We start from the raw sequence: 922,746 nt of genomic DNA, 5'->3' as shown, positions 1-922,746 counted from the left end.
GCCAAATCGCGACGTCATCAAAATCCTCCCACCAATAACCATCACTGATGACGAACTCAGTCATGCCATCACCATTCTCGAGAATGCACTACAGGAGCAAGCTAATGGCGACTGCCCAAATATCTAAAGCGCCAACCGTCGTACCTCTTGCGATCAGAGAACGAACCGGCTCTATCAGTACTGCGGAAATCATTTCAGTCTTGAAAGGTGAGGTCACGGGCCTGCACATTAAGCAAGGCTTCAGTGTCGAAGTAGCCGAGGAAATCACCGCAAACTTTCTTCGCAATCCTGGTCTTAAGGAACGAAAAGACGGCGTTCCCGGACAATATGTCGGCGCATCTCACTACAGGAAGAATGCAGCCAGCTATTTCGCACAGTCCGAAGATGCACGGCCGTTCATCGACGCCGTCTTTGGCAAGTTGATTGATCCGGTCCGTAGTTTGTTCGATGGGTTGAAGCGCGACCTTCGCAATCAGGGAATTGAATTGCAGTTGGCCCGTTCATCACACGGCCAAGCTAATGTTTGCCGCGCTCTCTGTTGGTCCGGTACTGGTATGTACGCCTTGGAGCCCCACGATGACGTGGCTCAAGTTCTATGTGCCGGGAGCGATTGTGAGCTTCCAGCAGTGGCTCACAACACCGTCGTGGCACTCAACTTCTATACTAGCATGCCCGAGGAAGGTGGTAATCTGCGGATCTGGGGCCACAAGCCAACGGTCTCTGAGCGAAAGTCTCAGGGCTTGGAGACGACAGGCTATCCCTATTCGACAGGCTATCTTGAAGCATTCCCTTGGCATGACTTCGAGCTCAAGACGGGAGACATCGCTCTGATCGATGGCGGTTTCATTCACGGCGTCACCCGGCAATCCGGCAACGGAAAGCGCCGCCTTCTGCTGAACTGCTTCTTCGGGTTTGCGCGGCCGGATCTTGTTCTGTGGTGGACCTGAAGCTAAACGCACGAACCGTGCGACCCCTCTGGCTACAGTTAAGGCGTTAACATGCTCGTCGCGGGAGAAGCGATTCTGTGACAGATGATCGCGCTGATTGAATGCCGGCGTCATTGATAATGGCGTAGCGCGTGGTCTGCAGTGTGGTGATGACAGGTTGCGGCGGTGATCGAAGCACCAAGGTTCGTGTCGATCCAATCGACGCTGAGAACGGAAGTGAAGGCAGGGACCCCGATCGTCTTTCGTTCGCATAGACGAGCGGGAGGCGGCGGTCGGACGCGAGGCGCTGAGGCTGGACCACGACGATGTGGCCACCGTGCGGGAATCGATGATGCGGTCTGCTACTGCGCCGGGTAGTTTTAGGTCCATCCAGAAAGCGACGATGATCGTGACGGAAGGCTTGCTTGATTTCCTCGATCGTACATGGCGGGCCGATAAAGAGTTACCAACTCGTCCCTTTGGCGCGCAACATCATCGACCGCACGCTCTAGTGCCATCGATCCCGCTGCCCACTAAAAGCGCTCTTGTGGATTATCAATGCTAGATAGGTGCCAATGCCGCTTCTTTAAATTGGACAATACGATGAGGACTCACCAGAGTAGGTAGTGTTTCGTCCCCCTTTGATGATGTACCAATCCGACGTAGAGGCTACGCAGCTCATAAAGACGTTTGAGTTAGCTTCCTTGGAGGCGAGCCTGGCCGATGGTTGTCTCCGTCACGCGCATGCTGGACGGACCTAAGCTGACTGCCGGTTTAGGTGATCGGCAGCTGCGTCAACTGTTAGGTGAAGATGTTTCGTCCGTCAGTAAATGTTTCTTTAGCCTCCTGAGCACGGTTTTAATAATGCCCTCTCTAAAAGTGACACAAACCCAGCTCCAAGAGCGCGTCGCGAATGTGCTGCGCGCGATCGAGGCACTGGAGTCCGAATATGAGACGATCACGATCGGACAGCTTGTTTCAAGGCGCGCTAGAACTCACAGCTCAACAATCGCAATCGACATCTTCGATCGCGGCGAGCGTGCGACTTACTCCGAGATGGACCGATGGTCGAACAAATATGCACAAGCGCTGCGTACACTCGGCGTACATAAGGGTGATCGCATTGGCGTGATGCTGCCCAACCGCATCGAATTCCCGCTTCTATGGTTCGCGATTGCGAAGCTAGGTGCGGTGATGGTCCCGATCAACATGCGCTACACGCCGAGGGAGATTGAATACGTTCTCAGCGATACACAGGCCAAGTTCGCCGTCATCGACGGGGCCGCATGGTCAGTGTTCTCGGTCATGGAGGCTTGGCCACGAGATCTCGCCAAGGAACGAGTAATTCTTATCGGACAACCTTCCCAAGGGACAGCCACGTCTCTCCAAGAATTGCTCGAGGGCGTCGACGATTCTCCGGTGGAGGAGGATATCCGCCCCGACGACCTGTTGAACATTCAATATACCTCGGGAACAACGGGCTTTCCGAAAGGCTGCATGTTGACACATGACTACTGGGGTATGTACTCTTATCAGGGGGTGTGTTGGGAGCGGCCGTACAAGAGATATCTTTCCGCACAGCCCTTCTTCTATGTCGATCCGCCAGCGCATCTTCTGAAGGCATATCGACAGGGCGGAACGCTCTTCCTAGCTCCGCAACTTAGCTCGACGCGCTTTGTCGGTTGGGTTAAGCGACACCGGATCGAGTGGTGCCAATTTCCCCAGCTGGTAGCGCGGGAGGCGGAGGCCGCCAACACAGACGGTACGACATGCCTGAAGCAGGTCCTGAATTGGGGCTGGAGTCCTGAGACCGTACGCCAGTTCCGGAACCGTTTTCGAGTGCGCACCGAGGAAGCGTACGGGATGACGGAAATCGGCTTCGGCACACGAATGACGAACTGGTTCGACGAGCTGGCTGACTCGAGTTCGGTGGGAATGCGCGCGCCCTTTCGCACGCTGCGGCTGATGAATGAGGATGGCAGCCCCACACCGATCGGCGACGTTGGCGAGCTGTGGGTGAGGGGACGCGGGATCTTCAAGGGCTATTGGAATAACCCGAACGCCAATGCAGCCTTGTTTGAAGGCGAATGGTTCAAGACCGGTGATCTGATGCGTTGCGATGAACTCGGTTTTCATTGGCTGGTGGGGCGCACAAAGGATATGATTCGCCGCTCGAGCGAGAACATCGCTGCACGCGAGTTAGAGGCGGTCATCCGCGAGATTCCTGAGATTACGGATGTGGCCGCTGTGCCCGTTAGCGATGCGAAGCGCGGCGAAGAGGTCAAGATTTACGTTGAATTCAGTGAAGGCGTCACGCCAGACAATCTGGCCGTGACGCGCATTCTCGAGCATGCTCGTGCACACCTCGCCGCGTTCAAGGTGCCGCGGTACATCGCCTTCACTCGGGCGCTTCCTAGGGCCACCACCAGCAATAAAGTGCTCAAACATGAGCTCATGTCCGTGAGCGATCCGCTTGCCGGCACCTACGACACTGAGGAGGGGCGCTGGCGCTGAAGCCGAAACGTTCTACCCAAGTTGGTGCGCGCGCTGTTTCTAGTTGATACTTCAAACGATCAAAGGAACACCATGACTACCACCGGCGATCCCGCCATGGGCTCGAGATCAGTGGTCGGAAAGTATCCAATTCGCGTCGCACTTGATGACGCGCGTAACGGGCGGCAACAGACGTTCGCGGATTAGCATACGCTCGCCGCCGCCAACTATCGCATAGCAGCCAAAACACTGATCGTTTAAAGCTGGCGATATCAACAGAGGAGTTCTTGATGTCTCGAAAGGTCATGGTCACGTGCGCAGTCACAGGTGGTAGTTCCGCGATCCTTGCGAAGCATCCAAACATTCCCAAGACGCCGGCACAAATTGCAGAGGCTGCACTGGAAGCAGCGAAAGCAGGGGCTGCGATTGTCCACATTCACGTCCGCGAGCCAGAAACCGGAGTCCCGTCAAACCGATTTGAGCTCTATGAACAGGTCGTCAAGAAGCTTCGGGACGCAGCGACCGACGTCATCGTCAACTTGACATGCGGAATGGATGGGAGCCTGACGCTTGCTTCCCTTGACCCAATAAATATAGGCAAGGCGACCACACTCAAAAATCCTATCGAGCGCTGTATTCACGCAATCAAACTTCAACCAGAGCTTGCGACCCTAGCAGGCCGTTGAAGAACTCAGCCGCGTTCGCAAACGAAGGCTGAATCGTCGCCATTGTGGATGTAGAAGTGGCTAACGAGCCTGCCCGCAGTGCCGATCATGGCCCATCCGCGACCACAGGACGGATCATTCTCGTCGTGCCTCTCCCATGAGAACTCGGCGCAGGCCGATCCGTCGCGGGTGCCGTAGCGAGCATCCAGGAAGCCCTTGAGAGCCCCAAACGCTATTTCGCCATCGGACTTGCCACGGAAGGTGAGATGCGCCTCTCCGACAAGATCGAGGAAGTCGCTGTCCCAGTTGTCCATTTCGACGATGCGCCAGCGGCCGGCAAAGGCCTTGGCAAAGCCGGGCACCTTGGCCATCAACCGGTCTCCGCGATCAACTTGGGCAGCCGCACCAGATTGTAGGCGGCCGCAGCGAAGGTAAAGGCCCATCCGACCCGATCACGGCCACGGAATCTGGTCTTCTCTTGCCCGGCGACCGTCTTGATCCAGCCGAATGCCTCCTCAATCCGCTTGCGGATGCGCTGGCTGACAGCATAACCGCCGTGCCGGGTCGTACGCCCGTCGATCGCAGAGCTACGGCCGCCGGTATTCTGCGCAACATGCGGCGTCACGTTCATCGAGCGCAGCTCGTTGACGAAGTCTTCTGCATCGTAGGCTTTGTCGGCACCAAGCGTGATCGCTGTCGGTCGATCGGCACGAGGCTCGATCATGTGCAGCGCGGCCACCCGTTCGGCATGCCCACCGGCCTGCGTCAGGCAGGCGTCGACCAGCAAGCCGTGGCGGTTCTCCATCAGCCCGTGCCCGATGAAGCACAGCTTCGTCTCCTTGCCTTTCCCCTTGCGGTAGAGCCTGGCCTCCGGATCGGTGGTCGAAGCATGGGTGTCGTTGGAGCGCTTCTGGCCATGGAAGTTCGCTTCAGCATTGCGCCCGCCGCCTTGGGCCGGCGGCTCGCCGGAGCTATCCTTCGGTTTGACGCTCTTCATCGAGGCCCAGGCCTCGATCAGCGTGCCGTCGACCGAGAAGTGATCGCTCGACAGAAGCTTCTTCACCCTGGGCTGCGCCAGCACCGCCGCCAGGAACTTCGCCGCGATGTCGCCTTCCAGCAGCCGGTCGCGGTTCTTCGAGAATACCGAATGGTCCCAGGCTGCATCGTCGACGCCGATTCCGACGAACCAGCGGAACAGCAAATCATATTCCAACCGCTCCATCAGAAGTCGCTCCGAGCGGATCGAATAAAACGCCTGCAACAGCATCGCCCGCAGCAGCTTCTCCGGCGGGATCGACGGCCGTCCAATCGGCGAATAAAGGGCGGCGAACTCGTGCTCCAGCGCCGCCAGCGCCTCGTTCACGATCGTCCGGATCCCTCGCAGCGGATGATCACGCCGCACCCTTGCTTCCAGGTCGACGTAGCTGAACAGCTCGCCCGTTCGATTGTCGCCGCCGCGCACGCACCATCTCCGAATCTCGTCGGAGCCAATGAATCATGATCCTCGGTCGGCGGCGACCGCCTTTTTTCAACAGCCTGCTAGATTGCGGCACCATGATTTTCGGAGAGAGCATGTATGTTGCGCGCATGTCCGATCTGCGAGAGATGGCGACGCTTATGCGAGAAGCGGGGGTCAAGCCTGAGCTCGAATGCTTCGAGCTGGGGCACATTGAAACCGCCAAGAACCTGATATCGGAGAGTAAAATTGATGCTCCCCCGCTTTTTCAATTCTGCCTCGGCACAGGGTATGGCGCTCCCGCTGTGCCAATTATTGTGCAAGCGATGCGAGAGATTTTGCCCTCAGGGGCCATCTGGGGTGGATTCGGCTGTGGTGCCGGCGAAATGCCTGCGGTCGCACAGCTGTTGACAATGGGCGGGCACGTTCGAGTTGGATTGGAAGACAACATCTATCTTCGACGTGGCGTGCTTGCATCCAACGCCCAACTCGTCGAGAATGCCGTTGGAATCATCGAGCGCATTGGCGCCAGCGTCGCCACACCGGCCGAGGCCCGTGAAATTCTCGGCGTTGTGAAACGCGGATAACCGTTGTCAGAGCAGGACACTAGGCCGTGCTGCAACGTCGACTCTTTTCTCATTGCTGACGAAGAAAAACTCAATTCGAAGGAGCTGTTTTGTTAAGCTGACTCGTCGATTGTGCATTTTTGGCGCAACGCCTTTTAGCCATATGTCATCTTTGTCAACTGCCCGTTCGGAATGTCGGCTCGGCATCGGGTAGGAGAGCCGTTTCCGCGCGAGGTTTACCCCCGAGCCTTCACCTGCCGCAAACGCTTGCCCGACAAGAAGGCCTGCCAGATCACGGTCGATCGGCTTACACTTGCCCCGTAGGCGGGGTGCAAGGCCGAACTCGACGAACGCCTGACGACCTTGCGCCGGCCGACTACTCGACATCAGGTGGCTCCGCGCTCACTTCGCCCCTAGCCTGTGATGGTCCGGCCGTGCTGCCGCCAAGCCAGCAGCGAATGCTGGCACGGGGGAACCGAAGACAAGGAGCGCGCCATGTCACAGAACCGTAAGCGCTGTTCCGCGGCCACCTACCGGAAGACGGGGTGATCTGCGAGTCTGCGGATCGGTTTGGACCGTTAGGCTTAGAATGGACACAGTGCATAGTGCTATCACGGTGCCGGTGCGACGGCTTGAGGTCTTCACCGGAACTGGCCGTCGGCGGGAGTGGAGCGACGAGGACAAGGCGCGGATCGTTGCGGAGATCGTGGCGAGTGGCGACTCGGTGTGTTCCGTGACCCAACGGCATGGATTGTCGCCGCAGCAGCTGTTTGGCTGGCGACGTCAGTTGCGAGAAGCCGCAGGCGGTCATTCCGAAGCTCACGAAGTACAGTTTGTGCCGGCGGTAGTGGACGCAGCGGTACCGACGCCGACTGCGGCGCAAAGCGGTGGGCAAGGCAGATAGCGGGATCATCGAGATCGAAGTCGACGGAATCACGATCCGGGCCGGTCGTGGTGAGGACCCGACGATGATTGCGTCGATCGTCCAGGCACTGAAGGCGAACCGGTGATTGGTCCGTCGGGTGCGGTCCGGGTGATGGTGGCGACCAAACCGGTAGACTTCCGCAAGGGGATGGAAGGGCTTGCGACCCTGGTGCGCGAGATCATGCGGGCAGACCCATTCTCGGGAGCTGTCTATGTGTTCCGGGCCAAGCAGGCGGATCGGATCAAGCTAGTGTTCTGGGACGGAACGGATCTGTGTCTCTTCACCAAAAGGCTCGAGGATGGGATCTTCCGCTGGCCGAAGGTCGAGGACGCCGTGATGCGTCTGTCGGCGGCGCAATTGTCTGCGCTGCTGGAAGGACTCGACTGGCGGCTTGTGCATGAGGCGCGGGAGACGCCGGCGCCAACGCAAGCGGGATAGTTGTTAGCGGCACTGCGGCGAAGTGAATCAAGAGCGTGGGACGTGTCGCCAGATGGCGGCGAATATGCTCTGAATTGGGTGTGAGTGACGCCCTGCCTGACGATCCTGAGACGCTGAAGCGATGCTGCTCGCCGAGCGGTGCGAGAGCGAGCGGCTGCGTCAGATCATCAAGGAATTGCAGCGGCATCGGTTTGGCCGGCGGGCAGAGACGCTGCCTGAAGATCAGATGCTGCTGGGCCTCGAAGACGTCGAGCAAGTCGCGGCGTACGGCGAGGCACAAGACGTCAGTGCACCTGAAGGCCGTGACGCGCGAACTCGCAAGCGTCGCGGCAACCGCGGCGCCCTGCCGGCGCACCTGCCGCGGATCGAGGTCATCGTCGACATTGAGGACAAGACCTGTCCCTGCTGCCAGGGCGAGTTACACCGGATCGACGAGGATAGAAGCGAGCGCCTGGACCTGGTCCCGGCGCAGTTCCGGATCCTCGCGACCCGGCGGCCCAAATATAGAGTCTTAAGGCGTCTGGCGAAGTTTGTAGGCGTCAAGGAAGGCAGCGAGGTGATCTTCCAGTTGGCGACGGGTCTCGTAGTGCTAGACGGTCGCCTCCTTAAGCGTGCGGTTCATTCTCTCGACCTGGCCGTTAGTCCAAGGGTCATTGGCTTTGGTCGGGCGATGTTCGATGCCATGTCCTAGGCTCGGTCGAAGGGGTGGCCGCGCCAGCTTGGGATGGCGCCATCGCGATTCTTGGGCAGGTCGACGAACTGGATACCGTTGTCGGTCAGCACAGTGTGGATTTGGCAAGGGACAGCTGCCGCCAACTCGTCGAGGAAAGCCCTGGCCGCAGCACCCGTGGCCTTTAACCACCAGCCGCGCAAAGGCATACTTGGTGGTCCGGTCCACTGCCACGAAGAGATAGAGTTTGCCTTCCTCGGTGCGAACCTCGGCGATGTCGATGTGGAACTAGCCAATGGTAGCGCTTGAAGGGTCGCCTGGCGGGCTTGTCGCCGGCGATCGGGTAGGCGGGCTGATCCCGTGGCGTTGCAGACAGCGGTGCAAGGACGAACGCGTGAGATGCGGGATCGTTGCCTGCAGTGCGTAGAGACAGTCATCGAGGCAGCAACACGTGCTTGCGGAGGGCGACGACCATCGCCTCTTCCGCGGTCGAGCGCACGGTCTTGGGGCCCATCGGCGCATCGTGGATGAAGGCGCGTTTACGCCACTTGGTGACCGTCTTCTGATTGAGGCCGTGCTGGGCGGCCAATTCTTTGAGCGAAGCTTTCGATCGCTGTATCGCCGGTCGGATGGCGTGCGTGGTCGTGGCGCTGCCATGGAGTATCTGGCCCATAGGTCCTCCCGGAATGAGGGATCAAATGGCTGATTCCCCCACACTCCGGGACCAGACATCTAGGCCGGTGGCTGCATGGGATCGGATCTCGCACGCACGGTGTAACGGCCGATCGAGGTCATTTGTAGGTTGAGACGTAGCCCGTTCTATGGAAGACTTCTTTATGGAAGACTTCGCATCCTCGCAACAAATGCAGAATTTCGGGAGCGCGAGGCCCTACATGGCGGAAATTCAGCTCTAAAGAGCTGTTACGAATGATGACGATACCGTCGTCCAGCTGTCGGATGGCAATTTGGTCTAGTAATCCTGAACCAGAAGTTCGCGATATTACGATGCTTGCGCTTGAGTATTGTAACGGCAGAAGCGCTCGATGGAAGCGAGGATATCATCGGCGGATTTGGTCCATTGGAATGGCTTGGGATCGGCATTGTGATAACTGATGAAGTCCATAATGTCGGCGCGCAGAGCCTGGACGCTGCGATAGATGCCGCGCCGGATCTTTTTGTCGGTGATGAGCGCGAAGAAGCGCTCGGCCTGATTGAGCCAAGACGAACTGGTCGGCGTGAGATGGACATGCCAGCGCGGCCGTTTGGCGAGCCAGTTGCGGATCAGCGGGGCCTGGTGCGTGGCGTAGTTGTCCATGGCGAGATGGACATCGAGACCGTGCGGGACGGCAGCCTCGATCTCGTCGAGGAACTTGCGAAATTCGGCGGCGCGGTGGCGGGCAAAGCATTTGCCGATGACCTTGCCCCGTCGCTAGTCGAGCACCGCGAAGAGCGAGGCCGTGCCGTGGCGCGTGTAGTCATGGCTGCGCCGCGCGGGCTGACCGGGGCGCATGGGCAACATGGGCTGGCTGCGGTCGAGCGCCTGAATTTGGGACTTCTCGTCCACACCCAGGACGACGGCATGCTGGGGCGGGGAGACGTAGAGGCTGACCACATCGCGCACCTTGGCCACGAAATCCGGGTCGGTCGAGAGCTTGAACGTCTCCATCCGATGAGGCTGCAAACCGAAGGCTCGCCAGATGCGCTGCACGCTTGAGACCGACAGGCCGCTTCCTTCGCCATGCCGCGCGAGCTCCAGTGGGTCGGATCCTTCGGGAGGCTTTCCAGGGTCCGTACGATGGTAGCTTCGATGCGCGCGTCATCGATCGTCCGCGGTGCTCCGGGCCTTGGCTCGTCGCGCAGGCCTTCCACGCGATCCTGCACAAAGCGCCGACGCCACTTGCCGACCGTGGTCTCGATCACACCGAGCTTCGCCGCCACCTCCTTGTTCTGGCTGCCTTCTGCACAGGCCAAAATGATCCGGGCGCTCAACGCCAGGGCTTGGGCCGTCTTGCGACGGCCGGCCAACGCCTTCAGCTCAGCTCGCTCCTCGTTGCTTTAGGATCAGGGATGCCAGTTCCGCCATCGAATGCTCCATCGCTGTGCCTCGAAAGACAATGGCACAGCGATGCGACTCTGACGCGAATCTAATGATGCGAATTTGTGACTCGGGACACTAGCCATCTTTGCGACGGGCGGTCGCGTCGCCGCGTTACTTCGGTGCCTGTCCTCGAATCTGGAGACGAAGTGAACGGAGAGGTTGAGTAGAATGAACATTGACATCGCAAAGCAAATTGCTCCTGTGGTCTTTTCTGACACTTACTTGGAAGCTAGACGCAAATTCTTGGCTTTGGTGCCTGCGGCGAAACCATACCTGTGCAGCACAAAAGGACCATCTGGTGAGGCTCTGTTCACCGATGCAGCATATTTCGGCAACCCAGATGCCAAGGGGCTCTTAGTCTTGGTTTCTGGTACGCATGGTCCCGAAGGCTATTGCGGGTCCGCGGCGCAACTTGTGTTTCTTCAGGCCGAATTCCACCAAAAGCTTCCGCGCTCGACTGCAGTGCTGTTCATCCATGCGCTAAATTGCCACGGTTTTGCTTGGGATCGCAGGACGACTGCCGAGGGGTGCGACCTCAATCGGAACTTCGTCGACTTTTCCAGGCCCGCGCCGCCCAATCCCGAGTATGAGGAGTTGGCAGATCATCTCGTTCCTTCAGACAGGACGAGGGAGGGGATGCGACGCGCAGAAGCTGCGATCGCAGCATATCGCGCGCAGCACGGCGAGCTTGGTTACAGATCAGCGAGAACGCGTGGTCAATACATTAGACCAGGTGGCCTGTTTTACGGCGGAACCGAGCCTACCGAAGCTAGGCGAGCGCTCGAGAAAATAGCCGACGATTTTGATGTAGCGGCACGCGACAAAGTCATCATCATCGACTACCACACCGGGCTCGGTCCCTACGGATACGGGGAGCTGCAATGCGAGCAGCCATCCGGAGTAAAGGGGTATGAGCGAGCAGCGAAAATCTTTGGCCCCTCCGTTACGTCGCCGGACCTGGGAACCTCGTCCTCGGTCATCTTGCACGGTACACAAGACGAATTTTGGCAGCGTGCCTTAGGGGACCGGCACACGTACGTTGCACTCGAATTTGGAACGTACACTAACCCAGCAATAGTGCGCGATGAACACTGGCTCTTCAAGCATCTACCGGAGGCGGCTGATTCCGAACTCGGTCGGCAGATCCGGAATGCCACCAAACTCCACTTTTATCCACAAAAGTCAGATTGGAAGGAGATGGTTGTTTGGAGAACGCACCTGGTGCATCGACAGGCGATCGAGGGACTTTCGTCTTGTGATTAGTCCGCTATCGAAGAGTCTCTCACTCCGAGGTACCGGTATTCCTCAGAGCAATTCCGCTCAATCATCTCATACGCGATTCCGCGGCCCTTTGTTGGCGAACACATCAGTGCAGCTGCGAAGCGCAACGTTTCGACGAACTATCGTTTCAGATGTCCGTTTTCGGCGCATGAACAAACCTAAGATAGCTGCACCGGTAGCTTAGGATCATGGCGGAAGGAGCATGTGATTGCCGGCAAATTGATCGGCTAAAACGATAGTAAACTAAAAGAAGCTTGCATATGACCACGATCGAGCCAATTCCTTTGACCGGTGCCCCGTGACCTCGCCCCCAAGTTTTATCCAATCCTGAGTTCGCTCTGGCTGGTGGATTTACCCGGATGGGCGGTGGTAGAGACGGAGCTGGTGCCGAGCCGTCGGCATAGTGCAGAGCCAGATCCCGTCACCGGTCGCAGGTAAAGGCGAACTCCGATGGTGTTTTCCATCCGAGTTGCGAGTGAAGTGTGAGCGCTTAGCCGCAACCCTATTGATGCTGGCTTGACGTTTTGCGGAACCGCCATGGCATGAGGTCGTCGATTTCGCTTTGGGGATGGCCGGGAATGATCGCCGTGAGCGTTTCGGCGATGTAGGCGACGGGTTGACGTCGTTGAGCTTACAGGTCGCCACGATGGATGCGAGCAAGGCCCAGTTTTCGGCTCCGACCTCATGACCGGCGAAGAGCGCGTTTTTTCTGGTCGAGCAGATTGGCCGGATCGCGTTTTCAACCGGATTGGTGTCGAGCTCGAGACGCCCGTGATCGAGCAAGCGCGTCAGCCCTGCCAATGATTGAGCGCGTAGCGGATGTCATCAGCGAGCGTCGAGCCGCTGGAGATCATCGACAGCTGTTTCTCGAATCACGGCTTCAACGCCTCGACGAGCGCAGCGAGTGTTTCTTGCGCGCGGCCAGCCTGATATCCGGCGATGAACCGCGTACCATGGCTTCGATGGCGTAGAGCTGTGCGACGTGCCAGACGGCGGCCTCGGCGATCGGCGATTTACTGTTGCGGGCCAATTTGACGAAACGCCAGCGCAAATGGCTCCAGCAATGTACGAGGTCCACGGCCCTTGCGGTCGGGCGACTTCGGTCAGCCGATCATTGCAGGAAGCATCCGTTGAAGCCGTCCAGGAACTGCTCAGCGAAGGCGCCGCTGCGACCGGGGGCATATCGGAACAGCACGATCGGCCGACTTGGGCCGCTATGGCCGCGATCGTCGGAGACGATCGCCCAGAAGTAGCCCTTCTTCGTTTGACCTCGCTCGGGATCGAGCACCGGCGCCGTGGTTTCATCCATGAACAGGCGATCCGCCGCTGCCAGATGACGGTGCATGTGGTCGGCAACGGGCTGCAGATGCGCGGCCTGACCAATTGCCCAGTCTCGCCCGATCAAGCCGGATCCCCTGGCGCGCATAGATCTCGGCCTGATGGTAAAACGGCGTATGGTCGCCAAACTTGGAGACGATCACCTGCGCAATCGCCGCTTCGGTCGGTAGTCCGCCAGGCACGACATGCTCCGGCGCGTGCGCTTGCACAACAGGGTCGGAGCAGCGGCGGCAGATGTATTTCGGGCGGCGCGTGACCAGCACGCGCCATTGTGCCGGGATCACTGTCTCCGCCGCCGGCGCCATGCGCAACTCGGCTCAGAGTCATTCTGCCGCACTTATCCAGCGACTTGTGGACGCCGCGCTTCCTCCGGGTGGACCCACCGCCAATCCAGGTCCTCGAACAGCGCGGCGAACATCGCCGGCGATATCCGCATCACGCCGTTCGCAATCATTGGCCAGACGAACTTGCAACCCTCGAGGCGTTTGTGCACCAGCACCAGGCCCGTTCGATCCCACACCAAAATCTTGATCCGGTCCGCCCGTTTCGATCGGAACACAAAGGCTGCACCGCTGAACGGATCGAGATCAAGCATCTCCTGCACCTTCGTAGCAAGCCCATCATGCCCACAGCGGAAGTCGACGGCCCGCGTCGCGATGTAAATCTTCAGCTCGGCGCCGGGGACAATCATCGTGACGCCCGCACCGCGCGGATCACTCGAGATAGCTGCTCCCCACTATCGCCGCGTCAGTCCGCACGACGACGTCGCCAATCGCAATCTCGGGCTTGACTGTCGGAACGTGACGCTCCTCAAACGGCCCCTTCACGACTACGGCGCGAACGGCGGCTGCGGAGCCTCGCAGGACGTAATTCGCCGCGCTGTCGGAAGCGTCGTCGCCAATCGTAAATTTGCCAGCGCGTCGCCCCGTGCTTGCGCGCCACCTCCGCCACCTGCGCCGGGCAGCAGACTTTCGGCGACGATCCGAGCCCGTTCGGCCCCTGAACGCACGCGACGCCCGGACGGCCCCTCAAGCACCTCAAGCCGGCTGACTGCTCCAGGCCCAACTGATGGGCTGTCCAAATGGGCGTCTTTTTCGCCGTCCAATCCCATCCCAAACCTCCGTTCAAGCCGGAGGCTTCTTCGCACATCTAATCCAACCCCGAAGCCAGGGTATCGGACAGCGAGGTGTTGGCCACCAACGCCAGGCACTCCCGCGTGCACTCGTCGACCACGGTCAGGATGCGGAAGCAGCGGCCATCGGTGAGCTGATCCGAGACGAAGTCGAGCGACCAGCGGTCATTCGGCGCTATCGGCACCACCATCGGCGCCCTGGTCCCGAGCGCCCGCTTGCGACTCCCACGGCGACGGTCCATGAGCCTCTCTGGCCGATAGAGCCGGAACGGCTTCTTCTGGTTGACTAGATAGCCCTCCAGCTTGAGCAGAACATGCAGGCGCCGATAGCCGAAGCGACGGCGCACCTCAGCGATCGCCCTCATGCGTTGGCGTGGGGCAGCATCATCCGCCCGGGTCGTCCGATATGTAATGGTCATGCGGCAATAGCGGCTTTACACGCCCGCCGTTCGCTCTCCTGTGGGCCTCCACGAGATGCGCGACAGCCTTCCGCTTCCCCGCGGGCGTCACCATTTCTTTCCCAGGAGGTCCTTCAAGGCCGCATTGTCCAGCATGGCATCGGCCAAAAGCCGCTTCAGCTGCGTGTTCTCGTCCTCCAGGTCCTCAGCCGCTTGGCCTCTGAGACTTCTATCCCGCCAAACCTGGCTTTCCATTTGTAGACGCTGGCGTCGGTGACGCCGTGCTTCCGGCGCAGATCGGCACCGACACGCCGGCATCGTGCTCCTTCAAAATCCGGATGATCTGCTCTTCCGTAAAAGTGGCTGCGCCTCATGCTCTGGTCCTCATATGGGCCAGAGCGAACTTCAGTCTGGGTTAAAGTCCAGGAGGGGGGCAAGGTCACCCGTTCCGGAAATCAGAGTACGAGCGGCGGCAGAAGAAGGTGCTTGAAGTCGTGGCGCGAGCCGATCTCGATGCACAGGTCTCCGCCCACGGTCATCTCCGGTATCTCAGCGGATTCGTTGGGAGGGCGCGCACTTCATGCCGTTTCCGTTGATCCTCGTGCCGGGAAGGGCCCGACATATGTAATCCGCGAATACGAGCTGAATGGCGTTCGTGCGGAAAGCTGCATCGACGACATCGTTGGTTATATCGGGTCAGCCAGACTTTGCCAAAAACGTGTGCCGATACTCTTGGGCGGCTGGGATTGGCCGGGAGCAAGGTGGGTTTTGAACTCGGCTGCTGAAACCTGAGTGCACTTCAGGCGCGCCTTCCGGATATGAAGGTCGTCGATGCGTCTGGTCTCATCGGTGATGGCCGTGAAGAACAAGTTAGAAATTAACGCAATGCGCGAGGCGATGGCGGTGGCCGATGTGGCCGTGCGCGCATTTCAACAGTCGCGGCGGGATGGAATCGCCGAAGCAGAGATGGCAGCGACCGTCAACGGTGAGGTCAGAAAAGCGTGCGGTGATGAAGTCAGACTGGTCTCAATCGGTTTCGCTGGCTCGTTATTCCTGAGCGCAATCCGACTTCGCGTTCGCCCTGTTTGGCCGTCCGAAAGCCGCTTCCCTTACCGGTCACTAAACCGACGAATCTGCCAAATTAGTGCTGGATAGGTGCGCCGGATACACGAAGAAAGAGTTGGCAGTGGCGCGCACGCGCCGCTCGCGGTCCTTTTCGTGAGCAACGCGGCGAGCGATTTGACAGCCAGACCTCTGCAGGTACGCGACAGTAAGCCCGCGACGCTGCGCGTGCTTGCTGCATCGGCAGCGAAGCTCAGTCGTCATGGCGCGCGCGCCAAGGACCTTCTACGACTTTTACCGACGGCGAGTAGGAATTGCTCCGTTCGATCCATCGAATGCCACGTAGCTATAACCGAGCACGCGAATTTCCGCCCGGCCTTCGATTTCGCAGATCCCTCGACGAAGCGACAAGAGATGTGATGCTGGAGAACCAAAAATTCACGTGCCCAGCCGGATCACCGGGCCCGTCAACGCATAGAAGCTCCGCATTATGCAGATCCGGCGCAGATTTTCGGCCATAATGCGCTCGACTTAGGGGCATTCGGATTCAAGGCTCGGGCATAGTTGCCAGACCAATCTGCGCGCCGTTATCGCGCCAGCCTGTTAGAAATCACTGGATTGCAAAGAAATGATTGTAACAAGCCAGCATACATGTTCGGTACGTCCGAGCATCTCACGCGAAAGGTGCTCGACAAGTCGGTCGTGGAGCTCCAGGGGAATGCGTCGCCGGCGGACGACATTTACGGCTACTTGGCGTAGGACGTTGAGCCGCTCAGCACGATCGGCTGCTTGAACTTTAGGATCTGGCATTCTGACTTAGTCGGCATCGGCTGTTTGCCGCGCTTGCGGCACATCGGGGCGGCGAGCAAATGCAAGGTGGCGTTGGTAGCGGCCTGGTAAGACGGCCCCGCGGCGAGCAATTCGTTCGGAATATCACTCTAACGGGCTTGATCAGAGAGTAGCTCTGCCGCAGAGGCTATTGGATTTCTACTATGTGCTCAGTTTGTCGCAAGCATGAATATAGCGCCACCACTGAACGGCTGGTCTGGATTAACGATCGCGACCCTGGGCGTGCTTTCCGAGGTGATGGTGGTGAGTGCGCGGAAGTTCACAATCATGCCCGCCCCTTCGGCAGATGGAAACAATCTGATCTCGGCCGTGTGGGCCCACAGTAATCGAACCCAAATTTGTCTGCTTTAAGATCCCCGCAGCTTGAGAGAGTAATGCACAATGACCATCAACATCAAAGACATTAGCGAAAAGGACAGAAGCAGTGTCCTGCATCCTTTCACACAGCTCAAGGATTTCGCGACCGGCAAGCTTGGTGAGCCTACGATCGTCGAAACTGGCAAGGGGATCCGCATCCAGGACGCGCACGGTAAATATCTCATCGATGGTTTTGCCGGCATGTACTGCGTCAATGTTGGTTATGGGCGTACCGAGGTGGCTGAAGCAATCTCTCGTCAGGCTCACCGTCTCGCCTACTATCACTGTTACGCCGCTCACACGACGGACGAACTCGCAATCCTCTCGGATCGTCTCGTTAAGATGGCGCCAGGAAAGATGAGTAAAGTGTTCTATGGCATGTCCGGGTCGGACGCCAATGAGACCCAGGCAAAGCTCGTCTGGTACTATAACAACCTTCGAGGCAAGCCGAACAAGAAGAAGATCATAGCGCGCGAGCGCGGCTATCACGGCTGCAGCGTCATTTCTGGCTCAATGACGAGTATGAGCTTTTATCACGACCACATGGATCTTCCGCTGCCGCAGGTGGTGCGCACCGGTGTTCCGCATCATTATTGGGGGGCGAACTCTGGTGAGAGCGAACGCGAATTCTCCGCCCGCCGTGCAGTTGAGCTTGATCAGCTCATCGAACGCCTTGGTCCAGACAACGTTGGAGCGTTCATCGCTGAGCCGGTGCTTGGCACGGGTGGTATCACGCCGCCTCCGGAAGGCTACTGGAAAGCCATCCAGGCCGTTCTTAAGAAGCACGACGTCCTGCTGATAGCCGACGAAGTAATCACCGGTTTCGGTCGAACTGGCTCAATGTTCGGTTCGCAGCTCTATGGAATCGAACCGGACCTGATCACGGTCGCCAAGGGCCTTACTTCCGGCTACTTCCCACTTTCTGCCGCGATCATCGGTGACGACGTCTATAAAGTGTTCGAAGGCTGCGCTGACAGGGTCGGCGCATTTTCGCACGGCTATACCTATTCGGGTCATCCAATCGGCGCCGCTACGGCAAATGCCGTTCTGGACATTGTCGCGAAAGAGAACCTTCCTGGAAATGCCCGCGAAGTCGGCGCCTATTTTCAAGCGCAGCTCAAGGAGAAATTCGCGCAGTTACCGATCGTCGGTGAAGTGCGCGGGGTTGGTCTGATGGGGGCTATCGAGTTTGTCGCCGATCGCCACAAAAAGAGGCGGTTCGATCCATCGCTCAAAGTCGGTACTCGCGTCTCCATGGCCGCCCGCGAGCGGGGCCTGATCGCCCGCCCCATGCCGCATGGCGATATTCTCGGCTTCGCACCGCCCCTCGTGACCACCAAGGCTGAAATCGACAAAATCGTTTTGATCACCGAGAGTGCCGTACGCTCCGTGATGGATGAGCTCGTCCGCGATGGGCAGCAGGTCTAACTTGGTAGCTGCAGGCTCTTCGGCCCACTATTTCGCAGAGCGCGACGTTTCCGCGTGACATCGTAGATTCCATGGGGCGGTGAGCGTGGCCTTTCCGATAGGTTTGGGTTTGTACACTCGAACCATCGGAGAAGTCAGATGCAAGCATCGACCACAGGCACGCCCACCGCCAGCCATTGTGGTACAATTTTTGTTGCGATCGAACTCAGTCAGAAGACGTGGCTTGTGACGCTGCACAGCCCGGGCTGGGATCGGATGTCGCGCCACAAGCTGCAAGGAGGCGATCACGCCGAACTGCTGGCTTTGATCGAACGGAGCCGCGCCCGGGTGGCGGAGAAGCTCGGATCGGTGCCGCGTGTGGTGAGCTGCTATGAAGCCGGCTATGACGGCTTTTGGCTGCACCGGCTGCTGGAGGCGGCCGGGATTTTGAACTTCCTGTTCGACCCCGCGAGCATTGCGGTGGAGCAGCGGGCACGGCGAGCAAAGACGGACCGGATCGACGGCGAGCTATTGCTGCGCACCCTGATGACCTATTTGCGGGGTGAGCCGCGGGTGGTCCGGATCGTGCGGGTGCCGCGCGTGGAAGCGGAGGATGCCCGGCGCGCCAGCCGCGAACGCGACCGGCTGGTCACCGAGCAGACCGCCCACAGCAACCGGATCAAGGCGTTGCTGCGTCTTCGGGGGATGGCGGTCGGCAATCCGCGGCGGCGCGACTGGCTGGCCTGGCGAGCGGCAGCGCGACTGGAAGGGCGAGGCGCTGCCGCCACATCTTCTGGCCGAGATCAAGCGCGAGCACGCCCGGCTGATGCTGGTGCGCGAGCAACTCGCGGCGCTGGAGCAGACCCGGGCTGCGGACACTTCTCCGGCGGTTCCGACGCCGATGGTCGAGCGACGGGATCAATTGCAGCGGCTCAAGGCGCTCGGCCCGGCGTTCACGGCAACGCTGGTGAACGAGCTGTTCAACAAGGACTTCCGCAACCGCCGCGAGGTCGCCAGCTATTGCGGCTTGACGCCCAGTCCCTGGAAGAGCGGCGGCACCGATCGCGAGCAAGGCATCAGCAAGGCCGGCAATCAGCGCGCCCGCCACAAGGCGATCGAACCTGGCCTGGCTCTGGCTTCGCCACCAGGGCGACAGCGCGCTCAGTCGCTGGTTTCGCACCCGCACCGCCGACGCCGGCAAGCGCGCCAAACGCATCGCCATCGTCGCGCTGGCGCGCAAGCTGATCGTGGCGTTGTGGCGCTACCTCACCACCGGCCTCGTTCCCGAGCAGGCAATGATCAAGGATAAAACCAACCACGTCCACCACGCGCCGCGGCTCCGCCGCGCTCCGTGCGGGATGGATGATGACCGTGCCATCCTAGACCTTAGGGGTAATCCTAGGAGAAGCGCCATGACGATTTCGCGGGCAGAGGTGATCATATCGGTCGAGCGGCGGCGTCGGTGGTCGCAAGATGAGAAGGAGCGGCTATTTGCGCTCGAGCCCGGAGCCACTGTTTCCGAGGTAGCTCGCATGGCCGGTCTTCATGTGAGCCAGCTGTTCAGGTGGCGCAAAGAGCTTGGGAAGCACGGTGATACGAGTACAGCGCCGTTAGTGCCGGTCGAAATTGGACCGTTTGTGCCGCCGCGGCATGTGGCCGAAGCGCCATTGACGACGGCGCGTTGAGGGAGGAGCCAGGGCATCATCGAGATTGATCGTAAGTGGCAAAGAAACCCCGTCTGGCGGAGGGATCGGCTATCGGCTGCTGAGTTTGTGAGCCGATGTGAGCTTCTATGTCTGCGCCTAGTTCTGGAACTAGAACTTTCCATGTGATCGAAGCGGTCGCCGACCATCTTGAGGGAGCGCCGCGGCAGCTTCGCCGACGCTGGTCGGACGAGTTTAAGGCGCAAGTTGTGACAGAGGCGCTGGAGCCTGGCGCGAGCGTATCGGCGATCGCCCGGCGGATCGGCATTCACCCGTCGCAGCTGTCCGCCTGGCGCCGCGATGCTCGGGCCGAGCAGCATTGTCGCTCGCGGCACTCGAGTTGCGGGGTTGTGGTGGCGTCTGTGGCAGGCGCGGTGATCGAAATTGCCATTGGCGAGGTGATCGTGCGCGCCGGCGTGGATGTCGACGAAGCGCACTTGGCAGCGGGTGATCCGGGCGGTCCGTTCGGCATGATTCCCTCCGGCGTGAAGGTGATGTCCTTCGGCTTGCAATATTGGCTCTGACTCACTTTTGATGCAGTTTGGGGGATGTCTGACGCTTTGATTGGGGAGAATCAGCGCCATGCAGCAGGCACTCCAGCGCTCCAATCTGGTGCCGAGTGGGTTTGTTGTAGAGAGTGCGTACTTCGAAGGTGATAAGGCCGTGATTGCGGTCCGGGCGTCGGGAAGTGTTGTCTGTGTCCATCGTGCGGAACGGTTTCTCGACGTGTCCATAGCCGGTATCGGCGACGCGTGACCGATCTGCCGCTCTCGGGGCGGATCGTCCAACTCCTGGTAATCGCCCGCCGCTTCCGCTGCGATGCCATCCTATGCAGGCGCCAGATCTTCATCGAGCGCTTCGTCGAAGGGGTACTGGCGCCATCGGCGCGACGGACGGCAAGACTGGCTCCATCGTCCATCATCTCGGTCTGGCGCTTGGCGGTCGACCGGCAGCAGGCTTTGCAAAGCGGCTAATGCTGCCAGTGAGCAAAGATTGGCTTCTTCGGGTAGTTCGGCGCCGCAGCCGTCCCCCAGCTGACCCGCTCAGGGTTATCGGTATTGATGACGCGTCGCAATCACCGATACGCCAGCATCGTCTGCAACCTGGAAAGGCACCGGGTGGTCACCCTGCTACCGGATCGTGAACCAGCTACCGCCCAAGCCTGGCTCTCTGCTCATCCCACGATCGCGATTGTCGCCCGCGATCGTGGTGGAGGATATGGCGAAGCCACGGCAAAAGCGCTGCCGCACGCGGTACAGGTCGCCGATCGTTGGCATCTGATGGAGAACGCCAGTCGGGCCTTCCTCGATGCCGTGCGCAAATCGATGCGCCAGATACGCATCGTCATCGGTGCGACCACGATCGATCACAAGCTGCTCACAGCCGCCGAGCGCTTCCAATATGAGGGCTATCTACGCCGCGAGGAGACTAACGCGGCTATCCTGGCTCTGTCGAAGAACGGCATACCTATCAAGCAGATCGTGCGTCAGACCGGCCATAGCAGGAAGCTGGTGCGACAGGTGGTCCGCGGAAACATCACGACGTCTTCCGAACCAGGCAAAGCTCGTTGGATCTGCACTTGCCATGGCTCGACGATCAATGGGCGCGTCCGGCTGCCGCAATGGAGCTGAACTTTGGCGCCGTTTAATAGCGCATGGCTTTCGTGGCTCGCTCCGCGTCATCAGCGAGTGGGCGACCCGCAGGCGAAGAGCCGAGAAACCGACGCGCAAACCCTTCAGCAGATCCCGTCGGCCAGGACGATCGCGCGTCTCATGACAATCGGGCGTGACTTGCTTACGAAAGGGGAGACGGTCACGGTCACGGCGATCGATCTGGCGCACCAACGTTGGTCGAGGCGCGCGAGATCATCGCTGAATTCCACTTGATGGTCCGGCGCAAGGTTGAGGTGGGACTTACCCCTGGATCGAGCGAGCCCGCGCAAGTCTTGTAGCTTCGTTCGCCAACGGCGTCGCCGAGGATGAGGCGGCAGTGCGGGCCGCTATCACTTCGCCCCGGTCCAACGGGCAGACTGAAGGTCAGATTACGCGCCTCAAGCTCGTTAGGCGTCAAATGTACGGTCGCGGGAAAATCGATCTGCTCCAAGCCAGACTAATCGGCGCAGAATAATCGGAACTGCACCAAAATTGCGTCAGAGCCCAATTTGAACGCCGATTGACAGAAAACGGCCTGTCGGTCTCAAGCGTGCAGCGCATCTGGCGAGCCTCGCCTACCGTGATCGGCTCTTCCCGCGCGATGCATCCAGATCTTCGAACAAGGAGGCGAACTGCGCCGACGATATCCGTGTTACACTCTCCCGTATTCGCGGCCGGCCAAAACTTAACTTAGCCCTTGATTAAGGCCTTCAGATTTGTTGTGGCGTCGCCAATCATTTGGCGAGTGGGTGAGCGGCCGCTTTCAATCAGGCGTTTCGCAATCATATAAGTTTTCGGATCGTTTATGACATCGGCAGCCAACAGCTTGTCACCCCCAAAATACCAATGAGACAAGGCTTGGTCCGATCCACCGCCTCGAACGACTATCACATCATGCTCGTGACCCAGCCCCACAATCTGTAAGCAAGTATCGTATTGATCAGACCAGAACCATGGACGTGCTACATACTCGCGGTCGGTCCCCATGATATTTTCGGCGACACACTCGGCCATCTCAATGGCATTCCCAACGCTTTCTAAGCGAACCTGCCGGCCCCCCATCGGGAAAGATGCACAATCCCCTGCCGCCCAGATCTTTGGATCAGACGTCCGGCACATGCTGTCCGTCACTATCCCGTTCGCAACTGCGAGGCCAGCCGCATTCGCCAACTCTGTGCGGGGAGTAATACCAACGCCAACCACAACGCAGTCAGCGGCAACTTCGCTGCCATCAGACAATAATACGCCCTCAACGGCATCTAGGCCACGAAATCGATCTGGCTTTACACCTTCGCGGACAATAACGCCGTTGGCTTGATGCAACTTGCGGATATAATCTGCGGTTGGATGCCCTGCGACGCGCTGCAATAACCTCGACGCAGCTTCGATGATGGTGACGTGCAGTCCACGCTGCGCTGCAGTGGCCGCAATCTCAAGACCTAGATACCCGCCGCCGATAATCGCGACCGACTGCGCCTTAGCAAAAGTTTGGAAAATGGAGTCTGCATCAATGAGATTTCGCAGGGTGAAGACACCAGAAAGTCCGCGCGTCATTTCAGCGGGCAGCTTGCGCGCTTCTGCTCCCGTTGCGAGCACAAGTGCATCATAGGGTGCGTCACCACCCTCGAAAAGCACGCGCTCGCGCGCACGATCAATTTCGAGAATCGGTTGATTGCTCCGGACTTGAATACCCTGCTGCTCATAGTACTCGCGAGATCTAAGTAGGAGGCTTGCAGCGCCGAATGCACCAGTCAAATATTTCTTTGACAAAGGAGGCCGGTCGTAAGGCAAGACGCCTTCGTCGCCGTAAAGGGCAATATTTCCAGAGAAATTTAGCTCTCGTAGTCGTCTAGCAACTGAAAACCCAGCGAGCCCCGCGCCTGCGATAACAACGTTATCCATATTTCAAGCCTGAATTATTCGCGCAGTCGCGCAATAGACGAAGGCAACTCTGCGGAGAATTGAATATCTCTGCGAAGATGAACAAGGAGTCAGATTCGGATGTAGATATGCCCATCCTCGACCTTCGTAGGATATATCTTGAGATTAACTGTGACGGGCGCAGATAGCGCCTTGCCGGTTGTAACGTCGAACCGCCCTTGATGTAGGGGGCACTCGATTACGGTCCCGATCACGAGCCCGTCCTCAAGGTGAGCAACTTCGTGGGTGCAAATGCCATCCGTGGCAAAAAAACCTTTGGGAGTGTTGTAGATCGCGTACCTTGCGCCATCATACTCGAACCCGAGGACATCTTCAGAGTCCACATCGTCAGTAGCACACACTCGTACCCAAGCGTCTTGCAATGGATTCCCTCCGGTTAGTGGGGGGCTGGCACTTCCAGAGCATCAGTCTCGATGCTCAAATGCCTGTTCCGCATAGCCTTATAAATGTCGATCGTTAGTGGAATGACGCCTCTAGGCTCGGGCAACCTGGTCTTGACCTCTGCATTCAGGGCCGGAAGTTTGTGAAATGGAACCGTCGGGGCAAAATGATGCTCAACATGATAAGACATGTTCCAGTAGTAGAGACCATAAAACCAGTTGTTCTTAATCGAACGCGTGGAGTGCGTCAGGTCAAGATCATCCTCGCCCATCTCAAAATGCTGGGTTGCCACAAAGCTCCTGCTAATGACATCGCCCACAATTTTCGGGATCACGTAAAACCAAACCACCAGCATCGACTGGAAATAAATCGACAATGCCGCGAGCGCAACCCAGACCGTGACGAAAACAATCGAATTACGACGCATTGGCCACAGCTCGCTCGCAGGAGTAAATCTTCGGGTTTTCTCCGAAAATTTCCCAAAAGCGTTCCGCACCGCGACAAACACAAACCGATATTCGATGCCCAAATACCAGCGGATGTACGTCCAAAGATCGACCTTTTGACGCACAGTGAATGACATCTGAGCGTCCTTTTCCCAGAACCAAGTGTAGGTGTGATGTTCGGCATGACTGTAACGCCGATACATCGGCTCTTGCCCGTATATAAGCGAAGAGAACCAGAAGACCACCTCGTTCAACCAACGAGTCTTAAAGGCGGTCCCGTGAGCGCATTCGTGGCTTGCCGAATAAGCAAATAGCGAGAGGGTCCCGCCGAACAGAATGATCGTCGGAATGACCCAGCGCGTACCCCACGACAGATAATAGAGCCATCCGTAGAGCGCGATAGACGAGACGCAAAGGAAAAGTTGAAGAAGCGGTCTCGCATCGCTTCGCCTCATTAGGCTCTTCATCTTCTTTTTTTCGATAATAACGCCGACCAGGCTAGGTGGCACCCAAGGCTCAGCTTTGAAAGCCGGCGCCGGAGCAGCTTCCGGGCTCTCGAACCCTTCAAGATCGCCGCTGGCACTAACGCCTTGCAGTCGGTTACTATCTGGAACCATCGTTTTGCCCTCGATGTAAGCGCTTTCATGGCATTGTTAGCGCAACCCTTGTTGATTAGCAAGAGAGATATCGGTAAAGATTCACCATGATCGCACCGCTGGGTGAAGACGAGACAGTGCCAACTTTGTCAGCCGTGGCAAAGCGTGTGGGCGTTTCGTCGGTGACTGTCAGTCGGGTGCTGCGAACGCCTGAGCGGGTAGCGCCTGAAACCCGCGTCAAAGTTGAACATGCGATGCGGGAACTGGGCTACGTGCCCAACCTAGTCGCGGGGTCACTAGCCAGCGCGCGAACCAGATCTGTTGGTGCTTTGGTGCCAACTATTGCCAACTCTACTTTTGCCGATACCGTTCAGGGCCTGACAGACGAGTTGGAGCCTCTTGGTTACTCGGTGATCCTTGCCGAATCCCGCTATGACGCAGCACGCGAGGATCGCATGCTTCTCGCTCTTTTGTCTCGGCGACCTGAAGCGATCATAATGGTGGGATCGCCGGTGACACAGTATGGCCAGCGGCTGCTGCGCCATGCGCGAATTCCCATCGTCGAAACTTGGGAATTGCCCGCAAGTCCTATCGATGCCGTAGTAGGATTTGACAATTACAAGGCCGGCCGTGCGGTTGCACGGCACCTCATCGCACAAGGGCGGCGGCGAATGGCGTTTATCGGAGGGAATGAGCGGAGAAGCACGCTTCGCTGGAGTGGTTTCCGTGACGAAATTTTGGCGAATGGGCTCCAAGAACCACGGCTCTTAATTCTTGAACGAAATGCGAGGGCTGGTGACGCCGCACATGCGAATTTGCCTGATGTCGATGCTGCCTTCGCCTCGAGCGATGCTTATGCCATTGGGTTCATGGCAGGTTTGCGCAAAGCTGGCCTTTTGCACGATGGCCCAGCGCACAAACAGCCCGTTGCCGTGATTGGACTCGGCAACCTTGAAATGGGACGACTGATCTCACCATCTCTTAGCACCATTAGTGTCCACGGTCACAAAATTGGGCGCACTGCTGCGGTGCTAACACTTGACCGCTCTGGCGAGCGTCGAGTCGACATTGGGTTCGAACTGGTACTCCGCGACAGCGGCTAGCGGACGTGGGCAAAACTGTTGGGACTTACCGTTCGCTTCCGCAGAGATGTCCGCGCCGCTACATCGCAGAATCCGTTCGGAGAAATTCTCTTGACCGGTACGCACAATTTGCACGCCCTCGACAGCTTAATAATCCCGGAATTTCGCGACGGCACGGGGGAGGAGTCGCGCATTTGAAGGGGGATTCGAAGAGAGATTGCTCTCGCACAAGACGAATCGAGCAACGCACGATTCAGCTTGACACTGGAATGACTTCGCTAACATGCACATGAAAGCGTAAACAGTCGCTGTTTCCACCGAGGCGAGGTGGCGGATTCGCAATCGCGCGCAAACTGAGCCCGCTGCTTGCCGGCGGACCTGGGCCACTCGTCCCTGCAGCACTGGCATGGTCTGGAAGCTGGTCGCTACGTGTTGGTAGTCCCAGACCCTCGACGAGAGCGTCACGATCGACCACACGTTTGACCGCGCAATGCCCGCGGCATCCACAACGGCATCGCGAGTGTAAAGTAATGACGCAGCAACTCCGCATCCTACAGTCGTTTTGGGCGATGGAGCGACGGCGGCCGGGTGAAGCGGAATGGCCACTGGAGGCGCAGCTTGCGATGATCCGCGACGCCGGCTTCGACGGCGCGGGCGTTCGGTTCATCGATCCGGTATTCATGCGGGAAGTCACCGAGTTCCTGCACGTCCATAACATGATCTGGCAGACGCAATGCTACCCAACCGATGTCGACGATCTGAAGCCGGTGCTGGAACTGGTGTCGCGCTATGGGGCCGATCACGTCAACCGGTGCGGATTCCGACGATGTCGCCCACCTCTTCGATTTGATCTCGCCCGGGGCGAGGCGTTCTGGCCGGTTGGTTCTCATGTATCGGGCAAGCCGCGTGGTCAATCTGGAATCGCGGCCCGGATCTGTTTTTCTTCTTCTGCGGTTGTTGTGGGCATGTGGGCAACGCCCTGGGCGTTGTCCAAGCGCAGCGGCATGTCCACAGCGCCACGGGCTCAGGCCTTTCGGGCGGATGGCAGGGTTCGACGCAAGCTTTCGCCGGAGAGATCGAAGCGCTCGTCGAGAATGAGATCGCAACGCGCTGGTCGCCGGGCCGATCGCGGCGGCGTCCTGGCGGATGCGCACGATGGTCCAGCTGGCATAGCGGCGATGGCTGGAGGCCATGTGCTCCGGCACGGTGGTGTGCTTGTGATTGCCGCTCATGCGCTGATGCGCGGCAATCCGCTCGCCCTTGTGGAAGATCTCGACAGTGCGGGCGGTGAACCGCATCTCGACCTCGGCACGAGCGAAGCGATGCGGAACGCTGTAGTAATGCTTCTCCACCTCGACGTGGTAGTCGAGGTTGACGCGCCGGATACGCCACTCCGCGAGCACGTGGGGCTCGCCGGCAACGGCTTGAGCGCCGGCCGGTCGACCTCCTCGAGCAACCGGCGGCGCGTCACGCCGAGCCGCCGGATCGGCCGCTCCTCGTTGAGCCTGGTGAGCAACTCGCCGATCGCCGCGTTGACCTCGGCGAGGCCGTAGAAGACACGGTGGCGCAGGCGGCCGAGCAGCCAGCGCTCGATGATGAGGACAGCCTGCTCGACCTTGGCCTTGTCAAAAGTCGTCGACTGCAGGTCATGCGGGTACGGCCCGGCAAAAGGTGCGGATCACGCATCCCTTCCATCCGCTTTGCGGTCGCAAGTTCGAGCTGATCTACCGGCGCCGTCATTGGGGCGAAGACCGGGTGGTCTATGAGGGCCAGAACGGTCGACTTTGCACGATCGCGAGCGCGTGGACCGATATCGATCCACCCGATGAGTTCCGGCTGATCGCTACGGACAGAGCAGCCTTTTGCGTGGCTGACCTGTTGGCGCTTTGTGACGCGCTGGACCGACTTGCCGAGAGCATAGGCGCCAGCGATGCGTAAATATAAATACGCCGCCTATGTAAAGATAATAATGCCATGCCGTCGACGCGGTACGGCGCATTACCTCGCGACTATTAGTGCAAAATCCTCATGTAGCGTCGGCTCTTCCATTGACACCCAACATACAGAGGCGTATTTATATTTACGTCAGATTGAGACCGAGCATGGCCACGGCGAAGAAGCGGGATCCGAAGAGCGAGGCGTTGGCGCAAGACGGCGTTCTCAATCCAAATCCGGAAGCAGTCCGCGACACCTCGTTCGTCAGCAACCCATTCTTCGATGCGAAGGACCTGGTGCAGGTGCGCTACGAGATGGTGCGACGCCACCAGGTCGACGGCGTTGCGATCAGCGAGGCCGCCGAGACATTCGGCGTCACACGGCCGACCTTCTACAAGGCGCAGAGCGCCCTGCAGACCGTCGGGCTTGCCGGCCTGTTGCCGAACCGGCGAGGCCCCAAAGGCGGCCACAAGGTCTCCGCCGAGGTCGTTGCGTTCGTCGCCGCTCTCAAAGCTGCAAGGCCCGAACTGACCACGTCGCACTGCCTCGATGCGATCGAGGCGCGATTCGGCGTCAAGGTGCACCGGCGCAGCCTGGAGCGGGCGCTGGCGCGCAAAAAAAAAACGACTCAACCCAGCCTGATTGTCGCGCCTGCGGACGCAACAGACAGCTACGAGAAGCTGCGCGCCGCCGCATTGCGTGCCGAGTTCACGGCCTGCCCGGGTCTCGCCATTCTTCGTCGACGGGGATTGGCAGCGTGGATCCGAGCACGCGGACAGGAGGTCGATGCCGAGGAGGCCTACCGCGACCATCGGCTCGCGCACTCGGCCCTGGACGATCCGTCGCCCGCAACAAGCGACGTCACGCGCCTCATCGCCGGCATCCTCGTCGCCATCGCAATGGAGCCCTTCCATGCCTGAGCTTAAAGTCATCTCAAGCGCGACGCCTACCTCTATGTCCGCCAATCGACCCTTCGCCAGGTCGCCGAGCACGGCGAGAGTACCCAGCGCTAATATGGGTTGCGGGACCGAGCAGTTGTGGCCGGCTGGCCGGCCGAACGCGTCCACGTCATCGATCGCGATCTCGGCAAGTCCGGATCAAGTATGACAGCACGCGACGGCTTCCAGCGACTGGTGAGCGAGGTGGCGCTCGGCAAGGCCGGTATCGTCATGGGACTGGAGGTCTCGCGCCTTGCGCGCAACTCGGGTGACTGGCACCGGCTCATCGAGCTTTGCGCATTGACGGCGACGCTCATCCTTGACGAAGACGGTATCTCCGATCCAGCCAACTTCAACGACCGCCTCCTGCTCTGGCCTCAAAGGTACGATGAGCGCGGCCGAGCTGCACATCCTCAAAGCGCGCATGCGTGGCGGTCAGCTCAACAAGGCCCGCCGCGGCGAGCTCGAGATGTGCCCTCCGGTCGGGTTGGTTTACCGGAACGATCGGATCATCGGCCTCGATCCCGACCTCCAGGTGCAGAACGCAATCCGTCTGGTGTTCGATACCTTCGAGCAGACCGGAAGTGCGATGCAGACAGTCCGCTTCCTCCGGGAGCAAGGTTTGCTGTTCCCACGCCGTCTCCGGACAGGGCCGAACAAGGGTGACCTCCTGTGGGCTGCGCCGCACCATGCGCGCGTCCTGCAGGTGCTCCACAATCCGCGCTACGCTGGCGCTTTTGCGTATGGCCGAACGTGCATACGGCACCGGCCCGATGGTGGCACCAGTGTCGTCAAGGTTGCCAGGGCCGATTGGCAGTTCGTCATGCCGGGAATGCACCAGGGCTACATCGACTGGGAGCGCTTCGAGGCCAACCAGCGGCGGCTCGCCGACAACGCTCTTGCCTTCGGTGGCGAGCGGCGGTCAGGGCCGGCGCGCGAGGGACCGGCGCTCCTCCAAGGTCGCGTAGTCTGTGGCCCGTGTGGCGAACGCATGGGTGTGCGCTACAGGCAGGAGCACGGCCGCATCGTCCCAACCTATCCGTGCCAGGCGAACGTAATACGCTGCGCGGGAGCGACCTGCCAAGCGGTTCCCGGGAAGATCGTCGATGCGGCGATCGCAGGCCTGATGATCGAGCTGATGACGCCGATGACGCTGGCCGTCACCCTTGAGGTGCAGCGCGAGCTTGAGGCGCGCGCCGCGGAGACCGACGCTGCGCGTCGCCAGCATGTCGAGCGGATGCGCTATGAAGCCGAGCTTGCGCGTCGACGCTACCTGAAGGTCGATCCCGACAACCGACTCGTCGCCGATTCGCTCGAGGCCGAATGGAACGACAAGCTGCGCCGTCATGCCGATGCCGCTGAAGACTACGAGCGCCGGAGCAAACAGCAGTCTGCGGCACTCAGCGCAGAAGCCCAACGACGCATCCTTGACCTCGCCGAGCAGCTTCCGCGAATCTGGCAAGATCCGCGAGTTGACTCCCGCGAGCGCAAGCGCATCGTGCGTCTGCTCATCGACGACGTAACCTTGATCAAGTCGCAAATGATCACGGCCCATGTCCGCCTGTCGGGCGGCGCCACGCGTACCTTGGTGCTCGACCGGCCGCTACCCATCGCCCAGATCCGCAAGTTCAAACCTGAACTCGTCGCCGAGGTTGATCGTCTTCTTGACGATCATTGCGATCGCGAGGTCGCCGAGATTCTCAATAATCACGGCTGGCGTACATGGGAGGCAAAGGCGTTCAATCTGAAGAAGGTTGCCTTCATTCGCGGCGCCTACAAACTCGCGAGCCGATATGAGCGGCTGCGTCGACGTGGTATGCTTACGACGCGCGAGATCGCCGCCAAATTCTGCGTCTCCGAGACAGCCGTACACACGTGGGGTCGCCAGGGGCTCATCATAAAATGCTATACCGACAGTCTGAACCGTGGCCTGTGGGAGGTCCCGCCGCATGACGATCCGCAAGGGCTGCGGTGGGCGCGGCGCCCGCTCGGCGCAGCTCACCGCCATCACCGCGCCATCAAAGGAATGAGGTGCAGTATGAAGCGCTCGCCTTGTCGCGCGGCTTGCGCGGCCGCGCCGGCAGGACGGCCGTGCCGCAATGCGCGGCCATCTCCGCATAGGTGCGATTGATCTGCGGGTCGTAGAGGCTCGCCTTGATGACTGCGACTTTGGTGTTGTCAGGCACCAAGAGCGCCGGGACGCCGCCGATCGCCGCGAAGGCGCCAACATGGGCGCTGATCTAGTCGGCGAGCCCCTGTGTCCACGTTGCCTGCGCATAGGTGAAGTTCGAGGCGCCAAGCACGGCGACGAAGACCTGCGCCGTTCTGCGCTCACCGGTGAGGCCGTCGACCACCACCGGCACGCCGTCGCCCGCGTATCGACGAACAATTTGTCGCCGGCCGCGTGCGCCTGGCGCATCGTCACCGACAGGCGTCCCTCCCAGGCGCGGTAAAGCTCGCAGAAGCGCGAGTACCGGTATCCGCCGGGCTCGGCGCCGATGTACTCCTCCCTCAGGATCGACAGCGTCATGTGCTTGCGCTTGAGCTCGCGGTGCACCGCCGCCCAGTCGGGCTCGGCGATGCGGCGATGACCCTGCCGGTTACCGTTGCCGGTCTTGGCGAATAGGCGGGCCTCCAGGGCCGCGTCCGTGAGTTCGTCGGGCAACGGCCAGCCCAGGCCTGCGGCCTCGAACCGCCGGATGGTCAACCGCACCGTCGGGGGCGCCGCGCCCATCCGCCGCGCAATCTCGCGGCTCGGCAGCCCAGCCGCCTTCATCCTGATCACATCGCGCACACGGCGCATCGCAAGCCTCTCCGTCGGCATCCAGGGTCCCCTTTCGCAAAGCCGAAAGGACGGACCCTATGGGAGCCAGAAGAGGCCTCGTCACCCGGGCGACATCATCCCGGAATGGCGGGCGAGATCGTCTCGGAATGGTGGGCGACATCCAGCGGAATCCGCACCCCTAACCAAAGGGATGAGTCTGCTCGGATGAAAAAGCTGCGCCTTAGGCGATAGCAAGCAGAATTTCGGCGATGCTAGCCAATATATCAGAGAAAAACGGCCTTAAGCTCCAATAGTATTCGCGCTCGCCGAAGCGGGTGATCGTCGGTCGAAGCTGAGAGTTCTGCCGACGCAACGCTTCTCGGGTTGTGTCGCCTTGAGCTAGTCAGATTTGAGGGGGTCGACATCAGCCAGGCACATTGGTCGGGCGGCGGTTGCCTAGTGGGAGCCGTCGATCTTTTTAACCAATGGTGCAACAGCACATCAATGCGGGCAAAAATGCTCTCTTGCGCAACTGCGCTGTTTGATGCCCGTGATGCGCCAAGTGCCTCGCACAGCCTAGCGCTGCTCGAGCCATTCAAACGATGCTTTTGTGGCAACGCCGCAATAATCGTCCTTATCATCAGCGAGAACCTGTTCTTAGGTACTATAAATCGCACATAGGTCTAGAAATGGGGCTGGCAACCATGAGCAATAGAAAGAAAACACCCGACCAGCTGCGTAGTGCGCGCTGGTTTGCACCTGACGACCTTCGCTCCTTCATCCACCGCTCGCGCGTGATGCAGATGGGTTATGCCCCAACGGAGTGGGGGGATCGGCCTATCATTGCAATCGTCAACACTTGGTCGGATGCGCAGCCCTGCCACACGCATTTCAAAAGCCGCGTTGAGGATGTCAAGCGCGGAGTGCTGATGGCCGGCGGCCTGCCGTTTGAGTTGCCGGCGCTGTCGCTATCGGAATCGCTGTTAAAGCCGACCACTATGCTCTATCGCAATATGCTCGCGATGGAGGTCGAGGAACTGTTGCGCAGCCATCCCATAGATGGCGTTGTCCTAATGGGCGGCTGCGACAAAACCACACCTGCGCTGCTACTGGGCGCCACCAGCATGAACATTCCCGCGATCTATCTGCCGGCCGGGCCAATGTTGCGCGGCAATTGGAAGGGCAGGACGCTCGGTTCGGGGTCTGACACCTGGAAATATTGGGACGAGCGGCGCGCCGGAAATATTTCCGACCGCGACTGGACTGACATGCAGGCCGGAATGGCCCGCAGCTATGGCACTTGTATGACCATGGGTACGGCGTCAACCATGACCGGTATCGCGGAGGCGATCGGAATGACCTTGCCTAGTGCATCCTCTATCCCCGCGGCGGACGCCAACCATATTCGCATGGCCTCTGAATGTGGCCGCCGTATTGTTGAGATGGTCTGGGAGGATCTGACGCCGCAACAGATCCAGAGCAGAAAGGCCTTCGAGAACGCGATCTCGGTCGCGATGGCGATGGGCTGCTCGACAAACGCCATCATCCATGTGATCGCGCAAGCGCGTCGAGCAGGCCACGATATCGGGCTCGATGATTTCGAGATGGCGAGCCGCAAAGTTCCTGTGATAGCCAATGTGCGGCCAAGCGGCGATGTCTATTTAATGGAGGACTTCTTCTATGCTGGCGGGCTACGTGCCCTAATGAACCGGATTAGAGAGCATCTCCATCTTGATTGCATCACGGTAACCGGCAAGACGGTCGGCGATAACATCGCAGGCTCGGAGGTCTATAATGATGATGTCATCCGCACAGTCGATAAGCCAATCTACAAGGAGGGCGCGCTGGCTGTACTCAAGGGTAATCTTGCGCCCGACGGCTGCGTCATCAAACCGTCCGCCTGCGATCCACGCTTCCTTAGGCACACTGGAACCGCACTGGTATTCGACGACTATCCATCCATGAAGAAAGCAATCGACGATCCCGATCTCGAGGTCACGGCCGACCATGTGCTGGTCCTGCGCAATGCGGGCCCGCAGGGCGGACCGGGCATGGCGGAGTGGGGCATGCTCCCGATTCCGACCAAGCTCGTCAAGCAAGGCGTGCGCGACATGGTGCGTATCTCGGATGCGCGTATGAGCGGCACGTCCTATGGAGCCTGCATTCTGCATGTCGCGCCGGAGTCCTATGTCGGTGGCCCTCTTGCTCTGGTACGGAATGGTGATCGCATATCGCTCGACGTGGCCGCGCGTACCATCAATCTCGATGTGCCGGAGACGGAGCTCGTAAAGCGCCGGGCCGAATGGAAACAACCGCAGCGTCGCTTCGAGCGCGGCTATGGCTGGATGTTTTCGCGCCATATCAAGCAGGCCAATGAAGGCTGCGATTTCGATTTTCTGGAGACCAGCTTTGGCGGGCCTGTCGGCGAGCCATCGACCTACTGAGAACGTCACGGGCGCGCCAAAGCATGGAGGCCGAAATTTCTACCCAACTTCTGCGATTGCACATTCCGGCCCATGCTAGGACATGTTGCTTTTGCAGATATCGGCGTTCCAGGGTCACGTTCTCTCGCTGGATTCCGGCCATTTCGCCAAGGGCTGGTCGGGATGGCCAAGACAACTCGTATTCAAGATCGAGTTCCTGACGCCCGATTTGTCGAGCCGTTGATCTAGTCATGCTTCGCCATGCTCTAGCGGGCGACAAAAAAATACATGATCAAATCGATCGTCACCTTGTTAACCTGAATGCGCGATAGGGAAGCAGAACATGAGAGGAAGGCAATGAGCGAGGCCCGGAAGATTGCAATCGTCACCGGTGCAGGCACTGGAATCGGACGCGCCGCGGCGCTATCGCTGATGAAGGTGGGCTTCACTGTGGCTCTGGCGGGCCGCCGGCTCGATAAGCTGCAGGAGACGAAAAAAATCGGGCAGGACAGCGGCGGCGAGAGCCTAGCCGTGGTAGCCGATCTGACTGATCCACGATCTATCGGCGCTTTGTTTGCCAAAGTAATCGAGACCTATGGTCGGCTCGACCTGCTCTTCAATAATGCCGGCCTCGGCGCACCCGCCGTGCCGTTTGAGGACCTGAGTCTCGCGCACTGGCAGCAAGTAGTGGACACCAACTTGACTGGGGCGTTCCTATGCTCGCAGCACGCCTTCCGCATTATGAAGGACCAGACCCCGCGCGGCGGACGCATCATCAACAACGGCTCGATTTCCGCGCATGCGCCGAAACCGTTTACCGCAGCCTATGCTGCGACCAAGCATGCCATGACCGGACTCACCAAGGCGACCAATCTCGACGGTCGCGCCTACGACATTGCAGTCGGACAGATCGATATCGGCAATGCGGCAACGCCAATGACCGAGCGCATGGGCGAAGGCTCACTGCAGCCAGACGGTCGCAGGATTGTCGAGCCACGGATGGACGTCAAGGCGGTCGATAATGCGATAGCCTACATGTCGATGCTACCGCTCGACGCCAACGTGCTGTTCATGACGGTAATGGCATCGAAAATGCCGTTCGTTGGACGGGGCTAGTCCCATTTTGCATTGGAGGTGCTGTATCGCCCGTGTAAAAGACCGCCCTGCTATGCCACCCCTGAACAGCCGGTGACTATCTGGCCGGTGCGCCGCAATCAAGTCGCCATAGCCGGCTGCCGTCGAGGTGCTCGATCGCAACTGCGGGGGCGGCGTCGAGGCTTGTCGAATGAGCGGAAAAACAGGTTCGCGTCCCTGGCCGTGTTCATACAGACATCCCCTAAGAGGGTGAAAGAGCCGGAGAAGTCCGGCTGTATTAAGCGAAAATGCTTCAGAAAAGCAACGGAGAGATCTTTCATGACAAAACACGAGAAACGCGTAGCCTGGGTGACGGGCGGTGGAAGCGGAATCGGCGAATCCGGCGCGGAGTTCCTGGCGGCGGATGGCTGGACGCTAGTGGTGTCCGGCCGCCGCCAAGAGGAATTGGATCGCGTGGTGGCCAACATCACCAAGAAGGGCGGCAAGGTTGAAGCAATTGCGCTTGATGTCAGTAACAAATACGACGTCAACACCGCCGCTGACGCAATCGTCGCGAAGCATGGCCGGATCGATCTTTTGGTCAACAACGCCGGCATGAACGTGACGAAGCGGAGCTGGGCTGATATGGATCCGGAAGGCTGGGACAAGGTGGTCGAGGTCAACCTCAACGGCGTACTCTATTGCATGCGCGCGGTATTGCCGACAATGCGCAAGCAGAAGGATGGCTGCATCATCAATGTCGCATCATGGGCGGGGCGTCACATCTCGAAAATGCCTGGGCCCGCCTACACGTCGACCAAGCATGCGGTGCTGGCGCTGACCCATTCCTTCAACATGGACGAATGCGCCAACGGCCTACGTGCCTGCTGCCTTTCACCAGGCGAGGTCGCCACGCCAATTTTGAAGTCGCGGCCGGTGGTGCCGAGTGAGTCCGAGCAGGCGAAAATGCTGCAGCCCGAGGATTGCGGCCGCACCATCGCCTTCGTCGCCAACATGCCCGCGCGCGTTTGCATGAACGAGATCCTAATCAGCCCGACGCATAACCGCGGCTTTATCCAGACACCGGCTAGCAGGGACTGAACACCTAGCCCGCATTTCTCACAGAGTTTAGCGCATCGGGGCTTAGAATCAGCGAAAGTTGTTTTGCAAGAAAGACTTCTTGATGATTCAAACCCCCGATGCAGACAGAGCGTATCCGGGATATGTTTGGATTTGAAGCCGTCGAAGGCCGCCAGATGATTGCGGCGTTTGACGGTGGTGCGATCACACCGAATGCGGGGGGGGGGGGGACGCGACGGATCGGGCGATCAGGATGGTGGATCGGCTGGCATCGTGCTTTGTCGATCGGCGATCCCCAGCGCAGGTCGAGCATTCAGTGGCGACGCTGGTTGGATAGCAGATATTCGTCATTGCGCTCGGCTACGAGGACCTCAACGACCATGAGACGCGGCGCCACGATCCATTGATGGCGATGCAGGCGGGGAAGCTTGAGGGGCGGCGCGCGGACTGCGCCGCAGTAGCCGGCAAGTCGACGTTGCACCGGCTGGAATTGTCGAAGCCGGAACCATCGCGCTATCACAAGATCAGCTATGATGCGGCGGCGGTAGACCGGCTATTCGTCGATCTGTTTCTCGATGTGCATCGGACGCGCCCCGCCAGGTCACCCTCGACCTCGAATGCCACCGATGATCCGTTGCATTGTGAGCAGGAAGGGCGCTTCTTTCATGGCTACTACAAGTCTTATTGTTACCTGCCGCTGTATATTTTTTGCGGGCGGCGCCTTCTTTGCGCCAAGCTGCGCCGGTCCAATATCGACGCTAGCGCGGGCTCGGTTGAAGAGGGTGTTTGCGCAGATCCGCGGGCTTGCCCAAGGTACGCATTCTGCTGCGGGCGGATTCGGGGTTCATGGTGCGAACAGAACGACGTCACTCGACTTGGCCAAGAATAGCAGGCGGATTGCCGAGATCGTGGCCGAGCTCGCCCGAGGCCGCCGAGGAAAACCGCCAGAGCGGTAGGCCAGCCCAGCGCTTCAAGGACTTCCAATACAGAACGCGCAAGAGCTGGAGCCGGCATCGTCGCGTCGTCGGCAAGGCCGAGTGGATGATCCCGTCCGTCGCCGAGAGTGAGAGCGCGACAAAGCCCCGGTGCAAGAAGAAATCTATCAGGTCGGCGATCGACCTGGCCATGTTGGAAGCCCGGGCCAATCGGCACTTCGTCGTCACCTCGCTTGCAGGCCGACCAGCATCAGGCCCGCGCGCTCTACGAGAAGCTCTATTGCGCCCGCGGCGAGATGGAAAATCGCATCAAGGAATGTCAGCTCGATCTGTTCGCCAGGACCTCCACCCGCACCATGCGCGCCAACCAGTTGCGGCTTTGGCTGTCCTCAATGGCCTATGTCCTGATCAGCGCGCTGCGCCGCACCGCCCTTGCCACGACCCGCTTCGCCGACGCCACATGCGGCACCATCCGCCTAAAGCTGTTCAAAATCGGCGCCTATGTCCGCATCGCCGTCCGCCGGATCAAGTTCTCGATGGCATCGGCGTTTCCCTATACCGACGTCTTTCGCTCCGCATGGGCCGCGCTCGACGGTGCGGCTCTCTGAACCCTCGGCCCACAGGAGAGTCTTATGATCCCCGAACAACCCGGCCAACCCGCCGCAGCGGGCGAGAAGTTATGCCCCGGCGCCAGTTGTGGTATCGCCGACGTCAACTTGCCGCAGCACTCGATCAAATGGCGTGAGAAATCCGGGCTAGCCGCCAACTTAATACATACAGCTGTTGCGGCACTTCGCTTCACAAGGTCACGCTCAAGAAAGAATGGACCTTTGGAGCAGGCATCCCGCTTCTCAAAAAGCCACAGAAGCCCGAGCTGCGTGGATTGCAACAAACATCGGGTGATCCTGACCACCTGCTACGCGGCAGGCTTGCGCATTTCGGAGGCCGTCCGCCTAAAGGCCACCGCCATCGACAGTGCCCGCATGGTTGTTCACGTCGAGCAGGGTAGGGGGCGCAAAGATCCGTACGTGATGCTGTCGCCAGTGCTGCTGGAGATCCTGCGTAGCTGCTGGATTGCCGTTCGCGCGAAGGAGTGGCTATTCCCAGGCATTCACGACGATCGGCCGATCACGAAGGACGCGGTAAAAGCAGCCTGCCAAACGGCGCATCGCTTGGCCGGTCTCTCCAAACCTGTCACGCCGCATCCGCTTCGGCGCGCATTCGCTGTAGATCTCCTCGGATCCGGCACCGACTTGCGGACCATTCAAGCTCCTTCTCGGTTATCGCAGCTTCGCTACCACTGCCAAGTACTTGCGCATCGCTACCAACAAGGTCTGCGCGACGTCCAGCCTCTCTCGACCTCTTGCTGCAGCCAGTTCCCGCAGAACAGCAGCCAACGCCGCCAAAACACTTCTGATTTTTGGACCGATGGCCCGCTCGGGGCGGGAAGTGGCGGACATATTCCGCCGCCACGGCGCAGTCTATCCTGAGAGCTGTGGTGCCTCGCTATGTAGTCGCCTGTGAACAAGCCTGTAAGCGATTGAGCGGGAGTCTGTTTTTGGGATTTGACGGCGTTTGAGATTGCAGGGATTTGAGGCTTGATGGCCGCAAACCTTGCAAATTCGTTTTGTGGATTCCTCTCCGCTGTGAACCGTGCTTCTGTGGTGCACCGGAGGGATGATGCGGCCGAAGAAGCACAAGACGACGGGATCGAACGATCTGTTCCGGGCACGGCTGGACCAGATCATCAACATGAAGCACGAGCTCGTTCTGCTTGCCGGCAAGATCGACTGGGACTGGATCGACGGCGAGATCGCCCCGCTCTACAGCGAGAACGGCAGGCCGGGGATCGAGACCCGCTTCATGATCGGGCTGCTGTTGCTCAAGCACATTTACGGGCTGTCCGATGAGGGGGTGTGCGAGCGCTGGGTGCACGATCCGTACTTCCAGTTCTTCACCGGCGAAGAGTTTTTCCGGCACGTTTTCCCGCACGAGCGCTCGGACCTGAGCCATTGGCGCAAGCGGCTCGGCGACAAGCTGGAGCAGTTGTTGGCCGAGAGCCTTCGGGTGGCGCACGAGACCGGTGCGTTACGCAGCCAGGACCTCAAGCGGGTCACGGTCGACACCACAGTGCAACCAAAGGCCATCAGCTTCCCGACCGACGCCAAACTGCTGCATGCAGCGATCCGGGGGCTGAACCGCCTGGCGAGGAAGCACGGGGTCAAGCTGCGGCAATCCTATTGTCGCGTGGCCAAAAGCGCGGCGATGATGGCGGGCCGTTACGCTCATGCCAAACAGTTCAACCGGCATCAGCGGCAGCTGCGTATCCTGCGCAGCCGGCTGGGGCGGATCATCCGCGACATCCGCCGCAAGATCGAGGGCGAGGCGACGCTGGAGGAGGCGTTCGCCCTCCCGCTTGGCCGGGCCTCGCAGATCCGCTCGCAGCAGCAGCGCCAGCGCGGTTTCAAGCTTTATTCTTTCCATGCCCCGGAGGTGGAGTGCATCGGCAAGGGCAAGGCCGCCGCACCTTATGAGTTCGGCGTAAAGGCCTCCATCGTCACCAACAATCGCCGCGCCCCCGGTGGCCTGTTCGTGCTGCATGCCAGGTCGCTGCCCGACAACCCTTACGACGGTCACACGTTGCGGGATGTTATGGACCGCACCGAGACACTCACCGGCTGTGCGATCGAGCGGGCCTACGTCGACAAGGGCTACCGCGGCCACGACGCGCAAAATCCCCGCCGCGTCTTCATCTCCGGCCAGAAGCGCGGTGTTTTCGGCGCCATCAAGCGTGAGCTGCGCCGCCGCTCCGCCATTGAGCCCATCATCGGACACCTCAAAGCCGAAGGACACCTCGGCCGGTGCTACCTCAAGGGCCGCGCCGGCGATGCCGCCAACGTCGTTCTCTCCGCCGTCGGACACAACCTCCGTCGCATCCTCGCCTGGTTCAGAGAACTTTTGCGCCTGTTGTTGGTCTCGCTCTGGCGCACGCTCAACTGTCCAGCTCAGCTCAATCCGGCTTCTTAACGGTCGACTATGTACCGCACAGCGTCGCGTCATGAGCGCGATCGAACTCTGTCGAACTGCGGCACTTGGTGTCATGTTGAGCGGTGCCATCGATGCGACCACCAACGTGTCTGCTACAACAGCTGCCGTGATCGCCACTGCCCAAAAATGCCAATCGCTAGTTCGCGCCCAGTGGTCAGAGGACCGTCGACCCGAGATTCTCGACACCCAGTATTTCCATGTGGTTTTCACCCTAACGCAGCCCATCGCCGCCATTGCCCTTCAAATGCGTATTTCGCAAAAACGGGACAGCGGTTTCGCTAACTGACGGACAGCAGTTTCGCTAAATCGCGGACAGCGTGGCGGCGCTGGCTTTTGGTTGCCTGGTTGTTGAAGTCAGTTGATATTCGTTTCGCTGTTTTCGACGTCGGTCAAGGGGCGCGCGGCTTTTTTCCTTCGCATGCTGTCGCCTTCGAGGGCGATACGGTGGGAGTTGTGGATGATCCGGTCGAGGATAGCATCTGCGATGGTTGGCTCGCCGATCATGTCGTGCCATTGGGCAACGGGCAGCTGAGCGGTAATCAAGGTCGATTTGCGCCTGTAGCGCTCTTCGAAGATTTCGAGGAGATCAAGGCGCTGCTGGTCATTGAGGGTGTGGGTGCCCCAATCGTCGAGGATGAGCAACTGGACACGTGCAAGCTTATCGATGAGGCGCGGGAAGCGACCATCGAGACGGGCCATGGCGAGGTCTTCGAACAAGCGCGGCATACGCAAATAAAGGACGGAATGATCGAGCCTGGCCGCCTGGCGTCCGAAGGCACATGCCAACCAGGTTTTGCCAGTCCCCGTCAGGCCGGTGATGATGAAGTTCTCATGGGCTTTCAGCCAGGCGCCTTGCGCCAGCTGCAGGGTGTTGCGCCGGTCAAGGCCGCGGCGGGAAGCGAAGTCGACGTCTTCGATACAGGCGTCGACGAAGCGCAGCTTGGCTGCGGCCAGCCGATTGGTCAGGCGCCGGTCGGCACGCATGGCGGCTTCGCGATCGAGCATCAGGCCGAGCCACTCATCCCGGCTGAGATCGGCGGCATTGTCCTGTTCGGCTAGTTGCCGGTAAGCGGCCGCCATTCCGGCAAGGCCGAGCGCCTGCATCTGCTCGAGGGTCGGGTGGGTCAGCATCGCGATGTTCCTTTCCTTCATTGATAATAGCCCCCACCACGGATGTTGGCGTGCGAGGGGGTGGCTTTGACGGGTGCGGCAGCAGGGCTCGCGCGGTCGAGCCCGGATTTGAGGATCGCGCTCACCGAGGAGTAGCTGATCGCGTTGATGACGAGTGCCCGCTCGCAGGCCGCTTCGAGCCGATCGCGCTCGTAGCGCCGTGCCAGGGCGATGATCCCCATGGCGGAGCGATAACCCTGCTCGGGATGCGGGCGCTCACGCATCATCCGCTCGACCAGAGTGGCGGTGTTGACGCCGATCCGCGCTGCCATCTTGATCAAGCTCGCCGGCGTCATATTGGCATAACGCTGATGGGCCTTGGGCATGTGCTCGTTCACGGTGACATGGCCGCTGCGCTGAGAGCGGCGCACATGGCTGGCAACACGCGTGTGATCCTGGAAGATCTCGACGGCTCGATAGGTGAGCCGGATGTCCACCCGACGGCCGATCAGCCGGTGCGGCACCGAGTAAAAGGTCTTGTCGACTTCGACGCGATAATCGGGGTGGACCTTCGCCGTTTTCCACTCGGCGTATTCGAACGGCTCGCCCGGCAGCGGCGTCAACGCAGCGCGCTCGATCTCCTCGAACAGCTGCCGGCGGGATTTGCCGATATGGCGCATCGGCCGATGGTTCAGCTCCTCCAGCAGACCGCCGATCGCAGTATTGAGATCGGTCAGGTTGAAGAACCGCCGATGGCGCAGCCGTGCCAGAATCCAGCGCTCAACAATCAGCACCGCGCCTTCAACCTTGCCCTTGTCGCGCGGCTTGCGGCTGCGGGTCGGCAAAATCGTCGTGTCGTAGTGCTCGGCCATGGCGGCAAAGGTTTGGTTGAGCGTCGGCTCGAACCACAACGCCTTGACGACCCCGGCCTTCAGATTGTCGCAGACGATCGCCTTGGGAACTCCGCCGAAGTACGACAAGGCTCGGGTCTGGCCTTCGATCCAATCTGGTAGTCGCTGACCGAAGCTCCCCATAGCGAAGGTCAGCGACGAGGCCCCGAGCACCGCGACAAATATCTGCGCCTGACGGATCTCGCCGGTTTGCGGATCGATCACCTCCACCGTCGGACCGGCATAGTCGGTCTGCATCACTGCACCCGCCGCGTGGCGATGACGGAAGGTCGGGTTCGCCCGGCGCCGATAGGCGTCGAACTTCTCGCAGAACCACGTGTAACCATAGCCGTCGGGATGCGCCGTCCGGTATTCCTGCCACAGCAGCGTCAGCGTCACGCCCTTGCGCTTGAGCTCCTGCGCCACCCGTGGCCACTCTGGCTCGCTCAAGTCCTGCGGGGGGCGCCCGACCCGCCGGAACAAGGCTCGCTGCAAGGCCGCCTCGCTCTCGTAAATCGGCGGCAGCGGCCAGCTCAAACCCGCTTCACGCGCTCGCAGCAGGTAGGTGGCAACCGAACTCTTGCTGATCTGCAGCCGTTCCGAGATCTCCCGAACCGACAGGTCCTGCTCGTACGTCAGCCTCAGGATCGATCGTAGGTCCTTCACAGTGGTTCGTTTCGCTTGCTTCCGTCTCGGCATTGCCCCTCTCAAACTCAGCTTGAGAGAGAACATTGCCTGAACGGCGCTCCCGAAAACCAACCTCCCGCAACTGTCCGCGATTTAGCGGAATCCCTGTCCCGGAATTACTGAAATCGCTGTCCGCGAATTAGCGAAATTGCTGTCCGGAAATTGCCGAAACACGCATTCAAAACAAGGAGATCGTCTACAACACTCTTTTCCGGACCGCGGGCAAGGCGTTGCGCGCCGGCTGGCGCCAAGCATCTGGGCGCTCAGATCGGATTCTTCGCGGTGCTTCACACTTGGGGCCAGGCACGTTTTCACTATCCGCATCTGCACTGCCTGGTCCGGGGCGGGTATTTCCATGGATGGCACGCGATGATTTCCGGTCGGCGAAAGTTCTTCCTGTTCTCGTGCCGGCGCGTCTGTTCCGTCGATTGTTTCTCGATATATCCGCAAGGCTTTGCCAGGCCGGGTACATCAATGCCCACGCCGCTACCGACCACAACACAAAGGACCAGCAACAAATTTGGCGTGGTGAGGTGCAGCCACTGGAGAGCAGTTAGCGCCGTCACGCCGCAAAGCACGATCAAGAGCCCAACCAGTGCCACAGGCGCCGATCATGCATGTCGGCAATGGGCCAGCGGGCAGCGCGATCAGCATCACTGTACGTTGTCGTCTGCACCAGCGCCTTGATGTCATCTCAGTCAATCGCCCAAGCCGCGCCCACCCCTCGGATCATGATACCGAGATTTGACAAGATGCTCGCTAGCCAGATACGCCGAAAGGCAGCATAGGGCAGCGGAGTGGTGATGCCGTTGACGTCTGGAGGTTAGGCTGACGACGCATGTCGGCTCATGCTTCGCTTCCAATGACTTGCTTATCGATCCGGACTAGAGATGGTTCGGCAAGCTATGCCCGTTGCAGCATCCTACACGAGATCTTTTCGAAATAGCGGCGCCATCCTTCGGTTAGCGCGATGGTGCTCCGCGTCTGGACAACTGTCGAGGTCGGTTTGATGCGGCATTTCCTACTCGACCATGATTTCGATTGTGAGATTGCTACTGCTCTATCCGTCAACAGACGACGGGATCGAACGATCTGTTCCGGGCACGGCTGGATCAGATCATCAACATGAAGCACGAACTGGTTCTGCTTGCCGACAAGATCGATTGGGACTGGATCGACGGAGAGATCGCCCCGCTCTACAGCGAGAATGGCAGACCGGGGATCGAGACCCGCTTCATGACGGGCTGTTGTTGCCCAGGCCATTTATGGACTGTCCGATGAGGGGGTCTGCGATCCGTACTTCCAGTTCTTCACCGGCGAAGAGTTTTTTCCCGCACGAGCGCTCGGACCTGAGCCATTGGCGCAAGCGGCTCGGCGACAAGCTGGAGCGGTTGTTGGCCGAGAGCCTTCGAGTGGCGCACGAGGCCGGTGCGTTGCTCAGCCAAGACCTCAACCGGGTCACGGTCGACGCCACAGTGCAGCCGAAGGCGATCAGCTTCCCGACCGACGCCAAACTGCTGCATGCAGCGATCCGGGGCTTGAACCGCCTGGCGAGGAAGCAGGGAGTCAGGCTGCGGCAATCCTACTCTCGCGTGGCCAAAGGCGCGGCGATGATGGAGGGCCGTTACGCTCATGCCAAACAATTCAAGCGGCAGCTGCGCAGCCGGCTGGGTCGGATCATCCGCGACATCCGCCGCAAGACCAAGGGCCAGCCAGCACTGGCGGAGACGTTCGCTCTGCCGCTAGAGAGCATGTTGTTTTTTCGCAATCCCAGCGGGAGCGATTTCTGATTCAAACTCCGTGCTGGAGAACGGGGGCCAGCATGGATGACGCGACCCTATTCAGAAGACCTTCGTGAACGGGCTCTGGCGCGAGCTGATGCAGGAGAGACAGTTCGTTCGATTGCAGAGGCGCTTCAGATCAGCCCGTCCTGTGTAACGAAGTGGAAGAATCTGAGACGGGAGACTGGGGGCGTTTCGCCCGGCAAGATCGGCGGTCACAAGAAGCCGGTTCTGTCCGGTGCCAATGCTGATTGGCTGCGCAAGCGCGTTCTCTCGGGACCATTCACTTTGCGGAAGCTGACACAGGAACTGGCGGCGCGCGGGATCAAGACCGATGTGCGGGCGGTGTGGACGTTTGTGCATGCCGAAGGGCTGAGCTTCAAAAAAAACGATCCTGCCAGTCGAACAAGATCGCCCCGACATCGCCCGTAAGCGGACACGCTGGAAGGCCCATCAAGGCAAGATTGACGCTTCACGCCTGATCTTTATCGACGAGACCTGGATCAAGACCAATATGGCGCCACTGCGCGGTTGGGGACCGAGTGGACAGCGGCTCCAAGCATCCGCGCCTTTCGGTCACTGGAAGACCATGACTTTCATCGCAACGCTGCGGCACGACTAGATCAGCGCACCTTGGGTCATCGACGGCCCCATCAATGGCGAACTCTTCACCCTCTATGTCGAGAAGGTGTTGGCCCCAACTCTGGCAAAAGGTGAGGTCGTCATCCTCGACAATCTTGGCAGTCACAAGGGCAAGTCCGCTCGCAATGCGTAGCGCACCTGCTCTTCCTGCCGCCCTACAGTCCCGATCTCAATCCGATCGAACAGGTCTTCGCCAAGCTCAAACATCTGATGCGAGCCGCAGAACCGCGCGATGTCGAGGCAACCTGGCGCAAGGTCGGCGAACTCCTCGACCTCTTTTCTGCACAAGAGTGCGCCAACTATCTCAAAAAAACTCAGGCTATGTTTCCGTATAAAAACAGCGTGCTCTCTAGCCGGGCCCCCCAGATCCGCTCGCCGCAGCAGCGCCAGCGCGGCTTCAAGCTTTATTCCTTCCATGCCCCGAAGGTAGAGCGCATAGGCAAGGGCAAGGCCTCCGCGCCTTACGAGTTCGGGGTGAAGGCCTCCATCGTCACCAACAATCGCCGGGCTCCCGGCGGCCCGTTCGTGCTGCACGCCAGGCCGCTGCCCGACAACCCGTACGACGGACACACCTTGCGGGACGTCCTTGACCGTACCGAGACACTCACCGGCTGTGCGATCGAGCGGGCTTATGTCGACAAGGGCTACCGCGGCCACGACGCGCAAAATCCCCTGCCGCGTCTTCATCTCCGGCCAGAAGCGCAGCGTCTTCGGCGCCATCAAGCGCGAGCTGCGCCATCGCTCCGCCATTGAGCCCTCATCGGACACCTCAAAGCCGAAGGACACCTCGGCCGGTGCTATCTTAAAGGCCGCCCCGGCGATGCTGCCAACGTCATCCTCTCAGCTGTCGGCCGCGATTTCCGCCGCATCCTCGCCTGGTTCAGAGAACTCTTGCGCCTGTTGCTGGTCTTGCTCTGGCGCACGCTCAACTGTCCAGCTCAGCTCAATTCGGCTTCTTAACGATCGACTAGAGGAACCTCGTATGAGGCCCTTGAAAGCTCGACTTCCTGCGCTTTCCATGGCCTTGTCAGAGCCGATGGGGCACGCAATTGCTTTGGCAACATAATGAAATACAAGCTCCGATTGAAAAACCTTCCAAATCGTTTTTCCGCTCTTTAGTATTGCCTTCGCGACATCGCTTCACATTGACTGTTATCCCGACAATGCATTGTTCGCGAAGCACTCGGGCATTGAAGAGAAATAGTTGATGTTCATGTTTGTGGAAGTTTCGGCGCAGCCTTGAAATCTGTCAACGGGAAAACTCGCTGGTTAGTCCGCTAGCACTGATATTGTCGCATACGGCGGCAATTGCCACAGCTTTGCCGGCTGAAATGTTAGCATCCCTGGCACGTATCAGAACTGTGGCCTTCTTAAGCCAGTGCGTGGACAAGCAGCGAAAGATGGCTGATCGGGATTCCCGAGATCGAGAAATTTGTGATCGCCCGCGCAGTCTGAACCATAGTAAGCCTCGTTCCGGACCTCCATTTCTCCTAGACTATCGACTTTGCGGCGTGCATTCATGCTCTCTCTTTGAACGGCGGTTAGCATCCTTGGAATTGAGCCCTTTGTCCTTCACCGGGCTACACAAGGTTTTGGAAGCCGCAACAGGCTTACGCTGACAACAACTTTGTGGTGCTGGTGATGGGTTTGCAAAGAAACTCGGAAAAAGGTCGGCGCGACATTCGTGTGTCTTAATCTCTTTGGAGAGCCGATCCGATAAGAGCCACTCATGCTAGCGCCGACAAGGAGACAGGCTAGAGGAGTCGCAATGAGGATTTTTTGCATTCTGCGCACTGAGGGACGAAATAGCGCGCAAAGGCATGGATCAGCGGGGTGAGAGACTGATCAATCTTCGGACGGAGCCTCAATTTGGAATGGCAAAGCCTGCCTTCACCCGATCCATTATGACCATCGTGTTGAAGCCCTTGATGTCCGGAAGGATCGTCGAGTGAACTGCTCATAATCGTTCATGGTACGTGCGGTAACGTATAGGACTAAGTCAGCGCCGTCCGTGACGTAAAATCCATTGACGACGTCAACCGATGTTTTGATGGCCTTCTTCAGCTTATCGATTATGTCTGCGCGCTCCTACTCCAAACTCACCAGCACAAGCGTTTGAATAGGTCTTCCTATAGCCCTGGGTGAGATGACCTGCCACTGAACTTTCATCCAGCGGCAGTCAGAGTCTCGGTGGTTTGTGCAGCGAGACCGAACTTTGGGCCACCCAGAACTAGAGTTTTGCGCCTTGGTCACGTTGGCGGGCTGGTTGCGCCGACGTGGTTTTGCAGCAAAATCGGCGGTCGATTGCCGATCGCCCCGTGGGGCCGTTCTTCATTGTAGTATCTGCGCCAATCCTCCACTTTTTGCTGGGCGTCCGCAAGGGACAGGAACCAGTGGGCGTTGAGGCATTCGGCCCGGAAGCGACCATTGAAGGCCTCGATGAATGCGTTGTCGGTTGGCTTGCCGGGCCGCGAGAAGTCCAGCGTGACGCCGCGCTGGTAAGCCCACAGATCAAGATCGCGCGACACGAACTCGCTGCCTTGATCGACCCGGATCGTTGCCGGGAAGACCACTTCCTTGCAGGCCCTTTCCAGCACCTCCGCGACGTCGCTGCCGCGGAAGGTGAACCGTGGCGCCAGCGTCGGCGAGAAGCGGGAGAAGGTATCGATGATCGTAAGCACGCGAAGCTTGTGTCCCGTCGCCAGCTGGTCATGGACGAAGTCCATTGCCCAGGTCTCGTTCGATCGTGTGGCCGGCCTGCGGTCATCGCGCAGCTTGGCCTTGACCCGGCGCTTGGGCGTCTTATTGCGCAATTGCAGGCCCAATTCGCGATAGATGCGGCGCGTCTTGTTTTGCCCATGGCGCCAGCCCTCGCGGCCGAGCAGGACGTGAACACGACGGTAGCCGTAGCGAATGCGGACATGACAGATCTCCTTGATCTTCTGTTCGAGGGCAGCCTGGCCGGAGCGACCGGGCTTGTAGTGATAGGTCGAGCGGTCAAACTCGAGAGCGTTACAGGCCCTGCGGATCGACACCTGCCACCCGCCACAGACCTCGTCGACCAGCTTGCGCTTCCGGCCAGGCTTCATAGCTATCGGCGGATCACATCCTGCAGCATCTCCTTGTCGAGCGACAGGTCCGCCACCAGCTTCTTCAGCTTGCCGTTCTCCTCCTCGAGCTGCTTCAGCCGTCGCATCTCCGTCGGCAGCAGCCCGTCGTATTTCTTCTTCCAGTTGAAGTAGGTCGCCTGGCTGATCCAGGCCTTGCGGCAGATCTCCGCCACCGCAACCGCGTCACTGCCCTGCTTCAGGATGAACTGAACCTCCTCCGAATGAGTGGACACCTGTAGTAGGCTCGGAGAGCCAGGAGGTCGAATGCAAGGTTGTGAACGTCGGTCATTCACGGAGGACTATAAGCGCCAAGCCGTTGAGCTCGTGATGTCGAGCGGTCGCTCGGTCCCGTCGGTGGCCAAGGAATTCGGTCTGCGCGATTCGGTGCTGCGACGCTGGGTAGACAAGGTCAGGAGCCGACATCGGCGGCGTGGCGCCCCACCACGCAGGCGACGCCGATGTCGGCGGACCAGGCTGCGGAGATCGCCCGGCTGCGCCAGGAGAACGAACGGCTACGCATGGAGCGCGACATTTTAAAAAAGTCGATCGCGATCTTTGCCGGAACCCGGACATGAGCTTCCGCTTCATCGAGGATCACCGCAACGTGTATCCGGTTCGTCTGATATGTGAGGTGCTCGAGGTCTCGCCGGCCGGCTATTACGCTTGGCGCACGCGACCGGTGAGCGAACGGACACAAGCCAATGCCACGCTGCTGGCTGAGGTCCGGCAGGTCTATCAGGACAGTGGCGGGCGCTATGGCAGTCGGCGAATCCATGCCGCTCTGACGTCGCAGGGACGCGGCACCAGCCGTGGCCGGATCGAGCGGATGATGCAGCGGCATGGCATCCGAGCCATCATGGCGCCACCACGCCGGGTTCGCACCACCGACAGCCGTCATGACCTGCCGATCGTACCGAACCTGATCATGCGCGACTTCACGGCGCCTGCTCCGAATCGGGTCTGGCTCGCCGACACTGCTGCCACGGATCTCTGCTTCGATGGCATAGACCGCCTGCAGGCGCTCGATCACTTCGCGCGCGAACGGCGACTGGGTCGTCTTATACACCTCGACGAATTTGCGGCGGGCGTGGGCGAGACAAAAGGCGAGTTGGATCGCGCCGCCATGATCGCGGGCGAGCGCTTTGTAGGCGGCATAACCGTCGACCTGCAGAATGCCGGAAAAGCCCATCAACTGTCTGGCGATCTCCGCCGTGCCGCGGCCGTCGGCGAACACGTAGGCCACCGCCGGCGGCGAGGGACCGCCCCATGGCCGGTCATCCATGGCATGCGCCCAGAACTGGCAGATGCGCGGGCGATGTCGTCCGGGATCGAGCACCGGCATCGGCGTCTCGTCGCAGAACAGGCGCGGCGCGGCCTGGATCGTGCGCAGCTGAAGCGCATAGAGGCTCCTGAGCCACCAGGCCGCACGCTTCACCCAGCCGGCAAGCGTCGCCCGGTCGAGATGGACACCCTGGCCGGCCAGAATTTGCACCTGTCGGTACAGCGGCAGATACCAGGCGAACTTCGAGACTACCACGTGGCTCACGAGTGCGGTCGAAGCCATGCCGCTCTCGATCAGGCGCGGCAGCACCTTCGCCTGGATCACACCATCGGTGCAGCGGCGGCAGCCGTACTTGGGACGGACCGTCCGCAGCACCCGCAGGATCGCCGGGATGATGTCCAGCACCTCGCTGACGTCCTCGCCGATCTTGTGAAGCTGGCCCTGGCAACACGGGCATGCGGTCGCCTCCGGCTCCAGCACATGCTCGCAGCGCGGCAGGTGCTTTGGAAGCGCGCCGATGTTGCGGCGCGCCTTCTTCCGCAGTGGCTTGCCGGGCGGCTTTGCCGCAGCTGCATCGTCGTTGGCAGCTGCAGGCGGCGTGACGTCGGTCTCAAGATCGCCAAGCTCAAGCGCGAGCTGCTCGGCCACGAGCGCGGCAAGCCGCTCCGAGCGCTTCCCGAAGATCATGTCCTTGAACGTTTGCATTGCTACGCGCAGCGTCTCGTTCTCAGCGTCAAGCGCGAGCACCATCTCGGTCAGAGCTGCCGGATCGGTCGGGAGAGTGTCGGGGCGAATCGCCATGACCAGACGATACATCCGTGCGACCCATGCTCCAGTGAAATCCTCACTTCTCAGCCGACAATGGCCGGCTGCTTCACAGGCTTGGGCGACACACGCGTCCACTTGAGCCCGTCGAGTAGCATCGCAAGCTGCGTCGCACTGAGATGCACAACGCCGTCGCGGATCGGCGGCCAGGTGAAACGCCCCTGGTGCAACCACTTCGTTACCAACACCATGCCGCTGCCGTCCCACGCCAGAAGCTTCACTCTGTCCATGCGCTTGCTGCGGAACACGAAGACGTCGCCGCAATATGGGTTCGCGCGCAGTGCTTCGCTCACCAGCGCCGACAGCGTATGCACCGACTTACGAAAGTCGACCGGCTGGGCCGCCAGCACCACCTTGAGGTCTGACCGTAGAGCAATCACCGGATCCCTCGAAGCGCCGATAGCACCACCGAAAGCGTCGCCAGTTCCACCCCCGGCTCGACCCGGATGCGCGCCCCGTTCACCTCGATCTCGACCACTCCACAGACCTTGGCCGGCGGCGTGGCAATCTCCACGGGCTTCGTCTGTACCGGCGAAATACACTCGGACTTGCCAACCCTCCCGCCATCGCTCTCGGCGCCAATTTGGATAGGCACGAAGTTCTGGGCTTTGCCGGCCAGCGCCGCCGCTACCTGGCGTCGCCACACCGTGAGCAGTCCGCGAGAAACGCCATTGCGCCGCGCCACCTCGGAGATGTTCGCCCCCTCCTCAAAGCTCTCTGCCGCGATCCGGGCCTTCTCCTCGCTCGTCCACCGTCGCCGCCGGCGCTCCCCAGTGATCACCTCAACGCGGCGATAAGAGTCACCTTCCTGCCTGGCATCAAGCATGGCATTTGCCATCGCGCCACCTCCACCGATCAGCTCTTGCCAGCCTATATCGCAGACAAGCTTCGTCACTGCGAGGTGAGGCCCTCATGCCGGTTACCTTCTTACTCCATTCCCGACCGCGGAAGGCTGGGTGTACCTGGCGGCTGTGATGGACCTCTTCAGCCGTAAGATCGTCGGCTGGGCCATGGGCGATCACATGCGCACGGAACTCGCCTCGTCGGCCCTGACGATGGCGATCCAACAGCAACGACCAGAAGCTGGATTGATCCATCACTCCGATCGCGGGGTGCAGTATGCCTCACACGCTTACCGCCAAGCCCTCACCACCGCCAGGATCACCGCATCAATGAGCCGCAAGGCCGACTGTTACGACAACGCCCCGATGGAGAGCTTCTTCCACACCCTCAAGACCGAGCTCGTCCATCATCGTGACTACCAGACCCGCGCCCAGGCAATGCGCGACGTCTTTGCCTATTATCGAGGGCTTCTACAACCGCACCCTGCTCCATTCCGCCATCGGATATGCCACTCCGATCGAGATGGAGCGAAAAGCAGCTTAACCCTGTCTACTTTTTTGGGGGAAGATCAAACGCCTTCTGGGCGTCCGAAAACCTCGAGGCCTTCATCGTCCTTAGCTCCTCCCAGCCCAGGAATCGATGCGAAAAACTCTAGCCAAAATGGTCCAGTTTGCCGGCCTCAGATCATGCTCAGGCCGGACTCTAACTCCATCTGGAGGAAATACTCAGGGGCAGGTCAGAGACGATTGAGACGTCGGCCTTGATAGTATCTTCCGAACGAAGCCTCTTTAACCCTCGTTGACACGCGGTAGCAAAAAGCTGGGCGAGTTCGCCGCTAACCTTGGAGGTTAGGCGGTTATCCTTTTGTACGGTCTCGAGAATGCGGGTGTCTATTCGATCGTATTGCGCGGTCATGCTCCAAGTGAATTCCGCCAAAAATGCCTACATATTGCAGGAAACTGTCCGAACGACCTAAAATGGGACGAAAATATGTTGTGTCACATTGATATCATGAATGCTTACGGAATTCATTGATCCGCGAGGATTTTCGTGGCTAGTCAAGCCGTTCGGCGCAAAAATCCGTTTCTGGTCGGTCTCGCTGTGAGACGTTTGCGGGAGGTTCGTCGCCGTGATTGTCGCCTGCAGGGCGGGCTCGTCGACAGTCACTTGGTTGCCGGCGAGCAAAGAGGCGCTGTAAGCAACAAGGCTGGGAAGAGATGGCCGCGGATTGCTCGCTGCAGTGCCGCCGGTATGCATCTCACAGTCGCGGCAACTGAACGATCGTTTGGCAAGCGAGAGCTATTGTTACCGCGAGGCGCGGGCGACCCGCGCGTCGTATTCCATCGATATCACGACGTTCCGTGCTTGCTGCACTTGTGAAGGTACGCAAATGGCTCCATCGCGATAGTCTCGCAGAGCTTCACGGTCAGCTAAATCTTGCTCAATTCGGAGAGATGAAAATGCCTGCTGAAGGGCCACGCCTTACCATTGTCCTCAACCTCCGTGACGCCGAATTGTATGCGCGACTTATAGCGGATCGCTTCCCCCAGGTTCGCACGATCGTCGCGCCACGCCCTGAGCAACTCGCGAACTGCATAAAGGAGGCAGATGCCCTCCTTGCTTCGAGCTTCCCCGTTGACTTGCTTGAGCAAGCGAAGAAAATGCGCTGGTTCCAGTGCACTAACGCCGGTGTCGATTCGATCCTGCCAATCCGCGAAAGGGTTAGGCACATCACCGTGACAAATGCGCGTGGCCTTCATGGCGAGATCATCGCTGACTTTGTGATGGCCGGCGTAACCATGCTGCATTGGGATTTCCGTAAGCTCCTGCGTGATCAGGCGGAGCGGAAATGGAGCCCGCGCTTTGTCGCGCCGTTGGCCGAGAAGACGCTCGGCGTCGTCGGGCTGGGCTCGATCGGGGGGACGATCGCCCGGCGCGCGAAGAGTGCGGGGATGACCGTTGTCGGCTCAAAGCGTGATGTCTCCGTGCCTGTCGATGGTGTTGACCGGCTATTCGCTTCCGATGCCCTTGAGAAATTGCTGCCGCTTTGCGATTTCGTCGTGCTGGCCGTGCCAGCGACGGCAACGACTATGGGGCTCATCGGCGCAACTGAGATCGCGCGAATGCGCCGCGATGCCTTTCTAATCAACATCGCCCGCGGCCAGATCGTCGTGGAGGCTGAACTGATCAAGGCGCTGGAGGCGGGCACGATCGCCGGTGCCTTGCTCGACGTATTCGAACGGGAGCCATTGCCGAAGGAAAGCTTGTTGTGGGACATGCCGAACGTTATTGCGACACCGCACATTTCGGGAAGTCCGACAAACTATACGGAGCGATTATTCTCAATTTTCGCCGATAACATTGAGCGCTTCCTAAGCGGGCGGGCGTTGACGAACGTCGTGGATCTGGGGCGTGGTTATTGACTGCGGCCCAACCGCCACGAATATGTTCTGGCCGCGTTCATCCATGAACTTCCGGACAGACTCGCCGCCCCCATTAACAGCCATTGGCGCGAATCGGGCGCGTTCGGAGGACTCGAGCAATCCCTGGAGGTTAAGAGTGTTGGGCTCTCGCAAAGCAAAGCTTGATCTCACACAGTATGAGACTAGGTCCTTTCAGAATCAGGTGCTGGAGATCAGTGTATGCACCGCGTTTGAATCAGCCGCACGCTCATTGAGCCGATCGCTACTGATGTGAGGCTCACCTGATGCTCCCGCAGTAAGCTCTCGTCCAACACCTAACTTGGCAGTTCGCAGCAAAGGTTACCTCGACCGTCGCCGGTCGACGGATGTTTGCCAGTGCTGCTCCGCGGAGCGGAGCCACCGCCCTGTTGCAGATTGTAATCTTGCGTCCGTTCTAAAATGACTGTCCGTGAGCGTGATAAGAGCTAGGAGGGTAGGCCGCGGAAAGGGTCCACTGCGGCGCCGGCTCGACGGGCCAGCGGTCGAGCAGCCGTGCTGCGATAGCTCGGCTTCAAGCGCGCTGGGCGCCCCCTCATTACGCAGAAGTTCTTCAATTCTTCGTCGATTTTCGAAGGCTTTGCGTTGTCCGCTGGTTACGTTGGTCGCCTCATGGCCTGCCCAGCGGGAGCTAAGCGTGAATTTGGGCGGTGAGGCCGCGTGGCTTTTGTGGGCCGGAATGACTTCGATGACATGAGCGAATCTGACACCGGCGACGATCTTCGGCGACTGATTTGTACGTTTCAATCGACGCCAGGTACTCTGCTTGAAGACCCTCTATGCCGACAACGAGCCCATGGTCCGAACCATCCGGTGCTGCACGGTGGCAAACACGCTCTCGATCGGATTGGTGGTCCGCAAATGGACCCAGTGCTCGGCAGGGAAGTCGTAGAACGCCAGCAGAACCTCCTGATCCTTGAGGAGGCAATCAGCAGTGCACGCCTATTTGGCACCGTATTTCTCGGCGAAGGTTTCAAGTGCAAGCTCCGCGGCGACCCGGCTCGGCGCCATCGAGATATCCTGCAGGGCTTTCTTCAGGCCACTCTGCACGGAGCTCGGGACCTTGTTGAGCACGTTGACGGTCTTGTGCTGCCAGCAGCGCTGCCGGCGCGTGCCGAGGAAGACTTCTCCAGCGCCTTCCAGAAGCCGAGAGCATCATCGCCGACCGCCAGCTCATGCGCAATCTGCAGTCCGCGCCGGCGAATGTCGATCAGAAGTTCGCGCCAGCTCTGGGCGCCTTCGCGCACGCCGACCTGAAAGCCGATCCCCGGGCGTCGCGCCGATCAAAACCAGTATGCACTCGCTGTGATTCTCCATGCGAGCCTGCAGAAACACGCCGTCGGCCCAGACGTAGACATAGCGCCGCGCCGACAGATCGCGATTCTGCGTTCAAATCTACCAGCTCAGCTGGAAGGCGCCGGCCTATCACCGGTGATGCAGACCTTGCACGATCCGCTCTATGCTGGCGCCTATGCATTTGGCCGAATCGCTCAAAAGACACGGATCTTGGACGGTCGCGCCCGTCATGGCCCACCGTGCTTTCAGGTCCACGAGAACCACTTGCGTGCGAAGGACATCAACGAAGCCCTCTTGGGATACTACTTCGGGCGGCGGAGCAATGCGGGAAAGTGGGTGATGATGGGTTGAGAGAGGCGGCGTGTCGAGACGGGTGTCGAGCCTGCCAGAACCTCTCAAGGAGAGCGATACGCCACGAACAAGACGACCAACATCTTGTCGTTTCGTCAGCCGTCCTAGGTTGATGATCCACTGACAGAAATTCTGCGCAGAGGCCGGGAGCTGCTCGCCAGGGCGGTTGAGATCGAACTGAAGGCGTTTCCGGAGACAACGGCGGAGCAGAAGCTGCCGGATGGCCGCGCCCGGATGGTCCGGTACGGCTATGGCCCTGCGCGCAAGATTGCCACCGACATCGGCGCGGTCGAGGTCGCCCACCCCAAAGTGAGAGACCGCGGCGCGACCGGGGCCGCTTTCTCTCGGCGATCCTGCCATTGTGGGCACGCCGGACGAAGAGCCTGGATACCTTGCTGTCGATCCTCTATCTGCGCGGCATCTCGACCGGTGATTTCCAGGAGGCGTTGTCAGCGTTGCTGGGCAAGCCGCACAAATTCAGAGCGCTGCCGGAGCCGAGCGACTAAGATCGTCGTCAGCACCTCACGACTAAGCCCACGCCGTTCCTCCGTGTAGATGCATTTTCAAATCCTTGCCATGTCGGAACGGGCAACTGTCCGTAGCGGGTGAAGATGTCGTGTTTTTTTAGCTCGTGATCTGTCGCCTTCGTTTTGGAGTTTTGGACGCACCCGGAAGGCGTGGACGGGTCCGCCGCGTTGTCATGCCATGGATAGGGTCGTCTGGTCAGTCCTGTGGGTCGGTTTCTTTGTTCGATTCGAAGGCCGTTTCTCCGTCCCGACCCGCGCTTTCTCGGCGGCGGCGCGCGCAGGAGCGGTCAAGGACGCGCGCTTGCGCGCCCGCCAGGGGCGGCTCCGAGCACGCTGCCAGGCTGAGGCGCGTCGGGGCTGATCTGCTGTCCGTCAGGCGCAAACCTCGCCAATCGATGCGGTCCAAGGAACACGCTGACGGTGCCATCGGGATACTCATGGAGGCGCACCACAGCCTTGACGAAGTGAGGCCTGAGCCGGCTCTGCGGCAGCTGCAGCCGCCGACCGTTCCATGCAACGGTATTATCGTTGGCGACGGTTCGCTCCTCGATCACGCACAGCGCCTCGCGCCAGGCCTCATGCCGATCGGCCACGAATGCCGTGCCTTCCTGTTCGGGCTTGATCGCAAACGCGGCGTTGTGCCCGGGGATGTAATGCGCCTTCAGCCACGCGTTGGCAGCCTCAACCGTCGTGATCCCGGCAAGCCGCAGCTCCTTCGGCAGCCGATCCTGCAAGGTGCCGAACACCCGCTCGGAACGCCCGCGCGCCTGCGGCGAATAGGCTGCGATATGCTCGATCCCAAGATGCGACAAAGCCCGTCCCACCTGGGTTTGTTGCGTCTTCGAGACCTTCTCGCCAGCTTTTGGGGTCAGGAAATAATGGCTGCCGCGGTCGGTGTAGAGCGCGCAGAACAGGCCATGCTCGCCAATCACTTCGCGCAAGGCCTGGAAGGTCGAGGCCGTTCCTTCTTCCTCGACCAGCACCATCGAGTAGATCTCGCTGGTCGCATCGTCCATCGTGACGATCAGGTCCCTCGCGGGCAGGCCTTCGATCCAAACGTGGCGCGATCCGTCCTGGTGCAGCAGCATGCCCCGAAGCGGCCGCCGCGGCCGCTTCTTGCGGTGCGCCGAACGCTTCGGAGCCTTCCGCACCAGCCCCGCCGCGTGCAGCGCCAGCTTCGTCACCGTATAGCCCAGCACATAGTCGTGCCGCTTTTGCATCTGCTCGTGGAAGTGCTTCACCGTGAAGTCCGCGTACTTGTCGCGGAACAGTCCCAGCATCCGAGTTCCAGTTCTTCCTCTGGAGCCAGCCGTGGCGATCGCCGTCCCATACGTCGGTCGACCAGCCCGTCGTCGCCCTCCGCCTCATAACGCTCCGCCCAGCGTTGGAAGGTTCGAACACTGATCCCGAGCAGCCTCCTGCGTCAGCTCCCTCGCCTGCGTCCGTTCCAGCAAATCCGAGAACCGCATCCGTCGTACACCCTCGTGAATGGATGCCGTGCCCATCGTGCCCCCTTTGTTCCGGGGCACCAAAAACACGACACTTCACGAGCTACAAACAGGCGACAGATCACGAGCTACTGACATGTCGGAACGGGCAACTTGAAACGTTCGTCCAAAAAGGGAATGCTACGGATATGCAATTGTCGCGCTTCGAAGACTGTATGCAGAATGTCGCGTGTTGGGCGGATCGGATCAAGGCGGTTTTGTGGGTCGGCAGCGGGCCGTGCCTGTTTGCCAAGACGCTTGAGGAAAAAAAAGTTCTGTTGGCCGGGGTTGCGCCTACTCGGGTGCAGCTGAACCATAAACCATACGCAGTTGCTCGCGCTGATCGCCGGGCTGGACTGGACAAAGGTGCGTCCGGTGGCTGTGAAGTGCTCGGACAACGGGGTGAACTGCTCATGATCGTCCATGGTCGCGCGGTTATGTTTAGGGCAAAGTCAGCGTCGCCGGTGACGTAGAATCCATTGACAACATCAGTTGGTGATTTGATGGCCTTCTTGAATCGATCGATTATATCCGCACGCTCCCGCTCCAAGCTCACCAGCACAAGCATCTGAAGAGGTCTTCCCTACCTCTCTTGGAGGCACGATCGTCGGCCTCGATGATGCCTTCCGAACGGAGCCGCTCAGTCATTGTTGAGACGCGGTAGCAGAGCCGTCATTTCGCCGATTGTTCTTTTGCACGATCTCAAGGATGTGGACGTCTGTTCGGTCATACTGCTGCATAATTGGCTCCAGGTGAACTGCAGCGCCAAATGCTTGGGTGATGCAGGAAATCCTCCGAACGACAGGAGATATGACGCAAACATGTTTGGAATGTCAGTATCCTGAATGCATGGACATTTCAACAAAGGGCCGCGTGGGACTTTGAGGTGGTCTTTCAAGCTATTCGGCAGCTGGTGCTCGCATCTTGGCGAGCGGCAACTCCGCTCGGGGGGGCTTCATGACGGCTGCCGTACTTGTCCTTGCGACCGACGACGTGCTGATCGCCAAGGAAGGGACACTCGGTCATGTCGTAGCTAAGAAGGAAATGCAACCTCGATCGGTCCGTGCGGCTCACGAACCTGCTTGAATACGGTATTGATGGTGGGCAATGCCCCGAAGTTCGCCGGTGCCCCGGGCGGATGGAGGCTGTTTGCGTCGTCCGTGAAGCCTCGAAGCGCGATCTCGCCGAGAACCTTGAGCCGGAATACGCCTGCGTTGCGACCACCGCAGCTTGAGAGAGTAATGCACAATGACCATCAACATCAAAGACATTAGCGAAAAGGACAGAAGCAGTGTCCTGCATCCTTTCACACAGCTCAAGGATTTCGCGACCGGCAAGCTTGGTGAGCCTACGATCGTCGAAACTGGCAAGGGGATCCGCATCCAGGACGCGCACGGTAAATATCTCATCGATGGTTTTGCCGGCATGTACTGCGTCAATGTTGGTTATGGGCGTACCGAGGTGGCTGAAGCAATCTCTCGTCAGGCTCACCGTCTCGCCTACTATCACTGTTACGCCGCTCACACGACGGACGAACTCGCAATCCTCTCGGATCGTCTCGTTAAGATGGCGCCAGGAAAGATGAGTAAAGTGTTCTATGGCATGTCCGGGTCGGACGCCAATGAGACCCAGGCAAAGCTCGTCTGGTACTATAACAACCTTCGAGGCAAGCCGAACAAGAAGAAGATCATAGCGCGCGAGCGCGGCTATCACGGCTGCAGCGTCATTTCTGGCTCAATGACGAGTATGAGCTTTTATCACGACCACATGGATCTTCCGCTGCCGCAGGTGGTGCGCACCGGTGTTCCGCATCATTATTGGGGGGCGAACTCTGGTGAGAGCGAACGCGAATTCTCCGCCCGCCGTGCAGTTGAGCTTGATCAGCTCATCGAACGCCTTGGTCCAGACAACGTTGGAGCGTTCATCGCTGAGCCGGTGCTTGGCACGGGTGGTATCACGCCGCCTCCGGAAGGCTACTGGAAAGCCATCCAGGCCGTTCTTAAGAAGCACGACGTCCTGCTGATAGCCGACGAAGTAATCACCGGTTTCGGTCGAACTGGCTCAATGTTCGGTTCGCAGCTCTATGGAATCGAACCGGACCTGATCACGGTCGCCAAGGGCCTTACTTCCGGCTACTTCCCACTTTCTGCCGCGATCATCGGTGACGACGTCTATAAAGTGTTCGAAGGCTGCGCTGACAGGGTCGGCGCATTTTCGCACGGCTATACCTATTCGGGTCATCCAATCGGCGCCGCTACGGCAAATGCCGTTCTGGACATTGTCGCGAAAGAGAACCTTCCTGGAAATGCCCGCGAAGTCGGCGCCTATTTTCAAGCGCAGCTCAAGGAGAAATTCGCGCAGTTACCGATCGTCGGTGAAGTGCGCGGGGTTGGTCTGATGGGGGCTATCGAGTTTGTCGCCGATCGCCACAAAAAGAGGCGGTTCGATCCATCGCTCAAAGTCGGTACTCGCGTCTCCATGGCCGCCCGCGAGCGGGGCCTGATCGCCCGCCCCATGCCGCATGGCGATATTCTCGGCTTCGCACCGCCCCTCGTGACCACCAAGGCTGAAATCGACAAAATCGTTTTGATCACCGAGAGTGCCGTACGCTCCGTGATGGATGAGCTCGTCCGCGATGGTGAGAAGATTTAAAGGATGAGCTTGACATTGCGTGAACAAATCAATGTCTCGGCGGCGGCAATCCGGCTAAACGTGATGGCTAGACCAAGTGCCGGGGCGGTCGCCCTGAACCTTATTCAAGAGCTAGCTTAGGCAAAGCGACCACTAATAGACAACATGAGGCACCAACGGCAATGCGGTGGCTATGTCCGAGAGCATGAACTACAAACTCTTTATCGACGGAGCGTGGCGCCCGGGCGGTAGCGGCAACGATCTTGCCATCATCAATCCTGCCACTGAGCAGGAATTCGGTCGCGTAGCCGTTGCGTCCGCGTCGGATCTCGATGATACTTTGAGATCTGCACAAAAAAGTCTGCTGCGATGGTCCAACACACCGGCCAATGAACGGGGTTCGCTTCTCGTGCGCGCGGCACGAATTCTGAAGCAAAAGATCGAGGCTGCAGCTGCGGCTCTTTCGAGAGAACAGGGCAAGACCTTAGCCGAAGCGACGGGCGAGTACGTGCGTGCTGTCGAAATGCTCGAATGGAACGGTCTTCATGCCGAGGAAGTATCGGCTCCGTTTCCGATAGACGAGAAAAGGATAATCGTACCGGAGGCGATTGGTGTAGTTGCTGGATTCGCGCCCTGGAACTATCCAGCCGTCCTCAACGCCCGGAAACTTGCCGCCCCTATCGCGGCCGGTTGCCCGGTAATCCTGAAAGCGGCAGAAGAAACCCCAAGCGCCGGGGTGTATATGATTGATGCCTTAAAGGAGGCGGGGATTCCGCCTGGGGTTGTGAGTCTGGTTTTCGGAAATCCTCCAATGATTTCCCGGCACCTGCTAGGATCGCCTGTTGTCCGTGCATTATCCTTCACTGGCTCTACGCCGGTTGGCAAGCAACTCGCGAAGATTGCCGCAAGCAATCTGCAGCGCTGCATTTTAGAACTCGGCGGCCACTCCCCTGTCGTTGTCTTTGAAGATACAGACATCTCCAAGGCGGTTTCCGCAATATCAGAATACAAGTTTGAATGCGCAGGTCAGAGCTGCAACGCTCCCAGTCGCATTTTAGTCGCGCGATCAATCTATGAGGAGTTTTTGGCAAGGCTTGTTCGGGCGGCAGAAAAGATCAGGGTTGGCCGGCCCGACGACCCTGAAACGGACATGGGACCAATGGCGAACGCAAGACGCATTGAAGCAATGGAACGCCTGACGAAGGATGCTGTCGATCGTGGAGCAAGGGTCGAAACCGGTGGCAAACGCATTAATCGGCCGGGCTTCTATTGGGCACCCACCATTCTAAGCAACGTCCACCCCGATTCCCAAGTGCTTCGTGAAGAACCGTTTGGACCGATCCTTACGGTTGCTCCGTTCAGCACGATCGACGAGGCAATTGAGGAAGCGAACGCGACGGAATATGGCCTCGCCTCCTATTTCTTTACTAACTCCCCTGAGGTTCAGAAGCGAATGATCCGCAGCCTTTCCGCGGGTGCTGTCAGCATCAATCACCTCAAGGGCGTGTCTGCGGATGCACCAAACGCTGGCATCAAGCAGAGCGGTTACGGTTACGAGGGGGGTGTTGAAGGGGCGAGGGTCTTCCAAAACCTGAAACTCGTTAACGCAACCAAGGCACTGGCTGTCAGACAAGGGTTAAGCCAATAATAAACTGTCGAAGGTGCGCCGTTCTCCGGAGCGGCGAAAGCGTAACAAACAGTCGCATCTATTCCTCAAGCAGAAAATGGCTCGCAAACTAAGATGCGTACCGGTTTGGTTGAGCGGAAGCTGAGGCTTGCCTAAATACTGCGGATGGATATTGGGCAGCTAAACTATTACATCGCAAAGAGCCCTCGAATTTGCGGGAGTCTTGAGATCAATGGCAGTCCAGATGGCAACAAAGCTTAGAGCAAACGCGCAATGAGAATCTTTCCTATGATAAGAGATGTTATTCTGGCTCCCGGAAATGGAAGCTTTTTCTACGACGATCAAGCTGCCATACGGGCCGGCGCCACTCATGATGGTTTTCGCTATCTAGGGTCGCCCCTGACGCCTGGTTTCACGACCATCCGTATGCCGTCACGTTCGCTCAGTATCGGCCTCGTCTTGTCGGACAATGTGATCGTATGGGGCGACATGATGAGCGTTCAATATTCCGGCGCAGGCGGCCGTGATCCAGTTTATCACGTCGACACGATCGAAACAGTCATTAGATCTGTGGTGATCCCGCGGCTTCTCGCTGCCGATGTTTCTAATTTCCTCAGCGCTTGTGATCGTGTCCTCGCACATCATGAGGGCAAGCGGCTCCCCCTCGCTATCGAATATGGTGTGAGCCAGGCTCTGCTTCGCGCTGCTGCGCATTCTGCCCGGACCACACTAGCCGAGGTGATCTGCTCGGAGTTTGCCTTACCATTGCCGGAGAAGCCAGTTCCGATCTACGCCCAAAGTGGCGATTCAAGAGAAATCAACGTCGATAAGATGATCCTCAAGTCTGTGGAGGTGCTTCCACATGGATTGATCAATTCGCGCGAAAAGTTCGGCGCTTCAGGCCAGACGTTTCGTAACTTCGTCAAATGGGTTGCCAAGCGCACGAGGGAAATCGGAGAACCCGGGTATCATCCCGTTCTGCATTTTGACGTTTACGGCTGGATTGGGCTCGAGATTGGTATGGACGCGCAAGAGATTGCCGAGTTCATCGTGCGGCTTGCGGATGACGTGCCCGGTTACCGGCTTCATATCGAATGCCCCGCGGACTTTGGGTCAACGGAGGCTCAGCTAGAGGAGTACGCCAAGATCGTCGCCCTTCTCGACCGGCGTGGCACAGACGCCCGGATTGTGGTGGACGAACGATGCAATACGCTTGATGAAATCGGGCTCTTCGCCAAAGCAAAGGCGGCTCATCTAATTCAGATTAAGATGCCCGACGTCGGTTCGATCGCCGACTCTGCCAGAGCTGTGTTGGTCTGCAAAGAAAATGGGGTCGGTGCATATGTCGGTGGGAGCTGTACCGAGACCGACTTATCGGCAAGGGCCGCGGTCAACATTGCAGTAGCTACGCAGGCTGACATGATGCTCGCAAAACCTGGGATGGGCGTCGATGAGGGCATCTCCATTGTCGGAAATGAGCAGAGTAGACTGCTTTCGATTCTCAAGCACCGACGTTCCCAGAATTCCCCTCCGAACGCCAGAGCAGCATCCGCATGAGAAAAGCACTCGACGGGATTACCGTCGTTGCTGTCGAGCAGTCAGTGGCAGCGCCTTACGCTTCTTCCCGCCTTGCCGATGCTGGTGCGCGTGTCATCAAAATTGAGCGCCCCCGACGGCGACTTCGCGCGAAAATACGACAAACTCGTTCAGGGCCAGAGCGCGTATTTTGTTTGGCTAAATCGCGGAAAAGAATCGGTCTGCCTCGACCTGACGGTCGAAGAAGACCGTGGCGTTCTAGGTGCGATGGTTGCCGGGGCCGATGTTTCAATTCAAAATCTAAAGCTTGGCTTCGGTTCTGCCGATCTTCGAAAGCGCTTTCCCCGCCTGATAACATGTGACATCTCCGGATTCGGTGATGGCGGTTCTCTGTCGCATTTGAAATCGTACGACCTGATCGTGCAAGCCGAGACTTGGCTTTGCTCCATCACCGGAACAGCGCATTGTCCGGAGCGGGTTGGCGTTTCTGTATGTGATATTTCAGCTGGAATGACCGCTCTCAACGCCATCCTGCAGGCTGAGCGCACCAGGAAAGGAACGTGTATTCAAATATCACTGTTTGATGCCATTGCCGATTGGATGACTGTTCCCCTTCTTCAGTTAGATTACGGCGGCTACTACACCGCGCGAGTGGGCGTGAATCACCCGTCTCTGGCGCCACATGGAGCATACTGCTGCGCGGACGGCAAAGACATTATCTTCTCCGTTCAAAACGACCGCGAATGGGTCAATTTCTGCACCAGATTCCTCAAGCGACCGGAATCCATTCGCCGGCCCGAGTTCGCCGCAACATGGAACGGATTCGCGATAGGGCTAGTTTAGATGAGATCGTCGTTGAGCAGTTTGCGCAAATCTCGAGCGACGAAGCGATGCACAAGCTGGAGGCCTCCGGGCTTGCATACGGACGGCTCAACCAGATAGAGGATCTGTCCCAGCACCTACATTTACGAAGGGTGCCAGTCTCTACGCCGGCGGGCGCTATTCACGTGATCGCGCCAGCCGCGATCTTTGATGAAGAAAAACCCCCTGCATTGCGACCTGTTCCCGCTCGTGGCGCCCATTCCGAGGGATTGCGAATGGAGTTTGGGAATTCGTCGCAGTCGCGGACGGTCGGTTACTCATCTTCGCGTCGGGTGAATGCAAACATAGATCGCATTACATCGGCCTGTGTCCCACCTCCAGTCAACACCTCAGGCGATTCATGGGCACCGCACGATTCTCTCTCCGCAATTTCAGTACTTCGCACGCTGTGGCGATGGTGCTGCTCTGCATTCCAATCGTCACCTCAGACGCAAGGATGCCCACGCGATGTCGTCCACACCGCCGGCGCGACATCGATATCGCAGAGTTCTGTGCGTCAAGTTCAACAAAATTGATCATGGGTCCGGCTGAGCCATCCCCTCGGAGCCAGCCGTCGCCCGCTTGCCCAAAAGCGTAGCGCTGGCGAGCGACGGCGGCCGAGGGGGGCGTGCATCGCCTTGGCGGGCCTGAGTATCGTCAGGCCGCCTGGAGTAACGCCTCCTTTTTGTGCTTCTTCAACAGATCCATGGTATGCATTCGACGTACGCCGTCTTGCGTGACGCGTGGTAATTTGTGGAACGTGTGACCTTATGTATGGTCCGGCCGTGCGTTGCGAGAAGATTCGTCGAATTGGTGGCAGCGGTCTTGCATCAATGTGTCCGGCCTCTTATTGAAGCGTTTGTGCTCCGGGCCATCATGGACATCTGCGCGTGCGTTCTGATTAGTCAACAGGCCTCGAACGGGCCATTAAGGTCACCAGTATCCGCACACGCTCGGAAGTCCTCCATTTTGTCTTGTCTTCTCGCAGATCTCGGCTGGAGACTGTTGATGCGGCTATGTCATCGCTTGCGCCTGATGTTGCGTCGTTCCTTTGTTCGGACCAAAGGTCCTTCGTCCCGGCCCGCAGAACGTCGATCGCGTCGCGCGCAGGGGCGGTCAAGGCCGGCCGTCGCTCTTGCTTACGGCTGACTGGACGTCGCCAGGCCGCGCCAAGCACGGGGCGATCGTTAGGCGGGTCGAGCGTCTGCATCGCCGATCCTGGTTATCTCGAAGACGCGTCCTTTGGCCAGCACAGCCCCGGCGATGTGGGCAAGTTTGTTGGCGAGCGCGATTGCGAGCACATTGTGGTGTGGCCGCTTCTTGGCGGCTTCGATCCAGGATGTGAACCCGTAACGTTCCCAGTTCTCCATCCTGACCAGCACGAATAGAACGCGCAAGTAGCGATTGCCACGCCTCGAGACTTTGCCAAGGATCGTTCGGTCTCCCGTCGAGATTTGTTTGGGCACCAGTCCAAGCCAGGCGCCGAAGTCGCGACCTTTGGAGAATACGTCTCCAGTGCCGATCGCGGCCACCATGGCGCTCGAAATAATCGACCCGATGCCAGGTACCGTCATCAGGCGCGAACATGCCTGATCTTGGCGGGCAATTGCTTCGATCTCTTCGGATAGGCCATTGATGCGCTGATCCAGCCGGCGCCAATCGACTGCTAACTCCCCGATGACACGCAACCTGCGTGGTGACAGGGCAGCCGCAGATGCAAGACCACGACACTGTGGCTTCGCTTAAAAGGCGCGGTCATCAGCAAGTGGTGCAAAAGTCCTGGGTTTACGGGGCAGGCGAGTATCCAGAAGGCGAGCGAAAGCGAATCTTCCGATGACGCGTCGAAAATTATTTAGACGTCGCCAAAATCACGGGCGCGTGCCATCCCTGAGATCAATCCGTGATCGAGATCGACGTCTCGACCCTAACCGGATCGGGTCGGCGCCTGCGTGGTAGCACTCGCTCCCATTATTGAGGCCATCCGGATCCATGTCATGAGCGCGGAACGCATCCACGCCGACGATAGTGTGCTGCAGAAGCGCACAGAAAGGATGATCGAGATGATCTGAAAATCTGTGTGCACAAGCTGTGGCAGCGATGAGGGTAGGCCCCCCGGAACCGACTTTCAGGAGTAGGTCTCAAATCACTTCAAGCGGCTTCGCTTAAGAAGGCGCGGTCGTGAGCGTTGAAGCTAACGGTCGCGGCCGTCCCCTACAAGATTTATACGGTGCTCACTGATCATGAGATCCGGTTCACCTTCCCGCCGCGCTATGCGGACGGCCGACGGCAAGATACGTGACGCATATCCGGTGGTGTTTAGTCCCGGTGTTTGCTGGAGCGGGTTGAGTTTGAATTGCTCTGGCTGGGAAGTCCGGCATTTGCAGATGTATTCGTAGGGTGTGAGGCCGTTCAGGATCTTCAGCCGCCGAGCGTATTTGTAGGCGGTGATGAAGTCGGCAAGGTGAGCTTCAAGCTGATCGTGTCGATCGTAATGGTAGCCTTGGACGGTCGCTTCCTTGATCGTGCGATCCATGAGCTCGACCCTGGCCGTTGGTCCAGGGATGCTTGATCTTGGTCAGCCGATGTACGATTCCTTTTTCTTGTCATCGAATACCGATGTGAAGTCGCTCGGGGATTCCGAGACGATGTCGCCCACCTTTCCGATTTGATCTCGCCCGGTGACGAGGCGTTCTGGCGGTAGCTTCTCTGGCATTTGGCGAGCCGCGTGGTCAACCTGGAATCGCGGCTTGAACTTCTTCTGCTTCTGTTGCGGTTGCTGTGGGCATGTGGGCAACGCCTGGCGTTGTCCAAGCGAAGCGGCATGTCCACAGCGTTACGGGCTCAGGTCTTTCGGGCGGATTGCCGAGTTCGGCGCAGGCTCTCGCGGTCGAGCCGATGGGCATTGTGGACGAGGCGATCGAGCACGGCGTCGGCATAGGTGGGATCTCCAATGAGCACATGCCACTGGTCCACGGGGAGCTGGCTGGTGACGATGGTGGAACGGTGACCGTAGCGATCTTCGAGGATTTCCAGGAGGTCATGACGGACGCCGGCATCGAGCGGCTCGAGCCCCCAATCATCGAGGATCAGCAGATCGACACGGCCGAGGCCGCGCAACAGGCGTGGATGGCGGCCGTCGCCGCGCGCGAGAGCGAGGTCATCGAACAGCCGCGGAACACGTTGATAGAGCACGGAGCGATTGTCGCGGCAGGCCTTGTGGCCGAGCGCCGAGGCGAGCCAGCTCTTGCCGACGCCGGCCGGGCCGCAGATCAGGAGATTGACGTGGTCGTCGATCCAGCGTCCCTCGACAAGCTTGGCAAACAGTGGGCGGTCGAGGCCGCGCGGGGTGCGGTAGTCAATGTCCTCGACGACGCCTGCTGGCGCAGCTTGGCGTAGCGCAGGCGAGTGGCGAGCCGTTTGTCGTGCCGCAGCGAGGCTTCACGTTCGAGCAGCAGAGCAAGCCATTCGGCGTGACCGAGGCTGCCAGCCTCACCGGCGGCTTCGATGTCGGCGAAGGCCTGGGCCATGCCGTGGAGGCCGAGGGCGTTGAGGCGGTCGAGGGTCGGATGGGTGAGCAAGGGATGGTCTCCTAATTGTAGTAGCGCGGTCCGCGGATGTTGGCATGCAGGATCGGCGCATCGTCCGCGGAGCGCTGGTGAGCAGGACGCCGATCGAGATTGTTGGCGAGGATTGAGCGAGCCATAGGTGCGCGCGCCGATGTCGATCGCCCGCGCAGCCGCGGCGTCCAGCCGTTCGCGCCCGTAGGACGCGGCGAGCCTGAGGATGCCGAGGCAGGCGCGGAAACCTTGTTCAGGGTGCGAGCGCTCGTCGAGAATGAGGTCGCACAATGCGCTGGTTGCCGGGCCGATCGCGGCGGCGTCCTGGCGGATACGCCCGATGGTCCAGCTGGCATAGCGGCGATGGCTGGAGGCCATGTGCTCCGGCACGGTGGTGTGCTTGTGATTGCCGCTCATGCGCTGATGCGCGGCAATCCGCTCGCCCTTGTGGAAGATCTCGACAGTGCGGGCGGTGAACCGCATCTCGACCTCGGCACGAGCGAAGCGATGCGGAACGCTGTAGTAATGCTTCTCCACCTCGACGTGGTAGTCGAGGTTGACGCGCCGGATACGCCACTCCGCGAGCACGTGGGGCTCGCCGGCAACGGCTTGAGCGCCGGCCGGTCGACCTCCTCGAGCAACCGGCGGCGCGTCACGCCGAGCCGCCGGATCGGCCGCTCCTCGTTGAGCCTGGTGAGCAACTCGCCGATCGCCGCGTTGACCTCGGCGAGGCCGTAGAAGACACGGTGGCGCAGGCGGCCGAGCAGCCAGCGCTCGATGATGAGGACAGCCTGCTCGACCTTGGCCTTGTCGCGCGGCTTGCGCGGCCGCGCCGGCAGGACGGCCGTGCCGTAATGCGCGGCCATCTCCGCATAGGTGCGATTGATCTGCGGGTCGTAGAGGCTCGCCTTGATGACTGCGACTTTGGTGTTGTCAGGCACCAAGAGCGCCGGGACGCCGCCGATCGCCGCGAAGGCGCCAACATGGGCGCTGATCTAGTCGGCGAGCCCCTGTGTCCACGTTGCCTGCGCATAGGTGAAGTTCGAGGCGCCAAGCACGGCGACGAAGACCTGCGCCGTTCTGTGCTCACCGGTGAGGCCGTCGACCACCACCGGCACGCCGTCGCCCGCGTAATCGACGAACAATTTGTCGCCGGCCGCGTGCGCCTGGCGCATCGTCACCGACAGGCGTCCCTCCCAGGCGCGGTAAAGCTCGCAGAAGCGCGAGTACCGGTATCCGCCGGGCTCGGCGCCGATGTACTCCTCCCTCAGGATCGACAGCGTCATGTGCTTGCGCTTGAGCTCGCGGTGCACCGCCGCCCAGTCGGGCTCGGCGATGCGGCGATGACCCTGCCGGTTACCGTTGCCGGTCTTGGCGAATAGGCGGGCCTCCAGGGCCGCGTCCGTGAGTTCGTCGGGCAACGGCCAGCCCAGGCCTGCGGCCTCGAACCGCCGGATGGTCAACCGCACCGTCGGGGGCGCCGCGCCCATCCGCCGCGCAATCTCGCGGCTCGGCAGCCCAGCCGCCTTCATCCTGATCACATCGCGCACACGGCGCATCGCAAGCCTCTCCGTCGGCATCCAGGGTCCCCTTTCGCAAAGCCGAAAGGACGGACCCTATGGGAGCCAGAAGAGGCCTCGTCACCCGGGCGACATCATCCCGGAATGGCGGGCGAGATCGTCTCGGAATGGTGGGCGACTTCAAATCGGAAAGGTGGGCGAGATCATCTCGGAATGCCGGGCGACATCGAGCGGAATCCGCATGAGCTGGCGGTCGGCGATGGTGCTCTCGGCTTCTGGAAGGCGCTGGAGAAGTCTTCCTCGGCACGCGCCGGCAGCGCTGCTGGCAGCACAAGACCGTCAACGTGCTCAACAAGGTCCCGAGCTCCGTGCAGAGTGGCCTGAAGAAAGCCCTGCAGGATATCTCGATGGCGCCGAGCCGGGTCGCCGCGGAGCTTGCACTCGAAACCTTCGCCGAGAAATACGGTGCCAAATAGGCGTGCACTGCTGATTGCCTCCTCAAGGATCAGGAGGTTCTGCTGGCGTTCTACGACTTCCCTGCCGAGCACTGGGTCCATTTGCGGACCACCAATCCGATCGAGAGCGTGTTTGCCACCGTGCAGCACCGGATGGTTCGGACCATGGGCTCGTTGTCGGCATAGAGGGTCTTCAAGCAGAGTACCTGGCGTCGATTGAAACGTACAAATCAGTCGCCGAAGATCGTCGCCGGTGTCAGATTCGCTCATGTCATCGAGGTCATTCCGGCCCACAAAAGCCACGCGGCCTCACCGCCCAAATTCACGCTTAGCTCGCCGATCTTAGACATGGGACTTCTCCGTGCGACGCCAAAGCTTCTCCAATATCATGTAGGGCGTCGACGGTGGCTTGCTACGAGGCGGGCCGAGGCTGGGCAGTCGGGCCCCGGGGCGGTTTCGATCATAGGCTGCTCGATGACTCACTCCACTGCTAGGATGAGCGAGCTTTTGTGGATCCCGCTTTCGTTCGCGCATCATTTATCAGTGGTCCCCGGCGGTAACTTCGATGACACAAATCTTCGCATTTGCCCGATTAGACGCAGAATTTCGGCTCACCGGCAGGCTACATTTGATGGAATCAGCTTTAGCAGCCCGATAATATTTTCGTGAAAGACAAAACCTCCTACGACTATGGGTCGCTGGGGTAACGCAAGTAGGGAAGGAATGCGCCAGTTGGTCAACCACATGCGGCTCATCCAGACGTGCTCCCGTAATCTCGACGGGGCGCGCGAGAAGTTGCAATCTGTCAAGAAAGAACATCGTGGTCTGGTGGCCAGCGGCACCACAGTAGCGCGCGGAGCGCCGGGGCCGGAGAGAGGGTCGATGCCCGGCGCGAACAATGCCTTTGTGAAGTTCTCCGACGTCCAGAAGACCTACGACGGCGAAACGCTGGTCGTTAAGAATCTCAACCTGGACGTCGCCCGAGGTGAGTTTTTGACCATGCTGGGGCCATCCGGCTCCGGCAAGACGACGACCCTCATGATGCTCGCCGGCTTCGAGGTGCCGACCCAGGGGCGAATACTTCTGGAGGGCCGCCCGATCGACAACATGCCTCCGCACAAGCGCGATATCGGCATGGTGTTCCAGAGTTACGCGCTTTTTCCGCATATGACCGTGGAGGAAAACCTCGCCTTCCCGCTCAAGGTGCGCAAGCTCGGCAGGACCGACATCGAGACCAGGATCAGGCGGGCGCTCGACGTGGTCCGGCTCGGCGCCTATGGCAAGCGCCGGCCCGCTCAGCTTTCAGGTGGTCAGCAACAGCGCGTCGCGCTTGCCCGCGCGCTCGTCTTCGATCCCAAGCTCGTACTGATGGACGAGCCGCTCGGCGCGCTGGACAAGCAGCTGCGCGAGCAGATGCAGCTCGAGATCAAGCATATCCACGAGGATCTCGGTGTCACTGTGGTCTACGTGACGCATGACCAGGGCGAGGCGCTAACGATGTCGGACCGCATAGCGGTGTTCAATGACGGAGTGATCCAGCAACTCGCCGGGCCCGCCGAGCTGTACGAGCGGCCACAGAACGCCTTCGTCGCCCAGTTCATCGGCGAGAACAACCGGCTGCACGGCAAGGTCGTGGCGATGAATGGCACGACCTGCATGATAGAAATTGCCGGTGCGGGCAATGTGCAGGCGCTGGCGATCAATGTCGAGGCGGTCGGCCGGCCGACCGTGATGTCGCTGCGGCCCGAGCGAGTACAGCTGAACCCTATGCCGGGCTTGCTGCCCAATGTCTTCGGTGCGCGTGTTATGGAGGTGATCTATCTGGGTGACCACGTGCGCACTCGCGTCTCAGTGTGCGGCCATGATGATTTTGTGATCAAGCTACCGAATTCGGAAGGTCTGGTGCAGCTCGAGCCGGGCGCATCGATCACCGTCGGATGGAAAATAGAGGATTGTCGGGCGCTCGACGCGTCTTGACGGTGACCTGGCTCTGCCGCGAGCAAGCTGGGTCTTCGGCAACGCCACCTCGATCCTGGAGGTGGCCTAGCAGGAGAGGGGTTGGACAATGAGAAAGCCATTGAGGATTGCGAGCGGCTTAGCTGTCATAGGCCTGGCGGTGGGTGCATTTGCGTCGGCGAAACTTGCCTTTGCGGACGATCGGCTGACGATTACCTCCTATGGCGGGGCCTACCAGTCGGCCCTGCGCAAGGCTATGTTAGAGCCCTTTTCGAAAGAGAGCGGGATTAAGATTACCGAGGACGAGTACAATGGCGAGTACGCCAAAATCCGCGCCATGGTTCAGTCCAATAGCGTGAGCTGGAACGTGGTCGACATGGCCCTCGATGCTGCGTTGGAACTGTGCGCCGACGGCTCGCTTGAGCCGATCGATTGGACGAAGCTCGGCCTCGACCGGGCCAAGTTCATAGGCGGGTATGCGTCGGATTGCGGGGTGCCGTATGCCATTTCTACGACGGTCTTCGCCTACGACAAGGAAAAACTTCCGAACGGCCCGAAGACGATCGCCGATTTTTTCGACCTCCAAAAGTTCCCGGGCAAGCGTGGAATGAAGAAGAGTTATCCCGACAAAGATCTCGAATGGGCACTGATCGCAGATGGCGTGCCCGTCAAGGAGGTCTACAAGGTCCTCACTACGTCCGAGGGGGTTGACCGCGCTTTCAGGAAGCTCGACACGATCAAAAAGGACGTCATCTGGTACCAATCATTGGCCCAGGCGGCGCAACTTCTCGCCGATGGTCAGGTCGTTATGACCATGTCCCCGTACACCCGCATCTACGACGCCGTCAATAACTCTGGCAAGCACTTCGAGACCGTGTGGGATGCCAACGTATGGGAGTTGGCTCTGCTAACGATTCCAAAGGGCAGTCCTCGGTTGGACGCCGCTTACAAGTTCCTCACATTCGCCGGCTCGCCCCAATCGCAAGCCGACTTAACGCGGTACACCCCCGTCGGGCCGCCCAATAAGGACTCAATCCCGCTCATTGACCCGGCGATGCTACCTTATCTCCCGACTGCGCCCCAAAATATGGCTAATGCTCTGCCGAAAGATGCCGCCTTCTGGGCGGACAAGGGCGCCGAGTTGAGCCAGCGTTTTACTGCCTGGCTCGCGAAGTAAGACAAGGAACGACGGGAGACCTTGTAACCTTGTATTCGCCTCGCCACTGAAAGGGAGTAGTCGATAGTGACGATGGCCGTCCAAATCTCCGACAGGCCCGACAGGATGGCGCTGCGGATTCAACTGCAGCGGGCCGAGCGCCGGCGCAAGCTGAGGGCCTTCGCCCTCGTCCTTCCGCTGTTGCTGTTCATTCTGATTGCCTTCATCTTGCCGATTGGCCGGATGATGTTCAACGCCGTTCACGATGAGACGCTTCTGCGCCTAATGCCGCAGACGATGGCAGCGCTCAGGGAATGGCACGGCAAGAATTTGCCCGAGGAGAGCGTCTATGCCGCTCTTGCCGCTGACCTCAAGCGGGCCTGGGTGCAGAAAACCACGGCGACGATCGGTAAGCGAATAAACTACGAGCTGCCCGGCGTCGGCAGCCAGGTCACGTCAAGTGCCCGAAAGGCAAGCACGCTTTCCGCCGGCCCCTATAAGGCGGCGCTAACAGAAGTGAGTCCGCTCTGGGCGCGACACGACGTCTGGAGCCTGCTGAAGCGCGGAAGCTCGGGCTATACAGCCTACTACCTGCTGCGTTCGGTCGACTATCAGTATGGCCCCGACAGCCAGATCGTCGCCTCACCGCCCGAGAACGCGATTTTCCGCGACATGTTCCTGCGCACGCTTGGTATCAGCGTCGCCGTGACCGCCGCGACACTGTTGCTGGGCTTCCCGGTAGCCTATCTCTTGGCGATATTGCCATCCAGGTACAGCAATCTGCTGATAATCATGGTCGTATTGCCGTTCTGGACTTCGCTGCTGGTGCGCACCACGGCTTGGGTCGTGCTTTTGCAGCAGCACGGCGTTGTCAATGACGTGCTGATGGCGCTGCATATACTATCACAGCCGGCGCAACTCATCTTCAATAGGGTCGGCACGCTGGTAGCCATGACCCATATCCAGCTGCCCTTTACTCTGCTTCCGATCTACAGCGTGATGAAGACAATTTCGCCCAGCCATGTCCGCGCCGCCCGATCGCTCGGCGCCGGGCCATTCTACGCTTTCTGGAAAGTCTACTTTCCTCAGACCCTGCCGGGGATCGCCGCCGGCTGCCTCCTGACGTTCATTTTGTGCCTAGGCTACTACATCACCCCAGCACTCGTCGGGGGGCCGAGCGACCAGATGGTCGGCTCCTTCGTCGCCCACTACGCGAACGTAGAACTCAACTGGGGCATGGCCTCGGCCCTCGGCGTCATCCTGCTCTTCGCGACCTTGCTGCTCTACTATGTCTTCAACAAACTTGTCGGCGTCGACCGGATCAAGATGGGATGAGAATGATGGCCGCACCCGCCTATGTCTCTCCGATGGAAAAGGGATGGTACTATCTTCATCGGCTGATCTGCGGGGCGGTGCTGCTGTTTCTGATGGCGCCGATCCTCGTGATCATCCCGCTCTCGTTCAATTCTGTGCCCTTCTTCACCTATCCGATGCCAGGGCTGTCGCTGCGATGGTATGAAGAGTTCTTCTTGACCAGCCGGTGGCAGGGCGCGCTGCACAACTCGATCGTCGTCGCGGTGTCGGTCACGCTACTGTCGACCGTGTTAGGCACGCTTGCAGCGCTCGGCCTCAGTCGTCCGAACTTCCCTTGGCGCACGGCGGTGATAAGCCTGCTGATCTCGCCGATGGTCGTCCCGGTCGTGATCACCGCGGTGGCGGTGTATTTCTTCTATGCCGATGTGGGCCTGCTCAACACCTACACGGGGCTGATCCTGGCGCACACGACGCTAGCCACGCCCTTTGTCGTCATCACCGTGACCGCCACCCTGAAGGGTTTCGACCAGTCGCTGACCCGTGCAGCTGCTGGACTTGGCGCGCCGCCGATCACTGTCTTCTTCAAGATCATCCTGCCGCTCATCCTGCCGGGCATGATCTCCGGTGCGCTCTTCGCCTTCATCACCTCCTTCGATGAAGTGGTGCTCGCCCTCTTCGTAGCGAGTGTCGAGCAGCGGACCTTGCCCAGGGTCATGTTTTCCGGCATTCGCGAGGAGATCAGTCCAACCATTATTGCCGCCGCCACAGTGCTGACCCTGTTCTCCGTCACAATGCTGACCACTGTCGAACTGCTGCGGCGGCGTTCGGAGCGCCTGCGAGGTATCCGTACCACGTGACGGATCCTGTCTTAGATTGAGAGTCGCAGAAGAATACCTCCGGGCCGAGTGAAAAGACGTAGGCTGGGCAGCGCCGTGGCGCCGAGGACGGTGCTGGGGAAACCGTCGATTCGAACCAGGAAGCAGAACGCTGCAACTATTAGTCTAAAGGGGGATGGGGTTAGGTTGAATCGATTGGGATTCCTAAATCAGTGAGTTTCTGATTCATCATGCTGGCTGGATTGGAGGCCAGCATGGATGGGCAAGCCTTATTCTCTGGATCTCCGTAAGCGTGTCGTGGCCGCGATCGAGCGCGGGATGTCCCGCAATCAGGCAGCCAGGCGGTTGGGGGTGGCGATCATCTGGATGCAGCGGGTTGAGGAGACCGGCAGCGTTGAGCCTGGTCAAATGGGCGGGCACAAGCCGACAGGCGGTTTCGGGAGACCACTCGGTCTGGCTGTCGCGGCGGATCAAGGGTGGCGATTTCACCATTCGCGGTCTCGTGGCCGAGCTTGCCGAGCGCGGCCTGAAGGTCGACTACCACTCGGTGTGGGACTTCGTGCATGCCGAGAAGCTCAGCTTCAAAAAAAAGCGTGGCGGCTGGCGAACGCGATCGATCCGAGGTCGCGCGGCGGCGAGCCCAGTGGACAAAATATCAAGGTCGCGTCGAAGCTGAACGGCAGGTCTTCATCGACGAGAGTGTGCTGCAGACAGCGGAAGGAGTTCAACATGAACTAGGTGGTGTGGACTCTAAGGATTCCCTTTTAGGCGCAAATCAGATTCAAGGCTGCTTTTGGGGAGGCCGCCTTGGGTGTGATGGACCGCTTGGTATTGAGCGACGCGACATGGGAGCGGATGGCGCCGCTGATCATCGGCCGGCCTGACCAGAAGGGTTCGACCGGACGGGACAACCGGATGTTTGTGGAGGGCGTACTTTGGATCGTGCGCACTGGCTCTCCCTGGCGTGATCTTCCGGAGGTGTTTGGAGATTGGAACAGCGTGTTTCGGCGCTTCAGTCGATGGAGCATCAAGGGGGTCTGGTGGCGCATATTCGAAGCGATGTCCGGTGATCCGGACTTCGAGTATCTGATCGTCGACTCCACCATCGTCCGGGCGCACCAGCACGCCGCTGGGGCGAAAAAAGGGGGTCTGAAGATCAGGCGATCGGTCGCTCGCGCGGTGGCCTGAGCACCAAGATACATATGGCCGTTCGCGGCCTGGGATGTCCCGTACGGTTCAAGCTCACCGCAGGTCAGAAGAGCGACGTACCGCAAGCCGCCGAATTGATCGAGGGATTACCTGCCCAGGTCGTCATGGCGGATACGGCTTATGACGCCGATCACTTGCGCCAGGCGATCGCTGCCAAAGGCGCGCTCGCCGTCATCCCCAACAACCCGTCACGTGCGCTCAAATATCCGCTGGACAAGCATCTCTATGCCCAGCGTCATCTCGTCGAATGCTGCTTCTCAAAACTCAAGCAGTTCCGCCGCGTCGCAACCCGCTTCGAAAAGACCGCCCGAAATTACCTGGCCGTCGTTACTCTCGCAGCCATCGTCTTATGGATGCGATAAATGTCCACACCACCTAAGACCGATGGTGAAGCTGCGGGAAAGATGGGGGCTGGCCCCCCGAGATCGGCTTTCAGGAGCGGGTCTCAATCCAGTCCGAGCTGCTGCGGTAAAGAGCCGTGGTGGTGAGCGTCGGATCAAAAGTTCGGATCAAACCGAGCAGGTGAGTGTCCGAAAGACGAACGAAAGTGAACCCTCCGAGGACGCGTCGTTATGAATCCAAGCGTCGTCAAAACCAGGACCGTCTCGTCATCCTGGGACAAGTCCGCCAGATGCCTGACGACCGGGCGGGCGGCGACCGGCGTAGAGGGGGCGTGAGTCGGACACAGGCTTTCGCGCGGAACTGCAGGAACCAGGCTCTTGATGCCAAGAGAGAAGCGCAAGCGGCGCCAACCGTGAGGCGAGAGTACCGATGCAAGAGACTGGGGCGGACCGATCCGTAGGAGCGTTGAGGGCCCTGTAATGGGGTCGGAGCAAAGGGATCGGGTCAGGTAGTCGTACTCTTGGACCAACTGGAAACAGGATGACTTCGAACGGTGCGACAAACAAGCCGTTCTCGATCGAGAAGCGGCGAGTGTACGAAACGTACAAGGCGGTCAAATCCAATCGCGGTGCGGCCGGAGTGGACGGACAGACCTTGGAGATGTTCGAGACAGATCTGGCAGGGAATCTCTACAAGATCTGGAATCGGATGTCGTCAGGGACCTACTTTCCACCTCCAGTGCGCGCCGTCGCTATTCCAAAGATGACGGGCGGCGAAAGGATTTTAGGTGTGCCCACTATCAGCGATCGGATCGCGCAGATGGTGGTCAAACAGATGATTGAGCCGGAACTGGAATCCATCTTCCTGCAGGACTCTTACGGATACAGGCCGGGAAAATCGGCTCTGGACGCCGTGGGCGTCACGCGTCAGCGGTGCTGGAAATATGATTGGGTCCTGGAGTTCGACATCAAAGGACTGTTTGACAATCTTCCGCATGGAGCATCGCAGCGACAGCCTGTCGGCAGCGCCCGAGCGAACCAGGAACGCCACAAGGCGGATCGATCAGTGTACTTTTGAGCAACCTCTACCTTCATTACGTTCTCGACCTCTGGTTCGAACGCGTGGTGAAGGGTCGGTTGCAGGGCGAAGCCCGACTGGTGCGCTATATCGACGACTTTGTGATCTGCTTCCAATATCGATCGGACGCCATCCGCGTACAGGAGGCCTTCCGTCTTCGGTTGGGGAAGTTCGGCCTCACTCTAGAGCCGACCAAGACCAAGTTGGTCGAGTTTGGTCGGTTCGCGCAAAGACACGCGGGCAAACGCGGCAGAAACCGCCCGGAAACAATCTACTTTCTGGGTCTGACGCTCTATTGCACGCGAAACCAAAAAGGCAACTTCAAGGTTGGGATGCGCACCGAGAAATCTCGGCTAAAGCGCAGCCTTATGTCTCTGCAGGAGCTGATGCGGCGAATACGGCATTACAAAATCAGTGACCAGGCCGGTGAAATCAACGTCGTCCTGCGCGGCCACTATGCCTATTACGGCGTCGCCGGAAATCTCCGGAGTCTCGTAAAAGTTTATCGGGCCGTGGAGCGTTACTGGCGCGGAATGCTGCGCAGCCGCAGCTGGGCAGGCGGCCACCTCACTTGGGACGCCTTCAACCAAATCAAAGAACGGACACCGTTGCTGAAGCCTAAGCTGCGCCTTCCTTATCGGGAGCTGCAGGCGCTTGCGGTGCTGTGAACCAACTGTCGAAGAGCGTCGGTGCGGGAAATCCGCACGCCACGTTCTGTGGGAACCGGGGGCGGGCGACCGCCTCCGGTGACCCGGTCGGGAGGCGGGCGACCGCCTCCCGCGACCCGGTGAGCGCTGGGAAACCAGCGTCCCTACCGCGACCGATCGGACACCCGTGGTGCTTGCGCAGCCACATTTTGAAGTGAGCCACCAGGCGCGGTTCGGCATGCCGCAATGCGGCGGCGGACTGGCAAACGCCAATTTCGGCGAGGTGCTGGCAAAAGAGTCTGGCACTGAAAATGGTGTGGTAGTTGCGACGCCTCCCATGGCGCGCGGACATCTACAAGTGCTGTTCCGCGCCGAGCCCGAGACGCTCGCCACCGTCGCCGCCGATTTCTGGCGACTGGGCGCGCAAATCGGTGTCACCGCGGTGCTCCATACTTGGGGTCAGCCCCTCCAGTACCATCCGCACATTCATTGCGTGGTGCCAGGCGGCGGCCTCTCGTTCGACGGCACGCGCTGGATCGCTTGCCGCCCCGGCTTCTTCCTGCCGGTGCGCGTGCTCTCGCGCCTGTTCGTCGCCTGGTCCTACAGAAACTGCAGAATGCGTTCGAGGTGGGCAAGCTAGGCTTTATCGCCGACCTCGTCGGTCTTGCCGAGCCTACGGCTTTCGCCACCGGGGTCGGCCAACTCAGACGCAGCGAATGGGTGTTCTATGCCAAGCCGCCGTTTGGTGGTCCCGAGTAGGTGTTGGCTTATCTCGGCCGCTACACCGCGAAGGCTTTGCGCTATTTGGAACGGCTTGACGCTCTACCTTGATGACGGGCGCATCGAGATGGACACGAATGCGATCGAGCGCGCGATGCGGCCGATCAAGCTCAATGCCAAGAACTCCCTTTTTGCCGATTGCGACCAGGGCGTCGAGAGTTGGGCAGTACTAGCTTCGTCAATCGAGACCTGTAAGCTCAATAGCGTTAGCGCCGAGCACTGGCTCTCCGACGTCCTCGCAAAGCTCGTCAGGCTGGCCTGCGGCGCGACTGGACGAACTGCTTCCCTGGGCGTCGACCTATGCGATTCATGCGCACGATCCGAGGCTGGCAGCATGAGCCTGAACACGACCGCCGTCCGGATCAAGGTCACCCTCAAGGACGTGAAACCGGAGGTGATGCGTCGCCTTGTCGTACCCGTCACCCTGCGCCTTGATCGGCTGCATCTGACGCTTCAGGCGGCGTTCGGCTGGACAAACGGCCACCTCTTCGAGTTCTTCGCTGGCGAGTCCATTGGGGGATTCCTGATCCCGACGGTGATTTTGGCCACCAGCTCATCGATGCCCGCAAGGCGCGCCTCTGCGACATCGTGCACAAGACTGGCGCCAAGACGATCCATTATCTCATGACTTCGGCGACAGCTGGGACCATGTGATCAAGCTCGAAAAATGGTTCGACAACACAACGACAGAGGATCTTCCCCTCTTACTCGAGGCCGGCCGTTGTCCTTTGGAAGATGCGGCGGTCCGCCAGGCTATGCCGAATACCTCGATGCCATCGGCGACGCCGCCCAGCCAGAGCACGAACATATGCGGCTAGTGGGGGCCCGAAACAGTTCGACCCAACGTCGTCGACCGAAAGGCGCTCGAGGCCACCGTCAACGCATTGTCCGAAATTTGGAAGCCACGCCGGCACAAGCTGCGATGAAAATAGGCGTCAAGCGCCAATCAAAAGGGCCGCTAAGCTACGCTTACGCTTCATCGAAGCCGGACGATCTTACATCGGACCGTGTAAGTGCCCTGGCGGCGCTGCAGGCCGAGCGTAAGGCATGGCTGCTCGAGCACGGAATGGTTCGAAAAGAGGGCCGGGCCTCGGCCTCCACAGGGGCCACGGCCAGGTCCTTATGTCCCGAAGGCACGGCTTGTCTCAGGAGAACCGGTTACTCAGTCGCCTGTGAACAAGCCTGTAAGCGATTGAGCGGGAGTCTGTTTTTGGGATTTGACGGCGTTTGAGATTGCAGGGATTTGAGGCTTGATGGCCGCAAACCTTGCAAATTCGTTTTGTGGATTCCTCTCCGCTGTGAACCGTGCTTCTGTGGTGCACCGGAGGGATGATGCGGCCGAAGAAGCACAAGACGACGGGATCGAACGATCTGTTCCGGGCACGGCTGGACCAGATCATCAACATGAAGCACGAGCTCGTTCTGCTTGCCGGCAAGATCGACTGGGACTGGATCGACGGCGAGATCGCCCCGCTCTACAGCGAGAACGGCAGGCCGGGGATCGAGACCCGCTTCATGATCGGGCTGCTGTTGCTCAAGCACATTTACGGGCTGTCCGATGAGGGGGTGTGCGAGCGCTGGGTGCACGATCCGTACTTCCAGTTCTTCACCGGCGAAGAGTTTTTCCGGCACGTTTTCCCGCACGAGCGCTCGGACCTGAGCCATTGGCGCAAGCGGCTCGGCGACAAGCTGGAGCAGTTGTTGGCCGAGAGCCTTCGGGTGGCGCACGAGACCGGTGCGTTACGCAGCCAGGACCTCAAGCGGGTCACGGTCGACACCACAGTGCAACCAAAGGCCATCAGCTTCCCGACCGACGCCAAACTGCTGCATGCAGCGATCCGGGGGCTGAACCGCCTGGCGAGGAAGCACGGGGTCAAGCTGCGGCAATCCTATTGTCGCGTGGCCAAAAGCGCGGCGATGATGGCGGGCCGTTACGCTCATGCCAAACAGTTCAACCGGCATCAGCGGCAGCTGCGTATCCTGCGCAGCCGGCTGGGGCGGATCATCCGCGACATCCGCCGCAAGATCGAGGGCGAGGCGACGCTGGAGGAGGCGTTCGCCCTCCCGCTTGGCCGGGCCTCGCAGATCCGCTCGCAGCAGCAGCGCCAGCGCGGTTTCAAGCTTTATTCTTTCCATGCCCCGGAGGTGGAGTGCATCGGCAAGGGCAAGGCCGCCGCACCTTATGAGTTCGGCGTAAAGGCCTCCATCGTCACCAACAATCGCCGCGCCCCCGGTGGCCTGTTCGTGCTGCATGCCAGGTCGCTGCCCGACAACCCTTACGACGGTCACACGTTGCGGGATGTTATGGACCGCACCGAGACACTCACCGGCTGTGCGATCGAGCGGGCCTACGTCGACAAGGGCTACCGCGGCCACGACGCGCAAAATCCCCGCCGCGTCTTCATCTCCGGCCAGAAGCGCGGTGTTTTCGGCGCCATCAAGCGTGAGCTGCGCCGCCGCTCCGCCATTGAGCCCATCATCGGACACCTCAAAGCCGAAGGACACCTCGGCCGGTGCTACCTCAAGGGCCGCGCCGGCGATGCCGCCAACGTCGTTCTCTCCGCCGTCGGACACAACCTCCGTCGCATCCTCGCCTGGTTCAGAGAACTTTTGCGCCTGTTGTTGGTCTCGCTCTGGCGCACGCTCAACTGTCCAGCTCAGCTCAATCCGGCTTCTTAACGGTCGACTACTCACGAAACAGCCGCGCTCACCGACTGGAGATGCCAGGAAGGAGCCCATCAAAGATACAACCTCAGTACCTCGAGCGCGGAGCTTACGTCTACATTCGCCAGTCCTCGATGCGCTAAGTCGTCAGTGAGTCGAGAGCACCGGAAATATGCGCGCCCAGATGGTGCTCGGCGCCCCAAGGCACGTCAGGTGCAACGTGGCGCAGGAGCTTTTCAGCGCCTAGTCGGCAGAGCGGCGTGGGGCGTTTCGGCATCGTGATGGGCGGATCGTGAGGAACGGTGCCGACTGGCATCGCTTGCTGGATATCTGCCCGTCCGGTTCGCGGACAAAAATGGTATGTTCGATCGATAAGCTTCAAGGACCGGTCCTGCCCGGCCTCGAGGGTACAATGAGCGAAGCTGAGTTGCACGGCAACGTGACGCTCAATCCCGGCTCAGAGATCGGGGAGACGATCGCCCTCTTTCCGACCTCTTGCGACTGGCGCATGTAATTGTCTACGGCTGATCTGCGTCACCGTATTCGCGTGGAGCAATGATTTTCGCCTTGATCAACTACCAACGTTAGCAATTGATCCCGTCGACACAAACGTGTCAGCTAATCCCACGATGAGTGTCGGGTCAGGAAAGTGACGTTTTAAGGAATTCGGGTATGCAACATCGACCAAGCTCGCTTGTCGTCAGCAGCCCTGATCGTGCATCGGCTCGCCTCGACCAGGAGTTCCATTTGCTGAGTTTTATCCGACTTGTCTTTCGTCATGGAGGCGCATGATGAGCTTTCCGGCGCGATCGCGGAGCGATCCGGTCTTACGGGAATCTAGGCATCGGGCCTACTCGTGCTCTCCCGGCCACCGCATTACGAGCGACGCTTCCCAGAGAGAGTTAGGTGATATCGGTGGGCGCAGAGTGGGCACTGGCCGTGCTGGTTGATCGTGACTCAGCAAGAAAGAGCCGGCCGTTTCACTCACATTGGCCGCCGTCCATTGTGCGCAACTTAGTGGGCGATGGAAAGCTAGTAGCTATGCGGCCGAATAAGCTTTCGGTGCCGACAGGGAACCGGGATTTAAGAAATTCGGCTCGGCACTTCTGTGGCCTACTGGAAAACACTGCACTAACTGAACTGGTTCGCGACGATAGTCCAATTCGCACGGAGGTGCTGCATGCGACGCAATGATGAAATGAAGCTGGGAGTATTCCTCTTTGACGCGGGATATCACGAGGGTGCATGGCGCGATCCGAACGTATTAGCGAACTGCGGAGTTGATATAGGCCATTATACTCATCTGGCGGCGCTTGCGGAGGGGGCGGCATTTCACTTCATATTTCTGGCTGATACCCCAAGCGTATCCGAATTAGACGATGCACATATAGCTCGTTCAAGCCGAAACGATGGGTTCGAACCAATCACGCTCTTGTCCGCGCTATCATCGAGAACACAACTTATCGGCCTTGTCGGAACGGCGACAACTACGTACAATCATCCTTATCATCTCGCACGCATGTTCGCCTCGCTTGATCACCTATCGGTGGGGCGTGCTGCCTGGAACATAGTCACGTCAACCCTTAAATTCGAAGCCCCAAATTTCGGTGAAAAGGAACTTCCAGATCATGACGCTCGCTATGTTCGAGCGAGAGAATTCGTAAAAGTCGTCAAGGGTCTTTGGGATACGTGGGAAGATGACGCTTTTATTCGCAACAAGCAAAGTGGTATTTTCGTTGACACTTCGAAGCTGCATTTGCTCGACCACCGAGGGGAACACTTAGCAGTCAGAGGCCCACTGAATGTCGCAAGGCCGCCACAAGGGTATCCCGTATTGGTTCAGGCTGGCGCATCCGATGCTGGAATAGCATTCGCTGCGGAAGTCGGCGAGGTCGTTTTCACCGCCGAACCTTCGTTGGAAAACGGTAAGCGATACTATGCGATTCTCAAGGAGAAAGCGCGCTCTCTTGGGCGGGAAGACGATCAGGTTCTGGTCATGCCGGGCATTGTCCCGATCGTTGGGAGGACTCAGCAAGAGGCGTCCGAAAAGCTTGAAAGGCTACGTTCGCATATGCACATCGACGTGCAAATTGCATTGGCCGATCGCGCGCTGGGTTCTGTTACCGAGCTACGTTCAATGAATCTGGACTCATTAGTACCCGAAGTATTACCGCAGACAAATTTCATGCGGAGTCGTCAGAGGCTGCTTCTCGACCAGGCGGCGCGTCAGAAATTCACCTGGAGACAACTGATCCGTTTTATATCGGACAGCAAAGGCCATCTTATGGTTGTCGGAACGCCGGACCAAGTTGCCAACGCGATGGTGGATACATTTGATCAACGTGCGGCTGATGGCTTCAATGTTCTCCCAGCGGCACTTCCTGGCGGACTGAAGGATTTTATTGATCTCATCGTTCCCGAATTGCGCCGACGAGGCAAATTCAGATCTGGATATTCCGGAAAAACGCTAAGAGAGAACCTCGGTCTCAAGCGGCCACTTAATCAGTTTACGCAGCAAGCGTAAACGATAAGTGCAAGCCGGACAGGCTGCGACCTGCTGAAGGTGCTGGAGGTGTAATCCGCTCTTCGGGAATTTCTCGGCCGGGTAGCGTTCGCAGTTCCTTAATGACGATCTGACGCAGCCGCTCGCTCCCGTGCCGCTCGGCCAGGGGCCGCTTGAGCGCCTCAGGATCATGGCTGTTCCGTGAAGAACCAGTGCGGCGGCCGGCTCAAGGGAGTTTTGATTTGGGACGGTTTCGAACGCGCAAAAGCTCTGCTAGCCATCGCAGAAGCAGGCCGAAGTTGAAGCATGATCAGTGGATGTTGGAGGCGGATTTGAAGAACGTCTTCGGGAGTCTCGACCATGATTGACTCCCCCGGTTTATCGAACATCGGGTGATCCGCGCCTGATCAGCTTCATCCGGCGCTCGGTTGAAAGCTGTTGTCTTGGAATACACAGCCATGTATCCGAGCGAACAAGGAAAGCCACAAGGCAGACCGATCAGTGTACTTTTGAGCAACCTCTACCTTTATTACGTTCTCGACCTCTTGTTCGACCGCGTGGTGAAGGGCCGACTGCGGGGCGAAGCCCGACTGGGTGCCTTATTTTGACGACTTTGTGATCTGCTTCCTATATCGATCGGATGCATTGTGAGTTGGCGCGTCTTCTGGATGACGATGCTCAGTCGCTCCTCGCCGAATGCCGTACCGCAAACGGCGCTGACGGATCCCGAAATCAGGCTTCTTGATCATTTGGTGAAAGACAGGGGTGGTGATTGCTCTCGACGAAGCACGCTCTCGCACTATGTCGTCAAGATCGCGCGGCTCGGAGGATATTTAGCCCGAGCCAACGATCCGCCTCCAGGAAATACCGTGATCTGGCGCGGACTATCGCGGCTGACCGACATCGAACTTGGAGCCGCAATCGAGGCAACAATTATGGGTAATTGAAAGCTCAGCTTGCCGCTTACGCTCTTCCGTCGACGCGCCGTCATCGTCAAAGGCGCTTCGGCCACTTCCCGCGGCGGCACGGACGGTCCAATCTCGACCGGCACGAACGGCGCTATACTCGCTTCACCGGTGCTTGCAAAGCTCTTTGCGCCACCGGAACAGCTGGCTCACATGAAGACCAGCCATGCGAGCCACCTCGGAGACACTGGCTCCGGGCTCGAGCGATGCTGCAACGAGCCGTTCCTTCTCATCTTGCGACCACCGACGCCGCCGCTCGACCGATGTGATCACCTCTGCCCGCGAAATCGTCATAGCGCTTCTCCTAGGACTGCAGCGCTCGCGTCCGTCAAACAAGGCGGCCCTCAAAGGAGGGATACCTAGTCGACCGTTAAGAAGCCGGATTGAGCTGAGCTGGACAGTTGAGCGTGCGCCAGAGCGAGACCAACAACAGGCGCAAAAGTTCTCTGAACCAGGCGAGGATGCGACGGAGGTTGTGTCCGACGGCGGAGAGAACGACGTTGGCGGCATCGCCGGCGCGGCCCTTGAGGTAGCACCGGCCGAGGTGTCCTTCGGCTTTGAGGTGTCCGATGATGGGCTCAATGGCGGAGCGGCGGCGCAGCTCACGCTTGATGGCGCCGAAAACACCGCGCTTCTGGCCGGAGATGAAGACGCGGCGGGGATTTTGCGCGTCGTGGCCGCGGTAGCCCTTGTCGACGTAGGCCCGCTCGATCGCACAGCCGGTGAGTGTCTCGGTGCGGTCCATAACATCCCGCAACGTGTGACCGTCGTAAGGGTTGTCGGGCAGCGACCTGGCATGCAGCACGAACAGGCCACCGGGGGCGCGGCGATTGTTGGTGACGATGGAGGCCTTTACGCCGAACTCATAAGGTGCGGCGGCCTTGCCCTTGCCGATGCACTCCACCTCCGGGGCATGGAAAGAATAAAGCTTGAAACCGCGCTGGCGCTGCTGCTGCGAGCGGATCTGCGAGGCCCGGCCAAGCGGGAGGGCGAACGCCTCCTCCAGCGTCGCCTCGCCCTCGATCTTGCGGCGGATGTCGCGGATGATCCGCCCCAGCCGGCTGCGCAGGATACGCAGCTGCCGCTGATGCCGGTTGAACTGTTTGGCATGAGCGTAACGGCCCGCCATCATCGCCGCGCTTTTGGCCACGCGACAATAGGATTGCCGCAGCTTGACCCCGTGCTTCCTCGCCAGGCGGTTCAGCCCCCGGATCGCTGCATGCAGCAGTTTGGCGTCGGTCGGGAAGCTGATGGCCTTTGGTTGCACTGTGGTGTCGACCGTGACCCGCTTGAGGTCCTGGCTGCGTAACGCACCGGTCTCGTGCGCCACCCGAAGGCTCTCGGCCAACAACTGCTCCAGCTTGTCGCCGAGCCGCTTGCGCCAATGGCTCAGGTCCGAGCGCTCGTGCGGGAAAACGTGCCGGAAAAACTCTTCGCCGGTGAAGAACTGGAAGTACGGATCGTGCACCCAGCGCTCGCACACCCCCTCATCGGACAGCCCGTAAATGTGCTTGAGCAACAGCAGCCCGATCATGAAGCGGGTCTCGATCCCCGGCCTGCCGTTCTCGCTGTAGAGCGGGGCGATCTCGCCGTCGATCCAGTCCCAGTCGATCTTGCCGGCAAGCAGAACGAGCTCGTGCTTCATGTTGATGATCTGGTCCAGCCGTGCCCGGAACAGATCGTTCGATCCCGTCGTCTTGTGCTTCTTCGGCCGCATCATCCCTCCGGTGCACCACAGAAGCACGGTTCACAGCGGAGAGGAATCCACAAAACGAATTTGCAAGGTTTGCGGCCATCAAGCCTCAAATCCCTGCAATCTCAAACGCCGTCAAATCCCAAAAACAGACTCCCGCTCAATCGCTTACAGGCTTGTTCACAGGCGACTACCTAGCGATCACGGCTTACGAATTTGTGCTCTTCGTGGGTAAGCATCATCGCTTCGTGCCTACAACGCGCCTAAATTCAATTTTTGCGATGCGAGCCGGCTATTCTTGGCGATCGAGGTTAGCCGCCTATTGAGATAATCAAGCGACTCCTCATCCAGCCCGCCAAACATGGTCGAGTGGAGGGCTTGTCTCTTATCCGACAGATTCGTGATTTCCGCCCGCGCCTTTTCTGTCAGCGAGATCTGCAGAAACCTTGCGTCATCAGGCGATGTTACGCGAGTCAGGAACCGCATGTTTTCGAGTTTTTTTGTCTGGTTAGTAACAAAGGCGGGGTGAATTCTTAGTTTGTTCGCAACTGCAATTCCCGAAACGCCGCGACCTTGGTCAAGTTCGTCAATGGCCATCAGGATTAACCACTGTGGTTCGGTCATTCCTAACAGCTCACCCCAAGTTTTGTGTATTGCCTCGAGTTGAGAGTGAATCTCGACAATGTTCCAGATGAAGTCCGTAACAGCTCTAATAGCTTGTTCTTTTTCGGCCATGCTGGTCTTTCCATCTCTTGCCCAACCACGGGCGCTTTCTCGTTAGCTAGATTGCACATATCCGTTTCGGACACTTCACCAACCTAGGCGTCTTCTGGATAAAATTAAGTTGTGCAATTAAAATTTATAATGTTTCCGGCCCGCTTTAGTATCCGCTCACCGCCTGAACTAATTGTGAAGCCTTTAGTAAGCTTTACCGATAACAAATCCGGGTGAGAAACCCCGCTTTTTCGCGGAAACAAACTCGAGTGTTGCCAAATTACGACATTTCGCAAGAAAAACACGCAATCAAAATGATTGATTGAAACAATTGATTGTGACAATTAAATTCTAGTCGACGGCGAGGGGGGCGCCTCGACGTGTTCCGTCGAGAACCCGCCCGTCGGCGAGCTAGTCGAGGCGGACCTTGGAAGGACGAAACGATATTTCCAGCTTGGAGGTTCATCAATGAAGCTGACAAAGATTCTTATCCTCTGCTCTGTGGCGATGTTTGCGGGGGGCGGGGCGCACTCGGCCGATCTTCCGATGAAGGCGAAACCTATCGAGTACGTAAAGGTGTGCTCGCTCTATGGCGCCGGATTCTACTACATCCCGGGCACCGAGACTTGCATCAAGCTTAGCGGTTATGCGCGAAACTGGATCACCGTGCGGTCAAATGTTATCGCTGGCACCGCCGACTTCGGTGCGGGTGGCGCGCAAAACCGCCTTAGCAACAACTATACGTGGCGAGCTCAGGCGAATCTGGGCATCGATACTCGCACTGCGACCGAGTATGGTCTGCTCCGCACCTACTTTTTGGCCGGCTACAGATGGACAACGGGGAGCTACAGCGGGCAAGGAAACGGGTCTACCGTTTACCAGTCAATCGGCGGCGCTCAGGCGCCGAACAACGCCAATCCGGGCGCTGTCGCTGGCGGTACGCTCGCTGTCTACTACGCCTTTATCCAGTTCGCTGGTTTCACAATCGGTAAGGCGCAATCGCAGTTCTCCCCGCCATGGGCCGACTATCCGGCCAACTGGTACGACGTGGTAGGCGGCAGCGGCTGGGACCCCGTGAACCAACTCACCTACACCGCCGATTTCGGCCAGGGCATCACGGCCTCCTTCTCGGCCCAGGATCAAGTCGTCAGCTACACAACCAACATCTGGAACGTGAGCGCTGCGTCGCCCGCCGGTATCGCCTCTGGTTCGTACGGTGCCAATGACATTGGCGGAACGCGCGCTCCAGACTTCATTGCCATGCTTCGTGTTGACCAGTCCTGGGGCCTCTTCCAAGCGTCGCTTGCCGCTCACGACAACCATTCGGCTTACTATGGTGCAACCGAGCTCACCGGTCATCCGGATGACAAATGGGGCTGGGCTGGTCTGCTGGCATTATCAATCAAGAATATCCCGACTGGCCCGGGCGACACAATCAATATGGCCGGCGTGTATACGAAAGGTGCAAGCCGTTATAACTTCAATAGCTATTTTGGCAGCACCTTCGCGATGTACGGCGGTACGAACTTGGCGGGTGTTTACCAGAGCATCGGAGTTGCCGGTCTTTCTGACTCAGTGTTCGTGACGGGCTCCGGCCAGGAGTTGACCACCACCTTCGGTTTTAACGGTGGCTACACTCACAACTGGAATCCGCACTGGGCCACCACCATCTACGGTGGATGGGCCGCTGTTCGTTACAACGGCACAGCCAAGGGCTACATCTGCAATGCTGTAGTCACAGGACTCGCTTTGTCGAACGGGGTCGCCGGCTGTAACCCAGACTTCAACTATTCGAGTGTCGGTACATACACCTCCTGGACCCCCGTCAAGGGCCTGACCTTCTTGGCCGAAATCAATTACACAATGCTGGACCAGAAGTACGCGAGCGGAAGCACCGTGACGCTGCCGCTGCAGTCGGGTATTGCAAAGCCAGGCGCTGCGTATGAGCTGAAGAATCAAAATAGCCTGACGATGCTGCTCCACGCTCAGCGCAACTGGTGACACGCTGCCAAACCAAAGCGAAAAGACTCGATCGCTAAATCTCGCCTGACCTCCAAAATGCCTCCGGCATGCCCGCCGGAGCGCTTTTTTTAGCTTCCAATCCATTTTTCGAGTATGTGAGCGTGGCGTCGCATAGTGTTTGACAAGTTGAGCCGCTCTTGGCCGTTGAGATCTGCCGCTCGTTCTCAGTCGCCACCAGTCAGGATGTGAACATTCCAGAGCCATCAATCAAGCAACACGCGCTGTTTCTTCTCAATGGCGCCGTCCGCAATATTGCCACCGAGCCGAACGGGCTCTGACCTGCCACTGCTTCCTCCGCAAGGAGTTAAATTCCAATCCGAAGGCGGACGGATAGGTGAACTGCCCGCAATTCATCCGTCAACAGGCGCGGGACGCGCTGGTAGAGGACGCAGCGATTGTCGCGGCAGGCCTTGTGGCCGAGCGCCGAGGCGGAGCCAGCTCTTGCCGACGACGGCCGGTCCGCAGATCAACAGGTTGGTTTGGTCGTCGATCCAGCGGCCTCGACAAGTTTGGCGAACAGCGCGCGGTCGAGCGGGATGTGGTAGTCGACGTCTTCAACATACGCCTGCTGGCGCAACTTTTGGCGTCGAGCAGGCGGGTGGCAAGCCGCTTGTTGTGGCGCAGCGAGGCTTCACGTTCGAGCAGCAGCGCGAGCCATTCGGCGTGGCCGAGACTCGCGGCCTCGCCGGTTGCTTCGATGTCGACGAAGGCCTTGGCCATGCCGTGGAGGCCGAGGGCGTTGAGGCGGTCGAGGGTCGGGTGGTGCGCAAGGGGTGGTCTCGTAATTGTAGTATCGTGGTCCGCGGATGTCGGCATGCAGGATCGGCGCGCCGCCCGCGGAGCGCTTGGGAGCGGGACGCCGATCGAGATTGTTGGCCAGGATCGATTTGACCGAACCGTAGGTGCACGCACCGATGTCGATTGCCGAGCGGCCGCGGCGCCAGCCGTTAGCGCGGATGCGCGGCGATCCGCTCGCCCTTGTCGAGGATCTCGACGATGCGGGCGGTAAGCCGCACCTCGACCTCGGCGCCCGCGAAGCGGTGCGGGACGCTGTAGCAATGCTTCTCCACCTCGACGTGGTAATCTGCTGACGCGGCGGATCCGCAACTCAGCATGCACTTAGGGGGCTTTCCGGCAAGGGTTTGAGCGCCGGCCGGTCGATCCTCCTCGAGCAGCCTGCGGCGGTCACGCCGCCGCCGGATCGGCCGCTCCTCATTCAGCCGCGTTAGCAGCGTACGCACACGACGAGGGCCGCCCGATTGACGCACTGCGCGCGGGTCTCGAGAGCGCTATGATGGCGTTGGGTGAAGATCAGGCGGCCCGCTGATCGGAGGGCTCTGCAGCCTGGCGCAGAAGCTTCCATTCCCAGGGCAGCAGTTCGTGCAGACGCGAAGTGGGAAGATCGGCGATACGGGTGAGGACGTCGGCAAGCCAGGCCTTTGGATCGACGTCATTGAGACGACACGTCGTGATCATCGTCAGCATGATGGCGGCACGGTTGGCCCCACGCTGGCTGCCGGCGAAGGTCCAGTTGCGCCGTCCCAAGGCGATGCCTCTCAATGCGCGTTCAGCGCAATTGTTGGTCAAGCAGATCCTGCCGTCGTCGAGGAAGCGGGCGAAGCCCTCCCAGCGCCTGAGCATGTAGTTGATCGGCTTCAGGACCTCGGACGAGCGCGAGAGGGTTTCGCGCTCGCGCAGCAGCCAGGCGTGCATGTCGTCGAGAAGCGGCTTGCTCTGTTCCTGGCGGACGGCGCGCCGGTCGTCAGCGTCACAGCCGTTGATGGCGCGCTCGATCTCGAACAACGCGTCCAGCCGCTTGACCGCCTCCAGTGCGATCGGGGAGACCGGTTTACCCTTCTTGCCCTCCCGAGCATTTTTCTCGATGTCAGCCAGCTCGAAGAAGCCTCGCCGGGCATGGGCAAAGCAATACGCCGGCGTAATTGGTAGTGTCTTCTTCTGCGGATCGAACAGCGGCTCGAAGCCGTTGTAGCAATCGGCTTGCAGGATGCCGGCGAAGGCGGCCAGATGCTTCTGGGGATGCTCGCCTCGTCGGTCACCCGAGGCGTAATAGACCGCCGCAGGCGGCGCAGGCCCGGCAAAGGGCCGATCATCCCGTACATACGTCCAGATCCGTCCGGTCGTGCACTTGCCCTTCGCCAGGATCCGGATGGTAGTGTCATCGCCATGAAGGCGCTCGGCAGCGAGCACATGGCGTTCGATCAGGTGGAAGAGCGGCATGACCGCGAAGGTCCCGTGGCCGACCTGGTCCGCCAGCGTCGACAACGACAGGTCGATCCTCTCGCTCTTGAAGCGCGCGCTTTGGCGGTTGAGCGGGATATGCATGCCGAACTGTGCGTCCAGCGAAGGCTGGCATGTTCAGCAGGAGTTAGTCCTGCCGGGGAAAAAGTTAGCTCCCCGTAGTGTGGATAGCAGAAAGGAGAGAAACCGAATTTCTGAAGCCTATCGACAAAGACTCCCTTGGGGAGCTCACGAGTCACCGGGCCGTATCAAAAGAGAACGCGCTGTGGCCTCGAAAATGCTCAGAACCGAAAGCCGAGCCCGCAGTTTAGGGGCGAAGGCAGCATGATCCGACGAATGCTAACTGATGCGACGGATCATTTCGGCGGGGTGAAAGCGACAGCACGGTGACAAGGACATGCAAAGCAACTGGAGAAGCCTTCCTCATCCCGGAGAGAAATCGCCGGAAGAAGGTAGGCCGTATAACCGGCGCCCCCGGGAAATCGGCCGAAGATGAGAAGGTGGCGGCCGGGTCCGCAGTAGCGCTGAAGCGGGGTAACACCCGTGGAGCGAAGGGACCCTGCCATTTGTGATGTCTCCAACGTAAGGAAGGCAAGGACGAGATGACAAAGGCGTCCATCGATTTGCAGGACCTGAGGCGGAGGCTATACGTCAAGGCGAAGGCTGAACCGTCTTGGCGTTTCTGGGGTCTATACGTCCACGTGTGTAAGATGGAGACGCTGCGCGCAGCGTATGAGATGGCGAAAGAAAACGACGGCGCTCCGGGAATAGACGGAGTGACGTTCGAAGCCATCGAAGCGCGAGGCGTGGAGTCGCTACTCGAACAATTACGGGACGAACTGATCGGGCGCAGCTATCAGCCACTCCCATCAAGGAAGCGGGAAATACCGAAGGACGGGGGCTCCAAGGTCCGCGTTCTGTCGCTTCCGGCTATTCGCGACAGAGTGGTGCAAGGCGCGCTCAAGCTCGTACTCGAACCTGTATTCGAGGCGGATTTCCAACCGGGATCGTTTGGATATCGGCCCAAGCGTACGGCACATGAAGCGATCAAGCGAGTTGCCCAGGCGGTAGCCGAGCGGAAGACGCGGATTCTCGACGTTGATTTGCGCGCCTATTTCGACAACATCCGGCACGATCGGATGCTAGAGAAGGTGGCTCTGCGAATCGACGACAAGGAAATTCTGCATCTGCTGCGGCTGATGCTGAAAGCATCTGGCAAGAAGGGGGTTCCACAGGGCGGGGTAATTTCACCCTTGCTCAGTAATCTCTACCTCAACGAGGTGGATAAGATGCTGGAGCGAGCGCGTGAGGTAACTCGTCGCGGCAAGTACACCAACGTCGAATATGCACGATTCGCTGACGATCTGGTGGTCTTGATCGACGCCCACAAGCGACATGACTGGCTGCTCGGTGCCATAGACAAGCGATTACGGGAAGAGTTCACCAAACTGCAGGTTGAAGTGAATGATGAGAAGAGCCGCATAGTCGATCTGGAACGAGGCGAGAGCTTGGGCTTTCTGGGATTCGACTTCCGCTACCTCCGCAGTCTGCGCGGAGTGATGCGGCCGTATTACACGCCCAAGCTCAAAAAGCGGACGGCGCTTCTGCGGGGGCTCAAGGAAGTGTTTCGCCGCCACCGGTCGCAACCGATTGGCCGGGTGATAAGCCTGATCAATCCGAAGCTCCGAGGGTGGGTAAACTACTTCGCGATGGGCGATTCCGGTAAATGTTTCGCCTACATCAGAAACTGGGTAGAGAAGAAGGTCAGACGCCATCTGGCGAAGGCTCGGAAACGAAAAGGCTTCGGCTGGAAGCAGTGGAGTAGGTCGTGGCTGTACGATACCTTGAAGCTGTTTAATGGCTACCGGGCGAGTACTGGCAAGGCGAAAGCCGCTCCAGCACGATAGGTCAAATAAGCCTTGGTGCGAAGCAAATGGGAGCGCGTAGTGCGGGAAATCCGCATGCTGCGTGCGATGTGGCGGGGGCTGGAAACGTGTGCGATCGAAAATTTGGTCGAGCGGCGCGCCAGTCCTCGACCCTACTGTCGAACAGGATGGTCGCCAGCAATTGTGGACCGATGAAGCCGCGCGGCGTGGCATGGAACGACTGATCGTCTCGCAATCGCGGCAGGTGAACTTCTCGCGTACCGTCTCTATGACCTTGAAGCGGCGCGGGATCTCCTCCAGCGTCTTGGTCACATCCTCGCCGATCTTCGCCAGCCGTGATCCACCGCAGCAGGCGCAGGTCGTTGGAGCTTCAACGACGCGCTCGTGTTCGATATCGTCCGGCCAAGGCTTGCGCACCGGCCGCTTACGCGTGAAGGGACGGACGTTCTGCGTCTTCGCCGCCGCCGCCTGAGCGGCAAGCTCATCCTCGCTCGCCGTGGTTACGAGTTCCTCGAGCTCCAACTCCAACTGCTCGAGCAGCCGTGCCGAGCGCTCGGATCGCTGCCCGTGCAGTTCGCGCTTGAGCTTCTCGATCCGCAGCTCAAGATGTGCGATCAGCGCTTCGTTGTCCGACAGCTCCGCCCGCGCACTGGCGGCATCCGCGACGGCGACATCGCGCTCAGCCTGCAACATCTCTCGCTCGGCCAGCAGCGCAAGGTAGGCGCTCGCGAGGTCAGAAAGAAGATCGTCCGGCTTCGATGTCATGAAGCCATTGAATCAGATCGAGCAGCAGATTCAAATCGTAAAAGCGGCTATCCGACCCGCGTCGGCCGATGGGTTTCTTGAGGGTTACGCCAATCGATTCCGGACAACAGGTAGCTCATCTGAGCCGGCGAGATCGTCACAGCTTCACCCGCAACCGATGGCCAGACGAACTTTCCTCTCTCGAGTCTCTTGGTGAACAGGCATGCTCCCTGGCCATCGTGCCAGATCACCTTCACAAGATCGCTTCGGCGACCCCCGAAGACGAACAGATGACCGCTGAGCGGGTCCTTGCGCAGCACCTCCTGCACCTGGAGTGCCAACGACGGAAAGCCTCGGCGCATGTCCGTGTAGCCTGTCGCGAGCCACACTCGCGCGCCCGTGGGAACTGGGATCATCGGCGGACCAAAGCATCGAGAACACGACGTAGCGCGTCTCCATCAACGTCGCCATCGACCCGGATGTGCCCGGTACCAAGATCAATCTCGATGATGCCGTGGCTCTTGCGTCGACGCGTCGTCGTCGTCAACGGCGCTTCGGCCACCTCCCGCAGTGGCGCGGACGACCCCAATCTCGACCGGAACAAACGGCGCTATGCTCGCTTCGCCGTGCCTGCAAAGCTCCTTGCGCCACCTGAACAGCTGGCTCACATGAAGCCCGGCCACGCGAGCCACCTCGGAAACATTGGCGCCGGGCTCCAGCGACGCTGCAACAAGCCGTTCCTTCTCATCTTGCGACCAGCGGCGCCGCCGCTCGAACGACGTGATCACCTCCGCCCTCGAAATCGTCATAGCGCTTCTCCTAGGATTACCCCTAGGACCTGCAGCGATCGCGTTCGTCAAACAAGGCGGCCCTCAACGGAGGGATACTTAGCAGCTCGCCGATCGCCGCGTTGACCTCGGCGAGGCTGTGGAAGGTGCGATGGCGCGGGCGACCGAGCAGCCAGCGCTCGACGACGAGCACGGCTTGCTCGACCTTGGCCTTATCGCGAGGCTTGCGCGGCCGCGCCGGCGGCGGTGCCGCATCGTGACCGACAGGCGGCCCTCCCAGGCGCGGTAGAGCTCGCAGAAGCGCGAGCGCCGGTACCCGCCGGGCTCGGCGGCAATGTACTCCTCCCACAGGATCGACAGCGTCATGTGCTTGCGCTTGAGCTCGCGGTGCACGGCTGCCCAGTCGGGCTCGGCGAGGCGCCGATGCCCGTGCTGGTTGCTGGTGCCGGACTTGGCGAACAGCCGCGCTTCCAAGACTGCGTCGATCATATCGTGCGGCAGCGGCTAAGTCAGGCCCGCGGCCTCGAACCGGCCGGATCGTCAGCCGCACCGACGAGGCGGCTGCTCCCACCGCCGCGCAATCTCGCGGCTCGGCAGCCCCGCAGGTTTTATCCTGATCACATCGCGCACAGACCGTCGCAAGCCTCTCCGTCGGCATCCAGGGTCTTCCTTCGCAACGCCGAAAGGGACGACCGTATGGGAGCCAAAAGAGGGCTCGTCACCCGGCCGACATCATCTCGGAATAGCGGGCGACATCGAGCGGAATCCGCATTTGCCTTCTCTGCCGCAGAAATAAATGCAGCACTTCTGGACCCTCAATTGCTTAGAATCCGCGATGGGCTCTGAAAATCGACGCCTCTCGGATTTGGGGGGGGAGAAGATCTTGTAAACAGCAGCTTTACACGGTATCTGGCCTGTGACAACGCCAACAAACGCGGGCTTTAGGGCGTCGTTAGTCATCACGCTGACCTTATGAGAATCCTCCGACGACAGCGGCAACGCTTGTCCTAAAACTCCCCCCGATTGAGGATCGTCATGTCTATGTATGAGCCAAAGACGGAACGCAGCCAATTCTCACAAGCGGAATGGGATCAACGGGTTGACATGGCAGCTGCCCATCGACTCGCCCATCTTCAGGGATTCTCCGAAGGAATATTCAATCACCTGACGGCGATAGTACCGGATCATCCCGATCAGTACTTGTGTTTGCCCTTCGGCATGCACTGGTCGGAGGCTACCGCGAGCTGCTTCCTCTCGGTCGATTTCAACAAGAGGGTCATCAAAGGGCGGGGTGAGGTGGAGCGGTCATCCTACGGCATCCACGTGCCGATCCATCGGATGCGGCCGGATGCTCCCTATGTCTTCCACATACATGCGCCCTACGCGAGCGCGCTCACTCGCTTAGAAGATTCGCGGCTATTGCCGATTGGGCAGACAGAAGCGAGCTTCATTCACGACATAGCGTATGATGTCAGATATTCGGGATTCGGGAGTACCCCGGGAGAAGGCGATCGGTTGGGCAAAGTTCTAGGCGGCAAATCGATCCTGTTCATGGGAAATCACGGCATCGTTGTGCTTGGCCGCACCGTGGGCGAAGCGTATGATCGCATGTACTATTTGGAGCGTGCATGCCAAACGCAGCTCTACGCGATGTGGACAGGAAAAAAGTTAAGGCCCATTTCAGACGAGATCGCCTTGAAAATGGGAGCTCCGCTAAACTACAAGGAGTTGAAATATGGTGGCCGTGCGCATTTCGATCTTCATTTTGATGCATTGAAGCGGCTACTCAGCGGCGAACCCAAAACTCGGTTCGACGAGTAAGTATTTAAGAACATAGCATGCTTTATCGAAGGGTGCGCATTGGGTCTTTACAATTGGTGCGAGCATCATATTGCAGGAACATTCCAGGGTACGGGAATGAGTAGCGAGGACTTCAGTCTGTTTGGTGACACGGCGGGCATCTCGTAGCAGGCTCGAATTTTTCGTGGCCGCCCCCAATGTGAGTACAACTCGTCTCTCTTATCCAACCGCATCGGGTCGTCGGCCGCGCCGGCCCAGACGTTTGCGACGCCGGTACGCATGAACCGCCGCTACGGATGGCAGAGGAGTACACAGTGCGGCTCGCGAATTTGTTGAGATAGCCGTGACAGAGGCTCGAGGGCAGGGCCACGAGGATCGCCAATTGCAGCATCAGTGGATACGACCATTCAAAGGAGAGAATTTAAATGCCAATTAAAGATCTGTCCTCGGTACCGATCCAGTTCCGTGAAAATCTGCCGAATGGCGGGCGAGGGTCGATCTTGCGGCGGCCCATTGGCTAGCAGTCTTGCACGATCTGAGTGAGGCATTTTCAACTACTTGACCATGGTGGTGGCCGGGCAAGTCTCGGTTCTTACTGATCCCATTCGGCATGCATTAGTCGGAGCCCACCGCCAGCTCGTTCCTGGAGGTGAGCTATGAGGTCACGACCTTGAGCGGCGAGGGTGACATGGAGCGCTGCTCGGTCTGCATCCACGCCGCCATTCGCCGCCTCAGTCCGAAGGCGGCTGTGATCTTCCATACCCACATGCCGTATGCCAACGCGCTCACCCGAGTCCAAAACCAGCGCATATTTCCGATCGGTCAGACTGAAGTTAGCATGATGGACAGAATCGCCGATGACGACCATTACCCAAGCTTCGCGCACGAGCCCGAGGAAGGCGGGCGCCTTGCGAAGCTTCTGCACGACAAATCAACTCTGTTCATGGCCAACCACGGCGTGCTGGTCACCGGCGAGACGGTAGGTGAGGCCTACGACCGGCTGTACTACTTAGAGCGTGCCTGTCAGGTGCAGGTGTACGCGACGTGAACACATCCAGCGAGCTCATTTCGACGCGATGGAGCGCAAGGGAGGCGCGGACTACAGGAGCTGAGACAGGTGCCCCTCCGATCGCAGAACTAGATGCCCCAATGGGGCTGCTCTGAGCAAGGGGTGATGATGGTGGTTGTCCCCGATAGATGATGAAAGGGGCACGACTTGAGTCAGCCCCAAGCATCTGGAGACGGAGGACAGCCGTGGAGAACTCTGCCGGAATTGACGTGTCATTGGAACTGTCGAGCGTATGCGTTGTGGATGCGCAGGTAAGATCCTGAAGAAAGCGAAGGTAGGAACCCGGCGCCTTAGTCGAATTTTTTGAGAGGCTTGGCTTTGCAGTAAAGCGGATCGGGCTGGAAGCGGGGCCGCTCTCGCAATGGCTGCATCCGAGCCTGAAAAGAGCAGGCTTCAAGACGGTTCTGCTCGAAACGCGGCATGTGAAGGCCACATTGTCAGCGATGACGGTGAAGACTGATCGCAAGGATGCGCGGGATGCACAGTTGATCCAGATGGATGGTTCCGGCCGGTATACGCAGAGTCGGTCGATGCGCAGGAGATCCGGGCCCTACTGATCGCATGCAAACAGCTTCTCGGGCGGCTGATCGACATGGAGTTGACTATCCGCGGGATTTTGCGTGGCTTTGGGCTGAAGGTTGGCTCGGTGACGCGGAAGAATTTCGAAAGGGGGATCCGAGAGTGTCAATCGGCGTTCAAATTCGCGCCCTCATCGGCGTCCAATATTGGCTCTGACTCACTTTTGATGCAGTTTGGGGGATGTCTGACGCTTTGATTGGGGAGAATCAGCGCCATGCAGCAGGCACTCCAGCGCTCCAATCTGGTGCCGAGTGGGTTTGTTGTAGAGAGTGCGTACTTCGAAGGTGATAAGGCCGTGATTGCGGTCCGGGCGTCGGGAAGTGTTGTCTGTGTCCATCGTGCGGAACGGTTTCTCGACGTGTCCATAGCCGGTATCGGCGACGCGTGACCGATCTGCCGCTCTCGGGGCGGATCGTCCAACTCCTGGTAATCGCCCGCCGCTTCCGCTGCGATGCCATCCTATGCAGGCGCCAGATCTTCATCGAGCGCTTCGTCGAAGGGGTACTGGCGCCATCGGCGCGACGGACGGCAAGACTGGCTCCATCGTCCATCATCTCGGTCTGGCGCTTGGCGGTCGACCGGCAGCAGGCTTTGCAAAGCGGCTAATGCTGCCAGTGAGCAAAGATTGGCTTCTTCGGGTAGTTCGGCGCCGCAGCCGTCCCCCAGCTGACCCGCTCAGGGTTATCGGTATTGATGACGCGTCGCAATCACCGATACGCCAGCATCGTCTGCAACCTGGAAAGGCACCGGGTGGTCACCCTGCTACCGGATCGTGAACCAGCTACCGCCCAAGCCTGGCTCTCTGCTCATCCCACGATCGCGATTGTCGCCCGCGATCGTGGTGGAGGATATGGCGAAGCCACGGCAAAAGCGCTGCCGCACGCGGTACAGGTCGCCGATCGTTGGCATCTGATGGAGAACGCCAGTCGGGCCTTCCTCGATGCCGTGCGCAAATCGATGCGCCAGATACGCATCGTCATCGGTGCGACCACGATCGATCACAAGCTGCTCACAGCCGCCGAGCGCTTCCAATATGAGGGCTATCTACGCCGCGAGGAGACTAACGCGGCTATCCTGGCTCTGTCGAAGAACGGCATACCTATCAAGCAGATCGTGCGTCAGACCGGCCATAGCAGGAAGCTGGTGCGACAGGTGGTCCGCGGAAACATCACGACGTCTTCCGAACCAGGCAAAGCTCGTTGGATCTGCACTTGCCATGGCTCGACGATCAATGGGCGCGTCCGGCTGCCGCAATGGAGCTGAACTTTGGCGCCGTTTAATAGCGCATGGCTTTCGTGGCTCGCTCCGCGTCATCAGCGAGTGGGCGACCCGCAGGCGAAGAGCCGAGAAACCGACGCGCAAACCCTTCAGCAGATCCCGTCGGCCAGGACGATCGCGCGTCTCATGACAATCGGGCGTGACTTGCTTACGAAAGGGGAGACGGTCACGGTCACGGCGATCGATCTGGCGCACCAACGTTGGTCGAGGCGCGCGAGATCATCGCTGAATTCCACTTGATGGTCCGGCGCAAGGTTGAGGTGGGACTTACCCCTGGATCGAGCGAGCCCGCGCAAGTCTTGTAGCTTCGTTCGCCAACGGCGTCGCCGAGGATGAGGCGGCAGTGCGGGCCGCTATCACTTCGCCCCGGTCCAACGGGCAGACTGAAGGTCAGATTACGCGCCTCAAGCTCGTTAGGCGTCAAATGTACGGTCGCGGGAAAATCGATCTGCTCCAAGCCAGACTAATCGGCGCAGAATAATCGGAACTGCACCAAAATTGCGTTAGGGCCAATATTGCCCCCTTCGCGCGGCGTGGTTTGGCGGTAGCGCTCGGCTCGTCGGAACTGGCCGGGATCGCGGAGACGAGCGCGGACTACGTGATCAACGTCGCGGTTTTGAATCGTCAGTTGTTATTGCCGGTCTTGACGATGTCGAAATGGTCGTCGATCGATCAAACAGCGCAGTTTCGTCTTATTCTAGCGTCATCGAACGCGCTGAGTCATTCGCCAAACACAAGATGGTAGTGACGATGACCGAGGCACATTGGTAGAGCTTGCCGACGAGATAGATCAGCCGCTGGCCGGCGGCCCGAGCAAAGAGTAAATATCTTTTCGTCAGGACGATGAAATCCATCCGGGGTCAGAAGTTCGGCAAGCCGCCCCTGGCCCTCCAGTGCGAGTCTCGATCTCGAGGCCGTTAACGACGTCGACTGGGTTGTAGAAGCGGTCCCCAGCACCAGATCAGATGCAGCTTTTCGCAAGGGAATGGCGACCGGCCGAACCGGTCGGCAGGCCATAGCGGCTTTCCCGGCCCCGGTCCCTGCCGAGTCTTACACGGCGAAGGCTTTAGCGGAATATGTTTTCGACTTTCTAGAGGGTGTCGTAGCCCGAGTTGAGGAGACGCACGTTAAAGTAGATTCATGTCCATCTTACGGCAAATCTACAATGCGCCCGTCAAGCGCGAAGTATGTTATCGCGCCAAAATCCGGTATCGATAAGCTTAGGCTGCGAACTCGCCGCCGGTGATATCGATCGTTGCACCGGTGATAAAACCCGCCATCGGCGAAGCCAGAAAGCCTGCGACGTAGGCCACCTCTTCGGCTGTTCCGAAACGGCCGACCGGAATACGACCAAGAGCGGTACGGTTGGCTGCGGCCTCGGGCGGTCCAGTCAGATCACTGAGAACACGCCCAGGTGCAATACAATTAACAGTAATGCCGTGTGGAGCGAGATCACGCGCAGCAGCCCGAGTTAATCCGACCAATCCTGCTTTCGATGCGGCATAGTGCGGACCGGCGATCATTGGCATGGCACGGCCTGCAAGCGAACTGACATTGATAACGCGTCCGAAGCCTCTTGCAATCATCGCCGGCGCCAATAGCCGTAAGAGAATGAAGGGGCCCTTGAGGTTGACGTCGATGACCCGCGCCCACTCCTCGAGGGACGTCTGCGATAGCCAGGGTGCATCCTGGTCCACGCGCTTGGGGGATATGCCTGCATTGTTCACCAAAATGGCAATCTCGCCCCAACGGGTCCGAATCCGATCAACAAATCCTCGCACCTCGTCGTCTCGCGTTACATCGACCGCCTCGGCATAGAGACGATTCGCCGGACAGCTTAGAATTTGAATTGCCCGTTCCACATGCTCCGCTCTAGTCGCCACAAAAGCGACTTGATAGCCGTCGGCCAAGAGCCGACGTGTGATCGCAAGCCCAATTCCTCGTGCCCCTCCGGTCACGAGTGCAATGTGTCGGTCGGCTTGGGCTCCGATCTTTTTCGATTGTAGCATTAGTTGTCAACCAGCAGCGTCATGGGATATCTGCTCCAGCGGCGGTTCAGCAAATTTCACAATTGGGCGGAATTCTTTCGGATGAGAATCTTGGAATAGGCGGCGTGGTGAGATGGCCGTTAGCCGATAGCAGTATTTGAGGTTGCAACTTATCCTCGTGAATCTTGTCGAGCATGCGCTTGTGCGCTTCTTTAAGAACGCGATAACGAATTCCTGAGGCTGGTTGTCTCCAGATGGCTAGTGATGTAACCTGGGCTAAGGACAACAGGTCCGCGCGGCGGAAGATCCGGCGACCAGAATGAGCTGGGACAGGACATCGCGCATTGGTATGGTAGCGAGCGTCCTCGCGCGCGCCCAAGCCCGCTTCAACAATCCGTAGATGCGTTGAAGGCCGACTGATGGATCGAGGATTGACACCCCACGGTCCTCGTTGTGCAACGGCAATAGTCGGACTAGGCCACCTCATGGAGATTAATTTCACTCAACAGCTGCTACCATCAAGGGATGGCTGACGCCATATGGGCCTTGGCAGTCGCGCTAGGTACTCTATCCAAGATGCAATCGCACAGTTGCTTTATGTCGCCGACCTCATGGTCGGCTGTAATGCACACACGAATCCCTGCTTTTCCCCGCGCAACAGTCGGAAAGAATGTAACTGAAGTATAGAACCCAGCGTTGAGAAGCTCTGCAGCGATCGCAATCGCCTTGGCTTCCGATCCGATGGAGATCATTCTGATCGGAAGTGAATTACCTTGCTCGGCGGTCGCCACACGACGGTCGAAGACCTGAATCCGTTGAGCCAACCGTCCTTGCCGATCCCTGAGCTCTACCGAGCGATGAATCTTGCACGAGCCAAGCGCGGCGCCAACCGCCGCCAAATTCGGAGCAACCGAAAACGCATACGGAATGGAGTAGCGTCGAAACAGAGCCTCCTGGTCGGCCGTTCCGAGCATCAATATGCCGCCTGATGCGCCGAATCCTTTGCCCAGCGAAGCCGCAATAATCGTGCGGTCATCCAGCACTTGTGGAAACTGAGATCGAGCAAATCCTTCGCCCTGGTGCCCAAACAACGATATACCGTGAGCATCGTCAATATACAGAAAGAGCCCATAACGTTCCTGAAGCTGCCGTAGTTCCTTGACCGGCGAGGTTCCTCCCATCGAGTAGACACCATCGCACACATAGACGACCACCGGATGTTCGCGGCACAAGCGTTCCAACGAGTCGATGTCGTTGTGCGCAATCGTTTCTACTCGCGTTTCATCAGCGACTACTGGCTTGTGATAGGCAAGAGAGACGTGCGCAATGCGATCGAACACGACGACCGGTTTGCTCCCGCCTGTCAATTGACCGGAAGCAAGGAGGGGCATCGCCCCGAGATTAGCGAGCATTACTGTGGAAAAGGCGATGACGCGCGCACAAAACATGTTCGACAAAGTTGCCTCAAGCTCTGCTAGAAGGTCGAAGTTGAGTCGCGTTCGTGCGCAGGACCAGTGCAATGAGCAATGTGCCTGAATGGCCTCTATCGCGCCTGCGACCACTACCGGATGGTTGTCCAGACCCAGGTAGGAGCATCGCACAAAATCAATCACTCGGGATCGCCCTTCAAACGAGCCGGTTCCTAGAGCAAAAGCGCGGCCCGTCGTGGAACGTCCGTGCACCGCCATGAGACCAGCCGAATGGGCCGCATCAAAATACTTCCGGCTCTCGTTGATGACGTAGCCCGTATTTCGAAACAGCCGCCTCGCCTGGCCAACACTGGAGAGTTCGCTTCGCGGTTGCATTTCATTCTCCATTACATCTGCCAAGCTGCAGTGCCGATTGCGTAAATGAGCAGACAGGCTGCTTGATGATGCCTGAACAATATACCGTCAGCCGATCAGGCCCTTGGTTCAAACCAACTAAGCCACCGTCCATGCCGCTTGTGCAGCTACCAAATCGAAGGGCCCGCAGTGCTGGAGAGCGGGTGTGCCGCCGATAGCGTGCCCGTTGTTTTCGTCAGGTGCGCACCTCGATCTCGCCCAGCATGTCTTGATGGCTATCAAGAAAACCTGCAAACACATCGACGATCATGTCGATGTCGCCGCGAACCATCGGCGTAGAGATTGAAGCGACAGCACCATGTGGAAGGATGATGCCGTTCGCCGCAAAAAAGGACGTAAGATGCTTCATTAGAGTTGCCCCAGCGGGAGCGGGTTGAGCCTCACGGTAGTCATTGGGAATTTGTGCCATCGGATGAATTCGAAAGAGTGAAGTGGCTCCGGTCACGCACAGCGGCGCTCGCCGGGTTGAGATGGCCTGGTCAATCCCACCTCTGACCATGTTGCCGAGCATCTCCAGATATGCAAAGGCCGCATGATCCAGATGCCGCATGGCAGAAAGCCCTGCTGTCATGGAGAGAGGATTGGCTGAAAATGTGCCGCCTTGCGGAAGAATCGGCCTGCCCGCTGACGCATCAAATGTTTTCATCACGTCCGCACGCCCACCGATTGCTCCAATAGGCAAACCGCCGCCAATGATCTTGCCCATCGTGAGGAGGTCCGGAATGAGCCCATAGCGAGCGGAAGCCCCTAGGAAACTCTGCCTGAGATTCAGCACTTCGTCAGCAATAACCAGAATGCCCATTTTACGGGCAGTTTCCTGAATCGCAGCAATGAATTCAGGCTTCGGCGCAATTAGACCGCCTCGGCTTGGCATTGGATCAAAGACAACGGCGGCAAGCTGATGCGCATGCAATGACAATAATCGGCGTACACCTTCAAAGTCATTGAAGCGGAGTACAACCACTTCATCGAGCACGCTTACCGGCGTCCCACGATAAACGGCCGTTGAGATGGGTGCGTTGGGATCACCCCAGTTATCCGGCGTCGCCGCCAGACTCACCTCCGCCCAGTCGTAGGCGCCGTGATAGGCGCCTTCGACCTTCGCGATTTTAGAACGTCCCGTGAAGGCCCGGGCAGCCTTGATTGCAAACAGTATGGCCTCAGTCCCTGTATTGACGAAGCGAACACGCTCAACCTGCGGAATCCGGCCGCAGAGTAGTTCGGCGAGCTCGATCTCGCTCTCCGTGGGATTCGCGAAGCAGCTGCCGCGCTCGAGTTGATGTGTTAAGGCTTCCACCACGGGCGCGAAGGAATGGCCATGGATCAACGTGGTGAAGTTGCAATTGAGATCGAGAAACCTGCGGCCATCGACATCAAACACATAGCTACCCGCTCCGCGATCGATATAGAGTGGGACCGGATCCCGCTCGATGGTTATTCGGGACGTGCCATCAGGAAAAACTAACTGCGCGCGAGCAAAGTTAGCTTTAGACTTCTGCCCAGCAGGCCCGTTTACATCCACATTAAAGCCTTTAAACCTCTTGCTCACGGCATCCATCGACCTAGTTGTTACTTCTGAAAGTGGCCGAGGCGCATGCCCGAAGGCTTCGCTCGGGAGCGCTTGCCATTCAGCGAGGGTACCCGTGGCAGCGAGCCGATCAGGGGACGCCCAAGCATGAAGGTGGGATAAAGGACTAACTAGGCGCCCTTACCCAAGTAACCTTCTCGACTATCCGAACACGCCTTCCCGCTGACAGACGCAACAACCGATTCGTGATTTCAGCATCGCTGCGGGACATCATCATGCCGCGGTGTGCGTCGCGGGACACTGCCGGCAATCTGGGCCGCACAGCATTGTTGGGTACGGGGAATCCATGCTGGCGAGAGCCTGAAAGTCAAATGAGGTTCGGTTCTGTTGTAAGATCAATAAGGGCCCTCAACTCCTCTCCGGTTAGCCAAACAAGCAAGTCGTCATCCAGAATATCTTCTTCGACCAGTTGTAACATCGAGCCGCCGAGTTCATGATGAGTATGCTCGTATTGAGCAAGAACGCCCTTATCCAGTGTCCAGCGCCCTGCAAGTCCACATATGAAGTCGGGAGCCCACATGGTAAAAGACAAGCCGCGTAGTAAGGCAGCCATTATCTTTGGCAGGCCCTTTCCTCTAAAGTCTTTACGCAACCAAAAATCCCCGTGATAGGCCACTTTCCCGCTAATTTTCTTCGCGCTAGGTGCCGTGCAAGTACAACGGTCCTGAGGATGCGCATGTTTGCTAGGATCAGCATAAAACGCCCTCAAGGATTGTAGATGTTCTGCAAGGTTGCTGTGGGAAAGGTCATAGAGTCGAGCAGCTTCTACGAGCGCGACCTCGTTATACTTGTCGATGCCCACCATCCAATATCCCTCGCCCAGTTTAATTGGCGAGCGATCTGGCCGAAAATTTGGATACGTTGGCTTCTTGGTTGGAAGAGACCGAGTGATCGAGACATACTTGTGGAAATCGAACCCCATTGAAAGCTTGATACCTTTTTGGATGGCAAGCTCGTCATACACGCTAAGGAAGCGTGAAACTTGCAACGGATTGACTACGCCTATCATTTCCGCACCTTCTGATGTGCTACATCTTAGCCTGTGCGCCGAGCCTGCCGTCTGACAGATACAGTGCTAAGAATAGATCGAGACACTACCTACTCAGGTGAGGACATGTTAAATGAAGAGGCCTTGACATATTCTAGAATCAAAGTGCTTTTGAGGAGTGGCGACGTGAGTGGGCTGCAGCTTCTGCAGATCATGATTTTGGGCCAATCGGACTAGAAGCTGGCCGTCTTCTATTTGTTGCGGGTCGTGCTCTGGTATCCGTTGGGTCTGGCGCAAACGTCTTGCTGAGCTTGCCGATCAAGATGACAACCGTTGTAGGGCACTACTATTCGAAGAGGTGCCCATTATTCACGATCGATTAGGCTACCTACCATGACCGCCAACCGGCTCAAGAGATCTTGCAGGTCTCGATTAGCGGTGCGCTGACTACGCAGCGTTCGGCGCCGCCGCCAGTACAGCAAACAGTGCGTGTTTTTGCAAGTGAGCTTGGTGCCACGGATCGACCGTGTCATTGTCGGTATCCCTCCGTTGAGGCTTACGATTGCCGACATTTTTTGAGGTGCAGTGAGCCGATAAACTTGAGTCGCCAGAATCGCTTGTGATTCTTTTGACCTGCCCCTGAGTATTTCCTCCAGAGTCCGGCCTGAGCAAGGACGGACAGATGAAGCGAGCAAGGTTCACGGAAGAGCAGATTATCGCAGTGTTGAATGAGCATAGGGCTGGGGCGACGACAGCTGACCTGGCTCGCAACACGGAGTCTCCGAAGCGACGATCTACAATTGGAAGGCCAAATTCGGCGGCATGGAAGCTTCCGAAGCCAAGCGGCTGAAGTCGCTCGAGGATGAGAACGCGAAGCTGAAGAAGCTTTTGGCCGAGCAGATGCTCGACGCGGCCGCCCTTCGCGAGCTTCTGTCAAAAAAATGGTAGGGCACGCCGCCAAGCGCGCCGCTGTGGCGCACCTGAAGGCCATGATGGGCCTGTCGGAGCGACGGGCCTGCACGATCGTCGACGCGGATCGGAGGATGGTCCGTTACCGATCTTGCCGCACTCCGGGATACGGATCTTCGTGCCCGGCTGCGCGACCTTGCTCACGAGCGCCGACGGTTCGGCTACCGTCGACTGTTCGTCCTGCTGCGACGGGAGGGCGAGCCATCAGGGATCAACCGCATTCACCGGATCTATCGGGAAGAAGGGCTGACGGTCCGCAAGCGTCGGGCTCGCCGCAAGGCCATGGGGTGCCGGGCACCGATCCTGGTGGAAGCAAAGCCGAATGCGCGCTGGTCGCTGGACTTCGTCCACGACCAGTTCGCCAATGGACGACGCTTCCGCATCCTCAACATCGTCGACGATGTCACCAAGGAATGTCTGGGCGCCATTCCTGACACATCGATCTCGGGCCGGCGTGTGGCGCGGGAACTGACGACGATGTCGCCCGCCGCGGCAAACCCGGCCTGATCGTCTCCGACAACGGCACCGAGCTCACCTGCAACGCCATGCTCGCCTGGTGCAAGGAAACCGGCATCGACTGGCACTTCATCGCACCGGGCAAACCGATGCAGAACGGCTTCGTCGAGAGCTTTAACGGCCGGATGCGCGACGAGCTCCTCAATGAGACGCTGTTCTTCGATCTCAACGACACCAGGACCAAACTCGCGGCATGGGTCGCCGACTACAATGGCGAGCGCCCTCATTCGTCGCTGCAATACCTCACGCCCGCGGCCTACGCCGCCACTCTCACCGCAACGGACGCTCGGCTGCGCAGCCCCGACCAGCTCCGCCGATCGTCCGTTGCTCCACCCGCGCCACTTGGCGTACAAACTGATCTGAGGCCGGCAAACTGGACCATTTTTGGCTAGAGCTTTGCGCGTCGATTCCCGGGCTGGGAGGAGCGAAGGACGATGAAGGCCTCGAGGTTTTCGGACGCCCAGAAGGCGTTCATCCTGAAGCAGGGCAGTGACGCGGTTGCGGTAGGCGGAGATCTGCCGCAAGGCCTGGATCAGCCAGGCGACCTACTTCAACTGGAAGAAGAAATACGACGGGCTGCTGCCGACGGAGATGCGACGGCTGAAGCAGCTCGAGGAGGAGAACGGCAAGCTGAAGAAGCTGGTGGCGGACCTGTCGCTCGACAAGGAGATGCTGCAGGATGTGATCCGCCGATAGCTATGAAGCCTGGCCGGAAGCAGCAAGCTGGTCGACGAGGTCTGTGGCGAGTGGCAGGTGTCGATCCGCAGGGCCTGTGACGCTCTCGAGTTTGACCGCTCGACCTGTCACTACAGCCCCGTCGCTCCGGCCAGGCTGCCCTCGAACAGAAGATCAAGGAGATCTGTCATGTCCGCATTCGCTACGGCTACCGTCGTGTTCACGTCCTGCTCCGCCACGAGGGCTGGCGCCATGGGCAAAACAAGACGCGCCGCATCTATCGCGAATTGGGCCTGCAATTGCGCAACAAGACGCCCAAGCGCCGGGTCAAGGCCAAGCTGCGCGATGACCGCAGGCCGGCCACACGATCGAACGAGACCTGGGCAATGGACTTCGTCCATGACCAGCTGGCGACGGTGCGTATTTCGCAAAAACGGGACAGTGGTTTCGCTAACTGACGGACAGCAGTTTCGCTAGCTAAATCGCGGACAGCGTGGCGGCGCTGGCTTTTGGTTGCCTGGTTGTTGAAGTCAGTTGGTATTCGTTTCGCTGTTTTCGACGTCGGTCAAGGGGCGCGCGGCTTTTTTCCTTCGCATGCTGTCGCCTTCGAGGGCGATACGGTGGGAGTTGTGGATGATCCGGTCGAGGATAGCATCTGCGATGGTTGGCTCGCCGATCATGTCGTGCCATTGGGCAACGGGCAGCTGAGCGGTAATCAAGGTCGATTTGCGCCTGTAGCGCTCTTCGAAGATTTCGAGGAGATCAAGGCGCTGCTGATCATTGAGGGTGTGGGTGCCCCAGTCGTCGAGGATGAGCAACTGGACCCGTGCGAGCTTGTCGATGAGGCGCGGGAAGCGACCATCGAGACGGGCCATGGCGAGGTCTTCGAACAAGCGCGGCATACGCAAATAAAGGACGGAATGATCGAGCCTGGCCGCCTGGCGTCCGAAGGCACATGTCAACCAGGTTTTGCCAGTCCCGGACGAGCACGCGACATAGTACCCAAGAACATCCGTTCGAAGTTGTCATTCAATATCGACATCATCCACGCGCTGGTGAGCGCGTCATTGCTTTGAGGCGCGTTATTCACGGGGCTCGCCATCACTTCGTGATCGAACAGCCCGACGGCTCTCGCGCCTTGCTGCCGGCATGGATGACTGAGAATTCCGCCGCGGCACTGCCGACGGTTGAAGTCCCTCGGCTTCCCCCGGATTCGTTGCGCGCACTTCGCGGCCTCGTTGATGCACAGCGCGTATCGTCGTCACCATCATCTGGAACGAGTCGGACGGTTGGAGGTGATGCTGGAACAGCAATGGCGACAGCTCGATCTGGCGGCGGTCACGGCAGCCACAGTCCAGCACCAGCGGCTCGATCCGCTGATTCGTTTGGAAGTCACAAGTCTGCTCAAACTTCTTCTCGACGAATGCAGCACCGCCCGCGCAAAGGTGACGGAGGCGGACAATGAATAAGATAACGTCTGATCATTTATCACGCAGCGCCTATGTCTATGTGCGGCAATCGACCCCGGACCAACTCGTCAATAATCCTGAGAGCCGTCGGCGTCAGTACGCGCTCGCAACTCGCGCACAGCTGCTTGGCTGGGAAAACGTCATCGTCATCGATGATGACCTTGGTCGCTCGGGGGGCGGCACAGCGCGTCCCGGCTTTGAGCGCTTGCTGACCGCGATCTGCACCGGAAGCGCCGGCGCTGTGCTGGCCGTCGAGGCTTCCCGCCTGGCCCGTAATGGCCGCGACTGGCACACACTTCTGGAGTTCTGCACGCTGGTGAACAGCCTGATCATTGATGAGGACGGCGTTTACGATCCAAAGCTCACCAATGACCGACTGCTGCTAGAGCATGTTGTTTTTTCGCAGAATCGGGATTCCCAGCGGGAGCGATTTCTGATTCAAACTCCGTGCTGGAGAACGGGGGCCAGCATGGATGACGCGACCCTATTCAGAAGACCTTCGTGAACGGGCTCTGGCGCGAGCTGATGCAGGAGAGACAGTTCGTTCGATTGCAGAGGCGCTTCAGATCAGCCCGTCCTGTGTAACGAAGTGGAAGAATCTGAGACGGGAGACTGGGGGCGTTTCGCCCGGCAAGATCGGCGGTCACAAGAAGCCGGTTCTGTCCGGTGCCAATGCTGATTGGCTGCGCAAGCGCGTTCTCTCGGGACCATTCACTTTGCGGAAGCTGACACAGGAACTGGCGGCGCGCGGGATCAAGACCGATGTGCGGGCGGTGTGGACGTTTGTGCATGCCGAAGGGCTGAGCTTCAAAAAAAACGATCCTGCCAGTCGAACAAGATCGCCCCGACATCGCCCGTAAGCGGACACGCTGGAAGGCCCATCAAGGCAAGATTGACGCTTCACGCCTGATCTTTATCGACGAGACCTGGCTGCGCGGTTGGGGACCGAGTGGACAGCGGCTCCAAGCATCCGCGCCTTTCGGTCACTGGAAGACCATGACTTTCATCGCAGCGCTGCGGCACGACTAGATCAGCGCACCTTGGGTCATCGACGGCCCCATCAATGGCGAACTCTTCACCCTCTATGTCGAGAAGGTGTTGGCCCCAACTCTGGCAAAAGGTGAGGTCGTCATCCTCGACAATCTTGGCAGTCACAAGGGCAAGTCCGCTCGCAATGCGATCCGCGCCACCGGAGCGCACCTGCTCTTCCTGCCGCCCTACAGTCCCGATCTCAATCCGATCGAACAGGTCTTCGCCAAGCTCAAACATCTGATGCGAGCCGCAGAACCGCGCGATGTCGAGGCAACCTGGCGCAAGGTCGGCGAACTCCTCGACCTCTTTTCTGCACAAGAGTGCGCCAACTATCTCAAAAACTCAGGCTATGTTTCCGTATAAAAACAGCGTGCTCTAGGTATGAAGGGGACGTTCAGCGAACTGGAACTAACGATCTTGCGCCAGCGCTCACAAGAAGCACTGCGCCTCAAGGCAGTACGTGGCGATCTTCACACGAGTGTGGCCGTCGGCTACGTGCGCAGCAGCGACGACAGGCTTGAGCTGGATCCGGACAGACGGGTGCGCGAGGCGCTCCATTTGGCGTTCCGTAAGTTTGCCGAGTTTGGCAGCGTGCGCCAGGTCGCGATTTGGTTATGCGATAACGGCATCAAGATGCCGATTGTCGTGTATGGTCCACGCGGCCGAATGGTGGAGTGGCGGCTGCCACGCTACAATACGATTCACCGGCTGCTGACCAATCCGATCTATGCTGGCGCTTACGTATTTGGTCGGACCGGCTCGCAGGTTCGAATCGAAGCCGGCCGCAAGCTGGTCACCCGTAATGTACGGCGAACGCAGAAAGACTGGGAAGTTCTGATTCGTGATCATCACGACGGCTACATCTCCTGGCAGGATTACGAGAACAATCAACGGAGCATCAACGGGAACGCTAACATGAAGGGCGCGATGGTGCCGGGATCGGTGCGCAATGGCGGTGGATTGCTGGTCGGCCTGTTGCGTTGTGGACGTTGCGGTCGCAAGCTCAAAGTGCAGCATAATGGGCTGCGAGGTGTTGCGCGCTACCTTTGCAACGATGCCAGCGTTAATCACGGAAGACGAACGAAGTGCATTGCGTTTGGCAATGTGCGAATCGATGCAGCTGTGTCGGCCGAGGTATTATCGGTGATTGCGCCTCTCGGCCTTGACGCTGCTCTGCAAGCAATCGCGCACCGCGAGCGCGCCGGCCGAGAGCGGCTGCAGCACATAGAGCTTGCGCTCGAGCAGGCACGCTATGAAGCGGCTCGCGCACACCGACAATATGATGCGGTTGATCCAGAAAACCGCCTGGTCGCTGGAGATATCGAGCGGCGGTGGAATGAACGGCTTGCGGAAGTGGCGCGCCTCGAAGATGATCTTCGCATTGCCCGCGACAAACAGCCGCCCACTCTAACCGACGCAGAACGCGCAGAGATTCTTGGACTAGGGACAGACGTGGAGCGCCTGTGGAGCCATCCGGCAGCCTCGGTTGCGACACGAAAGCGGATATTGAGAGCGGTTCTCGAAGAGATCATCGTCACCGTCGAGCCACGAATATTGCACCTAAAATTGCACTGGAAGGGGGGCGACCACGCTGCGCTCGAAGTTGTGAAGAACCGGGCCGGACAGCATCGGTGGAAGACCGATGCTTCAACTGAACAGCTGATCCGTGATCTGGCTCGTTTGCTGCCGGACGGGAGCATTGCGTCCGTTCTTAATCGGCTTGGCACACGCACGGCCAAAGGCAACACGTGGACCCAGCAACGCGTTTGCGTCTTCCGCAACGACCACAACATCCCTGTCTACCGAGATGGCGAACGCGCCGAGCGTGGAGAGCTGATCCTGCACGAGGCTGCAAGCCGTTTGGGTCTCAGCAAGATGACGGTGGTGCGACTAATCAAGGATGGTATCCTGCCGGCCAAACAGAGTTGCGTAGGCGCACCGTATGTGATCCGGGAGATTGACCTGAATCGGCAGGAAGTCCGTCATGCGGTGACCAATGGTCGCGCAGTATCACAAGATCCGCGGCAACGAAGCTTCGATTATCAATGACATAGCGAGATGTGCATCATGCCACCAGCCCGGTCAGGCCGGTGATGATGAAGTTCTCATGGGCTTTCAGCCAGGCGCCTTGCGCCAGCTGCAGGGTGTTGCGCCGGTCAAGGCCGCGGCGGGACGCGAAGTCGACGTCTTCGATACAGGCGTCGACGAAGCGCAGCTTGGCTGCGGCCAGCCGATTGGTCAGGCGCCGGTCGGCACGCATGGCGGCTTCGCGATCGAGCATCAGGCCGAGCCACTCGTCGCGGCTGAGATCGGCGGCATTGTCCTGTTCGGCCAATTGCCGGTAGGCGGCCGCCATTCCGGCAAGGCCGAGCGCCTGCATCTGCTCGAGGGTCGGGTGGGTCAGCATCGCGATGTTCCTTTCCTTCATTGATAATAGCCCCCACCACGGATGTTGGCGTGCGAGGGGGTGGCTTTGACGGAGGCGGCAGCAGGGCTCGCGCGGTCGAGCCCGGATTTGAGGATCGCGCTCACCGAGGAGTAGCTGATCGCGTTGATGACGAGTGCCCGCTCGCAGGCCGCTTCGAGCCGATCGCGCTCGTAGCGCCGCGCCAGGGCGATGATCCCCTGCTCGGGATGTGGGCGCTCACGCATCATCCGCTCGACCAGAGTGGCGGCGTTGACGCCGATCCGCGCTGCCATCTTGATCAAGCTCGCCGGCGTCATATTGGCATAACGCTGATGGGCCTTGGGCATGTGCTCGTTCACGGTGACATGGCCGCTGCGCTGAGAGCGGCGCACATGGCTGGCAACACGCGTGTGATCCTGGAAGATCTCGACGGCTCGATAGGTGAGCCGGATGTCCACCCGACGGCCGATCAGCCGGTGCGGCACCGAGTAAAAGGTCTTGTCGACTTCGACGCGATAATCGGGGTGGACCTTCGCCGTTTTCCACTCGGCGTATTCGAACGGCTCGCCCGGCAGCGGCGTCAACGCAGCGCGCTCGATCTCCTCGAACAGCTGCCGGCGGGATTTGCCGATATGGCGCATCGGCCGATGGTTCAACTCCTCCAGCAGACCGCCGATCGCAGTATTGAGATCGGTCAGGTTGAAGAAGCGCCGATGGCGCAGCCGTGCCAGGATCCAGCGCTCAACAATCAGCACCGCGCCTTCAACCTTGCCCTTGTCGCGCGGCTTGCGGCTGCGGGTCGGCAAAATCGTCGTGTCGTAGTGCTCGGCCATGGCGGCAAAGGTTTGGTTGAGCGTCGGCTCGAACCACAACGCCTTGACGACCCCGGCCTTCAGATTGTCGCAGACGATCGCCTTGGGAACTCCGCTCGGTCGAGCGTCGGCGCCGGTGGTCGCAGGATGAGAAAGAACGGCTTGTTGCAGCATCGCTCGAGCCCAGCGCCGGTGTTTCTGAGGCGGCTCGCATGGCCGGGCTTCATGTGAGCCAGTTGTTCAGGTGGCGCAAGGAGCTTTGCAGGGTAAGCGGCAAGGAGACCCGTCTGGCGCAGGGGGTGAGCGATCGGCTATCGGCTGCTGAGTTTGTGAGCCGATGTGAGCTTCTATGTCTGCGCCTAGTTCTGAAACTAGAACCTTCCATATGATCGAAGCGGTAGCCGAGCGTCTTGAGGGACCGCCGCGGCAGCTTCGCCGATGCTGGTCGGACGAGTTTAAGGCGCAAGTCGTGACAGAGGCGCTGGAGCCTGCGAGTGTCTCGGCGATCGCCCGGCGGATTGGCATTCACCCGTCGCAGCTGTTTGCCTGGCGCCCTGATGCTCGGGCGGAACGACATTATCGCGAGCGGCACTCGAGTTGCGGGGGTGAGGTGGCGTCTGTGGCAGGCGCGGTGATCGAAATTGCCATTGGCGAGGTGATCGTGCGTGCCGGCGTGGACGTCGACGAGACGCAGTTGCAGCGGGTGATCCGGGCGGTGCGTTCGGCATGATCCCGTCCGGCGTGAAGGTGTTCCTGGCCAGCCATGCCAGGGATGACCGAACCCTTGGCCGCGACGGTCCCCCGATGGTGGCTTGTCGCTTCGAAGACAGCCGCTCCGGCGAATGCGCGGTCCGGCACCTCAATGGTTATCGCGGCATCCTGCAGGTTGATGGATACGCCGCCTATAACAAGCTGGCGCGATCCGATCGCGGCAATGATGGCGTTACCTTGGCTGGCTGCTGGTCACACTGCAGACCGGTGATCACTCGACGCGACGATTGGAATCGCCTTCCTGTCTGGCATCAAGCATGGCATTTGCCATCGTTCCACTTCCACCGATCCGCTCGTGCCGGGCTGTATCGCGCGCTAGCCGAGGGATACCTAGGGGGGAGCCTCGCGTCGGTTATGCTTGTTCGTGAACTTTTTCCAGCCGTCGTTCAAATTGATAAGAAAGGAGCGCGACCCGCAAAACATACAGCCCCCGCGATCCACATCAGCGGCTGGTTGCCGAAACAAGAAGACCTGATGTCGTCCGCGCGCGCGTCAATGAGGTCTATGCCGGCCTGGATACGGTCGCCTTACTACGCGATGTCCGAACTGTGCAGGAGAGGCTAGCCAGTCTCCCCGACGCCTCTCCGGCAAGGCGGCCAATTATGGCGCCGCCGATTGAATAGTTTTTGCCGAGCTTGCGAACAGCTTCGAAAGAAGGAGCGGAACGTCCGACTAATTGCGAAACCGAAGGGAGAGCGACGACCCAGATCCGCTCGTCAAACCCACAAGATTGCAGAAAGGTTGCAAACAAGTGGTTATAATTTCGAAATCAAGCGTCACGCAGAGTCGGCCGCTCCCCTGCAGTGAGTCGATCACATATTGAAGGTCTAGCTGTTCGCCTTCCGCGGCGCTGTTTCGAATCGCTTATGCCGCACCTAGGCCGGACAAGATCTACCACGTCAGCCGGATCGTGGCAGCAGATCCTCGCTGACCGCGTATTGCTGCGCGGTCGCGTCGGCCACTCAGTCGTAGTCGTAGTACACGTAGAACCGCGCCTCGACACTTTCGCGGGGATTGGCATTGGGGTATGCGTAGCGACTGTCAAACGTCGCGTGCACGGACCTCGGTTTAGAATGCGCCTTGGAATCATAGCCCTTAAACAGAATGAACTCGTCCTGCGTCATTTCAGGAAAGTAGTACCAACGGTGAGAAGGACTATAGTGAGGAATCCAAACCCCAATAGTAGTGCCATACCTTCTCTGCGGCGCCTCGACAAGATCAGTATCTAAAATCGATGAGCCATCGCAGAATGCCAGAGGGAAATCCTGCGGAGGCGGCGAAAGAGCACGCCAAGCTTGAATGATCATCAATCGAGAATACGCTCGGTACTCAATCCCCCGCAGTTGGTTGTCATGCGCGGCAACCTGAGGGCCGGCGATCGGCGCGTAATCACAATGGGCAAATCCAGCTCCAAAGTTTCTTACTGAATGCTTGCCCGTCGGGCTGGCTCCTTCCGGTACCGCGCCGCCGCGAAAAGAGGACTTTCCACCGAGAGAGCGAATATTGACACCACCTAGGTCTGTAGTCGTGACCCACGATGCATTGAAATAGTCCTTGATGAACGGGACCATTTCCTCCAGATACTTCTTTTTGAAGATATCCGGCTCGCGCTCGTTTGCACAAGCCATCTTGTGCTGAATGAGAGCGAAGCCCTCCTCGTCGAGCGATAGCTCGTCTGCGATAGGACGCGCGTCGCGAATAGTAACATCGTGGTCGACAAAGGAAATGTCATACCCAGTTGGTGGAGCAACTGCCGGACGCTCGTCGGGTGAGCGTCGAGCAAAGCTCATTTGACCGTGCACGCACTCCAACTGATCGCGATTTACTCGGGCTGTCGATGACGATCGCGGCGCATTTTTCATGGTGCCTCCCTATACCTGCCAGCTCGTGTCGCCAAGCAAAATAGCGGGAGCTGAAGCCTAAAGACCGCAAAGAAGGGGGGTGATTGCAGGAATTCTGCAAAATCAGCTTTAGATTCTACCGATCGCGATGCGCTGTCACTGCCACATGTGCAGTCATGGTCGGGAGTTCCGCCAAAACTCCCTCACAAATTGCTGAGGCGGCACTGGAAGCTGCGAAAGCAGGGGCTGCAATGTCCAGATTCACGTCTGCGGCCAGAAACCGGAGCCTCATCGAACGGGTTTGAGCTCTACGAAAAGCTTATCAAGATGTTTCGGGGCGCGTCCACTGATGTCATCATAACTCGACCTGTGGAATGAAGGTACCCGGCTTGATTACCTTGATCCGATAACTATCGGCAAAGCGGCCTCACTCAGGAATCCTATGGGCCGCTGTATTTATGCAATTAGACTTTGCCCAGAGCTTGCCAGCCTGGATCGCTGAACAATGAACACTCGGGGAGAGCCTATATTTGCGCGCAGAAACTATTGACGAGGGGCGCACGCGCCATTGATTACCAAAGCACCTGGGAGCTCACGAGAAAGCCAATCGTTGCGGCGATCTCACGAACATCCGGCTGGCTGCGCCGCGCGGAAACATGCAATGACCTCGTCGCTACTGACGCTCATGGTGGCCGCCAGAATTTCCAGTTGACTACTCAACATCCCGGTATCCATCCAGCCCGGCGCGACCGTGTTCACAGTAAGGTCATGCTCCGCACGTTCCGATGCGGCAACGGACAAGACCGGTAACTCCATGCTTGCGGTGGTGTTTGCAGCCTTTCCGGGTGCCCTGCCGAAGCTCGCGGTGGATGCCGTAACCACAATGTGGCCTCTGGGGGACTTCGTCAAAGCCGACCACGCCGCGCTCGTGCGAAGAATGGCCCATCCAGCATCACAGCTCGAAGACGTTCTCATTCGGCGTTCGGAAATCCGATCGGTGCGACGAATTGACACATTCCACAAAGATATCGGACGTCCAGCGGCTGTAAGTACATGGCCGATCATGTCACGATTTCCGCCCGAGATGGAAAGGTCCGCACGGCGGACTCGGTCCCGGCTGTCTGCACAGAATTTCCGCGTCGGACGGGCAGCGAGGTACAGCAGGCTTGAATCCGGTGTGCTGCCGTCAAGGCCCGAATGTGGTCAGCGGCGGCCGTACAACGAAGTTTGAGCGGCAGTTGATGTAACCGACTGATGTTCTGAATTCATACTCAAGCACGATGCCGCTAACTTGGCGATTGATCGCAGAGCAGCATTTCGGATGGAGGCTTTTCTTCCTCGCGCAGAGATGCAGCGCTGCTATGGCCATAAACGCATAGATTCCACGATAAGCAACTAAAAATCAACGCAACTCGTAATGGGGGGGGCGATACGATCGCGCACAGAGCAGTTTTACAAGGTATGCGTTCTGTGACGTTACTGATCAGCATGGAACTTACTGGCGCGACAGTCCTGCGAACTGACTTTCAGAGAACCGTCAGGCAACAGCTACCAGCGCTCATCTTAGGGCTCCTCCCGGCACTAGCGATGGCCTTTGAAGAATTTCAATCGAGCGGGCTTCGTCATGTCTCTATATGAGATGAAGACGGAGCGTAGCTAACTCCCACAGCATGGGATCGACGTGTCAGCATGGCCGCTGCCCATCGAATTGCGCACCTGCATGTGTTCTTCGGGGGGGTATCTAACCACCTCACCGCGGACGCTACCGTTCACCTTGGCCGAGAGATAGATTTTGCAGTGAACTCCGCCACGAATGGCCCGGAGTGCGCCGACGCCGGCGCCGTTGGATGCTTGCGACGGCGGCGTGAGGATCACAGCATGTTTTCAAAAGGAGAGAATTCAATGCCAGCTAAAGATCTGAACTCGGTCCTCGCCACCGACGCAGGACCCCAAAAATCTGCCGAATGGCAGGCAAGGGTGGATCTCGCGGCCGCCCACCGTCTAGCCGTCATGCATGACATGAGTGAAGGCATCTTCAATCACTTGACCATGGTGGTGCCGGGCAAGTCCGACCGTTTCCTGCTGATCCCGTTCGGCATGCATTGGTCGGAGGCCACCGCCAGTTCGTTCCTGGAGGTGAGCTATGAGGGCAAGATCTTGAGCGGCGAGGGTGACATCGAGCGCAGTTCGGTTTGCATCCACGCGCCCATTCACCGTCTCAATCCCAAGGCGGCCGTGATCTTCCACACTCACATGCCGTATGCCAGCGCGCTCACCCGGCTCCAGGACCAACGCCTTTTGCCGATCGGCCAGACTGAAGTCTGCATGATGAATAAGATCGCCTACGACGACCGCTACCCGGGCTTCGTGCACGAGCCCGAGGAAGGCGAGCGCCTCGCGAAGCTGCTGCGTGACAAGTCCATCCTGTTCATGGCTAACCACGGCGTCCTAGTCACGGGCGAGACAGTCGGTGAGGCCTACGACCGGCTGTACTACCTTGAGCGCGCCTGCCAGGTACAGGTGTACGCGATGTGGACGCAGCGTGAACTGCACATGATCGATCCGGCAGTCGTCAAGCTGACCAACTCGCAACAGAGCGACAGCTACCTGATGAACAACCCCAAGCCGGCGCGAAAGTCCTGCGAGCTCCATTTCGACGCGCTCAAGCGCGTGCTCGAGCGCAAGGAAGGTGCGGACTACAGGAGCTGAGACAAGCGAAGAACGATATGCCAACCGGAGAGTTAAGGACGGTTTCGAGGAGAGCTGTTCGTGTGCTGGCAGGTGTTCGGAACGACCACGTTCACCTGGCCGGGACCGGTATGAATCGAGAGATTCACGGACCGTTTTGCGAGAGGCCGGGGGTGAAAATCCCCGCCCACTCACCCGGTGGTTACGACGTGGATGGTCCGGGATTAGGCGATGGATGGGGCATCATGCCTTGCTTGAGTCGAGGAGTTCCTCGCGCCGACGCTGCGCAAGAGCGGCCTCGTCTTGACAATCTGCGCACCCACAAGATCGACGGCATTCGCGAGGCGATTGAAGTGGTTGGCGGCCGAGCTCTGCTATCTGCTTGCCTACTCACCGGATCTCGACCCGATCCAAATGGGCATTCTCGAAGCTGAAATCCGCGGTACGGAAAGGCACGGCACGCGCCGTCAAGGCGGTGATGAAACTGATCGGCAAGCTCATCAGACATTGTGTCAGACCAGTGCGCCAACTACTTTCGACATGCCGGATACCAGAGCATGACCACATTAAGTGAAAAATGCTTTGGTCTACTAGCAGGCTGTTGAAAAAGGCGCTCGCCTGCGAGCGGCGACCATGATTCATTGGCTCCGACGAGATTCGGAGACGGTGCGTGCGCGGCGACGACAATCGGACGGGCGAGCTGTTCAGCTACGTCGATCTGGAAGCACGAGTGCGGCGTGATCATCCGCTGCGAGCGATCCGGACGATCGTGAACGAGGCGCTGGCGGCGCTGGAACGCGAGCTCGCCGCGCTTTATTCGCCGATTGGGCGGCCGTCGATTCCGCCGGAGAAGCTGCTGCGGGCGATGCTGTTGCAGGTGTTTTATTCGATCCGCTCGGAGCGGCTTCTGATGGAGCGGCTGGAATATGATTTGCTGTTCCGCTGGTTCGTCGGAATCGGCGTCGACGATGCAGCCTGGAACCATTCGGTGTTCTCGAAGAACCGCGACCGGCTGCTGGAAGGCGACATCGCGGCCAAGTTCCTCGCGGCGGTGCTGGCGCAGCCCAGGGTGAAGGGGCTTCTGTCGAGCGATCACTTCTCGGTCGACGGCACGCTGATCGAGGCCTGGGCCTCGATGAAGAGCGTCAAACCGAAGGATGGCTCCGGCGAGCCGCCGGCCCAAGGCGGCGGGCGCAATGCCGAAGCGGACTTCCACGGCCAGAAACGCTCCAACGACACCCATGCTTCGACCACCGATCCGGATGCCAGGCTGTACCGCAAGGGGAAAGGCAAGGAGACGAAGCTGTGCTTCATCGGGCATGGGCTGATGGAGAACCGCAACGGCCTGCTGGTCGACGCCTGCCTGACGCAGGCGAACGGGCATGCCGAACGGGTGGCCGCGATCACGCTTGGCGCCGACAAAGCCTACGATGCAGAAGACTTCGTCAACGAGCTGCGCTCGATGAACGTGACGCCGCATGTTACGCAGAACACCAGCGGCCGCAGCTCTGCGATCGACGGGCGTACGACACGGCACGGCGGTTATGCCGTCAGCCAGCGCATCCGCAAGCGGATCGAGGAGGCATTCGGCTGGATCAAGACGGTCGCCGGGCAAGAGAAGACCAGCTTCCGTGGCCGTGATCGGGTCGGATGGGCCTTTACCTTCGCTGCGGCCGCCTACAATCTGGTGCGGCTGCCCAAGTTGATCGCGGAGGCTGGCTGATGGCCAAGGTGCCCAGCTTCGCCAAGGCCTTTGCCGGCCACTGGCGCATCGTCGAAATGGACAACTGGGACAGCGACTTCGTCGACCTTGTCGAAGAGGCGCATCTCACCTTCGGCGGCAAGTCCGATGGCGAAATCGCCTTTTGGGGCTCTGAAGGGCTTCCTTGACGTGCGCTACGGCAGCCGCGACGGATCGGCCTGCGCCGAGTTCTCGTGGGAGGGGGCACGACGAGAATGATCCGTCCTGTGGTCGCGGATGGGCCATGATCGGCACCGCGGGCAGGCTCGTTGGCCACTTCTACACTCCACAATGGCGACGACTCAGCCTTCGTTTGCGAACGCGGCTGAGTTCTTCAACAGTCCCAAGTTTTGATGGTGCATTCTTGTCGCACGATTCGAAGGATGCGCTATGGGACAGGCTTTACACGGCTGCGCCACCACGACGGAGGCAGTCCGTCGAGCAATACAAAATAGTCAAGAGAGCCTGAGAGCACTCGCCAAGCGCTACGGGATCAACCAGAAGACTGTCGCAAAGTGGAAGCAGCGCTAGACCGTCGCAGATCGTGCGACAGACCTCAGAGCCTGACTGAAAAATGGGTGAGTGATCTCAGTGGGGTGTGATTCCATCGGATTTGCAAAGATTCGAGGGAGAGCACGATGCCCTGGACCAAGATCACTCGGGAGCAATATCGGCGGGACGATCTGCGTTATGCAAGCGATATGACCGATGCGGAGTGGGCGGTGATCAGACGCCTGTTGCCGCGAGCGAACCGGCGCGGCCGGCCGCGTAAGACGGAGCTGCGTCGTGTGATCGAAGCGATCCTCTATATCGTTTCGACCGGCTGCCAGTGGCGGGCGTTGCCGCAGGAGTTCCCGCCCTATTCGACGGTGCAGGGCTATTTTTATAGATGGCGGGATACAGGCCGGTGGCAGAGGATTGTCAGCGTGCTTGTCCGACGGGCGCGAAAAAAGCTTGGACGGACACCGAAGCCGACGGCAGCCGTGATCGACAGTCAAAGTGCGCCAACCACGCAAGCTGGCGGACCGCGCGGCTACGATGCAGGCAAGCGCATCTACGGCCGCAAGCGGCATATCGTGACGGATACCAATGGCCTCCTCCTTGGGGTTCATGTTCATCCGGCCAACGTTCAGGACTGCCATGGCGCCGTACCGCTGCTGAAGAACGTGCGGATGAACTTCCCCCGGCTGCGCCACGTCTTTGCCGACCGGATCTACCGCGGAAATCAACTCCTCGACGCGCTCTCAGACTGCGGTCCATGGACTGTCGAGATCGTCGAGCGGCCTCAAGGCGTCAAAGGCTTCCAGCTTCTGCCGAGGCGGTGGGTGGTTGAACGCACATTCGCTTGGTTCGGCAGATGCCGCCGCCTCGCCAAGGACTTCGAGGCGACGGTGGCAACCGAAGCTGCCTGGCTGCTGATTGCACACATCAGGCTCCTGACCCGCAGACTCGCGGCTGCAGCTAAGGTTGGGTGATTTATGAGTCAGACTCTCAGGATCTATCGGGACCAAGGCTGTCATTGTTGGCTAGCGTCCTTAGGTCACGACATCGTCGTTGGCGAGATGTTCGGCGACATACCCCGCATTAGCTAGCGAGAGCTTTGCAAAAGTTGGAGGCGTGGTGATCGAATCGACGATGGGCCGGCGGGTGTGCCTGGCGGCTCTCGGCGTCAGGCTGGGTGTAGATTCCATGGGGCGGTGAGCGTGGCCTTTCCGATAGGTTTGGGTTTGTACACTCGAACCATCGGAGAAGTCAGATGCAAGCATCGACCACAGGCACGCCCACCGCCAGCCATTGTGGTACAATTTTTGTTGCGATCGAACTCAGTCAGAAGACGTGGCTTGTGACGCTGCACAGCCCGGGCTGGGATCGGATGTCGCGCCACAAGCTGCAAGGAGGCGATCACGCCGAACTGCTGGCTTTGATCGAACGGAGCCGCGCCCGGGTGGCGGAGAAGCTCGGATCGGCGCCGCGTGTGGTGAGCTGCTATGAAGCCGGCTATGACGGCTTTTGGCTGCACCGGCTGCTGGAGGCGGCCGGGATTTTGAACTTCCTGTTCGACCCCGCGAGCATTGCGGTGGAGCAGCGGGCACGGCGAGCAAAGACGGACCGGATCGACGGCGAGCTATTGCTGCGCACCCTGATGGCCTATTTGCGGGGTGAGCCGCGGGTGGTCCGGATCGTGCGGGTGCCGCGCGTGGAAGCGGAGGATGCCCGGCGCGCCAGCCGCGAACGCGACCGGCTGGTCACCGAGCAGACCGCCCACAGCAACCGGATCAAGGCGTTGCTGCGTCTTCGGGGGATGGCGGTCGGCAATCCGCGGCGGCGCGACTGGCTGGCCTGGCGAGCGGCAGCGCGACTGGAAGGGCGAGGCGCTGCCGCCGCATCTTCTGGCCGAGATCAAGCGCGAGCACGCCCGGCTGATGCTGGTGTGTGAGCAACTCGCGGCGCTGGAGCAGACCCAGGCTGCGGACACTTCTCCGGCGGTTCCGACGCCGATGGTCGAGCGACGGGATCAATTGCAGCGGCTCAAGGCGCTCGGCCCGGCGTTCACGGCAACGCTGGTGAACGAGCTGTTCAACAAGGACTTCCGCAACCGCCGCGAGGTCGCCAGCTATTGCGGCTTGACGCCCAGTCCCTGGAAGAGCGGCGGCACCGATCGCGAGCAAGGCATCAGCAAGGCCGGCAATCAGCGCGCCCGCCACAAGGCGATCGAACCTGGCCTGGCTCTGGCTTCGCCACCAGGGCGACAGCGCGCTCAGTCGCTGGTTTCGCACCCGCACCGCCGACGCCGGCAAGCGCGCCAAACGCATCGCCATCGTCGCGCTGGCGCGCAAGCTGATCGTGGCGTTGTGGCGCTACCTCACCACCGGCCTCGTTCCCGAGCAGGCAATGATCAAGGATAAAACCAACCACGTCCACCACGCGCCGCGGCTCCGCCGCGCTCCGTGCGGGATGGATGATGACCGTGCCATCCTAGGGCTTCAACCGCCGTTTCGTAGATGGGTCTCATCCTCGCTAAGCTTCCTCGCCGCAAGCATGCGGAAGGTGGGTACGGATCAAACAATCCGACCGGATATGAGGTGATGCAGTGAACTGCAGCAATCTTCGGAAGCCAATCCCTGTTCGTTGCCCGGTCGTCGCGCTGCGCTACGCATGGCTCCGCGCGCCACCCTCTTGCCGTCAACCCCCAACCCGGACTTCTCGAAGAGGCTTGACTCACAAATCCCCATATGAGGATGGGCCACCGCTTGAGAATCATAGCGGCAAGCGCGAGCTAGATGCTGTTGCATTGCGGGCGAGACCCCGATAGCGAGGGCGGGCGAAGCGATAACTATTCTTCAGTACGCGAATATCGGCTCTATTGGCGCACGGACGCGGGAGATGAGCTTGTTACGGCGAACCATCCATCGATGCGTCTGATGCCAGCGATTGCCTCGCCGCGCGATCCCGTCGTGACTGCCGAGCTTTCTTAGTCTCTCCCGACGAATCTGGGTACGTAGGCTTTATCGTGCCGCGCGGCAAACAGGATGGAAGCGCGTATTGCCGCGTGTAGCGATGTTCCCGATAGACCTGTTGTTGCCTCATCTATGTTGCTCCCTAGTCAGGGAGCGAAGGAAGCCGGTCGCGCGGATGTCGCGCTCGGTCCTCGAGCGAGCGCTTGCAAAGCCAACAGACCGGTGATCGGGCGTCGTCAAGGCCGACAGCCGCCGACGGCAGTGGCGCAACGCGCCAGGCCTTGAGCACAGTCGATCACCGGTCTACTTCACACCGCCGTTCCTTCGTCAAGCAGCGGCGGGCATTCCGGTGATGTGTCGATCACGTCGGTTTGTGCTGCGTTTTTCCGGGATCTAAACAACAGTGCGCTTGCTTGCTCGCTGCGCCACGATTTGAGACGACGTGAAGAGTTGGGAGTACTTTGCTCGGGTAGACCCCGGGGCATTCTGCCTGACGCTTGGAGGAGTGCGCTGCCGGTTCGCCACGGCTCGGCCTCGAACCATTCGCGCAACTGTGGCGCAGCCTTGACGAGCGGATCAGGGCGTCGTCGCTCACGCTTCGGCTTCGCAATTGGCCTGTCGGTCGGGCGTCCCGCTCCTTCTTTCCATGCTATTCGCAAGCTCGACAAGAACTGTTCAATCGACGGCGCCGCAGTTGGATGGCTACTAGGCGGCGTCGGTGAGACTGGCCAACTGCGCGGCTTGGATATCGCGCAGTAAAGCGCACCGGATCCGGGCCGGCGAGGTGGGCACAGACGGCATCAGGTGTTCTTGCTTCGGCAACCAGCCGCTGATGCGGGGTCGCGGGGGACTGTACGTTTGTGAACCCGCGCTCCGTCGCGCTCCTTTCGTATCAATTTAAACGACGGCTGGAAACAGTTCACGAACAAGTGGGCCGAACGGTAAAGCCGAGCCAGCACAGCAGCCGCTTCGAGCCCCTCGAATCGACGGTGGCCGACCATTCGTCGGATCACCGCGCCGTTCTTCTGCTCGACAAAGGCCTGGTCGTTCTTGTGATCGGGGCGACAGCGCGTGAAGACGATACCAGCCTGTTCGCAATACACCTTCAAGGTCTTCATGAACACAGAGTCGTTGTCGGTGTCCAGAGCCAGGAACGCGCCATTTACGAAGTTCGGTCAGAACCGTGCTCAACAACCTCTGTTCGCGCACCACAAGTGGCGCGCATTCCGTCCAGCCGGTGGCGATGTCCGTGAGAACGAGCGTCTGGACGCGGCGCCACGATCCATTGATGGCGGTGCAGGCGGGGAAGCTTGAGGGGCGGCGCGCGGACTGCGCCGCAGTAGCCGGCAAGTCGACGTTGCACCGGCTGGAATTGTCGAAGCCGGAACCATCGCGCTATCACAAGATCAGCTATGATGCGGCGGCGGTAGACCGGCTATTCGTCGATCTGTTTCTCGATGTGCATCGGACGCGCCCCGCCAGGTCACCCTCGACCTCGAATGCCACCGATGATCCGTTGCATTGTGAGCAGGAAGGGCGCTTCTTTCATGGCTACTACAAGTCTTATTGTTACCTGCCGCTGTATATTTTTTGCGGGCGGCGCCTTCTTTGCGCCAAGCTGCGCCGGTCCAATATCGACGCTAGCGCGGGCTCGGTTGAAGAGGGTGTTTGCGCAGATCCGCGGGCTTGCCCAAGGTACGCATTCTGCTGCGGGCGGATTCGGGGTTCATGGTGCGAACAGAACGATGTCACTCGACTTGGCCAAGAATAGCAGGCGGATTGCCGAGATCGTGGCCGAGCTCGCCCGAGGCCGCCGAGGAAAACCGCCAGAGCGGTAGGCCAGCCCAGCGCTTCAAGGACTTCCAATACAGAACGCGCAAGAGCTGGAGCCGGCATCGTCGCGTCGTCGGCAAGGCCGAGTGGATGATCCCGTCCGTCGCCGAGAGTGATAGCGCGACAAAGCCCCGGTGCAAGAAGAAATCTATCAGGTCGGCGATCGACCTGGCCATGTTGGAAGCCCGGGCCAATCGGCACTTCGTCGTCACCTCGCTTGCAGGCCGACCAGCATCAGGCCCGCGCGCTCTACGAGAAGCTCTATTGCGCCCGCGGCGAGATGGAAAATCGCATCAAGGAATGTCAGCTCGATCTGTTCGCCAGGACCTCCACCCGCACCATGCGCGCCAACCAGTTGCGGCTTTGGCTGTCCTCAATGGCCTATGTCCTGATCAGCGCGCTGCGCCGCACCGCCCTTGCCACGACCCGCTTCGCCGACGCCACATGCGGCACCATCCGCCTAAAGCTGTTCAAAATCGGCGCCTATGTCCGCATCGCCGTCCGCCGGATCAAGTTCTCGATGGCATCGGCGTTTCCCTATACCGACGTCTTTCGCTCCGCATGGGCCGCGCTCGACGGTGCGGCTCTCTGAACCCTCGGCCCACAGGAGAGTCTTATGATCCCCGAACAACCCGGCCAACCCGCCGCAGCGGGCGAGAAGTTATGCCCCGGCGCCAGTTGTGGTATCGCCGACGTCAACTTGCCGCAGCACTCGATCAAATGGCGTGAGAAATCCGGGCTAAGGTGCTTCCAGCGGGCTAGGTTGCTTCCAGGCCTGCCGTCGACATCTGGAGGCGGCGGAATGCTTGGCAGAGGAACGGATCAGCGTCAATCAGCATGGCGCGCTTTAGGACAAATCCGGACTTCGCGATGCGCGGTGATGAACGCAAATGCCCGTTCTGCCGATCCGCTACTGCTCGCGGAAGTGCCACAATGTCGATGATCCGGTACCGGATCGCTGAGGGAGAAGCCCTGGAAAGCCTGAACGACAGTCGGTCAACTAAGGCCTCTAGAGTCTGACAGTCCATTCCATTGCTGCAGCAACAGCGCCATGAACAGCGCCAGCGAGGGGTAGCGGGAGCTCCCATCGAGCCGCTACGCAAGTCGCTCAGCAGACTATCCACGGCACCCCAGTCGACCAGTCCGACAACCTGCTGCAGCGCGGCGATGGCACGCCCTGCGTCACTCACCAAGCCATCAGTAAAGCGCCGATCTGTCGCTCCGCCATGATCCTCTCTCGCGAATTTCCGGAAAAGAGGATCATTTCGTCACTTGTGCAAAGCCCCCGACTAGCGTGACATTGGCACGGTGTTCCAAAATTACGCGCTCTTTGCGCATATAACCTCACCTTCCCAGCGCGCTAGGCAAGACCGAGATCGAGGCCAGAATCAAGCGGGCGGTCCGGCTTGGCGCCTATGGTAAGCGCCAGCAGCGCGTCGGGTGCAGCAGCTCGCCGAGCTGTACGAGCGGCCGCAGAATGCCTAGGTTGCGCAGTCCATCGGCGAGAACGACCAGCTCCATCGCAAGGTCTTGGCGATGAATGACGCAAGCTGCAGGATGGAAATTGCGGGCAACGTGCAGGCGCTGGCGATCAATGTGGAGGCGGTCGGCCAGCCAATCAAAATCGGTGTAGGACATCGCCCATTCTGCAGAATTCCTGCAATCATGAATTGGTATTCGCAGCCTTTAGCCTTCGAAGCTCCATTAGATTGTACTAGACGCGTGACACAGATCGGATGAATATGAGTTCGGTTCCGTCGAGAAGCTCGCAGCTTTCGGAAATGTCGGTGGCGGAGGAGCCGGCCGGCAGGTGGGCAGCAGTTTTGACTATCGCGGACTTGGCGCCCGGTGATATGGCCGCGGTCGCTGTGGGCGATCTGCGGATCGCAATCTACAACATCGAAGGCCAGTTCTTCGCCACAGAAAACGTCTGTACGCATGCGTTTGCGATCTTAACCGATGGATGGTTAGAGGGAAACATTATTGAATGTCCCTTACATGCGGGCCAGTTCGACGTGAGGACGGGGTGCGCTCTCGGCGATCCTGTTACCTGCAATCTAAGGGCTTTCAAAACTCGCGTCCGAGGTGACCGGCTCGAGATCTTTGTTCCGTAAACCTATCAAGTACGAAACCGTTCAATACGAGCGCTGGTGGCCAAATGGAATCGGAATGCATCGATTATATCGCGACTTTTTCAGACGGGCAGGATGTGCCGGATGTGGGTTGCATAGACTGCGACATTCACCCTACGGTACCGAACCTGAGCTCGCTCCTTCCGTACATGGACGAGCATTGGAAGAGGCAGGTCGTCGAGCGCGGAATGGACAGCACTAACCTAGACAGCTGCAGCTTTCCTCCCAGCGTTCCAGCATTATGCAGGCCAGACTGGCGCCCCCCAGATAGACGGGCGGGCTCACGGCCCGAAGACCTGATCAAGCATGGAGTTGCACCATTTGAGACGCGAGCGGCAATATTGAATCCGCTGTATGGAGTTCAAGCCATCCACGATGAAGGAATGGCAGTTGCATTTGCCAGAGCTCTAAATGAGTGGATTGCAAAAGAGTGGCTGCTGTATGACAAGCGTCTGCATGCTTCCATTGTCGTTACGCCTCAGAATCCTAGCGCGGCCGCTCAAGAGATCGAAAGGCTTGCTCCGAATGGTCGTTTTGTCCAAGTTCTAATGCTTGCCGCTACGGAATTGCCCCTTGGAAAACAATTCTATTGGCCAATCTATGAGGCGGCACACAAGCATAAATTGCCGATCGGGATTCATTGCGGTAGCAACTATAGACACGCGCCATCGTCTCTTGGGTGGCAATCATATTTCGTTGCCGAATACGTCGATCATCCCAATATTTTTCAATCACAAATACTGAGCATCATTGCTCACGGCGTATTTACGAAATTTCCGGAGCTGCGCTTCGTCTGTTCTGAAGCGGGCTTTCTCTGGCTCCCGAATTTCATGTGGCGCGCTCAGAAATATTGGCGGGGGCTCCGCTTTGAGACGCCATGGGTCGACAAGTCGCCGGCCGATATTATTCGCGATAATTTTCGTTTTACGCTCCAGCCGACCGATGCGCCACTAGCGCTCGGTGTCTTGGAACGAGTATTCGACCAATTCCACTCTGATGAGATGATTCTCTTTTCCACCGATTACCCACACTATCACTTCGATGGTATCCGAGCGTTGCCGGGAGGCATCTCGGCCAGCTTGGCTCAGAAAATCTGCGTCGACAATCCCTTGAAGACCTATCCTCGTCTGCGGGAGCTCCAGCGATGAATAAGCCACTCGAGCGGGGCGCATTCCAATCCACCAGAAAGACCCGGCAAAAGATTATCGATTGCGATATCCACCCGCGGTTACGGTCACACAAGGATTTGCACCCTTACCTGAGCCAGCAATGGAAAACGCATCTCGATAATTTCGGAATGCGTTATCGCCAACCTTGGGTTGACGCACCTAGATACCCGAAAGCGACGCCAGCCTTTTCCATGCGAGACGCTTGGCCGCCGGATGGCGGCGTACCGGGATCTTCACTGTCGTTCATGCAAGAGCAGTATCTGGATCCCTGCGGGGTCGAATATGGCATCCTGTTTCTGTTGCATCCATGGGGAATGAAGGACACGAACATGGATTTCGGAACGGCGCTGTGCAGTGCCGCCAACGACTGGCAACACAATGAATGGACGCGAAAGGATCGACGGCTAAAGGGGAGCTTGCTTGTTAATGGCGAGGATCCCCAAGGTTCAGTTGCGGAGCTTGAGCGTTGGGCTGGCAACAGCGACTTCGTTCAGCTCTCCCTCTCCAGTGGCGTCACAGAGCCACTCGGCCGCAGACGCTACTGGCCGATCTACGAAGCGGCTGTGCGACTTGGTTTGCCCTTGGGATTTCACAATAGTGGAGACGCGGCCGGCGGAGCGGGATGGCCTTCCTTCTATCAAGAATTTCAGCACTGGACTACCTTCGAACTCCGCGAGCTTCTAACCAGCTTCGTATTCGAGGGCGTTTTTGAGCGCTTTCCAACACTGAAAGTGGTGCTCGTTGAAGGTGGATTCGCGTGGATCAACGCTTGGTGTTGGCGCGCGGATCGTCAATGGATCCGCATGCGAGATGAAGTACCACATCTTAAGATGCTCCCCTCAGAATACGTGAAGCGGGCCGTCTACCTGACAACTCAGCCCATGGACGAGCCCGAGAGGGTGAATGATATCCATGACGTGATATCCTGGTTTGGTGAGGATCGGTTTCTGTTCGCGTCGGATTATCCACACTGGGATTGGGACGATCCTAGTCAAGCTTTCAAGTGCGCCCTCTCAGAAGCAGAGCGTCACCGAATCTACTTTGCAAATGCAGCCAAGGTGTACGGGCTGGAGCCGCGTGATGGCTAAGCATGTCGTCGCGGTCGTAACAGATATTCCGAGCGGTGGCCGGTTCGCGACAACTGTGCGGGGCCGCCCGATTGTTGTTTTCAATTTAGATGGGCAGTTTTTCGCACTGCTTGACCGATGTCCTCACTCGGGAGCGCGCCTAAGTCATGGATTACTTACAGGCTTGCTTCAATCGGACGCGCCAAACTGCTTTAAATATTCGCGCCTTGGCGAAATCATCAAATGTCCATGGCATGGTTGGGAGTTTGATATTCGCTCAGGTCAATCATATTGCAGCCCGGAGTCAGTGAAGACAAAGGCCTTCGAAGTCAAAGTTCAATCTGGCTCTGAGCTTAGCAAAGGGCCCTTTGTTGCAGAGACTTTTAGCGTTTCGGTTGAGAACAATTACGTTGTTGTAGCAATGTGATTGCGATTGGGGCAATCTGGCGATGCCCGTTGCATGCCTCGACGGTCCGGCAGACGATCGTTCAAACCCGCATCGTGCGCCAATAATCAGGAACAACTGGTTTTCGTGTCCTGGAAGGCGCGAGGCGATCCTGCGGGACATCAGGGCAATCTAATGCGGCGAGAACGCCGATATCGCGCTCACACGCCTTGAGAAATTCGACGCCGCATGGAGCAAGCGCTGTCCGGAGATCGGAGTGGTTTGGCAGCTTGGGATTGCGTGGCGGCGTTGACCTTGCCCACACTTCCAGTCCTGAGTTCTCGCCGGTCGTTTGGATTTGCCCGGTTGTGCGGGTGTGGGAGCGGCGGGAACCGGTGCGGAGCCTTCGGCATAGCGCAGCGCCAGATCCCGGCGTGGGTGCCAGGCTCTCCCCGGGGCACGACTTGGCAAAGCGTTATTGCGCCAGCTCGCTGATCCGCTGAGGCGTATTGGCCGCGATCAGAATGGAGCCTGCCGATTGTGCGGGCGATACCGAGACGACATAGCGTTCTCCATATGGTGGATATATGGACGCCGGCATATTACCAAGCCGCTCACGTTGGCGCAGATAGGAGCATTTTCCACATGATGTGGATCATCTGGTGTATCCAGCATGCCTAAAGTAGTTGGCACACATCTGCGGCGCAAACGACTTGACGAGTTTGCCGATGAGTTTGAGCAGGGCTTGGACCGTGCGGGTGGCGCCTTTGCGCAGCGCAGCTTTCAACCGGGAGAAGGCCTGTTCGATTGGATTGAGGTCGGGCGAGTAGGCCGGCAGATAACGCACGCGGGCGCCGACAGCCTCGATCGCCTCGCGGACACCGGCGATCTTGTGAGTGCGCAAGTTGTCCATGAAGACGATGTCGCCCTTGCGCAAGGTCGGCGCCAGGACTTGCTCGACATAAGCCAGGAACGAGGGCCCATCCATTGCACCGTCGATGACATAGGGCGCCGTGAGGCCATCGATGCGCAGCGCGGCGACAAGCGTCAGCGTCTTCCAGTGACCATGGGGCACGCCAGAGACGAGGCGCTCACCGCGAGGAGAGCGCCCATAGTGCCGGACCATCTTCGTCGTGACCGCAGTCTCGTCGATAAAGATGAGGCGCGGTGCACGCAGCTTGGGCTGCTCGGCTTTCAGCGCGGCACGCTCGGCAGCGACGTCAGGTCGATCCTGCTCGGCGGCGTGCAGTGTTTTTTTTTGAAGGTGATGCTGTGACGGTCGAAGAAACGCCAGATCGAACCGATGCCGGCCTTTTGCTTTCTCTGAGAGCGCAGACGCGCGCGGATCTCCTCGAGCGTCAGGTCCGGCTCCGCGGCGATCAGCTCGATCAGCCACTGCTTGTGCTGCTCCAACGGCGAGCGGCTGTGCCCGGTGCCGGGCTTGGCCTCAACGTTTCCGGTCTTCCTCCAACGATCCATCCATCGGATCGTAGTCGAAGCGCCGAGATTGAGAATGCGCGCAGCCTCACGTGCGCTTTCGCCGGACTCAACAAGCTCAACCGCACGCACCCTGAGGTCCTTGGAGTATCCCTTCGCCATCGCATGCCCCGCATGTTGTCGCGGGCAACACCGAATCTGATTTGCGTGCCCGTGGGAATCCCCTTTGACTGTTCCGATTCACCTCAACTGGAAACCGCTCTAGTCGCGCAGGGATGCGCACTCCGGCATCAGGTCGGAAGCTGCCGCGCGACAGGCAATAGGAATGAAGCTGGCGCAACGACGCGCATAGCTGACATCGGTCTTACGCCAAGGCACTTTCTTCGCGTTCACATCGTTCCATCCGACGCCTCCCGGCTCTTGAAACCTACCCAGCTGTCAATCAATTCGGACGAGGTTCAGGGCTCGGCACTACGCGCGCTCTGATTCCTCACGGCATCACGCTCCAACAATGAGGTTGCGCTCCGCGTCACTGCACAGGGGATTGACTGACTTTCACCTCGTACACACCAGCCTCAAGGAGACACGGTATGGTTCCGGGCTTCGTATAAAGGGTTAAATGATTATTTATACTCCCGTTCCGTCCACCACGGAAAAAAATCCGGCATGTCGACGGACACTTTGTTCTTGAACACCGCAGGCCGTTTCTCCAGGAACGCCATCACGCCCTCCTTGGCGTCGACGGAACGTCCGCGCGTATAAAAGCTGCGGCTGTCTATCTTGTGGGCTTCCATGGGATCGTCAGCGCCGAGCATGCGCCACATCATCTGCCGGATCAGCGCATTCGACACCGGGGCCGCCTTCTCGACGATATCGCGCGCCAGAGTGCGAGCCGTCGGCAACAATTGATTAGGCGGTACGACTTTGCTGACTAGCCTTCCCGCAAGCGCCTCTAGCGCCGGAAAGATGCGGCCCGTGTAGCACCACTCGAGTGCTTGCGCGATCCCTACGATGCGGGGCAAGAACCAGCTTGAGGCTTCCTCCGGCACAATGCCACGCTGAGAGAATACAAAACCGAAGAGCGCGGCTTCAGACGCAATGCGGATGTCCATCGCGAGTTGCATGGTCACTCCCATGCCGACAGCCGGCCCGTTCACGGCGGCGATAATGGGCTTTAGGCATTTGAATATCCGCAATGTGAGGTGACCGCCGCTCTCGCTGACGCTCAGATCGCTGTAATCCACCCTGCCATTGGGCAGTCGTTTCACCTGGCCGATCTTCGCGTCGGTATCAAAAGTATCGGCTCCCCGCGAAAGATCGGCGCCGGCGCAAAATGCGCGGCCTTCGCCAGTTACGATGATGGCGCGGACGTCGTCATCCTTATCGGCGCGACCGAAGGCGTCGATCAATTCGCGTTCCATGAGGACAGTACAAGCATTGAGCTTTTCCGGCCGGTTCAAGGTGATGGTGAGGATCTGCTCGGCAACCTCATATTTAATGGTCTCGTAGGCCATGGTATTTCCTTCCTTGGGATCAGATCACGCGCTCATTGTCAGTTTCGGTGCTTCGACTAAACATTCCAGAATTATTTAGCGTCTCATGATTGACCGCGGGTACACGCATCCCACCCGATCAATGGTCGCTGATTCGACAATCAATCTTTCTCAAGTGCTTTGCGTGTCGGAGTTTTAGGATTCCTGTCATTTGGCAAATCAAACCCCAGCGCCCATCGATGCTAGAGACTCAGTAGTTACTGCTTTGTTCTGATGGTCAGCCAGCACCGGAAGTCACTGACGCTTCAACTGCCCTCCGCTAACCTGTAGAGCCGGAACGCTCGACTGAACCGGAAACGTGAGACCGAATAGATGTTTGTTTCGAAGGCTTCGGAGACTGCATTTTACGTGGCCTGCTAATCAAGTCCGCCCGTGGTTGTCTCCTTGCAAGCGTTGACGAATGCTTCTCCAGCGCGCAAGCTGTGCAGAAGCGAACGGAATGGGCGTGTGTTCCAGAACGGCTGCAGCACTTACCTAAAAGCAGTGAACAATGAACCTGCCAGTGCTGGTAGTATTCTCTCAAGTCAGAGCTACGCGCATGCCAGTAGGCGCGTCATCCATCTCGGAAAATTGAGCGCTTTTCCAGTACTGCGCAGACCGGCTGAGTTTGAGTAGGTCCGGCCTATCAATTGCAGCTCATTCGCCAAAGCGTTCGCGGTCGCACATTGACTTCAGGGTAAGCGGCAAAGAGACCCTGTTAGGCGGAGTGGGCGAGCAATCGGCTACCGGCTGCAGAGTTTGCGAGCCGATTTGAGCTTCTATATCTGCGTCTAATCCTGGACTAGGATGCGGACTCGTTGAGGCGCAGCCATAGCCCGACGCGAGTTGAACGAAGGCAAGGTAGTTGGCGGCGAGCCTGTCGTAGCGCTTTGCCAACCGGGTGTGGAAGAACGCGTGGTCTTACCGTACATTGTTTTGATCCTGTTGCCGATCCAGAAGGCGAGCGTGGAGCGGTTCAGCGCTATTCCGTGCGTCGGCAGGCATCTGCGCCTGGCGGTAGAGAGGCAAATGCCAATGATACTTGGCGTCGATCACATGCGCGACCAGTCGCTCGGTGGGCAATCCTCCTCTGATCAATCGCTCGGGAGCGGCGTACTGGAGGACGACGCCGTGACAGAGCGGCAGGCCAGTTTGGGTCGGCGGATGACGATGGCGCGATACTGCGCCGGTACGACGTCCAACCTCTGGCTCTCATCGTGACCAATCTCAAAAAGTCGCCTGCGCAGGACGGGCAGCAAATTGCAGTTGGCATCAGTGTTTCAACGATGCGTGGCAAATGCTCCGGCAACTGTCCGCGATTGGCGCTGCGCTCGGCAGCTCTCTTCTCGCATTTTTTGGGATTGGCACGATCGTCGGCTGCATCAAGAGCCGCGACGGCCTGATCGATATCCTCCAGAACAAGCTGTAGCTGATCAGCGTCAAGCTTTTCCAAGGATCGACCGAACTGCGCTCAAGCTTGAGCACCGCTCGAGCCTGGCGCAGCGATCCAGAAGAGCCGCGGTAAAGACACGCAACTCGGCTGGATCGCTCGGCAGCTCATCAGGCAAATTACTCATTAGCACGAGTCTGCCATGCTTCGCGCCTCGATGCAGCGAAGATTTGTATCTTTACGCAAGCGCTTTCGGCTGCAGGATTCGGTGCGCGTGCATCCGCGTCCAATCCATGCCGGCCAGAAGCAAGGACAGCTGCGCGGCATTCATCCACATTACGCCAGCCACGATGGGAGGCCATTTGAAGCCGCAACCATCGACCCGCTTCCAATACATCACAAGGCCGCTGCCATCCCATAGGACAATCTTCACCCGGTCGGCGCGCTTCGCACGGAACACCACCGCCACGCCCTTGATCGGGTCATGGCCCAGCGTCTCCTTCGCCAAAAGCGCCAAGCCCTCCGCTCCTTTTCTGAAGTCCCCAGGCTGCGTTCGCCACGCGAGCGGCATCAGCATGAACGGTCCGTCGAAGCGCCAAGAATACATCACTCAACACAGCAAGGCCAGGCGTATCCCGCATCTCAGGCGTATCCCGCATCTCCACTCGTGCCCCCTGGAGCTCAACCGTCACAACGGCTGCTTCCGGCGACCCGGCGTGCTCTGCGGCCGCCGGTAGCGCCGATTCCGACACAACCGGCACGAACGACAGCGTGTCCGCCGAAGCCGGCAGCATCAACTGGCCCAAACGCGCCCGGCGCCGCCAGTCGTGCACCTGCTGAGGCCGGCACCCATGGTCGACGGGCGACATATGTGACAATCGCCCCCGGCAAGGCTTTCGGCGGCAATCTGTGCCTTTAGATCGTCCGGCCAGCGCTTTCGACCTGAGCCTGCGTACACTTCGATACGCGGTGACAACGGTCAACAACGTCGGAATCATTACCTTCAGCCGCTTGCCGCAGATCCGATCCGAGGCCTTCCACAGCGCCACCAACGCATCCCTGATTGTGGCACCATAGGTCGGCCTTCGCTGCCGCCGGGCCTCGGCGAAATTGCGACATGACTGGCAAGCGCCCGAACCGCGTGCTTGCGATGCCAGCCGGTCACCGCGCAAAGCTCGTCGAGAATGCGCCCCTTATCTGCGCGCCCTGCTGATCGATAGCGCGCTGCCACCGCCGCCGTGAGCTCGTGCCGTGCACCCATGCTGATCTGTCCTGCCATTGGCGAAACCTATCCGATTCGGTATCGTCGCCCCAATCCTGACGGTCAGTTCTCCGATAACATTCTTGATGAGGCGATGCGATCAGAGAGCTTGCCATGAAGAAGGACGCGTGGACCAATATCCCGCCGAAAAGCAATCGCAGCGATCTGCTTCAGCCCCTATCTCTACCGTGCTCGCGACTAGGAACGCCGGCGGGTCGGGTTTATTCGGCGGTGCGCCGTGAAGGGCCGATCCGGACGTTCAATGACTGGCACGATCCGCCGCCGGGGTTTTGCGAGGTCGACGTGGTGGCCCATGGCGGCACATCTGTAGCTGGCTCGTTCATTCAGACCGTGACGATGGTCGACGTCGCGACTGGTTGGACCGAGTGCATGCCGTTGGTGTGACGCAGCGAGGGCGGAGCGCGCACAGAGCCTGTTTCCCTGGCTCATTCGCGGCGCCGACAATGACAGCGCGTTCATGAACGACGTGGTAAGTGCCCTGGTGTCGCGCGCAAAGATCGAGGTGACACGCTCGCGCGCCTACAATGAAGATGATCAGGCTTTCGTCGAGCAGAAGAACGGCGCGGTCGTTCGACGACTCGTGGGTTACGGTCGCTTCGGTGGTGTCGAGACGACGCGCGTGCTTGAACGTTTGTATGCTGCATCTCGGCTGCACACCAACTTCTTCCAACCGTCCTTCAAGCTGAAGGACAAGCGACGCGAGGGCGCGAAGGTGATCAAGCGCTATCATGTTCCAGCCACGCCCTATAAACGAGCACTGGCGCATCCGAGGCTGAGCAAGGTCATCAAACGGCGTCTTCGAGAGCTTTATCGCACGCTCGATCCCGTGGCTCTGCTGGCCGAGATGAGAGACGCCTAGGCTGAGCTCGGCACGCGCGTCGACGCCCGATCGGGCAGGCTCGCGGCAGCAACAAGCCCACCGGCGCCGACAACGACCGCAGCAGCGTTCGCGAAGGGGTTCGGCAATGACGTGCATCTAGGGGAGCAGCGCATCATCCATCGGCGCATGCGCAAGCCATACAAAAGCGCATGAGAATGCCATCAATGCTCGATCCGCACCTCACCAATATCGAGCGCTGGCTGGCGGCCGAGCCTCGTCTGACCGCGCTGGCAATTCTCTGTCGCCTCGCTGAACAATGCCCCGAACAGTTCGGCCCGGCGCAGCACACCATCGTGCAGCGCTTGTTGCGATCCCTCAGACGCAAAGCAACCGAGACGATCGTCCCGCGCACGGCTGAGGGTGCGGCAACGGCCGGTGATTCCGGGACTGGAGCCGCCGCTGGTGTGATGGGCACTCCGCCACGTCCCCAGTCCCTCCGATCCTGCGAGCAATGATGCAACCTCGGACCGGCCGACAGTCGGGGCTACATCCGTCAAGCGAAAGTTGGGGGCCAATTTGAACGCCGGTTGACAGGCAGGGCGCGGTGGGGAATCCTCGTGTTATCAGCCGGCATTGCCGAGGCTCGCTCCCTAGACCGAGGCCAGCCCCAAGAGGAAACCACGGTCATGCGGTAGCCAACCCGCGCATGAGAGGTTGATCAACCGTCATCTTTGGTCTTACCTACTACCGTGGACACCTTCAAAGTCCAGCGCTCGTAATTAATCCAGCCCAGGTGCCGAGTATTGTGGTGCATCTGGCGCCGCTCGCCACCTATGAATGCCTTATCGGTGCCGCCGAGTTCAAAGATTGCGCATGAGCATGGCCGCCTCGAACTGAGGCTGCCCGCAATCAGCATTTCGCCGACAGTCCGATAAGGAAGATTGGCGGGCGCTTCCTCGCTATTAGCACGAACTCGCTGAACAGGGACGCCAGTCGGAAAACCTCGACGGCTTCAAGCTCGAGGCCGTGCCGATGATGTCCAAGGCGCGGGGGACCGCGCTCGCCGGCGGCGACGGCTTGTCGGATAAGGGAACAATCTGATGTTTGGCCGGACCGGCGTCCGGATGAGTCATTTGGCAGCAGCCCTCAGGGCTGGCCCTGGTCGAGGACGGATAGTGCGTCGTTCGTGAAGAACTGGCGCCGGCGCCCGGCTTAAGCGGTGTTTCGAGCCGGGACGGTCTCGAAGAAGGCTCGGATGATGACACGCAAGAGCTCTGCGAGCCATCGCAGCAGCAGGCCGAAGTTATAGCCGGCAGCGGCGAGAACAGCGTTGATGCGGTCGCCGAGGCGTCCCTTGAGATAATTTCTGTCCATGCGGTGCTCGGCCTTGACGTGGCCGATGACGGGCTCGACAGCCGCGCGACGCTTCATCTCGCGACGGATGGAAGCTGTGACGCGGCGGACCTGACCCGAGATCCAGACCCTGAACCGATGCGGGTGGTTGTGACCGCGATATCCTTTGTCGACGTGGATACCGCGAGCCTCCACCCCGGTGAGCTTCTCCATGTCGGCGATTACGGGACCGAGCGTGTGCCCATCGAAGGGATTGCCATGCAGCGCCTTGGCATGGAGCACGAACTGGCCGCCCTTCGGAGACGTCACAGGGGTGGCGATGCTGACCTTGCAGCCGAACTCGTAGGGCGCGCGGGCTTTACCCTTGCCGATGCACTCAATCTCCGGAGCATGTAACGCATAGACCTTCGGACCGCGCTGATGCTGATCCTGGCTGCGCACCTGCTGCGCTAAACCGAGCAAGGCCGAAGCGAGCTTCCAGCACCGTATCGCCATCAATCTTGCGGCGGATGTCGCGGATGATCCGGCCAAGCCGTGTCCGCAGGAACTTGAGCTGCCGCCGGGCGCGTTTGAACTGGTGGGCGTGGGTATAGCGGCCGGTCATGATGGCGGCGCGCTTGGCCAGGCGCAGATAGCTCTGGCGTAGCGGCACACGGTTGCGCTTGGCGAGCCCGACCAGCTTGATGATTGCTCGATGCAGGAGCCGCGCGTCGGTCGGATGCGCAACCGCCTTGGGCTGCACCGTGGTATCGACCACCACGCGCTTCAGGTCCTTCGGGCCGAGGGCGCCTGTCTTGTGCGCCACCGACAGACTTTCCTGGATTAGCGCAACGAACTGCTCCTCGCCGAGCCGCTGCCGCCAGCGCGTCATCGACGATCGATCGAACGGCAGACGGTGGCGGAAGCTCAGCTCGCCGCAGAAGTATTGGTAATAGGGCTTCTCGATCCAGCGAGCGCACAGCACCTCATCTGACAGGTTGTGCATGTGCTTCAAAATGAACAGGCCGGCGACTAGCCGCGTCGGCAAGCCCGGCTGTCCCGACCCTGCTTGGCACACCGAACTGAAGCGCTCATTCAGGATGTTCCAGTCGATCAGCGCTGCCAACCGCACCAGCGGATGACCCATGTCGATGATCTGATCAAGCGCCGGAAGCAACAGGTCTTTCTGGCGATCATCCCGCGGCTTGCTCATCGCATTCCCCAATGTCGACGACGCTGTCAGGGAATCACGAATCACCCAAAAGCAAAACCTAAAACGCAAGAAAGCGAGGTCCAATACCCCGCTTTCCTGCAAAATCGAATACTACATCAAGACCAATTCTGCTTATTTCTCAAGTCAATCCGCATTCTTCACGGACGACTAGGTGGTGTGGACATTTATCGCATCCATAAGACGATGGCTGCGAGAGTAACGACGGCCAGGTAATTTCGGGCGGTCTTTTCGAAGCGGGTTGCGACGCGGCGGAACTGCTTGAGTTTTGAGAAGCAGCATTCGACGAGATGACGCTGGGCATAGAGATGCTTGTCCAGCGGATATTTGAGCGCACGTGACGGGTTGTTGGGGATGACGGCGAGCGCGCCTTTGGCAGCGATCGCCTGGCGCAAGTGATCGGCGTCATAAGCCGTATCCGCCATGACGACCTGGGCAGGTAATCCCTCGATCAATTCGGCGGCTTGCGGTACGTCGCTCTTCTGACCTGCGGTGAGCTTGAACCGTACGGGACATCCCAGGCCGCGAACGGCCATATGTATCTTGGTGCTCAGGCCACCGCGCGAGCGACCGATCGCCTGATCTTCAGACCCCCTTTTTTCGCCCCAGCGGCGTGCTGGTGCGCCCGGACGATGGTGGAGTCGACGATCAGATACTCGAAGTCCGGATCACCGGACATCGCTTCGAATATGCGCCACCAGACCCCCTTGATGCTCCATCGACTGAAGCGCCGAAACACGCTGTTCCAGTCTCCAAACACCTCCGGAAGATCACGCCAGGGAGAGCCAGTGCGCACGATCCAAAGTACGCCCTCCACAAACATCCGGTTGTCCCGTCCGGTCGAACCCTTCTGGTCAGGCCGGCCGATGATCAGCGGCGCCATCCGCTCCCATGTCGCGTCGCTCAATACCAAGCGGTCCATCACACCCAAGGCGGCCTCCCCAAAAGCAGCCTTGAATCTGATTTGCGCCTAAAAGGGAATCCTTAGAGTCCACACCACCTAGTGCGTCCTTTTCACCCGGACCCGCGACCTTGTTCAGTCGAGTCGTGCGTCTACGAGGACGCCAGCGGATAGCGGCGCGTGTGAAATCACCGTTCGCTCGGACCTGCCGATCGAGGATAAGATCGCAGCTCAGGATTCGGTTCCGTTCTGCAATAGCGCTCGTGGATCACCTCGTTGATCTTGCCAAGGAGCAATATCTTGCCAAGGAGCAACACTTCGTGCTTGCGCGCCGAGCAGTCCCACGACCCAGCTATCGCAAAAGCGCTTCTGCATAGCCAATACAACATTCCTCCCCAGAGTGGGTAGTTGTCTCGATCCTTACAATCATTAATTTGCCGTAGGCTATAATCAGCGCATCAGGGCAGGAGACAGGGTAAAGAAAGGGCACTTAATCCATTGCACGTCTCCTACGTTCTTCGACTATATGATGAACGGCGCCGCCGAAAACGAAATCATCAAGCTCTCGAACACGAAGTCTCGATCATGCTGGCCTGACCGAAAATGTGTGCACCGCATCGTCCTACGTGGGCACCCGCCGTCCGCCACCGTGCGATTGAGAGACCCGTTCCGACGATCGATCTCCCCGTGATGATGGCGCGCTTGCTCAACGGTCGACTCCGTCACACGCATGCTGGACCGGCAGGCCAAGGTCTCGGAAATCGCCGCCGGGGCGTCGCCGGCTCCAGTTCGGCAGCGCTTCCTGGGGCCTATCCTGGCTACGATTGGCGCAGCGCGATCTCTCGGGCGGCAAGCGACGGACGCCACAAAACGTGCCCGGGAAACGGGGCTCGAGTCTCGGGAGATCTCAGAACGGACACTTGCAAGCCGCCGCCACGCAGGCTGGTTCGGTCAGCTCAGATTCTGTCTTTTACCTTCGATGCGCATCATCCAAAGATCCAGCGGCTTTGGTGTGGAAGCTTCTAATCCTTCCCGAGGAGCAGAACTTCACAACGGGGGTGTGCAACTTAAAGTAGCTGATTCCGCCGAACCTAATGTAACTTGGAGTAGCATCATGTTTGTTTCCCTCTCCCTTGCTGGCCGCCGAGCCATCGTCTCCGCAGCGACGTCCGGCATCGGGCGCGTTATTGCCGAGACGTTGGCGGGAACGGGGGCTCGGGTGGAAGTGTGCGGCGTGGATGAGGCGAAGATTGCAGAAATGAGACGATGTCATCCCGCGATTGGCGCGGTCTCTTGTGATCTTGCCCATGCGGCCGATACGGAGCAGTTCTTCGCCGGTGCGGTCGAGCGGCTCGGGGGGCTCGACATTCTCATCAACAATGCGGGTATTGCAGGTCCCATCGGACTCGCCGAATCCATGTCACTAGAGGCATGGAACCGCACGCTGGCGGTCAACCTGACGAGCCACTTCCTGCTCGCCCGTCTAGCCGCCCCTCTTATGCGGAAGGCGGGCGGCGGGGCGATCGTCAACATCTCCTCGACCGCAGGGCTAGAAGGAAACGCGCGGCGTTCGCCCTACAATGCCTCGAAATGGGGTGTCATCGGCCTCACCAAAAGCCTCGCGAAGGAGTTGGGCCCCTCCAAGATCCGCGTCAACGTCATCTGCCCCGGCTTCGTCGAGGGCGATCGTATGGAGCGCGTGATCGCCGAGACAGCGGCGCAGAAGGCAGTCAAGTCGGAAGAGGTCCGCGCCCGTTTGCTCGCGGCATCGTCTATGGGCACGTCGGTGCGACCGAACGACATCGCCGCCATGATCCTCTTCCTTGTGTCGGATGTTGGCATGCGGCTGTCAGGTCATGTCTTCGTGGTGGACGCCGACTCGATGTGAGGCGTCGCCCGAGTTAAATCTTAATATCACAGGCCTCAGTGGGCACTCGGGCGCTTAATGTGCGTCAATGGCGCTGGCGCGACCTTTGCTTGAGGCGCAACTACTCCGATTGTGGATCAAGTCCGCGTAGATCTGTAAGCAGGTGTGCTCCTTCTCTTGAACTAGTGTGCCGGTTCTTACCGTCAAACTCGTGCGTAAAGTCGCGCCACGTTTGGCATTTGGAGCTTAACATGGTGCCATGATCGAGCAAAGCTATAGGAGCAAACATATAGACATCGGACTTAGTCCCAATAATCCGGCTATAGCGGCAATGAAAGACGCGATGTCAATTGACTATCCAACGGTGCTCAAGCTCAAAACCGAAGCCGTTCCTTATTCGTGGAGTAATCGCGAGGTAATGCTATATGCGCTTGGCATCGGGATGGGGGCCGATCCTCTGAACGAAAGAGAGCTGCAATTTGTCAACGAGGCATTTGCAAAACCCAAGCCGCTGAAGGTGGTTCGGACCTTTGCTTCGGTCTATGTATGGGGGGCGCGACCTGGAGTCATCAATCTCAACCGCGTCATGCTCGTTGATGGCGAGCGCGACATCACGTTTCACAAACCGATGCCTGTCGCTGCCAGCGTTACCGCGGACACGCGTGTACGACAAGGGCAAAGCGAAAGGCGCGATAATTCAGAACGAAATCGTCGTCAAGGATTGCGACGGTGATAAGATCGCCACGATACTTTCTTCTCTCTTTGCAAGAGGCGATGGTGGTTTTGGTGGACCATCGAAAGGAATGCCCGAGCTGCACCGGATGCCCCGCCGAACGCCTGACAGCTCAGTCGATATTCCGGTCCAGTCCGACCAAGCGCTAATCTACCGTTTGTCGGGTGATCGGGGGATGTCCCGGGTTCTGTTGAATTTCTGAAGAGGTCGGCGTTGCCCACCTTGAGCCGGTAGGCTCGGGGTGCTGATTCCACAAAGGAGAGCAACGCCATGACGAGAGATATCACACCGGCTGGTTGGCCGGCGATCGGGGCTGTGGACGACGCGTTTGCGGAAGTGCGAGCGAGCTTCGATCGGTTCTGCCTTGCGGCAGGGATCGAGGCGCTCGGCACGATGATGGAGGCGGATGTCACGGCGGCCTGCGGGCCGCGCCACGGTCGCGACGCGGCGCGGCGGGCGCACCGTTGGGGCCGAACGCGGGGACGAATCGGTTTCCACGGCGGCAAGATCGAGGTCGAGCGTCCGCGGGTCCGGGGCGTGGACGGCCGCGAGGTCACGATCCCGAGCTGGGAAACGGCGGCGCAGGAGGATTGGCTCGGTCGCTGGGCGATGAACCTGATGCTGATCAATGTGTCGACGCGCCGGTTCGGCCGCGCTGTCCGGCTGCCCGAGGGTGACGTGCCGGCACCGCCCGGATCGGGGGTTTCGAAGTCGGCGGCCTCGCGGAGGTTCGTAGCGCTGTCGGCGGCGCGGCTGGCCGACTTCATGGCTACCGATCTGTCCGCGCTCGACCTTCTGGTGGTCCAAATCGACGGGCTGCATCTCGGCGACGATCTCGTGCTGGTCGCCGCGATCGGGGTTGACGGCGAAGGCAACAAGCATCCGCTGGCTCTGGTGGAAGGGGCGACCGAGAATGCCGCAACGGTTCAGGCCCTGCTGGACAACCTGGTCTCGCGCGGGCTCGCCCCGACGGTGCCAAGGCTGTTCATCGCCGACGGCGCGAAAGCGTTGTCGAAGGCGATCCGCCGCACCTTCGGTTCGGCCGCTGCGATCCAGCGCTGCCAGATCCACAAGGCGCGCAACATCATGGAACGCCTGCCGAAACAGCATCATGCGGCCACCCGTCGAGTGCTGCGCCAGGCCTGGGAGCTCGATGACGCCGACAAGGCTGAAAAATTGATCCGCAATCTCGCGCGTCGACTCGACCAGCAATGGCCCGGCGTCGCGGCCAGCATCCTCGAAGGCCTCGACGAAATCCTGACTGTCGTCCGGTTGAAGCTGCCGAAGGAACTTCGTCGATCGCTCGCCTGTACCAACATCGCCGAGAACATGATGGGCACCATTCGCCGCGTCACGCGCAACGTCAAACGCTGGCGGGATGCCGGTATGGCCTTGCGATGGGTCGCGGCCGGCATGATCGAGGCCAACAAGGGCTTTCGACGATTGAAGGCGCATAAGCAATTGTCGGTTCTGCGTGCGGCCCTTCAAGCTCACTACGATCGCATGACGATCAAGCCCGTTGCCCACGTCACGAGGGCCGCGTAACATTCATTCCGGCAGCGTCGGCCCGACGTAGTTCAACACCGATCGGGACATCCCCGGTGATCGAAATCCGTTGCATAGCGATCCGGAATTCGCTCGTCGCGCCGGTTTCTCCAAACCCATACTCCACGGCATGTGCACCTATGGACTGACCTGCAGGGCCGTGTTGCAGACGTATGCTGACTACGATCCTCTGCCTACCGTCGTCATCGCGCCCGCTTTTCTGCTCCGGTCTTCCCTGGTGAGACCATTACGGTCGATCTCTGGAAGGACGGCAGTTCGATTTCGTTCGAAGGTTCACCAGCGCAAAGTTACTGTCGCCAAAAACGGACAGAGCGTGCTAAGCTGAAGCTTCTCCATGTCCGCTCCGCCCGAACAACCTTATAGTGGCAAGATGGCATCATCATGTAGAACTTCCGTGGAACGATGCCGTGACCAACTGAGTGCACATTTTCCGGGACAATACCGGTGTGGTGTCGATGGCTCATCCGACCGATTAGGCGCTTTCGACGTTTAAGGCCATGCGTTGCTTTTTGGAGGTCGGTTTGTCGAATTTGGCCGTGCTGCTCGAGCGCCGCACCCTCAAGAGTGCCCGATCTCGCTGATGGAGGATACTGCCTCAAATCTAAATCTGCCATTAAACGCTAGGTTTATCGTCGATCTTGCAGTGATAGGCCCTTGGTACGAAACAGAAGGGGGCTTCGAAGAGCCCGAAGAAGTAGAATAATCCTGCAAATCAACCGCCTCTTGCAGGTGAGTTCCTTATTCATGGGACGACCGACAGGCGACAACGGACGGGCGAAGCAATTCGCTGAAGATCGTTCGATTCTCGGAGTGGGTTCTGTGGATCGTGCGCAAGGAACAGTTGAACTCCTTGGCCGCATGGAAATGACCCGAAGACGCAAACCACGTGGTTTGTGCCGCGCCGAATACCTGAGTGCCAAACAACTCATTGAACCGGCTCTCGACGCAATCTTTCTGGCGGATTCCTATGGTTATAGACCCGGCAAATCGGCTCTTGATGCCGTAGGCGTCACGCGCAAGCGTTGCTGGAAGTACGACTTGTCAGTGTCGGACTCCGGACATAAATGCTTTCTATCTATCACATGCTGACGATAGGTGCGTTTGCACTAACAACTTGATCTCGGACCCGGTCAAACCAGCAAGGGGATGTCACGGAACCGGAGGCTCGAACTCTACAGCAAAAGTCGATGGCCATTGCCAAACGACAGTCCGGTCGGCCAGCGTCTTGCGAACGCTACGTTGCGCAGGACGGGGCGATGTCAATTCGCAGCACCGGACTCACCAAATGATCCTGCAACGCGACATGTTGCGCGCAAACTGCGCGGCACAAGGATCACGAACGCGTGTGGTCTCGTGCTCAGCAGCGTCTGGTTTGGCGCGACCTGAAGCAGGAGGATTGGTATCGCATCGAGCAAGGCTCGCATAGCATTCGTATGGCACGCTAGTTGCTGAGGATAAAGGATCGTCACGAAATGACGATTGGAGTCCCGAGCAAGGAGTCAGCTGAGGATTCGTTTTCGTGCAAGACACAGCAGCATTGTTGAGTGCCGTCCACCAACTGGAGCTTGGCTGCGACCGCAGCGGCGAAAGATCGACGAAACAAAGACTCAAAGGGGCGATATCGCCATTCCGGGCCCGCTAAGGCTAATCCCGGAATATCGAAACGTTCGGGTTCGTGACTGTGCCATACCCAGGAATGAGGCCGAAAAACCAGAAGCACGTCAATGTCCAAAAGCTTGATCGATCTACTCGCCATCCTTGACCTCGAAACTATCGAAGTGAACCTGTTTCGCGGCAACAGCCCGAATACCAGTTCGCTACGTGTATTCGGCGGCCAAGTGATCGGGCAGGCGATGGTCGCGGCATCTCGAACAGTGGAAGGCCGGCTGCCGCATTCGCTGCATGGCTGTTTTATCCAGCCCAGCAACCCACAGGTGCCGATCATCTACCAAGTCGAACGGTTACGCGACGGCAAGAGCTATTCGACACGGCGAGTCAGCGCGATCCAGCATGGCAATGCGATCTTCTCCGTCATGGTGTCGTTCCATGCCGAGGAAGAGGGCGCCCTCGACCACCAGGACAAGATGACCCATGTGCCACCGCCGGAAAAACTCACGATGGAGGCGTTATCCAAGCACCCAGAGTTTCCCAAGATGCCGGAAATCATCCACCGCTATTACGAATCCGATCGGCCGATCGAGTTGCGCCCGGTCGAGGTCGGCCGATATGTTGGTCAGAGAATCGATGACGGCCGCATCCACATCTGGATCAAGACCGCTGCGAAGTTGCCCAATGATCCGGCGCTGCATATGTGCGCGCTGGCCTATGCGTCGGATTTCTCGTTGCTCGATGTGGTGATGGCACGCTATGGCGGCACGCTGTTCGACGGGCGCATGATATCGGCAAGCCTCGATCATGCAATGTGGTTTCACCGCCCGTTCCGCGCCGACGAATGGCTGCTTTACGCGCACGATTCGCCGAGCGCACAGCGTGGCCGTGGTTTTACGCGGGGAATGATCTTCAAATCCGACGGCACGCTGGTGGCATCCGTCGCCCAGGAGGGCTCTGTGCGCGAGCGACGTTGACCCTTCATGTGAGCACAAGTGCGATGACACTGAAGAACCCGCCGTCGCCAAATGTTGGGGGCGATACCATTGTCCTTTCATGTGCGGCTCAGCAGCGTCTGGTTTGGCGCGACCTGAAGCAGGAGGATTGGTATCGCATCGAGCAAGGCTCGCATAGCATTCGTATGGCACGCTAGTTGCTGAGGATAAAGGATCGTCACGAAATGACGATTGGAGTCCCGAGCAAGGAGTCAGCTGAGGATTCGTTTTCGTGCAAGACACAGCAGCATTGTTGAGTGCCGTCCACCAACTGGAGCTTGGCTGCGACCGCAGCGGCGAAAGATCGACGAAACAAAGACTCAAAGGGGCGATATCGCCATTCCGGGCCCGCTAAGGCTAATCCCGGAATATCGAAACGTTCGGGTTCGTGACTGTGCCATACCCAGGAATGAGGCCGAAAAACCAGAAGCACGTCAATGTCCAAAAGCTTGATCGATCTACTCGCCATCCTTGACCTCGAAACTATCGAAGTGAACCTGTTTCGCGGCAACAGCCCGAATACCAGTTCGCTACGTGTATTCGGCGGCCAAGTGATCGGGCAGGCGATGGTCGCGGCATCTCGAACAGTGGAAGGCCGGCTGCCGCATTCGCTGCATGGCTGTTTTATCCAGCCTGGCAACCCACAGGTGCCGATCATCTACCAAGTCGAACGGCTACGCGACGGCAAGAGCTATTCGACACGGCGAGTCAGCGCGATCCAGCATGGCAATGCGATCTTCTCCGTCATGGTGTCGTTCCATGCCGAGGAAGAGGGCGCCCTCGACCACCAGGACAAGATGACCCATGTGCCACCGCCGGAAAAACTCACGATGGAGGTGCCCAAGCCGCCGACGTCCTTCGAAACGCCGGAATTCATCCGTTGCTACTATGCGATCGAGTTGCGCCCGGTCGAGGTCGGCCGATATGTTGGTCAGAGAATCGACGACGGCCGCATTCACATCTGGATCAAGATCGCTGCGAAGCTGCCCAATGATCCGGCGCTGCATATGTGCGCGCTGGCCTATGCCTCCGATTGCTCTCTGCTGGATGCGGTAACGGCACGCTATGGCCACCCGCCGTTCGACAAGAAGATCATGACCGCAAGCCTCGATCATGCAATGTGGTTTCACCGCCCGTTCCGCGCCGACGAATGGCTGCTTTACGCGCACGATTCGCCGAGCGCACAGCGTGGCCGTGGTTTTACGCGGGGAATGATCTTCAAATCCGACGGCACGCTGGTGGCATCCGTCGCCCAGGAGGGCTCTGTGCGCGAGCGACATTGACCCTTCATGTGAGCACAAACGTCTCTCGCGATCGCGTCCACATTGAATTGCGCTCGCGGTGGCCGAAGCGTGAGGACGAGCCACGATGTAAATCCGTGCCGTCGCGGGAGGGAGCCTCTCGCGTCTGCAAACATTTCAACCGAGCTGTGGTGTCAATATTCGTCAGTCCCTAGCAAACTCGCATCGGTTGTCAGGGACAGGTGCCTGCCGCTAGAGGCGGCAGAGCGGGTTGATGGGTTAGGGCGGCGATGCGGGGCTGCAGCGCAGCAGCCCCGCATCGCGGTAAATTTGCTTCGAACTCGGCGGGCGGCTGTAAGCCCGGGCCGAGTGCAGTCGCTGGCGATTGTACACCTCCTCGATGAAGGCGATCGCATTTCTGGCATGCTGCGCATCTCGGTAGGCTGGGCCGTTGACCTCCTCTTGCTTGAGGGTCTTTGAAGCTCTCCGCTTTGGCATTGTCGTAGGGATTGCCGACCCGGCTCATGCTGGGAGTAATGTAGTGCTGCTGGAGGAGCTCGGTGTAGTCGCTGCAGGCGTATTGGATGCCGCGGTCGGAGTGGTGGATCAGGCTACCGGGCCTCGGTTAGCGCGCCGCCAGCGCCATCGAGAGCGCGGCGACCGCCAGACGCGCCTCCGGGTGCGTCTCCAAGGCCCAGCCGACCACGCGTCGACTGAAGGCATCGAGCACAATGGCGAGATAGGCGGACTCCTCCTGCAGACGGATGTAGGTGATGTCCACCCCATCAGGCACCATGCCGCGGGCCAGGTTCGACATCACCCGCCACGGGTGGCGCGAGTCCGTTGTCACGGGCACAAACGGCCGCTGCCGCAGGACAGCAGATTATCTTCTCGCACCGGCCGCAGCACGCGTTTGTGGTTCACCGCAAAGCCCTCACGGCGCAATTGCGCGGAGATCCGGCGATAGCCGTAATGCCTATAAGCAAGCGCCAGCCGCTGGATCGCGTCCCGCATGCTCGTCGCTTCGGCGCGGTGCTGCCCAATGCCGGTAATAGCCGGCCCGGCTAACCGGCTAACGCTAGCCGGCACGCACATCCATTCGATCGTCGGCTCGCCTTGCCGCAGGGGAGATCGTCATCGCTTGGATGACCGCGTAGAACCCGTCACGCCAGGTCCGCTGCTCGGCCGGCGTGCTTCCTTGACCCGCCGGAAGGCTTGCCGGAAAAAAATCCTTGGCGCTTGTAGCATTTGCCAATGATAAACCCCAAAGCGACATCGAGTGCAGCAAACGACTTGGTCGTACCATGCCACGTAGCTGTGCGTACGACGTTCCGGTACACCGGGCATCATTGGCAAGACCGGTTGCTCGCGATCGAGAGCCTGAATCCGGCTTTTCTCATCGATGCTGAGAACAAGCGCCTGGTTCGGTGGGATAGGTAAAGGCCTACGATATCGCGCACCTTATCGACGAACAGCGGATCGCTCGACAGCTTGAGGCTTTCGCTACGGTGCGGCTGCAAGCCGAACACCGTCCACATCTGGCGGATCGTGATGTGAGAAAAGCCAGTTTCCGCAGCCATCGAGCGGATCGACCAGTGCGTCGCGTCGGGTGGCGTCGTACGCAATGTCCGCTCGATTACCTCAGCAACCTGATCGTTGTTGATGGTTCGAGGGCGGCCAGGGCAAGCTTCGTCAAGCAGACCATCACAATGATCCTTCAAGAATCGGCGGCGCCACTTACCAAGGGTGTGTCATGGATGCGGAGTTCGGCAGCCACAGACTTGCTTGGCAAGCCATCTGCAAACCGCAAGATCGCACGGCACCGCTCAGATAGCGACCGAGCTACACGATGACGACGAACTTGCCCCTCAAAATATGCTCGCTCTCGCGGACTCAGCACCAACGGCTCGATCAGCCGCCCTCTACCACCTGCATTCGCCACAAGCGCTCTCCTCTACAGAGAATCGAGCCCATCACTAATGTGACAAGCTTACGTTCCAGATGACTGGCTTCTATTGTCCAAAGTCCCGTTCTGCCCGATCGCCCGACCTCATCCCGACCTGACGCTCAATCCTCCACAGGGATTACCATTGCCTCCGATCGATCATCGCGCTACGGGTCAATTAATGGTGCGGCGCAGCCGAATAGGATGGACTGCATGCACCGGCGTTCCTGCTGCGGACGATGCTTGCGCCCGCTGGTCTCTCTGATTTGGTAGCTGTTGACCAAGTAACCAATGATCTAGTTTATCTGAACAGGCCGCCGAAAACAGTTGCTCGCCAGATTTCTCTAGTCCAGTGCGGTCCGACGTCGCCAAGCGGCGCCCGCGCGCTAACTTACCCGTGCGTTCGCGGCGTATTCTCGGGGGAGATCAGCACTGAGAGTCAAATGCAACACTGAGAGTCAAATGCAACAGTGTCGACCTTAACTGCGGTCTGAGACTTGCGGAAGTGATCGCACAGCGGCCGATACCCATGACGAGAACTGTTCGGGACTAGTTGAGTGTCGGCGCAAGGACAGCCACTGATTAGAAGAATGGAGTCTTCGATGGGAGTTTTTTCGCATCTGCGGGTCGTCGAGATCGGTAGCTCGGCCGCAACCAGCTATTGCGCGCGCCTGTTCGCCGATTTTGGCGCCGACGTTCAGAAAGTCGAGCCACCAACTGGAGATCCACTTCGGCGCAGCGCGCCACTTACGCCCGGTGATCAGAGTGCCTGGTTCGCGTTCCTAAACTTCAACAAATCAAGCATCGTCATAGACGGCGACGGAGCCGATGCGGTCCGACGGCTGACGGCACTGATCGAGACGTGCGACATTCTGGTCGATGGACGGGACGTTGATCCTGCCGATTGCCCGTCCGTTGATATTAGTGCAATCCGGCAACGGCACTCCGGATTGGTCTACCTCGAAGCGAGTTGGTTTGGCCGCTCGGGGCCCTATGCGGGATTCGCTGCGACCGATTCGACGATCCGCGCGCTCGCTGGCCTCATCAAGCTAGCTGGTCCGGTCGAGGGCCCACCATCGTACTCACCGGATTTCCAGACGGGCATTATTGCCGGACTATGGGGCTTCATCGCCACAGCCGCTTCGGTGGTTGCGCGAGCGCGGGTAGGACGGTCGTGGTCACTCAGCATATTTGAAGCCTGCCTCGCGCTCAGCGAGTATCTCATGTTCGAGGCGTTTCAGCACGGCGACGTGATGCGGCGGATTGGGATTAACCGCTTCTGGCCGAACTTCCCCATCGGCATTTATCCAACCAAGAAAGGTTGGCTCGGCGTTACTACCGTCGCGCCGGCACAATGGCGCGCCTTCTGCGATATGCTCGACCTGCTCGAATTGCGTGATGATCCAGCTTTGATCCTCAACGAAGATCGTTTGCAACACATGGAGCGGATCGAGCGACAGTTTATCCCGAGGCTGAAGACGCGGACGGCGCAGCAGTGGTTTGCAGAAGGGCTAAAGCGCAAGATCCCAATCGTCCCGGTACCCGAAATATCCGATCTGCTCCAGGATGCGGAAAAGAAGGAGCGTGGCGCAATCGTGCCCGTCCTGCTTGGCGAAGAAGTGGGCTTGACGGCAGGATCCATGCAGCGGTTGACATTGACGCCGCCGCACCGGGGCGGAAGGGTACCGGCTCCTGGCGAGCAGCAGGCTTTCGCAAACAGCCGAAGACGCCAGACTGGCGCTGCGTCGGCGTCGTCTTGCAGTGTCGATGCCGGCGGGTTGCCATTACAAGGAATTCGCGTCATCGATTTCTCGATGGGATGGGCGGGTCCGCTGTGCACTCGCATGCTCGCTGATCTCGGTGCCGAGGTCATCAAGGTCGAGGCGATCCAGTACCCAGATTGGTGGCGCGGCCTTAACCGGCCCGCTGGTTTCGTGGCCGGCCGGATGTACGAGAAAGCGATACGCTTCTGCATGATGAACCGCAACAAGTATGGCATCACACTCGACTTGAAACGCACGCAAGGTCTAGATCTTGCCAAACGACTTTTGGCGGAAGCCGATATTGTTGTCGACAACTATTCGGTCGATGTGTTGCCGAAGCTTGGCCTCGGCTACGATGTGCTCAGGACGATTAATCCTCGACTCATCATGATGTCAATGTCAGCCTTTGGCACGAACAGCGTGCATCGCAATTGCCGGGCCTACGGCTCGACCCTAGAACAGGCCTCAGGGTTGCCGAGCGTGGTCGGAAACCCCGGCCAGACACCTGTGATGAGCCACATCGCATTTGGGGACGCCGTGGGCGGATTGAACGGCTGCGCAGCAGTTTTGGTCGCGCTGATTCATGCCCGCGCTACCGGGCAGGGGCAGTTCATTGACCTGGCGCAGATCGAATGCATGATGCCGTTTGCTGCGCCGTGGATCGTTGTCAATTCGATCTGCAGTACGCCGCCAGTTAGATACGGTAATCGACATCCGCAGTTCGTGCCGCACGGCTGCTTCCGCTGTGCGGGTGAGGACAACTGGATCCTGGTTGCCGTGACCGACGAGGACATGTGGCAGAGGCTCGCCGTCCTCATCGGGCGGCCGGACTGGGCTGCGAACGAATCGCTGAAATTTGCTAACGGGCGCCGCGACGTAGAGGACGAGATCGAAAGTGGCATCGAAGCCTGGACGCTTACCCGCGATGCGGATGAGGCGATGTCCGAGTTGCAGGCCGCGGGGGTTGCAGGTGGCGTAGCCCGCCTGCCAATTGACCTGCTCAATGATCGCCATCTCAGGTCGCGAGCGTTTCTGCAGGAAGTAGAACGCGCTTTCGTTGGCTTGCATCCGCAGCCCTCGATGCCAATCCGCGAGGGCGCCGAATCTTATGCGCTCCGCACACCGGCGCCGACGTTGGGACAACATAACGGACAGATCCTGTCAGGGGTTCTCGGGCTTTCTGACGCCGAGATTGCGCATTTGGGGAGGGAGGACATCATCGGAATGGCGATGATCTCGTAGGTGGAGCCCGCAAAAGGGAGAAGCCTTCGTCAGACTGACCAGCCAAGCAAAATCTAACAAACACTACGTGTTTAGTCGCGGCATTTGCTGGAGCGAGTCAAGTCTGAATCGTTCTGACTAGGAAGTCCAGCATTTGCAGAATATTCGTAGAGTTGAGACCCGTTAGCGTCGTCTGCCGCCGAGCGTGGTGGTAAGCTGTGGCGAAGTCAGCAAGCTAAGTTTGGGCTGATCGTGTCGATCCTCGTAGCCTTGGACAGTCGCTTCGTTGATCGTGCCGTTCGTGCACCAACTTGGCCATTGGTCTAGCTTAGAGGAAGGCGGAGGCTGCTGTCGTTCCCGTCTTCTTGACCAGCTGCACGAGAGCGAAATTGCCGGTGCGATCGATTGCAACGTAGAGATAGAGCTTGCCTTCTGAGGTGTGGAACTTATGAAAACAGCCAATCGCATAAGCGCTTGAACTTTTCTTCGATTGCTTGTCGCCTTCGATATCGGACAATCGGCTGACACCGCGTGCGGTGAAGACACCGAATAGGGGTGACCGCGCAAATGGGCATGGTACAGAGGCAAACGTCGTTGAAGCAGCCTATATCGTCGCCCGTGAACTACCTCTAAGCAATTCAGCGGGAGTCTGTTTTGGGAATTGGGAGCGTTTGAGATCATAGGGATTTGAGGCTTTGATCGCTGCAAACCTTGCAAATTCGTTCCGTGGATTCCCTTTCGCTTTGAGCCATGCTTCTGTGGAGCATCGGAAGGACGATGCGAAAGAAGCACAAGGCGACGAGATCGAACGATCTGTTCCGGGCACAGCTGGACCAGATCATCAACACGAGCTGGTTCTGCTTGCCGACAAGATCGATTGGCACTGGATCGACGGGGAGAGCGCCCCTCTCTACAGAGCGGCAGGTTAGGGATCGAGACCCGCTTCATGATCGGGCTATTGTTGCTCAAGCACGTTACGGGCTGTTCGATGAGGGGGGAAGTATGTGAGCGCCGGGTCCACGACCGGTACTTGCAGTTCTTCACAGGCGAAGAGTTTTTCCCAGCTCGCTTTCCCGCACGAGCGCTCGGATATAGGCGCGGAAGCATTCGCCTTGATCGGTCCGTCGAACAGGCAGGGGGGCCGCGAGGCGATCGTAACGCAGTGCGCCGAGGAAGGTCATCGTGCGCCAGTGGCCATGTGGTGCGAAGGGCGAGCTCCTATCGGTGCCCATCCGCGCAGCGGAGCCATGTTGGTCTTGATCCAGGTCTCATCGATGAAGACCAGACGCTGTGGATCAAGGCCGGCCTGCCACGATCGCCAACGCCGCCGCCGCCGGGCCACATCAACGCGGCCTCGTTCAAGAGCGAACAGCGTTTTTTGAACCGCAGCCCTCGCGGCGCATGAACAGCCACACCGCAATGTGCGACACGGCGACGCCACATGCCGCTAGTTCGTCCTTCAGCGCGTGCAGCGTCAAATGCGGGGTCTGCCTGATCCGCTCCTTAATGAAGTCGCCATGCGGATCCAACACAAACTTGCGCTGCCTGCCCATCCTCATATGGGGATTTGTGAGTCAAGCCTCTTCGAGAAGTCCGGGTTGGGGGTTGACGGCAAGAGGGTGGCGCGCGGAGCCATGCGTAGCGCAGCGCGACGACCGGGCAACGAACAGGGATTGGCTTCCGAAGATTGCTGCAGTTCACTGCATCACCTCATATCCGGTCGGATTGTTTGATCCGTACCCACCTTCCGCATGCTTGCGGCGAGGAAGCTTAGCGAGGATGAGACCCATCTACGAAACGGCGGTTGAAGCCCTAGGATGGCACGGTCATCATCCATCCCGCACGGAGCGCGGCGGAGCCGCGGCGCGTGGTGGACGTGGTTGGTTTTATCCTTGATCATTGCCTGCTCGGGAACGAGGCCGGTGGTGAGGTAGCGCCACAATGCCACGATCAGCTTGCGCGCCAGCGCGACGATGGCGATGCGTTTGGCGCGCTTGCCGGCGTCGGCGGTGCGGGTGCGAAACCAGCGACTGAGCGCGCTGTCGCCCTGGTGGCGAAGCCAGAGCCAGGCCAGGTTCGATCGCCTTGTGGCGGGCGCGCTGATTGCCGGCCTTGCTGATGCCTTGCTCGCGATCGGTGCCGCCGCTCTTCCAGGGACTGGGCGTCAAGCCGCAATAGCTGGCGACCTCGCGGCGGTTGCGGAAGTCCTTGTTGAACAGCTCGTTCACCAGCGTTGCCGTGAACGCCGGGCCGAGCGCCTTGAGCCGCTGCAATTGATCCCGTCGCTCGACCATCGGCGTCGGAACCGCCGGAGAAGTGTCCGCAGCCCGGGTCTGCTCCAGCGCCGCGAGTTGCTCACACACCAGCATCAGCCGGGCGTGCTCGCGCTTGATCTCGGCCAGAAGATGTGGCGGCAGCGCCTCGCCCTTCCAGTCGCGCTGCCGCTCGCCAGGCCAGCCAGTCGCGCCGCCGCGGATTGCCGACCGCCATCCCCCGAAGACGCAGCAACGCCTTGATCCGGTTGCTGTGGGCGGTCTGCTCGGTGACCAGCCGGTCGCGTTCGCGGCTGGCGCGCCGGGCATCCTCCGCTTCCACGCGCGGCACCCGCACGATCCGGACCACCCGCGGCTCACCCCGCAAATAGGTCATCAGGGTGCGCAGCAATAGCTCGCCGTCGATCCGGTCCGTCTTTGCTCGCCGTGCCCGCTGCTCCACCGCAATGCTCGCGGGGTCGAACAGGAAGTTCAAAATCCCGGCCGCCTCCAGCAGCCGGTGCAGCCAAAAGCCGTCATAGCCGGCTTCATAGCAGCTCACCACACGCGGCACCGATCCGAGCTTCTCCGCCACCCGGGCGCGGCTCCGTTCGATCAAAGCCAGCAGTTCGGCGTGATCGCCTCCTTGCAGCTTGTGGCGCGACATCCGATCCCAGCCCGGGCTGTGCAGCGTCACAAGCCACGTCTTCTGACTGAGTTCGATCGCAACAAAAATTGTACCACAATGGCTGGCGGTGGGCGTGCCTGTGGTCGATGCTTGCATCTGACTTCTCCGATGGTTCGAGTGTACAAACCCAAACCTATCGGAAAGGCCACGCTCACCGCCCCATGGAATCTATCTGGCTTGACAGAACCGGTCGCCCGATAACACTGCGATCACTTCACCACCGAGGAGACGGCAACGCCAAAACGCCGAGCGGCAACTCTCACCCTTCGATACCGCCGCGACAACCCGCTTCCGCAGATCGTTGGAAAGGGGTCTGACCATCGATGCTGGCCTCCAATCCAGCCAGCATCTTGAATCATATTCGCTGCTGAACCGGAATCACTCCAGATTCAGTAAATTCGTGAACCGCTCTAGTGTTCTCGACTCTCTTGACCATTTAGCATTTTTTGGCGAGCTGCTTCGTCGCGTAGCCGTGCAAAAAACCTGTCCAATAGCGCATCTTCGATTGACAAGAATGCACCGTCAAAGACACCGGCCGAGGCCACGCATCGAACGCAATTATCAGGAACTCAAGCAGGAGGTCGGGCTTAGTAGTTCCAATAGTCGATGGGCCGGTCGTTGAGTACGGCGTACCGGAGGTGCATACGATACGTTGGAATAGACGTTATGTTGCAACAGCACAACTTACTTAATTCGGTAGTTGAACCGTTTGATGTCCATTATTTACGATTGGCACGGTGATTGCTGGGGATGGCCCGGTAAACTTAAACTTGGAGTTCTCGCCATGATCAATAATGTCATTCCCCGTGCCGACATCGTTAAACGGGCAGCACGCATCGGCGCCGAAGTCAGGAACATCAGGCTGTCGGGCGATCTGCCCGACAGAACGATCGCTGCAATCAATAGCCTGCTACTCGAGCGCAAGGTCATTTTCTTCAGGAACCAGAGTCACCTCGACGACGCCGAGCAGGAGTGCTTTGCCCGTCGTTTGGGAAACCTTGTGCGGCATCCGACGATGCCCGTCATCGAAGGAACGGCATCGGTCCTAGAGTTTGATTCAGCTCGTGGCGCTCACCGGGCCGACATGTGGCACACCGATACAACGTACGTCGATGCATATCCCAAGATCATGGTGTTGCGCGGAGTTGTGATCCCATCATCGGGCGGCGATACGGTCTGGTCAAACACCGCGACCGCCTATCTTGACCTGCCTGTGCCGCTACAACGACTTGCTGACGAGCTCTGGGCCGTTCACAGCAACGACTACGACTACTTCGAAATGCTCCGGCCAAGCGAGGCCGACAAGAGATATCGCGACGAGGTCTACACCACAAAGGTTTATGAGACTGAGCATCCCGTCGTACGGGTACACCCGGAGACCGGCGAGCGGACGCTGGTGCTCGGCTATTTGGTGCGGCGCTTTGTTGATATCCCAAGGTATGACGCCCAAAAGCTGATCGATGTGTTCCAGTCACATATTATCGCGCCGGAAAATACAGTTCGCTGGAATTGGAAGGAGGGCGATGTCGCGATCTGGGACAATCGCGCGACGCAACACTATGCCGCCAACGATTACGGCGACCAGCATCGCGTCGTTCGTCGAGCTGCAATCAATGGCGACGTGCCAGTCAGCGTTGATGGCCGGTACAGCACGACGCGAATTAAGCCAACTAAGCAGCTTTCTGAGAAGGCGGTATAACGTCGGGCTAGTGCAGCTAATCCGACCTTTTTAGTAGTGTAGGCGTAAAAAACATCGTGAAGGTGGCGCAGGAGCTGTCTTTCTGTGGGTCCCGCGCGTTTCGTGTCGCTATGGATATCCGGCAACCGAGCGGGGATCGATATCAAGTTTCTTCCGCCACATGAGCCCTTCTCGGGTGCCGCCGCGCGGCAAGTATTCGCAACCGACCACGCCATCATAACCGATATGCTCCAGTGCATCGAACACGGCGCGGTAGTTGATCTCCCCTTCGTCTGGCTCGGCGCGCGAGGGTACGGCAGCAATCTGCACATGGCGGATGATCGGCTTGAGCTTCTTAAGCCGAGTGATGATGTCGCCCTCCATAATCTGCAAGTGAAAAATGTCGAACAGCAGCCCCACATTTGGGCGCTCAACCTCGCTGATCAGGTCTGCCGCCTGCTGCGAGCGCGTCAGGAAGTAGCTGGGCGCCAAGCGGGTGCTGAGGGGTTCAATGACTAGCGTTACGCCTTTCTCCGCCGCCTTATCGGCGCTTCGCCGCAGGTTGTGGACGAAAGTGCGGTGAGCATTCGCTGACACCGCCACCTTTCCCGCCATGCAATGGATCAGCGTCGCGCCAAGCGAGGACGTGTAGAGCAGCGCCTGATCGAAGGCCACCTCGAAGTCCCGCTCGCGCCCCGGCACGGCGCCAACTCCGAAGTCACCCGAGTATTGATTTCTGGACGCCGCATTGAGCATGACCATGGAAAGACCGGCTTGGCTCAGTCGCTCTTGCAGAACTTCGATCGAGTTCTCGTAAGGGCAATGGCACTCGACCAGTTTGAACCCCGCCTCCGCAGCGGCGGAAAAGCGATCTAGGAAGGGTAGCTCCTTGAACAGGAGCGAAATGTTGGCAGCCAAACGAAGCATGCTCTTGCCTAACTTTGCCGCGGTCGTTTACCGACGTGTGTACTGGGGGAGCCTCGCCCCTCGGAGCGCACACCAGCTCAGGCGAATATGACTGGAGCTCGCTCGTGCGCCGCCTCAAGCGGCGAACGATTACTGACTGTAAAGCGTCTCAATGCATAAAGACGGCGAAAAAAGCTTGCGGATTGAAGCAATTCTGCAAAATGTAGGGTATCCTGCGACCTCGATGCAATGAGCGACCACGCCTAAAACGCTATCCCGGCAAAGGATCTACCCACTGGAGCTCGCGCGGCATGGCGAAGGAAGCGGCCTGTCGGTCTCAAGCGTGCAGCGCATCTGGCGAGCCTTCGGTTTGCAGCCTCATCGGATGGAGACGTTCAAGCTCTCGACCGACCCGGATTTCGTGGCCAAGGTGCGCGATGTGGTCAGCCTCTACGTCTCCCCGCCCCAGCATGCCGTCGTCCTGGGTGTGGACGAGAAGTCCCAAATTCAGGCGCTCGACCGCAGCCAGCCCATGTTGCCCATGCGCCCCGGTCAGCCCCGCGCGGCGCAGCCATGACTACACGCACCACGGCACGGCCTCGCTCTTCGCGGTGCTCGACTAGCGACGGGGCAAGGTCATCGGCAAATGCTTTGCCCGCCACCGCGCCGCCGAATTTCGCAAGTTCCTCGACGAGATCGAGGCTGCCGTCCCGCACGGTCTCGATGTCCATCTCGTCATGGACAACTACGCCACGCACCAGGCCCCGCTGATCCACAACTGGCTCGCCAAACGGCCGCGCTGGCATGTCCATCTCACGCCGACCGGTTCGTCTTGGCTCAATCAGGTCGAGCGCTTCTTCGCGCTCATCACCGACAAAAAGATCCGGCGCGGCATCTATCGCAGCGTCCCGAGCTCTGCGCGCCGACATTATGGACTTCATCAGTCATCACAATGCCGATCCCAAGCCATTCCAATGGACCAAATCCGCCGATGATATCCTCGCTTCGAGCGCTTCTGCCGTTACAATACTCAAGCACAAGCATCGTGATTCTTGTTCAGGATACTAGGCGAGAATGTGCACGGGATCGCAGAACGGCCTCAGTTCAGAAGCCGATGCCCTATACTCCAGCTTGTTCGACTGCAGCGATAAGCGGCGCCCGTACACAGGCTATGTAGCGGGTAAGCGCCTCGACCAAGGCAGACCAAACCGTGCGTGCGGACGTAGGCTAGCAGGGGTCGTAAGCGATCGTCCTTTGCGGGTTAGGTTATCCTGCCCGGCTCGATCTTACAGGGTCGCCCCGTGTGGGAGGCCATCAGCACGAGCTATTGCCTGCGAGCACCAATTCCCGTTAGAGAGCCTTAAAGCTTGCCTGGCGCAGCAGAACAGATAAATCGCGTCGGGAAGTTCCCTAAATTATGTCCTTGAGCGCGGTCCCTCGCGGCGGGATCTGGATTTGGACAGCATCGATGTCGAGCGTGCGAAAGGTGGTTGGTAGTGGCTTCCCGAACCAGGCCACATCAGCATCAATGTTCGTACCATCGGCGATGACCTCGTCAAGCGTGATCGGGTCTCTTCATTAAGGCCGACAGACTGAAGGCGATCGAGGAAGTCGCCACTGTCCAAATGCAACTCCGTCGTATTGTGGTGGTTCACCTCCCATCGTACGATTCTCGCACAACAGTGCCCTTGTCCCGCGCCTCTAAGAGCCAGCTTCGCTGATCTCGACCCGCGAATAGTCTGGCGAGGGCTGGGATCATGTTACACCGCCGGACTTCTCGCGGGTCGCGTTGACCTGCATCTTGGCGTAGACCTGCATCAGGCCGACCTCGTTCGACAGCGTCACGAGCTTGAAGCCCATGTGGATCGCGCGCACCGCGCCTTCGGCGCCCGAGCAGTGGATGCCCGGGTTGAGGCCGCGTTTGCCGCACTCTTTGATGATCTTCTCGTAGATCTTGAGGATCTCCGGCTCATCGCGATCGAGCTTCGGCACCAGGCCGTAGGAGAAGCCGAGATCGGACGGGCCGATATAGACGCCATCGATGCCTTCGACATCGAGGATCGCTTCCATGTTCTCGACCGCGGTCTTGGTCTCCATCATCGGCAGCAGCACAATCTCGTCGTTGGCGGTCTGCTGATAGGTACCAGCCGAGCCGTACATGCCGGCGCGGATCGGGCCGTTGGAGCGCACGCCCTTCGGCGGATATTTGGCGTAGGAGACGAGGTTCTTGGCTTCCTGCGGCGTGTTGACCATCGGGCAGATCACGCCATAGGCGCCGCCGTCCAGCACCTTGCCGATGATGCCGGGCTCATTCCAGGGTACGCGGACCATCGGAGTGACCGGATGGGCGTGCATCGACTGGAAGCACTGCACCATCGATTGATAATCCTGCACACCGTGCTGCATGTCGACGGTGACGCTGTCGAAGCCGCATTGCGCGATCACTTCGGCCGAGAATCCCGAGGGGATCGCGAGCCACGCGTTCACTACCGCCTTGCGCGATGCCCAGACTTGCTTGACCTTGTTTGCCATTGATCACGTCTCCTTTTGTGTTTCTTGGAGCCTGTCGCAAGAGTGCTTCAGGGACTTCAGTACGCCCATAGATCAACGTTGAGGCAGTACATGCCAGCGAGGCCATCGATCAGATCTTTGGCTTGCGCATAACTGGCCTCGTATGGCTTCACCAGTTTCGATAGTCGTCGCTCACCAACCTTGCGAGCCGCAAAATCCCTGAGCTGCTTGAAAGGGTATAGGATGCCGCCTCTGTCCTTTTTCACTATTTCTAAATTGATGATCATTGTGCTTCAGTCTCGCAAGCTGCAAGATTTCGTAAAACAGACATGTTTGGCTCAAGACAGAGACTCGCTTCGAGTCCTAACGAAAAAGCTCTGGCAATTCATCTGCCCAACGCGCCGGCAAACTTCAGGGCGCTGAACCATGCCGTATGCAACCCGGCTCATGCGTTGTACGGATCGCCCCGGACATTGGTTAAAGTCACCAAGCAGCAAAACTCAGTTTCGAATCAGGAGCGAGATTGCCGTCTTGGCGACTACCTTTGCTGAATGCTCGGCTTTGGCGATCAGCGGTCCTCCGTCATGTTGACGCGGGCAGCTATTTGAGTTCCCTCCGAACGAAGTTACCTGAATTAGCTGTCGATCATCTTAAAAGACCTTCTCAAACTGCGTGCAACCCTTTGTTGAAAGACCCACGCATTCAGGATACTAATGTCGCAAATACATTTGCGTCGCATCTCCTGTCGTTTGGAAGATTTCCTGCATCGCACGGGCACTTGGCGCGGCAATTCACTTGGAGCTAACTATGCAGCAGTATGATCGAGCGGACGTCCGCATCCTTGAGATCGTGCAAAAGAACAACCGTCTAACGTCTGAGGTAATCGGCGAAATGGTGGGACTTTCTGCTACCGCATGTCAACGACGCCTCAAACGCCTACGTTCGGAAGGCATCATCGAGGCGGATGTCTCGATCGTTTCGCCCAGAGCGGTGGGAAGACCTCTTCAGATGCTTGTACTAGTGAGCCTGGAGCGGGAGCGAGCCGACATAATTGATCGATTCAAGAAGGCCATCAAATCGTCTGCTGAGGTCGTCAGTGGATTCTACGTCACCGGCGACGCCGACTTTGTCCTATATCTTACCGCGCGAACCATGGACGATTATGAGCAGTTCACTCGACGATTTTTCTATGAAAATCCAAATATCAGGGGCTTCAAGACAATGGTCGTAGTGGACCGCGTAAAGGTGGGGTTTGCCATGCCAATTCAGGATTCGCCTGAGGACTGACCAAAGTCTGATGTCGATGTCGGCGCGGCGCGCTTTTTCCTCGCTCGCTCACATAGAACGCTAAAAATCAGCGCTCTCGCTGCTGTACTCTGTGGTGCTGTTGCCAGTTGAGCTTGGACACTCATCTGACGAGCGGCTGAGAGTTAGCAGCCTTGCCTCAAGCGGCCGCAATTCAATTCCCTGCTCATCTGCACGACAGCAGTAATTTCGAGATCGAAACCATGGCTGAGCCAGAGGTGCACCGTCCGTGACCTCAATGAACACGGTCCAAAGCAATAGCGCTACTATGTTGATTAAATTTGTACGCAATGCGTGGGATGCTTGGTACTCGCTATCAAAGGGCGAAAGGCAGCAGCATCCCCCCGGTCGGGCGAAGCTCCCAATTGATAGCAGCCAGCTTTTGTCGGACGATCAAGCGATCGCGGCAAGGAATCTAGCCGCAATAGGCGAGGCGAGACTCCATGTGTCTGATCGGTCCGAGGACCAGAGCTCCAATGTCGATGGAATCACCGCGCCCCTCCGCTCTGTCTCCTTCCGCGTCATATGGCTGGCGAGCGTATTGTCTAATCTTGGCATCTTAATCCTCAGCGTCGGTGCTGCGTGGGCCATGACGGAGATGACGTCGTCGGCTGACAAGATCGCACTGGTGCAAACGGCTTTGTCATTACCGGTCGCGCTGCTCTCAATGCTCGCTGGGGCGATAGCTGACATGTACGACCGCCGCACCGTGATGCTTGTTACGCTCTCAGTCGCGCTTTGCGGCGGGACGGCTCTAACTGCTCTCGATTGGTTTGGTCTTACCACGCCGAGCCTGTTGCTCGCGCTTTGCTTCGTGATGGGTAGTGGTCTGGCATTGATGGGGCCGGCTTGGCAAGCTTCTATCGGCGAGCAGGTGCCAGCCGAGGCACTGCCGGCGGCAGTTGCACTTAATGGCATCAGTTTCAATATAGCCCGCAGCTTCGGGCCCGCGATCGGCGGTGTTGTGGTTGCGACTGCGGGCGTAATCGGAGCCTTTGCACTCAGCGCGTTGCTCCACCTGCCGCTGATGATGGCGCTGCTTTTCTGGAAGCGTGTGGCCGAGCCATCGCGACTACCTCGCGAACAGCTGAGGCGCGCCGTTGTCTCAGGCGTACGATATATCACCAATTCGCCCTCGATCAAGATCGTGCTGACCCGCACCATAGTAATCAGCGTGATCGGCGGCGCACTCATCGCTCTCATGCCGCTCGTCGCACGCGATCTCTTGCGGGGAGGCCCCCAAACCTATGGTATTATGCTCAGCGCCTTTGGCTTGGGCGCGGTATTTGGTGCGCTCAACATCACCGAGGTGCGCAAGCGCGTGAGTAGCGAGGCAGCGGTTCGCGCCTGCGGGGTTTCAATGGGCGTGGCGATTGCGGCGGTAGCGCTGAGCCGCGAGCCGGTCGTGACTGCCGCCGCGCTGGTCGCGGCAGGTGCCGTGTGGACGATAGCGTCGACGATACTCAACATTGGTGTGCAACTCTCGGCTCCGCGTTGGGTTGAGGGGCGGTCGGTTGCTGCTTATCAAGCCGCGCTCTCCGGCGGCATTGCTGTCGGCAGCTGGGGCTGGGGCCGTCTCACCGATGTTGTTGGCGTCGAGATGGCGCTGCTAGTTTCCGCTGCGCTGATATTAATCTCATCGCTACTTGGGCTCTGGCTACCCGTGCCGCCCATCGGCGCCCGCGGCGAGTCCGCCGAGATGCTGGCTGATCCCGAGGTGCGGCTCCCGATCGCCGACCGCAGCGGGCCGCTGGTGGTGGAGATCGAATATCGCGTCGCGCGTGAGAATGCGCGCGCCTTCCATAATGTGATGCTGGACGTACAGCTCTCCCGCCAGCGCAACGGAGCCTATGGCTGGTCCATTGCGCGCGACATCGCCGACCCAGAGGTGTGGATCGAACGCTACCACTGCCCGACATGGCTCGATTATTTGCGCCAGCGCAGCCGCTGGACGCAATCGGAGCTCGCGCTGGATCATCGAGCTGGGGCTTTCCACATCGGTCTTGAGCCGGTGCGCGCCCGCCGTATGCTGGAGCGACCGTTCGGATCGGTGCGCTGGAAGCAAGGCACGCTCAATCGCTGTTAATGGACGAGTGCTGGGTCGAGAGAACTCTAACGTTTCTGATTGAAAGCGGCGGTCGCCGCATACAAGTTGGTCAGCGAGATAGCACAGTTCGTCGGTAGGGTGGCACTTTATCCGGTCGTTGATTCATCGTAACCCGAGGCAACGTGGACGGATGGCTCGCCAAAACAAGGAGGCATAGATGCCAAGTGCCTAAGCACGTACAACTCCGACTACACCTACACTTTAACTGCATGAACCCTAGAAAGGGCTTCTCCGAAGGAGTGCCCAATTGGGACGACATTTCCTAAGGGATAACTGGGCTCGGGCCGCACGTGTTAGATCGGTGATAATGGCAGGCCTGGCTGCCGCCCATCTCTTGCAAGTTGGCCGGCACCGACAGAGATTGCTTCCTGCGCGCAAATGTGGATTTGGAATACAGCCGAGAACTGTTCTTGGAAGGTCAAACCGAAGTCAGCGTGGCGTTATTTTTCCTAGCTTAAGGTCAGCGGGACAGCCCGCGGCGTACTGGCTACGCGGCAATGAATTCGGCGTCCACCCATAAGTTCGATCAGCATGGGTGCTTGGGCACGACGTTTCCAAGCCGCTACCTTGCTCATTTGCGACGTTAACGACCACTGACACCTTTCGCATTCAGCTCTCGCTCCTCCGGGCACAAGGACCGCGCCAATGCGACGTCTGCCGCGAACACATCTTTCTTGACCTGTCGATCGTTGGTAGGCCTCCGAGTACAGACGCCCTGCGACGGGCTGGGCTGATGGTTGAGAACTGTACGTATGGACAGCCATACGATCAGTACGTTGAATCGACTGAAAGTGGTTGATACAGGCCGGCGGCGGCGTTGGTCTGAGGAAGAGAAGGCCCGTATTGTTTTGGAGACCTATCCGAGCCGCTTGGTTGCGGCGACAGCCCGGTGATACGACTTGTCGCGTTCCTCTATTGGTGACTTGGCGAAGAGCCCTCGCGGCGACGCGGACCAAATCCGACGCTGGCTTTGTCAGGGCAGTTGTGGCCGAGGGGGGCCCTCGGAGTCGGTGGTGGGGTCATCGGAGAGCGCGACCGCACATTCGACGGAGCGTCGGATCGAGATCCAGTGTCCTGAACCAGAAGTTCGCGATATTACGATGCTTGCGCTTGAGTATTGTAACGGCAGAAGCGCTCGATGGAAGCGAGGATATCATCGGCGGATTTGGTCCATTGGAATGGCTTGGGATCGGCATTGTGATAACTGATGAAGTCCATAATGTCGGCGCGCAGAGCCTGGACGCTGCGATAGATGCCGCGCCGGATCTTTTTGTCGGTGATGAGCGCGAAGAAGCGCTCGGCCTGATTGAGCCAAGACGAACTGGTCGGCGTGAGATGGACATGCCAGCGCGGCCGTTTGGCGAGCCAGTTGCGGATCAGCGGGGCCTGGTGCGTGGCGTAGTTGTCCATGGCGAGATGGACATCGAGACCGTGCGGGACGGCAGCCTCGATCTCGTCGAGGAACTTGCGAAATTCGGCGGCGCGGTGGCGGGCAAAGCATTTGCCGATGACCTTGCCCCGTCGCTAGTCGAGCACCGCGAAGAGCGAGGCCGTGCCGTGGCGCGTGTAGTCATGGCTGCGCCGCGCGGGCTGACCGGGGCGCATGGGCAACATGGGCTGGCTGCGGTCGAGCGCCTGAATTTGGGACTTCTCGTCCACACCCAGGACGACGGCATGCTGGGGCGGGGAGACGTAGAGGCTGACCACATCGCGCACCTGGGCCACGAAATCGTAAGCGTCGTTCTCAGGCCACGGCTTTAAGGGGTTGAGCGCGGTAGGCCCAGGGCAATAGCTGGTCGATGTCGCGGTTGGGATGCCCGTTGACGATCCTGGCCAGGACGTCGGTGAGATAGGCAAGCGGGTCGACGTCGTTGAGCTTGCAGGTCTCGACAAGAGAGGCGACGACAGCCCAGTGTTCGGCACCACCGTCGGATCCGGCAAACAGCGCGTTCTTGCGGCTGAGCTTGATACCGCGGATTGATCGTTCGACGGTGTTGTTGTCGAGCTCAATGCGGCCGTCATCGATGAAGCGCGTTAAGCCTTTCCAGCGCGAGAGGGCGTAGCGGATGGCCTCGGCGAGCTTGATCTTCTGGCTGATGAGAGCCAGCTTGGCGCGCAGCCAAACTTCGAAGGCATCGGCCAGTGGTCGGCTCTTCTGCTGCCGCACGAGGCGACGTTCCTCCGCGCTGCGGCCGCGAATCTCCTTCTCGATCGCGTAGAATGCGGCAATGTGTTTGAGCGCCTCGCTTGCGATCGGAGCGGGGCCGGCTGTCGCGAGTTCGTAGAAGTTGCGCCGCATGTGCACCCAGCTTGCGTCAGGACAAGTCCTGGAAACGAGGAAGAATGTGATCTGAAACCTTTCAACGTGTCCCAGAGGGTTCGACGCCCTCCCGGCAAAGGCGGAGCCCGCCAGCCGGAAGCGAGTCTTGCATGGGTGACGGCAACGTCACTCGTGAAGCGTAGACAGCGGGTACTGAAGCCCTGTGACCAGCCTCGAAATCACGGTCGTGCTGAAGCCTTCGTCGTGTTGGATCCGGGGGCAGCACTGGGAAAGCCGCTATGGCCAGGCTGACCGGTTCGGCCGGGGTCTCTGAGCAGGGCAAAGGTACGGGATGGGCCACCAGGAAACCTGAGAGGTCCCGTTTGTGCCCACATGGGAAAGCCGGCACGGAGCACCGGCCATAGCAACGCTCCAGGCCTGATGACCGACTTGGCGAGCATCGGGAGCGCGCACGCGAACACGAAAACACCAAGGCATGTGGAATCCCGAGGTGAAGACATAAGCCGACGGACGCGCGCGGCGGGAAGTCGTAGCGGCTTCGTAGTACCGAGGAAGGCGGGGAACTGGGCTCACCGGGACCCGCTCGAGGGAAGGGAGCCGCCACGCGTTAAGACCCATTGACGAGAAACACGGGAGGGAACGCTGAGTCCCACGAACCTGTCCACGAAACGACAATGGATAGCCGATCTGGCGAGGAAGAATCCCAAGCGGGTGCTGACCTCGCTGCATCACCTGATCGACCGTGAATGGATGCTCGAGGCCTATCGCCTGACGCGCAAGGATGGCGCGCCCGGTATCGACGGCATGATGGCGACGGACTATGAAGCGAACCTGGAGGCGAATCTTTGTGATCTCCTGGCGCGCATCAAATCCGGACGTTACATCGCGCCGCCGGTGCGACGGCACTACATCCCGAAGGCGGATGGGACCGAACGGCCACTCGGCATCCCGACATTGGAAGACAAGGTGGCACAGCGGGCGATTCTCCTGCTGCTGGAGCCGATCTACGAGACCGACTTCTTGTCGTGCTCGTATGGCTTCCGACCGGGACGATCGGCCCATGATGCCCTACACGCTCTGCGCAATGGGTTCATGGAGCAAGGGCTGCGTTGGGTGGTGGACGTCGATATCTCGAAATACTTCGACACCATCGACCACACGCACCTGCGCCGATTCCTCGATCAGCGAGTCGCGGACGGCATCGTCCGGAGGATGATTGATAAATGGCTGAAGGCGGGGGTGCTCGAAAAGGGCGTCCTGCGCCGCACGACTAGTGGAACGCCCCAAGGCGGCGTGATCTCGCCACTGCTAGCAAACATCTACCTGCATTATGTGCTGGATGAATGGTTCGAGCAGGTGGCGCGACCGCGGCTCAAGGGAGATGCCAACTGGTCCGATACGCTGATGACTGCGTATTTCGCAAAAACGGGACAGCGGTTTCGCTAACTGACGGACAGCAGTTTCGCTAAATCGCGGACAGCGTGGCGGCGCTGGCTTTTGGTTGCCTGGTTGTTGAAGTCAGTTGATATTCGTTTCGCTGTTTTCGACGTCGGTCAAGGGGCGCGCGGCTTTTTTCCTTCGCATGCTGTCGCCTTCGAGGGCGATACGGTGGGAGTTGTGGATGATCCGGTCGAGGATAACATCTGCGATGGTTGGCTCGCCGATCATGTCGTGCCATTGGGCAACGGGCAGCTGAGCGGTAATCAAGGTCGATTTGCGCCTGTAGCGCTCTTCGAAGATTTCGAGGAGATCAAGGCGCTGCTGGTCATTGAGGGTGTGGGTGCCCCAATCGTCGAGGATGAGCAACTGGACACGTGCAAGCTTATCGATGAGGCGCGGGAAGCGACCATCGAGACGGGCCATGGCGAGGTCTTCGAACAAGCGCGGCATACGCAAATAAAGGACGGAATGATCGAGCCTGGCCGCCTGGCGTCCGAAGGCACATGCCAACCAGGTTTTGCCAGTCCCCGTCAGGCCGGTGATGATGAAGTTCTCATGGGCTTTCAGCCAGGCGCCTTGCGCCAGCTGCAGGGTGTTGCGCCGGTCAAGGCCGCGGCGGGAAGCGAAGTCGACGTCTTCGATACAGGCGTCGACGAAGCGCAGCTTGGCTGCGGCCAGCCGATTGGTCAGGCGCCGGTCGGCACGCATGGCGGCTTCGCGATCGAGCATCAGGCCGAGCCACTCATCCCGGCTGAGATCGGCGGCATTGTCCTGTTCGGCTAGTTGCCGGTAAGCGGCCGCCATTCCGGCAAGGCCGAGCGCCTGCATCTGCTCGAGGGTCGGGTGGGTCAGCATCGCGATGTTCCTTTCCTTCATTGATAATAGCCCCCACCACGGATGTTGGCGTGCGAGGGGGTGGCTTTGACGGGTGCGGCAGCAGGGCTCGCGCGGTCGAGCCCGGATTTGAGGATCGCGCTCACCGAGGAGTAGCTGATCGCGTTGATGACGAGTGCCCGCTCGCAGGCCGCTTCGAGCCGATCGCGCTCGTAGCGCCGTGCCAGGGCGATGATCCCCATGGCGGAGCGATAACCCTGCTCGGGATGCGGGCGCTCACGCATCATCCGCTCGACCAGAGTGGCGGTGTTGACGCCGATCCGCGCTGCCATCTTGATCAAGCTCGCCGGCGTCATATTGGCATAACGCTGATGGGCCTTGGGCATGTGCTCGTTCACGGTGACATGGCCGCTGCGCTGAGAGCGGCGCACATGGCTGGCAACACGCGTGTGATCCTGGAAGATCTCGACGGCTCGATAGGTGAGCCGGATGTCCACCCGACGGCCGATCAGCCGGTGCGGCACCGAGTAAAAGGTCTTGTCGACTTCGACGCGATAATCGGGGTGGACCTTCGCCGTTTTCCACTCGGCGTATTCGAACGGCTCGCCCGGCAGCGGCGTCAACGCAGCGCGCTCGATCTCCTCGAACAGCTGCCGGCGGGATTTGCCGATATGGCGCATCGGCCGATGGTTCAGCTCCTCCAGCAGACCGCCGATCGCAGTATTGAGATCGGTCAGGTTGAAGAACCGCCGATGGCGCAGCCGTGCCAGAATCCAGCGCTCAACAATCAGCACCGCGCCTTCAACCTTGCCCTTGTCGCGCGGCTTGCGGCTGCGGGTCGGCAAAATCGTCGTGTCGTAGTGCTCGGCCATGGCGGCAAAGGTTTGGTTGAGCGTCGGCTCGAACCACAACGCCTTGACGACCCCGGCCTTCAGATTGTCGCAGACGATCGCCTTGGGAACTCCGCCGAAGTACGACAAGGCTCGGGTCTGGCCTTCGATCCAATCTGGTAGTCGCTGACCGAAGCTCCCCATAGCGAAGGTCAGCGACGAGGCCCCGAGCACCGCGACAAATATCTGCGCCTGACGGATCTCGCCGGTTTGCGGATCGATCACCTCCACCGTCGGACCGGCATAGTCGGTCTGCATCACTGCACCCGCCGCGTGGCGATGACGGAAGGTCGGGTTCGCCCGGCGCCGATAGGCGTCGAACTTCTCGCAGAACCACGTGTAACCATAGCCGTCGGGATGCGCCGTCCGGTATTCCTGCCACAGCAGCGTCAGCGTCACGCCCTTGCGCTTGAGCTCCTGCGCCACCCGTGGCCACTCTGGCTCGCTCAAGTCCTGCGGGGGGCGCCCGACCCGCCGGAACAAGGCTCGCTGCAAGGCCGCCTCGCTCTCGTAAATCGGCGGCAGCGGCCAGCTCAAACCCGCTTCACGCGCTCGCAGCAGGTAGGTGGCAACCGAACTCTTGCTGATCTGCAGCCGTTCCGAGATCTCCCGAACCGACAGGTCCTGCTCGTACGTCAGCCTCAGGATCGATCGTAGGTCCTTCACAGTGGTTCGTTTCGCTTGCTTCCGTCTCGGCATTGCCCCTCTCAAACTCAGCTTGAGAGAGAACATTGCCTGAACGGCGCTCCCGAAAACCAACCTCCCGCAACTGTCCGCGATTTAGCGGAATCCCTGTCCCGGAATTACTGAAATCGCTGTCCGCGAATTAGCGAAATTGCTGTCCGGAAATTGCCGAAACACGCACTGATGACGCGGTGATCGCCTTCGAGGACCGTCTGTCCGGCAAGCGATTGCTGAATGTGCTGGGTAAGCGGCTCAGTCGGTACGGGCTTCAACTCCATCCGATCAAGACCCGCTTCGTAGACTTCCGGTTTAAACGCCCCGGTGGGCGTCATCCCGCGACGGCGCGGACCACATTCAACTTCCTTGGCTTCACCCATGTATGGGGTCAATCGAGGAAGGGTAAGAATGTCGTCCGACAAATAACGGCAAAAGACCGTTATGCCCGCGCGCTGGCTTCCGTAACGGAATGGTGTCGGCTCAACCTGCATCGCCCGTTCCGGGAACAGCACGCGCACTTGTCGCGGGTTATCCGGGGGCACTGCGCCTACTACGGCATCTCCGGCAACGGCCGACGGATCAGATGGTATCACCACCAGCTCACGCGGATATGGAAGAAAATGGCTCGCGCGGCAGCAATCTGCCGTGGTCACGCTTCCGGGCCATGCTCGCGCGACATCCGCTGCCGACAGCCAAGATCGTCCACCAATATGCCGTCTCGTGAGCGAAGCTTACGCGTGAAGAACCGGATGCGGGTAATCCGCTCGTCCGGGTCTGTGAGGGGCGGGGATGGCAACATCCCCGCCTAAGCCAGATGCGCTGCACGCTTGAGACCGACAGGCCGCTTCCTTCGCCATGCCGCGCGAGCTCCAGTGGGTCGCATCCTTCGGGAGGCTTTCCAGGGTCCGTACGATGGTAGCTTCGATGCGCGCGTCATCGATCGTCCGCGGTGCTCCGGGCCTTGGCTCGTCGCGCAGGCCTTCCACGCGATCCTGCACAAAGCGCCGACGCCACTTGCCGACCGTGGTCTCGATCACACCGAGCTTCGCCGCCACCTCCTTGTTCTGGCTGCCTTCTGCACAGGCCAAAATGATCCGGGCGCTCAACGCCAGGGCTTGGGCCGTCTTGCGACGGCCGGCCAACGCCTTCAGCTCAGCTCGCTCCTCGTTGCTTTAGGATCAGGGATGCCAGTTCCGCCATCGAATGCTCCATCGCTGTGCCTCGAAAGACCGTCGCAGGCTGGCTCTCCCTAACTGGGAAGCCTGAGGTCTCTGAGCTTGGACGAACGAGGTTGCCGACCTACACCAGCGTGGCACGATGACCACAGAGTCTCCGACAGAACGGTTCAAGCCCGCACGATAACGACCCCTGCGGCCGATCGCTAGGAGGTTGGCATCCGAGGCCGCACCTGTGCGCGTTCCGACACTCGTAACCATCCGCTACGACGGATTGCAACCGTCCGTTCGGATCATCGCGATAGGTGCTATGATACCGTTAGGTGCATTTCTGATCGAAACGTTTTAGCTCGATGTCAAGATGTCAAGCGCGGCGGAGGCCGTCCATATTCGACCGGATGGTCCCCGCTGCGAGCGCCTCTCGGCTGACGCTTGCGCACAGGCGGGCTGCCGAGCTCGGATCCGATAAGCGTTGCGGAGATGCGATCGAAGACCAGTCACCGACAGTGCGCTCGCCAATAACCTTGCGCCAAGTTGTTACGGCGGGTTGTGCTGGTGATGAGGACGGAGTCGCGGTCATGGCGATCCTCGACGAACTCAATGAAATCGCGCTGCTGGCCGCAGAGAGGCGGCCAGGTATCACGATCGTCCAATAGAACCAGATTGACATTTACCCGGAACAGTCGATGGTACCAGTTGTCGCCGTGAGCAAATCAGCGAACAAGCGCCACACGCGCGCGTGGTAAATTGTGTCCCCCACCAAGCCTATGCGCTAGCACGCTGGACTAACCACGACTTGGTGGTTCCGCACGGCCGCTGATCAGCAAGCCTCCGCGGTGTTAGGCTATCTCGGCTAGTGGCTAATTGTTCGACAGCACCGTGTCGAGCCGGCGCGGCGTGCGGTAATCGACCCGAGTAGTACGACTTCCGATCTCGACGTTGTAGTCGAGCCCACCCTGCATTCCTTCGTTCGGCAAAGGCATAGCAAACGGCCCGTAATGACTTGAGCGCCGCGCAGCCATCGCCCTGCTTGTCACGGAGCTCAATAAGCCGTATCGCGCCATCTCGGCATAAGCCGCGCGCGCTGTATGTCGAGATCGGGCTACGTGCTAGCTAGTGTCCCGGGTCATAAGTTCGAATCATTAGATTCGCGTCAGCATCTTGCTCTTAGTCCCGGCGCGATATGGCGCGCAAGGCAACTGAGCCGGAAGCCTGAGCGGCATAGCCGACCAAGAGGTAGAAGTATCATCTAGCAGCCTTCCTCTGGACAGGCTACCGAACTCATGAACTTGCTTTTCAGGCCGTTGAACCTGCTCTCCCACGGTTCGGGAGAAAGCGAGCGCCGAACGCCAACCTTTTGATTAACTGGCATCGCTCAAGGCGAAAGTAGCGAACGATTCGGTGCGCTTAGTGACAATAGAGCGAAAAGTCCTATTCGGTTCATAACTGGCATTGGATCATCTTGCCCGTGTTCTTTATCGTACATTGATGACGCAGATGTCGCGAACCGACCAAGCGTTGTGGCCGTTCCAGCAGGGATGCTGGCAAATCTTCGTATTTCGCCCTCGCTAGGTAAGCGAACACTGCACTCGCCAAGTGGCACGCCGATTGCTGGGATGAGGAGCAAAGACCGCCTGGGTTAAACTGGAGCAGTCACATCTCAGGAAGTCACAGATGAGACTTGCCCGATCGATTCTGGTCAATCCTCTGCTTATGCCGTGTCGGTTGCCGCGAAGTTCGCCGTGGAGCGGCGCTCAGCGGAAAGTTTGGATGCGAGGCAGTGCGTTGGCGCGAGCGGACAGTTCTACAAACTAGATCACCCAGCCCTACCATCGCGGTGGAACTGATCATCGCTACGTACTATTGTGACACAACGCGAGGCGTAAAACGGAGGTAGACTCTATGAAACTCGCTTACGGATACAAAGCTCTTTGGGAGGTTGCCCAGAAAAATTATCCCGGTCAAACCGGGGTGGCCGGACTTCTCGATCAAAGAGGGATGTTTGACGCCATGAGCAGTGTCGTGAATGCTGACTATTCTGACCGCTTTGCAAAGCCAACCGCACGAGCATGGAGATGCTCCATTGATCCATGGAGTTTTCAGCACTCTGCGACGGTCAGGGGAGCCTTGGCACAAACGTACAAAGGGTTAGTAAATATTAAGAACCCTTTTGATCTGTCTCTGTATACGAGGCTAATTTGGGAAATTCAGCCGAGGACAATTCTAGAACTCGGTTCCTTTCAGGGCGGCAGCGGACTGTGGTTTGCTGATCAGATGTCGATGCTTTGCGAGAAACCTGGTGAAGTTCACTCCTTTGACTTGCACACGACACGCATCCATGCAAATGCAAAGCATCCACTTCTCACCTTTCATCAGATTGACCTTTCGGATGCAGAGGCCTTTGATAAAAGCCTGCTGATGAGATTACCTCATCCTTGGCTTGTGATCGACGACGCGCACGTACAAGTATTTTCGATATTTTCTTACCTAAGCGGCGTTCTTGTATCGGGGGATTACTATGTGATTGAAGATATCGTTTCACTGTTAAACAAGGAGGCTTTCGATGGCTTGCAAATGATCGAGCAAGCTGGCTTTTTAGTCGATACTTATTATACGGACGCGTTCGGGACCAACGTTACTTGTGCTCCGAATGCGTGGTTTCGAAAATCGTGAGCTTGCACCCATGGACATGAGTTTCCGGGCGCTCCTAGAGAAGGCCTCTGAATCCATGATAAAGCTGAGGCCGTTCAGCCGAGAAGTTCTGCACGGCAGCGCCACAGCGTTGCCATAGCTATGAACCTTGCGGGTCCGAGAGCTTGAGCGGTCGGAAAGATAGCCGCGTGCGTGCAGTCAGGACGGTTGGACATATTGCACCGACCGATGGCACGCAAACCTCAAAAAAAAAGCCTAAAAACGCGGCGTGAATCTCAAAGTTAACCGGTATGAGCTCCCACGTCTCCGTGATCAGCGCGCGCGAGCGTAACTGACCTGCCCCTGAGTATTTCCTCCAGATGGAGTTAGAGTCCGGCCTGAGCAAGGACGGATAGATGAAGCGAGCAAGGTTCACGGAAGAGCGTAAGCGTAGCTCTGAGGCCCATTTGATTGGCGCTTGACGTCTATTTTGAGCGCGTGGTGCGCCGGCGCGGCTTCCATATGTCGGACAACGCATTGACAGCGGCCTCAAGCGCCTTCCGGTCGACGACGTTGGGATCGAACTGCTCCGGGCCCCAGAGGCGCATATGTTCGTGCTCCGGATGGGTGGGGTCGCTGATGGCGTCGAGGTATTCAGCATAGCCTGGCGCACCGCCGACATCTTCCGGAGGACAACGGCCGGCGGCCTCGAGCAAGAACGGAAGTCCCTCCGTTGTCGTGTTGTCGAACCACTTTTCAAGCTTGATCACGTGATCCCAGCTGTCGCCGAAGTCGTAGAGATAATGGATCGTCTTCGCGCCGGTCTCCTGAACGATATTAGAGAGCCGCGTCTTGCGGGCATCGATGGGCTGAGGGCCAAAATCTCCATCGGGATCAGGTATACCCCAACGTCCTTCGCCGGCCAGGAACTCGAAGAGATGGCTGTTCGTCCAGCCAAACGCCGCCTGAAGCGTCAGATGCAGCCGATCAAGGCGCAGGGTGACGGGTACGACAAGGCGACGCATCACCTCCGGCTTCACATCCTTGAGGGTTACCTTGATCCGGACCGCGGTCGTGTTCAGGCTCATGCCGCCAGCCTCGGATCGTGTGTATGCATCGTATAGGTCGACGCCCAGGGAAGCAGTTCGTCCAGTCGCGCCGCAGGCCAACCATTGACGAGCTTGGCGAGAACGTCAGCGAGCCAGTGCTCGGCACTGACGCCATTGAGCTTACAGGTCTCAATGAGCGAAGCCAGCAATGCCCAATTCTCGGCACCTTCGTCGCAACCGGCAAAAAGGGAGTTCTTGGCATTGAGCTTGATTGGCCGCATCGCTCGCTCGACCGCATTGGTGTCCATCTCGATGCGCCCGTCATCAAGGTAGAACGTTAGGCCGTCCCAATGACGCAGCGCGTAACGCAGGGCCTTCGCCGTGTCGCTCTTCTGCGCAAGGTGAGCAAGCTTGGCCTCAAACCACTGCTTCAAGGCTGTAGCCAGAGGCCGGGCATGCGCTTGTCGCCCCGCGCGGCGCTCGTCCGCAGATCGGCCGCGGAGTGCCTTCTCGACCGCGTAAAGCAGGGCGATGCGCTCAAGGGCCTCGCGGGCAACCGGAGCTGGCGCCGGCGCAGCCTCCCGCTCGATCTTCACAAACTGGCGCCGCAGATGCGACCAGCAGAAGGCAAGCGTCCCGGACAGGGCGTCCGCACGCGTCTCTCGGGTCATGGTCTTGTAAGCCTGATAGCCGTCGCAGTGGATGATGCCGCGATAGCCCTCGAGCAGCCTCAAGCCATGAACGGCCCCACGGCCCGGTGCATAGGCGTAAACCACGCCAGGTGGATCAGGTCCGGCCCAGGGCCTGTCATCGCGTGACAGCGCCCAGAAGTAGCCGGTTTTGGTCCTGCCGCGCCCTGGATCCAGCACCGGCGCCGGGGTCTCATCGACACAGAGCTTCGAAGAGGCGAGCAGAAGCTGGCGCAGACGATGCCACAAGGGCTTCAATTCCTGGGCGGCGTAGCCGACCCAAAAGGCGAGCGTGGAACGGTCGATGGCGATACCGTGGGTCGCCAGCATCTGCGCCTGACGATAGAGCGGCAAATGCCAATGATACTTGGCGTCAATTACATGCGCGACGAGACGCTCGGTGGGCAGTCCCCCCTTGATCAATCGCTCGGGCGCAGCGTGCTGGAGGACGACGCCATGACAGGCGCGGCAGGCAAGCTTGGGCCGGCGGGTGACGATCACCCTGTATTGCACCGGAACGACGTCGAGCCTCTGGCTCTCATCGTGACCAATCTCAACGAGATCGCCTTTGCAGCACGGGCAGCAGGTTGCAGCCGGCATCAGCGTTTCGACAATGCGTGGCAAATGCTCCGGAAGCTGACCACGGTTGGCTCTGCGCTTGGCAGTTCTCTTCTCGCGGGCTCTGGGATTGGCGCGATCCTCAGCTGCTGCGAGAGCCGCGACGGCCTCTTCGATGTCCTCCAGAACAAGCTGTAGCTGATCAGCGTCCAGCTTTTCCGACGATCGACCGAACTGCGCATCCTTCGCAAGCTTGAGCAACCGCTCGAGCCTGGCGCAGCGATCCAGCAGAGCCGCGGCAAAGACACGCAGCTCGGCTGGATCGCTCGGCAGCTCATCAGGCAAATCACTCATTGGCCCAAGTCTGCCATGCTTCGCGCCCCGATGCAGCGAAGATTTTATGTCCTACGCAAGTGCTTTCGGCTGCGGGATTCGAGGCGCGTGCATCCGCGTCCAATCCATGCCGGCCAGAAGCGCGGACAGCTGGGCGGCATTCATCCGCATCACGCCGGCCACGATAGGAGGCCATTTGAAGCCGCTGCCATCGAGCCGCTTCCAATACATCACAAGGCCGCTGCCATCCCAGACGACAATCTTCACCCGATCGGCGCGCTTCGCACGGAACACCACCGCCACGCCCTTCATCGGGTCATGGCCCAGCGTCTCCTTCGCCAACAGCGCCAAGCCCTCCGCACCTTTTCTGAAGTCCACAGGTTGCGTCGCCACGTAAATCATGAGGCTCGCGGGCGGCGTCAGCATGAACGTGTCCGTCGAAGCGCCAAGAACACATCACTCAACACAGCAAGGCCAGGCGTCCCTCGCACCTCCACGCGTGCCCCCTGGAGTTCAACCGTCACAACGGCTGCTTCCGGCGACCCGGTGGGCTCTGCGGCCGCCGGTAGCGCCGATTCCGATACCACCGGCACGAACGACAGCGTGTCCGCCGAAGCCGGCAGCACCAACTGGCCCAAACGCGCCCGGCGCCGCCAGTCGTGCACCTGTTGGGGCCGGCACCCATGGCGACGCGCGACATCTGTGACAATCGCCCCCGGCTCAAGGCTTTCCGCGGCAATCTGTGCCTTCAAATCGTCCGGCCAGCGCTTTCGACCTGCGCCTGCGTACACTTCGATACGCGGTGACAACGGTCGTCTTATGTCGTCCGAATGGTCGTCCATTGTGAGCACCCTTGCAGAAGATGACTCTTCTAGCGGTCCTCTCAGGACTGAGTACAAAAATTCTCAAGGGCCTCAACGCCACGCTTACGGAAGAGCAGATTATCGCAGTGTTGAAGGCGGAGCGACGACAGCTGACCTGGCTCGCAAACACGGAGTCTCGGAGGCGACGATCTACAATTGGAAGGCCAAATTCGGCGGCATGGAAGCTTCCGAAGCCAAGCGGCTGAAGTCGCTGGAGGAGGAGAACGCGAAGCTGAAGAAGCTGCTGGCCGAGCAAATGCTCGATGCGGCGGCACTGCGCGAGCTTCTGTCAAAAAAATGGTAGGGCACGCCGCCAAGCGCGCCGCTGTGGCGCACCTGAAGGCCATGATGGGCCTGTCGGAGCGACGGGCCTGCACGATCGTCGACGCGGATCGGAGGATGGTCCGTTACCGATCTCGCCGCGCTGCGGATACGGAGCTTCGTGCCCGGCTGCGCGACCTTGCTCACGAGCGCCGACGGTTCGGCTACCGTCGACTGTTCGTCCTGCTGCGACGAGAGGGCGAGCCATCAGGGATCAACCGCATTCACCGGATCTATCGGGAAGAAGGGCTGACGGTCCGCAAGCGTCGGGCTCGCCGCAAGGCCATGGGGTGCCGGGCACCGATCCTGGTGGAAGCAAAGCCGAATGCGCGCTGGTCGCTGGACTTCGTCCACGACCAGTTCGCCAATGGACGACGCTTCCGCATCCTCAACATCGTCGACGATGTCACCAAGGAATGTCTGGGCGCCATTCCTGACACATCGATCTCGGGCCGGCGTGTGGCGCGGGAACTGACGACGATTGTCGCCCGCCGCGGCAAACCCGGCCTGATCGTCTCCGACAACGGCACCGAGCTCACCTGCAACGCCATGCTCGCCTGGTGCAAGGAAACCGGCATCGACTGGCACTTCATCGCACCGGGCAAACCGATGCAGAACGGCTTCGTCGAGAGCTTTAACCGCCGGATGCGCGACGAGCTCCTCAATGAGACGCTGTTCTTCGATCTCAACGACACCAGGACCAAACTCGCGGCATGGGTCGCCGACTACAATGGCGAGCGACCTCATTCCTCGCTGCAATACCTCACGCCCGCGGCCTACGCCGCCACTCTCACCGCAACGGACGCTCGGCTGCGCAACCCCGACCAGCTCCGCCGATCGTCCGTTGCTCCACCCGCGCCACTTGGCGTACAAACCACCGAGACTCTAACTGCCGCTGGATGAAAGTTCAGTGGCAGGTCATAACGGGTCGGCATCCAGTACTGGCGCATGGCCTCAACGAGTCCGGAATGTCAGTATCCGTGCGGTGAAGGCCGCCTTGCCGAGTGGAGGCGTGTTGTTGAGAACTGTCCTTGTGGACAGTGATAGGCGCAGTGCCAAAGTCGAACGGCTCGAAGTAGGGGACGCAGGCCGGCGGCGCTGGTCGGAGGATGAGAAGATCAAGATCGTCCTGGAGAACTTGCAGGCGCCGCGCCAGGTTGCGGCGACGGCGCGGCGATATGGCGTTTCGCGCTCATTGCTGCTCCGATGGCGACGGTCGTTTTGCCCCGAGCCGAAGGATGCCGCCCAGCAAACGGGCTTCGTACCGGCGATGGTGGTCGCGGAAACGGGGCCGACGCCTGGTCCAGCCGGCCGGCGGCGGCGCGATCGAGATCGAGTTTGCGGCCGGGGCTCGGATGCGGATCACGGGTTCGGTCGACGCGGCGACGCTGAAGGCCGCAGTCGCGGCACTGGCAGATGGACGGCCGAGGTGATCCACATTCCGCCCGCCGTACGGGTGCGGCCACACCGATATGCGCCGCGGCATGAGCTCGCTGGCCTTGCCGGTGCAGGAAGCCTTTAGGCGCGACCCGCACGGCGGCGACCTCTACGTGTTCCATGGCAAGAACGGCAAGCTCATCAAGATCCTTTGGTATGATGGGCTGGGCATGTCGCTCTATCCAAGCGGCTGGAGCGCGGCCGCTATCTCTGGCCGTCGTCGGCCACTGGCGTGGTGACAATCACCCCGGCCTAGCTTGCCTACTTGATTAGAGCATTGACTGGGTGCGCCGGGAGACCGGTGAAGACAGAGGTGAAGGTCCCTTACGATGAAGGAGTAGCAAGCCACATCGCCCCCGAGCCATGCGTGCGTGGCCGTGAGGCCATGAGCGAAGCGTTGACAGGGGTGCGCGTAGGCCAGCCATTGAACGACGAAAGACTTCCCATCCGGAGCGCTGATGCCTTCCAGTCGGCAGAAAGCAACATGACCCGTCGCGATAATGCAAGTGTCGGGCAGTTTCGCGTCGTCTATCCGCTTCGTTGAGCACCGAGTTGGCGACAAGAGGATCGCTGCCTTTTCCAGAAATGGTTGAAGGCGGGCGCGTTGGAAGACGGCCAAAAGATCGAGGTGAAGGCGGGAACGCCGCAGGGGGCGGTGATCTCACCGCGGCTTGCGAATATCTACCTCCACTATGTCTACGATCTTTGGCTCGACGCATGGCAAAAGCGGCGGGCGAGCGGCGACATGATTGTCGTGCGTTACGCCGATGACAGTGCGCCACGACGGCGAAGGAGGTGCTGTAGAGCACCTTTGAGCAGCCTTGCTGCACAGAAGATGGAGGCAGCCCCTCGAACTCGGGTTGCAGGATCAGGGTTCAAACTACCGGCTGGGGCTTCGGCCCATGGTCGAGGTGGTCGAGGCCGGAAAAGGCAGAGCAAGACTCTTTCAGGTAAGGATCGAAGAGACGAGCGCAAGCGAACCACCGATGAACTATCGAAAGCGTAGGGAAGAGTCAAAACCTAGGGGGCAGTCGTTATCTTGGGATCAGTTTGAGCGATGCCTGTTTACGGCTCAGGCGGCGTCCGGCAGGCGAGGTAGCGTTACCTGAACTCAGGCTTCTGTGCGGAACGTGGAAACCTGTATCGCGATGCCAAGGGAATGGTTCAAGTGGAAGCCCCACAAGAGTCTGAGTACCAATGTGCGATGCAGGGACGGAGCCGTGTGTAGTAGTGACGAAGAACTGTAATGGTGGCGGAGCGAAGGCATGGCACTGTCCCGCTTGATTGGAAGAACAACCGGAAACGGAGGACTCTTTTGGGTCAAGCAAAGCCGTATGACATCTCCAAGCCCTGGGATTGGGAGACGTACAAATGGGTTAAAGCAAATCGGGGCGCGGCCGGTCTTGCAGAGCAATCTGTACAAGCTCTGGAATCGAATGTCTTCGGACAGCTACTTTCCACCGCCGGTCAAGCGTGTGCAGATCGACAAGCGCGACGGCGGGAAGAGGCCGCTAGGAATTCCTACGGTGTAGGACCGCGTTGCTCAGCGGTCGTCAAAGGATATCTGGAGCCCGGATTTGGAGAGACACTTTCATCCAGACTCATTCGGATATCGACCCGGAAATTCGGCGCTCGATGCCGTTGGGGTTGCTCGCCAGCGATGCTGGCGGCATCCCTTCGTGCTCGTGGCGAATCTCTTTCTCCACTATGCGTTTTGACACGTGGATGCGAAGAAATCATCCGCAGCGTCCCGTTCGAGCGTTATGCCTGTCAATCGGCGTTCAAATTTGGCTCTGACTCACTTTTGATACAGTTTGGGGGATGTCTGACGCTTTGATTGGGGAGAATCAGCGCCATGCAGCACTCCAGCGCTCCAATCTGGTGCCGAGTGGGTTTGTTGTAGAGAGTGCGTACTTCGAAGGTGATAAGGCCGTGATTGCGGTCCGGGCGTCGGGAAGTGTTGTCTGTGTCCATCGTGCGGAACGGTTTCTCGACGTGTCCATAGCCGGTATCGGCGACGCGTGACCGATCTGCCGCTCTCGGGGCGGATCGTCCAACTCCTGGTAATCGCCCGCCGCTTCCGCTGCGATACGCACGTTCGCCACCTCGCGCTCCCACTCGGCGAGATGCGCCTCGACTGCCACCCAGCTCGCGAGGGAATGCCCCGCGATCGCGTTCTTCTGTAACCGGCATGAGGGCCTCACCTCGCAGTGACGAAGCTTGTCTGCGATATAGGCTGGCAAGAGCTGATCGGTGGAGGTGGCGCGATGGCAAATGCCATGCTTGATGCCAGGCAGGAAGGTGACTCTTATCGCCGCGTTGAGGTGATCACTGGGGAGCGCCGGCGGCGACGGTGGACGAGCGAGGAGAAGGCCCGGATCGCGGCAGAGAGCTTTGAGGAGGGGGCGAACATCTCCGAGGTGGCGCGGCGCAATGGCGTTTCTCGCGGACTGCTCACGGTGTGGCGACGCCAGGTAGCGGCGGCGCTGGCCGGCAAAGCCCAGAACTTCGTGCCTATCCAAATTGGCGCCGAGAGCGATGGCGGGAGGGTTGGCAAGTCCGAGTGTATTTCGCCGGTACAGACGAAGCCCGTGGAGATTGCCACGCCGCCGGCCAAGGTCTGTGGAGTGGTCGAGATCGAGGTGAACGGGGCGCGCATCCGGGTCGAGCCGGGGGTGGAACTGGCGACGCTTTCGGTGGTGCTATCGGCGCTTCGAGGGATCCGGTGATTGCTCTACGGTCAGACCTCAAGGTGGTGCTGGCGGCCCAGCCGGTCGACTTTCGTAAGTCGGTGCATACGCTGTCGGCGCTGGTGAGCGAAGCACTGCGCGCGAACCCATATTGCGGCGACGTCTTCGTGTTCCGCAGCAAGCGCATGGACAGAGTGAAGCTTCTGGCGTGGGACGGCAGCGGCATGGTGTTGGTAACGAAGTGGTTGCACCAGGGGCGTTTCACCTGGCCGCCGATCCGCGACGGCGTTGTGCATCTCAGTGCGACGCAGCTTGCGATGCTACTCGACGGGCTCAAGTGGACGCGTGTGTCGCCCAAGCCTGTGAAGCAGCCGGCCATTGTCGGCTGAGAAGTGAGGATTTCACTGGAGCATGGGTCGCACGGATGTATCGTCTGGTCATGGCGATTCGCCCCGACACTCTCCCGACCGATCCGGCAGCTCTGACCGAGATGGTGCTCGCGCTTGACGCTGAGAACGAGACGCTGCGCGTAGCAATGCAAACGTTCAAGGACATGATCTTCGGGAAGCGCTCGGAGCGGCTTGCCGCGCTCGTGGCCGAGCAGCTCGCGCTTGAGCTTGGCGATCTTGAGACCGACGTCACGCCGCCTGCAGCTGCCAACGACGATGCAGCTGCGGCAAAGCCGCCCGGCAAGCCACTGCGGAAGAAGGCGCGCCGCAACATCGGCGCGCTTCCAAAGCACCTGCCGCGCTGCGAGCATGTGCTGGAGCCGGAGGCGACCGCATGCCCGTGTTGCCAGGGCCAGCTTCACAAGATCGGCGAGGACGTCAGCGAGGTGCTGGACATCATCCCGGCGATCCTGCGGGTGCTGCGGACGGTCCGTCCCAAGTACGGCTGCCGCCGCTGCACCGATGGTGTGATCCAGGCGAAGGTGCTGCCGCGCCTGATCGAGAGCGGCATGGCTTCGACCGCACTCGTGAGCCACGTGGTAGTCTCGAAGTTCGCCTGGTATCTGCCGCTGTACCGACAGGTGCAAATTCTGGCCGGCCAGGGTGTCCATCTCGACCGGGCGACGCTTGCCGGCTGGGTGAAGCGTGCGGCCTGGTGGCTCAGGAGCCTCTATGCGCTTCAGCTGCGCACGATCCAGGCCGCGCCGCGCCTGTTCTGCGACGAGACGCCGATGCCGGTGCTCGATCCCGGACGACATCGCCCGCGCATCTGCCAGTTCTGGGCGCATGCCATGGATGACCGGCCATGGGGCGGTCCCTCGCCGCCGGCGGTGGCCTACGTGTTCGCCGACGGCCGCGGCACGGCGGAGATCGCCAGACAGTTGATGGGCTTTTCCGGCATTCTGCAGGTCGACGGTTATGCCGCCTACAAAGCGCTCGCCCGCGATCATGGCGGCGCGATCCAACTCGCCTTTTGTCTCGCCCACGCCCGCCGCAAATTCGTCGAGGTGTATAAGACGACCCAGTCGCCGTTCGCGCGCGAAGTGATCGAGCGCCTGCAGGCGGTCTATGCCATCGAAGCAGAGATCCGTGGCAGCAGTGCCGAGCAGCGGCTGGCCACCCGCGGCACCAGGTCCGCTCCATTGATGGAGGCGCTCAGGACGCGCCTGACCGCAATGGTCGGCCAGCTCTTCTCCCAATCGAAGCTGGCGGAGGCCATCAACTACGCACTCAATCACTGGGACGGGTTGACGCTGTTTCTCCGCGACGGCCGTGTCGAAGTTGACAGCAACACAGTCGAGCGTTCCATGCGCCCGATTGCGACGGGAAGACGCAACTCATTGTTCAGCGGCAGCGAAGGCGGCGCCGAGAGCTGGGCAATCCTGGCGTCGCTCGTGAACACGGCAAAACTCCATGAGCTCGACCCGCAGGCCTACCTGACCGATGTGCTGGAGCGCATCGTGTCCGGGCGAACCAAGAGTCATCAGCTGCACGAGCTGCTCGCCTGGAACTGGAAGGCGGCGCGCCGGCACACACCGCAGGCAGCGGCATGAGCCCACGTCGCCATAAGGCAGGATCGTCGATGGCGTCAGCCGCGATGTCGCTTGCGGAGCTCGAGCGATGGCTCCAGGATCGCGTCGATCGCCATCCTGCCGCCACCAGCATTCCCATGCTCGACGGCTATACCGCCGCGATCGTGGCCGGACCGGTGTCGATGAGCCCGCTCGATTGGATCTGCCCGCTGCTCGCGATCGATGCCGACGCTTTCAACCATGGCGGCACGCCGGAGTTCGCCGCGATCTCCGCCGTCGCGCTGCGCCACAACGACATCAGCAACACCCTCTCGACTGCCCCCGATCGGTTCGAGCCGATGCACCGGCGCGACCCCAGCGGCAACATCGATGCGCATCCCTGGTGCCAGGGTTTCTATGCCGCGATGCGGCTCAGACTGTCGGCGTGGGCGCCGTTGCTCGACGTCAACAACGTCAATCACGGCCTGCTGCTGCCCATCCTGCTGCATTGTCGCGACGATCAGGCCCGTCCGCTGCTCGGACCGCCACGAAACGGTCGCAAAACCGAGGATTTCCTCCGTAACGCCTACCTCGATATCCCAACCGTCGTCGAGGCGCTGCGCCAGCACTGGATGCCCATCCGCTACGCACGCGACCGCTAATCATCGCGGACGTGGGAGCTCATACCGGTTACGTTCTTCTTCACGTAGCTGACGCCATTCTCCATCTTGCCCTTCGTGCGCGCCCGATACGGCGCGCAGGTGCGAGCACGGAAGCCCCAATGCTTCGCGAACGCGATGAGCTTGTCGTTAAACTGAACCGACCGGCTCACCGCGTGTGGCGCACCACGAGCGCGCGTGGATTGTCCATCAGCACTTCCTCCGGCACGCCGCCGAAGGTCGTAAATGCACTCTCGAGCCAGGCGAACCAGTGCTCCTGCTTCTCGGCCCGGAACGCACGCACATGCAGCCGCCGCGAATGCCCGAGCGTCGCCACGAACACGAATGCTTTGATCTTCACCCCGCCGATCTCGGCCAGGCGCTCGCCGAAGTCGATGTGCAGCTGTCGCCCCGGGGGTGTCTCGAACCGCGTCGTCGCGAGCGCTTCTGCCTTCAGCGCCTGGCGATAGGGCTGTACCGCGCGTTGCAGCGTTCGCCGGCTGACTGTCACGCCTTTCTCGGCCAACAGGTCCTGGCGCACCACGTCCGCATTGCCGCGATGGCGAATGAACCTCTCGCGCAGCCAACCCTCAAGGCCGTCGAGCCGCTTCAGCCGCTCGGGCGACTTGAACGGCTTCACCCCGCCCGCCGCAATATAATCCTTCACCGTGTGATGGCTGCAGCCCAGCTGGCGCGCAATGCGCTTCAGCCCCCATCCGCACGCCCTCAGGCGCAACATCTCCGCCACGTCATCCGGCGTCTTCATCACCTGCCCCCGTGGATCACTCCACGACGAGCCTCTAGTGATTCGTTCCTGCTTCATTCGCTCTCTCCTCGGCTAAAGGAGGGGGCAATTCCTCGCGATGCCGAGGGGGCCAGTTTTTATATGGCGCGCGACAAATCGACGCTTTATTTCGAGTTACGCCGGATCAAAGCTTCCTCCTCCGGTGGGTTAGGACGCAAGTTCAAGCGCCCTGCGGCAACTCCCGACTAGGGACTGACTGTTCACAGGTGATCCATTTTGCGCCGGATCTATTTGTCCATTGGCAGCTTCTGCATACGAGGTTGAATGCTCGGAGCCGTATGAGCCGATAGGCTCACATACGGTTCTGGGAGCGGCAGGGTGAGATCCCCGCGCAACGCCTCGATAGCCGATAAACTGCCAAGCCCAGTGCTACGCTCCGGAATGCTACTGATCGCGTTGTCGACCACGCAGATTCCGTTGGGGCGGTCTAAGCGTCGCTGGTGAAGGAACAACGTGATGGCGACCGAGCTCCTTCATACCGATGATGCGACTATGAGGAAACGGGCCAGGAGGGGTGGGCGTCGCCTGTCTCGGCGTTTCTCTCGGTTCGACCGAATCTAAGTTGCACGCCCGGAGAGATTCCCGAACTATTTCAATTCACGTCAAGCGGAAAACGCTCCAGTGTTCGACTGAACACGTTCCTTTATCGCCTCAAAAAATCGCGCTGAGTCAACTAGCAATTCAAGTATTTGTTTTGACTGTCGAAGCATGCCACCATGAGAGTCAAACGGACGAACTCATCAACGTGCCTGCAGGAGTTTAGGATATGCGCCCACGCCACACCGTGTCGTCGCCGATAATCCTGGTCAATGGGCTGGCTCGTGCTATGCAGAAATCGTGCCCACCCAAAGCTGCTCCAGTAGCCGCCTCTTCGCGCATAATAGTCTCTCCGGCGCGTCTGCCAAGCGCGTCGGCGCTAAAACACTCTGGGCATCCGACGTCGCAGATCTCGTTTGCCAAGTCGCGACGAAGCGTTCACTTCATCAACTCACCGAGGTGGCATGGTCGCATAGTGAATCGAGTGTCTGTTCCACGACGGTGCCGGATTATTGGATTTCAAAAAATGCGCGCAGTCTGGCTAGCGAACGTCGTTCGTGCTCGTTGGATCGGCACCGGTCTCGGCCCGAGGTGGCCACATCGAATTCAGGTTCAGAGAGAGGGGGCGCGATGATTTCCGACAGGCTCCGATCGAAGGGCTCAATGCACGTCTGGCTTCCTGATTGTCGCACTAGCCAGCGTCCATCGCGGCCAAAGCGAGGCCCGGCAGCGAGTGGTGGTGGCAGAGAGTTAGTTGGAAAAGAGGTAGAATCGGTGCGGCGAGATTTGATGAAATTGCAACGCTTAGGTCAGAGCGATGCCTCAAGTCGGACTTGCCTCATTTGGCACGCGGTGCGCGAGGGTGATCCAATAGCAAGGGGGTACAATAGAACATGCAGCGCCATGATGAAATGAAACTGGGACTATTCCTCGTTCAGGCGGGATATCACGAAGGTGCATGGCGCGATCCGAGCGTACCAGTGAATGGCGGAGTTGACGTCGGCCACTATGCTCAACTAGCAGCACTGGCCGAACGTGCTGCATTTCACTTCGTATTTCTCGCGGATAGCCCAAGCGTAGCGGAACAAGAGCCTGCAAATATAGCTCGTGTGAGCCGAAACGATGGGTTTGAGCCAATAACGCTCTTATCGGCGCTTTCATCGAGAACACAAAAAATCGGGCTCGTCGCGACAGCGACGACGACGTACAATCAGCCCTACCACCTTGCACGCATGCTCGCTTCACTTGATCACCTCTCGCGCGGGCGAGCAGCTTGGAACATTGTCACCTCCGGATTTAAGTTTGAAGCCCCAAATTTTGGCGAAAAGGAACTTCCAGATCATGACACGCGCTATGCTCGAGCGCGAGAATTCGTGCATGTTGTCAAGGGTCTTTGGGACACCTGGGAAGACGATGCCTTCGTTCGGGACAAGAAAAGTGGAATTTACGCCGATACCGCGAAGCTGCATTTGATTAACCACCGAGGGAATTACTTATCAGTCCGAGGTCCGCTGAATATAGCGAGACCGCCGCAGGGGTATCCCGTGTTGGTCCAGGCTGGCGCCTCTGATGCCGGTGTACAGTTCGCTGCGGAATTCAGCGAGGTCGTGTTCACGGCCGAACCCTCTTTAGAGAATGGTAAACGACGCTATGCAAATCTCAAAGAGAAGGTGCGTGCACTAGGGCGAGAGGACAATCAGGTAGTAGTCATGCCGGGCATCATCCCAATTGTTGGGAGGACGAAGCAAGAAGCTTCCGATAAGCTTGAAAAGCTACAATCTTATACGTCCATGGACGTTCTAATTGGGATGGCCAATCGTTGGCTGGGGCTTGTTACCGACGTGCGTTCAATGAATCTTGACTCGTTGGTCCCAGAAACTTTGCCTCACACGAATTTGTTCCAGAGTCGTCAAAAGGTGCTGCTCGATCTGGCCGCTCGTCATAAGTTCACCTGGAGGCAATTGATCCGCTTAGTAGGAGACAGCCGCGGCCATCTAATGATTGTTGGAACTCCGGACGAAGTTGCCGGCGCCATGGTAGATACATTTGATCAGAAGGCGGCAGACGGATTCAATGTATTGCCGGCAACCGTTCCCGGTGAAATCCAGGACTTTGTCGATCTCGTCATTCCCGAATTGCGCCGACGAGGCAAGTTCAGGTCCAACTACTCCGGACAAACATTAAGAGAGAACCTTGGCCTCAAGCGGCCATTAAACAGGTTCACGCAGGCAAGTGTAGGTGTTCGTGGGTGAAAAAGTGCCTAGGCCATTGATCTGAATCTAAACATAATCTGGTACTGGCACTCAGTATCCTTATAGTTGGCAACTAGGATCGTGTCTTAATAACGGACCGTTATCGACGTTCAGCCGATATTTGGCCCGATTGTCTAATCTTGGCGCTTAGGAGGTTCGCACATCCGAGGATTTGTTACTGGCAACAGGCATCCTATTGGTGACCTGCCACTGAACTTTCATCCAGCGACAGTTAGAGTCTCGGTGGTTTTGCGGCGAGACCGAACTTTGGACCACCCAGAACTAGAGTTTTGCGCCTTGGTCACGTTGGCGGGCTGGTTGCGCCGACGTGGTTTTGCAGCAAAATCGGCGGTCGATTGCCGATCGCCCGTGGGGCCGTTCTTACAGAAGCTCGCGAAGGGCGGCCGCGTCGAGCATCTGCTCGGCCAAAAGCTTCTTCAGCTTCGCGTTCTCATCCTCGAGCGACTTCAGCCGCTTGGCTTCGGAAGCTTCCATGCCGCCGAATTTGGCCTTCCAATTGTAGATCGTCGCTTCGGAGACTCCGTGTTTGCGAGCCAGGTTAGCTGTCGCCGCCCCAGCCCCATATTCCTTCAACACTGCGATAATGTGCTCTTCCGTGAACCTTGCTCGCTTCATCTGTCTGTCCTTGCTCAGGCCGGACTCTAACTCCATCTGGAGGAAACACTCAGGGGCAGGTCAGTTCGCGTTCAGTTAGGTCGTTTGTACGTTGCGGTTCTTCGACGCCGGTCGTTAGGCAAGTCCCGAGCGCACTTATCGACTTCGATCAAAGATCCTTTCGCCTAGCTGGTTGCGCGCCATTGGCCCCCTTGGGGTGACGGATATATCAGGCAGCACTGAATGCTTCTTGCGAAGCCTTCTCGGGAAGCCTAAGCTGGCCACTTGGCACCGTCGAGAGAGGCGATCGCGACGTGTCGCTTAGCCGTTATGCCGAGCAAATGCGACGATAGCGGTGTCATGCAGATCGCGTTACAACGGTCGTGTCCGCATTGGTGGCGTTGCAGTGGTCGCCGACGATTAGCCGGTGGGGTCGGGTTACTGGCACCAACCTGATTCGAGGAACAACCGATGACCGATGAGATGATGAACCTCCGCACGCTCGTGGAGAAGACCCCTGATGCCGATCTGTTGCGCGAGATGATTGGCTTTGCTGCCCAGCGCCTGATGGAGCTGGAAGTGGAAGGCCAGACCGGGGCCGCCTACGGCGAGAAGAACCCCGAGCGTCTGGCCCAGCGCAACGGCTACCGCGACCGGACCTGGGAGACCCGCGCCGGCACGGTCGAACTGCGCATTTCCAAGCTGCGAAAGGGCTCCTACTTCCCGGGCTTTCTGGAGCCGCGCCGGATGGCCGAGCTCTCGCGGCACATGGGATAGGCGAGTTTCACGATCTCTTTGAGGGGATCGGCTTGTGTCTGTGCTTGACCATACACCTAAGTCGGACGTGACGGCGCGCCGGCTGGAAGTGGAACACCGGAGATGGGACGCCGTCGTTGCCTCTCCAAGGACGACAAAGCGCGGATCGTCGAGGAGACGCTGGTACCAGGCGCGGTCGTTTCCGAGATTGCCCGGCGACACGGGCCGACCCGTGTTCACCTGGCGCCGGCAAGCACGCCGGCAGCCGACGCCGATGGCTGGCGATCCGCCGTTTGTACCGGCGGTGGTAGACGCCGTGGTGCCGGCCGTGGCTGTTGGCATGAGCGCAAGACAGCGCGACGCAAGGCCAAGTCGAATGTCGGGGGCATCGAGATCGAAGCCGAAGCGTCACTATCCGGGTCGGCCGAGCCGCGGACGTGGCGATGATTGCGGCCATCGTCGTGCGCTGAAGGCAAGTCGGTGATCGGCCCGTCCGGAGCTGTCGGGTAATGGTGTCAACCAAGCCGGTCGACTTCCGCAAGGGAATGGAGGGCTTGCTATGTTGGTACGCGAGCACATGAAGGCCGATCCGTTCTCGGGTGCTGTTTATGTGTTCCGTGCCAAGCGGGCGGACCGGATCAAGCTGATCTTCTGCGATAGTACGGGTTTGTGCCTGTTCGCCAACTACGTGCATTCATACTACAGCTCCTTCAGCTTCAGTTGAGGGTCTTGGCACCATCGCAGTCTTGAAGGCGGCGGCTCGATCGACAAGACGATTCCATCGACTGCATTGCTTGCGCGGCGGGTTCGATGCGGGAATCTCGTAGAGGCAATAGTGCGCATTGTAGGCATGCCGGGTGACGAATCCATGTTCAGCCCACCTGGCGAGGGTCGTTTCGTGGATGTTGAGGCGCGCAGCCGCTTCTCGTTTTATCAGCATTCCGCGATCTCGCAGTCGGTCATAGCGCGAGCGCAGGCCGTACCGATGGACGAGATAGGCGACTAGCAAGGCTGTGAAGCGGGCATCGTGGCGGCCGCGCCGCGCTGATCCTCCCGGGCGATATCCTTGCTCGTTGAGGAGTTCGGCGATCTCCGAATAGATGTGTCCGAGTAGCTTGTCGATTAGTTCGACGATGCCGGACGGCGTCTTCACCTGCTGCGCGGAAGATTTTGGGCTCATCGTGGTGAGCGTTTGGATTTTACCGCCCTTGAAGCGGGCATGAATTTTGGTGGTGCCTTCCGCCGGCATTTTGACGAGGGTGACATCCTCAATGATGTGGGCGAGTAGCCGTTTGCGTTCACGGTCCGGCGTATCCGGATCTGCCCAAAGCTTACTGAAGTCGATCGTCATCGCGATCAGCCGCTCGCGAACGGCTTCATCGAGGATGAATTGATCTTGCTCTCGTGCGTGTTCTCGATCTTCGCGAGCTTTGGCCAACACGCGGAGCTTCTCGTTCCATTGGCCTTCAAGCGTGTCAGCGACGAGACGATTATTGGGGTCGACCAACATAAAGCGGATTGGTCAGCAGCCGGTGAATCGTATTGTAGCGTGGCGGCCGCCACTCCACCATTCGGCCGCGTGGACCATACACGACAATCGGCATCTTGATGCCGTTATCGCATAACCAAATCGCGACCTGGCGCACGCTGCCAAACTCGGCAAACTTACGGAACGCCAAATGGAGCGCCTCGCGCACCCGCCTGTCCGGATCCAGCTCAAGCCTGTCGTCGCTGCTGCGCACGTAGCCGACGGCCACACTCGTGTGAAGATCGCCACGTACTGCCTTGAGGCGCAGTGCTTCTTGTGAGCGCTGGCGCAAGATCGTTAGTTCCAGTTCGCTGAACGTCCCCTTCATACCTAGCAGCAGTCGGTCATTGGTGAGCTTTGGATCGTAAACGCCGTCCTCATCAATGATCAGGCTGTTCACCAGCGTGCAGAACTCCAGAAGTGTGTGCCAGTCGCGGCCATTACGGGCCAGGCGGGAAGCCTCGACGGCCAGCACAGCGCCGGCGCTTCCGGTGCAGATCGCGGTCAGCAAGCGCTCAAAGCCGGGACGCGCTGTGCCGCCCCCCGAGCGACCAAGGTCATCATCGATGACGATGACGTTTTCCCAGCCAAGCAGCTGTGCGCGAGTTGCGAGCGCGTACTGACGCCGACGGCTCTCAGGATTATTGACGAGTTGGTCCGGGGTCGATTGCCGCACATAGACATAGGCGCTGCGTGATAAATGATCAGACGTTATCTTATTCATTGTCCGCCTCCGTCACCTTTGCGCGGGCGGTGCTGCATTCGTCGAGAAGAAGTTTGAGCAGACTTGTGACTTCCAAACGAATCAGCGGATCGAGCCGCTGGTGCTGGACTGTGGCTGCCGTGACCGCCGCCAGATCGAGCTGTCGCCATTGCTGTTCCAGCATCACCTCCAACCGTCCGACTCGTTCCAGATGATGGTGACGACGATACGCGCTGTGCATCAACGAGGCCGCGAAGTGCGCGCAACGAATCCGGGGGAAGCCGAGGGACTTCAACCGTCGGCAGTGCCGCGGCGGAATTCTCAGTCATCCATGCCGGCAGCAAGGCGCGAGAGCCGTCGGGCTGTTCGATCACGAAGTGATGGCGAGCCCCGTGAATAACGCGCCTCAAAGCAATGACGCGCTCACCAGCGCGTGGATGATGTCGATATTGAATGACAACTTCGAACGGATGTTCTTGGGTACTATGTCGCGTGCTCGTCCGGGACTGGCAAAACCTGGTTGACATGTGCCTTCGGACGCCAGGCGGCCAGGCTCGATCATTCCGTCCTTTATTTGCGTATGCCGCGCTTGTTCGAAGACCTCGCCATGGCCCGTCTCGATGGTCGCTTCCCGCGCCTCATCGATAAGCTTGCACGTGCGCTGTCCGCGATTTAGCGAAACTGCTGTCCGTCAGTTAGCGAAACCGCTGTCCCGTTTTTGCGAAATACGCAGTCGCCGAAGCGATCTTGTGAAGGTGATCTGGTGCGGTGTGCTGCAGAGCATGAAGGAGGTGAATAGCTTTATGAGAGATGGAGGTTGGCCCTCCTGCATCGGCGTTCCAGGCGCAGGTGCAAAACCACGACACTGTGGCTTCGCTTAAAAGGCGCGGTCATCAGCAAGTGTTGCAAAAGTCCCGGGTTTACGGGGCAGGTGAGTATCCAGAAGGCAAGCGAAAGCGAATCTTCCGATGACGCGTCGAAAATTATTTAGACGTCGCCAAAATCAGGGGCGCGTGCCATCCCTGAGATCAATCCGTGAGGCGCTTGGATTACTGCGCGGATGGCGACCGGCGTTTAGGGGACGCGATCTGGATACAGGCTCTTGTAGAGAACTGCAGGAACCAGTCGTTGTGATGCCAAGGGAGAAGTTCAAGCGGCGCACACCGCGAGACGAGAGTACCGAAGCACGACACTGGGGCGGATTGGCTCGTAGTGTGCGCTGGGCAGCGCATGAGTCAGGAGGGTTCAAGTCCCTCCGGCGCTCGAATGAGGGGCGCCGTATCCAAAGGTGGGGGTAATGCCTCGCCGGCCAGCGGTGGAAGCCGGTGGAGGACAGGGTGTCCGGAGCGATCCGGAATCCGAAGGGTTTGAGGAGAAGTATCGGGCTGCAATCAATGGGGGCTACCCCGACGATGAACAGGTCGGCCAAAGATGGGGCAAGGTCGAGCCCGCACTATGGGGGCGAAGGCGTTACTCATTCACCCATCGAACCAAGGTGTTTGCTGACGGCACGATACGGAAGATTCATGCGTGACCCCAGGAGACCTGCATAGGTCCCGGCCCATCAAGCCGGGTAAGCAACCCTATAAGCGCAAGCGAAGTGGGAAAGCGAGGCTCATGCAGGAGTCGGAGAACGGAGTAGTACCTGAAGCGCGAGACGAACAACTCGCGTGACCGGAAACGGCGAACCGAGAGTGGTTCGGGGAAGGACGTTCGTGAACGGATCGAGCGAGGATGCATCGAGATGGATGAGAAAGGAGCGTGAAGATGGAAAGTTCCCTTTGTGAAAAACCCGAACGTCACGCTTCCAGGAGACTGTCCGATCATCTGGTGCTCGAAGGTCAGAAGCAGAAGGTCCACTCTCTGGTGGACAAAGTCTACTCACGCAAGAACTTGAAGCTTGCGTGGGAGCGCGTTCGCGCCAATCAGGGTGCAGGCGGCACAGATGGGGTGACGATCGGAGAATTTGAGGCCGAGCTGGATGCGAATCTGGAGCGGCTCCATCGCGAGCTCCGAGAGAGGACCTATCGGCCGCAAGCCGTGCGACGACTGGAGATCCAGAAAAGAGGGGCTCCCGGCAAGACAAGACCTCTCGGCATACCTTCGGTCTACGACCGGGTCTGCCAGCAGGCGCTGGTAAATCGCCTGGAGCCGATCTTTGAGAAGGTCTTTGATCCGAGCAGCTTTGGGTATCGCAAGGGTCGCAAGACCGCCGATGCCCTGGCCAAGATCTGGCGCGAAGTGGAGGCTGGAAACGAGTGGATCGTGGATGCGGACCTGAAAGACTACTTCGGGTCCGTGGATCACGAGAAACTCATGGCTCTCCTCGGAAAGCAAATCGCCGACAGCGGCGTGTTGAAGCTCATTCAACAGATGCTGAAGGCGGGCTACGAGGCAAAGGGTCAGCGGTTCGAGACTCCACGGGGGACCCCGCAAGGGGGCGTCATCCCGCCTTTGTTGAGCAATATCCTGCTGACTCCCTTTGACAAGGAGATGAGGCAAAAAGGGTACCGGCTCACACGCTGGGCGGACGACTGGGTTGTGACCTGTCGGACTCGAGCGGAGGCGGAACACGCCTTGGCGCGAGCAGGAAGGATTCTCGAAACGCTTGGTGTGACGCTCAACCGGGAGAAAACCCGGATCGTTCACATCGCACATGGCTTCGAGTTCCTGGGATTTAAAATCCAGCGTGGGAAAGCTCGATACAAGCTGACCCGCGACCGGATCAAATCCAAACTGAACCGGCAGAATCTCTATGCCATTCCCACACAGAAGTCGGTGGACCGATTCAAGGATCAGATCAGGGCCTTGACCATGAGGCGGATGCCTCTGCGTCTGGGCGAATTGATCGAGACGATCAACCCGATCATCCGAGGATGGGGAAACTACTACTGTCGCTCCCATGTCAGAAAGCGCTTCCATCAACTGGATGGTTGGATCGTCCGAAGGCTCTGGTCGCACCGCACCAAGCGGTGGCGGAACGCAGCCTGGAAGGAATATCCGACAAGACGGCTGCGCACGGAGTTCAAGCTGGTAGGGCTGGTCTCACTGATCCCTTCGCTTCAGGCCGCGAGAGCCCGTTCATGAAAGCTGGATGCGGGAAAACTGCACGTCCAGTTTGTGCGGCGGACGGAGGCCAGCGCGAGAGCAATCGAGCGCGCCTCCTCCGACCCGACAGTGATGAAGGTACTGTAATGGGACTGGAGCGAAGGGGCCGAGGCAACTGGTTCCGCCCGCATGCAACTGTGATGAGCAGGAGGACATGATGGGTGTAACCGAACGCAAGCAGTAGAATATCGACAAGCAAACAGTGATGAAGGCCTACCGATTGGTCAAAGCCAATGCGGGCTCAGCCGGCGTGGATAAGGTATCCTTGGAAGCTTTTGAGAAGGACTTGAAGGGCAACCTTTACAAGGTCTGGAATCGAATGTCTTCTGGCAGCTACTTTCCACCTGCCATTCGGGCTGTCTCCATTCCCAAGAAGAACGGCGGACAACGCATTCTAGGCGTGCCGACAGTAGCAGATCGCGTGGCGCAGACGGTCTTCAAGCTGCAGATTGAACAAGCACTCGAGGAAATCTTCCTTCCCGATTCCTACGGCTACCGGCCTGGAAAATCCGCGCTGGACGCCGTTGGCGTCACCCGGCAACGGTGCTGGAAGATGGACTGGGTGCTGGAAGTTCGACATCAAAGGCCTGTTCGACAATATCAGCCACGAGCTGCCATGAAGGCCGTCAGGAAGCATGTGCAAGACGAATGGGCTCTGCTCTACATCGAACGCTGGCTTATAGCGCCGATGCAAGGCAAAGATGGAGCGATCACCGCTCGAGACCGGGGCACACCCCAAGGCGGCGTGATCAGTCCTGTCCTTGCCAATTTGTTCTTGCATTATGCGTTCGATACATGGCTGGCGGCGGGACTTCCCGCGGTCGCCATCGTGTCGATACGCAGACGACGGGCTCGTTCATTGCCGAACCAAGGCTGAAGCGGAAGCCATCAAGGCGGCGCTGCAAGCAAGGTTTGAGGAATGCGAACTCGAAATGCATCCCGACAAGACCAAGATCGTCTACTGCAAAGACAGCAACCGCCCGGGTAGCCATGCCAGTCAGTCATTTGACTTTCTGGGATTTATCTTTCGACCGCGCAGGGCAAGAAATCATCAGAAGAAAGAAAAATTCTGTACGTTCTCGCCAGCGGCCAGCAGGGCGACGATGAAGTCTATGCGTATGACGATCCGGCAGCTCCGGCTCAGGCTTCGCTCGCAGACGGAAGTCGACGCAATCGCCTTGGAACTGAATCCCATCCTTCGTGGATGGATGCAGTACTACGGCAGATATGGGCGGTGAGAAATGCACAACCTGTATCGATACGTCGACGAATCTCTAAACCGCTGGGCGCGACGCAAATACAAAGGGCTGAAGAATGGAAAAGTCAGAGCCTCCACATGGCTCAGATTGATCCGCCGCCGCAGGCCGAAGCTGTTTGCTCATTGGGCGAGGTTGAGTTCTGCTTCGTTACTTGTTGAGAGCTGTATGACGTGAGAGCGTCACGTACGGTTCGGAGAGCGTTGCGCCTTGCAAGCGCGTTGAAGTCTGCCGTCTGCGATGACGGCCGCGGCAAAGCCTAGCGAGCAGCCGCGAACCGAGTCTTGCGTGGCGTCCGGTAACGGCCGTTGCGAAGCGTAGACAGGGAGGTTGTAGGCCGGAATGAAGTGAACGGGAAAATAGCCCCGAAATCGAACGTGATCGGAGTAGCCGACCCTGTCTCTCAAAGGGGAAGGCGGAACCGCGGGCCGCGACAACGCGAGCGGTCAGAGGTGCTCCCGGGGTTCGTACCGCCAGCATGCAATCAAAGGAAGCAGCGTGAACAAGGGAGATCCATCCGGTTCAAGCGCAAGCTTTGTAAGACCTGCCAAGCCGCTGAGGTGAGAAGGGTCTGACGACCGGGTGGAAGTCAGACTGACCGATAGTACTCCGAGGACGGGAGAGCCGGCCACATGGGGAAGCGGTCAGCGGTAGTTGGATTGTTCTTGGGCGACATGGGCTCCATTCAACGGGAGTCACGGCCTTCTATTCTAAGAGAAGATCAGCTGACCATGGAAACGAAACTTGAACAAATAGCAGTGAAAGCTCGACGCGAGCCAAATCTTCGCTTCACCTCGTTGGCCCATCACATCACGCGCGACCGAGTGCAAAAGAATCTATTACAGATTCCGAAGCGCTCCGCCGCCGGGGTGGACGGACAGACGGTGGAGGCGGCGAAGGAGAGCTTCGAGGACTGGATGGGGCCAATGCTCCAATCCATCCATCGCCAGGGATATCGGGCGCCGAACATTCGGCGGGTCTATATCCCCAAGCCCGGTAAGACGGAGAAGCGCCCCCTCGGGGTTCCAACTGTCTCCGACCGGGCGCTCCAGCGCAGCACGGCTGAGGTATTGTCCACCATCTACGAGCAGGACTTCTTGCCCTGCTCGTTCGGCGGCAGGCCGAAGCTCAGCGCCCATCATGCCTTGGCGACCCTCAATGAGGTCATCGCCGGCGGCATGATCAGCTGGGTGTTGGAGGCGGATTTGAAGAACTTCTTCGGGAGTCTCGATCATGATTGGGTCCTCCGGTTTGTCGAACATCGAGTCGGTGATCCGCGCCTGATCAGCTTGATCCGGCGCTGGTTGAAAGCGGGCGTCTTGGAAGACGGAGCGGTGCACCCGAGCGAACCAGGAACGCCACAAGGCGGATCGATCAGTGTACTTTTGAGCAACCTCTACCTTCATTACGTTCTCGACCTCTGGTTCGAACGCGTGGTGAAGGGTCGGTTGCAGGGCGAAGCCCGACTGGTGCGCTATATCGACGACTTTGTGATCTGCTTCCAATATCGATCGGACGCCATCCGCGTACAGGAGGCCTTCCGTCTTCGGTTGGGGAAGTTCGGCCTCACTCTAGAGCCGACCAAGACCAAGTTGGTCGAGTTTGGTCGGTTCGCGCAAAGACACGCGGGCAAACGCGGCAGAAACCGCCCGGAAACAATCTACTTTCTGGGTCTGACGCTCTATTGCACGCGAAACCAAAAAGGCAACTTCAAGGTTGGGATGCGCACCGAGAAATCTCGGCTAAAGCGCAGCCTTATGTCTCTGCAGGAGCTGATGCGGCGAATACGGCATTACAAAATCAGTGACCAGGCCGGTGAAATCAACGTCGTCCTGCGCGGCCACTATGCCTATTACGGCGTCGCCGGAAATCTCCGGAGTCTCGTAAAAGTTTATCGGGCCGTGGAGCGTTACTGGCGCGGAATGCTGCGCAGCCGCAGCTGGGCAGGCGGCCACCTCACTTGGGACGCCTTCAACCAAATCAAAGAACGGACACCGTTGCTGAAGCCTAAGCTGCGCCTTCCTTATCGGGAGCTGCAGGCGCTTGCGGTGCTGTGAACCAACTGTCGAAGAGCGTCGGTGCGGGAAATCCGCACGCGTCGGAGCAAGGTAGGCTGTATAACCGGCGACACCGGGAAAGCGGCCGAAGACGAGAGGGTGGCGGCCGGGTCCGCAGTAGCTGTGAAGCGGAGTAACCCCCGTGGAGCGAAGGGGCCCTGCCATTTGTGACGTCTCTAACGTAAGGAAGGCAAGGACGAGATGACAAAGGCGTCCATTGATTTGCAGGACCTGAGGAGGAGACTATACGTCAAGGCGAAGGCTGAACCGTCCTGGCGTTTCTGGGGTCTATACGTTCACGTCTGCAAAGTGGAAACGCTACGCGCGGCGTATGAGATGGCCAAAGAAAACGACGGCTGCGCGGCGGCGATCAGGGTGAGACTTCAGCGACAATCAAGGTGAGACTGCGCCGATGGGGGCGGACCGAAGGGAGGGCGTAGCCCGACCGGAGGACCGTCCCCATCGGCGTCGCGCGTTTTTGGACCCGTCTGGCGGCCGGGTGCGGCTGGTGCAAGCTGTTGATTCGTCTCGACAAGAGGGAATCGATGCCTTGCCTGGCCTCCACATCACCGACCACCAGATGAGGCTGTACATGACCTACCGACAGACACTGTCCCCCGAGGCCGCCGCGGCCAAGGCGGGGTTCTCGAAGGCAAGCGCGTATCGAATCGAGGGCGATTGTCGCCCGCCATCGCAGAAGAAGACGCCGAGGGGCCGGCGCCGGTCCGATCCGCTCGCGCAGTATTGGGAGGCCGAGATCGTTCCGATCCTGAAGGCTGCGCCCGGCATCCGCGTGATCGGCGTGCTGGACGAGCTGCGCCGACGGCATCATGACCTGAACCCGAACATCCGCCGCACGCTGGAGCGGCGCATCAACGCCTGGCGCGCGCTCAACGGCCCCGAACAGGACGTGATCTTCCGCCAGCAGCACGAGCCCGGCCGCCTGGGTCTGTCCGACTTCACCGACGTGAGCGCGCTCGGTATTACCATCGCGGGTGAGCCGCTCGGTCACCGGCTCTATCACTTCCGGTTGGCGTTCTCCGGCTTCGAGCATGCCCATGTCGTGCTCGGCGGCGAAAGCTTCGTCGCCCTGGCGGAGGGCTTGCAGAACGCGCTGTGGGCGCTTGGCGGCGTGCCGCGGGAGCATCGCAGCGACAGCCTGTCGGCAGCGTTCCGCAATCTGGCCGCCGACGCACGGGAGGATCTGACGCAGCGCTACGCCGGGCTGATGGGCCACTATGGCATGGCGCCAACGCGCAACAATGCGGGCATCGCACATGAGAACGGCTCGATCGAGAGCGCGCACGGCCATCTCAAGCGGGCACTGGAAGATGCGCTGTTGCTGCGGGGGACGCGCGACTTCGCCAGTCTCGATGCGTACCGGGCTTTTGTCGACGAGATTGTCGGCCGGCGCAACGCCAACCTCGCCAAGCCGATCGCGCTCGAGAAGGAGGCATTGGCGCCGCTGCCAAAAGGCCGCACGACCGACTTCGAGGAGAAAGTGATCCCGGTGACGTCGTCAGGCGGCTTCATCCTGCGGCGCGTGTTCTACACCGTGCCTTCAAGATTGATCGGCCATCGCCTGCGTGTGCGCATCTTCGACGACCGGCTCGAATGCTTCCTTGGCGTCACACCGGTCGTGACGCTGCGGCGCGGTCGGCCTGTGTCCGAGAGCCAGGGCGGTCATGTCGTGGATTACCGGCATGTCATCCATGCCCTGCGGCGCAAGCCGATGGCGCTCCTCAATCTCGTTTATCGCGACCAACTCTTCCCGCGTGCAGCTTACAAACGTCTGTTCGAGACCTTGCGGGAGCATGGTGATGACCGGCGCGCCTGCAAGGTGACGGTCGAGCTTCTGGCGCTGGCTCACGAGCGCGCCTGCGAAGCAGACCTCGCCGAGGCGATCGCGATGGATCTGGACGCCGGACAGTTACCCGATCTTGCCGCGCTGCGCGACCGCTTCCGGCCCGAGGCGGCCTCGATCCCGCGTGTCGCCGTCAAGCTGGCGCCGCTCGACGTCTACGATGAACTCGCCTCCGTCAGCGTCATGTCGGGCCGCTCGAACCTGGGAGAGGCAGCATGACCGGTATCGCTACCTCCGTCGATGCTGCCCGTGTCGAGCTGCTTCTCAATGAGCTCCGCCTGCCGGGCGTCAAGGCGATCTGGCCGAAGCTCGCCGCACAGTCGGACAAGGAAGGGTGGCCTGCCGCCCGCTTCCTCGCCGCCCTTGCCGAGCACGAGGCCGCCGATCGCACCCGCCGTCGGATCGAGCGACACATGGTGGAAGCGCGTTTGCCCGCCGGCAAGACGCTCGCAACCTTCGACTTCGAAAGCGTGCCGATGCTATCAAAGGCACAGGCGATGGCGCTCGCCGCCGGCGACGCCTGGTTGAAGGCCGGCGCCAATTTATCTTGTTCGGTCCACCGGGCGGCGGCAAGACCCATCTCGGCGCGGCGATCGGCCTGGCTCTCGTCGAGAACGGTTGGCGCGTTCTCTTCGCGCGAACCACTGATCTGGTGCAACGGTTGCAGGTCGCGCGGCGCGAGCTGGCGCTGGAGTCCGCGATCGCCAAACTCGATCGCTATGACCTCCTGATCCTCGACGACATCACATATGTGAGCAAGGATCAGGCGGAAACCAGTGTGTTGTTCGAGTTGATCGCCGCCCGCTACGAACGACGCTCGCTGCTGATCACGGCCAATCAGCCATTTGGCGAATGGGGGCGTATCTTCCCGGACCAAGCAATGACGTTGGCTGCCATCGATCGTTTGGTCCACCACGCCACGATCCTCGAGATGAACGTCGAAAGTTACCGTCGAAAAGTTGCCCTCGATCGCAAGCGCGGTCCAGGCCGGCCGCCTGTTCACACTACCCCAAACGAACTCGACAAGACTTTGATTGACGCTGGCAGCGCCGCTTGATTGTCGCGCAGCGTCAATCAACGCTTGCCAAGTCGACGGCCAGCGTCAATTATCTCCTGACTCGGCCGCCTCGTCTCATCTTGATTGACGGGCCGCTCTCATCCTGATTGTCGCGCTATAGACGGCGCTCCGGGAATAGACGGGGTGACCTTCGAGGCCATTGAAGCGCTAGGCGTAGACGCTCTGCTTGAGCAGTTGCGGGACGAACTGACCGGGCATACCTATCGGCCACTTCCGGCACGGAAACAGGAAATGCCGAAGGATGGGAATAAAGTTCGCATCCTCTCGATTCCGGCGGTCCGTGATCGGGTGGTTCAAGGTGCGCTCAAGCTCATACTCGAACCTGTCTTCGAGGCGGATTTCCAACCGGGATCGTTTGGGTATCGGCCTAAGCGGACAGCGCATGATGCGATCAAGCGAGTGACAGATGCAATAGCTCAAAGGAAGACGCGCGTTCTCGATTTTGATTTGCGAGCCTATTTCGACAACGTCCGGCATGACCGGCTATTGGCGAAGGTGGCGCAGCGGATCAACGACGCGGACGTCATGCATCTCCTAAGAGTTATGCTGAAAGCCGCTGGCAAGAAGGGAGTTCCGCAAGGCGGTGTGCTTTCGCCCTTGCTCAGTAATCTTTACCTCAACGAGGTTGACAAGATGCTGGAGCGAGCGCGAGAAGTCACACGGAGCGGCAAGTACATCAATGTCGAATACGCGCGTTTCGCGGACGATCTGGTGGTCTTGATCGACGCCCACAAACGTCATGACTGGCTGATTGGTGCTGCGACCAAGCGACTTCGAGAGGAGTTCGACAAGCTGCAGGTTGAAATCAATGATGAGAAGAGCCGCATAGTCGATCTAGGGCGAGGCAAGAGCTTCGGCTTTCTGGGTTTTGACTTTCGCTACATCCGCAGCTTGCGGGGAGCGGTGCGGCCGCACTACACGCCCAAGCTGAAGAAGCGAACGGCGTTACTGCGGGATCTGAAGGAAGTATTTCGTCGGCACCGATCGCAACCGATTGGCAGGGTCATCAACCTGATCAATCCGAAGCTCCGGGGCTGGGTGAACTACTTTTCGGCTGGACACTCTGGCAGGTGTTTCAGCTACATCAGAGATTGGGTGGAGAAAAAGGTCAGGCGCCATCTGGCGCGGGCACGGCAACGAAAGGGCTTCGGCTGGGAGCAGTGGAGTAAATCATGGCTGTACGATACCCTGAAGCTGTTCAACGACTACCGGGTAAAACACGGCTGACGAAAGCTGCCCAGCGTGATAGGTCCCATAAACCTTGATGCGAAGCGAATGGGGGCGCGTAGTGCGGGAAATCCGCATGCTGCGTGCGATGAGGCGGGGGCTGGAAACGTACACATCCAAGGCTCTTGGATGTGCGGCGCGCCAGTCCTCGACCCTACCGCAAGAAACCCAGCGTCCGACGCGGGTCGGATAGCCGTTTTGGTTTGAATCTGCCGCTTGTTCTGATTCAATGGCTTCATGATATCGAAGCCGGACGATCTTCCATTGGACCTTGCGAGTGCCCTGGCGGCGCTGCAGGCCGAGCGTGAGGCGCGGCTGCGAGCCGAGGCGGTGACTGCCAGTGTGCGGCGGAGCTGTCGGACAACGAGGCGCTGATCGCGCATCTTGAGCTGCGGATCGAGAAACTCAAGCGCGAACTGTACGGGCAGCGCTTCGAGCGCACGGCGCGGCTGATAAAACAATTGGAATTGGAGCTTGAAGAACTCGCCACCACGGCGAGCGAGGATGACTTGCCGCGCGGGCCGCCGCAGCGAAAACCCAGAGCGTGCGCGCCTTCACGCGCACGCGGCCGGTACGCAAGCCCTGGCCGGACGACATCGAACGTGAGCGCGTCGTTATCGAGCCCCCGAAGAACTGTGCCTGCTGCGGCGGATCGCGTTTAGCGAAGCTGGACGAGGATGTAACCGAGACGCTGGAGGAGATCCCGAGAGGCAGGTCTCGCGGCTGTGGTCGGCAACGGGCTGCAAATGGAAGCAGCGCGGCCTGACCAATTGCCCAGTGTCGCCCGATCAAGCCGGATCCCCTGGCGCGCATAGATCTCGGCCTGATGGTAAAACGGCGTATGGTCGCCAAACTTGGAGACGATCACCCGCGCAATCGCCGCTTCGGTCGGTAGTCCGCCAGGCACGACATGCTCCGGCGCGTGCGCTTGCACAACAGGGTCGGAGCCGCGGCGGCAGATGTATTTCGGGCGGCGCGTGACCAGCACGCGCCATTGTGCCGGGATCACGTCAAGGCGCTTGCTGACGTCCTCACCTACCTTCGTCATCGCGCCGCAGCCGCACGGACAGAACGTGCTTGCAGGCTCGAGGGTCCGCTCCACCCACGGCAAATGGGCAGGCAAGCAGCCCCGATTGCGATGACGGTCCCGATCCGATCAAGCACGCGATCGGCCCCTGATGACCGCCGCAGCCTTCTCCTGCGCCTCGTTCAGGACGCCTTGCGCGATCTCCACGTCTTCGAGCGGTAAATGATATTGATCTAGCCGCAGCTTCTTGGACTTCGCTCCGAACTTCTCTCGGCGTAGTTCCCCGAGAATGATCTCCAACCGGCGCCGCGCTTCTTCCAACGTTGCCAGCGCCGCTCGATGTTCTCTCAATGCTGCCTGCGTTTGCGCTAAAAGCGCCTTCAGGCGTTCATTCTCGTCGCGAAGCGTCGCGGTGCTCATGCACCATGTCGAGCACATCTCCGCCGCCCGGCGCCATGCGCAACTCGGCTCAGAGTCATTCTGCCGCACTTATCCAGCGACTTGTGGACGCCGCGCTTCCTCCGGGTGGACCCACCGCCAATCCAGGTCCTCGAACAGCGCGGCGAACATCGCCGGCGATATCCGCATCACGCCGTTCGCAATCATTGGCCAGACGAACTTGCAACCCTCGAGGCGTTTGTGCACCAGCACCAGGCCCGTTCGATCCCACACCAAAATCTTGATCCGGTCCGCCCGTTTCGATCGGAACACAAAGGCTGCACCGCTGAACGGATCGAGATCAAGCATCTCCTGCACCTTCGTAGCAAGCCCATCATGCCCACAGCGGAAGTCGACGGCCCGCGTCGCGATGTAAATCTTCAGCTCGGCGCCGGGGACAATCATCGTGACGCCCGCACCGCGCGGATCACTCGAGATAGCTGCTCCCCACTATCGCCGCGTCAGTCCGCACGACGACGTCGCCAATCGCAATCTCGGGCTTGACTGTCGGAACGTGACGCTCCTCAAACGGCCCCTTCACGACTACGGCGCGAACGGCGGCTGCGGAGCCTCGCAGGACGTAATTCGCCGCGCTGTCGGAAGCGTCGTCGCCAATCGTAAATTTGCCAGCGCGTCGCCCCGTGCTTGCGCGCCACCTCCGCCACCTGCGCCGGGCAGCAGACTTTCGGCGACGATCCGAGCCCGTTCGGCCCCTGAACGCACGCGACGCCCGGACGGCCCCTCAAGCACCTCAAGCCGGCTGACTGCTCCAGGCCCAACTGATGGGCTGTCCAAATGGGCGTCTTTTTCGCCGTCCAATCCCATCCCAAACCTCCGTTCAAGCCGGAGGCTTCTTCGCACATCTAATCCAACCCCGAAGCCAGGGTATCGGCTGAGCGCTTACGCTTCACCCACTACTGCGGGCGGACCAGAGATGGCCGGTTCATCGTTAAGCACAAGACGAAAGAGAAATGCCTGACGCGCAAGCTGGCGGCGTTGCGCCAGGAGCCTGGCGGCTCATGCACGCGCCACTGGCAACGCAGCACGGGTGGTTCGCCGCCGTTCTGCGTGGCCACTACGGCAGGCCGCACAATTATCCAGCGCTCAACGGCTTCTACCGCGATATGCGTCGGACCGGTTGCGTTGTCTGAGATGGCGCAGCCAGAAAAGTCGGCGCATGGGCTGGCCGGAGTTCGAGACCCTGCCGGCACGGCTCCGCCTGCCAACTCCACGCATCACTCGCACATGGGCGCAGGCGCGGGTATGACGCGGTTACTCTCGGGAAGAGCCGGATGCGGGAAAGCCGTCTGCCCGGATCTGAGGGCAAAGCCAAATGGCCGAGCTACTCGACCACCATCCCTACGTTACTCGACCACGATCCCTACAACTTTGTTTCGCAGTAGGATTGCATGCAGCCCTGGCATCCGCGCGTGCGCGGGCGTGCGACTTCGGTCCGATAAACTGGCAGCATATATCCGTTGAACGTTCGCCAACGGGGGGAAGGGGCCTGTCCTCAACAGTTAACAATTGCACGCGATCGACGAGTTTCCAGAGCACCAACAGCTTCGTTCATTTTGATTCATATGAGTTGCACCTGTGTGGACATGGCTTCGCCCCTGCGCGCGCTGCCGCCTTTATGCAGCGATACCCGACAAATACGCTACCATTGCGTGCCGCGGGTACTGGGCACTTGATCGGAATCTGCTGTAGCGATCGGCGCCTGGAGAGTGCCGCCTGCGAGATTGCAATTCCGAGAAAGGTCCATCAGTCAGCTCCTAAATCGCTCGGGAAAGAAGCCGTGCGCGGCGAAATCACCGACCGGTGAACGGCCGCTCGGTTGTTCACGCTTCAGCAACTCGGGTGGCAGGCGTGCGCCGTCGCCCCTGCGTCCAACAGCGATCGCAATCTCGACCGCAAAACTGTCAGGCACCCTGAGTATGGTGCGCGCTTTCTCCACGTCAAATCCGCTCATGCCGTGGGCCGCCCAACCCGCCGCCGTAGCCTGGTTGGCAAAGTTGACCCAGGCAGCGCCACTGTCGAGGGAATGCGTGCGCGAGAAAAGCGCATCAGTTTTTCCAGGTGGGGTGAAGTCCTTTCTTGACAGCAGATAGATTAGCGCTGCCGCGTGTCTCGCCCAACCCCGGTTAAACTCGATCAGGGGGCTAAGGAGGGCTTCGAATTCTGATTGGCCGCGAAAAGCGTAGAGAAAGCGCCATGGCTGGGAATTAAAGGCGGATGGCGACCACCGAGCTGCCTCGAAGAAGGTATTCAGAACTGCTTCCGGAATTTGGTCCTGAGCGAACCCGCGCGGTGACCAGCGATCGATGAATATCCGGTTCACCGGATGTTCGGGGGCACGGATTTTGGAGGCCGGCTCTTGAATGGTCACTTTCTTCTCCTTCCTGTCTTTTGACCGACGGCGGCGCTGGCGCGATGGACATGTCGCGGGCGTCTCGACCAAATCCGCCTCCTTCAGCGAGAAATCGACGTCTGTGCGTTCGGTTTCCCATGATGATCGTACACCCAAAGATGGATGGTCGCGTCAGCGCAATAGCGGCATTGCCGATCGTGAACGCACTAAAAAACATCAGCCTTCGAATTGTATCGCGACAGCTCGTGATGTTCAGTCATGATGATTGTTCGCGAACAGCTATAACTCTAATCTCCTTTCTCCATTGCGAATCTCCATTGCGTGTCAGTCTCCAAAGACTCCCACGATCTCTTATCGTCTTAACCCATCGGTTCTGAAGCGTCGCCACTTGCAAGGTGCGGCGCAGCAGGAAGTCTCGATCGTCAAAGGTACGGCAAAAGAAGCAGAAATCTACCCTACCAAACTCTGGAGGAAAGTGGAGGACTGCCCATCAGCATACGTGATAGGTCGATCCCGGCCGACCACTTACCGGTCGATTCCGGGCTTAGGATTTTCGGAGCCACGCGTTTGGGGCACAAGTAAGGTTGGTGCCAAACGCGTCGGTGTAATACGTATCGACTAAGAATCCTGATTGCTCCACCAACTGGAAGCCGTCGATAATCTCTTTATTTGCGTCTATCGGAACATCCTCAATCACATAATAGTCTCCTGACATTAGAAAGTGCCTCAGATAAGAGAATACTGAGAATACCTGAACGTGCGCGTCGTCGATCACAAGCCAAGGATGAGACAATCCCATCAGCAGGCTTCTGTCCAGAGTCTCAACTTCCAAAAGGTCTACCTGATGGAAGGTAAGAAGTGGATGCTTTGCGTCTTGATGGATACGGCTGATGTGCAAATCGAACGAGTGCACTTCACCTGGGTTCTCACAAAGTACCGACATCTGATCAGCGAACCAAAGTGCGCTACCACCCTGAAAGGAACCCAGTTCTATAATCGTCCGTGGTTGAAGCTCCCAAATAAGCCTCGTATATAGAGCCAGATCAAAAGGTGGCTTGATAGTTATTAGCCCTTTGTACGTCAAAGCTAAGGCGCCAACTGTTGTCGAGGAATTCGGAAAACTCCATGGGTAAATGGACGACCTCCATATTCGTTGCGATGGCCTTGCAAAGCGGTCGGAGTGGTCACCATTCACGATGCCGTCGATCGCATCGAATATTCCTCCCTGACCAAGAAGTCCGCTGGGATTAGTTTCATCGGGGTGATTCTTGCGACGGCCTTCCCAAAAGGCCTTGTATCCGGACGCGAGTTTCATGAGTCTGTCTCCGTACTGCGGCTGTCAATGTCTCGGCAAAGTACTATGGCCCGACTTGGCTGATCCGTGAGCTTGCGCCAACGGCTCAACACGGTTTGGTCTGCCTGAACACCCTGCAATCAACTTGGTCGGGCTCGTTGAAGTGCGAGGGCTCGCTAGATCAGGGTCGCAGGCTTCTGCAGTTGCGAACGTAGGTGGCGTCAGCATTGTATCGACCAGATCAACTGGCCCAACTCTCATCGGGAATACTGAACGGCACCGCTGCAACCGATTTAACCGCGGCGGCTCCTTGCTCCTCCCAAGCAATCGACATGCCACTCGCGAAATTAGTGCTCGGTTGCCTAACAGGGGTGAAACACGCATAGGCGTTCATCTGTTGGCTGGAGTGGGCGCGACGCATTCGTCGGTCCGCGACATTGGCGTCGTCAGCTCAACATAGATGGTACGATAAAGACGGACGGGCTAGTGTCCCGAGTCACAAGTTCGCAATCATAGATTCGCAGTAGATTCGCGTCGCTGTGCCAAGGATGGAGGCAAACAGCGGCGGAGTCTCCAATGGCGGTCCAGCAACTTGCCCCCCTGATATTGAGTGATGATGAGCGGGCTGAACTGACGTCGCTGACGATGCGGCGGAAGACGGCTCAGGCGCTGGCTCTGAGAGCCCGGATCGTGCTGACCTGTGCGGAAGGTGGTCAGAACACGGAAGTGGCGGTCAAGCTCGGGCTGGACCGGCAGACCGTAGGCAAGTGGCGGCGGCGCTTTATGGCACAGCGTGTGGCCGGGCTGCACGACGAGCCGCGTTCCGGCGCGCCGCGCACGATTGACGATGCCCGCATCGAAGCCGTGATCGTGAGGACGTTGGAGAGTTGCCCTGAGAACGCCACTCATTGGAGCTCCCGCGACATGGCCAAGACCAGCGGCCTATCGGTATCGACGGTCCAACGCATCTGGCGGGCCTTCGGGCTCCAGCCGCACCGGATGGAGACGTTCAAGCTCTCGACCGATCCGAACTTCATGGCCAAAGTGCGCGATGTCGTGGGCCTCTACGTCTCACCACCCGAGCACGCCATCGTTCTGTGTGTGGATGAGAAGTCCCAAATCCAGGCGCTGGACCGCAGCCAGCCGTTGCTGCCGATGCGTCCCGGCCAGGCGGCCCGAAGGAGCCATGACTACAAAAGGCATGGCACCACATCGTTGTTCGCCGCCCTCGATATTGCGACGGGACGGGTCATCGGCAAATGCTACGGGTCGCCACCGCACCGCCGAGTTCCGCAAGTTCCTTGACGAGATCGAGGCTGCCGTACCGCGCGAACTCGACGTCCATCTCGTCATGGACAATTACGTCACGCACAAGACCCCAATGATCCGGAGATGGCTCGCCAAAAGGCCGCGTTGGCACGTGCACCTGACCCCGACCAGTTCGTCATGGCTCAACCAAGTCGAGCGCTTCTTCGCGCTCCTCACCGATAAGAAGATCAGGCGCGGCGTCTATCGCAGCGTAGCCGCCCTCAGGGCGGACATCGCCTCGTTCATCGAACGACACAACGCCGATCCAAAACCGTTCCGATGGACCAAATCCGCCGATGATATCCTTGCTTCCATCGAGCGCTTCTGCCGTTACAATGCCCCGGCAAAACAAGCCCCGATGTTGCGAACTTCTGGTTCAGGACACTAGATCTCGGTCGCCTCTCGAGCCGACATCGGACGTGCCTTGACCATCCTGCTCGATGTTCTAACCGCTAGATAGGTAAACAACGCGTTCCGGGCCTTCCCCACACACAAGGTGATCAATTGACTTTCTTTACATCATGCACTTCGACACTGCCTCACCTGCCAAAGTCCGAAGGTCGCCCGCCCTATTTTGGGCGGTCACGATCAGCTGGAACTTCGCCGGGGTATCACGTCAAGCCGTGAGCTCGCTAACGAGCGGTGGCGCGTCGGTTACCCGAACGCGTCCGAGAGACGGATGAAAATGAACCTGCCGATGGACTGTCGTAACGTGGAAATTGTCGTCGAAACCGGAGGTGCCGTCCTTCTGCGATCAGTCCGCCGGAAGCCTGAAGACTGGGCGGCCGGCGACCGGCGTTGAGGGACGTGAATAGGATGCAGGCGCTGTGTGGAGCTGCAGGAACCAGTCGCTCCGATGGAAAGGGAGAAGCACAAGCGGAGAAGACCGCGAGGCGAGATTACCGGCGCGGAGCACTGGGACGGACCGATCCGTATTAGCGATGAAGGCCCGTAGTGGGGCTGGAGCGAAGGGATCGGATCAGGTGGGCTGGGCATCGTCGCAACTGACCACAGGAGGACGACGGTGAACCAGCCGGGCAAACCGTTCAACATCGACAAGAGAGAGGTGTACGAAGCATATCTGCAGGTGCAATCCAATGGTGTCGCAGCCGGTGTCGACGGAGTGACGTTTGAGCAGTTCGAGTCCAACCTGAAGGGAAGTCTCTATAAGATTTGGAATCGAATGAGCCTAGGCGCTTACTTCCCGCCGCCTGTTCGCACCGTCCCCATTCCGAAGAAGAGTGGAGGCTAAAGGATCCTCGGGGTTCGCACGTTGGCGGACCGCGTGCCACAGACGGTCGTTAAACAACTGATTGAGCAGGCTCTCGAGGCAATCGTTCTGGCGGATTCCTGCGGTTACAGGCCCGGAAAAGCGGCTCTCGATGCTGTAGGCGTCACGCGACAGCGTTGTTCGAAGTATGATTGGGTTCTAGAGTACGACATCAAAGGATTGTTCGACAATATCGACCACGAGCTCTTGCTACCGGCCATCTGGAAACATGTGACGTGTGCATGGGCGCTGCTCTACATCGAACGATGGCCGACAACGCCGATGGTGCAGGAGGATGGAACGATCGAGCGAAGCCGCGGCAACCCACAAGCGGGCTTGATGAGCCCGATCCTCGCCAACCTCTTCATGCACTATGGTGCGTCAGGCCAAGCCTGATGCTTCCAGCGGGTGAAATTCCTGTCCCGGCAAGGGGAAGAGCCGCCCAACCGGGAATCGAGCCTTGGGCTCATGGATGTAACGACATGAGCTAAGCGTAGGCAGAGCGACGCGCGGGCCGTAACGCAAGTGAAGCGGGGCAGCCTCGTAAAGATAAGAATCCGCAGGCCGACAGAGTCGTAGTGTCTGGAACGCAAATGTAGGTCACCGTCAAACGCGAGGTGGCTGTAGACTGCGGCGGGATCAGAGCGCACAGCACATTCGGAGGAGGAAGTATCAAGGCACCTGAGAGATCCACTCTTGTCTCGGTCGCAGCGGAAGCACGCCGAGTATGCCGGACGATATGGATCATTCCTGAGAAAGGCACACGCTGCAGTGGAAGTCGGATTCGGTGGTAGTACTCGAATCGCGGGAAAGCCGCGTACAGGGGAAGCAGCGAAGCAGATGAAGACTGGCCCAGGAAAACATTACCCGCACGCACAGAGGCAGGATTCTGATGTCAACGAAACCGGGTCAGATAGCGAAGAAAGCCAAACTGGACCGAGAGGTGCGATTCACTCGTTGGCCCACTTGCTCACACCGGCGTTCCTCAAGGAACTTTGCGAATCGCGCCGCCGGTTCGGCGGGTCGATAGAAGGGCCGGGCAAGGTCGGAACGCGACCATTGGGATTCCCACTGTCGCCGACAGGCTGCTGCAGCGGGCGGTCGCGCGCATTCTCGAGGCTGTGTTCGAAGCCGATTTCCTCGATTGCAGTTACGCTTTGACGAGGGCGAAACCCTGATCTGCCTTGTAGGCTTTGCGCCAGCATATCGTGACCAAGAAGAATTAGCAATGTGCTCGAGGCCGATCCGCAACTACTTCAGCCGTATTGATCATCAGTGGTTACGCCGAATGGTGGCTCACCGGATTGCCGACCCGACCATCCTTCAGCTGATATCAAAATGGCTGAAGGCCGGGGCACTGTAAGACGGGATCTTCCTTCCAGCCAGGGAAGGGACCCGCAAGGTGGGCCGATATCGCCTGTGCTCAGTAATCTGTACTTACACTTTACGCTCGATCTTGGTTTACGAAGAAATGCAAGCCCCTATGTCGATGCGAGGCACATCTGCTGACTTCGTGGGGTGCTTTCAGTTCTAAGGTGATGCGCAGAACTCCCAGCGCTAGTTGCGGGAGCGGTTCGCGCAGTTATCTGGAGCTGGCCGAGGACAAGAATCGGCTGATGCTCTTTGGACGTTTTGCTGCCACCATCCGGAGCAAGCACGGACAGAGACAATGTTACTTTCGCTTGACGGATGTAGCCCCGACTGTCGGCCGGTCCGAGGTTGCATCATTGCTCGCAGGATCGGAGGGACTGGGGACGTGGCGGAGTGCCCATCACACCAGCGGCGGCTCCAGTCCCGGAATCACCGGCCGTTGCCGCACCCTCAGCCGTGCGCGGGACGATCGTCTCGGTTGCTTTGCGTCTGAGGGATCGCAACAAGCGCTGCACGATGGTGTGCTGCGCCGGGCCGAACTGTTCGGGGCATTGTTCAGCGAGGCGACAGAGAATTGCCAGCGCGGTCAGACGAGGCTCGGCCGCCAGCCAGCGCTCGATATTGGTGAGGTGCGGATCGAGCATTGATGGCATTCTCATGCGCTTTTGTATGGCTTGCGCATGCGCCGATGGATGATGCGCTGCTCCCCTAGATGCACGTCATTGCCGAACCCCTTCGCGAACGCTGCTGCGGTCGTTGTCGGCGCCGGTGGGCTTGTTGCTGCCGCGAGCCTGCCCGATCGGGCGTCGACGCGCGTGCCGAGCTCAGCCTAGGCGTCTCTCATCTCGGCCAGCAGAGCCACGGGATCGAGCGTGCGATAAAGCTCTCGAAGACGCCGTTTGATGACCTTGCTCAGCCTCGGATGCGCCAGTGCTCGTTTATAGGGCGTGGCTGGAACATGATAGCGCTTGATCACCTTCGCGCCCTCGCGTCGCTTGTCCTTCAGCTTGAAGGACGGTTGGAAGAAGTTGGTGTGCAGCCGAGATGCAGCATACAAACGTTCAAGCACGCGCGTCGTCTCGACACCACCGAAGCGACCGTAACCCACGAGTCGTCGAACGACCGCGCCGTTCTTCTGCTCGACGAAAGCCTGATCATCTTCATTGTAGGCGCGCGAGCGTGTCACCTCGATCTTTGCGCGCGACACCAGGGCACTTACCACGTCGTTCATGAACGCGCTGTCATTGTCGGCGCCGCGAATGAGCCAGGGAAACAGGCTCTGTGCGCGCTCCGCCCTCGCGCGTCACACCAACGGCATGCACTCGGTCCAACCAGTCGCGACGTCGACCATCGTCACGGTCTGAATGAACGAGCCAGCTACAGATGTGCCGCCATGGGCCACCACGTCGACCTCGCAAAACCCCGGCGGCGGATCGTGCCAGTCATTGAACGTCCGGATCGGCCCTTCACGGCGCACCGCCGAATAAAACCCGACCCGCCGGCGGGTACCGACCGCCGCGGCGAGTTTGGTCTCGACCAGCAGGCGATCAATCGTGGCTGCGCTGACGCCGAGCAGCAGCGCTCGATCGGCCTCGTCGAGCTTGAGCCGGCCATGCCGCTCCAGCGAAGGCAACAACGTCGGAACCATTACCTTCAGCCGCTTGCCGCAGATCCGATCCGAGGCCTTCCACAGCGCCACCAGCGCATCCCTGATTGTGGCACCATAGGTCGGCCTTCGCTGCCGCCGTCCTCCGGCGAAATTGCGACATGACTGGCAAGCGCCCGAACCGCGTGCTTGCGATGCCAGCCAGTCACCGCGCAAAGCTCGTCGAGAATGCGCCTCTTATCTGCGCGCCCTGCTGATCGATAGCGCGCTGCCACCGCCACCGTGAGCTCGTGCCGTGCACCCATGCTGATCCGTCCTGCCATTGGCGAAACCTATCCGATTCGGTATCGTCGCCCCAATCCTGACGGTCAGTTCTCCGATAACATTCTCGATGAGGCAATGCGGGGGTCAATATTGCAAGCCGAATAACAGTCTGCACGAACTGCTGCCCTAGAAATGGAAGCTCCTGCGCCAAGCCGACAAGCCCGCCGGTCAGCAGGTCGCCTGACCTTCACGCAACGCTATCATAGAGCTCGCCGTGTACGCGCGCATGCGTCAATCGAGCGGTCTTCGTCGTGTGCGTACCGTGGTCCCGACCATTAACCGCTGCTCAGCACAGAAGCCGTCCAACGGGACTGAGGCCTAACTGCCAGGTGCCCGCAGCGTCCTTGCGGCGATTTCATTGGAAGAGCGCCGGTTTGCCAGCAGCTGGAAACGCAGGACGAGGAGTCCCGCGTGGACGGTCGTCCCGACTGACAAGCCAATCCAGATACCAACGACACCAAGGCCCATTTTCGCACTAAGCGCGTAACTCAGCGAGAATCCAATAGGCCAATAAGCGATACAGGCGAACAGAAGCGGCACCCACGTGTCCTTCAGCCCGCGCAGTCCGCCTGCCGCGATGCTATGTGCCGCATCAGTAATAAAAAACGTCGCGCCGATCAAGATCAACTTTGTAGCTAATCTGATCGTCGCCTGGGCATCACCATCCGAGTCGCCTAAAAAGAACTGGGCGATCGCAAAACGAGCAACGATCACGGCAAGCGTCAGTAACAAGGCGATCATGATACCGAGCAGCATCGCGGCGAGACCGGCCCGCCTGATGTGAATGCGGTCGTTGCGCCCCACTGCCTGGCCAACGCGCACGGCCGCCGCGGTGCCGATGGCGAACGATATCATGAACAGAATCATTGCGACGTGAGCTGCGATCTGATGAGCTGCGAGCGCGCTGGTGCTGATGAGGCCAGCTAGGAGTGCTACCGCCGAGAATAGGCCGTACGTGATCAGGGAGCCGACTGAAAGTGGTGCTCCGATCACGATCAGCTGCCGCATTGAGGGCCAGTCGAAACGCCAGAGACATACAAGTACGTGATAATCTCGCAGAGGGCGGCCCATTTTGACGAACCAAAAGCCGGCGAGACAGGTTCCCCAGTTCACCAGGGAGGTCGCAAGACCCGCCCCGAACAGTTCCAGTCGCGGCAGGCCGAGCTTCCCATAGATCAGCAAATAGACCAGCAGGGCGTTGACCGGCGTGGCCGCGAGCGTGATCCACAAGCCCGGCTCTGGCTGATTTACCGCGCCCATGAAAGTACGGATGGCATAAAACCAAAGGGCCGGCGCCGCGCCCCAGGCCAGTCCGAAGAGATATTGCTGGGCAAGTCGCGCCGTGTGCGGCTCCTGCTCGAGAGCGAGCAATATCTGCTCTCCGCGTAGTGCGAGCACAATGATCGGCAGCGAGAGCAGCACCGCCGACCAGAGTCCCATACGTAATGAGCGCCGTACCACAGTGAGATTAGCCGCGCCAAACCCCTGCGCCACTAACGGTGCAATCGCCGCCAGCAGGCCTACGCCAACGGCGAAAGTAACGAGATAGACCCTGCTAGCAAGCGCTGCTGCGGCGAGCGCCTCGGGGCCAATCCGTCCGATGAAGGCAAGGTCGATCGTCATTATGACGATCTGACCAACCTGCGTCAGAGCCATCGGTAACGCTAACTTCGCGGTTTCCCTGAGTTCGATAACCAGGTCATGAGCAGCCGGCCATTTCGTCAGTCCGTTCCCGGTATGCGATAGCCGCGTTGATTTCGTGATCTTGTCCATAAGAATCATGCTAGGCCGATCTCGGCCGGGTCGACCATAGAGGGCAAGCCTGCGCGAGCGCGGACCCACACGCACAGCAGCCACCCCTTAAGAAGTGAGAGAGATCGATCATCCACCGATGTAACTCCTCATATCAAGCCAACCTGAATGACAGACCGTTTCAAGGCTCATGCCAGCTCGGCGAGCTCTATCTTCAAAGACTAATTTCTCACTCGAGGGTCGCGGGCCCAACAGCATGTACTAAATGCGACAGTCGACTCTGTGCCACATACGGTGATGCGCGGAGTCGAAGCGAATTGTCCGAGTCCAGCGGCCGTTATCCTTTTGCAGGAGATAGCCTCGGCACGACCGCGTCGGAGTGGCTCAGGCGGCTTGCATTATCATCCGATGAAGCCCAGGCTACCGGTCTAGTCTCTCCACTGGACATGCTAGTCGCTGTGCGTATTTCAGCGTGCTCCGCAGCTGCCCGACTTCGGGCGATTCCGTGTGTGCGACCAAGTGGCTTTCGAGCCCTTTCATTTGGCACGGCACAGTGCCAGGGTTATGCGTGAGCACGTCACGGATTTGGGATCCCAGGCTAGCCCGCAAGCTGATCGACAACGATCGTGGATTCGCGCCAAGTGCCGGTCCTTGGTTGACGGAAACCGCGGTTTCGGGAATTTCGACAATGCCCGTCTGCTGGCTCGCAAACTTCGTGAGCGCGACGTTGCTTGTAATTGCACTTGAGGACAGCGATTTCCGAAGACAAATTCGCTCATTGCTATAGTCATTCTCCTCCGATGTCGATGAATTCTGTGGCCGCTTGCGCGCCGTGAAAGACACGGTTGCGAAGGATCTCGTTCTAGTAGCCGGGGTCAACACGTTAGTCGCCTGCCACTAAATGTACGAAGCGATCTCACGCGCTCACGGAAGCTAGAGCCAATGCGATCCTAATTCCACTCGCGAAGTAGCTCCGCAGATCAAATCCTTTCGTTCAAGCGCGCCTAGCGCAACAGGGTTACCTGTCGTGGTTATTCCGACGAAAAAAGCTACGAACGTCGAGCCATATATCGCAACACTCGAGATCTTTTTGAAATGACCTAAGCGGCAAGCTGATGCCGTCAGGTAGCGTGGTTCCATGGCATAAGAGCGTCAGTTTTGCTGCTCGGCCAGCCGTTGGCGATACACTGAAGTTGTTCGGGCAAACCAGGCGAACGGGTCGGCGTTGTTCATTTTCGCTGTCTGCAGCAATGTTGCGATAGTCGCCCAGATTGGTCCGCCGCCGTCGCTGCCAGCGAAGAGACTATTCTTTCTCGTAATTGTTTGTGGCCCGATGGCGCGTTCGACGATGTTGGAGTCGAGTTCGAGGCCGTCGGCCAGGAAGCGTCATTGGGGAGGTTGGGATCGGGCGGCGTCATTGGGCCTACCAGAGCACATTTTGCCCCTGTTCTCTTGCCCTTTCAGCTCACTGATTCACTTCGCCGCAGTGCTTTTACCCAACGATCTGCGGCGGCTTGACCGCCGCGGTCCGGACCCGCTTCCAGTCCATTCCATCGACCAGGGCCATCAACTGCGCAGCATTCAGCTGCACCCGATGATGTCCGATCCGCGGCCAGCAGAACCTCACCTTCTCAAGCCGTTTTAATAAATAGAGGCACACGCCGGAGCCATCCCACCACACGATCTTAATTCGGTCGGCCCTTTTGGCCCGGAACACATAAAGCGCACCGTCGAACGGATCTGAGTCGGCATCGCGCACCAGCGCGACAAGCCCATCGATCCCCTTGCGGGAGTCGACTGGATGGCTGGCCAGGAACACCTTCACGCCGGACGGGATCATGCCGAACGCACCGCCCGGATCACCCGCTGCAACTGCGTCTCGTCGACGTCCACGCCGGCACGCACGATCACCTCGCCAATGGCAATTTCGATCACCGCGCCTGCCACAGACGCCACCTCACCCCCGCAACTCGAGTGCCGCTCGCGATAATGTCGTTCCGCCCGAGCATCAGGGCGCCAGGCAAACAGCTGCGACGGGTGAATGCCAATCCGCCGGGCGATCGCCGAGACACTCGCAGGCTCCAGCGCCTCTGTCACGACTTGCGCCTTAAACTCGTCCGACCAGCATCGGCGAAGCTGCCGCGGCGGTCCCTCAAGACGCTCGGCTACCGCTTCGATCATATGGAAGGTTCTAGTTCCAGAACTAGGCGCAGACATAGAAGCTCACATCGGCTCACAAACTCAGCAGCCGATAGCCGATCGCTTACCCACTCCGCCAGACGGGGTCTCTTTGCCGTTTATGAACTGACTAGCTAGACTAGTTAGGGTTCGAACTCATTAAATTCGCTTGCGCCTACAATGCGATCCTGAGTTTTTTGCAAGGCTGGAATAGTGCGCAAGATTCTATTTTGGCTGAGCTACGAACAGTGAGCGCGTGAGAGCGAATCGAGTCCCATCTGTCGACGGATGAGCTTTCTACGTAACATCGAAGCCAGTGCGGTCCAACTGGAGATCGAGCTCAGTTGTCCACACCGACGCATCCCACAAACATCGAACGCTAGGACTTGGCTCGCAAGCCGGTCGAGGCACTTTCACTTCAGACCAGCCTACGTCTTCTTGATCAAACAGATCGAACGTTGTTCGCGCTCCTGATGTTTCATTCCGAGGGCTCATCGATTTTGCCGTGCCGGTCAAAACCGGTTTCGCTCGCGCCCACAAGCAAACTCACATGTCTTCATGTAGACGGCTACTCCGATTGCAATCTTCCATAACTCAGGAGACCTTATCGACGAATTCCAAGAGAGAATATTAGCTGTTCGGTCCGCGGTTCATGCCGATGGACTGCCAACGCGTGAGATTTGTGCTTTGCAGTACCGCCGGATTGACGCAGCTCACGGGCCACTTGCCCTGCAAGACCAGTGCCAATTCGAAGCCGACCCGACGCTTACGCGCCCCGTCGGATCGCGCAGAAGCGAAGGCGACGTGCGCCGTGAGGGTGACGTTGTCCATGTGCAGCAGCGGATTGTTCTGCGAGGGCGGCTCCTTCTCGAGCACATCAAGCGCCGCATGCGCGATCCAACCCTCCTGCAACGCTTTGATCAGCGACTCCTCGTTTACGGTCGCGCCACGGCCGGTGTTGATGAAGATGGCGTTCTTTTTCATCTGCCTGAAATGTTGCTCGGTAAGCATATGACGCAGTTCGGGACGAGCAGGGGCGTGCATCGAGACGAAATCCGATTGCGACAGCACCTCCGTGAGCGTTGCTGGTATCACGCCATGATTCGACATCAACGTCTCGTCGATGAAGGGATCATAGGCCGTCATGCGCAGCCCAAACGGAGCGGCGCGCAGTGCCACCGCGCGCGCAACTCGGCCGAAGGAAATAAAGCCGAGCATCTGTCCCATTAGGCGCGGGAGCTTAAGCAGCGCCGTTTGGCCTTCGCTCCAATAGCCTTCGCGCACCATCTTGTCCTGCTCGACAAGACGGCGTGAGCCCGCTAATAGCAAAGCCATCGAGTGATCGGCAACTTCCTCGATGAAGATGTCAGGAACGTTGGTTACGGGAATGCCGCGGGCGGTAGCGGCCTTCACGTCGACTCCGTCGACGCCAACGCTGCCGATTGTGATGACTTTGCAGTTCTCCAGCGCATCAATGATGCTTTTGGTGATCGGCATGCCCTTGGCATAGATGGCGTCCGCTGTCTTCGCTGCGGTGATGAATTCCGCCTCGTTGGCTGGGGCCTCGATGACCTCGGCTCCGATCGGCTTGAGCGCTTCCATCTCGTAATTGTAGCCGCCGCTTGAGACCGTGAAACTTGCGTCTTTAGGGGTCACTACACTGAACTTCGCCATCGCCTATTCCCGCCCGCCACTTTGACATTTTGCCGTGCGCGTCTATGCGCCTATGCATTTTCCAGAACGCCTCTTACTTGCCTGAGAACCGGACGCTACGATCCTACCAACATTAGTAGTCATTCGCTCGTCGAAGCCAAAAGCCGTTTTGAGGATACTAAGGCCGATCGCGTTCGAGCTGAACTCTTCGCTACTTGGCGTACAAACCGCCGAGGCTCTAACTGCCGCTGGATTGAAAACTCATGGCAGGTCAATTTGAGCTGAAGGCGCGGGTGGAGCAACGGACGATCGGCGGAGCTCGTCGGAGTTGCGCAGCCGATCGTCCGTTGCGATGGGGTGGGCGACATAAGCCGAAGAGGCTAGGTATTTCAGCGACGCGTGAGGCCGCCGAATGTTGTAGTCGGCACTCCAGTTGGCGATCTTGGCGCGGGTCTCGTCGAGATCGAAGAGCAGCGTCTCGTTCAGCAGTTCATCGCGCATCCTGCCAATTGAGCCTCTCGATGAATCTATTCTGCATCGGCTTTCGCAAAACGATGAAATGCCAGTCGGTGTCCTTGCTCCATGTGAGCACGGCATTTCGAACCTAAGAACATGCCAGTGAATCCATCAAGCAGCAATTGGCAGAAGAGAACTAAAGCGGGGCGGGGTTAGGTTGAATCGATTGGGATTCTCAAATCAGTGAGTTTCTGATTCATCATGCCGGCTGGATTGGAGGCCAGCATGGATGGGCAAGCCTTATTCTCTGGATCTCCGTAAGCGTGTCGTGGCCGCGATCGAGGGCGGGATGTCCCGCAATCAGGCGCCAAGCGGTTGGGGGGGGCGATCAGCACGGCGATCGGCTGGATGCCGCGGGTTGAGGATGACCTGCCACTGAACTTTCATCCAGCGGCAGTTAGAGTCTCGGTGGTTTGTGCAGCGAGACCGAACTTTGGACCACCCAGAACTAGAGTTTTGCGCCTTGGTCACGTTGGCGGGCTGGTTGCGCCGACGTGGTTTTGCAGCAAAATCAGCGGTCGATTGCCGATCGCCCCGTGGGGCCGTTCTTCATTGTAGTATCTGCGCCAATCCTCCACTTTTTGCTGGGCGTCCGCAAGGGACAGGAACCAGTGGGCGTTGAGGCATTCGGCCCGGAAGCAACCATTGAAGGCCTCGATGAATGCGTTGTCGGTTGGCTTGCCGGGCCGCGAGAAGTCCAGCGTGACGCCGCGCTGGTAAGCCCACAGATCAAGATCGCGCGACACGAACTCGCTGCCTTGATCGACCCGGATCTTGCCGGGAAGCCCACTTCCTTGCAGGCCCTTTCCAGCACCTCCGCGACGTCGCTGCCGCGAAAGGTGAACCGTGGCGCCAGGGTCGGCGAGAAGCGGGAGAAGGTATCGATGATCGTAAGCACGCGAAGCTTGTGTCCCGTCGCCAGCTGGTCATGGACGAAGTCCATTGCCCAGGTCTCGTTCGATCGTGTGGCCGGCCTGCGGTCATCGCGCAGCTTGGCCTTGACCCGGCGCTTGGGCGTCTTATTGCGCAATTGCAGGCCCAATTCGCGATAGATGCGGCGCGTCTTGTTTTGCCCATGGCGCCAGCCCTCGCGGCCGAGCAGGACGTGAACACGACGGTAGCCGTAGCGAATGCGGACATGACAGATCTCCTTGATCTTCTGTTCGAGGGCAGCCTGGCCGGAGCGACCGGGCTTGTAGTGATAGGTCGAGCGGTCAAACTCGAGAGCGTTACAGGCCCTGCGGATCGACACCTGCCACCCGCCACAGACCTCGTCGACCAGCTTGCGCTTCCGGCCAGGCTTCATAGCTATCGGCGGATCACATCCTGCAGCATCTCCTTGTCGAGCGACAGGTCCGCCACCAGCTTCTTCAGCTTGCCGTTCTCCTCCTCGAGCTGCTTCAGCCGTCGCATCTCCGTCGGCAGCAGCCCGTCGTATTTCTTCTTCCAGTTGAAGTAGGTCGCCTGGCTGATCCAGGCCTTGCGGCAGATCTCCGCCTACCGCAACCGCGTCACTGCCCTGCTTCAGGATGAACGCCTTCTGGGCGTCCGAAAACCTCGAGGCCTTCATCGTCCTTCGCTCCTCCCAGCCCGGGAATCGACGCGCAAAGCTCTAGCCAAAAATGGTCCAGTTTGCCGGCCTCAGATCAAGGAGACCGGCAGCGTTGAGCCTGGTCAAATGGGCGGGCATAAGCCTACAGGCGGTTTCGGGAGACCACTCGGTCTCTGGCTGTCGCAGCGGATCAAGGGTGGCGATTTCACCATAGGGGTTCACATTCATCTGCGGCAAATCACGCCAAGGGCGCTTCCAGCTTCAACGGAAGACCCGTAGCGACCGCATGCGAACCAAACTCCGCGAGATCAAGGAGGAGCTGAGGCGCCGAATGCACTGGCCGATCCCTGCACAGGGGAGATGGCTCAGGCAGGTCGTGACCGGCCACTTTGCGTACTTTGCTGTCCCGACGAATGGCCGAGCGCTCAATGCGTTTCGGTTCTATCTGACCGACCTCTGGAGGCGTACGCTTCGGCGGCGCAGTCAGCGGAACTGTCTGACCTGGGATCGCATAACGCAGATCACCGACGACTGGCTCCCCAAGGTTCGCATCCTTCATCCATGGCCGAAGCTGCGCTTCGCCGTCAAACACCCGAGGTAGGAGCCCGGTGCCTTAATTGGGCTCGCCGGGATCTGCGCGGGGGGCGCCCAGTGATGGGGGTCCCTACCGCGAACAGATTGTTGATTTTGCCGCGTTTTATAGGATTCCCGAATCAATTTTTCAATGATTCATGGGTGGTCGGCTCTGGAAGGGCTGACCATGGCGGGATGGGAAGACGAACTCGAACCTTGGCTGATGCCGTTCTTGGACCGGCTGGGTCATAAGACCCGGCAGCGGATGTGTCCTCTGTATGTTGCGGGATTGATCGGTCCGGGCGATCGCAAGAGCGTTCAGCCGATGGCGGAGCGCCTTGCCTCGGGCAACTACGACCAGTTGCCACCATTTCATTGCGGACGGTGTCTGGGACGCGACGCCGCTGGAGACGGAGCCGCTCAACCAGGCGGACCGACTTGTCGGCGGCAGGGATGCGATGCTGGTTATCGATGACACCTCACTGCCGAAGAAGGGTGAGCGATCGGTCGGTGTTGCGGCTCAATACGAGTCGGCTCTCGGTAAAACGGCAAATTGCCAAACGCTGGTGTCTTTAACGCTTGCGCGCGGCGAAGTGCCAGTGATGGTCACGTTACGTCTCTTTCTGCCAGACAGTTGGACAAGCGACGTATCTCGTTTGAAGCGCGCTCGCGTGCCGTCGAACATCGAACGGCACGGTCCAAGCCCGAGATTGCTCTAGCCGAGATTGACCGCGCGATGGCAGCCAACGTGCGCTTTGGATGTGTGCTGGCGGATGCAGGATACGGCCTCAGCGCACCGTTTCGACAAGGGCTAACAGAGCGCGGGCTGGCCTAGGCTGTCGGCATCCCTCGGCACCAGAAAGTGTATCCGGTCGATGTGAAGCTCATTTGGCCGATTACCAGCGTCCGCGGAAAACCACGAAAGCACCACGTGCCCGATATCTTATCGATTGCCGCAGAACAAATGCTCGCCAGCGCCAAATGGAAAGCCGTGAGTTGGCGTCGTGGGACGAAAGGTCGGCTGAAAGCCCAATTTGCTGCTCTCCGTGTCCGGACCGCCGACGGCCCTCCGCAGCGGATATGGGATAAAGGTCGGCAGCATTTCCCAGGCGACGAAGCCTGGCTCATTGGCGAGCAACGTGCGTCCGGGGAGAAGAAATACTATCTGGCCAATCTTCCGGCGGCGACGGATCTGCGCACGCTGGCCGCCACTTCAAGGCACGGTGGATTTGTGAGCAGGCGCATCAGCCGTTGAAGGAGGAACTTGGACTTGATCACTTCGAAGGGCGATCATGGCAAGGTCTTCATCGCCACGCCTTGATGACAATGATTGCCTACGCCTTCCTGCAACATCGTCGCCTCGCATACGCGGGGCGGAAAAAAAAGAATCAACGGGCCTCCGCCTCAGCCAACCATGCCAGCCGTACGTCACGCCATCGTCGATCTCATCCTTCGGCCGCCGTCTCAGCAGTGCCCATATTGCCGAAAGCAAATCCGTGAAAAACAGCGGCGAAAACACAATCTGCCAAAGTAGTGTTAGTCTAGATATCAGTCTTGATCTCAGACGTGCACCCGCTGCTCGGAAATTCTTCGGCATGCCAGCAGCACGTCAGCATCCATTGGAGTAGGCAGCGGCTGATCGCCATCCTCATGCGGACAGTGGCTGTCCACAAAGCCACCCATCCAATCGCGCGGCGATCGCCGAATCGAGCAGGCGGCGCCTTGCCATTCACTCATCGTCAAAAATGGTGCTCGGATATTGTTCGCCATCATCTCGACACGCCGGCCAACCAGCGTTCCGTTGGACCGCCCCATGCGCATCAGATTGTGAGAGCTTCTGCTCCAGCCATCCAAAGATGCACTCATCCGAAGATACGAAATTTTCGATTTCTTCCGCTGCGACCCGGACTATCGAGGGTACGGCCAGATCGATATCGACATGCTCCGCCGAGCAGTCAGCTTGAAGCTTGACCGCTTCCGACATGCTGACAAAACCGCGGCCACCAGCTACCACGAGTACTGGGCATTTCAACTGTCGTACCAAGCGTGAGCGAAGCCTCGACGCTACGCCCTCATCGTTTTCATCGGCAACATTTGCCATCCAGCCGACAGATGCCAGCATTCGCGCCCAGTTCCAAAGGCCGCCGTCGCAAACCGCCGCAGCTACGCGGCTATCGAAGGCCGTGAAATCAGTCGCTAGAGTAGCCGACAAGCCTTCTCCATAGACGCCAATTCGAGCGGCATCAACGTCGGATCGAGTTACAAGATAGTCCAAACAGCAGGACAGCAACATACCCGGTTTGACATCCGGCCGCCTTGCGACGTCATCGTGGCAGACAACCAGAGCTGACATGTCTCGGCCAACCACTACGGGTAACAGCCTGCCGAGCAGCGTTACTCCCCTTTCTTGTTCGTAGCCGATGCAAATGACTGCTGGCGCGCGTGAATCGTGATTGCCGGCAGGCAAATAATAGGCTTGTAAGCCCGCTTGGTCGCAGCAAGCAATTTCTACCCGCTCCACATTTTTCCGCAGAGACAGTCCGAACTTCTCTATGTTGACCTCCACTTTTGCAGAAATGTCGTCTCTTTTCGAATCGCCGTCACCAACGAGGCGCCTAGCAACTTCAAAGGCAGTTAAAGCACAAAGCCAAGCTTCGGTCGCCTCATCGAAGGCCATCTGCTTGATCTTCAGGTCAGCACGTAGGCACTGAGCATCTCCAATCTCTGTCCATCTTGTAACCCAGCTCTGCCGACGTGCCGAGTCGAAGGCGCAAATCTTTGCAGCTACATCGTCCAAGAACATCGCTACCCCTCGCCGCATTGACGCAAGATTGTCTCTCGCGTGAGCCCAATTAGTGCTCTGCATCTTCACAAGAATTCCCCAACCGTTTTCAGCTCACTGAGCGCGTAACGTTCACGGAAGAGACCGATCACCGTTTCGCGAGTTGCTAGCGCGCCTGTTCGTCGTTGTGAGTACGGACCGATGACGAGGCGAAGGCACCTGAAACGAGCTTGGAGCAACAGCATGTCTTTTCTTGAAGCGATTTGCATTCATCGATCTGCAAGACGCCGCGCATCTTGCGAATCAGCCCTTGCTCTTCGAATCGGGTCAACGTCTCTGTTACGTCGGCGCGGCGCAGTCCCAGCGCTGGGGAAAGGTAATCATGTGAAACTGGCAGCACACGGGCGTCAACAGCTTCGTTCGCAAGACATAGCCAGCTCGCAAGCCGTTGTTCACGATGGTGCCGAGCCCCGCATAATCCTGTCTGGACACACTGAAATGTCAGCGCTTGCTGCCTTGTTGGCTCTTGTAGAGCCATACGCTCTTTCAGGACAATTGGCTCAAGACACTCCCCTATTGCCGCAAGGTGTTGTACAGAAAGACGCGCCAATATTACATTCTTCACAAGGGGCCGCTTCGCAGGACGTACCATAAGAGGACGGTGAGACATCGGCCGTGTGCCGGGCGGCTGCTTGAGAGCTCCATCTGCGGATTTGCCAAGTGCTTCGAGGACGGCGGGTACGCGATCGGTCATGGTCCCTCTCTTGGCAGGACGCTTTTGCTAGCCTGCGCGCTGACCGCAACGAGAACATGATTTTGACCGTAGCAACATCTTCATCTTGATTTGATGCAACCAGCGCCGCATCGACGTTGAAATCCCGCGTCGGGAAGCCTACCTTCGACGAATTTCAGCCAATCCATACGAAGGCGAGTCCGCCGGCTCGGACTATAGGGCCATACGCGTACTTTCATAGCTTGTCGCTACCGTAACCGATGACGGCGCCCACAAGCATTTCCGGTAAGATCGGGGCCTATGTCGGTAGCGAACGGGCGGAGCCCGAATGGCGCTACATGCTATTCCCGTCGAGCCGCCTCGGCTGAAAATTGTCCATGCAGGAGGAGCAGCGTGACTTAAGCGAAGACACGTTGCAGCTTGACGACAAAGAGGGGCGCCTTCGGAGTTCATCGGTCTGTGGGGGCGCTTCCTTGGGCGCGTTTCGTCGATATGGTTCAATGTCGCATCGCCCCAAAATGGTGCGCCCTTCTCATAAGTGCTGACTGAGATGCTCAAGAGGGACACGAAGAGTCAGCCTCGATCGCCGGGGCGAGATGCCGGCATCCGTGCGATCAATCGCCCGAGGGAAGCTCAACTGGAACGGCAAAGCCGACCTTTACACGATCCAATATGACCATTGTCTTGAAGCCCTTGATGTCGCGATTTTCATAGAAGAAGCGCCGTGTGAACTGCTCGTACTCCTCCATGGTCGTCGCGGTAATGTACAGAACGAAGTCGGCATCACCCGTGACGTAGAAGCCGTTGACAACGTCGACTGATGACTTGATAGCTTTCTTAAACCTATCGATGATGTCGGCACTTTCCCGCTCCAACGTCACGAGCGCAAGCACTTGAATAGGTCTTCCGACCGCCTTCGGCGATACAATCGATATGTCCGCCTGGATGATACCTTCCGAGCGGAGCCTCTTCAACCGTCGTTGGCACGCGGTAGGAGAAAGTCCGGCCATCTCGCCAATTACATCTGAAGTCAGACGGTTATTCTTTTGCACGATCTCAAGAATGCGGGCATCTATCCGATCGTATTGCATGACCACCTCCAACCTGAGACGAATTTCACCGCGACATGACCGCTCAGCGCAGGAAATCCTCAGGAGAAAAATATGAGGAAATCGTCCGCGACAAAGCCCCCGCCTTACGGTTGGTCTTGTTGCATTGCAATATCCGAGCAAGTCGTGAGGACGGCGGCTTTCGGATTCTGCGGCGAACCAGGGGGCGAGCATCCACGTGGGCTGCTCGGATGTGGGGCGCACTTTCGTTGTCGACGAAATGTCAGCCAAGGCGAAGCCGAAGCCGAAGCACAACCAAGCACGCTGCGTTCCCTGCGATGACGGCATCTTGATTGGGTTCGGCTAGGTGTTGGCCAGCTGACAAGCGTGACGCTAAGCGCCTTTTTTGCCTCCGGGAGGCGAACCTTCAGCTCGACGTCGTCGTCCAGCTCGGTCACAGCTGAAAGAGCCTTCCCCAGCGACGCCTCGACCAACCATTGACGCAATTTCGATACGTCAGCGGGATTGCCGCTGGTCAGCTTCCGCTTCTTTGGTGTTCTCACTGGAAGATTGAACCGCTCCTTGGGCATGCCGTTCTCTGCAGCCTTGCACTTGCAGCTTGTCCGCACTTGGTCGCTCGCTCGAACTGCGAGTAGCTCGTCGTCGCTCTCGCCCGAACCGCTCCCGACTCTAAAACATAGCATGAGTTCCCCCGTTCCCTAATGATCACTGCAACCGCATCCGGACTTCGCAGCCCGGAATGTTGTTTTGGAACCGATACATCGGCGATGTTGCCGCGGTGCAGACAGCTCGCTTCGGCCAACTTCGGAACCGAAGCAAACAAAATTGAAACACCACGGGCTATTACTGAAATCGCCTTGGGCTAGCCAGCCGCTGCAGCTGCGGTGCAATCCAGACCGCTGACCGCCTAGTGTCGCGGCCCCTCCAGCGCGACGACCGCGAGCGCGCAGGCTGAAGCCTGCTCGTACCCTATTTTTGCTAAAGCCGCGAAGAGATGTCCCCGATAGCTCAACTTCTGAGCGAGGATGTTGCAATCAACACACAAATCAGTACGTAATGGACAAAGGCCGCGCATCTTCGGCCGACGTGCTTCAACTCCGTCGCAAGAGTATGCTTCGCACCGAGCAATCATTCGAGCTGCAATTTCGTTCGTTTGGCGTGTACTCGGGACGGTCCGAATTGTTTGCGTCTCCCGACAGAGCGCGTTTAGTCGGCGACCTCAGCGCTTTACCGTCCTAGCCAGTAAGAAGGTTTCATGTCATGGAGTGATCGCGCTATCAGCTGGGCGCACTCGACAGAGAGAAGGTCGCAAGCCGTGGCGCGTGATCGTCGAACCTTCGCCACGGCTGGCGCGGACCTCATCGGCCAGGAGCCTCGTCATCGTCGGCTAAGTCGCGCCGTGGAAGGCACGGGCAGGCGGTCCAAGCATCAAGACGATCCCGGGCTCGCGAGCTGACCCACTTGATGTATGCTTCGACACCGTTTCGGCGGAAGGATTGGCAGAGCTTGCAGGTCGCTGCTTCGACGCAGGAGCCTGCGACGGAACCTCGCGCTCGAGACCGTTTAGCGGCAATTTCGCCCAGCTCGCCGAATTGAAGCGGCAGCTTCGGATCCTGATTCATTGGGCGGTTGGAGCGGATCGAAATATTTTTCGGCTGCCGCTGCCACGGCGGTCTCGCGCGGTTCGCGCAATCTGTCATCGAGGCGTTCTTTCGGCCGTACCCTCTCTGTTCCATGGTGTGGACGTTGATTGAGAGTTTCCCGTCTCGGAGGACGTGCAGGAAATCTCGCACGCCCCGAGGACCGTACGAATTTCACGCTCCTGACTGCGAAACTCCGCCGAAAGCTCACTGAATTTTCCGCATCGGAGCGCAGGGAGCTGGAGCTCACCGCCCCCGCCCAGAATTGTCAATCTGGAGGCGCCGGCTCTGGCCCGGCTCGTCGACCGCATTCATCTCATGGCCTACGACTATCACGCGGGCTCGGTTTTCGCCAGCTTCAATGCTCGGCTGTTCGCCTGCGCCGGCGATCCAAGTCCGGATCTCAATGTCGATGCAAGCGTGAACGCTTTGATTAGGGCCGGCGTATCGCCGGAAGATCACGCTCGACGTAGCTCTACGGCCGAGCTGTTGGGAAAGCTCCGCAAGAGAATACGGGGCTGTTCCAAAAGGGGGAGATGGCGAGTGAGAAGTGGGGAGGGAGCGACGGCATCGATTGTCGGGATATCATTGCCCGGCGATCCGAAGAGCAGGCTTTCACTCGTATCCGAGCGATGAGGCCCAGGTGCCGTGGCTCTATGACGCTAAACCCCGCATATGGATCAGTTACGACGATCCGCTCTCTATCGCACGAAAGGCGATGTAGCGCCCACGGACTCGCCGAGATCATGATTTGGGACCTTCGCCGACGACCGTTCGCTGCTCGCGGCACTCCGCACACCTCCTGGGCGACACTCCGAATAGGAATGTGGTCATTATCACGTCATCTTTGAAGCACGTCATCCGTTCGCCCCCGACAAAATCAGCCGCGTGCGTCCGAATCCGTGAGATCAGAGCCACATCCGGTTGAAAACGGCATTCTCGGAAATCTGACAACCGGCAGCGTCATTCCAGAGGAATGCTGCCAGCAATACGTGTTTTCAGCCGTAAGTGCGACGTGCGCACATTATCCATCAGGTTGATCCCGAAGGGTTCCCTCGAAAGGCGTGGCCCAGACGCTATAGCGCCGGTCGATGATGGCGTTTCTTGCATATATCTACCCCACATATGAGCCGATGCGCGGCTGGCGCCACTCAAGCGATGATGCCCACGATCTGGAGGGCGACGTCGCTGCAGCGCCCCAGTCTTCCATTGCGTCGAGGCCATGTCCTCGGCGGCCTATGACGGCAACGCCCCGTGTGCCTCATCAACGCGATCAAGCCAACGTCTTCCTTCATGTCCGACGTGCCGACGCCTCATCCGCGGAAATCGCGCCGCAGTGAACCAATGCGGCCATTTGGCTGGGCGACTGGTCAGCTTCCCGAAAGCTCGACCTGCCAACCTGGCGAAGTAGAGATATCTCGGAGCGATCTGCGAACTGCATCAAGGAAAATATCGTCAAAAGGAGTTACAATATGGTTCGAATCCATGACACCCTCGACGCGGCAACATCGGGTCCCGGCACTACATCACAGGCCATTCAGCAAGAAGAGCCCATAGACCAGGCGACCTTTGACCTGCACCTGGACAAGATGCCGCTGGAGCAACAGGCCGCAGGAAGTCCCTCCGATCCTAGTATCTCGGATGAGATGGAGGATCGCTTCGATGCCGTCAATGAGCAACCTGATTTGAAGCTTGTGGTCATTTCGAACCGCGTTGCACCGTTCGACCCCAATAAACCTCAGACCGGCGGGCTTGCCGCGGCGCTCGAGCCGGTCGTCCAACGCTCCGGCGCGGTCTGGATTGGGTCATCCGAAAACCGCGGCGACGGGACCGAGCACCCCCTGCCACTTGTGAAGACCGGTGCAGGCGAGGTGGCCAGGCTCGATCTGCCGGCCAAGGATTATCCTGGCTACTATCGCGGCTTTTCCAATTCGACGTTGTGGCCGGCATTACACTCGCTGCCGGACCGGATGTCGGGCTCGGACGAGGATTATGAAAGCTATCGAAACATCAACGACTTTATTGCGCGTGCGGCCTTCGACGTCCGAGATCGCGACGCATTCTGGGTGCATGATTATCATTTGCTTCCGCTTGGGGCCGCCCTGCATGACCTTGGCATCGAGCGGCCGACCGGCTTTTTCCTCCATACGCCGTGGCCGGCGCCCGACATGATCGAGCGCGTGCCCAATCATCGCGAACTTATGAAGTCGATGCTGAAATACGATCTGCTCGGCTTTCAGACGAACCGGGACCTGAACAATTTTGCGGCCGGCCTTAGAACCCATTTCGGCCTGGAGAGCAAGGATGGCGTCGTGACCACGGAGCGCGGCCAGACGCGACTGCAAAAGTTTCCAATCGGCATCGATCCCAAGCAGTTCGCGGAGTATCTTGCGGCAGATCTTTCTCCGGCGGAGCAAGAAAAAGTCTCGTCACTCTTGCAAAACTTCGAGGGCGCCAAGTTCGCGATCGGCGTAGACCGGCTCGACTACACCAAGGGTATCGACAAACGGGTCGAAGGTTTCAATCAGCTTCTAAGGACCGAGCCGCACAGCATCTCGCTGTTGCAGATCGCGCCGTCCTCACGCGCCGACGTCGAAGAGTACCAGAAATATAAGGGGGATGTGGAGAGGGCAATCAATCACGTCAATAACGAGCATGGCACAGACGACTGGAGGCCGATCCTCTACACGAATGACTCGTTCAGCCAAGCTGCACTCGCGCGTCTTTACCGCGCTGCCAAGGTTGGTGTGGTGACACCGTTGCGCGACGGCATGAACCTGGTGGCGAAAGAATATGTTGCCGCACAAGATCCGCAGGATCCCGGCGTGCTGGTTCTATCCAAGTTTGCCGGTGCGGCGGAAGATTTTAACGAGAACGAGGCGCTGTTGGTGGATCCGAACCACCCTGAAGAGATCGCAGCCGCTATTTCGAAGGCCGCAAACATGCCGCTTGAGGAGCGCGTCACGCGCTGGCGGTCGATGATGGACAAAATCAAATCTTTTACCATTCACGACTGGTCGGCGGACAATGTTCGAGAGCTCGACAAAAGCCGGGTCACCATTCCGGCTGATCAGTTCCACCGTCTCGGTCTCGGCTGGACCAACGAGGCTCAAATGCCGCTGTTCCGAAGGCATGCCGAGGCGCTGGCCGCCTATAACGAGATCGACCCCGCGGAGGCCGCCTTGAAGGAGGCGGCCTTTGAAGACGAGAAGAAGGCCTATGAGGCGTTGGAGGCCCCACTGATACATACCCAGGACAGACTCTGGGATCTACCGGCGAACACAGCTCCGATTAGTGTTCGTCCCGAACAAGAGCCTGGCGCCGGGGAATATTGACCGGGCGAGCGGACAGCACGGCGGATGACCGCCTCTGTAGCAGGACAGAGGCACAATATAGACCTGGCGTCTGAGACGGTTCTTGCGAGCCGCGTAGCCGCCCGCAAGATGAGCGGAACGTCTCGGCAGACGATGCGCAGTCAGAAATTGGAGATTGCCATGCACACCGCCCTTTGCTTGATCGCGATCTGGCTGCTGATCAACGTGCTGTTCTTTGTCGCAATGACCCCCGTCGACAAATCTGTCCGCCGACCAGCCCGGAAGAACAAACCTCATATTTGGAGGTAAGCGTTACGACTGCGGGCGGGAACGTCGCGGAGTGTTCCGTTGCAGGCTGGTGAGATCCGATAATCCTGCTGCTGCCTGACCGCTCAGGACCGACAATGCCGACAATGCGCTGTCTGCTTTTAACCAATGTCGGCAAGCGGACATGGTCGTGCAGCCCTGGCGGCTGAAACTTGCGGCTCTTGAGGCGGCACGCAGCTTGCAATCGATGGTCCACGAGGCGGTAGCGCGAGCCGAGCCATGTCATGCGTTGCGTACTTTCCACATCTCCTGCTTGACGCGCCGAGCCAGTGTGGCCCTCGACCTCAGCTGGAGCAAGTCCATGAACACGCTAGTCCTCTCCGCAGCGCTGCTTTCGATTGCCTGCTTCACCTCCGCCGCGCTTTCACAGGAGCGAACGCCTATGGCAGCGTCTGATGATCCATTCCTCTGGCTCGAGGAGATCGAAGGGGCAGACGCATTGGCTTGGGCCCACGCCGAGAACGAGAAGACACTCGGCGTGCTCCAATCAGATCCCCGTTATCAACGTTTCTACGAGCAGGCGCTCACCATCTTGCAGGAAAAGGATCGAATTCCATACGTTTCCCTGGGACGTCGCGGGGCGGAGAATTTCTGGAAAGATGAGGACCATGTGCGCGGCATCTGGCGGCGCACTACGCTTGAGAGCTATCGTCGCCAAAACCCACAGTGGGAAACCATCCTTGACGTGGACGCCTTGGCGGTTGCCGAGAACAAGAACTGGATCTTTCAAGGCGCCAGCTGCCTTCCGCCTGACGAGCGCCTCTGCCTGATCAGCCTTTCCGACGGCGGCAAGGATGCCGCATCCATGCGCGAGTTCGACCGCGAGACAAAGAGCTTCGTTGCGGACGGCTTTTATCTTCCAGAGGGCAAGCAGAACGTCAGCTGGGTCGATCGTGACACCCTGCTTGTTGCACGGGACTGGGGCGAGGGCTCTTTGACGCAGGCCGGCTACCCCTTTGTGGTGAAGGAAGTTAAGCGGGGACAGCCGCTCAGCGAGGCGCGCGAGATCTTTCGGGGCGCGCCCACCGATGTTTCGGCGGGGCCCTTGGTACTCCGTGACAGCGAAGGTCATGTCCATGCGACCGGAGCCATCCGCGCGATCGGGTTTTTCGAGCATGAGTACGTGCTCTTCCGCCCCGATGGGTCCGTCAAGCTCAATCTGCCGAAGAAAGCAGAGATCGCAGGCCTCGTGAGCAATCGCCTGCTTGTGAAACTTGAAGAGGCCTGGACGCCGTCCGGTGATGTCAGCTTCAGTGCCGGCTCGCTGATTTCGTATGACCTGAACGAATGGAAACAGGATCCGCTGCGCGCCAAAGCCTCGCTTGTCTTCCAGCCTGGGCCGCGCCAGGCCCTGAGCGGGCTAAGCTTTACAAAGAACCTGTTGATCCTGACGATCCTGGATAACGTTCAAAGCAGAGCGTTCGTTTACAAGTACGATCAAGGAGCCTGGTCGGCGACGCCGATTCAGCTGCCGGAACATACCAATGTCAGCGTGACAGCCGCTTCCGACGAGGCGGACCACGCCATGTTCGCCGTCTCAAGCTATCTCAGGCCAACGTCGGTCTGGTATTTTGATGCCAAAACTCAAAGGCTTGAGGAATTAAAGACGACCCCCACCGCTTTTGATGCGTCCAACCATGTCGTAGAGCAGTTCGAGGCGACTTCGCGTGACGGCACGTCAATTCCCTATTCTCTGGTGCGACCGAAGAACGCAAGGTTTGACGGCGCCACTCCGACACTTCTTTATGGCTATGGCGGGTTCCAGGCTTCGCTTTTGCCCTCCTATCTCGGACCTGTGGGACGGCTCTGGCTGGAGCAGGGCAATGCCTATGTCGTTGCTAATCTGCGTGGGGGCGGCGAGTTTGGCCCGCAATGGCATCAAGCAGCCCAAGGGGCAACGAAGCAGACGACGTGGGATGATTTCATCGCCGTTGCCGAGGACCTGATCCGCCGCAAGATCACAAGCCCGTGGCGGCTCGGAGTGATAGGCGGCAGCCAGGGCGGGCTGCTCGTCGGCGCCGCAATTACCCAACGTCCCGAGCTCTTCAACGCGGCGATCATCCAGGTGCCGCTGTTTGACATGCTTCGATATACCAAATTGGGCGCAGGCGCCTCCTGGATCGGCGAGTACGGCGATCCCGCTTTTCCCGAGCAGCGCGCGTCGATCGAGGCCTACTCACCCTATCAGAAGCTGGTACCGGGCAAGACCTACCCCGCTCCTTTGATTCTCACCTCCACCAAGGACGATCGCGTGCATCCCGCGCACGGCCGCAAGGCCGCAGCAAAGCTCGCCGCGCTGGGCCAACTCTACTTCTACTACGAGAACATCGATGGGGGACACAGCGCCGCGGCCAATTTCATCGAAGTTGCGCGTCGACTGGCCCTTGAATACACCTATGCGTCGAGGCGGCTTTGTTCTGAGAAACCGACTGAATTCATCAAGCTGGAATGGGACGCAATACACTGAACAGCCAATCGACGGGCAAGACGCTACGGACTTAAGGGGCAACCGAAGCAGTTCCCACATCGCCATGGGTCTTTCGATCTGCCTCAACTTTTGGCTCGTCGTGCAATATGGCCGGCCAGGCGCCTCGCCGGCGAGTGTTGCTGAGGCAGACTGGCTCATGAATCGCGATTTCCAAACTTCAAGCTTCGTTCCAGCTTCTGGACAAATTGTGCCGCAATCAACGATGTATCCGAAATGGATATCTAAGCGAGCTGTACCTCGGGACGCAGATCCGACCGGGCAGGGAGCGGGGTCCGTCGAGTTCTCCGCATAGGCCGATACCGAGAGAGGTCTCAGTCATGCGCGGCCCCGGCAGTCAGTGATCGCGGTTGTCGTGCTGGAGGAAATCGGAGCACACAGCAAGGCTGCGCGACGGCTATCGAAGCTAGAGGCGGGAAAGAAAGATGCGCAAGTTACCGATCCTGAAAAGCCTTCATCTGTTTGAGGCGGTCAGCGAGTTTCCAAGCTTCTCAAGGGCGGCCGAGCGGCTCAACATGACGACCGGCGCGGTAAGCTATCAGATGCGCCTTCTTGAGGATTGGTTCGGCAGGAGACTATTCGTTCGCCACAGTTCGGGCGTGCGGCTGACATCCGACGGCGAACAGCTCAAGCGCAGCTGTGCGAGTGCGTTCACAATGCTCGAGAAAGGATGCTACGAGCTACGGCGCCATGCAGGACGTTCCGTGGTGATCGGGGGCTCAACCACGTTTTTGTCGCACGGTTTGTTGCCCCGTATCGGTCGGTTCCTCCAACTCTATCAGGACGTTGACCTTCTCTTTGAAACCGAAGTTGATCTTGACGCGCTCGCTGTTGGCGCGTTGGACGTATTGTTTCTCAGCGGCCGGCTGAAGTGGCCGCTTCCTATCCGCGAGGTGCACGCTTCAAATGAGATGATTGGCCCAGTCTGCGCGCCTGCCACGCTCGAGGCGATCAAGAACCCGAAAGATATTCGCTCTATCTCGCTGTTGCACGAGGCCGACAGGCTGGACGCCTGGAGCGAATGGGCCAGCGCAGGTGCAATATGCTTGCAGGGATCTCGCAAGGTCTTGTTCAATTCATTTTCCTTGGCGATGGAGGCGGCAAAAAGTGGACTGGGAGCCGCGATATCCTCGCAAATCCTGGTCAGAAGCAACCTTGAGAAAGGAGAGCTTGTCGCTCCATTTGGCTTCGTGCCGGTCAATCGCTCAATCTACATGTTCGTCAATGGGCACGCGCGAAATAACGCGGCTGTCAAACAGTTTGAGCGCTGGGCGCTGTCAGAAATAATGAGCCGGGACGATCAGCCATCGCCCTTCGAAGTCCCAACTCGGCAGATTGAGCAAGCCGCTTACTCGAAGCATCCCGATAGGCCCGTACTGGCATCAAGTCGTTGACGGCCATCATGGGGCCTACAAAGTGCGGACTGTTCCAGGGTAAGGCGCCGGAAATCCGTGGCGCGCGGCCAGAAGATGAAGGATTGCAAATGGTTCGTCGACATAGGCGCGGCCGTTCGCGACCTTCGCATTCTCTGGTAAAGAGCTTCCCTGCTCCAAAATGAGAACTGGCGCGGACTGATGATCCTGCCCAAGCCTCTCGATGAGCGCGGCTCGTGGCCTCGCCCAGCAAATCCGACGAACGTCGAGCCTCGCAGCGCAGCCTGGAAATGCGGACAGCAACCCGTCCAGCAGCAAGCAGTGCCAGCAATAGAATTGCTGTCCTGGCAGGGTCGGATCTGAAAACGGGCGCTCTAAAAGGAACAGCTGATCCCATGGCATGATGTAGACCCCTGATCTAGCGATCGCCAGGACTTGAAGTTTGAGAGTCCCTCGATCTGACCACGGCGAAGGTCGCAACCGCAAATGCTAGAAATGCGCTCCCCGCGCATAGGAGGACGACCATGGCGAAGGAAAGACGATCACCCAAAAGCGACAAAGCAATGCCATTTCCCGCAACGCCGCTATAGGTACAACATTGAAATAGCCCTGAAAGGCGACCGGCCCGGTCGGGAGCCACTGAAGACACCATGTGCGCGTGAGCGGCGGCCGCAAATATTTGGCCAAACCCAAGCATCGCGCTGCTGGACACGATTGTCATAGGCAGACCTGCGTCGAGTGACATCATTGCAAGGCACGCCGCAAGCAGCACTGCGGCCCCAGCGATGGTTGGCAAGGCGCCCAACAGCTCGAAGATCGGCTTGACGGCTAGCGCGCCCAGCAAGGCAAAAACGCCGTTCGTCATGACGATCGTCAGTAGCACGGTTTTATCGAGGACCCCGTCAGCTGTGGCACGTATCGCGGGATAGACATTGATGATGCCGGCGCCGAGATTGAGCAGAAAGACAGCAAGGAATGCGGGATAAAGTGGTGCCAAGTCCAGAATGGTGCCCGAAGGCCGCGCCTCAAGGACTGTCGGTGTCCTTCCGAGCTGCTGCTTGATGCCAAGGAGCACGATCAAGGACAGGATGATCGCCGATATGTTGAACGCCAAAACGCCGGGCAAGTGCAATTGATCGGACAGCATGGCACCTGCAAACATCCCCAAGAGGTACGTCAGCCAGTCGATATTGGCGATATTGCGCAGCACCGAGATCATGCCGTCTTCCGACGTAATACGACGGAAGAAGGAAACCTCTGCAGATAAGTAGACGGGCTGAACCAGGCTCAGGACGGCCATCGCGGCATAGCTCAGAAATGAATCGGCTTCGCCGGTGCCGAAGATGGCGAGCAGCGCGCATACGCGAACCGCATTGACGATCATCATGGCTGAGATCGGATCGCCTCTGTCGACCAGCGGCGACAGGAAGAGGCTCCCGAGCATGATAGGCGCAAAAGTGACCGCAATGCCTATACCCGCGGCGCTCATGCCGGATTGCAGAAGGCCGATCAGGATGCCGATTCGGAACGCCCAGCCGCCAATCTGGATGATCAAATGCGAGAGATAGACGAACTGCCGTGTGCTCGCCCCACTCATCGTTGACCCAGCTGATCGGGCGTCGTCGAGTGGATATCCCTTGACGCAAAGCCAAAGATGAATGGCATTGGTCTAGTTCGGCGACATCGGTGCGATGAGACCACAAGGGGACGACGAACCCTCTCGCAATAGGGCGGCTTGGCAAAAGACATCTCACCCACCTATCAACCTCCTCGCGGAGTTCGGTCATCGCCAGAAGATGCCGGCCGACGCGTTCCCCTTGCCGGTGAGCCTGACCTTCAGCGCTTGCCGCAACAACATTCGCTAGACCCCCGCCGAATCTTTGAGGTGCAGCACCCATGTCCTTAGCGATCCTGTCACGCGCCGCTCGGCTTTGACGGCAAGGAATGCCATGAGCCGCAAGCTCATGACTGGGCGGAAGACGCAGAAGCTTGGTCCCGCCGCGAAGCCAGGTCAGCCTGCAGATTTGTGCGGATGTGCTCACGAGTGAGGAGGTAGTCTGGGTCTCCCCCAATCTCGACAGCGACGGTGGCGTGGTTCAGCGATATATCTGGCCGGCCCTCGTTGAAGTACTCGATGGCGAGATTGTTGTGCGTGAGCGCATGTCGAGGGTTGAGTTCGAGGGCTCGAAGATAATGCGCGATGCTAACGCTCGCCCTACCGAGCTCGGAATAGGCAAGGCCGATATTGCTTTGTAAGTCGGCGTTTTTGGAATTGATCTCGGCTGCCGAAAGATAGGACTCCAGAGCAGCGTTCGGCCTATCTTGCCGCAGTAGGATGTTGCCCTTCTCGAAGTGAGCTCGCCATTCATTCGGCTTGATGACGAGTGTTCTGTCGAGATCGGCCAGGGCGCCCGCGGCATCTCCCATTCTGTTGCGAAGTGCGGCCCTGTTCAGATGAGCTTCGTAATAGGGTGGGCAAAGCTCGATGGCACGTGCATATGCCTCGAGAGCCTCAGCGTCCCTTCCGGCTACTTTCGAAAGCAGGTTCCCCAGGTCATTGTGATACTCCCCATAATAGGGATCGTAGGCGATGGCTTCACGCAACTGCTTCTCAGCCCGAGGAAGGTCGTTGATGAGTTCATAGACCTGACTGGTGTTGTAGATAAGAATGGATTGGTGAAGCTTGAAGCGCTTGTCGCCATACGCCTTAAGTATCTTGCCAAGGCCTTCGGCGCAAAGAGCGAGGGCTTCGTCGTACTTCTGCTGTTTGGCCTTGATGTAAGCGTAGGCGTTCTCTGCAAACACCTTGATGTAGTCGTACTTGTCGTGCCCCCGGAAATCCCGCTCGATGGTTTCCAGATTCCGTAACGCGTACTCTTCGGCCAGCGTGAGGTTGACCGGCTGCTGATAACGTCCATAGGTCATTGATTGGGCATAGAGAACCGTTGGCGTGTATCGGCTCTTCGGGAAGGTTTTATAGAACTCGTCCAAATAGGGAACCGACACCCGCCCGCAGCCGAGCGAATACAGCACAAAAGCCGCATTGATGAAGGCGGCGTTCACCGGAGCATCTCCCGAGCCGTAGGTGCGAAGCGCGGGATCGGCGAAAATTGCCCCGAAGTAGCCAAACCAGAGATCATACAGGCCGATGCTTTGGACAATCTGACTTGGTTCTGCAAGCAGTTCCAGACGCTTGTACTTGTCCCGTATCGATAGCGCATGAAGCATGACGAGCGGCGCCTCGCCCGCTAGATAGCGGTCTAGGCACGCGTGGTGCAGCTGCTCGTGCAGATAATCTGCGGTCGCTTGCTCGAAAGTTTCATAGTTTCGTTGCGCGATCAGATCAGGCGTCGTGCAGTTGGACTCGATGTACGATTTGAGAAGACTGTGCCGTTCCCCGGTATTGAGGCTGGCCAGGTAGAGGTCCATCGTCGCGATCGGGTCGAGATAGCCGACCAGCGGCAATCCGGCAGCTGCGCATTTGCTCAATGCCGCCGCAATCAGCGGATTGCCGCCACTTGCCTCGTAGATCTGCCGCTGTTTCTCCGCAGCGAGATCCTGATCCAGGAGCGGCCCGAGTTCCTGCGAGCTATATCTGCCGAAATGAACTTCGCTGGCCTCCGGAAAATAGAGGCGTTGTTCGTAGTCGATCAGGACAAACCGAAACAGCCGCGCATTGTCGTCCAGCCTGACGAGTAGTTTGATCAGATTCTTAGCCGAGCCGGACAGGGCCGCCGCCCGGTCGATGACGATGATGTGACGTTCGTGGAGCTGTTGGGCGCACTTGATCAGGAATTCGGCTAGTCCGACCAGGAGCTTGTTTTGATATTCATGATGATAAAACCGGGTACGCTCCTCCTTGTTCGAAGTATTGGTGAGATCCTTCGGCACGGTAAAGGCGTCGCTGTTGAGAAGAGGGAATAGCCGCTTCAAGGATTGTTGTGCCGCCTCAACCAGTTTTGGCTTATTCTCTTTGGCCCACCTCAGTTCGGCGTCGATGAGCGCTTGCAGCCCGGCAAGATAGCCGCCGGTCCGCCAGTCGCCGTCAGTAATAGAGAAGTTAGAATTGGAGCTCGCGAGTGCCGATTTGATCGTCGGCACCGGAGCCATGCCCGGTTCTACCTTCAAAATCGTAATCGGACTGAGCTCGACAGATGATGATATGGCTGGAAGCACGCGCTGCTGGATCAAATCGACCATTGTACTCTCCCGAACTGTCACAAAGGAGGGTGGTCGAAAGGACCACCCTCCAATGCCGCTATGCTCTGATCAGGTAGACGCATTCAAGGCATCATCGCACCAGCCTAGAGCGTACCCGTGTACGGAGTGGTGGTACGGATGGTGGTCTTGATCTCAGCGATCTTCTTTCTCATCACGTGTTCCTTTCCTTCTTTGGCACGCCAGACCCAAGCGAAAGCGCGGCCAGTCGTGCAGGGAAAGAATAGTGAATTGCTGCACCAATCCGCAGTGAGATTCCTTGTCAGCCGCTGTCAAAAAGATTGAACGCCCGGCTCGGATCGGCTGGGCTTGCCGACGCAAAGTTGCGCCCTTGTTTTCGAGATGCGTCCAGGTATCGCGATATCACGCGGCAGCCTTGGCGAGCTGGTGGCGCGATGTAAATGATCCTCGCCGCAAGGAATAACGAGGATGGAAACCTTGTGCGCTCCTGCACAGGACCTCCTAGCGGCTGTTGATGATAGCCTTCGCGCTCTCTCCCAAAGGACGTGACCTGGCGCATCGACCCGTTGTGAGGCTGCCAGTCACGAATGACAGCGCGTTGCTTTTGAACTCGAGTTTCATCGGGTACCTTGCGCCCGCCTTCTTGGCAGAGGGAGCAGATTGGCTTGCCACGCCCATTCAGGAAGCATTCCGGTGAGACAATGGCGCGGTTCAGACATGGCAGTCATTGGTCAGGGCCGTAGCTTGGGCCGGAGCCGGTCGGAATAGCGGCCTTTGATCCGAGCAGCCCTACCAGAATGCAGAGTTTCAGCGCTAGCCGGAGTCTCACTAAGCTGCACGAGCGCTCTGATAACCGATTTGAGCTTCCGAAGGAGTTTGGCTGATCGCATGGCACGCTCGCGCGATGCGATCAGTCGTTCTTGCCTTTAGCGTTCTCTCCAGCTGCCTGCCGTTGGTGCCATCGATCGCCAGGATTTGTACCCACCTCGCAAATGACGAGCGACATCGATGGTTAAGCAGATACCCGCGCTGACCGGTATCCGGTTTGTCGCGGCAGCAGCGGTGGCATTGTCTCACGGCGGCAGTCTGTTCCTGCAGGGACCCAGTCTCGGACTTGACATCAGCGTCGGGACACTCGGCCTGCTCGGTATGTCCATCTTCTTCACGCTGAGTGGTTTTGTCATTCAATATAACTATGGCAGCTCGATTGTGAGCAGCCCGCGGAAAGCGATCCCGGACTTTCTCGTGGCGCGCATAGCGCGAATCTATCCTCTGTTCGTTGTTCTGTTTCTGATCGAATTGCTGACCGGACCGATGGTCTGGCCATGGCTTCTCGGAACCAAGGCGTCGGCCGAAGGATTCTCTACGCACCTTGTACCGTTTCAACTCGGGATGGTTCAAAGCTGGTTTTTCGCAAATGTCGCCGGTGTCGCCCCCGTTTGGCAGTACGAAGAGGTCGGCATCGTCTCCTGGTCAGTGAGCACCGAATGGTTCTTCTATCTCGTTTTTCCGCTCGTTTGTCCTCTCCTTGCGCGGATCAGAACTGTGCCCGCCGTGGTTTTGTGCGCCATTGGAGCCGTCGCAATCGAGCTTGGCATCGACCTTGCCGTGCTCATGCTGCAGGGCCGCATCAACCTGTTTGCGCTTCATGCCTATGGAACGGAGGCGGCTCTGCCGAACTGGAAGAACACGCTCATCCTCTGGATCGTCTACTTTTCGCCGTTTTGCAGGGTGTGGGAGTTCATTCTTGGCTGTTGCTTGGCAAGGCTCCATGAAGTGTGGTCGGCGCAGGATTTCAGGCCGTCTCGCGCTCTGCTCGACATCGCGGCAGTTGTTGGCGTCTGTGCGATTGGTTGGGTGTTCTGGTTTACCGCCCACAAGCCGCCATTTGGCGCTTCCATGAGCCTGTTCGATATTGCACGCAACAATATCGCCCTGGCGGCCCCGGTTGCGCTCATCCTTGTCGCGGCGGCTCAGCCCAGCAGCACTGCAGGACTTCTGTTGTCAGCAAGGTGGCTTGTCTTTCTGGGGGAGGCCAGCTTTGCCCTCTATCTTATACACATCATCATCTTCCGGCGTTTTCCGGTGGTGCGTTGGGAAACCGCGAGCCAACTGCTTGGCCACCTCGGTGCGCTCGCTCTTGCTTTCGCCCTGGCGACGTGCGCCGCGATCCTGCTGCATTTCGGCTTTGAGGTACCGGCCCGCAGGCGAATTCGCGGTGCCTATCAGGCAGCCTCGGCGGAACAGCGCAGGCTCCTGGTGCGATTGGGAACCGTCGGCTTTGCCGCACTTGTCGGTGGGGCCGCCGCGTATGCACTGCGGGATGCGACCGGGAATGCCATCACGCAATCTGGTATTTCTGTTGTCTCCGGCACGTATGGCGGCAATTGCCGCTGGATGTCAGCGCGCGGCAACACCACGGATGCGCTTGCAGAAGCCTGTAATGGCAAGAGCGAGTGTACGTTTCGTACAGAGGCGACACGGATTGCTGATCCTGCGCCGGGCTGCGTAAGGGAATTTTCCGTCGCCTGGTTCTGCAAGGGAGATCGCAGCATTCGCTCCAGCTCGGCTCCGGAAGCGCATCCTACTTCGTCGGCTCTGCAACTATCATGTAACAAGGTGGCGCGCGATGATTAAGCCGCGGGCTGAACGCCCATCCGGTTCCCGCTTCCCTGAAGCGAGGTTCTGCGACGTCAGGGTCTTGCAGTCGGCCGCCGTACAAAAGAGGTGTGTGTGCGTGTCGGCACTTTGGTCATCGGGCAAAAGGCTGAGGGCGTGACGTCCGCAGCGGACGAGCGTCTTTTTGCCGCCCATCTTGATGGCCGCGAGACTCTTCGCTAGATCACGAACGTTCACTGATGGAGATGCCGCCGTGGCAATGGGTATTGTGAAGTGGTTCAATTCCAACAAAGGGTATGGCTTTATTCGGCCGGAGGACGGAAGTGCCGATGTCTTCGTGCACATCAGTGCCGTGGAAAAGGCCGGTTACACCACCCTCGAAGAGGGGGCTCGGGTCAGTTACGAGCTCAAGGCCGGGCGCTCGGGCAAGGCGTCAGCTGAGGATCTTCGGGTTGGCTGATTGACGTGCGCCTCCGGGCTGCCTTCTGCAACCTGTGATCTTGCCCCTGTCCGGCGATGCCTGGTGTCTGGTGCGCCGGGCGGTCCTTTACGACCGTCGCTTCCAACTGAGGCTTTGCCGCAAGCCCGTGGCAGGTTCAATCAAGGCACTGCTCGCCGGTGCCAAGCAGTTCCGGATTCTGCTCGCCTTGGTGCAGAGTGGACCTGACACAATATCCTCGGTGCCATGAATGGTCCGAACCGTACACTCCTGCCCAGCGGGCCAGGAGGTGTACGCCGCGCATGTCTCACAGCAACTTACTGCACCCGCCGACGCAAAGCTTGTGCTGTCGATTCTGAAGGAGCTCACCGAGGGGAATTTGTCCGTTATGGACGATACGAGCCTGCGGCGCTGACATCTTTGCCCGCGCGAGGACCGCTCGCGCATGAGCCGGCGAGCGATTTCAGGACGCCGGCGCGCTGGGTTAGCCAATATAGTTGAGGTTAACGGCGCCATGCTGTTGACGATGCGCCCCAAGCCTTGATCCATTGTAGGGGAACTGCACCACACAGCCCATCGGAGACACGGCAAGTGTCGTTCCAGCTGACCGTCCTGAAAGTGCTGGCCGGTCAGCCCACCGGGCGGGCCTCTGTTGCCGAAGTCCGACGCGCCGTGGAGATCTTGATGAACAGCGGCCGCGACTGGACCGATCGCATGAAGCGGTTGGCCGAACATGCGCCGGATCTGAATATCTTTTCGGCGAGGTTTGTCGTTCGTGACGCTCTCGGCTGGGAAATCACGCAGGAGGGCCGGCAATTCCTGTCTGCGCTCGAAAAGGCCGTCGCCGATCAAAGAGAGCTGCTTCGATCGACCATCGATCCCTCATTCAGCGAAGTCGTTGCGCAAGCGGTCACGGATGCAACAAATTCACTTATTGCTCCCCGCAGTCGCCATCCGAGCTCGCGGCGACGCCGCAGGAAAGGTCGATCTAGTCGACGGACAGCATGAAGCAGGGTTGCCTTAAATGGGACCCGCACCGGGGACGAGGCGGCGCGGCACTTAAGTTGGCAAAAATGCCATCGTCCTCGCGCAGCATCGATCAAATCTACATTTCCTCTTGATGGGCCCGGAACGATTGTCTTTTCCGGTCGGAGAAAGCCCTGCGCGTGAGCCGTTGCTAATGTCATGACAGATTTGGCCCCTGTCACGGCCGAGCCTGGAGGCATCAGAGGAGCGGAGCATTGAAGGGCGGTGTCCTCGCCGCTTCTGAGCGCTTCACGGTGGTCGTTCCGCCGAACAGGACCTGCTCGTGCAAAGTCGTCTGGCGGAAAGGACAAGGACGCCGTCCCGCTCGTTGCTGAATGAGGCGAGCGCTTGCTTCCCAACCACTTAGGAAAATATCTTGCAGTGTAACCTCGTTCATATGCAGTCCCGCTTCTCAACTGGCATTATCGGCGAGGCAATATCTGGTAGGATGTCATGGACGACGAGTTTTGTAGAGAGAGGGCGCGGACCGTGCGGGAACTTGCCGAGCAAGCTGACCCATTCATCAAGGTGCGCTTGTTGCGGCTGGCCGCCAATTACGAACGGCGCGTTGGTCAGCCAGAGAAATCAGCTCGAGATTGCGCTGACCGGCCGGTACGGAGGTCACCCATTCGCCCGTCCTAAATTGAGAGATGGCGCTTACGAGTCACCCCCGGGCCGCGATCTTTTTCCGTGATGCACTTGTGCCGATTCTCGCAGCTGACCGGCAATCTAAAGATGCCGGCGGGACAGCTCCGGCGGCTCGTCGAGGAGTTGAGAGCCCGGCCCGGTTAGCGCTGGTATGCCACCGCATCGCCCTGAACGCTCTGGCCTCACAACGTCGGTACCCAGCGCTGGCCCGCCGCCGCAGAATAATCGGCCCGCGCTCAGCGCATTGCGGCTTGCAATGACGCGCCGCAAAGACCGCAGCACCTTCAAACAATAACTCCATGCTGATAAACCGGGTCCTCACTCGTTCGCTCGACGCTGTCAAAGCACGAGCCCGACATATTAAGGGGCCGGCGCCCATTCTGGCGCCGGCGTCGATGCTGATGTTGTTGGTGATGAAGTAGGACAACACGCCTTCAATCTGGACTCCGCCGCCACCGTTGCCGCGTTGTTCAGCAAAAGTGGTCAAGTCGCGCAAGAGGTGATAGTCGCGCCCCTTGAAATCGGTCCACGGCAGGTACGCGACATCAGCGCTCACGCGCCAACGCTAGGTCAACATGATTTCGGCGCTCATGCCGATCCGGGGCGCATTCCATTGAGTATCCTCGCCGCCGATGACCCTGTTGTCACCCGAGCTAAGACATGAAGTAAGGGGATTTGCCATCTGCACGCATCCCCTCGAGTCCGAGCTCTGGCCGTAATAGGTCCAGCCTACAAATCCGCCGAACTTGTAGTCGGTACCGCGCAAGAAATCGTAACCGACGTCGGCCGTGTAATATGTGAACCTTCCATTTGCTTGCCCTGATACCGTGTTGACATACGAGCCGCCCCAATCTTCATCGTTCATGTTTCCTTTGTTGAACTGCCCGAGGCCAATATTGCTCTTCAGGAACACACCCCAGGGGCTCTCAAGGCGGCCGAATAACTCTCCCGAAAGTCCGTCCAGTCCGTGATAAGTGAGCCTCGATAAGAGCATGCTGGGATCTTGAGATCCGCCATGGGGCACTGCGTCCCATTGGAATCATCCCCGACTGAGCCAGAGCCGGGAGCCGCCTTCGAATGACCAGCCGGTCACGTAGGGAACGGGCGGCATGCTGACGGGTGCCTTCGCGTATGGCAACGTATCGGACCAGTGCGTCGCCTGCCGGTCGGCGTCGAAATGGTAGTTCAGACCAATCTTTCCGATGTGATAGTTGCTGGACAGATTGGTTGTGTTCGGCGGCAGAATTGCAGACGGGAACTGGACTGTCGCAGCGGTCGCGACACCTGGTCCGCCAAAAATGCAGATAGTCATACTCAACGTTCACCGACCATGCAGGCGTCAGGGCTCGCTCGACGCCGAGCCCGATGACGCCACCGAGGCGACCATAGTCGAAATGGGTTTTTTCCTGCGGCAAGCCGCCGCCTTCAAGGTTGTTGACGACGTCGCCTCGATTGTTTTGCCAGGCTACGCCCGCCTTGAGATAGGCAAGCGTATGCCCGAGTGCTCCAAAGGCGTAACCGACGCGACCGGTCCCGGTGGCAAAGAGACTCGGACCTGCCTTGCAGTTTGCGCTCACGACGAAGCCCGAAGGGGCAAGGCATGTATTTGTGCCCTCGGAGACAGCGCCGCTGACATCGAGCTCGATGCCGAACACCCAGCTGTTATTCTGCCAGTTGTAGCCGATCTGACCACCTGCAAGGAACGCCGGGGTATCGACGACGCCGCCATAAATTGATGGACCATACGGATTGCTAAAGGAGGTTCGACCGTACCCTCCGCCGACGTGTCCGCCAATATAGCCGCCCGACCAATTCCACACCGCCCTTGGCAGTGTCGCTTCTGACTGGTGCGCCTTGGCTACGCCGCTTGCGACGAGCGCAATTGTCATGGTCCCAAAAAGAAAAACTCCAGCTCGCATCAAAGATTGCCTTCTCTTTCCCGGGTCACGAGCCCGCTCATTAAGTATCGCCACACGACAAATCGTCGGAGTAGACCAGACAGGCGGTAACGCATGGCGAGGTCGTCCCGAAGATCACCGCACGACGATTGGTGATGATGACCCGACAAAGCAAAACCGCGCGCCAAACTGAATTCCCATGTCGCGTCAGCTTCCTGACAATGGTTTCAAGGCTGACATCGAAGCATCCGGATGAGACACGGGTCGCAGCAGCGCTTGTTGAAATCGCCATCCAAGGAGAAGCAGAGAGCACGAAGACGAACGCGCGGCGCTGAGCTTATTGCACGAGGATTTCCGGCGGCGCTCGGTCATGAAAGAGCAGGGCTAATTTGCTACTTGGCAAAGCTCAGCGATCCAAAGGCGAGGTCAGCATTAGTTCGGTCCGCCGGCTGCAGACCAGCTTCGCGAAGACGGCTCTCCTGGTGCCATTCGGTATCTCGTAGCCACCGCGAGGAAAGATCCGGCTCACGAGCAATGACCCTCGCTCCGCAGCAGCGTCGCACGAACGGTATGTCGCCCGCTGCGCGCGAATGTAGATGGCCAGAGCACGAAATCAGTATGGCCAGTGAGCGCAGATCGGTGAACTCGTATGGTTCATTGCGCGAGAAGTCGGAACTGGAAGCAGCACCATATTGTCGGTGGGCGGGTTCGGCCCGAACCGCACGCTGGTGCGCAACAAGCCAGCAGATGTGCGCATGCGTTGCCGCAAGTGATAACGATGCGCTGGCGGCTTGCTCGAACGCGATCCGAAGTCTGGCGAAGTGAGACGCTGGGCGAGCGCCACGGAAACAATACGTTCTCGCAAAGTGACGTGAAAGCGAAGCCGCCTTAGCGGGCGGAGCATCTGAGGCCGGATGGTTGTGCATCAACATACCTAAAGGAAGAATCTCTTTTAGAAGCAAGCTTCTAGTGATTTCCTAAGTTCGAGAGGGGTATGTGATTGGGGTCCGTTCCTCGTTACGGATCGTGATAAACCCGAGATGTCATGCAGCGGCCCGCTCGAGATGCTACGATCACGTTGTAGCACGGATCCGAATCCATCTATGTTGGTTACCATCCTGCTCAGAGGAGGGACATGTCACTTCGCTGCTTCGCTAAAGGAAGCGACCGTGAAGGTCGGGAAGCGACTAAATTTTTGCGATCCCGATCTCGGTGGCTTCAAGCGGATAAGATCTCGTTCGTTTGCATGAAACGAGGTTTGACCGGTCCCAACGGTTCAACTCCTCAACTGGATACAAGATGGCCTTGCCAACCTTGATGAATGATGGACCAATTCTATAAGACCGCCAGTTGCGCAGCGTACCCTCGCTGAGGCGGCCGGAGGACATTCGGGGAATTTCGAGGGGAATGCTTGCCCGGTATGTGGGTGGCGACGCTGAGATGGATCGGCGTTACGCTGAGAGTTCTCAGAGCACGTTCAGTCATCGATAGCTCTACATCATTCGCTCGAAATGCTCAAAAGCTAGGTGCTTCTTGCTTTGCGAGGGCTGGCTCGTTTGTCTGAAAGATCCCTGATCGTCGACGCACAACCAGGTTCGATCGATCGCAGCGATTGAGCTCCTCAACTAGATGGAGGGTCACTTTGCCGATCATCGATTTGGTCTGCGACTCCCAAGGCCCAAGCCGCCACAGTCTGTGGCGGCTCTTTCCATCGCCTTGTTCTTACCGAAGGCCGCCATCGCGGCTTTGACAAATGTGCGAATATCCTGGGCGGCACGGTGGTCGGCTGCCATTCGAAGCAATGTTTTGCGTTCCTCCGCTTCCGCCTTGAGGGCCTTCTCGCGCGCAAGTCGGGCTACCTCAGCGCATTGTTCGGCCAGCCTGTGCTCCATCTCGGCACGGCGTCGGCATGCGTGTTCATAGGCGGTGTGGGCGTTGGCCGGTACTGGACTTCACCGGCTACTGTTAGCTTCAGGACGATTTCTCTAAGCCGATCCTCGATGCGGCCGCTGTGATCATCTGTCCAGGAATCCCCGGTGGCTGAGATTTCCAGCCGCAGGATTTCGTAAGCTTCATGCGGTGTCTGCATTCGTCCGTTGGCCTGCGTCCTGGCCCTGGGGTGGTCAAGCGTGAACGAGATCTTCTGGCTGCCGACTGTCACACCGATATTGCGGGCCTGTTCGCCAAGCCAAGGCTGGTGGCCGGCCTTGATCAGAACAAGGAACAGGTTGTTCAAAATCCGCAGCCGTCTCCGTTCGAAAGGGTTATCGAAGAAGGGTTCGCTGTAACGGAGTTTGTACGGAGCATCGCTGGGTTTCAGACGATGCAACGCATCTTCGTCGAGCAGATGGCGGATCAAACTATGGGCCGATCCAAGGTCACGCATGAAACGGATCTTCCCGAGTGACTGGTCGACTCTGGCAGCAACAGCTTCGATAGATTCGGCGAACGTGGGTTCAGTCGGCCGCGGTGCGGCAAGTTCGGCCTCAGGATTGGGAGGCCACGGATACGAGCGCGGGCCGGTTCCGATCGTCACGACTGTCGCCATTCCTGGTGACCGTGGCGGCAGTTTCTGGCGGATGACCTTCTTGTCGGCGCGGAGCTTTGCCCAATAGCCTCGGTCCGGTACGGGAATGTCAGCCTTGGCACAGCACTTTTTCAGCCACACATCGGAGACACCCATGCGCTGAGCAATCGTGCGCACCGGCTCTGTCCAAACAAGATCGTAAAGTGCCTCACGGGAAATGGTAGTCAATCCAATCCTCTCGGTCGGTCCGACTCCACTGTACTCATTGAGTATTGCGAAGGCGCGACGCCTTCGGTCTTGCTTCGGTGTTCGATGGAGCGGATGGATGGATGGGGCGGTCAATGTATAGGTGTCGGAGTGCGAAAGCGGTGATGACGTGATGAACGGAAACGATGAAATTCCTGACAGTGCTTGCCTGGAGCTCCAGGAGGACAGCCTTGCCGTGGTCGAGCTGTCAGCTCGAGATAGCGCCATGTTTGTGGGTGCTCTCCTCGAACCGAATCGGTAAACGCGCGCACTTGCAGGACACCGTTCGTCGTTATCGCGAGATCAGGGGATATGAGGAGCGAGAGCTCTTGGGAGGGCTGCTATACGCTAAAGCGTATTTATAAGTTTTATACGCTAGAAGGTATGCATATTTTTATCCTCTAAGGCGTATATTGACATTTATCCTCTAGGGCGTATATAGCATGCCAGAGAGGTAATCCGTGGATCAGATCGCCCGAACGCCTAAGCAAATCGGAGATGCCATCCGCCGACAACGCCGCAAGCTTGGTCTGAACCAGACCAGCATCAAGGACAAGACAAAGCTACGGCAGGCAACGATCTCGGCCGTCGAGAATGGCGCGCCCGGGACTCAGCTCGGAACGCTTTGCGACATTCTCGCAGCGCTCGACCTGGAGTTCGTTATCCGTCCTAGGACAAAGGCAAAGCCGGCTGAGATCGAGGACATCTTTTGATGGCCCGCCCGCGGCGGCATATCCCGCTCAACGTCTTCTTGAACGGCCGTCTTGTCGGGCGCCTCAACAGGCAATCCAGCGGCGCAATCGACTTTCAGTACGATCCGTCCTGGCTTGCCTGGGAGCATGCGCTGCCCGTGTCGCTATCTCTGCCTCTGCGTGAGGACCGCTATATCGGTGCCCCTGTCGTCGCCGTCTTCGACAACCTCCTGCCCGACAGCACGCCCATCCGCCGCCGCATGGCGGAGCGAGTCCACGCTCAGGGCATAGACGCTTACGACCTACTCGCTGCTGTCGGACGGGACTGCGTCGGCGCATTGCAATTCTTGCCGGACGGCATCGAACCTGGCGCCGCCGGCGCTGTCGACGGCAAACCCGTTGACGACAAGGAAATCGCCCGGCTTCTCGGCGACCTTGCATCGGCCCCCCTTGGGCTTGGTGAGGACGAGGACTTTCGGATCTCGATCGCCGGCGCCCAGGAAAAGACCGCACTCCTGTTCTGGAAAGGGCGTTGGTACAAGCCGCTGGCGACTACGGCCACGACGCACATCCTCAAACCGCAGATTGGCCGACTGCCAAACGGCATCGATCTTTCCTACAGCGTCGAGAATGAGTTCTTCTGCCTCAAGCTGACAGCCGCTCTTGGACTTCCGAGCGCCGCCATCGCCATCGAGGAGTTTGAAGGCAACCGCGTGCTCGTGGTCGAGCGGTTCGACCGCCGCTGGACCGGTGACAATCGTCTCCTGCGTTTGCCCCAGGAGGATTGCTGCCAGGCCTGGTCCGTGCCGCCGTCCTTGAAATACGAATCCGATGGCGGGCCCGGCATTCCGGCTATTCTCAATCTGCTGAAGGGAAGCGATCAGCCGGAGGCAGATCAAACGACGTTTCTGAAGGCCGCAATTGCCTTCTGGCTGCTCGGTGCCACGGATGGTCACGCCAAGAATTTCAGCGTTTTTCTCTCTCCGGGCGGTCGCTTCCGCATGACCCCGCTCTACGATGTGATCTCAGCGCAGCCCAGCCTCGACGCAGGCCAGATCAACCGTAACAAGATGAAGCTGGCCATGGCGGTCGGCGACAGCCGCCACTACGTCGTCGACGGCGTCATGCCTCGCCATTTTGTTCAGACCGCCGCTAAGGCAGGGATTGGCGCGGGACTCGTGACCACGATCTTCGATGAGCTGCGTACGCAGGCGCCAGTAGCAGTCGAACAGGTCACCGCGTCGCTCCCGAAAGCATTTCCTGCCGAAGTCGCTGACAGCATCTGCAATGGGATCAAGGCTCGTCTGCGAAGGTTGGAGGAAGCGTGATGCCAAAGATCGATGTGCGACCAACTAATCGGAGCCGGGGGGGCATCTCTGCCTATTGCCACAATGGACCAGCAGGATTGATCATGGTCCGCCTCTTCGTCGCTGTTACGGACTGTTGATTTCCGTCGAGAAGTGACCCGGGATTTCCATTGATAGTTCTCGATGGAAAAATGCCCTCCGACTGGGTCACTTCTCTTATCAGTGGAAATCGACATCTTGGGACGATGTATTCTCCGACAGACCTCGTTTTCCTGAATGGGACCACCCATCCAACCGGCCAGCTCTCGTTGAGTTCGAGCAGGTGTATGTCTTCCGGGGCACCGCACCACGCCGCAGTTTCCGCGACACCAAGGTTCAGCGGCTGGAGTTATGGCCAGCGACATAGCTGTAGGCCTTGCAGTACTTGCTGCGGCGAAAACTGAAGAACGGCTCAGGCGGGAGGTAGAGCAGCGGAGGATTGAGGAAGAGCGTCGTCGTCGCGAACTCGCTGCGCGCGTCAAACATATTGAGGATCGCCGCACCAACGGACTGAGCGCGCTTCTCTCTCCGGACTTGATGAACTGGACCGACTACGTCGTCTCATCACCATGCTTACCGAAGAGGTTTCGGCCGAACCGAGCCCCAGATTGTTGGCGTTTCTGGCTTGAACCACAGAGCACTTGGCGCAGCGCGAGGCTCGCCTATCCCCGCGGGCGATCGAGGATCGTTTCGAGGCGGAGCGTCTATTTGGTGACGATGACGATCACGGCTTCACGCCCTCGCGGTGGTAGGTTGGCGAGAGCGAGGAAGTCTCGATAGGTTATCGATGGCGCGGCAAGCGAGGGCCTATGCTTTTGGCCGCAGGCGGGTCGCCTGGCGCTTTGTCGCGCCGCGGGACTGGCAGAGTTTGATGCAACGCGTAACATCGTCTCTCGATTTCTTCCTGCTGGGCCGGTGGAAGATCGGCCATGACTTCGTCGATCGTGCGAAGCATGCGGATTGCTTTCGTTGAAGTGCCGGGAGGTGGATACGAATTAGCCCGGCGACTTCTTGGGATCGGCAGCACGCGGATAAGTCCACTCTTCTTGAAATTGACCGTTGACTTTCTGGATCTTGACCGATCCTCCGTCCTTGCCGACAGCCTTCTCGAGGGCGCCGCCTTTGGTCGCAGGCTGGCAGCTTGCCGGGCGCCGTCTGGCGGACGAGCGACGGCGCCGCATTTGCCGCGGCCTTCCAGCGCCATTCGAAGCCGTCATGCGTCAGGCGGCCGAGGGGCTCGCCATGCCAGGCCACGATCCGCTCAAGCGCCGCCTTGTTCGCGGCGGGCTTGCCGACCGCCGAGCGTGTCGTCAGGTAGCGCTCGGCGCCCTCGCCCTCGCGATACCATCCGTTCTCGCGAGCCAAAGCCCAGAGCGCGTCCGCCGCCGCTTGTGGTGATCCAAACTCCTCGACCAGCCGCGCAGCCATGTCCGCGCGAAGCTCGTCGGTGATGGCGCTGGCGTGCTCGCTTCGGAGGCGGAAAGCTTCCAGGAACCGCTGGCGCGGCGACGACCCCTCGATCCTGATCTCGCCCTGATCGTCGCCTACGATTGCAGGCGCCGTCGATGGATGTGCCGGCGCCTCGTTCTGGACGATTTCGAGAGTACGAATCCGGTTGCGCTGATTGCGACGTCCGCTGAGGAAAAGCCGACCGTAAGAGGTCGGCCGCAGGAGTGCGGCTGAGGCGGACGAGAGATAAGCGGCCGGGTAGAGATAATGTGCGATGCGCACGGCGTGGGCCAAGACCGCCGTGTCGACATCGGCATTGGCCTGGGCATAGACCCCGCGGACGAGCTGAATTAGCTCGCCTGCCGACGCTTGGGCATGGGCGCGCCGCCTGTCAATGTTCTCACCGACCAGGAGGATCGTCACAGACTTCCCCGCATTTCAGATGCGCGAAAGTCAGACCACCCCGAACCGGTCGGTTCAGGCGACCAGCCGTGTCCGATAGGCCTCAAGCCGCGCAAATCGATCCTGCAGATGAGTGCGATAGTGGATCAGAAGATCGTCTGGACCGGCGAACTCGCCAAGCACCCTTTCCGTCTCGACCATCGCCTGATCGAAGGTGAGGCAGCCCGAACCGTCGCCTGTCATCTGATCTATCAAGTAGCGCTCGACCTCCAATCGAGCAGGCTCGGGGAGAACCGAGCGCGCTTCGAAATAGATCAACCGGAGCCCGAACCAGCGCAGTCGCTCGTCCTCCATACCCTGGACGATCACGAAGCGGTCCTCCCATCGCGCATCGTGGAACGCGGCAATGCGTGCCTCGTCAGCAGGGCCGGGAAAGCCGTTATAGATGCGCTCTTCGATGTGCGGAGACAAAGCGTAGGGCTCGCGTGCGGCCGTGTAAGCAGCCACAAGCCGCGCGCGCAGACCGGTGTCCGTCTTCATGCGACGGGCCTGGTCTTCGATGGCGCCGATCGAACCGCCATCCAGCATATGCTCGGGAGCGTCGTAGAACGCCGTCAGCGTGGGCGCGGCATTGATCCTGAAGCGACGGATCGGACTCGGCTTGTGCGTCAGATGAACTTGCAGTTCGAGGTCGCTCATCGCGGCAAGCCGGCCGATGTCTTCGTTGAGACTCAAGCAAAGCCGGCCATTGGCTTGATCGGATCCCTGCCGATGCAGACGAGTATGATAGGCTTGGCCGCCGAAAACCTCGGTCAACACGAAGCCGTCTTCGGCCTCAACGAAATCCGCGACGGCGGCCTTGTTTGAGAAGCGCACGAAGCGCTGCCACAACTCCGGAGACCTTTGATAGACCAATCGACACAGTTCGAGCGTCGCAAGCACATCGGACATCGCGTCGTGTGCCCGAGCGTGGGCGACGCCATTCGCCGCCGCCAGCTGTTGCAAGCGAAATGTCCGCCGCCCTTCTTCGCTGACCGGCACAACCAGCTGCGCAGGCGATACGGCATCGGCGGCTTCACCAGACTGAGCGCATCGGCACGGCAGTTGCGATGATTACTCGTCAGATACGCCGGATACAGGCACTGGAAGAGCGCGTGGCGCAGCATCTCCTCGTCGAAGCGGATGGAGTTGAAGCCGACGAAAACCGCCGGGCTCCAGGAAATCAGCGTCCGGCGGATATCTCCTACCATGGCGTAGTGCGACGGCAGGCTGGAATCGGTCAGCCACTCGATCGGCAAGGCGCCGGTGCGGCTGGACGATGTGCTGATCATTGCACGCTACAACGCGCAGGTTTTCGAGCTGCAAGAGCGCGTTCCTGGCGTTCGCATCGGCACGTAGACAAGTTTCAATGGCAAGAGGCGCCGATCGTCATCTACTCCATGACGTCGAGCCATTCCGATGCGCGGCGGGCATGGAGTTCCTACACAGTGCGAACCGGCTCAATGTTGCGACCTCTCAGGCCAAGTGTATTTTGCGTTATTGTCGCTTCGCCTCACTTGTTCGAAGCTGAATGTCGGACACCACGCCAGATACAGCTCGCCATGCTTCTGTCGTATTTGGAGCTGTCGACTCCGTTTTTTGTCCACGATCGAGCCTACGACCTTCCCGAGACTGCCGGCGACTTTAGGCCATTCCTCACGATTTAGACGTCGATTTAGCACCGTGAGTGGTTCTAAAGACCGTGCCTCCGCTGTCAGTCCTCAATCTGCTGGAACATATTCGCGAGACCGTTAAGCATCCGGACGATTTCCTTTGCCTTTGATTCACACAAGTTAATTGACTGGCTCCCGCTTAGATTCGATCATCCACCGGTTGGGCAGGTCGGCTTCATCAAGGACAGTTGTTGAGGCCCAGAGGAGCTGGCCCGATTACCGAAGCGGCGGCTCGGCAAGCAATGGAACGAGGAGGGCCTTAGCATCCTCCAAGAGTGCCGGGGTCGATTCTTGGAATACATCACAGGAATTAAATTAAAGCATAGGCCCATGCGCGGGCATACAGTTGTGCCAGCGACTATGTCCGGTACCATGCTTATGCGGTCCATTCGCGTGGTTGCCGCTAGGGGCAGCTCACGCGCGCCCGACAAAAAGCCTAAACTAGGCCCCAGCTGGACCCCCTCGCTGGGGCATTTTCTTTGGAAATTTAGAGCCCATCCCGGTAATTTATACGGGCGGTAGCAAGTGGAGCTTTGTACAATTCGCGTACCAGCGCAGCAACCCCATCGATAACCTTGCGGAGGTCAACTGATGGCTGGCCAAGTATACCTTCGAGGGGATGCCGAACGTGCCGCCCGGATCAGCCGCTGCAACTGCGCCTCGCCTACGTCCACGCCGGCGCGCACGATCCACCTCGCTACTAGCAATTTCGATCACCGCGCCTGACACAGATGCCACCACACTCGCGCAACTCGAGTGCCGGGAGCGACAATGCTGCTCGCCCAAGCATTGCAGCGCCACGCGAATAGCAGCGCCGGGTGAATGCCGATCCGCCGGGCAATCGCCGACACGCTCGCGCGAAGCTCCAGCGCCTCTGTCGCGACTTGCGGCCCTACGTCCGACCAGCGTCGGCGAAGCTGCCGCGGCGCTTTCTCAAGACGGTCGGCGACCGCTTCGATCATATGGAAGGTTCTAGTTCCAGAACTAAGGACGCAGACTAGAAGCTCACATCCGCTCACAAACTCAGCGGCCGATCGCCGATCGCTCACCCACTCCGCCAGACGGGGGCTCTTTGCCGCTTACGTTGTTTCTAAGAATTTGACGTCTTCATGGTCCGCTCGACCTCCTCGGCCAGTGTCCGGTGATGTGCCGCGAGCTTAGCGAACAAGGCCTTCTTCGCCGCGTTGGTCGCGAGCTTGCTGATTAGTTCGCACTCTTCCGCCTCGACACGAAGCTTCTCCAAATGCGCCTTCATGTCCTTCATTTGAGGTTCCCCCAATGATGGAGTTACTTGAAGAAGGGCGCCTGCCGCACGTCAATATCCTTAATCTTCCCCCGAAAAAATGTACAGGGTTAAGCTGCTTTTAGCTCCATCTCGATCGGGCTGATAAAGCCGACGGTGGAGTGACGACGAGTCCGAGTTGTAGAAGCCTCGATATAGGCAAGATATCCCGTGTGGCTTCTGCCCGTGTTGCATAGTGCCTGTGGTGGACGAGCTCCGTCTTGAGCGTTTGAAAGTAGCTCTCCATCGGAGCATTGTCATAGCAGTCGCCCTTGCGGCTCATCGACGCCCTGAGGCCGGCGGATTGCATCAGCTTGCGGTAGTGCGCCGAGGCACATTGAACGCTGCGGATCGGAATGGTGGATCAGGCCGGCACTTGGCCGCTGCGCCGAGATCGCCATCCGCAAGGCCGCCGCACGACATCAAATAAGATTCGCAAGGCGGTGGACATTCTCGTTGCCAAAGAGCAAATTGAGTAAGCCACTCAGAAAGCCAAGGGCGACATTGGTTGGGCCTCTTTTTAAAGCGAAAACCGGGTATCGCGACATCACCTCCGAAGGCCTGCTGCGCGCGATTCAGGGATTATTTCGCAAATAAACTTAGGTTGTCGCCGCAAATCTCGACGCCAGTTATGTTGCTCAAAAATCTGGAGAGCAACGACGCTCCCGCTTTCAAACCAAGGAGCGCGTCATGACGAAAAATCGAAATCGAGCGAAGCAAACAACATCACTCCAAGACCGCTTGGCTGCGTTTGCCAGTGAGCTGGCTCGCAGAGCGGCCACCATGCCGGCAGGTATTGAGCGGGACAGCCTGCTCAAGCGAGCTCGCACAGCGGAGATTGCCGCAGACATTGACGATTGGGTCTCCTCGGCGGGACTTCAACCGCCGACCCCATAGGGCTTGGAGTGTCTCCTCCTCCAAGTTCTCGAAGGGCCCCCTATCCGGCGGGGGCCCTTCCGCTTTAGGAACGAACGCCTTTTGCTCAGCATTCTAACAGCATGAGTGAGAGCGTACATGTTGTCGTTGAAAACGCGGTCCAGATCGCTTGGGAATTCCTTGAGCGCAGCGGCGAGATAACCAACGGCTACGAGACAAGCCAATTCCTCGTCATGACGGTCGGCAAAATGGCCTTGGCCGGCGAACGGCGTCAGCTTATGCTCGCCAACCGAGCGATTGACGCTTACCAAAAAAGCAAACCTAAGGCCGCATGAACCCGATGAACACGTTCGCCTCCAAAGTGCCTTGTCGCGTGCACAATGGCCCCAACGATCAGTTAATTGATTGGGAGCCGCTATATCATGATTATGGCGTCAAGCAGGAGGAGGGTGTCGTCGCCTGGGACGGGCTGCTCTGGGATGGCTATGCCGATTCCCTACCAGCATCCAGGCGGTCACTGAGCCGGCCTCATCTGCGGCATCCCTTGCTCGCGCTCGATCTCATCAGACCGAGAATGTGCATTGGGAAAAACGCGATATTGAAGCCAAAAAAGGCGAGCCAGAAGTTCCAGCGGCCGAGCCGCTCGCTCAGCATCCTTCCCCAGATCTTGGGAAACCAGTAGTAGACCGCTCCGATAAGTGGGAAAACGGCGCCGCCGATCAGAACATAATGGAAGTGAGCGACGACGAAGTAAGTGTCATGGACCTGGGTGTCGATCGGGACCGACGCCACCATGATGCCGGACAGGCCGCCAATCACGAAGATCACGATGAATCCGAGCACGAACAGCAGTGGCGTCCGATACACCGGGCGGCCATCCCACAACGTCGCGATCCAACAGAATATCTGCAGGCCGCTTGGCACGGCGATCAACATGCTTGACGCAGTGAAGAGACCGGCCCCGAGCTGGGGCAGTCCGGTCACGAATATGTGGTGAACCCAAAGCCCGAACGACAGAAATCCCGTTGCGATCAGAGAGAGAACGATCACGGGATAGCCGATTACGGGTCTGCGCGGGAAGGTGGCGAGAATCATCGACACCATGCCCGTTGCCGGAATGAAGATGATGTAGACCTCCGGATGCCCGAAGAACCAGAACAAATGCTGCCACAGCAGCACATTGCCACCTGAAGAGGGGTCATAGAAGTGGGTACTAACCAGGCGATCAAGTATGAGCGAGGTGGATGCGACCATGATCGATGGCATTGCAAACATTACCAGGACAGCGGTAATCAGCATCGCCCAAACGAACAGCGGGATACGGTCAAGCGTCATTCCGGGAGCGCGCTGCTTGAAGACCGTGACGATGAGCTCGACGGCAACGGCAAGCGCTGCGACTTCCGTGAAGGTGATCATCTGGGCCCAGACGTCCGCATGCTTGGTTGGGGTGAACTGCAGGCTGGAGAGGGGTATGTAGGCGAACCAGCCGACGTCGGGCCCGACGTTGAAGAAGAAGGAGATCCAAAGGAATAAGCCACCGAACAAGAACATCCAGTAGCTGAAGGCGTTGAGGCGCGGGAAAGCAATGTTGCGGGTGCCGATCATCAGCGGCACCAGGTAGACCGCGAAGGCTTCCATCACCGGAACGGCGAACAGGAACATCATCGTCGAGCCGTGCATCGTGAAGACCTGATTGTACAGATCTGGCGAAAGCAGACGCTGCTCGGCACCGGCCAGCTGGATACGCATCAGGATCGCGAGGACTCCGCCGAGGACCAGGAAGGCGAATGCCGTCACGATGTAGCGGCGTCCGATGATCTTGTGATCCACCGACATCAGCGCGCCGATCAGTCCCGATGGCGTCCGCCAGATGCTCTGCAGCCGCGCTGCAAGTTGCAGCCCGTGGAGGTTGTCGTCGCGTATTTCTCTTTGCTCGGCGGCCATGCTCACTTGAGCTGCTCCAGATACTGAATGATCGCGATCAGCTCTCCCGATTGCAGCGGCATTCTCGGCATTAGATTGCCGGGTTTGATGTGTTGCGGATCGGCAATCCAAGCTCCCAGCGTCGCCGCTGTTTGCGGCAACGTGCCGGCCGCAATCGTCGTTCGGCTTCCGACATGGGTGAGGTCAGGACCCAATTGGCCGCCTGCCAGGGTGCCGCGAACGGTGTGACATAGCGCGCATCCGCGGCTGCGAAACAGCTCTTCTCCCTGTTTGGCTAGCGCGTCAGTCGGGCTGGTTGCGCTCTGGTTTTCGTGTTCGCGCCAACGCTCGAATTCCTCGGGCCGGAGCGCGATTGCCGCAAACGCCATATGGGCGTGTTGCAAGCCGCAGAATTCCGCGCAATGGCCGCGATAGATGCCAGGATTCTTGGCTGTAAACTGAATTTCGTTGGTTTGCCCGGTGATCAGGTCCATCTTGCCGGTGAGGCTTGGAACCCAGAAGCTGTGGATGACGTCAGCGGATTCGAGCTTCACCTTGACCGGCTTGCCAACCGGAATGCGGATTTCATTTGCCGTGGCGAAGCTGTTATGCGGGCTGTCGGCCTCGTAGTGAACTTCCCACCACCATTGATGGCCGACCATCCTGAGCGTCAGGGCGTCCGGATCCCTAGCAAACAGCGTGCGCTGGCCGGCATAGCTCACGAAGGATAGGACGAGCACGATCAACGTGGTGGCAGCGCCAAGCCCGAGAATGATTTGCCCGGCTCGTGTCTCGAAAGGAATACGAAGTTCGAGCGGCGCGTCTACTGTGCGTATTCGGCGCAGCAGGCCAACACTGAGCACGACCACGACGCAGGTCCAGACGATCCCGGACACCGCAAGAAATACGATGAACGTGACGGATCTGCTCCGATTGAAGTGCATATTTCACTGATGGTGAGCAGCGATTTCGCGCGATCATGAGCGCCGAATTCAGACGATCGTGAGCAGCCCGCTCCGGCCGAGGCGGTGATAGAGTCAGCGTTCTGGCTGCGCGTCAAGGGTGATGGTTTTGGCGTTGCGTTTTCGCATGCTTTCGCCGGCCAGCTGGAGGCGGTGAGCGTTATGGACGAGGCGATCGAGGACGGCGTCGGCGTAGGTTGGGTCTCCGATAACTTCGTGCCATGTGTCCACAGGGAGTTGGCTAGTTACGATGGTGGAGGCGCGGCCATGGCGGTCCTCGAGGACTTCGAGTAGATCGCGCCGCTCGGCGGCGGTGAGCACCGACAATCCCCAATCGTCCAAAATCAGAAGCTGGGCGCGGCCAAGGGTTTTGAGCAGGCGGGCATAACGTCCATCGCCCCGCGCGAGCGCCAACGCTTCGAACAATCTTGGGACGCGATGATAGAGAACCGAGCGATTGTCGCGGCAGGCCTTGTGGCCGAGGGCACAGGCTAACCAACTTTTGCCCAATCCGGTCGCTCCGGTTATGAGCAAATTCTCGTGGCGATCGATCCAGTCGCCGCTGACGAGCTTGGCGAAGACGGCCCGGTCGATACCCCGCGGCGTGCGCAAATCGACGTCCTCCACGCAGGCATTCTGGCGGAGCGCGGCCAGCTTGAGGCGCGTGGTGAGCCGCCTGGTGTCGCGTTCCGCGGCTTCCCGGTCGACCAGCAGGCCGATGCGATCTTCGAACGGCAAGGCTTCGAGATCAGGTGATCGGCGCTGCTCCTCGAAGGCCTTGGCCATGCCGCTCAAGCCGAGCTCGATCAGGCGTTCGTGGGTGGGATGGTTGAGCATACAGGTCTCCTTGGCTTTAGTGGAAATAATCCCGGCCGCGGATGTTGCCGTGGCGCAGGGGTTGGGGTTCGGAGGGCTCGTCGAGAAAGGTGCGATCCAGGCCGTTCTGGAGGATGGAGCGGATCGAGGCGAGGGATCGAGCCTTGATCAGAATGCCGCGCCGGCAGGCCGCGTCGACGCGCTCGGCGCTGTAGCTTTTGGCCAGCGACAGAATGCCGAGGCAGGTGCGAAAGCCTTGCTCGGGATGCGGCCGGGCCGCGATCACGGCCTGGAAGAAGGCGGCGGTCGACGGACCGATCCGCTCGCCGGCGGCGATCACTCCGGCGGGCGTCCATTGGCCGTAGCGCCGATGGGCGCTGGGCATGTGGTCGGTGATGGTGGTGTGGCCCCGCCGGTTGGGCGCGCGAGCGTGGCTGGCGATCCTGCGGCCGTTGTGGAAGATCTCGACCGTCCTGTCGTCAATGCGCGCGTCGACGAGCTCACGGATGAGCCGATACGGCGTGGAATACCAGTGTCCGTCGATCTCGATATGATAGTCGGGGCCGACCCGACAGCGCTTCCAGTGCGCGAAAGCGTTCTTGGTTGCTCGGGCCGAACCTCCGGCTCCTACAATGGTTCCTATATGAGGACCGCTCGGCTTGTGGTCAGACTGGCCAACCCTTCGCTGCAACGACGATTGCTATATCCGCCGCAGCCAACAGCAGGAGCACGATCCGATCAGATGCCTGGTTTGGGGAAAGCCGCCCCTGGCGCCCCCCCCGAATGCCCATTGGCAACGATAGGCGAAACCGATGCCAACGGCGGACTGCCGAACAATTGCTCGGCCGTTTCGGCGGCAGTGCTTGGGAGCGGTGTGAGGCGTCGGCAATATTGCGACCATTCAGTTTCCGAGCCAGCCGGACTTCAATTGGCGGAATCCGCGGTCCGGGTTTTTGACTTGCTTCGCACCTCTCTAAACGATTTCTGACAGATCAAATGTCCCGCTCGGTCGTTCCGATCCTTGACCAAGGTCAAGGAATATTATCTTGGTAGAATGAATGAGGGACGGCATGAAAGCGTGGTATGATCCGCGATCACCGGCCAAGGCACAGTCCGCGGGCGCCGGTGGCCGAGAGACCGAGCGCGCTCCCGCCTGCATCAAGGACGGAGGCGCCGCCATGGTTGGTCCGCTTCGATCACCCTTTCACGATATGCAGCTTCGCCATCTGGAGCTGGCTGAAAGACATGTAGCTCAAGGCGAACGACGCATCGCTGAACAAGAGCAACGGATTGGAAGGATGGCCAACCGGGGCCAGAACGTAACGGACGCTAGAAAGATACTGGATAGCTTCAACGCAAGTCAGGCGCTGTTTGTTCAGCACCGAGACGAGATCCGCAAAGCACTCGGAGAGTAAGGCCAGTCCAGTCGGCGACTGTCTATATTACAAGTCTCGTTTCCTCCTTTGTGACAAGCGTCTTAGCTAGTGTCCTGAACCAGAAATTCGCGACACTACGATTGTTGTGCTTGAGTATTGTAACGGCAGAAGCGCTCGATGGAGGCGAGGATATCATCGGCGGCGCGCCGGATCTTCTTGTCGGTGATGAGGGCGAAGAAAGCGCTCGACCTGATTGAGCCAGGACGAACTGGTCGGCGTGAGATCGACATGCCAGCGCGGCCGTTTGGCGAGCCTGCTGCGGATCAGTGGGGCCTTGTGCGTGGCGTAGTTGTCCATGACGAGATGGACATCGAGACCGCACGGCACGGCAGCCTCGATCTCATCGAGGAACTTGCGAAACTCGGAGGCGCGATGGCGGGCAAAGCATTTGCCGATAACCTTGCCCGTTGCAATGTCGAGCGCCGCGAAGAGCGAGGTCGTGCCGTGGCGCGTGTAGTCATGGCTGCGCCGCGCCACCTGACCGGGGCGCATCGGCAGCATCGGCTGGCTGCGGTCGAGCCCTGGATTTTGGACTTCTCGTCTACACACAGGACGCGGCATGCTGGGGCGGGGAGACGTAGAGGCCGACCACATCGCGCACCTTGGCCACGAAATCCGGGGCGGTCGAGAGCTTGAACGTCTCGATCCGATGAGGCTGCAAACCGAAGGCTTGCCAGATGCGCTGCACGCTTGAGACCGACAGCCCACTTTCCTTTGCCATGCTGCACGAGCTCCAGTGGGTCGCATCCTTCGGAAGGCTTTCCAGGGTCTTTACGATGGTAGCTTCGATGCGCGCATCATCGATCGTCCGCGGGCTCCCGGCCTTGGCTCGTCGCGCAGGCCTTCCACGCGTTCCTGCACAAAGCGCCTGCGCCACTTGCCGACCGTGGTCTCGATCACACCGAGCTTCGCCGCCACCTCCTTGTTCTGGCTGCCCTCTGCACAGGCCAGAATGATCCGGGCCCGCAACGCCAGGGGCTTCGGCCGTCTTGCGGCGGCCTGCCAACGCCTTCAGCTCAGTCCGCTCCTTCTCGGTTAGGATCAGGGGTGCCAGCCGCGCCATCCAATGCTCCATCGCTGTTGCCCTGCAAAGCAATGCCACAGCGATGCGACTCTAACCCGAATCTAATGATGCGAACTTGTGACTCGGGACACTAGTGATGGGTCTGAGAAGCACCGGGCACGAACGGCGGTGCCCGTTTGTCCCTGGACCCGACTGGCGTCCAGGGCACCGGCACGCTGAATGGATGACCCACGCGGAAATGGAATTAGAACGTGATTTGGCGGTGTCAAGAACATCCATTCAAAAAAAGCACTGCGGATAATCGGCCTTTGCGCCGTTCAGGACAGCGCGTCCATCGCTGCAGCGCCGGATGCGTCAGGGCCTTTTTTCCATAGGAACGAAGCGCATCCACTGGCATTGATCGCCCTGTTCGGTGCCGCACCGCTACCGGCACCTAGACGCCCAGCTACAAACTTGGCCCCAGCTTTCACAGCTGGGGCCCTTTCCAACAGGTCACTGCCGGCCGTCAGTTTCCACTAGTTTTCCAGCTCTCTTCGGATCCGATCCCGGTGCTGAACGTGCAGAACCTGACACGAATAGAAGTTGTCCAGAAGCTTCCTCGCTTCCGCTAGATCATGCCCGTGATGGGCGAGGTGCTCGATCAATTCCTCTTGCTCGGCAATGTGTCGCTCGCCTTCGGCAATGTGCCGCTCGGCTTCCGCCAAGTGGCGAGCCTGCATTTCGCGGTGCGCTGTTTGAAGGTGGTCCGGCATGGTCGCGCTCCCTTCCTATGCAGGCGGGAGCACGATCGGTCTCTCAGCCACCGACGCCTACGGGCAGAGCCTCGGCCGGTGGTGCCGGGTTAATAATCCGGTTCGTTGTCGGTTGCAAAAATTTCGCTGGCTAGATCTTAGACTTCGGGTCCGCCAATTGGGCGGCTCGCTGTCATACGGGAGGGGACCTTGAACCTGGCTCGGCCCAAAAAGGTGTCGGGTACCGGATCGCTTAGCAGTTCGGCCGCCTTCACTATGGCCGCATAGACCCTCGCATTGGCGTCCGCGATCTCGAACGCCAGATCATGGGCCTCGATAGATGTGACGTTGGAGAAGGCCGGGCGAGGGAACTCGGTTCCGCCCGCCAGGCAGGCTCGGGCTATCGATATCGGAGCGAGGATCGCGATCCGCGGGCCCGCTTCGTGCCGGGGCGCCTTGGCCTCAGTACCGTCTCGCTGGGCCGCAAGCTGGTCGTGTGTCGGCTCAGTTCGGCGCCAGGAAGACTCGGAGTTAAGGCCTCGCGCCAGCAATCAACCGATGCTCATTCGATCCCGAAATCACGCTCGTTCGGAAGCGGAATCGGCTCATGGTGACTTCGTCCCAGAAACGTGTCGGGCTTGGGCAACCCCAGCGCAGCGTTGGCTCGGGCGAGGAGATCGTCCGCTGACCGGGCGCCGGAGGAGGCGCTGGAACGGATGCTTGCGCTGTACCGGGACAAGTACGCGGACTTCACGGTGAAGCACTTCCACGAGCAGATGCAAAAGCGGCACGACTATGTGCTGGGCTATACGGTGACGAAGCTGGCGCTGCACGCGGCGGGGCTGGTGCGGAAGGCTCCGAAGCGTTCGGCGCACCGCAAGAAGCGGCCGCGGCGGCCGCTTCGGGGCATGCTGCTGCACCAGGACGGATCGCGCCACGTTTGGATCGAAGGCCTGCCCGCGAGGGACCTGATCGTCACGATGGACGATGCGACCAGCGAGATCTACTCGATGGTGCTGGTCGAGGAAGAAGGAACGGCCTCGACCTTCCAGGCCTTGCGCGAAGTGATTGGCGAGCATGGCCTGTTCTGCGCGCTCTACACCGACCGCGGCAGCCATTATTTCCTGACCCCAAAAGCTGGCGAGAAGGTCTCGAAGACGCAACAAACCCAGGTGGGACGGGCTTTGTCGCATCTTGGGATCGAGCATATCGCAGCCTATTCGCCGCAGGCGCGCGGGCGCTCCGAGCGGGTGTTCGGCACCTTGCAGGATCGGCTGCCGAAGGAGCTGCGGCTTGCCGGGATCACGACGGTTGAGGCTGCCAACGCGTGGCTGAAGGCGCATTACATCCCCGGGCACAACGCCGCGTTTGCGATCAAGCCCGAACAGGAAGGCACGGCATTCGTGGCCGATCGGCATGAGGCCTGGCGCGAGGCGCTGTGCGTGATCGAGGAGCGAACCGTCGCCAACGACAATACCGTTGCATGGAACGGTCGGCGGCTGCAGCTGCCGCAGAGCCGGCTCAGGCCTCACTTCGTCAAGGCTGTGGTGCGCCTCCATGAGTATCCCGATGGCACCGTCAGCGTGTTCCTCGGACCGCATCGGTTGGCGATGTTTAGCGCCAACGGACAGCAGATCAGCCCCGACGCGCTTCAGCCTGGCAGCGTGCTCGGAGCCGTCAAGGACAAGCCCTGGCGGGCGCGCAAGCGCGCGTCCTTGACCGCTCCTGCGCGCGCCGCCGTCGAGAAGGCGCGGGTCGGGACGGAGAAACGGGCTTCAAATCGAACAAAGAAACCGACCCACGGGGCTGACCAGACCGCCCTATCCATGGCATGACAACGCGGCGGACCCGTCCACGCCTTCCGGCTCCCCTGCAAATCAGAAACGAAGGCGACAGATCACGAGCTACAAAAACACGACATCTTCACCCGCTACGGACAGGGCTTAGATGACCGGCCTCGCCGCTCGGCTCGGATCTAATGGGGCGTGGGCGCGGATATAGTCCCAATGATTTGCATGTCTTCTTTCCGCACGGTTACGCGGCGTCCTGTCTCGGCAGCGATCTTTCGGGCGGCTCGCATCGCGGAATCCTCGTCCGTCAGTTCGAGCAGGATGATGCTGCCTGTTCCCGAGAACGCGTCAGGGTTCAAGAGTTCGATGATGAACAATGGTCCCCCTCCGGACGATCATTTTCACCGCGCGTTTATAGCGGCCTTGACGCACCGCAATTGCGCAGGATCATCCGATCTCGCACGAATCTGGTTCGTCAGCGCCTGCGCTATGATCTCGGCTTGTTCCTTGGTCAGCTTCTCGGCAAAGGGGCCATCTTTCTTTATCTGGGCCGGTCCTTTGAGTTCGCTGTCGTAGACCATCCAGCCAATGCTTCTTTGCCGAACGAGGAACCGGCCTCGCATCGGGCGTCCAATAAATTCCATTGCAACCATCCACCTGTGAAACGCGAGTTCACCGATTGGCTTGCAGGATGGTGTGCTCCGCATTGAACTATGTGAATCGTTGCGATCAACTTTGGACAAGCACCGCTCGCGCTTTCCGCAGTGAACTGAAACGGCCCCAACCAGGGGGCCGCCAACCCGAGCGATACGGGTTTTCCTCCAGGCAGTCGGGGGCACCTTTGGCTGACCAGAAGCGCCAATTAGACGCTTGGCAATAGCTCCGTCGGATCGCGCCCCGGCAATCGACACAGCGAGCGCAAACGCCGCGGGCGCCACCGGGCACGTCGGACTTGGTCGTCGGGAAGCAAAAAGAAACGGCCCCAGTAAGGCATGCTGAGACCGCTGCTTTACTTCCGCCTCGCGGTTTATTTCTTCATGTGATCCTTCGACATCGAGCCACTCTTGTCCGTCGTGCCTTCCTTCAGTTTTGGGTCATTCTGGGTTGCGCCGGGATTCGCAGCGCTGGGGCTGCTGGACGCGCCTTGACCGGTGGTCGCCGCCGGTGAGTTTCCGCCGCCGCTACCACCGCCACTGCTGCCACCACCACCACCACCACCACCGCCCTGTGCGCTGGCTGCAGCAATTGAGCCGGCCATGAACGCAGTGACCAAGGCGAGTTTTGCGATTTTCATTTGATCGTTTCCTTCCTGTTTTTAATAGAACAGACTGGAAAACAGAACGCGTTTGAGATCGTTCCTCCTACTGCAGCGAAAAGGCCCCGACGCTGAGGAGACATACGTCGGGGCTTTCGGTCGGCGAATTGGGAAACGAGGTTCGCGCGTCAGCGACCTATTCCGGTTCCTTCGCCATAGAGTTCGCGCTCGCGCTGAATCTGCTCGCTGCTGAGTGGCTGCGCCGCAGGATCAAAGCCCTTCCATCCAGACCGCTGCCATGCCGCCGTGCGCTTGCTGATGTCGACTGACGACTGATCGAGCACAGCTTCTGCTCGGCCACGATCCTGTTCGTCGACACGTGCACAGACGAGCGTTCCGCCGCGACGCGCCCTCGGCATATTGCGAGGCTTCCTCTTCCGGAACGCCCGCTTGAGTCAAGGCGCCGATGACGCCGCCCGTTGCGGCGCCCGCGGCAGCACCGGCCGCGGTGGAGACGAGCCATCCGGCAGCGACGACCGGGCCGAGGCCAGGAATTGCGAGCAGGCCGAGGCCAGCGAGCAATCCTGCAGCTCCGCCCAGTCCTGCGCCGATGCCCGCACCTGCGCCTGCTCCTTCTGCTCGGTCGTCAACCCCGTCGCGGTCCCGATCAACTTTGCCATCCCGGCCGTGCCAGCCCTCCCCATTGTTTGCGATGACGCTGATATCGGAGGAGGGGACGCCGCTCTGCTCGAGTTGCTGGACGACACGCTCAGCGTCGCCATAGTTGTCATAGAGGCGAGAAATTGTAGTGGTCATGCTGGTCTTCCTTTCTAGTTCGCCGGGTTCACATTGCCCTGGAAGTCCAGGCTGACTTCGGTCTGCTTGCCTCCCTTGGTGGCCTTTCCTCTCCAGACGCCATTACCGTCCTTCTTGAGGTCGGAAACGCCGGAATAACCGGCAGCTTCGATCCGTGACTTCGCTTGTCCCTCGGTAAAGCTGTTTCGACCCGCCACGGGTTCGTTCGAGTTGTTTTCACCCGACCGATTGACGGCGCTATTGTTTGGCTCGCTCTGCGCCGGTGGCGTTTGCGCCGAGACAGGTGCTGAGCTCAGCAGAGCTGCCGTGGATATGATAGCAAAGACTCGCAACATCTTTTTGTCCTTTGGTTAGCTAATTGCCGAGGACAAATGAACGTCAATTCGATTGGTTGCTAAGTGCGTTACTCAACCGCAGGCAGGCTGGCTTCGTCGCTCGTGCCTTATCGCATGTTAATAGACCAGTTCTGATTGTCCCGCAGCAGTTGGGGGCCGCCGCAGGTTACGGTCGGTTTCTTGGGAAGCGAAGGCAAACAGCTCCTTGCCGGTTCGACTCATCTTGGGATTGACCGTTGGTCGTCCAAGCCAATCACTTATGTGAGCTGGCTCTGGCCACTTAGGACCCGGGCTGGCTACATGCTAAGCAATAGTCAACAGTATACGGCGATCACGATCACTATCTGAACGGGGAAGCAGTGAAGCGCAAGCTGACTGCCATGGGGCTCGTCGCGGATGCGGGCGTCAAGCAATCAAAGCGCCATCGCGTCCGTGACCGACGTTGTGATATCATGATCCTAATGACGAGCAGTACGGCGGCAGGAAGATAGATCTCAAAGGCCGGGAGAAGCCTAGGCGCGGGGATGCGGTCTGCGCATCGTCTAGTCGGTTGACTACCACCTAAGTCTAGGCCGGAGGGGCACCCGTTCGTGGAACTAGCAGGCTGTTGAAAAAAGGCGGTCGCCGCCGACCGAGGATCATGATTCATTGGCTCCGACGAGATTCGGAGATGGTGCGTGCGCGGCGGCGACAATCGAACGGGCGAGCTGTTCAGCTACGTCGACCTGGAAGCAAGGGTGCGGCGTGATCATCCGCTGCGAGGGATCCGGACGATCGTGAACGAGGCGCTGGCGGCGCTGGAGCACGAGTTCGCCGCCCTTTATTCGCCGATTGGACGGCCGTCGATCCCGCCGGAGAAGCTGCTGCGGGCGATGCTGTTGCAGGCGTTTTATTCGATCCGCTCGGAGCGGCTTCTGATGGAGCGGTTGGAATATGATTTGCTGTTCCGCTGGTTCGTCGGAATCGGAGTCGACGATGCAGCCTGGGACCATTCGGTATTCTCGAAGAACCGCGACCGGCTGCTGGAAGGCGACATCGCGGCGAAGTTCCTGGCGGCGGTGCTGGCGCAGCCCAGGGTGAAGAAGCTTCTGTCGAGCGATCACTTCTCGGTCGACGGCACGCTGATCGAGGCCTGGGCCTCGATGAAGAGCGTCAAACCGAAGGATAGCTCCGGCGAGCCGCCGGCCCAAGGCGGCGGGCGCAATGCTGAAGCGAACTTCCATGGCCAGAAGCGCTCCAACGACACCCATGCTTCGACCACCGATCCGGAGGCCAGGCTCTACCGCAAGGGGAAAGGCAAGGAGACGAAGCTGTGCTTCATCGGGCACGGGCTGATGGAGAACCGCCACGGCTTGCTGGTCGACGCCTGCCTGACGCAGGCCGGTGGGCATGCCGAACGGGTGGCCGCGCTGCACATGATCGAGCCTCGTGCCGATCGACCGACAGCGATCACGCTTGGTGCCGACAAAGCCTACGATGCAGAAGACTTCGTCAACGAGCTGCGCTCGATGAACGTGACGCCGCATGTTGCGCAGAATACCGGCGGCCGTAGCTCTGCGATCGACGGGCGTACGACCCGGCACGGCGGTTATGCTGTCAGCCAGCGCATCCGCAAGCGGATTGAGGAGGCATTCGGCTGGATCAAGACGGTCGCCGGGCAAGAGAAGACCAGATTCCGTGGCCGTGATCGGGTCGGATGGGCCTTTACCTTCGCTGCGGCCGCCTACAATCTGGTGCGGCTGCCCAAGTTGATCGCGGAGACCGGTTGATGGCCAAGGTGCCCGGCTTTGCCAAGGCCTTTGCCGGCCGCTGGCGCATCGTCGAAATGGACAACTGGGACAGCGACTTCCTCGATCTTGTCGGAGAGGCGCATCTCACCTTCCGTGGCAAGTCCGATGGCGAAATAGCGTTTGGGGCTCTCAAGGGCTTCCTGGATGCTCGCTACGGCACCCGCGACGGATCGGCCTGCGCCGAGTTCTCATGGGAGGGGCACGACGAGAATGATCCGTCCTGTGGTCGCGGATGGGCCATGATCGGCACTGCGGGCAGGCTCGTTGGCCACTTCTACATCCACAATGGCGACGATTCAGCCTTCGTTTGCGAACGCGGCTGAGTTCTTCAACGGCCTGCTAGAGCTTAGTCGGCCGCTTGGATAACCGATTTCTTCATCGTTCGAACGAAGAGCTCGACGATATCGGTGCAAGCCGTAGCCTCGTTGGCTCGGTATGGCGGCCACGCGCCAGGCTGCCAACCCGCGTCACCTTATTTGTTCGGCGCAGAGCGAATCTCTGCCGCCTTCGCGACGGACGGCTGAGCGTGATGGGGCTGAACTTCAGCGGGGCCGGCGCGTTGGAAAGGAATGTCACAGAAGCAAAGCGAACGACATCACCGTCGACTGTTCGCATCAATCGCAAACCAGGCCTCCCAAGCGGCCGGCCGGGCATCGACGTTTGTCCTGGCTTTCGCGGTAGTCGTCGTCTGGGCCGTTACTGGACCTCTGTTCAAGTTCTCCGATACGTGGCAGCTAGTCATCAACACCGGAACGACAATCGTGACCTTTCTGATGGTCTTCCTGATCCAGAACTCGCAGAACCGCGACAGTGCTGCTATTCAGGTGAAGCTGGACGAGCTAATACGGACGGGCATGGTGCAGAATAGTTTCGTCGGAATCGAGCATCTGAGCGCTGACGAGCTTGAGGATCTGCGCACGCGCTGCGAGGAACGCGCTAAGGTGGTCGCCGAAGACACTGCCGAGGGCAAGACAGGAGCGCGCAGGCCTCGCCGACGCCCAACCGATTAGTGGTTCCTCGCGGCCGGGGAGGCTACCATCCTGGGGGATACTCATGATGCGGAAACATCATTGCTTCAGACTGTTCCGGCAGCGCGCCCAGCGATGAGCCTGACTGCCACTTCCCCGGCATTAGAAAGATCCGGAAGCGTTTACCGGGATTGAACTGCATTCTCGAGCGCCGAATAAACATGTCGCAGTTGGGACACACAAAAAATGAATGGTGATTGGCTTGTCATGGGCTGCAATAGCCGAGCCGCATCATGCTTCTTCGGAGGATCAAGATTGGGTCCGCTGGGGCGTCCTGGCGATGGTGCCAGAGCTCAATGCTGTAGAACCTGCCAGGCTTCCGAGACGCCATCCCAGCTCCCTTCAGATCGGGCGCACTGTCCCGGCTATGACCGTCGGGCGGAGGGAGAGGTCCTTGAGAGCCTTCGAAGCGGCACCACGTCGCCATCAGCTCGGATCGCGACCATTGCTATCTCGAGTACATCGACCCTAAGCTTAGCAAGCTCATCGACGACGCCCTGGGATCCAGCTCGCCGACGATCACTCGGTCATGGGGCGTCCATCCCCAGATGGTGTCCAGACAAGAAGCGTGCGCAACGCACAATGGAGCAGGTGAAACATAGCGCCGTCTGTAACCTCGCAATTAGCTGCCGAAATTGACCACCACTGCAGCGGCTCACGCAATAGGAGCTAAGGTCAATGCCGGACGTTGAAGGGCTTATGGAGACCATGGAAGCCTATCTGCGTCGAAAGCATGAAGAGCTTCAGTTGCTGGACGCCTGTCTTGACCACTCCTTTGCGCCGCCAACTCCGAAGTCGATCAATGAAGCGATCGCACTCAAGTTCAAGCTCACGGCGGCCATCAGAGCTCAACACGATCTAACAGAGTGGACCACGACCGAAACCGCCTGGTCGCATCGCAAGAAATCTTTCGATAGCCCGTTCGACTTCCGGTACGACTACCAGCGCGCCGATCTCGACGTGGCTGGCCCGTCCTTTTATGATCTCGGCGAAGATATCGAATGGGAGACCGTCTACACGTCTTCTGGCATGGCCTCCATATCTGCCCTGCTTTTGGCGTCGTCGCACTTGTTCGATCGAGCGGATATCGTGTCGCTGCCAGGGACGTACGGAGAGACCCTGGAGTTCGTTGAAGCGTACGCTAGGCACCTGAAGAGCATCACGGCCGTAGAAGTTCTGGGCGCGCCCGCTTCAGGCGCGTCGCACCGCATCCTTCTTCTGGATTCCTGCGCATCGGCAAAGGATTTTGAAGCCTGTCTGCGCTCACCCTGGGCGCAATTCGACCTCTGCATCTTCGATAACAGTTGTCTCGCCGGTAGCTCCGGCAAGATCGCGCGCGCGTTACGGAAGGCCCGCAGGTGCGGAGTGCCCATGGCCATGATCCGAAGCCATACAAAGTTGGATTCGCTAGGCGTCGAGTATGGACGATTGGGCTCTACGACCTTCGTCCGCTCCGCGGAGGCCGATCTCTGGGCTCGATCGCCTCTCCGAAACCTGCCCGATGAGATGCGCAACGCAGTCAGGCTGCTCGGCGGCGCAGCGCTACCGGCCCACTTCCCGCCTTATGTCGGCAGCCCCGAATATCGGTCGCTGACCACGAGGAGAGTGGCTGCAATCATCCGCAACAGCCGCCGTACTGCTCACTTCTTCCGTCAGGCGCTTGGCGATCTGGTGAGGCAAACGAATTTCGCGCATGGCCTTTACGTGTTGCTCAAGTGCAGGCGGCCCTTGGACGAAGAAGAGGCAAGGCAAGCGGCGTCGGAGATGAGCAGGGATCTTGGCCTGGCCGGCTTTCCGATCCGTCATGCCGGAAGCTTCGGGTTCGACTTCGCTGCCACGGAATGGTTTCACGACATGACGACCGGGGCGTTCAGCGTCCGCATAGCCGTCCCGGACCTTCCCACCAAAGTATGGGACGAGCAAACCTGGGCGATAGCTCGGTGGTGGAACGAACACGACTGCCGAGCATGAAGCATGCGGGACACTTGCTCGCTCGCAATGTCGGCCCGATTAAAAAAGCCGCGCGAAATTTTCGCGAATTCGATATCTGGCCTGATCCATGAAGCTGTTGAGTCTGCCCGCCGACCCGAGGCCGCCTTACTGTCGCAGAGATATGCTTCCGTGGGAACTTCGCCTGCGGATGCAGAGGAAATACCCGTCGCTGCAGTTGGCGGCAACGCGCGGCAATGTATCGTTGCAGAGGAGTTCCGGTGCCTGGTTTTAGGTCCAGCCCGCTTTAGGAACCGGTTTGTGGAAGTTGCATTGTCGCTCAATATTGTTGAAGGAGGAATGCAATGCGAAAAATCGCTTTGGCCGCACTGACGGTCGCCGCGATTTCTGCCGCAACTGTTGCACCTGCGGAAGCGCGATGGCGGGGTGGCGGTTGGCACGGCGGATGGGGCCCGGGTATCGGTCTCGGACTTGCGGCTGGTGCACTGGCCTTTGGAGCCGCTGCAGCTTCGCCCTACTATTACGGTCCAGGCTATTATCCGGGCTACTATGGCTATTATGGCCCTCGGTATTATCGGCCCCGGGTTTATTACCGGCCCTACGCGTGGAGGGGGTATTATGGCCCGCGCTTTTACGGCGGATGGGGCAGCCCGTTCTACGCAGCCTGGTGATCACAAGAGACCGGAGCGGGCTTTTCACTTTGCTGGAGCGGCCGACGCCTCGTCGGTCGCTTGGCGTGCAGACCTTAGCCAGAACTCCGGCGCAGCGTCACCTGCGGATGTGGCAAGTCCTGGCGACTGACAGCATGAACCTTAACCTTTCTCAAATGACAGTCGCAGTGTGCTCGCCCTCGCCCGCAAGATCAGTCGAAGATAATCTTCGGTCGATCTTCAACGCCGACCGCCAAAGCGGTCGCGTCCCGAACACGTGTTTTGCTGGTGGACGCCTGAGTCCGAGAGAAGATGAACGTCGTGCGGAGCACACTACGTTCCATTTGCAAGCTGTCCCGGTATCTGCTCTGGCGGGGCTCATCATATCTTGTTTGTGACCGCGGTTTCGGCCGGTATGAAGCGGACTAGTCACCGCTCTAGATTCATCCATGTCTACGGCAACCTCATCTAGACCACAAAGTGCGGGGTCTTCTGCTTTCCGCCATCACGCAAATGTCTTTCAGGTCCTGCTCGGGCATCCGAACGGGCCTTTCTGGCGGCGCAAGCACGAGGGAGCTTGGACGATTCCGAAGGGCATCATCATGCCCGGCGAGTCACCGCTTTCTGCAGCCCGGCGCGAGTTCGCCGAGAAGCCGGACACGCGTCAAGCGGGCGGCTTATCTGTCTCGGGGCAAGATCGTTTACGTGTGGGCTGTGGCGGGTGATCCAGATTCCGCGGATATTCGCAGCAACACCTTCGAGATGGAATGGCCCCCGCCTTCAGGTAAGCTTCGTATTTATCTGGAGCTCGAACGAGCCGAGTGGCTCAACACTCCTGCCGCGCGCGTGAATATCCTTGGGGGACAGGCAATCTTCCTGCAGCGCCTGTCGGCGGTGCTCGACCCAAGGACTGAATGAGGTGCCCCGGCGAGGGGAGTCGATCGGGCGGAGGCCCGAGAAATCGTTGGTATTGAGCGGATCACGGTTATCCCTTCAGTCGGCTTGAGCCTGGAGGCTACCGGCCCAGGCAGTACGACCGGCCGGAGTGCTGCGATTGGATCCAAACGCGTCGGCTCGCGGTTGACCTGTCCTGAACCTTATTGAAAGGCTCGCTCCTATGGTCGAGCTGGCTGCCCCACCGCCGCAAAGAACGCCGGCCGCGCAAGGCGCGTCCTCGCCAATGCTCACGGCCGGCGGCATCGTCCTGGCCATCGGAGCCCTCTATCTCGGCCGCGAAATCTTCGTTCCTTTCGCTCTTGCCATTCTGCTCAGCTTCATTCTCACGCCCTTGGTTAATTGGCTAAGGCGCTGGAAAGTACCCCGTGTTGCAGCGGTACTCATCGCCGTTTCCATTGCCTTTATCGTGGTTGCAGGTGTTGCCTTGGTCGTGGGACGTCAACTGGTCCAGCTGGCTACCAACCTCCCCGATTATCAAACGACCATCACCGAGAAGATCCACTCGTTGCAAAGCTCTGCGCCAGGTGGGGGTATTGTCGACACAGTTACCACGACGATGCAGGATCTTGGCAGAGAGATCTCGGGGAATAAGAAAAAATCGGGGGCCGCGCCGTCCCGGCTTGGCACCGGCAGGGAGCATCAGGAGCCCGTCACCGTGCGTATGGAGCCGCCGCAGCCAAGACCGCTGGAGCTCATCCGCTCTGTCATAGGTCCGTTGCTGGCGCCCCTCGCTACGTCCGGGCTCGTCGTCATTTTTGTGATCTTCGTGCTGCTCGAGCGCGAAGACTTGCGCGATCGCTTTATTAAATTGGCAGGAGCCGGGGACCTTCAGAAGAGCACTCAGGCCATCAACGACGCCGCGGGCCGGCTCAGCCGTTATCTGTTGATGCAGCTCGTAGTTAACCTGAGTTACGGCGTGCCGATCGGCATTGCGCTCTACTTTGTCGGCGTACCGAACGCGATTCTCTGGGGACTACTTGCAGCGGTACTTCGATTCATTCCCTATCTCGGTCCTTTTCTGGCTGCTATATTCCCGGTGGCCTTGGCGATCGCCGTCGATCCCGGCTGGACGATGCTGTTTTGGGTGGTCGGCCTGTTCGTTACGGCTGAACTCATCAGTAACAATGTTATCGAGCCTTGGCTTTACGGCTCCAGCACAGGGTTGTCGTCACTTGCAATCATTATCGCCGCCATCTTCTGGACGATGCTGTGGGGACCTGTCGGGCTGTTCCTGGCGACACCTTTAACTGTCTGCCTTGTCGTCATTGGGCGCTATGTTCCGCAGTTGGAGTTCTTGGGCGTGCTTCTTGGCAGCGACCCTGTGCTCGCTCCAGAGGAGCAGCTCTACCAGCGATTATTGGCTGGCAACCTGGAGGAGGCGGTTGAGTTCGCCGAGAGCTATGTCGACGAGTGCTCCTCACGCGAGTTGTACGATAACGTAGGCATTCCAGCCCTTCGTTTGGCGGAGAACGATCGTCAGCGCAGCAGCATCGACACAAACTACCGGCGTCTTGTCGCGGATACCGCTATCTCCGTTGTGCAGGAGGTTGACGACCATATCCACGAGAAAGCGCATTTAAACGTAGACGCGGATCACGGGACGCAGCGACCATGCGTTCTCTGTCTCGCAGGACGCACGGAGCTTGATCATGCAGCGGCGGAGATGCTCGCGCAGGTACTTCACGAGCACAACATCGCCGCCAAGGTCTTGCCGCCGATCGTGGTCAGTCGGGAAGCATTGGGGCAGCTTGATCTCCAGGGGGTCGACGTGGTGTGCCTGTCCTACTTTCACCCGCAGCCACAGGTCTATGCCCGCTATATCTTTCGTCGCCTGCGCCGGCGGGCCCCCCATGTGAAGCTAGCCGTCTGCTGCTGGAATTTGATCGCCGGGACTGATCAGACGGAAGAGCTCAAGAACCAGATGGCGGCCCACGCCGTATTCGCCTCGCTCAAAGCCTGCACTGAGCAGGTCGAAGCATGGATAGGTCGCGCGCCAGCCCGCGGCGATACGCCTCAGGTCACGGCTGACGCCGAGCAGGCACAGCTTACCGCGCTGCGCAGCCTCCGCTTGGACAATTCAACACGTCAAGCCGTGGATGAGGTGTCCAGGAAGATTGCGCAGACCTTCGAGGTCCCGATCGCGCTGGTGTCATTTGTCGATGATATTCAGCCAACCATCGCTGACAGCCGCCTCCAGGACATTCAAGCAGCTCCGCAGGGCAATCACGAGGGCTCCCTCGACGCTCATGTGGTTGCTTCAGACGATGTGCTCGTTTCTGAGGATGTCAACGAGGATCCCCGCTTCGCCGATGATCCTCGTGTGCTGGAGAGAGGCATCCGCTTCTTCGCGGGGGCTCCGCTCAGAACTTCATCCGGCCACGTTGTAGGCTGCCTCAGCGTAATCGATACCAAGCCGAGAGAGTTCGCCGACCGAGATCGACAGCGCCTACAGGAGATGGCGAATCAATTGATGGTCAATATCCAGAGCGCCCGAGCGACGAAAGATGTCGCTTCGGCGATCTAACAAAACTGCATCCAGCCTCCTAAGCGGACGGAATGGTGCAAGAGCTGCAGTAAATGTCGGTCTCTTAGGAACAGAACCTGGTCGTCTGAGTTTGAGCTGTCGAACCCCACTAGGAGTCGTAATATGGGTCGCGGAATGCCATCCATGACTGCACTTCTCGGACTGCTCGCCATCGCTGGATATCAGAACCGCGAGAAGTTGGCCGAACCGATGAAGGCGCCCGGACCGAGCTCTTCGGAGCCTCCCGGTTCCCAACAGCCCCTTGGGGGCTACTTGGTCTGAGGGGCATGCTAAGCGGCGCTGGAGTCAGGAGGCTGCTTCAATGAGGAATGGCGAACTGCTGGAGAAGTGCAGCCAAACCCGCCCCGGCGATGCGGCTAATCCTGGATCAGCTCGAGGCCGAACAAGTAAATTCCGCCCGCGCAACTGCAGAAAGCAGTTAGTTCTGATGTGTTGACCAAGCTAGAGTAGGAAACCGGGCTCTCTCAAAAAGAAATACTCGCAAGGCTGTCGCGCGACCTACCCCGAGCAGTCGACAAGTATACGCTTGAGGGACGGGTACCCACTTCATAACCCTCATGTAAGAGGGGCGGAGAATGAGCATCATTTGGACTATCATCATCGGCTTTATTGCGGGGGTGATCGCGAAATTCATCATGCCAGGTGACAACGAACCCTCTGGATTCATCCTTACGACCATTCTCGGCATCGTCGGCGCCTTCGTTGCCACTTACCTCGGCCAGGCGCTGGGATGGTACCATCCCGGAGAGGGTGCCGGACTCATCGGCGCCGTGGTCGGTGCCATCATCGTGCTCTTTGTGTATGGTCTCTTCGCCGGACGACAACAGCGCACGAGTTGAATAGCGAGCTCGATTTGTCCGCGGCGTGGAGCGATCCTTCGCATCGTTTCATTTCGAATTTTTTAGTCCCGGAGAATTCACCGGATTATCGACCAGCCGCTGTTCGGCGTCACAATGGAATGCAGGACTGCTCCGGCGTTGCTCTCGGGGGGGACGGGTCGTTTTACAGGAACGGCCAGAACTCTAGCCGCTGCCGTGCCCAATAGCACTTGGATCCACTTGGCACCAATTTGACGAAACGGGGCTTAGATATGAACCAGCACCTGAAGCGCGCGAAACTCGAGTCTCCGCCCGCGGTTGAGCATTCATCAGCAGGTAGCATTCCCCATTTCGAATGACCATCGGTTTGATGATTCCGATGAGGAGGAGTTGCTGAATGACGATGGTGCTTGGCAGAAGGCCGTCATGACAGCTCGCGGTATCGAGTCCCAATTTCGACCTCGACAAGTCCAACCGTTGGTCGATCGTGATCAAGCGAGAGGAAGACCCAATCAGATTGACGTCGCCGCCAAGCGCATCGCCTCCCGTTCGAGCTAGGCGGCCGGCGGCAAGTGAAGATAAGTCGGATCGAATCCGGCCAGTTCTTCCAATTTATCGTGGTCCAGAATCCGGTAGTGTGGCCGCTCGACTTGCATGATACCCTGTTGCCGCAGTTCCTGCAGCGTGCGGTTGACGTGGACCGTCGAAAGTCCGAGACAATCTCCAAGATCGGATTGCGTAATAGGGAAGTTGAAATCACCGTCGCTCGTTCGACCGACAGCCCTCAATCGACGATGGATTTCGGCGAAAAGGTGGGCCATACGCTCGTCCGCGGACCTGCGGCCGACATTGACGATCCATTCCCTAAAAATCGCCGCGTCAATGAGCGTTTCGCGCCAAAGCGCACCTGTCACATTCGGGCGCTGCTTGCACAGGGCCTTGATCGCTTCATGAGGGATCAAGCCAAGCGTGCAGGGTGTCAGCGTCGTGAAATCGTGATCCATGACGTTGAGGTAGAGGCTCTGCAGATCCGGTATTTCGCCGGGAATGTGCAACGAGAGGACTTGCCGCTTGCCGTCCTGCGTGATTTTTGCACGGTACGCAAATCCTTCGGCGAGAAGGCAACATTCCTTTGGTCGGCTGCCATCGGCGACAATAATGTGCTGAGCCGGGACTTGGCGTTCCTGGATCGGAAGCTGCTGAAGTGACTGAATGTCATCGCTGTCGAGCCGGTTGGAGACAGTTAGCTTTGTGATCAGGCTGGTCGCGATGTTTGAAGCCATCGGCCGTTCTCCGCGCATTGGAGGAATTGTGCGTAGCGGCGGCGGTGAAATGCCTGCTTCGCCAGCGGATGATCGGGAGCACGACACTCTCAGCCACCGGCGCCCAATTGATAGTTGCCGATGATGCTTAGATAACAATTGGCGGGACCGCGATGTTCCTCGATAACTTCGCGGTCGCAGATTGCCGGTATTGCGATCCATGCCGCACTACGCTGGTATTTTTAGACTGCAATAAGCTGGGCGTGCTTTTGCATAGTTTAAGGGCCTCCCAAACGCGGAGTATCGCGATGGGGCGTCCTCACTTGCTTGTCGGCCTAAAAGAAACGGCCTCCGCGCGGGGCTGAGGCCGTTCTTCCATTTGGATCGTCCAAGTGCTGCTGGGGTTTGGTCGGCGCGGCAGGGCGGTGGGTACCTCGATTGGGGGGCTGTTTAGCCGCCGGATTGAGGCGCGAAAGCATCCACGTATTCGGCTATTCGCGTCGCCAGTCGCTCGTAGTGGATTGCTTATCGAAGGCTAGCGAGCTGATGGAATGGAAGCCGCCAATCCTGCACCAGCGTTACAAATAGCTATCGCAATTGCAGCGAGATGATCGGTGCTCATAGCGATGTCCTTGCATCGCCCATCAATTGGTCCCCGAGCGCGAGCTATTTCCTATCGGCGGTACCCGCCACTTTGCAAGATCAATGCGTCGGCTCTGGGCGTACTAGGTTCCTCATTCCATTCACGAAGACGGCTCGTCAGGATTTTAGCAGCCAATGAGACTGCCGCTCGCCGGTGAACAAGCCGGGCATGCCGGAGGTGCTATTAAGACCCGCTGTTGTGAAAATCAGCGCTCGCGCAACATAGCCAAAGGCGGCATCTGCCGTTTATTCAAAAACGCCGGCCGCGTCCCGATCAGTTGCGGGGGGACGCATTATGAGAGTGCCGGTTGCCGGATCCTTCCTAGCGCAGGGTGTGTAATGCGCAACCGCATCGACATCGGGGGATGGATTCTCACCGGGCTCAAATGCTGCTCGACCGTTTTCCCGAGTTGTAGCTGTGTCCCTCTCAATGAGCCGGAAGCCGCTTCAAGAGCCGGTCGGATTGACAGATCGCCTGTCTTGGGGATGCTTGTCGATGGTCCTCTTCGCGGCAGCGATCGCTTCCTGCGTACGCTGATAGGTCATCGTCCTGACGGTATGTCCGCCCCCGAGAGGCGTGATCTCGACCAGGAAACCGCCGCCAGGCTGCTCGATGATCACTAGTCGGTGCGCCGAATATTTGAGCTCGTCTGCCACGTTCGCGGTCCCAACCTGTTCCAGACAAACAGCTGCAGGGTTCTGACGTTCCAATAGCGCAATGGCGACTCGAGCAGCGTCACTGCTCCCCGATCATGGCTACGGCCCCACGATTACGCGTTTCTTTGCGCCGCCGTCGCTCGGGCTCGCTCCAGCGTCGCGGGGTAAATCAGCTGGCCGCTGAGTTTGACTTCGTAGAGGAGACTCCGGTCTCCGAGACAAGGGTAAATTACCAGCATTGACGTCCGGACGGGGGGCCATGATCGCGTTCGTAGCGGCCCGTGTAGACTTCGATCTCAGACATTGGCCTGATCCGCCTGGGCATAGCCGAGAGATGGATACTTGGTTTACGCGCCCCCGGCCGGCTGGGACCACCTTTCCAAGGGTCGGCAAGCAGGACTCGAATTTTCATGCCCGGAAGGTAGGTGTCAGGAGCCGGTTTTGCTAATCTCTGCCGGCTTGTTTGTCAGCCGCTCTGCTAAGATCTCCGCTTGTGGTCAGCTTCTCGGCGAAGGGCCATCTTTCCCTCTCTGTGCGGGGCCTTTCAACTTGCTGTCCTAGACTACCGGCCTCGCATCAGGCGCCCGACCAAATTCATTGCAATCACTACCTGTGAAATTAGCCCGCTGATTTGCTCGCCGGCCGCGGCAGCTGCCATTTCACTGTCAATCGATGCGATCACGTTCAGGGCTCTGGCGCCCCGGCCAATTGAAAGCGGCCCCAACCTGGGGGCCGCCAACCCGAATGATACGGGTTTTCCTCCAGCAGTCGGGGGGCGCCTGGACCGGCTGGGGGCCCTCAACCGACGCGCTGCCAAGCTGATTGTTCCTCGCCCGTCTGGCGCCTAGGAAAAAATCGGCTGGCCTCCATAAGCGCGTTTCACATGTGCTAATGACGCGGCGCCCGCATGATAGGAAAACTTATCTTCCAGCCTGGCGCTCATCGTCGGCCGTCGCTCGAATCCATGCGAAAATTGATCGCGGCTTCAGATTACATTTATCAGGATAGTTGCGTACTCATGAACGAGTATTTTGACTGCAGCAAACGCGCGCTAAACATCCTCTCCGAACTGCATGCTTCCGAAAAAGAGTTGGTGGGCAAGGGGGTCGTCTTGTCCGATGGGAAAGCCGGTACGATTGATCACGTCTTTCTAGATGACGTCCATGGGCTGCGCATTGCAATTGTGGGACATGAAGGTCGATGGCCAATAGCGATGGTCAAGCAATTGGAAGGGGATCTCTCAAGAAAGCCAAGCGACACAATAAAATTACGGCGCGCGATTCACGAAGGTTAACGACTCCGGTGCTGCACAATGCGACGATCGGCTTCCTGACGAGGAGCTTAAAACCATGGAACGCATGAATGGAGTAGAGCGGACATTTGCGTCGGTTACCGCGCTGAGCGCCTTGGTTCTCGTCGCTAGCCTGACCGCATATGCGTTTAGCTAGTGGAATCAGAAAAGTAGTGACATCCGAACAATAGGGCAGATAATTTTCATTTCGTATTGTTTCAGCCCTGGATGCGGATTCCGATGAGTCTCGCCCGGGTGTACCGATTTGATATCGCCCGGGCGCCAAGCGTTCTGGCTGTTTGGTTTCTGGCATCGGCGAAGCCGCGTGGTCAATCTCGAATCGCGGCTCGAAGGACTCGTTTTTTGCTGCTCCTGCTGTTGGCATGTGGGCAATGCCCTTCGCGTTGTCCAAGCGCGGCGGCATGTCCACAGCGCCACTGGCTCAGGCCATTCAGCCGGGCTTGCGGGTTCGCTGCAGGCTTTCGCCCTTGAGATCGATCCTGTGAGCATTGTGGACCAGCCGGTCGAGGACGGCATCAGCATAGGTTGGGTCGCCGATCAGCCGCGTGCTATTGATCGACGGGGAGCTGGCTGGTGACGATGGTGGAGCGGCGGCCGTAGCGGTCCTCGAGAATCTCCAGGAGGTCGTGGCGAGCCGCGGCGTCGAGCCGCTCCAGGCCCCAGTCGTCGAGGATGAGCAGATCGACACGGCCGAGTGCGCGCAGTAGACGCGGGTGGCGGCCGTCGCCGCACGCCAAGGCCAGATCACTGAATAGTCGCGGGACGCGCTGATAGAGCACGGAGCGATTGTCGCGGCAGGCTTTGTTGGCGAGCGCCGAAGCGAGCCAGCACTTGCCGACGCCGGACGGGCCACAGATCAAATGATTGGCGTGGTCGTCGATCCATTGGCCTTCGACCAGCATCGTCAAGAGGCTGCGGTCAAGGCCGCGCGGGGTACGATAAGGGATCGCTCATGAAGCGGGGATCACAGAGTGCAAGCGCGAACATACGACCCTTGTCGCAGCCGGCCGCCACTGTCTGGATGCCCTGGCGATTTAAGCCTCAGCCTCTTCGCGGAATTTCTCGATGGTGGGCATCGCAAGCCCTTCTCATATCGATAGATGCAGGCAATCATTGAACAAAATGCAACTACTTACCTTACCAGATTGCACCGGCAACACACCCTTGGTAAGCGAAAGCCAAATGCTCGCTTTCGCGAATCTTCAACTACCTGGCTTCTGCTATAGCGGCCGACACACAGAGCCAATTCGACGTCCTCGTTCCTGCCAATTATTGCAGTCGCATCAGTTCGCCAGATTAGGCATTGATGGCAGAGACATTCGTAAGTCCGTTCACCATCGCTGAAGTGACCAAAAAGGACGCTCGGCGGCGAAGCAGACTTGGCTAGCCTTAGCCAAGCCTCGTCAACGTTATGAGATTAGTCGCGGCTGTTCCGGACGCGAGAGCGGAAGTTGTACCGGCCGCACTCCATGAAAAGTAGCAAAGGCCGTTCGAGGAACTCAACCTCACACCCGATCTACAGGCTCGCTCCAGAGTGAGGGCGGCTCAGTGGCGACCTGTTTGTCGCGGCCTTGCTCTACAGACATGAGCGAAGCGAGGATGCGCGAAGCATGACATGAAGAGAGCTTCGGCGATTGAAAAAGATATCGTATTCGTGGAACGCCGCGCTAATGATGAGGACGAGTACCGGCGAAAGCTGAACGACAGGCTAGGTGGTCGGCAAGGCAGCCCGCTACTCGCTGAGCCCCTCGCGCCTGAGAAAGGCCTTGTTGATGGCGACCGCCGCTTTCGCGCCTTCGCCGAGGGCGGCCGCCACGAGCAGGACGTCGCGCGAGACGTCACCCGCGACATACACCCCCGGCACGCTGGTTTCTTCCGTGACCGGGTCGGTGATGACGCCGCCCTTTACGTCACGCTTGCAGCCAAGGTGCTCTGAAAGATGGGAGGCCTGGCGGCAGCCGGTCGAGAAAAACATGCCGGAGCACGCAAGCTGCGATCCGCTCTCGAAATTGATCTTTGCAAGAGCACCCTTCGCCCCCTCCAGCGATCGGATGCGATCCCTGCGCAATAGTATTCCGTGTCGCCTGAGCCGGTAGACGGCTTCCCCGCTGACTTCCGTGCCATCGCTGCAGCACACCACGTCCTTGACCCAGTGCGTCATCATTACGGCAAGATCCGCGCCCTTGTCCCCCTTGCCGTAGGCGGCGAGCCGTTTGCCGGCATATTCATAGCCGTCGCAATAGAGGCAGTGATGGACAGAAATGCCATAAAAGGCGTCGACGCCCACAAGCTGCGGGAGCTCGTCGATAAGCCCCGTCGCTAGGAGAACTTTTGCGGCAATGCCACTGGTCCCGTCGGCGCATACAAACCCGAATCCGCCGTCGGAAGGATCGACTTTCATGACCCGGCTCTGGCGGATCAAGACGGTCCCATGGCCGGCAAGCTCCTCCCGCGCATTCTGCAGGAATTGCTCGGGCGAGCGGCCGTTGGATCCGAGGAGCCCGTGAATCTCTTGCGAGGCGCGGTTGCGCTGCTGCTGATCGTCGCAGAGCAAAACGTTCCGCCGGCATCTTCCCAAGACTAAGGCGGCGCTTAATCCGGCGGGGCCGCCGCCGACCACAAGTACATCCACGTCCATTGGTGCAATTCCAGTTGGTCCGGGTACTTCCGGCAACAAGGAACCGTCACCGACCGTTCCTGCGTTACGTATTCCGGAAAGTAACTGCCCTCGCAAATCGTACAATAAAATCACCGGCTTTAGCGGCACGAGCGGAGGCGACTGCGGAGGGAGAAGCCGCGCGAAAGCAACATCGGGCGGGCCGAGAAGATGCGCAAGATCTGGCTGAAGATACGGGCGAGCGGTTCGAAGGCGTCGTTAAGTGCGACAAAGTTGCCCATATCGGGTGCTCGGGCTGGCGCTACTGGAAATGGCGAGACTCGTTCTACGCTTCCTGCCGCAGGCCTGCATTCGACACGATTGAGTTGATGCCTCATTTTACTCGTGGCCTACCCCCGCGAACGTGCAGGCAGGGCGCCGCCCGCCCGGGAGCAGAGAGTTTGTATATACGGTAAAGGGCTGCGAGCTCATCACGCACATTAAAGAGTTCAAGGGCGTGAAGACGCTTATCCGGGACTTCGGGAAGGCCGCCGATATTCTTGGCGATCGCATGGGGGGTTCCTCTTCCAGCTGCCGCCGAGCTTCCGCTACACCAAGTCCCGCTTAACTTCGATTGCAAGTCAGCTCGATCCCGCATGGCGCAGACGTGGTGGAGTTCCGGCACAAAGTGTCGGATTTCACAGCATGGCGGTCGCAGGCCCCTCCGTCGATCAATTGGACAGAGAAAGTACGATTGCCTACACGTTTCTCTTTCGGGCCAGGAACATCGAAAGCGTCATCATGTTGGATTCTGTGGAAGAGGAAGGGACAAATGCGACTGCGGCCGCGCGGTCAAGGGCGGCTGCACACGAGGGATTTCGACTATGCCAGACGCAACCACGCAGGCAGAACAAAAGGCAGAACACGCGGCCGGGCGGCAAAAGCAGGCAGGCGCAAGCCAGATCGAGCAGGTGGCTCAAGCCGTCCACGGCGCCGCCGACGAACTTCAACAGCAAATGCCCAAGGCCGCCGAATTTGCGCACGCGGCCGCTTCCCGCATCGAAGAGGGGGCGGGTGCGCTTCGCGAAAGCAGCCTACGGGACCTCAGCGGGACCTTTAACGACTTCGGACGGAAGGAACCGTTGGCAGTGTTTGGTGGCGCGGCGCTCGCCGGATTTGCGATCTCGCGGTTTCTGAAAAGTTCGGCGGACCCCTCACGGGGAGGAAATACGCCATGACCCCCACGCACTCACGTTCCGTCCCCGAAATCATCGGCGATCTATTCTCCCAGCTCACGGTCCTCTTGCGCAAGGAAGCGCAGCTCGCGCGCGCAGAGGTCTCGGAGAACATGGCCAGCATCGGCAGAGGCCTGGGCCTCATCGTCGGCGGCGCTGTGCTGCTGATACCTGCTCTCGTTATCCCGCTCCAGGCCGGCGTTGCGGCGCTCTCCGAGCGCTATGGCATGGCCTCCTACTGGTCAGCCCTGCTGGTGGGCGGGATCGCGCTGATACTCGGAATCATACTTCTTCTGGTCGGCATCAGCCGCCTTAGAATCGAAAACGTCGTGCCCCGCAAGACCGTCCACCAGCTCCAACGGGACGCCTCGGTGGCGAAGGAACAGGTGAGTCAGGATCATGAGCCACGCCGAGCAGCTTGACAAGAGGCCGAACAAACACGTGCGCAGATTGCCAGCACCCTGGATGAATTGCGCGCCTGCATGACGCCTGGGCATGTCCTAGATCAACTCGCAGACAGGGTGATCGACGGCGCCGGCGCGGCGTTCGCCCGCAACCTGAGAGACCAGGCCGTTCGCAATCCGATGCCGCTTGTCCTCATGGGAGCAAGCCTGGCATGGCTGATGCTGGGCGGCAGGTCGACCGATGGGCTCATGCGCCGCACGGAGGAGCGCCTTCGCGATGCCGTCAGCGATACTGCGGACAGCGTGCGTGATGCGGCCGGTAGGGCCGGCAAGTCGGCGGCTGAAAAAGGCACCGAATGGAGCGATAAGGCCTCTGCGGTCGGCAGCGACACTGCCGAGGGCCTGAGGTCGACTGCCGAGGACGCCAGGCGGGCGGCTTCACAGACAGGAGACCGGCTGCGCGATATGGCGGGCTCGATGACGGACGCCGCTCAACAGACCGCTTCCGAGACAGCCGAAGCAGTGCGGGACACGGCCGGGTCGGCGAAGGATTCCGTCCAACGTAGCGCTGCAGCCGGGTACGATGCAGTCGCGGACACAGCCCGGCGGACGGCATCTTCCATCACGGAATCAACCAAGGCCGCAGGGCAACGAACCCTGCAGACCGGCAGCACCTTCCTCGATTTCTGCCGTGAACAGCCGATGCTGCTGACCGGCCTGGGGATCGCCGTCGGAGCGCTGGTGGGCGCCTTGCTGCCGGCGACTGAAGCTGAAAATCGTCTCATGGGCGAGACCAGCGACCGCCTAAAGGACCGCGCCCAGGATCTGGCATCGGAGCAGGTCGAAGGCGCCAAGGAGATCGGCGAGCGCGCGCTCGATGCGGCGGCCGACGAGGCTTCTAAACAGGCAGAAGGCGCGGCCCAGGAAGCTAAGGCCGACGAGGCCACTCTGGTGCCGGGCTCAGAGACGTCCGAGCGTGAGACGCGAGGGCAGCCCTGGTCACCCGAAAATGCGCCACTCTGAGCGCAGCAGTCGCGGCAGGCCGCCTTTGTGGGCCGCCGATGGCTGAAATCTTATTGGTCCGCATCGCCAACGCGCGTGCACTGACGAGTTTGACCGACGTCTTGTGCGCCAAGCTGCCACCCATGCGCTAACGCTCGCGGGATCGCGGGGCGCTGCAGCGAGCGGTGTAATCACGCGCATGAAGGACTATCCGGCCAAAATCACGCTCGGCAAATGCGAGAAACAGGCGCAACTCGCATCATTGTTCTCTGCAAAGATTATCGGGGCTCCCACAATGTCCGGCTAGACGCAGCGATAGCACGACGGGATGCATCGTCCGATCTCGAGCCGCGGTTTAATTGCACGGCCTTGAAAGGCAGGGCTCGATCATTCGATCGGTTGACGTGCCACCCGAAATGGGCCCCAATGAGCCGGTAGACTGGGTTGGTGCACGTCGCCCGGCAATTACGCCGTAGTCAGTGCCCAAAGAACAACCACAGCAGGATGATCACAGGAATTGGCACGCCCAAAAGCCAAAGCAAAACGCCTCGTCCCATCTCGCTTCCCTCCCTTATTTAGTCACGCCAATGGCAACTCCGGAAGACGCGGCCATGTTCCTAGCCCACCGATCGCGACGTCCTTGCCGCCGCGCGACGCTATTGGACGGATAGCGGTAGTCATCCCAGGCCATGTTCTGGGGTGATTTGATGGGCTTCCTTACCGAGGGGGACTCGAAACCCCTGCGCATTCATCAGAGCCCTTCCGTATCGTCGGTCCCGGACAGGAACACTTTCAGGTACTGACGGCTTTCGATGCCGGCCACCACGCGCCTTTTTCCCGGGCCGCGTCCGATCGGTTCAACGTGGAAATCGCGACGAATTCCTCGCCAATGCCCCAGCGCGGGCGCAACTCGCACGGTTCAATACGATAAGGCAACTTTCGAGGACGAGAGCGAGAAGCTCGCAACGGCGTCAATGAAGCTCACGGAGGCAGCACTGCTGTCGGTGCCTTCCTCTTCTTCTCCCTGTTGTGCTCAAGCGGCCGGCTTACCGTTCGGTCAAGTCGATAGGGCGGGTGAGCAGGCAGCCTCTGCCGCTACGCCGCCCGGGACAAAGTTCGCCGTTTCCGCTTCAGATGACGGGTTATCTCGGCCAGCGTCATGGCGTTCAGGACCCGGTCCGCCGGTACGCCGCCTTTGCGAGCCATCTCGACGCCCCAGTGCATGTGGTCGAGCTCGCGGATCGAGTGCGCGTCCGGATTGATGCTCATCATGCAGCCGAACTCCAGCGCCGCCTGGTGCCATCGCCAGTCCAGGTCGAGACGCCACGGATGGGCGTTGATCTCGACGGCGACATCGTGTTTGGCGCAGGCGCGCAGCACCTTTTCGACGTCGATTTCGTAACCTGGCCGGCGCTGAAGCTGGCGGCCGGTCATATGCCCGATGATGGTGGTGTAGGGATTGCCGATGGCGCGCAGCAGGCGTTCCGTCTGTGCCTTTCTGTCCAGCTTGAAGCGGCCATGGATGCTGGCGACGATGAAATCGAAGCTGTCGAGCACATCGTCCGGATAGTCCAGCGACCCGTCGGCCAGGATGTCGGATTCGATGCCCTTCAGGATCCGCAAATCCTTGCCGAACTTGCTGTTAAGCCGGTCAGCCTCCCGATGCTGCTTCTTGATCTGCTCCACTGAGAGGCCGCCGGCGTAGTGCGCCGACTTCGAGTGGTCAGCGACGCCGAAATATTCGAAACCTCGCTTCAGCGTGGCTTTCGCCATCGTCTCGAGGGTCTCGGTTCCGTCGGAGGCCTCCGTGTGGCAATGCAGGATCCCTCGCAAGTCCTGATCGGTTACCAGCTTCGGCAGTTCTCCGTTCAAAGCACGCTCGATTTCGCCGCGTCCCTCGCGCAGTTCGGGCTCGATGAAGGGCAGCCCCAGCGCCCGATAGATTGCTTCCTCGCTCTCAGCGACCACGCTGCGTTGCTTGTGCAGCCCGTTCCGTTCAAGGCGCATTCCTTTCTCTTCCGCAAGCTGGCGAAGCTGCTCCAAATGGGCGGGCGAGCCTGTGGCGTGCAGCAGGACAGCCCCAAAGTGCCTGCGGTCGGCGAGGCGAACCTGCAGCCCCGTGGTGTCGACGAATTCCGGCTCCATGCCGCTGCTCGGTGCCTCCGCAACAATGGCCAGATCTCCGATTAGCTCGCAGCCGCGCCGAAAGTCGCCCGCAATGGTCAACCTCTTAAGTTCGGGGCGGGCTTTGCGGAGGGAATCCTGCGCATGTTCGAGTAGGAGGGCCGCGCGATGCAGGTGCAGCCGACCGTGGCCGCTCTTGGCGATCGACAGGTTCTGCAAGATCTTGGTCTGCAATGCCGCACCGAGCCCTTTGGCTCGCTTGATCCGGTCCTCCTTTGCGGCCTGCTCCAGCTCGGCAAGCGAGGTGATGCCCACGTCCCTGTAGAGCCGCAGCACCTTTTCGGGTCGAAGGCCGGGCACGCTTAAAAGTTCCAGGACACCGGCGGGGATGTCCTGCCGGAGCTTCTCCAGGCTCGGGTGCGTGCCGGTGCGGTGTAGCTTGGTTACGATGTCGGCGATGGCTTGGCCGACCCCAGGGATCTCGGTCAGCCTGTCCTCCTCGATGAGACGATCGATAGGGACGGCGAGCGCAGCCAGGCTGTCGGCTGCCCGGGAATAGGCTTTCGCGCGGTAGGGGTTATCGCCGCGCAGCGCGCTCCGCTGCGCGTACTCGCGCAGCAGCCTTGCGATCTCTTTCGTACTGGCCTTGGGCACCGTGCCTCCGAACAGCGTAGCGCGATTTCAACGGCTCGCTGGGAAGCAGGGTTCCGGAATATGAGCGGGAACGGCTGCATCGCCGCTGTTGAGCCATGGGCATAGGTCCAAGAGTTCTCGCCATGCTCCGAAGCGAATGATCTGCTGGTGAACTGTCCGAAGTGCGGTGCGACCGTCGGCCCCCATAAGGACATGCTCGCACGGCCCGAGATCATTTTAGATGTTGCAAGTGCGGCAGCGAGGTGACCGGGCGGTTCCCCCGTTCCGAGCCTGCCGTCTCGCGCCGGTCAGTCTGGACCTTGCCTGAGCATCACCGGTGGGAAGTGGAGGACGAGCCATGAAACCGATCCTGGCCGCAGTAGCTTTGTCCGGCCGCGCCTCGTTTTCGCCGGGGCGATGGCTTTCGACAAAGATGTGCCGCCCTTGAACACCAGATGCTCGCCGAGATCCGAAGGAGCTCGACCTTGATGTCTCCGGACAGCAGCAGCGCGACGATTGCTGGCCACGGCACCGGCGAAGGGGAGGGGCCGCGGGACTTCGGCTTGACACTGCACAGCAATCTGTCGGCGGCGAAAGGATGGAGATCGGACATCATTCGGCCCGGTGCGCCTAGCCGAGACCCACGAAGCGGGAAGGTGTCCTGCCAAGGCACGGATTTGCGTGAGCAAAGCGGGTCGCGCTCCGTGTCGGAATTCAAGGGACGGCCTATCGGAGTCTCTTGCTGAGGGGCCGCAGCGTGCCGCTGCGGGCTTACGAACGCGCGCGCCAATCACGTTCGATGCGGCGGTGACGGAACAGTATGCGCAGGCATTCGCCAAAGGCGAGGTCGACGACCCCGCCGCAATGCCTGCGTTCGCAGCGCTCGTTGGCGCGCGCGGAGGACCGCCTCGCCAGCTTCCACTTCGAGCGCCGTCGGGGCTCGGGCGCTGAGTGGCTCGCAATTTCAACCTGCCGCAGGGCTACTTCATCGAGCCGCAGGCGCAGCTCGTGTACCAGAACATTGACCTCTCCGGCGCGCAGGATGCCGCCGCCCAGATCCGCTTTGCCGATGTCGATTCGCTGGCGGCACGGGTGGGCGCGCGGTTCGGCCGGACATGGTCGCTGGACGACGAATGGGTCGGCGGTTTTGCCCGCACCATCACCGCATCGCTGCGGCCGAACGTCTGGCACGAGTTCCGCGGCAACCCGATGACCCAGTTCTCCTCCGACACCGGCTTCATCCCGTTCCGCTCTAGCCTCGGCGGCAGCTGGGGCGAGCTCAACGCCGGTATCAACGGCCAGATCAACAGCTTCACCACGCTGTTCGCCAACGCCTCCTACCAGCAGCGCTTCGAAGGCAACACCTACGCCTACGACGGAAAGCTCGGTATTCGCGTAAATTGGTAAATCCCGGGTCTGTGTCGGATCATCTCTGTGACGCCAAAGGAAGTTGTGTCGACAGGCACGCGAGCGTCTGGGTCATATCGAACGTGGGGATGGCAGAAGGACCAGTTGCGTCTGGACCATAAGACGAGCCAAAGGGTTCGCTTACGCTAGCGCGTCGCTTCGCGGCAGACCGAACTATGGCGCGTTCAACTCAGCGAAGGCTGGGCGCCGAACGCGCCAACACTCCGGCGGCTGACAGCTTGCGCGCTCTGTCCGAGCGCAAGCGAGAAGCAGCCCCGCCGCGATCCAGCGCCGCCGATTTCCACACCAGATTGTCAGCTTCAGACCCAATGTCGGGAAGCTGACCTGGCGATGCGGTACGACGCGTCAGAAATTGCTGTTTTCCAGACGGCATGCTGCTTGCACAGTCGAGGTGCGGGCGGCGCGACATAGTGCGTGCACGCTCGCAACACGAATTTCACAACTGTCGCCCAGTCGCAAGAACCTGCAAGCTCGCCCTGTGTGTGCCCGTCCGAGGATAAGACAATGAAAAAATCCGTTCTGCGCGCCTGGTTGCTCTCGATCATATGTCTGACAGTCGTGCAGCTCCACGGGCAGTCTGCTGCGACGCCGGCGGACGATCCGTTTCTCTGGCTCGATGAGTCCGAGGGGCCGCGCGCATTGGCCTGGGCGCAGGCCGAGAACGAAAAGACGCTCGGCTCGCCGCACTCGGATCCTCGCTATGATCGCTTTTACCGGGACGCGCTAACCATCCTCCAGGCAAAACACCGGATTCCGTACGTTTCGCTTGGACGACAAGATCTCGAAAATTTCTGGCAGGACGAGAGCCATGTGCGCGGCATCTGGCGGCGCGCCAGCCTTGAGAGTTATCGCGGGGAGGATCCCCGGTGGGAGACCATCCTGGACATTGATGCCCTCGCTGCCGCCGAGAAAAAGAATTGGGTCTACGAGGGGCGCAGCTGCTTCGGGCGCCGCTGCCTCATCCAACTTTCCGATGGCGGCAAGGGCGCCGTGTCCATACGCAAATTCGATCGTGACGCCAAAAGCTTTGTTACAGGTGGATTCGAGCTGCCAGAGGGCAAGCAGCATGTCAGCTGGCTCGATCGTGACACTGTCCTTGTTGCTAGTGATCGGGGCGAGGGGATCACGACCGAGGCCGGCTACGCTTTCGAGTTGAAGGAGCTCAAGCGCGCTCAGCCGCTCGATCAGGCGCGCGAAGTCTTTCGTGGCCAGCGCACCGATTTCGGAATCGTGCCAATGGTGCTTGGTGAAGGTCGGATCCATGTGACCGGCGGCGTCGCCCGTCGGATCAACGGCTTCGAGCGCCAGTATGTGCTGTTCGGTGCGGCGGGGCCGGTCGAGCTCGATCTGCCGAACAAGGCGGCGATCGTCGGCATCGCGAGTGGCCGCCTGCTTGTGAAACTGGACGAAGACTGGATGCGGACCGGCGAGACCAGCTTCAAGACCGGCCCAGTGATCTCGTATGACTGGGCCGAATGGAAGCAGGATCCGCTGCGGGCTAAACCATCTGTCGTTTTCCAGCCCAATTGCCGGCAGGCGCTCCGCGGATGTTCCCCCCGACCCGCTAGGAGCCGCACCTCAAGCCGGCCGTCGAGTGATGCGACGGCGCACACCCATGAACACAGTCATCGGTACGTTGGTTTTTGCGTCGGTCAATCAGGGCGATGCGTCGATCAGACCGCTGTCCTCCACTGTGCTTGATGTGCCGCCAACAGGCGGACACCGAAAGATCGCTCGATCCGGCAAACGCACTGACGGGAGTTGCTGCACCGAGCTGCAACTTGTCCGAATTGTTTGCACAACGCCATGCCCTTTCAGCCGGCTTCGCAGCTCGGGTGAGAAGAGTTTTTGCCATCGTCAGAGATAAGGCCTTTGATTTTGCATTTCCATTGAGATTGCGAGAAACAACGCCGACTATTTGCCGCCGAAGGCGCGGCACGCCTGTGTCGCCTTCACATCAAGTGGAGATCGTAAAGTGCAGCAAACCATTGGGCTGATCGGAGGGATGAGCTGGGAAAGCACGGCCATCTATTACAAGGAAATCAACGAAATCGTCCGTCAGCGCCGCGGCGGTCTCGCCTCGGCAGACATCTTGCTTCGCTCTGTTGACTTTGGCGATATCGTCGCTCTTCAGGAGGCGGGAGAATGGAGGCAAGCCGCTGCTTATCTGGCGAGGATCGCCCGACAGTTGGTCGATGCAGGCGCCGGCTGCATCCTGATCTGCACCAATACGATGCATGTGATTGCCGACATCGTTGCTGCCGAGTTGAGTGTGCCGCTCATCCACATCGTCGATGTGACCGCTGCGGCCCTGCTCGCCGCTTTCGTCAAGCGACCACTCTTGCTTGGGACGCGCTATACGATGGAGCAGCCGTTCTATTGTGATCGCCTGCGGCAGCGGTTCGACCTTTCGCCGGTCATACCGGCGGAGCACGAGCGCAGCCGGATCCACGCTGTCATTTTCAATGAGCTGTGCCGCGGCACGGTTTCTGATCACTCGCGCCAGGAAGTTATCGACATCATTGCGCGAGGTCGCGACCGAGGCGCCGACGCGCTCATCCTTGGCTGCACGGAGATTGGTCTTCTCATCGGCCCCGAACATACACAATTGCCGGTATTCGATTCAGCGAGGCTGCATGCCAGGGCGGCAGCTGATTTCGCCGAGGGCAGCGGTCGGCTCATGCCGCCTCCTTAAGTGCGCAGCGAACATAGCTGAGCGAAAGCACAATCACTCAGTAAGAGATCCCGTCGAAGAGGAGCGAAACGTGTGTGTCCTTAATTCCGCCAGCCGCAATGCTCTGGATTGCGTCAATCATGAAGAAGCTCGCATCAAAAAAGGATAAGCGCTCTTCGTCGAAGACAAGTCGCTGCTGATGATCGCGCTGTCGCTCGACGCGACGATGGTACAGTTCCACGTCGCGCGCACCGCTCGAACGCGCCAAGTAGAAAGCGTGAAGTCTTAGCCACCGGCAATGGTTGGATCTTCAACGATAAAGGTCAGCCGACACTGTCCGACCGGTTCTCCCTCGCAGACTTGCTCGCATCCGGCCATATCTTGTCAGTTTGTCAGATTGGCTTCATTGCCTTGCCAAATCCTTTCCGCTCGCTAGCCAGCTGAAACAGCCACTATCTCTTATCTGTGTGCGACCATGGCATGAGGTTCGCTCCAGTTCGCTGAGAGGCTGCGGTGCTGTATTCGTGCCGCGAGGCACAGTGAAGGAAGGAAACAACTTGCCAAATCTGCGATCGGAAACGCTTTGTCTGGCCGGCAACATCACCAGCAGCATTCTCGACCATACCAAGGCAGGCGGCGGCACCGCGAAGAAGAGGGAACATCAAGGTGGTACATGCACGCCGTCGACGCGGCTGCGGAATACCCTTACGCCGATATCTTTGTCTAGACGCCGGCGAGGGCTCGGGAGGCCTTTTGGGTGCAGCCGATGCTTCGGCAGTGCGCGGGAGCCGCGCTTGCCGGTCAGTACAACGACCTCCAGCTGCCGCAACAATGAATTTACCGTATCCGGCAATCGAACGCTATGATTGTGCGTAGCCTGCACGATGTTGAAGCGACCGATCACTTCGTCGATTGGGGCAATGGTACGAGCCACCGCCTTCTGACGGAGAAGGACGGCATGGGTTTTAGCGTCTGCCACACTGTGGTCCGCGCTAACACCGTTTCGCTTCTGCAATACCGCAATCATCTCGAAGCCTGCTACTGCATCGCCGGAGAGGGCGAGGTCGAGGACATGGACGGCAATGTCTTCTCCATTCGTTCGGGCGACCTGTATGTGCTTGACAAGCATGACAAGCATCTTCTGCGCGGGGGGCGGGACAAGGACCTGATCCTCGTCAGCATCTTCAACCCGCCCCTTAACGGAGCCGAGCGCCACAAGCTCAACGACCCGGCAGGCTCGACATATTGAGCAAGGCGAAGATCGACTGCATGACGCAGCATCTGCAAACTTTGTTACATGACGGCAAGGCCGATGCGGGACAGCCGGTCGGCCGCATCGACAATCTGTCGACCGACCAACGCACGTATCTACTGGAGGAGTTGAATCGGACGGAGGCGCCGTATCCGTCGGAGCTGCGCATCCATGAGCTGTTCGAGGCGCAGGTGCAAAAGGCACCGGAGGCGGTGGCGGTGGTCCATGAGAAGGAGAGATTGAGCTATGACGAACTCAATGCGCGGGCCAACCGGCTGGCGCATCATCTGATCGAGCTCGGGGTCAAGCCAGACCAGCCGGTGGCGATCTGCCTGGAACGCAGCGTGGCGATGGTGGTTGGTGTCTTGGCGATCCTGAAGGCGGGCGGTGCCTATCTGCCGCTGGATCCAGCTTATCCACCGGCGCGACTGCGGCAGATTGTCGGCGATGCAGCACCGCAACTGCTGCTTTGCGATGCCGCCGGTCGAACCGCATTGGGCGGCGAGGCACTCGCCGATGTCAGCGTGGTCGATCTGGAAACTGGCACCCGGGCCTGGTGCGAGCGGCCGCCCTCGGACCCTGACCCGCGCACGCTTGGGCTCACATCCCGCCATCTTGCCTATGTGATCTACACCTCAGGATCCACGGGAATCCCCAAGGGCGTCGAAATGTCCCACGGATCGCTTGTGAATTCGCTGGCGGGGTTTGGCACGTCAAAACTGCGTACACTTCAGTTCGCGACGTTGAACTTCGATGTGTCCTGCCAGGAACTATTCATTTGTTGGAAGGACGGCGGAGTACTTGTACTCCTGCGGGAAGAGACCCGGAGGCGCTTTTCCGACTTGCTGGAGTTTGTAGAGCGGGAGGCGATCGAGCGGCTTTTCCTCCCATTCGTGGCATTGAATCATCTTGCAGAAGTCTGAAGCACGCAGCGCGTGCAGCTACCCTCTTTAAGAGAGCTTTATACAGCCGGCGAACGATTAGGCCACTGCACTGCTTAAGGTTTTCTTCGAGGCACACCCGAACGCGAGATTGATCAATCAATTTGGGTCCACGGAAATCAGCGTCATTTCCGAGCACCACCTTGCAGCTGATCCGTCATGTTGGCCCGAGATGCCTCACATTGGGCGCCCAATCGCCAACACGCGGGTGTACTTGCTGGATGGCCATGGCGCGCTTGTGCCGTTTGGTGCGGTAGGCGAGCTTTACATTGGCGGGGCGGGGGTTGCGCGGGGCTATTTGAACGCCCTGAACTGACAGCCGAGCGGTTCATCGCCAGTCCCTTTGTCGAGGGTGATCGGCTGTACCGGACCGGCGACCTCGGGCATTATCTGCCGGACGGCAATCTTGAGTTTTTGGGCCGCAACGACGACCAGGTGAAGATCCGCGGCTACCGCATCGAGCCGGGCGAGATCGTAGCAAAGCTTTGCGAGCACGCCTTCGTGCGCGAGGCGGTGGTGGTGGCGCGCCAGAGCCGCGCCGGCGACAAGCATCTGATCGCCTATGTGGTCGGCGCGCCGGAGGCCGGTGAGGGCGATGGAGGCGGGCTTGCGGGCGCCTTGCGCGCGCACTTGAGTAGCCGGCTGCCGGACTACATGGTGCCGGCTGTCGTTCGTGCCGATCGCGGCGCTGCCGCTGACGCCGAACGGCAAGCTCGACCGCAACGCGCTGCCGGCGCCGGCCGATGAAGCCTATGCGCTGGCGGCCTATGAGCCGCCGCAGGGCGCGGTCGAGACGGCGCTGGCGCGGATCTGGGCCGAGCTTCTCGGTGTCGAGCGCATCGGGCGCCACGACCACTTCTTCGAACTTGGCGGCCACTCGCTGCTGGCCGTGCAGATGCTCAGTCGAGCATTAGAATTTGGGCTGAGCTTTAGCGCCGCCGACCTCTTCCAAACCCCTGTTCTCAAGGAATTTGCATCAAAGATTCATGTGGAGCCACGGCCCAGTAGCCCGGAGTAATTGACCTGCCCCTGAATATTACCTCCAGATGGAGTTAGAGTCCGGCCTGAGCAAGGACGGACAGATGAAGCGAGCAAGGTTCACGAAAGAGCAGATTATCTCAGTGTTGAAGGAGCGTGAGGCTGGAGCGACGACAACAGACCTGGCTCACAAACACGGGGATCTCCGAGGCGACGATCTACAATTGGAAGGCCAAGTTCGGCGGCATGGAAGTGTCCGAAGCCAAGCGGCTCAAGTCGCTCGAGGAAGAGAACGCGAAGCTGAAAGAAGGTACTGGTCGAGCAGATGCTCGACGCGGCAGCACTGCGCGAGTTTTTGTCAAAAACGGTAGGGCCGGCTACCAAGCGCGCCGCTGTGGCGCACCTGAAGGCCGTGATGGGCCTGTCGGAGCGACGGGCCTGCACGATCGTCGACGCGGATCGGAGGATGGTCCGTTACCGATCTTGCCGCCCTCCGGATACGGATCTTCGTGCCCGGCTGCGCGACCTTGCTCACGAGCGCCGACGGTTCGGCTACCGTCGACTGTTCGTCCTGCTGCGGCGGGAGGGCGAGCCATCAGGGATCAACCGCATTTACCGGATCTATCGGGAAGAAGGGCTGACGGTCCGCAAGCGGCGGGCTCGCCGCAAGGCCATGGGGTGCCGGGCACCGATCCTGGTGGAAGCAAAGCCGAATGCGCGCTGGTCGCTGGACTTCGTCCACGACCAGTTCGCCAATGGACGACGCTTCCGCATCCTCAACATCGTCGACGATGTCACCAAGGAATGTCTGGGCGCCATTCCTGACACATCGATCTCGGGCCGGCGTGTGGCGCGGGAACTGACGACGATTGTCGCTCGCCGCGGCAAACCCAGCCTGATCGTCTCCGACAACGGCACCGAGCTCACCTGCAACGCCATGCTCGCCTGGTGCAAGGAAACCGGCATCGACTGGCACTTCATCGCACCGGGCAAACCGATGCAGAACGGCTTCGTCGAGAGCTTTAACGGCCGGATGCGCGACGAGCTCCTCAATGAGACGCTGTTCTTCGATCTCAACGACACCAGGACCGAACTCGCGGCATGGGTCGCCGACTACAATGGCGAGCGACCTCATTCCTCGCTGCAATACCTCACGCCCGCGGCCTACGCCGCCACTCTCACCGCAACGGACGCTCGGCTGCGCAACCCCGACCAGCTCCGCCGATCGTCCGTTGCTCCACCCGCGCCACTTGGCGTACAAACCACCGAGACTCTAACTGCCGCTGGATGAAAGTTCAGTGGCAGGTCATAATTTCCGTTCGATCAACCGGATCGCAGCCACCGCTGTTCTTTGTCCCCAAAGGTTTTGGAGATTGTTCCTATGTCCTCGGTTTGGTGGCGGAAATGGATGTAGATTGCCCCGTCTACGCTCTGCCGTGGCCGCCCTTCAATGACGTTTATTCACGAACTCTTGAGGCGATGGCCGCAGAGGCGATCCTTGCGATTAAAGAGATCCAGCCACGGGGCCCATACCGCTTTGCTGGATACTCATCAGGTGCAATCCTGGCTTATGCAATTGTCGAGCGATTGCTGAGCATCGACGAAGTTGTATCATTTATGGCGTTCATCGATGTTAGTTCGCCTGCAGATTCTTCAAACGCTTCACAGATCAGTTTGGCTCGAGAATTTATTCTGGAGAGTTGCGGAATCTTGCGCGATGAATACGGCGAGGTTTTCGAAGGATACAAGGAGCAATGTTCCATTTCTGAGTTGCTCGAAAAGGCGCAGCAAAAGGAGTGTTACCTCCAGATCACGATCTCCACAGCGATGTTTCGGTGTATCAAAGGGCCGCGAGATTTCACCGGGCGCTACAATCGTGCCGAGTTCCGTCGCTCCCGATTGAGATACATCAGTTTATGGCAGTGAGCTTCTTGTCAGCCCTGGGTTACCACCTGACGAACAACTGCATCGCAAGGCACTCGCCAAACAAGGGTTGGGACTTATCATGCGGTATCGGCATTGCAACCACGCGACAATGGTGAGCAATCCAGAAAACCGGCAAGTTCTGGCTCGGGCCATTTCAAGGGCGCTCAGCGGGACTGTTAAATAGACAAGAACTTTCTCTCGAAAAAATTCTGAGTTCAAAGATCGGTCTCGAGCCCCAAATAACCCACAAGTCGGCAAGCGGCTCGGTGGGCCAGACTTCGGTCTCTCTGCAAAAGCTCCCGAGACTCTAACTCCCTCCGGATCATATTCAGGCGCAGGTCAGAAACGGTCCATATGTGGGCGGCCGCCGCCCCTCTGATCGACACTAAGATGTTCGAAAAGCTAGCGGGACCAAACAGTGGAGATTTTTACGATTGATCAACAGAACATCATGGTCGGCATCCGTCCGATAGAACGCTGCGACGAATGTACGCTTCCGAAGTCATGTCTATGGGACGCGCCGTTCCCAAAGTCCGCCGCGAAAGCGCTGCCGCAAGAGTAGCTGCCCGAACACTTCTTGAGCGATTGGGATTCCCACCAATGGCGATCTTGAAGACGCGCTCGGGTGTTCCGATCTGGCCAACCGGCGTGGTCGGATCTTTGGCGCACCACGATACAGTAGCAGCCGCCGCTATTGTAGGGACGAAAAGCATTGCAGCTCTCGGCGTCGACATTGAGCCTAATGAACCTCTGCCGGAAAACCTGATCGAATTGATTGCCACTCCTCATGAGCAGCGAATGTACGATCTACACACGCTCAAGCGGCGGGATCTCTTCGTTTTGAAAGAGGCGGTATATAAGGTGTGTTTTCCAATGGATGGCCAGTTTCTTGAGTTCCAGGACGTGGAAATTGATATCTTTGCGCGATCAGGACACGTGTCCAAGACAAATCGCACGTTTTCGTTCGAGTTATTTATTTCTAAGAATCTAATCGGGGTGGCGTATTCGCGGCCGAATGAAGTGGACAGCCCTCCAAGATCCAAGATCAGCAGTCACCCCCTAAAGCAATCGATACCCTAGCTCGTTCGCGCGTTCGTTGATCGGTCAGAGGGAAAACCGTGCGGCTGATGTTGTGCAAGGTAACGCAGGCGACTAGCCCTGGCTCCACTGTGTAGCCCTTCGCTCCGGCTTATCTTGGAAGTGTTGCTGGCCGTTGGGCAAAGTGCATCGCGCCCACGATGTTCGCATAACAAAAGTCGCCCGTCAGCACTTGAACCGCTGCTTTCTTTCCTTTAACGGGCGTGTTTTGCTCGCTCGTGCACTGCCGGATGAGCCGGCGACCTGGCGAGAAGCGCCTTGAAGCTCAAATCCGGAGCGTCGCTTTGAATTTGGTCAGAACTCTGTTGCGACGCGCATATAGATTCGCGCAGCCTCATCAGTCAAGCCCAAGCTCTGATTAAGTCACGGCAACAAATTGCCCGTGCAAGCACTGTCTTCTCGATAAATTTGCGGTTCACAACTTGCGGAAGGCAACGACAATTGCCTCTTCCGCAATCGAACGGACGGTCTTGTAACCCATCGGTGCATCGTGCACGAAGCCGCCTTTACGCTGCTTGGTGAGGTCTTCTGAGTGGGACCGTGGGCGAGCTTTCGACCGCTGTATCGCCGCTCTTGGCGTGCGTTGCCGTGCGCTGTCATAGAGTTTGGCCCACAGGTCCTCTCGCATGACGGATTAGAACCGACTGAATCTCCACGATCTGGGATCAGGCGTCGTCCGCCCTGTTCTCCCTCTCTTCGAGGCATCTGAGAGCGCGTTGGTATTCGAACTCGCACCACGCAAGCTCGAATGGTTCCATCAGTATCTCCATCCACGTCTCGGCGAAGGCCGCCATTCCCATAAAAAATAGAATTCGCGACCTCCTGATTAGCTATCAGTTGACGACGCCCGCGAAGACGAATGAGATCTCGCTGTGGCCAGTCGCACATGCAGCTAAGAGGATCGTGATCAGCGGCTCAATTGGACGTTGGTAAAGATTGGGCACCTCAAGGGGGGTGCGAAACGATACGAAAGTTTATGGCGATCGTTCGCCTGGCTCGCACATCAGGGGCGAGGACACACCCGGGTATGATACCCTCCCGCCGCCATCCCTCGCTGGCGTAAAGACGCTCGGCAGCAGAACCTGTGGTAGTGCTGAGCGTCAACAACGTCTTCCCTCCTTTCGTGCTAACTCGCTGACAGCCGCGAGCAGCCGGCGACCGATGCTGCGACGGCGTGCACTTCCTTCAACCAGGATTTTGACGACTCGAGCGCGATGCAATTGACGCGGCAGGTACCATGTGGGTTGTGCCAACAATCCGACCTGCACCATCTTCCGCAGCTACGCATCCATTGCAAACGACCGCGTCCGCGATGCTACGCCAATACGCCAGCGCACGTCGTCGAGTTAGCGGTGGCAGAAAGCTGAGCGACTGGCCGTGGCGACGCAGTCAATGAGGATGTCGGCGAGACGCTCCAAACGCTTATCCACTTCGTCGGCGCCGATGCGCCGTACCTGAATATCGCCCGTCATCTGATTTCGGACAGAGCGAGCCGATCGTCCCAGCTAGGTCGGACGGTAGGTTCCAACGCCACCGCAACAGCGAGTTTCCATCAGAGCGACATGCTCTTAAGTGCAATAGGTGGTCACGTGCCGTGTCGCCCAACCCGACCGTAGCCGTGCAAATGACTACAGAAGACTACTCGGTCAAGGCCGCAATGCTCAGCTGCCCGCTCGAAGAAGCGCCTGGACCGGAAGGCGCGCTCCGCATCACGAACCAAATTTAGCGCAGAGCTCCGCAGCACGAAACAAATTTAACGCGGAGATGAGATTTTTGTCGCGCGGGAACAGCCTCCGAGCGGACCTGATCCGCGAGTCGTGGTCCAGTCCAGATATCGTCTGGCCCTCTAGAATAAGCGCCTCGGAGAATCTGCGAAGGGCAGGGCGATGCTGGTCAAGGGCGGTCTCGCTGCGCCTATTGGCACGAGTCACCATTTCAATGAAACTTTCGTCGTCCTCTGAGGGGGCCTTGGGCGGAATCGCGCTGCGAGCAGCCGGCTCGCAGCAAACGCGAAGATTGCTCAACGGCGCCTTCATCGTTCGGTTATTAGAATTCGTTGACGTGAGCGATAGGATTGCTGATTGCGCGGATCAAACGCTTGACGTCGAAAGCGGAGAACATGCCCGCGATCGGCGACGTTCGGTAGATACTGCTTTTAATCATTCCGAGCCGCAGCATTATTAGTCGCGTCATCAATTCGGCGCCGGTCTTCAGACTGATGAGGACAGGTACCGGTGCTGGCTGGGAGCGCCGTCGCCAAGAACGGCTCAAACGCCTTTTGTCTCGCCGAACCCTCATGCTGCTGTTCCGAGGTGGCATGCTGCACCTGCGACCAAAATGTTACATTTGATGGGTCACAATTGTGCGGGTCCACGTTGCCTCACATCCAAGATCACCTAAGCAGACATCCTACCAGAGCAAGCTTTCGAAAAGCTGACGAAGCCGCAGCGTAGCTGCTGGCGCTCGGACGGAACGACATTGGCTCCGATCTATTCCGTCACGCCTACGTCATCGGCCTCCCGTCGGGGATGCTGTCGAGCCGAGCGCGCCGAAGTGACTTTGGATCATCGACATTTGGAGGTGAGCCGCACGAGGTCCTATCGGATGGTCAGCAGTCGCCAGCCTTCCGGCCCGGTAGCCTGTGGGGCGGGGCGCCTTAGCTTATCCTGTTCGCAGACCTACGGCGAGGCGCTGTGTGCCGCGAAGCCGATGCCAGACGATCGCGTAGTCGGACTCGATATCCGCAGAAAAATCTCTCTCCTTTATAAAGGCATCAGCAGATGAGTACGCCGCCGTCGAAGCAAGTTATTGGCATTGAGCTGATCGGCCGCACGGCTCGGCCGATCGCAAGGATGATGATACGATAAAGACGCTGCCGGATCGTCCTGACCGAGCTTACGGAGGAGCGCACGCTGGCGCTGCGCGACAAGCTGGCGACCACGCCTTCCATCGCCCTCCAATCGGCGCTGCACAAGTTCTGCCTCGACGTGTTCTCCTCGCATTCCTTCTACGGGACGGCGATGGAGGTCTTGTGCGGCGCCAGCTCACCGAGAGACCCAAGACTGTCTTGGCGACCACATCTGATACCGCTGGGCGTGTTATTCGCACCGACGAACATGGTCTGTTCGTCGAAATGCAGGCGAGCAATGACCTTGAAATCTGGCATCGCTTATCGCCGCACCTAATAATGATGCGCCGCGGCACTCCCGGACGTGATTTGAGGACTGGCGAAGTGAGACGCTAGGTGAGCACTACGGCGACATTACTCCCTCGCGCAAAGCGAGTTGGTAAAGATCGTGACAGCGAAGCCGTTTTACCGGCCTTAGCGGGTCGCTCGCCCGGCCCATGCGAGGTAATTGATTTCTCGCTGTCATTGCCGCGCAATCCTACCTGGGAAACAGTCCCGGCATCCAACGCGACGCGAGCCGCGCCGGGAAGGCGAGATGTAGCGGCGCCCGCGGACTTTCGGAGGTTAGAATTTCCGCTTCAAGGAGGGCCGATGTAACCCTGCGGGCGCTGCGCTCGCTTGTTTGCAGTAAAGCAGCGGCATCGCCGCGCGGAAGTTCACCACGGAAGAGGATCGCTTCCAAAATGGCTCCTGATTTTTGGGGCAGGCGGTCGGCCCGTGTTTCTTCTTCGGCCCAGATCAGGATGCGGTTGCGGAGATGATCGGATTGCACGAGCCCTTGCATGAAGGTGACCGGATCGATGCAGGTCTGCAGAAAGAAGATCGCGAATTCCGCCAATGCTTCTTCACTTAGCGTGCCGCGACCGTCCAGATCGTTGCGGCGCTGCATGTCACAGGCAGTAAGATGTTGCTTGTAGGTCGCCTCGTTGCGGGCAAGGCCGCGCGCGATGGACCAAAAGCCCTCGGTGTCGAGCGTTTCCCGCTGCATGGCATAGGACATGAGCCGCGCAACGCGGCCATTTCCATCCAGGAACGGGTGAATCCAAAGCAGGCGGTGGTGGGCGCAGGCCGAGGCGACGATTGCGTCGACTCCTCGAAGCGGGTGAGGAAGCGCGGCAGGGCGCCCGGGCTGACCGGCACATGGCGGCCCACCGCAACGTCGCGGTCGCGCAGCTTGCCAGCGACGACCTCGACACGTTCCTTGGTGTCCGGATTCTCGACCCAAAGCAGGTCTGTCGGGAGCAACTCGCAGAAGCGGCGATGGACTTCGATGATGCCGTCCTGCATCGTCGCGCGACCATTGAGGCCTCCCTCATCGATCCACTCCTGGACGGCGATATGGGCGATGGCTTCCTCTTGCAGGTCGCGTTTCTTGGGGTCGGCGCTGTAGTCGTGCTTGAGTGCGCGTTCTATATCGATCGGGTGAGTGTCGTGCCCCTCGATCAGGTTGCTATAGTAGCAATTCATCGAACGTACGAGCCTAGCCAGGGAGATCAGAACACCCCTGGGCAGGCTGTGCCTGAAAGCGGCCGACTTTGCCGCCAGTTCGACCGAGAGGTCGGCGAGCTGGGTTCGGCGTCCCGAGCTTTCGGAGACAAGCATCGGTTCCATCAGGCCGGTGCTTTCACCTCTGTCTGGGACCGCTGATTTGGCCGGTTCTTTGTCCGGTTTGTGAGTGCTCATTTTTGTAGCAATACCAGCAATTTAATGTCAACTACAGCTCTATCTTTGCCCTATTCATGGCCGGATAGATGTCCGCTAGGAGAATTCGAGAATTCGCATTCTCCGCAAATAATGCGACGAATAGCATCGCAATCGGTAGCAATGGAGTCTTCCGCCAGCAGTTGCTCTCCAACGCTGCGGCTTCGGCGATTCAGCGCTCTGCTGCCGTCGCCTTCATGAAGATGCGGCATCGGCAATCGGCAGGAGGCGCTCGGCGCGTCACCATTGCACGTGGCATAAATTCGGTAGTCGTCCGTCAAGCGGGGTCGAGGGCGACTGGGGTTGCGAAGGCGGGCCAAAGAGCGATCAGGATGAAGCGCAAGAGCTTCCTGAGCCAGGCGAGGATGCGGCGGAAGTTGTGGCCCATGGCTGAGAGGACGACGTTGGCGGCGTCTCCTGGGCGGCCCTTGAGGTAGCAGCGGCCGAGGTGACCTTCGGCCTTCAGGTGTCCGATGATGGGCTCGATGGCGGAGCGGCGGCGCAGCTCGCGCTTGATGACACCGAAGACGCCGCGCTTCTGGCCGGAGATGAAGACGCGACGGGGATCTTGCGCGTCGTGGCCGCGGTATCCCTTGTCGACATAGGCGCGCTCGATCGCACAGCCGGTGAGTGTCTCGGTGCGGTCGATGGCGTCCCGCAAGGTGTGACCGTCGTAGGGGTTATCGGGCAGCGCCTTGGCGTGCAGCACGAACAGGCCCCCAGGAGCACGGCGGTTGTTGGTGACGATGGAGGCCTTCACCCCGAACTCGTAAGGAGCGCTGGCCTTACCCTTGCCGATGCACTCCACCTCCGGAGCATGCAGGGGTGTCCGGGGAATGATTCACTGTGTCGCGGTGCATGCTCGGCAGGACCGAGGCAAATCGGTCTTTTCTGGTTGTCGAGACACAGAGGGCCGAGCATGCGATATCGCGGTAGCATTTTTGGAAGGCTGCTTGAACCGATCAATCGACGGCAGTTTCAGACGGTTGTGGATCGTCTGGACGGGGATGCCTACGACAAGTCGTTCAGGAGCTGGGATCATCTGGTGGCGCTGATCTATGCCCAGCTTAGCGGCAACAGCAGTCTGCGCGGGGTGGTGACTGGCTTCAACGCCAATTCGCAGCATCACTATCACTTGGGAACCGGCAAGCTGTCGCGCTCGACGTTGTCCGATGCCAATGCCCGCCGTCCGATCGGCATTTTCGCGCAAACCTTTGCGGCGCTGTCGGCGATGGCGCGTCGCCAGCTGCGGAGTGAAGGCATGGAGATGGTGCGTCTGATCGACGCCAGTCCGATCCCGCTCGGCAAGGTCTGCAGTTGGGCGACGTGGAACGGCCGCATCCGCGGCATGAAGCTGCATGTCGTCTACGACCCAAGGAGCGATGTCCCGACCTGCGTCGAGATGACGGCCGCGAACGTCAATGACATCGAGATCGGCCGACAGACCCCAATCCAGCCCGCCACCACCTATGTGTTTGACAAGGGCTATTGCCGTTTCGACTGGTGGCAGAAGATCAATGATAGCAAGGCTTTGTTCGTTACCCGGGCGAAGACGAGCATCCGTCTTCGCTCGCTCAGGCATCGCGCCATCCGCAAGCGTAACGGGGATGGCTTCGAAATCCTTGCCGATGACGAGGTGAAGCTCACCAGCAAGGGCGCAATCCTGCAATCGCAAAACAGTCCGCAACGACAAATGCGATTCTAGCTCAATTGCTTAGCCGATCTTCACGGACGACTCCATAGCGAGCCTCCACTGGACAAATGGTTCGCTACCCAGACGTCGAATTATGTTGCGTGAACAATGCCCACAGTGTTCACGCTCCCCGCAATTATCGCTCCTTGCACAACATAAATCTGGCCGCAACATAACGCGAATTGGACGAAGCCGCTCCGCGGCAGAACACTCGGCAAGAGTGGCCCATCGTCGGATGAAGGAATGCGGCTGAAGCAAGTGTAACTGCTTTGGCGTGCCATGGTGAGACGTAATTTGCAGCGTTCATAGGCTTGGCTTCGAGCAAGATGGCGTTGCTGCCCTCGGACAGTTTTCGTTTTTTTGCCAAGGAGCCTTCAATGACCCCGCTTCGGTTACGCATGATAAACGACATGCAGATCCGCAACTTGTCACCGTATACGCAGGATTCCTATCTGCTGCAGTTTTCGCAGTTCGCCCGCCATTTTGCGAAGTCGCCGGCTTTGCTTGGGCCGGAAGATGTCCGCGCCTACCAAGTCTATCTGACGAACGAGAAGAAGTTGGCGCCGAGTCGATCCACGTGACCGTCTCAGCGCTCCGTTTCTTGTACCGTATCACGCTCGGCTTCGAATGGGATTTCGACCTTATCATTCCGTGTCCAAAGGCGCCCAAGACGCTCGCCGTCATCCTCAGCCCCGAAGAGGTACTGCACTTCCTCGGCTGCGTGGAGAGCCTCAAGCATCAAGTGATCTTGACAACATGCTACGCCGCCGGTCTGCGCATTTCCGAAGCGGTACGCCTAAAGCCGGGGGCCATCGACCGACGGCGGATGGTGCTACGCGTCGATCAAGGCAAGGGGAAGAAGGACCGTTACGTCATGCTCTCGGCACGGTTGCTGGAGACACTGACCGACTATTGGCGCGCCGTCCGGCCGAGCACGTGGATGTTTCCCGGCGGTATCCCCAACGAGCCGATATCGACCAACGCGGTGCAGGACGCCTGCAGCAAGGCGCATCGGTTAGCGGGCCTTGCCAAGCCCGTGACACCGCATTCGCTGCGGCATGCCTTCGCCGTTCATCTACTCGAGGCCGGCACCGATCTTCGCACCATCCAGCTCTTGCTTGGCCATCGCAGCCTGTCCACAACCGCGCAATAGCTCCGGATAGCCACGAACAAAGTCTGCGCGGCGACCAGCCCGCTGGAGCTGCTGCCGCGCCCAATCCCTAAGGCACCACCACCGCCGCCTGAACCCTGTTGTCGTTCTTCCGACGTCAAACCTCCGGCGCTTCGCATTTTCGGCTACTTCGCTTCCCAGATCTCGCTTCCACCCAGTACTTTCGTGATAATGTCCGCTTTGGACTTGTCTCCAGTCCAGATCACGACGTTCACAAACAACGGCGCAGTGATTCAACACCCATAGCTGCAGCAGCGTGCCCGCGGCTTCGTCCAACACGTTTTTAGATTACCGGTGCCCCTCGCGAGTGCCCATGTTGGGTGCTGCGCGCCGCCAATCTAAAAACGCTCTCTAATATGTAATCGTGAACATATTTCGCGGTTCTGCGATTTATTCCGGGAGTTCGAGCGGCGTCTGTCTCCGACGATGCGACAGGACCATCCGGCCGGTGACAAGGTCTTTGTTGTTACTCCGGCAAGGAAATCATGATCGTCGATCGCGAAACCGGGGTTGTGCGCGACGCGGAAATCTTCGTCGCCGTGCTTGGCGCCTCAAATTATACTTACGCCGAGGCGACCTGGACGCAGACACTTCCGGACTGGATCGAGGCCCATGTCCGCATGTTCCGGTTCTTTGGCGGGGTGCCACGCCTAATCGTTCCCGACAATTTGAAGTCCGGCGTGCACAGGGCTTCGTTCTACGATCCTGAAATCAATCGCAGCTACGGGATGATGGCGAAACCCCGGGATAAGGCAAAAGTGGAAGCCGGGGTGCGTTTTGCCCAGACCTACATCCTGGGGCGGCTTCGCCGACAGACCTTCTTCTCGCTGGCCGAGGCGAACGCGGCCATCGCCGCCGCGCTGGACAGTCTGTCAGCTTTTCGAAAGCTAAGTATCTTAGGTGCTAGAGCATGCCACCGTGACTGAGTCTACTCAGTTTCGTAAGGAGGGTAAGATGGATCCTTTTGAGAGAAGACAAATTCAGCCCGGCGGCGGAGGCTTCTTCCGTTCTACATCTTCCAGACAAGAGGCCGAGCAAAGCGGACCGGAGGCGCAGTGGGACGCATTCCTGACAGGCTACGCAGCAAACTCCGGGGGCTCAGCCCATGCAGAGGACGTTGACCACGAGGTGCTTGAGAATTGGGCTACCGAATCGGAGACGGGCCCGCTTGAGAATCGGGAAGAAGCTGTAAGACGACTGAACGCTCGGGGTGAGGCCGCCAGACTGAATCTCGGAGCGTTGAGGCTTACTAGCCTACCTCCACTTCCGAACGCCATCGTCGTCCTGGATGTAGGCTTCAATCGGCTTACAAGTCTGCCGGATAGCCTCCCTCCTTCGCTCCAGCGTCTTGACCTTAGGGGCAATGAGCTGACCAGCCTGCCCGCGCTTCCGACCGAGCTCAGAGGTCTTGACGCGAGCTCCAACCGGCTGAGGAACTTGCCTGAGGTCCTACCTGCTGCGCTGCAGTTTCTCGACCTCAACTACAATCAATTGGTAGACCTGCCCGAGGTCCTCCCTGCTTCGCTCCGGCTTCTCTACGCCCGCAACAATCAGTTGACGAATCTGCCGGAGGTTCTTCCTGCCAGGCTCCGGTATCTCGACGTCGGCGAAAACGAACTAACGCGTTTGCCGGAGGCCCTCCCTGCTTCACTGGAGCTTCTCGACGCCAGCCAAAACCAGTTGACGAGCCTGCCCGAGGACCTGCTGACGCGGCTAGGCGCCAGTAGCAGGATATATGCGACTCAAAATCCGCTGCCCGAACAGGTGCTGACGAACCTGGATACAGTCCTAAGCGCCGAAGGCTATGTCGGTCCGACCGTCTACCTTCCACGCAATGACGTTAGTGAATGGTCCGGGACAGACGATGAAGAGGCCGATGCTCTCATTGAAACGGTCGCAGACTGGCTCCGGGGCAATCCACAGGACGGCGATCAAGAGGTCCTGGCGGTTTGGCAGAGCGTTGCTGAAGAGCCGGGCGCCCGGGAATACGCGCTCTTCCTTGGCAAACTGTTCGACTCCGTGAACGCTGAGAATGAAGAATTCCGGCAGTCGGTGGCCAATGATCTGCGGGGGGCAGCGAAAAACCCGCAATTGGTTACGCGCTACTTCCAACTGGCCCTGGACGCCAACCAGAGCTGCGAGGATCGCAGAACTTTGACCTGGAACGGCATGCAGACCGCACGCCTCATCGCAGACGTCGAGAACGGCGCCTATAACGACAAGGCTCGACTTCCCGATCTCGTCGATCTGGGCCGGGTCATGTTCCGCCTGGACGCGCTGGAGAGAATTGCGCGCGAGAAGGTTCAGTCGCTAGGCTCGGGCAACAACGTCGAAGGCATCGACGCCATTGAGGTCTTTCTTGCTTATCAAAACAAGCTACGCGAACGGCTGGGACTGCAGCACGTCGCGCCGGACATGCGCTTCTTTGAAGTCTCCGGCGTCACCGACGCTGACGTTGATTTCGCAGAGACATCCGTCCGGAACAGGGAGGCGGCGGAATTCGCCGATTATTTGGCGGTGGACTGGCAACCTTGGGACGACGTGGTGCGTCGCATCGCACCCGAAGACCACGCCATGGCGCAGGACCAGCTCATTGCTGCAATGGGGAACGAGTTCGACAGCCGACTTGAGCAACAGCTGGCCGACAGAGGCCTGACAGAGGCTGAAGCTGGCCTCGTCGAGGATGCCAAGCGGGAATTGGGTGCCGCAGTTCGTAAACAAATCGCCCGTGAGATCAAGGGCGCTCTAAGAGACAAGGTGCTCAATGATCGCGGCCTCACCCTCTGATGCCACCTTTGCTGCAGTAGGCGTACTGCAGTTTGCCTCTGCGTGCGGCCGGCGCCGAGAGAATTTGCGTGCGCAGCAAGTGCAACGGATCACCAATCTAGAAGCCGGCGCTGCTCGGCTCATGCGGGAGCTCCCTAAGGCGACGATGGAAGTCGACCAACTGGACCAGCATCCGAAGCGCGAAAGGCGGCGAGATCACTGTCGAAGTTCGCGGAAAGAGCCATTTGACTTGCGTCATCCTGCAGCACGCTGTGCCCGAGCGATTCAGCCGGAGTGAGTTTCTGGCTGACGGACCGCAGCGCTTGTCTTGCCTTGGCGCGGCCCCGGCAAGCGCCGCGGACCCCCGCACCTGCTCCACCGTTTGCAAGCACTAGCTGCAAACCGGACGCATGCTTGAGTTCCACCATCTGCTTGCCGATGTAAGGCTCACGCGAAAGACCGTACCTTAGATAAACCTCCCGAACAACGACCTGCGTCGTCCAACCGAGACGGTTGGCTGCCGCAACTCCGCTGGACACGATGGTTTCGCCGCTCCGAACCTGCTCAACCGCAGCTCTAACTCTCACGTCGCGCGCAGGAGTTTTCTTCGCTCGGTAAGACGCTACAGCTCGACGGCAGCCCGCTTTCCAAGATGCAAAAGACCCCCTCAGCAATCGCACGCCTTCCCGCAATTTCTTGGTGATTTCCAGGATTCGGGTGCTCAGAAGGACCATGGCACATACTCCATTCTCAAACACAGAACAACTTCTGACACCTAGCGCCAAGCATTCAGCTGCGATCTCCAAAGGCATCACGTGCTCGGCTGCCAGTGCCTTCTTCAGGGCGGCAACATTGCGAGGTGGTGAATCACAGATTTGAAGCGCTGGGCCTTCGCCAAAAAAAGCAATCTGCTCGATGTCGTACTCAATCCGCGCTTCTCAGTGACCAGCTCAGTTGTGGACACCGCGTGTCGATGCCTTCCCACATCTAGGCGAGCCAAAGAGCGGAATTGGTCGCCAGCTCATGTTCCGACGCCCCACAATTATCTCGCAGGAACATCGCGATTTAGCGCTGAACGTTGCCGATCAGAGGCGATTTGCAAATGCAAAGGACATGTTGTCGCAACATGCCCGCTTTCTGCTCGATGGCGAAAAGGCAAAAGTGATAGTCGCAAGCATAACCAAACAAGTAGCGCGCCTCGTGGTACGAGTTGTTCGCGCTGAAGCCGTTAGCGAAAAGGACGCCGAAATGATCAAGGCGCCTTCGTATACCCGCGCTTTCTGACTAAATAGTCTGACCGTTAATGAGCTCTCCTGAACGTGCAGCTGTCCATCACGTCGCTCTTCTCTCGTCATTCCATTGGAGGATCGCCATCGCTCCCTCTTCATCGTGAACGTAGCTTTCTCTTCTCTCCAGATGATTCCAATGGCAGCCAATCTTTGGCCACCCGGAAGAACACATTCAGCGACCATCTCGCGGCTTTCATCGTTTCGGCTGATCGATCCTTAACGTGCCGCCCCCATCGAAAGGAAGGGGCCGCGCACCGTTGAACAACTGATCCCAGACATCTGCACCGGCCGCTGATCGCAGCCGGCCTGCAATCTCATCGAATTTGCTGCGGTGTTGCAACCGATGCTGCCGTTGCTGGAAGCGGTCGTGCAGAGCGGCAAGCCCTTGCTTATGATCGCCGAAGACGTGGAAGGTGAGGCGCTTGCCACGCTTGTCGTGAACAGGCTGCGGGCCGGATTGAAGGTCGCGGCTGTCAAGGCATCAGGGTTGCCGCGCGGACAAGAATCTCCATTATTCACTACGCGCGGCAGTCGACCCTGGCACTATGTGCGGGTCATCTCCTGGTTTCAGCATGTCCGCCGAGCCGCCGGACTCAGTTGCCCTGTCGGCGAGCCTCGACCTCCACGGCTGCACGATATTCGCCACACAGCCGCGGTGCACCGGGTGATCGCATGGTATCGCTCCGGCCAGGAGGTGCAGCGACTACTTCCGCAACTCGCAACCTACCTTGGCCACATCGATAGCCGTTCAACCCAGCGCTATTTGCAGATGACGCCGGATCTCCTCCAGGCGGCCAGCGAGCGCTTTGCTCTGTACGCGATGGAGGCCGACCATGAAGGATAAGAGCCTGCTTGGTCCGTGGATCCGGCGGTTCTTGCTGGAACATCTGGTCGCCGAGCGCAATCTTTCCCACAACACCGAAGCCAGCTACCGCGACACGCTGACATTGTTGCTGCCGTTTGCCAGCAAGCAGGGAGGCTGCGCCATCGATCGCATGACGTGGAAGAGTTGACGCCGGAAGTCGTCCGCAAGTTCCTGGACCACCTGGAGCGCGATCGCCAGTGCAGCGAGGTTACCCGCAACCAACGGCTGGCGACCATCCATTCACTGGCGCGCTTTATCGGGACGCGTTCGCCGGTCCACTTGGCCTGGTGTTCCGAGATACGGGCAGTGCCGTTCAAGAAGACGGCCAAGACAGCGATCGGATACCTCGAAAAGGCCGAGATGGACGCGCTGCTAAACCAACTTGACCGACGCACGAGTCTTGGGGTGCGCGACCATGTTCTGCTGCTTTTCCTATACAACAGCGGTGCTCGCGCCGATGAGGCAGCAAAATTGACGGTCGGCAATCTCCAACTGGGGGCGTCCCCGTCAGTGCGGCTTCTCGGCAAGGGAAACAAGATCAGAATCTGTCCCTGTGGTCAACGACGGCAACCTCGTTGACTCGCCTTGTAGCCGACCGGAACAAAAGTGAAGGGGTCTTTCTCGGGCGGACGAACCAACCTTTGACGCGCTTCGGAATACACCGTCTCGTGACGCAATATGCCGCTATGGCGGGCGAAACGGTCCCGACGTTGGCGATGAAGCGCGTGAGCCCACATACGGTTCGGCACACAACGGCCGTGCAGGCTGCGCGCCGGCGTCGACATCAACACGATCCGTGCTTGGCTGGGCCACGTGTCATTAGACACCACGCACATCTATGTTGAAGTCGACCTGGAGATGAAAGCAGAGGCGTTAGACAGGGTCGATATCAGCAGCCTGAGGCCGCCGCCTCGACAACCCTCTCTCCCGTCGTTGATGGCCTTCTTGAAGGCCCTGTAGGCCGAAAGGTCACACTCTTACGTTGCGGAGCGAGCCGAGGAGAGTTGGCGAAATCCTTGGTTCGCTCAGCAGCGACAACATAAATCCGGCCGCAACATAACACGCATAGCTGAAGCTGTCGGAGTTTGCGTCGCAATACTCCTCCCACAACAGCATCAGCGTGACGTTCGGGCGCCGCAGCTCGCGATGCACAAGCGCCCAATCCCGATGCGGACGCTCGTCGTTGGGCCGATCGGAAGGCGGTGGAAATAGGCGGTTCTCGAGCCGGACGTCGTCATCCAGCTCCGGCGGCAAAGGCCAGGTCAGGCTGGCGCGGCGGGCTCGGTTCACGTACTTGCTGACCGTGCCCTTGGCCAGACCGAGGCTGCGGGCAACGGCGCGTTGCGACATGCCGACGCTAAAGTGCAGGCGTAGAACTTCGCGAATGTGGCGCATGGACAGTCTCTCTGTCGGCATCTCGATCCTCTGCGGTTTAGGCAAAAGACCGAGCTACCCCGGTTGCAGACTGTCAGCGGTGCGCACCTCCCCGTTGTCCCCGATCACGATCGCTGGAAATAGCGATCACGATCAGCTGGAAATGGTGATCACGATGCTCTGGAATTTTTAGGGTTGAGCTGGGTCGCGCTTGAGGATGCGCGACCCAGGCACGAGCGCGACGCAGCTCAAGCCGGGTTGAACGAAGCCGCGGGCCGGGAGCTCAAGCGGTTATGGGGATTGAGGGCGCCGCAGACGTGCGCGATCCGCGATCAGTTGGGGATGGGTAAATGCACAGATTGGTGCGCAGCCGAGTCGGCTCGGCCGGCTCGGTGTGCAATAAGAGCGGAATCGTGCTTGCAACGGCAATTGCAGCATGGCTGGGCGAGCACCGACCCGCTGTCGGCCAGAGCGTGGTAGCAGTGATATCGGCGAAAACTATCGTGCGCGATTGGGTTCATGAGGTGTCCGGCGTCAGATTACCCCGACGAGGTCCGGGAAGGATCTCGATAACGACCATGCGGCTTCCGCAACAGGGGCATGGCGGTCGTTCGGATGTGTCTGCGACTGCGCACGCAGGCTGCTGCTCGGGCGCCTGATCAGCAATCGAAGGTGGCGTTGCCGCAAGCAAGCGACGGATCAGCATGAGCTTGGCACGGCGATGCCCGTTAGCGAGAAATCCATAGTGGCGGATGCGCTGGAAACCATCGGGCAGGACGTGCAACAAGAACCGGCGTATGAACTCGTCGGCCGCGAGCGTCATCGACTTCATCCGTGCTCCGTCGCGATAGTCGCGCCAAGAGAAGGTGGCGCCGTCATTATCGACTGCGAGAAGCCGGTGATTGGAGATGGCAACGCGGTGCGTGTAGCGAGCCAAATAGGCTAGAACCTGCTTGGGGCCGGCGAAAGGTCGCTTGGCGTAGACCAGCCATTCGATGCGGCGCAGCGACGTAAGGACTGTATCGAACGCTGAATGATCGCTGAGGTGCTTCAGATTGCCGAAGAAACGCAGCTTGTCGGCACGATAAGCAGCCCTCAGCTTCTCCAGGAACAGCCGGTGGTAGAGACGCGACAGCACGCGCACCGGCAGAAAGAAGCCCGGTCGGCAGGCGATCCAGCGATCGCCGTGCGCCGACAGCCCGCCGCCCGGCACGATGCAGTGGACGTGCGGGTGATGGGTCAGCGTCTGGCCCCAGGTGTGCAGCACCATGATCGCACCGATCTCAGCGCCGAGGTACCGCTCGTCGGCCGCAATCGTCTTCAAAGTCTCAGCCGCTGCCTCGAACAGCATCGCGTAGACGGTCGCCTTGTTGTGATAGGCGATCGCCGCCACCGGCGCCGGCAGCGTGAACACCACATGGAAGTACTCGACCGGCAACAGGTCGGCAGCGCGGGCGCTGAGCCACTCGCGGGCTGCCGTACTCTGGCACTTCGGGCAATGACGGTCGCGGCAGCTATTGTAGGAGATCCGCTGGTGCCGGCAGTCGACACAGCACTCGACGTGACCACCGAGCGCGGCAGTCCGGCACGCTTCGATGGCGCCCATCACGCGCAGCTGGGATCGGCTGAGGTGCCCGGCGTGGGCGACGCGGAACGCGTCGCCGTGCTGGCGGAAGATGTCCGCCACCTCGAACGCCGGACGTGCGCCGGGCACCTACTCGGGCCGAGATCTCAATCGTGCGTCGAGATCGTCGAGCGGACTTCTGGCCCGTGCGATCAGATTGGTTGCGACTTGCGTGTAGCGCTCCGTCGATGACAATCGCGCATGGCCAAGAAGGACTTGGATGAGCCGGATATCAGTCCCGCGCTCGTAAAGGTGAGTAGCAAAGCTGTGCCGCAGAACATGTGCCGTCACCCGCTTATCGAGGCCGGCATGTTGCCGAGCTTTGCGGCAAGCCTCTTGCAGCGTGGCGACGCTCACCGGATCGTCCGGATTGCGCCCCGGAAACAGCCAATGGCGCGGTTTGGCCAGACACCAGTAGGATCGCAGGATGCTAAGCAGCCGCGGCGACAGCATCACGTAACGATCCTTGCCGCCCTTGCCGGCGGTGATCAGGATCAGCATGCGCTTGCTGTCGATCGCGCTGGGCTTCAGGCGGCTGACCTCGCCGACCCGTAGCCCGGCAGCGTAGGCCGTCACCAGCGCAACGCGGTCGCGCAGGGCCGGTACAGCCTCCAGGAAACGGGCGACTTCCTCCGCACTCAGCACCAGCGGTTGCTTGATCGGCTCGCGGGCCGAAATAATGTTCTCAATCGCCTCCTTGCGCCCGAGCGTCACCGCATAGAAAAAGCGCAACGCGCACGTCACTTGGTTGATGTGAGTCCACGACCGCTTCAACCCGATCAGGTGCAGTTGGTACGCGCGCACCTGCTCAAGGCCGAGCTTGTCAGGTGATCGGCCGAAGTGTCGGCTAAAGTTCGCAACCGCGTACACATAGGATTGCTGCGTCGACCGTGATAAGTTGCGCAGCGTCATATCCTCGATCATGCGGCGGCGCAGCGGGCTCGAACTCATCGTGGCCATGAGGCACTCCTGGATTAAGAGGAACGGACTTGCGGCCCAATCCTCTCAAACAGATGCCTCTCAGATAAATGGCCTCGCCCTCCCGCGGAGCGGGTTCGTTCAACACGCACTCATGGTAACGATTTGCCCGGCGTTCTGTGAAATCGGCGGCAATCTTATCGTCAATAAGAACAGCAACGGATTCGAAATTTTCCGAGAAGACCGCGAGCACGTCGGTTTCGCCCACTTCGCGCTGGATTTTGCAGAAACCGAAATTCGGCTTTTTCGCACCGGAAACCCTTGAGCCCGACTTTTCCACAAACCAGTCATCGAAGCCGTTACCGCTATAAAGTTCTTCGAGGATGAAGAGATCAAGGTCTCGTTCCTGCATCTGAATGAAGTCATGATATTCAGCAGCTCAGTGTTGAACGTTGCGCTCAAGAAGTACTTTTCGTTGCAGCACAATGCCCGCCATAGCTTGGGCGATATCAATGCCGTAGGGTTGAGTATGGTCCGCATGTTTGCGGGACGCTGCCGGCTTCTCTCTCACGCTGCGGTTAGGAAGAGCATTGCGTCCGTCAGGTTCCCGACAGCTATTTCTCCTAGCAAACCAGCGTAGGTTTCCAGTCGGCTGAAGTGGATCGCAATGGAACAACATCGGAGCAACCCCTGCTTGGGGAGCTTGGCGACGGCATGCTGGGCCCCATGACCCTGGTGCGCGGTTCAACCCGGCTGAACCCATAAATGCCCTCGATGTGCGGCTCAAGACCAGCATACGCCGGAGCCCCAACCTTCATCTTCGAAAGCGAGAGCGGATGGACTTCACCTCAACGAACCCGATGCGTCGACAATCGGACAACGTCGGCTCGCAAGACGCCTCTCTGGTCGACTCGGCGGCCTTTGAGCGCCAGCTGAGCGAGGTCACCAGATCGCCCGCTCGCAGGCCCATGCAGCTCCTCACCCATCAATCGGGTGGATCAGCATCTGATGCGCAATCCATCATGGACGTCAGCGGGCAACAATTCGCGACGGCATCGCAGGGAGTAAGCAGCGAGGCTGTGCCGGCTGCCTTGCCGCTGCAGCCGGCGCGCTCAAGCGGGGTTTTGATAGGGTGTGGCAAGCGGCCTGTTCATTCCGAAGATGTGCCCCTTATTCAGGAGGTTCGGGAGGCTCTCATCAAGGGCGGGGCCGCCGAACGGACCGCCAAGAGCAATGCGGGTCATCTTCTCAGCTTGGCTCGCTGGCTCTTCGAAAACAACAAGGGGCCGATTGCTGGTCGTCTTAATAACAGTACGCTGACCAACGATGTCAGCGAGTTCATCAGCAAGGGTGGTTCCAAGCGCGCGCCTAAGGCGCTGGATCATCTGCGGACGTCGCAGTCGGCGGGCGGGGCCGCGCCGATTGCGGGTGTCGCCGACCTCACTCTTTATCCGGAGGATGCGGCCCTTATTATAGAGTACAAAAATGACGCGGCGACGGACACCGCGAGGGTCTATGCGGGTGCTCTTCGCAGCTTCGGTCAATACCTGCGTGAAAGCTGCAAGGAGGGCATTGCTGCCCGACTTGGCGACCAGTCTCTCGATGGAGACGCTGAGGACTATAAGGCGACTGGTGGCAACCCGAAGATCGGCGCCGCGTTGGCTCATCTTCTAAGGTCGTCAACAGGCGTCCGAACAAGGGGGCATGGACGCCATATCGCTGCCGTCCCTGATCCCGAAGGCGCAATCTTCATCGAGCCTGGGCTCGTTGATGTCGCAGCTGCGCAGCGCAGCGCGTCGGAGGCTGCTGTTAACTGGCCAGAGATCCTCGCTGTGGAAGGTCATGAGCAGGATCTGCTTGCTGGCATGGTGGACGAGACCGACCCATCTTCGCCTATCGATCGACCTCCGCAAATTGGTGTAGCGACCTTGCAAGCGCAGCGTGCCGCACTGGCTCATCTCAAAGGGTCGGCGTGCGCCCGAGTGATCGAACTTAGGCATTACCTTAATCCCGTTCCTGCTCTCGAAGAGGCAGGTCTCATCGAGCCGAGCCACGCTGGGGACATCGCTGCGCAGCCTAGCGCATTGGAGGGATCTGCCAGCTGGTCAGAAGTCATTCGAGCGGGTAATCACGAGCAGGACCTGCCTGGTCGCATGATGGACGAAGCTGGCCCATCATCGCTTCCCGAGGCGCTTACGCAAATCGATGTATCGGCATCGGAGGCGCAACGGCCGACGCGGACGAGTGGACCCCCATACATCCCGCCTCCGCATGGCGACGACGGGGGAGCGATGCTCGATCCCTCGGCGCAGCCGCCAAGCCAATCAACTTGGGCGTTCGTCGGACGAAGCGGGGACCCCCTTTATTCGGAAGACGCGGCTCTCATCGAGACGGTGAGGCCGGCACTGATCAGGGCTGGCGCCGCCGATCGCACCGTGACGGATAACGTACGCTGTCTTCTCAGATGGGGCCGTTGGCTTGTTAAGCACGATAAGCCCGGGATTGCTGCGCGGATTCATGACAAGTCGCTCGACAAAGATGCCGAGGAGTTCAGGCAATGCGGGGAGCGGGCCGTGCTTACGGCGCTCAGGCATCTGCGTGCCTCCCAATCTGCTGTCGGAATTGTCCGCATTTCCAGCCGCGTCGACCTCAATCCTTACCCTCAAGACGCGGAGCTCATCAAAGCGTACAAGAAAGAAGCACGAACAGAGACCGCCAGGAGATATGCAACGGCTCTTATCGACTTCAGCCACTATCTGCGTGACAACAACAAGCCCGGCATTGCCGCGAGGCTCGGCCATGCAACGTTGGATGAAGATGCCAAACGTTACAAGGAGGCGGGCCTCGGTGGTCGCCAAAAAGCGAGTGCCGCACTTGCCCATCTGCTGGCGTCTCCGCCCGGCGTCCGAGCGATGGAAGTCCGACGCCATATTCCACCCATTTCTGACCTCCAAGAGTCATTTCTCGCGCAGCCGAGCCGCGTCGGGGATGTCTCTGCGGGGCACGACGTCTCGGAGGAGACTGCCAACTGGCCGGAAATCCTTGCCGCGCAAGATCCCGAGAATCCACCTTTGGCGACAATAGACGAACGAAGCTTCTCGCCGTCTCTTGAGACAACCGCACACCATTTCGACATAGCGAATTCCGGAGCGGGTGACTTGAGCTTGCCCCACGATCAGCAATGGACTTGGGACGGGGAGATGGATGCGCTCGACGGGAGCGCTCTGGTGCCAGTCGAGCGGGTGTTCTTCAATCATGAGCAGGACGCGCCCGATGCGAGGCCTGCGAAGAGGCAGAGGATTCTGGAAGATCGGCAACTAATAGCCGTTGAGCGACAGCCGAGCGAAGCGGGCAGTTCAGGGAGGCGCGTGCTAAGGCAGGTCTCGGCCGCTCGGAGCGTTGCGGCCGTGCCGGCCGACTCGCCTCCGTGGTCGGGTCAATCGAACAGGATTTTGGTAGGTCGCAGCAACAGCCCCGTTTATTCCGAGGATGCGTCGCTTGTTCTGGGACTTGAGAACGCCTTGATCAAAGCCGGAGCCTGCGAAAGCACCGCGAAGGGAAATGTAGGTAGTCTTCTCAGATTGGGGCGTTGGCTCGTCAAAAACAACAAGCCGGGAATCGCTGCTCGGCTTAATGACATGACTCTGGACCGCGATGTCGCGGCCTTTGACAACAGTCGGAAGCATATGGTCCTTACGGCGCTTGGTCATCTGCGCGCATCTCAGTCGGCAGGCGGAATCGCGCCGTTCGCAGGCCGCGTTGTCCTCAATCCGTATCCTGAGGACGCGGCCCTCATCAAGGAGTATAAAGCGACTGACCTTCGACCTAGCGCCGCAAACTATGCAAATTTTCTCGCCGATTTCAGTCATTACCTGCGCCAGAACTACAAGCCGGGAATTGCTGCCCGGCTAGGTCACGAGTCGCTCGTGAATGACGCCAGCTCTTATATGGCGGATGCCGACGGTCACAGGACGATCGGAACCGCATTGGACAATCTCCTAAGGTCGCCTGCGGGCACCCGAATGCTGGAACTCACGCGCAATAGTTCTCCTAATCCGGACGTCCAGGACGCGGCCCTGATCGAGTCGAGGCGCATTGGCAATGAAGAGGCGCAGCACAGCGGGCCGGAGGGCGGTATGACCTGGCCAGAAGTCCTTCCTGCAACCGGTCACGAGTGTGATCTGCCATTGGAAGAGATAGACGAACCCGGATCCTCGTCTTTTGAGCCAACCGCGCGCCACCAACAGGCACCAGGCTCCAACGAATCCGTTCGGTTGAACTGGCCTCGCGATAGCCAGCAGGCCGACCAATTGCCGGTTGAACTTGACGGAAACAACCTCCCGCCGGACGAAGAATTTCTCATCAACAATGAGCATGATGCGGGGTACGCATACAGCGTAATGCCGCCTCCTGGAGGCGATGAGGCGTTCCGGCGCGACCCGGCGCTGCAGGCGGATCAATCAGGTTGGGGTTTGCCAGGTCGTCGCGGCGAAGTTCTTTATTCTGAAGATCTACCCCTGATCCTGGGGCTCAAGGAGGCGCTTCTCAAGGGCAACGCCGCCGACAGCACTGCCAAAGCCAATGTAGATCGGCTTCTCAGCTTTGACCGCTGGTTGTTCAAGAACAACAAGCCCGGCATTGCTGCTCGACTTGACGATGGATCGCTCGACGATGATTCCGAGGAGTTCACAAGAAAGGGTGGTTCCACCAACGTACGCACGGCACTCGCTCATCTCCGAACCTCCCAGTCAATGGGTGGAATCGCACCGGTAAAAGGCCGGCCGGACCTGACAGCTTATCCCGAGGACACGGCACTCATCAAAGAGTACAAGAGCAAAGCTGCGACCACAGGGAATTCAAGCACTGCAACGACCTATGCAAGTCTTCTTACCGATTTCAGTCACTACCTGCGTGAGCACAACAAGCCAGCCATTGCTGCTCGGCTTTACGAAGAAGCGTGGAACGAAGACGACTCGCTGGATGAAGACGTCAAGCGCTACAAGGATGCCGGTGGTCACAGAGCGGTCGGCGCCGCACTCGACCATCTCCGTGATGGAGCGAGAGACCTCGTCCGTCCTCCGTTCCATCCCGAAGATATGTCCCTAATTTCAGAGCTTGAAGACGCTCTCGTCAAGGCGGGGTACCAGGAGATCACCGCGAAGACGAATTATGCTCGTCCTCTTCGCAGATTCAGCCGGTGGCTTTTTGCAAACAACAAGTCGGGAATTGCTGCCCGCCTCAGTGACAAGTCGCTGGACGAAGATGCCACCTCGTTCGACACGGGTCGGAAACGGCTCCTCCTCATGGCTCTCGATCGGCTCAGAGCCTGCCAGCAGACGGGCGGAGTGGCGCCGATCACAGGCTTGCCGAGGGCATGGGAAGCCGCTTGGCAGCAACGCGCGCCGCAGGGAGGCTTCAATTGGCCCAAAGTCCTCCCCCCGCTAGGCGATACTCCGGAGTCTTTGTTGGAGATGGCCGATGAAGTCGGTCCGTCGTCCCTTGAGCCATCCACGCGCCAAGAGCCTGCACTCGATTTTAGACAGTCTCGTCCGTTGAATGGAGGGCACGACGGCCAGTGGTCCGCGGATGAGTTGATGGATGAGCTTCACATCGGCGACCTCCCGCCGGGCGAGGAGCTCCTCTTCAACGACCAGCATGAGATCGAAGAGTTGAGGCCGGCCAAGAGCCAAAAGATGCTCGGCCATCCGCAAGGCCGCGCCGTCGAGCAGCAGTCGAACGAAGGCGCCAATTCAGAGGGCGGTGCGCCGACGACGAGCCTCGCTCATCAAATCACGCAGCGCGCATGGGCGGCGCACGGGCACGACTACGCGACGTACCGCGGCGACGCGAGCGCGCAGCACGGTAAGCAGGGGCGCGTGATCACTCGGCCGCCGATCCTTCCCGATGCTCACGGTCTGAATCAGCTGGAGATGATCGAAGGAAGCCCACCTTGGTCCGGAGTGGTCCCGCCGGCGCAACTCCAGGAGGCAGAACGGACAGGGCAGGAGACAGTCCGGTCAACGTCAACCTCATCGTCGCAGATGCCGTTCAACTTTGATTGGAGTATGTGGCCGGCCTCGGAAGCCGCGCCGTCCCTGTCTGTTCCGGCTCACGTGTCGTCTGGTTCGCACGGGGGGCGCGATAATGGTATCCCTCCAAGCGCGCCGTCCGATGCTCAGATCCGGCATTTGGATTCGACAGTCTCGTCCCAAGGCCGTACGGACTTCAGCTCGGAGCCTCGGGCTGGCTGACCCGCATCTCCCGGCACGTTAAACGTTGTGGAGTTGCACCGGGACAAGCCGAGTTCGCCACGGGGGAGACGGTTCGTCCCCCGTGACCGCTCAAGCCCGGCGAAGCCGTCGGCGGTGCGTGAACCTTTACCTTCACATAGTGTCGCTCGCTCCCGGTCCGGTTGCGATCGAAGACGCGTATACGTTTGCTCATTGCGCACCCACCACCAACAACATCGAAATCGTACTAGACCCGATGTTCGCCCCTGAGGTGACGGGCGGCCCGCCCCGCGGCAAGCTCCTATCGAGGGTTACGCCGGATGGTCCGGCGCCGAGCCGCAAGCATGGGCAGCGGGCCTGATGAACGATAGCATTTTCGTGGGCTGGATGTGCACAAGGCGACGATTTCGGTTGCGGTGGCCGAAGGGATGCGCGGCGGGGAAGTTCGTAACTTGGAGAGCATCCCCAATCGCGCCAATCAGATCGACAAGCTGGCGAAGAAGCTTGGCAAGGATGACCGGCAGGTAAGTTTTGCTACGAAGCCGGTCCCTGCGGATATGGCCTGCATCGACAACTGACGGGACTGGGGGCACAACTGCATCGTGGTGGCCCCCGATCCCGATGAAGGCCGGGATCGGGATAAAACCGACCGGCGCGACGCGGCGATGATGCCGAAGCGGCTGGGCGCCTTGCGGTCGGGAAAATTCTCGGCCGCATGCGTCATCCAACCCAGCCGAGATGCCGGAGAGGCGGGCTTCATTTCCCGTATAACTACCGCCGACACCGGAGTGGTTTCCGGCGAACCACACCTGCTGCAGCCAATCCGGATGCTTGATATCGCGCAAGGCCCGCCCCGCACATTCAGCTCGAGAGCGGGCCTTTGTCGGGCACTTGCTGCGCCGGTTGTCGGCATTGAGACTCAATGCCAGAAACCTGACACTACGCGCCACTAGAAAGTGCCAGCTGAGCCTGCGAATTCAGCTCGGCACGCGATTTGCTCTGTTCTTGGCATCATCACCAATCACAGTGTGATGGTCTTCGGGACGGACACGGTGCGCGTCGCTGTTCGCGTTTGGTCTGTTCCGACGGTTTGCTATGGCGATGACTTGGCGTTCGGTTGTGGACCGAGAAAATGCAGGGAAGCGTTGGATGCGGTCTAGAGTTCTTCCTTTGGGAGCCACAGTGAAACTGCGACCGGAAGTGTGCGACTGGTCCGGAGGCAATATTGGCGGACAAGTCGGTGGCGGGTACCTCGAGCCTCCTTCACCAATCCCTACGGTCAGTCGATCTATGGCGATGCCGACAGGTTCGATATCATGCGGCGGCACAACATGCACCTGTCGTTCGGCTAGGGGCGCATTTCTGCCTGAGCGGTGCGCTGGCGCGCCTGGAATTGCGATGCGTCTTCCTCGCGCCGCTCGTGCTGCTGGAGGATCTGTCGCTGACGATCGCCGCGAAGGACTTCGTCTACGGCGGCGTCTGCCGGTCACCTTCCGCCCTTCCATCGCTTAGAGAGTGAAGTCCACCATGTCTGAACCATCCCTGCCGACGCTGCCGATGTGGCGCGTCGATCACATCGCGCCCTCGCCCGAGATGTTGGCGCTGTGCGCCAACGGTCCGATCCACCGCGTGCGCTTCCCGTCCGGACACGAAGGCTGGTGGGTGACAGGCTATGACGAGGCTAAGGCGGTGCTGTCCGACGCGGCGTTCCGGCCCGCGGGAATGCCGCCGGTGGCATTCACCCCGGATTCGGTGATTCTCGGTTCGCCGGGTTGGCTGGTCTCGCACGAGGGCGACGAGCATGCCCGGTTACGCCGGATCGTGGCCCCGGCCTTCAGCAACCGCAGGCTGACGCTGCTGGCGCAGCAGGTCGAGGCGATCGCCGCGCAATTGTTCGAGACGCTGGCGGCGCAGCCCCAGCCCGCCGACCTGCGACGCCACCTCTCCTTTCCGCTTCCGGCCATGGTCATCAGCGCCCTGATTGGCGTCCTTTACGAGGATCACGCCTTTTTCGCCAACCTGTCCGACGAGGTGATGACGCACCAGCATGAAAGCGGCCCGCGCAGCGCGTCGCGCCTGGCTTGGGAGGAACTGCGCGCCTACATTCGCGGCAAGATGCGGGACAAGCGCCAGTATCCGGGCGACAACCTGCTGACGGATCTGCTCGCGGCGGTCGACCAAGGCAAGGCGAGCGAGGAAGAGGCTCTCGGCCTCGCGGCCGGCATGCTGGTGGCGGGACACGAGAGCACCGCTGCGCAGATCGAATTCGGCCTGCTGGCCATGTTCCGCCATCCGCAACAGCGCGAACGCCTGGTCGGCGATCCATCCCTGGTGGACAAGGCAGTGGAGGAAATCCTGCGCATGTACCCGCCAGGTGCCGGCTGGGACGGCATCATGCGCTATCCGAGGACCGATGTGACCATCGCGGGCGTGCATATTCCCGCGGAGAGCAAGGTACTGGTCGGCCTGCCGTCGACGTCGTTCGATCTGCGCCATTTCGACGACCCGGAAATCTTCGACATCGGACGCGACGAGCAGCCGCACCTGGCGTTCTCCTGCGGGCCGCACGCCTGCATCGGCGCGGCGCTGGCCAGGCTGGAACTCAAGGTGGTGTTCGGTTCGATCTTCCAGCGCTTTCCCGCGCTACGCCTGGCCGTGGCGCCCGAAGAACTGCGGTTGCGCAAGGAGATCATCACTGGCGGGTTCGAGGAGTTGCCGGTGCTCTGGTGATGCAGGGAGGCCGCCGGGGATCGCGATCTTGTTTCGCAATTGCCGGCGCGCCTGGCACGCGCCGGTCAGATCAGCCGGCCAACAGGTAATCAAGATGGACGTGCAAGAAACCACGGCAGCATGCCGCGACGCCTTTGCCGAACTGGCTTCGCCAGCGTGCATCCACGACCCGTATCCGTTCATGCGGTGGTTGCGCGAGCACGATCCAGTGCATCGCGCGGCGTCAGGCCTCTTTCTGTTGAGCTGCCATGCCGACATCTGCTGGGCGCTCGAGGCCACGGGCGATGCGTTTCGGGGACCGGCGCCGGGCGAACTGGCGCGCTATTTCCCGCGTGCCGCGACCAGCCTGTCGCTCAATCTGCTGGCGTCCACGCTGGCGATGAAGGACCCGCCGACCCATACGCGTCTGCGCAGGCTGATCTCGCGCGACTTCACCATCGGCCAGATCGACAAGCTGCGGCCGAGCATCGCGCGCATCGTCGCAGCGCGCCTGGACGGCGTGGCGCCCGCGCTGGAGCGCGGGGAGGCGGTGGACCTGCATCGGGAATTCGCGCTGGCCTTGCCCATGCTGGTCTTCGCCGGACTGTTCGGCATGCCCCAGGACGACGTGTTCGCCCTCTCCGCCAGCGTCGGCGCCATTCTGGAAGGCCTGAGCCCGCACGCCAGCGATCCCCAGCTGACCGCGGCGGACGCGGCCAGCGCCAAGGTGCAGGCCTACTTCGGTGATCTCATACAACGCAAGCGCACCGATCCCCGCCGCGACATCGTGTCGATGCTGGTCGGCGCACACGACGACGATGCCGACACATTGTCGGATGCGGAGCTCATCAGCATGCTGTGGGGCATGCTGCTGGGCGGGTTCGCCACCACTGCTGCGACCATCGACCATGCGATCCTGGCGATGCTGGCGTATCCCGAACAGCGGCACTGGCTGCAGAAAGACGCCGTGGGGGTGAAGGCCTTCGTCGAGGAAGTCCTGCGCTGCGATGCGCCCGCCATGTTCAGCTCCATTCCGCGTATCGCCCAGCATGACATCGAATTGCGCGGCGTGGTGATCCCGAAGAACGCGGATGTGCGCGTGCTGATCGCGTCCGGCAATCGCGACCCCGACGCCTTCCCCGATCCCGATCGCTTCGATCCCGCGCGGTTCTACGGTACCAGTCCAGGCATGTCGAGCGACGGGAAGATCATGCTGAGCTTCGGCCACGGCATTCACTTCTGTCTCGGTGCGCAACTGGCCCGGGTGCAGTTGGCCGAGAGCCTGCCGCGGATCCAGGCGCGCTTCCCCACGCTGGCATTGGCCGGGCAGCCGACCAGGGAGCCCTCCGCGTTCCTCAAGACGTTCCGCGCGCTGCCGGTGCGGCTGCATGCGCAGGCGGACTGAGATGCGCGTCGTGGTCGACCAGGATCTATGCGGAACCACCGGGCAGTGCGCACTGACGCTGCCGGGGACCTTTCGCCAGCGCGAACCGGACGGCGTGGCCGAAGTGTGCGTGACGACCGTCCCGCAGGCGCTGCACGCCGCCGTGCGGCTCGCGGCCAGCCAGTGCCCGGTCGCCGCCATTCGGCTCATCGAACGCGACGCTGGTGACGACGAGAGCGCCAACGCCGACCCTGCGCCTTCACAGGCGGAGGCCGAGCGGCATGCCGCGAAAGACCAACGCAATCCAGGGAGACACGATGGGACGGTTTGAAGGCAAGGTGGCCGTAGTGACCGGCGCCGGCGCCGGTATCGGCAAGGCGTGCGCCATCGCTATCGCGCGCGAGGGCGGCAGCGTGGTGGTAGCCGACATTGATGGCTCGGCGGCCATCGCCTGCACCGCAAAGATCGCGGCCGAAGCGGGCCACGCGCTGGCCTTCGCCATGGACATCGCCGATGCGCAGGCGGTGGCAGCGCTGTTCGCGACGGCGGAGCGGCACTTCGGTGGGGTCGACCTGCTGGTGAACAACGCGAGCGCCATGGATCTGACGCCGCGCGACCGCGCGATCCTCGACTTGGACCTGGCGGTTTGGGATCAGACCATGGCGACCAATCTTCGCGGCACGCTGCTCTGCTGCCGGCAGGCCGTCCCGCGGATGATCGCCCGTGGCGGTGGCGCGATTATCAACATGTCGTCGTGCCAGGGGCTTAGCGGTGACACCGCACTGACAGCCTACGCCGCGTCGAAAGCGGCGATGAACATGCTGTCGGCCTCGCTTGCTACCCAGTACGGTCATGCGCAGATCCGCTGCAACGCGGTTGCTCCGGGTCTCATCATGACCGATCGTCTCCTCGCCAAACTGGACGAGTGCACGCAATGGCATCTGCGCCAGCACCAGCTCCTGCCGCGCGTCGGCCGCCCCGACGACGTGGCCGCGCTGGTGGCGTTCCTGCTCTCCGACGATGCTGCGTTCATTACTGGCCAGGTCGTGTGCATCGACGGCGGCATGCTGGCGCATGTGCCGACGTACGCCGATGGGGGCAACAGCCGCGCCGCGCGGCCTTCCGGCAAGACAGCCGAAGCGGACGCGTCCCGGCGCTGCTGATGGACATGCTGCTCAACCCGCTGAACCGTCGGCATCGGCTGCGGCACGACATCCCGGTCGTGTCCGGCGCTTTCCCCATGATCGGGCATCTTCCCGCGATCGTCTGCAACCTGCCGCGCCTGCTGCGGCACGCGGAACGGACTCTGGGCAGCCACTTCTGGTTGGATTTCGGCCCTGTCGGACAGATGATGACCTGGTTGGATCCGGATGCGTTCGGACTGCTCCGGCACAAGGACGTGACCTCGGCGCTGATTGAAGAAATCGCGCCCGAACTGTTCCGCGGAACGTTGGTCGCACAGGACGGCGGCGCGCACCGGCAGGCACGCGATGCGATCCAGGCGGCGTTCCTGCCAACGGGACTGACCGAGGCCAGCATCGGCGACCTGTTAGCGCCCATCATCGAGGCGCGAGTGCAGGCGTGGCGCGACCGCGGCGAGGTAGCCATCCTACGCGAAACCGGCGACCTGATGCTCAAGCTCATCTTCAGCCTTATGGGTATCCCCACGCAGGAGCTGCCAGGATGGCATCGCAAGTACCAGCAACTGCTACAGTTGATCATAGCGCCCCCGCTCGACCTGCCCGGGCTGCCCTTGCGGCGCGGCCGCGCCGCCCGCGACTGGATCGACGCGCGGTTGCGCGAGTTCGTCCGCGCCGCGCGCGAACACGCCGCGCGCACCGGGTTGATCAACGACATGGTGAGCGCCTTTGATCGCAGCGACGATGTGCTCTCCGATGACGTCCTGGTTGCCAATATCCGCTTGCTGCTGCTTGGTGGTCACGACACCACCGCCTCGACGATGGCATGGATGGTGATCGAGCTGGCGCGGCAGCCTCTCGTGTGGGACGCCCTGGTCGAGGAGGCGCAACGTGTGGGCGCGGTACCGACCCGGCACGCCGACCTAGCGCAGTGTCCGGTCGCCGAGGCGCTGTTCCGCGAGACGCTGCGCCTGCATCCGCCGGCGCCGCTCCTGGTGCGCCGCGCACTGCGTGAATTGCGACTCGGCCAACGGCGCATTCCCGCGGGCACCGATCTGTGCATTCCGCTGCTGCATTTCTCGACCTCGGCGCGGCTGCACGAGGCGCCCGATCAGTTCCGCTTGGCGAGGTGGCTGCAACGCTCCGAGCCGATCCGGCCGACGGACATGCTGCAGTTCGGTACCGGCCCACACGTCTGCATGGGCTACCATTTGGCATGGCTGGAACTGGTGCAGTTCTCCATTGCCTTGGCGCTGACCATGCACAAGGCCGGAGTGCGGCCGCGGTTGCTGAGCGCCGTCGAAAAAGGCCGGCGCTACTACCCGACCGCACATCCGTCCATGACTAGCCGCATCGCATTCTCATGAGCTGGCGTTGCAGGACCCGGCAGCAGCGCCAGCGACGCGCGCATTACTGCAGCAGCGCGCTTCCGTGCGACGCCGGCAATACCGCCGCGGCTCGGCGTGGCTATCTCCTGTCAGGTACGCGGACATGAACAACAAGCAGACCGATTCCACGCTACAGGATCGCCGAGCTGGCGTTTCCGCCCTCGGCGCGTTGGACCCGCAGGCGCCCGGTGCATCCGGCAGACTGCTGCCGGAGATCTGGATGCAGGACGGCGCAAAGCGGGTCGAACAGGCGCTGGCCGGTCTTCTCTGCGCCGAAGACGACGGTGAGACCGAACTGATGGCGGCGATGCGCTACGCCACCTTGCAAGGCGGCAAGCGCATCCGCGCCTTGCTCTGTCTGGCTGCCGGCGAACTGGCCGACGCGCCGGCGCACGCGCTGGACGACATCGGTGCCGCCATCGAGATGATGCACGCCTGTACCCTGGTGCACGACGACCTGCCCGCGATGGACGATGACGTGCTTCGCCGCGGCCTTCCGACCGTGCACATCAAGTACGGCGAAGCCACTGCTATCCTGGTCGGTGATGCGCTGCAGGCGCACGCCTTCCTGACCCTGGCGAGTCTGGATGCGCCGCCCGACAAGCGCATCGCGCTCGTGCGCGAACTGGCGCAGGCCGTGTCCGCCGAGGGGGCCGCAGGCGGGCAGGCCATGGACCTGTCGCTCGTTGGAAAGCACGTCGCGCTGGACAGGGTCCTGGCGATGCACCGGATGAAGAGCGGAGCGCTGGTGCGCGCCTCCGTTCGCATGGGCGCGCTATGCGCCATAGCAGAGGATGCCGCCCACGCTGCGCTGTACCATGCGCTCGATCGCTACAGCGCCTGTTTCGGGCTGGCCTTGCAGGTGATCGATGACATTCTCGACGCGACAGCGGATATCGCGACGCTGGGCAAGACTCCTGGCAAGGATGCAGCGGCGCAGAAGCCGACCTGTGCGTCGATCATGGGGCTAAAGGCAGCGCGCCAGTTCGTACCGGACCTGTTGCGCGATGCCGGGGAGGCCATCGCCGCGCTGGGGCCGCGTTCGGAACGGCTAGCGCAAATGCTGCAGCGGGCCGATGCGTATCTGTTCAAGCACGCGCCATGCGCATAAGCGCCCGCTCGCATGGAGCGGCACCTTTGCCGCTGCGATCGGCCGGCGGCAGCGGTGCATGCTGCACCGTGTCTGAGTCCGAGATCGCTATTCTTCGCCAAGCACGGGCGTCCACGGAGGCGCTGTGCAAGCCTAGGCGGCCCTTTGGCTACGGGCCGCATCTGCCGGATCCTGGCTTTCGTCGACCGTCTGCAGAAGGAATATCCTGCGTGAACGCGCTGTCCGAACAGATCCTTTCCGAATTGCGCCACCTGCTGTGCGAGATGACCGATGGCGGCAGCGTCGGCCCGTCCGTCTACGACACGGCGCGAGCTCTGCAGTTCCACGGCAACGTCGCCTGTCGGCAGCACGCATACGCGTGGCTCATCGCGCAGCAACAGGGCGATGGCGGATGGGGAAGCGCGGACTTCCCGCTGTTCCGCCATGCGCCCACCTGGGCGGCGTTGCTGGCATTGCAGCGGGCCGATCATCTTCCCGGCGCTGCCGACGCAGTCCAGGCCGCGATCCGATTCCTCCAGCGCCAGCCCGATCCCTACGCGCATGCGGTGCCGGAAGATGCGCCGATCGGCGCGGAGCTGATCCTGCCGCAGTTATGCGACGAGGCCGCATCCTTGCCGGGCGGCGTGGCGTTTCCGCGCCACCCCGCTCTGTTGCCGTTGCGGCAAGCGCGCCTGGTCAAGCTTGGGGCAATGGCGAGGCTGCCGAGCGGCCATCCGTTGCTGCACTCCTGGGAAGCCTGGGGGAGGTCGCCGACCACCGCATGCCCGGATCAGGACGGCAGCATCGGCATCAGTCCGACAGCGACCGCCGCGTGGCGTGCGCACGCCGTGATACAGGGGAGCACGCCGCAGGTCGGGCGCGCCGACGCGTATCTGCAGGCGGCATCGCGGGCGACGCGCAGCGGCATCGAAGGTGTCGTTCCCAACGTCTGGCCGATCAATGTTTTCGAGCCATGCTGGTCGCTGTACACGCTGCATCTGGCTGGGCTGTTCGCGCATCCCGCGCTCGCCGAGGCTGTGCGCGTCATCGTCGCGCAGCTCGACGCCCGCCTGGACGCGCGCGGTCTGGGGCCGGCCCTGCACTTCGCGGCCGATGCGGACGACACCGCCGTTGCCTTGTGCGTCCTGCGCCTTGCAGGCCGCGACCCAGCCGTCGATGCGTTGCGCCATTTCGAAACCGGCGAGCTGTTCGTCACCTTCCCCGGCGAGCGCAATGCCTCGGTGTCGACCAACATCCATGCCCTGCACGCGTTGCGACTGTCGGGAAAGCCCGCCCTCGGCACCAGCGCCTACGTCGAAGCCAATCGCAACCGGCACGGTCTATGGGACAACGAAAAATGGCACGTTTCGTGGCTGTATCCCACCGCGCATGCGGCCGCTGCGCTGGCGCAAGGCAAGCCTTGGCGTGACGAGCGCGCGTTGGCGGCGCTGCTGCAGACGCAGCGCGACGATGGCGGCTGGGGCGCCGGTCGCGCGTCCACATTCGAGGAAACTGCCTACGCGTTGTTCGCGTTGTCCGTAATGGACGGGAGCGAAGAGCCGACAGGGCGCCGGCGCATCGCGCAGACGGTGGCGCGTGCGCTGGAGTGGATGCTCGCCCGCTATGCGGCGCGTGCATTGCCGCAGACGCCGCTTTGGATCGGCAAGGAACTGTATTGCCCCACCCGCGTCGTGCGCGTTGCCGAACTCGCCGGCTTGTTGCTGGCGCTTCGTTGGGGGCAGCGCGTCCTGACCGAGGAAGCAGGAGCGGCGCAATGATGAAGACAGCCCGCGCGCTGCAGCAGGTGCTGGAGTGGGGGCGTTCCCTGACCGCCTTCGCCGACGAGCATGCCGTGGAAGCGGTCAGGGGTGGCCAGTACATTTTGCAGCGCATCCAGGCGAACCTGCGCGACACCAGCGCCCGCACCGGCCGCGATCCGCAGGACGAAACGCTGATCGTGGCGTTCTATCGCGAACTGGCGCTGCTGTTCTGGCTCGACGATTGCAACGACCTTGGCCTGATCGCGCCGGAGCAGCTCGCCGCGGTAGAGCAGGCGCTGGGGCAGGGCGTGCCGTGCGCGCTCCCCGGATTCGAGGGCTGCGCCGTGCTGCGCGCTTCGCTGGCCGCGCTCGCCTACGATCCTCGCGACTATGCTCAACTTCTCGTCGATACCCGGCGCTACTGCGCGGCGCTGCGCGCCGGACACGCGCAGGCGGCAGGGGCGGAACGCTGGTCCTACGCCGAGTACCTGCACAACGGCATCGATTCGATCGCTTACGCGAACGTGTTCTGCTGCCTGTCGTTGCTTTGGGGGCTGGACATGGCCACCTTGCGCGCGCGTCCGGCGTTTCGCCAAGTCCTGCGGCTCATCTCCGTGATAGGGCGCTTGCAGAACGATCTGCACGGACGCGACAAGGACAGGTCGGCCGGCGAGGCCGACAACGCGGCGATCCTGCTGCTGCAGCGTTTTCCGGCTATGCCTGTGATGGAGTTCCTCAACGACGAACTGGCCGGCCATACGCGCATGCTGCACCGGGTGATGGCGGAAGAACGCTTTCCCGCGCCGTGGGGACCGTTGATCGAGGCCACGGCGGCCATCCGTGCGCAGTACTACCAGACTTCGACCAGACGCTACCGCAGCGACGCTGCGGGGGGAGGCCAGCGTGCACCTGCCTGAAACGCGCGGGAGGTGGCTGCGCGCTGCTGTCGCTCCGATCCGGCGCAACGCCGCAGTCCCGATGCGACGGATGGAGGCAGCATGAGCCGAGACCGCCCTGGAGCCGGCGCAAAGATGACCATCCGGACCTCATGCTGATCGGCGAACAGCGCCGGCCAGGTTCGCCTTCGGCTGATAGCACATCTGGTTCGGTGCTATCCTAGCGGCTCTGCACAGTGATTTTGACGGGTTGCGTCTGGCGGTCAGAGTAGCTCCGGCAGGTGTTTTGGATCAACGAGGACCTCGATACTGCGAGGGGTCCTTGGCTGCCGTCTGATGAGGCCCTCCCGTTCCAGCGTCAGCACCATCTGGTGAACCGAGGGCGGGCTAACGCGGAAGTATTCCCGCATGTCGGTTTCGGCCGGGGGTCTGCGGTGCAGGCGCGTGTAGAGGTGGATGAAGGCCAGGTACTGCCCCTGTGTGGGCGTGAAGGGTTTTGCCGAAGGACTCACGCCGGCCATCCGATTCAGTTGTTGGTGCGTGCCTCGAACACGGAGGCATGCCATGAATGTACGCTATCGGGTCGACCTCAGCCAAATCGAGCGCACGGAACTCAAGGCGCTGCTCAGCGGCGGCAAGCATGCGTCCCGTAAGCTCAAGCGCGCGCAGATTTTGCTGGCTGCCGACACCGGCGGCAGCGATGAGGAGATCGCGCGGAGCGTCGGCGTGGGCGGCTCGACCGTGTACCGGACCAAGCGCCGCTTCGTGGAAGGCAATCTGGAGCGGGCGCTGAGCGATGAGCCGCGGCCCGGAGCGGAGCGCAAACTCACGGTCAAGGAAGAAGCCTTGTTGGTGGCGACGGCCTGCGCCAGTCCGCCAGAAGGCCGGGCCCGCTGGACGCTTGAGCTGCTGGCAGGTGCGATGGTCAAGCTCACCGAACACAAGAGCCTGTCGCATGAGACGGTTCGGCGGCGCCTGGCCGAAAATGGCCTCAAGCCCTGGCGCAGGGACATGTGGTGCATTCCGCAGATCGACGGCGAATACGTCGCCCGTATGGAGGACGTGCTCGACCTCTACGCCGAGGCGCCAGATCCCAAGCGGCCGGTGGTGTGCTTCGACGAAAGCCCGGTGCAGCTCATCGGCGAGGCGCGTCAACCGATTCCGGCCGAGCCCGGCCAGCTCGAACGTTACGATTACGAGTACCGTCGCAACGGCACGGTCAATCTCTTCGTATTCCTCGACGTGCATCGTCCCTGGCGCAAGGTCAAAGTCACTGAGCGGCGCGCGGCTGAAGACTATGCCTCCTGCATGCGCGACCTCGTCGACATCCATTATCCCGACGCCGAGATCATCCGGGTCGTCCAGGATAATTTATCGACCCACTCCGCCGGCGCCCTGTATCAGGCCTTCCCGCCCGCCGAAGCCAGGCGGATTTTGCGGCGGCTCGAGTTCCACTACACGCCCAAGCACGCAAGCTGGCTCAACATGGTCGAGATCGAGATCGGCGTCCTGCGGGGCCAGTGCCTCAATCGCAGAATCGACGCCCCCAAGCGGTTGCGCCGCGAAATCGCCGCTTGGGAACGGAAGCGAAATGCCGCCCGCTCTCGCATCAAATGGATGTTCATAACAGACAAGGCCCGCACCAAAATGGGCCGCGCCTATCCCGCGACTTCCAAAGAGTCATAATCACTGTGCAGAGCCACTAGTTAGGACACTCGGAAGAACAAATTAGGACAACCCGGAAAACACCGGGCAGACGCGGTTCACGGAATCTGCAATTCCTACTGACATTTCATCACGGAATAATTTTGGAGAGTTCCATGCCGGCAGGATCATGGTCCGCTGAGGAAGAGCAAAAGCTGTTGCAGTTGATCCGGGAGACCGCGCTAACGCAGCGCGAGATCGCGCAGAAGATCGGCCGTACCGAAGCGGCCGTCGTGGCTCGGCTGACGATAATTAGAAGGCGGTCCACGGAGCTGAATTAGGACCGGGGACCTTGCGGAACCATTCGGGAAAAGTGGCATAGGCCTATGCAAGGTCCGGAGGTTGTCGCGGCAACTACTCACCGTACCATGTGGCGCGGTTCATTCGCGTGGTTGCCGCTAGGGGCGTTCAATCACGCCGCCACTCATGACGAGTGAGGTCGCTTAATCGCGACCTCCCTCAATCACAGTGAAGTTGCGCGTTACTAGGACAGGCCGGTTCGGCTCCAGCGGCAACACCGCATCCAGCAAATCCCCGATAGTCCACACGCGCTCAGCAATACCAAGCGCGACTGCTGGCGTAGTGCGCAACGCCTCATGTACGGCAGAGATTATAGTGAGCCACGTACAGTCTCACGGCTGCGGCATGGTGATCTAGTTTCTTTGAGAAGCCGTTGGTGACCCTCACAGAAAAACCGCCCCCATATTGAAAGAGGCCGCCAACTGAGGCGTCTCGATCTCACATGAATATTGCAAACGCAGCGATAGCAATTGGGCACAGTCCCAGCACCACAATGGTCGCCCTACAAAGTAGGTCATTTGGTCATGACACAACCCCTGCGTGGGGTTGAAGTCTAACTCCGGATATTCGGCAAACCAAAGTGCAGTTTGTGCCACGCTAGGAAATTTATCGCGCGCTAATTGGCCGCCAACCGAGGCGGCCTTTACTCTCCCAGTTCTCTGAGGATGCGGTCCCGGTGCTAAACGTGCAGTACCTGGCACGAGTAAAAGTTATCGAGCAGTTTCTTAGCTTCCTTCAGGTCGTGACCATGACCGGCGAGCCGCTCTATACGTTCCTCTTGCTCGGCAATGTGTCTCTCGCCTTGCGCAACGTGCCGTTCCGCTTGCTCCAAATGTTGAACCTGCATTTCGCGATGCGCTGATTGAAGGTGGTCGGGCATGGCCGCGCTCCATCACCTATGCAGGGGGGAGCGCTCTCAGTCTCTCAGCCACCGACGCCTACGGGCAGAGCCTCGGTCGGTGATAGCGATAGCGTATCACGTTCCGTTTCCCCTGGTTCGTTCTCCAAGATTAAATCCTGTAATCTGGATCAAAGGCCGGACATGGGCAGAACATCGATCGGGCGGCTTAGTAGTCCTACCGAGAACAACGGCCAAGCTACAGTTTCCGTCGCCTAATCCGAACTAGGACACTCTCAAATTCAATCTAGGACACCGGGACTTAAGTACGGACAGCACCTCCGGTTCGAACTCCGCCGCGCTTATTGTTGTAGAGTTTAGGGTATTATATACCTTAAATCATGCATTGAAATGCACTTTTCCTTGCGCGTTGTAATATCTGGGGTATAATATACCCTAAGGAGCGCACCGATGGTTGGACCGAAAGGGAAGGTTGAAAGGTTTCTATCTTCACATCCGGTCTTCACCCGGACCGAGTTCCGCGAAACCGTATCTCCCGGCCAGCCACTCTCGTCGTCCGACTCATTGCTTAAGTACCACGCCGCCTCAGGACGAATACGCCACGTCGCGCCAGGTGTGTATGCTTTCGTCCCGCCGCACCTGAATCCAGCGAACTTCCATCCCGACCGGATTTTGGTCGCATCGCGCATACGCGCCGATGGTGTCGTCGCGTACCACACCGCACTCGAACTGCACGGGCTCGCCTATTCGGAAAGGTCTCAGACCCAACTCCTCAGCGGAGGTCGCCCGGGCGAGATAAAAACGCTCGTTGGTCCCGTCAGGTTCGTCGCGCAACCCGCCTCGCTGCGCCGTCGCTCCGAGGAAATGTCTGGCACGATCACGATGGATCGCCGCGGTCTCGACGTTATCGCGACCGGCGTCGAGCGAACACTCGTCGACTGCATTGATCGCCCGGACCTGACCGGCGGCGTCGAGGAACTCGCAAACGCGCTCCACAGCGTCAAGGCGTTCGACGTTGGCAAATTCGCGAAGTTCGCGCTCGGTCGCGACAACCAGACGCTCGTCGGCGTGTGCGGTGCCTGGCTTGAGAGCCGGAAAGACGATCTCTTCGTCGACAAGCAGGTACTAGACGAACTGAAGCGTGCCGCCCCGCCGGCACCGCGGCCCGCGCTGGGAAGCGACGCCAAAGGCCATGCGATTGAAGCCTGGAACGTCGTCCTGCCTTCGGATTTCCTCAACCCGTCCTTCGAAGGGATGTCACCGGAGATGATGCCGTGATCTCGCTCGAACGCCTCGAAAAGATTGCCACCGATGTCTCGTTCCAACCGGCCTCGATCGAGCGCGTCATCCGGTTGATCGACGTGCTCCACCAGATCGCGAATGACCGCGAGCTCGGGAAGCTGCTCGCACTCAAAGGCGGCACCGCGCTCAACTTGTTCTATCTCGCACTCGACCGGCTTTCCGTCGACAACGATCTGAACTACGTCGGTGCCGCGGATAGAGAAGCCATGCTGCGGGATTCCAAGATCATCAACACGCGCCTTCCCGCGCTCCTGCAGAGCAAGGGTTACGAAATCGGCCGCGATCCTTCCGGTCAACACGCCGGCGGCAAGTGGCGCTTCAGGTACATCTCGGCCTATCGGCGGCCAGGCACGCTGGAAGTGGACGTGAACTATCTCTTCCGGACGCCGTTCTTCGGCTGGGAGAGGATGAATTCCGCAAAGCTTGGCGACTACGAAGCGAGGAATGTCGGCGTAGTCGACCTCCACGAAATCGCCGCCGGCAAGATCGTTGCCCTGGTGGCCCGGCGGGCTTCGCGCGATCTCTACGACGCCTGGAGGCTACTGCAGAGCGATAACATCGATTGGGCCCAAGTTAAGGTCGGAGCGCTTGCGATCGGCGCCGCATCCCGAGATCTGGATTGGCGCACGGTGTCGCTAAAGGACTACAAATACGATCTCAACGACCTGAACAACAAGCTGCTGTCCGTGGTCAAGAACGGCATGTTCGAGGCGGAGGGCAGCCCCAATAAGTGGTGCGACCGGATCCTAGCGGAATGTCAAGAAAGACTGGCGCCGCTCTTCAAGCACAATGACAGGGAGCTGGCCTTCCTCGACGCGCTCTACGACCGCGGAAGCATCGAAGTCGATACGCTTCCTGTAAACGACGATGTAAAAAAACGCATCGAAGCCTTTCCTGCGCTCCGTTGGAAAGCGCAACATGTCGCGCAGAACTTGGGCCGGAAGCCCGCCACCTGACCAACGAGTCGAGACGCGAACGTCACGTAAAGCCAGCAGCGTGTCCACTATGCGATAGAGGACATTCAACTCGGTCTCTGTTGGCAGTTCCGAACCGATCTGGTCCAAGGACGTGCAAGCGGATGCCGACATCCTCTGAGGGGCTGCCGATGAGGACGCCATCGCCCTCCTGCCGGAGCAAGGGATCCGTTTCCAAGTGGACGACCCGCGCGACTAAAATTCGTGTGCCGGCGGTCTGCGTTATGCGCGATCATTAAATGTCGAAACGTCGCGACGAGAAATTGCTGCGGCTCATATCGCTGCTGTATGCGTGATAAGCGATGCTCGTTCGGCGCCACTAATCGCCGAACGCCAACTATCAGTACCGCCCCGAGACCTAGCGTCTTATGTGATCTTGGACCTCAACGAATATCCTTTCGGCCGAATTCGAAAATATGAACATTTTCATCCTAAAACGAGCTCTTTCAACAATTGCTGAAATAATGACACGTCATGGAATCAGCACGATGGAATATTTTATGGTTGAGAGGTTCCGTTGGGCGCGGGCTTCCGTCTCGCTTCAACGTGCCCGCTATCAACGATCGCATCGCGATAGTGGTCAAATGGTTGATCGAGCCGGAACTGAAATCTATCTTCCTGCCGGACTCATAAGGTTGCAGGCTGGGAAAATCGGCTCTGGACGCCGTGGGCGTCACGTGTCAGCGGCGCTGGAACGCCTGAAAGAGCATACCTCTCGCAACGATCTCTCCGGCATCAGGCTTGTCAATTTGGTCGCCATGTTGCCCGCGCTCCTGATCGCGGCCATTGCTCGGCTTGCGGCGACCAACGATAGAGCGGGCGACGAATGCCACTTGGCACAAACCACGGCTCCGTCAGGTTCTCGAAAGCTTAAGTGACTGTGGACGTGAGGCAAGCGTGGACCCGCACGATCGTCACCTATCCAGTGTGGCAGCGTCTTCACCGGTACAACAAGACGTCTCGGGAGATCTGCGGCCGGAACAAGAGGTCTTTGAACGGCAATTGCAAGCGGCGGGATCGGCCGTTACGGCGATGCTCGACCGGCGGCCCGGCCGTAAACCTCCTCCCAACGTGTCTATCGAGGATCGCGACTACATTTACGCTGTCGTCAAGGGCACTGCCAAACGCCGGAACCTCTCATCGGAGACGGCCGAGAAATATACCCAGATGCTCTACAAGGCGGCGAATTATCTCGGGGAGCGCGGCCAGTCGCTCAAAGGGAGTGATGATGTTGCCTTGAACCACCTCTCCAGTTCGGTCTTCAAGACGAACAAGCATGTGGGTATTGCGTTGCGGGCCCTTCAAAAACATCGTGGCGGTTCATCTGCTAGCAGACGTGCCCCGGACGCCCCAGATGGTGCCATTGTTACTGGGCGCATACCTACTGCTTCGACCGAGGCTGACAGGCCGCTCATTGAAAGCATCATAGCGGATGGCATCAAGAGCAAGCATTGGGCTTCGACCACTGTCCAGCACCATGATTCGATTCTCCGAAAATTGTCGAACAGCCTTGGGACCCGAGACATGACGCTTGCTGGGACCAGTGATGGTGCGCTGTTCGATTACGTTCAGGAAGTTTTCCCTAAAAATTGGAAAAGAATGACTGCTTCGCTGGGGGTCGCTTCGTGAGTATCGGGAGGCGAATGCCTCAGGAGCTTCGGAGCAAGGGTCTTTGGCGGCAAGCGGGCTTCAACAGGCTGGGGGTGAGGCTAGTGCGCCGCCGACATTAGATGTCGTACCAGAGGAGCTTCGGCAGTGGTTGGATGATGAAGCAGACGAACCGCTTATCATGGCGGACAATCCAGAGCTTTTGCGGCGGCAACAGGAACTTCGCCAACTGATTGGAGATCAACGGTCTCCGCAGCCGATTGCCGGCGATCCGGACGAGCTGAATTTCGATCCTGAGGACTTCACTGGCCGCCCGGCGAAGCTGAGGCGACTGCTGAATGATGAATCAACGCACTCGCCGGTGTCCGCAAGCCGAGAGGAGCTTCAAAGATTGCATCAGGAGCTTCAGGATCGGCGCGACGATCAAATCACCAGCCGGCCCATCTTCATCGATCCATGGGAGTTCACTTTCGATCCGAAGCAGTTTCCTCCTGGCGAGCTTCGACGACTGCTGGAGGACGAACCGATCACGTCAGGGGCGGATCAGGTCAGCCGCCAATTGCCCCCTGTCCAGCTGAACTTAGAGGAGGTTATCTACGATCCCGAACAGTTCCCTCCAGGGGAGCTTTGGCAACTGCTGGATGATGAACCCGCGCAATTGGAGGCGGATCCGCTGGACAGCCAAGTGGTCGCCTCTATCGATCGAGGGGATTTCGCTTTCGATCCGGAGCCGTTTCCCTCATTGGAATTCCAACGCTTGCTCCGTGACGAACCTGCCGATTTGGAGGCTGATGATGTGCTGCGCCGGTTGCCAACCGATAGCTAGAGCACGATGAGAGCATGCTGCGGACGGCGACGTGTCAAGCAAACTATGTCAATGGAATCCGACAAGTTGTCCGTGTGTATTGGGAACGATGGTCGATTCCGACCTGAGGTCGATCCGTGGCCGAGATCTCTAGCGATCGACGAAGTTGTTACCGAACGAGTATACTGGGTTGATACTGTTGGTCGTCGAATATTCGCTTCACCCTCTGCACAAGCTTGGCCGCAACTTCCTTTCGTAGCCCCGGCCTTGCACAAATGACAGCCCTGAGATCAGGCAATGCTGGTAAGTAGTATTCTGGCGATTGAACTAAATCGTCCGGCACGCAGAACGTAGGCAATGCAGTCAAGCCCAAGCCAAGTCGCACGGCTGACAATCTCACCAAGTGGTCAGTGGTGTGAAGAACAATCCTGTAAGCGGATCCCATCCTATCCAGTGGACCGATCATCCAATCGTGGTCAGGAAGCGTTACGATCGGAATAGGAGTACCCGGACGGAGAACGAATTCGTGCGAGCGAACCCAGGTGGCCGGAAATGCCCGTTGTTCAAGGACAATTTTTGAAAGATCGGAATCTACGTCCGTAGCGAAAATGCAGGCTACGTCTATGTAGCCCTCGATCAAGCCCTTGCGGATCGTGCTGGAGTGATCCGCGCAAATGAAGAGATCCGAAAAGTCATCGCTGCCGGCTCGTTCTAAAAGTCCTTGAGCAAAGAAATTGCTGAGGCCAACCCGATGTACGGTAGCGTTGCCATGACCAGCGAGCCTTAACATCTGATCGTTGGCCTCGAGTATTATGCGGGCCTGTCGGAGGACGAGTTCGCCAAGGCTGGTGACGGTTGTGCCGTTGGGCGTTTTGACAAACAGTTGCCCGCCAATCAATCCTTGCAAGCGTTTTACTTGAGCGGTCACCGCAGGCTGACTAAGCCCGAGCTTGCTCGCGGCTTTGGTCAAGCTGCCCGTCTCAGAAATGGCTACAACGGTACGAATTGACTCAATTGGAAGGTTTAGCGCTCGTAGCATTATTCCGCACAAGAATCACGAACTTGCATTGGTTCTATCATTGTAGTCGCAATATCACACCGCAGCCAAAGCGCTATCCAAAATTCGGCCAGTGCGGCTAACGGTGCAAAAGATCATCCGTACAAAGCGTACAGACCTTAGGGGGGCCACCGCCGCACGGCAACGTGTCGTATCAGTTGCGCTCAGCGGTGGGCATCCGCTCGGTTCGTCGCACCTGAAAGCAACTTCTCTCTGAGCTGCTCGCTCGGAGGCATTCGATAAATTTTTGACCTGGCAACCAGTTTCATTGACGTCGATCACACCGCGCGCAATAGACAGTCTCGTGTTCCGGGTCCTAGCGACGGGGATTGCCTGAAATTATCTCTTTTAGAAGTGTTGCCGACAACGCTGTTCGATCTCGGACAAATGCAGTGCCGGGGCTCGGTTATTCAATCACGAGCATAGCCATTGAGCGGCCTGATTGCTTCGCGTTCCTTTCAGGGACCTGAGTTTTCCAGAGCTCACGGCGCCTCCTCCCTTGGTTTATTATTGGCCCTCGCTCACGAAGCGACACCTGACATGGTGCTTCGACTCTGCCTCGGTGCGTCAAGAGGTGCAGTCTTGCTGACAATAGTGAGGCCCACGCTCTCCTTTGCGGTCTTATAAATGTCATCTTGCGCGGGCCAGTGAGAGCAAGCGGCTGGCCGATCGGCCGACGCTCAACCCAGGTCAGACAATCACGCGAAGAGGCAAAGAGACGAGGTCGATGACAAAGCCTTTTCGTGAATGGGTCCTATTGTTCACCGTCGCCTTCATGGTTCTCTGCTCCGAAGCAGAAGCGCAAGATCGCCGCACCGTCACTGAGCCTGTTGCACCTCGCACGGTCTGTGACCGCCCGGTGCCGTCCGGCAAGAACGACACGGTCAGGCTGCAAGATGCCATCGACAATTGCCCCGCCGGTGCTGCGGTTTATCTGGGGCGTGGCGAGTTCCGGTCGGGCTCGCTCCAGATGAAATCGGGCGTGACCTTATGGATCGGACGCGGTGCAACGCTTTTCGCGATCCCCGAACCGGCTGCTTACGACAAGGGCCGCGGACAGTGTGGGCGGATCGGGGCTAAGGGCGACGGTTGCCGGCCGTTCATTAGTTTCTCCAAGACACGCGGCGGCGGCATCTATGGCGACGGCATCATCGATGGCCAGGGCGGTGCACCCATGGTCGGCAACGCTGAATCCTGGTGGCAACTGGCCCGCCGGGCGCAAGCCGAGGGTGGCAACCAAAACGCCCCGCGTTTGATCCAGATCGATCATGCGCAGGACATCACGGTGTCTGGCGTCACCTTGCGCAATGCGCCCAATTTTCATGTCGCGATGAACCGGGTCGAAGGTGCCACGTTCTGGGGCCTCACGATCGATGCACCGGCCGATGCCCGCAATACCGACGGCATCGACCCCGGCGCCAGCCAGGACGTGACCATCACCCGCAGCTTCATCCGCACCGGTGACGATAACGTGGCCATCAAGGCCGGCGACAATGGCCCCGCCCGCCACATCTCCGTGACTGACAATTATTTCGGCTGGGGGCACGGGATGTCGATCGGCAGCGAAGTGAATTCCGGTGCCAGCGACATCCTGGTGCGCAACCTGACCCTGGACGGAACGACATCTGGACTGCGCATCAAGAGCGATGTCAGTCGCGGCGGCCTGGTCGAGCGAGTGACTTATGAGAACGTATGTCTGCGGGGTAACCGATGGCCGGTCGCGTTCGACACGAAATACGATCCACGTGCCCAAGGCATGAGAATTCCGGTCTATCGCCAGATTGTTCTGCGCCATGTGCATGGCGAAAATGGTGCGCTGCTGATGCGTGGAGTCGACGATAGGCACGCCCTTGATGTGGTGCTCGAGGATGTTCGGTTTGCCGACACCGCTACCTGGCAGCTCGAGCATGCCAATGTGACGGCCGATCATTCTGACGTGTCGCCGCCTCTGCCCGGGCGAGCCACAGGACAGCTGTCGCGCGGATGGGAGGGATGTGCCAGAGCATTCCGCGACCGTATTGAGTAAGTGCATGCCGAACCTTTAGGCCGGTCAGATCTCCCTTTGATGCGGCTTTGAGTTCCTGGAATAAAAGGCTACGACGCTGACGCCTCATGGCGGACGACCGACGGGGTTTGGCGCGGTCGGACATTTCCGTTAGTCGCGCGCGAGTTCCGGATCGGTGAGGAAACGTATTGACCAGACTCAGCTGCCGTATCGCCGCGGCACTTTGTACCGACTGCATGGAGCGTGCAGCGCGCCAATGCGAGTTTCTGTGCTGTTCGCTGCGGTTCTGGCCGGATATGTCTGCATCTCGACGGCCCATGCTCAGCCACTTTTGGTCTCGCGTGCCGAGAGGGCGGCCTATCACTCCGTTCAAGCAGCCATCGACGCATTACCGGCCCAAGGCGGGGATATCCAAATCGCGCCCGGCATTTACCGCGAGAAGGTCAAGGTCTCTAAATCTGGCGTTCATATTAGGGGCTCCGGCAAGAGGCCGGACGATACGGTCATTGTGTATGGCGACGGGGCGATCAATGTCGGAGGAACCGCTCATTCTGCGACGCTGGACGCCTCCGGTGATGATTTCCGGCTCGATAATCTCACGATCCAAAACGACTACGCGCTGAATCCGGCCAATTCATCTTCGCAGGCGGTGGCGCTGTCGGTTACCGTAGACAGGGACGTTATCACCCGCGTCCGCCTGCTCGGTGCCCAGGACACCCTGTTTGCCAGCAAGGGGCCGAACGGCCGAATGTCGCGGCAATACTTCCGGAGCTGCTACATCGAGGGGCATGTCGATTTCATATTTGGGAATGCCAAGGCCTATTTCCGGCAGGTGAGTTACACGGCTTGGCCAATCAAGCGGTCGTGTATACCGCACAGAGCAAGGGCACGCCGGACGAGGACAGCGCCTATGTTTTCGACCATTGCAGGCTGACTGCCGATCCCGCCGCGGGCTATGTTGCGCTTGGCCGGCCTTGGCGCCCTTACGCTACAGTGATTTTCCTGTCGACGAAGATGGATGCACCGGTCATGGCGGAAGGCTGGCGCGAATGGACTCCGGGCCAAACCAATAAACTGAGGGCCGCCAACTATGCCGAATACAAATCTTCCGGCATCGGGGCCAATCCCGCAGGCCGTGAGCCTCACTCTCATCAACTGACCGATAGCGAAGCCGCGAAATGGTCGCTCGGCGCGTTCTTCGGAGATGCCACAGATTGGCTGTCCGGCTACCACCAAGATAGGACATAAAGACACGTTCTCGAAGAAGGCGTTTTGACGCCATGACGCCGTCCCAGCATGGACGACGGCGACGTAAGCTTTTGTTGGATTCGAGCGGACTATCCGCGGCGGCTGAACAGCAGGCAGGCTGCGATGCCACAGCAGGCAGGCTTTATGTTGCATCTTTCAGAAGAACCTACGCGATCGCGACTGCTTGGGGCGAGACGTTGATCTCGTCAGCTTTTCGAAAGCTTGCGGCCGCACAGATCGCGGATCTGATTGTCGCCGAAACTGCTGCCGCCTGACCGGAGTTCGAACTTCGGCCGGCTTGTGCAGGACCTCTACCATTGGAAGGAAAGCAGGATGGATCCAGTCGACCCATTCTTCGATTCAGGAGCCTGGATGGAGCAGTACGCCGCCCAACAGGAGCGGGCAGGGCAACGAAGGGGCAACGCAGGCCAGCAAGGCAACTTTGAGCGGCAGATGGCGGATTTGCAGCTCGATTCATCTGACGCGAGCTATGTACCCTCAGCTTCACAAGATCGGGCTCCTGCGAGAGGCGGTCGGGCGGTCCGGCGGGACGATTTCGGCGGCTCGATGCGGATACCACCGCATGCCGCTCTTAGGGACAGCGCGCTCGGCGGGACTCGCCGCATCGTCGACATTCCCCGTATTCAACTCGGAGCCTCGGCGCAACTGCCGCAGTTCAGTCTGCAGGATGATCTGTTCAGCAGTGCGCGCTGCTCTATGCCGGATTCGGAGTCCGCGGTTCAGGCCAAGAGTGGCAAAAGCCGCGGACTATGGTCGCGCTTCAAGTCGGGAGTGGGCAAAGCCCTCGGGGGGAGCAGCAGCGAAAAGTCGTCGCGTAAGGAGACGCAGCCTGAGGTCTTCTCAACGAAATTTCGAGTGGATCATGCCAGGCAGCCGGGCCGGGCTCGCGGAGGGCCAGTCCCTGCGGCGGACGAGACGCTCATAACGGATTTCAGAAACAGAGCGGCCGGCAACCTGAGCGATGGCACCATCAAGAATGCGGCAGCCGATCTGCGCCATTTGAGCGCGCGCCTGAGTGCGAACGGCAGGCCATCGATAGCCGATCGAATTCGCCGCGAATTGGAAAACGCGCAACTGGAAAATCCGGAGGTGGAAAACTATCAGCTGGAAGCTGAGCTTGATGCAGATGTGGAGACGTATGCAAATGACCGCGGCAGGCGCATCAAGGCGGCCTTGAAAAAGCTCCGGGAGGTCGGTGCCGGAAACACCTTGTTCGCCGACATCCGCCGTCTGGAACCTTATCCTGCGGACGCAACACTCATCCGCATGTGGGCCGCAGCGGAAAGGGCGACAGGCAGGGTCGAGCCGGAGACAGCCGATCGTCAGGCGCGTCGCCTTTCGAGGCTGAGTGACTGGCTGCGATCGCACCACAGGCCCGCGATGGCTGACCGGCTCTTCACCCCAGAGCTCGCACAGGACGTCGAGGCGTACAAGCAAGAAACCCAGGACAGTAAAATCAACCCCGATTTGCTCAGGCTTGGGCGCTACCAGCAAATCCTTGAGGCGAACAGGGCGCTCGGATTGGATCCTGAGGACGGTGGGCAGCCTGCTGGCGAAGGCGCTGCACACGCGCACTTGCCGCAGGAACTGCCGGCGACGCCTGCCACGCCGAGCGCGGGAGCTTGGGATTGGCTCGGCGAGCAGATCCACGGACCGAGCTCATCACTGCCAGCGCCGTACCACATTTCGCAGGCCGGTCCCTCGCAGCAGCGTCCCTTAATGCCAGCCTCCCCCAGCGGTGCTGCGTGGGATTGGACGAGCGAGCAGGCCCACGGACCAGCCTCATCGGCGCCTCGCTGGGCTCCACAGCCGGATCTACCGCTCGGGCTTCCTGCAACTCCAGCCAGCTTGAGCCAAGGCGCTTGGGATTGGCTCGGGCAACATATGCAAGAAGGTGGGTCACCGTCGTCCGTCAGGCCTCGGTCGTCAAACATCTACAGCGGTCTCAATCCCCTGATTGATCTGGATCCGCCTACACCGCATGACTTGCGTGACGATGCACGTTCAGTGCCGGCACCCGAATTTGGCGGAACGCCCTCGTTCGCTGGACCCTCGGGGGCCGTGCAGGGACTGCGGGACATTGGGGCCATCGTTGGGCCGGACTGGCGCCACGGCTCCCAGGCGGCTGAAGACGTCTTGGTTGACGTCCTGGGCAACATCAATCTGCTGCCAAACCAGTTCGGGCCAAGTCAGTTTATGATCAACGATGAGCGCTACTCGGCCACGTTCGGACCAGGAGGGCGCCGGGATGTCCGCCTGATCCATCACCCGCGCGCAAGCCAGCTAAACCAACCCGGGCCATCCGAGCTGCTCCATCAGCCCCCGCAGATGGTCGGAGCCAGTCAGCCTCGTGAAGGTGCGGTGGACCTTGGGTATCTGATCCGCGGCGGATGGGAGCATCGCGAACGGTTCCTTCCGCCCTACCTTGTGCGCGTCCTCGAGGGCCAGCGCATCATGCCGGAGGCCGGACGCCCGACCTATTTCGACATCCGCGGCGTGCCTTACCGGGGCGAGTTGGTCGAAAGCGAGGGGCGCCGGCGCGTTCGCATTCATCCTGAGCTTGGCTGAGGGACGTAGGTCGGCTGCAAATCTCAGGCCCGGGCGGGCTCTGCGCGCGCGTTCAACAGCACGGCCTATCATTGGAAGTAGGGAAGGGGCATGGCCGGAGCAGTCCAGCCGCCCCTTTCAGAATCAATCAAGCTCGGTGGATTTTGTGCTCCATCTCTCAGGCTTTCACAAATCGCCCGCCAATCAATCAGTCGCTCAATAAGCGCAACAGTTCGAACCTATTCGTGCTCGACGCCCACAGCGCGGAGCGCAGACGATCGCAATCGCAAAAAGAATGTGGGGGAGCTCGCCAACAATACGAGTTTGCCGACAGCCTATCCGCGATGGCCAAGCCGAACTTCTCTGAGAGACGTTGACATCCTTCATGCTCGGGCCGGGCGTTTGCCGCAATTAAGGGTCCTTGCAGTACGTTGCAATCAGCCAGCTATCCGAGCGCAGCCTCCAGTTGGCAATTGCCTCCACGACCATCGCTTGGATCGAACTCCCTGGAGCAAAGCCGCAGCGGCCAATGATTCATGCATCGCTAAATGTAACCCGATCGGCTGTGCCTGGCACGCCAGAGGAAAACGATCGCGATCTTGCCTTGGATTTCGCCAAGGGAGTGCTGATCGTGTTGGTGATCGTCGGTCACCTGATCCAATACATCCTTTACCGAGGTGAAGGCTTCTGGGATTCGCTATGCTTCAAATGGATCTACATGTTCCACATGCCTCTCTTTATGGCGATAAGTGGATACCTCTCTTGCCGCGCTCTGTTGCGAAAGTCGTTGACGCAATCCGTCGGCGATCGGGCGACGCAGCTCTTGCTGCCCATGCTGTTTTGGTACGCTCTCCGGAGATAGCAAAGGTTGCCGTGCTTCCCGGCGCACCTGACGCAACAGGCGAGATTCTGCTGTTTCTAAATGATGTCGCCGGCGCATACTGGTTTATCTGGGCAGCGTTCGTTTGTTTTCTTCTCGTAAAAATTCTTTCGATCTTCGATCGTTGCTCGCCCTTGACCCTATTCGTATCAGTCGTACTGGTCGTGCTTGCGCCTCTGACATTCTCCATATTTCATCTCATAAAGTACACTTACCCGTTCTTCTGCCTGGGCTTCTCAGCTGCGCAATCGAGAGACTGGTGGGCGAGCAACGCGATCTTACAGGCTGCTCTGGACCGTGACTCTGTCCATAGTGGCGCTGGTATGTTTTCTAGCTTGGCGCAAAGACACTTACGTCTACAACAATCTCGCCCTGGTCCAAGATATGCAGTCGGCGAAGAATGTGCTTCTGATGTTTTTCGGCTCTGCAGAGGCTTCGGCGCTCATGATTGAGTTTTTCCTCCAATGCGGGAGATTTGGCCGCTCAAACCCAGTGGTCCGCTTTATCGCCGTGGAAATAGGACAGAGCACACTAGGTGGTGTGGACATTTATCGCATCCATAAGACGATGGCTGCGAGAGTAACGACGGCCAGGTAATTTCGGGCGGTCTTTTCGAAGCGGGTTGCGACGCGGCGGAACTGCTTGAGTTTTGAGAAGCAGCATTCGACGAGATGACGCTGGGCATAGAGATGCTTGTCCAGCGGATATTTGAGCGCACGTGACGGGTTGTTGGGGATGACGGCGAGCGCGCCTTTGGCAGCGATCGCCTGGCGCAAGTGATCGGCGTCATAAGCCGTATCCGCCATGACGACCTGGGCAGGTAATCCCTCGATCAATTCGGCGGCTTGCGGTACGTCGCTCTTCTGACCTGCGGTGAGCTTGAACCGTACGGGACATCCCAGGCCGCGAACGGCCATATGTATCTTGGTGCTCAGGCCACCGCGCGAGCGACCGATCGCCTGATCTTCAGACCCCCTTTTTTCGCCCCAGCGGCGTGCTGGTGCGCCCGGACGATGGTGGAGTCGACGATCAGATACTCGAAGTCCGGATCACCGGTGTCGCGCGGCGATCAGGATGGAAGAGCGCGTCAATCAAGGTGAGAGAGTTTCGCCGGGCTCGTGACGTAGGGAGGGCGTAGCCCGACCGGAGTTACGAGCCCGGCGTCGGCGCGATCCGCGAGGGACCGCGCCGACTGGTGATCGCGGCCGGCAGGTTATGCAAGTGGTTCTTCCGCCAAGAGGAATCACTCGCTTGCCCGGCCGACACATCACAGATCACCAAATGAGGCTCTACATGAAGTACCGTCAGACCGATAGCCCGCCAGTGGCGGCGGCCAAGGCGTCATTCAGTGCGTCGACCGCCTATCGGATCGAGAGAGATCCCCGACTTCCATCGCAAAAGAAGGCTCCCCGCGGCCGGCGACGACCCGACCCGCTGAGCGACGTGTTCGATACCGAGATCGTCCCGATCCTGAAGGCGGCACCTGGCTTACGCCCGGTGGCGGTCTTCGAGGAGATGCTCCGACGTCATCCTGATCTCGGCACCGGTATCCGTCGTACCCTGGAACGTCGTATCCGTGCCTGGCGGGCGATCCACGGCGAGGAGCAGGAGGTGATCTTCCGCCAAACCCACGAGCCCGGCCAGCTCGGCCTCTCCGACTTCACCGACATGGGCGAGTTGGGTGTTACGATCGCGGACACGCCGCTGGATCATCGTCTGTATCACTTCCGTTTGGCCTATTGCGGGTTCGAGCACGCCCACGTCGTGCTTGGCGGCGAGAGCTTCGTTGCCCTGGCCGAAGGCCTGCAGAACGCTCTCTGGTCGCTCGGTGGGGCGCCGCGGGAGCATCGGACCGACAGCCTGTCGGCCGCATTCTGCAATCTCGATCGCGATGCACGGGACGATCTGACGCAGCGATACGAGGCCCTTTGTGCCCACTACGGCATGCGTCCCTCCCGCAACAATCGAGGCGTCGCCCACGAGAATGGCTCGATCGAAGGGCCCCACGGTCATCTCAAGCGAGCAATCGCGGACGCCTTGCTGCTGCGCGGAACTGTCGACTTCGACGATCTTGCTACCTATCGCGGCTTCATCGACGAGATCGTCAGCCGCCGCAACGCCCGCAACGCCAAGCGAATCGATAGCGAGCGCGTGGTGTTGCAGGAGCTGCCCGATCGCCGGACCTCGGACTACGAAGAGGTGATCGTCCGCGTGACGTCATCGGGCGGCTTCACCCTACGCAAGGTGTTCTACACGGTGCCATCGCGCCTGATCGGTCACCGGCTGCGGGCGCGGCTCTATGACGATCACCTCGACGTGTTCGTCGGTGGCACGCACCTCCTGACCTTGCCGCGCGGGCGACCGCATCCCAATGGCAAGTACGATCAGGTCGTCGATTATCGGCACGTGATCCATTCCCTGCGGCGCAAGCCAATGGCGCTTCTCAATCTGGTTTATCGAGACAGGCTGTTCCCGCGCGAGGGCTATCGGAGAACCTTCGACCGATTGCGCGAGCGCTGGCCGGACAAGAAGGCCTGCCGGATCATGGTCGATCTTCTCGCGCTCGCTCATGAGCGCGGCTGCGAGGCCGAACTCGCCGATCAGCTCACGGCCGATCTTGACGCCGGCCGACTGCCCGAACTCAACCGGCTGCGCGCTCACTTCGCTCCCGACCCCGCCCACCTGCCGAACGTCGTGGTGCAGCTCGCGCCGCTTGCCACCTACGAATGCCTCATCGGTACCGCCGAGATCGGAGGTGACGCATGAGCGTGGCCAACACCGTTGATACCGCGCGCCTCAATCTGTTGCTCAACGAGCTCCGGCTGCCAGCCATCAAGGTGCTGTGGGCGCAATTTGCCGAGCAATCCGACAAGGAAGGTTGGCCGGCGGCCCGCTTCCTCGCCACCGTTGCCGAGCACGAGATCGCCGAACGCGGTCGCCGGCGCACCGAGCGCCATCTCGTCGAGGCGCGGCTGCCAGCTGGGAAGACCTTCGACAGCTTCGACTTCGAGGCCGTGCCGATGATCTCGAAGGCGCAGGTGATGGCGCTCGCCGCCGGTGACAGCTGGCTGGGCAAGGGCGCTAATTTGCTCCTGTTCGGGCCGCCCGGCGGCGGCAAGAGCCACTTGGCGGCAGCTATCGGCCTGGCCCTCATCGAGAACGGATGGCGTGTCCTCTTCACCCGCACCACCGATCTCGTCCAGAAGCTTCAGGTGGCGCGGCGTGAGCTCAACCTCGAGGCGGCCGTCAGCCGCCTTGATCGCTTCGATCTCCTGATCCTCGATGATCTTGCCTACGTCACCAAGGACCAGGCCGAGACCAGCGTGCTGTTCGAACTCATCAGCGCACGCTACGAGCGCCGCTCGATGCTGATCACCGCCAATCAGCCCTTCGGCGAATGGAACAAGGTCTTCCCGGACCCCGCCATGACGCTCGCCGCCATCGATCGTCTCGTTCACCACGCCACCATCGTTGAGATGAACGTCGAGAGCTATCGCAGGCGCACCGCGCTCGAACGAAAACGCGGTCCGGGACGCCCGCCCTCGCACGCGACACCCAAAACTGTCGCTGATTGACGCTCCGCGACAATCAGAGCTCAACAAAACTCTTGCGCGCGACAATCTGCGCGGCAATCATCACTCCGCCGCGACACTGACTCGCCATCCAGATTGCCGCGCCTTCCCATCCAGATCGACGCGCTACACACCGGACATCGCTTCGAATATGCGCCACCAGACCCCCTTGATGCTCCATCGACTGAAGCGCCGAAACACGCTGTTCCAGTCTCCAAACACCTCCGGAAGATCACGCCAGGGAGAGCCAGTGCGCACGATCCAAAGTACGCCCTCCACAAACATCCGGTTGTCCCGTCCGGTCGAACCCTTCTGGTCAGGCCGGCCGATGATCAGCGGCGCCATCCGCTCCCATGTCGCGTCGCTCAATACCAAGCGGTCCATCACACCCAAGGCGGCCTCCCCAAAAGCAGCCTTGAATCTGATTTGCGCCTAAAAGGGAATCCTTAGAGTCCACACCACCTAGTGCTGTACTTGATTCAGGGGACGGTATTTCGTCTCATGGATTCGATGCAGTACGCAGAACCGTCAGATCTCACAACCAAGTTGGCTGAGGCGGGACTTCTTGGCGGAGCGATTATTCTCGTCTCGCTAGTGGTGCGCCGGTCAGCGCGCGACATTCCCTGTCTGTCTCAGTTCATTCTAGGAACTTCATCCCGCGCCCTCGCGGGTCAGGCCGCGCGCAAGCAAAGCTAGCCGACATCTGGTCACGATGCTCTTTAGTCGTTGGAGAGCCGACCTTCGGGTCGCTCCTTGCGACCTCCAGCCGGTGCGGTGACAGAAACGGCGCGTAATTTTGACGAATCAGGTTGTGCGCCGAATTAATGGCTTCCTCGACGAACTAGAAGAATATCAGCGTAGACACCAACAGATCTAACGCGTGCTCCGTTTGGGCCGTATGTGTGATGCTTGTCGGATTATGGATGTATGACAGTCCAAGGGTTGCATATATCCCTGGAGCGAGATGCGCGATGTATGTTCCTGTAATTGCAGTTGTATCGCGATGCGCAAGCTGTCCTTTCGCCAAGGCCGCATCCACTGCAACCTTGCTCCAGGCGGTGTTGCTCGCGACGAGACTAATCAGATCAGTAGGTCGGCTATCAAAAGGCCCCTTCGCATAAAGACGAAGCTCGTAATACCGGCTGATCCTATTGAGATCAGGCGGAGCTCCCATGATCGAGAATCCGCCATAGATGCCGCGAGATGGCGTCCCCTCAACGTCACTCTGCCAGAGCTGCCGGTCAGCGGCGATGTAATGAAAGTTATTCCCGCTCTGCCTTTGTTGATCCGGATCTGCTAAATTCTTGTAATGGCCGCTGTTGAAACCAACGCCCGCCCGCAGCCACGTGTCAGGTACGCCGGGAGCGGCCTTGCTCTTGTAGCCAAGTTCATCAACGAAAAGAATACCTGTGTTGGCCGTGCTCCAGTTCAGGCCGCTCGGATTCTCTGTTATCTCGGCATAAGAACCGTCTGGACTGATGGAGCGCTGCATGGAGACTTTGTTGTACAGGTGATCATCAAGATTGTACTTCAGGTTGACGGCGGGAGTCGGTGCGGCGTTGGTGCTCATTCCTGCTTGGAATAAGGCAAACATATTTGATCCTGAAATGCCTGCGAACAACGTGCCGGTGAACTCATTCGCATTTCGGAGATAGCCAAGTTTGAGTTCGAACTTCCTGTCGAGGAAGGTTTGATAATATGCGAGTGTATTCAATCCCACTCGATCCGGCCCCGGGCGCTTCCATGTCCAGTATTGCTGCTCGGCACCCACGACAATCTGGCCATCGGGAATGCCAAGCCGGCTGAGATCATAGGTGACGATCAGGAAGTTCGCCGTAGCAAACGTCGGATTCTGCCCCATGTAGAGCTGGTTCGCGATGCTGGTTCTCGCCGCATTCGGCAGCTGGTTATTTGCAAAGATGTTATGCGTCCAGCCGATATAGCCGATGCCAACGTCTGCCAGCGCGGATCTAACGCCGCTCTTGTCCTGATCAACCGTGTCGGCAGGGCCGGGTATGTTGAGCCAGATCCCTTTTTCTCGGAAAGTATCGAAGCGTGCGAAGGGATCGATCCTTTTTTGCGTTCGTGTCTGGGCGCTTCGATCGGAGCTGTCGCGCTTGATGAGAGGCAGGTTGGGAGCTGATGCCAGCGCGGAGGCACGAAGTTGAACTGGCTCATTGACCGTGCCGACCCGGAGTTTTGTGGCCATGTCGTGGGCTGTCGGCGCTTTCCTCCTGGCAACTTGTGCCGCAGCGTTGTTTTTGGCATCACGCTCGTCGGCAGTTTGTGCCAAGACAGGCATGCCAACCAGACAAGCCGCGAGCGAAAGTGCGGCGGTAAGGCGCCGCTGCGTCTCGCTTGATCGCAAGCTGCAGGCAAGTGCGGCCGTAGCCGAAGATGTTTGAGGCGTCGTCACCGCAATAAAGCAATCACCCACAGTGTACTTCGTGTCCTCTCTTGCGAGCCATGAACAGATTGAAAGCCGGCCTCAATGGCCAGAGCGGCGTCGAAGCGCTGGCCTCTGAGGCGCGGCACGACGCCGTACGGGCAGGAGGTTCGTAATCCCGGCGAGGTCACCTCTAATCTGTGCCCGCGAAAATCTTGTCTCAACGTCCATGATTGAGCCCTGGAGATCGGAGGGATCCGGTTTCGGGCTACTTTCGTGGCCGTGGGCAAACTGTTGGTGAGTCCGCCCGCTCCGTCGGCGCGGAAAATTTGGGATGCATTCCGAGTTCCTAGACCTGTGACGCACGGCGTTGGTGGGCCACGCTTGCCATCTGTCCGTCGTCTCCATCAACCTGCCAGAATTGGTAGTTGGCCATGTCCAATGCTTCCCGCTCCAATGGCGAGGTAGCTTGGGCGCCGGTTGGTGCGCCTTGAGCAGCGGTCGGCCATGAAGTTGCCGGTCTCGGCAGCACGGAAAGGCGAGAGGCAGACTTTGAAGGGAAATAGCGTCGGTTCACATCAACGGCCGGCAGGGTAAGAAAACCTGCAAGGTTCTCTTGAATGATGCGAAAATGCTGCACCATAACCGTGAAGAGGAGGACTATTTCTTACCGCTGGCCCTATGATGCAGGAACCCGCATCATCTGTTCGCTTTGCCTGGGACAAGATGAGCCGCTTCATCGGAGCAGCGAGTTTGCGAAGAATGACGTTGTCGGCGGCCGCGCTTTGCTGGGAGTCGTGACTTCAGCCATCTCTCGCGTCAAGGAAACAAGCCTGTCGAAACGGGGATAGTCGGGTAGGGGACAATGGAGATGATTGATCAGGCGGCCGCTTCCGATTTGCGGCCGCTATTATACGGCACGTCAAAACGCATTCGCTGGGGTTTGATGTTTCTGGTTGTCCTCGTCGGCTTGTGTTCAGCAGCAGCCCATTTTGGAGGGAGCCTCGCAAGGGTTGTCGAGACGCCGCCAGCCGGGTTCGCCGATTCGGCGGCGGGCCTATCACCGGAGGACAGGACATCCCTGACCGAGATACGTTGGGCGCAGCAGAAGGCGAGCGAGGATATTGCGGAACTCAGTCGCCTCATCGATGCTCAGCGGAAGGATCTTAAAGGGATCTTAGATCGCATCACGGTGCTGACTTCGCGGATTGAATCCTTGCAGATTCCAGCACCTGTCGCTTCCGATCCCTCCGTTATTTCTTCGTCGCCGGCACAAGCTGCTTCGAGTCCGGCCAAGAAGCACGTCGAGAGGTCCAAACCACAGGGGCCTGTTTCCGTCGGAGGTGCGCCAGTGATCGCTGGACAGAAGACGGGCGAGCCTTGACGCTCGCTGTCCCTGGCGCCCTGCGCGCGCAGCCGCTCGTCGGAGATCGCGGTCGCAATCATGGCCGAGATCACCGCGCAGCTGCGCTTGCCCCCCAAAGAAAAAGAAGAAGCGGCATGAAATTCGGTCCCGCCAGTCCAGCCGACGCGATTGCCTCGAGTTGCTGCGCGGAGCCAGCCACGTTTGGCGGCGGTGGGCTGCCCAGTCACGCTAATCCTGTCTTACCGAGCGAGCGTGCCGCCGACGCGTGAGGCATCAGGAATGCGGATAGGTCCTTGACCACGTCAGCGAGCGTGCCGGGTCGAAAAGCAACGTCTTCAACGAATGAATTCCGCTGCTGAATTTTCGTTGGGTCTTCCGCAAACGCAGTTGTCAGCGCATCCGGAGCACTTGGAGGAATTTCAGTCTTCCGTCGAGCGAATGTCGCGGTGATGGCTCGTGGGAGTTTGTCGTTCTTGAATTCGAAGTTGCGCGATAAAACCAAGACGTCATACAAGTCTTTCATGCGGCTATTGGCGCGACGCAACATAACCATCGCCTGAAAGTTCTCGGCGATAACCGTTTCGCGGGCGTAGGCCCGGAGATGTGGCGCCCGGAAGTCCAAGAGAACGGGCAGATCCATTTCCTGAAGACCCGGCTCAACGGAGTCGCCAAAGGCGATATCAATCACGATCCGAATTTTGGCGGTTTCGATCGTAGCGTTGGCTGTAATGCGCAGCCCGCCGCATTCGGTTTCTTCACGGATACGGTGGACCTTTACGCTGTTCGATTCAAAGACAACGCCATCATTAAGGGAGACCATGCAGATCTCCTGGAAGATGCGGACCATATCCTCTTGATCGTCTTTGCCAATGGCCAGAAAGTCCAGGTCTCTTGTCGGGCGTAGCGGATCTTCGAACCACTTCGTAAGCAGCATCTCTCCTTTCAGAATGAAACGGTCGCAGTGCTTGGTTTGACTCAGGCGATAAAGGAGTCGCTCGAGAACGTAATTGTTGAGCAGCAGATCGAATGGCTGACGACGCTCCTTTGAGAGGTTGAGCAACCGCGTCCGAACCGACGCGCGGTTGAGCAACCGCGTCCGAACCGACGCGCCCATGTTCTTGATCAGAGGTGTTGGCTTCTTAGGCATTGGTCGTCATAGCCTCAAGATACGGCTGAACGACCTTCCAGGTACCAGCTTCATTTGCGTACCGGGCGATCTCGGCAGGGGTCGCTTGGCGCTGTCGCAGGGCTTCTCTGAGGCCCTCGAGCGCGAGATTGAGGCCGGGACTCTTTCGATACCGCTTTCCGGCGCTCCGGCGATAACGAAATAGGTCGACTACTGTTTTGGCAGGAATGTAGACGCGTACCCGTACGCCTTCGATCTTGTGCTCTGTAATGCCAGAGGTCAGAACCTTCTCTCCGAAACGCACAAATTGGATGGTCGGGGTATCGGTTCGCGGCAGCCGATCCTTTGAGCCGATGGCCATCCAAACGAGCGATGGAATCGTATCAGTCAGTCCGTGAAACGCCAGCGCAGAGGTGAGGCAGATAACGCCTCTTGGGACGAGCTTGGCGGCCTCAGCCAGGACATGATGGGTGTCGAACGAGGCGTCTGGAAGCTGGTACAGTCCCCTGCTGAGCTGAAGGACGAGTCCCTTCTCCTTCATTCGGGATACGGTTGCCGCCGTAATGCCCGCCTTCTTAAATTCAGAAAGGCGAAGCATCCCCTGCTTCTTCAGTAGGGTTATGGCGCGATCCTGCTGGGTCTTAGGGAAGGATAGCATGCTAGTATTGTGATACAAAATGTCGGATTTGTCAATATTTTATCCGACGATTGGTATCGTAAACTAATCGCATTGTTCGCGCCTGCGGACTTTGGAGGCGCGAGCGGCTGATCTTCCCGCGGGCACGACTAGCAACAAAGAAACGGTGCCGCATTAGTCGGCGTGCGACCAAGTTTTCTCAATATCTCCGAGCCAGGGCAAAGATGCCTTAGACGCGGATCTTAAAGTTTCCACCAGCTGCCGTGGCGGCGCCAAGTACCTGTCGAGAGTTCGATTAGTCAGCAGATTCCCTTTATTTCGATCCGCATCTCTCGGTATTTGAACCGAATTTAAATCTTCCCTTTAAGCGTCTGCCTGCAGCGCTTCTTCCGGTCACTCGTTCGCGAGGAGCGCCACGCTTTGGATCTGCTCACATCCCTTGGCTTTGCTAATAGGGTGTGCGGTCGAGATGAGCATCGAATGCGGCAGCCACAGCGCGGATGACAAAACGGTGCTCCTGCTTGACGCGGATGAAACCGTCCTGGATCTCCACTATCCCGTCCTCAGTGAGCATTTCCAAGCGATCAGCTGAATCAAGAAAAGCGATCGGATCAAATCCGTGGGCTGCACACAGTGCCGGCACGTCGGCCTGCAAATCGCACATCAAGCGCTCGATGATTGCAGCCCGCAGCCGATCTTCCTCAGTGAGACAGTATCCTTTCGACATAGCCAGACGACCTGCTCTGATGTGCTGGTTATAGGAAGCAGTCACGACCTCGTTCTGGACGTAGCCGTCACGGAGACGCCCGATGGCTGACGGACCAAAGCCGATCACAGTTTTACAGGTATCGGCCGAATAGCCCAACGAGTTGCGGCGCAGCCGACCAGCTTTCTGGGCCAGCACTAGCTCGTCGTCTGGCAAGGCGAAATGGTCGAGCCCGATTTGGTGGTAGCCGGCGGAGACCAGCGTATCTGCCACGGCCGCGGCTTGCTCGGCTCGAGCAATATTGTCAGGCAGCGCCGCCTCATTGATCTGGCGCTGACGTTTCATATAGGAGGGAACGTGGGCGTAGCCGAAAACCGCGAGCCGGTCGGGCCGCATGGCCGCAGCCGTCCTCGCCGAGTCCACGCAGGACTGCACCGTCTGATGCGGCAGTCCGAAGAGCAGGTCGAAGTTGATGCGGCTTATTCCATGCTGGCGAAGGCTTTCGACTGCAGAAGCCGCCTGGGCCTCGCTTTGGAGCCGATTGACCGCCTTTTGGACCACGGGGTCAAAGCTTTGCACGCCGATGCTCGCGCGGTTCACGCCGGCCGCCCCCAAGGCTTCCGCCATCTCTGTCGTGAACGCGCGCGGGTCGATTTCGATGGCGATGGCAGCCGACTTACTGAAGGCAAAATAGCGACGTAGGAGTTCTATCAGAGCTAGAAAATCGACTGGCGCAATGCTGGTCGGTGTTCCGCCGCCGAAATGCACGTCGCGGACGGGCAGGGCGCGCGGCAGTTGGTCTGCAACCAAACGAATCTCCTCCCGTAGCGCCGCCAAATAATTGCGAATTGGCCGCTCGCTGCGAATAAGGCTCGTGGGAAAGCCGCAGTACCAGCAGATCGATTGGCAGAAAGGGACATGGAGATAGAGCGATACGGGTTCATCCGGCGGCAGCCGTCTCAACCAAGTCTCACAAGTCTCGGCGCCGATGGTCGTGGAGAAATCCGGTACAGTTGGGTAGACTGTGTACCAAGGCAGGCGAGCATCGCAATACTTGTTCAGGAGTGCGGTCTGCAAGGCTTCGTTCCCGTGCTCATACAGACCTGAAGCTGAACCATGCGCTCTGCTGTGTCTTTGCGTTATGTCAACTTGCTCAAACTTGGTCGCGACATCTCGATCACGTTCTCGATATCATTGCCAACTTATCAGGGACCGAGGTTGGCGTGAGAGACATCCACGTTTGGATGCTCGTGCGAAGGATGAACTTCTCACAAGCACATGGCCGATAGCCGCTAGTTCGACCAACCTGCGCGCAGGAACTTCGCAGGGACCATTCAGTGCAGTCGATGGGCCGAGCGGCTTGTCGCTCCTCTTCCCCGCGAGGGGGCACCTCTCGGATGAAATGCCGCGAGCAGGATGCGTCCGGCTGGCGATGCCATGGACAGTAAGTTGCTGTTGGATGGCGCCGACAAGTGCGAGATCATAGAACTTGACGCTACGTGAGATTCAAGTCCTTTGGAGCCGCGCATGAAACCATTTTAGACGCCACGTCAAAAGAATGGATGGGCCTCAATTCCGCCACGCTGGTTGTCTCATTGCCGCGAGCATCGTCACGGATGTACTGATGATGTTGGGGCGGGCCCGGCGCACTTCCAAGCCCGGCAAGTGCGTCGGGGCGCCTTGGTTCGGAGGCGTCCCGTCGCCGAGTACAAGCGGCTCTCCACAACCCGGTTTCGCGCGCCGGCGACCGCGAAGGAGAGCCCGGCTGGCTTCCTCACACCTGGACAACGTCCTACATATTTGCGCTGTGCTTCTGCACTTTCATTTCGTTTGTTTTTTGCGATCGCTTTAGCGGCTATCGATTCTTCGAGAGAGCCGCGCAATTGCATCAGTTGAATCTCGACCTGACCGGTGTGAAAACTAAGACGTGAGAGTTTCAAGCGCGCACCAATTGGATGCCGGCGATGAGCAGAACCGCCACGAGGATGAACCTTACGGTTGTCTGGCTCATCCATTTCAGGCCGATAACTGTTCCTGCCGCGGCACCCGCCAGTACGGCGATTGCATAAAGCCCGAAATCCGGCGCCGGAAATTGGCCGGTGAAAAGAACTCCGGCGAAGCCGAGAGCGGAGTTAGCCAGGATAAAAGGCGGCGACAGCGCGGCGGTCTGCTTAGGTGATGCCCAATTCAGTGCGATGAGCGTCGGGGCGAGAAACGCTCCGCCGCCTACGCCTGTCAGCCCGGAAACGAGGCCGATGACTGCTCCAATGCTCAAGGTTCCCCAGAGCCGAGTTTCGCAACCGCGTTCGGCGGTGCGTCCGTGCCGAACGATCATCACGACGCCTGCCAGAAGAAGGACAAACCCGGTCAGCGTCTTGTAAATGTGTTCCCCGAGCACCACGAGACCCCCGACAAGCGCCGTTGGCATCGATGAAAGCAGAAGCGGACGCAGCATTATCCAGTCAACTACTTTGTTGCGGTTGAAAACCCACGTAGAATATGTCGCGACCACAATGTTGAGACCAAGCGCCGTTGGGCGCATCTCTGTCGATGGCAGACCAGCAAAAGCCATCAGCGCCAGGAATGCAGTACCCCCCGCCTGACCAACGGTCGTATAGAGCAGTGAGATGATCGCCAGAAGCAGAGAAAACATCTCACCGATTCTCGGCGAAGCTCTTCGCCTTGGTTGCGACAGCCCCGCCAGGGCGAGGCGCAATTGTTTTTCCTGTCGGGACGTTTGCTTTGCAACCGAGTTTTAGTTGGAGTGCGCGCGACCGGACCTATAGCCAGTCACGATTGCCATGTGGCGATCGTCTCAATCAATCGTTAAGCCTTGTAGTTGACTGGGTAGCGCGAGACCTTGGTAGTTTCCGGTCGACGGACAAGGCCTCGTCGGACGGGCTATGCTCTCGGTCGTTCTTGACGTCAACCGTTGCATTCCGAGCCGCTGCACCTGCCAGGTCGTCATCTGACCTGCTTTTTCGTCATCTCTGATCGGCCACTCGCCGTGTTTTCCACCAGAATGTTGACGCTGGGCTGAGCGTATTGACGGGTTGAAGCCAAGAGCGTCTCGGAGCGGCTGCCGTGCGAGCTATATTTTCCTTGATGAGGTCAACTGGTGCCGGGGCTCGCGCAAATGGTCTGTCGGATGTCCTCCCGATGTCATGATTGCTTCAATGCGCGATAAGGAGAGCTGCCCACTCTTTCAAGTCATTGATTCCGCGGCCGGTTTCTGAAAACCAAATGTTGGTATGGCACTTGCTGGTCCCACACCAGGTCCTCTCCCGCCTTTGGAGATGCGCATGCAAAGTGTCCGCTGCGTCAAGCAGCTCTTGTGGCTTCGCGTATCTCCCGTTGCGCCCCTGACGCGGTTGCTATTTGTCCCTTCGATCTATTCGCGCCGACCCTACGCGACCAAGCCTCTCAGAGGCCGTCGGCTGATGCTAGCAAATTTCCTTTTGCGACGGCTGCTGCGTGTTGCTCATCGCCCGAACCCTCGACGTTGTGGACAGGCGAAGGACCAGCCAAGGAAAAGCGATGCCGACTCGCAAGACGGGGAGGAAAAATGATGCCGTTGTCTTCTGCGTCGGCGAGCAGTGCATCGACGGGGACGCCACGCAGGTCGAAGCGAGCACCCGCGAGCGGGGTTGCGTGCTCTAGCTCACCTGGCTCGCGAAGTTCAGCATCTAGGGTCTGCCCGAGCTCGCGCTCAAGCGGCAGCGAAGCCTCACTTGAGCTGGACATCGCTCTTGCACAATCGAATCGGATCTATGCTGATGTCGCAGCGGGCCGGCCTGGGTGGCTCGTACCGCCGACTGAATCGTTAGGAGAGCCGCCTGACCGACTTCAAGCCGTAGCGCGCGCACGCCCGCCAAACCAGAGCTCTTACTTTCCGTCCCTGGCGGCATCAGTAGGTCAATTGTGCCTCGCGAACGCAGACCATCAACATGGCCGTCCCCGCCGCGATCTTCAATCTCGGCAGCGCGTCGCCTGCGAGCCGGGTAGATCATATTGAATGAGGTGAACGCTACGGTGAGCGTCGTGCAGTTCGGCCTCGAACGAAGGATAGGCCGCACCTTAGCTGTTTGGCGGGGGACGATCACGTCATCGCAGTTGGTGTAGGGCATCGAATTCGGGATGACTCCTTCGGCAGCATGCGCTCCAGACTTTACAAAGAGCAAACCCAGGAATTCAGGGCATGGAATTGAACTTGGCTCTACCTGAAACAAGCGCAATTGGAAGCCGCGACACCGACCGGGATAGTCGTCCTGAGCCGCCCGCTATGGACCTGTTTAGCTTTACTGAATGCGCAAAACAGACGCATTCGCTCAGAGCGCTATTCGAGCTACTTGTCAGCTGCGCCACGGAGGAGGGCTTCAGTGAAGTTGCCTACGGCGCCCTCAACTTCGTCGAGCCCCTTCGCCTGGCGGAGTATCCACCCCCGACCGTGGCCGTGAAATGGCCGTCAGACTGGTGCGACCGGTACTTCAAACGCAAGTACCACACCATCGATCCGGTGGTCCGGCGGACGCCAATGCTTTCTAGGCCGTTTTTATGGGATCAACTGGCCGACCACTATCGACTTCAACCTGACGAGAGACGCGTACTGGACGAAGCCAGAGAGGCGGGCCTGAAGCATGGCATGAGCGTGCCGTTGTTTGGGCCGCTAGGCCGAGTATCTGTAGTGTCGTTTGCATCTCCGTCGGACGACGCTGATCCTCAGGATCGCATCGGTCATCTCAATGCATTGGCCTGGCACTTTCACACCGCGTATGGTGAGATCGCACGTCCCTGCAACGATGGCGGTGATAAAAAAGTGGCACTGTCGCAGCGGGAGATCAGCTGCATGCGATGGGTGGCGGAAGGAAAATCGTCATGGGAAATCGGGATGATCCTGGAAATCAGCGAGAATACAGTCAATTTTCATATCAAGAATGCGATGCGAAAGCTTGGCGCCACTAGCCGGATCCAAGCGATCGTTCTGGCAATACGCCTCAATGTTCTTTGAAATCCCAACTCGTTTGAGCAAGCACCGGCGGCTATCAGAATTGTTGTCGCAGCTTCCGGCAAGTCTAAAGCTGGACAATATTTATCGGAATTGCACGCACGACGCTAAGACCCAGCGTCAGATTATGAAGCTCGATAACCATCGAAGTGTCGGATCGTGACTTGGACCGCCAGGCCCGGAGTTCCAGTAACCAGGGGCCATCCGGCCGATGATCTGGCTCGGACTGCTCGAGTCGGACATCGCGAGGTATCGGCGGATGTGACACGAGCGCTTGAAGAAAGAACCCCGACCGACGGTCGGGGCTCACGATTTACCGCAAGCGCGTGGAGGTTGCTATCGACCAAACGCCGGGCCGAATTTGTAATTGAGCCGCGCTGTGACGAGATCGATGTCCTGGTGGACGCGATCACCGCCTACCGCTGTTGGAAAGGTTACGTTGCTGCCTTGCATGAACAAATGGTCATACTCGACGCCAGCCGACCAACTCGGAGTGAGGCTGACTTCGATCCCGGCACCGAGGGCGCCACCCCAACGCACATCGTTGTTTCTGGCAATTTCGGTCGCAGTAGCCACTGAGTTGACGTGATAAGTGTTGCTGGTCACTGCAGCACCGCCCTTGACGTAGAGCAGCACGGGGTCGAACGCATAGCCGACATGGCCGGTCATCAAGCCGAAAGCATCTGTCTTGGTGCCAATGATGTCTGCCGGGAAGGCGGTGCTGACATTGGAGCCGCTGAAGTCAGCCCAGTTGCCTTGACCTTCAATGCCGTAGACCGTTTTGAAGATCTGCCAGCGATAGCCGATCTGGCCGCCAACGGTAGCACCAGTCGAATTATGGCAACCCTCGGGAGTGATGCCGTTGAAGTCCCAGCAATTGTGGCTCGATCCCCAGCCGCCATTGATACCGATATAGTAGCCGGTCCAGTCGTTGATTGTGGCTACGACCGGCTGCGGTGCCGCCTTGATGTTGACGGGCTGCGCGGCGAAGTCCGCGCTGAATGCGGGAGCGGCCGCAGTGAGTGCGCCGATGCTTGCAGTCAGAACCAGCAAATTCTTCATTCGAGTGTCGTTCCTTTTGATGCCGCCCGGCGCGATGCGTCTTAACAAGATCATCGCGAATTGCTGTAACTGCAGCACCACATTGTTTCGGAAGAAATGAGTTAAATCGAACGCCGCGTCAGATTGTTGAGCGTGCAACCGTCGTAGTGCGTAGACCTGACCAGGATGCTCCGATCGGTGAGGCGCAAACAGCGAGAAGGCATTTGCGGACCAAGCAGTGCTGAATGAACTGAAAGCCACGAATCGCCCAGCGTCTCCCTTCTGCTGATGATGGCCTGCGATGCGATGCCGCCCGTCTGACGTGCCTAATCCGCATCACTCAGCTTCGAAGCGCAAGCTGCACACAACTTACAGGCGGATCGCTGTTCAAGCATTTCGTCGAAATTTAGGTCCTGCTGATAAAGCATTCCCGGGGACGACGAACTCATCTTGCTGTCGGCGGTCTACGATCATGGCCCGGCTGACTGGTATCGTAGCGTCAGGAGCTTTGTACCGGCAGCTTTAGTCGAGGGCGCGGTTCAGCGAAGCAGAATGGTCTGGAGGAGGACTTCGACCACGATATATTGAGATTGCTCACATGGCGCTTCGATGAAGGAGAGCTGTCACGTAGCCCATCGTTCCTATAGTGGTGGGAGCTACCCTACTGTTTGGTCGAAAATGCCAATTCTGCGCGCAAGTTGCGTATCGCCTCGTTTGCCAGATGCAAGGCATTCCGTTCACCGTTTCTTATCGAGCACTCCAGGGAGGCTCGCAAGCGACTATGAAGCACTGCCTTGTGATTGTGCGCCAGGAGCGGATCTTTCTCGACAAAGCGCCACGCCTTATCAAATGCGGTGCTTACGAGAACCTCTGGCGCCTGCACTTGCTCGGATGATATCTGAGCCATCTCAAACTCCTGCGATATCCTGAATACAAAGAAGTAATTTGTTCAAAACACCGAGCGCCCGTGATCTATCCAGCTGTCAAGAGGTCGGATCCGTAGGCGCGCTCGCCCGTGTCGAGCTGATCTCGGCGCTGCGAGCGAATTTATATAGATGCTTGTTGAAGCGCGGATGACCGAACGTGGTGGTGCGCGCTTCAATTCGAATGATTCTGAATCATTTGACGGCAAGTATGCGTTGTCGCGCGCTTCTCTGCTGATTACCGCATTGCCTGCTGTCAGTAGTGGCTCGAAGAAATCAGAAAATCGGTCCGGACCAAACGACGCTACAGTCGAAGCTGAGGAAAGACCGTTCACCGCATGCGCAACCTCGAGCTAAGAAGGGTCGAAGCCAAGTGCTGTCCGTTTGGTACATTACCCGTTTTGTACGATGTCATCTTCTAAGTGCGGGACGCATTCCGGACAGGATTTGTTCGCTTTGTGACATATGTCGGCGGCGTGGCCGTCGTTCTGCTGTTCAATCCCTGCGCGTAACCGATGGTTTGAAGTGTGCGTCTTGTGGAATGCAGTAGAGAAGTGGTGACGAGGTGCAGGGCAATTGTGATGATCTGGTTCGTGTCGCCCTGCAAGACGTCGTGGAGTGTAGATCGTGGGGTAAGGGTCAATGCCGCCGCAAAGTGAGTGCCAAACCATTGAGCCAAGCGTCAAACACTCGATCGGACGAGAAGGCCTTGCCCGCACGTCACCACATGCGTTGCGTTCATTCGCTATCCGCCGTCGGGTTGGCTGCGGCATACAGAATACATAGCCATGAAGTACTTGATACAGGAAAAGCCCAGTTGAGATCGAGGGGCAAACGGGTCCTCTCCCGCGCAAGATCGCTTAGTGCGACGGGATCGGTTCGAATCCGGTGGCAAACGGAAAAAGCAGTGGAGGCGACGCGCTCCGCGCGACGATACGTAAATTCAATCTGAGGCTTGCTGCGGTGCTGGGTACGTTAAACCGCAGCACGCCGTGCCCCAACTCTGATCAGACCCTGATCGCGCCGTCAACCGACGGAAAACTCGAAATAGAATCTCACTCCGCTGCACGGGAGAGAATCAGGGTGGCGATCTTCAACTGGTTGGCAGGGGTGCGCAGAGCCTCAGGTAAGGCCGCCACCGCTTGATCGAAAAGGCGTCCCAAAATTTGGAGGTCTTCTGGATGATAGACGCCGCGGTCTCGGAGTATCCGCGCCGCCTGCCCGTCGCCATTGCAGCCGCTGGCCCTCGCATCGGCGAGCTGACCGAGCGCTAGCTCCGCATTTATCATTTCGTTTGTGTGTGCATTGAGCAGTCTGACCGCCTCGAACCCGTTACCGTCCTCGCCGACGAGGGCGGCCACGATGTCAAGTTGCAGGTCGATGCGGTGCGTCAGGTCTTCTATGCGTGAATTGGAAGGATCAAGTTCCATGGTGTTGCTCCAGAGTAATGAAAAGCGCGCTAGGCAGAGTAAAGAGAATGCGTCGTTTGTCCCGTTAGCGGGGCTGCAGGCGCATGGCTAGAACGAGTTGCGGCTGCAGAAAGCTGTACCCTGCTGCAGTCGGTCGAGGGCGGTGCATAAAATGAGATGACCACGGTACAAGTTTGCAGGACGCGAGTGAGGGTTGCCGGCGACGAGCAGCACTGAGCCGGCGAGCCCAGTAAGGATCCCCCACGACGACGACTTAGGGGAGCGCGCAGTGATACTGTGTGGCCGGTCCTGCCACACACATCGACTGCCGTGCTTCGTCGTGGCCTGAGAAAATATGCCTTGCAAATCCGGCAGTCAGATCGCTGACGGCCCTGTATCGTCTGCGAGCCGTCACAGCGCCAGGTTGATCGCGCGGGCAGGAGGGTCGAGGCGATAGGTCCGGTTCGCCTTGGCTGCGAGAGCAGGTCGCCTATTGGAATTCTAGCCGGCGCACGCATGGACCCTAGCCAATAAGAGTTCGTGAGAGCTGATCTTCTCGGGCGCCTTTAGCATGATGACAATTAGGTTAGCGACTAAGCGGTAGGTTGCTCGCGTGACGTTGCGATCTGCCATCCAACCAAACGTGGGCGGCGCGTGCCGGGGTTTGCGGGCTAGGGAGGGATCGTTGGGGCAGACACGGGCGGGTGGAGTTGCCCTGCAACCATGCTCAAAGCAAAATGGTTCCATTGTCACACGTGGTTCGCGAAGGATGTTTTCCGGAAATCTGCGATCGACTATGGGACATTTGGTTAAAACCGGTAAAATCGAAAGTTTTGATGGGACGCATCCAACCGGCGGATAGCATACTCGATCGTGGCGGATCTGTTCTTCGATGACGCACAATGCCAACCGCATGCGAATCGAGCCGGCTTGTCATGCCGAGCCAGTTCACGTCACCTCGACGACACCGGCAGACCGGCCGCCATGGCGGGTGATCGATGCGACCGTGTCCTCATGGGTCTGCGGACCTCCTGCTGAGTAAGGCAGGAGATCTGAATTCGCCCGTTCTGCAGGACGGCCGATCATAGATAAACGTTGTCGCGCAGCTCCTTTGAGGTGGCAAGATCGGATAGTGATTGTCAGCCAAAGCCAGCGATGATTTCAGATCTGATTGTGGTTGCGGTGTATAGAGAAGCTTCCAACGGAAGGTTCCCGAAGGCAAGCTGGCAAAGTAGGTAGTTGGCACCTGCCTCCTCCATCTGGCTAAGAAGGAGTCGTCGGACGGAAGCTGGCGTTCCGACGACGCATAATTCGCTATCGAGCGCTGCATCGAAGGTCAGCGGTAGGGTGGGTGGCGTCGGAATGGCGTTCAGCTCGTAAACGAACTTGAAGCTCTCCAGCCATCGCTGGTAAGCCAATTCCGCCGCTACATGGGCATCTCGGTCAGACTGCGCGATCACGACCATGCGGAGCAAACCAAGAAACGGCTCCCGATCGTCCGTTGGCGCAATGCGCGCCCGCTGGGAGCGGAACGCATCCGTAATGTTTCGGACCGCTGAGGAGCGGCCCAGGCACGCCAGATTGGCGCCATTTGCAGCAGCCCACTCTGCCGACTCCGTCCGATTGCTCGTGATCCAGGTCGGCGGATGTGGATGCTGATGAGGCCTCATGGTCAAAGGTATTTCGCTCAGCTCAAAGAAGCGTCCGTGATAGGATAGCGTGTGCCCCTTCAGCGCGGCATTCAGGATTTCGCTGGCCTCCTCATAACGCTCTGGCGCCGCGTCCGCGCTGACGCCGAAATAGCCCCATTCAGTCGGCAGCGAACCGCGTCCGATGCCGAGCTCAAGTCTGCCGCCGCTCAATTGGTCAAGCATGCAGATCTCTTCGAATGCGCGCAAGGGATGATAGAGATTGAGCAACAGGACCAGCGGCCCAACGCGCAGTCTCTGAGTGCGCTGCGCGACGCTAGATAAAAAAAGATTTGGTGACGGCCCTCTAGCATGTGGTGTGCAATGGTGCTCGGCCAGATGATACGCGTAGAAGCCCAGGGAATCGCACACCTCCGCCAATTTGAGGCGATCTTCGTATTGTCGCGCGACATCGCGGCCGTCGTCGTCCAAATGGTCAAAGATTCCGCACGTTAGTTTTGAAGGAGGGCTGCTTTTCACTTGATCATCTCCGTTTTTGGACCAGGAGTCCTGGGTTGCCTGGTGCCGCGGCGCTCAAAGACGGCTTGCCCGGTATTTGACTGCTCTTGATCCGCTCATTGGGGTATGGTGGCTGGGCTAGCACGAGGTGATTGGGTCCCATGAGGATCTGCAGTCCTGATCACTACTTTGGCAGAAGCTCGCGGAGCGCCGCCACACCGAGCATGTGCTCGACCAGTAGCATCTTTAGCTTCGCGTTCTCCTCTTCCAGGGCGTTCAATCGCTTGGCCGCAGAAATGTCCATGCCGCCAAACTTGGCTTTCCAATTGTAGATCTCCGCTTCAGAGGTCCTGTGCCTGCGAGCTACGTCGGCCGCCTTCGCACCAGCCTCATGCTCCTTCAATATCGCGATAATCTGCTCTTCGGTGAATCTTGATCGCTTCATCTGTCCGCCCTTGTTGCGGCAAGAGTTGCTCGCCAGCTGGAGCAAATGCCCAATAAGAGGTCATCTGCCGCGCGCCAGGGCGAAACCTGGGTCGGAAGGTACTCCAGAAGGTTCGAGCTCAATGAAGTCTGCTGCAACTTCCCGTCTTTCAGGCCGGATAGGCCGAAGGTTGTCCTTGGCAAAGCGGAGCCCAAAGATGCAGACACCGATAGCTTGGCGGATCACACCGACGTTGAAAATATTCTGTATCGTGTAAATAGCGCCGATTTGTACGTGGCGCCGGGCGGCTTGGCGGCGGCTCGCCCCCAGGTAGATCCTTTCCTTGCAGAACAGCATTGCTGTGCAAGGGTAGCAACAAGCCTTCGACTAAGCCGGCGGATAGCGACAATGAGTTCTCATTGAAGACAAGTTTGGCGCGCGTCGCGTGGAGAGTGGGTTGGCTGGAACGCCAATTGGTCGTCTTGTGCGCAGTTCGCGGTGTTTCGCACGGCCCGGCAATGGCCATAGTTTGGAGCGCGCAAGTGCATTTGTCAGCATGTGCGCTCAATCGCGCAAATTGTCGCTGCAAATCGAATTTCATGGCTAAGTTCTGTGACTGAACCGCCATTCGCCTAGCCGCTGCAGAAGGCATGGAAGGATTATTTGAGAAAGATCCGGCGAACCAAAGGGGGCAAGCATCGAACTGATCGAGACTAGCTTGGCAAGGTCGAGTAGCAACGCTGAAGGTTGGCACGGGTACTATTTGTCTATCATCTGTCGTAACTCATCTGCCTGCGGATCGACGTCAGGCAGCTGTGCGAGAGCCGCAGCGAGCGCAAAAAATGCTCCGAAGGCCGCGAGTATAAGAGAGCACCCGAGTATCGCTGCACTAAGGTCGTCAGGGTGTCTCATCATCTGTGTCCTCGGGTGAATTGTGGGAGGCTACGCATCGCCCCGATCAGTTCTGCTCAACAGCTTCGACATGCCCGTCGCGCCACCGGTAAACGAGAAACCCAGGAGCCGCGTTGTCTCCCTTGGAATCAAACAGAACTGGGCCGACTACGGTATCGGTCGGGCGCGAACGAAGGGCGTCGGCGACCCGTCGAGCATCGAACGAGCCGGCCCGCTTCACCCCCTCTGCCCATGCTTGGACGGCTGCATAGGCGTAAAGCGTGTAGCCCTCGGCGGAGAGGTTGGCAGCTTTAAGTCTGGCCGTGATGCCGGCCGCGTTGGCATTCTTGGTGGGGTCGTCCATGAAGGTGAACAACGTGCCATTTCCGGCACTGCTGGTAATGGCCCAGAATTCAGAGGTCATCAGCGGATCGTTCGCCATGATGGTGAGGCCCGCACCCGCTTCTGACGCTTGGCGTACGATCAGTCCAACTTCGGTATGATATCCGCCGATATAGACGAGCCGCACCCCCCCGTTCTTCATCCTCGAGACCAGCGCAGCATAGTCCTTTTCACCCGCCACATAGCTTTGTCGAATGACGGTCTCACCTGACCTCTGAAGCTGTGCCGCGACCACGTCGGCAATGCCCTTGCCTGCCGTGCTCTTGTCATCGAGCACTGCGATTGTCTCGTTATGGTAGTTTTTGCGAATGTACTCTGCTGCAACGAGGCCCTGTTGGTCGTCGCGGCCGCAGATTCGAAATACCGTCTTAAGACCACGCTCCGTCAGCCTAGGATTTGTCGAACCAGGTGACATTTGAAGAATGCCCGCTTCGTCGTAGACGTCGGAGGCTGGAATCGACGAAGAAGAACAAAAATGACCAACGACCAGCCGCACGCGCTCTGCTGAAAGCTTGTTCGCCACTGCGACGGCTTGCTTGGGGTCACATGCGTCGTCGACGACAGTCAATATCAGCTTGCTATCTGGAAGTTGGCCCGATGCGTTCAATGCCTCGACGGCGGCAGCCGTGCCATCGCGCATTTGTGCGCCAAACGCAGCGCTGCTTCCGCTCATCGGACCAGCCACCGCAATATTGACGTCGGAGGCGCGCGTGGTCGAGGCAAGAGCGCTGAAAAGCAGCGCTGCACTTGCAGCCAAAGCGTGGCGCCTACCCAACATTGTAGAGCTCCAATGTTCACCTGAAGTGAGCCGCCTGCGTTGGCGGTCCGACTTGTCTCCGGACGTCGATGCGGTTGCTGAGCGAACTCGTGCACGTCAGCTCGGCCACACCGCAACCAGAGCTTACAATGTGACGTTACGTGCGGTTCAAGCGCTTTTTGAGGATGCGTCTGACCATGGCGGCGGCGGGAGGCTCGGGGGGGCCAGGCGGGAAGATCTGTTCGGTTGAGCCACGCACTCGGCCGTCGCGCCTCGAGCTGGTGTACGAGGCGTCAACGGCTCTCATCTAGATGGCCAAGACCAAGGGACAATTCCGCGCGTGCCTGGGCCATGCCGTCAGTACGGCTGATCTTCCAAGCCGGCAAGGGCGAGATCGAGATACTGCATGAGACTGGGATCCCAACCCGCCAGACTGCGCGGGGCGCTCAACCGCGCAAGGACCTTGAGGATCGTCGAAACGCGTGAATCAGCTCCGGCGATTTCGCCGATTAGCAACCGCGCTGCAACTGCGACAGCCTTTGCTCGCTCACCACAGGGATGTTCGCCTCTATCCATACAATCGCGCAGCTCGTCGCGAATCCGCCGCCACCGCTCGTCGCGCTCGGCGACCAGCTTACAGGTGCATCGCGAGGTTTGGTTACGCGTCTCAACCCGAGACATGGCTACCAAGGTGGCAGGCAGCTCGTCTACACTCACCTGGATCTCACTGTCCGTGGTCATGTCACGTAAACGATCTCGCAACAGGGTTGCTCGAGCGACTTGAAGTTCGATCCGCTCCAAATGTTTGCGTAGGAGATCAATCAGTGAAGTCGTGCCCTCCATAGCCTTCCGGATTTCGTGGAGGGAGAAGCCAAGCTCACGTAGCGCTCGAATCTGATGAACCCGTTGAACGCTTTCGCGATCGTACATCCGGTGACCGCCGTCAGTGCGTTCTGATGCGGCTAAGAGTCCCGTATGCTCATAATGATGCAGCGTGCGTACCGTCACTCCGGTCGCCTCTGCAAGTTCGCCAATGCGCCATCGACGCCTACGTGGTGTAGCTTTGCTCATGTTGTTCAATTTCAAAGCCTACAACCTGACGTCACGTGTGATTCAAGCTATTTCAAAGCTCTAGCTGGATCGTCTTCTATTCCAGCGTAAGAGATGGTGACTATCCTCAGAATGGCTGGCGATCAACCCTGAGGGGAAATGGTGATCAACAAGTTCATCAGGCGTGCCAGTCCAGACTCGCCGATCTCTGCACGCTCCAAGATGAGTTTGGCAACGGCTGTGCGATTTTCAGAAGTTCGCATCGATGGCGGTAACGCGGTGATTGCGCCGTCAAAGAGGCTTCCTAAGACAGAAAGTTCTTCCGGATCGAATACGCCTCTGTACTGTTCCAACGATCAGCTCCTTGTTGTCATTGCGCCAAGGCAGCGCACGTCGTCAAGACGTTTGGCCGCGGTAGGGCCAAAAGAAGTCAGACTGGCGACGCAAAGCGATGAAGGTGCGATGCACTTTAAGGTGATGCGACAAGGCAACACAGGTGCGCGGTGTTCTGCAGAATCGCACGAGCGAGTCCCGCCACCTCCGTAACGGATCGGTGTGAGGGCTGTGCGGCTCGGCGAAAGCGAATCGGCTGCGGCCGTGAGGAGCCCTACTAGCTCTGAGAGTGGACGGCGAGCTCCGAGCTGATCTTACTCATCTATATATGGCTGCTGGGCGAGGCAGTGTTGTGTAGGGCCTGGCTCAAGTGAGCATCAGCCGTGTGTTGCTTCGTCTCTGATGCGCGGCCCTCTAAAACCACGCGACAGGCGGCTTGAGCCGTCGCCCGCATGTCGATGGCGATCCTCAGGTGAGAGTCTCACAACAGCGTCGTGTTGGCGGCTGAGGCAGCGAAGCCGCGGGACGTTCATGAGCAAAGAATGAGCGTCGGTAGAGTAGTCTAAAATTCAGCTGTCGAAACATGCAGGCGGAGATTCGCGTAGCCTGCAAAGGGTCCTTACGATGGACGCGAGGCAGCTCTCGCCAAGCTTCTGTCAGTATCCGCTTGTCCCGAAGCGGAGATCATGGAGCACTCGTCAGGTACAGATGTCATGCGTGCCGCCTCCTGCAACAATATCTCTCGCATCCAGATGCTCTCCGGATCGCTATTGTGAAGGACTGGCCATTGGACCGCCTCGGTGAAGGAGGGGAATGACTGCGGAAGCTCGGCAATCCGAAGAGGCACCATCCTTTCGAAATGCTTAACGAGCCTGAATGGCATGGTCCCTATGCGGCTCGTGCCCTCCAGCATGGGCGGAATCGTGCCGTAGTTCTGCACGAGAACGTCGATGCGCCGGTTGAGGCCGCGATCGAGCAAAAAGCACTCCTCGATGGGAGGTTTGCGCGCAACTCCGACCTTAACCGCAACGTGGCTCATTGACATATATCGATCAAATGTAAGCCGTCGCTGCAGCTGCCCGTTCGTGCTGCAGCCCACACACACCAGCCTATCCTCGAACAGGGCTATCCGTGGGTGCGCGCTAGACATGAATAGTTCAGGCAGGATAACAAAATCAACCTCGCCACGCCGAAGAAGCTCATCGTGCTCATCCGTGAGCGCCACCAGTTCGAAGCTGACGGCGGGTGCCTCTCGTGCGACGCGCTCTACGACATGTCGGAAGAATACGACCGTTATGAAGTCAGAAAGACCGATCCTGAATCGCCGCGTCGATTGCGCCGGATTGAACGCGTCGCGAGCGATGATGGACAGTTGGATGTGCATCAGAGCCTCGCGAACGGGACCCGCCAGTCCTTCTGCGCGTGCGGTAGGGACAAGTTCCCGGCCCCTCATCGCAAACATCTCATCGCGAAAGTAGGAGCGCAGCCGAGCAACGGCTGCGCTCATGGCCGGCTGGCTGAGGTTGATCTTGCGTGCTGCTGCGGTAAGACTGCGCTCAGTCATAAGAGCATCGAGGGCAACGAGAAGATTCAGATCCAGGCCTTTGAAACGCATATCCAACTATCCGACGCGATCGTCTTTACAGTGCATACAATGAGCGGCAATGGCTGCATCTGAAGCGGCAGCACTGGCTCGCCCGAATCAACTTCGTTCCTCTGGCGCGATCGCGAAAAGAAAGCTCGCGGATCATCGCAGAATGTCCGGCAGGGCGACCGGGCTCCGACCTACCTCTGGACCCGTCGGGCGCCAACCTGATCGAGCTCCGTCGATCCTGGGCCACACTGGCAACTCGGCCCGGTCGAGTTGCCAGCCGAAGTGCCGTGCCTATCGCGTATATTCGTGAGTTCGCCCGATGCGACCCATCGACGTCCACCAGCGCAGCGTTAGTCAGGAGACGAAACTACAACCTGACGCAGTGTCGGATTCAAGCAGTTAAATTGGCCCCATCAAATATCATTGTATCCGAGGACGTGAGTCCTTCCGCGACGGTGCCGGATCGTGCCCGCAGGACAGGCGTAGTAAACAACATTTTGCGAGATCATTACGTGCGCGAGCCGGCAGTCCATTGCCGGCGCACGCGCGCATTTTGCAGCGTGGCTGTACGCGACGCTGAAATGAGACAGCCGGCCAGCCCGCCGATGATCGGGTAGGGGTTGTTCTACTGCCGGGGGGCGGCTTGTGGCGAAGCTAGCCGCGCCTGCGCGCTGTGGGTTCCCGATGCCCAGATGCCATGTTGGATGCCTCCTCCAGCAAGATCCGCCGCATCCAAATGCTCGCCGGATCGGTATTGTGGAATGCAGGCCACTGCACTGCCTCGGTGAATGAAGGCAGGGGAAGCGGTGGCTCCACGATCCGTAAGGGCATTCGCTTTTCGAAATGTCTGGCAAGACGTAACGGCATTGTCCCTATACGGCCCGTATCCAGCAATATGGGCGGAATAAGGCTGAAGCCCTGCACAACGACCTCGATCCGTCTTTTCAAGCCGTGCTCGAGCAAAAACCATTCTTCGAGGTTGGGCCTCAGCGCCCGTCCGAACTTGGCAGCAACGTGCCCCATAGAATTGTATTTCTCGAAAGTAAGTGGCCGCGATAGCTGCTTGTTCGTGCGGCATCCCACGCACACGAGGGTCTCATCGAATAGCGTCGCCTTCGGATGCGCACTCGACATGAACAGTTCCGGCAGAATGAGAAAGTCGACCTCGCCGCGGCGGAGCAACTCACCAGGCTCATCGGAAACTGGCAGCAATTCGAAGCGCACTGTAGGCGCCTCCTGCGCGATACGATCGACAATCCTCCGAAAAAACACGATTGTCATGAAATCAGAGAGAATGACTCTGAAGCGTCGGCTCGACTGAGCCGGGTCGAACGCTTCACGAGAGATGATCGAGAGTTGGATGTGCAGCAGGGCCTCGCGAACGGGGCCTGCAAGCCCCTCAGCGCCGGGCGTCGGGACGAGCTCGCGACCTCTCATCGTAAACAATTCATCGCGAAAGTAGCTGCGCAGCCGCGCGATCGCGGCGCTCATAGCGGGCTGGCTCAGATTAATGTTGCGCGCCGCCGCTGTGAGGTTGCGCTCGGTCATTAGAGCATCGAGCGCAACGAGAAGATTTAGATCAAGTCCCTTGAACCGCATTTGTGAGTCTATCCATCGTATGGATGTGTTCTATCGAAACAATCGATTTTACCAAATTGCGGAATGTTGGATAGCAAACATCAGTTTGGAAAATGAATTAGGCATACCACGATGGCTGCTGGTCGCACGCGAGCTCGAAGAAGAACTCCTGGACGTGCGAGTGGCCGCCGAATCGGCGTGAGCAGTGGGTGTTGCTGCCACATGCGAGTTGCGCCGTTTCCCTGTGCGACAAGCACGCGCTGCGATCGTAGGCAGGTCCCGCTAAACCTTCGTATGTGTGTTCCAACCCTTTCCATATCGGCGGTTTACCCGCGTACACTTGAGGGCCCGCTCAGCCTCACCTTAGTGTCGCGACCAATCGGCGTGCGCAGATTGCGGATGCCAAATAGTTGCGGCGGCTGACCAAATGGCGCGCCTATCCATCGCAGTACAAGGCGTGTCGAAGATGCATAGGACCGAACTTGATCTGGCGCCAGCTGGGCGCGCCATCGATGAGCTCTCCGCTCTCACCGCCACTGGCGCAGGGAAGTCCGCCATGAATATTGCCGCATCCAGGACTGCGGAAGCGCCTTCCGCGCGCACTCAAGTGCAGTGGAGCCGCCGCTGGGAAAACGAGCTGCAGCTCGCCGATCATACCGAGCTTGCCGACTTCTTCCGTAAGAGTTACGGGCCGACCGGTGCGTTCAATGCGCAGCCGTTCGAAGGCAATCGGAGTTGGGCCGGTGCAAGGCCTGAAGTCCGGATCATCGGTCACGACGCGCGCGGCGTTGCGGCTCATGTCGGTCTACTACGCCGCTTCATCAAGATAGATGGCATCGACCTTCTCGTGGCCGAACTTGGACTATATGCCGTGCGTCCCGATCTTGAGGGGCTTGGAATCAGCCACTCGATGCGCGTGATGTATCCTGTGCTGCATGAGTTAGGGGTGCCATTCGGTTTTGGCACGGTCCGGCCCGCGCTTGAGAAGCATTTTACCAGGCTGGTCGGAAGGCAGGGATTAGCAACCCTCATGTCTGGCGTTCGTGTCCGTTCCACCCAGCCAGATGTCTACCCCAATTTGTCGCCGATCCGCGTCGAAGACGTGCTCGTGGTGGTGTTCCCGGTTGGACGCTCAATCGGCGAGTGGCCGGCTGGAACGGTTATCGATCGGAACGGGCCCGAGCTGTGAACGAACTCATCCGCCAATCTGCTGCGCGGTGCGACTACGGTGGCGTCAACGGAAGTCGCTCGGTCTACTTGACCTTCGACGATGGGCCCAACCCATTCTGCACGCCATACGTCCTCGATTTGCTGACCCATCATCGGGTGCCGGCGACGTTCTTCGTTATCGGCACGTACGCGGCCGACCAGCCTGAACTCATTCGGCGAATGATCGCCGAAGGGCACGAAGTTGCAAACCACACGATGACGCATCCGGATCTGTCCAGATGCGAACCGGCGGAGGTACACAATGAGGTGCTCACGGCGAGCAGGGCCATTCGATTGGCATGTCCGCAGGCGTTGCCCAGGCACATGCGGGCCCCCTACGGCATATGGACCGAAGACGTGCTTGCTACGTCAGCCAAGGCAGGGCTCGCAGCTGTGCATTGGTCGGTCGATCCAAGAGATTGGTCGCGCCCCGGGGTCGATAGCATCGTGAACTCAGTGATGGCGGCCGTTCGCCCGGGTGCAATTGTGCTCCTGCACGACGGATATCCTCCGGATGAGGCGATATCGTGCACGGATGCCACATCGCGCGATCAGACGGTGAGGGCGCTGTCATATCTGATTCCGGCACTCCAGCTGCGCGGATTCGAAATCCATCCGCTTCCTCAACTTCACTGAAAAAATTGGCACCCAATGGACCTGCTCGCTACAACCAGCGCTGTCGCCGTTTCGTCTTATGCGCTGCTCTCGACCGTCTACAAGAGCGCGCAAGCGCTTTACGCTCAGCCGGCCAATACCTCGCAGCTGCACGACGATCTAGGACAAGCCGAGGTGGCTCTGCCCAGCGTAGATGTCATCGTGCCGTGTTTCAACGAGGATCCAGACACACTCTCTGAATGCCTCGCGTCGCTTGCAAGCCAAGACTACGCTGGAATGCTGCAGGTCCACGTGGTCGACGACGGATCCGCAAATCGCGACCTTGTGGCGCCTGTACATGCAATCTATGCGAACGATCCGAGGTTTCGCGTCATTTTGCTTGCCAAGAACGTCGGAAAGCGCAAGGCGCAGATTGCAGCGATACGCAACTCTTCCGGCGATCTGGTGCTCAACGTCGACTCGGATACGATACTTGCCCCTGACGTGGTAACGAAGCTTGTATTGAAGATGCAGCACCCCGAAGTCGGCGCGGCCATGGGCCAATTGGTGGCCAGCAATCGCAACGAAACCTGGCTGACCGAGCTGATCGATATGGAATACTGGCTGGCCTGCAACGAGGAGCGGGCGGCCCAAGCTCGATTCGGTGCGGTGATGTGCTGCTGTGGCCCATGTGCCATGTATCGGCGCTCGGCGCTCGCGATGCTGCTTGATCAATACGAAACGCAATTCTTCCGTGGAAAGCCAAGCGATTTCGGCGAGGATCGTCATCTAACGATCCTCATGCTCAAGGCTGGATTTCGAACCGAGTATGTTCCCGACGCGATCGCGGCTACCGTGGTGCCCGACAGCCTTGGGCCATATCTGCGACAGCAACTTCGTTGGGCCCGCAGTACCTTTCGGGACACGTTTCTGGCATTGCGTCTGCTCCCCGAGCTCGATGGCTATCTGACGCTAGATGTCGTCGGACAAAATCTCGGCCCCTTGCTTCTCGCCGTGTCGTCGCTGGCTGCACTCACACAGTTTGTCATCGCGGGGTCAGTGGCCTGGTGGACAGTACTGACGATTGCAGCAATGACGATGGTCCGTTGCAGCGTGGCGGCATTCCGTGCTCGCGATATGCGGTTTCTCGGCTTCTCGCTCCACACACCCATCAACATCTTTCTTTTGCTGCCGCTGAAGGCCTATGCGCTCTGTACATTGAGCAATAGCGACTGGCTGTCGCGCAAGGTCATCGTGACAAGCGAAGCAGAGAAGAAGGCTGCGGTCCCGCACACGACCGCCGCAATAGGCGCTGCAAGAAGCGGGGCGAGTTCCGGTGCAATTCGCAAGTCCGAGCGTCCGCACCTTCCATCGAGTGTGGCCGCGATCGAGATTTGCGGTCACGATCGATCGAGCGCCTACAAGTAGGTTGAAGGCCCATGACGCCGGACAACAACAACTACCAGCTACTGGAACGCGAGTTGGCTGTCGACGATCCATGGCGTCTCGATAGCAATTCGTTCGAGCAGGAGCGCTATGTGCAAATGCTCCGGATCTCGCGTTGCAACGGGGATGTTGCTCATGCACTCGAGGTCGGATGTGCCGCCGGCGCATTCACCGAAATGCTGGCGCCCCACTGCCAACAGCTCACCGTGGTGGATGTCATGCCACAGGCGATTGAGCGGGCGCGGCAACGGACCAAGAGATGGTCACATATCAGGTGGAGAACCTGCGACATTAAGCAGTTCTCGACTGCCGAGCGGTTCGATCTGATCGTCGTAGCCGAGGTTCTCTACTACCTCAAGGACGTCGTCGAGATGCACGCGGCCATCCGCAATCTGGCGGGTCTGCTTGCACCAAATGGCGCTCTGGTGTTCGGATCGGCACGTGATGCCACGTGTCGACGCTGGGGCCATGCTGCCGGCGCGGAAACGGTGATTGCTCTCTTCAAAGAGAGTCTGATCGAGGTCGAGCGTCTGCATTGCTACACTGAGTCGGTCAACGAAGACTGTTTGCTTGTCCTGTTCCGGAAGCCGACTAACTCGTCAGAACAACCAAATTTGGGTCATTAGGTCAGGGGTTCGTATGCGCATCTGCGGCATTAAGTTAACACACGATGGCGCAATTGCCGTCGTCGAGGACGGGCAGCTTGTCTTTTGCACCGAGCAAGAGAAGCGCGCCAACAGCCCACGCTACCAATCCGTCGATAACCTCGATGCAGTCGTGCTCGCATTGGCCGAACACGGCCTTGACCCTCGAGATATTGATCAGTTCGTCATCGATGGCTGGGATGGGGAGATTGAGTCGCAATTCCAGGTCCTGAGTGGGGCGGTTCCGATCGCGCTGAAAGGGGCGCCATATGTCGAGCGGCGTGCCGAGGGCCTTCTTGATTCCGTCGACGGCTACGGCCTGATCCTCGGTGGCAAGGTATTTCCCTATAAGAGTTACCCCCACGTGACGGGCCACGTCGCGTCGGCTTATAGCACCAGCCCCTTTGCCGGCGCCGGAAAACCCGCGTTTTGTCTGGTGTGGGATGGCTGTATTTTTCCACGTCTCTACTATGTCGAGCCGCGCGGTGCGCGGCTCATCGCGTGCCTGTTTCCGATGATCGGTCATGCTTATGCTGCCGCTGGCCTTCATTTCGGGCCTTACAGGCAGCCGAACCGCACCAATTGGGACTTGGGCATCGCCGGCAAGCTGATGGCCTATATCGCGCTTGGCTCTGTCGACGAATCCATCGTGACGGTGTTTCAGGACCTTTACGAAAAGCGCTTCGCGGCCGACACGGAGCAGGCGCGTCGCTATCGCGCCGATATCAATAATGCGGAGGCGTCGCTTGCGGCTGTGCACGAATTTTTTGAGGCGAGCGCGCCGCGCGTGACGGGCAAGCGTGCGGAGGACGTTCTGGCGTCGTTTCATGTGTTCCTGGAGCGTCTTCTTGTCCGGGAAATCGCGATGGTTCTGCTGCGGCACTCGTCGCTTCCGGGCGCGAGAAACCTGTGTGTCGCCGGGGGGTGTGGGCTCAATATCAAGTGGAATAGTGCGCTTCGCGCGACGGGATTGTTCGATGAGGTCTGGGTGCCGCCGTTTCCAAATGACAGCGGCTCGGCGATCGGCGCTGCCTGCGGTGCGATGGCAGCGAAAAATGGGTTCGGGCCACTCGAATGGTCAGTCTACAGCGGCCCGGCGCTACAGACCGGCGAGATTCAGTCGGAATGGGAGGCTGCGCCGTGCAGTCTACGAGAACTCGCGGCCATACTCGCCGACAACAAGCCCGTGATATTTCTCTCGGGACGCGCCGAGCTTGGGCCGCGCGCATTGGGTGGCAGAAGCATTCTTGCGGCAGCGACGTCGGCGACAATGAAAGATCATCTCAACGACATCAAGCGTCGCGAGCACTTCCGGCCGGTAGCGCCGATTTGCCTGGAGGATCGGGCGCCAGAGATCTTCAGCCCCGGCACGCCAGATCCTTATATGCTGTTCGATCACGAGACCCGGGCGGAATGGCGCGATAAGGTCCCCGCCGTCGTCCATCTGGATGGCTCCGCGCGGCTGCAGACGGTCGCCCGCAACTCTCCGCACAAAATCGCAGAGCTCCTCGTCGAATTTGAGCAGCTCACGGGCATTCCACTGCTTTGCAATACGAGTGCCAACCTGAACGGACGAGGATTCTTCCCGGATGCCGCCGCCGCCTGCCAATGGGGACGCGTCGAGCATGTGTGGTGCGACGGTCTGCTTTGGACCAAAACGCTCGTAGGAAAGACAACGTCGGCTGAACGGCTTCTGTCGGCCTAAGATGAACATGTCCACCGCGGCAATCGACCTTTCCGGCGTACGAAAGTCATTTGGCGGCAAGATCATTGTCGACGAACTGTCGTTCTCGGTTGCGCGCGGAGAATGCTTCGGCCTGCTCGGGCCGAATGGAGCCGGCAAGAGCACGATCGCGCGTATGCTCCTTGGTATGATCTCGCCGGATGCCGGCAAGATTACAGTGCTTGACGCGGCTGTGCCTGCGCGGGCTCGCGTCGCACGTATGCGCATCGGCGTAGTGCCGCAATTCGATAACCTTGAACTGGAGTTCACTGTACGAGAGAACCTGCGGATGTTCGGCCGTTACTTCGGCATGAGCGCCAGCGAGATCGAGGCGGTTGTACCTTCGCTGCTGGAGTTTGCGCGTCTTGAAAGCAAAGCGGACGTGCGCGTCGCTGCACTGTCAGGTGGCATGAAGCGGCGGCTCACGCTGGCGCGTGCTCTTATCAATGACCCGCATCTGCTCGTGATGGACGAGCCCACGACTGGTCTTGATCCGCACGCCCGTCACCTGATCTGGGAACGCCTGCGTGTCCTGCTTTCGCGCGGCAAGACGATCCTCTTGACTACTCACTTCATGGAAGAGGCGCAACGCCTGTGTAATCGGCTGTGCGTGCTCGAGAGTGGACGCATGATCGCCGAAGGAAAGCCGGAAGCCTTGATCGACGAGCATATCGGATGCGATGTGATCGAAATCTATGGCGGTGATCCGCATGAGCTCACTGAGTTGATCAGACCTTACGCGCGGAACATCGAAGTGAGTGGAGAGACGCTGTTCTGTTATGCACCATATCCGGAGCAGGTACGTGTGCAACTGCGCGGGCGAGCGGGCCTTCGCATTCTGCAGCGGCCGCCGAATCTCGAAGACGTGTTTTTGCGGCTAACCGGACGCGAGATGGAGAAATGAGAGATGGGTGAAAGTTTTGCCGCGCTGATGCCCGCTAACGCGTACAATTGGATCGCGGTATGGCGTCGAAACTTCCTGGCATGGAGGAAAGTCGCGCTTGCATCGGTTCTCGGCAACCTCGCAGATCCCATAACTAACCTGTTTGGCCTTGGCTTTGGTCTCGGGCTAATCGTGGGCCGCGTTGAGGGAACCTCGTACATCGCATTTTTGTCGGCGGGCATGGTCGCGACCAGCGCCATGACATCCGCGACCTTTGAAACCATGTATGCGACCTTTGCCCGGATGGGCGCCAATCGCACCTGGGAAGCAATCCTATCAACACAGCTCACGCTTGGCGATATTGTTCTGGGCGAATTGGTCTGGGCGGCCACTAAGTCCATTCTGGCCGGAACTGCAATCGGGATAGTCGCTGCCGTGCTGGGTTATGCTTCCTGGCCGTCCGTTTTGTATGTGATGCCGACGGTCGCCCTTACCGGCCTCGTCTTCGCCAGCCTGGCCATGGTCGTCATATCTCTTGCGCCAAGTTACGACTACTTCGTATTTTACCAGACGCTCATCATTACACCCATGGTGTTTCTGTGTGGTGCGGTCTTTCCGAACAGCCAGCTGCCGAGTTCCTTTCAGCACGTCGCGGGCTTGCTGCCGCTCGCACATTCGGTCGATCTCATTCGCCCAGCGATGCTTGAGCGCGCGGTCAGCGGCGGCGTTGCCGTCCATGTCGGTGCGCTTTGCATATACGCGGTGTTGCCCTTCTTTGTGTCGACAGCATTGTTTCGACGCCGCCTCCTGCGCTGACGAATTGACAGGCTCGCTGCACCGGTCCAGGCGGCGCGAAGGAGCCACCGGAATGGTCAATGATGATATCAAGCAGCTGTGCGTCGGTGCGGTCGATCAGTGCGCGACGCTCGGTACTCCAATAGAGTGGCCGGCGCGTGGGCGGAATTCGCCGTTGCCTTGGCTGTGTGCCTGGGCCGCTTGGATGGCGGATCGTGATAGTACAGGCGACGTAGGTGGAGCGGCGGTTGGCCTTCCTGAGATGATCAAAACGGAGAGCGCAATGTTGTGTCTGGGAGACAGGATCTGTGAAACCTCGCCCGAGCTGCCCCATAATTTCTCGCAGGGTGGCACTACGCTTCTCGCGCGGAGTAGCTGTGTGATCACTACGTCGAACAGCAGCACCTCAAGCGGGTCAAGCACTCCACCAGTTCTCAGATAATTAGGAGACAATAGGCATTCGGCTGAAAGCGGATATATCGGCGCAACCGTTCTGAACAGAGACAAGAGACAAAACGCTGAGAGCACCCGCTACGAGGATAGCGCTGCCATGAAGTTCTACCGACGCAAATCGCGAGCAGCGCAACTGCCGACCATAACATCGGCCAAGATCACATGTGAGGTGTTTCCGATGATATCTCTTGCTCAGGACGTAACGCAAATGCTTGATAGTGCGCAAAATGATCGCTTCGTTGTTTCTCGACGACGTACCGGGTTGGGCGACTGTCTGTGGTCGTTGGCAGCAGCTTGGCGTTTTGCGCAGCGGACCGGACGGAACCTGGTCATCGATTGGCGCGGGTCCTGTTATCTCGATCAACCATTCACCAACGCGTTTCCGGTTTTCTTCGAACCAGTTCAAGAGATTGGCGGTGTAAGGGTGATCTGCGACGACCAGATCAATGAGCGCTCATTTCCGGGGCCGTTCTTCCCGGCATGGTGGAATAGGCCGACCTTTGACTGCGTCTATCGGCCGGATGAGCAGATTTTCCGGGAACGCGACGAACTCGATCAACTGTTTCAAAGCGAGCAAGATTGCGATGCAAATACGGTCGTATGTGACGCCTGCTTGATGTGGCGCTGCGATGAGGAAGCCGAACGAGAGATCTTTCAGAGTATCAAGCCGCGATCCGAAGTGCGGACGCGGATCGATGCCATCTTCCGTGAGCACTTTGACCCGTACAGCGTGATCGGCATTCACGTCCGGCACGGCAACGGCGAAGATATTATGGGGCATGCGCCCTACTGGGCTGATCCGGAGCGCGCCTTGCGACAGGTCTGTGATGCCATTGATAAGGCGAAGGCGTTGCCGCATGCAAAACCGATCAGGGCATTCCTGTGCACGGACAGCGCGCTCGTACTTGAGAAGGTGTCAGCACTGTTTCCCGATGTCTTCACGATCCCAAAGCGCTTCCAGGCGCCTCAAGCCGGGCCTTTGCATAGTGCGGCACTCGGAGCCGAGGGCGGCGTTTCCGCCCTAATCGAGATGTATCTCCTTGCGCGATGCGACACTGTGATCCGTTTTCCGCCGACGAGCGCCTTCACACGTTATGCGCGCCTCTGTGCGCCGCGCGTGATAGAGTTTGATTTGAACGATCCGAGCCGATTGATCTTGATTGAGGAGCCATCACAAGAGCTCGTGGCTTCATGAAAGTTGTAACCCGTTTCATCGACCTGATGGCCGCTTTTTGCATCGAGCAGTGCTGCCGGTATTTTTCCGCGCGGCAACTGCTTGTTAAAACCGACACTCCAGCGACCCCTTGCACTGGAGAAAAGAAAGATGCGGCGGTCGGAAGACATCCGCTGAAGCTCGAACTCGACAAGAGTGGCCGTAGCGCACTGCCACCGCGTTAGACAGGTGGGCATCGGGCCTCGGCTTCGACACGCGCGGGCCGAAGCTGAAAGGCTTTCGTGGCTGCTGGCGGATTAAGTTATCGAATGGTCCGACGTCGAGCCGGCGAGGTCCTTTGCAGCCGCCGGCCACTCGCTCGCGCTGACCAGCACTTCGGGACTACGGTATCGGGCTGGCCCATTCAGCGTCCTAGTCTCAGTCTAGCTTCTTGATGCGAGATACCTGGCGTATTGAGGTGTCGCGTAAGGTTTCGGATCACAAAGACGACCGGCATCTCCGCCATCCTGAATGATCGTTGTAGCGACGAGTGACGGGCGCTGTTTGTCCGCTACATCCCTCGGCTCGGCGATCACAAGAGCGCGACTGAGTGTTGGTCTGAACAGTAGACAGAGTAGACTCAGGACTGTGGGCGATGCACTATCGCTGTCGTAAAGCGCACGCGCCGTGTCTCGAGTCCGCCAAGCGTTTGGCATGCGCGACATTAGGACGCAAAACCGGAGCGTCTTTGCGTGCATCGTAGTGGCCCAAATCCTGCTACGCGTTTGCCAGCGGCGCTACAGGAGGGGACGCGGGCGTGGGCTTCGATCTACCAAATGACGATCTAGTCGCAGGTCCGCTGCCTGAGACACATTTGAGCTGTCCCTTTCACGCCGATAAAGCCCGCGTCCATCGTGGTGAACAAAAGGCGATGTTGCTGACCGGGGCGTCGCGTGGAATCGGTCATGCCACCGCCAAGCTGTTTTCGGAGGCAGGCTGGCGCATCATTTCTTGCGCGCGGCAGCCGTTCGACGGCGAGCGGTGCCCGTGGGGGTCCGGGCGCGAGGATCATGTCCAGGTCGACCTCAGCAATCATCAAGCGCTGCCGCGCTTGATCACTGAGGTGAGGGAACGTTTGGCGGGCGCACCTTTGCACGCGCTAGTGAACAATGCCGGCATCTCGCCGAAGACGCCAGATGGAGACCGGCTGACCTCGTTGTCGACGTCAACCGAAACCTGGATGAGGGTGTTCCATTTGAATCTGGTAGCCCCGATCCTGCTAGCGCGGGGTCTATTTGACAAGTTAAGGGCCGCATCAGGGTCGATTGTCAACGTGACATCGATCGCTGGTTCGCGGGTGCACCCATTTGCCGGCAGCGCTTATGCGACGTCGAAAGCTGCACTTGCGAGCCTCACACGCGAAATGGCCCACGATTACGCGCCGCATGGTATTCGCGTGAATGCAATCGCGCCTGGCGAGATCAGGACGGACATGTTGTCGCCCGATACGGAAGCGCGTCTCGTGCCAAACATTCCGCTGCGCAGAGTGGGAACGCCGGACGAAGTGGCCAAGGTTATCTTCTTCTTATGTTCGGATGCCGCAAGCTATGTCACGGGCGCCGAGGTGCCGATCAATGGTGGGCAACATCTGTGAATCGAGCAAGCTGGCAACGCAGCTGTCTTGAGTTTCAGCTCTGAAGCTCTTGTTCCACGCTACGTCACGCACCCATTCCGAAAAAGTGAAATCACGGCACCTTAGAGTTACCGTCGTGCCATGAAGGTGTTACGCTTCTATGTCATCTCGTCAACTCGTAGCCCTAGACTGAGCATGACATGCAAAACGAAGTTCGTAAACTTGAACAAGTTGAGAGGGAGGATGATCAAGAAAACGGAGACCGCCTCATGCTGCATATTGCTTCCGCGCGCGAAAGACCTGCCTCTCACGCGGAGACGGAGCGCGAGCTCTCGGGCGAGCCGCTGGGCGAAAGCGCGCTGACCGGCATCTTCGAGATATCGAAGGTACTCACCGCTCCCTGCCGGCTCGAAGTCACGTTGGCCAACGTCGTGGGGCTTCTGCAATCGTTCGTGCAGATGCGACATGGTATCGTCTCACTGTTCGACGATGACGGGATGCCGGACATCACGGTGGGTGCCGGTTGGAGCGAAGGCAGCGACGAACGCTACCGGATGCGCCTGCCGCGGAAGGCAATCGACCAGATCGTTGTGACCGACAGGCCTCTTGTCGCCGAGAACGTGGCAGCGGAATCGGCGTTCAGCGCAGCTGACCTGGAAGTGCTCGGGGCTTCGGAAAATATGCCGGTGTCGTTCATCGGAGTTCCGATCCGGATTGACCCCAAAGTCGTGGGTACGTTGACGGTCGACCGAGTCCGTGACGATAGGTCGAACCTCCGGCTCGATTATGATGCGCGGCTGCTCGCCATGATCGCCAACCTAGTGGGACAGGCAGTGAGGCTGCATCGCTTGGTCGCCTGCGACCGCGAGCGGCTGATGACGGAGAAGGACCGTCTGCAAAAGCAATTGTTCGAGCTTAGGCAGCCGCCAAGGGAGCGTAAGAAGCTGCCGATCCACGGGATCATTGGCGACAGCCCGGCGCTGCGCGGGTTGCTCGAGAAGATCGCAGTCGTTGCCAAATCGAACAGCACGGTTCTGCTGCGCGGCGAATCCGGTACCGGAAAGGAACTTGTAGCCAAGGCCATTCACGAATCATCTTCCCGCGCCAAGCGGCCGTTCGTTAAGCTGAATTGCGCGGCGCTCCCCGAGACGGTGCTGGAATCCGAATTGTTCGGTCATGAGAAGGGTGCCTTTACTGGCGCGTTCAGCTTGCGCAAGGGGCGCTTCGAGCTTGCTGACAAAGGGACGTTGTTTCTTGACGAGATAGGCGAGATCTCAGCGCCGTTCCAGGCGAAGTTGCTGCGCGTCCTGCAGGAGCAGGAGTTCGAACGGGTCGGCAGCAACCAGACTATCAAAGTCGATGTTCGAGTTATCGCTGCGACCAACAAGAACCTTGAAGAGGCTGTAGCAAGAAGCGAGTTTCGCGCGGACCTTTACTATCGCATCAGCGTCGTTCCCTTGCTGCTGCCACCGCTGCGCGAAAGACGCAGTGACATTCCGCTGCTGGCCGGCGAGTTTCTCAGGAATTTCAACAACGAGAATGGCCGCGCGCTGACCTTGGAGGCGAGTGCGATCGATGTGCTGATGAACTGCGGCTTTCCAGGCAATGTCCGTGAGCTCGAGAACTGTATCGAGCGCACCGCGACCCTGTCGTCCGGACCATCGATCGTGAGAAATGACTTTGCATGTTGCCATGGTCAGTGCCTTTCCGCGATGCTCTGGAAAAGTACATCGGAGGAGGCGACAGTCCAGCCGGCACCGACCGTGCCCGTGCCGGTCAAGCCGATCACTTCGCTGTCTGAAGCGGCTGCGCTGGTCCCGCCCGTCGGCAGCGAACTGGCCTCGCCGGCGCCTCCCGGCACAGTTCTCGTAAGTGGCGCAAAGATGGCCGATCGCGAGCGGGTCATTGCGGCCATGGAAAAATCTGGTTGGGTGCAGGCAAAAGCCGCGCGCTTGCTCGGACTAACGCCGCGCCAGATCGGCTACGCGCTGAGGAAGTACGGAATCGAGATTAAACGGTTCTGAAGCGCGGTCCCGTGAGAGGACAATGGGGTTTCGGGGACGCATCCAATGAGATCGAATCGGAGGCGCGTCCGGCCTCGGCGGCAGATTACCATGCGTGACAGGATCAACTCGCCTGCGATGCCGGTTTGGTAAGGCGACGTGCGACGGCGGTCCATCTTGAGCGCGGGAGCATCAGGACCACGTGGGAATTGGGTCGGCTTCGCTCCAGGGCAAGAGGTTTCAGTTATGAGCATCGTGCGATTCTGCCCGCGCCTGTTGGGAACGGAGGTGATCTCGCAAGTCACTTGGCGTTCGTAGCTGGATGGCGCTGTCGCAGCTCCGACGCGCGTCGGTATTCTTTCGTCCGGAGCAGCGAGCTAGGTGTTTAGTCCCGGCGTTTCCCGGAGCGGCTTGAGTCTGAACCGTTCTGAGAAGAGTCCCGCATTGCAGAGTGTTAGACCCTTCAGGGTTTTCAGCCGCCCCTCGGCACTGCGCTTAAACTTGTCGTGTTTTCCGTGAGGCCACATGTTCTATTCGCGAGGTGCCTCGCGCGCCAAGCTTTTCAAACAGAGGTCGAAGCGATGATGAAGTAAACACAAGCGGAGCTCGCGTTTGCGCAAGAAATTGTTATCAATTTCTTATCATGCAGAGGAAATCCGGTCGAAGGGGCTGTCCTTACGTGCGGGGCCAAGGCAGCTATTTATTATGGCGGAGCATCTTAGCCGGTCGGTGAGTCACTCCATTAGACGAATTCAGAGAAGATTGAGTTGATCAGCCGTAAAGGCCGCTTGGGTCCGTCTGCTCGCCCCCAGTTTTCGCATAGCGTTTTTGATATGAAAATTGACGGTATTCTCGCTGATTTCTAGGATTTTCCCGATTGCCCATGACGATTTGCCCTCTTTCACCCAGCGCAGACAGGTGATCTCGCGTTGTGAAAGTGCAACCCGTTTGTCACCGCCGCTGCTAGAGGGGCGAGCAATCTCGCGATAGGCGATGTGAAAGTGCCAGGCTAGTGTGTTTAGATGGCCGATGCGATCCTGAGGATCAGCGTCATCGAAGGGTGATGCGAAGGACGCAACCGATACTTGCCCCAATGGACCAAATAGTGGCACGCTCATCCCATGCTTCAGGCCTGCGTCCCTCGCCTCGTCGAGTACGCGTTTCTCGTCGGGCTGAAGTTGATAGTGATCAGCGAGACGATCCCAAAGGAACGGTCGCGAAAGCGTCGGTGTTCGCCGGACCACCGGATCGATCATATGGTATTTGCGTTTGAAATATCGGTCGCACCACTCGGGTGGCCACTTCACAGCCACTGTGGGCGGTGGACACTCGCTAAGCTGGAGCGGCGCGTCGAAATTAAGCGTCCCGTAGGCAACTTCACTGAATCCCTCCTTCGTGGCAAAGTTTACCAGGAGATCGAACAGCGCTTTGAGCGAATGCGTCTGGCTTGCGCATTCGGTGAAACTAAAAAGATCCACGATCGTAGCCTTGCAGGCCCATTCAGGACTATCAATGTGTGGAGTGACGCTTGTTTCACGGCGAGTTAAATTCCGTTCCATGGCCTGCACTCTTACCTTTTGTCTTCATGAGAGCTTAGGGACGCCCACGTCGCTTTGCGTCACGCTGATCCCGGAGTTTGTTATCCTTCTCCAAGCTGTGCCGGCACAATCGTGCCGTCAAAGAGCGGAGCTTCTGTTCCTGTCCTTCGTGGAGATGCTGAACGTGCGGTTCGGGATTCAGTTGAGAGAGAGCGCTGGTGAACCAGGCGGTGCGCCGCTCGGCCCATACGGTGCTGACATCAATCCTCTACTTGCCGCCGAACCCAACAGCAGCGTCATTCTTCTTACTCCCCTTGCGAGTGGGACCGTGAGCGATTCGCTGATGCTGCTTTCTTGGATGGTCTCATGGATGCGGCCGTCGAGCAGCACGGTGACCGTTTCATGATGGCGGACGCCTGCGCAGGTGCGTTGGAGACGTCCAGCGCACATGAAGAACCCATGACGCAGATGATCCCCGCGCTGAAGGTGCAACTGGAGATACGCACAGTAGCGAGAGCTGCTTGATCCAGAGGATACTTTGCATGCGCATCTCCGAAGGGGAGAGATCGTGAATCTAACACAGCAACTGTCGTGCCAACTGCAGAGCTAGAAAAAAGCGAGCTGGAAACAATGGCTTCCGGGCAAGTCGGGCCCGGAGAATCGCGAACGCATTGCGGTAATGGTGACATCCGAGGAAAACGCGACGCACCATTTGCGTAAGCCCAGGCACAAGTTGGCCCAAACCACGAAGAGGGTAGCTTGCGGCCCTCGCCCTCTCTTCCAACCGGTCGGAAAAAGGAAGCGTTCCCCTCTCACAGCCCGGTCAAGTGCGAATACTGCCAATTGAAGAGCCGATCGTGGTAGACCGTCTTTCCGCTTCTTCCGGTGAAATGGCCGATTCTACTCTGCGCGCACGAGAGTTGCTCGGGCCTACCGAGCCGTTTCTCCGCGAAGGGACCCATTTTGGCAAGATTTGTGTGACCTTCTGATCGACAGTAGGTCGTTGAATCGTAGGACTGTCGTTGAGGCGGCTCAGCACATTCGCTTGTAATCTGCACGTATCCTCGCCACGAATGGTTCCTCTCCGCATAGTAGTGCCGACGAGCCGGAGGGCGCGTCCGGCTGAGATCGGCCATGCAGGTTTTGCTCGCTCGCGCCCCTCGGGCGGCCGTAAGCCTGCCAGGTTGAACCTTTGAAAGCATGGCTCCTGCGGGGCCAAACTCGATGCAGCTACAATCTGGCAAATCACTTCAGCGGTCCATGCCGCCGCCGGGTCTTGGCAAGACTAAGAGTTTTCGTTCGTCGAGTGCGACACAATGGCAGCTCTCTAGGAATTGCCCGCCGCGCCTTTCTCAGGACTTGCTCTGGTCGACCGATGGGTGAGCAATGGTCCGGGGTTCGATGTCCGCTGACATAGACTCGACTATCTCGATGACGCGTCGACGCGTCGGCAGAAGTTCAGAGCGCACGAAAGGCTGTTAAGAGACGAAAGGCCTGTGCGACCTCGTCAGAGCTGTTCTTAGGCGACAAGGGGGCTCCATACGCGAGTAAAGCTTAAAATCGCCCGATCCCCAATGCAAACAGAGAGTTAATCGTAATAATGCGGACAGGACAGGGATGCGAGGGCAGCCGCGGGAAATGTGAGTTTGCGTCACTCGGTGGCCAAGCAGGAATCTGATCACGTCGCGAGGCTCCGGAAGGTAAGGCGCCGCATCCTTCACCGCGAGCACGACTGGAGAAGGGGTGGGCGGCGGCAGATCGATGCGCGAAGGCTGGAGCTCCGTCTCGCGGGAGCCGGCTGCCGACATCCGTCGAATATTCGAAGCCGACGCGCGCCATGTACTGGGTCGCATTCGACGTGAGCTGCCTATTTTTTCTGCCAGAGTCCCTTGCTCCCGCAAAAATCCTATCCTATCTCAGCTCGGCCCGAAACTAGCACTCATGGGCATCGATTGCTAACATCTGAAAATCTCTAGCTCGTGCAAACGCTTAGGAGGACTGCATGAAATTCCGTCCGCTTCACGACCGCGTCGTGGTCAAGCGCATCGACGCTGAAGAGAAGACTGCTGGCGGCATCATCATTCCGGACAGTGCCAAGGAAAAGCCCTCGCAAGGCGAAGTCATCGCCGTCGGCCCCGGCGGCCGCGACGAGAGCGGCAAACTGACCCCGATCGACGTCAAGGTCGGCGACCGCGTCCTGTTCGGCAAGTGGTCGGGCACCGAGGTCAAGATCGACGGCGAAGACCTGCTGATCATGAAGGAAAGCGACATCATGGGCGTGCTCGACGTCCCCGCTTCCAAGAAGAAGGCCGCCTAACCAACCGCTCGCACCGCTCACCCCTGAGGAGCGCCTGCCGGGCGCCTCGCCAAGGGGGAGACCGATCTAAACACTCAGGGAAACCAATATGTCAGCCAAAGAAGTCAAATTCGGCGTCGACGCCCGCGACCGCATGCTGCGCGGCGTCGACATCCTCGCCAACGCCGTGAAGGTCACCCTCGGTCCGAAGGGCCGCAACGTCGTGCTCGAGAAGTCGTTCGGCGCCCCCCGCATCACCAAGGACGGCGTCACCGTCGCCAAGGAGATCGAGCTCGACGACAAGTTCGAGAACATGGGCGCCCAGATGGTGCGCGAAGTCGCCTCCAAGTCCGCTGACGCGGCCGGCGACGGCACCACCACCGCCACCGTGCTGGCGGCTGCGATCGTCCGCGAGGGCGCCAAGTCGGTCGCCGCCGGCATGAACCCGATGGACCTGAAGCGCGGTATCGACCTCGCGGTCGAAGCCGTCGTTGCGGACCTCCAGAAGAACTCGAAGAAGGTCACCTCGAACGAGGAGATCGCCCAGGTCGGTACCATTTCGGCCAACGGCGATGCCGAGATCGGCAAGTTCCTCGCCGACGCCATGAAGAAGGTCGGCAATGAGGGCGTGATCACGGTCGAGGAAGCCAAGTCGCTCGCGACCGAACTCGACGTCGTCGAGGGCATGCAGTTCGACCGCGGCTACATCTCGCCCTACTTCGTCACCAACGCCGACAAGATGCGCGTTGAGATGGACGACGCCTACATCCTCATCAACGAGAAGAAGCTCTCCTCGCTGAACGAGCTGCTGCCGCTGCTGGAGGCCGTGGTGCAGACCGGCAAGCCGCTGGTGATCGTCGCCGAGGACGTCGAAGGCGAAGCCCTCGCCACCCTCGTCGTCAACCGCCTGCGTGGCGGCCTGAAGGTCGCGGCCGTCAAGGCTCCGGGCTTCGGCGATCGCCGCAAGGCCATGCTGCAGGACATCGCGATCCTGACCGGCGGCCAGGCCATCTCGGAAGACCTCGGCATCAAGCTCGAGAACGTCACGCTCAACATGCTCGGTCGCGCCAAGAAGGTGATGATCGACAAGGAGAACACCACGATCGTCAACGGCGCCGGCAAGAAGGCCGACATCGAGGCGCGCGTTGCCCAGATCAAGGCGCAGATCGAGGAGACCACCTCGGACTACGACCGTGAGAAGCTCCAGGAGCGTCTCGCCAAGCTCGCGGGCGGCGTCGCGGTGATCCGAGTCGGCGGCGCGACCGAAGTCGAGGTGAAGGAGCGCAAGGATCGCGTTGATGACGCGATGCACGCGACCCGTGCGGCTGTCGAAGAAGGCATCGTCCCAGGCGGCGGCGTCGCTCTGCTCCGTGCCGCCGAGCAGCTCAAGGGCCTGCGCACCAAGAACGACGACCAGAAGACCGGCGTCGAAATCGTGCGCAAGGCGCTGTCGGCTCCCGCTCGCCAGATCGCGATCAACGCCGGTGAAGACGGTTCGGTGATCGTCGGCAAGATCCTCGAGAAGGAACAGTACGCCTACGGCTTCGACTCGCAGACCGGCGAGTACGGCAACCTGGTGTCCAAGGGCATCATCGACCCGACCAAGGTCGTGCGCACCGCCATCCAGAACGCCTCCTCCGTGGCGGCGCTGCTGATCACTACCGAGGCCATGGTCGCCGAGCTGCCGAAGAAAGCCGCAGCCGGCCCGGCCATGCCCCCGGGCGGCGGCATGGGCGGCATGGGAGGCATGGACTTCTGATCCAGCCGCATCGAACAATACGAGAATTACAGAGCCCCGGCACCAATGCCGGGGTTTTTTCTTGGTGTGCCGAGCATGTTCGACAGCTTGGAGGTGGAAGTCCTTTACCCAGCCTGATGGCGGCGAAGGGTTAGCGAAGCGCAAGGGCGTCATCGCGAGGTGGGGTCTGAAGGAAGCGTGGAGCAAACCTGCGGCCCGATGGACAAAAACCGGATAACGAGGCCTACCCAACCGGACGAGCGAGCCAATGATCGCAAAGTCCACAGTCATCAAGGGTTGGGGTGGTAAATCCGGCGGGCGTGCAGGGAAGGCGGTCGAACTTACCTCGGGAGATCTTCGGCGTGTCCGGGCGACCGGACTGAGCGGGCCGCAAGGTCCGTGATCGCGACGGAGAAGTCAGCAGACGGCATAGTAGGCGGAACGAGTTTCGCTGAAGGCCCGAACGCTGGAAAGACGTTTGGATGTGGAAGCCTCGAGCCGGCCATGCGGCTGAAATCCAGGTCACTGGCCTTTGGAGCGGCGGGAAAGGGTGAAGCCCGGACGGCGCCGCTCAAAGGGGCCGAAGCCGACACGACGGAGACCACTATCTGAGCCTCTGGCGCGGACGCAAAACAAACCGTTCGCGCTTAATCCGGTGAACCGCCGTATACGGACCCGTATGTACGGTGGTGTGGGAGTTGCGCCTTGCAAGCGCGTTGAAGTCTGCCGTCTGAGATGACGGCCGCGGCAAAGCCTAGCGAGCAGCCGCGAACCGAGTCTTGCGTGGCGTCCGGTAACGGCCGTTGCGAAGCGTAGACAGGGAGGTTGTAGGCCGGAATGAAGTGAACGGGAAAATAGCCCCGAAATCGAACGTGATCGGAGTAGCCGACCCTGTCTCTCAAAGGGGAAGGCGGAACCGCAGGCCGCGACAACGCGAGCGGTCAGAGGTGCTCCCGGGGTTCGTACCGCCAGCATGCAATCAAAGGAAGCAGCGTGAACAAGGGAGATCCATCCGGTTCAAGCGCAAGCTTGTAAGACCTGCCAAGCCGCTGAGGTGAGAAGGGTCTGACGACCGGGTGGAAGTCAGACTGACCGATAGTACTCCGAGGACGGGAGAGCCGGCCACATGGGGAAGCGGTCAGCGGTAGTTGAATTGTTCTTGGGCGACATGGGCTCCATTCAACGGGAGTTACGGCCTTCTATGCAAAGAGAAGATCAGCTGACCATGGAAACGAAACTTGAACAAATAGCAGTGAAAGCTCGGCGCGAGACAAATCTTCGCTTCACCTCGTTGGCCCATCACATCACGCGCGACCGAGTGCAAAAGAATCTATTACAGATTCCGAAGCGCTCCGCCGCCGGGGTGGACGGACAGACGGTGGAGGCGGCGAAGGAGAGCTTCGAGGACTGGATAGGGCCAATGCTCCAATCCATCCATCGCCAGGGATATCGGGCGCCGAACATTCGGCGGGTCTATATCCCCAAGCCCGGTAAGACGGAGAAGCGCCCCCTCGGGGTTCCAACTGTCGCCGACCGGGCGCTCCAGCGCAGCACGGCTGAGGTGCTGGCCGCTATTTACGAGCAGGACTTCTTACCCTGCTCGTTCGGCGGCAGGCCGAAGCTCAGCGCCCATCATGCCTTGGCGACCCTCAATGAGGTGATCGCCGGCGGCATGATCAGCTGGGTGTTGGAGGCGGATTTGAAGAACTTCTTCGGGAGTCTCGATCATGATCGGGTCCTCCGGTTTGTCGAACATCGAGTCGGTGATCCGCGCCTGATCAGCTTGATCCGGCGCTGGTTGAAAGCGGGCATCCTGGAAGACGGAGCGGTGCACCCGAGCGAACAAGGAACGCCACAAGGCGGATCGATCAGTGTGCTTTTGAGCAACCTCTACCTTCATTACGTTCTCGACCTCTGGTTCGAACGCGTGGTGAAGGGTCGGTTGCGGGGCGAAGCCCGACTGGTGCGCTATATCGACGACTTTGTGATCTGCTTCCAATATCGATCGGACGCCACCCGCGTACAGGAGGCCTTGCGTCTTCGGTTGGGGAAGTTCGGCCTCACTCTAGAGCCGACCAAGACCAAGTTGGTCGAGTTTGGTCGGTTCGCGCAAAGACATGCGGGCAAACGCGGTAGAAACCGCCCGGAAACAATCTACTTTCTGGGGCTGACGCTCTATTGCACGCGAAACCAAAAAGGCAACTTCAAGGTTGGGATGCGCACCGAGAAATCTCGGCTAAAGCGCAGCCTTATGTCTCTGCAGGAGCTGATGCGGCAAATACGGCATTACAAGATCAGTGACCAGGCCGATGAAATCAACCTCGTCCTGCGCGGCCACTATGGCTATTACGGCGTCGCCGGAAATCTCCGGAGCCTCGTAAAAGTCTATCGGGCCGTGGAGCGTTACTGGCGCGGAATGCTGCGCAGCCGCAGCTGGGCAGGACGACGCCTCACTTGGGACGCCTTCAACCAAATCAAAGAACGGACACCGTTGCTGAAGCCTAAGCTGCGCCTCCCTTATCGGGAGCTGCAAGCGCTTGCAGTGCTGTGAACCAACTGTCGAAGAGCGTCGGTGCGGGAAATCCGCACGCCACGTTCTGTGGGAACCGGGGGCGGGCGACCGCCGGTGACCCGGTGGGAGAGTCGCGAGACTCCCCCTATCCCGATTCGCCGTGTTCATGTCCCTTGTTATGCTGGCATGCGTAGCCCGAGCCCGAACTTCATGCGGAGTTGAAAAAGGGCCAGTGTAGATGCCTCCAGCCTCTCACTTACAGCGTAAGCTGACGCAGGTCTCTTCCGACAACGATGTTGCCTCCATTGTCGTCCGAACCGCTTCCCTCCATACGTCGGGTGCCGCGTTGTTATCACCCGCAGGCACGAAATGATTGAGAACAAGTGTTTTCACGTTCGCCATCGCTGCGATGCGGCCCACAGTATCCGCGCGGGTGTAATGGCTCTCACAACGGCGTCCAGACCGGGTTCGTACGACGCTTCGTGCACTAGATAATTAACTTCCTTCGCGAAGTCAGCGAGCGGCGGAAAACTGGAATTTGGACGCATAGCTCTCGATGGAGACGGCGGCATCGACAACAGTCTGCTACGGACAGGCTCGACTGCAAGGATTGAGACCTTAGTATGTTGGAAAGCAGACAAAGCCAACACAGCATGGTGCGAACTGTCGACTATTGCTTGGCACGAAGAATGCAAACCCTAGCTATGCCTAGGGGCTTCTCCAGGCTTGGCTACCATTGCAAGTTGAGGCCGTGGCTGGCCGCTGAGTTTAGCGGCGCGTGACATAAATCAAGAGGGCGTCTGCTCGGCCGATACCGACGGGCGTCTTGTCACGTTGCCGCTAACTTCCAACGGCGTGAATAGCGTTTCGTGGTGTGTTTAGAGCAGAATGAGCGGGACGCGCTGGAGAGGGCGCGAAAGACCTCGGAAAATGAACGCAGAGAACAACTTCGCGGCCCGGCTCCTTGACGCCGGACGCCTCGCAGCAATCGCGCGTATATGCGGCCTGAAGGCGGATGTTTCATACTACGTCGACGAGGCGCTCAAGGAGCTTTGGCGAACCAGGTCGCCGGAAGAAGCAAAGGCGATCGCAGAGCGTTGGGTCTTATGGGACGCAAAGGGGAAGCCCTGGCCGCGCATGCCCCCACTGGAAAACGTCGTCCCGTTCAATCGGACCGGCGCGACAAAGATATGGGCCGTAAATCGGCCGAGGACGCCCTTGCAAGCAATCCGCGACTGGTTCGAAAAACAAGATGAAGACGTGCGATGCGAAATCGCCGGCATGGCGGCGCTTTTGATCTTCGAAGGTGGCAATCTTCTCGATTTCAGCAGCCAGGAGTGGTGTGACCATTTGCGCCGATGGCTGAGTGAGACGGGGCTACCAAACCATAAGATCATCGGCCGCGCTCTGACGTTTCGCACCTGTTTTGAGTACTTCTCGGAGAGGAGGTTCACCGAAGCAGCGTGGACGCGATCCCAAGAGGCCGCTGTGAAAATCCTTGAAGATGCTGGCCTTGCCCCAAACTCCGAAGCTGCGAGTCTTGCACCCATCGCCCAAAAAATGCTGGAGACCTTGCCAGCGCGGAAATGCCGCTGGATCGAAGTGGGCAAGTCCTGGAGCAAATTAGCCGATACCAGTCTGGCACCCCGGGCCCTCAGGGTTTGGAGCGCCTCGTATATGGAATAAGATCGCGGGAGGCGCTTGAATGTATGCTCGGCGCTGTGCCGGTCCAAGCAACTAAGCGGTCAATGTCTGAGCGGCTCGTCGCGCACATGAGTAGTATCGCCAGCTATCGTCGTCGCAAGCCAAATCGCGCAGGCTTATCTTTCAGGCGGACGAGACCGAGCAACCGATAGGCCTTTGAGAGGTTGCCAAAATGGTGAGCCACGGTTACCGACAGGGCAACTCGGGATCGTCGTTGATCAATCGCGCGAAAATGGCGCCCTCGCGTTCCACCAGGCGCTTGAGCCCCAGCAAAATATCATCCGTGCAATAGGCAAGTTTGGGGCGCTGGCCGGGATGACGGCGCTGGCGCCTGATTGTTTTGCCTTCTCGCTGGCGCTCGTGAACGCCTCCAAGCGGGCGAACGCCGGCAGCGCCGGCACTCCATATTTCTCGCGAATCGCCTGCTCGAAGCGTTCAGCTGCATATTGATCACGTGGATATCCGGCGCCATGCTCAAGCACCACCGTGACGAGCGACCTCCGTAGCGATGTCGTCCACTTGCTTCCGGAAGCGCATTAGGGGACCTGTTGGTGTCTTGGTCGGTACCCCGCAAAGCATAAGCAAGTTCGCCAGGCTGCGGACGGTGTAAGCACCGCGACTAAAGCCAATAAGGAAGATTCGATCACCGGGTTCGTAGTGGTTGATGATGAAGGCGTAGTGCGCGAAGACGTAGCATACAGAGCTGGTCAAGATTCATGTTCGCAGCTGGTCTGGCTCGTTTCGGCACCCCGGCCATTTCGCGTGTCAGGCCAATTTCGTCCTTGCCGGATCAAGCGCAGTTATTAAGTCTGGCGACAGATCGAGAAGCCATAGAGCGGTAAGGAATGTCCCGAGGTCATTCCAGCGTCACCCGTTTCGACCTTGCGTAAGGTCGGCAGCGATACGCCAAGCCGCCCTGCGAGGCCTTTAAGCCGAGACTCCGCCAACCGAGCCGCCTCTTTATGAGCGGCCCCAGCAACTATTTGGGGGCCGGTGGAGGCAGTTGCTGGGGCCATCTACCAGCCCGCGTGGGGCGCGGGCAGGTTGCTGCAACCCTTCAAATAAGCAGGATAACGGCTGTTATTGCGATCGGGCTAAGTCCTAACGCGACGATTCCCGCGCGGAAGAGAACTTCGGCCATGAGCACACTCCACACTTACGGGCCATGGTAGTTGTGCGTAGTAACATTACTCGCGCAAAGTGCAGTATCTGTCAACCTATTCTAGCGCTTCTGGCTGCAAATACTTGCTTGCTATCCCGCCGTGGGCTCTGGCTCGGCGGCCAGTCAATTTCATCGCGGCCTCATTTGCGAGGTGTAGTAGCCACCGAGGAGCAACAATTTCTCTGCGCAATTGCGGTGCGCGGCTTTCCTGATCGTCGTTCGGGAAGCGCTGACAAGCCGTCGCGGTATCCCGCTTTGATTTTGACAGTGATCCACGCTGATGAAAGAGGAGCGCCAAAGAACAGAAAGAAGATTGAATGGAAACTCCTGACCGATGTTCCGGTGCAATCGCGAGGGGTGCGATCGAGAAACTCGAATGATATTCTCTGCGATGGAAGATTGAGGTCTTCCACAGATACTCAAATCCGGCTGGAGGGCAGAGGACTCGCAACTGCGGACTACTCAGCGATTGACGAATCTAATCTCACTGTTCTGCATTGTGAGCTGGCGCATTTTTTGGATGACGATGCTCAATCGTTCAGCGCCAAATGTCTCACCGGAATTTGCGCTGACCAAAGCTGAAATCCAATCGCTTGATCGGCTCGTTAAAGACAGATCCAGTCAGCACCCAACGAAAGACATTGTCGCATTATCTCATCAAGATCGCCAGGCTCGGCGGCTATCTCGCCCGCGCCAACGATGCGCAACCAGGGAATCTGATCGTGTGGCGCGGACTATCGCGATTCATCGATATCGCAACGGCAGCGAAACTCTGACTCAAAAATGTGAGTAATCGTAAGCTTCTTCGTCAGCTTACCGACAGGTAAGTGCTTCAGAGGTTACAACGTATCGTAGTGGACCGAGTCTACTCGGTCCTGGCAAGGGAGTATGGAATGGATCCCTTTGAGGCAGGGCAGATTCTGTGCGGCGATGGGGTCCCTTCGAACGAACGAGAGGGGCAGGAAAACGAGGCCGGGGCGCAGTGGGACGGAGTGCTGACAAGCTATGACGCGGCAGATTCAGCTCATGCGGAGGGCGACCAAGACCAGACGGTTGAAAATTGGGCTGCCGAACGGGACGTGGGCCCACTCGAGGATCGAGAAGAAGCCTTAACGCGATTAAATCTCTCCGAGAGAGATCAACATCTCGATCTCGGATCGTTATCCCTGACCAGTCTGCCCAGATTTTCGACCGACCTCAGGCAAATCGACGTTTCCTTCAACCGGCTAACCAGACTGCCCGATAGCTAGCCTGCCCGCCACCCTCGGGCGCCGAACGTCAGTCACAACCAGCGGACCAACTTGCTCGCCCTTCCGGCCGTGCTCGCTTATCTCAACGCGAGTGATAACCGACTAGCGAGCCTGCCTGAGGCCCTTCCTCCTGCGCTTCAGTTTCTCGACGTCAGCTACAATGAGTTGCCGAATCTGCCGGAGATCCTCTCTGATGCGCTCCAGTATCTCGAGGTCAGCGACAATCAATTGACGAGTCCGCAGGAGGGGCTTACCCGCTATGCTCCGTACTCTCGCCGTTAGGCGCAACCAGCTAACCAGCCTACCCGAAACCCACTGACGCAGTTGAGCGCTGGTGCCGAGTTAGATCTGTCTGGAAATCCGCTGCCGGAGCAGGTGCCGGCAAACCTGCATACAGGCTCGATTTTGTGAGCACCAGTGTACCACCGATTCGGCCCGCAACGCGCGGCGAGCATCGGAACAGCGAGGCAACCATGGTAAAACCGTTCCCGTCGAAGACCCATATCGGCAACCATATGCTGCATCCGGAAACCCTGATGCTGACCTATGGCTATGATCCGCAATTGTCGGAGGGCGCCATCAAGCCGCCGGTGTTCCTGACCTCGACCTTCGTGTTCAAGACCGCCGAAGACGGCCAGGACTTCTTCGATTACGTCGCCGGCCGGCGTGAGCCGCCGGAAGGCATGGGGGCGGGCCTCGTCTATTCGCGCTTCAACCACCCCAACAGCGAGATCGTCGAGGACAGGCTCGCGGTCTACGAGCACACCGACAGCTGTGCACTGTTCTCCTCGGGCATGGCGGCGATCGCGACCACGATCCTCGCCTTCGTCCGGCCCGGCGACGTCATCCTGCACTCCCAGCCGCTCTATGGCGGCACGGAGACCCTGCTGACGAACACGCTGGCGCGCCTGTCGATCGGCGCGGTCGGCTTTGCCGACGGCATCGATGAAGCCTCCGTCAGGCAGGCCGCGGAGGAGGCGACGGGGAGGGGGCGGGTTTCGATGATCCTGATCGAGACCCCGGCCAATCCGACCAACGGCCTGGTCGACATCGCGATGATCCGCCGCATCGCCGATTCTATCGGCAAGGCCCAGGGACACACGCCGATCATCGCCTGCGACAACACGCTGCTCGGCCCGGTGTTTCAGCGGCCGATCGAGCACGGTGCGGACCTGTCGCTGTATTCGCTGACGAAATATGTCGGCGGCCACTCCGACCTGATCGCGGGCGCCGCGCTCGGATCGAGGGCGATCATCAAGGGCATCAAGGCGCTGCGCGGCGCCATCGGCACCCAGCTCGATCCGCATTCGTGCTGGATGATCAACCGCTCATTGGAGACGCTGAGCCTGCGCATGGAAAAGGCCGATGCGAATGCGTGCCTGGTGGCGGGCTATCTGCGAGACCACCCCAAGGTCGCCAGGGTTCACTATCTCGGTCATCACGAGCAGGCCTCGCCCTCGGGGCTGGTGTTCGCGAGACAATGCCTGGGCGCGGGATCGACCTTCTCGTTCGACATCGTCGGCGGCAAGGAGGCGGCGGTGAAATTCCTCAATGCGCTGCAAATCCTCAAGCTGGCGGTGAGCCTCGGCGGCACCGAGTCGCTCGCGAGCCTGCCCGCGACCATGACCCATTCCGGCGTTCCCGCCGACATTCGCCAAAAGATCGGCGTGCTCGATTCCACCATCCGGCTGTCGATCGGGATCGAGAACCCGTCCGATCTGATCGCGGACCTCGCGCAGGCGCTGAACGCGGCTTGAGCGGGGGATCACAGCGGATTGGACGCGCGGCACGCTGACATGACGCAGCGTGCGGCCTCATTGCTCTGCGCGCCCGAAAGCTGTCGCATGAGGCAAACGTAATAGCATTGCTGGATGCGTTCAGCAGGGAATCGCCGGCAGGCCGTTAATCTCACTCTATTTCGAGCCATTCGGAGACGGCGCGACCCGTGGGCCAACAAACGAAACCAACTCGCAATTGCCGCCCGATCCCGTGCCCGACCGCGATCACCGCCCTTCGGATCGCCGGAGGCTTCCGCTGTTACGGTTGACGAAGCGCCCGAGTATAACGTTTAACCGTTTCAGGTTTTGGGCTTTTGATGCGTCGCCTTGTTGTACCCGTCACCTGCTCCTTGATAGGCTACATCTGATGCTTCAGGCGGCATTTGGCTGGACGAATAGCCACCTCTTCGAGTTCTTCGCTGGTGAGGTCCGTTGGGGGATACCTGGTCCCTACAACGATTACGGCCACCAGCCCTTGGACGCCAGCAAAGCGCGGCTCTGCGATATCGTTCAAGAGACCGGCGCCAAGACGATCCATTATCTCTATGATGGCTCGACGCATGTTGTTCTGCCGTCCAGCCTCAAGTTCACAGATCATCCCGTCGCACCATCGAGTCCCTGATTTTACCCTCGCTGAACGTGAGGACAGAATGCGATCATCGGTTCGTCCAGAAAGTTGGACGCCGTGGCGACGATGGGGCACGAATTGCATTTGTTCGAGTCGTATCAAGCGGTCAGCCCCTCAATTACGAAATCGCGAAAACCGCAACGATTTTCAGAGAGAAATCGTCGACGGGACAAAAAGTCACTCAAGCACTGCGCTTGGCGGAGTTCTTCCGCGCCTGCGCGGTAGGCACTAACTTTGACTTCGGACATAGCCGTCGCTTCGTTGCATTTGCGATCTCGCCGTTCGAGGAGTGGATCTGGGATATCTCCGACCGAATGTGGGAGGAGGATCCCTATCAACGGCGCATCCTAAACGCCGGAGAAGCAATCAAAGATGCTCGAGGATCGACGGTTACCGCCACCGACGACTGACGGAGCTCAGGGTTGAGCCGCAAGTTTTCACGCAATGAACCATCGAAGGGGCTTGAATCGTGCGTCGCGTCATATTGTACAGTCTCAGCTCGTTGTTTGCGGCCGGACTCGGAATGGCTCCAGTACGACTTACCATGCATAACCGGACTATCAGCTCGTCGAGTATCGAATCGCTCTCGCATGCAAGGGAAATTGGTGAAATCGAGTACTCAGTAAACAGTGCCGCGCAACCTGATACAGATACCCCGAGGTTTGTGGACGTGCTTGCAGACATTCAGTCGACGCCGAATCCGAACGCTAGTTCGTCTGCGGCGGCAGCACCGTCGTACTTCCTCGCTCAGCGACCTCCTGTCATCGAGATCACAAGGTCTCAATTCAAAGACAAAATGAAGGATTTTCATGGCGCTGAAATCAAGCATATCGCGGCGAACTCACAAGAGTACTCGCCTTTCGTATCTTCAAAAGCTGCGCGTACGGCAAGTCTGGCTGAGGGCACCGGTACGGCCAGAAGACATACCGACGACGCTCGATATTTCAGCTATGAGTTAGGCAACGAAAGCGTTGGGCTTCTAAGGACAGAAGCTGGATTTCAGATGAATGAGGTATTCGAAGGCGAAAAGTGGCGGGAACTGTTTCCCGGGCGAACTGAAATCACATCCACCACAGCTCTTCGGCTTAGTCATCCGCTTGTCGACAACGCGGGGGATATTCTGCTGGAATGTCAACTTCGGCGCGATGGCGAGCGACCATTGATCAATTCCACTCCGGTCAGTCTGGAAGCGCGATCCCGCCTCGCGGCGATGGGTTTTGTTGAGGTGGATGAAGCCAACATGGTGCTTGATCCTGCCCAGCGTCCCGATAAGTGGACTAGGAATGCTGATGGTGAATGGCAGCGTGCAAATAAACCTGAACTGTACCTTTCTAAATCATGGGATGCCAAGGATGGCGATGACGAGAGCGTTGTAAGTATCTCGACCGAGTCGTGCGACGATGACGTTGATGTAGATGAACTCACTCGCGCGCTCGACGAACTCCTTGCCCAACAATAGACAGTTCGCCCGATGTTCCGGCAGCAACCATTCTGCCTTTCTAGGTAGCATGTCATCTTGGCTGAGGGTATTTGACTTCTTGCGATCCTTGAGGAAAGAAAGCCGGCCAAGCTTATGTGCGCGGCCGTTGATGTCCTGACGCGCAGGCTCAACTGGCGACCGGACGGTTCCACTGCTCAACGGCGCGGTCTGGCGGCACTGGAGCTTCCGCAAGGGCAGTGCCCCCGCAGTCGCTATCGGTACTGCGCCAGATCCTCGCGAGGGACGCGAAGATGAACGTGTTGATCGGGCACGGTCTGTTCGATCTTATTACGCCCTATTTCGGTTCGAAGATGGCGCTCGATCAGTTGCTACCCTTCGCCTCGGAGCGGCGGGTCAAATTCGTGGTCTATCGGGGCGGCCACATGTTCTATTCACGCGTCGCGCCAAGCCTTCGCGCAGAGACTGACGCGATGATGAAGTGAGGCGTGTGTTTATCAAGCTGACGGCGAGCTAGCTCATGGGGGTTCGCGTTTTGTGTGCATAGGAGGTCGGTGCTCCTTAGCGCGAGACCGCAACTGAAATGCTAGTCCAAATATAAGACCCGCGCCGGACCAGCCGAGATGTCCCGGAGCGTGGTGGCGGCTTCGTGCTGGTGTTCGAAGCGGCCCCAATAAGGCTCGCCGCGAGCACGGCGCGGTCTCTCCTAGCGCTCGAAGCCGAACGAGCGCTTTTCGGACAAACGGTTCCTGGAATTGGTCGATATACTCGGCATGGCGACGCTCCCAGGCCAGTGTCCTGTCGCGACAAGAAAGAGTCGGCTTGGATGGCCTGCGAGAGCGCCTAGCCCGGATGTGGTGAGCCTCAGGCTTGTACGAAAGGGACGCTCCGTCAGCGACGACGAGGCATGTCGGGCAGTTTTGCGCGCGGTCATTGAAATTGAAAGAAAGCGTCATCGCGGCGTCAACTGACGGCGATCAGCTCCAGATGTCCTGCGTTTCTTTTTGCTGCGCGGGCATCCAACCGGGTTGTCGAGTTTTGATTGCGTGGACCGACGGGTCGAGGAGGCTGGCTCGATCGAACAAAAGGGATCAACGGCACCTCTGCCGAAACTTATTGGCTGGCGTGCAGTGCAGTAAGACAGCGAACTGCGAGGGCCACGCAAAGAGAAGGTCGTCGGGGCAAGCGGCTCAACCGCGGAATGCGCGCGTCGCCAAACCTTGGTCGAGCCCGATCGATCTCACACCTCGCTGTTTCATCCAGATGGCGCTGAGGCTGTCATCACGCGAGTTAACTCGAACTAGCGATCTATCAAAGCAATAGGTCTGTACGAAACGAACGGAGTTGCGCAGTAACCGGCCAAACCCTCAGCAATGATTCCTGCGCGCCGTCAGGCGGCGCTAGGCGGCTGGTACAATCAAGAGTTTATCTTTTGTCAAAGATTTGCCGCGACCTTCCGGAGCTGGCGCCAAACGTTATAACCAGTCCTGCGGGGTCCCTGAATGCGAGCATATCTGAGCTCCTGGCTCTCGAAGCTCCTAGCCGGAGAATTGGCGGCATTTGGCGGGCCGGCCACCGATGAAACGGTTGCAGGATACATTCGTGCCGAGCAGGTCTCCCTCGTGCTTGGCTATTCGCTGGGCATCATGATGGCCAACGCCTGCAATGCGACCGTACTCGCCATTGCGCTTTGGCATTCGCCAGACAGAAACGTTGCCCTGATCTGGGCGGCGACTGTCGTCTGCGGCGCGCTATCGATAGGCCTGAAAGCGCGTTCATCACGACTGATGACGAAGCCCCAGTTCGTGTCGCGCCAGGCCATGCACCGGTTGGTACGGAATGCGCTGGTTCTCGGAACTGCCTGGGCAATTGTGCCGGTGGCTTTCTTCGCGAATGCCTCCAATGGCGGGCAGCTCGTCATAACGTGTCTCTGCTCTGGAATGCTTGCAGGTGGCGCATTCGCCTTCGCCACGATTCCGGTGGCGGCAGTTGCGTTCACGGCTCCGATCTTTGTGGGTACCGCAATTTGCCTCGGCAGAAACGACGATTTCGCCTATCTGCTCGTCGCTATTCTGGTCGTGGCCTATGGCTTCGTACTCCTGCCGGCGTTTTCGCCAATTCCTTCGCGTTTACCAGACGCACGATTGCTCAACTGGAGGCCGAAAGGAGGGGGCGACGGGATCCGCTGACCCAACTGCCGAACCGTTTTGCCTTCAATGAGTGCCTCGAAGGTGCCCTCAACAGGCTCGCCCGCACGGGCGAGGAGTTCGCGGTTCTTCTCCTCGACCTCGATCGCTTCAAGGAAGTGAATGACAAATTCGGCCATCCCGCTGGCGATGACTTTCTCGTGCAGACCGCGGCGAGACTACAGCGATGCGTACGGCAGACTGATACTGTTGCGCGCATCGGCGGCGATGAATTTGCCATTGTTATGACCAATCTGACCAAGGTTGAGGATGCCTTCGAAGTCGCCGAGCGGTTTGTCGGCGCCTTCGCCGAACCATTCGCCATCGAAAAATGTGAGATCGCGGGAGCGACCAGCATCGGCATCGCAATGGCGCCGCGCGATGGCGACGTACCTCATGAGCTCCTGAGGAATGCCGACATTGCGCTCTATCGCGCCAAGCAAGCGGGTCCGGGAACGATCTGTTTCTATGAGATCTCCGATGACAAATCAGCGCACGAGCACAGAGCGTTGCAGCAGGATCTGGAGCTCGCGATCGACAGAGACGAGCTATTCCTTCTTTACCAACCATTCTTTGATATTCGAACGGACCGCGTCACCGGCTTTGAGGCCTTGCTGCGCTGGCGGCATCCCGTCCGTGGGGTAATTTCCCCGACCGAGTTCATCCCAATCGCCGAAGAGACCGGACTGATCCACGGAATCGGTGAGTGGGTGGTGCGACGCGCCTGCGCGACGCTGTCGAACTGGCCGTCTGACCTCAGGATCGCCGTGAATTTTTCGGCAGCTCAGTTCCATAACGTCAGCATCCTTGAGACAATCGTGCAGGCCCTCTCCCAAGCCAGAGTCGCTCCTCATCGTCTCGAAATCGAAATAACCGAATCGATGCTGATCTCGAAGTACGCGCCGGCATCATCGATCCTGAACGCACTCCTACAATTGGGAGTGACGGTGGCACTTGACGATTTCGGGACGGGATATTCGTCGCTGACCTATTTACTGAAACTGCCTTACACTCGCATCAAGATCGATCAGTCCTTCATACGAGACATGTTGAGCCGACCAGAGAGCGCGGCGATCGTAAAATCAATCATCACACTGACGCAGGACCGGCAGATCGGCGTGGTCGCCGAAGGCGTCGAAACCGCCGAGCAGCTCGACTATTTGCGAAAAGCCAATTGTGACGAAGTGCAAGGATACCTCATCGGTCGGCCGGTCGCGGCCGACGAAATCTTTGCTCTGCTCGATCAAGACAAGCGATGGTCGACACCAGCCGCTTGAATGACGGGGCGCCCTTCGTCATTCCGATGGTGGTAAACACCCGCATCCTAAGTGGAACAGACGCCTGGCCTGCTGGAGTAGCCATCAGAACCGATGACAAAGGTGTGGTGGAGCTAGCTTTCTCCAAATTCAAAGTTGCCCAAATTGATTGCCTAATGCGGCATTGGGACGAGATTCGCCACCTCTCTGAGGTCGATCAATCGTGCTTTGGCAGATTGCTGTGCGAGCCGGAGGGAGGCTGGGGAGAAAAGGATTTGCGGGCGCGTGACGCCTAACGTAGAACCTAGAGCAAGTCTGAGAGGTGTCGGATATCGTAGGCCGTGGACTCGGGCGAAGCATGCACGGCGCGTAGGCAGATCACCGTCGAGCCGCGAACCCCGACGCTCGCGGCGATCTCCTCATTGCTGACCCCAGCGTCCGCTGCCAGCAGCATCAAGCCATCTTTAATGAGCTTCTAAGGGGAACTACGGGTCGTTCGCTCCTTTGGAACGGTCGGGCGTCGAACTGAGAAGCCACCAATGCGCGTGTCTCTGTTGTTTGCTGCGTTGGCCTTTGGGATCGCGGGATACGTAACTGTTACTCCGGCGAGAACTCGAGATTTCCATGGTGCATGCAGGGGAGAGGCGTCGGATATCCCGGCGATTGCATGTACCAGACGCGCGCGCAGTGCCTCGCGTCCGCATCCGGGCGACAAGTGACATGCGGGGCGAGCGGCGGTGGCAATACAGAGATCGACTCGGTGGTGCAAGTCGGAAAGGCGGCCCACTGTCCGAGCCTGGACAAGCCTATAAATTCGCCGATGGTCTCCAAGTTAGAGTGGGTTCGAAAGCGACAACGCGCCATTATCGGCAATAACACCAGACTGTCGTTCGTTGGTGTGCGGCGGTCGCTGCCATGAAGCCATCAGGACCTAGATGGTCGAGGATGAAGACGCGTATCGAGTGCGAACGCTTCCTGAATGTGCTACTGGTACGCGCCTTTCGCCTTGGTCGGGTCGAAGATTCCAGCTGTGGTTGGACACCGCGCGGTGTTTGGCCAGGAGCGCATCACCGAACGCCTGCTGTCCTGCGCCCGGGATTCCGGGCAGCAGCCAGTTGGCGTTCGGAACGTCGGCGGGGCGAACGATGTGAACGTCGGACACGTCGATGACATGATGCGCGGTCAGTACGTGCGGCGCTGTGTCGAGCGTCTTGAAGCCTTTGTGAACCGCGACTTCCAGGATCGCTGTCGCCGGATCGAGAGAACAATAGACGACGCGGACGCCTATGCTGTTCCACCGGCCGCCGGCCAGGAAAGCGCCTTCGCCACTATCCCAGGTCGACGCGTAACGTGCCGGATCGAGGCGCCAGGCGATGAGCTTGCCGCCTCCCAATGGCTCTACGGAAGACGTCACGCATAGACACCGTAGGCGAGGCGCGTAAGGTACTGTTCAACGAGTTCGACGCCGGCCGGCGTGACGAGCAGGTCAATCGGGCGGCGCTGGTCAAGACCGATGGCCGGACGCTCGAGCCACTGCTCGGCCTCCTCCTGCGAACCGAACACGTCCGTGGCCTTGGCCAGAATTTCGGCAAACTTCCAGGTTCGCCCGCTTTGCTCCTGGCTGAGCGGCTTGTCCGGAGCGTCCTTGCGCCGCTGAAAGGTGCGAAGGCTCATTCCGAAGGCTTTTTCCAGCGAAGCTGTTTGAATGAAGAGGAGGTGGGCGGACGAAGTGGCTCAGCGCGGATCCAGGCAGTCCGTCCAGCAGAAGTTCATGGGCGTCGAGGGCGCTTGTGATGCGGCGCGACAGGATACGGGGTCCGCCGAGCAGATCGGCCACTTTTTGCAGGTCATTGCCCGGCACGTTCCCAACAGGTTTTTCAGCGGCCGCTGTCATGGTGGTCTCGCGACATGTGTCGCTTAATGTGCGTCACATGTCGTGATAAATCAAGGGATGGCCTCTTATGGAGCTCGGCTCACTTACATCGCGGAGCCGCATGTGGGTTCACGACCTTAGATGGGGGATTCGAGCTGCCGGGGTGGCCATCAATCTGCGCCGAAACAACGGACGGACGATTTCCCCTTTCCAGCATCGAGGAATGTCCAGTCTGTTTGACTACCAGCGACGGTTAGCATCTGCGGCGCAGTCACGATTCGAGCTAACCGCGAGAGCGTCGCCGAACCGAGATCGCTCATCTCAGCTGCGCCATCTGGAATGCGATTGCCAGTCGCCGAGATAGTCGAGATCGCCGTCGCTCGCTTCGAATGCGCTTTTGATCTCGGCCATCTGCCACTTGTGATCCGGCAACAAACAATGCCGTCCGTTGAAGTGCGAGTGGACCGGGACCGCAGAGATCGACGACGATATAATCTTCTCCCGAACGCCAGCCCAGAAGGATGCCTCCGTTCTCAAGGGGGGAAGATCCCGCAGGCTATTGCCGGTTGGACCATGTCGAAATCAAAAAAGGTGATCTCTCCGACGCCGGCGCGCGCCAGTTCTAGACCGGCGAAGCTTCCGATCGCGGCAGGAACTCAAGGCGTTCGCCCCCTCGAGGTTTGGCCACGGCGGACCACCTCGCCGGAGCCACCTGTCCGTGCGCATCGCGATTCTGCCTGCGCCTGATGGACGGAGGTGATCTCGCAAGCGGTCTTGGCGTCACTCACCCGACATTCGTAGCTGGATGGCGCTGTCGCAGCTCCGACGCGCGTCGGTACTCTTTCGCCCGGAGCAGCGAGCTAGAGTGGGCCGCATTCTCCCATATAAATGTTCGAAATTCCTAGAGAAATCCAAAAATAGGCGCGATGGTATAACATTTGCTGTTCCGTTCGCAGCTGTCGAACTTTTTGGAGCAATTCCATGCACACTGTCGTCTGCATCAAACAAGTCCCGGATTCTGCGCAGATCCGCGTGCACCCCGTGACCAATACGATCATGCGCCAGGGCGTGCCTACCATCATCAACCCCTATGACCTGTTCGCGCTCGAGGCCGCGCTGGAGCTGCGCGATCGTTTCGGCGGCGAGATAACCGTGCTTACAATGGGGCCACCATCGGCCGAAGACTCTTTGCGAAAAGCGCTGACCTTTGGCGCGGATCGTGCCGTTCTGCTGACCGATCGTTGCTTTGCGGGTTCCGACACCCTAGCCACAACGTATGCACTGGCAACAGCGATTCGGAAGATTGGTAAGGAATACGGGCCGCCGAACCTCATTTTTACCGGCAAACAGACCATAGACGGCGATACCGCGCAGGTCGGTCCCGGCATTGCAAAGCGACTTGGCGTGCTGCAGCTAACCTACGTCGCCAAGGTCAGATCCTTGGATCTCGCAGCGCGTACGATTGAAGCGGAACGGCGCTCCGAAGGTGGTGTCCAGGTGCTGCATACCAGGCTGCCCTGTCTTGTCACCATGCTGGAGGCTACCAACCAGATTCGGCGCGGCGCAATGGCGGATGCGCTGCGGGCTGCGCGTGCGCCGATTGTGAAATGGAGCGCGCATGATGCCGGCGTCGAGGACGTCTCCAAATGCGGTCTCAAGGGTTCGCCGACCGTTGTGAAGCGAGTGTTCGCACCCTCTGCGCGCGCCGAGAAAGCAGCGCTGGTTGAGACCGCCGAGCAGCCCGCACAGGCATTGATTGACGCAATCTTCAAGCAACAGCCGAAGCTCGAGACCGATCTTGCCGCATTAGCCCGCGATGCTTGATCTTGAGAGTTTGGTGAGAAAAATCCCGAACGCGTCAACGCCCTGGCGTCCCTCCTCACTCCGACAAGCGCGGAGGCATGGAGAGCTTGGCGCTGATGATTCAGGCGAGATTGGCGCCGTCCTCACGCCGGCGCCCTCAGCGCGAGGTATGCCTCCGGCGGCCTAATGCGTCGAGTTGGCCGAAACTGGGCCGGTCCCACGCTAGAGCGGTTTCCAGTTGAGGTGAATCGGAACAGTCAAAGGGGATTCCCACGGGCACGCAAATCAGATTCGGTGTTGCCCGCGACAACATGCGGGGCATGCGATGGCGAAGGGATACTCCAAGGACCTCAGGGTGCGTGCGGTTGAGCTTGTTGAGTCCGGCGAAAGCGCACGTGAGGCTGCGCGCATTCTCAATCTCGGCGCTTCGACTACGATCCGATGGATGGATCGTTGGAGGAAGACCGGAAACGTTGAGGCCAAGCCCGGCACCGGGCACAGCCGCTCGCCGTTGGAGCAGCACAAGCAGTGGCTGATCGAGCTGATCGCCGCGGAGCCGGACCTGACGCTCGAGGAGATCCGCGCGCGTCTGCGCTCTCAGAGAAAGCAAAAGGCCGGCATCGGTTCGATCTGGCGTTTCTTCGACCGTCACAGCATCACCTTCAAAAAAAACACTGCACGCCGCCGAGCAGGATCGACCTGACGTCGCTGCCGAGCGTGCCGCGCTGAAAGCCGAGCAGCCCAAGCTGCGTGCACCGCGCCTCATCTTTATCGACGAGACTGCGGTCACGACGAAGATGGTCCGGCACTATGGGCGCTCTCCTCGCGGTGAGCGCCTCGTCTCTGGCGTGCCCCATGGTCACTGGAAGACGCTGACGCTTGTCGCCGCGCTGCGCATCGATGGCCTCACGGCGCCCTATGTCATCGACGGTGCAATGGATGGGCCCTCGTTCCTGGCTTATGTCGAGCAAGTCCTGGCGCCGACCTTGCGCAAGGGCGACATCGTCTTCATGGACAACTTGCGCACTCACAAGATCGTCGGTGTCCGCGAGGCGATCGAGGCTGTCGGCGCCCGCGTGCGTTATCTGCCGGCCTACTCGCCCGACCTCAATCCAATCGAACAGGCCTTCTCCCGGTTGAAAGCTGCGCTGCGCAAAGGCGCCACCCGCACGGTCCAAGCCCTGCTCAAACTCATCGGCAAACTCGTCAAGTCGTTTGCGCCGCAGATGTGTGCCAACTACTCTAGGCATGCTGGATACACCAGATGATCCACATCATGTGGAAAATGCTCTAGTGTCCTGAATCAAAAGTTCGGCGGACTCCAAATCGACTCGATGATAGCGGACTCTCCTGATTTGGGGAGGATTGGCGATGGGTCGGCGCTTTGCTCCGCTGGAGCTTGATGAGGTGGAACGTGCTGAGTTGACATCGTTGGCGTCGCGTCGAAGCACTGCTCAGGCGTTGGCACTGCGGGCTCGGATCGTCCTGGCCTGTGCTGAGGGCGAGCAGAGCAAGGTCGTGGCGGCCCGTTTGGCTGTCGATCCCGACACGGTCGGCAAATGGTGGCGGCGGTTCTCCGAGCATTGGCTTGAAGGTCTTTGGGACGAGTCCGCGATCGGGGACGCCACGCACGATTGAGGATGCCCGGATCGAGGCGGTGATCGTTCGCACCCTTGAGACCCAGCCTCCCGGGGCCACCCACTGGAGTTCGCGCAGCATGGCGCGGGCCAGCGGGCTGTCAGTCTCAACAGTACAGCGTATATGGCGCGCTTTCGGCTTGCAGCCGCATCGGTTGGAGACCTTCAAGCTCTCAACCGACCCCGACTTCGTCGCCAAGGTTCGCGACATCGTCGGCCTTTACGTAGCTCCGCCCGAGCGCGCCATCGTACTGTGTGTCGATGAGAAGTCGCAAATCCAGGCGCTGGATCGCAGCCAGCCCATGCTGCCCATGCGACCTGGCCAGCCGGCGCGCCGTAGTCACGACTACAAACGCCATGGCGTCACCTCGCTGTTTGCCGCCCTCTGTAGCGCGTCGATCTGGATGGGAAGGCGCGGCAATCTGGATGGCGAGTCAGTGTCGCGGCGGAGTGATGATTGCCGCGCAGATTGTCGCGCGCAAGAGTTTTGTTGAGCTCTGATTGTCGCGGAGCGTCAATCAGCGACAGTTTTGGGTGTCGCGTGCGAGGGCGGGCGTCCCGGACCGCGTTTTCGTTCGAGCGCGGTGCGCCTGCGATAGCTCTCGACGTTCATCTCAACGATGGTGGCGTGGTGAACGAGACGATCGATGGCGGCGAGCGTCATGGCGGGGTCCGGGAAGACCTTGTTCCATTCGCCGAAGGGCTGATTGGCGGTGATCAGCATCGAGCGGCGCTCGTAGCGTGCGCTGATGAGTTCGAACAGCACGCTGGTCTCGGCCTGGTCCTTGGTGACGTAGGCAAGATCATCGAGGATCAGGAGATCGAAGCGATCAAGGCGGCTGACGGCCGCCTCGAGGTTGAGCTCACGCCGCGCCACCTGAAGCTTCTGGACGAGATCGGTGGTGCGGGTGAAGAGGACACGCCATCCGTTCTCGATGAGGGCCAGGCCGATAGCTGCCGCCAAGTGGCTCTTGCCGCCGCCGGGCGGCCCGAACAGGAGCAAATTAGCGCCCTTGCCCAGCCAGCTGTCACCGGCGGCGAGCGCCATCACCTGCGCCTTCGAGATCATCGGCACGGCCTCGAAGTCGAAGCTGTCGAAGGTCTTCCCAGCTGGCAGCCGCGCCTCGACGAGATGGCGCTCGGTGCGCCGGCGACCGCGTTCGGCGATCTCGTGCTCGGCAACGGTGGCGAGGAAGCGGGCCGCCGGCCAACCTTCCTTGTCGGATTGCTCGGCAAATTGCGCCCACAGCACCTTGATGGCTGGCAGCCGGAGCTCGTTGAGCAACAGATTGAGGCGCGCGGTATCAACGGTGTTGGCCACGCTCATGCGTCACCTCCGATCTCGGCGGTACCGATGAGGCATTCATAGGTGGCAAGCGGCGCGAGCTGCACCACGACGTTCGGCAGGTGGGCGGGGTCGGGAGCGAAGTGAGCGCGCAGCCGGTTGAGTTCGGGCAGTCGGCCGGCGTCAAGATCGGCCGTGAGCTGATCGGCGAGTTCGGCCTCGCAGCCGCGCTCATGAGCGAGCGCGAGAAGATCGACCATGATCCGGCAGGCCTTCTTGTCCGGCCAGCGCTCGCGCAATCGGTCGAAGGTTCTCCGATAGCCCTCGCGCGGGAACAGCCTGTCTCGATAAACCAGATTGAGAAGCGCCATTGGCTTGCGCCGCAGGGAATGGATCACGTGCCGATAATCGACGACCTGATCGTACTTGCCATTGGGATGCGGTCGCCCGCGCGGCAAGGTCAGGAGGTGCGTGCCACCGACGAACACGTCGAGGTGATCGTCATAGAGCCGCGCCCGCAGCCGGTGACCGATCAGGCGCGATGGCACCGTGTAGAACACCTTGCGTAGGGTGAAGCCGCCCGATGACGTCACGCGGACGATCACCTCTTCGTAGTCCGAGGTCCGGCGATCGGGCAGCTCCTGCAACACCACGCGCTCGCTATCGATTCGCTTGGCGTTGCGGGCGTTGCGGCGGCTGACGATCTCGTCGATGAAGCCGCGATAGGTAGCAAGATCGTCGAAGTCGACAGTTCCGCGCAGCAGCAAGGCGTCCGCGATTGCTCGCTTGAGATGACCGTGGGGCCCTTCGATCGAGCCATTCTCGTGGGCGACGCCTCGATTGTTGCGGGAGGGACGCATGCCGTAGTGGGCACAAAGGGCCTCGTATCGCTGCGTCAGATCGTCCCGTGCATCGCGATCGAGATTGCAGAATGCGGCCGACAGGCTGTCGGTCCGATGCTCCCGCGGCGCCCCACCGAGCGACCAGAGAGCGTTCTGCAGGCCTTCGGCCAGGGCAACGAAGCTCTCGCCGCCAAGCACGACGTGGGCGTGCTCGAACCCGCAATAGGCCAAACGGAAGTGATACAGACGATGATCCAGCGGCGTGTCCGCGATCGTAACACCCAACTCGCCCATGTCGGTGAAGTCGGAGAGGCCGAGCTGGCCGGGCTCGTGGGTTTGGCGGAAGATCACCTCCTGCTCCTCGCCGTGGATCGCCCGCCAGGCACGGATACGACGTTCCAGGGTACGACGGATACCGGTGCCGAGATCAGGATGACGTCGGAGCATCTCCTCGAAGACCGCCACCGGGCGTAAGCCAGGTGCCGCCTTCAGGATCGGGACGATCTCGGTATCGAACACGTCGCTCAGCGGGTCGGGTCGTCGCCGGCCGCGGGGAGCCTTCTTTTGCGATGGAAGTCGGGGATCTCTCTCGATCCGATAGGCGGTCGACGCACTGAATGACGCCTTGGCCGCCGCCACTGGCGGGCTATCGGTCTGACGGTACTTCATGTAGAGCCTCATTTGGTGATCTGTGATGTGTCGGCCGGGCAAGCGAGTGATTCCTCTTGGCGGAAGAACCACTTGCATAACCTGCCGGCCGCGATCACCAGTCGGCGCGGTCCCTCGCGGATCGCGCCGACGCCGGGCTCGTAACTCCGGTCGGGCTACGCCCTCCCTACGTCACGAGCCCGGCGAAACTCTCTCACCTTGATTGACGCGCTCTTCCATCCTGATCGCCGCGCGACAGCCCTCGACGTCGCAACCGGCCGGGTCATTGGCAAATGCTATGGACGCCATCGTGCCAAAGAGTTCCGCAAGTTTCTCGATGAGATCGAAGCTGCGGTTCCAGACGATCTGGACGTCCACCTCGTCATGGACAATTACGCAACCCACAAGACGCCGTTGATCCGCAACTGGCTGGCAAAGAGGCCGCGCTGGCACGTCCACCTGACGCCAACCAGTTCATCCTGGCTCAATCAGGTCGAACGCTTCTTTGCACTCATCACCGAGCGTAAGATTAGGCGCGGCATCTATCGCAGTGTGGCGGCGCTACGGGCCGAGATTGCCTCCTTCATCGACCATCACAACGCTGACCCAATGCCGTTCCGATGGACCAAATCAGCTGACGACATTCTCGGCTCAATCGAACGCTTCTGCGCTTACAATCTGCCCGCCAAGGCATAAAATGCCATGAACTTTTGGTTCAGGACACTAGTCGTAGTCCGGTCCGCCACGCTCGACGGCTTATGCTGCTCGCGCTGGCTGTCGAGAAGCTGACGAGCCCGGCTGCAATTCACCACCGATCCAAATGCGAAAGCGGGCCGTGCTCGCCCACCTGCTGCCTTGACTGAGAATGTGCAACCTGCCCGGTGCTGCCCGCTCAGAGAAGGTGCCGTTGAGTTCGCGTTCGGTTCCGTCGCGAGCTCGTCGCGGCGATCGGGATCACCCGCTTGGCATTCGCCATCGCGGCCGCTTCCATCAATCAGCTCTTGCCGAGCGGTCAAGGCAAGCTTCGTCGCCTCGAGATGGGCTTTATGCCGGTTGTCAAGCGGACCGTGCGAGAAAACAGACGCACATAAAGGAATGCCTTTCTAAGCTTCTCATCAGAGGCTTCGGGCTCGTCAGCTTTTCATCAGCAGTCACGGGTAGCAGGTGATATCTGCTTCTTGAGTTCCCTAAAACGGATGAGACCGCCATGGACCCGAGAAACTGCGACCCATTCTCTTCGGGCCCGCGAAGTTCCAATCATCTGTTGGGGGGACAGCAGGCAGCTCAGGGGGCGCAAGCGAACGAAGCTGGGCAAACGGATTTTGAGCAGCGACTGGGTGAGGCGGCCGAAGCCGCCGTCGCCCGGGATACTCCGCGCCCGACCTATCCTCAGCTATCCAGCGAAGATGAGAGTCTCATAGAGGCGGTTGAAACAGACGCTGTGCGCAGGAATCTGCAGGAGCAAACGGCTCGGAACTATGCCTTTTCTCTACGAAAACTTGGGAATGATCTTGTCTGCCGAGGCAAGACCATTTCCGGTCTCGATCAGACTTCCCTGCTTGACCACGCTTGGTTGTACTTTCCCGCCGACGAGCAAATGCGCCACGCCTTGGGGGCGCTTCACAAATATCGCGAGCCTAGGGTGGCCGATGGAGATCGACATTATGTCCCCCCTGCGGAAGACAAGATTCTGATCGACGGCGCGGTTCAGGCAGCTGCGGCACGCCGGGGATGGGCACCGCTCACAGCCGAGAAGTATGATCGTGTTCTTCGTAGGCTGGCGAAATCGCTCGAGTCTCAGGGGCAAGCGATGGCCGCGCTCGATCACAACGCGCTGCTAGTCCACGCCAAGGGGATGTTCGGTAATGACAATGAAATGGACGCCGCATTGCTGGTGCTTCGCGAGCATCGTGAGCCTGGCATCTTAGCTGCACGCCGACCTCGTGAAGATCAGGCTCCCGCCGCCGAAGACAAATGCCTCATTGAGGCTGCGGCTCGTACCAGCGCGCGTCCCAAGAAGGCCATCAACGTCTACGTCAAAAATCTTCTCAGATTTGCTGGGGCGCTCAACGCAGATGGCCAACGAATGACCAATTTGGAATATCCGGAGCTGGTCAAACTTGCCAAAGAGCGGTTTCCCGGAAACGGCAGCATTGTCAGCGGGCTGGGCATGGTTCGTGATTACCGCAACGCGGAGCGCGCTTCCGGTAGGGCCACCCCTTGGCACGCGGAGGATGATCCGGCCGTCGCGTCACCGGAGTTAAGTTTCGAACCGGAGGAACTTTGGCGGTTACTGGAAGATCAACCGGTCCCCTCGCTGCCACTCCAAAACTCAGCGGGGCTTCGGGATGCCTCGGATGATCCGGATCAGTTGCGGGCTGAAAGTTTGAACACGGCGACGCTTCGGGAGATGCTCGTTTCGCCTGTCGGATCCCCATTGGACAGTGTGAATCAGCCAGATCCAGCCGTTCCGTCGCCGGTGCAAATTGTCGATCCGGAGGGGATTTGGCCGAGTATGGGTCAAGCTGGCCTCTCGCCAGTGGAAAGCTTCGACACGGCGAAGCTTTTGGAGATATTTGCTTCACCCAGACATTCGCCAACCGACAGCGTTAATAAACCAGATCCTTCGCCGCTGTGGGGCGTAGGCGGCTCGAGCTCCGGCGCACCATATGACGCGGTGCGCTCGGTGCCCGGGGTCCCCGATGCAGAGCTGGATCTCCCAACGGGCTGGCAGCACGGCGACCAATGGGCGCCGCCAGACCTCAAAGAAGGAATGCGTTTGCATGACGTGCTGCCGAGCGCTCACAGCCGGAGACGAATTTGACAATTTCGGGTGTGAACTACACGGGCATGCTGGGACCACCTGGCCTGGAGAACGAGATTGTTCTTCGCCGAACCTGAGCGGTCTCGCCTGCCGATCCGGAAATGTCGCCTACAGCCAGTCTTAGCGATGCAATTTAGCGGCACCCCGTCGGTCCATCACTGCCCTGGGAGAGGGGATAATCTGTCATGCTACCGGTCGTATCGCGGGCGGACTGATAGCTTGCGGAAGACGGCAGCAGCATCTTCGATCCTACCGCAGCAATTGGCCAAAGTCGGATTTGCGCACTGTTGACGGTACGAGGGAGCGCGTCCGGCGGCCAGGGGATTAACGTCGCTAAGTTCTCCCGTTAATAGCTGAAAGGAGTGCCTACTCACGCATGGCGGACGGCTCGTCGCGGTGCTTGAGATGTCTCTTGCGAGTATTGTAGCTGACCAGCCAGATCACACCGACGGCGATCGGCACGCACCCTGCGGTTAGATAAGAGGGCTCTACATGAAGTCCGACATCATGCGCTCCCTTGGCAAGGTAGCCAAACAGGCTGACCACATAATATCCTATCGCCGCGACTGATAAACCCTCTACCGTGCACTGCAGCCGAAGCTGCTGCCCAGCGCGTTCATTGATAGCATGCAGCAGGTCCCGATTCTGGCGTTCGATTTCGACGTCAACGCGGGTTCGCAACAGATCAGCGGCACGCGCCAGCTTGACCGACAGGGTTGCCTCGCGATCCGCAGTCGTCTCGCAAGTTCGCATCGCAGGTGCCACCCGGCGCGCGAGGAACGACGACCAGGTCGGATAGTCCGCGATCTCGCTGCCTTCGATGATAGATAAACGGGATTGGACCAATTCGTAATAAGCTCGGCTAGCGCCGAACCGAAACAGGCTTCCGGTCGCACCGCGCTCAAACGAGGCGGCCAACGAGGTCAGTTCGGCAAGTAGATGGTTGTTGAGTTTCAATCCCTCCGCGCCCTGCATTTCTTCGAGTACCTCGCCAAGACGTCTATCGATGCGATCGACGAATGGACCGAGCTCAAGAGCTGTCGATAGACCGAGCAGCGCCAGCGGACGATATGTCTCGACTTCAAGCAGCCGCTGCACCAACGCGCCGAGATTGTGCGGCGTCAAGCCGAGGTCGCAGACAAGAATCCTGGTGAAACCATTTTGGTCAACGCGAAAATCAGAAGCCATGACACTTTCTCCGCCCTTTATGCGGGCCATAGCCAGGCTGCTCTTGTCGAAAAGTTGTTCCGCCCGTGTCAATGGGCAGGCGTCTTGCTCTACGTCCAACTTGATTGCGACCAGCAATTGCCCTTCCTGCCGCAACGCTAGCATCAGGGAGTGAACCGCGCCCGGGGCGCCCTCCGCTTGGCGATCGGCCGGACTATTGACTATCCACGTGAAGGTGGCGAACTCGGCATGCTGTTCCCAACGAAGCGTCACAGGTCCGATATCAATCTGGTGATGTTTCGCTGAGGCCTGCGGTGAGGGAAGGTCGCGATCCCGACAAAATGCGACGAAGCCGCGGCGATCGCTTGCCGCCGCATCGCCCTTCGCAAGAAACGCGTAGTGGATCACCTTGAATGGTGGAATAAGCTGCATAAACGGACGCGCATGCACTTCGCTGAGCACGGCGTCGCGCTGCGGATGCAGCTTGAAAGTGTGAGTATCCAGTCGATCGAGCACGTGTAGGTACCTCATTTCAGAAACTGCATTTGCGCAGGCCCGCGATGTGGCGTGGTGGGTCAGCTCGAAGTCGCACCGATTCGCGCAAGCGGCGCCAAATGTCGTTGGTTGCCAGCAGACCCCCGCACAAGTATCGCTTGGTATCGATGTGTTGCCGCACGCGTCGTGGAGCGTAGACTTGCCTCCAGGAATAGCGCCGGCGGCACGACCGACGTTCGCACGGTTCCGTTCGCGTGACTTCGCCAATCGCCATCGTCGGATCCCACCGTCGATGAATGGATCAATAGCGCAATCATGACTCTCATCCTGGCGCCGCTCATCTCGTCTCGCAATTGGACGCGATGCAGGATCTGGGCCAGCACGAAACGAGCGAAAAGCTGTGCTTTTGGCAGCGATACGACCCGTTGAAAACTGTCAGAGAAAGATGTCGGACATGAAACGCGGCGACATTCAGCCGTGCCGTCCTCACGTAGGAGGTTTGCGAGAATTCGCCTCCGCGCTTCGGCCGGGAAATGCTGATAGGACGATCGGCCGCTGCCGACTGACGGCTGCGAATCCCTCTTCAGCGGTCAAGCATTCCGCGGCAATAACACTACACGCGCCGTAAGGTGACTGCTAGGCGTCGTGGCAGAGCCCGGCATGAGTTTGTCGTAAACGAAGACCGGCAGTCAGCGACTGAGAGCAACACGCTAGCGCGATGCGGCCTGCACGCCTAAAGCGCTGTCGGGCGGTTCGGGGCGCAAAGGCTGCACGGCTCTCGATGGCTTGGAAGTTCCTCGATAGATCGTGAGTGCAGCGATCACGCTGAGTGCGGCTGCAAACATCGAACCCGGGCGAAGCGTTGTCATGAGTTCGTTCAATGAGCCAAGTCGAGGCAAGTGGAGTGAAAGTACCAAACAGGGCGGCCGCGAGTGCGAAGGCCAGGGAGAAGCAGGTTGTGCGCACATGCGCAGGTACGATCTCAACCAGAGCGCCCAGCATAGTTCCGCTGTAGGTGCCAAAGTAGAAAGAGAACATCATCGCCACTGACAACATTTTGCCGAAAGTGGGAGCGCTCACCAGCCAATTCAAAGCCGGATAGGCCGTCATCAAGGCAAGGCTAGCAATGGCGAGCAGAACTGGCTTACGGCCAATACGGTCGGAGAGGGCGCCGCCAATTGGATTCCAGATGAAGTTGGTCACGGCGACCAGGAGTGTCACCAAGAGCGCATCCTGGGTGGACAGCTTCAAGACGGTCTTGCCGAACGTGGGCGTGTAGACGGTAACGAAATAGAAGGCGCCGTGCTCAGCATGGCCATCATCATCCCGAGGACGACGGTGCGCCAATTCGCAAGCGCAGAGGCAATGACCTCGCCTGCTGCGGGATGCTTTTTCATCGCCAGAAACTCAGGAGTTTCCTCCAGCGTTCGACGAAGGAAGAAGATGAGCGGGACGATAAGACAGCCGAGAAAGAAAGGAATTCGCCAACCCCAGGAGGCCACGGCCTCCACCGGCATCGATTCGTTCAGCAGGTAACCCGCGATCGCCGCGACAAAGATCGCGACCTGCTGGCTGGACGACTGGAACTAAGTGTAGAAACCACGATTGCCTGGGGTTGCGATCTCTGCCAGATAGACTGAAACACCGCCGACCTCGACGCCGGCGGAAAAGCCCTGGAGCAGCCGTCCGGTTAGAACGATAATGGGAGCGGCAATCCCGATTGTCGCATGGCTCGGACAGAAGGCGATAATCACGGTGCCGACTGCCATGATCGACAAGGTAATGATCAGGCCTTGGCGACGGCCAATCCTGTCAATATAGGCGCCCAGCATAATCGCGCCCACCGGACGCATTAAGGCGCCCAGCCAGAACACGCCAAACGTGTTAAGCAACGAGGCGGTTTCGCTCTCTGCGGGAAAAAAGCGTTCCCAATGGCGGTGGCATAAAAGCCAAATAGGAAAAAGCCGAACTGCTCGAGGAAATTGCCGCTGGTCGCACGGAGGATCGCGTTAAGACGCGATTTGACAGAGGCGTGCTGAACGAACATTTGTGACACCGCGAGTTTCCTTCCCAGTCGAAGGCCGGTCGCGGCAAACCCTACGCCGGCCCAATTGCTATCAGGCCGTGACTTTGTCGTTCAAGACATTAGCGACCGACCGGAAGGCGCCTTGTCTTTCGGGCATATTTTCGGCGGTCGCCAAACCTGACTTGAGATGAAGTTCAAACAGCCGTGACGCCCGGCGTTCATTTGGCGGGTAGGAGACGGTCCTCAAGCAGTCTTTCTCGGTCTATTAGCCCATGCCCCGTGGATTGGAAGCATATCCGTTTTCGTTGTCCGTTTTCTGACCGGCGTGCAGGGTCCTGTCAGCTTCAAGACATTTGCAACGAGGAGTCTCGCGAGGGTTCTCTCAACGTGCTCGGAACTTATGGAGCAGTGTCGGATTGGCACAGCAATTGCTGCAAGCGTGCAAGAACACAGGATGGCGAAGGAATGCACGCAGAACGAGCCAAAGCCGGCGGCAATCTCTTTGGTTTTGAGGACCTCGCGCCAGGCAGCCGCCGTATTTCACCACGACTCTGCGAGCGATGAGTGGCGCGCGGGTTACTCCAGCATCGGATTGCTTGTGGATCGGAAGTCAGCGCGGCGCCGCTTCGACTGGGCGGCGCTTTTCTTCGATACACTCATGAACGGGCCAAGCCCATCAGGCAAAAGCCGATACTGCGAAGATTGCGGGGGGCGCCACGATTTGATGCGGCCAAAAACGTCGAACCAGCGAACTATTTGATCTCGCTGCCGCTAGCCCTTGCCGCCTCGCTCGAATGATCGTTCTCTCCTCATAACAGGGTCCAAATGAGGTCTTCTCAAGCATCTCAATTCAAACAAGATCAGCCCTCGCAGATATTTTGTGAGCACTTGACTGAGCAAGCACGACTTCGGTTTGGCCCGCATCCGTTCACTGCGGAGATGTCCGAAGAACAGGTTGTGAGCCTGCTGCCTGAATACCTGGCGATGTCACAGGCGTTCCCGTACCTGCAGGCGGGCTCGCAAAAGAACCTCATATTCGACGTAATGCATCGCAATCGGGACGTTACCAGGGATATTGAGCTGACCAGCGTGGTCGCCAACTTCATCTGTTGGGATGAGACCGGCGGTTATGGCCGACTTCTCCAGGGCGGTAAGGCGGCGTTACCTGAAATTCTGGCTACCGAAAGCTTCCACTCGAACCTGCTTAGAAAAGATGCGTCGCGATTACTCGGCCGAGCAATACAGCCTAACTACAGCGCCACGACGAAGCGCTACCTGCATTGCCTCTATGATGGGTTGTCATCGAAAGATCTTCTAATCCGTTGCGCCTACATGGTCGCTTTTGAGCTACATGCTGCGGAAATGATCCAGGCACTGTGGTCCACTTTGACCAGGATCTTTGATGTGCAGGCCGGCGATCTCGAATACTTCCGGAGCCATGTCGGCGGTGACGATCCCGCAGAGAAATATCACGGAGAGATGACAAGCCGGCTCGTCCGCGAGCTCGTCCCGGTCGACCGTCGTGTTCGCTTCATGGGCGAGTTCGATCAAGCCTATCGGCTCAACGTGCAGTGGTGCCGCGACCTACTTCGAATTCCCCCATCTGAGGGAGATGGCCGAGCGGAGATCGAGCATCACGGCCGTTGTCATTGTGGTTCCGTCAAGTTCCGCGTCCGGGCGCCGCGAGAGGTCTCGGTAGTTCGATGCAATTGTTCAATCTGTAGAATGTCTGGATTTCTGCACTTGCTCGTGGCTGGTGACAAGCTCAGCGTAGAGCGCGGCGAAGAATCCCTCACTACCTACCAGTTCAATAAGAATATCGCCCGGCACACGTTTTGTCGGTTTTGCGGCGTAAAGCCATTCTATAGGCCGCGATCGAACCCTTCTGGATTCAGTGTCAATGTTCGATGTTTAGATAGAAAATCCATCGAAATCACAAGAATAGACGACTTCGATGGCGAGCAATGGGAGCAAGCGCTCAGCTCAATGCATGAAGGCAGCTTGGAATACCGTCTTGAAGATCACACCTTGGAGTGACCACGAATGCCGCGCGCAGCAAATGAAAAGCCCCGCCTGCTTTCAGAGGAACATCTGACGAAATATCGCATAGAGCTGTTGGTGAAGGGCACGGTGGTGATCGGTCCGCAGACTTTGTTCACCCAAGATGACCTGGCAAGGATCGATCAGCTGCAGACTGAGATTCCGGAGGAAGAAGTGCGGGAAGGAGATGCCGGCGACTCGCACAATGTCTTCGTAAAACGCGTGCGCGTAGACCCGCCGGGTCGCCCTCCCAGCAACGCGAATGGTGCAGCCCCAGGGCAGATTATCGAACTCCTCGAAAGAAAAGACCGCAGCTTCGTACTGAAAAAAATATTGGGAGCATCATCAGATTTTGTCATTCGCCGATGCCAAATGCATCGGATGCCTCCTGGTTCTTTTGTTGGCATCCATTTGGATGCTGCGAGCGACCCCGATTTCGAGTACTCCGTGATTGTGCAACTCGCGAAGAACTTCGAAGGGGGGGAGTTCGTGGTATATCCAAGCGCCTACGAACAGCAGGTATTCCGACCGCCATTTGGAGCCGTGCTGGTCACAACGTGTAAGCTCCGCCACGAGGTGAAACCTGTGCATACTGGTGAGCGCCGATCCCTGGTCTACTTCTGTTCAAAACGCGATGGCGTAAACCGAAGGACCATCGAAAGCACTTCTGGTGGTCTATGAGCCGGATTGGCCGAATGGCCGTCGGCGGGACGGCGTGGCGTTCGGAACCGGAAACCGCTCGCGGCTGCTTCAGGAGACACAGGGGGGCGCTTCGGTAACATTGTCATCTGAGGCAATATGGGGGGCAGTTTTCCATGGCACGCGACAGCCGCTATTGAGGACGTGTGTTCGACGTACGCATCCGATGCGGATAACTCCGGACGTGATTGCAGCCTCGTTGCGGAGGCTGAAATCGCAAAAAGCCAACCGAGGTTGGCGAAGTCGCCCTTATTGTTGACGGCCAGCCCTTCAGTTTTGAACTCGCAGCCGCTGCCGTAACCTAACGGCGGCAAGGTTCACTAAGTCACGACGATTGGTGGAGGGGCTTGGACAGAGACTGGCTGCGCGGCTGGAAAACCCTCACAAGTTGGACGCTTGCGGCGCATCTCGTTTTAAGTTGATTGTGGTGGATCACGCCCGCGAAAGGTCCGGAATCCGCGGAATTGATCGCGGCCGTCAGCTTTTGGTCAGGGGGCCTGGGTTAGTCAGGCGCGAAGAGTGCCTGGGGAATCCCACGGGGTCCCATCACCGATCATACTCGGTCAGGTGATGTTTTTTGGAGGATGATCACGTGTGCGGGTGAGATAGCCGAGCATGGCGATCTGCAAAGGCACACGCCGCATCGATGCGGTTGAGGTTTTCAATTCCTGCAGGCGTAAGAGCAGTCCCATCGTCCACGAGGCGCTCGCGGACATCAAGTGGAGCACAGGTACGATGTTGCAGACCGGATCTCAAAGCTGGATTTCGATTTCTGCAGAAAAAGCATTTGGAAACGCAGGCGGACGCACTCTCTCATCCGCGATCCGCGATGGCCGTTGTTCATGAAGGCGCTGTAATGGCCCAATATGCCGTCACGGCAGACGATGCCGATTTCTATCTGTCATTCGCCGCCGAGCTCGCCGATTCGGTCAGGCCCATCGTGCTGTCCTATTTCCGCACGCCGTTGGATGTCGCCGCCAAGTCCGATGCGAGCCCGGTGACGATCGCCGATCGAGCGGTCGAGTTGCGTCTCAGGGAAAGGATCGAGGCGCGCTTTCCGGAGCATGGCATCATCGGCGAGGAGATCGGAGCCAAGCCTGGCGGCGCGTTCACCTGGATCGTCGACCCGATCGACGGCACCAGGAGCTTTATCAGCGGCTTTCCCTTGTTCGGCACGCTGATCGCGTTGACCCATCAGCAGCAGCCGTTCTGCGGCCTGATCGACGTTCCCTTTACCGGTGAGCGGTGGGTGGCGAAGCCCGGTGTGGCGCGGTTCGGCGATGGATTGGCGCGGACCAGCGCATGCGAGAGCGTCGCCGACGCGCGCTTCTACACTACATCGCCTGATATGTTCCGCAACGGCGAGATGGGGCCATTCGAGCGGCTGTCGCGAGCTGCGCGGATGCGCCGTTTCGGCGGCGATTGCTACATCTATGGCCTGCTTGCGTCGGGACACTGTGACATCGTTCTCGAAACAGGGCTTCAGCCATATGACTACATGGCGCTGGTGCCGATCGTGCAGGGCGCCGGCGGCTGCATCACCGATTGGGAGGGATGCCCGCTCTCGATTCGTTCGGAAGGGCGCGTCCTGGCGACCGCAACGCCGCGGCTTCATGCCGAAGCGCTCGCCTTGATCCAGGGATAACCAACGATCATGCCCTACAGGACAACCATCGGAGGGACAGTCGTTGGCGTTGCCGACCTCAGGGATCTGATGGCCAAGGTGACGGCTCGAGCGGTCGGACGATCAGCTCGCCGGCATCGGCGCTGACGTTTCGGTCGAGCGGCTTGCGGCCAAATGGCGCTCACCGATCTGCCGCTCAAGGCCTTCCTGGCCGAGGAACTGATTCCGGCCGATACTGACGCCGCGTTCTCGAAGACCATGCGGCTGCAGGATCTGATGTTGGTCGCTTCGATGCGGAAGTGGTCACAACATTCCGCTCGACGATCGCGCTCGAGGGACGGCTTTCGACGTGCACGCGACGATGCCGTATTCGCGGAAATTATCCGCGATGGCATCTCTCTAGACTGCAAACTCCGTGCGCCATGAACGAAATTGTGCATCGATTGCGACCAGTCTTAGCGAGTGGCTACACGAGCGAGTTCGCAATCGACGCATGAGGGTACGTTGAGATCTCGTTCAATTCATTGTCAATAGTCGGTGCTGTAGCTCGCGTGATGCGGCCCGATCGCGCGCAATTGCGAGGCATTCGACCGTGCCTGCATCCTCATCAGCAGCAAGCGGGATCACGCCATCCTTGCGCTTGCGGTCGAACAGAAAGCGTTCCTTGACGAAAAGGTCATGTGCCGCTTGAAGAGAGCGTGATCGAACATTTCTGACGGATGAAATAACGTAGAATCCAGAGTAGTCGAAACCCAGCAGCCGAACGGCAATGTTGTGTAACACCGAGCCTCCACCCCACCGCCCGTTCGCCTCATTAAATAGCAGCCGCCCATCGCTCGTGAAAATGGCATCGATGTTGATCATTCCGCGGTATCCGAGGCCTCGCGCGAGCTCCGCAAATCGGTAGGCGTGCGTCTGGGCAGCCAGCCATTGTTCGTTTCTCAGATCGCTTGGCAGCTCAAGTCCCGTCCAAATGAGAGACCTTTCGGATTGGTCGCTGCTTCGACGCAGACGAATGCTTCCACTGTTGATGAAGGCGATCGAACCGTCCTCCTCGATTTCGTATTCGAGATAGAAGGGAGACCGAGCCAAGTGGTACGATTCCACGACCAGTGTCTTGCACGATGCTGTGGTCATCTCAGACCAAAGTGCTTCTGGATTAAACGACGGCCAAGAAATCTGCCTGGTATCTCGTGCCCCAGGTAATGGACCGCTGTCGTGACCGGTCAGGATAACATTTCCGACCCCACCGGCTCCATTGTCCAACTTGACGATTACGTTGCCGGTCTCAGACCTCAGCGAGGTAATCGCCCGCAATAGATCGTCTGAGTTCGTGGTTACGCACCCGCTTGGCAACGGAAGTCCGACACTTGTAGCCAATTGACGGAAGTGGCTCTTGCGGTTCAATAGATCAGGCCCCCGCTGCAGAGCGAATTCGCTCCCGCTCTGTGGAATACGCAGCAGTGCCGCCAAGCGCGCGACGCCTTCACTAGGATAGCAGGGATATATTCTCCAGGACGATTTCTTCCGAAGGTGGCTGTTGATTCTCTCAACAACAATATTTGACAGCAGCGTGCAATCATCAAGAACGCTGGCTGTACCGCCGCATTCAGGCACAAGAAGCGAAAGGCTCGAGGCATCGAAATCGAGCGTCGCGCCAATGAAGGACAACAAGTCCGGCCGGATGGCAACCGGTGAGATTATAAGGTCGCCCTCCTGTGCAAACCATGCTGAGCGTGAAGCCGAGTTGGCGGTAAAGGAGATTTGAGCTGCTGTCAGACCGTCCCCCGACATTTGTGACGTACCGGCATTCATGATTAGGATCCGAGGCAACGCCGATCTCCCGAGCATTTGATACGGTCAGTAGACACCGCGATATGAAGAACGATGAACTCGATACGGCGGATTGCGCAGAGGCGGTGAGCGTAAGGCGGCTTTGCGCCGCATTCCGTTGAACCAATGTGCCGCGATCCTAATGATTGTCTGCTTAAATGTTTCTCCCGATGCAATTGAACCGAAGCTCGGCATTGCATCGAACAGGTCTCGATCGCGTCATTCCGGGCTGACTGACCCTGGCTATTAGCGCGCGGCCTCTGCAGAACAGCGGGGGTCTTAATGGCTGTCATGGGTTACGAGCAATCGATACCGGTTTAGGTATGTCGCCCACTCGATCAGTCACCCCGTGCCGATCGACGGCAGTCGCGTGCATCTGTCCGTAATGATAGGCGCACCACGATGACTGCTTCTTGCCTGGTCTTTGATAAACTGGCTCGCCGCACATGTATGCCGATCTTGGATCGTCATCTTTGAAGCCGACAATGGCCCGGCATTGGCCTTCAATATGGTCAACTAGCAGGACCTGCTTGGCGCCGTCAGGCTCTTTCAACTTGCTGCTCCAGAATACCAGGCAATCTCTTCCGAAGTCGCAGCGGTCAGACCGAACGACGCTTGCAGCTCAAATCTCTTGAAAATCCTTGCCGCCGCATGGGCTCTCGTGCGTGCGGACGCCGTGCCAGCGCGGGAAGCTGGCGTGGATGGAGCGAAAAGCTGCTTCTTGACTGCCTTTGGTACTGTGGCCGGCCGTCAGTCTTGAGATTTGGGAGGCAACGGTCCCCTGCAAGAAGTCGGCAGCGAGGTTTAGGTTGATCGCCTCTGATTTCACGAGTCCTCAGATTGGGCAGCCTGAGACAGCCCGTTAGTACCACTTCTGGAATACCGGGCCATCTGCGACTGCCTGCGAGACGTCGCGACGCGATCAGGCCTCGCTGCACAGCTGTCTCAGCCGCTTGGCTCTTTGAGATGGGGATCATGATCAACCACTGTGACTTGGTTCTCATCAAGCCAGACATTCGCAATCCTTCACAATCCCGGCGGCAGAAGAGACCTCGTGCCAGTTTCGAGATCGTACAACTTAACGTTACGTCTGATTCAAGCCCTTTTGCTTGCCAGCATTAGTCCGCCAATACTCTGAGGTTAGTGCGGAATGCTACGGCCTCGAGCGTATTCTGCACCGCGATCTGCATCAGAAAGTCGCCGCATATGTTCGCAGCCGATAAGCGCCCTTGCAGGGTCCATGCTTTCGCGATCCAAGGCTCCCGTCAGCGCCGCAACGGATTTCGGTCTGACCGTTGCACTATCATTGGATGATTCAGTCGCATCCGTCCCGCGCCGGCGAGACGATGCCGATTTCCGGCGGAAGTGTATGATAACGTGCGCCTGATAGTAGGGCAGCTCTTTGTCCGTAGGCGTCGCAATTCCCGCCGGTCGAGATCATTGAAGCGTCTGATAGAGGCGATAGAGGAGCCGGGCACGCGGCTCAATCGACGAGATGTAAAGCTGCTCGTAATGCGTGTGGGCACCCTTGCCGTCGACACCCAGGCCGTCCAGGGTCGCCGTATGGGCCGCGGTGAAATTGCCGTCCGAGCCGCCGCCGCTAAAGACGTCGTGCAGCTTGAAGCCGAGCTCGGTGGCGATTTCCTTGGCGTGCTGATAAAGCGCCGCGCCGGCGCTGCTCTTCTCATAGGGCGGGCGGTTCAACTCGCCCGTGATCTTCACCGTGACGCCCTTGGTGCGCGACTTAATGCCGAGGATCGTCGGTACCAACTTGTGGGCGTCAGCCAAGGTCGGCACCCGCATGTCGACTTCCGCATAAGCGTCCTCGGGGATTACGTTCGGCCTGGTGCCGCCGCGGACCACACCGACGTTGACTGTGATCCCGCGCTGAAGATCGTTCATCGTCTCAAGAGCCTGGATCACATTGCCGAGTTCGCGGATTGCGCTGCAGCCATCTTCAGGACGCGCGCCGGCGTGGGCCGGCGTGCCTCTGATAAAGACGTCGAAGCGGGCGATGCCCTTGCGGCCCGTGACGATCTTGCCGCCGTCGCGCGCGGGCTCGGTCACGAGCACATATTTGGCCTTGCGGCCTTCTGCCTCGATTAACGCCCGCGAAGTCGGGCTGCCGATCTCTTCGTCGGATACGTAGATGTGGGTGATGCCCAGCGGCGGGCGAACATCATCGGCGCAAATCTGCCGAAATGCATGGTAAGCGAGATATGCGCCGCCCTTCATGTCGTAAATACCGGGCCCAAATGCCTTATCGCCCTCGACCTTGAACGGCAGGCGCTTTATGAATCCCATCGGGTGAACGGTGTCGAGATGACTCAGCACCAGGATGCCTGGCACGCCCTGGCCCCAGGACGAACGCGCGATCAAATGATCGCCTCGATCGTCACGTCCCGCAACGCGCTCAACGGAAGCCGACAAGTCGCGATAGCCCTCCGCCACGAGATCAGCAAGTTTGTTGACCTGATCCGGCCGCTCCGTCGGAGATTCGACCTCGACCCAGCGGCGGATGCCGTCGAGTATCATCGCTGCTTCGAACGGGTTGCTGGACATTATCTGATGCCTTCCAATGCGACGTACATCACTTGTTCCACTCAATTGCGCCAGGATCCAGCGTGAACGCCCGTCAGGGCGCAGCCGTAGGAAGTCGGATGTCCCTCTGGGCTTGATGTTGCCGCAGTGGATGATGCTACGCGGCTCCCCATAACGGAGCTACCAGAGCTGGTAGGTGTTGAAGCAATAGTCTTGAGGGATTGTCGTGGGCTGGCGCTTTTGGGGCGAATAGTGGCTGTTGCTATTTTCGATACTTGCGAAAATTACATTTCCATAGCGTCAATCCGCGTGCTTGCGGGCGCGTTCGACATTGATGCACGATGTCGGAACTGTGCGTCCGAAGCGAACACACATGGAGATCCGCTACTGCTCAACAGCGTCAGCCACCAGGGTGACGCGCGGGACGGTATCGCGCGGGGCGTAGCCATAGCAGGCCGAAATGAGAGCTGCCGCCACCTGTCTTGAAGGGGCGACCAACGAGAAAACGCGCCGATCTGTCCGGCAAAGAGCCTGCCCATCGCTCATGAATCGGCGAGGCGATTGCGGCCGGATGTTCCCGCGAGCGCATGCGGATGATCCGGTTGTCGGCGCCGTGCTGATGCTCTTCGCCTCTGGTCGCAGCCTGATGCTAATGTGTCTTTAAGAGGACACGCTTCTTTGCATCAAGAAGATGCTCGTCGAGCGTAGCGTGTAGCGCGCCCCGCAGCTCCGACGGAATTGAACTATCTGTGTCAATCAGTTCCCGAAATTTTCGAATGATGTGTTCGATCAGTGCTATGGAGCCGAGCGCTTCCATGTCCTGCGGGGCCGTCATCGATTATCTCCTTTGAGGCGCAGCGCGCACTTTGATGCGGCCCGAACGCAACGACGTGTTGCAGCTGGCTCCTTCGCCAAAGCGGAAGGGTACCTCTCACGCCATGATACTTGACGGGAATTGCGATAATTTGGCGGGCAGGCGCCGCATGCTGTTCGAACCGCGCGGAAGGGACGCACGTTAGCGGTTGCGATCTCTGACGTTTGTGCATGTCGTCCTTGGTCGGAGGATTGGAACATCGACAGACTCAGCGGTCACGCGTTGGAAACCGCAATCAGGTGCTTAAGTCGAGCGGCTGCTGCGCCGCGATCAAGCGATTCTCGCCCAATCGCTACGCCTTCCTGCAGCGTCGAAGCCCGGCCGGCCACGATCAATGCAGTCGCAGCCGTAAAAAGTGAGGCGTCGCGAATTCGACCTGGTGCGCCATCGAGTATGCTTTGCAGCGCGAGGTTGTCGGGATCGCCGCTATCCAGTGCCTTGCTAAGGCCGCGAGGGAATCCGGCCTCCTCCGGCCTCACTTCGAAGGTGCGGACTGTACCCGCCTCAAGCGCGGAAACAAAGGTCGGCTCGGCGAGGGTTATGTCATCGAGTCCACCGGAACCATGAACCACCCACACCGACTCGGCGCCAAGATTTTTCAACACGTACGCCAGAGGCTGTACCCATTCACGAGAGCAGACCCCAACAACCTGACGCTTAAGCCTGGCCGGATTCGACAGAGGGCCAATGAGGTTGAAGATAGTGTGGGTGCCAAGCGCGGTTCGGATCTGGGCTACGCGCTGCATTGCCGGATAGTGGGCCGATGCAAACGTGAAGCCGATGCCGGCATCGCGCACGCAACGCATAACGGCGTCAGGCTCAAGATCGATCTTCACGCCGATGCGCGCGAGGACGTCTGCAGTATTGCCCGAACCTAGAGACGCAGCGCAGTTGGTATGCTTTGCGACAGCAACGCCCGCTCCCGCGACGATGAAGGAGGCGCAGGTCCACACGTTGACCGCACACAAAGAGGTGTCGTTCGTGCTGGCGATATAAATGGGGTCGCATCCTGCCTCGACGGACGGCATTCTCTTCCGCATTGCGGAGGCCGCGCCGGTGATTTCTTCGACTGTTTCGCCGCGGACCCTCAAGCCCATCAGTAAGCCGCCGATCTGCGAGGGGCTTGCGCGACCCGACATCACACCGTCGAATGCGAACGCGGACTCCTCCCGACTCAGAGTGGCGCCGCTAGCAACTTTGCCAATAATCGATTTGAGCGCTTCCATCGAACTTTACACGATTCCTGTCCAGACCTCAGGCGCTCGCGCTCGACCGGGACTTTCGTTGAGGAGGCATGTCATCGGTGGCGGCGGCTTTGCGGCAGCGGCACGTTCGCGAGGAACAGACGCCTCATTGAATGAAACGAGCAGTGAAGCTGTGGGTCACTCGGCGACGCTACAACCTGACGCTACGTGAGGGTCAAGTTCTCGATTCGGCGTCGTATCAACGCGAAATCGTCGGCCGACGAACTCAATACGCGTCCAAGAATGCGGCCGTCTAAACGCGAACCGAGGATCAAACGCGTACCTCGACTTAGCATAGGGTTCTATCGTTTGAGCTATAGCAACGCGGAGAGCGATTGCTCGGGCGAAACGCCGCTGCCCCCGTCAACCGCGAGCGCAAGTGCCACTCACGATCGGCCGCGCTCATTTGCTCTCAGATTGCTGGGGTGGCCTGGAGATCCCGTTCGACCGGTGTGCTAACGGAAATGCCGCTCAGTTATCAATCCTCACTTCGAATCGCTGCTTTTGGTGCCGCTGTCGCGACCTGACACCACATATCGACACTGCCGGCTGAGGCTCGCTTGCTTTGATCTGAGGCATGAAATGATGGCGACGCGATCCGGTATGTGGTTGCTGCAATGGCGGAACGCGTCCTCCATGCAAGCCTCCTTCTCCTTTTCAGTCGGCGCTTGATCGCGCGCATGCACGGGATCGGGAATTGCAGCTGTCAATATGGCAGCAAGAGCGATCGCGCCGTAGGTAGCGTTGAGGAGCGAGGCCAAAGCGATCCGTTGGCTTTCAGTCATGATATCCTTTCAAGTCGGTGAGGCTGCGATTGTCGTCCTTGCATCAGGCGAAGGAGACCTTTTAACCGGGGAGAACGCGCCGGGTGAGCAATCATCGCTGTCAGGAAGCGGCTAGATTGTCGAAGACGGTCCCAATTGTCGAGGATCGTACAATCTGACGCAGCGTGCGGTTCAAGCCTCTTAGTGGGCGCCAGCTAAAGATGTTCTGGATGATCTACACCGACGCTACGAGAGAGCGTCTCGGTTGGAAGATGGCAGGTCGTATCACTGAACGAGGGATTTGCGTGAGGCCGGGACGGCGTGAGTGTCAGCGCATAACCAGGGATGCTGCTGTCGATTGTGCCGTGGCCGTGCGCCTCGGTCTTACGTAATTGTACGGAGTTCTAGCGTCGCATTTCCTTGATCTGCGGATTGCATGCTGACCACCATGAATCCGAAAAGCAAACTCTACGAACCCGATCACTGGCGGGGCCGAGCTGAAGCAACGCGAAAGAAAGCGGAAGCACTCGCTTACGGAAGACCCAGAGATAGGCTTCTTAAGATCGCGATGGAATACGACAAGCTCGCTCGGCGGGCCCAAGACTGGCAAGCGCGCCGAACCGCCGACGATAGTTGGCCCGACTAAGAGTTGTGAGGACTCACTTCGCTTCGACGACCGGTCCCGCCGATCGGCTCGCAATTCATTATGAGGGCGATGATGCTCAGCGCCGGGCAATGCCGGTTGCTGGCTTGTATGCAGTATGCGCAGATCTGCACAGCGTGGGTCGGGATCCCGGGGGGAGACGAGGTGGCTGTGTGGGATCTGCTAATCGCGACACAGTGGACACCGATCGCCCGATTCTTGTTGCCATTCGTGTGCGTGGGTTCGCAGAGCACTTGTCCGCCCGCAGTTGTGGATCTGGTCGGTAATAGCCGACGTCACTCCAGGCAGGATACTGATGGACTCGTGGCAGGATGTTGATGGGCTCATCGGTTTCGCCGATCCCGATATGTCATCCTCTTGCGTCCGCTATTACGTTTGCGTCGGAAAGGCCCGACGGGGTGCGAGGTAGTTGCGCTAAGTGTCGCCCTGGAGCTTGCCTAAAAACGGAGTTCAACTGTCAAACTGAGGGCGCGTCTGTTCCATCCCCCGCACTGATTGGATCAGTGCGGGCCCAAAAAGGCTTCGAGAAGCGCATGTGCGCCACCTCGTTCATCGTGACTGTCGCCAGTGCATCGCGTCCGTTCGCTCAAAGGAGCGCTGTAGTGATCCAGTAGATACCGGCCCAGAGCAGCGCATTTAAGAGCAGCCCGACCAGCGGCCACAGGTTCCACCGCCTTTGCGCTTGCAAAGAGCCGAAATCAGCGACGTATTGCCTCGTCATGGGTTGCTTTGGTGTGCGCCAATGCATCATTCACCACACGACGCGCTGGCACGCGAAGAATCGCGTTTCTTTAGAAGTCTCGTGTCATTCATGAGTTCGCGGTGTTCTTTCAAGGATCGAGAATCGAGAAGCTGTTTGCCGCGTGACAGGCATCCGGCTTGGTTATTTGGATCGCGCTTCGTCAGCTCAGGCGGGGCGTTACGAATCAAGACCTACGTCGCGTTGTGAATTGGCCCTGGATACAACGCGTCTTGTTGATTTGGTGTCTCGTCACCAGAGCAATCAGTATGCCATGACCGGAGAGGTGTTGCGCCCTCTTTTGACACAGAAAAAATGATGTCCGTCGGCTCCGGTGCAATGGATTATCTGCCTGTAGTAGAGTTTGCGACATCGATGCCTGAAATCAAACATTAGCCGGTAGAGTGAATGCGCCACCAGCGCTATACTGGCGACAGTGCGTTAGGATTTGCATCTCTTGATAGTCTGAAGGAGCGGCGATGGTCGACGTTGAGAGTCGATGAGATGGACTAGTCATCTTCCCTGACGGCTACCTTACGAAGAAGCGCTCGAAAGAACTTGATGGTATTAGCCCCAATATTTCCGGTGGCCGGTCGTCCTTACTCTAATGCGAGCTCGGCCGATTTAGCGCTCATACGGCTCGAGCATCGTCACATAGATGACGCATTGGCACTGTTTCACACGCGGCGAGAAGCGGGTGCTGCGATCTATCGGGTACAACATGGCAGTACGGCGCCGAGGCGCAGCCCTGGAATTGTCACGCGTTGGCCACGTGGTTTGCGAGCCGTAATGAGATGAACAAGCAAGCATCAGAGGCGATCATAAAGAGCTGCCAGGATGACAATCGATTCATCGGCCACGAGTTGATGGGCCGCTATCGGACCGCTTCATATGTTCGAGCAGATCGTCCGATGATCCGAACGGGCAGCCAATGAACGATTGTTTTTGAGGAGTCAGAGGCCCAAAGGCAGATGTGCTGTTGCTAAGGCAGGCTCTGTTCGGCGGTGGGCGCGCGTGAGGCGGCTCGACTTCGTGACGGAGTTGTTCGGCGGGCTCGCCCATCGGGTTGCGATGAGCTTGGAAATCCATCTGTAGGCTGTGTCGCATGGAGCGGAGCGTGCAGGGCCCGTATTCAGCGTCCGTGAGAGCATTCATCTGGTTCTCATCCGAAAACCGATAGTAGGGGAGCAAGTAATGATGAACATCTGCGGCTTTCTCAGCAGATGGTTCGCTGAAAAGTGGTTCTGGAATGCTGCGCTGCGGACTGAGCTGGCGCCAGTTCATCAGCTTCCGGACAATGTCATCTATGTGGACTTCAAGGCGAACCGGGAAGCAAAGGAGGGGGCGTGCGAGCGCAGATTATAGAGAAGCTGGAGGCCGGCCGGGTAAAATACGGCCGGTTCGCCAGTGTGCCCGGATCGGGCCCTCATGGCCTGTTTCTTGTGCAGGGGCCTTGCGGGTGTGAGCTCAAAATCAGTGGATTAGTTCGTCCTAGCTGGGAGCACGTCGCTGTCTCGACGCCGCGGCGTTGTCCAAACTGGGAGGAGATGTGCTTCGTAAAGGACCTATTTTGGAACGAAGAAGAATGCGTGATGCAATTGCATCCGCCGCATTCGCAATATGTCAATAACTTATTGTCTGCATCTGTGGAAACCAATCCATCGGGACATCCCGATGCCGCCAGCAAGCTTTGTGGGCATCGTCGGGTTAGAGCCATCCGAAGCGGCAATATTGTTCTCACGAATGAGCGCAACGGCATGACGAGGACAACGATTTCCTGAAGAAAAGATCCGAGCCGGTGCCGCTGGGTTGGTTCTGCATCGCCGGAAGGCAGGGGGCCGCGGACATGTCGGGGCTTTCCGCCAGTCGCAAGTGCGGAAGTCTTGCCTCTGATATCCGCACACCACGCGGGAGTGCTCTATAAAGTGGACGCAAGAGATGTTTCATGTGCTGGAGCAGCCCGTGCCATTGCGGGCGGGATGATGATTGTTTTCAGCGGGGGCAACCACTCCGGCCAGAACTGCGTGCTTGTCGGCCGCTGCCCTGCGTCTGAAATCGGAAGCGGCGGTTGAAGCGTGGGCTCGCCGAATAATCGGGCTCGAGTGCGACGCTCTTCCAAAGCTTATCAGTTCGTCAGCTCGTCGACAGCTTGCAGCAATATCATTCGTAGGCAGGGCGTGAGCTCCCCGCACTCGCTTTAGACTAAACGTACGCTGAAGAGACAGGCGAACCATCATGTATAATCGAGTTGGTGGCCAATCGATACGCTCTGATCAGGCCGACGAATCAAATCAGTCCGCTGACACTGGTAGCTTTGCGCAAGCGCTTACCGAGTGCGTGCAACGAGAGAGCTTGCCGCCTGAGGAGTTGTCTGACCGAATGGGACTCTGCTGCAGCAGGCCTCATACCTCAGACGCAAACGTTTACAGCCCGGGCTCCTCGAGCCCCAGCACGTCCTCTCTGTCCTCAGATTCCAATCCGTCCTCTCCGGGGAGGCCGATTCGTCACCTGTTTCAATACAGGACGGCTGAATTGCCCGGGGCCAATGTCAACGGCATCTGCGTCGGTTTGGCAGCGGAGTGGCTCCGCAATCAGCACAGCAGCCCTGCATCCCGAATGGGCGCGCTGCGCCCGGGCGCTGAAAACCATGCCTCGGCGGCGGTGCGGCAGCGGCGGTATGAAGATATCAAGACTGAGTTGCGAAACGACAGGGCGGGAGGTTCTCACAACCTTCAGGCAAAAAGCACAATGCTGCGCGAAGCGGGTTTGGAGCCAGCTGACGAACAGACGCGATATAGGTTTGGCTCATCTTCGCGTATTGCCCAGATAGTGAACGAAGTCACCGCCGACCCGTCGATTTATTTACTCGGCTTACGGTTCGCCGCAGGTGGCGCACACACTATGGCAACGTCCACGTCGAATGGAATGACGACGCTCTTTGATCCCAATTATGGTGAGTTTACCGTTCGGTCGGACCAAATGGGTGAGCTGTTCAAAAGCCTCGCCGACCGCTACAGCAACCTGAATGGACATGATATATCGACGGTCGTCACACAAAGGATGACCTGAGCATCGGGCTTTCAATCGGCCGTTCCGACCGTGCCCGTGTCCTTCCCGGTTTTCGCGGAACCGAGCCGAATCGAGAGCGGCCGCGCCCCGTTGAAGTGGGGGGGCGCACTGATAGCTGCGTCCTCCTTTAGCATGCGACAATTTGCTGTAATGGAGCTCATGGCGGCCGCGAAGATGAAGGCACGTTGATATAGCGGCCGCCCGACATCGATAGGTAGCCCATCCAGCCGTTTGCTTCGCCGCGAGATATCGGACGTCGGATAACTCGTGCATTCCTTGGACTACTAATGTTCCTGGCTGCTATGCTGACACTCCGGCACGTTTGGGATGAACTGTCAGGCACCACGGCCTCTGGTGTGAAAGCGTGTTCGGCTTCGAGAAATCACAAACGGCCTGGACTTCGTTTCGGGAAGCGCGCATCTGCGGCGTCACCTTTGCCGTGATCCACAATTGCAGCGTGCGTTTGGCTTGCCCCCTCGTCAGCTTTTCGAAAGCCAAGCCTCTTAGCATAGGCTCTCGTCTCTCGATTGATGCGGCCTATGACTGAACTGGTGGCAGTAAAAGCCGGGCGGATCTGCAAGAGATTATGTTCTCAAAACAGAAGGAGAGCTGTATGGATTTTAACCAGATCGACGGCGGTGGATCCCCAGGGTCTCCAGCCACGGCTCTCAATCCGCTCCCGGCCGAATGGTCGAGAGACCGGGCCACTTGGGTCTCCTGCCTGACACCGACGATGCCGGCCAGGGTGACAGTTCGAGGGCGAGGCACAAAATCGTGGCCGCCAAAACCGATGTCACCAAGCCGACTATCAGCGGCGAGTCCGCTGTGAATGGCGCCCGGAACCTAGGCCGGACGATCCTGACCGACCGAATCCACCGATTGACGCCGTCGAAGCCCTGACACGCTCGTCTGCTGAAACAACTTATGGCGCGGACACGGTTGATGCCCGTTCGTCGAAGACCACCAGCCGGTGATGGCCAGCCTAATGGCGTCGCGCATGCGCAAGTCAAACCGCCTATGACCACTCTCATCCGGCTTAACCAATCCAACGAAACTACTCCGATGAATCCCGAGTCGGCTGTACGCTAATCAGATTTCCGTCAGGTCCAGGGCATATCTTCGGCGCTAGAGCGCACAATCGTACAAAGCTGACTCGCACGTCAGGTTAGTGGCGAGTGACGTCCTGTCAACGCGGCCAAGGGGCTCCGCTCTGAAGCAAAAGTCGTTGGGGCCGACGCCGCAGGCCTCTATGCCACCGTCGGAATCGGCGCATTCTAGCTCGCATGGGAGATTGATTTTGACGAGAGCCGACTGGAGAGCGAAGGAAGCCCGCGGATCAGAGATGGACTGGTCCAGCCCTGAAGCAGATCTTGGCGGCGGAAACGATCGCTCGAAGTTCAGTTCTGTCTTACAGGGCTTGCGCTCTGAAAATCAGGACCTGACTGCGGGCTCGGCCCGAACGCCGACTTCGGCCAGCGATGCCCGACGCCGCACGTCAACCGATCCTTCCGTGAATACGCATGTCGACGAGCCAGCTTTGCGGTATTTGGCGCATCGCGGCGCGCCAAATTGGGAAGAAAGTGCGTCGCGTTCCGGTGCCGAGAGCCGCCGTGCCGAACAGCCCGGGAGTTCACGAGGTGCCTCTTCCTCGCACGGGCAATCTATATCGGACCTGGAGGCAGCGCCAAAGCGGCGGCGCCTGGATTATGTCGCCCCGCAGGGCAGGCAAGCCGCGATTTCAGAACAGCAATGTAACGCCGCTCTGGACGCCATTTATTTCGCTCGCGACATTGCCCAATTCTCACGTGCAGTGGTGGAAAACGACAAGCGGCTGCAGCGGGCGGACAAGAAGATCCATGCGGCCTTTATGCAAAAGGCTGCCGCCCAGTTCAGAAGCCAATTTGTTACCCACTTCGAGGACGATATCCGCCGCAGGGAATCCTTCGGCCACGCCACGGCATGCAACGCTGTGACTCGCGAGGCTGGCGGTCAGGAAGGCCTTGAAGCTTGCAAGGCGGTGGCATCTCGGGTGTCGCAGCTTTCCAATACATTAATGCGCGAACTCAAGCCCGCTGCTCTTGCGCTGTTCGCGACATCATTCGGTCGGCAACAGCAGTCGAAGACATGCCGCAATGGAGTCATCAGAATCGCTGAGTTTTGTCGCGATGAACCCAAGGTACTTGCCGGGGCGAGTGACCAAAATCTCTCGCTGTTGGTGAACGGTTTCAGCAAGTGGACGCAGGAGGCGGGCACTCGTGAGGGCACGGAAGCTATCGCTCGCGTGGTCCGTCGTGCCGGCCGCAACAGCGAGCTCTCTGATTTTGAGCAGAAACATTTGGCGATGCTTGTGAACGGGTTCAGCAGATGGCCGGACGCGCCAGACTGTCGCGACGGCACGTTTGCGATCGCGTCTGAGGTTCTTCGCCGCCGTGAGTTCACTTTGTCCGGCTTTGAGCCGCAGACACTGGCGATTCTGGTAAGCGGCTTTAGCAAGTGGCCGGACGAGGCGGACCCGCGCGAGGCCACATTGGCGATCGCGAGTGAGGTGCTCCGCCGCGACCGCCGTGCTCGGCTCTCGGAATTCAATCACCAGAATCTGGCTAACCTGGTGAACGGCTTCAGCAAATGGCCGGACGCGCGGGACTGTCGTGACGCTACGCTTGCAATCGCGGGCGAGGTCCGGCGCCGCGGCGCCCGGCATTTTGAGAGCCAACACTTGGCGATGCTTGTGAACGGCTTCAGCAAATGGCCGGACGCGCGTGACTGTCGTGACGCTACGCTTGCGATCGCGGGCGAGGTCCTGTGCCGCGGCGCCCGGCATTTTGAGAGCCAGCACTTGGCGATGCTTGTGAACGGCTTCAGCAAATGGCCGGACGCGCGTGACTGTCGTGACGCTACGCTTGCGATCGCGGGTGAGGTCCTTCGCCGCGACCGTTATGCCTCGCTCTCTAAACTCACTCACCAGCAAGTGGCCAACCTGGTGAACGGCTTTAGCAAGTGGCCGGACGAGGCGGATACGCGCGACGCCACGTTTGCGATCGCGGGCGAGGTCCTTCGCCGCGACCGCCATGTCCGGCTCTCTGAATTCACCTACCAGGAACTGGCTAACCTGGTGAACGGGCTCAGCAAGTGGGCGGATGCGCCGGACTGTCGCGGCGCCACGGTTGCGATCGCGGGTGAGGTCCTTCGCCGCAGCGCCCGGCTCTCTCAGTTTATTCCGCAGGAGCTGGGGAACCTGGTGAATGGCTTCGGCAAGTGGCCGGACGCGCCGGAATGTCGCGCGGCGACGTTTGCGATCGCGGGTGAGCTGCTTCGCCGTGCCGAACTCTCCCATTTTTCCCACCAGCACCTCGCTAATCTGGTAAACGGTTTCAGCAAGTGGCCGGACGCGCGGGACTGCCGCGAGGCCGCGTCTGCGATCGCACATGAGGTCCTTCGCCGCGGCACCCAGCTCTCTCATTTTACTCCGCAGGAGCTTGCGAACCTGGTGAACGGCTTCAGCAAGTGGCCTGACGCGCCGGACTGTGGCGACGCTACGGTTGCGATCGGGGGTGAGGTCGTTCACCGCGGCGCGCGCGGTGAGTTCGCACTCTCTGGTTTCAATCATCGGGACTTTGCGCACCTGGTGAACGGCTTCAGCAAATGGCCGGATGCGTCGGCCTGCCGCGGCGCCACGTTTGCGATCGCGGGTGAGATCCTTCGTCGCGGTGCCCGGCATTTTAGCGACCAGCACTTGGCGATGCTTGTGAACGGCTTCAGCAAATGGCCGGACGCGCCGGACTGTCCCGAGGCCACGTTTGCGATCGCGCGTGAGGTCCTTCGCGCCGAACTCTTCGATTTTGCCCCGCAGGCACTGGCAAACCTAGTGAACGGGTTCAGCAAGTGGCCGGACGCGCCGGACTGTCGCGGCGCGACCTGCGCGATCGCGCATGAGGTCCTTCGCCGCGCCGAACTCTCTGATTTTACCCCCCAGGGATTGACGAACCTGGTGAACGGCTTCAGCAAGTGGCCGGAGGCGCCGGACTGTCGCAAGGCTGCGTTTGCCATTGCGGGTGAGGTCCTCCGCCGCGGCGCGCGCGATGAGTTTGCACTCTCCGATTTCAATCGTCAGAACTTTGCGAACCTGGTGAACGGCTTCAGCAAATGGCCGGAGAGTGAGGATTGTCTCAAAGCAACAATGGCAATCGCCCAGGAAACCCGTCAGCATCAGCTCTCCAATTTCTCTCCGCAGGCAGTGGCGAACCTTCTGAACGGCTTCAGCAAGTGGCCTGGGGAGCCGATATGCTGTCAGTCCACCATGGACATCGCGCGCGAATTGGGAGCTGGAGCGCAGCGATTTAGTGTGTTCACCACGCCTGAGCTGGCGATGCTCGCCAACGCTCTGTCCCGAACGATCATGAGGGCGGAGGAGAGTGGGGAGATTACGGATGCTGCTCTGCCGAAGGATCGGTTACACAAGCTCGCCCACTACCTGCACTATGATAATGATCGCCTGTTGAAGGCTGAGGTTCTGAGCATCACGAACATTTTCAAGGCGCTGGGTAAGGTTGGCCTATTCGATGATCTCGGTTTGCTCGCGCCGACAGGCTTGAGTCGGCTCTCTGAATTGCGTTCAGCTCCTGGTTTTTCCGCCGAGAACAACCTTGAAACTATGGGTAATCTGAGTGCTGCTCTGCTGCCGCTCGCGCGCAGCCCAGAGAAGCCACTGCGCTGGCACCGCAGGCAGGCCCTCAACGTGCTCAACGACCTTCAGCCCGTGCTCGAGCAAAAGATCAAGGCGCATCTGAACGCGGGCGATGCGGAGCGGAGCCGTGGGCCCCTTGCGAGCCGGAGCCCCGCTTTATCGATCTATCAGACGCTCAAGGCCCGTGCGGCGCTGGAGAGATTGTTCAGGTCACCCTATGTCGAGGGCAACGGGGCAAATTTACGGGCCAGGCAGAAAGAGCTGCAGCGCGGCACGAGAGAGATCCTGGCAAGCGCTCGCGACCTGATTCAAGACGATCTGTCCAGCATGAGCTGGAATCTGATTGCGCAGATCGAGGCGGATAGTCCAGTGGATGCGCTGGACTTATTCATGGAGCAGGATGCGGCGGCGATCCAGGCGCAACGTCCTCCGTCGGTGTTCGACGTGCACCAGGTATTGCGAGCCATGGACCACGCTCCGAGGTCTCCGCAAGGTGAGGCGGGACTGATGCAGTTGCCGGTCGTGGACATGCATGGGCGGCCGTTGGCCACGGAGCCGGAGACGCGGTACTCGATTTTCCATCGCCTGACTTCGGGGGCCCTGCCCGTCGTCGCGGTACAATTGCCGGCACCCCCGAGCGCCTTCATGCTGGCGCGTACGGTAAATGTAAACGGTATTCCATACCGGATTGACTTGTTCGGCGGCAGCAAGTTAAAGCCGCCACGATTAACTGTGTCTCAAATTGCGACCCGCGCCCCAGACGAGCAAGCAAAGCTTTCGGGGGGAAAGCTGCTGGCGATTCCCTATGCCGAAACCGGGCCGGGTACAGCATTCGAGCAGCTGTCGCGCGCGTGGGCCCCTTTCAAAGAGGCCTATTATTATACTCAGCGCAGAGGCTTTGCGGCGCCGCCGGCGATCAAAGGTCTATCACCCCACGACTCCGCGCTGGAAGGCGCCTTCAAACTGGCGCTGCTGCCTGACCGCCCTGCCAACGAGGAGCATCCCTTCCAGCTGAGGGGGGCGGCCGGACCCATTGCATTGCGACCGCACGACGGCTGCGGCTTCATCCGGGCCTCGCTGGCCAAGCTTATGCCAGCTGTTTGCCGCGCCAGCGAGCAGGAAGGTCCTGACCGCGTGCAGGCCTTTGCCGAGGGAAGGAGAGCATCCCTGCCAGCATCGGCCTTGCAACATTATCCGCGCAGCGAGCAAGTAGCGGATGAGGCCCGGCGGAAGGCGATGAGCTGGCTTGAGAGTCGGGTAAAGCAAGAGCTGACGTCGGAGGAGCTGTTTCGCGTCGTAACAGCCGCGAATATCAATGGTCCGGGCGCCGTCGCCGTCCCATCCGCTGATGGCTGTCTGCATGTGCCGAGGCTCAAGAGCGAAACATTGACCGGTGGTGGCGTGCTGATCGGGCGATCGCCCTACGACAAGCCCAACCTCCGCCCGTTCGCCCCCGATCGCGTCAGGTCAGCTGCGGACGGGGACCCGACTGCGGCGTTTCTCGATCAGTGCGTGACCATACAATACAGCTTCAACGTCGCCCAGAAGTCGGGGGAGAAGCTGGCAGTCGATGATCCGACTTTCTTCGCCAAGGGGCTTCTGATCGTGGTGCCGGATGAAATGTGGCCGGCCGACTTCGCCGACCGTGGCTTGGTGATGTCCGCCGAGGACGTCAAGTGCCATTCGAGCTGGATCAAGGGCAAGGACCGCGTAACGGCGGACAGCGCGCTCGATTGTATCGGGATCCTGCAGGCCACTGAGATCTTCGCTCCGGGGTCCCTGGTTGCCATCCCGCCTGATGAACAGAAAAAACTCGACGGCGACTTCGATGGCGATACGGCCATTATCATTGCCGACCGGCCGCAGCTTTACGAGCATGTCAGGCAATTCGACCAAGAGGAGCAAGCTAGCGGCCTCCGCTCGCTCAAGCCGCCAAAATCCCATACCCCGGCGATTGAGGACGGTCGCTATAATTTCGGTCGCGCCAGCCAGATTCTCGCCGCCACGCGGAACGTTCTGGAAACCTATACCGGCCTGCAGCGAGGCTTTCTGGCTCAATCAGATGAAGCCCGGCAGTGGTTTGCCGAACGTGCCATATTCGGCATGTACGAAGGCATTGACCGAGAGCTCAAGCGAGACATTCGCGGCCTGCTGGAGCAGGAACAGGTTAGTGCTCACGACGTCCGGGACAAGCTCGAGAAGGCGCGGCACGACATTGAGCTGGCACACCATCCCGTCGCGCGCGAGACGGCCGAGTTGCTTCTCACCGAACTCGAGGCGTGGGCGGCTGGTCTCGACCAGCAAGTCCCGCCCGAACTCCTGCCCGAAACAGCCGCTACTGCGAGTGAGAGACAGCTCGCAATGAGCCAAGAGCTTTGCGAGCTGTTTCCGCCGCTTGCCGAGACCTATCCGGCAACGGCTCACCCACGGGACCGCGTCCAGCTTCTGGTCGATCGTTACCCTACGCGCATCGAGCCCCGACCGGATGGTTACATGCCGCACGACCTCGTGCAAAGTGCAAAAAACCTGCTGAGCATCGGCATCAAAGTCGGAACTGACGCCTACAAATCCGACACTGGCGCTTACGCCTTTATGATCAAGAGCAGGCAGCTTCAGCGCCTGTTGCAAGAGACACCCGGGTTGAAGTCGGCTCCATACACCAAGAGCTTGGCGGCTACCCTCAACCAAGGTCGTTTCGATGTCGATGCGGCCTTGGAGGATCTCAAGGACAATCCGACGCTGGCGGCTTCGATCATGCAAGCCTCGATCAAGCTCGCTGCCGAGCGGGGGATTCTGCGCGAATCCTCGGATCTAACGCTTGCTACCGAAGATGTCGCAACCACAATCACGTTGACTCGCGAGGAGGCGGCACAGCGCGCCCAAATGGAGGTTTCCCGCGCTCAAGCCGAAGAGAAGGACATCACGCGGACGGCAAAGGCGGTTGCCGAAGCCCTTAAGGGGGCCGGCATCGAGGTGAAGATGCCCCATTTGGCTAAGCGTCTTAGATCGCCAAGCTCAATGACAGACGAGCTCACCGGAATCCAGGCCAGCTCTGAGGCCGGCGTCCAGCTTTTCAACAACGCTGTACGCCACGTCTTCGAATTCTCTGACAGGGATTTTACACGTGCCTTCAAGAAAGCCATTCTAGCGTTCGAGGAGAGCGGGTATAGCGAGGTCAGCACGACTAACTGGTTCAGGACGCGATCGCGGACCTTCGCTGGCATCAAGACAGTGTTCGGCACGCCTGGCGGTTACCGTTTTGAGCTCGAGTTTCACACGGCAGACAGCTACAAGGCCAAGCTCGACAATCATGAGACGTACAAGGAGCTGCAGAAGCTCAGACGGCTGCAGCGAGGGAGCGAAGAGCCCCCGGATGAGTCTATAGCCGAGCAGCTCCTGGAGCGCGTGCGAGGGGCGTGCAACAGGGTTGTCATCCCCGAGGGTGCCGCAGAGATCCCCCATTGGGAAGCCGAAGCCGGCAATCGCGTTAGCGCTCGCCCTGCTCGTGTGTCGAACGTGACCCGGCCGACACGCGCAGCGAGGTCGGCACGCGCTACAGAGATTGTTGGCGCCCTCGACAACCGCCCGATCGTGCTCGTTGGCATGATGGGGGCCGGGAAATCCACTGTGGGACCTGCACTCGCAAAGCAGCTGGGGCTGACGTTCGTCGACTCCGATAAAGAGATCGAGGCGAAGACTGGCAAGTCCATAACCAGGATTTTCGCGGAGGACGGCGAGGCGCATTTCAGGGATCTCGAGGCGAATGAGATCTGCCGTCTGCTCGATCGGGGGCCGCTGGTGCTCGCAACCGGTGGCGGAGCCTTCATGTCCGAAGAAGTCCGCCGTCGTGTCGGCGAGAAGGCGGTCTCGATCTGGCTTAATACCAACGAGGACGTGATCAGGCGCAACCTGCGACACGACACCAACCGTCCGAAAATACAAACCGCAGACCGGGACGAGATGATCACAAAGCTGATGGAGCAGCGCAATCCTGTGTATAAGCTCGCCAATCTCACGATTGCCCCACAGGACCGGCGCGAACTCAAGAGCGCGGATGCTTGTCTTAGCGAGCTGCACGGCTATCTTTGCGCCGGTGGCGGGCTAGACGCCGGGCAATCTGGCTCGGTTATGGAGGAGATGCCATGATCCACGTCACTATAGACTGCTACGGCTCCCGTCAGACAATCCATCGCAGTGCTGGATCTCGATTTCCGTCGACACCGCACGACTTGTGATGTCAAACGTTTCAAATCGGGGTTTGTACCCGGGAGCCCTGGCCGATGCCGGCTTCGTTGACGGCGCCACGGATTTGCCAGCTGACGATATCGCGGCCGACTACGCTCTGCTGCACGAGCAGTTGCGAGGCATGATCAGTTTCTTGCTGCGCAGACGCGGCTGGTTGAGCCCAAGCAAAGTCATCTGCTGGCAGCGAAATGACCTTCAGGAAACCTCAATGGGGATTGTCCACGACCAGAAGGGGATGTCCCGGGTTCTGTTGAATTTCTGAAGAGGTCGGCGTTGACCACCTTGAGCCGGTAGGCTCGGGGTGCTGATTCCACAAAGGAGAGCAACGCCATGACGAGAGATATCACACCGGCTGGTTGGCCGGCGATCGGGGCTGTGGACGACGCGTTTGCGGAAGTGCGAGCGAGCTTCGATCGGTTCTGCCTTGCGGCAGGGATCGAGGCGCTCGGCACGATGATGGAGGCGGATGTCACGGCGGCCTGCGGGCCGCCACGGTCGCGACGCGGCGCGGCGGGCGCACCGTTGGGGCCGAACGCGGGGACGAATCGGTTTCCACGGCGGCAAGATCGAGGTCGAGCGTCCGCGGGTCCGGGGCGTGGACGGCCGCGAGGTCACGATCCCGAGCTGGGAAACGGCGGCGCAGGAGGATTGGCTCGGTCGCTGGGCGATGAACCTGATGCTGATCAATGTGTCGACGCGCCGGTTCGGCCGCGCTGTCCGGCTGCCCGAGGGTGACGTGCCGGCACCGCCCGGATCGGGGGTTTCGAAGTCGGCGGCCTCGCGGAGGTTCGTAGCGCTGTCGGCGGCGCGGCTGGCCGACTTCATGGCTACCGATCTGTCCGCGCTCGACCTTCTGGTGGTCCAAATCGACGGGCTGCATCTCGGCGACGATCTCGTGCTGGTCGCCGCGATCGGGGTTGACGGCGAAGGCAACAAGCATCCGCTGGCTCTGGTGGAAGGGGCGACCGAGAATGCCGCAACGGTTCAGGCCCTGCTGGACAACCTGGTCTCGCGCGGGCTCGCCCCGACGGTGCCAAGACTGTTCATCGCCGACGGCGCGAAAGCGTTGTCGAAGGCGATCCGCCGCACCTTCGGTTCGGCCGCTGCGATCCAGCGCTGCCAGATCCACAAGGCGCGCAACATCATGGAACGCCTGCCGAAACAGCATCATGCGGCCACCCGTCGGGTGCTGCGCCAGGCCTGGGAGCTCGATGACGCCGACAAGGCTGAAAAATTGATCCGCAATCTCGCGCGTCGACTCGACCAGCAATGGCCCGGCGTCGCGGCCAGCATCCTCGAAGGCCTCGACGAAATCCTGACTGTCGTCCGGTTGAAGCTGCCGAAGGAACTTCGTCGATCGCTCGCCTGTACCAACATCGCCGAGAACATGATGGGCACCATTCGCCGCGTCACGCGCAACGTCAAACGCTGGCGGGATGCCGGTATGGCCTTGCGATGGGTCGCGGCCGGCATGATCGAGGCCAACAAGGGCTTTCGACGATTGAAGGCGCATAAGCAATTGTCGGTTCTGCGTGCGGCCCTTCAAGCTCACTACGATCGCATGACGATCAAGCCCGTTGCCCACGTCACGAGGGCCGCGTAACATTCATTCCGGCAGCGTCGGCCCGACGTAGTTCAACACCGATCGGGACATCCCCCGACCAGAATGGCAACGACACAGCCAGCTTTTGTTTCTGTCATTGAATGACGACGGTCTAGGTGACAATGCCCATTGGTCTCCACTCCTGCTGGATCGCCACGCGCATGAACGGGTGGTTGCTCATGACTACGATTCCGCCGGATCACGCAACAGCACCGTTGCGGAACAGCTCGCAGAGACTGCGCGCCGGCTGCAGCCAGCTCGCTTGACCCAGCAGCAGAACGGCTCCGATTGTGCGTATTTGTGGTGGATGCTACGCGGATCCTGGTTGGACATCCGCACAATGAGAGTGGCCCGGGCCCGTGCCGCTGCATCTCGACCACCTCGTCGCCAATCGGCCGGCACCGCAGCACCGATTAATGATTGGGTCGAACGGCTCTGGGATGTCCCGGAAATGAGCTGCTGGATCGGATTACGGCAAAGGCATCCACTTTCTTCGTGCGGAGGACAGCAACGCTAGCCCATCATCGGTGTTGGGTTTCGACGCGGCCGTCAGAAGGCCCAGCCCGCCTTTTTGGGGCCTCGCGAAGGATTTCGTGGAGCGGTTCGTCGTCTTCCACTACCAGAACGAACGGTAAATCCGACACGAGCCGCGCTTCAAAATCGGGGAACCTCCATGTCCCCGCGCCTTAATCAATGGCTGAGGAATTGTTCAAAATGCCAAAGCTGTCCCGCTGAGCCCTACCGAGGGTGGCCACCACACGCTCGCGATCAAGCTCGATAAGTGGTTCAACTACACGACAACGGACTTTCCCTCTTGCTTGAGGCCGGCGGCCGCTGTCCTCCGGAAGATGTCGGCGGTGCGCCGGGCTAAAGCGAATACCTCGATGCCATCAGCGACCCAACCGCGCGACGTGCTCAAAATAGACGTCGAGCGCCAATCAAATGGGCCTCAGGGCTACGCTCACATCCGGAACACAAACAAATGCGCCTATGGGCCCCGAGCAGTTCGATCCCAACGTCGTCGACCGGAGGGCACTCGAGGCCGCCGTCAACGCATTGTCGGAAATATGGAAGCCGCGTCTGCGATTCATGACGAATGTCGGAAAGCTGACGTACTCAGGCCCTGAGAAAGCGCGCAGAACAGCGACTTCAGTTGGCGCGCCGCTTGCTTCATTCACAGCGTCAGCAGGAGATTACCTATGTTGCTAGCTGTGGTGGAGCGATACGTCGAGTATCCAGCGAAAGAGCGTCGTCTGCACTGAAATCTCGAACAGAACGATGCAGGTCTTCGCCGTCTGAAGCGCAGTTCGAAATACGCAGCCCGATCGCGTCCACGAGCCCGCAAGCCGCGTGCGCCTTGGTGTTTCCAGAGGCAATGTCGGGGCACTTGATTGGACGCTCCAGATATCTGTTCATAGAAGTCACTCGTGCGGATATGAGAAGAAGCCCGACGATCTCACGGATAAACGTAGCGAATGCGCGTCCCGTCGATGTGTACGTATCTCCCGTCAACTTGACAGCCAATGGCAGAGCACATCTGGGCCATGCCGCGGGGCCGTATCTCAGAATGGATATTGTGCAGAAGCACCTCAAGAGAGCGGGCCATCATGTCCGTTCGGGACTGACGACCGACGGTTTCGAGAATCATGTCCTTGTTCGAGCGGCCCGTGAGAACGTCGATCCGTCCGACTTAGCCCACGCTTTCCATACGAAAATCGTCGAGGATCTCGCCTCGGTAGGTATCGTTTTCGATCATTTCGATGATCCGGCGTATGGCAGGAATCTGCGGCGCTTTTCGAAAGTCGGCAACGCGCTCATGGGCGCCTTATCTGCAGCGGGCTCGCTACATTTCTCCGCGGTCCACTTACCAATGGACGATGCGGGTTCTGCCGCCACACCACGAGAAGAGCGGTTCTGCATCGGAGGCTGGTTCGGTGCCACCTGTCCGGTTTGCCTGGCCGCAGCAGGTAGCTTCTTCTGCGAACGGTGTGGACATCATTTCGAGCCCGAGGAAGCGTTGAATCCGTTATCGAGGCGCGGGCGGATTGTCGAGTGGCCGGAGAATATTTCCGCGTTCCTTTCAATTCCGGAAAAGGACCTGCTTCTACGAGCTTGGGACGATACTGCCATCGAAGCCGGCTTTCTGGAGATAGGACATCGATATGTCGCGCGCAAAGGACAGCAAATGCGGCTGACCGTGCCGGGACTCCACGGGTTGGCCTGGAAGTCGCGGCATTTCGACACCCAGCAGATATTGTTTAGCTACTCCTCGTTACTCTACGCTCACTCTCTCTATTGCGGGCAAAAGGACACGGAGGACGCGGGCAAGCCAAGTCCTTTTGCGCGCGAGTCCGATGCGTTCCTCATCGGCGGTACCGGTATCGATAACACCATTCCGATGCTTGTCGGAGTTACTGGATGCGCGTTAGGCCAGAACTCGTTTCGCTCGTTCGATCGAATTTTCTTTAATCACTTCCTTCGGCTGAACGGATCGAAGTTCTCGACCAGTCGCGGGCACGTGATCTGGGCAGGTGACATCGCTAGAATTCCGAATATATCCGTCGATGTACTTAGAGTGTACTTGTCCGAAATCTGCCCGGAAGAAGCTGAAACCGATTTGGTGCCAGAACAGCTGGTCCATCGTTACAATGCAGTTCTCGATAGGATATCAGCGGCCATCGACCGCTGCACGGAATCCATAAACGCGATGCCGGCTCTCGCTGGATGTCACGTCGATGGCGCGATGATGGCCACGCTGGATGGGCTCTACGAAAAACAGTGCGCCGCGCTTTCGCTCGATCATCTACGCGTATCACAAGCGTCGAGGCCGGTTATCGATTGGGTCGATCATCTTGATGGCGCGCCGGACCATCAGTGCGCCTACACTTGGCTTATGGGATTCAGCATACTGGCTTGGCCGCTGATGCCCAAGATAGCAGGAGCCTTGTGGCGCTGGCTCGGTCATGGCGCACATCCCGTCGCTGCACGCGCATCGACGCCTTCATTCCAACGATGCGGGACCGCACCGCAGATCGGTGGGCGCAGGCTGGAGGTTGCGGATATTGAACGATGCCTTCCGGGGAAGATTGCAGCATGACACGCGCCGCAAACATTGCTCCTGCGGACAAACTGCCCAGTGCAGTCCCGTTGCAAGTTTCCATCCCATTCATGCTTGGCAGTATCAGCCTGGCCACATCCTATGGCTCAAGCTTCTTCCTCGTGGATGCCCTGAGGTCCATTGGGCAGAGCGCCACGACCGCTGGCGCCGTCATATCGACCGGTACGATCGCGACAATACTGTGTTCGCTCCTCGTCGGCCGGATCGCGGATTCAGTGGGCTTGACGCGAACTATCAGCGCGGCCGCGGTGATGATGACGATCGCGATGGCATGTTTCGCGTCCGCGTCAACTTCGACGCGTTTCGCTTACGCAGGCGGATTTTTTCTCGGCGTTGGGTGGTCTGGCTTTTATATGCTGGCGCCGCTTGAAGTCCTGAGGCACGTGCGGTCTGAGGCTCGGATCAAGTATCTTACCCTGCTTTCAGGGTCTCAAATGCTGGGTATCGGACTTGCTGCTCCTCTCGCGCGCGCCGTCGCGGAGACTGCAGGATCCTATATTGCAGTTTATGCCCTGTTCGCCGCCGCATGTCTTGTCGCCGCGACCGTTTTCGAGCTTGCAGGCAGGAGGGGCGCCCACGCTTCTCAACCGAGGATGCCGAATGTAGGTCTCACCCTGCAAGGCGTGATGGAGATCTTCAGATCGAGCACGCGCTATCCGATCATCATGATCGGCGTGGGGGGGTGCGTTTTCGCCGGTCTTTTCACGTTCCAAACGCTTTACGCCGCGTCGCGGGCGCAATCTGCCGACACGTTCTTTCTTGTCTTCACGCTGACAGCCGTCTTCATGCGATTTGCGGTGGCACCGATTATTGGAAAAGTCCGCATTGAACGCGCGGTCGCGGTGCTCTTCATGTGCACCATTGCGGGACTGTTGATCCTTTTCGTCAATGTAGACAGTACAGCGATCTACATCATCGGAACAATGGTGTTCGCGCTGGGATACGGTCTAAGCTATTCGACGCTGAACAGCATGGCCGTCGATCTTGCCGACCGGGATGGGACCCCCCTGGCCATTGCGTCTCAGGTATTCACGCTCTCCTACTTCGTCGGCTTATTCGGATTTCCGAGCATCGCGGCACAAATCGTGAAGGCCAGCAGCTTCGATCATCTTCTGATGAGCATGATGATGCTTGTCGTCGCCAATGCCGTAATTCTTACGACACAGGTGTTCTCGGCCGGCCGGGCGCACTGACCAGCTTCTTGCGGAGAATCACGGGATGTCCAAGCAAAGCCATAACCATGACGTAGTCGCGATCGGCGCGGGTCCGGCTAATCTGAGCTTGGCAGCGCTCGCAACTCCAATTCCGGAAGTTTCCTTGAACATCCTCGAGAGTTCGGAGACGCTCAGGTGGCATCCCGGCCTGCTCATAGGAGGCTCGGTCATGCAAACCAGCCCGCTGAAAGACCTGGTCACGCCGGCGGATCCAACGAGCGCATACAGCTTCCTCGCCTATTTGCATGATAAAAGGCGTCTTTATCAAGCTATCGTGCGGGGACTGGCGTCTGTCAGCCGCAGTGAATTTGAAGACTATTTGCGCTGGGCGGCGGCGAAGCTGCCGAACATTCGATTTGGCGTGCACGTTACCGCAGTCGAATTGCGCGGCGAGCTCTTCAATATCACAACGGGTTGCCGCAATTACCAAACCAGTACGATTGTGGTTGGTGTTGGCAGGGTACCGTCTGTCCCCGAGTGGGGCCGTAATGCACCGCCAAATGAGGTGTTTCACGGTAGTGCCCTTCTCCTGCAGCGGCGTGAGCTTTCCGGCAAGCGCGTTGTGGTCGTAGGCGGCGGCCAAAGCGGGGCCGAAATATTTCTTCACCTGCTTGGTGGTGCGTGCGGTCCGTTGGGAACTCTGACCTGGGTGACATGCCGCGCAAACATATTCGCCCTCGAAGACAGTCCTTTCGTCAATGAATGGTTCTTTCCGCAACATGGTGATTGGTTCTTTGACAAGAGTGCGGCGGCCCGAAAGGAAAGTCTTGAGCGACAGATATTGGCCAGCGACGGCGTCAATGGCTCGACGCTGCGCGCTATCTACAATGCACTGTACGATCGCGAAGTTCATAAGCGGTCCTATCCAGAGCATGTAGAAATACGCGTGGCCACGACGGCTGAGGACTTGCTCGGCGTCTCTCCTTTTCGCTTGCGCTTGCGCCACCAGGAGACGGGCGCTTGTTCACAGCTTGTCGCAGACATTGTCGTCCTAGCGACAGGCTATCGCACCGAAATCCCTTCGTTTCTAAAGCCGATCGCAGGTCGGCTCACGGTCTTAGATGCCCCAGGTGGCTCCCAAGAGATCATGGTCGACAAGCAGTTCTCGGCGCGCTTTGACGGTCCCGGAAAGTGTCGTTTGTACGTCCAGAACGGCGCACGCTTTCAGCATGGCATCGCCGATACAAATCTGAGCCTGGTTCCTTGGCGTGCTTCGCTGATCCTCAATTCGATCATCGGCCGCGTAGCTTACGACTGCGGCCCTGCAACCGGTGCCGTCAGGTGGGATGGCGTTGATCCCGAGGCCTCCTGCTGACCGGCGAACAGGTCTGCGCCACGTCAGGACCGGCCGATAGTCGTTCGGAGTATACGATGAAGAATGCACAGTTGATGATCCTGGGTGAAATGACGGTCTATAGTCCCGGCGTAGTCTTGCAGCCCGTCCGAGATTCCGAGACCGCTTGTCCCGTCGAACTCATCGAATTCCGACTGGATCCGTTCGCGGTGTCGGCGCCTCATTCCCATCCGTCCTGCGAGATCTGGCGCATCACGAGCGGCCATGGGCGGGTGATAACGGATGACGGAGAGTTGGCTATCAAGGCCGGCGATATGGTATTTTTGCAGCCAGATCGAACCCACTATCTTGAAAATCGTGGTGGCGAAGTTCTGAGCGCTTTGTCCATCGCCTGGGAGCGGGCCCGATGACCGACAGCATTCATGACCTGGCGGTCATTGGAGCCGGGGTCATGGGCCTGAGTGCCGCCTTCATTGCAGCGCGTAGTAATCCTCGGGACAGAATCGTCATCTTCGAACGAGAGACCGTAGGGGCAGGTGCCAGCGGGTTTGCTCCAGGAATCCAGATTAACATCGGCCGTAATGAAAAGGAAAGAAGCCTGTTCAATCGCGGTTCGAAGATTTGGCGAGAGCTCTATCCCGATGGGCGGTGGCCCGATGGTCGCAACTGTGACGTGTTCTGGTTGACGCGTCATCCAGGAGAACTCGCTCAGATGAATTGCGTGGGCGATACCATCCCATCAGCATCCTTCGCGCTCACAGAGAGGCTTTCCTCGCTGCCGCGGTTTTTGGTTCCCGACGATATGGCCGTGATGCTGGATCGGGGGTCTTACTGCCCGGTCCGTTCCATTCTTCAGGATCTGGCCCAAAGGCTCAAAGCCGGGGGAATTTCGATATGCGAGGGCACATCTATCGAACGGATACGGCAGGGACCAAACCGTATCCTTCTTCAGGCCTCCGATGATACCGAATGCTCGGCAAGGCGAGCCATTCTGGCAATCGGTCCATGGCTTCAAGGATCACCGTTGCGCGCGCATCTCGCGGACGAGCCGCGATTACGAGTAAAAAAGGTCGTTGCGCTTCACTTGGCGGCGCGTCCTACCGCGAACTGTCCAATGATCGGCCTGTTCGATGATTACGCGTTCCTCATTCCCATGATCGAGGAGGGGTATTGGCTGTTCAGCTTCACATCGCAAGAATGGGATGTGAGGCCTGACGCCGGCGGGCTGCAGGTCAGTTCGGACGATCTGGCGCGAGCCACCGCAATCCTGGCAAAATGGTTTTCCCCTGACATGCCTGCGGTGACATCAGCGCGTGTGTTTTGCGATTGCTATTCAGACGATGGTGTCCCGTTCTCTCGTCCGGCTCAAGATGTCGCCGGACTGTATGTCATTGGCGGCGGATCAGGTAACGGGTTTCGCTTCGGACCGGCGTGTGCGGAAGACGCAATAGGATCCCTGTATTCTCACCATCGATAGTTTCCCGGCGTGCCGTGATGAGAAGACAAATGCCAGATACGAATGGTATGGAAGCCGATCCCCAGCATGATCTTGCAGCTGCTGGCCGCGAGACGTCGAGATCGACCATGATCGTCGATCTCAGCGCCATTGAAGCCAATTATCGCAAGTGCCAGGCGCTTGCGCCTCGCAGCGCTTGCGGCGCCGTTGTCAAGGCCGATGCCTACGGTCTTGGCGCGGCACGGATCGCGCCCTTCCTGGCTTCGCTCGGCTGCGCGCACTTTTTCGTAGCCGATGTGGAGGAAGGCATTGCCCTGCGCGATGAGGTGCCATCGTTCGCAAAGATCTATATGCTCCATGGCGCTATGCCAGGCATGGAACTGGCGGCCGAGCAGCACAATTTGCTGCCAATTCTCAACAGCAGGGAGCAATTGGAGGCTTGGCTTCGGCATTGCCGGCTTCGGAATCGCGCGCTGCCAGCAGGAATTCATGTCGACACGGGCCTGTCTCGGTTGGGCTTTTCCATTGATGAGCTGGACACGATCGCCGGGAATGGAAGCGGGTTATCGGAAATGCCTGTCGTGCTGTTCATGAGCCAGCTCGCTTGTGCAGAGTGGCGAAACGAGGTCTGCCTCGAACAACTAAATCGGTTTCGTAGACTTGCCCATTTGTTCCCGAATGCGATTCTTTCTTTATCGAATTCGGCGGGACTGCTTGCCGGATATGAATTTCACTTTGATCTCATAAGAGCGGGCGGGGGAATATTCGGCTTCTCGACGTCCGATGATCCCGATTTCAAACCAAAGCAAGTTGTCCGTCTACGAACGAAAATCATCCAATCCCGTGTAGTCGAGCGCGGAGAAGCCATTGGCTATTTCAGGTCCTACACCGTGAAGACGCGGATGCGGATCGCGGCGGCCGCTATTGGTTATGCCGATGGATTTCCGCGTACGCTCGGCAATCGAGGGCATGTCTTCATATGTGGGAGTCGCGTCCCTATCGTCGGGTTCGTTTCGATGGATATTATTACCATTGATGTAACTGACCTGGACGAGAATTGGACACGGCCAGGTACGGTGGTGGACCTCATTTGCCCCGAGCAAACCGTGGGAGATATGGCGTCATCCGCGAAAATGCTGAGCGATGAATTGACCACAGGCATCGGACGGCGATGCCGCAGACTTTACGTCTCATCCGAACGAAATGATATGAGGCACCGGTGAACTCCTCCACTCGCCGATCCCAGCAAATCAATCGGGCGATTTATCTAGGCGATGAAGGCATACGTCTCATGCGTCCGACCTATTTCACCGCTGAGGTGCGTCGATTCCACCGCCGCGAGAGACTGTTCTATCTCGATCTCCTGGATGCGACCCGATACGAGTTGATCATAGAAGTAGGTTGTAGCGGCTATCGCCTTATCGGCATCAAAAGCGACGATAATGATTATCTTGGCATCGATATAAGTCCACCTCGTGTGCGCCGATTAAAGAGCAGGAGAGGAGCAGTGATCCGTTGTGAGGCCGGAAAGTTCTTCAAAAGAACACGGCTGGTCGATGAGATAATGCGCCGATATGAGGAAAGGGTGCTTTGCATACTGCCATTTAATTTTCTTGGTACGATGGATGCGCCGATCGACTTTCTGACGCTGGTCTGTAAAACGCCATTTGATCTAGCTTTGTCGCTCTTTTCGACGAGCGAGACGGCAACGTTGGCTCGCCGCGAATACTATGATCTTTGCGGCATTGCCGTTCGGGAGGTGGTGCGCACGGATGACTATGTTCGGTTAGATTGCTCGAACGGGTTCCAGGCATTCGCTTTCGATCCGGTCTTTCTCGTGAATCGCATATCGGCGTATGGCTTCCGCTTGAACGACATACAACATTTTGACGTCTGTAACTTCCTCCATTTCAAAAAGAGTCATCAGGAAATAGCTGGTCAAGATACCGAACACAGATGTTAGATCGTCGACGTCAGGCGGCACGCAAGCAACAAGGAATGCTACCGTCATTTGCCGGCCAGCCGTGCCAAACCGAGAGCTGAGGCTCGCGCCGATCGAGACGGTGTCCCAGCGCGGAGTTTTCTTTCAGCTTAGCTCCACTACTTACGATGAAGCTGAAATCGTGCCGCGCAGCCTTTGGCCTACCGAGAGCAAATGCCCTGTGCGCTTTCTCGAGACTGTGTCGTCCAAGTCACCAAAGAGTCCGAGCTTCGGCCTATGTTCAGCCGGAGTGAGGATTTCCATGTACGATGTCTACCTGAACGAACGGAACGACCTTCTCGTCGTTCCTCGAGGCCGTTGCATTCCGATCGATCTCAACAGGAACTGGCGGAAGAAACGTGTCGTACGCTCGGTCAGCGAGCAAATACGCGAAGATGTCCGGATCCATGGCTACCATCGGCGAAAGCTGCCGCTAAGTCGCGCGATGAAAACCCTAGCTGACACGCAAGCTTGATCTACATACAACGAGTGATTGTAAATGAATTGCAAACGGTCGTAAATTCGTGGCGTTTCATTTCCGGGCCGAGAGCACCAAACCTCCTTTCGCGAGCGATCGCCTTCCAATGATCCGCACGGGATGTCAGTGCTCACAACAAATCAGGTCCAGGTTTCATGATGCCATCATCGGTCCAATTGTGGGCCTATTTGGCTCCTTCCCGCCTTCGCAAAGAAGATGCGATTAATTAACAGCATGTTCGTCCAGACCGATGGTTACGCGAAAATCCTGCCCGGATTTTGAAAACGGAACCGGTGAGCAAACGAAAGGGCGGGATCATGATACCCTCCGAGTGGGGGCGTGACGCTTCTTCGCTGAGAGTCACGCGCGTTATTCCCGGAACCCAAATTCATTCTCGATGCGAGCGCAAGCCAGGGTAATTTTCATTTCGTATTTTTTCAGCCCTTGTACGGCCGCTGATTGTGGCGACCAGCGGCTCGGCGGACTTAGCTTGGCCCCAGCTTGAACTCCTCGCTGGGGCCGCTTCTTACGTGATCTTATTGGTGCGTTGTGACTAATCAGGGATCGACTAGAGAACCTTGTCGGCGCTATTTCTCTAAAGCTGGATCAGCAGGATGGATCGTCCATGCCTGAAGGAGATTCGACTAACGACCGCTCTCGTGACGCATCCGTTTCTTAGCCAGCGTGTATTCCGCAGCGACTTCCTTCGCCTGAGCCGAATTTATTCTTTTGGCCGCCGCCAGATAGCCCTGCGTTCCCAAGAAGGATCTCGGCACGCCGCCACAACTGTGCTGGTCGGACAGCTGTGACAATGCCAAGCACCATGTTCGTTGTTGCTCGCCCGAGTGTTGAGGTCCGCAGCTTGGCTGGCAGAACGCTACAGTAAATGTACATCGCTTGCGGCTTCGTTCAGAGCTTTGTCGGCTCTTCGGCCTTCGGCCATTGCCTCTACAGCCCCGACAACGCGGCGGCGCGCGGCTTGATTTTTGATCGATCGAAATGCACGCAGCAATCGAAATATCTCTGCGGCGTCTCGAGCAAGTTGCTCCTTTGTCAAAACTCATTCCCCATCATGTGCCTCGCCCTGTGCGTCCCCAACTCAACCAGATAACATGCTGACACAACAGATCCTTGGATCGATCTGGAACGTTGGCTTCGAATTGAGAGGCCCGAAATCCGCCATCAGAGAACATGTGCCCATGGGACGTCATCAATATGCAGTGGTTGATGGGCAAAGCGCATTCCGGCACAAGGTGGGGGCAATTAGCGTACTTTCCGTAGCATACCTGACGGTTCATCCGCCGCTATGCTGAGGCCCATTCAATTATGCTCAACGCCGAGCGGCACCCGAAGAAGTCAGGCTACTAACTTAGGCGCCGATATAAATGGCGCGATGGTTTCGGCCGTTGGGGTTTTTCGCGGCCAATCGCCAATCCAGTTCCAGGCTGCAATAGGCCGCTGGTGCAAGCTTGCCCGAAGTCGAAAAACCCTGGCATTGCTGCCAGGGTTCCGTCGGTCGATCCTCTGAGAGGCCGATCAGAAGTCCATGCCGCCCATGCCCCCGCCCGGAGGCATGGCGGGCCCGGGCGCGATCTTCTTCGGCAGCTCAGCAACCATCGCTTCCGTGGTGATCAAGAGAGCCGCCACGGAGGAGGCGTTCTGGACCGCGATGCGCACGACCTTGGTCGGGTCGATAATGCCCTTGGAGACAAGGTTGCTGTACTCGCCAGTCTGCGCGTCGAAGCCGTAAGAGTACTGATCCTGCTCTAGGACTTTACCGACCACGACCGAGCCATCTTCACCGGCGTTGATCGCGATCTGCCGAGCCGGCCAAGATAGCGCCTTGCGCACGATCTCGACGCCGGTCTTCTGGTCGTCGTTCTTGGTGCGCAGGCCCTTGAGCTGCTCGGAGGCACGGAGCAGGGCGACGCCGCCGCCCGGGAGAATGCCTTCCTCGACAGCCGCGCGGGTCGCGTGCATCGCGTCATCAACGCGATCCTTGCGCTCCTTCACCTCGACTTCGGTCGCGCCGCCGACGCGGATCACCGCGACGCCGCCTGCGAGCTTGGCGAGACGCTCCTGCAGCTTCTCACGGTCGTAGTCCGAGGTGGTTTCCTCGATCTGCGCCTTGATCTGGGCAACGCGGGCGTCGATGTCGGCCTTCTTGCCGGCGCCGTTGACGATCGTGGTGTTCTCCTTGTCGATCATCACCTTCTTGGCGCGACCGAGCATCTGCAGCGTGACGTTCTCGAGCTTGATGCCGAGGTCTTCCGAGATGGCCTGGCCGCCGGTCAGGATCGCGACGTCCTGCAGCATGGCCTTGCGGCGATCGCCGAAGCCCGGAGCCTTGACGGCCGCGACCTTCAGGCCGCCACGCAGGCGGTTGACGACGAGAGTGGCGAGAGCTTCGCCTTCGACGTCCTCGGCGACGATGACCAGCGGCTTGCCGGTCTGCACCACGGCCTCGAGCAGCGGCAGCAGCTCGTTCAGCGAGGAGAGCTTCTTCTCGTTGATCAGGATGTAGGCGTCGTCCATCTCAACGCGCATCTTGTCGGCGTTGGTGACGAAGTAGGGCGAGATGTAGCCGCGGTCGAACTGCATGCCCTCGACGACGTCGAGCTCGGTCTCGAGCGACTTGGCTTCCTCGACCGTGATCACGCCCTCGTTGCCGACCTTCTTCATGGCGTCGGCGAGGAACTTGCCGATCTCGGCATCGCCGTTGGCCGAAATGGTGCCGACCTGGGCGATCTCCTCGTTCGAGGTGACCTTCTTCGAGTTCTTCTGGAGGTCCGCAACGACGGCTTCGACCGCGAGGTCGATACCGCGCTTCAGATCCATCGGGTTCATGCCGGCGGCAACCGACTTGGCGCCTTCGCGCACGATCGCAGCCGCAAGCACGGTCGCCGTGGTGGTGCCGTCGCCGGCCGCGTCCGCCGCCTTGGCCGCAACCTCGCGCACCATCTGAGCGCCCATATTCTCGAACTTTTCTTCGAGCTCCACTTCCTTGGCGACGGCGACGCCGTCTTTGGTGATGCGGGGAGCGCCGAACGACTTCTCAAGCACCACGTTGCGGCCCTTCGGACCGAGGGTGACCTGCACGGCATTGGCGAGGATGTCGACACCGCGCAACATGCGGTCTCGCGCTTCTACGCCGAACTTGACTTCCTTGGCTGACATAATCGAATTCCTCAGTGTAATTCCTCATCCTGCGGTACGCCCGGCAAGGCGCTCGTCAGGGCTGAGCGGTGGGAGCGCTGGACTAGGCGGCTTTCTTCTTGGAAAACACATCGGTGAGAACGCCCATGATATCGCTCTCCTTCATGATTAACAGCTCCTGACCGTCGACCTTGACCTCGGTGCCTGACCACTTTCCGAACAGCACGCGATCGCCGACCTCCACGTCGATCGGAATCAGCTTACCGGCCTCGTCACGGCCGCCTGGGCCAACCGCTACGATTTCGCCCTGCGAGGGCTTTTCCTTGGCTGTGTCGGGAATGATGATGCCGCCAGCTGTCTTCTCTTCAGCGTCGATGCGCTTGACCACGACGCGGTCGTGAAGCGGACGGAAATTCATGCAAGCCTCCTGAGCATTTGAACGAGTAGAGATGGGCACATTGTGAACAGCCCAATTACTGCAAGAGCCAGGCCAGAGATGAGCGGAGCAATCCGCCTGCAGTTCTGCTGAATCTCGCACTTGGCCGGCGCGTTCATTCGTCCGGAAGCAAACGCTCTCATGTACACAGCTCGCCAAGCTGTTACGAATCTGACATTGCGTTTCGTCAAAGCTCGAGTTTATTGCCAGCGCATTGGCCAAATCGTGCACGCTGGCGCAGCAAGGTCTGGCCATTCACGAGAACCCGGAGGACGATCGACGGATGGACGGCAATCGAGCGCGGACAGTCTCTTTCGTAGCTTTTCCACGGATCTTCGTTGTCAGCCCGCAGACCAAATCTGCTCATACGAATTCGGCTGGGAGCAACTATGCGGCCGCCCTGGTTTGTGTCGACGGCATTTCAATGGCGCTGACTGATCAAGGGAATTAGACCGGCATATGGAATATATACGTTGATATACGTTGTGCCGAAGCGTCTGGCGTGTGATTGCGGATTTGAAGACGAATTCAACCGATCTCCGCGCCAATGGAAAAACAACCTGTGTCGTCGTCTGTAGAAGTACATCAGCATATCATCTCACTTCTTCAGAAGCCGAATCCGGTCATCCTGGATATCGGTTGCAATGACGGAACCGATACGCAGCATTTTCTTACCCTGTGCCCACAAGCTCAGCTTTACTGCTTTGAGCCGGACCCTCGGGCGATCGCGCGCTTCAAAAAGAAGTTGGGTCCTTCCCTCGCGAAGGTGAAGCTGCTTGAAATCGCGATCAGTGATCGAAACGGGACGATCGATTTCCATCCAAGCAATGCGGATGGAGATGCAAAAGAATGGGATCTCTCCGGCTCAATACGCCGGCCGAAAAACCATCTTACCGAGTATGATTGGGTTCGGTTCGATCGCCCGTTCTCGGTTGAAACCCGACGGCTGGACGATTGGTGCAGCGACGCCAAGGTGAATGCGGTCGATTTCATCTGGATGGATGTCCAAGGCGCGGAGGCGGACGTCATCGCTGGCGGCATGCAGACCTTGAGCAACACGCGATTCATCTACACGGAATATAGCGACAGAGAGCTCTACGAAGGGCAGCTGTCGATGCAAGCCATTCTTGATCTATTACCATCATTCGAAGTGGCGGCCCATTATCCCCGGGCTGTGGAAGGTGATATACTGCTCAGGAATACGCGCTTTTAGCGCCTGCCACCTATCCGCTCCTCATTCACCTCTGGAAGGCTTGCTGCGTATTCTCTCCAGCGTGCCGCTGCATGACGGCCGATTACCGAGCAAAACGATGCGGTGGTCCGGATAGGTGCGCTCTGAACATTTCTTTCACATCTCCGGTCGCCATGCAGTCTTGGCGATCGTATAGGTAGGATCGCTCGACGGTCTTTGTGATGGTCTGACAATCATTTATTCGGCGAGCTCGCCACGGTCAGCGACCCCGCGGCCAGCAGCTCGAGCCTTCTCAGATGCATGAACCAGCACTGCCAGCCGACGCTCTAAGCGCTTAATCGTCTGAACTGCTGCTGCGTGCTCTGGCCCTCTAGGAAGCCGATCCACTGCTTTGAATAAATGCCAGAGCAATTGCATCAGTTCTCGTAGATCCTTAAGACTCGCCACTTCGATTGCGCGCTTAGTGCTGTTGTTGTGCCGATGAGAAAGCATGCTGAAGCATTCCCGTTCAGCCCAAGTCAATCGCCCAGCGAGGTGAGTATAGCGAGCTGGTCGTCTTCGTCAGCTGCAGCTCGTATTCTGCGTTGCTGGTAGAAAGCATCGTCGATGAGAACCTCTGCGTCATCACTTTGCGAATACAACTGCATTAGCACATGAGACCAAAAAACGTCCGATCCGTGCGGAAAGCGAATCCATCCATTGAACGAAGACTTGCAACGACCGTGCCATCGCTAACTCAATTCAGAAAAGCACGATATGGGGATGCTAGCTCGCAGTTGATCGGCGTTGTAAACCCGACATGCAGGTCGGCACTGTGCCTGTTGCTGTCAGGAATGAGAATTTCTGGCTTGGGCTGGCGACTCATCTTGATCGCTCGCGCCACCCGTGAGAAAGTCGTCCAAACCAAAACGTAGAGCGGATAGGGCGTATGCTTGCGTCTGCCTCCCTGGAGGTGTCGCTCTAGGCAGGGTTTGATCGAATTTCCTAGATTTGACCTCGCTTCTGATCACCCAAGCACGGATAAACTGATTGTAGCCCGGGCCGTTCGGGCCGTTCTTGGTCGACTTTCAGCCACCTTCGTCAGTCGATGGAGAGTTGCCGTGGTGGATGAGCGCGGCCGATCAGATGGGCCTGTGCAGCCACTTCAGCAAGATAGTGATCCATCGCGCTTCGCGCGGTGGCTGTACCAGGGTGGCGGAAATTCGCGGAAATCCCGTCCTGCCAGCGACTGACCCATAGGTACGTCTCGCAAGCATCAGAGCTGCGGCTGATCAGAAATCTCGTCCGCCAGTCGGGCCAGCAGTCCGACCCAGGCACCGTCCGATTGTCCATGTAGGATACCATGAAGCGGTCGCGCAGTGTGGTGCCGAGCAGCTCCATCGCCTTCGAAAATGGCACTTGAGCTGTTTTCTTGGCGCGCTTGAGCTCGAGCCGGGCGGCGTGCAGGATTTCAGGCAACGTATCAGCCACCCGGAAGCTCACCGGACTCATCCCGACATACCATCCAACCGAACGCATCGAGCGCAGATCGTACCGGGTGTGAAAGGGCGCAACGGCGTGGAATTGTCGTTGGCTCGCTAGTGTCTTTCCTGCCAGCGCCAGACAGGCGAAAATTCCCGTCGCCGTGTTTCCGCCCTGAGCCCTGCAGCCGCGATCGAATTCGGATGCCCCAGCCGCATCGAGCAGCCACATTTGTCCGCTGCGCTGCAAGGAACCCTCCGGCACATCGAATGTTAGCGGAAAGTCGGGCAATTGACCGCCATTCGCCGCGATCAGCTCGCGCCAGTGGCCGATAGCGGGATGGTCATCGGTTAGGCCGGTCACCCGCTCTCGTTCGGCCTCGGCGTGATCCAGATAGCTGTGCGCCGCTGCCAACTGGGGGGCCATTCCATGGATCGCGGCAGTGTACAATTCGCGGATCTCATACGGTACCAAGGCCATCGAGTAGGCATCGCTAACAGAGTGGTCGCAGGCGAGCAGGAGGCTCGTGGATGTCGGCCGGCTGATCGTCACAAAGACATACGCCGGCCAGCGCAGGGCGGTGGTCTCCGCGTCAAACAGCTTTTCCAGGAGCTGAGCAAAATCGTCGCCATCGACGCGGTCACCCACTACGGTTTTCTCAAGCGCCACCGCGCCCGGATCAATCGTTGTGCGATGAATTGCTGACCCATCCTTGGTCAAGCGGCTGCGTAATACCTCGTGCCGGTTGACCCAGCCGAGGATCGCTTTGCTTAGCGCGGCGGCGTTGAACTCGCCAGGCAAGTCGAATGCTGCGCCAAGCCAACCCGGTCGGCCATCGTCCGCAGAGCGAAGATGTTCCTCTTGAACATAGGACGGGCGGCGCGGGTCAGGCCGCCAGCTGATAGGGTCGGGGACGTTGACTCGCCACACCATGAGCCGGCCTGGCCGCCGATCAAGATCGCCGAACTCTTTGATGTCCATGAGGGGTCCCTCGCAGTCACCGACGCAAGCTGCGCGTGTGGCGCAGCGGCGACCGCAAAATCCACACTATCGAGGCCGTGCCAAGCACGCTGCTCGCGAGCAATGTGGTACGCAGGCTCGTTGCAGCAGCGGCCGCGCCGCCAGCCAGCGCACCCAATGAGGCCAGTCCCCACACCACGCTGCGGATACTCGCATTGACCCGGCCCTGTAAGTGCTGCGGCACCAACACATATCGAATGGGAACCTGCTGCACGTTGTAAATCCCTTGGCCGATCCACAGAATGAATTGGGAAAGTGCCACGCATGCAACCGCGGCCCACAAGGGTTGGGTGAGCAGGGTCGTCAAGCTCATTCCTCCGGCGCTCACCGCCAAACCGATCATTAAAATTGGGCCGAGGCCAATTGCCCGGCCCGCCCGCGGTGAGATAGCCGCGCCGATCACTCCACCAAGCGCGCCGATGCCGAGCACCATGCCGACGACCCGGCTGTCGAGCCCGAGATCCTTGGTCAGATGCAGCAGAAAGACCGCAGAATACGCGTTGTGCCAAAAGATGAATGTGCCGCTGGCCAACGTGACTGCCCTCAAAATCGGATTGCCGAACACGCTCGCCAGCCCCTCTGCTACTTGTCCGAGCACCGCGCTCGATGCGGCCTCTGAGCACCGAGCGCGACGCATCGGCACCAGCGACAGCAACGCGGCGGCAAGCAGAAACGAAACCGAGTCCGCCAGTATTGCGGTCGGGGCGGAGAATTCGTTGACGAGCCAACCGGCCAGGAACGGACCTGCCGCCATCGCGCCCGCTTGGCTGAGCTCCAATGAACTCTGCGCCCGAACCAGCTGTGAGCGGTCGAGGACGGTGGGTATGCACGCCAAATAAGCTACGTCAGCGATCACTGCGGCGATCCCAACCAGCATGCTTGTCATGTACAATTGAACCAGTCCAAGATGTCCAAGGCTGGCGAACAAGGGAATCGTGGCCAGCGTCGCCGCCATCACCAGATTGGCGGTCAAAAGGATCCGCCGATGCGGGAGGCGGTCCACAATGACCCCGGCCAACAGACTCACCACCAGGTATGGCGCCCGACCGCAGGCCAAGAGCAATCCCGTTTGCGTCGGGCCAGCGTCCAGCCAGGTGATTGCGGTTAGCGGCAGCGCTAGCATGGTTACATTGGAGCCCAGCAGCGAAATAGTTTGGCCGACGAGCAACGCAAGATAGCTTCGTTGCAGTCCGCGCAGCGGGACGAACCGGCGCGGGCGGCTCACGCGTCGCCAGACAGGCTGCGAACCGACAAATATCCCAGTCGGCTCAGCTCACTTTCGGCGATCTGCTCGAACTCCTCGATCTGGCCTCGCGTCAGATCTTGGACGTAACGACCGATCCTGCCTTGGTGCAGCGGCTTGCCCGTCGCCTCGGCCGCCGGATGGCCGTGCGGTTGCTCGAACAATACGTGCTCATATTCAGCGTGACGTAGCACGGCCTCATCCCAAGGCAGGCCGAGGTGATCCAGAATTCGGGCCAGAGTGGGACGGGGACTGCTTACAAGATCCTCGTAACGCACCTCGAGATAACGACCAGGCGGCGCAATTCGATGCGGCTGGGATACCACCTCGAGCCAACCGCGCGCGGCGTCGGCAACCGTTCGATATCCCCAATCAGGAACGGTATTCAGATGAGAGGCGGCAACGTCGCGGCCGTCCCGCACGATATGAACGAAATGTGCGCGCGGCCACAGCCGGGCGAAGTCGTCGGTTTGGGCGATCTTACGCTGTAGTTTCAAGCCCCAGCGCTGGGCCCCACTACGTGCTCGGCGCAACTCGCCGATCTCGTTGATAAGGCGGCATCGGGCGGCGAACGAAACAATATCGTCGCCCGTCTCGGCCATCACCTTGCTGACCAATTCACGGATATCATCGAAGTCGAGGCCGAATCGGCGGCACTGGACCACAAAATGCATCCCGTCATACCAGAACGGGTCGACAGTGTTTTTGGTCATGCCCGCGACCCGGAAATCGCCGGGCGCGAGCAGGTCGATCGCGCGCAAGATGTGCGGACCGAGATTGAGTGGTTCGAGGAAGTCTATCTCCGGCCCGACTACCAAATCCAGATGCGAATCCAGCACGATGCTCAGCAATGTGGTGCCCGAGCGGTTCTCGCCGCCGAGCAGCACCGGGGATGTGGAAAATGGATTGGGCAGCGGCATGGCCGTGTTCTCCGTTGGAAAATGCGTGCTCATCCGCAGCCGGGTGCGGTGAACCAGCGCCGAACCGCCCCCGGAGTGGCCACGAAATGGTCCCTGGCGAACCGTACAGCGGCTGCGACTGGATCCGGGTCGCTGCCGATGTTTTCCATGCGGGACAGCGCCGCCGGCAGAGCCTCTCCAGCAGCTTCGATGGCCGCCTGCACATCGGCGCCGGATAGCGCCGCCGACGGCATGAAGCGGCCGCCGTACTGCATAAGAAAGCCCCGCGCCCACATCTCCTGGAAAAAGGCGTGGCCAAGTTCAGCGTTGGCAAATACGACATCGAACATAGTCGGCCAGGCGAATGCCCATGCTGCGACCTGTTGTCTGGCGAAGACCTCGTTAAGCCCCTTGATCAGTTGATCGCCAACCTCGCGCATCCGAGCCAGCAAGGTCCCGTCGCGCAGCGCGTGCAGGGTGCTTAGTGCGGCCGCGAATGGGGTAACCTCGCGCTGGTAAGTGTTGCCCATGTATGTCTTCTCCGCGGCGGCGAGTACGTCCGCGCGCCCCGCGACTGCGGACAGCGCCATTCCATTGGCCAATCCCTTGCTTAGCGTGATCAGATCGGGTGTGATGCCGACCGCCATATGGTAGCCGCCAATGCCGTAGCGGAATCCGGTCATCACCTCGTCAAGTATGAGCAAGGCGCCGTGCCGATGCACCAGCCTTTGTAATTCCTGATGGTATTCGGGCGGGAAGAAGTTGACTTCCGGAGTGATGATCACCGCGGCGACGCGCTGGACACTTGCCAGCTCGTCGAGCAAGTCTAGATTGTAGCGGAAATCCACGCTGTCTCGATCCCGATTGGGTAGCCCCATTTCGGGCCGGTCCTGCAACTGCCAGTCGTGCCAGCCATGATATCCGCTGGTAAGCACATGGTTCAGGCCTGTGAATGAGCGGGCAAGGCGGACGGCGGCGGTGGTCGCACAGGATCCCGTGCGGAAGAACATTGAACGTTCCGCGACGGGGAAGATCTCCGCCAACCGCTCGGCCAATTCGACCCGGTGCACGGACAGGGGGCCGGGCAATATGCCGCCGGTACGGCGCATCTCGGCGGCTGCGTGCTCCACGACCGGCTCGTATCCGGCTCCGAGCGGCGCAGCACCACTACAGGAGGTGAAATCGACATATTGCCTTCCATTGATGTCCCATGCATGCGCACCCGAGGCGCGCGTCAATACGACCGGAAAACGCCTATTGAGATCCCACTTCTCCGACGCGGTGACGCGCAACGCGCGGCGTAGTGCTGATCCGTGCGCGTCGATCACGGCCACAGTGGTAGTCGGGCTGGCGATGGACATGAGCCCTCTCCGTTTGATAATCATGCCCTTAGGCGAGCTGCGTGACTATTCTTCGAGCGATCCGTAACGCGTTCGCCTGAATGGTGAATGTCGGATTGACGCCTCCGGAATAGGGAAAGAAGCCGCCATCCGCGACATAGACATTGTCGATGTCATGCACCCGGCCCCAGCGGTCGACCACGGATTGGGTCGGATCGACACCGGCACGGCAGCCGCCATGCAGATGTCCGCTGCCGAACTGATAATTGGAATCCTGATAATCGACTTGTTTCACACCGGCCTCCGTCAGCAAGTTCGACGCACGTCGGCACAAATAGCCTAATCGGCGTTTGTCCAGCGGATGGGTCCAGTAATCGAGAATGATCTTCGGCAAACCCAGCCGATCCAGGCTGGTGGCAAGTCGGACCGCATTGTTGCGCATGGGTTGGTCGGCCGCCAGGAAATGCAGCCGTAGTGTTATCTTTCCGTCGCGGTCCGTGCGCTCAACCCGACTCGCTTCGTAGATCATTCCGCCGAGTCCCGAAGGAGCATCCTCGTCCAGGTAGTGATCGGAGATCGCAACGGTGGAGAATGGGCCACCGGCGGGGCGCGCGGGCATTGCATCTATTGCGGTGCTACCGGACACGTAGCCGCTGATTTTAAACGAGATGCCACTGCCGACCATGCCGGAGGCGTTGCCGATGCCGTTGGGCGCCGCCCGCTGAGCCGACCTTAGCAGTAGGGCGGCAGACTGCACTGCGTTGCCGGCGAGTACCACGCAGCGTGCGCGGATCCGAGCGCGTTGTCGCCTGAGAGTATCCAGCCATTCCACGGAATCCGCGCGGCTGACGTTAGCCAGGTCGATGCGCACAGCCTTGCTGCCGAGTGCAACTGTCAGCGCGCCGGGCGGCAGGGCGACATCTGTGAACGGCGAGCGTGCGTCGGCCCGCGCGCCGGTAGGACACAGATGCTCGTTGCAAGTTCCGTTGCAATGGCAGGCTGGCCGGCCGCGATAGGGTACGGAGTTGATAGCCAATGGGGTGGGAAAAGGTAGCTGGCCTAGGCGTCCGCCGGCATCGGCGATCAGCCGCCCCTTCGCGCTGTAATCATGCGGGGGCAGAACGGGAGGATCGCTCGGTGGTTCGAACGGGTCTGCCCCGGCTAGGCGGGCCACTCCTATGCGCCGTTCTAGCTCCTCGTAAAACGGGCGTAGTTCGGCGTAGTTGATCGGCCAGGTAGGGTCAAGCGCGTCTCCGGCCACGTGCGCTCGCGCGTCAAAATCGATGGTCCGATAGCGGAAGGCTATTCCGGCGTACAAAGTCATTCCGCCGCCGAGCGCGCACACGGTCCAGGGACGTCCAAACGGCGTCAACGTACCTGCCGCAGACTTCACCAGCGCGGTATCCATACCATCTTGGACGCTCGCCAGCGAGGCGTCGGGAGGAAGCGCCCGACCTTCCTCGAGGAGGAGCACTCGCAAACCGTGCTGCGCGATCTCGTATGCAACGGTCGAGCCGCTGGCACCACTCCCGATCACGCATACATCAACGATATCGGCCCTCATAATCCCACCTTTGGCAACAAATATCGACGATGCGCAATCAAAGCCCCATTCATCAGTGACTGGCTGCCTGAGACAGCTGGCATAGCCAACGATGAACGCGCGGCATTTGCACGATTACCCAAGACTATCCGGTGTGGTTTCGTTCAGCTGATCAACTGCTGCGTATCATTGCGAACTACCGCAAGATCGTACAATGTGACGCTACGTACGATTCAAGGCTATCCAAGTCGCAACCGCATGAATATGACTAATGGCTCTTCAGAAGCCGCGACACCATCGAATAGAACTATGGGATCAGGCAGTTGTCCAATCCAGCTAACCTTCCGGATGTGGGTGAGAAAACGTGTTTGCACGATGAGCGGGTGCTCGCGAGCTTTTTTGATTAAGCGTCGTCAAAAGGCCGTGCGGCTCGCGTTTTGCAGACCGCCGGGACTATTGATCTCCCGAATTCTTCGCAACTCATCAGGCGCCGGCTAGCAGGAACACCAAAGCCGCACATCATGCGGCAAAAAAAGCCCGGCCTCATTTTGAGAGCCGGGCCGAAGTTAGTCTGGGCGAACGAGACTCGTCGCGCCAGCTCCCGTCGACAGAGGGAGGGCTGCCGACGGTTATTTGCGGCAAAGCATTCACCGCAAATTCCAAACACGAAAGGATCGATGTCGAAAAGTCTGGCGTAGATTTCCTTTTTACCAAGGCGATATTCGCCGAACACTGACAGCCCGCGATCATCTGTCATCGTCGCTCATTCAATCGGCATGATTTCGAAGATCCTCCTAAAGTAGCGTCGACCGTGTCATTGTCTCGCCTCTGCCGGAGCGGCCCCGCCAGATTGCCAGGTACCCTTCGCGTCCTGCTTTGAAATGCTACAACGTGACGCTAGGTACGAATCAAGTCGCTTGAGCTGCGGCGTGCACCATGAAAATCCACGCTCTCCCGATCTTTTACAGGCAGCTAAGTAATCCGCGATCCGCAAGGGTGCGGGGTCGTATCTGCTTAGGTGAATGGGCTTGTACACGTGAACATTTGAGCGATTTCGCCGCACGATTTGTCGTACCCTCCGCAGAGATCACTACAGCGACGAAGTTCTGTGACGGCGACGCCGCGCAGGCAATGAGCTTTTGGTGCGGCAAGCAATACCCGTTCTATCGCCGGGGTGCGCGACCTATTGACACCTATCTCACCAGCTGCGTGGCCGTGACCATTCTGCGCGGTTCCCTTTGATGACGGCGCAATCCCGTCAGCGCACAGCCGCAGTCGCCAAAGCGAAAGATGTCAATGTTCAGGAGCGCTTTGCTGACGTCGGCTCGGCTGACATCTTCCGTATCGCAAACAAACTCAATTCCCACTATGGGGTTGGCGCAATCGCGCGGCGTAGTCGGTGCGCCATTCTTCTCAATTGTGAGTGCGAGTGAATGGTCCCCGCTCAACCCAGGAGGGCGCGGACATCTTGCGAGATAAAACTGCGTGCGTGATGCGGACCGCCGCCGCACTGAGGAGCCTTCGAAAACTATGGAATATGACTGCGAAAGGTTCCGACGGAGCGGCGATCGAAGCGGCCCAAGATAGAGCGTGGTTTCTAGGTTGGTGGGCCGCGGATCAGCCGCGCAATTGAAGATCTCCTCGCGCAAGCCCGGACTCGAAGAGGAACAAAGCTTTATTGCGTGCCGTCATGCCAGGCGAGATTTTGTACGATACGCTCAGATCTGTAGCCGCGATGGCACACTAGGCCGAGGTAGCGAGATCTTTGGATCGCTGCGTACAGTGTTTACTCGCGTAAAAATACGGGCTTTCTAGTAGAGTTCGGGCGTGGGATGTGCTTGAGCCGTCGTTCGTGACTACCTGCTCGGATTGAGGTCCAACATGAGTCATGCGGCTGGGGACCGCCATGAAGCATTGAAAGTGACGGAAGAAGAATGTGAGTTGGCGCGGTGCAGGCAGGAAATAGCCCGTCTCAAAGATCTAGTTGTGCAGCTTTCTCAACTGGTCTTGCGGCACGTCGCGGAAAATACCGAGGACCGAAAGCCACAGTGCAGGTGAGCCGCTTGGGCGTATGAGATAAATGACAGGGGATCGCAGTTAGACTTTCCGTTGTCATCGGCAGCGCGGCGTCCCCCGGGGGGAGGGGGGAGCGGCCCCGCCCTTGATTTCCATGGGGCGGGGCCGCAATTGCCAGTCGAACATCTTCGTGGAACGATGGGTGCCTGAGCTAACGCGCGTCGCGCGGTCCGATAGTCGAAACTCTCCATAAGCCGAAACCGATGACTGCAGTCCGGCGAAGGGATCCCTCATCGTGCCCGCCGCTAAAACGTCTGCGTTGGGCCAAGTTATCGGTTCCCATTGAGTCCAGGCCCGTGAGCGTTGAACCCGTGGCAGGCTAGTCGACCGGGAATAGGATCGAAACTGCGCATGTGCGTGCCCGCTTTAAACCGATGGCGGTCTATGGACACCAAGCTGCTCGATGACGCGCTTTGATATCTCTGCTGGATCGCCAACCCCGCTTGCGCCAAGCTCGATGGCCCTCTTGGCAATGATTTCGGCGATAGGGTCGTCTCGATCAACCAAGCAGAGCGAGCGCAGGCCCGTGCATTAGGCTGAGCTCAGACATTCAATTTCTTCCGGCCGTAGCTTGCTGCCTTGGAGCAGTCGACTCGATCGACATTAATCACCGTCCTGCCTCCTAAGGACGCTAACTTTGATGTCTCGCACTAAGATGCGTCAGAACGCGGTCGGGTTAGTCTCGCTATAGCCGCCTTTGTCGTCCCACCTATAAACGACATAGTCGAGCTGCTTGATATCACCCTTGGCGTCGTATTCCAGTGTGCCGATCACAGTGTCCCAAGAGCCCGCTTTGATCGTGTCCATCACCTTCTTTGGGTCGATGGTGCCGACTTTGGTTGCGGCCTGCATCCAGACCTGCACCGCAGCGTAAGTATAGAGCGTGTAGCCTTCGGGGTCGATATTCTTGGCCTTGAATTTATTGACGATCGCAGCTGCTGTCGACTTCTTGCGTGGGTCTGGTCCGAAGGTGAAGAGCGTACCTGCTCCAGCTGCGCCGGTGATAGAGGCAAATTCCTTGTCAGCCAACGCGTCACCCGACATGAGTACGGTCTTCAGGCCCTGATCGCGCATCTGGCGCAGGATAAGGCCCGCTTCCTGGTGGTAGCCGCCGACATAGACGAGGTCGATACTGTCATGCTTCAGTCGCGAGACAATCGCATTGAAATCCTTGTCGCCCTTGTTATAGGACTCGTACATCTTCTCAGCGATGCCCGCCTTGTTGAGTGCCTTCTTCGTCTCGTCGGCGAGTCCCTTACCATAAGTGGTCTTGTCATTCAGAATCGCGATGTTCTTGCCGCTGAAGTGCTTCGTGATGTACCGGGCGGCAACCTGCCCCTGCTGGTCGTCGCGGCCGCAGACGCGCGCCACGTTCCATAGCTTGCGCTCGGTGAATAGCGGGTTGGTCGAAGCCGGCGTGATCTGCAGCACACCGCCATCCGCATAGGCTTCCGAGGCCGGGATCGATGACGAGGAGCAAAAGTGCCCAGCAACGAACGGGATCTTAGCGGCAGCGACCTTTTCCGCTACCGATCGCGCCTGCTTGGGATCGCAGGCATCGTCCTCGATGTCGAGGGTGAGCTTCTTGCCGAGCACGCCGCCTGAAGCATTGATTTGCTCTACCGCCATCTCGGCGCCGTTCTTCATTTGCCGCCCGAAGGCAGACTCGCCCCCGGTTATTGGTCCGGCGACGGCGATGGTGATGTCCTCAGCCAACGCCGCGGTGAACATTGCAATCGATGCTCCAAGTGCAAAGCCGATCAGCTTGAGTGATTTCATGGGGTGGTCCTCACAGGGTGAACGCAACGGCGAGTAAGCTCGAGCAGAGCAAGGCGATCCCCAGCGGCGCTTGGTGCCAGGAAGCAACCAGAGATAAAGTCATGATCGCGCATCAAACAGTTCGATTGCACCGCCACGAGGGAGCAGGACCCATCTTGACTTGATGAAACCAGGTTCGGGAGCTATCGGCAGACAGTCCATCGCTCAGAAACAGTACATGACGATGTCGTTCCAGCAGGACAACGAGCCGGCTCGCATGCGAATAGGCAACGATAACGCAAACTTCTCCGTCCCGTCTCATCTTCGCCGCGCGTCCGATCCCATACCGCCCACTATCTCAATGACGGCGTTGTCTTGCTGAACACTAACTGAACCGAGCGTTTATGAAAGGAATAGATCAATCCGGAACGTACAGAGCTTGTCGCGTCTGAAGCGCCGCCTCTTAGACCAAGCGGTCGGTCGAGCCGAAAGCAGAGACGATCGTTCAGGTCGTGCGCGAACATTGTCCCTTGGGGGCGTACAAACACTTCATGCTCCGACGGCGTGATCGCCTCGATAGCGCGCGCAAGGCAACCAGCACGGTCTCAAATGAAAGCAAAGACGAGCAGGCTCGAGCAGAGTAGCGCGAAGCTGGTTGCGGTCAGCGCGAGGAGGCTACCGGAGACAAGGTCATGATTGCCCATGAATCACCCTCGAATGCCATCTAAGAAGAGATCGGAGCGGCAGCTCGTCACTTTGAGCTTCGCAAGCAAATTATGCGACTTTTGGTTGCGCCATTTCTGCGTTGTCCGGGTGACGCTGCATTTTTGCGGCGTCATTCAGCCTTACTTTGTTGAAGTTCGGCACAAGAAAAGCGGAGAAATGCGCCTTGGGCAAAGCTGACGCTCCTAACCCAAGAAAGTGTCTGTCTGCCGGACCAGCTCGATGACGCGGCCAAAGTGCTTGAGATGTACGGCCGGCCGACTACGAAGCCACCGAAGTTGCAGTAAGCGTGAGTTTTGAAAAAGAGTGTACAAAAGCCCGAACCTTTCGTCGCTTTCGCCGGAAATCTCCCCACGATTGTCGCTTTCTCGGTCCGACGCTCTCGCCGATTTTCGCGAGAGCAATGTACAGAGCGTCGATGTTGGGTACCGTTTTTTCGTGTGATGCGTGTCGATTGCTGTCGTCCGGCCCAACCAACCCGCAAGCTGGCTCACTTGATGGGGCGAAGTGGCCGGCTACGGAGTGCCTTTGGCGGGTTTGCGATCTCCGCTCCCATTTCGCCGGCCGCGCACTCGGTCGTGTCGTCGTTCGAGCGTACCGAGCCGAACGGCCTTTCCAGCATGCGACGGACCCGTACCGGCGCAGGGCCGACGTGGAACTGAATGGCCCGCTGCTCTAATGTGCGTTCCGACCGCGTCGAGCGGTTCCGCGAGCGCAAGTAGTCGAGCCAGGTCGGGAAGTGATAGCGCTCGGTCCACAATTCCGGATCGGCAATATCCCGCGCGATCGACCAGCCGTAGGCGCCGTTGCGCTGGCGCGACAATTGCACGTCTTGCATCACATTATGAAAAGCTCTCGCATTCTCCTGTGCGACTCGGTATTCGATCTCGACGACGAGCGGGCCGCTGCGTCCGGTCAAGGCGAGTCGTACCTCGGGATCGGCGAGCGGCTCAGGCTCCTCACCCCGCGCGCCGATACGGGGCATAGGCAGCCAATGGCCGATGAGTGGTGAGGCGAGCATCAGGGCGGCCGACACCAGCAGCGCGGTTTCGACCCCGGCCGCGTCGGTCAGACGGCCCCAACCCCAGCTGCCGACGGCAATCCCGCCTGAGCTCGCCGCCTGATAAGCTGCAAGCGAGCGTCCGGCCACCCAGCGCGGCGCCGACAACTGCACTCCAATGTTGAATACCGCCCACACCATCATCCACACGGCTCCCGCCAGGACGAGTGCTGCTGCGGTCAACACCGGTTCGCGGCTGAGCCCAACCGCAGCCATCGCCGCGCCCATGGACAACGCACAGGCGCGGATCGCCGCCTCGCCGCTCAACCGCCGGCGTAGTTCGGTGATATTCAATGCGCCGACCACCGCACCCAGACCAAAAGCGCCAAGCATGATGCCGTAGGTCTGGGCGTCGCCATGCAAGAGATCGCGTGCTACCAACGGCATTAGAGCGGTGATTGCACCGCCAACGATGCCGGTCACCAGACTGCGGGCCAGCACAATCTTGATCGACGGTGAATTGCTTATATAGCGTATGCCAGACACCATCGCCCGGCTCAATCTTTCAGGCGGTAGGCGCGCGGGCGCGCTGATACGTTTCCAGAGCAACAACGCGATAATCAGCGGCAGATAGAGCAACGTATTGAGCGCGAATGCCGCCACTGCACCCGCAGTTGCCACCACGACCCCGCCGATTGCCGGACCTACGCTCCGCGCAATGTTGTAGCTGATGCCGTTCAGCGCGATGGCCGCAGGCAGCTGTGCTTCCAGCGGAACTTGTTCACTGACCGACGATTGCCAGGCCGGCCCCATCAGCGCCATACCACTGCCGACAACGAGGCATAGCATCAGCAAGAGGTTTGGCGTGGCCAAGCCAAGCCAGGCGACTAACGTCAACCCGGTCGCCCCGGCAAGCGCCAATCCAAGGGAGGCCAGCGCCACGATACGGCGGTCATACATATCCGCGATCGCCCCGGCTGGCATCGATATCAGCATCACTGGCAGTAAGAGTGCAGTCTGCACCAACGCGACCTTGTCAGCCGACGACGTCATTTGCGTCATGGCCCAGGCGGCACCAACGCCTTGAATCAGGATACCGATATTAGACAAGAGGCTCGCAAGCCAGATGCGCCTGAAGGTCGCGTGCCGCAGCGGGGCCGTGATGCCGTCGGCACTATGCGTCTGGGCTTTGGATGAATCGGTCATATCAACTCATGATGATCTACCATGATTTGATCTTGGTAGGGATCACAAGGATGTTCCTGTCGCGATATCGCTTTCAGATCCTGACGTGGCTGTGAGATGCTTCGATCGCGCTTGATTGAAAGTGATCGACTGCTTCCGTCGCCTTGCGCCTCATAGCAAAGGCAGCGCAAAGCCGGAATGGTCTCCATCACCGGCGTGATATCTGCAATCTCCAATCGCAGTAGAATCGCCGTTCCAATCGTGCCGCAGTGGACGCTAACGATCGGATGGTCTAAAGGCTGCCCCATACCTATTCGCCCCAGCGCACTGCTTGCATGGTGTTAGATTGGGTGGGCTCGCCGGCAGCTGCAAACTTTGTACGAATCGGACAAAAGCGCGAGATCTCTAAGCGCGAAACGATTTGCGTCGCGAGAAGCTGAACGGTCGAAACTCGATCTCGCCGACCTTCTCAATGTCTCCACACCGCTGCGCAGTGATTGACCGAGATTATTATCGCTTGCCAGCTGGTTTCGCGTCAGTGTGGAGCATTGGAGGCCATCGGTAGGAGTATCAGGTTCTGGATCGAGCCTCTGTGCGCGTATTTCGCGCAGTACGTGGGACAAGATTTCCAACCGCAGCGCCGCTGTGGCCCTGGTTTGGGAGCGGTTACGCGCTGCAAAGCGGACGTGTGTATTGTTTGTGTAGCCAGCTCAAGCACATTCGGTTCAATGTCTACTTGAACGCGCGGGCATTCTGATTCTCCTCTTCAGCCTGTTTGTGTGAAGAGTGTCAGGATAGGCCGCCGACTTCGCTAAACTTTCGCGTGGCGCGACATCGCCCGACGCCCTGGCGAAAGCGATTGTTGATCTATGCAAGGGCAGAGGATAGGCACCGAAAGCCCGCCGGAGCGGGGCCATTTGTCCTGCAATGCATAAAGCGCGCATTCGTTATTGGTGCGTAAATTATGTGCATGATGGATCATCGTGCACCTGCGCGATGCAGGGCATTCGGGCAGCAACATACGTTCGTGCCGCATCCCGCGATCCGACGATTGTCGTCTTCTGCAGAGCTTCTCTTACTTGCCGGCCGTCGCTTTGAGCCGACTAATGATCCTTCTGGGACCTGGCCGGCGCGCAGTATCACGGCCTCGATTTCATCGGGCCGCCGACGAGCACGTATGCCATTCAACCGTCGGTTCGCTGGAAGAATATTGTCACCGCCCTCACAGGAGGCGCGAACGATGATCGCGTCGGCGCCGCACAAAACCTCCGGCCGCAGCGCGCGACCGGAGGTTTTGCCGATGAGGGGGCGCGTTATTGCCGCTTGCCGGCGCAACGCTGTTTGCGGAGCCGCCGGCTGTCCCTTTGTGCGCGGGGCCCCTCCCAACCTCCCCGCTACCTCCAAGGCGCTTGGCTCGAGATCGACTACAAGCGCCTGCTCGAGGAGTATCGGAGGCAGGGCCCGTTGCTGCGGGCCTTCCATTACACGGCGATTGCTGAGGATCAGGAGTATTCGTCGATCCGGCCGCTCATCGACTGGCTGGACTATAACGGCTACACCGTCATCACCAAGGCAACCAAGGAGTTCCTCGACGCCAGCGGTCGGCGTAAGGTGAAGGGTAACACGAACATCGCGCTGGCGGTCGATGCCACGGAACTCGCCGAGCATATCGACCGGATGGTCTTATTCTCTGCTGACGGCGACTTCAGTTCGTTGGTTGAAGCGGTGCAGCGCCGCGGCGTCAGTCATCTCCACCATTGCGATCCAGCCGCCGATGATCGCAGACGAGCTTCGCCGGCAGGCGGACGACTTTATTGAACTAGCGCAGCTGAGGCCGAAGCTGGGGCGCTCAACCGAACGGCTCGGGCACGACAGGTGCCGGCAAGCGAGAGGCAGCCAGCGCGGAATAGCGCATGCGGTGATGAGTCCAGGCTGACGGCAAGCGGCCGTGATGCCGAGCGGCGCGTCGGCTCCATCCGACGGCGCGACCATCTCACGATGACTTTCTCCTGACGGCGCTCCTCACGCCTCTTCATGTTGTTTGTGGATGCCGATGCCATCCTCTCGCAACGCCGGCATCGGCGGCGCTTGTTGCGGCCTAACGCGCTGTTCTCGGCAGCACGCCTTCCCGCATCCTCAGATGGGACTGAAGATGGCGTCGGCCGCGTCCTGCACCGGCTGCCCCGCTGCGCTGGACCAGTGGTCGGATTGCCGTAGTTCACTCCCAAGCCTCATCAAGCTGCACTGCAGCCAGAGTCTTTCCTGCTTCTCGTGCCTGCTACGCCGAAACAGTGTTTCGGCATATGCGCGCATGCGGAATCGGTAAAGCAGTCGGTAGAAATGACAGGCCATGTGCTGCTCCTGGTCCATTTCGCCAACGAGGCGCTTTTGATCGCATCATTTATGTTCACTGAGCGCGGTGTTTGAATGCAATTTGGTCTCAGGTGACGCTTGAAAGCGGCCTTGCAGCGTCGATTTTGGTGGATTTCATCCCACGGATAGCGGTTCACGACACAAAGCCGCAGTCAGCAAATTCGATCTCCGCCATGGAGATCCATACTTGAGCTAGAGTTAGAAGCGATGGACAAGCAGGCATGTGACGAAGATCAAGTCGATCTCGTGCCGCACTTGGTGTCATTTATACGATCAAGTCGCCGTCTCAGTTGCCCCGAGAACTCGTGCAAGCCACGATAAAAGCATCCAGCAGGCTTTGAAGACTTTCGACCGCTACCAACAACCTATCCGATTCTTCGCGTTCTGTTGCGCCGAGTGCATAGGATTCGCGTAGGCGCCTGGCGTGGTTCACGTTTTCGCGGCCGTTCGCGGCTCGCTTTCCGGCAAACTCTAGCTGCGCGGGGTCATGACGGAGCTTGTCCAACTCGCCGAGCAACAACTTCGTGACCGTCTGTCGCTCATGGTGGGTGAGGATCAGTGCTGTAGAGCACGCTGAGATAGCGATCGATGTTGGCACGCGCGACGTACCTGTACATGTCGCCGGTCTCCTATGTCCGGGACGGACCTCACGTGAGGGATTATTGTACCGCCTAGTGGCATGGAGCACTATCAATTGTTACTACTTGAGCCCGCCATTGCGGAACGGCTCGACTATTCGCGTCCGATAACCATGACGCGGACGGTTCAGGACGTACTCTTGTGGTCCACTTTGAGCACGTCGACGGTGATAGCAATGTGCATTCGTCCGTTTCGTACAAGGCTCGCACCCGTTTTCCGGACGACGCACATCCGGCCAAGTTCGGGTGTGGTTTGGTCCACGATGAATTTGGCTATTCGCATATCACTTTGTGCGCGGCTGCCGCGACGCGCGCCGAGGAGATCAGTGATTTGGCGCGCCGAAGTTGGGTATCGTCTCGCGAGCCCCGGGGTCCGCAGCGTGCGCTTATGATACGATTCGATCACACTCGCCGAGCGAACGTACGCTCGTCCGCTCTGTACGAAGTTTGCGCACGCATGAGGACGCGCGATCTGCCAACATAGCGACGCGAGGGCGGGATGGTTCGCATCGTACCTGGTTCACTCTCTCGGCGGAACGTTTGGAAGGGGGCTTTTAGGTGCGGGCAATTGGGGCGCAGATGTCTCCGCGTGAGGTATCAAGGTGAGTAGCGTCGGCGTCACCGGCATGGGCGAGCGTGTCGAGGATTGCGTCGGCATGCTCGTCCTGCTTGCTCATTCACGTTATGGGACGAGTCAAGGGCGTGCGATTGATGGCGCCGCTGAGCGATCCTGGTGCCTTGATCGCGACGGTTAGAAGCGAGAGGCAGCCGAGCATGAGGCTTGTTCGCCGAACGGGGGTCCTATTACCGATGGACTGGAAGGCGCCCTGCCTCTTCGGCCGGTGCGCTTAGATTGGCTTGCAGATCCGTCGCTCCCCGGTGAGACAATCCGAGATCTGTGCCACGAAGGCTCGATTGATCGCGCCCTGCTGCAGGCGTTAGGATAATTGGTCAATGAATACGCCGCTTAATGGTTATGTCGCAGCCCTAGAAGCCTTGAAAGAAGATGATCGGCTGCGCGGCCTCAAGCCCCGCACAGGGACCGATTTTGCTTCAAACGATTATCTGGCGCTGGCAAGCGCGCCTCGTATGAAGAAAGCCCTGTGCACCGCGCTCGATGCCGGCACGCCGATCGGAGCTGGCGGGTCACGGCTCCTGCGCGGTAATTGTGAGGAGCACGAAGCTCTTGAAGCGGAGGCGGCGCGGTTCTTCCGAACGCAGACGGCGCTGTTCTTCGGCGGCGGTTACATCGCAAATTTTGCTGTTCTAACGACGTTGCCGCAGCAGGGCGATTTGCTTGTTCTCGATTCGCTCGTACATGCCAGCATTCATGAAGGCGCACGAGCGGGCCGAGCCGAGTTCCGGATAAGCACACATAATGACCTCCAGTCGATCGAAGACAGGATTGGCGACTGGCGAGCCAGGGGCGGCAAGGGGCGCGTCTGGATCGTGGTGGAGAGCCTCTATAGTATGGACGGAGACTTCGCGCCGCTTAAAGATCTGGTCGCAATCGCCGAGCGCTACGAGGCGTTCCTGGTTGTGGACGAGGCTCATGCCACAGGTGTTTACGGCGAGCAGGGACGGGGGCTCACCGCGCCCTATGAGGGGCGCGAAAATCTTTTGGTAATCCACACCTGCGGCAAGGCGCTGGGCGCGGCGGGCGCGCTTGTCACGGCTTCCGGCGTATTGCGCGACTTCATGATCAATCGGTGCCGTCCATTCATTTTCGCCACCGCGCCATCCCCCCTAATGGCCGTCGCGGTACGAGAGGCGATCTTAATCCTGCAGGAGGAGCCTGAGCGGCAACGACGTCTAATCGATCTGGTCAACTTTACACATCGGCAGCTCGTTGTGTGCGGTCGCGCGAGTTCTTCGAACTCACAGATTATTCCTTATGTTGTGGGCGACAACGCTCGCACGATGCGGCTCGCCTCTGCACTCCAGGCGCGTGGCTTTGATATCCGTGGGATACGGCCGCCAACGGTGCCTGTGGGAACGGCACGGTTGCGGATTTCGCTGACACTTAACGTCGGGCAGGATGATGTATCCGACATGATCGATGCGTTGGTCGAAGAGACCTGGGGCGTGCAATGCGGCCGCGCAAGATGATTACGGGATCGGCAAAACGGTCTTCAAAAGTCCGCGCCGACGCACGCAGATGCTCCTTTTTGAACGGAGCTCTTCGGAAATCAAATTGACAAGGCTCAGCTACGCGGCGCTACCAGCGCTCTTTGGATGGCATTCTCAAGACGTTCATCGATTCTTGAGTGCCAGGCTCGAGGCGTGTCATCGAAGGTGCAGAGGACTGTTCTGCGTTCCAGTCGGTAATCGCAATTGTCGCGTGCGAAAAGTTCCGGTTTATTGCGGATGCAAGGTATGGTCTTAAAGCGGATCCAGCGATGCTTCGTTTCCAAGACTGGCACTCGCTTCGTTGGTTGATGCAGGAGAGACAGTCCGATGCCGTCGCGAGCAACAGTGTTCCTTACATCAGCCGGATGGGCAGCCGTCGCGGTCGTAATTCTGCTATATGTGATTTTCAGCCCCAGCTGAGCCGGGGACCCTGAACGGGCCGATCTGTTTCGATGCCATGACGGATGATCCGGCGAGGCTATTTTGAGGGTTGTCCCCTCGCCGAGAGTAGCGCTTAGATCCCAACATCCGTTGCCGCGCATCTGCGGCTTCAGTCAACTGTTGGCTATGGCGTTAACCGAAGGCATGGAACTGTCGGTCACGACAGGAAATTATGTTGGTGCTGGCTGCGCGTTGCCAACATAAGTAGGTAGAGTACGAGGAGGATAAAGAGCTCGCGCATACAAAAAGATATTCCGAAATTGTATGTCAATTGTGGAGCGGATCACATCCGGTGCATTTATCGATGGACGAGCGAATTTCGCGGACTCAACCGAAGCAGCGTTAGGCATTCAAACGGCTGCGAAGGTGCCAGGGTCAGTTCAGCAGATCGACCTTGCCGGTGTCGAGCCGGTACAGACCACCGATTACCTTTAGTCTGTTCTGCTCAACTGCCGCGTTCAGAACCGGGCCTGCCGATTTAAGTTTATCGACGTTATCGACTACGTTCTGCCGGATGGCATTGGCGAACGCATCACCGGTTTGCTGGTGGGATTCCCGTACCGCAGGCGCAAGCGCAGCGACGAGCGATGGAATATGTCCCGGCGCCGGCTTTTCGTCGTTGAGCGACTTGATCGTGGCGTCTATCGCGCCGCAACGATCGTGCCCGAGTACCAAGATCAATGGCGTGTTCAGCACAGCGACCGCGTATTCCATACTGGCGAGGGTGTCATCGTTGGCAAAATTGCCGGCGAGGCGGCAGACAAACAGGTCACCAAGCCCGCTGTCGAAGGCAAGTTCAGGCGCTATGCGAGAATCGGCGCAGCTCAGAACCGCCGCATATGGATTTTGTCCATCGACTAAAGCCTGACGCTCGCGCTTGAAATCGCCGCCTAGTGATGTGCCCTGGACAAACCGGTCATTACCTTCGACTAGCCGCCTCAGCGCAGCATCCGGCGTGAGCATATTATCCGGCTTGGGTGGCCTTTTTGCTTCCTTCGCGTCAACTATGTTGTCGCCAAGCCGCATGCCAACCGCCGAAAACGCCAACAGCGACAGCAAAAGTGACCGGCGCGAAGGCTTTATCGTGAGCGCGCAAGATATATTCGGGGAATGGTCGGCATGCATGTGTGTCGCCTTATCGCGCGGCTTTACGCCATCCCGTGGCTTCAGCCTCCGCTTCGCTGCAGAGCCAGCGTTCACCCTGCTTCTTCGTCATGTCGATTTGTCCGTAACCGAATTGCCCGGGCAAGTGATAGATGCGCTCGCCGTTGCCGCCCACAGTGCCTTTTATCAGACACTCGGGTGAGGGCGGGTCCGATGCCAAAGCGGGTCCGAGCAGGAGCTCCTGGGCATCGGTCGGTACCGAGCTCGCGCCAATGATGATCGTTCCATTGTTGCGGTGACGCCAGTCCCAAGGCGTGATGAACGCCCCCGACCATAGGCCGGCATAGGCATGGCTCGCCACAACCTCATAGACGGCGTAGATATGGATATTTCGACCCCATGATAGTGCCCAACCCGAGCGTACCATCCACGCGTTCACGTCCTCGCCTGCGATGAAGCAGCTCCCGAGTGACCTGCCGTACTCATCTCGCCCGGTGGTATGACAATCCCACGTTCGTCCGTTCGAATGCTTGATAAGCTCATCGCGAGCAGCGATGCCGCAAGCCCATTTCTGACCGTGGGCGTCGAGGCAAATCTGATCCGTCTCTGGCGCGTCGATGCCCGAGAGCCGAATTTTAGTTTGCTCGATCTCAATCGTATTGCCGTCGACGATGCGCGGAGGGCCGCTGAGTTTCGCTGCGCAAGCCGGAGATGTGATGACAGCGAGCAATGCAGCCATCATTGCGCGGTGTTTCATCCCGACGGCCTTTCTCTCTTGGTCCATCCGTTCAACACCACGTGCAATCCGGCGTCGCTACATTCGCCTGCTTGATCGCACCATGTCTGCTATTTGGCCTGTGTTGCATCGTTCGGCGTTGGTTGGTGAAATCTTGGTTGTGATTTCCAACCTACGCCCTGACGTGACGTGAGGTTCAAGCGATTTCTTCCAGGATAAGTGTTGCGGTATGCCGGCCTCGACCGTCTCTCTCAGTAGGCGCGCACCGCAAAGGGCTTGACCCCAGCAGGAAAGTCATCGGCGGAGCGTTGAACTCGCCCGGCGTCGGTGTAGTCGAAAAGCCAACCGAGTTGCTCCCGGAAAGCGAATGCCATCAAAGCAAATGAACCTGGCTTACAGCGCGTTCGCGGTCACTCTCTTTGCGGCCCACGATCTATCGACTTGGATCCGCGCTGGCATCTGTTCACGCAACATGCGCTTCAAGATGAAGATCGCGCTTGGCGATGGTGCTCATCTCCACACCGCGGATGGTCGCCATATCATCGATGCAATCTTACAGAAGTTGCCAATAGCTTATCGCTTGCGGACCAGCTCGAGATCGGTTCGCGGAAAGTTGTCACCCTTGTGCAGCAGTGGCGCGCGATAGGTCTTGGCGCAGGCATAGGCGAAACAATCGCCAAGATGTCGCCCCTTTCCGAACCGACCGAACGCCATAGCGGCGGTCAATATCATGCCGTCGGCAATCGCGCACACGCGGATGGATGCGGCGTCGAGAAATTCCCGCACTGCGGCCTCCGCTTCCGGCGCACCCCATGCGTTGACGCGCGTGAGAGCACAGACCGTTTCATATACTGCGATGGCTGAGGCGAACGGCGCCTTGGCGTCGGCAATTGCCATGACGAGCTCAGCCGCGTCCGGTTCGCGCAGCAAGATCGCGACCAGGGCTGAGGCATCGATCATCATCAGACATCACCGGACAGATCGTCGAAAAACGCCTTGTCGGCGGTCAGACCGGTTTTGGGAGCGCTGGCGATGCGATCGAGCAGCGGTTGCAGCCGGTCCCAGAGCGGCGTCTTTAGGCGCTCACGCTGAATTTCATGTTCGCGAGCGTCGCGAATGCAATCGAGGATCGGCTTGCCTTTGAGTGCGGCGAGTTCGCGAATGATTCGGTCGGTCTCGCGGTCCTTAACGTTGTAGGCCATGGGTAGCTCTGTTCGGGTATATTGGTATCCATGCCTTAGGTACCTGAGCAGGCGTATTTCCAGGCTGGGCTCAAGTATTTGATATTACGACGTTATCTCATAAAGTGATGGCGGCAGGGACGCCAAGTAGCAGGTCCTCGAGCTCAGCCGGGTCTTCGAAAGTCCCGCCATTGGAACGAGGCGGATACGTAGACTGCGGTGAAGCTCTCGACAGTACGTTCTCAGGACGTTATATTCGAACATAAACAGAACGACCGCCCACCGCCAATTGTACCCTCCGGTCCCTCGCGTCATAATTCAATAGGAATTTCAATATATTAGCTTGTTCCGATCTGGCTCGGGCATGTTCGATTGATGGAGCTTCTGATTGGCATTGTTTCGCCATTTGCACGACGACGCGTTCCTGGCCTTTTCGCGGGACCACAAACATCTCTACGCGGCATGTCTGCTGGATCTTCATGAGCGCTTCTTCTCGGGCGCGCCCGCTTTCCCTGCGCCGCAGCAGGTCGTTCACGCGATCTACGACGTCATGCGGGCCAACCCCGCCTTGTGGGACGACGGCGACGATTTCGGCGCGCTGCCTGAAATGATCTCAGCGCGGCGCCGCCGCATCCGCAAGGTCGACGTCGCACTCACATCCGAGAAGGGAGACAAGGCGCTCGGCCTGGCGCGCCAACTTTACACGCGGCTCGTCGCATGGGGATGGCTCGAGGAGGAGGAGTACGGACTTCGGGTGACCGTGGACATGGCCATGGGACCCCTGCTGGTGATCCAGCGTCTGGCGAGCCTCAATAAGGACCTCTCCCAGCGGTTCGGCGGCTTGATCGTGCAAATCCGCCTTAATCTGGAAGCCATTGAAAAGCTCACACCCGAGATTACCGACCGCAAGCAACGCGAGGCCGCACTCGCCGTCCGCGAGGCGCGCAATCAGGCCGATCAATTCACCAAGAGCCTGCGGGCCATTTTGGCCGACCTCAAGCGTATCCGACGGACGGTCATGGAATCGAAGACCGTGGGCACCCGCCTGGAAGCCTTTTTTGAGGAGTTCGTCGACCAGCTGCTGCTGAAGGATTTCGAGTCCATCCTCACCGTCAACCATCCGTACCGCTTTCGCGACGCGATCGTGGATCTTGCTCGCAGAATTTCCTACACGTCCGAGACGATGCAGGTGCTGGCCGAGGAATACGTCGCAGCAAGCATGGCGTCCGATCTCGAAGAGGGCCGGATGGCTGCGGCTGACGATTTGTTGGCCATCGAAAGCATCTTCGAGCAGATCGGCGAGATGTTCGATCGGATCGAGACCTTCCGCAGACAGCTCGAGGCACGTGTTCGAAATACTATCAAGTACGCGGAGCGTGGAACACAGGGACTCGTCGGGCGCGCCGGCGACCTGGTGCGGCGGCTCGACGCTCTGCTCCGCAAGGGCAGGCACGCCGAGGCAACCGTCGAATGGAACGTTGAGCCACTGCGGTCGCCCTGGTCTGAACACCATCAGGCGCCGACTAGACAGCCGCGCCGTCCTGTCGAGGCAAGAGAACTCGCCGGGCCGCCGTCGGATCCGCTCTACGAACTGCGGAAGCAGCTTCGCCTAGAGTACATCGCTCGCATCGCGCCGCGTCCCGAGGACGTCAAAAGATTCCTCGAGGGGCAGGTTCCTCCGTTCGCGACCAAGGAGGCGCGCTTCATGCAGATCGGCACCGTTGACGATTTCCTCGCCTTCGACTGCGCCCGACGTTATGCGCTAACCGGCGACGTGCCGGCGCAGATCGCGGCTGGCTTCGATCTGGAGCCAAGCCCCGACACGCCTCCGCACGATAGCGAGTGGCTCAGGTGCGCGAACTTCGTGGTCAGACGATCGGGTACGACGGCGAAAGGCAGAGCAGTCCATGCTTAGCGAATTTGACAACATCGAGCGCTCCGCCGGCGCGGAGAAGGCGGCCGATCTTCGGAAGGCGTTGCATTTCTTGCTGCGACGACAATTCGTGTTCGCCGGGGACCCTCGTACCGGGACGGTCTACAGCACGATGATGGATGGCCGCTTCCGCGACGTGGTCGACGGCTTCTTCGACAGTTGCGGTTATCGCGTCCATCGCGATCCGGAGGCGCAGTGGGCAGGGATCGTCGCGATGGACGAGGACGTGCCGCTGCCCCGGATAAAGCTCGACGAAACCATCGTTATGCTCGTGCTGGCCGCGTACTGGCAGCAGGAAGTGAACGTCGGGGCTGTCGAGGACCGAGCCGTGGTCGTCGCGACGCTGAACGACCTTTTCGATCGGTACCGGGAGATGGCGCAGCATAGTGGGGGCGGCGCCATCTCCGCAGCCCGCTTCCGCGACATTCTGCGTGAGGCCGCCCAGCGTAGTCTCGTCGAGATCGGTGACTTCGACGACGAACAGCAGGACTGGGAGGTCAGGATCCGGCCGATGATCAAGCTGATCAGCGGCGGTGATGCGCTCCAAAGGCTCGAGCGCTACGTCAAAAGCGAGGAAGCCCGCTTTCCGCAGGTCGCGGGAGATGACGCATGATGCAACTGCGCCACCTGACTATGGTGAACTGGCACCTATTCGATGTTGCCGACATCGAAGTGACCGCTCACGTGGGCGTGCTAGGTGAGAACCGCTCCGGCAAATCGACGATCCTCGATATGGCGCAGGTCGTCCTCACCGGTGGCAACCGACGCTTCCTGCGCCTGAACGCGGTTGCCGGCGACGGCGGAAGATCGCGCGGCAGCTCGAAGCGCAGCGTCGTCGACTACTGCCTCGGCACGCTCGGCGAGGATCAGCGCCGGCGCGACGAGGCGCGCACCTACATCGCGCTCGGTTTTGAAGACACGGACGGAGCGCGGCCTTCCGTCACCATCGGCATGGCGCTCGAAGCCCGGAAGTCCGACAGTAGAGAGACCGTGCTCGCGCTGTTCATCGCGGTCGGCGCGGTGCTCACGTCCAATGACTTCATCGAACAGCGTGGAAAGGCACTATTTCCAGCGCAATGGGAGGACGCGCGCGCCCGAATCATCTCCGCCGTCGGCGAAGGTAATTTCGTCAATCACCGCGATCGGGCGAGCGATTATGTCCGCGAGTATATGCGCCATCTCCTGCCGCACTCGCCGTATGGCGAACAGAACGCCAACGCGCTGCAGAAATCGATCGTCAACGCCATGACGCTCGACCACAACCAGACAGCCACGCAGTTCGTGCGGAACTACATCCTTGAGGACAGCCCGATCGGTATCAAGGAACTGCGCGAGTCGATTCAGACCTACCGCAACATTAGCGACACGATCCGGAAGATGCGCCTCAAGCTGGAGGCACTGAAGGAACTGAAGGTGATTCTGACGGCGCTGGAAGAGGCACTGGAGACCAAGTTCCGCGAGCAGTGGATTGGCAAGCGCGCGGAGTGGCTTGCCGCCCGCGCGATCAACCGTGACTTCAGGGTGAGGCTCCGGCTCGCGAGCGCGCAGCGCGATGCCGCGGGCGGCGAACTGAAATTCTTGAATGAAGACATCAGAGCGATCGACGATGAGCTGCAACGGCTTACCGAGGCCATCGCCGAACACGACGCCAAGACTGGCAGGAAGTCGCTGCAGCAGACCGCCGCGGTGGCGGAGCAGTCCGCGCAACGCGCTGCAGCTGATTTCAAGGCGCGCATCGACACCATCCGGCGCCTGCAACCGTTGTGTGCCATGGGCGGGCGCGGCTTCGACGATTTCATTCCGGCCGTGGACCGGCTGCTTGCCGCTGTAGGTGCCGCCTCGGTTGGGGCCGTTTCCGACGAACTGGTTGCGGCCGAAAACGCCCTGACAATCTTGGGAGGGCAACGACTCGCGAAGATCGACGAAGCGCGTCAGGAGGTCATCGCAAAAGCCTCGCAGTTACATACCCAGCGCGATGACTTGCTGGAGCGGGTCCGGCAGCACGCCTCGGGAGGGGCGCGCGCGCACCTTGAGCCGGACACCGAGCGCTTATGTCTCCGGCTTCGTCAAAAAGGCATGGCGCCACGCGTCTTGTGCGAACTGATCGAGGTCGCCGAGCCGGGTTGGACGGGTGCCGCTGAAGCGCTTCTTGGCCGCGATCGGGATGCGGTGTTCGTCGACAGGCCGCATATCGGCGATGCGACCGCGATCTTCAAGGAAGGGCGGCGCGAGTTCCGGCGCACGTCCCTGGTGAGCCTTAACAAGCTGGAGCAATTCAGGGCCAAGCCGGAGCCAGGAACGTTTCCTTCGATCTTCCGCACGGAGGATCCGGACGCGCTGTCGTTTATCATGCGCCGGTATGGCTCCGTGCGCCTTGCGGACACCCTGGACCAGTTCAACAGGCCGGGCCGCGCCATCATGAAGGACGGCCTCTACGACGATGGCCTGGTCCGCACCCATCGATCAATCGAGCCTTCGGAGCACAAGATCGGCAAGGCTGCCCAGGCGAACGCGTTGCGCGCGCTGCACGAGCAGGCGGACGAGCTGGAAGTATCGCTACGCCAGGCCGCGAAGGAAGCCGAGATCGCTGACGGCGCGTTCATGGCGCTGAAAGCCCTGTGCGACGCGCCCGCGGGCGATCTGAAGACCTGCGCTGCGGCCTTCGCCGCAGTGCAGGCTAAGATGGCAGATGCTCAAGCGAAGCTCGCGGCTCTGGACGACGCCGGCGACGGCGGTCTTCGCCAGAAAAAACGTGCCCAGCAGCAACTGAAGGACCGAAGGATCGCCGAGCGCGAGACTCAGCAGACTGCCTTCAACAAACACGACGGCGACGTCCGGGCGGCGAAGAGTAGGCTCGGTGACGGCGAAAACGTACCCGGCTCCGAGCTCAATCTGAAGATCGCTTGGTCGCTTTTCGTCAAGAATCTGCCCCTCTACTCTGCGTCAAAAGGCCGGCCGATATATCGGGCGCGCCTTGATGCCCGCGCTCACAAGAACGAGGCCGACCGGCATCGCAGCATGGCTGAGAAGGCCGTCAAGGACGCCGACGCGGCGAACGACGAGCGCGGTCGGATCGAACGGCAGGTGCGCGAGTTCTTGGACGGCTATTTCGACGATTTCGGCGTCAGCTCCCAGATCGGCATCGAGAGCGAGCCTCTTCAGGAGGTCAAGCCATGGATGGCGCAGTTAATCGAGGAGATAGAGTCCAACGAATTGCGGCAGTACGAACGTCAGGCGCGTGACGCGGCCGAGAAAGCGTCCATGTTACTGCGAGGTGAGTTCATTAATGCGCTCTCGGCTCGGATCGGAAAGATGGAGCGGGAGCTCCAGTCGCTGAACCGCAGCCTCTACGCGCACCCCTTCCACAATGAACGATACTCCTTTCACCGTACCCAGGTGGTGGAATTTCAGCCGATCCTGAAGATCATCGAGATCGGCAAGACCTCTCCCGAGGCGCTCGACATGCTCTTCCGCGGAGACGTATCGGATGACTTCCCCCACAAGGACACGATCCTGGCACTCGAAGCGCTGCTCGAAGATCCCGACAAGGATTTCACCCAGTTCGAGGATTACAGAAATTTCTACACCTTCGAGATCCACATGGAAGACGTCGGTACCGGCCGCTCGACCCGTTGGGAGCAGCGCCGTGGCACCGGATCAGGTGCTGAACAACAGGTTCCAATTTACGTCGCCATCGGCGCCTCGCTTGCGGCCGTCTACGGCAGTGCCGAGCGTCGCGCCGGCAAGCCGGCCGGCTTCGCGCTTGCGATGTTCGACGAGGTCTTCTCGAAAATGGACGGCAAGAACCAGCGCCAGATGATGAGCTTCTATAAGAATCTCGGCCTGCAGTTTGTGATTGCCGCGCCTTTCGAGAAGCGGGTCGCGGTGCTAGAGCATATGGACACCATCGTGGAGGTCGATCGCATCGGCGAGCAGTCGAGGGCAACGGTCGTCTCGTTGAAGGAAAAGGCCAAGCGCGAACTGCGTGCGATCGATCCGGACCTGATGACCGCCGACGACCTTGCCGCACGTCTGGCCGCCGAGTAGCCATGGTGCGTCGTTTCAGTGAGGCGAACGGACTACTGAACGATCTGCTGGATCGCTACGAAGGTGGGACCGCCAACCCCATCGCACATCCCGACTATGACGCATTTCCCAACGTGGTGGCTGCGGACGTCTTCCTGAGGCAGATCGCGCGGGCCGAGGCGGTCGGCGCCGTTAGTCTCGCAAGGGGACGCGGAACCAGGCGGGATCAGATTGTGCACGTCAGACTTCAAACCGCGGACGCGCTCTACCACTATCTCGGACGCGTTCCGGCCGCTCAGATCGCCCAAGAGGCTGGTAGGCGCCTCTGTGCGGACATCGCGCTGGATTGGCGCTTGGTGGAAGCGGCTGCCGCGATAGCGGAAACTTGGGGGCGAGCCAAGAGCTGGCACGGGTTCGCCTCATCCGATGTGGACAAGCTCCGCGACGCCTTCGCCCTCGCCCAAGCAATTCTGGAGAATAGGCATTTGGATGTCGATTATCGGACCTTCTCGCGAAGAACGGTCGGCGATAGCAAAGCCCTCGAACGCATCGAAGGCGCGGTCGTCCGACTTCTTGGCGGAATCCTCGAGCTCCCGCCCGGAGCGCGGCCCCGCGAGGCGCTGCGCACGCTCGGATTGGAGCGCTTCGCGCCACCGCTTCTCATCGCCGGAAGGATCGATCTCGATGGCGCCGATTTGTCCCAGATTTCTCCACGCTATCTAGGCATCCCGCCCAAGGAGGCGGATCGCATCCGATTCCGGCGGCCACCAGCCTACCTTCTCACCATCGAAAATTTCGCGAGCTTCAACAGACATGTCGCCGAAGCCGATCCAGATCGAGAGGGAGTGACGATGTACGTGGGCGGATACCCCTCTCTCGCCACCCAGCAGGCGCTGCGCGCGATTACGCAAATGGTGTCTGGAAACACGCCGATCTTCCACTGGTCAGACATTGATCCGGATGGGACGTGGATATTCCACACGATCGAGCGCGCAGTCGGACGTCCGATTCGACCCCACCTCATGAGTGTCGAAATCGCCGAAAGATCGGGGCAGGTGCCGCTGAGGAAGGCCGCTCCGGCGCGGTGTCCACCAGACTCCGGTATTGCGGTGCTCGCGGCCTATTTAGCAGGGGACGGAGCAAAGACGCTTGAGCAAGAGGAGCTCAATCCCGTCTTACCGGATCCTACCGCTCCGCCGTGAGCGTCGGTAAAAACCAAGAGCGGTCGATATCATGGAATCGAGCACTGTCAATTCCTCCTGCAAGGTGTTCGAAAGTGGGATACTCTCTGTGGTCGGTGACGACCTTGGCGATCTTCGAGCGCATAACCACACGGCCACGCTCACCGACTGCGTGGCGGCCGTCGAACAAGAAATAAGATGGCCCCGTCGCCTTGGTGCCGCGAAATATTTCGCCGGCGCTCGTCCGTGATTTGTTCGCTATCATTTCTCAACAGCTTGCGACGTCTAGCGCTCCACCAACTGTGTTCCGCTCAACCTCCACCGGTATTGTGGGCACCGTCACGACCTGTTTGGTCGCGGACGTGATCTTGCTGAATTGCTTGTGCGCAACGGTCTTGCGTTGAACTGGCCCGAATAGTCGGAGGGCAGATACCATGAGGCTCAGCACGAGGTGCGCGTGGCCCAGGGTAGCTGGGAGGGTAGCTATGTCAAGCCGATGGCTTGATCGTGCATGCGCCGCCTGGTTGGACGAATTCCCATCCCAGGCGCCAGCCAGTGCGAGGCATCAATCCACGACATGCGTCATCGCACTCGAGCAGCTTACCCTGGTGCGGTTTGGGCGACTCATTACGCATCGTTCTCAAGCACCTCACTGCACAATGGGAACGAAATGGTTGCAGCCAGCCGTGAATTGCCGGTCTCTTGTTACGGGCTTGAAGTGGACGGCCGACTCGAAGCCGAGTTTACAACGAGAGACGGCGCCCGGGCGGGTAGGGAAGAATTAAAGAAGCGCTTTCCCATGCTTCAGATCAGGATTCATGACGCGCAGACGAATGCGCCCGAGGAAATCTAGATCCTCCGTCTCAAGTCTACGGTCCATCCATTGCGCACGGCTGCGGAGCTCCTCGCCGGGGGTACTCGGGAAAGGCGCCCGCCGCCATCAAGAATGCCGGCGTCGCTATCACTGCCCCGTTCCCGGGTACCCATTTAACCGGTCTCGTCGCTGCACTCGGTCCCGCGTGCCGCCTTCGGCGTCGCTATGCTCACGCTCCTGCGGGTGCCATTTTCCGTTGAAGCGATGCGCTGCGCGCACGCCTGCTGGGCGAAGTCCGCTGCAGAATGGGATTTCGAGCTGGCCTCGTCGTAGATTGGCGTCCGCGCACTGCGTATGTGCGGGGAAGGCTAAATCGGTTCTCGTAAGCCGGCACGTGGTCGTCTGATCATAGCATCGATTTTCTCGCACAATGGGCCGCGAGCAACAGTGCTGTGTGCCTTTTCCTGTGACAAGCTGCGAGAGAGGCTGCCGGTCTGTTGCAAAGACAGAACAGCACACGTCAACGTTTCCGAGCGTGTTTGCTTTGGCCGCTACTCAGAGGCGCTCAGCGTCAAGGAGCTGCGCCGCGATCTTGCTCTGTGCGATCATTGGCCGAGGCCTTTCGCGCCCTCTCTATTGTTTCTCGTTCATTTGGCTCTATGCGATCGAACCAAGAGCCTGCAGGAAAGGCTGCGATACGTTTGGCAAAAAAAGATTGAGGCTCCCAATCTTGTCCTTCGCTTTTCTCGAAAGCGATGACGCCGTTGTGAGTAAAATAATGGGGCCCTGGGATCTTGCAGTTCACCAAAAGCAGAACGCGCCAAAGATCACCCTTTTTCGTCGGTTTGTCCTTCGGTTTCGCCACGTAATCCACCGCAACGGGCTCAATGATATGGCACCGGCCGTGCCGCAGTAGATTGCCGAGCTTGCCTTGTGCGGTCGTTACGAAGTTGAAGTTAACAGGATCGTGCAGAAAGCGAAGATTTGCGTCCCTTTCGCCATCGGTGACCTCACTGGCGATCAATGAGAGCGCAAAGGCGCGCCAGCCAAATTCAATCGGCTTGGCATATGGCGATGCAAGTTTGATCGTTCCGTCGGTCGCGATCTTCCAAGTGATTGCGTACTGTTCGTCTGATTTGTTGTCTTGATGCCTGGTCCAGGAAAAGTACACATACTCTGTTCGGTCAATTCCTTCAGCGACTCCCCACGACCGAGGGACGAAGTGAGCCACCTTCGAGACCTTGGAGATGATTTGTTCTATAGTCTCGCCGTCTTGCGCTCGCCACGTTGACTTGACCCTTTCGACAAGCGCGCTGTCATTGGCGCGAACGTTGCTGTTTGTCGCTGCCAGCCCGGCCAGGCAGATCAGCGATCGACCGAGACAGAACCAAAGCACGCGCGTTCCAGACATTCTCTTCATTGCGGCCGGCCCATCTGGTTCTCATGCACGCGTCAATTCCAAAGCGGACAATCTTCGACGTGCTCTACGAGATCGCTAGAAGTTAGCGGCAACGTGACGCGAGCACCTGCTGATGTCCCGCGCAAGCAGGCGCTGTCCCTCGATGTCACGCGCCGCTAACTTCAGTGGTCAGCCAAAGCTTCAACTTGCAATGCTGGACCAGCCCAGGAGGAGAAGCCTGGGCAAGCGAGGACTTGCATTCTTCGTGCCAGGCAATAGCAGGCAGTTCGCACCAGATTTGTGCCGCCTTTGTCGACTTTCCGACCTGCGCACCTTATTTATGTTGCCATTAAGCCTATTCGCAGCGACTTTCGTGGCTCATTCCTGTCACGCACTGGATCTTCGAGCAGCGCAGTTTTGAAAGCCTTGCTGCCAGGAGCCAGACGACAATTGGGTGCAGGTTTGCCGCCACCGAACCGGTGTGGTCCGGGGTCGTTGCCGCTGCTGCCAAGGTCGAGAGTGCCTCAGCCGGTTGTGCTTGGCGCTTTATGGCCAATAACGAGGCGAAGCCGCCCATCAGCGGCGAGCGATTTGGAATTGGCGCTCGCAAGTTCAAAAGTCAGGCAGACGATGGGACGATGGCATTCGCCGCTCGCGTGATGGCCCGCTATCGTGACCGGCGTCTATCTGTTCGTCGCCGTAGTCAACATTGGAGGAGCTGCGCTTCCATGCAGTCGTATCGACCGGGCAAGAAGGCCAAGCCTCGGGTTGAGCTAGCTTCGGCTTGAACTGCTCAAAACGTTCGAGAACATCTGTCTGACCGCCGGGTTCATAAGTGGCCTTGCTATCCAGCCGAACAGGCCGACCGCAAAGACGGCAGCAGCAAAGACGCTGAGGGCACTCCAAACAGCCATTTTCATTGCGAGCTACTCTTTTCGTTAGTGATTCACTATGCTTGCTTTTCGCAGTATCGCCAAAAACGTCCGCATGGCGCCTACCAGGATTGGTCGTAGATCAACATGCTCGCTGAGTACGCTGCCGGATTTAGCGTATAGCGCGCCTATTCACACTGGTTGTTGGTGGAGAAAGGGGGACGTAGCGAAGGCTCGATGAATGTTCGAAAGCTGGATCGCGTGAAGAGCGTCCTGTCTCGGCACCGTGACCTTCATCGCCCAGGCCGCATTCGTCTCTTCCATGATCTGACACGCGGTCCGACGCCAACGCGCCTCGCAGACGGTCACCCCGATATCTGTGATTGGAGAGTGCCTTCAACGTCGCGATCAAGAGTGGCCGTGCATCGTCAACACGTAGGAGACGTCGCAGCATCAATTTGAGAGGTTGACGGCGGAGTTGTCTTGCCGATAATCCAAGTCGTCGAGGTTCTCCGGTTCCTGTTTTATCCGGAGCTAAGAGGGAAGCCGGTGATGCCGGCGCTGCCCCCGCAACTGTGAGCGGCGAGCCGCTGTCCAACAGAGTCACTGAAGCCTGCGCGGCTTCGGGAAGGCCGGACAGTGGCGATGACCCGCGAGCCAGGAGACCTGCCCCGACAATATGTTCGTCCACGGGCGGGGTGTCCCGGTGGTGCGCCAAGCAGCCGTCGCTCGCGCGACGTCTCCTGCCTGCGTCCGCCATGGCCTTTGCCCCCAACATGGGGTTAACGCTATGTCTCTTCTCTCACTTCCGGTTGCCACGCTCGGGACGCCGCGCATCGGTCCAAGACGCGAGCTTAAACTCGCGCTCGAAAGCTATTGGGCCGGAAGAATCAGCGAACAGCAATTGCTCGAGGACGCAGCCGGCCTACGTGCGGCGAACTGGGCGCGCCAGAAATCCCTCGGTGTCACCATCATTCCGTCGAACGATTTCTCGCTATACGATCAGGTGCTCGACACCAGTGTCATGGTCGGCGCTATCCCGGAAGTCTATGCCTCGAAAGCCGAGCCTGCTTCTCTCAAGACGTATTTCGCCATGGCACGCGGTTCACAAAGCGGCAGTCAGGATGCGAGTTGCGGTCACGGACCTCGCGGCTATGGCGCACCCGCGCAGGAGATGACCAAGTGGTTCGATACCAACTACCACTACATGGTTCCGGAATTTCATCGGGGGCAGACTTTCAGACTCTCCTCTCGCAAGCCTATCGAGGAGTATGAGGAAGCCAAGGCCCTTGGCTTTCAGACGCGCCCTGTCCTGATCGGTCCGGCCACTTTCTTGAAGCTAGGCAAGAGTGCGGATCCCGCGATCCAGCCACTGTCACTCCTGGATGACCTGATACCGATCTATATCAAGGTTCTGCAGGAATTGGCCAAACGCGGAGCAGAATGGGTTCAATTTGACGAGCCCTGTATGGTCCTTGATCTGGATCAGGGGGCAAAAAAATCTTTGCTGCATGCCTATGACCGGCTCGCCAAGGAAGGGCCGGCCATCAAGATCATGGTTGCCAGCTATTTTGGCCACCTTGGCGACAATCTTCACACCGCCTTGCGCCTACCTGTTGCCGGCCTGCATGTCGATCTGGTTCGGGCGCCGGAGTTATTGGATCAGATCATTGCTGCCGGGCGAAGTGAACTCGTCATGTCACTCGGCGTGATAGACGGTCGCAATGTGTGGCGGACGAATTTGTCGGCGCTGCGCCAGCGGCTCGATCCCGCCATTGCGAAGCTCGGCAAGGATCGCGTACAGATCGCCCCATCCTGTTCGCTGCTTCACGTGCCGGTCGATGTTGAACTCGAAACGGAACTTGCCTCCGATGTCAAGAGCTGGCTTGCGTTCTCGGTTCAGAAGATTCGCGAGCTTGCGACCTTGGCACGGGCACTCGCAGGCGATCAGGATGTTGCCGACGCTCTTGCGGAATCGGAGCGCGTTACCACCCGCCGCGGAACTTCCCCGAAGATCCGTGACGCCAATGTCGCCGTCCGGATGAGTGCGATCAATCAGACCATGCGACGGCGCGTCAGCCCATTTGCCAGCCGTGCCGAGATCCAACGCAAGCGCTTCAAACTGCCGGCGTTTCCGACCACGACGATCGGATCGTTTCCGCAGACCGCAGAGGTGCGTAATGCCCGCGCGGCGCACGCGAGAGGCTCGATGAGCGACGGGCAATACGACAAGTTTCTCAAGGAGGAGACTGCGCGTGTTGTCCGTTGGCAGGAGGACATTGGCCTGGACGTGCTCGTGCACGGCGAGTTTGAGCGCAATGACATGGTGCAGTACTTCGGCGAGCAACTCGCCGGCTTCGCATTTACCAAAAACGGCTGGGTACAATCCTATGGCTCGCGCTGCGTTCGGCCACCGATCCTGTTTGGCGACGTCTCGCGGCCGAAGCCGATCACCGTGGACTGGTGGCGCTACGCGCAATCACTAACCAACAAGCCGATGAAGGCGATGTTGACCGGACCGGTAACGATTTTGAACTGGTCGTTTGTTCGCGATGATATTCCCAGAAGCGAGGCCTGCCGCCAACTTGCGCTCGCGATCCGAGACGAAGTCAGGGATCTCGAGAATGCGGGTGCGACCATGATCCAGATCGACGAAGCAGCGCTGCGCGAGGGGTTGCCACCGCGTCGATCGGAGTGGGCGGCCTATCTCGACTGGGCCGGGGATTGCTTCCGCATCTGCTCATCGGGCGTCGCCGATCAAACCCAGATTCATACCCATATGTGCTACTCGGAGTTCAACGACATCATCGATGCGATTGCTGCAATGGACGCCGATGTCATCTCGATCGAGACCTCGCGCTCGAAGATGGAATTGCTTGACGCGTTTCGGAACTACAAATATCCAAATCAAATCGGGCCGGGCGTGTACGACATCCATTCTCCTCGCGTGCCCGAGACAAGCGAGATGACGGGACTCATGGCGTTGGCTCGCAAGCGGCTGCAGGACTCGCAGCTCTGGGTCAATCCGGACTGCGGCCTGAAGACGCGGAAATGGGAGGAGGTTCGCCCAGCACTGGTCAACATGGTCGCTGCCGCCCGCGAGCTGCGCGCTGGATCCGCTCCCGTCGACCGTTGAGCCTTGGCCTGTTGTCTCTCGTCGAGAAAGCCGATCGCTTGTGGGACTTTGCGCAGTCGGTGATCGTGAGGGGACTTGGGGAACGAAAAAGCCCGGCCGCCTTTAGCGGCCGGGCGAAGTGTGTCCGGGAGGAGCGACGCTCTATGCATCGCACCGACGTCCATCGGCGGAGGGAGGACAGCCGATGGTTCGATCACGGCGAGGGCATCCGCCGAAAATCTGACCACAGTTAAAACAAAAGCTCAGCGGAGCTCAATTATGCCGTGGTATGCCGCCGATATTGCCTGGGATTAAAAATCTACACTAAGGTTTGTCGCTGATGAGTATTTTCGCAACGTGTTGCCGAGTTGAGCGACGTGGGCGGTAGTCGGGCCGTCATGGGCCGGCACCAAAGCGCACCTTGGTAGGCGTTCCTGCCGGAAACGGTGGGCTAGATCAACGCGACTATACGAAACTGCCGACGGAAAAAGAATGAGCGGGCTTGCTATTGATGCAGGCCCTGCTTACGCCAGTCTTGGGTCCGCGGGTTCCAAGCTTTGGTTGGGATCTTGTACAGCTTGGCAGACGAGCGGCGAACGGGATGCCGATCGGCGTGCTCTTCAGCGGTGTGATTGGTCGTCATCCTAAAGCATAGCCCAGTTGCGGGGATACTGAGCTCGGATTCTGAAACGCTGGGTTTCGCTTAGTCGCTAGACCGCATGACTATGTGTAGCGCCGGACCTAAGGAGGTGAGCGTCGAAGACTGATGCGACGCACCGGGCCAGGAACTCTGCGCCCTGGGCTACAGTGAGCCGGCCATCATCAATCGCCACGACGCCATCGGCGATAAGGCTGCCGAGACGAGAATGATCGACAACGGCTAATCTCGGATCTCGGCCGTAACGACGGGATGTCTCGGAAAGATCAACCGCAAAGTCGCACATGATTCGCTCGATGATTTCGGCGTGGAAGCGATCGTCATCGGTCAGTAGATAGCCCCTTGCGATGGCGAGCCGATCCTGGGAGATGCGAGCAAGGTAGTCCTTGGTCGAGACCGCGTTTGCGGCAAACCCCTGTTGCATACGGCCGATGGCGCTGGCGCCCAGACCAATGAGGACGTCAGCGCAATCGTCAGTATAGCCCTGGAAGTTGCGCCTCAGCCCGCCTTCCTGCCTCGCTAAGGCGAGATTGTCGTTCGGCAAGGCGAAGTGATCGACGCCTACGCGAACGTATCCAGCATCCACCAAAGCTCCCGCGATGGTTTCGGCCTGGAGGTGGCGCGTGACGCTGTCGGGTAGGCTGGACGCATCGATCCTGCGTTGATGTTTCTTGAACGAAGGAATGTGCGCGTAGCCAAAGGCCGAAAACCGGTCCGGATGAAGCTCGAGGCACTTGGCGACGGTGTCGAGGCACGAAGCGACCGTCTGCCGGGGCAGGCCATAGAGCAAGTCGAAATTGATCCGGCCGACGCCGGCGCGGCGTAACCGATCGACCGAGGTCGCGGTCTGTCCGAAGCTCTGCAGACGATTGATGCCGTGCTGAACAACTGGATCGAAGCTCTGGATACCAAGGCTCGCCCGGGTGACCCCGCAAAAGCCCAGCGCCTCGGCCATCGGCTCGCTCAACGTGCGTGGATCGATCTCTACGGCGATCTCCGCATCGGGCAGGACAGCGAAGGAATGGCGCAACGAACCGACGAGATCAGCAAATGCTTCAGGTGTCATGATCGTCGGGGTACCGCCCCCGAAGTGGATATGAGAGATCGGTTGCCGTCGACCAAACGTTTCTGCAACGAGGTAAGCTTCAGTCCGCAGTCCCGCTGCATAGATCGCGATCGGCTCCTGGCGTTTCGTGACAGACGTGTGGCAGCCACAATACCAGCACATCTTTCGACAAAACGGCACGTGAACGTAGATCGATGCGGATTGCTGGGCGTCCAACGACTTGAGCCACGTTTGGTAGTCGGATTCGCAAACCGATGCTGAGAAATGGGGGGCCGTCGGATAGCTGGTGTAGCGTGGCAGCCGGTGCTGCCCGTAGGAGTCTGCCAAGTCCGGTCGCATTCGGATGCCTTTCTTCCTCCTTGGGCCAGATTACCGGACACGCAGCAGATAAGCTTTGCGCTGGCTCAAATATCGCGTCGGACGATCGTGGCCATCATGCCGAAATTGGTAGGGCATGCCCGTGGCGTATGCATCGCACTTTGGGACGCAATGAGGCGCTCGCCCGGCCGCAATGAGCAGCATCTATCCGCGCGGGCCTCTGTAGTTCGTTGGTGATCAAATCCGGTCAGCGAACCGAGCCGCAATCGGTTAAGGTCATTCCCTGTGCTGGCCGGAGCGCTCGACGAGCGGCCGCAACCATCCATTCCGATCGGTCGGCGTGGGGTTCGTTTGGCGCGTGATCAGCGTGGCGTAGGCCAAGCCATATTGCCATTACCCTAGCGACGCACAGGTCATGGAACCTGCCGGACCCGGAGTGTATGGATTTCGGCGGCCGTGCGCAGCGTATGCGCGCCGGGAAGATTATCATCTTCATTTCAACAGGACGATCATGACGTCCACTTCCCATCGTGACACGTCGGCGATCAACTACGGTCCATCGGCTTTGGCGCCATCTGGCGGCTTGCCGGCCATTGCGGACGAAAACGCGACCGAGCTCCGTTCGGCTTCAGCTTCTTGCTCCAATTCTAGAATATGCGCTCTTAGCGCATCGGATGTCGCTTCCGCTGTCTTGCTGAATAACGGATCCCCGTCATTGGTGCGGGCGGATGCGACTTCGGTCCAATCCTCAGCCGATAGAGCCTTAACGGCGGCGGGGAAGAAGTCTCGTTCTTCCCACATCATGTGGTGCCGCTCCCGCATTATAAAGTCGCGTACGATGTTGCTGACGTCTTGCCGAACGAGTTCACGATCCGCGAGGATACCATCGATAGCTTGAGCGAAGTGATGCAGACGGTCGATGACTTCCCGGTGTTCGTGCGCGAGATCGCCGACGATTGCAGCCGCGTCCGGGTCGCGAGTTCTAAGCTTGGAGAAAATCAGGTCTTCCTGAGGATGATGGTACACCTCCGGGTAAACCTCGAAGTAGCTGATAATCGCGCGAATTACCTCATAGTCTGGACGGATCCCATGCTCAAAAATCTCCAATTCGCGTTGGAGGGCGACCAGAAGCAGGTCAATGTTGCGATGCTCTCGAAGCAAAAGATCGATGATCATTGCGGTGCTCCACGGAGGAACAATGTAAATGCCGATCCTGCATCCATCTGGATCGCCCAAGCAGAGGTTCGGGCGTCCGTCGTGCAGTGCGATTTGTCGGACGTTCGATGCTTAGGGTTTGCGTATTTCCCAGCGCCTCTCGAGCTTACCCCAGATCCTGCGCAAAGCGGCTGGACAGTTTGTCGCTCCGTAGCTCGATTCGGCGCAAAGTCGGCAGCGCGATCACGCCATTCTGCTCAAGTTGAGTGAGCGTGCGTGAAACTGTTTCGATGGTCAAACCAAGGTAATCGGCAACATCCTGCCGCGACATGGGCAGTTCGATCGCAGCGTTCTTCGTCGCGCGGCGTGACATATCGAGCAGGAATGTCACGACGCGCTCTTCAGCGCTGCTGATCAGGAGCATCAGATGTTCCTGAAAGCGGCGGAGTTCAAGCGCCATCGCATCCCAGAGCTGCCGTGTGAGCTCGCTCTCGTGGCTGGCGCGATCGATGAGGGCACTGCGCTTCACCGTCAAAAGGTGCGTTTCACAGACCGCCTCCGCCGAAGAGATATGGCTGTCTCCTGCCTCAAAGCCGAAGATGTCACCGGGCAAATAAAACGCGCCAATCTGACGACGTCCATCCACCATAATCCTGTAGCTTCTCACAGCACCCGATACCACCTGATATAGGTGTTCCGCTGCTTCGTCCTCGCCATAGATCTCGCTGTTGCGGGCGAACCGCATCGGGGTCGCAACCATACCAAACGGTCCATAGGTACGAGGCTGGCCACGCAAGACGCTGCTCGGATGATGGCTGATCTCGTGAATACTCGCGGCCTGTACGTACATGGCGGACTCGATCTTCGAAACGTCGATAGGACGCAGATTGGCCGTTTCCAACGAAGTGGAAAATTTGGATGTTTCCCCTAAGTAGAACCCACTAAGTATTTATACGTAAGAATACGCGCGGCGCAGCCCTTTGGTTGATCGAACACGGCTCAAAGTCGACCGGGCTGCGTCTGGATTGGAAAGCTGCATGCCGGGTTACCGGTCGTTCAGCTTGAGCTCGGACATCGTCGGGTAGAGCGGTGACAAGATTGTCCACGCTCATCGAGATCGGTAGCGTAGGTGCAATATTCGAAAACGGCGGCGCATGCTCAGCGGTTACGCCTCGCGAGCGAGGGCGGGTGCACGAAAGCCAAACAGCCGGCGCTCCTGTTCTTCAGATCGGCGGTCGGCCGGTGCCTCCCTCCGCCGGTGACTGGCCGCGTTCAGACCGCAACCAGCGGCATGTCGCGTCGAAAATTCTTGCCTTCAGTGTGACATCAAGACCGGGACGGAGTTTGCACGAAGCAGGTCTGCTGAGAGGTCCCCGCGCAGCCTTTCGCGCAGCCGACAGCGGCCGTATCCGCCCATCACCAGCAGGTCGAGGCTTTCGTCCGCGACAAGCGACAAGAGTGCGCGGTGCACCGACTTGGATGCTGGAAGCGACACGACCTTTGCAGGAAGCCCTGACCGTGCAAGATACTGTTCCAAGTGCTCGGTGGAACTTTCTGCCGGGATCTTGTGGGCAGAAGTGATCGCGATGATGGTCAGCGCGCCGGCTTCGCGCAGCAGCGGCATCGCGTCGTGCAACGCGCGGGCCGCAGGGCGGCTGCCGTCCCAGCATATCCCGACCCTTCTGGCCGAAAGAGCGCCGTGGAAGACGCTTGGCAGATACAGAACTGGCTTGCCGGCCTGGGACAGGATCTCCTTGGGAATAACGTTGTCATAGCTGTCGTAGCCGCTCTGGGGCTGTGTGACGATCGTCATGTCGTGCACGCGCGCGCTGGCGCAGATGCTTCGACGTGCCTCCGCTGGAAGTGCACTGAGGGCGCGGCTTGCATAGGAAATGCCGGCGCTCCTCGCCCGCAGATCAAAGATACGAAGCGCCGCTTCGGCTCGCTCCAGCGCATGCGCCTGCTCGATTTCAAAGACCGAAGTAACGGCCGCCCCGCCGAGTGCAGCGAGCGGAATAATGGTCCTCTCGTAACCGATTGCCATAGCGTCAAGGTGCGCGCCCGTGATCTGTGCGAAGGAAATCGAACCGTTCACCGTAGCCCGTACCGGGAGCTCCGTGGGAAGATGGACCAATATATTCCCGAACATTGCGGTTCTCCGGACGTGAAAGGATTGCTGCCCATCGGAGCATAAATCTGACCGCGCATTTGATCTGCTTCATGCACGGTCGTTGATTTGTCGAGGCAAGATCAAATCGGCGACGGACAGTTCGTGCAGGTCCGATGCCAAGTAGAGCCAGCATGGCATGTGTTGCATCGGTCATGTCAACCATGAATCCTGCACGATTCGTGCAGAGCGAGTTTTGCTGCACAGATGAGGGGGATTGAGGTGGCCGGAGATCGTGGATGCGTCCATTGCTCGAAATTCATGTTCGAAAACAGATGCAGCGAGAGGAGCGCCCAGCTTGCAACGGAATCTGATGCGCCGCTGGTTGGCTGCGGTCGAGCCGGTTGCGCCAATGCTCCAACTGCTGCTGAAAGTCAATCAGCGACATGCGAGGACAGGGGTGGGCGGACGCCAGCGCGACGTGCGCGTGCACCTTTCGCCGGGCCCGCCTTGATTTTCGTCATTGCCGGTCTGTGGTCCTGGCCTGTGCGCAAGTCTTTGCCGGGCAATGCGCTCCGCGCCCACGCGATTGAGGATCATTTATCGACAAATTCGTCTAAGATCTGCCGCACCAACGCTCGTCGCTTATAGCGCGTGCTCGCGACCCTGCTAGAGTCCGGCGGCAATGGCGATCCGCATCAACTCGGACATGCTGCGTACACTGGTCTTGGCCATGAGGTTGGCACGGTAAACCTCGACCGTTCGCGGGCTGATGCCAAGATCGTGCGCGATTACCTTGTTGATCTTGCCGGCCAATAGTCCCCGCAGGACGTCACGCTCGCGCAAAGAGAGGTCCGCAAGGCGGGCTTCCGCCTGCAGTTTCGCTGCGTCATCGGCTGGCTTCATAGGCCGCGCTTCCAAAGCGGCGTTGATGGCGCGCAACAGTACCTCGTCCTCGAACGGCTTCTCGATGAAATCGACCGCACCCGCCTTCATCGCTTCAACCGCCAGCGATACGTCACCATGACCGGTTATCAGGACGACCGGACAGTCGATGCGATCGGCCTTCAGCTTGCGCACCAGTTCAAGGCCGCTCATGCCTGGCATGCGGATATCCGATACGACGCAGTCGACTGGACCGCTCGCGATGTCATTGAGAAACTCGGTCGCCGTCTCGTGGGTTGCTACCCAGAAACCACTAATATCAAGCAGAAAGGCCAAAGAATCCCGCATCGCGTCGTCGTCGTCGATCACAAGAATGCGCCGCGCAGTCATGCTTCTTCACCGACCTCCGCAAATGGCAGCGTGAACTGAAAGATCGTGCCTCCGCCCGGATTGGCTTCCGCGACGATGTGACCGCCATGGGATTCGACGATTGTCCGGCAGATTGATAGTCCAACACCCATGCCGTGCTCCTTTGTTGTGACAAAGGGCTGGAACATGCGGTCGGCAACATCAGGGCTGATGCCGGAACCCGTATCGGCGACGGTGAACCTGGCGAGACCGTCGACCTTGCTAACTCCGACGGTCAATTCGCGGCGCGGACAGGAAGCCATCGCCTCGATTGCATTGCGTATCAGGTTCAGCGCGACTTGCTGGATCTGGATCTTGTCTACGATCATTGACGGCAGTTCGCGATCGCTGCGCATCGTTACCCGCACGCCTTGCTCCTTGGCGCCGAGCAGGGCCAGCGCCACAGCCTCTTCAAGAAGCGTGAGCGGATTTTCCACAGAATGCTGCGTCTCGCCTTTGGCAACAAATTCCCGCAGGCGCTTGATGATATCGCCGGCGCGCAGAGCCTGTTGGACAGCGTTTTCGAGTGCATCACCGATGCGACTGGCGTTTGGCTTGTCTGCCGCCAGCAGAACTTTTGCGCCGCGCATGTAATTCGTGATGGCGGAGAGCGGCTGGTTGATTTCATGGGCGATGGACGATGCCATCTCACCCATGGCGGTCAACCGAGACACGTGGACGAGTTCAGACTGCAACTCCTGGAGCCTGCGTTCCTGCGCCCGCCGTTCGGTCAGGTCTCGGATGAAGCCGGTGAAGAAGCGTTCGCCGCGCACTTTGGCCTCGCCGACGGCAAGCTCCATCGGAAAGGTCGAGCCGTCGCTCCGCTCGCCGACCACAATGCGCCCGACGCCAATGATGCGCTGCTCGCCGGTGGTCAGATAACGTTCAATGTAGCGGTCGTGCTCGGATCGGTAGGGCTGCGGCATCAACTTGGATACATTCGTTCCAACCACGTCATCCGGCATCCAGCCGAATAAACGCACAGCCGCGGCGCTGAACGAGCGAATGATGCCCTTCTCGTCAATCACGATCATGGCTTCCGGTACGGTGTCCAGGATCGATTGCAGATGGGCCTGCCGATACCGCGCCTGCTCCGATTCCTGCCGCAGCCGGTCGCCCATGAAGCCGAGCATGGGACCAAGTACCGCGAAGGCTGCAATATCGATCGTGTTCGCGGAAACGGTGATGAGGCCTTTCCCAAGTACTGCGACGCTGACGACAAGGCAGAGCAGGGTAGCGAAGCTCGCCGGTCCGCGCCCGCCGGCGAAAGCGGCAAAAACGATCGCCGGAAGGTAGATGATCGTAAATGAGCGATCCTCGAGATACGGATTTAACGCTGCGCGGAGCACGAGGGCGAGCGCGGCGGCTGCCGCCGCAGTGCCATAACGATACCAGATGTGGTCGGACATATCTGCCGGTAGACCCTCTCATTCAATCGAACTTACATCGTTTGGTCGCAGGAGACCACCGAAGGCAGACGCGTGCCGATTTACGGTCGATATATTGTGCAGGAAGGCGCGATCGTTATTTGAGCCAAATGCGCCAATGCGTGGGCTGCACAGCGACGTGCTCCCCGCTCGTCGCTCTGATCCAGCCGCCGAAGATCCGGCGGCAGGGGAAGACCAGCCGATGAATGGTATTACCCTCGATCACGCCAATCTCCAGGTCCCGATCAAAGGGCGCCGTCTCGATCCGCTCCCAGGTCACGTTGCTATTACGCCCTGGACGGTGTTCATCGCTGCCGACTGACAAATTCAATCACCTTCCAGACAGTCCGGGCGCCATCGCTTGTCCAGCCGCGGGAACAGCTGCAGCCCAATATCGCACACGCCGCGTGCGGTCTCGATTGCGGAGATCGTCGCCTCGGTGCTCTTGGCAAAGGCATTGCTTGACGTTCTCGCAAATATCGGGATTGGCGGCTGCGAGGCGGTTTTCCGCTTTTGATCAAACTGATCCGGACCATCCTGCAATTGTGCCCGCCGCAGGAGAAAGTTTGCCGAGGCCTGTCATGTCGAACATCCATTGTTGGCGAGTCGTCTCCTGGCCATGGCATTAATTGGAGGGGCGCGCGGATGGCTAGCTGCGCTCGGCTCCGAGGGTCCGCGGGTCGATAAAGTGGACACCATCGCAAGCGATGCAGGTGATCTGGTGCAGGTCGTTGGCGGGCTCGGCTGCGTCGTCCGGCAGCAGTCCTTGAACCCGGTCGCCTCTATTTGGGCACGAAACGATCATGGGGCGCCAAGTCGTTCTGTGAGCCATGTGTCTGACCTATGACTGGGATAATGTTTTTATCGGCAGCTAGCCGTGGAAGTATTGATCCAAGTCAAAAAAAGCGCGATGCGCGTCTGGAACGACGGACGGCGGCGCGGCCGCCGCGAGTGGTCAGGATGGGCAAGCATGTTCCATCGCGGGTGGCTCGCTAGGCCGCCAGCCGAGTTGATGGAAATCAAAATGCAGGACGCGCAATCATGCGAATGTTGAAGTACACCCCACGCTCACCGCACCGTGACAACGTTTGTCAGTAGAGATGTGAGAGGCGGGAAGGAGATGTTAAATTGATTGCTCGCCTCGCATTGTCGGTGGCCTTGCCGGCGCTGATCGCAGCCGTCGGCTTTGGTGCGGAAGCCCTGAACCTTAGCCTTTTCGAAACCTTGGCTGCGGTGAGTCTGATCATTGGCTTTGCCGTTGCGGCGGCAGGGTGGGCCGTCAGGAGCGAGACAGGGGCCGTTTCGCTTTCTTGCTTGCGATCACGGGGGCGCAGGTCTGGCTGTGGCCAATAATTTGGGATGCTGCTTGAGGCAAATCAAATGCTCTCCTGGCACGAATGGCAGAATAGGCAAGGATGAGTAAACCCACCTAAAAAGAGGGTAGTCATGCCTTCATTTAACGTTCGCTTCATTAAGACCGTTTGCGACGATACGGGCTACGAGCATCGTGCGTGTCAGGCGGCGTTCAAGGTCGATGCTGCATCGCTGAGTGCTGCTGCGCTCCAGGCGGAGACCGACTTCTGCAAGCAAAAGGGGGTCCGCGATTGGACCATTTTCGCCGATGCGATGGAGCTTCGAGCCCCGTCTGCATTGCCTCCTTCATGGGCCGGCTAGCCTGAACTCGGCTAGCGCCGATGTTCCATCCCCGAGTTCAAGCGCGATCTTGTAAAACGTCGCTCCGAGCGTCGACAAGCTCGCGATGTTGTTGCCAATGTAGCAGGCGTCCTGTTGCCCGGGGCAGGAATACGAAATGACCTTGCCGCAACTCTTGCCGGCCCGTCGCTCAGCCAGCTGGGTGCGCTGCTCCGCAGAGCATCGTCCCGGGCAGGGCGATCCGGATCGAATGATTTGCTCCGACGTTGGTCAAATTTGATGCAGGTCAAAAACAAATCTGCCTCCTGCAGCTATGGCTGCTTCGAGGGATATGACACATGGTCAGCCAACCTGCACATATCGGTGGTCCTTGGCGGTTTAGGAGCTTGCTTGGCCGGTTACGAGCGAGTCTGTCTCGAAAGTCCGAGCTTGCTTACTTGAGCCCGCAGGACATCGATGCGATCGCGCGCGAGCTTAATCTGTCAACGTCCGCGTTTCGAACCCTGGCGCAGAGTCCGAGCGCTTCCGAACTCTTGCGCAAGCGCCTCGCGCTTGCTGGTTTTTCCGAACATGCGCTTGCCGCCTGCCATGGTGACGTGTTGCGCGATCTGCAGCGGGTGTGCGGCCTATGTCCGGCCAAAGGACGTTGCGCCGCCGACCTCCAAGCTGGTATGCATCGAAATCCGCTGAAAGACTGCCCCAACGAACACACCCTGCGCGCGCTCGGTCGTGAGGTCGATGACGGCCGCCCGCAGCGCTTTCGCGATTGATGAGCCCGATCGCTTAGCTCGCCGGAAATGATCTCCCCAAGCATCCCGCGTTCAAGGAAGGCCTAGCCATGACAAGCCCATCCTCCGCCTCGAAATCCACCACGATGGGTGAAGCAGGCCTGATGTCGGCATTCGCAGTTTCTGCATTCGTTTTCTATATCGCCGGGGCGATGGGGCACGATTCTGCCTTTACGTTCCACGCATTGCTGGCTTCTGCCGCCAGTCTGATCGCTGCAGCCATCATCCTCAACCGATACTATGAACGGCCGGCGCAACTCCCGCCGGCCCAGATCAATGGCCGACCGAACTACAATCTTGGTCCGATCAAATTCGCCTCGGTACTTGCGATGTTCTGGGGCATTGCAGGCTTTTCCATTGGTTTGCTGATCGCCTCGCAGCTTGCCTGGCCTGCACTGAATTTTGATCTGCCCTGGACGAGCTTCGGCCGGCTGCGCCCGCTGCACACATCGGCTGTGATATTTGCGTTCGGCGGAAACGTGCTCATCGCGACATCGTTCTACGTCGTGCAGAAGACCTGCCGTACCCGCCTGGCTGGCGATCTTGCGCCATGGGTTGTGGTCGTTGGCTATAATTTCTTCATTCTGATCGCGGGCACTGGCTATCTGTTCGGTATCACCCAATCGAAGGAATATGCCGAGCCGGAGTGGTACGCCGATCTCTGGCTCACCATCGTCTGGATAACCTATCTCATTGTGTTCCTGGCGACACTGTTGAAACGGAAAGAGCCGCATATCTTCGTCGCCAACTGGTTCTATCTCGCCTTTATTGTCACCATTGCAGTGCTCCACCTCGGCAACAATCCCGCATTGCCGGTGTCGGTGTTCGGTTCGAAATCCTACATCGCCTGGGGCGGCGTGCAGGATGCCATGTTTCAGTGGTGGTACGGCCATAACGCGGTTGGCTTCTTCCTGACCGCCGGCTTCCTCGCGATCATGTACTACTTCATTCCAAAAAGAGCCGAGCGCCCGGTCTATTCTTATCGTCTGTCGATCATCCACTTCTGGGCGCTGATCTTCCTCTACATCTGGGCTGGTCCGCACCATCTACACTACACGGCGCTGCCGGACTGGACGCAGACCCTTGGCATGACGTTCTCGATCATGCTGTGGATGCCCTCCTGGGGCGGCATGATCAACGGCCTGATGACGCTTTCGGGCGCCTGGGACAAGCTGCGCACCGACCCGGTGCTGCGTATGCTCGTGGTCTCCGTTGCCTTTTACGGCATGGCGACGTTTGAAGGTCCCACCATGGCGATCAAGGTCGTCAATTCGCTCAGTCATTACACGGATTGGACGGTCGGCCACGTGCATTCAGGCGCGCTGGGCTGGGTCGGCTTCGTATCATTCGGCGCGCTGTATTGTCTGATTCCCTGGCTTTGGAATCGCGAGCTATATAGCCTCAAGCTCGTCAACTGGCACTTCTGGATCGCCTCGATCGGGATCGTGCTCTACATCTCCGCGATGTGGGTGTCCGGAATCCTGCAGGGGCTGATGTGGCGCGCTTACACCTCGCTTGGTTTCCTCGAGTACTCGTTCATCGAGTCGGTCGAGGCCATGCATCCTTTTTACATCATCCGTGCCGCGGGGGGCGCACTGTTCCTGATCGGCGCGCTGATCATGGCCGCCAATCTCTGGATGACGGTGAATGCACAGGAAGCCGGTCAAATCCAGGACGCTCAAGCGCTCCAGGCCGCAGAATAGGTCATCGCATGTCGCTCTGGAACCGACACAAGATCTTTGAGAAGAACTCGATCATCCTGATCGCAGGTATCCTTGCCGTGATAGCGGTCGGTGGCCTGGTCGAGATCACGCCGTTGTTCTACCTCAAGAGCACGATCGAGGCGGTGGACGGTGTGCGGCCTTATACGCCGCTCGAACTTGCCGGCCGCAACATCTACGTACGTGAGGGGTGCTATCTCTGTCACTCGCAGATGATCCGGCCGCTACGCGATGAGGTCGAGCGCTACGGACATTACTCGCTGGCCGCTGAGAGCATGTATGACCACCCGTTTCAATGGGGCTCGAAGCGGACCGGCCCGGACCTCGCGCGTGTTGGCGGGAAATATTCCGATGAATGGCACGTCACGCATTTGAACAATCCGCGCGCCATCGTGCCGCAATCGGTGATGCCAGGCTATCCGTCGCTGGCGAACACGGAGATCGACCTGGCCGACATCGTCGCACATCTGCGCACCAATCGGGCGGTCGGTGTCCCCTATACCGAGGACCAGATCAAGAACGCTGTCGCTGACCTGAAGACGCAGCTCGATCCTGACAGCCCGAACGTCGCATCGTTCCAAAAGCGCTATCCGAGGGCGGCTGTGCGCAATTTCGACGGCGGGACCGGCAATCCGAGCGAACTCGATGCGCTTGTCGCCTACCTGCAAATGCTCGGCACATTGATCGATTTCAAGCTCTACGACGAAAAAGCCAATCTGCGCTGAAGGATCCTTGGATGAAAGCCATTATTTCCATCGAGAGCCTGGCTTCAAGCTTCGTCGTGACGCTCTGGACGCCGTTGTTCGTCGGCATCTTCGTAGCCATCGTCGTTTACGCGCTGTGGCCCCGCAACAAGAGGCGTTTTGATTCTGCAGCGCGCATGCCGCTGCGCCGGGACTGACAGATCATGACCGAGCATAACGACATCGATATCGATCACATCTCTGGCCGCTCCACGACGGGGCACGAATGGGATGGTATAAGGGAACTCAACACACCGCTGCCGCGCTGGTGGATTTTGAGCTTCTACGCCACGATCCTTTGGGCCATGGGCTACTGGGTCGTTTATCCGGCCTGGCCACTCCTCTCAAGCTACACGACCGGCGTGTTTGACTATTCGACCCGCGCCAGCGTCATCAATGACCTTGCCAGTCTTGAGAAGCTGCGCGGCGAGAAGATGGCCATGCTCGGCAAGGCGTCTCTGACCGAGATCGAGAAGGATCCGGTCCTGCTGGGATTGGCCCGGGGGCGCGGCAAGACGGTGTTCGCGGACAATTGCGCGCCCTGCCATGGCAGCGGCGGCGCGGGTGCCAAGGGGTATCCGAACCTCAATGACGATGACTGGTTGTGGGGCGGATCGCTCGACCAGATCCTGCAGACCATCCAGTTCGGCGCACGTTCCGGACATGCGAAGGCGCATGAGGGACAAATGCTAGCCTTCGGCCGCGACGGCATCCTCACGAAAACCGAGATTGTCACCGTAGCGAATTACGTGCGATCGCTGTCAGGCCTGACCACGGCAGCCGATTTCGATGCTGCGGCCGGCACAAGGATCTTTGCCGAGAATTGCGCGGTCTGTCATGGCGAGAACGCCAAGGGCAATCAGGCACTCGGCGCGCCGAATCTGACTGACCGGATTTGGCTGTACGGCTCGGATGAGGAGACGCTGGTCGAGACCATCAGCTATGGCCGCGCCGGCATCATGCCGGCTTGGAGCCGGCGGCTCGATCCCGTCACCGTCAAGGCACTTGCCGTCTATGTGCATTCACTCGGCGGCGGACAATAGGCGAGGTGCGCCGCAATACCTGCGGCGCCGTTGGCCCGGATCAACGTGAGTCACCCGCGTCCGATGTAAGGTCGTCATGAAACCTGCCGTGAACAAGACCGTTTCGCGCGATGACCCGGTGATCGACGAGGATGGGCCACTCTATGTAGCCCGTAGGAGGGTCTATCCGCAGAGCGTCCGCGGTACTTTCCGCACCATCAAATGGCGGCTGATGGTGGTGTGTCTGGGCATCTACTATCTGCTGCCATTCGTGCGTTGGCATCGTGGCCTTGGCGCTCCCGACCAGGCGGTGTTGCTCGATTTCTCGAACCGGCGGTTCTACTTCTTCTTCATCGAGCTCTGGCCGCAGGAGCTTTACTACTTCACCGGCTTGCTCGTGCTTGCCGCCATTGCACTGTTCCTGATGAACGCGCTGGGCGGTCGGATTTGGTGTGGTTATCTCTGTCCGCAAACGGTCTGGACCGACCTGTTCCATGCGGTCGAGCGCTGGCTCGAGGGCGACCGTCGCGAGCGGCTGAAGGCCGCCGCACGCCCTATGACGATGGGGCGCGCGGCGAAGCGCGTGCTGAAGCACGCGATCTGGTTGATGATCGCTTGGTGGACCGGCGGCGCCTGGGTGCTCTACTTCGCCGACGCGCCGACCTTGGTGCGCGATCTGGCAACGTTCCAAGCGCCAGCAATTGCCTATATCTGGATCGGGATCCTGACCGCTTCGACCTATCTGCTGGCTGGCTACATGCGCGAGCAGGTTTGCGTTTATATGTGTCCTTGGCCGCGCATCCAGGCCGCGCTCACCGATGAATGGGCGCTCAATGTCACCTACAAATACGATCGCGGCGAGCAGCGCTGCTCATTGAAGAAATCATTCGATCTGCGCGCGCGCGGCGAAAGGGCCGGCGACTGCATCGATTGCAATCAATGCGCGGCGGTCTGCCCGACCGGAATCGACATCCGCAATGGCGCCCAGCTGGGCTGCATCCAGTGCGGGCTGTGCGTCGACGCCTGCGATGCCGTCATGAGGAAGATCGGGCGCAGCACGGGCTTGATCGGTTATGACAACGACATCAATATTCAGCGTCGGATGGACGGCAAGCCGGAGCTATTCAAGCCGGTACGCCCGCGCACGCTCGTCTATGCTTCCTTGATCGTGGTCGTCTGCGCCGTGATGCTTTATGGGCTATCGTCGAGAACTCTGCTCGATCTCAGCATCCTACACGACCGTAATCCCGTGGCGGTCAAGCTCAGCGACGGTTCGGTTCGCAACGGCTATACGGTGCGCTTGCTCAACAAGCGCGGCGTCGATCGCGTGATCGCGATCGACGTCGATGGCCCAACCGAAACGTCCGTCCACGTCGTCGGCGCCGATTCCGTGACCGTGGATCGACCGATGATCGTCTTGGCTCGCGATACTACGACAGAACTGCGTGTACTGTTGACAGCGCCGGTTGACGACAAGTCAGGACACTCGATGCCGGTGAGGTTTCGGGTCACCGATATTGGCCTTGGCGAGGTCGCTTCCGCAATGGATCATTTCGTTCTCCCCTAGCCAGCACTGACCGGATCTGACCATGACCGCATCAATTCGCGTCGCGCGGCCCATCACCGGACGCTTCGTCCTGATTGCCCTTCTCACCTTCTTTTCGGCCGTGATTGGCGCCAATATGCTAATGATGCGCTTTGCCATCACGACCTTGCCGGGGACAGAGGTCGACAGCGCCTATAGCGCTAGCCTCACCTATGAGCGTGAGATCATCGCGGCACGACAGCAGAACGAGCGACGTTGGCAGGTTCAGGTACATATCCACCGGCGGCCAGACGGTGAAGCTGTGCTTGCGATTGAAGCGCGCGACCGCGCAGGCGCGCCTGTCGCTGGAGTGAATTTCATGGCCCGGCTCGAGCGCCCGGTCGACCGCCGGGCCGATCGGGCGATTGATGTCTCGCAGGCCGATGTTGGAACTTTCCGGGGCAGCGCCTCGGGCGTCGCCGTCGGGCAGTGGGATCTCGTGATCGAAGGCGACGCCGGTGGCCGCCGCATGTTTGTATCGAAAAACCGCGTCGTCTTGAACTGAGAGTACATGCCCCATGCAGAAAGACATCGATTTTTCTCACTTTCTGAAAAGGGCGGGCGCGGACCTCGTCCAACTCGACCTCGCGGTAGAGGGCATCAGTTGCGCGGGCTGCATGGGCAAGATCGAGCGCAATTTGTCGAGCATTCCGGATGTGACCTCGGCACGCGTGAACCTTACCGAAAACCGGCTGGTGATCGAATGGAAGGCTGGAGCGCTCGATCCAGCGCTATTTGTCAAGCGGCTCGCCGAACTAGGCTATAGGGCGTATCCCTTCCAGCGGGACAGTGCGGAGACGTTGGAGGCGGAAAGGGCGCAGAGCTTGTTGCGACGGCTCGGCGTCGCCGCCTTTGCCGCAATGAACGTGATGATGCTGTCGATCCCGGTGTGGTCCGGAAATGTCTCGGACATGCTGCCGGAGCAGCGCGACTTCTTTCATTGGCTCTCCGCGCTGATCGTCCTGCCCGCGGCGGCCTATTGTGCACAACCGTTCTTCTCTTCCGCTTTTGCGGCGCTTCGGGCACGCGGAGCCAATATGGACGTGCCGATCAGCATCGGGATCCTGCTCGCCTTGGCAACTTCGGTGATCGAGACCATCGCTCATGCCGAGCACGCCTATTTCGATGCGGCAATCATGTTGATCGCCTTCCTGCTCGCAGGCCGCTATCTCGACCAGAACATGAGGCGGCGCACCCGCGCCTTCGCCAGCAACCTTGCTGCACTAAAGGCGGAAACTGCAGCGAAGTTCATAAGTCCTACCGAAATCAGAACCGTTCCTGTGGCGGCGATCAAACCGGGAGATATCGTGCTGGTCCGACCCGGCGAGTGCTGTACCGTCGACGGCAGCGTGATCGGGGGACACTCCGAGGTCGATCAAAGCCTCGTTACCGGCGAGACCTTGCCGGCGATTGCGGCTCCAGGCAGCGCGGTGTTCGCCGGCACATTGGTCCGATCCGGCACCCTGCGCGTCCGCGCGGCGACGGCCTCGGACGGCACACTGCTTGCCGAGATCTCCAGGCTACTTGATCATGCCCTCCAAGCGCGCTCGCGCTATCTGCGCCTCGCCGAGCGCGCGTCGCGGCTCTATGCGCCCATCGTTCACACTACGGCCTTGCTGACGATGCTTGGTTGGCTGGCCTCCGGCGTCGCCTTCCATGACTCGGTCGTCACCGCGATCGCAGTCTTGATCATCACCTGCCCCTGCGCGCTGGGCCTGGCTATCCCCGCGGTGCAGACCGTGGCCTCCGGCGCACTATTCCGTTCCGGCGTGCTGCTCAATGCGGGGGATGCGATCGAGCGTATTGCGCAGGTGGACCGAGTGATCTTCGATAAAACCGGTACGCTGACGCTGCCTGAGCTCGATGTCGCCAACCTCGCTACTATTCCCCACCATGTCATCGAATTGGCAGGCCGGCTCGCGCTGGCGAGCCGCCATCCGATCGCCGCCGCCGTCGCACGAACTGCCGGTGCAAGCGAGCCGCTCGCCGATATCGAAGAGGAGCCGGGACGAGGGGTCCACGGTTACTATGAGGGAGCGCCAATCCGACTTGGCCACCCCGCCTTCTGCGGTGTCGACAGCCTCGCGAACGAGATCCTGTGCCGTGATCCTGAGGCCTCCGTCGTCGCGTTCAGCCATGGCGACGTCAGGCACGTCTTTGCCGTCCGGCAACGGATACGGCCAGACGCAGCCGAGGTCGTCGCGAGCCTCGCGTGCCTTGGTATCATGGTCGAGATCGTTTCGGGGGATCGTGAGCCAGCTGTCCGGCGGGCCGCCGAGACGCTCGGCATTCAAAGGTGGCGCGCCAACGTCTCGCCGCCGGACAAGGTCGCTCGGATCGAAGACCTGACCAGCCAGGGGCACAAGGTGTTGATGGTCGGCGACGGCTTGAACGATGCGCCCGCGCTCGCTGCAGCGCATGCATCGATGTCGCCTGTCACTGCCACCCATATGAGCCAGGCAGTCGCTGATGTCGTCTTCCTCGGTGAGCGTCTCGAGCCCGTGATGACGGCGGTCAGAGGCTCGCGCAGGGCGCTGCGACTGATGCGGCAGAATCTTTGGCTTGCGGTCGTCTATAACCTCCTGGCTGTGCCCATTGCGATCGCCGGCTTGGTGACGCCGCTGATTGCCGCTGCGGCTATGTCAGGTTCGTCGGTACTGGTCATGCTGAATGCGCTACGGGCACGAAGAAGCGAGGCGGCCTGATGGAAGTCCTGGTCTATCTGGTTCCGCTAGCTCTTTCGCTCGGCTTCTTCGGCCTGTTGGGCTTTCTGTGGTCGCTGAAGAGTGGTCAGTATGACGATCTCGACGGGGCGGCTTGGCGCGCAATCACCGATGAAGAGCCCAACGAACCGTCTGTGCCGATCCAGATAGTGAAAATGGACCAGGGCATTCGTTGTAGCGGTCGTCAGCGCTGTCCGCGCGAGTGCTAGCTCGCGCATCCAGTCGGCCACTGCCGCAACTGGCGAGAACATGCGAGTCGCGAAGTCGGACAGCAAGCAGCTTGTTGAGAAAAGCAATGCGCTCAATGATCAACAAAGGCTGCTCGATGGTCTGTCCGGCTATCGATGGCGAGCTGTGTGTCCGAGACCACGATAGCTGCAGTCGCGGCTTCAGCCGCTGCCTCGCCCACGACGTCCCATTAGCTGCAGTCTCATCGATCACCGCTATCTCGATCGCGTAATCAATCGGGCCGGCGATGTCGCATTCTCCAGCAAGGTCGACCGTCGGACAACGAGGAACGCTCGAATTTGGACGAGTGTGGCGACTGGAGCCAAAAGCGCTGGCCGTCGATATCGACGTCGTCCGAAATCTCTCTTTCTAAGAGATCATTGCGAGTGCAAATGATGGTTTTGCCGCTCTCGCGCTACGTCAAGAAAAATGAAAGCTGTTCATGCGACAGGATTGTACCACTTCGATAGGTTGTCGAGATCCGCAATGGAAGACGAGATCCGATCCGGTTGCCTCGATCAGCGCAAACGAAACTCTGCAGCTAGACGATCAGCTTTCCGACTGTGGCGGGAGCGACCATTATAAGAGATCGCGACGGTGTCTCACAGGGACTTGCATGGTTGATCCCTCTAAGATCGATTCAAACCTCGAACCTGAGCAGTTCTCGGACTAATCGCAATTCGCTTGTCAAAGGTTTTCAACGACTTGCTATAACCTGCTTGGTTTCGAACGCTGTGCGTCGATGAGGAGAGCTGCATTCGTCAACTTGTGGCGAAGTCTCTTGATACCAAACCTCCACGAAATGTTACAACCGGCCAGCCGTCGTTAATACCTGAGATATTGTCTTCTGAACATATGAGCGAGCTTGCATCTTTGCGCGAGTGCTATGTTGCCTCTTTTTTACGGTCGTCGCTTTGAAAAAACTATGTTACAAGCCGCTCCTCTCAAAAGGAGCATTCATTGTGAAAAAAGCAACCAAGAAACGCGTTAAGCGGCGCGAGTGGACCAAGGCAGATATCAAAGAGCTCAAGGTCCATTCAAAGGCTCGAACGCCGGTCACAAAGATATCAAAAATGACCAAACGCTCTGTCGGTGCGCTACGCCAGAAGGCCCTGCATCTTGGCATCGGATTGGGACATCAGCGTTAGCTTATGGAATGTGCTGGTGATTGGTCAGTAGGGCGGCTCCCGGGCCGCCCTTATTGGCTGTTGCATTTGTGTCGCAACTGCGCTTCGCGGATTTCCGCAGAACGGTATGCGGCTCGAATCCTGCCTGGCCCGGCACCGGTCGCTGTTTAAAGCGCAGTAATTCCGGCCATGAATATAGCCCAACTTCTGAAGGAACAAACTTCGAGCCCAGAGCTGATTTCCCTTGATTTCATTGCGCGATCGTTGCTGCTGATACCGAGAATGTAGGTTGTGAAGCGCTATAATGTGAAGTGTCGAAGCCTGCGTGCTCGGTGAGTACAGCCTGCATTCTTCGTGAACGTCTGGTGTGCTTCCCGGTGTGTTCCTGCCAGAGGCCCTGAGCGCCTTGGACTGATGAGGTGGCAGAGTTCCAGCAGCTGATCCGACAAGAACTTGTCGTTTGCGTCACCAACGGCCTGTCGCTCGAAGGAGTTTCGCCGGCACAGCGCAGAACGTGTGTCCGTGATCGGTGGTCCGCTCGCGGTTTTGTGGGGGCGCAGGATTGAGATTTGCAGAGAGATGAGCATTTCACTCGTAAGCGGCAAGCTGAGGCCGTCAGGCTGCGTGGTTCCATGGCATAAGCGCGTCGATTTGGCTGCTCGGCCAGCCGTTGGCGATACGCTGAAGTGTTAAGGCGAGCCAGGCGAACGGATCGACGTTGTTCATTTTCGCCGTCTGCAGCAGCGTTGCGATGGTCGCCCAGGTTCGTCCGCCGCCGTCGCTGCCAGCGAAGAGGCTATTCTTTCTCGTGATTGTTTGTGGCCGGATGGCGCGTTCGACGACGTTGGAGTCGAGCTCGATACGTCCATCGGTCAGGAAGCGTTCGAAGATGGCACGGCGCGAGACGGCATAGCGGATCGCCTCGGCCAATTTTGATTTGCCGGAGATCCGCCGCAAGGTCTGCTGCCAGAGATCGAAGAGATCTGCGACGATCGCCGCGGAGGTTTGCTGGCGCGCGGCAACGCGAGCGTCGGGGCTTTGACCGCGCACGGTTTTCTCGACCTGCCAGAGCCTTGCCATCCGCTCGACCGTCGCCGTTGCCACTTCTGAGCTCCCTGCAACATGCAGCTCGTAGAACTTGCGTCTGCAGTGTGACCAGCTTGCGTCAGGACAAGTCCTGGAAAGGAGGAAGAATGTAATCTGAAACCTTTCAACGTGACCCAGAGGGTTCGACGCCCTCCCGGCAAAGGCGGAGCCCGCCAGCCGGAAGCGAGTCTTGCATGGGTGACGGCAACGTCACTCGTGAAGCGTAGACAGCGGGTACTGAAGCCCTGTGACCAGCCTCGAAATCACGGTCGTGCTGAAGCCTTCGTCGTGTTGGATCCGGGGGCAGCACTGGGAAAGCCGCTATGGCCAGGCTGACCGGTTCGGCCGGGGTCTCTGAGCAGGGCAAAGGTACGGGATGGGACACCAGGAAACCTGAGAGGTCCCGGTTGTGCCCACATGGGAAAGCCGGCACGGAGCACCGGCCATAGCAACGCTCCAGGCCTGATGACCGACTTGGCGAGCATCGGGAGCGCGCACGCGAACACGAAAACACCAAGGCATGTGGAATCCCGAGGTGAAGACATAAGCCGACGGACGCGCGCGGCGGGAAGTCGTAGCGGCTTCGTAGTACCGAGGAAGGCGGGGAACTGGGCTCACCGGGACCCGCTCGAGGGAAGGGAGCCGCCACGCGTTAAGACCCATTGACGAGAAACACGGGAGGGAACGCTGAGTCCCACGAACCTGTCCACGAAACGACAATGGATAGCCGATCTGGCGAGGAAGAATCCCAAGCGGGTGCTGACCTCGCTGCATCACCTGATCGACCGTGAATGGATGCTCGAGGCCTATCGCCTGACGCGCAAGGATGGCGCGCCCGGTATCGACGGCATGATGGCGACGGACTATGAAGCGAACCTGGAGGCGAATCTTTGTGATCTCCTGGCGCGCATCAAATCCGGACGTTACATCGCGCCGCCGGTGCGACGGCACTACATCCCGAAGGCGGATGGGACCGAACGGCCACTCGGCATCCCGACATTGGAAGACAAGGTGGCACAGCGGGCGATTCTCCTGCTGCTGGAGCCGATCTACGAGACCGACTTCTTGTCGTGCTCGTATGGCTTCCGACCGGGACGATCGGCCCATGATGCCCTACACGCTCTGCGCAATGGGTTCATGGAGCAAGGGCTGCGTTGGGTGGTGGACGTCGATATCTCGAAATACTTCGACACCATCGACCACACGCACCTGCGCCGATTCCTCGATCAGCGAGTCGCGGACGGCATCGTCCGGAGGATGATTGATAAATGGCTGAAGGCGGGGGTGCTCGAAAAGGGCGTCCTGCGCCGCACGACTGGTGGAACGCCCCAAGGCGGCGTGATCTCGCCACTGCTTGCAAACATCTACCTGCATTATGTGCTGGATGAATGGTTCGAGCAGGGGGCGCGACCGCGGCTCAAGGGGCGATGCCAACTGGTCCGATACGCTGATGACGCGGTGATCGCCTTCGAGGATCATCTGTCCGGCAAGCGATTGCTGAATGTGCTGGGTAAGCGGCTCGGTCGGTATGGGCTTCAACTCCATCCGACCAAGACCCGCTTCGTAGACTTCCGGTTCAAACGCCCCGGTGGGCGTCATCCCGCGACGGCGGGGACCACATTCAACTTCCTTGGCTTCACCCATGTATGGGGTCAATCGAGGAAGGGTAAGAATGTCGTCCGACAGATAACGGCAAAAGACCGTTATGCCCGCGCGCTGGCTTCCGTCACGGAATGGTGTCGGCTCAACCTGCATCGCCCGTTCCGGGAACAGCACGCGCACTTGTCGCGGGTTATCCGGGGGCACTGCGCCTACTACGGCATCTCCGGCAACGGCCGACGGATCAGATGGTATCACCACCAGCTCACGCGGATATGGAAGAAATGGCTCGCGCGGCGTGGTCGCCACAGCAATCTGCCGTGGTCGCGCTTCCGAGCCATGCTCGCGCGACACCCTCTGCCGACAGCCAAGATCGTCCACCAATATGCCGTCTCGTGAGCGAAGCTTACGCGTGAAGAACCGGATGCGGGTAATCCGCTCGTCCGGGTCTGTGAGGGGCGGGGATGGCAACATCCCCGCCTACTCGGCAGCCAGCCAATGTGATGCCATCATTGCCGCGATCGGATCGCGCGAGCTTGTTATAGGCGGCATAACCATCCACTTGCAGGATGCCGCGATAACCATTGAGGTGGCGGACCGCGCATTCGCCGGCGCGGCTGTCTTCGAAGCGATAAGCCACCATCGGCGGACCGTTGCGGCCAAAGGTTCGGTCATCTCGGGCATAGGCCCATAAGTAGGCCGTCTTGGTCGATCCGGAGCCCGGAGCGAGCGTCGGCAAAGTGGTTTCGTCGGCAAAGACCCGTTCGGCCTTCTTGACCTCGCTGAAGATGTAGTCGGCAATGATCTCGAGCTCGAAGCCGAGCTTACCCATCCATTGGGCCATCAGCTGGCGGTCGAGTTCGACCTGATCGCGGGCGTAGATGGCCTCCTGCCGGTAGAGCGGCAGGCCATCGGCATATTTGGCGACGGCGATGTGGGCCAGAAGCGCTTCCGTCGGAATGCCGCCTTCGATGATGTGGGCCGGGGCCAGCGCCTGGATGACGCCGTCCGCGTTCTTGAAGGCATACTTGGGACGGCGCGTGACGATCACCCGGAACTTCGCCGGCACCACATCCAGGCGCTCCGACACGTCCTCGCCGATCAGCACCTTCTGCTTGCCGGCATACTCCGCCAGCTCTTGCGGCTCAATGACGGTTTCGATCCGTTCCAGATGGGGCGCAAAGCCCTTGCGCCGACGCGGTGCACGCTTGCCATCCGCCTGCGCACGGCCCTTGCTGACCTGGGCCTTGATCGCGGCGATGCCGGTCTCGATCTCCTCGAAGACGAAGGCCTGCTGTTCATCGTCGCCGTTCGCCGAGCCGAGCTTCTCCGATCGTCGGCCGAACCGGGCGCGGTCGAAGGCCTGCAGGATTTGCGTCAGCCGCTCGATGCGCGCATCGGCATCGGCGTTGCGGGCCTTGAGATCGGCGACTTCGCTCTCCAGAGCAGCGGCGCGGGCCGCTTTCTCGGCCATGGCAAGCACCATGGCCTTCAGCGTCTCTACGTCATTCGGGAGGCTGAGATCGGGCGGCGTCATTGACCCGACCAGAGCACATTTTGCCCCGGTTCTCTTGCCCTTTCAGGCCGCTGATTCACTTCGCCGCAGTGCTTTTACCCAACAATCTCCGGCGGCTTGACCGCCGCGGTCCGGATCCGCTTCCAGTCCATCCCATCCACCAGTGCCATCAACTGCGCAGCATTCAGCTGCACCCGATGATGCCCGATCCGCGGCCAGCAGAACCTCGCCTTCTCAAGCCGTTTTAAATAGAGGCACACGCCGGAGCCATCCCACCATACGATCTTTATTCGGTCGGCTCTTTTGGCGCGGAACACATAAAGCGCACCGTCGAACGGATCTGAGCCGGCATCGCGCACCAGCGCAACAAGGCCATCGATACCCTTGCGGAAGTCGACTGGATGGCTCGCCAGGAACACCTTCACGCCGGAGGGGATCATGCCGAACGGACCGCCCGGATCACCCGCTGCAACTGCGCCTCGTCGACGTCCACGCCGGCGCGCACGATCACCTCGCCAATGGCAATCTCGATCACCGCGCCTGCCACAGGCGCCACCACACCCTCGCAACTCGAGTGCCGTGAGCGATAACGCCGCCGCTCGGCCCGAGCGTCACGGCGCCAGGCGAACAGCTGCGACGGGTGAATGCCGATCCGGCGGGCGATCGCCGAGACGCTCGCGCCAGGCTCCAGCGCCTCCATCACGACTTGGGCCTTAAACTCGTCCGACCAGCGTCGGCGAAGCTGCCGCGGCGATCCCTCAAGACGGTCGGCGACCGCTTCGATCATATGGAAGGTTCTAGTTCCAGAACTAGGCGCAGACATAGAAGCTCACATCGGCTCACAAACTTAGCAGCCGATAGCCGATCGTTCACCCCTCCGCCAGACGGGGTCTCCTTGCCGCTTACTTTCACTCAGTGCTCGCTACAGCTTCACGATTGCGGTCGGCCTCCAGCGCGCGGCATCTTTGACGAAGCCTTGAAAGGAGCCTGGTAGTTGCTGCCATCTCGGCATAAACTGGCTACATCACGAAACTAAGCCTATACGCACTTCCTGGCCGGTTTGCCTAAGTGCAAAATTCAGCTGTTGTTACTGTGATCGGCTCCTCTCGGCTGACCAAGGAGAAAGTTGCGTAATGGCCTGAGGTCGATTCTTTAAATCAAGACGCGTCTCCGCTGGGCCATTGGCTGTGGCCGATGAGCATTCTTGCGAGTGGGTGTTACTCGAAGATCATGGGGGCTACGGCTTGGGCGTAAGCGTACCCGGCTGGGCCCGCCGGGTCGCTCGAACTTCGGAACGATACGGTGCACCCAGCAGTAACAGAAACAGCGCGCGATTGGCTTGATAGCTGGCGGCGGAGCGGCTCCGTCCTGAACCCGTCATTACGCGGGCACCTTCGGCCGTATAAACGGACCACAACCACCTTCGTCCGCGCTGCTTCAGGAATGACTCGAAAACTGGAAGCGTTGACATGGCTACGGAGCGTCATTTCTGACGGTCGTGCGTTTGGTCTTCGGAAGGCCGGAGACGCTCTCACGGCGAACCTTCTCCAGACGATGCCTGACCGCGGCCAGCTTGGTAATGAACTCGTTTGATCCGCTTACCCCGAATTCATCAGAAGCGAGCTCGTCCAGTCCTTGCTGTTGCGGCGCCAAAGTCAATAGGCGCTTGCGAGTTTTGGCCGTCAGCGTCATCTGCACGACCCGAGCATCGCTCGCGCAGTGCTTACGCCGCAGGAATCCACTTTTCTCTAGTACCTTTGAGTGCGTCGTGACGAAAGAAGGGTCGACGTGCATCAACTTTGACACCAGGTTGACGGAGACACCATTTTCCTTGCCTAAGTAGGCCACTGCCATCAGGATCATCCACTGTGGCCCAGTGATGCCAAGCACATGAGCTCGGAATCTGGCAAGCTCTTCGAGACACGCACTGATCGACCTGATCTCCCACATGAACGGCCGGGCCGGCTCCAGTCCCTCAGTAGAGACACTTTCAAGCGCGCTGGCTAGACCGGGCAAATCCGGCGGCATCGTAGGTCAGGTTCCATCGTTCACCGGCTTCCCTTAGCGCGAATTGGCAGTAGGTACAACGCCGTAAGAGCAAGCAAATCAAACACTTGGTACGGTCCGGACGGATGGGTAGCGTGCGTAAGAAAGCCGTAGCTGCTCGGAGTCCAGCAGCGGCATTCACGGGCAACTTGCGTCGGATCGATGCTGCACGCCGGTCGGATCGCTGCGCCTGCCAGTGAGATAGCCGCGATTATGGTCTGCTTCTTGCTTCACTGGCGACCTGTCCGTTCCCTGCCGAATTTCTCTGGGGCATGCCGAGCATCGCGGAGACGCACGTCGCATTTTACGTGGCCGACGTAACACGTCCCTAAGGCGCAGGCATTTTTCCAGTAAACGTCCCGTATAGTTCTTCCCAACCTTCCCATGTCGGTAGCCAATCTTCATAGAGTTGAGCTGACCTTTGACTTCGATTTAATTGTGTGAGCAATGGGGACAGCGAAATGCTTCTGTGATCCCGCCAAGTCGCCGAAGTCAACAGCTCTCAAGATCAATTGCAAGCGCAAATCTTCTCAGGTGATGCGTTCAGCGCAAGCGACCGCCTCACGTGATCTCACGGCCGGCGCTACTCGCTCAATCGAACGAGTGCTGCGGCGGGGGGGACGCTTAATGAGGGTCTGAACTATGAGCGATGGTTTCGACCGTTCTCCTGCGGTTTGCTTTCTTCTCGGCCTCCCGCGATCCGGGACGACACTCCTGGCGCACTTGCTCCAGCACCATCCTGACATTGTGGCTCCGCCTGAGCCCTGGTTTATGCTGGCACTTGAGGCATTTGGCAGGGTCGATCAGCGACATCCGGCAGGATCCCCGCTGATCGAGGCTGCCACATCCGAATTTTTGGGACGGATAGATCGCACGTTGGTCTGCCGGGCCTTTGCCGACACTGCGTACAGCCAGTATCTGGCGGCAGCGGGCAAGCGCATCATCATAGACAAGACACCACGCTACTGGACGGCGCTGGAATTTCTTGAAGCTGTCTATCCAGAGGCGCCACACATCCTTCTGATGCGCAATCCCTATGCCATCGCCGCTTCACTGAAATCAACGTGGGGTATCCCGCTGCGGGCAGAAAACTCCTATCCGGTCAGCGTATCTGCTCTCGCTGATCTCATGCTCCGCCTGCCCGCTGTCGTTATATCGTCACTAGCCGATCTGGTTCTTGGCCTTCCCAGGCTCGCCGCGCACCGCGCTCGGCCGCGGACGCAGCTAATAAAATACGAACCGCTCGTGGCGCGTCCCGATCAGGAAGTCCGGCGTCTATTGGTGGCGCTTGGCTGTGATCCAGCGGTCGCCGCGTCCGCGGGAATGGAACAAGCAGATTATCTTCGATCCAGCAGCTTCGGAGACCGAAAAATCCTGGAGCGAAACGCGGTCGACGAAAGCTCTGTCAAAGCATGGCAATCCCAATTGAGCGCTGAAGAGATGCAAACGGTGACCGACCTGATCGGGGTCGAGCTTTTGATAGAGCTCGGATATGAGCAGGAGCTGCTGCATGCGCAGCAAGCCGGCGTGGTGGATAGGGGAGGAGAGGTTACCGAACTCCATCGCCGGATATTCCAAACCTGGCGGGATTTGCGCAGTCGTTCCGCATCCAATAGCTCCATAGTGCGGCAGACGCAAAATCTGTCGGACACCAACGTCGAGGAGGATCTGCGGCTGGCGGACTCAACGGCGGCTCGGTTGCAACACGCGCTGTTGACCTCAGAAGCTGAGCGCGCCGCGGGATTGGATGCCATTCAAAATCGCGACGCGGCAATCAAAGTTCTACGCAGCGAGATCGAACGTCTTGAGCAGGTCCTCAATATGCCTTAGGGTGATCTGGATGCTTGCGATCAAAACACGCTGGCTTATTTAGCTAGTACTGAGCCCGCGACGGGTTGATCTCCGCGCCGGATGGCTGGCGCAGGTTATGACCGCATCAGCGGTGAAACGCCCTCGGTTATGCGGCTCCTGGTTGCGCTCGCACTTGACCTTAACCGTGCGTCATGGCGAGCAGTTTTTTCGCCACCGGTATCTCGGGGCTGCAGCCGTAGACCGGCAAAGAACAGCGATTCTGCATCGAAAAGAACATATGCTGCCCAGACATCTGCGCCGTCTCGAAGCTGAATCGATCGAAATCATGCGTGACGTGGTCGCCGAGTTCAAAAGGCCGGTCATGCTTTATTCGATCGGAAAAGACTCGAGCGTGATGCTGCACGTTGCGATCAAGGCCTTCTATCCCGCAAAGTTGCCTTTTCCCCTGCTCCACGTCGACACGACCTGGAAGTTCCGCGAGATGATCAACTTCCGGGACGCCACAGCCAAGCGGCTCGGCCTCGACCTAATCGTCCATGTAAATAAGGAGGGCATTGAGCGCGGGATCAATCCGATCGACTCCGGCTCCGCGCTTCATACCCAGGTGATGAAGACAGACGCCCTGAAGCAGGCGCTCGACCTCCACGAATTCGATGCTGCTTTTGGCGGTGCCCGGCGCGATGAGGAAAAGAGCCGCGCAAAAGAGCGGATTCTGTCCTTCCGCTCGGCAGGGCACGTATGGGACCCTCGTAACCAGCGGCCGGAACTCTGGAATCTATTCAACACTCGGATTCGCCGGGGCGAAACCATGCGCGTCTTTGCACTGTCGAACTGAACTGAGCTCGACGTCTGGGAATATGTCATGCGCGAGAAGATTCCGGTCGTCCCGCTCTACTTCGCAAAGCAAAGACCGATCGTGCGTCGAAATGGCGCGATGATCATGATCGACGACAAGCGATTGCCGCTTCTGACCGGCGAGGCGCCGCAAATGCGGATGACCCGTTTCCGTACGCTGGGATGCTATCCGTTGAGCGGAGCTATTGAATCCGATGCGACAACGATCGAAGACATTGTCGCAGAGATGCAGACCGCGACAGTATCGGAGCGCCAGGGCCGCCTGATCGATGCCGATGAAGCCGCTTCGATGGAGAAGAAGAAGCGGGAAGGCTACTTTTGATGCTTGCCAAGCCAATAACGCAATCTATCCAAGCCATGCCAAAGGATCAGCTGCGATTCATCACATGCGGTTCGGTGGATGACGGGAAATCCACGCTGATAGGCCGGCTGCTGCACGACAGCAAAATGATTTACCAGGATCAGATGACGGCGTTGGAACGAGATAGCGCCAAGCACGGCACTACCGGCCGTGAGATCGATTTCGCGCTGCTCGTCGACGGGCTTGAAGCCGAACGAGAGCAAGGCATCACGATCGATGTAGCCTATCGTTTCTTTGCGACGGAGCGGCGCTCGTTCATGGTGGCTGATACACCCGGCCATGAGCAGTATACCCGCAACATGGCAACTGGCGCCTCAAATGCTCAGCTCGCCATCATCCTCATCGATGCCCGTAAGGGCGTGCTGGTCCAAACCAAGCGGCACTCGTTCATCTGTTCGCTCCTTGGTATCCGCCACCTCGTCTTGGCAGTGAACAAGATCGACCTCGTCAACTACAGCAAAGAGACCTTTGATCGGATCGTCGCCGACTACGTGGCCTTTGCCGCAGATCTCGGCTTCGATACGATCGTCCCGATTCCGATCTCTGCCAGGTACGGCGACAACGTCGTCAACCGCTCTTGCAACACTCGCTGGCACGATGGTCCCTGCCTGCTCGGCCAGCTCGAGAGCATTGGGATCGGCTCCGATAGCTCCCGGCAGGCCTTCCGCTTTCCGGTCCAGTGGGTGAACCGGCCGGACCTGGATTTCCGAGGTTACGCCGGATCCGTGGCTTCAGGAAGCATCTCGGTGGGAGACGACATCGTCGTCGCAGCATCCGGACGAACCGCGCGCGTCAGCCGGATTGTAACTCAAGACGGCGACCTACCTTGCGCCGAGGCGGGCGATGCAATCACGCTTACCCTTGAAAGCGAAATCGACATCAGCCGCGGCGATCTCCTGGCATGCCCAACCGAGCGACCGGAACTTGCCGATCAATTCGCCGCTCATCTGATCTGGATGGATGAGGACCAACTCGCTGTCGGACGCAACTACATTCTGCGCATTGGATCGCAGACCACAGCCGGCAGCATTACTGCGATCAATCGTCGGATCGACGTCAATACGCGCGAGCATCTGGCAGCCAGGACGCTTGGCTTAAACGAGATCGGATTTTGCAATGTCTCAACCGCATTGCCCGCGGCGTTCGATCCTTACGAGGTCAATCGCAAGACCGGATCATTTATCGTCATCGACCGATATACCAACCGCACGGTCGCAGCCGGGATGATCGCATATCCACTGCGGCGAGCTGCCAACATCGCTTGGCAACCCCTTGCAGTGGGACGCAAGGAGCGGGCCACTCTCAAGAACCAGAAGCCTTGCATCATTTGGTTTACCGGCCTGTCCGGCGCGGGAAAGTCGACAATTGCCAACATCGTCGATCAAAAGCTGTTTGCAATGTCTCGGCATGCCATGCTGTTGGATGGAGACAACCTGCGGCACGGATTAAACGCGGACCTCGGCTTCTCCGAGACCGACCGCATGGAAAACATTCGGCGTACCGGGGAAGTTGCCAAGTTGATGGCGGACAGTGGCTTGATCGTGCTTTGTTCGTTCATCTCGCCTCACAGGGCCGAACGAGATATGGTGCGCAGTCTGGTCGGTAAGGAGGAGTTTGTCGAAGTCTTTGTCGATACGCCGAGCGAAGAATGCGCGCGGCGCGATCCCAAAGGTCTTTATTCAAAAGCGAAGTCCGGTAAGATCAAGAAATTCACCGGCGTCGATGCGTCCTATGAAGCGCCGACAAGACCTGAAATTCATCTCAGGACCAAGGAACAGGCGCCTGAGCAAATGGCCCAAGCTGTGATCGATGTCTTGATGGCGCGCGAAATTCTTGACGGTTACTGATTATCGAACCTATCACCTCGTATCCCACCGTTTAGCAAGATGTGGGCCTCACCAAGCCGCTGGCCCGGCCAAGGCGACTCGGGTTAAGCACCGACATCAATGGACTCATGCTCTAAGGAACAAAATGGTCGCGTCCACACGTCGATTGCCCGCTTCTGGTTATGTCCTCGAAATCGACGGTCAATTGAAAACCGAATTTGCGACCAGAGATGGGGCCTTTGCAGGAGCGCAGGAGCTCAAGAAGCGCCGTCCGATGCTCCAGGTCAGGATCTACGACGCTAGGACAAAGGCCAGAGAAGAAGTCGGGCTTCCAGTAACTTGAGTTTTTCGCTTCACGCTGTTTCTTGCGCGTATGGCGTGCGTCGCGCTCTCCCGATCAAACCTGTGCCCGGCTGAAGCCGCGGGGGAATTGAACACAGGTGCGGAAGCATCGCCAGCATCGGCTGGCTGCAGTCCAGTGCTTGGAGTGTGAAACCTGTACGAGATACTCCAGCGCCCTGACATAAACTACGAGACCGCGCAACTCGGCCACGAAGTGTCGATCGCTCGTGAGCTTGATCGAAAGACGGGGCTGGCACCAGGATCAGCTGTCACGCGGTATTCTCTCGACGTCGACCGGAAGCTCGATGCCATACCTGTCTGCTGTCTCGCAAGAACGCTGTACTGGCGATCACGGCAGCTTGGCTCCAAAACGCGGCGCCACAGACGCTTAGCGTGCTGCGCGTCAGCTTTTCGTCAGCTACCTCGCTTAGCATATTACAGTTTCGACGACCCGAGTTTCCGAGTCCAATCTCACGTTGATCGGGGGCGGAAACGAGCAGTTCAGCGGCGGCCATCGCGGCTCCGACTATGTTCACTCATGGCCCAACTCTCAGTTTCCGCGGTACCTGCATTCGGATTTCAGCTCAGCGATGCCAAAATGCAGTCGCCAGAGTTGGCGATGGCCCAGGACTGGTTGTCGTACGGCCGGCGCGATCGCCCGGCCGGCGCCCGGCTCGGACATTGTGGGTCATTGCGGCGGGCGCGATGTTGGGCAGATTTGCCATATCTCACCTCTCGATCGCCGCGGCCGCACAGGAGATCCGTGCGCAGTACGCGTAACGCAAACGGATGTGGTATGGCCGCCCGAGGGCGAGGCAGGGGTCTCGGATATAGAAAGCCGATGGGATTCAGCGATCGTTGGCGCTTGACGCTCTGCGCGGAGACAAAACCACCGCACTCTTGATTTCGCTTCGTTCTAGATCCGATTTCTGGTCCGGTTAGATTCGTAAATCGACCTGCGCCCACGCGTGAGAGATTCAAATGCTCCGTATACGAAAGCGCTGCGGGCGAACGGTTGGGGCCGCTGAAACCAGGGACGCCGTACCGTCAGCGCTCCAAGCTAGGGCCATCGCGCTGGAATTGCGCTGACGGCAATCGGCGGTGGAAGCATTAAAAATTACTTAATACGAATCATTGCCAGCGAAACCGGGGTATCTGACACATAACCGCTGCGAGACGACGCGTGAATGACGACATAGGTTGCAAAAGTTGCTTTCAAATCGACCCTATCGACCTACTGCCCGATGAGGGCGCCCGGCAGCGGTTCGAGGCGATTGTGGATCGTGCAGGGGACGCGCGCTCAACGTGGTCGCCGCTTGATGAGGAAATGCGCTCGACTCGTGCCGAGCTTCACCGCGTCGAGACCCGCCGCAAACAGCTGATATTGGCCCGCACCGCCGGCGGCCCCGTCGCGGACAAGGAGGAGGCGCAAATCCGTGACTTGAACTTGCAAGCTGCCGGATTCGCTGAAAAGTTGCGTTGCCTCATCGGTCGTGAGGCGACTGCTGCCGCCCGTATGCGGAACTGCGAGAGCCTGGCGTCACGCTGCCGAGCCTTTCTGGCTCGCAGTGGCCTGCGGTCGGGCGTGCGTCTTACCTCGATCCCACAAATCGCGCTGTCGGAGATTTTAGGGCGCGACGAGCCGATCAGTGAGGCTCTCAAGCGCTTGCGCCTGCGTCTTGGCGAGCTCGAAGCCGATGCGCACCGGATTCGCAGTGCGCCATTTCCCAGTGAGGCAAAGAAGCAAGACGCGGCGGTTCTGATCGCACGACTGGCGGAACGTGGAGCGCCGTCTATCTCGGCCATGATTGATGACAACGCGCGTGAGATCAAATGGCCGCTCATCCTCCAGGAGCACGATCTGACGGCTATGGTCCTCGGTGCGGACACGCGGGTTGTGGGCAGGGCATCTGGCCAGGTTCCCGATGTAATTGGGCTGCTCTGTTGGGTCCTTCGTGACACCTTGACCGAAAAGGTGAACGAATTGATCGATACCAACAGCGACGATGCTGCCGCGCTCCCGGCGGATGAGCGTGAAAAGCTGCTAACTCAGATCGAAGTTGACAAATTGATGACCGAACGCAAAGAGGCCGCCCTGGTACAAGCCGCGCAGGCTGCGGGCGAGCCCATCGAACACCGCGATGGCATCAGCGTTCTGGCCGCGCTTCAGCTCGAGCTGGTCACGCAGACATTATGACGACGCGGCCGCGCAAAATATTCTCTCGCAACTGGCACCTAACTGGTTGTCCATGAAGGAACGCGGAGTGCGGCCTGCAACGAACCGGATCAGGCGACGATTTTGGCAGGGAGTTCAAGCTTTGCCAGCGGAAAGCACAATGCTGGTTGCGGTCTTTCCCTGAGACCATTTCCTGCGCGCCTCTTCGGACTTCTCCAAAGCCATTTAGCGAACCGTCGATGCGCAGACGGAAAGGCGTGCGGGCGGCCGGGAGAGGCCGCCCGCGTTTGTTGAACTTGGCCATCTCGGGGGCTGCGTGAATGTATGAGAAGCCAAGTCCACGCGACACTCCTGGCAACTCGCGTGCCAGACGGTCCGACCTCAAAGAGGTGCGGGCTGTCGTGCTCAAGGAAAGCGCACCGACGGCGGTGCGCCGCTCGTGCGAGTTGCGTCACGAAAGAGGTTTTTCCAAGCCGTGCCTAAGCTTGGCAAAAACAGGCCATGTTAGTCATGTAACGACGACGAGGAGCAAAACGAGGCGCTTGTGCACCTCATGCGGTGTCGGCTTTCGAACGGGCGTGTCGTCAACCCGGCGTACACGTCTGCAGCGCTTGCGAGTAGCGCAGCGGGGACACGCACGTTCGCGACGCACGGTTCCACTCGGCGAGATACACCCCGAATATCCGTAGCTTAGAACCCTGTCACATTGCAGAATCATATTTCTTGTACTCGGTGGTCGTGCCTAAGACTTCCTCCCGCTCATTGAAGCCGGCGCATCGAACTCCAATTCCACGGGGCTTTCTAGGGACCATTGGTTGGGCGAGCCGAAGCTGACGTCGGAGAGAGCTTCCTTGGTGGATTAGCATCATGACCCCGCAAGCTAAACTGTGTGCTTTGTTGAGAGGTGTTCTGGATGATGCCGTCGCGATGGTGCCCGAAGCAAGGCGGACGTCATCGTTGAAGGCATGCATCGCCGAAAAAGTACTAACTCTAGCTGCACAAGGCAATTCGGATCCAATTGTGTTGACACGCCTGGCCGTGCGGAGCGTGCAGCAAGCCTGTCGAGGTTGCTACGGATGCGAAGGACAGCAACCCATCGGTCAGTGAAAGTTCGATCATGGCCCCCAACACGATCGCAAGTGCTTTCGCACCGCTTGAGCAACTTGCCAGCCAGTTGATTCCCCATATTCCGCGGGAGGACGATGCCTCGCACGACATTAGCCATACTCTACGAGTTTGGAAGAACGCGCGAACAATACAGGCGATCGAGGGCGGCGATCTCACGATCCTGGTTCCTAGCATCCTTCTTCACGACTGCGCAGCGGTTGAGAAGAATTCTCCCTTTCGTTTTCAAGCATCTCGGCACGCGGCCGATAAAGCGTCGAAGTTGCTGAGGGAACAAGGCTTCTCGGCAAGCGCTATCGAGTCCGTTGCGCATGCAATCGAGGCCCATAGCTTCTCCGCAAACGTGCCTCCTCGAACGTTAGAGGCAAAGATCGTTCAAGACGCCGATCGGTTAGACGCAATCGGAATGATTGGGGTGGCCCGATGCTTTCACCTTGCAGGTCGGCTAAGGCGGTCGCTTTATGACGTCGGCGATCCTCGCGCTCGAAATCGTCCGCATGACGACAGGAAATTTGCAGTCGATCATTTCGACACCAAATTGCTCAAGCTGGCGTCGGGATTCCAAACCGCGGCTGGAAGATCCCTGGCAAGACCCAGGCACGAGCGCTTGGTGCGCTATCTGGACGAATTGTTTGAGGAGATCTAGATCGGAAAAGTGTCGGTTTTCACAAGGTTGTCGTGCTGGTCTGATCAGAAGATCGTGCAACTCACCCGGTCTAGTGCCGGATCTGATCAGTTAGAGGCTCTACTGCGTGAATTCGGCTGGAGTGTTCTGACTGGCCAGAATTCCTTACGAGGAGAAAGACCAAGCGGTGCAGGCAGCGTTGGCGATTGTCTCAGCGTGCCGCCCCAGTACCTAGGCCAGCATTTTAGGGCACGTTACGTACAGGCTTCGAAGTCCCTCACGTACAGCTCTTTGGTGGTGAGCTCCATCGTCCCCGGGTCTCCGGCGACATCCCAACGCAGTATTTTGGTCACCACCACCTTCCGTTCGCATAATGCGTCAGATCGCATTCGACTATTCTCCCCACGTAAGCATGTGCCTCATATTTTGGGGGCATTGGGCGCGCCGCGCCTTCTTCGAGCGTTTCCTCCACCAACGGCCGCATCGAGCTCGGCGACGAGCGCGGGATCAGGCCCCAAATAGTTACGAGAAAGAATAGCCTCTCTCCGGTCCACGACAGCGGACAACACTGGGAAACCATCGCAGCATTGCTGCAGACAGCAACGACGTCGATCTGTTCGCATGGCTCGCCCCGCACTCGGCGGTTTGCTCCGCCGGGGCTCAGCAAAAGTTGTCGAGCTGATCGCTGCAAAAGGTCCCGCCAATCGCAAGCCCGAGCCTGACTGGACGAGACAGGGGACCCCCCGTTCAGACGCAATGATGACATGATGGCGGACATGTAGAGCGGTGGCAGGCACTTCCAAGGCATCGACCTTCAAGGAAAGTAGCAAAGGCGGATAACTTGTATCCCGATCTGGAGTTCGGCGAGGGCGCGACGTGAATCGAGCCAAATCCTCGCGGCAGAACGTCCTCACCCCTGACGTCGCACTGTGGACACTCTGAGCATAGCTTGCCGCCGCTCCCTGCAATCTTCTGCCAGCCTTCGCTTATCGCTCCGCGCGGATGTGCACGTTAGAAAAAATCACATGAGAAGAGTTCGGAAGAGGGTTGAAACGCACCTAACGTCAAGTTGTACGATCTGAAAATAGACGGCAAAGGTCGTCAACGTCCCGAACTCTCCAGCGAGTGACAGTATGCGAATGTCTCAAGCCTCACGCAGGATCCGGCGCGTCAGCAGCGGCACGCATAACGGGCGCCACGCGCGAATTGACATCCGCGTGCGATCGGTCCGACGTGCACTTTTATCTGAACTTCAACGTTCGCCTGGATGGCACAGGTCGGCCGTAAGCCGATCAGCCGACACGTCTAGCTTGCTAGGCAAGATGTTGAAGACGCTGGATCGTTGCATGCAGGACGGCTGGACAAGAGTTGCGCTTCGCGCCGCCTCGGTGCGCAAATGCGGCGGCAGAGCGAATTCCTAGGAAAACTGAATGATATCGATGGGGCCTTGGCGCCGTGCGGGCATCGCTGTGCATCTGCGGATTGATGTGCATGTCGTGATCGGCCGAATTTTCGATGAGTTGTCAAGCGAAGCGCGTCTGCGCCGATGGCGCTTCGCCCAATAGCAGATGACGCGAGGGGCTGCACGCAAGGTGACTCAAGTCGCGGCCCCCCTCCAGATTCGCGACGAAAACAACTTAAGGGGAATAGTGTGACAAGACAGCGCTCTCTGTTGACGCCTGGTCCGTTGTCGCTTTCGCTGGCGGTCAGGAGCCAGATGCAGCTCGATCTCGCATCGCGCGATTGCGAGTTCAAGGAAGTGACCGCCCGCATGAGGCGGCTGATGCTCAATCTGCTGGGAAAGGCCGGGGATTATTCCGTAGTCCCTATTCAGGGAGGCGGCTCCTTTGCAATGGAGGCTGCTCTGTCCTCGTTCGTGTCCAAGGGGGACAAGCCGCTCGTTTGCATAAACGGCATCTATGGCGAGCGCATCTTCAAGATCCTGCGGCTGTGGGGCGTCGACGCGCTGAAGCTTGTCAAACGAGCTACCGAGCCTTTGGACCCCCAAGAAGTTGCTGAGCATCTGAGGCGAAATCCCGGCATTACCCACCTATGTCTCGTGCATTGCGAGACGACGACCGGAATCGTCAATCCGCTGGACGCGATCGTCGAAGAGGCGAAGCGGCGTGGTATCAAGACGATCGTCGATGGCATGAGCTCCTTTGGCGCGATTGATATTGACCTGAGCTGTGGTGGGATAGACGTCCTGGTGACGTCGAGCAACAAGTGCATTGAAGGGCCGCCAGGGGTCGCTTTTGTCATCGCGTCTCGCGAGCTGCTAAAAAACGCAGTCCAAGAACCGAGGTCGTTTGTGCTCGACGTGAGAGACCAATGGCTCTCGCTCGAGCGCTCCGGTGAGTGGCGATCGACCCCGCCCACCCACATCGTTCAGGCAACGACGAGGGCCTTGGAGATTCTGGAGGGGGAGGGCATCGATGCCCGGCGCCGCAGGTATGAGAAGGTTAGAGACGATCTCGTCCAAGAACTCGAAGGGGTAGTGTCTCCCCTGCTGTCTGCCGACTTGCAGTCGCCGGTCTGCGTCGCCTTCAGTGCGCCATCCGGCATCGCCGATCAGGAAGGATTTGACGGGCTATATCGCCATTTGGCGGCCCACAACCTTTATATCTACTCGAAGTTGCACCTCGCGACGCGGAGTTTTCGGGTCGGTTGCATTGGCGAGATCCGACCCAGTTGGATCGAGCAATTGGGGTGCGCCTTTCGTACATACTTTCGGTCCGGTCCGGTTCCTTGCGCGGGGGCGGCGTCGGCCCGGGAGGCTTGCGAGCGTCGCATCGAGACGTCATCGCCGCTCGCAAGGACCTCGCAGCTCCCGTTCTCTGTCGAAACTGCTGTTCTGCACGCGGGCTACCGACGTGATCCGGTGACCAAAGCTGTCGCAGTGCCGATCTATCAGAACACGGCCTATGAACTCGATGGCGATCTGAATCACATTGCGGATGTCTACAACGTCAAGGCGGATGGGTTCACCTATACGAGGATCATCAATCCGACGACCCGCGCGCTGGAAAGAAGGTATGCCGCGGTCGACATGGGTCGCGACTCGCTCGCGGTCGCATCGGGTCAAGCGGCGACGTTCCTTGCCATCGTCAACCTGTCAAGCGGAGAAGTGGGGGACAACGTCGTCGCCTCACCGTACCTCTATGGCAATACCTGGAACCTGCTCCACAACACGTTAAAGCGTCTTGGTATCGCCGTCAGGACGGCGGATCCTCGCAGGCCGGAGACTTTCGAACGTGCCATCGATGACCGCACGATATGCCTCTTCGGAGAGGTGATCTCAAACCCGTGTCTGATTCCGCTTCCGGTCAAACAGCTGGCTGAGATCGGCCGAAAGCACGGCGTCCCCTTGGTTGTGGATAATACGACGACCCCGCTGGTATGTCGGCCGTCAGATCTCGGTGCGGCGATTACGACCTACTCCGCCACGAAATATATCTGCGGCCACGGCACGACGCTGGGCGGTCTGATCGTTGACAACGGCAAGTTCAGCTACCGGGGAGCCTCTCGCTTTCCATTATTCAACAGTCCTGACGAAGCGCATGGCGGGATCATCTGGCGCAACGCGTTGCAAGACGTCGACGATCTCGGAAAAAGCGAGGTTCTTCTGAAGGCACGCATGACCTGGTTGCGCGACACTGGCGCGGCCATTGCCCCCTTTGCGAGCTTTCAGCTGATCCAAGGCCTTGAAACGCTGCCCCTTCGCATGAAGCAGCACTGCGCAAACGCCAGGATAGTGGCCGACGTTCTTAAGGCGCATCCGAAAGTACGTCGTGTCTTCTACCCGGGGCTGTTCGAAGGAGCCGACCGGGAAACCGTCGACCAGACGCTCAATCCCGCATACGGACACGGCGCGATGGTCATGTTCGAGGTGGAGGACGAACAGGCCGGGCGCAAGTTCATCCAGAACGTCGACCTGATGTATCACGTTTCGAATGTGGGAGATGCCCGGACGCTCGTGACGCATCCTGTTTCGACAACCCATACCACCGTTCCGCGGGAGAAGCGCGAAGCCGCCGGCATATTTGGCGGTTCGATCCGGCTTTGCGTCGGCATCGAAGACGTCAACGACATCGTGCGCGATCTGGACAGGGCGCTTTCCGCAATCTGACAACTTGTAAGGCGATCAGGAAGAGGTTCTCATGAATCAGACAGACGCTTGGAAACTGAGGTCGTCCCGTTATGAAGCGGTTCAGTTCAGCCGCGAGATCAACAAGCAACTCTCAGAACTGAGGCCCGACAATGTAACGGGAGTGGCCTATATCGCCAAAGATTACGCTGTAATTGCCGCTTGCACGCTCGCGACGGTCTGCGTCTCTTGGTGGCTCTACCCGGTGGCCGTTCTTCTGATCGGCGCCTACCAACGAGGTCTGACGACGATCGCTCATGATGCGGCTCACCGTACGCTCGCGAAGAACACGACGTGGAACTACGTCCTCGGCATTCTGTTCGCCGCCTATCCCCTGTTCCAGCGCCACTGGGCCTACCGGATCTCGCATGTCTATCTGCATCATCCGTATCTCGGCGACCCGGAGAAGGATCCCGACCTGAAATTCTTCATGGCCAATGGTGTCTACGACGTCCAGCCTCCCGAGCGGTACGCCTTCAATATCATCTGGAAGCCGATATTCGGTGGGGCGACACTGGCCTATCTGAAGTATCTCTGGACCAATCGGTTTTCGATCACGGATGCCGAGGACCAGAGCCGCTCAGGCATCCTTGTCGACAAGTATGGCTTCTATCTCTTCTGGATCAGCATCCTGGGCGGGTCATATGCGCTTGGGCTGATCCACATCGTGATCCTGTTTTGGATCGTGCCCTATCTCACCACGTTTCAGGTTCTCGGGTGGTTTGTCGAACTCGCCGAGCACTCGCCGATGTGCGAGACCGAAACGAAGAACGTCTATCTGACCAGGAACCGGAAAGGGAATTTCCTCGAGCGCGCCATCCTTGGACAGAATCTGGATGAGTACCACCTCGAGCATCACCTGTCGCCGGGCATCCCGTTCTGGCTTTTGCACAAAGCCCAGAAGATCCGGATGCAGGATCCGGGTTACGCAAAGGTTGCCGCGAGCTGGGGAGGGCTCTTCGTCAAGGGGCCGCAAGGTCAACCCAGTGTTATGACTCAGTTGAAGGAGCGAAATCGACGCTTGTATGAGCAGTCGGTGGCCGATGGCCATGCAAAGGGGCAGGTGGCGTGACATTGCAACGGTCAGACGAAGCCCGCGCCGTGGTCGGCGTCACCTCGAACCGACTTTTGGTCGATGGCGTGCATCGCGACTGGCTACGACGCAAATACGTCAAGGCTCTCCTTCATCATGCGGGCGTGGCCTGCGTCATATTGCCGACGATCGACGCTGAAGATGCGGGGGGCGAGGCCGCCCGGGCGATCATGGACGCGCTCGACGGCCTCGTCTTGACAGGAGATGAATCGAATCTAGACCCAGCCGTCTTGAAAGCGCCTGCATCCCATCCAGGAGCCGATCAGCAGGATGTTGAGCATGGTATCCGCGACCGCCCACGGGACAGGCTGTCTGCGGTAGCCATCGATAGGGCCATCGCGCTCGGAATGCCGATCCTGGGCATCTGCCGGGGGCTTCAGGAGCTCAACGTCTATTTCGGCGGCACACTCCATCCATCGCTTGCGGAGTGGAGGCTGGGAAGTGCCCTGATGCATGCCGAGAAACCGGATCGTCCAAGAGACCGCCAGTACGATGCCGCGCACAGCGTGAGGATATGCTCCGATGGTGCGCTTTTTCCGATCGCGGGCGCAGCGGAAGCGCAAGTGAACTCCCTGCATAATCAAGGCATAGAGGCGCTTGCCAGCGCGCTGAAGCCGGAGGCATGGGCGCCTGACGGTCTGGTCGAAGCCGCTTCCGTCGTTGGCGCGCCGACGCTGCAAATCGGCGTGCAATGGCACCCCGAATGGCACGTCTCAACCGATCCCCTGAGCGGGCGGCTGTTCACGGCATTTGGAGAAGCGTGCGTTGCGTATTGCCACGCCAAGAAACACTAGAGGCTGATTGTGACGTTTCAATCCAAGCGCGGTCCGCCCAGGTCGAAGGACGAGTCTCTGGGAGCCGATGCACAAGCATGGTTCGGGGGGCGCGCTGCGCCGCGCCACCGGCAGGGGAAGGGCGGGCGATTGACAGGACGCTTCGCTCTGGGAGTTCTCTTTGTGGCGCTTTATGTCGTCCTGAGCGCGGCAGGCGAGGTTTATGCGGCATCGTATTTTCAGCAGGCAGATGTGTTCGTCGCTCTCCTTGTGTCCTTTGCCGCGGTGTGCCTGACATTCAATCTCCTGGCAGGTCACGAGGGAACAACGGCACCGGTCGCCAGGTCGGCACTCCTGGTTTTTGTCTCGCTCAATATCGTGACCGCGATCAGCTGGATCGGGTTGTTTATCGCCCTGAAATACGCCGAGCCTGCGATCGTCGTCGCCTTCATGGTGGCGTTAGGACCCGCCGCAACGGTGTGGTTGAACGCGCTGATCAGGCGGCAGGGCGCCCCTCCGGCATCCGATATCGTCGTGAGCGTCACGATCGCGGCGATCGGTGGTTATATGATTTGGATCTCAGCAACCGGCAACGCTGGGGTGGCATGGGGAGCTCGATCGTCCTTCGGTATCATCTTGGCGATCGTGGCCGGCCTGTCGCTCGCCCTGACGAACATACTCGTCAAGCTTTTGTTCGACCGCGGATTTTCCGGTCGACAAGTGTTGGCGCATCGGTTTTACGGCACGATCCTTTTGCTGCTGGGACTGGTCGACCATTCCTCCATCGCGCTCGAGATCTCGCAGCATTGGCTTGCGATCGCAACGATTGGGCTATCCACGATCATTATTCCTTTGCTCCTGATCCAGGAGGGCATTCGCCGCGTGGAGCCCTTCACGGTCAACATGGTCCTGTCCACCGCTCCTGTTGTCACGTTCCTGTTTCAGTACTTCGATTCCCGCATCGTGCCGTCGCTACATACGTTCGTTGGAAATGTTCTCATTACGGCTGTCGCCGTTGGCAACGTCTGCCTGCAGTACCGGAGGTCCGCATGAACGAACGGAAGTGTGTAATCGTCGACGCATATTCGACTGGCCGATTTCTGCCGGAAGAATTCAAGCAGTATGGAATTGGAACAGTGCATGTGATGTCGGCTGCACAGATTCCAGGCATCTTCCAATCCCATTTCAATGTGGATCTGTATGATGAAGTCATTTGTCCGCCCCAGCACATGGGGTACGAGGAGATCGTCGAATATCACCTTAAGGCTCTCCATGGCAGGGAGCTGGAGTTCGTCATAGCGGGGTGCGAGACCGGAGTTGAGTTGGCCGATTCCATCTCGGAGCGGCTGGGCCTACCCTCAAATGGGACCGCCTTGTCAGCCGCGCGGCGCGACAAATCGCGCCTTTGCGAAGCGTTGGCCTCGGCAGGTGTGCGATCGATCAGGCAAGTGGTGTCCGACAATGCTGGAGAGATCGCAAGCTGGAAGCGTGCGGAGAATTTCAATGAGATTGTGATCAAGCCACTGAACAGCACAGGCACCGAGGACGTGTTCTTCTGCTCGACGGATACTGATGTTCAGCGCGCTGTAACTGCCATCGTCGGCAAGACGAACCGGGTCGGAGCGTTCAATAAACTGGCGCTTGCGCAGGAAAAGATAAACGGCCAGCAATATACCGTAAATGCCGTCTCGATCGACGGAGATGCCTTCGTCACGGAGGCCTGGACCTATGACACCGTCCCTATCGAGGGAGCATCGTCGGTCTGTTCGCTCGAGCGGTTGCTGGGTGGTAAGGAGCCAATCGTTCAGGAGCTGTCGGACTATCTTGTTCGTGCGTTGCGGGCGCTTCGGATTGCCGACGGGCCCGCTCATGCCGAGATCATAGTCGATGTTCGGGGACCGGTTTTGGTCGACTTCGGAGCGAGGCTGCAAGGAACCATGTCGGCGAAAGCTCGGACGATGGCTTTGGGCCATAACCATTTGACGCTCACGGCTTGGCGCTACGCAGATCCCAAAGGATTTGCTGAGTATATGAGGCGACGCGGGGTCTACAAGCGGCAGGCTCATGCACTGTGTGTCTCGCTGATTTCCGACATGGGCGGCGTTGTGACCGGTTATTCCGGACTCGATGAAATCCGAAAGCTCCCGAGCTTCGCGGATGCCATTGCATTCGTTCCGATAGGTCAAGAACTGGTTCCGACAATCGACTTGGCGTCGACGCCAGGCATTGTGTACCTTGTGAACAACGACTTGATCCAGCTCGAAGATGACTATCGCCAATTGCGCGCGATGCGGATGAACCAGGTGTTCGATTTGGTGGCGCAGGAAGTAAACCAATGACCGACAGCCGGGTAAGTTGCGCGAACTCAGCCGGCGCGGCGATGATCGGCGTGAGTGACTTCGATGGCATTCTTCGAGGCAAACACGTTCTCCGAGAAAATCTCTCGGGTGGGGACAAGGTCATCAAGTTCTCCGAAGCGGTGCTTGCTTGGGATTGTTCCGACCGGGTCATTCCGGTGAATTTCACGCAAAAGCCGCTGTCGACATTCGGAGACGCCGATCTGCGTATTCTCTCAAGTACCGGCCGTTCAGTATCCTATGTCGGCGATCACTATCTCTACCTCGCCGAGTTTATGGGCGCGCATGAGACCGTCTGTCCGCGCGGCATTCTGCGTAGGGTCCTGCGTAGGTCTGCTCACCACGGGTACGACTGCACTGCCGGGTTCGAGTTTGAGTTTATGCTGTTCAAGGAGAACGCTGATGCGATCGAGGACAAGCCGTTTGACAAATGGGCTCCGTTCACGCGGGGCCCGTTCGGCTACTCGATTGCGCGTTCTCTCGCGCACCAGGATCTGTTCGGCGAGATCCTGTCGCTTTGTGAGAAGTCCAGAATACCTCTCAGCGGGCTGCACTTTGAGACAGGACCTGGCGTGGTCGAAGCGTCACTTCATCATTGTGATGCCCTGGAAGCTGCCGATCGAGCAATCATATTCAAGTCGATGATAAAGGCCTGGGCGCAAACCCGAGGCATGATGGCTACATTCATGGCCAAGGTCTCCGAGAAATGGCCCGGACAGTCCGGCCATATTCACATCTCGGTGTCCTCCGATGGACAGAACGCTTTTTACGATGGTGACGCGTCTCGCAACGTCTCGAAGCTCATGACGCAATTCATCGCGGGACAACTGAAATACATGAATGATTTCTGTGTGCTCGCTGTGCCGAACGTCAATAGCTATAAGAGATTGGTACCTGGCTGCTGGGCACCAATTTGCCCGAGCTGGGGAGTTGACAATCGCTCCTGCGCGGTACGGGTCATCCCGGGAGGGCCGTCTGCACATCGCCTCGAATACAGGCTGCCTGGGGCAGACGTGAACCCATACCTCGCTCTCGCATCCGCCATCGGCTCGGGCATGTTGGGTATCGAGACAAATGCGGCGCTCCCGGCTTCGACCGTCGGCGATGCAGGCGCGGAGATCTGCCTTCCATCCGGGAGACTTCCTCAAAGTCTGTCAGAGGCAACATACCGATTTGCACAATCTCCGGCAGCCATTGATGTCTTCGGAGAAAGGTTTGTTGAAGCCTTTTCTTGCTCCCGCCGTTGGGAATGGGAAGCCGTTCAACATCGGGTCACCGACTTTGAACGTCGGCGGTACTTTGAGATCATTTAGCTTGAGCCTCATAGCAGGCGCTGCGGCAACCATCTGATTGATAATTCGCGCCACTGGTCGGTTTGGTGGCCAACTATTTTACTCACCTCTCGTTCGACGCAGAACATCGAGGATGCTTCCGAGGGAGGTGGTGGACACGCGGCGCCTCTTTTCGCCAGGAAAGACAGCGCCGCGAGAGTCTAGCAGCCAGGTCCGGCAACAACGGCTTCGGCATATCCGGCGCCGATCATCAGAGCACCATGATGATAATCAGCTCGTCGACATGCCGACGATTGGATGCCGGTATCATCATCACCAGCAGCACGATCAGCACCAGCTTGAGCATTGCGATTGGCGACGCCGGCGGCCCAGCGGAGGCTGGCGTCCAAGAGCCGTCAAACCCGCTGGCGATCGCCGCAAAATCGCTTGCGTGCGCCGCGGCGGGCAACGATGCGGGCACCGTTTCCAGCGTGACCGGCGTTGCGGGAGTGGCGCTCCGAGATCCGCTTTAGCCTCCGCTTCCTGGCCGTTATCTGCGGCGCAGGGCTCTTCCTCGAGGGCTCGCCGGATGCACGACCACACTCGCAGTCCGGATGGTAGACGCCTCGAATTCGCCTTCAACTGCCAACCGCTACGGGATCTGGCGTGCGCTATGCGGAGCGCTCCGCGCCAGCTCCCGTTGCCATCCATCGCCCAACCGGGCAAATCCAAAGTCAGGGGCGAACTCAGGACTGGATATAACTTCAAAGCTGCGAGCATTCGCCCGAACCCACCGTTGTTGGGACTCGCCGATGAGAAGTCCGATTTCGATCCGGTAAGGTTGGGATCGCGGCAGGCGGCGGTCGGCCGCATCCGAAGGTCCGCGGCTGTCGGAGAGCTTCACCTGTTCCAGCGGTCGTCCAACTGGGGGCGCCCTATCCAGGCCCTGTTAAGGCACCGCGTTGTCCAGCCCAGCTGCCGCCTTCCGTGCAGTCGCGCTTGAGCTTCCTGGTAAGGGCCGACGTAGCGAAGCAGGATCGGTATTTTGGGATAGATGCGTCGTATCCGCGCGACGGCACGCTCTGCGGCCCTCCTGTCGCGTTCGTCCAAGTCAAATCCGAAGCCGGTGCGCAATCGGTCCGGCAGCAGCTCCGCACTGAGGGTTTGGTACCAGCGCGGCGGACGCAACCATGGTCGTGAACCGGTGAATATCTGTCGGGCCGCCTCGCGCGCGGCGGTGCTGACCGACAATGTGTCCGATTGCATCATCCCCGCTGTGTAGGCCGCAAATGCATCCCAATCCGCCGGTAAGTCGCTCGACGTCAGCCCGAACAACGCCCCAAACAGTCGGCTTTCGGCCCAATAGCGCTCGCGCTCTTCGACGGAGAATGGCGGCAGGATCAGGTCGTGGACGGTCAGAGCGGTGTCGACGAGCGTCGCGTGAACCCAGCGCAACGCTGCGACCTCGTTGGCGCGGTAGGGCGAGCCGCTCTCGAACCGACCGATTGCTTCGGGCAGACGGCCGACGATCATGGTATGGCGATGGTGCAGGTGCCGGGCAGCGGTAAGGGCCGCGTCGAGCGAGCCGAACACCATCGTAAACACCACATTAAAAGTTCGATGGAAGCGACCGATCGGATCCGCAAAGCTCCGCGAGTGCTCGAGGACGGCCGCGGCGACCCAGGGATGCGCCAGCTGAAGCAGCAAGGCGCGACCGGCGCCCAAAAAGGTGATGGCTTCCCGGTCGATCCGCCACGTCATCGAGCCGGGCCCAAAAATGCCCTCGACTGGTCCCGCGGCCCGAGCCCGGACGAAGTCAAGAGCAAGTTCGATGTCGCTTTCGGAGACCAGATGCGCACCTTGGGAAGCAGACGAGGGGTAATTTCACTGATCTGTGCAGTCTATCGCGATTCAGCAAACCAAGGCTCTCTCAACTTGTTGCATGATGTCCACCTGCGCGGAATACCGCCGCCGGGCATTTGGTCGTACCCCATGCGGGTAAGACTGAGCCGGTCGCCGCCGCCGTTTGTTGAAGACGTATTATGCGCCTTTGCGGGCTCATCTAAGCCCATCACATTTCAGAAGCGTCGCCGTCAAACCCGTCTTTGTCGTAGGTGAGCGCCGAATCCGCAAACCAACTTGGCCTGTTCGCGCGGGGCGACCTAAGCGAGCGCGACTGGTTGGCTTATAAGAACCGCGATGGGGGGCTTCAAGGTCTGTCCACGATCATGACAATGATCTCCGCGGTGCGCACGGCCGATCTCGCAAGACCTTCGGCTGAGGCAAATACGCGCGGGCGGCTTGGGGGGACCACCCGCGCTAGTCTGGGTGGAGGCTTAGCCCTCTCTTGGGGGCGCGAATGTATGAGGAGCCAAGCCCAGACGTCTCCCAGCAACTCGCGTGCCAGACAGTCAGCTGCGGAGCCTCTTCACAGGTAGACCATGAGCTCAAGAAGCGCGGCGCCCGGGACGACACCACGGAAAAGCGTGCAGCGGCTCGGCAGAAGCCGCCCGCACTTGCGCTACGAAGCGGCTTGAGGGCCGTCATTGAGCAACCAAGCCATGCGCGGCTCAGCAATCAGCGTGCCAAACAAAATAGAACGATGGAAAAGACGTGCTCCCTTTTCAGGCCACGTCAGCTACCTGCCTGGGCGCTTCCGGACATGCATGTCAGTAACCCGACGCGGTCGTACGAGATCGCAAGGTATCGGTCCCCATGCAAGAAGCCAGTGATCAAGATCTGGCAGTCCCAATCGACGTGCGTGCCCCGTCATTTGCAACGTCGATAGCCGGCCTAGATGTGAGCTGAACCTCCGGCCGCGGCGCGCGACCGAAGGTTTGTCCGGACCGGGCTTCGCGTCAGTGCCGCTTGTCACTTATTGGCGTATTGCTGGTCGGGAATTCATCAAGTGTCTCCTTGTCCTGCGGTTGCCGCCGGGGTTTCTTTGCGCCCTTGATCGACTTCCTACCCAGTTTTGCGCCCGGTGTCCTGAGCTTTGGCGACGAGTCCTCATCGTCGCTCATGCCGCTCTGAATGCTCGTAGTTTGCACGCCTTTGCGAGCCTTGGCATCAGCGGCAAGACTCTGCGCAATGACGGGGTATGCAAGGAGAGCCGAAAGGCCGCATGCGATTACGGTTGTCTTCACTAGGTTCATACATGTCTCCTGTATTGATTTGCTTGTGACAGAACGATGATTGGCGCCGCGCCGCCCGCTTGCGCCGTTCGCGACTCTGAGAGTACGAACGGTGCTGCTTCAGTATCTCTCGTATGTGGTCATCGTTTAGGAGATTTCGGGTAAATTCGCGAAGTGACCATCTCATGTGTGGCGGTACAATACATCCGTATCGACGCGTGACCTTGCGGTACTCTGCTCACGATGAGGGGAAGTCTTGCGCGGCTGATGGATGTGACCTGCCCGACCCGTCAGCAGACGTCAACTCTGCCATCTCGAGGCTAGGTGTTTAGCTGGAGACAGCAGCAAGATTCGCGACCTCGCAGTTGTTTTACCGCGCTCGAATTATGTTGCCTCATGCGAGGAAAGTCTTTGGCTAATTTGCAGATCGTCGCCGTGACTTAATGCAGATCCAAGAAGGGCCTGTCTTAACCGTGCATCCGTTGAGGAGCATTCACGATCGCACAAGTATTCGATGACTCCATTTCGTGCTACATCCGTCTCCAAAATTTGCTGAAAGGTGACCGACAGTTTCAAGTCTACGCCCTGACGCAACGTGAGGTTCAAGCGATTTCTGCAGTTTTGATTGCCAGACCTAATTCCGTGTCTGCGGCCGCTTTTTCAGCATCGTTCCGCAATCATCTTCGCGCACCACGTGGGACAGGCGAGTGTCACGATCACTTTTGAGGAAATCGGGTTCACTGATTGCAGAGATTGCGGATAACTTCGCGGATCAGCGGATCGTCCTCGACGAGAGGTACGCTCCTTGGCGCCTCACTTGGGATAACGTCGCAACGCATGTTGAACGGTCTAATTGCGGCGTCGTTCCTGACGCGGGAGCGGCACCGGCCATTCGTCACTGGAGGGTTCGACCGGTCTTATGCCGAGGGATTCATCAGGCGTCGCGCGGAGTCTACGACGCGGCGATTGCCGCGCCATTGATGAGCGGCGTTCGAGTCCTGGGACGGGGGGCGCTGCACTAGAGTGTCGCGAAAGAGATGGAAGTCGCAGACTGGTCGCCGCGACCGAAGCCCGGCACCGTGCTCGCGTTCCTGCTGATCGAATGGCCGCTTCGCTTCGCCTCTCGCCTCGCCGGCAGATCTCGGCGGAGGCGCCGGCGAGCGGATCTTAGGCGAACCCGAAGAAGCGAACGCTCCTGGGATCAGCGGCAAGGAAACCCGCAAGGCTGCGCAGGAGCTCGAAGGAGTAGCGACGGTGAGAGACCGAGCGGCACCGGGCAAACGAGGTGTGCGCCGAGGTGCGTGAGAGGTGGGAGAGGGCCGCGAAGGCGCAGGCGGAAATGGACAGGACCCGACGGGATCACGAGGAGAAGGCGGGTGCACTCGAGGCCGAAGACAAGCGCTGGGAGAAAGCAGGGAAGACCTCAAGTCGGCTCTTCGCCGCGCAGGGGGACCATCGGGCCCGCGGGAGAAGTTCACTCCGCTTTTGGTATGCGTCACTTGCCGCACTTTGTGCAGCAGCCCGGAAAAGCTTGCGGATGCGGCCTTCTCAGGCTTCCGCCGAAGCCGGAGAAAAGCGGCGAAGGCGCGCTGTAGGTCGTTTGTTCCTATTGGCGTAGAATTCCCGCTCGCAAAATTCGCCGTTAGGCTTCGCCGTTTGGAAGTCTGGATTTGACAGAGGACCTTGGCGGCGCGTGGAGCGTTGGGAAAGGTACTGACCTTTCCGATCTTTGCGACATGTTCCAGATAGCTAGATTTTCGCCAAGGCGCCTGGGCCACAGGCCAAGCGTTTCAGTTACTGTCCGACCGACTAAACCGGATGTCGTCATCGCGCGTTCCATAGCGGGCAACACGGCGCCTGCTCCGGAGCAGGTGGCGCGCGCCCTGACCTGGGGCGCAGATGAGAAGCTTCTTCTGGTCCTGACAGCCGTCGGCTGGCTTGCCTCGCGCGGTTGTGGGGTGCCGCTGCGGCGCGCAGGAAACCATGCTCTGCCAGTGACGGTCACTGCGTCGCTGCTGCCCCGTGATTTAAAACTCGTATTCGACCAAACTCGGCCGGATCCGGACGGTGATTGGGCATGTGCATGGCGTCCCGCTTTCCGGCAAACGAAAAGATGCGTTTCCCTCAGGCCACGCGCTGCACATGGACTGGCACCGGCGGCCAGCGGGTTGCCGGCTGGTCCCCGGCGGGCGATCCGCGCGATTGCGGTCGGGCTGTCGCTCACTCGCATTGCGATCCTGGCGCATTGGGCGAGCGATGTCGTTGCCGGCTTCGCACTCGGGGCGATTCTCGAACGGGTCCTCCGGCTTTGGACCGGCTACTCGAACGGAATTTCAAAGGAGGATGATCATGCCGACTCTTGAAGACCTGAAGGGATACATGGAGCGCGCAACCGGTCTGAAGCGCCCCGGCAAGCGGAAGGCTGTGGATCTCGCGCGAGCGCGAAAGCCTGTTACGGTTCGCTTTAAAGACGACGGTCTCATTCCAAATCACCCGCGATGGCCGCTCGTACTGTATCGAAACGCGGTCGCTTTCGACGAGGACCTGGACGCCGCAGCCGTGATCGAGGACCTATTTGAAGCGAACGAATGGGGAGATAGCTGGCGGGATGGCATCTACGATTACGTGCATTATCACTCCAGGATCCATGAGGTGCTCGGCATCGCGCGCGGCAAGGGCCGCGTTCGGTTCGGCGGCAACAAAGGGAAGATCTTCACCCTGAAGGCTGGGGACATCGCGGTTCTTCCCGCCGGCACAGGCCATCAGTGCCTTTCCGCGGGCGATGAGTTCCTCGTCATCGGGGCATACCCGCCGACCGGTACATACGACGAGTGCACGAGCGTCGAAGACCGTCAGCGGGCGCTGAAAGCCATTCCGAAGGTTTCGGTGCCGCGTAAGGATCCGGTCTATGGGGCCGGCGGGCCGCTCTCGAAGCTCTGGAAGAAAGCGAAATGACCGAGTACGTCATCCGCTTCGTCCTCGGGGGCGCCGTCGTATCGGCCTTCGCGATGCTGGGAGATCTCCTGCGTCCAAAGAGCTTCGCCGGCCTGTTCGGAGCAGCACCCTCGGTCGCGCTCGCGACGCTTGGGATCGCGGTGTATCAGCACGGGGTCAATTACGCCGCCTTGCAAGCCCAGGCCATGAGTGCGGGAGCGATTGCGCTTGCCATTTACAGTGTCGTCGTCTGCCATCTGCTTGTCCGCACAAAGCTGCGAGCGTTGACGGCCACGTTGCTGTCACTGGTCATTTGGCTGGTCGCGGCCTTCGGGTTGCTCAGCTTCACCGGGGGTCAGACGTGAGCCCGATTCGCTTTTCGCCGTCATCTCTCAAGCAAGGCCGTTGGTACGAATATCTTGTCCGCTTCGCGCTCGGCGGCGCTGCGACGTTTTTACCGGCCTCATCAGCAGTCGCTATGGAGCAGTCATCGGTGGCGTTTTTCTTGCCCTTCCAGCCATATTCTGCGCGAGCGCGACGCTGATTGAGAAGCACGAAATCCGCCGCAAGCGCAAAGCGGGTCTCGCCGGCGAGCGCCGCGGGCAAATGGCGGCCGCCGTCGATGCCGCTGGCGCAGCGCTCGGCGCGCTGGGCATGCTGGCCTTCGCGGTTGGTTTCTCGATGCTGATCCCACGCGGCAACATCCCCGCCGTCTTCGTCGGCGCCTCCCTCGCCTGGCTCACTATCGCGGTGCTGGCTTGGTACGTGCGCCGGAAAATGCGATCGATGCGGACAGTGCAACAGGCAAGCGGCTCCGCGAATTCGCGAACCCGATAGGATCGTTGGATGGTTGGAACTGTTTCTTCATTCAGTCCATAATGAGGAAGCGTGATCTCATGGCCGAGTTCCTTTCGACGCTTGTCACTCCCAAAACGGCATCGGTCCCTCCTGCTGGCAGCGGATGCATTCGGAACGATAGGTTGATTTACAAGGCTCTATTGCAATTGGGGCGCAGACAAAATCCCACACGCCATTCAGCTACGCTGTTTCGAGAAGGGGCGCCGGGTGCGAGGGCGTGGGGCTGCTGCAGATCATCCATGGCCTGCACCCGAAAGGGGTGCTGACCTTCAGCACGTCACTCGTGGAACCTTTGAGGAAAGGCGCTGTTGGCTCGCATCACAACTGAGGAGGAAGCCATGTCGGGCCGGAATAAAACACTTGAAGACCTCTTCCTGGAGACCCTCAAGGACATGTACTACGCCGAAAGGAAGATACTCGTTGCGTTGCCAAAAATGGCAAAGGCCGCGAAGTCTGACCAACTGCGCGCAGCATTTGAAAAGCATGCCGGCGAGACGGAGGGACAAGTCCAGCGTCTGCAACAAGTTTTCAAAATGATGAAACAGGCCCCCAAGGGCAAAACCTGCCCCGCTATCCTCGGACTGGTCGAGGAGGGCGAGGAAGTGATGGAGGATTTCGAAGATTCTCCGGCGCTGGATGCCGGCCTTCTCTCGGGTGCTCAGGCCGTCGAGCATTACGAAATATCGCGCTACGGCACGTTGATTGCCTGGGCTGGACAACTGGGCATGAAGCCGGCGGTCCAGCTCCTTGAGCAGACCCTTGAGGAGGAAAAGAAAACCGACGCCGCGCTAAACAAGCTGGCGGAAGCCGCGATCAATCGCAAGGCAGCTTAGAAATCAGCCGGGCCGCTCGTTGGCCAGCCCATTTGGCGCGCGCATTGAATGGCTGTGTCATCTTCCTCTGTCTGGGCGGCGCGCCGCCCGGATTGCATCCGCTTGGCGTCGTGCCTGGAAGTGGCGGAAGATCTTCGGCCCCGCTTGCCGCTCTCGGCGCGGGTGGGCAACAAACCGCTGTGACATGAGCGCGCTTCCCAGCGGGACAGTATGTCCCAGTGCCAATGGCGGCATCGACGTAGCTGCTGCCCCAAATGTCTGCAGCCTTTACAATGGAGCCACCTTGGCATCAGCGCAGCGGGAACCGCCTGCCAGCGGTTCCCTTTTTCGCTATTTTTTGCCCTCGCCGACCGTAGGTGCGGGCTTGTCGAGATCCTGCGCCATCTCAAGGTGATGCTTAAGCGCCGGCAGGGTCTTGCCGGCCCAATTCTTCAGATCCGCATTGTCGCCGCCCTTGGCATAACTCTCGAACAGGTCGATGGCATCCTTATGGGCGCTGACCTGCATCGAATTGAACTCGGAGCTGAAGTCGTTGCCGCTGGCACCCTTGAGCTTGTCGAGCTTGCTTTGATGCGATGAATCGAGGGCGCTGGGCAATTCGGCCTTCAACTTGCCGCTGGAGACTAGTGGCTCTGCACAGTGATTATGACTCTTTGGAAGGCGCGGGATAGGCGCGGCCCATTTTGGTGCGGGCCTTGTCTGTTGTGAACATCCATTTGATGCGAGAGCGGGCGGCATTTCGCTTCCGTTCCCAAGCGGCGATTTCGCGGCGCAACCGCTTGGGGGCGTCGATTCTGCGATTGAGGCACTGGCCCCGCAGGACGCCGATCTCGATCTCGACCATGTTGAGCCAGCTTGCGTGCTTGGGCGTGTAGTGGAACTCGAGCCGTCGCAAAATCCGCCTGGCTTCGGCGGGCGGGAAGGCCTGATACAGGGCGCCGGCGGAGTGGGTCGATAAATTATCCTGGACGACCCGGATGATCTCGGCGTCGGGATAATGGATGTCGACGAGGTCGCGCATGCAGGAGGCATAGTCTTCAGCCGCGCGCCGCTCAGTGACTTTGACCTTGCGCCAGGGACGATGCACGTCGAGGAATACGAAGAGATTGACCGTGCCGTTGCGACGGTACTCGTAATCGTAACGTTCGAGCTGGCCGGGCTCGGCCGGAATCGGTTGACGCGCCTCGCCGATGAGCTGCACCGGGCTTTCGTCGAAGCACACCACCGGCCGCTTGGGATCTGGCGCCTCGGCGTAGAGGTCGAGCACGTCCTCCATACGGGCGACGTATTCGCCGTCGATCTGCGGAATGCACCACATGTCCCTGCGCCAGGGCTTGAGGCCATTTTCGGCCAGGCGCCGCCGAACCGTCTCATGCGGACAGGCTCTTGTGTTCGGTGAGCTTGACCATCGCACCTGCCAGCAGCTCAAGCGTCCAGCGGGCCCGGCCTTCTGGCGGACTGGCGCAGGCCGTCGCCACCAACAAGGCTTCTTCCTTGACCGTGAGTTTGCGCTCCGCTCCGGGCCGCGGCTCATCGCTCAGCGCCCGCTCCAGATTGCCTTCCACGAAGCGGCGCTTGGTCCGGTACACGGTCGAGCCGCCCACGCCGACGCTCCGCGCGATCTCCTCATCGCTGCCGCCGGTGTCGGCAGCCAGCAAAATCTGCGCGCGCTTGAGCTTACGGGACGCATGCTTGCCGCCGCTGAGCAGCGCCTTGAGTTCCGTGCGCTCGATTTGGCTGAGGTCGACCCGATAGCGTACATTCATGGCATGCCTCCGTGTTCGAGGCACGCACCAACAACTGAATCGGATGGCCGGCGTGAGTCCTTCGGCAAAACCCTTCACGCCCACACAGGGGCAGTACCTGGCCTTCATCCACCGCTACACGCGCCTGCACCGCAGACCCCCGGCCGAAACCGACATGCGGGAATACTTCCGCGTTAGCCCGCCCTCGGTTCACCAGATGGTGCTGACGCTGGAACGGGAGGGCCTCATCAGACGGCAGCCAAGGACCCCTCGCAGTATCGAGGTCCTCGTTGATCCAAAACACCTGCCGGAGCTACTCTGACCGCCAGACGCAACCCGTCAAAATCACTGTGCAGAGCCACTAGTCCCTTCAGCTCAATGCTTGTCTTGGTGTGGTCTGTGACCATCTGGGAAGCGAACGTTTTCTCCGCCGCGTTGCCCTTCTGCTGCGCCAGCTTGCTGGACTCGATCTCAAACATGTCCGATATCGCGACCTGCTTGACGAAATCGGACGTCGAGGGGCTGACCCCGAGCACGGAGTTGACGCCGGTCTTCTCGCTGACGGATTGCGCCAGTCCTGGTGTCGCCAGCAAAATGCACGCGATTGCTAGTATCGTGCGTCTCATGTGTAGTACCTCCTTCAGCTTGCGCTCTTGCAGTTGACGCCGTTGCGATGCGCCACGGTGTTGGGCTTGGTATCGCCGACTTTTCCTCGTCGAGTTCAGCGGTGAGGAATCAGACGTCGTGGCTGCGCTTGGCGATCTGGCGGCTTGCCTGGCGGACAGGAGCCAGATAGCTAAGCGTTCTCAAGTAACCGGTCTTGTGGCATCTTCGACAGCTCGGGCGGTGGTTGCCATTCCGGCGGCATAGGCAGCGCCGGCGCCCAACAGAAGCGCGCAGAAACTGGCAAGCATGGTATAGGCGAGGTGCTTGCGCGCCTCCTCCATTTGAGCTTGCGTTCCCGGCCTGCTCGTCGAGCCGACGGTTTCACGCGCCGGATTGTTCGAATAATATGCGATGCGGGCGTTCGCCGCATAGCTTGGGCCGGCGAGGTTGCCCGCGATGCTGGCAGCCGAAGCAGGTATCATCGCGGCTGCCGCTACTACGATAACGGTCGCAACCGCCCACGCTCCCAAGGCATGTCCGACACGGCCCAAACCGCTCTGATCGGGCGAATTGGCGGCTGCGATGGCGCCGCCGACGAAGGCTGCAATGATGCCCGAAACGGCCCACCAGACGAAGGCAGGCCAGCCAGCGCTGGCAGGCGCGGAGGCGGCCGTCGGAGTATCGATGGCGAGCAGGCCAATGCCGAAGCCGAGCATCGTCAGCAGAATTTGGATGACCAATGAAGCAAACACGCCCGCCAGGACAGGTGACCAGGACCAAGAGAAGAAAGCGTGCGGTACCGCGCGTGTGGCCATGTTTACCTCCTCAAATACGAACTTTGCATTCAAGATCAATTTCCTGCGTAAGTTCCAATCCGTTGGAACCGCGGACCTGTTTGAGGTTTGATGCCTAGAAAGGAGTTGACCATGACATTCGGCAGAGGCGCCCTATTGTGGCTCCTGGGCATCCCGCTTCCAGTCATCCTGTTGCTTGCGCTGTTCTGGCGCTGACGCTCGAGAATTGAGGATTACTGGCTCAGGTATTTATCCGCCGCCGCCAGCACGCTGGTTGCCGCCACCGATTGCTGCCGAGACGCCGTGGTACCCGGCCGTAATAGACGCCGTGGTACCGGCGGCGGTTGACTACGAGCACAAGACAGCGCAGCGCGGGCCAAGCCGCATCTCGGCGGCATCGTAGGTCGCCACTATCCGCGCCCGTCGGGAGTAAACCGTCTCAACCAATTCTCACGTCTGCCACGCACGAGGGATGATCCTTCGTGCCTTTCTGGTCGAACGGGTCCGCCTGGATCGACATATTGAATGCGGGGTAAGGTGATGGGAGCGAGAAGTAATCGCGGCCCTCATCAATGCGCTTCGATCAGGCTGCGGCGATCTTGGCCCGGCCCACGTGTCGCGGTGGCGCGCGGCGTGTTCTCGATGTTCTTTCATGGACGATACCGCCCTTTTCGGCAGATTGTTTCTTTCGCTTCGCTGAATCGTCCCGACATCTTGTGCAGCACGACCGAGATTCTCCAGTCTTCTCCTTACGATTGCGGTTCAGCACGCGGACGCACGTGGCCTCCTTGATGGCTTGATCTGGCCGAGGACCGGCTTCGCCTCGATCGTCTGAGCCGCAACGTCGTTGATGCGACTTTCTTCCCCTGGGCTAGAGCCCATTCCTCGCGAGACAAGAAAGTCGCCACAACGGCGTCCTCCGCTGCGCTCCGGCCCGCGAGGGGTGCGTCGCCGATCGTCCTCGGCCTTTAGATCGCCATCGAGGCCGCGGTGGTCGCGGGCTCGAAACACAACAGGAGAAGTGACATGGCTAACATCGGTTCTTTCAAGAAGGTCGGCAACGATTTCCAGGGCGAGATCGTCACCCTGAGTCTGCAAGCCAAGGGCGTCCGTATCGTCGCCGAGACTAACCGCTCCAACGACAACGCTCCGAGCCACCGCATCTATGTGGGCCGGGCCGAGATCGGGGCCGGCTGGTCCAAGCGCTCCAACGAGGGCCGCGACTATCTGAGCCTCAAGCTCGACGATCCGAGCTTCACCGCCCCGATCTTCGCCAACCTCTTCGCCGACGAGGAAGGTGAGGGTTTCAGCTTGATCTGGTCCCGCCCCAGCCGTCGCAACGGCGACTGACCCGGCCTACACTGCCTCGCCCGGCTCGTCCGGGCGGGGCGCCACGCTCAAACAATCGAGGGCACCTCGTTGGGGTGCCACTGCAAGCAGAGAGGACGTAACAGATGCAACGCCTCCATCATCGACAACGCCATTCGGTCAGCAGGTGAACGCCGGGAACTGAGCGCGGCAACGGTCGGTGGTTATGCAAGGTTTCTTCGGAGTCTTGGGGAGAATCTCGCACGTAATGGGCAATCGATTTCTGGGCTCGATAACGCTTCGCTGGTAGCCCACGCCAATAAATTCGACGACCAGGGTGCCATTGCTGTCTTGCGTTATCTTCGGAAGTATCTTGAACCCGGTGGTACGTTAGGCCGTTCTCAGCGTGCGCGGCGCCCAGGAGAGCAAGGGAGTATTCCCGCCGAAGACCAAGCCCCATCGAGGACGCAGCTCGTAGCAGCAAGCGACCCGCAACGGCCGTTGCGATCTATAGCGGCAGCCTTCGCATATTTTTTGAAGGGCTTGACCGCGAGGGTCACGCAATCGCCCGGCTAGATCACGAGTCACGCATCAAGCGCGCTAAAGAGCTGCGTCCGAACGATAGAAGCCTCTTGACCACGTTGAAGATGATCTATCGGTGCCCTGCACATCTTGTTCAATCGCAAGCTGCAGCGCTTGAGACGATGGTCGGCACAAATAAGAAATCGGCTGACTAGTTTGGAGGACGCATGAATGCTGGATCGATCAGTGCCCTGCAAAACGCGCCGACAATTGAAGCCGCCTCATGATCTCCGCGATCATCGACGATGCGATGGAGCGCCTTCGCACTCGCTTGGAAATGCGGACAAGAGCGATGGATCGCTTTGCACAGCGCAACGTAGACCTCATGCGCCAACCCGCACGAGCCTCATTACGACCATCGCCAAAAGGGCTTGAAGCCAACGTAGCGTCAGGTTGTACAGTATTGATCGTACAAGCGGGGCGACCCCCGGAAGGGACTTGATCGCAAGGAACGGTGTCAATGTCGCGAGTTCTGAGATATGCACGAAATTTTGCTGCTGCGGATGCTCTCCGAAGCGGCTCGTGCCGAATGCGAAGGACGTCAATTGAAGAATTTAAACTGGAACGGGACGTGCATTTGGACACCAATCGGGGCATCATCTTCGCACGATGCGGCGGGCAGGTTCTATCCTGATGTCCCGCATGCTGTTGCGTTCGGGTGCCGCAACTATCTGTCTTGCGCTGTCTTTCGGCTCGTCGTGAGGGCAGGCCCACAAGTGTCTCGGGCTTTCACTGAGCGGGATCGTCGCACGGCTGCGCATTGGCTCCAGGCGTGACTTGCCGGGTGGGGTGAACGAGTTGTTCTGCGGCAGGTACCAGCTGGGCTGGTGGGAGTAATGCTAATGCGTGAACCAGGACGTGCGTGCGGCGACCGTTCTGGTTGTCAAGCCTGGCATCGGCTTTCTGCGCCTCGGTCGAGAGTGCGCTCGAAGATAGTTCTGGCAGCCATGAAGATTCATCTGATCCAAGGAGAGTAGCGTTGGAAGCGAACTATAGCGATCCGAACTATTGGAGCAATTGGTACGCTGAGCAGCATGAGCTGCTGCGTGCGAGGCAGGAGTCGGACGACGCGCCGGCGGACCAAGCCGGGTTTGAGCAGCAGCTGAGCCATCTGCAGCTCAGCTCATCGGAGGAGAGCTCCGCCGAGCCGAGTTCGCCCGACACTCGACCGGCAGAGGTGCATGGAAGCATCCAGCGCATCGGCCTCGGCGGTTCGATGCGGATGGTGCCGCAATCCGACCCACAGGACAATCGGTTCAGCAGTACGCGGCGCAGTGTTGACATTCCTCGCGCTCACTTTGGTGCGGCTGTGCCAGGATCTCCATCCGACTTGGGTGCCGGGGCGTTTGGTAAGGTGCGCGACGCAGCGTCATCGGAATCGAATCCTGCAGCGCGCGCGAAGGATAGCAAAGGGCGTGGACTGCTTTCTCGGGTTAAATCGAGGCTTGGCAAAGTGTTCGGAGGAAATCGCGGTGAAAAGCCGTTGGGCGACATCGCGTCGGATGCAGTCACTTCAGAGCTTCGAATCTACGCCTATAAGCGTGCCCGTGCGTCCGAAGAGGACGCGGCCCTCATTTCCGAGTTCGCGCGCGCAGCCGTAGGAAGTTATGCTTCCAGCACCGTTCAGAGGATGGTTGTGCAGCTGAGCCGGCTCAGCGAGTTCCTCAACCCCAGAAACCTGACGCTGGCCGGTCTGGTTGAAGACCCTGATCAGTTGAACGTCCACGTGGATGAATTTGTGAAGGCAGGGGGCATCAAGCGAGTGCGTGCTGCGTTGGAAGCGCTTCGGAAGTTCCGCGCCGGCGAGTTGTTGCCTCGGCCTCCAGCGCCACCTCCGCCGCCTTCTTGTACCGGAGACGCGCTGCTCATTCACCAGTTCGCTGCAGCAGCCCGAGCGCACGAGGTGCCCAACGAAACCATCAGGCCTCATACGCAGGTTCTTAAGGCCTTTGCTGAGTGGCTTACGGCCAATCAGAAGGCGTCCCTGACTTCTCGGTTTCGAAGCGATGAAATAGCCGAAGACATGATGGCATACTGCGAGGAGAATGACCCCAAGGGCCGCCTCTTTACGGCCCTCAATCATCTCCGAAGGCTTCAGCCCGACGGGGCAGGGTTCGAAACGCTCGGACCTGGGCCCCGCGTCATGGGGCGCCGTACCTTGAGCGCTTATGAGAGTGATGCCGACCTCATTGACGAGGCTACTAACGAGGCCTTGCGTAGGCTTGGACCGGCAGCAACTCCCAAAGAGAGGAAGCCTATCATTGCGATGGCGAGTAATCGGCGCAAGCTTAGTGAGTGGCTGAAAAGAGAGGGCAAGGACAGCATAGCGAGCCGACTCAACGGCAATGAGCAGCAGAAAAAGCAACTGGAGAAAGATATTTCGGAGTTCAAGCGAGCCATTGGCCAACCGTATATTGGCTTGGGTATCAACAAGCTTCGACAGCACCCGGGGGGCGAGCCCCGACCCCGGCTGCATCCTTATGACGACGACGCCGACATCATCGATGGCTTGGTCGAGGAAGAGCAGAGCAAGCTCGGATCCGGGCCCGCTCCCAAGACCATCCGCAATACTGCTTCGGCGCAACGAAGGTTCAGTGATTGGCTGCGAACAACCGGCAGGGAGAGCTTCGCGAGCCGAATCAACGGCGATTTGTATCAGCAACGGTCGTTGGACGAAGATTACCAGGAGTTCACGAAAGCCAATGGGAATATTGGCATTGGCTTCCAGAGGCTTGCGCAGTACGTGCAAGTCGTCGAGGCAAACAGGGCGCTAGGTGTCGCCTTCCCAAGGCAATCAACTCGCGAGCCGCAGCTTGCCGAGGCGAACTCATCGTGGTCGCCGGGGGCGCCGTCCGACTTCGACCCGAGTGAGAGGTCGGCGCCGGAACGCGCGCCAGCTCGGTCGTCAGACATCTACCGCGGTCTTGGCTCTCTGGTTGATCTGTCGTCGATGCCGCATGAGGCACGTGATGATGCTCAGTCTGCGCCGGTATTTAGGGCCGCCGCCAGACCCCCGCTCTTCGCCGGCCAATCAGGCTCGCCAGCTCGGTCGTCAGACATCCACCGCGGTCTTGACTCTTTCGTTGATCTGCCATTGACGCCGCAGGCGGTACGTGATGACGCCCTGTCTGCGCCGGCGGGGAGCGCCGCGGCCAGACCGCGGCTTTCCATTGGGCAATCAGGCGCGCCAGCTCGATCGTCAGACATCTACCGAGGTCTTGAGTCTTTCGTTGATCTGCCGTCCACACCGCGGGAGGTGCGTGACGATGCCCAGTCTGCGCCGGCGGGTAGGGCCGCCGCCAGACCGCCGCTCTTCAGCACGCAATCAGGTGCGCTAGCTCGGTCGTCAGACATCTACCGAGGTCTTGAGTCTTTCGTTGATCTGCCGTCCACACCGCAGGAGGTGCGTGACGATGCCCAGTCTGCGCCGGCGGGTAGGGCCGCCGCCAGACCGCCGCTCTTCAGCGCGCAATCAGGTGCGCCAGCTCGGTCGTCAGACATCTACCGAGGTCTCGAGTCTTTCGTTGATCTGCCGTCCACACCGCAGGAGACGCGTGATGATGCTCAATCGGCACCAGTGCTTAGCCCGGCCGGTAGACCGCCATTCGTCATTGGGCCATCGGGCGAGCCTCGCGAGCTAGAGGATATCGGATATCTGGTCGGCCAGGACTGGCAGCATGGCTCCCAGCCGGTGGCGGATTTCCTGCTCGACGTGCTGGACAACAGAATGCTGTTGCCGAGTCCGTACGTTGTCGCACAGCCGATCGCTATCCACGGTGAAATGTACTCGATCAGGTTGGGCGCGGCAGGGCGCCGCGAGGCTCAATTTATCCATCATCCTCGCCCATTCTCGGCTTTGGATGCTCGGATCGGCGCTTTGGCTACGAGTGCTTCTTCCGGGGACCGCAGCGGACGGGTTCTCGGAGCCAGGCAATGGCTGGGCGACGAGCATATCCAGCGGGACTACGAGCTCCTGGCGCAGCAGTTGCGAGGGAACGATCCAGATCTCGCCGCCCGGACTCGGTTCGTGGATCCTCTCATAGCCTTTCAGGTGGGTCAGGGGACCAACGTCGACGCCCTCCGCGCATTCCATCGCATTGTCAATGATCGGAATGGTAACGATACAGCCGACTTCCTGTTCTTGCCGGTGAATGATGCCAGTGCTACGGACCTCAATCGCCGCGGCTCCCATTGGTCGTTGTTGCTGGTGGATCGCCGCGATCGAGGCCGGTCGGTTGCCTATCACTATGACTCCGCTCTAAGGTACAATGACAGACCCGCAGCAATGCTCGCTGAACGAGTCGGGGCCAATCTGCAAGACGCTCCCATAAGCCAGCAGAGGAATGACTACGACTGCGGCGTCTTCGTGGTTGATGGCACCCGGGCGCTGGTCAGTCGATTGGCCGCAAGTCCGCAGCCAGACCTGAACCTCAAGAACCTCGTCGTCGATCGGCAGGCACTGCAAATCCGTCTGAGCGGCTGAACGCGGCTGGCTGAGGGACGCGCCCGGCGACTCGGCGCGTCCCATGCGGGGCCTTCGGCTGGTAGAGCTGGCTGGACCGGCTCTTGGCGACCTGGCGGACCGTCTGTGGTGAGCTGCGGTATCAGGACGAAGACGACATCGCCTCCGCTTTGCAAATCGGCCGGTCCGCAGTTCGAGATGCGCGCTCTTCAAATCCTGTTGGCAAGCTGGCTGAGAAACAAGTCGATTGGCCGGACCGCGGTAGTCAAGTGGCCTTGACTGCAGGCCGGCTAGACTTTGCCGGATCCGGCACGTTCTTCAACCGACGTCAGCCAGTGCCGGGATTTCTCCGGGAAGACCCTGCCGGGGCGGAGGCGGTTCACGAGGACAACAGTCTGCCGGAATGCTGATTCCGCTCGAAATCGCTCACGATCCCGAAATGAAATCGCCCACCGTTCCGGGATGAAATCGCCCGGGATGAAGCGGCCCCTTCTTTCGGCTTTTGGAAGGAGTGGATCGGATGCCGATGGGGAGGCTTGCGATGGAAGATCAAACTGCACCAGATAGATCGGCACCAAGTCATCGAACAGTCGCTGTGCCTTGGCAAGCGTCTCCCACTTTCGGCTTCTGGATTCTACATCGCCGTTATTGCCCCCGCATGAAACATAGCCAGTCCGTCGTCGATCGTCACGGTGCGGATTGCAATGTCCGTGTCCATGTGCCCAGTTATACGCCTATGTCTTCAATCTCCGTCACTCCGCGCAAGGCGGCCTTCGCCGGACTTCGCCGGAGCGAAACGATTTGTTTTTCCTCACGAACTGATCTGCTGCGGGCAGTTGAAATCGCGCGCTTAGGTCTCCGAGTCGCCGAATGCACCTGCCCGCGACCCTCGCCGGTTATAGCGCCACGCACGGAATCGCCATGATGGCGATGCCTTCACCGATCTGGCAGGCGATATTTGCCGTCGTCGGCGCCGTTGCCGTCAGCATCACGGCGTTTGTTCGCTTCACAGGAATGGCCGCGTCCGGACCTGCTGGGCTATTATTGCTGTGACTGATAGCGTGACATCGATTGCGGCGGGACTGGACAAGGCCTCCAGCGTACTCGCGCTCCTCATCGTCGAAATTGAACGGAGAGTCGTGCGGGCATCCAGGCTCGGCCGATCATCGCAGAGAGACCGGCTTCGTGGCAGTCGTTTTGAAGGCATGGACCAAACGGTGGCGTCTCAAGGATACGGCCGACGACAGGCGTGAGTGAGGCATGCAGCCGAGCTTGATCACAAAAGCCAGATCCGACCGTTGTTGAAGGGAGAGGATGCCTGATCGCCAGTGAACTCACTGCCGGACTCTCGGTGGACTCGAAGATCGCCACGTTCTCCTTGACGTCAGTTCTGTAGGCCGAGCGCACGAAACGGCCTCTTCGATGGATTGATCTGCCCGAAGGGCGGCTGCGCCTCGACCGCCTAAGGCGCAACAGCGGCGTCACAACTTTCTTCCCCTGCCGCCTGCGCCGTCATTCCTCGCGCGAGCCAAGAAAGTTGCTGCTTTGCTGTCAGGCCCCTTCGGGGTGCGCCGTCGATCGCCTCCGGCCTGTCGATCACCATCGAGGCCGCAAGGTGCGGGCTCGGAAAACTTCAGATCAAGGAGAACTACCATGGCGACCATCGGCACCTTCAAGAAGACCGGCAGCAACGAGCTCACCGGCGAAATCGTCACCCTCTCACTCCAGGCCAGGAACGTCCGGATCGTCCCCGAAACCAACCGCGCCGGCGACAACGCACCGAGCCACGGGGTCTATGTCGGCGAGTTGAGATCGGGGCCGGCTGGTCCAAGCGCTCCAACGAGGGCCGCGACTATCTGAGCCTCAAGCTCGACGATCCGAGCTTCACCGCCCCGATCTTCGTCAACCTCTTCGCCGACGAGGAAGGTGAGGGTTTCAGCTTGATCTGGTCCCGCCCCAGCCGTCGCAACGGCGACTGACCCGGCCTACACTGCCTCGCCCGGCTCGTCCGGGCGGGGCATTACCTTGCGCAGGAGCCGGCCGCGCGGCAGCGTCGCACCGCGACCATGCGAGCTTCGCAGGACGGACGCACCGATTCCCTCAAGGAGCTTTAGTCGCAAGTAACCGAGGGCGCGTCGTCGTGCTTGAGGTGTCGCTTTCGGACATTGTAACTCACCAGCCAGATCACGCCGAGCGCGATCGGCACGAAGGCTGCGGTCAGGAACGAGGGCTCTACTCGCAGTCCGACATCATGCGCGCCCTTGGCTAGATAGCTAAACAGGCTGACCACATAATATCCTATCGCCCCGACCGACAATCCTTCGACCGTGCACTGCAGCCGAAGTTGCTGTCTCGCGCGCTCGTTGATAGCCTGCAACAGGTCACGGTTCTGTCGTTCGATTTCGACGTCGACCCGGGTTCGCAACAGATCGGCGGCACGAGAGAGCTTGACCGACAGAGTCGCCTGACGATCCTCCACAGTCGCGCAGGTTCGCATCGCCGGCGCCATGCGGCGCGCCAGAAACGACGACAGGTTGGATAGCCCGAGACATCATTGCCTTCAATGATGGATAGTCGCGATTGGACCAGCTCGTTTTAGGCCCTGCTGGCGCCGAAGCGAAACAGGCTGCCGGTCGCGCCTCTTTCGAAGGATGCGGCCAGCGCCGTCAGCTCGGCAAGCAGATGGTTGTTGAACTGCAGCCCCTCACCGCTTTGCATTTTCTCGAGCGCCTCAACAAGACGGCGGTCGATGCGATCAACAGATGGTGCAAAAGGGCCGCCGACAGCCCAAGCAGCGCCAATGGACGGTAGGTCTCGATTTCCAGGAGCCGTTGCACCAGCGCTCCGAGATCGTGCGACGTCAACCCGAGGTCGCAGACGAGGATTTTCGTGAAGCCTTTTTCGTCTACGCGGAAGTCTGAGGCCGCAACGCCTGCGCCGCTCTTTGTGGCAACCATGGCCAGGCTGTTCTTGTCAAAAATCTGTTCGGCCCGCCTGGTCGGCGAGGCGTCCTGCTCCACTTCTAGCCTGATCGCGACCAGCAACTGCCCGGTCTGACGCAACGCGCGGATCAGCGATCGGACGGTACCATCAACTTTGTCAAATTGGTCTGCGGCAGAACAATTTGCGTTAGTCCAGATCCAGGTGAATGTTGTAAATTCTGAATGCTGCTCCCAGCGTAGCGGGCCCGATGACAATTTGATGAAGTTTCGCCGATTGCTCAGGCGGCGTAAGATTGCGCTCGACGCAAAAATCGATAAAGCGGCAGCGATCGCTTGTGGCCGCCTCGCCCTGTGCAAGAAAAGCGAAGTGGATCACGCTGAAGGGCGAAACAAGGCGCGTGAAAGGGCGCGCGTGCACTTCGCCGAGCACAGCGTCGCGTTGCGGATGTGGCGTGAAGGTTCGTAGGTCCAGTTCATCGATCATGTATTGACGCCTCGCTTCAGGGTGAGCAGGCAACTGTCAGCCTTGACGCGGGAGGCAATGGCGGTGCTGGGAAACGGTTGCGCGCGGCTAGGTTGCTGATCGAGTCATTCGACGATCACTAGAGCGGTTTCCAGTTGAGGTGAATCGGAATAGTCAAAGGGGATTCCCACGGGCACGCAAATCAGATTCGGTGTTGCCCGCGACAACATGCGGGGCATGCGATGGCGAAGGGATACTCCAAGGACCTCAGGGTGCGTGCGGTTGAGCTTGTTGAGTCCGGCGAAAGCGCACGTGAGGCTGCGCGCATTCTCAATCTCGGCGCTTCGACTACGATCCGATGGATGGATCGTTGGAGGAAGACCGGAAACGTTGAGGCCAAGCCCGGCACCGGGCACAGCCGCTCGCCGTTGGAGCAGCACAAGCAGTGGCTGATCGAGCTGATCGCCGCGGAGCCGGACCTGACGCTCGAGGAGATCCGCGCGCGTCTGCGCTCTCAGAGAAAGCAAAAGGCCGGCATCGGTTCGATCTGGCGTTTCTTCGACCGTCACAGCATCACCTTCAAAAAAAACACTGCACGCCGCCGAGCAGGATCGACCTGACGTCGCTGCCGAGCGTGCCGCGCTGAAAGCCGAGCAGCCCAAGCTGCGTGCACCGCGCCTCATCTTTATCGACGAGACTGCGGTCACGACGAAGATGGTCCGGCACTATGGGCGCTCTCCTCGCGGTGAGCGCCTCGTCTCTGGCGTGCCCCATGGTCACTGGAAGACGCTGACGCTTGTCGCCGCGCTGCGCATCGATGGCCTCACGGCGCCCTATGTCATCGACGGTGCAATGGATGGGCCCTCGTTCCTGGCTTATGTCGAGCAAGTCCTGGCGCCGACCTTGCGCAAGGGCGACATCGTCTTCATGGACAACTTGCGCACTCACAAGATCGCCGGTGTCCGCGAGGCGATCGAGGCTGTCGGCGCCCGCGTGCGTTATCTGCCGGCCTACTCGCCCGACCTCAATCCAATCGAACAGGCCTTCTCCCGGTTGAAAGCTGCGCTGCGCAAAGGCGCCACCCGCACGGTCCAAGCCCTGCTCAAACTCATCGGCAAACTCGTCAAGTCGTTTGCGCCGCAGATGTGTGCCAACTACTTTAGGCATGCTGGATACACCAGATGATCCACATCATGTGGAAAATGCTCTAGCGAGGCCGCCTTTAACTCGGGAAAGAGGTCTTGCGGGAGGAAGGTCAGGCCTAGGCAGATTGAGATGAAGCAGCCTCATCCAGCTTTCGAATGACACCATCAACGTATGGTCCGGTGTCTATGGCGAAATGCCGGCATTGTGGCTCAATAGGTGTAGCGGTGCGCCAGCAAGCCGTTCCGCGACCTTGGCGGTGGCGCGCGGCGCCGTCCGACGAATGCCTAGATTTACGTGGACATGGTTGTCTGTCTCCGAATCCCACCGACATCGCCCGCCACCGAAGGGATGCGGCGTGCAAGTGAAGATACGCTGGCCCTCTTCTGAAAGCAGTTTTCCGGTGGCATGACCGATGCCGCGCGAGGTCGTGGCAAGCAGGAACGTCTTCCGTTCTCCCAGCGTGGTGCACACAAGCGACCTCGGGTGCGGCAACCGCATTGTCGATTGACGGATCGAGGCCCAAACTCGACTCCCATCTTGTTGCCATCGCCAAACTTCCTGGCGCAGAGAGCCGGTGCAGGATTTGGGCCAGCACTATAGAACGGGCACTCTCGCGTCTTTTTTACGCAATGTAGCTTTCGAAGACAGTCGGAGGCGGGTTCCAGACATGACGCGCGCTTGTATTCTGACAGAATGCGCACGTGGCACAGGCCATAGGGAATTGCCTGTTTTCGGCAAGATGATCGCTCGCCCGGCCGCTGCCATTGTTTGAGCGGCCACGCTCTCGTTGGATTTGTCGATGCAGAGCCCTGCGAATGACCGCGCCCGGACCCGCGGGGCAAGGCTCGGCGATGGGCTGATAACGTCACGTCGAGTGAGGTTGACTGGATCGCGCAGCTGGAGCGCTCGCCGTCCTCGTCTTTGAAGCGTCACTCAGAGCAGCGCGAGCGTCGCGGCTCGACCGATGTCGCAGGGGGCAGATACGTGGCGATCGTTGTGAGCGATCGACAAATAGCGGCGGATCACAGATACGGCCGACAATAAATGTGAACGGGCCGCGCGGCCGACGCGTAATCACGACGCCAGATCCGACCGTTGTTGAAGGGAGAGGGCGCGTGTCACCATCGAACTCACTTGCCGGCCTCTCGGTGCGGTCGAACTCGCCACATTCTCCTTGACGTCAGTTCTGTAGGCCGAGCGCACCAACGGCCTCTTGATGGAGTGATCTGCCCGAAGGACGGCTGACGCCTCGACCGCCTAAGGCGCAACAGCGGCGTCACAACTTTCTTCCCCTGCCGGCTGCGCCGTCATTCCTCGCGCGAGCCAAGAAAGTTGCTCCTTTGCTGTCAGGCCCCTTCGGGGTGCGCCGTCGATCGCCTCCGGCCTGTCGATCACCATCGAGGCCGCAAGGTGCGGGCTCGGAAAACTTCAGATCAAGGAGAACCACTATGGCGACCATCGGCACCTTCAAGAAGACCGGCAACAACGAGCTCACCGGCGAGATCGTCACCCTCTCGCTCCAGGCCAGGAGCGTCCGGATCGTCCCCGAAACCAACCGCTCCGGCGAGAATGCACCGAGCCACCGGGTCTATGTCGGCCGGGCCGAGATCGGCGCAGCCTGGTCGAAGCGCTCCGAGGAGGGCCGCGACTACCTCTCGCTCAAGCTCGACGATCCCTCCTTCAACGCACCGATCTACGCGAACCTGTTCGACGACGAAGGTGGCGAGGGCTACACGCTGCTGTGGTCGCGGCCGCGCAAGAACGGCGAGTGAGACGCGGATCCTTCAAAGCCCCGCCCAGTCTTGGGCGGGGTTCTTTTTTATGCACGCGCCAGCGAGAATCCCTTCGGCGCTGGATGGGCCACTCGCATGCACGGATCGATCTGGCGCGATGCATTCGCGTCCGGTCGAGCGCAGGTTTCGGCGCGTATGAGTGCCGTGCATCCGACAAGGCTCGTCGGGGCAGAGGCTGGCGATAAAGGAACAGGGCCTTTCGAACGCGGCGGGCCGGACCCAATCAATGGATGTCATGCAGCCTAGAAGGGCGACTTGACCTCTCGTGTTTGTCCGAAAGGCTCCCTGAAGATGGCTTGCGTTTGATATGGACATGCTTGGGCAGTTCGGCGCTGGCCAGTGCCTGTCCGACGCGATCGTTGCTGATGTTGGCGATCTGGCTCAGACCGTCGAGCAGACCAGGCGCCTGAAGGACGCCGGCATAGATGCCAATGCTGACATTGGTATCGCCGGCTTCGACTCTTTGCAGGGTCGAACGGGACGTGAAGGCGCGCTCGGCCACGACGGCCATCGGCAGCCGCCGGCCTCGGCGGGCGTCGTGGATGTCAGCGCCAAGCTTGCGCATGGCTCGTCGAACGGCGGCGGATTATGAGGAGTCGGCATTTGTTATCTTCGTGCTACATATTCGACGATTATGTAGCACGATTACATTTTGGCTTGAGGTGCCCCGCCCCTGCAACAAATGGCGCCATCCCTGCTTCCGGCGCCGGCGGGGTCGCGCATCGTGGCTTGTGGGATCTTCCGCATATTTTTCCTTGGGAAAGCTTTTTCGTGAGATTGCGGTCGGAAATCACGATCGGGAAGGTTTTTCACGGATCGAGCCCATGCGACCAAAGTTTTCAGGTCCGGTGGGCGTTTTTCATGATCTGAGGCTGCCAGTGGTCGCGATCGCCGCCAGCTGCGCAGCGCTGATTGACGCCTGCCAGCTGTCCCGGTCCCACGCGTGCTTTCGGCTATCGGAACAAAGCACCGCATCCTTGATGCAAGGGAAATGGCGCATCTACATGCCGCGTCACGCGCCTGAGGCGAGCCGACCCCACACGGCAACGTTAAGATCTTGAACGATAACTGACTTCTATCGCTTCTTCGAGGCAACGCCGCACGCGGAATTTCTGTACGCATGCGTGCAGAGGACCATCGAACAGGATCTTCCCAGCGAAGCCCGCCTTGCGGAGCTTCGATGAAGGGCAGCTGCTAAAGGGCGCCCGTGACAACGAATTCTCCCGGTTGACACCAGACGAAGTCACGAAGATCGAGCAGCTTTATCAAGCCGCCTTCGATTCCGGTTAGATGTCTTTGCAGGCGTTGGCTGAGTTTATTGCCGTCTCCCTGCGGGACCGGGCTGTCGGCTGGCGCTGAAACCCCGCCTTGCGCCGGGTTTTCACCCTGCGGGCTTCCATCCCTGACGGAAGCTGCGGCGGGGCTGGATGTCGTGGGTCCTGGTTGGGGTCTTGGCCGCGGGCGTTGGACTGACGATATAGGAGAGGCAGAGGGGAGCGGCCCTGGCCATGATGGGTTGAAGGTCGGAGGAGAGTCTTCCGGCGCCCGTCATGGAGATTGCTCCCATGAATACGCAGATTGTTGATGCCGGCCGCAACGCCAGCTGCGGTTACAAAGTGGATGTCAGCCGCGGCGAGTGCGTTGGTCGGGTGTCCTCGGAGTGGTTCTGCCGTCCGGCGGATGAACGTTATCTGTCGCTCAACGACCTGGCCCGCACGGTGCGCGATCGCACGGACCGCAGCCGCACGCGCGTGGTCGAAAGCGCGCTCATCCATGTCGAGGCAAGAAGTGCCGATCCCGAGCGCTTGGCCCTGATGCTGCCCGGCTCGGACAGGCCAGTCGCGCCGACCCACTGGAGCTTCGGCCAGCTTGCAAGCCAGGTTGGCGCTCCGGCCGCCTACCTGCGGCAGCTCCCCGCGGCCCTCGCAGCCATCAACCTGCAATATGGCCTGACCGCCAATCGGGCCGAGCAGATCAAGACGCTCGAGACCGAGGATAACCGGGTGGAGCTTCGTGCCGTCACCGGTCCCGACTATGGCCGGATCTACGACCACGAGCTGGTTGAGGCCGTACAGCGCATCGCTGGCAATGGCACAGGCGATACACGGTGGAAGGTCCCCGGTGTGCTCGACTGGTCAAGTGGCATCTACAATCCCCGCGTCGATATTTCCAAGGACACGACGACCCTCTATGCATCGGACAGGGACGTTTTCCTGTTTCTGGTCGATGACCTGAACCCGATCGAAGCCGGTCGTCTCCGGGACGGCTCGCCCGACCTCTATTTCCGGGGCTTCTATTGCTGGAACTCGGAAGTCGGTGCGAAGACGCTCGGCATGGCGAGCTTCTATCTTCGTGCGGTTTGTCAAAATCGCAATCTGTGGGGCGTGGAAGATTTCGAGGAGATGACCATCCGTCATTCCAAATACGCAGCCTCCCGCTTTGCTCACGAGGCGGCCCCGGCACTGCTAAGCTTCGCCAACTCCTCACCGATGCCCTTCGTCAACGGCATCAAAGCCGCCCGCGAGCGGATCGTGGCACGCAGCGACGAGGATCGCACCGAGTTTCTGCGCCGCCGCGGCTTCTCCAGGGCCGAGGCAGGCAAGGTGATCGGCGCGGTGCTGGTGGAGGAAGGCCGCCCGCCTGAAAGCATCTTCGATTTCGTGCAAGGCATCACCGCGCTCGCGCGCGACAAGCCGCACCAGGATGTCCGCCTGGACATGGAGGCCAAGGCCAAGAAGTTGCTCGACCGCGTGGCGTAGTTTCGGCCGAGCCGGAGATTGCGCTCTCCGGCTCGGCCCGTCTGCGCTTTGTCGGTTCGCGAGTTCGCGCGCTGCCCTCTCGCGGAAACGGTCATGTCCGTCGCGGGCGACGATCCGCGGCGGAGCTTGGGCGGTAGAGCGGTCGCCCACGTCTCAGCCCAAACTGGGTGATGGTCCCCCGGTCGTCGATGGAGAAGCACTTCCACGACCTCGGCTTCGAAAGCGAGGGGGCGATCCGGATCGCATCCGAGATCGAGACCCAAGAAGATCCGAGGGCGCGACCCAGTTTTCCGACAGCGCGGCAGCCGCCAATCATCGCCATCGTTCGTTGGAACAGCGAGAGCGAGAGGAGGGGGGCCTGTTTGCGAACGGGTTGGAGGCCGAGAGAGAGGCTCCCGGCCGCCCGTTTTCGGAGAAACTAACATGGCAAAGGCCGTTCAGAAGATCAAGCTGTCGCCGTCGCGCGACATTCCCTTCAGCAAGCTCGTCTTGAGTCAGAACAATGTACGGCGGCTCAAAGCCGGCATCTCGATCGAGGATCTCGCCGAGGACATCGCTCGGCGCTCCCTGCTGCAAAGTCTCAACGTCCGGCCCGTACTCGACGGTGAAGGCCAGGAAACCGGCATGTTCGAGGTGCCGGCCGGCGGCCGCCGTTATCGCGTGCTTGAGCTTTTGATAGCGCAGAAGCGTCTGGCAAAGACGGCGCCAGTCCCTTGCATCGTCAGTGACATGGGTAGCGAGGTCACCGCGGAAGAGGACTCGCTCGCCGAGAACGTGCACCGCGTCGCGCTTCATCCCCTCGACCAGTTTCGGGCATTCCACACCCTGCACGAGCAAGGGCGGTCCGAGGAGGATATCGCCGCCATCTTCTTCGTTTCGGTCAACGTGGTGAAGCAGCGGCTGCGGCTTGCGGCCGTTTGCCCGAAGCTGCTCGACATTTACGCCGACGAGGGTATGTCGCTCGAACAGCTGATGGCGTTCTCCGTTACCGACGATCACGCCCGACAGGAACAGGTCTGGGAGAACGTCAGCAAGTCGGGCTACGACGAACCATATCAGATCAGGCGTCTTCTGACCGAGCGGGCGGTGCGGGGATCCGACAAGCGCGTCCGATTTGTCGGCCTCGCGGCCTATGAAGCGGCCGGCGGCAAGGTGCTGCGTGATCTGTTCGAAGAAGATGGCGGCGGCTGGCTCGAGGACGTCGCTTTGCTGGAGCGTCTGGTGGCTGAGAAGTTGCGGACAGATGCCGAGACGATCGCCGCCGAAGGCTGGAAGTGGATCGAGGTCACCGCCGCCAGCTTTCCCTACGGCCATGACCACGGCCTCCGTCGGCTCGACTCAGATCCGGAGGCTCTCAACGCCGAGGAGCAGGCGCGCTTCGATGCTCTCCAGGCCGAATACGACGTGCTTCAGACGAGATTTGAAGGCGCGGACGAACTGCCCGAGGAGGTGGACGCGCGGCTCGGCGAACTCGAGCAGACGCTCGAAGCGTTCAACGACCGGCCGGGCGTCTTCGAGCCGGACCAGATGGCCAGGGCGGGCGTCTTCGTCAGCATCGATGGCGAAGGGCGGCTTTCGGTCAATCGGGGTTATCTCCGACCGGAGGACGAGGCGTCTGTGGTCGACGAAGGCGAACGAGGTATCGATGCATCCTTGACCCAAGGGCAGGAGCCCGGCGCGTCCGTTCAGCGCACGACGATTTCGCTCGCCGGTGAATCGAGCGAGCCGGAGGAGGGCGATGAGGATGTGGCACGGCCATTGCCGGATCGGCTCATCACCGAACTGACGGCGCATCGTACGTTGGCATTGCGCAATGCGCTGGCAGAAAATCCGGCAATCGCGTTCCAGGCGGTGCTGCACAATTTCGTGCTGACGGCCTTTTACCGTGACGGATCGTCCGGCACGTGTCTGGAGATCGGACTGCGCACGCCGACCTTTCCCGCTCAAGCCCCCGGGCTCAGGGAAAGCGCGTCTGCCAAGGCCGTTGAGGCCCGGCACGAGTCCTGGAGGGCGCAGCTGCCCAAGAGCGAGAACGACCTGTGGGATGCGCTCACGGTCCTTGACGGTGCCGCACAGGCATCCCTGTTCGCTCACTGTGCGTCATTTGCGGTCAACGCCGTCCATGAGCCGGCCAACCGTTACAATCAGGGCCGTGTCTCCGCCGACGGCCTCAGCTCTCGGCTCCGCCAGGCCGATGTGCTGGCACGCGCCGTCGGCCTCGACATGGTTCAATCCGGCTGGAGACCGACAGTCGATAATTATCTCGGCCGCGTCACCAAGCCTCGTATTCTGGAGGCGGTGCGGGAGGCACGAGGTGAATCGTCCGCGCAATTGATCGATCACCTGAAGAAGACCGACATGGCCAAGGAGGCCGAGCGTCTTCTCGATGGTTCGGGCTGGTTGCCGGAGCTCCTGCGTCTTGTCGACGCCACCGCCGCGTCAACGGAACAGGAGGCGGAGGCTGGCCCGCTCCCCGAATTCCTCGCCAACCAAGGGCAGGAGGACGGGGGCGACGACGACGCCGAACCACAGCTCGATGCCGCCGAATGAAGCTATCGCGGGACGGCCTGAGGCCGTCCCGCACGCCTTCCATCGCAATCCTCATCCCGCGCCCGGCTTCGTGCCGGGCTTTCGGCTTTCCAATGAGCGGGAATTCATCGTTCAGGACATCGTGCGGCGCTCGCTGACGCCGGAGCATGTATCGGCCGTTTCCTCCTTTGCTTGTTAGTGGATGCGTGCCGATGGTTTTGGCGGCGCGGTCGTTGTGATCTCGGCCAATCAAATCCTCGGCAAGTCCACCAACGATCTCCTCGAGGAGTTCATCGCTCAGGTCACGCCGTGAGGCCGGCGGGTCAGCCCACGCCGTGCCGGCAGTGCATTTCGCCTTGTTCGGCGGGCCGAGGGTTTTGGGCTCGCCGTGAGGGTCGGCCGGGTCATGAGAGGCAAAGAGCGGCCGGGACGGGTTTGAGCCGGCACGGTCCAGAGAGAGCGCCAGCCGGCTCGCCCCATCCCCGCTCTCCGAAAGACACTGACATGACCGAATCTCTCGCCGGCGGCGCCGCCGCCGCGCCGCTCTCGATGCGTGCCGCTGCAAGTCTCACCTCCGCCGCCCTCCGTGCCGCACAGAATCTCCTGTCCGAGCTCGAACGCGGCCGTCGCATCGATGCCGCCGTCCTGCGCAGTGCCATGGCGGCGGCGTTCGCCGGCTCGGACGCGGCCGGCGCCTGGAACTGGAAGACCGCCTATGACGTCTGCGAGGCGGCGACCGTTCTATTCCTTCGCAAGTTCGGACCGGCCATGCGCGCCCGGGCTGGCTCGACGGCCGCCATGCTGCCGATGCTCGCGAGGATCGCGAGCGGTCTGCCGACCCATACGCGGCGTTCCGAGCATAGCCAGGCACTCCAACAATTCTCGACGCCGATTTCGCTCGGCTTTGTCGCATCTACGGCGGCGGACGTGACGCCCGCCGATCGCGTTCTCGAGCCCTCTGCGGGGACGGACTTGCTCGCTATCTTTGCCGAGCTTTCGGGCGGCGCCTTGGTGTTGAACGAGTTGGCCGAGGCGCGCGCGACATTGCTCGATCATCTGTTCGCCAATCTTAAAGTCACCCGCTTCGACGCCGCCCAAATCGATGACCATCTCGATGCGAGCGTCGCCCCGAGCGTCGTCTTGATGAACCCGCCGTTCTCGGCGCTGGCGAATGTCGAACGACCGATGCCGGACGCGGCCCTCCGGCACATCACCTCGGCCTTGGCACGGCTTTGCGACGGCGGGCGTCTTGTCGCGATCGTTGGCGCCAGCCTCGCGCCGGAGAATCCGGCATGGACGGAAGCCTTTGTTCGTCTCCAGGAACGCGGTCGGGTGGCGTTTTCTGCCGCCATTGACGGCGCCGTGTACGCTAGGCATGGAACACAAACGGACACAAGGCTGCTTGTGGTCGACAAGCTGGCGGCGGTTGATCCGAAGGCCTTTCCAGCTTCATTGGGCAGGGCGAGCCATGTCGGGACCTTGCTTGACTGGGTGACCCAGCATGTGCCTCCCAGGCTGCCCATCGCGACGTCGGTAGCGGCCGACCTTATCCGTCATTCCGCCAAGTCGAAATCGAGCGCCGCCGCTGCACTGTGTTCACCGTCCACCTCGGGAAGCGCGGCGCCAGAAGGCTTGGAGCTCGACTACGCGACAGCCGAGTGGTCGCCGCCGGAAAAAGCCCGACTGACCGATGCCCTTTATGAGACATACGGGTTGCAGTCGATCCTTATTCCTGGATCGTGCCCGCATCCGACCGAACTCGTGCAGTCCGCGGCGATGGCGTCCGTCGCGCCGCCGAAGCCGACCTATCGTCCGCACCTGCCGTCGCGTGTGGTAACAGATGGACTTCTGTCGGACGCCCAGCTCGAGAGCGTCATTTATGCTGGCGAAGCACACAGCGAGTTGCTGGTAGGCTTCTGGACGGTCGACGCGACATTTGATGTCGTGGCCGCCGCCTGCGAGGGCGCTCAGAACGCGGTCCGCTTCCGTCGCGGCTGGTTCTTGGGCGATGGCACCGGTGCGGGCAAGGGACGGCAGGTCGCCGGGATCCTGCTCGACAATTGGCTCAAGGGCCGCCGCCGGGCGGTCTGGATCAGCAAATCCGACAAGCTGATCGAGGATGCGCAGCGCGACTGGTCGGCGCTCGGCATGGAGCGCCTGCTGGTTACGCCCCTGTCGCGGTTTCGCCAGGGCACGGCGATCCGGCTTTCGGAGGGCATCCTATTTACCACCTATGCCACGCTACGCACCGACGAGCGTGGCGAGAAGCTTTCGCGCGTCAGGCAGATCGTCGAATGGTTGGGCTCCGACTTCGACGGAGTGATCGTCTTCGACGAGAGCCACGCCATGCAGAATGCGGTCGGGGGCAAAGGCGAGCGCGGCGACCAGGCGGCCTCTCAGCAGGGGCGCGCCGGGCTGAGGCTCCAGCACGCCTTGCCGAATGCTCGCGTGGTCTATGTGTCGGCGACGGGCGCCACCACGGTGCACAACCTTGCTTATGCCCAACGCCTCGGCCTTTGGGGCGGCGCCGACTTTCCGTTCGGCACGCGCGCCGAGTTCGTCGAGGCGATCGAGGAGGGCGGGGTGGCGGCCATGGAGGTGCTGGCGCGTGATCTTAAAGCGCTCGGTCTCTACTCCGCCCGCTCGCTTTCCTATGAGGGCGTCGAGTACGAGCTGGTCGAGCACAAGCTGACGCCGGAGCAGGTTCGCATCTACGATGCCTATGCTGGCGCGTTCAGCGTCATTCATAACAATCTCGACGCGGCGATGCGGGCCGCCAACATAACCGGCGAAACCAGGACGCTGAACACGCAGGCAAAATCTGCGGCGCGATCCGCCTTCGAAAGCGCCAAGCAGCGCTTCTTCGGGCATCTGTTGACCTCGATGAAGACCCCTTCGCTGATCCGGTCGATCGAGCGCGATCTCGACGCCGGCCATGCCGCCGTGATCCAGATCGTGTCAACGGGCGAAGCGCTGATGGAGCGTCGGCTCGCGGAGATTCCGACCGAGGAGTGGGGCGACGTCCAGGTCGACATCACGCCTCGCGAATATGTGCTCGACTATCTCGCCCATTCCTTCCCGGTTCAGCTCTACGAGCCTTTTACCGACTCGGAGGGCAACCCCTGCTCCCGGCCTGTCTATCGTGACGGCCAACCGGTCGAGAGCCGGGAGGCTGTTGCGCGCCGCGGCCGCCTCATCGAGAAGCTCGCATCGCTACCGCCGGTACCCGGCGCATTGGATCAGGTCATCCAGCGCTTTGGCACGGACATGGTCGCGGAAGTGACCGGTCGCTCGCGCCGCATCGTTCGCAAGAGGGGCAGGCTAGTGGTGGAAAACCGAGCCGGCTCGGCCAACCTAGCCGAGACCTCGGCCTTCATGGATGACGTCAAGCGCATCCTCGTGTTCTCCGATGCAGGCGGCACGGGAAGGAGCTACCACGCCGAACTGTCAGCCCGGAATCGACGGTTGCGGGTCCATTACCTGCTCGAGCCCGGCTGGAAGGCCGATGCCGCGATCCAGGGGCTTGGCCGGACCAACCGTACCAATCAGGCGCAGCCGCCGCTGTTCCGTCCCATCGCGACCGACGTGAAGGCCGAAAAGCGCTTTCTCAGCACCATTGCCCGCCGGCTCGACACACTGGGTGCCATCACGCGCGGTCAGCGCCAGACCGGAGGGCAGGGCCTGTTCCGGCCAGAGGATAATCTCGAAAGCCAGTACGGGCGTGATGCCTTGCGTCAACTCTATGTCCTGCTCTTGCGAGGCAAGGTCGACGGCTGCTCGCTCGCGAGATTTGAGGATGCGACCGGCCTGAAGCTGACTGATGCCAATGGGCTGAGGGACGACCTGCCGCCGATCACGACGTTCCTCAATCGCTTGCTGGCGCTCACCATCGACCTACAGAACATTCTGTTCACCGCCTTCGATCAGCTTTTGACTGCTCGGATCGAGGGCGCGGTTAGCTCCGGCACCTACGACATTGGACTGGAAACGCTCCGCGCCGAGAGTTTTGTCGTCACCGACCGGCGGACGATCTACACCCACCCCGGGACTGGTGCGGAGACCCGGCTGCTCACCATCGTCCAGCGCCAGCGCAATCATCCCATCGGTCTCGATGACGCCCTGGCTCGCCGTTCCGACCATCACGCGATCCTGTTGCTCAATGAGCGCTCGGGCCGTGCTGCCGTGCAGCTTCCGGCCCCGAGTTTCATGCTCGACGATGGCGAGATCGAGCGGCGCATCCGCCTGGTACGGCCGATGGAGCAGCACAGCGTCGCCCTCGACATGATGGCGGAAAGCCATTGGGCCGAAGCGGATCGGGAACGCTTTGCCGCCGCCTGGCTTATGGAACTCGCCGAGGTACCGGAGTTCACGGAAAGTACGATCCACATCGTGGCGGGCTTGCTACTACCCATCTGGAAGCGGCTGCCGAACGAATCGACCCGCGTCTATCGTCTCCAGACCGATGCGGGCGAACGCATCATCGGCCGCAAGGTCTCCGCCGCCTGGGTCGCGAACGTCCTTGCCGCTGATGCGCCTTCGATGGCGCCGGACGCCGCCTTTGCCGCGCTGATGGAGGGACAGATCGTCCTCGATCTTGCGGAGGGGCTGAAGCTTCGCCGTGTGCGGGTGATGGGCGCAGCCCGCATCGAGCTGTCGGATTCAACGACACCATGCGCGATCGTCTGCGGGCTTATGGGCTCTTTGGCGAGATCATCTCCTGGAAGCTGCGGATGTTTGTGCCCGCGGACGCAAGCGGCGTCGAGATCCTGTCGAAGGTGCTCGACAGCTATCCGGTTGCGCGCATTGGTGGGCGGGAGGCCGCGTGATGCCGCGCGATGCCTCTGAATTGGCACGCCGCCTCGCGCGAGAGGCCGAGGCGGTATGCAGGCACTATCTCTCCAATGGCAAGCGGGTGGGACGGTATTGGGTGGTCGGCGACGTCCACAACGCGCCGGGCGGTTCGTTGTTCGTACGGCTGCAGCAGTCGCCGAAAGGTCCCGCCGGTAAGTGGAGCGATGCCGCGACCGGAGAACATGGTGACCTCCTCGATGTCATCCGCGAAAGTCTGGCCTTGCGAGACTTTCGCGAAGTGACCGGGGAGGCGAGACGCTTTCTGAAGCTGCCTCGTTCTGAACAGCAACCCACCCCGGAATTCGTTGGTCCAGCAGTGCCGGCCGGATCGCAGGAAGCCGCCCGTCGCCTCTTTGCCATGTCCAGCCCAATCGACGGCACGATGGTCGAAGCTTATTTGCAGCGTCGCGGAATAGCCCGCATCCACCATGGCGACAGTTTGCGCTTCCACCCACGCTGTTATTATCGACCGGACGAGCATTTGCCGACCGAAACATGGCCAGCGATGATAGCCCGCGTCACGGATCTCGATGGACGGATCTCCGGCGTGCATCGCACATGGCTCGATCCAGACGGCTTTGATCGCGTCCGGCTCGGCAAAGCTCCGATCGACACGCCACGACGGGCGATGGGCGACCTGCTCGGCAATGCCGTGCGTTTCGGCCGGGTGGACGACGTGCTCGCTGCCGGCGAGGGCATCGAGACCATGCTGTCGCTGCGTTACGTACTGCCGACCTTGCCGATGACCGCCGCGTTGTCGGCCAATCACCTTTCGGCCATGTTGCTGCCGTCCGGGCTACGTCGCCTCTACATCGCCCGCGACGCCGATGCCGCCGGAGATGCCGTACAGGCTATCCTCACCCAGCGCGCGGCAGATGCCGGCGTTGAAGCGATCGCATTGTCGCCTCGGCTGGGCGACTTCAATGAAGATCTGCACATCTTCGGCCGTGAGGCCCTCCGAGCAGTGTTGCGGCTTCAACTCGTACCAGAAGACGTCGACCGCTTCCTCCATTCGCCCACGCTGGCCGCTGAATAAGCCGCTATCCATCGATCGATCGCGATGGGTCAGTCGTAGATTAGGCCAATGCCGGAAGAGCACGCGACCACGGCCTTCTAGAGCGCGATCGGACGGCAAGCGGTCCGGTCCGGCAATGGCTGCGTCCGGCTATTTTCCGCCGCGCGCAGGCGATGGGGAAGGTACGCCAGTGATCCGATCGGCGCGCTTTGCATCGCGAAGCAAAATAGCCGGCCTCCGCCATCCTCCGCTGCCGCTTCGGCCCTGACGCTTCCGCCTACGCCCTGCCGGGCTTCGGCGGACGAGCCGCTTACGGGTGCCGGCCCGTTCCGCCCGCCGTCTGAGTGATCGCTACGAAGGCCGCGATGGGCGCGGCCAACCCGGCAAAGGACCTCTTCCCATGACCGACCATGACGACATCGAACCGGCACAGTCTCCGACCGACCACGTCCTGAGCGAATTGCAGCTCTTCGGCTATCGTCCCTTCGACGACCGGCCAGATCCAAGACCTCTTCCCGAGGGCAAGATGATCGCCGGCGCCGTCGTCGATCTGTTTGACGCCTTGGTTGCCACTCTGAGCGGTACGCGGCTTGAGCCGGACCTCGACGAGCTCCTTTGGTCGACTGTCAACCTGTTTCATCGTGCCGTCGAGCGCATGGAACGCCAGCTCGACGACAATGAACAAGCGCAGCACAAGAGCCAGCGAGAGCAGAACGGGTCCGAGGTGCGATCGGTTGAGCTCGAGCGCCTGACCGCGGAGGGCATCACGCTGATCGAGCGCAGAAATTGCCTGGAACTCTTCCGCGACCACGCGATCGAACGATTTGAGGTCCACACCGGTTCGTCCTGGCGTCCTCGATCGGGCTCGTTGGTCAACCACCGCACGCTCACCGCAGCGATGATCGACTCCCGCGACTTCATCGCCGCCAAGCATCGTTCCGAGACCGAGGTCATGTTGCCGCATGGAGTGAAGATCGCACTCACCGGCGGGCTCGACTTCAACGACCATCGCCTCATCTGGGATCGCCTCGACAAGGTTCATGCCAAGCATCCCGACATGGTCCTGCTCCATGGCGGCTCGCCCAAAGGGGCCGAACTGATCGCCTCCAAATGGGCGACCAGTCGCAAGGTGCCCCAGATCGCTTTCAAGCCCGACTGGACGAAGCACGCCAAGGCGGCACCCTTCAAGCGCAATGACGCCATGCTCGAACTGTTACCGATCGGCGTCATGCACTTTCCGGGTTCAGGGATCCAGGACAACCTCGCCGACAAGGCGAAGCGTTTCGGCATCCCCGTTTGGAGGTTCGGCGGCGCGTGAGCGCAGTCTTCTTGTCTCCTACCATCAAAGCGGAGTTGTGCGCGCCGCAACTCCGCCTCGTTCAGACTTTATATCCGAAGTTGCGCCATGGTGGTGGTGGAAGGCGCGACTTGCAAATCCATGCAAATGGAGCCGCCACCATGCCCGCCCTTGGGCTTGTTCTCAATGCGCTCGGCATCGGCTTGTTCTGCTGGGCGATGTTCGTGCTGGCAGTGCATGCCTTGTCGTTTTTCGTCGCACTCATTTGCGGGATGATAGCGTTCCACGGTGGCGCCGGCGTCATCGGCGCGCTGCTCGTCGGAAGTGTGGCCGGCGCGCTGACACTTGCCGCCGGTGACGTCGCCTTCGCTGTTACCCGATCGCTGGCTCTGCGCCTCGTGATCGCGACCATATTCGCCGTTCCAGCTGCCATCGCCGGCTACAATGTGGTGTTCGCCCTGTCCCAGATCGCGGTGCCGTCGCTGGCCTGGCGTGAGGCCTTCGCCTGTTTGGGCGCGTTTTGCATTGGCGGCACGACGTGGACGCGCTTGACGGTTCTTGCTCGCAGAGGCCCGCCTGTTCGAGCCGGCTAGGCTGGTGGAGCAACCGTCTCAACCGTTCTTGCGGCCGCCGCGCGCGAGGGATGATCCTTCGTCAGCGTCCTCGTCGAACGGGTTCGCCTGGATCGGCATATTGAATGTGGGTCAAGGGACCTGGAGCGAGAGGTAATCGCGGCCCTCTTCGGAGCGCTTCGACCAGGCTGGCGATCTCGGCCCGGCCCACGTGGTCGCGGTGGCGCGCGGCGTGTTCTCGATGTTCTTTCATGGACGATACCGCCCTTCGCGGCAGATTGTTTCTTTCTCTTCGCTGAATCGTTCCGACATCTTGTGCAGCTCAACCGAGATTCGCCAGTCTCCTCCTTGAGATTGCGGTTCAGCACGCGGACGCACGTGGCCTCCTTGATGGCTTGATCTGGCCGAAGACCGGCTTCGCCTCGATCGTCTGAGCCGCAACGCCGTTGATGCGACTTTCTTCCCCTGGGCTAAAGCCCATTCCTCGCGAGACAAGAAAGTCGCCACAACGGCGTCCTCCGCTGCGCTCCGGCCCGCGAGGGGTGCGTCGCCGATCGTCCCCGGCCTCTAGATCGCCATCGAGGCCGCGGTGGTCGCGGGCTCGAAACACAACAGGAGAAGTGACATGGCTAACATCGGTTCTTTCAAGAAGGTCGGCAACGATTTCCAGGGCGAGATCGTCACCCTGAGTCTGCAAGCCAGGGGCGTCCGTATCGTCGCCGAGACCAACCGCTCCAACGACAACGCTCCGAGCCACCGCATCTATGTGGGCCGGGCCGAGATCGGGGCCGCCTGGTCGAAGCGCTCCGAGGAGGGCCGCGATTACCTCTCGCTCAAGCTCGACGATCCCTCCTTCAACGCACCGATCTACGCCAACCTGTTCGACGACGAAGGTGGCGAGGGCTACACGCTGCTGTGGTCGCGGCCGCGCAAGAACGGCGAGTGAGTTGAGCCGAGTGCTGCGCCCCGCCACCTGGCGGGGCGCTTCGCAACTGGACTGAGGCGGCTTACGATTGCCAGGCCGCGCGGCGCTCTTGAGCAGGCCCCCGGTTCGATCCCGACGCTTCAGCAATCTGTCCGAGCACGGTAGTGCTTGCTGAGAGATCGCAGTGCTTTGGCGGCTTAAACCCGCTCGCTCCTCCTGCGTAATAAGTAGATCGTCGGGTTTCCGACGCGGATTTTCAGCCATGATTTCCTTGAATCCAGCGCTATACGGGAGCTGAGCGAGCGATCGTTCCTATTGTTGTCGAACGATTCTACCGGCTACGGCGACGCTATGAGTGCGGCCGATCTTGATCGCAGCAGCCGCATTTCTCGCAAGTTCAGCGTCTCGGCTACGGTTCGATCTTGCGGCCGGGCAGGTGCGTCGCGCCCAATGAGTGGACTGCGGTTCTGCGCGTCGATTCGGTGGAGCACCGCATCTGGTCCAGGGAGCCGCAGGTAGTCGGTTCGTCATACGCAGCCGAGTTGACGTTTGATGGCGACTAACGGGCATATGTAGCCCAGTTACTCTGGCGCACGATGAACGGCCGCGCGCAAAGCTCAAGCTTGGGATCAATCGTCCAAATAGCAGGGGCAAGCGCCCGAGCTCTGCTATCCGCGCGCTCGCCCGCGCAATCGCTGGTGGGCGGCTTCTATCGCAAGCTTCTGTGGCCCGGGCGCGAGGACGAATAGGCCTTCCGTAGGGGTATCGAAAATCACTCCGTCATCTTCGGCATCCCCCTAAGCGCTGCTACTCCGCGATGGTGGCCGTCGACGCGCGGCGAACCTCGTTCGCGCTCCAGACGATCACGGAGCTTTTCAAATGTCCGATCCGAACGCGGGTAAGACGCCGCGTTACCTACGAACGTCCGAAGCCGCGCGCTTTTTGAGTTTGTCTGGCCGCACTTTGGAGAAACATCGAACGTACGGAACCGGCCCGGAATATCACAAGATCGGTGGGCGTGTGGTCTACTCGGTAGCTGACCTGACAGCCTGGGCCGAACTGGGCAAGAAGAAATCGACTTCCGATCCCGGTACCGGCACCGTACTGCCCGCAAAACGGCATGCGCCAATTCCTTATGCAGGTAAAGAGCGGCGCTAAGCAATGTCCATTAGCAAATCCTCGGCGCACCGCCGCCGTTCAGAGCGCGAGCAGCTTGCCCCGTTTCGCGCCCATCCTGCCAATCTCGCGCCGCGCGATGCGCAGGATCTCGTGGCTTATCCTTTCTTCTCACGCGCAAAGACAAATCGCATCGTGCCAATCGATTTCTGTGCCGGCACGATCGTAATTCGCGTCGAAGCCATGCGGAAACACGGCATGGCGGCCATTTCGGATGCAGATGTGCCGATCTGGGCCGTGCGCCAAATCGTCGAAGCCCGTGACACCGGTTTGAAAACGTCGCGCCTGATGGCTGCAACGCGTTACGAGATTTCGACCTTTGTCGCTCGCGACACCAGCGCGCGGGAATATGGCCGGCTAAAGACCGGGCTCGACAGACCGCAATCAATGACAGTGCAAACTCCGATCCGCCAGCCGACAGAATGGCGACCGCATCGTTGCTCCTGGATCAACGAATGGAAGGAGACGGTCGATGTCAACGGGCGTTCATTTGGTCTCGAGCTGATCCTGCCTGATTGGTTCTATACGGGTGTGGTTGATCACAGGCTCGTGCTGACGATCCGTCGCACCCTATTTCAACCTGACAGGCGGAATCGACCATCGCCTTTACTCGCTCATGCGCAAGCACGGTGGGCGCCACCACGGCGGCTCGAGCTTCCCGACCTTTGTGGATCTCCATGCCAAGTCCGGCATTCTCTCGCCGCTCAAGCACTTGGCCGACGCCGTCTGTCAGATCGTCCAACGCCAGACATTGCCCGGCTATCAGCTTGTGTTCACGCGCGATCCGAACGGTACCGAGCGGCTGAACTTCGTACCGAAGCTTGGTGGTCCCTTCACGGCGTGCCTGCGCATGCGCGGTCTTATTCCAAATTCGGAGAACAATCTGTGAATCAGCTCGTGCTATCGAGGACCGCGACCCTCGTGCCATCGGGAACCCAATCCTCCTGCTGTCGAGGTCCGAAATTGAGCTTAATTGTTTGCTTCTCCGCGCTTTACGAGCGCGCTCACTTCACTAACCTACTGACCCCAACGTTTTATCAACAAGCAGGCCACGCCTGCAGCGATGCCTCTTGCACTTGCTCTCCCACGCGCCACGCTTTCTTGCAATGCAACTCGTTTCTCGAACCTACAGATGCGGTCGCGCGTAGTACCGCGCGAACGCCTAGGTCGGGGTCACCGTATTACACTCCTTGTGTTCCCTTGCGGCAGCTCGCTCGTCGAGGAGAACTCGGCGACATGCGTGGTTGGCACCAAAGCCACCACATGCCGGAATCTGGAGAATGGGCGGTCAGGCTAACAAGCGCAATGCTTGATGGCTTCAAGACGGCCTGCCGATACGTCGCCGACCTTGAGCCCGAACGTGCGCAACGAGTCGCGGATCGCGTTCACCATATCCAGCAGCTTGCCGAGCAGCGCCGTCCGCCCGACCCGCAGCGCCCGCAACGTTTGCACGCTCTCCGGCCTGACGTGGACTGCGCGGAACCAGCCGGTCCGCATCATCTGCGCAATATCTTTGGTGTCGTTCCGGTAGGTCGCGTTCAGCGCCGCCTCGGCATGGCGCGTCTCGATGCAAAGCGCGGGGAGGCGCCTTTGGACGAGCGCCGTGAACAGCCATGCGCTGTACGAGAACGTTTCCAGGTCGACGCGCTTGAGGTGGATTCCTCACTCTGCCAGGACCAGCTCGATTGCGTCAGGGGCCGTCTCAAGTGTCGTCCCCCGGACGAGCTTGCCGTCACCATCCACCGCGCAAATGTTCGTCGCCTCCAGCGAGGCGTCAGGACCTGGATAGAAGTCCGCCGTTCGCTTTCACCGTCGATCGACGCCGCGCGCCGCGCGCTCCATTCGCGAATCATTGCGAGGCGCCGCCGCCGCAATGCGGCCGGCGAGGGGGCACAAGTCAGCACCCCGATTACCCGGAAATGCTCCGGATTTCGTCTAGCGGATCAGACCACGACTTGCATGAGACGTGACTGGCAACGCCGCGGCGCCAGTCCTGCTAACCTTCAGGAGTGTCACGCGTGCTTAACGACGCTCAAAGCATACGGCTCCCAGCTCGATCGTTGGGGAGCGGCAGCATGAGCGATCTCACCGAAGTGGAACTGCTGTGGCTCGAAAAGCGAATCGAAAACCGCATTCGGTTCGGTCGTATCGTCGAGGAACGGAAGATTGATCGTCATCGGCGCGTCCTATCATTCGCGCCTGACAGCATCTTTGCATTTGTCCGTTGGACCTCCAACGACTTCGGTACGATCATTTCGCGGATCGACATCTTGCGCTCGGTCGCGCCGGGACAACGCTGCTCGACTGTGCCCTATGTGAAGCCCGGCGGAGAAATTTTGCTGCGGCTCTCCGGCTGGCCAAAGGTCGAACGCGTGCTGCAGATGATCGACGCAGTCGAGGCGCTCAGCATCGATCCCGCCGACGTCGCTCCAGATCACTGGCATCACGTCCACAACCGCCTATCCGTCAATGAAAACCCGCGTCCCTACACGAAAACCCGCCACCAGGCATGGCTCCATCGCCGGAGAGTGACGCGATGAGACGCCGCATGATGACGTTGACAACGACGTTTGGGGTCGCCGCTGCGCTGGTCGGGGCTACCGCCCTGGAGCCGCTTCCTCTCTACATCTGGAATGCATCGACGAGCGTGCCAACCGGTCTTTATCGTTTACGACCGGCAACGGGCTTCCAGGTTACCGAACTGGTCGCCGTTCAGCCGCCAGAGCCGCTTGCGACCTTCCTCGACCTTAACGGCTATCTGCCCATCGGCGTCCCAATGCTTAAACGGGTGCTCGCGCTGCCCGGACAGACTGTCTGCAGATCCGGCCTCACGATTTCGGTTGATGACATTACAGTCGGCGAGGCCCGCGATCGCGACGGACGTGGTCGGCCGCTGCCGAAATGGCAGGGCTGTCGCGTCGTCGGCAAAGACGAACTCTTTCTGATGAACTGGCAGTCCAGCGACTCCCTGGACGGTCGATATTTTGGATTTATCCCGGCTTCCGCCGTAATCGGACGTGCGTTCCCAGTCTGGACACGGGAGGAATGAGCGTGCGTGTTCCACGTGTTCACATCGCCGCCATTCCTTTGTTCGGTCCATTGCGGGACCATTCCCCCGTTCCGATCGATATCAAGGTCGACGCGCGCAGGGGTGGTCAAGGCCGGCCGAGCGGCCGGCACGAAGCAGCTTTACCCTGGACGGGCGCGAGCACGGTGGCCTGCTTGGCTCGATCCGTCGCGCGTGTGGTGCCCCTGGTGCTCCTTCTGACCGCATCGGGCAATGCTGCTTCAGCTGAGGACGGGCCGATCGCATTTCCAGCGATCCGTCAGGGCACACACCCGTTCGCGGGCTTCATCGACGAAGCCGCACAACGCTTTGCGATCCCGTCAGCATGGATACGTTCGGTGCTGAGCGTCGAAAGCGCGGGAGACGTGCATGCCAGATCGCCCAAGGGCGCAATTGGCCTGATGCAAATCATGCCGGCGACCTGGGGGGAACTTCGCAAGCGCTATAGTCTAGGCAGCAATCCTTACGATCCACACGACAACATTCTGGCTGGGGCTGCGTATCTGCGTGAATTGCTCGATCGCTATGGCTCGCCCGGTATGTTTGCGGCGTACAACGCGGGACCATCTCGCTATGAAGCTCTTCTTGCGGGCGACGCTTTGCCAGCCGAGACGCAAGCGTATGTGGCAAAGCTTGCAGCTCTGCTTGGCATCGAATTGCCTGCGACGAGGACCGCCGACAGGCATCCATCGACGGCTGAAACGTTGTTCGTCGCATGGGTTGATCTGACGAGAATGCGCGATCGATCGGCAGAGCTCATGCCTTCGAGTGGCGCCAAGGCTGCAATCTCGGTGCACGATGTCTCGCCCATGGTCCCCCGGCCTATTGGTGTGTTCGTCCCTGGGTCGAAGGCGGGAGGATCGCAATGACCATATCGGCAGGTTCGCAAGCCATGGCGTGCTACAGCGAGCAATTGGCGAAAGAGCGAGGAGAGCGCACAAGCACGACAGCTGGACGGCGAGATAAAAGGGGCTCGCCGGCCGAACCGCAAGCCATTGACATGGCTTGGGTGCCGGCGTGCCGGTCGGTCGGGGCGCGTGCCGCGCCTTGCATTTTGACGAATGCAATCAAAGGCGTTTTCGGCACTGTAGGCGCTTTTGATCGTTGGGAGGCCCTTCCGTGAGCGTGCGCGACAGTAACCTGCGCATTCGGCCTGGGCGCATCCGCAGTACCCGTGCGCCGAAGCAAAAGAGCTTCATCAACCAGGTGCTACGTGCCGCGAAGAAAGCCGGTCACACTTCGGGGCAGGCTGCGGCTGGCAGACGCTCCGTGGTCTATGGGCGCTCGACGTTTGGCCGCGGCCGGCTCGCCTTTAGTCGCGCTAGATTGTTCAGCCCGACCCGGCGCGTCGTGGTGAAGGCGCGCGTGGTTCGTCACAAAGGGCGTGCCTTCCGTTCGGCGCCACTGACCGCCCATCTCTCTTATCTGAAACGCGACGGAGTGACCCGGAGCGGTGAGCGGGCCGAGATGTTTGATGCCGGCAGCGACCGTGCTGACGGCGCGGCTTTCGCAGAACGGTGCAAGGACGACCGCCATCATTTCAGGTTCATCGTCTCGCCGGAGGACGCTGGCGACATGACCGACCTGAAGGCCTTCACCCGCGACCTCGCCAAGCAGATGGAAGCCGACTTTGGAACGCGACTCGACTGGGTGGCTGTCGATCATTGGAATACCGACAACCCTCACGTCCATCTTCTCGTTCGTGGCGTAGATAAGGAAGGGGCGGATCTCGTGATCTCCCGCGACTACATCAGCCAGGGCCTGCGCTCACGCGCCGAGGAACTGGTCGCCATCGAACTGGGTCCAAAGCCGGAGCACGAGATCCGCAATTCGCTGGAGAGGGAGGTCACCGCGGAACGATGGACGCGGCTCGATCGGGAGATCCGGCTGGCGGCAGATGAGACGGGCTCCATCGATCTTCGCCCAGAGAATCCCGGCAAGTCCGATCCCGAGATCCGGCGCCTGATGGTCGGTCGCCTTCAGCATCTGGAGAAGATGGGCCTTGCCACATCCGAGCTACCCGGGGAATGGATGGTCGGGCTCGAAGCCGAGCGCAGCTTGCGCGACCTCGGCATGCGCGGCGACGTCATCAAGACCATGCACCGCGCCTTCACCGAGCGTGGGGAAGCGCGCGGCGTTGCCGACTTCGTTATCGAGGGTGGACTGGAGACGCCCCAGATCATCGGACGTCTGGTCGACCGTGGATTGCATGACGAACTGACTGGCGAGGCCTACGCCTTGATCGACGGAACGGACGGGCGCGCGCATTACGTGCGCTTCCGCGGGCTCGATGCTTTCGACGAGGCACCGGCGCTCGGCGGCGTCGTCGAAGTCCGACGCTTCGGTCAGGCCGGCGATCCGCGGCCGACTTTGGTTCTCGCGACACGCTCCGATCTCGATCTCGGTAGCCAGATCACGGCACGAGGGGCAACCTGGCTCGACCATCGGCTGGTTGAACGGGACCCCATGCCGCTCGCCATGGGCGGATTCGGCCGCGAGACCCGCGAAGCGCTGGAAGCCCGTACCGAGCATTTGATCCGGGAGGGCCTGGCGCGGCGGCAGGGCCCACGCATCATCTTGCAGCGCGACCTCCTGAACACGCTGCGCCGGCGTGAACTGGACGAGGTGGCCGCAAAAGTCTCGGCCGAGACCCGGCTCCCGTACGTTAAGCCTGACTCCGGGGAGCATGTGGCGGGTACGTATCGCCAGCGGCTGACGCTCACCTCGGGACGCTTCGCCATGATCGACAATGGGCTTGGCTTCCAGCTTGTGCCCTGGTCGCGCGAACTCGAAAGGAGGCTCGGCCAACACGTCACCGGCGTCGTGAAGAATGGCGGCGGCATCGAATGGGGCTTTGGTCGGAAGCGCGACCTCGGCCTCTAGCAATCTCTCCAATTCAGTTTTGGAAGGGCGTTCGGGATGTCCGGAACCAAAATCCTCTGGGGTCAGGTGGTCGTCGTCGGCCTGATCGTTTGGCTGGCCATCTGGGGAGCAACCGAGTGGACGGCTTGGCGGCTCGCCTATCAACCGGAGCTTGGGCGGCCCTGGTTCGAACTGTCAGGCTTCAAGATCTATTACCCGCCCGTCTTCTTCTGGTGGTGGTTCGTCTACGACGCCTACGCGCCACAGGTTTTTGTCGAGGGAGCCTTCATCGCGGTGTCGGGGACCTTCGTTTCGATCGCGGCAGCGATCGGTATGTCAGTCTGGCGCGCGCGTGAAGCCAAGAACGTCGAGACCTATGGTTCGGCGCGCTGGGCTGGTCTGGAGGAGGTCCGAGCGGCCGGGCTTCTTGGTCCGGATGGTGTGGTGCTGGGCAAGGTCGACCGCGACTACCTCCGCCATGATGGACCGGAGCACGTATTGTGTTTTGCACCCACCCGATCCGGCAAGGGTGTCGGTCTCGTCGTCCCGTCGCTGTTGGCTTGGCCCGGCTCGGCCATCGTTCACGACATCAAGGGGGAGAACTGGCAACTAACCGCCGGGTTCCGCTCGCGGCATGGTCGCGTCCTGCTTTTCGATCCGACCAACCCGAAGTCCTCAGCTTACAATCCGCTTCTCGAAGTGAGGCGCGGTGAATGGGAGGTTCGCGACGTCCAGAACGTGGCCGATGTTCTGGTCGACCCCGAAGGCTCGCTCGATAAGCGCAACCATTGGGAGAAGACCAGTCATTCGCTCCTGGTCGGTGCCATCCTCCACGTCCTTTACGCCGAGGCGGACAAGACTTTAGCTGGCGTCGCCGTCTTTCTGTCCGACCCGAAGCGGCCGATCGAGGCGACGCTGAAAACGATGATGACCACTGCGCATCTTGGCGAGCAGGGGGCCCATCCTGTGGTCGCATCGACCGCCCGCGAGCTCCTCAACAAATCCGAGAATGAGCGATCCGGCGTCCTGTCTACCGCGATGTCATTCCTCGGGCTCTACCGCGATCCAGTAGTGGCCCGGGTGACGTGCCGGTGCGATTGGCGGATCGCCGACCTGATCGCCGATCAGAACCCGACGACGCTCTACCTCGTGGTGCCGCCGTCCGACATCTCTCGGACCAAGCCGTTGATCCGCCTGGTGCTGAACCAGATTGGCCGGCGCCTGACCGAGGATATGCACGCCCGCGACCGGCGGCATCGCGTTCTGATGATGCTCGACGAGTTCCCCGCACTCGGGCGTCTCGATTTTTTCGAGTCCGCGCTTGCCTTCATGGCGGGGTACGGCATCAAGAGTTTCTTGATCGCGCAATCGCTCAATCAGATCGAGAAGGCCTACGGGCCAAACAACGCCATCCTCGACAACTGCCACGTCCGAGTCAGCTTCGCGACCAATGACGAGCGGACAGCGAAGCGTGTGTCCGACGCGCTCGGTACGGCGACCGAAATGAGAGCGATGAAGAACTATGCCGGTCATAGGTTGAACCCATGGCTGGGGCACCTGATGGTCTCGCGCCAGGAGACAGCAAGGCCGCTCTTGACCCCGGGGGAAGTCATGCAACTTTCGCCGATGGACGAGATCGTCATGGTGGCGGGTACGCCGCCGATCCGGGCGAAGAAGGTCCGCTACTACGAGGATCGGCGGTTCACCGAGCGGGTTTTGCCGCCGCCTGATCCGGCGACGGCCGGCCGATCATTGCGAACAGACGGATGGTCAGCGCTCGGATCGCTGAAGGCGACGGCAGGTCCAACTGACAAAGCTGCGGAAGCCGAGGAAGACACGGCGAACAGCGGACTCCGTCGTGAGCCCGAACTCCCCGATCACGTCGCGATCGCCAAGGAGACGACCGAACCGACACCAGCAGAGGAATTTGCTGTCGTTCTAGACGATGACGAGGATGCGGTCCGTCAATCCCGGCTCATACGCCAACAGATGCGCGGTTTCGCCCGTCAAGTCGCCCTGGACCCGAATGACGGTATGGAGCTCTGAGGCAATATGCGCGACCGGATGAACGTCTATTTCCCGCCAGAGCTGCGGAAACAGATCTCGGAGCTCGCCGATCGCAAGAAGCTTTCCCGGTCTGCGATTGTGGAAGCGGCGGTTGCTTCGTTTCTGTCGCCGGACGGAGCGGACAGGCGGGAGGCGGCGTTTACCCGCCGCCTGGATCGGCTTTCCCGCCAGATGCAGCGGCTGGAACGTGACGTCGGGTTGACCGCCGAGACCTTGGCCCTGTTCATCCGTTTCTGGCTGACCATCACGCCGCCGCTACCCAACGATGCGCAGGCTGCAGCGCAGGCAAAGGGCCGGGAACGGTTTGAGGGATTTGTCGAGGCACTCGGGCGCCGCTTACAAAAGGGGCAAAGCTTTCTGCGCGAGATTCCAGAAGATATCGGTCGTCAGGAACCGGCCGAAGAAACCTGATCGAACCATGTAGATAAACTATTTCGCCGGTCCTTCTTTTTCTACGCCAGCCCACGATCGCAGCAATTTAGAAAAGCCCATGAAAAGCTGGACGCGCTATCGGCTCGAATGAGCTGAGGAGCAAGAAGGGCCAGCATGCAAATTTCAGAGGCATGGCGTCTCACTGGGCGCGTATTTTTCCCGTTTGCTGCTGGATACTATCTTTCGTATCTGTTTCGAACCATCAACGCCTTAATTGCCAGTCGTCTCAGTTCGGATACCGGGCTTGGGACGGCCGACCTCGGGTTGCTTACGTCGGTCTATTTCCTTGTTCTCGCGGCGGTCCAGATCCCAGTTGGCATTTTGCTGGACCGCTTTGGTCCGCGTCGCGTCCAGAGTGCGCTGCTCTTGCTCGCAGCAATGGGCGCTGGACTGTTCGCGGTATCCACGGGTTTCCTGTCATTCTTGATCGCACGCGCGATGATCGGGCTGGGCGTGGCAGCGGCTTTGACGGCGGGCCTGAAATCCATAGTCCTTTGGTTCCCCAGAGAACGATCTGCCCTGCTTAATGGCTACATGGTGATGCTCGGATCACTGGGGGCGGTAACCGCCACGGCTCCCGCCGAGCATCTACTCACCTTGATGGGATGGCGGCAACTCTTTGAGATCCTGGCGGCCGCTACCGGTGCGACGGCCATGCTCATCTATGTCGTGGTCCCCGAGCGAGCTGTTGTCCCTTCAACCCCGTCAATGTCCGCCAACCTTAGTGCGGTTTTCAGCGATAAACGTTTCTGGCGTATTGCCCCGCTGTCGGCGGCGTGCGTTGGTTCGGCCTGGTCTCTGCAGGGATTGTGGGCCTCACCATGGCTGATGGACGTAGAAGGTCTCGATCGTGCGAGCCTCGTAGGACAGCTGTTCATAATGTCGATTGTACTTAGTGGCGGAGCCTGGCTATTCGGTACGATTGTTCATTACATTAAACGAAGAGGTCTCGGGGCCGAGACAATATTAGCGGTGGTCGCAATACTGTTTATCACAGCGGAGCTAACCTTGGTTCTGCGCGTGCCTTTGCCATCCATCTTGCCCTGGTCAGTTCTCGCGATAGTCGGAACGGCAACCGTGGTCAGCTTCGCGGTGATAGCGGATTACTATCCGCCGGAACTTGCCGGTCGCGCTAACGGGGCCTTGAACGTCTTGCATTTTGGCTGGGCATTTCTGGCCCAATACGCGACGGGTCTGGTCCTGGAACAATGGTCCATAAATGATGGCCATAGGACCCTCCAAGCTTATCAAGTTGCGTTCGGTCTCAACGTAGCACTGCAAATCGCAGCGTTGGCTTGGTTCGCGCTGCCCTGGCGCCGATCCTTTGTTTCATGGATGAGATCAATTCCTTTCTTCATGCCAGCTATTGTTTCCAACGCTGTCGACTCAGCTGGCTTGTACGAGAATTCGGTCATCCTCCTGCCCGCAGATGACGACGCGGAGTGGTGAGCAGCAACTCGCGGCGAAGCGATACGATTGAGTAGACCTAAAAGTTCAGTTCTCAGTCTATCTTTTTCTACGCCAGTCTACGATTACCGAAAGCGCTTGTTGCGCCAAGTCCATCGGTGCCTTTTCTAATCATCCCCATCTGAGGACCCTCTTTGGAGGTCCTCATTCGATGGGGGCGACATTGGCGATCCAATCCTTTCAGTCGGAAGCGAATTCGCGCGGCGCGCGAATGCTGCGTAGCGCGCTTGGCGCAGCGGTTGCCGGCTACCTCGAAGATGAAGCGATCATCGAGGTGATGCTCAACCCGGATGGGCGGCTGTGGATCGACCGGCTGTCGAGTGGCCTGATTGACACTGGCGAGACGCTGTCGCCGGCAGACGGGGAGCGCATCGTGCGCCTGGTGGCGCATCACGTAGGTGCGGAGGTGCATTCCGGTTCGCCGCGAGTTTCGGCCGAACTGCCTGGGACTGGAGAACGTTTCGAGGGGCTTTTGCCTCCGGTCGTGGCAGCTCCGGCCTTTGCTATCCGCAAGCCCGCCGTCGCCGTGTTTACGCTCGACGACTACGTCGCCAAGGAGATCATGACCTCGGAGCAGGCTAAGTTCCTGAGGAGCGCGGTCGCCGCACGGAAGAACATTCTCGTCGCGGGCGGGACGTCGACCGGCAAGACAACCCTGACGAATGCCCTACTGGCCGAGGTGGCTAAGAGCTCCGATCGAGTCGTTCTGATTGAAGACACGCGCGAACTGCAATGCAAGGCGCCCAATCTGGTGGCGCTGCGGACCAAAGATGGCGTGGCGACGCTGTCAGATCTTGTGCGCTCCTCGCTGCGACTGCGTCCTGATCGTATCCCGGTTGGCGAGGTCCGCGGTGCCGAAGCACTCGATCTGCTCAAGGCCTGGGGCACCGGACATCCCGGTGGCATCGGCACTATTCATGCGGGCACCGCACTCGGTGCGCTGCGGCGGCTTGAGCAGCTCATCCAGGAAGCCGTCATCACGGTTCCGCGTGCGCTGATTGCAGAGACGATCAACCTCGTTGCCGTGCTTGCGGGGCGCGGTGCTGACCGTCGGCTCGCCGAACTCGCCGTCGTCACCGGGCTTGGTGCCGCCGGCGACTACAACATCTCATCAGCAGGAGACTGACATGCGTCAGCAATTTCGAGCTCTTCGAGACGCCGCTCTACTCGCCGCCTCCGGCATGGTTCTCTTGGCGTCGGCGCCGGCATCGGCTGCCGGTTCGAACATGCCGTGGGAGCAGCCGCTCAATCAGATCCTGCAGTCGGTGGAAGGACCGGTCGCCAAGATCATCGCCGTTATCATCATCGTTGTGACCGGACTCACGCTCGCGTTTGGGGATTCGTCAGGTGGTTTCCGTAGGCTGATCCAGATCGTGTTCGGTCTTTCGATCGCGTTTGCCGCCTCGAGCTTCTTCCTGTCGTTCTTCTCCTTCGGCGGCGGCGTGGTGATCTGATGGACGATCAGGTTGCAGGTTTTGTCGTGCCTGTTCACCGCGCGCTCACTGAGCCAATCCTGATGGGCGGCGCGCCGCGATCGGTCGCGATCGTCAACGGCACGCTTGCGGCAGCCCTTGGACTCGGACTGCGGCTCTGGATCGCGGGTCTTGTCCTCTGGTTAATCGGGCACATGGCTGCCGTGTGGGCCGCCAAGCGTGATCCCGCTTTTGTCGATGTGGTGCGCCGACATCTGCGCATTCCCAGCCATCTCAACACTTGAGCGCCCGGTTATGATCAATCTTGCCGAATATCGCCGTTCCGACGCTCGCCTTGCTGACTTCCTGCCTTGGGCAGCGCTGGCCGACGAGGGGATCATCCTGAACAAGGACGGTTCGTTCCAACGGACGGCGAAATTCCGCGGCCCGGATCTCGACAGCGCGGTGCCGGCCGAACTTGTCGCCGTCGTCGGCCGTTTGAACAATGCCTTGCGTCGCCTGGGATCGGGCTGGGCCGTATTCGTGGAGGCGCAGCGCCATTTTGCGGGGGCATATCCACCGAACACTTTTCCGGACGTCGCGTCTGCGCTGGTCGACGCCGAGCGCAGGGCACAATTCGAGGAGGCGGGTGCGCACTACGAGTCGAGCTATTTCCTGACCTTCCTCTATCTGCCGCCAGAGGAGGGAGCGGCCAGGGCGGAGCGACTGCTCTATGAGGGGCGCGATCGGACGGTTGGGGGCGACGCTCGCGAGATGCTCCGCGGGTTTGTCGATCAAACCAACCGCGTGCTTCAGCTCGTTGAAGGGTTCATGCCGGAATGCGCCTGGCTCGATGATCAGAACACGCTGACCTACCTGCACTCGACGATTTCGACCAAGCGTCATCGCGTTCGCGTGCCCGAAATTCCCATGTACATCGATGCGCTGTTGGCGGACCAGCCGCTGACCGGTGGGCTTGAGCCGATGTTGGGGGCAGCCAATATTCGGGTTCTGACAATTGTCGGCTTTCCGGGCGCGACGACCCCGGGAATCCTGGACGACCTGAATCGTCTGGCATTCTCATATCGCTGGTCGACGCGCGCGATCATGCTCGACAAGAGCGACGCCACCAAGCTTCTGACCAGGATTCGTCGCCAGTGGTTCGCCAAGCGAAAGTCCATCGGCACCATCCTTAAGGAGGTCATGACCAACGAGCCGTCGACGCTGCTCGATACCGACGCTCACAACAAGGCGATCGACGCCGACGCGGCGTTGCAGGAACTGGGGTCGAATCAGATCGGACAAGCCTTTGTCACAGCAACCATTACGGTCTGGGACAGCGATCCCAATGCTGCCGACGAAAAGCTGCGGCTGGTCGAGAAGGTCATTCAGGGCCGCGATTTCACCTGCATGATCGAGACGGTGAACGCCGTCGAAGCCTGGCTCGGCAGTCTGCCGGGGCATGTCTATGCGAACGTGCGGCAGCCACCTGTATCGACCCTCAACCTCGCTCACATGATTCCGATGTCGGCTGTGTGGGCGGGCGAGGCGAGGGATCTGCACTTCAAGGGTCCGCCGCTTTTGTTCGGCAAGACCGAGGGATCAACGCCGTTCCGATTCTCACTCCATGTCGGCGACGTCGGTCATACCCTTGTGGTGGGGCCGACAGGCGCTGGCAAGTCAGTGCTGCTCGCGCTGATGGCGCTACAGTTCAGGCGTTACCCGAACTCTCAAATCTTTGCGTTCGATTTCGGTGGTTCGATTCGCGCGGCCGCCCTCGCCATGGGCGGTGATTGGCATGATCTCGGCGGCGCATTGTCTGACGGAAGTGAACAACCCGTCGCCCTGCAGCCGCTGGCCTGGATTGATGATCCTTCCGAGCGCGGATGGGCGACGGAATGGATCGGCGCGATCCTGGCACGGGAAAAGGTCGTGATCACCCCGGAGGTCAAGGATCACCTGTGGTCGGCGCTGACATCTCTCGCTTCGGCGCCGAGGGAGGAGCGCACCCTGACGGGCCTGTCAGTCCTGCTCCAATCGAACTCTCTGAAACGTGCCCTGCAACCTTATTGTCTTGGTGGTCCCTCCGGTCGCCTGCTTGATGCCGAATTCGAGCGCCTTGGCGAAGCCTCGGTCCAGGCGTTTGAGACCGAAGGTTTGATCGGAACGACTGCAGCGCCGTCTGTGCTGGCGTACCTTTTCCATCGTATTGGTGATCGTCTCGATGGCCGGCCGACACTCCTGATTGTCGATGAAGGTTGGCTTGCCCTCGACGACGAGGACTTTGCCGGCCAACTTCGCGAATGGCTGAAGACGCTCCGGAAGAAGAACGCGTCCGTCGTCTTCGCCACCCAGTCGCTCTCGGACATCGATGGTTCCGCGATCGCGCCGGCGATCATCGAAAGCTGCCCAACGCGCCTGTTGCTGCCGAACGAACGGGCGATCGAGCCGCAGATCACCGCCATCTATCGCCGCTTCGGCCTCAATGACCGCCAGATCGAGCTTCTGAGCCGGGCAACGCCTAAGCGCGACTACTACTGCCAGTCGCGTCGGGGCAACCGGATGTTCGAACTCGGTCTTGGGGAGGTTGCGCTCGCGTTCACCGCAGCCTCTTCCAAGACAGACCAGGCTGCCATCGCGCAGCTCCTGGCCGAGCATGGACCCGACGGCTTCGTGCCGGCCTGGCTCCAGCACCGTGGCGTCGCATGGGCGACAGATCTGATCCCCAATCTCGTCAATCTGGAGAAATCGCTATGAGACCTCTTGGCCTACTGGCGACCACGGCCGCCTTCGCGCTGCTGCTTGGCGTTACGCTGCCCGCACGGGCGCTGATCGTCTTTGATCCCACCAACTACGTCCAGAATGTCCTGACGGCCGCGAGGGAGCTCCAGCAGATTAATAATCAGATCACCTCGCTGCAGAACGAGGCACAGATGCTGCTCAATCAGGCAAGGAATCTGGCAAACCTGCCGTATTCGTCGCTGCAGCAACTGCAATCCTCGATCCAGCGGACTCAGCAGTTGCTTGCTCAGGCCCAGCGCATCGCCTACGACGTCCAGCAGATCGATCGTGCGTTCTCGACCAGCTACGCGCCGGCGACCGGCAGCCAGTCGAACCAGTTGCTGATCTCCAACGCTCAATCGCGCTGGCAGAATTCCTATGCCGCAACGCAAGACGCGCTGCGCGTCCAGGCCGGCATCGTTGGCAACCTCGACACCAATCGTATCCAGACGTCCGCACTCGTAACGTCAAGCCAGGGTGCCAGCGGCGCGCTGCAGGCAACGCAGGCTGGCAATCAGATCCTTGCGCTGAACGCGCAGCAGCTCGCCGATCTTACTGCTGTCGTGGTGGCGCAGGGCAGGGCGCAGAGCCTTGAAGCCGCTCAACGCGCCTCGGCTCAGGATCAAGGACGAGAACAACTCAGGCGGTTCCTTACACCGGGGCAGGGCTATCAATCCTCCACCGTGCAGATGTTTCACTGATGACCAACATAAAGGCATTCAAGGCGCTGTCGCTGCTTACGACAATCGGCCTAGTGGCCGTCGCTGCCTGCACGATTCAACTGCGTAGCGGAGACGAGTCTCCGCCGGCACCGAAGGCGGGGCAGACGACCGATGCAACCGCCTCCGATCTCGCACGCTGCCGCGGCGTCACGCCGGAGGAAACAGCGGGTTATCGCCATTGCCAGCAAGTTTGGGCCGAAAACCGGCGCCGCTTCTTTGGCAAGAAAGACAGCGTTGTAGCTCCCGCCCACGATGACTCGGCCAGTTCGACGCTTGCCCCAAAGGATCAGAGCCGTATCCCGCAGGGATCTCCGAACCTGGCTACACCTGAGGCGAGCAAACCATGACTGGTACGGGGATCATTGACCAGTTCCTGGAAACGTTCACGCGTTATATCGACAACGGCTTCGGGCTGCTGGGGAGTGATGTCGGATATCTCGCAACGACGCTTGCCGCGATCGACATCACCCTCGGAGCGTTGTTCTGGAGTTGGGGAACGGACGAGGACATCATCGCGCGCCTCGTCAAGAAGACGCTCTTCGTGGGGGTCTTCGCCTACCTCATCGGCAACTGGAACGGCCTGGCGCGTATCGTCTTCGAGAGCTTTGCCGGTCTTGGACTGAAAGCATCGGGTGCAAGCCTGTCCGCATCCGATTTCCTGCGGCCTGGAAAGATCGCGCAAGTCGGACTCGACGCCGGCCGACCGTTGCTCGATTCGATCTCCAACCTCATGGGCTACATCAGCTTCTTTGAGAATTTCGTCCAGATTGTCGTTCTCCTGTTCGCTTGGGTCGTGGTGTTGCTTGCCTTCTTCATTCTGGCGATCCAGCTCTTTGTCACGCTGATCGAATTTAAACTCACGACGCTGGCCGGCTTCGTGCTCATTCCCTTTGGTTTGTTTGGCAAGACTGCCTTCGCAGCAGAGCGGGTCCTCGGCAATGTCATCTCTTCAGGGATAAAGGTCCTGGTCCTGGCCGTCATCATCGGCATCGGCTCGACCTTGTTCTCTCAATTCACCACCGGCTTCGGCGGCGACCAGCCGACCATCGAAGACGCGATGACCCTGGTGCTCGCGGCACTCTCCTTGCTCGGCCTCGGTATCTTCGGTCCGGGTATCGCAAACGGCCTTGTGTCAGGCGGACCACAGCTCGGCGCCGGCGCCGCAATTGGAACAGGCGTTGCTGCCGGCGGCATTGTTGCGGCGGGCGCGGGACTTGCCGCGGGCGGCGCTGGTCTCGCTGGCGGCGCGATTGCCGGCGCCGCGCGTAGTGGCGGTGCTGCCATGAGCGGAGCATCAGCGGCCTACCGCAGCGGCGGCATTGCCGGCGTCGCGGAAGCCGGTGCTTCGGCCGCCATGAGCCCGTTGCGTCGTGCAACGGCTGCGGCTGGTGGAGGTGGGCAAGCCGGCGCGCAGGCCACCAGCACTTCGGCCGAAGGGCAGCCCGATTGGGCGCGGCGCATGAAGCCTGCCGAGACCATTCGGCACGGTGCGTCGGCGGCCGGCCACGCGGTCCGCTCAGGCGATCACGGTGGCAGCGGCTCTTCCGTCGATTTGTCTGAAGGAGAGCGCTGACACGCAGCCATTGCACCTCGCCACCCGCTGCGCGGGCCACTCAAAGGCGGATACCGCACGACTCGAAACCCATCACTTGATCTCAAGGGCAACTTTCGATGTTCAAACGACCTTCCGTTCATTACGGGCGCATGCCCGAACCGGTTACGCCGTATCAAAAGGCAGCGCAGGTTTGGGACGAACGCATTGGATCTGCCCGCGCGCAGGCCAAGAATTGGCGCTTGATGGCCTTCGGTTGCTTAATGCTATCGGCTGGTCTCGCAGGTAGCCTTGTTTGGCAATCGAGCCAAGGCTCGATCACGCCCTGGGTGGTTGAAGTGGATCATCTCGGCCAGGCCCAAAGGGTTGCGCCGGCCAACATCGGCTATCAACCTACTGACGCTCAGATCGCTTACCATCTGGCGCGCTTCACTGAGGACGTCAGAGGCCTGCCAGCCGACGGCATCGTTCTGCGCCAGAATTGGCTCCGGGCCTATGATTTTACGACGGATCGTGGCGCGGCTGCACTGAACGATTATGCGCGCACCAATGACCCCTTCGCCAAGTTGGGGAAGGCCCAAATCTCGGTGGATGTCTCGAGCGTCATTCGCGCGTCGTCGGAGAGCTTTCGGGTCGCCTGGACTCAACGCACCTACGACAACGGTTCGTTGAGCTCGACCGAGCGCTGGACTGCAATTCTCTCGATCGTGATCGAGACGCCGCGCGATGCCGAACGACTGCGCAAGAATCCCCTTGGGGTCTATGTCCGCGCCATCAACTGGTCAAAGGAGTTGAGTCAGTGACCAAGACGCCGTCTGACGTTTATTCGAAGCATCTTATCGTGCGCAGTGGGTTCAATTCGAGTCGGTACGACCTGTTGGCCGCGAAGCGAGCACTTCTACCTGCTCTTCTGTTTTGTTCGTCGGCGCTCGGTGGGTGCGCGACCTACATACCGCCACAGATCAGCTATGATGCGGAAGTTCCTTCGATGCCAGCATCGCCAGCGCCTCCGGACGACAAGTCGCAACCGCTACACGTTCCGCCCCTCTGGAGGCCGGCTCTCGGGGGCAAGGCGGCCGGGAAGGAAGAGCCTGAACCCGTGAGCCGGATTGAGACGGCGAACAGCGCAGCCCGGGTCGAACCGCGCAAGCGGGGGTATTTCAACGCAGCGCAGATCTATGCCTACAGCCCCGGGGCGCTTTATCAGATTTACGCCGCCCCGGGACAGATTACGGATATAGCGCTTGAGGAGGGAGAGCAGCTGACCGGATCTGGGCCGATCGCCGCCGGAGATACCGTGCGCTGGGTCGTTGGCGATACCGAAAGCGGAAGCGGCGATACGCGCCGGGTCCATATCCTCGTCAAGCCGACCCGCGCATCGATCGAGACCAATCTTGTGGTCAATACAGACCGGCGCACCTACCTGATCGAGCTCCGCTCGCGCGAGCGGCCATACATGCCATCGGTTGCCTGGTACTATCCGGAAACAATGCGCGAACGATCGCGTGCAGTCGCTCTGAGACCCATCCTTCCGGAGCCCGCGCAACGCATTTCCCGCTACGCAATTGAAGGCGACAGCCCGCCGTGGCGGCCGCTGGCCGTCTATGACGACGGCCGCAAGGTCTATGTCGAATTCCCTCAGGGCATCGTGCAAGGCGAGATGCCACCGCTCTTTATCATCGGTTCAGACGGCAAGACCGAACTTGCCAATTACCGCGCCTACGGCAACCTCCTGATCGTCGATCGGCTGTTCGCGGCTGCCGAACTGCGGCTTGGCGGTGAGCACCAGCAGAAAGTCAGGATTGTCAGGAAAGACGGGAGGCCGTCGTCATGAATACCGAGGACGGAAACGATCGCGATCAGGCGACTCAGCCGCAGGCGCGAGACGGGCAATCCGGAAGTTTCCGCTTGAGAGCAGAGCATACGCGCGTGACACGGTTGTCACGGAAGGTTCTGACCGGCGGGAGCGCGGTTATCATGCTCGTGATTGGCGGAACTGTTTTGTGGTCGCTGCAGAGTAACCGCTCCCCAAACCATACGGCCGAGGAGCTTTACAGCACAGACCATCATAATGTGGCCGACGGGATCGCGACGCTGCCGAAGGACTACACGGGCGCTCCACGCCAATCGATTCCGCTGCTCGGTCCGCCACTCCCTGGGGACCTTGGACGGCCGATCCTTGCTGCTCAGGGGCGGTCGCCAACCATCGGCTCAGATCCAGAACAGCAGCGCCGAGACCAAGAGACTGAAGCAGCCCGCATCAGCCGCTTGTTCGCTGCGAACAATGGTGGTGAAGTGCGCGCGCCCGCCGCTGCGGCCGCTGGAACCGACCGCGTCGCGTCTCCAAGCGCGACGAACTCTGCCGATGACGGATCGGCGCAGAACGGTCAGGACCGGAAGCTTGCCTTCGCGAACGCTTCTGTGGACCGTCGCACGGTCAGCCCGGACCGCATCAGCGGGCCGGCTTCGCCATACATCTTGCAGGCTGGGACGGTCATTCCGGGAGCCCTAATCACTGGGATTCGATCAGACCTCCCAGGTCCGGTCACAGCGCAGGTAACTGAGAATATTTTTGACACGCCGACAGGCCGCTTTCTGCTTGTGCCCCAGGGAGCGCGTCTAATCGGTATGTACGATAGTCAGGTCACGTTCGGTCAGTCGCGCGTCCTGCTGGTTTGGACGCGGCTGATCATGCCGAACGGACGTTCTATCGTTCTTGAGCGGCAGCCTGGCACTGATAACGCAGGCTATGCGGGTCTGGAAGACCAAGTCGACAATCACTGGGCAGAACTATTCCAGGCTGCGGCACTATCGACGCTTCTAGCTGTTGGGACGGAACTAGGCGCGGGCTCCGACACAAATAGCAACGACAGCGCAATTATCCAAGCATTGCGACACGGGGCCTCCGACTCACTGAATCAAACGGGACAGCAGGTCGTTCGCCGCAGTCTCGGCATCCAGCCTACCCTGACCGTGCGACCTGGCTTTCCGGTTCGTGTCCTGGTCAATCGTGACCTCATACTTGCGCCGTATGGAAAGTGACAACATGCCAAAGCTCAAAATAGCAGAGCTTCCAGACGATAAGCCGGTCAAAGTGAGTACGGAGCTGCCGGCGGCCGTGCATCGTGACCTCATTGCATATGCAGAAGCCCTTAGGCGTCAAGGTGGTCAAGCGGTCGAACCGACTAAGCTCATCGCCCCCATGTTGGCGCGCTTTATGGCCACGGATCGAGGGTTTTCTAAACTGAAACGTGAGGGCCACGTACCGGCCACTGGCGAAGGGAAGTGATGCTCAAGGTTTCTCGACAGTTGAGATATCGTTTAGCGTTCCCACGTCCGGCCCCAAACAACTCCGGTAGCCAGGCTTTGTCACTTTCGGATGCGAGGGCGCTGGTCGTTGATCACTTCATGCGCGGTACGCTTCTCCGGCCATCCACGCTGACGGGCACGTCTCCATCGATCGTGGCCCGACGTACGACGCGATGCTGGTCCCCGTAATCGTTGACCGCGTAATGCTGTGTCGCGCGGTTATCCCATATCGCGATATCGCCCTCTAACCAGTTCCACCGCACAGTGTTTTCGGGCGCGGTGATATGAGACTGGAACAGCTCGAACAGCTTTTGTCCGTCGTATTTGGGCACCCCAATAAAGTGCTTCACCAAGACGCCGAGCACTAGCGTCCGCTCGCCTGTTTCGGGATGGACACGCACGACGGGATGCTCAGTCTCAAAAATCCTGCTGGTGAACACATCGTCAAAGTGTTTCTTGTCAACGTCACGGACGCGCGCGATCCCAGCGTAATCGAAAACGTTGCTGTGAACAGCCCATAGCTCATCGGCAAGCCGTTGTAGCGGGGGCGGCAGGTCAAGGTAAGCGGCAGCTGTGTTCGACCACACGGTATCGCCTCCGAACGTTGGCATTACAACGGCTCGCAAGACCAAAATCTTGGGATAGGCTTCGGCGAAGGTCCCATCGGCATGCCAAACATCGGCGCGACCGCCGCCGCGAGTGGAGTCCAGTTCGAGGAGCGACGCCGTTCCCTTGGTAGCACCGAGCATCGGATGCGGCACTAGCTTTCCGAGACGAGCGGCAAAGCGCTCCTGCTCGGCGTCGTTGAGGTGTCCTTGATTGCGAAAGAAGATTACCTTGTGCTCGAGCAACAAGCTGTTAATTGCGACGATCGTGTGGTCCGGTAGATCGCCCGATAGCTCGATATTTTTGACTTCGGCACCGATGCGCGCTGCACGTTTCACAACATCGCTGCCCGGAATGACGTCACCGATCAAAGCCGCTGTGCTCATGTCGTTTTTCCAAGGCCTTTCAGTTTCTTCCCCGCCCCTTGGTAACGAATGATCTGCAGCAAGCATCATGCCAGGCGAAAGACCGAACATGTAGCGCCAGATGGCACTAAGCGGATCGCGATATTTGACACGAGCTATCGGACTTGATCCGCGGTTCGACCGAGTAAAAGAACTCGGTTTTCGATCTCACTCTTCGAATATCATCGGATCGTGAAGACGAAGCGGATAGCAGCAGCGGGCGAACGGCGGATCTTCAGCTGTGTTCTTATGGTCACTTAACTGCGCTGAATAATGCAATGCTTTTGCAAAACCGGTAATAATTCATGATGGTCATGAATCATGTAGTCGGGCCCTGCGGCGCACAGGCGCGCTTCGGAAACAAATCCCCCCGTGATTGATACGTTAATAAGACCGAGATTGCGGGCAATCTCAGTCTCAACTGGCATGTCACCTACGATGACGGTTCTTTCTGGGGATAGATCATTGGCCTGCATATACAAACGCAGCCGTTCTTCCTTGCTCATGCTCCTAAACTGGGTGGCGCGGCTCTCAAATGCCAAGATATCCCTAACTTGAGTCTTGATTCCGAGTCTTCGCACTTGTGTGCGGATCGGTTCAACAATGTGATTGCTAACGATGACGGTTTGAACTGATCTCTGATCAAGAGCGAGCAAAACGTTTCGTGCGCCCTTGCGTAAGGCCGCGTTGCGCGCCAAAAATTCGTAGGCATCGTGGAAAATGGCGCTGTCGTTACTATTCACGACTTCGATTTCATCTTCCGACATGTCTAGATTGCGGAAAAGAACCGAAAGAGGGAGTTCGAACTCCTCTCGAAGCCTGTGCATATCGACGGCTGCGCGACCGAAGCGGCTCAGAATTGCATTAATGGTTTGCAGCACGGCATTGGCATCATCGAGCAGCGTACCATTCCAGTCGAAAACAACGGCGGATTTCATGCGTGAACCTAGACAAGTAATCGTGCGATATTCTCGTGTTCGAGACTGGCTGTTTTGTTGGTCCGGTGGTCCTAGTGGGTTAGACCCATACAGAGTTGTCAGGGGAGCAACGCGCGCCAGTACGCTCAACGGGCGGACTGTGATTCCGAGGCGAGATGGAGGCGGAGGGCGTGAGCATTGCTGCTTTGGCGGCTCTATTTCTGGATCGATTTGCTTGAAGCAATGGTCATGCCAGCCGGCCATCAAGGCCGAATGGGCTTTCGACGGTCTGAACGCGTGCTAGGCGCGCTGTACTGGACATGACACGAGATTGTGCCTCTGTCGGAATACGGACACGAGTCTACAAGGTCCGGTGCGGGCCGACTGATCCGCTCGTGAAATTCGGGCGCAATTGATACTGGGGTAGTCCCTCCGTGATCTGTCCGGCTAGTGAGGCGAATGGCTTCTACCTGAGTCGCTAAGTCGAAAGTCGGGGGGCTTCAACGACTTTCCACTGAGAGGACTGGAGCAATGCTCAATTGTCGCCCATCCTATCTAGTGCCAGCAACCACTGATGCGACGAGGAAAAAAATGTCTTGAGCGGCGCAACGGCTAGACTGATGCCGCTGTTCTCTGTGAGAACTGCACATGTAAGATCGCTATGTGTCGACCGCTGCTGTTGGTAACGGCCATGCATGTTATCGTCTCAGGCCTGAACTAGGATAAGAGGCGCAACTTCCTGGTCCCGCGCCAGTTTGCTCGCGGCTAGGCCGGTGGCGACACCAATGCGATCAGGCATGGGGCGATTTTGGCTCATCTTGCGCTTGCTTTCGACCCTGGTGATCGGGATGCGTACGCCGACGATTTCACGCAACTGGGCGGCAATGAAATCCACGGGAGCATCGCTGACGGCCCAAGGTGTCGCACGTGACGTTTCATGGATATTCGTAAGGCGCGTCACGATCTCAAGCAGGCGATCGGGATCCTCGAAGAACCCAATCGGCCCATGGGCATGGACCGCGATGTAATTCCATGTCGGCACCACGTGCTCAGCTTGTCGTTTACTGGGATACCAGGATGGCGTCACGTAAGCTTCCGGGCCAGTAAAGATCGCCATCGCATCTCCGATCGTGGCGGTGCGCCATTGCGGATTGCGCTTCGCAAGGTGCCCGTACAGCGTGCCGTGCTCGCCTTCGCTCTCATCGAGGAAGAGGGGAAGCGGCGTCGCAAGGGGCCCGCCCGACGTGGCCGTGATCAGGTTGGCCAATCGGGCGCAGCGGATTGTCGCTCGAATGTTCTCGAGGTCGTCATCTCGAAACGGGCATGGTATATACATGGAAGGCTCTCGGTTGGAGGTCGTCGAGATAACCCAGGTCAATGTGCGAGAAAACTGCCAGTTTCAGTCGGCCCCTTGGAGGTTCGCCGTTGGATCCGCCCGCCTTGCTCGTGGCTTGGCCGCCTCGTGATCGCCCGCTGACGTGCTCCTGGGGCCGTGATGTAACCGAGCAAGGCAATTATGACGCGACAGTCCGGTTCCATGGGGCGCTCGCTTTCATTCGCCGCTCTGAACATCTGAGTTTCCTCGGACAAGCGAGCCGGACTGCTGCTTACCGATGGGTGCGTGCCACGTTCAACTTGGAACCTGCCAACAGCCGGCTTACTGAGAGCAGAGCGGACGGCGGTGCTGATAACTTTCCATCTGGCTGCGCTGACAACTCCCTCAACGCCACCTCGATATCTCTTATGGCACTTGCGGTGGGCGAACTTTATGAATGTCGGAGGTTCCGATCAGCTTGATCTAATCGAGCTGAAGTGTGGGAGGGACAACCCGTTATAGACGATGGTCTATTTTATTTAAGCCACAATGTGTTCGAGGCGAAGGGGTGTCATGGGCGAGTTTAATTTCAGCGCAGGAAGCGTTCTGTTCGGCCTTTGCTTATCGCGATTGCGGCAATCCTTTTGTTTTTCTGATCACGTTCAATCATCGGCCATCCGCTGTTCGATTGTCACTCCCTCGCGTCCGCCAAACCTTGGTATACGCCGACGCCGCTAAGACGGCCTTGCTCCGTTCCGTTACTGGAGTTAACGCTGGGCCATTGGTCTGGCTTAAGGGTATACAGTGAGCGAAGTTCGCGAATTTATCGACTTCTGGATCGAGAATAGCGTTCATGCCGTCGAGCAGTATCGGACTCCCGGCGCGTCGCAGGATGTGGCCGAACTCACTCAGCGCCTTGTCGAGGCAGCCAAAGAGCAGGATATTTCTGAAGCCGACTTGCAGGCTGAGATGAACGATATCTCTGAGTACATTGGAGAGCGACTCAGGGCTGCAAATAGGGCTGAGCGCGAACGGCGCACGCCCACCTAGGAGAGCGAAGTCCGCTTACCTGCCAGCCGGTAAAGCGGCTCAATGCGACGTTCCTCAACATCCGCTGCTGCTCAGCCATCAAGCTGCCACTATCCGATTACGCGAACACCGTGACAGCCGCGGCTCAGCTATTCGCCTTCAAGGCCCTTGAGGGACATCATGGCATTGAGGTTCTTAATGGCGGTGTTGCGCTCGCTCAGTTGCCGCGTAATTTTGCCGTCTACCCGCTTGAAAAACCCGAACGGCGTTACACGAGAGTTGCCGTGCAAGGCCAACATTGTGAATTGTTCCGGGGGTCGTCAGCTTATCGACAGCTAAGGCCCATAGCATGGGAAGGTCTCTAGCTAGACTGACAAGTCCGGCTTGATTTGCCTAGATCTGGCAGAGGAGGATCGGATGGATTGCTTTGACAATATCAACAGCTTCGACGACCCAGATCTCACGCAGACGTCTTTGCGCCAGCAGCAAGTGCAGGGGTGGGCGAATGAGGCTGGGTGTTTGACGATCCTGGATCAAAACCGCTGTAGTTGACCGCCTCTTCATTGTTCGTCGGTGGCACCCCAGACGGCCGGCTTCGAGAGCTGCCGTTGCGGCGTCCTTCTGGTGGAGCTGTGTCTTTCCTCGAGTGTGGCCGCATGCAGCTTTTTGGCCGTTTCCGGCATCTATGAAATTGGTAATGCAAGCAATGAAGAAGTCAGCGATACGAGAGCCTTCCCTGGTCTACAAAGTGTGCGTTCTGAGACATTGGGATCTTGGTCTCCTCAGCAGCGGGCGCAACTGACGATTTGATGAGCGCTGCCAGGGAGGCTTTCAAACCGATTCCTTCGGTCGTCCCTGCGATAAAGGACAACACAGTCACCCACGAAAAGGTCGAACTTGGCAAGACGCTGTTCTTCGATCCGAGGCTATCGGCAAGCGGGATCATTAGCTGCAATACGTGCCATAACCTTGGCGCGGGCGGCGTAGATGCCGGTCCAACGTCAGTGGGTCATGGCTGGCAGCGAGGTCCACGTCGGGCACCTACCGTCTATAACGCAGTGTTCAATGTGGCGCAGTTCTGGGATGGGCGCGCGGCAGATCTCAAGGCGCAAGCCACAGGCCCCATCCAGGCGAGTGTCGAAATGAATGCCACGCCGGACAGGGTACTCAACACGTTGAATTCGATGACCGACTATGTCGTCATGTTCCAGAAAGCGTTCCCGAATGAGGCGAGGCCCGTCACCTTTGACAATTCCGCCAAGGCGATCGAGGCTTTCGAAGCGACTCTGATTACACCTGCTGCCCCGTTTGATCAGTACCTGAAGGGCGATGAGCATGCTCTCGATGATCAGCAGAAGGCGGGACTAAAGCTATTCATGGAAAAAGGATGCTCGTCTTGCCACAATGGAATCAACGTCGGTGGACAGGATTACTTCCCGTTCGGCGTGGTTGAAAGGCCGGACGGAACGCTGCTGCCATCCGCCGACAAGGGCCGTTTTGCGGTTACCAAGGTAGCCAGCGACGAATACGTTTTCCGCGCCGCGCCGTTGCGCAACGTCGCGTTGCGGGCACCGTACTTCCATTCGGGCCAGGCCTGGAGCCTTAAGCAAGCGGTTGGCGTGATGAGTGAGACCCAGCTCGGCGCGAAGCTCAGCGATAAAGAGGAAAACGACATTGTAGCGTTTCTAAATTCGTTAACTGGGCAGCTGCCAAAGATCGAATATCCGAGACTGCCCACGCGTAGCGATGCGACGCCACGGCCCTCTCTAGACAAATAGGGGCACCGATAAGCCGGATGCCGTGCGTCCTTGGTTCAATCGATACTCAAAGTATGCGCGTCGCTAAGTGTGCCCAATCTCAATTGTTGTTGTCCAGGCGACTACACATCCCAGTTCGCCTCGCCTCAGCGACGCATCATGCGGCGCGTTTGTCCCAAGCCTCGAGTGGTAGTTCTGACTCCGCGACAAAAACGGCTTGCTGTCGATGAGATGAACTTTGCTGAGTTAAATCGCTAAATCTTGCTAGGTCAGTGTTACCGAAAGCTCGTCGCTGTCGAGTGTTGGATCGTCTCCAGATCAGCATCCTCGAACCGTTCACATGGGGTCTCAAACATACTGTACCAATCTGAGGTAATCGTCTGTAAGGACTGGTGAACGGATGGAAGAAGCTGCGTCGTGAAGGAAAGTATTCAGAGTCCTGCTAGCGCGAGTACGGCCTTCGAAAGATAGCCTTGCCGGCTTGCGAGTACGGAGGGTGTTCAATTCGGAACTGACGAGGTCAGCCGCGAGACAGTCTGAGGCCGAGAACGAACCAGTAGACATGACGGCTTGTGCCAGTCCTAATGTGGTGAGCCAACCCGCATAGATTAGTACGGCGCCATCTGTCTCATTGAGTCCAGAGAGTTCCTCAATTGCAGCAGCGTGGAATGGTGCCGCATCAAGAGACAGAAAAAGATCAGCTATTTCGTCACGTGTGGCTCGAGAGAGAAGGCAGCGGCCGAGATGTGATAGGAGCGTCTCAGTCGGCCCCTCGAAGATGCGGAGAATGCGAGCGTCTCGATAGATTTTAGCTACAGGAGTCCCCTCATCGTAACCGCGGCCACCTAACAGTTGGACGCATTGATCGGCAACGAGGCCGCACCACTCCGAGGACAAAACCTTCGTTGCTGACGCAAGGTGGACGTTCGGTGCGCCCTGCGCTGAGACAAGTCGGCAGGATGCACCCAGCATTGCCTTCACGACTTCCCGTCGGAGTACCATCTGTCCAAATGATTGCTCGATATAGCTGTTCTCGATCATGCGCAGCTTGCCTAGTCGACGACGGCTTGCATATGAGGCTGCGACCTGAATAGCGCGCTCAAGGGCTCCAAGACCCATAGCAGCCACACCGATGCGCCCGCGGTTCATACTAGATGCTGCTGCTCCCCAGCCGTCTTGATCGCGAGAGAGCACGTAAGCGCTCGGCAGCTCGACATCGTGGAACTCTAGGGTGTTTTGAATAATACCGCGCAGACCGAGTGTGCGATGCTCGTGCGTGACCTTTAGGCCCGGAGCCTGCCTATCAACTAGAACGCCAACGACCCGTCCTTTCGCATTGGGACCAGCGGCTCGCGCAAAACAAACGATCCAACGAGCCCAGTCAGCGAGGCCGATCCAGATTTTGCGGCCAGAGATGCGAACTCTATCTTCATGCATGAAGGCCGACGCTTCTATATGTCGCGGGGCAGAGCCAGCTCCAGGCTCTGTTAAAGCGAAAGCGCAAAGATCGCCGCGTGTTGCGCCCCACATGACCTGCCTTTGTTCAGGGATGTGCGGTGCCGCTTCGATGCAGGGCAGGGCCAGAAAGTTATGGATCACGAGGGTAGAGGCAGCAGAGACATCGAAGGATGCAGTCGCGGAGATGAGGTCGATGGCCTCTTGCAAAGGAAGGGCTAACCCACCGTGCTCTGTTGGTGTCGTGAGCCCGAATAGCCCATGCCTTGCCAATACGCTGTGTAGGGTCGGAGGGAATGCCCGACGGTCATCCGCGTCTGCAAAATTCAACTGACTGAGGTCATCGATCAAACGGGAATATAAGGTGGTAGCTGCACCAAAGTCAGATGTGCGCTCCTGCGCCTCCTCGCATAAGGGGTAAGCTTGAGTGTACATATCCATAAAGCCAGATTGATTGCGTGCGTGCGTTATGACAATCATCTTCGTGGCTGGCTCGAATAGACATTGGTATAGGTGAATGCGAGCGAAGCATATGCAGATTACCCAGATTGGGAGTCATCGCCAGGGCTGCGCGGCGGGCGTCAAGGTGCATCTTGCAGACTAACCCATCGAGGGCGTGTTCGCGACCGTGCGATACGCTCCAGGGACTCGTCGCGTCGAGATCGTGCGGTGCTGCACGGTACTCGCGATGTCGCGCCGGAACTCCGACAGGAGGAATCTCCTTGAGCTGCACATACCGCTTGTCCGTCAGTTCTCCAACGTGACTCCCGCCGTCTTGATCGCGTCGTACCTTTTGGAATTCCTCGGGGCCCTTGACGAGCCGGCGCTTGCGGTCGGCTTGCTCCTCCGAACTGGCAGTGCTGTCCGCAACTTTGTCGATTGCTTTGCCGGCCATGTCGCGAGCGCGCTGGCGTTGGCTTTCAGTCTTGGGCCGCACTGCGGTTGACGACGTCGACGCGATCTAGAGCAGCCTGCGGATCGCCTCGGGGCGGGAAGGCTCATCGGCCTGCTTCTCGTATCCACTTGTCGATCGCCTCGAGCTCTATGCGGTCTTATTGCCGACGTGAGCTTGCGTAAAAGTAAGCGGGCAATGGTGACATTGTCGGCGTAGCCGGGGATCTCGACGTCCAGCATGCGTGGTTAAGAATCAATGCTGGCAACTGGAATAATGATGTCTCGGCCAATCCCGCAACCGGCTCAAATGGCATCGATTTCTCTTCGATCCCCTGAACCGGAGGCTGGCATGCGTTCTACGGCGGAAATTATCCGGGCGTCAGTTCAACGGCAAACTTCGGAGCTTCTGCCTTCGCTCACGCGGTCCCGAGCGGCTTTTCGTCTTGGGACGAAATTGGCGGTTGTAGGAGTTTGCTAGCGTCGATTGCTGGGGGGCTGAAATAGAAATGCAGTGGAGCGCTCTCGGCCTACAGATTTGCCGCACGGTTGCCGGCGGCCGATCACGATGGCTCTCGTTGAGTCGGCATGGTGTTCGGCGCCTACATGGCGATTGCGGATGGACTGGCCTTCCGTACAGTCATTCCGCCAGAGCAGGCCGCGCTGGTGCTTGTTACTCAGCGACGGTCCTGATCATACCTTTCTCGGCGCGTGCTGTATTCGAGGAGGTGATCTTCCGCCTGATCGTGATGTCCGCGTTAATCTGGCTCTTCGCGATCGCCGCCGGTCGCCCGCGGTTATGGTGCTACTGGGGCGCGATCCTCAGGGCTGCCTTGGTGGCCTATCCCCTATATTATCTGTCGTATCTGATGACTCTTGATCCGACGCCCCTGAGTTGGGTTCGCGAAGTGGCGCTTCATGGGTGCGGCGGCTTGCTCTGGGGCTATCTCTATTGGCGCCTTGGCCTTGCGGCCTCGATCGTGGGGCACGTTAGCGCGCACCCTTCGCTGCAGCCGCTGTTAGGCTTCCTGTTCGGCTAGGCCGACCGGCCAGGACACGATATTTCGAGAATCACGGCGCAGCTTTTTTGGGGCCGCTATCCTCTGCGATCGCGCCTGCTGAACATGCTTCGAAACCCGCGCGGCAGCCGCGGAAATTCACATCTGGTTGGTGCTACAAAGGCAACCATATCGCTTGTGTGGCGCGAGCTGCGGTCCTAGTTTTGTGATCGCTCAATGGCTTGAATGAGATGATGCAGATAATCGTCATTTCGGGAGGAGCGCAATGGCCAACTCGCTCATTGTGCGCAAGGACCATCTACCTCAAGCACAGAAGATACATCGGGCGGCACAATACGTCCGAATGTCCACTGACCTCCAGAAATACTCGACTGAAAACCAAGCGGCTGTTATCGCAGCTTACGCCGCCATTCATGGGCTCACACTCGTTCGCACCTACCGCGACGATGGCGAAAGCGGTCTTAAAATCGAGAAGCGAGCCGGTTTGACCGCGCTGATCCGTGACGTCCAGTCTGGCGAAGCTGACTTCGGTCACCTGCTGATCCTGGATGTTAGTCGCTGGGGACGGTTTCAAGACGTCGACGAGAGCGCGCACTATGAATTCCTCTGTCGGAAGGCAGGCATCAAGGTAGCCTATTGCGCTGAGCAATTCGACAATGATGGCAGCCTTCTGTCGAGCATTGTCAAAAATATCAAGCGGGTGATGGCGGCGGAGTACAGCCGGGAGCTTTCAGGTAAGGTCCATGCGGGAGCTTTGCGGTTGGCGGGGCTAGGCTTCAAGATGGGCGGCTCAGTTCCCTATGGATTGCAGCGACTGGTCGTAGACGAACACTCAACTCCAAAGGGATTTCTTGGTCGGGGCGAGCGCAAATTTCTGGCGTCAGATCGCGTACGACTTTGCCGGGGAACGCCGGCTCAGACCAAGGTCGTGAGATGGATCTACGAGCAGTATTTGAGTGGAAAATCGCCAAGAGGTATCGCGCGCGAACTCAATCGGCGAGGCATTGTAAATAGCCGAGGCGCTCCGTGGTGCAAGAATGCGATACGTGATCTTCTTCGAAACGAGGCATATATCGGTACTTTCATTTACAATCGCACGACGGAAAAGCTAGAGACAAAGAGAGCGCGTAACCCACAGTCCCTCTGGATCAGGAAGGAAGGCATCATCGAGCCTACTGTCGAGCGAAACGTGTTCCTGCGCGTGCAGAAGGTTATGGCGGCACGGCGGCTCATCAAAATCCCAGAGGAGGAAATGCTGCTGAGGCTTCGAAAGCTGCTGATGAAGAAGGGTAAGCTAAGTTCAAGGATTATCAACGAGTGCCCCGGCATGCCCTCAGTCACCTCGTTTTCGGTTCATTTCGGCACGCTTAAAAACGTTTATCGACTGATTGGCTACACGGGCAATCAACACTATTGGGACAAACTCGCCGCGTACAAGCAATGGGTCGAATTTCATCTTCAAAATGCAGCTCGTCTTCGTGTTGCCCTCAAGCGGGCAGGCTCGTTTGCTAGACTTGATCGCTCAGCCAAGTGTTTGAGGTTGAATAGGGCTGAGAACGTCAGCTTTCGGGTCGCCAGATGGTGCAAATATGGGGGCCGAGTGGTACGCTGGATGATGCGTAATCGCGTGCGCCGGCTAGAGGGGTGGGTGATTATTTTGAGACTGGACGAAAATAACCAATCGCCCCTCGATTATCTTCTGCTGCCGTCGGCATCGCTGTTGTTTAATGGCCCTTGGTTTCGGGTCTCCGAAGAATCTCGGGCGGCCCAAAACATAGAGCGCTTCGATACTTTTGACGAATTATCTCGATCGCTCGTTAGGAGGCTCTGCAAAACAACGCGTGCCACTCGATACAAGTCGAACAAGGCGGTGGTCGATATGTCCAAGCCGAAGAGGGGATGCCCGCGAGCCACCTAGGCCAGCGTGCGCACCGGCTGTACCAGGAAGGTACGGGTAATCCTCCCGCTACAGGAGTAGGCTGTGTCAGAAGAGACGAATTGCCCAATCGTCTTCCTGTCGGGCGACCGGAATTTTATGCGGGCACAGTCATGACGGAAGTCGACGGGCCAAATGTCCGCATTGTTTACGGCGCGCAATGATCAGCGCTCGATCAGCACGCACCACGCAACTGAAAAGCCATTGGATCTGGCCGCCCCTCATCGCCCAACGAAGTGCGAGCGGCGGCGGAATTGGCGTTTTCCCGCGAGACGAGCTTAGCTCCAACCAACACGGCTGCCTGCAATCTCAATTAAGGCACCTGGTGATCGAATCACGAAGATAAATCATTCAGCCCGCCAGTTCACGCCGGCGGGTTTTCCCTTGGCGCAATTTCCATTGTTTTGAGTGGTCGACGGCGGCGCGCGCTATGTTCAGTCATGGCTTTCACCGCCTCATCTTCGTCGGCGCAAAAAGCGATGCTTCGCCGATCGGCAAACACGAGCTACTGGCGAAGCCCAATACCCTGATGACGTACTCGGTCATTTTCGAGCGTCCTGCAGCGAATGAACTGCATCTTATGCAAACGACGTTGCTGTTCCATTAATCAGAATCCGGCCCAGGCGGTGAGCGCGTACCGAAAGGTGACAAGCTTTTGTCGGTCTTTCTTTTCGAATGGGAAGGGAAGGCGAGTTCGCCGAGGGTGCCATCGAAGGCGTGGCGCTCGCCGTGCTGGTCGCCGGCCTTCTCGACAGGCCGCTTCCGGATCGTCTGCCTGATTGGGTGGCCGACTGGATCTAATTAAAACCTGTCTCGGAAATGACGCCGCCGGTCTCAAAAATACACGCCCGGCGGCGTTTCCTTCCTGAACTGGGACGCTGAAATCCCCAGCACCAAGCAAACTGCAGGGCTGTGCCACGGGCCAATGACGTGAAGCCGAACGCTCCGGCATCAAGTGCGCGTGATATGTGAGGCCGTTCACACTCGATCATCGCTAATCGGCCTAATACACGCACAAACCGGTGGCGACTCGGTGGCGGAGAATCGTGATGCCGTTTTTCAGCAGCCAAAGCTTGCCGTCAGCAGCCGCCGCTTCAGTGCTCAGTGTTCTCATCGTGGGAGCAGTTGCCTTTGCAGCAGTTGGTTATGTAGAGTGGTCATCAGGCGTTAATCTGATCCACTTCATGGACCGGACTGCCGCGGATGCCTCAACGCCGGCTCTACCGCTCAAGGGGCGAACAGGTTGCGAGCAGGGCAATAAGCCGCTGCCGGCGCTTTCTCTGCGGCTCGAATGACACCAGCCTCGTTAACCTCCCAAGGAAACTAGCCGCCGGGCTTGAAATGCAGCATCCCGGCGGCGCCCTGTTCTTCCAGCCCTGGGCCCTGAAATCCCCAGTATCCGTAGACTAGCAGGCCCGTGGACCGATTGACCGTTGTCTCGTTAGCACACGGTTAAGGAAGAAGAGCCGGCGCCAGGGCCCGTGCGCCAGTTCCTCCCGAAACGTGACCGTGCGAATTCCCCAATCGGTCCCGTCCCACAGAGAAGCGTGAGCCGGTTTGGTTGCTGCTTTGCTAACGGCTGTTTCGGTCTTTATCCTTGCGGGACCTGACGCTCAGCGCTTAGGTTTCCCGCATTAGGACCAAAGGGAGTTTTGTCTGTGGCTACAGGTACTGTGAAATGGTTCAACCCGACGAAGGGTTACGGATTCATCCAGCCCGATGACGGAGGCAAGGATGTTTTTGTGCACATTTCTGCGGTCGAAAGGGCTGGGCTGAGCAGCCTAAACGAGGGCGCGAAAGTCAGCTACGAAGCGAAGGACAATCGCGGAAAAACATCCGCCGAAAATCTGCGGGTGGGGTGACGCACCAGGAACAAGGGGCAATGCCGGGAGTCATCATAAGCTCCCGCGATAGGTTGCCCCCCGACCGGGAGTTTAGAGCGGCCTTGGCGTTCCCCGCGCCAAGGCCGCTACCGTTATTGTATGGCATCGCAGCATGAAAATGCGCGAGATAGCGAAGGGCATTGCCTGAGTTTTTTTCTATCATTTTCGGCGAGCCGAGGGCGGGGGTAATCCCTAATGGTTCTGCTTAGGCGCGGAACGGAGGGCAACGCTGGAAGTCATCTTTCTTGCTTCCGTTGTCAGCGCGCCCGACGGCGCGAGCTTGGAATGCGGCCCCGACGCGCCCGATGACCGTGTCGGGGGCGTCTGCTGGTGCGGCCACTGCCCTAGGAGGGCGCAGCGCGGCTTCAGATTGGCGGTCAGGCAAATCGCCGCCGGCTTCTCGCCCGGTATCTCCCCACAAATGCTTTTGATCGTTTGTGCTGCTGGTGATCCCGGCAGACTCGTGCGCGGGTCTGGTGTCCGGGATTAGACTTCGCCAACCACCGATTGACCACCGAAACACAGTGAACAAACAGCGATAACAGTGGTCAATCAGGATCGGCCTTCATTGTTTTTGTTGATTTTTTCGGTTGCTGCTTACGTTCGGGACGCAGGGGTCGCAGGTTCGAATCCTGCCACTCCGACCATTCTTTCAAGCACTTATAGTTTCTGTGTTTTTCGTGCGCAACGACATGCGCATCGATTTGAAGCGCGGCTGCCATGTCGGTCGATTTCGGGACGCCGGTCCCTGATATCGGCGATTCGGGACCATTGGAGCGCGCGAGGGTAACGGCCCCTGACGTGATGTTGCGTAGCACGTCGCCAATCACCACACGGTCTCCCTTCGGACCTCTCGACTGATCCTGTCCGGCATCAAAGCACGAATAGCCCGCCGCGAGTAGTGCTCAGCTTGCCGGCGCAAATACCTGTCAAGGGTTGCCGGCTTCAAAGGCCAGCAGAACATTGCCGGGCAGCCCGCTCCATTGCGCGTAGCCGGAATTGACGTACAGCATGCCGTCGACGACGACCGGGCCGGGTCCGTCCATGGCGCCGCCATGGGCCGCAACGCCGTTGACCGTGGCGTAGTCGCGGGCGGTGTCGATTTCCCAGAGCAGCCGTGCGTCATCGGTCGCGTAGGCGCGCAGGAAGCCGCTCACGCCGCCCGAGAACACGACGCCGGGAATGGCGGTGACCGCCGCGGAGAGAGCGGGGCTACACTGGGGGCGGTCGCCACAGGCCACCGGCGCCACCTGCATCGCGATCCTTCCGGTCGCAAGATCGAGCCCGAACAGGCCGCCACCTTCGCTTGAATTCAGACGTCGCGTACCGTCCCTGAGAAATCGTACGTCCGAATTGGCGACATAGATTCGGTCCTGGTCGGCGGCGGAACCCCATTCGGTCCCGCCCAACGCGCCACCCTTGCCGATCCGCGTCTGCCACAGGATCTTGCCCTCGTGGTCGGGATCGAGCGCGTGGACCACGCCGGATTTCTGGCCGATCACCAGCACGCGCTGTCCGTTACGCAGGCTCACCAGGATCGGTGATTGGCCGAAATCATGGTCGGGGCCGCGGTCTTCCGGACAATTGCTCTGATCGGTGCCGAAACACGCAACGACGAAGCTGTCCTTCGGTGTGGCCTGTTGGTGCCAAAGCATTCGGCCGGTCGCGAGATCGAACGCGAGGATGGCATCGCTGGTGTCGGTTGCCGGATCGGCATAGCTGTTCGAGGTCGCGACATAGAGCGCCTGGCGCTGCACGTCGATCGTCGGCGCGGACCAGACCGACGCGCCGGCCGGACCGAACAGCTGGGTCCCGAGGGCGTTCGCCCGTGTCGGATGCGGTGCCTCGGGAATCGTATAGGCCTTCCAGATCTGCGCGCCGGTCTCGGCCTTCAGCGCAACGACGCTGCCGCGAAACGTACAGCACTGGTAGGTGGGACGAGACCCGATAGCCTCCTCGATCGATGAAACGCCGACATAGACGACGCCGGAATAGAACACTGGCGCACCGGTAATCCGGGCGGCCACATGATCGTCGACCTTGCTCTTCCAGATCAGTTTGCCGGTCGCGGCATTCAGGGCGTAGACGTTGGCGCGCACATCGCCAAAGAAGATGGCAGGCTGGCCGTTGTCCAGCGGGGCAAAGCTGATGGCCGTCCGCACCGGCGCCTCGGTCGGAAACGCCCAGCGCGTGCAGCCGCTTTTGGCGTCGAGGGCGTGGACCTTGCGGTCGCCGCCACCGACGAACAGCAAGCCGCCGACGACAGCCGGCTGCGCGTTGGCGTTCGACGTGTCAGGAAATCCGAACGCCCATTTCAGACGCAGCCGCGGGACCTGGTCTTGCGCGAGGCCGGCCATTGCCGCCGGCTGAAACCGGCTGTTGTTGATATCCGTGCCCCAACCGTTCCACCGCGGCCCATCGATCGGCTGCGGAAAGCCGGTCTCGTTCTGCGCGCATTGGCCTGCGCTCTCGGTTGGCACGAGCGACGCGGCCTTTCCGGTGACGAGTGAGGCGATCGCCGCCCGCTCGTCGCTGGTCAGTCCCTGCGCGAAGGATGCCATCGGGCCGGTGGTGATCGCACCAAGCACCTCGTCGAACGATCTGGATTGCAGGGTGGCGCGGCTCGGCGCGCGAACACCCGTGTTGCTGCTGTCGTGACATTGCGCACAGCGTTGCGCGTAGAGGTCGGCACCGGCTTGCTGCGCCGCGGCGGGCAGGCAAGACGAGATCAGGGCGATGGCAATCGCAGCACTCAGTTTCATCGTGATTCACCGGCGTTGGCTTTGATGAAGAGAGCAATTGCAGCTTAGCACAACCTTCCGGCTGCCATCGTGCCTGGCGGAGGCCGGCCGCACGTATGGCGGTGCAACATCCGATCGCCGCCTTCAATTCGAGCGCCCGCCGGCGCGATCTCCCATTGACAGGTCGGCCGAGGTGATAGAATTATAACAAGATAAGTTGCAAAAATAACAATATGTCACCATCGTACCAACGCCTCGCGCGGTCGACGGGAGGAAAATTTGGAATTGTCCGGTTCGATCGCAGCCGAGCCTCGGCCGTCGACGGCGCTGTTGATGGTCGGTGGCATCAACAAACGCTTCGGCGGCGTGCGGGCGTTGCGCGACGTCAACCTCGAGGTCCGGGCCGGCGAGGTGCACGCGCTGCTGGGCGAGAACGGGGCCGGCAAGTCCACGCTGATCAAGATCCTTAGTGGTGTCCACGCGGCCGACAGCGGCACGATCGAGATCGCCGGCAAACCAGCTACGTTCGACAGTCCGGCTAGATCGCGCGAGGCAGGCATCGCCGTCGTCTATCAGGACCTCAGTCTCGTCGAGTCGCTGAGCGTCGCCGACAATCTGTTGCTCGGCCGCGAGCCGCGTACGCGGTTCGGCTTTGTCCGCAAGCGCGAACTGATGGCCAGGGCCGGGGCGTTCCTGAGCGAGCTCGGCATTCCCCTCGATACCAAGGCAGCAGTCGGCTCGCTGCCGTTCGCCTACCGCCAGATGACCGAGATCGCCAAGGCACTGATGGGCGAGGTGCGCCTGTTGATCCTCGATGAACCGACATCGTCCCTGACTTCGGATGAAGTTCGCATCCTGTTCGATGCGATCGGCAAGGCGACGCGCCGCGGCGTCGGCGTGATCTATGTGACCCATCGGCTCAACGAGGTCTTCGAGATCTCGCAGCGTGTCACGGTGCTGCGCGACGGCGGCAATGCCGGGACGTTCGTCACCGCCGAGACCGACATGAAGCGGCTGGTGAACGCCATCATCGGCATCGATCGATTGGTGCCCGCGGCGTCGCGCGCCGAACCTGCAGTTGCGCGTTCATTCGATCCGTCGCCGGTTCTGTCGCTGTCGCGCGTGTCGAACGATCGCCTGTCGGCCGTCGAACTGTCCGTGATGAAGGGTGAGATCCACGGCCTTGCCGGATTGATCGGCAGCGGACGCACCGAGATTCTGGAGACCATCTTCGGCCTTCGGCCGGTCGACAGCGGCACATGCCAGATCGACGGCCGGCCATGGCTGCCGAGGAGCCCGGCCGATGCGATCGACCATGGCGTCGCGCTGGTGCCGGAAGACCGGCATCTGCAGGGCCTGGTGCTGGATCATTCGATCGAGCGCAACATCACCTTGCCGCGGATTCCGCATTTCTCGCGCTGGGGCTTCATGCAGCAGCGCGCCGCCGCCCGGCGTGCCGAGGCTGCGGTGGCGAGGCTGTCGGTGAAGGCGCAAGGCGCTTCGAGCCTGGTCAGGACATTGTCCGGCGGCAACCAGCAGAAGGTCGTGTTCGGAAAATGGAATGATCCGCGGCCGCGCGTGCTGCTGCTCGACGAGCCGACGGTCGGCGTCGACGTCGGCGCGCGCGAGGAGATCTACGGCGTGATCCGCAATGCCGCTCGCGACGGCACCGGCGTCCTGGTGGTCTCGTCGGACCTCGTCGAACTGATCGAGCTCTGCGACCGCATCTCCGTGATCGTCGATGGACGCGTGGCGCGAACGCTGCTGCGCGGGGAGATCGATGATGCCGAAGAGCTCCATCATCTGCTGCAGATCTACCAGGCTTCCGAACAAGGCGTATTGCAAGAGCTGCCCGCATGACCGAACTGACCGCGCCCAACCTCGTCGCCTCGTCGACCCGATCCGATCGACGCCGCAAGCTGCTGCAGAATCTGCTGCGGGGTGAGCGGCCCTACATGCTGTACATCGCCTTCGTGGTGCTGCTGGTCGTGTTCAGCCTGTCCTCGCCCTGGTTCCTGTCGGTCGACAATTTCCTGAACATCGGACGCCAGACCACACTGGTCTCGATCATCGCGGTCGGCATGACCTTTGTGATCATCGCGCGCCAGATCGATCTGTCGGTCGCATCGACATTGGCGCTGTCGGGCATGGCCGCGGCGCTCGCGATGAGTCAGATCAACAACAGCTGGATCGTCGGCGCTGTTGCCGGGCTCGGCACGGGCGCGCTGGTCGGGCTGCTCAACGGCATCCTGACCACGCAGCTCTCGATCCCGTCGTTCCTGGTGACGCTGGGTTCACTGAGCATGGCGCGCGGTTTGGCGATGATGGTGACCAATACCAAGCCTGTCATCATCACCAACGAGACCTACTTTGCGATCTTCGGCGAAGGCTCGTTCCTGGGCATACCGGTTCCGATCGCCTGGACGCTGGTGGCGATGATCGTCGGCATCCTGCTGCTGCACTATAACGTGTTCGGCCGCCGCATCTATGCGGTCGGCGGCAATCCGACCGCGGCGCTGTATTCCGGCATCAACACCAAGTGGGTGACGACCGCGGCCTTTGTGCTGACCGGCGCGCTGGCCGGGCTCGCGGCGCTGGTGCTGTCCGCGCGCTCGCACGCTGCGCGGCCCGACGTCGTGCAGGGCATGGAGCTCGACGTCATCGCCGCCGTGATCCTCGGTGGTTGCAGCCTGTTCGGCGGGCGCGGCTACATCCTGGGGACGCTGTTCGGCAGCCTCATCATCGGCACACTCAACAACGGCCTCGTGCTGCTCGGCGTCAGCTCGCCGCTGCAGCTCGTCATCAAGGGAGCGATCATCGTGGCCGCGGTCGCCTTCACGAAACGCTAGAGCACGACGGCGCAGCGCATGGGCCGCAAGGTCAGGCGTTGCAAGGGTAGGGGCAAGGTCGCCGGCCTCCGGTCAATCGGCGACCAAAACGGGAGGAAACAATGAAGCCGATCATGCGACAAACCCTGCCGCTGACCGCGTTGATCGCGGCGACGGCCATTTCGATCGCCGCCTCGGCCCGCGCCGAAGTGCCTGCAACCTGCGTCAAGGGCGTCGATCTCGCGACGCTTGGACCGAAATCGATCGTCGGTCAGGGGCCCCATGGCGAGAAGGCCGCCTCGCCCGAGGTGCTGGCGCTGTCGGACGCCGATGCCGCCAAGATCAGGGAGAAGCATTTCAAGGTCGGCATCTCCATGCAGACCGTCAATCTCGACTGGGCGCAACTGCAGATCCAGGGCATCACCGACACGCTGAAGAAGTATGGTGTGACCGTCACCGGCGTCGCGTCCGCCGAATATCAGGTCGACAAGCAGATCGCCGACATCGAGAATACCATCCAGCAGCATCCGGATGGCATCATCTCGATCCCGGTCGATTTCACCGCGACCGCGCCGACCTACAAGAAGATCGCCAAGGCCGGCATCAAGCTCGTGCTGATGGACAGCATTCCGACCGGACTAAAGCATCCCGAGGAATATGCGTCCATGATCTCCGCGGACAGCCAGGGCAACGGCCTGATCGCGGCCCAGATCCTGGCGTCCTGCGTCGCGCAGGGCGGCACCATCGGCCTCGTCAATTTCGGCGTCGATTATTTCAGCACCAACGAGCGCACCAAGGGCGTCCGCGAGTGGATGCAGAAGAACCGCCCGGACATCAAGATGAAGCGGGTCGACTTCACCGACCCGCCGAAGGTGTCGCAGATCGCAGGCGACTTCCTCACCGGCAATCCGGATATCAAGGGCCTGTTCGCGGTTTGGGACCAGCCGGCGCTGGATACGCTGAGCTCGATGCGCGCGCAGGGTATCGACATTCCGGTCACCACCGTCGACCTCGGCCTGCAATCGGCGATCGAGATCGCCAAGGGCGGACCGCTGAAAGCGACCGGATCGCAGCGCCCCTATGACCAGGGTGTCGCCGAAGCGATGGCCATGATGAACGCGCTGCTCGGCAAGGAAACGCCGGGCTGGATCGGTGTGCAGTCGCTGCCGGTGACGCAGTCCAACGTGCTGGAATCCTACAAGACGGTGTTCAAGAAGGAGCCGCCGCCGGAGCTGACCGACGCCTGCAACAAGGCGAAGCCTGCCTGCAACTGAGCCGCAGGAGTGCGATGCGTGGTCACGCGAGCCCGCGCATCGTGAGCAGCCTGATCCGGGCGTGCCGGCCCCCGCTCGGATCAGGTTGCGCTGGTCACGTATTCTACGGGGAGGCTCCGGAAGTGCTTGCGCATGTCCGCTGACGCCGCGCCGCCGACGATGATGCGAGAGAACGCGCCGATATCGGAGAAGAATGCCGACTTGAGGCTGCCGAGCTTGCTGGCGTCGATCACCAGGATGCTCTCCATCGCGGTCTCGATGACGGCCTGCTTGACGGCGACCTCGTGAAAATTCGAGCAGCTCGCGCCGCGGGTCCAGTGTACGCCGCCCGCGGAGATGAAGGCCTTGTTGATGCCGAGCCGCCGCAGATAGGACAGGCCGTCGTCCGACGCAAAGGACTGCGACGACGGATGGTAGAGGCCGCCCATCAGCATCACCTGCGTGGCCGGCCGGCGCGTCACGATCGACGCCACGTTCATCGAATAGCAGATCACCGAAAGCGGCAGGTCCTCCGGCAGGCAGTCCGCCAGCGACTGCATCGTCGTGCCGCAATCGATGAAGATCGTATCGCCTTCCTTGATCGAGGCCGCGGCAGACCGGCAGGCGAGACGCTTGTCCTGGGTGTGCTGATCGATCTCCTGCTCGAACGTGTACTTGACCCCGGTCGGCGACGCCGCATTGACGACGTAGCCGCCGAGCAGCGCCAGCGCGGCGTCCGGCCCGGCGAGATCGCGCCGGACCGTCATTTCGGAAACCTTGAGAAGCTCGGCGGCGTCCTTCAGGTGCAGCGTGCCGCTCGATTCGACGGCGCGGCGCAGCCTCTGCAGGCGCTGCACGCGCGTCTCGCTTGGTCGTGCGTTCGATGTTTCAGCCATTTTGATCGCCGGGCTTGCTTATCCGATTGACAATGATCTTACAATGTTGTGAGTTTATCAACGTCGATTTGTTACAATAATAACATCCAGTCCGGCGGGCTGATCGAAGGTCGGGGACGATGTCGTCCTCAGGCAGTCGGCAAACCCCGCGGCAAGGTCAGAGGAGGATCACATGTTGCGATCGACACATTCAGTCTATCTGGCGATCTCGTCGATTCGCTAGGACGCACGGCGCCTCCATGACGCAGAGCGTCTTCATACAGAATCCGTCCCCATTGGCCGCGCAGCCGCCTTCCCCGGGCGGCGAGCATCCGCTGCCGCGCAACGGCGGCCGCGCGCTCGAGATGGATTGGGTCGACGAGATCAGGATCAATCTGTCGGCCGCCGAACGGCGTGTCGCGAGCCTGCCGGGCCGGCGCACGGTCAAGAAAGACGCGCAGGCGGCGTGGCTTCTCAAGGCGATCACCTGCATCGACCTGACGACGCTCAATGGCGACGATACGACCGAACGGGTGAAGCGCCTTTGCGCCAAGGCCAAAGCGCCGGTGCGCGGCGACCTTCTCGAGCGGCTCGGCTTTGCCGGCCGCGAGCTGCATACCGGCGCGGTCTGTGTCTACCATCGGTTCGTGGCGACGGCCGTCGAAGCGCTCGACGGATTGGACATCCCGGTCGCTGCGGTCTCGACCGGATTTCCCGCAGGTCTCGTGCCCCACGATCTGAAGCTGAAGGAGATCGAGGCGTCGGTCCGCGACGGCGCGCAGGAGATCGACATCGTCATCACGCGCGAGCATGTGCTGACCGGCGATTGGCGGGCGCTTTACGCCGAGGTGCAGGATTTCCGCGCCGCCTGCGGCGACGCGCATCTGAAGACGATCCTGGCCACCGGCGATCTCAAGACGCTGCGCAATGTCGCCAAGGCGTCGATGGTCTGCATGATGGCCGGCGCCGACTTCATCAAGACCTCCACCGGCAAGGAAGGCGTCAACGCGACGCTGCCGGTGACGCTCGCGATGCTGCGGATGATCCGCGTCTATCAGGAGCGCACCGGCTACCAGATCGGCTTCAAGCCGGCCGGCGGAATCTCGACGGCAAAGGACGTGCTCAACTATCAGTTCCTGATGAAGGAGGAGCTGGGACGCGACTGGCTCGAGCCGGACCTGTTCCGCATCGGCGCCTCCAGCCTGCTCGCCGATATCGAGCGGCAGCTCGAGCATCACGTGACCGGCCACTATTCGGCCTTCAACCGCCACCCCGTGGGATGAGACTCCAGCGATGAGCGTCGCAAGCTATTTCGAGACCATGGAGTATGGCCCCGCGCCGGAGGCGGACGGCGAGGCACGCGCCTGGCTGGAGCGGCATGACGTCGTGTTCGGGCATTTCATCGCCGGCAAGTTCACAGCGCCGCATGCCGGCAAACACCTCACGACGACCGAGCCGGCCACCGGCAAGACGCTGGCGCGCATCGCGCAGGGCGCTGCTGCCGATGTCGAGGCGGCGGTTAGCGCCGCACGCACTGCGCAGACAGCCTGGGCAAAGCTCGGCGGTCACGGCCGTGCGCGTCATCTCTATGCGTTGGCGCGCATGCTACAGCGTCACGCCCGGCTGTTCGCCGTGCTGGAGGCGATCGACAACGGCAAGCCGATCCGGGAAACCCGCGATCTCGACGTGCCGCTCGCTGCGCGCCATTTCCTCTATCACGCCGGCTGGGCGCAGCTGCAGGAGCGCGAATTCACCGATCAGGTGCCGGTTGGCGTGATCGGGCAGATCATTCCGTGGAATTTTCCGCTGCTGATGCTGGCGTGGAAGATCGCGCCGGCGCTGGCCGCGGGCAATACGGTGGTGCTGAAGCCGGCGGAGTTCACCTCGCTCACCGCGCTGCTGTTCGCCGAACTGTCGGCCGAGGCCGGCCTGCCGCCGGGCGTGTTGAACGTCGTGACCGGCGACGGTGCCACCGGCGCGCTGCTGGTCGAAAGTCCCGGCGTCGACAAGATCGCGTTCACCGGCTCGACCGAGGTCGGGCGGTTGATCCGCCAGTCGACCGCAGGCACCGGCAAGTCCCTCACGCTGGAGCTCGGCGGCAAGTCGCCGTTCATCGTGTTCGACGATGCCGATATCGACGGCGCGGTGGAAGGCGTGGTGGATGCGATCTGGTTCAACCAAGGCCAGGTCTGCTGCGCCGGCTCGCGGCTGCTGCTGCAGGAGGGGATCGCGGATACTTTCCGCCGGCGCCTGATCCGCCGCATGGAGACGCTTCGCGTCGGCATGCCGCTCGACAAGGCGATCGACATGGGCGCGGTGGTCGCGCCGGTGCAACTCGAACGGATCAAGTCGCTGGTCGAGACCGGAGTGAAGGAGGGTGCCGAGAAATATCAGGCGTCCGGTGCGATCCCGGCGGAAGGATGTTTCTATCCGCCGACCTTGCTCTGGAACGTGCATCCGTCCTCGACGGTTGCGACCGAAGAGATCTTCGGCCCTGTCCTGGTGGCGATGACGTTCCGCACCCCCGACGAGGCCGTGATGCTCGCCAACAACACGCGCTACGGCCTGGCCGCCAGCGTGTGGAGCGAGACGATCGGGCTGGCGCTCGATATCGCGCCGAAGCTGCTGGCCGGCGTGGTCTGGGTCAACGCCACCAATCTGTTCGACGCCAGCGTCGGCTTCGGCGGCTACCGCGAGTCCGGATTCGGCCGCGAGGGCGGCCGTGAAGGCATGTACGAGTATCTCAAGCCGAAGGCCTGGAGTGGGCGCAAGGCGCGGGCCAAGGCATCGCCGCTGCCGACGGCTTCCGGCGCAAGTGCCGGATTCGATGTGCCGCCAATCGATCGGACGGCAAAACTGTTTGTCGGTGGCAAGCAGGTGCGTCCGGACGGCAATTATTCGCGTCCGGTGCTGTCGCCGAAGGGCCGGCGCCTCGGCGAGGCAGGCGAGGGCAATCGCAAGGATATCCGCAATGCGGTGGCCGCGGCGCGCTCCGCCGAGTCCTGGGCGCGGGCGACGGCGCATAATCGCGCCCAGATCCTCTATTACCTTGCCGAGAATCTTTCCGCGCGCGGCGATGAGTTCGCCCGTCGCATCGCCGACATGACCGGCGTGTCGGCTGCGAAGGCGCGCACGGAAGTCGATGCGAGCATCGAGCGGTTGTTCAGCTATGGCGCCTGGGCCGACAAATTCGAAGGATCCATCCACGCGCCGCCGCTGCGCGGCGTGGCGCTCGCGATGCATGAGCCGATCGGCGTGGTCGGCGTCGCCTGTCCCGACGAGGCGCCGTTGCTCGCCTTCATCAGCCTGGTGGCGCCGCTGGTTGCGATGGGCAACCGGGTCGTCGCCGTGCCGAGCGAGCGGCATCCGCTCGCCGCGACCGACTTCTACCAGGTCCTCGAGACCTCGGACGTGCCGGGTGGCGTGGTCAACATCGTCACCGGCGATCACAGCGAGCTGGTCAAGGTGCTTGCCGAGCACGACGATGTCGACGCGCTCTGGGCATTCGGATCGCAGGACGCCTCAGCGGCCGCCGAGCGGCTGTCGACCGGCAATCTCAAGCGGACGCTGGTCGATCATGGCCTCGCGCTCGATTGGTACGACAAGGCCGCGAGCGAGGGCCCGATCCTGCTCCGCCATGCCGTGCAGGTGAAGAACATCTGGATTCCGTACGGTGACTAAAGGCGTCACGCTACGGTGATACGGATGGGGATCCGAACCGTCAGAGTTCGGCGAGTTTGAACACGAGGGAGGGACGCAACATGCTCAAGGGCATCGATCCACTGCTCAATGCCGACGTGCTCTATGCCCTGCGGGCGATGGGGCATGGTGATCGCCTGGTGGTGTGCGATACCAATTTTCCAGCCGACTCGATCGCGCGGCAGACAGTTCTCGGCCGGTTGCTGCGCATCGACAATGTCAGCGCGGCTAGGGCGATCGAGGCGATGCTGTCGGTGATGCCGCTCGATACGTTTGTCGACGATGCAGCGATCCGCATGGAGATTGTCGGCCAGGCTCAGGAAGTGCCACCCGTGCAGCGCGAGGTGCAGACCGCGATCGATCGCGCGGAGGGACGGTCCTGGCCGCTGGTCGGCGTCGAGCGCCACGCTTTCTACGAGAAGGCCAAGACGGCCTATTGCGTGATCGCGACGGGCGAGCGGCGCTTCTACGGCTGCTTCCTGTTCAGCAAGGGCGTGATCGGGCCGGACGGGGAGTGACGAGATGAGCAAGAGTGGCGTCGCCGTCCTCGGCGTCTTCGTCGTAGACTTGGCGTTCCGCGCCGGCAACATGCCGGCGATCGGCGAGACGATCGCCGGTTCGGGATTCGCGATGGGGCCCGGCGGCAAGGGATCCAACCAGGCTGTCGCGGCCGCGCGGGCCGGCGCCGGCGTGAGCTTCATCTCGCGGATCGGCAGCGACGCCTTCGGCGAGCTTGCGATCAGGACCTGGGAGGCCGAGGGAATCCGGCCGCGCGTGGCCAGGACCGCGGATGCGCCGACCGGCGCGGCGTTTATCTATGTCCATGAGACGCGCGGCGACAACGCCATCATCGTGGTGCCGGGTGCAGCGGGCGGTATCGGCCCGGCCGATGTTGACGCGGTGGCGGACGCGATCCGCGACAGCCGTGTGTTCGTGACGCAGCTCGAGCAGCCGGTCGATGCAGCGCGGCGCGGGCTCGAGATCGCGCGCACCGCCGGCAGCATCACTGTGTTCAATCCGGCGCCGGCCATCCAATTCGACGATGGTCTGTTTGCGCTGTGCGATTATGTCGTTCCCAACGAGACCGAGGCCGAAGCGCTCACCGGGATCGCGGTGGGCGACCTCGCCGGCGCCCGCCGCGCCGGCGACGCCCTGTTGGCCAAAGGCGCCGGGACGGCGCTGATCACCCTCGGCGAGCGCGGCGCGCTATTCCATGCGCGGGATCGCTCGCTGCACGTGCCGCCCTTCGCGGCCGGCAAGGTCGTCGAAACCACCGGGGCGGGCGATGCATTCGTCGGCGGCTTCGCGGCGGCGCTCGCGGACGGCGTCGATCCGCTCGAGGCCGCGCGGTTCGGTTCGGCCACGGCGGGAATCTCGGTGACCCGGCCGGGCACCGCGCCCGCGATGCCGCGGCGCGTGGAGATCGAAGCGCTGCTGAGGGGATGATGCTGCGATGATGCGGAATGATCCGATCAAGCATGTCTTCATCTGGCCGGCGGTGCTCGTCGTGCTGGCGATCTCGATCTTTCCGCTGATCTATTCGCTGACCACGAGCTTCCTCAGCTACCGCCTGATTCCGCCGATCCCGCCGCGCGTCGTCTGGCTTGGCAATTATGCGGCGTTGTTGCAGGAGCCGCGGTTCTGGAATGCGCTCTTCACCACGACGCTGATTGCGCTGATCGCGGTCGGGTTGCAATACGCGATCGGGTTCGGCGTCGCGCTGGCGCTGAATGCGCGGGTGCCGGGTGAGCGGCTGTTCCGCGTCGCCCTGCTGCTGCCGATGCTGCTGGCGCCCGTCGCGGTCGCGCTGGTGGCGCGCATGATCTTCAATCCGACGATGGGACCGCTCAATCAGTTCCTGTCGAAGTTCGGCCTGGTCAACCTGCCGTTCCTTACCAATGGACATTGGGCACTCGCCTGCATCATCGCGGTCGAGGTCTGGCAGTGGACCCCGTTCGTCATCCTGATGATGCTGGCCGGGCTGCAAACGCTTCCCGAAGATGTCTACGAGGCCGCCGAGCTCGAGAATGCCAGCGCCTGGCAGCAGTTCTGGGGCATCACCTTTCCGATGATGCTGCCGATCTCGGCCGCCGTCGTCTTCATCCGCCTGATCGAGAGCTATAAGATCATGGACACGGTGTTCGTGATGACCGGCGGCGGGCCGGGCGTCGACACCGAGACGCTGACGCTGTTCGCCTATCAGGAAGGCTTCAAGAAGTTCAATCTCGGCTACACATCGGCGCTCAGCTTCCTGTTCCTGATCGCGATCACGATCATCGGCGTGACCTACCTGGCGCTGCTGCGGCCGCATCTGGAGAAGCGCCGATGAGCGGGCAGGGCTTGACGGGGCTGTCGCCATGGAGCCGACGCCTGGTCGCGGCCGGCGTTCTCATCTGGTGCCTGATCACGGTGTTTCCGCTTTATTGGGTGGTGGTGACCGCATTCAAGACGCCGCCCGGCGTCGTCGGCGGACCGACTTATCTGCCGTTCATCGACTTCACGCCGACCTTGCAGCCCTTCATCGATCTCTATCAGGGCATCCGCGGCGAGTTCTTCCGGACCTTCCTGAACTCGACCATCGTTGGCCTGTCCGCGGCGGCCATCGCCACGGCGATCGGCGCGATGGCGGCCTATGCGCTGGTGCGCTTCGAATTCAAGGTTCGCTTCGGCGCGGGCGTCGTGTTCTTCCTGCTCGCTCTCGGCGGCTACCTGCTGTTCAACACGACGTTCGGGTTCACCCGCCCGCAGGCCCTGTTACTGGCCTTTCCGATCGCGCTGATCGTGGCCGTCGCCGCCAACCGCCTGCCGCTGCCGGGACCGATCCTCGGCAATGAGGACATCCTGTTCTGGTTCGTCAGCCAGCGCATGTTCCCGCCTATCGTCACTGCCTTCGCGCTGTATCTGCTCTACAGCGAGATCGGCCGGCTCGGCTTCCAGCTGATCGACAGCTTTGTCGGCCTGACGCTGTGCTACGTCGCCTTCTCGCTGCCGATCGTCGTCTGGCTGATGCGCGACTTCTTCGAGGCTGTGCCGATCGAGGTCGAGGAGGCGGCGATGGTCGACAATGTGCCGAGCTGGCGCATCTTCTTCGGCATCGTGGTGCCGATGTCGATGAACGGGCTGCTGGCGACGTTCATGATCACGCTGGCCTTCGTCTGGAACGAGTTTCTGTTCGCGCTGTTCCTGACCAATTCCAGATGGCAGACGCTGCCGATCCTGGTGGCGGGACAGAACAGCCAGCGCGGCGACGAATGGTGGGCGATATCGGCTGCGGCGCTCGTCGCCATCGTTCCCATGATGATCATGGCGGGCCTGCTCAGCCGGATGATGCGGTCGGGCCTGCTGCTCGGGGCCATCAAATAGCAAAAAACCTTGTAGGGAGGACTAGACGATGTTGCGACGGACGTTCCTGATGCTGACCACCTCGCTCGCGATGGCCTGTGTCGCGAGCCAGGCGAATGCTGCCTGCAGCCCGGACTATACTGGCGTCACCCTGACGGTGGCGTCGCAGACCGGGCCGTATATCGCCTCCGCGCTCAAGCTCGGCGCGGACGAATGGGCCAGGAAGACCTGCGGCAAGGTCAATGTCGTCGAATTCCCTTGGTCCGAGCTCTATCCGAAGATCGCGACATCGCTGACGGCGTCGGACGCGACGTTCGACCTTGTCAGCTTCGCGCCGGCCTGGCTGCCGGACTTCGTGCCCTATCTCAGCGAGATGCCGAAGGAGATGCAGTCCGGCAAGGACTGGGACGATATCGAGCCGGCCTATCGCGAACGGCTGATGGTGTGGGAAGGCAAGATCTACTCGCAGTCGATGGACGGCGACGTCCACACCTATACCTACCGCACCGACCTGTTCAGCGATCCCAAGGAGAAGGACGCCTTCAAGGCCAAATACGGCTACGACCTCGCGCCGCCGAAGACCTGGAAGCAGTATCTCGACATTGCGGAGTTCTTCCAGCGGCCCGACAAGGGGCTGTGGGGAACGGCGGAAGCCTTCCGCCGCGGCGGTCAGCAGTTCTGGTTCTTCTTCAGCCATGCGGCGGCATACACCAACAATCCGAACTATCCGGGCGCGATGTTCTTCGACCCCGAGACGATGGACGCACAGATCAACAATCCGGGCTGGGTGAAGGGGCTCGAGGAATACATCAGGGCATCGAAGCTCGGGCCGCCCAACGCGCTGAATTTCTCGTTCGGCGAGGTGAACGCTGCCGTAGCCGGCGGCCAGGTTGCGGAATCGATCGGCTGGGGCGACACCGGCGTCATCGCCGCCGACCCGAAGCAGTCGAAGATCTCGGGCAAGGTCGGTTCGGCGATGCTGCCCGGCTCGGACGAGATCTGGAACGCCAAGACCAAGAAGTGGGACAAGTTCCCGAGCGTGCTTCCGGGCCCGTTCATGGCATTCGGCGGCTGGCAGATCGCGGTGCCGAAGGCCGGCAAGAACCAGAAGGCGGCGTGGGATTTCGTCAAGACACTGACAAGCCCTGAAGTGTCGGGCCAGGCGGCGATCACCGGCGGCAGCGGCGTCAATCCCTACCGCAAGTCGCACACTGCCAATCTGCAACTGTGGAGCAAGATCTTCTCGCCGGAAGAGGCCAAGGAATATCTCGGCGCGCAATCCGACTCCATCAATGCCAAGAATGTCGCGCTCGACATGCGTCTGCCCGGCTACTTCTCTTACACCGAGGTGGTCGAGATCGAGCTCGGCAAGGCGCTGGCCGGCCAGACCACGCCGCAGGCGGCGCTCGACGCGATGGCCAAGGAGTGGAATCGGCTGACCGACGAGTTCGGCCGGGCCAAGCAGCTCGCGGCCTATCGCGCGGCGATGGGCCTTCCGCCGAAGAACTAGCTTTCCAGTGAGACGTCCCCGGATGATGCGCGAGCATCGTCCGGGACTTTACTTGCCGTCGATGAAGGGACGGAAAAGGAATCCATGGCGCACGTCGAGATCGAGAATGTCAGCAAGGCATACGGGCCCTACAAGATCATTGAAGGGCTCGACCTCAACGTGGCCGACGAGGAGTTTGTCGTGCTTGTCGGCCCGTCCGGCTGCGGCAAGACGACGACGTTGCGCATGATCGCAGGACTGGAGGCGGTGACGAGCGGAACCATCCGCATCGGCAATCGCGACGTGACGCAATTGCGTCCTGGCTTGCGCAATTGCGCGATGGTGTTCCAGAACTACGCGCTCTATCCGCATATGACGGTCGGAGAGAACATCGGCTACGGCATGAAGGTGCGGGGCGAATCGCGCGCCAGCATCGAGAAGGCCGTCAGCGACGTGGCGCGCGTGCTTGACCTCGAACAATATCTGCAGCGCCGGCCCAAACAGCTCTCGGGCGGGCAGCGCCAGCGCGTGGCGATCGGCCGCGCCATCGTGCGCAGCCCGGATGTGTTTCTGTTCGACGAGCCATTGTCCAATCTCGACGCCAAGCTCCGCATCGAGATGCGGACCGAGATCAAGGCGCTGCACCGCCGTCTCGCCAAGACGATCGTCTATGTCACCCACGACCAGGTCGAAGCCATGACCATGGCCGACCGCGTCGTGGTGATGAACCGCGGCCGCATCGAGCAAGCGGCCGATCCGATCACGATCTACGAGAAGCCCAGCAATCTCTTCGTCGCCGGCTTCATGGGCGCGCCCAGCATGAATTTCATCCATGGCGAGCTCGTCGCCCGCGACGGCGCGCTCATTTTCACCGAGCCGTCGGGCACTGCGTTGAGAGTGCCGAAGTCACGCGAGGCGGCCTATGCCGGCAGCGTCGGCAAGCCCGTGGTGCTCGGCGTCCGGCCCGACCATGTGTTGCGGCAAGACGCATCGACAGGCTCTTCCGTCCGAATCCTTGTGAAAGACGTGGAGCCGCTCGGGCCGCACACTCTGGTGATCGGGACCGTCGGCCCATTCGCGTTCACGGCGCAAATGCCGGTCGGCGTCGCCGCGGAACCGGATCATGTCATCGACGTCGCGCTCGATCTTGAGCGAACGCACTTGTTCGACAAGGCGTCTGGGACGGCTATTTGCTGATCCGCCGCAGCCTGGCTCGACAACCGCCTGCCTAGCTTAAGAAACCTCGCGCGCGCCGGACCGTATCGGACGGATACAGGCCGAAGGCCGAGCGGTACACCGCAGCGAAACGGCCCATATGCGTAAAACCCCACTTCAGCGCGACTTCGCTGATCGGGAGCATGTTCTCCGGTCGCGACAGTTCGTCGTGGATGGCCTCCAGCCGAATTTGTCGCAGATAGGCGACCGGCGTCGTGCCGTGGATTTTACGAAAGCCCAATTGCAGCAACCGGCTGCTGACCCCAACCGTTGCGGCAATATCCGATATCGTCAGCGGCAGATGCGGATTGGCCCGCATATACTCGACCGCACGGCGAATGTAGCGCGGCGGCGCATCCAGCGGGTGGCGGCTCAACCGGTCGGTCAGCCGATGAGGAACGTTCTCAAGGATGAGCTGTATCGCTGCTTCGGATAGCAGCGCACTGGCTTTCGGAGAGCGTACCAGGATCCCGTCATACAAGCCGGTGGTGCTCGTGCGGACAAGCTGAAGAAGGGTCTGTCCAACGCCGGTCGACAAGTCGACGATCGGCGTCAGGTTGAGATCTTCCAGCGCCGTGCTCCCGAACGTCGCAGACAGCACCTTGGCAACTACGCCCGTATGCAAGGTGAGCGTGACGCTTGAGTATCGTCCATCGACCGCTTCGACCCGCTGCGCTTGCATCGTCGGAAGGGGGACGATGGCGATCTCGGAGGGGGTCCGCTGGATGCTCTTTCCTGCGATGAGCATTTCGGCCTGGCCGGCATTCAGCAGGCTTATTGCGAGTTCTCCGGCGGAATTCTCGTAAGAATAGCGCCAATCCCAACCGGCCGACAGATCGGCCCGCACGACGTCAAGTTCCGCGCCGATGGCTATGTCCGCATGCCAGCGAAACGATTCGTCAGGCCGCGGCGAGGAATGCGCATTGATCCCGTGAGGGTGGAGCATTTCAAGGAGTTCTTCGAACGAAGATCCCGATCGCGTGGGAGGTGCAGCGAGTACGTCTTCGACCATCAAATCCCAACCATCGGATGATTGCTGTTTCGCGGATTGCCCGATCCATCAGACCGGTTTTCCGCTGTTCAGGGCGTCCGCCACACGCATAGACCGCATCACCACACTAGCACAGCTTTGGTGATTTCGGGTCGCGTGCCCTTTCTCACAATTTCTTCAATATCCGAATAGCGAACAGAATATCCAGGTCGCGCAATCGAGCCGCGAAAGCTGACATTTGATCTCATCCGCCCGCCGGCATCGCGCGACAGTTCCGATTCAATCCGCCTCGCCAACGTTCGAGAGCAGCAGCGGATGCACAGCATGCGCGATCGACTGTTCTAGCCACAATCCGAACGCCTCCATCCGGAATGCGACGTCGTCCATGGACTCGTAGCCCATTTGGCCTAAATCGTCACGACCAACTCAAACGGGTTATGAAAGCATGCTTACAAGGATTACTTGCGTACTCGCGCTTACAGTTCTTTCGTCCATGCCTGCGCTGGCCGATGGTTGCGCAGATCACGTCCAGAGCACCGGCGTTCCGATGGTAACGGGCATGACGCACAAGACCTGGATGATCTTTCCGTCGGTCAATCCCGGTGCCGCCCTCGACAAGGTGTCCCGCGCCGTTCTGGCGGAGGGCTTTGTCGGCGTGAACGTCGACAAGAAACTCGGCACGCTGACCACCCAGCAGGAGACCACCGGATCCGGCCGCCCACAAACGCTGCAAGTCGTCGTCCGCAAGGACGGCAAGGGTAGTCGCGTCGATGCGACCTTCAGCTTGCCGCCGGGACAGTTGGCGCCAGGTGTCGGCGATAACCTCTGCCGCGTCGTGAACGCGGCCGGCCAATGAACTTCGCCCATCTGTGAAGCAGGCTGACGCGCGAATTGTAACCGGCCGCGCGTGTCCGGGTGTCGTCCGGTCCGGAACCAGACGAGTTCATCCAAGTCGAGGGAATCGGGACGCAGGTGCCGGCCTGCGCCCACAGCAATGAAGCAGGAGATATGATGAGTAGGGCTCGCTTTGTGAAAGTTGTTTTGATGGCGACCACCGGTGCCGTGGTGTTTTCGGCCTCCGCCATTTCGGCTCCGTTGCAGCACGGTACCGGCGTTGCGGCGGCAGTGCCGTCGTTGACCGAGAAGGTCTGGTGCCGTTACGGGCAGTGCTATGACAATGGCGGCGGCGCTGCCGTCGGCGGACTGGTCGGTGGCCTCATCGGCGGCGTCATCGCGGCCGGCGCAGCCAACGCCGCCGCGCAGCAGGAAGCTGCCGCCGCCCAGCAGCACGCGGCGTCCTGCGCCCAGCGCTATCGCTCCTACGATCCGGCGTCGAATACGTTCCAGGCAAAGGACGGCCGGCGGTATCCCTGCCAGTGAGACTGCCGCAGGCTTGCGGCGCCGGAACGGGGAGGAAGCGAACCCGCCGCTGCAGACAATAGCCCTCGGCGCCGCGCTGAGCACGAATGGAGCTCCGGCCCGTGAGCCGGAGCAGGCGTTCGAGCGCCCCAGGAGCCGCAAACGCGGCTTCTGCCGGCGAATTGGCCAGGATCTTTGACTGAACGGGTTCCCGCTCCGCGCCTGGATGCGCGGATCGAGAGGCTTCATCGGGAATCGCAGAGCGGGCAGCCCACGGCGGCTTCTGACGCGACCGTTTTCTATGCTATCACGCGATCCGTCGAAACTGCGCTCGTGGCAGGATCTGCCCGAACCTTACGAATCCGGATCTCGATGATGTTGTCGCTTCCCAAGACCAAAATACGCGTGCTGCTGCTGGAGGGCGTGAACGAATCCGCGGTCCGGATGTTCGAGGCGAACGGCTATACCGAGCTGCAACGTCTGCCCAAGGCGCTAGGACCCAAAGAACTCAGGCAGGCGCTGTCGGGCATCCATATGTTGGGAATTCGCTCGCGGACCCAGTTGACCGCGGACATCCTGGAGGCCGCCGACCGATTGCTCGTTGTCGGCTGCTTTTCGGTCGGCACCAATCAAGTGGATCTCGACGCCGCGCGAAAGCTCGGGATTCCCGTCTTCAACGCGCCATACTCCAACACCCGCAGCGTGGCGGAGCTGACCATCGCCGAGATCGTGATGCTGTTCCGCCGGATATTTCCGCGTTCGGTCTCCGCGCATGCCGGCGGCTGGGACAAGTCCGCCGAAGGCAGCCGCGAGGTGCGCGGCAAGACGCTCGGCATCGTCGGCTACGGCAACATCGGCTCGCAGCTGTCGAACCTCGCCGAAGCCATGGGCATGCGCGTGATCTATTTTGATCAGACCGACAAGCTCCGCCATGGCAATACCGAGCCCGCCGAATCGCTCGACGCGTTGCTCGCAGCAAGCGACGTCGTATCGCTGCATGTCCCGGAGACGCCGGCCACCGCCAACATGATTGGCGCCGCCCAGCTCCAGCTGATGAAGCCTGAGGCCTATCTGATCAACAACTCGCGCGGCACCGTGGTCGATCTCGATGCGCTGGCGAGCGCCCTGCGTGAGGGCCGGCTGGCGGGTGCCGCGGTCGACGTGTTTCCGGTCGAGCCGGTGTCGAACGAGGCGCGCTTTGTCTCCCCGCTGCAGGGTCTCCCCAACGTCATCCTCACGCCGCATGTCGGCGGTTCGACGGAAGAAGCGCAGGATCGCATCGGCGGCGAAGTTGCACGCAAGCTGATCGACTATTCCGATGTCGGATCGACCTTCGGCGCGGTCAATTTTCCGCAGGTGCAATTGCCGGCGCGACCGACCGGCACCCGTTTCATCCATGTTCATCGCAACGTTCCCGGCGTCATGCGCCAGGTCAACGACGCGGTCTCCCGGCACGGGATCAACATCCTGGCGCAATATCTGCAGACCGATCCGGAAGTCGGCTATGTCGTGCTCGAGACCGACGTGGTCGGCGGCGAGGGCGAGGGACTCCTGGCCGATTTGAAAGCCATTGACGGCACGATCCGCGTGCGGGTGCTGTACGACGCGAACCGGCCGCAGGGGTGATCGACTTCGTCAATCCGCCGAGAAGCCGAACGGCACGCTCGAGGTCCTGAAATCGTCCGGAAGAATCTCGCGTCCGATCGGCGGCGCCGACCGCGCCGCGCATCTCGGCCGATGGCAGACCCGGCATGCGACGCCGATCGGCGTCGGCTCGTCGGCATTCGGTCCCTGTCCGTCGCGCGTGTAGATCAACTGGCCCGCATGTTCGGCGGCGCAGCCGATCGCGATCGCCCGCTCGACGCGGATGGCGCCGAACGCGCCGCCGCCGGCGGTCACGGTGCGGGCGATCGAAAAGAACCGCTGTCCGTCGGGCAGTTCCAGCCATTGGGTGACGATCTGGCGCGGCGTCTTGAAGATGTCGTGCACTGACCATAGCGGACATGCACCGCCGTGCTTTGCAAACGGGAAGCCGGCGCCGTCAAGCAGCTTGGAAATGTTGCCGGCCGGATCGACCCGGATCAGGAAGAACGGGACCTTTTCGAGACCCGGCCGTTGCAGGGTCGTGACGCGGTGCGCGACCTGCTCGAAGCTGGTGCCGAATTGACGCGCCAGCGCCTCCAGATCGTAGCGGCGGGCCTCGACCGCTTTCGCGAACACCGAATACGGCATGATGAGTGCGGCGGCGGCGTAGGCCGCAAGCGCACGGCGCGCCAGCAGCTCGGCGCTTTTGGTCGTGAACTTGCCGGCTTCCACGGCGGCGCCGATCTCGCCCTCCAGTTCCAGATAGGCAAGTTGCTTGGCCAGCTGAAAATTGAGGCCCGCGGTATCGAGCGAGTCCTCGAGCAGCAATTGTCTGCGATGAAGGTCCAGTCGCCTGATCGAACCCAGCATGACGTTCGGCGGCAGATAGCGGACCTGGAGTTTATGTCGCTCCCGAAGCCGCTCGATAAATCCGGCGGGCCCGGCAGGTTCGTGGACGAGCCGCTCGGCGGCATCGTCGAGGCTGGCAAAATTGTTGCGGCGCGCGGCGAGAAAACGTCGGACCTCCGCAACGGGATCGTTGGCGTCAAAGTTCTCCTGGCCCGGTGAAGCGATCGCCATGTCCGGAGCCCTGCGCTCCGCAAGCGCCAGCTGCTCTTCGCGATAGGCGGTGTAGAGGCGCAGGAAGGCCTCGGTCATTCCGGGATAGCTGACCGCGAGGTCGCTGACCTCAAGCGCGGGGATGTCGATGTCGGCAAACATCGGCTCCTTCAAGACGGACTGCATGCGGGCGGTGTGATCGGCACCGCCATCGCCAGCGAGATCAGCCAGATCGATCTTGTAGGTGCGGGCAAGCCGCAGCAGCATGTCGGCCGTCACCGGGCGCTGATTGCGTTCCAGCAGCGCCACATAGGGGGCCGAGATTTCGAGATCGGCGGCCATGTCGGCCTGGGTCAGCCCGAGGTCGCGCCGCAGCCGGCGCAGTCGTGGGCCCATGAAAACGGAACGGGCGCTTGAGGTTACCATCGCCTTATCCAAGGTTTGTAAGATTCTTACAACAATACATCGGTTTCTTGTAAGTTATGACAAGTTTTCCGCGCCAGGTCTAGCTCCCTATGACGCCGCGCGTCACAAACGGTGCAGTTATTTCGTCACCGAAGGGATCACGGACATGAACTTCCAACCGCGCGGGATCAGCGACCGGGCCATCCAGGGACCGGCTTCGTATCAGAGCGAGATCGAGGCGGCCGAAGCGCTGCTCAAGGGCAAGGACACCTGGAACGGCGTCACCGCCGAAGCCGTGGCGCGGATGCGCCTGCAGAACCGCTTCAAGACCGGTCTGGATGTCGCCCGTTACACGGCTGCGCTGATGCGCGCCGACATGGCGGCCTATGACGCCGACAGCACCAAGTACACCCAGTCGCTCGGCTGCTGGCACGGCTTCATCGCCCAGCAGAAGCTGATCTCGGTCAAGAAGCACTTCGGCAATACCGACCGCCGCTATCTGTATCTTTCCGGCTGGATGATCGCGGCGCTGCGCTCCGAGTTCGGCCCGCTGCCGGATCAGTCGATGCACGAGAAGACCTCGGTGCCGGCCCTGATCGAGGAGCTCTACACCTTCCTGCGTCAGGCGGATTCGCGTGAGTTGAACGATATCTTCCGCGCGCTCGATGCGGCCCGCAAGGAAGGCGACAAGGCCAAGGAAAAGGCGCTGATCGAGAAGATCGACAACTTCCAGACCCACGTCGTGCCCGTTATCGCCGACATCGACGCCGGCTTCGGCAATGCCGAGGCGACCTATCTGCTCGCCAAGAAGATGATCGAGGCGGGCGCCTGCGCCCTGCAGATCGAGAACCAGGTCTCCGACGAGAAGCAGTGCGGCCACCAGGACGGCAAGGTGACCGTGCCGCACGAGGTGTTCATCGCGAAGATCCGCGCCTGCCGCCATGCGTTCCTCGAGCTCGGCGTCGAAGACGGCATCATCGTGACCCGTACCGACTCGCTCGGCGCCGGCCTGACCCAGCAGATCGCCGTGAGCCATAAGCCCGGCGACCTCGGCGATCAGTACAACAGCTTCCTCGACTGCGAGGAAGTGACGGCGGCCAATGCGCGCAACGGCGACGTCATCATCAACCAGAACGGCAAGATGATGCGTCCGAAGCGTCTGCCCAGCAACCTCTACCAGTTCCGTCCCGGCACCGGTGCGGATCGCTGCGTGCTCGACTGCATCACCTCGCTGCAGAACGGCGCCGACCTGCTGTGGATCGAGACCGAGAAGCCGCATATCGAGCAGATCGCCTCGATGGTCGATCGCATCCGCAAGGTCATTCCGAACGCGAAGCTGGCGTACAACAACTCGCCGTCGTTCAACTGGACGATCAACTTCCGTTGGCAGGTCTATGACGCGATGAAGGAAGCCGGCAAGGATGTCAGCAAGTACAACCGTGCCGAGCTGATGAAGCCGGAATACGACGAGACGCCGCTGGCGATCGAAGCCGACGAGCGCATCCGTACCTTCCAGGCGGATTCGGCCAAGCGCGCCGGCATCTTCCACCATTTGATCACGTTGCCGACCTATCACACGGCGGCGCTGTCGACCGACAATCTCGCGAAGGAGTATTTCGGCGAGCAGGGCATGCTTGGCTACGTCAAGAACGTGCAGCGCGCGGAGATCCGCCAGGGCATCGCCTGCGCCAAGCATCAGAACATGGCGGGCTCCGACATCGGCGACGATCACAAGGAGTACTTCGCCGGTGAGGCTGCCCTCAAGGCGGGCGGCGCCCACAACACGATGAACCAGTTCGGCTAATCGATCGAACAGATCATTCGACTATCGGCTGGACGGTCTGGCGCGCGAGCAGCCTGGCCTGTCCGCCGGCGGCGGGGCGATTTTCGACCACGGTGACGCGGTCGAGATCGCCCCGTAACGTTTTTGGCCACGATCCCCTCAAGCCCGCCCACTTGCAGAGGTTCGCACGTTCCACGCGCGTGTGGTAATGCGTCGCTGCGATCTTGAGGGCATGCCACGCGATGAGTGTCGGGCACTACGCATCCGCCGTCACCAGCTCCGCTGTGATGGAGCTGCTGAAGCCGTTCGATCCTCGTATCGTCGGAACGCTGCCGCTCGGCCTTACCGTGCCCGGCAGCGACATCGATATCGTCTGCCATGCGTCCGATCCGAACGCATTCGCGGACATCATTTGGGCTCACTATCAAGCGTGCGATGATTTCGTCCTCTTCCGGTGGACCTCGGGGACGCGGCCGGTGATTGCCCGCTTTGTGTGCGACGGCTGGCCGTTCGAACTGTTCGGTGATCAGCGTCCGGTGGAGCAGCAACGGGGCTGGATCCACTTCGAGGTCGAACGGCGGCTGCTTGCACTTGATGATGGACGGCTGCGGCGAGCCGTCAGCGAATTGAGGGCGGGCGGTCTCAAGACCGAGCCTGCGTTCGCTGCCGTGCTCGGGATATCGGGCGATCCCTATCGTGGATTGCTTGAGCTCGCGGCCGAAACGGACGCCGAGTTACGTGCCCGGCTCGCGGCGTGCGATTTCGACAAATTGATGAAACGGCTTCATTCGCCCGGAACGAGGTGGCCGACCGGCGGCCGCTCCAGCCGCCGGTGCCTGCGACGGGACAGATAGAGCAGCAGGCCGGTCACGGCAAAGAGCGGCATCATGGCGGCGGCCAGCATGAAAGCGAGCTTGCCGGGCCATCCCAGGATGGCGCCGCGGTGGATGTCGAGCACGCTGGCGAGGACGCGTTCGCCAGACGTCTTGTCGGCGTAGCGATCCGATGCGATGACGCGGCCGGTGAGGGCATCGATACGGAATTCGTCACGCACGGCCTCGCGCGACGAGTCCCGCGGCCATGACCGCACGCGCACGGCCGTGCCCGCGCCGGCCGGCATGGTCAGGAGGACCCTTCCGTAACTGTTGTTCTCCTGCTGCAGGAACGTCGACCAGACGTGATCGAAGGCAAGCGGCTTTGCCTCGGCCTTCGCTTCGGTCTTGGCTTCACCCTTGCTCTCGGCAGCCGCGCCGCCGCGCGGCGGTTTGGGCTGCGTCGCGTTGGCCGCGGCCTGAGGCCGCGCGAACAGCCAGTTGGCGCCGGCCTTGTACCACTCGAACGAATACCACAGGCCGGTCAGCGTCATCACCAGATAGACCGGCAGCACCCAGGTCCCGATCACGGCGTGCAGCGAGCGATGCAGACCGCGGCCGCGCAGTCCCAGATTCGGCTTCAGCCACATCTTGACGCTGCGCGCACGACGCGGCCAGCGCAGCACGAGGCCGGTGATCAGCATCACGATCAGGCAGATCGCGGCTGACCCGGTGATCTTGCGGCCGATGCCATTGCCGTCGCCCGGCAGCAGCAACCAGCGATGCAGCTTGCGGACGGTTGCGAAAAAGTCCTCGCCGCGCGGCGAGCCGAGCACGTGCCCGTCATAGGGGTCGACATAGACCGAGGACGGCCGCGTGCCGCCTTCGCTGCGAGCGAAACGGATGCGGGCCGCGGCCGATGGATCGCTCGACATCGTCACGGCCGAGACCTTGCCGAAATCGCCCGCCGCCGCCAGCCGCGCGATCAGCTCGTCCGGCGTGAGCCGCGGGGTCGCGCTGGCCTCGACGCGCATCATCTGACTGTTCAGGCTGGCCTCGATCTCATCCTCAAAGGCCATCGTCGCGCCGGTGAGGCCGACCACGGCCCACAGCAGCGCCAGCACGAGGCCAACCAGGGAATGGACCTGCAGCAGTGCAGCCTTGATCGGGCGCCGAACGTCACTCATCAGAATTTCACCGTCGCCGAGAGCGAGAAGCGCCGCGCGTCGCCCATCGCGACCGTCAGGATGCTGTTGGCCGAAGGGTAGTAGACCGTGTCGAACAGGTTCTTGACGTTGAACTGGTAGATGACCGGGAACGACTGGACCTTGGTCTCGTAGGTCGCAAACATGTCCGCGACCGTGTAGGCCGGCAGCACGAAGCTGTTCGCCGCATCGCCCGGCCGGTCGCCGACATAGCGCGCGCCGCCGCCGAGGCGAAGCCGGCCGGGCAGGGTGGTGCCGAAATCATAGACGAGGTAGAGCGATGCGGTGTTCAGCGCGACGTTCTGCAGGGCCTTGCCGGCGAGCGTCGGGTCCTCGGTTACGCGTGCGTCGGTATAGCCATAGCTGCCGATCATGCTCCAATTGTCTGATAGCCTGCCGGTGACGTCGAGTTCGACGCCACGCGAGCGAACCTTGCCCGCCGTACGGTACTCGACGATACCAGTCGTGGCGTTGAGCTGCGAAACCAACACGTTCTTCTTGTCGATGTCGTAGAGCGCAAGCGTGCCGGAGATCTGTTTGTTGAAGTCGAACTTGACGCCGGTCTCCCATTGGGTGCCCTCTTCGGGCGCGATGTTGGAGCCGATCACGACGCCGCCGGTAAGCGGCGCGATGGTCGAGGTGGGTTTCAGCGATTGCGTGTAGCTCGCATAAAGCGAGACCTGGTCGGTGAGCTTGAAGATGGCGCCGCCGAGCGGCAGCACCTTGTCGGCCGAGACATTGGTATTGGTGATGAACGGGCGGCCCTTGCCGGCGAGCTGGTCGTAATCCATGTAGCGTACGCCGCCGACCAGCGCGAAGCGCTCGGTCAGATGCAGCGTGTCCTGGAAGAACAGCGACCACTGGCCGAGCTTGTCGGTCTGCGCGCTGTCGGCGGCGGACACCGTCGTCCCCGGCGTGATCAGCCCATAGATCGGATTGTAGAAGTTGAAGCTCGGCGTCGCCTGCCGGATCAGGTCGTCGCGGTAGATCGTGCGGTACTGGCCGTCACCGCCGAACAGCACCTCGTTGCGAATGTTGCCGAGCCAGACGTTGCCCTGCAGATAGGAGGTGCCGTAGCTGGCATTGCTGAGCGAGCCCCACGTGCCGTCATTGCTGCGGGTCTCGACGCCGGTCTTGGCGTTGACGCCGGTGATGCGGAGCTGGTTGGCGCTGAAGGTCTCGGTGTTGTAGCTGTAGGCCGCGAACAGCTTCCAGTCCTGGTTCAGCCGGTGCTCGACCGACGCCTGCATCAGGTCGGAGGTTCCCCACATGTTGTTGAACGGTTCGTCGAGCCGGCGCGTCGCCGGGATCGCCAGCGGCGCCTTGGTCACGGAATCGAATGCGGTGCCGCGGTCGAACGGCGTGATGAATTCGCGGTGCTCGTAGTTGAGCTGGATGGTGGTGTTCTCGCCGTACCAGGCCAGCGACGGCGCGACCAGCATTTCGCGATGGCGGCCGAAATTGCGCCAGTAATCCTCGCTCACGCCATAGCCGATAAAGCGATAGGCGAGACCGCCATCGCCGATCGGGCCGGTGATGTCGATGGTGCCGTCGGCGCCGGTCTTGTTGTTGGCGTAAGTCGAGCCGAGCAAGGTCACCGAGCCGTGCTGATAGAGCTCGGGGCGCTTGCTGATCGTGTTGACGATGCCGCCGGGATCCATGATGCCGTAGAGCAGCGACGCCGGGCCCTTCAGCACCTCGACACTTTCGACCGCTGCGTTGAGGCTGCGACCCTGCACCAGCGGCATGCCGTTGCGCATGATCGAGCCGTCGCGGTTGTCGCCGAAGCCGCGGCGCATCACCGCATCCTGGGTGCCGGCCAGCGTATTGGCCTGGGTGACGCCGCTGACATTGGCGAGCGCGTCATCGAGGTTGCGCGGCAGCTGATCCTTCAACACCTGCTCCGGCACGACGTTGACCGTCTGCGAGGTGTCCAGCGGCGAGGCGCCGCTGCGCAGTGTGGTTGGGCTTGGCATCGCGCGATAGTGCAGCTTGACTTCGTTCAGCACGGCGGCGCTGGCTGCCGCGCGCTCCGATAGTGTCGGCGGCGCCGGTTGGGCATTCCGGCTGCGCTGCCGTGCCGCGGCGGCCGCCAGCGTTCGCTGCGCCGGCTTTGCCGCGGCGGCAGCCGGCTTGCGCTTCGGCGTCGGCTGGTCGACCGAAACAGGCGGCAACGGGACGCTCGATTGGGCGTTTGCCGGCGTTGCCGGGGAGGCGACATCGGCGAGCAGGAATGCTGCGCCGATCAGCAGATGGGTACGGCCCTTGTCGGCGGCATTTCGACGGTCGCCGACAACCCGGCCATCAGCATTCACAGGCACTCTTGGACTTCCGATTCACGCGAACTCGTTCACGGCGCGCCTCTAGCAGTCGGCGTGCGCGAAAAGAACCGGAGCAGACTTGAATCTCTCTAACCGGAATAGATTTGAATCATTCTAAGACACGACAGGGCTCGCGCGTGTGCGCGAGCCCTGAACCTCGTGACCTGCTTGTCGCGTCTGCGCGTCAAATGGCCGTGCGATCGTCGCCTAAGGCTGCAGCCGTCGTCCTGTCACATCTCAGGTGTACGGTTTGCCGTAGGCCGCGCGATGCGCCTCACGACAACGCCAGGCTGACCGGCGTCTTGCCGACCACTCCCGTGCTCACGCCGTCGCGGGCCATGGATTCGATCGTGCCCCAGTTCTCGCGAAAGATCCGCGCCGCCTCGTTGGCGCTTTCCGCCTGGATCGTCAGACTGCACGCGCGCCTCGTGCCGTTGCTGGCGAGCTGGAAGTAGAGAACATATCCAGACGATTCCGCACTCCGTGCGGCCAGCGGTGCCTGCTGCATGTAGGTTTTCCCCAAAGTGTTTTTGTTGCGCCACCCGCAGGCAGGATTTGACAGGGATGCGGCACAGTCGTGGTCGCGATCGAGCTAAGCTGAACGTTTGTTCATTTTGTTGGCCGGTGTTGCCAGGATTCAACACCGGGTGGAACTTGCCGTAGCTCGGCACTGCAACTAAGCCGCGATCGCGGCATCAGCTCAACCGTCGTGGCGTCTACGCATCGCCCTCTGGATGGACCATCAGCGTCTCTTGGATCGCGGTGGCGAGCATCGCGCCGTCACGGTCGTGGACGCGCGCGATCGACAGCCCGCGGCCGCCATCCGCGCATGGGCTCTCGGTTTCGACATGCATCCAGGCGTCGGGCGAAAATACGCGATGAAACCAGATGCAATGGTTGAGGCTCGACAGATAGAGTGGCGCGCGCGACTGCAGACCGCCGAGATGGCCGCCGACGCTGGAGAAGTTGAGCCACCAGTCCGAGAGATAGGCGAACACCGCGGCCTGGGCACGGGAACCGGCGGCGAGCGGTTGCCTGCATCTGATCCAGAAGCGCAGACATGGCCCTGCCGTCGTGGCCGAGAGCTGGCGTTCGATCTCCGGAATGCGGAAATCCATGCTGGGCTTGATGTGCTGGGAATATGGGCCGAGCGGCCGCAACTGCGCCATCAGCGCGTCGGGGATCATGCTCAGATCGGGCAGGCTTTCGGGATCCTCCGATCGTGCGAACGGCACCGCGTGCCGCGGGCCCGGCTGCGGCGTGCAGAATGTGGCCTGCGCGCTGAGCACGGTACGCCCGTCGCCTTGCGTGCCGACGATATGGCGGGAGGAGAATCGCTTGCCGTCCTGCAGAACCTCCGCGTCAAACGTGATGCGCCTGACAGGATCGGCGCCGCGCAGGAACAAGAGCTGCAGCATCGCCGCCGGGCGATCTTCGGGCGCGCTGAGCGTTGCGGCCATCATGGCCTGGCCAAGAATCTGGCCGCCATAGGAGCGGCCGTTGAGATTGCCGTCGCCGAAGCGGCTGCGATAGTGGAGCGGGGCGATCGTCTCGAGCGAGACCAGCGCCTCGGCTTCCTTGTTGTCCCATGGTTCGCACGCGGCTTCGTTGCTCCCCGCGACGCGCTTGCGTTGCCCGTCCATTCCGATCACATCGCCGGGAATTTCTGTGGTCCGGGATAGAGCGGATAGCCGGCGGCGACACCGTATTCGCTGATGCCAAATCCGGTCTCGTTGCCGCCCTCGAGCCGGACGACATGATCCGACAGCGTCCGTGCGATGGCGCGCGTCGCCGCATCGTCGAGGTTCCAGATGTCGTGCCCGGCATGGGTCTCGCCGCGGTCGTCGCCATGGGTCCAGCCTTGCAGGCCGCCATACATGCCGGCCTTGAGATAGAAGCGGGTCCGCAGTCCGTGCATCCTGACATGGCGCGGCTCACCGCGATCGAAAGCGAAGGTGAAATCGGCCATCGCGATGGTTTGACCGAGCGAATCGTCGGCCCATTCGATCTTGTGCTCGACCGAGGTGACTTCGCGATGCGACACGGATCCGTCGGCCTCGCGGCGGAACTCGGTGCCCGAGAGGTAATGCGGTTGGCCCGGCGTGCGCTCCTTGATGAAGATCGACAGCGCCGACTCCGGGAACTGGAACATCGACCAGGTCCAGAAGAAATTGCGATGGGTCGCGACCGGCGGCCTGGTCTCGTCGGTGCGCATCTCGGATCGCAGGCCCCAGGAGCGGTCGCGCTGCCCCCACCACAGCTTGGGCTCGATCTCGTAACGCTTGCCGTCGGCGACGATCCAGCCGCGCCAGCGGCCGAATTGCGAGACGCGCGCGAGGTCTTCCTCGACGACACCGTTGCGCTCGCGAAAATTCTGCTTCTCCTGCGCCGCCGGAAAGCTCGCCTTGAATTCGAGCGCGAAGCTGATGCCGGACGGATTGTCGGCGAGCGAGATCCTATGCAGGCTGTTACCCTCGACGATCTCGATCCTGAGCCCGCCGACTTCCGTCTCCAGCGGACGGGTCCCGAGCCGGCGCGAGGCACGGAAATTGTGCTGACGCCGGCCGATGGTGATGCCGGCAAAGCCGTCGATCACGTTGCGGTTCGGGTAATAGCCGAGCCCGATGTCGATCAGCAGTTCGCTGCCGTCGATCGGATGCGCGGTGTACCAGTAGCGCTCGGTGAACCTGATATCGCCGCCGCCTGCATTGGCAAACGGCTGCGGCGTCTGGTGGCCGATGAGATCGTCCTGGGCTGTCAGCATTGTTCTTGTCCTTGTGTGTGAGCCGGTTCGGTCGGACGGGTGGCGCGGGATCAGTCCTTGGCCGGGCCGGCGCCCACGATGTCGCCGAACAGCACCCAGGTCTTGCCGTCGAAGCGGGCGAAACGGCGCTCGGTGATCGCCGCGTAGTCCTGCGGCGTGGTCTGGATCGTGATGCCCGGGAGCAGCATCGGCAGCTCGATGCCGCTGAGACTGGTGGCCTGCTTCAGCACGTTCTCCCGCGCGAGGTTGTCGCCGCAGCGCTGCAGGATGATCGCGCCGAGCTGTGCCGTGGTGTAGCCGGTCACCGCGATCACGTCGTTCGGATCCATCCCCGGCATATATTTGGCGGCGAAGGCGAGATAGTCGGTCATGCCCTTGTCATTGGCCCAGGCCGGATCGTTCGGCGTCTTGTAGGATGTCGTGGTCAGGATGCCGGTCGAGGCCTCGATCCCCGCCGGCACCAGCACGCCGGCGATCGAATTCGCGGTCGAGCCGAGGAAGATCAGCGGTTTCCAACCAAGCTCGTGGATCTTGCGGATCGCCATCGAGGCGAATTTGTTCTGTGCGGCGATCAGGATCGTATCGGCGCCTGATGCTTTCAGGTTCACGATCTGGGAATCGATCGTGGGCTCGGTCGACTGATACATCGCCTCCTTGACGATCATGGTGTCGGCCTTGGCGCCGAGCCCTTCCTTCAGGCCAAGCACAAAGTCCTTGCCGATGTCGTCGGCCTGCAGCAGCACGCCGATCCTGGCATCCGGCTTCTCGCGCAGCACGTAGCGCGCGATGATCCGGGACTCGTTGACGTAGGTCGGCGAGTAGGGCGTCGTCCAGGGGAACTGCTTGGGATCGTTCCAGCGGGTGCCGCCACTCTGCACCAGCAGATGCGGAACGCCATTGCTGTTGAGATATTTCTGGATCGCGGCGTTGGTCGGCGTGCCGAACGGCGCCATGATCGCGAGCACCTTGTCGTTCTCGACCAGCGCGCGCGTCACCTCGACGGTCTTGGGCGGGCTATAGGCGTCGTCGCGGGTCAGGAAGTTGATATGGCGGCCGTTGATGCCACCCTTCTCGTTCAGCATCGTGAAATAGGCGAGCATGGTTTTCGGGAAGCTCGCATAGATCGACGCCGGTCCGCTGTAGGGCGCATTGGCGCCGAGCAGAATCTCGCTGTCACTGACCCCGGGACCATAGGCCTTCTGTGCGTTCGCAGTTCCGAGCGCGCCGGCGAGCGCGAACGCCCACACCGCAAGCGTGACGATTGGCTTCCGCATCTTCCCCTCCCATGACGCCCTCTTTTGCGGGGCTGGTTGATCCGGCGATGGAAGCCTTGAAAGGCTTTACCCCTCGCATCGGCTATGCAATAATAGACCGTCTGTCCGGATTATCAACTGGAATTTCCGGACGGCGTATCGGCCTCATGCGTGACGGAAACATCCGCAGGCGTGCGCGGCCGCATGACGGTGTGGAGGAAACATGAAGCTGACGCAGGCGCTGATCGCGGCGGTGCAATTGCGCAAGGACGCACCCGGCACCATCCACGCCGGACGGTCGCGGAGCTGGAAGGAGATCGGCCATCGCGTTGCCTGTGCCGCGGGCGGGCTGCGACGGCTCGGCGTCGATGCCGGCGATCGCGTCGCCATCCTCGCGCACAACAGCGACCTCTATATCGAGGCGCTCTATGCCATCGCCTGGGCCGGTGCGGTCGCGGTGCCGCTCAACACGCGCTGGGCGGTCGCCGAAAACGCCTATGCGATTGACGATTCCACGCCAAAACTGTTGCTGGTCGACAAGGCCTTTGCCGAGATTGCGTCCGCGCTGCGCGGCGCAAAATCACTCACCGCTATGGTCTATCTCGACGAGGGACAAGTGCCCGACGCTATGCAAAGCTATGACGAGCTCATTGCGCATGCGCCGATCGAGGACGCCTCCGGCGCCTACAACGATCTCGCGGGCATCTTCTACACCGGCGGTACCACCGGGTTTCCCAAGGGCGTGATGCTGTCACATGCCAATATCATCTATGAATCGCTGGTCTGGATCTATGCGCTCCGGTTCCGTGAAGATACCCGGTATCTGCACTCGGCCGGCATGTTCCATCTGGCCGGCACCTCGCCGATGATCGCGCTCACGCTCGTGGGCGGCACCCACGTCACCATCCCGAAGTTCGAGCCCGAGCTCGCGATGAGGACCATCGCCGAACACAGAGTGGACTACTGCCTGTTTGTGCCGACCATGCTCAACATGATGCTCAATCATCCATCCTTCGGCACATATGACCTGAGCAGCGTCAAGGATTGCGAATATGGCGCCTCGCCGATGCCCGACGCGCTGCTGGTCAAGCTGATGCGCGTGCTGCCGAGCTGGCGCTTTCACCAGGGCTACGGCATGACCGAAAGCGCAGCGCTGGCGACCATCCTGCCGTGGGAGTATCACGCGCTGGAAGGGCCGCTGGCGGGCAAGCGCAAATCGGCGGGACGGGCAGCGCCAGGCGTCGAAATCCGCATCATCGATCCCGCGGGCAATGAGGTGCCGCGCGGCACGGTGGGCGAGATCGCGATCCGCGGCGCCGGCGTGATGCTCGGCTATTGGCGCAAGCCCGAGGAAAGCGCGCGCGTGCTGCGCAACGGCTGGCTGCACACCGGCGACGGCGCCTGGATGGACGAGGACGGCTTTGTCTACATCGTCGATCGGCTCAAGGATATGATCGTTTCCGGCGGCGAGAACGTCTATTCCGGCGAGGTGGAGAACGCGATCTTCCAGCACGAGCACGTCAAGGAGTGCGCCGTCATCGCGGTGCCCGATCCGCGATGGGGTGAGGCGGTGCACGCCATCGTGGTGCCGAAGGACGGCGCGCGGCTCGATTCCGACATGGTGATCGCGCATTGCCGCACCCTGATCGCGGGCTACAAATGTCCGCGCTCGGTCGACGTCCGTCTCGAGCCGTTGCCGCTGACCGGCTCCGGCAAGATCATGAAGTCGGCGCTGCGCGAGGAGAAGTGGCAAGGCTATACGAGGTCGGTCAATTGATGCAGGAGGCTGCGAAACGATCCGATGATGCACCGGCCGCGCCGGAGCCTGTTCGCCCGGTCGCGGTGGATGACGATACAGTGCGGGCCGCACTGGCGCAGCATCTGTCGCGGATATCCGGAATCCGGACGGAGATCACGCGCTTCGGGCGCAAATCGTCGGGTTTCTCGTGGATCACCTATGCCTTCGTGGCGCGCTCCGCTGCCGAAGACGATCGCAAGTTGATCCTGCGCGTCGGCCCGCCGAACGGGCTGTTTGCGCCTTACTCGGTGCTGCCGCAGGTCTACGCGCTGCGGTCGCTTGCCGGCTCCGGCGTGCCGGTTCCGGCGCTGGTGTCGTTTGAACAGGATGGCGCCGAGATCGGCTTTCCGTTCTTCATCTGCGAGCACATCGAGGGCGACGTGCCGGCGCCCTGGGCGGCGAGCGAACTCGATCCGGACCACAAGCGCGCGGTCGCCCGGCAGTTCGTCGAGATCCTCGCGTCGCTGCACCGGGTCGACGCGGATGCGACGCCATTCGCATCGCGGCATCACAGCGGAGAACGTGCCGAAGTCCGCGCCATCGCCGGCTGGCGCGCCTCGCTGGCGCGGCCGACGGCGCGTTACTATCCGCTGCTCGACTGGGGTGGACGCTGGCTGCAGAACAACTGTCCGCGGCCGCCGCGCCGGACCATCGTGCACGGCGACTACCGGATCGGGAACTTCATCGAGCACAACGGGCGGATCACCGCCATCCTCGATTGGGAGCTCACGCACCTGGGCGATCCGCATGAAGATCTGGCCTGGGCGATGATGCCGACCTTCAACGCCAGGAGCCGGAAGCTCTATGGCGTGCTCGAGCGCGCGGAGGTGATCGATCTCTATCAGCGCGCCTCCGGCATTCCGGTTTCGGACAAGAGCCTCGCCTTCTACGAGGCTTATGCGCTGTATCAGGCGGCCGCGATCCAGATGTGCGCGGTGCGCGCCTTCGAGGTCGATCGTTTCAACGACATGCGGCTTGCGGTGATGGCAAGTCAGATGCCCTCGATCGTGCGGGCCTTCGAGCGCGCATTGGAGGCCGCGGCATGAGCGCGTCATTCGAACGGCTGATCGACGGCATCATCGATGCACTGCAAAGCCATGTCGTGCCGAACAGCAACGACGATTTCGTTCGCGGGCAGGTGTTCTCTGCAGTCTACGCGCTGAACGGGTTGAAGCTCGCGGCCGACTGGAAGGCCGAGCCGCTGCTCGAGCAAGTGCGTCTGCAGGACGATACTTTCGCGACGGTCGAACGACTGGCCGGCAGCATGGCGCATCCGGAGGTTCCTTCGACGCCGCGCATCCAGGGCGGCACGTCCGACGTTGCCGCGATCGAGGCATTGCGCGACGATGGCGACCGGCGGCTGGGGCAACTTCTGCTCTGGGCGAGCGGGGAGGACGTACGGGCGGCTAATCCCAATGCCGCGACCGAGATCGAACGCCTGCTGCGGCGGGCGATTTGCGACCAGCTCAAGATCGAGCTTGCGACGACGCCGAAGTCGATGCTGCAGCAGATCGCAGGCGGCGAACGCGACGGTGGCGCGGCGCAGGACTGAGTCCGTCGCATCGCTAGCTACCCGGAATTGCATCTTTGCGCAGTGTTCCGGGAATCATTGGTGGCCCCGGGGACAGAAGCTTGCCGGCCCACGGAGCCCGTGCTATTAATTCACCGAACGGTCGTTCGGATTATTATTGACGATCGGTGAAGGCATCCGCGGCAGGCGATCGGTGAGGGAGACGGAGCGATGAACATGATGACCGGCGTCCCGCCATGGGAGCGGCTGATCCGGCCCGACCGGGTGCACGGATCGCTCTACACCGACCCTGACATCTTCGAGGCCGAGCTCAAGAACATCTGGTACCGCACCTGGGTCTATGTCGGGCATGAGAGCGAGGTCCCGAACGCCAACGACTACGTCGTCAAGTCGATCGGCCCGCAATCCGTGATCATGACGCGCGACGAGCAGGGCAAGGTCAATTTGCTGCTCAACCGCTGCTCGCATCGCGGCAACCAGGTCTGCTCCTATGACCGCGGCAATGCCCGCTCGTTCACCTGTCCGTTCCATTCCTGGACTTTTGCCAATGACGGCCGCCTGGTCGGTTATGCCTTCCCCGACGGCTATGAGGGGCAGGACAAGTCGCAGCTCGCGCTCGGGCGGGTGACGCGCGTCGAGTCTTATCGCGGCTTCGTGTTCGGCTCGTTCGCGGCCGATGGCCCGACGTTGAAGGAGCATCTCGGCGGCGCCGCCGAGACCATCGACCGGCTGGTGCGCACCTCGCCGGAGAGCGAGGTCGAGATCACGGCGGGCTTCCTCAAGCATCGCGTCAAGGCGAACTGGAAGTTCATCCTGGAGAACGAGTGCGACGGCTATCACCCGGCCTTCGTGCACACCTCGATCTTCGGCGTCGCCGACAGCATGATCGGCAAGCTCTATGGCGGCGCCTCGACGGCGCTGACGCGCGACTACGGCAACGGCCATACCGAGATCGACCTGCGGCCCGAGTTCCGCAAGCGCGATGCGCCGATGAGCTGGTTCGGTACCAGCGAGGACCGGCTGCCGGACTACACGGCGCGCATGAAGGCCGCCCATGGCGACACCGCTGCGCGGGAGATCATGATCGATGGCACGCCGCATGTGATGATCTTCCCGAACCTGTTCATCGCCGAGATCCAGATGTTCGTGATCCAGCCGCTTGGCGTCGACGACAGCGTGCAGCACGTCACCGCGCTGCAGTTCAAGGGCGCGCCCGATCTGAACCGAAGGCTGCGCCAGCAGACCATGGGCTCGGTCGGCCCGGCCGGTTTCCTGCTGGCGGACGATTCCGAAATGTACGAGCGCTGCCATCGCGGCGTGCTGGCGCGCAATCCCGAGTGGATCTTCCTCGGCCGCGGCGAGAAGCGCGAGCGGCAGGACGAACTTGGCTTCACGGTCGGCCACGTCACCGACGAGGTGCCGTCGCGCGGCATGTGGACCCATTATCGCAAGCTGATGGAGCCTAGCTGATGCTGTCGCGCGAGAGCAGCGCCACGTTGATGAGCGCCATCACCGCCTTCCTCTATCGCGAGGCGCGGCTGCAGGACGAGCATCAATACGAGGCCTGGGAAAAGCTCTGGACCGACGACGGCGTCTATTGGGTACCGGCCAACGGCGCCGACATCGACCCGGAACGGCAGATGTCGATCATCTACGACAACCGCTCGCGGATCGCGCTGCGCGTCCGGCAGCTGATGACCGGCAAGCACTTCACCCAGACGCCGCAGTCGAATTTGCGCCGGCTGATCTCCAACATCGAATTGATGGACGAGCAGCCTGACGATGGCGACATCGCGGTCGCCAGCAACAGCCTCATTTTCGAATCGAGCCTGCGCGACGACACGCTGTGGGCGGCGCGCAATGAATACCGGTTGCGCCATGTCGATGGCGAATTGCGGATGGCCGCCAAGAAGGTCATCCTCGTCAACAACGACAAGGCGATCTACACGCTTTCGTTCCTGGTCTAGAGGAAAACGCGCCATGATCGACAAGGGCCCCGTTCTGCTCGATATTACCGACGGCATCGCGCGGCTGCGGCTCAACCGCCCCGATGCCTCCAACGGCATGAGTGTCGAGCTGCTCCGCGCGCTGTGCGACGCCATCATGGTCTGTCATGGTCATTCCGGTCTGCGCGTCGTGCTGCTGAGCGGCGAGGGTACCAATTTCTGCGCCGGTGGCGACGTCCGCGCCTTCGCCTCCAAGGGCGAGAAGCTGCCGGACTATATCCGTCAGGCCACCGCCTATCTGCAGAATGCGGTGACTGGGCTGCTGCGTCTGGAGGCGCCGGTCATATCATCGGTGCAGGGCTTTGCGGCGGGCGGCGGCGGTTTCGGCCTGGTCTGCGCTTCCGACATCGTGATCGCGGCGGAATCGGCAAAATTCCTCGCCGGCGCGACGCGGGTGGCGATGGCGCCGGATGCCGGCGTCTCCGTTACGCTGTCGCGGCTGGTCGGCCTGCGGCGGGCGATGTCGATCCTGTTGACCAACCCGGTGATCCCGGCGGCGGAAGCGTTGCAGATGGGCATCGTCACCAGGGTCGTGCGTGATGCCGAGCTTGCCGAGGCATCGCTCGCGCTGGCCCGCGAGCTTGCGGCCGGCGCGCCGAAGGCTCTGGCGGCGACCAAGCGGCTGGTCTGGGCCGGCACCGGCACCAGCATCGAGCAGTGCCTGTCGGAAGAGGCGCGCACCGTCGCCGAACTTTCGGGGATGGCCGATGCACGCGAAGGGCTCGCCGCGGTGATCGAGCGGCGCCAGCCTGTATTCACGGGGCGCTGAGGTGGCGAGCTTGCCATTCGGACGTCTCGATGGCCGCCGCGCCTTCGTCTCCGGCGGCGCGCGGGGCATCGGTGCTGCGATCGCGCGCAGCTTTGCCGGCGTGGGCGCCAGGGTTGTGATCGCCGATCTCGATGTCGCCGCGGCCTCGGAGCTGGCGCGCGAGACTGGCGCCGGCGTTGCAGGATTAGACGTCAGCGATGCCACGGCGGTGCAGGCTGTAATGGCGCAGGACGGCCCGTTCGAGATTGTCGTCAACAATGCCGGCATCGATCAGCATGCCTTCTTCACCGATACCACGGCGGAAGATTGGGCACGGCTGATCGCGGTCAATCTCACCTCGGTCTTGGCCTGCACCCACGCCGCGCTGCCGGCGATGCAGGCGGCGCACTTTGGCCGCATCATCAACGTCACCTCGGAAGCGGCGCGGCTCGGCTCAAAGGGCGGCGCGGTCTACTCCGCAGCCAAGGGCGGCGTGATCTCGTTCACCCGGAGCATCGCACGGGAAAATGCACGCTATGGCATCACCGCGAACGCGATCGCGCCGGGACCGATCCGCACGCCGATGCTGGAGCAGGCGGTGGCAAAAGGCGGCGACAGGATCCTGCAGGCAATGACCGGCGCAACGCTGCTCGGCCGCCTCGGCGAGCCGGAGGAGGTCGCGGCTGCCGCGCTGTTCCTGGCTTCCGACCAGGCCGCCTATATCACCGGAGAGACGCTCGGCGTTTCCGGCGGCATGGGCATCGGCGGCTGAAATGGGCAGCGCGGACGACGATATCGCAATCACGCCGGTCGATCGCGCGATCGAGCGTTTGCGCGCGATCTATCGCGGCTGGACCCGCGATACATCGGTGGCGCAGATGCGCGACGACTGGGACGCCGCCTTTGCCGGCTGCTCGGTGCCGGTGACGCGCCAACCGGTCGCCGCCGGCGGGGTCGACGGCGAATGGCTCGTGCCGACGGGCGCATCGCGCGACAAGGTGATCCTCTATTTTCACGGCGGCGGTTTCCGCATCGGCTCGGTCGCGTCGCATCGCGACCTGGCCGCACGGATCGCCGATGCATCCGGCTGCCGCGTGCTCTCGATCAATTACCGGCTTGCCCCGGAGCATCGTTTCCCCGCGGCACTCGAGGATGCGCTGACTGCCTATCAGTATCTGCGCGATCAAGGGCGGCTGCATCCGGCGGATATCGCCTTCGCCGGGGATTCGGCCGGCGGCAATCTCGTGCTGTGCACGATGCTGGCGGCGCGCGACCGTGGCCTGCCGCTGCCCGCCGCCGCCGCGCTGATGTCGCCCTGGACCGATCTCGCGGCGAGCGGCGCCAGCTATGAGAGCAGGGCCGCGGCCGATCCGATCCACCAGCGTGCGATGATCCTGGCGCTGGCGAAGAACTATCTCGGCAAGAACGGCGATATCAGCAATCCGCTGGCCTCGCCGCTTTATGCCGATCTCACCCGTCTGCCGCCGCTGCTGGTGCAGGTCGGCGACCGCGAGACCGTGCGCGACGATGCGACGGAACTGGCCGCACGGGCGAAGGCTGCCGGTGTCGACGTCAAGCTCCAGGTGTGGGACGGCATGATCCACGTCTTCCAGATGTTCCCGGAGATTCCGCAGGCGCGAGAGGCGATCGCATCGCTGGCAGCTTTTTTGCGCAACCATCTTCACATCGGCCATGAGAGGGCGCCACAATGAACGTCATGACGTCGGATCCGCGCCAGCTCACTGAGACCGAATTCCACTTTTCGGAGCAGCCCAATCTGCCCGAGGAGCTCCGCATGCTGCGCGAGCAGGTGCGGCGCTTCGTCGAGAAGGAAGTGGTGCCACATGCCGAGGCGTGGGAGCGCGACGGCAAGATCCCGCGCGAGATCTATCGCCGCATGGGCGCGCTCGGCTTTCTCGGCATGCGCCATGCGGCCGACTATGGCGGCACCGACATGGGGCCGCTGGCCTCGATGGTGTTCGCCGAGGAGCTGGGGCGGTCCAGCTTCGGCGGCTTCACCTCGTCGATCCTCGTGCATACCGACATGTCGGCGGTACACATCTCCTTGCGCGGCACGCCGGAACAGAAGCAGAAATATTTGCCGGCGATCATCCGCGGCGAGACAGTCTGCTCGATCGCGGTGACCGAGCCGGACGCGGGCTCCGACGTCGCAGGCCTCAAGACGCGGGCGCGGCGCGACGGCGACAGCTGGGTGATCAACGGCGCAAAGATGTTCATCACCAACGCGGTCTATGGCGACATCCTGATCGTCGCCGCGCGGACCGACCCGCATGCCAAGGGCAGCCGCGGCATCTCGCTGTTCATCGTCGAGCGCAACACGCCGGGCATCACGGCGACCAAGCTCGACAAGCATGGCTGGCTCTGCTCCGACACCGCCGAGATCGCGTTCCAGGACGTGCGCGTGCCGGCGGAAAACCTGCTCGGCGAGGAGAACAAGGGCTTCTATGGCATCATGGAGACCTTCCAGAACGAGCGCATCTGCATCGGCGGCATCTGCGCGGGCGAATCCGCCAAGGCGATCGAGCTGACGACGAATTACGTGAAGACGCGGCAGGCATTCGGCGGCCCGCTCTGGAATCAGCAGGGCGTGCGGCTGAAGCTCGCCCAGCTTGCCGCGAAGGCGGCGGCGGCGCGGGCGCTGGCCTATCAGGCCGCCGAGCTCGCGGCGGCCGGGCAGGATTGCCTGCGTGAGGTCTCGATGGTGAAGGCGCTGTCGCCCGAGGTGCTGCACGAGGTCGTGCATGGCTGCCTGCAACTGCACGGCGGCTCAGGCTTCATGCGCGGCACCCCGATCGAGCGCATGGTGCGCGACGCGCGGGTGCTGACGATCGGCGGCGGCGCCACCGAGGTGATGCTGGAGGAAGTGGCGAAAAGGATGTGACGCCGGCGCTCTTTCTTACCTCGCCCCGCTTGCGGGGAGAGGTCGGATCGCATCGTGAGATGGGATCCGGGTGAGGGGGAGTCTCCACGAGCGTTTCTGGCAGCGCGTCTGCGGATGCGGCCCCTCACCCCAACCCTCTCCCCGTAAGAACGGGGCGAGGGAGCAGACCTACGTCCGGGTCATGTCATTTCTGGGCATGAGCGCCCTGGCCGACCGTCTGCGCCGCAATGCCCGGCTTCAGCCGCCAGTCCTCGCCAAAATCCGCGAGCGGGTGGAAGAACAGCGGCTCGGTGGTCTCGAGCTGCCGCAGCCGTTCGGCATAGTCGTTGAGATAGCGGCGCCGCGTGGCCTCGTCGACGAAGTTCACTGAATACGACACGAACGGCGGCAGCACCTTGCAGCCGGCATAGGCCAGCATGCCGTTCTGGATCGGCCACAGCACCACATCGAGCGCGCCGACCAGCCCGTCGGGCGCGCACATGCCGGGATAGGCGGCGGTCGAGGTCACGACCATGGCGCGGCGGCCGGCAAGGCCGCCGGTGTCGTAGCGGCGGCCGCTGCCGTAAATTGCGCCATTGACGAACACGCGGTCGATCCAGCCTTTCATGATGGCGGGGACGGAGAACCACCACAGCGGAAACTGCAGGATCAAGAGGTCGCACCACAGCAGCTTCTCGATCTCGGCGGCGATATCGCCGCTGAGCGCCCCGTGCTGCAGGTTGTATTTCTGCTCGCGGTCATATTGCAGCCGGTCGGGAAACCGCCGCGCGCCAAAGTCTTCGGCGGTCGCCACCGGGTTGAACCGCATGGCGTAGAGATCGGAGATTCTGACCGTGTGCCCGAGCGCGGTCAGTTCCGCCACCGACCGCGCCAGCAGTGCAGCGTTGAACGACTGCGCCTCCTGATGGGCAAAGACGATCAGGACCTTCATCTCTCTAGTTCACCGGCTTGAAGCTGAGCGTCGCGGCATCGGCCTGCATGATCTGCAGCTTCTGGTTCGAGAAGCGGACGCCGGGACCGAAGCTGATCGGCGCCATCACGCCGGTCTCGACATTCTTGGTCTTCTCCAGTTCCGAGATGGTGCAGGCCCAGGTCGGCTGCTTGCCACAGCGCTCGATTGCCGCGATCAAGACCTTCGCGGCGGCATAGCCGGTCATGGTGTAGCGGTTGATGCCCTTGAACTCGGCCTCCGACACCAGCGGCTTGGCCTTCTCGAGGAACGCCTTGCCCGCCGCGCCGGCGAACGGCTCGACATAGTCGACCGCGTAGATGCCGTCGCCGGCCGGGCCCATCAGCTTCAGCACCGGCTCGATGCGGCCGGGCCAGAAGATGCCGGTCACCGGCTTGATGTTCAATTTCTCGAGCTCTTTTGTCATCGCGATGTTCTCGGCGATGATGCCGCCGGCCAAAAATACCTCGGCGCCGGCATCCTTCAGCTGAAGCATGTCGGACGAGAAGTCCTGCTGGCCCTTCTTGTAGTTGCCGCTGTAGACGACGTTCAGATTCTTGCCCTTGACCACGGAATCGAAGCCGTCGCGCACGGTGATGCCGTAATCGTCGTCCTGGGTGATCAGGCCCCATTTCTTGCCGGGGTTCCTGTCGGCGAGGAAGTTGACGAGATGGATGATTCCCTCCTCGTAGGATTGGCCGACCACGAACACGTTCTTGCGCGCCGGCTCCCACAGGAATTTGACCGGCGCGACGTCGATCACGGTCGGGATACCGGACTTCTCCAGCACCGGCATCACAGCGATCGACTGGCCCGAGCCGGAGATGCCGAGCATCGCGAAGACCTTGTCGACGTCGATCACCTTCTTGACGCCCTGGATGGTTCGCGCTGTGACGTAGCCGTCGTCCTCCAGCACATATTTGATCTTGCGGCCGTTGATGCCGCCGGCGGCGTTGGCTTCGGCGATCGCGATCTTGTGGCCGATCGAGGCGGCGACGCCCAGCAGCGCCGGCGGGCCGGTCAGCGGCTCGACGTCGCCGATGAGGATCTCGCTGTCGGTGATCCCGGGATCGGCGGCAGCGGCGGGGCCGATTGCAAGACAGGCCGTGGAAAGCAGCAGCGCGGCCGCCGCCAGGTGTTTGATCATTGTCTCCTCCTCATGGTGTGGCGTCTTTTTTTGATTAGTAGCGCAGCGGCCAGTGCACCCAGGCCCGCCTGATGTCGTGCCAGGCGCCGACCAGCCCCCGCGGCTGGAAGCGCAGGAACAAGATGATGACGAGGCCGTAGAGCATGCTCTTCAGCTCCTGCGCGCCGGTCGTGAAGGTCGCATCCATCTGCGCGCTGAACAGGCTGAAGACGAGTCGCGTCGCCTCCGGCAGCAGCACGATCAGGATGGTACCGAGCACCGCCCCGAGCGCGGAGCCGAGCCCGCCGACGATCAGGATCGCCAACGCCTCGATCGAGAGCAGGAACGGAAAGCCCTCGACGCTGACGAAGGAGAGATAGATGCCGTACAGCGCGCCGGCGATGCCGGTGATGAATGCCGAGGTGACGAAGGCGAACAGCTTGTAGGCATGCAGGTTGATGCCCATGACGCGCGCCGCCGTGTCGTTGTCCCTGATCGCGACGAAGGCGCGGCCGACCCGGCTGCGGCGGATGTTGAGGGTGGCGAACAGCGTCAGCCCCGCGATGCCGAGGCAGAGATAGGTGAAGGCCGCATCGCCGTCGAAGCTGATGCCGAGGATCTCGGGCCGCTGCACCTGAATGCCGCGTGCGCCGTTGGTGAGCCAGCGCATCTCCAGGATCACGGTGTTGATGATGAAGGAGAAGGCGAGCGTGGTGATGGCGAGGTAAAGTCCCTTGAGCCGAAGCGACGGCGCGCCGACGATCAGGCTCGCCAGTGCCGGCACCGCGCCGGCGCCGAGGAAACCGACCAGCGGCGGCATATGGTACTTCGAGACCAGTACCGCATAGGCATAGGCGCCGGTGACGAGGAAGCCGACATGGCCGAGCGAGATCAGACCGGTGTAGCCGGTTAGAATATTGAGGCCAAGCGCGCCGGTGACCGTGATCAGGATGATCATCAGGAACGACAGCGCGTAGGAATTCAGAACGTAAGGCGCTGCGATCAGCGCCAGCAGCAACACGGCCGACCATAGCCAGACCGGCGGGGAATCGATCAGCGCAACCAGCTCGCCATAGCTCTGCTTGTAATCGCCGGTGCGCATCACACCCTCTCGATGTCACGTTCGCCGAAGATGCCGAACGGCCGGATCATCAGCACGATGATGATCATGGCAAAGCCCGCGACCTCCTTCATGCCGGAGCCGATATAGCCGCCGGCAAGGTTCTCGGTGATGCCGATCAGGAGGCCGCCGAGGCCGGAGCCGAGCACGGCGTCGAGGCCGCCCAGGATGGTGGCCGGAAACGCCTTCAGCCCGAGCTGGAACATCGCCGGCGACAGGTCGTAGGACAGCGCGAAGAACACGCCGCCGATGCCGGCGATCACCGAAGACGCGGCCCAGGCCAGCGCATGAACTCTTGTTGCGCTGATGCCCATCAACAGCGCCGTGCGATCGTCGGCTGCGACCGCGCGCATCGCAACCCCGACCTTGCTGTAACGGAAGAACGCCCAGATCGCGGCGATCAGCAGAAGCAGCGTCGCGATGACCGCAATCTGCCCGGTACGCACGCCGATGCCGCCGAGATGCACGATGCCGCGGCCCATGCCGATGTCGAGGCCGTGCGGGTAGGCGTCCCAGATGAAGTTGATGGCGGAGCGCAGGATCACGGCGAGCCCGATCGTGACCATCACGGTCGCGAATACCGGCTCGCCCAGCATCGGCCGCATCACGAGGCGCTCGATGATCAGGCCGAGCAGGACAGCGGCGAGAATCGCGCCCACCGCGACGACCAATACATTACCGCTGACCGTGGTCGAGATCGTCCAGGCGATATAGGCGGTGATCATGGTCATCTCGCCCTGTGCGAAATTGACCAGTCCGGTGGATTTGTAGATCACCGCAAAGCCCATCGCGATCACCCCGTAGATCGCGCCGATCGCGAGTCCCGAGATCAGCAGCTGGACGAGATACTGCATTCAGCCCTCCGCCCGGTAGATGATGGCGAGCTCGCGGGCGAACTTCTTCTCGATCATGGCGCGGCGTACCTTCTGGGTGGCGGTCAGCTCGCCGTCGTCATGGTCGAGCTCCTTTTCCAGGACGGCGAACCGCCTGATGTTCTCGACCCGGGCGAACCGCTTGTTGGTCTCGTTGACGACGCGCTCGACCAGCTCATTCACTTCGGGAAGCTGCGACAGCGATTTGTAGTTGGTGTAGGCGAGCGCCCGGTCGCGCGCCCAGCGGCCGACATTGTCGTAGTCGACCTGGATGATGGCGCCGAGATACTTCTTGGCCTCGCCGACCACGATCGCTTCCTTGATGAATTCGGAATCCTTCAGCGCGTTCTCGATCTCGGACGGCGCGATGTTCTTGCCGCCAGCGGTGATGATGATCGCCTTCTTGCGGTCGACCACGGCGATCTCGCCATTGTCGAGGACATCGATGATGTCGCCGGTGCGCAGCCAGCCGCCGGGCTCCAGCGAGGCGGTCGAGGCCTTCTCGTCGAGGAAGTAGCCCTTGAAGACGCCGGGGTTGCGCAGCAGGATCTCGCCGTCGGTGTCGCACTTCCATTCGGTCTGCGGCAGCGGCACGCCGCAGCCGCCGATCCGGTGATGGCTTGCGGTCTGGATGAAGGCGACGCCGCCACTTTCGGTGAGGCCATAGCCCTGCGACACCGGACGGCCGATGATGTCGAAGAAGCGCAGCGTCTCCGGCGAGATCGAGGCGCCGGCGCAGAGCCGGTGCCGGCTGTAAGCAAAGCCGAGATGGCGCTGCAAATTGCGGAACATCAGGACATAGAGCAGCCCATAGGCGGCGCGGTCGAGCACATTGGCCTTGCCGGCCTGTCGACGGTCGGACAGCGTGCGGCCCCCGGCGAGGCAGGCCCTGGTGAAACTCTGGCGCAGGCGGCCACTCTCGCCGAGGCGGAACAGAAAGCCCTGCTGCAGCTTCTCATAGATGCGCGGCACGCCGACGAAGAAGGTCGGTGCGATCTCGCGGATGTTGATCGCGACGGTGTCGATCGATTCGGCAAAGGAGACGGTGCCGCCGAGCACCAGATGGGTCACGGTGCCGTAGCAGCGCTCGGCGACGTGGCACAGCGGCAGGTAGCTCACCGCCTCGAACGGCTTGTCGGCAATGCCCACGGTCCTGGCGTAGGCATAGGCGGCGTAGACGAGATTGCGATGGGTCAGCATCGCGCCCTTGGGCGGACCTGTCGTGCCCGAGGTGTAGACGAGGATGCAGACGTCGTCGGGTGCACCTTGATTCATCAGGCGTTCGAGCGTCGCGTCGGCCTCCGGATTCTGCTGGGCGTAGGCCTTGCCGCGCTCGCACAATGCGGCGAACGACATCAGCTCCGATTGCTGGTAATGCCGCAGGCCCTTCATGTCGACGCAGACGATAGCCTCGAGGTCCGGCAGGCCGCCATTATTGGCCATCGCGTCGAGCACCTTGTCGGTCTGCTCCTGGTCGCCGGTGACGACGATGCGGGCGCCCGAATGCTTGACGATATATTGCAGCTCGACCCAGGGATTGGTCGGATAGATGCCGACCGCGACCGCGCCGATCATCTGCGCGCCGAGATCGGCATAGAACCATTCAGGCGTGTTCTCGCCGGCGATGGCGATGCGGTCGCCCGGCTTGATGCCGAGCGAGAGCAGGCCGAGCGCCACCGCGCGCGCGGTGTCGTAATAGTGCCGCCAGGAATAGGGATTCCAGATGCCGTAGTCCTTCTCGCGCAGCGCCAGCGCCTCGCCGTGCATCGCTGCGCGCTGCCGTAGCAATTGCGGGATAGTGATGGCGGCATCCGCAAGCGTAGCCTGCAACGCGTCGGCGCCGGCTGCCGGTGGGTTGCGCGGCGTGCTCGCTTGCAGCGGCGGATGAGCGGTGCGCAGGCTGTCCAGCGTCGACATCACGCGCCCACCTTTGCCATCGCTCCAGTGCGCTGGCCGCCGAGATAGGCCTCCGCGACCGCCGGATCGCGCTTGATTTCGCCAGGAGCGCCTTCGGCGATCTTGCGGCCGAAATTCAGCACATGGACGCGGTCGGAGATGTCCATCACGATGCGCATCTCGTGCTCGATCATCACGACGGTGATGCCGAGCTCGTCGCGGATGTCGAGCACGAAGCGCGCAATGTCCTCGGTCTCCTCCTGGTTCATGCCGGAGACCATCTCGTCCAGCAGCAACAGCTTCGGCTCGCAGGCGAGCGCGCGGGCGAGCTCGACGCGCTTTTGCTGGCCGTAGGACAGCGTGCCGACCACGGCGTCCCTGATATGCTCGATCTCGAGAAATACGATGATGTGCTCGACGCGCTGCCGTGCCGCAATCTCTTCGTTGCGGGTACGCCCGTAAAACCACACCGCATCGAGCACGGTCGAGCGCAGATGGGTGTGGCGGCCGGTCAGGATGTTCTCGACCACGGTGCCGTGCTTGAACAGCGCGAGATTCTGGAAGGTGCGGCCGATACCGACGGCGGCGAATTTCCACGGCGAGATCGTCGAGAGGTCGATGCCGTCGAAGCTGATCCGGCCGCCGCTCGGCCGCAGCACGCCCGAGATCATGTTGAACAGCGTGGTCTTGCCGGCGCCGTTCGGACCGATCACGCTGCAGATCTCGCCGGGCGCGACGCGCAGGCTGACATCGGCGACCGCCTGCAGGCCGCCGAAGCGCTTTGACAGGTTCTCGACCGTGAGCAGCGCCGTCACGACAGCCACCGCTTGCGACGCTTGTAATGCTTGACGTCGCGCAGGCTCTTGCGGCCGGCGGAAGAGACGCCGAGATAGAATTCCTGGACGTCCTCGTTGGCGGTGAGCCTCGCTGCCGTGCCGTCGAGCACGACGCGGCCGGTCTCCAGGATGTAGCCGTAGTCGGCGATGTCGAGTGCGCGCTGCGCGTTCTGTTCGACCAGCAACACCGTCATCTTCAGTTCGTCGCGCAGCCGGACGATCACCTCATAGATGCGGTCGATGATCAGCGGCGCGAGGCCGAGCGACGGCTCGTCGAGCGCCAGCAGCACGGGATCGGTCATCAACGCGCGGCCGATCGCGAGCATCTGTTGCTCGCCACCGGACATGTAGCCGGCGATCTGGTCGCGCCGCTCATATAGCCGCGGAAACAGCGCAAACACCTTGTCGCGGCGCTCGCGCGCCTCGGCGCTGGTCCTGGTGTAGCCGCCCATTTGCAGGTTCTCGTCGATGGTCAGTGCCGCGAACACACGGCGGCCCTCCGGCACCTGCACGATGCCGCGGCGGACCAGTGCGTCCGGCGCAAGGCGATGCACCTCGTCATTGCGGAAGCGGATGCTGCCGTTCTCGATCACGCCTTCCTCGGTATAGAGGATGCCGGACATCGCCTTCAGCAGCGTCGATTTGCCGGCGCCGTTGGAGCCGAGCAGGGCGACGATGTTGCCCTCGGGCACCGCGATCGAGACGTCGCGGATCGCCTCGATCGCATTGTCGTAGACGATCCGGATGTTGCGGAATTCGAGCAGGCACTGCTCTGGCACGGCGACTGGCGCTGCTTGCGGCATCGGATGCGGGATGGTCGTCGGCATCGTGCTCAGACCCGGCCTGCCGATAAGCGCGGGCGCGCGGCAAGGATCGCATCGGTGACGAGCTTGGCGGTCTCGGCGCAGGCCTGCGTGCCGCCATTGCCATATTGCTTCACCGCATCGCCGACGCACCACAGGCCACCGATACCGGTCTCGCGCGGCAGATCGTAGCCGGCGCAACTCCGTTGTGCCGGCCAGTCGTCGCGCATCACCCGGATCGACAGGATTTTTGCCTGGTCGAAATTCGCGAACTGCTCGCGCAGATCCTCGAGCGCGAGCCGGACTTCTGCATCGGAGTCAAAGTCACCGAGCGCCGGCACCGGCACGGCATAGGCGACATAGAGGTGCCAGCCGGGCGGCGCCAATTCCGGACAGGTGGCAGAGAGGTTGGCCATGTTGCAGAGCCGGCGCGTCTTGCCGAAGGTGACGATGCCGGGATGATTGATCAGCGGCTCGCGGCTCGCGACATTGATGACGATGTTGGCGGCCGGGCGGAGGTCGTTCTTCACCCTGGCGATATAATCCGCCGGGAACGCCTCGCTGCCGGCAAGCGCGACGGTGGCCTTCGGCCCGGCATTGCTGATCACGAGATCGGTGTCGATCCGCACCCGCTCGCCATTCCTGAGCACGGTGACACCTTCGACCTTGCCGTTTGCGGTGTGGATCGTCGTCGCCGGCGTTTCGAGCCAGATGTCGCCGTTGCGCCTGATCGCGCTGCCCAGGCTGTTCCAGACGCCGATCGTGCCCTGCGGGCAGAAGCCGAATTTCTTGAAGGCGCCCTTGCTGGTGAAATAGGTGAGGAAGGCGCGGGCCGGCAGCTCGGCGGCGTTGCAGGCGAAGATTGCCGCGCAGAGATTGCGGAACAGCGCGTGCACGGTGGCGTTGCTGGTGTAGCCCTTCAGCCAGTCCTCGGTCGATTGCCGCCCGTCGGGCAGATTGCCGGAGCGGGCGTCGGCGAATTTCTCCAGGATGCGTGAGGCCTGTTTTGTGAGCTGCCCGAGCAGCAGCGACCAGCCGCCGCGGCCGACATCGATCACCTTGCCGTCGATGAAGAACGAACTCGCCGGCTCCGGCGCGCGGATGTCGAGCGGGGCGCCGATGGTGTTGAAGGTTTCCTCGAACACGCCACCGAACTCGATCGCGATCGCGCCGATATTGACCTTGAAGCCATCGATCTCCTCGGTCGAGGCGCGCCCGCCGAGCCGGTCCTTGTCGTCGACGACGAGCGTATGCAGCCCGCCATGGGCGAGACGCGCCGCGGCACACAGCCCGCCGGCGCCGGCTCCGATCACGACAGCATCGATCCTCTGAGAATCCACGCGCAACCTCCCGCGATGCCGCCGGGTTGGTCCCGGCATGCGCAATCCGCTTGCTTGATGGAAGGCAGCCTAATATAATCCGACCGGTCGTTCAAATTATTTTTTGACGCAGGTCGCTCGTCGCACGGGCGATGGAAGAGTCTGGTGGATGGTGCCCGCAAAGGGGAGGAGAGCGTGGGGCGGCGGTAGTATAGAGAGAGGCAGTCGCCCGATTCCGGCGGCGCCGATGGTGCACGAGAGAGACGGCAATGGCGCGGACGCGCTCAGAGAATTACGACGAGATTCAGCGGAACATTCTCACCACTGCCTGCGGCCTGTTCGCGCGGCAGGGCTACATGCGTGCCTCGATCGCCGACCTTGCGGATGCCTGCAAGCTGTCGCGCGGCGCGCTGTACCATTATTTCGATTCCAAGGAAGCGATCCTGTTCGCGATCCTCGACGCCCACATCCGCGAGATGATCACCGACGTCGAGGCCGCGATGGCCGCAAAGGCGACGACGCTGGAGCAGTTCCGCGCCGCGATCCAGGCCATCGTCGCGCTGAATGCGCGTTCGAGCGATGAGCAGCGCGTGATCCTCAACGACCTCTCGTTCCTCGGCGAGACCGAGCAGGATGCGATCAAGGCGCTGGAGCGCCAGCTGGTCGACACGGTCTCGGATCTGCTGGTCAAGCTCGACAAGGAAGGCAAGATCGTCAAGCGGACCAAGAAGATCTACAGCATGATGCTGTTCGGCATCCTGAACTTCAGCCACACATGGTACGATCCGAAGGGCGGGATCGATCCAGGGGAGTTCGCCGACATGGTGGTGGACCTGTTCCTGTACGGCTTCACCATGCCGGTGCCGGCAAAGGACGCCGCGCGTGCGCTGCGCCAGCGCGCGTGAGGCCATCGCGGCGCGCTTCGCGACCTCGCGCCGAAGACATCTCTCGCAGCGATTATTCCTCATCTCATCTGCACATCATCGTGAAGGCCGAGACGCTGTCCCGCGTAACGAACGCGCGGCGCGCTGCGTAGTTCTGCCACGAACGCCGCATCAGCGGCTGATGATGACATCGCAGCGAGGGAAGAAACAACCGCATGAATCTGTCGTTCAACATCGCCGAACAGGGCGAGGGGTCTTATCGAGCGCTCGCGATCCTGCGCTGGGTCATGGTCGTGATCTTCGTGTCGTTCGGCATGCAGAAATTCACGCTGCAGTCGGCGCAAGGCATCGCGCAGTTCATCAGCAACAGCCCGTTCATCTCGTGGCTGTCGGTGTTCGGTCTCCGGGGCGAGGCCTATGTGCTCGGGGTGGCCGAGTTCGGCATTGCGGCGCTGCTCGTCGCCGGCGCGTTCAGCCCGCTTCTCTCGGCGATCGGCGCGCTGATGGGCGTCATCACCTTCGCGGTGACGTGGTCGTTCTTTTTCACGACGCCGGGGGTGGTCAAATGGAGCCTGTCGACCGATCCGATGGCCTGGAACCTGGCCGGCGAGTTCCTGTTCAAGGACATCGTGCTTCTGTGCGTCTGCCTCGTGCTGCTGTTGGCGTCGTTGCCGCGGTCGATCGTCCGCTCGCGCGCCAAATAGGTGTCGCGCCGCGCATCGATGGTTAACCAATGGTTAAACAGTCATCGCGCGCATCCGGCATCTGGAACAGGACAAAACGTCGCGGACGACCGTGTCTTGAAAATCGAATCCGATCGGCTTATGCAACCTTCGATTGACGAATTGTTGCTAGGAAGAAACGTCCCCGGTTGGGAGCGGAATGTGACGAAGTCAGAAATATCCTTGGCCCGATCGGCAAGCGCCGATCTTGCCTTTTCGTCGAAGCCCACTCCCGTCATTTTCAAACGTCCCGCATTTTTTAGTTCGATTGCAGTTCCCGCACCGTGGCTGGAGTGGGAGGGCGGTCGCGATCGCGGCATCCGGAAGTGACCACCGGAACAGCGATCGGGCCGCCCCGTCCCCAGCCGGGCGGGTAACGGCGCAAGACGCGCAATCGTGAATTCGGACGCTTGGGTTCCACCGCTAGGATCGTGATGTCGCCATCTCTCGATGGTGAACAGACTAGTCTGCAGGTCGCATCGCAACATCGTCCCGATTTCGTTCATCATGAGACAATGGCTCACCGTTCGGATCGCGGCCGTCCTGTTCGTGGTCGCTGGTAGCGTGCTTGGGGTGGCGCGCGCGGATTCCGACATGGATGCGCAGATCAGGGACATCGTCACGACGGAACTCGCGCCGACCGCGACTGCGGCCGACCCGGGCGGCCTCGCCGCGGCGGTCTATGCCGGCGGGCGGGTCGCGTTCTTCAACTACGGTTTCGCTGATGACTCAGCGAAGCGACCGGTCACCCCGGACACGCTGTTCAACCTCGCCTCGTTGCGCAAGCTGTTCGAGGCGACGCTGGTCGCGCTCGGCACGGAGCGTGGCGAATTGCGGCTGGACGATCCGGTCAGCAAGTATCTGCCCGAGCTCAACGGCAACTACGTCAGCCGCGTCACCATCGGCGAACTCGTCAATCATACGTCGGGGCTGCTGCTGCCGACCGATCATCCGCCATGGCCGGTCGGGACCTTCAGCCGTGATCAGTTCATCGCGATGCTCAATGCATGGACGCCGCCGGCAGGAGAGCAGCCGGGCAAGCAGCGCATCTACAGCCATGCCGGCTATGTCCTGCTGCAGCTGGTGCTGGAGCGGCGCTATGAGATGCCGATCGCGACGTTGATCGGGAGCCGCATCCTCAAGCCGCTCGGAATGACGTCGACCTTCGTTCCGGACCGCAGCGAGGACAACCGCGCGAGGATGGCGCCCGAGATGATGCAGCGTGTGGTTCAGGGCTACTCCCACGACGGCACGGCGATCGGTCCGCCGGGCAATCAGCAGCGCTATTACGATTTTCCAGGCACCGGCCAGATATTCTCATCGGCGCGCGATCTCGGCATATTGCTGGGCGCCTGCCTCGACGGCGCGGTGATCGATCCGGAATTGCGCGCGGCGTTGCAGATGACCGAGCGGGAGAGTTTTCGCGTCGACGAAAAGTTCGGCCAGGCGATGGCATGGGAGCATGTGCGGCTGGACGGCGTCACCGTGATCGACAAGCCGGGCGGTCTCAATAACGCCTCAGCCTATGTCGGCCTGGTGCCGGCGCGCAGACTCGGCATCGTGCTGCTCGCCAATCGCGGCGACTATCCGCACGAGATCGCGCGCTACAGGATTTTGCCGGCCCTCGCGCGGCTCTAGTCGCAGGACGTGCCGGTCCAATGACACGGCCTGCGCGGCAGGGCAGGGGATGCATGCAAAAATCGCGATGGCGCGGAACCATGATCGGCTGTATAAGCCGGTAGCTTCTTCTCCATTTTGAAGAGGCTGATATGACCGATCTGTATCCTGATTTGCACAATTGGCTTTCGCAACAGCCCCATGGGTTGCGAACCTTCAGGACCTTCCAGCAAAAGCTCGAGAGTCTGAGCAAGGACGACCCGGAGCAACGCGGCGTTTGCCGGCTGCTGAGCGGGCTCGTAGGCAATTACGTCGAGACCTTCGACGAGGAGCCGCTGCCCGTTGCGGTCGCCGACCGCGCCTATGGCCGGTTGCTCGATCTCGTCGCAAGTCTTGATCTCAAGGGAAATCCCGACCGGCGCCTCGCCGACATCAACCGCGTCGCGTCCTGCGATCTGCTGAACTGATCGCGGCGCAAAACGCTTCGCGTTCTGTCGCGGGAAAACCGCTTGGCACTTGCCGGGATCGTGCTCTAGCGCCGCGTCGTCGCGAGCTCGCGATAGAGCGCGGCGTAGCGGCCGGCGCGATTGTGCCAGGAGACATCGGTGGCCATGCCGGCCTGCTGGAGCCGGCGCCACGTCACCTTGTCGTTGAACAGCAGGTTTGCCTTGCGCAAGCCATGGGCAAGCGCATCCGAGGTTGCGGGTGCGAACTTGACGCCGGTCGGCGCATCGCCGGTGATCGCGACTTCGTCGAAGTCGAGCACAGTGTCGGCAAGGCCACCGACATTGGCGACAACAGGGACCGCACCGTAGCGCAGCGCGCACAGCTGGGTGAGGCCGCACGGCTCGAAGCGCGACGGCACCGCGAGCGCGTCCGCGCCGGCCTGGATCAGATGCGCCAGCGCCTCGTCGTAGCCGATCACGACCGCGATCCGTCCGGGATTGTCGCGCGCCAGCGCGGTGTAGCGGTCCTGCAGGTCGCGATCGCCGCTGCCGAGCAGCGCAAGCTGAATGCCTTCGCCGAGCAGCGTCGGAATGTTCTCGAGCAGCAGGTCGAGGCCCTTCTGCCATGACAGCCGGCTGATGACGCCGAGCAGCATCGCATCCGGCGCCGGATCGAGCCCGAAGCGCCGCTGCAGCGCTGCCTTGTTCACCGCGCGCTCCGCCGGCTGCTCTGCGCTGAAGCGCGCCGCGATGTCGGGATCGGTGGCCGGATTCCACACCGATATGTCGATGCCGTTGAGGATGCCGCTCAGCACGTCGGCGCGTTCGCGCAAGAGGCCGCCGAGCCCCATGCCGCCCTCGTCGCTTTGAATCTCCCGCGCATAGGTCGGCGACACCGTGGTGATGCGGTCGGCGAATTGCAAGCCGGCCTTCAACAGGCTGATGGTGCCGTAATATTCGACGCCATGGAGCGCGTAGGATTCGCCCGGCAGGCCGAACGCGGCAAGCATGTCCGGCGAGAACTGGCCCTGATAGGCGAGGTTGTGCACGGTCATCACCGTGCCGGGCCGCGGTTGCCCGGCATAATGCAGGAGGGCGGGTGCGAGGCCCGCCTGCCAGTCATGCGCATGCACGATGTCGGGGACGAAGGAGGTGATCGCGCCCTGGCCGATCTCCGCCGCCATCCGCGACAGCGCGGCAAAGCGGATGCCGTTGTCCGGCCAGTCGCGTCCGTCCGGGCCGACATAGGGATTGCCGGGCCGCGCATAGAGATGCGGCGCGTCGAGCGCGAACAGATCGAGGCCATCATGCGTGCCGCCCAGCACGCGGATCGGCCCGCCGTAGAATTCCGGCCAGTGTAGCAGCGTCTCCGCCGAAGCCAGCGCCTTGAGCACGTCGGGATAGCCGGGCACCAGCGTCCGCGTCGTGACGCCGTGCTGCTTCAGCGCCGCCGGCAGCGCGCCGACCACGTCGGCGAGGCCGCCGGTCTTGACGATCGGGTAGACTTCAGAGGCGACTGCGAGGACGCGGATGGGCGTCATGTCCCCAGCCTGTCGATCATCGACTGCGTGATCAGCGTGATGCCGTTCTCGGTGGTGCGGAAGCGCTTGCCGTCGAATTCGGGATCCTCGCCGACCACGAGCCCTTCCGGAATCCTCACCCCGCGATCGATCACGACGTTTCGGAGCCGTGCTCCGCGGCCGACATTGACATAGGGCATGATCACCGCATTCTCGATATTGGCGTAGGAATTGACGTGCACGCCGGTGAACAGCAGGGAGCGGCGCAGCGACGCGCCCGAGATGATGCAGGCACCCGAGACCAGTGAGGTCACCGCCTGGCCGCGTCGTCCGTCCTCGTCATGCACGAACTTGGCGGGCGGGGTGATCTCGGCATAGGTCCAGATCGGCCATGATCGATCGTAGAGGTCGAGCTCGGGCACCACGTCGGTGAGATCGATATTGGCGCCCCAATAGGCATCGACGGTGCCGGCATCGCGCCAGTAGGAGCGGGGATCGTCGCCGGAGCGGACGCAGGAATCGTTGAACTGATGCGCGATCGCCCGGCCGTGCTTCACGATATAGGGGATGATGTCCTTGCCGAAATCGTGGGCCGAGTTCGGGTCAACGGCATCGCGGCGCAACTCGTCGAACAGGAATTCCGAATTGAAGACATAGATGCCCATGCTGGCCAGCGACTTGTCGGGCTTGCCGGGCATCGGCGGCGGATCGGCGGGTTTCTCGAGGAAGGATTGGATCAGGCCGGTCTCGTCGATATGCATGATGCCGAAGGCGCTGGATTCAGCCCGCGGCATTTCAAGGCAGCCGACCGTGACATCGGCGCCGCTTTCGACATGCTGCTTCAGCATGATCTCATAATCCATCTTGTAGACGTGGTCGCCGGCGAGCACCAGGATGTACTTGGTGCCGTGCGCTTCGAGGATGTCGATGTTCTGGTAGACCGCGTCGGCCGTGCCGACATACCACATCGTTTCGGAGACGCGCTGGCTTGCGGGCAGGATGTCGAAACTCTCGTTTCGCTCCGGCCGGAAGAAGTTCCAGCCGCCTTGCAGATGCCGGATCAGGCTGTGCGCCTTGTACTGGGTCGCCACCGCGATGCGGCGGATGCCTGAATTCACCGCATTGGATAGCGCGAAATCGATGATGCGCGACTTGCCGCCGAAATAGACCGCGGGCTTGGCGCGTTTGTCGGTGAGCTCCTGAAGTCTGCTGCCGCGTCCGCCGGCCAGCACGAAGGCGAGGGCGTGACGCGACAAGGGTTCATTTCCGACGGATCTCATGGTCATCCTCCCAGAACTTCAGGCTGGCCCCGCTACCTTCTCTTGTCCGGAAGGCCTGATCGGGCGCCAACGGGGCCGATTGGGAACGTAGCAAGCGCATCCCGGTTGAGCAAAGCGGGATGGCGGGCTTTCGTTCCCCGGACCCCCGCTCGTGAAGATCGGGGTTGCGGGCCGGTTAAAGCTATTGACGAGACGTGATTTCCGCCTAGAGCAAGCCTGCCGTTTTCTTCTGTCAGGCCAGCATTCCATGACACTTGCTTCCGTCACGCCCCAGGACATCCGCGCAACGCTGCTGCTGCGCCGGGAGATCGCGCTGCTCGACGTCAGGCATGAGGCGGAATTCGTCACCGGCCATCCGCTGTTTGCCGCCAACATGGCGGCCGGCCGGATCGCGCTGGAAGCCGAGCTGCGATTGCCGCGCAAGGACGTGCCGATCGTCCTTTATGACAATGGCGAGGGGCTGGTCGCTGCCGCCGCGGAGCAGTTGACGGCGCTGGGCTATGGCAATGTCGCCGCGCTCGCCGGCGGCTTGGGGGGCTGGAAGGCGGCCGGTTACGAGGTGTTCGAGGACGTCAACTCCTACGCCAAGGCGTTCGGCGAGCTGGTCGAGTCGCGCAGGCACACGCCGTCGCTGAGCGCCGACGAGGTCGCCGCGCTGATTTCGGACAAGGCCAACATCGCGATCCTCGATGTCCGCCGCTTCGACGAATATGCCACCATGAACATCCCGGGCTCGGTCAGCGTGCCCGGCGCCGAGCTGGTGCTGCGCGCCGGCGGCGCGGCGCCGGATCCCGACACCACCATCATCGTCAACTGCGCCGGCCGCACCCGCTCGATCATCGGCACGCAGTCGCTGATCAATGCCGGACTGCCCAACAAGGTGCGGGCGTTGCGCAACGGCACGATCGGCTGGACGCTGGCGAAGCACGATCTCGAGCACGGCGCCGGCAAGCGCGGCGGCATCGGTGCGTTCGAGGGCGCAGGCGACAATGCGCGCGACGTCGCCTATCGCGCCGGCGTCCGTCACATCGGGATCGATGAACTCGCCGCGCTGGACGAGGACGCGCACCGTACGCTGTATCGCTTCGACGTGCGCGATGCCGAGGAATACGCGGCCGGTCACCTTGGCGGCTTCCGCCACTATGCCGGCGGCCAGCTGGTGCAGGAAATCGACATGGCCGCTCCCGTGCGCGGCGCGCGCATCGTGCTGAGCGACAACAAGAACATCCGCGCCGACATGACGGCGTCCTGGCTCGCGCAGATGGGCTGGGAGGTCTATGTGCTCGAGGGCGGCTATGACGGCCGGCTCGAAGTCGGCACGCCGCGCATCGTGCCGCGGCCCGATCCCGCGCACCGCTACCGGCGCCCCTATGAAGGCACCGGCGTCGCGGAGCAGGCGATGCAGGCCTATCTCGATTGGGAGTACGGCCTCGTCGAGCAGCTGCGCCGCGACGGCACGCACGGGTTCTATGTGATCTAGCAGATGACGTGGTGACGGCGGGGCGACCGCATCGGTGCCGAGACGCAGGGGCGCACTGCCAAAATATCGAAAACAACCCCATGCAAAGGAGCCGGTGGCCGCCGGCGGACACGGCAACTTGACTCGTCGGGCAAATCAGTGGTACTTTTCCATTATTCAGAAATCGTGCCGGCATGGTCGTTCCTGCGAGAGCAGGGACCCATAACCACAAATGCCAATTGCTGGGCGATGCTGGAACGACGAATTCCTTCAACAAGGTCCGCCGCGGAGTATGGGTCCCTGCTCCCGTGCGCAATTGCGCACTAGGCAGGGACGACGTGTTGGAGGAGCCGCGGGCTCTCATCTCTCCGGTGCCACGCCCCGCACAGGCATCCAGTACGGCGCGGCCTTAAGCACGAACGCCGTGAGGAGTCGGATCGCATCTATCGATGCGACCCGACCTAACAGCGAGCTTCGCTCGTCTCGACCCCGCAAGCCGGGGAGATACACCGAGTTTGCTGCGAAGCGTAACCCAGCCCGCCGCTATTTCGGCAACGCCACCGGCGTCAGCTTGAACGGGCCGGGGTCCTTGCCCTTGTTGTCGCCGATCACGTAGGACAGCTTGCCCTCGGCGACCCAGCCGACATCGCCGACCTGCGTCACCGAGACCGGCTCGGCGAGGCCATCCTTGATGGTGTCGATGGTAGCCTCGCTGCCCTTCACCGTGACCTTGTCGAGCTTGCCGTTGCCCTCGATCAGCAGGAAGCCGCCGCCATGCGCCCGCAACGCGTCGGCGTGGTCGAGCGGCCGCGACGGCTTCAGCTCGGTCACGGCGCCGGCCTTGCCGTCCTTCATCTCGATCTTGAACAGTTTTGCGGGAATGAAGGTGGTGACATAAAGATTGCCGTCGGCGCCGATCGCGATGCCGTCGAGCCCGACGCCGTCCTTGGCGGGCGCGAGCTGCGGATCGGTCGCGAACGTCGCCAGCGCGGTGCCGCCCGCCTTCAGGCTGTAGACGAACGGCGCAAAGGAATCGCTCACATAGGCGGTGCCGTCGGCACCGACCACGATGTCGTTGCAGAACGATTTCGGATCGCTCAAGGCAAAGCTGCCCTTCGGCGCGCCGCTCTTGAGATCGAAGGTTTTCAGCCAGGCGCCCTTGGTGTCGCTCGGCCCCGCCACGCCCATAGCGCTGATGTCGTTGGAGCAGACATAGAGCGTGCCGCTCTTCTCGTCGGCGAGCACGCCCAGCGTCGAGCGGCTGTCGGCGGCGCCCGGCTTGACCAGCTGCTCGGCCTTGCCGCCCGAGATCTTGGTCACGCCGCCATGGTTGAAGCTGCCGACGTAGAGCGTCCCGTCGGAAGTCGAGGTCACGCTCTCCGGAAAACTCTTGTCGGGAACGCCGACCGCAGCTGTTTCGGCGCGCACTGCGCCGGCCGCACCGAGCGCAAGGATGATGGCCGCTAGCGATGCGCGGCGGATCTTGAGCAGTTCTCCCGTTGCGCGCGGACGTCCCGCGTCGCCATTGTTCTTTATCATGATCGCGTTTCCTCAATGAACCTGGTTGGACCAGGCAGGATTTTCTTGGCGATCGTCTCCGGTCGATGGTTGTTGTCTGCAGGGTTCCCGACCGGATTGTTCACCCGCCTGCCTTGTCGTCACGATATATACGATAGTATATAGCGTGAGGGAAGCAGCGGAGAGGAAGCTGCGACGGCTGGAGAGCGCGTCATGGAACGGGAATTGGCGTTGCGCCATCAATGCGTGTGCTGCGGTGGCATTATCGATGGGATCGTCGACGACGATGCGATCGGCCTCAATGCACGGATCGGCCTGTTTACGGACGGGTGTTCGTTCGTCTGCGACGAATGCACCGCGAGCCTGATCGCGGCCGCAGCGCGGCGCAGGCAGGAACCGGTTCGGCGGAAGTCGTAAGGCGGGAAGGTTTCCGCGTCATTGCGAGGAGCGCAAGCGACGAAACAATCCATCTATCCCCATGCGGAGAGATGGATTGCTTCGCTGCGCTCGCAATGACGGTGGGAACTCAATCCGGGCTGAACGCGTCGTAGACCAGCTTGCGGAACGCGGGCGTAATGCGCTGGCGCTCGTTCTGGGTCTGCTCGAGCATGATGTAGATCATGTCGAGCTTCGGATCGACGCCGAAATAGGTGCCGCTGCCGCTGTCCCATTTCAACTCGCCGATCGAGCCGGGCGGTGGTGGCTTGGCAATGCCGGGATCGGTGCGCACGGCGATGCCGTAGCCATAGCCGAAGCCGTCGCCGGGAAAGTACCAATAGTCGCGGCCGACACCGGAGCCCGGCCCGATATGGTCCGTCGTCATGGTCTTGAAGGCTGCGGGGCTGAGATAGCGCTTGCCGTCCAGCTCGCCGCCGTTGAGCAGCATCTGCGCGAAGCGCGCATAGTCGAGGATGGTCGACACCAGACCGCCGCCGCCGGATTCCCACTCCGGATGCGCGCGCCGGTCGTTCTCGCCCTCGATCAGGATGGTGTCCGAGGGCAGCGGCTCCGCCAGCCGCGTCCCTTCGGTCTCGGCATCGAGCACGTATGAGGTGTCCTTCATCCCCAGGGGATCGAACAGGCGCTCCTTCTCGAACTGATAGAGCGTCTTGCCCGAGACTATCTCGATCACCCGGCCGAGCACGTCGGTGGAATGACCGTAGCGCCACAGCGTGCCGGGCTGTCGCGACAGCGGCAGCTTGGCCAGCCGCGCCACGAATTCCTCGTTGTCGAATTTGCCGTCGAACAGATGTCCTGCGCGGTAGATCTTCTGGATCCAGTCGGCGCCGATATATTCGTAGGTGATGCCCGAAGTGTGCCGCATGATATCTTCAATGGTCACCGGCCGGATCGGCGGCACCAGCTCAACCTTGGCCGGATCGTTTCCGCCGTCCGGTTCGATGGCGACCTTCACGTCGGCGAAAGCCGGAATGTATTTCGACAGCGGGTCCTGCGGCGACAGCTTGCCCTCGTCGACCAGCATCATCGCGGCGGTGTTGGTGATCGGCTTGGTCATCGAATGCAGCGCGAACATCGTGTCCGGCCGCATCGGCGATTTGGTCGTGACGTCGCGATAGCCGAAGGTCTTCAGGTAGACCGGCTTGCCGTGCTGCTGGATCAGGATGACCGCGCCCGGAATCTTTCCTGTCGCAACCTCGTTGTCAAAGAATGCGGTGATGCGTTCGAGTTTTTCCGGCACCGGGGCAGGGGCATCGGAGGCGCGCGCCGCGCCTGATATGACAACTGCAAGACAACCGATCGCGGTCACGGCTCCGCGAAGCGACAGCACAGCACGGTGGACTGCCTGATCATACCCGCACGACATTGAAAAGCCTGCCCCTGCCTGATGCCCTGAGCGCAGAGTTTTAGCGGCGCGCGCTCCCGCGCACCATAATCATTTTGGAGCGAGTTTATTCCCGGCGATCGCCGGAATTATACGATTTGGGTAGCGCCGACGGGCGTGCGCACCGCATTCGACAGCACCTGCAGCGCCTGGCTCAGTTCGGCGCGGTTGCGCGCCGCACCCAGCGACACGCGCAGGCCGCGCGGCGCGGCATCGCCTGCCGCAAAGGCGTCTTCGCCGACCACGGCGAGACCGTTGCGCATCAGATGCGACAGCAGGTCGGTGCCGTCGAAATGCTTCGGCAGCGGCATCCAGAGATGGTGGCTCGCCGGCCGCGCCGCATAGCTGACGCCTTTGAGGAAGCGGGCCGCGAGCTGTTGGCGCGCCGCGGCCTCGTTTCGGATGGCGCGGATGATGTCGGCGGCGACGCCGGAACGCAGCCATTGCGTGACCAGCGCGACCATCAGCGATGGCGGCATCTGCATGGTGGCCTGCATGCCGGCGCGCATGCGCTGCTCGGCGGCGGCATCGGGCGCCAGGAGATAGGCGACGCGCAGGGCCGGCGCGATGCATTTTGCGATGCTCGCGGCGTAGTAGGTGCGCTCCGGAATCAGGGTTGCGATCGGCGCCATCTGCGGTTCGAGCGGCCCGTAGACGTCGTCTTCGATCAGGACGCAGCCGCGCTTGCTGATGACATCGGCGACCGCCTTGCGTCTGATCGCGCTCATCGTCGCCGTGGTCGGGTTTTGCTGCGTCGGCACCAGGTAGACCGCCTTCGGCTTGTGCTTGCGGCAGGCCTCGTCGAGCGCGTCGGGCCGCGCGCCCTCGGCGTCCATCGCAACCCCGACCAGGCGGATATCAAGCCGCGCCGCCGCGGCCTTGATGCCGGGAAAGGTCAACGCCTCCGTCACCACGACATCGCCCGGCGATGTCAGCGCCAGCAGCGTGTTGAAGATGATCGCCTGCGAACCCGGATAGATCACGATGCGGTCGGCCGCCGCCTGCGGCACCCGCGGCGCGAGCCACGCGGCGCCGGCCTCGCGCTCCTCAGTGGTGCCGCCCGGACGCGTGTAGCCGAGATAGGCGGAGAACCCGGCCTCGGAGCGAATGGTCGCAAGTCCCTGCGCAATGCGCAGGTCGAGATTGGCCTCGACCGGCTGCGGCGGCAGGTTCATCGACAGGTCGATGTTGACGGGCGCGGGCAGGTCGGAGGTGGCGCGCGCGGTGGTCTCCGAGACGAACGTACCCTGGCCCACACGGGCGTCGAGCAGTCCGCGCCGCCGCGCCTCGCCATAGGCGCGAGTCACCGTGGTCAGATCGATATCGAGCGCTGACGCCAGCGCGCGATGGGTCGGCAGCCGCTGGCCGCGCACCAGCCGGCCGCTCGCGATGTCGGCGGCCAGCGCATCGACGATGCGCAGGAACATCGGGCCGTGCCATTCCGAAACTGTAGGGATCCAATCCATGCAATCCGACGCTTTGTCTTTGATTGTAGGTGCTCGAATGCATATTGTATGGATCATCAGATCGGGTCAAGGACAACGGCCAAAGGAAAACGACGATGACCGAGACGGTTTCCCTGCCAAAGGCGATGTGGCGCGGCTTCACCATGAAATGCCCGAACTGCGGGCGCGGCCATCTGTTCGGCCGTTTCCTCAAGGTCGCCGATCACTGTGAGGTCTGCAGCGAGGACTTCACCCCGCAGCGCGCCGACGATTTCCCGGCCTATCTCGTGATCGTCGTGGTCGGCCACGTCGTGGTGCCGGCGCTGCTGTGGCTCGAGATGAACTACGCGCCGCCGGCCTGGCTCCAACTGGCGATCTGGCTTCCATTCACGCTGTTCAGCGCGCTGGCGCTGCTGCAGCCGACCAAGGGCGCGATCGTGGGCCTGCAGTGGCAGCTGGGGATGGAGGGATTCGCGGCGACGCGGCGTGCGGTGGCGCCCGCCCGGGCGCAAAGCAGCGTCGGACGGACTCGCGAAGCCTGACGCGATCTCAGAATTGTAGCCCGGATGAGCGAAGCGATATCCGGGAACAGCAGCCCCGCATATCGCTCCGCTCATGCGGGCTACAGTGGTGTAACCAGTCAGAATTGTAGCCCGGATGAGCGAAGCGATATGCGGGAACAGTTGCCCCGCATATCGCTGCGCTCATGCGGGCTACAGCAGCGGGTCAAGTCAGGATCGTAGTCCGGATGGAGCCAACGGGTCGCGCGAACGCGCGCCCGATGACAAGCTCCGCGTAATCCGGGATCCTGTCGCCCGCACGATGAATCCCGGATTGCGCTGCGCTGCATCCGGGCTACGGATCAATCAAATCGGATGATGATGCGGCCGGAACATCCGGCCCTTCTCCGTTACCAAGACGACGGCGAGCGCGGCCAGCGTGCAGAGGAAGAAGCCGGTCGCGAACGGCGCCAGCGTGCCGTTGTAATCCTGGCCGATCGTGGTGCCGACGCCGATCCCGAGCAGCGTCGTGATCGTGCCGTACAGCGAGGAGGCGGTGCCGGCGATCTTGCCCTGCGGCTCCATCGCGAGCGCGGTGAAATTCGCCATCATCAGCCCGAACGCGAACATCATCAGGCCCGACAGCACCATGAACAGCGGCAGCGACAGCGTGTCGGTCTTCACCGCCAGCAGCAGGGCGCCTGCGACGACGGCAAAGCCGGTCAGCGCGGCGTGCGAGATCACGCGCATGCCGATGCGGCCGACGATGCGCGAATTGAGGAAGCCGGCGATCGCGACGCCGACCGCGCAGGCCGCGAAGGCGACCGGGAAGTAATGCCCGAGCTTGAAGATGTCGGTGAAGATCTGCTGCGAGGAGAACACGAAGGCAAACAGCGAGCCCTGCACGCCGCCGGCGGCGAGCGCGTAGCCGAGCGTCTGGCGATTGGTGACGGTCTGGCGAAACGCGGACAAGACCTCCGGGATCGCCAGCGACTTGCGCAATTCCAGCGGCAGCGTTTCCGGCATCCGCATCGCACTCCAGGCCAGCGCGATCACGCCGTAGATCATCAGCAGCACGAAGATGCCGCGCCAATGCGTCAGCAGCATCACCGCCTGGCCGAATGACGGCGCGATTACGGGGACTGCGATGAACACCATCATCGCCAGCGACATCACGCTCGCCATCCGGCGTCCAGCGTAGCAGTCCCGCACGATCGAGGTCGCGATCACGCGGGTCGCCGCGGTGCCGAGCCCTTGCAGCGCGCGCGCCAACAGCAGCGTCTCAAACGAGGGCGCCATGATCGCGAGCAGGCCGGCGATGGTGTAGACGGTCATGCCGCCGAGCAGCACCGGGCGGCGGCCGAAGCGGTCCGACAGCGGGCCCATCACGAACTGGCCGACGCCGAAGCCGACCAGGAAGATCGACAGCACCATCTGCGGGCGGTTGGCGTCGGCGATCTGGAACGCGGAGCGGATGTTCGGCAGCGCCGGCAGCATCATGTCCATCGCCAGCGGGTTCAGCGCCATGATCGAGGCGATGACGACGACGAATTCCGGGAAGCCCATCGGGCGGTGGCCTGAGGAAACCCAGGCATCGGCATTGATGTCAGACACTTAGCAACCTCTTGGGAATCCTCGCATCGTAGCGACCTTGTTGCGATGCACAATTGACGTTTCGGGATAGCTGCCCGCCGATCGCGGTCGAGGTAACGGGGTCGGGAACCGGGGCCAAAAGCACAATTCGCCGAATATCGTTGCGGCTGCAACTATTTTGCTCGTGTGGTGCGGAAACCTCTGCTAATCCCGGGCCCAGCATCCGTGCGGGACAGGCGCATCGCCGCCGACCACGCCCGCGCGGCCAAGAACAGGTTCAAGAACGGGTTTTGGGGAGGCGACATGTCCATCGAACTGTCCGCGCGCTCGCGCGGCGCTGAACTGTCGGATGAGGAGCGCAAGGTCCTCACCGCAACGCTCGTCGGCACCACCATCGAGTGGTACGACTTCTTCGTTTACGCCCAGGCGGCGGGCCTGGTGTTCGGCGCGCTGTTCTTCGCGCCGATGAACGCGAACAATCCGCTGCTGGCGCAGATCGTCTCGTTCGCGACGCTCGGCCTCTCATTCCTGTTCCGCCCGTTAGGGGCCATCGTCTGCGGCCATCTCGGCGACCGCTTCGGGCGCAAGAACATGCTCGTCGTCACGCTGCTGTTGATGGGGGCGGCGACCGCGCTGGTCGGCCTGCTGCCGACCTACGCACAGATCGGTGCCTGGGCGCCGGCACTCCTTATTCTCCTGCGCATCCTGCAAGGCTTCTCGGCCGGCGGCGAGTGGGGCGGCGCGGCGCTCATGGCGGTGGAATCGGCGCCCGTCGACAAGCGCAGCTTCTTCGGCTCGTTCCCGCAGATCGGCACGCCGCTCGGCATGATCCTGGCGACCGGCGTGCTGTGGGTGCTCACCGCGACGCTCGGCAAGCAGGCGATGATCGAGTGGGGTTGGCGGATTCCGTTCCTGCTGTCGATCATGCTGATCGTCGTCGGCATCGTGATCCGCCGCACCGTGGAAGAGTCTCCGGTGTTCCAGGCGATGCAGCGTCGGCACAGGGAATCCTCTGCACCGCTGCGCGACCTGATGCGCAATCACAGCAAGGAGATCCTGCGCACCGCGTTGATCTTCATGGCCAACAATGCGGCCGGCTACATCCTGATCGCGTTCATCATCAGCTACGGCGCCAATACACTGAAGATGCCGTCCGAGCAGCTGCTGCTGATCGGCACGCTCGCGGCGGTCAGCTGGTTCATCTTCACGCTACTCGGCGGTATCCTCGGCGACAAAATCGGCCGCGTGCGCTGCTTCCAGATCGGCTACACCCTGATGGTGCTGTGGGCGGTGCCGATGTGGTTCCTGATCGACAGCAAGAACCTGCTGCTGTTCTTCGTCAGCGCGGTCGGGCTCACCATCGCGCTCGGCCTGTCCTACGGCCCGCAGGCGGCGCTCTACGCCGAGCTGTTTCCGGCCAAGGTGCGCTATTCCGGCGTCTCGATCGGCTATGCGCTCGGCGCCATCTTCGGCGGCGCCTTCGCGCCGATGATCGCGCAATGGATCATCGGCACCTACGGCCAGTCCTGGCGCGTCGGCGTCTACATCGCGGTGCTGTCGCTGATCTCGCTGATCACGGTGTCGACGATTAGGGATCCGCAAGGCGTCGATCTGAACGTGCACGACGCGGGCGGGTGAGCGGCCTGACGAAGATTGGCGGCTCCGTCATTGCGAGGAGCTCGCGACAAAATTGCGAAGCAATTTTGCGCTGAAGCGACGAAGCAATCCATTATCCGCATAGCGGAGCGATGGATTGCTTCGCGGAGCCTGTCATCCGGCGGCGCTTCGCGCCGACCGGGTGGCTCGCAATGACGGAGATCAAACCCCCAGCATCGCCTTTAGCTTCAGCACCGCGCTATCAGGCGTCGTCAGCACCTCGCGGCCAGTGGCTTCGGCGACGCGCTCGGCCGCCGGCGCCATGCTGTACTGCGCGAGCGCGATCAGATCGCAGTCGCGCAGCTCCTTGGATGCCTCGACGACGATGCGGTCATGCTCGGCGCGGTCGCCGCGGTCGAGCGCCGCCAGCGCGCCCTCGGCAAGTTTCGGCACCAGCGTGACCTGTGGCGGAAATTCCGGCGGCATCGACACCAACGTCGGCGGGAAGGTCGAGAGCAGGCCGATCCGCTTGCCCTTTGCCACCGCCTGCTCGATCATCGCCTCGTTCGGCTTCAGCACCGGCATCGGCGCGTGCGCGCGCGCCACCGCCTCGATGCACGGCCCGAACGCCGAGCAGGTGAACAGGATGCCATTGGCGCCGGTGCTTGCCGCATAGCGGCCCATGGTCAGAAATCGCTCGGTCATGCGCTCGTCAAGCCTGCCGTCGCGCGCGAGGTCCGCCGACAGGCTATCGTCGAGCAGGTTCATCAGCCGCGCCTCCGGCCAATGCCGTGCGAACGATGCTTCGATCGGCACGATCGAGTGTTTCAGGGCGTGAATCAGGGTGATGCGCATCGATGTTTCTTGCTCTCCCTCTCCCCGCTCTTTCGCGGGGAGAGGGTTGGGGTGAGGGGCTCTATCGTCGTAACAGGTGAGAGGAGGGTATGCGGAGGCGCCCCCTCACCCGGATTGCTTCGCAATCCGACCTCTCCCCGCAGGCGGGGCGAGGTAACTTCGGTCACTTGAACGGAATCGCGTACATCAACCCGCCCTTGCTCCAGGTGGCGTTGAGGCCGCGCTCGAGCTTCAGCGGGCTGGCCTTGCCGACATTGCGCTCGAAGATTTCGCCGTAATTGCCGCCGGCCTTGATCGCGGCGAGCAGCCATTTGTTGTCGAGGCCGAGGCGCGAGCCGAGATCGCCCGACGCGCCGAGCAGGCGCTGGATCGCCGGGACCTGCGACTTCGCCATCTCGTCGGCATTGGCCTGGGTGACGCCGAGCTCTTCGGCCTCGATCAGGCCGTAATGCAGCCAGGTGATGATGTCGCTCCACACTTCATCGCCGTTGCGGGTGAACGGGCCGAGCGGCTCCTTGCTGATGGTCTGCGGCAGCACGACATAGTCATCGGCCTTCGGGGCTGCGGTCGCGACCGCGCCTGCGAGCGCGGAAGCATCCTGGGTCATGGCATCGCAGCGGCCGCCGAAGAAGGTCTGGTACATGGTGTCGACGCGGTCGAACACCAGCGGCTTCCAGTCGATGCCGTTGGCGCGGCCGTAGTCGCCGAGCGTCACTTCATGCGTGGTGCCCTGGGCGACGCACACGGTGGCGCCCTTGAGGTCCTTCAGCTCCTTCACGCCGAGGTCCTTCTTCACGACAAAGCCCTGGCCGTCGTAGAAATTGACCGGTCCCTGCCGCAGCCCAAGCGTGGTGCCGCGCAGAAAGGTCTGCGTCGAGTTGCGGTAGAGCACGTCGATCTCGCCTGACTGCAGCGCGGTGAAGCGGTTCTGCGCGGTCAGCGCGACGTAGCGCACCTTGGCGGGATCGCCGAGCACGCCGGCGGCAAGCGCACGGCAATAGTCGACGTCGAGGCCCTTGAAGTTGCCTTGCGAATCCGGCGCCGAGAATCCGGCAAAGCCGGTCGAGACGCCGCACACCAGCGTGCCGCGCTGCTTGACGGTGTCGAGCGTCGCGGCGCTCGCGGTTGATAGTCCTGCGACGAACAGGCTCGCCGCGATCAATACGTTCCTCATTCTGTCCTCCTCCTAATGACCAACGTCTTTCAACGCGCTGTCTACCGCAGCGCCTAGCCGCTCGACGATCATGTCGATGTCGCCGGAAGTCGCGATATAGGGCGGGGCGAGCAGCACGTGATCGCCGCGCTGGCCGTCGGCGGTGCCGCCCGACGGATAGCAGCCGAGCCCGCCGGCGAAGGCGGCGGACTTGATCCGCTGATGCAGTTTCAGCTTGGGATCGAACGGCTGCCGCGTGGCACGGTCGGCGACCAGCTCGAGCCCCCAGAACAGGCCGCGGCCCCTGATGTCGCCGACATGGCGATGATTGCCGAACCGTTCGGTGAGCCGCTGCTCGAGCTGGCGGCCGCGCTCCTTGACCTGGTCGAGCAGCTTCTCCTCAGCGATCACCTTCTGCACCTCGAGCGCGGCGGCGCAGGCGAGCGGATGCGCCAGATAGGTGTGCCCGTGCTGGAACGCGCCGGAGCCGTTGCGCACCGTGTCGACAATCGTGCCGCTGGCAAGCATCGCGCCGATCGGCTGATAGCCGCCGCCGAGCCCCTTGGCGACCGCCTGGATGTCGGGCGAGATGCCTTCCTGCTCCCATGCGTGCAGCGTGCCGGTGCGGCCCATGCCGCACATCACCTCGTCGAGGATCAACAGCGCGCCGTGGCGGTTGCAGATCTCGCGCACCGCCTTGAAGTAACCCTCCGGCGCCGGCACGCAGCCGGCGGTGGCGCCGACCACGGGCTCGGCGATGAACGCCGCGACTGTATCGGGGCCGAGCCGCTGGAATTCGGCTTCGAGCTCGGCGGCAAGGCGCGCCACGAATGCCGCCTCCGATTCATCGTCGCGCTTCTCGTGATAGGCGAAGGCCGGCGTGACATGGCTGAACGAGGGCGACAGCAGCGGCGCGTAGGGCTCGCGGCGCCAGGCATTGCCGCCGGCCGACAGCGCGCCGAGCGTATTGCCGTGATAGCTCTGGCGGCGCGCGATGAAGCGCGCACGCTTCGGCTCGCCGCGCTCGATGAAATATTGCCGCGCCAGCTTGATCGAGGCCTCGATCGCCTCCGACCCGCCGCTGACGAAATAGACATAGCCGAGGCCGCCGGGCTCGTGGCCGACCAGCCGCTCGGCGAGCTCTTCCGCGGGCTCGGAGGAGAAGAAGCCGGTATGGGCATAGGCAATCTTCGAGGCCTGCTTGCCGATCGCGGCAAGGATCCGCGGATGCTGATGGCCGAGGCAGGAGACCGCGGCGCCGCCGGAGGAATCCAGAATCCGGTGGCCATCCTCCGCGATCAGCCAGACGCCGTCGCCGCCGACCGCTTTCGGCGGGGTCTCGCGCAGGCTGCGATGCATCACGCGGCTCTTGTTGGCTGCCATGACACTCATCCTTTCTCGACAAAATATTGCGACATCTCGGCAAGCCGGCCCTCGGTCTCCTCCAGCTTGCGCTTTGCCCCGGCGCCGCCCAGCGTGAAAGCGACGGCAGCCAGCGACTGGGCGACTGCGATCGCGCCGGTCAGGCTCGGGAAGAAGCCGGGGGAGGAGGCGGCCTCGAACAGCAGCAGATGATCGGCGCCTTCGGCCATCGGAGCTGTGATGGTGTCGGCGATCGCGATCAGCGCAGCACGCGCCTGATGCGCGGCGCGCGCCGTCTCGACGCTGACCAGGGTGTAGGGCGCAAAGCCGATCACGACCACGGCGTCGCCTGAGCGGAAGGCGCCGTGGTCGAGATCGAACGGGCCGGAGCCGCCGACCAATTGCACGGCATCGGGGCGGAACAGGCGAAGCTGATAGGTCAGCAGTTCCGCGACGCTGCGGCAGCTGCGAAACCCCGATATCCAGATCCTGTCAGCGGAGTGCAGCGCACGCGCGGCTTCCGCGATCGCGCTCGCTGAAATCCGCGCAAGGCCCGCGGCCTCGGCTTCCAATTTGTCGTGCACCAGTTTGACATCGGCATTCGGCCCGGCGCGGCGGCTCCTGGCGCGGCCGGAGAACGGCGAGCCCTGCGCCGGCCGGCGCGCCTCGGTGAGCGCGGCGCGCAATTCGTCCCAGCCGGAATAGCCGAGCGCCTTGGCAAGACGGGTGAATGAGGCAGGATCGGCGCCGGCGACGGAGGCGAGCTCGCGCATCGAGCGGGTGGTGGCGTCGTAATCATTGGCGGCGACGAACCGGCCGACCTCCTGCAAGCGCATCGGCAGCGACGGCAGTGCGCTGCACAATTCGTTCAGGGGCGATGGTTTCGGCTGAGCCTTGGCCATGAAACATATGTTGCACAAATATTAATTTGGTGCAACATATGACGCGCGCAGGATTTGAGGTTGACGCGTCTTCTTCACGCGAACCGGTATCCGCTTCGCTCGAAAACGCTCTTGCGCATGGCAGAAGATCGCTTCTCACTGGGGTCCTTGTGCTGTGACGACATCGACGCCGAAACGCCCTCCCGCCCGGCCCTGGCGGCTTTCGCTCAGCGATCCCCGCGTCGCAGGCCTGTTCTGGCAGATCCTGGTGGTCGCCATCGCGGTCGCCGTCGTCGCCTGGCTGTGGTCCAACGCGGTCCATAATCTCTCGGTGCGGCGCATCTCGACCGGCTTTGCCTTCCTCGGCCGTGAAGCCGGCATGCCGATCGCCGACAGCTGGATCGACTACACGCCGAAGAACACTTACCTGCGCGCCTTCATCGTCGGCGTCGTCAACACGCTGCGCGTCGCGGTCATCGGTATCGTGCTGGCGACCGTGATCGGCACGCTGGTCGGCATCGCGCGGCTGTCGTCGAACTGGCTGCTGGCGCGGCTCGCTGCCGTCTATGTCGAGGTACTGCGCGACCTGCCGCTGCTGTTGCAGCTGTTGTTCTGGTACGTGCTGATGCAGGGCCTGCCGGCGGCGCGCCAGGCGTGGAAGCCGGTCGACGGGGTCTATCTGTCCAACCGCGGCCTGGTGCTGCCGTCGGTGCCGCTGCATGAGGCCAATGGCTGGACGCTCGCTGCGCTGGTCGCCGGCGTGATCGTCTTCCTCATCGTCAGGCGCCGCCTGATCGCGCAGCAGATGCTCGATGGCAAGGCGCGGCCGGTCTGGCCCTACGCGCTCGGCCTCATCATCGCGCTGCCTGCGCTGGTGTCGTGGCTTCTGGGCGCAAGCTGGAGCGTCATGCTGCCCGAGCTGCGCGGCTTCAACTTCGTCGGAGGGCTGACCCTGGCGCCGGAATATTTCGCGCTGCTGATCGCGCTGGTCACGTATACTTCGGCGTTCATCGCCGAGATCGTACGCAGCGGCATCCAGGCGGTGCCGCGCGGCCAGTCGGACGCGGCCAAGGCGCTCGGGCTGAAGCGCAGCTTCGTCCTGCAGCACATCGTGCTGCCGCAGGCGCTGCGCGTCATCATCCCGCCGATGACCAGCCAGTATCTGAACCTGACCAAGAATTCGTCGCTCGCGGTCGCGGTCGGCTACCAGGACATCGTCTCGATCGCCAACACCACGCTGAACCAGACCGGGCAGGCCATCGAGTCGATCGCGCTGATCATGATGGTGTTCCTCACCATCAGCCTCGGCATCAGCCTGTTCATGAACTGGTACAACGCGCGGATCGCGCTGGTGGAGCGCTGACATGAGCTCGGTCGCACATCTCCCGCAGGATCCGCTGCCGATCGGCCGGCGCCGCGCGCGGCGCACGCTCGGCGGCCAGATCGTGGCCTGGCTGCGCGCCAACCTGTTCGCGTCCGTAACGTCGAGCATCATGACGCTGCTGCTGCTGTTCGTGCTCGGCAAGGCGTGCATCGGCCTCTGGCAATGGGGCATCGCCAACGCGGTCTGGATCGTCTCGGGCAACGACACCAGCGCCTGCCGCGCGCTGCGCGGCGTCGGCGCCTGCTGGGCGGTGATTCCCGAGAAGTACCGCTTCATCCTGTTCGGCACCTATCCGTTCAGCGAGCAGTGGCGGCCGGCGCTCGCGGTCGTGATCTTCATTGCGCTGTTCGTGATCTCGAGCCGCCGCAGCTTCTGGCGCAAGGAGCTGTTCCTGCTGTGGGCTGCGGCCTTGATCGCGATCGGGTGCCTGATGTGGGGCGGCTTTCTCGGCATGTCCTTTGTCACGCAGGACCGCTGGGGCGGGCTGCCGGTGACGCTGATCCTGGCGACTTTCGGATTGGCGTTCGGCTTCCCGCTCGGAATCCTGGTCGCGCTCGGGCGCCGCTCCAAACTGCCGGCGATCCGCTCGCTCTGCGTGCTCTATGTCGAGCTGATCCGCGGCGTGCCGCTGATCAGCCTGTTGTTCATGGCGAGCGTCATGTTTCCGCTGTTCATGCCTGACGGCGTCAACATCGACAAATTGCTGCGCGCCCAGATCGCCTTCATCCTCTATGCCGGCGCCTACCTTGCGGAAGTGGTGCGCGGCGGTCTGCAGGCGGTGCCGCGCGGACAATATGAGGCCGCCGACGCGCTCGGGCTGTCCTACTGGGAGAAGAACGCGCTGATCGTGCTGCCGCAGGCGATCCGCCACGTCATCCCGCCGCTGGTCAACACCTTCATCGCCTTCTTCAAGGACACCAGCCTGGTCCTGATCATCGGCATCTTCGATCTCTTGACCACCGCCAAGACCGCGATCGTCGATCCGGCCTGGCAGGCCTTCAGCGTCGAGGTCTATGTGTTCGTCGGCGTGATCTACTTCGTGTTCTGCTTTGCGATGTCGCGCTACAGCCGCGGCCTCGAGGCGCAGCGCGCGCACGGCTGAGCGATCCGGATTCTCCGTCGCTTGCCTCCCTCACATGCTGCATCCTTCGGTGCCGGCCTGTTCGCATCCGCAGCCGTGTGCTTTGATTTCTGGAGCGGCCTGTTCTGGCTTTAACGATGCGGCAACCAAGACTTGGCCGATGGTTGGCGCAAAGGCGCGGCTGGCACAGAGTGCACTAGGCGATGTTCCGCCCGTAACTTATCTTGAGCGCGATTGGATTCGCGAGCGCGCGCGATGACAGAAATCATTGTTCGCGCGGGCATCGTTCAATCTGGACTGAACGCAAATGCTGCCGTTGATTTGTTGATTTGGTGCGGGCCTGACAGGCTTTACTTTTTGATTTTTGCCGTACGCCAATGGCCGAAGACAACGCCGCCTATCCGGAAAGCACCCGAAGCCAGGTCCACGATGCCCTGCAGGGCTTTTCGACTGATGAGCTTCGCCAACTCCTGGCGGAGATCGAGCAATTCCTGAGTGTTGAAGCCAAGCCTCGCCGACCGAGACTGCGACTGGCGGGAGGCACATACGTGAACGAGTATACCGCGCGCGCAAACATCGACCACTATCTGGATCTGCTGAAGCGCCCGGACGTTCCAACCAACACGAGATCGATGCTCAACAAGCGGCTGCTTGAGGAAGAAGACAAGCTCGGCCGCCGACGCGAGCAACTGGAGTTTGCCGAAAGCAGGGCCGCGGCCTGCCGGGATCGCGCAGATCGCCAGCGGCGTCTGGCGGAATCGTTTGCCCCTGGTTCGGTTGACCGGGAGCAGGCCGAAAGGCTGCTGGTCAATTTCGAGGCGCTCGCGCAGTTCGTGGAGGGCTTTTGTCGCCAGATGCGCCACACCGTGAACCATAGTCCGCTTTAAGCGAGACGCCGCCTCGGTTCCGCGGGCTCCTCGTCATCACCATCGTACAGCGTCCGGTCGCCCTTTGACCGCGTAGGCGCTTTGCCTCGGGGCGATGCCAAACGACCGGGGGGTACGCTGTTCGTCGGCGTGATCTACTTCGTGTTCTGCTTTGCGATGTCGCGCTACAGCCGCGGCCTCGAGGCGCAGCGCCTGTCGAATTGAGGAGGCGTGATCATTCTTGGCAACAGCGCGGAAAGTCCCTGCCGCACCCGAGTTGCTCGCGCTGCTGTTTCCAAGCCGTAAAGCCCAGCCTCAACTGGCAGTCCTCGTAGAAATACGCTGAATTCGCCTGCCGTCCGCCAAACCGGCGCAGTTTCGGTCCCGGCACTGTCCACGGCAGCGGACGACCACTGGCCTCCCGGCGCGCCACCAACTCGTCGTAGTATTGGACGTCGGACGGCTGAACTGAGGGCTGCAATTCATTGCGCAGATAATGCCCGCGTTGCCAGTTGTCGGCCACGCGCTTCATGAGATGCCATTTGCGCCGATAGCCGGAACTGAGTTGCGCCGGCTCCTCGTTGGCGAGCCCCAATGCCGCGATGAAAAAGTATTGCGCGGCCGTGCCGAGGTCGCAGTTCGGCTGCTCGAAGATCCATTCGATCACGCTATCCCGATCGTCGCTGTTGTGATCCCAGCTGTCGACGATGACGTGCCAGGTGTCGGGCGTCTGATCCTTGATCCAGAGCAGGAAGTCGTCGGGCTCGGTACTCAGCGCCGCATGCGGACACGGCCAATATTGCGACTTGAGTTCTTCGTCCGGCGCAGCCGCTTTTTTTCTGGCCTCTTCCTGCTGTTGCGCCACGGCCTGCATGGCGTGAACGGCATGCCGACGCTGCCGCATCCGCTTTGCCGTCGCGGCGTCCAGCGGTCGCAAGAGGTAATCGACGTGAGCCTCGCTCTCGGGCTCGGGAGGCAGGAAGTAGACGGAAAGCGCTGCATCCAGGCGGACGATCGCGGCCGCAGGCAGCAACTGTATGGTGTCGCAGTACGACCCGATGGTCGTGTCGCGCATCCCGATGCGCGCAGCGCGCGCTTCCAGCTCGACATCCGCGAGGAAGTAGTCCCACGACAGCCCCTCGAATGGCCGGGTCGCAAGGCCTTGAAACGTAATGCGGCTCTGGATGGCGCTTCGGTGGAGCGCAAGGTTTTCGTCGGACAGTCCCACGCCGCCACCGGATTGAGCCTGATCTCGAACTTCGTCGCCTGTCATGCCGGCCTCATTGGAATTTGCCGTGGCATTCTAGGCATCAGATGTTGATCGATCCTGAGTCCGCAGCGTCGATTTCTGCGTTTCCTGGAACGGGAGTATTGACCGATGTAGCCCGGGCGGCCGGCGGAAACGTCTTGCCATACCGTGCCGGACCTATTTATGATCATAAAATGGATAAATCGGCTCTCCCGTGCCTCGACCCTTCGCGCCGCGCCTCGATCAAGCGCAAGCGCTCGGACGCCGTCGCCGACCTGATCCGCAGCCACATCTTCCAGGCCGGCTTGCAGCCGAGCGACCGGCTGCCGCAGGAGGGCGAGCTGATCGAGATGTTCGGCTGCAGCCGCTCGACCATCCGCGAGGCGCTCAAGTCCCTGGAGGTGCAGGGGCTAGTGCAGAACACCACCGGTCCCGGCGGCGGCGCGCGGGTGGCGCCGGTGTCGATCAACCGGATCGTCGGCCTGCTCAGCAACTACTTCTACTTCCAGTCGGTCTCTACCGCGCAAATCTACCAGATCCGCCGGCTGATCGAGCCGGAGCTCGCCTTCAGCGTGGTCGGCCACCTCACGGCGGAGCATTTCGCAGCACTGGAAAAGGCGATCGCGGTCCAGGAGCATCATCCCCGTGGGGATGCCGATTGGGAACATCATCGTCACGCCGAGATCGATTTCCACGACATCCTGATCGAGGCCTGTCCCAACCCGCTGCTCGGCCTGGTGTGCCGGTTCGTCAACGAGGCCATCAGGCATCTGATCGGCAAGCTCGGCGTGCAGGAATTCGCATCCAGCTTCACCTGCGAGAATATCGAGTTTCACAAGCGTCTGATGGCCGCGTTCCGCTCCGGCAATGCCGCGCGCGCCCGGCGCGTGATGCTCGATCATGTGCTGAGCGCCGAAGCGGTGGTCGTTCCCGCGGAAGACCGGCGCATCGATCTGCCCGTGTTTCATCAGCCGTTGCGGCTCGATTGAACCGCATCGGCGGACTGCTGCATCACGCCCTGGAGAAAACGACAATGGACACGCGGCGCGAGAATGAGTTGTGGAGCTGGTCGGCCGTCGATCTGGCGCGTGCGATCGCGACGCGCGCGATTTCCAGCCGGGAAGCCGTGCGATCCAGCCTCGATCGCATCGCCGAGGTCAATCCGGCATTGAACGCCATTGTCGCTGTGCTCGCCGATGAAGCGCTGGCCGCCGCGGACGCGGCGGACGAAGCGGTGAAGTCAGGCGCGGAGCTCGGCGTGCTGCACGGCGTGCCGGTCACGATCAAGGTCAATGTCGACCAGCGCGGCTGCGCCACCACCAATGGCGTCGTGGCCTTCCGCGACGTGATCGCCACCGAGGACAGCCCGGTGGTCGCGAATCTTCGCAAGGCGGGCGCGGTCATTGTCGGGCGCACCAACACGCCGGCCTTTTCGCACCGCTGGTTCACCAACAACGATCTGCACGGCGCGACCTACAATCCGTGGAGCCGTCGGCTGACGCCGGGCGGCTCCAGCGGCGGCGCCGCATCGGCCGTCGCCTCCGGGATGGGCGCGATCGCGCACGGCAATGATTTCGGCGGCTCGATCCGCTATCCGGCTTACGCCTGCGGCGTCGCCGGCCTGCGTCCGACGCCGGGGCGGATCCCCGCGTTCAATCCGTCGGCAACCGGCGACCGTCCGATCACCGCGCAGATGATGTCGGTGCAGGGGCCGCTCGCCCGCTCGGTCGCCGATCTCGGGCTCGGCCTCGCCGCGATGGCCCAGGCGGACGCGCGCGACGGCACATGGCTGCCGGTGCCCCTCCAAGGTGCGCCGCTCAAGCGTCCGATCGGCGTCGCGATCGCGCCCGCGCCGTTCGGCGACGAGGCGCCGGAGGTGAGCGCGGCGGTGCGCGCCGCCGGGCACTGGCTCGCGGAGGCCGGCTTTGCCGTGGAGGAGACCGTGCCGCCGCGGCTCGCGGAGGCCGCCGATCTCTGGCATCGCCTCGTCATCAATGAGGAGCGGCGCGTCCTGGCGCCGATGATCCGCAAGTTCGGCGACGATCGGAGCCGATACAATCTCGAGTGCCATATCGCCTACGCGCCCGAGCTCGACGGCGATCAGGTGCTCGCCTGCTTCGAGCAGCGGCTGGCGATCGTGCGGGCCTGGCAGCTGTTCCAGGAGCGCCATCCCGTCATCATCCTGCCGGTCTCGGCGCAACTGCCGTTCCGTTTCGATCAGGATCAGGAAGACGCGGCGGTGGTCCGCGCGCTGCTCGACGCGCAGCGGCCGCTGCTTGCGGTGCCCGCGCTCGGCTTTCCGTCGGTCGTCGTGCCGACCGGGACCGCCGAGGGCGTGCCGGTCGGCGTGCAGGTGATCGCCTGCCGCTTCCGGGAAGATGTCTGTCTCGCAGTGGCCGAGCTGATCGAGGCGCGTGCATCAAAGCTGACGCCGATCGACCCGCGAGACTGAACCAACAACAAGCACCGAACAATCATGGGAGAACATCACGTGACGAATGCACCGATCTGGCACTGGTCCGCCGTCGACACGGCCGCGGCGATCCGAAACAACGAAGTGACGTCGGAGGAGGTGGTTCGCGCCCATCTCGACCGCATGCAGGAAGCCAATCCGGCGCTCAACGCCGTCGTGGTCGATCTCGGCGCGTCTGCGATGCAGGCGGCGAAGGCCGCGGACGAGGCGCTGGCCGCGAGCAAGCGCGGAGGCGGCGCCGTCGGGCCGCTGCACGGTGTGCCGGTCACGATCAAGATCAACATCGACGTCAAGGGCCAGGCCAATTCGAACGGCGTGGTGGCATTCAAGGACAACATCGCGCCGGGCGACTCGCCGGTGACGGCCAATCTCAGGAAGGCCGGCGCCGTCATCATCGGCCTCACCAACACGCCGGAGTTCTCGCTGCGCGGCTTCACCGACAACCCGCTGCATGGCCTGACGCGCAATCCCTGGAATGCCGACGTGACCTGCGGCGGATCGTCGGGCGGCGCCGGCGCGTCGATCGCGGCCGGCATCGGCACCATCGCGCATGGCAACGACATCGGCGGCTCGCTGCGCTGGCCGGCGCATTGCAACGGCATTGCCACCATCAAGCCGACCCAGGGCCGCATTCCCGCGTTCAATCCCAGCGCCACGGTAGAACGGCCGCTGATGGCGCAGTTCATGTCGTCGCAAGGGCCGCTGGCGCGCCACGTCGCCGACGTGCGCCTCGGCCTCGAGGTGATGGCGCAGCGCGACCCGGCCGATCCCTGGTATGTGCCGGCGCCGCTGACGGGGCCGAAGCCGGCCGGGCCGATCAAGGTCGCGCTCGCAAAGATTCCCGAGGACATGGCGACCGATCGCGGCGTGATTGCGCTCCAGCGCAAGGCGGCGGATCATCTCGCCGATGCCGGCTATGCGGTCAGTGAGGTCGAGGTGCCCGACCTCAACAAGGTCTGGCAGCTCTGGTGCGACCTGATCATGACCGAGACCCGCGTGTTGCAGCAGGACCAGATGCTGGCGACCACCAGCGCCGACTTCCAGAAGACGTTCCGCGGCTTCATGGCGCTGGCCAACCCGCTCGACCAGGCCGGCTACATGAAGGCGATTGCCGAGCGCTCGCGCCATATCCGGAACTGGATGACGTTCCTCGAGCAGTATCCGCTGGTCGTGATGCCGACCACCGTGCGCAAGACGCCGGAGGTCAATGCCGATCTCGGCGGCGATCAGCGCGTCAAGGATTTGTTCTGGAACGACCTGCGCTTCATTTCGTCGATGAACGTTCTGGGCCTGCCGGCGGCCGTGGTGCCGGTGGGCCTCGATGAGGGATTGCCGGTCGGCGTGCAGATCGTCGGCTCGCGCTATCGCGAGGACATGTGTCTCGACGCCGCCGACGCGATCGAACGCAAGGCCGGCGTTCTGGCACGACAATTGTGGCAGCGGCGCTGAGGCGATCTCGACGCCACCACGCATTATCCATTCGTATGATTCAACGCGCGCCGCGGCGAAGTTTCGTCGCGGCGTTCGTGCGATGGGAAACGCGAGCGTGCCGGCGGTCCGGCTGCGTTCCTTCTCCCGGAATTTCTCAACGGAATCGCAGAGCGCCATGCCGGCGACGGGGTTGTCGGCGATCCCTGATTGCTTCAGGAGATCGTCCGAAACGTCGAAACCCCTGGGAACGAAATGTCCATCACGAAACGCTCGCATGTCCTGGTCGCAATTGCCGTGTGTCTCTCATTTGCGGCCGGCGCTGCCCGAGCGGAGGATGGCGTGCTGCGGGTCGGCATCATCACCGACATGAGCGGGCAATATTCCGACGGCAATGGCCCGGGATCGGTGATCGCGGCGCAGATGGCCGCGGAGGAAATCGGTGGCACGGTCGCCGGACGCAAGATCGAGATCATTTCGGCGGATCACCAGAACAAGCCTGATGTGGCGACCGGCATCGTGCGCAACTGGATCGACAACAAGGGTGTCGACGTGATCGCCGAAGGCGTCAATTCCGCGGTGGCGCTCGCGATCCAGACCGTGACGCGCGAACGCAAGAAGCTGTTTCTGATCTCGGGCTCGGGCTCGTCCGATCTCACCGGCAAGCAATGCTCGCCGACGAGCGTGCAGTGGACTTATGACACCTATGCCTCCTCGAACGCGACGGCGAAGGCCGTGGTTGCCCGCGGCGGCACGCCCTGGTTCTTCCTGACGGCGGATTATGCGTTCGGCCAGGCGCTGGAGCGCGATGCCAGCAAGGCCGTGACATCGGCCGGCGGCAAGGTGCTCGGCGCGGTCCGCCATCCCTTCGATACCGCCGATTTCTCGTCCTTCCTGCTGCAGGCCCAGTCCTCCGGCGCAAAGATCCTGGCGCTTGCCAATGCCGGTTCCGACTTCCGCAACGCGGTCTCTCAGGCCGACGAATTCAACATCCGCGCCAGCATGCAGGTCGTCGCGCTGCAGGTGACGCTCACCGACGTGCCCGCGCTCGGCCTCGCGCATGCGCACGATCTGCTGTTCACCGATTCCTTCTATTGGGATCGCACGCCGGAGACGCGCGTGTTCGCCCAGGAGTTCTTCAAGCGGCACGGCGCGATGCCGACCGCCTATCAGGCCGGCGTCAACTCGGCGCTCCGGCACTACTTCAAGGCAGTCGCCGCCACCAACTCGGTCGATTCGGAGACCGTGATCGCGCAGATGCGCAAGACCCCGGTCAATGATTTCTTTGCCCAGAACGGCGTCGTGCGCGAGGACGGCCGGATGGTGCACGACATGTACCTGATGCGCATCAAGAAGCCGGAAGAGTCCAAGAGCAAGTGGGACCTCTACGAGTATCTCGCGACGGTCCCGGGCGACCAGGCCTTCCGTCCGCTCGATGAAGGCGGCTGCCCTTACGTCGCCAAATCGCACTAGTCTCGTCAAAATCTGCATCGAGCCTTCGCGTGAGTTTTTCTGGCATCATGCGCGAGTTTTGATCGATTGTCCGGTGCCGATCCTCAAGATACTTTCGTATTGAGATCAGTCTCAGTCGACAGATCATGATCGTCGCGCAGGTCGCTGCGCGGTTCCGAGCGAACTGCGGGCTTGCTGTGCGTTGACGTCGCTGAGAACGTTTCTCGTCCGCCCGGCAGGACCGGGCGCAGAAGGAGACGCAGCAACATGACGGGCGACACGGGTGTTCGGGCTGGCCAGTGCCATTGCGGCGCGGTGCGTTTCGAGGTGACGCTCAGCGACGGCTTCAATTCGATCCGCCGCTGCACCTGCTCTTACTGCCGGATGCGGGGCGCCGTCGTTGCCATGGCGGAGATGGGCGGGATCAAGTTCCTGCACGGCGAGGAGGCGTTGACAAGCTACCGCTTCCATACCGGATCGGTGCAGCACTTCTTCTGTTCGCGCTGCGGGATCTACACCCATCATCAACGGCGATCGAACCAGAACCTGTATGCCGTCAACGTGGCCTGCCTGGATGGTGTAAGCCCGTTCGACTTCCCCGAGGTGCCTGTGATGGACGGGGTCAATCATACGAACGACACCGGCAAGCCGACGCGCCGGGCAGGCACACTCCGCTTCATCCCGGCCGACTAATGATCGCTGTCGGCCGACGACCGCCCGGCTCCTCGCGGGACGACGGTGAGAGGGAAGGGAGCCCTTCCACCGGTGGTCGTGCAACAAGTTCAGTGTCGTCCCTGCCTAGTGCGCAATTGCGCACGGGAGCAGGGACCCATAACCACCGATCGTCATTGTTTCACGACGCCGAAATGACGAGTCCCCTTAACAACCTCGGCTGCGGAGTATGGGTCCCTGCTTTCGCAGGGACGACAGCTGTGGTGAAATCAAGCGAGGCGTCATCGCGACGGCCCCATCACCGTGTTCACGAGGCACCATGACCAACACCATCGAGGCTTTCGACGGCGGCTACCGCTTCATGCCCGGCGTCGGCCAGTATTCCTGCGGCATCGCTGCGCTGCCCGGCTTTGCCATCGAGCGCGTCAGGTTCTCTGAACCGGTGCCGTTGGGCGCGGGTTTTGCAAGGATTGCCGACATCATCAAAGCGGCGGGTCGTCCGCTGACGTCATTTGGCGCCTGCGAACTGCGTTCCCCGGCGCCGTTCACCGAGGACGGGTTCAGGGCCTTCAACGAGATCTGCATCAAGACGCTCGTGGCCTGGGGCGTGATGCGGGACGGCGTCAATCCGGTGGCGCGCAGCAATGTCTGTCCGAAGCTCGATCCGCCCGGCGAGCCGAGCTTCCACGCCTTCTGCTACACGGTGCCGGCCGCCAAGGACGAACCAACCAGCTTTGTCGTCGCCGGCAGCGGCGAGTCGGTCGAGGGCAAGGCCAATTACCGCGATCATACCGTAGCCCTCGGCGACACCAGCCCGGCCGGCCTGCTGGCGAAGGCGAAATTCGTGGCCGACGAGATGGAACGCCGGATGAGCGCGTTCGGCGGCCGTTGGCAGGACACCACCGCGGTGCAGCTGTACACCGTGCACGACGCCTATCCGGTGCTCGAAAGCGAACTCGGCCGCCGCGGCGCGCTTCGCAACGGCTTGACCTGGCATTTCGACCGGCCGCCGGTGGTTGGCCTCGACTTCGAAATGGATTGCCGGCGCGTGCATCGCGAGCGCGTGGTGTGACGTGGCGGTCGCGTGATGCATCAAAAGCGCGTGTGGGTGCATGTGGAAGCGCGCGCCCTTTCTTGACACGGATCGCGTCAACCGTTTCCCTTCGCCATCGACGTCAGCGGCTGGGTGAGCGCGGGTGCAGAACGAATCTGTGATCAGGCGGCGTGATCTGCTGGCGCTGATTGGCACCATTGCCGGCAGTTCGGCGATGTATCACGCGATGACGAGCCTCGGCTTCGCGTCCGAATCCGCCTACAAGGGGCCGCTCAAGCTCGCGGGCGATGTGAAGGGCGCCTCGGTGCTGATTCTCGGCGCGGGGCTTGCCGGGATGACGGCGGCGCTGGAGCTGCGCAAGGCCGGCTACAAGGTCCAGATCCTCGAATTCAACAGCCGCGCCGGCGGCCGCAACTGGTCGATCCGCGGCGGCGACAGCTTTGTCGAGCTCGGCGGCTTCAGGCAGACCAGCCAGTTCGAGCAGGGGCTCTATCTCAATCCCGGGCCGTGGCGGATTCCCTATCATCACCGTGCGCTGCTCGATTACTGCCGCCGGCTCAATGTGACACTGGAACCCTTCATCCAGCTCAACCACAACGCCTATCTGCACGCGACGCGTGCATTCGGCGGCAAGCCGCAGCGCTTTCGCAGCATCAAGGCGGATTTCCAGGGCGGGGTTTCGGAGCTGCTCGCAAAGATCACCCAGCAGGGCCGGCTCGACGAGACCGTCGGCAAGGAAGATCAGGAGATCCTGCTGCAGTCGCTGCGCGACTGGGGCGCGCTGGATCGCGACTACAAGTACAATGCCAACCTCGTGTCGGCCGAGTTCCGCGGTTATGCGCGCGATCCCGGCGGCGGCTTGATGGGCGATCCGCTGCCCAGCGACCCGATCCCGCTGCAGGAGCTGCTGCGGTCGCGGATGTGGCGCTATCTGCAGACGTTTGCGCGCTACGATTTCCAGACCACCATGTTCCAGCCGGTCGGCGGCATGGACATGATCGGCAAGGCGTTCGCGCGCGAGGTCGGCGATCTCATCCGCTATGGCGCCAAGGTGACGCAGATCCAGCAGAACGGCTCCGGCGTCACCGTGAGCTATGTCGACACCGCCAGTCCATCGACGGTGCAGCAGGCGACCGCCGACTGGTGCATCTGCACCATCCCGTTGCCGATCCTGAGCCAGTTGCCGGTCGATGTCAGCGCGCCGATGAAGAGTGCGATCGACTCCGTGCCCTATGCCGCCTCGGTGAAGATCGGCCTGCAGTTCAAGCGGCGGTTCTGGGAGGAGGATGACGCGATCTATGGCGGCATCAGCTATACGGACCTGCCGATCCGGCAGATCGCCTACCCGAACTATGGCTTCAACCGCGGCGGCCGCGGCATCCTGCTCGGTGCCTACATGTATGGCGGTGCCAATTCGTTCGAATTCACCGCGATGACGCCGGCCGAGCGGGTCGCCAGCGCGGTCGAGTTCGGCGCCGCAATCCATCCGCAGTACAGGAACGAATTCGAGAACGGCGTCGCGGTGGCCTGGCATCGCGTGCCGTTCACGCTCGGCTGCGCCGGCGAATGGACCGAGGCCGCCCGTGCGCAGCATTACCGCAATCTCTGCCAGATCGACGGCCGTATCGTGCTGGCGGGCGAGCACGCCTCGCAGCTGCCGGCCTGGCAGGAGGGCGCGATCCTGTCCGCGCTCGACGTCATCTGCCGGCTGCACGAACGCGTGGTGAAGACATGATGATGCGGACCGCAACATCGATCATTGCTGCCCTGGCGCTGCTGTCGGCAACGGCAGCCCTTGGGCAGAACAGTGGCGCAGGCAAGCGCACCTTCTCTTCGGGTTATCGCTTCGTCGAGATGACCGGCGAGGAGCTGTTCGCCAATGTGTGCCAGGGCTGCCACATGCCGGATGCGACGGGCGCGAGCGGGGCGGGCAGCTACCCGTCGCTGGCCGGCAACAAGAATCTCGAGGCCGGCAGCTATCCGGTCTTCCTGGTCATCAATGGCCGCCGCGGCATGCCGGCGTTCGGCGACATGATGACCGATGGTCAGATCGCCGCCGTTGTGAATTATCTGCGGACGCACTTCAGCAACAACTATGAGGACGCGGTGACGACCAAGGATGTCCAGGACGCCCGCCGCTGACAAAAACACTCGGGGAGAGTTTGATGAAATTCATCGGTATCGCACTGGGCGCCGCGCTGTCGGCGATGGCGACCGCTGCTTCGGCTGACGTCGTCAGGCATCCGATTCCCAACTCGACATTCCCGATCGCGCAGGCCGTGACCGTCACCGGCAACACCACGACCGTCTATGTCAGCGGCCAGGTGCCGCCGGCGATCAACAAGGACGCCGATCCGTCGAGCCCGCAGGCCTATGGCGATACCAAGACGCAGACCGTCGGCGTGCTCAACCGCATCAAGGGCATGCTGGAAGGCCAGGGCCTTGGCATGGGCGACGTCGTCAAGATGCAGGTATTCCTGGTGCACAGCGCGTCCGCGCCGATGGACTTCAAGGCCTTCATGGAGGGCTACACCCAGTTCTTCGGCGGCAGCCAGCCGAACCTGCCGGCGCGCTCGGTAGTCGGCGTCGCGGCGCTCGCCAATCCCGGATTCTTGGTCGAGATCGAGGTGATCGCGGCCAAGGATTCGAAATAAGGACTGCAAATAGCGTGCGCGAAACCGCGGAGCATGCGCGCGGAAATTGAAGGGCTCGCCGTCTTGCCAAAGCGCGTGTCGCCTGTCTGAATTCGTCTCCGATCAGGCGGCGGAATTCCGGGAGAGTACGATGTCGCACAAGGCTAGAAACACGGTTCGATCGCTGCGGCTCGCGGCAGCGCTTGGTCCGGCGCTGCTGGCAACCGGCGCCGCGGCGCAGGGGCTGACCGAGCAGCAGCAATTCGCCCGCGGCATCTACCAGGAACTGGTCGAGATCAACACGACCACCGCGACCGGCGATACCCAGAAGGCGGCGGAGGCGATGGGCGCGCGGCTCCGCGCGGCGGGCTTCCCCGAGGCCGACGTGCACGTGTTCTCGCCGGCGCCGCACAAGGGCAATCTGGTGGCGCGGCTGCGCGGTTCCGGCGCGCGCAAGCCGATCCTCCTGGTCGCCCATATCGACGTCGTCCCCGCCAACCGCGAGGACTGGTCGGTCGATCCGTTCAAGCTCACCGAGCAGGACGGCTATTTTTACGGCCGCGGCTCCAGCGACGACAAATACATGGCGTCCGCCTTCATCACCAATCTGATCCGCTACAAGAAGGAGGGCTACAAGCCCGATCGCGACATCATCGTGGCGCTCGAGACCGACGAGGAGATCCTCGATGCCAACGGCCTCGGCATGCAGTGGCTGATCAAGAACCACCGCGACCTGATCGATGCCGAGTTCGCGCTCAATGAAGGCGGCGGCGTCGGCCTCAAGAACGGCAAGGCGATCCGCAACAGCGTGCAGACCAGCGAGAAGGTCTCGATCGGCTACCAGCTCACGGTGAAGGATCGCGGCGGCCACTCGTCGCTGCCGCGCAAGGACAACGCGATCTATCATCTCGCCGAAGGCCTCGTGCGGCTCTCCAATTACAGCTTCCCGATGAACCTCAACGAGACCACCCGGATCTATTTCACCAAGACCGCCGAGGTCGACACGTCGCATGCCGACGACATCAGGGCGATCCTGGCGCCGCAGCCCGACCCGGCGGCGCTGGCGCGATTGTCGGAGAATCCGGGCTATAATGCGCAGCTCCGCACCACCTGCGTCGCGACCCTGCTAGAGGGCGGCCACGCCATCAACGCGCTGCCGCAGCTGGCGACCGCCAAGGTGAACTGCCGGATCCTGCCCGGCGAGCCGGTCGAGGGCGTGCAGGCGACGATCGAGCGGGTGCTCGCCGACAAGGAGATCGCGGTGGCTCCGACCGGCAAGGCCGTGCTGAGCCCGCCGTCGCCCCTCAATGAGGAGATCATGGGTTCGATCGAGAAGCTGTCGAAGGAGTTCTGGCCGGATGCGTCGATCGTTCCGGTCATGAGCACCGGCGCGACCGACGGCAGCTATCTGCGTAACGCGGGGATTCCGACCTATGGTCACTCCGGGCTGGCCGCCGATGTCGACGACAACCGTATCCATGGCAAGGACGAGCGCGTGCTCGTCAAGTCGTTCTACGAGGGCGAGGAGTATCTCTATCGCCTGGTCAAGATGCTCGCCGGCGGGAAATGATGGCTGACAGCAAGACAAGGACACGGGTTGCGGTCGCCGGCCTCGGCGCGATCGGCACCGACGTCGTCAAGGCGCTCGATCAGGGCATCGAGGGCCTCGCGCTGGCTGCGGTGTCGGCGAACAGCCCGGACAAGCATCGCGGCTGGGTGGCGGAGCTCAAGTCTGCGCCGAAGCTGGTGCCGATCGAGCAGCTGGCCGAGATTGCCGACATCGTGGTCGAATGCGCGCCGAGCAAACTGGTCCGTTCGATCGTGGCGCCGGTGGTCGAGCGCGGCAAGACCGCGGTCGTGCTCAGCGTCGGCGCGCTGCTGCAGAACGAGGACCTCGTCGATCTCGCGAAGGCCCATGGCGGCCAGATCATCGTGCCGACCGGCGCGCTGATCGGGCTCGATGCGGTGACCGCGGCGGCGATCGGGACCATTCATTCGGCGAGGCTGGTGACGCGCAAGCCGGTCGCGGGCCTCGTCGGCGCGCCGCACCTGGTCGAAAACAACATCCGGATCGAAGGCATCACCGAGCCGCTGCGCATCTTCGAGGGCAGCGCGCGCGATGCCGCAAAGGGCTTTCCGGCCAACCTCAACGTCGCGGTGGCGCTGTCGCTGGCCGGCATCGGCCCCGACCGCACAAGGGTCGAGATCTGGGCGGATCCGACCGTGACCCGCAACACCCATCGGATCGAGGTCGATTCCGATTCCGCGCGGTTCTCGATGATGATCGAGAACATTCCCTCAGAGAATCCGAAGACCGGCCGCATCACCGCGCTGTCGGTGATCGCCTGTCTGCGCAAGCTGCGCGCGTCATTGCGGATCGGCACCTGATGAAGACCCTGCCCGACGATCTGTTGCTGGTCATCGACGTGCAGAACGATTTCTGCCCCGGCGGCGCGCTGGCGGTCGCGGACGGCGATGCCGTCGTGCCGGTGGTCAACCGGCTGGCCGGCCGCTTCGACCATGTCGTGCTGACCCAGGACTGGCATCCGGCGGGCCACAGCTCGTTTGCGACCTCGCATCCGGGCGCGGCGCCGTTCTCCGAGATCGCCATGCCGTATGGGCCGCAGACGCTGTGGCCGGATCATTGCGTCCAGGGCAGCGTGGGCGCCGCGTTCCATCCCGACCTCGCCACCGAGCGGGCCGAGCTCGTGATCCGCAAGGGCTTCCGGTCCGCGATCGATTCCTATTCGGCGTTCTTCGAGAACGACCGCAAGACGCCGACCGGGCTCGCCGGCTATCTGCGCGAGCGCGGCCTCAAGCGCATCGTGATGGCGGGGCTCGCCACGGACTATTGCGTGCAGTATTCGGCGCTCGATGCGCGCCGGCTCGGTTTCGAGACCACGGTGGTGCTGGCGGGCTGCCGCGCCATCGATCTCGGCGGTTCGCTTGCCGTCGCCACCGCGGCGATGCGCGCGGCCGGGGTGGAGCTTGTCGAGGTGCTCGTCTGAGCATCGCCAAAGAGAGGCAAAAACCGTTGTTTTGACTGGCTTTTTGTTCTAATCCCCAGCCGTTGATGATCACGCGCAGCGGAGCTTTCGTGTCGGGACAGGTTTTGCGGATTGGGACGCGCAAGAGCGCGATGGCGCTCGCGCAGACGGATGAGGTCGCGCGCCTGCTGCGCGCTTCGGCGCCGGACCTTGCCGTCGACATCGTCAAGTTCGAGACCCGCGGCGACCAGGACCAGACCAGCAAGCTGTTGCGCCATGGCGGCAAGGGCGGCGCCTTCGTCGCCGAGATCCGCGAAGCCATGCGTGCCGGCACGTTGCAGGCGGCGATGCATTCGCTGAAGGACGTGCCGGGCAACGAGGAGACGCCGGGTCTCGTCATCGCCGCGATGCTGGCGCGCGATGCCGCCAATGACAGCCTCGTGCTGCGTCCCGGCCTGTCGCTCGACACCCTCCGCGCTGCGCGCGGCAGGGGTTTCATGATCGGCACCAACGCCGTGCGCCGCGCCGCCTATCTGCGCCGGCTGTTTCCGGAAGCGACCGTGATCCATTATCGCGGCGCCGCCGACACGCGCGTGGCCAAGCTCGATCGCGGCGACAAGCAGCGGCTGCCCGGTGGCGGCGACGTGGGGCCGGCGGATGCGCTGGTGATGGCGCGCTCGGGCCTGGAGCGCATCGGCATGACCGCGCGCATCGCGCATGATTTCTCGGTCGGCGAGATGCTGCCGGCGGTCGGCCAGGGCATTGTCGCGGTGGAATGCGTCGAGACCGACTGGGCGACGCGTGCGCGGCTTGCCGGGATCGACAACGTGCCGTCGCGGCTTGCGGCCGAGGCCGAGCGCGAGGTGCTGTGGGTGCTCAACGGTCATTGCAATTCGCCGATCGCGGGCCACGCCACGCTCGCGGGAGCCGAGATGACGCTGCGCGCCTCCGTGCTCGACGAGGCCGGCGCCGGCTTCATCGAGGTGACGCGGCGCGGACCGGCGGATCGGCCGTGCGAACTCGGCCGCGCCGTGGGCATGGAGCTGCTGGAGAAGGGCGCCGCCGAGATCATCGCCCGCACCCGGATCGACGAATAGCGATATCCATCCCACGTCGTCCCGGCGAAAGCCGGGACCCATAACCACGAATGTTGGTTGTGGGACGATGCTGGGACCGCAGCTCGCTTGAACAACTACCGACGGTGGTTATGGGTCCCGGCTTTCGCCGGGACGACACCGGTGTGTGAGGCCTAATCCCGATCAGCTCGCAATGGCCAGCTGCCGATGATGCGGAAGCGCGATCCGCTGTCGGTCTGCTTGAACAGCGCGATGCGGTCGATTGCGAGCCGCGTGAGGTCGACCGCCGCGAACCGTATGCGCAGCTGCGCCACGATCGGGCCGCGCCGCTCGTCGCTCAGCCGCCCTGTCAGCGTCATGTGGAAGCGGAACTCCTCCATGACGTAGGGATAGCCCCAGCGGTCGAGATAGTCGCACTGCCGCGCGGTGAGTTTCTCTGGCCTGCGGCGCGCGCGATCTTCCGGCGTCAGCGGCGCGCGGAACGCGTCGAATTCGGTGACGCAATCGGCGGCAAGCTGCTGCAGGTCGTCCGAGCGGTTGGCCGGGATCACCGCGATGAAGCCGCTGATCGCATCGACCACCGGTTCGATCACCGGAATGCGCCGCGCGCGGCCGGCGAAGGCGGCACAGGCATCGAGAAGCTCGGCCTCGCTTCGACCGTCGGCGAGCGCGGTGGGCGCTTTCAGCGTGGCGTGGAATCCATACTTGCGCGGATCTTCGGTGATCTCGCGCCAGTCCGGCGTGACGCCCTCGGGAAACGGCAGGTCGTCGCCCGACACCGCATCGTAACCGAGCAGTGTCGAACCGAAGTGGTGCAGGACGCTGTCGGGTGACGGCGCATAATAGATCGCGTAGCGCGGAGTGCTGGCCATGGGACTGGGCTACGCCGCCGCAACCGTCTTGCGCGGCGCGAGTGAATGAACGAGGCAGCTCGCGTCCGCCAGATGCACCAGCCGTCCGGCCGCTATTACGGCGATAATGCGCGGCCGCAGCGGCGCCTTGTCGTCGACGACGATGATGTCGGCACGGCGGCCCGCGGCGAGCACGCCGCGATCGGCGAGCCCGGCCGCGCGGGCCGGCGCCGACGAGATCAGGTCCCAGGCCCTGGCGAGCGGCAGGATGCCATCGGCGACGAGGCGGAACGCCGCGAGCAGCTGCGCCGGATAGTAATAGTCCGACGCCAGCACCGAGCAGAGGCCCTGTGCGATCATGTCGGATGCCTTGGTCCAGCCGGTATGGCTGCCGCCGCGCACCACATTGGGCGCGCCGAACACGATGAAGTCGTCCGCCGCCGCAGCGTCGCGCGCGGTCTCCTCGTTGACAGGGAATTCGGCGATCGTGGCGCCCAGCGCGCGAAACTCCTGGCGCATCGCCGGGCTGTTGTCGTCGTGCGACAGCATGCGGATATCGGCCGCGCGCGCGGCGGCGGCCAGTCGCGCGATCGAGGCGGGCACCTCGGGGCGGCGCGCCACGATCCGGTCGAGCATGTCGTTGACGGCCTCGACGGAGAGCCCGGAGCGCTCGGCCAGCTGGTTGCGCTTCTTCGGCTTGACGTTGCTATGGTCGTTGAAGGCGAACAGATCGATGCGGCCTTCACCGAGCCATTGAATGATCTCGGCCTCGGCCTCGAGATTGTGGGTCTCGTGACGCAGGTGGAGGCGGGTGTCGGCGGCGAGCTGCGGCCGCAGCGCCTCGATCGCATCGAGTAGCTTGCGCGCATTCTCCGCGCTGCGCAGGCCGGGCTCCCACGACCAGGTCGTGCCGTGGAACACGGTGGTGATGCCGTTGGCGATCGCCTGCCGGTCGCTGTCGATCAGCGCCACGTCGGTCGGGAAGTCGACGCCGGGGCGCGGCATCATCTGCCGCTCGAACGCATCGCCGTGCAGGTCGATGATGCCGGGCAGCACCAGCAGGCCACTGGCATCGATGTGAAGCGCGGCGCGACCCTGCTCGGCGTCGAGCGCGCCGATGTCGCGACCAGCGGTCCGCAGCGAGGTCTCGACCAAGGCGCCGTCAACCAGCGTGCGCCCGCCCTCGATGAAAATGTCCGTCACGATGCGGCGCTCCGTTGTTTGTTCTGTGATTGGGATACGGCCTCGGCCTCGTACTTGTCGAGGAATTCCTCGACCGCGAGCTTGCGAAAGTCGGGCAGGACGCGGCGGAGCGTCTCGTGATCCCAGTCCCACCATGCGAGCGCGGCGAGGCGGTCGGCGATCGTCTCGGAGAAGCGCCGCTTCACGGGCCGCGCCGGATTACCGGCAACGATGGTGTATGCGGGAACGTCCTTGGTCACGATCGCGCCGGCAGCGACGACAGCGCCGGTTCCGATGTTCCGTCCTGGTAACAGGATCGCACCGTGCCCGATCCAGACGTCATGGCCGATATGCACGTGATGCGCACGTCGCCAGTTGAAGAAGTCGGTGTCGTCGCTCTCTCCGGGGAAATACGCGCTGGCGCGGTAGGTGAAATGCGCTTGAGTCGCGCGATGCATCGGGTGGTTGCCGGGGTTGATGCGGGTCATCGCCGCGATCGAGCAAAACTTGCCGATCGAGGTGTAGGTGATCTGGCTGTCGTTCACGACGTAGGAATAGTCATCCATGCTGACTTCGAGCAGGATCGTGCGCGCGCCGACCTCGGTATATTTGCCGAGCCTGCTCTCACGGACCGACGCGGTCGGGTCGACGGTCGGCACAACCGAGAGTGTTTTTCCGGCCATCAGGGCCTCCGCAAATCTTCAAGAATCTTGGGCTTCCGGGGGATGCGCGCTCGTCATCGGGATGCTTGATGACAACATCATGACGTTGCGATGACGGCAAGGGAGCGACAAGGGAGGGGTGTGGACGATCGCCGCACCGCAGCGCTGTCGTCACATAACTGTAAAACGCCGGGGATAGCGATGGCCCAACGAGGCGCGGTTGGAGCATTACATGCTGGTGGTGGAAGGTTTGACGTGCCGTTTCGGCACGAAAGCCGCAGTCGACAACGCGTCCTTTTCGATCGCGCCCGGCAGCTTTGTCGGCGTGATCGGCCGCTCCGGTGCCGGCAAGTCGACGCTGCTGCGGATGATCAACCGTCTCGCCGATCCGACCTCCGGCCGTATCCTGTTCGAAGGCACCGACGTCACCGCGTTGCGCGGCAAGGAACTGCGGCGGTGGCGCGCGCGCTCGGCGATGATCTTCCAGCAGTTCAATCTGGTCGGCCGCCTTGATGTGCTGACCAACGTGCTGATGGGCCGACTGGCCCAGATTCCGTCATGGCGCTCGCTGGCGCAGGTCTGGCCGGAGCAGGACAGGGCGCTCGCACTGTCGGCGCTCGAGCAATTCGACATCGCCCAGCTGGCGGCACAGCGCGCCGACCAGCTCTCCGGCGGCCAGCAGCAACGCGTCGCGATCGCCCGCGCGCTGGTGCAGGAGCCCGACATCATTCTCGCCGACGAGCCGATCGCCTCGCTCGATCCGCGCAACACCAAGATCGTGATGGACGCGCTGCTGCGCATCAACAAGCATTTCGGCATCACGGTGCTTTGCAATCTGCACTCGCTCGACCTGGCGCGGACCTATTGCGACCGCCTGGTCGGCATGGCCGCAGGTCGCGTGGTGTTCGATGGCGCCCCCGCGGCGCTCACCGACCATATCGCCCGCGAGCTCTATGACCTCGAGGCCAATGACGTCATCGGCGCAGCACCGCTGCCCGCGCCCGACGGTGCAACTGCGCCGGCACTCGGCACCGCAGCCGCGGCCTGAGCGTCGCGCATTTTTCAATCTGGGAGGCCGGGCATTTTGCCCGGCCAACAGGTGCAACTACAACAAAAGAGGGGTAGTCATGTTCACTCGTCGCATCATTCTGGCTGGCGCCGCCGCGCTGGCATTTGCCGGTTCGGCCTCCGCGCAGGACTGGAAGGCAAAGTATCCGGAGCTCACCTTCGCGGTGGTGCCGGCCGAGAACGCCTCCGGCGTCACCGAGCGCTGGACGCCGTTCGTGGCGTATCTGTCGAAGGAGCTCGGCGTGAAGGTCACACTGCGCATCGCCAACGACTACGCGGCCGTCATCGAAGGCCAGCGCGCCGGCAACATCCAGATCGCCAGCTACGGCTCGGCCTCGTTCTCTCGCGCGCGCTTGACCGGCGTCAAGACCGACGCGTTCGCCAACGATATGAACGCCGACGGTTCGACCGGCTATTACTCGGTGTTCTTCGTCAAGGCGTCGAGCCCGTACAAGACCGTCGAGGACCTGAAGGGCAAGAATCTCGGCCTGGTCGATCCGAACTCGACGTCCGGCAACAACGTGCCGCGCTTCGAACTGAACAAGATGGGCATCGCGAACGCCGAAGGCTTTTTCGGCAAGGTCGTGTTCACCGGCAGCCACGAGAACGCCGTCCTGGCGCTGTCGCAGGGAACCGTTGATGTGGCCGCTAACCAGTGGACCAACGAGGACGATTCCACGCTCGCCCAGATGCTGACCAAGGGCATGCTGAAGAATGCCGACGGCTCGGCGATGAAGAAGGATGATTTCCGCATCATCCACAAGTCGGCGCTGATCATCAACGGCCCCTATGCGTACAACACCGATCTTCCGGAGGACCTGAAGGCCGCGATCGCAAAGGCCTTCTTCGACGCCCCGACCAAGGACAAGGCCGCCTTCGACCGTCTGTCCGACGGTCAGAAGAAGGGCTTCCATCCCGCCACCACCAAGGATTGGGACGGCACCATCGAGCTGATCAAGTTCGTCGACGGTTTGCGAAAGAAGGCGAGCTGATCGCACGCCTGACGTCACGAGGGTCGGGCGTATAGCCCGGCCCTTTCTCTCCACTCAACTCCGAACCGGACTGGCACGCGTCGATGGCGACCGCCGTATCCATTCTTCCAGCGCAGCAACTGGCGACGCTGGAGGACGCCTACCGCAAGTCCGTCGCACGCAAGCGGTTGAAGGCCGCGCTGGCAACGGCGGCATTCTGTGCGGTGCTGGTGATCGCGGCGTTCGGCGCGGAAGTGAACCTGCGCACGCTGTTCACCTATTTCGGCAATTTCGTCAGCTATTTCGATCGCATCCTGACGCTGGATTCCGGCGCGCGGGTCTGGACCGATCCCGCCGAATGGTTCTGGGGTTGGCATAAGTGGCTGAAGATGCTCGGCGAGACGATCCTGATCAGCTATGTCGGCACGCTGACGGGTGCGGTGCTCGCCTTCGCGCTCAATTTCTTCGCGGCCCAGAATACGTCGCCGGGCCCATGGGTACGTTTCACGATCCGCCGCCTGCTGGAATTCGCGCGCACCGTCCCCGGCATCGTGTTCGCGCTGATCTTCGTGATCGCGTTCGGCCTCGGGCCGATGGCCGGCGTGCTGGCGATCGCGATCCACACCACCGGGGCGCTCGGCAAGCTGTTCGCCGAGATCGTCGAGAATGCCGACATGAAGCCGGTCGAGGGCATCCGCTCCACCGGCGCGAGCTGGCTGTCCTGCATGCGCTTTGCCGTGCTGCCGCAGGTCTCGGCCGGCTATGCCAGCTATGCGCTGCTGCGCTTCGAGATCAACGTCCGCGAGGCGTCGGTGATGGGCTTCGTCGGCGCCGGCGGCATCGGCCAGGAGCTGGTGGTCGCGATCCGCAAGTTCTACTATTCCGACGTCAGCGCCATCCTCATCACCATCATCGTCACCGTCTTCATCATCGACATCTCGACCGGCTGGCTGCGCGGCCGGCTGTTCGGCAAGGAGACCCGTCGATGAGCCAGATGCCGAGGCCGGACACCGCGGAACTGCGCGCGAAGTACCCCGACGTCTTCGAACGTCCCACATCGGCACGGCTGGCGATGCCGGCCATGATCGTGGCGGCGCTCGCGATCTTCGTGTTCGGACTGGTTGATCTCGATTTCTCGCCGTCCAGGCTGATCGCGGGCCTCGGCCAGCTCGGCTGGATCACCATGCTGATGCTCCCGCCGAATCCGGGCTCGTCGTTCCCGCTCTACATGCAGGCGCTCGGCGAGACGCTGTCGATCGCGGTGCTCGGCACCACGCTTGCCGCGGTTTTGGCACTCCCGGTCAGCCTGCTGGCGGCGCGCAACATCATCCCCTCGAACCTGATCCGCTTTCCGGTGCGCCGCTTCCTGGACTCGATCCGCGGCGTCGATACGCTGATCTGGGCGCTGGTCTGGATCAACGTCGTCGGCCTCGGTCCGTTCGCCGGCGTGCTGGCGATCATGGTGTCGGACTTCGGTGCGTTCGGAAAGCTGTTCTCGGAGGCGATCGAGGCCGCGGATCGCAAGCAGGTCGAGGGTATCCGCGCGTCCGGCGGCAATGCGCTGCACGAGATTCGCTTCGGCCTGCTGCCGCAGGTGTTGCCCGTGATCGCCGGGCAGGTGCTCTACTTCATCGAGTCGAACACGCGTTCGGCGACCATCATCGGCATCGTCGGCGCGGGCGGCATCGGCTTGCAGCTTGCCGAACAGATCCGCGTGCTGGAATGGCAGAAAGTATCGTTCCTGATCCTGATGATCCTGATCGCGGTTGCCGCGATCGACTTCATCTCGAGCAAGCTGCGCTTTGCGATCATCGGGCAAAGGGCGGTGGTATAGAAAGTTACCTCGCCCCGGGGAGAGGTCGGATTGCGCAGCAATCCGGGTGAGGGGTGTTTCCCCGCACTCATATTTATCCGCTTTGTGGAGGCGGCCCCTCTCCCCGCAAGAGCGGGGCGAGGGAGCAGAAGCACGTCAGCCGTTCTCGACCAGAAACTCCACGCGCTCGGCGGCGAAGCGCGAGCGCTTGGTCACCAGCGGCTGGTCCAGCATGTCGACGTCGGTGGCGTCGACCACCAGCACCGGCCGTCCCAGCGGCAGGTCGAGCCGCGCGGCGTCGGTCGCATCGACGATCGCCGCGGTGATCCGGGTCGAGGCGCGGTGGTAGTCCTTGACGCCGTAATGCCCGAGCAGCTTCGTCATCGAGCGGACGTTGGCGAACACGCTGCCGGCATCGGGAAACCGCTCGGCCGACAGCCAGGTGGTGGAGACGCAGATCGGCGTCCGGTCGGCGAGCCGCACCGCTTCGATCCGGATCAGCGGCGCACCGATCTTCAGGCCGAGCTCGCGCGCAATCTCGCGATTGGCGGTGTCGCTGCTCGCATCGATCAGCTGGCCGCGCGGCTCGTGACCGCCGGCGCCGACGATCTCGGAAAATCGCGTGCGTGAGCGCAAGGGATAGGCGAGGCGCTGGGCTTCGACATAGGTGCCGCTACCGCGTTCCGCGCGCACCAGGCCGCGCTCCGCCAATGCGGCGAGCGCCCGCCGCACGGTGTGCCGGTTGACCCGGTACGTCTCGGCGATCTCCATCTCGCCGGGCAGCTTTTCGCCGGCGGCGAAGCGGCCGTCAGCGATGCCGCGCTCGATGCCGTCGGCGACCTGCCGCCACAAGGCGACGCCGGAACTTTCCTGCATGCTCATGGCGCGGTGATACCAGAAATCTTTGGTTTGTCACGAAACAGTCATGGCGCTCCGCTATCAAGTTGTCTAGTATCATAGACAACTTGATGCAAGCAAGGTTGCCCAAAGGTTTGCCCATGAGTTCGACCGGACCAAACAGCAAACAGGCCCAGCGCAAGGCCGCGATGACGGTGCTGGCGCACGCCGCCGCTGCTGATATCGCCGGCAGGCTGGCGGCGATCGCGGTGCCCGCGCATGAGAACCTGCGTGAGCCGGAAAACGGCCTTGTGATGCTGCGTGGGCGGATCGGCGGCGACGGTGCGCCGTTCAATCTCGGCGAGGCGACGGTGTCGCGCGCGGCGGTGCGGCTTGCGACCGGCGAGGTCGGCTTCGGCTACACGCTCGGCCGCGACGCGCGGAAGGCGCAGATGATCGCGCTGTGCGATGCCATGGTGCAGTCGGCGGAACTGTCCGGCGAGGTGGAGGTCAAGGTGATCGCGCCGCTGCGCGTCGCCATGAACGCCGAACGCGGCCGCAAGGCGGCGGAAACCGCGGCGACGCGGGTCGATTTCTACACGATGGTGCGCGGTGAGGGATGATGCAATGACGACGATTGCCGAAATGCCCGCGGGCTTTGCCGACAAGGTGCTGTCGGCGCAATCGACTTTCCGTTCCGTGATGGATGCGATGGCGCGCCCGGGCAGCGTGCAGCGCGTCGCCGCGAGCGTGGGAACGCCCGCCGGCATGATGCGCGGCTCGGCCGCGATCGCGCTGACGCTGTTCGATCACGACACGCCGATCTGGCTTGACGCTGCGATGTCGGCGACGCCGGACGTCGCCCGCTGGCTGAAGTTTCACGCCAGCGCGCCGGTGGTGGCCGATTCCTCGATCGCGAGCTTCGCTTTGATCGGCGATGCCGCGAGCCTGCCGGCGCTCGATCGCTTCGCATTCGGCAGCAGCGAATATCCTGACCGGTCGACCACGCTGATCCTGCAGGTCGACAGCCTGTCGCAGGGGCCGGCCTTCGAGCTGAAAGGGCCCGGCATCGACGGCAGCGCCGTGCTGCAGGCGATGATCAAGCCGCGCGACCTGTTCCAGCGGCTTGCGATCAACGAAGCCCTGTTCCCGCGCGGCATCGATGTCGTGCTGGTCCATGACGATGCCATTGTGGCGATCCCGCGCACCACGCGGCTGATCGCAAGCGGAGTGTGAGCGATGTATGTAGCCGTCAAGGGAGGCGAGCGCGCCATCGAGAACGCCCATCGTCTGCTCGCGCATGAGCGGCGCGGCGACCGCGAGGTGCCCGAGGTGACGCTGGCACAGATTTCCGAGCAACTCGCGCTCGGCGTCGATCGCGTGATGACCGAAGGTTCGCTCTACGACCGCGAGCTCGCGGCGCTCGCGATCAAGCAGGCGCGCGGCGACATGATCGAGGCGATCTTCCTGGTCCGCGCCTTCCGTGCCACGCTGCCGCGCTTTGGCGCCACCGAGCCGGTCAACACCGGCGAGATGCAGGTGCGGCGGCGGATCTCCTCGACCTTCAAGGACGTTCCGGGCGGCCAGATCCTGGGGCCGACCTTCGACTACACCCATCGCCTGCTCGATCCGCAGCTCGCGGAAGGCTTTGTGCCGGAGCAGCCGGCGACCGCGGAGGCCTCGCAGGCCGCCACGCCGCGGGTGACCGACATTCTCGGCCGTGACGGTCTAATCGAATCCTCGCCGCAGGCAGATTGCGACACGCCGGTCGGCGACCTCACGCGCGAGCCGTTGAGCTTTCCGGCCGATCGCGATTTGCGGCTGCAGAACCTGGCGCGCGGCGATGAGGGCTTCCTGCTCGCGCTCGGCTACTCGACGCAGCGCGGCTACGGTCGCAATCACCCGTTCGCCGGCGAGATCCGCTTCGGCGAGGTCGAGGTCGAGTTCTTCGCCGAGGACGCGGGCTTTGCCGTGCCGCTCGGCTCGATCGAATTGACCGAGTGTCAGATGGTCAACCAGTTCAAGGGCTCGACGACTGAGGCGCCGTGCTTCACCCGCGGCTATGGCCTCGCCTTCGGGCAGAGCGAACGCAAGACCATGTCGATGGCGCTGGTCGATCGCGCGCTGCGTGCGCGTGAGCTCGGCGAGGAGGCGGCGGCGCCGGCGCAGGACGAGGAGTTCGTGATGTCGCACTCCGACAATGTCCAGTCGACCGGCTTCGTCGAGCATCTCAAGCTGCCACACTACGTCGACTTCCAGTCCGAGCTCGGTCTCTTGCGCAAGCTGCGGCAGGAGTTCGCGGAAGCCAACGAGGCCGTGGAAATGCAGGAGGCCGCGGAATGAACGCGCCGACGTACAATTTCGCCTATCTCGACGAGCAGACCAAGCGGATGATCCGCCGCGCGATCCTCAAGGCGATCGCGATCCCCGGCTACCAGGTGCCGTTTGCGAGCCGCGAGATGCCGATGCCCTATGGCTGGGGCACCGGCGGCGTGCAGGTGACGGCCGCGATCCTCGGTCCCGACGACGTGCTGAAGGTGATCGACCAGGGCTCGGACGACACCACCAACGCGATCTCGATCCGCAAGTTCTTCGGCAAGACCGCGGGTGTCGCGACCACGACCTCGACCACCGACGCGACCGTGATCCAGACCCGGCACCGCATTCCAGAGGCGTCGCTGCATGCCGGGCAGGTGCTGGTCTATCAGGTGCCGATCCCCGAACCGCTGCGCTTCCTCGAGCCGCGCGAGACCGAGACGCGGCGCATGCACGCGCTCGCCGAATACGGGCTGATGCACGTCAAGCTCTACGAGGACATCGCGCGCTTCGGCCATATCGCCACCGCCTACGCCTATCCGGTGAAGGTGAACGCGCGCTACGTGATGGACCCGTCGCCGACGCCGAAATTCGACAATCCGAAGATGGACAATTGCGCGGCGCTGCAGCTGTTCGGCGCCGGCCGCGAGAAGCGCATCTACGCGATCCCGCCCTACACCACCGTGGTGTCGCTGGACTTCGAGGATCACCCGTTCACGCGCTACCGCTTCAACGCGCCCTGCGCGCTGTGCGGCGCCGACAATTCCTATCTCGACGAGATCGTCACCGACGACAAGGGCGGGCGGATGTTCGTCTGCTCCGACACGGACTTCTGCGAGCAGCGCCAGGCCGCCGGCCATCACGGCACCGAGAGCGCAGCGCCGCACAAGGAGAAGGCGCATGTCTGAGCTCTCGAGCCTCGACAACGACGAGCCGTTGCTGGTGGCCGAGGGGCTTGCCAAGAATTACGGCCGGCTTGCGGCCTGCCGCGACGTCTCGTTCGCGCTCTATCCCGGCGAGGTGCTGGCGATCGTCGGCGAGTCCGGCTCGGGCAAGTCGACGCTGCTGCAGCTGCTCTCGGCGCAGCTCGCGCCGAGCGCGGGCCGGGTGTGCTACCGGATGCGCGACGGCGTGCTGCGCGATCTCGCTGAACTCGGCGAGGCCGAGCGGCGCTTCCTGTTTCGCACCGACTGGGGCTTCGTGCACCAGGACCCGGCGCAGGGGCTGCGCATGGGCGTCTCGGCCGGCGCCAATGTCGGCGAGCGGCTGATGGCGGTCGGCTGGAATCATTACGGCCGCATCCGTGACACCGCGTCGACCTGGCTGGAGCGGGTCGAGATCGATACCGGCCGCATCGACGATGCGCCAAAGACCTATTCCGGCGGCATGCGGCAGCGGCTGCAGATCGCCCGCAACCTCGTCACCGAGCCGCGGCTGGTGTTCATGGACGAGCCGACCGGCGGCCTCGACGTCTCGGTGCAGGCCCGCCTGCTCGACCTGATGCGCAACCTCGTCAGCGAGCTCGGGCTTGCCGCGATCGTCGTGACCCACGATCTGGCGGTGGCGCGGTTGCTTTCGCATCGCGTGATGGTGATGAAGGGCGGCCGCGTCATCGAGACCGGCCTCACCGACCAGGTGCTCGACGATCCGCGTGAGCCCTATACGCAGCTGCTCGTTTCCTCGATTCTTCCGCCATGAGCGTGCCAATGACCGCGATGATCGAACTTGCCAACGCCGAGAAGACCTTCACCATGCATCTGCAGGGCGGCGTCGAACTGCCTGTGGTGCGCGGCGTCTCGTTCCACGCCGATCCGGGTGAGTGCGTGGTGCTGTCGGGCCCGTCGGGCGCCGGCAAATCCTCCATCCTGAAGATGATCTTCGGCAACTATCGCTGCGACAGCGGCCGGATCGGCATCCGCCATCACGGCAAGGTTGTCGACCTTGCCACCGCCGAGCCGCGCCAGGTGCTGAGCATCCGCCGCTCGACCATTGGCTATGTCAGCCAGTTCCTGCGCGCCGTGCCGCGGGTGGCGACGATCGACGTCGTCGCCGAGCCTTTGATCGTCAACGGCGTGGCGCGCGAGGAGGCCCGCGCGCGCGCCGGCCAGCTGCTGCGCCGGCTCAACATTCCGGAGCGGCTGTGGACCTTGCCGCCCTCGACCTTCTCCGGCGGCGAGCAGCAGCGCGTCAACATCGCACGCGGCTTCATCGTGGACCTGCCGATCCTGCTGCTGGACGAGCCGACCGCTTCGCTCGATGCGGCGAATCGCGCCGTGGTGGTCGAGCTGATCGCGGAGAAGAAAACCAAGGGCGTCGCGATGGTCGCCATTGTCCATGACGACGAAATCCGTCATCTGATTGCCGACCGCATCGTCGATGTGACCTCGTTCGCGGCTGCTGCCTGAAGGACCGTTTGAAATGACCGCCAAGCAAGACACCATCATCGGCAACGCCCGGCTGGTCCTCGCCGATCGCGTGATCGAGCAGGGCTGGGTCGCGATCGCTGATGGAAAGATCGCCGAGTTCGGCGAGGGCAGGGCACCCGAGGCCGCCGAGGATGCCGGCGGCGACCTCCTGATGCCCGGGCTGATCGAGCTGCACACCGACCATCTCGAGATGCACTATGTGCCGCGGCCGAAGGTGTTCTGGAATCCGGTCGCGGCCGTGATCTCCTATGACGGGCAGCTCGCGACCTCAGGCATCACCACGGTGCTGGATTCGCTGCGGGTCTGGCGCGAGGACGGCGCCGAGGATGTCGACGGTCGCGCCGGCGTGCTGGCGGCGGCGATCGCGGCGGCGCGCGAGGAGAATCTGCTGCGCGCCGATCACTTCCTGCATCTGCGCTGCGAGGTCCCGATGCCGGACGTGGTCGCCGAGGCCAAGGAACTGATCGACCGGCCGGACGTGCGGCTGATGTCGCTGATGGACCACACGCCGGGCCAGCGCCAGTTCCGCGACGAGGTGAAGCTGCGCGATTACTATCGCGGCAAGGGCGGCGGCATGACCGACGCCCAGCTCGACGTGCTGTTCGCGCGGCGCTTCGCCTATCAGAAGGAATATGCGGTGGCGAACACCCGCGCGATCGTCGCGCTGGCGCATGAATACAGGATCCCGCTGGCGAGCCATGACGACACCACCGACGAGAACGTGGTCGACGCCGTCAGCGACAAGGTCGCGGTCGCGGAGTTCCCGACCACGATGGAAGCTGCGCGCGGCTTGCACGCCGCCGGCATCGACATCCTGATGGGCGCGCCGAACGTGGTGCGCGGCGGCTCGCACTCCGGCAACATTGCGGCCGTCGATCTCGCCAATGAGGGCATGCTCGATATCCTGTCGTCGGACTACATCCCGTCCAGCCTGCTGATGGCGGCGCTGCAATTGCCGCGGCATGTGCCGGCGATCGATCTTGCTTCCGCCGTGCGCACCGTGACCAAGACGCCGGCCGAAGCGGTCGGGCTCACCGACCGCGGCGAGATCGCGGTCGGCCGGCGCGCTGACCTGATCCGCGTGCATGTCGCGCGCGATCTGCCTGTCGTGCGCAGCGTCTGGCGCGAAGGAGGGAGGGTCGCATGACCGTTGCATCCGTCGTCGCCGACCGGCGCGCCGGAATCGGCCCCGGCCGGCTGATCCTGGTGGTCGGCCCGAGCGGCGCCGGCAAGGATACGCTGCTGGGGTTCGCCAAAGCGGCCTGTGGCGATGATCGCGATGTCGTGTTTCCGCGCCGGCTGATCACCCGCCAGGCCTCGGCGTCGGAGGACAATGAGGAGGTCAGCGCGGAGAGCTTCCAGCGCGCGGTAGCCGCCGGCGACTACGCCATGCACTGGGAAGCGCACGGCCATCGCTACGCGCTGTCGCGGTCGATCAACGACGATATCGGCGCCGGACGCACCGTGATCGCGAACGTCTCGCGCACCGTGATCGCCGCGGCGCGCCGCAACTATGCCAACGCTGTCGTGGTGCTGGTCACGGCGCCGCCCGATGTGCTGGCCGCGCGGCTCGCAATGCGGGCGCGCAGCAGCGACGGTCTTATCGAGCGGCGGCTGGCCCGCACCGTCGACGAGAGCACGTCGACGCCCGATTTCACCATCGTCAATTCCGGCACCGCCGACTATCATGCGCGACAGCTTGTCCGCATCATCAAGGGCGAACGCTGGGACGAATAGAGCGTTTTCCAGCGAGGTGGATACCGGTTCGCGTGAAGAAAACGCGTCGAAAAGGAAGCAGAGGAGAGAAGCACGAATGTCGGTGATCGAAACGGTCGAGCAGCTTGAGGCGATCTACGGCTTCCCGAACGACGCGTCGACCGTGAAGGTCGCCGATCACGTGACGCCGCTCTATCGTGTGCTCATCGAGCAGTCGCCGTTCGTGTCGCTTGCGACCGCAGGCCCCGAAGGGCTCGATTGCTCGCCGCGCGGCGACCTGCCGGGCTTCGTGCGCATCCATGATGCGAAGACGCTGATGATGCCGGATCGCCGAGGCAACAATCGCTGCGATTCGCTGCGCAACATCGTTCGCGATCCCCGCGTCGGTTTGCTGTTCCTGATTCCGGGCTCAGGCAGCACGCTGCGCGTCAACGGCCGCGCTTATGTCACGGCCGAACCGGAGCTGCTCGCCTCCTTCATGATGGAAGGCAAGGCACCGCGCACGGTGATCGTAATGCATGTGGAGGAGATCTATTTCCAGTGTGCGCGCGCGATCGTGCGCTCCGATCTCTGGAATCCGGACAAGCGGGTCGATCCGAAGGTCTTGCCGACGCCGGGCCAGATCCTCGCCGAGATGAGCGAGCACACGGTCGGCGGCGAAAAATACGATCGGGAATGGCCGGAGCGCGCGCGACAGACGATGTGGTGATGCGCCCGGACGGCTGGGAAGCATGATCCGGAAAAGTGCGAAGCGGTTTTCCCTGCGACAAACGCGAAGCGTTTGCGCGGAGATCATGCTCAAACAAAAGCGCTTATAGCGCGCTGACGATTGAACCCATCGCGCCTTAGGCTTCAGCCCGGTCTTCCCAGTCCTCCCAGGTCACGTCAGCATTGATCTCGAGGTAGCGCGCAACGGCAACGCCGATGGTGGGGAAGAAGTTATTCTCGCCGAGTTGCGCCAGCAGGCCGAATTTCTTCAGCTTGTCCTTGACGGGGTCCTTGAGCTCGGCAAAGCACAGCTCGATCTTCTGTGCGTGCAACGCCTCGTCCAACTCGGCGAGAATATCGCCCGCGGTCACGTCCACGCTGGTGACGGGCTCGGCCGTGACCACCAGCCAGCGCACCGGCGTCGGAGATTTCGCCACCGCATCCAGCGCACGTTCCTTGAAGAACTCGGCATTGGCAAAGAACAGCGGCGCATCCCACCGGAACAGCACCAGTCCGGGGATCTGGCGTGCGTCCGGATATCGCGTGATGTCGTGATAGCCCTTCACGCCGGAGGCGCGGCCCAGCACGGCGGAATGCGGCCGCCAGCCGTCCCACAGGAATTCGACGATGGCGAGCACGATGGCGAGGCCTATTCCGGGAATCACCCCCAGCACGGCCACGCCGACGAAGCAGACCATCGATAGCCAGAACTCCCACTGCTGAATGCGGTAGATTCGCCTGAGGTCGCCGATCTCAAACAGGCCGAGCGCAGCGGCGATGACGACGGCGGCCAACGCGGCGTTGGGCAAGTGCTGCAGCAAATTCGGCGCTATCAGCAGCAGGAAGGCGATAGCCAGCGCGCCGATGACGCTGGTCAATTGCGTGCGCGCTCCGGCAGCTTCCGCAACGGGCGTTCGCGATCCGCTGCTGCTGATCGGAAAACCCTGAAAGAAGCCGGCCGCCAGATTGGCCGCGCCGAGCCCCACCATCTCCTGGTTGGGATCAACGCGATCGCCCAATCGTCCTGCATAGGCGCGCGACAGGACGCTGGTATCGGCGAACGACACCAGCGCGACGGCGCTGCCGCCGATCAGCACCTGCACGATGTCGCCATAGCCGATCCGGGGAATGGCGAATCCTGGTAAGCCCTGGGGAAGCGAACCCAGGACCGTCACGCCGAAGCGGGCCCCGAGATCGAGAACCCCGGTGACGACCGTCGCGGCGACGACGGCAATGAGAATGCTGGGCAACCGCTTGTTCCGGGCGAGCAGCAGGATCACCGCCAGCGTCGCAAGGCCGATCCCGAGGGTCGCCCAATTCGTCTTTCCGTCGACGATTGCTCCGATGACCGCCCAGAGGCTGCGCAGAGGTCCATCGCCTTCAATGGAAAAGCCGAACAGCTTTGGCAGCTGGCTGATCAGCACGGTCAGGGCAATGCCGTTCATGTAGCCGTAGCGGATCGGCTTGGAGAGAAGCTCGGTCAGGAATCCCAGCCGCGCGATACCCGCGACGATGCATATCGTCCCGGAGACGACCGCCATCATGGCGGCCAGGGTTGCCGCACGCATCGGATCGCCGCCAGACAGCGGAACGACGACGCCGAGGATGATGGCCGCAAGCGCCGAGTCCGGCCCAAGGACAAGGATGCGGCTCGGCCCGAGCAGGGCGTAGACGAGCAGCGGGATGATCGTCGCATAGAGCCCGTAGATGCCGGGCAGGCCGGACGCCTCCGCATAGGCGATGCCGACCGGGACCAGCATGGTCGCGAGCACCAGCCCGGCGACGATGTCGTGTGGAAGCCACGCCGCTTGATATCGACGCAGCGTGGTGAGACCCGGCAGCCAGCCGGTCCAATGCTTCATCGCCGGTCACTCCCAACGTCGTTGGGGCCGCAGGCGCTTGACGTGAACCGCTCTACCCCTTCAACCGCTCTACCCCTTCGCCTGCTCATCAAACGCCTTCAGCGACACCGCTGCAATCTCGCGCAGCGCGTTGCGGTCGGCGCCCGAGGAAGCCATCACGCACATGCCTGATGTCACCGCGGAGAGATAGCGGGCAAGGGTGGCCGGATCGGCGCTTTCGCCCAGGTCGCGTTCGGCCTTCGCGCGGACAAAACGCTCGTGCAATTGGTCCTCCGTTCGGGTGCGGCGCGCTGCCAGTTCAAATGGAACATTCTCCGAGCCGGTGCCGCAGGCAAGGCCGCCCTGGACCAGCAGGCAGCCGGGCGGGTTGGCGGGATCGGTCTGGGCGTCCGCGTGCTCCATCAGAAATCGTTCGGCCACCTCTCGGGCGGTGGAGGCGCCCAAAACCTTTTCCATCCAGGCGTCGCGCTTCTCGGTGTAGCGGTCGAGCGCGGCCTTCAGCAGACCCTCCTTGCTGCCAAAGGCGGCATAGAGGCTGGGCGGATTGATATTCATCGCCTCGGTGAGCTGCGCGATCGTCGCGCCCTCGTAACCATGGCGCCAGAACACATCCATGGCCTGGTCCAAAGCGGCGTCCGCGTCGAAAGCGCGGGGGCGTCCCATTCCCATTTTTCGTTGCTCCGTAAGCCGGGTGCCGTTTCTATGACGGATTGTCCCTGGCTTATCCTCTTGTTGCACGTGATGTTTTTCCGCGACTTCCCATTTCCCCATGAATGAGATAAGAAATTCATAGTGCTCGATACATAAGTATCTTGCGAACCGGCGTCCAGCTCCACATCTGTAGCGAACACTACAGATATCTGGAGCGCGTGAATGCCTTCGTCAATCCAAAATCCCCGTTCCGGCCGCTTCCGACGTGTCGTCGGCGGTATCGTGATCCTTGGCGCCCTCGCGGTGGCCGGTTCGATCGCGACCGGCCACTATTTTCATGCCGCACAGGCGACCGCGACTGCCGCGGCTCCCGAGCCGGCGGTCCCGGTCACCGTTGCCGTGATCCAGCCGCGGCCGACCACGCTGTTCGATGACTTCTCGGGCCGGCTCGAAGCCGTCGACCGGGTTCAGCTCCGGCCGCGGGTGGCGGGCGCGATCCTTTCGACCAACTTCACCGAGGGCGCGCTGGTGAAGTCCGGCGACATCCTGTTCAAGATCGACCCCGCGCCCTACGCCGCCGAGGTCGATCGCGCCCAGGCGCAGCTCGAGGCCGCCAAGGCCCGCGTCGTGTTCACCACGAGCGAAGTCGAGCGCGGCGCGCAGCTGGTTGGCAACAACATCGTGACCAGGCGCGATTTCGACCAGCGCGACAATGCCAATCGCGAGGCAGTCGCCAACGTCAAGGCCGCCGAGGCCGCGCTGCAGACGGCCAAACTCAATCTCGACTACACCGAGGTGCGGGCGCCGGTCGACGGCCGGGTCGGCAGGATCGAGGTCACCGTCGGCAATCTCGTCGCCGCCGGCACATCCTCGCCGGTCCTGACCTCGCTGGTCTCGGTCAATCCGATCTATGCGAGCTTCGACGCCGACGAGGAAGTCGTGCTGCGCGCGCTGAACTCGATCGCGGATGCCTCCGGCAAGCGCGGCAATCTCGACCAGATTCCGGTCGACATGGTGACGTCGGGCGGCCTCAGCGCCAAGGGGCACATCCAGCTCATCGACAACCAGGTCAACGGGCAGAGCGGCACCATCCGAGTCCGCGCCGTGTTCAAGAACGATGACGGCCGATTGATCCCGGGGCAATTCGCCCGCGTGCGCATGGGCCAGCCCAAGCAGCAGACGCTGGTGCTGATCGACGAGCGCGCCGTCGGCACCGACCAGGACAAGAAGTTCGTCATGCTGGTCGGCGACGACAGCCGCGCGGTCTATCGCTCCGTCACGCTCGGCGGCGCGGTCGATGGCCTGCGGATCGTCACCGCCGGCCTGAAATCCGGCGACCGCATCGTCGTCAACGGCCTGCAGCGCGTGCGTCCCGGCGCACTCCTGAAGATGGAAGTCGCCGAAATGGGCGCGCGCGGCATGCAGCAGGCATCCACTGAAACCAACCAGCACGTCGTGCAGCGCTAGGCGCTGCACGCGGGGGCGGAGCCATGAATCTCTCAAAATTCTTTATCGACCGGCCGATCTTCGCCGGCGTGCTTTCGATCCTGATCTTCCTGGCCGGCCTGATCTCGCTGCTGGCGATGCCGATCTCGGAATATCCCGACGTGGTGCCGCCGTCGGTCGTGGTGCGCGCGACCTATCCCGGCGCCAATCCGAAGGTGATCGCCGAGACGGTCGCGACCCCGATCGAGGAGCAGATCAACGGCGTCGAAGGCATGCTCTATATGTCGAGCCAGGCGACCACCGACGGCGCGATGACGCTGACGGTGACGTTCCGGCTCGGCACCGACCCCGACAAGGCGACCCAACTGGTGCAGAACCGCGTGCAGCAGGCCGAGCCGCGCCTGCCGGCCGTGGTGCGCCAGCTCGGCATCATCACCAAAAAGAGCTCGCCCGACCTCACCATGGTCGTGCATCTGCTGTCCCCGAACAACCGCTATGACATGACGTATCTGCGCAACTACGCGGTGCTCAACGTCAAGGACCGGCTGGCGCGGATCGACGGCGTCGGCGACGTCCAGCTCTATGGCGCCGGCGACTATTCGATGCGGGTCTGGGTCGACCCGCAGAAGGCCGCCGAGCATTCGCTGACCGCGAGCGACGTCGTGCGCGCGATCCAGGCCCAGAACGTCGAGGCCGCCGCCGGCGTGGTCGGCTCCTCGCCCAGCGTCAAGGGCATCGACCTCCAGCTCTCCGTCAACGCCGAGGGACGGCTCTCGACCGAGGAGCAGTTCGGCGACATCGTGGTGAAGACGGGTTCGGCAGGCGAGGTGGTGCGGCTGCGCGACGTCGCGCGGGTCGAGCTCGGCGCCTCCGAATACGGCCTGCGCTCGCTGCTCGACAACAAGCAGGCGGTCGCGATCCCGATCTTCCAGGCGCCGGGGTCGAATGCGCTGGAGATCTCCGACCATGTCCGTGCCACGATGGCCGAGATCAAGAAGAACATGCCGGAAGGCGTGTCCTACCAGATCGTCTACGATCCGACCCAATTCGTGCGTTCGTCGATCGAGGCTGTCATCCACACGCTGCTCGAGGCGGTCGCCCTCGTCGTGCTGGTCGTGATCCTGTTCCTGCAGACCTGGCGCGCCTCGATCATCCCATTGATCGCGGTCCCGGTGTCGATCGTCGGCACCTTCGCGGTGATGCATGTGTTCGGCTTCTCGATCAACGCGCTCAGTCTGTTCGGCCTGGTGCTGGCGATCGGCATCGTGGTCGACGACGCCATCGTCGTGGTCGAGAACGTCGAGCGCAACATCGAGTCCGGCTTGTCGCCGCGCGATGCCACCAACCAGGCGATGCGCGAAGTGTCCGGCCCGATCATAGCGATCGCGCTGGTCCTGATCGCGGTGTTCGTGCCGCTGGCCTTCATCTCCGGCCTCACCGGACAGTTCTACAAGCAGTTCGCGCTGACCATCGCGATCTCGACCGTGATCTCAGCGATCAACTCGCTGACGTTGTCGCCGGCGCTGTCGGCGCTGCTGCTGAAGGGGCATCACGAGCCGAAGGACTGGCTGACCCGGATCATGGAAAGGTCGCTTGGCTGGTTCTTCCGCGGCTTCAACAAGGTCTTCACCAAGTCCTCCGAGAACTACGGCCGCACCGTCACCAAGGTGATCTACGGCAAGGCCGTGGTTATCGGCCTCTATGTGCTGCTGATCGGCCTGACCGGCGTGCTGTTCAAGCAGGTGCCGAGCGGCTTCGTGCCGGGCCAGGACAAGCAGTATCTGGTCGGCTTTGCGCGGCTGCCCGATGGCGCGACGCTCGACCGCACCGAGGAAGTGATCCGCAAGATGAGCGACATCGCGCTGACCCAGCCCGGCGTCGAAAGCTCGGTGGCGTTCCCCGGCCTGTCGATCTCCGGCTTCACCAACTCCTCCAACGCCGGCATCGTGTTCTCGACCTTGAAGCCGTTCGACGAGCGCAAGGATCCCTCGCTCAGCGGTCCGGCGATCGCGGCGGCGCTCAACAAGAAATATGCCGGCATCCAGGACGCCTTCATCGCCATGTTCCCGCCGCCGCCGGTCAACGGCCTCGGCACCATCGGCGGCTTCAAGCTGCAGATCGAGGACCGCGCCGGCCTCGGCTATGAAGCACTGAACGACGCGACCAAGGCGTTCATGGCGGCGATGCAGAAGGCGCCGGAAATTGCCGGCGTGTTCTCGAGCTTCCAGGTCAACGTGCCGCAGTTGTTCGCCGATATCGACCGCACCAAGGCACTCCAGCTCGGCGTGCCCGTCACGGAGGTCTTCAACACGCTGCAGATCTATCTCGGCTCCTACTATGTGAACGACTTCAACAAATTCGGCCGCACCTACTCGGTCTATGTGCAGGCCGACGCGCCGTTCCGCGCGCGTGCCGACGACATCAGGCAGTTGAAGGTGCGCTCGTCGTCGGGCGACATGGTGCCGCTGTCGGCGTTGCTGAAGGTCCGCCAGAGCGCGGGTCCGGAACGCGCGATCCGCTACAACGGCTTCCTGTCGTCGGACATCAACGCGGCTGCCGCGCCGGGCTATTCCTCCGGCCAGGCCCAGGAGGCGGCGACGCGGATCGCGGCCGAAGTGCTGCCGCCCGGATTCGCTTTCGAATGGACCGACCTGACCTATCAGGAGTTCATCGCCGGCAACTCCGGAATCTGGGTGTTTCCGCTGGCGATCCTCCTGGTGTTCCTGGTGCTCGCCGCGCTCTATGAGAGCCTGGCGCTGCCGCTCTCGATCATCATGATCGTGCCGATGGGGCTCTTGGCCGCGATGTTCGGGGTCTGGCTGTCGAAGGGCGACAACAACGTCTTCACCCAGATCGGCCTGATCGTGCTGGTCGGATTGTCGGCCAAGAACGCCATCCTGATCGTCGAGTTCGCGCGCGAGCTCGAATTCGCCGGGCGGTCACCGATCCGTGCCGCGATCGAGGCGAGTCGCTTAAGGCTGCGACCGATTCTGATGACGTCGATGGCCTTCATCATGGGCGTGCTGCCGCTGGTGCTGTCGACCGGCGCGGGCTCGGAGATGCGGCGCGCGATGGGCGTTGCGGTGTTCTCCGGCATGATCGGCGTCACGGTGTTCGGCCTGTTCCTAACGCCGGTGTTCTACGTGCTGCTGCGCAGCCTCACCGGGATGAAGCCGCTGACGCAGCACGGCGAGACGACCATCCCTGGAAAAGCACACGCGGCATGATGCCGCGTGTGTAAGCTTGATGTCAGCTTCGAACGGAATCAGGCTGCGATATCGAGCAGCAACAGTGACGAACCGCGGACCAGCACCTTGCGGCCCGCGGGCGTCAGCTCAAACGAGTCTCCTCGCACCGCAACATAGCCGAGCGTGATCAGGCTCTCGACGGCAAACCGGTTCAGCCGGGTAGGGTTTGCTGCGGGAGCCCGCAGCGCTTTCAGCGCATCCCATTGATCGGGTCTGAGTTCGAATTCTTCGCTCATCGGTCCAGGCACTCCAGAAGTTCTTGGCGTGCGAGATACAGAGCGCAGATGAATTTCGTGCGACCACAACGAGTCAGGATTTCGATTTATGTGGACGCGTCGTCACATCGCTGTGTCATTGGAATACTTCAATTTTTTCGAATCATTGCGGCGCAATGACGCGTGATTTCGTCACAGTGATTAATCCCAAATTGTCACACGGGTTAACCGTCTCGATTAACCGCGCCGCACGCTTGCGCCACCATCGACCGGCAACGTGACACCGGTCACGAAGTTCGCTTCATCGGAGGCGAGAAACAGCGCGGCATTGGCGACGTCCCAGCCGGTGCCCATCTTGTGACGCAGGGGCACCTTGCTGTCACGCTCGGCCTCGACCTCGGCGCGGCTCTTCTTGAATTCGCGGGCGCGGGTGTCCACCGCCATCGGCGTGTTCATCAATCCCGGCAGGATCACGTTTGCGCGAATGCCATATTGCGCATTCTGGTAGGCGAGCTGTTCGGTGAAGGCGATCATCGCCGACTTGGTCGCCTTGTAGGCGACGTAAGGATAGGTCGTGATCGCGGCCATCGACGAGATGTTGATGATCGAGCCGCGCTGCTGCGTGCGCATGATCGGGATCACATGCTTGGCGGCCAGGATGCAGCTCTTCAGATTGATCGCCACGCAGCGATCGAACGCCTCCTCTGTTATGTCCAGCAGTTCGGCGTCGCCGCCGGAGAGGCTGACGCCGACATTGTTGTGCAGGATGTCGACGCTGCCCCAGCGGCCATGTGCATCCGCCACCATCGCCTTGATGTCGGCATTTTTGGTGACATCGGCCTTGAAGGCGACTGAAGTGCCGCCCTTGGCCGCGATCAGGTCGACGGTTTCCTGCGCCGATGCCAGATTGTGATCGACGCACAGCACCCTGGCGCCTTCGCGCGCGAAGGTCAGCGCGGTGGCGCGGCCGTTGCCGATGCCCTCGCCGGGGCTTTGGCCGGCACCCACGACGATGGCGACGCGATCTTGCAGGCGCATCTTACTTCACTCTCTGTAGCGGGTACTGCTGCAGTACCTCCTTGTAGTGAGGCTCGTTGTCGATCTGCATGGTGGCGAGCACCCGCACCACCGCGCAGTAGAACGCAATCGTCAGCACGAGGTCGGTCATGTGCTCGTCGGACAGCTCGCGCTTAATCTCGGCGAAGGTCGCCTCCGACATCGCGAGCCCGCGCACCATCTCGCGGGCGCCCTTGAGGATCGCTTTCGCCATCGGCTCGAGCTTCGACGGCTGGCCTTTGGTCTCCGCGATCAGGCTCTGGATATCCTCGTCGGTGACGCCGAACTCCTTGCCGATCTTCACATGGTGGGTGAATTCGTATTCCGACTGCTCGAGCCAGCCGACCTGCAGGATCGCGAGCTCGCGCAGCCGCGGATCAAGCTTGCTCTTGAAGCGGATATAGCCGCCGACGCCGTTGAAAGCGCGCGCCATGTCCGGCGAGTTCACCAGCAGCTTGTGCAGATTGGTGTTGCGCTTGAGCATGTCGCGATATTCGGGGGCGACCTGATCGGCTTCGAGATAGGGCAGGCGGGCCATTGTTGTTGTCCTTTTTTCGGCGGCTTGCGGAAGAGGCGGCTGTTGTTTCAGCCGTAGAGGGCTTTGTGCTCGCTGGCGTAGTTGGCGTAGGAGTCCTTCATGCTGGCGCCGTTGAGCAGCATCGTTGCGACCACGGCGTTGTCGGCATCGAACACAGTCGAGCGCACCCACATGCTCTCGGTGCGCTTGCTGCCGGAAAGCGCCACGACCTCGCGCTCGACCCAATAGGTCTCGCCGGGGAAGAGCGGCCCGCGCAGAAGACGAATCTCCTGGTCGGCGAACAGCCCGACGGCGGGGCCGCGGACCGGCAGCCGGTCCTCGCGCGCGCGGTACTGGAACAGCACGCTCAGCATCTCCATCGGGATGATGGCGCGGCCCCAGGGATTGTGCTCCAGCGAATAATAGTCCGAAGGCTCGGTGATCACCTTGAGCTTTTCGGCCAGCGAAAACGGATAGAGATCGCCCATGTTCTGGTCGAAATCCATCTTGATCGCCTGTCGCGGCGTCTTCATGCCGACCTTGATGTCGGCGAGGATCACGGGATCGGTCAGCGGCTTCAATTCGCCGAGCCGGTGGCTGAGCGCCGTCTCGCTGCCGTTGCCATCGATCGAGGCGGTGCCGCGCAGGATCTCGGTGCCGTCGCGCTTGACCATCCCGATCGTGCAAACGGTCTGGCCCGGCTTCGGCTTCTCGATCTGGGCCTGCACTTCTTCGCCTTCGAACACCGGGTTGCGGTAATGCGTCGAGAGGCATCCGGTCATGAACCAGGCGCGGCCCCAGATCCGCTCGCACAGCGGCGCGAACTGGCTGAAATGGGTCGGTCCCTCGATCGTGCCGCCGCGGAAGCCGAGCTTCTGCGCGGTTGCATCGTCGTGAATCGAGGCATGGGAATCGTAGGTCTGGGCCTGCAGCATCTGCTTCGGGCTGCGCCAGGGACCCACCAGCAGATCGCCGTTCTCCACGATTTCCGTCGTGAACGCGGATTCGACTGTAATCATCCTTGGTCTCCCTTTGCGCGCCACCGTTTCAAAGATGCCGGGGTTCGGCAAGCCTTGCAGCGGCAACAAGGCCTCGCATGCGCAACATGAGATATGTGCTGCGGCCATGGAACGGGGCTGTTCATGCATAACAAAATCAGTGCATGCTGATGCATGATCATTTCGGAAGATAATCAGACCGGTTCGGACCGGCGTGGCTGACTGACGGGGAAACTGATGGCGTTGATGGAAGTTGGACTGGACGACAAGTACCGGTTGGATACGAAACGAATCTTCCTCTCCGGCACCCAGGCGCTGGTCCGATTGCCCATGTTGCAGCGCGAACGCGACCGCGCGCACGGGCTGAACACCGCCGGTTTCATCTCCGGTTACCGCGGCTCGCCGCTCGGCATGTACGACCACGCGCTCTGGCGGGCGAAATCCTTTCTCAGGGAACATGACATCGCCTTCGTCCCCGGCCTCAACGAGGATCTGGCGGCGACCGCGGTGTGGGGCAGCCAGCAGGTCGGCATGTTCCCCGGCGCCAAGGTCGATGGCGTGTTCGGCATCTGGTACGGCAAGGGCCCCGGCGTCGATCGTTCGCTCGATGCGCTCAAGCACGCCAATTCTGCCGGCACCTCGCCGAACGGCGGCGTGATCGCGCTGGCGGGCGACGACCATGGCTGCCAATCCTCCACCCTGGCGCATCAGAGCGAGCAGGTGTTCGCCTCGGCGCTGATGCCGGTGGTCAATCCGGCGACGCTGCAGGACTATCTCGACCTCGGCATCCTCGGCTTCGCGCTGTCGCGCTATTCCGGCTGCTGGGTCGGCTTCAAGGCGATCTCCGAGACCGTGGAGAGCTCGGCCTCGATCGTCAGCGATCCCGATCGCATCAAGATCATCATGCCCGACGATTTCGAGATGCCACTGGGCGGGCTCTCGATCCGCTGGCCGGATCTGCCGCTCGACGCCGAGCGCAGGCTGCACGGGCCCAAGATGGAGGCGGTCGCGGCCTTCGCCCGCGTCAACCGCTTCGACCGCATCGTGCTGGATTCCAAGCCGGCGCGGCTCGGCATCATGGCGACCGGCAAGGCCTATCTCGATCTGCGCCAGGCGCTCGCCGATCTCGGCATCACCGATGCCGATGCGCAGGCGCTCGGGCTGCGCATCTACAAGGTGGCGCTGACCTGGCCGCTCGAAGCGCGCGGAGCGCGCGCCTTCGCCGAGGGCCTGCAGGATGTGCTGGTCGTCGAGGAGAAGCGCGGCTTCATCGAGGACCAGCTGGTCCGCATCCTCTACAACATGGACGCCTCCAAGCGTCCCTCGGTGGTCGGCAAGCGCGACGAGAGCGGCGCTCCCTTGCTGCCGAGCGAGGGCGAGCTGACGCCGACCATGGTCGCCGCCGCCGTGGTGGCGCGGCTGCGCCGGCTCGGTCACCGCAGCCCGCTGCTGGAGCAGCGTTTGGCAAAACTCGAGGCGTTCGATCGCCCCGCCGAGGGCACGGGCACCGCGAAGCTGCAGCGCACGCCGTATTTCTGCTCGGGCTGCCCACACAACTCGTCGACCAAGATCCCCGAGGGCAGCCGCGCCATGGCTGGCATCGGCTGCCACGGCATGGCGCTGTCGGTGCCGAACCGCAACACCCAGACCATCTCGCATATGGGCGCGGAGGGCGTGAGCTGGATCGGGCAGGCGCCGTTCACCAGCGAAGAGCATGTGTTCCAGAACCTCGGCGACGGCACCTACACCCATTCCGGCTTGCTGGCGCTGCGCGCAGCGGCCGCGGCCGGCGTCAACATCACCTACAAGATCCTCTACAACGATGCGGTTGCGATGACCGGCGGCCAGCCGGCCGAGGGCGGCTTCACGGTGTCGCAGATCGCGCATCAGGTCGCCGCCGAGGGCACCAGGAAGCTTGCGATCGTCTCCGACGATCCGGACAAATATCCCGCCAATTATTTCCCGCCCGGCGCTACCATCCATCATCGCCGCGAACTCGATGCCGTGCAGCGCACCCTGCGCGAGATCGAGGGCCTCACCGTCCTGATCTACGACCAGACCTGTGCCGCCGAGAAGCGCCGCCGCCGCAAGCGCGGGCTGTTCCCCGATCCGGCCAAGCGCGTCTTCATCAACGAGCGCGTCTGCGAGGGTTGCGGCGACTGCTCGGTGGCGTCGAACTGCGTCTCGGTGCAGCCGCTGGAGACCGAGCTTGGCCGCAAGCGCCGCATCGACCAGTCGAACTGCAACAAGGATTTCTCCTGCATCGAGGGCTTTTGCCCGAGCTTCGTGATGGTGCAGGATCCCAAGCTGCGCAAGGCCGATCGCACCGCCGCCGATCCCAAGGCGTTGTTCGCCGATCTGCCGACGCCGCCTGTGGCCACGTTGAGCAATCCCTACAACATCCTGATCACCGGCATCGGCGGCACCGGCGTCATCACCATCGGTGCGTTGCTCGGCATGGCCGCGCATGTCGAGGGGCTCGCCTGCTCGACGCTCGACTTCACCGGCCTGTCGCAGAAGAACGGCGCTGTCATGAGCCATGTCCGGCTCGCGCCGGCGGCGGACATGCTGACCACGGTGCGCATCGCGCCGGGCAATGCCAACCTGATCCTCGGCTGCGACCTCGTCGTCGCCACCAGCGTGCCGGCCCTGAGCCGCGCCGAGCGCGGCGTCACCCGCGCCGTCGTCAACGCCGATCTCCTGCCGACCGCGAGCTTCGTGATCGATCCCGATATCGACTTTGAAGCCAGCTCGATGCGCGATGCGCTGAACGGCGCGGTGACGCCTGGCGATCTCGACATCCTCGACGCCACCGGGCTTGCCACGGCGCTGATGGGCGACAGCATCGCCACCAACGCCTTCATGCTCGGCTTCGCGTTCCAGCGCGGCGCGATCCCGCTGTCGCTGGAAGCGATCCTGAAGGCGATCGAGCTCAACGGCGCCGCGATCGAGATGAACAAGACCGCGTTCTCGTGGGGCCGGCTCGCCGCGCATGATCTGCAACGCGTGGTCAGCGCCGCACGCTTCAAGAGCGCCGGCGCCGCGCCGGCAAAGAAGACGCTGGACGAGGCGATCGCGTTCCGCGCCAAATTCCTCACCGACTATCAGGATGCGGCCTACGCCAAGCGCTATCTCGACGACGTCGCATGCGTCCGCACCGCCGAAGCGGCCGCCGCGCCTGGCTCGCAGGACCTGACCGAAGCCTTCGCAAAGGGCTTGTTCAAGCTGATGGCCTACAAGGACGAATACGAGGTCGCGCGGCTCTATTCCGATGGCGAGTTCAGCAAGGCCTTGAGGGAACAATTCCAAGGCAATTCCGGCTTGAAGGTCTTGCTGGCGCCGCCGCTGCTGGCCCAGCGCGATCCCGTCACCGGGCGGCTGCAGAAGCGTGAATTCGGTCCGTGGATCTTCACGGCGTTCGGCATGCTCGCAAGGCTGAAGGGCCTGCGCGGTACCGCCTTCGACATCTTCGGCTATACCGCCGAGCGCAAGATGGAGCGCGCATTGCCGGTCGAGTATTCGGCGATGATCCTGCGTCACCTCGACGGCAGGAAGCCGCTCGACTTGCCGCGCCTCGTGGCGCTGGCGAAGGCTGCGGAGCTCGTGCGTGGTTATGGCCACATCAAGGAGGGCAACGTCGCCCGCTACCGCACCGAATGCGCGCGGCTGGAGCGCGCGATCGGCCAGCCGCTGGCGCAGGCGGCCGAATAGGGCAGAGCGTTTTCGAGCGAAGTGGCCACCGGTTCGCGTTAAGAAAACGCGTCAGAACAAGAATCTGGAGTCACGTTCCGATAGCATCGGAACGGAAAGGGCTCCAGGTGGCGACTAGGGAACTTTCCACGGACGCCTTGGTTGACCGGTAACCCTGCTCGCGACCAGCGGCTGGATTCGCGCGGCCGGGGCTCCTACATGATGGGTGTTCTGTTCGAGTGATTTCAGGAGGCCGTTTGATGGTCCTGAAAAACGCTTTTGTTGCAACCGTTTGTACCGCGTGCCTGGCTTGGGGCGGCGTGGCGTTGGCTGACGAGTATCGCCCCAGCGAGTTCTTCAGCCTCGATCTTTCACGCGCAGTGTTGTCGCCGAAGCCGCTTGGCCCGCCGGCGCAGTTCGAGCCCGTTCCGGTCGAGGCGAAGACCGACCATGGCCCCGATCAGCATGCGAATGTCGAGCCGCAGGTCGAGGAGCCGAAAGTCGCGCCGAAGAAGGCCGTGCGGACCACCAGGGTGACCGCGCCGCACGAGAAGAAGCGCGCGGAAGCGCGCGTGCCCGCCCGCGCCAAGCTCGCGCGCCGGCACTCGAACCCGCTCGATGCGGAGGCCCGCGACACACGGATCCAGACCTGGCCGTGCCGCACCGGCGGCATCTGCAACTGGCATCGGTGAGGCGGCTCGGCGGTCTCACGCCGACTTGCGCGCGCGTTCGCACCAATATCAAATCCGTCATCCTGAGAGCCTGACTGAAAAATGAGTGAGTGATCTCAGTGGGGTGTGATTCCATCGGATTTGCAGAGATTCGAGGGAGAGCACGATGCCCTGGACCAAGATCACTCGGGAGCAATATCGGCGGGACGATCTGCGTTATGCAAGCGATATGACCGATGCGGAGTGGGCGCTGATCAGACGCCTGTTGCCGCGAGCGAACCGGCGCGGCCGGCCGCGTAAGACGGAGCTGCGTCGTGTGATCGAAGCGATCCTCTATATCGTTTCGACCGGCTGCCAGTGGCGGGCGTTGCCGCAGGAGTTCCCGCCCTATTCGACGGTGCAGGGCTATTTTTATAGATGGCGGGATACAGGCCGGTGGCAGAGGATTGTCAGCGTGCTTGTCCGACGGGCGCGAAAAAAGCTTGGACGGACACCGAAGCCGACGGCAGCCGTGATCGACAGTCAAAGTGCGCCGACCACCCAAGCTGGCGGACCGCGCGGCTACGATGCAGGCAAGCGCATCTACGGCCGCAAGCGGCATATCGTGACGGATACCAATGGCCTCCTCCTCGGGGTTCATGTTCATCCGGCCAACGTTCAGGACTGCCATGGCGCCGTACCGCTGCTGAAGAACGTGCGGATGAACTTCCCCCGGCTGCGCCACGTCTTTGCCGACCGGATCTACCGCGGAAATCAACTCCTCGACGCGCTCTCAGACTGCGGTCCATGGACTGTCGAGATCGTCGAGCGGCCTCAAGGCGTCAAAGGCTTCCAGCTTCTGCCGAGGCGGTGGGTGGTTGAACGCACATTCGCTTGGTTCGGCAGATGCCGCCGCCTCGCCAAGGACTTCGAGGCGACGGTGGCAACCGAAGCTGCCTGGCTGCTGATTGCACACATCAGGCTCCTGACCCGCAGACTCGCGGCTGCAGCTAAGGTTGGGTGACTTATGAGTCAGACTCTGAGGAGGCCGCGAAGCGGCCGTCTCGAAGGATGAATCGGCCACGAACGGGGGCCGTTCATCCTTCGAGACGCGCGTTCCGCGCTCCTCAGGATGACGGATTTGGCTGAGTGCTTAGCACTCCAAACTTTTCCGATTTCCATCTCCCCCGAGTCATCCCGCCGTCGCAAAACCGTCGGCGGAGAGTCAAGAAACCGTAAGGCCGGAGTCAAGGAGCGCAGGCAAAACCTTCGTTGCGATTCGACGAAGGTTATTCGATGCCGACTGCGAACTCCGCGAGGCGGCGTGGCCTCACCCGGCGCCAGCTTCTGGTGCGCTCGGCGTCGACCGCGGCGCTGGCGGGATTCGGCGCGCTGGCAAGACCGTATCTGAGCCGCACCGCGGATCGGCCCGCGATTGCGGGCATCCAGTCCGGCGACGTGGCAAGCGATTCCGCTGTCATCTGGGCGCGCGCCGATCGCGCCGCGCGGATGCACATCGAATGCGCCGCGGTCGAAAGCTTCGCCAGCATCCTGCGCACCGTGTCCGCCGATGCGCTGCCCGAGCGCGACTTCACCGCCAAGCTGCTGCTCGACGGCCTGCCGCCGGGCCAGGACCTGTTCTATCGCGTGCGCTTCGAGGACCGCGACGGCACATCAGGCGAAAGCCGGGTCGGCCATTTCCGAACCGCGCCGGCCGACCGGCGTCCCGTCTCGTTCGTCTGGTCCGGCGACGTCGTCGGGCAGGGCTGGGGCATCGACCCCGCGCGCGGCGGCTTGCGCAGCTACCGCACCATGCTGGACGAGCGTCCGGACTTCTTCATCCATTCCGGCGATCACATCTACGCCGATTGCACGGTGCCGTCGGAGCAGAAACTCCCCAACGGTGAGATCTGGCGCAACATCGTCACCGAGGAGAAATCCGCCGTCGCGCAGAGCCTCGATCAGTTTCGCGGCAACTACAAATACAACTGGCTCGACGACAATTTCCGCGCCTTCCACGCCGAGGTGCCGATGTTCGCGCAGTGGGACGACCACGAGGTGGCCGACGACTGGTCGCCGCTCGGCACCACCGATGCGACCGGCTATGAGGCGGACGGCAGCTCGCGCCTGGTGGCACGGGCACGCCGCGCCTTCCACGAATTCATGCCGATGGGGCTGATGCCGGAGCGCGATGGCCGCGTCTACCGCAAGATTCCCTACGGGCCGCTGCTCGACGTCTTCATCATCGACATGCGTTCCTATCGCGATTCCAGCTGGAATAAGCAGGGCGATCCGGACCAGGCCTGCATCCTCGGCCAGAGCCAGCTCGCCTGGCTGAAGCGGGAGCTGGTGGCGTCGGATGCTGTCTGGAAGGTGATCGCGGCGGATCTGCCGATCGGCCTCGTCAGCCTCGATGCGGTCGCGCTCGGCGACGGCCCGCCTGCGCGGCGCGAGCACGAGATCGCCGATCTGTTGTCCTTCATGAAGCGCGCCGGGGTCCGCAACACGGTCTGGCTCACCGCCGACATGCACTACACCGCCGCGCATCACTATGATCCGAATCGCGCGGTGTTCCAGGAGTTCGAGCCGTTCTGGGAGTTCGTCTCCGGCCCGCTGCATGCCGGCACCTGGTCGCCGGGCGAACTCGACAACACGTTTGGCCCGAAGGCGATGTACCAGAAGGGCTGCTCGGCCGAACAGGGCGACAATCTCGCGCCGTGCTTCGGGCTGCAATTCTTCGGCCGCGTCGACATCGACGGCAAGACCGGCGTGATGACGGTGACGCTGAAGGACGTCGACAACCACGATCTCTGGTCGGTCGATATCGAGCCGCGGCCGGACGCGCGGCCCGGCCAGATCATGGCGCAGCACATCTAGCGCCGTCTCTGATCCGTCGCGACATCTTGATTGCCGGCGTCTTGCCCGAGGGGCCGGTTTGCGGGCAGACTGCGTGTCGGCAGTCCTGCCAATTTCATTCCCACGAAACGATTTGCTGGCGTGAGGTCGTCGATGGCATCGGCTTCCCACGCGTCAGGAGCTATCCATGGAAAATCTGCAGACACAGGGCATCAGCCTTCCGCAGCTCGGGCTCGGCACCTTCCGCATGCAGGGCGATACCTGCCGCGCGGCGGTCGAGAGCGCGCTTGGGCTCGGCTATCGGCATATCGACACAGCCGAGATGTACGGCAATGAAGAGGCGATCGGGGCGGCGATCGCTGCCTCGAATGTCGCGCGCACGGACCTGCACGTGACCACCAAGGTCTGGCACGAGAACCTGGCGCCGGATGCGATCCGGACAGCGTTCGACGCCAGCCTGAAGAAGCTGCGGCTCGATCACGTCGATCTCTATCTGGTGCACTGGCCGTCGCGGAGCATGAAGCTGCCTGCCATCTTCGAGACGCTGATGAAGCTGAGGGAGGAAGGCCGGACCCGCGCGATCGGCGTCGCCAATTTCACCACCGCGCTGCTCAAGACCGTGGTCGAGGACATCAAGGCGCCGATCGCCTGCAACCAGATCGAATATCACGCGATGCTGGACCAGACGCCGGTGCGCAAATATCTCGCCGCGAAATCGATCCCGCTGGTGGCCTATTGTCCGCTCGCCCAGGGCCGCTTCGCCACCGACGAGACGCTGGCGAAAATCTGCAGCAAGCATGATGCGACCGCAGCACAGGTGGCGCTGAAATGGCTGCTCGATCAGGATGGCGTGGCGGCCATTCCGAAAGCCTCGCGCGCCGAAAGCCAAAAGGCCAATCTCGACGCACTGAAGGTCAAGCTCGACGACGCGGACCGCAAGGCGATTGCGGCGCTGCCCAAGGACATGCGCTGCGTCAATCCGGGGTTTGCGCCGGCGTGGGATTGAGGCCGCTGGCCCTGAGGAAGCAGAAAAGAAAATGGCTCCGTGAGGAGCCATTTTCCGTTGTGTCGGTCCTTAGTAGTGATGACGCTTGATGATCACCGTCCGGTCATGGCCGTGATGCCAGCCATGATGCCAACCGCGATGCCAGCCACGGTCATGGCGCATTTCGGCGCGTGCGCCCCAGCCGCGGTCCCAGTGATGATGACCGCCATGTCTGATCACGACCGTCTCGGCGCTCGCGATCGACGGAACGGCCACCGCAAGCGCACCAACCGCCGCGAGAACAAAGCCAATCTTTTTCATCTCATCCTCCTCAAATAAGCGAAGAGAAAACCGTACGGAGATTGAAACGTTCCGCAGGAATCAGAGGAGTTTTCTGAACGCTTGTTCAGCAACTGCCTCGAACGCTGCTGCCGTCGCGTGTTGGTGCGCACAACCGATGAGCGAGCGCACGGGCGGCTTTCCCGGCCTTGCCTAACCGCTGCGTCCGACGCATCATCGCGCCATAAAAATCAATGTTCGGGGGGACGTTGCCATGAGCGAATTTTCACGCCGGGATTTTTTGAAAGTGACGGGATCGGCCGCTGCCGCAGCCATCGCGAGGCCGGCCGCTGCGGCGATGGGGCCGGACGACAAGTTCGACCTCGTGATCAAGAACGGCGATGTCATCGATCCCAGCCAGTCGCTGCGCGGCAAGCGCGACATCGGCATCCGCTGGGGCATCATCGAGGCGATCGAAGACGAGATCCCGGCTGCTCGCGCCGCCAGGACCATTGACGCGTCGGGCAAGCTCGTGATGCCGGGTCTGGTCGATCTGCACTGCCACGTCTACCCGTACGGATCGGCGATCGGCATTCCCGCCGACGAGCTGGTGCAATTCCAGGGCACCACGACGGTCGTCTCGGCGGGCGACGCCGGCGTCAACAACCTCGCGGCGCTGCGGCGCTTCATCGTCGCGCAATCGCGGGCGCGGATCTACGCCTTCGTCCACATCGCCAACAACGGCCTGTCGGCATTCCCGGTGGCCGAGCTCTACAACATCGACAACGCCCAGGTCGAAGCCTGCGCGATGGCGCTGGCCGAGAACCCCGACTTCCTGATCGGGGTCAAGGTGCGGATGTCGGAAAACGTCATCTTCAAGCACGGCCTCGAGCCGCTGAAGCGCGGCATCCAGGCCTGCGAGATGTGCGGCTGGCCGGCGCGGATGATGGTACATATCGGCGGCGTCGAGACCAGGGAGCTGATGTCCGACATCCTCGATCTGCTGCGGCCGGGCGATATCCTGACCCACGCCTATTCCGGCGCGCCGAACATGTCCGGCGCTTTCACCAATATCGTCCAGGAGGGCAAGCTGTTGCCGGCGGCGCTCGCGGCCAAGCAGCGCGGCGTGCTGTTCGACGTTGGCCATGGCGGCGGCAGCTTCGATTTCACGGTGGCCGAAGTCGCGATCCCCGCCGGCTGCGCGCCCGATACGATCTCCTCCGACATCCACGTCTTCTCGGGCAACTCGCCCGGCATTCCGTTCCTGCCGAACGTGATGAGCAAGTTCCTGGCGATGGGCTCGTCGCTGGATCAGGTGGTGGCGATGGCGACCTCGGCGCCGGCGCGGATCATCAACCGGACCCCGAAGGTCGGCACGCTGCAGCGTGGCGCGCCCGGCGACGTCGCGATCATGGATCTCGTCGAAGGCCCGGTCTCCTTCGTCGATACCCGCAACAACAAGCGCGACGGCAATCTGCTGCTGAAGCCGGTGCAGACCGTGGTCAACGGCGTGCCGTTCGGCCGGCCCTATCAGGCGCCGTTCTCGGTGAGGTAGGCGCGCAGATCGGTAGAGCATGATGAGATCAGATCGAATGGCGACCGCAAGCGCGCTGCGCTCCCTCGCCCCGTTCTTACGGGGAGAGGGTTGGGGTGAGGGGCTGCCTCCGCATATCCGGTGATAGCTGAGGTTGCGGAGGCTCCCCCTCACCCGGAACGCATCTGACGATGCGTTCCGACCTCTCCCCGCACGCGGGGCGAGGTGAAGCGGAGTCCGCAACTCGCTTCAGCGCAAAGTCATCATGATCTAGCCGCGCTTCTCCACGTTGCTGCTGCGCGCCGGCACGCCGAACTCCTTGCGGCACACCTCGGCCAGCGCGGCAACGCCCTCGCGGATCTGCTCGTGCGAGGGGCTGGCGAAGCAGAGGCGGAGCCGGCTGCCGGAATGGGCCTTGCTGGTCGACCATTCCGGTCCCGGATTGATCGAGACGCCGGCGGCAAGCGCCGCCTGATAGAGCTTCAGCGTGTCGACATTGTCGGGCAGCTTGACCCAGAGGAATATGCCGCCCTTGGGCGCCTCGAATTCGGCCGCGGTGCCGAACTGCTCGTTCAACGCCTCCATCAGCGTATCGAGCTTGGCGCGCAGGCCCTTGGTCAGGCGCGGCACGTGGGTCGAAAAATGCGGCGCGCAATATTCCGCGAGCACCATCTGCTCCAGTGCACCGGAGCCGGCGTCGGTCTTCAGCGGCAGCATTCGCGACATGATCTCCCAGGGCGCGACGATGAAGCCGACGCGCAGCGCAGGCGCGATCGACTTCGAGAACGAGCCGATATGGATCACGCCGCCATGCTTGCTCATCGCATAGATCGCAGGCGGCCGTTCGCCGCTCCAGATCAAATCGGCATAGCAATCGTCCTCGAAGATCGGCACGCCGTATTCCCTTGACAGTTTCAGCATCTCGGCGCGGCGGCTCTCGGGAAGGATCGAGCCGGTCGGGTTCTGTACCGTCGGGATGGTGTAGATGTATTTCAGCGTGATGCCGCGCCGCTTGTGATCGGCGAGTGCCGCAGCCAGCGCATCGATCCTTATGCCCTCGCCATCGAGGGGAATGCCGACCGCATTGACGCCAAGCCGTGTCAGCCGGTTCAGCGAACCCTGATAGGTTTCCTGCTCGATCAGCACGGTATCGCCCTTGGCGAGCAAGGTGTGATTGATCAGATCGAGCGCCTGCAGCGAGCCGGAGACGATCATGATCTCGTCCGGCGTGCAGGCAATTCCGGCGTCGCGCTTCAGCTTCTCGGTCAGGAACTGGCGCAGCGGCAGATAGCCCTGCGGCCCGTGCGCGAGATTGTAGGTCGCCAGATTCCTGCCCTCGCGCTTCAGCACGGCGTTGACCGCCTCCAGCAGCCCGTCGACCGGGACCTGGTCGGGATCGTTGTTGCCGCCGACGAAGCTGTATTTGGCGAGCCCGGTCCAGCGTGCGGCCGGGGCAGGCAGGCCGGCCGCGAGTAGCGGTGTAAAGTCGAACTGGGCTGAGGTGGACATGGACGTTTCGCTCCGTGTTGTTATCGTTGAGAAGGCCGCGGCAAGCGGCCTTCCATGAGGTTAGTTCTTGCCGACCGGCCGGATCGGCCGGCCCTGGCTGATGAAGGCGTAGTGCCCTGCGCCGACACTGCCGACCATCAAGGCCTCGACCGCCGGTTCCGCGATCTCGCCGGCGGCCGCCCAATCGACCACGAAATTCGCGCCGGTGCCGCCGCGGGTATCGGTCGTGGCGATCGCGACCTCGACGGTCGCAAACGGTTTTAGCGCGACCGGCGATTTAAGGTAGCTCTCCACCATCTTGCCTGATGTGTCGAAATAGGCGATCCGCTTCAGCACCAGCGGCTTCGTCTCGGAGGCGTTGTGCACGCTGAGCGTCACCGAAAAATCGGCCCTGAGCTTGCCCTGGCTCATCGACACGCTGGAATACACCGGCACGTAGAATGCACCGGAGGCGGTGAGGCCCTCCGATGGCACCGTCGTCAACGAGTTCGCGAAATTTTGTTCAATACTTGCCGAGGATTGTGCTAGCGCCTCTGACATGCGCACGGTGAGCAGGCAGAGCAAAACTGCGAGAAAAATGCCGCCTGCGCGGATGTGACACATTGCTCGGTTGATCCTCACGCCCGGCCCTCTAGGTTGCGGCAACAGGAAGTCTTTGACGCATGCATGAACTGATTCCCGATATCACGCTCTGTATCCTGTTTGCCTGGGGGATTGGGCTGCTCGCCCACTTCTCCCGGCAACCGCTGATACTGGCCTACCTTATCGCCGGCTTTTTCATTGGTCCATTCGGCATGGGCTGGGTCAAGTCCCAGGAATCGATCAGCGTCATCTCCGAGCTCGGCCTGATCTTCATGCTGTTCATGATCGGGCTGGAAATCGACCTCAAGAAGATCATCCGTGCCGGCAAGGTCATCCTGTTCGCGGGAGCCGGCGAGCTGATCGGCGGCTGCCTGATCGGCGTGGCGTTCTTTGCCGCTATCGGGCTTGCGGTCGGTGGCGGCAAGTTCGACGCGATCTATCTCTGCGTCGCCTGCGCGCTGTCGTCGACCGTGATCATCGTCAAGGTGCTCTACGAGAAGCGCGAACTGGATACGCTGCCGGGCCGTATCACGCTCGGCGTGTTGGTGCTGCAGGACATCTTCGCGATCCTGTTCCTGGCGGTGCAGCCGAGCCTCGACAATCTGCAGATCAGCGTCGTGCTGTTGTCGATTGCCCGCGTCGCGGTGCTGGTCGCGACCGCGCTGGTGCTGAGCCGCTACGTGCTGCCGCGCCTGTTCCACCAGATCGCGCGGCGGCCCGAGCTCGTGCTGCTCGGCGCGCTCGCCTGGTGCTTCCTGATCGGCGAGATCGCCGAGCGGCTGCATCTGTCGCGCGAGATGGGCTCGCTGGTCGCCGGCGTCTCGATCTCGACCTTTCCCTATGCGCTCGACGTCACCGCCAAGGTCACGACGCTGCGGGATTTCTTCATCACGCTGTTCTTTGTCGCGCTCGGCATGACGATCCCGATTCCGGGCCTCTCGGTGATCTGGCTTGCGCTCGTCATCGCGGCCTTCACGGTGGCGAGCCGCCTGATCACGACGTTCACGCCGCTCTATCTGATGAAGCAGGGCCTGCGTGCCAGCCTGCTGCCGGCGATCAACCTGGCGCAGATCTCCGAGTTCTCGCTGGTCGTGATCCAGACCGGCGTCGCCGCCAACCACATCGGAACCGAAACCGCGAGTGCGGCCTCGTTCGCCTTCGTCGTGCTGGCGGTGCTCTCGACCTTCGCGATGGGGCGCAGCGACCAGATCGTGCGCGGCCTGATCGGTCCGTTGAAGCGGATCGGGCTGCGCGACCTCGATCAGGAAGGCCAGGGCCGCGGCGAGGCCGGGCACGAGGGCGGACATGGCGAGATCCGGCGCATCGTTATCCTCGGCTTTTTCCGCGCGGCGAGCGCGCTGATCAGCCAGATCGAGCGGCAGAACCAGTCGCTACTCGAGCAGATCAGCGTCATCGATTTCAACCCGCTGGTGTTCCGCACGCTGTCCGACCGCGGCATGCATGTGATCTATGGCGACATCAGCAATGTCGACACCCTGGTTCATGCCGGCATCGGCAAGGCCGAGATCATCATCCTGAGCGTGCCGGATTTCCTCTTGGTCGGCGCCGACAATGAGAAGCTGGTGCGCCACGTCCGCGCCCTCAATCCGACCGCGCGGATCGTTGCCACCGCGGACCTCCTGACCGGCGTCGACGACCTCTACAGCGCCGGCGCCGACTACGTGACGGTGACCCGGCTCAGCGACGCCGGCGAGCTCTATTCCGTGATCGAGGCGGCCGACGCCGGCCTGCTCGACGACAAGCGCGCCGAGCTGGACGTCCAGCTCAGCGACCGGCGCGAGGTGCTGCCGTAACGCCGGTCTCAAGGCTGTCCATCACCTCTCCCCATCGGGGAGAGGTCGATTTGCGCAGCGGGTGAGGGGGCTCGAGTCCCACGAGAGGGCTGAACCCCTCACCCGGATCGCATCGAGCGATGCGATCCGACCTCTCCCTTTGGGAGAGGTGAAATCTCCCCTCCTGGTATCCCTGCCGGATGCATGGCGGGTTGCATAATGATACTGGCGCTGACATCGGAACCCGGCTAATCCACTGCCTGCATATAGCGAGATGTCAGGACAATGGCCGATACGATCCAGGAAGTGCTGCAAGCCTTTGCGAAGGGTGAACTCGTTGTCGTCACCGACGATGACGACCGGGAAGGCGAGGGCGATTTGATCGTCGCGGCGTCGTTCTGTACGGCGGAGAAGATGGCTTTCATCATCCGCCACACCTCCGGCATCGTCTGCGCGCCGATCACCACCGAGGATGCCCGCCGGCTGCGGCTCGACCCGATGGTGGCGCACAACGAGTCCAACCACACCACCGCCTTCACGGTCTCGATCGACTACAAGCCCGATGGTGGCACCGGCATCTCGGCCGAGGAACGCGCCTCCTGCTGCCGCGCGCTCGCCAATCCCAATGCCGGCGCCAATGATTTCGCGCGTCCCGGCCACATCTTCCCGCTGATCGCGCGCGACGGCGGCGTGCTGCTGCGCTCCGGCCACACCGAGGCGGCGGTCGATCTGTGCCGGCTCTCCGGCCTGCCGCCGGTAGGCGTCATCAGCGAGCTGATGAACGACGATGGAACCGTGATGAAGGGCGAGCAGGTCGCCAAATTCGCCGCCGCCCACAAGCTCAAGCATGTCACGATCGCGGACATGATCGCCTATCGCCAGGCGCGCGAGAAGCTGATCGAACGGGTCGCGACCTTCACCACCGAAAGCCCGATCGGCCCGCTGCAGGGCTACGCCTATCGCTCGCCGTTCGATGAGATCATGCATGCCGCCTTCGTCTATAACGGCATCGGCGACGGCCGGGACGTGCTGACGCGGCTGCACAAGCCCAACATCGTGAAAGACCTGTTCACCGGGCCGGCGCGCATGGAAGCCGTGCTGCGGCATTTCAAGGATGCCGGCCGCGGCGTGCTGGTATATCTGCGCGATGGTGCCGCCGGTGTTCCGGTCGAGCCGGTTGGCGAGCAGAAGACGGCGGAGGCCGATCGCCACAGGCAGTGGCGCGAGGTCGGCGTCGGCGCACAGATCCTGCGTGATCTCGGCGTCACCTCGATCCGGCACCTGACTTCGTCGGTGCATGACTACAAGGGATTGTCAGGTTTCGGCATCGAGATCGTGTCGAACGAGAAGCTGGAGACCTAACGTCAGTCATTCCGGGGCGCGCGATAGCGCGAACCCGGAATCTCGAGATTCCGGGTTCGATGCTGCGCATCGCCCCGGAATGACGGTGAGAGGATCACCAATTGCGCTTCGCAGCATAGCGCTTTAATTTATCCGCCAATTTCCGATAGACGATGCGAAAGGATGTTTCATGAGCGTGCGCCCCCAGGCCAAGGACAAGCCGGCTGCCGCCAGCTTCCAGTGGGATGATCCGTTCCTGCTCGACGACCAGCTCACCGAAGACGAACGCCTGATCCGCGACACTGCGCGAGCCTATGCGCAGGACAAGCTGCTGCCGCGGGTCACCAAGGCCTATCTGGAAGAGAAAACCGACCGCGAGATCTTCAACGAAATGGGCGAGCTCGGCCTGATCGGCGTGACGCTGCCCGAGGAGTATGGCTGCGCCAATGCGAGCTACGTGGCCTATGGCCTCGTGGCGCGCGAGATCGAGCGCGTCGATAGCGGCTATCGCTCGATGAACTCGGTGCAGTCGTCGCTGGTGATGTATCCGATCTACGCCTATGGCGACGAAAACCAGCGCAAGAAATATCTGCCCAAGCTTGCGACCGGGGAATGGGTCGGCTGCTTCGGCCTGACCGAGCCGGACGCCGGTTCCGATCCCGGCGGCATGAAGACCCGCGCGGAGAAGGTCGCTGACGGCTACAAGCTCAACGGCGCCAAGATGTGGATCTCGAACGCGCCGATCGCCGACGTGTTCGTGGTGTGGGCCAAGTCGGCGGCGCACGACAACCAGATCCGCGGCTTCATCCTCGAGAAGGGCATGAAGGGCCTGTCGGCGCCGAAGGTCGGCGGCAAGCTGTCGCTGCGCGCCTCGATCACCGGCGAGATCGTGCTCGACAATGTGGTGGTGCCGGAAAGCGCGCTGCTGCCTAACGTCTCCGGCCTCAAGGGCCCGTTCGGCTGCCTCAATCGCGCCCGCTACGGCATCTCCTGGGGCGCATTGGGCGCTGCCGAGGACTGCATGCACCGCGCGCGGCAATACACGCTCGACCGCAAGCAGTTTGGCCGGCCGCTCGCCGCCACCCAGCTGGTGCAGAAGAAGCTCGCCGACATGGAGACCGAGATCGCGCTCGGCCTGCAGGCCTCGTTGCGCGTCGGCCGCCTGATGGACGAGGGCAAGATGGCGCCTGAGATGATCTCGATCGTCAAGCGCAACAATTGCGGCAAGTCGCTCGACATCGCCCGCATGGCGCGCGACATGCACGGCGGCAACGGCATCCAGATCGAGTATCACGTGATGCGCCACGCCGCGAACCTCGAGACGGTGAACACCTATGAGGGCACGCACGACGTCCATGCGCTGATCCTCGGCCGCGCGATCACCGGCATCCAGGCGTTCTCGTAAGGGCGCTTGCTCGTCATTCCGGGGCGCGCCAACCGAACTCAGGTTTACCCGAGTTCGGCAGATTTTAAATGTCTAAGTCGGCAACAGCCGACTTGGACGGCGCGAACCCGGAATCTCGCGCCGCGTTCCTTTCCCTTCTTTCGAGATTCCGGGTCTGGCCCTGCGGGCCATCCCGGAATGACGATGCAGAGAAAATCCCCATGGCCGACAACGACGACATCCCGTTCAACCGCGACTTTCCGCTGAAGCCCGGCGTGGTCGAACAGGTCCGCCCCGGCGTTCGCCGTGTCCTCTGCAACAATCCGAGCCCGTTCACCTTCACGGGCACGGTCAGCTACATCGTCGGCGAGGGGAAGGTCGCGATCATCGATCCCGGTCCCGACGACGAGGCGCATGCCAAGGCGCTGCTCGATGCGGTCAAGGGCGAGACCGTGACGCATATCCTGGTCACCCATACCCATCGGGACCATTCGCCGAACACGCCACGGATCAAGGCCGCGACCGGCGCGCCGGTTTATGCCGAGGGACCGCACCGCGCCTCGCGCCCGCGCTTCGAGAGCGAAAAGCACAATCCGGAATCCGGCGCCGACCGCGATTTCCGGCCCGATGTGCAGGTCAAGCACGGCGACGTCATCGAGGGCGCGGGCTTTGCGCTGGAGGCGGTCGCGACCCCCGGCCACACCGCCAACCATCTGGCGTTCGCCTGGGCCGAGCGCAGCATGAATTTCGTCGGCGACCATGTGATGGGCTGGTCGACCTCGATCGTGGCGCCGCCGGACGGCTCGATGATCGATTACATGGCCTCGCTGGAGCGGCTGGAACAGCGGCCCGAGCAGCTGTATTTCTCCGGCCACGGCCCGGAGATTCCGGAGGGCCCGCGCTACGTCCGCTTCCTGGCGCGGCATCGCCGGGCGCGCGAGGCGTCGATCCTGCATCGTCTCGGCAAGGGCGAGGCCGACATTCCGACCATGGTGCGGGCGATCTATATCGGGCTCGATCCGCGGCTCGCCAATGCCGCCGGCTATTCGGTGCTGGCGCATCTGGAGGACCTTGTCGCACGCGGCGTCGTGGCGACGGACGGCGATCCGGTGATCGGCGGGACGTATCGGATGGCCTAGTTCGTCATTCCGGGATGGTGCCGAGCACCAGACCCGGAATCTCGAGATTCCGGGTTCATCGCTGCGCGATGCCCCGGAATGACGCTACCGCGTCACTTCTTCACCGTCTTCGCCGGCGGCGCCTTTGGCGCGACAGGCGCCGCCTTCTTCGCCGGCTTGGCATTGTCGTTCTCGGCCGCGCTGTTGAGGTCTTCGATCAGCTTCTTGACGCGGGCGGCGTTGCTGCCGAGATCGGTGTCGAAATAGCGCGACGCCGAGCGGATATCGACGCGGGAGTCCTCGTCGTCAGGGGTGACCCTGATCGAGACGTCCTCGCGGAAACCCATGATCGGCGTCCGCGCCACCGCCTCGATGCGGCCGATGCGGCGGGGCAGCTGCGGCGCGCGCGCGTCGATGACGAGCCATTTGCGACGGTTGACCAGCCGCAGCGTCAGCTCGTAGGCGCGGTCGACCGGGGTTTCGAGCTCGACGGTTTCGATATCGGGATAGGCCGCGCGCTGCCGCTCGGCCGAATAGAGGCCGGCATAGGCGGCAGGATTGGTGCCTTCCCCGGTGCGCAGCCGCGCCAGCGCCTCGAATTTCGGCGGGTCGATCGCGTCGGTGGTGACGTCGTAGATCCGCGGCAGCTTGCGGTACTGATAGATGAGGTAGGCCGGGTAGGCGAGGATCGCCGCGTCGATCAGCAGCGCGAGCAGGATCCGGCCCATGCCGCGGGTGCCGTTCTGCCAGATCGCGGCAAAGGCGGCCAGCCCGAGCAGGATCGACAGGCCGGCCAGGCCCAGCGCGCCGAAGAAGGTCGCCAGCGCCGGCTTGACCTCCAGGAACCCGAAGCGGACGATCAGGATCGAAACGACCACCGCGACGACGGAGAAGATGGCGAGGTTGCGCGACCAGGTGGCGAGACCGGACACGGGGTCCTGCTGGTAGGGAGCGGAAAACCTGCGCGCCATCGTCGAAAAATCTGCCGGTTGAGATGTCCTGAGGCGACCTCGGCCGCCGCGATCAGTCGTGTGAGACCACGGACCTGCGGCGAATTCAAGGGATTTGGGCTTTACCCCGAATCGTCATGGCCGGGCATAGCCGTCCGAAGGACGGCGTCGCTTGCGCTCGCCTATGACCCGGCCATCCATGTCTTGCCGCACGATGAAGTCGTGGATGCCCGGGTCAAGCCCGGGCATGACGAGCGTTTGTTTTCACGCCGCGGCGGTCGGGAACGTGTAGTCCTTGAACTGGTCGCGCAGCGCCGTCTTCAGGATCTTGCCGGTCGCGGTGTGGGGAATGCCGTCGACGAAGGCGACGTCGTCGGGCATCCACCATTTGGCGATCTTGCCGTCCATGAACTTCAGGATGTCCTCGCGCGTGGCACTCTGGCCCTGCTTGAGTTGCACGATCAGCAGCGGCCGCTCATCCCATTTGGGGTGATGGACGCCGATCACGGCGGCTTCCGCGACCGCCGGATGGCCGACCGCGAGGTTCTCGAGATCGATCGAAGATATCCATTCGCCGCCGGACTTGATCACGTCCTTGGAGCGGTCGGTGATCCGCATGTAGCCGTGCTCGTCCATCGTCGAGACGTCGCCGGTGTCGAAATAACCGGCATCGTCGAGGATGTTGCTGTCGATCCGGAAATAGGCCTTGGCGATCGCCGGGCCCGAGACCTTGAGACGGCCGAACGTCTTGCCGTCCCACGGCAGCTCCTTGCCGGCATCGTCGGTGATCTTCATCTCGACGCCGAACGGCGGATAGCCCTGGGTCTGCAGGATGTCGAGCCGCTCCTCGCCGGTGCGCTCGGTGAACGGCGGCTTCAGCGTCGCCAGCGTGCCGAGCGGGCTCATCTCGGTCATGCCCCAGGCGTGGCGCACCTGGCTGCCCATGTCGAGGAACGCCTGGATCATCGAGCGTGGCATCGCCGACCCGCCGCAAATCACCATCTGCAGATCCGGCAGCTTGACGTTGTTGGCGGCCATGTATTGCAGCAGCATCAGCCACACCGTCGGCACGCCGGCGGTGTGCGTGACCTTCTCGGTCGACAGCAACTCGTACACCGAGGCGCCGTCGAGCTTCGGGCCCGGCATCACGAGCTTGGTGCCCATCGACGGCGCGGAGAAGGCGATGCCCCAGCTGTTGGCATGGAACAAGGGGACCACCGGAAGCATTGTGTCCGACGCGGAGGTGCCGAGCGCGTCCTTCGAATTGGCCATCAGCGCGTGCAACACGTTGGAGCGGTGCGAATAAAGTACACCCTTGGGATCGCCCGTCGTGCCGGAGGTGTAGCACATCGCCGCCGCGGTGTTCTCGTCGAAGGTCTTCCACTCGAACTTGCCGTCGGATGCTGCGATCCAGTCCTCATAGGCGACCGCGTTCTTCAGCGTGGTCTGCGGCATGTGCGCCTTGTCGGTCAGCACCACGTAGCGCTCGACGCTCGGCAGCTGGCCTGCGATCTTCTCCAGCACCGGAACGAAGGTGAGGTCGGTGATGACGATGCGGTCCTGGGCGTGGTTGACGATCCAGGCGATCTGTTCCGGAAACAGGCGCGGATTGACCGTATGGCAGATCGCGCCGATCCCCATGATGCCGTACCAGACCTCAAGGTGGCGCCAGGTGTTCCAGGCGATGGTGGCGACGCGATCGCCGAGCTTGATGCCGTCGCGTTCCAGGCTCTGCGAGACCTTCAGTGCGCGGGCGTGGATCTGGGCGTAGGTGGTGCGATGAATCGGGCCTTCGACCGACCGCGTCACGACTTCCTGTGTGCCGTGATATTTGGCGGCGTGCTCAATAATCTTGTGACACAGCAAGGGCCAATCTTGCATCAAACCAAGCATACGCGAATCCCTCCTCGATCCTCACACATGATCCGCCGGCATCTTGGACGGCCGGCAGTAAAATCATGGAACTGACATGAACTTTAGCGCGGAGAAAGCAAGCCGAAAATGGCCTGTTGGCGCGTTTCGTCGCGGGGGCGCGGCAATGGTTACCGCCGCCGTGCTGCTTTGCCTTGGCATGCAAGCAGGCCCCGCCGAGGCCGCCCGCCGCGTGCCCAGCTTTCCGTGGGACGATCTGTTCGGCACCCGGCCGCAAAGGCCGCACAAGGCAGCCCGCCGCGCAGCGGTGCCGCTGCCGAAGCCTCGCCCGGCTGAGGCGCCGGCGGCAGCCCACGCGCCCGCGGCAACCGAGCCCGAGCCGCCCGCGGCCGGGACGCAGTCTCCGGCCGCACCTGCTGAGGCGGCCAGGCCCAGCGAGACGGCCAAGCCCGCTGATGTCGCCAAGCCGGCCGAGCCCGCCGCGCCGCAGCTCTCGGCCTGCCGACAGGCGCTGACCGAGGAGATCGCGATCGCCCCGAGCATTCCGGATATCCACGGCGCCGGGGGCTGCGGCGGCGAGGATCTGGTGCGGCTCGAGGCGATCGTGCTGGCGGACAAGCGCAAGGTCGCGGTCAAGCCCGCCGCGATCCTCCGCTGCAAGATGGCTGCTGCGGTCGCCGACTGGGTCCGCACCGATATCGCGCCGCTCGCGCAGAACCTCGGGGGCGGGATCAGCAATCTCGACAATTTCGACTCGTTCGAGTGCCGCGGCCGCAATCGGGTCGCCGGAGCGCAGCTCTCCGAGCACGGCCGCGCCAATGCGCTCGACGTCCGCGCGCTCGGTCTTGCCAACGGCAAGTCGATCTCGCTGACCGACCGCAGCGTGCCGCGGACCTTGCGCGAGACCGTGCTGCATTCGGTCTGTGCCCGCTTCTCCACGGTGCTCGGTCCGGGCTCGGACTGGTACCACGAGGACCACATCCATCTCGACCTGATCGAGCGTCGCAACAATTACCGGATCTGCCAGTGGAACGTGGACGACCCGCTGCCGCAGGTCGCGCCGCTGTTGCCGGCCGAGCGCCCCGAAGAGGCGCCGCCGCGCGAGGTCGCCGCCAAATCCGACGCGCCGAAAGCGGACACATCCAAAGCTGACCACGGCAAGTCTGGCACCGGCAAGCCGGACGCCACAAAATCAGATGATGCGACCGCCCCCGACCGCAGCGCCGAGACCAAACCGCAGCCAACAAAAAAGCGCCGGCAAAGCCGGCGCTTTTGATCGCGATTGCGATTGGATCAGTAGGTCGTGCCGCCGCCGCCCTGCAGCGCCATCTGCGGCTTGTAGGGCGAGTCGCCGTGCTTCGGCTCCAGCACCACGACGATGGTGCCGAGCTTGACGCGGTTGTAGAGGTCGATGACGTCCTCGTTGGTCATGCGGATGCAGCCCGAGGAGATCGACGCGCCGATATATTCCGGCTGGTTAGTGCCGTGGATGCGGAACAGCGTGTCCTTGCCGCCCGAATAGAGATACATCGCGCGCGAGCCCATCGGATTGTCCGGGCCCGGGGCCACGAAGGTCGGGACGCCAAGGCGCGAGATTTCGCCGGGGGTCGGGTGCCAAGCCGGCCATTCGGTCATGCTGCCGACCTTGGCGATGCCGGACCAGGCCATGGCTTCCTCGCCGACGGTGATGCCGTAGCGGATCGCCTTGCCGTCATTCAGCACGTAATAGAGGTAATGGTTGTCGGAATCGACCACGATCGAGCCGGGGGCTTCCTTGCGGTGATACTCGACGATGGCGCGGCGGAACGGTTCAGCGACCGGCGTCTTGACGTAGGTGGTCTTGGCCAGGAGTTCCTTGTCACGCGGCTTGAAGTTCGCGGTGTTGGTTGCCTCATAGGTTGTGGCCTGCATGCAGCCCGACAACATCAGGCCCGCGGCCAGGATCCCGAGGGTAACTTTGAGCGACGACATGATTACATTCCAATCGAAAATCCGCGCTCGAAAGCGCCACTATTACGCCCCAAACGCCACGATTCCATTAGCGGCATTATTGCCGAAACGTGCCATTATTCCCAGAGTCTAGATGCCTTTCCCGCATCGCGGGACGCTGTCTGTGGCTTTTTTGCCGCAACTGTTCTGGTGCCGGGTTGGTTTTTGTGCAAACAGGCAACGGTCGACGAGTCGGCGTCACGTCGCTGCCGCCTGGCCGCCACAAGTATGGATGCCCGGTTAATACCCCGGTCATGAAGCGCCCCCCAGAATCGCGCTAAGTCGGCGGGTCCTGCCAGCCCTGTTTCGTGGAGTTCGTGATGCTGTCGGTGTTCGTTCCGTCCGAGTTTTCGCTCAAGAAGGCCACCGCGACGGACCTCGGCGCGCTGCCCGAGGGAGCGGTCTGGGTCGATCTGGTGAATCCGACCGTGGAGGAGGACCGGGCGGTCGAGAAGCTCGCGGGGATCGCGGTGCCGACCCGGGAAGACATGCAGGAGATCGAGATCTCCAGCCGGCTCTATATCGAGAACAGCGCGCGCTACATGACCGCGACGCTGATGTGCCAGTCCGACACCGACATGCCGCGCACCACGGCGGTGACCTTCATCCTCACCGGTCATCGGCTGGTGACGGTGCGCTACGACCTGCCGAAGCCGTTCGCGCTGGTCGAGAACAAGCTGGCGCGCGCCTGTTCCCCCAGCATCACCGGCGAGCAGGTGCTGATGGAACTGCTGGACGCGGTGATCGACCGTTGCGCCGACATTCTGGAGCGCTGCGGGGCCGATATCGACCAGGTGTCCCACGACATCTTCGAGCCGGAGAGCGAGCGCCACGGCCACGCCAAGCAATATTCGCAGATTCTGATCGCGATCGGCCGTAAGGGCGACCTGACCTCGAAGGTTCGCGAAAGCCTGGTCTCGATCGGCCGCCTCGTCACCTTCCTCTCCGCGGTGGTCGAGGGCGTGAAATGGTCCAAGGACATGCGCGAGCAGCTCAAGACCATGCAGCGTGACGTGGCCTCACTGACCGACCACGCCTCCTATCTCTCCAACAAGATCACCTTCGTGCTCGACGCCATGCTCGGCGTGGTCAATCTGGAACAGAACAACATCATCAAACTGTTCTCGGTGATGGCGGTAGTGCTGATGCCGCCGACGCTGATTGCCTCGATCTACGGCATGAATTTCAAGATCATGCCGGAACTCGAGTGGGCGCACGGCTATCCGTATGCACTGGTGCTGATGCTGATCGCGGCTGTCGTGCCGTACTGGATCTTCAAGTGGAAGAAGTGGCTGTAAACCGGTTCCACGCGTCGCGTTTTGGGACGCGCTTCCTGCCTTATTTCCTCTGCTAAAATTTGAGCGTTGCGCTGAACGTTTGGGCGAAACTTGTCTGCGATAACGCCCGCCTCGAAGCCGGAGGACAGCAATGGTTGAGAAGATCATAACGCCACGGCGTAACGTCATCGACTTTGCGCGCTATCAACAGGACCGCGCAGCAGGCAAGGTGCAGGCGATCTCGCCGAGACTTTGCCGTTACTGTGGCGCTGCGTTGCTGGATGGCGAGGACGAAGACGAATGCTCCAGCGCGCTGAACGACGTCGCGCTGCGGCAGCCCGAGAAGAAGAAGTCGCGTCGGTTTTACGCAGACTAGAGGCCGAAGCCTCGGAGGCAGAAGCCTCGTTTGTGTTTGTTACGCCTGCAAGTGAAGCAATCCCAATGACGGCCGCGGCGGCGGCCGGGATCGCCTCAAAACTTCCTTCCCCGAAATACGGCTCTTCCCAAGCTCAGACGTGCTGACCACCGTTGATGTGGATCTCCGCACCGTTCACGTAAGAGCTGGTCTCCGTACAGAGAACGTAGATGATCTTGGCGACCTCGTCCGGCGTGCCGAGGCGGTGCATCGGGATCTGCTGGTCGACGATCTTCTCGGTGCCCGGCGACAGGATCGAGGTATCGATCTCGCCCGGCGCGATCGCGTTGACGCGGACGCCGACGCGGCCGAAGTCCGATGCCATCTCGCGCGTCAGCGCCGCGAGCGCGGCCTTCGACGTCGCATAGGCCGCGCCGGCAAACGGATGCACGCGCGAGCCGGCGATCGAGGTGACGTTCACCACCGCGCCCTTGGCGTGTTTCAACTCCTCGATCAGCCCGCGCGCGATCATGATCGGTGCGAAGAAGTTGACGTGGAAAACGTGGGTCCAGGTCTCGATGTCGGTGTCCATGGTGCCGAGCCGGCCGCCGCCCGCAGCCTTCGGCGAGATCGCGGCGTTGTTGACCAGCGCGTGCAGTTCATCGTTCTCGAGCCGCCTGCGGATCTCGGAGATCGCGCGCACGGTGTCGTCATGGCTGCCGAGGTCGACCTCGATGTGGTCTTCCGGCCCGGCACCCCACGGGCAGACCTCGGGAAACGCGTGCCGCGACAGGGTGATGACGCGCCAGCCGGCGGACGAGAACCGGATCGCGGTGGCATGGCCGATGCCGCGGCTTGCGCCGGTCAGGAGCAGCGTGCGCCGCGGTGCATTGGATGGATGGGGCATCGACGGTTTCTTTCGTTTTCGTCATGCGCGGCGGCGTGCCGGGCATCCACGCCTTCGAACGACTTGGGATGACTTGGGATCAAGACGTCGATGGCCGGGTCATCTTACACGAAGATGCGCTTCGCGCTTTCGCCCGGCCATGACGGTCGCAGCTTTCAGGGATAGAGCCGCACCTTCGACCAGGCGCTGCCGGCGCCGTCGCGGCGGAATTCGATGCGGTCGTGCAGGCGGTACGGGCGGTCGTGCCAGAACTCGAAGCGCTGCGGCGTGATCCGCCAGCCGCTCCAGCCCGGCGGCCGCGGCACCTCGCCGAGGACGTATTTCGCACCGGTCTTGGCGATTGCCTGCTCGAAGGCGAAGCGGCTCTCCAGCGGCTGCGACTGCTTGCTGGCCCAGGCGCCGATCTGCGCCTGCTTCGGCCTTGTGGCGAAATAGGCGTCGGCCTCGGCATCGGTCACCGGCGTGACCGGCCCTCGGATGCGCACCTGGCGGCGCAGCGATTTCCAATGGAAGAGTAAAGCGGCCTTAGGATTTGCGGCCAATTCGCGGCCCTTGGCGCTCGCAATGTGGCTGTAGAACACGAAGCCGTCGGCATCGAAGCCCTTCATCAACACCATCCGCACGTCGGGCAGGCCGTCGGGATCGACGGTCGCAAGCGCCATCGCGTTCGGATCGTTCGGCTCGGACTTGACCGCCTCCGCAAACCATTCGGCGAACAGGGCGAACGGCTCCTCCGCCGCGGTGAAATCACCCGATGTTAACGGTGTCGGGTGTTTGATGGAGGTCGTGTCGGTCATGTCAGGAGTCCCGATTTGCATCCGCCCGCGTCTGAAAGCGCGTTACTAGCCCTATATAGGGCATGGGGGCGCGTTGGCCTATCGGCGATCCACCCCGCAGGCGCGGTGGTGACATTGATCCTGATCGGCGTCGGCGCAAGCGGCTGCAGCCTGTCGCGCAGCGACGCCTTCGCCAAGCTGGACGACAAGGATGTGACGGGCTCGATCAGCCCGACCCAGGTCAATGCGGTGATGCCGACCGACAGCGACCTCGCCTTCGCCCGCAATGCCGCCTCCGACGTGCTGACCAAGGGCGACAAGGATTCCAGCCAGCCCTGGGAAAATCCTGAAACCGGCGCGCGCGGCTCGGTGACGCCGCTGGCCCAGGCCTATTCGGGCGAGGACGGCAAGACGTGCCGGGATTTCCTTGCCAGCTACGTCAATGGAGCCACCGAGAGCTGGCTGCAGGGGGCCGCATGCAAGGCTGGACAAGGGCGGTGGGAAATCCATAGCCTGAAGCCCTGGAGAAAATCCTGAGAATTCCGGCGAAGCCGGGCTAAGTTGCAAAAATGCCACTGAGCCCCCACATGAAGGCAAAGTGGGCCCGGACGGGTTCCCGGCCAGGACTGATTTTTCCCGTGAAGGAGACGTGACGGATGCGCGACCCCTATGAGGTCTTGGGGGTGCAGCGGAGCGCCAGCGCTGCGACGATCAAGAGCGCCTATCGCAAGCTCGCCAAGAAGCATCACCCTGATAACAACAAGAACGACCCGAAGGCGGCGGCCCGCTTTGCGGAGATCAACACGGCCAACGAGATCGTCGGCGACGAGGACAAGCGCAAGCAGTTCGACCGCGGCGAGATCGATGCCGAAGGCAAGCCGCGCTTCCAGGGCTTCCCTGGCGGCGGCGGTGCCGGCGGCCGTGCCGGTTCGGGTGGCTTTGAGTACAGTTTCCGCTCCGGGCCCGGCGGCGGCATGGGCGGCGGCAGCTTCGAGGACATCCTCAACAGCATGTTCGGCAATGCCGCTCGCGGCGGTGGCGGCCGCGCGGGCCGGGCCAGTCCGTTCGAGTTTGACGGCGGCGGGGTCGGCGTCGACCTTGATCTGTCGGTCGCCATGACGGTGTCGCTGGAGGAATCGGTCAGGGGCGGCGACAAGCGCGTGCGCCTGCCGACCGGCCGCGAGCTCAACGTCAAGATTCCGCCCGGGGTCGCTGCGGGTCAGCAGATCCGGCTGAAGGGGCAGGGCGAGACCGCGCAAGGCCATCCGCCCGGCGATCTCCTGATCACGGTCTCGATCGCACCGCACCCGTTCTTCAAGGTCGACGGCAACGATCTCCGGATCGACCTGCCCATCACCCTCTACGAGGCGGTGCTGGGCGGCAAGGTCCGCGTGCCGACGCTTGGCAGCGCGGTCGAACTGTCGATCCCCAAAAACACCTCGAGCGGCCGTACTTTCCGCCTCAAGGGCAAGGGGCTGTCGAAGGCCGGCGCGACCGGCGACCTCTATGTCACAACCCGCATCATCCTTCCCGACGGGAACGATGCCGAGCTTGAGGCATTGATGCAGACGTGGCGGGATCGTAACCCCTATAATCCGCGCAGCGATCTCGGCTGACCGCCGAGAGCGCGCCCCAAAGACGCGAAGACGCGAAACTGCAACTACCCCGGAGTCTATCGGGGTAGACGCGGGTGTCGTGAGCGCGTCAAAAGATGATCGGCCGCCGGAAGTCCCATCTGCGGCGTGCAGATTGGACGGCGGAAAGGAGTGCGGCCTCGAGAGGGGGACCAGCGCGGTACACAAAACCCCAATCGAGGCCGCGTGCGCCGATCGGCGGATCGGGCGCGGATCATCTTCGCGTGAGCATCCGGTGCGATAATGAGACGCGTCGATGACGCGAATCGAAGTTTTCGATGTCGGAATTGGGACGCTGAGTGAGGCTGGATTCACTTACTCGAAATGACGCAATTTTGACGACCTGATCTTCCGTAAAATTACGGAAGATCACCCGCCGCTCTTCTCCATCTGATCGTAGACGGCCTGCGCGACCTCGGTCAGGCGCGTGCGATCGGTGCCGCCGCTGACGACATAGGCGACGCCTCGATCGGCCCAGAACAGTGCGCCGTCGCTGCCCTGCACGGCATAGCGCATCTGGGTCGCCTCGGTCTTCACCTTGGCGGTGTAGACCGTGAAGCGCTCACCTGACGTGCTCTCATACATCAGGAACGACGCCGGGCCGCTCGGTCCGGGCAGCAGGCGGCCGCCGACCAGCTTCAGCCCGGTCAGCTCCGGCGCGCGGACGTCCCAGCCGCAGCGCTTGGTCAGCCATTGCTGCAGGTGGTCGCGCTCGCTGCCGGGCACCTCGACGGGATGCCGGACCTCGACCACGTAGAGCCGATGCGCATCGAGTGCATCGACCGTGAAGCTCTGGAAGGCCGACGGCGTCGCCGCCGCTCCGCGCGCGATCCAGCCGGCGCCGCCGCCGGCGACGAAGGCCATGACCGTCGCCGCCACCGCGCCATAGACCCAGCGGCGCGGCTGGCGCACCAGCCGCTCGAGCTCGAGCCGTTTCGGCACCGCCTCGTCCAGCACGGTGTCGTAGCGTGAATGCAGAGTCTCGGCCATCGCACGCCATGACTGCACCCGCGCCGCGTCGTCGGGATGCGTGTCAAGCCACACCTCGACATCGCCGCGGCGTTCGGCCGGCAGCTCATTGTCGACGTAAGCGTGCAGCTCGTCTTCGGTGACGGGAATGTTCGGGTCGGTCATATCAGTGGTCTCTGCCAAATCTTGTTCGAAAATCGTTCATGCATAACGCCGGCCATGGCGCACATTATCATTTCACCCGCCGGAGCGCCGGGCGCTGGCCCTCGATCGAGGCCCGGACATGGGCGCGGGCGCGGGCGAGGCGGGACATCACCGTGCCGATCGGCACGCCCTGGATATCGGCGACCTCGCGGTAGCTCATGCCCTCCAGCATGACGAGCAGCAGCACCGAGCGTTGTTCCTCGACCAGCGTCGACAGTGCGCGCTCGATGTCGCGTCCCTCGGCCTCGGTGCCGCTGGCGTCGGCGTTGTTGTCGAGCAGCGGCACGAAGGCCGGCCGCCGCGCCAGCGAACGCCGGCGGTTCTTGTTCAGATTGGTCAGGATCGTGTAGAGCCAGCTCCTGACGTCGCCGCCGAGAAACAGCCGCTCCGAGCGCAGCGCCCGCACCAGCGTGTCCTGCACCAGATCGTCGGCGATATCCGTGTCACGCGCCAGCGCGCGCGCATAGCGACGCAGCGCCGGTATCATGGCTTCGACACTTTGACGAAACGCGGTCATGCATCCCAGTCTTCGATGGTCTCGGCGATAGTCGCCTTGTTCAACATAACACCCTGGCGGCGTGGCTATTCCGTCTGCGCCGATCTGCGCGCATACCGCCCAAGCTGCGGCCGATTTGGGCTTGTCGCCGGCCGAAGTGCTGGTGTACCTCCGAGCCGAAAAAATTCGAAGCGTGGAAGCCTTGAGGCGGCCGACCTCTCGCGCAGCAGGGACCAGCCGTTACGGGAATGCCGGTACCGACGATCTATTACATCCGCCACGGCGAGACCGCGTGGAACGCCGAAGGCCGGCTCCAGGGCGTGCAGGACATCGCCCTCAACGAGCGCGGCCGCGCCCAGGCGGCGCATGCCGGGCGCATCCTCGGCGATCTCCTCGCGCGCGACGGCCGTGACAAGACGACGCTGCCGTTCGTCGCAAGCCCGCTGATCCGGGCGCGGGCGACCATGGAGCTGGTGCGTGCCGAGCTTGGCCTGCCGCCGGGCGACTACGCCCTCGACGCGCGGTTGCGCGAGATCGGCTACGGGACGTGGGAAGGCTCGACGCTGGCGCAGGCGCAGGCTGCGGACCCCGTGCTGTATGCCCGCCGCCTGGCCGAGAAGTGGACGGTGTCGCCGGAGGGCGGCGAGAGCTATGTCGACGTCCAGGTGCGGATGACCGACTGGTATCGCTCGGTGACGGCAGACACAGTCGCGGTTGCCCATGGCGGTACGGCGCGGGCGCTGATGGTGGCGCTCGGCTTCGAGACGCCGGCCTCGGCCGCCGAGCTCTATATCGAGCAGGGGGCGGTTTATGTGTTCGGCGCGGCGGGCCTGCGGAAGCATAGTTAACTCGCACTGTCATTCCGGGGGCGCGAAGCGAACCTCAGGGGCGCAATTGAGCCCCGGGGAATCTCGAGATTCCGGGTTCGATGCTCCGCATCGCCCCGGAATGACAGCCTGGCTGTTTGACCCCGCTGCCTCTGCGCGTTACGACACGCCATGTCCTTCAATACTTTCGGCCATATGTTCCGCGTCACGACCTTCGGCGAGAGCCATGGGGTCGCGATCGGCTGCGTCGTCGACGGCTGCCCGCCGCTGATCCCCCTGACCGTGGAGGAGATCCAGCACGACCTCGACCGCCGCCGCCCGGGCCAGTCGCGCTTCACCACCCAGCGCCAGGAGCCGGATGCGGTCAAGATCCTGTCCGGCGTGATGGCGCATCCGGAAACCGGCGCGCAGGTGACGACCGGCACGCCGATCGCGCTGCTGATCGAGAACACCGACCAGCGCTCGAAGGATTATTCCGAGATCAAGGACAAGTTCCGCCCCGGCCACGCCGACTTCACCTATGAAGCGAAATACGGCCTGCGCGACTATCGCGGCGGCGGACGCTCCTCCGCGCGCGAGACCGCGACCCGCGTCGCTGCCGGTGCGATCGCGCGCAAGGTGCTGCCCGAGGTGAAGGTGCGCGGCGCGCTGGTGCAGATGGGGCCGCACAAGATCGACCGCGAGAAGTGGGACTGGGACGAGATCGCGAACAATCCGTTCTTCTGTCCCGACAAGGACAAGGCGGCGTTCTTCGAAAGCTATCTCGACGGCATCAGGAAGAGCGGCTCCTCGATCGGCGCCGTCATCGAGGTCGTCGCCGAGGGCGTGCCGGCCGGGCTCGGCGCGCCGATCTACGCCAAGCTCGACAGCGACCTGGCGGCGGCGATGATGAGCATCAACGCGGTCAAGGGCGTCGAGATCGGCGCCGGCTTCGGCGCCGCCGAATTGTCGGGCGAGGAGAACGCCGACGAGATGCGGACCGGCAACAACGGAACGCGTTTCCTGTCCAACCATGCCGGCGGCGTCCTCGGCGGCATCTCGACCGGGCAGCCGGTGGTGGTGCGCTTTGCGGTCAAGCCGACCTCCTCGATCCTGACCACGCGCCGGACCGTGGACCGCAAGGGCGCGGATACCGACATCCTGACCAAGGGCCGCCACGACCCCTGCGTCGGCATCCGGGCGGTGCCGGTCGGCGAGGCCATGATGGCCTGCGTGCTGGCCGATCATTTTCTGCGCGACCGCGGGCAGACCGGGCGCTGATCCCTTATATAGTGGCGGTCACCAGACCGCCCTGGGGGAATGCCATGAACGCGTCGGAGCTTCGGGACATCATCGAATGGATGATCGGCGGCGCGCGGTCGGCGCCGACCCCGCCGCAGATGATGGCGGAATGCTGCGAGCGCCTGGTGCGGGCCGGCCTGCCGCTGTGGCGCATCGGCGTCTTCGTGCGCACGCTGCATCCGGAGATCTATGGCCGCCATTTCTTCTGGAAGCCCGGCGCCGAGGTCGAAACCGGCACCGTCGATCACAACATCCTGGACTCCCCGGAATTTGCCGTCAGCCCACTGTCGACCGTGTTCAGGCAGGGTGTTGAAGTACGCGCGCGGCTCGACGATCCCGCAAGCGCCCGGTTTCCGATCGTCGTGGACCTGCAGGCCGAAGGCGTCACCGACTACATCGCCGTGCCGCTGGTCTATACCGACGGCTTCGTCAATGCCTCGAGCTGGACCACCAGGCAGCCGGGTGGCTTCACCGAGGAGCAGCTCGATGCGATCCGGTCGATCACCGTGCCATTGGCGCGCTATATCGAGATCATCACCCTGCGCCGCACCGCCTCGCTCTTGCTCGACACCTATGTCGGCAACCGTGCCGGCGAGCGCATCATGGGCGGCCAGATCCGGCGCGGCCATGCCGATACAATGGATGCCGCGATCTGGCTGTCGGACTTGCGCGGCTTCACCGCGCTTTCGGACCGCTTGCCGGCCCAGACTGTGGTGGAGATCCTCAACCTCTACTTCGATTGTCAGGTCACCGCGATCCGCGACCATGGCGGCGAAGTGCTCAAATTCATGGGCGACGGCCTGCTCGCGGTGTTCCCGGTCGACGAATATCTCGGCGACGAGGTGCAGGTCTGCTCACGGGTGCTGGAAGCTGCGCGCGCGTCCCGCGCCGGCGTCGAGGCGCTGCAATTCGCCAATGGCGATGCCGTCGAACGCTTCCGCTTCGGCCTCGCGCTGCATCTCGGGCGCGTGCTCTACGGCAATATCGGCGGCGGCAACCGGCTCGACTTCACCTGCATCGGTCCGGCGGTCAATCTCGCCGCGCGGCTGGAGAAGATCGCCGGCCGTCTCGGCCGCACCGTGGTGGCCTCCGAGCGCTTCGCCGGCATCAGCGACGGCGGCTGGAGCGATCTCGGCGAGTTTCCGATCGCGGGATTTGCCAAGGCCGAACGGGTCTATGGCTTATTCGATGAGGCGCCGGTCGCTGCTGCGAGCTAAAGCATGATCCGGAAAAGTGCGAAGCGGTTTTCCGAAAAGATCATGCTCAAACAAAGAGCTAAGGCGCGATGACGATTCAACCTAATCTCATCGCGCCTTAGCCGCCGCGGGCGTAAGACTGCTTCAGGCCGAAGGTCAGGATCGACAGCGTGATCCACAGCCGCAGCATCGCGAAGCCGAAGATGAAGACGACGTAGATCAGGTTCTTGAGCGGCTGGCCCACCATCGAGATGTGCCAGAAGTGCCAGATCGCGGTGCGCACAAGCGCCTGCCCGTAGCCCAGCGCAACGTTGATCGCGCCCAGCACGAGCACCGCCGCGCCAAGCCAGAGCGCGTGCCGGCCAAGGTCCTTGACGGCGGCAAACAGTGCGACGCGACCGCCATTGCCTTCCGCATTGACGATGATCAGCAGCACCAGCGCCGCGATCGCCGCACTCCAGAACCGGCCGAGAAGGGTGACCTGATCGAAGGCCATGCCGTCGAGGCCCGACAACAGATACGGTGCAAACGACGAGAAGCCGATCGCGGCGGTGCCGAGTGACGCCACGCTCATCACGAGCACGATCCGCCACAGGATCGACAGCGACAGTCTGATCTGCTCGGCCAGCGTCAATTCGCCGAGCGATGATCGGCCTCCGGAAGCCTGGATCGAGTCCCGTGCCGTCGCGAAGAAGGCGAGCAGCACGCAAGCGTTGGCCAGCGCCAGCGCGGGCACGATCAGGCCGAGATTGCCGTAGCCGACGATCCGCAGCGCCGCCGCCATGATGAGCCAGGGCAGGGCGGGCAACGGACGAAATGGCCCGAACGAGGTCTCCGGGCGGGTCGTCCGCAAGGACAGTTGTTGGCGCAGCGCCACGGACATGCCGCGTTCATGCCATGCGATCCCTAAAGCACCGGTCGCCGCGATCGCTAAAATTGGCGGCAAGGCCTGTGGCAATCTGGCGCTGGCGCGCTATTCCTCGGGCTCGGTGGTGAACAGCAGCGGATAGCCCTTGGCGCGGCCGGCGTCAGTGGCCCGCGTCGCCTTGGTCTCGGCGACGTCTCTGGTGAAGACAGCGACGACGCAGACGCCGCGCTGGTGCGCAGTCAGCATCACCTTGTAGGCTTGGTCGTCGGTCATGCGGAATTCACCCTTCAGCACGGTGACGACGAATTCGCGCGGCGTGTAGTCGTCGTTGACCAGGATCACCTTGTGCAGGCGTGGCCGCTCGACCTTGGTCTTCGTCCTGGTTTTCGGCTTGACGACGGTATCCGGCATCGCACTCCCTCGCGATTGTCCGTAAGAATACCGTCTTCAGGCGCGCCTTGGAACCGTTCGATTTGCACGGCGTCATTGCGGCAACGGCACGGCGCGCGTTGCCGCATTCGAGGCAAGCCAAGTCTGACTTGAACGTGGACGTCTAACCTGAATGTGAAGGACAGCTGATATCTGCGCTTTTCGCCGCCTGAATTGCGTGTCACGATGACACTCATACGACGGGAGGGCCGCAATGCGCTGGTATGTCTCGATCGGAGCGGTGCTTGTCGCGGGCATGTTGGCCAGCGGCGATGTGGCCGGTGTTGCCGCGCCCGGCCCGGGAACCCAGCCCGGCCATCGCCTGGCTGAAAAGGAATCCACACCGAGCGTCGACATCGAGTTGATCATCGCTGTCGACGTTTCCTATTCGATGGACATGGACGAGCTCGCGATCCAGCGCGAGGGCTATGCGCAGGCGATCGTCTCCAAGGATTTCCTGCAGGCGCTGAAGGCCGGTCCGAACGGCAAGATCTCGATCACCTATTTCGAATGGGCCGCCTCCAACGATCAGAAGATCATCATCCCCTGGCGGGTGATCGACGGCCCTGAATCCGCCGATGCGGTCGCCGCCGAGATCATGAAGACACCGGTGCGCCGCGCCTCGCGGACCTCGATCTCCGGCGCGATCTATTTCGCGATCCCGATGTTCGACGAGAATCCGCATCGCGGCCTGCGCCGCGTGATCGATATTTCCGGCGACGGGCCCAACAACAACGGCACGCCGATCACGCCCGCGCGCGACGCGGCGCTCGACAAGGGCATCGTCATCAACGGTCTGCCGATCATGGTGAAGGAACCGTCCTACTCGACGATGGATATCGAGAATCTCGACTATTACTACGAGGACTGCGTGATCGGCGGACCGGGCTCCTTCGTGGTGACGATCAAGGATCGTGAGAAGTTCAAGGAGGCGATCCGCACCAAGCTGCTGCTCGAAGTCGCCGGCCGCACCCCCGAGCGCCCGATCATGCGGACCGCCGAGAAGGAGCCGCGGGTCAATTGCCTGATCGGCGAGAAAATCTGGCAGGACCGCTGGGGGCGGTAGCGGCGGTTACAACGAGGCCGCGATATCTGCGATCGATCGGAACAGGATCAGCGGATCATCTTTGGACGGTATGAATCCACGTCGTTGCCAAAAAGTCGCCGCCTCAGCATCCACGGCATTCACGATCAATGCTCGGCCGCCAATCAATCCAGCGGCGGTAACGCAGCGTTGCAGCGCGTGTTTGAGCAGGCCGGTGCCGACTCCCCTGCCAATCCAGTTCAGGTCCGTCGCAAGTTGCCCCAACAGCAGGCAGGGTACGGGATCGGGCGGTTGACCGGTTCGGATCGAACGCGGCAGGCTCGTCGGTACAATCGCGGTCGGCGCGAGGCCGTAGTAGCCAACCACGCGATTGCCTTCGTGGACGACCAGAACCGCGGTGAAGCCTTTCTCCTGATTTGAGAGCGCCCGCGTCTTCAGCCAGCGGTCGAGCGACGACTTGCCACAAGAGAATGACGCTACATCGTGCGCCGACGTCAGTGGCTCGGGCCCCGAAATGGCCAAGCCTCAGCTCCTCTTCTTCGAACCGGACTTCTCCCACGGTGCGGCACGCCGAAGCAGCTCCTGCATCTCCGATACGGGTTTGGCAGGTCCGGCCATCGCCGTCATGAAGGCCTTGAAACCTGCGGAGCTCATGCGGATCGGGACCGTTTCCATCAAGACATCCTCGGCGGCGCGCACGGCCGCCTCGCGGACGAAATCCGTTCGCGAGCGGCCGCGCAGCGTTGCCGCCCTGTCGATGATGGCGATGTCGGCGTCGGGCAGCCGCATCGAAAGCGGGTGATCTTTGTGTCGGACGGTCCGGGGCATCGGAGACTACTCCATCGCGAATAATCTATAGTCGCGTAGCGCATTTTGCAATACGGCTAGGTATTGAGCAACAGCTTCTCAAGCTCGTTTTCCAGTAAACGCAACGTTTGCAACGCGGCGGCATGCTCGGTCGCGCCGATCTGCCGCCAGACCTCCGCGGCGCGGCCAGCGAGGCCGCGAACCGTCACCGGAAAATTCGCGGCCTGCGCCAGCGCGCCTTTTTCGTTGATCAGATATTGCCCGTGCAGCGCAAACAGCACCTGTGCGATGCAGGTTAGCGCGCGATAGGCGCAGCCCGCGATATGCGTGCTGTCGCCGCGCGGCAGAGCAAGCTCGGCATTCTCGATGCTGAACAGGATTTCCCATTGAAAGCGCCGGATCAGCGCATCGCGCAGGGCCGGCGGGTAGGGCGCGGTCCTTGCCTTCAGCGCCGCGACGAGGCCGTCGGGATCGTGCAGCGCACGGCACAGCGCGACCTCGCCCATCCAGATCGCCGAGCAGAAGCCGTGCGGATGGCCTGGCTGGTAGTGCATGCCGATCTCGCCGTTCCGGCAAGCATCGATGACAGCGGAGACCTGATCGATGCTGCGGTAGAGCAGGTCGACCTTGCGGCCGCCGATCGTGAGCCAGGCGCCGCCGACGATCCACGATCCCCATTCGCCGACCGGCGTGACATGCGCAGCAGCAGGATCGTCGACCAGACCCGTTACAGCTTCGCGCAGCCGATCGATATCCGGCGCGGCGCCATCCCGATAGTAGAGGCCGATATCGGTGTCGGAGGCGTCATGCGCCGTGCCGCGCGCCCGCGAGCCGCCGAGTACGATGGCGGCGACGCCCGATACGGCGGCGATAACGGGGATGATGCGTGCGAGCAGCGGATCGTCGGACATGGAGCGCAGACTATAGCGAGACTGCCCGCGCTCAGCGATAGCCGCTCCGTCCTGTCAGCGCGCGAACCGCGCCACCAGCTCGACATGCGCCGTGTGGCGGAACTGATCGACCGGTGTGACGGCTGCGATCTTGTAGCCGCCGTCGATCAGGATTTTCGCGTCGCGCGCAAACGTCGCGGCGTTGCAGGACACAGCGACGATCACCGGCACCTTGCTCGCCGCCAGCTGGGTGACCTGCGCCTGCGCGCCCTGCCGCGGCGGATCGAACACGACGGCGTCGTAGTCGCGCAACTCCTGCGGCATCAAGGGGCGGCGGAACAGGTCGCGCGCCTCGGCCTTGAGCGGCTTCAGCCCCGGCGTCGATTGCGCGGCCTTCTGCAGCGCGGTGATCGCACCCGTGTCGCTGTCGAATGCCGCGATCCGCGCCTTCTCCGCGAGGCGCAGCGCGAACGGACCGACGCCGCAAAACAGGTCGGCGATATGCTTGGCGCGTCCGCAATGCTCGCGAACCAGCGCGGCCAGCATCTCCTCGCCCTTGACGGTCGCCTGCAGGAATGAGCCGGGCGGCAGCACGACCTTCGCCTTTCCGATCGCGATCTCGGGGGAGCCGCGCTGCAGCACCAGCTCGCCGTGGCGTGTTAGCCGCGCCAGCCGGTGCTTCTGCGCGACGCGCGACAGAGTGGTGATCAGGCTGGTCGGCAGCGCGCCGGAGCCGCGCACGTCGATGTCGAGGCCGTTGACGGTTGCGGTGACCTGGATGTCGAGCGGCTTGCCGATCGCGGTCAGCGGCTCGGCGGTGGCCCAGGCCGCCTCAAGCGCACCGTCGAGCGCAGGATCGAGGATCGGGCAGCGATCGACCGGGATGATGTCGTGTGAACCTGCCGCGGCGTAGCCGACCTTGAGGACCTCATGGGGGCCCATGCGCCCGTGCAGCGTGATGCGGCGACGGCCCGCGCCATGGGCATCGATCAGGGCTGTGACGTCCGCCGCAATCTTCGCCTGCGCCAGCGTCTCGACCACGATGTTGCGCTTCCAGGCATGGTAGGGCGCATCGTTCCAGTGCTGGATCGCGCAGCCGCCGCACACGCCGAAATGCGGACAGAACGGCGCGATGCGCTCGGGGCTTTCCTGCGCGACCCGCAGCAGCCGCCGCCGATCGGGATGGTTGCCCGGGACGTCGTCGACCTCGACCGTTTCGCCGGCCAGCGCATAGGGCACAAAGATCGATTGCGATCCCTCGATCGCGACGCCGTCGCCGCGGTGGCCGACATGGTCGATGGTGAGAAGCTCAGCCACGGCGCGCGCCGAGGAAGAATTCGATATTGCCGTCGCCGCCCGGGATCGAGGACGGGAACACCTGGATGTCGGTGCAGCCCTGCGAGGCGGCAAAGGCGGCGATGTCGTCGCAGATCTCCTGGTGCACCATCGCGTTGCGGATGATGCCGCGCTTGGAGTGTTTGCGCGCCGCCTCGAACTGCGGCTTGATCAGTGCCAAAAGATGCATCGGGGCGGCCGCCAGCGACAGCGCCACCGGCAGCACCAGCTTCAGCGAAATGAAGCTGACGTCGATCACCACGATGTCGGGCCGCGCCGGCAGGCGCTTGCCCTCGAAACTCCTGATGTCGGTCGCCTCCATGGAGACGATCTTCGGATGCCCCTGCAGCGAGGGATGCAGCTGGCCGTGGCCGACATCGATGGCGAACACGAGGCTTGCGCCGTTGGCAAGCAGCACTTCGGTGAAGCCGCCGGTCGAGGCGCCGACATCGAGGCAGACATGGCCCTCGACGTCGATCGGATAGTGCTCGAGCGCGCCGGCGAGCTTGACGCCGCCGCGCGAGACATAGGGATGCGCCGGCTCGGCCGAGAGTGCCGCGCCCGGTGCGACGATCTCGGACGCCTTCGCGATCTGCTTACCGTCGGCGGTGACGCGGCCGGCGTCGATGGCGGCGCGCGCCCGGGCCCGGCTTTCGAACAGGCCGCGTTCCACCAGCAGCACGTCGATGCGCTTGCCGGAAGATGCGTCGTTGTCGCCCGCTCTGGTCACTTCGCCGCCTGCCGGCGCTGCGCGGCAGCGAGCCGCACGCAGGCCTCGAAGGAGGTGAGGTCGTGCCATAGGTCGGCCGACGGCTCGCGCGGGGTCACCAGCGGGCTGCCGTGCAGGTCGAGCGCGTGCATCATCATCAGATTGTCCGGCAATCCAAACTCTTCCACCGTCAGCCCCTCCGCGTCGATCAGGCGTCCGTCGGATGCCGGCACGACCTGGCTGAGCCGCGCCACGCGATTGGCGTAGGACGTGGGATCGTTGGAATAGGCGAGGCACAGTTTGCCGCGTCCCGCCATGTAGCCGAGTTCGTAAACCGTGCCTGCGTCGGCACTGGGGCCGCGAAACGGCGTCAAGTTGGCGATGATGGCGTCGGCAGACTCCATCATCGCCTCGTTGCTCTTGAAGATGGTGAGCGAGACGCCGGCGGCGGTGGGATCGATGCTGTTGTCGAGCGGATACAGCCCGGTCAGCCCGTGATAGGCGCAAACCTCCGCCTTGCGGCGGCCGATCTCCACGGCATCCGGCAGGAACACGTCAGGACCTGCCAGATAGATCTTCATGGACTTGCCGGGGCTGGTGCGTTTTCGAGCGAGAACCTGGAGCTTCGGTTCTGATTCAATCAGAACCGAAAATGCTCCAGTGAGCGCCGCCCGTCACGATCAGGCGAGCTTGACGGTCTCGGCCTTGTAGTCCTTGCCGAGGGTTTCGAACACCTTGGCAACGATGCTCTTGGCGTCGAGACCGGCGCGAGCATACATCGCCGCCGGCGTGTCGTGGTCGAGGAACACGTCGGGCAGGATCATCGAGCGGAACTTGAGCATGCCGCTGTCGAGCATGGCGTTGTCCGACAGGAACTGCATGACATGCGAGCCGAAGCCGCCGATCGAGCCTTCCTCGATCGTGATCAGGATCTCATGGTCGCGGGCGAGCTTCATGATCATCTCTTCGTCGAGCGGCTTCATGAAGCGCGCGTCGGCGATCGTGGCGGAAAGGCCGTGCGCGGCGAGCTCGTCGGCCGCCTTCTCGCACTCGGCGAGACGGGTGCCGAACGACAGCAGCGCGACCTTCTTGCCCTCACGGATGATGCGGCCCTTGCCGACCTCGAGGGCAACGCCGACTTCCGGCATCTCGATGCCGCGGCCTTCGCCGCGCGGATAGCGCAGCGCGCTCGGACGATCGTTGATCGCAACCTGCGTCGCCACCATGTGGACAAGTTCCGCCTCGTCCGCGGCGGCCATGATCACCATGTTCGGCAGACAGCCGAGATACGCATTGTCGAACGAACCCGCGTGCGTCGCGCCGTCGGCGCCGACCAGGCCGGCGCGGTCGATCGCGAAGCGAACCGGAAGGCTCTGGATCGCGACGTCATGGACCACCTGGTCATAGCCGCGCTGCAGGAAGGTCGAGTAGATCGCGCAGAACGGCTTGTAGCCTTCGGTGGCGAGGCCGGCAGCGAAGGTCACCGCGTGCTGTTCGGCAATGCCGACGTCGAAGGTGCGGTCCGGGAACGCCTTGTTGAAAATATCGACGCCGGTGCCTGACGGCATCGCCGCGGTGATGGCGACGATCTTGTCGTCCTTCTCGGCTTCCTTGACGAGGCTCTGGCCGAACACGTTCTGGTAGGCCGGCGCATTCGGCTTGGCCTTGGCCTGGGTGCCGGTCGCGACGTCGAACTTGACCACGGCGTGGTACTTGTCGGCGGAGGCTTCGGCCGGGCCGTAGCCCTTGCCCTTCTGGGTCACGACGTGAACCAGGATCGGGCCGGTCTCCATGTCGCGGACGTTCTTCAGCACCGGCAGCAGATGGTCGAGATTGTGACCGTCGATCGGGCCGACATAGTAGAAGCCGAGTTCCTCGAACAGCGTGCCGCCGTCCATCATGAAGCCGCGGGAATATTCCTCGACGCGGTTGGCGCGGTTGGCGAGGATCTTCGGCAGGCGCTTGTTGATCTGCTTGGCGGCCTCGCGCAGCGAGCGGTAGGTCTTGCCGGAGTAGAGGCGCGACAGATAGGCGCTCATCGCGCCGACGGGCGGCGCGATCGACATGTCGTTGTCGTTGAGGATCACGATCAGGCGCGAGTTCATCGCGCCGGCGTTGTTCATCGCCTCATAGGCCATGCCCGCCGACATCGCGCCGTCACCGATCACGGCGATAACGTTGTTCTTGCCGCCGGAGAGATCGCGCGCCACGGCCATGCCGAGGCCGGCCGAGATCGAGGTCGAGGAGTGCGCGGCGCCGAACGGATCGTAGTCGCTTTCGGTGCGCTTGGTGAAGCCGGAGAGGCCGCCGCCGGTGCGCAGCGTGCGGATGCGGTCGCGGCGTCCGGTCAGGATCTTGTGCGGGTAGGCCTGGTGGCCGACGTCCCAGATCAGGCGGTCGCGTGGGGTGTCGAAGATGTAGTGGATGGCGGTGGTCAGTTCGACCACGCCGAGGCCGGCGCCGAAATGGCCGCCGGTCACCGACACCGCGTCGATGGTTTCCTGGCGCAGCTCGTCGGCAACCTGCTGCACCTGCTCGACCTTCAGCTTGCGCAGGTCATCCGGCGTGTGAATAGTGTCAAGAAGCGGCGTCTTACTAAATGTGGTCACAGCGAATTTCCAATTTTTGCCTGTCGGAACGAACCGCCCGACGCGAGATGGGATGGCGCGCACACCGCGCAGCGAATGCCAGACACTGGGTGCCGCCCCGGCAGGCCGGTGCCTGGTTGTAAGCCTAGATTCACTCCGGATTGGACCACGTGATATGCATCACCTTGGTCGCTCTTCACCCGTCCCGGTTCAGTTTTGTCGAACCATTTGAGATGCATGCCGCCCGAAAAGTCGGGCTGCCCGCCACTCTCAAATGCCCATAGAACTGGAAGCATTACACCAAAGCCGCAGCCAAAGCCAACCCGATAGGGGGCGCAGGGTTCCTATGCGGTGCGCTGAAAACCCTAGTCTTTTCAATAGCCGGGCGGGAGCCGGGTTCCAATTCGCCTAATTTGGCGGCAGCCGGCCGGGGCGGCTCGGCCTGATTCGCAGCCGTACCCGACCCCCGCGGGTAGCCCCGGGGGTTTACGGGTGGCTGGAAATGCACAGCAACAATTGCCCGCCGTGGCGGACATCGCGCCGCACGATCGAGGTAGGCGGCGGCGCCGCTACTGCACGTCGAGCGGCTCGGTGCCGGTCGGCTGGCCCGAGGCGTCGGTGGTGATCTTGTCGACGCGGGCTTCGGCCTGGCGCAGCAATTCCTCGCAGCGCCGCTTCAGTGCCTCGCCGCGCTCATAGATCGCGACCGATTCCTCAAGCGGGACCTTGCCGTCCTCGAGCCGCTTGACGATCGATTCGAGTTCCTCGATCGCGCGTTCAAAGGAGAGCTTCTTCACGTCGGCTTGGGTGTTCTCGGCCATTCTTGCGTTCCCGATTGCGTGGATCAGATCGCAACCTGATCTTGTCGTCCAAACATGACCTGTCGCAGGCCATGCTCGCCCCGGCGCAGAATCAATCGAATTTTTGCGGGCGTATTGTGGCGGGGATTTACCCGTCCATCAATGCGGTGACGTGAGATGCCACCGACTCTTTCAGGCCCTGCAGGTCGTAGCCGCCTTCCAGAACGGAGACGACGCGGCCGCCGGCGCTCTTGTCGGCGAGATCCATCAGCTTGCGCGTGACCCAGCCGAAATCCTCGCCCGTCAGGTTGATCGAGGCCAAGGGATCGCGGTGATGCGCGTCGAAGCCCGCCGAAATGACGATAAGTTCGGGGGAGAACTTCTCCAGCTGCGGCAGGATCAGGTTCTCGAAAGCGGAGCGGAACTTGGCGCCGCCGTCGCCGGGCGCCAGCGGCGCGTTGACGACAGTGTCGTGCTCGCCACGCTCGCCGGTGGCCCCAGTGCCTGGGAACAGCGGCATCTGGTGCGTCGAGCAATACATCACGGTCGGGTCGGCCCAGAAGATATCCTGCGTGCCGTTGCCGTGATGGACGTCGAAATCGATGATTGCGGCGCGCTTGATGCCGTATTTGCGCTGCGCGTGGCGGGCGGCGATCGCGGCATTGTCGAAGAAGCAGAAGCCCATCGGCGTCGATTTCTCGGCGTGGTGCCCGGGCGGGCGCACCGCGACGAACGCGTTTTGATGCTTGCCCTCCATCACCGCATCGGCGGCGGCCACCGCGCCGCCGACGCCGCGCATCACCGCTTCCCAGGTGCCCGGCGACATCGAGGTGTCGCCGTCGATATAGATCATGCCGGAGGTCGGCGCGATGTGGCGGAGTTCGCCGACATAGTGCTCGCCGTGACAGAGCAGCACGGTGTCGAGGTCGCCTTCCGGCGCGGAATCGCGCACCAGCGCCTTGAAGCGATCCTCGCCGAGCACCTCGGCGACCGCCCGCAGCCGGTCGGGGCGTTCGGGATGTCCGGGAGGGGTCAGGTGGTCGAGACAGGCGGAATGCGTCAGAAGCAGTGTCATGCAGATTCCCGGCGCAATCGATGCGCGTGCGAGGACGCATGATCCGGAAAAGTGCGCAGCGGTTTTCCGACCAAGATCATGCAAGAGCAGGCCCTAATCTAGGCCGTTAGCGGCGTTCCGGAAAGGGCCGCGTTTGATCTCGCAGTTCCGGTGCTCGTTCTTCGACATCTTGCCAAGGTCTCTGAGAGTCCGCCGGCCTGATCCCCAAACTCGTCATGCCCGGCCTTGTGCCGGGCATCCACGTCTTTGGTCCGAAGGCGCTAACGCTAAAGAGACGTGGATGGCCGGGACAAGTGTTTAGCCCGGCCATGACGAAGACGAGTTTGCGGCTCAATTGATCCGCTCGATCCGCTTGTCTGCCGTCGGGCCCACCGGGCTGTTGGCCTTGAAGTAGGCATAGAGCGCATCGACGTCGTAGATGCCGAACTGCTGCGCGGTTCCTTGCTTGAACACCGTGAAGCCGTCGCCGCCCTCGGCGAGATAATTGTTCACTGTGATGCGGTAGCTCGCGGCCGGGTCGATCGGCTTGCCGTCCAGCGACATCCGTGCGGCGATGATGCGCGCGCCATCGGGCTTGCTCGCATCCCACGCATAGGAGAACCCCTTCGAGACCTGGAGGGCGCGCGGCCGCTTCGGATCGGCCCATTGCTGCTCCAGTGCGTCCTTGAGCTGCTTGCCGGTCAGCGTCATCGTCACGAGCTGGTTGCGGAACGGCTGGCTTGCGAAGATATCGGCATAGGTCACCGCGCCGTCCTCGCGCTTGACGATGTCGGTGCGCACGCCGCCGGGATTGGTGAAGGCGATCAGCGCGCCGCCATTCGGCTCGGCGCTGGTTGCAAGCAGCTGTGCATCGGCGACGATGTCGCCGAGCGGGCTCTCGCCAGTTTCGGCAGGTGTACGCGACAGCGTTTCGGTGACCGAGCCTGCCGCGCGGCTCGCGATCGGCGCGGCCAGCCGGTCGTAGGATTCCAGCAGCGCGCTCTGCTCGGGATCCTTGGCGGTGCCGGCGATCCGCACGATGGTGTTGGCGGCCCTGGCGCTGATCACGTCATGACTGTTCGGATCGAGCTGAAGATCGATCGCGGTGACCAGGGTGCCGTATTTGTCGCCGGAGGTGACGAGCCGTCCGTCGATCTCGCAGACATAGGCCTGGTGGGTGTGGCCGGAGACCACGACGTCGACCGCGCGATCGAACTTCTTGACGATGTCGACGATCGGCCCGGAGATCCCTGGACATTCATTATAGTCGCCGGTCGGAAAGCCGCCTTCGTGGATCAGCACCACGATCGCCTCGACGCCCTTCGCCTTCAGCTCGGGGATCAGCGCATTGACGGTCTCGGCCTCGTCGCGAAAGTCGAGGCTCGCGACGCCGGCCGGCGACACCAGGTTCGGGGTGTTCTTCAGCGTCAGCCCGATGAAGGCCACTGCAATGCCGTCGAATTGCTTGATCTCGTAGGGCGGAAACACCGGCTTGCCGGTCGCCTTCTCGATCGTGGAGGCGGCGAGATAGCGGAATTTGGCTCCCGTGAACGGGTGCTGCCCCTGGCATTTGTCGATCGGATGGCAGCCGCCATTCTGCATCCGCAGCAGCTCGTCCTTGCCCTCGTCGAATTCGTGATTGCCGACCGAGGAGATCGCAAGCCCCATCAGCGAGAGCGACTCGATGGTCGGCTCGTCGTGAAACATCGCCGACAGGAACGGGCTTGCGCCGATCAGGTCTCCGGCCGCAACGAAGATGTTGTTCTTGTGGCCCTCGCGCAGCTGCTTGACGACGGTGGCCATCCGCTCGGCGCCGCCGGCGGCCTCCATGATCTTCCTGGTCGCGTCAGCGGGGTCGGTGATGCGGATGCCGCCCGGCGGCGGCCGCAGATAGCCGTGGAAATCGTTGATCGCGAGAATGCGCAGGCTCACCGGCTCCGCGGCCTGCGCCGGGCAGGGGTTTGCTGCGGCCAGTCCGAACGCGCAGAGCGCGGCGAGAGGGGAAAGGCGGGGCTGTCTCATGACCTGTCCATGGAGCACGGGATCATGGCGCCGCGCCACTACAATATTGCGACGCTTCGTTTCAATCCTTCGGGCGAGCCATGAATGCCTTGAACGCCTCGACTGCTTCCTCGGAGCGCATCCGTTCGCTGAACAGATGGTTCTCCTGCTCGATGCGGCGGGTGACGTCCTCTGGCGGCAGCCGGATCAGGCGCCGCGAGATCGCCACCGCCTCGGCCGGCAGCGCGCAGATCTCGCGCGCCACCTTGTGCGCCTCCACCTCGGCATGCCCCGGCGCCACCACGGTATTGACGAAGCCGGCGACGCGGGCGTCGTCGGCCGACATGGTGCGGCCCATCACCAGCATCGCGAAGGCACGCTGGTGGCCCATCATGCGCGGCATCAACAGGCTCGAGGCGCCTTCCGGCACTAGGCCGAAATTGGAGAACGGCGTCGAGAACAGCGCGGTCTTGCTGGCGAGCACATAGTCGCAGTGAAACAGCATGGTGGTGCCGATGCCCATCGCGACGCCGTCGACGGCGGCGATGATCGGCTTCACATTGTGGGCCAGCGAATACAGGAACTTGACGAGGTCGGAGGCCGGCGGCGTCTCACTGGTCGAGGTGCCCTGCGCGAGCAGGTCCTCGATGTCGTTGCCCGCAGTGAACACGCCGGAGCCGCCGGTGATGATCAGGCAGCGGATCTTCGGATTGTTCTGCGCCTTGTCGATCGCGTCGCTGATCGCGCGAAACATCTCCTGGGTGATCGCGTTCTTCTTTTCGGGCCTGCGCAGCCGGATCACGCGCGTGGCGGCTTCGTCGGTCACTATGACATGCGCGGTCATCGAGCGGTCCCAGGGTCGGCCGGCATCGTCGCCGGTGGAGGTCGTGCCGCCATCCTACATGATCCGGTGCAAGCCCCAAGAGCTCCAGCGTGTTCCGGGCCGCTTTTCCCCGTGGGCGAGCATGAGAACGGCGCAATGCAGATAACCGGAATCTTGCGATTCCGGGCAGGGGACATTGGTCGTAGGCCGGCCGCGCACGGCGATACTGCCGCGGAGGCCGCCCGCGCCTGATGGCGCCGCTGCCTCCCTGGAGCGGCTGTGGCGCTCGCGACGAGTTTAACTTCCCCGCGAGAAACATTCCGCTGTTCGCAGCATTCCCCCTTTGCTGACAGGCCGAGCAGACCTCGACACGTTGTTGTCGTGGTTCCGCGCTCGGCTGACTTGAGGAGAGCAGCGGCATGCAGATCTCCGGACGTTTGGAACTATCGCGGCGCCATCTGTTGATTGTTGGAGCCGCCTCGCTTGCGGCGTCGTCGATCGCGCCGCCGCCTGCGGCCGCCCAATCTGCCCCGACCGGAGCGCCCGTGATGACGAGAGTATCCTTTGACGTGAACGGCGAAACCCACCAGCTCGAGCTCGACACCAGGACCACGCTGCTCGATGCCCTGCGCGAGCACCTGCATCTGACCGGCACCAAGAAGGGCTGCGACCACGGCCAATGCGGCGCCTGCACGGTGATCGTCGACGGCCGGCGGATCAATTCCTGCCTGACGCTCGCCGTGATGCATCAGGGCGACGAGATCACGACGATCGAGGGGCTCGGCACGCCGGACGGGTTGCATCCGCTGCAGGCGGCATTCGTCGAGCATGATGGCTATCAATGCGGCTATTGCACGCCGGGCCAGATCTGCTCGGCGGTCGCAGTGCTTGCCGAGGTCAAGGCCGGCATCCCGAGCCATGTCACGGCGGATCTGAATGCGCCGCTGCGACTGACCAATGCCGAGCTCCGCGAGCGCATGAGCGGCAACATCTGCCGCTGCGGCGCCTATTCCAACATCGCCGAGGCGATCAGCGAGGTCGCCGGGAGGAGCGCATGAGATCATTCAGCTATGAGCGCGCCGCCTCGCCGGGCGCGGCGGCCGCAGCCGCCGCCGGCACCGCGAACGCCAAGTTCATCGCCGGCGGCACCAATCTGCTCGACCTGATGAAGCTCGAGATCGAGACGCCGGCGCATCTGATCGACGTCAACGACCTGGCGCTCGACCGCATCGAGGAGACCGCGGACGGCGGCTTGCGGATCGGCGCGCTGGTGCGCAACACCGATCTCGCCGCCGATATACGCGTGCGGCGGGACTATGGCGTGCTGTCGCGCGCGCTGCTCGCCGGCGCCTCCGGCCAGCTGCGCAACAAGGCGACGACCGCGGGCAATCTGCTGCAGCGGACGCGCTGTCCCTATTTTTACGACACCAATCTGCCCTGCAACAAGCGCAAGCCCGGCAGCGGCTGCGCCGCGATCGGCGGCTTCAGCCGCCAGCATGCGGTGGTCGGTGTGAGCGACGCCTGCATCGCGACCCATCCGAGCGACATGGCGGTGGCGATGCGCGCGCTCGACGCCGTCGTCGAGACGGTGCGGCCCGACGGCACCACGCGCAGCATCCCGATCGCCGAGCTGCATCGTCTGCCCGGCGACAGCCCCGAGATCGAAACCAGCCTGGTGCCGGGCGAGCTGATCACCGCGGTGGTGCTGCCGAAACCGGTCGGCGGCGCGCAGGCCTATCGCAAGGTGCGCGACCGCGCCTCTTATGCCTTTGCGCTGGTCTCGGTTGCCGCGATCGTGCAGCGCGACGGCACCGGCCGCGTCGCGCTCGGCGGCGTGGCGCACAAGCCGTGGCGCGTCGAGGCGGCGGAGGCGGAATTGCCTGCTGGCGCCAAGGCCGTCACCGCGCGCCTGTTCGCCGATGCGAAGCCGACCAAGGACAATGCGTACAAGCTGCCGCTCGCCGAGCGAACGCTGGCGGCGGTGCTGCGCGAGGCCAGAGCTTAAGATCCAAGGCTTAAGAAGAGGGCCTGACATCATGCGTTTTGAACATCCCGCCACCTTCAATCCGATCGACCAGCTCAAGGTGATCGGCCACCCGACCAGCCGGATCGACGGGCCGCTGAAGACCACCGGCACCGCGCCTTACGCCTATGAGCGGCACGACGTCGCGGCCAACCAGGCCTATGGCTACGTGGTCGGTTCGGCGATCGGCAAGGGGCGGATCGGTTCGATCGATCTCGAGGCGGCGAAGGCTGCACCGGGCGTGCTCGCCATCGTCACAGCGGACAACGCCGGCAAGCTCGGCAAGGGCGAGCGCAATGCGGCGCCGCTGCTCGGCGGGCCCGAGATCGCGCATTATCACCAAGCCGTCGCCGTCGTCGTCGCCGGGACCTTCGAGCAGGCGCGGGCCGCGGCGCAGCTGGTCCGGATCGACTACGTCAAGGGCGACGGCAAGTTCGATCTCGCCGCGGAGCGGGACAAGGGCGTCACGCCGCACCCGTCATTCGGCGGCCCGGCCGATACCGCCGTCGGCGATTTCGCCGCCGCCTTCGCTGGTGCGCCCGTACAACTCGATGCCACCTACACCACGCCCGATCAGGGCCACGCGATGATGGAGCCGCATGCTTCGATCGCGGCCTGGGACGGCGACAAGCTCACGGTCTGGACCTCGAACCAGATGATCGCCTGGGGCGCTGAGGATATGGCGAAGACGCTCGGCATCGCCAAGGAGAATGTCCGTCTGGTGTCGCCCTATATCGGCGGCGGCTTCGGCGGCAAGCTGTTCCTGCGCGCCGAGGTGCTGCTCGCCGCGCTCGGCGCCCGCGCGGCCGGCCGTCCGGTCAAGGTCGCGCTGCAACGTCCGCTGATGTTCAACAACACGACGCACCGTCCGGCGACGATCCAGCGCATCCGCATCGGCGCCGAGCGCGACGGCAAGATCACCGCGATCGGCCACGAAAGCTGGTCCGGCAACGTCAAGGACGGCGAACCCGAGATGGCGGTGAGCCAGACGCGGCTGCTTTATGCCGGCGCCAGCCGGATGACGGCGACGCGGCTTGCAGCGCTCGATCTGCCGGAGGGCAATGCGATGCGCGCGCCCGGAGAAGCCTCCGGCATGATGGCGCTCGAGATCGCGATCGACGAGCTCGCCGACAAGCTCGGCATCGACCCGGTCGTGCTGCGCATCAGCAACGACACCCAGGTCGACCCCGAGCATCCGGAGCGGCACTTCTCGCAGCGGCAATTGGTGCAGTGCCTGAGCGATGGCGCGGCGCGGTTCGGCTGGGACAAGCGCAACTCGAAGCCGGGCGAGGTCCGCGACGGACGCTGGCTGGTCGGGATGGGCGTCGCCGCGGCGTTCCGGAACAATCTCGTGACCAAATCGGCGGCCCGCGTTCGTCTGGACCAGAACGGCATCGTGACCGTCGAGACCGACATGACCGACATCGGCACCGGTTCGTACACCATCATCGCGCAGACTGCGGCCGAGATGATGGGCGTGCCGCTCGAGAAGGTCGCGGTGCGGCTCGGCGATTCCGACTTTCCGGTGTCCTGCGGCTCGGGCGGGCAGTGGGGCGGCAACAATTCGACCGCCGGCGTCTATGCCGCCTGTACCAAGCTGCGCGAGGCCATTGCGCAGAAGCTCGGCTTCAATTCCGCGGAGGCGGTGTTTGCCGACGGCGTGGTCCGCTCCGGCAATCGCAGCGTGCCGCTGGCGCAGGCCGCCGGCGGCGGCGACCTCATGGCGGAGGATGCCATCGAATACGGCGATCTCGCGAAAACCTACCAGCAGTCGACCTTCGGCGCGCATTTCGTCGAGGTCGGCGTCGATGCCGACACGGCGGAGATCCGGGTGCGGCGGATGCTTGCGGTCTGCGCGGCGGGCCGCATCCTCAACCCGAAGGCGGCGCGCAGCCAGGTGATCGGCGCGATGACCATGGGTGTCGGGGCGGCGCTGATGGAGGATCTCGTGGTCGACAAGCGGCACGGCCTGTTCATCAATCACGACCTTGCTGCCTATGAGGTGCCGGTCCATGCCGACATCCCGCATCAGGAGATGATCTTCCTCGACGAGACCGATCCGATCTCATCGCCGATGAAGGCCAAGGGCGTCGCCGAGCTCGGCATCTGCGGCGTCGCCGCCGCGGTCGCCAATGCGGTCCACAACGCGACCGGCGTTCGCGTGCGCGACTATCCGATCACGCTCGACAAGCTGCTCTCAGGGATGCCGGAGCCGGCGTAGCGCGGGACGCTTCACCTCGCCCCGCGTGCGGGGAGAGGCATAGGCCGCCGTTGGCGGCCGTTCCCAAGAACGCTGAAGCAGAGCTTCAGCTATGACGCATCGCTAGATGCGTTCCGGGTGAGGGGGAGTCTCCGCGAACACAGCTATCACCGTTTACACGGAGACAGCCCCTCACCCCAACCCTCTCCCCGTGAAGAACGGGAGAGGGAGCACAGCGAAGTCGGGGGGCGCTGTTCTGCCTAAGCGCTCTAACCGCGACCGACGAACGAGCCGATACCCCGGCCGATCGCGGCGCCGTGCTGAAATAGCGCGCCGAGGTGATCGCCGGGCACCGACATCGCAGCGAGGCCGTTTTCCGCGGCGAAGCGCCGCATCGGCGCATGCGGTCCGTCGTCCTGTCCGTTCCACAGCAGCACCGGCACGCGCGAGGACAGCACCGCGTCCTTTGCGCCATCGACCTGGCCGAGCGCATTGAAGCAGGCACGCACTCCGCCTTCGATATCCGGCGTCACCCATTCGGCGAGCTCCGGCACGGTGCGGCGGGCAAAGGTGATGAAGGCGCTGTAGGTCAGCGGGCCGGCATTACCGCGCGGCAGTCCGGTGAGAAAGTCCCAGCCGCCGATTGCCAGCGACGCCAGCCGTGCCGGGAAAAATCGGGCGACGCCGACCGCGACCCAGCCGCCCATCGAGTGTCCCACCACATGGGCGCGCTCGTCGCCGAGATCGTCGATCACGGCGACGATGTCGCCGGCGCGCTGCGCCTGGTTATAAAGCGCCGGATCGGCGGGCTTGTCGCTCAGGCCATGTCCGAGCGAATCGACGCAGACGACACGAAAGCGATCGGCAAGCGCGTCGACCACGCCGCATTGCTTCCAGCTCGCGGCGTCGAGCAAGAGACCGTGCTGAAGCACGATCAGCGGCCCGGATCCCTCGACGGTGTAATGGATACGCTGGCCCCGGTGATTGGCGAATGGCATTGATAGAGTTCCCCACGTTTTACCAGAGGTGAGCGTGGAGGCGCCGGGTTTCAAGACCTCGTTCCGGATCAGGAACCGCATCGCCGATGGCGGGCGGAACCTCGCCTTCAGCCGCCCCACACGGTGGCTTCGCTCCAGCCGAGATCCCTGAAATCGGCTGCCCGGAGCGGGGCTTCGCCGGCGGCGAAGAATTCGTCGAGCTGCGGCGGCTTCACCGTGGTCTCCGAGAGCATCGCATGGGCCTGGCCGCGATGATGGATCTGGTGCTGGAACAGATGCATCAAGAGGCGGTCGCGCCGCTCGGTCTGCACGCTCGTGTCGCGATTGATCTTGACCACATCATCGAGCCGCTCAGCCGTCAGCGCATCGCAGTGCATGATCAGCTGCTGATCGATCGCGCGCTGGGCGTCTTTCAGTGCGGCGACTGACGGGTAGGGCACCTCGTTGGCCCACGCTTTCGGCCCGAGCCAGCCGCCCTCGAGCGCATCAATGTAGAAGAGATCGATGACATGAATGTGGTTCAGCGTCGCCTGCAGGCTCGGGAAGAACCCGGTCCGCGCGGCGGCGAACTCCGCCTGGCTGAGACCGGCGCAGGCCGTGAGCAGGCGGTGATTGGCCCAGGCATTATTGTACGCAAAAGCGCGAAAGGTTTGAACGAGGCCTGCTTGCATATCGGTCCTCACTGGATTGACTGTTTCAGGCAGGTGCACCGGCAGGCCGGCCGACCTGCGACAGTGATCGTGGTGCTTGCGTTGGTGACTTGATCCTCGCATAGCTAATCCATCGTGGTGCACTTCATCCGAAGGCGGCAGCAGATGCAACTGGCAAAGAACGTGATCGACGTCGGCCTTTCCTTCAACGATCTCGAACCGATGCTGCGGTTCTGGCAGCAGGAGGCCGGACTTCGCTTCGATCATGTGCAGCCGATCCGCCGCGGGCAGAAACAGTACCGGCACGACGCGCAAGGTTCGGTCATCAAGCTCAACCATCATGTCGAGCCGCTGCCGGATGTGGCGCCGAGCGGCTATCGCGAGCTGATCATTGCGCGCGCCGGCGTCGACGCACCGCAACGCATGGCCGACCCCGACGGCAACAGCGTTTGCCTCGTCCCGCCCGGACATGACGGCATCGCCCAGATCGGCGTCGTGATGGCGGTGCGCGACCTTGCCGCGCATCGCAGGTTCTACGGCGACATCCTCGACTTCACCGAGCAGACATGGTCTGATGGTCCGGCGTTTCGCCTCGGCGACAGTCTGATCCTGCTCAGGGAAGATCGCGCCGCAACCATCGATCCGGTTCGGGGTGCGCGCGGCTGGCGCTACATCACGCTGCAGGTCGCCGACATCGACGCCGTGCATGACGAGTTGCGCGCCAAGGGCGTGCGGGAAGGCCTTGCGCCGGTGACGCTCGGCGAGGTCGCACGGATCTCCATGATCCTCGATCCCGATGGCAACTGGATCGAACTGTCCCGCCGCGCGTCGATCGTTGGAAGCCTGTCCAACCGCTAGGCAGCAAATTTTCTGGCCGCCCGGGCGGCGCCGATGATATGATTCCGCAAGTGCATCCAATTTGATGATCGCTTTATGCAGTCGATTTTCGGGCCGCGGCGGGTTCATCGATCGATTTTGCCAGCGGCTATCGGCTCGGCTTGCCTGCTGCTGTTCGTCCCCGTCGCAAGCGCCCAACCTCTCGGCGATCCAGCGGTCACGCCCGGCGCGCAACGCGCAGAGCCGGCGCAGACAGAAACATCGCAAACAGAAACGTCTCGTCCGGATAGCAACGCCGGAGTGCGCAACGCTGAGGCCGATCGGTCGGCGTCCGATCAGCAATCGTCATCCGTTCCGTCGCCGGCGCCGACAGCTTTGCGTCCAAAGCTCGATGGGCCGCAGCAGTACTGCAAGGCGTTAGAGGAGGCTGCATTGGAGAACGGCTTGCCGCCGGATTTCTTCGTCCGGCTGATCTGGCAGGAAAGCAATTTCGATCCCAACTCGGTCAGTTCGGCCGGTGCCCAGGGGATCGCCCAGTTCATGCCCGGTACTGCGCGGTGGCGCGGTCTGGCCGACCCGTTCGAGCCATTGCCTGCCTCGCAGGAATCCGCGCGCTGGCTCCGCGAGCTGCGCGCGCAGTTCGGCAATCTCGGCCTTGCGGCGGCCGCCTATAATGGTGGTCCACGGCGCGTTCAGGATTGGTTGGCGGGACGTGGAAGCCTGCCGGGCGAAACGCGCGCCTATGTCAGGATCATCACCGGCAAGTCCGCAGAGGAATGGGCGCAAGGCTCGCTTGAGGATCGGGTCCACACCGATGCGGCCATGGCTTGTGGTGACATCGTGCGCGGCATGCTCGTTCGGGCGCTTCCAGCGGGCCCAAGAGAGTCCGCGACAATCGCGCAGCAAGCTGCGTGGGGGCCCTGGGGACTTCAATTGGCCGGCGGCCCGTCGCAATCGCGCGTACTCGCCGACTACCAGCAACTTCAGAAACGATTTGCATCCGTGCTCGGCGATCGCGCACCGCTCGTTCTGAGATCGCGCATGGCCGGGCCAGGCTCGGCCACCTGGTATCTGCTCCGGGTCGCCGAGACGACCCGTGAGCGAGCTAATCAGCTGTGCGCCCGGTTGGAGGCAGTCGGCGGGCGCTGCCTGGTGTTTCGGAATTAGGTGGCGCACGTTGCAGGTCGCAGCGACCGACGGCGTGATGAGGGCTAATTGGCGACGGAGCCCTCGACCGCAAATGTGTGGTACCTCGCGTATTTCTCGCCGACCGCCCGAACCTGCACGTAGGCCGGATCGTGTCGCCAGGCCCAAAGCGCCTCCATGCTCGGATACATGTAGATGACGACGCGCTTGGGTGGATCTCCATCGACGGCAACGACCTGCGAACCGGTTGCCGCCGCGCCGGCAGCCGCGATCAGCTTGCCGCCATGCGCCTTGATGATCTCCTTCGCCTTCGGGAGATATTCCCTGGCATAACCATCGGGGTCGGTGACCTCGATTTGGCCGATCAGATAGGCGGGCGGCCTGGCTTCGCCATGCAGTGCTTCGGTGCCAAGAGCGCCGATAGCGGTACAACTCAACATGACCAGAGCCATCTTGCCTCCAGAATTCATGTGAGCTTCCTCCGATGCCAGTGCCGATGCCGTAAGCCGCAGTCTGGCAGGACTCTCCACGAGGCTTCGAAATACGTCCAATACATATATTTTCTCGAACCTTATGCTCGAATGGTATAAGCGGGCATGAACCTTCAACAGGCCCTCACATTCTTGACGGTGGCCGAGCTCGGCACGGTCTCAAAAGCCGCTTTGCGGTTGCGTGTCGCCCAACCCGCTCTGTCCAGGCAAATCATCGGTCTCGAACGGGAGCTCGGCTTGCAGCTCTTCGATCGCGTCGGGCGGCGGCTTCTATTGACCGGCGAAGGCGAGCAGTTGATTGCGGGCTGCCGTCTGCTGCTCAACAGCGTCAATTCCTTGAAGGAGCAGGCTCAGCTGCTTCGCCAAGGAGATACCGGGGTCCTAAGGATCGCCGGCTCGCCGCAACACATCGAAAGCGTGCTGTCGGAATTTCTGCACCGGTACGCGGAGCGATATCCCAGGGTCGAGATCAGGATCAGGGAGGGGACGGGCAGCGAGATATTGGCGATGCTCGAGCGCGGCGAAGTTCATCTCGGCCAAAATTTGCTGCACGCCGTCAGACTGAACGAACAGCACTTCGGCAGCCTTCCGCTTGGATCCGTGCAGTTACTGGCTGCTTGTCATCCGTCGATGCCGCTTGGTCCCCGTTGCACAATCGAGATCGCTGACCTCGCCGAACTTCCGTTGCTGCTGCTGGACAGCGGGTTCGGATTTCGCCGTGCTTTCGATGCGGCAAGCCGTATGGCGGGGCTGAAACCGAAGATCATGTTCGAGAGTCGCAGTCCGCACACCTTGCTGGCGCTCGCCGAGGCGGGGCACGGCGTCGCGATCGTTCCCTCCCAGCTTCAGTGCTGGCGCTACGAATTAAGGATTGTCGGTCTCACGCACGGACGCCGCGTGTTGCAGGAGCCGCTCACCATCTCATGGGACAAGCGGCGTCCGTTGCCTCGTTTCGCGACCGATTACTGTGCAATGCTGGCAGCACATATGCGGGAGACGTTTCCGATCACGCGCCCGACGGAACCGGCAGCGGCAAAAGCAAGTGTTCAGACGCACGCCAAGCGAGTTCCACGCAAGGCGAAAAGTTCGGGCGGTTGAATATCGCGATTTGCGTCCGCGTCACCGATCACCGAGTTGCGCGGCGGCGCAAGCCCTTACGCGAAACATGGTTCGGTTTATCGGAACGGCAGCTCGGTGAAGCTCCGCTCGCCCCGATCGACGGCGCTTCCGAGCTTGCCCTAGCGGATTAAGTGTGTATGCTTGCAGCGTTCGATTTGCCGTTGTGCCTTGTTGAATGGTCAAAGCGGCCCTTTTCCAAAGAACATCGTCGGTTGAAGGATGATGCGGAACCAGGCGCGAATTCACGTGCGTCCGCTTTGGAGAAGACAAATGCCTACAGGTACTGTGAAGTGGTTCAACGGCCAGAAGGGCTTCGGTTTCATTCAGCCCGATGATGGCACGAATGACGTGTTCGTTCACATCAGCGCTGTCGAGCGGGCCGGACTTGGCGGTCTCGCCGAGGGCCAGAAGCTGTCGTTCGAACTCAAGGTCGACAAGATGCGTGGCAAGACCAGCGCCGAAGATCTTCGGCTGGCTTGAATCGATCTGTTATTCCACGGATGTACTGGGATGACAGCCGCGGCCCGCTCGATCCTCTGATGGGTTGAGCGGGTCTCGCTGCTTTTCAAAGGGCTCATTCGCTCATGGCCAAGAAGCCGGAAGAACTCTCTGCCGAGCGCCTGGCCAAGGCCCAACGCCAGCGGCTTGCCGCCGAGGCTGGTGCGCAGGCAATCGCTGAAGTCGAGCGCGATGCGATCGCCGTGCGCAAGAACATGGTGCGTCTGCGGGCTCTCCGTGAAGCGCGTGACGCCGAGGCGGCCGCCGCGCAGGCTGGCTCTGCACCCGCTGGCACGGCATCTGTGGCTGCCAAGAGAACCAAACGGGTCAAGCGCATCGTGCGTTAAGCCGCTCAATCACGCACGTCTTCGAGTCCGTCGCTGATACGTTGCTGAAGCGGACCTGTTGTTTCGCGGCCTCGGCCGCCAGTTCAGGCCGCGAAGCCAGGCCGTGGCCCGAACCATTTGGGACGATCGGCTTCCTTCCTGTTCGCCGCCTTCAGTCTGATCCTGATGTAGTCAGTGATATCGCCGGCCGCATCACGCAGATCCTGTTCCGTCAGGCCTTGCTGTCCCGCTATCTCGATGCACCGGCGCGCCAACTCGGCAACGTCCTGCGAGGCACCCGGCGTTCCATATTGCTCGGCAGCGTGGACGCTGTTTTCAATCCAGAAATCAAGGAACTCTCTCGCTTTTGCGGTCATGACTCACCCGGACGGCTCGCGCGCCTCTGTCCTCACCGGCCACATTCCTCGGTCTTCGCAGGAACAATCGAGAGCCGGGGTAAATTACCATGGCGATGACGCGCTATTATTTCGATCTTCGTGATGGCGGCGGCCTGGCGATCGACGAAGAGGGCATGGAGATGTCCAACTTCGGTGCGGTTCAGGAGGAGGCTGCGCGCGCCTTGGCCGACGTAATTCGGGATTCCTTTCGCGGTCACAATTTCCATCAGATTGCCATCGAGGTCCGGGACGGCGACGGGCCCGTGCTTGAGGTGGCTATCGCTTGGCGCAGTTGCCGGCTGGATTCTTGAGCTGGGCTGCGCAGCGCGGCAGCTAGCACCTTGTGATGCCCAGACTGAGACTGACCTGAAACAGCGGGCCTTCGTCCGTCCGGACCTCAAACGCCAGCAGCCTGTGTTTGTCCAAAGGCGGGTTCTCCTTGGCTATGCTGAGCAATGACTGCATCGCTTCGTGCGCGGCAGTTTCCTCGTCGCGTAGCTCGATGCCCTGTTTGTCGGCATAGAGTTGCTCGCCGTTGCGGATATCGAAATAGTAGCGGGTTGCCATCTTCGGCTCCCTTTTGTGGCGGGAGCTGCCCAGGCTCTCAGGTGCCGGCGCTCAATAGTTATCCGGCAGCGCTGTACTCTGCGCTAGTTGGAGCGAATTTGCTACTCGGCAACGATGGAGATTTTGGGGAACCGCTTTTCGCGTTCGCGGTCAAGCCGCCATCGCCGTTCAGCCATGATTTCGGTGTGGCTGAACCGTCGGATATAATTCTCACGATCTGCGATTGCGTCTTGCATAGCCGGGATAAGTGCATAGCTTTGATGGATCGACTGGCCTTGAGCCTTGTAGATCGGTCCCACGGGACCTTTTTCCAAAGACATCGTCGGATGAAAGCGAGGACGCGTGCTTGTAGCACCGCGGCTGAAGCTTCCGCGATGTTGTTCGTCGGCTGCCGTTCCACGGATGTACTGGAATGGCAGTGCGGCCCGCTCTGTCACTGATAGAGCGGGCTCTTGTCTTGTTCATTCAATGTGCGTTGTACCGCGAGAGAGGTGAACCGTTGCAAGTTCTTGTCAGGGACAACAACATCGACCAGGCGCTTCGAGTTCTAAAGAAGAGGTTGCAGCGCGAGGGCGTCTTTAGAGAGATGAAGCGCCGCAGATCGTTCGAAAAGCCATCGGAAAAAAGGGCTCGAGAGAAATCCGAGGCCGTGCGGCGAGCCCGCAAGCTTGCCCGCAAGCAAGCGATACGGGATGGATTGATCGCGGCACCTCCGCGGAAACCCAAATTCCCGGCGTCCAAACCTTCGGCGCCAAGGCAATCACCACAATCGCCACAGCAAGCAGGCGGCACACGGGAGACCTAGCCCGTACCGATCCTGCTGGAAGGATCGTGCAAGATGACGCAGCGATCTTATCGAGGCAACGGATGCCTCCAGGAACGTCTCTCCGATGAGATCTGTCGTCGGCGAGCCGTGGATCGGGATATTCGGTCGAGGAACGACGATCAACGGCGACGTGCGCAGAACCTGGCCGGCACGGCCATCAACGCAATGGCAGATCATTCCGCCAGCCAGTTCGATCAGGCCGCGCGCAAGCGTGACTTGCTCGACGGCCCGGAGGAATTTCGCGCGTTTCGCGCGGATCGCTGACGAAACGTATGATTCGGCGGTAGGCGCAAAACTCGATGCCGTCCCGGGCAAGCGAAGCGCGACCCGGGACCCATAACCACAAGTGCCGATTGGTTTGCAACGCTGGAGCCACAGCTCGTTTCAAAACGGAAGGCTGTGGTTATGGGTCCCTGCTTTCGCAGGGACGACAGTTGTGATGCGGCACGTCATGTGCATCAAACGAGCGAGGAGGGCCTTTGGCGAGCACAGCGCTTTGGGCCCTCTCACCTCGCAATGACGGTGGAAGGTATCTTATCCCGCCAGCACCGCATCCGCGCCGGTCACCGCCTCGGCGCTTTCGGTCACGGTCTTTTCCAGCGACGGCGCCTGCACGGCGATGTTCTCGGCGAAGAAGCGCGCCAGCGCGACATAGCGCTGCGGCTCGGCTTCGCCGTTCGCCTTGGCGGCCAGCGCCTCGCCGGCGAGCATGCAGCCACCGAGCGTTGCGGCGAACAGCCGCAGATAGGGCGTTGCGCCGGCCAGTGCCTCGTTCGGCGCCGAGGCGAGGCGCTCGAGCAGCCATTTGCTGGTGCGCTCCAGCGCGGCGTGCGCGTCGCGCAGCTTGGCGCCCGTGGTGCCGAACGCCGGATCGTTGGAGGTCTCGACCTGCTTGATGACGGCAGCGAGCTCGTCCAGCAGCGCCCAGACCGAGGCGCCGCCACTGGCGCCGAGCTTGCGGGTGACGAGGTCGATCGACTGGATGCCGTTGGTGCCCTCGTAGATCGAGGTGATGCGGGCGTCGCGATAGTGCTGCGCGGCGCCGGTCTCCTCGATGAAGCCCATGCCGCCGTGGATCTGCACGCCGAGATAGGCGACCTCGTTGCCGATGTCGGTGGAGAAGGCCTTGGCGATCGGGGTCAGCAGCGCGCCGCGGGCCGCGGCCTCGGCGCACACCTTGGCGTCCTTGGCGCGCACCGAAACGTCGAGCGCGACCGCGGTGGCGTAGCAGATCGTGCGCGCCGCCGCCGTCATGCTGCGCATCTGCATCAGCATGCGCTTGACGTCGGGATGCACGATGATCGGATCCATCCCGTCGCCCTTGCGACCGATAGCTTTCCCTTGCCTGCGCTCCTGCGCATAGGCCAGCGCCTGCTGATAGGCGCGGTCGGCAATGCCGACGCCTTCGAGGCCGACGCCGAGGCGGGCCTGGTTCATCATCGTGAACATGCAGCGCATGCCCTGGTTTTCCTCGCCGATCAGATAACCGATCGCGCCACCCTTATCGCCCATCGTCATGGTGCAGGTCGGCGATGCGTGCATGCCGAGCTTGTGCTCGACGCCAGAGGCATGGATGTCGTTGCGATCGCCGAGCGAGCCGTCGGCGTTGACCAGAAATTTCGGCACCAGGAACAGCGAGATCCCCTTGGTACCCGAGGGGGCATCGGGCAATCGCGCAAGCACGAAATGCACGATGTTGTCGGTCATGTCGTGCTCGCCATAGGTGATGAAGATCTTGGTGCCCTTGATGCGGTAGGTGCCGTCGGGGGCGCGTTCGGCGCGGGTGCGCAGCGCGCCGACGTCGGAGCCGGCATTGGGCTCGGTGAGCTGCATCGTGCCGGTCCACTCGCCGGTGACCAACTTCTCGAGATAGGTCTTCTTCAGTTCGGCGCTGCCATGGGCATCGAGCGCCTCGATTGCCGACAGCGTCAGCAGCGGGCAGAGGCCGAAGGCGACGTTCGACGCGCTCCAGATCTCGGTGCAGGCGGCGTTGACCGCGAGCGGCAGGCCCTGGCCGCCGAACGCCTCCGGCCCCGACACCGCGTTCCAGCCCGCGGCGGTCCAGCGCTGGTAGGCGTCGGGCCAGCCCGGCGCGGTCGTCACCTTGCCGTTGTCGAGCTTGATGCCGTGCTCGTCGCCGACACGATTCAGCGGCGCCAGCACATCGGAGGCGAACTTGCCGGCTTCTTCCAGCACCGCAGCGGTGATATCGCCGTCGAAATCGCCGTAGTGGCCGGCCTCCACGGCGGCAGCGAGCCCCGCACCGTGATTGAGGGACAGCAGGATATCGTTGATCGGCGCACGGTAGGTCATGGCGTTACTCCCGACGAGGCGTTTGCAAATTGTCATCCCATGAAACCGGCGGCCCCTCAACAGTCCGAACGGACATCGCACGGTCTGTTTCGGCCACTGCGGCGTCGCCTTATAATAAGAGCACCGTCATCATCCTGCGGCTTTCGTGCCTTTTCGATCGCCGCCCTGTTGAAATGGCGGGACTCACCCTATAGACCGACGTGGCCTTCGATCGGCGCGTTGGGGCGTAGCCAAGCGGTAAGGCAGCGGATTTTGATTCCGCCATTCGGAGGTTCGATCCCTCCCGCCCCAGCCAGCAAGCAAGCCGTTGATTTCAAGAGAGGAATCGATTTTTGCCGGCCGGCCCCCGCCGCCATTTCGGGCGGATTGGGCCGGCTGGCTGGAAATCTGTGCCGCTTTGGTTTCCATGGCGGCGGGCGACAAGCCCCGAGTCGCCCGGAGATCCAGGTCAACGGGCGATCGTAATCACGACATAACGACGGATCTGACGTGGCGAATACCAAGAAGGCCCGCGCTGCTGCTGGCGCGAAGAAGAAAAGCAAGGGATCGGCGCGTTCCGGAATCTCGTCTTCCTCACCGCTCGGCATGCTGGCGCTCCATCTTCTCGAGCAATGGAAGAAGTCCGGGCGGGACGGCATCGTTTTCCTTGCGGAAAGCGAGAACAGGGCCGAGCGCCTGGGCAGCGTGCTGTATTCGCTCGATCCCTCGCTCGAGGTGCTGGTGTTCCCGCGGCTGAATACCTTGCCCTTTGACGGGCTGGAGCCGTCACGAGAGATCGCCGGGAGGCGCAGTTCGGTGTTGAGGCGCCTCGCCCGGAGCAAGAAGCCGGTCTTCCTGGTGTCGACGGCGGAGGCGATCATGGAGCGGTTGCCGTTGCCCGCCAGCTCGGCGCGCCTCAGCATCAGCCTGAAGGTGGGGGCGGGCTATTCCGAGCAGGAACTCAAGGATCGTCTGGAAGCTCTGGGATACGATCTCGACGAAGAGGCGGATTATCCCGGCAGCGCTCTGTTCCACGGAATGACGTTCGAGGTATTTCCCGCGGGCGCGCTGGGGCCGTTCAGAATTGAGCATTCCGGTGGCGTGATCCGCAGAATCGCAGGTGTCGATCCGGACGAGCACGACGTCGTGTTCGACGCGGAGGAACTGCACATCGACCCGATGTCCGAACGGATCGCGTTGGGAGGCAAGCGGGCACAGCGGGCGGCGCTGCCGGATTATTGTCAGCGCGCGCACTGGATCGCGGACGCCGGCGTTTCGGGCCACGCCGATAGCTGGCTGAGCACGATCAAGGAGGCGGCCGGCCGCAGGGAGGCGGAGCGCGAGTATCTGGGGCCCGCTGACTGGAAACGGCAGACCAGACGGATGAGCTCGCTGCCCCGAAAGGCAGCTTTCACCGCCACTCCCGACTTCTCGAAGGTCGCCTCGTCGCGGAAAGCTCTTCGCGCATTTGTCGCCGACACCGAGCGCGCCGGATCGCGGCTGCTGTTTGTCGCGGCGGTCGAGGATGACCTGCGCGCGATGGAGCGAATGAGCGGGATCAAGGCGGAGCGCTTCGCAGACTGGAACGAGGCGGCGAAGGGGCGAGGCGGCGAAGGCGCGCTGCTGGCCGACTTCGACACCGGCTTCATCGGCTCAGGGCGCAAGCCGCTCGTCGTCGTGACGGCGACCGACGTGCTCGGCAGCAGGGCGCATCATCTGCAGCCCATGGCCAGAGCCTGGAGTTCGGCTTTCGATCATCCCGACGTGCCGGAGCGCGGCGCGGTCGTCGTGCATCTGCAGCGCGGGCTGGCCGTGCTCGATGGCTTGCAGACCTTCGATATGGGGAAGGGATCATCGCGCGAGATGATCAGGCTGGCATTCGCGGGGGATGATGCCGTCCTCGTTCCGCCGGCCGATCTTGCGCTGATCTGGCCGTATGCCGCGGAGCTCGGCAAGCTGGCATTGGACAGGGCCGATGGCAGTACGTGGTGGACGCGGCGTGGCAAGGCGGAGCGGGAAATCCAGACTGCCGCCAAGGCGCTTGCCAAACACATCGCGCAACGGCGCCGCCGGCGCGCTCCCAAGCTGGTCGCTCCCGGTCCCGCCTATGAGCGGTTCGTCGCGCGCTTTCCGTATTTCACGACCGTCGACCAGACGAAGGCAATTCGCGACGTCCTCGATGATCTGGCGTCCGGTCATCCGATGGATCGGGTCGTCTGCGGCGACGTCGGGTTTGGCAAGACCGAGGTGGCATTGCGCGCGGCGGCGGCCGTTGCGCTGTCGGGCAAGCAGGTCGCCGTCGTCGTGCCGACGACTGTTCTGGCAAGGCAGCACGTTGCAACCTTCCGCAAACGGTTTGCTCCGCTTGGCATCGAAGTGGGAAGCCTGTCGCGGGCGACGTCGGCTCCGGAGATGAAGGAGACCAAGGAGGGCCTGCGAAGCGGCAAGATGAAGGTCGTGGTCGGCACGCAGGCGATCGCATCGAAGGACGTGAGGTTCGCCAAGCTGAGCCTGGTCATTGTCGACGAAGAGCAGCACTTCGGCGCGGCCGAGAAGGCGAAGCTTTCAGGGCTGGCGAAGGGCGCCCATACGCTGTGGATGAGTGCCACGCCGATTCCGCGCACACTTGCGGCGGGCCTTGCGGGATTCAGGGAGCTGAGCGTGATCGCATCCCCGCCCGTTCATCGGCTTCCGGTCGCGACCAAGATCGCTCCGCTCTCGGATGCCGCCATCGCCGCAGCATTGCTGCGCGAGCAGCGACGTCACGGGCAAAGCTTTCTGATCTGTCCGCGCATCCAGGATCTGGATCCGATGCTGGCGCGCGTGCAGTCGATGGCCCCGGAGCTCCGCATCGTCTGCCTGCATGGCAAGCTACCCGTCGACGAAATCGACGATCGAATGATGAGCTTCGTCGAAGGCGAGGCGGACGTCCTCCTGGCGACCAACATCGTGGAAAGCGGTCTCGACATCCCCCGGGCCAACACCATCGTGGTCTGCTGGCCGGAAAAGTTCGGTCTGGCACAGCTCCACCAGCTCAGAGGCCGGGTGGGACGCGGCGGGACACGCGCCTTCGCATACATGCTGACCGAATCCAGTTCGGAACAATCCGGGAGGCGTTTGGCCGTTCTGGAGGAGTTCAGCAGACCGGGCGCCGGTTTTGCGATCAGCGAGCGGGATCTCGACCTCAGAGGCGCCGGGGATCTGCTTTCGGAGCGGCAATCCGGCCACGTGCAGGTTTTCGGTCCGGTGCTCTACAGCCACCTTCTCAAGCAAGCCTCGGAGAAGACCAACGACCGGTCCGCCGATATGTGGGTGCCCGATCTCAACCTTCCGCTCGCGGATTTGCTGCCCAGGAGCTATGTGCAATCGGAATCCGTGCGGCTTGAAATCTATGGCCGTGCCGCGAGGTGCCGGAACGAAGACGATCTGGAGGATCTCGAGGAAGAAACCTCGCGCCGCTTCGGCAGGCTGCCGTCGGCGGGTCGGGACTTCTTCGCCGCGGCGAGGCTCAGGATCGATTGCAAGCGGAGAGGGATCGTGAGGCTCGATGTCGGCCCGGAGGCCGTCGCGGCGACGTTCCTTCCCGGGAAGCTGCCCAAATCCAGAGCACGTTCGCTCCAGCGCGACGGCGATCGCGTGTTCTATTCTGACAACATACACGAGCCGCCTTTCGAGCGGATCGAGGATCTCCTGGACATTCTGGACGAGTGAGCGCGACGCGGCTCCGTCGGAGACGAGCCTTGCGGGTGCGCTGCGCACAGTAGAGATATTTCAGCGCGCTGGGGCTGCGGAGAACAAATCGACCGATTCTGCGCGCTGACATCCCAGTGACATGTAGCATCGTTACTGCACATGCGTGGCAGACCGCCCGCCGTCATTCGGCCTGCTCCGAGCCATCGGAAAGCCCCCTTCCAGGCGCGAGTCGACGGTATTCAGGGCGGGTTATGTTGTTCAAATCTCGGCGTTTTGGGCCGAAATGTTGTGCCCGGATACCGGAATCAGCACTGCCGAAGCCGATTCTGGCTTTCGCTTTCTCAGTAGGACTACGCGTTTTGCACACCGTTCCGCGCGGTGTTGCCCAATCTTGTGCCCGATAGCGGTAACTGAAATATTCGTATTGTATTTCAATGGCTTGCGGAAACGTTGCAATTCAAAAGCCCGTGATATTTGTGCAACATTTGCCCGAAAACAGCCGCAACTCGCCGCAAACCGAGCGGTCTTTTGTTGCGTGATCGGGGGCCTTCTGTCTCATATGGAACTACGACGGAGGGGGGCATCCCGAGGTCGTCCCGTTCTAGGTGGTTCGCTTAAGTCCCTCGCGTTCATGCGGGTGTGTCCGAAGGCGCGAAGCGACTAAGCGGGGATTTTAAGGGACAAAGGGAACCAACCTGAGGGTGTCTTACCCGGCGGATCCGGAACCTTCCCTGAGATAGAGCAACTTGGAGGTTTAACATGAAGATGGTTAAGAGCCTTATCCTCGGCTCGGCGGCGGCTCTCGTCGCGGTCGGCGGAGCTCAGGCGGCCGATCTTCCCGTCAAGGCCAAAGCGGTCGAGTACGTGAAGGTTTGCTCCCTGTATGGTCCCGGATTCTACTACATCCCGGGCACCGATACCTGCATCAAGCTGGGCGGCTACCTGCGCGCAGACGTCGTCATCAACTCGAACTCGGATCACACCGGCAACACCTCGGGTGCCGCTGGCGCAAACAACCGCTTCACCAACGGCTACACCTGGCGTTCTCGTGAAGACCTGAACATCGATACGCGCACCGCGACCGAATACGGCGTGGTCCGCACCTTCTTCGATGCGACCTTCTCCTGGACCTCGGACACCTATGCCGGTCAGGGCAACGGTGCGACCGTTTACTCGCCGATCGGCGCGGTTTCGGCTCCGAACAACGCCAACTCCGGTGCGGTTGCGGCTGGTACGGTCGGCGTCTACTACGCCTTCATCCAGTTCGCCGGCTTCACCATGGGTAAGGCGGTCTCGCAGTTCTCGGCTCCGTGGGCCAACTACCCGGGCAACAGCTTCGACGGTCTCGTCGGCGGCGGCGGCACGATCACTGGTGTGAACCAGTTCACCTACACTGCGCAGTTCGGCAACGGCGTGTCGCTGTCTCTGTCGGCGCAGGATCAGTCGGCTTACTACCAGGCTGGCGTGGTCAACCTCGGTGCGCCCGTCAACTTCGGCGTTCCCGGCAACACCAACGTGTTCGGCATCAGCGACTACGCTGGCACGATCGCTCCGGACCTCGTCGCGATGCTGCGTGTCGACCAGGCCTGGGGTCTGTTCCAGGCATCGTTCGCCGCGCATAACAACCACGTGGCCTACTACGGCGGCACCGAGTTGACCGGTCATCCGGACGACAAGTGGGGCTGGGCTGGTTCGTTGGCCTTGTCGATCAAGAACATCCCGACCGGACCTGGCGACACCATCAACTTGCAGGGTGTCTACACCAACGGTGCGACCCGCTATAACATCCAGGACCTCGCCGGTTCGGCTGGTGGCAACACCATCTTCGGCGGAACCAACGTTCCGGGCGCCTATCAGAGCATCGGCTTCGGCATCGCGCCGGACTCGATCTTCGTGACGGGCGGTCAGCAGCAGCTGATCACGACCTACGGCTTCCGCGGTGCCTACGTGCATAACTGGAACCCGAACTGGAACACCAGCATCTACGGTGCCTGGGCCCAGGTTAACTACAACAGCACGTCCAAGGGTTACATCTGCGGTCCGGCCGGCAACGGCGTAGGCGGCTCGCTGAGCAACTTCTTCGGTGCTGGTTCGGCTCTGACGTCCTGCAACCCCGACTACAGCATCGCGCAGCTCGGCACGCAGACCCAGTGGACTCCGGTGAAGAACCTGACCTTCTCGGCCGACTTCACCTACACCCGTCTGGACCAGGGCTTCTCTGGTACGGTCGCTTTCCCCGGCAGCCCGACGATCGGCAAGCCCGGCGCGATCTACGAGCTGAAGGACCAGAACACCTACACCATGCTGCTCCGCGCTCAGCGCAACTGGTAATACCGGTTGATCTGATTGCGATCTAACAGAGCCCCCGGCGCGAAAGCGCCGGGGGTTTTGCTTTGTCATGCCGGTTCTGGCTCATCACGCGGCGAGCAGCTCGCGCACCATCGGCACCACCTTGCTGCCATAGAGCTCGATGCTCTTCATCAGCTTGTCGTGCGGCAGCGGGCCCGCCGAGTATTTCAGCTGGAAGCGCGCCGCGCCGAGCGCCTTGACGGTCGCCGCGATCTTGCGGGCAACGGTTTCCGGCGCGCCGACATAGAGCGAGCCCTGCTCGGCCTCGGCCACGAACTCGTCGCGGCCCATCGGCGGCCAGCCGCGCTCCTTGCCGATACGGTCGCGCATGACCTTGTAGTCCGGCCACAGCTCCTCGCGTGCCTGGGCGTCGGTCTCGGCGACATAGCCCGGCGAGTGCACGCCGATCGGCTTCGGTTCGCGGCCGAACTGCTGGCAGGCCCGCTGGTGCAGGTCGACATAGGGCGCAAAACGCTTGGGATCGCCGCCGATGATGGCAAGCATCAGCGGCAGATCGTAATGCGCCGCGCGGACCACCGACTCGGGACTGCCGCCGACGCCGATCCAGGTCTTCAGCCGGCCGTGCTCGACCGGCGGATAGACCGACTGGCTCTTGAGCGGTGGCCGCAGCTTGCCCTGCCAGGTCACCGGCTCCTGCTTGAGCAGTTCGGTGAACAGATCGAGCTTCTCCTCGAATAGCTCGTTGTATTGCCTGAGGTCGAAGCCGAACAGCGGGAACGACTCGGTGAAGGAGCCGCGGCCGAGGATCACCTCGGCGCGGCCGTTCGAGACCGCGTCGACCGTGGCGAAACGCTGGAAGACGCGGATCGGATCGTCCGAGCTCAGCACGGTCACCGCCGAGCCGAGGCGGATGTTTTGGGTGCGTGCGGCGATTGCCGCCAGCACGGTCTCGGGCGTGGAGATCGCAAAATCGGCGCGGTGGTGCTCGCCGAGCCCGATGAAATCGATCCCGAGCTCGTCGGCCAGCACCGCTTCGTCGACGACGTTGCGGATCACCTGGGCATGGGGCAGCGGCGTGCCGGCGGCGTCGTTGGTGACGTCGCCAAACGTATCAAGCCCGAATTCGACGGAGGTCGTCATGGTCAGTCCGGTTGTCGGCGTGGCGGAGCATCCGCCACGGGCCACCCATCGCACGCAGGCCGAAAGGTCGGGTTGCTGCGGATCGATCCGCAAGCCTGCGCTGTGGAGCCTTGGGTTGGAGATAACCGGGAGCTATTGCCGATTCAGCGGGCCGGCAAGGTCACGCCGCGAAACGCAGCGTTTCCAGGCCCGATGTCGAGCAGCCCGCGGCAATCAACCCGGGACCACCAGGAAGCCGGCGCGCGGGAAATGCACCACCACCTCGCCGACGCGCTCATCCGACCGGCGGATCGCGATGTGTTGCGCCGACAGCGAGACGATCTCGCCACGCACCGGGATCTTGCCGTAGTCATCCGGCATCACGGCAACGACGTCGCCGGGCTTGCGACCGTTCGGGTCCGTGGGGTCGCCGAACACGGGCGACTCCGGCCGCGCCTTCGCCGCGATCTCGAGCGCGTCGGCCGACGACATCTCGGTGCGCGTGCCGTGGCCGATGGCGCGGACGCGCTCCTCCCATGCCGCAACGCGCGGAAAGGACGTCATGATCTCGTCCATCATGGCGAGGCTCTGTCGCGCGTACCACACGTTCATGTAGGCGCTGACGTCCGCGAGGCTGAACTCGCCGAACAGCCACGGCCGGCCGTCGCCGAGTTGCGCCTCGATCCAGTCGATATTGGCGCGGAACTGGTCGCGCATCTGCGGCAGCGCCGCGGTCATGGCGGCGACGTCGAACTTGCCGCCGCGCAGCTTCTCGCGATCCTCGATGAAATCCCGCGGGACCCTGTCGCCGATGAAGCCGAACACGAGGTTGACCGTGTTCTGGAAGAACGGCCGGTCGGTCCACATGCCGAGCGCCCAGGGCATGCCGGCGTTGCCTGCCGGAAACAGCGTCGGCGTCGGGTAGCGCCGCTCCAGCTCGCGGATGATGATCTGGGTGTCACAATAGATGTCGGCGCCGATCTGCATCGTCGGCGTGCGGCGATAGCCGCCGGTCATCGGCATCAGGTCGGGCCGCGGCATGATCCGCGAGATCCGCACCGAGCTCCAGGCGAGCTTCTTGAATCCGAAGATGATGCGGATCTTCTCGGAGAACGGCGATTGATCGAAATGGTGCAGGATCGGCGTGGGCTGCGACATGGCCTTCTCCCGGGACAGGGTGCGATCTCGACGGACCTTGCCGCATAAGCTGACAAGATTCCGGCCGATCGCAACCTATATTCACGGGCGGGAGGGCGGCGCAGCGCGTTCAGAACTGCTCCGCCCACGGCCGCAGGTCGAGCTCCAGCGTCCAGGCGCTGCGATGCTGGTGATGCAGCACCCAATAGGCGTCGGCGATGGCCGCGATGTTGAGCATGCCGTCCGGCCCGCGCTCATCCTTCAATTGCGGACGCATGCTCAGCAGGCGGTCGCCTTCGATACCGCCATCGACCACGACATGGCCGACATGGATGCCCTGCGGCCCGAATTCCCGCGCCACGCTCTGCGCCAGCGCGCGCAGCGCGGCCTTGGCGGCGGCGAACGGTGAGTAGTTGGCCTTGCCGCGTAGCGAACCGCTGGCGCCGGTGAACACCAGCGTGCCGCCGCCGCGCGCAAGCAGAGCGGGGATCGCGGCCTGTGCCAGCTGGAAGCCGCCGAGCGCGTGTTCGCGCCAGTGCTCCTCGAAGCGCTGCTCACTGACCTTTAGAAACGGTGCCGGCCGGTTGGAGCCTGCATTGTGCACGGCCATCGCGAGCGGTGCGAGCCGCTCGGCCGCCGCGACGAAGCGCGCAACATCGGCCGCCGTGGAGGCGTCGCCGACCACATGCGTGACCGTCGCGCCGCTTGCGGCCAGCTCGGCCGCTGTCGCGGCGAGCTTGTCGGCGTTGCGGCCGGCGATCGCGACGGGATAGCCGCCGGCGGCAAAGCGACGCGCAATCGCGGCGCCGAGGCCGTTCGACGCGCCGACGCCGGCAATCAGCACGCTTCCTTGTACGGCGGTCGGCTCGAGGGCGGATCGGTCGTTCATGGCTTGCTCCATCAAGGTGCCCGCGGCGCGGGCGAAATCATTCGTCGGACGCCATCGCGACGATGCTGTCGCGCACGGTGCGCAGGACGGCATCGGACCGCTTCTGGTCGGTGAGGACGCGCGAGATCGCCAGCGCCCCGACCATCGCACTCACCGCGAGGATCGCGTTGCCGTCGTCTTCGTCGCCGAACGTCTCGGCGACCTTGGCGATGAAGGATTCGATGTGCGGCTCCATCACCGCGCGGCACTGCGCATCGGCGCGGCCGACATCCGAGATCAGCGCGCCGATCGCGCAGCCCGACTTGGGCGAGTCGCGATGGGCGCGGCTCAGATAGCTCCGCGCCAGTGCGTTGATGTTGACCGGCTTGTCGGGACCGCGCGCCGCGTGAGCCGATCCTTCGCCTGCATTCAGCGCCTGTTCCAGTGCCGCGGCGATCAGGTCGGAACGCGAGGCGAAGTGCCCATAGAAACCGCCATGGGTCAGCTTCACCTGCTGCATCAGGCCGCCGATGCTGAGCGCCTCAAGGCCCTTGTCGCGGATCTGCGTTGCAGCCTCGTTCAGAATACGCTCACGGCTCCTGGCCTTGTCGGCCTGGGAATGGCCCATCTCGCCTGGCCCCTGTTTGACTCTCTTTCTGGATTATGACCATCATGCATCTGGATGACAACCATCATCCAGAAATTATCCAGTCACAAAGCAGGGAGGAACTGATGTCCGGCAGCGCGAGCGAAGGGCGGGTCCGCCACGAGCGGCACGACCATATCCTCAAGATCATCATCGACAATCCCGCGAAGAAGAATGCCTTCAGTCCGGAGATGATGGCTGAGCTTTCCGACGCGCTGACGCTGCTCGACAATGACGACGGCCTCTGGGTCGGGGTGCTCTGCGCCGCCGGCGGCAGTTTCACCGCGGGTCTCGACATGCCGAAATTCTTCGGTCCGACGGCGACGCGCAAGCCGCTGCCGGAGGGCAACGTCGACCCGTTCGGATTGTCGAAGCGCTGCCGAAAGCCGATCGTCACGGCGGTGCAGGGTATCGTGTTCACCGTCGGCATCGAGATGATGCTGGCCGGCGATATCGTGATCGCCGCGGACGACAGCCGCTTCTGCCAGATGGAAGCCAAGCGCGGCATCGCGCCGCTGGCGGGCGCGCATTTCCGCTATATCAGCCGCGCCGGGTGGGGCGATGCGATGTATCACCTGTTGCTGTGCGACGAGTTCACCGCCGCCGAGGCGCATCGGATCGGTCTCGTGCAGGAAGTCGTGCCGGCGGGCCAGCAGGTCGAACGTGCAATGGCGCTCGCGGAGATCATCGCGCGCAATGCGCCGCTTGGAATACAGGTGACCAAGGAGGCGGGCCGCAAGTTCATCGAAGCCGGCGAGCAGGCGGCAATTGCGATCATCCCGCAGATCCGCGAACGCGTGCTCAACACATCAGATGCGGCCGAGGGCATCAAGTCCTTCGTGGAGCGCCGCGCCGCTGTGTTTCAAGGACGCTAGTTGCGTTCACGATACGTGCTCGAAGAAGCTGTGACAATGATGTCGCAGCTTCTTGATTTCGATCACGGCAATGGAGCAGCGACTCTTGTCGAGATTCATCGAATCAGGGAGATTCGATCCATTCATTAAATTCTGTTTCGTCCTGCTTTCACTCAAGCGTCCGGTATGGATTCCCATGACAAACGCACGAGTAATAGTTGTCGGAAATAACAAGGGCGGCTCGGGCAAGTCGACAATTGCCATGCACGTCGCCATCGCGCTGATCAAGGCGGGTCAGCGCGTCGCCACCATCGATCTCGATAACAAGCAGAAGTCGCTGACGCACTACGTCGAGAACCGGCGGGATTGGGCGCGGGAAACCTCGCTGGATCTCGGCGTTCCCGCGCATATGTGCTTCGAGACGGTGAGCGGCAGGAGCAGCGAGGTCGAGACGCTCGGGCGCAGCGCGCTTGCCGAGATCGTCGAGCGGCTCGGCCGGTCGCACGATTTCGTCGTCATCGACTGTCCCGGCCATGACACCTATCTGACGACGTTCACGCATTCGCTGGCGAACACGTTGATCACGCCGCTCAACGACAGCTTCCTCGATTTCGACGTGCTCGGCACCGTCGATCCGAACGAGTTCAAGGTGACCGGCATCAGCCACTATTCGAAGATGGTGGAGGAGGCGCGGCGCCAGCGCAGCGCACACGATCAGCCGGCATTCGAGTGGGTGGTGCTGCGCAACCGCCTCTCCACGCTCGGGTCACGCAACAAGCGCTTGGTCGGCGAAGCCTTGAGCGAATTGTCCAAGACGCTGAATTTCCGTCTGGTCGATGGCCTGGCCGAACGCGTGATCTTCCGCGAATTCTACCCGCGCGGACTGACGGCGATCGACGACGTCAGCCAGCTCGCACTCGGTAGCCGGCCGACCATGTCGCATGTCACCGCGCGGCTCGAGATGGAGCGGCTGATGACTGCCATCATGCTCGGCCATCTGGTGGCGCGCCCGCCGGAATCCTCCGACGCCGGCCGCGACGCGGCGTAAGGCGACGTCGGGCCGCTACCGGCAATTGGCGTTGCCGGCGTCGGCGACGATCAGGAACGTGATCGTTCTGGGTGCAAAGACGATCGTTCCGGCGACAGCCGCTACGCTGTTGAGAGCGGGGATACTGTCAGAGGTCCCGAGCAAGAGCGTCGCGCCATTGAGCTGAACGTTGCCGTCGGCAGGCTTTTCGCTCGCGAGCGTGTAACGTTGCGAGGCGGCTGAGAGCGTGAGCTTGTGCCGCATCCGCCGGTCGTTGTTGATGACGAGTATGGCTATTCCATCGGGCATGTCGCGCGCGCAATGCGCATAGACATGGAAGCCGTGACGCTCCGCGATACCGGCATCGAGCACGGTGGTGCCCATCAACCGCCGCCACAGCAGCGCAGCCCAATAGTTCGGCCGCGGCAGATGAGTTCGCTCGTCCAGCAGCCCGTAGTCGCTCGCCGCAAGCGTGTTGTGCATCACCACCTGGACGCCGGCCTTGGCCAGCCGTCCGAGTTGATCGAGGTAACGGAACGTGTCGGTGAAGGTTGCGGCCAGGCGATTGCCGCCGCATGCGGTCTCGGCCGTCTCGGTCAGCCAGATCGGCTTGCCCGGCGCAAGCTGGTCGCGCAGCGTCTCGTAGAGGGCGAGGCTCTCGCCGGTTCGCGCCAGCCATTCGTCCGACAATGCATGCCTTGCCCTGCGATCACCGCCGCATCGCGCCGACAGCGCGCCATAATGATGATAAGAGACCGCGTCGACGCCGGCTGCCGATGCGGCGAAAAGCGCTTGGGCCTCAGCGCCGGTGCCCATCGTGCCGGGGCCGAGGATCGTCACGTCGGGCGCGGTGTCCTTCATGAAGGCGCGGAACGCTGCAAAATCCCGGCCGTAGGCCGCAGCATCGTAGCGGTCAGGGGCGCTGCCGATGGCCGGCAGATCGGGCTCATTCATGAACTCGGCTGCGGCGATACGCCCGCCTGCGGATCGCGTGAAAGCGAGAAGTTGCCGGGCCTGCTCGGGGCTCCATTGCCCCGCGGCGTCACGCGCGCCCGCGCTGATCGCAAAGGACGTGACGATCGGAGCGTCGACGGCGCGCGAGAACTCGATCACGTCCCGCCACTGCCGTCGCGTCAGCACGCCGTTGAAGCCGGCCGGCGGTGCAGCCGGTGGCGTCTCGGAATCCGCAAAGAACGTGCTGTTGGCCCAGGTGCCGCTGACGCGCAGATAGACGGGTGAGAGGGCTGCGGCGAGCTTGCGAAGCCTGCCATCGTGCAGGTCGATCGGAGCGCGAGCTGCGAACCGCTCTGTCTCTGCACGCCGACGCGTGGCGGCGGTTGCATAAGGCTTCCAGAACCTTCCGCCGGTCACCTCAACCATCTCGATGTTGTAGGACTGAAAGCGCGGGTCGATGGTCGCGACGCGCGGCAGGGTCGCGACATTCAGGGCAAGCTCTGCCGTGGCCGCCTTCGTATGCGCGAAGGTTGCCACGGCCGAGACGGCGACGAGGCATCGAAGCGGATAAGCCCAGCGGTCGCGCACGGGTCCTCGCGGCGTTCCGGATTGTGGGCGTTCAGGATGCCGCCGCGGCCTGTTTGAATCAATGCGGGAGCGGGCCCTGCGGCTCGTTCGCGATACGATCCCACAGCGCGCGGATCATGTCCTTCATGACCAGCGCATCCTGCCATCGGTCGGACAATTCCCTGCCGTCGGGCCCGGTGATGGCATAGGGCGGGGGACCGAGTTCGCACAGGAAGGTCAGGGTCGCGTCGGGACCGGCGCGTTTCCGCCAGGAGCGGATGCCGTAGTCCCACCAGCCCATGAACAGCGACACCCAGCCCTGGTGCTGCGGAAAGCCGAGCGAGATCTGCACCTGCTCGCGGCTCGCGATGCGGCCATGGATGCCCCAGGCATTGTCGAGGATGCGATGGATCATCGCGTGGTTGACGTCGTCGACCGGCCAGGCGAATTCGCGGCCGACCAGATAATGCGAGAGATCGGCGGTGAGCCGCAGATCGGGAAAGCAGTCGAGCAGGTCGAGCATGAAGAACAGGTCGGTCGTCATGCGGTCGCGATGGGTCTCGACATGCACGGCGACGCCGGCCTCGGCGGCAAGCCGCCGCCAGCCTTCGAGCAGCGGAATGCAATCCGCGAGCCGGCGCGGCCGAACGTCCGGCTGCAGGTTGACATGATCGGTGCCGAGCCGGGCGACCAGCTCGAGCACCGGCTTCAGGTCGTCGACGCTCTTCGGGTAGCATTGCGCCTGCCAGATCATGCCATGCGCGCGAAGGAAGCTCGTCGCCTCGCGCGCAAAGACAGGATCGATGAAGCGCACGCCGGCGCCGTCAAACCCGGCATCGCGGATCATCGCGAGCTGGGTTTGCAGCGGCCATTCGCCCTCATCGGCCAGCCGTCGCTCCATCGCCCAGAGCGACTGCAGGACGCGCAGTTGCTGCGCCACCGGTCAGGCCCGCGCCGGGATCGCCGTGGGCAGCTCGGCCTGTTCGCCTTCGTCGGCGGCGATGTTCTCCTGGTAGGTCTCGGGCCCGATCCAGATCGCAACGACGGTGCAGGCCGACAGGAGCATCGCGTAGCAGGCGACCGGCCACCAGGTGCCGTAGGCCGCGACCAGTGCGGTGGCGACGAACGGTGCCGGGCCGCCCGACAGCAGCGAGCCGAGCTCGCGGGCGAAGGCAAAGCCCGCGAAGCGGCGTTGCGGCGGGAACAGCTCGGCGAAATACGCCGCCTGCGGCCCGAACATCGCCGCCGTTACCACGGCGCGCGCCAGGATGAAGGCGAGCGCGATCATGATCCACTCCTTGGTGCCGACCATCCAGAAGAACGGGAAGGCGAGCGCCACGCCGGCCAGCGCGCCGAACATGTAGACCGGCCGCCGCCCGATCCGGTCCGACAATGCCGCAAAGCCGAGGATCGCAAACAGTTCGACCGTGAATGCCAGCATCAGCGCGCTGAGCGCCTCGGCTTTCGGCACGCCGAGCGTGGTGATCACGTAGCTCAGCCCAAACACCGGGAAGAAATAGCCGAGCCCGTTCTCGGCCATGCGGGCGCCGAGCACGACGAAGAAGTTGCGCGGGTGTCGGCGCAACGCTTCCATCGCCGGATTGCTCTCGACCTTGCCGCGCGCGACCACCGCCTCGGTGTAGACCGGCGTCTCGGTGATGCGCATGCGGACGAAGATGCCGACCACGATCAGGAGGAAGCTCGCCAGGAAGGGCAGGCGCCAGCCCCAGCTCATCAAATCCTCGCGCGGCAGCATGGTCACCAGCGCGAAGGCGCCGGCCGCAAGCAGGTTGCCGACGGAGACGCCGAGCGGCGCGAAGCCGCCCCAGAAGCCGCGATGCTTCGGCGGTGCGTTCTCGACCAGATAGATCACCGCGCCGCCATATTCGGCGCCGGCGCCAAGGCCCTGGATGACGCGCATCGCGACCAGGAGGATCGGCGCCCAGATCCCGATCTGCCCATAAGTCGGCAGGAAGCCGATCGCGGTGGTGCCGATGCCGATCATCAGGAGCGTGGAGACCAGCACCGGCTTGCGGCCATAGCGATCGCCGAGGATGCCGAACAAAAGGCCGCCGAACGGCCGCACCACGAAGCCGACGCCGAAGGTCAGGAACGACAACAGCGTGCCGACCACCGGATCGCTCTTCGGAAAGAACAATTCGCCGAACACCAGCGCGGCGGCGGTGCCGTACAGGAAGAAGTCGTACCATTCGAGCGCGGAGCCGATGCTTGCGGCCAGGATCACACGCAGGCGCGATGTGCGAGCGCCATCTCTTGCCATCTCGGTCATTCGTTTCCCCGTTGTTTTGGTTTTTATGGTCGTTTTGATCGGGCACGATCTCCGCGTTTGTCGCGGCGGATCGTGCTCGTGAAAGCAGCAATGCCCGCGGCCTGGCCGCGGGCATTGTGGTCGGTCTTAAGCGGCGCGCGTGAAGTAGGATTTCTTCGACGCCGACTGGGTCTCGTAGATCGATCCCTGTCGCTTGGCCGGCGGCAGTGGCATCCGCACCGGTACGTCGGTGAGCCGCGGCGCGACCACCGGCGGCCCCGCCAGCAGGCGGCTGTTGAATTCGTCGAAGTCCTTGACGCCCATCAGCGGCCAGGCGTCGCTCGCGGCCACTTCATAGAGCAGCAGGTTGCGCGGCCGGTTCGACGTGTTGGTTGCCGAGCCGTGCAGCGCGCGCACGTGATGGAACGACATGCTGCCGGCCTTGCCCATGCAGGGCACCGCGCGCTTGATGTCGTCCTGAATCTGGTCCGGATCGATCAGGCCTGCGAAGTGGCCGTCCTCGCCGTGATGATCCCACATCGTGGCGCCGGTGTGCGACCTCGGCGTCACCAGCATCGGACCGTTCTCGATATCGCAATCGTCGAGCAGCACGCCGATCGCGAGGATGTCGTCATTGGTGTGCGGATAGAATGCCCAGTCCTGATGCCACTCAACCGGCGAGCCGTATTGCGCCGACTTCATGTTGAGCTTGGAGCCGTGCAGGCGAAGGCCGGGGCCGATCAGCTTGGTGAGGATCGAGATCACGGCGGGGCTGCGCACGATCTCGTCGAAGATCGGGTGCACCTTGTGCGGCGCCTTGATGCGGCGGACGCGCGGATTGTCAGGCGAATGGCCCGGCTCGAGGTCGTAGACGTCGGTGTGCTCGCTCACGCTGGCGGCGCCGGCCACGAGCTCCGCGAGGACCGTGCGCACCTTGCCTAAGGTCTCCTGGTTGAGCACCTCGGGGACCACGATCACGCCGTCGCGTTTGTAAGCCTGGGTCTGTTCGTCCGAAATCATGCCGTTTCTCCCTTTTTGTTCCATGTTAGCGCTAACATGAGGTGATGCTAGCGCTAACATCATGGCTTGGCAACCCGGAATCGTGCAGGCTCCGGCCCATGAGCTCCGAACTGACCGCCCCCGGGACTGGCCCGGCCGGTGCCGCGCCCACCCTTTCAGAGGTGGCCAAGCGCGCCGGCGTTTCCTCGATCACGGTGAGCCGGGTGGTGCGGATGCCCGACCTGGTCGCCCCGGAGACCCGGGCGCGGGTCGAGCAGGCGATGCGCGACCTCGGCTATATCCCGAACCTGGTGGCGGGCGCGCTGGCGAGCGCACGGACCAATTCGGTCGGCGTGCTGGTGCCGACCATCGCCAACTCGATCTTCGCCGACACGGTGCAGGGCCTGTCCGATAAGCTCGAGCCGCTCGGCTTCTCCGTGATCCTGGCGCAGTCGCGCTATGACGCGGAGCGCGAGGACCGCATGCTGGCGGCGCTGCTGTCGCGGCGGCCCGAGGCGATCATCATGGTCGGCTCGCCGGCGACCGAGGAGGCCAGCCGCCTGCTGCGCAATGCGCGCATCCCGATCGTCGAGACCTGGGATCTGCCGGCAAACCCGATCGACGCGGTCGCGGGCTTCGACAATTACAAGGCCGGTGTCGCCGTCGCGAAGCATCTGGTCGCGCAGGGCCGCAAGCAGCTCGCCTTCATCGGCGGCGACGATCCGCGCGGCACGCGCCGCTGGTTCGGCTTCAGGGACGAGGCGCTGGCCAGCGGCCTTGCCGAGCCGCGCCGGTTGATCCTGGACCGCAAGGATTCCGGCAGCGTGGCGGCGCATGCTCGCCTGCCTGGTGTCGACGCGGTGTTCGCCGCCAACGATGCGCATGCGATCGGCTTCATGTCCGGGCTGCGCAAGGCCGGGCTGCTGCGCGACGGGCCTGCATCGGCGCAGCCGGTCGCCGTGATCGGGCTTGGCGATCTCGAAATGGGCCAGTTGATCTCGCCGACCCTGAGCACGATCAGCGTGCACGGCGACGCGATCGGCCGCACCGCGGCGACGCTGACGCTGGAGCGCGGCGGCGAGCGCCGCGTCGATCTCGGCTTCGAACTGGTGCTGCGCGACAGCGGCTAGTGTGCTGAATGCGAAGTTCGTGTGATTTCGCGGCAGCCACTTTCACGAACTTCGCATTCATAAAGCACACTAAAATCATAAGTTTGCTAGTGTCCTTATCGAATCCGAAGTTCGCTCCGAAGGTGCGGCAAATGATGCGAACTTCGGATTCGGGACACTAGCGCGCCTCGCCCATGGTGCGGGCGGAGGTGCTCGTTTCTTTCCGTGCTTTCACCTTGCCGCGACCCCGGCGTCGACCGCCTCGAGCAAGGACACGAGGCCCCGCAGGATGGCGATCGGCGAAGGCGGGCAACCCGGAATGTGGAGATCGACCGGAACAACCGCGGAGACCCCGCCAACCACCGCGTAGCTGCCGGCGAAGCATCCGCCATCCCTCGCGCAATCGCCCGCAGCGACGACCCATTTGGGATCTGGCGTCGCACGGTATGTGCGCTCCAGCGCCTCGCGCATGTTCTTGGTGACCGGACCCGTGACCAGCAGCACGTCGGCGTGACGAGGCGAGGCGACGAACCGGAGTCCAAACCGTTCGACGTCGTAATACGGATTGCTTAACGCGTGTATTTCCAGCTCGCATCCGTTACAGGAGCCTGCATCAACCTCGCGGATCGAGAGGCTGCGGCCGAGGCGTCGTCGTGCGGTGTGGCCGACGGCAGCCGCCAGCTCCGCGAGCGCAGCGTCATCGGGGCGCGGCGCTTGCTCCGTCAATGGCTGGCGAAACAGGCTCTGGAACAGAAGTTTGCGCATCGCCTCAAGCCCTCAGAGATCCTGCCCGGAATAGGAGCAGTTGAACGACTTATTGCAGAGTGGGAAGTCCGCCACGATGTTGCCTTCGATGGCCGCCTCGAGCAGCGGCCACTGAAACCACGACGGATCGCGCAGATGGCATCGCTCGATCCGATCGCCGTTCAGGCGCAGCCAGGCCAGGATGTCGCCGCGGAAACCTTCGACGAGCGCCATGCCCTCGCAAGGCTCCGCCGTATTGTGCAGCGGCACTTGCACCGGGCCGGCCTCGAGGCCGATCAGGATCTGGTACGCCAGCGCGAGACTCTGCTCAACCTCGCGGATCCGGATCCAGACCCGGGCGTTGACGTCGCCGTCGCTGAGGACGGGGACTTCGAAGCGGAGGCCATCATAGGGGAGATAGCCGGGCTTGCGTCGGGCGTCATGGTCGCGGCCGCTCGCGCGCCCGACATAGCCCCCGGCGGCGAATTGCCGGGCGAGCGTTGGAGCAACGATACCGGTGCTGACGGTGCGGTCCTGCAACGAGGCGGTGTTGTCATAGAGCTCGACCAGCGCAGGGAAATGCCGGCGGATCTGGTCGAGCGCGGCCCGGATCGCGTCGGCTCCATGGCCGGCGATATCGCGCGCGACGCCGCCGGGAACGATGAGGTCGCGCATCAGGCGGTGACCGAATGCAGCGTCGGCCGCGCGCAGCACGGATTCGCGCAGCACGGCGCAATGCGCCTGCATCAACGCAAATGACGCATCGTTGCAGATCGCGCCGATATCGCCGAGATGATTCGCCAGCCGCTCGAGTTCCGCCATCAGCGCGCGCAGCAACAGCGCGCGCGGCGGCACGGCAATCCGCTGCGCGGCCTCGACGGCTTGCGCGAACGCCAGCCCATAGGCGACCGTGCTGTCGCCGGAGACCCGGCCGGCGAGCCGCGCGGCCTGCTCGATCGTGCTGCCCGCCATCAGCCCTTCGACGCCCTTGTGGGTGTAGCCGAGCCGCTGCTCGAGGCGGACGACCGTCTCTCCGCTCGCGGTAAAGCGGAAATGCCCGGGCTCGATGATGCCGGCATGCACCGGACCGACTGCGATCTGATGCAGGCTGTCCCCCTCGGCCGGAAGGAATTGATAAGGCGCGGCGTCCGCCGATGCATCGCGACGTTCGCCGAGCGGGAAGCGCGTTTGCCAACGGCCGTGATCAAGCCAGGGACGGGAATCCGGTGTGTCTGTCGCCTGCAATCCGAACAGGTCGTGCAGGGTGCGCTCTAATCGAAGCGCCGGCGGATGATGGGCCGCAACCGAAGGAAATTGGCGATCGGGACAATCCAGGCTGATCACGCCGATATCGGACGTGCGGTCGTCGAGGACGGCCATGTGCACGCGCGAGGGCTCGCCCCACAGCCCGAGCAGGCTCAGGCCGCCATCCGCAAGCGCGTGAGCGGCGGCGCGCCAGGTATCGCCGTCGACCACGGCGCGCGGCCATGGATGATGTCGTTCGATCCTGTGGCCCGCCCGGATCAGATCGATCAACCTCGGCATATCCCGTTCTCCCTCGCGCTAACCCAGCAGGTTGGCGACGTGCTGGAACCAGACGACCAGCGGTCCCGGAAGGTAGATGCCCGCAGTCAGCACCAGCGCGAAATGCGCGAACATCGGCAAATAGGACGCATCCGCCGGCGCGGCATTGCCGCGCGGCTCGCCGAACGCAAGGCTGGTCAGGCGCAGGATCAGCGCGCCGAAGGCGAGCAGCAGGCCGAACACCAGCGGGATGGCGAGCAGCGGCTGGCGCGCGAAAGTGGAGCTGACGATGAGAAATTCGCTCATGAAGATACCGAGCGGCGGCAGGCCGGCGATCGCGACCACGCCGATCACGAGACTCCAGCCGAGTGCCGGATGCGTCTCGGTCAGGCCGCGAATGTTGGCGATCCGCTGCGTGCCCTTCACCTGCGCAATGTGGCCGACCGCGTAGAAGATTCCCGACTTGGTGAGGCTGTGCATCACCATGTGCAGCAGGCCGGCAAAGTTGGCGAGCGGGCCACCCATGCCGAACGCAAACACGATGATGCCCATGTGCTCGATCGAGGAGTAGGCGAACAGCCGCTTGATGTCGCGGCGGCGGTAAAGCATGAAGGCCGCGAACAGCAGCGAGGTCAGCCCCATCGTCACCATCAGCGGGCCCGGCGATATCGCATCCGGATTGGCGGCGAGCAGGATCTTGAAGCGGAGCACCGCGTAGAGCGCGACGTTGAGCAGCAGGCCGGAGAGCACGGCGGAGATCGGGGTCGGGCCCTCGGCATGCGCATCCGGAAGCCAGGCGTGCAGCGGCGCCAGGCCGACCTTGGTGCCGTATCCGAGCAGCAGGAAGATGAAGGCGACGTTGAGCAATGCCGGGTCGAACGTCGCCGCACGGCTGATCAGCACCGTCCACACCATGGCATCCTGACCCTCGCCGACCACCGGCAGTGCGGCCATGTACACCAGGATCGTACCGAACAGCGCCAGCGCGATGCCGACGCTGCCGAGGATGAAGTACTTCCAGGCCGCTTCCAGCGCCGCATGGGTCCGGTAGATGCCGACCATCAGCACGGTGGTGAGCGTCGCGACCTCGACCGCGACCCAGATCAGGCCGATATTGTTCGACACGAATGCGAGGTTCATGCCGAACATCATCACCTGATACATGGCATGGTAGAATCGCAGATAGCCCGGCGTCAGCCGTCCGGTTTCGAGTTCATGGGCGATATAGCTGGCGCTGAACACGCTCGTGGTGAATCCCACGAAGGTGTTGAGCACGATGAAGACGATGTTGAGATCGTCGATCAGCAGGTACTGGCCGGGTTGCGGGCGCTCGGCCACGAGCAGCGAAAGCGCGGCCAGCAAGGTGCCGAGACTGGCCACGACATTGAGGCCCGCGGTCAGCCGGTAACCGGGCAGCGCGGCCAGCACCGCCGCGGCGGTGATCGGTATCAACAAAACCCAGGTGACGGCATCCGACGCGGCAGTCATCGGCGCTCCCCCCTGAATTCATCGAGCGCGCCGACGTCGACGGTGTCGAACCGCTCGCGAATGCGGAACAGGAACACGCCGATCACGATGAATGCGATCAGGATCGAGAAGGCGACGCTGATCTCGACGACGAGCGGCATGCCCTTGGCGCCGGTCGCGGCCAGCACCAGGCCGTTTTCCAGCGACATGAAGCCGACGACCTGGCTGACGGCGTTGCGCCGCGTCACCATGACGAGCAATCCCAGCAGCACCACCGACAGCGCGAAGGCGAGGTCTTCCCGCGCCAGCGGATCGGCGGCGCCGGTCACGCGCAGCATCAGCACCATGGACAGGGCGACGAGCCCCATGCCGGCAAGCATGGTCGGGCCGATGCTCACCGCGGTCTCGATATCGCGATGAATGCCGAGCTGCTTGATGATCCGATGCAACGCCACCGGGATGACGATCGCCTTGAAGACCAGTGCGATGGCCGCGGTCACGTAGAGATGCGGCGCATTCTGGATGAAGGCCTGCCAGGCGACGGAAGCTGCGAGCACCACGGCATGAAGTGCGAAGATGTTCAGCAGCGCATACAGGCGGTCCTGGTACAGCATCATGAAGCTGATCAGCACGAGCCCGCCGGCGAGCAGATGGGCGATGTCGAAGGCGAGGTTGTGCATCAGAAGCCCCGTGACACGAACCGAAGCAGCGTGCCGAGCAGGCCGAGCATCAGCGCCGCGCCGAGGAATTCGGGGACGCGGAACACCCGCATCTTGGCCGTCGCGGTCTCGAACACGGCAAGGAGGAAGCTCGCGACCGCAAGCTTGAGGATGTAGGCGGCAACGCTCACCAGATAGGACAGCGGGCCCGCGCCTTCGGTGGTGATCTGCCACGGGAAGAACACGCAGATGATCAGCGAGATGTAGAGCAGCAGCTTGAGGAAGGCGCCGAACTCGATCATGGCGAGGTGGCGCCCGGAATATTCGAGGATCATCGCCTCGTGCACCATGGTCAGCTCCAGATGCGTCGCCGGGTTGTCGACCGGGATGCGCGCGTTTTCGGCGAGCGCCACCATGATGAGGGCGATCATCGCCATGCCGAGCGAGACGCGCAGTCCGACTTCCGACGACGCCATGAAGGTCGCGACCGTCGACAGCTGCGTCGAGCCGGCAATCAGCGCGACGCAGAACACCATCAACAGCATGGCCGGCTCGGCGAGCGCGGCAATCATCACCTCGCGGCTGGAGCCGATGCCGCCGAAGCTGGTGCCGACGTCCATGCCGGCAAGCGCGAGGAAGAAGCGCGCGCTGCCGAGCAGGGCGACGATCGCGATCAGGTCGGCGCTCCAGTTGAATTGCAGGCCGGTCGCGAAGGTCGGGACCAGCGCCGCCGCGACCCAGATGGCCGCGAACGTCACATAGGGCGTGACACGGAACAGCCAGGACGCGTTTTCGGCGAGCACGACCTCCTTGCGCAGCAGCCGCAGCAGGTCGCGGTAGGGCTGGAAGATCGACGGTCCTCTCCGCCGCAATAGGCGGGCCTTGATCTTGCGCACAACGCCGGTCAGCAGCGGCGCGAGCAGCAGCACAAGCGCCATCTGGCCGAGCTGAACGAGGATGTCGGAGATCACGACCATATCGCGAGCGCCAGCAGCAATGTGACGAGGGTTGCGAACACCAGGCTGAGGTAGCGGCGGATGGTCAGGAACTGGAGCTGGTTCAGCCGATCGGCGAAGAACCACACGAGTTCAGTCACGGGTGTGTAGAGCCGCTCCCAGACCAGGTCGTGCATATCGACCCTGAGGCGGGCCGGCCGCAGTTCGCCCGGCGCGGGCATGTCGACATGCTCGCGGGCCTGGAAAACCAGCGTGCCGAACACGCGGCGGATCGGCTGCACGAAGCTCACGCCGGAATACTGCGCCGCCGGTGTCGGGTCGGAGAAGCCGCAACCCCAGGCCGGTCCGCGCCGGATCGCGCGCGACGCAAAGCGATGGATAAAGTACACCGCGAGCGACGCCGCGGCGGTGATGAATGCAAAGACGAGCAATCCGTTGTAGGAACTGCGGCTCTCCTCGATCGGCACGATCGAGAGCCAGGGATCGTCCGCCTGAAGCGGCATCCGGTGGCCGATCACGGTCTGCGCGACCGGCGAAAGCGCGTCGATCACCAGGCCGGGCAGAATGCCGGCGAGGAAACAGAGCACGGCGAGGCTGAACATCGCGGCGAGCGAATAGCGATCGACTTCGCCGGCGGCTTCCGCGGCCGGGCTCCGCGCGCGGCCGAGAAATGTGATTCCGAAGGCCTTGACGAAGCATGCAGCGGCGAGCGCCGCGGCCAGCGCCAGCAAGGCGCCGACCGCGGGCACCATGATCTTCAGCAGCCATTGCGGCAGGTCGGGGCTCTGCAGGACGGCCTGAAACATCAGCCATTCCGACACGAACCCGTTGAACGGCGGCAGCGCCGAGATCGCGACGCAGCCGACCAGAAAGACGAAGCTCGTGAGCGGCATGCGGTGGATCAGGCCGCCCAGCTTCTCCATGTCGCGTTCGCCGGTCGACGTCAGCACCGCGCCGGCCCCGAAGAACAGCAGGCTCTTGAAGAACGAATGGTTCAGCACGTGGAACAATGCGGCCGTGAAGGCGAGGGCGGCCGCGAGGCCAAGGCCGTTCGCCTGAAATGCCAGCGCAAGGCCGAGGCTTGCGAAGATGACGCCGATGTTCTCGATCGTGCTGTAGGCGAGCAGGCGCTTGAGATCCTTCTCCATCAGCGCGTAGAGGATCCCCATGACGGCCGTGGCGCCGCCGAGGATGAGAACCGCGACACCCGCCGACCAGCTTGGCGGCCCGAGCAGATCGAACACGACCCGGATGAATCCGTAGATCGCGACCTTCGTCATCACGCCGCTCATCAGCGCCGAGACATGGCTCGGCGCGGCCGGATGAGCCAGCGGCAGCCACACGTGCAACGGGATCAGGCCGGCTTTCGACCCGGCGCCGAGCAGCATCAGCGCGAGCACCAGTGCGGCTTCGGACGGGGTGTGCTGAGCAGCGCGGATGGCCGCAAAGCTGTAGCTGCCGCCCGCTCCCGCCAGCAGGCCGAAGGCAAGCAACAGAGCCAGCGTTCCGAAGCTTGCCATCACGAGATAGACGTAGCCTGCGCGGGCATTATCCGCGTCACGGTGATGCGCCATGACGAGCGCCCACGAGGCGAGCGACATGAATTCCCAGCACAAGAGGTAGGTGAACGCATCGTCGGCGAGCACGACGAGATTCATGCCGGCCAGGAACGCCGGGAAAAAGGGAAGAATGCGCTGGGGCGCGGATTCGTGGCTGCCGTAACCGAGGCCATAGAGACTTGCGGCCGCACCGCCGAGATTGACCACGACGAGAAAGAATGCGGCGAGCGCATCGAGGCGGAAATGCGATCCCAGCCAGGGCAACCCGATCGGCAGGGCCAGTTCCGTCGCGCTGGTACGGGAGATGAGCGAAATCATGGCCCCGGCCAGCGCGATCAGCGAAATCGCGAAAGTCGCGCCGTAGACGATGGCTGTCGATTGGCGCGATCTGCTCGTTGCAATCGCGAGAGCGGTCGTTCCCAGCAGGGCGGCTACACACCAGATCTGCTGAGTGACCGCCGGGATCATGTCCGCACCTTCGGTGAGCCTGATCCGGCCTTCAATCGCACCCCGCGGCCGCCGCCACTGCTGACGGCGCCCTCATTGATGACCTCGACGCCGGCTGTGCCGAGCGCGTCGATCAGTTTCACGAGCGAGTCGACGTTGCCGCGAATGGTTCCTTCGCTCGCCTCCATCCGCTGGATGGTTGGCACCGAAAGTCCGGACAGTTCGGCGAGCTGCCGTTGGTCGATGCCGAGCAAGGCCCTGGCCGCTCGTAGCTGCGCCGCGGTGATCATCGATTGATGGCCGTCGATGTGGGAGTCGCGTCTATTTGAATGTCATTTATGCACATCAAGTAATGATGGCACAAGGGCAATAAGTGATGTTTTATACATCATTCCTAGGCGCAGTCGTCAACGCGAGCGGTATCCGCGCGCCGACGGAGTTGCGCTGATGCGCGTTCAGTCGGAGATTTTTCGATAGACCGCCGCGGCGTGGCGCAGCAGCCGGCTCTTGCGCTTCCGTTCGTGCAGGCGCTGGTGCTTGGCCTTGCGCTCGTGGGCGCGCTGCGCGGGTGCATCGACGCTCTCGAGCAGCCCGCGACGGACCTCGTCATCGTTCAATTCGCCGAGCAATTGCTGTCCCTTGCGCAGATGCTTCAGGATAATCCGCCATGACGCGTATTCGTCGGGAGGCAAGCCGCCCTCCGAGAACTCGATGGCGTAACGCAGCCGCTTGCTGGCGAGACGGACGCGGTGGCGCTTGTTCTTGCCCATGCCTTGCAGCCCGCGGCTCTTCTGGCACAGCTTGCCATGCCATCGCGCCAGCCGCCGCGCGTGAAACACCGCGACCGGCACGGCTCGCCGCTGCGCGGCGCGGGGGTCCTGCCGCGTGGTCCAGGGGCCGCTGCCGACCCAGTCCCACATGCCGTCGAACCATCGCCAGTATCGATCGCTTTGCAACGCCTCCTTGAGCGCCTCGAACGCGTCGGTTCGCGCCGTCTGGAGCATGCCTTCTTCAGGCAGGCCCTTGCTGTTCTCGATCGCGACGTCGAGGTCGCGCGTGGCGCCGAGATGGGCGCTCAGCCATCTCAACTCGGATTTCAGTCGCGTCCATTCGGTGTCCGCCACCATCGGCCCATAGAAGGCGATCGCCGCCTTCAGCCGCGTCAGCGCGATACGGGTCTGGTGCAGCGCGGCGGAATCACCGGAACTCATGGCCTCGTGATTGGTCGCGACTTCCTCGAGGCATTCGGACAGGATCAGGCGAAACGCGGTCTCACAGCGCATGGCTTCGCTTAGATGGCGCGGCCGCTTTGGGCGGACAACACGCTCCTTGGCCGGACTTGCCGCTAACGTCATGACACTCTCGTGACCCCGCCGGTGCCGCAACGCAACCGGGCGGCTCCCGGGTGGGAAGATTTCCCGTTTGATCGATGTCGATCAAGGATTTTCTGCTGGGCCGCAGTGCGACGATCCAGCGACAGGATCAAAATGTCGCAATCAACCGTCGGCGGGAGCTCATTCCAGTCGATATGCAGGCCGGGCTTTTGAGGGAACACCATGGCTTTGTGCACGCCGCAAAACCAGCCAGCGGACTTCGCCGCAGCGTCGGATATTTCGTGCACGAAGTATCTTGATATTTCGCGTGCGAAATATATAACGGACGGCATGAAAGCGGAACACCGGCTGATCTTTCTTCTGACCGTGGCCTATCGCCGGTTGCAACGCGCCATCGAGCAGGAGACGGCCACGCACGATCTGACGTCGGCCCAGGCAGGCGTGCTGTTCTTTCTCGGGCGCAATGACGGCGCGCTGATCGGCGACGTCTCGCAGGCGCTCGACATCGTGCCGTCGGCGATGAGCGGGCTCGCCGACCGGATGGAACGTGCAGGCCTCGTGAAGCGCCGGCGCGATGGCGAGGACGGCCGCAGCCAGCGGCTCCATCTGACCGCGGCGGGGCAGGAGTTCGGCAAACGCGCCGCGACGCGGACCAGGGCGATCAACAACCGTCTGATGGACGGGTTCTCGGACGCGGAGATCGACGTGGTGTCGCGCTGGCTGACCAGCCTGCAAGACAAGTTTCCGAAAGGCAAGGACAGCTAGAGCGTCTTCAAGCGAAGTGGCTACCGGTTCGCGTGAAGAAGACGCGTCAAGCAAGAAGCGAGCAACAGGAGTGAAGCATGAGTGAAGTGGTCGTAGCGCTGGACGGCGGTGTCCTCACCATGACGATGGCGCGCCCGGACAAGAAGAATGCGATCACCAACGCGATGTATGGCGCGATGGCCGATGCGCTCGAGCGCGCGGAAAGCGATTCTGCGATCCGCGCCGTGCTGCTGCAGGGCGACGGCGACAGCTTTACCGCCGGCAACGATCTCGCCGATTTCGCGGCGGTGTCGCGCGGCGTGCAGGGCGAGCGCCACGTGACGCGCTTCCTTGCCGGGCTTGCCAAGGCGACGCGGCCGCTGGTTGCCGCCGTGCAGGGCAATGCGGTCGGCATCGGCACCACCATGCTGCTGCATTGCGACCTCGTCTACCTCGCGCCGACCGCGCGGCTGATCACGCCGTTCGTCAATCTGGCGCTGGTGCCGGAGGCGGCTTCGACCTATCTGTTGCCGCAGCGCATCGGCTATGCGCGGGCCTATGCGATGTTCGCGCTCGGCGAACCGGTCGAGGCGGAGACGGCGGTCTCGATCGGCCTCGCCAACGCGGTTGTGCCGCTCGCGGACCTGCGCGCCAAGGCACGCGCGGCGGCGGACGCGTTGGCGAAGCGGCCGTTCGGCTCGCTCCAGCACACCAAGGCGCTGATGCGCGACCCCGCCAGGATCAGCGCGCAAATGGCGCGCGAGGGCGAGATCTTCCAGGAACGGCTGATGAGTGCGGAAGCACGCGAGGCCTTTGCCGCCTTTGCCGAGCGCCGCCAGCCCGATTTCTCCAAGATTACCGGTTAGGCCCGGAGCGTGGCCCGCCACGCGTGGGCGGCCCCATTGCTTTGGGGTTGACGGCTTCGCCGGCTTCGAACATCTCCTGTCGGGGCATACCGCAACCCGGCGAGGCGAGGCATGAGCGACAGTCACACGCTGCGCAGCGATGGAATCGCCGCGACTATTTCGGCGCAGGGCGCCGAATTGTCGTCGCTCAGAAATGCCGACGGGACCGAACTGTTGTGGCAGGCCGGCCCGCAATGGCCGCGCCATGCGCCCATCCTGTTCCCGATCGTCGGCCGCTTGAAGAACGATACGCTGCGCCACAACGGCAAGACCTATCCGATGACGCAGCACGGCTTTGCGCGCGACCGCCGCTTTGCCTGGGTGGAGCAGGGGCCCCGATCCTGCAAGCTCGCGCTCACCGACGATGCGGAGACGCGTGCGCGCTATCCCTTCGCGTTCAGGCTCGAGGTCACCTATACCGTTGATGGCGCCGATCTCGACGTCGCCTTCGACATCGTCAACACCGGCGCCGAGACACTGCCGGCCTCGCTCGGCGGTCATCCCGCCTTCAACTGGCCGCTGCTTCCGGGATTGGCAAAGGAAGCCTACGCGCTGACCTTCGCGAAGGACGAGCCGACGCCGATCCGGCGACTTGAGGGCGGGCTGATGCGGCCGCAGGCCGAGCCCTCTCCGATCAGGGGCAGGGTGCTGGCGTTGTCCGAGCAATTGTTCGATGACGACGCCATGATCCTCGATCAGGTTGCGAGCGCGTCGGTTCGCTTTGCTGCTGCGCAGGGGCCCGCGATCGAGGTGTCCTGGCGCGGCTTTCGCGAACTTGGTGTCTGGTCGAAGGTCGGCGGCGCGGCGTTCCTCTGCATCGAGCCGTGGCACGGTTTCGCCAGCCCGGTCGAATTCGATGGCGAGTTCGCCGGCAAGCCCGGCCTCACGCACATCGCGCCGGGCGCGCGGCAGTCACTGGGCTATCGCATTCGCGTGAGCTGACGAAGAACAGGTCAATGTGCGCGGGGGCTGAGCGCACTGGTGATCGCGCCGACCGATGGCGGGTTCTCGTTCGCCCAGGCCTCATGCGCGGCCAGGTCGCGGTAATGCTCGGCCATGCGTAGCAGCCGCTCGCGGATGCCGGCTTCTTCCTCGCTCTTGGCCTGATCGGTCAATTGCGCGGCGCGTTCGAGAAGCGTTTTCGGATCGATCACGACAGGCTCCAAATCCGGTTTTCGCCAAGCGGACAACTGCTACAGGCAAGCAAAGTTCCTGCCATGGTTTGATGACAGCGCATTCAGGGCTGGAACACGCCGAGCCCCGCCATCACATCGCGCTTGGTGCGCTCGGTGATCTCGCGGGCTTTCAGGGTTCCGCGCCGGATCACGTCAGCGACATGGTCGCGATTGCTTGCCAGCTCGGCGCGCCGGGTCCGGATCGGTGCGATCAGGGCTTGCAGGATGTCCTCCAGCCGCCGCTTGACGGCCGCGTCGCCGAGACCGCCACGCCTATAGCGCGCCTTCAATTCCTCGACGGCGTGGTGATCGTCATCGAACGCGTCGAGATAGCTGAAGACGACATTGCCCTCGACCTTGCCGGGGTCGCCGACGCGCAGATGATCGGGATCGGTGAACATCGCGCGCACCGCAGCCGTGATGTCACCGGGCGAGGCCGAGAGAGCAATCGCATTGCCAGCGGATTTGCTCATCTTCGCGCGTCCGTCGACGCCCGGCAGCCGTCCCGCGCGTGGTATGACGGCCACCGCCTCCTGCAGGAGCGCACGGCCGGCGAGCGCGTTGACGCGCCTGATGATCTCGTTGGTCTGCTCAATCAGGGGAGCCTGGTCCTCGCCGACCGGCACGACGGTCGCCCGAAACGCGGTGATGTCGGCGGCCTGCGCCACCGGGTAGCACAGGAAGCCCGCAGGGATGTCGCGTCCGAATCCGCGGGCGCGGATCTCGTCCTTGATGGTGGGATTGCGCTCCAGCCGCGCGACGGTGACAAGGTTGAGATAGAGCATCGACAATTCGGCGAGCGCCGGAAGCTGCGACTGCAGGCAGATCGAGGTCCGTTCGGGATCGATGCCGACGGCGAGATAATCCAGCGCGACCTCGATGACGTTGCCGCGGACCTTGCCGATGTCGTGCGCGTTGTCGGTCAGCGCCTGCATGTCGGCGAGCAGCAGGTATTGCTCATGGCTGTCCTGAAACGCGAGGCGGCTTCTGAGCGAGCCGACGTAATGGCCGAGATGCAGCGGCCCGGTGGTGCGGTCGCCGGTGAGGATGATCGGTTTGGTCACGGCTTATCTCCATTCGGTTGAATGGGGACACCGCAGGCGGGCTGGATGAGGTGAAAGAAAAAGGCCGCCCAATGCGGCGGCCCCGAAATGCATGAACGCGTTCGGCCCGCCTGTCAGTCGGCGAGCCACCAGAGATTGGCGATCAGGATCGAGCGGTTCATGGCGTGAGCCGTAAGGCAATCGAACGAGCGGGTCAAGACGGCATAGCCAGTTATTCTTCCACCCGGCTATGCTCGAGTAATCGCTCCCCTGTGCTCCTCCGAGAACACGTGCGCGTAAAGGTTGGCGATCCATTGCTTACCTTCCTGCGTGACCCGCAGATATCGAAGTGCGTCGCCGATATAGGGGCAGACGGCCTTCCAGAAGAAAGCAGGGTACGCTGCACGTAGATCATCGGGAGTCTGATATCCGAGTTTCTCGCTTGCGCCAGTCTCCTGAAATTCGGCAAACAAGGCTGACGTCTTCCGCAAATAGTCAATGTCGGCCAATTGGCCGATCAAATCCGCGGCACGAAGCAGGCCGGGATAATCCGCCGTACTGGTATGTTCTTCTTCCCCCGGTACCGGAAAGCGCGTGTGCTCGATGTTCGCCTCGATTTCCTTTGTGTCGATGGAGGTCAGGCTCACCTTGCCGAAACGCTCGCGGACGAAGAGCTTGGATCGTGTCACATGATAGGGGGTCAAGGATGCGTCCGTGGCTCCAGCAGATATCCGGACGCGATCACCGTTTTCGTTACAAACATAAAGTCCGTCCCGGTCGCCTCGACATACCCCGCGTACATAGCCGATGTCGTGGCATAAGAGCGAAATCATGAAATGGAGCCAGTCGCGCGGCCTGACACCGCCTTCGCTCGTATGCTTGCCGAGTAAAATGTTCTGTCCGACCAACGTCACCATGATGGTGTGGTTCATGTCGTGGTAGGCCGCATCGCTATTGGCAATATTCTCCAACGCGAGGCGCCCAACGAAACCGATGATGTCCGGATAGGCGGGCTCGAGGATTCCGTAGATTTGGCCGTATGTACCCTTGAGTTGATCGACAAACGCTTGGATGACAATTTGAGTTGGGTTGAACATGATCGCCTCCAATGTGCGGATGCTATGCCGGTTTGGGTATTTCGTCACCGGGTTGTTGGTCCCGCGAATTGGGCCGGAGCCTGGTGGCCCGGAGGCCTGTCGAGCCCTGGTTTGGGGGCTACCCGGGATGAGGTAAGGCTGAACCACCGCTGATGGCCCATCGCGATCAATGCACCCGACCGCCAAACGGTCCGCTGTGAGGTGCATACCGGATCTTACCGAGACCGGGGCCAAACGGTCGCGATTGGACAAGAAGCGGGCAGTGGGGCCAGTAACGAGGGTGGACCGAAGCGCGCATGTATCCGCCCATGGCTCCCAACTTCCGTCAATTTTTGATCGCCATGTCAGATGTGGAAATTCTTGTCGAAGCGTGGCGATAGGAGTCACGCAATCAATGCTTTCATTCCAGGTGATTTGCAGGACGAGTAATGAAGAACGCAACACTGCTTGCCCTTGGTTTATTGACGGCGGGAGTTTGGTCACAAGACAGCGCGAGATGTCAGACCTCGCTTTCCCCTCCGCTTTCGCTTGCGCCGCCGCCGTCGGACGAGGGATCGGCATCGCCGGCTGCAACCAACAGCGTCTGGCCGCCGACGGCGACCGCTAAGAGTTCGGTACTGCCCCGAGCCGCCAAGGAGTCTTTGCCACGCTCCACTGCCCCACGATCTGCCACTGTCGAACACACGCCGGTAGAGTCAGGCAGCGCTTCGCCAGCACAGGTGATCGACAGGTCGCCGCCGTCGGCTGGACCGGTCCCCGATTACGATGGTTTTAGCGTCGGCATCGACGACGACACGTCAAGCCGGACGACGCGACCCGTCAGGTCACACCGGGCAAAGCAGCCCAAGCTCGATCAAGAAGCGGATCGTGTCTCTCGGCAGCAATCGGTCGATCCCGGGGACGATGACAAACTAAAGGGCAAGCTTACGATTTGCCGCGGTTGCAAGTAGCAGGCACCACTCCGGACGGACATTTGAATTGGCCCGTCATCTTGCGGGACTCTTGCCATGCAAGAGTCCGGAAATGGCCCATCGCGACATGTTCCGATGCTGCACAAATGACCGCTATAAGGACAACGCGGACGTAAGCTTCATCGCATGACGCCGCTGTGTTTATGGTACGTGCCCTAGTTGAACGCCATGCCGCCGCTCATCGCGATGGTCTGTCCGGTCATGTAGGGATTGTTGACCAGCAGCATCACGGCCTGTGCCACCTCTTCCGCTGTGCCGAAGCGGCCGACCGGGATCCGGCTGACCAGCTCGCTCTGTCCCCTCATCATGTCGGTCTCGATCAGCGACGGCGCGACGGCGTTGACGGTGATGCCCTCCTTGACTAGGCGCGCGGCATAGCCGCGGGTCATCCCCTCCATCGCCGCCTTGGATGCGTTGTAGTGCGGCCCGATCGAGCCGGCGCCGCGCGCCGCGCCGGAGGAGATGTTGACGATGCGGCCCCATTTTCGGGTGCGCATCATCGGCAGCACCGCTTGCGTGCACAGGAACGCCGATTTGAGATTGACCGTGATGGTGCGGTCGAAATCCTCTTCGGTGAGGTCGTCGACACCCCTGACGATGGCGATGCCGGCATTGTTGACGAGGATGTCGACCGGGCCGAGCTCGGATTTGGCGCGCTGGACCAGCGCGGTGACGGCGGCAGCTTCCGAGACGTCGGCGGCGATCGCGACGGCGCGGCCGCCGGCGGCAATGATGCCCTTCGCTAGCGTCTCCGCCTCGGCCGAGCGCTCGCGATAATTGATGGCGACGGCTGCGCCGGCATCCGCCAGCATCTTGACGATGGCCGCGCCGATGCCGCGCGATCCGCCGGTCACCAGCGCCACATGTCCGTGCAGACTGCTTGTTGTCATCAAGGTCACCCTGTTCGACGTCCCCTCGCAGGCTCGCAAACGGGAAGGCGCGGCGCAATGCAACTCTGCTCAAATCTGCGTTGGAGGCCGCCGCGCGGCGAAAAACCGGCTTCCGGGGCCGGAATCGGCCTTGCGTCCGGCCCGGGCCGGCGGCAATGGTTGGGACATCACTTCTTAGCCCACCCACGAGAGATCGATGAGCAAACTGATTGTCCGCGCCGGCGAGTTCACCTTTGACGCCCGTTTCGAGGAGCAGCTGGCGCCGAAGACGGTCGCCGCGTTCCGCAAGGCGATGCCGTTCGAGAGCCAGGCGATCCACGTGCGCTGGAGCGGCGAGGGCGTCTGGATGCCGCTCGGCGATCTCGACTTCGGTGTGTCCTACGAGAACCACACCAGCTATCCGGCGCCGGGCCAGATCATCCTCTATCCGGGCGGCATCAGCGAGACCGAAATCCTGCTCGCCTATGGCGGCGTGCATTTCGCCAGCAAGATGGGCCAGCTCGCCGGCAATCATTTCATCACGCTGACCTCGGGGCTGGAGAACCTCACCGCGTTCGGCAAGACCGTGTTGTGGAAGGGCGCGCAGAACATCCGCTTCGAGGAAATCTGATGTGACCGAGGCCCGCTATCCGCGCGATCTCCGCGGCTACGGCCGCAATCCGCCCGATCCGAAATGGCCCGACGCGGCGCGCATCGCCGTGCAATTCGTGGTCAATTTCGAGGAGGGCGGGGAGAACAACATCCTGCACGGTGATCGCGCCTCGGAAGCGTTTCTGTCCGACGTGCTCGGCGCGCAGCCCTGGGTCGGCCGGCGGCACGCCAATATCGAGACGATGTTCGAATATGGCGCGCGCGCCGGCTTCTGGCGGCTGTGGCGGATATTCACCGAGCGGAAGCTGCCGGCCACGGTGTTCGGCGTCGCGATGGCGCTGAAGCGCAATCCGGACGTTGTCGCCGCGATGCAGGAGGCGGGCTGGGACATCGCAAGCCACAGCCTGCGCTGGGTCGAGCACAAGGACATGTCGGAGGACGAGGAGCGCGAGGAGATCGCTCGCGCCATTGCCGTGCATGCCGAGGCGACAGGCGCGCGGCCGCTCGGCTGGTACACCGGCCGCTCCTCGATCAACACGCTGCGGCTTTTGATGGAGGCGGGCGGCCTGCGCTATCTCTGCGATTCCTATGCCGACGATCTGCCGTACTGGATCAAGGCAACCGGCACCGAGCCGCATCTCGTGATCCCCTATACGCTCGATGCCAACGACATGCGCTTCATCAACGCGCAGGGCTTCGGCGGCGGCGAGGAGTTCTACACCTACCTGAAAGACAGTTTTGACGTGCTCTATGCCGAGGGCGCGACCTCACCGAAGATGATGTCGATCGGTCTGCATTGCCGCGTCGTCGGCCGTCCCGGCCGCGCCGCGGCGCTGATGCGCTTCCTCGACTACATCCAGAAGCACGACCACGTCTGGGTGCCGACCAGGCTTCAGATCGCCGAGCATTGGCACGCCAATCTGAAGCATCTCGCCGAGCAGGCGTTCGAGATCGGCTAGGCGATCGTTAGCGGGCCGCTGCCTCCTCGCCTCGCCCCGCCTGCGGGGAGGGGCCGGAACGCATCGACAGATGCGTTCCGGGTGAGGGGGAGTCTCCGCGAGTCCAGCTGCCGCCATTTGCGCGGAGAGAGCCCCTCACCCCAACCCTCTCCCCGTAAGAACGGGGCGAGGGGGCGCAGTGCCGTTGCGGGCACCATCCGCCCTTTTCTTCGACCTCAGTGCCCGGCCATGTGCCGGCCGATCTCGGTGAGGTCGGCCTCGCTGGCGCGGGCCTCATGCACGAAGGCGCCGTGGAACATCACGACCAGCCGATCCGACAGCTCCAGCAGCTCGTCGAGGTCTTCACTGACCAACAGCACCGCCGCGCCGCGGTTGCGGGCGGCCATGATCTCGGCGTGGATCTGCGCCACCGCCGCGAAGTCGAGCCCGAAGCAGGGATTGGCGGCGATCAGCACCTCGACGTCGCCCGAGAGCTCGCGCGCCAGCACCGCGCGCTGCACATTGCCGCCCGACAGCGCCGCGATCGGCGTCTCCGGCGTGCGGGTCTTGATCTTGTAGCGATTGATCTTGCGCTCGGCGTCGTTGCGGAAGGCCGAGCGGTTCAGCCACCAGCCGCCGCGCGCGAACGGGGCACGATCGAATTCGCGGAATGCGATGTTGTCGGCGACGCTCATGCCGCCGACGCAGGCGTTCTTCAGCGGCTCTTCCGGCAACAGCGACATCCTGTGGCGCCGCATCTCCGCGCGGCTCGCCGCATAGGTCTCGCCCTGGACGCGGATCGCGCCGCTCTCGGCCTCGCGCTGGCCGGCCAAGACCTCCACGAGCTGGCGCTGGCCGTTGCCGGACACGCCGGCGATGCCGACGATCTCGCCGCTTTTCACGGTCAGCGACACGCCGTGCACGGCGATCGCGCCGGCATCGTCAAGCGCGGTGAGCCTGTCGAGCTCAAGCCGCGGCGCGCCGGTCTCGCCGGTGCGCGGCGGCTGCACCGTCAGCTGCTCGGCGCCGATCATGGTGCGGGCCATCTCGTCCGGCGTCAGCTCGGCAACCCGGCCGCTGCCGGCGAGCTTGCCGCGGCGCAGGATGGTCACCTCGTCGGCAAAGGCCATCACCTCGCGGAACTTGTGCGTGATCATCAGGATGGTGAGCTCGCCCGCGACCACCATCGCGCGCAGCATGCCGAGCACCTCGTCGGCTTCGCCCGGCGTCAGCACCGAGGTCGGCTCGTCCAGGATCAGGAAGCGCCGCTTCAGATAGAGCTGCTTGAGGATCTCGCATTTCTGCCGTTCGCCGGCGGAGATATCCGAGACCTTTGCGTCGAGCGGCACCTTGAACGGCATCCGCGCCAGGAAGGCCTCCAGCTCCTTCTTCTCCTTGCGCCAGTCGACCACGGCAGGCACGTCGTCGCGCGCCAGCACCAAATTCTCGGCAACCGTCATCGCCGGCACCAAAGTGAAGTGCTGGTAGACCATGCCGAGCCCGAGCGCATGCGCGTCCTTCGGATTGGCGATCGCCTGCTGGCGGCCGCCGACAATGATGTCGCCTTCGGTCGCGTGGTAGTAGCCCATAATGCATTTGACGAGCGTGCTCTTGCCCGCGCCGTTCTCGCCGAGCAAGGCGTGGAACGAGCCGGGACGCACCTTGAGCTCGACATTGTCGAGCGCTGTGAAGTCGCCGAACCGCATCGTCATGGCGATGGCGTCGACGCCGAACGCGCCTGATGGTGCGGGCGGCTCGCCGATGATCACGACAGCGCCCCGATCAGGTCGGCGGATCTGGTCACCGCGCCGAACACGCCGCCCTGCATCTTGATCATCTTCAGCGCGTGATCGTGATTGCCCTTGTCGGTCGCGCCGCAACAGTCCTCGACCAGCACGCATTCGAAGCCGCGGTCGTTGGCCTCGCGCATCGTGGTGTGGACGCAGACATCGGTGGTGATGCCGGTCAGCACGATGTTCTCGATGCCACGCAGCCGCAGCATCAGCTCGAGGTCGGTGGCGCAGAACGAGCCTTTTCCGGGCTTGTCGATGATTGGCTCGCCCGGCAGCGGCGCGAGGTCCGGAATGATTTCCCAGCCGGGTTCGCCGCGCACCAGGATGCGGCCGCAGGGGCCGGGGTCGCCGATGCCGGCGCCGATCTGGCGCGAGCGCCAGCGCTTGTTGGCTGGCAGGTCGGCCAGATCAGGCCGGTGCCCCTCGCGCGTATGGATGATGTGAAAGCCCTGCGCGCGCATTACCGCGAGCAGCTTCCTGATCGGCTCGATCGGCGCCCGGGTCAGCGAGAGGTCGTAGCCCATCTTGTCGACATAGCCGCCGACGCCGCAGAAATCGGTCTGCATGTCGATGATGATGAGTGCGGTATTCTCTGGCCGCAGATCGCCATTGTAGGGCCAGGCGTAGGGCTCGGACTTGATGAAGCGCTCGGGCATGAAATGATCTTTCGAGATGCTATCGGGTGATGGACAATTCGGCGGGTGCGCCGGTCAGCGTGCGCTTCGGCGAGCAGGTGATGATCATGATCGCGAGCGTCAGGATGTACGGCGCGGCGTTGAACAAATGATAGCCGGAGGTGATGCCGACCGATTGCAGCGCGGGCCCGAGTGCGGCCGCGCCGCCGAAGGCGAGCGAGGCCCACAGGCACAGCATCGGGTCCCAGCGCGCGAAGATCACCAGCGCCACCGCCGTGATGCCCTGTCCCGAGGAAAGGCCCTCGTTCCAGCTGCCGGGATAGAACAGCGACAGGAACGAGCCGCCGATGCCGGCGAGGAAGCCGCCGACCATGGTGGCGCGCAACCGGATCAAGAGCACCGAATGGCCCATCGCGCGCGCCGCATCGGCGCTCTCGCCGGCGGTGCGGATCAAGAGGCCCCAGCGCGTGGTCCTGAAGGCCCAATAGAGCAGCGGCGCGATCGCGACGCCGATCAGGAACAGCACGTTGATGCGCAGCGCCGCGCGGACCTGCGGGATGTCGCTCCACCAGCCGAAATCGATCGCGGGCAGCCTTGCCGCCGTCGGCTCGATCAGCGGCTTGCCGAGGAAGAACGCGAGGCCGGTGCCGAGCAGCATCAGCGCGATGCCGACCGCGATGTCGTTGACCCGCGGCAGCGAGCAGATCCCGGCATGCAGCGCGCCGAACAGCGCGCCGGTGATGCCGGCCGCGAGCACGCCAAGCCACGGCGAGCCCGAGAGATAGGAGATGCCGTAGGCGCTCATCGCGCCCATCACCAGCGTGCCCTCGAGGCCGAGATTGATGCGGCCACTTCGCTCGGTGATGCACTCGCCGAGGCTGACGAACAGGAACGGCGTCGAGACGCGGATGGCGCCGCCGAACACGGCCAGCGGAACGGTCCAGAGCCCGAGCGATGCGTCCGCCATGTCAGGACTTTCCCTTCAGGAAGCCGATGCGCCCGTAGAGCGCGTCGCTGGCCAGCACGAACACGAAGATGATGCCTTGCAGCACCAGCACGGAGGCGTCGGGCAGGCCGAGCCGCCGCTGCAGCAGGCCGCCGGAAGCCGAGATGCCGCCGAGCAGGATCGCCACCGGAATGATCGCCAGCGGATTCTGCCGCGCCAGGAACGCAACCAGGATGCCGGTGAAGCCGTAGCCCGCCGCGAGATTGGCGTTGGTGCGGCCCTGCACGGCCGCGACCTCGATCATGCCGGCAAGGCCGGCGCAGCTGCCGGCGAGGAAGCAGACGGTCAGGATCAGCTTGCCGACGCTGAGCCCGACGATCTTGGCGGCGCGGATGTTGCCGCCGGCGACGCGCGCCGCGAAGCCGAAAGTGGTGTGATAGATCAGGATGCAGGCGACGATGGCGGCGACGAGGCCGAACGCCAGGCCCCAATGCACGTCGGTGCCGGGAATGGTGCCGATCATGTTGGCGGCGCCGATCTCGCGCGTCGACGGCTTGTTGAGGCTCGCCGGATCGCGCATCGGGCCCTCGACCAGATGGTTGAGGATGGCAAGCGCGATATAGACCAGCAGCAGGCTCGAGATCGTCTCGTTGACCCCGCGATATTGCCGCAGGCCGCCCGACAGCGTGATCCAGAGGCCGCCGCCGATCATGCCCGCGATCACCATGGCGATCTGCACCACGATCGGCGCTGCGCCTTGCAACGCCAAGGCGGCCGCGGTCGCCGACAGCGCGCCGATCAACAACGCGCCTTCGCCGCCGATGATCACCATGCCGAGCTGCGCCGGCAGCGCCGTGCACAGCGCGGTCAGGATCAGCGGCGCGGCGCGGGTCAGCGTGTTCTGCCAGGAGAAGGCGGTGCCGAACGCGCCGTAATACATGTAGAAATAGAGATCGAGCGGGTTCTTGCCGTAGAGCGCGACAAAGCCGCCGAACACCGCGAGCGCGCCGACCAGCGCCGCGCCCGGGATCAGGATGTATTCGATGCGCGCGCCGTGGCGCTGGAGGAATCCGGGATCGGCGGCCGGAGCGATGCCGGCCGCCTCCACCGATTCCGCCGTCTCGGTCGTCACGCGGTGGCTCCGATCACGCCCTCGACGAGATAGTCCATCTTCTCGAGTTCGGGATCCTGCTGGCCGCGATCGGTGCCGGAAGCGATCACCGTCTTGCCCTTGTTGTCGACGAGCGGGCCCTTGAAGATCGTAAACTCGCCGGCCATGAACTTGGCCTTGACGTCGTCGGCGTGCTTGCGTGCCTCGGCGGACACCATCTCGCCATAGGGCGACACCTTGACGATCTCTTCCTTGAGGCCGCCGCGATAGAAGTTCGGGATCGCTTCGCCGGCGGTGATCATCTTGACGAATTTCGGATAGAGCGCCTCCCAATTCCACTCGGCGCCGGTGAGATAGGCCTTCGGCGCCAGCGGCGACTGGTTGACGTGATAGCCGCATACGAGAGCGCCGCGGCGCGCGGCGTTCTCGACCATCGTCTTCGGTCCGTCGACATGGCAGGTCAGCACGTCGACGCCCTGGTCGATCAGGCTGTTGGTAGCCTCGGCTTCCTTGACCGGCATCGACCAATCGCCGGTGAAGATCACCTGCGTGGTCGCCTTCGGATTGGCGAGCCGGGCGCCGAGCGTGAACGCGTTGATGTTGCGCAGCACCTGCGGGATCGGCTTGGCGGCGACGAAGCCGAGCTTGCCGCTCTTGGTCGAATAGCCGGCCACGATGCCGGAGATGTATTGCGCCTCGTCGATATAGCCGAAATAGCTGCCGGCGTTCTTCGGGTCCTTGTCGGACCACAGGCCGCCGCAGTGCTCGAAGCGCAGTTTTGGAAACTTGCCCGCCATCTTGAGGACGTGCGGGTTGTAGTAGCCGAACGAGGTCGGGAACATGAGCGTGGCGCCGTCGAGATTGATCATGGACTCGATGGTCTTCTCGACTGCATCGGTCTCCGGCACCTTTTCTTCCTCGACCACCTTGATGCCGGGAAGCTTCTTCACCGCCACGGCTCCTTGCGCGTGCGCCTGGTTGTAGCCGTAGTCGTCGCGCGACCCGACATAGATGAAGCCGATCGTGGTTTCCGCTGCCGCCGCGCCACGAATGCCAAGCGTGCCGCCGAGCGCCAGTGCGGCGCTGCCCTGCAATAAATGCCTTCTTGAAATCCTGCCAAAATCCATCGCCTGCTCCCTCCAGCGGGTCCGGCCCGCCTGTCCTTGTCGCAGCCGCCTGACGGCGGAGCTTGGGGGAAGTGTCGCAAGCTTCATGCCAGAGCATGTTTGGCGATCAGTCTTCCGTAAATGATTGAATGTACGTGAGAATGGTGATCGGTCCCGGAACGCTCGGAAGCCGATTGAGATCGATTTGCCTATTTTATGAGCGATCGATCGCTGTTGTATGCAATGCCGTTAAGCAGTCGATAACCGCCGGACAGCCGGTGCGAGCCCGGTCGAGACCTGCGCACAACGCGCCATTTGCCGGCTGGTGAATCGGATCGGGCCTGCTACGAGTGAAGCGGGCTCCGGCGGCCGCGTTGGATTGATGGGAAACAGCATGAGCGAGACAAAACCGTCCTCGAAACCGTCTTCCCTTGGCGACGAGATCGTCGCGCGGATCAATCAGCTCGCGACGATCTCCGAGACGCCGGAGCATCTGGCGCGAATCTTCCTCACCGACGAGCACCGCAAGGCGGCCGATCTCATCCTGTCCTGGATGCGCGAGGCCGGCATGAGCGCGCATCTCGATGCGATCGGCAATGTCTGCGGCCGCTACGAAGGCGAGCAGCCGGGCTTGCCGGCGCTGATGCTCGGCTCGCACTACGACACCGTGCGCGACGCCGGCAGATGGGATGGCCCGCTCGGCGTCATCACCGCAATCGCCTGCGTCGCCGATCTGAACCGCCGCGGCAGGCGGCTGCCGTTTGCGATCGAGATCGTGGGCTTTGCGGACGAGGAGGGCGTGCGCTTCGCCTCGACCCTGCTCGGCAGCCGCGCGGTCGCCGGCACCTTCGACGAGAGCGTGCTCAACACGCGCGACCGCACCGGGAAGTCGATGCGCGATGCGCTGCTTCAATTCGGGCTCGATCCCGATCATGTCGGCAAGGCGGCGCGCGCCCGCCGCGAGCTGCTCGGGTATGTCGAGCTGCACATCGAGCAGGGTCCCGTGCTGGAAGAGAAGGCGCTGCCGGTCGGCGTCGTCAGCGCGATTTCGGGCGCGACCCGGCTTGCCGCCAGTCTCACCGGCGTCGCCGGCCATGCCGGCACGGTGCCGATGAAGCTGCGGCGCGATGCGCTGGCGGGTGCTGCCGAATGCATCGTTGCGATCGAGCAGTTTTGCAGGTCCGACGAACAAGGCCTCGTCGGCACCGTCGGCTATGTCAACGCGATGCCGGGCGCCACCAATGTGATCCCGGGCAAGGTGTCCTTCACCATGGATATCCGCTCGCAGAACGACATGCATCGCAAGCGCGCCGTCGCCGACATCGTGCGGCAGATCGAGGCGATCGCAAAACGCCGCGACCTCGCCTTGCAGATCGACGTCACCCACGAGAACCGCAGCGTGCCCTGCGCGCCATGGCTGAAGTCCCAGATCGCCGAGGCCGTCGCGGCCGAGGGCTATGCCGCGTTCGAGCTGCCGAGCGGGGCGGGGCATGACGGGATGGCGATGGTGGATGTCGCCGATATCGGCATGATCTTTCTGCGCTGCCGCGGCGGGATCAGCCACAATCCGGCCGAGCATGTCGAACTCGCCGATGCCGACATCGGCGCGCGGGTGCTGCTGCGCGTCGTCGAGAATTTTCGTCCGCACGTTGCAGTGAATAGCTAAAATTGCGCGCTTCGCAGGCCTGCGCCGAGGGGCGCTTGCTGCCCACGTTGCGTCAGCACGCCGCAGGCACTGGTCAGGGGCCGCTGCCGGCCCGACCCATGCCTGATCCGGACAGATCAGACCACCGTTTCCGGCTCAGCTGGCCTATTTGCGGGCCGGGCGTGAAGCGCTAGACTTGGTGCAACGGGGGGTAGTGGACATGAGGTCGTCCGTCGTCCAGGACGTTCGGTTCCCAAAACAACCGGCGCTGCAGCTGATCTATGACACTGCACCGATCGGGCTCGCCTATCTCTCACCCGATTGCCGTTACCTTCAGATCAACCAGCGTCTCACCGAAATCTGCGGCATTTCGGTCGAAGGTCACCTCGGGCGTACGGTGCACGATTGCGTGCCCGCGCTGGCTTCGGCCGTCGAAGGTATCGTTCAGTCGATCATGGAGACCGGAGAGCCCGTCACCGACGTGGAGGTTTACGGCCAGCGCCCCGGCCACAATGACGAGCGATGCTGGATCACGCATTGGCATCCGCAGCGCGAACCGAACGGGAGCATCGTCGGCGTCAACGTTGCGGCCGAAGAGATCACCGATCGCAAGCGCAGCGAACGCGAGATCCGCGCCGCCCGCGACGCAGCCGAGAAGGCCTTGCACCATCTGCAGGAGACCCAGGCGTCGCTGATCGAGGCGGAAAAGCTCGCGGCGCTGGGCCGGCTGGTGGCCGGTGTCGCGCACGAGATCAACAGTCCGGTCGGCACCAGTCTCACCGTCGCCTCGGTGCTGGAGCAGAAATGCGCCGACTTCGCTGCCGAGGCCGCGCGCGGCAAGCTGAAGCGATCCAGCCTGAGCGATTTCATCGAGGTCGTCGAAAGCGCCTCGTCGCTGCTGGTCGGCAACCTCAAGCGCGCGGCGGACCTGGTGCAATCGTTCAAGCAGGTGGCCGTCGATCGCAGCTATTTCGACCGGAGCCAGTTCGATCTCGGCGCGGCGACCGAGCAGGTTCTCTCGAGCCTGCGTCCGGCCTTGCCGAAGAACAACCTGGCGCTTGAGGTCGATTGCCCGCCCGGTCTTGCCATGAACAGCTATCCCGGCCCTTATGGCCAGGTGCTGACCAACCTGTTCGTCAATTCGGTGGCGCATGCGTTTCCGGATGGCAAGGGCGGCATCATCGCGATCCGGCTCCGCGCCTCAGGCGCGGACCAGGTCGAGATCCTGTTCGCCGACAACGGTTGCGGGATGGATCACGACGTGCTGCGGCAAGCCTTCGATCCATTCTTCACCACGCGCCGCGATATCGGCCGTATCGGGCTTGGTCTGCACATCGTTCATAACATCGTCACGAACCGGCTGGGCGGAGAGCTCAATCTCGACAGTGCGCCGGGCATGGGGACACGCATGCGGATCACGCTGCCACGGGTGGCGCCGCGGCGCGGAACCGACAGTTGATGCCCACAGGGGGCGTTGAGAAGGAAATGCTCCCCGGTTTTCGAGCCGGAAAACGTCCTTCCAAGTAACCGCCGCAAAAGGCATTCCACTACCCTTGCTTCAGCCCCCGTCGTCGCGACATTCTCAGGGTATTCCTGATGGTTACGACGATGAGCCAATCCGCATTCGATCCCTTCGGCGAGCCGGTCCCCGCGGTCGATCCTTCGATCGCGAGCGAGGGCGTGTCGAAATGGCTGAAGACCGCGGGCACCAGCGTGTTCTGGGTGCTGGTGGTCGGCATCGTGCTGGCACGGGCCGTCTATTTCGAACCCGGCGTGTTCAGCTTCGAGCATGCCGTTGCCTGGGCGCAGGGTCTGTTCGCCGCACTCTAGCCGCAGGCCCGCGCGGGGCCGTCCTGGCCCTTTGCGTCTCCCGGATGATCCCCTCGAACGCGACCGCCGCCGGCACCTCGAGCCGCCCGGGCGATTTCAGTTGCCAGAGCGTGCGCTCGATATGGATGCCCTTGATCGGGATCACCTTCAGCTTTCCGAGCTTCACCTGATCGTCGATCGTCGCGATCGACACGATGGCGACGCCGACGCCTGATGCCACCGCCTGCTTGATCGCCTCGGTGCTGCCGATCTCGAGCGTCCGCTGCGGCTCGACGTGGTGGGCGGCCAGCGCCTGCGCGACCACCTCGCGCGTGCCTGAGCCGGGTTCCCGCACGATCAGGATCTCGTCGTTCAGCGACCGGATGTCGATCGGCCCCTGGACCGCCGCGAAGCGATGATCTGGACCTGCGATCAGCGCCATCACGTCGGTTCGCCAGGCTTCGCTGATCAAATTCTCGTCCTCGACCGGCCCCTCGACCAGCGCGATCTCGATCTCGTGTCCCAGCATCAGCGCGGCGATATCGCTGGTGTTGGCGCTGACGACGTGCAGATCGATGCCGGGAAAGGCACGGTGGAACACGCCGAGATATTCCGGGATCATGTAGGTCGCGATCGTCGTACTGGCACCGATCCGCAGCGAGCCGCTGTCGAGGTTGCGCAGCGCCTGCAGTTCGTCCTCGGCGGCGCGTTCGGCCGCGAACAGGGTCTCGGCATGCCGCGCCAGCGCCGCGCCCTCCCGGGTCGGCCGCACCCCCTTCGGCGTGCGGTCGAGCAGCCGGCAGCCGACCTGCAGCTCGAAATCCCGCACGCCCTTGGAGATCGCGGGCTGGCTGATGTGCAGGAGGTCGGCGGCACGGGAGAAACTTCCGGTCCTCGCCACGGCCGCGAACAGGCGGAGCAGATGCAGGTTGAGGGACATAACTTCTCTCTATCGGGGCAGTCCGAAAATATATTAGCCAAGAGGTGTGCCTTGGCGCATAAAATATTCTCCGAAAAGAGGATTTTGTGCCGGAACAAGAACAAGACCAGGGGCAGAAGCAGGGGGCGCTGCGGCGCATATTCCAGCTCATTCCGGGGATTCTGCTCTGCGGGGCGGTCACCGTCATCTCGCTCGGCATCCAGGCCGCCGAGGAGCGCGTTTTCGAGCATCCCTATATCGAGGCCCTCGTCGTCGCGATCCTGCTCGGCATGGCGGTGCGCACCGCCTGGGAGCCGTCGGCGCGCTGGCGGTCGGGCATTGCCTTCAGCGCCAAGCAGCTGCTCGAGGTCGCGGTGATGCTGCTCGGCGCCTCCATCAGCTTCGCCGCGATCGTGGCATCGGGCGGGCTGCTGATCGGCGCCATCGCCGTGACCGTCGTGATCATGCTGGCGGTGAGCTATGGCCTCAGCCGGATGCTGGGGCTCAAGACCAAACTCGCGATCCTGATCGCCTGCGGCAATTCGATCTGCGGCAACTCGGCTATCGCGGCGGTGGCGCCGGTGATCGAGGCCGACGGCGACGACATCGCCTCGTCGATCTCGTTCACCGCCATTCTCGGCGTGCTGATGGTGCTCGGCCTGCCGCTCTTGATTCCGCTGCTGAAGCTGACGGCGACGCAATACGGCATCCTCGCCGGCCTCACCGTCTACGCCGTGCCGCAGGTGCTGGCGGCGACCGTGCCGGCCGGCATCGTCTCGACCCAGATCGGCACGCTGGTCAAGCTGGTGCGGGTGTTGATGCTGGGCCCGATCGTGATCGGCCTCTCGCTGCTGGTGGCGCGGCGGCGCAAGGTAAGCATCAAGGCCGGCGCCGCCAGGGACGGCACCTCAAAGACCGCCTCGATCAGCCCGTTCAAGCTGGTGCCCTGGTTCATCATCGGCTTCCTGGTGCTGGCCGCGCTGCGCTCGTTCCAGCTCGTGCCTGATATCGCGATCGCGCCGGTGACGAAGACCGCGGCGATCCTCACCGTCGTCTCGATGGCAGCGCTTGGGCTCGGCGTCGATGTGCGGGTGCTCTCGACGGTCGGCGGCCGGGTGACGGCCGCCGTCACGCTGTCGCTGATGCTGCTCTTGGGCTTGAGCATCGGCCTCGTGCACTTCTTCAAGTAGAGCATGATCCGGAAAAGTGTGGAGCGGTTTTCCGAAGAGATCATGCTCACATCAAAGGGCCGGCTACTCGGCGGCCTTCGCGGTCTTGCCGAACATCCGTGTCGGTGCGGGAAAGCCGCAGGACGTGCCGTCGGTGATCTTGACCTGATCTTCCCAGGGCAGGCGGAAGCGGCCGGACACCATGTCTTGCATGAACGTGTAGGGGCAATCCATCGCACCGCCCTTCACCGCGACATAGCCGCGGTGCCAGAGTTGATAGATGTTGTTCTCGACGCCCCAGTTGATCCGCGCCTCGCGCACGAGGTCGGGCCGCACCTCGGCGGTGATGATCTCGTCGGCCCGCCCCGTGGTCCCGTGCGCGATGATGCTGCCGTCGAAATTGACGATCATGCCTTCGCCCATCGAGTCGAACGACCCGTCCGAGCCGCACATGCAGACATTGGCCGTCACCATCAGGTTCTGGAACGCGTTGGCCTGGTTGGTGAAGCGCCAGCTGTCGCGGATCGGCGCGGTGTAGCCTGCGGTGCGGATCATGATCTCCGCGCCCTTGTAGGCGCATTCGCGGGCCATTTCCGGGAACATGCCGTCATGGCAGATGATCAGCGCGATCTTCGCGCCTTTCGGTCCATCGATCACGGGAATGCCGATGTTGCCGGGCTCCCACGGCTCGACCGGAATCCAGGGATGGAATTTGCGGTAGTACAGCTTGATATCGCCGTGATCGTCGATGATCAGCCCTGAATTATAGGGGTTACCATGCGGGTTGAACTCCATGATGGAGAAGCAGCCCCAGATCTTGTTCTCGATGCAGGCCCGCTTGAAAGCCGCGACTTCAGGCCCGTCGAGCCGGCACATGATCTCCGGATTGGTATCCATCGAGAGGCCGTGCAGCGAGTATTCGGGGAACACGACGAGGTCCATGGTTCCGAGGTTGCGCCGCGCCTTGCCGACCATCCATACGATGCGCTCCGTCTGCCGTGCCAGGTCGGACCTTGTCGCAACCACAGGCAACTGCAGCTGCACCAGTCCGATCACGACGCCGTTCGGTGATTTGTTGAGACCGCCAAGTCCATTCATGCCTGTCCTCCCGCCTGTTTGAAATGGGCTGTCATTTCGCGAACGATGATCTTCGTTCGGTCGGGCTCCCAGCTAGCAACGATCATGCCAGCAAGATCGCAGAATGCGCAAATGCAGCGTACGGTCGCATGCTGATCGGGATCGCCGCGATGCGCCGCATCATTGCGCAATGGCACGCGGTTTGCTTAATCAAATGCGGGTTTTTCGCATTCGGGGCGTGCGTCATGGCGAATTCAAGCGGGACGATCGCGGCGGAGCCGGAGCCGATCACGCTCGACTGGAGCAGGACCGCGCTCGTCATCATCGACATGCAGCGCGATTTCATGGAGCGAGGGGGCTTCGGCGAGACGCTCGGCAATGACGTCAGCCGGCTTGCCCGCGCGGTGCAGCCGATCGCCGCGGTGCTCGCGGCGGTGCGCGACGCCGGGCTGCTCGTGGTCCACACCCGCGAGGGCCATCTGCCCGATCTCTCCGACGCGCCGCCGGCGAAGCTCGAGCGCGGCGCGCCTCGCTTGCGGATCGGCGATCCCGGACCGATGGGACGAATCCTGATCCGCGGCGAGGCGGGGCATGACATCATTCCGGAGCTCTATCCGCTCGACAGCGAGATCGTGATCGACAAGCCCGGCAAGGGCGCGTTCTACGCCACCGAATTCGGCGACATCCTGCAGAAATACGGCATCGAGAATCTTCTGGTCTGCGGCGTCACCACCGAAGTCTGCGTCAACACCACGGTGCGCGAGGCCAACGACCGCGGCTACCGCTGCGTCGTGATATCAGACGGCTGCGCGTCCTACTTCCCGGAATTCCACGAGATGGGCCTGAAGATGATCAAGGCGCAGGGCGGCATTTTCGGTTGGGTCACCGATTCAGCCGCGGTGCTGGAGGCGCTCGCTGGCTAGAGGGCGAGGGGACGCGTCAGGGATATCGCCTTTGTGACCCAAGGCGGACTCTGGCGAGCACAACAAGCTTGACGCTATGGCCGTGCATCGCGTTTATCCTCCACATGAGCACGATCAAAGCAGTCTGCGTCTATTGCGGCTCCTCGCCCGGTCACGACGTTGCCTACGTCGAGGCAGGCGAACGATTGGGACACGCTCTTGCAGCATCGGGATTGACGCTGATCTACGGCGGCGGAACCCATGGTGTGATGGGCGCGGTCGCTCGCGGCACACTGAATAACGGTGGCAAGGTCGGCGCGATCATTCCGAGATTTCTCACAAACTGGGAAACGACGACTGATGCGCTCAAGATGTTCGAAGACTTGACGATCACAGACACCATGCACGAGCGCAAACACAGAATGTTCGAGCGTTCTGATGCCTTCGTGGCACTTCCGGGTGGCATCGGTACCGTCGAGGAAATCGTGGAAATCATGACTTGGGCCCAGCTTGGGCAGCACCGTAAGCCGATGGTCCTGGTGAACATCAAAGGTTTTTGGGCGCCGATGATGGCGATGCTGGACCACATACGCAGTGCAGGTTTCCTTCATAGGGACCACCTGCTTCAACCCATTATCGTTGATCGTGCCGAGGACGTAATCCCCGCGATTGTCGCGGCCGCTGCTAAAGATAGCGCGTCCGAAGTCGGTGGTTCGTCGATCATCGACAAGATGTAGATTTCAGTGTCCTCAGACGTAATGGGGCCGGGCGCCATCGGCTTCTGCTATTGGCCTCAGCCGACATGACCGAGCACGTGTCGTTTGTCCGCTTCTGACGGTAACGCAGGCGTCATTCAGCGGGCGGATTTACCAGTACGCGCTCTAGCCGCCTTTCACCGCGCCCGCGGTGAGCCCGGCGACGATCTGCCGCTGCGCCATCACGGTGAGCAGCAGCACCGGCGCGGTTACGATCAATGCGGCGGCGGCGAGCGGGCCCCAGCTCAGCTGGTCGAACGAGATCATGTTGTAGACCGCGACCGGCAGCGTGCGGGTCTCACGCCCGGCCAGCACGATGCCGAACACGAAATTATTCCAGGAGAAGATCACCGCGAGGATGAAGGCAACCGCAAGGCCGGGCTTGGCGATCGGCAGCGCGACATGGCGGAACACCTGCCAGCGCGTCGCGCCGTCGATCAGCGCGGCTTCCTCGAGCTCCAGCGGCGTGGTCTCGAAATAGCCGATCATGATCCAGATCACGATCGGCACCGTGACCACGAGGTGGATGATGATCTGCGGCACCAGCGTGCCGAGCAGGCCGAGCCACTGGAACAGCAGGAACAGCGGGATCAGATACGACAGGCCCGGCGTGATGCGCGCGATCAGGATCACGATCGCCGATTTATGCGCCGCCATCCGCGCGATGCCGTAGCCCGCGGGCACGCCGACCAGCATCGCAAGCCCCGTGGCGCAGCCGGTTACGATCAGGCTGTTGCTGAAATAGGTCAGGAATCGATTGGACGCGAACACGTCGGCATAGTTCTTCCAGGCGATATGCTCCGGAAAGAACACCGGTGGATAGGAGGCGTTGTCGATCTCGAATTTCAGCGACAGCGAGGCCATCCAGAGGAAGAACAGGATCGCTGGCGAGACGATGACGAGCACCGACAGCCAAAGCCCGATCCGGCCCAGAATCTGACGCGAAGCTATCTGACGCGGGTTCATGCCTCGCCCCCGAGCTCTGCCGTCCACAGCAGGCGCTTGCGCAAGTAGAGCAGCAACGCGGCCAGCGCCACGATCAGGAGGAAGAACACCACCGCGATCGCCGAGCCGTAGCCGAGGTCGTAATAGACGAAGGCGACGCTGTAGAGATAGACGTTGATGGTCTCCGACGCCGAGCCCGGCCCTCCTTGCGTGATCGCGAAGATGATGTCGAAGCTTTTCACCGCGTCGATCATGCGGATCATGCCGGCGATGAACAGGAACGGCATGATCAAGGGCAGCGTGATGAAGCGGAACACCTGCCAGAAATTGGCACCGTCGATCTGCGCGCTCTCGTAGGGTTCGGTCGGGATCGCGGCGAGGCCGCCGAGCACGATCAGCATCACCAGCGGCGTCCATTGCCAGGTCTCGACCAGCACCAGCGAGGGGATCACCGTCGCGGGGTTGAACACCCAGAGCTGCGGCGGCAGGCCGACCAGCGACAGCAGGTAGTTCAAGACACCGAGCTGCGGGTGGAACATCATGGTCCACACCAGCGCGATCGCCACGGGTGTGGCCATCATCGGCATGATGAAGATACCGCGGAGGAAGCCGCGCGCGGCGAATTTCTGATGAAATACCACCGCCGCCAGCGTGCCGAACACCAGCGGCAGCACGACCGACAGCGCGGTGTAGGACAGCGTGTGCCCGACCGCCTCGACGAAGCGCGGATCGGTCGGCAGCCGCAAATAGTTGGCGAGCCCGACGAAGACGGTCGGCGAGCCGACCTTCCATTCCTGCAGGCTCATCCAGATCGTGAACACCCACGGAAAGATGATCACCGCCAGCACCACGACCAGGGCCGGGACCACGAACGGCCAGTAGGACGGCGGACGCCATTCACGCGCCGGGGCGGCCTCTCCAGAGCCTGCGGCTCTGGACTCTTGCTTTGACGCGTTTTCTTCACGCGAACCGGTACCCACTTCGCTTGAAAACGCTTTGCTGGCTGCCGCCGGCTCAGTCTGAGTCACCACGCTCACGCTTTTTCGCTACGCTCCAGGATGGGGCGGAATTGCTCGTGTGCCTTTTTCAGCTCGGTGGCGGGATCGGCGCCGGACAGCGTCGCGGTCAGCGCCGCGCCGACGATGTCGCGGAATTCGGCGACCGGGATGATGACGGGCAGGCCGAGCTTGGAGATCTTGGCGGAATCAACCACCGACTGCAGCCATTCCTTGGTCTTCACGCCCTTGGCGACCTCGGCATCGTCGACGATGGAGTTGCGGAACGGCACGCCGCCGCCGGCCTGCAGCAGGCGCGCGCCCTGTCCGCGCGAGACCACCCATTGGCAGAGCAGATAGGCGGCTTCCTTGTTCTTGCTCGCCGCGGCGATACCGACGCCGTCGCCATAGGTCGAGGAGAACTTGCCCTTGGGACCGGCGGGTACCAGCGTGTAGCCGACCTTGCCGACGACGCGCGAGGCGGCGGGATCTTCCAGCGGCGGCGCCCAGCCGTCGGCGTCGATCCACATCGCGGACCTGCCTTGCGTGAAGGACGCCATCGACTCCATCCAGTTGAAGCCGGCGACGCCGGGAGGCGCGCATTTCGTCAGCAGCCGCTGATAGAGCTTGGTGGCCTCGATCGCTTCGGGGCCGTCGGTCAGGATGTTGCCCTTGGCATCGAGGAATTCGCCGCCATAGTTGAGATAGAAGTTGGTCCACATCGCCATGTTGGCGTTGCGCAGGCCGCGGCCGACGAAGCCGTAGATGCCTTCCTTCGGATCGGTCAGCTTCTCGGCCGCGATTGCCATCTCCTCGAGCGTCTTCGGGACCTCGACGCCCTTCTTCTGGAACAACTCCTTGTTGTAGTAGAGGATGAAATAGTCGACCGACCATGGCAGCGACAGCATCTGACCCTTGTCGTTGCGGGCATATTGCAGCCCGGCCGCCGAGAAATCGCTCTCGACGAGGTCCGGCGGCGTCATGCTCGGATCCTTCAGAAAGCCCGACATGTCGGCGAGCCAGCCGGCCTTCTCGAACTGCCGCTTCTGCACGTGATAGCTGAGGTGCACGACGTCGAAGCTCGGCTTGCCCGAGGACAGCTCGATCACGCATTTCTGGCGCTGCTGCTGCTCGGGAATCTGCTCCGACTCGACCTTGATGCCGGTGAGCTCGGTAAATTCCTTGATGTATTTTTGCAGATTGTCGCCGCGCGGCCCCTTGGCGAGGATCACCTCGAGCGTGGTGCCGGAATATTTCTTCCAGTTGATGTCGGCGCGGGCCGGAAATCCGGTCAATCCGACCGCACCCGCGGCGGCCGTGCCCGCCAGCATCTGGCGGCGCGAGATCAGGTGATGCGACATGTTTCCCTCCCAGGACGGTTCTTGTTTGGGAGAGATACTAGCGCCTCAACTTTCTGTGCCTAGTCCCACATGCGCGGCGCCGTTGCATAACGCTGCGCCGCGCATGGTATGGCAGCTATGCCTTGACGAAAGCGAGCAGGGTGCCGTTGCCGGAAGCCGGCGGCACGGTGATGCTGTCGCCGCTCTTCACGCCGGCTGAGCCCAGCGCCTTCTCGGTCGCGGCAAGATCGGCCGCGATCACGAGGCCGGCGCCGCCGCGATCGGGCAGGCCGTCCAGCGACACGCCAGGATAGCGCTTGCCGAGCTGATCCCTGGTCAGGAACACGAAGTCGGCGCGGTCGCCGCCGGACGGCACCGCAACCGCACCGTCGGCGTCGTTCCTGACGGCGACGTCGATCATCCTGGAGAGATGCGCGGCATCGGCTGCGGGATCGGGCGAGACCATCAGCACCTGCTTGAGGCGTTTTGCCCCATTGGCGTGCGTCATCAATTCGGGAATCCACACCGTCTCGCGGGTCTTGTGCTGGCAGGCGAAGATGCGGACGCCGCCGGGCGCCTCCGCGGTCGGCCACTGGAAGGTGCGGAATTTCGCCGCGGAGACCGTGCCATCAGGCAAGGTCACCGGGCGTTCGAAATCGGTCGGCCCGATCGGCGCATAGCCGCGCGCGCGGATCTCCTCGGCACCAGCAGCGGAATCCACCGCGGTGAACGCAATGCGTTCGATGCCTTCGCCGCGCTTCTCGAGGAAGGCGCGCGCCGGAGCATTGTGTTCGGTCGGCGTCAGTACGCCGAGCAATTCCATGTAGTCGGGGTCGAACATGATGGTGTAATTGCCCGATCCCATATGCGCGCTATGGGTGCCGCGCGGCGACACGGTGAAGCCGAGCCGCTTGTAGTTCTCGGCGGCCTTGTCGAGGTCCTTCACCATGACCACGGCGTGATCGATTCCGATGACGTTCTTGAGTGCCACGTGTTGTCTTCCCGGCTGGAATAGGAGAGTAGAGTTAGCTAACCAGAATGACCGGGCGCCCGCAAGAAAGGATCATGATGAACAGCAATGCCGTGCGCTGGCCCAATTCGCTCTGGGCAGCAGTGACGCCCTCCGGCCCCGATTGTCCCGAACTGACTGGCGCGCAGCAGGCCGACGTCGTCATCATCGGCGGCGGTTTGACGGGTCTATCGACTGCGCTGCATCTGCGCGAGGCCAATGTCGATGTTGCGATCGTCGAGGCCACGGAGCCGGGCTGGGGTGCCTCGGGGCGCAACAACGGCCAGGTGATCCCGACGCTGTCGCGGCCCGATCCGGATGACATCATCGCGAGGCACGGCGCGGCCGGCGAGCGCTTCGTCGGGATGCTGCGCGACAGTGCGGCCATGCTGTTCGACGTCGTCAAACGCTACAGCATCGAGGCCGAGCAGGAGCAGGCCGGCTGGGTGCAGCCGGTGCACTCGCCGGGCCGCATCAAGATCGCGGAGCGACGGGTGCAGCAATGGTCGAAATTCGGCGCGCCTGTTGAGCTGCTGTCGCGCGATCAGACCAGCGACATGCTCGGCTCGGATGCCTGGTACGGCGGCTTCTGGAACAGGACCGGCGGCCACGTCAATCCGCTGGCGCTGGCGCGCGGCCTTGCGCGCACCGTGCTCGGCCTCGGCGCGCGAATCTATGCCCGCTCGCCTGCGACGAGTTTCGAGCGCCGCGGCGATCGCTGGGTGGTGAAGACGGAAAAGGGTGAAATCTCCGGTCGCGCGCTGGTGGTCGCGACCAACGCCTATAGCGGCGAGTTCGCGAAATCGCTGGTGCCGGAGATCGCAACCGAGGTGATGCCGGTGCTGTCGTGGCAGATGGCGACGCAGCCGCTGTCGGACAATGTGCGCAAGACCATCATTCCCGGCCGGCAGGCGATGTCGGACACCCATGGCGAACTCTATTTCGCGCGCTACGACGCCCGCAACCGCCTCGTCACCGGTGGTGCCGTGCTCGGTCCGGGCGACAAGACCGGGCGGCTGAAGGCGCGGGTGACCGAGCGGTTGCAGCGCCTGTGGCCGCAGATCGGCGAGGTCTCCTTCGACTATGTCTGGAACGGCTATGTCGGGATGACCGCGGATTTCCTGCCGCGCATGCACCGGCTGGGTCCCAACGCCTTTGGCTGGACCGGCTGCAACGGCCGTGCGGTCGCGCTGACGATCCCGCTCGGCCGCGAATTGGCGCGCGCGGTGCAGGGCGTGCCGGAAAGCGAGCTGGCGCTGCCGTTGACCGAGCCGGTGCAGTACGTGGCGCACGGGTTGCTCCGCAAGCTGGCGCCCTGGATGCTGGTGCTCTACCGCCGCCGCGATGCACAGGAGCTGGTCAAGGGCGATCGCTTCGAGTTGCTGCGCTGGGCTGAGTATTTCCTCGCCTCGCGCCGTTCGCGGTAAGCGCGGAGCAACGTCGCGCCATGCAGGCGAGACAAAGGGCATGGAGGGGCAAGCCGCCCGAGGTGGGGACTGGTCGGAGAACGTCGCTGGAAGAGTGGGACTCAAGCAGGTTCGGCCGGGTGTCGTGATCACGAGGATTCCGCCGTTGGCGGATAGCGTTGTGGAAACCCCGACGCGACGCAGGCGTTATTGCCAGATAGCAACCCTGGGAGGTGGGCATGGCGAGGAAGCGCATTGGTATTCTCACGGGAGGCGGTGACGTCCCCGGCCTTAACGCGGTGATCAAGAGCGTGACTTATCGCGGCAGCGAGGACGACATCGAGGTTGTCGGTCTCCGCCGGGGCTGGGAGGCCCTCACGCACCTGAACCTCGACGACCCGTCGATCAAGTCCCATTACATCATCCCGCTGAACCGCGAAAATACGCGCGTCATCGACCGGCGCGGCGGCACCGTGCTGCACTCGAGTCGCACCAATCCCTCCAAAATGAAGAAGTTGCCCGATCATCTCGCGGGCCGCGACTTTCCGGTTTCCCAGAGCACCAAGGGTGGCATCGCAACCACGACGTGGGATCTCACCAACGAGGTGCTCGCGAACCTCGCGGGGCTCGGTATCGAACATCTGATCGCCATCGGCGGCGACGATACTCTCAGCTACGCGGACAAACTCAACAGGCGAGGCGTCAAGATCATTGCCATCCCGAAGACGATGGACAACGACGTTCGCAACACCGAATACTGCATCGGCTTTTCGACCGCGATCACCCGTGCCAGCGATGCCATCCAGCGCCAGCGCACCACCGTCGGCTCGCACGAGCGAATCGGCATCTTCCGCGTCTTTGGTCGCGATGCCGGCTTTACGGCGCTCTATACCGCATACGCAACCTCGATCCGATGCGCCATACCGGAGTACAAGGTCAATCTCGACAAGCTGATCCAGCTTCTCCTCGATGACAAGCACGGCAACCCAAGCAACTACGCGTTGATCGTGCTCAGCGAGGGCGCCGAGTGGGAGGGCTACAAGGTGCAGGAATTCGGCGAGCCTGACGCCTACGGTCACCGCAGGAAGGCGAGCGTGGCCGAAGCGTTCGCGGACGAGATCAAGCGGCGCACCGGCGAGGAGACCATCGTCTCTGACCTCACCTACGACCTGCGGTCAGGCGATCCGGACTTCATCGACAAGCTTGTGGCGCTGACGTTCGGCAACATGGCTTACGATGCGATCCTGGAAGGCAAAACCGGCCTCATGTCGGCGCTGGTCGAGGGCCGCTACGACCTCGTGCCGATCCCCGACGCCAAGCTCGGGCCACGCAAATTGGACGTCGCAAGCGCTTACAACACCGAGCGCTACCGTCCTCTCTATTCCAACAAGCGGGGCTTGCCGATCTTTCTCAACCGCGCTTCATAGGGCGGGTGGTAACCCCATCGGGCATGACGAGCTATTCCAGATGCGTCGATAGCCCGTATCGACACGCGGTGACGGAGGGGCCATAGTTCCGCAAGCAATTTGCGCAGGGAACCTGTCGCACCAAGCGACGTTCTTTTTCGCAAATGAGCGCGCCGTCGCCCCCGGCGCAGCGAGCGCCGAGGCGAAGGCGCTGCGCTGCGGTCGGAGGGATGCTCATGAAACTCACCATTTCGGTCATCAAGGCTGACATTGGCTCCGTTGGGGGCCACACGAAACCATCTGCGCGCATGATGGCGGCTGTCGAAGGGGAGGTCGCGAAAGCGATCGAAAACGGTCTCCTGATCGACGGGTTCGTGCGCCATACCGGCGACGATATTGCGATCGTCATGACGCACACGCGGGGCGAAGGGAGCTCCGAAGTCCACCAATTCGCCTGGAAGACGTTTCTCGCGGCCACCGCGGTTGCGAAGACCTCCGGCCTCTACGGCGCCGGCCAGGATCTTCTCGTCGACGCCCCCTCCGGAAACGTTCGCGGCGCGGGCCCGGCCGTCGCCGAACTCAGCTTCGACCACAGCCTTTCGGGCGCGAGACCCGCGGAGTCCTTCATGGTGTTCGCCGCAGACAAATGTGGCCCCGGTGCCTACAACCTGCCGCTCTATCTGGCTTTTGCCGATCCCATGTATTGCGCCGGGCTGATGCTGCCCCCGATGATCAAGGGCTTCCGTTTCCATATCATCGATATGGACAACACGGCCGGCGACAGCGTGATCGAACTCGATGCGCCCGCGGACGGCTACCACATTGCGGCGCTGCTTCGCGACAACGAGCGCTTCGGCATTGATCGCATCGTCTCGAAAACCTATGGCGAGGTCGCCGTCGCCGTTTCGGCGCAGCGCCTTCACTCCATCGCAGGCAAGTACACCGGCAAGGATGATCCGGTCGCGGTCGTCAGGAACCAGGGCATTTTCGCGGCGCCCGAAGAAATCATCTCGCCGTTCACCAAGGCGCACTTCGTGGGCGGCGATGCGCGCGGCTCGCATGTGATGCCGCTCATGCCGGTGCCGCTCAACACCCCGGTGACGGGGATGTATTGCCTGCCGATCGTGTCCTGCGTCGGCTTCTCGATCGACCGGGACGGGAAGTTCTCGGAGTCCTATACCGACTTCTTTGACAACCTTGCCTGGGACGAGGTCCGCCAGCGCGCCCAGCGCAAGGCGATCGAGATGCGCAGCCAGGGCTGGTCCGGCGCTGCGATGCTGCCCTATTCAGAGCTGGAATATGGCGGCTTCCGCGATACGGTATCCGGATTGCTGAAGCGCTTCCGGCTGCGCGAGGAGCCCAAGCCACAAGCGGCGGAGTAGGGCCGCGCGTGCCCGGCTACACGGTTGCGGTGCCGTGCTCGCGCGCGAACGCGCCGCCGGGGATCGCTGACAGCAGGTCCTGCGTATAGGGGTGCTGCGGCTTGCCGAACACCTCGGCGGTCAGCCCTTGCTCGACCACGGCGCCGTCCTTCATGACGGCGACGAGATCGCAGATCTGGGCGGCGACGCGCAGATCGTGGGTGATGAAGATGATGGAGAGGCCAAGCTGCTGGCGCAGCCCGGCGAGCAGCTTCAAGACCTGCGCCTGCACCGAGACGTCGAGCGCCGAGACCGGCTCGTCGGCCACCAGCACATCCGGCTTCAGCGCCAGCGCGCGGGCGAGCCCGATGCGCTGGCGCTGGCCGCCGGAGAATTCGTGCGGGTAGCGGTCACCCGCGGACGGATCGAGGCCGACCAGCTCGAACAGCTTTCGCGCTTCCGCGATCGCGGTGGCGCGGTCGGTGCCGTGCACGATCGGTCCCTGCGCCACCAGCTCGGCCGCCTTGCGGCGCGGATTGAGCGAGGCGAAGGGATCCTGGAACACCATCTGGATGTGGCGGGTCTCGCGCCTGATATCGTCGCGGCCGAGCTTTGCCCAGTCCTTGCCGTCGAGCACGATCGACCCGGTGTCCGGATCGATCAGCCGCACGATGCAGCGCGCGAGCGTCGATTTGCCCGAACCGGATTCGCCGACGATGCCGAGCGTCGCGCCGCGCGGCAGGTGCAGCGACACGTTCTTGACGGCCTCCGTGATCCGCGCGCCGCGGCCGAGGAAGCCGCCGGTGCGGTAGGTCTTGGAGACGCCGTCGATGGTCAGGATATCCTTGCCGGAAAGGATGCGCGGCGGCGGCGCCTTCAGCGGCGGAACGGCTGCGATCAGCTGCTTCGTGTAGGCATGCTGCGGATCGTTCAGCACCTCATCGGCCGCGCCTTGCTCGACGATCGCGCCATGCTGCATCACCACGACGCGGTCGGCGATCTCGGCGACCACGCCGAAATCATGGGTGATGAACAGCACAGCCGTCCTCTTGCGCTGCTGCAGGTCGCGGATCAGCTTCAGGATCTGTGCTTGTGTCGTGACATCGAGCGCGGTGGTCGGCTCGTCCGCGATCAGAAGCTTTGGGTCGAGCGCCAGCGCCATCGCGATCATCGCGCGCTGGCGCTGGCCGCCGGACAGCTCGTGCGGGTAAGCTTTTGCGGCAGCCTTGGGGTCGGGGATGCGGACGTCCTCGAGCAGCGCCAGCACACGAGCATTGATCTCGGCCTTCGAGAGAGCGGTGTGGATCGCAAACATCTCGCCGATCTGGTCGCCGATCGTGCGCAGCGGATTGAGCGCGGTCATCGGCTCCTGGAAGATCATCGCGATGCCGGCGCCGCGCACATCGCGCATTTCGGCGCTGTCGGCGGCGCAGAGGTCACGGCCGTCGAACATCATCCGGCCCCGTTCGATCGTCACCTCGTTCGGCAGCAGCCGCATGATGGCGTTCGCCATCATCGATTTGCCGGAGCCGGACTCGCCGACCACGCAGAGGATCTCGTTCGACGCAATTGAAAGCGAAACGTCGGACAGCGCATGCGGCCGGTCGGCGCCCTTGGGCAGGCGCACCGTCAGGGCGTCGAGCGAAAGGACCGTGTCGCTCATCGGCTCTTCAGCCTCGGATTGAGCGCGTCGTTGAGGCCCTGGCCGACCAGCGACACCGCGAGCACGGTGACGAGGATCGCAATGCCGGGGATCGCCGAGACGTACCACTGCACCCGGAGCACATCGCGGCCGAGCCCGATCAGATTGCCCCAGGAGGCGACGTTGGGATCGGACAGACGCAGGAAGGCGAGCGCGCTTTCCAGCAGGATCGCGACCGCCATCACCACGCTGGCATAGACGATGACGGGCGGCAGCGCGTTGGGCAGGATTTCGCCGAGAATGAGCTGGACGTCCTTCATGCCGAGCGTCTTGCCGGCCTGGACGAATTCGCGGTTGCGCAGCGATAGGAATTCGGCGCGGGTCAGCCGCGCCGGCGCCGGCCACGACACCACGCCAACTGCAATCGTCACCGTGGTCAGGGTCGAGCCGAACACCGCGACCAGCACCAGCAGCAGCACGAAGTTCGGCAGCGTCTGGAATGCCTCGGTGATCCGCATCAAGACATTGTCGACCCAGCCGCCGTAATAGCCGGCGAAGGCGCCGACCAGGATGCCGATCAGGATCGCGATCACGGTGGCGACGCCGCCGATCAGCAGCGAGATCCGCGCGCCGTAGAAGATCTGGGCGGCGATGTCGCGGCCGGAATTGTCGGTGCCGAGCAGGAAGCGCGGATTGGAGAACGGCCAGATCAGCGGCCGGCCCGCGAGAGCGAGCGGATCGCGCGGATAGAGGAGACCCGCGCTGCTTGCCATCGCGATGACAAGCAGCAGCAGGATCAGGCCGATCACCGCGGCCGGGCTGCGGAAGTAGCGCTTCACGGCATCCATCGTCAGCCCTCCGCCGCGATGCGCGGATCGAGCCGCGCGTAGAGCAGGTCGACGACGAAGTTCACGGATATGACGAGCAGCGCGGACACGAAGACGATGCCGAGCAGGGTGTTGAGGTCGCGCTGCACCACCGACTCATAAGCGAGACGGCCGAGGCCGGGCAGCGAGAACACGCTCTCCACCACGACCGAGCCGCCGAGCATGGTGCCGGCCTGCAATCCGATCAGCGTCACCATCGGCAGCAGCGCGTTGCGCAGCACATGGCGGGTGATGACATGGGTCTCATCCAGCCCCTTGGCGCGGGCGGTGCGGACGAAATCGAGGTTCAAGACCTCCAGCATCGAGGCGCGCATGATGCGCAAATAGATCGCGAGGAAGATCAGCCCGAGCGTCAGCGTCGGCAGCACCAGATGGGCGGCGATATCCAGCACGCGCCAGATTCCGGTCTGGACGTTGCCGATGTCCTCGAAGCCGCCCGGCGGCAGCCACTGCAGATAGACCGAAAACACCACGATCGCCATCAGCCCGAACCAGAACGAGGGCGTGGCGTAGAAGATCAGGCCGAGCGTGGAGATCATCGTGTCCGGCCAGCGGTTGACGCCGCGCGCGGCGATCACGCCGAACACGAGGCCAAAGAAGAACGCGAATGACAGCGACGCCGTCATCAATAGGATGGTCGGCGGCAGCCGTTCCAGGATCACGGTCGCCACCGGCTTGCCGTAGATCGAGGAGAAGCCGAGGTCGAGCCGGACCAGGTGCCACAGATAGTTCCCGAGCTGCGCCGGAACCGAGAGGTTCAGCCCGTAGAATTTGCGCAGCGCCTCGGCGGTCGCGGCGTCGCCGCCGCCCATCTGCGCCATCAGCGCATCGACGGTGTCGCCCGGCGCGAGCTGCAGCAGCAGGAACACGCCGATCAGGATCAGGAACAGGGTCGGGATCGAGGCGGCGAGGCGCCGCCCCGCAAGGCTCAGGATACGCATATTTTATCTATAGCGTTTTCGAACGATGTGGACACCGGTTCGGGGTGGGCACCGGCCCCTTCTTACCTCGCCCCGCTTGCGGGGAGAGGTCGGATCGCATCGCCAGATGCGATCCGGGTGAGGGGGTACAGGTCTATCGATGGAGCAATATCGTGGAGCGAGCCCCTCACCCCGACCCTCTCCCCGCAAGAGCGGGGCGAGGGAGAAGAGGGCGCCACGCCTAGCGCAGATGTGGCCTCATGCGCTCAGCCAAAGATCGTGCCAGCTCGTCGAGCCCCAGCGCGGCGTGTTGGAGTGGTTGCGCGCCTTGGCCGTGATCACGGTGACGAAGATCTGCTCGATCGGCATCCAGACCGGCAGCTCGGTGTTCACCTCCTTGACGAAATCGGCATAGAGCGCCTTGCGCTTGGCCGGATCGACCTCGGTGGCGGCATCGTCGATGGTCTTGTCGACGGTCTTGTCCTCCCAGCCCCACTGGTTGGTCCACGGCGCGCCCTTGGGCTGGCCGGAGCGGTACCACACCGTGGTCGAGACCGCGGGGTCGTTGCGGTACTGGTGCCAGCCGGTCGCGAGATCGAAGGCGTGCTCGTCATAGACCTGCTTGAGGAAGCCGCCGCCGTCGTTGCGCACGATGTCGACCTGGATGCCGACTTCGCCCAGCGACTGCTGGATGAAGGTCGACCACAGCGAGATGTCCTCGCCCCACGGCGCCGGCAGGAGCCTCAGCGAGAAGCGGTTGCCACCGGAGGGCTTGAAACCGGCCTCGTCGAGCAGCGCGATCGCCTTGGCCTTGTCATAAGGATATTGCGGCGTGTTCGGCCCGGGATAGAAGTCGGTCGAGGTCGACGGGATCGGGCCGGTGCCGAGCTTGGCGAAATCGCCCAAGAAATTCTCGATGAAGAACGGCACGTTGATCGCGTGCGCGATGGCGCGGCGGACCCGGATGTCGGAAAGCTCCTTGCGGCGGAAGTTGAACTCGATGGTGTTGGTGCGGGCGTTGCCCTCGTTGCCCTTGGTCTGGACGATGAAGCGCTTGTCCTTGCCGAGCCGCGCCATGTCCGAAATCGTCAGGCCCGAGAACGGGCTGTAGTGCAGCTCGCCGGCCTCCATCTGGGCGGCCGCGGCGGCGCGGTCGGTGATCACCTTCCAGACGATGCGGTCGAGATAGGGCGCGTTCGGCCGCCAGTAATCCGGGTTGCGGTCGGCGATGATGTATTGCCCGCGCTCGTATTTGACGAATTTGAACGGGCCGGTGCCGACTGGCGCCAGATTGGTCGGGTTCTGCCTGATGTCGCCGCTCTCATAGAGATGCTTGGCGGAGACATAGCCGAGGTCGGGCAGGGCGCGGAGCAGCAGGTTCAGCGGCATCGGCCGCTCGTAGCGGAAGATCGCGGTCTGCGGATCGGGCGTATCGACCGATGTGAGGAACAGCTGCAGCGTCGATCCGTAGTTGAGGATCTTCTTCCACATGTTCATCGCGGTGAAGGCGACGTCCTCAGAGGTGAACGGCTTGCCGTCGTGCCAGGTGATGCCCTTGCGCAGCTTGAAGGTGACGGTCTTGCCGTCCGGCGTCGCCTCCCAGCTCTCGGCGAGCACGCCGACCGGCTGGCCGTTGGCGTCGAGGTCGACCAGGTTCTCCTGGATCTTGCCGCCGATGATGTAGACGCCGGTCGAGGCCTGGATGCTGGGGTTGAGCTGGCGCTGCTCGGCGCCGTAATGGACGTTGAACACGCCGCCCTTGCGCGGGGTTTCCTGCGCGAATGCCCGCATCGGATTGATGACGTTGGCCGCAATCGCGGCCGAGGTCAGAAGGGCCGTGCGGCGGTTGATCTCGAGGCGGCTCAAATCCATACGCGGGTCTCCGGTACTTACATAAAGGCTTGCATCCGGCGGCCAGCCGATCGGTCCTGGCCACGCTTCGCGGATGTTACCTTGGATTGGGAACCCGAGTCATTTTCTAATGCCTCGGCCTTTTGGAGGATCGTTTCCAAAACCTGAAGTGGCCCGCCGCAGCGCTTCGCAACCCGGATTGCGCGCGGCATTGTCGCACTTGGGCCGCGCGGGATGCGCCTGGTGATTCTCTCGAAGGGACGTTTCGGGAGCGCCGAAGCCGCGCAAACCCTGTAATTTTAGGGGTCGGAAGCGCCTTGACTTGAAAAAACACTGGAAAAAACCCTGATTCGGAGGCTGTCCACAGCGATATTGTGGTGGGGAGTGCAGAAAACACTGTTTTTCTCGGCGTTTTCCGCCATATCGTGCCCACTCCAGAATCAATGGAGCAACCATGGCTACCCAACTGTCGAAGTCGCAAGTGATCGAGAAGATCGCGACCACCACCGAACTCTCCAAGCGCGACGTCAAGAACGTTTTGGACTCGCTTGTTGATGTCGGCCACAAGGAGCTGAAGAAGGCCGGGGTGTTCCTCGTCCCCGGCTTCGCGAAGTTCGTTGTGGTCAAGAAGCCTGCGACCAAGGCGCGCAAGGGCACCAACCCCTTCACCGGCGAAGAGATGATGTTCAAGGCCAAGCCGGCCCGGAAGATCGTCCGCGCACGGCCGGTCAAGGCCGCCAAGGACGCGGTTTAAGATGAAAGGCCTCCGGTGACGGAGGCCTTTTGCTTTTGAGCCGTCGCTTCCTGCCGTTGGTTGCCAGCCCGCGTTTTCCAGCGAGTGGACACCGGTTCGCGTGAAGAAAACGCGCCAAAGCAGAATCTGGAGCTCCGGACCGGGTTGAACCGGGACCGGGGCTCTAGACTACCGGCGACCGGCCACCATCGACATTGATGGCGGTGCCGGTGATGTAGGAGCCTTGCTCCGAGGCCAAGAAGCAGGCGAGGTTGGCGAACTCCTCCGCCGTGCCGATGCGGCCGAGCGGGGTGCCCTTGGCAAGGCCCTTGGCGAATTCCCCGAAATCCGTGTTCGGCGCCTGGGCAGCATGCCGCTTGACCCATTGATCGCTCATGATCAGGCCGACCAGCAGCGCGTTCACCAGGATGTTGTGCTCGCCGCCTTCATTGGCCATGACCTTGGTCAGCGCCATGCCGGCCGCACGCGACACCGAGGTCGGCGCGGAATTGCCGGCCGGCGCTTTCGCAAAGGTGTTGAGCACATTGATGATGCGGCCCCATTTGCGCTGCTTCATGCCCGGCCACACCAGCCGGCTGAAGCGGATCGCGGCGAACAGCTTCAGGTCGAGGTCCTCCTGCCAGGCCTCGTCGCTGATGCTCTCGAACGCCAGCGTGCGCGCCGTGCCGGCGTTGTTGACGAGAACGTCGATCTTGCCGAGATCGGCAACGATCTGGTCGTGAGCCTTGCTGATGTCGGAAGCCTTCGCGACGTCGCAGACATAATCGCGTACCACAAGGCCGTCCCTGGCGAGCGCTTCGCGCGCCGCAGCGAGGTCGGCCGCGCCGCGGGCGAGGATCGCGACCCTGGCGCCGGATTCGGCAAACCGCCGCGCCACCGCGATCCCGATGCCCTTGCTGCCGCCGGTAACCACCGCGACGCGGTCCTTCATTGATAGGTTCATTGTTGTTCTCCCTGGGGCTGGCCCGGAGAGGACGCTATCAAACCGACAGCGCGACCAACAAGGTCATGCAGAGCAGGTGTGCTGTGACAATCAGTGCGAGATGGAGCGGACCGGACATCGGAGATCTCCATGGTGGTGCGCGGCTTATTTGTCGTCAGGCGAGCACCGCCGTCTGTCTCCCTCCCCCTGAAAGGGGGAGGGCGGGGTGGGGGTTGCTCTCCACGGACGCCGGCGTCTGCGGAGGCAGGATCCCCACCCGGATTGCTGTGCAATCCGACCTCCCCTTTGCAAGGGGAGGTGAGGAAAGAGCGTGCCCGGTTCACGCGCGCCGCTAGTTCAAGCTCGCGCTCGCCGTGAAGCTGCGGTCGACAGCCTTGCCGACATCCAGCGTCTTGCCGAGGATGCCGTAGCGGGTGGCGCGATCGGAGGCGGCCTGCACCTCCTTCACCACGGCCTCGTCGATCGCGATCGGGCTCGTCTTCTGCGCGGTGTAGGCGGCGAGCAGCACGTCCTCCGGCAGTTTTGTGAGCTCGGCCGTGTTCCTGGCATACTCGGCGAGATGGTCGAGCGACCACAGCCGCGCCTTGTTGAGCCGCTGCACCAGGTCCTGCACTGCCGCGCGCTTGGTGGCGATTGCGTTGTCCGAGGCGACGATGAAGGTGATGGTCGGCGTCAGCCCTTCGCCGTCGGCGACGACGCGCACCTTGTCCTTCAGCGTGGCGTAGGAGATGTACGGCTCCCACACCGCCCAGGCGTCGATCGAGCCGGCGAGCAGCGCGATCTTGGCGTCGACCGGGCCGAGCGGGGCGAAGGTCGCGTCCTCGATCCTGCTGCCGGCCTTCTCCAGCGTCGCGTTGATCAGGAATTGGCCCCAGCCGCCGCGGGTGCCGGCGAGGCGCTTGCCCTTCAAATCGGCCGCCGTCTTGATCGGTGAATCCCCGCGCACCAGGATCGCCTGCGTCCGCGCATCGGAGCGCGTGCCGCCGATCGCCTTGATCGGCGCGCCCGACGCATAGACGGTGAGGAAGGACAGATCGCCGGTGTAGCCGACGTCGAGCGCGCCCGCGTTGATCGCCTCCAGGATCGGGGCCGCGGCTGGGAATTCCGACCACTCGATCTTGTAGGGCAGATCCTTGGCGAGGCCGGAAATCTCCAGCAGCGAGCGGTTGCCGCCCTTCTGGTCGCCGACGCGCAGCACGATCGCGTCGGCCGCGAGCGCCGCAGCCGATGTCGACAGCGTGATCACGGCCGTGATCAGCGCTGCCGCCGTGCGGCGGGTGAGAGAATAGGCAGGGCCCGAGCGGGTCAGTTTGCGCATATGAATTTTCTTCCTGATTCATTCGCTGCGCCGCGGAACGCGCGGCAGCGTTCGATCAAGTCTATGAGCAAGCCGTTCGCCGTCAACGAAACGGAAATCTGAATTCGCCGGCTGCGCGGCAAGGATGATCTCGTCAAGCAGGCCGCGCGTAGAAGACATCGCGCATGCGGCCGCAAAACGCCTAGATTTGATGCAGTCACGGGTGATCGCGCCGCATCTCCGTCTGGGACGATCGTGAAAATCCTTTCATCGCCGCGCGATGCGATCGTGGAGAGTTCAGCTGTGGCGCCGACAACATTCGAAATTCCATTTCATTGACGATGATCTTGTCGCGCCGCATCATTTGCATGTTGCTTTGAGTGCAATCGCGCCGGAGAAATCCGCTTTTTTCTGAACCATGTGCTTCGAACGACGGGGCGTTCAAACGGAGACGTTTTGCGCGCGGGGCGGAGCCTTGCCGAAATGCAGGAGTGAAGATGTCGACGGATAACAAGAAGACGGTGATGGATCGCCGCACATTGCTGCGTGCGGGCGCCGCCGCGGCCTTTGCCGCGCCGATCGGGGCGTATAGTGCGCAGGCCTTCGCGCCACGGGCGATCACGCCGGCGATCGACTTCTCGGAATTCCCGGTCTGCAAGACCGCATCCGATGCACCGGCTTTGACCGGCGCGCCGCGCAAGCTGAAGCTGTCCTGGAACGCCGGCGCGGTCTGCCTTGCGCCGCTGCCGGTCGCGATCGACCACGGCTTCTTCCAGAAGCAGAATCTCGACGTCGAGCTGGTCAACTATTCGGGCTCGACCGACCAGCTGCTGGAGGCGATCGCCACCGGCAAGAGCGACGCCGGTCTCGGCATGGCGCTGCGCTGGCTGAAGCCGCTGGAGCAGGGCTTTGACGTCAAGATCGCCGCCGGCACCCATGGCGGCTGCATGCGCGTCCTGACCCGCACCAATTCCGGGGTCGACAAGCTCGCCGATCTCAAGGGCAAGATCGTCGCGGTCGGCGATCTCGCAGGTCCCGACAAGAATTTCTTCTCAATCCAGCTGGCCAAGCTCGGCATCGACCCGATCAAGGACGTCGACTGGCGCGCCTATCCCGGCAATCTCCTGAACGTCGCGGTCGAGAAGGGCGAGGTGCAGGCCTTCCTGTCGTCGGACCCGCTGGCCTATCTCTGGCTGAAGGATGCGCAGTACAAGGAGGTCGCCTCCAACCTCGACGGCGAATATCGCGACAAGAGCTGCTGCATCGTCGGCCTGCGCGGCAGCCTGGTGCGCGAGGAGCCTCAAGTCGCGCGCGCCATCACCCAGGCGCTGCTCGACGCCGCGATGTTCACCTCGCAGAACCCGGACAAGGCGGCGAAGTCGTTCCAGCCCTATGCGCCGAAGGCGGCGAGCCTCGCCGATCTCGAGGCAATGGCGCGCTACCACACCCATCACCATCATCCGACCGGCGAGGTGCTCAAGCGCGAGCTGAAGGGCTACGCCGACGACCTCAAGACGGTGCAGGTGTTCAAGCAGAGCACCGACACGGCCAAATTCGCGGAGCGGATCTATGTCGACGTATTCAGTGTCTGACGCGACGGCCGCGGCCGCGCCGCGTGCGGCGGTCACGTTCTCGAACCTCTCCGGCAGTTACGGTGTCGGCCTTGCGGCGAGCCTCGTCTGGCTCGCATTCGGCCTCTCATGCCTCTATTGGCCCGATGTCGGCGACTGGTCGCGGACCGGATCGCTCGGCATCGGCGCGATCGTCATCGCCGCGTTCATCCTGTTCGGCACATTCAGCGCGGATTATCTCGGCGGCGCCGGGCAGGCGCTGCGCAAGCGCGCGCCATGGCTGGTGGCGTTCGGCGCCTTCGTGACGTTGTGGGAGGTGGCCACCGCAAAGTTCGCCTGGCTGCCGCTGCCGTTCTTCCCGCCGCCGCAGTCGATCCTCGAGGTCTATACCGACGATCTGCCGAAACTGCTCGATAGCGTGTTCGCCTCGATCAAGCTGCAGCTCGGCGGCTACATCATCGGCGCAACCGTCGGCTTTATCACCGGTGTCTCGATCGGCTGGTCGCAGAAGATCGGTTACTGGGTGCATCCGGTGCTACGCTTCATCGGCCCGCTGCCGGCCACGGCCTGGCTGCCGATCGCTTTCTTCACCTTTCCGTCGAGCTGGAGCGCCTCGACCTTCCTGATCGCGCTTGCCACCGGCTTTCCGGTGACGGTCCTGACCTGGTCGGGCGTCGCGAGCGTCAGCAGCGCCTATTACGACGTCGCGCGCACGCTCGGCGCAAAACCGTCATTCCTGGTGCTGAAGGTCGCGATCCCTGCCGCGCTGCCGCATGTGTTCGTCGGCCTGTTCATGGGGCTCGGCTCGTCCTTCGCCGTGCTCGTCGTCGCCGAGATGATCGGCGTCAAGGCCGGGCTCGGCTGGTACCTGCAATGGGCGCAGGGCTGGGCGGCCTACGCCAACATGTATGCGGCGCTGATCGTGATGTCGCTGCTTTGCTCCGGCGCGATCACGCTCTTGTTCCGCACCCGCGACCGCCTGCTGGTCTGGCAGAAGGGCGTCGTCAAATGGTAGCGCAGTCCGCAGCTGAGGCGATCACCTATCCGGCGGTCGGCGCCGAGCTCGATATCGAAGGCGTCAGCCACGCCTTCGATATCGATGGCGCCACGCTGCCGGTGCTCGACAATGTCAACCTCGCGATCGCGCCGGGCGAGTTCGTCGCGCTGCTCGGCCCGTCCGGCTGCGGCAAGTCGACCTTGCTTCGGCTGGTCGCGGGGCTGGAGAAGCCGCGCGCAGGCACGCTGCGCGAGGATGAAGTCCGCATCGCCGGCCCGCATCCGTCGCGGGTTGTCGTGTTCCAGGATCCGACGCTGTTTCCGTGGCGCACGGTGTGGGACAATGTCGCGCTTGGCCTCGAAGCGCAGGGCATCCTGAAGGCGCAGCGTCACCGCGTCGATGACGTCATCGAGCTGGTCGGCCTGTCCTCGTTCCGCAACGCTTATCCGCACCAGCTGTCCGGCGGCATGGCGCAGCGCGTGGCGCTGGCGCGCGCGCTGGTCAACGATCCGAAGATCCTGGTGCTCGATGAGCCGCTCGGCAAGCTCGATTCGCTGACGCGGATCGCCATGCAGTCAGAACTCGTCGCGCTCTGGCAGCGCAAAGGCTTCACCACGCTGTTGGTCACCCATGACGTCGAGGAGGCGCTGGTGCTCGCCAACCGCGTCATCGTACTCTCCGATCGACCGGCGCGGATCAAGGCGGACATCGCCGTCGCCCGGCCGTACCCGCGGCATCGCGGCGATCCTTATCTGGCCGAGCTGCGCAAGCAGATCCTCGGCCTGCTCGGACTGGAGGCGACATGGTGACATCTGCGGCGAGGGAGCTGCATCCGGCGGACGAGCCCGAGCACATCGCGCGCGTGTTGCGGCTCGCCGCCGTGTTTGCAGCGCGTGCACCGGCGCACGACCGCGACGCCAGCTTTCCGTTCGAGAATTTCGCCGATCTCTCGCGCGAAGGCCTGCTGGCGCTGACCGTGCCGGCCGCGCTCGGCGGCGGCGGAGCAGGTGCCCGCGACGCCACGCGCGTGCTCGGCATCATCGGCAAGGCCGATCCGTCGACCGCGCTGGTGCTGTCGATGCATTACATCCAGCATCTGGTGATGGCGCACAGCACGCGCTGGCCGGGCCGGCTGTCGCGCAAGCTCGCCAGGGAAACGGTCGAGGGCGTGGCGCTGATCAACGCGCTCCGCGTCGAGCCCGAACTCGGCTCGCCCGCGCGCGGCGGCCTGCCGGCGACCACGGCGCGCCGCACCGAGACCGGCTGGCGGCTGACCGGCAAGAAGATCTATTCGACCGGCGCGCCGATCCTGAAATGGTATTCGGTCTGGGCAAAGACCGATGAGCCGGAGACCCGTGTCGGCTTGTTTCTGGTTCCGGCCGGGTTGCCGGGAACGCGGATCGAGGAGAGCTGGGACCACCTTGGCCTGCGCGCCAGCGGCAGCCACACCGTGATCTTCGACGACGTGGTGTTTCCGCTGGATTACGAGATCGACGTCCGCAGGCCCGACGACTGGAAGGTTCCTGACGTGACCCAGGCGACCGTGCATGCGATCTTCGTCGCCGCGATCTACGACGGCATCGCCCGCGCGGCCCGCGACTGGCTGGTCGAATTCCTGAAGCAGCGGGTGCCCGCCAATCTCGGCGCGCCGCTCGCGACCCTGCCGCGGATGCAGGAGGTCGTCGGCGCGATCGAGGCCCGCCTTGCGGTCAATGCTCGCCTGATCGACAGCTTCGCCGCCGATTTCGATAACGGCTTCCCGCTGTCCGCGATCGAGTCTAACATCATCAAGCTGACGGTGACCAATAACGCCGCGGCAGTGGTGGAGGATGCCTTGTCGCTGACCAGCAATCACGGCCTGTCGCGCACCAATCCGCTGGAGCGGCATTACCGTGACGTGCTGTGTGGCCGCGTCCATACCCCGCAAGACGATGCCACCCGTGTCTCCGCCGGACGCTCCGCGCTGGGCGTCTGAAAACAATAGCCAACAACAACGGAGTTCCCGTCATGCCGGTCGAGTTCATCGGCTTCATCACCAACAACAATGCCTCCGAGACCATCGTCCGCTCAGGCCCGGTGCTCGATCCGCCCTATATCGAGACGGTGGCCAAGGCCCATGAGCTCGCCGGTTTCGATCGCGCGCTGCTGGCGTTCCACTCCACCACGCCGGACGCGTTGCAGGTCGCGCAGCATGTCCTGACCATCACCAAGCAGCTCAAGGTGATGATCGCGCAGCGACCGGGTTTCACCGCGCCGACGCTGCTGGCGCGCCAGCTTGCGACGCTGGATCAGTTCTATGGGGGCCGCGTCTCGCTGCACGTCATCACCGGCGGCAACGCCATCGAGCTGCGCCAGGACGGCAACACCCTTGACGACAAGGACGAGCGCTACGCCCGCACCGGCGAATTCCTCGACGTGGTGCGGTTGGAATGGACCAGCGAGAAGCCGTTCAACTACAGCGGCAAGTATTACAACGTCGAGAACGGATTCTCGCAGGTGAAGCCGCTGCAGAAGGGCGGCATCTACACCTTCGTCGGCGGCGGCTCGGACGCTGCGGTCGAGGTCGCCGGCAGGCACGCCGATACTTTCGCGCTGTGGGGCGAGTCCTACGCGCAGGTGCGCGACGTCACCGCGCGGGTGCGCGCTGCCGCGGCCAGGCACGGAAGGCCGACGCCGCGCTTCAGCCTGTCGGTGCGGCCGATCCTCGCCGACACCGAGGAGAAGGCGTGGAAGAAGGCGGAACATATCCTCGAGCGCGCCACCGCGCTGCAGGACCAGACCGGCTATCGCCGTCCCAACCACGCGACCGACGGCGCCAAGCGGCTGCTGGCGCTCGCCGATCAGGGCACGCGCATCGACAAGCGGCTGTGGACCGAGATCGCCAAACTGACCGGCGCCAACAGCAACACCACCGCGCTGGTCGGCACACCCGAGCAGGTCGCCGAGGTATTCGGCGATTATTACGATCTCGGCGTCAGCCACTTCCTGATCCGCGGCTTCGACCCGCTGGTCGATGCGATCGATTATGGCCGGGCGCTGATCCCGCTGACCCGCAAGCTGATCGAAGCGCGCGACCAGCAGCGGGGGATTGCCGCCGAATGATCCGTCTCATTGTTGCGGCAGTGCTTGCGCTCGTCGCCGTCGACGCGGCCTTCGCGCAGACCACGCTGCGCGTCGGCGACCAGAAGGGCAATTCGCAGGCCGTGATGGAAGCGGCCGGTGTGCTCAAGGACGTTCCCTACAAGATCGAGTGGAAGGAGTTCGCCGCAGCCGCGCCGCTGCTGGAGGCCCTGGGCGCAGGCGCGATCGATACCGGGCTGGTCGGCGACGCGCCGTTCACCTTCGCGGCGGCCGCCAAAATTCCGGTCAAGGCGATCGTGGCGGTGCGGCAGTCGCGCGACGGGCTCGCGGTCCTGGTGCCGGAAAGCTCTGCGATCAAGAGCTTTGACGATTTGCGCGGCAAGAAGATCGCGACCGGCCGCGGTTCGATCGGCCATCAGCTGATCCTGGCGGCGCTGGAATCGAAAGGCTGGCAGGCGAACGACGTGCAGATCGTGTTCCTCGCGCCGTCGGATGCCAAGGTCGCCTACACGCAGGGCGCGGTCGACGCCTGGTCGACCTGGGAGCCGTATGTGAGCCAGGAAGAGGTGCTGTTCAAGTCGCGCCGCGTTATCACGGCCGACGGCATTACGCCCGGCCTCGGCTTCCAGGTCGCGACACCGGATGCGATCAAGGCCAAGCGCGCCGAGCTCGAGGATTTCGTGCGGCGGTTGGCGGCCGCGCGCGCATGGTCGCAGAACAATGTCGAAGGCTACGCCGCGACCTGGGGCAGGCTGATGAACATCCCGCCCGCGGTGGCGGTGAACTGGCTGACGCGGGCCAAGATCCGCATCGCGCCGATCGACGACAGCGTGGTCGCCGACGAGCAGAAGACCATCGACCTCTACGACCGCTGGGGCCTGATCCGGCAGAAGATCAACGCCGCCGACATTGTCGACCGCTCGTTTGGTGCGGCCGTCGGGAAGGGCGCAGGACTGTAGGCAATTTGCAAGCGATACCAAACATTCAGCGTCGTCCTGGCTTTCGCCAGGACGACGGGTGCTTGCACGATTTCGGAATATTAGAAGAATATCCCTGATTTGCCCGACGCGTCAAGTTGGGTTGTCGAACGTGTCAGTAGCTCGTGATCTGTCGCCTGTTTGTAGCTCGTGAAGTGTCGTGTTTTCGGTGCTCCGGAACAAGGGGGGCACGATGGGCACGGCATCCATTCACGAGGGTGTACGACGGATGCGGTTTTCAGATTTGCTGGATCGGACGGAGGCGAAGGAACTGACGCAGGAGGCAGCTTCGGAGGTTCTTGGGATCAGTGTTCGGACGTTTCAACGCTGGGCGGAGCGCTATGAGGCGGAGGGCGACGACGGGCTTGTCGACCGCCGGCTGGGGCGTCGTTCGCCACGGCGGGCGCCGGAGGAGGAGCTGGAACGGATGCTTGCGCTGTACCGGGACAAGTACGCGGACTTCACGGTGAAGCACTTCCACGAGCAGATGCAAAAGCGGCATGATTATGTGCTGGGCTATACGGTGACGAAGCTGGCGCTGCACGCGGCAGGGCTGGTGCGGAAGGCTCCGAAGCGTTCGGCGCACCGCAAGAAGCGGCCGCGGCGGCCGCTTCGGGGCATGCTGCTGCACCAGGACGGATCGCGCCACGTTTGGATCGAAGGCCTGCCCGCGAGGGACCTGATCGTCACGATGGACGATGCGACGAGCGAGATCTACTCGATGGTGCTGGTCGAGGAAGAAGGAACGGCCTCGACCTTCCAGGCCTTGCGCGAAGTGATTGGCGAGCATGGCCTGTTCTGCGCGCTCTACACCGACCGCGGCAGCCATTATTTCCTGACCCCAAAAGCTGGCGAGAAGGTCTCGAAGACGCAACAAACCCAGGTGGGACGGGCTTTGTCGCATCTTGGGATCGAGCATATCGCAGCCTATTCGCCGCAGGCGCGCGGGCGCTCCGAGCGGGTATTCGGCACCTTGCAGGATCGGCTGCCGAAGGAGCTGCGGCTTGCCGGGATCACGACGCTCGAAGCTGCCAACGCGTGGCTGAAGGCGCATTACATCCCCGGGCACAACGCCGCGTTTGCGATCAAGCCCGAACAGGAAGGCTCGGCATTCGTGGCCGACCGGCATGAGGCCTGGCGCGAGGCGCTGTGCGTGATCGAGGAGCGAACCGTCGCCAACGACAATACCGTTGCATGGAACGGTCGGCGGCTGCAGTTGCCGGAGAGCCGGCTAAGACCTCACTTCGTCAAGGCCTTGGTGCGGCTACATGAGTATCCCGATGGCACCGTCAGCGTGTTCCTTGGACCGCATCGATTGGCGAGGTTTGCGCCTGACGGACAGCAGATCAGCCCCGACGCGCTTCAGCCTGGCGGCGTGCTCGGAGCCGTCAAGGACAAGCCCTGGCGGGCGCGCAAGCGCGCGTCCTTGACCGCTCCTGCGCGCGCCGCCGTCGAGAAAGCGCGGGTCGGGACGGAGAAACGGGCTTCAAGTCGAACAAAGAAACTCACCCACAGGGCTAAAACCGCCACAACAGCCGTGGCATGATCAATCAGGGAAAGCCGTCCCCGCCTTCCGGCTCCCCTGCAAATCAGAAACGAAGGCGACAGATCACGAGCTACAAAAACACGACATCTTCACCCGCTACGGACAGCCGCCCGGTCGAAGGCCGGCAGCCGCGAGCTCCTTTGCATGGGGTTGTTTTCGATATTTTGCCGGCGCACCTGCGGCGGCCCTGCAAGCGGGAGATGTGGACCGTCTGCGCGGAAGCGATTCAACTCCGCACCATTGCACCGCTAACGAACCCGTGATTCAAAACATCCATTCGTCCGCGGGCTGCCACGCGGCAAGGATTTTCCCCGTTTGGCACATTCCAAAACCGCAACGTTGCTATTTTCGCCACGACCTTGCCACCCCGCCCGGCGCCGCCAAGATCAAAAGCACGAACAATCGAGTCCGGGAGATCACCATGGGCCTTCAACAAACTCGCATCGAGTCGCTGCCGTTTGTGACCGCTGAACTGAATTATCTCGCGCCGACGCCGGGCAAGCCCCGGACCTACGCCTTCGATCCGCCGCCCGGCGAACCCAAATCCACCGCGCTGCCCGAAGCCCACAATGTTCCGATCTTTGACGGGCGTCTGATTGCCGACAGTTTCTCGCTCGACCGCGAGGGCTTTGCGCTGGTCAAGCATCCGACCAGTGTGAGGGACTATTACGACGAGAACGAAGTCCGCAACGTCTACTACCCGGCCGTGGAAGCCTTCCTGAAGGCGACGCTGAAGGCGGATCGTGTCTTCATCTTCGATCACACCGTGCGCAAGCGCGTCGAGGGCGCGGCGGATATCCGCGGCGGTGGTCCGCGCCAGCCGGCGACGCGCGTCCATGTCGACCAGACCGCCGTCTCCGGCCGCAACCGGGTGTTCGAGCACCTGCCCGACGAGGCCGAGCAGCTGGTGAAGGGCCGCGTCCAGGTGATCAATCTGTGGCGCCCGATCCGCGGGCCATTGCGCGATTCACCGCTTGCGATGGCCGACGGTACGACAGTGGCGCCGGAGGATCTGATCGCCTCCGACCTGATCTATCCGAACCGCAGCGGCGAGACCTATTCGGTGAAGTACAATCCGAACCATCGCTGGTTCTACATTCCAGAAATGACGCCGGACGAGGCGATCCTGCTGAAATGCTACGACTCGGCGACCGACGGCCGCACCCGGTTCGGGCCGCATACCGCGTTTGTCGATCCCACCACGCCCGCGGATGCCGCGCCGCGCGAGAGCATCGAGCTGCGCACGCTGGTGTTCCATAAGCAGTGAAGGACGCAGTCCCCACAAACTCGTCATGCCCGGGCTCGTCCCGGGCATCCACGTCTTTGGTTCTGCGTGAAGATAGACGTGGATGGCCGGGACAAGCCCGGCCATGACGGCGTCGAGGCAGCAGCATTGCCTCCAAAGTTGGCACCATCCGCCCAATAATGTTACGCCCGTCGCCAAACCGCTCGGGGAAGAGGCGATTCGTGGACGGCGTGGTGACGAAGGAAGAGGCGGGGATCGGGTTCCGCGCCCTGGTGCTTGCACTTCTGGCATTGGCCTCCGGCCACATGCTGTCGACGCTGCTGCGGACCATCCCGGCGATCAGCCTCGATCTGATGGCGTCGGATTTCGGCACCTCGCCGCAGGCGCTCGCGAGCCTCACCTCGATCTATCATTTCTCCTTTGCCGCCTCGCAAATCCCGGTCGGCGCCGCGATGGATCGTTTCGGCGTGCGGCCGGTGTCGTTGAGCCTGCTCGCCGGTACCGTGATCGGAACGCTGGTCTCGGCGCTGGCGACGGGGCCTGCGAGCTTTGTGCTCGGCCAGCTCATGCTCGGCGTCGCCACCTCGGGCATGCTGATGTGCCCGATGACGCTCGCGGCGAAGCAGATGTCGGCGGCGAAGTTCGGCCTGTGGTCCGGCCTGATCCTCTCGATCGGCAATATCGGCATGCTGCTGTCGGCAAGCCCGCTGGCCTTCGTGGTCGATCAGTTCGGCTGGCGCGCCGGTTTCTGGGTTTCGGCCGGCTTCGGCATTGTGGTGCTGATCGCGGTGTTCGCGCTGGTGCCGCGGCAGCCGGCGGCGCATGCGGATGATTCCTCGCCGCTGCACCAGATGGCCGAGGTGCTCCGGCTCGGCATGTCGCGTGGCCTGCGCGGGCTGATCGCGCTGTCGCTGGTGTCGCTCGGCGCGTCGCTGACCCTGCGCGGCTTGTGGGGCGGCCCGTGGCTGATGGACGAGAAAGGGCTGAGCCGGATCGAGGCCGGCAATGTGCTCGGCCTGTTCACGCTGGCGATGATCGTCGGCCCGGCCTGCATCGGCGCTTTCGATCGCAAGTTCGGGCACCGCCGTGCCATGGTGGCGGTGACGCACGCCATCGCCGCGCTGCTGCTCGTCTTGATGGCGGCCGGTGCACCGCATTTCCCGGTCTCGAACCTCTTCGGCGTTGCCGTGATGCCGACGCAATATGACTTGGTGCTGTTGATCCTGATCGGGCTTGCGACGTCGGCGCAGCCGCTGATCTACGGCATGACGCGGCAGCTTGTCGCCGCACAGAACACCGGCAAGGCGCTGTCGTCGGTCAACCTCGCGTTCTTCCTCGGCGCGGCGCTGCTGCAATCGAGCACCGCCGGCGTCGCCGCGCTGTTCGGGCTGCCCGCGGTGCTGCTGTTCATCGCCGGCGCGCTGGTGATCGGGATCGTGCTGTTCCTGATCTACACCAGGCCCTAAGGCGCGATGAGATTGGGTTGAATCGTCATCGCGCCTTAGCTCTTTGTTTGAGCATGATCTTTTCGGAAAACCGCTTCGCACTTTTCCGGATCATGCTTAGCGCTCCGTTCCGATCAGATCGTCTGCGCCTGCTTGCGAATCTCGTTGGCAAGTGGCCGCAGGGAATCGCCCCCGCGCGGCCCCACCAGGGAGTAGCCCGTACCGCCGTCGGCCCACGAGAAGCCCGCGACGTCGCCACCCGAATGCGCGGCCATCGGCGCGTTCTGGTCTGACGTCATCGGGCGGGTGAGAACCACGAGCCGCTCGCCGCGATCGTCGTCGTACATGAACATGGCCGCAGGACCATGTGCGGTCGGCACTACCCGTCCGCCCATCAAACGATATCCCGACTTGGTGAGATCCGGCAGCTTCACCGGTTGATGCAACCGGTTGGAGACCCATTGCACAAGCTCGGTGCTGTCGCGCAGCTCGACCGGCCGCGTGCGATCGGAGGCGTACACTCTGTAGGAATCGCTGGCCTCCTCGGCGAGCGCCACAATTCCGCCGACCGGTGCCTGTGTCGCGCCACGGATCATCCATCCACCGAGGCCGCCGATCGAGAGCATCAGCATCGCTGCGATGGCCCAGCGCAACGACGAGGGGCGGCGACGAGGGCTCTCGATCATCCTGGCGAGGTTGAGCCGCGGCGGCAGCGGCTCCTCGGCGATCGGCAGCAGCGCCGATCGCAAAAGGTTACGCTCATCGGAGTAGGCGGCGATGCGCTTGGCCACGTCCGGATGCTTGTCCAGATAGGCACGGACATCGGCCTCGCGTTCCGGCTCCAGAGCGCGATCGACATAGGCATGCAGATCGTCTTCTGTAATGGGTCGGTTGCTCATGTCTTGTTCCGCAATTGCACGACATTATGATCCAGGTCGCCGGGCGTCCCCTCCAGTTCGTGATGCAGCCGCTCGCGGGCGCGCGCGAGGCGGGACATCACCGTGCCAATGGGCACGCCCAGCACCTTCGCAGCATCGGCGTAGGACAAATCCTCGACACCGACGAGCAGCAGCACCGCACGCTGGTCATGCGGAAGCTTGGCAAGCTTCGCCATGACATCGCGATACATTACCTTGTGCTCCTGCGCCGCTTCCTGGCCGAACGAACCCTCGTTGGTTTCGTCGATCGCGACATGAACGCCGCGCACCGTTGCGCGGCGAAACTGGTTGATGGCGAGATTATGCAGGATCGCGAACAGCCACGGGCGCGGATTGTCCGACCGCCGCTGCTCCCAGTGAATGACGGCGCGTTCCAGGCAGTCCTGCACCAGGTCGTCGGCCGCCGCATGGTCGCGGACCAGGGCCCGCGCATAGCGCCGCAAGGCGGGTATCAGCGGCTCGACCAGGTGCAGCATGTCGCTCATGGCGCTTGGACCTGCACGACCGCTCCGAGTTTCGCCGGCTCGCCGGCTGCGATGACGAGGTAGCGTCGCTCCGCCCTGGCCGCGCTCTGCACGATCTGCCGGATCGGACCGGCCGCGTTGACGATCGCGGAGCCGGCCGGATTGGTCATGAAGGCTGCCAGCGGCTCCACCATGCCGCCACCGTCGGCGTGTTCGGCCAATCCCAGCACGTAGCGCTGCTTCGGCTCGAGCCCGGTCACGGAAGCCTGCAGCACCTGGATCAGCCCTTGATCGAACAGCGATACGCTGGTCGGCGGCTTCTCGTCCTTGGCTTGCTTTTTCGGTGCGAGCGCGAGGTGAGCGGCCTGGCCGGCGACGCCGAGGGCTTGCAGGTTCTGGCGATCTTCCGGATTTGGCGCGGCGTTCGGCACATAGACGATCGCCTGCGGCGCCTGGCCGATCGGGATGTTGGCGATCACCTTGTTGGTCGCGGTGTCGATCGCCGCCAGCGCGTCGGCATTTTCGAGACCGACATAGACCCGCGTGCCGTCGCCGGACGGCCAGACGCCGTGCGGCAGATTGCCGACGGGAATGGTCGCGACTTGCGAGAAGTCGTCGGTTCGAAACACCTTGACCTCGTTGGTGCCGCCGATCGTGACATAGGCCAGCGTGCCCTTAGGCGTCTTCGCGAAATTGACGTGGTTGGTGATCGGGCCGCTGTCGATGGTCTTGATCAGGTTGAACGGCGGCTTGGCGTTGAACACCTGCGTCCTGCCGACATCCTTCAGCGTGAACCAGACCTGGTCGCCATCGGGCGAGGCCGCGATGTTCGGGCAGAACGGGCTTTCCTGCTTCACCTTCGCGACGATCTGATGGTCTGCGACCGAGACCACGTCGGTTTCCGGGTTGAACGACGAACAGATGTAGCCGTACTTGCCGTCGGGCGAGAATATCTGCATGCCGGGTCCCGCAGGCACCTCGATGCGCGTTGTTTCCTTGAAGCTCTGCGCGTCGATGACCGAGATGTAATTCTCGCCGCGCACCGTGACCCATACTTCCCTGCCGTCGGGCGTGAAGAACGCCTCGTGCGGTGACCGCCCGATATAGGTGACGTGCTTGACCGCGTTGGTTGCCGTGTCGATGAAGCTCACCGAGTTCGAACCGATCGAGACCACTGCGAGCATGTGATGGTCGGGCGAATAGCCCATACCGTGGACCAGCACCTGGCCCTTGTAGAGCGGGCTGAAATTGCCCGGCTGCGGGTCGCCGAGCCGGATCACGCCGAGCAGCTTGTTGTCGGCCGGGTCGGTGACCGACACCGTGTTGGAGAACTGCTCGGCGGCGTAGACGCGATCGTGATGGCTGACCGGAATGTCGGGCGCGGACGCAGCGCCCGGCGCCTGTCCGGCGAAAGCAGGGCTCGACATCGCCAGCGCGGTCGTGGCCAGCAGGCTCTTGAGGATTTGACGGTTCATCGTTTGAGGCTCCTAGTTCTTCATTCCGTGGGACATGTTCATATGATCGTGAGCAGCGGGCGCCGGGCTCTGCTGCGTCGGGGCGGGCGCGGATGCCGTAACCGGGTCTCCGATCGCGAGCTTCATGGCGTCGATCTCCTGCTGCTGCTCGACGATGATTTCCTGCGCGATCCGGCGCAGCTGCTCGTTCTTGCCGTAGCGGAGCTCGATCACCGCCATGTCGATCGCGCCCTGGTGATGCGGCGTCATCATCGCGACGAAGTCGCGGTCGATGTCGCCGCTCGGCTTGGCCGCCATGTCGTTCATCATCTTGGTCATCGCGGTATCGTTTTCAGCAAGGAAGGCGCTCTCTTCGGCCGTCTGCCCGGTCTGGACCGGATGATGGTCGTCATGCGCAAAAGCAGCCGCCGCAGCTGCAAAAGCGAGCAGGGCGGCGCCGGCGCGCGGCGCGAGGCCGGACTTAAGGAATCGAGGAAGCATTTGCGTTCACCCTGGGAGTTGTCGGGGAGGCCCGAGCGGTTACGGGCTTGGGCCGGCTTGCATGGGTGGGACGCAGCAGCGTGAGCTCTATTCCGTCGTCAGGCAGATTCTTGTCGATCACGACTTGCTGATCGCCGGAATGATCCGTTTCGGCCGGGCCAGCCGATTTGCGATCCGCAAGCCACTGGCTATAAGAAGGAATTCCGGTTTCGATCGACCGGTTCCACCATCCTCCCTGCGCAAGTCGCTCGCGCCAAGAAGGCCAAGATGTCCGCCAAGATCGATCCGATCACCCGCTCCGTCGTCCAGCACCGCCTGTCGTCGATCGTGAAGGAGATGGGCGAAGCCATGCTTCGCACCTCCTATTCGCAGATCCTCAATTCCAGCCGCGATTTCTCGCTGGCGATCTGCGACACCAACGGGCGGCTGATCGCGCAGGCCGACCACATTCCTGTTCATGTCGGCGCCTTGCCCTGGGCGACGCTGGCGGTCGAGGAGCGCTTCAAGGACGTCGCGCCCGGCGACGTCATCCTGCTCAACGATCCCTATCAGGGCGGTAGCCACCTGCCGGATCTCACAGCCTTCGTGCCGGTATTCGATGGCGGAAAAAGACTGCTCTGGACCATCGTGCGCGCGCATCAGAGCGACATCGGCGGCGCCACCCACGGCGCCTACAACCCCGGTGCGACCGAGATCTATCAGGAAGGCATTCGCATTCCGCCGATCAAGCTCTACGAGGCCGGCAAGCCGCGCGAGGATCTGCTCGACCTCCTGGCTTTGAACATCCGCAACCCCCGTGAATTCCGCGGCGACCTCGCGGCAATGCTCGGGGCCGCGCATCTCGGCGAGCGCCGCGTCGCAAAACTGTTCAGCGAGTTCGGCGCGGAGACGGTCGAAGCCGCGATCGAAGCCATTCTCGATGCCACCGAGCAGCAGACCCGCGCCGTGGTGTCGACCTGGAAAGACGGCGTGTTCCACGGCGAGGCCTTGCTCGACGATGACGGCCACGGCCGCACTGACATCAAGATCGCCGCCAAGGTGACCAAGAAGGGCAGTGACATCGAGGTCGATCTCACCGGCTCGGATCCGCAGTCGACCAGTTTCGTGAACTCGTCGCACGCCAACATGCAGGCCGCGGTCGCGATGGCCTTCGCCTATCTGATCGACGCCGATATCCCCAAGAACACCGGCGCGCTGCGGCCGCTCAAGGTGGTGGCGAAGCAGGGCACGATTGTCTGGGCCGATCCCGGCCGTCCCGTCACCTTGTGCACCAGCCATCCCTCCAACGAGATCGTCGAAGCCATCATCAAGGCGATGTCGGCGTCCTGTCCGGATCGGGTGATGGGCGGCTGGGGGCGCCGCTTCCGCATCGCGATCCAGGGTGAGGATCCGCGCAACGGACGCAATTTCATCTGGCACATGTTCCAGGCACGGCCCGGCGGCGGCGCCTCGCCGGGCGGCGACGGCTATTCTTCGATCGGCGAGTGGCACTCGGTCGGCGGTCTCAAATTCGGCAGCATCGAGGTGGCCGAGGTGCGCTTTCCCCTGCATTTCCGCCAGCACGAATTCCGGCCGGACTCCGGCGGCGACGGCCAGCATCGCGGCGGCCTTGGCGTCGCGCTCGACATGGTGCTGGAGACGCAAAAGCCGGCCAAGGGCAACACCGCCGGCGACGGCGCGCGCCATGGTCCCTGCGGCATGCTCGGCGGCAAGGACGGCGAGCCTCATCACTACAGGCTGCTCTCGGAAGGCCGCGAGCCGCGCGTGCTGAAGACGAAAGAAGTCGGCATCGAGCTGCGCCCAGGCGATTGCCTCGAGATCCGCTCCTCTGGCGGCGGCGGCTGGGGTCCACCGGAGAAGCGCTCGGCGGAAGCGCGGGCGCGCGATCTTGCGCAAGGTTTGGTTTCGAAAGCGGTGTAGGGCAGCGATGTACACGATTGGGGTCGACGTCGGCGGCACTTACACCGACCTGGTCGCGACGGATCAAACCGGGCGCACGGTGTTCGCGAAATCGCCGTCCACGCCGGCCGATCAGTCGATCGGCGTCATGGCGGGACTGGAAGAGCTGGCGCGCCGCCTCGGCGTGACGCGCGCGGCGATGCTCGCCGCGACCGATCGCCTGGTGCACGGCACGACGGTCGCGACCAATGCGCTGCTGGAGCGCAAGGGCGCCAAAGTTGCGCTGCTGACCACCGAAGGCCACCGCGACGTCGTCGAGATGCGCGAAGGGCTGAAGCCGGACCGCTACGATCTGCGCACGCCGCCGCCCGAGCCGCTGGTGCCGCGCGAGCGCCGCTTTGGCGTGCGCGAGCGGCTGAAGGCCGACGGCAGCGCCGCGGTTGCACTCGATGCCACAGCGCTCGGCGATGTCGTCGCCGAGGTGAAACGGTCGGGTGCGAATTCCGTCGCGGTCTGCTTTCTGCATGCCTATCTCAACCCGGCACACGAGCTTGCCGCCGTCGAGCAGCTGGCGAAGGAGCTGCCCGACGTCAGCGTGTCGCGCTCCAGCGACGTGCTGCCGCAGATCAAGGAATATGAGCGCGCCTCGACCACGATCGTGAACGCTTATGTCGAGCCCACCGTGCGGCGCTATCTCACCAATCTGGAGCGCAGCCTGCATGAGGCCGGCTTTGCCGGCTCGCTGTTCGTCGTGCTGTCGCATGGCGGCATGGCGCCGGTGGAGGAGGCCTCGCGGCTTGCCGCGGGCACTGTGCTGTCGGGGCCGGCCGGCGGCATCTCCGGCAGCCGCCGCTGCGCCGATCTTCTGCGGATTCCCGATCTCGTGCCGTTCGACATGGGCGGCACCTCGACCGACATCTCGCTGATCGCAGATGGCCAGGCCTCGCTGTCGGCGGACGGCATGCTCGCCGGCCAGCGCATCGCGCTGCGCAGCCTCGACATCGCCAGCATCGCGGCCGGCGGCGGCTCGATCGCGAGCGTCGACGGCGGCCGCACGCTGCGGGTCGGGCCGGAGAGCGCGGGCTCGGTGCCCGGCCCGGCCTGCTACGGCAATGGCGGCACGGCTGCCACCGTCACCGATGCCAATGTCGTGCTCGGTTATCTCGACGCCGCCGCCTTCATGGGCGGCGCGCGGCCGCTCGACCGTGCGGCGTCGGAAGCCGCGGTGGACCGGATCGCCGCAGCGCTCGAGCTGTCGCGGATCGAGGCCGCCGCCGGCATCTACAAGATGATCAATCTGAAGATGGCCGACGGCATCCGCCTGATGACCTTGCGCCGCGGCGTCGATCCGCGCAAATTCGCGCTGCTCAGCTTCGGCGGCGCCGCCGGCATGCACGCCGCCGAGGTCGCGCGCGAGCTCGAGATCAAGCGCATCATCGTGCCGACGGTCGCCTCTGTGCTTTCGGCCTGGGGCATGCTGACCAGCGATCTGCGCTACGAGGTCAGCCGCACCCATTACGGCACCGGCCGGATTTCCGCCGACGAGGTTCGCGCCTTGTTCGCCGGGCTGGAAGAGCAGGCGGCGGGGCGGCTGCGCGACTGGTTCAAGGGCGATATCGGCATCGAGCGCTCGGCCGAGATGCGCTACGGCGAGCAGGTGTTCGAGATCGACGTGCCGCTCGGCGAGCTCGATCTCGGCGCCGCCGACCTGGTGGCGCAGATCGAGGAACGCTTCCATCGCCGCCACGAGGAGCTCTACACCTATGCCTCGCGCGGGCAGGAGGTGGTGTTCGTCAACGCCCGCGTTGCCGCCGTCGGCAAGGTGGCGCGCGGCAGCAGTGATGCCGGAAAGGCCAGCTCGGCTGCGCCCTGCGCGCCGCGCGGCAAGCGGCAGGCCTGGTTCGGTGCCTGGCGCGAGGTGCCGGTCTACGCGCTCGACGATCTCGGGCCGGGCCAAGCGCTGGCCGGTCCCGCGATCATTGAGGCCGAAACCACGACCGTCCTGGTCGACAGCGGCGACCGCGTCGCGGTCAACCCGCTGGGCTGGCTCGATATAACATTGCGCTGATCGTCAAGTCGGAACTGCACTCCCTCTCCCGCTTGCGGGCAGGGTTATCGCATGTGCGCTCGATCCCTCCACAGACTCGTCATGCCCGGCCTTGTGCCGGGCATCCACGTCTTGGTTTCCGCGCGAAAAAGACGTGGATGGCCGGGACAAGCCCGGCCATGACGATGTGGAAATAGCGCCGCCAAGCTTTTCGCTGCCATATGCGATTGCCCTGCGCTTGCGGGGGAGGTGAAAGAAGGCCTGCCTCCGCCATCAACATTTCATTTTTCCGGCATTGGCTTGGGCGATAAACTCCGCTCGCTCGGGAGGAGCGCCGGCCTGGTGCCGGCGCGTTTGTGGCGATGTTGATGCAAACAAAAAGACAAACTGCGCTTTCGATATCCCTCGTCCTCGCAGCTGTCCTCGCGGCGGCGCCGTTGCGCGCGCAGCAGGCGCAGACGGCGGCGGCCGGCAACGAGATCCGCATCGGCAACGTCATGCCCTATACCGGGCCGCTCGCCGCGTTCGCGACCATCGGGCGGGCGGAGGCGGCCTATTTCGACATGGTCAACGAGCATGGCGGCATCAACGGCCGCAAGGTCAGGTTCGTCTCGGTCGATGACAGCTCCAATCCGAAGATCGCGATGGAGCAGACCCGCGATCTCGTCGAGAAGCAGGATGTGCTGTTGATGTTCGGCTCGTTCGGCACGCCGAGCAACCTCGCGGTCCGGAAGTACCTCAACGAGAACAAGGTCCCGCAGCTGTTCGTCGCTTCCGGCGACGAGGCGTGGGCGCATCCTGCGACCTTTCCCTGGACCATGGGCTGGCAGCCGACCTTCCGCGCCGAGGGGCGGATCTACGCCAATTACATCCAGGCCGCCTATCCCTCGCGCAAGATCGCGGTGCTCTGGCAGAACGACCAGTTCGGCCGCGACCTGTTCAAGGGATTGCAGGAGGGGCTCGGCGACACCGCCGGCATGATCGTCGCCGATCTCGCCTTCGATGCATCGGAGACCGCGATCCAGAACCAGATCGGAATTTTGAAGAACTCCGGCGCCGACATCCTGGTGTTCGACGGGGCGCCGGCGATCGCGGCGCGCGCGATCCGCGTCGCCGCGGACCTCGACTGGCATCCGGTGTTCATCCTCGACAATGCGTCGGCCTCGATCGCCAGCGCCTTGCGGCCGGCAGGCCTGCAGAATTCGCTCGGCGTGATCTCGACCTCGTTCCTCAAGGATGCCGGCGATGCCTCCTGGAAGGACGATCCGCAGATCAAGGCGTGGCTCGCCTTCATGGACAAGTATTATCCCGACGGCGACAAGGACGACATCTACGCCGTGTTCGGCTACGCCGCCGCCGATACGCTGATGCAGGTGCTGCGCCAGTGCGGCGACGATCTGTCGCGCGAGAACATCATGCGGCAGGCCGCGTCGCTGAAGGATTACCAGAGCCCGATCGCGCTGCCCGGGATCGTGATCAACACCGGACCGAAGGACTTCCGCCCGATCAAGCAGATGCGCCTGGTGCAGTTCGACGGCAATGCCTGGCAGCCGATCGGCGACGTGATCGACAGCGCGTTCACGGCGGTGCGCGAGGATAATTGAGGGCCGTTGAGTTGGGTCATGCGTCGTCCCGGCGAAGGCCGGGACCCATTACCCCAACTGCGCATTGTTTTGCTCTGCTGGGGCGATAATCCCTTACACACCAGGCAGCGGTGGTTATGGGTCCCGGCCTTCGCCGGGACGACGATGGGGTGTGGGCCGGCGCAACAAACGCCTACTTCTTCAATCCATAATTCAGCAGCCCGCCCTTGTTCTTTCGGCGGGTGCGCGCGCAGGCCTTCCTCGTTCGGCTCGGTGCCCCAGCCCGGGCGATCCGGGATCACCAGATGGCCGTCGACGAATTCGGGCACGTGGGTGAACAGCTCGTGGTCCCAGGCCAGCCGATCGATGTCGGTCTCCATGATGCGCAGGTTCGGCACCGCGGCGCAGAAATGCGCGTTCATCATGGTGCAGAGGTGGCCGTAGAAATTATGCGGCGCGACGTTGACCTCGAAATGCTCGGCGGCGGCGGCGATCTTCATCGACTGCCAGACCCCGTTCCATGGCGTGTCGATGATCGCGACATCCATCGCCTGCTCGGTGAAATAGGGCAGGAATTCGCGCAGGCCGAGCAGCGTCTCGCAGGACGAGATCGGGTGCGGGCTCTGGCGGCGGATATAGCCGAGCGCCTGTGGATTGAAGGTGTCGATCTCGACCCAGAACATGTCCATCTTCTCGATGGCGCGCAGGATTTTCAGATAGCCCTCGGTCTTGGCGTTGAAGTTGAGGTCGAGCAGGAGATCGACATCCGGCCCCGCACCGTCGCGGATCGCCTCCAGGTGCATGCAGAGATTGCGCAGCACGGTGCGGTCGATATTGATCTCGGGCTGGAACGGCGAGCCGAAGCCGGGGCGCCAGCCTTGCGGCTTGCCGTCGGTATAGACGAAGATGTTGGTCTTCATCGCCGTGAATTTCTTCTCGCGCACTTCGGCCCCGATCGCCTTGACGCCGTCGAGATCAGTGATCGCCGGCTTGTACCAGTCGGGATGATTGATGCGCCAGGTCGCGCAATGCGACCAGTACACCCGCACGCGGTCGCGGATCTTGCCACCGAGCAGGTCGTAGCAGGGCACGCCGAGCGCCTTGGCCTTGACGTCGAGCAGCGCGTTCTCGATCGCCCCGAGCGCCAGCGCCACCACGCCGCCGGCGGCAGGGCGCGTCGCGGCGAACAGCTCGACATAGATCCGCTCGTGCTCGAACGCGTTCTTGCCGACCACCCGCGCCGAAAGCCGCTCGATCGCCGCCGTCACGCCGGGCGCGCCGAAGCCCTCGTCATATTCGCTCCAGCCGACCAGCCCGTCCGTCGTCGTCACCTTGACGAAGTGATAATTCCGCCAGCCGGCATCGCAGGCGAGCGTCTCGACGCTTTTGATTGTGGTGGATTTGCTCATGGTTTCCTGCCCGGTTGTTTGTTGCTGTTGGCGGGATACCAACAACGGATCGGCGGACGCGTCAATTCGCGCCAAGGCAAGGCGACAATGCGTATTGGCAAGGCGGCACTCGCCTCTTCGTTCACCGTCACCCTGAGGAGCGCGCTCTTGCGCGCGTCTCGAAGGGCGACGGCCCGGCTCTTTCCGCATGGATCTCGCGGGGCCGTGCATCCTTCGAGGCTCGCAAGAGCTCGCGCCTCAGGATGACGGGACAAACATCTCGGTGTCAGGCCGGAACAATGTCGGCCTTTGCCGTTCGAAGGTCTTGCGGCCGTGCTTGAAGCCCATCAGCACGTCGGGCAGCTCGGCGATGGCGTTGGTTCCGCTGTCGGTATCGAGCACGACGATGTCGGCGGGGTTGCCGACCGCAATGCCGTAATCCTTCAGGTTCATCAGCCGCGCCGGCAGATCGGTGACGAGATCGAGGCAGGCGTCGAACTCGCCGATCCCGGCATGCGCCGCATTGGCGTAGAGATTGGCCATCCGCAGCAGCGAAGCATCGCCGAACGGCGTGAAGGGATTTTGCACATTGTTGGTCGCGACCGAGCACAGCACGCCATCGGCGACGAGCCGGTGCGCGGCGGTCAGCCCACGCGGCGCGTTGTGGGTGGCGTCGCGGCCCATCAGATAGAGATCGGTCGCCGGCAGCACGGTGACCGCGACACCGGCCTCGGCGAGCCGAGCGCCGGCTTTCTTCAACCGATCAGGCGGCAGCGCGGAGAGTTTGGTGGCGTGCCCGATCGCGACGCGCCCGTGATAGTTGCGCCGCTCGGTCTGCCGGCAGACCTCCTCCATGTGCCACCAGGAGGGATCGAGGTCGAAATCGAGATGCAGGTCGACATCGACGTCGAACTCCTGCGCGAGGTCGAAGATGCGCGCGATATGCGCGTTCGGATCGCTGTCGACATAGGGGCAGCCGCCGACCGCCTCGGCACCGTCGTGCAGCGCTGCGACCAGCAACTCGTCGGCGCCGGGATCGTTGGTCAGGCCCTCCTGCGGAAAGGCGCAGAGCGAGAGATCGAGCGCCCAGGCGTAGTCGCGTTTCAAGGCCTTGACCGCCTCGAAGCCGCGCAGCCCGATCCTCGGGTCGATCTCGACATGCGTCCGCATCCGCGTGGTGCCCGCCGTGATCGCGCGCTCGATCACTTTTGAGCCGCGCGCATAGACATCCTCGATCGTGAAGTCGCGCTTCATCGCCGATACCGCGCGGATCGCCTCGCCGAGGCTGGCGTGATCGTGGCCGCAGCGGCCGAGCAGGCAGGCCTTGTCGAGATGGATATGGGTGTCGACGAAGCCGGGCAACGCCAGCCGGCCGTTGAGGTCGACGTCGACCGCCTCGCACACGAGGCGCGGCGCGATCGCGGCGATCCTGCCGCCGGCGATGCCGATATCGACCGCGGCGGCAGAGCTGCGCGTCACGGCATTGCGGAAGACGAGGTCAAAGGCAGGTTTCGCGATCATCGGCGAGGAAACATCAGGATGGTTTCAGCCTAGCGGAGGGGCGAGGATCCGGCAGCACCAGATTGTGTGCAGTTTTATGGTTCGACTGTCTAAAAAATATGCATACACTTTTGCCGGCAGATTGTAGAGTCCTGATTATTCCTGGAGGCCCCATGTCCGCACCCGCCAAAGCCGATGCCCGCCCGATGTCCGATGTCGAGATCGTCGAGGCCTATCTGACGGCGTCGATGATCCCCGATCCGGATGCGGCCGCGGCCTATATGAAGCCGGGCACGGTGATCACTTTCACCGGCGGGCGCGAATTCGACCATCCGCGCGGGCCGACCGCCTTCAATGCGAAGCGCTATCGCTGGGTGAAGAAGAAGATGGACCGCTTCGATGTCTGCCCTGGCACCGGCGAGACCGTCGTCTACAGCGTCGGTACGCTCTACGGCGAGTGGACGGACGGCACGCCGTTCGAAGGCAACCGCTATGTCGACCGCTTCGTGGTGCGGGGCGGGCAGATCGTCAAGATGGACGTCTGGAACGACAGCGCCGAGCGGATTTTGATTCAGCGGGGGATCGAGGCGTAGGAAGCGGTGCCAGTTCTCCCTCGCCCCGCTCTTGCGGGGAGAGGGTCGGGGTGAGGGGCTGCATCCGCGAGTATCGGCCGCGGATAGACCTGTACCCCCTCACCCGGATCGCATCTGCGATGCGATCCGACCTCTCCCCGCAGGCGGGGCGAGGTAAGAGTATCAGCGCCGCGCCGCCTTCGTCAGCTTCACCACCTTTTCGCCGGTTGCCTCGTCGGCATAGGGGGCCAGAATATCCAGCAGATCGCGGCCGCGCTGCGGGCTCGGCGCGACCAGCGCGCGGGTCGCCACGGAATCCAGATGGCTGTGCATCAGCGCCATCACCTTGTCGACGTCGCCTTTCGCCAGCGCGGCGATGATCGCGCGGTGCTCGTTGATCGCGCATTCCGATGAATGCGGCCGGCTGTACAGCGACAGCGTCAGGCAGCAGCGGTACGCGACCTCGCTGACATAGCGCACCAGGATCGGGCTGTTCGTCATGTGGGCGAGCAGGATGTGGAATTCGGTGGCGAGCCGGATCGACACCGCGTCGGTGCCGTCGCGGGCCCGATCCTCGGCGTCGACATGGGCATTCAGTTCGGCGATCTGCGCCTTGGTCAGCTTGCCCGCGAGTTGCCGCACCACCAGCCGCTCGAGCTCGATGCGGATATCGAAGGCATCGCGTGCCTCCTGCCAGCTCGGCGTCGCCACCACGGCGATGCGGTTGCGGCGCAGCTCGACCAGGCCTTCCGCCGCCAATTGCCCGAGCGCATGCCGTGCGATGGTCCGGCTGACGCCGAAACGCTCGCCGAGCGCGTCCTCGGGCAGCTTGGCGCCGGGCTCCAGCGCCTGCTCGATGATCGCGCGCCGCAGCGCGCGGCAGATCACGCTGACCTTGTCTGACGATTCAGCCGTCTTGCTGCTGTCGGCGCGCCCCGCCATTGCCGCGAATCCCTCTCGAAGGTGCTTCGAACGCCTCTTTATCATACCGCCAAAGCAATCGGGCGCTCGAATTGCATGCAGTTTGAGCTACGGATTGCCCAAAAGGAATCCGGCCTTTGAGGCGGGAAACGCGCGATCTCCTTGATTTTCAACGCGGCTGCCGCTGGGATTTTCAACGCGGCTGCCGCTGGCATCCGGCTTGCATGCACTTTGCTCGTGATGCGCATGCAACCAAACTCCGAATTTGCCGGCGAGCCGATGGCCGCCGGATCCGCGCCGACCGCGATCGAGCTGTCGGACGCCTCCGTGACCTTCGGCCGCGGCGCCCGCGCCGTGCCGGCTCTGTCAACAACCACGCTGCGGATCGCCGACGGCGAGTTCGTCGCGCTGGTCGGCCCGTCCGGCTGCGGCAAGTCCACCATCCTGCGGCTGGTTTCCGGCCTGGCGCGGCCGTCCACCGGCGTCGTCATCGTCGGGGGCCGCGAGGTCGCGGCGCGCGCGATGCGGGTCGGCATGGCGTTCCAGAACCCGACCATGCTGCCGTGGACGACGATCGAAAAGAACATCATGCTGCCGCTGAAGATCGTCGAGCCGTTCCGCTCGCAGTTCCGCAAGCTGCGCAAGACCGAATTCCGCGACAAGGCCAACACGCTGCTCGAGCAGGTCGGGCTGAAGGGGTTCGGCGGCCGCTATCCCTGGCAGCTCTCCGGCGGCATGCTCCAGCGCGCCAATCTGTGCCGCGCGCTGATCCACGAGCCGCGCATGCTGCTGCTCGACGAGCCGTTCGGCGCGCTCGACCAGTTCACCCGCGAGGAGCTGTGGGGAATCCTTCAGCAGCTCTGGATGACCCACAGGCCGACCGTGCTGCTGGTCACCCATGATCTGCGCGAGGCCGGCTTCCTCGCCAGCCGTATCTGCGTGATGAGCGCGCGGCCCGGCCGCATCCTCGACGACTCCAGGGTCGACTTCGCCCGTCCGCGCACCGTGGCGATGACCTTTGAGCCTGACTTCGTCGCGCTCAACCAGAAGCTCCGCGCCTTCATCGTCGATGCGCGCAGCGCGGCGCGCGAGGGAGCCTGACCATGTCCGTGTCAGACATCAGGCAGAAGGCCTGGTCCGCCGCCCTGATCGTGCTGTTCTTCGTCGCCTGGGAATTGTTCTGCCTGATGACGGGGATGTCGGATCTCGTGTTGCCGCGGCCGTCGCAGATCTTCGTCACGCTGTTCGAGAAATTCCCGATCCTGTGGCCGCACATCGTGCAGACCCTGGTCACCACCATGATCGGCTTCGTGCTCGGCGTGGCGCTCGGCGTCGCGCTCGGTGCCGTGATCGGGGTGTCAAAAACCGCCTACGACACCTGCTATCCGCTGCTGGTCGGCTTCTCGTCGATCCCGAAGGTCGCCGTGGTGCCGATCTTCGTGCTGTGGTTCGGCTCCGGCACCGTGCCGGCGGTGTTGACCTCGTTGTCGATCTGCTTCTTCCCGATCGTCGTCAATATCGCCACCGGTCTTGCCACCACCGAACCCGAGCTCGAGGACGTGCTGAAGGCGCTCGGCGCCAGCAAGTTCGACATCCTCTGGAATGTCGGCCTGCCGAGGACGATGCCGTTCTTCTTCGCCTCGCTGAAGGTCGCGGTCTCCTACGCCTTCGTCGGCGCGGTGCTGTCGGAAACCGTCGCCTCAAACCGCGGCATCGGCAACGTCATGATGACCGCGTCCTCCAATTTCAACGTGCCGCTGGTGTTCGCCGGGCTGTTCGTGCTCGCCGGTCTCGGCGTCGCGCTCTACGTCCTGTTCTCGCTGATCGAGGGCCAGGTCACCGGCTGGGCGACACGCAAGGACAATGTCATCGCCACTTGAGACACTTCGTCGACCGTCAAGCAATGAAGCTTAAGGAGATCTCGATGCTGAGAAAAGTAAGCGCCGCGCTGTTGGGATTGGCCCTGATCGCCGGTCCCGCGCGCGCCGAGGAAACCACCATCAAGTTCACGCTGGGCTGGAAGACGCAAGGCTCGGACGCCGCGTTCTTCTACGCCAAGGACAACGGCTACTTCAAGGAGGAAGGCCTCAACGTCGTGATCGACCAGGGCGAGGGCTCCGGCGCGACCGTGACGCGCATCATGTCGGGCGCCTATGACGCCGGCTTCGGCGACGTCAACGCGATCATCCAGAACGCCGCGACCAAGCCGCAGGATGCGCCGGTCATGGTCTACATGATGTGGAACCAGCCGCCATTCGCGATCGTCGCCAAGAACTCGAGCGGCATCAAGTCGATCAAGGATTTCGAGGGCCACACGCTCGGCGGCGCGCAGGGGACGCCGACCACGCGGCTGTTGCCGGTGTTCGTGCACAAGAACGGGCTCGATGGCGAGAAGATCAAGGTCTCCAACATGGCGCCGAACCTGCAGGAGCCGATGCTGATCAAGGGCGACATCGACGCCGCGCTGGTGTTCAACATCACGAGCTATTTCAACCTGGTGCTGAACCGTCAGGACCCCGACAAGGACTTCAAATGGTTCTCGTTCGGCGATTACGGGCTCGACCTCTATTCCAACGGCGTGATGGTCTCGCGCAAGCTGATCGCCTCGAACCCGAAGGCGGTGGCCGGTCTGGTGCGCGCCATCAACAAGGGTGCGATCGCGGTCGCCAAGGATCAGAACGCGGCCATGAAGGCGGCGCTGAACTATGACAATCTGATCAATGTCGATGTCGAGAAGCGCCGCCTGCAATATTCCTTCGAGAAGCTCATTGTCTCGCCGGAGATGAAGGACATCGGCATCGGCGACGTCAAGGACGACCGCATGGCCCGCGCCATCGGCTTCATCGTCGAAGGCTACCAGCTCGCCCGCACGCCGGCCCCGGCCGAAGTGTTTTCGCGGGAATTCCTGCCGCCACGTGCGGAGCGGGAGCTGGTGTATACAGCGAATTAAGTTTACTCGTCATTGCGAGCGAAGCGAAGCAATCCATTCTTCGGCACGGGAATAGATGGATTGCTTCGTCGCTCCGCTCCTCGCAATGACGGCGGAGGGACCGATGGACGTCACGGCAACCCGTCTGTTCTGCGGTTCTGACCACGACATCCGCAACGACGTCGTGCTCCGTCACGACGGCGGCGTCATCACCGATATTTCCGAAGCCGCGCGCCCGGCGACAGGCCCGCGTTCCCTCATCCTTCCCGCCTTCGTCAACGCCCACGACCACGCCCGCCCGCGCGCCTCGAGCTTCGGCGCGGTCGGCATGCCCCTGGAGAGCTGGATCCTGCGCACGGTGGTTGGCACGCCGGTCGATCCCTATCTCACCGCGGCCTCGGCGTTTGCCCGCGCGGCGCAGGCCGGCTGCGCGGCAATGATGGTGCACTACACCCGCCCGAGTGGCACCATGCCGCTCGTCGATGAAGCCAGGGCGATCGCTCGCGCCGCCGGCGATGTCGGCATCCGCATCGCCTTTGCCATCGCGGTGCGCGACCAGAACCCGATCGTCTATGGCGACAGCGAAGCGGTGCTGTCAGGTCTTCCGGCCGATGACCGCAAGACGATCGAACAGCCGTTCGTGCGCGCCCCGATGTCGCCGCAGGCCTATATCGAGCTGACCGACGCGATCGCTGCGGCGATCGGCGGGCCGAAGGTCGATGTGCAGCTTGGCCCGGCCGGGGTGCAGTGGTGCTCGAAGCCGCTGCTGGAGGCGGTCGCGGAGAACTCGGTGCGGACCGGCCGCCGCATCCACATGCATCTGCTCGAGACGACCTACCAGCGCGCCTGGGCCGACCAGCATTTTCCCGGCGGCATCGTGCGCTATCTCCGCGATATCGGCTTCCTCTCGGAGCGGCTGACGCTCGCGCATTGCATCCACGCTCGGCCCGACGAGCTCGAGATGATCGCGGCGTCGGGCGCACGCATCGTCACCAATTTTTCCTCCAACCTGCATCTGCGCTCGGGGCTCGCGCCGATCGCCGCGGCGCACGCCTGCGGTTGCGGAATTGCCGTCGGCGTCGATGGCCTGGCGCTCGATGAGGATGACGATTTGCTGCGCGAGATGCGGCTGGTGCAGATGATGTACGGTGGTCTCGGCTTCAAGCGTACATGGACTGCTCAGGAATTCTTCACGCTCGCGATCCGCAACGGCCGCCGCGCCACCGGCGCGCCGGGCACCGGCGAGTTCGCGGTCGGTGCGCCGGCCGATTTCGTCAGCATCGATCTCGATCGCCTCGAGGGTGATCAGATTCTCGATGCCGATCCGCTCGACCTCTTGTTCGCGCGCGGCAATGCGTCGCTGATCTCAGAGCTTGTGGTCGATGGTCGCAGCGTCGCCAAGGCCGGCCGGTGCCTCGGTGTTGATCTTCCCACCATTGAGCAAGAACTGCGCGGCATCACCTGCGCGAGCGCGGCCACATACGCGCATGTCTTGCGCGCATGGCCGCGATTGTCGAACTCAGTGCAACACTGGTTCGAAGCGCAGCTCACCTGCAATTAGCTGCACAATCTTCGCTTCGCGCTGAGCAGCAGCTTCGGTCATACGCTCGCTAATTCCGTCAAGCGGAAGAAAATTCCACTTGCATCACACTCGTCGCGCGGCTTCAAGTTCACCCAACAAGAAAACTGAATCAGTCGCTGTCACCGGCTGGTCATGTGTCGCGAGGAAGCCTGATGGGCGCGTTGTCGCATCTGCGGATTGTCGAGATCGGAAGTGCTGCGGCGACGAGCTATTGCGCGCGGCTGTTTGCCGATTTCGGCGCCGATGTGCAGAAGGTCGAGCCGCCGCAGGGCGATCCGCGTCGCCGCACCGCGCCGCTGACGCCCAAAGGCCGGAGCGCGTGGTTTGCGTTCCTCAACTTCAACAAGTCGAGTGTCGTCCTCGACACGCGCGATGCGGGCGCGGCATCCCGCTTGCGGGAGCTGATTGCCGGCTGCGACATCCTGCTCGACGGGCGCGGCATCGCTGCGGCGGATTGTCCCGAGATCGATCTCGACGCGATCAAGCAGAGTAATCCGGGCCTGATCCATCTCGACCTCGCCTGGTTTGGCGATCGCGGTCCCTACGCCAATTTCGCGGCGACCGACTCCACGATCCGCGCGCTGACCGGGCTGGTGAAGCTGGTCGGTCCGGAGCAGGGGCCGCCGATGCATGCGCCGGATTTCCAGATCGGGATTCTGGGCGGGCTGTGGGGTTTCATCGCCGCCGCATCGTCGGTGCTCGGGCGCATGCAGGACGGGCGCGGGCGCGCAAACCATCTCAGCCTGTTCGAGGCCTCTATCGCCGTCACCGAATACATCATGTTCGAGGCATTCCAGCGCGGCGACATCATGCGGCGGATCGGCGTCAACCGGTTCTGGCCGACCTTTCCGGTCGGCATCTACGAGACCAAGCAGGGCTGGCTCGGCGTCACCACGGTGACCCCGGCGCAGTGGCGCGCGTTCTGCGAGATGCTCGGGCTCAACGAGCTGCGCGACGATCCGACACTGGTCATGGGTGTCGACCGGCTGCGCCATGTCGCCGAGATCGAAGCCAGGATTTTGCCGAAGCTGAAGCAGCGCACCGCGCAGGAGTGGTTCGCCGAAGGGCTCAAGCGCAAGATTCCAATCGTGCCGGTGCCGGAGGTCGCGGATCTCATCGCCGACGAGGAGAAGCGCGCCCGCGGTGCCATCGTCCCGATCACCATCGGCGACGAGACCAGCTTTTCCGCCGGCACGATGCAGCGGCTGACCGCAACGCCGCCGCTGCGCGGCGGCCGCGTGCCTGATCTCGGCGAGCAGCAGGCGAGGCGCGAGGCTGCGCCGCGCGTGCCAGCGCCCAAGCCCGCTGCAACCGATCGCTTGCCGCTCGAGGGCATCCGCGTCGTCGACTTTTCGATGGGCTGGGCCGGGCCGATCTGCACCCGCACGCTCGCCGATCTCGGCGCCGACGTCATCAAGATCGAGGCGACCCAGTATCCGGACTGGTGGCGCGGCGTCGACCGCCGTCCGGCCTATGTGCTGGAGCAGATGTACGAGAAGTCGGTGCGCTACTGCATCATGAACCGCAACAAGCGCGGCATCACGCTCGATCTGACCCGGTCGAAGGGGCTTGAATTGGCGAAGCGCCTGCTCGCCGATGCCGACCTCGTGGTCGACAATTATTCGGTCGAGGTGCTGCCCAAGCTCGGCCTCGGCTATGACGTGCTGAGCAAGATCAATCCCAAGCTGGTGATGATGTCGATGTCGGCGTTCGGCGCCGGCAGCGTGCATCGCGATTGCCGCGCTTACGGCTCGACGCTGGAGCAGGGCTCGGGCCTGCCCAGCGTGGTCGGCGATCCCGATGGTCCGCCGGTCATGAGCCATACTGCGTTCGGCGATGCCGTCGGCGGGCTCAACGGCGCCGCCGCGGTGCTGACCGCGCTGATCCACGCCAAACTGACGGGGCAGGGGCAATTCATCGATCTCGCCCAGATCGAATGCATGATGCCGTTCGCCGCGCCCTGGATCGTGGCGCATTCGACCAGTGGCAAGCCGCCGACCAAATACGGCAACCGCCATCCGGATTTCGTGCCGCATGGCTGCTTTCGCTGCGCCGGAGAAGACAACTGGATCGTCGTCGCGGCGTCCGCCGACGCGATGTGGCCAAAGCTCGCGCGGCTGCTCGGCCGCGAGGATTGGGCGGCCGACGAGACGCTCAAGACGGCCGCGGGCCGCCGCGCCCTCGAGGCCGAGATCGAGGCTGCGATCACGGCCTGGACCGCGGCGCGCGATGCCGATGCGGCGATGACCGCGCTGCAATCTGCCGGCGTTGCCTCCGGCGTCGCGCGGCTGCCGATCGATCTCCTGGAGGATCCGCAGCTCCACGCCCGCGGCTTCATCCAGCAGGTCGACCGCGCCTTCATCGGACGACATCCGCAGCCGTCGATGCCGTTTCGCGAGAGCGATGCGCCGTTCGCGATCCGCTCGGTGCCGCCGACGCTCGGCGAGCACAACCGCGAGATCCTTGGCGGCATGCTCGGGCTCTCCGACGCCGAGCTCGATGAGCTCACCCGCGAGGGCATCATCGGCACCGAGATGCTGATGGAGGAGCAGCTGGTGAAAGAGAAGAAGCGGGCGGCGGGCTGATGGAGGCAGGTCAGCCGGCACAGCGCAGGGCGGAGGGCGCGCGAGACGGCGCGCGGCCGCTATTGTCCGTGCGCGGGCTCGGCATCCGCTTCAAGACCGCGCAGGGCGTCTGGCAGGCGACGCGCCGCATCGACTTCGACATCGCGCCCGGCGAGCGCGTCGGCATCGTCGGCGAGAGCGGCTGCGGCAAGACCATCACCGGCCTGTCGATCCTGCGGCTGTTGCCGGGCAATTTTGCCGGCCTCGACGGCAAGATTCTGTTCGACGGCGTCGATCTCGCTTCCTGCAGCGCGCGGCAGATGCGCGCGATCCGGGGCAAGCGGATCGCGATGATCTTCCAGGAGCCGATGAGCGCGCTGGACCCGGTCTTCACCGTCGGCCACCAGATCGCCGAGACGCTGCGCGTCCATACCGACGTTTCCCATGAGGAGGCGCGCGCCAAAACGCTGGAGATGCTCCGCCGCGTCGGCATCGCCTCGCCCGAGCGGCGGATCGACGACTATCCGCACCAGCTGTCCGGCGGCATGCGCCAGCGCGTGATGATCGCGGCGAGTTTGATCTGCGGGCCGCAGCTTCTGATCGCGGACGAGCCGACCACCGCGCTCGACGTCACCGTGCAGGCGCAGATCCTCGAGCTGCTGCGCGACATCAGCGAGACCTCGAAGACCGCGCTGATGCTGATCACCCACGATCTCGGCGTCGTCGCCGAGACCTGCACGCGGATGATCACGATGTATGCCGGCGAGGTGATCGAGGACGCCACCGTCGACGAGGCGCTAGTGCGGCCGCTGCATCCCTACACGTCGGGACTGTTACGCTCGCTGCCGCATTTGAGCCCGCGCCACGGCCGGCTGCCGTCGATCCCGGGCCGGGTGCCGTCGATAGCGGAGATGCCGAACGGCTGCCGTTTCCGCGCCCGCTGCTTACATGCGGCCAAGGGTTGCGAGGCCGAGCAGAAGCTGCAGGACGCCGGCGGCAGCAGAAGAGTGCGCTGCTGGCGCTTTGCCGAGCTCAATCTGCCGGGCGCGCTGCATCCGCCCGGCGCACCGGCGGCTGCGAAGGTCGCGACGCAATGACCACAGCCGGTGCCGAGCCCCGCCGCGACGCCATCGTCTCGGTGCGCGACCTTCAGGTCCGCTTCCAGACCTCGGACCGCCGCGCCACCGTGAAGGCGGTCGACGGCGTCAATTTCGACGTCCGCCGCGGCGAGACCTTCGGCATCATCGGGGAGTCCGGTTCGGGCAAGACCACGATCGGCCGCGCACTGGTGTTCCTGCTCAATCCCAGCGCCGGCGCCATCCTGCATGACGGCATCGATCCGCTGGCGCTGCCGCGCCGGGAATTCCAAAGTCATCGCCGCGACTACCAGATCATCTTCCAGGACCCGAACGCCGCGCTGAATCCGCGCATGACCATTCTGGCCTCGGTGCTGGAGCCGCTGGAGCTCGCAGGTGTCGGCAGCCGTGCCGAGCGCGAGCGGCAGGCGCGGGAGGCGCTGGAGCGCGTCGGCCTGCCGCAGGAGTTCGGCGCGCGCTACCCACACCAGCTGTCCGGCGGCCAGAAGCAGCGCGTCGTGATCGCCCGCGCCCTGACGCTCAAACCGAAACTGATCGTCTGCGACGAGGTGGTGGCCGCGCTCGACATGTCGATCCGCGGCGACGTGCTCAATCTGTTTGCCGATCTGCAGCGCGACCTCGGGCTGACCTATGTCTTCATCACCCATGATCTCGCCGTGGTCTCGCATATCAGCGAGCGCGTCGCGGTGATGTATCTCGGCCAGTTCGTCGAGCTCGGGCCGACCGAAGAGGTCGCCGAGCGGCCGTTGCATCCCTACACGATCGCGCTGCTGTCGGCCGAGCCGCGGCCGCTGCCATCCACGATGCGGCAGGAGAGCCGCATCGTCCTGCAGGGCGAGGTGCCGAGCCCGATCGATCCGCCCTCGGGCTGCCGCTTCCGTACCCGCTGCCCGCACGCGCAGCCGCTCTGCACCGACCGCGTGCCGGAGTGGCGCGAGCTGAAGCCCGATCACTGGGTGGCCTGCCATTTCGCCGACCGCCTGAATTTTTCGCCGAACTCACAACCGGAGACGACGCCATGACAATGACGACACGACGCGAGGCCATGGCGCTGATCTCGGGCGCATTGGCCAGCACCACGCTCAGCGGCCGTGCGTTTGCGGAAGGCGCGCCGAAGAAGGGCGGCACCTTGCGCATCTCGGCGCCGGCCAATCCGTCGAGCCTCGATCCGGCGACCGGCGGCGCCGGCTCCGACCACGCCTTCCTGTTCACGATGTACGACACGCTGACCGAATGGGAGTTCGACACGCTGAAGCCGAAGCCCGGCCTTGCCGAAAGCTGGAAGTTCACCGACCCCACCACGCTGGTGCTCAACATCCGCGCCGGCGTCACCTTCCATGACGGCACGCCGCTCGATGCGGAAGCCGTCAAGTTCAATCTCGAGCGCAACCGCAGCGATGCGAAGTCGAACATCAAGGCCGACCTGCTCTCCGTCGCCGCGGTCGAGGTCACTGGCCCGCAGCAGGTGACGTTGAAGCTGAAGACACCCGATACCGCGCTGCCCGGGATTCTCTCCGACCGCGCGGGCATGATGGTGTCGCCGACGGCGCTGAAGGCGGCCGAGGGCGGCGTCGTGACGCGCAAGCCGGTCGGCGCCGGCGCCTATTCGTTCGTCAGCTGGGCCGACGGCGAGAAGATCGTGGTCAAGCGCAACGAGAAATACTGGAAGCCGGAGCGGCCGCTTCCCGACGCCATCGAGATCTCGATCATTCCCGAGCTCACCACCGGCGCCCGCTCGGTCACCGCCGGGCAGAACGACCTAATCTACCAGCTGCCGCCGCGGCAGAAGGTGATCATCGAGCGTGCCTCCAGCGTTAAGGTGGTGCATGGCCCGACGCTTTACGTGTTTCAGATTTTCCTGAACTGGGCCAAGCCGCCGTTCGACAATGTCAAGGTCCGCCAGGCGCTGAACTTCGCGATCGACCGCGAATCCTTCGTCAAGGCTGCGCTCGCCGGCCTCGCCGAGCCGGCCTACATGAACCTGCCGAAGGCGCATTGGGCCTATGATGCCGAGGTCGCAAAGCTCTATCCGTACGATCCCGACAAGGCGCGCAAGCTGCTCGCCGAGGCCGGCTTCAAGGAGGGCATTCCAATCGAGTTCGGCGGCTATCCGGACCAGGATTCGGTGCAGCGCCAGGAGATCCTGATCGAGCAGCTGCGCAAGGCCGGCATCAACGCGCGCTTCGTCAACGCGCCGGTCGCGGAAGCCTCTGCCGCCTTCTTCGGTCCGGAGAAGAAGGGGGCAGGGCTGCTCTCGGCCTGGACCGGCCGGCCCGACCCGAGCCTGACCTATTCGCTGATGTTCACCAAGGACGCCTATTACAATGGCGGCCGCGCGCCGGTGCCGGCCGAGCTCGAGGCCGCGATCAAGGAATCGCGCGCCTCGGAGGATATCGACACCAGGCGCAAGGCGTTCTCCACCGTGCAGCGGCTGGTGATGGAGAACGCCTTTGTCGCGCCGCTGGCGTTCCAGTTCGAGCTGGTCGCCATGAACAAGAAGGTGCAGGGCTATCGGCCGAACCTGCTTGGCAAGCCGAAATACGACGACGTCTGGCTCGGGAGTTAAGCGATGGCGCGGCGGTCACCGGTCAAGGTCGTCGGCAGCCGCCTCGTGCAGGCGCTGCCGGTGATCCTGCTCGCGACCTTCATGGTGTTCGCGCTACTCAAGCTGGTGCCCGGCGACATCGCCGTGACGCTGGCGGGCGACAACGCGACCGACGCACGGATCACCGAGATCAGGAAGATCTACGGCCTCGACCGCCCGTTCCTGGTGCAATACGGCGCCTGGCTCGGCAATGTCGCGCAAGGCGATCTCTCGCAATCGCTATTGACCGGCGAGAAGGTCGCGGACTCGATCGGGCGCGCGTTTCCGAACACGCTGCTGATCGTCGTGATCGCGCTGGCGCTGGCGCTGGTCACGGGCATCCCGATGGGCGTGATGGCCGCGATCAAGCCGAACGGCTGGATCGACAAGCTGATCAGCATGCTGGCGTCGCTCGGCGTCGCGGTGCCCGGCTTCTGGCTCGCGATGATCCTGGTGGCGGAATTCTCGCTGAAGCTGAACTGGCTGCCGGCGACCGGCGCAAAATCCTTCAGCGCCTCGCCGGTCGATGCGATCAGGCATGCGCTGCTGCCGGGCATTGCGATCGCGGCCTACGGCATGGCCGAGGTCGCGCGCCAGCTGCGCGGCGCGCTGCTGGAGGTGCTGTCGTCGCAATATGTCCGTACCCTGCATGCCAAGGGGCTGTCGATGTCCCGCATCCTCTGGCAGCACGGCCTCAAGAATGTCGGCGTCAATCTGCTCACCATCATCAGCCTTTTGGTCAACCGCATGCTGGCGGCGACCGTGGTGACCGAGGCGGTGTTCGCCATTCCCGGCCTGGGCAGCCTGATCGTGCGCGGCGCGATCCAGCGCGATTTCCCGATCGTGCAGGGCGTCGTCTTCACCATGGTGGTGGTTGTGATCGCGGTGAATCTGATCACCGATTTGCTCTGCGCCGCGGTCGATCCGAGGATCGAGCAATGACCGAGGTGGCGCTTGCACCCCTGAAGGCACCGGCGCGGCCGACGCGGCTGCGGCGCTTTGCGCGCTGGCTCGCCGGCGACCTCCGCGCCGCGCTGTCGATCCTGGTGCTCGTGGTGCTCGTCGTCGTCGCAATCGGTGCGCCCTGGATCGCGCCCTATGCGCCGACCGCGCAGGACGTCAACAACATGCTGGCGCCGCCGGGGCCGGCCCATCTGCTCGGCACCGACGATCTCGGCCGCGACATCTTCTCCCGTTTGATCTACGGCGCGCCGGCCACCGTCTACGCAAGCCTGCTTGCGGTCGGCGTCGCGGTCCTGATCGGGCTGCCGGTCGGGCTGACCGCCGGCTATTTCGGCGGCTGGATCGACGACATCATCAGCCGCATCATCGACACCTTCCTGTCGTTCCCCGCCATCGTGCTGGCGATCGCGGTCACCGGCGCGCTCGGCATCGGGCTGACCAACGGCATGATCGCGGTCGGCATCACGATGTTTCCGGCGCTGGCGCGCATCGTCCGCGCCCGCACGCTGATCGTGCGGCAGGAGCTCTATGTCGATGCCTCCAGAGGCTTCGGCGCGCCGACTTGGCATGTGCTGTGGCGGCACGTGCTGCCGAACACGCTGCAGCCGGTCATCGTGCAAGTGACGCTCTTGCTCGCCGCTGCCCTCTTGGCCGAAGCCAGCCTGTCGTTCCTCGGCCTCGGCATCCAGCCGCCGGACCCGAGCTGGGGCGCGATGCTGGCGCGCGCCTATCAATACATGGAAATCGCCCCGGAGCAGATGTATGCGCCGGGCCTTGCCATTCTCGTCGTCTCCCTGGCGTTCAACGCGCTCGGGGAGTCCTTGCGTGTCGTGCTCGATCCGACCATGAAGGATCGCTGATCTTTGGTGAAGATGTCATGTCCTTCAAAAAATTGCTGATTGCGAACCGCGGTGAGATCGCGATCCGGATTGCCCGCGCCGCTGCCGACAGCGGCATCGCGACCGTCGCGATCTATCCCGCCGACGATGCCGCCTCGCTGCATGTCCGATCCGCCGACGCGAGCCACGAGATTCCAGGCCGCGGCGCGCGGGCCTATCTCGACATTGAGGCGGTGGTTGCGGCGGCCAAGGCCGCAGGCTGTGACGCGCTGCATCCGGGCTACGGCTTCCTCAGCGAGAACACGCAATTGGCGCGGCGCTGTGCCGAGGAGAAGATCACCTTCGTCGGCCCGTCGCCGGAGGCGCTCGATCTGTTCGGCGACAAGGCCAAGGCAAAGGCGCTGGCGAAGAAATGCGGCGTCCCGATCATTGCCGGCACATCGGGCGCGACCAGTCTGGACGAGGCAAAGGCCTTCTTCGGCTCGCTCGGCGCCGGCGCCGCCGTGATGATCAAGGCGATCGCCGGCGGCGGCGGGCGCGGCATGCGCGTGGTCGAGGATGCCGCCAAGCTCGACGAGGCCTATGCGCGCTGCCAGTCGGAGGCCAAAGCGGCGTTCGGCAGCGATGCCGTTTATGTCGAACGGCTGATCCGCAAGGCCCGCCATATCGAGGTGCAGATCATCGGCGACCGTTACGGCGCCATCAGCCATCTCTGGGAGCGCGAATGCACCATCCAGCGCCGCAACCAGAAGCTCATCGAGGTGGCGCCGAGCCCGTCGCTGAGTGATGGCATGCGCGCGCGCATCATCGAGGCGGCAAAGCAGCTCGCGACCGCCGCGCGCTACGACAATCTCGGCACCTTCGAATTCCTGGTCGATGATGAAGCCGGCGAAGGTGAGGGCGCGTTCGCTTTCATCGAGGCCAATCCGCGGCTCCAGGTCGAGCACACCGTCACCGAGGAGGTGCTCGGCGTCGACCTCGTGCGCGTGCAGCTCGCGGTCGCGGCCGGCGCCACGCTGGCCTCGCTCGGCCTCGCGCAATCAGCGGTGCCGCTGCCGCGCGGCTATGCGATGCAGCTGCGCGTCAACATGGAGGTGATGGACGAGGCGGGAGTGACAAAACCGACCGGCGGCACGCTCGCCGTGTTCGACCTGCCGTCCGGCCCCGGCGTTCGCGTCGATACCTTCGGCTATTCCGGCTACAGGACCTCTGCCGCGTTCGATTCGCTGCTGGCAAAAGTCATCGTGCATTCGCCGAGCCCAAAATGGACCGACGTGGTGCACAAGGCATCGCGCGCCTTGCGTGAATTCCGGATCGGCGGCGTCGCCACCAACATCCCGTTCCTCGGCGCTATTCTGGCGCACCAGAGCTTTGGCCGGAACAAGATCAGCACCAACTTCATCGATACCCATGTTGCGGCGCTGGTCGGCGCGGCGCAGGATCTCGCCGCACCATTGATCGAAGTGAGCGAGGCGGCTGCGACCAAGGCCGTTGCTGCCGAAGCAGCGCCTGAGGGATCGCTCCCGGTGCCCGCGCCGCTGCAGGGCACGATCGTGGCGATCGAGGTCGCGGAGGGCGATCTGGTTCGGCCCGGCCAGCAGATCGCGGTGCTGGAATCGATGAAGATGGAGCATCTGGTCACGGCGCCGCATGGCGGCCGGGTGACCAGGATCGCGGGCGGCATCGGCGTCACCCTGATGCATGGCGAGCCGATCCTGTTCTTCGAACCGGCCGAAGTCGACGGCCATCACGCTGCGGAGGAGGCCGCGATCGATCTCGATCACATCCGGCCTGATCTCGCCGAACTGATCGCGCGCAAGGCGATCACGCTGGACGAGAACCGCCCGGCCTCGGTCGAGCGCCGCCGCAAGACCAACCAGCGCACCGCGCGCGAGAACATCGCGCAGCTGGTCGATGAGGGCTCGTTCATCGAATACGGCTCGCTGGCGATCGCGGCGCAGCGCCGCCGGCGCAAGGTCGAGGACCTCATCAAGAACACGCCGGCCGACGGCCTGATATCAGGCGTCGCCACCGTCAACGCCAAGGATTTCGGCGCCGACGGCGCGCGCTGCATGGTGATCTCCTACGACTACACCGTGCTCGCCGGCACGCAAGGGCACATGAACCACAAGAAGATCGACCGCATGCTCGGCCTCGCCGAGCAGTGGCGCATGCCGCTGGTGTTCTACGCCGAGGGTGGCGGCGGCCGTCCCGGCGATACCGACCGGCTCGGCATGACCGGCCTCGACGGCCCGTCCTTCGTGCAGTTCGCAAAACTCTCCGGGCTGGTGCCCGTGGTCGGCGTGGTCTCCGGCTATTGCTTCGCCGGCAATGCCGCGATGCTCGGCGTCTGCGACGTCATCATCGCAACCAGGAATGCGTCGATCGGCATGGGCGGTCCGGCGATGATCGAGGGCGGCGGGCTCGGCGTCTACCATCCGGCCGAGGTCGGCCCGGTCTCGTTCCAGTCGCCGAACGGCGTGATCGACATCCTGGTCGAGGACGAGGCCGAGGCGACCGCGGTGGCGCAGAAATATCTGTCCTACTTTCAGGGCGCCGTGCAGGACTGGAAGGCGCCGGACCAGCGGCTGCTGCGCCGTGCGATCCCGGAAAATCGCCTGCGGGTCTACGACATCCGCAACGTGATCGACCTGATCGCCGACGAGGGCTCGGTGCTGGAGATCCGCAGGGATTTCGGCGTCGGCATGATCACGGCCTTTATCCGCATCGAGGGCAAGCCGTTCGGCCTGATCGCCAACAACCCGAAGCATCTCGGCGGCGCGATCGATGCGCCGGCCGGCGACAAGGCCGCGCGCTTCATGCAGTTGTGCGACGCCTTCGACATCCCGATCGTCTCGCTCTGCGACACGCCGGGCTTCATGGTCGGCCCCGAGGCCGAGAAGACCGCGATCGTCCGCCACGTCGCGCGGATGTTCGTCACCGGCGCCAGCATCACGGTGCCGCTGTTCGGCATCGTGCTGCGCAAGGGCTATGGCCTCGGCGCACAGTCGATGATCGGCGGCGGCTTCCACGCCTCGTTCTTCACGGTGGCGTGGCCGACCGGCGAGTTCGGCGGCATGGGTCTCGAAGGCTATGTCCGCCTCGGCTTCCGCAAGGAGATGGAGGCGATCGAGGACCCGGTCGAGCGCGAGAAGTATTTCCAGACCAAGGTCGCCGAGCTCTACGCCAACGGCAAGGCGGTCTCGATCGCCTCGGTGCTCGAGATCGACGAGGTGATCGATCCCGCCGACACAAGGCACTGGATCATGGCCGGCCTGCGCTCGGTGCCGAAGCCGGAGCCGCGCACGCATCGCAAGCGGCCGTGCATTGACGCGTGGTAAGCGAAGCTGGATGTGTAGGATGGGTAGAGCGAAGCGAAACCCATCAATTCTCTCTCCGCGGCGCAAATGATGGGTATCGCTTCGCTCCACCCATCCTACGGGATGTCGTCCTGGCGAAAGCCAGGACCCATTACCCCAAATCATAATTGTTGCGCGACGCTGGGGTAGCGATCCCGTTCATCACCGAATGCGGTGGTTATGGGTCCTGGCTTTCGCCAGGACGACAGTGGTGATGCGGCAGGCGCCTGTCGTCACCGAGAGAGTTAGACCGGACAGCCGAGAGAACTACGCCAACCGCAACTCCGCATACCCTTTCGCCGCCACCTCGTCGCATCGCGCGCGATATGCCGGGGCGCTGCCGCTGTAGCGGGCGACGATGCGGGTTTGCTTGCCCTCGACGTTGCGGTTGATGCCGGTCATCCAGGAATCGACCTCGTTGGACAGCAGGCCGACGCCGAGCGCCTTGACATGCTCGGTCCAGTTCGCGGTGCCTTCAGGCGTGGCATCGAGGAAGGTCAGGTCTCTCTCCTGCGCAAAGTGGATCAGCCCGGTGACCCAGTCCACGCTGTATTCGATGCTGCGCGGGATGTTGCCGAGTGCGGTGTGCGGGCCCATCAGCATCATCATGTTGGGGAAGCCGTCGACCATCAGCCCGAGATAGGTTTCCGGGCCGCCCGTCCATTTCTCCTTCAGCCGCGCACCGTGTGCGCCGCGGAAATCGATCCTGTCGAAGCTGCCGGTGATGGCATCGAAGCCGGTGGCGTAGATGATGATGTCGAAGGCGTAGTCCTTGTCGCTGGTGCGGATGCCCTCGGGCGTGATCCGCTCGATCGGCGTCTCCTTGATATCGACCAGCTCGACATTGTCGCGGTTGTAGACCTCGTAATAGAAGGTCTCGAGCGGCAGCCGCCGCGTGCCGAAGCCGTGGTTCTTCGGGATGAGCATCTCGGCGACCGCCTGGTTCTTCACGCGCTGACGGATCTTGTGCGCGACGAAATCGCTGATCGTGGCATTCGCCGCGCGGTCGATCAGGATGTCCTTGAAGTTGCCCTGCCAGATGCCGAAGCCGCGCTCGCCATAGAGCTTCTCGTAGAACGCCTCGCGCTCCGCCTCGCTCACCTCGAACGCGCCGCGCGGATCGGGCGTATGCACGAAGCAGGCGAAGGTCTCCTTGCAGCGCGCGAAGATCTCGGGATAGCCGGCCTTGATCCTGGCTTGCGTCTCGGCGTCGATCTTGCCGTTGTGCAGCGGCGCCGCCCAGTTGGCGGTGCGCTGGAACACGGTGAGACGCCCGACCTCGCCGGCGATGGTCTGGATGGTCTGGATGCCGGTCGCGCCGGTGCCGATCACGGCGACGCGCTTGCCGGTGAAATCCACCTTCTCCTTCGGCCAGCGCGCGGTGTGAAACGATTGGCCCCTGAAATCATCGCGGCCCTCGATGCGCGGCAGGGTCGGCGTCGACAACGGGCCGATCGCGGTGATCAGGAAGCGGCAGGAGTGCTGCGCGCCGCTTTCGAGCGTGATCCGCCAGCTTCGCGTGTCGTCCTGGTAGATCGCGGACGTGACGCGGCTCTCGAACTGGATGTCGCGGCGCAGGTCGAACTTGTCGGCGACATAGTTGCAGTAGCGCAAGGTCTCGGGCTGGCCGGCGAAATGCTCCGACCATTCCCATTCCTCGAGCAGCTCCTTCGAGAACGAGTAGCCATAGGAATAGCTCTCGGAATCGAAACGCGCTCCGGGATAGCGGTTCCAGTACCACGTGCCGCCGACGCCGGTGCCGGCCTCGAACACGCGCGCGCTGAGACCAAGCTCGCGCAGCCGATAAAGCTGGTACATGCCGGACAGGCCGGCGCCGATGATGATGACGTCGTAGTCCAGCGCAGCCGTCTGGGCGGTGTTGTCCTGGCGCAATTCGGCCACCTGTCGTTGCTCCCCGATGGATCGATTGTCGGCAAGGCTAGCCGGTCTTCCTGCTGCCGACAAACATCGCGGAGCGGGGCAGCTATCGGGATTTGCCGGGTGCGTCGGTCCGCGCGCATTCCGCGCGGCGGACTGTCCGCCCCGCGGCTTTACTCGGCCGCGGGATTCCCTTTATCGTCGGCCCGACACGACGATCGCCCGCCAAGCGGCGACGGAACCTAACGGGAGTGAAGCGATGGGAGAGGCGCTGCGCAGGCCGACGTCGACAGACGTCAGCAATCCCCGGCTTTACCAGGATGACACCTGGCGGCCGCTGTTCGCGCAACTCCGCCGCGACCATCCCGTGCATTATTGCGAGGCGTCGGCCTACGGCCCCTACTGGTCGGTGACGCGCTACGACGACATCTTCGCGGTCGAGCTGGATCACCAGAACTATTCGTCGGCATCCGAGCTTGGCGGTATCCAGGTCGCGGACCAGCCGAAGGGGCAGGAGCGGCCGAGCTTCATCCGCATGGACCCGCCCGGCCACACCGCGCAGCGCCGCACGGTGGCGCCGATCGTGGCGCCGTCGAACCTCGCCAATTTCGACGCCCTGATCCGCAAGCGCACCTCAGCCGTACTCGATGCGCTGCCGCGCAACGAGACCTTCGACTGGGCCGAGCGGGTCTCGGTCGACCTCACCAACATGATGCTGGCGACGCTGTTCGATTTCCCTTCTGAAGACCGCGCCAAGCTGACCTGGTGGTCGGATGTCGCGATCGCCAACGTCGAATCCCCCGACGCGGTGGTGCATTCGGAGGCTGAACGCACCGCCGAACTGGTCAAGATGGGAGAATATTTCCGCAAGCTGTGGGACGCGCGGGCCGATGCGCCGCCGACCTTCGATTTGATCTCGATGCTGGCGCATTCGGACGCGACGCGGAATCTGGAGCCGCGCGAGTTCATCGGCACGATCGGCCTGCTGATCGTCGGCGGCAACGACACCACGCGCAACTCGATGTCGGCCGGCCTGATGGCGCTGTGCGAGAACCCGGAGCAGTTCGAGCTGGTCCGCGCGAAGCCGGAGCTGATCCCGAACCTGGTGTCCGAGACCATCCGCTACCACACGCCGGTGCTGCACATGCGCCGCACCGCACGCAATGATGTCGAGCTTGCCGGCCGCCGGATCAAGAAGGGCGACAAGGTCGTGATGTGGTACATCTCCGGCAACCGCGACGAGGACAAGATCGAGCGTGCCGATGAATTCATCATCGACCGTGCCAAGCCGCGCCAGCATCTCGCCTTCGGCGCCGGCGTCCACCGCTGCGTCGGCGACCGCCTGGCCGAGCAGCAACTGCGAATCCTCTGGGAGGAGGTTCTGGCGCGCGATCTGCGTTTTGAGCTGATGGGCCCGCCGCAAAGGCTCTATTCCAATTTCATCCGCGGTATACGAAGCTTGCCGGTGAGAATCGTCAATTGAAGTTGTGGGTTGTCATTCCGGAGCGATGCGGAGCATCGAATCCGGAATCTCGAGATTCCGGGTCTGGTCCTTCGGACCATCCCGGAATGACGGGGTCATCTGAGATCAAGGAACAAGAATGAAGAACGATCCCGTTGACGTCCTGATCATCGGCGCCGGCGCCTCCGGCGCTGCGGTGGCCTGGAGCCTCGCCGATACCAAGATGCACATCCTCTGCCTCGATCAGGGCGGCTGGATGAATCCGGCCGAATATCCAAGCACCGGGCGCGACTGGGAGGCGAAGTTCTACGGCGAGTGGTCGTCCAGCCCGAATGTTCGCAAGCGGCCCGAGGACTATCCGATCAACGACGACAATTCGCCGATCAAGGTCGTCAACTTCAACGCCGTCGGCGGCTCGACGGTGATGTACACCGCGCACTGGCCGCGGCTGCATCCGTCCGACTTCAAGGTGAAGACGCTCGACGGCGTCGCCGATGACTGGCCGATCGACTACGACGCGCTCACCCCGTTCTTCGAGGAGAACGATCGGATGATGGGCGTGTCGGGCCTGTCGGGCGATCCGCTGTCGCCGCTGAGCCATCCGCCGATGCCGCAGCAGCCGCTCGGACTATCGGGCCCGCTGATCGGCAAGGCCATGAACAAGCTCGGCTGGCACTGGTGGCCGTCGGACACGACCGTGGCGACGATGGATTACGAGGGCAGGGCGCGCTGCATCAATCTCGGCCACTGCACGCCGGGCTGCGCGCAGGGTGCCAAGGCCTCGACCGACATCACCTACTGGCCGCACGCGGTCCGCGCCGGGGTCGAGCTCAAGACCCATTGCCGGGTGCGCGAGATCCTGACCAACGAGCACGGCATGGCCTCCGGTGTGGTCTATTACGACAGGGACGGAGTCGAGCAGTTTCAGCCGGCCGAAGTCGTCATCATCGCCTGCAACGGCGTCGGCACGCCGCGGCTGCTGCTCAATTCGGCGTCAGGCAAATTCCCGAATGGCCTCGCCAACTCGTCAGGCCTGGTCGGCAAGAACCTGATGTTCCACCCCTACGCGCAGATCTACGGCTTCGTGAAGGAGCCGACCGACAGCAACCGCGCCCCGCCGACCTGCCTGTGGAGCAAGGAGTTCTACGACACCGATCTGTCGCGCGGCTTCGTCCGCGGCTACGGCATCCAGTTCGGCCGCGGCGCCGGGCCGGTGTTCGAGGCGGTCGCGAGCGAGCAGAAGGGCATCCTGCCCTGGGGCAAGGATCATCACCGCGTGTTCCGCAAGCTCAACGGGCATCGTCTCGCGGTGTCGGCGATCTGCGAGGATCTGCCGGAGGAGCACAACCGCGTCACGCTCGATCCCGTGTTGAAGGACAGCCACGGCATCCCCGCGCCGAAGATCGACTACACGATCAGCGCGAACAGCCGGAAGATGATGGATCACGGGCTGGCGCGCGGCCGGGAGATCCTCGAGGCCGCCGGCGCCACCGACATCTGCATCAATGATCCGATCCCGTGGGGCGGCTGGCATCTGCTCGGCACCGCGCGGATGGGCACCGATCCGGCGCGCTCCGTGGTCAACGAATGGGGCCGCTCGCACGACGTGAAGAACCTCTTCATCGTTGACGGCAGCATCTTCGTCACCTCGGGCGGCGTGAACCCGACCTCCACCATCCAGGCCCTTGCGCTCTACATCGCCGACCAGATGAAGCAGCGCCTCGCCAATCTGTTCGACTGAGACCGCCAGAGACCGACATGTCCGATAGCAATCAACTGACTGCAGCCCAGCGCGCCGATCTGCGCACCGTCGCCGCGATGATTGTTCCCGCAAGCGACGAGTACAAGGTGCCGGGGGCGGACGATGCCGCGATCCAGGCCGACATGCTGGCGACGCTCGGCCGCGACACCGCGCTGGTCGCGCAGGCGCTGGATCATCTGGCCAAGCTCGCGGGCAAGCCGCTCGCCGAGCTCGACGATGCCGGGCGCGATGCGGTGGCGCGGGAGTTTCGTAGCCATGGCGGCGCGGCCGCGGCGACGCTCGTCCGCGTGGTGCTGCAATGCTATTACCGCGACGACCGCGTGTTGCGCTCGCTCGGCCTCGAGCTGCGCGCGCCTTTCCCCAAGGGTCATGTGCTGCCGGAGGGCGACTGGTCGCTGCTCGATCCGGTCAGGGCGCGCGGCGGGGTGCTGCGGCGGGCGACCTAGCGTTGTGTCCGTGACTTGACAGTCCATTCCGTCATTCCGGGGCGCGACGAAGTCGCGAACCCGGAATCCAGAGGTCGTGCATCGAGATTCCGGGTTCTCGCTTCGCGAGCCCCGGAATGACACTGAGTCAATCGCGCGTCAGAGACGCAGCCCTAGCCATCCGGGCAGGTGCAGGGCGTAACCACTTGCGGCGCGGGAAGCCGGTCACCATCTGAGGAGACCAAAGGACTCTCGCCATGCTGGATTTTACCTCAGATACCGCCGGTGACACGCCGTCAGCGGCGACGGCCGATGCTGCCCAAGTCGCAACCCAGGTCGATGACCGGGCTTTGCTGGATGCCTATTCCAATGCCGTGATCGACGTCACCGACCGCGTCGGCCCCGCCGTGGTCCGGGTCGAAACCGGGCCGAAGGTGCGCAATGCGCGCGAGCGCGGCGGCCTCGGCTCGGGCATCGTGATCTCGCCCGATGGCTTCGTGCTGACCAACAGCCATGTGGTCGGATCGTCGAAGGAGATCCGCCTGCGCGACACCGAGGGCTTCGTCACCGACGCCCATGTGCTCGGCGTCGATCCCGACACCGATCTCGCGCTGCTGCGGGCCGATGGCGCGCGCGATCTGCCTTACGCGTCGCTCGGCAACTCCAAGACGCTGCGGCGCGGCCAGCTCGTGGTCGCGATCGGCAATCCGCTCGGCTTCGAATCGACCGTCACCGCCGGCGTGGTGTCGGCGCTCGGACGTTCGATCCGCTCGGTGAGCGGGCGCACCATCGAGGACGTGATCCAGACTGACGCCGCGCTCAACCCCGGCAATTCCGGCGGGCCGCTGGTGTCGTCGAAGGGCGAGGTGATCGGCATCAACACCGCGATCATCAACGGCGCGCAGGGCATCTGCTTTGCGGTCGCCAGCAACACCGCGCAGTTCGTGCTGTCGGAGATCATCCGGCACGGCTATGTCCGCCGTGCCTATATCGGCGTTGCCGGGCAGACCGCGCCGGTGCCGCGGCGCCATGCGGTGCTCGCCGGCGTCGAGAACAAGATGGGCGCGCTCCTGATGCAGATCGAGCCGGACAGCCCGGCGTCGCGGGCGAGCCTGCTGCCGGGTGATGTCGTGATCAAGCTCGACGGCATCGAGGTCAACGGCGTCGACGACCTGATCCGCGCGCTCGATCACAGCCGGATCGACCGCACCCTCTCGATGGACGTGCTCCGCCTCGGCCGCCTGCGCGCGATCGAGATCCATCCGATCGAGAGGAAGCCGGCGAAGCAGTAGCGCTACTGCATCCACGCGCGAGCTGCACCCTCTCCCCCTGTGGGAGAGGGTGGCTTCGCTGCGGAAGCAGCGAAGCCGGGTGAGGGGTTTCTATCCGCGAGTTCGTCTGCGGAGAGAACCCCTCATCTGGCGCTTCGCGCCACCTTCTCCCACAAGGGAGAAGGAAGAGGGACCGCGAGTGCCGCTACTGCGGGGCCGCCAGTAGCTCGTCGGGCTGCTCGACCATCATCGTGCGACCGGCACCATCTTCACAGCGCGGGCAATATCGGGTCTCGGAGGCGAAGCGAAAATCTTGTACTTGTCCTGAGCTTTACCGGTTGTGATCCGTAGCGGACAAAAATGCGCGCTGATTCAGCGAAGCTATGCATGAGCGGTTATCTCGCGTTTCTGTGCTGGGCGACGATCTGTTCAGCGCAATCGATACCAAGGCGCGAGTGGTGCGAGAGAGTAGCGACATTCTTTAGACCGGCGTTGCGGTGTGGCGAGGTTGCTACAGCCATCGCCGGAGACTCGGCGCATGCTGCGTTTCTCGGGGATCATGCGGGATGAAGGTCATGCGGAAATTCCTTTCCGGAGTGGCGGTACTCATCGCCCTGGCGGGCCCCGCCATCGCTGCCGATTTGCGGCTTCCAATCGAGGCACCGCCACCCACCGCCCCGTCATGGAACTGGACTGGCTGTTACACCGGCGGCCACGCGGGGTGGCTGGGCGCCTCCAAAAGGGATTGGATTGTGCGAACGACCGGTGGCGCCCATCTCGGCGAGTCACTCGGCGGCCATGACTCCGATAGCTGGGTCGCCGGAGTTCAGGCCGGCTGCGACTATCAGTTTGCCGGCGGCTTCGTGATCGGCCTGCAGGGCGACTACGCCTGGACGGATGCGATCGGTCGCCATGACAGCGCGCGCGAGGTGGGCGTGGCCTATCACAGCCGGGTGGACGCGCTGGCATCAGTCACCGGCCGCATCGGCTACAGCTTTGGTCGCTTCCTCGGATATGTGCGAGGAGGCGGCGCCTGGGAGCGCGACGCGTACTGGGCAACAACCACGATTCTCGGCACCGCGTACGCGGCTCGCGCGACACACCCGGGATGGACCATCGGTATCGGCGGCGAATACGCTTTCACGGACTATCTGTCCGCTTTCGCCGAATACAATTACTACGACTTCGCCACCAACCGGATCGCGTTCGCTCCCCAGTTGGCCGGGCTCCCGCCGGCATTCGTGGACGTGCAGGAGCGTACAAGCGTCGTGCGCGTCGGGCTCAACCTCCGATTCGGAACAATCGGAGCGCCTGTTGCGGGGAGATACTGAACCGCCCCAGACCACAACGATGATTTCTAGTCGGCTTCTGGCCCTCTCGGCGACGGGCGCGTACGCTGTTGCGCAAGGGCGACGGGGGCCGTTCCCAGGAATTCGGAATAATAGAATATATCGCTGAGTTGCCCGACAAGTCAAGTCGCTTGTCCGAGTGCTAGCGGCCACCCAGCTACTTTGCATGGGGTTGTTTTCGGCTTTTTTGGGGGGAGAGCCCCTCATCCGGCGCCGTAGCCGACGCTGCGCGTCGGCGTTGAAACGGCGGCCGTTTGCCGCCTATGCCACCTTCTCCCACATCCGCCTTCGCCAAGGCTACGGCGGACATGAGGGGAGAGGGGAAGAGCGCTATCGCAGCGCCGCCAGCAGCTCGTCGGGCTGCTCGACCATCATCATGTGGCCGGCGCCTGGCAGCACCACGGTGCGGGCATTCGGCGTCGCGGCGGCGAGTGTCTTGCCGGCCTTGGCCGGGGTCATCATGTCACGTTCGCCGAGGATGAAGGTCGCGGGCACCTTGACCGCGGCAGCAGCCGTGAGCGCGTTCTGGTAGGCGTTGCAGGCGTTGAGGTCGTTGTAGAGCACGCCGGGCTTCGCCTCCTGCAGCACCCGCTGCGCGCCCTGGTGCATCCACAGGCCGGGCGCGAGGCTGCCGCCGAGCTCGGCCTTGAAGCCGAGGCCCCAGATCGAGACCATGGCGATCGCCGCGACGTCATTGGCTTCGGCGGCCTTCAGGAGATCGGGGCCAACCGTCATGGTCGCGGCGGTGCCGATCAGCGCGAGGCCGGAGACCTTGTCGGGATGCCGCGCCGAGGTCTCGATCGCGATCAGCGAGCCCATCGAATGGCCGATCAGCCGCGCTTTCGACGCGCCGGCTGCCGTGATCAGCGCCGCGATCCAGTCGGCCATCTCGGCGATGGTCGGGAGCGGCTTGCCGGCGGAGCGGCCGTGGCCCGGCAGATCCGGCGCCAGCACGGAATAGCCATGATGGGCGAACCAGCGGCTGTGCAGCGCCCAGGTCGAGGAATCGAAGCCGGCGCCGTGGATCATCACCACCGCCGGCAGCGACGGATCGAACGGCTTGCCGCCGGTCGCGATGAAGGTGTCTGATCCGTTCACGGAAAGCTGCATGGCGCTCAAGTCCTTTGCGAGGCGCGCAGCGCCTGGCCGAGATCGTCGATGATATCCTGCGCGGTTTCGATGCCGACCGACAGCCGCACCAGCTCCTCGCCGATGCCGGCGGCCTTGAGCTGCTCGGCGTCCATCTGCTGATGCGTGGTGCTGGCGGGATGGATCACCAGCGTCTTGGCGTCGCCGACATTGGCGAGATGGCTGATCAGCTTCAGGGACTCGATGAACTTCTTGCCGGCGGCGCGGCCGCCCTTGATGCCGAAGCTGACGATCGAGCCGGCGCCGCGCGGCAGCAGCTTCTTGGCCAGCGCGTAATCCGGATGCGTCTCCAGCGAGGGATGCAGCACCCAGTCGACCGCCTTGTTCGCGGCGAGGGCGTCCAGCACCGCATGGGTGTTGCTGACATGGCGATCCATGCGGACGCCGAGCGTCTCGATGCCCTGCAGCAGCTGGAAGGCGTTGGTCGGCGACAGGCAGGCGCCGAAATCGCGCAGGCCCTCGGTGCGGGCGCGCATGATGAAGGCGGCCTTGCCGAACTGCTCGTCGAAGACGATGCCGTGATAGCCGGCATAGGGCTCGGTGAGCTGCGGGAATTTGCCGGAGGCGCGCCAGTCGAACCGCCCGCCATCGACGATCACGCCGCCGATCGCGATGCCATGGCCGCCCATCCACTTGGTCGCCGAGTTCATCGCGATGTCGGCGCCGAGCTCGATCGGCTGGCTGAGATAGGGCGTCGCGAAGGTGTTGTCGATCAGCAGCGGAATCTTCGCGTCATGCGCGATTTGAGCCACCGCGGGGATATCGAGTACTTCGAGGCCGGGATTGCCGATGGTCTCGCCGATCACGAGGCGGGTGTTCGGCTTGATCGCGGCACGGAATTCGTCGAGCCCACGCGGCTTCACGAAGGTCGTGGTGATGCCGAACCGCGGCAGCGTGTGCGCCAGCAGATTGATGGTGCCGCCATAGAGTGAGGCGGAGGCGACGATATGGTCGCCGGCATTGAGCAGGGTTGCGATCGCAAGGTGCATCGCGGCCATGCCGCTGGCGGTGCATATCGCGCCGACGCCGCATTCAAGCGCGGCGATCCGCTCCTCCAGCACTGATGTCGTCGGGTTCGAGATGCGGGTGTAGATGTGGCCGGCGCGCTCCAGATTGAACAGCGCCGCGGCATGATCGGCATCCTGGAACACGTAGGACGTGGTCTGATAGATCGGAACCGCGCGCGCGCCGGTCGCGGGATCGGGGCGCTGGCCGGCGTGCAGGCTCAGGGTTTCGAAGGCAGGCGGCTTGGGTGCGGGCATGCGAAACTCGTCAGGTCAGTCGATGGGAGTGATATCTGTGCCGGTTTAGACGTGAACTGCGGTGCGAACACGGCCGACATTGCCGAACACGCGCAAATAGCGCTCGACCTCGGACGGGATGCCGGTCGCCTTCTCCGGATTGTCGGAGAGCTTGACGGCCGGGCGTCCGTCGACCGACGTCACCTTGCAGACGATCGAGATCGGGTCGAGCTCGGCGGTGCCGTCGGGTGCGCAGCCGACGAAATCGTTGGTGAGGTTGGTGCCCCAGCCGAAGCTGACGCGCACGCGTCCCTTGAAATGGTGGAACGTCTCCTCGATCGAGCCGACATCCATCGCGTCGGAGAACACCAGCAGCTTCTCCTTGGGATCGCGGCCCTTCTGCTTCCACCATTTGATGATCTCTTCGCCGGCCGTGATCGGCGGCGCACTGTCGGGCCGAAAGCCGGTCCAGTCGGCGACCCAATCGGGCGCGTCGCGCAGGAACGGCTTTGTCCCGAAGGCATCGGGCAGCGCGATCAGCAGGTTGCCGCCATAGGTGTGGCGCCATTGGTCGAGGATGCGATAGGGCGCCCAGCGCAGCGCCTCGTCGTCATTGGCGAGCGCGGCCGCGACCATCGGCAGCTCATGTGCGTTAGTGCCGATCGCCTCGAGGTCGTTGTCCATCGCGAGCAGCACATTCGACGTTCCGGTGAAGGAGGGGCCGAGGCCTTCCTTCACCGCCTCGACGCACCAGCGCTGCCAGAGGAAGCCGTGGCGGCGGCGTGTGCCGAAATCGGACAGCCGCAAGCCGTCCAGCTTGCGCAGCCGCTCGACCTTGGCCCACAGCTTGGCCTTGGCGCGGGCGTAGAGCACGTCGAGCGCGAAGCGACCGTAGGTCTTGGTTGCTGCGCGCGAGCGCAGCTCGTTGAGGATCGCGAGCGCCGGGATCTCCCACATCGTGGTGTGGGTCCACGGCCCGTGGAAATGGAGCTCGTACTGGCCGTCGACCTTGTGCAGCTCGTATTCGGGCAGCCGGAAGTTCGACAGCCAGTTGATGAAGTCGGGCGAGAACATCTGGGTCTTGCCGTAGAACGTGTTGCCCGCGAGCCAGATCAGCTCCTTCTTGGTGAAGCGGATGGTGCGGGCGTGGTCGAGCTGGGCACGCAGCTCGGCCTCGTCGATGACCTCGGCGAGCCGGATATGGGTCGAGCGGTTGATCACCGAAAAGGTCGTGCGGGTGTCCGGATAGCATTCCCGGATCATCTGCTGCATCAACAGCTTGTAGAAATCGGTGTCCAGCAGGCTGCGCACGATCGGGTCGAGCCGCCAGCCGTGGTTGTAGGTCCGGGTCGCGATATCTGTCACGGTCATGCGGGAACCTTAGCCTGCCGGGCGCCGCCCGCCCAGTGGGTATCGGGCGGAACATGGCAGGTCAGCGCGCTATGGTCTGCCGTATACGGCCGACGGTGGCGGCGACATCGGCCCAGGCCGGCTTATCAGGGGCGAATTGCCGCCGCAGGAAGGTGACGAGCTCGGCGACCTGGCCGTCGCTCATGCTGTCCTTGAAGGCCGGCATGTAGCCCAGATCGGTCACGGCCGGCTTGGCGATGCCGTGCAGGATCACCTGGATCAGATTGTCGGGCGCGTCGCTGTGCAGATTGCTGTTGAGCGCCAGCGACGGCCGGCTGCCGAACAGCGGCAGGCCGCCGACCTCATGGCAGACCGCGCAGGCGCCTTGATAGATCCGGCCTCCCGCCGAGGCCGCGGTGGTGACGACGGTGCCGGTTTCGAGCTTAGCGGCCAAGGCATCGTGCGCCGGCCGGTCGGCGCCGTCGTTGAACGAGGCGAGGTAGACCGCCATTGCACGAATGTCCTGGTCGGGCAGCGCGGCGAGCTCCTGCACGACCGGCGCCATCGGTCCTGCGGCAACGCCGTGCAGGCGCGACTCGCCGGTGCGCAAATAGGCGTAGAGCTCGTCCTCGCTCCAGGGGATCGGCGCCTTCGACAGCGATGTCAGCGCCGGCGCCTCCCAACCTTCCGCGAAGCCGCCGGCGAGATAGGCCGCTTGCCGTTCGGCGCCGAGCGCATTGCGCGGCGAGTGGCAGGCGCTGCAATGGCCGAGCCCTTCGATCAGATAGGCGCCGCGATTCCATATCGCTGACTTCGATGGATCGGGCTGGAACGCCTGCGCCTGATGGAACAGCGCATTCCATCCGGCGAGCAGCGGCCGCAGGTTGAACGGAAAGGCGAGCGCGTTGGCCGGCGTCTCGGCGTGCACCGGCGTCTGCGCCATCAGATAGGCATAGAGCGCCTGCAGGTCGGCATCACTGGTCCTGGCGAAGTGCGTGTACGGGAACGCCGGATAGAGATGGCGTCCGTCGCGATGGATGCCCTCGCGCATCGCGCGCTCGAAGGCGGGATAGGACCAGGCGCCGATGCCGGTGTCGACGTCGGGCGTGATGTTGGTGGTGAAGATGGTGCCGAACGGCGTCTCCAGCGGCCGGCCGCCGGCGTTCGAAACGCCATGCTCCGACGTGTGGCAGACGGCGCAGGCGCCGAGCGCTGCAAGCTCCTTGCCACGGGCGATCGTCGCGGCGGAATACACCGACGCGTCGGGCCGGGCGATCGGCGCGATCGCGCGCGACGGCAGCACGGCCGCGCCGATGCCGATCGCCGCTGCGCAGAGTGCGGCAATGCCGGCGAGCACGCCGCCGCGCTTTGCAAAGGGATTCTGCCATCTGTTGAGGTCGGCCGTCTGCGCAGGCGGCGGGAGCGGGGCGGGCGCGACCGGTTGCTCGCCGCGCAATCCCTTCAGGATGCGTTCCGGTGTGAACGGCAATTCGCGGAAGCGGACGCCGGTCGCGTCGTAGATCGCATTGGCGATCGCGGCGGCGCTCGGCACCGAGGCGGACTCGCCGACGCCGAGCGGCGGTTGATCCTGCCGCGGCAGCATCAGCACATCGATCTTCGGCAGCTCGGGGAATTTGATGATGGGGTAGGCGCCCCATTCCCGCGCGGTCACCGCGCCGCGCTCGAAGGACACTTCCTCCATCAGCGCGCGGCTGGTCGACTGGATGATGTTGCCTTCGATCTGGTGCCGCACGCCCTCCGGATTGATCATCAATCCGGAATCCTGGCCGGCGACGACGCGCGTCACGCTGACATCGCCGGTCGCCTTGTTGACCGCGACATCGGCGATCCACGCCGACCATGCCGCGCCGTAACCGGGAAACTTGCTGTGCACGTAGAGCGCATAGGCAAAGCCGCGGCCGCGCACGATGTCGCCGTCCGCCTCGGGCTCTTTCCACACCGGGCGCGGCGTCCAGCCGGCGCGCTCGGCAACGGCATTGACGAGATCGATCGCGCGCTTGTCCCTGAGATAGCGCAGCCGGTATTCGATCGGATCGACCTTCGCCTCCGCCGCAAGCTCGTCGATGTAGGATTCATGCGCAAAGGTATTCGGCAGCGCCGAGACGCCGCGAAACCAGGACGCGCGCACGATCGGCGGCATGTCGTTGGCGATCACGCGCATGTTCTCGTAGTCGTAGGGCGGGATCGCGGTGCGGTCGCCCATCTCGAACACCGCGGCTTCAGGCGCGATCCGCCCGGTGAGCAGCAGCGCCAATGTCGGCGCGCCGTTCGAGGGATAGCGCGTGGCAAAATCGTAACCGGCGACGCTGCCGTCGGCGTTGAGCCCGCCATTGACGTCCATCAGCTGCGCGGTGCCTTTCGGCTCCCAGGCATGCTCCTGCTCGCGGGTCAGCTGCACGCGCACAGGACGGCCGACCGCGCGCGACAGCAATAGCGCATCGGCGGAAACATCGTCGGCGCAGTTGCGGCCGTAGCAGCCGGCCGCCTCCATCCGGATCACGTCGATCTCGGATTCCGGCCGCTGGATCAGCAGCGCGAGGTCGCCGCGCAGGATGTGCGGGTTCTGCGTGCCGGACCAGACCCGGATCGCGCCCTCGCTGTAATCGGCAACCGCGCAGGACGGGCCGATCGAGCCGTGCATCTGGTAGGGCCAGACGTAAGTCCGCTGCATCGGCTTGGCGGCCGCCTTGATCGCGGCGTCGACGTCGCCCTTGTCGATCAGCTGGCGCGGCGTCGAGGGATTGGCGCGCAGCGCCTTCTCCACGTCGGCAAGATCGGTCAGTCCCGGTCCGGGCTTCCAGCTCACCGTGAGCTGCGCGGCAGCCTTGGTCGCATTCTCCTCGCGCTCAGCAACGACGCCGACGAAATCGCCGATCCGCACCACCGCGACGAGGCCTGGAATATCGCGCACCGAGGCTTCATCGACCGCAATCAGGCTGGTGCCGACGAACGGGCCGGCATCGACGCCGGCGTAAGGCGGGCGGACGACACGGCCGTGCAGCATGCCGGGCACGCGCAAATCGTGGACATAGACGAGCTCGCCGGTAGCCTTCGCCGGCACGTCGACGCGCGGCACCGACTTACCGACGACCGAATAGGCGCTCACCGCCTTGACCGGAACCTCGTCGGCGAGATCGAGCCGGATGGTCTCGTCCGCGATCAACTCGCCATAGCTGATGCTGCGGTTGTCGTGACCGCGGATCAGGCCGTCCTCGATCGTGAGGTCAACAGCCGGCAGCTCAAGCCGCTCGGCCGCGCGTGCGACCAAGAAGTGCCGCGCTTGCGCGGCGGCCTTGCGCAGGGGAACGGCGGTGATCTGGATGGTTTCGCTTGCGATCGTCGGGCCCTGGTTCGGCACCACGGCGGTGTCGCCGAGGATCACGACGACGCGGGCAAAGGAGACGTCGAGCTCTTCGGCAACGATCTGACCGAGCGCGGTGCGGATGCCGGTGCCGAGATCGACATGGCCGTTATAGGCATTGACCGTGCCGTCGGCCGTGATGGTGATGAAGGTCTCGAACTCATCTTCGGCGCCCAGCACCGCAGGGCGGACGACCGACAGCGAGCCGCGCTGGCGTTGCTCAGGAGCCCGTGCGTCCACCATCAATCGCGCGCCTCAAGGGCGTGACCGGCCGCGCGCATCGCCGCGCGGATGATCTCGATATGCGCGCCGCAACGGCAGAGATTGTAGCGCAACGCCTCCAGCACCTCATGCTCGGACGGATTGGGATTGCGCATCAGCAAGGCCTTGGTGGTGATAATCATGCCGTTGAGGCAATAGCCGCACTGCGCGGCCTGCTCGTGGATGAAGGCATCTTGCACCGGATCGGGATGCTCGCGGCTGCCGAGGCCTTCGAGCGTCACGATGTTGCGGTCCGCACAGCCTTCGATCGGAATCACGCAGGCACGCGCAGCGACGCCGTCGATCAGCACCGCGCAGGCGCCGCACTCTCCGAGCCCGCAGCCGTATTTCGGTCCGTTCAATTCGAGGTCGTTGCGCAGCACGTAAAGCAATGCGGTGTCGGGAGCGGCGTCGACATCATGATTCCTGCCGTTCACGGTCAGGCGCATTGCCCCGGTTCTCCCTGATGTTTTGCGCTGCAACGCCAGCGTCGGATCGCCGGCGAGGATAACGTTTGTATACAAACGTGCAAGCGGCGGCATGCCGCGCTGCAGCGCGTGCCCGCTTTATGAACAGGGTGCGCAAGCGAAGGGCAGGGTTTGATTGCAAAGGCCGCTTGACAGCTCCCGGGCTCGCGCGCAGGATCATTCGTATACGAACGATATGCATGGGAGGCGGAAGCGCAGTATGATCGACCGCCGCCACAAGTCCAGGCTTGGTCACGATGGCTGACACAATGACCGTCGCCGCCGGCGACAAGATCCGCTGCGATGCCTGTCCGGTGATGTGTTACATCAAGCCGGGCGCGGCCGGCGCCTGCGACCGCTATGCCAATCATGACGGCACGCTGGTGCGCGTCGATCCGCACGTCGTGCTGGAGCGCACCGTGTCGCATGGCGGCAAGCTGGTTCCGTTCCAGGTGAGCGGCGACTGGGACGGCAAGATCGTCCGCCAGCCCGAACTGTTCGTCACCGCGATCGGCGCAGGAACAACCTATCCGGATTACAAGCCGGCGCCCTTCATCGTGTCGTCGGAGGTCGACGGCGTCGACATGGTCACCGTGGTGACCGAAGGCATTTTCTCCTATTGCGGCGTCAAGGTGAAGATCGACACCGACCGCTACCTCGGCCCGGAAACCGCGACCGTGCGCTCGGACGGTGAGGCGGTCGGCCATGTCACGACCAGCGAATATGGCTCGCAGATGCTCTCGCTCGGCGGGGTGCATCATTTGACCGGCGGCTCCAAGAAGGAAGGCCGCGTCACCTGCGACACGCTGATGGATCTCTCCAACTGCAAGGCGGTCGAGTTGACCATCGACGGCGGCGCCACCGTCGTGGTGCAGGCCGGCAGGCCGCCGATCGTCAATGGTGTGGCAGAAGAGCGCATGCGGGTCGGCTGTGGCTCGGCGACGATCGGCATGTTCGCCAAGCAATGGCACGGCAAGGTCGATGAGGTCGTGGTGGTCGACGATCACATCACCGGCGTGCTCAGCGAGCACCAGGCCGGCAAGCTGCTCGACATCGCCGACACCGGGATCAAGATGAAGGGGCGGCGCTCGACGCCGGGCCGCTATTTCCAGGTCGCCGATCCCGGCACCGGATGGGGCGGCACCAACATCTCCGATCCGCTGTCGATCCTCGGCCCCTTCAATGCGAAGGAGGCGCGGCCGGGGCTCACCATGCTGATGGTCTCGACCACCGGCGAGCATGCGTCCTATTACGTGCTCGACGAGGCGTTGAAGCCGGTCGAGACCGAGATGCCCGCCGATCTCAGATTTTCGGTCGAGCGCATCCAGGAGAATTGCGAGCCGGCGCTGTGCACCGTGCTGTTCATGGGCGGCGCGGGCGGATCGTTGCGCGCCGGCGTCACCGATAATCCGGTGCGGCTGACGCGCTCGGTGAAGGACGCGCTGACGCGGGTGACCAGCGGCGGCGCGCCGGTCTATGTCTGGCCCGGCGGCGGCATCACCTTCATGGTCGATGTCACGCAGATGCCGGCCGGCGCCTTCGGCTACGTGCCGACCCCGGCGCTGGTGGCGCCGATCGAGTTCACGATGAAGCTGTCGGATTACGCGGCGCTCGGCGGCCACATGGATTATGTCCGGCCGCTGTCATCGCTGCGCGACAGTGCCGAAGTCCGGCCGATGCCATATCTCCCCGGGCGGCGCGCATGAAGCGGCTCCCGCAAATCGCGCTTCTTCCTGACGGCAAGCGGCTGCATTTGCAGGACGGTCCGATTGATCTGGTTGTCGAGGCCAAGGGCGGCGATGCTGACATTCGTACCGCCTATCAGGCTGCGGCGGCGCGCTTCACCGGATTGCTTGACGAACTCTGCGCGGAACTGACCGAACTGCGCAGCGCAGCCGCTCCGGGCGGGTGCACGCTGAAAGGCGTGGTCGCGCGGCGGATGCATGCAGCGGTCGCGCCGTTTGCCGCCGATTGCTTCATCACGCCGATGGCGGCGGTCGCGGGCTCCGTCGCCGAGGAAATCCTCGGCGCGATGCTTGAGGCCACGCCGCTCGACCGCGCCTATGTCAACAATGGCGGCGACATCGCCCTGCATCTCGGCGACGGCGAACAATTCACCGTCGGCCTGATGGATCGGCCGGACCGTCGCGGCGTGATGCGCACCATAATGGTCGATGCCGACACGCCAGTCCGCGGCATCGCGACCAGCGGCCGCCACGGTCGCAGCTTTTCGCTGGGCATTGCCGATGCCGTCACCGTACTGGCGCGGACGGCGTCGCAGGCGGATGCCGCGGCGACCGTGATCGCCAACGCGGTCGATCTGCCGGATCACCCCGCGATCCTGCGCTGTCCGGCGAGCGAATTGCAGCCCGACAGCGACCTTGGCGCGCGGCTGGTGACCCGCGATGTCGGGCGGCTCTCGGAACGCGAGATCGAGCAGGCGCTCGAGGCGGGGGCGGCGCGGGCGCGTGATCTCTTGACGTCGGGATTGATCGAAGGCGCGGCATTGCGTCTACTGGCCGAAACGCGGCTTGTCGGTGCAACTGGGATTGGGGCGCCGGCGTCGCACGCATTACAGAGAAGAACGACAGAACACATGCTGCGGGCATGACCGGGAGCGAGGCAAGATGAGCGCCGTCATTCGCAAGATCGTCACAGTGGTCGAGGAGACCCATCTGGAGATGGGCAAGACCATCGCACCGCCGACAAGGCGGGCCGCCGCCATCGCCGTGATCGAGAACCCCTTTGCCGGCCGCTATGTCGAGGATCTGTCGCCGCTGATCGCGATCGGCGAGGAACTCGGCGAACTGCTCTCGAAGCGGGCCGTCGCCGCGCTCGGCATCGACGGCGCCAAGGCGCACAGCTACGGCAAGGCCGCCGCCGTCGGCGAGAATGGCGAGCTCGAGCATGCGGCGGCGATCCTGCATCCGAAGATGGGTGCGCCGGTGCGCAAGGTGCTGTCGAAGGGCGCGGCGCTGATCCCGTCGTCGAAGAAGCGCTCGGGGCCCGGCACCACGCTGGATATTCCGCTCGGGCACAAGGACGCGGCTTTCGTGCGCAGCCATTTCGACGGCATGGAAGTGCAGATCAACGACGCGCCGCGGGCCAACGAGATCATGGTCGCGGTCGCGGTGACCGACAGCGGGCGACCGCTGCCGCGCGTCGGCGGGCTGACGGTCGGCGAGATCAAGGGCGAAGACGGATTGCGATAATCTCTTTGAAGAAAAACTGGAGGACGGGATGCGTGGTTATTTCGTAGGGGCGGGATTGGCGATCGCGGTCGCGACCATGGCAACGAGTGCCATCACAACGCAGGCCATGGCGCAGAGCGAAATCAAGATCGGCGAGATCAACAGTTACTCGCTGCTGCCGGCGTTCACCGAGCCCTATCGCAAGGGCTGGCAGCTCGCGGTGGAGGAGATCAATGCGGCGGGCGGCATCGGCGGCAAGAAGCTCGTGGTCATTTCCAAGGATGACGGCGGCAAGCCGGCGGATGCGCAGACCGCGGCCAACGAGCTGGTGTCGAGCGAGAACGTCGCGATGCTCACGGGCACGTTCCTCTCCAATATCGGCCTCGCCGTTTCCGACTTCGCCAACCAGAAGAAGGTGTTCTTCCTTGCGGCCGAACCTTTGACCGACGCCATCACGTGGTCGAAGGGCAACCGCTACACGTTCCGCCTGCGTCCGTCGAACTACATGCAGGCCGCGATGCTGGTGGAGGAGGCGGCGAAGCTGCCTGCAAAACGCTGGGCGACGATCGCGCCGAACTATGAATACGGCCAGTCGGCGGTCGCGGTGTTCAAGAAGCTGATGTCGGCGAAGCGGCCCGACATCCAGTGGGTCGACGAGCAGTGGCCGCCGCAGGGCAAGATCGACGCCGGCCCGGTGGTGCAGGCGGTTGCCGCGGCGAACCCGGAAGCGATCCTCAACGTCACCTTCGGCGCCGACCTCGTCAAGCTCGTGCGCGAAGGCAACACCCGCGGCCTGTTCAAGGGCCGCACCGTGGTGAGCTTCCTGACCGGCGAGCCGGAATACCTCGATCCGCTCAAGGACGAGACGCCGGAGGGCTGGATCGTCACCGGCTATCCCTGGTACGCGATCAAGACGCCGGAGCATGACGCATTCCTGAAGGCCTATCAGGCCAAGTACAACGACTATCCGCGGCTCGGCTCGATCGTCGGCTACCAGACCATCAAGGCGGCGGCGGCGATCCTCGCCAAGGCCGGCTCGAGCGATCCGGAGAAGCTGATCGCGGCGGCGGAAGGCATCTCGATGCCGTCGCCGTTCGGCGAGATCACCTTCCGCAAGATCGATCACCAGTCGACGCTGGGCGCCTTCACCGGCAAGACCGCGCTGAAGGACGGCAAGGGCATCATGGTCGACACCGCCTATCGCAAGGGCTCGGACTATCTGCCCAGTGATGCCGAGATCGAGAAGCTGCGGCCGAAGGATTGAACTGCAACCTTCTCCCTCGCCCCGCTCTTGCGGGGAGAGACTTGAACTTCTCCCTCTCCCCGTTCTTACGGGGAGAGGGTTGGGGTGAGGGGCTATTTCCGCGAACGAGCGCGCGGAGAGTCCCCCTCACCCGAATTCAAGCTGGCGCTTGAATTCGACCTCTCCCCGCAGGCGGGGCGAGGTGAGGTGAACGGAAACTCCAACGCGGACCGCCCATGGCCTTCTATGTCGTCCAGTTCCTGACCGGTCTTGCCAGCGCGGCGTCGCTGTTCCTGGTCGCTTCGGGTCTGTCGATCATCTTCGGCGTGACGCGGATCGTGAATTTCGCGCATGGCGCGTTCTATATGCTCGGCGCCTATGTCGCCTTTACCCTGACCGAGCGCTTTTCCGGCGCGCTCGGCTTCTGGGGCAGCATCGTCGTTGCGGCGCTGGCGGTTGCTGCGATCGGCGTGCTGGTCGAGATGGTGCTGCTGCGCCGGATCTACCATTCGCCGGAGCTGTTCCAGTTGCTCGCCACCTTCGGCCTGACGCTGATGGTCGAGGATCTCGTGGTGCTGATCTGGGGCCCGGACGATCTGGTCGGCCGCCGCGCGCCCGGCTTCAAGGGCGCGATCGATTTCTTCGGCCAGAATATTCCGAGCTACGATCTGTTCCTGATCGTGCTCGGGCCGGTCGTGCTCGGCGTGCTCTGGCTGTTGTTCCAGCGCACCCGCTGGGGCGTGCTGGTGCGCGCGGCGACGCAGGACCGCGACATGGTGGCGGCGCTCGGCGTCAATCAGAAATGGCTGTTCACCAGCGTGTTCGCGCTCGGCGTCTTCCTCGCCGCGCTCGGCGGCGCGCTGCAGATCCCGCGTGATGCGGTCAATCACGCGATGGATCTGCGCGTCATCGTCGAGGTCTTCGTCGTGGTCGTGATCGGCGGCCTCGGCAGCATCATCGGTGCGTTCGTCGCGGCGGTGCTGGTGTCGGAGCTCAACGCCTTCGGCATCCTGATCTTCCCGAAGATCTCCATCATCCTGGTGTTCCTGGTGATGGCTGTGGTGCTGATCGTCCGGCCGTGGGGGCTGTTCGGCAAGCCGGAGGCGCCGGCACGGCGCACGCCGGGGCTGACCGTCAATCCGTGGCGGCCGCTGACGATGAACGAGCGGTTGGCCGCGATTGCCGTGCTCGTGCTCGCCGCCGCGCTGCCGTTCGTCGCCGGCAGTTACGTGCTCACGGTCGGCTCGGAGATCGCGATCTTCGTGATCTTCGCGGTCAGTCTGCACTTCCTGATGTCGGTCGGTGGGCTCGCGTCGTTCGGCCACGCCGCCTATTTCGGCCTCGGCGCCTATGGCGTAGCGCTGCTCGCCAAGATGGCCGGCCTGCCGATGATCGCCTGCCTGCTGCTCGGGCCGCTGCTCGGGCTCGCCGGCGCCGCCGTGTTCGGCTTCTTCGCGGTGCAGCTCGCCGGGGTCTATTTCGCGATGCTGACCTTGGCCTTTGCCCAGATCGTCTGGTCGATCGCGTTCCAGTGGGTGTCGGTCACCGGCGGCGATAACGGCATCCTCGGGGTCTGGCCGGAAAAATGGGCGGCGAGCCCGTCGCATTTCTACTGGCTGTCGCTCGGCATCGCCGCGCTCGCGGTGGTGATCCTCCGCATCATCGTGTTCTCGCCGTTCGGCTTTGCGCTGCGCGCGACGCGCGATTCGCCGCTGCGGAGCGAAGCCATCGGCATCGACGGCAAGCGCATCCAGTGGACCGCCTTCGTGATCGCGGGCACAGTCGCTGGCCTGGCCGGCGCGCTGTTCGCCTATCTCAAGGGCAGCGTGTTCCCCGACAATATGGGCATCTCGCTGTCGGTCGATGCGCTGGTCATGGTGCTGCTCGGCGGCGTCGAGACGGTGTCGGGCGCGGTGGTCGGCGCCATCGTCTACAAGGCGCTCAACATCTGGCTGGTCAGCCAGACCGATTGGTCAAAACTCGTGCTCGGCGCTTTCGTGGTGCTGATCGTGGTCGCGTTCCCGAAGGGCATCGTCGGCACGCTGGAAGCCTTCATGCATCGCCGGCACAAATCCTCGTCGTCGGTATCGCCCCTGCTGACCTCCCGCATCGAGAGCGCCGAATGAGCATGGTTCCCACATTGCTGTCGGTCGAGGGGCTGACCAAATCCTATGGCGGCGTGCATGCCGTGCGCGGCGTCTCCTTCGAGCTGCGTGCCGGCGAGATTTTGGCGCTGATCGGGCCGAACGGCGCGGGCAAGAGCACCTGCTTCGACATGCTCAACGGCCAGAACATTCCCGACAGCGGCCGCATTCGCGTGCTGGGCGCGGAGACCACGGGCAAGAAGCCGCGCGTGATCTGGCGCATGGGCGTCGGCCGCACCTTCCAGATCGCGGCGACATTCCCCACCATGACGGTACGCGAAAACGTGCAGGTCGCGCTGGTCTCGCATGGCGGGCAATTGTTCAACCTGTGGGCCTCGACCGCCCGCCACGCGCGCGACGAGGCCGGGCGGCTGCTCGATCTGGTCGGCATGGGTGCCTATGCGGAGCGGCCCTGCGGCGAGCTCGCCTATGGCGACGTCAAGCGGCTCGAGCTTGCGATCGCGCTCGCCAACCAGCCGAAGCTGCTCTTGATGGACGAGCCGACCGCCGGCATGGCGCCGCGCGAGCGCGTCGAGCTGATGCGGCTGACGGCTCGGATCGCGCGCGAGCAGTCGATCGGCGTGCTGTTCACCGAGCACGACATGGACGTGGTGTTCGAGCATGCCGACCGCATCCTGGTGCTGAACCGCGGCAGCCTGATCGCCGAAGGTTCGCCCGAAGAGGTGCGCGGCAATGCCCAGGTGCGGGCGATCTATCTCGGCGAGGGCCTCGTCTACGATGCGCGGCACCGCGAGGGAGCATCGGCATGAAGCTGACGGTAAAGGATCTCAACAGCTTCTACGGCCCGGCGCATATCCTGTTCGACATCGCACTCGAGGTCGGCGAGGGCGAGGTGGTCGCCTTGCTCGGGCGCAACGGCGCCGGCAAATCGACCACGTTCCGCTCCATCGTCGGCCTGGTCGAGAACCGCTCCGGCCGCGTGATGTTCGAGGGCCGGGACGTCTCCGATTTGCCGACGCATGCGATCGTGCGGGGCGGGCTCGGCTATGTCCCGGAGGAGCGGCGCATCTTCACGGATTTGACGGTCGAGGAGAATCTTGAGGTCGGCCGTCAGCCGAAGCGGGCAGGCGCGCCGCAATGGGATCGCGAAAAACTGTTCAAGCTATTCCCGAACCTCGGCGAGATGCGCGGCCGGCCCGGCGGACGCATGAGCGGCGGCGAGCAGCAGATGCTGACGATCGCGCGCACGCTGATGGGCAATCCGTCGCTGGTGCTGCTCGATGAGCCCTCGGAGGGGCTGTCGCCGAAAATCGTCGAGCAGATGGTCGATGCGATCCTGGCGATGAAGAAAGAGGGCGTTAGCATCGTCGTCTCCGAGCAGAATTTGCATTTCGCCCGGCTGATCTCGGATCGCGCCTATATCATCGAGCGCGGCCGGATCTGTTTCGGCGGCACCATGGCGGAGCTCGATGCGCGTCCGGATATCCGGGACGCGCATCTGTCGCTGTAAGGGCGGAGTGGACAATGGCGAGGAGTGCGGCACCGAAGCGAAACGGGAAGGCGACGAAGCCGGGATATGTGCTGGACGAGCAGATCGGCTTCATCCTGCGCCAGGTGTCGCAGCGCCACGCCGTGATCTTCGCCCGCGAGATCGGCATCAATCTGACGCCGACACAGTGGGCGGCGCTGTCGAAGCTGTCCGAGGTCGGCGCCTGCTCGCAGAACCAGCTCGGGCGGCTGACCTCGATGGACGTTGCGACCATCAAGGGCGTGATCGATCGCCTGACCGCGCGCGGCCTGACCGAGACCTCGCCGGATCCCGACGACGGCCGCCGCCTGCTGGTGAGCCTGACGCGCGCCGGCCAGCAAATGGCCGACAAGGCCGCGCCCAATGCGCTGGTGATCTCCAGGGAGACGCTGGCGCCGCTCGATGCCAAGGAGCGCGAGACGCTGATCGCGCTGCTCGGCAAGTTGCGGTGATACAACTCCATCGCCGTTACCGAGCGCAGCGAAACCCATCGGCTTCGTTCCACGGATAGAGATGGTGGGTTTCGCTTCGCTCTACCCACCCTACGATTCCAGGCCAAGCACCAGCGCAACGACACCCACCAGCACCAGGCTGAGCGCCCAAACCGTGTCCAGATTGAACCAGCTCCGGGATACGAATTTCAGGCCGAGGTAGCGGTAGACCAGCCACGCCAGGCATCCGCCGGCGGCGATCATCGCGCCGACATGGACGATGGAGACCAGCACGGCCATCGTGAGACTGGTGTCGATCAGGCTGTTGGCGGCCGCATGGCCTTGGTCCGCTTCAGCCTCGCGGCACAGCCCCAGATAGATCGGCACCAGCATCAGCGCCGCGCCATGCGCGATCGCCACCGCGAACGACCACAAAGCGAGTTGCGTCGGCGGTATCCGGACCAGGGCCCGCGGATGGCGCCGGTCGATCAGCCGATAGACACCGAACAGGATGACGAGCAGGCTCGCGCCGATCCGGATCGTGCGCTGCCATTCGACGAGGGTGATCAAGAGCGCGAACGGAAGGATCACCAGCAGCATCGCCAGCAAATGACCGATCGCGAGCGGGCCAAGCGCGGTCAGCAGCGCGCGCGAGCTCCTCTGCATCAATCCCGCGGAAACCGCGAGCGGCCAGCCCATGCCCGGGTTGATCCCGTGGTAGAGGCCGCTCGCGATGACCGCCAGCCACAGCCAGGCCGGAGTCCAGTCGGCCGGGCTCACGTCAGGGCCTTTTCCGTTCCGATCGAATCGGAACGGGCTCTGGATTCTTGTTTTGACGCGTTGTCTTCACGCGAACCGGTACCCACTTCGCTCGAAAACGCTCTAGACCGACGGATAGCAGAACGAGTCGGTGGAGCAGTCACCGCCATCGAGCCGGATCTGGTGCGCCCGGTAGCCGTCGGGGAAGCTGACCCAGTAGTCCTTCGCCAGTTCGAGGCCTCCGCCCGGGCTTGCGTTCGCCATCACCTCGGCGCCGGGAATGCCTTGCGGATAGAACTGGTTGTCCCAGGTCGAGTAGAGCGAATTGGTCCAGTACACCCGCTTGCCGTCGCGGCTGATCTCGACCATCTGCGGCCCGCCGGCAAAAGCCTGTCCGTTCGGGTGAGGCGCGCGATGAACGATGCCGCCGATGCGGACCGATCCGGCGAGCTTCGGCTTGCGCGGATCGCTGACGTCGTATTGGCGCATCTCGCCGGTGCCCCAGCAGGCGACGTAGAGAAACTTGTCGTCCATCGACAAGTCGATATCGGTCACCAGCGGAGGTACGGCGCCGAAACCCTGCAACAGCGGCGGCAGCTGGTCTTTCGATGCGGGCTCGGGCGGGATCGTCACCGTCTTCTCGATGTGAAACTTGCCGCCCTCGCGCCACCAGGTCCAGATCGAACCCTCGAGGTTCGTGGTATCGACCACGACGCCAACGAAGCCGTGTTCGCGAACCGGATCGTGCGCAGGACGCACCTCCAGCGCCATTTGATGATTGGCGCCGAGGTCGATGGTCTGGACATTGCGTCGGGCCCGCAGGTCCCAGAAATGCAGCCGATGGCCGTATTTGTTCGACAGCAGGTCTTCCGGCACGATGCCGTTCTCGAACTGCGGCGGCAGGGCCCACTCGCTGCTCACCATGTAGTCGCGCGGCAGGTTCCACCAGAAGTCATAATGCTTGGTCTGCGGGCCA

At 61.3% G+C, this 922,746-nt stretch carries 716 protein-coding genes, 1 tRNA gene, 124 pseudogenes and 1 riboswitch (2 of these 842 cut by a window edge); of the genes and pseudogenes, 494 read left to right on the top strand and 347 right to left on the bottom strand.

Annotated elements, in window-relative coordinates; genetic code table 11:
- The 4 genes from ectB to J2R78_RS07775 form a co-directional block, all read left to right on the top strand.
- On the top strand, window positions 1-127 hold the final stretch of the coding sequence (gene ectB / locus J2R78_RS07790; RefSeq protein ID WP_253603710.1) for a diaminobutyrate--2-oxoglutarate transaminase. The gene continues 1,145 nt to the left of window position 1, outside the view; 127 of the gene's 1,272 nt are visible here — the last part of the coding sequence; its start codon lies beyond the left edge, outside the window; its stop codon occupies window positions 125-127.
- On the top strand, window positions 105-947 hold the full coding sequence (locus J2R78_RS07785; protein WP_253603708.1) for a hypothetical protein: 843 nt from the start codon (window positions 105-107) through the stop codon (window positions 945-947). Before ectB ends, J2R78_RS07785 begins: the two co-directional genes overlap by 23 nt.
- Window positions 948-1,649: 702 nt before the next feature.
- Entirely contained in the window at window positions 1,650-3,440 is a 1,791-nt protein-coding gene (locus tag J2R78_RS07780; RefSeq protein ID WP_253603706.1) for a class I adenylate-forming enzyme family protein, read from the top strand.
- A 269-nt stretch (window positions 3,441-3,709) separates the two neighbouring features.
- Complete coding sequence (locus tag J2R78_RS07775) at window positions 3,710-4,105, top strand: 3-keto-5-aminohexanoate cleavage protein (protein WP_253603704.1); 396 nt, start codon at window positions 3,710-3,712, stop codon at window positions 4,103-4,105.
- 5 nt (window positions 4,106-4,110) lie between these two features.
- Here J2R78_RS07775 and J2R78_RS07770 read toward each other — a convergent pair whose 3' ends face one another.
- Both J2R78_RS07770 and J2R78_RS07765 read right to left on the bottom strand, forming a co-directional pair.
- A complete protein-coding gene (locus J2R78_RS07770) occupies window positions 4,111-4,455 on the bottom strand; it encodes a hypothetical protein (RefSeq protein ID WP_253603703.1) in 345 nt (114 codons plus the stop codon).
- Window positions 4,455-5,546, bottom strand: a complete 1,092-nt coding sequence (locus tag J2R78_RS07765; protein ID WP_069276043.1) for an IS5 family transposase — start codon at window positions 5,544-5,546, stop codon at window positions 4,455-4,457. Before J2R78_RS07765 ends, J2R78_RS07770 begins: the two co-directional genes overlap by 1 nt.
- A 35-nt stretch (window positions 5,547-5,581) precedes the next feature.
- On the opposite strand from J2R78_RS07765, the gene J2R78_RS07760 reads away from it, so the two are divergent.
- The 5 genes and pseudogenes from J2R78_RS07760 to J2R78_RS07745 all read left to right on the top strand — a co-directional run.
- Window positions 5,582-6,127: a 3-keto-5-aminohexanoate cleavage protein gene (locus J2R78_RS07760; protein ID WP_253603701.1), complete on the top strand. Its 546-nt coding sequence runs from the start codon at window positions 5,582-5,584 to the stop codon at window positions 6,125-6,127.
- Window positions 6,128-6,695: 568 nt separating this feature from the next.
- A complete protein-coding gene (locus tag J2R78_RS07755; protein ID WP_253603699.1) occupies window positions 6,696-7,010 on the top strand; it encodes a transposase in 315 nt (104 codons plus the stop codon).
- Entirely contained in the window at window positions 6,994-7,116 is a 123-nt protein-coding gene (locus J2R78_RS44700; protein ID WP_256558535.1) for a hypothetical protein, read from the top strand. Before J2R78_RS07755 ends, J2R78_RS44700 begins: the two co-directional genes overlap by 17 nt.
- A complete protein-coding gene (tnpB, locus tag J2R78_RS07750) occupies window positions 7,113-7,469 on the top strand; it encodes an IS66 family insertion sequence element accessory protein TnpB (RefSeq protein ID WP_253603697.1) in 357 nt (118 codons plus the stop codon). The genes J2R78_RS44700 and tnpB (J2R78_RS07750) overlap by 4 nt, the downstream gene beginning before the upstream one ends.
- Window positions 7,470-7,543: 74 nt before the next feature.
- Window positions 7,544-7,974, top strand: a pseudogene (locus J2R78_RS07745) (IS66 family transposase zinc-finger binding domain-containing protein); the annotation flags it as partial.
- Here the strand turns inward: J2R78_RS07745 and J2R78_RS07740 are convergent.
- Window positions 7,974-8,812, bottom strand: a pseudogene (locus tag J2R78_RS07740) (DDE-type integrase/transposase/recombinase); the annotation flags it as partial. The pseudogenes J2R78_RS07745 and J2R78_RS07740 sit on opposite strands and share 1 nt — an antisense overlap.
- 327 nt (window positions 8,813-9,139) lie before the next feature.
- A pseudogene (locus J2R78_RS07735) lies at window positions 9,140-10,173 on the bottom strand (IS630 family transposase).
- A gap of 232 nt (window positions 10,174-10,405) precedes the next feature.
- On the opposite strand from J2R78_RS07735, the gene J2R78_RS07730 reads away from it, so the two are divergent.
- Complete coding sequence (locus J2R78_RS07730) at window positions 10,406-11,500, top strand: DUF2817 domain-containing protein (RefSeq protein ID WP_253603695.1); 1,095 nt, start codon at window positions 10,406-10,408, stop codon at window positions 11,498-11,500.
- A 335-nt stretch (window positions 11,501-11,835) separates the two neighbouring features.
- Here J2R78_RS07730 and J2R78_RS45270 read toward each other — a convergent pair.
- The 7 genes and pseudogenes from J2R78_RS45270 to J2R78_RS07700 form a co-directional block, all read right to left on the bottom strand.
- Window positions 11,836-11,996, bottom strand: a pseudogene (locus J2R78_RS45270) (IS3 family transposase); the annotation flags it as partial.
- A 24-nt stretch (window positions 11,997-12,020) separates the two neighbouring features.
- Window positions 12,021-12,098 (bottom strand): hypothetical protein, encoded by a 78-nt coding sequence (locus J2R78_RS07725; RefSeq protein WP_253609774.1) that lies wholly within the window; start codon window positions 12,096-12,098, stop codon window positions 12,021-12,023.
- A 149-nt stretch (window positions 12,099-12,247) separates the two neighbouring features.
- Window positions 12,248-12,301: pseudogene (locus J2R78_RS07720) on the bottom strand (hypothetical protein); the annotation flags it as partial.
- Window positions 12,302-12,398: 97 nt separating this feature from the next.
- Window positions 12,399-12,569 (bottom strand): hypothetical protein, encoded by a 171-nt coding sequence (locus J2R78_RS07715; RefSeq protein ID WP_253603694.1) that lies wholly within the window; start codon window positions 12,567-12,569, stop codon window positions 12,399-12,401.
- A 60-nt stretch (window positions 12,570-12,629) separates the two neighbouring features.
- Window positions 12,630-13,161: pseudogene (locus tag J2R78_RS45265) on the bottom strand (transposase).
- Between the two features lie 32 nt (window positions 13,162-13,193).
- On the bottom strand, window positions 13,194-13,547 hold the full coding sequence (gene tnpB / locus J2R78_RS07705) for an IS66 family insertion sequence element accessory protein TnpB (RefSeq protein ID WP_253603530.1): 354 nt from the start codon (window positions 13,545-13,547) through the stop codon (window positions 13,194-13,196).
- Window positions 13,548-14,032: 485 nt separating this feature from the next.
- Window positions 14,033-14,729: pseudogene (locus tag J2R78_RS07700) on the bottom strand (transposase); the annotation flags it as partial.
- A gap of 488 nt (window positions 14,730-15,217) precedes the next feature.
- Between J2R78_RS07700 and J2R78_RS07695 the strand changes: the two are divergent.
- From J2R78_RS07695 to J2R78_RS07670, 7 genes and pseudogenes are all read left to right on the top strand, one after another.
- A complete protein-coding gene (locus J2R78_RS07695; RefSeq protein WP_253603691.1) occupies window positions 15,218-15,541 on the top strand; it encodes a hypothetical protein in 324 nt (107 codons plus the stop codon).
- Between the two features lie 1,137 nt (window positions 15,542-16,678).
- Complete coding sequence (locus tag J2R78_RS07690; RefSeq protein WP_253603689.1) at window positions 16,679-18,082, top strand: aminotransferase; 1,404 nt, start codon at window positions 16,679-16,681, stop codon at window positions 18,080-18,082.
- Window positions 18,083-18,220: 138 nt separating this feature from the next.
- Window positions 18,221-18,745: pseudogene (locus J2R78_RS45260) on the top strand (IS110 family transposase); the annotation flags it as partial.
- A complete protein-coding gene (locus J2R78_RS45255) occupies window positions 18,675-19,370 on the top strand; it encodes a transposase (RefSeq protein WP_375167111.1) in 696 nt (231 codons plus the stop codon). The pseudogene J2R78_RS45260 and the gene J2R78_RS45255, both read left to right, overlap by 71 nt.
- A 103-nt stretch (window positions 19,371-19,473) precedes the next feature.
- Window positions 19,474-19,746, top strand: a complete 273-nt coding sequence (locus J2R78_RS07680) for a transposase (RefSeq protein ID WP_253609773.1) — start codon at window positions 19,474-19,476, stop codon at window positions 19,744-19,746.
- 143 nt (window positions 19,747-19,889) lie between these two features.
- Entirely contained in the window at window positions 19,890-20,288 is a 399-nt protein-coding gene (locus J2R78_RS07675; protein WP_253603687.1) for a transposase, read from the top strand.
- 58 nt (window positions 20,289-20,346) lie between these two features.
- Window positions 20,347-21,891: pseudogene (locus tag J2R78_RS07670) on the top strand (ISL3 family transposase).
- A gap of 215 nt (window positions 21,892-22,106) precedes the next feature.
- On the opposite strand, the gene J2R78_RS07665 reads toward J2R78_RS07670, so the two are convergent.
- From J2R78_RS07665 to J2R78_RS07655, 3 genes are all read right to left on the bottom strand, one after another.
- Entirely contained in the window at window positions 22,107-23,318 is a 1,212-nt protein-coding gene (locus J2R78_RS07665) for an NAD(P)/FAD-dependent oxidoreductase (protein WP_253603685.1), read from the bottom strand.
- 89 nt (window positions 23,319-23,407) lie between these two features.
- On the bottom strand, window positions 23,408-23,719 hold the full coding sequence (locus J2R78_RS07660; RefSeq protein WP_253603683.1) for a non-heme iron oxygenase ferredoxin subunit: 312 nt from the start codon (window positions 23,717-23,719) through the stop codon (window positions 23,408-23,410).
- A 14-nt stretch (window positions 23,720-23,733) separates the two neighbouring features.
- Entirely contained in the window at window positions 23,734-24,801 is a 1,068-nt protein-coding gene (locus tag J2R78_RS07655) for a fatty acid desaturase (protein ID WP_253603681.1), read from the bottom strand.
- Window positions 24,802-24,887: 86 nt separating this feature from the next.
- On the opposite strand from J2R78_RS07655, the gene J2R78_RS07650 reads away from it, so the two are divergent.
- A complete protein-coding gene (locus J2R78_RS07650; RefSeq protein ID WP_253603679.1) occupies window positions 24,888-25,883 on the top strand; it encodes a LacI family DNA-binding transcriptional regulator in 996 nt (331 codons plus the stop codon).
- Between the two features lie 1,096 nt (window positions 25,884-26,979).
- On the opposite strand, the pseudogene J2R78_RS07645 reads toward J2R78_RS07650, so the two are convergent.
- Window positions 26,980-27,489 (bottom strand): annotated as a pseudogene (locus J2R78_RS07645) (IS21 family transposase); the annotation flags it as partial.
- A gap of 44 nt (window positions 27,490-27,533) precedes the next feature.
- Here J2R78_RS07645 and J2R78_RS07640 point away from each other — a divergent pair.
- The 4 genes from J2R78_RS07640 to J2R78_RS07625 all read left to right on the top strand — a co-directional run bounded on the left by J2R78_RS07640 (window position 27,534) and on the right by J2R78_RS07625 (window position 30,866).
- Entirely contained in the window at window positions 27,534-27,800 is a 267-nt protein-coding gene (locus tag J2R78_RS07640; RefSeq protein ID WP_253603677.1) for a DUF5372 family protein, read from the top strand.
- Window positions 27,801-27,964: 164 nt separating this feature from the next.
- The gene (locus J2R78_RS07635) at window positions 27,965-28,717 is read left to right on the top strand and encodes a helix-turn-helix domain-containing protein (RefSeq protein WP_253635998.1); all 753 of its coding nucleotides are present in this window, start codon (window positions 27,965-27,967) and stop codon (window positions 28,715-28,717) included.
- Window positions 28,718-28,900: 183 nt separating this feature from the next.
- Window positions 28,901-29,401 (top strand): recombinase family protein, encoded by a 501-nt coding sequence (locus tag J2R78_RS07630; RefSeq protein WP_253609772.1) that lies wholly within the window; start codon window positions 28,901-28,903, stop codon window positions 29,399-29,401.
- On the top strand, window positions 29,325-30,866 hold the full coding sequence (locus tag J2R78_RS07625) for a recombinase family protein (RefSeq protein WP_253603671.1): 1,542 nt from the start codon (window positions 29,325-29,327) through the stop codon (window positions 30,864-30,866). Before J2R78_RS07630 ends, J2R78_RS07625 begins: the two co-directional genes overlap by 77 nt.
- Here the strand turns inward: J2R78_RS07625 and istA (J2R78_RS07620) are convergent.
- Window positions 30,784-31,538: pseudogene (gene istA / locus J2R78_RS07620) on the bottom strand (IS21 family transposase); the annotation flags it as partial. The gene J2R78_RS07625 and the pseudogene istA (J2R78_RS07620) sit on opposite strands and share 83 nt — an antisense overlap.
- Window positions 31,539-32,203: 665 nt before the next feature.
- On the opposite strand from istA (J2R78_RS07620), the gene araD reads away from it, so the two are divergent.
- The 7 genes and pseudogenes from araD to J2R78_RS07585 all read left to right on the top strand — a co-directional run bounded on the left by araD (window position 32,204) and on the right by J2R78_RS07585 (window position 40,345).
- Window positions 32,204-33,943 (top strand): L-arabinonate dehydratase, encoded by a 1,740-nt coding sequence (gene araD, locus J2R78_RS07615; protein WP_253603669.1) that lies wholly within the window; start codon window positions 32,204-32,206, stop codon window positions 33,941-33,943.
- Between the two features lie 336 nt (window positions 33,944-34,279).
- The gene (locus J2R78_RS07610; protein WP_253603667.1) at window positions 34,280-35,038 is read left to right on the top strand and encodes an SDR family oxidoreductase; all 759 of its coding nucleotides are present in this window, start codon (window positions 34,280-34,282) and stop codon (window positions 35,036-35,038) included.
- Between the two features lie 297 nt (window positions 35,039-35,335).
- Window positions 35,336-36,097, top strand: coding sequence for an SDR family oxidoreductase (locus tag J2R78_RS07605; RefSeq protein WP_253609771.1), 762 nt, complete (start codon window positions 35,336-35,338; stop codon window positions 36,095-36,097).
- A gap of 98 nt (window positions 36,098-36,195) precedes the next feature.
- Window positions 36,196-37,619, top strand: a pseudogene (locus J2R78_RS07600) (IS1380 family transposase).
- Window positions 37,620-37,643: 24 nt separating this feature from the next.
- On the top strand, window positions 37,644-38,501 hold the full coding sequence (locus tag J2R78_RS07595; protein ID WP_375166997.1) for a tyrosine-type recombinase/integrase: 858 nt from the start codon (window positions 37,644-37,646) through the stop codon (window positions 38,499-38,501).
- 190 nt (window positions 38,502-38,691) lie between these two features.
- Window positions 38,692-40,038, top strand: coding sequence for an IS5 family transposase (locus tag J2R78_RS07590; protein WP_069280586.1), 1,347 nt, complete (start codon window positions 38,692-38,694; stop codon window positions 40,036-40,038).
- The gene (locus tag J2R78_RS07585) at window positions 40,025-40,345 is read left to right on the top strand and encodes a transposase zinc-binding domain-containing protein (RefSeq protein WP_309145038.1); all 321 of its coding nucleotides are present in this window, start codon (window positions 40,025-40,027) and stop codon (window positions 40,343-40,345) included. Before J2R78_RS07590 ends, J2R78_RS07585 begins: the two co-directional genes overlap by 14 nt.
- A 68-nt stretch (window positions 40,346-40,413) precedes the next feature.
- Here J2R78_RS07585 and istB (J2R78_RS07580) read toward each other — a convergent pair whose 3' ends face one another.
- Together istB (J2R78_RS07580) and istA (J2R78_RS07575) are read right to left on the bottom strand one after the other, a co-directional pair.
- Window positions 40,414-41,190 (bottom strand): IS21-like element helper ATPase IstB, encoded by a 777-nt coding sequence (istB, locus tag J2R78_RS07580; RefSeq protein WP_253609770.1) that lies wholly within the window; start codon window positions 41,188-41,190, stop codon window positions 40,414-40,416.
- Window positions 41,191-41,207: 17 nt separating this feature from the next.
- Window positions 41,208-42,758 (bottom strand): IS21 family transposase, encoded by a 1,551-nt coding sequence (istA, locus tag J2R78_RS07575; protein WP_253603560.1) that lies wholly within the window; start codon window positions 42,756-42,758, stop codon window positions 41,208-41,210.
- A gap of 270 nt (window positions 42,759-43,028) precedes the next feature.
- Here istA (J2R78_RS07575) and J2R78_RS45250 point away from each other — a divergent pair.
- Window positions 43,029-43,133, top strand: a pseudogene (locus tag J2R78_RS45250) (transposase); the annotation flags it as partial.
- A 64-nt stretch (window positions 43,134-43,197) separates the two neighbouring features.
- On the opposite strand, the pseudogene J2R78_RS45245 reads toward J2R78_RS45250, so the two are convergent.
- Window positions 43,198-43,551: pseudogene (locus tag J2R78_RS45245) on the bottom strand (MFS transporter); the annotation flags it as partial.
- Between the two features lie 257 nt (window positions 43,552-43,808).
- Between J2R78_RS45245 and J2R78_RS07560 the strand changes: the two are divergent.
- From J2R78_RS07560 to J2R78_RS07550, 3 pseudogenes are all read left to right on the top strand, one after another.
- Window positions 43,809-44,491, top strand: a pseudogene (locus J2R78_RS07560) (transposase); the annotation flags it as partial.
- 81 nt (window positions 44,492-44,572) lie between these two features.
- Window positions 44,573-45,504: pseudogene (locus tag J2R78_RS07555) on the top strand (IS630 family transposase).
- A gap of 19 nt (window positions 45,505-45,523) precedes the next feature.
- Window positions 45,524-46,129, top strand: a pseudogene (locus J2R78_RS07550) (IS5/IS1182 family transposase); the annotation flags it as partial.
- 885 nt (window positions 46,130-47,014) lie between these two features.
- On the opposite strand, the pseudogene J2R78_RS07545 reads toward J2R78_RS07550, so the two are convergent.
- Both J2R78_RS07545 and J2R78_RS07540 read right to left on the bottom strand, forming a co-directional pair.
- Window positions 47,015-47,320: pseudogene (locus tag J2R78_RS07545) on the bottom strand (Lrp/AsnC ligand binding domain-containing protein); the annotation flags it as partial.
- Between the two features lie 98 nt (window positions 47,321-47,418).
- Window positions 47,419-48,512 (bottom strand): IS3 family transposase gene (locus J2R78_RS07540; protein ID WP_253603660.1). Its coding sequence is split into 2 segments (ribosomal slippage): window positions 47,419-48,263 and window positions 48,263-48,512, totalling 1,095 coding nucleotides; the frame shifts between segments, so codons are not numbered across the junction.
- Window positions 48,513-48,543: 31 nt separating this feature from the next.
- Between J2R78_RS07540 and J2R78_RS45240 the strand changes: the two genes are divergently transcribed.
- Both J2R78_RS45240 and J2R78_RS45235 read left to right on the top strand, forming a co-directional pair.
- Window positions 48,544-48,816, top strand: coding sequence for a transposase (locus J2R78_RS45240; protein ID WP_375166996.1), 273 nt, complete (start codon window positions 48,544-48,546; stop codon window positions 48,814-48,816).
- 34 nt (window positions 48,817-48,850) lie between these two features.
- Window positions 48,851-49,081 (top strand): annotated as a pseudogene (locus tag J2R78_RS45235) (IS3 family transposase); the annotation flags it as partial.
- A 138-nt stretch (window positions 49,082-49,219) separates the two neighbouring features.
- Here the strand turns inward: J2R78_RS45235 and J2R78_RS45230 are convergent.
- The 3 genes and pseudogenes from J2R78_RS45230 to J2R78_RS07525 all read right to left on the bottom strand — a co-directional run.
- Window positions 49,220-50,266, bottom strand: a pseudogene (locus J2R78_RS45230) (IS66 family transposase); the annotation flags it as partial.
- 146 nt (window positions 50,267-50,412) lie between these two features.
- Window positions 50,413-50,766, bottom strand: coding sequence for an IS66 family insertion sequence element accessory protein TnpB (gene tnpB, locus J2R78_RS07530; protein ID WP_253603553.1), 354 nt, complete (start codon window positions 50,764-50,766; stop codon window positions 50,413-50,415).
- Window positions 50,763-51,224: a transposase gene (locus tag J2R78_RS07525; protein WP_141343522.1), complete on the bottom strand. Its 462-nt coding sequence runs from the start codon at window positions 51,222-51,224 to the stop codon at window positions 50,763-50,765. Before J2R78_RS07525 ends, tnpB (J2R78_RS07530) begins: the two co-directional genes overlap by 4 nt.
- Window positions 51,225-51,312: 88 nt before the next feature.
- Between J2R78_RS07525 and J2R78_RS07520 the strand changes: the two are divergent.
- Window positions 51,313-51,772: pseudogene (locus J2R78_RS07520) on the top strand (IS3 family transposase); the annotation flags it as partial.
- A 195-nt stretch (window positions 51,773-51,967) separates the two neighbouring features.
- Here the strand turns inward: J2R78_RS07520 and J2R78_RS07515 are convergent.
- Window positions 51,968-52,144, bottom strand: a pseudogene (locus tag J2R78_RS07515) (ArsR family transcriptional regulator); the annotation flags it as partial.
- A 545-nt stretch (window positions 52,145-52,689) separates the two neighbouring features.
- Here J2R78_RS07515 and J2R78_RS07510 point away from each other — a divergent pair.
- The gene (locus tag J2R78_RS07510; RefSeq protein WP_253635997.1) at window positions 52,690-53,652 is read left to right on the top strand and encodes a D-2-hydroxyacid dehydrogenase; all 963 of its coding nucleotides are present in this window, start codon (window positions 52,690-52,692) and stop codon (window positions 53,650-53,652) included.
- 690 nt (window positions 53,653-54,342) lie between these two features.
- Here J2R78_RS07510 and J2R78_RS07505 read toward each other — a convergent pair.
- Window positions 54,343-55,074, bottom strand: a pseudogene (locus J2R78_RS07505) (transposase); the annotation flags it as partial.
- 381 nt (window positions 55,075-55,455) lie between these two features.
- On the opposite strand from J2R78_RS07505, the pseudogene J2R78_RS07500 reads away from it, so the two are divergent.
- Window positions 55,456-55,802 (top strand): annotated as a pseudogene (locus J2R78_RS07500) (transposase); the annotation flags it as partial.
- Between the two features lie 347 nt (window positions 55,803-56,149).
- On the opposite strand, the gene J2R78_RS07495 reads toward J2R78_RS07500, so the two are convergent.
- The 3 genes from J2R78_RS07495 to J2R78_RS07490 form a co-directional block, all read right to left on the bottom strand.
- The gene (locus J2R78_RS07495; protein ID WP_253603656.1) at window positions 56,150-57,142 is read right to left on the bottom strand and encodes an ISNCY family transposase; all 993 of its coding nucleotides are present in this window, start codon (window positions 57,140-57,142) and stop codon (window positions 56,150-56,152) included.
- On the bottom strand, window positions 57,100-57,276 hold the full coding sequence (locus J2R78_RS45225; protein ID WP_375167109.1) for a helix-turn-helix domain-containing protein: 177 nt from the start codon (window positions 57,274-57,276) through the stop codon (window positions 57,100-57,102). Before J2R78_RS45225 ends, J2R78_RS07495 begins: the two co-directional genes overlap by 43 nt.
- A 162-nt stretch (window positions 57,277-57,438) precedes the next feature.
- A complete protein-coding gene (locus J2R78_RS07490) occupies window positions 57,439-57,774 on the bottom strand; it encodes a hypothetical protein (protein ID WP_253610076.1) in 336 nt (111 codons plus the stop codon).
- A gap of 823 nt (window positions 57,775-58,597) precedes the next feature.
- Here J2R78_RS07490 and J2R78_RS07480 point away from each other — a divergent pair.
- The 4 genes and pseudogenes from J2R78_RS07480 to J2R78_RS07465 all read left to right on the top strand — a co-directional run.
- Window positions 58,598-60,001 (top strand): aminotransferase, encoded by a 1,404-nt coding sequence (locus J2R78_RS07480; RefSeq protein ID WP_253603654.1) that lies wholly within the window; start codon window positions 58,598-58,600, stop codon window positions 59,999-60,001.
- Window positions 60,002-60,173: 172 nt separating this feature from the next.
- Complete coding sequence (locus J2R78_RS07475; RefSeq protein ID WP_253603652.1) at window positions 60,174-61,628, top strand: NAD-dependent succinate-semialdehyde dehydrogenase; 1,455 nt, start codon at window positions 60,174-60,176, stop codon at window positions 61,626-61,628.
- A 252-nt stretch (window positions 61,629-61,880) separates the two neighbouring features.
- Complete coding sequence (locus J2R78_RS07470) at window positions 61,881-63,164, top strand: methylaspartate ammonia-lyase (RefSeq protein WP_253603650.1); 1,284 nt, start codon at window positions 61,881-61,883, stop codon at window positions 63,162-63,164.
- Window positions 63,161-64,246: pseudogene (locus tag J2R78_RS07465) on the top strand (CaiB/BaiF CoA transferase family protein); the annotation flags it as partial. The gene J2R78_RS07470 and the pseudogene J2R78_RS07465, both read left to right, overlap by 4 nt.
- A gap of 945 nt (window positions 64,247-65,191) precedes the next feature.
- On the opposite strand, the pseudogene J2R78_RS07460 reads toward J2R78_RS07465, so the two are convergent.
- Window positions 65,192-65,710 (bottom strand): annotated as a pseudogene (locus J2R78_RS07460) (transposase); the annotation flags it as partial.
- Between the two features lie 491 nt (window positions 65,711-66,201).
- Between J2R78_RS07460 and J2R78_RS45220 the strand changes: the two are divergent.
- A pseudogene (locus J2R78_RS45220) lies at window positions 66,202-66,311 on the top strand (IS481 family transposase); the annotation flags it as partial.
- 7 nt (window positions 66,312-66,318) lie between these two features.
- On the opposite strand, the pseudogene J2R78_RS07455 reads toward J2R78_RS45220, so the two are convergent.
- From J2R78_RS07455 to istA (J2R78_RS07445), 3 pseudogenes are all read right to left on the bottom strand, one after another.
- Window positions 66,319-66,604: pseudogene (locus J2R78_RS07455) on the bottom strand (integrase core domain-containing protein); the annotation flags it as partial.
- A gap of 241 nt (window positions 66,605-66,845) precedes the next feature.
- Window positions 66,846-67,582 (bottom strand): annotated as a pseudogene (gene istB, locus J2R78_RS07450) (IS21-like element helper ATPase IstB).
- 11 nt (window positions 67,583-67,593) lie between these two features.
- A pseudogene (gene istA, locus J2R78_RS07445) lies at window positions 67,594-69,120 on the bottom strand (IS21 family transposase).
- A 204-nt stretch (window positions 69,121-69,324) separates the two neighbouring features.
- Here istA (J2R78_RS07445) and J2R78_RS07440 point away from each other — a divergent pair.
- From J2R78_RS07440 to J2R78_RS07365, 15 genes and pseudogenes are all read left to right on the top strand, one after another.
- Window positions 69,325-69,716: pseudogene (locus J2R78_RS07440) on the top strand (transposase); the annotation flags it as partial.
- A gap of 702 nt (window positions 69,717-70,418) precedes the next feature.
- Window positions 70,419-71,513, top strand: a complete 1,095-nt coding sequence (locus tag J2R78_RS07435; RefSeq protein WP_253609768.1) for an ABC transporter ATP-binding protein — start codon at window positions 70,419-70,421, stop codon at window positions 71,511-71,513.
- A gap of 88 nt (window positions 71,514-71,601) precedes the next feature.
- Window positions 71,602-72,669, top strand: a complete 1,068-nt coding sequence (locus tag J2R78_RS07430; RefSeq protein WP_253603648.1) for an ABC transporter substrate-binding protein — start codon at window positions 71,602-71,604, stop codon at window positions 72,667-72,669.
- 72 nt (window positions 72,670-72,741) lie between these two features.
- Entirely contained in the window at window positions 72,742-73,983 is a 1,242-nt protein-coding gene (locus J2R78_RS07425; RefSeq protein WP_256558806.1) for an ABC transporter permease, read from the top strand.
- A 5-nt stretch (window positions 73,984-73,988) separates the two neighbouring features.
- Window positions 73,989-74,819, top strand: coding sequence for an ABC transporter permease (locus J2R78_RS07420; protein ID WP_253609766.1), 831 nt, complete (start codon window positions 73,989-73,991; stop codon window positions 74,817-74,819).
- A 237-nt stretch (window positions 74,820-75,056) separates the two neighbouring features.
- Window positions 75,057-75,511: pseudogene (locus J2R78_RS07415) on the top strand (IS630 family transposase); the annotation flags it as partial.
- A 94-nt stretch (window positions 75,512-75,605) separates the two neighbouring features.
- Window positions 75,606-76,369 (top strand): IS5 family transposase gene (locus tag J2R78_RS07410; protein ID WP_139481326.1). Its coding sequence is split into 2 segments (ribosomal slippage): window positions 75,606-75,941 and window positions 75,944-76,369, totalling 762 coding nucleotides; the frame shifts between segments, so codons are not numbered across the junction.
- A gap of 520 nt (window positions 76,370-76,889) precedes the next feature.
- Window positions 76,890-78,094 (top strand): annotated as a pseudogene (locus J2R78_RS45215) (group II intron reverse transcriptase/maturase).
- A gap of 337 nt (window positions 78,095-78,431) precedes the next feature.
- Window positions 78,432-78,898, top strand: a pseudogene (locus tag J2R78_RS07395) (transposase); the annotation flags it as partial.
- A pseudogene (locus tag J2R78_RS07390) lies at window positions 78,879-79,191 on the top strand (transposase domain-containing protein); the annotation flags it as partial. The pseudogenes J2R78_RS07395 and J2R78_RS07390, both read left to right, overlap by 20 nt.
- On the top strand, window positions 79,188-79,481 hold the full coding sequence (locus tag J2R78_RS07385; RefSeq protein ID WP_309144986.1) for a plasmid pRiA4b ORF-3 family protein: 294 nt from the start codon (window positions 79,188-79,190) through the stop codon (window positions 79,479-79,481). The pseudogene J2R78_RS07390 and the gene J2R78_RS07385, both read left to right, overlap by 4 nt.
- A 22-nt stretch (window positions 79,482-79,503) precedes the next feature.
- Window positions 79,504-79,671 carry a hypothetical protein gene (locus J2R78_RS07380; protein WP_253603642.1) on the top strand — a complete coding sequence of 56 codons (168 nt, stop codon included), beginning with the start codon at window positions 79,504-79,506 and terminating at the stop codon, window positions 79,669-79,671.
- Between the two features lie 514 nt (window positions 79,672-80,185).
- Window positions 80,186-81,532 (top strand): IS5 family transposase, encoded by a 1,347-nt coding sequence (locus J2R78_RS07375; RefSeq protein ID WP_069280586.1) that lies wholly within the window; start codon window positions 80,186-80,188, stop codon window positions 81,530-81,532.
- Window positions 81,533-82,697: 1,165 nt separating this feature from the next.
- Window positions 82,698-84,041: an LLM class flavin-dependent oxidoreductase gene (locus J2R78_RS07370; RefSeq protein WP_253603640.1), complete on the top strand. Its 1,344-nt coding sequence runs from the start codon at window positions 82,698-82,700 to the stop codon at window positions 84,039-84,041.
- Between the two features lie 647 nt (window positions 84,042-84,688).
- Window positions 84,689-84,967, top strand: coding sequence for a hypothetical protein (locus J2R78_RS07365; protein WP_253603638.1), 279 nt, complete (start codon window positions 84,689-84,691; stop codon window positions 84,965-84,967).
- Between the two features lie 123 nt (window positions 84,968-85,090).
- Here the strand turns inward: J2R78_RS07365 and J2R78_RS07360 are convergent, their stop codons facing one another.
- The 3 genes from J2R78_RS07360 to J2R78_RS07350 all read right to left on the bottom strand — a co-directional run bounded on the left by J2R78_RS07360 (window position 85,091) and on the right by J2R78_RS07350 (window position 87,413).
- On the bottom strand, window positions 85,091-85,279 hold the full coding sequence (locus J2R78_RS07360; RefSeq protein ID WP_253603636.1) for a transposase: 189 nt from the start codon (window positions 85,277-85,279) through the stop codon (window positions 85,091-85,093).
- Between the two features lie 76 nt (window positions 85,280-85,355).
- The gene (locus J2R78_RS07355) at window positions 85,356-86,702 is read right to left on the bottom strand and encodes an IS5 family transposase (protein ID WP_069280586.1); all 1,347 of its coding nucleotides are present in this window, start codon (window positions 86,700-86,702) and stop codon (window positions 85,356-85,358) included.
- Between the two features lie 228 nt (window positions 86,703-86,930).
- The gene (locus J2R78_RS07350) at window positions 86,931-87,413 is read right to left on the bottom strand and encodes a MarR family winged helix-turn-helix transcriptional regulator (RefSeq protein WP_253603634.1); all 483 of its coding nucleotides are present in this window, start codon (window positions 87,411-87,413) and stop codon (window positions 86,931-86,933) included.
- A 447-nt stretch (window positions 87,414-87,860) separates the two neighbouring features.
- Here J2R78_RS07350 and J2R78_RS07345 point away from each other — a divergent pair, with 447 nt between their 5' ends.
- Entirely contained in the window at window positions 87,861-89,393 is a 1,533-nt protein-coding gene (locus J2R78_RS07345; protein WP_253603632.1) for a porin, read from the top strand.
- A gap of 158 nt (window positions 89,394-89,551) precedes the next feature.
- Window positions 89,552-89,692: a hypothetical protein gene (locus tag J2R78_RS07340; RefSeq protein ID WP_253603630.1), complete on the top strand. Its 141-nt coding sequence runs from the start codon at window positions 89,552-89,554 to the stop codon at window positions 89,690-89,692.
- A gap of 83 nt (window positions 89,693-89,775) precedes the next feature.
- On the opposite strand, the pseudogene J2R78_RS07335 reads toward J2R78_RS07340, so the two are convergent.
- The 3 genes and pseudogenes from J2R78_RS07335 to J2R78_RS07325 form a co-directional block, all read right to left on the bottom strand.
- Window positions 89,776-90,230, bottom strand: a pseudogene (locus tag J2R78_RS07335) (ATP-binding protein); the annotation flags it as partial.
- A 131-nt stretch (window positions 90,231-90,361) separates the two neighbouring features.
- Window positions 90,362-90,529: a hypothetical protein gene (locus J2R78_RS07330; RefSeq protein ID WP_253603628.1), complete on the bottom strand. Its 168-nt coding sequence runs from the start codon at window positions 90,527-90,529 to the stop codon at window positions 90,362-90,364.
- A 196-nt stretch (window positions 90,530-90,725) separates the two neighbouring features.
- Window positions 90,726-91,766 (bottom strand): annotated as a pseudogene (locus J2R78_RS07325) (IS66 family transposase); the annotation flags it as partial.
- A 617-nt stretch (window positions 91,767-92,383) separates the two neighbouring features.
- Between J2R78_RS07325 and ltrA (J2R78_RS07320) the strand changes: the two are divergent.
- The gene (ltrA, locus tag J2R78_RS07320) at window positions 92,384-93,580 is read left to right on the top strand and encodes a group II intron reverse transcriptase/maturase (RefSeq protein WP_253603626.1); all 1,197 of its coding nucleotides are present in this window, start codon (window positions 92,384-92,386) and stop codon (window positions 93,578-93,580) included.
- 136 nt (window positions 93,581-93,716) lie between these two features.
- Here the strand turns inward: ltrA (J2R78_RS07320) and J2R78_RS07315 are convergent.
- The 4 genes and pseudogenes from J2R78_RS07315 to J2R78_RS07300 all read right to left on the bottom strand — a co-directional run.
- Window positions 93,717-94,324 (bottom strand): annotated as a pseudogene (locus J2R78_RS07315) (IS66 family transposase zinc-finger binding domain-containing protein); the annotation flags it as partial.
- Between the two features lie 47 nt (window positions 94,325-94,371).
- Entirely contained in the window at window positions 94,372-94,719 is a 348-nt protein-coding gene (gene tnpB / locus J2R78_RS07310; RefSeq protein WP_253603624.1) for an IS66 family insertion sequence element accessory protein TnpB, read from the bottom strand.
- Between the two features lie 81 nt (window positions 94,720-94,800).
- Window positions 94,801-95,112 carry a transposase gene (locus tag J2R78_RS07305; protein WP_253603622.1) on the bottom strand — a complete coding sequence of 104 codons (312 nt, stop codon included), beginning with the start codon at window positions 95,110-95,112 and terminating at the stop codon, window positions 94,801-94,803.
- A 76-nt stretch (window positions 95,113-95,188) separates the two neighbouring features.
- A pseudogene (locus tag J2R78_RS07300) lies at window positions 95,189-95,733 on the bottom strand (hypothetical protein); the annotation flags it as partial.
- A 393-nt stretch (window positions 95,734-96,126) separates the two neighbouring features.
- Between J2R78_RS07300 and J2R78_RS07295 the strand changes: the two are divergent.
- From J2R78_RS07295 to J2R78_RS07280, 4 genes and pseudogenes are all read left to right on the top strand, one after another.
- Complete coding sequence (locus J2R78_RS07295; protein ID WP_253603621.1) at window positions 96,127-96,912, top strand: class II aldolase/adducin family protein; 786 nt, start codon at window positions 96,127-96,129, stop codon at window positions 96,910-96,912.
- A gap of 619 nt (window positions 96,913-97,531) precedes the next feature.
- A pseudogene (locus J2R78_RS07290) lies at window positions 97,532-97,939 on the top strand (class II aldolase/adducin family protein); the annotation flags it as partial.
- A 206-nt stretch (window positions 97,940-98,145) separates the two neighbouring features.
- Window positions 98,146-98,642, top strand: a pseudogene (locus tag J2R78_RS07285) (transposase); the annotation flags it as partial.
- 111 nt (window positions 98,643-98,753) lie between these two features.
- Window positions 98,754-100,298: pseudogene (locus tag J2R78_RS07280) on the top strand (ISL3 family transposase).
- Between the two features lie 739 nt (window positions 100,299-101,037).
- Here J2R78_RS07280 and J2R78_RS07275 read toward each other — a convergent pair.
- From J2R78_RS07275 to J2R78_RS07260, 4 genes are all read right to left on the bottom strand, one after another.
- Window positions 101,038-101,826: an SDR family NAD(P)-dependent oxidoreductase gene (locus J2R78_RS07275; RefSeq protein WP_256558532.1), complete on the bottom strand. Its 789-nt coding sequence runs from the start codon at window positions 101,824-101,826 to the stop codon at window positions 101,038-101,040.
- A gap of 497 nt (window positions 101,827-102,323) precedes the next feature.
- Window positions 102,324-103,610: an aminotransferase class I/II-fold pyridoxal phosphate-dependent enzyme gene (locus J2R78_RS07270; RefSeq protein ID WP_253603615.1), complete on the bottom strand. Its 1,287-nt coding sequence runs from the start codon at window positions 103,608-103,610 to the stop codon at window positions 102,324-102,326.
- 214 nt (window positions 103,611-103,824) lie between these two features.
- Window positions 103,825-105,198: an aspartate aminotransferase family protein gene (locus J2R78_RS07265; protein WP_253603613.1), complete on the bottom strand. Its 1,374-nt coding sequence runs from the start codon at window positions 105,196-105,198 to the stop codon at window positions 103,825-103,827.
- Between the two features lie 346 nt (window positions 105,199-105,544).
- On the bottom strand, window positions 105,545-106,246 hold the full coding sequence (locus J2R78_RS07260) for a hypothetical protein (RefSeq protein ID WP_253603611.1): 702 nt from the start codon (window positions 106,244-106,246) through the stop codon (window positions 105,545-105,547).
- 661 nt (window positions 106,247-106,907) lie between these two features.
- Here J2R78_RS07260 and J2R78_RS07255 point away from each other — a divergent pair.
- Window positions 106,908-108,102, top strand: a pseudogene (locus tag J2R78_RS07255) (IS3 family transposase).
- A gap of 42 nt (window positions 108,103-108,144) precedes the next feature.
- Window positions 108,145-108,801 (top strand): annotated as a pseudogene (locus tag J2R78_RS07250) (transposase); the annotation flags it as partial.
- A 114-nt stretch (window positions 108,802-108,915) separates the two neighbouring features.
- Here J2R78_RS07250 and J2R78_RS07245 read toward each other — a convergent pair.
- Window positions 108,916-109,368: pseudogene (locus J2R78_RS07245) on the bottom strand (ATP-binding protein); the annotation flags it as partial.
- A 306-nt stretch (window positions 109,369-109,674) separates the two neighbouring features.
- Here J2R78_RS07245 and J2R78_RS07240 point away from each other — a divergent pair.
- From J2R78_RS07240 to J2R78_RS07225, 4 genes and pseudogenes are all read left to right on the top strand, one after another.
- Window positions 109,675-109,854, top strand: a complete 180-nt coding sequence (locus J2R78_RS07240; protein WP_253635996.1) for a hypothetical protein — start codon at window positions 109,675-109,677, stop codon at window positions 109,852-109,854.
- Entirely contained in the window at window positions 109,847-110,359 is a 513-nt protein-coding gene (locus J2R78_RS07235; protein ID WP_309144985.1) for a recombinase family protein, read from the top strand. Before J2R78_RS07240 ends, J2R78_RS07235 begins: the two co-directional genes overlap by 8 nt.
- Window positions 110,328-111,249, top strand: a pseudogene (locus J2R78_RS07230) (IS630 family transposase). Before J2R78_RS07235 ends, J2R78_RS07230 begins: the two are co-directional and overlap by 32 nt.
- An 18-nt stretch (window positions 111,250-111,267) precedes the next feature.
- Window positions 111,268-112,935 carry a recombinase family protein gene (locus J2R78_RS07225; protein ID WP_253603609.1) on the top strand — a complete coding sequence of 556 codons (1,668 nt, stop codon included), beginning with the start codon at window positions 111,268-111,270 and terminating at the stop codon, window positions 112,933-112,935.
- Between the two features lie 16 nt (window positions 112,936-112,951).
- Here J2R78_RS07225 and J2R78_RS07220 read toward each other — a convergent pair whose 3' ends face one another.
- Window positions 112,952-113,293, bottom strand: coding sequence for an ATP-binding protein (locus J2R78_RS07220; protein ID WP_175609018.1), 342 nt, complete (start codon window positions 113,291-113,293; stop codon window positions 112,952-112,954).
- A gap of 17 nt (window positions 113,294-113,310) precedes the next feature.
- Window positions 113,311-114,219, bottom strand: a pseudogene (locus J2R78_RS07215) (IS21 family transposase); the annotation flags it as partial.
- Between the two features lie 68 nt (window positions 114,220-114,287).
- Between J2R78_RS07215 and J2R78_RS45210 the strand changes: the two are divergent.
- From J2R78_RS45210 to J2R78_RS45200, 4 genes and pseudogenes are all read left to right on the top strand, one after another.
- Window positions 114,288-114,494: pseudogene (locus J2R78_RS45210) on the top strand (hypothetical protein); the annotation flags it as partial.
- Complete coding sequence (locus tag J2R78_RS07210) at window positions 114,491-114,835, top strand: transposase (RefSeq protein ID WP_253603509.1); 345 nt, start codon at window positions 114,491-114,493, stop codon at window positions 114,833-114,835. The pseudogene J2R78_RS45210 and the gene J2R78_RS07210, both read left to right, overlap by 4 nt.
- Window positions 114,836-114,864: 29 nt before the next feature.
- Window positions 114,865-115,128 (top strand): annotated as a pseudogene (locus J2R78_RS45205) (transposase); the annotation flags it as partial.
- 106 nt (window positions 115,129-115,234) lie between these two features.
- Window positions 115,235-115,496, top strand: a pseudogene (locus J2R78_RS45200) (ISNCY family transposase); the annotation flags it as partial.
- 342 nt (window positions 115,497-115,838) lie between these two features.
- Here J2R78_RS45200 and J2R78_RS07200 read toward each other — a convergent pair.
- Window positions 115,839-116,738 carry a CmcJ/NvfI family oxidoreductase gene (locus tag J2R78_RS07200; RefSeq protein ID WP_253603607.1) on the bottom strand — a complete coding sequence of 300 codons (900 nt, stop codon included), beginning with the start codon at window positions 116,736-116,738 and terminating at the stop codon, window positions 115,839-115,841.
- A 600-nt stretch (window positions 116,739-117,338) separates the two neighbouring features.
- Window positions 117,339-117,518, bottom strand: a complete 180-nt coding sequence (locus J2R78_RS45195) for a hypothetical protein (protein ID WP_375166995.1) — start codon at window positions 117,516-117,518, stop codon at window positions 117,339-117,341.
- A 1,101-nt stretch (window positions 117,519-118,619) separates the two neighbouring features.
- On the opposite strand from J2R78_RS45195, the gene J2R78_RS07190 reads away from it, so the two are divergent.
- From J2R78_RS07190 to J2R78_RS45185, 8 genes and pseudogenes are all read left to right on the top strand, one after another.
- Window positions 118,620-119,426, top strand: a complete 807-nt coding sequence (locus tag J2R78_RS07190) for a class II aldolase/adducin family protein (RefSeq protein ID WP_253603605.1) — start codon at window positions 118,620-118,622, stop codon at window positions 119,424-119,426.
- Window positions 119,427-119,762: 336 nt separating this feature from the next.
- A complete protein-coding gene (locus J2R78_RS07185) occupies window positions 119,763-119,966 on the top strand; it encodes a hypothetical protein (RefSeq protein WP_253603604.1) in 204 nt (67 codons plus the stop codon).
- Between the two features lie 109 nt (window positions 119,967-120,075).
- On the top strand, window positions 120,076-121,128 hold the full coding sequence (locus J2R78_RS07180) for an IS5 family transposase (RefSeq protein WP_253603602.1): 1,053 nt from the start codon (window positions 120,076-120,078) through the stop codon (window positions 121,126-121,128).
- Window positions 121,128-121,475, top strand: a pseudogene (locus tag J2R78_RS07175) (hypothetical protein). Before J2R78_RS07180 ends, J2R78_RS07175 begins: the two are co-directional and overlap by 1 nt.
- Window positions 121,476-121,536: 61 nt before the next feature.
- A pseudogene (locus tag J2R78_RS07170) lies at window positions 121,537-121,674 on the top strand (helix-turn-helix domain-containing protein); the annotation flags it as partial.
- Between the two features lie 110 nt (window positions 121,675-121,784).
- Complete coding sequence (locus J2R78_RS07165; RefSeq protein WP_076824982.1) at window positions 121,785-122,621, top strand: IS5 family transposase; 837 nt, start codon at window positions 121,785-121,787, stop codon at window positions 122,619-122,621.
- 281 nt (window positions 122,622-122,902) lie between these two features.
- Complete coding sequence (locus tag J2R78_RS45190) at window positions 122,903-123,583, top strand: transposase (RefSeq protein WP_375166994.1); 681 nt, start codon at window positions 122,903-122,905, stop codon at window positions 123,581-123,583.
- Entirely contained in the window at window positions 123,576-124,052 is a 477-nt protein-coding gene (locus J2R78_RS45185; protein WP_375166993.1) for a transposase, read from the top strand. The genes J2R78_RS45190 and J2R78_RS45185 overlap by 8 nt, the downstream gene beginning before the upstream one ends.
- Window positions 124,053-124,912: 860 nt before the next feature.
- Here J2R78_RS45185 and J2R78_RS07155 read toward each other — a convergent pair.
- A pseudogene (locus tag J2R78_RS07155) lies at window positions 124,913-125,873 on the bottom strand (ISNCY family transposase); the annotation flags it as partial.
- Window positions 125,874-125,877: 4 nt separating this feature from the next.
- On the opposite strand from J2R78_RS07155, the pseudogene J2R78_RS07150 reads away from it, so the two are divergent.
- Window positions 125,878-127,029 (top strand): annotated as a pseudogene (locus J2R78_RS07150) (transposase); the annotation flags it as partial.
- A gap of 821 nt (window positions 127,030-127,850) precedes the next feature.
- Here the strand turns inward: J2R78_RS07150 and J2R78_RS07145 are convergent.
- Complete coding sequence (locus tag J2R78_RS07145) at window positions 127,851-128,075, bottom strand: hypothetical protein (RefSeq protein WP_253603600.1); 225 nt, start codon at window positions 128,073-128,075, stop codon at window positions 127,851-127,853.
- A 98-nt stretch (window positions 128,076-128,173) separates the two neighbouring features.
- Between J2R78_RS07145 and J2R78_RS07140 the strand changes: the two genes are divergently transcribed.
- From J2R78_RS07140 to J2R78_RS07125, 4 genes are read left to right on the top strand one after another with little or no spacing between them, the layout of a single operon-like run.
- Window positions 128,174-128,551, top strand: coding sequence for a non-heme iron oxygenase ferredoxin subunit (locus J2R78_RS07140; RefSeq protein WP_309144984.1), 378 nt, complete (start codon window positions 128,174-128,176; stop codon window positions 128,549-128,551).
- 44 nt (window positions 128,552-128,595) lie between these two features.
- Window positions 128,596-129,717 (top strand): amidohydrolase family protein, encoded by a 1,122-nt coding sequence (locus tag J2R78_RS07135; RefSeq protein WP_253603598.1) that lies wholly within the window; start codon window positions 128,596-128,598, stop codon window positions 129,715-129,717.
- Window positions 129,714-130,826 carry an amidohydrolase family protein gene (locus J2R78_RS07130; RefSeq protein ID WP_253603597.1) on the top strand — a complete coding sequence of 371 codons (1,113 nt, stop codon included), beginning with the start codon at window positions 129,714-129,716 and terminating at the stop codon, window positions 130,824-130,826. Before J2R78_RS07135 ends, J2R78_RS07130 begins: the two co-directional genes overlap by 4 nt.
- Window positions 130,819-131,232, top strand: a complete 414-nt coding sequence (locus J2R78_RS07125; RefSeq protein ID WP_253603595.1) for a Rieske (2Fe-2S) protein — start codon at window positions 130,819-130,821, stop codon at window positions 131,230-131,232. Before J2R78_RS07130 ends, J2R78_RS07125 begins: the two co-directional genes overlap by 8 nt.
- Before the next feature lie 613 nt (window positions 131,233-131,845).
- Here the strand turns inward: J2R78_RS07125 and J2R78_RS07120 are convergent.
- The 4 genes and pseudogenes from J2R78_RS07120 to tnpB (J2R78_RS07105) all read right to left on the bottom strand — a co-directional run bounded on the left by J2R78_RS07120 (window position 131,846) and on the right by tnpB (J2R78_RS07105) (window position 136,126).
- A protein-coding gene (locus tag J2R78_RS07120; protein WP_141343507.1) for an IS630 family transposase occupies window positions 131,846-132,789 on the bottom strand; the annotation gives its coding sequence in 2 pieces (ribosomal slippage) (window positions 131,846-132,448 and window positions 132,451-132,789; 942 coding nt in all).
- A 461-nt stretch (window positions 132,790-133,250) separates the two neighbouring features.
- Window positions 133,251-134,141, bottom strand: a complete 891-nt coding sequence (locus J2R78_RS07115) for a crotonase/enoyl-CoA hydratase family protein (RefSeq protein ID WP_253603593.1) — start codon at window positions 134,139-134,141, stop codon at window positions 133,251-133,253.
- 965 nt (window positions 134,142-135,106) lie between these two features.
- A pseudogene (locus J2R78_RS07110) lies at window positions 135,107-135,736 on the bottom strand (transposase); the annotation flags it as partial.
- Window positions 135,737-135,787: 51 nt separating this feature from the next.
- Complete coding sequence (tnpB, locus tag J2R78_RS07105) at window positions 135,788-136,126, bottom strand: IS66 family insertion sequence element accessory protein TnpB (RefSeq protein WP_253603591.1); 339 nt, start codon at window positions 136,124-136,126, stop codon at window positions 135,788-135,790.
- A 777-nt stretch (window positions 136,127-136,903) separates the two neighbouring features.
- Between tnpB (J2R78_RS07105) and J2R78_RS07100 the strand changes: the two are divergent.
- From J2R78_RS07100 to J2R78_RS07090, 3 genes and pseudogenes are all read left to right on the top strand, one after another.
- Window positions 136,904-137,009, top strand: a pseudogene (locus J2R78_RS07100) (IS5/IS1182 family transposase); the annotation flags it as partial.
- A 279-nt stretch (window positions 137,010-137,288) separates the two neighbouring features.
- Window positions 137,289-137,690: a hypothetical protein gene (locus J2R78_RS07095; RefSeq protein WP_253603517.1), complete on the top strand. Its 402-nt coding sequence runs from the start codon at window positions 137,289-137,291 to the stop codon at window positions 137,688-137,690.
- Window positions 137,691-137,875: 185 nt separating this feature from the next.
- On the top strand, window positions 137,876-138,166 hold the full coding sequence (locus J2R78_RS07090; RefSeq protein ID WP_253603519.1) for a hypothetical protein: 291 nt from the start codon (window positions 137,876-137,878) through the stop codon (window positions 138,164-138,166).
- Between the two features lie 697 nt (window positions 138,167-138,863).
- On the opposite strand, the pseudogene J2R78_RS07085 reads toward J2R78_RS07090, so the two are convergent.
- Window positions 138,864-140,196 (bottom strand): annotated as a pseudogene (locus tag J2R78_RS07085) (IS5 family transposase).
- 185 nt (window positions 140,197-140,381) lie between these two features.
- Window positions 140,382-141,145, bottom strand: a protein-coding gene (locus tag J2R78_RS07080; protein ID WP_139481326.1) for an IS5 family transposase whose coding sequence is annotated in 2 segments (ribosomal slippage) — window positions 140,382-140,807 and window positions 140,810-141,145 — 762 coding nt in all. Because the reading frame shifts where the segments join, the coding sequence is not laid out codon by codon here.
- Window positions 141,146-142,229: 1,084 nt separating this feature from the next.
- On the opposite strand from J2R78_RS07080, the gene J2R78_RS07075 reads away from it, so the two are divergent.
- The 6 genes and pseudogenes from J2R78_RS07075 to J2R78_RS07050 all read left to right on the top strand — a co-directional run bounded on the left by J2R78_RS07075 (window position 142,230) and on the right by J2R78_RS07050 (window position 149,167).
- Complete coding sequence (locus J2R78_RS07075) at window positions 142,230-143,003, top strand: SDR family oxidoreductase (RefSeq protein WP_253603589.1); 774 nt, start codon at window positions 142,230-142,232, stop codon at window positions 143,001-143,003.
- Window positions 143,004-143,325: 322 nt separating this feature from the next.
- Window positions 143,326-143,887, top strand: a pseudogene (locus J2R78_RS07070) (3-alpha,7-alpha,12-alpha-trihydroxy-5-beta-cholest-24-enoyl-CoA hydratase); the annotation flags it as partial.
- 98 nt (window positions 143,888-143,985) lie between these two features.
- Window positions 143,986-145,260 (top strand): IS256 family transposase, encoded by a 1,275-nt coding sequence (locus J2R78_RS07065; protein ID WP_253603587.1) that lies wholly within the window; start codon window positions 143,986-143,988, stop codon window positions 145,258-145,260.
- Window positions 145,261-145,309: 49 nt separating this feature from the next.
- Window positions 145,310-145,606 carry a MaoC/PaaZ C-terminal domain-containing protein gene (locus tag J2R78_RS07060; RefSeq protein WP_375167107.1) on the top strand — a complete coding sequence of 99 codons (297 nt, stop codon included), beginning with the start codon at window positions 145,310-145,312 and terminating at the stop codon, window positions 145,604-145,606.
- A 1,399-nt stretch (window positions 145,607-147,005) separates the two neighbouring features.
- Complete coding sequence (locus J2R78_RS07055) at window positions 147,006-147,866, top strand: acyl-CoA thioesterase II (RefSeq protein WP_253603585.1); 861 nt, start codon at window positions 147,006-147,008, stop codon at window positions 147,864-147,866.
- A gap of 455 nt (window positions 147,867-148,321) precedes the next feature.
- Entirely contained in the window at window positions 148,322-149,167 is an 846-nt protein-coding gene (locus J2R78_RS07050; RefSeq protein ID WP_253603583.1) for an acyl-CoA thioesterase II, read from the top strand.
- Between the two features lie 583 nt (window positions 149,168-149,750).
- Here J2R78_RS07050 and J2R78_RS07045 read toward each other — a convergent pair.
- From J2R78_RS07045 to J2R78_RS07035, 3 genes and pseudogenes are all read right to left on the bottom strand, one after another.
- On the bottom strand, window positions 149,751-149,942 hold the full coding sequence (locus tag J2R78_RS07045) for a DDE-type integrase/transposase/recombinase (RefSeq protein WP_253603581.1): 192 nt from the start codon (window positions 149,940-149,942) through the stop codon (window positions 149,751-149,753).
- Between the two features lie 62 nt (window positions 149,943-150,004).
- Window positions 150,005-150,127: pseudogene (locus J2R78_RS07040) on the bottom strand (IS3 family transposase); the annotation flags it as partial.
- 233 nt (window positions 150,128-150,360) lie between these two features.
- Window positions 150,361-151,067: pseudogene (locus J2R78_RS07035) on the bottom strand (IS630 family transposase); the annotation flags it as partial.
- A 605-nt stretch (window positions 151,068-151,672) separates the two neighbouring features.
- Here J2R78_RS07035 and J2R78_RS07030 point away from each other — a divergent pair.
- Complete coding sequence (locus tag J2R78_RS07030; protein WP_253603579.1) at window positions 151,673-154,075, top strand: CaiB/BaiF CoA-transferase family protein; 2,403 nt, start codon at window positions 151,673-151,675, stop codon at window positions 154,073-154,075.
- A gap of 307 nt (window positions 154,076-154,382) precedes the next feature.
- Here J2R78_RS07030 and J2R78_RS07025 read toward each other — a convergent pair whose 3' ends face one another.
- Entirely contained in the window at window positions 154,383-154,571 is a 189-nt protein-coding gene (locus J2R78_RS07025; RefSeq protein WP_253603577.1) for a hypothetical protein, read from the bottom strand.
- A gap of 260 nt (window positions 154,572-154,831) precedes the next feature.
- Between J2R78_RS07025 and J2R78_RS07020 the strand changes: the two are divergent.
- A pseudogene (locus J2R78_RS07020) lies at window positions 154,832-155,148 on the top strand (IS5/IS1182 family transposase); the annotation flags it as partial.
- Here the strand turns inward: J2R78_RS07020 and J2R78_RS07015 are convergent.
- From J2R78_RS07015 to J2R78_RS07005, 4 genes and pseudogenes are all read right to left on the bottom strand, one after another.
- A pseudogene (locus J2R78_RS07015) lies at window positions 155,140-155,610 on the bottom strand (transposase); the annotation flags it as partial. The pseudogenes J2R78_RS07020 and J2R78_RS07015 sit on opposite strands and share 9 nt — an antisense overlap.
- 330 nt (window positions 155,611-155,940) lie before the next feature.
- A complete protein-coding gene (locus J2R78_RS45180) occupies window positions 155,941-156,417 on the bottom strand; it encodes a transposase (RefSeq protein ID WP_375166992.1) in 477 nt (158 codons plus the stop codon).
- Window positions 156,410-157,090 (bottom strand): transposase, encoded by a 681-nt coding sequence (locus J2R78_RS45175; protein ID WP_375166991.1) that lies wholly within the window; start codon window positions 157,088-157,090, stop codon window positions 156,410-156,412. Before J2R78_RS45175 ends, J2R78_RS45180 begins: the two co-directional genes overlap by 8 nt.
- Before the next feature lie 116 nt (window positions 157,091-157,206).
- Window positions 157,207-157,315, bottom strand: a pseudogene (locus tag J2R78_RS07005) (IS630 family transposase); the annotation flags it as partial.
- A 463-nt stretch (window positions 157,316-157,778) separates the two neighbouring features.
- On the opposite strand from J2R78_RS07005, the gene J2R78_RS07000 reads away from it, so the two are divergent.
- Entirely contained in the window at window positions 157,779-158,693 is a 915-nt protein-coding gene (locus J2R78_RS07000) for a TauD/TfdA family dioxygenase (protein WP_253603574.1), read from the top strand.
- A 108-nt stretch (window positions 158,694-158,801) separates the two neighbouring features.
- Here J2R78_RS07000 and J2R78_RS06995 read toward each other — a convergent pair whose 3' ends face one another.
- The gene (locus J2R78_RS06995) at window positions 158,802-159,599 is read right to left on the bottom strand and encodes a hydroxypyruvate isomerase family protein (protein ID WP_253603572.1); all 798 of its coding nucleotides are present in this window, start codon (window positions 159,597-159,599) and stop codon (window positions 158,802-158,804) included.
- A 266-nt stretch (window positions 159,600-159,865) separates the two neighbouring features.
- Here J2R78_RS06995 and J2R78_RS06990 point away from each other — a divergent pair.
- A pseudogene (locus J2R78_RS06990) lies at window positions 159,866-160,646 on the top strand (IS630 family transposase); the annotation flags it as partial.
- Between the two features lie 687 nt (window positions 160,647-161,333).
- Here J2R78_RS06990 and J2R78_RS06985 read toward each other — a convergent pair.
- A complete protein-coding gene (locus tag J2R78_RS06985; protein WP_253603570.1) occupies window positions 161,334-162,110 on the bottom strand; it encodes an HpcH/HpaI aldolase/citrate lyase family protein in 777 nt (258 codons plus the stop codon).
- Window positions 162,111-162,166: 56 nt separating this feature from the next.
- Entirely contained in the window at window positions 162,167-162,376 is a 210-nt protein-coding gene (locus J2R78_RS06980) for a hypothetical protein (protein WP_253603568.1), read from the bottom strand.
- 520 nt (window positions 162,377-162,896) lie between these two features.
- Between J2R78_RS06980 and J2R78_RS06975 the strand changes: the two genes are divergently transcribed.
- Together J2R78_RS06975 and J2R78_RS06970 are read left to right on the top strand one after the other, a co-directional pair.
- On the top strand, window positions 162,897-163,376 hold the full coding sequence (locus J2R78_RS06975; RefSeq protein WP_253603566.1) for an Lrp/AsnC family transcriptional regulator: 480 nt from the start codon (window positions 162,897-162,899) through the stop codon (window positions 163,374-163,376).
- Between the two features lie 463 nt (window positions 163,377-163,839).
- Complete coding sequence (locus J2R78_RS06970) at window positions 163,840-165,480, top strand: MFS transporter (protein WP_253603564.1); 1,641 nt, start codon at window positions 163,840-163,842, stop codon at window positions 165,478-165,480.
- Window positions 165,481-166,596: 1,116 nt separating this feature from the next.
- Here J2R78_RS06970 and J2R78_RS06965 read toward each other — a convergent pair.
- Together J2R78_RS06965 and J2R78_RS06960 are read right to left on the bottom strand one after the other, a co-directional pair.
- A pseudogene (locus tag J2R78_RS06965) lies at window positions 166,597-167,229 on the bottom strand (IS630 family transposase); the annotation flags it as partial.
- A gap of 16 nt (window positions 167,230-167,245) precedes the next feature.
- Window positions 167,246-167,809 (bottom strand): annotated as a pseudogene (locus J2R78_RS06960) (IS66 family transposase); the annotation flags it as partial.
- A gap of 684 nt (window positions 167,810-168,493) precedes the next feature.
- On the opposite strand from J2R78_RS06960, the gene J2R78_RS06955 reads away from it, so the two are divergent.
- Window positions 168,494-169,228, top strand: a complete 735-nt coding sequence (locus tag J2R78_RS06955) for a reverse transcriptase domain-containing protein (RefSeq protein WP_253603562.1) — start codon at window positions 168,494-168,496, stop codon at window positions 169,226-169,228.
- A 72-nt stretch (window positions 169,229-169,300) separates the two neighbouring features.
- Here J2R78_RS06955 and istB (J2R78_RS06950) read toward each other — a convergent pair whose 3' ends face one another.
- The 4 genes from istB (J2R78_RS06950) to J2R78_RS06935 form a co-directional block, all read right to left on the bottom strand.
- A complete protein-coding gene (gene istB / locus J2R78_RS06950) occupies window positions 169,301-170,077 on the bottom strand; it encodes an IS21-like element helper ATPase IstB (RefSeq protein ID WP_253609762.1) in 777 nt (258 codons plus the stop codon).
- A gap of 17 nt (window positions 170,078-170,094) precedes the next feature.
- Entirely contained in the window at window positions 170,095-171,645 is a 1,551-nt protein-coding gene (gene istA, locus J2R78_RS06945) for an IS21 family transposase (protein ID WP_253603560.1), read from the bottom strand.
- A 104-nt stretch (window positions 171,646-171,749) separates the two neighbouring features.
- Entirely contained in the window at window positions 171,750-172,145 is a 396-nt protein-coding gene (locus J2R78_RS06940; RefSeq protein WP_253603559.1) for a hypothetical protein, read from the bottom strand.
- Window positions 172,146-172,358: 213 nt separating this feature from the next.
- Window positions 172,359-172,769 (bottom strand): helix-turn-helix domain-containing protein, encoded by a 411-nt coding sequence (locus J2R78_RS06935; RefSeq protein ID WP_253603557.1) that lies wholly within the window; start codon window positions 172,767-172,769, stop codon window positions 172,359-172,361.
- A gap of 1,935 nt (window positions 172,770-174,704) precedes the next feature.
- Here J2R78_RS06935 and J2R78_RS06930 point away from each other — a divergent pair.
- Window positions 174,705-175,475, top strand: a complete 771-nt coding sequence (locus J2R78_RS06930; protein ID WP_253603556.1) for a CmcI family methyltransferase — start codon at window positions 174,705-174,707, stop codon at window positions 175,473-175,475.
- A 443-nt stretch (window positions 175,476-175,918) separates the two neighbouring features.
- Here J2R78_RS06930 and J2R78_RS06925 read toward each other — a convergent pair whose 3' ends face one another.
- Genes J2R78_RS06925 through J2R78_RS06910 form a run of 4 tightly spaced genes read right to left on the bottom strand, consistent with a single transcriptional unit; the run spans window position 175,919 to window position 178,904 of the window.
- Entirely contained in the window at window positions 175,919-176,521 is a 603-nt protein-coding gene (locus tag J2R78_RS06925; protein ID WP_253589677.1) for a plasmid pRiA4b ORF-3 family protein, read from the bottom strand.
- On the bottom strand, window positions 176,518-178,083 hold the full coding sequence (locus tag J2R78_RS06920) for an IS66 family transposase (RefSeq protein WP_253589676.1): 1,566 nt from the start codon (window positions 178,081-178,083) through the stop codon (window positions 176,518-176,520). Before J2R78_RS06920 ends, J2R78_RS06925 begins: the two co-directional genes overlap by 4 nt.
- 51 nt (window positions 178,084-178,134) lie before the next feature.
- The gene (tnpB, locus tag J2R78_RS06915; protein WP_011931031.1) at window positions 178,135-178,488 is read right to left on the bottom strand and encodes an IS66 family insertion sequence element accessory protein TnpB; all 354 of its coding nucleotides are present in this window, start codon (window positions 178,486-178,488) and stop codon (window positions 178,135-178,137) included.
- Complete coding sequence (locus tag J2R78_RS06910; protein WP_247280258.1) at window positions 178,482-178,904, bottom strand: transposase; 423 nt, start codon at window positions 178,902-178,904, stop codon at window positions 178,482-178,484. The genes tnpB (J2R78_RS06915) and J2R78_RS06910 overlap by 7 nt, the downstream gene beginning before the upstream one ends.
- 112 nt (window positions 178,905-179,016) lie before the next feature.
- Here J2R78_RS06910 and J2R78_RS06905 point away from each other — a divergent pair.
- The 11 genes and pseudogenes from J2R78_RS06905 to J2R78_RS06860 form a co-directional block, all read left to right on the top strand.
- Window positions 179,017-180,149 (top strand): annotated as a pseudogene (locus tag J2R78_RS06905) (IS3 family transposase); the annotation flags it as partial.
- 7 nt (window positions 180,150-180,156) lie between these two features.
- Window positions 180,157-180,411, top strand: a pseudogene (locus tag J2R78_RS44955) (hypothetical protein); the annotation flags it as partial.
- Window positions 180,412-180,484: 73 nt separating this feature from the next.
- Window positions 180,485-180,679: a hypothetical protein gene (locus J2R78_RS06895; protein ID WP_253610075.1), complete on the top strand. Its 195-nt coding sequence runs from the start codon at window positions 180,485-180,487 to the stop codon at window positions 180,677-180,679.
- A 36-nt stretch (window positions 180,680-180,715) separates the two neighbouring features.
- Window positions 180,716-180,922, top strand: a pseudogene (tnpB, locus tag J2R78_RS06890) (IS66 family insertion sequence element accessory protein TnpB); the annotation flags it as partial.
- A gap of 389 nt (window positions 180,923-181,311) precedes the next feature.
- The gene (locus J2R78_RS45170; protein ID WP_375167106.1) at window positions 181,312-181,689 is read left to right on the top strand and encodes a hypothetical protein; all 378 of its coding nucleotides are present in this window, start codon (window positions 181,312-181,314) and stop codon (window positions 181,687-181,689) included.
- Window positions 181,690-181,998: 309 nt separating this feature from the next.
- Window positions 181,999-182,368, top strand: a pseudogene (locus J2R78_RS45165) (group II intron reverse transcriptase/maturase); the annotation flags it as partial.
- A 279-nt stretch (window positions 182,369-182,647) separates the two neighbouring features.
- Entirely contained in the window at window positions 182,648-182,869 is a 222-nt protein-coding gene (locus J2R78_RS06880; protein WP_253609761.1) for a transposase family protein, read from the top strand.
- Between the two features lie 81 nt (window positions 182,870-182,950).
- Window positions 182,951-183,412, top strand: a complete 462-nt coding sequence (locus J2R78_RS06875; RefSeq protein ID WP_141343522.1) for a transposase — start codon at window positions 182,951-182,953, stop codon at window positions 183,410-183,412.
- Entirely contained in the window at window positions 183,409-183,762 is a 354-nt protein-coding gene (gene tnpB / locus J2R78_RS06870; RefSeq protein WP_253603553.1) for an IS66 family insertion sequence element accessory protein TnpB, read from the top strand. Before J2R78_RS06875 ends, tnpB (J2R78_RS06870) begins: the two co-directional genes overlap by 4 nt.
- A gap of 50 nt (window positions 183,763-183,812) precedes the next feature.
- The gene (locus J2R78_RS06865) at window positions 183,813-185,375 is read left to right on the top strand and encodes an IS66 family transposase (RefSeq protein ID WP_253603552.1); all 1,563 of its coding nucleotides are present in this window, start codon (window positions 183,813-183,815) and stop codon (window positions 185,373-185,375) included.
- Window positions 185,376-185,404: 29 nt separating this feature from the next.
- Complete coding sequence (locus tag J2R78_RS06860) at window positions 185,405-185,995, top strand: UPF0149 family protein (RefSeq protein ID WP_076825176.1); 591 nt, start codon at window positions 185,405-185,407, stop codon at window positions 185,993-185,995.
- Between the two features lie 166 nt (window positions 185,996-186,161).
- On the opposite strand, the gene J2R78_RS06855 is transcribed toward J2R78_RS06860, so the two are convergent.
- Window positions 186,162-186,815 (bottom strand): helix-turn-helix domain-containing protein, encoded by a 654-nt coding sequence (locus J2R78_RS06855; RefSeq protein ID WP_253603551.1) that lies wholly within the window; start codon window positions 186,813-186,815, stop codon window positions 186,162-186,164.
- Between the two features lie 1,412 nt (window positions 186,816-188,227).
- On the opposite strand from J2R78_RS06855, the gene J2R78_RS06850 reads away from it, so the two are divergent.
- Window positions 188,228-189,586, top strand: a complete 1,359-nt coding sequence (locus tag J2R78_RS06850; RefSeq protein WP_253603550.1) for an LLM class flavin-dependent oxidoreductase — start codon at window positions 188,228-188,230, stop codon at window positions 189,584-189,586.
- 384 nt (window positions 189,587-189,970) lie between these two features.
- Here J2R78_RS06850 and J2R78_RS06845 read toward each other — a convergent pair.
- Window positions 189,971-190,222, bottom strand: a pseudogene (locus J2R78_RS06845) (transposase); the annotation flags it as partial.
- Between the two features lie 450 nt (window positions 190,223-190,672).
- Between J2R78_RS06845 and J2R78_RS06840 the strand changes: the two are divergent.
- The 3 genes and pseudogenes from J2R78_RS06840 to tnpB (J2R78_RS45155) form a co-directional block, all read left to right on the top strand.
- Window positions 190,673-190,957 (top strand): annotated as a pseudogene (locus tag J2R78_RS06840) (transposase); the annotation flags it as partial.
- Window positions 190,958-191,080: 123 nt separating this feature from the next.
- The gene (locus J2R78_RS45160; protein ID WP_375166990.1) at window positions 191,081-191,404 is read left to right on the top strand and encodes a transposase; all 324 of its coding nucleotides are present in this window, start codon (window positions 191,081-191,083) and stop codon (window positions 191,402-191,404) included.
- A 52-nt stretch (window positions 191,405-191,456) separates the two neighbouring features.
- Entirely contained in the window at window positions 191,457-191,681 is a 225-nt protein-coding gene (gene tnpB / locus J2R78_RS45155; protein ID WP_375167105.1) for an IS66 family insertion sequence element accessory protein TnpB, read from the top strand.
- Here tnpB (J2R78_RS45155) and J2R78_RS06835 read toward each other — a convergent pair.
- Genes J2R78_RS06835 through J2R78_RS06825 form a run of 3 tightly spaced genes read right to left on the bottom strand, consistent with a single transcriptional unit; the run spans window position 191,652 to window position 193,381 of the window.
- On the bottom strand, window positions 191,652-192,467 hold the full coding sequence (locus J2R78_RS06835; protein ID WP_253603549.1) for a hypothetical protein: 816 nt from the start codon (window positions 192,465-192,467) through the stop codon (window positions 191,652-191,654). The genes tnpB (J2R78_RS45155) and J2R78_RS06835 overlap by 30 nt on opposite strands.
- Window positions 192,448-193,209 carry a recombinase family protein gene (locus J2R78_RS06830; RefSeq protein ID WP_253603548.1) on the bottom strand — a complete coding sequence of 254 codons (762 nt, stop codon included), beginning with the start codon at window positions 193,207-193,209 and terminating at the stop codon, window positions 192,448-192,450. Before J2R78_RS06830 ends, J2R78_RS06835 begins: the two co-directional genes overlap by 20 nt.
- Window positions 193,202-193,381, bottom strand: coding sequence for a hypothetical protein (locus tag J2R78_RS06825; RefSeq protein WP_253635996.1), 180 nt, complete (start codon window positions 193,379-193,381; stop codon window positions 193,202-193,204). The genes J2R78_RS06830 and J2R78_RS06825 overlap by 8 nt, the downstream gene beginning before the upstream one ends.
- A gap of 315 nt (window positions 193,382-193,696) precedes the next feature.
- Between J2R78_RS06825 and J2R78_RS06820 the strand changes: the two are divergent.
- The 9 genes and pseudogenes from J2R78_RS06820 to J2R78_RS06780 form a co-directional block, all read left to right on the top strand.
- Window positions 193,697-193,864, top strand: a pseudogene (locus J2R78_RS06820) (ATP-binding protein); the annotation flags it as partial.
- A 1,091-nt stretch (window positions 193,865-194,955) separates the two neighbouring features.
- Window positions 194,956-196,275, top strand: a complete 1,320-nt coding sequence (gene ltrA, locus J2R78_RS06815) for a group II intron reverse transcriptase/maturase (RefSeq protein ID WP_253603544.1) — start codon at window positions 194,956-194,958, stop codon at window positions 196,273-196,275.
- Window positions 196,276-196,501: 226 nt separating this feature from the next.
- Window positions 196,502-197,173, top strand: a complete 672-nt coding sequence (locus tag J2R78_RS06810) for a reverse transcriptase domain-containing protein (RefSeq protein WP_253603542.1) — start codon at window positions 196,502-196,504, stop codon at window positions 197,171-197,173.
- Complete coding sequence (locus J2R78_RS06805; RefSeq protein ID WP_253603540.1) at window positions 197,079-197,534, top strand: reverse transcriptase domain-containing protein; 456 nt, start codon at window positions 197,079-197,081, stop codon at window positions 197,532-197,534. Before J2R78_RS06810 ends, J2R78_RS06805 begins: the two co-directional genes overlap by 95 nt.
- 749 nt (window positions 197,535-198,283) lie before the next feature.
- On the top strand, window positions 198,284-199,609 hold the full coding sequence (gene ltrA, locus J2R78_RS06800) for a group II intron reverse transcriptase/maturase (RefSeq protein ID WP_253603538.1): 1,326 nt from the start codon (window positions 198,284-198,286) through the stop codon (window positions 199,607-199,609).
- A gap of 580 nt (window positions 199,610-200,189) precedes the next feature.
- Window positions 200,190-201,692 (top strand): IS21 family transposase, encoded by a 1,503-nt coding sequence (gene istA, locus J2R78_RS06795; RefSeq protein WP_176937289.1) that lies wholly within the window; start codon window positions 200,190-200,192, stop codon window positions 201,690-201,692.
- Window positions 201,689-202,530: pseudogene (istB, locus tag J2R78_RS06790) on the top strand (IS21-like element helper ATPase IstB). The gene istA (J2R78_RS06795) and the pseudogene istB (J2R78_RS06790) overlap by 4 nt, the downstream one beginning before the upstream one ends.
- Window positions 202,531-202,614: 84 nt before the next feature.
- Entirely contained in the window at window positions 202,615-203,778 is a 1,164-nt protein-coding gene (gene ltrA / locus J2R78_RS06785; protein WP_256558531.1) for a group II intron reverse transcriptase/maturase, read from the top strand.
- Between the two features lie 237 nt (window positions 203,779-204,015).
- A pseudogene (locus J2R78_RS06780) lies at window positions 204,016-204,487 on the top strand (IS66 family transposase); the annotation flags it as partial.
- Here the strand turns inward: J2R78_RS06780 and J2R78_RS06775 are convergent.
- The 4 genes from J2R78_RS06775 to J2R78_RS06760 form a co-directional block, all read right to left on the bottom strand.
- A complete protein-coding gene (locus J2R78_RS06775; RefSeq protein WP_253603533.1) occupies window positions 204,437-204,826 on the bottom strand; it encodes a transposase in 390 nt (129 codons plus the stop codon). The pseudogene J2R78_RS06780 and the gene J2R78_RS06775 sit on opposite strands and share 51 nt — an antisense overlap.
- 108 nt (window positions 204,827-204,934) lie before the next feature.
- Window positions 204,935-205,225 carry a hypothetical protein gene (locus tag J2R78_RS06770; RefSeq protein ID WP_253603532.1) on the bottom strand — a complete coding sequence of 97 codons (291 nt, stop codon included), beginning with the start codon at window positions 205,223-205,225 and terminating at the stop codon, window positions 204,935-204,937.
- 69 nt (window positions 205,226-205,294) lie between these two features.
- Window positions 205,295-205,648, bottom strand: a complete 354-nt coding sequence (gene tnpB / locus J2R78_RS06765; RefSeq protein WP_253603530.1) for an IS66 family insertion sequence element accessory protein TnpB — start codon at window positions 205,646-205,648, stop codon at window positions 205,295-205,297.
- Between the two features lie 1,363 nt (window positions 205,649-207,011).
- Window positions 207,012-207,632 (bottom strand): nitroreductase family protein, encoded by a 621-nt coding sequence (locus tag J2R78_RS06760; RefSeq protein WP_253603528.1) that lies wholly within the window; start codon window positions 207,630-207,632, stop codon window positions 207,012-207,014.
- Here J2R78_RS06760 and J2R78_RS06755 point away from each other — a divergent pair.
- Entirely contained in the window at window positions 207,625-207,876 is a 252-nt protein-coding gene (locus J2R78_RS06755; RefSeq protein ID WP_253603526.1) for a hypothetical protein, read from the top strand. The genes J2R78_RS06760 and J2R78_RS06755 overlap by 8 nt on opposite strands.
- A gap of 282 nt (window positions 207,877-208,158) precedes the next feature.
- On the opposite strand, the gene J2R78_RS06750 is transcribed toward J2R78_RS06755, so the two are convergent.
- Window positions 208,159-208,929, bottom strand: coding sequence for a CmcI family methyltransferase (locus tag J2R78_RS06750; protein ID WP_253603524.1), 771 nt, complete (start codon window positions 208,927-208,929; stop codon window positions 208,159-208,161).
- A gap of 555 nt (window positions 208,930-209,484) precedes the next feature.
- Here J2R78_RS06750 and J2R78_RS06745 point away from each other — a divergent pair.
- The 3 genes and pseudogenes from J2R78_RS06745 to J2R78_RS06735 all read left to right on the top strand — a co-directional run bounded on the left by J2R78_RS06745 (window position 209,485) and on the right by J2R78_RS06735 (window position 211,882).
- Window positions 209,485-210,604 (top strand): annotated as a pseudogene (locus tag J2R78_RS06745) (IS630 family transposase).
- A gap of 636 nt (window positions 210,605-211,240) precedes the next feature.
- Window positions 211,241-211,468, top strand: a complete 228-nt coding sequence (locus tag J2R78_RS06740; protein WP_253603522.1) for a hypothetical protein — start codon at window positions 211,241-211,243, stop codon at window positions 211,466-211,468.
- 3 nt (window positions 211,469-211,471) lie between these two features.
- Complete coding sequence (locus J2R78_RS06735; RefSeq protein WP_309145037.1) at window positions 211,472-211,882, top strand: reverse transcriptase domain-containing protein; 411 nt, start codon at window positions 211,472-211,474, stop codon at window positions 211,880-211,882.
- Between the two features lie 1,328 nt (window positions 211,883-213,210).
- Here J2R78_RS06735 and J2R78_RS06730 read toward each other — a convergent pair.
- From J2R78_RS06730 to J2R78_RS06685, 10 genes and pseudogenes are all read right to left on the bottom strand, one after another.
- Entirely contained in the window at window positions 213,211-213,501 is a 291-nt protein-coding gene (locus tag J2R78_RS06730) for a hypothetical protein (protein ID WP_253603519.1), read from the bottom strand.
- A 185-nt stretch (window positions 213,502-213,686) separates the two neighbouring features.
- Window positions 213,687-214,088: a hypothetical protein gene (locus J2R78_RS06725; protein WP_253603517.1), complete on the bottom strand. Its 402-nt coding sequence runs from the start codon at window positions 214,086-214,088 to the stop codon at window positions 213,687-213,689.
- A 72-nt stretch (window positions 214,089-214,160) separates the two neighbouring features.
- Window positions 214,161-214,556: a hypothetical protein gene (locus J2R78_RS06720; protein ID WP_253603515.1), complete on the bottom strand. Its 396-nt coding sequence runs from the start codon at window positions 214,554-214,556 to the stop codon at window positions 214,161-214,163.
- 549 nt (window positions 214,557-215,105) lie between these two features.
- A complete protein-coding gene (locus tag J2R78_RS06715; protein WP_253603513.1) occupies window positions 215,106-216,560 on the bottom strand; it encodes an MATE family efflux transporter in 1,455 nt (484 codons plus the stop codon).
- 1,100 nt (window positions 216,561-217,660) lie between these two features.
- Window positions 217,661-217,925: pseudogene (locus J2R78_RS06710) on the bottom strand (transposase domain-containing protein); the annotation flags it as partial.
- 106 nt (window positions 217,926-218,031) lie between these two features.
- Entirely contained in the window at window positions 218,032-218,379 is a 348-nt protein-coding gene (tnpB, locus tag J2R78_RS06705) for an IS66 family insertion sequence element accessory protein TnpB (RefSeq protein WP_253603511.1), read from the bottom strand.
- On the bottom strand, window positions 218,376-218,720 hold the full coding sequence (locus J2R78_RS06700; protein ID WP_253603509.1) for a transposase: 345 nt from the start codon (window positions 218,718-218,720) through the stop codon (window positions 218,376-218,378). Before J2R78_RS06700 ends, tnpB (J2R78_RS06705) begins: the two co-directional genes overlap by 4 nt.
- A 627-nt stretch (window positions 218,721-219,347) precedes the next feature.
- A complete protein-coding gene (locus J2R78_RS06695; protein WP_253603508.1) occupies window positions 219,348-220,391 on the bottom strand; it encodes a C-terminal binding protein in 1,044 nt (347 codons plus the stop codon).
- 240 nt (window positions 220,392-220,631) lie between these two features.
- Window positions 220,632-220,968: pseudogene (locus tag J2R78_RS06690) on the bottom strand (transposase); the annotation flags it as partial.
- 385 nt (window positions 220,969-221,353) lie between these two features.
- Window positions 221,354-222,456: pseudogene (locus tag J2R78_RS06685) on the bottom strand (IS3 family transposase).
- Between the two features lie 78 nt (window positions 222,457-222,534).
- Here J2R78_RS06685 and J2R78_RS45150 point away from each other — a divergent pair.
- The 3 genes and pseudogenes from J2R78_RS45150 to J2R78_RS06680 all read left to right on the top strand — a co-directional run.
- A pseudogene (locus J2R78_RS45150) lies at window positions 222,535-222,651 on the top strand (IS630 family transposase); the annotation flags it as partial.
- 511 nt (window positions 222,652-223,162) lie between these two features.
- On the top strand, window positions 223,163-223,486 hold the full coding sequence (locus tag J2R78_RS45145) for a transposase (RefSeq protein WP_375166989.1): 324 nt from the start codon (window positions 223,163-223,165) through the stop codon (window positions 223,484-223,486).
- Window positions 223,386-224,266 (top strand): annotated as a pseudogene (locus J2R78_RS06680) (IS701 family transposase). Before J2R78_RS45145 ends, J2R78_RS06680 begins: the two are co-directional and overlap by 101 nt.
- Window positions 224,267-224,740: 474 nt before the next feature.
- On the opposite strand, the gene J2R78_RS06675 reads toward J2R78_RS06680, so the two are convergent.
- The 3 genes from J2R78_RS06675 to J2R78_RS06665 all read right to left on the bottom strand — a co-directional run bounded on the left by J2R78_RS06675 (window position 224,741) and on the right by J2R78_RS06665 (window position 227,617).
- Window positions 224,741-225,688 carry a S9 family peptidase gene (locus J2R78_RS06675; protein WP_253603506.1) on the bottom strand — a complete coding sequence of 316 codons (948 nt, stop codon included), beginning with the start codon at window positions 225,686-225,688 and terminating at the stop codon, window positions 224,741-224,743.
- A gap of 271 nt (window positions 225,689-225,959) precedes the next feature.
- Window positions 225,960-226,547 carry a helix-turn-helix domain-containing protein gene (locus tag J2R78_RS06670; RefSeq protein ID WP_253603504.1) on the bottom strand — a complete coding sequence of 196 codons (588 nt, stop codon included), beginning with the start codon at window positions 226,545-226,547 and terminating at the stop codon, window positions 225,960-225,962.
- A gap of 593 nt (window positions 226,548-227,140) precedes the next feature.
- Window positions 227,141-227,617, bottom strand: coding sequence for an Lrp/AsnC family transcriptional regulator (locus J2R78_RS06665; protein ID WP_253603502.1), 477 nt, complete (start codon window positions 227,615-227,617; stop codon window positions 227,141-227,143).
- A 3,091-nt stretch (window positions 227,618-230,708) separates the two neighbouring features.
- On the opposite strand from J2R78_RS06665, the gene J2R78_RS06660 reads away from it, so the two are divergent.
- From J2R78_RS06660 to J2R78_RS06650, 3 genes are all read left to right on the top strand, one after another.
- A complete protein-coding gene (locus J2R78_RS06660; protein ID WP_253603500.1) occupies window positions 230,709-232,571 on the top strand; it encodes a trehalose-6-phosphate synthase in 1,863 nt (620 codons plus the stop codon).
- Window positions 232,572-233,178: 607 nt separating this feature from the next.
- Window positions 233,179-235,344 carry a prolyl oligopeptidase family protein gene (locus J2R78_RS06655; protein ID WP_253603498.1) on the top strand — a complete coding sequence of 722 codons (2,166 nt, stop codon included), beginning with the start codon at window positions 233,179-233,181 and terminating at the stop codon, window positions 235,342-235,344.
- 443 nt (window positions 235,345-235,787) lie between these two features.
- The gene (locus J2R78_RS06650) at window positions 235,788-236,756 is read left to right on the top strand and encodes a LysR family transcriptional regulator (protein ID WP_253603496.1); all 969 of its coding nucleotides are present in this window, start codon (window positions 235,788-235,790) and stop codon (window positions 236,754-236,756) included.
- A gap of 15 nt (window positions 236,757-236,771) precedes the next feature.
- Here J2R78_RS06650 and J2R78_RS06645 read toward each other — a convergent pair whose 3' ends face one another.
- The 3 genes from J2R78_RS06645 to J2R78_RS06635 all read right to left on the bottom strand — a co-directional run bounded on the left by J2R78_RS06645 (window position 236,772) and on the right by J2R78_RS06635 (window position 240,935).
- A complete protein-coding gene (locus tag J2R78_RS06645) occupies window positions 236,772-237,137 on the bottom strand; it encodes a DUF3088 domain-containing protein (protein ID WP_253603494.1) in 366 nt (121 codons plus the stop codon).
- Between the two features lie 16 nt (window positions 237,138-237,153).
- Window positions 237,154-238,332, bottom strand: a complete 1,179-nt coding sequence (locus J2R78_RS06640) for an MFS transporter (RefSeq protein WP_253603491.1) — start codon at window positions 238,330-238,332, stop codon at window positions 237,154-237,156.
- 365 nt (window positions 238,333-238,697) lie between these two features.
- A complete protein-coding gene (locus J2R78_RS06635; RefSeq protein ID WP_253603489.1) occupies window positions 238,698-240,935 on the bottom strand; it encodes a tetratricopeptide repeat protein in 2,238 nt (745 codons plus the stop codon).
- Window positions 240,936-241,922: 987 nt separating this feature from the next.
- On the opposite strand from J2R78_RS06635, the gene J2R78_RS06630 reads away from it, so the two are divergent.
- The 3 genes from J2R78_RS06630 to J2R78_RS06620 all read left to right on the top strand — a co-directional run bounded on the left by J2R78_RS06630 (window position 241,923) and on the right by J2R78_RS06620 (window position 244,980).
- Entirely contained in the window at window positions 241,923-243,551 is a 1,629-nt protein-coding gene (locus J2R78_RS06630; protein ID WP_253603487.1) for an acyltransferase family protein, read from the top strand.
- A 235-nt stretch (window positions 243,552-243,786) separates the two neighbouring features.
- The gene (locus J2R78_RS06625) at window positions 243,787-243,993 is read left to right on the top strand and encodes a cold-shock protein (protein WP_057016816.1); all 207 of its coding nucleotides are present in this window, start codon (window positions 243,787-243,789) and stop codon (window positions 243,991-243,993) included.
- A gap of 570 nt (window positions 243,994-244,563) precedes the next feature.
- The gene (locus tag J2R78_RS06620) at window positions 244,564-244,980 is read left to right on the top strand and encodes a hypothetical protein (RefSeq protein ID WP_141713236.1); all 417 of its coding nucleotides are present in this window, start codon (window positions 244,564-244,566) and stop codon (window positions 244,978-244,980) included.
- Between the two features lie 1,231 nt (window positions 244,981-246,211).
- On the opposite strand, the gene J2R78_RS06615 is transcribed toward J2R78_RS06620, so the two are convergent.
- The 3 genes from J2R78_RS06615 to J2R78_RS06600 all read right to left on the bottom strand — a co-directional run bounded on the left by J2R78_RS06615 (window position 246,212) and on the right by J2R78_RS06600 (window position 250,299).
- Window positions 246,212-246,640, bottom strand: coding sequence for a hypothetical protein (locus J2R78_RS06615; RefSeq protein ID WP_253610074.1), 429 nt, complete (start codon window positions 246,638-246,640; stop codon window positions 246,212-246,214).
- Window positions 246,573-247,535, bottom strand: a complete 963-nt coding sequence (locus J2R78_RS06610) for an outer membrane protein (RefSeq protein WP_253609760.1) — start codon at window positions 247,533-247,535, stop codon at window positions 246,573-246,575. The genes J2R78_RS06615 and J2R78_RS06610 overlap by 68 nt, the downstream gene beginning before the upstream one ends.
- 1,864 nt (window positions 247,536-249,399) lie before the next feature.
- Window positions 249,400-250,299 (bottom strand): hypothetical protein, encoded by a 900-nt coding sequence (locus J2R78_RS06600; protein ID WP_253603485.1) that lies wholly within the window; start codon window positions 250,297-250,299, stop codon window positions 249,400-249,402.
- A 479-nt stretch (window positions 250,300-250,778) separates the two neighbouring features.
- Between J2R78_RS06600 and J2R78_RS06595 the strand changes: the two genes are divergently transcribed.
- The gene (locus tag J2R78_RS06595) at window positions 250,779-251,030 is read left to right on the top strand and encodes a helix-turn-helix domain-containing protein (protein WP_069275780.1); all 252 of its coding nucleotides are present in this window, start codon (window positions 250,779-250,781) and stop codon (window positions 251,028-251,030) included.
- Complete coding sequence (locus J2R78_RS06590) at window positions 251,030-252,337, top strand: type II toxin-antitoxin system HipA family toxin (RefSeq protein ID WP_069275779.1); 1,308 nt, start codon at window positions 251,030-251,032, stop codon at window positions 252,335-252,337. Before J2R78_RS06595 ends, J2R78_RS06590 begins: the two co-directional genes overlap by 1 nt.
- 354 nt (window positions 252,338-252,691) lie before the next feature.
- Here J2R78_RS06590 and J2R78_RS06585 read toward each other — a convergent pair whose 3' ends face one another.
- The 5 genes from J2R78_RS06585 to J2R78_RS06570 all read right to left on the bottom strand — a co-directional run bounded on the left by J2R78_RS06585 (window position 252,692) and on the right by J2R78_RS06570 (window position 257,182).
- Window positions 252,692-252,841 carry a hypothetical protein gene (locus tag J2R78_RS06585; RefSeq protein WP_176731264.1) on the bottom strand — a complete coding sequence of 50 codons (150 nt, stop codon included), beginning with the start codon at window positions 252,839-252,841 and terminating at the stop codon, window positions 252,692-252,694.
- Between the two features lie 321 nt (window positions 252,842-253,162).
- A complete protein-coding gene (locus tag J2R78_RS06580) occupies window positions 253,163-254,227 on the bottom strand; it encodes a hypothetical protein (protein WP_309144983.1) in 1,065 nt (354 codons plus the stop codon).
- A 54-nt stretch (window positions 254,228-254,281) separates the two neighbouring features.
- Window positions 254,282-255,211: a hypothetical protein gene (locus tag J2R78_RS06575; RefSeq protein WP_253603482.1), complete on the bottom strand. Its 930-nt coding sequence runs from the start codon at window positions 255,209-255,211 to the stop codon at window positions 254,282-254,284.
- 1,420 nt (window positions 255,212-256,631) lie between these two features.
- Complete coding sequence (locus J2R78_RS45140) at window positions 256,632-256,880, bottom strand: transposase (protein ID WP_081334944.1); 249 nt, start codon at window positions 256,878-256,880, stop codon at window positions 256,632-256,634.
- 128 nt (window positions 256,881-257,008) lie between these two features.
- Complete coding sequence (locus tag J2R78_RS06570; RefSeq protein WP_176731263.1) at window positions 257,009-257,182, bottom strand: hypothetical protein; 174 nt, start codon at window positions 257,180-257,182, stop codon at window positions 257,009-257,011.
- Window positions 257,183-258,198: 1,016 nt separating this feature from the next.
- Here J2R78_RS06570 and J2R78_RS06565 point away from each other — a divergent pair.
- Window positions 258,199-258,411, top strand: coding sequence for a hypothetical protein (locus tag J2R78_RS06565; protein WP_069275778.1), 213 nt, complete (start codon window positions 258,199-258,201; stop codon window positions 258,409-258,411).
- Window positions 258,412-258,637: 226 nt separating this feature from the next.
- Here the strand turns inward: J2R78_RS06565 and J2R78_RS06560 are convergent.
- The 4 genes and pseudogenes from J2R78_RS06560 to J2R78_RS06545 form a co-directional block, all read right to left on the bottom strand.
- Window positions 258,638-260,020 (bottom strand): annotated as a pseudogene (locus J2R78_RS06560) (cbb3-type cytochrome c oxidase subunit I); the annotation flags it as partial.
- 2 nt (window positions 260,021-260,022) lie between these two features.
- Window positions 260,023-260,868 carry a cytochrome c oxidase subunit II gene (gene coxB, locus J2R78_RS06555; RefSeq protein ID WP_253603479.1) on the bottom strand — a complete coding sequence of 282 codons (846 nt, stop codon included), beginning with the start codon at window positions 260,866-260,868 and terminating at the stop codon, window positions 260,023-260,025.
- A gap of 168 nt (window positions 260,869-261,036) precedes the next feature.
- Window positions 261,037-261,798, bottom strand: coding sequence for an IS21-like element ISFK1 family helper ATPase IstB (gene istB, locus J2R78_RS06550; RefSeq protein WP_253587833.1), 762 nt, complete (start codon window positions 261,796-261,798; stop codon window positions 261,037-261,039).
- A gap of 16 nt (window positions 261,799-261,814) precedes the next feature.
- A pseudogene (locus J2R78_RS06545) lies at window positions 261,815-262,372 on the bottom strand (IS21 family transposase); the annotation flags it as partial.
- 475 nt (window positions 262,373-262,847) lie between these two features.
- Between J2R78_RS06545 and J2R78_RS06540 the strand changes: the two are divergent.
- Window positions 262,848-263,192: a hypothetical protein gene (locus J2R78_RS06540; RefSeq protein ID WP_245313727.1), complete on the top strand. Its 345-nt coding sequence runs from the start codon at window positions 262,848-262,850 to the stop codon at window positions 263,190-263,192.
- A 95-nt stretch (window positions 263,193-263,287) separates the two neighbouring features.
- Here J2R78_RS06540 and J2R78_RS06535 read toward each other — a convergent pair.
- Together J2R78_RS06535 and J2R78_RS06530 are read right to left on the bottom strand one after the other, a co-directional pair.
- Window positions 263,288-264,288, bottom strand: a pseudogene (locus J2R78_RS06535) (IS630 family transposase).
- A 464-nt stretch (window positions 264,289-264,752) separates the two neighbouring features.
- Complete coding sequence (locus J2R78_RS06530) at window positions 264,753-264,989, bottom strand: hypothetical protein (RefSeq protein ID WP_069275777.1); 237 nt, start codon at window positions 264,987-264,989, stop codon at window positions 264,753-264,755.
- Window positions 264,990-265,597: 608 nt separating this feature from the next.
- Between J2R78_RS06530 and J2R78_RS06525 the strand changes: the two genes are divergently transcribed.
- Window positions 265,598-266,803, top strand: coding sequence for an ISNCY family transposase (locus tag J2R78_RS06525; RefSeq protein WP_309144982.1), 1,206 nt, complete (start codon window positions 265,598-265,600; stop codon window positions 266,801-266,803).
- A 140-nt stretch (window positions 266,804-266,943) separates the two neighbouring features.
- On the opposite strand, the gene J2R78_RS06520 is transcribed toward J2R78_RS06525, so the two are convergent.
- The 5 genes and pseudogenes from J2R78_RS06520 to J2R78_RS06500 all read right to left on the bottom strand — a co-directional run bounded on the left by J2R78_RS06520 (window position 266,944) and on the right by J2R78_RS06500 (window position 269,164).
- Window positions 266,944-267,135, bottom strand: a complete 192-nt coding sequence (locus J2R78_RS06520) for a hypothetical protein (RefSeq protein WP_069275774.1) — start codon at window positions 267,133-267,135, stop codon at window positions 266,944-266,946.
- A gap of 24 nt (window positions 267,136-267,159) precedes the next feature.
- Window positions 267,160-267,402: a hypothetical protein gene (locus J2R78_RS06515; RefSeq protein WP_141713231.1), complete on the bottom strand. Its 243-nt coding sequence runs from the start codon at window positions 267,400-267,402 to the stop codon at window positions 267,160-267,162.
- A 383-nt stretch (window positions 267,403-267,785) separates the two neighbouring features.
- Entirely contained in the window at window positions 267,786-268,052 is a 267-nt protein-coding gene (locus J2R78_RS06510) for a hypothetical protein (protein ID WP_253603473.1), read from the bottom strand.
- A 149-nt stretch (window positions 268,053-268,201) separates the two neighbouring features.
- Window positions 268,202-268,829 (bottom strand): annotated as a pseudogene (locus J2R78_RS06505) (hypothetical protein).
- Between the two features lie 14 nt (window positions 268,830-268,843).
- On the bottom strand, window positions 268,844-269,164 hold the full coding sequence (locus J2R78_RS06500) for a hypothetical protein (RefSeq protein WP_253603471.1): 321 nt from the start codon (window positions 269,162-269,164) through the stop codon (window positions 268,844-268,846).
- A gap of 677 nt (window positions 269,165-269,841) precedes the next feature.
- On the opposite strand from J2R78_RS06500, the gene J2R78_RS06495 reads away from it, so the two are divergent.
- The 9 genes and pseudogenes from J2R78_RS06495 (at window position 269,842) to J2R78_RS06455 (ending at window position 278,923) form a co-directional block, all read left to right on the top strand.
- Window positions 269,842-270,933, top strand: a complete 1,092-nt coding sequence (locus tag J2R78_RS06495) for an IS5 family transposase (RefSeq protein ID WP_069276043.1) — start codon at window positions 269,842-269,844, stop codon at window positions 270,931-270,933.
- The gene (locus tag J2R78_RS06490; protein ID WP_057019377.1) at window positions 270,933-271,277 is read left to right on the top strand and encodes a hypothetical protein; all 345 of its coding nucleotides are present in this window, start codon (window positions 270,933-270,935) and stop codon (window positions 271,275-271,277) included. The genes J2R78_RS06495 and J2R78_RS06490 overlap by 1 nt, the downstream gene beginning before the upstream one ends.
- A 246-nt stretch (window positions 271,278-271,523) precedes the next feature.
- The gene (locus tag J2R78_RS06485; protein ID WP_069275768.1) at window positions 271,524-271,964 is read left to right on the top strand and encodes a low affinity iron permease family protein; all 441 of its coding nucleotides are present in this window, start codon (window positions 271,524-271,526) and stop codon (window positions 271,962-271,964) included.
- Window positions 271,965-272,681: 717 nt separating this feature from the next.
- A complete protein-coding gene (locus J2R78_RS06480; RefSeq protein ID WP_253609759.1) occupies window positions 272,682-273,953 on the top strand; it encodes a hypothetical protein in 1,272 nt (423 codons plus the stop codon).
- A 1,078-nt stretch (window positions 273,954-275,031) separates the two neighbouring features.
- Window positions 275,032-275,307: an NUDIX domain-containing protein gene (locus J2R78_RS45135; protein ID WP_375166988.1), complete on the top strand. Its 276-nt coding sequence runs from the start codon at window positions 275,032-275,034 to the stop codon at window positions 275,305-275,307.
- The gene (locus J2R78_RS06470; RefSeq protein ID WP_253603468.1) at window positions 275,288-275,500 is read left to right on the top strand and encodes a hypothetical protein; all 213 of its coding nucleotides are present in this window, start codon (window positions 275,288-275,290) and stop codon (window positions 275,498-275,500) included. Before J2R78_RS45135 ends, J2R78_RS06470 begins: the two co-directional genes overlap by 20 nt.
- A gap of 199 nt (window positions 275,501-275,699) precedes the next feature.
- Window positions 275,700-278,063, top strand: coding sequence for an AI-2E family transporter (locus J2R78_RS06465; RefSeq protein WP_253603465.1), 2,364 nt, complete (start codon window positions 275,700-275,702; stop codon window positions 278,061-278,063).
- A 486-nt stretch (window positions 278,064-278,549) separates the two neighbouring features.
- Window positions 278,550-278,636: pseudogene (locus J2R78_RS45130) on the top strand (hypothetical protein); the annotation flags it as partial.
- A gap of 23 nt (window positions 278,637-278,659) precedes the next feature.
- Window positions 278,660-278,923: a GlsB/YeaQ/YmgE family stress response membrane protein gene (locus tag J2R78_RS06455; RefSeq protein WP_069275764.1), complete on the top strand. Its 264-nt coding sequence runs from the start codon at window positions 278,660-278,662 to the stop codon at window positions 278,921-278,923.
- A gap of 533 nt (window positions 278,924-279,456) precedes the next feature.
- On the opposite strand, the gene J2R78_RS06450 is transcribed toward J2R78_RS06455, so the two are convergent.
- Window positions 279,457-280,185, bottom strand: coding sequence for a Crp/Fnr family transcriptional regulator (locus J2R78_RS06450; RefSeq protein ID WP_069275763.1), 729 nt, complete (start codon window positions 280,183-280,185; stop codon window positions 279,457-279,459).
- Between the two features lie 1,068 nt (window positions 280,186-281,253).
- The gene (locus J2R78_RS06445; protein WP_253587825.1) at window positions 281,254-281,463 is read right to left on the bottom strand and encodes a hypothetical protein; all 210 of its coding nucleotides are present in this window, start codon (window positions 281,461-281,463) and stop codon (window positions 281,254-281,256) included.
- Window positions 281,464-282,481: 1,018 nt separating this feature from the next.
- Here J2R78_RS06445 and J2R78_RS06440 point away from each other — a divergent pair.
- Complete coding sequence (locus J2R78_RS06440) at window positions 282,482-282,757, top strand: photosystem reaction center subunit H (protein WP_069275785.1); 276 nt, start codon at window positions 282,482-282,484, stop codon at window positions 282,755-282,757.
- Between the two features lie 448 nt (window positions 282,758-283,205).
- On the opposite strand, the pseudogene J2R78_RS06435 reads toward J2R78_RS06440, so the two are convergent.
- Together J2R78_RS06435 and J2R78_RS06430 are read right to left on the bottom strand one after the other, a co-directional pair.
- Window positions 283,206-283,722 (bottom strand): annotated as a pseudogene (locus tag J2R78_RS06435) (ATP-binding protein); the annotation flags it as partial.
- A gap of 785 nt (window positions 283,723-284,507) precedes the next feature.
- On the bottom strand, window positions 284,508-285,413 hold the full coding sequence (locus tag J2R78_RS06430; protein ID WP_069275761.1) for an NAD(P)/FAD-dependent oxidoreductase: 906 nt from the start codon (window positions 285,411-285,413) through the stop codon (window positions 284,508-284,510).
- A gap of 382 nt (window positions 285,414-285,795) precedes the next feature.
- Between J2R78_RS06430 and J2R78_RS45125 the strand changes: the two genes are divergently transcribed.
- From J2R78_RS45125 to J2R78_RS06415, 5 genes and pseudogenes are all read left to right on the top strand, one after another.
- Window positions 285,796-285,999: a DUF72 domain-containing protein gene (locus J2R78_RS45125; RefSeq protein WP_141713229.1), complete on the top strand. Its 204-nt coding sequence runs from the start codon at window positions 285,796-285,798 to the stop codon at window positions 285,997-285,999.
- 256 nt (window positions 286,000-286,255) lie between these two features.
- Window positions 286,256-286,609 carry a hypothetical protein gene (locus tag J2R78_RS06425; RefSeq protein ID WP_253603462.1) on the top strand — a complete coding sequence of 118 codons (354 nt, stop codon included), beginning with the start codon at window positions 286,256-286,258 and terminating at the stop codon, window positions 286,607-286,609.
- Window positions 286,606-287,028 carry a phage holin family protein gene (locus tag J2R78_RS06420; protein WP_253603459.1) on the top strand — a complete coding sequence of 141 codons (423 nt, stop codon included), beginning with the start codon at window positions 286,606-286,608 and terminating at the stop codon, window positions 287,026-287,028. The genes J2R78_RS06425 and J2R78_RS06420 overlap by 4 nt, the downstream gene beginning before the upstream one ends.
- 15 nt (window positions 287,029-287,043) lie before the next feature.
- Window positions 287,044-287,127: pseudogene (locus J2R78_RS45120) on the top strand (hypothetical protein); the annotation flags it as partial.
- The gene (locus J2R78_RS06415; RefSeq protein WP_253587822.1) at window positions 287,128-288,033 is read left to right on the top strand and encodes a hypothetical protein; all 906 of its coding nucleotides are present in this window, start codon (window positions 287,128-287,130) and stop codon (window positions 288,031-288,033) included. It abuts the pseudogene before it with no gap.
- 1,074 nt (window positions 288,034-289,107) lie between these two features.
- Here J2R78_RS06415 and J2R78_RS06410 read toward each other — a convergent pair.
- A complete protein-coding gene (locus J2R78_RS06410) occupies window positions 289,108-290,790 on the bottom strand; it encodes a helix-hairpin-helix domain-containing protein (protein WP_253603456.1) in 1,683 nt (560 codons plus the stop codon).
- 930 nt (window positions 290,791-291,720) lie between these two features.
- Between J2R78_RS06410 and J2R78_RS06405 the strand changes: the two genes are divergently transcribed.
- The 3 genes from J2R78_RS06405 to J2R78_RS06395 all read left to right on the top strand — a co-directional run bounded on the left by J2R78_RS06405 (window position 291,721) and on the right by J2R78_RS06395 (window position 294,892).
- The gene (locus J2R78_RS06405; protein ID WP_069275757.1) at window positions 291,721-292,176 is read left to right on the top strand and encodes an autotransporter domain-containing protein; all 456 of its coding nucleotides are present in this window, start codon (window positions 291,721-291,723) and stop codon (window positions 292,174-292,176) included.
- Between the two features lie 525 nt (window positions 292,177-292,701).
- A complete protein-coding gene (locus J2R78_RS06400; protein WP_253603454.1) occupies window positions 292,702-293,898 on the top strand; it encodes a hypothetical protein in 1,197 nt (398 codons plus the stop codon).
- 274 nt (window positions 293,899-294,172) lie between these two features.
- Entirely contained in the window at window positions 294,173-294,892 is a 720-nt protein-coding gene (locus J2R78_RS06395; protein WP_081334949.1) for an aspartate/glutamate racemase family protein, read from the top strand.
- A 37-nt stretch (window positions 294,893-294,929) separates the two neighbouring features.
- Here the strand turns inward: J2R78_RS06395 and J2R78_RS06390 are convergent, their stop codons facing one another.
- On the bottom strand, window positions 294,930-295,139 hold the full coding sequence (locus J2R78_RS06390; RefSeq protein ID WP_069275755.1) for a hypothetical protein: 210 nt from the start codon (window positions 295,137-295,139) through the stop codon (window positions 294,930-294,932).
- Between the two features lie 594 nt (window positions 295,140-295,733).
- On the opposite strand from J2R78_RS06390, the gene J2R78_RS06385 reads away from it, so the two are divergent.
- The 8 genes and pseudogenes from J2R78_RS06385 (at window position 295,734) to J2R78_RS06345 (ending at window position 301,048) form a co-directional block, all read left to right on the top strand.
- Window positions 295,734-296,120, top strand: coding sequence for an ectoine synthase (locus tag J2R78_RS06385; RefSeq protein WP_253587814.1), 387 nt, complete (start codon window positions 295,734-295,736; stop codon window positions 296,118-296,120).
- Window positions 296,117-297,046, top strand: coding sequence for an AMP-binding protein (locus J2R78_RS06380; RefSeq protein WP_069275753.1), 930 nt, complete (start codon window positions 296,117-296,119; stop codon window positions 297,044-297,046). The genes J2R78_RS06385 and J2R78_RS06380 overlap by 4 nt, the downstream gene beginning before the upstream one ends.
- Before the next feature lie 109 nt (window positions 297,047-297,155).
- The gene (locus J2R78_RS06375) at window positions 297,156-297,380 is read left to right on the top strand and encodes an AMP-binding protein (protein ID WP_253587810.1); all 225 of its coding nucleotides are present in this window, start codon (window positions 297,156-297,158) and stop codon (window positions 297,378-297,380) included.
- Between the two features lie 119 nt (window positions 297,381-297,499).
- Window positions 297,500-297,811: a hypothetical protein gene (locus tag J2R78_RS06365; RefSeq protein WP_245324896.1), complete on the top strand. Its 312-nt coding sequence runs from the start codon at window positions 297,500-297,502 to the stop codon at window positions 297,809-297,811.
- On the top strand, window positions 297,738-298,082 hold the full coding sequence (locus J2R78_RS44945) for a phosphopantetheine-binding protein (protein WP_069275751.1): 345 nt from the start codon (window positions 297,738-297,740) through the stop codon (window positions 298,080-298,082). Before J2R78_RS06365 ends, J2R78_RS44945 begins: the two co-directional genes overlap by 74 nt.
- Before the next feature lie 64 nt (window positions 298,083-298,146).
- Window positions 298,147-299,333 (top strand): annotated as a pseudogene (locus tag J2R78_RS06355) (IS3 family transposase).
- Window positions 299,330-299,968 carry a thioesterase domain-containing protein gene (locus tag J2R78_RS06350; protein WP_253603451.1) on the top strand — a complete coding sequence of 213 codons (639 nt, stop codon included), beginning with the start codon at window positions 299,330-299,332 and terminating at the stop codon, window positions 299,966-299,968. Before J2R78_RS06355 ends, J2R78_RS06350 begins: the two are co-directional and overlap by 4 nt.
- 486 nt (window positions 299,969-300,454) lie before the next feature.
- Window positions 300,455-301,048: a 4'-phosphopantetheinyl transferase superfamily protein gene (locus J2R78_RS06345; protein WP_309144981.1), complete on the top strand. Its 594-nt coding sequence runs from the start codon at window positions 300,455-300,457 to the stop codon at window positions 301,046-301,048.
- 1,364 nt (window positions 301,049-302,412) lie between these two features.
- Here J2R78_RS06345 and J2R78_RS44685 read toward each other — a convergent pair.
- The 4 genes and pseudogenes from J2R78_RS44685 to J2R78_RS45115 form a co-directional block, all read right to left on the bottom strand.
- Window positions 302,413-302,538 (bottom strand): hypothetical protein, encoded by a 126-nt coding sequence (locus tag J2R78_RS44685; RefSeq protein WP_256558526.1) that lies wholly within the window; start codon window positions 302,536-302,538, stop codon window positions 302,413-302,415.
- A 1,535-nt stretch (window positions 302,539-304,073) separates the two neighbouring features.
- Window positions 304,074-304,232 carry a hypothetical protein gene (locus tag J2R78_RS06340; protein WP_176731252.1) on the bottom strand — a complete coding sequence of 53 codons (159 nt, stop codon included), beginning with the start codon at window positions 304,230-304,232 and terminating at the stop codon, window positions 304,074-304,076.
- Window positions 304,233-304,452: 220 nt separating this feature from the next.
- Window positions 304,453-304,974 carry a hypothetical protein gene (locus tag J2R78_RS06335; RefSeq protein WP_245313722.1) on the bottom strand — a complete coding sequence of 174 codons (522 nt, stop codon included), beginning with the start codon at window positions 304,972-304,974 and terminating at the stop codon, window positions 304,453-304,455.
- Between the two features lie 6 nt (window positions 304,975-304,980).
- Window positions 304,981-305,199, bottom strand: a pseudogene (locus J2R78_RS45115) (Fic family protein); the annotation flags it as partial.
- Here J2R78_RS45115 and J2R78_RS06330 point away from each other — a divergent pair.
- Window positions 305,115-305,621, top strand: coding sequence for a hypothetical protein (locus J2R78_RS06330; RefSeq protein ID WP_210185738.1), 507 nt, complete (start codon window positions 305,115-305,117; stop codon window positions 305,619-305,621). The pseudogene J2R78_RS45115 and the gene J2R78_RS06330 overlap by 85 nt on opposite strands.
- A 331-nt stretch (window positions 305,622-305,952) precedes the next feature.
- Here J2R78_RS06330 and J2R78_RS06325 read toward each other — a convergent pair.
- Window positions 305,953-306,495 (bottom strand): annotated as a pseudogene (locus J2R78_RS06325) (IS5/IS1182 family transposase); the annotation flags it as partial.
- Between the two features lie 99 nt (window positions 306,496-306,594).
- On the opposite strand from J2R78_RS06325, the pseudogene J2R78_RS06320 reads away from it, so the two are divergent.
- The 4 genes and pseudogenes from J2R78_RS06320 to J2R78_RS06305 form a co-directional block, all read left to right on the top strand.
- Window positions 306,595-307,332: pseudogene (locus J2R78_RS06320) on the top strand (IS4 family transposase); the annotation flags it as partial.
- 413 nt (window positions 307,333-307,745) lie between these two features.
- Window positions 307,746-308,617: pseudogene (locus J2R78_RS06315) on the top strand (site-specific integrase); the annotation flags it as partial.
- A gap of 297 nt (window positions 308,618-308,914) precedes the next feature.
- A pseudogene (locus J2R78_RS06310) lies at window positions 308,915-309,429 on the top strand (IS21 family transposase); the annotation flags it as partial.
- A 64-nt stretch (window positions 309,430-309,493) separates the two neighbouring features.
- The gene (locus tag J2R78_RS06305; protein ID WP_253587806.1) at window positions 309,494-311,326 is read left to right on the top strand and encodes an NEL-type E3 ubiquitin ligase domain-containing protein; all 1,833 of its coding nucleotides are present in this window, start codon (window positions 309,494-309,496) and stop codon (window positions 311,324-311,326) included.
- 134 nt (window positions 311,327-311,460) lie between these two features.
- On the opposite strand, the gene J2R78_RS45110 is transcribed toward J2R78_RS06305, so the two are convergent.
- Window positions 311,461-312,039 carry a DUF6088 family protein gene (locus tag J2R78_RS45110; RefSeq protein ID WP_375166987.1) on the bottom strand — a complete coding sequence of 193 codons (579 nt, stop codon included), beginning with the start codon at window positions 312,037-312,039 and terminating at the stop codon, window positions 311,461-311,463.
- Between the two features lie 289 nt (window positions 312,040-312,328).
- Here J2R78_RS45110 and J2R78_RS06300 point away from each other — a divergent pair, with 289 nt between their 5' ends.
- The 4 genes from J2R78_RS06300 to J2R78_RS06285 all read left to right on the top strand — a co-directional run bounded on the left by J2R78_RS06300 (window position 312,329) and on the right by J2R78_RS06285 (window position 314,038).
- Window positions 312,329-312,589, top strand: coding sequence for a hypothetical protein (locus J2R78_RS06300; protein ID WP_069275652.1), 261 nt, complete (start codon window positions 312,329-312,331; stop codon window positions 312,587-312,589).
- 348 nt (window positions 312,590-312,937) lie between these two features.
- On the top strand, window positions 312,938-313,438 hold the full coding sequence (locus J2R78_RS06295; protein ID WP_176731251.1) for a hypothetical protein: 501 nt from the start codon (window positions 312,938-312,940) through the stop codon (window positions 313,436-313,438).
- Complete coding sequence (locus J2R78_RS06290) at window positions 313,428-313,607, top strand: site-specific integrase (protein WP_176731253.1); 180 nt, start codon at window positions 313,428-313,430, stop codon at window positions 313,605-313,607. The genes J2R78_RS06295 and J2R78_RS06290 overlap by 11 nt, the downstream gene beginning before the upstream one ends.
- Window positions 313,595-314,038 (top strand): tyrosine-type recombinase/integrase, encoded by a 444-nt coding sequence (locus J2R78_RS06285; RefSeq protein WP_253603449.1) that lies wholly within the window; start codon window positions 313,595-313,597, stop codon window positions 314,036-314,038. The genes J2R78_RS06290 and J2R78_RS06285 overlap by 13 nt, the downstream gene beginning before the upstream one ends.
- Window positions 314,039-314,428: 390 nt before the next feature.
- Here the strand turns inward: J2R78_RS06285 and J2R78_RS06275 are convergent, their stop codons facing one another.
- The 4 genes from J2R78_RS06275 to J2R78_RS06260 form a co-directional block, all read right to left on the bottom strand.
- Window positions 314,429-314,854, bottom strand: coding sequence for a sigma factor-like helix-turn-helix DNA-binding protein (locus J2R78_RS06275; RefSeq protein WP_176731254.1), 426 nt, complete (start codon window positions 314,852-314,854; stop codon window positions 314,429-314,431).
- A 496-nt stretch (window positions 314,855-315,350) separates the two neighbouring features.
- Window positions 315,351-316,547, bottom strand: coding sequence for an IS91 family transposase (locus J2R78_RS06270; RefSeq protein ID WP_253603446.1), 1,197 nt, complete (start codon window positions 316,545-316,547; stop codon window positions 315,351-315,353).
- Window positions 316,548-317,417 (bottom strand): site-specific integrase, encoded by an 870-nt coding sequence (locus tag J2R78_RS06265; protein WP_253587798.1) that lies wholly within the window; start codon window positions 317,415-317,417, stop codon window positions 316,548-316,550.
- Entirely contained in the window at window positions 317,305-317,787 is a 483-nt protein-coding gene (locus J2R78_RS06260) for a hypothetical protein (protein WP_253587796.1), read from the bottom strand. The genes J2R78_RS06265 and J2R78_RS06260 overlap by 113 nt, the downstream gene beginning before the upstream one ends.
- Before the next feature lie 424 nt (window positions 317,788-318,211).
- On the opposite strand from J2R78_RS06260, the gene J2R78_RS06255 reads away from it, so the two are divergent.
- Window positions 318,212-323,626 (top strand): hypothetical protein, encoded by a 5,415-nt coding sequence (locus tag J2R78_RS06255; protein WP_253603444.1) that lies wholly within the window; start codon window positions 318,212-318,214, stop codon window positions 323,624-323,626.
- Between the two features lie 290 nt (window positions 323,627-323,916).
- On the opposite strand, the gene J2R78_RS06250 is transcribed toward J2R78_RS06255, so the two are convergent.
- Window positions 323,917-324,450, bottom strand: a complete 534-nt coding sequence (locus J2R78_RS06250) for a hypothetical protein (RefSeq protein ID WP_375166986.1) — start codon at window positions 324,448-324,450, stop codon at window positions 323,917-323,919.
- 682 nt (window positions 324,451-325,132) lie between these two features.
- On the opposite strand from J2R78_RS06250, the gene J2R78_RS06245 reads away from it, so the two are divergent.
- From J2R78_RS06245 to J2R78_RS06210, 8 genes are all read left to right on the top strand, one after another.
- Window positions 325,133-326,335: a cytochrome P450 gene (locus J2R78_RS06245; RefSeq protein WP_069279842.1), complete on the top strand. Its 1,203-nt coding sequence runs from the start codon at window positions 325,133-325,135 to the stop codon at window positions 326,333-326,335.
- A 94-nt stretch (window positions 326,336-326,429) separates the two neighbouring features.
- Entirely contained in the window at window positions 326,430-327,719 is a 1,290-nt protein-coding gene (locus J2R78_RS06240) for a cytochrome P450 (protein ID WP_253603437.1), read from the top strand.
- A gap of 1 nt (window position 327,720) precedes the next feature.
- A complete protein-coding gene (locus tag J2R78_RS06235; RefSeq protein WP_069279849.1) occupies window positions 327,721-328,029 on the top strand; it encodes a ferredoxin in 309 nt (102 codons plus the stop codon).
- A complete protein-coding gene (locus tag J2R78_RS06230; protein WP_069279843.1) occupies window positions 328,016-328,861 on the top strand; it encodes an SDR family oxidoreductase in 846 nt (281 codons plus the stop codon). The genes J2R78_RS06235 and J2R78_RS06230 overlap by 14 nt, the downstream gene beginning before the upstream one ends.
- A complete protein-coding gene (locus J2R78_RS06225) occupies window positions 328,861-330,204 on the top strand; it encodes a cytochrome P450 (protein WP_069279844.1) in 1,344 nt (447 codons plus the stop codon). Before J2R78_RS06230 ends, J2R78_RS06225 begins: the two co-directional genes overlap by 1 nt.
- A gap of 124 nt (window positions 330,205-330,328) precedes the next feature.
- Complete coding sequence (locus J2R78_RS06220; RefSeq protein WP_069279845.1) at window positions 330,329-331,336, top strand: polyprenyl synthetase family protein; 1,008 nt, start codon at window positions 330,329-330,331, stop codon at window positions 331,334-331,336.
- Window positions 331,337-331,545: 209 nt separating this feature from the next.
- The gene (locus J2R78_RS06215) at window positions 331,546-333,093 is read left to right on the top strand and encodes a hypothetical protein (protein WP_253587782.1); all 1,548 of its coding nucleotides are present in this window, start codon (window positions 331,546-331,548) and stop codon (window positions 333,091-333,093) included.
- A complete protein-coding gene (locus J2R78_RS06210) occupies window positions 333,090-333,992 on the top strand; it encodes a hypothetical protein (RefSeq protein WP_069279847.1) in 903 nt (300 codons plus the stop codon). Before J2R78_RS06215 ends, J2R78_RS06210 begins: the two co-directional genes overlap by 4 nt.
- A gap of 242 nt (window positions 333,993-334,234) precedes the next feature.
- Here J2R78_RS06210 and J2R78_RS06205 read toward each other — a convergent pair whose 3' ends face one another.
- Complete coding sequence (locus J2R78_RS06205; RefSeq protein WP_253587780.1) at window positions 334,235-334,492, bottom strand: LexA family transcriptional regulator; 258 nt, start codon at window positions 334,490-334,492, stop codon at window positions 334,235-334,237.
- 43 nt (window positions 334,493-334,535) lie between these two features.
- Here J2R78_RS06205 and J2R78_RS06200 point away from each other — a divergent pair, with 43 nt between their 5' ends.
- From J2R78_RS06200 to J2R78_RS06170, 7 genes are all read left to right on the top strand, one after another.
- Window positions 334,536-335,657 carry an IS630 family transposase gene (locus J2R78_RS06200; RefSeq protein ID WP_253587778.1) on the top strand — a complete coding sequence of 374 codons (1,122 nt, stop codon included), beginning with the start codon at window positions 334,536-334,538 and terminating at the stop codon, window positions 335,655-335,657.
- Window positions 335,658-336,660: 1,003 nt separating this feature from the next.
- Window positions 336,661-336,837 (top strand): hypothetical protein, encoded by a 177-nt coding sequence (locus J2R78_RS06195; RefSeq protein WP_253587777.1) that lies wholly within the window; start codon window positions 336,661-336,663, stop codon window positions 336,835-336,837.
- Window positions 336,838-337,284: 447 nt separating this feature from the next.
- Complete coding sequence (locus J2R78_RS06190) at window positions 337,285-338,112, top strand: transcriptional regulator (protein ID WP_069280036.1); 828 nt, start codon at window positions 337,285-337,287, stop codon at window positions 338,110-338,112.
- Window positions 338,109-339,092: a nucleotidyl transferase AbiEii/AbiGii toxin family protein gene (locus J2R78_RS06185; RefSeq protein WP_253603435.1), complete on the top strand. Its 984-nt coding sequence runs from the start codon at window positions 338,109-338,111 to the stop codon at window positions 339,090-339,092. The genes J2R78_RS06190 and J2R78_RS06185 overlap by 4 nt, the downstream gene beginning before the upstream one ends.
- Window positions 339,093-339,526: 434 nt before the next feature.
- Window positions 339,527-339,988 (top strand): hypothetical protein, encoded by a 462-nt coding sequence (locus J2R78_RS06180; RefSeq protein ID WP_253603433.1) that lies wholly within the window; start codon window positions 339,527-339,529, stop codon window positions 339,986-339,988.
- Window positions 339,989-340,007: 19 nt separating this feature from the next.
- Window positions 340,008-340,739 carry a hypothetical protein gene (locus J2R78_RS06175; RefSeq protein ID WP_253603430.1) on the top strand — a complete coding sequence of 244 codons (732 nt, stop codon included), beginning with the start codon at window positions 340,008-340,010 and terminating at the stop codon, window positions 340,737-340,739.
- A gap of 130 nt (window positions 340,740-340,869) precedes the next feature.
- Window positions 340,870-341,544, top strand: coding sequence for a hypothetical protein (locus tag J2R78_RS06170; RefSeq protein ID WP_253603427.1), 675 nt, complete (start codon window positions 340,870-340,872; stop codon window positions 341,542-341,544).
- A gap of 148 nt (window positions 341,545-341,692) precedes the next feature.
- Here the strand turns inward: J2R78_RS06170 and J2R78_RS06165 are convergent, their stop codons facing one another.
- Window positions 341,693-342,562 carry a LysR family transcriptional regulator gene (locus J2R78_RS06165; RefSeq protein WP_256558523.1) on the bottom strand — a complete coding sequence of 290 codons (870 nt, stop codon included), beginning with the start codon at window positions 342,560-342,562 and terminating at the stop codon, window positions 341,693-341,695.
- Between the two features lie 745 nt (window positions 342,563-343,307).
- Here J2R78_RS06165 and J2R78_RS06160 point away from each other — a divergent pair.
- The 5 genes and pseudogenes from J2R78_RS06160 to nolL form a co-directional block, all read left to right on the top strand.
- Window positions 343,308-344,606: a glycoside hydrolase family 28 protein gene (locus tag J2R78_RS06160; RefSeq protein WP_253603424.1), complete on the top strand. Its 1,299-nt coding sequence runs from the start codon at window positions 343,308-343,310 to the stop codon at window positions 344,604-344,606.
- Window positions 344,607-344,841: 235 nt separating this feature from the next.
- Window positions 344,842-345,833: pseudogene (locus tag J2R78_RS06155) on the top strand (pectinesterase family protein).
- A 32-nt stretch (window positions 345,834-345,865) separates the two neighbouring features.
- Complete coding sequence (locus J2R78_RS06150) at window positions 345,866-346,108, top strand: hypothetical protein (protein WP_253587770.1); 243 nt, start codon at window positions 345,866-345,868, stop codon at window positions 346,106-346,108.
- 58 nt (window positions 346,109-346,166) lie between these two features.
- A complete protein-coding gene (locus J2R78_RS06145) occupies window positions 346,167-348,422 on the top strand; it encodes a hypothetical protein (protein WP_253603422.1) in 2,256 nt (751 codons plus the stop codon).
- Window positions 348,423-348,930: 508 nt separating this feature from the next.
- Window positions 348,931-349,815, top strand: a pseudogene (gene nolL / locus J2R78_RS44940) (nodulation factor fucose acetyltransferase NolL); the annotation flags it as partial.
- Window positions 349,816-349,829: 14 nt separating this feature from the next.
- On the opposite strand, the pseudogene J2R78_RS06135 reads toward nolL, so the two are convergent.
- A pseudogene (locus tag J2R78_RS06135) lies at window positions 349,830-350,332 on the bottom strand (IS5 family transposase); the annotation flags it as partial.
- Window positions 350,333-350,496: 164 nt separating this feature from the next.
- Between J2R78_RS06135 and istA (J2R78_RS06130) the strand changes: the two are divergent.
- Window positions 350,497-352,047 (top strand): IS21 family transposase, encoded by a 1,551-nt coding sequence (gene istA, locus J2R78_RS06130; protein ID WP_253603405.1) that lies wholly within the window; start codon window positions 350,497-350,499, stop codon window positions 352,045-352,047.
- Window positions 352,044-352,856: an IS21-like element helper ATPase IstB gene (istB, locus tag J2R78_RS06125; protein WP_225649550.1), complete on the top strand. Its 813-nt coding sequence runs from the start codon at window positions 352,044-352,046 to the stop codon at window positions 352,854-352,856. Before istA (J2R78_RS06130) ends, istB (J2R78_RS06125) begins: the two co-directional genes overlap by 4 nt.
- Window positions 352,857-352,988: 132 nt before the next feature.
- Here the strand turns inward: istB (J2R78_RS06125) and J2R78_RS06120 are convergent.
- A pseudogene (locus tag J2R78_RS06120) lies at window positions 352,989-353,246 on the bottom strand (transposase); the annotation flags it as partial.
- Between the two features lie 69 nt (window positions 353,247-353,315).
- Between J2R78_RS06120 and J2R78_RS44935 the strand changes: the two are divergent.
- Window positions 353,316-353,549, top strand: a pseudogene (locus tag J2R78_RS44935) (nodulation factor fucose acetyltransferase NolL); the annotation flags it as partial.
- Between the two features lie 145 nt (window positions 353,550-353,694).
- On the opposite strand, the gene J2R78_RS06115 reads toward J2R78_RS44935, so the two are convergent.
- Entirely contained in the window at window positions 353,695-355,155 is a 1,461-nt protein-coding gene (locus J2R78_RS06115) for a carbohydrate porin (protein ID WP_375167104.1), read from the bottom strand.
- A 955-nt stretch (window positions 355,156-356,110) separates the two neighbouring features.
- Here J2R78_RS06115 and J2R78_RS06110 point away from each other — a divergent pair.
- Window positions 356,111-356,623 carry a hypothetical protein gene (locus tag J2R78_RS06110; RefSeq protein ID WP_253587763.1) on the top strand — a complete coding sequence of 171 codons (513 nt, stop codon included), beginning with the start codon at window positions 356,111-356,113 and terminating at the stop codon, window positions 356,621-356,623.
- A gap of 39 nt (window positions 356,624-356,662) precedes the next feature.
- A pseudogene (locus J2R78_RS06105) lies at window positions 356,663-356,743 on the top strand (XdhC family protein); the annotation flags it as partial.
- A gap of 85 nt (window positions 356,744-356,828) precedes the next feature.
- On the opposite strand, the gene J2R78_RS06100 reads toward J2R78_RS06105, so the two are convergent.
- The 4 genes from J2R78_RS06100 to J2R78_RS06085 form a co-directional block, all read right to left on the bottom strand.
- Window positions 356,829-357,719 (bottom strand): nucleotidyl transferase AbiEii/AbiGii toxin family protein, encoded by an 891-nt coding sequence (locus J2R78_RS06100; protein ID WP_375167103.1) that lies wholly within the window; start codon window positions 357,717-357,719, stop codon window positions 356,829-356,831.
- Between the two features lie 25 nt (window positions 357,720-357,744).
- Window positions 357,745-358,389, bottom strand: a complete 645-nt coding sequence (locus J2R78_RS06095) for a type IV toxin-antitoxin system AbiEi family antitoxin domain-containing protein (protein ID WP_069280027.1) — start codon at window positions 358,387-358,389, stop codon at window positions 357,745-357,747.
- Between the two features lie 427 nt (window positions 358,390-358,816).
- Complete coding sequence (gene hemN / locus J2R78_RS06090; protein ID WP_069280026.1) at window positions 358,817-360,151, bottom strand: oxygen-independent coproporphyrinogen III oxidase; 1,335 nt, start codon at window positions 360,149-360,151, stop codon at window positions 358,817-358,819.
- Window positions 360,152-361,010: 859 nt separating this feature from the next.
- Complete coding sequence (locus tag J2R78_RS06085) at window positions 361,011-361,727, bottom strand: sulfite exporter TauE/SafE family protein (RefSeq protein WP_253603415.1); 717 nt, start codon at window positions 361,725-361,727, stop codon at window positions 361,011-361,013.
- A gap of 1,629 nt (window positions 361,728-363,356) precedes the next feature.
- On the opposite strand from J2R78_RS06085, the gene J2R78_RS06080 reads away from it, so the two are divergent.
- Window positions 363,357-364,082, top strand: coding sequence for a LuxR family transcriptional regulator (locus J2R78_RS06080; RefSeq protein ID WP_069280042.1), 726 nt, complete (start codon window positions 363,357-363,359; stop codon window positions 364,080-364,082).
- Window positions 364,083-364,415: 333 nt separating this feature from the next.
- On the opposite strand, the gene J2R78_RS06075 is transcribed toward J2R78_RS06080, so the two are convergent.
- Both J2R78_RS06075 and J2R78_RS06070 read right to left on the bottom strand, forming a co-directional pair.
- Window positions 364,416-365,141, bottom strand: coding sequence for an outer membrane protein (locus J2R78_RS06075; RefSeq protein WP_069280024.1), 726 nt, complete (start codon window positions 365,139-365,141; stop codon window positions 364,416-364,418).
- A gap of 640 nt (window positions 365,142-365,781) precedes the next feature.
- Entirely contained in the window at window positions 365,782-366,027 is a 246-nt protein-coding gene (locus J2R78_RS06070; RefSeq protein ID WP_081334891.1) for a hypothetical protein, read from the bottom strand.
- Window positions 366,028-366,175: 148 nt separating this feature from the next.
- On the opposite strand from J2R78_RS06070, the gene J2R78_RS06065 reads away from it, so the two are divergent.
- Complete coding sequence (locus J2R78_RS06065) at window positions 366,176-366,400, top strand: hypothetical protein (protein WP_253587760.1); 225 nt, start codon at window positions 366,176-366,178, stop codon at window positions 366,398-366,400.
- Between the two features lie 698 nt (window positions 366,401-367,098).
- Here J2R78_RS06065 and J2R78_RS06060 read toward each other — a convergent pair.
- The 8 genes and pseudogenes from J2R78_RS06060 to nodD1 form a co-directional block, all read right to left on the bottom strand.
- Window positions 367,099-367,473 (bottom strand): NolY, encoded by a 375-nt coding sequence (locus tag J2R78_RS06060; protein WP_069280023.1) that lies wholly within the window; start codon window positions 367,471-367,473, stop codon window positions 367,099-367,101.
- 1,118 nt (window positions 367,474-368,591) lie between these two features.
- Entirely contained in the window at window positions 368,592-369,620 is a 1,029-nt protein-coding gene (locus J2R78_RS06055) for an LLM class flavin-dependent oxidoreductase (protein ID WP_057021389.1), read from the bottom strand.
- A 166-nt stretch (window positions 369,621-369,786) separates the two neighbouring features.
- Window positions 369,787-370,044, bottom strand: a pseudogene (locus tag J2R78_RS06050) (transposase); the annotation flags it as partial.
- 937 nt (window positions 370,045-370,981) lie between these two features.
- Window positions 370,982-372,094 carry a branched-chain amino acid ABC transporter substrate-binding protein gene (locus tag J2R78_RS06045; protein WP_253603412.1) on the bottom strand — a complete coding sequence of 371 codons (1,113 nt, stop codon included), beginning with the start codon at window positions 372,092-372,094 and terminating at the stop codon, window positions 370,982-370,984.
- Window positions 372,095-372,430: 336 nt separating this feature from the next.
- Window positions 372,431-373,144, bottom strand: a complete 714-nt coding sequence (locus tag J2R78_RS06040) for a MerR family transcriptional regulator (protein WP_176731412.1) — start codon at window positions 373,142-373,144, stop codon at window positions 372,431-372,433.
- Window positions 373,145-373,266: 122 nt separating this feature from the next.
- Entirely contained in the window at window positions 373,267-373,476 is a 210-nt protein-coding gene (locus J2R78_RS06035) for a hypothetical protein (protein ID WP_081334890.1), read from the bottom strand.
- A gap of 599 nt (window positions 373,477-374,075) precedes the next feature.
- Window positions 374,076-375,071, bottom strand: a complete 996-nt coding sequence (gene nodD2, locus J2R78_RS06030; protein WP_069280018.1) for a transcriptional regulator NodD2 — start codon at window positions 375,069-375,071, stop codon at window positions 374,076-374,078.
- Window positions 375,072-375,704: 633 nt separating this feature from the next.
- A complete protein-coding gene (gene nodD1, locus J2R78_RS06025) occupies window positions 375,705-376,649 on the bottom strand; it encodes a transcriptional regulator NodD1 (protein WP_069280017.1) in 945 nt (314 codons plus the stop codon).
- Window positions 376,650-377,184: 535 nt separating this feature from the next.
- On the opposite strand from nodD1, the gene J2R78_RS06020 reads away from it, so the two are divergent.
- From J2R78_RS06020 to nifA, 11 genes are all read left to right on the top strand, one after another.
- Window positions 377,185-377,817, top strand: a complete 633-nt coding sequence (locus J2R78_RS06020; protein ID WP_069280041.1) for a NodA family N-acyltransferase — start codon at window positions 377,185-377,187, stop codon at window positions 377,815-377,817.
- Window positions 377,814-378,473: a chitooligosaccharide deacetylase NodB gene (gene nodB / locus J2R78_RS06015; protein WP_069280016.1), complete on the top strand. Its 660-nt coding sequence runs from the start codon at window positions 377,814-377,816 to the stop codon at window positions 378,471-378,473. Before J2R78_RS06020 ends, nodB begins: the two co-directional genes overlap by 4 nt.
- Window positions 378,474-378,488: 15 nt before the next feature.
- Window positions 378,489-379,859, top strand: coding sequence for a chitooligosaccharide synthase NodC (gene nodC / locus J2R78_RS06010; protein WP_081334889.1), 1,371 nt, complete (start codon window positions 378,489-378,491; stop codon window positions 379,857-379,859).
- Window positions 379,860-379,870: 11 nt separating this feature from the next.
- Window positions 379,871-380,503, top strand: a complete 633-nt coding sequence (gene nodS, locus J2R78_RS06005; RefSeq protein WP_069280015.1) for a nodulation methyltransferase NodS — start codon at window positions 379,871-379,873, stop codon at window positions 380,501-380,503.
- Window positions 380,504-380,516: 13 nt separating this feature from the next.
- Window positions 380,517-382,226 (top strand): nodulation protein NodU, encoded by a 1,710-nt coding sequence (gene nodU, locus J2R78_RS06000; protein ID WP_069280014.1) that lies wholly within the window; start codon window positions 380,517-380,519, stop codon window positions 382,224-382,226.
- Window position 382,227: 1 nt separating this feature from the next.
- Window positions 382,228-383,148 carry a nodulation factor ABC transporter ATP-binding protein NodI gene (nodI, locus tag J2R78_RS05995; protein ID WP_245314072.1) on the top strand — a complete coding sequence of 307 codons (921 nt, stop codon included), beginning with the start codon at window positions 382,228-382,230 and terminating at the stop codon, window positions 383,146-383,148.
- A gap of 3 nt (window positions 383,149-383,151) precedes the next feature.
- Window positions 383,152-383,943 carry an ABC transporter permease gene (locus J2R78_RS05990; RefSeq protein WP_069280013.1) on the top strand — a complete coding sequence of 264 codons (792 nt, stop codon included), beginning with the start codon at window positions 383,152-383,154 and terminating at the stop codon, window positions 383,941-383,943.
- A gap of 610 nt (window positions 383,944-384,553) precedes the next feature.
- Window positions 384,554-385,570 (top strand): nodulation protein NodZ, encoded by a 1,017-nt coding sequence (locus J2R78_RS05985; RefSeq protein WP_276327028.1) that lies wholly within the window; start codon window positions 384,554-384,556, stop codon window positions 385,568-385,570.
- Window positions 385,567-385,773 (top strand): hypothetical protein, encoded by a 207-nt coding sequence (locus J2R78_RS05980; RefSeq protein ID WP_141713652.1) that lies wholly within the window; start codon window positions 385,567-385,569, stop codon window positions 385,771-385,773. The genes J2R78_RS05985 and J2R78_RS05980 overlap by 4 nt, the downstream gene beginning before the upstream one ends.
- A 572-nt stretch (window positions 385,774-386,345) precedes the next feature.
- Window positions 386,346-387,182, top strand: a complete 837-nt coding sequence (locus J2R78_RS05975) for an SDR family NAD(P)-dependent oxidoreductase (protein ID WP_069280012.1) — start codon at window positions 386,346-386,348, stop codon at window positions 387,180-387,182.
- Between the two features lie 179 nt (window positions 387,183-387,361).
- Window positions 387,362-389,185, top strand: coding sequence for a nif-specific transcriptional activator NifA (gene nifA, locus J2R78_RS05970; RefSeq protein ID WP_069280011.1), 1,824 nt, complete (start codon window positions 387,362-387,364; stop codon window positions 389,183-389,185).
- A gap of 731 nt (window positions 389,186-389,916) precedes the next feature.
- Here nifA and J2R78_RS05965 read toward each other — a convergent pair.
- Window positions 389,917-390,723 (bottom strand): LuxR family transcriptional regulator, encoded by an 807-nt coding sequence (locus J2R78_RS05965; protein WP_256558520.1) that lies wholly within the window; start codon window positions 390,721-390,723, stop codon window positions 389,917-389,919.
- A 345-nt stretch (window positions 390,724-391,068) separates the two neighbouring features.
- Here J2R78_RS05965 and J2R78_RS05960 point away from each other — a divergent pair, with 345 nt between their 5' ends.
- The 5 genes from J2R78_RS05960 (at window position 391,069) to J2R78_RS05940 (ending at window position 398,934) form a co-directional block, all read left to right on the top strand.
- A complete protein-coding gene (locus tag J2R78_RS05960) occupies window positions 391,069-391,227 on the top strand; it encodes a hypothetical protein (RefSeq protein WP_176731409.1) in 159 nt (52 codons plus the stop codon).
- A gap of 1,477 nt (window positions 391,228-392,704) precedes the next feature.
- Window positions 392,705-393,019, top strand: coding sequence for a co-chaperone GroES (gene groES, locus J2R78_RS05955; protein ID WP_069280009.1), 315 nt, complete (start codon window positions 392,705-392,707; stop codon window positions 393,017-393,019).
- A gap of 88 nt (window positions 393,020-393,107) precedes the next feature.
- Complete coding sequence (gene groL / locus J2R78_RS05950) at window positions 393,108-394,757, top strand: chaperonin GroEL (RefSeq protein ID WP_253603410.1); 1,650 nt, start codon at window positions 393,108-393,110, stop codon at window positions 394,755-394,757.
- A 1,204-nt stretch (window positions 394,758-395,961) separates the two neighbouring features.
- The gene (gene ltrA, locus J2R78_RS05945) at window positions 395,962-397,287 is read left to right on the top strand and encodes a group II intron reverse transcriptase/maturase (RefSeq protein WP_244558912.1); all 1,326 of its coding nucleotides are present in this window, start codon (window positions 395,962-395,964) and stop codon (window positions 397,285-397,287) included.
- 891 nt (window positions 397,288-398,178) lie between these two features.
- Complete coding sequence (locus J2R78_RS05940; protein ID WP_069280007.1) at window positions 398,179-398,934, top strand: hypothetical protein; 756 nt, start codon at window positions 398,179-398,181, stop codon at window positions 398,932-398,934.
- Window positions 398,935-399,353: 419 nt separating this feature from the next.
- Here J2R78_RS05940 and J2R78_RS05935 read toward each other — a convergent pair.
- Window positions 399,354-399,630: pseudogene (locus J2R78_RS05935) on the bottom strand (phospholipase effector Tle1 domain-containing protein); the annotation flags it as partial.
- Between the two features lie 1,125 nt (window positions 399,631-400,755).
- On the opposite strand from J2R78_RS05935, the gene J2R78_RS44680 reads away from it, so the two are divergent.
- The 10 genes and pseudogenes from J2R78_RS44680 (at window position 400,756) to J2R78_RS45100 (ending at window position 409,569) form a co-directional block, all read left to right on the top strand.
- Window positions 400,756-400,890 carry a hypothetical protein gene (locus tag J2R78_RS44680; protein ID WP_256558518.1) on the top strand — a complete coding sequence of 45 codons (135 nt, stop codon included), beginning with the start codon at window positions 400,756-400,758 and terminating at the stop codon, window positions 400,888-400,890.
- A 117-nt stretch (window positions 400,891-401,007) separates the two neighbouring features.
- Window positions 401,008-401,364, top strand: a complete 357-nt coding sequence (locus J2R78_RS05930) for a hypothetical protein (protein WP_141713651.1) — start codon at window positions 401,008-401,010, stop codon at window positions 401,362-401,364.
- 473 nt (window positions 401,365-401,837) lie between these two features.
- On the top strand, window positions 401,838-403,121 hold the full coding sequence (locus J2R78_RS05925) for a cystathionine gamma-synthase family protein (protein WP_069280004.1): 1,284 nt from the start codon (window positions 401,838-401,840) through the stop codon (window positions 403,119-403,121).
- A 388-nt stretch (window positions 403,122-403,509) separates the two neighbouring features.
- Window positions 403,510-403,764 (top strand): plasmid pRiA4b ORF-3 family protein, encoded by a 255-nt coding sequence (locus J2R78_RS45105; protein ID WP_253587753.1) that lies wholly within the window; start codon window positions 403,510-403,512, stop codon window positions 403,762-403,764.
- A gap of 200 nt (window positions 403,765-403,964) precedes the next feature.
- Window positions 403,965-404,180, top strand: a complete 216-nt coding sequence (locus tag J2R78_RS05915) for a hypothetical protein (protein WP_253587752.1) — start codon at window positions 403,965-403,967, stop codon at window positions 404,178-404,180.
- Window positions 404,181-404,314: 134 nt separating this feature from the next.
- Window positions 404,315-405,229, top strand: coding sequence for a hypothetical protein (locus J2R78_RS05910; RefSeq protein WP_245314070.1), 915 nt, complete (start codon window positions 404,315-404,317; stop codon window positions 405,227-405,229).
- 105 nt (window positions 405,230-405,334) lie between these two features.
- Window positions 405,335-405,693: pseudogene (locus J2R78_RS05905) on the top strand (peptidase S10); the annotation flags it as partial.
- Between the two features lie 1,017 nt (window positions 405,694-406,710).
- Window positions 406,711-408,671: pseudogene (locus J2R78_RS05900) on the top strand (putative bifunctional diguanylate cyclase/phosphodiesterase).
- The gene (locus tag J2R78_RS05895) at window positions 408,650-408,946 is read left to right on the top strand and encodes a hypothetical protein (RefSeq protein WP_069280000.1); all 297 of its coding nucleotides are present in this window, start codon (window positions 408,650-408,652) and stop codon (window positions 408,944-408,946) included. The pseudogene J2R78_RS05900 and the gene J2R78_RS05895 overlap by 22 nt, the downstream one beginning before the upstream one ends.
- A gap of 335 nt (window positions 408,947-409,281) precedes the next feature.
- A complete protein-coding gene (locus J2R78_RS45100; protein WP_081334887.1) occupies window positions 409,282-409,569 on the top strand; it encodes a DUF3551 domain-containing protein in 288 nt (95 codons plus the stop codon).
- A gap of 5 nt (window positions 409,570-409,574) precedes the next feature.
- Here J2R78_RS45100 and J2R78_RS05890 read toward each other — a convergent pair.
- Together J2R78_RS05890 and J2R78_RS05885 are read right to left on the bottom strand one after the other, a co-directional pair.
- Window positions 409,575-410,064 (bottom strand): annotated as a pseudogene (locus J2R78_RS05890) (RES family NAD+ phosphorylase).
- Window positions 410,061-410,544: pseudogene (locus tag J2R78_RS05885) on the bottom strand (antitoxin Xre/MbcA/ParS toxin-binding domain-containing protein). Before J2R78_RS05885 ends, J2R78_RS05890 begins: the two co-directional pseudogenes overlap by 4 nt.
- Window positions 410,545-411,504: 960 nt before the next feature.
- On the opposite strand from J2R78_RS05885, the gene J2R78_RS05880 reads away from it, so the two are divergent.
- The 3 genes and pseudogenes from J2R78_RS05880 to J2R78_RS05870 form a co-directional block, all read left to right on the top strand.
- Window positions 411,505-412,347 carry an electron transfer flavoprotein subunit beta/FixA family protein gene (locus J2R78_RS05880; protein ID WP_057016774.1) on the top strand — a complete coding sequence of 281 codons (843 nt, stop codon included), beginning with the start codon at window positions 411,505-411,507 and terminating at the stop codon, window positions 412,345-412,347.
- Between the two features lie 304 nt (window positions 412,348-412,651).
- A protein-coding gene (locus J2R78_RS05875; RefSeq protein WP_253603407.1) for an IS630 family transposase occupies window positions 412,652-413,594 on the top strand; the annotation gives its coding sequence in 2 pieces (ribosomal slippage) (window positions 412,652-412,990 and window positions 412,992-413,594; 942 coding nt in all).
- Window positions 413,595-413,697: 103 nt separating this feature from the next.
- Window positions 413,698-414,349 (top strand): annotated as a pseudogene (locus J2R78_RS05870) (IS630 family transposase); the annotation flags it as partial.
- A 128-nt stretch (window positions 414,350-414,477) separates the two neighbouring features.
- Here J2R78_RS05870 and istB (J2R78_RS05865) read toward each other — a convergent pair.
- A complete protein-coding gene (gene istB, locus J2R78_RS05865; RefSeq protein ID WP_225649550.1) occupies window positions 414,478-415,290 on the bottom strand; it encodes an IS21-like element helper ATPase IstB in 813 nt (270 codons plus the stop codon).
- Window positions 415,287-416,837 (bottom strand): IS21 family transposase, encoded by a 1,551-nt coding sequence (istA, locus tag J2R78_RS05860; protein WP_253603405.1) that lies wholly within the window; start codon window positions 416,835-416,837, stop codon window positions 415,287-415,289. Before istA (J2R78_RS05860) ends, istB (J2R78_RS05865) begins: the two co-directional genes overlap by 4 nt.
- Before the next feature lie 159 nt (window positions 416,838-416,996).
- Between istA (J2R78_RS05860) and J2R78_RS05855 the strand changes: the two are divergent.
- Together J2R78_RS05855 and J2R78_RS05850 are read left to right on the top strand one after the other, a co-directional pair.
- Window positions 416,997-417,434: pseudogene (locus J2R78_RS05855) on the top strand (IS630 family transposase); the annotation flags it as partial.
- A gap of 511 nt (window positions 417,435-417,945) precedes the next feature.
- A complete protein-coding gene (locus tag J2R78_RS05850; RefSeq protein WP_141713527.1) occupies window positions 417,946-419,562 on the top strand; it encodes a hypothetical protein in 1,617 nt (538 codons plus the stop codon).
- Window positions 419,563-419,928: 366 nt separating this feature from the next.
- Here the strand turns inward: J2R78_RS05850 and J2R78_RS05845 are convergent, their stop codons facing one another.
- Both J2R78_RS05845 and J2R78_RS05840 read right to left on the bottom strand, forming a co-directional pair.
- The gene (locus J2R78_RS05845) at window positions 419,929-421,245 is read right to left on the bottom strand and encodes a DUF3422 family protein (protein WP_245313953.1); all 1,317 of its coding nucleotides are present in this window, start codon (window positions 421,243-421,245) and stop codon (window positions 419,929-419,931) included.
- Between the two features lie 689 nt (window positions 421,246-421,934).
- Window positions 421,935-423,271, bottom strand: a pseudogene (locus J2R78_RS05840) (MFS transporter).
- A gap of 918 nt (window positions 423,272-424,189) precedes the next feature.
- Here J2R78_RS05840 and J2R78_RS05835 point away from each other — a divergent pair.
- From J2R78_RS05835 to J2R78_RS05815, 5 genes are all read left to right on the top strand, one after another.
- Window positions 424,190-425,287 carry a GFA family protein gene (locus tag J2R78_RS05835; RefSeq protein WP_253587750.1) on the top strand — a complete coding sequence of 366 codons (1,098 nt, stop codon included), beginning with the start codon at window positions 424,190-424,192 and terminating at the stop codon, window positions 425,285-425,287.
- A 6-nt stretch (window positions 425,288-425,293) separates the two neighbouring features.
- On the top strand, window positions 425,294-425,971 hold the full coding sequence (locus J2R78_RS05830; protein ID WP_253603402.1) for a 2OG-Fe(II) oxygenase: 678 nt from the start codon (window positions 425,294-425,296) through the stop codon (window positions 425,969-425,971).
- A 633-nt stretch (window positions 425,972-426,604) separates the two neighbouring features.
- Window positions 426,605-426,835, top strand: a complete 231-nt coding sequence (locus tag J2R78_RS05825; RefSeq protein ID WP_141713528.1) for a hypothetical protein — start codon at window positions 426,605-426,607, stop codon at window positions 426,833-426,835.
- 10 nt (window positions 426,836-426,845) lie between these two features.
- Window positions 426,846-427,634 (top strand): histidinol-phosphatase, encoded by a 789-nt coding sequence (gene hisN, locus J2R78_RS05820; RefSeq protein ID WP_069278731.1) that lies wholly within the window; start codon window positions 426,846-426,848, stop codon window positions 427,632-427,634.
- 153 nt (window positions 427,635-427,787) lie between these two features.
- Window positions 427,788-428,039 carry a hypothetical protein gene (locus J2R78_RS05815; protein WP_069278732.1) on the top strand — a complete coding sequence of 84 codons (252 nt, stop codon included), beginning with the start codon at window positions 427,788-427,790 and terminating at the stop codon, window positions 428,037-428,039.
- 90 nt (window positions 428,040-428,129) lie between these two features.
- Here J2R78_RS05815 and J2R78_RS05810 read toward each other — a convergent pair whose 3' ends face one another.
- From J2R78_RS05810 to J2R78_RS05785, 6 genes are all read right to left on the bottom strand, one after another.
- Window positions 428,130-429,428: a hypothetical protein gene (locus tag J2R78_RS05810; RefSeq protein ID WP_245313955.1), complete on the bottom strand. Its 1,299-nt coding sequence runs from the start codon at window positions 429,426-429,428 to the stop codon at window positions 428,130-428,132.
- A gap of 307 nt (window positions 429,429-429,735) precedes the next feature.
- Entirely contained in the window at window positions 429,736-429,999 is a 264-nt protein-coding gene (locus tag J2R78_RS05805) for a hypothetical protein (RefSeq protein ID WP_141713529.1), read from the bottom strand.
- Window positions 430,000-430,883: 884 nt separating this feature from the next.
- Window positions 430,884-432,008, bottom strand: a complete 1,125-nt coding sequence (locus J2R78_RS05800; RefSeq protein ID WP_253587748.1) for a M20 family metallopeptidase — start codon at window positions 432,006-432,008, stop codon at window positions 430,884-430,886.
- 628 nt (window positions 432,009-432,636) lie between these two features.
- Entirely contained in the window at window positions 432,637-432,822 is a 186-nt protein-coding gene (locus J2R78_RS05795) for a hypothetical protein (protein WP_057016764.1), read from the bottom strand.
- Between the two features lie 254 nt (window positions 432,823-433,076).
- On the bottom strand, window positions 433,077-434,087 hold the full coding sequence (trpD, locus tag J2R78_RS05790) for an anthranilate phosphoribosyltransferase (RefSeq protein ID WP_069278734.1): 1,011 nt from the start codon (window positions 434,085-434,087) through the stop codon (window positions 433,077-433,079).
- Between the two features lie 503 nt (window positions 434,088-434,590).
- On the bottom strand, window positions 434,591-434,890 hold the full coding sequence (locus J2R78_RS05785) for a hypothetical protein (RefSeq protein WP_245313956.1): 300 nt from the start codon (window positions 434,888-434,890) through the stop codon (window positions 434,591-434,593).
- A gap of 2,576 nt (window positions 434,891-437,466) precedes the next feature.
- On the opposite strand from J2R78_RS05785, the gene J2R78_RS05780 reads away from it, so the two are divergent.
- From J2R78_RS05780 to J2R78_RS05715, 14 genes and pseudogenes are all read left to right on the top strand, one after another.
- Window positions 437,467-437,637 (top strand): hypothetical protein, encoded by a 171-nt coding sequence (locus tag J2R78_RS05780; protein ID WP_253603399.1) that lies wholly within the window; start codon window positions 437,467-437,469, stop codon window positions 437,635-437,637.
- 227 nt (window positions 437,638-437,864) lie between these two features.
- Window positions 437,865-438,053: a hypothetical protein gene (locus tag J2R78_RS05775; RefSeq protein WP_253603397.1), complete on the top strand. Its 189-nt coding sequence runs from the start codon at window positions 437,865-437,867 to the stop codon at window positions 438,051-438,053.
- A gap of 454 nt (window positions 438,054-438,507) precedes the next feature.
- Window positions 438,508-439,341, top strand: a complete 834-nt coding sequence (locus tag J2R78_RS05770; RefSeq protein WP_081335007.1) for a YopT-type cysteine protease domain-containing protein — start codon at window positions 438,508-438,510, stop codon at window positions 439,339-439,341.
- Between the two features lie 364 nt (window positions 439,342-439,705).
- Window positions 439,706-439,888, top strand: a complete 183-nt coding sequence (locus J2R78_RS05765; protein WP_253603394.1) for a hypothetical protein — start codon at window positions 439,706-439,708, stop codon at window positions 439,886-439,888.
- A gap of 795 nt (window positions 439,889-440,683) precedes the next feature.
- Window positions 440,684-448,171, top strand: a complete 7,488-nt coding sequence (locus J2R78_RS05760; protein ID WP_253603392.1) for a shikimate kinase — start codon at window positions 440,684-440,686, stop codon at window positions 448,169-448,171.
- A gap of 88 nt (window positions 448,172-448,259) precedes the next feature.
- Window positions 448,260-448,532, top strand: a complete 273-nt coding sequence (locus J2R78_RS05755; protein ID WP_069279871.1) for a hypothetical protein — start codon at window positions 448,260-448,262, stop codon at window positions 448,530-448,532.
- Between the two features lie 68 nt (window positions 448,533-448,600).
- A pseudogene (locus J2R78_RS05750) lies at window positions 448,601-449,873 on the top strand (IS256 family transposase).
- Window positions 449,874-451,248: 1,375 nt separating this feature from the next.
- Window positions 451,249-452,970 (top strand): class I tRNA ligase family protein, encoded by a 1,722-nt coding sequence (locus J2R78_RS05745; protein ID WP_176732122.1) that lies wholly within the window; start codon window positions 451,249-451,251, stop codon window positions 452,968-452,970.
- Window positions 452,967-454,184 (top strand): MFS transporter, encoded by a 1,218-nt coding sequence (locus J2R78_RS05740; RefSeq protein WP_253603390.1) that lies wholly within the window; start codon window positions 452,967-452,969, stop codon window positions 454,182-454,184. The genes J2R78_RS05745 and J2R78_RS05740 overlap by 4 nt, the downstream gene beginning before the upstream one ends.
- A 25-nt stretch (window positions 454,185-454,209) precedes the next feature.
- A complete protein-coding gene (locus J2R78_RS05735; protein WP_069276065.1) occupies window positions 454,210-455,520 on the top strand; it encodes a lysine N(6)-hydroxylase/L-ornithine N(5)-oxygenase family protein in 1,311 nt (436 codons plus the stop codon).
- Window positions 455,521-455,576: 56 nt separating this feature from the next.
- Complete coding sequence (locus tag J2R78_RS05730) at window positions 455,577-455,909, top strand: cupin domain-containing protein (RefSeq protein WP_069276064.1); 333 nt, start codon at window positions 455,577-455,579, stop codon at window positions 455,907-455,909.
- Window positions 455,906-456,976, top strand: a complete 1,071-nt coding sequence (locus tag J2R78_RS05725) for an FAD-binding oxidoreductase (protein WP_253603388.1) — start codon at window positions 455,906-455,908, stop codon at window positions 456,974-456,976. Before J2R78_RS05730 ends, J2R78_RS05725 begins: the two co-directional genes overlap by 4 nt.
- Window positions 456,977-457,005: 29 nt before the next feature.
- Window positions 457,006-458,178 (top strand): alanine racemase, encoded by a 1,173-nt coding sequence (alr, locus tag J2R78_RS05720; protein ID WP_253587743.1) that lies wholly within the window; start codon window positions 457,006-457,008, stop codon window positions 458,176-458,178.
- Window positions 458,175-458,918, top strand: coding sequence for a hypothetical protein (locus J2R78_RS05715; protein WP_245311391.1), 744 nt, complete (start codon window positions 458,175-458,177; stop codon window positions 458,916-458,918). Before alr ends, J2R78_RS05715 begins: the two co-directional genes overlap by 4 nt.
- A 2,032-nt stretch (window positions 458,919-460,950) precedes the next feature.
- Here J2R78_RS05715 and groL (J2R78_RS05710) read toward each other — a convergent pair.
- Together groL (J2R78_RS05710) and groES (J2R78_RS05705) are read right to left on the bottom strand one after the other, a co-directional pair.
- A complete protein-coding gene (groL, locus tag J2R78_RS05710; RefSeq protein WP_225646396.1) occupies window positions 460,951-462,591 on the bottom strand; it encodes a chaperonin GroEL in 1,641 nt (546 codons plus the stop codon).
- A gap of 82 nt (window positions 462,592-462,673) precedes the next feature.
- Window positions 462,674-462,988 carry a co-chaperone GroES gene (gene groES / locus J2R78_RS05705; RefSeq protein WP_057018727.1) on the bottom strand — a complete coding sequence of 105 codons (315 nt, stop codon included), beginning with the start codon at window positions 462,986-462,988 and terminating at the stop codon, window positions 462,674-462,676.
- 565 nt (window positions 462,989-463,553) lie between these two features.
- On the opposite strand from groES (J2R78_RS05705), the gene J2R78_RS05700 reads away from it, so the two are divergent.
- Window positions 463,554-464,219 (top strand): FkbM family methyltransferase, encoded by a 666-nt coding sequence (locus J2R78_RS05700; protein WP_253603386.1) that lies wholly within the window; start codon window positions 463,554-463,556, stop codon window positions 464,217-464,219.
- A gap of 1,059 nt (window positions 464,220-465,278) precedes the next feature.
- Here J2R78_RS05700 and J2R78_RS05695 read toward each other — a convergent pair.
- The 7 genes from J2R78_RS05695 to J2R78_RS05665 form a co-directional block, all read right to left on the bottom strand.
- Complete coding sequence (locus J2R78_RS05695) at window positions 465,279-466,640, bottom strand: condensation domain-containing protein (RefSeq protein ID WP_253603384.1); 1,362 nt, start codon at window positions 466,638-466,640, stop codon at window positions 465,279-465,281.
- A 16-nt stretch (window positions 466,641-466,656) separates the two neighbouring features.
- Entirely contained in the window at window positions 466,657-467,904 is a 1,248-nt protein-coding gene (locus J2R78_RS05690; RefSeq protein WP_253603382.1) for an MFS transporter, read from the bottom strand.
- Entirely contained in the window at window positions 467,901-468,842 is a 942-nt protein-coding gene (locus J2R78_RS05685; RefSeq protein ID WP_253603379.1) for a sulfotransferase, read from the bottom strand. The genes J2R78_RS05690 and J2R78_RS05685 overlap by 4 nt, the downstream gene beginning before the upstream one ends.
- Before the next feature lie 29 nt (window positions 468,843-468,871).
- Window positions 468,872-470,182, bottom strand: coding sequence for an aminotransferase class III-fold pyridoxal phosphate-dependent enzyme (locus J2R78_RS05680; RefSeq protein WP_253603377.1), 1,311 nt, complete (start codon window positions 470,180-470,182; stop codon window positions 468,872-468,874).
- Window positions 470,183-470,210: 28 nt separating this feature from the next.
- Entirely contained in the window at window positions 470,211-471,725 is a 1,515-nt protein-coding gene (locus J2R78_RS05675; RefSeq protein WP_253603375.1) for an FAD-dependent oxidoreductase, read from the bottom strand.
- 2,715 nt (window positions 471,726-474,440) lie between these two features.
- Complete coding sequence (locus J2R78_RS05670) at window positions 474,441-475,559, bottom strand: branched-chain amino acid ABC transporter substrate-binding protein (protein ID WP_253603373.1); 1,119 nt, start codon at window positions 475,557-475,559, stop codon at window positions 474,441-474,443.
- Window positions 475,560-476,751: 1,192 nt separating this feature from the next.
- Window positions 476,752-478,467: an MFS transporter gene (locus tag J2R78_RS05665; protein ID WP_253587735.1), complete on the bottom strand. Its 1,716-nt coding sequence runs from the start codon at window positions 478,465-478,467 to the stop codon at window positions 476,752-476,754.
- 1,294 nt (window positions 478,468-479,761) lie between these two features.
- On the opposite strand from J2R78_RS05665, the pseudogene J2R78_RS05660 reads away from it, so the two are divergent.
- Both J2R78_RS05660 and J2R78_RS05655 read left to right on the top strand, forming a co-directional pair.
- Window positions 479,762-480,382, top strand: a pseudogene (locus tag J2R78_RS05660) (NYN domain-containing protein).
- Window positions 480,383-482,411: 2,029 nt separating this feature from the next.
- Window positions 482,412-483,566, top strand: coding sequence for an 8-amino-7-oxononanoate synthase (locus J2R78_RS05655; protein WP_253603370.1), 1,155 nt, complete (start codon window positions 482,412-482,414; stop codon window positions 483,564-483,566).
- An 837-nt stretch (window positions 483,567-484,403) separates the two neighbouring features.
- On the opposite strand, the gene J2R78_RS05650 is transcribed toward J2R78_RS05655, so the two are convergent.
- The 4 genes from J2R78_RS05650 to J2R78_RS05635 form a co-directional block, all read right to left on the bottom strand.
- On the bottom strand, window positions 484,404-485,153 hold the full coding sequence (locus J2R78_RS05650; RefSeq protein WP_069276050.1) for a carbonic anhydrase: 750 nt from the start codon (window positions 485,151-485,153) through the stop codon (window positions 484,404-484,406).
- Between the two features lie 10 nt (window positions 485,154-485,163).
- The gene (locus J2R78_RS05645) at window positions 485,164-485,916 is read right to left on the bottom strand and encodes a thermonuclease family protein (protein ID WP_069276049.1); all 753 of its coding nucleotides are present in this window, start codon (window positions 485,914-485,916) and stop codon (window positions 485,164-485,166) included.
- Between the two features lie 525 nt (window positions 485,917-486,441).
- Window positions 486,442-486,831, bottom strand: a complete 390-nt coding sequence (locus tag J2R78_RS05640; protein ID WP_253587733.1) for a type II toxin-antitoxin system VapC family toxin — start codon at window positions 486,829-486,831, stop codon at window positions 486,442-486,444.
- On the bottom strand, window positions 486,831-487,070 hold the full coding sequence (locus J2R78_RS05635; RefSeq protein WP_253587732.1) for a type II toxin-antitoxin system VapB family antitoxin: 240 nt from the start codon (window positions 487,068-487,070) through the stop codon (window positions 486,831-486,833). The genes J2R78_RS05640 and J2R78_RS05635 overlap by 1 nt, the downstream gene beginning before the upstream one ends.
- A 367-nt stretch (window positions 487,071-487,437) precedes the next feature.
- Between J2R78_RS05635 and J2R78_RS05630 the strand changes: the two genes are divergently transcribed.
- From J2R78_RS05630 to J2R78_RS05610, 5 genes are all read left to right on the top strand, one after another.
- The gene (locus tag J2R78_RS05630) at window positions 487,438-488,964 is read left to right on the top strand and encodes a Wadjet anti-phage system protein JetA family protein (protein WP_253587731.1); all 1,527 of its coding nucleotides are present in this window, start codon (window positions 487,438-487,440) and stop codon (window positions 488,962-488,964) included.
- Entirely contained in the window at window positions 488,957-489,595 is a 639-nt protein-coding gene (locus J2R78_RS05625) for a DUF4194 domain-containing protein (RefSeq protein ID WP_253587730.1), read from the top strand. The genes J2R78_RS05630 and J2R78_RS05625 overlap by 8 nt, the downstream gene beginning before the upstream one ends.
- A complete protein-coding gene (locus tag J2R78_RS05620; RefSeq protein WP_253587729.1) occupies window positions 489,592-493,029 on the top strand; it encodes an SbcC/MukB-like Walker B domain-containing protein in 3,438 nt (1,145 codons plus the stop codon). Before J2R78_RS05625 ends, J2R78_RS05620 begins: the two co-directional genes overlap by 4 nt.
- 2 nt (window positions 493,030-493,031) lie before the next feature.
- A complete protein-coding gene (locus J2R78_RS05615) occupies window positions 493,032-494,210 on the top strand; it encodes a Wadjet anti-phage system protein JetD domain-containing protein (protein WP_253587728.1) in 1,179 nt (392 codons plus the stop codon).
- Between the two features lie 649 nt (window positions 494,211-494,859).
- Window positions 494,860-495,042, top strand: a complete 183-nt coding sequence (locus J2R78_RS05610; protein WP_253587727.1) for a hypothetical protein — start codon at window positions 494,860-494,862, stop codon at window positions 495,040-495,042.
- Between the two features lie 532 nt (window positions 495,043-495,574).
- On the opposite strand, the gene J2R78_RS05605 is transcribed toward J2R78_RS05610, so the two are convergent.
- Complete coding sequence (locus J2R78_RS05605; RefSeq protein ID WP_253603368.1) at window positions 495,575-496,423, bottom strand: nodulate formation efficiency C protein; 849 nt, start codon at window positions 496,421-496,423, stop codon at window positions 495,575-495,577.
- Between the two features lie 1,339 nt (window positions 496,424-497,762).
- Window positions 497,763-497,963, top strand: a riboswitch (cobalamin riboswitch).
- Window positions 497,964-498,064: 101 nt separating this feature from the next.
- Here J2R78_RS05605 and metE point away from each other — a divergent pair.
- A complete protein-coding gene (gene metE / locus J2R78_RS05600) occupies window positions 498,065-500,410 on the top strand; it encodes a 5-methyltetrahydropteroyltriglutamate--homocysteine S-methyltransferase (protein WP_069276038.1) in 2,346 nt (781 codons plus the stop codon).
- A gap of 689 nt (window positions 500,411-501,099) precedes the next feature.
- Here the strand turns inward: metE and hemN (J2R78_RS05595) are convergent.
- The 7 genes from hemN (J2R78_RS05595) to J2R78_RS05565 all read right to left on the bottom strand — a co-directional run bounded on the left by hemN (J2R78_RS05595) (window position 501,100) and on the right by J2R78_RS05565 (window position 508,744).
- Window positions 501,100-502,452: an oxygen-independent coproporphyrinogen III oxidase gene (gene hemN / locus J2R78_RS05595; protein WP_253587725.1), complete on the bottom strand. Its 1,353-nt coding sequence runs from the start codon at window positions 502,450-502,452 to the stop codon at window positions 501,100-501,102.
- Window positions 502,453-502,980: 528 nt separating this feature from the next.
- The gene (locus tag J2R78_RS05590; protein WP_253603366.1) at window positions 502,981-503,607 is read right to left on the bottom strand and encodes a hemerythrin domain-containing protein; all 627 of its coding nucleotides are present in this window, start codon (window positions 503,605-503,607) and stop codon (window positions 502,981-502,983) included.
- A 145-nt stretch (window positions 503,608-503,752) separates the two neighbouring features.
- On the bottom strand, window positions 503,753-504,436 hold the full coding sequence (locus J2R78_RS05585; RefSeq protein ID WP_253603364.1) for a helix-turn-helix domain-containing protein: 684 nt from the start codon (window positions 504,434-504,436) through the stop codon (window positions 503,753-503,755).
- Between the two features lie 465 nt (window positions 504,437-504,901).
- Entirely contained in the window at window positions 504,902-505,735 is an 834-nt protein-coding gene (locus tag J2R78_RS05580; protein WP_069276035.1) for a universal stress protein, read from the bottom strand.
- Window positions 505,736-506,362: 627 nt separating this feature from the next.
- Window positions 506,363-506,968: a response regulator FixJ gene (fixJ, locus tag J2R78_RS05575; RefSeq protein WP_069276034.1), complete on the bottom strand. Its 606-nt coding sequence runs from the start codon at window positions 506,966-506,968 to the stop codon at window positions 506,363-506,365.
- Entirely contained in the window at window positions 506,965-508,395 is a 1,431-nt protein-coding gene (locus J2R78_RS05570) for a PAS domain S-box protein (protein ID WP_069276033.1), read from the bottom strand. Before J2R78_RS05570 ends, fixJ begins: the two co-directional genes overlap by 4 nt.
- A gap of 115 nt (window positions 508,396-508,510) precedes the next feature.
- On the bottom strand, window positions 508,511-508,744 hold the full coding sequence (locus J2R78_RS05565; RefSeq protein WP_256559072.1) for a hypothetical protein: 234 nt from the start codon (window positions 508,742-508,744) through the stop codon (window positions 508,511-508,513).
- Between the two features lie 1,115 nt (window positions 508,745-509,859).
- Here J2R78_RS05565 and J2R78_RS05560 point away from each other — a divergent pair.
- From J2R78_RS05560 to J2R78_RS05510, 11 genes are all read left to right on the top strand, one after another.
- Window positions 509,860-510,087, top strand: coding sequence for a hypothetical protein (locus tag J2R78_RS05560; protein ID WP_069280672.1), 228 nt, complete (start codon window positions 509,860-509,862; stop codon window positions 510,085-510,087).
- Window positions 510,088-510,503: 416 nt separating this feature from the next.
- Window positions 510,504-510,836 carry a hypothetical protein gene (locus J2R78_RS05555; protein ID WP_069276031.1) on the top strand — a complete coding sequence of 111 codons (333 nt, stop codon included), beginning with the start codon at window positions 510,504-510,506 and terminating at the stop codon, window positions 510,834-510,836.
- Window positions 510,837-510,940: 104 nt separating this feature from the next.
- The gene (ccoN, locus tag J2R78_RS05550; protein ID WP_375166983.1) at window positions 510,941-512,557 is read left to right on the top strand and encodes a cytochrome-c oxidase, cbb3-type subunit I; all 1,617 of its coding nucleotides are present in this window, start codon (window positions 510,941-510,943) and stop codon (window positions 512,555-512,557) included.
- Between the two features lie 8 nt (window positions 512,558-512,565).
- Window positions 512,566-513,300 carry a cytochrome-c oxidase, cbb3-type subunit II gene (ccoO, locus tag J2R78_RS05545; RefSeq protein WP_069276029.1) on the top strand — a complete coding sequence of 245 codons (735 nt, stop codon included), beginning with the start codon at window positions 512,566-512,568 and terminating at the stop codon, window positions 513,298-513,300.
- Between the two features lie 11 nt (window positions 513,301-513,311).
- Window positions 513,312-513,476, top strand: a complete 165-nt coding sequence (locus tag J2R78_RS05540) for a cbb3-type cytochrome c oxidase subunit 3 (protein WP_057018760.1) — start codon at window positions 513,312-513,314, stop codon at window positions 513,474-513,476.
- Between the two features lie 6 nt (window positions 513,477-513,482).
- The gene (gene ccoP / locus J2R78_RS05535) at window positions 513,483-514,361 is read left to right on the top strand and encodes a cytochrome-c oxidase, cbb3-type subunit III (protein ID WP_069276028.1); all 879 of its coding nucleotides are present in this window, start codon (window positions 513,483-513,485) and stop codon (window positions 514,359-514,361) included.
- A 76-nt stretch (window positions 514,362-514,437) separates the two neighbouring features.
- Window positions 514,438-515,907 (top strand): cytochrome c oxidase accessory protein CcoG, encoded by a 1,470-nt coding sequence (ccoG, locus tag J2R78_RS05530; RefSeq protein ID WP_256558515.1) that lies wholly within the window; start codon window positions 514,438-514,440, stop codon window positions 515,905-515,907.
- A gap of 22 nt (window positions 515,908-515,929) precedes the next feature.
- On the top strand, window positions 515,930-516,430 hold the full coding sequence (locus J2R78_RS05525) for a FixH family protein (protein WP_069276027.1): 501 nt from the start codon (window positions 515,930-515,932) through the stop codon (window positions 516,428-516,430).
- Window positions 516,431-516,443: 13 nt separating this feature from the next.
- Window positions 516,444-518,630, top strand: coding sequence for a heavy metal translocating P-type ATPase (locus J2R78_RS05520; protein ID WP_069276026.1), 2,187 nt, complete (start codon window positions 516,444-516,446; stop codon window positions 518,628-518,630).
- Window positions 518,630-518,857 (top strand): cbb3-type cytochrome oxidase assembly protein CcoS, encoded by a 228-nt coding sequence (gene ccoS, locus J2R78_RS05515; protein ID WP_069276025.1) that lies wholly within the window; start codon window positions 518,630-518,632, stop codon window positions 518,855-518,857. The genes J2R78_RS05520 and ccoS overlap by 1 nt, the downstream gene beginning before the upstream one ends.
- A gap of 981 nt (window positions 518,858-519,838) precedes the next feature.
- On the top strand, window positions 519,839-520,024 hold the full coding sequence (locus tag J2R78_RS05510; protein ID WP_075968370.1) for a hypothetical protein: 186 nt from the start codon (window positions 519,839-519,841) through the stop codon (window positions 520,022-520,024).
- A 594-nt stretch (window positions 520,025-520,618) separates the two neighbouring features.
- Here the strand turns inward: J2R78_RS05510 and J2R78_RS05505 are convergent.
- Window positions 520,619-521,161 (bottom strand): annotated as a pseudogene (locus J2R78_RS05505) (transposase); the annotation flags it as partial.
- A gap of 684 nt (window positions 521,162-521,845) precedes the next feature.
- Between J2R78_RS05505 and ltrA (J2R78_RS05500) the strand changes: the two are divergent.
- Window positions 521,846-523,087, top strand: a complete 1,242-nt coding sequence (gene ltrA, locus J2R78_RS05500; protein WP_253588744.1) for a group II intron reverse transcriptase/maturase — start codon at window positions 521,846-521,848, stop codon at window positions 523,085-523,087.
- An 88-nt stretch (window positions 523,088-523,175) separates the two neighbouring features.
- On the opposite strand, the pseudogene J2R78_RS05495 reads toward ltrA (J2R78_RS05500), so the two are convergent.
- From J2R78_RS05495 to J2R78_RS05480, 4 genes and pseudogenes are all read right to left on the bottom strand, one after another.
- Window positions 523,176-524,225 (bottom strand): annotated as a pseudogene (locus J2R78_RS05495) (IS66 family transposase); the annotation flags it as partial.
- Window positions 524,226-524,299: 74 nt separating this feature from the next.
- Window positions 524,300-524,644: an IS66 family insertion sequence element accessory protein TnpB gene (gene tnpB, locus J2R78_RS05490; RefSeq protein ID WP_069276023.1), complete on the bottom strand. Its 345-nt coding sequence runs from the start codon at window positions 524,642-524,644 to the stop codon at window positions 524,300-524,302.
- The gene (locus J2R78_RS05485; RefSeq protein WP_069276022.1) at window positions 524,641-524,991 is read right to left on the bottom strand and encodes a transposase; all 351 of its coding nucleotides are present in this window, start codon (window positions 524,989-524,991) and stop codon (window positions 524,641-524,643) included. Before J2R78_RS05485 ends, tnpB (J2R78_RS05490) begins: the two co-directional genes overlap by 4 nt.
- A gap of 686 nt (window positions 524,992-525,677) precedes the next feature.
- Window positions 525,678-526,154, bottom strand: a complete 477-nt coding sequence (locus J2R78_RS05480; protein WP_256558785.1) for a MarR family winged helix-turn-helix transcriptional regulator — start codon at window positions 526,152-526,154, stop codon at window positions 525,678-525,680.
- Window positions 526,155-526,892: 738 nt separating this feature from the next.
- Between J2R78_RS05480 and J2R78_RS05475 the strand changes: the two genes are divergently transcribed.
- From J2R78_RS05475 to J2R78_RS05425, 12 genes and pseudogenes are all read left to right on the top strand, one after another.
- On the top strand, window positions 526,893-528,080 hold the full coding sequence (locus J2R78_RS05475) for a sulfotransferase (protein ID WP_253587722.1): 1,188 nt from the start codon (window positions 526,893-526,895) through the stop codon (window positions 528,078-528,080).
- Between the two features lie 259 nt (window positions 528,081-528,339).
- Window positions 528,340-529,239 (top strand): annotated as a pseudogene (gene cysD / locus J2R78_RS05470) (sulfate adenylyltransferase subunit CysD).
- Entirely contained in the window at window positions 529,239-531,125 is a 1,887-nt protein-coding gene (gene cysN / locus J2R78_RS05465; RefSeq protein WP_253603361.1) for a sulfate adenylyltransferase subunit CysN, read from the top strand. The pseudogene cysD and the gene cysN overlap by 1 nt, the downstream one beginning before the upstream one ends.
- 1,504 nt (window positions 531,126-532,629) lie before the next feature.
- Window positions 532,630-533,643, top strand: coding sequence for a hypothetical protein (locus J2R78_RS05460; RefSeq protein ID WP_253603360.1), 1,014 nt, complete (start codon window positions 532,630-532,632; stop codon window positions 533,641-533,643).
- 1,096 nt (window positions 533,644-534,739) lie between these two features.
- Window positions 534,740-535,393: an HD domain-containing protein gene (locus tag J2R78_RS05455; protein WP_253587719.1), complete on the top strand. Its 654-nt coding sequence runs from the start codon at window positions 534,740-534,742 to the stop codon at window positions 535,391-535,393.
- A gap of 418 nt (window positions 535,394-535,811) precedes the next feature.
- A pseudogene (locus tag J2R78_RS45095) lies at window positions 535,812-535,974 on the top strand (IS66 family transposase); the annotation flags it as partial.
- A gap of 1,115 nt (window positions 535,975-537,089) precedes the next feature.
- Window positions 537,090-539,501, top strand: a complete 2,412-nt coding sequence (locus J2R78_RS05450; protein WP_253603358.1) for a 2-aminoethylphosphonate--pyruvate transaminase — start codon at window positions 537,090-537,092, stop codon at window positions 539,499-539,501.
- Between the two features lie 31 nt (window positions 539,502-539,532).
- Window positions 539,533-540,591 (top strand): dhydrorhizobitoxine desaturase, encoded by a 1,059-nt coding sequence (gene rtxC, locus J2R78_RS05445; protein ID WP_253603356.1) that lies wholly within the window; start codon window positions 539,533-539,535, stop codon window positions 540,589-540,591.
- Entirely contained in the window at window positions 540,588-541,406 is an 819-nt protein-coding gene (locus tag J2R78_RS05440; protein ID WP_057018771.1) for a gamma-glutamyl-gamma-aminobutyrate hydrolase family protein, read from the top strand. The genes rtxC and J2R78_RS05440 overlap by 4 nt, the downstream gene beginning before the upstream one ends.
- Before the next feature lie 162 nt (window positions 541,407-541,568).
- The gene (locus tag J2R78_RS05435; protein WP_253587717.1) at window positions 541,569-542,438 is read left to right on the top strand and encodes an EamA family transporter; all 870 of its coding nucleotides are present in this window, start codon (window positions 541,569-541,571) and stop codon (window positions 542,436-542,438) included.
- On the top strand, window positions 542,435-543,724 hold the full coding sequence (locus J2R78_RS05430) for an ATP-grasp domain-containing protein (protein WP_253603354.1): 1,290 nt from the start codon (window positions 542,435-542,437) through the stop codon (window positions 543,722-543,724). The genes J2R78_RS05435 and J2R78_RS05430 overlap by 4 nt, the downstream gene beginning before the upstream one ends.
- Window positions 543,721-545,055 carry a glutamine synthetase family protein gene (locus J2R78_RS05425; RefSeq protein ID WP_253603352.1) on the top strand — a complete coding sequence of 445 codons (1,335 nt, stop codon included), beginning with the start codon at window positions 543,721-543,723 and terminating at the stop codon, window positions 545,053-545,055. The genes J2R78_RS05430 and J2R78_RS05425 overlap by 4 nt, the downstream gene beginning before the upstream one ends.
- Before the next feature lie 229 nt (window positions 545,056-545,284).
- Here the strand turns inward: J2R78_RS05425 and J2R78_RS05420 are convergent, their stop codons facing one another.
- The 3 genes from J2R78_RS05420 to J2R78_RS05410 form a co-directional block, all read right to left on the bottom strand.
- Window positions 545,285-545,482, bottom strand: a complete 198-nt coding sequence (locus J2R78_RS05420) for a hypothetical protein (protein ID WP_141713267.1) — start codon at window positions 545,480-545,482, stop codon at window positions 545,285-545,287.
- Between the two features lie 431 nt (window positions 545,483-545,913).
- Window positions 545,914-546,864 carry an oxygenase MpaB family protein gene (locus J2R78_RS05415; RefSeq protein ID WP_069276014.1) on the bottom strand — a complete coding sequence of 317 codons (951 nt, stop codon included), beginning with the start codon at window positions 546,862-546,864 and terminating at the stop codon, window positions 545,914-545,916.
- A gap of 1,007 nt (window positions 546,865-547,871) precedes the next feature.
- The gene (locus J2R78_RS05410) at window positions 547,872-548,168 is read right to left on the bottom strand and encodes a hypothetical protein (protein WP_069276013.1); all 297 of its coding nucleotides are present in this window, start codon (window positions 548,166-548,168) and stop codon (window positions 547,872-547,874) included.
- 2,328 nt (window positions 548,169-550,496) lie between these two features.
- On the opposite strand from J2R78_RS05410, the gene J2R78_RS05400 reads away from it, so the two are divergent.
- From J2R78_RS05400 to J2R78_RS05385, 4 genes and pseudogenes are all read left to right on the top strand, one after another.
- Window positions 550,497-551,102, top strand: coding sequence for a cupin domain-containing protein (locus J2R78_RS05400; RefSeq protein ID WP_253603350.1), 606 nt, complete (start codon window positions 550,497-550,499; stop codon window positions 551,100-551,102).
- Window positions 551,099-551,446 (top strand): DUF3147 family protein, encoded by a 348-nt coding sequence (locus J2R78_RS05395; protein WP_253587714.1) that lies wholly within the window; start codon window positions 551,099-551,101, stop codon window positions 551,444-551,446. The genes J2R78_RS05400 and J2R78_RS05395 overlap by 4 nt, the downstream gene beginning before the upstream one ends.
- Window positions 551,443-551,918: pseudogene (locus J2R78_RS05390) on the top strand (DUF3147 family protein). The gene J2R78_RS05395 and the pseudogene J2R78_RS05390 overlap by 4 nt, the downstream one beginning before the upstream one ends.
- Window positions 551,919-552,277: 359 nt before the next feature.
- Complete coding sequence (locus J2R78_RS05385; protein WP_069279440.1) at window positions 552,278-552,772, top strand: ferritin-like domain-containing protein; 495 nt, start codon at window positions 552,278-552,280, stop codon at window positions 552,770-552,772.
- Between the two features lie 330 nt (window positions 552,773-553,102).
- Here J2R78_RS05385 and J2R78_RS05380 read toward each other — a convergent pair.
- Window positions 553,103-553,399 (bottom strand): annotated as a pseudogene (locus tag J2R78_RS05380) (DUF4142 domain-containing protein); the annotation flags it as partial.
- Between the two features lie 16 nt (window positions 553,400-553,415).
- Window positions 553,416-554,538 (bottom strand): IS630 family transposase gene (locus J2R78_RS05375; RefSeq protein WP_069280104.1). Its coding sequence is split into 2 segments (ribosomal slippage): window positions 553,416-554,147 and window positions 554,149-554,538, totalling 1,122 coding nucleotides; the frame shifts between segments, so codons are not numbered across the junction.
- On the opposite strand from J2R78_RS05375, the gene J2R78_RS05370 reads away from it, so the two are divergent.
- Entirely contained in the window at window positions 554,537-554,839 is a 303-nt protein-coding gene (locus tag J2R78_RS05370) for a hypothetical protein (RefSeq protein WP_309144980.1), read from the top strand. The genes J2R78_RS05375 and J2R78_RS05370 overlap by 2 nt on opposite strands.
- A 34-nt stretch (window positions 554,840-554,873) precedes the next feature.
- Here J2R78_RS05370 and J2R78_RS05365 read toward each other — a convergent pair.
- Together J2R78_RS05365 and J2R78_RS05360 are read right to left on the bottom strand one after the other, a co-directional pair.
- Window positions 554,874-555,143 (bottom strand): annotated as a pseudogene (locus J2R78_RS05365) (DUF4142 domain-containing protein); the annotation flags it as partial.
- Window positions 555,144-555,323: 180 nt separating this feature from the next.
- Window positions 555,324-555,971, bottom strand: a complete 648-nt coding sequence (locus tag J2R78_RS05360) for a hypothetical protein (RefSeq protein WP_253587712.1) — start codon at window positions 555,969-555,971, stop codon at window positions 555,324-555,326.
- Window positions 555,972-556,943: 972 nt separating this feature from the next.
- Between J2R78_RS05360 and J2R78_RS05355 the strand changes: the two genes are divergently transcribed.
- From J2R78_RS05355 to J2R78_RS05345, 3 genes are all read left to right on the top strand, one after another.
- Window positions 556,944-557,267, top strand: coding sequence for a DUF736 domain-containing protein (locus J2R78_RS05355; protein ID WP_050421550.1), 324 nt, complete (start codon window positions 556,944-556,946; stop codon window positions 557,265-557,267).
- A 1,519-nt stretch (window positions 557,268-558,786) separates the two neighbouring features.
- Entirely contained in the window at window positions 558,787-562,290 is a 3,504-nt protein-coding gene (locus tag J2R78_RS05350; protein ID WP_253603348.1) for a Ulp1 family isopeptidase, read from the top strand.
- Window positions 562,291-562,373: 83 nt separating this feature from the next.
- Window positions 562,374-562,679: a hypothetical protein gene (locus J2R78_RS05345; protein ID WP_141713586.1), complete on the top strand. Its 306-nt coding sequence runs from the start codon at window positions 562,374-562,376 to the stop codon at window positions 562,677-562,679.
- 139 nt (window positions 562,680-562,818) lie between these two features.
- Here J2R78_RS05345 and J2R78_RS45090 read toward each other — a convergent pair.
- A pseudogene (locus J2R78_RS45090) lies at window positions 562,819-562,993 on the bottom strand (aminodeoxychorismate synthase, component I); the annotation flags it as partial.
- Window positions 562,994-563,139: 146 nt separating this feature from the next.
- Between J2R78_RS45090 and J2R78_RS05340 the strand changes: the two are divergent.
- A complete protein-coding gene (locus J2R78_RS05340) occupies window positions 563,140-563,322 on the top strand; it encodes a hypothetical protein (RefSeq protein WP_069279412.1) in 183 nt (60 codons plus the stop codon).
- Between the two features lie 600 nt (window positions 563,323-563,922).
- Window positions 563,923-564,248, top strand: a pseudogene (locus J2R78_RS05335) (DUF736 domain-containing protein).
- A 131-nt stretch (window positions 564,249-564,379) separates the two neighbouring features.
- Here the strand turns inward: J2R78_RS05335 and J2R78_RS05330 are convergent.
- The 4 genes from J2R78_RS05330 to J2R78_RS05315 form a co-directional block, all read right to left on the bottom strand.
- Window positions 564,380-564,778 carry a DUF3422 family protein gene (locus J2R78_RS05330; protein ID WP_253603345.1) on the bottom strand — a complete coding sequence of 133 codons (399 nt, stop codon included), beginning with the start codon at window positions 564,776-564,778 and terminating at the stop codon, window positions 564,380-564,382.
- A gap of 86 nt (window positions 564,779-564,864) precedes the next feature.
- Entirely contained in the window at window positions 564,865-564,987 is a 123-nt protein-coding gene (locus J2R78_RS05325; RefSeq protein WP_253587710.1) for a DUF3422 family protein, read from the bottom strand.
- Window positions 564,936-565,493, bottom strand: a complete 558-nt coding sequence (locus tag J2R78_RS05320) for a DUF3422 family protein (RefSeq protein WP_253590489.1) — start codon at window positions 565,491-565,493, stop codon at window positions 564,936-564,938. Before J2R78_RS05320 ends, J2R78_RS05325 begins: the two co-directional genes overlap by 52 nt.
- Complete coding sequence (locus tag J2R78_RS05315; protein ID WP_253587709.1) at window positions 565,399-565,695, bottom strand: DUF3422 family protein; 297 nt, start codon at window positions 565,693-565,695, stop codon at window positions 565,399-565,401. The genes J2R78_RS05320 and J2R78_RS05315 overlap by 95 nt, the downstream gene beginning before the upstream one ends.
- Window positions 565,696-565,916: 221 nt before the next feature.
- On the opposite strand from J2R78_RS05315, the gene J2R78_RS05310 reads away from it, so the two are divergent.
- A protein-coding gene (locus J2R78_RS05310) for an IS630 family transposase (RefSeq protein WP_141343507.1) occupies window positions 565,917-566,859 on the top strand; the annotation gives its coding sequence in 2 pieces (ribosomal slippage) (window positions 565,917-566,255 and window positions 566,257-566,859; 942 coding nt in all).
- A gap of 1,409 nt (window positions 566,860-568,268) precedes the next feature.
- On the top strand, window positions 568,269-568,592 hold the full coding sequence (locus J2R78_RS05305) for a DUF736 domain-containing protein (protein ID WP_069279415.1): 324 nt from the start codon (window positions 568,269-568,271) through the stop codon (window positions 568,590-568,592).
- 244 nt (window positions 568,593-568,836) lie between these two features.
- On the opposite strand, the pseudogene J2R78_RS44930 reads toward J2R78_RS05305, so the two are convergent.
- A pseudogene (locus J2R78_RS44930) lies at window positions 568,837-569,216 on the bottom strand (hypothetical protein).
- 962 nt (window positions 569,217-570,178) lie between these two features.
- Between J2R78_RS44930 and J2R78_RS05295 the strand changes: the two are divergent.
- The 9 genes and pseudogenes from J2R78_RS05295 to J2R78_RS05250 all read left to right on the top strand — a co-directional run bounded on the left by J2R78_RS05295 (window position 570,179) and on the right by J2R78_RS05250 (window position 584,626).
- The gene (locus tag J2R78_RS05295; RefSeq protein ID WP_253587707.1) at window positions 570,179-571,372 is read left to right on the top strand and encodes a DUF932 domain-containing protein; all 1,194 of its coding nucleotides are present in this window, start codon (window positions 570,179-570,181) and stop codon (window positions 571,370-571,372) included.
- Between the two features lie 423 nt (window positions 571,373-571,795).
- Window positions 571,796-573,922, top strand: a complete 2,127-nt coding sequence (locus tag J2R78_RS05290) for a ParB/RepB/Spo0J family partition protein (RefSeq protein ID WP_253603342.1) — start codon at window positions 571,796-571,798, stop codon at window positions 573,920-573,922.
- 528 nt (window positions 573,923-574,450) lie between these two features.
- Window positions 574,451-578,746 (top strand): strawberry notch-like NTP hydrolase domain-containing protein, encoded by a 4,296-nt coding sequence (locus J2R78_RS05285; protein WP_375166979.1) that lies wholly within the window; start codon window positions 574,451-574,453, stop codon window positions 578,744-578,746.
- A complete protein-coding gene (locus J2R78_RS05280) occupies window positions 578,727-579,788 on the top strand; it encodes a toprim domain-containing protein (RefSeq protein ID WP_069279420.1) in 1,062 nt (353 codons plus the stop codon). Before J2R78_RS05285 ends, J2R78_RS05280 begins: the two co-directional genes overlap by 20 nt.
- Window positions 579,789-580,167: 379 nt before the next feature.
- Window positions 580,168-581,085: a DUF2493 domain-containing protein gene (locus J2R78_RS05275; protein WP_253587705.1), complete on the top strand. Its 918-nt coding sequence runs from the start codon at window positions 580,168-580,170 to the stop codon at window positions 581,083-581,085.
- 140 nt (window positions 581,086-581,225) lie between these two features.
- Window positions 581,226-581,657 (top strand): hypothetical protein, encoded by a 432-nt coding sequence (locus J2R78_RS05270; RefSeq protein WP_253587704.1) that lies wholly within the window; start codon window positions 581,226-581,228, stop codon window positions 581,655-581,657.
- Between the two features lie 604 nt (window positions 581,658-582,261).
- The gene (locus tag J2R78_RS05260; protein WP_018458991.1) at window positions 582,262-582,582 is read left to right on the top strand and encodes a DUF736 domain-containing protein; all 321 of its coding nucleotides are present in this window, start codon (window positions 582,262-582,264) and stop codon (window positions 582,580-582,582) included.
- Between the two features lie 858 nt (window positions 582,583-583,440).
- The gene (locus tag J2R78_RS05255) at window positions 583,441-583,719 is read left to right on the top strand and encodes an AlpA family transcriptional regulator (protein WP_081334860.1); all 279 of its coding nucleotides are present in this window, start codon (window positions 583,441-583,443) and stop codon (window positions 583,717-583,719) included.
- A gap of 3 nt (window positions 583,720-583,722) precedes the next feature.
- A pseudogene (locus J2R78_RS05250) lies at window positions 583,723-584,626 on the top strand (replication initiator protein A).
- Between the two features lie 404 nt (window positions 584,627-585,030).
- Here J2R78_RS05250 and J2R78_RS05245 read toward each other — a convergent pair.
- Window positions 585,031-585,237 (bottom strand): hypothetical protein, encoded by a 207-nt coding sequence (locus tag J2R78_RS05245; protein ID WP_069279423.1) that lies wholly within the window; start codon window positions 585,235-585,237, stop codon window positions 585,031-585,033.
- 575 nt (window positions 585,238-585,812) lie between these two features.
- On the opposite strand from J2R78_RS05245, the gene J2R78_RS05240 reads away from it, so the two are divergent.
- From J2R78_RS05240 to J2R78_RS05155, 18 genes are all read left to right on the top strand, one after another.
- Window positions 585,813-586,277: a DUF2840 domain-containing protein gene (locus J2R78_RS05240; RefSeq protein ID WP_069279424.1), complete on the top strand. Its 465-nt coding sequence runs from the start codon at window positions 585,813-585,815 to the stop codon at window positions 586,275-586,277.
- Window positions 586,274-586,786 (top strand): S26 family signal peptidase, encoded by a 513-nt coding sequence (locus J2R78_RS05235; protein WP_253587703.1) that lies wholly within the window; start codon window positions 586,274-586,276, stop codon window positions 586,784-586,786. The genes J2R78_RS05240 and J2R78_RS05235 overlap by 4 nt, the downstream gene beginning before the upstream one ends.
- Window positions 586,783-587,673, top strand: a complete 891-nt coding sequence (locus J2R78_RS05230; protein WP_253587702.1) for a lytic transglycosylase domain-containing protein — start codon at window positions 586,783-586,785, stop codon at window positions 587,671-587,673. Before J2R78_RS05235 ends, J2R78_RS05230 begins: the two co-directional genes overlap by 4 nt.
- Before the next feature lie 250 nt (window positions 587,674-587,923).
- Window positions 587,924-589,687 (top strand): DUF3363 domain-containing protein, encoded by a 1,764-nt coding sequence (locus tag J2R78_RS05225; RefSeq protein WP_253603340.1) that lies wholly within the window; start codon window positions 587,924-587,926, stop codon window positions 589,685-589,687.
- A 36-nt stretch (window positions 589,688-589,723) separates the two neighbouring features.
- Complete coding sequence (locus tag J2R78_RS05220; protein WP_253603338.1) at window positions 589,724-591,712, top strand: conjugal transfer protein TraG; 1,989 nt, start codon at window positions 589,724-589,726, stop codon at window positions 591,710-591,712.
- Between the two features lie 6 nt (window positions 591,713-591,718).
- Window positions 591,719-592,144: a CopG family transcriptional regulator gene (locus tag J2R78_RS05215; protein ID WP_092090263.1), complete on the top strand. Its 426-nt coding sequence runs from the start codon at window positions 591,719-591,721 to the stop codon at window positions 592,142-592,144.
- A 135-nt stretch (window positions 592,145-592,279) separates the two neighbouring features.
- Complete coding sequence (locus tag J2R78_RS05210; RefSeq protein WP_253587699.1) at window positions 592,280-593,614, top strand: MFS transporter; 1,335 nt, start codon at window positions 592,280-592,282, stop codon at window positions 593,612-593,614.
- A gap of 229 nt (window positions 593,615-593,843) precedes the next feature.
- Entirely contained in the window at window positions 593,844-594,758 is a 915-nt protein-coding gene (gene trbB, locus J2R78_RS05205; RefSeq protein ID WP_176937267.1) for a P-type conjugative transfer ATPase TrbB, read from the top strand.
- Between the two features lies 1 nt (window position 594,759).
- The gene (locus J2R78_RS05200) at window positions 594,760-595,086 is read left to right on the top strand and encodes a TrbC/VirB2 family protein (RefSeq protein ID WP_253603336.1); all 327 of its coding nucleotides are present in this window, start codon (window positions 594,760-594,762) and stop codon (window positions 595,084-595,086) included.
- Complete coding sequence (locus tag J2R78_RS05195; protein WP_069279432.1) at window positions 595,086-595,349, top strand: VirB3 family type IV secretion system protein; 264 nt, start codon at window positions 595,086-595,088, stop codon at window positions 595,347-595,349. The genes J2R78_RS05200 and J2R78_RS05195 overlap by 1 nt, the downstream gene beginning before the upstream one ends.
- 10 nt (window positions 595,350-595,359) lie before the next feature.
- Window positions 595,360-597,801, top strand: coding sequence for a conjugal transfer protein TrbE (trbE, locus tag J2R78_RS05190; protein WP_253603334.1), 2,442 nt, complete (start codon window positions 595,360-595,362; stop codon window positions 597,799-597,801).
- Window positions 597,798-598,526, top strand: coding sequence for a P-type conjugative transfer protein TrbJ (trbJ, locus tag J2R78_RS05185; RefSeq protein ID WP_253587697.1), 729 nt, complete (start codon window positions 597,798-597,800; stop codon window positions 598,524-598,526). The genes trbE and trbJ overlap by 4 nt, the downstream gene beginning before the upstream one ends.
- On the top strand, window positions 598,526-598,894 hold the full coding sequence (gene trbK-alt / locus J2R78_RS05180; RefSeq protein WP_253587696.1) for a putative entry exclusion protein TrbK-alt: 369 nt from the start codon (window positions 598,526-598,528) through the stop codon (window positions 598,892-598,894). Before trbJ ends, trbK-alt begins: the two co-directional genes overlap by 1 nt.
- On the top strand, window positions 598,891-600,120 hold the full coding sequence (gene trbL, locus J2R78_RS05175; protein WP_253587695.1) for a P-type conjugative transfer protein TrbL: 1,230 nt from the start codon (window positions 598,891-598,893) through the stop codon (window positions 600,118-600,120). Before trbK-alt ends, trbL begins: the two co-directional genes overlap by 4 nt.
- Window positions 600,121-600,218: 98 nt before the next feature.
- Window positions 600,219-600,902, top strand: coding sequence for a conjugal transfer protein TrbF (trbF, locus tag J2R78_RS05170; RefSeq protein WP_253587694.1), 684 nt, complete (start codon window positions 600,219-600,221; stop codon window positions 600,900-600,902).
- A complete protein-coding gene (gene trbG, locus J2R78_RS05165) occupies window positions 600,899-601,933 on the top strand; it encodes a P-type conjugative transfer protein TrbG (protein ID WP_253587693.1) in 1,035 nt (344 codons plus the stop codon). The genes trbF and trbG overlap by 4 nt, the downstream gene beginning before the upstream one ends.
- Window positions 601,930-603,141, top strand: a complete 1,212-nt coding sequence (locus J2R78_RS05160) for a TrbI/VirB10 family protein (protein ID WP_253587692.1) — start codon at window positions 601,930-601,932, stop codon at window positions 603,139-603,141. Before trbG ends, J2R78_RS05160 begins: the two co-directional genes overlap by 4 nt.
- A 4-nt stretch (window positions 603,142-603,145) precedes the next feature.
- Window positions 603,146-603,388 carry a DUF2274 domain-containing protein gene (locus J2R78_RS05155; RefSeq protein ID WP_057018909.1) on the top strand — a complete coding sequence of 81 codons (243 nt, stop codon included), beginning with the start codon at window positions 603,146-603,148 and terminating at the stop codon, window positions 603,386-603,388.
- Window positions 603,389-603,500: 112 nt separating this feature from the next.
- Here J2R78_RS05155 and J2R78_RS05150 read toward each other — a convergent pair whose 3' ends face one another.
- From J2R78_RS05150 to J2R78_RS05140, 3 genes are all read right to left on the bottom strand, one after another.
- A complete protein-coding gene (locus tag J2R78_RS05150; protein ID WP_253587691.1) occupies window positions 603,501-604,400 on the bottom strand; it encodes a TauD/TfdA family dioxygenase in 900 nt (299 codons plus the stop codon).
- Window positions 604,401-604,675: 275 nt separating this feature from the next.
- Window positions 604,676-605,356 (bottom strand): HAD family hydrolase, encoded by a 681-nt coding sequence (locus J2R78_RS05145; RefSeq protein ID WP_057018887.1) that lies wholly within the window; start codon window positions 605,354-605,356, stop codon window positions 604,676-604,678.
- Window positions 605,357-606,041: 685 nt separating this feature from the next.
- Entirely contained in the window at window positions 606,042-606,671 is a 630-nt protein-coding gene (locus J2R78_RS05140; protein ID WP_057018886.1) for an FMN-binding negative transcriptional regulator, read from the bottom strand.
- 783 nt (window positions 606,672-607,454) lie between these two features.
- On the opposite strand from J2R78_RS05140, the gene J2R78_RS05135 reads away from it, so the two are divergent.
- Window positions 607,455-607,700 carry a hypothetical protein gene (locus J2R78_RS05135; RefSeq protein WP_057018885.1) on the top strand — a complete coding sequence of 82 codons (246 nt, stop codon included), beginning with the start codon at window positions 607,455-607,457 and terminating at the stop codon, window positions 607,698-607,700.
- 128 nt (window positions 607,701-607,828) lie between these two features.
- Here the strand turns inward: J2R78_RS05135 and J2R78_RS05130 are convergent, their stop codons facing one another.
- A complete protein-coding gene (locus J2R78_RS05130; RefSeq protein WP_159109486.1) occupies window positions 607,829-607,978 on the bottom strand; it encodes a hypothetical protein in 150 nt (49 codons plus the stop codon).
- Window positions 607,979-608,488: 510 nt separating this feature from the next.
- On the opposite strand from J2R78_RS05130, the gene J2R78_RS05125 reads away from it, so the two are divergent.
- Window positions 608,489-609,457, top strand: coding sequence for a cytochrome-c peroxidase (locus J2R78_RS05125; protein ID WP_253603332.1), 969 nt, complete (start codon window positions 608,489-608,491; stop codon window positions 609,455-609,457).
- Window positions 609,458-609,784: 327 nt separating this feature from the next.
- Here the strand turns inward: J2R78_RS05125 and J2R78_RS05120 are convergent, their stop codons facing one another.
- Window positions 609,785-611,371: an acyl-CoA dehydrogenase family protein gene (locus J2R78_RS05120; protein WP_253587690.1), complete on the bottom strand. Its 1,587-nt coding sequence runs from the start codon at window positions 611,369-611,371 to the stop codon at window positions 609,785-609,787.
- 1,139 nt (window positions 611,372-612,510) lie between these two features.
- Between J2R78_RS05120 and J2R78_RS05115 the strand changes: the two genes are divergently transcribed.
- From J2R78_RS05115 to J2R78_RS05095, 6 genes are all read left to right on the top strand, one after another.
- A complete protein-coding gene (locus J2R78_RS05115; protein WP_253603329.1) occupies window positions 612,511-612,822 on the top strand; it encodes a hypothetical protein in 312 nt (103 codons plus the stop codon).
- 244 nt (window positions 612,823-613,066) lie between these two features.
- Entirely contained in the window at window positions 613,067-614,719 is a 1,653-nt protein-coding gene (locus J2R78_RS05110) for a recombinase family protein (RefSeq protein WP_253603327.1), read from the top strand.
- Window positions 614,720-615,167: 448 nt separating this feature from the next.
- Entirely contained in the window at window positions 615,168-615,344 is a 177-nt protein-coding gene (locus J2R78_RS05105) for a hypothetical protein (protein WP_176731384.1), read from the top strand.
- 68 nt (window positions 615,345-615,412) lie between these two features.
- Window positions 615,413-615,538: a hypothetical protein gene (locus tag J2R78_RS44675; RefSeq protein ID WP_256558511.1), complete on the top strand. Its 126-nt coding sequence runs from the start codon at window positions 615,413-615,415 to the stop codon at window positions 615,536-615,538.
- A 248-nt stretch (window positions 615,539-615,786) separates the two neighbouring features.
- Window positions 615,787-616,032, top strand: a complete 246-nt coding sequence (locus J2R78_RS05100) for a hypothetical protein (protein WP_141341663.1) — start codon at window positions 615,787-615,789, stop codon at window positions 616,030-616,032.
- A 363-nt stretch (window positions 616,033-616,395) separates the two neighbouring features.
- Window positions 616,396-616,599 carry a cold-shock protein gene (locus J2R78_RS05095; RefSeq protein WP_028336518.1) on the top strand — a complete coding sequence of 68 codons (204 nt, stop codon included), beginning with the start codon at window positions 616,396-616,398 and terminating at the stop codon, window positions 616,597-616,599.
- Window positions 616,600-617,168: 569 nt separating this feature from the next.
- On the opposite strand, the gene J2R78_RS05090 is transcribed toward J2R78_RS05095, so the two are convergent.
- Together J2R78_RS05090 and J2R78_RS05085 are read right to left on the bottom strand one after the other, a co-directional pair.
- Window positions 617,169-617,450, bottom strand: coding sequence for a hypothetical protein (locus J2R78_RS05090; RefSeq protein ID WP_253603325.1), 282 nt, complete (start codon window positions 617,448-617,450; stop codon window positions 617,169-617,171).
- Between the two features lie 99 nt (window positions 617,451-617,549).
- Window positions 617,550-619,382, bottom strand: a complete 1,833-nt coding sequence (locus J2R78_RS05085; protein ID WP_253603309.1) for a PQQ-binding-like beta-propeller repeat protein — start codon at window positions 619,380-619,382, stop codon at window positions 617,550-617,552.
- Window positions 619,383-619,640: 258 nt separating this feature from the next.
- Between J2R78_RS05085 and J2R78_RS05080 the strand changes: the two genes are divergently transcribed.
- The 3 genes from J2R78_RS05080 to J2R78_RS05070 all read left to right on the top strand — a co-directional run bounded on the left by J2R78_RS05080 (window position 619,641) and on the right by J2R78_RS05070 (window position 623,463).
- Window positions 619,641-621,221, top strand: a complete 1,581-nt coding sequence (locus tag J2R78_RS05080) for a sugar ABC transporter ATP-binding protein (RefSeq protein ID WP_253603307.1) — start codon at window positions 619,641-619,643, stop codon at window positions 621,219-621,221.
- The gene (locus tag J2R78_RS05075) at window positions 621,218-622,210 is read left to right on the top strand and encodes an ABC transporter permease (RefSeq protein ID WP_092083818.1); all 993 of its coding nucleotides are present in this window, start codon (window positions 621,218-621,220) and stop codon (window positions 622,208-622,210) included. The genes J2R78_RS05080 and J2R78_RS05075 overlap by 4 nt, the downstream gene beginning before the upstream one ends.
- 101 nt (window positions 622,211-622,311) lie before the next feature.
- A complete protein-coding gene (locus tag J2R78_RS05070) occupies window positions 622,312-623,463 on the top strand; it encodes a substrate-binding domain-containing protein (protein WP_253603305.1) in 1,152 nt (383 codons plus the stop codon).
- Between the two features lie 80 nt (window positions 623,464-623,543).
- On the opposite strand, the gene J2R78_RS05065 is transcribed toward J2R78_RS05070, so the two are convergent.
- Window positions 623,544-624,338: a DeoR/GlpR family DNA-binding transcription regulator gene (locus J2R78_RS05065; protein WP_057018878.1), complete on the bottom strand. Its 795-nt coding sequence runs from the start codon at window positions 624,336-624,338 to the stop codon at window positions 623,544-623,546.
- 239 nt (window positions 624,339-624,577) lie between these two features.
- Here J2R78_RS05065 and deoC point away from each other — a divergent pair, with 239 nt between their 5' ends.
- The 8 genes from deoC (at window position 624,578) to J2R78_RS05025 (ending at window position 634,044) form a co-directional block, all read left to right on the top strand.
- Window positions 624,578-625,600, top strand: a complete 1,023-nt coding sequence (gene deoC / locus J2R78_RS05060; protein WP_375166978.1) for a deoxyribose-phosphate aldolase — start codon at window positions 624,578-624,580, stop codon at window positions 625,598-625,600.
- Window positions 625,601-625,610: 10 nt separating this feature from the next.
- Window positions 625,611-627,998 carry an aldehyde dehydrogenase family protein gene (locus J2R78_RS05055; RefSeq protein ID WP_253603303.1) on the top strand — a complete coding sequence of 796 codons (2,388 nt, stop codon included), beginning with the start codon at window positions 625,611-625,613 and terminating at the stop codon, window positions 627,996-627,998.
- 80 nt (window positions 627,999-628,078) lie between these two features.
- A complete protein-coding gene (locus J2R78_RS05050; RefSeq protein WP_253603301.1) occupies window positions 628,079-628,534 on the top strand; it encodes an RbsD/FucU family protein in 456 nt (151 codons plus the stop codon).
- A 4-nt stretch (window positions 628,535-628,538) separates the two neighbouring features.
- Window positions 628,539-629,462 carry a ribokinase gene (locus J2R78_RS05045; protein ID WP_253603299.1) on the top strand — a complete coding sequence of 308 codons (924 nt, stop codon included), beginning with the start codon at window positions 628,539-628,541 and terminating at the stop codon, window positions 629,460-629,462.
- A 7-nt stretch (window positions 629,463-629,469) separates the two neighbouring features.
- Window positions 629,470-630,345: a carbohydrate ABC transporter permease gene (locus tag J2R78_RS05040; RefSeq protein ID WP_253603297.1), complete on the top strand. Its 876-nt coding sequence runs from the start codon at window positions 629,470-629,472 to the stop codon at window positions 630,343-630,345.
- Window positions 630,342-631,379 (top strand): carbohydrate ABC transporter permease, encoded by a 1,038-nt coding sequence (locus J2R78_RS05035; RefSeq protein ID WP_253603295.1) that lies wholly within the window; start codon window positions 630,342-630,344, stop codon window positions 631,377-631,379. The genes J2R78_RS05040 and J2R78_RS05035 overlap by 4 nt, the downstream gene beginning before the upstream one ends.
- 49 nt (window positions 631,380-631,428) lie before the next feature.
- Window positions 631,429-632,868 (top strand): extracellular solute-binding protein, encoded by a 1,440-nt coding sequence (locus J2R78_RS05030; RefSeq protein ID WP_309145035.1) that lies wholly within the window; start codon window positions 631,429-631,431, stop codon window positions 632,866-632,868.
- An 84-nt stretch (window positions 632,869-632,952) separates the two neighbouring features.
- The gene (locus J2R78_RS05025; RefSeq protein WP_253603290.1) at window positions 632,953-634,044 is read left to right on the top strand and encodes an ABC transporter ATP-binding protein; all 1,092 of its coding nucleotides are present in this window, start codon (window positions 632,953-632,955) and stop codon (window positions 634,042-634,044) included.
- A 31-nt stretch (window positions 634,045-634,075) separates the two neighbouring features.
- On the opposite strand, the gene J2R78_RS05020 is transcribed toward J2R78_RS05025, so the two are convergent.
- Together J2R78_RS05020 and J2R78_RS44670 are read right to left on the bottom strand one after the other, a co-directional pair.
- Window positions 634,076-635,074 carry an AraC family transcriptional regulator gene (locus J2R78_RS05020; protein WP_253603288.1) on the bottom strand — a complete coding sequence of 333 codons (999 nt, stop codon included), beginning with the start codon at window positions 635,072-635,074 and terminating at the stop codon, window positions 634,076-634,078.
- A gap of 258 nt (window positions 635,075-635,332) precedes the next feature.
- Entirely contained in the window at window positions 635,333-635,455 is a 123-nt protein-coding gene (locus tag J2R78_RS44670) for a hypothetical protein (protein ID WP_256558510.1), read from the bottom strand.
- Between the two features lie 157 nt (window positions 635,456-635,612).
- Here J2R78_RS44670 and J2R78_RS05015 point away from each other — a divergent pair, with 157 nt between their 5' ends.
- From J2R78_RS05015 to serA, 3 genes are all read left to right on the top strand, one after another.
- Window positions 635,613-635,909 carry a hypothetical protein gene (locus J2R78_RS05015; RefSeq protein WP_244435956.1) on the top strand — a complete coding sequence of 99 codons (297 nt, stop codon included), beginning with the start codon at window positions 635,613-635,615 and terminating at the stop codon, window positions 635,907-635,909.
- A 155-nt stretch (window positions 635,910-636,064) separates the two neighbouring features.
- Window positions 636,065-636,433: a BA14K family protein gene (locus J2R78_RS05010; RefSeq protein WP_253635995.1), complete on the top strand. Its 369-nt coding sequence runs from the start codon at window positions 636,065-636,067 to the stop codon at window positions 636,431-636,433.
- Between the two features lie 351 nt (window positions 636,434-636,784).
- The gene (serA, locus tag J2R78_RS05005) at window positions 636,785-638,038 is read left to right on the top strand and encodes a phosphoglycerate dehydrogenase (RefSeq protein WP_092083792.1); all 1,254 of its coding nucleotides are present in this window, start codon (window positions 636,785-636,787) and stop codon (window positions 638,036-638,038) included.
- A 9-nt stretch (window positions 638,039-638,047) separates the two neighbouring features.
- Here the strand turns inward: serA and J2R78_RS05000 are convergent, their stop codons facing one another.
- Window positions 638,048-639,481, bottom strand: a complete 1,434-nt coding sequence (locus J2R78_RS05000) for a short-chain fatty acyl-CoA regulator family protein (protein ID WP_253603283.1) — start codon at window positions 639,479-639,481, stop codon at window positions 638,048-638,050.
- 145 nt (window positions 639,482-639,626) lie between these two features.
- Here J2R78_RS05000 and J2R78_RS04995 point away from each other — a divergent pair, with 145 nt between their 5' ends.
- On the top strand, window positions 639,627-641,264 hold the full coding sequence (locus J2R78_RS04995; RefSeq protein WP_253603281.1) for an isocitrate lyase: 1,638 nt from the start codon (window positions 639,627-639,629) through the stop codon (window positions 641,262-641,264).
- Between the two features lie 221 nt (window positions 641,265-641,485).
- Window positions 641,486-642,097, top strand: coding sequence for a DUF4269 domain-containing protein (locus J2R78_RS04990; protein ID WP_253603279.1), 612 nt, complete (start codon window positions 641,486-641,488; stop codon window positions 642,095-642,097).
- Here the strand turns inward: J2R78_RS04990 and J2R78_RS04985 are convergent.
- From J2R78_RS04985 to J2R78_RS04960, 6 genes are all read right to left on the bottom strand, one after another.
- Window positions 642,028-643,242, bottom strand: coding sequence for a PepSY domain-containing protein (locus tag J2R78_RS04985; protein WP_253603277.1), 1,215 nt, complete (start codon window positions 643,240-643,242; stop codon window positions 642,028-642,030). The genes J2R78_RS04990 and J2R78_RS04985 overlap by 70 nt on opposite strands.
- Entirely contained in the window at window positions 643,242-645,575 is a 2,334-nt protein-coding gene (locus J2R78_RS04980; protein ID WP_253609757.1) for a TonB-dependent siderophore receptor, read from the bottom strand. Before J2R78_RS04980 ends, J2R78_RS04985 begins: the two co-directional genes overlap by 1 nt.
- A 280-nt stretch (window positions 645,576-645,855) precedes the next feature.
- On the bottom strand, window positions 645,856-646,089 hold the full coding sequence (locus tag J2R78_RS04975; protein WP_159109512.1) for a hypothetical protein: 234 nt from the start codon (window positions 646,087-646,089) through the stop codon (window positions 645,856-645,858).
- Window positions 646,090-646,297: 208 nt separating this feature from the next.
- Window positions 646,298-647,224, bottom strand: a complete 927-nt coding sequence (locus J2R78_RS04970) for an acyl-CoA thioesterase II (protein ID WP_253603275.1) — start codon at window positions 647,222-647,224, stop codon at window positions 646,298-646,300.
- Window positions 647,225-647,229: 5 nt separating this feature from the next.
- The gene (locus J2R78_RS04965; RefSeq protein ID WP_253603272.1) at window positions 647,230-648,345 is read right to left on the bottom strand and encodes a hypothetical protein; all 1,116 of its coding nucleotides are present in this window, start codon (window positions 648,343-648,345) and stop codon (window positions 647,230-647,232) included.
- Window positions 648,346-648,395: 50 nt separating this feature from the next.
- Entirely contained in the window at window positions 648,396-649,619 is a 1,224-nt protein-coding gene (locus J2R78_RS04960; RefSeq protein ID WP_253603270.1) for an ABC transporter substrate-binding protein, read from the bottom strand.
- 202 nt (window positions 649,620-649,821) lie between these two features.
- On the opposite strand from J2R78_RS04960, the gene J2R78_RS04955 reads away from it, so the two are divergent.
- The 9 genes from J2R78_RS04955 (at window position 649,822) to J2R78_RS04915 (ending at window position 658,583) form a co-directional block, all read left to right on the top strand.
- Entirely contained in the window at window positions 649,822-651,375 is a 1,554-nt protein-coding gene (locus J2R78_RS04955; protein ID WP_253603268.1) for a long-chain fatty acid--CoA ligase, read from the top strand.
- The gene (locus J2R78_RS04950) at window positions 651,345-652,442 is read left to right on the top strand and encodes a phosphotransferase (protein ID WP_253603266.1); all 1,098 of its coding nucleotides are present in this window, start codon (window positions 651,345-651,347) and stop codon (window positions 652,440-652,442) included. Before J2R78_RS04955 ends, J2R78_RS04950 begins: the two co-directional genes overlap by 31 nt.
- Window positions 652,439-652,948 carry a hypothetical protein gene (locus tag J2R78_RS04945; RefSeq protein ID WP_253603264.1) on the top strand — a complete coding sequence of 170 codons (510 nt, stop codon included), beginning with the start codon at window positions 652,439-652,441 and terminating at the stop codon, window positions 652,946-652,948. Before J2R78_RS04950 ends, J2R78_RS04945 begins: the two co-directional genes overlap by 4 nt.
- Before the next feature lie 189 nt (window positions 652,949-653,137).
- Window positions 653,138-654,397, top strand: a complete 1,260-nt coding sequence (locus J2R78_RS04940; RefSeq protein ID WP_253603262.1) for a Rieske 2Fe-2S domain-containing protein — start codon at window positions 653,138-653,140, stop codon at window positions 654,395-654,397.
- A complete protein-coding gene (locus J2R78_RS04935) occupies window positions 654,397-654,894 on the top strand; it encodes an aromatic-ring-hydroxylating dioxygenase subunit beta (protein WP_038387409.1) in 498 nt (165 codons plus the stop codon). The genes J2R78_RS04940 and J2R78_RS04935 overlap by 1 nt, the downstream gene beginning before the upstream one ends.
- A gap of 13 nt (window positions 654,895-654,907) precedes the next feature.
- The gene (locus J2R78_RS04930) at window positions 654,908-655,702 is read left to right on the top strand and encodes an enoyl-CoA hydratase/isomerase family protein (protein ID WP_253603260.1); all 795 of its coding nucleotides are present in this window, start codon (window positions 654,908-654,910) and stop codon (window positions 655,700-655,702) included.
- Window position 655,703: 1 nt separating this feature from the next.
- Entirely contained in the window at window positions 655,704-656,453 is a 750-nt protein-coding gene (locus J2R78_RS04925; protein WP_253603257.1) for an SDR family oxidoreductase, read from the top strand.
- 1 nt (window position 656,454) lies between these two features.
- Window positions 656,455-657,393: an alpha/beta hydrolase gene (locus tag J2R78_RS04920; RefSeq protein WP_253603255.1), complete on the top strand. Its 939-nt coding sequence runs from the start codon at window positions 656,455-656,457 to the stop codon at window positions 657,391-657,393.
- The gene (locus J2R78_RS04915; RefSeq protein ID WP_253603253.1) at window positions 657,390-658,583 is read left to right on the top strand and encodes an acyl-CoA dehydrogenase family protein; all 1,194 of its coding nucleotides are present in this window, start codon (window positions 657,390-657,392) and stop codon (window positions 658,581-658,583) included. Before J2R78_RS04920 ends, J2R78_RS04915 begins: the two co-directional genes overlap by 4 nt.
- Before the next feature lie 184 nt (window positions 658,584-658,767).
- Here J2R78_RS04915 and J2R78_RS04910 read toward each other — a convergent pair whose 3' ends face one another.
- The 8 genes from J2R78_RS04910 to J2R78_RS04875 are packed head-to-tail and all read right to left on the bottom strand — an operon-like array spanning window position 658,768 to window position 667,525.
- Window positions 658,768-659,514: an NAD(P)H-dependent oxidoreductase gene (locus J2R78_RS04910; RefSeq protein WP_253603251.1), complete on the bottom strand. Its 747-nt coding sequence runs from the start codon at window positions 659,512-659,514 to the stop codon at window positions 658,768-658,770.
- Window positions 659,515-659,518: 4 nt separating this feature from the next.
- The gene (locus J2R78_RS04905; protein ID WP_253603249.1) at window positions 659,519-660,679 is read right to left on the bottom strand and encodes an ABC transporter substrate-binding protein; all 1,161 of its coding nucleotides are present in this window, start codon (window positions 660,677-660,679) and stop codon (window positions 659,519-659,521) included.
- A 34-nt stretch (window positions 660,680-660,713) separates the two neighbouring features.
- The gene (locus J2R78_RS04900) at window positions 660,714-661,760 is read right to left on the bottom strand and encodes a branched-chain amino acid ABC transporter permease (protein WP_253603247.1); all 1,047 of its coding nucleotides are present in this window, start codon (window positions 661,758-661,760) and stop codon (window positions 660,714-660,716) included.
- Window positions 661,760-662,632, bottom strand: a complete 873-nt coding sequence (locus J2R78_RS04895) for a branched-chain amino acid ABC transporter permease (protein ID WP_253603245.1) — start codon at window positions 662,630-662,632, stop codon at window positions 661,760-661,762. Before J2R78_RS04895 ends, J2R78_RS04900 begins: the two co-directional genes overlap by 1 nt.
- Window positions 662,633-664,567 carry a long-chain fatty acid--CoA ligase gene (locus tag J2R78_RS04890; protein WP_253603243.1) on the bottom strand — a complete coding sequence of 645 codons (1,935 nt, stop codon included), beginning with the start codon at window positions 664,565-664,567 and terminating at the stop codon, window positions 662,633-662,635.
- Complete coding sequence (locus J2R78_RS04885; protein WP_253603241.1) at window positions 664,567-665,361, bottom strand: ABC transporter ATP-binding protein; 795 nt, start codon at window positions 665,359-665,361, stop codon at window positions 664,567-664,569. Before J2R78_RS04885 ends, J2R78_RS04890 begins: the two co-directional genes overlap by 1 nt.
- Window positions 665,358-666,209 carry an ABC transporter ATP-binding protein gene (locus J2R78_RS04880; protein WP_253603239.1) on the bottom strand — a complete coding sequence of 284 codons (852 nt, stop codon included), beginning with the start codon at window positions 666,207-666,209 and terminating at the stop codon, window positions 665,358-665,360. Before J2R78_RS04880 ends, J2R78_RS04885 begins: the two co-directional genes overlap by 4 nt.
- Window positions 666,210-666,214: 5 nt before the next feature.
- On the bottom strand, window positions 666,215-667,525 hold the full coding sequence (locus tag J2R78_RS04875) for an NAD(P)/FAD-dependent oxidoreductase (protein ID WP_253603237.1): 1,311 nt from the start codon (window positions 667,523-667,525) through the stop codon (window positions 666,215-666,217).
- A gap of 248 nt (window positions 667,526-667,773) precedes the next feature.
- Here J2R78_RS04875 and J2R78_RS04870 point away from each other — a divergent pair, with 248 nt between their 5' ends.
- From J2R78_RS04870 to J2R78_RS04855, 4 genes are all read left to right on the top strand, one after another.
- Complete coding sequence (locus tag J2R78_RS04870; protein ID WP_253603235.1) at window positions 667,774-668,409, top strand: TetR/AcrR family transcriptional regulator; 636 nt, start codon at window positions 667,774-667,776, stop codon at window positions 668,407-668,409.
- A 194-nt stretch (window positions 668,410-668,603) separates the two neighbouring features.
- On the top strand, window positions 668,604-669,092 hold the full coding sequence (locus J2R78_RS04865; RefSeq protein WP_253603233.1) for a DUF417 family protein: 489 nt from the start codon (window positions 668,604-668,606) through the stop codon (window positions 669,090-669,092).
- Between the two features lie 525 nt (window positions 669,093-669,617).
- Window positions 669,618-670,748, top strand: a complete 1,131-nt coding sequence (locus J2R78_RS04860; protein ID WP_253603231.1) for a serine hydrolase — start codon at window positions 669,618-669,620, stop codon at window positions 670,746-670,748.
- Window positions 670,749-670,879: 131 nt separating this feature from the next.
- On the top strand, window positions 670,880-671,194 hold the full coding sequence (locus J2R78_RS04855; protein ID WP_253603230.1) for a hypothetical protein: 315 nt from the start codon (window positions 670,880-670,882) through the stop codon (window positions 671,192-671,194).
- Window positions 671,195-671,259: 65 nt separating this feature from the next.
- Here the strand turns inward: J2R78_RS04855 and glgA are convergent, their stop codons facing one another.
- Both glgA and glgC read right to left on the bottom strand, forming a co-directional pair.
- Window positions 671,260-672,714: a glycogen synthase GlgA gene (gene glgA / locus J2R78_RS04850; protein WP_253603228.1), complete on the bottom strand. Its 1,455-nt coding sequence runs from the start codon at window positions 672,712-672,714 to the stop codon at window positions 671,260-671,262.
- Window positions 672,711-673,973, bottom strand: a complete 1,263-nt coding sequence (gene glgC / locus J2R78_RS04845) for a glucose-1-phosphate adenylyltransferase (RefSeq protein ID WP_092083855.1) — start codon at window positions 673,971-673,973, stop codon at window positions 672,711-672,713. The genes glgA and glgC overlap by 4 nt, the downstream gene beginning before the upstream one ends.
- A gap of 247 nt (window positions 673,974-674,220) precedes the next feature.
- Here glgC and J2R78_RS04840 point away from each other — a divergent pair, with 247 nt between their 5' ends.
- On the top strand, window positions 674,221-675,453 hold the full coding sequence (locus tag J2R78_RS04840) for a rhodanese-like domain-containing protein (protein WP_253603226.1): 1,233 nt from the start codon (window positions 674,221-674,223) through the stop codon (window positions 675,451-675,453).
- Window positions 675,454-675,975: 522 nt separating this feature from the next.
- On the opposite strand, the gene J2R78_RS04835 is transcribed toward J2R78_RS04840, so the two are convergent.
- Entirely contained in the window at window positions 675,976-676,971 is a 996-nt protein-coding gene (locus tag J2R78_RS04835; RefSeq protein ID WP_253603224.1) for a hypothetical protein, read from the bottom strand.
- A gap of 192 nt (window positions 676,972-677,163) precedes the next feature.
- Here J2R78_RS04835 and J2R78_RS04830 point away from each other — a divergent pair, with 192 nt between their 5' ends.
- Window positions 677,164-677,367: a hypothetical protein gene (locus tag J2R78_RS04830; RefSeq protein ID WP_253603222.1), complete on the top strand. Its 204-nt coding sequence runs from the start codon at window positions 677,164-677,166 to the stop codon at window positions 677,365-677,367.
- Between the two features lie 109 nt (window positions 677,368-677,476).
- Here J2R78_RS04830 and J2R78_RS04825 read toward each other — a convergent pair whose 3' ends face one another.
- Both J2R78_RS04825 and J2R78_RS04820 read right to left on the bottom strand, forming a co-directional pair.
- Window positions 677,477-678,775 carry a serine hydrolase domain-containing protein gene (locus J2R78_RS04825; protein ID WP_256558506.1) on the bottom strand — a complete coding sequence of 433 codons (1,299 nt, stop codon included), beginning with the start codon at window positions 678,773-678,775 and terminating at the stop codon, window positions 677,477-677,479.
- 107 nt (window positions 678,776-678,882) lie between these two features.
- On the bottom strand, window positions 678,883-680,259 hold the full coding sequence (locus J2R78_RS04820) for a PLP-dependent aminotransferase family protein (protein ID WP_253603218.1): 1,377 nt from the start codon (window positions 680,257-680,259) through the stop codon (window positions 678,883-678,885).
- A 95-nt stretch (window positions 680,260-680,354) separates the two neighbouring features.
- Here J2R78_RS04820 and J2R78_RS04815 point away from each other — a divergent pair, with 95 nt between their 5' ends.
- The gene (locus J2R78_RS04815) at window positions 680,355-680,780 is read left to right on the top strand and encodes a DUF983 domain-containing protein (RefSeq protein WP_057018899.1); all 426 of its coding nucleotides are present in this window, start codon (window positions 680,355-680,357) and stop codon (window positions 680,778-680,780) included.
- Between the two features lie 324 nt (window positions 680,781-681,104).
- Here the strand turns inward: J2R78_RS04815 and J2R78_RS04810 are convergent, their stop codons facing one another.
- The gene (locus tag J2R78_RS04810) at window positions 681,105-682,304 is read right to left on the bottom strand and encodes a multidrug effflux MFS transporter (RefSeq protein ID WP_256558780.1); all 1,200 of its coding nucleotides are present in this window, start codon (window positions 682,302-682,304) and stop codon (window positions 681,105-681,107) included.
- A gap of 330 nt (window positions 682,305-682,634) precedes the next feature.
- On the opposite strand from J2R78_RS04810, the gene J2R78_RS04805 reads away from it, so the two are divergent.
- A complete protein-coding gene (locus J2R78_RS04805; RefSeq protein ID WP_253603213.1) occupies window positions 682,635-683,969 on the top strand; it encodes an MFS transporter in 1,335 nt (444 codons plus the stop codon).
- A 180-nt stretch (window positions 683,970-684,149) separates the two neighbouring features.
- Here J2R78_RS04805 and J2R78_RS04800 read toward each other — a convergent pair whose 3' ends face one another.
- From J2R78_RS04800 to J2R78_RS04785, 4 genes are all read right to left on the bottom strand, one after another.
- Window positions 684,150-684,782: an aspartate/glutamate racemase family protein gene (locus tag J2R78_RS04800; RefSeq protein WP_253603211.1), complete on the bottom strand. Its 633-nt coding sequence runs from the start codon at window positions 684,780-684,782 to the stop codon at window positions 684,150-684,152.
- 163 nt (window positions 684,783-684,945) lie between these two features.
- Complete coding sequence (locus J2R78_RS04795) at window positions 684,946-685,956, bottom strand: amino acid ABC transporter substrate-binding protein (protein ID WP_253603209.1); 1,011 nt, start codon at window positions 685,954-685,956, stop codon at window positions 684,946-684,948.
- Between the two features lie 12 nt (window positions 685,957-685,968).
- Complete coding sequence (locus tag J2R78_RS04790) at window positions 685,969-687,318, bottom strand: aspartate aminotransferase family protein (protein WP_253603208.1); 1,350 nt, start codon at window positions 687,316-687,318, stop codon at window positions 685,969-685,971.
- Window positions 687,319-687,323: 5 nt separating this feature from the next.
- A complete protein-coding gene (locus J2R78_RS04785; RefSeq protein ID WP_253603207.1) occupies window positions 687,324-688,199 on the bottom strand; it encodes a MurR/RpiR family transcriptional regulator in 876 nt (291 codons plus the stop codon).
- A gap of 154 nt (window positions 688,200-688,353) precedes the next feature.
- Between J2R78_RS04785 and J2R78_RS04780 the strand changes: the two genes are divergently transcribed.
- From J2R78_RS04780 to J2R78_RS44665, 4 genes are all read left to right on the top strand, one after another.
- On the top strand, window positions 688,354-689,541 hold the full coding sequence (locus tag J2R78_RS04780) for an amino acid ABC transporter permease (RefSeq protein ID WP_375166977.1): 1,188 nt from the start codon (window positions 688,354-688,356) through the stop codon (window positions 689,539-689,541).
- 1 nt (window position 689,542) lies between these two features.
- Window positions 689,543-690,664, top strand: coding sequence for an amino acid ABC transporter permease (locus tag J2R78_RS04775; RefSeq protein WP_253603206.1), 1,122 nt, complete (start codon window positions 689,543-689,545; stop codon window positions 690,662-690,664).
- Between the two features lie 356 nt (window positions 690,665-691,020).
- Entirely contained in the window at window positions 691,021-691,530 is a 510-nt protein-coding gene (locus tag J2R78_RS04770; RefSeq protein ID WP_253603204.1) for a hypothetical protein, read from the top strand.
- 81 nt (window positions 691,531-691,611) lie between these two features.
- Window positions 691,612-691,734 (top strand): hypothetical protein, encoded by a 123-nt coding sequence (locus tag J2R78_RS44665; RefSeq protein ID WP_256520758.1) that lies wholly within the window; start codon window positions 691,612-691,614, stop codon window positions 691,732-691,734.
- Window positions 691,735-691,824: 90 nt separating this feature from the next.
- On the opposite strand, the gene J2R78_RS45085 is transcribed toward J2R78_RS44665, so the two are convergent.
- The gene (locus J2R78_RS45085) at window positions 691,825-691,995 is read right to left on the bottom strand and encodes a hypothetical protein (RefSeq protein WP_371852150.1); all 171 of its coding nucleotides are present in this window, start codon (window positions 691,993-691,995) and stop codon (window positions 691,825-691,827) included.
- Between the two features lie 46 nt (window positions 691,996-692,041).
- Window positions 692,042-692,383 (bottom strand): annotated as a pseudogene (locus J2R78_RS45080) (DUF4274 domain-containing protein); the annotation flags it as partial.
- Between the two features lie 569 nt (window positions 692,384-692,952).
- Here J2R78_RS45080 and J2R78_RS04760 point away from each other — a divergent pair.
- The 13 genes from J2R78_RS04760 (at window position 692,953) to hemC (ending at window position 706,554) form a co-directional block, all read left to right on the top strand.
- Window positions 692,953-693,747 carry a FadR/GntR family transcriptional regulator gene (locus J2R78_RS04760; protein ID WP_253603200.1) on the top strand — a complete coding sequence of 265 codons (795 nt, stop codon included), beginning with the start codon at window positions 692,953-692,955 and terminating at the stop codon, window positions 693,745-693,747.
- A 44-nt stretch (window positions 693,748-693,791) separates the two neighbouring features.
- Window positions 693,792-695,210 carry an amidase family protein gene (locus tag J2R78_RS04755; RefSeq protein ID WP_253603198.1) on the top strand — a complete coding sequence of 473 codons (1,419 nt, stop codon included), beginning with the start codon at window positions 693,792-693,794 and terminating at the stop codon, window positions 695,208-695,210.
- A gap of 24 nt (window positions 695,211-695,234) precedes the next feature.
- Entirely contained in the window at window positions 695,235-696,680 is a 1,446-nt protein-coding gene (locus J2R78_RS04750; protein WP_253603196.1) for an amidase family protein, read from the top strand.
- A 234-nt stretch (window positions 696,681-696,914) separates the two neighbouring features.
- Entirely contained in the window at window positions 696,915-698,132 is a 1,218-nt protein-coding gene (locus tag J2R78_RS04745; protein ID WP_253603194.1) for an ABC transporter substrate-binding protein, read from the top strand.
- Window positions 698,133-698,378: 246 nt separating this feature from the next.
- On the top strand, window positions 698,379-698,804 hold the full coding sequence (locus J2R78_RS04740) for a GFA family protein (RefSeq protein ID WP_253603192.1): 426 nt from the start codon (window positions 698,379-698,381) through the stop codon (window positions 698,802-698,804).
- 298 nt (window positions 698,805-699,102) lie between these two features.
- The gene (locus J2R78_RS04735; protein ID WP_253603191.1) at window positions 699,103-699,855 is read left to right on the top strand and encodes a hypothetical protein; all 753 of its coding nucleotides are present in this window, start codon (window positions 699,103-699,105) and stop codon (window positions 699,853-699,855) included.
- A 124-nt stretch (window positions 699,856-699,979) separates the two neighbouring features.
- Window positions 699,980-701,572: an NAD(P)/FAD-dependent oxidoreductase gene (locus tag J2R78_RS04730; protein ID WP_253603189.1), complete on the top strand. Its 1,593-nt coding sequence runs from the start codon at window positions 699,980-699,982 to the stop codon at window positions 701,570-701,572.
- 2 nt (window positions 701,573-701,574) lie between these two features.
- Window positions 701,575-701,979, top strand: a complete 405-nt coding sequence (locus J2R78_RS04725) for a cytochrome c (protein ID WP_253635994.1) — start codon at window positions 701,575-701,577, stop codon at window positions 701,977-701,979.
- 23 nt (window positions 701,980-702,002) lie between these two features.
- Window positions 702,003-702,491: a Rid family hydrolase gene (locus J2R78_RS04720; RefSeq protein WP_253603185.1), complete on the top strand. Its 489-nt coding sequence runs from the start codon at window positions 702,003-702,005 to the stop codon at window positions 702,489-702,491.
- 130 nt (window positions 702,492-702,621) lie between these two features.
- Window positions 702,622-704,040 (top strand): M20/M25/M40 family metallo-hydrolase, encoded by a 1,419-nt coding sequence (locus J2R78_RS04715; protein WP_253603183.1) that lies wholly within the window; start codon window positions 702,622-702,624, stop codon window positions 704,038-704,040.
- Window positions 704,040-704,858 carry an aspartate dehydrogenase gene (locus J2R78_RS04710; RefSeq protein ID WP_253609756.1) on the top strand — a complete coding sequence of 273 codons (819 nt, stop codon included), beginning with the start codon at window positions 704,040-704,042 and terminating at the stop codon, window positions 704,856-704,858. Before J2R78_RS04715 ends, J2R78_RS04710 begins: the two co-directional genes overlap by 1 nt.
- Window positions 704,858-705,478 carry a bifunctional nicotinamidase/pyrazinamidase gene (gene pncA / locus J2R78_RS04705; RefSeq protein WP_253603181.1) on the top strand — a complete coding sequence of 207 codons (621 nt, stop codon included), beginning with the start codon at window positions 704,858-704,860 and terminating at the stop codon, window positions 705,476-705,478. Before J2R78_RS04710 ends, pncA begins: the two co-directional genes overlap by 1 nt.
- A 65-nt stretch (window positions 705,479-705,543) precedes the next feature.
- A complete protein-coding gene (gene hemC / locus J2R78_RS04700) occupies window positions 705,544-706,554 on the top strand; it encodes a hydroxymethylbilane synthase (protein ID WP_253603179.1) in 1,011 nt (336 codons plus the stop codon).
- A 152-nt stretch (window positions 706,555-706,706) separates the two neighbouring features.
- Here hemC and J2R78_RS04695 read toward each other — a convergent pair whose 3' ends face one another.
- From J2R78_RS04695 to J2R78_RS04685, 3 genes are read right to left on the bottom strand one after another with little or no spacing between them, the layout of a single operon-like run.
- Complete coding sequence (locus tag J2R78_RS04695; protein ID WP_253603177.1) at window positions 706,707-707,405, bottom strand: DUF1045 domain-containing protein; 699 nt, start codon at window positions 707,403-707,405, stop codon at window positions 706,707-706,709.
- A 9-nt stretch (window positions 707,406-707,414) separates the two neighbouring features.
- Window positions 707,415-708,587: an alpha-D-ribose 1-methylphosphonate 5-triphosphate diphosphatase gene (locus tag J2R78_RS04690; protein ID WP_253603175.1), complete on the bottom strand. Its 1,173-nt coding sequence runs from the start codon at window positions 708,585-708,587 to the stop codon at window positions 707,415-707,417.
- Window positions 708,584-709,249 carry a chloramphenicol acetyltransferase gene (locus J2R78_RS04685; RefSeq protein WP_253603173.1) on the bottom strand — a complete coding sequence of 222 codons (666 nt, stop codon included), beginning with the start codon at window positions 709,247-709,249 and terminating at the stop codon, window positions 708,584-708,586. Before J2R78_RS04685 ends, J2R78_RS04690 begins: the two co-directional genes overlap by 4 nt.
- 211 nt (window positions 709,250-709,460) lie before the next feature.
- Here J2R78_RS04685 and phnC point away from each other — a divergent pair, with 211 nt between their 5' ends.
- The 4 genes from phnC to phnE (J2R78_RS04665) all read left to right on the top strand — a co-directional run bounded on the left by phnC (window position 709,461) and on the right by phnE (J2R78_RS04665) (window position 713,101).
- Window positions 709,461-710,276, top strand: coding sequence for a phosphonate ABC transporter ATP-binding protein (gene phnC / locus J2R78_RS04680; protein WP_028334545.1), 816 nt, complete (start codon window positions 709,461-709,463; stop codon window positions 710,274-710,276).
- A gap of 79 nt (window positions 710,277-710,355) precedes the next feature.
- A complete protein-coding gene (phnD, locus tag J2R78_RS04675; RefSeq protein WP_057018814.1) occupies window positions 710,356-711,288 on the top strand; it encodes a phosphonate ABC transporter substrate-binding protein in 933 nt (310 codons plus the stop codon).
- An 83-nt stretch (window positions 711,289-711,371) separates the two neighbouring features.
- Entirely contained in the window at window positions 711,372-712,256 is an 885-nt protein-coding gene (phnE, locus tag J2R78_RS04670) for a phosphonate ABC transporter, permease protein PhnE (RefSeq protein WP_050387861.1), read from the top strand.
- On the top strand, window positions 712,253-713,101 hold the full coding sequence (phnE, locus tag J2R78_RS04665; RefSeq protein ID WP_057018812.1) for a phosphonate ABC transporter, permease protein PhnE: 849 nt from the start codon (window positions 712,253-712,255) through the stop codon (window positions 713,099-713,101). The genes phnE (J2R78_RS04670) and phnE (J2R78_RS04665) overlap by 4 nt, the downstream gene beginning before the upstream one ends.
- Window positions 713,102-713,236: 135 nt before the next feature.
- Here phnE (J2R78_RS04665) and phnF read toward each other — a convergent pair whose 3' ends face one another.
- The gene (gene phnF / locus J2R78_RS04660; protein ID WP_028334541.1) at window positions 713,237-713,962 is read right to left on the bottom strand and encodes a phosphonate metabolism transcriptional regulator PhnF; all 726 of its coding nucleotides are present in this window, start codon (window positions 713,960-713,962) and stop codon (window positions 713,237-713,239) included.
- Window positions 713,963-714,078: 116 nt separating this feature from the next.
- Between phnF and phnG the strand changes: the two genes are divergently transcribed.
- From phnG to J2R78_RS04615, 9 genes are all read left to right on the top strand, one after another.
- Window positions 714,079-714,540: a phosphonate C-P lyase system protein PhnG gene (phnG, locus tag J2R78_RS04655; protein ID WP_253603171.1), complete on the top strand. Its 462-nt coding sequence runs from the start codon at window positions 714,079-714,081 to the stop codon at window positions 714,538-714,540.
- A 4-nt stretch (window positions 714,541-714,544) separates the two neighbouring features.
- Window positions 714,545-715,153, top strand: a complete 609-nt coding sequence (gene phnH, locus J2R78_RS04650; RefSeq protein WP_076829005.1) for a phosphonate C-P lyase system protein PhnH — start codon at window positions 714,545-714,547, stop codon at window positions 715,151-715,153.
- A 3-nt stretch (window positions 715,154-715,156) separates the two neighbouring features.
- Window positions 715,157-716,260, top strand: a complete 1,104-nt coding sequence (locus J2R78_RS04645; protein ID WP_057015440.1) for a carbon-phosphorus lyase complex subunit PhnI — start codon at window positions 715,157-715,159, stop codon at window positions 716,258-716,260.
- Window positions 716,257-717,141, top strand: coding sequence for an alpha-D-ribose 1-methylphosphonate 5-phosphate C-P-lyase PhnJ (locus J2R78_RS04640; protein WP_016846424.1), 885 nt, complete (start codon window positions 716,257-716,259; stop codon window positions 717,139-717,141). The genes J2R78_RS04645 and J2R78_RS04640 overlap by 4 nt, the downstream gene beginning before the upstream one ends.
- Window positions 717,134-717,931 (top strand): phosphonate C-P lyase system protein PhnK, encoded by a 798-nt coding sequence (phnK, locus tag J2R78_RS04635; RefSeq protein WP_028339544.1) that lies wholly within the window; start codon window positions 717,134-717,136, stop codon window positions 717,929-717,931. Before J2R78_RS04640 ends, phnK begins: the two co-directional genes overlap by 8 nt.
- An 8-nt stretch (window positions 717,932-717,939) precedes the next feature.
- A complete protein-coding gene (gene phnL, locus J2R78_RS04630) occupies window positions 717,940-718,638 on the top strand; it encodes a phosphonate C-P lyase system protein PhnL (protein ID WP_253603169.1) in 699 nt (232 codons plus the stop codon).
- A 13-nt stretch (window positions 718,639-718,651) separates the two neighbouring features.
- Window positions 718,652-719,806, top strand: a complete 1,155-nt coding sequence (locus J2R78_RS04625) for an alpha-D-ribose 1-methylphosphonate 5-triphosphate diphosphatase (protein WP_253603166.1) — start codon at window positions 718,652-718,654, stop codon at window positions 719,804-719,806.
- Window positions 719,803-720,396, top strand: coding sequence for a phosphonate metabolism protein/1,5-bisphosphokinase (PRPP-forming) PhnN (gene phnN / locus J2R78_RS04620; protein WP_253603164.1), 594 nt, complete (start codon window positions 719,803-719,805; stop codon window positions 720,394-720,396). The genes J2R78_RS04625 and phnN overlap by 4 nt, the downstream gene beginning before the upstream one ends.
- Window positions 720,397-720,472: 76 nt before the next feature.
- Complete coding sequence (locus tag J2R78_RS04615; protein ID WP_253603162.1) at window positions 720,473-721,084, top strand: pyridoxamine 5'-phosphate oxidase family protein; 612 nt, start codon at window positions 720,473-720,475, stop codon at window positions 721,082-721,084.
- A 136-nt stretch (window positions 721,085-721,220) separates the two neighbouring features.
- On the opposite strand, the gene J2R78_RS04610 is transcribed toward J2R78_RS04615, so the two are convergent.
- Together J2R78_RS04610 and J2R78_RS04605 are read right to left on the bottom strand one after the other, a co-directional pair.
- The gene (locus tag J2R78_RS04610; protein WP_253603160.1) at window positions 721,221-722,945 is read right to left on the bottom strand and encodes a SulP family inorganic anion transporter; all 1,725 of its coding nucleotides are present in this window, start codon (window positions 722,943-722,945) and stop codon (window positions 721,221-721,223) included.
- Between the two features lie 69 nt (window positions 722,946-723,014).
- Window positions 723,015-723,614: a TetR/AcrR family transcriptional regulator gene (locus J2R78_RS04605; RefSeq protein ID WP_050387852.1), complete on the bottom strand. Its 600-nt coding sequence runs from the start codon at window positions 723,612-723,614 to the stop codon at window positions 723,015-723,017.
- A 204-nt stretch (window positions 723,615-723,818) separates the two neighbouring features.
- On the opposite strand from J2R78_RS04605, the gene J2R78_RS04600 reads away from it, so the two are divergent.
- Both J2R78_RS04600 and J2R78_RS04595 read left to right on the top strand, forming a co-directional pair.
- Entirely contained in the window at window positions 723,819-725,063 is a 1,245-nt protein-coding gene (locus J2R78_RS04600) for an efflux RND transporter periplasmic adaptor subunit (RefSeq protein ID WP_253603158.1), read from the top strand.
- Window positions 725,064-725,086: 23 nt separating this feature from the next.
- Window positions 725,087-728,269, top strand: a complete 3,183-nt coding sequence (locus tag J2R78_RS04595) for an efflux RND transporter permease subunit (protein ID WP_076828993.1) — start codon at window positions 725,087-725,089, stop codon at window positions 728,267-728,269.
- 38 nt (window positions 728,270-728,307) lie between these two features.
- On the opposite strand, the gene J2R78_RS04590 is transcribed toward J2R78_RS04595, so the two are convergent.
- From J2R78_RS04590 to J2R78_RS04575, 4 genes are all read right to left on the bottom strand, one after another.
- On the bottom strand, window positions 728,308-728,526 hold the full coding sequence (locus J2R78_RS04590; protein ID WP_168857210.1) for a hypothetical protein: 219 nt from the start codon (window positions 728,524-728,526) through the stop codon (window positions 728,308-728,310).
- 216 nt (window positions 728,527-728,742) lie between these two features.
- Window positions 728,743-729,543, bottom strand: coding sequence for an SDR family NAD(P)-dependent oxidoreductase (locus J2R78_RS04585; protein ID WP_253603156.1), 801 nt, complete (start codon window positions 729,541-729,543; stop codon window positions 728,743-728,745).
- A 1-nt stretch (window position 729,544) separates the two neighbouring features.
- Complete coding sequence (locus J2R78_RS04580; RefSeq protein WP_253603155.1) at window positions 729,545-730,099, bottom strand: carboxymuconolactone decarboxylase family protein; 555 nt, start codon at window positions 730,097-730,099, stop codon at window positions 729,545-729,547.
- A gap of 47 nt (window positions 730,100-730,146) precedes the next feature.
- Entirely contained in the window at window positions 730,147-731,097 is a 951-nt protein-coding gene (locus tag J2R78_RS04575; RefSeq protein ID WP_253603153.1) for a hypothetical protein, read from the bottom strand.
- Window positions 731,098-731,313: 216 nt separating this feature from the next.
- On the opposite strand from J2R78_RS04575, the gene J2R78_RS04570 reads away from it, so the two are divergent.
- The 5 genes from J2R78_RS04570 (at window position 731,314) to J2R78_RS04550 (ending at window position 739,278) form a co-directional block, all read left to right on the top strand.
- Window positions 731,314-734,787 (top strand): indolepyruvate ferredoxin oxidoreductase family protein, encoded by a 3,474-nt coding sequence (locus J2R78_RS04570; RefSeq protein WP_253603151.1) that lies wholly within the window; start codon window positions 731,314-731,316, stop codon window positions 734,785-734,787.
- Between the two features lie 239 nt (window positions 734,788-735,026).
- Window positions 735,027-735,458 (top strand): hypothetical protein, encoded by a 432-nt coding sequence (locus tag J2R78_RS04565; protein ID WP_225161659.1) that lies wholly within the window; start codon window positions 735,027-735,029, stop codon window positions 735,456-735,458.
- Between the two features lie 145 nt (window positions 735,459-735,603).
- A complete protein-coding gene (locus J2R78_RS04560) occupies window positions 735,604-736,440 on the top strand; it encodes an IS5 family transposase (protein WP_225164260.1) in 837 nt (278 codons plus the stop codon).
- A 272-nt stretch (window positions 736,441-736,712) separates the two neighbouring features.
- Window positions 736,713-738,293, top strand: a complete 1,581-nt coding sequence (locus J2R78_RS04555; RefSeq protein WP_253603149.1) for an alkaline phosphatase — start codon at window positions 736,713-736,715, stop codon at window positions 738,291-738,293.
- Window positions 738,294-738,459: 166 nt separating this feature from the next.
- Complete coding sequence (locus J2R78_RS04550; RefSeq protein WP_253603147.1) at window positions 738,460-739,278, top strand: aldo/keto reductase; 819 nt, start codon at window positions 738,460-738,462, stop codon at window positions 739,276-739,278.
- Window positions 739,279-739,347: 69 nt separating this feature from the next.
- On the opposite strand, the gene J2R78_RS04545 is transcribed toward J2R78_RS04550, so the two are convergent.
- Window positions 739,348-739,578 (bottom strand): hypothetical protein, encoded by a 231-nt coding sequence (locus J2R78_RS04545; RefSeq protein WP_050387960.1) that lies wholly within the window; start codon window positions 739,576-739,578, stop codon window positions 739,348-739,350.
- A gap of 232 nt (window positions 739,579-739,810) precedes the next feature.
- Here J2R78_RS04545 and J2R78_RS04540 point away from each other — a divergent pair, with 232 nt between their 5' ends.
- Window positions 739,811-741,091, top strand: coding sequence for an amidohydrolase family protein (locus J2R78_RS04540; RefSeq protein WP_253587669.1), 1,281 nt, complete (start codon window positions 739,811-739,813; stop codon window positions 741,089-741,091).
- A 249-nt stretch (window positions 741,092-741,340) separates the two neighbouring features.
- Here the strand turns inward: J2R78_RS04540 and J2R78_RS04535 are convergent, their stop codons facing one another.
- Together J2R78_RS04535 and J2R78_RS04530 are read right to left on the bottom strand one after the other, a co-directional pair.
- Window positions 741,341-742,579, bottom strand: coding sequence for a PLP-dependent aminotransferase family protein (locus J2R78_RS04535; protein WP_253603145.1), 1,239 nt, complete (start codon window positions 742,577-742,579; stop codon window positions 741,341-741,343).
- Window positions 742,580-742,639: 60 nt separating this feature from the next.
- Entirely contained in the window at window positions 742,640-743,182 is a 543-nt protein-coding gene (locus J2R78_RS04530) for a DUF3124 domain-containing protein (RefSeq protein ID WP_375162624.1), read from the bottom strand.
- Window positions 743,183-743,241: 59 nt separating this feature from the next.
- Between J2R78_RS04530 and J2R78_RS04525 the strand changes: the two genes are divergently transcribed.
- The 4 genes from J2R78_RS04525 to J2R78_RS04510 all read left to right on the top strand — a co-directional run bounded on the left by J2R78_RS04525 (window position 743,242) and on the right by J2R78_RS04510 (window position 748,818).
- Complete coding sequence (locus J2R78_RS04525) at window positions 743,242-744,975, top strand: cation:proton antiporter (RefSeq protein WP_253603143.1); 1,734 nt, start codon at window positions 743,242-743,244, stop codon at window positions 744,973-744,975.
- A 264-nt stretch (window positions 744,976-745,239) separates the two neighbouring features.
- Window positions 745,240-746,316 carry a 3,4-dihydroxy-2-butanone-4-phosphate synthase gene (gene ribB / locus J2R78_RS04520; protein ID WP_028334516.1) on the top strand — a complete coding sequence of 359 codons (1,077 nt, stop codon included), beginning with the start codon at window positions 745,240-745,242 and terminating at the stop codon, window positions 746,314-746,316.
- Between the two features lie 169 nt (window positions 746,317-746,485).
- Window positions 746,486-747,700 carry an acyl-CoA dehydrogenase gene (locus tag J2R78_RS04515; RefSeq protein ID WP_028334515.1) on the top strand — a complete coding sequence of 405 codons (1,215 nt, stop codon included), beginning with the start codon at window positions 746,486-746,488 and terminating at the stop codon, window positions 747,698-747,700.
- Window positions 747,701-747,900: 200 nt separating this feature from the next.
- Window positions 747,901-748,818, top strand: coding sequence for an MBL fold metallo-hydrolase (locus tag J2R78_RS04510; RefSeq protein WP_253603141.1), 918 nt, complete (start codon window positions 747,901-747,903; stop codon window positions 748,816-748,818).
- 92 nt (window positions 748,819-748,910) lie between these two features.
- Here J2R78_RS04510 and J2R78_RS04505 read toward each other — a convergent pair whose 3' ends face one another.
- Window positions 748,911-749,768: a DUF1499 domain-containing protein gene (locus J2R78_RS04505; protein WP_253603139.1), complete on the bottom strand. Its 858-nt coding sequence runs from the start codon at window positions 749,766-749,768 to the stop codon at window positions 748,911-748,913.
- A gap of 243 nt (window positions 749,769-750,011) precedes the next feature.
- Window positions 750,012-751,640, bottom strand: a complete 1,629-nt coding sequence (locus tag J2R78_RS04500; RefSeq protein WP_253603138.1) for a fatty-acid--CoA ligase — start codon at window positions 751,638-751,640, stop codon at window positions 750,012-750,014.
- A 76-nt stretch (window positions 751,641-751,716) separates the two neighbouring features.
- On the opposite strand from J2R78_RS04500, the gene J2R78_RS04495 reads away from it, so the two are divergent.
- The gene (locus J2R78_RS04495; RefSeq protein WP_375166975.1) at window positions 751,717-752,895 is read left to right on the top strand and encodes an extensin family protein; all 1,179 of its coding nucleotides are present in this window, start codon (window positions 751,717-751,719) and stop codon (window positions 752,893-752,895) included.
- A gap of 17 nt (window positions 752,896-752,912) precedes the next feature.
- On the opposite strand, the gene J2R78_RS04490 is transcribed toward J2R78_RS04495, so the two are convergent.
- On the bottom strand, window positions 752,913-753,590 hold the full coding sequence (locus tag J2R78_RS04490; protein ID WP_057015206.1) for a L,D-transpeptidase: 678 nt from the start codon (window positions 753,588-753,590) through the stop codon (window positions 752,913-752,915).
- 338 nt (window positions 753,591-753,928) lie between these two features.
- Here J2R78_RS04490 and J2R78_RS04485 point away from each other — a divergent pair, with 338 nt between their 5' ends.
- Window positions 753,929-754,906, top strand: coding sequence for a magnesium transporter CorA family protein (locus J2R78_RS04485; RefSeq protein ID WP_092083830.1), 978 nt, complete (start codon window positions 753,929-753,931; stop codon window positions 754,904-754,906).
- 130 nt (window positions 754,907-755,036) lie between these two features.
- Complete coding sequence (locus J2R78_RS04480) at window positions 755,037-755,261, top strand: hypothetical protein (RefSeq protein ID WP_028334509.1); 225 nt, start codon at window positions 755,037-755,039, stop codon at window positions 755,259-755,261.
- Between the two features lie 133 nt (window positions 755,262-755,394).
- Here the strand turns inward: J2R78_RS04480 and J2R78_RS04475 are convergent, their stop codons facing one another.
- Together J2R78_RS04475 and pdxH are read right to left on the bottom strand one after the other, a co-directional pair.
- Window positions 755,395-756,147 carry an SDR family NAD(P)-dependent oxidoreductase gene (locus J2R78_RS04475; RefSeq protein WP_018270354.1) on the bottom strand — a complete coding sequence of 251 codons (753 nt, stop codon included), beginning with the start codon at window positions 756,145-756,147 and terminating at the stop codon, window positions 755,395-755,397.
- A gap of 155 nt (window positions 756,148-756,302) precedes the next feature.
- Window positions 756,303-756,944 (bottom strand): pyridoxamine 5'-phosphate oxidase, encoded by a 642-nt coding sequence (gene pdxH / locus J2R78_RS04470; RefSeq protein WP_253603135.1) that lies wholly within the window; start codon window positions 756,942-756,944, stop codon window positions 756,303-756,305.
- A 108-nt stretch (window positions 756,945-757,052) separates the two neighbouring features.
- Here pdxH and J2R78_RS04465 point away from each other — a divergent pair, with 108 nt between their 5' ends.
- Window positions 757,053-757,460, top strand: coding sequence for an RT0821/Lpp0805 family surface protein (locus J2R78_RS04465; RefSeq protein WP_026192440.1), 408 nt, complete (start codon window positions 757,053-757,055; stop codon window positions 757,458-757,460).
- Between the two features lie 119 nt (window positions 757,461-757,579).
- On the top strand, window positions 757,580-758,539 hold the full coding sequence (locus J2R78_RS04460; protein WP_253603133.1) for a DnaJ C-terminal domain-containing protein: 960 nt from the start codon (window positions 757,580-757,582) through the stop codon (window positions 758,537-758,539).
- Window positions 758,540-758,926: 387 nt separating this feature from the next.
- Here the strand turns inward: J2R78_RS04460 and J2R78_RS04455 are convergent, their stop codons facing one another.
- Together J2R78_RS04455 and J2R78_RS04450 are read right to left on the bottom strand one after the other, a co-directional pair.
- Complete coding sequence (locus tag J2R78_RS04455) at window positions 758,927-759,691, bottom strand: anti-sigma factor (protein ID WP_253603131.1); 765 nt, start codon at window positions 759,689-759,691, stop codon at window positions 758,927-758,929.
- A 67-nt stretch (window positions 759,692-759,758) separates the two neighbouring features.
- Complete coding sequence (locus J2R78_RS04450; protein ID WP_016844579.1) at window positions 759,759-760,247, bottom strand: sigma-70 family RNA polymerase sigma factor; 489 nt, start codon at window positions 760,245-760,247, stop codon at window positions 759,759-759,761.
- A 227-nt stretch (window positions 760,248-760,474) separates the two neighbouring features.
- On the opposite strand from J2R78_RS04450, the gene J2R78_RS04445 reads away from it, so the two are divergent.
- The 3 genes from J2R78_RS04445 (at window position 760,475) to J2R78_RS04435 (ending at window position 763,551) form a co-directional block, all read left to right on the top strand.
- Window positions 760,475-761,074 (top strand): histidine phosphatase family protein, encoded by a 600-nt coding sequence (locus J2R78_RS04445; protein WP_253603129.1) that lies wholly within the window; start codon window positions 760,475-760,477, stop codon window positions 761,072-761,074.
- Between the two features lie 150 nt (window positions 761,075-761,224).
- Window positions 761,225-762,313, top strand: coding sequence for a chorismate synthase (aroC, locus tag J2R78_RS04440; protein WP_253603127.1), 1,089 nt, complete (start codon window positions 761,225-761,227; stop codon window positions 762,311-762,313).
- Window positions 762,314-762,357: 44 nt separating this feature from the next.
- A complete protein-coding gene (locus tag J2R78_RS04435) occupies window positions 762,358-763,551 on the top strand; it encodes an adenylate/guanylate cyclase domain-containing protein (protein ID WP_253603125.1) in 1,194 nt (397 codons plus the stop codon).
- A 97-nt stretch (window positions 763,552-763,648) separates the two neighbouring features.
- Here the strand turns inward: J2R78_RS04435 and J2R78_RS04430 are convergent, their stop codons facing one another.
- Window positions 763,649-764,413 (bottom strand): hypothetical protein, encoded by a 765-nt coding sequence (locus J2R78_RS04430; RefSeq protein WP_253603123.1) that lies wholly within the window; start codon window positions 764,411-764,413, stop codon window positions 763,649-763,651.
- Window positions 764,414-764,503: 90 nt separating this feature from the next.
- Complete coding sequence (gene clpS / locus J2R78_RS04425) at window positions 764,504-764,809, bottom strand: ATP-dependent Clp protease adapter ClpS (RefSeq protein ID WP_021076758.1); 306 nt, start codon at window positions 764,807-764,809, stop codon at window positions 764,504-764,506.
- A gap of 232 nt (window positions 764,810-765,041) precedes the next feature.
- On the opposite strand from clpS, the gene J2R78_RS04420 reads away from it, so the two are divergent.
- Window positions 765,042-765,893, top strand: coding sequence for a DUF1194 domain-containing protein (locus J2R78_RS04420; RefSeq protein WP_028339506.1), 852 nt, complete (start codon window positions 765,042-765,044; stop codon window positions 765,891-765,893).
- 6 nt (window positions 765,894-765,899) lie between these two features.
- On the opposite strand, the gene J2R78_RS04415 is transcribed toward J2R78_RS04420, so the two are convergent.
- The 11 genes from J2R78_RS04415 to J2R78_RS04365 form a co-directional block, all read right to left on the bottom strand.
- On the bottom strand, window positions 765,900-766,394 hold the full coding sequence (locus J2R78_RS04415; protein ID WP_225645581.1) for a GNAT family N-acetyltransferase: 495 nt from the start codon (window positions 766,392-766,394) through the stop codon (window positions 765,900-765,902).
- Window positions 766,395-766,397: 3 nt separating this feature from the next.
- Window positions 766,398-766,700, bottom strand: a complete 303-nt coding sequence (locus J2R78_RS04410; RefSeq protein ID WP_375166974.1) for a DUF1778 domain-containing protein — start codon at window positions 766,698-766,700, stop codon at window positions 766,398-766,400.
- 56 nt (window positions 766,701-766,756) lie between these two features.
- Window positions 766,757-767,590, bottom strand: coding sequence for a nucleotidyltransferase domain-containing protein (locus J2R78_RS04405; RefSeq protein WP_253603119.1), 834 nt, complete (start codon window positions 767,588-767,590; stop codon window positions 766,757-766,759).
- A 54-nt stretch (window positions 767,591-767,644) separates the two neighbouring features.
- Window positions 767,645-768,886, bottom strand: coding sequence for a methyltransferase (locus tag J2R78_RS04400; RefSeq protein WP_253603117.1), 1,242 nt, complete (start codon window positions 768,884-768,886; stop codon window positions 767,645-767,647).
- On the bottom strand, window positions 768,879-769,634 hold the full coding sequence (locus J2R78_RS04395) for a TlyA family RNA methyltransferase (RefSeq protein WP_253603115.1): 756 nt from the start codon (window positions 769,632-769,634) through the stop codon (window positions 768,879-768,881). Before J2R78_RS04395 ends, J2R78_RS04400 begins: the two co-directional genes overlap by 8 nt.
- On the bottom strand, window positions 769,631-770,194 hold the full coding sequence (locus J2R78_RS04390; protein ID WP_057015217.1) for a nucleoside 2-deoxyribosyltransferase: 564 nt from the start codon (window positions 770,192-770,194) through the stop codon (window positions 769,631-769,633). Before J2R78_RS04390 ends, J2R78_RS04395 begins: the two co-directional genes overlap by 4 nt.
- Window positions 770,195-770,293: 99 nt before the next feature.
- Entirely contained in the window at window positions 770,294-772,222 is a 1,929-nt protein-coding gene (dxs, locus tag J2R78_RS04385; protein ID WP_050387827.1) for a 1-deoxy-D-xylulose-5-phosphate synthase, read from the bottom strand.
- A 548-nt stretch (window positions 772,223-772,770) separates the two neighbouring features.
- Window positions 772,771-773,022: an exodeoxyribonuclease VII small subunit gene (locus J2R78_RS04380; protein ID WP_028334494.1), complete on the bottom strand. Its 252-nt coding sequence runs from the start codon at window positions 773,020-773,022 to the stop codon at window positions 772,771-772,773.
- 127 nt (window positions 773,023-773,149) lie between these two features.
- The gene (locus J2R78_RS04375) at window positions 773,150-774,076 is read right to left on the bottom strand and encodes a histone deacetylase family protein (protein WP_253603113.1); all 927 of its coding nucleotides are present in this window, start codon (window positions 774,074-774,076) and stop codon (window positions 773,150-773,152) included.
- A 330-nt stretch (window positions 774,077-774,406) separates the two neighbouring features.
- Window positions 774,407-776,077 (bottom strand): bifunctional UDP-sugar hydrolase/5'-nucleotidase, encoded by a 1,671-nt coding sequence (locus J2R78_RS04370; RefSeq protein ID WP_253603111.1) that lies wholly within the window; start codon window positions 776,075-776,077, stop codon window positions 774,407-774,409.
- A 61-nt stretch (window positions 776,078-776,138) separates the two neighbouring features.
- Entirely contained in the window at window positions 776,139-776,900 is a 762-nt protein-coding gene (locus J2R78_RS04365; RefSeq protein WP_092083615.1) for a crotonase/enoyl-CoA hydratase family protein, read from the bottom strand.
- A 398-nt stretch (window positions 776,901-777,298) separates the two neighbouring features.
- On the opposite strand from J2R78_RS04365, the gene paoA reads away from it, so the two are divergent.
- From paoA to paoC, 3 genes are read left to right on the top strand one after another with little or no spacing between them, the layout of a single operon-like run.
- Entirely contained in the window at window positions 777,299-777,937 is a 639-nt protein-coding gene (paoA, locus tag J2R78_RS04360) for an aldehyde dehydrogenase iron-sulfur subunit PaoA (protein ID WP_229191168.1), read from the top strand.
- Window positions 777,934-778,884, top strand: a complete 951-nt coding sequence (locus tag J2R78_RS04355; RefSeq protein WP_253603109.1) for a xanthine dehydrogenase family protein subunit M — start codon at window positions 777,934-777,936, stop codon at window positions 778,882-778,884. Before paoA ends, J2R78_RS04355 begins: the two co-directional genes overlap by 4 nt.
- 31 nt (window positions 778,885-778,915) lie before the next feature.
- A complete protein-coding gene (gene paoC / locus J2R78_RS04350; protein ID WP_253603107.1) occupies window positions 778,916-781,123 on the top strand; it encodes an aldehyde oxidoreductase molybdenum-binding subunit PaoC in 2,208 nt (735 codons plus the stop codon).
- Window positions 781,124-781,371: 248 nt separating this feature from the next.
- On the opposite strand, the gene J2R78_RS04345 is transcribed toward paoC, so the two are convergent.
- Both J2R78_RS04345 and J2R78_RS04340 read right to left on the bottom strand, forming a co-directional pair.
- On the bottom strand, window positions 781,372-782,100 hold the full coding sequence (locus J2R78_RS04345; RefSeq protein WP_253603106.1) for an alpha/beta fold hydrolase: 729 nt from the start codon (window positions 782,098-782,100) through the stop codon (window positions 781,372-781,374).
- Between the two features lie 107 nt (window positions 782,101-782,207).
- Window positions 782,208-782,771 carry a DinB family protein gene (locus J2R78_RS04340; RefSeq protein WP_253603104.1) on the bottom strand — a complete coding sequence of 188 codons (564 nt, stop codon included), beginning with the start codon at window positions 782,769-782,771 and terminating at the stop codon, window positions 782,208-782,210.
- A gap of 144 nt (window positions 782,772-782,915) precedes the next feature.
- Here J2R78_RS04340 and J2R78_RS04335 point away from each other — a divergent pair, with 144 nt between their 5' ends.
- Together J2R78_RS04335 and J2R78_RS04330 are read left to right on the top strand one after the other, a co-directional pair.
- The gene (locus J2R78_RS04335) at window positions 782,916-783,608 is read left to right on the top strand and encodes a VOC family protein (RefSeq protein ID WP_253603102.1); all 693 of its coding nucleotides are present in this window, start codon (window positions 782,916-782,918) and stop codon (window positions 783,606-783,608) included.
- 75 nt (window positions 783,609-783,683) lie between these two features.
- Complete coding sequence (locus tag J2R78_RS04330; protein ID WP_253603100.1) at window positions 783,684-784,754, top strand: lytic transglycosylase domain-containing protein; 1,071 nt, start codon at window positions 783,684-783,686, stop codon at window positions 784,752-784,754.
- A 44-nt stretch (window positions 784,755-784,798) separates the two neighbouring features.
- On the opposite strand, the gene J2R78_RS04325 is transcribed toward J2R78_RS04330, so the two are convergent.
- Entirely contained in the window at window positions 784,799-785,185 is a 387-nt protein-coding gene (locus tag J2R78_RS04325) for a DUF1330 domain-containing protein (RefSeq protein ID WP_225161630.1), read from the bottom strand.
- A 144-nt stretch (window positions 785,186-785,329) separates the two neighbouring features.
- On the opposite strand from J2R78_RS04325, the gene J2R78_RS04320 reads away from it, so the two are divergent.
- The 3 genes from J2R78_RS04320 (at window position 785,330) to J2R78_RS04310 (ending at window position 787,188) form a co-directional block, all read left to right on the top strand.
- Window positions 785,330-786,322, top strand: a complete 993-nt coding sequence (locus tag J2R78_RS04320) for a LysR family transcriptional regulator (protein ID WP_253603098.1) — start codon at window positions 785,330-785,332, stop codon at window positions 786,320-786,322.
- 291 nt (window positions 786,323-786,613) lie between these two features.
- Window positions 786,614-786,823, top strand: a complete 210-nt coding sequence (locus J2R78_RS04315) for a cold-shock protein (protein ID WP_028339489.1) — start codon at window positions 786,614-786,616, stop codon at window positions 786,821-786,823.
- 104 nt (window positions 786,824-786,927) lie between these two features.
- On the top strand, window positions 786,928-787,188 hold the full coding sequence (locus J2R78_RS04310; RefSeq protein ID WP_057015228.1) for a hypothetical protein: 261 nt from the start codon (window positions 786,928-786,930) through the stop codon (window positions 787,186-787,188).
- Window positions 787,189-787,271: 83 nt separating this feature from the next.
- On the opposite strand, the gene J2R78_RS04305 is transcribed toward J2R78_RS04310, so the two are convergent.
- Window positions 787,272-787,544 (bottom strand): hypothetical protein, encoded by a 273-nt coding sequence (locus tag J2R78_RS04305; RefSeq protein ID WP_253603096.1) that lies wholly within the window; start codon window positions 787,542-787,544, stop codon window positions 787,272-787,274.
- Window positions 787,545-787,633: 89 nt separating this feature from the next.
- Between J2R78_RS04305 and J2R78_RS04300 the strand changes: the two genes are divergently transcribed.
- Complete coding sequence (locus J2R78_RS04300; RefSeq protein WP_253603095.1) at window positions 787,634-787,876, top strand: DUF6894 family protein; 243 nt, start codon at window positions 787,634-787,636, stop codon at window positions 787,874-787,876.
- A gap of 22 nt (window positions 787,877-787,898) precedes the next feature.
- On the opposite strand, the gene J2R78_RS04295 is transcribed toward J2R78_RS04300, so the two are convergent.
- Window positions 787,899-788,132, bottom strand: a complete 234-nt coding sequence (locus J2R78_RS04295) for a DUF6894 family protein (protein WP_253603093.1) — start codon at window positions 788,130-788,132, stop codon at window positions 787,899-787,901.
- 101 nt (window positions 788,133-788,233) lie between these two features.
- Window positions 788,234-788,431 carry a hypothetical protein gene (locus tag J2R78_RS04290; RefSeq protein ID WP_253603092.1) on the bottom strand — a complete coding sequence of 66 codons (198 nt, stop codon included), beginning with the start codon at window positions 788,429-788,431 and terminating at the stop codon, window positions 788,234-788,236.
- 200 nt (window positions 788,432-788,631) lie between these two features.
- Between J2R78_RS04290 and rpsU the strand changes: the two genes are divergently transcribed.
- A complete protein-coding gene (gene rpsU, locus J2R78_RS04285) occupies window positions 788,632-788,937 on the top strand; it encodes a 30S ribosomal protein S21 (protein WP_075968627.1) in 306 nt (101 codons plus the stop codon).
- 33 nt (window positions 788,938-788,970) lie between these two features.
- A complete protein-coding gene (locus J2R78_RS04280; RefSeq protein WP_253603090.1) occupies window positions 788,971-789,222 on the top strand; it encodes a hypothetical protein in 252 nt (83 codons plus the stop codon).
- Window positions 789,223-789,492: 270 nt separating this feature from the next.
- Here J2R78_RS04280 and J2R78_RS04275 read toward each other — a convergent pair whose 3' ends face one another.
- Window positions 789,493-791,271, bottom strand: a complete 1,779-nt coding sequence (locus J2R78_RS04275) for an acyl-CoA dehydrogenase (protein WP_253603088.1) — start codon at window positions 791,269-791,271, stop codon at window positions 789,493-789,495.
- 220 nt (window positions 791,272-791,491) lie between these two features.
- On the opposite strand from J2R78_RS04275, the gene J2R78_RS04270 reads away from it, so the two are divergent.
- The 3 genes from J2R78_RS04270 (at window position 791,492) to J2R78_RS04260 (ending at window position 797,274) form a co-directional block, all read left to right on the top strand.
- A tRNA-Gln gene (locus J2R78_RS04270) sits at window positions 791,492-791,566 on the top strand.
- A 290-nt stretch (window positions 791,567-791,856) separates the two neighbouring features.
- Complete coding sequence (locus J2R78_RS04265; RefSeq protein ID WP_253609755.1) at window positions 791,857-794,961, top strand: DEAD/DEAH box helicase; 3,105 nt, start codon at window positions 791,857-791,859, stop codon at window positions 794,959-794,961.
- Window positions 794,962-795,702: 741 nt separating this feature from the next.
- The gene (locus J2R78_RS04260) at window positions 795,703-797,274 is read left to right on the top strand and encodes a porin (protein WP_253603086.1); all 1,572 of its coding nucleotides are present in this window, start codon (window positions 795,703-795,705) and stop codon (window positions 797,272-797,274) included.
- A gap of 84 nt (window positions 797,275-797,358) precedes the next feature.
- Here J2R78_RS04260 and J2R78_RS04255 read toward each other — a convergent pair whose 3' ends face one another.
- The 4 genes from J2R78_RS04255 to J2R78_RS04240 all read right to left on the bottom strand — a co-directional run bounded on the left by J2R78_RS04255 (window position 797,359) and on the right by J2R78_RS04240 (window position 801,005).
- On the bottom strand, window positions 797,359-798,393 hold the full coding sequence (locus J2R78_RS04255) for an LLM class flavin-dependent oxidoreductase (RefSeq protein ID WP_253603084.1): 1,035 nt from the start codon (window positions 798,391-798,393) through the stop codon (window positions 797,359-797,361).
- Between the two features lie 213 nt (window positions 798,394-798,606).
- Window positions 798,607-799,530: a glutathione S-transferase family protein gene (locus J2R78_RS04250; protein WP_253603082.1), complete on the bottom strand. Its 924-nt coding sequence runs from the start codon at window positions 799,528-799,530 to the stop codon at window positions 798,607-798,609.
- A 109-nt stretch (window positions 799,531-799,639) separates the two neighbouring features.
- A complete protein-coding gene (locus tag J2R78_RS04245) occupies window positions 799,640-800,398 on the bottom strand; it encodes an SDR family NAD(P)-dependent oxidoreductase (protein ID WP_225643526.1) in 759 nt (252 codons plus the stop codon).
- A gap of 37 nt (window positions 800,399-800,435) precedes the next feature.
- Window positions 800,436-801,005 (bottom strand): TetR/AcrR family transcriptional regulator, encoded by a 570-nt coding sequence (locus J2R78_RS04240; RefSeq protein WP_253603080.1) that lies wholly within the window; start codon window positions 801,003-801,005, stop codon window positions 800,436-800,438.
- Window positions 801,006-801,109: 104 nt separating this feature from the next.
- Between J2R78_RS04240 and J2R78_RS04235 the strand changes: the two genes are divergently transcribed.
- A complete protein-coding gene (locus tag J2R78_RS04235; protein ID WP_076824401.1) occupies window positions 801,110-801,898 on the top strand; it encodes a crotonase/enoyl-CoA hydratase family protein in 789 nt (262 codons plus the stop codon).
- Window positions 801,899-801,904: 6 nt separating this feature from the next.
- On the opposite strand, the gene J2R78_RS04230 is transcribed toward J2R78_RS04235, so the two are convergent.
- Window positions 801,905-802,141 carry a hypothetical protein gene (locus J2R78_RS04230; RefSeq protein WP_253603078.1) on the bottom strand — a complete coding sequence of 79 codons (237 nt, stop codon included), beginning with the start codon at window positions 802,139-802,141 and terminating at the stop codon, window positions 801,905-801,907.
- Between J2R78_RS04230 and J2R78_RS04225 the strand changes: the two genes are divergently transcribed.
- Entirely contained in the window at window positions 802,140-802,925 is a 786-nt protein-coding gene (locus J2R78_RS04225; protein ID WP_253603076.1) for a division plane positioning ATPase MipZ, read from the top strand. The two genes, J2R78_RS04230 and J2R78_RS04225, sit on opposite strands and share 2 nt — an antisense overlap.
- A gap of 15 nt (window positions 802,926-802,940) precedes the next feature.
- Here J2R78_RS04225 and J2R78_RS04220 read toward each other — a convergent pair whose 3' ends face one another.
- The 4 genes from J2R78_RS04220 to J2R78_RS04205 form a co-directional block, all read right to left on the bottom strand.
- The gene (locus tag J2R78_RS04220) at window positions 802,941-804,446 is read right to left on the bottom strand and encodes a hypothetical protein (RefSeq protein WP_253603074.1); all 1,506 of its coding nucleotides are present in this window, start codon (window positions 804,444-804,446) and stop codon (window positions 802,941-802,943) included.
- A 58-nt stretch (window positions 804,447-804,504) separates the two neighbouring features.
- Window positions 804,505-805,365 (bottom strand): sugar phosphate isomerase/epimerase, encoded by an 861-nt coding sequence (locus tag J2R78_RS04215; protein WP_253603072.1) that lies wholly within the window; start codon window positions 805,363-805,365, stop codon window positions 804,505-804,507.
- 3 nt (window positions 805,366-805,368) lie between these two features.
- Window positions 805,369-806,715: an MFS transporter gene (locus J2R78_RS04210; protein ID WP_253603069.1), complete on the bottom strand. Its 1,347-nt coding sequence runs from the start codon at window positions 806,713-806,715 to the stop codon at window positions 805,369-805,371.
- A 126-nt stretch (window positions 806,716-806,841) separates the two neighbouring features.
- Window positions 806,842-807,714 (bottom strand): phytanoyl-CoA dioxygenase family protein, encoded by an 873-nt coding sequence (locus J2R78_RS04205; protein ID WP_253603067.1) that lies wholly within the window; start codon window positions 807,712-807,714, stop codon window positions 806,842-806,844.
- Window positions 807,715-807,812: 98 nt separating this feature from the next.
- Here J2R78_RS04205 and J2R78_RS04200 point away from each other — a divergent pair, with 98 nt between their 5' ends.
- Complete coding sequence (locus J2R78_RS04200) at window positions 807,813-808,823, top strand: LacI family DNA-binding transcriptional regulator (protein WP_253603065.1); 1,011 nt, start codon at window positions 807,813-807,815, stop codon at window positions 808,821-808,823.
- 210 nt (window positions 808,824-809,033) lie between these two features.
- Here the strand turns inward: J2R78_RS04200 and J2R78_RS04195 are convergent, their stop codons facing one another.
- The 8 genes from J2R78_RS04195 to J2R78_RS04160 form a co-directional block, all read right to left on the bottom strand.
- The gene (locus tag J2R78_RS04195; protein WP_253603064.1) at window positions 809,034-809,567 is read right to left on the bottom strand and encodes an NADH-quinone oxidoreductase subunit B family protein; all 534 of its coding nucleotides are present in this window, start codon (window positions 809,565-809,567) and stop codon (window positions 809,034-809,036) included.
- A gap of 12 nt (window positions 809,568-809,579) precedes the next feature.
- Window positions 809,580-811,091, bottom strand: coding sequence for an NADH-quinone oxidoreductase subunit C (locus tag J2R78_RS04190; protein WP_253603062.1), 1,512 nt, complete (start codon window positions 811,089-811,091; stop codon window positions 809,580-809,582).
- Between the two features lie 18 nt (window positions 811,092-811,109).
- Window positions 811,110-812,558, bottom strand: coding sequence for a hydrogenase 4 subunit F (locus J2R78_RS04185; protein WP_253603060.1), 1,449 nt, complete (start codon window positions 812,556-812,558; stop codon window positions 811,110-811,112).
- Window positions 812,555-813,217 (bottom strand): hydrogenase-4 component E, encoded by a 663-nt coding sequence (locus tag J2R78_RS04180; RefSeq protein WP_016843065.1) that lies wholly within the window; start codon window positions 813,215-813,217, stop codon window positions 812,555-812,557. Before J2R78_RS04180 ends, J2R78_RS04185 begins: the two co-directional genes overlap by 4 nt.
- The gene (locus J2R78_RS04175) at window positions 813,217-814,173 is read right to left on the bottom strand and encodes a respiratory chain complex I subunit 1 family protein (RefSeq protein WP_253603058.1); all 957 of its coding nucleotides are present in this window, start codon (window positions 814,171-814,173) and stop codon (window positions 813,217-813,219) included. The genes J2R78_RS04180 and J2R78_RS04175 overlap by 1 nt, the downstream gene beginning before the upstream one ends.
- On the bottom strand, window positions 814,164-816,179 hold the full coding sequence (gene hyfB, locus J2R78_RS04170; RefSeq protein ID WP_253603056.1) for a hydrogenase 4 subunit B: 2,016 nt from the start codon (window positions 816,177-816,179) through the stop codon (window positions 814,164-814,166). Before hyfB ends, J2R78_RS04175 begins: the two co-directional genes overlap by 10 nt.
- A complete protein-coding gene (locus J2R78_RS04165; protein ID WP_253603054.1) occupies window positions 816,176-816,448 on the bottom strand; it encodes a helix-turn-helix transcriptional regulator in 273 nt (90 codons plus the stop codon). Before J2R78_RS04165 ends, hyfB begins: the two co-directional genes overlap by 4 nt.
- Window positions 816,449-816,613: 165 nt before the next feature.
- Window positions 816,614-817,513: a CHAD domain-containing protein gene (locus J2R78_RS04160; RefSeq protein ID WP_253603053.1), complete on the bottom strand. Its 900-nt coding sequence runs from the start codon at window positions 817,511-817,513 to the stop codon at window positions 816,614-816,616.
- A gap of 74 nt (window positions 817,514-817,587) precedes the next feature.
- On the opposite strand from J2R78_RS04160, the gene J2R78_RS04155 reads away from it, so the two are divergent.
- The 4 genes from J2R78_RS04155 to J2R78_RS04140 all read left to right on the top strand — a co-directional run bounded on the left by J2R78_RS04155 (window position 817,588) and on the right by J2R78_RS04140 (window position 820,083).
- Window positions 817,588-817,791 (top strand): hypothetical protein, encoded by a 204-nt coding sequence (locus J2R78_RS04155; protein WP_253603051.1) that lies wholly within the window; start codon window positions 817,588-817,590, stop codon window positions 817,789-817,791.
- Between the two features lie 31 nt (window positions 817,792-817,822).
- A complete protein-coding gene (locus J2R78_RS04150; protein WP_057015246.1) occupies window positions 817,823-818,257 on the top strand; it encodes a MarR family winged helix-turn-helix transcriptional regulator in 435 nt (144 codons plus the stop codon).
- Window positions 818,258-818,334: 77 nt separating this feature from the next.
- Window positions 818,335-819,102, top strand: a complete 768-nt coding sequence (locus J2R78_RS04145) for an enoyl-CoA hydratase-related protein (protein ID WP_253603049.1) — start codon at window positions 818,335-818,337, stop codon at window positions 819,100-819,102.
- Between the two features lie 111 nt (window positions 819,103-819,213).
- Window positions 819,214-820,083, top strand: a complete 870-nt coding sequence (locus J2R78_RS04140; protein ID WP_253603047.1) for an aldose 1-epimerase family protein — start codon at window positions 819,214-819,216, stop codon at window positions 820,081-820,083.
- Between the two features lie 11 nt (window positions 820,084-820,094).
- Here J2R78_RS04140 and J2R78_RS04135 read toward each other — a convergent pair whose 3' ends face one another.
- The 4 genes from J2R78_RS04135 to J2R78_RS04120 all read right to left on the bottom strand — a co-directional run bounded on the left by J2R78_RS04135 (window position 820,095) and on the right by J2R78_RS04120 (window position 824,317).
- Window positions 820,095-820,295 carry a hypothetical protein gene (locus J2R78_RS04135; protein ID WP_168857972.1) on the bottom strand — a complete coding sequence of 67 codons (201 nt, stop codon included), beginning with the start codon at window positions 820,293-820,295 and terminating at the stop codon, window positions 820,095-820,097.
- Window positions 820,296-820,378: 83 nt separating this feature from the next.
- A complete protein-coding gene (gene trpS, locus J2R78_RS04130) occupies window positions 820,379-821,380 on the bottom strand; it encodes a tryptophan--tRNA ligase (RefSeq protein ID WP_253603045.1) in 1,002 nt (333 codons plus the stop codon).
- A gap of 227 nt (window positions 821,381-821,607) precedes the next feature.
- The gene (locus tag J2R78_RS04125; protein ID WP_057015250.1) at window positions 821,608-822,456 is read right to left on the bottom strand and encodes an Npun_R2479 family HD domain-containing metalloprotein; all 849 of its coding nucleotides are present in this window, start codon (window positions 822,454-822,456) and stop codon (window positions 821,608-821,610) included.
- A gap of 1,126 nt (window positions 822,457-823,582) precedes the next feature.
- A complete protein-coding gene (locus J2R78_RS04120; RefSeq protein ID WP_253587517.1) occupies window positions 823,583-824,317 on the bottom strand; it encodes an SDR family NAD(P)-dependent oxidoreductase in 735 nt (244 codons plus the stop codon).
- A gap of 196 nt (window positions 824,318-824,513) precedes the next feature.
- Between J2R78_RS04120 and J2R78_RS04115 the strand changes: the two genes are divergently transcribed.
- Both J2R78_RS04115 and puuE read left to right on the top strand, forming a co-directional pair.
- The gene (locus tag J2R78_RS04115; RefSeq protein WP_016843084.1) at window positions 824,514-824,927 is read left to right on the top strand and encodes a DUF3830 family protein; all 414 of its coding nucleotides are present in this window, start codon (window positions 824,514-824,516) and stop codon (window positions 824,925-824,927) included.
- A 1-nt stretch (window position 824,928) separates the two neighbouring features.
- Complete coding sequence (puuE, locus tag J2R78_RS04110; RefSeq protein ID WP_253603043.1) at window positions 824,929-825,867, top strand: allantoinase PuuE; 939 nt, start codon at window positions 824,929-824,931, stop codon at window positions 825,865-825,867.
- A gap of 215 nt (window positions 825,868-826,082) precedes the next feature.
- Here the strand turns inward: puuE and J2R78_RS04105 are convergent, their stop codons facing one another.
- Genes J2R78_RS04105 through J2R78_RS04085 form a run of 5 tightly spaced genes read right to left on the bottom strand, consistent with a single transcriptional unit; the run spans window position 826,083 to window position 831,458 of the window.
- Window positions 826,083-827,615, bottom strand: a complete 1,533-nt coding sequence (locus J2R78_RS04105) for an ABC transporter ATP-binding protein (RefSeq protein WP_253603041.1) — start codon at window positions 827,613-827,615, stop codon at window positions 826,083-826,085.
- On the bottom strand, window positions 827,612-828,295 hold the full coding sequence (locus tag J2R78_RS04100) for a cysteine hydrolase family protein (protein WP_225643493.1): 684 nt from the start codon (window positions 828,293-828,295) through the stop codon (window positions 827,612-827,614). Before J2R78_RS04100 ends, J2R78_RS04105 begins: the two co-directional genes overlap by 4 nt.
- A gap of 19 nt (window positions 828,296-828,314) precedes the next feature.
- On the bottom strand, window positions 828,315-829,241 hold the full coding sequence (locus J2R78_RS04095) for an ABC transporter permease (protein WP_018270387.1): 927 nt from the start codon (window positions 829,239-829,241) through the stop codon (window positions 828,315-828,317).
- 1 nt (window position 829,242) lies between these two features.
- A complete protein-coding gene (locus tag J2R78_RS04090; RefSeq protein WP_253603039.1) occupies window positions 829,243-830,352 on the bottom strand; it encodes an ABC transporter permease in 1,110 nt (369 codons plus the stop codon).
- Window positions 830,349-831,458 (bottom strand): BMP family ABC transporter substrate-binding protein, encoded by a 1,110-nt coding sequence (locus J2R78_RS04085; RefSeq protein WP_253603037.1) that lies wholly within the window; start codon window positions 831,456-831,458, stop codon window positions 830,349-830,351. The genes J2R78_RS04090 and J2R78_RS04085 overlap by 4 nt, the downstream gene beginning before the upstream one ends.
- A 373-nt stretch (window positions 831,459-831,831) precedes the next feature.
- Between J2R78_RS04085 and J2R78_RS04080 the strand changes: the two genes are divergently transcribed.
- From J2R78_RS04080 to J2R78_RS04070, 3 genes are all read left to right on the top strand, one after another.
- The gene (locus J2R78_RS04080) at window positions 831,832-833,103 is read left to right on the top strand and encodes an allantoate amidohydrolase (RefSeq protein WP_253603035.1); all 1,272 of its coding nucleotides are present in this window, start codon (window positions 831,832-831,834) and stop codon (window positions 833,101-833,103) included.
- A gap of 199 nt (window positions 833,104-833,302) precedes the next feature.
- Window positions 833,303-834,541 carry an ATP-binding protein gene (locus tag J2R78_RS04075; RefSeq protein WP_253603034.1) on the top strand — a complete coding sequence of 413 codons (1,239 nt, stop codon included), beginning with the start codon at window positions 833,303-833,305 and terminating at the stop codon, window positions 834,539-834,541.
- Between the two features lie 149 nt (window positions 834,542-834,690).
- A complete protein-coding gene (locus J2R78_RS04070; protein WP_038377517.1) occupies window positions 834,691-834,912 on the top strand; it encodes a hypothetical protein in 222 nt (73 codons plus the stop codon).
- On the opposite strand, the gene J2R78_RS04065 is transcribed toward J2R78_RS04070, so the two are convergent.
- Window positions 834,860-835,831 (bottom strand): LysR family transcriptional regulator, encoded by a 972-nt coding sequence (locus J2R78_RS04065; RefSeq protein ID WP_253603032.1) that lies wholly within the window; start codon window positions 835,829-835,831, stop codon window positions 834,860-834,862. The genes J2R78_RS04070 and J2R78_RS04065 overlap by 53 nt on opposite strands.
- 86 nt (window positions 835,832-835,917) lie before the next feature.
- Between J2R78_RS04065 and J2R78_RS04060 the strand changes: the two genes are divergently transcribed.
- Complete coding sequence (locus J2R78_RS04060; protein WP_253603030.1) at window positions 835,918-837,000, top strand: putative sulfate exporter family transporter; 1,083 nt, start codon at window positions 835,918-835,920, stop codon at window positions 836,998-837,000.
- Window positions 837,001-837,063: 63 nt separating this feature from the next.
- Here the strand turns inward: J2R78_RS04060 and J2R78_RS04055 are convergent, their stop codons facing one another.
- Entirely contained in the window at window positions 837,064-838,077 is a 1,014-nt protein-coding gene (locus J2R78_RS04055) for a formamidase (RefSeq protein ID WP_028339439.1), read from the bottom strand.
- Between the two features lie 224 nt (window positions 838,078-838,301).
- Here J2R78_RS04055 and J2R78_RS04050 point away from each other — a divergent pair, with 224 nt between their 5' ends.
- Both J2R78_RS04050 and J2R78_RS04045 read left to right on the top strand, forming a co-directional pair.
- The gene (locus J2R78_RS04050; RefSeq protein ID WP_253603028.1) at window positions 838,302-838,979 is read left to right on the top strand and encodes a cysteine hydrolase family protein; all 678 of its coding nucleotides are present in this window, start codon (window positions 838,302-838,304) and stop codon (window positions 838,977-838,979) included.
- Window positions 838,980-839,083: 104 nt separating this feature from the next.
- A complete protein-coding gene (locus tag J2R78_RS04045; protein WP_253603026.1) occupies window positions 839,084-839,695 on the top strand; it encodes a TIGR00730 family Rossman fold protein in 612 nt (203 codons plus the stop codon).
- Window positions 839,696-839,839: 144 nt separating this feature from the next.
- Here J2R78_RS04045 and J2R78_RS04040 read toward each other — a convergent pair whose 3' ends face one another.
- From J2R78_RS04040 to J2R78_RS04025, 4 genes are all read right to left on the bottom strand, one after another.
- Window positions 839,840-840,679, bottom strand: a complete 840-nt coding sequence (locus tag J2R78_RS04040) for a carbohydrate ABC transporter permease (protein ID WP_256558502.1) — start codon at window positions 840,677-840,679, stop codon at window positions 839,840-839,842.
- On the bottom strand, window positions 840,676-841,527 hold the full coding sequence (locus J2R78_RS04035) for a carbohydrate ABC transporter permease (RefSeq protein WP_253603024.1): 852 nt from the start codon (window positions 841,525-841,527) through the stop codon (window positions 840,676-840,678). The genes J2R78_RS04040 and J2R78_RS04035 overlap by 4 nt, the downstream gene beginning before the upstream one ends.
- 164 nt (window positions 841,528-841,691) lie before the next feature.
- Window positions 841,692-843,014 (bottom strand): sugar ABC transporter substrate-binding protein, encoded by a 1,323-nt coding sequence (locus J2R78_RS04030; RefSeq protein ID WP_253603022.1) that lies wholly within the window; start codon window positions 843,012-843,014, stop codon window positions 841,692-841,694.
- A gap of 115 nt (window positions 843,015-843,129) precedes the next feature.
- Window positions 843,130-843,984, bottom strand: coding sequence for a VOC family protein (locus J2R78_RS04025; RefSeq protein ID WP_253603021.1), 855 nt, complete (start codon window positions 843,982-843,984; stop codon window positions 843,130-843,132).
- Between the two features lie 77 nt (window positions 843,985-844,061).
- Between J2R78_RS04025 and J2R78_RS04020 the strand changes: the two genes are divergently transcribed.
- The 3 genes from J2R78_RS04020 to J2R78_RS04010 all read left to right on the top strand — a co-directional run bounded on the left by J2R78_RS04020 (window position 844,062) and on the right by J2R78_RS04010 (window position 848,196).
- On the top strand, window positions 844,062-845,429 hold the full coding sequence (locus J2R78_RS04020) for an FAD-binding oxidoreductase (RefSeq protein ID WP_253609753.1): 1,368 nt from the start codon (window positions 844,062-844,064) through the stop codon (window positions 845,427-845,429).
- Window positions 845,430-845,647: 218 nt separating this feature from the next.
- Window positions 845,648-846,835 (top strand): 6-phosphofructokinase, encoded by a 1,188-nt coding sequence (locus tag J2R78_RS04015; protein ID WP_253603019.1) that lies wholly within the window; start codon window positions 845,648-845,650, stop codon window positions 846,833-846,835.
- Window positions 846,836-846,978: 143 nt separating this feature from the next.
- Window positions 846,979-848,196: a fructose-1,6-bisphosphatase gene (locus J2R78_RS04010; RefSeq protein ID WP_305884479.1), complete on the top strand. Its 1,218-nt coding sequence runs from the start codon at window positions 846,979-846,981 to the stop codon at window positions 848,194-848,196.
- Window positions 848,197-848,212: 16 nt separating this feature from the next.
- Here the strand turns inward: J2R78_RS04010 and J2R78_RS04005 are convergent, their stop codons facing one another.
- The 4 genes from J2R78_RS04005 to J2R78_RS03990 form a co-directional block, all read right to left on the bottom strand.
- Entirely contained in the window at window positions 848,213-849,838 is a 1,626-nt protein-coding gene (locus J2R78_RS04005; protein ID WP_253603017.1) for an ABC transporter ATP-binding protein, read from the bottom strand.
- Window positions 849,835-850,665, bottom strand: coding sequence for an ABC transporter permease (locus J2R78_RS04000; RefSeq protein ID WP_253603015.1), 831 nt, complete (start codon window positions 850,663-850,665; stop codon window positions 849,835-849,837). The genes J2R78_RS04005 and J2R78_RS04000 overlap by 4 nt, the downstream gene beginning before the upstream one ends.
- 2 nt (window positions 850,666-850,667) lie before the next feature.
- Window positions 850,668-851,645, bottom strand: a complete 978-nt coding sequence (locus J2R78_RS03995; RefSeq protein ID WP_038383993.1) for an ABC transporter permease — start codon at window positions 851,643-851,645, stop codon at window positions 850,668-850,670.
- A gap of 237 nt (window positions 851,646-851,882) precedes the next feature.
- Window positions 851,883-853,496 (bottom strand): ABC transporter substrate-binding protein, encoded by a 1,614-nt coding sequence (locus J2R78_RS03990; protein ID WP_253603013.1) that lies wholly within the window; start codon window positions 853,494-853,496, stop codon window positions 851,883-851,885.
- 433 nt (window positions 853,497-853,929) lie between these two features.
- On the opposite strand from J2R78_RS03990, the gene J2R78_RS03985 reads away from it, so the two are divergent.
- On the top strand, window positions 853,930-854,229 hold the full coding sequence (locus J2R78_RS03985) for an HU family DNA-binding protein (protein ID WP_021077434.1): 300 nt from the start codon (window positions 853,930-853,932) through the stop codon (window positions 854,227-854,229).
- A gap of 163 nt (window positions 854,230-854,392) precedes the next feature.
- Here J2R78_RS03985 and J2R78_RS03980 read toward each other — a convergent pair whose 3' ends face one another.
- Together J2R78_RS03980 and J2R78_RS03975 are read right to left on the bottom strand one after the other, a co-directional pair.
- Window positions 854,393-855,172: an SDR family oxidoreductase gene (locus J2R78_RS03980; protein ID WP_253587504.1), complete on the bottom strand. Its 780-nt coding sequence runs from the start codon at window positions 855,170-855,172 to the stop codon at window positions 854,393-854,395.
- A 331-nt stretch (window positions 855,173-855,503) separates the two neighbouring features.
- Window positions 855,504-856,490: an ABC transporter substrate-binding protein gene (locus J2R78_RS03975; protein WP_253603011.1), complete on the bottom strand. Its 987-nt coding sequence runs from the start codon at window positions 856,488-856,490 to the stop codon at window positions 855,504-855,506.
- A gap of 476 nt (window positions 856,491-856,966) precedes the next feature.
- Between J2R78_RS03975 and J2R78_RS03970 the strand changes: the two genes are divergently transcribed.
- The 9 genes from J2R78_RS03970 (at window position 856,967) to J2R78_RS03930 (ending at window position 867,353) form a co-directional block, all read left to right on the top strand.
- The gene (locus tag J2R78_RS03970) at window positions 856,967-858,061 is read left to right on the top strand and encodes an ABC transporter substrate-binding protein (protein WP_253587503.1); all 1,095 of its coding nucleotides are present in this window, start codon (window positions 856,967-856,969) and stop codon (window positions 858,059-858,061) included.
- Entirely contained in the window at window positions 858,039-859,055 is a 1,017-nt protein-coding gene (locus tag J2R78_RS03965) for an ABC transporter permease (protein ID WP_141340949.1), read from the top strand. Before J2R78_RS03970 ends, J2R78_RS03965 begins: the two co-directional genes overlap by 23 nt.
- Window positions 859,049-859,846, top strand: coding sequence for an ABC transporter ATP-binding protein (locus J2R78_RS03960; protein WP_229193070.1), 798 nt, complete (start codon window positions 859,049-859,051; stop codon window positions 859,844-859,846). Before J2R78_RS03965 ends, J2R78_RS03960 begins: the two co-directional genes overlap by 7 nt.
- Window positions 859,840-861,012, top strand: a complete 1,173-nt coding sequence (locus J2R78_RS03955; protein WP_253603009.1) for an acyl-CoA dehydrogenase family protein — start codon at window positions 859,840-859,842, stop codon at window positions 861,010-861,012. Before J2R78_RS03960 ends, J2R78_RS03955 begins: the two co-directional genes overlap by 7 nt.
- 32 nt (window positions 861,013-861,044) lie before the next feature.
- Window positions 861,045-862,139, top strand: a complete 1,095-nt coding sequence (locus tag J2R78_RS03950; RefSeq protein WP_253603008.1) for an LLM class flavin-dependent oxidoreductase — start codon at window positions 861,045-861,047, stop codon at window positions 862,137-862,139.
- On the top strand, window positions 862,136-863,077 hold the full coding sequence (locus J2R78_RS03945) for an ABC transporter substrate-binding protein (protein ID WP_253603006.1): 942 nt from the start codon (window positions 862,136-862,138) through the stop codon (window positions 863,075-863,077). Before J2R78_RS03950 ends, J2R78_RS03945 begins: the two co-directional genes overlap by 4 nt.
- 247 nt (window positions 863,078-863,324) lie before the next feature.
- Window positions 863,325-864,641 carry an ISNCY family transposase gene (locus J2R78_RS03940; protein WP_253603005.1) on the top strand — a complete coding sequence of 439 codons (1,317 nt, stop codon included), beginning with the start codon at window positions 863,325-863,327 and terminating at the stop codon, window positions 864,639-864,641.
- A gap of 421 nt (window positions 864,642-865,062) precedes the next feature.
- Window positions 865,063-865,908 (top strand): CmcJ/NvfI family oxidoreductase, encoded by an 846-nt coding sequence (locus tag J2R78_RS03935; RefSeq protein ID WP_253603003.1) that lies wholly within the window; start codon window positions 865,063-865,065, stop codon window positions 865,906-865,908.
- Window positions 865,909-866,117: 209 nt separating this feature from the next.
- Window positions 866,118-867,353: an MFS transporter gene (locus tag J2R78_RS03930; protein ID WP_253609751.1), complete on the top strand. Its 1,236-nt coding sequence runs from the start codon at window positions 866,118-866,120 to the stop codon at window positions 867,351-867,353.
- A 113-nt stretch (window positions 867,354-867,466) separates the two neighbouring features.
- On the opposite strand, the gene J2R78_RS03925 is transcribed toward J2R78_RS03930, so the two are convergent.
- Genes J2R78_RS03925 through J2R78_RS03910 form a run of 4 tightly spaced genes read right to left on the bottom strand, consistent with a single transcriptional unit; the run spans window position 867,467 to window position 870,689 of the window.
- A complete protein-coding gene (locus tag J2R78_RS03925) occupies window positions 867,467-868,231 on the bottom strand; it encodes an anti-sigma factor (RefSeq protein ID WP_253603000.1) in 765 nt (254 codons plus the stop codon).
- Window positions 868,228-868,755: an RNA polymerase sigma factor gene (locus J2R78_RS03920; RefSeq protein WP_253602998.1), complete on the bottom strand. Its 528-nt coding sequence runs from the start codon at window positions 868,753-868,755 to the stop codon at window positions 868,228-868,230. The genes J2R78_RS03925 and J2R78_RS03920 overlap by 4 nt, the downstream gene beginning before the upstream one ends.
- Window positions 868,752-870,209 carry a YncE family protein gene (locus tag J2R78_RS03915; RefSeq protein ID WP_253602995.1) on the bottom strand — a complete coding sequence of 486 codons (1,458 nt, stop codon included), beginning with the start codon at window positions 870,207-870,209 and terminating at the stop codon, window positions 868,752-868,754. Before J2R78_RS03915 ends, J2R78_RS03920 begins: the two co-directional genes overlap by 4 nt.
- Before the next feature lie 12 nt (window positions 870,210-870,221).
- Window positions 870,222-870,689, bottom strand: a complete 468-nt coding sequence (locus tag J2R78_RS03910) for a DUF305 domain-containing protein (RefSeq protein ID WP_253602993.1) — start codon at window positions 870,687-870,689, stop codon at window positions 870,222-870,224.
- Window positions 870,690-870,956: 267 nt separating this feature from the next.
- On the opposite strand from J2R78_RS03910, the gene J2R78_RS03905 reads away from it, so the two are divergent.
- From J2R78_RS03905 to J2R78_RS03895, 3 genes are all read left to right on the top strand, one after another.
- A complete protein-coding gene (locus J2R78_RS03905) occupies window positions 870,957-872,609 on the top strand; it encodes a hydantoinase B/oxoprolinase family protein (protein WP_253602991.1) in 1,653 nt (550 codons plus the stop codon).
- A 7-nt stretch (window positions 872,610-872,616) separates the two neighbouring features.
- Window positions 872,617-874,656 carry a hydantoinase/oxoprolinase family protein gene (locus J2R78_RS03900; RefSeq protein WP_253602990.1) on the top strand — a complete coding sequence of 680 codons (2,040 nt, stop codon included), beginning with the start codon at window positions 872,617-872,619 and terminating at the stop codon, window positions 874,654-874,656.
- Window positions 874,657-875,003: 347 nt separating this feature from the next.
- The gene (locus tag J2R78_RS03895) at window positions 875,004-876,239 is read left to right on the top strand and encodes an ABC transporter substrate-binding protein (protein ID WP_253602988.1); all 1,236 of its coding nucleotides are present in this window, start codon (window positions 875,004-875,006) and stop codon (window positions 876,237-876,239) included.
- A gap of 172 nt (window positions 876,240-876,411) precedes the next feature.
- On the opposite strand, the pseudogene J2R78_RS03890 reads toward J2R78_RS03895, so the two are convergent.
- Window positions 876,412-877,627, bottom strand: a pseudogene (locus tag J2R78_RS03890) (mandelate racemase/muconate lactonizing enzyme family protein).
- A gap of 237 nt (window positions 877,628-877,864) precedes the next feature.
- Complete coding sequence (locus J2R78_RS03885) at window positions 877,865-879,127, bottom strand: amidohydrolase family protein (RefSeq protein ID WP_253602987.1); 1,263 nt, start codon at window positions 879,125-879,127, stop codon at window positions 877,865-877,867.
- A 152-nt stretch (window positions 879,128-879,279) separates the two neighbouring features.
- Between J2R78_RS03885 and J2R78_RS03880 the strand changes: the two genes are divergently transcribed.
- Window positions 879,280-879,699 (top strand): nuclear transport factor 2 family protein, encoded by a 420-nt coding sequence (locus J2R78_RS03880; protein WP_253602986.1) that lies wholly within the window; start codon window positions 879,280-879,282, stop codon window positions 879,697-879,699.
- A 162-nt stretch (window positions 879,700-879,861) separates the two neighbouring features.
- Here the strand turns inward: J2R78_RS03880 and J2R78_RS03875 are convergent, their stop codons facing one another.
- Together J2R78_RS03875 and J2R78_RS03870 are read right to left on the bottom strand one after the other, a co-directional pair.
- Window positions 879,862-880,620, bottom strand: coding sequence for a GntR family transcriptional regulator (locus tag J2R78_RS03875; protein ID WP_253602985.1), 759 nt, complete (start codon window positions 880,618-880,620; stop codon window positions 879,862-879,864).
- Window positions 880,621-880,661: 41 nt separating this feature from the next.
- Window positions 880,662-880,847, bottom strand: coding sequence for a hypothetical protein (locus tag J2R78_RS03870; RefSeq protein WP_253602984.1), 186 nt, complete (start codon window positions 880,845-880,847; stop codon window positions 880,662-880,664).
- Here J2R78_RS03870 and J2R78_RS03865 point away from each other — a divergent pair.
- The 11 genes from J2R78_RS03865 (at window position 880,846) to J2R78_RS03815 (ending at window position 896,498) form a co-directional block, all read left to right on the top strand.
- Window positions 880,846-881,700 (top strand): ABC transporter ATP-binding protein, encoded by an 855-nt coding sequence (locus tag J2R78_RS03865; RefSeq protein ID WP_253602983.1) that lies wholly within the window; start codon window positions 880,846-880,848, stop codon window positions 881,698-881,700. The two genes, J2R78_RS03870 and J2R78_RS03865, sit on opposite strands and share 2 nt — an antisense overlap.
- A gap of 2 nt (window positions 881,701-881,702) precedes the next feature.
- Complete coding sequence (locus J2R78_RS03860; RefSeq protein ID WP_050425957.1) at window positions 881,703-882,479, top strand: ABC transporter permease; 777 nt, start codon at window positions 881,703-881,705, stop codon at window positions 882,477-882,479.
- A 44-nt stretch (window positions 882,480-882,523) separates the two neighbouring features.
- Window positions 882,524-883,549 carry an ABC transporter substrate-binding protein gene (locus J2R78_RS03855; protein WP_253602982.1) on the top strand — a complete coding sequence of 342 codons (1,026 nt, stop codon included), beginning with the start codon at window positions 882,524-882,526 and terminating at the stop codon, window positions 883,547-883,549.
- A 103-nt stretch (window positions 883,550-883,652) separates the two neighbouring features.
- The gene (locus J2R78_RS03850) at window positions 883,653-885,089 is read left to right on the top strand and encodes an amidohydrolase family protein (protein ID WP_253602981.1); all 1,437 of its coding nucleotides are present in this window, start codon (window positions 883,653-883,655) and stop codon (window positions 885,087-885,089) included.
- Window positions 885,090-885,262: 173 nt separating this feature from the next.
- The gene (locus J2R78_RS03845; protein ID WP_253602979.1) at window positions 885,263-887,695 is read left to right on the top strand and encodes a CaiB/BaiF CoA-transferase family protein; all 2,433 of its coding nucleotides are present in this window, start codon (window positions 885,263-885,265) and stop codon (window positions 887,693-887,695) included.
- Window positions 887,695-888,771: an ABC transporter ATP-binding protein gene (locus J2R78_RS03840; RefSeq protein ID WP_253602977.1), complete on the top strand. Its 1,077-nt coding sequence runs from the start codon at window positions 887,695-887,697 to the stop codon at window positions 888,769-888,771. Before J2R78_RS03845 ends, J2R78_RS03840 begins: the two co-directional genes overlap by 1 nt.
- Window positions 888,768-889,793, top strand: a complete 1,026-nt coding sequence (locus J2R78_RS03835; protein WP_253602975.1) for an ABC transporter ATP-binding protein — start codon at window positions 888,768-888,770, stop codon at window positions 889,791-889,793. Before J2R78_RS03840 ends, J2R78_RS03835 begins: the two co-directional genes overlap by 4 nt.
- Window positions 889,790-891,337, top strand: a complete 1,548-nt coding sequence (locus J2R78_RS03830) for an ABC transporter substrate-binding protein (RefSeq protein ID WP_253602972.1) — start codon at window positions 889,790-889,792, stop codon at window positions 891,335-891,337. Before J2R78_RS03835 ends, J2R78_RS03830 begins: the two co-directional genes overlap by 4 nt.
- Window positions 891,338-891,340: 3 nt before the next feature.
- Window positions 891,341-892,297 (top strand): ABC transporter permease, encoded by a 957-nt coding sequence (locus J2R78_RS03825; RefSeq protein ID WP_253602970.1) that lies wholly within the window; start codon window positions 891,341-891,343, stop codon window positions 892,295-892,297.
- Window positions 892,294-893,178 carry an ABC transporter permease gene (locus J2R78_RS03820; RefSeq protein ID WP_253602968.1) on the top strand — a complete coding sequence of 295 codons (885 nt, stop codon included), beginning with the start codon at window positions 892,294-892,296 and terminating at the stop codon, window positions 893,176-893,178. Before J2R78_RS03825 ends, J2R78_RS03820 begins: the two co-directional genes overlap by 4 nt.
- A gap of 17 nt (window positions 893,179-893,195) precedes the next feature.
- Window positions 893,196-896,498, top strand: a complete 3,303-nt coding sequence (locus J2R78_RS03815; RefSeq protein ID WP_253635993.1) for a carboxyl transferase domain-containing protein — start codon at window positions 893,196-893,198, stop codon at window positions 896,496-896,498.
- A 285-nt stretch (window positions 896,499-896,783) separates the two neighbouring features.
- Here the strand turns inward: J2R78_RS03815 and J2R78_RS03810 are convergent, their stop codons facing one another.
- A complete protein-coding gene (locus J2R78_RS03810; RefSeq protein ID WP_253609749.1) occupies window positions 896,784-898,418 on the bottom strand; it encodes an NAD(P)/FAD-dependent oxidoreductase in 1,635 nt (544 codons plus the stop codon).
- A gap of 235 nt (window positions 898,419-898,653) precedes the next feature.
- On the opposite strand from J2R78_RS03810, the gene J2R78_RS03805 reads away from it, so the two are divergent.
- From J2R78_RS03805 to J2R78_RS03785, 5 genes are all read left to right on the top strand, one after another.
- Window positions 898,654-899,877: a cytochrome P450 gene (locus J2R78_RS03805; protein WP_253609748.1), complete on the top strand. Its 1,224-nt coding sequence runs from the start codon at window positions 898,654-898,656 to the stop codon at window positions 899,875-899,877.
- A 118-nt stretch (window positions 899,878-899,995) separates the two neighbouring features.
- A complete protein-coding gene (locus tag J2R78_RS03800) occupies window positions 899,996-901,597 on the top strand; it encodes a GMC family oxidoreductase (protein ID WP_253609747.1) in 1,602 nt (533 codons plus the stop codon).
- Between the two features lie 17 nt (window positions 901,598-901,614).
- Window positions 901,615-902,064, top strand: a complete 450-nt coding sequence (locus J2R78_RS03795; protein ID WP_253609746.1) for a gluconate 2-dehydrogenase subunit 3 family protein — start codon at window positions 901,615-901,617, stop codon at window positions 902,062-902,064.
- Between the two features lie 236 nt (window positions 902,065-902,300).
- Entirely contained in the window at window positions 902,301-903,335 is a 1,035-nt protein-coding gene (locus tag J2R78_RS03790) for a S1C family serine protease (protein WP_253609745.1), read from the top strand.
- A 554-nt stretch (window positions 903,336-903,889) separates the two neighbouring features.
- Window positions 903,890-904,645 (top strand): outer membrane protein, encoded by a 756-nt coding sequence (locus tag J2R78_RS03785; protein WP_253609744.1) that lies wholly within the window; start codon window positions 903,890-903,892, stop codon window positions 904,643-904,645.
- A 348-nt stretch (window positions 904,646-904,993) separates the two neighbouring features.
- Here J2R78_RS03785 and J2R78_RS03780 read toward each other — a convergent pair whose 3' ends face one another.
- The 5 genes from J2R78_RS03780 to J2R78_RS03760 form a co-directional block, all read right to left on the bottom strand.
- Window positions 904,994-905,773: an alpha/beta fold hydrolase gene (locus tag J2R78_RS03780; RefSeq protein WP_253609743.1), complete on the bottom strand. Its 780-nt coding sequence runs from the start codon at window positions 905,771-905,773 to the stop codon at window positions 904,994-904,996.
- Window positions 905,774-905,778: 5 nt separating this feature from the next.
- A complete protein-coding gene (locus J2R78_RS03775) occupies window positions 905,779-907,074 on the bottom strand; it encodes an O-acetylhomoserine aminocarboxypropyltransferase (protein ID WP_253609742.1) in 1,296 nt (431 codons plus the stop codon).
- Between the two features lie 45 nt (window positions 907,075-907,119).
- On the bottom strand, window positions 907,120-908,424 hold the full coding sequence (gene pncB, locus J2R78_RS03770; protein WP_028343682.1) for a nicotinate phosphoribosyltransferase: 1,305 nt from the start codon (window positions 908,422-908,424) through the stop codon (window positions 907,120-907,122).
- A 61-nt stretch (window positions 908,425-908,485) separates the two neighbouring features.
- A complete protein-coding gene (locus tag J2R78_RS03765; RefSeq protein WP_253609741.1) occupies window positions 908,486-912,028 on the bottom strand; it encodes a molybdopterin cofactor-binding domain-containing protein in 3,543 nt (1,180 codons plus the stop codon).
- Entirely contained in the window at window positions 912,028-912,495 is a 468-nt protein-coding gene (locus tag J2R78_RS03760) for a (2Fe-2S)-binding protein (protein ID WP_253609740.1), read from the bottom strand. Before J2R78_RS03760 ends, J2R78_RS03765 begins: the two co-directional genes overlap by 1 nt.
- Before the next feature lie 275 nt (window positions 912,496-912,770).
- Between J2R78_RS03760 and J2R78_RS03755 the strand changes: the two genes are divergently transcribed.
- From J2R78_RS03755 to J2R78_RS03720, 8 genes are all read left to right on the top strand, one after another.
- Window positions 912,771-914,219, top strand: a complete 1,449-nt coding sequence (locus tag J2R78_RS03755) for a 6-hydroxynicotinate reductase (protein WP_253609739.1) — start codon at window positions 912,771-912,773, stop codon at window positions 914,217-914,219.
- Window positions 914,216-915,124, top strand: a complete 909-nt coding sequence (locus J2R78_RS03750) for a UPF0280 family protein (protein WP_253609738.1) — start codon at window positions 914,216-914,218, stop codon at window positions 915,122-915,124. The genes J2R78_RS03755 and J2R78_RS03750 overlap by 4 nt, the downstream gene beginning before the upstream one ends.
- A gap of 16 nt (window positions 915,125-915,140) precedes the next feature.
- On the top strand, window positions 915,141-915,725 hold the full coding sequence (locus J2R78_RS03745) for an amino acid synthesis family protein (protein WP_016842455.1): 585 nt from the start codon (window positions 915,141-915,143) through the stop codon (window positions 915,723-915,725).
- A 28-nt stretch (window positions 915,726-915,753) separates the two neighbouring features.
- On the top strand, window positions 915,754-916,968 hold the full coding sequence (locus J2R78_RS03740; protein WP_253609737.1) for an ABC transporter substrate-binding protein: 1,215 nt from the start codon (window positions 915,754-915,756) through the stop codon (window positions 916,966-916,968).
- 215 nt (window positions 916,969-917,183) lie between these two features.
- Window positions 917,184-919,073 (top strand): ABC transporter permease, encoded by a 1,890-nt coding sequence (locus J2R78_RS03735; RefSeq protein ID WP_253609736.1) that lies wholly within the window; start codon window positions 917,184-917,186, stop codon window positions 919,071-919,073.
- Window positions 919,070-919,861, top strand: a complete 792-nt coding sequence (locus J2R78_RS03730; RefSeq protein WP_016842451.1) for an ABC transporter ATP-binding protein — start codon at window positions 919,070-919,072, stop codon at window positions 919,859-919,861. The genes J2R78_RS03735 and J2R78_RS03730 overlap by 4 nt, the downstream gene beginning before the upstream one ends.
- Entirely contained in the window at window positions 919,858-920,562 is a 705-nt protein-coding gene (locus tag J2R78_RS03725; protein ID WP_038383941.1) for an ABC transporter ATP-binding protein, read from the top strand. The genes J2R78_RS03730 and J2R78_RS03725 overlap by 4 nt, the downstream gene beginning before the upstream one ends.
- 14 nt (window positions 920,563-920,576) lie before the next feature.
- Entirely contained in the window at window positions 920,577-921,032 is a 456-nt protein-coding gene (locus J2R78_RS03720; protein ID WP_050385140.1) for a MarR family winged helix-turn-helix transcriptional regulator, read from the top strand.
- A 90-nt stretch (window positions 921,033-921,122) separates the two neighbouring features.
- Here the strand turns inward: J2R78_RS03720 and J2R78_RS03715 are convergent, their stop codons facing one another.
- Both J2R78_RS03715 and J2R78_RS03710 read right to left on the bottom strand, forming a co-directional pair.
- Window positions 921,123-921,791 carry a hypothetical protein gene (locus tag J2R78_RS03715; RefSeq protein WP_253609735.1) on the bottom strand — a complete coding sequence of 223 codons (669 nt, stop codon included), beginning with the start codon at window positions 921,789-921,791 and terminating at the stop codon, window positions 921,123-921,125.
- 102 nt (window positions 921,792-921,893) lie between these two features.
- Window positions 921,894-922,746, bottom strand: the 3' portion of a protein-coding gene (locus J2R78_RS03710) for a selenium-binding protein SBP56-related protein (RefSeq protein ID WP_168857886.1). 548 nt of this gene lie beyond the right edge of the window; only the last 853 of its 1,401 coding nucleotides appear in the window; the start codon falls outside the window, past its right edge; it ends in the stop codon at window positions 921,894-921,896.

This window comes from Bradyrhizobium sp. USDA 4538 (assembly GCF_024171045.1).
In the GTDB taxonomy this organism is placed as follows: domain Bacteria; phylum Pseudomonadota; class Alphaproteobacteria; order Rhizobiales; family Xanthobacteraceae; genus Bradyrhizobium; species Bradyrhizobium australafricanum.
This window is presented reverse-complemented; position numbering and strand designations above follow the sequence as displayed.

Bases quoted from the DNA above. Each gene is read 5' to 3' on its own strand.
- J2R78_RS04420 (WP_028339506.1), top strand. From the start codon at position 765,042: ATGCGCTGGTATGTCTCGATCGGAGCGGTGCTTGTCGCGGGCATGTTG.
- J2R78_RS05045 (WP_253603299.1), top strand. From the start codon at position 628,539: ATGAGCAAGAGTGGCGTCGCCGTCCTCGGCGTCTTCGTCGTAGACTTG.
- J2R78_RS05590 (WP_253603366.1), bottom strand. From the start codon at position 503,607: ATGATCATCGATCTTTTGCTTCGAGAGCATCGCAACATTGACCTGCTT.
- J2R78_RS06635 (WP_253603489.1), bottom strand. From the start codon at position 240,935: ATGGTCGATTTGATCCAGCAGCGCGTGCTTCCAGCCATATCATCATCT.
- J2R78_RS04330 (WP_253603100.1), top strand. From the start codon at position 783,684: ATGCAGTCGATTTTCGGGCCGCGGCGGGTTCATCGATCGATTTTGCCA.
- pncB (WP_028343682.1), bottom strand. From the start codon at position 908,424: ATGACCGTGACAGATATCGCGACCCGGACCTACAACCACGGCTGGCGG.
- J2R78_RS03905 (WP_253602991.1), top strand. From the start codon at position 870,957: ATGTCCGCCAAGATCGATCCGATCACCCGCTCCGTCGTCCAGCACCGC.
- J2R78_RS06200 (WP_253587778.1), top strand. From the start codon at position 334,536: ATGAATGTACGCTATCGGGTCGACCTCAGCCAAATCGAGCGCACGGAA.
- J2R78_RS07275 (WP_256558532.1), bottom strand. From the start codon at position 101,826: ATGCTACAATCGAAAAAGATCGGAGCCCAAGCCGACCGACACATTGCA.
- J2R78_RS05410 (WP_069276013.1), bottom strand. From the start codon at position 548,168: ATGAACCTAGTGAAGACAACCGTAATCGCATGCGGCCTTTCGGCTCTC.
- J2R78_RS04490 (WP_057015206.1), bottom strand. From the start codon at position 753,590: ATGTCGTCGCTCAAAGTTACCCTCGGGATCCTGGCCGCGGGCCTGATG.
- J2R78_RS04760 (WP_253603200.1), top strand. From the start codon at position 692,953: ATGGATAAATCGGCTCTCCCGTGCCTCGACCCTTCGCGCCGCGCCTCG.
- J2R78_RS04750 (WP_253603196.1), top strand. From the start codon at position 695,235: ATGGGAGAACATCACGTGACGAATGCACCGATCTGGCACTGGTCCGCC.
- J2R78_RS06980 (WP_253603568.1), bottom strand. From the start codon at position 162,376: ATGATCATCAATTTAGAAATAGTGAAAAAGGACAGAGGCGGCATCCTA.
- J2R78_RS04355 (WP_253603109.1), top strand. From the start codon at position 777,934: ATGAGATCATTCAGCTATGAGCGCGCCGCCTCGCCGGGCGCGGCGGCC.
- istA (WP_253603405.1), bottom strand. From the start codon at position 416,837: ATGCAAGTGGTTCTTCCGCCAAGAGGAATCACTCGCTTGCCCGGCCGA.
- J2R78_RS05255 (WP_081334860.1), top strand. From the start codon at position 583,441: ATGTCCGATCCGAACGCGGGTAAGACGCCGCGTTACCTACGAACGTCC.
- J2R78_RS04450 (WP_016844579.1), bottom strand. From the start codon at position 760,247: ATGACCGCGTTTCGTCAAAGTGTCGAAGCCATGATACCGGCGCTGCGT.
- J2R78_RS04890 (WP_253603243.1), bottom strand. From the start codon at position 664,567: ATGTCGACGCTGGACAGCCTGCGCACCGCTCATCCGCCGCTGCAAGCG.
- J2R78_RS04255 (WP_253603084.1), bottom strand. From the start codon at position 798,393: ATGACGACCTCCGTCGAATTCGGGCTTGATACGTTTGGCGACGTCACC.
- J2R78_RS06300 (WP_069275652.1), top strand. From the start codon at position 312,329: ATGTTCCGACGCCCCACAATTATCTCGCAGGAACATCGCGATTTAGCG.
- J2R78_RS05210 (WP_253587699.1), top strand. From the start codon at position 592,280: ATGCAAATTTCAGAGGCATGGCGTCTCACTGGGCGCGTATTTTTCCCG.
- J2R78_RS06265 (WP_253587798.1), bottom strand. From the start codon at position 317,417: ATGGCCACGATGAGTTCGAGCCCGCTGCGCCGCCGCATGATCGAGGAT.
- J2R78_RS05325 (WP_253587710.1), bottom strand. From the start codon at position 564,987: ATGCAAAGCGGTGAGGGGCTGCAGTTCAACAACCATCTGCTTGCCGAG.
- J2R78_RS05455 (WP_253587719.1), top strand. From the start codon at position 534,740: ATGGCCCCCAACACGATCGCAAGTGCTTTCGCACCGCTTGAGCAACTT.
- J2R78_RS06070 (WP_081334891.1), bottom strand. From the start codon at position 366,027: ATGGCTCAGATATCATCCGAGCAAGTGCAGGCGCCAGAGGTTCTCGTA.
- J2R78_RS06450 (WP_069275763.1), bottom strand. From the start codon at position 280,185: ATGGCTTCAAACATCGCGACCAGCCTGATCACAAAGCTAACTGTCTCC.
- J2R78_RS07095 (WP_253603517.1), top strand. From the start codon at position 137,289: ATGAACGACGTGGTAAGTGCCCTGGTGTCGCGCGCAAAGATCGAGGTG.
- J2R78_RS45145 (WP_375166989.1), top strand. From the start codon at position 223,163: ATGATTCATGGGTGGTCGGCTCTGGAAGGGCTGACCATGGCGGGATGG.
- J2R78_RS03825 (WP_253602970.1), top strand. From the start codon at position 891,341: ATGGCGCGGCGGTCACCGGTCAAGGTCGTCGGCAGCCGCCTCGTGCAG.
- J2R78_RS04615 (WP_253603162.1), top strand. From the start codon at position 720,473: ATGTCGGTGATCGAAACGGTCGAGCAGCTTGAGGCGATCTACGGCTTC.
- pdxH (WP_253603135.1), bottom strand. From the start codon at position 756,944: ATGACCGACACGACCTCCATCAAACACCCGACACCGTTAACATCGGGT.
- J2R78_RS07430 (WP_253603648.1), top strand. From the start codon at position 71,602: ATGAGAAAGCCATTGAGGATTGCGAGCGGCTTAGCTGTCATAGGCCTG.
- J2R78_RS03975 (WP_253603011.1), bottom strand. From the start codon at position 856,490: ATGCGCAAACTGACCCGCTCGGGCCCTGCCTATTCTCTCACCCGCCGC.
- J2R78_RS07420 (WP_253609766.1), top strand. From the start codon at position 73,989: ATGGCCGCACCCGCCTATGTCTCTCCGATGGAAAAGGGATGGTACTAT.
- J2R78_RS07470 (WP_253603650.1), top strand. From the start codon at position 61,881: ATGAGAATCTTTCCTATGATAAGAGATGTTATTCTGGCTCCCGGAAAT.
- J2R78_RS05050 (WP_253603301.1), top strand. From the start codon at position 628,079: ATGCTCAAGGGCATCGATCCACTGCTCAATGCCGACGTGCTCTATGCC.
- J2R78_RS04905 (WP_253603249.1), bottom strand. From the start codon at position 660,679: ATGATCAAACACCTGGCGGCGGCCGCGCTGCTGCTTTCCACGGCCTGT.
- J2R78_RS04595 (WP_076828993.1), top strand. From the start codon at position 725,087: ATGAATCTCTCAAAATTCTTTATCGACCGGCCGATCTTCGCCGGCGTG.
- tnpB (WP_253603530.1), bottom strand. From the start codon at position 13,547: ATGATTGTCCCCGGCGCCGAGCTGAAGATTTACATCGCGACGCGGGCC.
- J2R78_RS04815 (WP_057018899.1), top strand. From the start codon at position 680,355: ATGACCGAGACGGTTTCCCTGCCAAAGGCGATGTGGCGCGGCTTCACC.
- trpD (WP_069278734.1), bottom strand. From the start codon at position 434,087: ATGGAAGCGCTCAAATCGATTATTGGCAAAGTTGCTAGCGGCGCCACT.
- J2R78_RS07605 (WP_253609771.1), top strand. From the start codon at position 35,336: ATGACAAAACACGAGAAACGCGTAGCCTGGGTGACGGGCGGTGGAAGC.
- J2R78_RS03965 (WP_141340949.1), top strand. From the start codon at position 858,039: ATGTCGACGTATTCAGTGTCTGACGCGACGGCCGCGGCCGCGCCGCGT.
- nodD1 (WP_069280017.1), bottom strand. From the start codon at position 376,649: ATGCGGTTCAAGGGACTTGATCTAAATCTTCTCGTTGCGCTCGATGCT.
- ltrA (WP_244558912.1), top strand. From the start codon at position 395,962: ATGGAAACGAAACTTGAACAAATAGCAGTGAAAGCTCGGCGCGAGACA.
- J2R78_RS04325 (WP_225161630.1), bottom strand. From the start codon at position 785,185: ATGGCTCTGGTCATGTTGAGTTGTACCGCTATCGGCGCTCTTGGCACC.
- J2R78_RS05285 (WP_375166979.1), top strand. From the start codon at position 574,451: ATGCGTGCCGCTGCAAGTCTCACCTCCGCCGCCCTCCGTGCCGCACAG.
- J2R78_RS07480 (WP_253603654.1), top strand. From the start codon at position 58,598: ATGACCATCAACATCAAAGACATTAGCGAAAAGGACAGAAGCAGTGTC.
- J2R78_RS04455 (WP_253603131.1), bottom strand. From the start codon at position 759,691: ATGACCGACCCGAACATTCCCGTCACCGAAGACGAGCTGCACGCTTAC.
- J2R78_RS05835 (WP_253587750.1), top strand. From the start codon at position 424,190: ATGTCCGAAGAACAGGTTGTGAGCCTGCTGCCTGAATACCTGGCGATG.
- J2R78_RS06995 (WP_253603572.1), bottom strand. From the start codon at position 159,599: ATGCTTCGTTTGGCTGCCAACATTTCGCTCCTGTTCAAGGAGCTACCC.
- J2R78_RS03855 (WP_253602982.1), top strand. From the start codon at position 882,524: ATGCTGAGAAAAGTAAGCGCCGCGCTGTTGGGATTGGCCCTGATCGCC.
- J2R78_RS04210 (WP_253603069.1), bottom strand. From the start codon at position 806,715: ATGACCGAGATGGCAAGAGATGGCGCTCGCACATCGCGCCTGCGTGTG.
- J2R78_RS04340 (WP_253603104.1), bottom strand. From the start codon at position 782,771: ATGCAAGCAGGCCTCGTTCAAACCTTTCGCGCTTTTGCGTACAATAAT.
- J2R78_RS03790 (WP_253609745.1), top strand. From the start codon at position 902,301: ATGCTGGATTTTACCTCAGATACCGCCGGTGACACGCCGTCAGCGGCG.
- J2R78_RS05700 (WP_253603386.1), top strand. From the start codon at position 463,554: ATGGAAAAACAACCTGTGTCGTCGTCTGTAGAAGTACATCAGCATATC.
- nodC (WP_081334889.1), top strand. From the start codon at position 378,489: ATGGACCTGCTCGCTACAACCAGCGCTGTCGCCGTTTCGTCTTATGCG.
- ccoG (WP_256558515.1), top strand. From the start codon at position 514,438: ATGAAACCTGCCGTGAACAAGACCGTTTCGCGCGATGACCCGGTGATC.
- J2R78_RS04040 (WP_256558502.1), bottom strand. From the start codon at position 840,679: ATGAACCCGCGTCAGATAGCTTCGCGTCAGATTCTGGGCCGGATCGGG.
- J2R78_RS04895 (WP_253603245.1), bottom strand. From the start codon at position 662,632: ATGCAGTATCTCGTCCAGCTGCTGATCTCGGGACTCGCGATCGGCGCG.
- J2R78_RS06340 (WP_176731252.1), bottom strand. From the start codon at position 304,232: ATGCCAGATTTCAAGGTCATTGCTCGCCTGCATTTCGACGAACAGACC.
- J2R78_RS06045 (WP_253603412.1), bottom strand. From the start codon at position 372,094: ATGTTGGGTAGGCGCCACGCTTTGGCTGCAAGTGCAGCGCTGCTTTTC.
- J2R78_RS04515 (WP_028334515.1), top strand. From the start codon at position 746,486: ATGAGCGTGCGCCCCCAGGCCAAGGACAAGCCGGCTGCCGCCAGCTTC.
- tnpB (WP_011931031.1), bottom strand. From the start codon at position 178,488: ATGCTGACGCCGCCCGCGAGCCTCATGATTTACGTGGCGACGCAACCT.
- J2R78_RS04015 (WP_253603019.1), top strand. From the start codon at position 845,648: ATGGCGAGGAAGCGCATTGGTATTCTCACGGGAGGCGGTGACGTCCCC.
- J2R78_RS45100 (WP_081334887.1), top strand. From the start codon at position 409,282: ATGCAGGGGAGAGGCGTCGGATATCCCGGCGATTGCATGTACCAGACG.
- tnpB (WP_253603511.1), bottom strand. From the start codon at position 218,379: ATGATCCCGTCCGGCGTGAAGGTGTTCCTGGCCAGCCATCCAGTCGAC.
- J2R78_RS05340 (WP_069279412.1), top strand. From the start codon at position 563,140: ATGCACCTGCCCGCGACCCTCGCCGGTTATAGCGCCACGCACGGAATC.
- J2R78_RS05220 (WP_253603338.1), top strand. From the start codon at position 589,724: ATGTCCGGAACCAAAATCCTCTGGGGTCAGGTGGTCGTCGTCGGCCTG.
- J2R78_RS03990 (WP_253603013.1), bottom strand. From the start codon at position 853,496: ATGGATTTGAGCCGCCTCGAGATCAACCGCCGCACGGCCCTTCTGACC.
- J2R78_RS44675 (WP_256558511.1), top strand. From the start codon at position 615,413: ATGGGAAGGGAAGGCGAGTTCGCCGAGGGTGCCATCGAAGGCGTGGCG.
- J2R78_RS04500 (WP_253603138.1), bottom strand. From the start codon at position 751,640: ATGCTTGGTTTGATGCAAGATTGGCCCTTGCTGTGTCACAAGATTATT.
- glgC (WP_092083855.1), bottom strand. From the start codon at position 673,973: ATGAGATCCGTCGGAAATGAACCCTTGTCGCGTCACGCCCTCGCCTTC.
- J2R78_RS04605 (WP_050387852.1), bottom strand. From the start codon at position 723,614: ATGGGAATGGGACGCCCCCGCGCTTTCGACGCGGACGCCGCTTTGGAC.
- J2R78_RS06920 (WP_253589676.1), bottom strand. From the start codon at position 178,083: ATGAGTGATTTGCCTGATGAGCTGCCGAGCGATCCAGCCGAGCTGCGT.
- J2R78_RS03865 (WP_253602983.1), top strand. From the start codon at position 880,846: ATGCAACCAAACTCCGAATTTGCCGGCGAGCCGATGGCCGCCGGATCC.
- J2R78_RS03755 (WP_253609739.1), top strand. From the start codon at position 912,771: ATGGCTGACACAATGACCGTCGCCGCCGGCGACAAGATCCGCTGCGAT.
- J2R78_RS07355 (WP_069280586.1), bottom strand. From the start codon at position 86,702: ATGCGGCCGAAGAAGCACAAGACGACGGGATCGAACGATCTGTTCCGG.
- J2R78_RS03730 (WP_016842451.1), top strand. From the start codon at position 919,070: ATGAGCATGGTTCCCACATTGCTGTCGGTCGAGGGGCTGACCAAATCC.
- J2R78_RS07655 (WP_253603681.1), bottom strand. From the start codon at position 24,801: ATGGTTCCAGATAGTAACCGACTGCAAGGCGTTAGTGCCAGCGGCGAT.
- J2R78_RS05020 (WP_253603288.1), bottom strand. From the start codon at position 635,074: ATGGTCGAAGACGTACTCGCTGCACCTCCCACGCGATCGGGATCTTCG.
- J2R78_RS04865 (WP_253603233.1), top strand. From the start codon at position 668,604: ATGAATCTGTCGTTCAACATCGCCGAACAGGGCGAGGGGTCTTATCGA.
- J2R78_RS05145 (WP_057018887.1), bottom strand. From the start codon at position 605,356: ATGAAATCCGCCGTTGTTTTCGACTGGAATGGTACGCTGCTCGATGAT.
- J2R78_RS06975 (WP_253603566.1), top strand. From the start codon at position 162,897: ATGCAGCAGTATGATCGAGCGGACGTCCGCATCCTTGAGATCGTGCAA.
- J2R78_RS03935 (WP_253603003.1), top strand. From the start codon at position 865,063: ATGGGCCTTCAACAAACTCGCATCGAGTCGCTGCCGTTTGTGACCGCT.
- J2R78_RS06400 (WP_253603454.1), top strand. From the start codon at position 292,702: ATGAAAAAATCCGTTCTGCGCGCCTGGTTGCTCTCGATCATATGTCTG.
- J2R78_RS07270 (WP_253603615.1), bottom strand. From the start codon at position 103,610: ATGCAACCGCGAAGCGAACTCTCCAGTGTTGGCCAGGCGAGGCGGCTG.
- istB (WP_253609762.1), bottom strand. From the start codon at position 170,077: ATGCTGACCCACCCGACCCTCGAGCAGATGCAGGCGCTCGGCCTTGCC.
- J2R78_RS07225 (WP_253603609.1), top strand. From the start codon at position 111,268: ATGAAGGGGACGTTCAGCGAACTGGAACTAACGATCTTGCGCCAGCGC.
- J2R78_RS04335 (WP_253603102.1), top strand. From the start codon at position 782,916: ATGCAACTGGCAAAGAACGTGATCGACGTCGGCCTTTCCTTCAACGAT.
- J2R78_RS07775 (WP_253603704.1), top strand. From the start codon at position 3,710: ATGTCTCGAAAGGTCATGGTCACGTGCGCAGTCACAGGTGGTAGTTCC.
- araD (WP_253603669.1), top strand. From the start codon at position 32,204: ATGAGCAATAGAAAGAAAACACCCGACCAGCTGCGTAGTGCGCGCTGG.
- J2R78_RS07000 (WP_253603574.1), top strand. From the start codon at position 157,779: ATGATCAATAATGTCATTCCCCGTGCCGACATCGTTAAACGGGCAGCA.
- J2R78_RS06850 (WP_253603550.1), top strand. From the start codon at position 188,228: ATGCAGCGCCATGATGAAATGAAACTGGGACTATTCCTCGTTCAGGCG.
- J2R78_RS04460 (WP_253603133.1), top strand. From the start codon at position 757,580: ATGCGCGACCCCTATGAGGTCTTGGGGGTGCAGCGGAGCGCCAGCGCT.
- J2R78_RS07140 (WP_309144984.1), top strand. From the start codon at position 128,174: ATGAATATGAGTTCGGTTCCGTCGAGAAGCTCGCAGCTTTCGGAAATG.
- J2R78_RS04225 (WP_253603076.1), top strand. From the start codon at position 802,140: ATGCACGTCGCCATCGCGCTGATCAAGGCGGGTCAGCGCGTCGCCACC.
- J2R78_RS06020 (WP_069280041.1), top strand. From the start codon at position 377,185: ATGAATATTGCCGCATCCAGGACTGCGGAAGCGCCTTCCGCGCGCACT.
- J2R78_RS06610 (WP_253609760.1), bottom strand. From the start codon at position 247,535: ATGACAATTGCGCTCGTCGCAAGCGGCGTAGCCAAGGCGCACCAGTCA.
- J2R78_RS04545 (WP_050387960.1), bottom strand. From the start codon at position 739,578: ATGAAAAAGATTGGCTTTGTTCTCGCGGCGGTTGGTGCGCTTGCGGTG.
- J2R78_RS06240 (WP_253603437.1), top strand. From the start codon at position 326,430: ATGGACGTGCAAGAAACCACGGCAGCATGCCGCGACGCCTTTGCCGAA.
- J2R78_RS05940 (WP_069280007.1), top strand. From the start codon at position 398,179: ATGAACGCAGAGAACAACTTCGCGGCCCGGCTCCTTGACGCCGGACGC.
- J2R78_RS04785 (WP_253603207.1), bottom strand. From the start codon at position 688,199: ATGGCCAAGGCTCAGCCGAAACCATCGCCCCTGAACGAATTGTGCAGC.
- J2R78_RS03760 (WP_253609740.1), bottom strand. From the start codon at position 912,495: ATGCGCCTGACCGTGAACGGCAGGAATCATGATGTCGACGCCGCTCCC.
- J2R78_RS03950 (WP_253603008.1), top strand. From the start codon at position 861,045: ATGCCGGTCGAGTTCATCGGCTTCATCACCAACAACAATGCCTCCGAG.
- istA (WP_253603560.1), bottom strand. From the start codon at position 42,758: ATGCCGAGACGGAAGCAAGCGAAACGAACCACTGTGAAGGACCTACGA.
- J2R78_RS03970 (WP_253587503.1), top strand. From the start codon at position 856,967: ATGTCGACGGATAACAAGAAGACGGTGATGGATCGCCGCACATTGCTG.
- J2R78_RS05770 (WP_081335007.1), top strand. From the start codon at position 438,508: ATGTATAATCGAGTTGGTGGCCAATCGATACGCTCTGATCAGGCCGAC.
- J2R78_RS07385 (WP_309144986.1), top strand. From the start codon at position 79,188: ATGAGCCTGAACACGACCGCCGTCCGGATCAAGGTCACCCTCAAGGAC.
- J2R78_RS04230 (WP_253603078.1), bottom strand. From the start codon at position 802,141: ATGGCAATTGTCGACTTGCCCGAGCCGCCCTTGTTATTTCCGACAACT.
- J2R78_RS05650 (WP_069276050.1), bottom strand. From the start codon at position 485,153: ATGCATGCCGACCATTCCCCGAATATATCTTGCGCGCTCACGATAAAG.
- J2R78_RS04200 (WP_253603065.1), top strand. From the start codon at position 807,813: ATGAGCTCCGAACTGACCGCCCCCGGGACTGGCCCGGCCGGTGCCGCG.
- J2R78_RS05525 (WP_069276027.1), top strand. From the start codon at position 515,930: ATGACCGCATCAATTCGCGTCGCGCGGCCCATCACCGGACGCTTCGTC.
- J2R78_RS04095 (WP_018270387.1), bottom strand. From the start codon at position 829,241: ATGGCGGACGCATCGCTCGGGCTCTGGACCGTTCCGCTGGCCGTGTTC.
- J2R78_RS06075 (WP_069280024.1), bottom strand. From the start codon at position 365,141: ATGAAGAATTTGCTGGTTCTGACTGCAAGCATCGGCGCACTCACTGCG.
- J2R78_RS06145 (WP_253603422.1), top strand. From the start codon at position 346,167: ATGGATCCAGTCGACCCATTCTTCGATTCAGGAGCCTGGATGGAGCAG.
- J2R78_RS04565 (WP_225161659.1), top strand. From the start codon at position 735,027: ATGGTCCTGAAAAACGCTTTTGTTGCAACCGTTTGTACCGCGTGCCTG.
- J2R78_RS04150 (WP_057015246.1), top strand. From the start codon at position 817,823: ATGAAAGCGGAACACCGGCTGATCTTTCTTCTGACCGTGGCCTATCGC.
- J2R78_RS04810 (WP_256558780.1), bottom strand. From the start codon at position 682,304: ATGGGCTTCCCGGAATTCGTCGTCGTCATCGCCTCGATCATGGCGCTG.
- J2R78_RS07200 (WP_253603607.1), bottom strand. From the start codon at position 116,738: ATGAAAAATGCGCCGCGATCGTCATCGACAGCCCGAGTAAATCGCGAT.
- J2R78_RS07780 (WP_253603706.1), top strand. From the start codon at position 1,650: ATGGTTGTCTCCGTCACGCGCATGCTGGACGGACCTAAGCTGACTGCC.
- J2R78_RS05370 (WP_309144980.1), top strand. From the start codon at position 554,537: ATGGCATGCCTCCGTGTTCGAGGCACGCACCAACAACTGAATCGGATG.
- J2R78_RS04155 (WP_253603051.1), top strand. From the start codon at position 817,588: ATGTCGATCAAGGATTTTCTGCTGGGCCGCAGTGCGACGATCCAGCGA.
- J2R78_RS44685 (WP_256558526.1), bottom strand. From the start codon at position 302,538: ATGACGGGCGATATTCAGGTACGGCGCATCGGCGCCGACGAAGTGGAT.
- J2R78_RS05800 (WP_253587748.1), bottom strand. From the start codon at position 432,008: ATGTCCAGCAACCCGTTCGAAGCAGCGATGATACTCGACGGCATCCGC.
- ltrA (WP_253603538.1), top strand. From the start codon at position 198,284: ATGGAAACGAAACTTGAACAAATAGCAGTGAAAGCTCGACGCGAGCCA.
- J2R78_RS04530 (WP_375162624.1), bottom strand. From the start codon at position 743,182: ATGTGTCACATCCGCGCAGGCGGCATTTTTCTCGCAGTTTTGCTCTGC.
- J2R78_RS05355 (WP_050421550.1), top strand. From the start codon at position 556,944: ATGGCTAACATCGGTTCTTTCAAGAAGGTCGGCAACGATTTCCAGGGC.
- J2R78_RS05570 (WP_069276033.1), bottom strand. From the start codon at position 508,395: ATGTCCGACCACATCTGGTATCGTTATGGCACTGCGGCGGCAGCCGCC.
- J2R78_RS05155 (WP_057018909.1), top strand. From the start codon at position 603,146: ATGCCAAAGCTCAAAATAGCAGAGCTTCCAGACGATAAGCCGGTCAAA.
- J2R78_RS04555 (WP_253603149.1), top strand. From the start codon at position 736,713: ATGCCGACTGCGAACTCCGCGAGGCGGCGTGGCCTCACCCGGCGCCAG.
- J2R78_RS07115 (WP_253603593.1), bottom strand. From the start codon at position 134,141: ATGGCCTACGAGACCATTAAATATGAGGTTGCCGAGCAGATCCTCACC.
- J2R78_RS05605 (WP_253603368.1), bottom strand. From the start codon at position 496,423: ATGAAGAGAATGTCTGGAACGCGCGTGCTTTGGTTCTGTCTCGGTCGA.
- J2R78_RS06650 (WP_253603496.1), top strand. From the start codon at position 235,788: ATGCGCAAGTTACCGATCCTGAAAAGCCTTCATCTGTTTGAGGCGGTC.
- J2R78_RS04115 (WP_016843084.1), top strand. From the start codon at position 824,514: ATGAGCAAACTGATTGTCCGCGCCGGCGAGTTCACCTTTGACGCCCGT.
- J2R78_RS07495 (WP_253603656.1), bottom strand. From the start codon at position 57,142: ATGCTGGGACTGTTCCGCGACAAGTACGCGGACTTCACGGTGAAGCAC.
- J2R78_RS05910 (WP_245314070.1), top strand. From the start codon at position 404,315: ATGCATAACCGGACTATCAGCTCGTCGAGTATCGAATCGCTCTCGCAT.
- J2R78_RS07695 (WP_253603691.1), top strand. From the start codon at position 15,218: ATGCGTCTGGTCTCATCGGTGATGGCCGTGAAGAACAAGTTAGAAATT.
- J2R78_RS05400 (WP_253603350.1), top strand. From the start codon at position 550,497: ATGCCGACTCTTGAAGACCTGAAGGGATACATGGAGCGCGCAACCGGT.
- J2R78_RS06585 (WP_176731264.1), bottom strand. From the start codon at position 252,841: ATGTTTGACGCGCGCAGCGAGTTCGCGACGACGACGCTCTTCCTCAAT.
- J2R78_RS45240 (WP_375166996.1), top strand. From the start codon at position 48,544: ATGCAAGGTTGTGAACGTCGGTCATTCACGGAGGACTATAAGCGCCAA.
- J2R78_RS03720 (WP_050385140.1), top strand. From the start codon at position 920,577: ATGGCGAGGAGTGCGGCACCGAAGCGAAACGGGAAGGCGACGAAGCCG.
- J2R78_RS05675 (WP_253603375.1), bottom strand. From the start codon at position 471,725: ATGAGGGCCGATATCGTTGATGTATGCGTGATCGGGAGTGGTGCCAGC.
- J2R78_RS06150 (WP_253587770.1), top strand. From the start codon at position 345,866: ATGACGCCGTCCCAGCATGGACGACGGCGACGTAAGCTTTTGTTGGAT.
- J2R78_RS06465 (WP_253603465.1), top strand. From the start codon at position 275,700: ATGGTCGAGCTGGCTGCCCCACCGCCGCAAAGAACGCCGGCCGCGCAA.
- J2R78_RS04560 (WP_225164260.1), top strand. From the start codon at position 735,604: ATGCCCTGGACCAAGATCACTCGGGAGCAATATCGGCGGGACGATCTG.
- J2R78_RS07220 (WP_175609018.1), bottom strand. From the start codon at position 113,293: ATGCTGACCCACCCGACCCTCGAGCAGATGCAGGCGCTCGGCCTTGCC.
- nodD2 (WP_069280018.1), bottom strand. From the start codon at position 375,071: ATGCGTTTCAAAGGCCTGGATCTGAATCTTCTCGTTGCCCTCGATGCT.
- J2R78_RS05485 (WP_069276022.1), bottom strand. From the start codon at position 524,991: ATGATCGAAGCGGTCGCCGACCGTCTTGAGGGATCGCCGCGGCAGCTT.
- J2R78_RS03740 (WP_253609737.1), top strand. From the start codon at position 915,754: ATGCGTGGTTATTTCGTAGGGGCGGGATTGGCGATCGCGGTCGCGACC.
- J2R78_RS05290 (WP_253603342.1), top strand. From the start codon at position 571,796: ATGGCAAAGGCCGTTCAGAAGATCAAGCTGTCGCCGTCGCGCGACATT.
- J2R78_RS03940 (WP_253603005.1), top strand. From the start codon at position 863,325: ATGCGGTTTTCAGATTTGCTGGATCGGACGGAGGCGAAGGAACTGACG.
- J2R78_RS04235 (WP_076824401.1), top strand. From the start codon at position 801,110: ATGTCCGGCAGCGCGAGCGAAGGGCGGGTCCGCCACGAGCGGCACGAC.
- J2R78_RS07130 (WP_253603597.1), top strand. From the start codon at position 129,714: ATGAATAAGCCACTCGAGCGGGGCGCATTCCAATCCACCAGAAAGACC.
- J2R78_RS06530 (WP_069275777.1), bottom strand. From the start codon at position 264,989: ATGCCGGACCACCTTCAAACAGCGCACCGCGAAATGCAGGCTCGCCAC.
- J2R78_RS07065 (WP_253603587.1), top strand. From the start codon at position 143,986: ATGACGAGAGATATCACACCGGCTGGTTGGCCGGCGATCGGGGCTGTG.
- J2R78_RS05540 (WP_057018760.1), top strand. From the start codon at position 513,312: ATGAAAGCCATTATTTCCATCGAGAGCCTGGCTTCAAGCTTCGTCGTG.
- J2R78_RS05830 (WP_253603402.1), top strand. From the start codon at position 425,294: ATGCCGCGCGCAGCAAATGAAAAGCCCCGCCTGCTTTCAGAGGAACAT.
- J2R78_RS04305 (WP_253603096.1), bottom strand. From the start codon at position 787,544: ATGACCGCAAAAGCGAGAGAGTTCCTTGATTTCTGGATTGAAAACAGC.
- J2R78_RS06570 (WP_176731263.1), bottom strand. From the start codon at position 257,182: ATGAAGGACATGAAGGCGCATTTGGAGAAGCTTCGTGTCGAGGCGGAA.
- J2R78_RS07190 (WP_253603605.1), top strand. From the start codon at position 118,620: ATGCCAGCTAAAGATCTGAACTCGGTCCTCGCCACCGACGCAGGACCC.
- J2R78_RS45175 (WP_375166991.1), bottom strand. From the start codon at position 157,090: ATGCAAGCATCGACCACAGGCACGCCCACCGCCAGCCATTGTGGTACA.
- J2R78_RS04835 (WP_253603224.1), bottom strand. From the start codon at position 676,971: ATGATAAAGAACAATGGCGACGCGGGACGTCCGCGCGCAACGGGAGAA.
- J2R78_RS04260 (WP_253603086.1), top strand. From the start codon at position 795,703: ATGAAGATGGTTAAGAGCCTTATCCTCGGCTCGGCGGCGGCTCTCGTC.
- J2R78_RS03800 (WP_253609747.1), top strand. From the start codon at position 899,996: ATGAAGAACGATCCCGTTGACGTCCTGATCATCGGCGCCGGCGCCTCC.
- trbE (WP_253603334.1), top strand. From the start codon at position 595,360: ATGATCAATCTTGCCGAATATCGCCGTTCCGACGCTCGCCTTGCTGAC.
- J2R78_RS05815 (WP_069278732.1), top strand. From the start codon at position 427,788: ATGGCGCTCACCGATCTGCCGCTCAAGGCCTTCCTGGCCGAGGAACTG.
- serA (WP_092083792.1), top strand. From the start codon at position 636,785: ATGATGTTGTCGCTTCCCAAGACCAAAATACGCGTGCTGCTGCTGGAG.
- J2R78_RS04930 (WP_253603260.1), top strand. From the start codon at position 654,908: ATGATCGACAAGGGCCCCGTTCTGCTCGATATTACCGACGGCATCGCG.
- J2R78_RS06220 (WP_069279845.1), top strand. From the start codon at position 330,329: ATGAACAACAAGCAGACCGATTCCACGCTACAGGATCGCCGAGCTGGC.
- J2R78_RS07125 (WP_253603595.1), top strand. From the start codon at position 130,819: ATGGCTAAGCATGTCGTCGCGGTCGTAACAGATATTCCGAGCGGTGGC.
- J2R78_RS06480 (WP_253609759.1), top strand. From the start codon at position 272,682: ATGGAGACCATGGAAGCCTATCTGCGTCGAAAGCATGAAGAGCTTCAG.
- groL (WP_225646396.1), bottom strand. From the start codon at position 462,591: ATGTCAGCCAAGGAAGTCAAGTTCGGCGTAGAAGCGCGAGACCGCATG.
- J2R78_RS06865 (WP_253603552.1), top strand. From the start codon at position 183,813: ATGGCGATTCGCCCCGACACTCTCCCGACCGATCCGGCAGCTCTGACC.
- J2R78_RS45255 (WP_375167111.1), top strand. From the start codon at position 18,675: ATGCCCGGCGCGCCAGCCGCGAACGCGACCGGCTGGTCACCGAGCAGA.
- J2R78_RS07680 (WP_253609773.1), top strand. From the start codon at position 19,474: ATGACGATTTCGCGGGCAGAGGTGATCATATCGGTCGAGCGGCGGCGT.
- J2R78_RS05010 (WP_253635995.1), top strand. From the start codon at position 636,065: ATGAGTAGGGCTCGCTTTGTGAAAGTTGTTTTGATGGCGACCACCGGT.
- J2R78_RS06985 (WP_253603570.1), bottom strand. From the start codon at position 162,110: ATGGCAAACAAGGTCAAGCAAGTCTGGGCATCGCGCAAGGCGGTAGTG.
- J2R78_RS04185 (WP_253603060.1), bottom strand. From the start codon at position 812,558: ATGACTGCCGCGTCGGATGCCGTCACCTGGGTTTTGTTGATACCGATC.
- J2R78_RS05895 (WP_069280000.1), top strand. From the start codon at position 408,650: ATGGTCGACACCAGCCGCTTGAATGACGGGGCGCCCTTCGTCATTCCG.
- J2R78_RS07370 (WP_253603640.1), top strand. From the start codon at position 82,698: ATGCGACGCAATGATGAAATGAAGCTGGGAGTATTCCTCTTTGACGCG.
- J2R78_RS04685 (WP_253603173.1), bottom strand. From the start codon at position 709,249: ATGGCCGGAAAAACACTCTCGGTTGTGCCGACCGTCGACCCGACCGCG.
- J2R78_RS06930 (WP_253603556.1), top strand. From the start codon at position 174,705: ATGAAACTCGCTTACGGATACAAAGCTCTTTGGGAGGTTGCCCAGAAA.
- groL (WP_253603410.1), top strand. From the start codon at position 393,108: ATGTCAGCCAAAGAAGTCAAATTCGGCGTCGACGCCCGCGACCGCATG.
- J2R78_RS04050 (WP_253603028.1), top strand. From the start codon at position 838,302: ATGGCGAATTCAAGCGGGACGATCGCGGCGGAGCCGGAGCCGATCACG.
- glgA (WP_253603228.1), bottom strand. From the start codon at position 672,714: ATGACGCCCATCCGCGTCCTCGCAGTCGCCTCTGAAGTCTACCCGATC.
- J2R78_RS05620 (WP_253587729.1), top strand. From the start codon at position 489,592: ATGATGCAACTGCGCCACCTGACTATGGTGAACTGGCACCTATTCGAT.
- J2R78_RS04250 (WP_253603082.1), bottom strand. From the start codon at position 799,530: ATGTCGCAGCCCACGCCGATCCTGCACCATTTCGATCAATCGCCGTTC.
- J2R78_RS04840 (WP_253603226.1), top strand. From the start codon at position 674,221: ATGACACTTGCTTCCGTCACGCCCCAGGACATCCGCGCAACGCTGCTG.
- J2R78_RS03910 (WP_253602993.1), bottom strand. From the start codon at position 870,689: ATGCTTCCTCGATTCCTTAAGTCCGGCCTCGCGCCGCGCGCCGGCGCC.
- J2R78_RS06775 (WP_253603533.1), bottom strand. From the start codon at position 204,826: ATGACGAAGGTAGGTGAGGACGTCAGCAAGCGCCTTGACGTGATCCCG.
- J2R78_RS06810 (WP_253603542.1), top strand. From the start codon at position 196,502: ATGAAGGCCTACCGATTGGTCAAAGCCAATGCGGGCTCAGCCGGCGTG.
- J2R78_RS06660 (WP_253603500.1), top strand. From the start codon at position 230,709: ATGGTTCGAATCCATGACACCCTCGACGCGGCAACATCGGGTCCCGGC.
- J2R78_RS05200 (WP_253603336.1), top strand. From the start codon at position 594,760: ATGCGTCAGCAATTTCGAGCTCTTCGAGACGCCGCTCTACTCGCCGCC.
- J2R78_RS06695 (WP_253603508.1), bottom strand. From the start codon at position 220,391: ATGGCGAAGTTCAGTGTAGTGACCCCTAAAGACGCAAGTTTCACGGTC.
- clpS (WP_021076758.1), bottom strand. From the start codon at position 764,809: ATGCCGGATACCGTCGTCAAGCCGAAAACCAGGACGAAGACCAAGGTC.
- J2R78_RS04955 (WP_253603268.1), top strand. From the start codon at position 649,822: ATGAAGCTGACGCAGGCGCTGATCGCGGCGGTGCAATTGCGCAAGGAC.
- tnpB (WP_253603624.1), bottom strand. From the start codon at position 94,719: ATGATCCCAGTTCCCACGGGCGCGCGAGTGTGGCTCGCGACAGGCTAC.
- J2R78_RS06080 (WP_069280042.1), top strand. From the start codon at position 363,357: ATGGACCTGTTTAGCTTTACTGAATGCGCAAAACAGACGCATTCGCTC.
- J2R78_RS06115 (WP_375167104.1), bottom strand. From the start codon at position 355,155: ATGCCTGTCTTGGCACAAACTGCCGACGAGCGTGATGCCAAAAACAAC.
- J2R78_RS06295 (WP_176731251.1), top strand. From the start codon at position 312,938: ATGCTGCCGTTGCTGGAAGCGGTCGTGCAGAGCGGCAAGCCCTTGCTT.
- J2R78_RS06330 (WP_210185738.1), top strand. From the start codon at position 305,115: ATGGCGGCCCACCGCAACGTCGCGGTCGCGCAGCTTGCCAGCGACGAC.
- J2R78_RS06440 (WP_069275785.1), top strand. From the start codon at position 282,482: ATGAACGAGTATTTTGACTGCAGCAAACGCGCGCTAAACATCCTCTCC.
- J2R78_RS03820 (WP_253602968.1), top strand. From the start codon at position 892,294: ATGACCGAGGTGGCGCTTGCACCCCTGAAGGCACCGGCGCGGCCGACG.
- phnF (WP_028334541.1), bottom strand. From the start codon at position 713,962: ATGAGCATGCAGGAAAGTTCCGGCGTCGCCTTGTGGCGGCAGGTCGCC.
- J2R78_RS06510 (WP_253603473.1), bottom strand. From the start codon at position 268,052: ATGAAAATCGCAAAACTCGCCTTGGTCACTGCGTTCATGGCCGGCTCA.
- J2R78_RS05125 (WP_253603332.1), top strand. From the start codon at position 608,489: ATGAGCGCTGCCAGGGAGGCTTTCAAACCGATTCCTTCGGTCGTCCCT.
- J2R78_RS04375 (WP_253603113.1), bottom strand. From the start codon at position 774,076: ATGACACTGCTTCTGACGCATTCCGCCTGTCTCGACCACCTGACCCCT.
- J2R78_RS06590 (WP_069275779.1), top strand. From the start codon at position 251,030: ATGGCCCGCCCGCGGCGGCATATCCCGCTCAACGTCTTCTTGAACGGC.
- J2R78_RS07785 (WP_253603708.1), top strand. From the start codon at position 105: ATGGCGACTGCCCAAATATCTAAAGCGCCAACCGTCGTACCTCTTGCG.
- J2R78_RS05475 (WP_253587722.1), top strand. From the start codon at position 526,893: ATGAGCGATGGTTTCGACCGTTCTCCTGCGGTTTGCTTTCTTCTCGGC.
- J2R78_RS06245 (WP_069279842.1), top strand. From the start codon at position 325,133: ATGTCTGAACCATCCCTGCCGACGCTGCCGATGTGGCGCGTCGATCAC.
- J2R78_RS04965 (WP_253603272.1), bottom strand. From the start codon at position 648,345: ATGCTGACAGCCCAGGACGATCTCATCGGCCACCAGACGCCGCAGCCG.
- J2R78_RS07365 (WP_253603638.1), top strand. From the start codon at position 84,689: ATGACGATGCTCAGTCGCTCCTCGCCGAATGCCGTACCGCAAACGGCG.
- trbL (WP_253587695.1), top strand. From the start codon at position 598,891: ATGACTGGTACGGGGATCATTGACCAGTTCCTGGAAACGTTCACGCGT.
- J2R78_RS07510 (WP_253635997.1), top strand. From the start codon at position 52,690: ATGCCTGCTGAAGGGCCACGCCTTACCATTGTCCTCAACCTCCGTGAC.
- J2R78_RS04990 (WP_253603279.1), top strand. From the start codon at position 641,486: ATGAGTGTCGGGCACTACGCATCCGCCGTCACCAGCTCCGCTGTGATG.
- J2R78_RS06925 (WP_253589677.1), bottom strand. From the start codon at position 176,521: ATGAGCCTGAACACGACCGCGGTCCGGATCAAGGTAACCCTCAAGGAT.
- nodI (WP_245314072.1), top strand. From the start codon at position 382,228: ATGAACATGTCCACCGCGGCAATCGACCTTTCCGGCGTACGAAAGTCA.
- J2R78_RS04585 (WP_253603156.1), bottom strand. From the start codon at position 729,543: ATGCGCCTGCAAGATCGCGTCGCCATCGTCGTGGGTGCCGGCCAAAGC.
- J2R78_RS05245 (WP_069279423.1), bottom strand. From the start codon at position 585,237: ATGATGCGGACCGGCTGGTTCCGCGCAGTCCACGTCAGGCCGGAGAGC.
- J2R78_RS05055 (WP_253603303.1), top strand. From the start codon at position 625,611: ATGAGCGTCGCAAGCTATTTCGAGACCATGGAGTATGGCCCCGCGCCG.
- J2R78_RS07345 (WP_253603632.1), top strand. From the start codon at position 87,861: ATGAAGCTGACAAAGATTCTTATCCTCTGCTCTGTGGCGATGTTTGCG.
- J2R78_RS07030 (WP_253603579.1), top strand. From the start codon at position 151,673: ATGGGAGTTTTTTCGCATCTGCGGGTCGTCGAGATCGGTAGCTCGGCC.
- J2R78_RS05025 (WP_253603290.1), top strand. From the start codon at position 632,953: ATGGCGCACGTCGAGATCGAGAATGTCAGCAAGGCATACGGGCCCTAC.
- J2R78_RS04870 (WP_253603235.1), top strand. From the start codon at position 667,774: ATGGCGCGGACGCGCTCAGAGAATTACGACGAGATTCAGCGGAACATT.
- J2R78_RS06255 (WP_253603444.1), top strand. From the start codon at position 318,212: ATGGACTTCACCTCAACGAACCCGATGCGTCGACAATCGGACAACGTC.
- alr (WP_253587743.1), top strand. From the start codon at position 457,006: ATGCCAGATACGAATGGTATGGAAGCCGATCCCCAGCATGATCTTGCA.
- J2R78_RS45085 (WP_371852150.1), bottom strand. From the start codon at position 691,995: ATGAATTGCAGCCCTCAGTTCAGCCGTCCGACGTCCAATACTACGACG.
- ribB (WP_028334516.1), top strand. From the start codon at position 745,240: ATGGCCGATACGATCCAGGAAGTGCTGCAAGCCTTTGCGAAGGGTGAA.
- J2R78_RS06160 (WP_253603424.1), top strand. From the start codon at position 343,308: ATGACAAAGCCTTTTCGTGAATGGGTCCTATTGTTCACCGTCGCCTTC.
- J2R78_RS04710 (WP_253609756.1), top strand. From the start codon at position 704,040: ATGGCTGACAGCAAGACAAGGACACGGGTTGCGGTCGCCGGCCTCGGC.
- J2R78_RS05930 (WP_141713651.1), top strand. From the start codon at position 401,008: ATGGATCCCTTTGAGGCAGGGCAGATTCTGTGCGGCGATGGGGTCCCT.
- J2R78_RS04280 (WP_253603090.1), top strand. From the start codon at position 788,971: ATGACGCAGCGATCTTATCGAGGCAACGGATGCCTCCAGGAACGTCTC.
- J2R78_RS03815 (WP_253635993.1), top strand. From the start codon at position 893,196: ATGTCCTTCAAAAAATTGCTGATTGCGAACCGCGGTGAGATCGCGATC.
- J2R78_RS06165 (WP_256558523.1), bottom strand. From the start codon at position 342,562: ATGCTACGAGCGCTAAACCTTCCAATTGAGTCAATTCGTACCGTTGTA.
- J2R78_RS07090 (WP_253603519.1), top strand. From the start codon at position 137,876: ATGCTCGATCCGCACCTCACCAATATCGAGCGCTGGCTGGCGGCCGAG.
- J2R78_RS05035 (WP_253603295.1), top strand. From the start codon at position 630,342: ATGAGCGGGCAGGGCTTGACGGGGCTGTCGCCATGGAGCCGACGCCTG.
- J2R78_RS45190 (WP_375166994.1), top strand. From the start codon at position 122,903: ATGCAAGCATCGACCACAGGCACGCCCACCGCCAGCCATTGTGGTACA.
- J2R78_RS06515 (WP_141713231.1), bottom strand. From the start codon at position 267,402: ATGGAATTTATTGGACGCCCGATGCGAGGCCGGTTCCTCGTTCGGCAA.
- J2R78_RS06715 (WP_253603513.1), bottom strand. From the start codon at position 216,560: ATGGACAAGATCACGAAATCAACGCGGCTATCGCATACCGGGAACGGA.
- J2R78_RS03985 (WP_021077434.1), top strand. From the start codon at position 853,930: ATGGCTACCCAACTGTCGAAGTCGCAAGTGATCGAGAAGATCGCGACC.
- J2R78_RS45140 (WP_081334944.1), bottom strand. From the start codon at position 256,880: ATGATCGAAGCGGTCGCCGACCGTCTTGAGAAAGCGCCGCGGCAGCTT.
- J2R78_RS06730 (WP_253603519.1), bottom strand. From the start codon at position 213,501: ATGCTCGATCCGCACCTCACCAATATCGAGCGCTGGCTGGCGGCCGAG.
- deoC (WP_375166978.1), top strand. From the start codon at position 624,578: ATGACGCAGAGCGTCTTCATACAGAATCCGTCCCCATTGGCCGCGCAG.
- J2R78_RS05280 (WP_069279420.1), top strand. From the start codon at position 578,727: ATGCCGCGCGATGCCTCTGAATTGGCACGCCGCCTCGCGCGAGAGGCC.
- J2R78_RS05615 (WP_253587728.1), top strand. From the start codon at position 493,032: ATGGTGCGTCGTTTCAGTGAGGCGAACGGACTACTGAACGATCTGCTG.
- J2R78_RS03900 (WP_253602990.1), top strand. From the start codon at position 872,617: ATGTACACGATTGGGGTCGACGTCGGCGGCACTTACACCGACCTGGTC.
- J2R78_RS04820 (WP_253603218.1), bottom strand. From the start codon at position 680,259: ATGGATTGGATCCCTACAGTTTCGGAATGGCACGGCCCGATGTTCCTG.
- hemN (WP_253587725.1), bottom strand. From the start codon at position 502,452: ATGCGACCGGACTTGGCAGACTCCTACGGGCAGCACCGGCTGCCACGC.
- J2R78_RS07525 (WP_141343522.1), bottom strand. From the start codon at position 51,224: ATGGCAAATGCCATGCTTGATGCCAGGCAGGAAGGTGACTCTTATCGC.
- J2R78_RS05235 (WP_253587703.1), top strand. From the start codon at position 586,274: ATGAGACGCCGCATGATGACGTTGACAACGACGTTTGGGGTCGCCGCT.
- J2R78_RS04295 (WP_253603093.1), bottom strand. From the start codon at position 788,132: ATGGCAACCCGCTACTATTTCGATATCCGCAACGGCGAGCAACTCTAT.
- J2R78_RS05000 (WP_253603283.1), bottom strand. From the start codon at position 639,481: ATGGTAACCTCAAGCGCCCGTTCCGTTTTCATGGGCCCACGACTGCGC.
- J2R78_RS07665 (WP_253603685.1), bottom strand. From the start codon at position 23,318: ATGGATAACGTTGTTATCGCAGGCGCGGGGCTCGCTGGGTTTTCAGTT.
- J2R78_RS04100 (WP_225643493.1), bottom strand. From the start codon at position 828,295: ATGCCCGAGCGCTTCATCAAGTCCGAGCCCTACGCCTGGCCCTACAAT.
- J2R78_RS04495 (WP_375166975.1), top strand. From the start codon at position 751,717: ATGAACTTTAGCGCGGAGAAAGCAAGCCGAAAATGGCCTGTTGGCGCG.
- J2R78_RS03955 (WP_253603009.1), top strand. From the start codon at position 859,840: ATGGTGACATCTGCGGCGAGGGAGCTGCATCCGGCGGACGAGCCCGAG.
- J2R78_RS05825 (WP_141713528.1), top strand. From the start codon at position 426,605: ATGGCGATCTGCAAAGGCACACGCCGCATCGATGCGGTTGAGGTTTTC.
- J2R78_RS03995 (WP_038383993.1), bottom strand. From the start codon at position 851,645: ATGCGTATCCTGAGCCTTGCGGGGCGGCGCCTCGCCGCCTCGATCCCG.
- J2R78_RS04575 (WP_253603153.1), bottom strand. From the start codon at position 731,097: ATGATTACAGTCGAATCCGCGTTCACGACGGAAATCGTGGAGAACGGC.
- J2R78_RS07055 (WP_253603585.1), top strand. From the start codon at position 147,006: ATGTCCAAAAGCTTGATCGATCTACTCGCCATCCTTGACCTCGAAACT.
- J2R78_RS06640 (WP_253603491.1), bottom strand. From the start codon at position 238,332: ATGAGTGGGGCGAGCACACGGCAGTTCGTCTATCTCTCGCATTTGATC.
- J2R78_RS06290 (WP_176731253.1), top strand. From the start codon at position 313,428: ATGAAGGATAAGAGCCTGCTTGGTCCGTGGATCCGGCGGTTCTTGCTG.
- J2R78_RS05480 (WP_256558785.1), bottom strand. From the start codon at position 526,154: ATGTGGGAGATCAGGTCGATCAGTGCGTGTCTCGAAGAGCTTGCCAGA.
- istA (WP_253603405.1), top strand. From the start codon at position 350,497: ATGCAAGTGGTTCTTCCGCCAAGAGGAATCACTCGCTTGCCCGGCCGA.
- J2R78_RS04435 (WP_253603125.1), top strand. From the start codon at position 762,358: ATGAACGCGTCGGAGCTTCGGGACATCATCGAATGGATGATCGGCGGC.
- J2R78_RS04275 (WP_253603088.1), bottom strand. From the start codon at position 791,271: ATGACCTACCGTGCGCCGATCAACGATATCCTGCTGTCCCTCAATCAC.
- J2R78_RS05215 (WP_092090263.1), top strand. From the start codon at position 591,719: ATGCGCGACCGGATGAACGTCTATTTCCCGCCAGAGCTGCGGAAACAG.
- J2R78_RS04510 (WP_253603141.1), top strand. From the start codon at position 747,901: ATGGCCGACAACGACGACATCCCGTTCAACCGCGACTTTCCGCTGAAG.
- J2R78_RS05990 (WP_069280013.1), top strand. From the start codon at position 383,152: ATGGGTGAAAGTTTTGCCGCGCTGATGCCCGCTAACGCGTACAATTGG.
- J2R78_RS04075 (WP_253603034.1), top strand. From the start codon at position 833,303: ATGAGGTCGTCCGTCGTCCAGGACGTTCGGTTCCCAAAACAACCGGCG.
- J2R78_RS05685 (WP_253603379.1), bottom strand. From the start codon at position 468,842: ATGCCGCTGCCCAATCCATTTTCCACATCCCCGGTGCTGCTCGGCGGC.
- J2R78_RS07590 (WP_069280586.1), top strand. From the start codon at position 38,692: ATGCGGCCGAAGAAGCACAAGACGACGGGATCGAACGATCTGTTCCGG.
- J2R78_RS04300 (WP_253603095.1), top strand. From the start codon at position 787,634: ATGGCGATGACGCGCTATTATTTCGATCTTCGTGATGGCGGCGGCCTG.
- J2R78_RS04370 (WP_253603111.1), bottom strand. From the start codon at position 776,077: ATGAGACAGCCCCGCCTTTCCCCTCTCGCCGCGCTCTGCGCGTTCGGA.
- J2R78_RS04480 (WP_028334509.1), top strand. From the start codon at position 755,037: ATGGTTGAGAAGATCATAACGCCACGGCGTAACGTCATCGACTTTGCG.
- J2R78_RS03835 (WP_253602975.1), top strand. From the start codon at position 888,768: ATGACCACAGCCGGTGCCGAGCCCCGCCGCGACGCCATCGTCTCGGTG.
- phnL (WP_253603169.1), top strand. From the start codon at position 717,940: ATGACCGCGATGATCGAACTTGCCAACGCCGAGAAGACCTTCACCATG.
- J2R78_RS04505 (WP_253603139.1), bottom strand. From the start codon at position 749,768: ATGGCGCGCAGGTTTTCCGCTCCCTACCAGCAGGACCCCGTGTCCGGT.
- J2R78_RS03925 (WP_253603000.1), bottom strand. From the start codon at position 868,231: ATGAGCAACCGACCCATTACAGAAGACGATCTGCATGCCTATGTCGAT.
- J2R78_RS03745 (WP_016842455.1), top strand. From the start codon at position 915,141: ATGAGCGCCGTCATTCGCAAGATCGTCACAGTGGTCGAGGAGACCCAT.
- J2R78_RS04715 (WP_253603183.1), top strand. From the start codon at position 702,622: ATGTCGCACAAGGCTAGAAACACGGTTCGATCGCTGCGGCTCGCGGCA.
- J2R78_RS07135 (WP_253603598.1), top strand. From the start codon at position 128,596: ATGGAATCGGAATGCATCGATTATATCGCGACTTTTTCAGACGGGCAG.
- trbK-alt (WP_253587696.1), top strand. From the start codon at position 598,526: ATGACCAACATAAAGGCATTCAAGGCGCTGTCGCTGCTTACGACAATC.
- J2R78_RS05730 (WP_069276064.1), top strand. From the start codon at position 455,577: ATGAAGAATGCACAGTTGATGATCCTGGGTGAAATGACGGTCTATAGT.
- J2R78_RS05725 (WP_253603388.1), top strand. From the start codon at position 455,906: ATGACCGACAGCATTCATGACCTGGCGGTCATTGGAGCCGGGGTCATG.
- J2R78_RS06430 (WP_069275761.1), bottom strand. From the start codon at position 285,413: ATGGACGTGGATGTACTTGTGGTCGGCGGCGGCCCCGCCGGATTAAGC.
- J2R78_RS05330 (WP_253603345.1), bottom strand. From the start codon at position 564,778: ATGGCGCCGGCGATGCGAACCTGCGCGACTGTGGAGGATCGTCAGGCG.
- J2R78_RS05150 (WP_253587691.1), bottom strand. From the start codon at position 604,400: ATGAGCACAGCGGCTTTGATCGGTGACGTCATTCCGGGCAGCGATGTT.
- J2R78_RS05580 (WP_069276035.1), bottom strand. From the start codon at position 505,735: ATGTTCGGGAATATATTGGTCCATCTTCCCACGGAGCTCCCGGTACGG.
- J2R78_RS07165 (WP_076824982.1), top strand. From the start codon at position 121,785: ATGCCCTGGACCAAGATCACTCGGGAGCAATATCGGCGGGACGATCTG.
- hyfB (WP_253603056.1), bottom strand. From the start codon at position 816,179: ATGATCCCGGCGGTCACTCAGCAGATCTGGTGTGTAGCCGCCCTGCTG.
- J2R78_RS06040 (WP_176731412.1), bottom strand. From the start codon at position 373,144: ATGAGCAAAGCTACACCACGTAGGCGTCGATGGCGCATTGGCGAACTT.
- J2R78_RS04315 (WP_028339489.1), top strand. From the start codon at position 786,614: ATGCCTACAGGTACTGTGAAGTGGTTCAACGGCCAGAAGGGCTTCGGT.
- J2R78_RS04970 (WP_253603275.1), bottom strand. From the start codon at position 647,224: ATGGACGGGCAACGCAAGCGCGTCGCGGGGAGCAACGAAGCCGCGTGC.
- J2R78_RS06540 (WP_245313727.1), top strand. From the start codon at position 262,848: ATGAAAGCGTGGTATGATCCGCGATCACCGGCCAAGGCACAGTCCGCG.
- J2R78_RS07235 (WP_309144985.1), top strand. From the start codon at position 109,847: ATGAATAAGATAACGTCTGATCATTTATCACGCAGCGCCTATGTCTAT.
- J2R78_RS04880 (WP_253603239.1), bottom strand. From the start codon at position 666,209: ATGCCGACGACCATCCCGCATCCGATGCCGCAAGCAGCGCCAGTCGCC.
- J2R78_RS05160 (WP_253587692.1), top strand. From the start codon at position 601,930: ATGAATACCGAGGACGGAAACGATCGCGATCAGGCGACTCAGCCGCAG.
- J2R78_RS04525 (WP_253603143.1), top strand. From the start codon at position 743,242: ATGCATGAACTGATTCCCGATATCACGCTCTGTATCCTGTTTGCCTGG.
- J2R78_RS04720 (WP_253603185.1), top strand. From the start codon at position 702,003: ATGAAATTCATCGGTATCGCACTGGGCGCCGCGCTGTCGGCGATGGCG.
- J2R78_RS04165 (WP_253603054.1), bottom strand. From the start codon at position 816,448: ATGATCACCGCGGCGCAGCTACGAGCGGCCAGGGCCTTGCTCGGCATC.
- J2R78_RS04205 (WP_253603067.1), bottom strand. From the start codon at position 807,714: ATGATTTCGGACGAACAGACCCAGGCTTACAAACGCGACGGCGTGATC.
- J2R78_RS05795 (WP_057016764.1), bottom strand. From the start codon at position 432,822: ATGACGGCCCCGCAGGACATGGAAGCGCTCGGCTCCATAGCACTGATC.
- J2R78_RS06190 (WP_069280036.1), top strand. From the start codon at position 337,285: ATGGTTGGACCGAAAGGGAAGGTTGAAAGGTTTCTATCTTCACATCCG.
- J2R78_RS06060 (WP_069280023.1), bottom strand. From the start codon at position 367,473: ATGGAACTTGATCCTTCCAATTCACGCATAGAAGACCTGACGCACCGC.
- J2R78_RS04310 (WP_057015228.1), top strand. From the start codon at position 786,928: ATGGCCAAGAAGCCGGAAGAACTCTCTGCCGAGCGCCTGGCCAAGGCC.
- J2R78_RS04995 (WP_253603281.1), top strand. From the start codon at position 639,627: ATGAACTTCCAACCGCGCGGGATCAGCGACCGGGCCATCCAGGGACCG.
- J2R78_RS05745 (WP_176732122.1), top strand. From the start codon at position 451,249: ATGTCGGGGCACTTGATTGGACGCTCCAGATATCTGTTCATAGAAGTC.
- J2R78_RS07730 (WP_253603695.1), top strand. From the start codon at position 10,406: ATGAACATTGACATCGCAAAGCAAATTGCTCCTGTGGTCTTTTCTGAC.
- J2R78_RS06630 (WP_253603487.1), top strand. From the start codon at position 241,923: ATGGTTAAGCAGATACCCGCGCTGACCGGTATCCGGTTTGTCGCGGCA.
- J2R78_RS06485 (WP_069275768.1), top strand. From the start codon at position 271,524: ATGTCACAGAAGCAAAGCGAACGACATCACCGTCGACTGTTCGCATCA.
- J2R78_RS06425 (WP_253603462.1), top strand. From the start codon at position 286,256: ATGCCAGACGCAACCACGCAGGCAGAACAAAAGGCAGAACACGCGGCC.
- J2R78_RS04985 (WP_253603277.1), bottom strand. From the start codon at position 643,242: ATGAGTGACGTTCGGCGCCCGATCAAGGCTGCACTGCTGCAGGTCCAT.
- J2R78_RS44670 (WP_256558510.1), bottom strand. From the start codon at position 635,455: ATGGGCTACGAGTCCATGGACGACGTCGCATTCCGGATGGAGGCGTTC.
- J2R78_RS06770 (WP_253603532.1), bottom strand. From the start codon at position 205,225: ATGAGCACCGCGACGCTTCGCGACGAGAATGAACGCCTGAAGGCGCTT.
- J2R78_RS04755 (WP_253603198.1), top strand. From the start codon at position 693,792: ATGGACACGCGGCGCGAGAATGAGTTGTGGAGCTGGTCGGCCGTCGAT.
- phnC (WP_028334545.1), top strand. From the start codon at position 709,461: ATGCTGGTGGTGGAAGGTTTGACGTGCCGTTTCGGCACGAAAGCCGCA.
- ltrA (WP_253603626.1), top strand. From the start codon at position 92,384: ATGGAGACGCTGCGCGCAGCGTATGAGATGGCGAAAGAAAACGACGGC.
- J2R78_RS03785 (WP_253609744.1), top strand. From the start codon at position 903,890: ATGCGGAAATTCCTTTCCGGAGTGGCGGTACTCATCGCCCTGGCGGGC.
- J2R78_RS05305 (WP_069279415.1), top strand. From the start codon at position 568,269: ATGGCGACCATCGGCACCTTCAAGAAGACCGGCAACAACGAGCTCACC.
- ccoP (WP_069276028.1), top strand. From the start codon at position 513,483: ATGACCGAGCATAACGACATCGATATCGATCACATCTCTGGCCGCTCC.
- J2R78_RS04940 (WP_253603262.1), top strand. From the start codon at position 653,138: ATGAACATGATGACCGGCGTCCCGCCATGGGAGCGGCTGATCCGGCCC.
- J2R78_RS06100 (WP_375167103.1), bottom strand. From the start codon at position 357,719: ATGGGCGCGTCGGTTCGGACGCGGTTGCTCAACCGCGCGTCGGTTCGG.
- phnH (WP_076829005.1), top strand. From the start codon at position 714,545: ATGACGACGATTGCCGAAATGCCCGCGGGCTTTGCCGACAAGGTGCTG.
- rtxC (WP_253603356.1), top strand. From the start codon at position 539,533: ATGAATCAGACAGACGCTTGGAAACTGAGGTCGTCCCGTTATGAAGCG.
- J2R78_RS07770 (WP_253603703.1), bottom strand. From the start codon at position 4,455: ATGGCCAAGGTGCCCGGCTTTGCCAAGGCCTTTGCCGGCCGCTGGCGC.
- phnD (WP_057018814.1), top strand. From the start codon at position 710,356: ATGTTCACTCGTCGCATCATTCTGGCTGGCGCCGCCGCGCTGGCATTT.
- J2R78_RS03915 (WP_253602995.1), bottom strand. From the start codon at position 870,209: ATGAACCGTCAAATCCTCAAGAGCCTGCTGGCCACGACCGCGCTGGCG.
- J2R78_RS06675 (WP_253603506.1), bottom strand. From the start codon at position 225,688: ATGGCCTTCGATGAGGCGACCGAAGCTTGGCTTTGTGCTTTAACTGCC.
- J2R78_RS04080 (WP_253603035.1), top strand. From the start codon at position 831,832: ATGAGCGAGACAAAACCGTCCTCGAAACCGTCTTCCCTTGGCGACGAG.
- J2R78_RS04045 (WP_253603026.1), top strand. From the start codon at position 839,084: ATGAGCACGATCAAAGCAGTCTGCGTCTATTGCGGCTCCTCGCCCGGT.
- J2R78_RS04410 (WP_375166974.1), bottom strand. From the start codon at position 766,700: ATGCCCCGGACCGTCCGACACAAAGATCACCCGCTTTCGATGCGGCTG.
- J2R78_RS04570 (WP_253603151.1), top strand. From the start codon at position 731,314: ATGGCGTTGATGGAAGTTGGACTGGACGACAAGTACCGGTTGGATACG.
- J2R78_RS06750 (WP_253603524.1), bottom strand. From the start codon at position 208,929: ATGAAACTCGCGTCCGGATACAAGGCCTTTTGGGAAGGCCGTCGCAAG.
- J2R78_RS06275 (WP_176731254.1), bottom strand. From the start codon at position 314,854: ATGCGCCACATTCGCGAAGTTCTACGCCTGCACTTTAGCGTCGGCATG.
- istA (WP_253603560.1), bottom strand. From the start codon at position 171,645: ATGCCGAGACGGAAGCAAGCGAAACGAACCACTGTGAAGGACCTACGA.
- J2R78_RS06065 (WP_253587760.1), top strand. From the start codon at position 366,176: ATGCTTGTTGAAGCGCGGATGACCGAACGTGGTGGTGCGCGCTTCAAT.
- J2R78_RS07760 (WP_253603701.1), top strand. From the start codon at position 5,582: ATGATCCTCGGTCGGCGGCGACCGCCTTTTTTCAACAGCCTGCTAGAT.
- J2R78_RS06615 (WP_253610074.1), bottom strand. From the start codon at position 246,640: ATGCTCTTATCGAGGCTCACTTATCACGGACTGGACGGACTTTCGGGA.
- J2R78_RS05070 (WP_253603305.1), top strand. From the start codon at position 622,312: ATGAAGCCGATCATGCGACAAACCCTGCCGCTGACCGCGTTGATCGCG.
- J2R78_RS04645 (WP_057015440.1), top strand. From the start codon at position 715,157: ATGTATGTAGCCGTCAAGGGAGGCGAGCGCGCCATCGAGAACGCCCAT.
- J2R78_RS04190 (WP_253603062.1), bottom strand. From the start codon at position 811,091: ATGCCGAGGTTGATCGATCTGATCCGGGCGGGCCACAGGATCGAACGA.
- J2R78_RS03845 (WP_253602979.1), top strand. From the start codon at position 885,263: ATGGGCGCGTTGTCGCATCTGCGGATTGTCGAGATCGGAAGTGCTGCG.
- J2R78_RS06345 (WP_309144981.1), top strand. From the start codon at position 300,455: ATGTACGCTTCCGAAGTCATGTCTATGGGACGCGCCGTTCCCAAAGTC.
- J2R78_RS04085 (WP_253603037.1), bottom strand. From the start codon at position 831,458: ATGGATTTTGGCAGGATTTCAAGAAGGCATTTATTGCAGGGCAGCGCC.
- J2R78_RS05120 (WP_253587690.1), bottom strand. From the start codon at position 611,371: ATGATTGTCATAACGCACGCACGCAATCAATCTGGCTTTATGGATATG.
- J2R78_RS06855 (WP_253603551.1), bottom strand. From the start codon at position 186,815: ATGAAGCAGGAACGAATCACTAGAGGCTCGTCGTGGAGTGATCCACGG.
- J2R78_RS05810 (WP_245313955.1), bottom strand. From the start codon at position 429,428: ATGAATGCCGGTACGTCACAAATGTCGGGGGACGGTCTGACAGCAGCT.
- J2R78_RS04380 (WP_028334494.1), bottom strand. From the start codon at position 773,022: ATGGCCGAGAACACCCAAGCCGACGTGAAGAAGCTCTCCTTTGAACGC.
- J2R78_RS04180 (WP_016843065.1), bottom strand. From the start codon at position 813,217: ATGCACAACCTCGCCTTCGACATCGCCCATCTGCTCGCCGGCGGGCTC.
- J2R78_RS05085 (WP_253603309.1), bottom strand. From the start codon at position 619,382: ATGAAACTGAGTGCTGCGATTGCCATCGCCCTGATCTCGTCTTGCCTG.
- J2R78_RS03805 (WP_253609748.1), top strand. From the start codon at position 898,654: ATGGGAGAGGCGCTGCGCAGGCCGACGTCGACAGACGTCAGCAATCCC.
- J2R78_RS03960 (WP_229193070.1), top strand. From the start codon at position 859,049: ATGGTAGCGCAGTCCGCAGCTGAGGCGATCACCTATCCGGCGGTCGGC.
- J2R78_RS04550 (WP_253603147.1), top strand. From the start codon at position 738,460: ATGGAAAATCTGCAGACACAGGGCATCAGCCTTCCGCAGCTCGGGCTC.
- J2R78_RS06910 (WP_247280258.1), bottom strand. From the start codon at position 178,904: ATGGACGACCATTCGGACGACATAAGACGACCGTTGTCACCGCGTATC.
- nodS (WP_069280015.1), top strand. From the start codon at position 379,871: ATGACGCCGGACAACAACAACTACCAGCTACTGGAACGCGAGTTGGCT.
- J2R78_RS03870 (WP_253602984.1), bottom strand. From the start codon at position 880,847: ATGCGCATCACGAGCAAAGTGCATGCAAGCCGGATGCCAGCGGCAGCC.
- J2R78_RS05270 (WP_253587704.1), top strand. From the start codon at position 581,226: ATGCCCGCCCTTGGGCTTGTTCTCAATGCGCTCGGCATCGGCTTGTTC.
- J2R78_RS03980 (WP_253587504.1), bottom strand. From the start codon at position 855,172: ATGAACCTATCAATGAAGGACCGCGTCGCGGTGGTTACCGGCGGCAGC.
- nifA (WP_069280011.1), top strand. From the start codon at position 387,362: ATGCAAAACGAAGTTCGTAAACTTGAACAAGTTGAGAGGGAGGATGAT.
- J2R78_RS04960 (WP_253603270.1), bottom strand. From the start codon at position 649,619: ATGCGGAAGCCAATCGTCACGCTTGCGGTGTGGGCGTTCGCGCTCGCC.
- phnE (WP_057018812.1), top strand. From the start codon at position 712,253: ATGAGCCAGATGCCGAGGCCGGACACCGCGGAACTGCGCGCGAAGTAC.
- J2R78_RS04005 (WP_253603017.1), bottom strand. From the start codon at position 849,838: ATGAGCGACACGGTCCTTTCGCTCGACGCCCTGACGGTGCGCCTGCCC.
- J2R78_RS04770 (WP_253603204.1), top strand. From the start codon at position 691,021: ATGGCCGAAGACAACGCCGCCTATCCGGAAAGCACCCGAAGCCAGGTC.
- J2R78_RS04935 (WP_038387409.1), top strand. From the start codon at position 654,397: ATGCTGTCGCGCGAGAGCAGCGCCACGTTGATGAGCGCCATCACCGCC.
- istB (WP_253587833.1), bottom strand. From the start codon at position 261,798: ATGCTCAACCATCCCACCCACGAACGCCTGATCGAGCTCGGCTTGAGC.
- J2R78_RS06700 (WP_253603509.1), bottom strand. From the start codon at position 218,720: ATGATCGAAGCGGTAGCCGAGCGTCTTGAGGGACCGCCGCGGCAGCTT.
- J2R78_RS04775 (WP_253603206.1), top strand. From the start codon at position 689,543: ATGAGCTCGGTCGCACATCTCCCGCAGGATCCGCTGCCGATCGGCCGG.
- J2R78_RS04790 (WP_253603208.1), bottom strand. From the start codon at position 687,318: ATGGCAGCCAACAAGAGCCGCGTGATGCATCGCAGCCTGCGCGAGACC.
- J2R78_RS06725 (WP_253603517.1), bottom strand. From the start codon at position 214,088: ATGAACGACGTGGTAAGTGCCCTGGTGTCGCGCGCAAAGATCGAGGTG.
- J2R78_RS07595 (WP_375166997.1), top strand. From the start codon at position 37,644: ATGATCCCCGAACAACCCGGCCAACCCGCCGCAGCGGGCGAGAAGTTA.
- J2R78_RS45110 (WP_375166987.1), bottom strand. From the start codon at position 312,039: ATGGTCCTTCTGAGCACCCGAATCCTGGAAATCACCAAGAAATTGCGG.
- J2R78_RS04800 (WP_253603211.1), bottom strand. From the start codon at position 684,782: ATGCGCATCACCCTGATTCACGCCCTGAAACACTCGATCGTGCCGATC.
- J2R78_RS05785 (WP_245313956.1), bottom strand. From the start codon at position 434,890: ATGACTGAAAGCCAACGGATCGCTTTGGCCTCGCTCCTCAACGCTACC.
- J2R78_RS05980 (WP_141713652.1), top strand. From the start codon at position 385,567: ATGAAAGTTGTAACCCGTTTCATCGACCTGATGGCCGCTTTTTGCATC.
- nodU (WP_069280014.1), top strand. From the start codon at position 380,517: ATGCGCATCTGCGGCATTAAGTTAACACACGATGGCGCAATTGCCGTC.
- ccoS (WP_069276025.1), top strand. From the start codon at position 518,630: ATGGAAGTCCTGGTCTATCTGGTTCCGCTAGCTCTTTCGCTCGGCTTC.
- J2R78_RS05260 (WP_018458991.1), top strand. From the start codon at position 582,262: ATGGCTAACATCGGTTCTTTCAAGAAGGTCGGCAACGATTTCCAGGGC.
- J2R78_RS06665 (WP_253603502.1), bottom strand. From the start codon at position 227,617: ATGCAATACGATCGGATAGATGCCCGCATTCTTGAGATCGTGCAAAAG.
- J2R78_RS03880 (WP_253602986.1), top strand. From the start codon at position 879,280: ATGTCCGCACCCGCCAAAGCCGATGCCCGCCCGATGTCCGATGTCGAG.
- J2R78_RS04145 (WP_253603049.1), top strand. From the start codon at position 818,335: ATGAGTGAAGTGGTCGTAGCGCTGGACGGCGGTGTCCTCACCATGACG.
- J2R78_RS05585 (WP_253603364.1), bottom strand. From the start codon at position 504,436: ATGTACGTACAGGCCGCGAGTATTCACGAGATCAGCCATCATCCGAGC.
- J2R78_RS06335 (WP_245313722.1), bottom strand. From the start codon at position 304,974: ATGTCCTATGCCATGCAGCGGGAAACGCTCGACACCGAGGGCTTTTGG.
- J2R78_RS06755 (WP_253603526.1), top strand. From the start codon at position 207,625: ATGGTCACTTTCTTCTCCTTCCTGTCTTTTGACCGACGGCGGCGCTGG.
- J2R78_RS05450 (WP_253603358.1), top strand. From the start codon at position 537,090: ATGCAGCTCGATCTCGCATCGCGCGATTGCGAGTTCAAGGAAGTGACC.
- J2R78_RS06235 (WP_069279849.1), top strand. From the start codon at position 327,721: ATGCGCGTCGTGGTCGACCAGGATCTATGCGGAACCACCGGGCAGTGC.
- J2R78_RS05560 (WP_069280672.1), top strand. From the start codon at position 509,860: ATGCCTTCATTTAACGTTCGCTTCATTAAGACCGTTTGCGACGATACG.
- J2R78_RS06490 (WP_057019377.1), top strand. From the start codon at position 270,933: ATGGCCAAGGTGCCCGGCTTTGCCAAGGCCTTTGCCGGCCGCTGGCGC.
- J2R78_RS03850 (WP_253602981.1), top strand. From the start codon at position 883,653: ATGGACGTCACGGCAACCCGTCTGTTCTGCGGTTCTGACCACGACATC.
- J2R78_RS04855 (WP_253603230.1), top strand. From the start codon at position 670,880: ATGACCGATCTGTATCCTGATTTGCACAATTGGCTTTCGCAACAGCCC.
- J2R78_RS06085 (WP_253603415.1), bottom strand. From the start codon at position 361,727: ATGTTTTCTCTGCTTCTGGCGATCATCTCACTGCTCTATACGACCGTT.
- J2R78_RS05520 (WP_069276026.1), top strand. From the start codon at position 516,444: ATGCAGAAAGACATCGATTTTTCTCACTTTCTGAAAAGGGCGGGCGCG.
- tnpB (WP_253603591.1), bottom strand. From the start codon at position 136,126: ATGCTGATGCCGCTCGCGTGGCGAACGCAGCCTGGGGACTTCAGAAAA.
- J2R78_RS04475 (WP_018270354.1), bottom strand. From the start codon at position 756,147: ATGCCCCATCCATCCAATGCACCGCGGCGCACGCTGCTCCTGACCGGC.
- J2R78_RS04390 (WP_057015217.1), bottom strand. From the start codon at position 770,194: ATGAAGATCTATCTGGCAGGTCCTGACGTGTTCCTGCCGGATGCCGTG.
- phnN (WP_253603164.1), top strand. From the start codon at position 719,803: ATGACCGTTGCATCCGTCGTCGCCGACCGGCGCGCCGGAATCGGCCCC.
- J2R78_RS04160 (WP_253603053.1), bottom strand. From the start codon at position 817,513: ATGACGTTAGCGGCAAGTCCGGCCAAGGAGCGTGTTGTCCGCCCAAAG.
- trbB (WP_176937267.1), top strand. From the start codon at position 593,844: ATGCTGCGTAGCGCGCTTGGCGCAGCGGTTGCCGGCTACCTCGAAGAT.
- J2R78_RS03875 (WP_253602985.1), bottom strand. From the start codon at position 880,620: ATGGCGGGGCGCGCCGACAGCAGCAAGACGGCTGAATCGTCAGACAAG.
- J2R78_RS07650 (WP_253603679.1), top strand. From the start codon at position 24,888: ATGATCGCACCGCTGGGTGAAGACGAGACAGTGCCAACTTTGTCAGCC.
- J2R78_RS06835 (WP_253603549.1), bottom strand. From the start codon at position 192,467: ATGTTGGTCGACCCCAATAATCGTCTCGTCGCTGACACGCTTGAAGGC.
- istA (WP_176937289.1), top strand. From the start codon at position 200,190: ATGAGGCTGTACATGACCTACCGACAGACACTGTCCCCCGAGGCCGCC.
- J2R78_RS04695 (WP_253603177.1), bottom strand. From the start codon at position 707,405: ATGGCCAGCACTCCGCGCTACGCGATCTATTATGCGCCGTCACCCGAC.
- pncA (WP_253603181.1), top strand. From the start codon at position 704,858: ATGAAGACCCTGCCCGACGATCTGTTGCTGGTCATCGACGTGCAGAAC.
- J2R78_RS05100 (WP_141341663.1), top strand. From the start codon at position 615,787: ATGCCGTTTTTCAGCAGCCAAAGCTTGCCGTCAGCAGCCGCCGCTTCA.
- J2R78_RS04725 (WP_253635994.1), top strand. From the start codon at position 701,575: ATGCGGACCGCAACATCGATCATTGCTGCCCTGGCGCTGCTGTCGGCA.
- J2R78_RS07360 (WP_253603636.1), bottom strand. From the start codon at position 85,279: ATGACGATTTCGCGGGCAGAGGTGATCACATCGGTCGAGCGGCGGCGT.
- trbF (WP_253587694.1), top strand. From the start codon at position 600,219: ATGTTCAAACGACCTTCCGTTCATTACGGGCGCATGCCCGAACCGGTT.
- J2R78_RS07295 (WP_253603621.1), top strand. From the start codon at position 96,127: ATGTCTATGTATGAGCCAAAGACGGAACGCAGCCAATTCTCACAAGCG.
- J2R78_RS05665 (WP_253587735.1), bottom strand. From the start codon at position 478,467: ATGACCGATTCATCCAAAGCCCAGACGCATAGTGCCGACGGCATCACG.
- J2R78_RS04245 (WP_225643526.1), bottom strand. From the start codon at position 800,398: ATGAACGACCGATCCGCCCTCGAGCCGACCGCCGTACAAGGAAGCGTG.
- J2R78_RS05880 (WP_057016774.1), top strand. From the start codon at position 411,505: ATGCACACTGTCGTCTGCATCAAACAAGTCCCGGATTCTGCGCAGATC.
- J2R78_RS07260 (WP_253603611.1), bottom strand. From the start codon at position 106,246: ATGATAGGCGTAGTCAATCCGTTGCAAGTTTCACGCTTCCTTAGCGTG.
- J2R78_RS05985 (WP_276327028.1), top strand. From the start codon at position 384,554: ATGATATCTCTTGCTCAGGACGTAACGCAAATGCTTGATAGTGCGCAA.
- fixJ (WP_069276034.1), bottom strand. From the start codon at position 506,968: ATGACTGCGCGGCGCATTCTTGTGATCGACGACGACGACGCGATGCGG.
- J2R78_RS06500 (WP_253603471.1), bottom strand. From the start codon at position 269,164: ATGTTGCGAGTCTTTGCTATCATATCCACGGCAGCTCTGCTGAGCTCA.
- J2R78_RS06875 (WP_141343522.1), top strand. From the start codon at position 182,951: ATGGCAAATGCCATGCTTGATGCCAGGCAGGAAGGTGACTCTTATCGC.
- J2R78_RS04445 (WP_253603129.1), top strand. From the start codon at position 760,475: ATGCCGGTACCGACGATCTATTACATCCGCCACGGCGAGACCGCGTGG.
- J2R78_RS04125 (WP_057015250.1), bottom strand. From the start codon at position 822,456: ATGTTCAACCCAACTCAAATTGTCATCCAAGCGTTTGTCGATCAACTC.
- J2R78_RS05395 (WP_253587714.1), top strand. From the start codon at position 551,099: ATGACCGAGTACGTCATCCGCTTCGTCCTCGGGGGCGCCGTCGTATCG.
- paoA (WP_229191168.1), top strand. From the start codon at position 777,299: ATGCAGATCTCCGGACGTTTGGAACTATCGCGGCGCCATCTGTTGATT.
- J2R78_RS05965 (WP_256558520.1), bottom strand. From the start codon at position 390,723: ATGGAACGGAATTTAACTCGCCGTGAAACAAGCGTCACTCCACACATT.
- J2R78_RS04640 (WP_016846424.1), top strand. From the start codon at position 716,257: ATGAACGCGCCGACGTACAATTTCGCCTATCTCGACGAGCAGACCAAG.
- J2R78_RS04485 (WP_092083830.1), top strand. From the start codon at position 753,929: ATGCTGTCGGTGTTCGTTCCGTCCGAGTTTTCGCTCAAGAAGGCCACC.
- groES (WP_057018727.1), bottom strand. From the start codon at position 462,988: ATGAATTTCCGTCCGCTTCACGACCGCGTCGTGGTCAAGCGCATCGAC.
- J2R78_RS07490 (WP_253610076.1), bottom strand. From the start codon at position 57,774: ATGGACGATCATGAGCAGTTCACCCCGTTGTCCGAGCACTTCACAGCC.
- metE (WP_069276038.1), top strand. From the start codon at position 498,065: ATGTCTCTTCTCTCACTTCCGGTTGCCACGCTCGGGACGCCGCGCATC.
- J2R78_RS05625 (WP_253587730.1), top strand. From the start codon at position 488,957: ATGCTTAGCGAATTTGACAACATCGAGCGCTCCGCCGGCGCGGAGAAG.
- J2R78_RS05655 (WP_253603370.1), top strand. From the start codon at position 482,412: ATGAATACGCCGCTTAATGGTTATGTCGCAGCCCTAGAAGCCTTGAAA.
- J2R78_RS07625 (WP_253603671.1), top strand. From the start codon at position 29,325: ATGCAGACAGTCCGCTTCCTCCGGGAGCAAGGTTTGCTGTTCCCACGC.
- J2R78_RS05195 (WP_069279432.1), top strand. From the start codon at position 595,086: ATGGACGATCAGGTTGCAGGTTTTGTCGTGCCTGTTCACCGCGCGCTC.
- J2R78_RS04000 (WP_253603015.1), bottom strand. From the start codon at position 850,665: ATGGATGCCGTGAAGCGCTACTTCCGCAGCCCGGCCGCGGTGATCGGC.
- J2R78_RS04120 (WP_253587517.1), bottom strand. From the start codon at position 824,317: ATGACAACAAGCAGTCTGCACGGACATGTGGCGCTGGTGACCGGCGGA.
- J2R78_RS05385 (WP_069279440.1), top strand. From the start codon at position 552,278: ATGTCGGGCCGGAATAAAACACTTGAAGACCTCTTCCTGGAGACCCTC.
- J2R78_RS05105 (WP_176731384.1), top strand. From the start codon at position 615,168: ATGTTCAGTCATGGCTTTCACCGCCTCATCTTCGTCGGCGCAAAAAGC.
- J2R78_RS03945 (WP_253603006.1), top strand. From the start codon at position 862,136: ATGATCCGTCTCATTGTTGCGGCAGTGCTTGCGCTCGTCGCCGTCGAC.
- J2R78_RS06455 (WP_069275764.1), top strand. From the start codon at position 278,660: ATGAGCATCATTTGGACTATCATCATCGGCTTTATTGCGGGGGTGATC.
- J2R78_RS45105 (WP_253587753.1), top strand. From the start codon at position 403,510: ATGCTTCAGGCGGCATTTGGCTGGACGAATAGCCACCTCTTCGAGTTC.
- J2R78_RS04920 (WP_253603255.1), top strand. From the start codon at position 656,455: ATGGGCAGCGCGGACGACGATATCGCAATCACGCCGGTCGATCGCGCG.
- J2R78_RS04540 (WP_253587669.1), top strand. From the start codon at position 739,811: ATGAGCGAATTTTCACGCCGGGATTTTTTGAAAGTGACGGGATCGGCC.
- J2R78_RS05065 (WP_057018878.1), bottom strand. From the start codon at position 624,338: ATGGCTGAAACATCGAACGCACGACCAAGCGAGACGCGCGTGCAGCGC.
- J2R78_RS04915 (WP_253603253.1), top strand. From the start codon at position 657,390: ATGAACGTCATGACGTCGGATCCGCGCCAGCTCACTGAGACCGAATTC.
- J2R78_RS04365 (WP_092083615.1), bottom strand. From the start codon at position 776,900: ATGACCGCGCATGTCATAGTGACCGACGAAGCCGCCACGCGCGTGATC.
- J2R78_RS04070 (WP_038377517.1), top strand. From the start codon at position 834,691: ATGAGCCAATCCGCATTCGATCCCTTCGGCGAGCCGGTCCCCGCGGTC.
- hemC (WP_253603179.1), top strand. From the start codon at position 705,544: ATGATCACGCGCAGCGGAGCTTTCGTGTCGGGACAGGTTTTGCGGATT.
- groES (WP_069280009.1), top strand. From the start codon at position 392,705: ATGAAATTCCGTCCGCTTCACGACCGCGTCGTGGTCAAGCGCATCGAC.
- J2R78_RS05430 (WP_253603354.1), top strand. From the start codon at position 542,435: ATGAACGAACGGAAGTGTGTAATCGTCGACGCATATTCGACTGGCCGA.
- ccoO (WP_069276029.1), top strand. From the start codon at position 512,566: ATGTCGCTCTGGAACCGACACAAGATCTTTGAGAAGAACTCGATCATC.
- J2R78_RS03895 (WP_253602988.1), top strand. From the start codon at position 875,004: ATGCAAACAAAAAGACAAACTGCGCTTTCGATATCCCTCGTCCTCGCA.
- J2R78_RS05670 (WP_253603373.1), bottom strand. From the start codon at position 475,559: ATGAAATCACTCAAGCTGATCGGCTTTGCACTTGGAGCATCGATTGCA.
- aroC (WP_253603127.1), top strand. From the start codon at position 761,225: ATGTCCTTCAATACTTTCGGCCATATGTTCCGCGTCACGACCTTCGGC.
- J2R78_RS03775 (WP_253609742.1), bottom strand. From the start codon at position 907,074: ATGCCCGCACCCAAGCCGCCTGCCTTCGAAACCCTGAGCCTGCACGCC.
- J2R78_RS04240 (WP_253603080.1), bottom strand. From the start codon at position 801,005: ATGGGCCATTCCCAGGCCGACAAGGCCAGGAGCCGTGAGCGTATTCTG.
- J2R78_RS04625 (WP_253603166.1), top strand. From the start codon at position 718,652: ATGACCGCCAAGCAAGACACCATCATCGGCAACGCCCGGCTGGTCCTC.
- J2R78_RS05695 (WP_253603384.1), bottom strand. From the start codon at position 466,640: ATGGACATCAAAGAGTTCGGCGATCTTGATCGGCGGCCAGGCCGGCTC.
- ltrA (WP_253603544.1), top strand. From the start codon at position 194,956: ATGGAAAGTTCCCTTTGTGAAAAACCCGAACGTCACGCTTCCAGGAGA.
- J2R78_RS03750 (WP_253609738.1), top strand. From the start codon at position 914,216: ATGAAGCGGCTCCCGCAAATCGCGCTTCTTCCTGACGGCAAGCGGCTG.
- J2R78_RS05735 (WP_069276065.1), top strand. From the start codon at position 454,210: ATGTCCAAGCAAAGCCATAACCATGACGTAGTCGCGATCGGCGCGGGT.
- J2R78_RS04175 (WP_253603058.1), bottom strand. From the start codon at position 814,173: ATGGTCGTGATCTCCGACATCCTCGTTCAGCTCGGCCAGATGGCGCTT.
- J2R78_RS04405 (WP_253603119.1), bottom strand. From the start codon at position 767,590: ATGTCCGACGATCCGCTGCTCGCACGCATCATCCCCGTTATCGCCGCC.
- J2R78_RS05850 (WP_141713527.1), top strand. From the start codon at position 417,946: ATGGACCCGAGAAACTGCGACCCATTCTCTTCGGGCCCGCGAAGTTCC.
- J2R78_RS06565 (WP_069275778.1), top strand. From the start codon at position 258,199: ATGAGTGAGAGCGTACATGTTGTCGTTGAAAACGCGGTCCAGATCGCT.
- J2R78_RS04580 (WP_253603155.1), bottom strand. From the start codon at position 730,099: ATGGCCCGCCTGCCCTATCTCGAAGCCGATCAGGTCGCCCCCGAATAT.
- J2R78_RS04320 (WP_253603098.1), top strand. From the start codon at position 785,330: ATGAACCTTCAACAGGCCCTCACATTCTTGACGGTGGCCGAGCTCGGC.
- J2R78_RS05425 (WP_253603352.1), top strand. From the start codon at position 543,721: ATGACCGACAGCCGGGTAAGTTGCGCGAACTCAGCCGGCGCGGCGATG.
- J2R78_RS07330 (WP_253603628.1), bottom strand. From the start codon at position 90,529: ATGCTGAGTTGCGGATCCGCCGCGTCAGCAGATTACCACGTCGAGGTG.
- istB (WP_253609770.1), bottom strand. From the start codon at position 41,190: ATGCTGACCCACCCGACCCTCGAGCAGATGCAGGCGCTCGGCCTTGCC.
- J2R78_RS05140 (WP_057018886.1), bottom strand. From the start codon at position 606,671: ATGTATATACCATGCCCGTTTCGAGATGACGACCTCGAGAACATTCGA.
- J2R78_RS03840 (WP_253602977.1), top strand. From the start codon at position 887,695: ATGGAGGCAGGTCAGCCGGCACAGCGCAGGGCGGAGGGCGCGCGAGAC.
- J2R78_RS05645 (WP_069276049.1), bottom strand. From the start codon at position 485,916: ATGGACCAAGAGAGAAAGGCCGTCGGGATGAAACACCGCGCAATGATG.
- J2R78_RS04825 (WP_256558506.1), bottom strand. From the start codon at position 678,775: ATGTCGTGCGGGTATGATCAGGCAGTCCACCGTGCTGTGCTGTCGCTT.
- J2R78_RS45135 (WP_375166988.1), top strand. From the start codon at position 275,032: ATGTCTACGGCAACCTCATCTAGACCACAAAGTGCGGGGTCTTCTGCT.
- J2R78_RS04805 (WP_253603213.1), top strand. From the start codon at position 682,635: ATGTCCATCGAACTGTCCGCGCGCTCGCGCGGCGCTGAACTGTCGGAT.
- J2R78_RS04345 (WP_253603106.1), bottom strand. From the start codon at position 782,100: ATGCCATTCGCCAATCACCGGGGCCAGCGTATCCATTACACCGTCGAG.
- phnG (WP_253603171.1), top strand. From the start codon at position 714,079: ATGAGTTCGACCGGACCAAACAGCAAACAGGCCCAGCGCAAGGCCGCG.
- J2R78_RS05315 (WP_253587709.1), bottom strand. From the start codon at position 565,695: ATGATCGATGAACTGGACCTACGAACCTTCACGCCACATCCGCAACGC.
- J2R78_RS04745 (WP_253603194.1), top strand. From the start codon at position 696,915: ATGTCCATCACGAAACGCTCGCATGTCCTGGTCGCAATTGCCGTGTGT.
- J2R78_RS06180 (WP_253603433.1), top strand. From the start codon at position 339,527: ATGAACATTTTCATCCTAAAACGAGCTCTTTCAACAATTGCTGAAATA.
- J2R78_RS03795 (WP_253609746.1), top strand. From the start codon at position 901,615: ATGTCCGATAGCAATCAACTGACTGCAGCCCAGCGCGCCGATCTGCGC.
- J2R78_RS06830 (WP_253603548.1), bottom strand. From the start codon at position 193,209: ATGAATAAGATAACGTCTGATCATTTATCACGCAGCGCCTATGTCTAT.
- J2R78_RS06305 (WP_253587806.1), top strand. From the start codon at position 309,494: ATGGATCCTTTTGAGAGAAGACAAATTCAGCCCGGCGGCGGAGGCTTC.
- J2R78_RS04795 (WP_253603209.1), bottom strand. From the start codon at position 685,956: ATGAGGAACGTATTGATCGCGGCGAGCCTGTTCGTCGCAGGACTATCA.
- J2R78_RS07305 (WP_253603622.1), bottom strand. From the start codon at position 95,112: ATGACGATTTCGAGGGCGGAGGTGATCACGTCGTTCGAGCGGCGGCGC.
- J2R78_RS07145 (WP_253603600.1), bottom strand. From the start codon at position 128,075: ATGTCCTACACCGATTTTGATTGGCTGGCCGACCGCCTCCACATTGAT.
- J2R78_RS05130 (WP_159109486.1), bottom strand. From the start codon at position 607,978: ATGTTGGCCTTGCACGGCAACTCTCGTGTAACGCCGTTCGGGTTTTTC.
- J2R78_RS05610 (WP_253587727.1), top strand. From the start codon at position 494,860: ATGGTTGCAGCCAGCCGTGAATTGCCGGTCTCTTGTTACGGGCTTGAA.
- J2R78_RS07635 (WP_253635998.1), top strand. From the start codon at position 27,965: ATGGCCACGGCGAAGAAGCGGGATCCGAAGAGCGAGGCGTTGGCGCAA.
- J2R78_RS03860 (WP_050425957.1), top strand. From the start codon at position 881,703: ATGTCCGTGTCAGACATCAGGCAGAAGGCCTGGTCCGCCGCCCTGATC.
- J2R78_RS06095 (WP_069280027.1), bottom strand. From the start codon at position 358,389: ATGCTATCCTTCCCTAAGACCCAGCAGGATCGCGCCATAACCCTACTG.
- J2R78_RS07425 (WP_256558806.1), top strand. From the start codon at position 72,742: ATGGCCGTCCAAATCTCCGACAGGCCCGACAGGATGGCGCTGCGGATT.
- J2R78_RS06645 (WP_253603494.1), bottom strand. From the start codon at position 237,137: ATGCCATGGGATCAGCTGTTCCTTTTAGAGCGCCCGTTTTCAGATCCG.
- tnpB (WP_253603530.1), bottom strand. From the start codon at position 205,648: ATGATTGTCCCCGGCGCCGAGCTGAAGATTTACATCGCGACGCGGGCC.
- J2R78_RS05110 (WP_253603327.1), top strand. From the start codon at position 613,067: ATGGCCAACTCGCTCATTGTGCGCAAGGACCATCTACCTCAAGCACAG.
- phnK (WP_028339544.1), top strand. From the start codon at position 717,134: ATGTCTGAGCTCTCGAGCCTCGACAACGACGAGCCGTTGCTGGTGGCC.
- J2R78_RS03765 (WP_253609741.1), bottom strand. From the start codon at position 912,028: ATGGTGGACGCACGGGCTCCTGAGCAACGCCAGCGCGGCTCGCTGTCG.
- J2R78_RS05925 (WP_069280004.1), top strand. From the start codon at position 401,838: ATGGTAAAACCGTTCCCGTCGAAGACCCATATCGGCAACCATATGCTG.
- J2R78_RS04590 (WP_168857210.1), bottom strand. From the start codon at position 728,526: ATGAGCGAAGAATTCGAACTCAGACCCGATCAATGGGATGCGCTGAAA.
- J2R78_RS06420 (WP_253603459.1), top strand. From the start codon at position 286,606: ATGACCCCCACGCACTCACGTTCCGTCCCCGAAATCATCGGCGATCTA.
- J2R78_RS04010 (WP_305884479.1), top strand. From the start codon at position 846,979: ATGAGCGCGCCGTCGCCCCCGGCGCAGCGAGCGCCGAGGCGAAGGCGC.
- J2R78_RS05075 (WP_092083818.1), top strand. From the start codon at position 621,218: ATGACCGAACTGACCGCGCCCAACCTCGTCGCCTCGTCGACCCGATCC.
- J2R78_RS06230 (WP_069279843.1), top strand. From the start codon at position 328,016: ATGGGACGGTTTGAAGGCAAGGTGGCCGTAGTGACCGGCGCCGGCGCC.
- J2R78_RS06350 (WP_253603451.1), top strand. From the start codon at position 299,330: ATGAAAGTTCAGTGGCAGGTCATAATTTCCGTTCGATCAACCGGATCG.
- J2R78_RS06895 (WP_253610075.1), top strand. From the start codon at position 180,485: ATGCCGCCCAGCAAACGGGCTTCGTACCGGCGATGGTGGTCGCGGAAA.
- J2R78_RS05275 (WP_253587705.1), top strand. From the start codon at position 580,168: ATGACCGACCATGACGACATCGAACCGGCACAGTCTCCGACCGACCAC.
- J2R78_RS04945 (WP_253603264.1), top strand. From the start codon at position 652,439: ATGAGCGCGTCATTCGAACGGCTGATCGACGGCATCATCGATGCACTG.
- J2R78_RS45160 (WP_375166990.1), top strand. From the start codon at position 191,081: ATGGGACGCCGTCGTTGCCTCTCCAAGGACGACAAAGCGCGGATCGTC.
- J2R78_RS04610 (WP_253603160.1), bottom strand. From the start codon at position 722,945: ATGAAGCATTGGACCGGCTGGCTGCCGGGTCTCACCACGCTGCGTCGA.
- J2R78_RS05775 (WP_253603397.1), top strand. From the start codon at position 437,865: ATGCAATTGCATCCGCCGCATTCGCAATATGTCAATAACTTATTGTCT.
- J2R78_RS06655 (WP_253603498.1), top strand. From the start codon at position 233,179: ATGAACACGCTAGTCCTCTCCGCAGCGCTGCTTTCGATTGCCTGCTTC.
- J2R78_RS06110 (WP_253587763.1), top strand. From the start codon at position 356,111: ATGATTGATCAGGCGGCCGCTTCCGATTTGCGGCCGCTATTATACGGC.
- ccoN (WP_375166983.1), top strand. From the start codon at position 510,941: ATGGGTGAAGCAGGCCTGATGTCGGCATTCGCAGTTTCTGCATTCGTT.
- J2R78_RS04975 (WP_159109512.1), bottom strand. From the start codon at position 646,089: ATGCAGCAGGCACCGCTGGCCGCACGGAGTGCGGAATCGTCTGGATAT.
- J2R78_RS04600 (WP_253603158.1), top strand. From the start codon at position 723,819: ATGCCTTCGTCAATCCAAAATCCCCGTTCCGGCCGCTTCCGACGTGTC.
- J2R78_RS04910 (WP_253603251.1), bottom strand. From the start codon at position 659,514: ATGAAGGTCCTGATCGTCTTTGCCCATCAGGAGGCGCAGTCGTTCAAC.
- phnE (WP_050387861.1), top strand. From the start codon at position 711,372: ATGGCGACCGCCGTATCCATTCTTCCAGCGCAGCAACTGGCGACGCTG.
- J2R78_RS03830 (WP_253602972.1), top strand. From the start codon at position 889,790: ATGACAATGACGACACGACGCGAGGCCATGGCGCTGATCTCGGGCGCA.
- hisN (WP_069278731.1), top strand. From the start codon at position 426,846: ATGGCCCAATATGCCGTCACGGCAGACGATGCCGATTTCTATCTGTCA.
- istB (WP_225649550.1), top strand. From the start codon at position 352,044: ATGAGCGTGGCCAACACCGTTGATACCGCGCGCCTCAATCTGTTGCTC.
- J2R78_RS05015 (WP_244435956.1), top strand. From the start codon at position 635,613: ATGACGCACAAGACCTGGATGATCTTTCCGTCGGTCAATCCCGGTGCC.
- J2R78_RS06805 (WP_253603540.1), top strand. From the start codon at position 197,079: ATGCGTTCGATACATGGCTGGCGGCGGGACTTCCCGCGGTCGCCATCG.
- J2R78_RS07375 (WP_069280586.1), top strand. From the start codon at position 80,186: ATGCGGCCGAAGAAGCACAAGACGACGGGATCGAACGATCTGTTCCGG.
- J2R78_RS04030 (WP_253603022.1), bottom strand. From the start codon at position 843,014: ATGTCGCATCACCTGATCTCGCGCCGCCAGATGCTGGCGGGCACGGCC.
- J2R78_RS05295 (WP_253587707.1), top strand. From the start codon at position 570,179: ATGAATACGCAGATTGTTGATGCCGGCCGCAACGCCAGCTGCGGTTAC.
- J2R78_RS06670 (WP_253603504.1), bottom strand. From the start codon at position 226,547: ATGACCGATCGCGTACCCGCCGTCCTCGAAGCACTTGGCAAATCCGCA.
- J2R78_RS05960 (WP_176731409.1), top strand. From the start codon at position 391,069: ATGGATGCGGCCGTCGAGCAGCACGGTGACCGTTTCATGATGGCGGAC.
- J2R78_RS04065 (WP_253603032.1), bottom strand. From the start codon at position 835,831: ATGTCCCTCAACCTGCATCTGCTCCGCCTGTTCGCGGCCGTGGCGAGG.
- J2R78_RS05740 (WP_253603390.1), top strand. From the start codon at position 452,967: ATGACACGCGCCGCAAACATTGCTCCTGCGGACAAACTGCCCAGTGCA.
- J2R78_RS03780 (WP_253609743.1), bottom strand. From the start codon at position 905,773: ATGCAGCTTTCCGTGAACGGATCAGACACCTTCATCGCGACCGGCGGC.
- J2R78_RS05030 (WP_309145035.1), top strand. From the start codon at position 631,429: ATGCTGACCACCTCGCTCGCGATGGCCTGTGTCGCGAGCCAGGCGAAT.
- J2R78_RS03920 (WP_253602998.1), bottom strand. From the start codon at position 868,755: ATGAGCGACATGCTGCACCTGGTCGAGCCGCTGATACCCGCCTTGCGG.
- J2R78_RS07350 (WP_253603634.1), bottom strand. From the start codon at position 87,413: ATGGCCGAAAAAGAACAAGCTATTAGAGCTGTTACGGACTTCATCTGG.
- J2R78_RS04735 (WP_253603191.1), top strand. From the start codon at position 699,103: ATGACCAACACCATCGAGGCTTTCGACGGCGGCTACCGCTTCATGCCC.
- paoC (WP_253603107.1), top strand. From the start codon at position 778,916: ATGCGTTTTGAACATCCCGCCACCTTCAATCCGATCGACCAGCTCAAG.
- J2R78_RS07690 (WP_253603689.1), top strand. From the start codon at position 16,679: ATGACCATCAACATCAAAGACATTAGCGAAAAGGACAGAAGCAGTGTC.
- J2R78_RS05780 (WP_253603399.1), top strand. From the start codon at position 437,467: ATGATGAACATCTGCGGCTTTCTCAGCAGATGGTTCGCTGAAAAGTGG.
- J2R78_RS07435 (WP_253609768.1), top strand. From the start codon at position 70,419: ATGCCCGGCGCGAACAATGCCTTTGTGAAGTTCTCCGACGTCCAGAAG.
- J2R78_RS07210 (WP_253603509.1), top strand. From the start codon at position 114,491: ATGATCGAAGCGGTAGCCGAGCGTCTTGAGGGACCGCCGCGGCAGCTT.
- J2R78_RS05230 (WP_253587702.1), top strand. From the start codon at position 586,783: ATGAGCGTGCGTGTTCCACGTGTTCACATCGCCGCCATTCCTTTGTTC.
- J2R78_RS06225 (WP_069279844.1), top strand. From the start codon at position 328,861: ATGGACATGCTGCTCAACCCGCTGAACCGTCGGCATCGGCTGCGGCAC.
- J2R78_RS05760 (WP_253603392.1), top strand. From the start codon at position 440,684: ATGGACTGGTCCAGCCCTGAAGCAGATCTTGGCGGCGGAAACGATCGC.
- J2R78_RS04020 (WP_253609753.1), top strand. From the start codon at position 844,062: ATGAACAGCAATGCCGTGCGCTGGCCCAATTCGCTCTGGGCAGCAGTG.
- J2R78_RS06860 (WP_076825176.1), top strand. From the start codon at position 185,405: ATGGCGTCAGCCGCGATGTCGCTTGCGGAGCTCGAGCGATGGCTCCAG.
- J2R78_RS04195 (WP_253603064.1), bottom strand. From the start codon at position 809,567: ATGCGCAAACTTCTGTTCCAGAGCCTGTTTCGCCAGCCATTGACGGAG.
- J2R78_RS03885 (WP_253602987.1), bottom strand. From the start codon at position 879,127: ATGATCGCGAAACCTGCCTTTGACCTCGTCTTCCGCAATGCCGTGACG.
- J2R78_RS04140 (WP_253603047.1), top strand. From the start codon at position 819,214: ATGAGCGACAGTCACACGCTGCGCAGCGATGGAATCGCCGCGACTATT.
- J2R78_RS06260 (WP_253587796.1), bottom strand. From the start codon at position 317,787: ATGCAGGAACGAGACCTTGATCTCTTCATCCTCGAAGAACTTTATAGC.
- trbJ (WP_253587697.1), top strand. From the start codon at position 597,798: ATGAGACCTCTTGGCCTACTGGCGACCACGGCCGCCTTCGCGCTGCTG.
- J2R78_RS03735 (WP_253609736.1), top strand. From the start codon at position 917,184: ATGGCCTTCTATGTCGTCCAGTTCCTGACCGGTCTTGCCAGCGCGGCG.
- J2R78_RS04265 (WP_253609755.1), top strand. From the start codon at position 791,857: ATGCTGGCGCTCCATCTTCTCGAGCAATGGAAGAAGTCCGGGCGGGAC.
- J2R78_RS04535 (WP_253603145.1), bottom strand. From the start codon at position 742,579: ATGTCCACCTCAGCCCAGTTCGACTTTACACCGCTACTCGCGGCCGGC.
- J2R78_RS04430 (WP_253603123.1), bottom strand. From the start codon at position 764,413: ATGTCCGTGGCGCTGCGCCAACAACTGTCCTTGCGGACGACCCGCCCG.
- J2R78_RS05240 (WP_069279424.1), top strand. From the start codon at position 585,813: ATGAGCGATCTCACCGAAGTGGAACTGCTGTGGCTCGAAAAGCGAATC.
- J2R78_RS07045 (WP_253603581.1), bottom strand. From the start codon at position 149,942: ATGTCGAACCTGGCCCGCGGCATGGTGCCTGATGGGGTGGACATCACC.
- tnpB (WP_069276023.1), bottom strand. From the start codon at position 524,644: ATGATCCCCTCCGGCGTGAAGGTGTTCCTGGCGAGCCATCCAGTCGAC.
- J2R78_RS05680 (WP_253603377.1), bottom strand. From the start codon at position 470,182: ATGTCCATCGCCAGCCCGACTACCACTGTGGCCGTGATCGACGCGCAC.
- J2R78_RS06210 (WP_069279847.1), top strand. From the start codon at position 333,090: ATGATGAAGACAGCCCGCGCGCTGCAGCAGGTGCTGGAGTGGGGGCGT.
- J2R78_RS04860 (WP_253603231.1), top strand. From the start codon at position 669,618: ATGAGACAATGGCTCACCGTTCGGATCGCGGCCGTCCTGTTCGTGGTC.
- J2R78_RS05755 (WP_069279871.1), top strand. From the start codon at position 448,260: ATGTCAAACGTTTCAAATCGGGGTTTGTACCCGGGAGCCCTGGCCGAT.
- J2R78_RS05635 (WP_253587732.1), bottom strand. From the start codon at position 487,070: ATGGCCTACAACGTTAAGGACCGCGAGACCGACCGAATCATTCGCGAA.
- J2R78_RS07610 (WP_253603667.1), top strand. From the start codon at position 34,280: ATGAGCGAGGCCCGGAAGATTGCAATCGTCACCGGTGCAGGCACTGGA.
- J2R78_RS05040 (WP_253603297.1), top strand. From the start codon at position 629,470: ATGATGCGGAATGATCCGATCAAGCATGTCTTCATCTGGCCGGCGGTG.
- J2R78_RS06385 (WP_253587814.1), top strand. From the start codon at position 295,734: ATGATTGTGCGTAGCCTGCACGATGTTGAAGCGACCGATCACTTCGTC.
- J2R78_RS06205 (WP_253587780.1), bottom strand. From the start codon at position 334,492: ATGGCCGGCGTGAGTCCTTCGGCAAAACCCTTCACGCCCACACAGGGG.
- J2R78_RS07755 (WP_253603699.1), top strand. From the start codon at position 6,696: ATGGACACAGTGCATAGTGCTATCACGGTGCCGGTGCGACGGCTTGAG.
- J2R78_RS04900 (WP_253603247.1), bottom strand. From the start codon at position 661,760: ATGCGCACCGGCGATTACAAGCAGAGCTATGGCGAGCTGGTTGCGCTG.
- J2R78_RS07475 (WP_253603652.1), top strand. From the start codon at position 60,174: ATGTCCGAGAGCATGAACTACAAACTCTTTATCGACGGAGCGTGGCGC.
- J2R78_RS04830 (WP_253603222.1), top strand. From the start codon at position 677,164: ATGGAACGGGAATTGGCGTTGCGCCATCAATGCGTGTGCTGCGGTGGC.
- J2R78_RS07075 (WP_253603589.1), top strand. From the start codon at position 142,230: ATGTTTGTTTCCCTCTCCCTTGCTGGCCGCCGAGCCATCGTCTCCGCA.
- J2R78_RS07050 (WP_253603583.1), top strand. From the start codon at position 148,322: ATGTCCAAAAGCTTGATCGATCTACTCGCCATCCTTGACCTCGAAACT.
- J2R78_RS05640 (WP_253587733.1), bottom strand. From the start codon at position 486,831: ATGATGATCGATGCCTCAGCCCTGGTCGCGATCTTGCTGCGCGAACCG.
- J2R78_RS04740 (WP_253603192.1), top strand. From the start codon at position 698,379: ATGACGGGCGACACGGGTGTTCGGGCTGGCCAGTGCCATTGCGGCGCG.
- istB (WP_225649550.1), bottom strand. From the start codon at position 415,290: ATGAGCGTGGCCAACACCGTTGATACCGCGCGCCTCAATCTGTTGCTC.
- J2R78_RS04055 (WP_028339439.1), bottom strand. From the start codon at position 838,077: ATGAATGGACTTGGCGGTCTCAACAAATCACCGAACGGCGTCGTGATC.
- J2R78_RS07630 (WP_253609772.1), top strand. From the start codon at position 28,901: ATGACAGCACGCGACGGCTTCCAGCGACTGGTGAGCGAGGTGGCGCTC.
- J2R78_RS03725 (WP_038383941.1), top strand. From the start codon at position 919,858: ATGAAGCTGACGGTAAAGGATCTCAACAGCTTCTACGGCCCGGCGCAT.
- cysN (WP_253603361.1), top strand. From the start codon at position 529,239: ATGCTTGCCAAGCCAATAACGCAATCTATCCAAGCCATGCCAAAGGAT.